The organism is Sphingomonas faeni (assembly GCF_023195535.1).
GTDB classification, from domain to species: domain Bacteria; phylum Pseudomonadota; class Alphaproteobacteria; order Sphingomonadales; family Sphingomonadaceae; genus Sphingomonas; species Sphingomonas faeni_B.
The window spans coordinates 230494-1047556 of sequence record NZ_JALPNF010000001.1; the positions used below are offsets into that span (position 1 = coordinate 230494).

An 817063-nucleotide genomic window follows, 5' to 3' on the forward strand; every position below is an offset into this window, starting at 1 on the left:
ACCATCGTGCACAGGACGCCGCCGACCGTGCCGCCGGCGCAGTAGACGGGGGTGTAGAACAGGTCGAGCGTCAGCAGTTCGGGACCGTCGTGGCGCTGGAACAGGATCGGCTGGTCGCGATAGGCGACGGTCTCGCCGCGGAAGCCCGCTTCGAGGACGGCGCGGTTCCAGTCCCAGACTTCGGGAAACGCGGTCGCGACCGGGCTGCCGAGTGCGGCGGGGTGGCGATCGCCGGCGACGGCGCGGTAGCTGTCGTTGTAGAGCATGATGTGCTCGGGCCCCCACATCACGACCTTGGCGACGGGCGAGTTGAGGATGTTGGCGAGCGTGACTCGCAGCTCGGCGGGCCACGAGTCGATCGGGCCGAGCGCGGTCGCGGCCCAGTCGCGCTGGCGGACCAGCATGCCGCATTCGCCGCCGCCGATCAGGATTTCGGCTGGCTTCTGCAGGGCGTCACGCGCGCGCATCTGCTCGAGCGCGGTGCGGACGATCGCGGTGGCGTCGCCGTGGCCGGCGGCGGCGAGATCGTCGATGTAGCTGCCGAGGTCGGAGGGCAGGGAGACGGTGCGCGACGAGAGGAGCGACGAGCCTGGGTTTGTCATGCCGGACTAGTGGGTTTGTGGGGCACGCGTGTCAATGAATACGCGTGGTTACGGGGGACATGCCCCGTGCAGCACCCGTCACCCCAGCGAAAGCTGGGGTATCAGATTGGGCGTACGGATCGCGTACCCCAGCTTTTGCTGGGGTGACGGATGTTTGAAGGAGAGGCGTTCGGTATTGCAGGAAAACAAGGGGGAGCTGCCGTTCGAGACTGCAGCTCCCGATCTCGGGCCGGTCAGCCCTCGGTGCGCGGCAGGCCCAGCGGGTTGCCGTGCTTGACCGCCTTGGGCAGCAGCGCGTCGGGCAGGTCCTGATAGCAGACCGGGCGCAGGAAGCGCTCGATCGCCGCGGAGCCGACCGAGGTCGTGCGCGGATCCGATGTCGCCGGGAAAGGCCCGCCATGCACCATCGCCGGGGCGACCTCGACACCGGTCGGCCAGCCGTTCGCGAGAACGCGACCCGCCTTGCGCTCCAGCACCGGCAGCAGCGCGGCCGCATCGGCATGATCGCCCTCGTCGATCTGAAGCGTGATCGTCAGCTGCCCCTCGATCTTCTCGAGCACGCTGCGGACCTCGGCGAGATCGGCGCAGCGGACGATGATCGAGGCAGCCCCGAACACTTCGTGCGACAGCGCGGGGTCGGCGACGAACGCCTTGCCGGTGGTCGAGAACAACGCCGCACGGCCGCGGTTGGCGCCTTCGGCTTCGGTGCCGCGGGCGAGCGTTTCGACCGCACCGTTGCCGGCAAGCGCGGCGACGCCCTTGTCATAGCTGGCGTGGATGCCGGGGGTGAGCATCACCTGTGGCGCGGCCTCACCCAAAGCTGCAGCGGCGGCCGTCACGAAGGTGTCGAGATCCGGGCCGTCGACCGCGACGACGATGCCGGGGTTGGTGCAGAACTGGCCCGAGCCCATCGTCAGCGACCCGACATAGGCCTTGCCGAGTGCCTCGCCGCGCGCCGTCAGCGCCGCCGGGAACAGGATGACCGGGTTGATGCTGCTCATCTCGGCATAGACCGGGATCGGCTCGGGGCGCGCCGCGGCGAGCGCAACCAGCGCAAGGCCACCGCCACGCGAGCCGGTGAAGCCGACCGCCTTGATCCGTGGATCGGTGACGAGCGCCGCGCCGAGTTCGTTCGCCGGACCCTGTACGAGCGAGAACACGCCCTCGGGCAGGCCGCACTTGGCGACCGCAGCCTGGATCGCCTTGCCAACCATCACCGACGTGCCGGGATGCGCGGGGTGACCCTTGACCACGACCGGGCAACCGGCGGCTAGTGCGGAGGCGGTGTCGCCGCCCGCGACCGAGAAGGCGAGCGGGAAGTTCGACGCACCGAACACCGCGACGGGACCGACCGCGATGCGACGCTGGCGCAGGTCAGAGCGCGGCATCGGCTTGCGATCCGGCTGTGCCTCGTCGATCACGACCGACGCCCAGGTGCCGGCGCGCAGGTGCTTCGCGAACAGGCGCAGCTGGCCGGTGGTACGACCGCGCTCACCCTCGAGACGCGGGCGGGGCAGGCCGCTCTCCTGGATCGCGCGCGCGACGAGCGGCTCGTGGATCGCCTCGATCTCGTCGGCGATCGTCTCGAGGAAAACCGCGCGCGCCTCGGGATCGATCTCGCGGAAAATGTCGAAGGCTGCCTCGGCGAGCTTGCAGGCGTCGGCGACGTCCGCCTCGCTCGATACCGCGAAGGCGGGTTCGATCTTCGCGTCGGTCGAGGGATCGATCGCCAGGAAGGTGACGTCGCTGCTCACGGCGCGCGCGCCGATCGGGAAGGTGCCGTCCATATCAAGTCTCCAGGTCAGTCCAGGCGCGCCGCATCGTCATGAGGGGGCGGCGCGCGACGCGCAGGCAATATTAGTGGGAGCGGTAACACGCAAGCGCAAGGCCGACCCGCGACATCAGTGCGGTGCCGAATAGTCGAGCCAGCCATACGCTCGCAGCCACGCGACCGCGCTCCTCGCAACGGGGCCACTCCGTCGAGATCCCGGGCGAGTTATCGCGATTTCAGTAGCATAGCGGCCGACGCATGGGCGCTATGTCGCGCTGCTTCAGCCGTCAGCGCAGTGTTTCATTTGGCATCGGACGTCGACTGCGCGACCGCTCTAGAAGACGGCTTCGGCTTGACGTAGCGGTTCAGCCAGTCGGTCATCTGCCACAGCGCTTCCTCGGTCGACTCCAGCGCGCGATAGCCATGCGGCTCGTTCGGCAGGACGACATAACGGACGGTCGCGCCATTACCCTTAAGCGCGGCGTACATGCGTTCGGACTGGATCGGGAAAGTGCCACTATTGTCGTCCGCGCCGCCGTGGATCAGCAGGATGGGCGCCTTGATCCGGTCGGCATAGGTGAACGGGCTCATCTCCGTATAGGTCGGCGTCGCCTGCCAATAGGTGCGCTGTTCGGCCTGAAACCCGAACGGGGTCAATGTGCGGTTATACGCGCCCGAGCGGGCAATGCCGGCCCGGAACAGATCGGTATGCGCGAGCAGATTGGCGGTCATGAACGCGCCATAGCTGTGCCCGCCGACAGCCATCCGGGTGCGGTCGCCGACACCCAGTTTGACCACCGCATCGACCGCGGCCTGCGCGTCCTGCTGGAGTTGCTTGATATAGGTGTCGTTGGCTTCCGCGCCGCCTTCGCCGATGATCGGCATCGCCGGATTATCGAGGATCGCGTAGCCCTGGGTCAGCAGGAACAGATGGCTGATGCCGCGTGGACGGACGAAGCGATTACCCTGGTCGACGGTCTGTCCCGCGACCTTCGCGTCGGTGAACTCACCCGGATAGGCCCAGAGCAAAGTCGGCAGCGGCCCGTCGCGCTTCGCGTCATAGCCGGCGGGCAGATACAAGGAACCGGACAGCGGGAGCCCGTCGGTCCGGGCGTAGGTGATCGTGCGCTGCGTCACGCCGGCAAACACCGGGGCGGGATCGGCGAACGCGGTGATCGGCTTGGCGCTGCCGCCCTTCACGCTGCGGATCATGTAGTTGGGCGCGAGCTTAGCGCTCTCGCGCCGGGTCAGGATGCGCTGCGCCTTGTCGTCGAGCAACGCGACGACCGTCTCGTAATAGGGCGCCTTGGCGGTCCATAGCCGGGTCTGCTCGCCGCCCGTCAACGGCATCGTCGCGAGGAACGGGAAGGCGCCTGCCTTGGTCGCTCCCTCGCCGGTGACGTAGATGCCGTCATGCGCGGGCTTGAAGCGCATCACCGGCTTACCCGCGGCATTGTCCTCGAGCATCGGATCGCCGGGATTACCATATTGATCCTGGTAATTGCGCGTCGACACGGTCCGAGTCTGGCCCGGGCGCGATGGTGCGACGGCGAGGCGATGCTCGGTGCGCGACCGCCATTCGCGATCGATGATCATCGCGAAGCCGTCGTCACCCCAAAAGGTCTCCGCATAGCGGGCCGGGGTCATCGCCAGTTCGACGGGAGCCGCATCGAACGGCGCGGCCTGCATCATGACCTTGTCGTGGAACGCAATCTTCGCGCGGGGATTGCCGCCGTCGAGCGCTTCGGCCCAGACCAGCGTCGCCGGTGCATCCGACCGCCATGTCGCCTCGCGCGGACCCTTGACGGTGGCGTCGAAGTCGACCGGCAGATCGTCGGCGAGCGGGCGGTCGACCAACGTCTTCACCGGCTGGCCGTCGATCGTCGAGACGGCGATCTCGGTCGGGAAGAAGCGCGCAGGAAGGAGATACGAATAGGGCCGCTTGAGCCGTTCGGTCAGCAAGTAGCGGCCATCAGGCGAGACGCTGAAGTCGGTGATCAGCGCCGGCGTCCCGATCGGCCGAGTAGTGCCGGCCAGATCGACCCGGACGAGCTGGCCGGTAAAATAATGGTCGAACAGCGCCTCGTCATGCGCATCGCCGAGCAGGTCTTCATAGGTGCGCGCAGCCGATGTCCGACCGGCGCTTTCCTGTACGATCGGGCCGGTCGGGGCGATGCTGGCGGCGGGCGGCGCACCGCGGCCGGCGGGAACGGTGTAGGCGATCAATGCGGCGCTGTCGGGCATCCAGGCGAACGGCGTGCCGAAACTTCCGTTGAGGCCCTTGGCGACCGGACGCGCGGTACCGTCACGATCGGCGATCCACAGCGACAAGCCCTGCGGTTCCTGCGCGTAGAAGGCCAGGCGGCGGCCGTCGGGCGACCAGTCGGGCGCGGCGAACCGCAATCCGGCGGGCAGCTTTACGGTCACGGTCCTGCCGCTCGCCACGTCCTTGAAGCTAAGTGAATTCAGCCACTGCACGCGGACCTCGGCCTGCCCGTTTGTCGCTGGGTCGATGCGATATCCGCCAAGACGCAGAATGGGTTTCGACAAATTGACGATCGACGGCAAGCTTTCCCGACCGAGAATCGCGACGGTACGGTGGTCCGGGCTGATCGCGACACCGGGCGTCGGCGGCGTTTCGAGCGCTTTTGCGATCGCATCCGGGGCTCGGTGATACGGGGTGCCGGGCGTCTGGGCCGTGGCGGTGGTGGCAAGGAGCAGAGCGATCAGACAGGCACCGGCGCGCATTGATATCCCCTTGTTCGATATGCGCGGTTGTTTGGCATGGCGGTCAATCGGACACCAGATCGAACTCCCCGCAGTACGATCTCTATTCAGAGGTTATAGTCAGCGGGGATGGGGGATGGGTGCCCGCTGACCGGTCCGAGAGCGATACGCCCGGTCGCGCCGCAACCGGGTGAGGGATTGCGGCGCGGGTTGGTCAGGCGGGTTGACCGTTGCCGCCGGTCGATCCGAATATCTGGCCGGTCGAGTAACTCAGCGACGGATCGGCGGCTGCCACGTACAGCGCTGCGATTTCCGCAGGCTGACCCGCGCGGGCCATCGGTGAGTCGCCGCCGAAACTCCGTAGCTTTTCGGGCGTAGCGCCGCCGCTGACCTGCAACGGCGTCCAGAACGGACCCGGCGCAACCGCGTTCACCCGGATACCGCGGCTCGCCACCTGCTTCGCCATGCTCTTCGTGAAGTTCAGCACGGCGGCCCGCGTCAGGGCATAATCGACGATGTCGGGGGATGGATTGCCGGCCTGCTCGGAGGAGGTATTCACGATCACCGCGCCGGCACCCATCCGCTCGAGCGCCGCCTTGGTCAGCCAGAACGGTGCGTAGACGTTGGTCTTCATCGTATCGTCGAAATCCTGGCTGGATATGTCGGCAATACCGGGACGGGTCTGCTGGCGCGCGGCGTTGTTGACCAGGATGTCGAGCCCGCCAAGCTGCTCGGCGGCCTGCTGGACCAGTCGGCGGCAAAATCGTTCGTCGCGGAGATCGCCGGGCATCGCAACCGCCTTGCGGCCTTCGGCCCGGATCAGGGCGATGACTTCGCGCGCGTCCGGTTCTTCCGCAGGCAGATAGTTGATCGCGACGTCCGCCCCTTCACGGGCATAGGCGATCGCGGCGGCACGACCGATCCCACTGTCGCCGCCGGTGATCAGCGCGCGCTTGCCGGCAAGCTTTCCCGATCCCTTGTAACTCGTCTCGCCGTGATCCGGCCGCGGCGTCATCTTCGATGCGAGACCGGGCCAGGGCTGGCGCTGCACGGGATAGGGTGGTTTCGGATAGGCAGCCGCCGCCGGTGTCGTCGCGGCGGGTTTGCCGCCATCCTGTGCAGCGGCGTGAGCCGTCGTCGCGACGACCGCGCCTGCGGTTATCGCAGCGCCCGTCACGAAATTGCGCCGTGTCGTATCGGTCATGGTCATAGCTCCCGGGGTGATCGACAGACCAAGCGCCAACCAGTGGTGTCTGTTCCAAAGTCTTTCCTGTTAGGGGAAGTATCCACCTTGTCGTCAGTCGCCGCGCGCTACCCATCGACAGCGAACTGCTCGCCAGACCGACATGGCCGGTCCGACTGGAGGGGCTGGGGCAGACGGGATGACACCCAGAGCCGGGGCGTACGCATGGTTGAGCGAGCGTCGGGTCGCACGTCGTGAACCGGCGAGGGCGTCACGTTGCAATTCGTCCGTTGGTCCTCAGTTATTGCAAGGGTTGCCCTGCGAAAAGTCGGCGACCATTAGTGGCCGTTATTTGGCCGAAGACTGGCTAGGCAGTCCGAAAACTTCATGGTTGCACCACGTGACAACACCGCGAAGCATCGGCATCCGCAGGAGGACCCGAGAATAGTTATTCGTTTCGGGGCCCTGCAAGCGTTGCGGACGGTGACGGCGCTACCATGTTGGCGTAATGCACGACGATCTGATCCATCTTGGCCTTATCGACGAGGAAGACGTCGTTCTCGACGAGGCCGCGCTGGCGTTGGCTTTGCTCGACCATCCGGAAACCAGCCGCGACTTCTGCCTAGGCGTATTCCGGGCGATAGCGGACAGGCTGGCGACGATTGGCGCCGACGCTAGAGACGCCAGGTCGCAGGCCCTGCTCCTCGCCCAGGTGCTGGGCAGCGAATTCGGTTTTATCGGTGACCGGGTCACGTATGACGACCCCGCCAATAGCGACATGGTCCGCGTCATCGAGCGTCGCCAAGGCTTGCCCGTGACCCTGTCCATTCTCTACGTCGCGGCTGCGCGGCGGTTGGGCTGGATGGCAAATATGCTGGACGTTCCGGGGCACGTCCTCGTGTTGGTGGGCGAGGATGTGGTTCCGGTGATGATCGATCCGTTTCGCGGCGGTGAATTCGTCGATCGCGACCAGCTTGTCGTGCTGCTGCAGACGATGGACCCCGGGCGGGTTGCGGCGACCAGCCACGTCGCGACCATGTCGAACCGGGCAATCCTGCTTCGTCTGCTCCTGAATGCGGCAACGCGGGCCGAAGCCGGGGGGGAGGGGCGGCGCGCACTCACCCTGTATCAGCGCATGACCGTGGTGGCGCCGGGGTCGGGTCATGGCTGGTGGGAGCGCGCGCGTCTCGAACTCATCGGAGGCAACGTCGCCGGCACGCGCATGAGCCTCAGCGCGATGCTGGAAGTCACCCGCGAGCCCGAACTGCGCGCCAAGGTTTCGAGTATATTGACCTCGCTACAGGCGTGATCCCTTCAGGCGAAAACGCGGGGCCACTCGGGCGTCCAGGCGGTGGCGACCGAGGCTTTCCATGAGATGTGTCGCGTGACCGCCGCACGCGTGGTCCGGCGCTAGCCGGGAATACCCCAATTGGCCTCTTCGTCCGCTGCCTTGGCGGTGCGGACGAGATGCTCGACATAGTTCTGGAATATTGGAACCGTGAAGGTGACGAGCGTCGGCTCGCCTTTTGGCTCCTTGAACGTGAGCACGACGAAGCGGCCGCCTTCCTCGTCGAGGACGAGGCCGGCTTCCATTGCGCCGGGGCCACTGGGGGTAATGATGGTTGCGGTCATAAGGCGTCTCTCGGGTGGATCGTCACGAGCCTAGCGGACGCGGCCGTCGGGCAACATGGACTTTGCGCGTGCGTACCATCTTATACAGGTTCGTCGACGTGTCATTGCCGCGAGCGGCCAAGGTCCATGATCAAAGCATCGATCTCGTGCCGGTCGAACGTGTGCGGGCGGACGCGACGGTCGGGCAACGATACGGACAGGCCACGGCGTGCATCCCGCGGCATTGCCGCGACCGTCTCCACCACGCGGTGGAGCGGACCTTCCTGCAAGATCTCGCGGCTTGCCCCTATTTCCGATGTTCGGTCGGTGACGCGGATCAACGTCGCCAGCTCGCTCCACGGGATGCCCATATTACCCCCTCCCAAGACACAGTCAGGCCGGGAGTTTAGCATCTCGTCCGGAAATCGAAATTGACGTGGCGCAATACGCCCAAGTTTCGAGTCCGGGCGCCACCGTGACCGTGGCCGGCGGCGTCCTAGGGACCGTCGGTGGTCTTGCGCCCTGCGATGCTCGCGAAATGGCGCTGGATATACGCCAGCTTCGGATCGATGTAGCGGCGGCAGAACGGCCGGTTGGAATCGGTCAGATAATAGTTTCTGTAGCGTGCCTCGGACGGTTTGAAGCCGACGAACGGAAGCACCATCGTCCGGGCAGGCATGCCGGACTCTTTGGCGAAGTGTGCGAGCGTCCGTGCCGCCTTATCGCGCTGGTCCGCGTCGAAGACATAGATCGCGCTGCGATACCGTCCGCCGGGCGAGTAGGTTCCGTTCGCCGAATGCGTGCGGAGGTGGACCTCGGCCAGTGTTGGCAGGTCGATGATCGCCGGGTCGAACTGCACGATCACGCCCTCCGCCCAGCGGTCCGAAGGAGCCTCGGACCGGATGAAGCCCTGATCGACGTGGACGACGCCGCGCAACGCCTGGAAGACCGCTTCGGTACACCAATGGCAGCCACCGCCGAAACCGATCCTTTCCACCGTCAACTCCTCGTGCGAACCGTCTGGTGATACCGTCCCGGCAAGCGTCGCGCCAACAGACCGCCATCGATAGGCACTATCACACTCGTCATCGGTAACACGGTCTTATGCGTACCATCCTGCGTAGTTTCCGACGGTGATGCCGGCACGACGCGATCGATAGCGTCTGGTCGACCGCCGTGTTCGGCGAAACCTCTTCGATCGGAATCCACCATGACGACGCGCCGCCTGACGTGCAGCCTCGCGCTCGCCCTTATTTTCGCTACCACCGCTTCGGCGCAAACGCCGTCGAGCGTCGACGGCCGGATCGAGCAACTCAAGCCCGGCGAATATCTCTGGGCACCCGAGATCGCGCCCGCCGGACCGGTGACGGTGATCGTCAGCCTCGCCACGCAAAAGGCCTATGCCTATCGCAACGGCGTGGCGATCGGGGTTTCGACCGTGTCGACCGGCAGCGATGGCCATGCGACGCCGACCGGGGTCTTCACCGTGCTCCAGAAGGACGTGGATCACGTATCGAACCTCTACAAGGACGCAGCGATGCCGTTCATGCAGCGGCTGACCTGGGGCGGGATCGCGATGCATGCGGGCAATCTGCCGGGCTATCCGGCGTCGCATGGCTGCATCCGCCTGCCGCCTGCGTTCGCCAAACTGCTGTTCGGGATCACCCGGCTCGGGATCACCGTCGTCATCACGCAGGACGCGCGCGTTCCGGTGGTGGCCGCCAAGCCGGGCATGCTGACGTCGGCAGGATCGGCGGGCGGGGACTTCGTGTGGAACCCGGCGCTGTCGCCGAAGGGGCCGGTCTCGATCGTGATCAGCGGGCGGGACAAACGCGTGGTCGTGCTGCGCAACGGGATCGAGATCGGCTCCGGCGCGATCGCGTTCGATGCGCCGATCGAGCGGACGGCCGCGTTCACGCTGCAATCGATCGATGCGGACGGCGAGCATTGGTTGCGGCTGCCGCTGCCCGGCGATCCGAGAACCGGCGAACTGACCGCGGAGGATCGCGCCAAGGGGCATCTGGCGGAGGGGTTCCGCGCCGCGCTGGCGACCGTGACGACGCCTGGTACGACGCTGCTGGTGACGCGCGAGACGTTGGCGAGCGCCGGCACCGGTACCCCCGTGACGATCATCGAAGCGACCGGCCAGTGATCGCCGAGCGCCCGATCGACCAGCGGCACGACCAGCCACTCGCCCCGCGGGCATGGCATGCGACGCCCGCCGCACGCGTGATGGCGCTGCTCGATACCAGCGCAGAGGGACTGAACACGAAGGACGCCGCCGCGCGCCTGTTGCGTGACGGGCCGAACGAACTTGCGCCACCGCCGGCGCCCTCGACGCTGCTGCTGTTCGCGCGGCAGTTCAACAGTCCGCTGATCTACCTGTTGATCGCGGCGGCGGCGATCTCGCTCGGGCTCGGCCACCGCACCGATGCGGGGTTCATCGGTGTCGTCCTGCTCGTCAACGCGGCGATCGGCACGGTGCAGGAGAGCAAGGCGGCGGACAGCCTCGCCGCGCTCGGCCGGATGATCGGCCAGACCGCGACCGTCCTGCGCGGCGGCGCGGTATCGGTGGTCGACGCGCGCGCGATCGTCGTCGGCGATGTCGTCGCGCTGGAGAGCGGGATGGCCGTGCCCGCGGATATCCGCCTGTCGTCGAGCAGCGCGCTGCGCGTCGACCAGTCGACCTTCACCGGTGAATCTGTGGCGGTCGCGAAGGACCAGACGGCGGTGTTGCCCGCCGCCACGCCGCCCGGTGAGCGCACGACGATGGTGCTCGCCGGCACGATGATCGAGCAGGGGCGCGGCGTAGGAATCGTCGTCGCGACCGGAGCGGATACCGCGCTCGGCGCGATCGACGCGTCGTTGCGGACCGCCAAGGCGACGCCGCCGCCGCTCGTCGTCCGGCTCGACCGGCTGGCGCGGCAGATCAGCATCGCGACCATCGTGCTGATCATCCCGTTCGCGCTCGTCCTGCTGATGCAGGGGCGGCCGAGCGACCAGATCCTGCTGCTCGCGGTCGCGCTGGCTGTGTCGGCGATCCCCGAAGGCCTGTCGATCGCGGTGACCGTCGCGCTGGCGGCGGGGACCCGGCGGATGGCGGCGCGGAAGGTGATCGTCCGCTCGCTGCCCGCGGTCGAGGGACTGGGCGCGTGCACGATCATCGCCAGCGACAAGACGGGCACGCTGACGCGGAATATCCTCTCGGTGGAGAAGATACTGCTCGCCGACGGACGGGTTTTCGCGAGCGCAGACTGGCCTGCGGACAGTCTGGCGGAGATGCGCCGCGCCGCTGCGCTGTGCAACGAGGCATCGATCGGCCCCGACGGTACGCCGGTTGGGGATTCGGTCGACGTCGCGTTGCTGCGGTTCGCGGGCGATGGCGGCGAGGATTTGGCCGCGCTGCATGCGGTCAAGCGGACCGCGGCGCTGCCTTACGAACCGGTCCGCAAATTCTCGACCGTCGCGGTGGCCGACGGGCAGGGCGTCCGCGTGTTCGCCAAGGGTGCGCCCGAGATCATCCGGCAGATGTGTCGTACGATCGACCCCGGCGCGTTCGCCGCCGCGCTGGCGATGGCCGACGAAGGCTATCGCGTTATCGCAGTCGCCGCGTCGGCGGGCGCGACGACCACCGATCCGACCGCGCCGACCGATCTCGTGCTGCTCGGCTGGATCGGGCTGATCGACCCGGTCCGTCCCGAAGTTCCCGCCGCGGTCGCGCGCTGTGCCGAGGCGGGGATCGGCGTGCGGATGGTCACCGGCGATCATCCCGGCACGGCCCTGACGATCGCCCGCGGGCTCGGGCTCGAGGTCACCGAGGAGCAGGTCGTCACCGGCGCGCAGATGACCGATCTCGCGGGCCAGCCCGAGCAACTCGCCGCGCTGGTGCTCGGCGGCCGCGTGTTCGCGCGGATCGAGCCGGTGCAGAAGCTCGAGATCGTCCGCATCCTGGCCGCCAGCGGTGAACTGGTTGCGGTCACCGGCGACGGCGTCAACGATGCGCCCGCACTCCAGGCTGCGCATATCGGCGTGGCGATGGGCGTCGCCGGCACCGACGTCGCGCGCGGCGCCGCCGACCTCGTGCTCGCCGACGACAATTTCGCGTCGATCGTCGCCGGGGTCGAGGAGGGGCGCGTGACCTATGCCAACGTCCGGCGGATCGTCATCATTCTGCTCGCCACCGGGATCGCCGAGATCGGCATGTTCATCGGCGCGGTGATGCTCGGCCTGCCGATGCCGCTGACCGCGGTGCAGCTGTTGTGGCTCAATCTCGTCACCAACGGCGCGCAGGACGTGATGCTCGGCTTCGGCCGCGGCGAGGGCGACGAACTGCGCCAGCCGCCACGTCCGCCGAGCGCGCCGATCCTCGACCGGAGCGCGATCGCGCTGATGATCCCGCCGGCGCTGTTGATGACCGGGCTCGCGCTGTATCTGGTGTCGCAGATGCGCGGTGAGGGGCGCCCGCTTGCTGAAATTCAGAACGCAGTGTTATTAATGACTGTGCTGTTCCAGAACGTTTACGTGCTGTGCATGCGGAGCGAGCGACGGTCGATCTTCCGCGAGCCGGTATTGTCGAATGCGTGGCTGCTCTTGGGCGTCGGCATCGCGCTGGCGTTGCAGGTGACCGCGATGGCGTGGCCGCTGCTGGGCGGAGTGCTCGGTACAGCACCGGTTTCAGCCGCGACGGTGCGGTTCTGCGCCGCTGCGGTAGTCGGGACGATAGTCGTCACCGAAGTGACCAAACTTGCGGTCGCAACTTGGCAGCGCCTTCGGTAGATCGCCAGCGCCGCGGCACTGGCGATGTCGGCATCAGGCTGACAGCGTGAGTCGCAGCATCATCGAAGACGGATCGCCCGGACAGGCGGATGCGACCCAGCCGCGTTCGCGTTCGAGGTCGATCGCCTGGTGATTGTCGCGGCTCTCGATCGATTCAAGCGTCGCGATCCCTTTGGTCCGCGCGAAGGTCGCGACATGGTCGAGCAGGGTCCAACTGATGCCGCGGCGTTTGAAATCGGCGCGGATCGCGATGGCGACTTCGGCGCGGGAGAGGCTGTCGTCGGCCGCCAGCATCGCGGTCGCGACGATCCGGTTGGTCGCGGGATCGAAGGCGAGGAAATTCTCGGTATGCTCGTGATCGACCGTGACCAGCGCACGAAGCTGGTCGTCGCCAACCTTGTGGATTGCGCTGAGAAAGCGGAACCGGAGATCCTCCTTGTCGACATGGTCGAAGAACTCACCAAGCGCGGGTTTGTCGGCGGGGGATGCCGGGCGCACGTGAAAGACATAACCGCCGCGGGTCCTTAGATCGGTCGCTGGCCATGCCGCCGATGGTGCATGCGTAGCACCCGCACGTTCGCTGACGAGGTCGATCATCTTGATATCCTTTGCGACTGGCCATCGCCGATGGCGACGCACTCTGTGACTAGTCGCAAAGCCATCACTCCCGCAGCGTCGGGAAACACGTAGTTTCCGATGCTCGCGTTATCCGGCGATCGGCGCCCTGTGCAGAATTTTCCCATGCAGTCATGCCGGCCCGGTCCGGAACCCAGTCCGGAACGATGCGAAGTCGTCCGGAGTCTATGCTTTTCCGAACTTGCTTTCCAGCGACCGGTTGGCAAAGCGCACATGGCCTTACTTCCAAATGGATCCTGCCGTGCCGAAAAATGCCTTGAATCGCTGGATCATAGACAGCGCTACCGACTTTGCGATCATCGCGACGGACCGCTGGGGTAAGGTGACGGCCTGGAACGAAGGGGCAAGACTGATAACCGGGTGGAGCGAAGCCGATATGCTCGGCCAGGCGGTCGCGCGAATCTTTACGCCGGACGACAATGCGACCGGTCGCCCCGAGACCGAAATGCACGAGGCTCTCACCATCGGCGTGGGAAACGATGAGCGGTGGCACCTGCGCAGGACCGGCGAGCGCTTTTGGGCCAACGGTCAGATGACGGTGCTGCGCGACGATGCGGGTCAGGCCATCGGGTTTGTGAAGGTGCTGCGGGACAGGACCGAGCAAAAGCTGGCGACGGAGGGTCTAAGCGGCAGCCAGACCAACATCCGCCTGCTGCTCGATTCCATGATCGAGGGCTTTTATGCGGTCGATACCTCGGGCGTGACCACCCTGTGCAACGCGGCGTTCGTTCGGCACATGGGCTTCACGCACGAAAGCGAGGCGATCGGTCGCAACCTTCACGGGCTGATCCATCACCACCACCCCGATGGATCGCATTATGACGAGGCCGATTGTCCCATCAACCGATGCGCGCGGGGCGGTAACGCTGCGCATGTGCGGGATGAACTGTTCTTCCCGGTCGACGGCAGCCCGCCGCAATTGGTCGATTACCGCGTGATCCCGATCGTCAGCGGGGGCGAGCACCAAGGCGCGATCTGCACGTTCCTGCCCGTTACCGATGAACGCGACGCGTCCGAGCGATTGAAGCTCGCGCTGGATGCGGGGGCAATCGTCGGGACCTGGGTGTGGGACGTGCCCGCGGACACGTTCATCGCGGACGACCGTTTCGCCGAGTCGTTCGGACTGTGCCCGGAACTCTGCCGGTCAGGGCTTCCGCTCGACCGGGTCACCGCTTCGATCCACGCCGACGACCAGCCCCGCGTCGCCGAGCAGATCCAGGCCGCGCTCGTCCGGGGGGGGCCGTATCGCTGCGAATATCGGGTATCGCAACGCGACGGGGTCTACCGATGGATCGAAGCGAATGGGCGCGTCGAGCTCGACGCCCGTGGCAATGCGCTCAGGTTTTCGGGAATACTTCTCGCTATCGACGCGCGCCGCGAGGCAGAAGCAGAGCGGGACCGGGTGGCAGCCCTGCTGCACACGTTCACCGAAGCGGTACCCGGCGTCATCTATGCGAAGGACCGCGCGGGGCGGTTTTTGGTGGCAAATCGCGGAACGACCGAACTGCTCGGCAAGCCGCCCGAGGCTTATATCGGGAAGACCGACGCCGACGTCCTCGAGGACCAGAAAGAAGCCGAACAGCTCATGGCCACCGATCGTCGGATCATGGAGACCGGCGTCGAGGAACAGATAGAGGAAGATGTCAGACTGCCGGACGGCACGCCGGTGACATGGCTTTCGACCAAGGCGCCGCTGTTGGACGAGGACGGGTCGGTTATCGGTCTGGTCGGATCTTCGGTGGACATCACCCGCATCAAGCGCGCGGAAGCTGCGGTCCGTGAGCTCAATCGGACCTTGGAGCAGCGGGTCCTGGACGCCATTGCCGAGCGCCAGTTGGTCGAGGAGGCGTTACGCCAATCGCAGAAGATGGAGGCCGTAGGCCAGCTGACCGGGGGGCTCGCACACGACTTCAACAACCTGCTCACGGGCATGATGGGCAATCTGGAGTTGCTCCAGATGCGGCTCGCGCGTGGTCGACTGGATGACGTGGAGCGGTTCATCCTCGCCGCGCAGGGCGCTGGCCGCAGGGCCGCCTCGCTCACCCAACGCCTGCTCGCATTCTCGCGCCGTCAGACGCTCGATCCCAAGCCGACCGATGTGAACCGGCTTGTCGCGGGCATGGAGGACCTGCTTCGGCGTACCGTAGGATCGACCAACACGATCGAGGTCGTGGGCGCAGGGGGCCTGTGGACAGCGAACATCGACGCCGGGCAGCTTGAGAATGCCTTGCTCAATCTGTGCATCAATGCGCGCGACGCGATGCCCGATGGCGGGCGGCTGACGATCGAGACGGCAAACAAATGGCTCGATGACCGCGCCGCCGAGGAGCGCGATCTCGCGCCCGGGCAATATCTGTCGATCTGCGTCACCGATACCGGCACGGGCATGCCTGCTGAGACGATCGAACGTGCCTTCGAGCCGTTCTTCACGACCAAGCCGATCGGGCAGGGCACCGGCCTCGGTCTCTCGATGATCTACGGGTTTGCACGGCAGTCGGGTGGCCACGTGCGCATCTATTCCGAGGTTGGAACCGGTACCACGATATGCATCTATCTGCCGCGGCATCATGGCGACGCCGAGCTAGTGGAGGTAGACGCCAGCCCGGTCCGCCCGGATGGGGCACAGGGCCAGACCGTTCTGATCGTCGATGACGAAGCCACCATCCGGCATCTGGTCGATGAGGTGCTGGAAGATCTCGGCTACACTGTCATCGGTGCGGCCGATGGTGCGGCCGGGTTGAAGGTGCTTCAATCCGGCGCCCGGATCGAACTGCTCATTACCGATGTCGGACTGCCGAACGGACTGAACGGCCGGCAGGTCGCGGACGCGGCCCGGTCACTTCGGCCGGGCCTGAAGATATTGTTCATTACCGGATATGCGGAAAATGCGGCAGTCGGTAACGGGCATCTCGAACCGGGAATGGAATTGTTGACCAAGCCGTTCACGATGGCGGCACTTGGTAGCAAGGTTGCAGACATGCTTCGGGCGCCGGCGTGAGATCTGCGCCGCGACACTGTGTGCAAGGCGAGGCTGAGTCGGAGCGCGCGGCATCGCCGTCGTGGTGTGGCCCGGACAGCGAGTGCGTTCGCGCCGGGGTAAGACGCATCCAACACGCTGGAACTAATGGAAGAAAACGCCGCCTGCGGGGTCCTAAAAGCGGCGTTCCTGCCCCGTTCGTATTGGCGTGCCGCACTACCCCCTCCAATATGGAAACGGGCTTGTAGCGGTCCTAGATTTGAGCGACCAAGCCACATGACCGAACTCAAGCCCACCAAGGTCCGCACCGCGCTGGGGCGCAACCTTACCTACGGCATGCTGGATGCCGTGGGGCGCGCGATCGTCACGGGCCACTATGATGGAAAACGGTTTCCCACCGAGGCGGAACTGGCGATGCAGCATAATGTGAGCCGCTCGGTCACGCGCGAGGCCGTCAAGATGCTGACCGCGAAGGGCCTGCTCTCCGCGCGTCCGCGGCAGGGGACCATCATCCAGCCGAATTCCGCCTGGAACCTGTTCGACACCGACGTGCTTCGCTGGTTGCTGGAACGTCAGTTCACGCTGCCGCTGCTTCGCAGCTTCAACGAGTTGCGTCTGGCCGTCGAGCCGATGGCGGCCCAGCTTGCGGCGCTGCACGCGACGCCGCAGGGCGTTGCGATGATCGCGGCGGGCTATGCGCGCATGGAGGCCGCGGAGCGGGGCGATGACGATGCGCTCGAGGCGGACATAGTCTTCCACGTCGCGATCCTGCGTGCCTGCGACAACCCGTTCTTCGCGCAGTTCGAAGAACTCGTCTCGACCGCGTTACGAACATCGATCCGCTTTACCAACCGGTTCAAGGGCCGTAGCGCGAGCCTGCCGGCACATAAGGCCGTGCTCGAAGCCATCGCCGCGCACGACCCCGAGTCCGCCAGCGCTACGATCCGATCTATCATCGAGGACGTCATGGTCCTGATCCGCCAAGCCGAGGGTGAGGGTGCCGTGGTCGATCGCAGCGGGGCCCTCTTGGGCTGAGCGGCCCGTCCGATCGGTTACCGTCGAGCGCGCTCGATATCCTTGAGGGCTGGTTACGAGGCACGGCAAGCTAAGCCAGGCCGCGACCTTCGATCTTCAGGACAGGGACGAACCCGTTGCCGGGGTTGGCGGGCATCGTCAGGTGCAGGCCGCGCGCATCGCGGCGGTGCGCCACGCTGCCGCCGCCGAGCAACGTCACGCGCTCGACCACCCCATCGGCGAAGCGGTTGCGTCCCAAGGCGTCGATCGTCACCTCGCCCTGAGGCCAGCCCAGGAACAGCGCGTAGAGTGCGCCCTTGTTGGTGGTGAAGCGCACGTCGCGCGGTGTGAACACGCCCGACGACTGCTCGTTCTGCATCCCGGCCTGCAGCTTGGTCGGGCCTTCGCCGTAGATCCGCCATGGCCGGGAGCCGAAGATCGCCTCGTCGTTGACCGCGATCCAGCGGCTCATGCCGTCGAGGATCTTTTCCTCCTCGCCGTCGATCGAACCGTCGCCGGGCTGCGGTATCGAGAGCAGCAGATTGCCGTTCTTCGACACGACGTCGGCGAGCCGCTGGATGACCTGCTCGGCGGTCTTGTAGCTTTTGTCGTTGAGCCTGGCGACGTTGTAGAACCAGTCGCCGATGCAGGTGTCGGTCTGCCACGGCTCGTCCCACAGATGGTCGGTGAAGCCGCGCTCGACGTCCTGCACCAGCCCGAACCGCGCATAGGGCTTCAACTGCTTGGCGGTCAGCACGACGTCGATCTTGCCGTGCCACGCGATCGAGCGGTTGTAGTAATCCGCCGCTGCCTGGAGCCCGATCGGCCCGAACGGCAGTTCGTAATCGTCGAAATAGCAGAAGTCGGGCTTGTACTTGTCGATCAGGTCGGTCTGCCGCAGCAGCCATTTCGCGGCGTAGCCCGGATCGTTCGGCGGGGGCGTCTCGATCCACTGGCCATTGTTCGCGTCGTGCCATGCGTTCATCGCCGCGATCGTATCGATGCCGTTCGGCAGGACCGCGTGTGCACCGGTGTAGAGCTGTTGCGGATCGAGGCCGTCCCACCATGTGCCGTGGCCATCGGCGGTGCGCAGTTTGAATGCGTCGTATCGCTGGCCCTTCAGCGGCCCGGTCGGGTCATAGCCATAGGCGGTCTGATACCAGTGCCAGCTATGCGCGGCGTGGTTCGAGACGCCGAACTTCAGCCCCGCCTTGCGAGCCGCCTTTTCCCAGGTGCCGACGACATCGCGTTTCGGCCCGACGCGGAGCGAGTTCCACGCGTGATAGCGGCTGTCGTAGCAGTCGAGATTGTCGTGATGATTGGCAAGCGAGACGAAATATTTCGCCCCGGCCTTGACATAGCGGGCGATCAGCGCGTCGGGATCCCAGCGCTCCGCGGTCCAGCGGTTCATCACCTCCATCATCCCGGTCTTGGTCGGATGGCCATAGGTCTTGAGGTGATGTTCGTACGCCGGATGACCCTGCATATACATGAAGCGGCCGTACCAGTCGCCTTGCTCGGGCACCGACTGCGGGCCCCAGTGCGACCACAGGCCGAGCTTCGCATCACGAAACCACTCGGGGTAGCGATAGTGATCGACCAGCGATTGCCAGGTCGGTTGCACCGGACCACGCGCCAACCCCATCGGGCTCTGCGCGAGCGCGTGCGTCGCGGGACCGAGCGCGGCGATTCCGGCGAGAACCGAACGGCGGCTGAGATCGATACTCACTTGGTTGCGACGGTCCGACGAATCGCGGCGAGGGCGAGCGGTCGCATCACCGCATAGCCGGCGGGGGTCGGGTGGACGCCGTCGCTTGCCAGACCCGGCTTCATCGCGCCCTCGGGCGTCGCTAGCGCGGTATAATAATCGACATAGGTGAAGCCGTTCTTCGCTGCATAGGCCTTCAACCAGCTATTGAGCGCGCGGATCTGCGGTACGGGCTGCTTGTCCTTGCTCCACGGGAAGGCGGCAGCGGGCGGGGTCGAGGCGAGGATGACCTTGATGCCGTTCGCGCGCGCCAGGTCGGCCATGCTCGCGATGTTGCCCTGGACGATCTCCATCGTCGAGGCGCCGGTGTTGCCGGCGATGTCGTTGGTGCCCGCCATGATATGGACCGCGCGCGGTTTCAGCGCGACCACGTCCTCGCGGAAGCGCACCAGCATCTGCGGCGTGGTCTGTCCGCTGATCCCGCGATCGACTAGTCCGCCGGTGAACAGCCCGGCATCCGCACCGATCCAGTTGTCGGTGATCGAATCGCCCATGAAGACCACGCGGACCGGCGTGTTGGAAGCCTTCAGCTGTTCGTTCTGCGCGCGGTACCGGCACAATTGGCCAAAGTCGCGCGTGAGCGAATGCAGCTTCCACGCCTCCCATCCGGCGCCATCGGTCGGCGACGGATGCGCAGGGCAGGGCGCCGCGACGATCCCGACCGGATCGCCGGCATAGGGATCGCCCGGGACATTGGTCTGCGCGGCCACCGGTAAGGCGACCAACGTCAGTGCGGCGATGGAGACTGCGCGGATCACTTTGAAGAGACGATCTGAATCAGCGATGCGGCGTCCTGCCCGGTCGGCAGCTTGCCCGATGCGGTCAGGCGCCGGGTCTTGTCGTCCCAGCGCAGCACCGCCTTGCGCCCGCCCTTGGTCCGATAGTCGTTGGTCACGCCGTCATCGTCGTACAGCGCGAAGCTTGCGTCGGCGCCGGGATAGACCCGGATGCTCTCAAGCGCCTGCGCGGTCGCCGTGCTCGGCACCTGGACGCCCATCGGGATGATCGACCCGGCGCGCACGAACAGCGGGATCTTGTCGATTGGCGCATTCGCGGTGACGGTCTGGCCGCCGGTGAAGCGCTGGTTGGTCCAGTAGTCATACCAGTCGGCACCCGTCGGGAGATAGACCTGGCGGTTGGTCTTGCCCTGTTCGGTGACCGGGGCGACCAGGAAGGCGGGGCCGAACATGTATTCGTCGCCCATGTCGGCGACGTTGGTATCGTTCGGGAAGTCCATGAACAACGCGCGCATCATCGGCGCATTGCTCTCATAGGTGTGACGGCCGAGCGAGTAGATGTACGGCATCAGCGAATAGCGCAGCTTCAGAAAGTTCGCGAGAACCGGCTCGGCCGCGGTGCCATATTCCCAGAGCGCGGTGGCGGGGCGCTGACCGTGGATGCGCAAGGTCGGCGTGAACACGCTGTACCCGAACCAGCGCGTAAACAGCTCGGGATAATCCGCGTAATCGGGCGCCATCGCGGTCGCGCCCGCCGGATCGAGCAGCACCGGACGCGTCGCCTTTGGCCCGTTCGGCCATTGCCAGCCGCCGATGTCACTGCCCCAATAGGCCATGCCGCTTGCGGTGAAGCCGAGCCCGGCCGGCACCTGCCGTTGCAGCGCCTCCCAGGTCGACTTGATGTCCGACGACCAGAACAGCCCGCCGTTGCGCTGGGCGCCCAGATAGGCGGCGCGTGACAGGATCAGGTTGCGCATGGTGGGACGATCCTTCGCCGACCCGTCCGCGACGCTCATCGTGTGGAGCAGCGGGAACACGTTGCGATAGCGGTCACCCGAGCCGATCGAAAAGAAGTTGCCGTCGGGCACCAGATCGGGCTCGGTCTCGTCGAGCCAGAACCAGTCGAAGCCCTCGCTGGCGATGTTGTCGCGGATCCGCTCCCAGAACCACTGGCGCGCATCCGGGTTGGTGCTGTCGAGCAACGCGCCCGCGCGATCGGATCGGATCGGCAGGCCGTCGACGGCGTTGCCGTCCTTGTCCTTCATCAGCCAGCCCTTGCTCGACAGCAGGTCGAAATACCGCGATTCCTTTTCGAAGCGCGGCCAGACGCTGATGATCGAACGCATCCCCATCGAATTCAGCTTGTCGTTCATGCCCTTGGGATCGGGGAAATACTTCCGGTCGATGTCGAGCTGACCCATACGCGACCAGTAGAACCAGTCGAGCACCATGATATCGAGCGGCAGACCCCGGCTGCGATACCCCTCGGCGATACCGAGCAATTCCTTGTCGGTCTCGTACCGCGCCTTGCTCTGAATGAGGCCGAACGCGGCCTTGGGCGGCAGCGGGGTGGTGCCGGTCAGCGTCGCGTAGCCGGCATAGATCTCGTCCGTGGTGGCGCCGGTGATCACGAAGAACGACACGCGCTCGCCGACCTCCGACTGCCAATGCGTCGAACTGTGCAGGCCGGGGGAAACGATCGTCGCAGACGGGTTGTCCCAGACGATGCCATAGCCCTTGTTGGTGACCATGAACGGTACGCAGACCGTCTCGCCCGCCGGCGCGTCGTAATTGTGGCGGCAGTCGATCGTGCGGCCGCGCAGGTCGAGCTTGCCCTCCTGGTTCTGGCCGAGCCCGTAATAATGCTCGTCTGCGGGCGAGGCGAAGCTCGCGCCGACGCGGAACGTCTTCTCGCCGTTGACGGTATGCGGCGCCATTTCCCAGCCGGTCATCTGCGTCAGCATCGTGCCGTCCGCCTTGCGGATCGTCAGCGACACGGGTGGCAGCGACGGCGCGAAATAGCGCTCCATCTGCGTGGGCGCCTTGGGCCAGGGCTTCGCGTCGACCGAGAGCGATAGCGCGGCGGACGCGAAGACATCGGCACCCGCATCGTTACGGTGCGTCCAGCCGGCGGCATCGGGCTTGGCGCTGGGGCCGTCGCCCGGGGGCGCGTCGACCTGTCCGCGGTCGGTCGCGATCGTCACGCGGACGATGTTGTGCGCATAGGCCTCGACCGAGACGAGGCTGCCGTTGCGATCGACCGTCGCGATCGGTGCGGCGATTGCAGCGCTGCCGAGCGTCGCCAGCGAGACCCCGATGGTCAGCCGCGCGACGAGCCGCGATGACCAGCCTAGCCGCGACGCGGCGCGGGGCTGGTCGGGCGACTGCGCGATGATCTTGGCTGGGAAAATGTACATCGAAATCCTCTCAACGGGACTATGCCCTAACGGTAGCGCTATCTTGGTCTTAGCCGCGATTTTGTCGTATAATTGCAGATACGGCGTGCGGATCAACCGTATTTCACGCCGAAGCAGAATGAAGTTCAGGGATTTGAACGCTGGCGGTCGTCGTCACCGAAGCAGCGCCACGCCATAAGGCGGAAGGTCGAGCCGGTCGGTATAGGCTTTGCCGGTCGGCGTGTCGTGCTGCTCGCCTGCCAGGGTGACGCGGGCTGGCGCAGCGTTCGTGTTGACGTACAGCGTACGCCCGTCGACGACGCGCGCGACCACCCCCGCTGGGGTGACGGGGCCGCGCTCGATCCCGAGTTCGGCGTAGAGCGACCGTACCAGCGGATCGAGAAAAGCTGCTTGCGCGGCGGTCGCGAGGTAGATCGCGCAGCCCTTGCCGAAGCGGTTGACGGTGATCGCCGGGCTTGGCTTGGGCGTGTTGGTGAACATCGCCAGCGGTTTGGCCGTGCTCGGTTCGAGCACTTCGTAATAGGGATCGCTACCAGTCTGCTCCTTGCCGTCGAACACGACCTTCAGCGGTTGCTCAGCGCGGTAGAATTCGTTGGTCCGCACGCCGAACACGTCGGTCAGCCGGCCGGGCAGCGGCGTCTCGAACCATTTGCCGGTCTCGTCGACCTTGGCGGAATAGCCGGTCATGATCACCGTCCCGCCGTTCGCGACGTAGCGCCGCACCGCCTCGGCGGTTTCCTTGTCCATCATGTACGCGCTGGGCAGGATCACGAGCTTGTAGCGGTCGATCGCGTCGTGGCAGATGTCGATCACCGCGGTGTCGATATTGTCGGCGAACAGCGGTGCTAGCGCGGCCTTGGCCTGATCGGGGTAGTTGGTCTTGAAATACTCTTGCATCGTATTCGGCCCGGGCGGGGGCGAGGTCAGCCAGTTGGTCTGGAACGAATAGGCGATCGCCACCTCGGGCTTGCGATAGCGCGGGAAGCCCATCGACTTCAGCTTGGCGAACTCGCTGGCGATCTGGCCGAACTCGCCGATCTTCCACGACGGCCGGCCGTCATGGTCGACCAGCCCGAACAACCCCTGTTCCTCGCCGCCGCTATGCGAGTTGAAGGTCCAGGCGAGGAAGGTCTGCGCGTAATAGATCAGCCCGAAATAGGCCCACATCCGCGACCGGCCCGGCGTGCCGTAATAGCCGCCACCGCCGGCGGTGAACTCGTTCAGCCACATCGGCGTATCGTGCCCGGCGCGGTTGCGTGACACGTCGAGCGCCGCGCCTAATGGCTCACCCGGATAGAAGCCCTGTCCGCCATAGGTCGAGACTTTTTCCCACGAGCGTAGGTAATCGAACCCCTTGGTCCAGGCATCGGGCCAGAAGTTCGACGCGACGGGCAGGTTGGGCGCGTATTGCTTGCGGACCGCCTCGAGGTCGGTGAGCGCCTCGATCGTGTCGTCCGACCAGAAGCGCCGGAGGTCGAGATTGCGCTCGTTCGGCCCTGGGCCATTGCCATAGGGTAGGTCGACCTCGTCCCAGCTATTGATCCGACGCGACCAGCGCTGCGTCGCCCAGGCGGTGTTGAGCGCCGCGATCGTCCCGTATTTCTTTTGCAGCCAGCCGACGAAGCGTTGCCGATCAGCCGGCGAATACGACATCTGGCCGTTGCCGATCTCGTTGGTGTAGCCGATCGCGATCACCGCGGGATTATGCGCGTAGCGCTTGAGCATCTGCTCGGCGAGCCGCCGGACCAGGCGGCGATAGTCGGGATCACTGATATTGTCCCAGTAGCGCGTCGCGGCATTGCGCCGGACGCCGTCCTGCGTGACGAGATCGACGCCGGGATATGTCTTGTGCAGCCATGTAGGGGCGGGCTGGCCTGGAATATCCAGGAGTACCTTGATCCCGGCGGCATGCATCTGGTCGAGGATCGCGTCGAACCATTCGAACGTGAAATGGCCTTCCTGCGGCTCGAACGAATCCCAGGACAGGTCGCCCATCCGGACCATGGTGAACCCGGCCTTCTTCATGATCGCGATGTCCTGGCGGATCTGCGCGGGCGACCGGTCGATCGGCTGATAGCAGGCGCCGACGAACAGATCGCCGCTGCCCGGCCAGTCGGGATGCCCGGCGGCGCTCTGCGCCTGCGCTGGAACGATGCCGGCAAGCGGTACCGACAGCGTTGCCGCCGCGAGCATCGCAAAGCGCAGGGCGCGGATCAGGGGGTGTTTCAAATAGCCTCTCCAAGCTCGTGTTCGGTCGTCGTGCACAGTGTGCACGCGCGGTATTTCCGGTCAGGCGAAATCGATCGCGAACGCGCTCGCGTGACGCGTCGGCAAGGTCGCAGGCAGGTCGATCACCAGCGCCTGCCCGGTCTGGCGAAACGCGATACCACCGGGGCGGCCGAGCAGGCGCACCGCTCGCACGCGGCGTCGTTCGTGCGGGTTGGGCTGGGCCAGCGACGTGATTACGGTCTGCCCCCGAGGCGTGCCGAGCGTGATCGCGTACAGCGTCTCGCCCTTCGTCGTGAATCGGATGTCCTGCGGCGTATAACTCGTTTTTTCCGCAAACGCGCCGGCGACGGCGGTGGTCGGACCCTCGCCATAGATCTTCCACGGGCGCGTACCGTGGATCGCCTCGCCATTGGCGGCCATCCACGGCGCCAGATCGGTCAACAGCCGATCGGACTCCACGGGCAGGCTGCCGTCGCCGTGCATTACGACGTTCAGCAGCAGGTTGCCGTTCTTGCTGACGACGTCGGCCAGCATCGCGACGACCTCGTCGGTGGTCTTGTACGTGTCGGTCCGGTTGAAGAACCAGTCGCCGTTCGATGTGTCGGTCTGCCAGGCGTGTGGATTTATACCCTTCAGGACGCCGCGCTCGACGTCCTGCACCGCCCAGTCCGTGCTGAACGCGCCCGAGCCCGTATCCTTGCAGTTGTAGACGGCGTCCAGCTTCCCGGTGCGCGCCATGCTGCTGTTGAAGAAATGCGCGAGCAGCGAGCGTCCGACCTCGCCGAACGGCAGGCCGCCGTCCGAATAGAGCAGGTCGGGCTGGTAGCTGTCGATCAGGTCGCGGATCCGGTCGAACCACATCGCGTGATATGTCGGGTTGGTCGTGTACCAGCTCGCGGGCGTGTTGATGAACGGCTCGTCGCGGTTGGTGTGATAGAGATCGGCATAGCGCGGATCGGCGCCGTCATAGGCGACCCCGAGCTTGGGCCAGAACTGATCGTAGAGGTGGTTGGGATACCACCAGCTATAGCTTGCGCCGAGATGCTCGGACACGCCGAAGCGAAGCCCGCGCCGCGTGGCGGCCGCCTTCCATTCGCCGACGATGTCGCGCTTCGGGCCCATCGCCACCGCGTTCCAGCGGTGATGCTTCGACCGCCACAGGTCGAAGTTGTCGTGATGCACGCCCATCGAGACGAGGTAGCGCGCGCCGGCGGCGGCATAGCGCGCGGCGAGTGCGTCGGGATCGAACTTCTCCGCGCGCCACAGGGGGATGATGTCCTTGTAGCCCACCTTGGAGGGGTGGCCGTAGGTCTTGACGTGGTGGTCGTAATGCGGATGACCGGGGACGTACATGAAGCGTGCGTACCAGTCGCCCTGGCTCGGCACCGCCTGTGGTCCCCAATGAGCCCAGATCCCGAACTTGGCGTCGCGAAACCAGTCGGGTGCGCGATAGCCGGCGAGCGACTGTGCGGAGGAATCGAACCGGCCGGGCGTTATGGCGCGGCTGGCAAGCGGCGACGGTTTCGTCGCCGCTGCCGATGCGGCGGCACGCGACAGCCCGCTCAGACCCAACGTCGCTGCCAGCGGTGCTCCCAGTATCTCGCGTTTGCTGAACGTCATTACGCTTCTCCCCACACGCGGTTTCGACAGTCCGGAAAGAGCGTCGATGGAATTACGCCATTGTTACGAAGGTCGGCGTTTAAGTCCTACAATTACAGTTTGATACGCTACCTTGCGGGAAGCCTACACCAGCATCGCACGTCGAATTAGGACCGATCTGGTCAGATATTGCCGTGATTTGGTGAACCCACCCCGAGTATCGTCATTCCATGTGCGACATTTTTGCCATCATACCGGATGAATTGTCCGCGTAAATCGAATTAACATATAAATAATCTAAATCATTCGCTAGGCGCCGCTGACGATACGGTGGCGGCGTGGCCGCGCACGATATCCAAGAGTGAACCGCAGGCGGTCCGTGAGGATCAGACCCGCTGGAGGAGAGTGTGATGAAGCGTTCCAAGATTCGCGTTGGCAGCATCAAGGGTCTGAGCACGACCGTGTCGCTGCTAGCGCTCGTGATAGTCGGTTCGGTAGCGCAGGCGCAGGTCGCGGCACCGCAGGACGGCGCGCCCGCGCCGGTTGCAGATGCTCAGCAGACCAGTGGTACTGCCGCCCCGAGTGCCGATCAGGGCCAAGCTGTCGATACCGCGACCGCGACGCCAGCCGTCGACGCACCGGCAGCGGGCGACGATATCGTCGTCACCGGCGTCCGCGCGAGCCTTCAGTCCGCCCAGAACATCAAGCGCAACTCGGCGCAGATCGTCGACTCGATCGTCGCCGAGGACATCGGCAAATTGCCCGACCGCAACATCGCCGAAGCCCTGCAGCGCATCTCGGGCATCCAGATCCAGCGCAACTTCGGCGAAGGCAGCTCGGTCGCGATCCGTGGCCTGACGCAGGTCCGCACCGAACTGAACGGTCGCGACATCTTCACCGCGAGCGGATCGAGCAACGCGCTGAGCCTCGAGGACGTACCGTCCGAGTTGCTCGCCGGGATCGACGTCTACAAGAACCCGTCGGCGGACCTGATCGAGGACCAGCTGAGCGGCACGATCAACTTCCGCACGCGCAAGCCGTTCGATTTCGACGGCTTCAAGATCTCGGGTTCGGCGACCAACACCTATTACGACCTGATCAAGAAGAGCCAGCCGGCCGCTTCGCTACTGCTCAGCGATCGCTGGAACACCGGCATCGGCGAGATCGGCATCCTCGCCAGCGCGTCGTATCAGAAGACGAATTTCCGGCAGGACACGATCTCGACCGAGCCGTTCTACACGCTCGACGAGAGCAATCCCGGTGACGCCGCCACCGCTGCGCTGCTCGGGCGTACCGGCCAGACAACGACGCTGCCGCACGGCACCGGCATCGGCGAAGTGTTCGGCGACCGTCGTCGCCTCGGCATCGACGTGTCGCTCCAGTGGCGCCCGACCGACACGCTGGAGTTCACCGGCGAGGTGTTCCGCAACGATTACAAGCTTCGGTCCTATGGCTACAGCTACTTCGCGTACACCAGCGGGGCTTCGATCACGCCGCTGGCCGGCGCACCGTTCACCTATGCACCGAACGGCGACTTCCAGAGCGGCACGTTCACCGACGTTCCGATCGGCAACAACACCTCGCTCGGTTCGCGCCATTCGGTCACGACCGATTATTCGCTCAACGGCAAGTGGAAGCCGACCGCCAACCTGACGATCACCGGCGATCTCCAATATGTCGATTCCAAGACCGACAACCTGAACTCGATCGTCGGGTTGAGCGGTGTCGCCACCACGTTGACGCAGGACATCTCGGGCGAGATCCCGTCGTTCCAGATCACGTCCGCCGACGGGCTCGCGAACCCCGCGACCTACAGCAAGGGCTTTTACCTGGATAACCTCAACAACTCGAAGGGCACCGACAAGGTCGGTCGCCTGGACGGCGAGTATCGCTTCGACGGGGGCATCTTGAGTTCGATCAAGGCCGGCTTCCGGTTCGCGGATCGTCGTAACCGGACCAGCGATACCGGCTATCGTTATACCGGGCTGACCGGCGCTCCGACCAATCTCCGTTATGTCGACCTCAGCGGCTTCTTCCGCGGCCAGGCCGATCTGTTCGGGGATATCCAGGCCTTCTCGCTGCCGACGGTTCTGAACTATGACGATACGCGGGAGTCGCTCGGTATCACGACGACGCCGAGCTACGTGCCGAGCGGCACCAACACGCAGGCGCAGAAGACCTATACCGGCTATGCCGCGGCGTTCTTCAAGGCGGACGACCTGCCGGTGCCGATCGACGGCAACCTTGGCGTGCGCGTGGTCCAGAGCAAGGTCGCGGTATCGGGGTTCTACCAACAGGTCGACCTGATCACCGCCCCCGACGGCACACAGTCGACCGCGGCGCCGACCTTCACCGAGGTGAACGAGGCGACCAAGTACACGTCGGTCCTGCCGAGCCTCAACGTGCGCGGGCGCCTGACCGACCGGCTCCAGCTGCGTTTTGCCGCGTCGAAGAACATCTCGCGTCCGAACTTCAACCAGCTCAACCCGAGCCTGACGATCACCGAGCCTGGCACCGCGCAAATCGACCAGCAGCACGTCACGTCGACCGGCAATCCCTATCTGAAGCCGATGAAGTCGACCAATTTCGACGCTTCGCTCGAATGGTATTTCGCCAAGAGCGGATCGCTGACGGTCGCGGGATTCTACAAGGATATCTCGAACTACATCCAGACGGTCATCACGCCGCGTGACGTAACCTTTACCGACGGCGTCACCGCGACCTACGACGTCACCACCTACAGCAACGCCGCCAAGGCCAAGGTGAAGGGTGCCGAAGTCGCGTATCAGCAGTTCTTCGACTTCCTGCCGGGACCGCTTGCCGGCCTGGGCGTGCAGGCGAACTTCACCTATGTCGACTCCGAGGCGCCGAGCCCGGCCAGCGACGGTCCGGTGACGCAATTGTCGCTCGAAGGCCTGTCGAAGTATAACTACAATTTGATCGGGATTTACGAGCGCGGGATTCTCTCGGCGCGGGTTGCGTATAACTGGCGGAGCAAGTTCCTGGTGACCACGTCGGCGAACGGTACGGGCAATCTGCCGCAGTTCCAGAAGCCGTCGGGCCAGCTGGATGCGTCGATCACCGCCAACATAACGCCGCACCTCTCGCTGACGCTGAACGGCACGAACCTCACCAACACGGTGCGATCGACCTTCTACGGCATCACCACCCGGCCGCGCGATTCGATCATGAGCGATCGCCAGATCAGCGGCGTGGCGCGCATCACCTTCTGATCCGGCAACGCTGGACGTCAGGGCTGGGATCGGTCTTTGGATCGGGCTCAGCCTCTGACGGGCAGGGCATGATAGACACGGTTATGACAGGGCCGCTGGCTTCGGATACGCAAGCGTAAGCATGGCCGCTATATGCGCGCTTCGGAGGGGGAAACGATGAAGCAGGACCAGCCGACGACCCGGATCAGCCGCCGCCTTTTTCTTGCGAATGGTGCGGCGCTTGGCGCGGCGGTAGGACCGGCGCAGGTCGCGCGCGCCGCGGTAACGCGGTCCGAGGAAGCAGCGGCGGGGGCGCTGCCGATGCCCGCGACGCGCGACGCCCTGCCGCTGCGGGCGGCGGTCGAGGATCCCGGCCGGTTGTTGCTCGACGGCGGCTGGCGGTTTCATCTCGACGACATACCGATGCCCGAGATCCGCGGGCATGGCTGGTCCTACAACAGCGCGAAGGCCGGACAGGCACAGGGTGCCGCGGCCTTATATTATGACGATTCGGACTGGCCCGAGGTCGCCTTGCCGCACGACTGGGCCATGGCGATGCCCGTCGCCGAAAGCGCCAACGTGTCGCAGGGTTATCGCCGCCGCGGTTTCGGCTGGTACCGGCGCACGTTGCGGCTCGATCCGCAGGATCGCGGGCGCTATCTCGAAATCCAGTTCGGCGGGATCGCGACGAACGCGACGATCTGGTTCAACGGATCGGTCGTCGCGCACAATTGGAGCGGCTACAATTCGGTGTACGTCGATATCACCGACCTTGCACGCTACGGCGACGACCTGAACACGATCGTCGTGCGCGTCGATGCGCAGACGATGGAAGGCTGGTGGTACGAGGGCGCAGGGCTGTACCGCCATGTCTGGCTGGTGAAGCGCGATGCCACCTATATCGCCACCGATGGTATCCACGCCGATCCGCGCCGCGGACCCGACGGCGCATGGTCCGTCCCGGTGACCGCGACGCTCGGCAATATCGGCAAGGATGCGGCCGTCGTCTCGATCGAGGCGATGCTGATCGATCCCGACGGGCGCGTGATCGCGACGCAAACCGCGGGCGGGACGGTGTCGTCGCTTGAGCCGGCTGACGTTGCGCTTACTCTCCCGGTCGCGACTCCCAGGCTTTGGTCGGTCGAGACGCCGACGCTCTACACGCTGCAGACCAGGCTGATCCGCGCGGGAAAGACGGTCGACGAGCGGACGCTTCGGATCGGCTTCCGGACGCTGCGGTTCGATGCCGCGACCGGGTTTTACCTCAACGACCGCTCGCTCAGGATCAAGGGGACGTGCAACCACCAAGATCATGCGGGCGTCGGCGTCGCAGTGCCCGATGCGCTGTGGGAATGGCGGCTCCGGCGTCTGAAGGACCTAGGCTGCAACGCGATCCGGTTTTCGCACAATGCGATCGCGACCGAGGTCCTCGACGCGTGCGATCGCCTCGGCTTCCTGGTGATGAGCGAAAACCGCAACTTCAACACCAGCCCCGATTATATCGCGCAGCTGCAATGGCTGGTGCGGCGCGATCGCAACCGGCCCAGCGTCATCATGTGGTCGGTCTTCAACGAAGAGCCGATGCAGGGCACGTCCGCCGGCTATGAGATGGTTCGGCGCATGTCGCGGACCGTCAAGGCGCTCGACGACAGTCGCCCGGTGACCGCGGCGATGAACAGCGGGATGTTCGCCCCCGTCAACGTCAGCCAGGCGGTCGATTTGGTCGGCTTCAACTACCAGCGCGACCAGTATGACCGGTTCCATGCCGCCAATCCGACGCTGCCGATGATCAGTTCGGAGGACACGTCGAGCTTCATGACGCGCGGCGCATGGACGACCGACCGTGGCGCGCACGTCATGGCATCCTATGACGAGGAACCGGCCGACTGGGGCAGTACGCACCGCGCCGGCTGGAAATCGATCGCCGAGCGCCCGTTCGTCGGCGGGACGTTCGTGTGGACCGGGTTCGACTATCACGGCGAACCGACACCGTTCGAATGGCCGTCGGTGAGCAGCTATTTCGGGATCATGGACCTGTGCGGGTTCCCCAAGATGGCTTTTTATCTCCACCGCGCGCAGTGGATCGACGACGTACCGCTGCTCGACCTGATGCCGCACTGGAACTGGTCGGGCCGCGAGGGCCAGCCGGTCAAGGTGATGGCGCTGACCAATGTCGATACGGTGCGGCTGCTGCTGAACGGCACGGTGATCGGCGAGCAGGCGGTCGATCGCTTCACCATGCCGCAGTGGCAGGTTTCCTATGCGCCGGGGCGGCTGGAGGCGATCGGCTATCGCGGTGGGCGCGAGGTCGTGCGCAGCGTGGTCGAGACGACCGGCGCGCCGGTCGCGCTTCGGATCACGCCCGATCGCAGCGTCATGGCTGCCGACGGCGAGGACGTTCAGCCGTTTACGATCGATGCGGTCGATGCGCGCGGACGCCATGTGCCGACCGCCAATCTTCCCGTCGCATTCGCCGTGACCGGGGGGACGATCATCGGCCTCGGCAACGGCGATCCGATCAGCCACGAAGCCGAACAGGGCGACAGGCGCGCGCTGTTCAACGGGCTGGCACAGGTCATCGTTCGTGCCGAGCAAGGCGCGCGCACGCTGTCGCTCAAGGCGACGTCGGCCAACCTGCGCGGCGCGACGACGATGGTCCGCCTGCTCGCAACCGCACCCCGGCCGAGCGTGCCGACTACCGCGGCGACGCTCCTGGTGCAGGACTGGCGACAATCCCCCGCGTCCGCGACCCGGCCGTCGCCCGACATCGTGCTGGCGGACAACGACATGAACAGCTGGTTGTTCGTGCGCGCTGGCGAAATCCAGGCGGCCCAGGGTCGAGGGACCTGGAGCGTGTTGCGTGCCAAGGTCACGCCGCGTCGGCCGGTGCGGGAGCGCGGCGGGAAACTGGTCTTGCAGAGAGTCGTCGGTCGTGGCGAGGTCTGGATCGACGGCAAACGCGTCGGGACGAAAGCGAGGTTCGCGCCCGCGACGCTGATCGTGCCGATGCCCCCCGGCGAAGGCGAACGGATCGTCTCCGTGTTGCTGGAAAGCGACGGCGCGCAAGCGCAGGGGTTGGGCGGCATCGTATTCGTCGAGGAATGACGTGTTCCTCGCGCATGCACCACACCGCTAGCCGGTGCGGAACGCAAGTATTTCCGTACCGATCGGCAGTGTATTCCCGGTCGGTCCCGCATCGTCAGAAAAGGATTCAGTCATGGTTCGTATGAATAAGATGGTCGCGGGCTTGGCTCTGTCCGCTTCGTTGATCGCCGGAGTCGCTTCGGCACAGACGACGACCGAGGTTCCGCGGATCGTCACCAAGGACGGCCGCCATGCGCTGATGGTCGATGGTGCGCCGTTCCTGATGCTCGGCGCGCAGGTCAACAACAGCAGCAACTATGCGTCCGCGCTGCCGCAGATCTGGCCGATGCTCGACCGGATGCATGCGAACACCGTCGAGATCCCGATCGCATGGCAACAGGTCGAGCCGGTCGAGGGCAAGTTCGACCTGTCGTTTTTGCAGACACTGCTCGATCAGGCGCGCGCGCACGACAAACGCGTCGTGCTGTTGTGGTTCGGGACGTGGAAGAACACGTCGCCCGGCTACACGCCCGACTGGTTCAAGGCGGACAACCGCCGTTTTCCGCGGATGAAGCTGAAGGACGGCACCGACCATTATGTCCATTCGCCGATGTTCCGCGCAACGCTGGAGGCGGACAAGCGCGCGTTCGTCGAGGTGATGAAGTACCTCAAGGCGCATGACCCTCAGAACACGGTGATCATGGTGCAGCCGGAGAACGAGGTCGGCAGCTATCGTTCGCCGCGCGATTACGGCGCGCAGGCCAATGCGGTGTTTGCCAAGCCGGTGCCCGCCGAACTGGCGAAGGCGCTGAAGAAGCCGGCCGGAAGCTGGACGCAGATGTTCGGCGCGCAGGCCGACCGCGCGTTCAACACCTGGCATACCGCGCGTTTCGTCGATGAGATCGCCGCGGCGGGGAAGGCGATCAAGCCGTTGCCGATGTACGTCAACGCGTCGCTCGCCGGACCGTCGAACGTGCCCGATCCGACCGGCGTGGCGAGCGGTGGGCCGCAGCAGGACGTGCTGGATATCTGGAAGGCGGCGGCGCCTGCGATCGATTTCCAGGCGCCTGATATCTACGACCGCGATGCCGGGCACGTCGCGCTATATCTCGATGCCTATGCCCGGCCGGACAACGCGCTGATGGTGCCCGAGATCGGCAATGCGAAGGAGTTCGCGCGGTTCTTCTACGCAGCGCTCGGCCGCGGCGCGATCGGCTATGCGCCCTTCGGGATGGATGACACCGGCTATTTCAATTACCCGCTGGGGGCGAAGGCGCTCGATGACGAGACCGTCGATGCGATCGGGCTGAAATACGCCGCGCTGTCGACGATGGCGCGCGACTGGGCGAAGATCGCGTTCGAACATCAGACCTGGGGTGTTGCCAAGCCCGACGAAAGCGCGGGGCAGTCCGTGGCCCAGTCGGTCACGATGGGCGACTGGACGATCGGCACCAGCTATGGCGAGTGGCAGTTCGGGCAGAAGGACTGGACGTGGATCAAGTCCGAGCCCCCGGTCTGGGCGAAGGAGCCGGTCGGCGGTGTCGCGGTCGCGCATCTGTCGCCGAACGAATTCCTGGTGGTCGGCGATCACGTCCGGCTGAACTTCGGGACGGCAAAGGGTGGCCCCGCGAACGGTTCGGTATTCCGCGTCGAGGAAGGCCGCGTGGTCGATGGGCGCTGGGTGATAAGCCGCATTTGGAACGGCGATCAGACCGATTACGGGATCAACCTGCTCACCCCGGTCATTCTGAAGGTGACGATGGGCCGTTACAAGTAACGACAGTAAGCACGTCCGGCATTCGGGCAGGGCGGACGCTGAACCCTAACGGTTTCAGGATACTGCCCATGGTGTGGGCAGTATCTTGACTCAGACGACTGCGCGCGTGAGATCCGACAAAGCAAGGTTTGCCGGCGAACGCAGGCAAGGCCGGTATGGCGCCCCTCATTCGAGTGCCGGTGGGGTCGAGACGAGGATGCGCCCCTGTGGGAGGCGCGATGTCGAGGCCGACAACCTTGCGTGAAGCGGCCAAGACTGCCATATCCGGCTCGGATAGTCGCCGCTTACCATAGACATGGCGACACCCATAAATTCCGACGACAGATTAGGCGAGGACTTGGAGCAGTAGCTGTGCTCGGTCGTCGGCCTCGTGCTGTCGTGCCGCCTCGCATGCGCTCCTTACGACAACCAGGTGATGGACGATCGCCTTTTCGCCGCTTGAGGGGGGAGGTGCGCGAGCCCAGGCCGCAACGAAAAGGTAGCATGGTGCCGCGCGACATCAATGACGATACGACATTTTTCGAGACCATCCCGATCCCCAAGCCGACCAGTGCCTCGGGCGGCGTGACACGGCGTAACCTGCTCGGATCCGCGATCGGCGCCGGTGTGGTCGGCACGGCGGCGATGATGCCGTTGCACGCCGATGCCGCGGCAACCGAGCGCAATGTCGACGTACTGCTGGTCGGCGGCGGCATTATGAGCGCGACGCTCGCGGTACTGCTGCGCCAGCTCGAGCCAAGCTGGACGATCGAACTGGTCGAGCGGCTGGACAAGGTCGCCGAGGAAAGCTCGAATGGCTGGAACAACGCCGGTACGGGCCATTCCGCGCTGTGTGAACTCAACTACACGCCGGTCAACAGCGCCGATGGTCTGGTCGAGATCAAGAAGGCGATCGAGATCAACGAGCAGTTCCAGGTCACGCGCCAGTTCATGAGCCATCAGGTCAAGGCGGGGATGTTGGCCAACCCGCGGTCGTTCATCAATTCGACCCCACACATGAATCTCGTCTGGGGCGATGCGAACGTTGAGTTCCTCCGCAAGCGGCACGCCGCGTTGCAGGCCAGCCCGCTGTTCTCGGGCATGGAGTTTTCGACCGACCCCAAGCAGATCGCGCAGTGGGTGCCGCTGATGATGCAGGGCCGCGACCCGACCATGAAGCTCGCCGCGACCCGCTCGCCGCTCGGGACCGACTGCAACTGGGGTGAAGTCACCCGCCAATATATCGCCACGATGGCCAAGCAACCCGGCTTCACGCTGACGACCGGACATGAAGTCCGGTCGTTGGAGCGCAGCCAGGACAAGCGCTGGCGGGTGACCGCACGCGACATGAAGAGCGACGAGAAGCGGATCATCAATGCGCGGTTCGTGTTTGCCGGTGCCGGCGGCGGCGCCCTGCCGATCCTGCAGAAGTCCGGGATTCCCGAAGCCGACGACTATGCCGGCTTCCCCGTCGGCGGCTCGTTCCTCGTCACCGACAAGCCCGCAGTCGCGACGCGCCATATGGCAAAGGTGTACGGCAAGGCTGCGGTCGGATCGCCGCCGATGTCGGTGCCGCATCTCGACACCCGCTATCTCGATGGCAAGCAGGCGCTGCTATTTGGGCCGTTCGCGACGTTCTCGACCAAATTCCTGAAGGAAGGCTCGTATTTCGACCTGCCGGCGTCGGTGACGCTCGACAATTTCCGGCCGATGATCGCGGTCGGCTGGGACGATTTCGACCTAGTGGAATACCTTGCCGGGCAGCTCATCATGTCGGATGCCGATCGGATGACCGCGCTGCGCGAATATTTTCCCGGTGCCAAGAATGGCGATTGGCGACTGTGGCAGGCGGGTCAGCGCGTGCAGATCATCAAGCGTGATCCCGAGAAGGGCGGCGTGCTCAAGCTCGGCACCGAGATCGTCGCGTCGAAGGACGGCTCGATCGCCGCATTACTGGGCGCGTCGCCGGGGGCATCGACGGCACCGTCGATCATGCTCGATCTTTTGAAGAAGGTGTTTGCGAACCATCTGGCGACGCCAGCGTGGCAGGCGAAGATCCGGGAGATCGTGCCGAGCTATGGCACCCTGCTCAACGATAACCCGGACGCGATCGCGCGGACCTGGGCATCGACGGCGGAGACGTTGCAACTGACCGTACCTTCGCCTGCGGTACAGGTCGCCACCCAGCCGAAGCCCGCGGCAACGCGCGTCAAGGTGGATCGCAGCCCGGATCTTGCGCTGTAAGCTGGGCGACGACCCATCGAGACGCCTCCGCATCCTCGATAGACGTCAGATGGCGGATAGAAAAAGGGCGCCGCCGATCGATTCGGCAGCGCCCTTATTCATGTCGGTCGTGGCTAGCGGGTAGCGGCTAGCCGCTACCCGATTTTGTCCCGCTCAAATGCGGCGGCGCGTTGCTGCCGTTGCACCGAACGCTGCGGCTGCGGCGCCGATGAGCAGTGCGATCACGAGCGTGAACGACGTACCGGCGGCGGCACCTGCGGCCTTGTCAGTCGCGGTCTTGGCCGTCGCGACAGCCTTGTTCTTCGTCTGGACGAACTGTGCCTTGGCGCGCGTCACCTGGGCCTGGGCCTCCGGACGGCTGATCTTGCGCTGGGCGGCGACGATGTCGACGATGCGGCTTTCAGCCTGAGCGCCTTCCTGTCCACCAGCAGCAAGCGCCGGCAGTTCCTGGGCGATTTCCTTCTGAGCCTGCTCGGGAGTCATCTGGGCAGGGTCCGAGGGAGCGGTCGCAAGATACTGGGCGGCCTCTTCGCGAACGTCAGTGACGTCGACCCCGGCCACATCGGCAACCTTGGGGGCTGCTGCGCCGATACCCGTACCAGCGGCGGATGCGACCGACCCGACGGTGCGGAACGCGCCACCGATGATGCCGCCCACTGCCGACGTGAGCAGATATAAAGTGAGGATAAGTGTAACGCCCCAGACGACAAGACCGTGGACGAGACCGTCGAAGCGGTCACGTACGCCGGCAACGCGGGCGGCCGCATAGCCACCGGCACCAAGTGCGATTACTGTGGTAATCAGCCAGTAGATACCGGCGCCGATGCCGAATCCGGCTGCGCCTGGCGTGGTGCCCTCTACCGGGTCGACCAAGCTGAGGCCGATACCCGTGCCGAGGATGCCAAGCACGAGCTGGACGGCGATCGCGATAACGACGCCGGCAAAGATCGCACCCCACGAGACGCGGGTGACGGTCTTCGCATAACGCGCGTCGTCGGCCGGCACATAGCCGGGGGTAACGTTGGTGGTCATAGTCGCTCCTGTTGATACGGTAATTGGTCGACAGCGTCAGTCTTCGCCGTCCTTGTGCCCGCCGTCCTTGGTCACTGAGCTTGGCTTTGCAGGTGCTGCAGACCTGGACTTCGGGGAAACCTGCGTGCGTGGGGCGGTCGACTTGGACCCCGACTTGGCGCTCTCCCCGGCCCCGGCGGCATCGATTTCGCGGGCGCCGGCCTCGCTTTCGCTCGCGCCCTGCTGGGCAACCAGCACGTCGCCGATCAGTTTGCCGATCGCTTCCTGCACGGAACCCTTCGCCTCGCGGGCGCGGCCCTTATCGGATTTCTGGTTCATGCGGCGATCTCTCTGGCAGTCTGGTCGGTGGAGATGACGACCGAGTCACCATCGAAACCGCGTGCCCGCGCCCAGGCCGCTGCAGCGTTCCGACGGTTGACGCCGATCTTGGAATAGATCCGCGCGACGTGGTTGCGCACGGTATTGGACGAGACGTCGAGTGTCCGCGCGATCGACTTGTCGTCGAGGCCACGGCAGATCAGTGCCAACACCTCACGCTCACGGTGAGTAAGCTCGGCAAGGCCGACCCCGGTCGGCTCCGACTGGGGGGTCCGGATGCGCGCCAGCTTTTCCATGATCGACCTGCTGAGCCAGCTGGTATCCTGCATCACCGCCTCGATCGCATTGACCAGTTCGCGCTCCGATGCCTTGCGCGTCGTGATGTCGCGCATCGCCCACAAGACGCAGGCCTCGTTTTCGAGCGTGATCGGTTCGGTCGAAACGATGCAGTCGAGCACCGAGCCGTCCTTCAGCCTGATGCGGACTTCGCGATCGCGGATCGGTCGTTCGGCTTCGATCTCGGCTTCGAGGTCGTGACGCACCGCTGCCGTTTCCCACAACTCGATCTCGCCGAGCGGCCGGTTCGTGATTTCCGATGCCGCATAGCCGGTCAGCGCGGTAAACGCTTCGTTAACGTCGCACAGTCGGTGGCCGTCAAGCGTACCGATCGCCAACGCCACCGGTGCCAGCGAAAAGGTCCGCATGAAGCGCTCTTCGCTGTGGCGCAGTTCCGTCTCTGCCTTGCGGCGCGGTTCGAGATCCGCGAACGTGAACAGCATGCATGGCTGATCGCCCATGTCGATCGGCTGACCGGCGACGATGACCAGCTTGGTCGTGCCATCGGGGAGCGCGAGTTCAGCCTCCATCTGCGGTATCGTTCGACCTTCGGCCAGACGTTCCTTCGCCAGCTTGCGCTTTTCGGCCCGGTCGAGCACGTCGATATCGTACAGCGTCCGCGCCAAGACCCCATCGCGGTCATGGCCGGTCATGTCGACGAAGCCCTGGTTCACCTTGACGAAGCGCAGGTCGCACAAGCGACAGATCACGGCCGGGGCTGGATTGGCGTTGAAGGATTGCTCGAACCGGTCTTCGGCTTCGAACCGCGCCGATACGTCCTGAATGATCATCACCAGGCATTCCGGCTCGTCCTTGTCGTCGGTCAGGACAAGGCTGCGGACCTGATGCACCCAACGTGGATCGGCTTCGCCTGCGACCGCCACTTCGACGACGACTTCGGAGAACGCCTCGCCGGACACGACACGCTCGATCGGATAATCTGCGGAATCGAGCCGGTGGTTATTGCGATATCGCAGCTGGAAACGGTCGCGATACTCGTCGACCGTTTCCCCGAGCTCGGCCATCGACTCGACTCCGTGCATCCCCAGTGCGGCCGTATTGGCCCACAGGATGCTCTGATCCGGGTCGATCAGAATGACGCCTTCATCGAGCCCGGCGATGATCTGACGCAGATGCATCAGATCAGCCGAGTCACGAAGCGACTTCAGGACAGTCCGCGTAGCCAAGGGTTTAGTCGCGCGAACCGTGGACGAGCCAGGCCAGACCGTAGCCGATTGCTGCGGCGCCGGCTGCCCAAAGCAAGGGCGCGTCCTTAGCAGAATCCTGCGCGGCCAACGCGCCGCGACGTGCGGCTTCGGTTGCCCGATCGGCCGCGTGGCGTGCATCGTGGCTCAGCTTGTCGGCAAGCTCCGGGGCACCGTCGATCAGATCGTCGACTGCCGACTTGGCACGGCCGTAGAGGTTCTGGGCGCCGCCCGCGACCTGGTCGACAACGCCGTCGACCTGCCAATCGCGGCTGCCGACGACATCGCCGATGCCCTTCTCGACCTTGCCACCGACATAGCGTGCGCCGCCCTGAAATTCGTCCTTGTTCACGATCTTTTACCTTCGCTTGAGTTCTTATCGTCCGGAACCGACCCGCTCGGCGGTGACATGACAAACGCCGACAGGCGCGACGCACTTGCTGCGGCAACGACGGTCGTAAGAGTATCGGCGCTGGCACAAATCATCGTCGGGGTTCCGCGAGAACCGTCCGTTTCAATACGTCCGGTCTGGACGCATAAACCCAGCCCTGCCGACTATGTTCCTGGTATTTCTGACGAACTTCCTAGGTTAAATGTACCAGATCAGGCCGTCTAGCTCAGGCCAGCGCCCGCGTCTGATACATCTTGGCAAATCGCAGATGAAGCTTCTGCGTGCTGGAGTCGACTGCCAGCTGCGCACGGGTTTCGTGCCACTGCGCGCGGATAAGGAAGTAGCTCTTGTCCTCGTTCGAAGACTCGATCCAGCGGGTTTCATCTTGCGTCACGCATCGCACTCTCATTGACTATCGCTCTTTATACGGCGTGCGACGAGCGGCGAGTGATCCGAAAAGACTAGTTGATTCAGTAGAATACTCAGCGGCGGTGGGAAAGTTTGATACCTCGGGGTACCAAAGGTATCGGTGTCCAACGTGGCCTTGATGCGACAGCGGGGTTGGCGCGCCCGGAGGGGTTCGAACCCCCGACCGAGGAGGTAGAAGCTCCTTGCTCTATCCAGCTGAGCTACGGGCGCGCGCTGCGGCGACGACTAGCGCGGATTGTGCGGGCTTGGAACCTCGATCATAACCCATGAGATGGATATTGACGGGAATGGGGAGCGGGGGCTCGAACTGGTAGCCGCGAACGCGGTGAGCGGCGGGCATTTCCGCTATTACGACTTCGTGATGGCGGCGTTCGTCACGATCCTGCTGCTGTCGAACGTGATCGGCGCGGGCAAGCGGGCGGTGATCGACCTGCCGTTCGTCGGCGCGTGGCCGTTCGGCGCGGGAATCCTGTTCTTCCCGGTCAGCTATGTGATCGGCGACGTCCTGACCGAGGTGTACGGATACGCGCGGGCGCGCCGCTGCATCTGGGCGGGGTTCGGCGCGATGCTGTTCATGGTGTTCATGTCGGCGATCGTCGTCGCGTTGCCGCCCGACAAGGGGTGGACCGGGCAGGCGGCGTACGAATCGGTGTTCGGGCAGGTGCCGCGGATCGTGTTCGCGTCGATCTGTGCGTTCTGGGTGGGGGAGTTCGCCAACAGCTTCGTGCTCGCGCGGATGAAGATCTGGACGCAAGGGCGGATGCTGTGGACGCGGACGATCGGCAGCACGGTGGTGGGGCAGGCGTTCGACAGCCTGATCTTCTATCCGCTCGCGTTCTACGGCGCGCCGGACTGGCCCGTCGAGGCAATGCTGATGGTGATGGTCAGCCAGTTCTTGCTGAAGGTGTCTTGGGAGGTTTTGCTGACGCCGCTGACGTATGTGGCGGTGGGGTGGTTGAAGCGTCGCGAGGGGGTCGATGTTTACGACCGGGGGACGGACTTTTCACCGTTTCGGACGCGGGTCTAGAGGGGCTCCGTCATCCAAGCGAACGCTGAGATGCAGAGCCAAAGGCGGATGCGTTCGTGGCTCTGGATCCTGGGTCGAGCCCAGGATGACGATTCAGGTGACGATTCAGGTGACGATTTAGGCGTTGACCACTTCGAGCAGGCCCTCGAACAGGCGCCGGCCGTCGGTGCCGCCATGTGCAGCTTCAATACGACGCTCCGGATGCGGCATCATGCCGAGCACGTTACCCTTGTCGCTGAGCAACCCCGCAATGTTGCGCGCCGAACCGTTGACGCTCTCGGCATATCGAAACGCGACGCGGCCTTCGCCTTCGAGGCGGTCGAGCGTCTCGCTGTCGGCAAAATAATTGCCGTCGTGATGCGCGACCGGGAAGGACACGCGCTCGCCGGCCGTGTAGCCCGACGTGAAGGTCGAGCTTGCGGTCTCGACCGTCAGCGCGACGTCGCGGCAGACGAAGTTCAGGCCCTCGTTACGCATCAGCGCGCCGGGGAGGAGACCTGCTTCGGTCAGCACCTGGAAGCCGTTGCAGATGCCGAGCACGGGCAAGCCCTTGCCAGCCTGCTCGACGACCGCGCGCATAATCGGCGACCGCGCGGCGATCGCGCCCGAGCGCAGGTAATCGCCGTAGGAGAAGCCGCCGGGGACTGCGACCAGGCCAATATCCGCCGGCAAGTCAGCATCCGCGTGCCAGACCATGAGCGGCTTGATGCCGGTCACCGCCTCCAGCGCGACGGCGATGTCCCGGTCGCAGTTGGAGCCGGGGAAGACGATGACCGCAGTTTTCATGCGCGCTCGATCCGGTAATTCTCGATCACCGTGTTGGCGAGCAGCTTGCGGCACATGCCGTCGATCGTCGCGTCGTCGGTATCGTCGGCGACTTCCAGTTCGATCAGCTTGCCCTGGCGGACGTCCTGCACGCCGTCGAAGCCGAGGCTGCCGAGCGCGTGGTGGATCGCCCGGCCCTGCGGATCGAGTACGCCGGGCTTCAATGTCACGAAAACCTTGAGTTTCATTTACTTGCCCCGGTTCTTGCGATGCTTTTCGAGGTCGAGGACCGAATTGTCGCCGCCTTCGGGCAGCAGCCCCAGACGCCGTGCAACCTCCTGATAGGCCTCGACTTCGCCGCCGAGATCGCGACGGAAGCGATCCTTGTCCATCTTCTCGTTGGTTTCCATGTCCCACAGGCGGCAGCCATCGGGGCTGATCTCGTCGGCGAGGATGATGCGGCCGAAATCGTTGTCGAAGATGCGGCCGAATTCGAGCTTGAAGTCGACCAGGCGGATGCCGACGCCGGCGAACAGTCCGCACAGGAAATCGTTCACGCGGATCGCGAGGTCGGCGATGTCGTGCATCTCCTCCTGGCTGGCCCAGCCGAACGCGGCGATGTGTTCGTCGGAGATCATCGGATCGCCAAGCGCATCGTCCTTGTAGTAATATTCGATGATCGTGCGGGGCAGTTTGGTGCCCTCCTCGATCCCGAGGCGCGTCGAGATCGAGCCTGCGGCGACGTTGCGCACGACGACTTCGATCGGGACGATCTCGACCTGGCGGATCAGCTGCTCGCGCATGTTGAGACGGCGGATGAAGTGCGTCGGCACGCCGATATGATCGAGCAGCGTGAAGATGTGCTCGGAAATCCGGTTGTTGAGCACGCCCTTGCCGTTGATCGTGCCCTTTTTCTGGGCGTTGAACGCGGTCGCGTCGTCCTTGAAATACTGGATCAGCGTGCCCGGCTCGGGACCCTCGTAGAGGATCTTGGCCTTGCCTTCGTAGATCTGGCGGCGGCGAGCCATGCGCGGTCCCCTGGAAATCGAGCGGTGAAAATCGAGCGGCCCCAGCCTACGCGAAACGGTTCGCGAAGCCGAGGCCGGAATAGGCCGCGCCTATAGGCGAAGGGTGCGGGGGGTGCAATCGGATCGGTGTGCCTTGCAGAACCAAAGGAAATTCGAACCCGGGGCGCGCGACGCGCTCTTTTTGGGAAGGCCGATGGCAAGGAATGGATCGCCGCTGCTTTCCTCCGCAGGATCAAGCCGATAGGGACAAAGGGATGGAGCCACTCATTCGCGATCGCCAAGACGAGCAAACGCGCGCTCGACCCGATTGCCATCAGGCGATCAGCATCCTCGATCTGTTCACGATCGGGATCGGGCCGTCGAGTTCGCACACCGTCGGGCCGATGCGCGCCGCGTGGCTGTTCGCCGATCTCGTCGCGGACGATCAGCCCGTCGCGGTGCGGGTCGATCTTTATGGATCGCTGGCGCTGACGGGCCGCGGGCATGCGACCGATAGCGCGGTGATGCTGGGGCTGAGCGGTGCTCAGCCCGAGACGATCGATCCCGACCTGATCCCGGTGCGCCTCGCCGCGATCCGCTCGAGCGGGCGGATGATGCTCGCCGACCGGGTCAAGATCGGCTTCGAGGAGAGCCAGCACCTGCTGTTCCACGCGCAGACCTTCCTGCCTGGGCATCCGAATGCGGTGACCTTCACCGCCTCGTTCGGCGACGGGCGGAGCGTCGAGCGCACCTATTTCTCGATCGGCGGCGGGGCGATCGTCCAGGCGGGGTCGGGGCCGGTCAAGGCGAACATCCTCCTGCCGCGGCCGTTCTCGTCGGGCGCGGAGCTGCTCGCGACGGGTGACGCCACGGGCATGACGATCGCCGAGATCGTCCGCGAGAACGAAATCGCGTGGCGGCCGGATAGCGAGACCGATGCGTTCCTCGACGCGGTTCGCGCCGCGATGTTCGCGTCGATCGATCGCGGGTGTCGGCAGGGCGGCATATTGCCGGGCGGGCTGAAGGTGCCACGCCGGGCAAAGGCGCTGTTCGAAGGATTGCAGGCACGCGATACCGCCGCCGACCCGTCCGCGGTGTTCGAATGGGTGAGCCTGTACGCGCTGGCGGTGAACGAGGAGAACGCCGCGGGCGGCCGCGTCGTTACTGCGCCGACCAATGGCGCGGCGGGCGTGCTGCCGGCGGTGCTGCGGTTCTACGAGACGTTCACCAAGGATCCGACACCGAAGGGCGCACACGACTTCCTGCTGACCGCGGCGGCGATCGGCTTCCTCTACAAGAAGCGCGCGTCGATCTCGGCGGCGGAGATGGGGTGCCAGGGCGAGGTCGGCGTCGCCTGTTCGATGGCGGCTGGCGCGCTGGTCGCGGCGCTCGGCGGCACCAACGAACAGATCGAGAATGCGGCCGAGATCGGCATGGAGCATAATCTCGGCCTGACCTGCGATCCGATCGGCGGACTTGTGCAAATTCCGTGCATCGAGCGCAACACGATGGGCGCGATCAAGGCGATCAACGCCGCGTATCTGGCGCTGCGCGGCGACGGTCGCCATATCGTCAGCCTCGATGCGGTGATCGAGACGATGCGCCAGACCGGTGAGGACATGCGCTCGCAATATAAGGAGACGTCGCTTGGAGGCCTGGCCGTCAACGTCGTCGAATGCTGAAGGATTTCCCATGACTGCCCCGACGAACCCGCTGCTCGATACGCTTTCGCTGCCCCGTTTCGCGGAACTGTCGCCCGATCAGATCGCGCCTGCGCTCGACGAGGCGATCGCGCGGCATGAGGCGATGGTCGAGGCGTTGACCACCGCGCGGCCGACCGATTTCGCGGGCGCGTGGCTGCCGTACGAGCGCGGGAATACCGAGATCGGCGCGATCTGGTCGGCGGTGTCGCATCTGCACGGGGTGGCGGACACGCCAGAGCTGCGCGCGGCGTATTCGGAGGGGCAGAAACGGCTCGTCGAGAACGACTTGAAGGTCGGGCAGAACCGCGATCTGTACGAGGTGTTCGTGGCGTTGAGCGTGTCGCCTGAGTTCGCTTCGTTGTCGGATGAGGACCGGGTCGCGGTCGAGCAGACGATCCGCGACTTCAAATTGTCGGGCGTGGCGCTGGAGCCGGAGGCGCGCGAACGATTCAGCGAGATTTCGGTCGAGCTGTCGGGCCTGTCGAACGAGTTCGGCAGCGCGGTGCTGGATGCGACCGATGCCTGGTCGGAACTGGTGACGGACGAGGCGGATCTTGCCGGAGTCTCGGACGCGGACAAGGCGATGTTCGCGGATGCCGCCAAGGCGAAGGGGCTGGAAGGCTGGCTGGTCACTTTGCAGCAGCCGAGCGTCAACGCGGTGCTGACCTTCGCCGAGAACCGTGAGTTGCGCGCGCGCGTGTACCGCGCGTTCGCGACGCGGGCGTCGGACCAGGGGCCGAACGCGGGCGAGTTCGACAACAGCGCCCGGATCGCGCGGATCCTCGAACTGCGGCATGAGGGCGCCAAGCTGCTCGGCTTCACCGATCCGGTCGCGTGGTCGCTGGAGACCAAGATGGCTCCGAACGGCGCCGAGGTGATCGCGTTCCTGCGCGATCTGGCGCGGCGTGCGAAGCCGGCGGCAGAGCGTGACTTGGCCGAACTGAAGACGTTTGCCGCTGAGCAGCTCGGGATCGCTGATTTCGAGCCTTGGGATGCAGGCTTCGTGTCGAACCGGTTGCGGCAGGATCGCTACGCGGTCGATGCACAGGTGGTGAAGGCGTATTTCCCGGTCGAGCGCGTCATGGAAGGCTGGCAGACGCTGATGCAGCGGCTGTTCGGCATCACGCTCGTCGAGCGCGACGACGTTTCGCTGTATCACGACGATGCGCGGTTCTTCGACGTGGTGGACGAGAGCGGGACGGTGTTCGCGGGACTCTATCTCGACCTCCACGCGCGTACCGGCAAGCGTGGTGGCGCATGGATGGCGCAGGCGCGGCCGCGGTTGCACGACGGTAATACCGTGGCGGTGCCGGTCGCGTATCTCGTCTGCAATTTCGCGCCGGATGGCGGCGAGACGCCGTCGCTGCTGAGCCACAACGACGTGACGACGCTGCTGCACGAGACCGGGCATTGCATCCACCTGCTCTTCACCAAGGTGAACCGCCCGAGCATCGCCGGCACCAATGGCTTCGAGTGGGACGCGATCGAGCTGCCGAGCCAGCTGATGGAGGATTTCGCCTGGGACAAGGCCGTGCTGACCGGCATGTCGGGCCACTACAAGACCGGTGAGATGCTGCCCGCCGACCTGTTCGAGCGGATGGTGAAGGCGCGGCATTTCCAGGCGGGGATGTTCATCCTGCGCCAGGTCGAGTTCGCGCTGTTCGACCTGCTGCTCCATCTCGGCACGATGGGCAGCGATCCGATCGAGGTGATCGAGGCGGTGCGCGACGAGGTGGCGGTGATCCGCCCGCCCGCATGGCACCGCTTCCCGCACGCGTTCAGCCACATTTTCGCGGGCGGCTATGCATCGGGCTATTACAGCTATCTTTATGCCGAATTGCTGGCGGCGGACGGCTTCGAGGCGTTTGCGGAGGCTGGCCTCGTCGATCGCAAGACCGGTGACCGGTTCCGCGAGGAAGTGCTCGCGCGCGGCGCGACGCGGCCGGCTGCGGAAAGCTTCCGTGCGTTCCGCGGGCGTGATCCCGAGCCGACCGCGATGCTGGTCCGTCACGGGCTGCAAGGATGACGAAACGCGTCGACCGGCGCTGGTTGTCGGACGCGGTGCGGCGGATCGAGGCGGACTATAACCGGTCCGCCGACACGCATCTGATCCGCGTCGATTTGCCGCGGTACCCCGGCATCGTGCTGTACCTGAAGGACGAGAGTTCGCATCCGACCGGCAGCCTCAAGCACCGGCTCGCGCGGTCGCTATTTCTGTATGCGTTGTGCAACGAGTGGATCGGGCCCGACACGACGGTGATCGAATCCTCGTCGGGATCGACCGCGGTGTCGGAGGCGTATTTCGCTAGGATGGTGGGGCTGCGCTTCATTGCGGTGGTGCCCGCGACGACCGCGGCGCCGAAGCTCGACGCGATCCGCTTCCACGGCGGCGAGATCCACATGGTCGACGATCCGCGCACCGTCTACGCGGTCTCGCACCGTTTGGCGGCGGAGACCGGCGGGCATTATCTCGACCAGTTCACCTATGCCGAGCGCGCGACCGACTGGCGCGGAAACAACAACATCGCCGAAAGCATCTTCGCGCAGATGGCCGAGGAGGAGCATCCCTGCCCGTCCTGGATCGTGTGCGGCGCGGGGACGGGCGGCACGTCAGCGACGATTGGGCGCTTCATCCGCTATTGCCGGCACGACACCAGATTATGCGTCGCCGATCCGGTCCACTCAGTCTTCCACCGCCATTTCGCGGATCGCTCGGTTACCGCGCTGCCCGAGGGGTGCGCGTCGCGGATCGAAGGGATCGGTCGCCCGCGCGTCGAGCCGAGCTTTTTGCCCTCGGTGATCGACCGGATGATCGCGGTCGAGGACAGCGACAGCATCGGCGCGATGCGCGCGCTGTCGGACCGGCTCGGGCGGCGGGTTGGCGGTTCGACCGGCACCAACCTCTGGGCCTGCGCGCAGCTGATCGAGGAGATGGCAGCGGCGGGGCAGACGGGGAGCATCGTCACCCTGTTGTGCGACGGCGGCGAGCGCTATGGCTGCACCTATTATCACGACGCGTGGCTTGACGAGCGCAACGTCGCGTGGACCGACGCGGCGGCGCGGATGACGCAGTTTCTGGCTGATTGACCGATGACCGCATGGCAGTTCTGGATCGACCGCGGCGGCACGTTCACCGACGTCGTCGCGCGGCAACCCGACGGGCGGATCGTCACCGCCAAGCTGCTGTCGGAAGATCCCGAACGCTATGATGACGCGGCGGTCGAGGCGATTCGGCGGCTGACCGACGGCGCGGACGTACCCCTCGAACTGCGGATCGGCACGACGGTCGCGACCAACGCACTGCTCGAGCGCAAGGGGGAGCCGACCTGCCTAGCGATCACACGCGGGTTCAGCGATGCGCTGTTGATTGGTCACCAGGAACGGTCCGATATTTTCGCGCGCGACGTGAACCGGCCGCCGCCTTTGTTCGCGCATGTCGTGGAGATCGACGAGCGGGTCGGCGCGGACGGCGATGTGCTTCGTCCGTTCGATGCGGAGGCGGCCCGCGCAGGCTTGCAGGCGGCATTCGAGAGCGGGCTGCGCGCAGTCGCGATCGTCCTCATGCACGGCTATCGCTTCACCGCGCATGAGGAAGCGCTGGCGGCAATCGCTGCCGAGATCGGCTTCACCCAAATCTCGGTCAGCCACCGCGTCGCGCCGTTGATCAAGCTGATCGGGCGCGGCGATACGACCGTCGTCGATGCGTATCTGTCGCCGGTCGTCGGTCGCTATGTCGCAGGCCTGAACGACGCGCTGGGGCAGGGCGCGCTGTTCATGCAGTCGTCGGGCGGACTGGTCGACGGCGCGGGCTTTCGCGGCAAGGACGCGATCCTGTCGGGTCCCGCTGGCGGCATCGTCGGCATGGCCGCAACCGCGCGCGAGGCCGGGTTCGAGCACGTCATCGGCTTCGACATGGGCGGTACCTCGACCGACGTGTCCCACTATGCGGGCACGTATGAGCGCGACACCGAGACGCTGATCGCCGGTGCGCGCATCCGCGCGCCGATGCTGAGGATCCATACCGTCGCGGCGGGTGGGGGCTCGATCTGTCGGTTCGATGGCGAGCGGCTGATCGTGGGGCCGGAGAGCGCTGGCGCGGTGCCGGGGCCTGCGTGCTATCGTCGCAGCGGGCCGCTGACGGTGACCGACTGCAACGTGATGCTCGGCAAGGTGCGCCCCGAATTTTTCCCGGCGCTGTTCGGACCGGCAGGCGACCAGCCGCTCGACGCCGAGGCGGTGGCGGCGCGGTTCGCGGAATTGCCGCTCGATCCGCAGGTCGCGGCGGAAGGGTTCGTCGCGGTCGCTGTGGCGAACATGGCGAACGCGATCCGGACGATTTCGGTCGCGCGCGGGCATGACGTGACGCGCTACACGCTCGCGTGTTTTGGTGGGGCTGGGGGGCAGCATGCGTGCCTCGTCGCCGATGCGCTGGCGATGGACCGGGTAATGATCCACCCGCTGGCCGGGGTGTTGTCGGCGTATGGCATGGGGCTCGCCGATCGTCGGGTGCTGCGCGACGCGACGTCGGGCGCGTCGTTTGTGGACTATGCCACGATCGAGCAGGCGTTGGACGGGTTGGCTGAGGCGGCGCGCGATGTGCTGGTGGCGCAGGGCGTCACGGCGGACGACGTTCGGATCGAACGCCGCGTGCATCTTCGCAGGGGCCAGACTGACCACACGATCGAACTCGATCTTGCCGAACCGGCCGCGATGGTCGCCGCATTCGATACCGCACATATCGCGCAGTTCGGGTTTGCCAGCGAAGCGCCGCTGATTGCCGACCGGATCGTCGCCGAGGCGATCGCCGAGAGCCCGCCGATCGATGCTGCGCTCGTCACGTTCCCGTATGAGCCTGCCGCGCCGCTGTCCGTCGCCCCCGTTTACATGGCCGGCGCGTGGCACGACACGCCTGTCCTCGCACGCGAAGGGCTCCCTGTCGGACACTGCGTCGACGGTCCCGCGCTGATCCTCGACAGCGTCTCGACTACCATCGTCGAGCCCGGCTGGCGCGCGCGCGTCGATCCGATCGGCAACCTGATTCTCGACCGCATCGCCCCGCGTGTCGGCGCGAGCATCGGCACCGAATCTGATCCGGTGCGCCTCGCAATCTTCGCCGGTCTGTTCATGAGCATCGCCGAGGAAATGGGCGCTGCCCTCCAGCGCTCCGCCGCCTCGGTGAACATCCGCGAGCGTCTCGACTTCAGCTGCGCGCTGTTCGACGCGCACGGCAACCTCGTTGCCAACGCGCCGCACATCCCGGTCCACCTCGGCTCGATGGGCGAGAGCATCCGCACGATCATCGACGCACGAGGCGGCGGCGCAGACGGCCGCGGTATCCGCCGCGGCGACGCTTACGCGCTCAACGCCCCGTATCGCGGCGGCACGCATCTGCCCGACATCACCGTCATCATGCCGGTCTTCGCCGATGACGCCGAAGCTGCCGCCTTCTTCGTCGCGGCGCGCGGGCATCACGCAGACGTCGGCGGGATCACGCCCGGTTCGATGCCGCCCGAAAGCCGCTCGGTCGAGGAAGAGGGCGTGCTGCTCGACGACGTGCTGGTGGTCGACGAAGGACGCTTCCTCGAAGCGGACATGCGTGCGCTGTTCGCTGGCGGGCCCTATCCCGCCCGCAACATCGACCAGAACATCGCCGATCTCGCCGCCCAGCTCGCGGCCTGCACGAGGGGCGCGACCGGCCTCGTCCGGCTGGCCGGCGAGTACGGCGCGGACGTCGTCGCAGCCTACATGGAGCACGTCCAGGCCAACGCAGACGCCGCCGTCCGCCGCTTGATTGCGACGCTCGACGACGGCGATTTCGCGTACGAGATGGACGACGGCGCGGTGGTCCGCGTGGCCGTTCGCGTCGACCGTGCCGCCGCGACCATGGACGTCGATTTCGCCGGTACCAGCGACCAGCGCCCGACCAACTTCAACGCCCCCGTCTCGATCGTCCGCGCGGCTGTGCTCTATGTCGTCCGCGCGCTGATCGACGAGGCCGTGCCGCTCAACGACGGCTGCCTGCGCGGCGTCAGGATCCGCGTGCCGGAAGGCTCGATGTTGAACCCGCGCTATCCCGCCGCGGTCGTCGCGGGCAACGTCGAGACCAGTCAGGTCGTCACCGACGCGCTGTTCGGCGCGCTCGGCGCGATGGCGGCGAGCCAGGGGACGATGAACAACTTCACCTTCGGCAACGCCACGCACCAATATTACGAGACGATCGCGGGGGGCGCAGGCGCGGGCCCCGGCTTCGACGGCGCGTCGGTGATCCAGACGCACATGACCAACAGCCGGCTGACCGACCCGGAAATCTTCGAAACGCGCTTTCCGGTACTGCTGGAGGAATTCTCGATCCGCCGCGGCTCGGGCGGGGCCGGCGCGCACCCTGGCGGCGACGGGGCGACACGGCGCGTGCGCTTTCTTGAGGACATGACCGCCTGCATCCTCGCCAACCGCCGTCGCGTGCCGCCGTTCGGGATGGCGGGCGGCGAAGGCGGCGGGCTCGGCTCTGCGACGGTCGAGCGCGCCGATGGCCGTGTCGAGCCGCTCGGCTCCACCGCGAAGGTCGACATGCACGCAGGCGACGTGTTCGTGATCGAAACGCCCGGCGGGGGCGGGTTTGGGAGAGTCGAATGAGGCATGGGATCGACCAGGCGACCGCGGCGCGGTTCGCGACGCTGACATTGGGACATCTGACCCGCGAATGGCCGTACAAGCTTGACCAGACGCTGGGCGGTCCGGGCGATCTTGCCTTGCCCAAGACGCTGCATCCGATCTTTCACGGCAGTTTCGACTGGCATAGCTGCGTGCACGGCTGGTGGCAGGTGATGCGCTTGGCACGCCTGTTCCCAGCCATGCCGGAGGCCGCGGCGATCGAGGCGCTGGCGGACCGGATGCTCGTGCCTGACCTGGTAGCAGGCGAACTGGCCTATCTGTCACGCCCGACGACCGGAGGTTTCGAACGGCCCTATGGATGGGGATGGCTGCTCGCGTTGCACGACGAACTCGCAGTGCGGGCAGACCGTCCGTGGGCAGCGGCACTCGAGCCGTTGGCGCGTGCTTTTGCCGCGCGGTTCACCGCGTATCTCCCGAAGCTGGTCTATCCGGTTCGCAGCGGTAAGCACGACTGCACGGCGTTCGCGCTGGTTCATGCGCTGCAATGGGCACGGACGCATGACCCCGCGCTGGCGACGCTGATCGAAACCCGGTCCCGCGACTGGTACGGAGCAGACCGCGACTGCCGCCCCTGGGAGCCTAGCGGCGAGGATTTTCTGTCCGCCACCCTGTGCGAGGCGGTGCTGATGCGCGACGTGCTGGGCAGTGACTTCGCTGCTTGGTTGACGGCCTTCATGCCCGATCCTTTCGGCCCTACAATCACATGCCTGCGTACGCCGGCGATCGTCAGCGATCGGTCGGACGGACGGCTTGCGCATCTCGACGGTGTGAATTTGTCGCGCGCCTGGGGATGGCGGTCGATTGCCGACACGTTGCCCGATCCGGCGCGTGCGCGATCGGTGGCGGACGATCATCTGGCCGAGGCGCTGCCGCATCTCGCGGATGATTATATGGGAGAGCATTGGCTCGCGACGTTCGCCTTGCTCGCATTAGCCGCGTAAATGCGCAGTCATGCTCGCCGAGAACCGGGCGAATCGTTGGGTGGCCAGCATCTTTCGACAACTAAAATCGTTTCGCACCCGAAATGGACTGATCTTCTTGACGTTCGCTGTCTTTTGCCGATCGGCAGCGTCAAAGGCGGTCTGGTCCGCCTGATCCGGGTTTGTCTTGCCCTAGCAACGACTTCGGCCGCGGTTTGTCCTCCCCGAGCGCCAAACCGCGCATTCTCCGGTTGGAGCACTGCCTTGCGGGGATAGAGATCGGCGATTGACCGCTAGAAGCGAGCATGAAAGCGTCCGTCCAAGGAATGTTGCAGGAGGCGGCAATGCTAGTTCTCGCTCTGGTTCTCGGCATCGTCGCCGGATTGCGCGCCATGATCGCTCCCACGGCAATCGCGTGGGCCGCCTCGATGAGCCTGATACCCTTGCAGGGAACGTGGCTAGCCTTTCTGGGATGGCGGTTCACGCCCTGGGTGCTGTCGATCCTTGCGGTCGCCGAACTCGTCACCGACCAGCTGCCGTCGACGCCAAGTCGTACGGTGCCGGTACAGTTCGGCGTGCGGATTGTCTCGGGCGCCGTATCGGGTGCCGCGATCGGTTACGCGTCCGGATCGCCGCTGTTCGGCATGGTGCTCGGTATCATCGGTGCCGTCCTGGGGACACTTGGTGGCGCGAGGCTAAGGGCGAGGTTGGCGGCGTCGCTCGGAAGCGATCGATCTGCCGCATCGATCGAGGATGCGCTAGCGATCGGCCTCGCAGTCTTGGTCGTCGCGCTCTTGTGATGCGGCGGTTCGACGCGATCATCGTCGGCGCCGGGCAGGCCGGACCGCCGCTGGCAGGGCGATTGACGGCGGCGGGAATGACCGTGGCACTGATCGAGCGCAAGTTGGTCGGAGGTACCTGCGTCAATACCGGCTGCATGCCCACCAAGACGCTCGTCGCCAGCGCGTACGCCGCGCATCTGGCGCGCCGGGCTGCGGAGTTCGGCGTCCGGACCGGTGAAGTCGGCATCGACATGCAGGCGGTGGCGGCGCGTGCGCGGAAGGTCGTCACGGATGCGCGGACCGGGAACGAGACGTGGCTGGAGGGGATGGCGGGGCTTACGCTACTGCGCGGCCATGCGCGGTTTACTGGCCCGGGGACGATCAAGGTCGATGGCGAGGAGCTCACCGCACCGCGGATCTTCCTCAACGTCGGCGGCAGGGCGAGCGTGCCCGACATGCCCGGCGTCGGCGACGTGCCGCATCTCGACAACACCAACATGGTCGCGCTGCAGGCGGTACCCGAGCATCTCGTTGTCGTTGGTGGAAGCTATATCGGGCTGGAATTCGCGCAGATGTATCGCCGGTTCGGCGCGGCGGTGACGGTGGTCGAGCGCGGCGAGCGGCTGATCGCGCACGAGGATGCCGACGTCTCCGAAGCGGTCCGCGCGATCCTGGAGGACGAGGGCGTAACAGTGCGGATCGGGGCGAACTGCATTGCCTTCGCAGCGCACGACGCGGGGGTCGCGGTATCGGTCGATTGCCATGCGGGGGAGCCGGTCGTGGTCGGCAGTCACGTCCTGCTCGCGGTCGGTCGGCGGCCCAATACCGACGATCTCGGGCTTGAGCTGGCCGGGATCGCGACCGATGCGAAGGGGTACGTCATCGTCGACGAGTTGCTCCAGACCAACGTGCCGGGAATATGGGCGCTGGGCGACTGCAACGGGCGCGGCGCGTTCACGCATACCGCGTATAACGACTTCGAGATCGTCGCCGCGAACCTGCTCGACGGCGACGATCGGACGCTGAGCCAGCGGCTAGTCGGCTATGCACTTTATATCGATCCGCCGCTCGGCCGAGTGGGGATGACGCAGGCGCAGGCGGAGAAGAGCGGGCGACCGATCCTGGTCTCGACGCGGCCGATGACGCGGGTCGGGCGCGCGATCGAGAAGGGCGAGACCAAGGGTTTCATGAAGATCGTCGCGGATGCGGAGACGCAGCGGATTCTCGGCGCGGCGATCCTCGGCACCGGCGGCGATGAAGCGATCCATGGGATACTCGACATGATGCACGCGGACCAGCCGGTGTCGGCGCTGCGCTGGGCGGTGCCGATCCACCCGACCGTGTCCGAACTGATCCCGACGCTGTTGCTCGGTCTCGAGCCGCTGGTCCCGAGATGACCCCGAACGACAGCGTCGCGTCGCGCGAGCATCAAATGTTTCCGGTGCTGGACGCCGAGCAGGTTGAAACGGCAAAGCGGTTCGCGAGCGGTCCGGCAAGAACCTTTGCGCCCGGCGCGCAGATCTACGCAATCGGTGAACAGGCTGTGCCGGCTTGGTTGGTGCTCGCGGGATCGATCAAGGTCATCCGGCGTGACGGGCTGAGCCACGAGGCACCAATCACCACGCATGGTCCGGGGCAACTGACCGGCGAGGTCAATCAGCTCGCCGGTCGCCCGTCGATCGCCGGCGGGCGCGCCGGCCCCGATGGCTGCACCGCGCTGCCGTTCGATCCGGCGCATCTGCGGGCGTTGATGGTCGGTTCGGCGGATGTCGGCGAGATCGTGATGCGCGCGTTGATCCTCCGCCGCGTCGGGCTGATCGAGCAGGGCAGCGGCGGCACCGTGATCGTCGGCGTACCGGGCAGCCCGGACATCGTCCGGTTGCAGGGGTTCCTCACGCGCTCGGGCTATCCCAACATCGTGCTCGACGCGGCGTCGGACGAGGAAGGACGTGCGCTGGTCGACCGGATCGGCGTGTTGCGCGGCGATCTGCCGCTGGTGGTCTGTCCGAATGGGACGGTGCTCAAGCGGCCGACCGATGTCGAGGTCGCGGCGTGCCTGGGGATCACGCCCGATCTCGATCCGGCCACCGTGTACGACGTCGCGATCGTCGGGGCGGGGCCGGCGGGGCTGGCGGCGGCGGTCTATGCCGCGTCCGAGGGACTGTCGGTGGTCGTGCTCGACGAGCGCGCGATCGGCGGGCAGGCGGGGGCGTCCGCGCGGATCGAGAATTATCTGGGGTTTCCGACCGGCATCTCAGGGCAGGCGCTGGCGGGCCGCGCGTTCAACCAGGCACTGAAGTTCGGCGCGGAGATCGCGGTGCCGCTGGAGGTCGCACGGCTCGATTGCGATGACGCGCGGCCGGCGGACGATCCGCTGGTACTCGCGCTGCCGGATGACAAGCGGGTCCGGTCGCGGACCGTGATCGTCGCGTCGGGCGCGCGCTATCGCCGGCCCGACATTCCCGATCTGGCGATGTTCGAGGGCGCAGGCGTGTCCTATTGGGCATCGCCGATCGAGGCGCGGCTGTGCGAGGGCGAGGAGGTCGCGCTGGTCGGCGGCGGCAATTCGGCAGGACAGGCGGTCGTCTTCCTCGCCCCCCGCGTGAAGCACCTCCATTTGATCGTGCGACGGGCACTCGCGGCGACGATGTCGAAATACCTGATCGACCGGATCGCGGCGCTGCCTAATGTGACCTTGCATGTCGGCACCGAGATTATCGGTCTCGAAGGCGACCGCGCGACCGGACTGACCGGGGCGGTGTTTCGCCAGCTGGATGGCGCGACTAAGCCCTGCGCGATGCGTCACCTGTTCCTGTTCATCGGTGCCGAGCCCAACGCCGGCTGGCTGCAGGGCTGCGTCGATACCGACGACAAGGGGTTCATCGTCACCGGCAAAGCGGCGCTCGCGTTGCAGACGAGCCGGACTCGCGTGTTCGCGATCGGCGACGTACGCGCAGGCTCGACCAAGCGGGTCGCGGCGGCGGTCGGCGAGGGCGCGGCGGTGGTCACGCAGGTCCATGTCGCGCTGGCCGACATGGCCGAACGGGAGGCGTCATGAGTTGCGGCTGCACGCATATGGATACGATCCGGTCGGTCACGCCTAGCGCCAAGGGGTGCGAGGAGTGCCTGCGGATCGGCACCGAGTGGGTGCATCTGCGGCTGTGTCGGGAGTGCGGCCATGTCGGATGCTGCGACGATTCCCCGCACCGCCATGCGACCGCGCACTTTCATGCGACGCGGCATTCGATCATCGAGGGCTATGATCCGCCCGAGGGATGGGGTTGGTGTTTCATATACGAGACGATGGTCGACCTGCCCGACCAGACGGCGCAATGGGGGCCTATCCCGCGGTTTGTCGAGCGCCAGACTGTGCGCGCCGGAGATGGAGCGCGCGGCCTAAGTGTTCGATCCTCCCCCGCCAGAGGGAGGTGGCGCCGAAGGCGACGGAGGGGGAGGATTGCGAAACGGGCGTTTCCCGTTCCGCCCCCTCCGTCAGGCTGACGCCTGCCACCTCCCCCTGGCGGGGGAGGATCGAAGGGTCGACGCTTGCGTCGTCGGATACCGACCGCTAGCCGGCATCGATCGGTAAAGGCGTGAGCAAGCGAAAATGCGGCATTGGACGATCGGGCTTTTGACCGTTGCGGCGCTCGCTACGGCGGGATCTGCGCAAAAGCCGAACCGCGCAGGACCGAAACCCGGCATCGTACGCGTTCGCTTCGTGACCTCAGAGGGGCCAATATTGCTGGCGCTCGACACCCGCCATGCGCCGAAGACGACCGCAAATTTCCTGGCCTATGTCGATGACGGGCGGTTCGACGGGACCGACTTCTACCGTGCGAGCCGTCAGAAATCGTCGCCGAAGCTTGGTTTCATCCAGGGCGGAATCCGCACCGATGCCCGCCGGATCCTGCCGCCGTTCCCGCTGGAGACGACCGCGATGACGGGGATCAAGCATCTCGACGCGACGATCTCGATGGCGCGCGGGATGGCTCCGGCGTCGGCGGGCGGCAATTTCTTCATCACCGTTGGCCCGGCGCCGGCCATGGACGCGCGCGCGGGCTATCCCGGCTATGCGGCGTTCGGGCACGTCGTCGGGGGGATGGACGTGGTGAAACGCATCCTTGCCAAGCCGACCGGCGGTGGAATGGACGCGTTCAAGGACCAGATGATCCTGAAACGTGTGGCGCTGGTAAGCGCGCGACGGCTGGACGGGGTGGCGAACCCGACCGGGTTTCCAAAGGCATGGTTGATTAAGGTGCGGCCTGACCGGGTGAAGTGATTGCCGCCTTACGGATGGCGAAGTTTTTGGGCTTTTCGTTCTCCCGCGGAAGCGGGAGTCCAGGGTAATAAAGGCTGGCGCTTGTGACCCCTGGGCCCCCGCTTTCGCCGGGGAACTAGGAAGGGCTTACGCGACCATGCTCAGCGCGACCGCTTCCGCCACCTTGATGCCGTCCACCGCCGCCGAGAGAATGCCCCCGGCGTAGCCAGCGCCTTCGCCAGCTGGGAACAGTCCCTTGGTGTTGAGGCTCACGAAATCGTCACCCCGCGTGATCCTGACCGGCGACGACGTACGCGTCTCCACCCCGGTCAGCACCGCATCCGGATGATCGTAACCGGGGATCTCGCGGCCGAACGCCGGTAGCGCCTCGCGCAGTGCGGTGATCGCGAACTCGGGCAGGCATTCGGAGAGGTCGGTCATGTGTACGCCGGGCTTGTACGACGGGATCACTGAGCCCAGCGCGGTCGAGGGTCGTCCAGCGAGCAAGTCGCCGATGCGTTGCGCGGGCGCCTTGTAGTTCGAGCCACCGGCGACATAGGCGCGCGATTCCCAATGGCGTTGCAACTCGATCCCGGCGAGCGGGTGGCCGGGATAGTCGCGCTCGGGATCGATGCCGATCACGATGCCCGAGTTCGCGTTGCGTTCGTTGCGCGAATATTGGCTCATGCCGTTGGTGGCGACTCGGCCCTCTTCGGAGGTCGCGGCGACGACGGTGCCGCCCGGGCACATGCAGAAGCTGTAGACGGTCCGCCCGTTCTTGCAGTGGTGCGACAGGCTGTAGGCCGCCGCGCCGAGATCGGGATGGCCGGCGCACGGGCCGAACCGCGCTTCGTCGATCCACGATTGCGGATGTTCGATACGGACGCCGATCGAGAAGGGTTTCGCCTCGACATGCACGCCCTTGGCATGGAGCATCTCGAACGTGTCGCGCGCGCTGTGGCCGACCGCGAAGACGACGTGGTTGGCTTCGAGATAGTCGCCGGTGCTAAGGTGGAGGCCGCGAAGTTGGCGCGTACCGGCCTGCTCGATGATGTCGAGACCGTCGACGCGGGTGGAGAAGCGGTATTCGCCGCCGAGCGCCTCGATCGTCTCGCGCATACTCTCGACCATCGTGACGAGGCGGAAAGTGCCGATATGCGGGTGCGCTTCGGTCAGGATTTCGGGCGGCGCGCCGGCTTTGACGAACTCGGTCAGGACTTTCCGGCCGAGATGGCGCGGGTCCTTGATCTGGCTCCAGAGCTTGCCGTCGGAGAAGGTGCCGGCACCGCCTTCGCCGAACTGGACGTTGGATTCGGGGTTGAGGACGCTCTTGCGCCAGAGGCCCCAAGTGTCCTTGGTGCGCTCGCGGACGACCTTGCCGCGATCGAGGATTATCGGCCGCAGCCCCATCTGCGCGAGGATCAGGCCGGCGAACAACCCGCAGGGGCCGGCGCCGACGACCACCGGGCGCAGGCCCTTGTAGCTCGGTCCGGCCTTGGTGACGAAGCGATAGCCGGTGTCGGGCGTACGCTGGACGTGGCGATCCTTGCGGAACCGCGTGAGGACCGTGTCCTCGTTCTTCAGCGTGACGTCGACCGAATAGACCAGGTGGATGTCCATCTTGTCGCGTGCGTCATGTGCGCGGCGAGCGATGGTGTAGCGGATCAGGTCGCGCGGGGTGACGCGCAGCCGGTCGCGGATCGCGGCGGGGAGCGCTTCGTCGGCGTGGTCGAGCGGGAGCTTGAGGTCGGTGATGCGGAGCATGCTCGGTCCTCTAGCGCCGCGCGGCGCGATCCGCCATCGGGAGGACGAGAGGATATGATCATGCGGACCGACGACGAGCAGAATGCCAAGAGTGCGAAGCGCAAGGAGGTCCATGACCGGATCGTCGCGAGCAAGACGATCGAGAAGGGCCTGATCATCGTCCACACCGGCAAGGGCAAGGGCAAGTCGACCGCCGCGTTCGGCATGGCGGTGCGGATGATCGGGCATGGGCGGAAAGTCGGTGTGGTGCAGTTCGTCAAGGGCGCGATGGCGACCGGCGAGAAGGCGATCTTCGATGCGTTCCCGGACCTGTGCGAATTCATGCCGATGGGGGAGGGCTTCACCTGGGATACGCAGGACCGCGCGCGCGACATCGCGGTGGCGCGCGAGGCCTGGGACGAGGTGAAGCGGATGATTGCCGACCCATCCTATGCGATGGTGGTGGCGGACGAGCTGAACATCGTTTTACGGTATGACTATCTGCCGGTCGACGAGGTGCTGGCGGTGCTGGCAGCCAAGCCCGAGATGACGCATGTTGTGGTGACCGGGCGGAACGCGCCTGATGCGCTGATCGAGATGGCGGACCTGGTGACCGAGATGACCCAGGTGAAGCACCCGTTCCGGTCGGGGGTTAAGGCGCAGGCCGGCGTGGAGTTCTAGGCGAGCCAGAGGGTGGTTCACGCGGTCACGACGCGAACCATCAACGCTCCGTCATCCTGACGAAAGTCAGGACCCAGAGCCACGAAGGTTGCCGCCTGTTACCGTGGGTCCTGACTTTCGTCAGGATGACGGGAGGTTGGTGGAACTGCTGGCGGGGGTACCCAACCGCCGGCCGCCGTCTTGCGTCCCCCGAGCCTCCCGCGTATCGCTCGACCCGCGACAGGTTTTCCCGAGGCGGCAACGCTTAGGGAAATGAAAATGGGAACGGGAAACACCCGGCTGCCCCTGCAACTGTACGCGGCGAGCCATCGTGCCTCATGCCATTGGGATACTCCCGAGAAGGCGGCGCGGACGGCGTTGACCCGCGAGCCAGGAGACCTGCCCGTCGCGGTCGTCTTTCGTCCGGCCAGGGTGCGCCGAACGGACGGGTAATACCCCGAGCGACGACATCGCTTCGCGTCGCGCGGAGGCTGGAGGCGTACGCCTTTTGCCCTTCGTGCGGTGCGGGATCGACTGTCCGAAGGGGTTCCTATGCCTAGTATAAATCGTTCTGAGATCGTCCGGGAACGGACATGCTGAAGCCGGTCGAAGACGGCGTCGCGGTGGTTGCGTGCAACACGTGCCGCCATTCCGCCGATGCGCGCGACGACGAGCAGGGCCAGCGCGGCGGCGCAAGGCTGGTGAGCGCGCTGAAAGCGGTGCAGGCAAGCGATCCCGCCTATGCCGACGTTGCGGTGCAGGAGATGCCGTGCCTGTTCGCATGCCAGGATTTCTGCACCATCCACCTGCGCGCACCCGCCAAGGTCGGTTATGTGCTCGGCCGGTTCGAACCGACCGAGGATTCCGCACGCGCGATCCTCGATTACGCGAAGCTCTACGGCGAAAGCGCGTTCGGGCAGGTGCCGTTCAAGCAATGGCCGCAGGGCGTGAAGGGCCATTTCATCACCCGCACGCCGCCCGCCGGGTTCGTCGTCGAATGACCGCGTTCGCGACGCCCGCCGCGTTTCTCGCGGCGTTGCACGGCTTGCCGCAGGCGGATGCTACGGCGCGCTCCGCGGCGGTCGCCCGGCAAGGCCAACTGACCAAGCCAACTGCGTCGCTCGGGCGGCTGGAGGATATCGCGGTCTTCATGGCCGGATGGCAAGGCAACCCGCTGCCGCGGCTCGATCGCGGGAGCGCGGTCGTGTTCGCGGGCAACCACGGCATCGTCGCGCGCGGTGTGAGCGCGTTTCCGGCCTCGGTCACCGCGCAGATGGTCTCCAATTTCGAGGCTGGCGGCGCGGCGATCAACGCGCTGTCCCGAGCGGCGGGCCTCGAGCTGAAGATCGTGTCGCTCGACCTCGATCGCCCGACGGTGGATTTCACGCAAGCGCCGGCGATGTCGGAGGACGAGTGCCTCGCCGCGATCAACGCGGGTGCGGCGGCGGTCGCGGATGTGCCGGACTTGGTCGTGCTCGGCGAGATGGGGATCGGCAATTCGACGACCGCCGCGGCGCTGTGCCTGGCGAGCTTCGGCGAGTCGGCGAGCGACTGGGTAGGGCCGGGTACGGGGGTCGACGATGAGGGCATCGCGCGGAAGATCGCGGTGGTCGAAGCCGGGGTCGCGTTGCACCGCGACGCGCTGGCCACGCCGTTCGAGATCTTGCGGCGGCTTGGTGGGCGCGAGTTGGCGGCGATCGCAGGCGCGGTGGTTGCCGCACGGCAGGCGGGCGTGCCGGTGATGCTCGATGGGTTCATCTGCTGTGCGGCGATCGCGCCGTTGGCGGCGGCGTGTCCCGACATTCTCGCGCATTGCCTTGCGGGCCATGTCTCGGCCGAGCCGGGGCACCGTGTTCTGCTTGAGCGAATGGGCATCGAACCATTGCTCTCGCTCGGGATGCGGCTGGGCGAGGGCAGCGGCTCTGCGACCGCGACATTGCTGGTTCGAGCCGCGCTGGCCGTGCATGCCGAGATGGCGACGTTCGCCGAGGCGGGCGTTTCGGCGGCGTGAGCGCGTACATGCTGCACCTGATGCGGCACGGGGCGCCCGAAGTGGCGGGGCGAATGCTCGGACGGACCGACGACCCGGCAACCGAGGCGGGGATCGCCGCCTGCGTCGCACGCGCGGAGGGGATCGCGGTGGAACAGATCGCAGCATCCGATCTGATCCGCGCGCGTGTCTGTGCGGCGGCGATCGGGGAGCCGCGCGGCGTTTCGGTCGAGGTCGATCCACGCTGGCGGGAACTCGACTTCGGCACCTGGGACGGTTTGGGCCCAGCCGAGATAGACCCCGCCGAGTTGGCGGCGTTCTACGACGATCCCGATGCCTCGCCACCGCCCGATGGCGAACGCTGGTCCGCGTTGCAGGACCGTGTGGCGGGCGCACTGGCAGAGATGCCACCGGTCTCGACATTGGTGGTGACGCATGGCGGCGCGATCCGGGCGGCGCTCGCGGAATTGTGCGGGTTCGATCGATGGCAGATCTGGGCGTTCGACCTCCCCTATGCCGCGCTCGTCTCGCTACGCATATGGCCGGGCCCGACGCGGACCGTGCAGATCGTCGGGCTGGCGACGTGAAACGGTTGATCGTCGCGTTTGGCTTTCTGACCCGCCTGCCGATGCCGCGCGTCGAGGTGACCTCGACTGATTTCGCTGCGGCGATCCGGTGCTACCCTGCCGTCGGTCTCGTGATCGGCATGATCGTCGCGGCGGTCGGATGGCTGGGTGCGCTGGTCGATCCGTGGATGGGGGCCTGTGCTGCGCTGCTGACCTGGATCGCGGTGACGGGGGCGCTGCATCTCGACGGGCTCGCCGACCTCGCCGATGGGCTGGGCGCGGCGCATGGCGATCGGACGCGGCTGCTCGCGGTCATGGCCGATCCTCATATCGGGAGCTTCGGCGTCATCGCGATCGTCGGTCAGATGCTCGCCAAACTCGTGCTGCTGCATGCGATCGGCATGAACTGGGCACTGATCCTCGTTCCGTTCGCGGCGAGGATGGGGCCGCTCGCATGGGCGAGATTGTTGCCGCCACTGCGGGCCGGCGGGCTCGGCGCAGCGGTTGCTGGTGCGGTACGCGCGCGCGATCTGCTGGGATGGGGCCTGCTGCTCGCGCTCGCCGCGGTTGCGGTGCCGGCGCTCATCGCTCTCCCGCTGCTCGTGCTCGGCATCGCGACATGGTTCCGGCGGACGCTTGGCGGCGTGACGGGCGACGCGCATGGCGCCGGGATAGAGATCGTCGAGACCGGGCTGCTAATTGCGCTCGCGGTGACCTGCACGCTCGCTTAGCGCCAGCAGCGCATCGAGATCGACGTGACGTTCGAGCGTCGCGGCGATCGCATCGAGCGCAGCATCGATCGACGCGCCATGATCGGGCCCGATGGCGGCGACGCCGAGCCGCGCAAGCCACACCGCGCGTTGCTCCGCAAGCCCCAGCAGGCCGTGGACGTAACTGCCCGACACCAGCCCGTCCGCACTCGTGGCGCCTTCGGGACTGCCATCGGCGCGGTGGCCTACGGGACGGGCAGTTGCGGGTCCGGTGGTCGCGCCCATGTGCATCTCATAGCCCTCGAATGCCGCGCCCTGCGCCCGGCCGCGCACCCGCTCCAGCGTCTTGCGGCCGGTGAGGACCGTGTCGATGTCGAGCAACTCGAGCCCGTCGACACGCCCCGCCGGCCCCTCGATCCCGTCAGGGTCGACGATGCTGCGACCGAGCATTTGATAGCCGCCGCAGAGCCCGAGCACCGGCTTGCCGCGGCGGTGATGCGCACGGATATCGATGTCCCAGCCTTGCGCGCGGACAAAGGCGAGGTCGGGGATCGTTGCTTTCGATCCCGGGAGCACGATCATGTCGACGTCCGGGATCGGCGTCCCCGGCGGTACCATCACCAGCGCGACGCCGGGTTCGAGGCGGAGCGGATCGAGGTCGTCGAAATTGGCGATCCGCGGCGTGATCGGACAGGCGATCGTGACGCGGCGCTGCGAAGAGGCGATCGGGCGTTCGAGGATTACCGCGTCCTCGCTCGGCAACCGTACCGCGTCTGCAAGCCACGGCACGACGCCGTATCCCCGCCATCCGCTCCGCGCTTCGATCGCGCGATAGCCGTCGTCGAACAGCGCCGGGTCGCCGCGGAACTTGTTGATCAGGAACCCGTGGATCATCGCCGCGTCGGCCGGATCGATCACCGCGCGCGTGCCGACGATCGCTGCGATCACGCCGCCGCGGTCGATATCGCCGACCAGCACCACGGGCACGTCGGCAGCGCGTGCGAAGCCCATGTTGGCGATGTCGCCGGCGCGCAGGTTGATCTCCGCCGGGCTGCCCGCGCCTTCGACGACGACGAGATCGCAGCCTGCTGAGAGACGCTCGAAACTGTCGAGCACGTCGACAAGCAACCCTTCGCGCCCCTCGCGCCAGCGCGCCGCGGCGAGCGTCCCGCGCACCTGCCCGCGGACGATCAGTTGCGAGGTTCGGTCGCCCTGCGGCTTGAGCAGCACCGGGTTCATGTCGACGCTGGGTTCGACCCGGCAGGCGATCGCCTGCGTCGCCTGCGCGCGGCCGATCTCGCCGCCATCGGCGGTGACGGCGGCGTTGTTCGACATGTTCTGCGGCTTGAACGGGCGGACCGACAGCCCGCGATTGGCGAACGCGCGGCATAGCCCCGCGACCAGCACCGACTTGCCGACGTCCGAGCCGGTCCCCTGGAGCATCAGAGCGCCCATGCGATCCCGCCGGCAATGACGAACAGCAGCACGCACGCCCGGCAATAGATGCCGAGCGCGGCGCGAAGATCGGCAGCGGTAGCGTCCGCACGGCCATCGCCGATATAGGGCTTGGCGACGCTCACCCCGTCATAGGCGATCGGGCCCGCAAGCTTGAGACCAAGCGCACCGGCCATCGCCGCTTCGGGCCAGCCGGCGTTGGGCGACGCGTGATTCCCGGCGTCGCGCCACATCGTCCGCCATCCGCCGAGCCCGGCAAGGCACAGCAGCACGCCGCTGAGCCGCGCGGGGAGCAGGTTCGCGACATCGTCGGTCCGCGCTGCCGCCCAGCCGAACGCGCGCCAACGCTCCTCACGGTGCCCGATCAGACTGTCGGCCGTGTTGATCGCCTTATACGCCCACAGTCCCGGCAACCCAGCGACAACCAACCAGAACAGCGGCGCGACGACGCCGTCGCACACGCTCTCGGCAAGGCTCTCGATCGCCGCACGCGCGACGCCGGCTTCGTCGAGCGACGTGACGTCACGGCCGACGATCATCGCGACGCGCGTGCGGGCGGTGGCGAGATCACCCGCCTTGAGCGCGTGCGCAACCGGAACGACGTGATCATGGAGACTGCGGATAGCAAGACCAGGTGCAGCGAACACGCCGATCGCGATCCAGCCGACGTATCCGAACACGGTCCGCAAGGCCGTGTCGAGCGCCAGCGCGACGATCACCACGACACCGACCAGCAGGAGCATTGTCAGAATGCCTGCCGCCCGCCGCGCTGCAGCCGATGATTCTCGAACGTTCCAGCGGGCCTCCGCCAGGCCGATCAGCCGCGCGAAGCCGCCTACGGGATGTCCAATCCTTGCATAGACTGCCGCCGGCCACCCGATCGCGGCGTCGACCAGGAGCGCGACGAGCGCGACCGGCTCAACCATGCGCCAACGCCCGGTCCAGCCGATCGAACGCAACGTCGTCTGCCGGCAGGCCGATCCGCAGCCACCGTGGCTGATAGTCGAATGTACGCGTCAGGATCCCGGCGTCTGCCAGTCGCTCGAATATCGTGGCGGCGGCGTCGCTTTCGATCAGGCGGAACAGCGGGCATGCGCCAACGCTGCATAGCCCGTAACGGGCTAGGACCGCATCGAGCCGCCCGGCCCGGTGAACGCTTGCGATGCGGGTCGCCTCGATCCACGCGGTATCGCGGTACGCGGCCGTGCCATAGGCCACGGCACAAGCCGAAATCGGCCAGCTGCCCAGCCGGTGGCGAATTGCAGCGACATATATCGGTGGCGCGATCATGAACCCGAGCCGGATCCCGGGAAGGCCGAACGTCTTGCCGAACGACCGGAAAACTATCGCGCGATCGGACGGGCCGAGGTGCGGAACGATGCTGAACGACGGGAGCAGGTCGACGAAGGCTTCGTCGATGACGAGCCATAGGCCGCGTCGCATCAGAGTCAGCAGTCGATCGGGTGCATCGAGCAGCCCGTCCGGATTGTTCGGGTTCGCCAGCAGCAGTGTGCCTGCCGCGAGCGTATCGATATCCGCCCGCGCCAGCCGATCGGCATCGTCGAACACGTCGGCGTGGGTGCCGTAACCGGGCGTTACGAACCGGGCAGGCCGAGGGAGATCGAGACCGGCCAACAGGCGTAGTCCGATTTCGCTTCCCGGCACCGCGATGACGCGATCGGGATCCGTTCCGAACATCGCCGCAGCCGCCGCTTCGAGCGCGGCAACCGATGCGGGCGAGGGGAGTGCGGCAAGATTCACGGGCGGCAGCGGGTCGGATCGCCACGCATGGGGATTGATCCCGGTCGACAGATCTATCCACGGGGTCGGTGCGTCAGGGTACAGGATGGCGGCGAGATCGACCCTCCCGCCATGCGTATGCAACCCCGTCATGCTATCCTTTCGCTTGATCTTCCGTCGTCCATCGTCATTCCGGAGGCGTGCTGCAAGGGTGTAGGAGAAAGCATGTCGTTACAGGGAACCAGACCATCGTTCGGCAAGAGCCTGTTCGTGCTCGGCGGAGCGCGGTCCGGCAAGAGTCGCCATGCGCAGCTTGTCGCCGAGACCGCAGCGGTGCCGCTTAACGGATCGTTGATCTATATCGCGACGGCGCAGGCCTTCGATGATGAAATGCGCGACCGGATCAAGCGCCATCGCGACGACCGCGATGCGCGGTGGCAGACCATCGAAGCTCCGACCGAACTCGCAGCGGCTTTGCGCGGTGCGGACGGCACGAACGTCATCGTGCTGGTTGATTGCCTGACCTTGTGGCTGTCCAACCTGCTGCTCGGCGATGCGGATATCGACCGCGAGGTGGACCGCCTTCTCGCGACCCTGCGCACGATGCAGGCGCGCACGATCCTCGTCTCGAACGAGGTCGGGCTCGGTATCGTCCCCGACAATGCGCTTGCGCGGCGTTTTCGCGACGCGGCAGGGATATTGCATCTGAGGCTGGCGGCGCAGGTCGACTCCGTCGACGTTCTGATGGCGGGCCTCGTCCAACATTGGAAGCAGCCGATGTAGAGCGACCACGCCGTGTTCAGGAATCGCGTCGTCGAGCAGAGCCAGCAACCTTGCCTGTCGGTACCGGTATTGGTTAATCGCTGTCGCTTGCACGGATCTGGCGGGGCTCTGGTAGGAGCGATCACCATGTGCGAAGGAGGCCGAAATGCACAACGAACCGCAGGCGATCGCACGGTTGAAATCGATGGTCTTTTTGATCGAGGAAGCGATGCGGATTGCGGATCAGGGCGACAATCCCTTGTTCGGCGCCAAGCTGAGCGACTGTATCGACTGCCTGCAAAGCGCGCTGGATGAGATTGCCCCCGGGTCTTCGTCTCGATCGTAAACAGACGATTTTGAGCGATCTATTCGGTCGATCGACAAAACAACTCTCGGATCGGGCCAGTATCTGCTACACTGAGGCAAATATCGTCAAAGATACGGATGTGACCTTCGACCTCGATCTTTAATTCATGTTTATTTCAACCATCGACCATATGTTGCGATCAGCTTGATCCGAATATGTTATCGTCTTTTACCGACAGCCGATCCTTGGGCGCTGACGGCCGAGAGAGGCATGTGCTCCCGCCCCGATTTGTGCGGGAGAACGCAGTTGAACGATATTCTGATGGACCATAATGCCGTGATTTCGCCGCTCGCTCCGCTGGCTTTGATGGTGCGAAAACTCGAGACGCATGCGGTCCTGAACGACGCCGATCGGCGTGCCCTGCTTGCCTTGCCCTATACTTTGCGTACCTATGAACCGTCGTCCTATCTCGTGCGGGAGGGCGATGCGCCCGAGCAATGCGCCGTGTTGCTGTCCGGTTTCGCGTACCGCCAGAAGTTGACCGGATCGGGCATGCGCCAGATCGTTTCGTTGCACATCCCAGGTGAAGCGCTCGATTTTCAGCACCTTTTTCTCGATGTCGCGGATCATAATGTCCAGACGCTGACCCGCGCGGAGGTCGCCACGATATCGCGATCCGCCTTGCGCGAACTGGCGCGGACGCGTGCGTCGATCGGCAATGCGATCTTCGTCAACACGCTGGTCGAGGCATCGATTTTTCGTGAGTGGATCCTCAATATCGGCCGGCGTGATGCGCGGTCGCGGCTGGCGCATTTCCTGTGCGAGTTTGCGATCCGGCTCGATATGCAGGGCTTGGTCGATGCCAACGGCTACGAGTTGCCGATGAGCCAGGAACAGCTCGGCGACGCGCTCGGGCTCACCGCAGTGCATGTCAACCGGACCATCAAGTCGCTCGAGGCCGACGGGCTGATATCGCGCAACCGACGTCGGATCAGCTTCCCGCGCTGGGATGCGCTGCGCGAATTGGCGGATTTTTCCAGCCGCTATCTGCATCTGACGCAGCAGAAGGCGTAACGTCTATCGCCCGCGGGCGTGATCGACCGAGTCTATGATCCGTCCGCCAGCCATGAAAACCGCAATCGGGCAGACGGCAAACAGCATCCAGCCGCCATAGCCTGGATATTGCTGGAGATAGTGCATGCCGCGCTCGACCGCGCCCACGCCAAGGCCGTAAATGACGAGAAAGGCCTCGAATTTTGTTTTGATGATGAAAAGGCGGGTAAGGCGAGTCCACATGGAGCAAGTCAAGCAAAAAGCGTGCCAACGGCGAATTGCGGCCAATTATTCCCTGGCCTTTGTGGTTAACTGTCAATTAACTCGACAAGGTTGAGGGCGGTCAGAAGCGTGTGCCGCGCCGTTTCGATCTGGGCGATCAACGCGGGATCGGCGATCTCAGCGGGATCGATGGTCTCCGGCCAGTGCGTTTCGACAATGGCTTCGATGCGGTTGAGCGTGTCGTGGTCGACCAGGAAGCGGGGATCGACCGTGGTTGGGTCGGCGACGACGCGCAGGCGAAGGCAGGCCGGACCGCCACCATTGCTCATCGATTCCCGGACATCCACGACGTGCAGATGCCGGATCGGCCCGTTGCTCGCGACATGCGCCTGAAGCCACGACCAGACCGCGGGGTTAGCGCGCGCTTCCTCGGGAAGAACCAGCGCCATACCGTCGGCGACCGACACGAGTTGCGCATTGAACAGATAAGACGCAATCGCATCCGCCAGGCTTACGCGGTCGGCCGGGACTTCGACGATTTCTACTTCGGGCATCAGGGCACGGAGGCTCGTGTAGAACCGGTGCTTGTCGGCAAACGCATGTTCATGTGCGAACAACACGCGTTCGTTTGCGACCGCGACGACGTCGTTGTGGAACGCTCCCGCGGCGATCGCCGCGTCGGATTGCTGGACGAAAAGCGTTTGCGCGACATCGAGACCATGGGATCGCGCGACGGCTTCGCTCGCGTCGCAGTGCTGGCGCGCGGGGAATGGGCCACCGGGCAGGCCGTAGACGAAGACCTCGACACCGGGCGCATCATGACTCGCGCAGAGGCGCATGTGGTTCGCCGCGCCTTCGTCGCCGAACGGTGCGGGGATGGGAGGATGGACGGCGAAAGCGGGGTTTGCGAACGCCATCCGAAGTTGGGCAAGCGTGCCGTGTGGCTCATGGCTGCGGTGCGGCATCGTCCCAAGATTCGCGACCGTCAGGTGACAGCGGCCATCGCGCGTATCGGGAGCAGGCGAAACGGTCGCCGCGTTCGCCGCCCACATCGCCGACGCCGAGAGCGCCTGCGCTTTCAGGTGATAGGGCGCAGCGCGATAGCTCGTGGACAGCGTCTTCAGCCAGGCGTGATCCGGTCGAGCCAGCGGAAATAGGATCCCCTGAACTAACCCGAGATCGAGGTTCGCCCGCATCTTGGCAATGCCCTGTAATGCCGCCGCGCGCGGGTGCGCTACGTGACCGGCATGGCGGGTTGCGGCGAGATTGCCGGGGCTGAGACCGGCGAAATTGTGGCTAGGACCGATCAGTCCGTCGAAGTTGATCTCGACCAAAGTCATAGCCGTGCCACGTGTGTAACGCTGTCGTTCCGGGCGATGTCGAGGGCTTGAGCGGCATCCTCCGACAGGGCGATGCCGCCCTCGATGTCGCGGACGCGACCGAATGTGGCGCGAAAGGCCGCGAGCCGGCCGGTCGCAATCAAGGCATCCTTGCCGTCGTCGCCGCCGATCGCCACGACTGTGCTATCGCGCGCATCGGCGATAGAGCGGACCTGGTCGGTGCGGGCGGTCATCGTCGGGCCGCCATCGAAGATGTCGACGTAATTCTCGAACGCAAAGCCTTCGTTCTCCAGCATCCGCATCGCCGCGCGACCCGAAGGGTGCGGCAGGCCGATGGCCGCGCGTGCGCTCTCGGTCAGCATCGCGGTGTAGATCGGGTGTTTGGGCATCAGGTCGGCGATGAACTGATGGCCATTGATCGCATTGAACTGATCCGCATCCTGGAAATTCATCCCGAAGAAGCGACCCGCAAGGCCGTCCCAGAACGGCGAGCCGCCGGCCTCGTCGATCACGCCGCGCAGTTCGGCGAGGATCCGGTCCGCGAAGCGTGCGCGGTGCATCTTGATGAACAGATAGCGGCTGCGTGCGAGCAGCAGGCCAAGACCGCCGGCGCGTTCGCCGGGATGGAGGAACAGCCCGCCGACTTCGCTCGCGCCTTCGAGATCGGTGGCGAGCGAAAGCATATCGGCGCGGAAGGTGCGGTTCAGCTCCTTGCTGTGCTGCGTGAGCTGGCCGATCCGGTAGCTGTAGAACGGGTAGCTTTGTCCCACCTGCGTGAAGATCTGGCAGGTGCCGCGCACCTCCTGCGTCTCGATGTTTTCGAGGATGAGTACGAACAGCTCGTCCTGGACCGGGCCGTCGGTACGCGCGAAGGCGGCGTGGCTGCGCTCGAGCTTGGCGGTCAGCGCGCGTCGGTCGGGCGGCAGGTTGGTGAAGCCGCCCCCGGTGAGCTTTGCCATTTCATAGAGATGCTGGAGATCGGCATCGACCGCCGCGCGGATCCTGAAGCTCACAAGCGGCCCTCCGCAATACGCAATATGGTGACGGCCGACAGCGCCGCGCGCTCGGCCAGACTGTCGGGGATCATGAATTCGTCGGTCGAATGGATCGCGCCGCCGCGAACGCCCATCGTGTCGATGACTGGCACGCCGGCGGCTGCGATGTTGTTGCCGTCGCAGACGCCGCCGGTCGCCTTCCAGGCGATGTCGAGCCCGAGGTCCGCACCCGATGCCTTGACCAGGTCGAACAGCCGCGCCGCGCCCGGGTCGATCGGTTTAGGGGGGCGGTTGAAGCTGCCATGAACCTCTATGCGGACGTCATGCTCGGCAGCGACCATCGCGACGGCGGAGTCGATATGCGACTGCGCGCGCGTGATCTCGTCGAGCGTCGCGGGGCGGAAGTTGATCCGAAGAATGGCGAGGTCGGGCACGACGTTGTTCGGACCGCCGCCCTCGATCCGCGCCGGGTTCACGGCAAGACGCGGGCCGCGCACCTTCGACAGGCGCACCGCGATGTCGGCCGCGGCGACCAGCGCGTTGCGGCCGTCGTCCGGGTTGCGACCGGCGTGCGCGCTGCGGCCATGGACGATGATCGAGAAGTTTCCCGTGCCGCCGCGCGCACCGGCGAGCGTACCGTCGGCAAGCGCGGGTTCGTAGGTCAGGGCTGCGACCTTGCCGTGCGCGGCGCGGGCCAGCAGCGCGGCGGACGAGAAAGAGCCGGTTTCCTCGTCGGAGTTGACGACGACGTCATAGCCGATCCCGGCGGCGAGCGGGCTGGTTTCGACCGCCCGGAGCGCCGCGAGCATGACGGCGAGCCCCCCTTTCATATCCGCCACGCCGGGGCCGTTCAGTCGGCCGTCGTCGAGCCACTGCAGCGACTGGAATGCGTGACCGATCGGGTAGACCGTATCCATGTGTCCGGTGAACAGCATCCGCACCGGCGCGTCCGGCCGCACGACGAGATGCAGGTGCTTGCCGTGCTCGATCGCCGAGACCAGGCCGTTCGCACCGACGCTGTCGACCGGGGTTGGCTCGACCAGCGTGATATCGCCCGGCAGGGTCGCGAACGCATCGCCGAGCAACCCGGCCATCGTCGCCAGGCCCGCGAGGTTGCGCGTGCCACTATTGATCGCCGCCCAGGTTTGGACCTGCGCCAGCATCGGTGCAGCGCCCGCCGTGTCGACGGCATCGCGCTCTACAGTTGAAAGTCCCCTCATCGCGCAACCCTAGCGAGGCCGGGCGCGGGTGGGAACAGGCTCAGAAGCTGTAGACGAGCGATGCGCGGCTGGTCGTGTCGGTCGAGACCGAGCCGATCGGCGGTTCGCTTTCATACTGGACGCTGTACGACAGCGCAGCGGAGAGTGGTCCGATCAACTTTGCGTTGAGCGACGTCGTGCCGCTGAGCGTACTGTTATAGCGTTGGACATAGGCGGATGCGACCTGACTCACCGACAGCCCGCTGAGAATACGGATGCTGAAATTTGCCGTCCCACGCGCGGCGATGCTGCTCTGCTCGGTGTCGTCGGTGAATTCGGTATAACGATAGGCCGGTCCGAGTTCGAGATCGAGCTTGGTGCCGGCGGTCTTGATCAGGCTGTAGCCGGCACCGACGGACGTAGAATAGCGGTTGAAATACCCCAGGAACCGGTCGCCTTCATACTGCGCGACGCCATAGATATACGCCCGGTCGTCGATCTTGTAGTTCGGTTCGTAAGACGCAAGGTAATGCTCGCGCGTCGTGACGTTGACGTTGGATTGGTAATCGGCCTGCGCATGGAATTTCTGTCGCCAGCGAAGGCCCTCGCGGTTCAAATCCAGCACCGCGGTGCCGCCAGCGGTATCGGAATTGCCGGTCGTCAGATAGCCGCCAACCTCCGCCTTGCCGCTCCAGAGATCGAGGAAGCTCGCCTGCCGGATGACCTGCGTGCGCTGCGCGGCGCGATCGGCCTTCCACTTTTCGGCAATCGCCAGCACCGCGTCGCCGCTGAGCGGATCGGCGGCGCGAGCATATTTGGCAACCGTGTTGACGTCCGCCTCGTTCCCCGACTCCAGCGCCGCATCGAGCATCGCGCGGATCGTTTCGGGGATCATCACCGATTGCGGATCGGGCGCGTTCGCCAACAGCAGCGGAGCGGTAAAGATAAGATATAAGCGGCGCACAGCCATGCCGTAACGGCAGCGTAGCGGAATGGGAACTGCTCAGCGCGTACCCGTTGCGCCGAGATGTGGCGCGAAGGCGGCGAGTACCTGTTCGTATAGCGCCTTCTTGAACGGCACGATCAGCCGCGGGAGATCGGCAGGATCGCTCCAGCGCCATGCACGGAATTCCTCGTGCTCTGTGGCGATGTTGATATCGGCGTCGGTGCCGTGGAAGCGGTAGAGGAACCAGCGCTGCGTCTGCCCGCGCCACTTACCCTTCCACACCTTGCCGAGCAGTTCGGGTGGGAGGTCGTAGACGAATTCGCCGGGGGCCGCCGCGATCAGTTCGACCTTGTCCGGCATCACGCCGGTTTCCTCGCCGAGTTCGCGCAGTGCGGCGGCCTCGGCGTCCTCGCCGGGATCGATCCCACCCTGCGGCATCTGCCACGCATCGAGCGGCGAATCGTTGCGCTGGCCGACGAAGATCTTGCCGTCGGCGTTCATCAGCATGATCCCTGCGCACGGACGATACGGGAGGGTCGAAGTGTCGGTCAAAATAGTCTCCGCAACGCAGGTGCTTGGCGCTCGGATGGCTTGGGGGTCGAGCAGCGCGTTCCTACCTACGGAGCATGATCCATGTCGTCCACCATCCCGACTATATCACGCCGGCGCCCGCGCGCTCGACTTATCGCTGGAACAAGAACGGGCTGATTCGCGACCTGCTGCTTGAAAAGGGCGATGCCGTGGCATGGCACCGCGCCGAGGCGACGCCGACCGCATGGTTGGAGGCGGTGCATGACGAGGATTACGTCGCCGAGGTGCTTCGTGCGGAGGTCCCGAAGGAGAAGGAGCGGCGGATCGGGTTTCCGGTGACGGCGGCCGTGGCGTCGCGCGCGGTGATCGTGCCGCACGGGACGTGGATGGCGGCGTGTCTCGCGCTGAAACATGGATTTGCTGCAAATACGGCGGGGGGGAGCCATCATGCGCTGGCAAACACCGGCGCGGGGTTCTGCGTGTTCAACGATCTGGCGGTTGCGGCGGCGCGGCTGATCGACGAGGGGCGGGTGGCGCGTGTTCTCGTGGTCGATTGTGACGTGCATCAGGGCGACGGGACCGCGGCGCTGCTCGCGGGACGGCCGGAGATCGCGACCTATTCGATCCACGCTGAGAAGAATTTTCCGGTACGGAAGGCGCGGTCGACGATCGACGTGCCGCTGCCGGACAAGGTCCGCGACGAAGCTTATCTGGCGATTCTAGGGGCGACGCTGGTGCCGTTACTCGACGAGTTTCGGCCGGAGTTGATCTTGTATCAGGCGGGGGTGGACCCGTTCGAGGGCGATCGGCTGGGGCGGTTGTCGCTGACCATGGACGGTTTGGCGCGGCGCGAGCGGCTGGTCGCTGGCCTTGCGATCGACCGAGGCGTGCCGCTCGCGAGCACGGTCGGCGGCGGGTACGGCGAGGATGCGCTCGCGATCGCCGAGCGGCACGTCGCCGCGATCATGACGCTGGGCGAAACTTTTGCCGCCGCAGGTGACGCCGGACTGCGGGTTGGTGCATTGAACGCGCGATGACGACACCTTCTTTGCTCTGGCTGCGCCAGGACCTCCGCCTTCACGATCAACCCGCGCTGATCGCCGCCGCGCATGCGGGGCCGGTAATTCCGGTCTACGTCCTCGACGACGATGCGCCGGGGAAATGGAAGATGGGCGGGGCGCAGCGCTGGTGGCTGCATCACACGCTCGACGCGTTCGGGACGTCGCTGGCCGACAAGGGCTCGAGGCTGATCCTGCGGCGCGGCGATGCGGTCGAGGTGCTGACGGCGCTGATGGAGGAAACCGGCGCCGGGCAGGTCCATGCGATCCGGCATTATGAGCCGTGGTGGCGCAAGGCCGAGGCAGCGCTCGGCGATCGATTGTGCCTGCATGATGGCAATCATCTCGCGCGCGTCGAGGACGTAAAGACGGGCTCAGGTGGGCAGTTCAAGGTGTATTCCTCGTTCTGGAAGGCGCTCAACCAGATGATGCCGCCGGGCGAGCCCGAGCCTGTACCGCGGACGGTCCCGGCGCCGTCGACGTGGCCGAAGACCGAAAAGCTCGCGGACTGGGATTTGCTGCCGACCAAGCCGGACTGGTCGACGGGGTTCAAGGACTGGACGCCGGGCGAGGCGCATGCGTTGAAGAACGCGAAGGCGATGGCCCCGATCGTCGAGGCTTATGACGTCGATCGCAACATGCCGTCGATCGAGGGCACGTCGCGCCTGTCCCCGCATCTGCATTTCGGCGAGATTTCGCCGCGTGCGGTGTGGCATGCGGTCGACGGGCACGGCGATGCGACCACGTTCCGCAAGGAACTGGCGTGGCGGGATTTCACCGATGGCGTCGTGCTGACGATGCCGGATTACGGCGACACGAACGGGCGGCCCAAGTTCGATAAGCTCCCCTGGCGATCCGGCAAGGAGTCCGATGCGGACTTGAAGGCGTGGCAGGAGGGCAAGACCGGGTATCCGATCGTCGATGCGGGCATGCGCCAGCTTTGGGCGACGGGGTGGATGCATAATCGCGTGCGGATGATCACGGCGAGCTTCCTGGTGAAGCACCTGCTGATCGATTGGCGGGAAGGCGAGCGCTGGTTCTGGGATTGCCTGGTCGACGCGGATTACGGGAATAACGCGGTGAACTGGCAGTGGGTGGCCGGGACGGGCGTGGATTCGAACATGTTCGGACGCATCATGGCGCCGTTGTCGCAGTCGGAGAAGTTCGACGCGGGGGACTATATCCGCGAGTGGGTGCCGGAACTGGCGAAGGTGTCGGGGGCGGCGATCCATGATCCGGACGAGTCGGGGTGTCGGCCAAAGGCATATCCGGCGAAGATCGTCGGGCATCGCGAAGGGCGCGAGCGGGCGCTCGAAGCCGGGCGCCACGCGCGTTAATATACTGCCAAACGCACACCCGTCATCCTGACGGAAGTCAGGATCCAGAGTAACAGGCGGCGACCTTTTTGGCTCTGGATCCTGACTTTCGTCAGGATGACGATAGGAGACGTCCGTCGTCTATCCACCGACATAGACTACTGTTTAACGCCTTCCTCTTTCCTAGCTCGCCCCCCTGTTGCATGGAGCGCCGCGATGACTGCCGTTCCCGCTTTCGACGATGTGCCTGCCGCGCAAGTTTCCCCGGTCGCGCGTCTCGTCGCGCCGATTTTCCACCGCTTGCTAGACCGGATCGATGCGGGGCTTGAGAGCGGCGGGATCGACGCACGGCTACCGGACGGCACGCGAAGGCTGATCGGCGGGCGCGCGCCGGGGCCTTTGCCGGTGGTGACCGTGCATCGCTGGCGTGCGTTGGTGCGGTTGGCGACGGCGGGGTCGGTCGGCTGGTACGAGGGCTGGGCGGCAGGCGACTGGTCGAGCCCCGATCCGGTCCCGCTGTTCGACCTTTTCATGCGCAACCGGCGGTCGCTGGGGGGCGCGGCGCGGTCGGGGGGCGTAGTGCGGTTGGCGGCGCGGGCGTGGCACAGAATGCGGCGGAACGACCCGACTGGCTCGCGGAAGAACATCGCCGCGCATTACGACCTCGGCAACGATTTCTACGAGACGTGGCTCGATCCGAGCCTGACCTATTCGAGCGCGATCTTTGAAGAGCCCTTCGACGATGCCGAGCCGCATGTGGCGGGGCAGACGACCAAGTTGCGCGCGATCCTTGACCGAACCGGCGTGCGGGCTGGTGATACGATCCTAGAGATCGGCTGCGGCTGGGGATCGTTTGCGGAGCTGGCGGCGCGGGCGGGGGTCGGCGTACATGCGCTCACGCTGTCGACCGAGCAGAAGCGGCAGGTCGACGACCGGATCGCCGCGGCGGGGCTCGATGGCGTGTGCGTGGCGCTGACCGATTACCGCGACGTCACCGGGACCTATGACGCGGTGGCGAGCATCGAGATGGTCGAGGCGGTCGGCGAGGAATATTGGCCGGTGTATCTCGACGCGATCGCGCGCGCGCTGAAGCCGGGTGGGCGCGCGGCGTTGCAGTATATCTCGATCGACGACACGATCTTCGATGCCTATTCGCGGAGTGTCGACTTCATCCAGCGTTACGTGTTCCCGGGCGGGATGCTGTTGTCCGAGCCGCGGTTTCGCGCGCTGGCGGAGGCGCGCAAGCTGACGTGGGAGGACCGGCGCGGGTTCGGGCTACACTATGCCGAGACGTTGCGGCGGTGGCGGGTGGCGTTCGATGCCGCGGTGGCCGAGGGGCGGTTGCCGGCGCGGTTCGATGCGCGGTTCGTGGCGTTGTGGCGATACTATCTGATGTACTGCGAGGGCGGGTTTCTCGGCGGCGGGATCGATGTCGCGCAGGTTACGCTGGTGAAGCGCTAGAATCCTCCCCCGCCAGGGGGAGGTGGCGCCAAAGGCGACGGAGGGGGAGGACACGGAAGCTACGTGGTCGCTTACCTCCCCCTCCGTCTGGCAAGCGCCAGCCACCTCCCCCTGGCGGGTGAGGATTCCTTTAGTTCACCCGCTCGAAATGGCCGGGTTCGAAGCCTTCGATTGCCAGCGCCACGATCCGGTCAGCCACCACCGTCGGTTCCTTGACCGAATTCGGATCTTCGCCCGGATAGGCGCGCGCGCGCATCTTGGTGCGGGTCGCACCGGGATCGACGATCGCCGTGCGGATCGCGCTGATCTCCGCCATCTCGTCGCCATAGGCACCGAGCAGCGTTTCGAACGCGGCCTTCGAGGCACCATATAGACCCCAGTATGCGCGGGGCTTGCGGCCTACGCTGGAGGTCACGCCGATCACGCGGGCCGACTTGGCCTTCTTCAGCATCGCATCGAACGCCGCGATCAGCGCGGCCTGTGCGCTGACGTTGAGAGTCAGGACCTGCGCCATTTCCTTCGGGTCGATCGCCGGGACCGACGACAGCGAGCCGAGCATGCCAGCGTTGAGGACGAGGATATCAAGCGCATCCCAGCGGTCCCCGATCGCCGTCGCCAAGCGCGCGATGGCTTCGCTTTCCGCCAGATCGAGCGGGGCGATCGTCGCCGAACCGCCGGCCGCGTGGATCGTCGCCTCGACCTCTTCGAGACCGCCTGGAGTGCGCGCCGTCAGGACGACATGTGCGCCCTTCGCCGCCAGAGCGATCGCAGTCGCAGCGCCGATGCCGCGGCTGGCACCGGTGACCAGCGCCAGCCGGCCTTCGAGAGGCTTGTCCGTCATAATCGCTCCGGGATTATCAGATGACGCGTTCGGCGAGCATCGCGAACTGATCGACTTCCGAGCCTTCGTCATGGTCGGTCAGCGTGGTCGGGTAATCGCCGGTGAAGCACGCATCGCAGTATTTCGGACGGACATCCGCGCGCTTCGCCTCGCCGAGCGCCTTGTAGAGGCCGTCGATCGAGATGAAGTTCAGGCTGTCGGCATGGATGAAGCCGGTCATGCCGCCGAGGTCGAGCTTGGCCGCGAGCAACTTCTCGCGCTCGGGCGTGTCGACGCCATAGAAGCACGAATGCCGCGTCGGCGGGCTGGCGATTCGCATATGGACTTCTGCCGCGCCGGCCTCGCGCATCATCTCGACGATCTTCAGCGAAGTCGTGCCGCGGACAATCGAATCGTCGACGAGGATGACCCGCTTGCCCTTGATCAGCGCACGGTTGGCGTTGTGCTTCAGTTTAACGCCGAGATGGCGGACCTTGTCGCCCGGCGAGATGAACGTGCGGCCGACATAATGCGATCGGATGATGCCGAGCTCGAAAGGGATGCCCGACTGCTGCGCATAGCCGATCGCCGCCGGCGTGCCCGAATCGGGGACGGGGATGACGAGGTCGGCATCGACCGGCGATTCGATCGCGAGCTGCGCGCCGATCGCTTTGCGGACCGAATAGATCGAGTGATCGTCGACGATCGAATCGGGGCGCGAGAAATACACCCATTCGAAGATGCATGGCCGCGCCGCCATCGGTGCGAACGGGCGGATCGAGCGGATCTCGGAACCCTGGACGATGACCAGCTCGCCCGGCTCGATCGCGCGGACGAAGGTGGCGCCGACGACGTCGAGCGCGACTGTCTCGGACGCGAAGATCACCGCATCGCCGAGCTTGCCCATGACGAGGGGGCGGATGCCCAAGGGATCGCGGCAGGCGATCATGCCCTCGGGCGTCATCACGATCAGCGAATAGGCGCCCTCGATCTGCTTCAGCGCATCGATGAAGCGATCGAGCAGCGTCCGGTAGTTCGAGGTCGCGACGAGGTGGATGATGGTCTCGGTATCGCTGGTCGACTGGAAGATCGAGCCGCGGCGGACGAGCTCGCGCCGCAACCGCATCGCATTGGAGATGTTGCCGTTATGCGCGATCGCGAAGCCGCCGGTCGACAGCTCGGCGTATAGAGGCTGGACGTTGCGCAAGGCCGTCTCGCCGGTCGTCGAATAGCGGACATGGCCGCAGGCGACGGTGCCGGGGAGGGCGCGGATCACGTCGTCGCGGTCGAAATTGCCCGCGACATGCCCCATCGCGCGGTGGGTGTGGAAATTGGCGCCGTCGAAGGTGGTGATGCCGGCGGCTTCCTGCCCGCGGTGCTGCAGCGCGTGCAGCCCCAGGGCTACGAGCGCGGCCGCGCCATCGGTGGCGGAGACGCCGAACACCCCGCATTCTTCGCGGAGTTTGTCGTCATCGAAAGGATTGGTCGTCTGCATGCCGGATCTCACGTCGTGCGGAAGCCGCCCTATACGAGCGGTTCGCGGCGTTGTCGCCTGTTTGTAATAACATTGCGTGCTGCTGGTCGCATCGGGGCGGGTTTCGGGTATATCTCGCGCCATGACACACAGCCGCGACACGGGCCTGACGCTCGATCCGAAATTCGATTCCGCCGGGCTTTTGACCGCGGTCGTCACCGACCGTGTCTCGGGCGACGTGCTGATGGTCGCGCATATGAATGCGGAGGCGCTGGCGCAGACGCAGGCGACCGGCGAGGCCCATTTCTGGTCGCGTAGCCGTGAGAAGCTGTGGAAGAAGGGCGAGACGTCGGGGAACGTGCTGCGCGTCGCCGAGCTTCGGATCGACTGCGATCAGGATGCGGTGTGGGTGATCGCGGACGCGGCGGGGCCGGCGTGCCACACCGGCGAGCGGACCTGCTTCTTCCGGCGGATCGAGGGGGGCGGACTGGTACCGGCCGAATGAGGCGGGCGCTGCTGCTCGCTTTAATGTTGGGCGGATGTGGGCGAGAGCCGTCCGACGTCGTGGCGGACAGTGCGGGGGCTCGGCTGGAAGCCGCTGCCGAGACGGCGGGCATCGTGCCGGACCCGAACGCGCCGCTGCAAGGATCCTGGGCGCGCGATACCGACCGGGTCTGCGTCGTCGGGACGGACAAGATTGCCCGGATCGGGGTCAGCGTCGATTATGGCGAGGCCCAGGGCTGTACCGCGTCCGGCACGGTCGAGCGCTCGGGCGACGCACTCAAGGTCGCGTTCGGCATGTGCAAATTCGACGCGAAGTTCGACGGCGACCGGATCGTCTTTCCGGCCGACATGACGCAGGCCTGCGAGTCGCTCTGCACCGGTCGCGCATCGCTCGCCGCGCTTACCGTCGATCGGATCAGTGGATCGCGCTCGGAGGCCTCAACGCTGAGATCATCTGCCGGGAAGTTGCTCTGCGCTAATTGACGTTGACGTAAACGAGAGTTATCTCGTCGGGGATGGCGACACGAGCATCTCCTTCCCCGGTCTCTCCCGAATCCTACGCGGTGATCGAACCGCGGCATGATCGCGAGAGCTTCACGATCTCCGACCTCTCCGCCGAGTTCGACGTCACCGCGCGAGCTTTGCGGTTCTACGAGGACGAAGGCCTGATCGCGCCCGAGCGTCGTGGGACGCAGCGCATCTATTCGCACCGCGACCGCGCGCGCCTCGCCTGGATCCTGCGTGGCAAGCGCGTCGGGTTCAGCCTCGGCGAAATCCGCGAGATGATCGACCTCTACGATCTCGGCGACGGCCGGCGTGCGCAGCGCCAGGTCGTGATCGAGCGCAGCCAGGCGCGGATCGCGCTGTTGACGGCGCAGAAGCGCGACATCGATCTCGCCATCGACGAACTCACCAGTTTCGTGGCCCTTCTCGAAGCCAGCCGCGCCCAAGACAACCAAGGATAAATCATGCCCCAGTATACGCCCCCCGTCCGCGACACACGTTTCGTCCTCGAGCATGTCGTTGGCCTGCCACGCTATTCCAATCTCCCCGGCTTCGATGCGGCCTCGCCCGACGTCGTCGATGCAGTGCTTGAGGAGGGCGGCAAGTTCGTCGCCGAAGTGCTGTTCCCGCTCAACCTGTCGGGCGATCAGCAGGGTTGCACACGGCATGAGGACGGCTCGGTGACGACGCCGGACGGCTTCAAGGAAGCGTATAAGCAGTACGTCGAGAGCGGCTGGGCGACGCTCGGCAACCAGCCGGAGTATGGCGGGCAGGGCATGCCGCACGTCGTGTCGACCGCGTTCCAGGAATACATGATCTCGTCGAACATGGCGTTCGCGATGTATCCTGGCCTGACGCACGGCGCGATCGCCGCGCTGATCGCCAAGGGTTCAGACGCGCAGAAGGCGATGTACGTGCCGAAGATGGTGTCCGGCGAATGGGGCGGGACGATGAACCTGACCGAGCCGCAGTGCGGCACCGACCTGGGCCTGATCCGCACCAAGGCCGAGCCGCAGGCGGATGGTTCGTACGCGATCACCGGGACGAAGATCTTCATCTCGAGCGGTGAGCATGATCTGACCGACAACATCATCCACCTCGTACTCGCCAAGACGCCGGGCGCGCCGGACAACGTGAAGGGCATTTCGTTGTTCGTGGTGCCGAAGGTCCTCGTCAACGAGGACGGTTCGCTCGGCGCGCGCAACGGCGTCACCTGCGGGTCGATCGAGCACAAGATGGGAATTCACGCAAATTCGACGTGCCTGATGAACTATGATTCGGCGACCGGTTGGCTGGTTGGCGAGGAGACGAAGGGCCTCGCCGCGATGTTCATTATGATGAACGCCGCGCGTCTCGGCGTCGGGCTTCAGGGTCTTGGTGTAGCCGAAGTCGCCTACCAGAATGCCGTCCAGTACGCGCAGGACCGCCGCCAGGGTCGCGCACTGACCGGGCCGAAGGAGCCGCAGGAGAAGGCCGACACGCTGTTCGTCCATCCTGACATCCGCCGCATGCTGATGGAGGGCAAGTCGCTGACCGAGGGCCTGCGCGCGCTGATCCTGTGGACCGCGCTCCAGGCCGATCTCGAGCATCATGCCGAGAGCGAGGAAGAGCGCCAGCTGGCCGGCGACCTGATCTCGCTGCTGACCCCGGTCATCAAGGGATACGGCACGGACATGGGCTATGCGATCGCGACGAATGCGCAGCAGGTTTACGGCGGGCATGGCTACATCGCCGAATGGGGCATGGAGCAATATGTCCGCGATGCGCGGATCGCGATGATCTACGAGGGCACCAACGGCGTCCAGGCGATGGATCTGGTCGGGCGCAAGCTCGCGCAGAATGGCGGCCGCGGGATCCAGGCGTTCTTCAAGCTGGTGGCGGATGACGTCGCGGCGGCGAAGGGCGATCCGGCGACAGCGGCCTTCGCCGAGGCGCTGGAGAAGGCGAACGGCCAGCTCCAGGCGGCGACGATGTGGTTCATGGCGAACGGCATGAAAAACCCCGAGAACGTCGGTGCGGGTGCGGTCAGCTATATGCATCTGATGGGAATCGTCGCGGTTGGCGTGATGTGGCTGCGGATGGCGGTCGCTGCGGCCAAGCTGCAGGCAGCAGGCGAGGGCGAGGCCGCGTTTCTCGACGCCAAGCTGGTCACCGCACGCTTCTATGCCGAGCGGATCCTGCCGGATGCAGGCGCACTGCGCCGCAAGATCGAGGGCGGTGCGGAGTCGCTGATGGCGCTGCCGCCCGAAATGTTCATGGCGGCCTGATCGGGGAGGGGGCGGGCTACAGTTCGCTCCCCTCGAACGAGCGTGCGTCCAGTGAGTCCGAGCCCCTGCGACCTAATCTAGTCTACCCACCCCGCTCCCCTCCCATCCAGGCAGGGGAGCGGGGTTTTCCTACTTCATGACCGGCGCAGTCGGCGCGGGCGTCGCTGTGGACGCCGCCATGGCGTTCGGTCTGCGCCGCACACCGTTCAGTTCGATCGCCGCAGCAGGTGCGTTCGGCGCAGCGGCGGGTGGTGGCGGTGCGGCGGTCATTGCCGCCCGCGTAACCATGCACTGGTCCGCATCAGCGCGCTTGAACTGGCGGCAGTTCCACAGCGATCGTTCGTAGTTGCTCGCCCGATCGCGCAGATAGCTGAAACTCAGCGCGGCGGTCTGCGCTGGCTCCAGCGGAATTGCAGTCGCCGTCTTCGTCCCGTCGGTCCACGCCATATACCGACAAAAGGGTTTGTCCCCGCACGCCTGGACCGCAAGCGCAGTCAGGCCGTCGGCGCTCTGATTGCGCGGCAACGTCATGAAAATCGTGTCGCTATCCAGCGGCATCACGGGCGCAGACGCCGCCTCAGCGGCCGCACCGAACCCCATCGCGATCGACGCCTCCGCCAGTGCGGCGTCCGCCTCGGCCAGCACCGCGCCGGTCCTGTGCGCGTCGGACAGGGCGGCGAGTTGCGCGATTGCGGGCTCGATCGTCTCGGGATGGCGGCCGAACGCCGGCGGCGTGCCCCACCAGCCGGACCAGCGGAAGAATAGATGCGTCTTGACCGCGGTGATCTTGTCGAGGCTCGACTGCCAATATGGCACGACCCAGTCGGTGTGGTAATGCGTGGCATAGCCGACCTGCTTGAATACCGTGCCGGACAGCGATGCAGCGGCGACCTCGCGCGCACGGCGCCAGGCATCGTCGGTGGGATGCCAGCGGGTGATCGCGCCGTCGCAGCTGAAGCTGAACTGGCACCCGGTCGACCGGTCCTGCCCCTCGAACACCACGCCGCACACGGTCTTCGGAAACGCCGGATGGCGGAGGCGGTTGAGCACGACCTGCGCGACGGCGCGTTCGCCCAGCGTATCGTCGCCGGCCTCGTAGAGGACTCCCGCCGCCATGCAATCGGTCGCACGTGCCAGGTCCTCCGGCCCGCCGGCAAAGCGGAACGGGCGAGCGGCCGGGTTGGGCGCCGTCGAGAACGGAACCGTCGCGTTGAACGCGCGCGCATCTTCAAGACTGAGATCGACGAACTTGACGGGTTCGACCTTCGGGACTTCGGCTTGGGGCACAACCCGGCCCGGCGGGAGCTTCACCCGCTTCGATACGTGGACGATGGTGGGCGCGTTGGCGACGATCAGCGCAGGCCCGACGATTGCCAGAGCGGAGATGCCGACGAGGGTGGCGCGCAGCACCCGCGTACCGCGCGCGGAGAGATCGGTCCTCACTGTTCGGGCAGGAAGTCCGGGACCGACAAATAGCGCTCACCGGTGTCGTAGTTGAAGCCGAGAACGCGCACGTTGTCAGGCAGATCGGGCAGCTTCTGGAGGATCGCCGCGAGCGTCGCGCCCGAGCTGATGCCGACCAGCATGCCTTCTTCGGTCGCCGAGCGGCGCGCCATGTCCTTTGCCACACCGGCGTCGACCTCGATCACGCCGTCGAGCGCCTGCGTGTGGAGGTTCACCGGAATAAAGCCCGCGCCGATGCCCTGGATTGGGTGCGGGCCGGGCTGCCCGCCGGCGATCACCGGTGAGGCGGCGGGTTCGACCGCGTAGACCTTCAGCGACGGCCATTCCTTCTTCAACGCCTCGGCGACGCCGGTGATGTGGCCACCGGTGCCGACGCCGGTGATGATCACGTCGATCGGCGTGTCGCGGAAGTCGGCGAGGATTTCCTGCGCTGTCGTAGCGACATGCACGGCGATGTTCGCAGGGTTTTCGAACTGCTGCGGCATCCACGAACCGGGCGTCTGCTCGACCAGTTCCTTCGCGCGCTCGATCGCGCCTTTCATGCCCTTCTCGCGCGGGGTCAGATCGAACGTTGCGCCATAGGCCAGCATCAGGCGACGGCGTTCGATCGACATGCTCTCGGGCATGACTAGGACGATCTTGTACCCCTTTACCGCGGCGACGAGCGCCAGGCCGATGCCGGTGTTGCCGCTGGTCGGCTCGATGATCGTGCCGCCGGGCTTGAGATGGCCGTCCTTCTCCGCCGCCTCGATCATCGCGAGCGCGATGCGGTCCTTGATCGAGCCGCCGGGGTTCGAGCGCTCGGACTTCACCCAGACTTCGGATTCTGGGAACAGCTTCGACAGGCGGACGTGCGGCGTGTTGCCGATCGTGTCCAGGATCGAGTTGGCCTTCATGGCTTGGCTTCTCCGTGCTGAGGTTCGGTTTCCAGGATCTCTGGGGGATCAAAGGTTTTCGCGCGGCCTAGTTCCGGGAATAGTCGCGCCCAGCCGATCGTGATCGCAATAGCACCGACACCGCCGAACACCACTGCGCCGACCGGGCCGAGCAGCGATGCCATCACGCCGCTCTCGAATTCGCCGAGCTCGTTCGAGGCGGAAATGGTGAGCTGCGACACTGCGCTGACACGGCCGCGCATGGCATCTGGCGTGTGGAGCTGGATCAGCGACTGGCGGACATAGACCGAGATCATGTCTGCGCCGCCCGCGACGATCAGCGCGACGAGGCTGAGGACGAAGGCGGGCTGGACCGGGATGCCGACGATCGTGCCGGGCGCGATGCCGAGCAGATCGACGATTGGCGTGGCGATGCCGAAGGTGAGGATCGCGAGGCCGAACACGACGACGGCGATCAGCATCTTCACGCCGACATTGGTGCTCATCGGCCGGACCGAGAACCATACGGCCGTGATCGCCGCGCCGATGCCCATGCCCGCTGCGAGCACGCCCAGCCCCTGCGATCCGACGTGAAGGATGTCACGCGAGTACACCGGCAGCAGCGAGGTCGCGCCAGCGAGCAGTACCGCGAACAGGTCCAGCGTGATGGTCGCGAGGACGAGGCGGTTGCGGCGGACATAGGTGAAGCCCTCGATGATCCGGGCGAGCGGGCGGTGATCGGTCTGCGTCGCGGGCTGCGGCACCGGGCCGATCATGAACATGAAAACGAGCGCGGCGAGGAACAGGATCGTCGCCACACCGTAAGCGACCTCCGGGTGGATCGCATACAGCAGCCCGCCTACGCTGGGGCCGGCGATCGTGCCGACCTGCCACGCGATCGAACTGATCGCGATCGCTGTCGGGAGAACCGCGCGGGGGACTAGGTTGGGGGCTAGGGCGGAGTAGGCGGGCCCCGAGAACGCTCGCGCGACGCCGAAAGCCACCGCGGCGACGAACAGCACGCCAAGCGTGAGGTGGCCGGTCCACGTCAGCAACCACAATGTCGCGGCCGTGAGCACCAGCAGCGTCGTCGTGCCCCGGACGATCCAGCGGCGGTCGAAGCTGTCCGCGATAAGGCCGGTGATCGGGGTGAGCAGGAACAGCGGCACGAACTGAGCGAATCCGATCATACCGAGCATGAAGGCCGCCTGGCGGATGTCCATCGTCTCGCGGGCGATGTTGTAGACCTGCCACCCGATCACGATCGACATCGCGCTGACCGCGATCGTGCCGGTGAAGCGAGACAGCCAATAGGCGCGGAAATTGGCGATCCGTAAGGGATGCTGGTGGGGGTCTGTCGTGGGAGCCATTGCGGCTGGCTTTAGGCGGTGGCTCGCAGGGAGGGCAACCGGAGCTTTGCTTGGGGTGGGGATAGTGGCGTGGCTGAACCGTCGGATCACCCGCGCCGCCGTATACCCGCCGTCATCCTGACGAAAGTCAGGACCCAGGATTACTAAGGACAGCGTTTCGTTACTCTGGGTCCTGACTTTCGTCAGGATGACGGCTGTGGGTGAGCATTACTAGGCGAGTCGGATGACTGAGGCATAGTGCAGCGCGGACCCTCCGCCCCCATCCCGCTCCCCCAAAACGAACATACCTTAGACGGGAATTGATGTTCCGCCCCGTCCGCGCCTATAGGCTCCCTCAACTCCCCTACGGAAAACGAGGTTTCCCACATCGTGGCCAAGACCCCCCCACCAGCGCGCGCAATCGCCGAACCGCCGATTACGAACCGCGAACGACCGGCAGAACCAAAGCCCTACGAGGCGTCGAAGGACGAACTGCTCGAAATGTATCGGCAGATGCTGCTGATCCGCCGTTTCGAGGAAAAAGCGGGCCAGCTCTATGGCTTGGGCCTGATCGGTGGCTTCTGCCATCTGTACATCGGCCAGGAAGCCGTCGCAGTGGGGCTCCAGTCCGCGCTCAACGGCGAGACCGATTCGGTGATCACCGGCTACCGCGATCACGGCCACATGCTCGCCTACGGGATCGACCCGAAGGTGATCATGGCCGAGCTGACCGGACGCAATTCGGGTATCTCGAAGGGCAAGGGCGGGTCGATGCACATGTTCTCGACCGAGCATAAATTCTACGGCGGCCACGGCATCGTCGGTGCGCAGGTGTCGCTCGGCACCGGCCTCGCGTTCAAGCATAAATACTCGAACGACGGCGGCATCTGCATGGCCTATTTCGGCGACGGCGCCGCAAACCAGGGCCAGGTGTACGAGAGCTTCAACATGGCCGAGCTGTGGAAGCTGCCGATCATCTTCGTGATCGAGAACAACCAGTACGCGATGGGCACGAGCGTCAACCGGGCTTCCGCCGAGGACCAGTTGTATCGCCGCGGCGAGAGCTTCCGCATTCCCGGCATCCAGGTCGACGGCATGGACGTGCTGGCCTGCCGCGGTGCCGCCGAGGAAGCGCTGGCGTGGGTCCGTGCGGGCAAGGGTCCGGTCATCCTCGAGATGAAGACCTATCGCTATCGTGGCCACTCGATGTCCGATCCGGCCAAGTACCGCACGCGTGACGAGGTCCAGGCGGTTCGCGACAAGTCGGATCCGATCGATCACATGAAGAAGCTGCTCGACGCGCAGGGCGTGACCGAGGCGGACCTCAAGTCCCTTGAACAGGAAATCAGGAAAATCGTGAACGAAGCCGCCGATTTCGCCGAGCAGACCCCGGAGCCGGATGCTGCCGAGCTCTACACCGACGTTCTGGTGGAGACGTACTGATGGCGATCGAGATCAAGATGCCCGCGCTCTCCCCGACGATGGAAGAGGGCACGCTGGCCAAGTGGCTCGTCAAGGAAGGCGACAGCGTCAAGTCGGGCGACATCCTCGCCGAGATCGAGACCGACAAGGCGACTATGGAGTTCGAGGCGATCGACGAAGGCACGATCGGTTCGATCGCCGTGCCTGAGGGCACCGACAACGTGAAGGTCGGCACCGTCATCGCGACGATCCTCGAAGAGGGCGAGAGCGCGAGCGACCAGAAGCCGGCCGAGGCACGCTCCGGCGATGCGGCCAACGCCGCGCCGAAGGAAACGCCGTCGGACGACAAGGCACCGCCGGTTCCCGAAGGTGCTTCGCCTGCGAAGGCCGAGAGCGGCACGCAGCAGCTCGTCGCCTCGGCGGAGAAGGTCGGCATCTCCGACCCCGCGATCCCCGAGGGCACCGAGATGGTCAAGACGACCGTCCGCGAGGCGCTTCGCGACGCGATGGCCGAGGAAATGCGCGAGGACGACCGCGTCTTCGTGATGGGCGAGGAAGTCGCGCAGTATCAGGGCGCGTACAAGGTCACACAGGGCCTGCTCGACGAGTTCGGCGACCGTCGCGTGATCGACACGCCGATCACCGAATACGGTTTTGCCGGTATCGGTGCGGGCGCGGCGATGGGCGGCTTGCGTCCGATCGTGGAGTTCATGACCTTCAACTTCGCGTTGCAGGCGATCGACCACATCATCAACTCGGCCGCCAAGACCAACTACATGTCGGGTGGCCAGATGCGCTGCCCGATCGTGTTCCGTGGTCCCAACGGCGCCGCGTCGCGCGTGGGTGCGCAGCATTCGCACAATTTCGCGGCGTGGTATGCGAGCGTCCCCGGCCTGATCGTGATCGCGCCGTATGATGCGGCGGATGCGAAGGGTCTGCTCAAGGCAGCGATCCGTACCGAGGATCCGGTCGTGTTCCTCGAGAACGAGCTGATGTACGGTCGCAGCTTCGACGTCCCCAAGCTCGACAACCACGTCCTGCCGATCGGCAAGGCGCGGATCGTCCGCGAGGGCAAGGACGTGACGATCGTCAGCTACTCGATCGGCGTCGGGATTTCGCTCGAAGCCGCCGAGAAGCTTGCCGAAGAAGGCATCGACGCGGAGGTCATCGACCTGCGCACGCTGCGCCCGCTCGACACCGAGACGGTCCTGAAGAGCCTCGCCAAGACCAACCGCATGATCATCGTCGAAGAGAATTGGGCGACCTGCTCGATCGCTTCGGAGATCGTGTCGGTGGTGATGGAGCACGGCTTCGACGACCTCGACGCGCCGGTGCTGCGCGTGACCAACGAGGACGTGCCGATGCCCTATGCGGCGAACCTCGAAAAGCTGATGCTGGTCGACGTTGCGAAGGTCGTGACGGCGGCGAAGAAGGTGACCTACAAGTAATTGGCAGTGGGCAGGGGACCAAGGCTGCCCTGCCCACTGCCATTCGGTTCAGCAGGTCGACGCGATCACCCCTGTCGGTTTGACGATGGTGGAAAGATCGCGCCGTTCGCGCACAGCCATCGAGGCGATCTCGGTAATCGTGGCCGATGGCACGAGCGACGCGCTTACCAGCGGTTTGTAGACGTAATAAACCTCGACGAACATCGTCGCACTATTGTCCTGCGCGCCGACCTGCCGAGTGGCGGGACCCACGCCCGCCAAATTGTTCGACGGCGCCGTACCGTATGTCGAGCCATGGGTTGTCTTCAGCCCGTAGCAGCGCTGCCACTTGATCTGGAATCTACCGGCATTGGCCGGATCCTGCTCGATATCCGACAGGATTACGCGCCCGTTCGTGCGCAAGTCGAGCGAGCCCGACTGAAGATTGGCGCCAACGAACAGGTCGTTGATATCGACCTCGCTGATCGTCTTGGCGGCCAGCGGCGAACCGATCCCCATCCGCGCGGCATTGTCGGCCAGCATCAGCGCGAGCTGGCTGACCTGCATCTTGGTCGTGATGAAATTGGTGATTTCCGCTCCCGTCAACGAGAGCGTGAGGAGCACCGGGAAGACGATCGCAAATTCGAGCAACGCCAGCCCCGATCGATCGTGGCGGAGCCGTCCTGCGCTGCGGATCAGTCGTCGGACCGTGATCATGGGCAATACCTGGTTGCAGTACCGGTCGTGACCTGCTGGTCCGAATACGGCTGGTTCTGCAGGATCGTGGTGGCGGACACCGTCCGAGTCGCCGTTCCACCCGCATATTTATACAGCGGCAGGATAGAGGGGTAGGTCGCGGTGACCGTATAGATCACGCGGTCCTTCGCGCCGCCCTGACCCGCGCCGCCGCCATCGGGGTCCCAGGCGCTGTTGTTGTTAGCATCGATATACGGCTCGCCGGCGTCGCAGGTCTTGTTATCGTTCGTATCGGTATAGGCCTCCGGAATCTTCGCGGCTGCTTGCGTATAGGTGGTGAACGAGCGCCGCGTGAACTTCACCGCCGCGCTGTTGTACAGCAGCCGGACCTGGCTCGTGACGTCGGCGTCGATGACGGCTTGCCGTGCCGTCGATCCGGCGTCTTCCAATGCCGAATCGCGTCCCGTCTTTTGGACGATGCCACGCAGTACCGACTGCATGTAGAGCGTATGCGCGATGTCGAACGCGCCGACGAGGAACAGCACGAGTACGGGCGCGACAAGGGCGAACTCGACGAGCGCCACCCCGCGTCGATCGCCGGCGAGCGATGTCGAGGCGCGACGCCACCTCACTTCGTAAGCCGCAATTGCGAGATCTGATTCGCTATGCTGCTGAATGCAGTCTGCAACGCGGCCGAGCTCGATGCCTTGAAATAATAGCTGCTTGAGGTCGCGCAGGTTTGCAGGCGGCTCTCCGTCGTGGAGTTCGATCCGTCGCCGAACGAGATAACCCATAGCGTGATGTTCTTGTTCTTCACGGCCGTGCACAGCGCAGCGAAGCGGGCGTTGATCTCATCGTTGTAACTGTCGGTGGTAGCGCCCGGGTTCGCCACGTTGCGCTTGTCGAACCATGGTACGCCGTAAGCGCCGTAGTCGTTGAGACGGGTCGCGGTGTCGCCATCGGTCATGAAGATCATATGTCGCTCGATATCGCCGCCCTGCTGAGTAGTCGCGTTCTCGGACTTGAAGATGCCGGTCGGCGACATGAGGCGCGCACCCCACAGGATACCGATGTCGTGATAGGTGTTGCCCTCCGGCGTCAACTTGTCGACATAATCGTCGAACACTGCAGGATCGCCCCAGGCCTGAAGCTTCCGGGCTGGACGTGGGCACGCGTAATAGGAGCCGTTGCCGTATTCGTCCGTGGTGGTAACCGAGTTCCGGTTCCACCCGCCGGTACTGTTCCCGTTGCTCTGCCGGGTGTAGATCACGTCGGGGAGGGCAGGAGCCCATAATGTCGAGGCGTCGCCGGGAACGGGCGCACTGTCTATATCGAGATCTTTCGCGCCAGCCGGTATCGGGGTAAAATTCGTCCCGGACACGGTCGCCCGTTCCTCAATGCATCCATCCCAGTCGATCGTCTTGGCGGTCCCGTTATTACCGATGGGCAACGTAAAGCTGGTGTTCCAGGTTGATCCGTTCTTCAGTCCGGAAATGTCATGGGTAATTTGGCCATAGCGCCAAGTTACCGTGTTGACCCTGTCCTGATAATAATACGTACAGCTCGTATAGATGAAGTATGCGGAGCCCTTAACGACCGAATATTGACGGGTGGCCGTTGATGCCGGAGCCGCAGGACAGTTGGTGCTACCGAGATAGAACTGCTGGTCGTATTGTATAGTGGGACCAAATCCGGAACTTGTCGAGTTAACGGTTCGAGATTGGTAAGGCCAAGAATTCGCGACGAAGTTGGTCGGAAGAAGATATCCGACGTTGACGTTGGTCGCGTAAGGCACGAATCCAAAGCGGATCTGTACCCCGGTGGTCCCTCCAGTTGGCTTGCTCGCCGCGCAGACTGCATCGGTAGGGAGCTTGGCAAGAATTTCGTAGAAGCACTTTACCGCGCTCCGCAGGCCTTGGATCTTGGTCTGTGGATCGGTGTTGACGGCCTTCTGCGCCATCGAACCGGTCGTATCGAGCACGAACATCACGTCGGTGTTGGGCAATCGCATCTCGGCGTCGCAGGTGACGGTCAGCGCCCTGCTGTCGAACCCCATCACCTTCATCAGTGTCATCGGCAGGACCGCACCGACCACGCCCGACACCTTGCCGCCGCTCTCGGAAAAGCTTTTGGTAAGGCCGGTGCTGCCATACGCGCCATCGGCGAAATTGGCGGTGAAGAACTGGTTCGCTGCGGCGTTACTGGTCGCGCCCCATGTGCCGCCACCCATTTGCTTGCGCCCCGCAAGCACGGCTGCATCGCACGCGTGCTGCATCCGCGTCTTGGTCAGCCAGAGCCGGCTCATGTCCATCGCACCGCCAACCATGCCGGTCAGTGGTATCAGCGCTGCCGCGGCGATCATCAGCGTATTGCCGCCGGTGTGCCCGAGGAAACGACACAGTAGAGGAAGCCACGCAAAACTGCGCATGCCGTTGCTCCTTTCCCGTTTCGCTTTATTGGACACTGCCGACCCCGCGGATGATGATGAGGCTGCATCCTTGGGGCCGCGACCGATAAAGGCAGTACAAGCAACATGGTTAAGGCGTCGGAAACCGAACACGTGATCGATCGTGGTCGAGGTCGGGCGCCCGAGCAAAGTCTTTCGCTGAGCTATGCCGATCCCGTCGCACGCCCGGCTCTCGAGGCCCTGTTCGCGCTCGACGATACGCTGGGTGCGATCCTGCGGACGACGCGGGAGCCGTTAGTTGGCCAGATGCGACTGACGTGGTGGTACGAGGCTTTGGGGCGGCTGGATGATGCGCCGGCGCCGGCCGAACCGGTGCTGACCGCGCTTCAGGCGTTCGTATTGCCGGCGGGTGTATCGGGCACGATGCTGGCGGCGATGACCGATGGGTGGGAAGCGTTGCTGGAGCCGGTGCTCGATGCCGCGGCGGTGAAACGGTTCGCGCGCGATCGGGGGCGGCGGTTGTTCGAACTCGCCGGCATGACCCTCTGGGTAAGCGACGCCCGGATCGGGCTGGCAGGCGAGGGCTGGGCGATGGCCGATCTGTCGCAGCGGCTGACCGACGCGCCGAGCCGTGCGTTGGCGCACGCGCGGGCAGTAGAAGCGCTCGACGCGGCATTGCGGGGTCGCTGGCCGGGCAGGGCACGAGCGCTCGGGGCGATGGCGCTGTCGGCGCGGTTCGACGTGTCGGATTTGCCAACGCCACCCGGCAGCCCGAAGCGGGTCGGGCGGTTGGCGTGGCACAGACTGACCGGATACTGACCAATCGGATGGGGATCGTCGCATCCGGGGCCTAGCGTGCAGGCTTGGGCAATGGGGGTGGCGGCGATGTGGCGGTATCTGGCAGGCGGGGCGGCGGTGATCGCGTTGATCGTCGCAGGGTTCATGCTGTTCAGCGGGAACGCGCGGCCAAGGCCGCTGCTTCCTGCACAACCGATGTCGCAAGCGGGCGGCCCGGCGGTCCCAACCGATCCGCTACCCGATGCCGCGCCCGAGGCGACCGCCAAGACGCGCGAGCAAAAGCGGTTCGATCGCTACGACAAGGACCGCGATGCAAAGATCACGCGCGAGGAATATCTCGTCCAGCGGCACAAGGCTTACGCGCGGCTGGACGTGGACGGCGACGGGAAGCTGTCGTTCGACGAATGGGCGGTGAAGGCGACGACCAAGTTCGCCGACGCGGATCGTGACAAATCGGGCACCATGACCGCGCCCGAATTTGCCACGACCGCGGTCAAGGGGAAGGGGTCAGCTCGGGTGAATTGTCCACCGGTTCAGGCTGTTGGGGAGGAGAGTTGAGCCACTCTGCGAGCGCCGCACGGCCCCGGTCGGTGTACATCTTCTTGCGGTCGGTCTTCTTGGTCCGGCCGGGGATCGGCGGGAACAACCCGAAGTTCACGTTCATCGGTTGATACGTCTCGGCCTCCGCGCCCCCGGTGATATGCCCGAGAAGTGCGCCGAGCGCGGTCGCGTACGGAGGCGGCGTCAACGTCTTGCCGGTGAGTTCGGCCGCCGCGAACAGCCCAGCGAGCATGCCGATCCCGCAGCTTTCGATATACCCCTCGCACCCGGTGATCTGGCCAGCGAAGCGGATGTTCGGGCGCGACTTCAGTCGCAGCGTCTCGTCGAGCAACTCTGGCGAGCGGATGAACGTGTTGCGGTGCAGCCCGCCGAGGCGCGCGAACTCCGCATTTTCCAGGCCGGGAATGGTGCGGAACAGCCGCACCTGGTCGGCGTGCTTCAGCTTGGTCTGGAAGCCGACGATGTTCCACAGCGTGCCTTGCGCGTTGTCCTGGCGGAGCTGGACGACGGCGTGCGGCCAGCGGCCGGTCTTGGGATTGTCGAGGCCCACCGGCTTCATCGGGCCATAGCGCAGCGTATCGACGCCGCGTTCGGCCATCACCTCGATCGGCATGCAGCCGTCGAAATAGGGCGTATCCTTCTCCCAGTCCTTGAACGGCGTCTTCTCGCCGTCGACCAACCCCTGGTGGAAGGCGAGATACTGGTCCTTGTCCATCGGGCAGTTGATGTAATCCTTGCCCCCCCCTTCAACATCGGCACCCTTGTCCCAGCGCGACGCGAACCACGCGGTATCCATGTCGATCGAATCGCGGTGGACGATCGGCGCGAGCGCGTCGAAGAACGCCAGCGCCTCGCGCCCGGTCTCTGCCCCGATCCCGGCGGCGAGCGAGGCGGCGGTGAGCGGACCGGTGGCGATGATCGTCGGGCCGGCGGGCAGGGCATCGACGCGTTCGCGGACCAGCGTGATGTTCGGATGCTGGTCGATCGCCTCCGTCACGCTGTTCGAGAAATTGTCGCGATCGACGGCGAGCGCTGAGCCTGCGGGAACGCGGTGGATATCGGCCTGCCGCATGATCAAGGAGCCGAGCGTGCGCAGCTCCTGGTGGAGCAGGCCGACCGCGTTGCTCTCCGCATCGTCCGAGCGGAAGCTGTTCGAGCAGACGAGTTCGGCAAGCCCGTCGGTCTGGTGCGCGGGCGTGCCTTCCCCGCTGCCGCGCATTTCGGAAAGGCGCACCTTGAGGCCGGCCTCGGCAAGCTGCCAGGCGGCTTCGGAACCGGCGAGGCCGCCGCCGATGACATGAATATCGTGGGTCATTCCGGTCAGATAGCGCGGGACAGCTGTCCTGTCAGCGGTTGTCGTGTCGGCGGTGCCATCCCACTTCGCCTTCATGACCCACCCCGCGAAGATCTTCACGATCGGCTACGAGGCCACGACGATGGCTGATTTCATCAGCGCGCTGAAGGCGGCGGGGGTGGAGCGGGTGATCGACGTCCGCGCACGCCCGTTGTCGCGGCGACCGGGCTTCTCGAAGACCTCGCTGGCCGCATCCTTGCGCGAGGTCGAGATCGATTACGTCCATCTGAAGGCGCTCGGCACGCCGAAGCGCGGACGCGATGCGGCGAAGAAGGGCGACGTGGCGACCTTGACCGCGGTGTATGACGAGCAACTCGAACTCCCCGAGGCTCAGGCACAAGCGGCGATAATGCTCGGGCTCGCCGCCGAGAAACCAAGCGCGCTACTCTGCTACGAGCGCGACCCATGTCATTGTCACCGGACGCTATTGTTGCAGGCGGTGGGCGAGGGGGCCGAGGTGGTGGATCTGTTTACGTAGAGCCGCTCCCCGCGGGTACGTCATCCTGACGAAAGTCAGGATCCAGAGTGACCGGGGGTACGGCACTTGGCTCTGGATCCTGACTTCCGTCAGGATGACGGCTGGGCTGATGACGGCAGGGCTAGTGTTAGCGGCCCAACTTCCCGATGTTGCATTGCAGCACTTCCTACGCTAACGCACCCCCACTCGCTTGGACCCGGTGCAATTCCGGGTGGCTATTCCGGCCGCCGATCCGCCGGACAACGCACCGACGCCTTTATCACGAACCGCCCGCGCAATCGCCGCGGTTCTCGCGTCCTATGCGGATACACACATGACATCACTCTCTCGTTACCGGGCCGAATGGTTCAGCGGCCCCACGGCCGCGCGCCGTGACGTTCTCGCCGGCATGGTCGGCACCTTCGCGCTGATCCCCGAGGTCATCGCCTTCTCGTTCGTCGCCGGCATCGATCCCGAAGTCGGCCTGTTCGCCTCGTTCGTGATCGGCATCGTCATCGCATTCGCCGGCGGGCGCCCGGCGATGATCTCGGGCGCGGCAGGCTCCGTCGCGCTTGTCGCCGCCGCGCTCGTCCACGCATACGGCCTGCAATATCTGCTCGTCGCGACGATCCTCGCGGGCGTGCTCCAGATCGCATTCGGCCTCGCCAAGCTCGACATCCTGATGCGGTTCGTCTCGAAATCGGTCCATGCCGGCTTCGTCAACGCGCTCGCGATCCTGATCTTCTCGGCGCAGGTGCCGCAGATGGTCGGCGTCAGCTGGCAGGCCTATGCGATGATCGCCGGCGGCCTCGCAATCATCTACCTAGTCCCGCGGATCTCCAGCGCGATCCCGTCGCCGCTGATCTGCATCGTAGTCCTCACCGCGATCGCGATGTGGTTCCCGATGCCGCTGAAGACCGTCGGCGATCTGGGCCGACTGCCGGATTCGCTCCCCTCGTTTGGGCTGCCCGACGTGCCCCTGACCTGGGACACGCTGCGGATCGTCGCCCCCTATGCATTCGCAATGGCCGCGGTCGGCCTTCTCGAATCGATGATGACCGCCAGCGTCGTCGACGAACTCACTGAGACCACGAGTTCGAAGGCGCGCGAATGCACCGGGCTCGGCCTCGCCAATATCGCGGCGGGCGCATTTGGCGGCATCGCCGGGTGCGGGATGATCGGCCAGACCGTCGGCAACGTCCGCTATGGCGGCACCGGGCGGCTCTCGACGCTGGTCGCTGGCGTGTTCCTGTTGATCGTCATGGTCCCGCTGCGGCCATGGGTCGCGCAGGTGCCGGTCGCGGCGCTGGTCGCGATCATGATCATGGTGTCGATCAGCACCTTCTCCTGGGGCTCGCTCCGCGATCTCGCGCGCCACCCCAAGATGTCGAGCGTGGTGATGGTCGCGACCGTCTTCGTCACCGTCGCGACGCACGACCTGTCGCTCGGCGTCGGGGTCGGCGTCCTGCTCAGCGGCGTGTTCTTCGCGTGGAAGGTCACGCGACTGATGGACGTCGCGATCGATCACGACGTGGCAAGCGACACGCGGATCTACCGGGTAAGCGGACAGATCTTCTTCGCCAGCGCCGACATTTTCGCCGATCGCTTCGACCTCCGCGAGACGGCGCGGGCCGTCCGCATCGATTTGACCAACGCGCATCTGTGGGACGTCACGGCAGTGGCCGCGCTCGAAGATGTGGTCGGCAAACTGCGCCGCCACGGCCGCGAGGTCGAGGTCATCGGCCTCAACACGGCGAGCGCAACGCTGGTCGATCGCCACGCCCCGCTGATGATGGATCCGATCCGGGGCTAGTGCTCGATCTTTGGGGCGGGCGAGAAATACGATGCTGTACGCGCCGCGCCGACGCCCTACTTCGAGGGGGATGACGAAACTTCCAGATACCGGCCCCGTGTCGCTCACGCATCTCCAGCGGCTCGAGGCGGAGAGCATCCATATCTTGCGCGAGGTGGTCGCCGAGTGCGAGCGCCCGGTGATGCTGTACAGCGTCGGCAAGGATTCCGCGGTGATGCTGCATCTCGCGCGGAAGGCCTTTTATCCATCGCCACCGCCATTCCCGCTGCTGCACGTCGATACGACGTGGAAGTTCAAGGCGATGTACGATCTGCGCGACCGGATGGCGGCGGAGAGTGGCATGGAGCTGCTCGTCTACAAGAACCCCGAGGCCGAGGCGCGCGGGATCAACCCGTTCGATCATGGCGCGTTGCACACCGATATGTGGAAGACCGAGGGGCTCAAGCAGGCGCTCGATCTGCACGGGTTCGATGCGGCGTTCGGCGGCGCGCGCCGCGACGAGGAGAAGAGCCGCGCGAAGGAGCGCGTCTTCTCGTTCCGCGCGGCGCATCATCGCTGGGACCCGAAGCAGCAGCGCCCCGAACTGTGGAACCTCTACAATGCGCGGAAGGCGAAGGGCGAGAGCATCCGCATATTCCCGATCTCCAACTGGACCGAACTCGATGTCTGGCAATATATCCAGCTCGAGGACATCCCGATCGTCCCGCTGTATTTTGCCGCGCCGCGCCCGACCGTCGAGCGCGACGGGATGCTGCTGATGGTCGACGACGATCGCTTCCGCCTGGAGCCGGGCGAGGTGCCGGTCCAGCGCTCGATCCGCTTCCGCACGCTCGGCTGTTACCCGCTGACGGGCGCTGTCGAGAGTGAGGCGGACAACCTGTCCGCAGTGATCCAGGAGATGCTGCTGACGACTACCAGCGAACGGCAGGGCCGCGCGATCGACCGCGATGCGGGCTCGGCGAGCATGGAGAAGAAGAAGCAGGAGGGCTATTTCTGATGGCAACGCGCGTGCAAGAGTCGGCCTATCAGGTGCAGGACATCATCGCCGAGGACATCGACGCCTATCTGCTCCAGCACCAGCATAAGAGCCTGCTTCGCTTCATCACCTGCGGGTCGGTGGACGACGGAAAGTCGACGCTTATCGGGCGCTTGCTCTACGATTCTAAGATGATCTTCGAAGATCAGCTCGCCGCGTTGGAGAGCGATTCCAAGAAGGTCGGCACGCAAGGGCAGGAGATCGACTTCGCCTTGTTGGTCGACGGGCTTGCCGCCGAGCGCGAGCAAGGCATCACGATCGACGTCGCCTATCGCTATTTCTCGACCGAGAAGCGCAAGTTCATCGTCGCCGATACGCCGGGGCACGAGCAATATACGCGCAACATGATCACCGGCGCGTCGACCGCCGATCTCGCGGTAATCCTGGTCGATGCGCGCAAGGGCATCCTGACGCAGACCAAGCGGCATAGCTATCTGGCGCACCTGATCGGCATCCGGCACCTCGTGCTGGCGGTGAACAAGATGGACCTGGTCGGCTACGACCAGGCGACCTACGACCGGATCGTCGCGGATTATGCGACGTTCGCGGAGTCGATCGGGATCGCCGGCTTCACGCCGATGCCGATCTCCGGCTTCAAGGGCGACAACATCACCGCCCCGAGCGTGAACACGCCCTGGTACGAGGGGCCGACGCTGATCGATCACCTCGACACGGTGACGCTCGACGTCAGCGAAGATCAGGCGGGCGCGTTCCGGATGCCTGTGCAGTGGGTGAACCGCCCCAATCTCGACTTCCGGGGCTTCTCGGGGCTGGTCGCGAGCGGATCGATCGCGCCGGGCGACGTTGTGCGCATCCTGCCGGGCGGACGCACCTCGACGATCGCGCGCGTGGTTACTTTTGGCGGTGATTTGCCGCGTGCGGTTGCCGGGCAATCGGTCACGCTGACGCTCGCGGACGAGATCGATTGCTCGCGCGGCGACGTGATCGTGGCCGCGGGGTCGCCGCCCGAGGCGGCCGATCAGTTCGAGGCGACCGTCGTCTGGATGGCGGACGAGGAGATGCTGCCGGGACGGCCCTACTGGCTGAAGCTCGCCACGCAGACCGTGACCGCGACGGTCCAGCAGCCGAAATACCAGATCAATGTCAACACGATGGAGCGGCTTGCTGCCAAGACGCTCGAACTCAATGCGATCGGTGTGGCGAACCTCTCTACCGACCGGCCGCTGGTGTTCGAGCCCTATGCCGACAATCGCCAGCTCGGCGGGTTTATTCTCGTTGACAAGATGACCAATGCGACGGTCGCGGCGGGGATGCTGCACTTCTCGCTACGGCGCGCGCAGAACGTGCATTGGCAGGCGACCGATATCGGGCGTGAGGCGCACGCGGCGCTGAAGAACCAGAAGGCGGCGGTGCTATGGTTCACCGGGCTGTCGGGCGCGGGCAAGTCGACGATCGCCAATCTGGTCGAGATGAAGCTTGCTCGGATGAACCGGCATACGTTCCTGCTCGACGGCGACAATGTCCGCCACGGGCTAAACCGCGATCTCGGCTTCACCGATGCGGACCGGGTCGAGAATATCCGGCGAGTCGGCGAGGTCGCCAAGCTGATGACCGATGCCGGGCTGATCGTGATCACCGCGTTCATCTCGCCGTTCCGCGCCGAGCGTGAGATGGTGCGGCAGATGATGGCGCCGGGCGAGTTCATCGAGGTACACATCGACACGCCGCTCGCGGACGCCGAACGGCGCGACGTGAAGGGGCTGTATGCGAAGGCGCGGGCGGGCAAGCTCGCCAACTTCACCGGGATAGATTCGCCATACGAACCGCCGGCCAACCCGGAGATCCGGATCGATACGACCGGCATGACCCCCGACGAGGCGGCGGATGCGATCGTCGCGATGCTGATCCCATGAGCGGCGCGATGACCGACGGCGAACTCGCCGCGCATCTGGCGGAAACGGCGGGGCGGTTGCTGCTCGAAGTGCGGCGGTCGGGCGTGTTCTCGCCGGGCGCACTCGGCAAGGCAGGCGACGAGACCGCGAACGCGTTCCTCGTCCATGCGCTTCAGGACGCGCGGCCGGACGACGGGCTGTTGTCCGAGGAGCGCAAATGCGACGGAACGCGCAATGCGATGTCGCGCGTGTGGATCGTCGATCCGGTCGACGGCACGCGCGAATATGGCGAAGCGCGCGACGACTGGGCGGTGCATGTCGCGCTCGCGATCGATGGCGTAGCGACGGTCGGTGCGGTCGCGCTGCCGGGACTGGGCTTGGTCCTGCGCTCGGACCGGCCCGTACCGGTGCCGCCACCGGGCTATCCGCTACGGATGGTCGTCAGCCGGACGCGACCCGCGCCCGAGGCGGTAAAGGTCGCGGAGGTGCTCGGCGCGACGCTGATCCCGATGGGCTCGGCGGGCGCAAAGGCGATGGCGGTGGTCCGCGGCGAGGCGGACATCTACCTGCACTCGGGCGGGCAGTATGAATGGGATTCCGCCGCGCCGGTCGCGGTCGCGGCGGCGTTCGGGCTGCATTGCAGCCGGATCGACGGCTCGCCGTTGGTGTATAATTGTCGGGATGTCTACATGCCCGACCTGCTGATCTGCCCTGTCGCGTTGCGCGGTCGGGTGATGGCAGCGATGAAAGCGTAACTGAACCTAAATCCTCCCCCGCAAGGGGGAGGTGGCGCGAAGCGACGGAGGGGGAGGGAAGGGAAACCGCTGTTGCGTGTCCTCCCCCTCCGTCAGGCTGCGCCTGCCACCTCCCTCTGGCGGGGGAGGATCGTAAGGACGTCCTACTGCTGCGGTTCGGCGTCGTTCTCCACCGGAACCTCGTCCCGCGTCACGCGCGCCGTCATCCCCGTCGCATCCGCGTCATCCAGCATCTGCTCGTCCGGCGCGATCGGCTTCTCGCGTGGCGGTTCGACCACGGCGGGAGCTGCCGGAGCCGCTTCGACCGGTGCAGCCTCGACCGGGGCAGGGGCTGCCTCGGACTCGGTCACGCCGGTATCCTCGACCATGTTGGTATCCGTCGGCGGCTGCTCGGGCTCGGAGCTCGAACAGCCGGCTAGCGCCATCGCGGCAAGCAGACCGCCGGCGATGGCGGTACGGGTACGGGTGGACATCGTCATGGCGTTTCTCTCAGCGAGCGGCGATCGTCTGGCGTGCGGTGCGCGCCTCGATCTTGGAAGCGAGGATGCCGTCCCAGTCATAGGGATCGGCGCGGAAGTTCATCTGGCCGTTGCCGCTGGCAAACGCGGTCCAGTAGAGCAGGTAAACCGACACCGGCTTCACGAGGCGCGCACGCACCGTGTCGCCCTTTGCGACCGCGGCGTCGACCGTCTCGGGCGTCCAGGCGGGATCGCCCTTGAGCAGCAGGTCGGCAAGTTCGCCCGGCTTTTCAAGGCGTACGCAGCCATGGCTCGAAAGTCGACTGAAGCTCGCGAACTTGGCGCGGCTCGGCGTGTCATGGAGGTACACTGAATAATCATTGGCGAAATCGAACTTGAAGCGGCCGAGCGCGCTCTGGTCGCCGGCCTGCTGCTGCAACCGCTTACCATCAATCACCTTGAAGCCGTTGCGCTTGAAATAACCGGGGTTCGCGCGCTCTTTCGGCCACAATTCCTTCGTGGCGATCGAGGTCGGCACGTTCCACGGCGGATTGATGACGATGCTGTGGATCGTCGAGGAGAGCATCGGCGTCTCGTCGCCCGGCCGGCCGGTTACCGCGCGCATCGACTGCACCGGGGTATCGCCGTCGAACACGGTGAGCACGGCGGCAGCGATGTTTACCTGAATGCGATCACGCGGCAGATCCTGCGGGAGCCAGCGCCAGCGCTCCATGTTCGCCATGATCTGGCGCACGCGATCTTTCGCCGACACGTTCAGCGCGGCGAGCGTCTGGGTCGAGACGATGCCGCTGGGGTTGAGCCCGTAGCGGCGCTGGGCGCGACGGACCGCATCGAGCAGGCCCGCGTCGAACGTATCGCCGCTGGTCGAGACGTCCTTGTCCTCGGCCGCGAGCCGCTTGCGGAGCGCGATCACCCGCGCGCCTGTAGCGCCGAGCGTGAAGTCCGGCCCCGAGGCGAGCGGCGACCAGCCACCGGCAGCGGCGATCGAACGGTAGTTCTGGAGCCCCTTGCGAAGCCCATCATAGCCTGCATAGGGCGGCGGCAACGACGCGAACCACGCCGCGATCCGGTCGAGCCGGATCGCGTCGGCGAACGCCGGGGTGGGATCGTATGCGGGCGGGCGCAGGCCCCAGTCCCGCTGGAAATCGGCCTCGCTGAGCCGACCCGCATGGACCGCGCGCGCATGGTCGAGCGCGGCGCGGACGAGTTCCTCCTTGGTCGGCGCGGTGGTCGACGCGGTCGCGGCGGACTTGAGGCCCTGCGCGACGATGTCGCCGTTGAGCAGCTTGTCGAGCAACGTCGCCTGCGCATCGCTCAGTGGCGGCACGGTAATGACCGGCGGGGCCAGCGTCGGCGCGGCCATCGGGCTGACCGTCGGCGTCACCGTCGGGGGCGTAACCTGCTGTGCGGCCAACGGCGTCGCCATGAGCAGCGGCATCGCGGTCGCCGTCGCGGCAACCGCGATCGCCGACCGGATCATACCGGCCTTCACTCGTCCATCATCCAAACCGCGCGCCATACTCATCCTGTCTAACCGTATCTCGTCGACGCTTTCGCACGACGTAGCTCTCCCTTAGCTGAACCGGAGTCGCTAAGCATCGCCAATCGGGCCGATTTCGTCGGTTCGAGCCTAAGCCGCGGATTTTTGCTGCCGGGCGAGAACCTCATACGCCATCACCGCGGTCGCGACGGCCGCGTTGAGGCTGTCCGCCTTGCCGAGCATCGGGATCTTGACCAGCACGTCGCAGGATTCTGCCATCTCGGGCGGCATGCCCTGCGCTTCGTTGCCGGTGAGCAGGAAGGTCGGGCCGGTATAGGTGGCCGAGCGGTAGTCGGTATCCGTATCGAGGCTGAGCCCGACCAACTGACCGGGCCCGGCGCGCAGCCACGCGTGAAACGGCTCCCACTCCGTCTTGACGACGGGGATCGTGAACAGCGCACCCATGCTCGCGCGCACCGCCTCGACGGAGAAGGGATCGACCGACTCGCCGATCAGGATCAGCCCGCCCGCGCCGACCGCGTCGCCGGTGCGCAGGATCGTGCCCAGATTGCCGGGATCGCGCAGCCGCTCCGCGACCAGCCAGATGCCGGCGCTGTTGCGGTCGAGGTCTTCGAGCCTGGCGTCGAACTCGTCGAACACGCCGACCACGGCTTGCGGGTTGTCCTTGCCCGACAGCTTCGAAAGAATGTCCGGCGTCGTCTGGATCGACTCGCCGCCCGCCTCCTCGACGTCCATCGACAAAGCATGGACCAGCGGATGGTTCGCGCTGGCCGCCGCGTAGAACAGGGTGCGGGGCAGGCGGCCCGTCTCGCGCGCCTCGGTGAGGATGCGCAGGCCCTCCGCCAGGAACTGCTTGGCCGCACGCCGATGGCGCTTGTCGCGCAAGTCGCGGACATACTTGATCAGCGGGTTGGAAAAGGCGGTTATCTCGCGGGGCATTTAGCTCCCCTTCCGTTTGCGGGAGGGGTTGGGGGAGGGGTTTGTAAACACGCCGCCGCTCATGCCCTCCCCCGACCCCTCCCGCAAGCGGAAGGGGGGGAAGAACGTCAATCCTCGCCGAACTTCGCCTCGACCAGTTCGGCGAGCGCAGCCACGGTATGCTCCGCACCGTCGCCACTCGCGCTGATCGTGATCGCGTCTCCCATCGCCGCGCCGAGCATCATCAGCCCCATGATCGAGGTGCCGGTGACGTGATCCGACCCGTCCTTGGTCACGCGCACCTCGACACTATGCGTCGAGGCGAGCGTCACGAACTTGGCACTGGCCCGCGCGTGGAGCCCGCGGCGGTTGGTGATCTGGACGGTGCGCGAAACCTCGCTCACGCCGCAGCCTCGCCGAGAACCTCGGAGGCTACCGAAATATATTTGCGACCCGCCTCACGGGCAGCCGCGACGGCGGCGACGACGGTCATCGACTTGCGCGCCGACCCGAGCCGGATCAGCATCGGCAGGTTCATCCCCGCGATCACCTCGATCCGGCCGCGCTCCATCAGCGAGATTGCGAGGTTGGAGGGGGTGCCGCCGAACAGGTCGGTCAGCACGATCACGCCCCGCCCGACGTCGACCGCCTGGATCGCGGCGGCGATATCCGCACGCCGCTCCTCCATGTCGTCATCGGGACCGATCGCGATCGGCGCGACGCGCTCCTGCGGGCCGACGACGTGGATCATCGCGCGAACGAATTCTTCGGCCAATCGACCGTGCGTTACCAGAACAAGGCCGATCATGTCAGCGTTTCATACTCATAAGACGACCGGTGATCCCTCGAGCGCATCCTGCGGTGCGGCCCCTAGGTCGCGGTGGTCGACACTGGGGGAAAAACCCGCTTCGCGCAACCGTCGGCCGATCCGTTCGGCGACATGAACCGACCGGTGTCTCCCTCCGGTACACCCAATCGCGACCGTCACGTACGACTTGCCTTCCGCCCTGTAGCGCGGGAGCAACAGCATCAGCAGCTCCTCGATCCGACTCACCGCCGCCTCGTACGCGGGATCGGCCATGATGTAGGCGGACACGTCACCGTCGAGCCCGGTACCGGGACGCAGCGTGGCATCCCAGTGCGGGTTGCGCAGAAACCGCATGTCGAACACCAGGTCGGCGTTGCGCGGCAGGCCGCGCGCGAAGCCGAACGAGCGGATCGACAACGTCGGCTCGCCGAGACGATCGCCAGAGAAATTGGCGCGGATCTGTTGCGCGAGTTCGTTAGCCGACATCTCGGTCGTGTCGATCAGCCGGTTCGCCCAGTCGCGCAGCGGCGCGAGCAGATCGCGCTCGCGGCCGATGCCGTCTATCGCGGGCCGGTCCAGCGCGAGCGGATGGCGCCGCCGCGTCTCGGAATATCGCCGCTCGAGTTCGGCGGCCGAGCAATCGAGGAACAGCGTGCCAATTTCGAGACCGTGGCGATCGCGGAATTCGCGAATCCGGCGAACGATCCGCTCGGGGTCGAAATCGCGGGTACGCGCGCCGATGCCGATCGCGAGCGGCTGCGAATCGTCGGGCGAACCCTCGGGGAGGGGCGCATCGAGCAATCGGTCGAGCAACAGCAGAGGCAGGTTGTCGACGACCTCCCAGCCGAGATCCTCCAGCGTCTTGAGGACGGTCGATTTGCCGGCCCCCGACATGCCGGTGACGAGAAGGATGTCCTTCGGACGGGTCATTTTAAAGGCTCCGGATTGCGCAATGCGAGTTCGACCTTGATCGGGGCGGACGCTTCGAAGGGGGCGACCGCGAACTGGCGGACGTCGATCCCCGCGATCTTCCGGGCACGGCGTTCCGGCATCCGCTCGATCGCGCCGTCGACCCGGACGAGCAGGCCCACCGGAACGTCGTCGACATGCGGCATGGCGAGGATGCCGATGCCGCGGACTTCGATCCGCCCGGCGATCGTCGTCGGTGCCCGCGCGAGGAGGATCTTGCCCGAGCGTACCACGAGCGTCTGGTCGTCGCTGACGAGGATCGCGCCACGGTCGATCAGGCGCAGCGCGAGGTCGGACTTGCCCGATCCCGACGCGCCCTCGATCAGCACGGCAAGCCCGTCGATCGCGACCGTGGTGGCGTGTAGCCGATCGGAGGAGGGGACTGCCACGTGCGGCTCTTACATCGGCATTTCGGCGAGCGGTAGTCGCACGACGAAGCGCGCGCCGCCGATCCGGTCCTCTCGCGATTCGACGAAGATCGCGCCCTGGTGCCCGTCGACGATGGTCCGCGCGATCGCGAGCCCCAGGCCCGAATGCTGGCCGAACGTCTCGCTGTCCGGACGGACCGAGTGGAACCGCTTGAACACGTCCTCGCGTGCTTCGTCGGGTACGCCCGGGCCCTCATCCTCGACGCGGATGACGAGTTCGTCGCGGTCGGGGATCGCGGAGATCGCGATCAGGCCGCCGTCGGGCGAGAAGGAGAGCGCGTTGTCGATCAAATTCTCGAACACACGTTCGAGCCGTGCACCTTCGCCGAGGACGATCGTGCGGTCGTCGGGATTGCGGTCGAACAGGACGCGGATCCCACGCTCGATCCCGCGTGCGTCGCGTTGCGCGACCAGCCCGTCGATCATCGCGGCGATATCGACCGGCTCGAACTTGGCGCGGCTCAGCTGGGCGTCGAGTCGCGAAGCCTCGGAGATATCGGACAACAACCGGTCCAGCCGCTGGACGTCGTCGCGGACGATCGCGAGCAACTGCGCCTGGAGCGCCGGGTCCTTCACGCGCGACAGGCCCTCGACCGCGGACCGGAGCGAGGCGAGCGGGTTCTTCATCTCGTGCGTCACGTCGGCAGCGAACGCCTCGGTCGCGTCGATCCGCGCCCTCAGCGCAAGGCTCATATCCGACAGCGCCCGCGCGAGCATGCCGAGTTCGTCGCGGCGCGAGGGGAGGCGGGGCACCACGACCTCCCGCGCCCGCCCGAGCCGCACCCTCACCGCCGCCCGCGCGAGGCGCCGCAGCGGCCGGACGATCGTCCGCGCGAGGAACAACGACAGCAGGATCGACACGATCGACACGCCGAGCAGCACCATGCTGAGCCGGAACCGCTCGATCCGCACCGTCCGGGTGATGTCGCGCGCGTTCACCGTCGTCATCACGACCCCGCCGGCGCGAAGCGGCGCGGCGGCGGTGATGACCGGCGTCCGATCGGGCGCGCGCCAGACCGTCGTCGCAACCCGGCGTCGCGCCTGTGCGGTGGCGACGTCGGGCCAGCGCTGGCCCTCGTTCCGCTCGCGGTAGAGTGGTGGCCGCGGCGCCATGACGACTACGTCGATCACCGCGTCGAGAAACCGCGCAATGACCTGGTCGCGGTCCTCCTTGTCGGGGTCCTGCAAGACGAAATTGCGTAGCCCGAGCGTCCGACTGTCGACGATCGTCGTGCTGCCAGGGTCGAACACGCGGATTCGCGAACCGGTATCGGCAGCCAATCTCAGCACCAGCGGGTTGCGCTGCGCAGGATCGACCGACGAGATCGCCTCGCCGATCAGCCGCGCCTCGCGCGCGGTCTGTGCGACGCGGCTGTCGACGATCCGGCTGCGATAGGAATCGAGATAGAAGAACCCGCCTGCGAGGAGCAGCAACGCGAAGATGTTGACCGCCAGGATGCGCCGCGTGAGCGAGATCTGTCCCGACCAGCGCAGCGTGAGATCGCGGCCGTCGTCGCCGAGCTCATTCCTCAGAAAATCGATACCCGGCACCATATAATGTCTCGATTGCGTCGAACGCGGGATCGACCTGCCTGAACTTGCGGCGGAGTCGCTTTATGTGGCTGTCGATGGTCCGGTCGTCGACATAGATGTCGTCCTGATACGCCGCGTCCATCAACTGGTTGCGCGTCTTGACGATGCCGGGTCGTTGCGCAAGCGTTTCGAGGATCATGAACTCGGTGACCGTCAGCGTCACCGGCTCGCCGCCCCACAACGTCCGATGTCGCGCCGGATCCATGCTGAGCCGGCCGCGCGCGAGCGGTCCGGCAGCTTCCGCTTCGGTTTCGGTGCCCGGCGACTGCGCGAGTTCGGTCCGGCGCAGGATCGCGCGGATGCGGGCGATCAACAGCCGCTGCGAGAACGGCTTGGCGATATAGTCGTCGGCGCCCATCGCGAGCCCGAGCGCCTCGTCGAGCTCGTCGTCCTTGCTGGTGAGGAAGATCACCGGGATCTGGCTCTTCTCGCGCAGCCGGCGGAGCAGTTCGAGCCCGTCCATGCGCGGCATCTTGATATCGAAAATCGCGAGGTCGGGCGGATTGTCGGTCAGCGCCTTCAACGCGGTCTCGCCGTCCGAATAGACGCGCGTGACGAAGCCCTCGGTCTGCAGCGCGATCGACACGGAGGTCAGGATGTTGCGGTCGTCGTCGACCAGCGCGATCGTTGCCGTCATTACTGGGTCGCCTGCCTCGGTCGTTGGCGTATCGGCCTAGGCCAATCCGCGACCGCACTCAACTAAGACCGTATCGGGACAGCGTCATCGATCAGCGTATTTGACCCGTCGAAACGCGCCCCGTACAGCCGCTCGCAACGACATACATACGTATGCGAAAAATATCTGGAGAGATGCTTTGTCCAACGAACGTATTCCTGCCGGCGGCCTAGCCGCGCAGGGGATAGAAACCCGCGCCACCCTGCATTGGAACCTGGTCACCGCGCAGCTTGTCGAAGCCGCGCTCGAGCGCGGCGAGGGAACACTGTCCGCCGATGGTCCATTGGTTGTCGAGACCGGCGCGCATACCGGGCGCTCGGCGCAGGACAAGTTCATCGTCCGCGATGCCGAGACCGAGACGACCGTCTGGTGGGGCAAGAGCAACAAGGCGATGGAGCCCGCGCATTTCGCCGCGCTGAAGGAGGATTTCTTCGCCGCGCTGGCCGCCAAGGACGAACTGTTCGTGCAGGATCTGTACGGCGGATCGCAGGTCGACCACCGCGTGCAGGTCCGCGTCGTTACGGAACTGGCGTGGCATAACCTATTCATCCGTACGATGCTGGTGCGGCCGGAACAGGCTGCGTTGAAGGACTTTGTCGCGGACTACACGATCGTCGACCTGCCGAGTTTCCGCGCCGATCCTGCGCGCCACGGCTGTCGCAGCGAGACGGTGATCGCGGTCAACTTTACCGACAAGCTGATCCTGATCGGTGGCACTAAATATGCCGGCGAGATGAAGAAGTCGGTGTTCGGCCTGCTCAATTATCTGCTCCCGCCGACCGGCGTGATGCCGATGCATTGCTCCGCCAACATGGGCGTGAACGGCGATACCGCGGTGTTCTTCGGCCTGTCGGGCACTGGCAAGACGACGCTCTCGGCGGACGCGAGCCGGACGCTGATCGGCGACGACGAGCATGGCTGGTCGGATACGGCCGTCTTCAATTTCGAGGGCGGGTGCTACGCCAAGATGATCCGCTTGTCGCAGGATGCCGAACCAGAGATCTTCGCGACCACCAAGCGGTTCGGCACGGTGCTCGAGAACGTCGTGATGGACCCGGCGACGCGCCTGCTCGACCTTAACGACCACACGCTCGCCGAAAACAGCCGCGGCGCATATCCGATCGACTTCATCCCGAATGCCTCGGCCGAGAACATGGGGCCGGTGCCGCGCAACATCGTCATGCTGACCGCGGACGCCTACGGCGTGCTGCCGCCGATCGCCAAGCTGACGCCCGACCAGGCGATGTACCATTTCCTATCGGGCTACACCGCACGCGTCGCCGGGACCGAGATCGGCGTGACCGAGCCCGATGCGACCTTCTCGACCTGCTTCGGCGCGCCGTTCATGCCGCGGCATCCCTCGGTCTACGGCAATCTGCTCAAGGAGCGGATCGCGAAGGGCGGCGTCGATTGCTGGCTGGTCAACACCGGCTGGACCGGCGGCAAATACGGCGTCGGCAACCGCATGCCGATCAAGGCGACGCGGGCGTTGCTGAACGCGGCGCTAGACGGGAGCTTGAACGACGCCGAGTTCCGGACGGACCCGAACTTCGGGTTCCAGGTGCCGGTGAGCGTACCGGGCGTAGACAGCGCGATCCTGGACCCGCGCACGACCTGGGCGGACAAGGACGCGTATGACGCGACGGCGGCCAAGCTGGTCGACCTGTTCGTCGAGAACTTCGCCCAGTTCGCCGAGCATGTCGACGAAGGCGTGCGGCAGGCGGCGCCGAAGGTGCGGGAGACGGCGTAACTTAAAACTCCCCTCCCCTCGGGGAGAGGAAGGGGCCCGCACGACGCAGTCGGGTGGGAAGGTGAGGGCACGGTCCTGCTTGGCTTGCCCTTTCCCCATTCGTCATCCTGACGAAAGTCAGGACCCAGAGTACCAGGCGTTGCGTCTCGTGGCTCTGGGTCCTGACTTTCGTCAGGATGACGGGTCGAGGGGCTCCACCACGACTTCACCGCCGACAACCGCCGCAATCCGAACCCGCGTCCCAACGCCCGCATTCTCACCACGAGCCGGCCAACTCCCGTCCCCCACCAGCACCCGACCACGCCCCCCGACCAGCGCCGTCTCCACCACCACGACCTGCCCCACCAACCGCGCCGACCGATCGTTCAACATCGGATCCCCGCCCTCGACCGGATAATCCCGGTACCAGCGCTTCCCGATCAGCACCGTCACCGCACTCCACATCGCAAACGCGGCCAATTGCGCCGCCACCGGCAAGTCCGGCAACGCGAACACCGCGACCCCGGTCACCGCCGCAGCGATCGCCAGGAACACCAGGAACACCCCCGGCACCACAAGCTCGGCGATCCCCAGCACGAGCGCCGCGATCAGCCACGCGCCAGCCGCCCCAATCGCATCCATCAGCTTTTCGGAAGCTCAGTCGACCCAGACAACTCGAACGGCCCGCGAGCGGCAGGGTTGGCCGGCGGCGGCGCGACCGCATCGCGCAACGCATCCTTCGCCAACTCGCCAATCCCGCCAAGCGTCCCCATCAACTGTGTAGCCTCGACCGGAAACAGGATCGTCTTCGCATTCGGAGACGTGGCAAACTTCCCGATCGCCTCCACATATTTCTGCGCGATGAAGTAGTTGATCGCCTGCGCGCCGCCCTCCTCGATCGCCTGCGATACCGCCCGCGTCGCCGAAGCCTCCGCCACCGCCGCCCGCTCACGCGCCTCCGCGTCACGGAACGCCGACTCCTTTCGCCCCTCGGACTCAAGGATCCGTGCCTGCTTCTGCCCCTCGGCGCGCAGGATTTCCGAAGCCCGCGAACCCTCCGCATCCAGAATATTCGCCCGCTTCTCGCGCTCGGCCTTCATCTGCCGTCCCATCGCATTGACGATGTCGGCCGGCGGCCGAATGTCCTTGATCTCGACGCGCGTGATCTTCACCCCCCACGGCGTCGTCGCATGATCGACCACGTTGAGCAGCCGCGCATTGATCTCGTCGCGCTTCGACAGCGTTTCGTCGAGGTCCATCGATCCCATCACCGTGCGCAGGTTGGTCGTCGTGAGTTGCAACAGCGCCTGGTACAGGTCCGACACTTCGTACGCAGCCTTGGCCGAGTCGAGCACCTGGAAGAACACGACCCCGTCGGTCGAGATCATCGCATTGTCCTTGGTGATGATCTCCTGGCCTGGGATGTCGATCACCTGCTCCATCATGTTCACTTTCCGCCCCACCCGGTAGAAGAACGCGGGGTAGAAGTTGAAGCCGGGCCGCGCGACCGTGGTGAAGCGGCCGAAATGCTCGATGGTGTATTGATAGCCCTGGTGGACGATCTTGATGCTGGTGAAGAGGTACAGCAGCACCAACGCCAGCAGGAGCGCGGCAACGATCAGGCCCATCGGTTTATCCCCATCCGTGTATCGCACCGCTATAGCACGTACGCGAAGGAGAGGCCTAGCCGTACGCCGCGCGTTTGGTTACATGGCGCGCCACCTCACACCCAGGAACGGCAGCTCTCATGGATATCCGCCTCGGCCTCACATTCGACGACGTCCTCCTGTATCCGGGGGAATCGGACGTGCTGCCAAGCCAGGCCGATACCCGGACGCAGGTGACGCGCGGCATCGCGCTCAACATCCCGATCCTGTCCTCCGCGATGGACACCGTCACCGAAGCCGACATGGCGATTGTCATGGCGCAGCTCGGCGGCATCGGCGTGCTCCACCGCAATCTGACGATCGAGGAGCAGGTGGTGGCCGTGCGCCAGGTCAAGCGCTTCGAATCGGGCATGGTGGTCAACCCGATCACGATCAGGCCGACCGCGACGCTTGGCGAGGCGCAGGCGCTGATGTCCGGGCACCGGATCAGCGGCATCCCGGTGGTCGAGGCGGACGGCAAGCTCGTCGGTATCCTCACCAACCGCGACGTGCGGTTCGCGGGCGATCCGAAACAGCCGGTCAGCGAGTTGATGACGCACGAGAACCTCGCCACCGTCTCGACCGAAGTCGGCAAGGAAGAGGCGCGCCGCCTGCTCCACGCCCGCCGCATCGAGAAACTGCTGGTCGTCGACACCCAATATCGCTGCGTCGGCCTGATCACCGTCAAGGACATCGAGAAGGCAGTGATGTTCCCGGATGCGACCAAGGACGAGGCGGGCCGCTTGCGCGTGGCGGCCGCGACGACGGTCGGAGACAAGGGCTTCGACCGGACCGAGCAGCTGGTCGACGCCGGCTGCGACCTGATCGTGATCGACACCGCGCACGGCCACAACCGTGACGTCGGCCGCGCGGTCGAGCGCGTGAAGAAGCTCTCCAACTCGGTGCAGGTGGTGGCGGGCAACGTCGCGACCGGCGAAGCGACGCGCGCGCTGATCGGTGCAGGCGCGGACGGGATCAAGGTCGGCATCGGCCCCGGCTCGATCTGCACGACACGGGTGGTTGCCGGCGTCGGCGTGCCGCAGCTGACCGCGGTGATGGATTGCGCCGAGGCAGGCCACAAGGCTGGCGTTCCGGTAATCGCCGACGGTGGTATTCGTACCTCGGGCGACATGGCCAAGGCGCTCGCGGCGGGCGCATCGACGGTGATGATCGGCTCGCTGCTCGCAGGCACCGACGAGGCCCCTGGAGAGACGTTCCTGTACCAGGGCCGTGCTTACAAGTCGTACCGCGGCATGGGCTCGGTCGGCGCGATGGGCCGCGGGTCAGCGGATCGTTACTTCCAGGGCGACATCAAGGACCAGCTGAAGCTCGTGCCCGAGGGTATCGAGGGACAGGTCGCGTACAAGGGCCCGGCACGGGATGTCGTTCACCAGCTCGTCGGCGGCATCAAGGCGGCGATGGGGTATACGGGTTCCGCGACGATTCCCGATCTCCAGGCGCGCGCGGAGTTCGTCCAGATCACCGGAGCCGGGCTGATGGAGAGCCATGTCCACGACGTGACGATCACGCGCGAAGCGCCAAACTACCCGACACGGTAAGGCGCGGGTGGTTGGCGAGGGCTCGGCTAGGCGCCTCGCTGCTCTCCCGCGAAGGCGGTAGCCCAGTCTGGATCTTCACCTTCGCGGGGAAACACGATTTGCGCGCTCGGCTCAAAGGGCCCTCCAATATTCCGTCATCTGGGCGAACGCCGGGACCCACGGACACGGCGGACCCAGCGAAGCGCGCAACCATCACCCAAACCGCAACCATGGGTCCCGGCGTCCGCCGGGATGACGGGGGGGGCAGGAGGCACCGTGATCTTGACCGAGCCCCGAATTTATTCCCCTCGCGCCAGCGGGAGGGGCTAGGGGAGGGGATGATGACGAACACCCCCTACCAAACCTCCCCCCGAACCCATGCGAAGTCGGGAGCCAACACGTGACTCCCCCAGCACGCACCCAGGCCGCGATCGAACTCCTCGACCAGATCATCGCCGCCGCCCGCGAGTCCGGTGCCGCCGCCGACACGCTGATCGCCCGCTATTTCGCCACCCGCCGCTACGCCGGTTCCAAGGATCGCCGGGCCGTCCGCGAACTCGTCTACGCCGCGATCCGCAAGGCCGGCGACCGCCCCGAAAACGGCCGCACCGCGATGTTGCTCGTAGCCGACGCCGACCCGGAACTGGCCGCGACCTTCGACGGCTCGACCCACGCCCCGGCCCCGATCGCCAAGGACGAACCCCGCGCCCGCGCCGGTGTCGCCCCGCAGTGGCTGACCAAAGCCCTCCGCGCATCCGGCCTGGACGGCGCCGCGCTGACCGACCTCGCCGGCCGCGCCACGCTAGATCTCCGCGTCAACACGCTGATCTCGGACCGCGCGACCGTCCTCGCCGCGCTCCCGGAAGCCGAAGCCACCCCCCACGCTCCCGACGGCATCCGCCTCCCGACCGGCACCAACGTCGAAGCGCTCCCGCTCTTCAACGAAGGCGCGCTCGAAGTGCAGGACGAGGGCAGCCAGCTTGTCGGCCTCGCGATGCAGGCGAAACCGGGCGAGCGGATCGTCGATCTCTGCGCAGGCGCAGGCGGCAAGACGCTCGCGCTCGCCGCGACGATGAAGAACGAAGGCGTCATCCTCGCGTGCGACACCGATCGCAATCGCCTCTCGCGCCTCGCTCCCCGCGCAACCCGCGCCGGCGCGACGATCGTCGAGAGCCGCCTGCTCAACCCGACGCGCGAGATCGAGGCGCTCAGCGAATGGGCCGGTCGCGCTGACGGCGTACTCGTCGACGCACCGTGTTCGGGCACCGGCACGTGGCGGCGCAATCCCGAGGCGCGCTGGAGGCTCACCCCCGACCGTGTTTCGCGGCTGCAATCGACGCAGCAGCAGGTGCTCTCGGTCGCCGCCACGCTGGTCAAGCCCGGCGGCGCGCTCGTCTACATCGTCTGCTCGCTGCTCGACGCCGAGGGCACCGATCAGGTCACCTGGTTCCTGAACGCGCATCCCGGCTGGACGACCGAGCCCCTGACACTCCCCGCCGGCGCGAAACACGGCCACGGCGTCCGCCTCGAACCCGGCCGCGACGGCACCGACGGCTTTTTTGTCGCGCGCCTCCGGGCTGCGTGCTAGCCAGCCGCCAATGACCCGCCTGGAGACGATCATGCGTTTTTCGTCCGTTGCCCTTGCCGCCACGCTGACCATCGTGTGCGTATCGACCTCGCTCAGCGGGCAGCGCCCCGACGCGCAGATCGATGCCCGCTCGATGCAGCTTCTGGCGCAAGGCCGGTCGTTGGTGGCGGCGGGTAATCTCGACGCTGCGACCGATGTTCTGGAGACGTCGGTCGCAGTCGATCCGCGCAATCGGGCGTCGTTCCTCCTGCTCGCCAAGGTCGCCGAGACGCGCGACCTGCCGGGCAAGGCGATCCGCCTGTACCGCGAGGCGTTGCTGCTCGAACCGAACGACGTTGCGGCGTTGAAGGGGCAGGGCGAGGCACTGGTGGCAAAGGGCGCCGTGGTCCGCGCGAAGGACAACCTCGTGAAGATCCGCACGCTCTGCAAGGGTGTATGCCCCGAGGCGACGCAGCTCGCGGCGGTGATCGCCAAGGGGCCGCCAGTCACAACCGCGCAGGTCGAGAAGACCCCGGTCGCCGCCAAGGACTGACGCTTCTTGCATTGATCCTCCCCCGCCAGGGGGAGGTGGCAGCCATCTTAGGCTGACGGAGGGGGAGGCAAGCGAAACCGCCGTTCCGTGTCCTCCCCCTCCGTCACCTTCGGCGACACCTCCCCCTTGCGGGGGAGGATCGTCAAGTTCACCTGACCGCCTTGGCCAACGCCGTAAAATCCGCCACCGACAGCGTTTCCGCCCGCCGCGTAGCCTCCACCCCGATCCGTTCCAGCGCATCGAGCGCCCCCGGCACGCCCTTCAAACTCTGCCGCAACATCTTCCGCCGCTGCCCGAACGCCGCCCCCGTCAGCCGCTCGAGCACCGCGAAGTTCACCCCCTCGGGCGCGTCCACCGGCACCAGGTGCACCACCGCGGACATCACCTTGGGCGGCGGCGTGAAAGCCGATCGGTGCACCGGCATCGCGATCCGCGCAGTCGAGCGCCACTGCGCCAGCACCGCCAGCCGCCCATAATGATCGTCATTGGTCTTGGCGACGATCCGCTCGGCGACTTCCTTCTGGAACATCAGCGTGCACGACTGCCACCACGGCAGCCACGCCGCCGATAGCCACCCGACCAGCAACGCCGTGCCGATATTATAGGGCAGGTTCGACACGATATGCGGCTTGCCCTCGAACAGCGTTGGCGCATCGATTGCCATCGCGTCGCCCTCGATCACGCGCAGCCTGCCCGGATATGCCTCGCCGAGTTCGGCCAGCGCCGGGATACACCGCCGGTCACGCTCGATCGCCGTCACCCGAGCCCCCGCCGCAAGCAGCGCGCGCGTCAGGCCACCAGGTCCAGGCCCGACTTCCAGCACTTCCGCACCACGCAGATCGCCCGGCACCGCTGCGATCCGCTTGAGCAACTGCATGTCGAACAGGAAATTCTGTCCGAGCGCCTTGCTCGCGTTCAAACCGTACCGCGCAATGACCTCGCGCAGCGGGGGCAGCGCCGTTACCGCATCGCTCACGACTTGCAGGCTGCGGTCTGCGCGCGCCGGTCGGCCGCGCCGCCCGCCATCGCGATCGCCGCGATCATCGCACCCGGTTCGGCGAGGTTCTTGCCCGCGATCGCGAACGCGGTGCCGTGATCGGGCGAGGTCCGCACGATCGGCAGACCCAGCGTCATGTTGACGCCCTCGTCGAAATGGATCGTCTTGAGCGGCACCAACGCCTGGTCATGATAGCAGCACATCGCGACGTCATAGGTCTTGCGCGCCCGCGGGTGGAACATCGTGTCCGCCGCAAACGGCCCGGTCGCATCGATGCCCTCGTCCCGCAGGATCGCGATCGCCGGCGCGATGATCTCGATCTCCTCGCGCCCCAGCGCACCCTGTTCGCCGGCATGCGGATTGAACCCCGCAAAGGCGAGCCGCGGGTTCTCGATCCCGAAGTTGCGCAGCAACCCGCGTGCAGTCGCGCGGCCCTTGGCGACGATCAGGTCGATCGTCAGCAGCGCCGACACGTCCTTCAACGGCACGTGGGTCGTGATCGGCACCACCTTCAGCGAAGGCCCGGCCAGCATCATCACCGCATTGTCACCCGCAACGCCATAACGCTCGGCGACGAACTCGGTCTGTCCCGGATGACTGAAGCCGATGGCATATAGCTGCGATTTCGACACCGGCCCCGTCACCAGCGCGCGCGCCGCCCCGGTACGGACGAGCCCGACGGCCAGCTCGAGCGAATGCAGCGCACACCGCGCGCCATCGGCATCGGGGTGCCCGGGAACGATCGTCCCGGCGTCGCCGACCGTCAGTACCGGCAACGCATCGGAGAACACCGCCCCGGCTTCGTTCATATCCGCGACCCGCGCGATCGGGCCGGTCCAGACCCGCTCGATCGCGCGCGCATCGCCGACCGCCACGAACGGCGGCAGGCCATGCGTCGCTCGCGCGTCCCACGCCTTGGCGATGATCTCGGGCCCGATCCCCGCAGGATCGCCCATCGATACCGCGAGCGGGTGGACGCGCGTCACGCCCCGGTTACCATGTCGCGATCACCGATAGTCGACCACGGCATCGCGCCGCAGATCGCGCAGCTTCTGCTGGGCGCGCAGGTTGACGCGCTGCTGTTCAAGCTGGCCCTGGATCTGCTCCGAGTTCGGCACCGACCCGGCCTGCGCATCGTCGCGTCCGCACAGCACCAGCGCGCGCACGCCCTGTTCCGCAGAGCCGAACGGCGGCGTCGACTGACCGACCTGAAGCTTCAGCATGATCTCCTGAAGCTGGGGCGGCAGGTCGCGGATGCGGACCGTGTCGTTGTCGACCACTTCCGCGCCGATCCCAGCCGCAACCTTCTCGACGGTGCCGCAGCCGCGCAATTCCTGCGTCGCCTTCGCGAAGGCCTGGGCACGCGCCGCAGCCTGCGCTTGATTGGTGTTCGGCGGGAACTTCAGCGTCAGCTGCTTGAGGCTGAGCTTCGCGTCACGGGGATCGGCCGTCAGCACCTGGCGTTTGTCGGTCAGATACAGGATCGAATAGCCGCCCGAGACCTCGATCGGCCCCGCGACCTGGCCGACCTGCATCGTCGTTGCCGCTTCGGCGAGCTGCGCCGGCAGCGTCGCGGCGCGAATCCAGCCGAGATCGCCGCCGACCGCACGGGTCGACGCTTCGGAGAACTGACGCGCGTAATATTCGAACGGCTGCGCGCCCTTCTGGATCTCCGCCAGGATCTGCTTGGCGTTCGCATAGACCTGCTGGCCGTTCGCCGGCGTCGCCGCGAGATAGATTTCCTTGAGGTTGAACTCGTCGGTGCCCTTGGCCGCCTGGAGACGGTCGATGATCGACTTCACTTCCTCGTCGCCGACGTTGACGAACGGCTCGACGCGCTTGCGGAGATATCGCTGCCATGCCAGCTCGCCCTCGATCTGGCGCTTGAGCGAGCGTTCCGACGAGCCGGATTCGCGCAGATAGGCGCGCATCGCGTCCGGCGTCCGATTGAACCGCTTCGACACCGCATCGTAGCTCTGCGTCAGCTCGGGCTGCGTGATGACTACGTCGGCGGTCTTCGCCTCCTGGATCTGCAGCGTCTCGTCGATCAGCTGGCGCAGCACCTGAAGCTTCAGCCGCTCGCGATCCTCCGGCGACAGCTTCGCCTCGTTCGCCATCGCCACTAGCGCCACGCGCTGGTCGACGTCGGTGCCGGTGATCACCGTGTCGTTGACGATCGCGGTCGGCTTGCGGACGTTGGGGTCGAGCTTGCCGAAGATCTGCAGGTTGGTCGGGATGTCGAGACCTGTATTGTCCGGCACGCTCTGATCCTGGACCGTCCGACCGGCGCCGGCCTGGCCCGCGGCACCCTGCGGAGGAGCGCTCTGCGCGATCGCACTTGCCGCCAGCGCGGCCAGAACCACCGCCCCGATCACACGGCTGCTACGCGCCGCCAGTCGAACATCATGCTTCAAGTGTCGGTATCCCATCATCGCACGCCGTACATCGCACCGTCATTGCGATGACGGCGCGTATCTGGCGCGGTTTGCTCCAAACTAGCTGAACGCGGGCTTAGCGGCCGAGGTTGGTGAAGGCCAGCGTCAACAGGAAGCTGTTCCCCTTACGCGCGTCGCCGGTGTCGTTGTAGGTCCGCCGCCAGGTCCCGCCGAGGCGCAGGCAGTCGTCCTCGTACTGGATGCCGATACGGTGGCGAATCGGCGTGAAGCCGTCGCTGCGCGACAGTGGGTCTTCCGACGCGTTGGTGAGATCGAGGACGCCCGAGCCGAACGCCGACCAGAACCGTGCGAACTGGACGCGGCCCGCGACGCGGGCCTCCTCGCGGTCGCGGAGATCCTCGATCGAGGCGTCGATGTTGCGGTTGAGCTTCAGATATCCGACCAGCACATAGGTCGCCCGCGAGCCGATCGTCGCGTCGATCTCGTTGCGGCGGATCGCAAAGCCGTCCTTGTCGAGTCGATAGCGGTGGACGATCGAGACGAAGTCGCGGAACCGAAGCTCGCTGCGCCCGACGATGTCGGAGAACCGATCGCTGAGGCCGGTACCATCCGGCAGGATGGTCGGACGCAGATCCAGCCGATAGCTCTGACCGACATTGGTGGTGAAGCTGATGCCCGGCAGGTCGAGCGCCCATTCGCCGCCATAGGTCATGCGCGACGAATCCTCGAACCGGTCATAGCCGGCGAACCGGTTCAGCGAGAACAGGTTGGTGTCGTCGAGATCGACCGCGCGGGAATCCTCGTTCGGCAAGGTGATGTTCGCGACCTTCGGCGCCGCAACGAACTGGACCCGCGGGGTGAAACGCTGCGTGCCGCCGAGGAACGTGCCTATGAAAGGCCATTTCACGTCGACCGCAACCGCACCGATCGCACGCTGGTGAAAGCCCTCCAGCCCACGATAGCTGATGTTGGTCGTCGCGTCGGTATTGTTGGTATTATACAGGTCGCCGCGTGCGAACGCCGTGAACGTGACCTCCTGGCCCCAGTTGGTGAAGCGGCGCAGGTCCCATTGCAGGCTGGCGAACGCGCGCTGCGTGTCCTGGCCATCGGTGCGGGTCAGCGCGAGCGTGTTCAGCTGGAGCTGGAAGCGGCCGCCGACCAGTCCGTCGTCGAACCGCTTGCGATAGTCGATCTCGGGCAGCGCGATCGGCTGATCCCCCTGCCTGTCGGCGACCCTCAACGTCTGCGCATACCAGCCACTCAGCGAGAAATAGCTGCTGTCGTCGATCCGCTCCAGGCTCGCCGTGGTGCGCAGGCGATCATCGCGCGAGATGTCGTAGCGGCGCAGGAACGTCCGGTCGGTCGTCAGGCGCAGCGATCCGCTCGCGGTCCAGTTCGGCGACAGCTGATAGCGCCCCACGCCGTCTATATAGCCGCGGAACGCCATGCTCGTGTCGGTCGGGTTGGCTGTCGTCAGGTCGTCGCTGCGCCGGCTTTCAGTCGCATAGGCGCGCACTTTGAATGCGCCCTTCGAATTGAGCGCGGAATAATCGACCTGCGCCATTGGCAGCACGCTGCTGTAGATGTGCGGGGTGATGACCAGCCCCTGGTTGGGGGCAAGCTTCCAGTAATAGGGAACGCTGACTTCGACGCCGTTGACGCGGCTGTATCCGCCGTTCGGCGAGAGCAACCCACTGTCGCTCCCGCCACCGACCGGATTGGAGAATTCGGGTAGCGGCAGGCTCGGCAGGCCGAACAGGTGCAGGCGCGCGCCCTTGTAGAAGATGCGCTTCCGCTCCGGACGATAGGTGACGCGGACCGCGGTGATCTTCCACGTCGGTTCCTTCGGGCAACCGGCGGAATTGGTGACGCCGCACGGCGTGTAGGCCGCCGTCTTCAAATTGACCGTGCCGTCGGCGTCGCGCGTGCCCTGCTCGGCGGCGAGGCGGCCGCCCTGTTCGAGCACGACCAGCATGTTGTCGACCACGCCGTCCTTCAGCGAATCGGTCAGGTTGATCTCGTCGCCGTACGCGATGTCGCCTTCGGGATTGGTGACCGCGATGTTGCCGGTCGCGACGACCTTGCCGGTCTTGCGGTCCCACACGACCTTGTCGGCGCGCAGGCGGCTGCCCTGGCGGAACATCCGGACTTCACCGGTCGCGGTGACGATATCGGTGTTGGTGTTGTATTCCAGCGCCGTGGAGCTGAACTGCACCTGGTCTTCGGCCGGCGTCGCCGTTGACGCATTGGCGACCGGCGGGTCCTGCACCGGTGGCGCGACCGGACGGTTCTGGAAATCCTGGGCTTGCACGGGCGAGCTTGCCAGTCCGCACGCCAGCGCGAGCGAAACGGCACAACCCGTCAAAAGGTCGATACGCAACACGATCCGAACCAACCCCTTTGGCACTGGGCAGCCGTTTGCCGCCATATCGCCCGCCTATCGCACCACCGGCCCTTCGCTGCAATCGCATCCCGCACCCGCTTGCAGGCACGTCGCTGCAATCATCGCGCGTCGACGGGCTCCACCTTGCTTTGCCGGACCCGCGGCATCAACTTATGGGGCACGTACATCCGTTCAAAAGCTTCCCGAGGTTTCTTCATGCAGATCGTCTTCGCCCCGACCGTACCCGCCAACGCCCAGATCCTGGCCGTCCCCGTCGCAAAGGACGGCGTGGCGCAGACCAAGTGGAGCGCGATCGGCGGCGATGTCGAGGCGGTGGCGACCGGCGCAGCGGCGGCCGCGCGGTTCGCGGGCGAGGCAGGCTCGGTCGTCGAGCTGTTCGTGCCCGTCGACGGTGCAGTCCGCCAGGTCCTGCTCATCGGCGTCGGCACGGGCGAGAACGCCGATTGGGAGAAGGCCGGCGGCGCGATCACCGCACGCCTGCTGACCTCGGGCGCGACGTCGGTCGCCGCCGATCTCTCCGCCGGTGCCACGCCGACCCCGAAGGCCGCCGCGCACTTCGCCGCCGCCGCCGCCCAGCGCGCATGGCGCTACGACACGTACCGTACCAAGCTGGCCGAGAAGTCGAAGCCGACGCTGACCGAGATCACCATCGCCGGCGCGCCCGAAGGCACCGACGCTGCCTGGGCCGAGCAGTCCGCGGTCACCGGCGGTCTCGACCTGACGCGCTGGCTGGTCACGTCGCCGCCGAACGTCGTCTATCCCGAGAGCTTCGTCGAGAAGGTGACCAAGGAGGTCGAGGGCCTCGGCCTGGAGATCACCGTGCTCGACGAGGCACAGATGACCGAACTCGGCATGGGCTCGCTGCTCGGCGTCAGCCAGGGCTCGCGGCGTGAAGCGCGCATCCTTGCGCTCAAGTGGAACGGGGCAGGGGCCGATGCGCCCACGCTAGCGTTCGTCGGCAAGGGCGTGACGTTCGATTCGGGCGGCATCTCGATCAAGCCCGGCGCGGGCATGGAAGACATGAAGTGGGACATGGGCGGCGCAGGCGCGGTCGCCGGCGCGATGAAGGCCCTGGCGAGCCGCAAGGCGAAGGCGAACGTCGTCGGCGTGATGGGCCTGGTCGAGAACATGCCCGACGGCGCGGCACTGCGCCCGAGCGACGTCATCACCTCGATGTCCGGCCAGACGATCGAAGTGCTCAACACCGACGCCGAGGGACGCCTCGTGCTCTGCGATTGCGTCACGTGGGTGCAGCAGGCGCACAAGCCGACCACGATCGTCGATCTCGCCACGCTGACGGGGGCGATGATCGTCGCGCTCGGCACCGAGAATGGCGGCATCTTCGCCAATGACGACGCGCTCGCCGACCAGCTGATCGCGGCGGGCAAGACCACCGGCGACACGCTCTGGCGTTTCCCGCTGTCGCCCGCCTACGACAAGCTGATCGATTCGCCGATCGCCGACATGAAGAACGTCGGTCCCCGCGGCGCCGGCTCGATCACCGCGGCGCAGTTCATCAAGCGCTTCGTCGACGAGGGCGTGAAGTGGGCGCATCTCGACATCGCCGGCATGGTCTGGTCCGACAAGCCGGGGACGAACCACGACAAGGGTGCGACGGGCTATGGCGTCCGCCTGCTCGACCAGTTCGTCGCCGACAATTTCGAGGGGTAAACGCAGAAAATCCCTCTCCCGATTGCCGGAGGGGTTAGGGGAGAGGTAAAGTCTGCCCCCCCTCCCGTCATCCTGACGAAAGTCAGGACCCAGGATACCAGGCGATGCCCTGCGTGGCTCTGGGTCCTGACTTTCGTCAGGATGACGAGGGGGTTGTGGTAGAACGAGGGAAACAATGCAGGTCGATTTCTACCACCTCACCAGCCCGCTCGACCGCGTTCTCCCGCGCATCGCCGAGCGCGTGATCGCGACCGGCGGTCGCCTGCTCATTGTCGCCGAACCCCAGGAGCAACGCGTCGCCCTCGACCGCCTGCTCTGGTCCTACGCCCCCGAGAGCTTCCTCCCCCACGCGCAGGCCGGCAGCACCGACGACACAGCACAACCCATTCTGATTGCGGACGACATATCCGAAGCCGCCCCAGCCAATGCGGCGCGCAACGTCGCGATCGTCGATGGTCGCTGGCGTGACCTGACCCTGACCTTCGACCGTGCCTTCCACATCTTCGACGACGAGGCGATCCGCGAAGCCCGCCTAGCCTGGAAGGCACTCGCCGACCGCGACGGCGTCGAACGCCGCTACTGGAAACAGAACGACGCCGGACGCTGGGAACAGGCCGCCTAGTTGCATTCGGACCGCCCCGGCTCTAGGGCGGCGCCACTTTTCCAAAGCTTTATCACAGGAGCCCGTGACCATCATGGCCGCGAACCGTACCTTTTCGATCATCAAGCCCGATGCCACCCGCCGCAACCTGACCGGTGCGGTCACCAAGATGCTCGAGGAAGCCGGCCTGCGCGTCGTCGCTTCGAAGCGCATCCAGATGACCCGCGAGCAGGCCGAGGGCTTTTACGCGGTCCACAAGGAGCGTCCGTTCTTCGGCGAGCTCGTCTCGTTCATGATCTCGGGCCCGGTCGTCGTCCAGGTTCTCGAAGGCGAGAACGCGATGCAGCGCAACCGCGACATCATGGGCGCCACCAACCCCGCCAACGCAGAGCCCGGCACGATCCGCAAGGAACTCGCCGAGTCGATCGAAGCCAACTCGGTGCACGGGTCGGATTCGGACGAGAACGCCGAGATCGAGATCGCGTACTTCTTCAAGCCCGAAGAAATCGTCGGCTGATGACCTGGCGGTTGCGACGGGCAGGGCCGGGCGACGCGCCCGCGCTGTCGCTCGTCGCATCCGCCACGTTCCTCGATACTTATGCGACCGTGCTGACCGGGGCGGACATCGTCGCCCACTGCACGACGAAGAATAACATCGCCACGTTCGAGACGTGGCTGGCCGATCCCTCGACGATCGTGACGCTCGCCGAGCACGAACCCGGCCACGCGCCGATCGGCTATACGGTTTTGACCGCGCCGGATTTCCCGATCGAACCAGGCCCCGCGGACATAGAACTCCGCCGCATCTACCTGATGAAGCACGCGCAAGGCACAGGCCTGGGCGCTGCGCTAATGATGCGCGCCTTGGAAGACGCCTCCGTGGCAGGCCGAACCCGCGTCCTACTAGGCGTATGGGACCAGAACACCCGCGCCCGAGCCTTCTACGAACGTCACGGCTTCAAGGTAATCGGCGCCCGCCAGTTCACAGTCGGCACCACCCTCCACGAAGACCCGGTCTACGCCAGGGCGGTCTGAGGTTCCCCGGCGGAAGCGCGCCGCACTGCACAGCAGCGCCACCACCCCGGCGAAGGCCGGGGCCCAATTGGAAAGGTCGCAGTAACGGACCGCTGCCCTCCGTTAGCAACGTTCCCCAATTCGACCCCGGCCTCCGCCGGGGTGGTGCCGTTTAGAGGTAGGCAATCACGTCGCGGGCTTCTCTTTCGCCCAGATCGCATCAAGCTTCGCCTGATCACCGCCGCGCTGGCGAACGCGCAAGCCCTCGAGCTTCAGTGACCGACCCATCAAGGGCAAGCCGGCTTCGGTCTTCCAGATCACTTCATAGATGCCGCTCGCCGACCGGGTCGTGTCGCCATCAAAATATTGGACGCTAACCAGAACCGGCAATCGGCCTGCTCGGTTGTCCGCGCCGCCATCGGTCAACTTCAGAAGCGGTTTAGAGAACCAGGATTTGTCGATGACCGGTTCCGCTGGTGGCCGCTGCGGCGATACGCCCAGCGCACGGGGGAAGGTGATCGTCACGTCCTGAAGGTCGTGCCGCGCATCCTTCAGCAACAGCGTATCGCCGCCATCCTGCACGATCGCCGACAGATCGATCTTCGTCCGCTCGCGCGCCGCACTCGACTGCGCGGCGAGCTTGTCCGCCTCGTTCGCCCGGTGATCCGACCAGTTCGTCCACAACGTCAGCGCGGCGATCAGCACGCCTGCAACCGCCACGACTTCCGCCAGCGTCACCCAGCGCCGCCGCGTCGCCGCAGCCTCGCGCCGTTCGGTCGGAGTCTCGCCGCTCATCGACCGCCAGCTTCCAGCAGGCGGGCAGGGGCCGCCAGTTCCCAACTCCGCGCGATCCGGTCCTCGACCAGCGCCCAGTCCGGATCGCCCGCAAGGTTCACGCCGACCCACCCGGTCGCACCAAGATACGCCGGCCGCGAATACACATTCGGGTTCGCCTCGATCAGCATCGCCTGCTCGTCGGCCCCACCCGTTTTCACGCACACCACGGTCAGCCCATCGCCATGATGATCCGCCCGAAACTGCGCGAACTGCTTGCCCGCCACGAAGAACGTCGGCTGGCCATGCGAAACCGTTTCCTCGGTCTCGGGCAACGCCAGCGCCGCCGCACGAACGCGGTCGAGAGGGGACAGATCGGTCATCGCGTCACGAACTCCGCCAAGGTCTTCGGGTACAAAGCATGTTCCGCCGCCAAGACGCGCTCCGCAAGCGCATCCGCATCGTCGCCGGCAAGGATCGGCACCTCGGCCTGTCCCAGCACCACGCCGCCATCGAGTTCCTCGGTCACGACATGCACCGAACACCCGCCGACCGCATCGCCCGCCGTAATGGCGCGTGCATGCGTGTCGAGCCCCTTGTACTTGGGCAGCAGCGATGGATGGATGTTGACGATCCGGTCACGCCACGCCGCGACGAAACCGTCCGACAGCAACCGCATATACCCGGCCAGCGCAACGACCTCGACGCCAGCCTCACGCAACGCCGCATCGATCGCCGCCTCGTAAGCAGGCTTCCCTAAACCCTTGGGTGAAAGCGCAAACGTCGCCAGACCCTGCGACCGCGCCCATTCGAGCCCAGCCGCATCCGGCTTGTCCGAAGCCACGAGCGCGATCTCATACGGACACTCGGCCGCGCGCGACGCCCCGACCAGCGCCATCATGTTCGATCCGCGCCCGGAGATCAGCACGCCGACCCGCGTCTTCTCAGCCATGCGTCGCGGTCCAGTCCTCGCGCGCGCTCCAAGTGCCCGCCGACCCGCGAACCGTGCAGCCATGCGCCCCGGTCTCGATTCGCCCGATGGTGAACACCGTCTCGTCCGCCGCCTCCAGTGCCGAAGTCACCGCCTTGGCCTCGTCGGCGCTTACGATCACGACCATGCCGATGCCGCAGTTGAACGTCCGCGCCATCTCCTCCGGCTCGATCGCGCCCTGCGCCTGCAGGAACGCCATCAACCGCGACTGCTCCCACGCATCGGCATCGACCACCGCATGCATGCCCTCAGGCAGCACGCGCGGGATGTTCTCGAGCAGACCGCCACCGGTGATATGCGCCAGCCCCTTGATCCGCCGCTCGCGCAGCAACGGCAGCAGGCTCGCCACGTAAATGCGAGTCGGCGCCATCAGGTGATCGATCAGCAACTTGTCCTGGTCGAACAGCGCAGGCCGATCAAGCTTCCACCCGCGATCCGTCGCCAGGCGACGAACCAGCGAGAACCCGTTCGAATGCACGCCCGACGATGCAAGTCCGAGCATCACGTCGCCCGCCGCGATCTCGCGCCCGGTCAGCACGTTGGTCCGCTCGACCGCACCGACGCAGAAGCCCGCCAGATCGTAGTCGCCGTCCGCATACATGCCCGGCATCTCGGCGGTCTCGCCACCAATCAAGGCGCAACCCGCGGTCTTGCACCCTTCCGCGATCGACGCGACGACACGCTCGGCGACGGCCGCATCGAGCTTCCCGCTCGCATAATAATCGAGGAAGAACAAAGGCTCGGCGCCCTGCACGATCAGATCGTTGACGCACATCGCGACCAGGTCGACGCCGACGCCTTCATGGCGATCCCATTCGATCGCCAGCTTCAGCTTGGTGCCGACACCATCGTTCGCCGCGACCAGCAGAGGGTCAACGAACCCTGCCGCCTTCAGATCGAACATCCCGCCGAACCCGCCAAGATCCGCGTCTGCACCCGGCCGCCGCGTCGAGCGCGCGAGCGGGGCGATCGCGCGCACCAACGCGTTGCCTGCGGCGATCGAAACGCCCGCTTGAGCGTAGGTGTAGGAGCCCGTGGCGGGAGCGGCGGAGTCTGGCGTATCGGTCATGATCGGTGCTGCTAGCCACATCGCGCTTGGATTTCCACGTCTGCTTCGCCAAAAGGCCCGCTTGATGCGTATCCGTACCCTCCCCACCGCGCTTGCCGGCGCCGCTTTGCTGCTCAGCGGCGGAGCCGTGCTCGCGCAGATCGAGGGTGGCAGCCGAGGCGCAGCCCCGGTCGACAGCGGCAGCGCCTACGAGGTGAGCGGCGTCACCGTCGATGTAGCCGGCAAGACCGCCGACGCCGCACGCTACAGCGGCTGGCGGCTCGCCCAGCGCAAAGCCTGGGTACAATTGTCGAACCGGCTTGGTGGTGGTGGTGGCCTCGTCTCCGACGGCACGCTCGATTCGCTGGTCTCGGGCATCGTCGTCGAGAACGAACAGATCGGCCCGCAGCGCTACATCGCCAAGCTCGGCGTGCTGTTCAACCGCACCCGCGCGGGCTCCGTCCTCGGCATATCCACCTACGCCGATCGCTCGCAGCCGATGCTAACAATTCCGGTCCAATATTCGGGCGGCGTCGGCCAATCCTTCGAGCAGAGCACGCAGTGGCAGCAGGCCTGGGCGCGCTATCGTACCGGCAACAGCAGCATCGATTATGTTCGCCCGTCCGGCTCCGGCCCCGACGCGCTCCTGCTCAACGTCGGCCAGACGCAGCGTCCCGGCCGCGGCTGGTGGCGGACGATTCTCGACCAATATGGCGCGAGCGACGTACTGTCTCCGGTCGTGAAGCTCTATCGCCAATGGCCCGGCGGCCCGGTGATCGGCGTGTTCGAAGCGCGCCACGGCCCCGACAACGACCTGATCGGCCGCTTCACGCTCCGTGTCGGAACGTCCGACGGCCTGCCGCAACTGCTCGATACCGGCGTCAAGCGGATCGACGACCTGTATCAGCAGGCGCGTCGCAATGGTTCGCTCCGTGTCGACTACAGCCTGTCGCCGCCGCCAACGCCCGAAGCCGCGGTAACCGACGACCTCCCGAGCGACGAGACCGCCGATGCCAACATCGCGGTGCTGACCGGTGGCGAAGGCATCTCGATCACCGTTCAGTTCGACACGCCAGCAGCCACGGCCGTATCGTCGACCGAAGCCGCACTCCGCGCGATCCCCGGTGTCCGGTCGGCCGCGACCACCAGTCTCGCGCTCGGCGGCGTCTCGCTGATGCGGGTCGCCTATGACGGCGATCCGGCGGCGCTCAAGACCGCGCTCGAAGCGCGCGGCTACCAGGTATTCGGTTCCGGCCAGACGATCCGCATCCGCCGGGTTTCCCAACTTCTTCCGCCGGACCTTCCCGCGGATACCGTGACGACAGGGTGAGCGCGACCAAGATGACTCAAATCGCGCTGCCACTCGGGTGGCCGGCGGACCCTCGCGACGACGCCTTCCTGGTTACCCCCTCCAACTCGAGGGCCGTCCATACGCTCGAGCACTGGTCGACCTGGCCCGTGATGACCGCCATCCTCACCGGCCCGCGCAAATCGGGCCGCAGCCTGCTCGCCCGGATCTTCGCGGCGAAGAGCGGCGGCACGATCATCGACGACGCCGAGCGCGTGCCCGAGGCGCAGCTGTTCCACGCCTGGAACCGCGCGCAGGAGGAGCACAGGCCGCTGCTCATCGTCGCCGACGCAGCCCCGCCCGAGTGGAAGGTCAAGCTCCCCGACTTGCGCTCGCGCCTCGCGGCCAGCCCGATCGCGGCGATCGGCGCGCCCGACGACGAACTCATGCGGCTGCTGCTCGCGCATCTGTTCGAGCGTCGCAGCCTCGATGCGCGGCCCGATCTGATCGACTGGCTGGCCACGAGAATCGAGCGAAGTCATATTACCGTAACGCGAACCGTCGATGCGCTCGATCAGGAGGCGATGGAACGTCGCAAGCGCTTGTCGATTAATCTTGCACGAACCACACTCACCGAAGCCGGGCTGATCCTCCGACCGCAACTCGCTCTCGACCTCCCGCTCTTCACGCCACCATAAGCCCCCAAGAGGCCTGATGAACCGTCCAGCCCATATCGTCCGCCAATCGGAAGACGACGACGATCCCATCGGCGCAGAGCCGAACGACCGGTTCTTCAACCGCGAACTCTCCTGGCTGGCGTTCAATCGTCGTGTGCTGGAGGAGGCGTGCAATCCTGCGCATCCGCTGCTGGAGCGGCTCCGCTTCCTGTCGATTTCGGGCTCCAACCTCGACGAGTTCTTCATGGTCCGCGTCGCCGGCCTGAAGGGACAGCAAACGCAGGACGTTGACCGCCGCTCGGCGGACGGCCTCACCGCGGGGCAACAGCTGACTGCGATCGTCCGCGAGGCCGACGAACTGATGGCCAGCCAGCAGGCAGTGTGGGGCGACCTGCGCGTGCTGCTCGACGAGGCCGGGTTGTTCGTCCTGCGGCGCGAAGCGGTCGAGGGCGAAGCCGACGAGTGGCTCGAAACGCATTTCCGCGATCAGATCTTCCCGATCCTGACCCCGCAGGCGCTCGATCCCGCGCATCCGTTCCCGTTCATCCCGAACCGCGGCCTGTCGGTGATCTTCGATCTCGTCCGCCGTTCGGACAACGAGCCGGTCCGCGAGCTCGTCATGCTCCCACACACGATGACGCGGTTCGTTCGCCTACCCGGCGAGCCGGCCCGCTACATCTCGATCGAATCGATCCTGAAGCGGTTCGCGCCCGTCCTGTTCCCCGGCTACGAAGTCCTCGCCGCCGCCAGTTTCCGTGTCCTGCGCGACAGCGACATGGAGATCGAGGAGGAGGCGGAGGATCTCGTCCGCTACTTCGCCAACGCGATCAAGCGCCGCCGTCGCGGCCGCGTGATCCGCCTCGAACTTGAAACCGGTATCCCCGACGTGCTCGCCGCGGTCCTCAAGGACGAACTCGGCGGCGCCGACGCGATCATCACCGAGAGCGGCAATCTACTCGGCATCGTCGACCTCGATGGCTTGGTCGACGAAGATCGCCCCGACCTGAAGTTCCCGCCCTTCACCCCGCGCTTCCCCGAGCGGATCCGCGAATTCGGCGGCGATTGCTTTGCGGCGATCAAGGCGAAGGACATCGTCGTTCACCACCCCTACGAGACGTTCGAAGTGGTGCTCGCGTTCCTCAAGCAGGCGGCAAACGACCCCGACGTCGTGGCAATCAAGCAGACGCTCTACCGCGCCGGCAAGCAGCCCGCGGTCATCAACGCGCTTATTACCGCGGCGGAGGCGGGCAAGTCGGTCACCGCGGTCGTCGAGCTCAAGGCGCGCTTCGACGAAGAGCAGAACATGGTCTGGGCCTCCGCACTGGAGCGCGCCGGCGTGCAGGTTGTCTACGGCTTCATCGACTGGAAGACGCACGCGAAGGTTTCGCTGGTCGTCCGCCGCGAAGGCCAAGCGTTCCGCACGTACTGCCACTTCGGCACGGGCAATTATCACCCGGTCACCGCCAAGATCTACACCGATCTCAGCTTCTTCACCGCCGACGCCGCGGTTGGGCGCGATGCCGCGCAGATGTTCAACTACATCACCGGCTATGTCGAACCGACCGACATGGCGCGCGTCAGCCTGAGCCCGCGTGACCTGCGCCAGAACCTGATGAACCTGATCGACGTCGAGATCGCCAATGCGCGCGCCGGCAAGCCCGCCGGAGTCTGGGCAAAAATGAACTCGCTGGTCGACCCCGCGGTGATCGAGAAGCTGTACGAGGCGAGCGGGGCAGGGGTCGAGATCGACCTGATCATCCGCGGCATCTGCTGCCTGCGCCCCGGCGTTCCCGGATTGTCGGAAACGATCCGCGTCAAGTCGGTGATCGGCCGGTTCCTCGAGCACAGCCGCATCTGGGCGTTCGGCAACGGCAAGGCGCTCCCCAATGACGGCGCCAAGCTGTTCATCTCGTCGGCCGACTGGATGCCGCGCAACTTCGATCGCCGTGTCGAATATATGCTGCCGATCCTCAATCCGACGGTCCACGACCAGATCCTCGATCAGGTGATGGTCGCGAACCTGATCGACAACGAGCAGAGTTGGGAGCTAGGCCCCGATGGCGAATATGCCCGCGTCGATCCCGGCGACCGCCCGTTCAACCTGCATCGGTATTTCATGACGAATCCTTCGCTCTCCGGCCGCGGCGCCTCGCTCGCGACCAGCAATGCCGTACCGACCTTGTCGCTCCGCCGAAAACGATGAGCGTCACCAGCGTCCTGTTCGGCAATTCGCCCCCCAAGGCGGAGACAGATGATCACCCGCGCACCGGGATCATCGACATCGGCTCGAACTCGATCCGTCTAGTGGTGTATCAAGGGCCACCACGGCTGCCCGCGATCCGGTTCAACGAGAAGGTGCTCGCGGGGCTTGGTCGAGGGTTGGCCGCAACCGGATCGATCGAGAAATCCGCGCTAAAAACGGCGCGGGTGGCACTTGCGCGATTCGCAGCGGTAGCACGCGAGATGGAATGTTCGACACTCCGCACGGTCGCGACGGCGGCGGTACGCGATGCGAAGAACGGCGGCGAACTTATTGCAACGGCTGAGCAACTCGGCTTGAAAGTCGAGACGCTCTCCGGGGAGCAGGAAGCCAGCGCGGCCGGCTACGGCGTGCTCTCGGCAATCCCGGACGCGGATGGCATCGTCGGCGACCTCGGGGGCGGCAGTCTCGAACTGGTCCGCGTCCGTCGCGGCAAGATCGAGGATCGCGTTTCGTTTCCCTTGGGCGTACTCCGCATCGGCCCGCTCCGTGCCAAGCGCGGCAAGGTGCTCGAACGCTATGTGGCGAGGTTGGTCCGCGAGGCTGGCTGGACGGCCAAGGGGCAGGGGCTGCCGCTCTATCTCGTCGGCGGATCGTGGCGTGCGCTGGCGCGTCTCGACATGGAGCTGGCGGACTATCCGCTGCCGATCATCCATCAATATTCGATGACCGCCGCGACCATCACGCGGTTGAGCCGAACGATCCCGCAGCTTTCGAAGCCCCGCTTGAAGGCGATCCCCGGCTTGTCGTCGGGCCGTACCGCGACGCTGGCCGACGCCGCCGCATTGCTCGGCGTGCTGATGCGCCAGCTTGGCAGCAAGACGACGGTCGTATCGGCCTACGGCCTGCGCGAAGGGCTGCTCTACGAACATCTGAAGCCCGCAGACCGCACGCTCGACCCGCTGATCGTTGCGGCTCGCGAAGAAGGCCGCCTGCTTGGCCGGTTTCCCGAGCACGGCGACCTGCTCGATCGCTGGCTCGCGCCGTTATTCACGACCGAGCCGCCTGCAATGGCGCGACTCCGCCATACCGCATGCCTGCTCGCGGACGTTGGCTGGCGGGCCAATCCGGAGTTCCGCGCCGAACGTGGCGTGGAGGTCGCGTTGCACGGCAATTGGGTGGCGATCGACGCCCCAGGCCGGGGCATGTTGGCGCAGGCGCTTTACACGAGCCTCGGCGGCGACTTGGCAGCCGCGGATCCGGTGGGCCGCCTGGCGAGTCCAGCGGCGGTAAAGAGCGCGACCGCGTGGGGGCTGGCGATGCGCCTCGGCCAGCGCATGAGCGGCGGCCTCGCCGGACCGCTGAAACGCTCCAGCCTCGCGGACGACGGTGTCTCCCTGACGCTGACGCTCCGCTCGGACGATCGCGGGCTTTACGGAGAGGCGGTAGAACGTCGCCATGCCGCTCTGGCAACGGCGTTAGGCCGCAAACCTGTGTTGGCTCTCGCGTAGTTCCTCCCCTGCAAGGGGAGGTGGCAGCCCATTGGGCTGACGGAGGGGTGACGCGCTATCGAGAGGGTGTCACCCCTCCGTCTGGCGAGCCAGCCACCTCCCCTTGCAGGGGAGGATCAAAGTGATCAAGCGCAGGTGAAGCGTTCGATCCGGCCCTTCGCATCGACATACACATTCAGCCGGTCAGGCCGGAAATCCATCGTCACCGCCGTGTTCGGTGCGATCCAACGCAGCGTCCGAGCGCCCGACCGCGTCTGCATCACGTCCGCCCGGGCATCACTCGCGCGCTTGCCGACCAGATCACCCAGCGAATCGGCATTGCAGGCGGTCGCGACCGGCGGAGCGGCAGGCGCCTCGCCGCGCATCTCGACCGGCGTACACGCCGCCGAAGCCAGCAAGACTGAGACAAGAACGATTCTCATGCGGCATCCTCCGTACGCGTCATCTTCAGCTTGCCGCCAATGACCGCGAAAGCCAGTCGTCCCTCGACCAGATCCAGCGCATCGCGCCCAAATTGATCGAACCGCCAGCCCTCCAGCATCGGCAGCCCGGTGCGAACGCCCGCCGCGAGGGCTTCGAGTTCATCCGTCCGCGCCAACAATTTCGACGCGACATCAATGTCTCGCGAGCGGATCTTGAGCAGCAGCTTGAGGAGGTCCGCAACTAGCGACCCTTCCTTGCCGAGCCCGGGCTTGCGATCGTCGCGCGGCGGCAGTTCGTCCTCGCCAAGCGGTTGCGCCCCCTCGATCGCGGCCATCAGCCGTCCGCCGATATCGTTGCCGGCCCATGTCGCCGACAACCCACGCACCCGCGCGAGGTCGGCCTGCTTGCGCGGCGGATGCCCCGCCATGTCGCCCAGCGTCTCGTCCTTGACGATACGCCCGCGCGGCAGGTCCTTCGCCTGCGCCTCCAGCTCGCGCCACCGCGCCAGCGCCTTCAGCCGCCCGAGCACTTCGGGCTTGCGCCCCGAAATTCGCACGCGCTTCCAGGCGAGATCGGGATCGTTCGCATAATTGGCAATATCGCCGAGCCGCTCCATCTCCTGGTCGAGCCACACCCCGCGCCCCGTCTTGCGCAACCGCTCGAGCATCTTCGGAAAGATCTTGGACAGATGCGTGACGTCGCCGATCGCATATTCGATCTGCCGCTCGTCGAGCGGGCGGCGCGCCCAGTCGGTAAACCGCGCGCCCTTGTCGACCGCGATCCCTAGCCAGCTGTCGACGAGGTTCGAATAGCCGATCTGCTCGCCCTGACCGAGCGCCATCGCCGCGACCTGCGTATCGAACAGCGGGAAGGGGGTCTTGCCGGTGAGGTTATAGACGATCTCGATGTCCTGCCCGCCGGCATGGACGACTTTCAGCACGTCGTGATTCTCGACGAGCAGGTCGAGCAGCGGCTTCAGGTCGATGCCCGGCGCCATCGGATCGATCGCCGCCGCTTCCTTGTCGTCGGCGATCTGGATCAGGCAGAGCTCCGGATAATAGGTGCTCTCGCGCATGAATTCGGTGTCGACGCACACATAGTCGGCGTCGGCCATGCGCGCACACAGATTGGCGAGCGTGGCACTGTCGGAGATAAGCGGGTGGATATGCATGGACCGTCCATAGCGAGGCGTGTCCGCCTTGACAAAGGCGGGTGAGGAAGGGAAGCGCGAGGCATCCAATTCCCGTCATCCCAGCGAAAGCTGGGATCTCCCGTCGCAGGGCCCACCCTTGCCGCACGAGATCCCGGCTTTCGCTGGGACGACGCATGAGAGACGAGACACATGCACGCCTATCGCACCCACAATTGCGCCGCCCTCCGCCCCGAACAGGTCGGCGAAGAGGTCCGCGTCTCCGGCTGGGTCCACAAGAAGCGCGATCACGGCGACCTCGTCTTCATCGATCTGCGCGATCACTACGGTATCACGCAGATCGTTACCGACGTCAGCGGCCCGGTCTTCAAGGTCATCGAGGGCCTGAAGAGCGAAAGCGTCGTCACGATCACCGGCAAGGTCACCGCACGCGCACCCGAAGCGGTGAACCCGAACCTGCCGACCGGCGGGATCGAGATCCGCGCGACCGCCGCGACCGTCCAGTCGATGGCCGGCGAGCTGCCGATGCCGGTCGCGGGCGAGGCCGAGTATCCCGAGGATATCCGCCTGCGCTATCGCTACCTCGATCTGCGTCGCGAGCGACTTCATGCGAACATCATGCTCCGCTCGAAGGTGATCACCTCGCTGCGCAACCGCATGAACGATCAGGGCTTCACCGAATTCCAGACACCGATCCTGACCGCGTCGTCGCCCGAGGGCGCGCGCGATTACCTCGTCCCGAGCCGCGTCCATCCGGGCAAGTTCTACGCGCTCCCGCAGGCGCCGCAGATGTTCAAGCAGCTGCTGATGGTCGCCGGCTTCGATCGCTATTTCCAGATCGCCCCGTGCTTCCGCGACGAGGACGCGCGCGCTGATCGTAGCCCAGGCGAGTTCTACCAGCTCGATTTCGAAATGAGCTTCGTCACGCAGGACGACGTGTTCAATGCGATCGAGCCCGTCCTGCACGGCGTGTTCGAGGAGTTCGCCGATTGGCAGGGCCATTCTGGTGCAAAGGGGGGCCGCCAGGTCTCGGCACTCCCGTTCAAGCGCATCCCCTACCGCGAATCGATGCTGAAATACGGCAGCGACAAGCCCGACCTGCGCAACCCGATCCTGATCCACGACGTCGGCCATCACTTCGTCGATTCGGGCTTCGGCCTGTTCGCCGGGATCGTTGCCGGCGGTGACGTGGTCCGCGCGATCCCCGCACCGAACACCGCCGACAAGAGCCGCAAGTTCTTCACCGACATGAACGACTGGGCGCGTGCCGAAGGGCATGCCGGGCTCGGTTACATCACGCAGAAGAACGGCGAACTCGGCGGCCCGATCGCCAAGAACCACGGCGAAGAAGCCACCCGGAAGCTGATCGCCGAGATGGGCCTCGGCCCGAACGACGGCATCTTCTTCGCCGCCGGCAAGGAACTGCCCGCCTCCAAGCTCGCCGGAGCTGCGCGGGCGCGGATCGGTGCCGATCTCGGCCTGATCGACGAGAACCGGTTCGAATTCTGCTGGATCGTCGACTTCCCGATGTTCGAGTATGACGAGGACGCCAAGAAGGTCGATTTCAGCCACAACCCGTTCTCGATGCCGCAGGGCGAGATGGAGGCGCTGGAGACCAAGGACCCGCTCGATATCCTGGCGTATCAGTACGACATCGTCTGCAACGGCGTCGAGCTGTCGTCGGGCGCGATCCGGAACCACCGCCCGGAGATCATGTACAAGGCGTTCGAGATCGCCGGCTACACGCAGGCCGATGTCGACACGAACTTCGCGGGCATGATCAACGCGTTCAAGGTCGGCGCCCCGCCGCATGGCGGCTCTGCACCGGGTATCGACCGCATGGTCATGCTGCTCGCGGGCGAGCCGAACATCCGCGAGGTCGTGCTGTTCCCGATGAACCAGAAAGCCGAGGATCTGATGATGGGCGCGCCGAGCTCGGTCAGCGCCAAGCAGCTGAAGGAACTCAACATCCGCCTGACCGTCGATGGTCCGAAGGACGTGACGAAGGCGGTCGCGCCGAACGCAGGCTGATCGAAACCGGTGATGGAGCGCAGCGCATGACGATACACCTGGCCGACTACGAAGCCGGCGACGCGTATGACGGCAAGTACAAGCATGACCTCGCGGCGCTCCAGAAGCGGCTGGAGCATATCCAGGTCGCGCATATCGTCGGCGGTACGCGCGCGATCGTCATGTTCGAGGGCTGGGACGCCGCGGGGAAGGGGGGCATCATCCAGCGCCTCTCCGCCGAGTGGGACCCGCGCAACTACAAGGTCTGGCCGATCGCCGCCCCGACCGCAGACGAGAAGGCGCACCATTTCCTTTGGCGGTTCTGGAACCGGTTACCCGCCGACGGCAACATCGCGGTGTTCGATCGCAGCTGGTATGGCCATGTCCTCGTCGAACGCGTCGAGGGGTTCGCCAGCGAAACGCAGTGGCGCGATGGTTACGACGAGATCAACGCGTTCGAGGCACAGCAGGTCGAGAGCGGCACGACGCTGATCAAGCTGTTCGTCCACACCACGCAGAAGGAACAGGACCGTCGCCTGAAAGCCAGGCTCGACGACCCGTGGAAGCACTGGAAGACCGGCCTTGACGATTACCACAACCGGTCGCGTCGGACCGAGTATCTCGAGGCGATGGCCGAGATGTTCGCGCGCACCGATACCGCGACCGCACCGTGGACGGTGATCGACGGCAACGACAAGAAGGCGGCCCGCATCGCAGCGCTGACTCTGATCGCGGACCGCCTCGAAGCCGGCGTGTCGATGGTCCCGCCACCGCTCGACCCGAAGGTCAAGCGCGTGGCGGAGAAGGCGCTGGGCCTTCGCTGACCCGTTAGGCTTGCGCGGACTTTGCCTCGGCCGACTCGGCCTGGATGAACTCGTCATCCGCGTTGAGGAGCAGCATCTGGCCCTTGTCGATGCCGAAATAGGCACCGCGAAGCGCCAGCGTGCCGGCGGCTTCGGCGTCGGTCACGAATGGGAACGTGCGCAAATTGGCGATCGAGGTGCGGACCGACTCGAGCTCCATCTCGCGACCAGCCTCAGCCCCTTCGCCGAACTTCGCGATGACCTTCTCGCGCGCGCCGTCGAGCAGGCTGACCCAGTCGGAAACGAAACCGCCGGCACCATGGTCGGCATCGGCGAATGCCTGGGTCAGCGCGGCCTTGCAGCCACCGCATTTCTCATGGCCCATCACGACGATCTCTTCGACCTTCAGCTGGGTGACGGCGAACTCGATCGCGGCGGAGACACCATGATAGCCGCCACCGGTTTCGAACGGCGGTACGAGGTTGGCGACGTTACGAACGACGAACACCTCGCCCGGCAGCGTGTCGAAGATCTGCGCAGGCTCGACGCGGCTGTCGGAGCACGCGATGATCATGACCTTCGGGCTTTGGCCGTCCTGCAGTTCCTTCCAGCGCTCGCGCTGCTCCTCCCAAGGGCCCTCCTTGAAGCGGTGATAGCCTTCGATCATTTCCGGAAAGTGAGTTGGCACGGTTAGCCTTTCATGGACGTTTGCACTGCAACATGACAAACTTGTCATGTTGAAACTGGTTCCATCATTTTATCCCGTTTTTCCAGCCGTTCCAACCGGCCGACCTGATCCGCCGCCATTGTCTCGACGGCAGGGCGGGGCTATCTGGCGTCCATGAACGAGATGACCCCGATCGCCGTCCCGCGTGCCCGCAAGCCCGATTGGATCCGCGTCAAGGCGCCGACCTCCGCTGGCTTCGCAAAAACCCGCGAGTTGATGCGCTCGAAAAGCCTCACGACGGTGTGCGAAGAGGCGGCGTGCCCGAATATCGGCGAATGCTGGTCGAAGAAGCATGCGACGGTGATGATCCTCGGCGACACCTGCACGCGGGCGTGCGCATTCTGCAACGTGAAGACCGGCATGCCGCGCGCAGTCGACCGGATGGAGCCGCAGAACGTGGCCGATGCGGCGGCGCAGATGGGGCTGAACCACATCGTCATCACCTCGGTCGATCGTGACGACCTGCCGGACGGTGGCGCATCGCAGTTCGTCGAGGTGATCCAGGCGATCCGCGCGTCGAACCCGACGACGACGATCGAGATCCTGACCCCCGACTTCCGCAACAAGGCGCAGGCCGCTATCGAGTCGATCGTCGAGGCGCGTCCCGACGTCTACAATCACAATCTGGAGACCGTCCCGCGGCTCTATCCGACGATCCGCCCGGGTGCGCGCTACTATGCGTCGCTGCGCCTGCTGGAGAGCGTCAAGAAGCACGATCCGTCGATCTTCACCAAGTCCGGCGTGATGCTCGGGCTCGGCGAGGAGCGTCTGGAGATCCATCAGGTGATGGATGACATGCGCTGCGCCGATATCGATTTCCTGACGATGGGCCAGTATCTCCAGCCCACCCCGCGCCACGCCAAGGTCGCCGAGTTCGTGCCGCCCAAGGCATTCGACGCCTATGCCTCGATCGCGCGCGCAAAGGGGTTCCTGCTGGTCGCCTCGTCGCCGCTGACCCGGTCGAGCTATCACGCCGGCGACGATTTCGAGCGGTTGCGCGCAAATCGTGACGCGAAGCTGGGCGTCGCGCGCATCTGATGCCGAAGCATTCCGAAACGCGTCATTTGCCGTACACGCCTGAGCAGATGTTCGACCTGGTGGCCGATGTCGGTCGCTATGCCGAGTTCCTGCCCTGGGTCAGTGCGATGCGGGTGCGCTCCAACAGCGAGACCGAGACGCTCGCCGACATGATCGTCGGCTTCAAGGGCCTGCGCGAGACGTTCACCTCGCGCGTGCAGAAGGTGCGCCCGAGCGAACTGAACGTCGATTATGTCGATGGGCCGCTGAAGTATCTGCGCAACGAATGGCATTTCCGGCCCGAACCTCAGGGCTGTGCGGTCGACTTCACCGTCGACTTCGCGTTCAAGAACCGGATGTTCGAGATGATCGCGGGCCAGGTCTTCGGCGCCGCGCTGCGGAAAATGATCGGCGCGTTCGAGACTCGCGCTGCCGAGCTTTACGGCGCCGAATCTTCCGCGGCCGAGTCTTCCGGGGCCGGTGCGTCCGGCAGCAAGAGTTCGAGCGCACACAACGCGGCCTGAAGCCGGATCCCGCCACGACCGAGATCGCCGAAATCCTTGCGATCGGCATGAACGTCGGACGGATCGCGCCCCTTTTCCGCGCGACCGAACACGACCGTCCCGACCGGCTTCTTGAGCGATCCGCCGCCGGGGCCCGCTACGCCCGTGATCGCGACGGCGATGTCCGCGCCCGACTGCTTCAACGCGGCCTGTGCCATGCTCCACGCGACCGCGATCGAGACCGCGCCGAACGTTTCGAGCACGTCCGAGCTGATCTTCAGCACGCCGAGCTTGGCCTCGTTCGAATAGGTGACGAAGCCGACTTCGAACACGTCGGACGATCCGGGAATTTCCGTCAACGCAGCAGCGACGAGGCCACCGGTGCAGCTCTCGGCGACCGCGACCCGGCGTCCAATCGCGCGGTTCTGCTCGACGACCTTACGCGCGGCGTCGACCAGTTCGGCGGGAAGGATGGTATCCATCAGCGAGTCTCCACCGGGCACAGCAGCATCGCCACCGCGGCGATATCACCGCCGCGCGGCTTCTGCGATTTCAGGTACCGCAACGTTTCCACGACGATGGCCGCGGTGTTGCGGGGCGGCAAGGGTTGCAGCAGCGTCAACATCCGATCGATCGTCCCGCAATCGCGCGTCGCGATCCGCCCGACGATCTGCGGCACCAGCAACGTCGTCAGCAAGGGCCGCGCAAAGTCCGAATCGAGCATCGCGTCGACCGCAGGATCGCTCAGCTTGACGATCGCCGCGCGAGCGGACGGCCAGGCGCGGTCGGACTCGATCTGATAGCGATCGATCAGCGCACTCGACTGCCGCCGGATCAGGCTGGCGGCCGGGAGTTGCGCCGCGCAGACGCGACCGGTTTCGCGGAGGATGTCAGGCATCGCGACCAGCGTCAGCGATTCTGCCTCGGGTCCGGTGATGCAGCGGGGTTGCGCAACCGCCGGGCTGGCGAGAAGCGCGACGGCAGCCAGCGCGGCGCCAATCTTCATGCGGGCCTTCATGCCGGCGATCCTGGTACGCGGACGGTCGCGACGGCCTGTGCGGCGATGCCTTCGCCGCGGCCGGTAAAGCCGAGCCGCTCGGTCGTGGTTGCCTTGACGCTGACCCGGTCGAGCGTGAGCCCGAGCAGGTCGGCGATCCGCGCGGTCATCGCGGCGCGGTGCGGTCCGATCTTCGGCGCCTCGCACATGATCGTCAGGTCGACGAAATCGATTCTGCCACGCTTGTCGGCGATCAGCTTGGCCGCATGCTGGAGGAACTGCGCGGAGTCGGCACCCTTCCATTGCGGGTCACTCGGCGGGAAATGCGTGCCGATATCGCCGGCTGCGATCGTGCCCAGCAGCGCGTCGGTCAGCGCGTGGAGCGCGACGTCGGCATCGCTATGCCCGGACAGGCCCTTGTTGTGCGGGATCAGGACGCCGCCGAGCCAGAGTTCCTCGCCGGTTTCGAGGCGGTGGACGTCGAAGCCCATCGCGGTGCGGGTTTCATACGCGACACGCGCCTCGGCGGCCGCGAAATCTTCGGGGTGGGTGACTTTCTCGAGCATCGCCGAGCCCTGCACCAACGCGACGCCGACGCCAAGCCGCCGCACCATCTGCGCGTCGTCTGTTGCTTCCTCGTCTTCGGGCCAGACTGCGTGCGCGGCGCGTAGCGCTTCGACGGAAAACGCCTGCGGAGTCTGCACGCGGTTGAGGTCCGCGCGGGGGACGATGTCCCCAAGCAGGACGGAGCCGCGAGCGAGTGTATCGGTCACCGGGAGGACAGGAACGGCCGCGTCCCGGGTCTTCAAGGCTGAGACGAGCGAATCGATGACCTTGGCGGAGAGGAACGGGCGGGCCGCGTCGTGGATCATCACGTGCGTCGCGTCATCGATCGCCGCGAGTCCGTTCGCGACTGAGTCGCGCCGGGTCGGTCCGCCGATGACAGTCCTCACGCTGCTGCCGAGCGACTCGGCGGCCAGAACCTGCTGCCCTTCACCGATGATGACGATCGTCTCGGCAATCGCCGGATGCGCGGAAAATGCGTCGTAGGAATAGGCGACCATCGGACGCCCGGCGATCGGCGCGAACTGCTTGGGAACCGATCCCCCGGCGCGCACGCCGGTTCCGGCGGCGACGATGATCGCAACGATACGGTGTGCCTGTGTCATCGTCGCGACCTAGCGGTTCGTCCGGAGGCTCGCCAGTCTTGCGACGGAGCGCGGGACAGGGTAGGGCGATGCCTCTTTTTCAGGCACATCCATGCGTAATCTATCTCCCATCCAGATCGGTCCTGTCCGGATCGAAAGCCCCGTCGTGCTCGCGCCGATGACCGGCGTCACCGACATGCCGTTCCGCACGCTCGTGCGACGCTATGGCTCAGGCCTCAACGTGACCGAGATGGTTGCGAGCCAGGCGGCCATCCGCGAGACGCGCCAGTCGTTGCAGAAGGCGGCTTGGGATCGGCTCGAAGAGCCGGTGTCGATGCAGCTGATCGGCTGCACGCCGTACGAGATGGGCGAAGCCGCCAAGCTCAGCCAGGATCGCGGGGCGGCGATCATTGATATCAACATGGGCTGCCCGGTGCGGAAGGTCGTCAACGGCGACGCGGGCTCGGCGCTGATGCGCGACACCAAGCTCGCCAGCGCGATCATCGAGGCAACGGTGAAGGCAGTCGACGTCCCCGTAACGCTCAAAATGCGGATGGGCTGGTGCCATGACAGCCTCAACGCGCCCGACCTCGCGCGGATCGCCGAGGACCTTGGCGTCAAGCTGATCACCGTCCACGGCCGCACGCGCAACCAGATGTACAAGGGCAATGCCGACTGGGGCTTCGTCCGGAAGGTCAAGGACGCGGTGAGCGTGCCGGTGATCGTCAACGGCGATATCTGCACGATCGAGGACGCCGAAGCCGCGATGGACCAGTCGGGCGCCGATGGGCTGATGATCGGTCGCGGCAGCTATGGTCGCCCGTGGGTGCTCGGCCAGGTCATGGAGTGGTTCGCCACCGGTCGGCGCATCGAGGACCCGTCGATCACCGAGCAATACGACGCGATCGCAGGGCATTACGAGGCGATGCTCGAACATTATGGGATCGAGACCGGCGTCAACATGGCGCGCAAGCACATCGGCTGGTACACCAAGGGCCTGCCCGGATCGGCCGAGTTCCGCAACAAGGTGAACCAGGTTCCCGATCCCAAGCAGGTCAAGGCGATGCTCGCCGAGTTCTACGCTCCCTGGCGCGACCTTGCAGCGGCCTGACACGCACTCTCGGGTACGGCCGGGTTTTGCGGAGTTGTTCGCGGCGCTCCCGGTCGCCGTCGTCGTGGTCGATCCGGATCAGCGCGTCGCGCATGCCAACGCGCTCGCCGAGCAACTGCTGAACCTGTCGGAGCGGCTGATGATCGGCCAGCCGCTCGACGCAATCATCCCGCCGCCCGACGATCCGCGCAATCGCGACGGGCACGGGCTCGCGGTGTACGACACCGAGATGTCGACTGCGCGGGGTGGCAAGATCCGGGTCGATTTCGCCGAGACGCAGATTGCCGACTACCCGGGCTGGCGCGCGATCACGCTGCATTCCGCGGCGACCTCGCGGCGGCTCGGCCATTCCGCCGACCGCGCGGCCGGCGCGCGTGCGGCCGTCGGTGCGGCGGCGATGCTGGCGCACGAGATCAAGAACCCGCTCTCCGGCATCCGCGGGGCGGCGCAGTTGCTCGGCGCGGGCGAACTGACGACGCTGATCGTGACCGAAGTCGACCGGATCGCGGCGTTGATCGACCGGATGCAGGATTTCAGCGACACGCGTCCGCTGCCGCTCGCCAGCGAGAACATCTATCCGTTGCTCGGCCATGCGCGTCGGCTGGCGCTCGCCGGGTTCGCGCGCGGCATTTCGATCGAGGAACGCTTCGATCCGTCGCTCCCGCCCGCGCAGATCAATCGCGACGCACTGCTCCAGATCGTCATAAACTTGCTCAAGAACGCACGCGAAGCCGTTCGAAACGAACGCGAACCTCGGCTCGTGATGACGACCGCCTACCGCCACGGCATCACCGTCAGTTCGGCCCCGGGCAAGCCACGCCTGCCGCTCCCGATCGAGATCTGCGTGTTCGATAATGGCCCCGGTGCCCCGGCCGATATTGCCGACCATCTGTTCGATCCGTTCGTATCGGGTCGGCGCGAAGGGCAGGGGCTTGGTCTCGCGCTCGTCGACAAGCTCACGCGCGACATGGGCGGGATCGTCCAATACGCCCGCGAAGGAAATCCCGAGATGACCGTCCTCCGCCTGCTACTGCCAAGAGCAGCATCGTGAGCACCGTTCTGGTCGTCGACGACGACGCCGCGATCCGGACCGTCGTCGCGCAGGCGCTCCGCCGTGCCGGGCATGAGGTGTCGGTGGCCGACAGCCTCGCGCAACTCGAACGTGCGCTCGCCGCATCGCTCCCCGATGTCCTCGTCACCGACGTTATCCTGCCCGATGGCGACGGTATCGATCACGTCCGCAGCGTTGCCGCGCGCTTTCCCCTGCTGCCGATCATCGTCCTCTCGGCGCAGAACACGCTGACCACCGCGGTCCGCGCGGCCGAGGTTGGCGCATACGAGTATCTGCCCAAGCCGTTCGACCTCGACGTGCTGACCCGTGCGGTGGCCGGTGCGCTCGCGCGTGGCGGGATGGTGTCGGAGGACGCGCTCCACGACGAGGACCGCGCACTGCCGCTGATCGGGCGATCGGCGGCGATGCAGGACGTCTATCGGATCATCGCGCGGGTCGTCTCGAACGACCTGACGGTGCTGATCTCGGGCGAATCGGGCACCGGCAAGGAACTCGTCGCGCGCGCGATCCACGATCTCGGCCCACGCAACGCCGCGCCGTTCGTGGCGATCAACATGGCCGCGATCCCGCGCGAGCTGATCGAGGCCGAACTGTTCGGGCATGAGCGCGGCGCGTTCACCGGCGCGGCGACGCGCAATGCCGGGCGGTTCGAACAGGCGTCGGGCGGCACATTGTTTCTCGACGAGATCGGCGACATGCCGATGGAGGCGCAGACCCGCTTGTTGCGCGTGCTCCAGTCGGGCGAGTTCACCAGCGTCGGCGGCGCGCGGACGATCCGCGTCGACGTCCGCATCGTCGCCGCCACCAACCGCGATCTCAACGCGCAGGTCGCCGCCGGGCATTTCCGCGAGGACCTGTTCTACCGCCTCAACGTCGTCCCGATCACGCTGCCGCCACTCCGCGAGCGTCGCCAGGACATCGCCTTGCTCGCCCGCCATTTCCTCGACCATGCCGCCATGCAGGGGCTGCCCCGTCGCCAGCTCGGCAGCGACGCGCTCACCGAACTCGGCGCGCACGACTGGCCGGGCAACGTCCGCGAACTCGAAAATCTGATGCGCAGGCTGGCGGTGCTGGCGCGGGACGAAGTGATCGGCGCCGACGCGATCCGCACGATGATCGGCACACACGCGATAATCGGCGAACCCGCCGATATCGAGATCGGCCACGCCGTCCGCGTAATGATCGAGCGGATCGCGCGCGAAAACCCCGCCGCGCTCGACGACGGTACGCTGTACGATCGTGTCATCGGCGAAGTCGAACGCCCGTTGATCGAAGCGATGCTGGCGCGCCACGGCCAGAACCAGCTCCGCGCCGCCCGCGCGATGGGGATCAACCGCAATACGCTGCGCAAACGGCTCGACACGCTCGGCATCGATATTGGCCATGGCGGCAGCGAGTCCCAACGCCTCGAAGAGACGGAACGACGCTGAATCTGTCATTATGTGGTTTCCCGGCAACGGTTGACGTTGTATCGGGGCAACGATGATCGCTTCCGCGACGCTACCGATGGATGATGACGGGCCCGCACACCGGTTCGCGGTGACGCCTGCGGTTGAAGCGCTTGTGCTGGGCGTCGCGATCGCGATCGCCGTGGCCAGCTATTTCGTCATTACCGGCTCCGACCAACCGCAGCGTCTGTTAGCCCCACCGCTCGTCGCGCTGCTGCTCGTCGCCAATCTTGTGCCGGGGATCGCCCTGCTCATGCTGCTGGGGCGGCGTGTGGCGATGCGGCGTGCAGCGCGCTCGCCGGTCGGTGGCGGGGGGCGCCTCCACGTTCGCCTCGTCGCACTGTTCTCGATCGTTGCGGCGGTGCCGATGCTGCTGGTGACGATCTTTGCGTCGCTACTGTTCCAGTACGGCGTCCAGTTCTGGTATTCCGACCAGGCGCGCGGGATGCTTGAGAATGCGACCGGGCTTGCCCAATCGTCCTACGCACGCCAGCTCAACAGATGGCAGGAAGCCACCGTGACGATGGCGAGCGACATGTCCGCCTATCTCCGCGAACGCTCGCTGCAGAGCCCGGATTTTTCCGGCTGGTTCCTCCAACAGGTCTATTTTCGTAGCCTCTCGGAAGCTGCGTTGTTCAAGCTGTCCCCTCAGCAGGGGATCCAGACCCTCGCGATCGTCAATCCGTACGAGATCGACTTCACGCGCCGCGTGACGCCGTCCGCGATCGCCGAACTCCGGTCGGGCAAGAGCGCGGTCGTCGCCGTCACCGGCGACCGGATCCAGACCATCACGATGCTGCCGGGATCCGACGAGCTGTTTTTATATGCAGGGCGCGTCGAGGATACGAAATTACTGTCCGAACAGACGGCCCGCGCGAACGAAGTCCTGACGAGTTATCGATCGCTGCTGGCAAGAGCGCGTAGCCTGCAGCTGCAGTTCAATGCGGCCCTGCTGTTGATTTCTCTGCTGATCGTGGGGATTGCGGTCTGGATCGCGCTGGCTGTCGCGGATCGCCTCGTGCGGCCGGTCGGCGAGCTGGTCGATGCGGCTCGCCGGGTTGCCGCAGGCGACCTGACCGCGCGCGTGCCGGACCCGCGCAGCCGCGATGAGGTCGGAACGCTCGCCAACGCCTTCAACCAGATGACCGGGCAGCTCGAGGAACAGAATACCGAGCTCGTCACCGCCAATGGCCAGCTCGAAAACCGGCGCGCGCTGATCGAGGCGGTAATGGCCGGCGTCTCGGCAGGCGTCGTCGCGACCGGACGCGAGCGCACGATAACGATCGCCAATGATTCCGCGGTCACGCTGCTCGGAACCGATGCTGGCGGGTTGGTCGGCCGTCGGCTTGTCGATGTCGCGCCTGAGCTCGACGCGATGCTCGATGGCGGCGACCGCGAGGCGATCGTCGAGGTGGGGCAGGGCGGCGACGTCCGCACGCTGGCGGTCCGCATCGCCCGCCCGGCGACCGGTCCGATCCTCACCTTCGACGACATCACGCAGCAACTGCTCGATCAGCGCCGCGCGGCCTGGTCCGACGTCGCACGACGGATCGCGCACGAGATCAAGAACCCGCTGACCCCGATCCAGCTCGCCGCCGAACGCCTGCAACGGCGCTACGGCGCGAAGGCCGAGATGCAGGACGGCACGTTCTCGCGGCTCACCGACACGATCATCCGCCAGGTCGGCGACCTGCGCCGCATGGTCGACGAATTCTCGTCGTTCGCACGCATGCCCAAGCCCGTCTTCCGCGAGGAGTCGCTGGTCGATGCCGCCCGCCAGGCGCTTTTCCTGCACGAGGTGGCGCATCCTTCGATCGGCTTCCACCTCGTCAACGATGATCCCGGCTTGGCGCTGGTCTGCGATCGTCGCCAGATCGGCCAAGCCCTCACGAACATCGTGAAGAACGCGGTCGAAGCCATTGAAACACGAGGCGAACCCGGTGGATCGGTGACGATGACACTCAGCCAGGAGGTCGGCCGGAGCGTGACGATCGCGGTCGCCGATACCGGCGTCGGCCTGCCCGCCGATCGCGACCGGATCATGGAGCCCTATGTCACGACCCGGGCGCGCGGCACGGGCCTCGGGCTTGCCATCGTCAAGAAGATCATTGAGGAGCATTGCGGTACGATCGGGTTCTCCGACCGGCCGGGTGGCGGCACGATCGTCACGATGATCTTTGATACCAGGGCTCTGGCATCACTGGACCAGGGGGGCCTGAACCAAGTGGGCCTCGACGCAAGATGGCCGCAACCCGAGGGGGCAGGGGATGGCCAACTCGCCACCATGACTCGTAACCGGACATGATTTGATGGCGCTCGATATTCTCGTCGTGGACGACGAACGTGACATTCGCGAACTGGTCGCCGGCGTGCTCGAAGACGAAGGCTATGACACGCGCGATGCCGGCGACAGCGATTCCGCGCTGGAGGCGATCGCCGCACGGCGTCCGTCGCTGGTGCTGCTCGACGTCTGGCTGCAAGGCTCGCGGCTCGACGGGCTCGAACTGCTCGACGAGATCAAGCGTCGCGACCCGTCGATCCCCGTGCTCGTCATCTCGGGCCACGGCAATTTGGATACCGCGGTCGCCGCGATCCGGCGTGGCGCGTCCGACTTCATCGAAAAGCCGTTCGAGGCGGAGCGTCTGTTGCTCATGGTGGCGCGTGCGACCGAGACCGAACGGCTGCGGCGCGAAGTCGCGACCCTGCGCGCGACGGTCGGCCGCGAGACCGATCTCACCGGCAGTTCTGGCGCAATCAACGGCGTTCGCGCGACGTTGAAGCGGGTCGCGGCAACCGGTAGCCGCGTGCTCGTGATGGGCGGCGCAGGCGTCGGCAAGGAAGTCGCCGCGCGGCTGCTGCATGGCTGGAGCCAGCGCACCGATGCCCCGTTCATCGTCGTCAGCGCCGCAAGAATGACGCCCGAGCGGGTCGACGAGGAACTGTTCGGGGTCGAGGAGGCGGGCGATCTCGTCCGTCCCGGCCTGTTTGAGCAGGCACATGGCGGCACGTTGTTCCTCGACGAGATCGCCGACATGCCGATCACGACGCAGGCGCGGATCCTGCGCGCGCTGACCGACCAGAGTTTCACGCGGGTTGGTGGCACGCGGGTCGTGAAGGTCGACGTTCGCGTCGTCTCGGCGACGGCGCGCGACCTCGTATTCGAGATCGCCGAGGGGCGCTTTCGCGAAGATCTCTACTACCGCCTCAACGTCGTCCCCGTGACGATTCCGCCGCTGTCCGATCGCCGCGAGGATATCCCGGCGCTGGTCCAGCATTTCATCGCGCATTACGCGTCCGAACGCCGTGTGCCGACGCCCGAGATCGCCCCCGATGCGATGGTCGCGCTGCAATCCTATGACTGGCCCGGTAACGTCCGCCAGCTGCGCAACGTCGTCGAGCGGACGATCATTCTTGCGCCGGGAGATCGCATCGGCCGGATCGATATCGACCTGTTGCCCGCCGAAGTGCTCGGCGATCAGGGCGAGATGGGGGCGGCAGGTGGCACCGCGATCATGGGATCGCCGTTGCGGGAGGCGCGCGAGACGTTCGAGCGCGAATATCTCCGCGTTCAGATCCGACGCTTTTCGGGCAACATCTCGCGGACGGCGAGCTTCATCGGAATGGAACGCTCGGCCTTGCACCGGAAACTCAAGCTGCTCGGAATCACCGAAACACGCGACGAATAGCACGCCGCAATTTCGCCGCCCTCTGGAACTATGCCCGTATCGATCATAGATCATATTCTGCATCCGGTAACCGGGCGCATCTCCGACGCTGGGAAACAGCGCCTTGCGGGCAAAGTCCCGCCAAAAACAAAGGGTTATCCCATTGGCCGATAAACCAGGCTCGCTTCAGGACCTCTTCCTGAACGCACTCCGGCGCTCCAAGACGCCGGTCACGATGTTCCTCGTCAAGGGCGTGAAGCTCCAGGGCATCGTCACGTGGTTCGATAATTTTTCCGTGCTGCTCCGCCGTGATGGCCAGTCGCAGCTGATCTACAAGCATGCGATCTCGACGATCATGCCCGCCGGACCCATGGACGTGTCGGCGATCGTCGACGCGGTCGGAGAGAACCAGAAGAAGCACCCGCTGTTGCAGGATATTTTCCTCAACGCGGTGCGGAAATCCGAAGACAGCGTGACGATGTTCCTGATCAACGGCGTCATGCTGCAGGGCCAGATCGCAGGCTTCGACCTGTTCTGCATGCTGCTCCAGCGTGAGGGCATGGCGCAGCTCGTCTACAAGCATGCGGTCTCGACGATCCAGCCGGCGCGCCCGCTGAACCTCGCCGAGGAACCCACCGATACGGATGATGCGGATGACGCAGATGATGCGGACCACGGCGATTGAGTAGCGGTTTCGAACGCGACCGGGACGAGTTCGCGCGCGGTGCGCGCGCGATCGTCGTCCTTCCCGACCAGGGCGATGCTTCGCGCGACGTCGACGCACGTCTCGAGGAAACCGCGGGCCTTGCGGCCGCGATCGGTGTCGAGGTCGTCGAACGGATCGCCTACCGTGTCCGCCAGCCCAAGCCGGCCACACTCATCGGTAGCGGCCAGGTGGAGATGCTTGCGGCGCAGGTTCGGATGGAAGAGGCGGGGCTCGTCGTGTTCGACGCGAGCCTCAGCCCGATCCAGCAGCGCAATCTCGAAAAGGCGCTCGAAACCAAGGTCATCGATCGCACCGGCCTGATCCTCGAGATCTTCGGCGAGCGTGCGGCGACCGCCGAGGGGCGCTTGCAGGTCGAGCTGGCACATCTCGATTATCAGGCCGGCCGGCTAGTCCGCAGCTGGACCCATCTCGAACGCCAGCGCGGTGGCTTCGGCTTCCTCGGAGGTCCGGGCGAGACCCAGATCGAGGCGGATCGCCGCCTGATCCGCGACCGGATGGCCAGGCTGAAGCGCGAGCTCGAGCAGGTCAGCCGCACGCGGGGGCTTCACCGCGAGCGGCGCCAGCGCGCGCCATGGCCGGTAATCGCGCTGGTCGGCTACACCAATGCCGGCAAGTCGACGCTGTTCAATCGGCTCACGGGCGCCGACGTGATGGCGGAGGACCTGCTGTTCGCGACGCTGGATCCGACGCTGCGACAGATCCAGTTACCCGGGATCGACAAGGCGATCCTATCCGACACGGTCGGGTTCGTCTCGGACCTGCCGACGCAATTGGTTGCTGCGTTCAAGGCGACGCTAGAGGAGGTTGTGTCCGCCGACCTGCTTGTCCACATCCGCGATATCGCGCATCCCGATACCGAGGCGCAGCGGGCGGACGTGGAAACCGTGCTGGCCGAGATCGGGGTAGACGAGAACACGCCGCGGTTCGAAGTCTGGAACAAGCTCGATCTGCTCGATGCGGATACGCATGAGGAGATCGCCGCGCAGGCCGCGCACCGGGACGACGTCGTCGCCATCTCGGCGTTGAGTGGGGAAGGGGTGGATGAGTTGATCCACCAGGTTGCCGCCAAGTTGACCGGCGCGCATCGTCGCTACAGCATCACGCTCGACGCGACCGATGGCGCCGGGGCGGCGTGGCTGCATGCGCACGGCGAGGTGCTCGGCAGCTTGGACGACGAACTCGAGACCACGTACGACGTGCGCTTGTCGGAAACCGATTACGACCGGTTCATCCGTCGCGACGCTTGACCGCCTGCCACAGGGCTTCCTTCTGATCGAGTGTCATGGCGGCGAATGCGTCGCCGCCATCGGCCTCGATCGCCCGAAAGCGCGCCTCGAATTTGGCATTGCCAGCGCGCAAGGCGGCCTCGGGATCGACGCCTAGATGGCGTGCCCAGTTCGTGACGGCGAACAGCAGGTCGCCGATCTCTTCTGCGATCGTGTCCGAGCCGGCTTTGCGAACCTCTTCGATTTCCTCGAAAACCTTCGCAAGCGGACCCGCTGCATCGGGCCAGTCGAACCCCACGCGCGCAGCACGCTTCTGCAGTTTCTCGGCACGCGACAAGGCTGGCAGGCCGATCGCAACGCCGGCCAGCGCGCTGGGATCGGACTTCTCCGCACGTTCGCCGGCCTTAATCGTTTCCCATCCCGGCGAGATCGCGGCGTCGCTGAAGATATGCGGGTGGCGGCGCTCCATCTTGTCGCTGATCGCGGTGACGACGTCGGCCAAGGTGAATGCGCCAGCCTCTTCGGCGATGCGGCTGTGGAACACGACCTGAAGGAGCAGATCGCCAAGCTCGTCCTTCAGATCGGCCGCATCGTCGCGCGCGATCGCGTCGGCGACCTCATACGCCTCCTCGATCGTGTATGGCGCGATCGTCGACCAGGTCTGAACGCGGTCCCATTCGCATCCGTCGACCGGATCGCGCAACCGCGACATGATGGCAGTGAGCCGTTCGATCATTGGGTGTTCTCGATAAAAAGCGATCGCTCGCATATCGCGAAATGAACAGCCTTGTGCAAATCTTTATATCGACTATGCTGGATATATGGATAATACCGATGCGATCGAAGTTCTGAGCGCACTAGGGCAGGGGACGCGCCTCGACGTGTTCCGTCTTCTGGTACGGCACGAGCCGGACGGCATGGCGGCGGGCGAAATCGCCCGCGCGCTCGACGTGCCGCAGAATACGATGTCAGCACATCTGGCTGTTCTCGCGCGTGCCGGGGTCGTGCGATCCGAGCGTCACAGTCGATCGATCGTCTATCGCGCCGACCTCGACTGTCTGCGGGCGCTCATGCTGTTCCTGGTCAAGGACTGCTGCGCCGGCTCGCCCGACCTCTGCGCGTCGCTTTTGACCGACCTTACCCCCTGCTGCTGAAAGGACGCGCCATGGCCGCCGATATCGTGATCTATCACAACCCCGAGTGCGGCACGTCGCGCAACACACTGGCGATGATCCGCAATGCCGGCATCGAGCCGCACGTGGTTGAATACCTGAAGACGCCGCCCTCGCGCGCCTTGCTGGTCGAGATGATCGATCGCGCCGGGATAACGCCCCGCGATCTGCTGCGTGAAAAGGGTACGCCCTATGTGGAATTGGGCCTGGGCGACACGTCGCTGTCCGACGACGCGCTGGTGGACGCGATGATGGCGCATCCGGTCCTCATCAACCGACCGCTGGTCGTCTCGCCGCTCGGCGTGAAGCTGTGCCGACCGTCCGAAGAGGTCCTCGATCTGCTGCCCGCGCCGCAACAGCGCGCGTTTGCCAAGGAGGACGGCGAACAGGTCGTGAACGCCCAAGGCGAGCCCATCCCAGGTCAGCGCATCGCCTGATGCTGCTTGCGCTCGCTATCTTCATCGTCACGATCACGCTCGTCATCTGGCAGCCCAAGGGCCTCGGCATCGGATGGAGCGCGATGGGCGGTGCGGCCGTAGCGCTGCTCGTCGGGGTCATCTCGCTCTCCGACGTGCCGGTGGTGTGGGGGATCGTCTGGAACGCGACCGCGACGTTCGTCGCGATCATCATCGTCAGCCTGTTGCTCGATGAAGCCGGGATTTTCGAATGGGCGGCGCTCCACGTCGCGCGCTGGGGCGGGGGGCATGGTCGCCGGCTGTTCGTGCTGATCGTGCTGCTCGGCGCGGCGGTGTCGGCGCTGTTCGCCAATGATGGCGCGGCGCTGATCCTGACGCCAATCGTCATCGCGATGCTGCGGGCGCTGGGATACAAGGACAAGGCGACGCTGGCGTTCGTCATGGCGGCGGGGTTCATCGCCGATACCGCCAGCCTGCCGCTGATCGTCTCCAACCTCGTCAACATCGTGTCGGCCGACTTCTTCCGGATCGGCTTTGCCGATTATGCCTCGGTGATGGTGCCGGTCGATCTGGCGTCGATCGCCGCGACGCTGGTCGTGCTGCTGCTGTTCTTCCGGCGCGACATACCCGCCAGCTACGATGTGGCGCAGCTCCGCGCGCCTGCTGACGCGATCCGCGACCATGCCACGTTTAAGGCAGGGTGGGTCGTCCTCGCGCTGCTGCTCGCCGGCTTCTTCCTGCTCGAACCTATCGGCGTGCCGGTAAGCGCCGTTGCCGCTGCGGGCGCGATCCTCCTGCTCGCGATCGCGGCGCGCGGCAACGTGATCAAGACCCGCACGGTGCTGGCCGGCGCGCCGTGGCAAGTAGTTATCTTTTCGCTGGGGATGTATCTGGTCGTTTACGGTCTGCGGAATGCGGGTCTGACCGACCTGCTTGCGGGCCTGCTCGATCGTACTGCGCAGGGTGGCGTATGGGGTGCCGTGTTCGGATCCGGCATTACTGCTGCGCTGCTATCGTCCGTGATGAACAACATGCCAACGGTCCTGGTCGGCGCGCTGTCTATCGATGCGACCCACACCACGGGGGCGGTCAAGGAGGCGATGATCTATGCCAACGTGATAGGCTGCGACCTTGGTCCGAAGATCACCCCGATCGGCTCGCTGGCGACGCTGCTGTGGCTTCACGTTCTTGGCCAGAAAGGTATCCGCATCGGCTGGGGTTACTACTTCAAGGTTGGTGCGACGCTGACGATTCCCGTGCTGTTTGTGACGCTCGCGGCGCTCGCACTGCGGATCAGCTTGGGCTGACTTTGCCACTTACCCGATCACGATGGAGTCTCGTCCAATGCCCCTCCGCACGCTTCCTGAGCCCGATTATCTGCCGGCGCTCGACCGGCGTTACGCCGGCAACCGGCCTGCCATCGAATTGGGCCCTTGTGATCTACCGCCGCGTATCCTGTTGCTCTATGGATCGCTGCGTGAGCGATCCTTTTCGCGATTGTGCGTCGAGGAAGCCGCCCGCCTGCTGCAATTCTTCGGATGCGAGACGCGCATTTTCGATCCGTCCACCTTGCCACTGCCTGATCAGGTGATCGGAGACGATCACCCCGCGGTTCACGAACTCCGCGAATTGTCGCTATGGTCGGAAGGGCAGGTGTGGTGCAGTCCCGAACGGCACGGGCAGATTACCGGCATCATGAAGCTGCAGGTCGATCACCTGCCTCTAGCGATAGGCGGAATGCGCCCGACGCAGGGCCGCACGCTTGCGGTGATGCAGGTGTCGGCCGGGTCACAGTCGTTCAATAGCGTCAATACACTGCGCCTCCTGGGCCGCTGGATGCGCATGGTGACCATTCCCAACCAGTCGAGCGTCGCCAAGGCGTTCGAAGAGTTTGACGACGCGGGCAGGATGCGGCCGTCCAGCTATTACGATCGGATCGTAGACGTTATGGAAGAACTGGTGCGCTTTACGGTCTTGCTGCGTCCCCACGCGGCCCGGATGGTAGACCGCTACTCCGAACGAAGGGAGGCTGACTTACCGATCGCGACGTCGATCGATCTCTCGGGTGTTGCAACCGCGCCAGATAGCAGGAGCCAGACTGCCGGCCGCTAAGCGACGTATCATCAAGATCGATAATATACATTATGTTAAATAAGCAGTTATTTTGTGCGGGCGTGGTCGGCTCGAAGCGAGCGATGTTCGCTACACTCCGCCTACCACCCCGCGTACGGGTCCGAAAGAAATCTAAGGCAATGCAGATGGCTGTCATCGCAGCGACGTGCGTGGCATGGTTTGCGGATGCACGACCGCGCCCTTCTTCGCGTCACTGGCCTAGCAAAGTCGGTTCCCGGCGGTAGAGAGCTCTTCCGGAGCCTGCACCTGACAGCAAAGCCCGGACAACTCATCGCCATCGTCGGTGAAAGTGGCGTCGGCAAGTCGACGTTGCTCAATATTCTAGCCGGCCTTGACGAACCCGACTCAGGCCGCGTCGCAATCGAAGACATCGACCTTCATGCGCTCGACGAGGATGCGCTGACCAAGATTCGCGCGACACGCATCGGGTTCGTCTTTCAGGCATTTCACGTTTTACCCTATCTTACGTTGCGCCAGAACGTCGCTCTGCCGCTCGCACTGGTCTCGGCGGACCGGCAGACGATCGACGCTCGGGCAGACGCCATGCTCGATCGGGTCGGCTTGGGAGCGCGCGGCGATGGGTATGCGCGCGATCTATCGGGCGGAGAGTTGCAACGCATCGCGATCGCTCGTGCGTTCGTCCATCGCCCGGCAATCATCCTCGCCGACGAACCCACGGGCAATCTCGATCCGGAGACTGCGGCGAAGATACTCGATCTGTTTTCGAAAGCAGTCCGTGAGGACGGCGTCGCTGCGATCATCGTCACGCATTCCGAGGCAGCCGCCGGCATCGCCGACGTCGTGCTAACGCTCACCGCGACCGGTCTGGAACGACGCGCGTGAGCCTAGTGTCGGCGCGGCTTGCGCTGGGCTGGCTGATCGGCGGGGAATGGCGTGCGCACCCTGCCCGACTTGCCCTCACGGCGGTCGCGATCGCGATCGGCGTCGCGCTTGGGTTCGCCGTCCACTTGGTCAATGGATCGGCGCTGACGTCGTTCGAAGGCGCGCTGCGGACCGTCAACGGCAGCGCAGACGTCCAGGTCAACGCGACCACACCGCTGGGCTTCGACGAGGCGCTGTACGCCAGCGTCTCGACAGCGTCCGGCGTCGCCGACGCAAGTCCGGTCGTCGTGCTACGCGCCACGGTCGGCAAGACGCGATTCACGTTGCTGGGTCTCGACGTTATTCGCGCGGCACAGGTTACGCCCTCGCTGGTCGGCATCGCCCCCGCCGGGATCGACCGTCGGACCGATGCCGCATTCGACGACCAGGCGCTGTTCCTGTCGTCGGCGGCAATGCGCGCGATCGGCACCAAGCCTGGCGACAGGCTGACCGTCGCCGCGAACGGTCGGGCCACGCCATTGCGAGTCGCCGGTGCCCTACCGGGCGTCGCGGAAGGCCAGGCGATCGGCGTCGTCGACATCGCCACCGCGCAGTGGCGGTTCGGCAGGCTGGGCCGGCTCGACCGGATCGACGTCAAGCAGGTCGAGGGGGCGTCGACAGCCGCGCTCGCCACGATCCTGCCGCGCGACGCTACCATCGGGACCAGCGCCAGCGACGCCTCGCGCAGCGCCGCGCTGTCGCGTGCCTATCGCGTTAACCTCGACATGCTCGCGCTCGTCGCGTTGCTGACCGGCGGCTTTCTGGTGTTCTCGGCGCAGTCGCTGTCGGTCGCGCGCCGCCTGCGGGCCTTCGCGCTGATCCGCACGCTCGGCCTGCCGCGTAACGGGATCGTCGCCACCGTCGCACTCGAAGGTCTCGCGATCGGCGTGATCGGGGCAAGCCTCGGACTGCTGCTCGGTTATGCGCTCGCCTATGCCGCGCTGACCCGGTTTGGTGGCGATCTCGGCGCAGGCTATTTCGCCGATGGCAGCGTCAGGCTGACCTTCGCCCCAGCCGCCGCAGTCGGCTTCTTCTCGCTCGGCCTGCTCGCGGCGGTCGCGGGCAGCGTGCTCCCGGCGCGCATCGCCGCCCGCGCCGCGCCTGCTGCGGCGCTGCGCAATGCGGGCGAAGTGATCGACCCGCGCACGCCGGTCCCCTGGATCCCTGCCGCGGTCCTGATCGCGGTCGGCGGCGTCGCGGCGCTGCTTCCGGCGATCGGCGGACTGCCATTGTTCGGGTTTGCGAGCATGGCGCTGATCCTTGCAGGCGGCATCGCCGGCATGCCCTGGCTCGCGCGGACGTTGCTGAGCCCCCTCGCCCGCCGCCCTGACCGCAACGTCGCGACAGGCCTCGCGATCCGTCATCTTCACGGCGCGCCCGGCCAGGCCGCCACCGCGCTGTGCGGGATCGTCGCCAGTACCGCGCTGATGATCGCGATGGCGGTAATGGTCACCAGCTTCCGCGGCGCGGTCGACGAATGGCTCGGCCAGATCCTGTCGGACGACCTGTATCTGCGGGTCGAGGGTGGCACCGGCTACGATCCCGCCGCGCAGGCGGTCCTCCGCGCGACGCCCGGCGTGGCCCGCATCGCGTTCAGCCGTCAGGTGCCGCTTACGCTTCGCGCCGATCGTCCGCCCGTGACGCTGATCGCCCGTCCCGTCGCTGACGGCGAGGATCCGACACTGGTATTGCTCGACAAGGCCGAGCGCCTCCCCGCCGGCACGACACCGATCTGGCTCTCCGAACCTGCCGCCCGGCTTTATGGCTGGAAGGTCGGCGCATCCGTCACGCTGCCGCTCGCCGGTCGCTATGCGGTCGCCGGCATCTGGCGCGACTATGCCCGACAGCAGGGAGCGATCGTCATCCGCGACACCGACTATGCGAAGGCAACGGGTGACCTTACCCGCACCGAGGCGGCAATCACGCTTCGTCCCGGCGCCAATTCCCGTGAAGTCCAACGCGCGCTCGCCGCCCGCTCCCCCCGCACGCTCGCCAGCCTGATCTCGATCGCCCAGCCGGCGACATTGCGCCGCTACGCGCTCGAGCTGTTCGACCGCAGCTTCGCCGTCACCTATCTGCTCGAGGCGGTTGCGATCCTCGTCGGGCTGGCCGGCGTCGCCGCGACGATGTCCGCGCAGACCATCGCCCGCACGCGCGAGTTCGGCATGCTCCGCCACATCGGCGTCTCGAAACGCCAGATCATCGCGATGCTGGCAAGCGAAGGCGCGCTGCTCGGGCTGGTCGGCGGGATCGCCGGCATAGCGCTCGGCGGCATCATGGCGCAGGTTCTCGTCCATGTGATCAATCCGCAGTCGTTCAACTGGACGATGGCGACGCGGGTGCCCTGGGGCATCGTCGCCAGCGTCGCAGGCGCACTGGTCATTGCCGCCGCCGGCACCGCCACGCTCGCCGGACGCCGCGCGATTGCCGCCGACGCGGTCCGCATGGTCAGGGAAGATTGGTGATGCGGCGCTTGGTCAAATCCGTTCTCACCGTCGCCGCGCTCGCGCTGACCGCGGCGATGCCTGCCGCGACCGACTATCCCGTCGTCCGCCCCGGCGCGCGCTTCGTCTTCCCGCGCGAGCACGGCGCCCACCCCGCATTCCGTACCGAATGGTGGTACGTCACCGGCCTGCTGAAAACGCGAGACGGCCGTGATCTCGGCTTCCAGATCACCTTCTTCCGCACCACACCCAAAACCGACTCCGCCAACCCGAGCCGGTTCGCGCCGAAGCAGATCCTGTTCGCCCACGCAGCCCTATCGGACCCGAGCATCGGCCACCTGCTCCACGGCGAACGCGCCGCGCGCGCCGGCTTCGGTCTCGCCCAGGCGCGGATCGGCGACACCGACGTGACCTTGCGCGACTGGCGGATCCACCGCCTCCCCGACGGTCGCTTCGTCACCAATGTCGCTACCCGCGACTTTTCACTCGCGCTGACGCTCACTCCACGCCAGCCCCCGCTGCTCGAAGGTAAGGACGGCTACAGCCAGAAGGGCCCCCGCCCCGAGCAGGCGAGCTATTACTACTCGGTCCCGCACCTCGCCGTCACCGGAAGCCTCACGCGCGACAGGAAGGCGCAGCCGGTCACCGGCCAGGCATGGCTCGATCGCGAATGGTCGTCGGATTATCTCGGCGGCGGTGCGGTCGGCTGGGACTGGACGGGGCTGAACCTCGACGATGGCGGCGCGCTGATGGCGTTTCGGATCCGAGGGGCTGGCGGCAAACAGGTCTGGGCTGGCGGCTCGCTCCGGCGCGCAGACGGGGGCGTCGTCCGGTTTGCGCCCGGCGACGTCCGCTTCGATCCGCTCAGGCAATGGCGCTCGCCGCGCACCGGCGCACTCTACCCCGTTACGCAACGGCTCAGCATCCGCCTGCCAGAAGGTGTCCGCCGGTTCGACCTGACCCCGCTGTTCGCCGATCAGGAACTCGACGCGCGCCGCAGCGGCATGCCGGTCTATTGGGAGGGCGCGGTCCGCACCGCCGGCGGCAGCGGCTATCTCGAGCTGACCGGTTATGCGGATCCGCTCAGGATGTGATCGCCGCGCGGCTCGGTCAGGAAAAGCGCGAACGCCGCCACCGCCAGCACGCTGCCAACCGCCATCGTCGCGGTCCAGCCGCCATGATACAAGCTGAACGACGCCAGCATCGATCCCGCCGCCCCGCCGAGGAACACGACGGTCATGTAGATCGCATTGATCCGCCCGCGCGCCTCGGGCGCGATCGAGTAGATCACGCGCTGGCCGAGCACCTGGTTCAACTGCGTTGCGGCATCGAGCAGCACCGCCGCGAGCGCCAGCACGATCAGCATGTGCGCCGCACCCGCCCAGCCCGCGACCAGGCAGGCGACGATCGCACTCCCCAGCGCGATCCCGGTCCCCATCCGGATATAGCCGCGGTCCCCCAACCGGCCCGCGATCGGCGCGGTCAGCGCACCGCCCGCTCCCGCCAGTGCGAACAGAGCTATACCGACTTGTCCCAGACCGAACTGGCGCGCGAGCACCAGCGGCACCGCCGTCCAGAACAGGTTGAAGATCGCGAACATCGTCGCCTGATACGCCGTCCGCCGCCGGATTGCCGGCGTCCGCGCGAGCAGCCGGAAGCTCGACGCGAGGATCTGGCCATAACCGAGACCCGGGCTTGGTCGCCGCTCGGGCAGCATCTTGGCCAGCAACATCGCAAGTGCGACCATCGCCACCGCCGATACGGCAAAGATCGCGCGCCATCCGGCAATCGACGCGAGCCCGCTCGCCAGCGGCCGTGCCAGCATGATCCCGGTGATCAACCCGGCCATGATGTTGCCGATCACCTGGCCGCGCTTGGCATCTGGAGCCAAGTGCGCGGCGAGCGGCACCATGATCTGCGCGCCGACCGAACAGAAGCCGGTGACGAACGAGAATAGCAGGAAACTCATCGCGCCGGTCGAGAACACCACGCCGATCAACCCGACCGTCGTCCCCGCGACCATCATCAGGATCAGCCGGCGATTCTCGACAAGGTCGGCGAGCGACACGATCAGCAGCAGACCCGCGCCATAGCCGAGTTGCGTCAGCGTTACGATCAGCCCGGCGGTGCTGCCGTGAAGCCCTAGCGCCGGTGCGATCTCGCCGATCAACGCCTGTGCGTAATAGAGGTTGGCCACCATCATCCCGCACGCGACCGCGAACACGGTGGTCAAAGCGGGCGTCATTCCGGAGGAAGTCTCGGGCGTCTTGCTGTCGGTATCCGTCATTGCGGTCGCGTTTACGGAAATGCCGTCGCCCGCGCCAGCTTAGCATCTGGAAACCTGTCGCGACCCTCGCTAGGCCGATCCGCATGGACACCGATATCGCCATCGCCCGCAGCGTCGCGCTGCGCCCCATCGCCACCATCGCGGACGGCCTCGGCATCCCCGACGCGGCGATCGAGCCTTACGGCCGCTTCAAGGCAAAGATCGCGCTCGACTGGCTCGAAACGCGTAAATCGGGCGCCAAGGGCCGGCTGATCCTCGTCACGGCGATCAACCCGACTCCGGCTGGCGAAGGCAAGACCACCACCTCGATCGGCCTAGCCGATGCACTGCGCCACACCGGGCGTAAGGCGGTGCTGGCGTTACGTGAACCCTCGCTCGGGCCGTGTTTCGGTACGAAGGGCGGCGCGACCGGCGGCGGGCGCGCGCAGGTCGCGCCGATGGAGGACATCAACCTCCACTTCACCGGCGATTTTCACGCAATTACCGCGGCGCACAACCTGCTCGCGGCGATGATCGACAACCACATCCACTGGGGCAATGCGCTCCAGATCGACGTCCGCCGCGTGGTCTGGCGCCGCGTGCTCGACATGAACGACCGCGCGCTGCGCGACATCGTCCAGTCGATCGGCGGCGTCGCCAACGGATATCCACGCGAATCGGGGTTCGACATCACCGTCGCCTCCGAAGTGATGGCGATCCTCTGCCTCGCCGACGACCTCGCCGACATGGAACGCCGGCTCGGCGATATCGTCGTCGCCTATACCCGCGACCGCAAGCCGATCACCGCGCGCGACCTGAAGGCTGACGGCGCGATGGCGGTGCTGCTGGCCGAGGCGATCAAGCCCAACCTCGTCCAGTCGCTCGAAGGCACGCCCGCGTTCCTCCACGGCGGCCCGTTCGCCAACATCGCGCATGGCTGCAACTCGGTGATCGCCACGCGCGCCGCCTTGTCGTTGGGCGATTACGTCGTCACCGAAGCGGGCTTCGGCGCGGACTTGGGCGCGGAGAAGTTCTTCGACATCAAATGCCGCCAAGCGGGCCTCGCTCCCGATGCGGTCGTGATCGTCGCGACGGCGCGTGCGCTGAAGATGAACGGCGGCGTTGCGAAGGCCGACCTCGCGCACGAGAACGTCGACGCGGTCCGCAAGGGTGCGGTCAACCTCGTCCGCCATATCGAAAACATCCGCCAGTTCGGCGTCCCCGCGATCGTCGCGATCAACCATTTCTACACCGACAGCGATGCCGAGATCGCGGCGATCGTCGAGGCGGCAGCGCAACACGGCTCGCGCGCGATCCTCTGCCGGCATTGGGCCGAGGGTGGTGCTGGCGCGGTCGAACTGGCAGACGCGGTCGCCGAAATCTGCGAGACGCATGGCGGCGGGTTCGCACCGATCTATGGCGACGAACTCTCGCTGTTCGACAAGATCGATACCGTCGCGCGGCGCATCTATCGTGCGGAGCATGCGGTCGCCGAGCCGAGCGTGCTGGCGCAACTCAAGCGCTGGGAGGATGCGGGCTACGGCCACTTGCCCGTGTGCCTTGCCAAGACGCAATACAGCTTCTCGACCGACCCGGCTTTGCTCGGAGCCCCGACGGGTCACATCGTGCCGGTGCGCGAAGTCCGCCTCGCCGCGGGTGCTGGGTTCGTCGTGGCGATCTGCGGCGAGATCATGACGATGCCGGGTTTGCCACGCGTGCCGGCGGCGGAGGCCATCCATTTGAACGAGGAAGGGCTGATCGAGGGGCTGTTCTAGAAGCAGGGTAGAAGCTCCCCCACGCTCCCGTCATCCTGACGAAAGTCAGGACCCAGAGCCGCGATGCGCGGCATCTGGTATCCTGGGTCCTGACTTTCGTCAGGATGACGGGCGGGGTGTAGATGACGGGCGGGGGCGTATCAGTCTCGCGTGAGCGCAAGCCCGTCCGCACGCGCCACCACCGACAGCCCGATATAATCGGCCACCGTAGGATGCGACGTCTTCACCCCGTGCGAATGCGTGGCGGTGATTACCAGCACATCCGCCCCCGCCGCTTCACCCGCCGCGATCCCAGCGGCGGCATCCTCGAACACGAGGCAATCGCCCGCCGCAACGCCGAGCCGTTCGGCCGCGACCAGGAAACAATCGGGTGCGGGTTTGCCGTTGGGGATGTCGTCGGCCGCAATCATCGTTGCGGGGATCGGCAGGCCAGCAGCCTTCAACCGAACTTCGGCCAACGCGCGCGGGGCCGATGTGACGATCGTCCAGCGTTCGGGTGGCAGGCTGGCCAGAAACGCAGCAGCCCCGGCGATCGGTTCGATATCGCCGACATCCTCCATCTCGGCCGCAGTAATCGCAGCGGCTTCGGCGACCGGGTCGACGCCGGGGAGGTTCAGGCGGCGGACCGTCTCGACCGACTGCACGCCGTGGATCGTCGGCACGAACGTCGCGGCATCGAGCCCGTGGACGATCGCCCATTTGGTCCAGGTGCGCTCGGCCGACGCGATCGAGGTGAGGATCGTGCCGTCCATGTCGAACAGGAACGCGGCGTAGGTGCGAGTGGGGAGAGTCATGCGGGTGCTCGTTAGGGAGGTTGGCGGGTTGGGCAAGGCGGTTTGTTTCTCTGCACCACCCCGGCAAAGGCCGGGGCCCAATTGGGAGACGGTTCTGATTAAGGGCGGCACGTGGTTACCATGGACATGCCAATTGGGCCCCGGCCTTCGCCGGGGTGGTGGCAGTTCTGATAGTAGCGGCACCAAAACCCTGCCACGCAAAGAAAAGGCCGCTCCGGTTTCCCGAAGCGGCCTGTATTCTCACATCAAGCCAAAGCTTAGATGTCGTCGCCGAGTGCGCCCTTGACGCTGCCCTTGACGTTCTGCGCAGTGCCCTTGGCCTGCTGCGCTTCGCCTTCGGCCACCAGCTTCGCGTTGTCGGTCGCCTTGCCGACGGCTTCCTTGACGTTACCTGCAACCTTGTTGCCTGCTGCTGCGACCTTGTCGGTGAACTCGCCCATCAGAGCCTCCACTTGCTTTTGCGGTCCCGCCAACCGGGCCGCTTGAACTTGCTAAGGTATAACGGCCGTCTTTACCGTGGGTTCCGTGACGTTTGCGTCATCACCCGCCGAATCAGATCAAGCCCGCCAGCGGACTCGAAGGATCGGCATAGCGGCGCTGGCCCATCCGCCCGGCGCGATAGGCGAGCCGCCCCGATTCGACCGCGGCCCTCATCGCCGCCGCCATCATCAGCGGGTCCTTCGCCTCGGCGATCGCGGTATTCATCAGCACACCGTCGCAGCCAAGCTCCATCGCCACCGCGGCATCCGACGCGGTGCCGACGCCGGCGTCGACCAGCACGGGCACCCCCGCCCCCTCGACGATCAGCCGGATCGTCACGCGGTTCTGGATACCGAGACCCGAGCCGATCGGTGCGCCCAGCGGCATGATCGCCACCGCGCCCGCATTCTCGAGGCGCTTGGTGGCGATCGGATCGTCGACGCAATAGACCATCGGCTTGAAGCCCTCGTTGGCGAGGATCTCGGTCGCGCGCAGCGTCTCGACCATGTCGGGATAGAGCGTCTTCGCCTCGCCGAGCACTTCGAGCTTCACCAGCTCCCAGCCGCCCGCCTCGCGCGCCAGCCGGAGCGTGCGGATCGCCGACTCGGCGTCGAAGCAGCCGGCGGTATTGGGAAGGTAGGTGATCTTCTTCGGGTCGATGAAGTCGGTCAGCATCGGCGCGTTGCGATCCGACACGTTGACGCGGCGGACCGCGACGGTGACGATCTCCGCGCCGGACGCCTCGACCGCGGCGGCGTTCTGCGCGAAATCCTTGTATTTGCCGGTGCCGACTATCAGCCGCGACTTGAAGGTCCTGCCGGCGACCGTCCAGCTATCCTCGTGGTCGCCGCCACCGACGAAATGCACGATCTCGAGGTCGTCGCCATCCTCGACCATCACGTCTGCCAGCGTCGAGCGCGGCACCACCTCCATGTTGCGCTCCACCGCGATCTTCTCGGGCACGAGGCCCAGTTCGGTCGCGAGTTCGGCGAGGCTCAGCCCGGCGGTGACGCGCTTGTGCTCGCCGTTGACGGTGATCGAGACGGTGCCGTCGGAATGGGGCATGGGTGCGTGGTCCACTATAGCGACGGCACGGCTCGACTTGTCGCGAGCCGTGCCTGTAAGGAATGGCGTGACGCGCATATAGGGATCGCTTCGCCGGCCCCGCAACCGACCTGCAACCGAAAGGCTATCGCTCTTGCCAGATACCGTTTTCGTCCTGAACGGCCCCAACCTCAACCTGCTGGGGACGCGCGAGCCGGAGATCTATGGCGACGAGACGCTCGACGATATCGCCGGGATGCTGGAGGATCGCGCGCGCGAACTCGACCTGGCGATCGACATGCGCCAGTCGAATCACGAGGGCCACCTCGTCGACTGGATCCAGGAGGCGCAGGCGCGCGGTGCCAAGGCCGTCATCCTCAACGCGGGCGCGTTCACGCATACCTCGGTCGCGGTGCACGACGCGATCAAGGGCGTGAAGACGCCGGTGATCGAAGTGCATCTTTCCAACCCCCACACCCGTGAATCGTTCAGGCATGTGAGCCTGGTCGGTCAGGCGGCGAAGGGTTCGATCGCGGGTTTCGGCGCGCTTTCGTATCTGCTCGCGCTTGAAGCCGTCGCACGGTTCTGACAGGAGGCCCCGCCATGAACGATACACCAGAAACAACAGGCGCCATGCAGGTCGACGTGACCCTGGTACGCCAGCTCGCCGAACTGCTCGACACCACGCAGCTGACCGAGATCGAGGTCGAGGACGGCTCGCGCCGTATCCGCGTCGCGCGCAAGGCCGCCCAGGCAGCCCCCGTCGCGCATTACGCGCCGCCCGCCCCGGCCCCTGTTTCGGCACCGCTGTCGATCCCGCAGGCCGAGGTTGGCGCATCTGCTCCCGCGATCAGCGCGAGCGCGGTCAAGTCGCCAATGGTCGGCACCGTCTATCTCGCCGCCAACCCCGAGGCGAAGCCGTTCTCGACGGTCGGCCAGAAGGTCAATGCGGGCGACACGCTGCTGATCATCGAGGCGATGAAGGTCATGAACACGATCGTCGCGCCATCGGCTGGCACCGTGACCGCGATCCTGGTCGAGAACGGCCAGCCGGTCGAGTTCGACCAGCCGCTGGTCGTGGTGGAATAATGCCGCAAATCAAGAAGCTGCTCATTGCGAATCGCGGCGAGATCGCGCTGCGGATTCACCGTGCCTGCCATGAGATGGGCATCAAGACGGTGGCCGTGCACTCGACTGCCGACGCCGACGCGATGCACGTCCGGCTCGCGGACGAGGCGATCTGCATCGGACCGCCGTCCGCCGCGGACAGCTATCTGAACATCCCGAACATCATCTCGGCTGCCGAAATCAGCGGCGCGGACGCGATTCATCCCGGCTACGGCTTTCTCAGCGAGAACGCCCAGTTCGCCGAGATCGTCGAACTGCACAACATCCTGTTCGTCGGCCCCAAGCCCGAGCATATCCGCACCATGGGCGACAAGGTCGAGGCCAAGCGCACCGCGGGCGCGCTCGGGCTGCCGCTCGTCCCCGGCTCGGACGGCGCGATCAGCGACATCGCCGAGGCCAAGGCGATCGCCGAGTCGATCGGTTATCCGGTGATCATCAAGGCGGCTTCCGGCGGCGGTGGTCGCGGGATGAAGGTCGTCAACGACGCCGACGATCTCGAAACGCAGATGCAGCAGGCCGGCAGCGAGGCGAAGGCCGCGTTCGGCGACGCCACCGTCTACATGGAAAAATACCTCGGCAACCCGCGGCATATCGAATTCCAGATCTTCGGCGATGGCAACGGCAACGCGATCCACCTGGGCGAGCGCGACTGCTCGTTGCAGCGCCGCCACCAGAAGGTGCTCGAGGAAGCGCCCTCGCCGATCATCACCGCGGAAGAGCGCGAGCGGATGGGCGGGATCGTCGCCAAGGCGATGGCCGACATGGGCTATCGCGGCGCGGGAACGATCGAGTTCCTGTGGGAAGCGGGCGAATTCTACTTCATCGAGATGAACACCCGGCTCCAGGTCGAGCATCCGGTGACGGAGATGATCACCGGGCTGGACCTGGTGCGCGAGCAGATCCGGGTGGCCGAGGGTCATCCGCTGACGCTGCGCCAGGAAGACGTCCAGTTCCGCGGCCATGCGATCGAATGCCGCATCAACGCCGAGGACCCGCGCACGTTCGCGCCGTCGCCGGGGCTGGTGAAGGTGTATCACGCGCCGGGCGGGATGCATGTGCGCGTCGATAGTGGGCTGTATGCCGGGTATCGCGTGCCGCCTTACTACGACTCGATGATCGCCAAGCTGATCGTCTACGGGACGACCCGGCAGGGTGCGTTGCGGCGGTTGCGGCGTGCGCTCGAGGAGATGGTGATCGAGGGTGTCACGACGACGATCCCGCTGCACCGTGCGCTGCTCGACGATCCCGAGTTCCAGGAGGGCGCGTACACGATCAAGTGGCTGGAAGAGTGGTTGGCCAAACAGGGGGCTTAACGGCCGCCTCACCCCCCGTCATCCCAGCGAAAGCTGGGATCTCCCCGTTCGGGTCGCATCGCAAACCAAGCGGAATATCCCAGCTTTAGCTGGAATGACGGATTGGGGCAGCGGGAGCTCTTAGCTTTCCCTGAAATGACGGGGTGGGCAGCGGGGATCCCAGCTTTTGCTGGGATGACGGGGTGTCAGATGATAACGGAGCATGCGTGAAGGCGACGATCTACCACAACCCGCGCTGCTCCAAATCCCGCGAGGCGCTTGCCCTGCTGCAGGAGGCAGGCGCAGACGTCACGATCGTCGAATATCTGAAGACCTCGCCCACCCGCGCGGAACTCGTCCGCCTCTACGACCGCGCCGGCATGACTCCGCGCCAGGGCCTGCGCATGGCCGAGGACGGCGCAAAGGCCGTGAAGCACGGCGACTCCGAAGCGATCCTCGACGCGATGATGATCGACCCGCTGCTGATCGAACGCCCGCTGGTCGAGACCGACAAGGGCGTCCGGCTCGGTCGCCCGATCGCACGGCTGCGCGAGATCCTGTGATCGGCTCCCCTGCCCTTGCATTGCGCACGCACCGCCTAGGTGCCGCAATTTCGGGCAGTGAAATCGACGATATTCTGCGGTTGCCCGAGGGCGCTGCGGCTGGCACGCTTGGTGCAAGGCGCCCTTCAGGGCGGACAGCTCACCCGAAAGGGCGAGGGTTTCAACAATCGGGGGCGTACCTGTGAAAAAGATCGAAGCCATCATCAAGCCGTTCAAGCTGGATGAGGTGAAGGAAGCGCTGCACGAGATCGGCGTGAGCGGCATCACCGTGACCGAGGCCAAGGGTTTCGGCCGGCAGAAGGGCCACACCGAGCTGTACCGCGGCGCGGAATATGTCGTCGACTTCCTGCCGAAGGTGAAGCTCGAGGTCGTCGTCGAGGACGGGCTTGCACAGCGCGTCGTCGAGGCGATCGCCGCGGCCGCACAGACCGGCCGGATCGGCGATGGGAAAATCTTCGTCATTCCGGTTGAGAGTGCGCTTCGCATCCGCACCGGCGAGCGCGACGACGACGCAATCTAGTTCAAACCCACGCATGGGGCGTTGACGGCAGGTAACGACATCGTCATTTGACGCGGCGCAACATTGTGTGGAAATCTCAATCCATACCGCAATTAGATTCCCCGCATGAGGCGGCGGATATCTCAAAAACGAAGGGCAAGCATCATGGCGAATTCGGCCTCCGACGTTCTCAATATGATCAAGGACCAGGAGATCGAGTGGGTCGATCTGCGGTTCACCGATCCAAAGGGTAAGTGGCAGCATCTGACGATGGTCGCCAGCCTGATCGGCGAAGACGAGCTGACCGACGGCCTGATGTTCGACGGCTCGTCGATCGAGGGCTGGAAGGCGATCAACGAGAGCGACATGACGCTCAAGCCCGATCTCGATGCAATCTACATCGATCCGTTCTCGGCGACGCCGATGATGATCCTGATCTGCGATATCGCCGATCCGGTCACCGGCGAGCTGTACGCGCGCGATCCCCGCTCGACCGCAAAGCGCGCCGAGGCGTATCTGCTGACAACCGGCGTAGGCGACACCGTGTATGTCGGCCCCGAAGCCGAATTCTTCATGTTCGACGACGTCCGCTTCGAAAACACGTACTCGAGCAGCTACTACAAGATCGACGACATCGAGCTGCCGGGCAATTCGGGTCGCGAATACGAGGGCGGCAACATGGGCCATCGTCCGCGCGCGAAGGGCGGCTATTTCCCGGTCGCACCGGTCGACAGCGCCGTCGACATCCGCGGCGAGATGGTCTCGACGATGATCGAGATGGGCCTGCCGTGCGACAAGCATCACCACGAGGTCGCCGCCGCACAGCATGAGCTGGGCCTGACCTTCGGTACGCTGACGCAGACCGCGGATCGCATGCAGATTTACAAGTACGTCGTCCACCAGGTCGCGCATGCGTACGGCAAGACGGCGACGTTCATGCCGAAGCCGATCAAGGAGGACAACGGCTCGGGGATGCACACGCACTTCTCGATCTGGGAAGGCAAGACGCCGCTGTTCGCCGGCAACGGCTATGCAGGCCTCAGCGACATGTGCCTGTATTTCATCGGCGGCATCATCAAGCATGCGAAAGCAGTCAACGCGTTCACCAACCCGTCGACCAACAGCTACAAGCGCCTCGTCCCCGGTTACGAAGCACCGGTGCTGCTGGCGTACTCGGCACGCAACCGCTCGGCGTCGTGCCGCATTCCGTACGGCACCGGCCCCAAGGCGAAGCGCGTCGAAGTCCGCTTCCCTGACGCGCTGGCCAACCCGTATCTCGCTTATGCGGCGCTGATGATGGCCGGTATGGACGGCATCTTGAACAAGATCCATCCGGGCGAGGCGATGGACAAGAACCTGTACGACCTGCCGCCCGCAGAGCTCGCGCAGGTCCCAACCGTCGCGGGGTCGCTCCGCGAGGCGCTCGAATGCCTGCTCGCCGATCACGACTTCCTGCTGAAGGGCGACGTGTTCTCGAAGGACCAGATCGAGAGCTATGTCGAGATCAAGTACGCCGAAGTCGCGCGCTGGGAGATGACGCCCAGCCCGGTCGAGTATGACATGTACTACAGCGGCTGAGCCGTGCGGGCCGCACGGCGGTGCGCGAGAGCGCACAGCCGCTGTCGGTCGGCGTCGCGAGTAGCGACGACCGACGGCGTGGCTTCGCCACGTCGCTGAACTGAGAAAGGGCGCCCGGAGCAATCCGTGCGCCCTTTTTCGTATCCCACCTGCCTAACCTATTCTGTAATCTTCTTTACACAACGACACGGCGCGTCCGCTGCCAGTGACATCCACACCTCATCCCCAACCGCATTCCCGACCAAAACCCTGTCAACGACCCTACACGACGATCAACGCAGCAGCGAAGGATCGCCCGTGACCTACCAGACGCACATCGCCCGGATCACCAACCTTATTGCCGACCAGAACGGCACCTGGGACGCGATCTCACCCGAATCGGTCGCACGGATGCGGCTCCAGAACCGCTTCGCCACCGGGCTCGACATCGCCCGCTACACCGCCGCGATCATGCGCAAGGACATGGCCGCCTATGACGCCGACCCCGCCAACTACACGCAGTCTCTCGGCTGCTGGCACGGGTTCATCGCGCAGCAGAAGATGATCAGCATCAAGAAGCATTTCGGCACCACCGACCGCCGCTACCTCTACCTTTCGGGCTGGATGGTCGCGGCGATGCGCAGCGAGTTCGGCCCCCTGCCCGACCAGTCGATGCACGAAAAGACCAGCGTCCCTGCGCTGATCGAGGAGCTCTACACCTTCCTCCGTCAGGCCGATGCCCGCGAACTCGGCATGATGTTCCGCGAGGTCGACGCGGCCCGCGCTGCCGGCAATGCGATCGAGGAACAGCGCCTGCTAAACGCGATCGAGAACCACCAGACGCACGTCGTGCCGATCATCGCCGACATCGACGCCGGCTTCGGCAACGCGGAGGCCACGTATCTGCTCGCGCGAAAAATGATCGAAGCGGGGGCCTGCGCGCTCCAGATCGAGAATCAGGTCAGCGACGAGAAGCAGTGCGGCCACCAGGACGGCAAGGTCACGGTGCCGCACGAGGACTTCCTCGCGAAGGTCCGCGCGTGTCGCTACGCGTTCCTCGAACTCGGCGTCGAGGACGGCATCATCGTCACGCGCACCGACTCGCTCGGCGCCGGCCTCACGAAGCAGATCGCGGTCAGCAAGGAAGCCGGCGACCTCGGCGACCAGTATAACTCGTACCTCGATTGCGAGGAGATCGATCCCACGACCGCGCGCAACGGCGACGTGATCTTGAACCGCGACGGCAAGCTGCTCCGTCCAAAACGCCTGCCCTCCAACTTGTTCCAGTTCCGCGCCGGCACGGGAGAGGACCGTTGCGTCATGGATTGCATCGCGTCACTTCAAAACGGCGCCGACCTGCTCTGGATCGAGACCGAGAAGCCGCACATCGAGCAGATCGCCGGCATGGTCGACCGCATCCGCGAAGTCGTCCCGAACGCGAAGCTGGTCTACAACAACTCGCCAAGCTTCAACTGGACGCTGAACTTCCGCCAGCAGGTGTTCGACGCCTGGGCCGCCGAGGATAAGGACGTTTCCGCCTATGACCGCGCGCGCCTGATGAGCGTCGACTATGACGGCACCGCGCTGGCCGACGAAGCCGACGAGCGCATCCGCACCTTCCAGGCGGATTCGGCCAAGCGCGCGGGCATCTTCCATCACCTCATCACGCTGCCGACCTATCACACCGCCGCGCTCTCGACCGACAATCTCGCCAAGGAGTATTTTGGCGATGCGGGGATGCTCGGTTATGTGAAGGGCGTCCAGCGCAAGGAGATCCGCGAGGGCATCGCCTGCGTGAAGCACCAGAACATGTCCGGCTCGGACTTGGGCGACGACCACAAGGAGTATTTCGCGGGCGAGGCGGCGTTGAAGGCCGGTGGCGCACACAACACGATGAACCAGTTCGCCGCCTGATCTGCACACGCCGGAGCGCATGTTCCGGCGTGCACCTTGCCTGACGGTCCGCTGCGGTGTCGGATCGCATATCGAGATCGGAGATAGGGACAGTGCTTCACCCCCAACATGAAACATATGTCATTTTCGGGTTTACGCCGCCCCGCCCTGGCCGCTAGGAGAAGTTCTTCTAAAGGGTGGCAAGGTGATGATGCGGAAGGCTATTTTTCTTTCCGTGGGGGTGTGCCTGTCGCTGTTGACGGCGTGCAACCGTCACCAGTCGACGCTCGCGCCGTTCGGCGAGGAAGCGGACAAGGTCCTCTCGATCACCATCGTCCTGGTCATCGGCGCGATCATTCTTGCGGGCGGTCTGGCATTGTTGATGCGCCATGCGATGCGCGCACCTGAGGGTCGGCTGACACACAAGGGCGGCATGAAGCTGGTGCTGTGGCTCGGCGGCATTGGGCCTTCGATCCTGCTGCTTGCGCTGCTACTCTACGCCCTGCCCGCGATGCGCCCGCGCGAGGTTGCGAACGGCGATCTCCGGATCGGTGTCGAGGGCGAACAATTCTGGTGGCGCGTCCGCTATGCGCCGCCGGGCGGATCGGTGGTCGAGGCGGCCAACGAACTCCGCCTGCCCGTCGGCCGCACCGTCGAACTGTCGCTGCGCAGCCCCGACGTCATCCACAGCTTCTGGGTGCCCGGCCTCGCTGGCAAGATGGACATGATCCCCGGCCGCACCAACCGCCTCGTCGTTCGTGCGACCAAGGCGGGGACGTACCGCGGCGTCTGTGCCGAGTTCTGCGGGCTCGGCCATGCGCTGATGGCGTTCGATGTCATCGCGATGGAGCCCGCCGCGTTCGCGAGCTGGCTCGCCGCGCAGGCCAGGCCCGCCACCGTCACCGCATCGCCCGGCGCGCGCCTGTTCGCAAGCTACGGCTGTAGCGGCTGCCACAGCGTCCGCGGCGTCGGGCCCGTCGCGAAGATCGGCCCCGACCTGACTCACTTCGGCTCGCGTCCGACACTCGCCGCAGGTGTGCTGCCGATGACCCGCGCCAACATCGCCGGTTTCGTGCGCGATCCGGGCAAGACCAAGCCCGGCGTGCGGATGCCCGCCTTCCCGCAGATGTCGGCTGCCGAAGCCGACCAGATCGCAAGCTACCTTCAGGGGCTCAAATGACCACCGAGAGCACCCCGTATGTCGCGCCCGACCAGAATGATCCCGCGGTCCGTAAGGGCCAGGAGGACCGTCTTCGCGAGGTATGGAAGCCGCCATCGGGCTGGTTTTTCCGCTGGACCGACGTCAACAACAACCGGATCGGCGTGTGGTACACGCTGACCGCGTTCGGCTTTATGCTGTTCGCGGGCGTGCTGGCGCTGATCATGCGCACGCAGCTCGCGGTGCCGAACAACGACCTCGTCACCGCGAACACCTTCAACCAGCTGTTCACGCTGCACGGCTCGATGATGATGTTCCTGTTCGCGGTGCCGATGTTCGAGGCGGTGTCGATCATCCTGTTGCCGCAGTTGCTCGGCGCGCGCGACCTGCCGTTCCCGCGGCTGTCGTCGTTCGGCTATTGGTCGTTCCTGATCGGCGGCGTGTTCGTGTCGGGCTCGATCTTCTTCGACGCGGCGCCCGATGGCGGCTGGTTCATGTACCCGCCGCTGACGACGCGGACCGATCTGAGCGGGCTCGGCGCCGACATCTGGATGCTGGGCTTGAGCTTCATCGAGGTGTCGTCGGTGGCGGCGGCGGTCGAGCTGATCGTCGGCGTGTTGAAATGCCGTCCGCCAGGCATGCGGCTCAACCTGATGCCGCTCTACGCCTGGTACATCCTGGTCGTCGCGGTGATGATACTGTTCGCGTTCCCGCCGCTGATCGCGGGCGACGTGCTGTTCGAGATGGAGCGGCTGCTGAACTGGCCGTTCTTCAACGCGGAGAAGGGCGGCGACCCGCTGCTGTGGCAGCATCTGTTCTGGATCTTCGGCCACCCGGAAGTCTACATCGTCTTCCTGCCGTCGATTGCGCTGTTCGCAATGCTGATCCCGACCTTCGCGCAACGCCATTTGCTCGGCTATCCGTGGATCGTGCTGGCTGCGGTCGGGACGGCGTTCCTGAGCTTCGGGCTGTGGGTCCACCACATGTTCACGACCGGCCTGCCGAAGATCAGTCTCGCCTTCTTCGCAGCGGCATCGGAAGCGGTGGCGATCCCGACCGGCGTGCAGATCTTCGTGTTCATCGCGACGCTGTGGGCGGGCAACGTCAAGAAATCGACGCCTTTGCTCTACGCGACCGGCAGCCTCGCCGTGTTCGTGATCGGCGGGCTGACCGGCGTGATGGTCGCGGTCGCGCCGTTCGACTGGCAGGCGCACGACACCTATTTCATCGTCGCGCATCTTCATTACGTGCTGATCGGCGGCACGCTGCTGCCGCTGTTCGCCGGGCTGTATTATTACTGGCCGCTGATCACCGGCAAGAAGCTGAGCGACAGGCTCGGGCGGATCGCGTTCTGGATCATGTTCGTGGGGATGAACGTGACGTTCTTTCCGATGCACCTGTCCGGCCTGCTCGGGATGCCGCGGCGTGTGTTCACTTATCCGGAGGAACTCGGAATCGGCGGGCTCAACCTTGCCTCGACGATCGGCTCGTACATGTTCGCGACGGGCGTACTGATCGTCTGCATCGACCTCGCGCTGTCGCCGCGCCGCCCCAAGGCGCCGCGCAATCCGTGGAATGCGGGAACGCTCGAATGGCTCGCGCTGCCCGACGACGAGGATTGGGGCATCCGCTCGGTGCCGCTGATCGAAAGCCGCTATCCGATCTGGGACCAGAAGAACTTCGTCCAGAAGGTCGACGAGGGCCGCTTCTTCCTGCCCGACGCGGAGGAGATGCGGCGCGAGTCGATCGTCACCTCCGTGCTCGACGCGCGCCCGGTGCAGGTGATCCGCCTCGGTACGCCGAGCGTGAAGCCGATGATGACCGCGGTCGCGCTGGCGGGCGTGTTCATCCTGACGACCTACCACCTCTATATCTGGTCGGCGGTCAGCGGCGTGGCGACGCTCGCCTGCGTGCTGTGGTGGCTGTGGACCGGGACCGCCGAGATCCCCGAAAAGCCGACCAAGCATATCGGCCACGGCATCGAGGTGCCGCTCTATACCTCCGGCCCGTCGGCACCGGGCTGGTGGGCGATGTTCATCACGATGATGGCGGACGCGACCGCGTTCTCGGGGCTGGTGTTCGGCTATTTCTTCTTCTGGACGATCCACAATGATTTCCCGCCGAGCGGCGTCGGGCTGAACGGGCCGGGCGTGTTCTGGCCGATGGTCGCGCTAGCGCTGACCCTAGCGGGCTGGGCCGCCACCGTCGGCGCACGCGAAGTCCATCGCCGCGGCAACGTCGCCGCCGGCCGCGCGCTGCTGGTGGTCGGGATCATCGCGACGCTGGCGAGCCTCTTCGCCGGGCTCGCCGGACCATGGTATTCGGGGTTAGACCCCGAACTCCACGTCTATCCCGCGATCGTCTGGACGCTGGCGATCTGGACCGCGGTGCATGCCGCGATCGGGGTCATCATGCAGGGCTATACATTGGCGCGTAGCCTCGCCAGCAAGATGACGCCGGTCTATGACGCGGACCTGCGCAACATCACCGTGTACCACCACTTCCTCGCGCTGACGGGCATCGTGACATTCTGCACGATCGGCCTGTTCCCGGGGGTCGCATGAAGAAGCATTGGGCGCGCGACCTGAAGGTCACGCTGTGGACGCTGATCGTGCCGCCGACGATCTGGGCCGCGCATTTTCTGTTCTGCTATTTGTGGGTGGCGGTAACGTGCGCGAAATCGTCCGCGCCGGGGACGGCGTTGAACGGCTTCCCGCTGGCGACGCTGATCGCGACGATCGTGGCGCTGCTGGGGATCGTCGCGGCAGGCTATATCGCGCGCGTCCAGTCCGAGACGCCGGGCGATCCCGCCCCCCACGAACAGGGCACGGCAATCGACCGGCTGCGCTTCCTCGCGCTGTCGACGCGGTTGCTGGCCGGGCTGAGCTTCGTCGCGGTGATCTTCACGGCCTTGCCGGTCATCATGTTCGGCGACTGCCGATGAGACGCGCGAGCGTCGCACTGGGCGTCGTGCTAGTCCCGCTCGGCTGGGCCTTCGCCGCAGCACCGCTCGGGATGGTCGGGCACATGGCGGGTCACATGATTGCGGTCGCGATCGCCGCACCGTTCCTCGCCTACGGGATCGCCGGGAGCAAGTTCGATCCGGCCGAGCGCTGGCCCGCAGTCGTGACCCCACTCGCGATGTCACTTGTCGAACTCGTGGTCGTGTGGCTCTGGCACCTCCCGGCGCTGCGGCTCCGCGTCGACATGCAGCCCGTCGCGTTGCTGATCGAGCAGGCGAGCTTCCTCATTGCGGGTGTCCTCTTGTGGAGCGCGGTGCTCGGGACGCGCATTGGCGGTGCCAGCGATCGACGGGCGTCGGGTGTCGCGGCGATGTTGCTCACTTCGATGCACATGACATTGCTCGGCGCACTGATCGGCCTCGCCCCGCGACCGCTCTACGCGATGATGGCGATGCACCCGGCCATCCACGGTCTCGACGCACTCGAAGACCAGCAACTCGGCGGCGTCGTCATGCTGATGGTCGGCGCTGCGAGCTATTTCCTCGGCGGGCTAGCCATGCTCGGCGGACTGTTGAAGACACGGAGCGCGACCGCATGACGATCCGGATCACCTGGGCGCGCGCCGCCGCCGCCATCGTCGGACTGGCGCTCGCCGGGCTGTTGTTCGCGTGGTCGGGCGTATTCAATATCGCCGCGTCGTCGGGCCATTGGAAGATCACCGACTGGTTCCTCCACTGGACGATGCGCAACTCGGTCCGCACCTACGCCGCCGTCACCGCCCCCGACGATCCCAAGGCGAAGGAAGGCCTCGTCAGCGCCGCCGGCCTGTTCAAGGCCAGCTGCGCTTCGTGCCACGGCGCGCCCGGCGTGCGTCCGCTCCCGGTGATGCAGGCCGCGACGCCCCCTGCCCCCGATCTGTCGGTCAACGCGCGAGAATGGACCGACAAGCAGATCTTCTGGATCCTCAAGCATGGCGTGAAATACACCGGCATGCCCGGCTGGGCCGCCAGGGATCGCGACGACGAAGTCCGCCGCATGGTCGCCTTCGTCCGCCTGCTCCCCGAGATGACGCCCGCGACCTATCGCTCCCTGACCGAAGTACCGGGTGTCGCCGATGCCAAGATCGCCACCTGCGCCGGCTGCCACGGCGCGGACGGGCGAGGTCGCAACCAGCCCGACATGCCGGTACTCGGCGGCCAGAGCCCCGCGTATCTCCGTGCAGCACTGGAGGCCTATGCGACCGGCAAGCGCCAGAGCGCGGTCATGGCGAACGCCGCCGCGACGCTGACGCCTGATGAAATGACGCGGTTGGCGGATCACTTCGCAGCGATGCCGGGGATTGGCAGCGTCACGCCGTCGGGCTCGGACGAAGCCGCGAAGATCGATCGCGAAGGCCTCCCCAAAGTCCAGCTCCCCGCCTGTGCGAGCTGCCACGCCCCCGGCAAGCCCTACCCCGTCCTTGCCGGCCAGCGTGCCAGCTACATCGCCCAACGCCTCCGCAACTGGCGCGGCGACGAGACGGTGGTCGACGCGCGAAAATCGCAGGCGACGATGCCGGTCATCGCCCGCCGTATCCCCGAGGACATGATCGACCCGCTCGCGCGCTATCTCGCAGGCCGCTGATCGCTTAGCCGTTCGCGGGCAGCATCTCGATCGACACGGAACGCTCGCCGAGCAGATCGGCGAGCGGTTCACCGGATGCGAGGGCGGTGTCGCCCCACCAGTCGCGCGCGTCGATCCGGTCGAGATATCGCTCGGCACAGCGTAGCGGGATCACACAAAGCATAATTGCGTCCGGACCGATCCGGCGAAATGCAATGGCCTGGTCGGCGCGGATACCGCTTAACGCGATGGGCTCGTAATATCCCTCCGAGAACACCGTCGGATGCGTCCGTCGCAGCGTGAGAAGCTGTCGGATCAGCGCCATCTTTGCTGGCGTATCGACGGCTAGCGACGCCTGAAGGTACGCGTAATCCACCGGCCGGCGGTTGTCGGGATCGACCAGACTTAGATCTGCAATCTCCCTGCCCTGATACAGATCGGGGACGCCGGGAACGGTATAGCGCAGCGCGACTTGCGCAAGGCCGTTCGCCGCCGCCGCGGGTGCGATCCGAGCGACGAACGCAGTTATGTCGTCGAGGAAAGCCTGCGACCGCTCAGGATCGAGCAGCGCGCGTGCCAGATCGTGGCAGCGGCTCTCATAAGCCTCGTCCGGCGCCTCCCAGGACGAGCGCAGCTTCGCCTCGCGCAACGCCTTTTCCTGCCACGCGACGATCCGCCTGGCAAAGTCCGACAGTCCTTTTGTATCCGCTGCAGTCAGGCCCTCGGGCCAAGCGCCGAACAGCGTCTGGAGCAGCATATAGGCGTCGGCGGGATCGACCCCGTCGGCAAACGGCGCGGCGAGTTCGCGCCATCGTTCCACGCGCGCGCCCCAGAGGTCGGGCAGTTCGCTCAACACCGCGAGCCTTGCGCGGACGTCTTCGCCCCGCTTGTGGTCATGAGTCGCCGTCGCAAGCATGGCCGCCGGCCAATCGCGGGCGCGCTCGACCATGGCCGCGTGGAACTCGTCGATATCGAGCGACATGCGAGCCGCGTCGAACCCGACGTCATTGCGCGAGAGCAGGCGGGCGTAGCGATAGAAGGCGGTGTCCTCGACCGCCTTGGCCGCAATCGGCGCAGAGAGTTGCTGGAACTTGCGCACCGCTTCCGCTGCGAGCCTGGCGTCCCCGGGACCCTCGCCTGCCAGCCATGCGAGGATTCGTTCGACCACGGCGCCCTCGCCTGGTGGGACGAACTGCGCGATGCGCTGGCGGACCGTCTCGCGGATCGCGGCGTTCGCTGCCGGGGCGGCGTCGCCTGTTCCGTAGGTGCGATAGACCGGAAAGACCCAGAGCAGTCGCTCGATCGCGCGGTCGAGCATGCCGCGGGTAAGGCCGTCGCATTCGGGCGTCGAGCGGGCGAGTGCGACGAAGGCCTCGACGCAACCACGGTGCTGCGCGTGGAACTGCCATGCGAGCAATTCCTGCCGCGCGCGCAGTTCCTCGGGCGCGAAGTCAGGGGAGCGGCCACTGATGTCCGCCCAGAGCTTGGCGAGCGGTTCGGCGCCTGCCGGCGCGTGCAGCAAGGCTGTGACCTGCTCCATGAAGTCGTACCCACTGGTGCCGTCGACGCCCCAGTCGGTACTAAGCGGTTCGCAGTCGGCGAGGATCTTCTCGATGACGATATAGGCCGGACCGGGTGGCGCATCGGCGGGGCGCTCGATCGAGTCGAGGCGCGCGCGGAGGCGGCGGCAATAGTCGGCGGGGTCGGTCAGGCCATCGACGTGATCGACGCGGACGCCGTCGATCAGGCCTTCGGCGTAGAGGCGGAAATACAGCGCGTGCGTGGCGTCGAACACGACCGGATCTTCGGCACGAAGGCCTGCGAGGTCGTTGATCGTGAAGAACCGGCGCCAGTTGAGTTCGTCATTGGCGACGCGCCAGGACGCGAGACGATAATGCTGGCGGTCGATCAGCGCGGCGATGTCGTCGGTTGCTGCGGTGGCCTGATGCTCGTCGCGGATCGGCAGGTGGTGTTCGCCATACGCTTCGAGGACGTAGCGACCATCGACCTGCTCGACCTTCAACGCGCCACTCGCGAGCGTCTTGGCAAGCGGATCGCCGAGGATCGGGAGCACCAGCTTCTCGCGCCAGTCGATGTCGAAGTAGCGCGCAAATTCGCTAGCCTCACCGTATGCTAGGACGTCGTTCCACCACGCGTTCTCACCACCCGCAACCCCCATGTGGTTGGGGACGATGTCGATGATGACGCCCATGTCGCGCGCGCGGAGTGCTGCAACCAGGGTGCGAAAGGCCTCTTCGCCGCCGAGTTCGGGATTGATCCGGGTCGGATCGACGACGTCGTAGCCGTGGGTCGAGCCGCTGCGGGCAGTTGTGATCGGCGAGGCGTAGAGGTGGCTGATCCCCAGGTCGTCGAGATACGGCACCAGCGCCTCCGCATCGGCGAAGGTGAAGTCCTTGTGGAACTGGAAACGGTAGGTTGCGCGCGGCGTCGGGGGGGGGATCATGCAGGTCTCGTGGCGTTGAGCGTGGCGATGCGGGCGGCGACAGCGGGGCGTTGGAGCAGTGCCTCGGTCGTGTCGGGCAGGCGGCGGCGCCAATTGGGATGTTCGTCGATCGTGCCGGGGAGGTTTGGCTGCTCGATCACCCCGGCCAGATCCTCGATGGGTATGATGGCCAGCGCGCAGGGCGTGCCGGCGACATGCGCGATCGCAGCGTCGACGACCGGGCCGGTATCGTCGGGCGATGATCGCTTGGCACCCGTGTCGAAAGCGGACCAGAGCGCCGCGCGATCATCGGCGCGGGCTGCCCGGTCTGCGGGCTCGTCGACCGCGTCGGACTTGCGACCGAGGTCCCACGTCCAGTCGATGTCGCGGCCGCTCCACCAGCCCGCGACCGTCGCGAGATCGTGCGTACCGGTCATCGCCACCGCGTCGGGAGACCATCTCGCGGGGGGCACGAAGCCGTCCACGTCGCGCTCGAACCAGAGTACGCGCATACCGAGCATGGCCCGCGCATCCATCGCCTCGCGAAAGCCGTCGGGGACCGTGCCGAGGTCTTCGCCGATGACGATCGCCTTCGCGCGCTGTGATTCCATCGCGACGATCCGCATCAGGTCGTCGAACGGCATGTCGAGGTACGCGCCCTCTGCTGCGGAGGCGCCTTCGGGCACAACCCAGAGGCGGCGCAGGCCGAACGCGTGGTCGATGCGGATACCGCCGGCATGCGCGAGGGCGGCGCGAATTGTGGCGATGAACGAGGCGAACCCGGTTTCGCGGAGCGCGTGCGGATCGAAGCCGGTGATGCCCCAGCTTTGCCCGTCTGGACCTAGTGGATCGGGTGGTGCGCCGATCGACAAGCCGGTCAGCAGATCGCCGCGGCGGCTCCAGCCGTGACTGCCACCCGGGTCCATGCCGACGGCGAGGTCGGCGATGAGGCCGATCGCCATGCCGGCGTCCTTCGCAGCCGTCTGCGCGGCGTCGAGATCGCGACGGGAGAGCCATTGGAGGAAGACGTAGAAGGTAACGTCATCGGCATGCTCGGTGACGAAGCGGCGGACGGCTGGGCTGGCAGGATCATGATACTCGGCCGGCCATTGCTGCCAGCCTCGCGCGCCGGTTGTCGCGAAGAAATGCGCGTGGAGAGCATCGAATTCGGCGTGACGTTCGAGGTCGTCTCCGCCCTCCCGCCTGAATGCGTCGAGAGTTTTGCCAAGTTGCCGAGCATCTTGGTCGAAGGTCTTACGAAGGCGTGCGAGCTTGGCAGAGATTGCGCGCTGCCAGTCTATCAAGTCGGGCGCGGGCAAGTCAGGCGCGGGGTCGTCCGACGTCCCGGCGAACGCGGACGCATCGGCATACAGGCCGTTGAGGAATTGCCGGCTCGACGGTGCGTAAGGGCTGTAACGACTGGCGTCCGCGGGAAAAAGCGCATGCGTCGGGCTGATGGCGAGTGCGTCGGCACCGTGCTCCCCGAACGCTCGGGCGGCGTCGGCGAGTGTGCCGAAGTCGCCGAATGCCTTGGCAGTCTCGCTGCGCAGGCTCGGGATCTGGACCGCGGGCGCCCAGATCTTGCGCCCCGGTACGGCGTCGGCGATCGTGTAGCAGCGGCGCGGGGCGACTAGCAGGTCGATCACGTCGTCGCCAATTTCGAGACGATGATAGCCGGTGTGCTCGATTGGCTTCAACGCGCCTCGGTCGATCGCAACCGACGTCCGCATCCCGTTTTCTAGGGTGAGTTCGGCCTCGCCCGACAGCGTCGTCGCAAGCTGGATGGGATCGCCGACATCGACCGACAGGAAGCGAGGCGCTCGCGCAGCCCTGACTGCGATAGCGGCGAGGCTATCAGCGATCTGTTTAGGGCTTGCGGACGGGTGGCCGAGGCGATCGAGGATCGTCCGCAATGCCTCGTCCGACACCGTCTGGCGTCGACCGGCGGCATCCTGCCATTCGAGTTGCAGCCCCGCCGCGGTCGCGAGCGTTTGCAGGCTGCTCATCGTTCCAGCCAGACTGCGACGCTGCCGGACTGGCCGAGTCCGCCATCGTCGAAGATCGGTGCAGCGTCGATCTCGGGGAACGACACGGCCTCGTCCCCGAGGTTCAGCGCGATCGTTAGCACCGCGCCATCGCCCATCGTCCAGCGTGCGACGACCGCCCCCCCCCCGATCGCTTCGGCGCCGATCGCGGTCGTGCCACGGAGGCGAGGGATGATCGCGTCGTGGCGGATTTTCAGCAGGTTACGGTACAGGTCTTGCCACTTGGTCGCATCCGGGCCGGGTTCTGCGCGCGACCGATGAAAGGTCTCGTGCGCGTTCGGATCGGGGATCGCCTCGCGCGCTTCGGGATCGGCGAATGCGGCGAACTTAGCGAATTCCCTGCGGCGGCCTTCGCGCACCGCATCGGCGAAATCGTCGTGGAAATCGGTGAAGAACAGGAACGGGCTTTCGCTGCCATGCTCGTCGCCCATGAACAGCAACGGGATCTGCGGGCCGAGCAGGAGCAAGGCGGTGGCGGCGCGCAGCTTCTGGCGATCGGCGAGCAGCGTCAGGCGTTCGCCCATCGCGCGATTGCCGATCTGGTCGTGGTTTTGCAGGAACGCGACGAACGCGGTCGGCGAGAGATGTGCGCTCGGCTTCCCGCGCGGTTTGCCGTCGTGGTTGGTCGAGCCCTCCCCCTGGTAGATGAAGCCTTCGCTCAGGCAGCGTGCGAGGCGTTCGGCCGGACGGTCTGAAAAGTCAGCATAATAGGCGCTGGTTTCGCCGGTCAGCAGCACATGGAGGACGTTGTGGAAGTCGTCGTTCCACTGCGCGTCGAACGCGGCGGGATGGAGGCGCTCCGCGTCGTTGCATTCGTTCTCAAGAACGAGGTGGACGTGGCGGCCTTCGGTCTTCTCGCGCAGTTCGGCGGCCATCGCGTCGAGGAAGGCGTCGTTCTCGATCGCGTGGACCGCGTCGAAGCGGAGGCCGTCGAAGCGGTATTCGTTCAGCCACATCAGCGCATTGTCGACGAAATAGCGGTGGACCGGCGGCTGGTCGACCGCCACCGCGCCGCCCCAAGGGGTATCGACTTCGGCGTTGAAGAAGTCCTTCGCATAGGCGCCGAGATAGTTTCCGTCGGGACCGAAGTGATTGTAGACGACGTCGAGGAACACCGCGAGGCCGAGTTCGTGCGCGCTGTCGACGAGCGCCTTCAGGTCGTCGGGCGTGCCATAGCTTTCGGCCGGGGCGTAGGGCAGCACGCCGTCATAGCCCCAGTTGCGGGTCCCACCGAACGCGTTGACGGGCATGAGTTCGATTCCCGTGATGCCGAGTTCGGCGATTGCCGGGAGGTGATCCGCGACGCCCGCGAAGCCGCCGAGCGTGCCGACATGGACTTCCTGGATGACCATCTCTTCCCACGGACGGCCGCGCCAGTCTGTCGTGCGCCAGTCATAGGCGGCGTGATCGACGACGATGCTCCACCCATGGACGCCGCCCGATTGTGCTCGCGAGGCCGGGTCGGGGACCGTCAGATCATCGGCCAGCCGGAACCGGTATCGTGTACCCGGCCCTACGGGCGCCGAGGTGCTGAACCAACCGTCGGCGTTGCGGATCATGGGAACCGCATCGCCATCCGCGATCTCCAGAGTCACGACTTCGCGGTCGGGAGCCCAAAGGCGGAACGTCGTCCCGTCTTCGCCAAGCGTCGGTCCCCAATTCATGCCGCTGCGATCGTCCACGCGAGCAACGCCGCACCCTGGGGGGGAAGCTCGTAGCTGTCCTTGATCGGCGTCGGCCCCTGCTCGGGCTTGCTGCTGTCGATCAGCACGGTGCGCTCCACCTCTTCGGGGGGTGGCATGTGGAAGGTCAGCGGCCCCTCCGAGGCGTTGAGGAACAGCGAGATCACCTGGATCTCACCCGATTCCATCTCGCACGCGCGGCGCATCACGAGGGCACGGCCGTTGGTGTTGTCCCAATCTTCCGCCTTGAGTTGCTGGCCGCGCTCGTCCCACCATTCGATGTCCTTCAGCCCTTCGGCCGGCGTGTCGTCGCCGTAGAGGAAGTTACCGGCACGCAGCATGCCGTATTCGCGGCGCAACGCGATAAGGCGAGCGGTGAAGTCGATCAGCGCCTCGCCTTCGGGGGACTTCGCCTTCTCCCAATCGAGCCAGCTGATCTCGTTGTCCTGGCAATAGGCGTTGTTGTTGCCGTGCTGCGTGCGGCCGAACTCGTCGCCGGCGACCAGCATCGGCGTGCCGAGCGACGAGAACAACGTTGTCAGCATCGAGCGCATCACGCGCGACCGGGTTTCGAGGATCGCGGGATCCTCGGTCGGCCCTTCGACGCCCCAGTTGCGGGAGCAATTGTTCGAATGGCCGTCGTTGTTGTCCTCGCCATTCGCCTCGTTGTGGCGTTCCTCGTAGGCGACGGTGTCGGCGAGCGTGTAGCCGTCATGAGCGCCGAGCAGGTTTACGCTCGCCCAGGGGCGGCGCGCCCGGCGGTCGAACAGATCGGCCGAGCCTGTCAGGCGCGCGGCGAGATCGGCGCGCTGCGCGTGGTCGCCGCGCCAGAATTTCCGCACGGTGTCGCGGTACTTGTCGTTCCATTCGGCGAACCCTGGCGGGAAGTTGCCGAGCTGATACCCGCCGGGGCCGATGTCCCACGGCTCGGTGATGAGCTTCAGGCGCCCGAGCACGGGATCCTGTCGCAGCACGTCGAAGAAACCAGCGCCGGGATCGAAGCCGGTGTCCGTCCGGCCGAGCGTCAGCCCGAGATCGAAGCGGAAGCCGTCGATGCCGAAGCTGGTCGCCCAGTAGCGGAGCGAGTCCGCGACCATCTGGATCACGCGCGCCTTGGTCAGGTTCAACGTGTTGCCGGTGCCGGTGTCGTTGATCGAATAGCGCGGGTCGTCCTTGACGAGGCGGTAGTAGCTGGCGTTGTCCAGGCCGCGCCAGGATAGCGTCGGGCCCTGTTCGGAGCCTTCGCAGGTGTGGTTGTAGACGACGTCGAGGATCACCTCGATCCCGGCCGCATGCAGCCGGCGGATCGAGCGGCGGAGTTCGTTGTGGCTGTCGGTCGCGAAGAACGAGCGCTCGGGGGTGAAGAAGTTGAGGGTGTTGTAGCCCCAGTAATTGCGCAGGCCCTTCTCCTGGAGGAAGCGGTCCTGGATATAGGTGTGGATCGGCAGCAGCTCGAGCGCGGTGACCCCGAGGCGCTTGAGGTGATCGATGACCTTGGGGTTGCCGAGCGCCGCGAAGGTGCCGCGCTCGGAGGGCTGGACCTCCTCGAACAGCTTGGTCAGGCCCTTGGTATGCGCCTCGTAGATCACCGTCTCGGACCAGGGCGTATTCGGGCGCACGTCGCGCGACCAGTCGAAATGGCTGTCGGTCACGACGCCCTTGGGCATCGTCAGCGCGCTGTCGCGCTTGTCGAAGCTCAGGTCCGCGCGCGGCGACTTGACTTGGTATCCGTACATCGCGTCGGTCCAGCGGAGTTCGCCGATCATCTGCTTGGCGTAGGGATCGAGCAGCAGCTTGTTGGGATTGAAGCGGTGGCCTTCTTCCGGCGCGTACCGGCCGTGGGCGCGATAGCCGTAGACGAGGCCGGGCTGCGCGTCGGGGAGGTAGCCGTGCCAGACCTCGTCGGTCCACTCGGGAAGCGCATAGCGCTTCAGCTCGCGGCGGCCGGTTTCGTCATAAACACACAGTTCGATCTTCTCGGCATTGGCGGAATAGACTGTGAAGTTGACGCCGAGGCCGTCAAAGGTCGCGCCGAGGGGGTATGCCGAGCCGGCGTCGAGCGTGTCGGGCAGTAGATGCAATGCGAAGACCCTTTTCGTGTCGTAATCGTCTCGCTGCGCGCGCGGCTTTACCGCGGTGCAGCATTCCTTGCCGTGAAACCCGTCCGCCGGTTCCTATGTTCCGCTCGCAGCAGCGAGTTTTCGCCGCACGTTCTCAGATTTCAAGGGACATCCCTATGCCTTTTCCCATTCGATCGATCCCCGCATGAGCGGCCCGAAACTGTTCGAGCCGCTCACTGTCGGCAATCTGACGCTCGCCAACCGGATCGTGATTGCGCCGATGTGCCAGTATTCGGCGGAAAACGGCTGCATGAACGACTGGCACCAGATCCATCTCGGCCAGCTCGCGCTGTCGGGGGCTGCATTGCTGACGATCGAGGCGAGCGCGGTGCTGCCCGAAGGACGGATCACGCATGGTGACGTCGGGCTGTACGACGATGCGACCGAGGCGGCGACGGCGGGGGTCATCGAGAGCGTGCGACGCTGGTCCGACATGCCGATCGCGATCCAGTTGTCGCATGCCGGGCGCAAGGCGTCGTGCGAAGTGCCTTGGAAGGGCGGGCTCCAAATCGCGCCGGGTGAGCCGAACGGCTGGCAGACCGAGGGGCCTTCGACGGTCCCGTTCCTGCCCGAGGAGAACGCACCGGTCGCGCTCGATGCCGAAGGACTGGCGCGGGTGCGCGATGCGTTCGTGGCAGCGACGGTGCGGGCTGCTCGGCTCGGGATCGACGCGGTGCAGTTGCATGCGGCGCATGGCTATCTGTTGCACGAGTTCCTGTCGCCGCTGTCGAACCGGCGCGAGGACGAGTATGGCGGCAGTCTCGAAAACCGGATGCGCTTCCCGCTCGAGGTGTTCGATGCGGTTCGGGCTGCGTTCCCAGCCGAGCGTGCGGTGACGATGCGGGTGTCGGGGACCGATTGGGCCGAGGGCGGATGGGATTCGGACCAGACCGTGGCGTTCGCGAAAGCGCTCGAGGCGCGCGGGTGTAGCGCGATCCACGTCTCGAGTGGGGGCACGACGCCGGCCCAGCAGATCCCGGTCGGGCCGAGCTATCAGGTGCCGCTGGCCCGCGCGGTGAAGCAGGCGGTGTCGATCCCGGTCGTCGCGGTGGGGCTGATCACCGATTTCGAGCAGGCCGAGGCGATCGTAGGGACGGGCGATGCGGACATGATCGCGCTGGCTCGGACGATTTTGTACGATCCGCGCTGGCCTTGGCATGCGGCAGCGCATCTTGGGGGGAAGGTGAAGGCGCCGAACCAGTATCTCCGGTCGCAGCCGAGGCAGTTTAAGGATTTGTTTGAGGGGTAGGCTTCTCTGTCACCCCGGACTTGTTCCGGGGTCCACCGTTCCGCGAACCGACCATCGGCGAGTGTGCGGAACGGTGGATGCCGGAACAAGCCCGGCATGACGGATGGTGGCGGCTCAACCCGCGACGGTCATCACCGAGCCCGAATCCACGCGAATATCCGCGCCGTTGATGAAGCTCGCCCGCTCCGAGCACAGGAACACGATCGCCGATGCGACCTCTTCAGACGTCCCGCGGCGCTTGAGCGTCATGCCGGGGCGCTCTTCCTCAAGGAACGTCTCGATCGCCTCGTCGAAGCTCGTGCCCTTTTCGTCGGCGCGCTTCTGCATCATCGTGTCGGTCATCGGCGTGGCGATGAACGCGGGCGACACAGTGTTCACCAGCACGTTGTCGCACCCGTAAGCCTTGGACAGCCCCTTCGACAGGCTCGAAATCCCCGCCTTCGACGCGCAATAGGCGAGTTCGTCGACATAGGGCTGCACCGCGTCCTCCGAGCTCATCAACACGATGCGGCCCCATTTCGCGGCGCGCATCGCCGGGATCGCCTCGCGGCAGACGCGCACCGCGCCCATCAGGTTGATGTCGAGCGTCGACTGCCAACCGGCATCGTCGACGTCGAGAAAGTCGCCGGTGGAGCCGGTCACGCCTGCGCAGTTGACCAGTATGTCGGGCTCGCCAAGCTGGTCGCGGACCTTGGCGAACAGCGCCTCTACGTCATCGAGCTTGGTCAGGTCGGCCTCGACCGCGATCACCTCGCCGTGTGCCTTCAGCTCCTCCACGCTGGAGTCAAGATCGCCGCCGGGTTGGTCGGTGATCGCGACGCGGACACCTTCCTGCAGCAGCATCCGGGCGGTCTCCTTGCCCATGCCGCTATCCGCGCCGGTCACCAGCGCGATCTTGCCTGCGATATCGAGGTTCATGTTGTCGTCCTTACGTCAGTGAAAAAGGTCATGCCCATTCGCGCGGACCATCGCTGTCGAGTGCGCGGTCAAGGTAGAAGGCGGCGCTGATGAGCGCCAAGTGGCTGAAGCCTTGCGGGAAATTGCCGAGGAAGCTGCCGTCCTGCGCGATCTCCTCGGCGAACAGGCCGAGATGGTTGCCGTGCGCGAGCAGCTTCTCGAAGTTCAGCCGTGCCTCGTCGAGCCGCCCCGCCCGCGCGAGACATTCGACGTACCAGAACGAGCAGGCGACGAACGTCCCCTCCTGCCCCGGCAAACCGTCGTCGATCCGGTAGCGATAGACCTGCCCGTCGTCGGACAGGTCGTTCCCGATCGCCTCCAGCGTCGCGAGCCACTTGGGATCGGTCGCGCCGACGAAGCGGACCAGCGGCATCATCAGCAACGCGCCGTCGACCGCCAGATCCTCGGGCGCATCGCCGATCGCGCGGACGAAGCGGCCGAGATCCTCGTTCCAGAAGTTCGCCCAGATATCGTCGTGGATCGCCGTCCGCGTCTCGGACCAGCGGACCAGCGGCGCGGGGAGCGAACGCTTCTGCGCTAGCCGCACCGCGCGATCGACCGCGACCCAGCTCATCAGGCGCGAGTGGAGATAATGCTTCTTCGGCCCGCGGACCTCCCAGATCCCCGAGTCCGGCGTGTCCCATGTCTCGCAGACCTGGTCGACGATCCGCGAGATCGCGACCCACGAGTCATGCGCGATCGGCTCGCCGTATTTGCTGCCGAGATAGGTCGCGTCGAGCAGCGCACCGTAGATATCGTGCTGCGTCTGGTCCTTCGCCTCGTTGCCGACGACGATTGGGGTCGCGCCCTCGAACCCGGCGAGGTCCAATTTGCGTTCGTCGGCGATCTCGCCGCCGTCGAGCGCGTACATCACGCCGAGATGACCCTTCGAACACGCTTGCGCGCGGTCCATCGCCCAGTGGAGGAAGCCGACCGCCTCGCCTTGATAGCCGAGACGGAGAAGTGCGTAGACGGTGAACGACGAATCGCGGATCCACGTCGCGCGGTAATCCCAGTTGCGCACGCCGCCGGGCGCTTCGGGCAGGCCGAACGTCGCGGCGGCGGCGATCGAGCCGTGCTTGCGCGAGGTCAGCAGTTTCAGCGCCATCGCCGAGCGCTCGACCGTCTCGCGCCAGCGGCCGCGGTAGCGCGACTTGCGGCTCCAGGTCCGCCAATAGGCCATGTCCTTCTCGACGATCGCATCCAGCGCCGCGGTGTCGAGCGATACGTCGTCGGGGTTGCTGATGATCAGCGAGACGGTGTCGCCTTCGTTCAGGTGGATCTCGGCGGTCAGGTCGCAACCATCCGCTATGATAGTCGCTGCGCCGTGAACCGCGAGCGCGAGGCCGCTTTCGTGATCGAACCGCCCTCGCGATACGTCCGCCTCAGTAGTCGTGACGGAAGCCTTGCGTCCCATTACGCCATAATCGAACCGCGGCGCACAGCGGACGCGGACCGTCGCCGCCCCACGCGTGCAGGTCAGCCGACGGACCAGCCGCGACGGCGCGTCATCGGCATCGTTGCCGACCGGCATAAGGTCGACCAGATCGACGCTGGCCGCATTCGCCATCCAGCGGGTCAGCAGGATGTTGGTCTCGGGCAGGTACATCTGGACGATGTTCGCATCGGGCAGGTCGGGCTCGACCGAGAAATGCCCGCCCTTCTCGCCGTCGAGCAGCCGCGCAAAGACCGAGGCGCTGTCGAGGCACGGCCAGCAGAGATAGTCGATCGTTCCCGCCGTATCGACGAGCGCGATCGTCTCCAGATTGCCGATCGCACCGTGGTCCGCGATCGATATGGCGGGCTTATCCCCACGCTCACCCATTATCGCGGAAGCCGGGATACAGGCTCATGCCGCCGTCGATGGTGAGCGTCGAGCCGACGATATAGTCCGCGGCATCGGACACGAGGAACAGCGCGGCGCGCGCGACGTCCTCGGGGTCGCCGATCCGGCCATAGGGGATCAGTTCGAGCAGCTTGTCCTGGTCGGCGGTCGCGTCCGCGTTGATCTCGGTCGCGATCGCGCCGGGGGCGATGCCGTTCACGCGGATGCGGTCGCCGGCGATCTCCTGCGCGAGCGTCCGCATCAGCATCCCACTGCCGCCCTTCGACGCGGCGTAGTTGGCGTGGCCCGCCCAGGGGATGACCTCGTGCACCGAACTCATGAACAGGATTTTCCCGATCGACCGGCTGACGCCGCGGTCGCCCTGCTTGCGAAAGCGGCGCACGGCTTCGCGCGAGACGAGGAACTGGCCGGTCAGGTTGACGTCGATGACGCGCTTCCAGTCTTCGAGCGTCAGGTCGGCATAGGCCGCATCCTTCTGCATGCCGGCGTTGGCGAAGACGATGTCGACGCCGCCGAAGCGCTCGACCGTCTCGTCGAACAGTTTCAACACCGCCGCGTCGTCCGACGTATCCGCTTCGCACGCGAACGCCTCGCCGCCCGCCTGCTCGATCGCCTCGACCACCTCGCGAGCCTTGTCCGCGCTGCTGTTGTAGTTGACCGCGACCTTCGCGCCGGCCTTGGCAAAGGCGATGGCGGAGGCGCGGCCGAGCCCGGAACTCGCGCCGGTGACGATCGCGGCCTGACCCGTCAGGTCGATGTGCATGGCTGGTCTTTCGCTTGGGATTTCACGGGGATATCGCTGGCTCAACGCGCCCCGCCGCAAGTTTATCCCTTAGCCGTCCGCCGACATGCTCTTCAGACCCGCGTGCTGCCTGACGCCTAGTCCCCTGACGGGTCGGACAGCCTCAACATGGTTGCATAGACCTCGGCTGCGCGTTGCTCGCGTGGGTCTTTGAACGCGAGGTAAGGCTCGGGCGCCTCGCCGGTTGCCCGAAGGACGGCCCATAGCGCAAACCGCCGACCGGATTCCCGCTCCGTGCCCAACGCGAGCGACAGGCGATCTCGCCCCGCTTCCAGCGACGCTGGCTCCAGCGTGTCGATGTCGGTCGTGCCGAAAAAATGGCGAGAGATTGCGTCGAGGTCCATCCGATCTCCATGCGGACCGTGGCGCCGACGCGCAACAGGGAGAGCGACTGGCACGCCCGCCGCATACGGTACCGGAAGTGTTGCGAACGCGGCGTGCACCGCCTAGATGCGCTGACCGACTGACTTGGAAGAGTGTCCGAGTGGTTTAAGGAACTGGTCTTGAAAACCAGCGAGGGTGCAAGCCCTCCGTGGGTTCGAATCCCACCTCTTCCGCCAAGTCAGCGCTACCGAGACGATTGCGCGGGAAACATGACCGGTGGGTCCTCCGGCTGCCATGGCGCGAACTTTGCCATGGCACGCTCGAACAGCGCGGAAGCGAGGAAGTCTGCCAGCCAACGCTGCAGGTCGACCAGGGGCAGCGCGTCGAAATAGCGCCGGTCGGTTTCCGCGAACTGGCGGACGAACGGCAAGATCGCAAGGTCGGCGATCGACAACCGATCTCCTCCGAGCGCAACGGGTCCAGCTAGTCGGGCGTCCAGGCCCCGAAGAAAATCGGTCGCTGCGGCCCGATGGTCGATCGGATCCTCGGCAAAGCGATCTGCGTATTTGTAGCGGTCCAGATGGTGTTTGAATGCCCCGTCGTTAACGGCAACCAGTGCCTCGTCGTCCGGTGCCATCCAATCACTGTCATGACCGTGTTGCGATTGCGCCCACCGCATGATGTCCAGGCTTTCGTCGATCACGCGACCGTCGGGAAGCACGAGCACCGGCACGGTAGCCTTTGGCGATACATCTACCATCGCCGCCGGCTTGGCGCGCAACGCGACTTCGCGAAGCTCGACCACGGCGTCGCCCCTGAGCAAGGACAGGCGTGCGCGCATCGCATAGGGGCACCGTCGAAAACTGTAGAGAATCGGTACCGTCATTGCCCGCGCCTACCCGATCTTGTCGCGTCGATCACGGCCAAGGTTTCAGCACTCGATCTCGATTTACGCATCCGCGGATGATCCGGATGACGGTTCAGGCGTTGTCGGTCCATGATACGTACAGGCCCTATAGTAGACGAAACCGGAACACTGATCCGCGAGGGGGGTGGTTTTGTATTGCAGCGGGATTCGGGCGGCCGTTACCAGCTGCAACTGGCGCGAATGCCGGTCGACCATGTCCAGAAACGGGTCCGGATAATCGGCGTAGCGATCGCGCCGGATTTGATCGAGGTCGACGGTGTATCGAGCGCTTGATCGCCACTGATCGAAAGAATTTTGCCACCACATCCTGTCCCGAATAGTGACGAATATTTAATAACGTCGTGGCTTTTCATTCTGTTGAGCGCGTTGTAGTCACGCCCGCGCCGGGGGGCCGTAGAAACGAGGACTGAGTGTGACCGATACAATGAACGCCGTGGAACTAGCCGCGGAACTGACCGCAGCGTGGCTTGCCAATCCCAACACCCGTACGTCGGCGGACGACGTTCCGGCGTTCCTGGTGTCGATGCATGCCGCCGTCATCAAGCTCACCACCGGCGCCGACTCGGAAGATGAGTCCGCTCCCGCACAGACGTACGAGCCGGCCGTCAGCGCCCGCAAGTCGCTCGCGTCGCCCGACCACATCATCTCGATGCTGGACGGCAAGAAGTACAAGACGCTGCGCCGCCATCTGACCACCAATGGTCTGACGCCGGAGCAGTATCGCGAGCGCTTCAACCTCAAGCCCGACTATCCGATGGTCGCTGCGAACTATTCGGAAGCGCGTCGCGCGATGGCGAAGTCGATCGGTCTGGGCCGCAAGGCTGGCAGCACCGTCGAGAAGGCTGCCGACACCGCGGTCAAGACGGTCCGCAAGAGCGGCAAGGCCGCACTCGATGCCGCCAAGAAGACGCTCGGCAACGAAGAGTGATCGTACGCGGGGAAGATCGCTGATCTTCCCTGCATCGTTCCGGATCGTGCCTACAGGCCGGGCAAAGCCAGCCGCAAGTTGGTCTTCGCCAGTTCGACGACTTCGTCACCGCGCCCGTTGAGGATCGCCTTGGCCATATACAGGCTGAAGCCCTTCGCTTGCTCCGCCTTGATCGATGGCGGCATCAGCAGTTCGTAGGACGCCGTCTTTACCGACACGAGCGCCGAACCGTCATGCGCCAAGGCCTCGCGCAACGCGCTTTCGAGATCCGCCGACTCGGTGACGTTGATACCCAGGATACCCGACGCCTGCGCGATCATCGCGAAATCCGGGTTCTCCAGCTTCACATTCACGTCGAGGAAACCGCCGGCCTTCTGCTCGAGCGCGACGAAACCGAGTTCGCCATTGTCGACGATCACGATCTTCACCGGCAAATTGAGCTGCTTCAGCGTCAGCAGGTCGCCCATCGACATCGCGAACCCGCCATCGCCCGACAGCGAGATCACCTGACGGCCCGGACAGGCCGCCTGCGCGCCGATCGCCTGCGCCAGCGCGTTCGCCATCGATCCGTGATTGGCGGAGAATAGCAGCCGACGCTTGCCGTTGACGGTTATGTAGCGACACGCCCAGGCGGTCGGCGTGCCGACATCGGCGGAGATGATCGCATCATCCGCCGCCAGATCGCTCAGCACCTTGGCGAGATATTGCGGATGGATCGGCTGCCCCGGCTTGGACGGCGTCGCAAGGTCGTCGAGCCCCTTGCGTGCGCTCGCATAGTGTTTGCGCGCCGCCTCGATAAACGTGCGATCGGTGCGCCGCTCCAGGCGCGGCAATAGCGCAGCGAGCGTCTCGCCGACATCACCGACGATCCCGAGTTCGAGCGGTGCACGCTTGCCGAGTTGGGATGGGTCGCGATCGACCTGAACGATCTTCGCGTCCTTCGGATAGAAATTGCGGTATGGAAAATCGCTGCCGAGCATCAACAGCAGGTCGCAATTCTCCATCGCCTGATACCCCGAGGAGAAGCCGATCAGACCGGTCATGCCGACGTCGAACGGATTGTCCCACTCGACATGCTCCTTGCCGCGCAGGGCATGGACCACCGGCGCGCCGAGCGTGTCCGCCAATGCGACGACGGCGTCATGTTGCCCCGCACAGCCCGCGCCGGCCAGGATCGTCACCGTCTTGGCCTCGTCCAGCAACGTCACCAGCGTATCGATATCGTCCGCATTGGGCACGATCCGCGGTGGATTGAGCCGAGGGAATGTCCCGGTCGCTCCCTTCGGTGCCTCGAGCAGCGCGACGTCGCCGGGGACGACGATCACCGCGACTCCGCGCTTGCCGATCGCCGCGCGCATCGCCCGGTGCATCACCTCGGGCATCTGCGCGGGGTTGGTAACAAGCTCGACGAAGTGGCTGCATTCGCGGAAGAGTTCCTGCGGATGTGTCTCCTGAAAATAGCCGAGGCCGATCTCCGACGACGGGATATGCGCGGCGATCGCCAGCACCGGCACGTGGTTCCGGTGGCAGTCGAACAGGCCGTTGATGAGATGCAGATTGCCTGGTCCGCAACTCCCCGCACAGACCGCGAGCTCTCCGGTAAGCGCCGCCTCCGCGCCGGCTGCAAAGGCTGCGACCTCCTCATGCCGGGTCATCATCCAGTCGATCCGGCCCATCTTCCGCAGCGTCTCGTTCAAGCCGTTGAGGCTATCCCCGGTGACGCCCCAAATCCGCTTCACACCGGCGTCAGCCAGCGTGAGTGCCATGATATCCGCGATCGTATGAGCCATTGCGCGCTGTTTCCCATGTGATGGTCCGCAGGCTTTTCCGCGACCGCTCGTCGACGGGCCTATGCGGTGGTCATCAACGCAAAGCGTCGCCAACGCGATCGGTTCCGTGCCAGCCCGGATCTAACCTAGCGCAAGACCCGCAGCGTCGCCCCATGACCTTGAGTGTTGCGAAACGGACACGCGGAGATCGCTAAATCGACCTGTCGAAAGGGGCCGACCCGGAATTACCGGCTAGACATCAAACCGTCACTGAAACGTCGCTGCCCGGTAACCGGCCGCGTCGATGGGCGCTGAGAGCGCTGCGTCATGGCAGCGCAGGGGACCATTATGAACCGTCTATCCGGCCTTCTCGCCAGTGTTGCCGTGCTCGCGATCGCCGCACCTGCAGTCGCCCAGACCACCTCCGATGCCCCGGCTCCGGCCGCGCAAGCCGATCAGGCGGTGCTGGCCGATAGCGCGGGCGCCGACGATTCGCAGGGCACCCCCGCGGACATCGTCGTGCTCGGTTTCGGTCAGAGCCGCCAAGTGCAGAGCGTCAGCGCGGTCGATCTTGCGCGGCTCACGCCCGGTTCGAGTCCATTGAAGGCGATCCAGAAGCTGCCCGGCGTCAACTTCCAGGCGTCCGACCCGTTCGGTGCGTATGAATGGGCGGTCCGCATATCGCTGCGCGGGTTCAACCAGAACCAGCTCGGCTTCACGCTCGACGGCGTACCGCTCGGCGACATGAGCTACGGCAACGTCAACGGCCTGCATATCAGCCGCGCGATCATCTCCGAGAACGTCGCGCGCACCGAAGTCGCGCAGGGCGCTGGTGCACTCGGCACCGCCTCGACCAGCAACCTCGGCGGCACGATCCAGTTCTTCAGCGACAAGCCGAGGGACACGCTCAACGTCACCGGCGGCGGCACCTATGGCTCGGACAGCACGTACCGCGGCTATGCCCGCCTCGACACCGGCGACCTCGGCGGCGGCCTGAAAGGTTATCTGAGCTATGGCTACCTCACCACCGACAAGTGGAAGGGCGACGGCGTCCAGCGCCAGCACCAGGCGAACGGCAAGATCGTCAAGGATCTGGGCAGCTTCGGCAGCCTGTCGGCGTTCGTGAACTTCTCGGATCGTCGCGAGCAGGACTACCAGGATCTCAGCTACGACATCATCCGCCGTCGTGGCCTGCGCAACGACAACATCGCCGATAACTACCCGCTCGCGCTGCAGATCGGCAAGACCTACCAGAACCAGGCGGCGCTGGCCTCCTACACCAAGGCGAACAACGGCTCGTCGGTCGGCTTCGTCGCACCCTGGGCGGGGGTCGGCACGACCTTCCCGACCGGGTTCGACACCGTCGACGACGCCTATTTCGATGCCGGTGGCGTACGCCGCGATTATCTCGGCGGCGTGACGCTGAATGCGAACCTGACGCCCGAACTGACGATGGTCACGACCGGCTATTACCACGACAACAAGGGCCAGGGATCGTGGATCACGCCCTATTCGCAGACTCCAGCCGGCGCGCTCAACCAGGATGGCAGTGCGATCTCCGCGACCAGCCCGCTGAGCTTCCGCACGACCGAGTACAGCATCAAGCGCGGCGGTGCGCTCAGCAACATCGCCTACGAGACGGGGGCCAACACCTTCGAGGTCGGTGGCTGGCTCGAGACCAACACCTTCACGCAGGCACGGCGCTTCTACGGGATGACCGACAGCGCGACGCCAAACCGCGACGTGCTGGAGTTCCAGAAGAATCCCTATGCGACGCAGTGGGATGGCAAGTACGGCACCGATACGATGCAGTATCACGTCGAGGATACGCTGAAGCTGGCCGGCGACCGACTGATCGTCAACGCCGGGTGGAAGGGTGCCTATGTCGTCAACAGCGCGACGATGCTGCCCGACACGACTTCCCCGCTCGCGGTCGGTCGCATCTCGGCGAAGGACTGGTTCCAGCCACAGGCGGGTATCCTGTTCAAGCTAACCCCGGCGGCGGAAATCTTTGCGGACTATACCGAGAACATGCGCGCGTTCGTCTCGTCGGCAACGACCGGGCCCTTCGCGGCGACTCAAGCGGGCTTCAACGCCGTCCGCGGTCGCCTCAAGCCCGAGCGCTCGAAGACCGCGGAGGGCGGCGTCCGCCTGCACAGCGGACCGTTCCAGGCCTCGGCAGTCGGCTATTATGTCGACTTCTCGAACCGCCTGCTCGCCTTTGCCAACGGCGTCGGCATCCTCGGCAACGCGCCGACGCTCAACAACGCGGGTAGCGTGCGGACCTACGGCGCCGAAGTCTCGGCCAACTACCGCGTGTTCCGCCCGCTCTCGCTGTTCGCCAGCTATTCCTACACCAACGCGGAATATCAGGACACGGTCACTGACGCCTCGGGTTCGGTCCAGGTCCGCAAGGGCGATACGGTCGTCGATACCCCCAAGCACATGGTCAAGGGCGAGATCGTGCTCGAACAGTCCGGCTTCACCGGCCGGGTCGGCGCGGATTACATGAGCAAGCGCTACTTCACCTACCTCAACGACCAGTCGGTACCGAGCCGTGTGCTAGTTGACGCCAGCATCGGCTATCGGTTCGAGGGTGATGGCCCGCTGCACGGCGTCGCGATCGAGGGCAACGTCACCAACCTGACCAACAAGAAGTACATCGCGACGGTCGGCTCGAACGGCTTCACTGCAAGCGGCGACAACCAGACGCTGCTCGCCGGCGCGCCGCGGCAGTTCTTCGTGTCGTTGAAGAAGGGCTTCTAAGTAGGCGGGCGGGCTCGTGCGGCCGTCAGGCGGTCAGCACGAGCCCGTCATAACCGGGCTCGATCCCGCTGGGCAGTTCATCGCGCAACGTCGCGTAATCCATCGTGTTATCCATATGGATCAGCGCGGTCCGCTTCGGCGTGAAGCGGTCCACCCAGCCGAGCACCGCCGACAATTCCATATGCGTCGGATGCGGTCGCCGGCGAAGTGCATCCACCACCCAGATATCCAGATCCTGATACTGGCTGGCCATATCGTCCGTCATCACATTGAAATCGGTCGCATATCCAATCGACGTGTTGTCGGCATCGAACCGCAGGCCGGCGGCGTGGATGCTGCCGTGCGGCTGATCGGTCACGCGGATGTCGATCCCCCCGATCCTCAATCGGTCCGGCAAGACCTCGGCCGCGATCGTCGGCGGATAGCCGGGGCGACCATGAAAGGCGTAGGTAAAGCGCGCATCGAGCGCCGCCAGCGTGAACGGCCGCGCATAGCCGCGGACCGGCGTTCCCATCGCGTGGAAGAGTTGCCGCACGTCGTCGATGCCGTGGCAATGATCGGCATGGTCGTGCGTCCAGAGTATCGCATCGACCCGGTCGATATCGGCCGCCAGCAACTGCTCGCGCATGTCGGGGCTGGTGTCGATCAGGATCCGGGTGCCGTCATGCTCGACCAGCGCGGACGCACGCGTGCGTCGGTTGCGCGGCTCGGTCGGGTCGCACTCGCCCCAGTCGTTGCCGATCCTCGGCACCCCCGAGGATGTGCCCGAACCGAGGATCGTGATCTTCATGCTGCGACGGCTCCCGACGCTCGCGTCTTGGCGAACAGCGCGTGGAAGTTCTCGGCCGTACGACGCGACAATTCCTCGACATTCTCCCCGCGCAGGTCGGCGAGGAACTGCGCTGTGTCGGCGACGAAGCCGGGCTCTCCAGTCTTGCCCCGATGCGGCACCGGCGCGAGGAACGGCGCGTCGGTCTCGATCAGCAGCCGCTCGATCGGCAGCCGTGCCGCGGTTTCCTGGAGATCACGCGCGTTCTTGAACGTCACGATCCCGGATATCGAGATATAAAGCCCCATATCCAACGCCTTGTCGGCGAAAGCTCCACTCGCCGTGAAGCAGTGGATGACGCCCGGATAGGCCCCCTTCGCCATCTCCTCGGCCATGATCGCGGCGGTATCGTCCTCGGCATCGCGGGTGTGGACGACGATCGGCAGTCCGGTCTCGCGCGACGCCGCAATGTGTGCGCGGAAGCTCGCCTGCTGGCGCGCGCGGTCGGAGGTGTCGCGGAAATAGTCGAGGCCGCTTTCGCCCAAGCCGACGACCCGCGGGTGCGCCGCGCGGGCGATCAACTTGGCCGCATCGACGTCGGGATAGGTATCCGCCTCGTTCGGATGGATGCCGATCGTCGCCCAGACGTCCGGCTCGCGCTCGGCGGTGGCGACGATATCGTCCCACTCGCTCTCGCGCGTCGAGATGTTGAGCATCGCCGTCACACCGCGGGCCCGCGCGCGTTCGAGCACCGCCTGCTGGTCCTCGACGAGGCCCTTGTAGTTCAGGTGGCAATGGCTGTCGGCGAGCATCACGCCTCCGCGGGCATTCCGAGACGGGGAAACACGGGCGATGGCGGCGCGATCCGGAAGTCCGATGCGGCGATCCGGTCGTACCAGCCATCATCGTCGATCGCGGCATGGTCGCGCTCGGTCGCGCCGATCTGGTCGAGCACCTTGCCAGCGGACTCGGGTACGACCGGGAGGATCGCGATCGCGAGCATGCGGATCGCGCGGACCAGCGTGCGGAGCACCGCGTTCATCCGCTCGGGATCGGTCTTCCGCAACGCCCAGGGCGCCTGCGCGTCGATATACTGGTTGCACGCGAACACGCCGCGCATCCATGCCTCGATCCCCTGCGACAAAGCGAGATCGGTGAAGCCCGATTTGAACCCGGCGCAGGCGACGACGACCTCCTCGATCAGCATGCCGTCGGCATCCTGCACCGTACCCGCGGTGGGAAACTCGCCCCCCAAGTTCTTGGCGATAAACGACAAGGTCCGCTGCGCAAGGTTGCCGAAGCTGTTCGCCAGCTCGGCATTCACGCGCATCACGATAGCCTCGGGCGAGTAGCTGCCGTCCTGGCCGAAGCTCACCTCGCGCAAGAAGAAATAGCGCAGCGCATCGACGCCGAACGCATCCGCCAGCGCCATCGGATCGACGACGTTGCCAACCGACTTCGACATCTTCTCGCCGCGAGTCAGCAGAAAGCCGTGGCCGAACACGCTCTTCGGCAGCGGGATGCCGGCCGACAGCAGGAACGCCGGCCAGTAGACCGCGTGGAAACGGACGATGTCCTTGCCGATCAGATGGATATCCGCTGGCCAGTATTTCGCCTTGTCGCCGTTCATGTCGGGATAGCCGATCCCGGTCAGGTAATTGGTGAGCGCGTCGACCCACACATACATGACGTGCCCAGGACTGCCCGGCACCGGCACGCCCCAGTCGAAGCTGGTGCGTGAGACCGACAGATCCTTCAGCCCACCCTCGACGAAGCGCATCACCTCGTTGCGGCGGCTCTCGGGGCGGATGAAATCGGGGTTGGCGGCGAAGAGGTCGAGCAGCGGCTGCTGATATTTGGAGAGGCGGAAGAACCAGGTCTCCTCGGCGGTCCATTCGACCGGCGTACCCTGCGGTGAGCGGCGATCGTCGCCCTCCCCGGTCAGCTCGGATTCGTCGTAGAACGCCTCGTCGCGGACCGAATACCAGCCCTCGTAGCGATCGAGATACAGATCGCCCGCATCTGCCATCGCCTGCCAGATCGCCGAGCTCGCGGCGTAATGATCCTCGTCGACGGTGCGCATGAAGCGATCATAGGAGATGCCAAGACGATCCGCCATCGCATGGAAATACGACGACATTTCATTGGCGAGGTCGCGCACGGGCATGTCGCGGTCGCGCGCCGCCTGGACCATCTTGAGGCCATGCTCGTCGGTCCCGGTCTGGAACAGCACGTCGCGGCCCGCCTGGCGCTGGAACCGCGCGATCGCGTCGGCGGCGACCATCTCGTAGGCGTGACCGATATGTGGACGGCCATTGGGATAGTGGATTGCGGTGGTGATATAGAAAGGATCGGCCATGCCGCGCTCCTAGAGCATCACCCCGATCAGGTGAAGCCTGTGCGGGCCGATCACCGGCGTAATGTCGCGATGATCCCCGCCATCTCGAACACCGTGGCCTGCGCATCTAGCGACAGCCCGATCGCCGCACCCGCCAGCTCGCGTGCCGCGGCATGCGCATCGAGCGCGGATCGCAGCGCTGGCCCCGAGCGGGTCCGTGCGGCGTCTGCGATAAACGCAGGCGCACGATCGAGAAACGCCTCGTAGCGCGGTTGCGCGGCCTTGAGCCCGAGCGCCTTGGCGAGCTTCAACCGGCGTCCGTTATCCCGGTCCCCATCCTGCGCGATCGAAGCGATGGCATCGTCGATCGCGGCGATGTCGAGCCCGGCGTAGCGAAGCGCGCGGCCGGGCGCACCGTCGCTCGCGCGAACCAGCGAGGCGACCTCGCCCTCGTCGGCATCAGGTTGCAACGTCCGGATCGCCGTCGCGACCTCGTCGTCGCTGAGCGCCTCGAACCGCAACAACCGACACCGCGACCGGATCGTCGGCAGCAACCGGCCCGGTGCATGGCTGACGAGCAGGAAGATCGTCCCCGCCGGCGGTTCCTCGAGGTTCTTGAGCAGCGCATTCGCCCCGCCCCGCTCCAGATCGTCGATCGCGTCGATCACCACGACGCGCCGCGGGCTCATCGACGGCGTGGTCGCGAACAGCGGTTGCAGCGTCCGCACCTGCGCGATCGTGATGCTCCGCGCGAGATCCTGGTCGGGCTTGTCGACGTCCTTCGGCAACCGCGCGAGCACGCGAAAATCGGGGTGCGACCCGGCCTCCATCAGCGACCGCGTCCGGTTCCCCTCGGGAACCTCCAACCCGGTCGCCCCGCTATCGGGATCGGCCGCATCCGCCAGCATCCGCATGGCTGCGGCGCGTGCGAAGCTCGCCTTGCCGACACCCTGCGGCCCGGCGATCAGCCATGCGTGATGCAACGAACCGCCGCGCATCGCCGCCATGAAGGCGGCCTGCGCGGCGGTGTTGCCGATGATCGACGTCATGCCCGAAAGGTCATCGGCGCCGGGGTCATCAGCCGAAGAAGCCGGTCAGTCCTGCCCATGCGCGACCGAAGAAACCGGCTTCCGCGACGTCCTTCTCGGCGACCAGCGGCATGATCTGCTGCAGCCCGTCGGACGTGGTGACGACGAGATCGGCGATATGCTGGCCGGCCTTGATCGGCGCCTTGATCGGGCCGTCATACACGACCTTCGCGGTCATATTGGGCGAGGTGCCCGCGGGCAGTGTCACGGTCAGGGCCTTGGGCGCTACCAGCCCGACCGACGACGAATCGCCGAGCTGGACCGAAGCGGTTTCGACCTTCTTGCCCTTCGCGACGATCGGCTTCGATTGCCAAGCACGGAAGCCCCATTCCATGAAGCGTACCGATTCCTCGGCGCGCTGGCCCGAACTCGTCAGGCCGGCGACGACCATGACCAAGCGGCGGCCATTCTGCACGGCGGACCCCGTGAAGCCGTAGCCGGCCTCCTCGGTGTGACCGGTCTTCAGGCCATCTGCGCCAGCGACGCGGCCGAGGATCGGGTCGCGGTTCGCCTGGGTGATGGCGCTGCCGCCCATCGTCTTGCCCCAGGTGAAATCGCGCTTCGAGTAGAATTGCTTGTAGAGATCGGGATAGTTGGTGATCGTCGCCGCGGCGAGCTTGGCGAGATCATGCGCCGTCACATAGGTGACGCCGTTGTCGGGCCACCCGTTCGCGGTACCGAAATGACTGTCCTTGAGGCCGAGTTCGGCGGCCTTGCGGTTCATCCGCTCGGTGAACGCCTGCTCGGAGCCCGAAATACCCTCGGCGAGCACAATGCACGCGTCGTTGCCCGACAGCGTGACGATGCCGTAGAGAAGATTGGCGACGCTGACATTCTCACCCGACGACAGGAACATCGTCGAACCCGCTGCCGGACCATGCCATTTCGCCCAGGTCTCGGGCCGCACCGTCATCATCTGGTCGAGCTTCAACTCACCCTTCTTGACCATGTCGAACGCGACATAGACGGTCATCATCTTGGCGAGCGAAGCCGGCGGCATGCGGCGGTTCGCGTCACGCTCGAACAGCACCGCGCCCGACGACAGGTCCTCCATATACGCGATCGGCGCGGCGGTCTGGAACTGCGGCGCAGCGGCAATGGAGGGGTGCGCCAGCGCGATGGCGACGAGCGGTGCGACGATCAGCTTCTTCATGGGGTATTCCGTGAGCAAAAGGGCGGTCGGTGGGCAGGATGTGATGCAGGTCATAGCCGCGCCCGGCGACCGCGTCACGTATCCGTTGCGTGCAAATTCGGCCTAGCGCTCGACCGCGTCGGCAAGCAGCCCGACCGAGAGCGCGTAGAAATTCGAGCAGTTGTAATCGAGGATCACGCGGTAGTTGCTGGTCAGCAGATACGCAGTCGCCCCCTGCCCGTCCGGCTCGAGCAACGTCGCCATCACGCTGTCGGCGGGCAGGCTGCGACCCTGGGGCGAGATCCCCAGCGCGCGCCATTCGGCGATCGTCCGCCAGCCGCTATGTCGCTCGAACACGCGCGGGCAGCGCGGCGAGACGAGCCGGTTACGCACTTGCGACCGGTCGAACCCGGCGGGCACGTTGACCGCGACACCCCAGGGCTGGCCCGCACGCCAACCCGCATCGACGAAATAATTGCCGATCGACGCCAGCGTATCCGCCGGGCTGTTCCAGATGTCCGCGCGCCCGTCGCCATCGCCGTCGCGCGCCAGGCGCAGATAGATCGACGGCAGGAACTGCGGATTGCCGGTCGCGCCCGCCCAGCTCCCCTTCAACTGGTCGCGCGTCACCCCGCGATCGAGCATCTTCAGCCCGGCGATGAACTCGCCCGCGAACAGCGACCGCCGCCGACCCTCATACGCGAGGCTGGCCAGCGATCGCAGCAGGTCGAAGTTGCCGGTATAGCTGCCGTAATTCGTCTCGTGCCCCCAGATCGCGACCATGATCGATTCCGGTACGCCGGTGCTCTGTTCGATCCGCTGCAACCGCGAACGCTGCGCCAGATAGGTCTGGCGCCCGCGCGCGATCCGCGCTGCGTCGACATGCTGTGCACGGTAGGGTGCAAACGCCGGAATCGCGCTGCTGCTGGTCGCACCGGGCTGCTGCCGGTCGAGGTCGATGACCCGCTGGTTGAGCGTCAGCCCCGGGAACACCGCATCGGCTGTCCGCGTGCTCACTCCGTCGGCAAGCGCCTGCTGGCGAAGCGTCGTCATATACGCCTGAAAGCCCGCGTCGTCCTGCGCCAGCGCCGGGCTTGCCCCAGCCAGCACGGCAACGAAGCCGATCACGATCCTGCGCAGCCGCGCTGTTGCTGTCGATGTCCCGCCCATTGGCAGGCTCTGCCACAGACCCGCCACGATCGGAACCTCGCATCGTCGCGCGCATCGCACGTACGACCGTACGCTGGCCGCTGCGGATGTTCACGCTGCGAAAGGATCGGCTTTTGCCGCCCGAAACACGAAGCCGCTTGCCATCCGGCGAAGGCTGCGGCTAAGGGCCGTCGCAGTCGGGGAGTGGCGCAGGCTGGTAGCGCACCTGGTTTGGGACCAGGGGGTCGCAGGTTCGAATCCTGTCTCCCCGACCATCTGCCGGTGCGGTTTCGACCGCACCGGTATGGATCGCGGGACCTTACACCGACATCCTCACCATTCGACGCCGATCTTGCCGAAATGCTCGCCGCTCGCCTCGAACGCGAAGGCGTCCCCGAGCTGATCCAGCGGGAAGCGACGGTCGACGACCGGACGGATGCCGGTCGCGTCGAGCGCGCGGACGAACGCCTGTTGATCGGCGCGACTGCCGACGATCAGCCCTTGCAATCGCGCCTGCTTCGCCATCAATGCCGCGGTCGGCACCTCACCGCCACGCCCGGTCAACACGCCGATCAGCGAGATATGGCCGCCGATGCGTACCGCCGCGATCGATTGCGCCAATGTCGCGGGTCCACCGACCTCGACTACGTGATCGACCCCGCGGCCACCGGTCCACTCCGAGACCTTGTGGCCCCAATCCTGGTTCTCGCGGTAGTTGAGCGTGAAGTCGGCGCCAAGCGCCTTGGCCCGCGCCAGCTTGGCATCCGACGACGAGGTGATCGCGACGATCGCGCCCATAGCCTTGGCGATCTGCAACGCCCAGATCGACACGCCGCCGGTGCCGAGCAGCAACACCGTGTCGCCCGCCTTCAACCCGCCGTCGACCACCAGCGCGCGCCACGCAGTGAGCCCGGCGGTGGTGATCGTCGCCGCCTCGACCGCGTCATAGCCGCGCGGCGCATGCGTGAACGCGGTCGCGGGGAGGACGACATGCTCTTGCGCGAACCCGTCGATCCCATCGCCCGGCGTGCGGCTGAAGTCGCCGATCGTCGGCGGACCGGCCTGCCAGTCGGGGAAGAAGCACGACACGACGTGATCACCGACCGCGAACTCGGTCACGCCGTCACCGACGCGCTCGACGATGCCGGCCCCGTCGGACAGCGGCACGCGGCCGTCCTCGCTCGGCATCTTGCCGGTGACCACGCCGAGATCGTGGAAATTGAGCGAACTACCGTGGATCGCCACCCGGATCATGCCGGGGCCGGGATCGCCCGGATCGGCGCGCTCTTCCGGCTGGAGCGTATCGAGGCCGACCGGGGACCGCAGCGTCATGACCTTCATCGCAAACTCCTCATTTGCTGATCACAACGCCCCGGTTCCCCAAATTGTCCCGCGAGATTACTGCGCCTTCAGATACCGGTCGAACCACGCGATCGATCGCTTGCGGACATCGGCCGCATTGGCGGGCGCCCGGATCGCATGCCCCTCATCGGGATAGATGACGAGGCTGGTGGGAACCCCCAGCTCCTTCAGGGCGTGCCAATATTCGATCGACTGGGTCGGCGGCACCTCGATGTCGCGTTCGCCGACATAGATGAAGGTCGGCGTCTTCGCGCGCTTGATAAAGCTGATTGCCGAGACCGCGCGATAGGCCTCGGGATCGTCATAGGCGGACTTGCCGAAGAACGGGATCATCCACTGGTCGATGCCGTTGGTGCCGTAATAGCTGATCCAGTTCGACAGCCCAGCGCCCGCGACGATCGCCTTGAAGCGGTTGGTCTGCGTGTTCGCCCACATCGACATGAACCCGCCATAGCTGCCCCCGGTCAACCCGAGCCGCGCGTCGTCGACTGGCGCGATCGTCTCGACCGCGTCGATCCCGGCGAGGATATCGCGCAGATCGCCGCCGCCGAAGTCGCGGCGGTTGGCCGCGGTAAACGCCTCGCCCTGTCCGAAACTACCGCGCGGATTGGGCATGAACACGTAATAGCCCGCATCGAGCAGCGCCGCCGGCCCCGAGCCGCCGGCGATATAGCTTGGCGTGCTCGCCGATGACGGGCCGCCATGGACGATAGTTACCATTGCAGCCTTGCGCGCCGGATCGGCGGTCTTCGGCGCGAGCAGCCAGCCCTGCACGTCGAACCCGTCGCTCCGCCACGTCACGCTGCGTGCCGTAACGCCGGACGCGAGCGCATCATTATCGTACGTGATCTGGCGCGGCGCGGCGATCGGGCCCGCATAGATCGCCGGGGCGTGCGTGAAATCCTGCACCGCCGTCGCCATCGTGCGGCCATCGGCGCTATAGGCAACGCGGCCGTCGCCTGCGGCAAAGCTTGCCGGGCGGCTCCAGGTCACGGTCGTCTTGCCGAGGGGATCGAGCGTCGCGATCTCGGCCGCGTCGCTGCGGAGGCGGACTGCGCGCAACCCGCCCTGCGTCCAGTCGATCGAGGTCACCGTCGCCTTGGCGCCCGCGGTCCGGTTGACCGGCACGCCACCCGCGATCGGCACGGTCCAGACATCGCCGCCGATCGCGCCGAAATCGCTCATCAGCCCGCCGATATAGGCGACCGTGCGACCATCGGGCGAGACGCGCGGCATGTTGAGCTGCGTCGTCGGCTTGGCGATCGTGCGGACGGTGCCAGTCGTTGCATCGACCGCGTCGAGCGTCGCCACCCACCAATTGTTGTCGCCATTGCCGAGCGCGCTCGTCACCACGAAGCCGCGGCCGTCGGGGGTCCAGTCATATTCGTAGATATAGCGGTCAGCCGGCGACAGCGGCTTGACCGTGCCCGCCGCGAGATCGACGATCGCGAGACGTTGCTCGTCACTGGTCTCGCCGATCTCGCCGACCTGACGCACGCCGGCCTGCGTCGCGCCGGCTTCCTTGGCCGCGCCGAACGTCGCGAGCAGCGCCAGCCGTTTCCCGTCGGGCGAGAAGCGCGGCGCCTGGGCGATGCCGTCGATCGCCGCAACCTGCCGCGCGCCGCCTGCATCCGCGACCATCACCAGCGCGCGAGGCTCGTCAGGCTTGCGGGTGACAAAGGCGATACGGCCGTCGCTGGCGAATGTCGGGCCGCCGTAGCTGCACGTCGAACAGACGTCGATCGTCTGCGCAATGCCGCCATCCGCCACGCGCCGTACGACGATCGCCGAATGCGTGGGTGCAACGGTTTCGATACTAGCGGTACGGTCGCCCTTCGGCGAGAGCGCGAGCGCGCCATATTGATGCACCGGCGCTTGTTGCGCGAACGCGGTCGACGGGATCGTGACGAGCAGCGCCGCGATGGCAAACCTGCGCATCACTTGCCGCCCGCCGTCAGGCCGCGGTCTTCGAGCATCGGACCGATGTCCGGGTCCTTGCCGTAGAACGCCTTGAACATCGGGCCGTAATCCTCGGTATGCCCCTTAGACAGGATCATGTCGCGGAAACGCTGGCCGTTCGCGCGCGTCAGGCCGCCATGCGCCATGAACCACGCATACGCATCGTTATCGAGCATCTGCGTCCACAGATACGCATAGTATCCCGCCGCATAGCCGCCCGCCCAGATGTGCGCGAAATAGCTGGTGCGGTAGCGCGGCGGCACGTCCTTCGTGTCGAGGCCCATCGAGTTGAGCGCCTTGGTCTCGAACGCATTGACATCCTGCGGCCCCGCCGAGGCCGACAGCGAATGCCAATCCTGGTCGAGCGTCGCGGCGGCGACCAGTTCGCCCAGTTCATAGCCCTGGTTGAACTTCGCCGCGTTCTTGATCTTGGTGACGAGCGCCTGCGGCATCACCGCGCCGGTGCGGTAATCCTTGGCATAGTTCGCGAAAACCTTCGGATCGAGCGCCCAATGCTCGTTGAACTGCGACGGGAACTCGACCCAGTCGCGCGCGGTGTTGGTCCCCGACACCAGCGGATAGGTCTGGTTCGCGAACAGGCCGTGCAGCGCATGGCCGAACTCGTGGAACATCGTCGTCACGTCGTCGAACGTAATCAGCGCGGGCTGGCCCGGTGCGGGCTTGGTGAAGTTGCCGACGTTGTAGACGACCGGCTTGGTCTTGAGCAGCTTCGACTGGCCGACGAAGTTCGACATCCACGCGCCGCCCGCCTTGTTGTCGCGCTTCCAGTAATCGAAATACATCAGGCCGAGTTCGGAGCCGTCCTTGTCGTAGACGGTGAACACGCGGATGTCCGGCTGGTAGGTCGGGATATCGCGGCGTTCCTTGAAGGTGACGCCGTAGAGCTGGTTGGCGGCGAAGAACACGCCGTCGGTCAGCACGCGACCGATCTCGAAATACGGCTTCAGCTCGTTCTGGTCGAGGTCGTACTTGGCTTTCCGCACCTTGTCCGAATAGAAATCCCAATCGGACGGGGCGAGCGGGAAGGATGTGCCGGTCGCGTCGATCGTCTTCTGCAATTCGGCGGCCTCGCGGCGCTGTTCCGCGGCGGTCGCCGGGACGAGCTGAGTCATGAAGCCCTTTGCCGCCGCCGGGGTCTTCGCCATCTGGTCGTACAGCGAATAGGCGGCATAGTTCGGATAGCCGAGCAACTGCGCCTTCTGCGCGCGCAACTGCGCGATCGTCCGGATCAGGGCGCGCGTATCGTTGGCGTCGCCGCGCTGCGACCGGTTCCAGCTCTTCTCGAACAGCGCCGCGCGGGTTGCACGATCGGACAGCGAGGCGAGCGCGGGCTGCTGCGTCGTGTTCTGGAGCGACAGGACGTATTTGCCCGGCATCCCCCGCTCCTTCGCACCTTGCGCAGCGGCGGCGATCTCGGCGTCGCTGAGGCCGGCGAGCCTGGCCTTGTCGTCGACGACCAGCGCGCCTGCCTTGGTGCCGGCGAGCAGCTTCTGCTGGAAGTCGGTGGTCGCGGTCGAGATCTGCGTGTTGAGCAACCGCAGCTTGGCCTTGTCGGCGTCGTTCAACTGCGCGCCGGCGTGGAGGAAATCACTGTGGTAGATTTCCAGCACCTGCTTCTGTTCGGCGTCGAGACCGAGCGAATCCTTCTTCGCGTACAGCGCCTGGACGCGCGCGAAGAGCTTCGGGTCGAGGTAGATCGCGTCGCTGTGCTGGGCGAGCTTTGGTGCCTCGATGCTGCGGACCTTGTCGAGCGCATCGTTGGTGTTCGCCTGCGACACGCCGAAGAACGCCTGGCTCGCACGGTCGAGCGTCCGGCCGGAGCGCTCCATCGCCTCGATCGTGTTGGCGAAGGTCGGCGCGGCCGGGTTGTCGGCGATCTTCCGCATTTCGGCGATCTGCTCGGCCATGCCCTGTTCGAGCGCGGGCTGGTAATCGGCGTCGGCGATCTGGTCGAACCGCGGCGCCTGGAACGGCAGCGTGCTGGGGATTGTCAGCGGATTGACGCGACCGGTATCGGGCGCCGCCTGGACGGTTGCGGGGCTGGCCAGACAGCACAGGATGGCGGCGGAACGGAGCAGGCTGGAACGCGGCATCTTCAGACTCACAATGGCAGGAGTGATGACGCTCTTGTTGCATGGAGCGCCAACGCGTTACAATGTCTCATTATTGATCGTGCGGCAGCGCGCGACGCAGCGTGATCCGCGTCATTTCGGGCGGGCGGCCGAGCCGCAGCGCGAAGCCCGGCCACAAGCCGGTGCCGTTGCTGACGTACAGCGTCATGCCGTCGACATCGTAGCGGCCCGAGACGAAGCCCCCATTGGCGAGCGCGAAGATCCGATCGAAGCCGCGGATCATCCCGCCATGCGTGTGCCCCGACAATTGCAGCGCGACGCCGCGGGCCGCCGCCTGCCGCGCCATCTTGGGCTGGTGGTCTAGCAGCACGACCGGGGCGGACTTGGGAGCGCCAGCCAATGCGGCGCCGAGGTCGGGTCCCGCCTGCCCGACCGCGGGCGCGGACAGATCGGTCACGCCGGCGAGCACCAGCCGCGCATCGCCGCGCGCGAGCAGCACATGCGCGTTGGGCAGCATGCGGATGCCCATCCCCGTCAGATGCCGCATCCACGCCGCATAATCGAAGAAATATTCGTGATTGCCGGGGATCGCGTAGACGCCGTCGGGCGCGCGCAGATCGGCGAGCGGCGCGACGTCCTCCCGCCGCATCGCCACCGATCCGTCGATGAAGTCGCCCGTCACCACGATCAGATCGACCCCCGACGCATTCGCGCGATCGACGACTTTCCGTGCCCACGCCGCCGGAAACAGCCGGCTGATATGCAAATCGGTAAGCTGCAACAGCCGATAGCCGTCGAACTGCGGCGGCAGGTCGCGGATCGCGACCTCGACATCCACCACCGGCGGTACGCGGATCGCATTGGCCACGCCGATCGCGGCGAGCAACGCGGCGAGTGCAGCGATCGCATAGCGCACGCCGTCCGGGACGACCGTGCCGCGCTGCACGATCAGCATCGCCAGCGTACCGAGATCGACGAGGATCTGCAGGATCGCGAGCAACAGGATCGCCCCGAACGCCCAGTTGAACGCGATGACGATCGCGCGCGGAAACTCGGGTGCGAACACCGATCCCGACGAGAGCCGGCTCCACGAATGATATTGCGACGCGAGCAGCAAAAGCACCGAAATGCCTAGCTTGACCGGGATCGCCAGCGATAGCGGCCAGAGCCATCGGCCGATCACGTACAGGCACGGCAGCGAAAAGATCAGCTGGAAGATCGGATTGGTCCTTTGGCGGCGCTCCCCGTGGACCGAGGACAGCGCGCCTCGATAACGCCGGAGCGCCGCCTTCGCTGCAATTTTCTGCTTACCAATCCTCCCCCGCCAGGGGGAGGTGGATCGCGCAGCGAGACGGAGGGGGAGGACACGGAACAGCGGCAAACCCTTACCGCCCCCTCCGTCGCCAAACGGCGCCACCTCCCCCTGGCGGGGGAGGATCAAGACACTATCGCGAATACACCCCGATCAGCGCACGCCGCAGCATCCGGTCCTCCAGCGAGAAATACAGCGCGATCCGGTCGCCCTCGATCACCGTCGACGCGGCAAAGGCGATATCGGTCGCCTCGCGGCTGAGCGCGGGCGGCGGCACCAGCATCGGCTCGATCCCGCGCCCGGTCACGCGCGTGAACGCCGGATCGAAGCTGATCCAGCCGATCCGCCAACGCGCGTCATGCGTCGCGCCGTTATAGAACATCACCGGGTCCCGGTCGCCGACCTGGATGATAGGCCCGGTCGACAGGTGCCAATTGTCCCAGCTGTCCTCGCGGATCCCGAACGGATCGGGCAGCACGGTCCACGGGCCCTTTGCGGTCGGTGCGCTGGCCATGCCGATCCGCGACGCCTCGTTCGCGGCATATTCGTAGAACAGCCGCCAGTCGCCCACCGAGGTCTGCGCCAGCGTCGCCTCCTTGATGTTGCCCTCGCCCGGTGGCGCCTTGAGCACCAGATCCTCCTTCGCCAGCGCGGTGAGCTCGCGCCCCGCCGCGAGGATCATCGAGCCCTGCGCACGCGCCGCATCGACGCCGGTATAATAGACCAGATATTCGCGGTCGGTGACGAGCACGGTCGGATCCTCGCACCCGCCGAGATCGGCCGGCCCCGGTCCCGGCACGATCGCCAGCCCCGGATCCATCTGGAAATGCAGCCCGTCCCTGCTCGCCCCACCAGCGATGATCCCGGTCGGATCATGCGCCCCAAGCGGATGCGGCACCCCGCGGATCATCACGCGGTACAGCTCGCCTTCCTTCCACACGAACGGACTCATCAGGTCCATCCCGTCGATCGGCGACGCCGCCGAGATCGTCACGGTGTCGAGCTGCTCGACGACATAACTCAGCATCGGATCAGGCCCCCTGTGCGACGGTCAGCGACAGCGCACCGTCGATCGTCACCGTCGTACCGGTGATATAGTCCGCCGCCGGCGACAGCAGGAACACGACCAGCGCAGCGACCTCGTCGGGCCGCCCCGCACGCTTCCACGGGATCGCCGCTTCCTTCGCCGCCAATTCCTCCGGATGATCGAGCGCGGACTGGTTCATTGGCGTCAGGATCATCCCCGGCGCGACGCCGTTGACCGCGATCCCCTTCGGCGCGAGTTCGAGCGCGAGCGTCGCGGTCAGCTGCGACAGTCCACCCTTGGCCGAATCATAATCGACCCCGCCGGGCCGCGGCGCGCGTTCGTGGATCGACGAGATGTTGACGATCCGCCCCTTCGCCGCCTTCGCCTCCAGCGCGCGCACCATCCGCCGGCAGGTGAGGAACGGCCCGTACAGATCCGAGCGGATCACGCGGTCGAACTGCGCCAACTCCATGTCGACCAAATTGACCCCGGTCATGTTGAGCCCCGCCGAATTCACCAGCAGGTCGACCGTGCCGAACGCCTTTTCGGCTGCTGCGAACAGCGCTTCGACCGCCGCCTCGTCGCCGACATTGGTCTGCACTGCCATCGCGCGACCCTCACCGATCGACGCGCAGACCGCGTTCGCCGCCGCGACATCCTTGAAATAGGTGATCACGACGGGCGCACCGGCATCGCCCAACGCCTTGGCGCAGGCCGCGCCGATCCCCGATTCCCCACCCGTGACGATCGCGACCCGTTGCTCGAACATGGCTATTCCTGACGTCTATTTTCTCAGCCCGTCGCAAGCGCTTAACCGCGGCGCGGTGCAAATGAATTTGCTGTCAGGGACACAACATGATGCCGCCCGCGAACAATCTGCAATTCAATTTGGCTTTTTCCGAAGCCTGTGCTTGATACGACGCAGTTCGGCGGGGCGACCAAGATCCCGCTTCTGGGAGGATAGGAATGCGCAACCGTCTGTTCGCAAGCACGATTTCGATGCTGGCCTTGTGCGGCGCCACGGCTGCGACGTCGCAGACCTATGGCCCTTTCAACGTCGTCGCACCCGCGGGCGGGGACAGCGTCAGGACCGCGATCGGCGGCGATCGTGCCGTCGCGATCGATGCGCATAGTTGGACGATGTCGACCTGGCTCGAACCGAAAGCGATCCCGAACGGTACCGCTCTGGTTGCAGGATTTGGCGACGCCACGACCGGCGCGCGCCGCTATCTGGCGCTCGATCAGGGTCGCCCGAGCCTCGTCACCGAAGCTGGCATACTGACCGCCAAGAGCCACATCACGGCGGGCACATGGCATCATGTCGCCGCGACCTTCGACGGTACGCAGGCGCGGCTGTTCGTCGACGGGCGGCAGGTGGCGCAGCGTCGCCTGACGGTTGCACCGGTCGCCCCGGTCGCGACGATCGCCCCGCGGGGGGCCGGTCCGGTCTTCGCAGGCCGCGTCGCCGGGTTCGCGTTGCAGGTCGGCGCGCTCGATACAGCGGCGGTCCGTACGCAGGCGGGCACGACGCCCGATCCCGCGCTGACGCTGTATCAGAACGGCAGCCCCGACTGGCCGGTGCAGGTCCGCCAGTCGCTCGGCCAGACCGTCCAGCAGGATGCGTGGACGCGCCCCGTCTCGAAGGCCCCCTTCCCCGCGCCGATCGCCAAGCCGCTGCCGACCGGGCCCGCGATCGTCGCGGTCCGTCCCGGCGAGTGGACCATCGTTGGCTGGAAACTGGCCGAGGGGCCCAAGGTGACCGCGCCGGGCACGACGCTCAGCCGTGCCGGGTTCGATGCCTCGCGCTGGTATGTCGCGACGGTGCCGGGCACGGTGCTGACGACCCTGGTCGACCGCGGCGTCTATGCCGACCCCGCCTATGGTCTCAACAACATGACGATCCCAGAAGGCCTCGCGCGGCAGGATTACTGGTACCGTACCGAGTTCGACGCGCCGACCGAAACCACGGGCAAGCGTCAGGTGATCACCTTCGACGGCGTCAACTACAGCGCCGAAGTCTGGCTGAACGGCGCGCCGATCGGCACGATGAAGGGCGCGTTCGTCCGCGGGCGGTTCGACGTCACCGGCAAGCTGCGCCCCGGCCGCAACGCGATCGCGGTCAAGGTCTCGCCGCCCCCGCATCCCGGCATCGCACACGAGGAATCGCTGACCGCGGGCGTCGGCGAGAATGGCGGCATGATGATGCTCGACGGCCCGACCTTCGTCGCGACCGAAGGCTGGGACTGGATCCCCAGCATCCGCGACCGCAACACCGGCATGTGGCGCGGCGTGACGCTGACCACGAGCGGCGCGGCGACACTCGGCGACGCGCAGGTCGTCACGACCTTGCCCAAGGCGGACAATAGCGTCGCGGAGATCGAGATCGGCGTGCCGGTCGCCAATCCCACCGACCGCGCCGTCACCGCGATCGTCCGCGCGGCGTTCGACGGCGTCTCGGTCGAGAAGCCGGTGACGCTCGCCCCCGGTCAGACGACGACCGTGGTAATGAAGCCCGCCGACTTCCCGCAGCTGACGGTGCGCAATCCAAAGCTCTGGTGGCCAAACGGGTATGGCGACCCGGCGCTGCACGACCTGACTTTGACCGCGACCGTCGATGGCGCGACCAGCGACACCAGGCATGTCCGCTTCGGCATCCGCCAGGTCACCTACGACATCTCGCTGATGGACCAGGACGGCGATCTCGACCGCGTCGGCATCGACCTGTCGAAGGCGCGGCAGCGTGGCGAGCGGATCGTCGACGGCACGCACACCGGCATTCGCAAGGTGTCGAACGGCTGGGCCGCGAGCCTCGTCCCCGGTGCGGAAAAATCGCCCGCGGTGACCCCGATCAAGGGCCAGGACGGCCTGTCCCCCTATCTCGTGATCCGCGTCAACGGCGTGAAGATCGCCGCGCGCGGCGGCAATATCGGCATGGACGACTTCATGAAGCGCGTCGACCGCGCGCGCCTCGAGCCGTTCTTCCGCCTTCACAAGGACGCGCATCTCAACATCATCCGCAACTGGGTCGGCCAGAATACCGAAGACACTTTCTACGACCTCGCCGACGAATACGGCCTAATGATCCTCAACGATTTCTGGGAATCGACGCAGGATTACAATCTCGAGGCGCAGGATCCGGCGCTGTTCATGACCAACGCGACCGACGTCGTGAAGCGCTATCGCAACCACCCGTCGATCGTCGCCTGGTTCGGCCGCAACGAGGGCGTACCGCAGCCGATCCTCAACGAGGCGCTGGAGACTCTGATCGACAAGGAGGACGGCACGCGGCTCTATATGGGCTCGTCCAACCGCGTGAACCTGCAGAACTCCGGGCCGTATAACTGGCGCCCGCCGGTCGAATATTTCACCGAGCATGCCAAGGGCTTCTCGGTCGAGAGCGGCACGCCGTCGCTGCCGACGCTGGAGGCGTGGCAGCGCGCGATCCCCGCGGCGGACCAGTGGCCGATCAGCGACAGCTGGGCGTATCACGACTGGCACCAAACCGGGAACGGCGCGGTGAAGACGTACATGGACGTGCTCGGCACGCGGTTCGGCGCGGGCACCAGCCTCGCCGATTTCGAGCGCAAGGCGCAGATGATGCAGTATGAATCGTACCGCGCGATCTTCGAGGGGATGAACGCGCGGCTCTGGACCGAGCATAGCGGCCGCATGCTGTGGATGACGCAACCCGCCTGGCCGTCCTCGGCGTGGCAGATCTTCTCGTCGGACTATGACACGCAGGCATCGTTCTACGGGGTGAAGAAGGCGTCTGAGCCGGTCCATGTCCAGATGAACCTGCCCGACTGGAAGGTCGTGCTGGTCAACAACCGGCTCGCCGACCTGCGCGGCGTCAAGGTTACCGCCAAGGTCGTCAGCCTCGACAACCGCACGCTCGCCGATCGCACCGTGACGATCGCCGCCCCGCGCGAGGCGACCACCGATGCCTTCACGCTCGATTTCGCGCCGTTGCTGCAACAGGGCGTCGCGCTGGTCCGGCTCGAAGCCACCGATGCTGCGGGCAAGCGGCTGTCGACCAACTTCTACTGGCAGGCGAAGGACGATGCCGCGTTCCAGGCGCTCAACACGCTGGCCGCGGTGACGCTCGGCAGCACCGCGACCAGCCGGATCGACGGCGCGGAGACCGTCGCTACGGTGACGCTGACCAACGCCAGCGCGACGCCGGCGATCGAAACCAAGCTGACGGTGATGAACGCCGACGGCACGCAGGTCCTGCCGGCGTATTTCAGCGACAATTACGTCTCGCTGCTCCCCGGCGAGACCCGTGATATCGAGATCCGCTATCCGACCGCGAAGGCATCGTCGCCCAGCGTCACGCTACGCGGCTGGAACGTCGCCGCATCGCGCGTGGTGGCACGATGAGGGGCCTGATCCTCGCCGCAGCGTTACTGTCGACTGTCTCGGCCACGGCTTCAGCACAGTCGCTTGCCTCGCCGGACGGCCGCATCACCGTGACGCTGGGTACCAACGACCAGGACCAGCCGACCTACCGGCTCGATGTCGCGGGGCAGACGCTCCTGTCCCCATCGACGCTCGGACTGGAGTTCGAACATTATGCCAAGCTCGCGAACGGACTGAAGGTCGCGACCATCGATCGTCGTTCGGGCGCGGATCGCTACACACTGCCCGCAGGGAAAGTGTCGCGCGTCGACGAACGCTATAACGAGATCGTCGTGCATTATGCCGAGGCCGCCGCAACCGGGCGCAAACTCGATATCGTCCTGCGCGCCTACGACAGCGGGATCGCATTCCGCTACGCTATCCCGCGCCAGCCGACCCTCACCTCGGTGCGGATCGCCAACGAACTGAGCCAGTTCGCCTTCCCCGCCGATTATGCCTGTCACGGTCTCAATCTCGGCAGCTTCGGCACGAGCCACGAGGGGGAATATGATCCGGTGCGTGCTTCGGCGATCCGCCCGCATAACCTCTACGAACTGCCGCTGGTCTGCGCGACCGGGACTGGCGGCCCAGCGCTCGCCTTCGCCGAGGCGGACGTCACCGACTGGCCCGCAATGTACCTGACCGGCACCGAGACCGGCGCACTCGGCGTCGCCGCCAAGCTCGCCCGCCGCCCCGACGATCCCGATATCGCGGTGAAAGCCGAGGTCGGCGCCGGTCTGCGCTCGCCGTGGCGGGTCGTCATGGTCGGCGCAAACCCCGGTGCGCTGATCGAGAACACATTGCTCACCAGCCTCAACCCCGCGCCGGTCGGCGACTTCTCGTGGGTAAAGCCCGGCAAGACCGCTTGGGACTGGTGGTCCGGCCCGATCCTCGCGGGCGTGCCCAACGCCGGCACCAACGACGCCACGATCAAGCGCTTCATCGATTTCGCCGCGCAGACCGCACTGCCGTACATGATGATCGACGATGGCTGGTACGCGAACAGCGGCGACGGCGCGACGCTCCGTCCCGGTGCCGATCCGACCAAGCCGATCGCCGCGATCGACCTGCCCGGACTCGTTACGTACGGACGCCAGCGCGGCGTCGGCCTGATCGTGTGGATCCACTGGAAGCTGCTCGACCAGGATATGGACCGTATCCTCGACCAGGTTGCGGCATGGGGCGCCAAGGGGATCAAGGTCGACTTCATGAACCGCGACGACCAGGTCATGATCGGCTTCTACCACCGTCTCGCCGCGGCGACCGCCAGGCGTCACCTGCTGCTCGACCTGCACGGCGCGACGCATCCATGGGGCATGACGCGGACCTGGCCGAACTTCATCACGCAGGAGGGCGTGCTCGGCGCGGAATACAATAAATGGACGCGGCGGATCACCGCGCGGCACAACATCACGCTCGCCTATACGCGGATGCTCGCCGGGCCGATGGACTATACGCCGGGCGGGTATCGCAACCGCACACCCGCGACGTTCCGCATCACCGCGACCGCGCCCGAGGTCCAGACGACGCGTGCCGCCGGCCTCGCCATGTACGTGGTGTATGAGAGCCCACTCGGCAGCGTCGCGGACTCGCCCGACGCGTATCGCGGCCAGCCCGGGCTCGATTTCCTCCGCGACGTGCCGGCGACCTGGGACGAGACGCGCTTCCTGGCGGGCGACATCGGCGACTATGTCGCGATCGCGCGCCGCAAGGGAAAGCGCTGGTATATCGGCGCCATGACCGATGCCGCGCGCACCGTGACGCTCCCGCTCGGCTTCCTCGGCACCGGCAGATATGTTGCGCGTCGCTGGACCGATGGCACCGCGCCGACCGACCTGGTGACCGGGCGAACGACCGTGACCAAAGCAGACAGCCTGACCCTCGAACTGGCCGCGTCGGGTGGCGCCGCGGTTATCCTGGAGACCGAACGATGAAGTCCCTGCTCGTTGCCCTCTCGCTGGTTGCCATGGCCACGCCCACCGTCGCCCAGACCGAAGACGCCAAGGCCAAGGCGGCGCGCGAAGCCGAAGAGCGCCTGCACACCGACTGGGCCTGGCTCGGCCGCTATCAACAGGCCAATGCGGCGGTCCCTGCCAAGGGCGCACAGCCCCGCGTGGTGTTCATCGGCGACTCGATCACGCAAGGCTGGTTCGACATGGTCCCGGCGTTCTTTGCCGACAACAACCGCTTCGGTCGCGGCATCGGTGGGCAGACCACGCCGCAGATGGTGCTGCGCTTTCGCCAGGACGTGATCGACCTGAAGCCGGCGGTGGTGCAGATCATGGCGGGCACGAACGACATCGCCGGCAACACTGGACCGATGACGCCCGATCAGTCGAAGGCGAACATCATGACGATGGCCGAACTCGCGCGCGCGCACGGCATCCGCGTCATCGTAGCCTCGATCCCGCCGGCCGCGAACTTCCCTTGGCGTCCGGGTCTCGAAACCGCCGACAAGATCGCGGCGATGAATGCGTGGCTGAAGACCTACGCCGCGCAGACCAACTCGACCTATGCCGATTACTGGACCGCGCTGCATGATGGCAAGGCGTTGCGCGCGAGCCTGACCTATGACGGCGTCCATCCGAACAAGGATGGCTATGCGGTGATGGGCCCGGTCGCCGAAGCCGCGATCCGCTCGGCACTGGCCAAGCCTGCGCCTAAGGCGATCGCCCGGTGATCCTCGCGCTCGCGCTCGCCGCCGCTGCTGCTCCGGCTGCTTCTGGCCCGGTGGTCCGTACCGACGACGGACCGGTCCACGGTGCCGCGCTCACCGGTGGCGGCGCAGTGTTTCGTGGCATCCGGTTCGCCAAACCGCCGGTCGGCCCGCTGCGCTGGCGGGCGCCCGAGCGCCCCGCACCCTGGACCAAGCCCGTCGACACGATCGCCGAGCACCCCGCCTGCGCGCAGCTGGTCTATGGCGACTGGAATCGCGCTGCCGCCCAGACCAGTTCCGAAGACTGCCTATTCCTCGACGTCCGCACGCCGACGCTGGCCGATGCGGATACAGCGGCCAAGCCCCTCCCCGTCCTCGTCTGGATCCACGGCGGAGCGAACCGGGCAGGCGCTGGCGGCGGCACGGTGGAGTCGAAGATTACCGATTCCGGCATCGTCCTGGTCAGCGTCCAGTACCGGCTCGGCGCGCTCGGCTTCCTGTCGCACCCTGCGCTCAGCCGCGAACAAGGCGGCCATTCGGGCAACTACGCCCTGATGGACCAGCAGGCCGCACTCGGCTGGGTCCAGCGCAACATCGCGCGGTTCGGCGGCGACCCCCGTCGCGTCACGATCGCCGGTGAATCCGCCGGCGCGCAGGACGTCGCGCTGCACCGCCTCGCCCCAGCCTCGCGCACGCTGTTCGCGCAGGCGATCCAGGAAAGCGGTACCGCCGGCTTCGGTGTCGCGCCGCGGAGCCTTGCACAAAACGAGCGTCTCGGCGCGCTGATCGCCACGACCGCCGGGCTGCCCGCGGCGGCGACCGCGGCCCAGCTCCGCACGCTACCCGTGGACTCTATCCTCGCCGCGCAGGACGCGGTGGACGTCCCCGATCTCGACGACGACAGCTTCATCTGGTTGCAGGCGGTGGTCGATGGTCGCGTCCTGACCGACACACCCGCGCATCTGCTCGCTACCGGAAAGGTCTCGCGCGCGCCGCTGATCGCCGGCGTCAACGCACGCGAACTGACACTGCATGGCGGCCTGCCTGCGGCGGCCGCGACGATCCGCCGTGAATTCGGACCGAATGCCGATCGTGCAGCGGCGCTCTACGGGCTCCAGTCGGGCGGCACCCCGGTCACCGACCCGAGGCTCAGCGACGTCACGGTGCAGCTTGCCAACGACCTCACCTTCCGCTGCCCCACCGTCGCGCTTTCGAAGGCGTTGACGCGGGTCGGCGTCCCGGTCTGGCAGTATCAGTTCGATTATGCGCGACCGGGCGGCACCGTCAGCCACGCAAGCGAACTCGGCTATGTCTTCAATGCCGCCAAACCCGGCGAGCCGCCGCTTCAGGCCTATTGGACGAACTTCGTGAAGACCGGCAATCCCAACGGCGCCGGCCTGCCGCACTGGCCGCTCTATTCGCATAGTGCCCGCGGGTATCTGGCGTTCGACCAAGCGGGCCCGGTTGCCCGCAAGGACCTTCGCGGCCCGATCTGTGCGTTGCGCGACGCGCCCTGATCAGGACTTGATCAGGATCGCATCGGACGGCAGCATTCGATCGAGGAACGGCAGGATCGCTGCACCCACCGCCGGTGCGTCGCGCGACAGCGTGGCACGGCGGATCGGTGCGGACGCGGGGATGTTCGGTGCGGCCTCGCTCAGCTTGCGATGCGCCTCGCCCGCCAGCCGGTCGAGAAGTTCGTCGGGAAGGCGTCCGCCGAGCAGGATCGCTGCCGGGTTCAGCAGGCAGTTGATCGCGGTCAGTGCCGGCACCAATGCGGTCGAGGCGTCGTCGAGCCAGGCCGCGAGATGCGCGGCATAGGCCGCCGGCAGCGACTGGGTCGGGTCCCAGTCGGCCATCGGCATGCCCGCTGCGTCGAGCCGCTCGGTCAGCGCGGACAGCGAGACGACGTCCTGCAGCACCCGCTTGGGATCACCGGTCAGCGGCAGGAACCCGATCTCGCCACTGCGCGCGGTGGCACCGCGGTAATAGGTACCATCGGTCACGATACCGCCACCGAGCCCTGCGCTGACCAGGATATAGAAGAAACTGGCATGGTCGAGGCCGCTGCCGAACTCTGCTTCCCCGATTGCGGCGGCGGCCGCATCATTGTCGATATGGATCGACCATGGCACCACGTCGGCCAGCAGCGCCTGCAGGTCGACGTCGCCCCACCGTTCATATCCCTCGGGCCGATGTGGCAGCACGACCCGCCCGAGATCGTCGGGCAATGCCACCCCCACTCCCAGCACGCGGTCGGTGCGGATCACGTCGGTCTGGTAGATCTCGGCAATGCCCGCCCGGACGATCTCGACGACATCTTCCGGCATTGCGAACGCGATCTGACGCGTAAACCGCGATCGGACGGTACCAGCGAGATCGAGCGATACGAGGGTCACGTGATCGCGGTCGATGTTCAGACCGATCGCGAAACACCCATCCGGGTTGATCCGTAGCCGCACCGCGGGTTGCCCCCGTGCGCCCGTCCGGCGACCTGCGTCGACGATCAGCTCGGAATCGAACAATCGTCCGGTAATATTCGCGATGGTCGGCGACGTCAGATTCGTCATCGTCGCGATTTCGCTGCGCGTGATGTCCGGATTGCGGCGTATCACCTGCAGCACGACGCGCTGGTTATAGTCGCCGGCACGTTCGAGGTTCGTCCCGGACAAGCTCGGTCCCAGGCGCACCGCACGCTCGTCCGCGGTTACCCCGCCCTGGATCGACGGCTCGAAGTCCGAAAAGTTCAACCTGGTATCCGATCCAAGACGCGGTCCGAGTTATGGAGGCAAGTATAACCTATGCCACTACCAGTTCGGGCGAGCGCGTGAATCGGCATATGCTGTCGACGGTCATTCGCCATTTGAAATCCCCGGAATATGAATCATTCTCCCCTCCCGACGCCGACCACCAAACATTATAGTTTGGTATTATCGAAGGTCTCGGACCCGCGCCGGCAAGTCAACATCGATGGCGACATCAATCAAGAAAATTCCCGCCGGCCAAGCCCTTCACAGCATTAGGCGGGCATTGACCGGATGGCTTTCATCGTTAGCCGGCTTTGCCGCTAGTCTCGATCCAGCGATCGATCTTCTTCTCCAGCACCGGCATCGGCAGCGCGCCGGTATCGAGCACCTGCGCATGGAAGCCGCGCGGATCGAACTTCGCGCCCAGCGCCGCCTTCGCCTTCGCCTTGGTCCGCGCGATCGTCAGCTGGCCGATCTTGTACGCCAGCGCCTGCCCCGGAATCGCGATGTAGCGCTCGACCTCGGCGGTCGCGTCGGTCCGCGCCATCGGCGAGTTGGCGAGCATGTAGGCGATCGCCTGGTCGCGCGTCCAACCCTTGGCATGGATGCCGCTATCAACGACCAGCCGCATCGCGCGCAGCATCTCGTCGTTCAGCCCGCCCATCCGCTGATACGAGTCGGTTTCGACGCCGAGTTCCTTCCACAGGCTCTCCGAATACAGCGCCCAGCCCTCGACATAGGCGGTATTCCCGCCGAACCGCATGAACGCCGGCAGCGCGGTGTTCTCCTGCGCGAGGCTGATCTGGAAATGATGCCCCGGCACGCCCTCGTGCAGGAATAGCGTCTCCATCTCCCAGGTGTAGCGCGAGGGCAGGTCATAGGTGTTGTAATAGAACACGCCCGGCCGCGTCCCGTCGGGCGTGCCGCCCTGGTACGAGCCACCCGCCTCGGTCTTCTCCTTGAACGCCGGCACTGCGCGGATCTCGAGCTTGGTCTTGGGCACCAGCGAGAACTGCTCGGGGATCCGCTGATAGATCTTCGTCTCGATCGCCTGATAGCCCTCGCGGAGCTTCTCGGCCGACGCAGGCGCGAACTTCGGATCGGTCCGCAGATAGGTGAAGAACTCGGGCAACGTCCCCTTGAAGCCGACCGCCCGTTTCTGCGTCTCCATGTCCTTCAGCAGCCGCGCGACCTCGGACAGACCCAGCGAGTGGACCGCGTCCGCCGACAACGGCAGCGTCGTGTTCTGCTCGATCAGATACGCATACAGCTTCGCCCCGCCCGGAATCGCCGACAAGCCCACGCTGTCACGTGCCTTGGCGCGGTATTCGTTGGCGAGGAAATCGCGCATCCGCTGTTCGGCGGGCAGGATCACGTCGCGGATCTGCGTGGCATAGGCGGTCCGCAACCGCACCTGGTCCGCCGCGCCGACGCTCGCCGGGAACGTCTTGAGCGGCCCCGCGAAGGTCGAGCGCTCGACGCCCTCCTTGATCAGATTGTCGAACTGGCCGATCATGTTGTCGACCACCAGCCGCGGCTGGACGATGCCGTCCTTCATTCCCTCGCGGAACAGCCCGATCGCGCGATCGAGCACCGCGGCATATTCGGCATTACGCTTCAGGTTGTTCTCGTAATCGACCAGCGTCTTGAACGGCGCGGCGCCCTGGCCTGAGGCGAAATCGGGATAGAAGGTCTGGAACCCCGAGAAATGATCCATCGGCAGGTCGCGCTGGATCTTCAGCAGGTCGGGCGCATAGCCGCGCAGCGTAATCCGCGTGTTCGTCTCGAACACGTCATACGCGATCTGGTCGACCGCGGACAATTTCGCGCGATCGATCCGCCCCAGCGCGGCGAGATCGGCCTCCGCCGCCGCCCGCTCGGCCGCAGTATACGCGTCGGTCAGATAGTCGCCGAGATGATCGGCATAGCGCAGGTCGCCGCGGAAGATAGCCGACACCGGGTTGCGCTTCAGGCTCGCCTCGTCGCTCGCGTAGAACAGCGCCTTGAGCTTCGTATCCTCGGCGCTGTCGCCGGCCTGCGCGGTCGGTGGCGGCAACGCCTGCCCGACCGCCGCGCTCGCGCCGGTTGTTGCAAGAAACGCAGCGAGCAGCAGCTTGATCGACACCGGCAAATTCCCCCACCGCAAACACGCGGCTATCGGGGAGGATTAGGCCGGGCGTCCAACCGCTGCAAGCAACGCTTTACCGCGGTTTGACGAACTTCAGCGTCATCCGGTCGCTCTCGCCGATCGCCGCATATTTCGCGCGGTCGACGTCCTTCAGCGCATAGCTCGGGGGCAGCGTCCACACGCCACTCGGCCAGTCCGCGCTGTCCTTCGGGTTCGCGTTGACCTCGGACTTGCCCGCCAGCTTGAACCCGGCCGCGGTCGCGAACCCGATCACCGAACTCGGCTTCATATAGCCGCTCTTCTCTTCGGCGGCGACGTCGCGCGCCTCGGGCAGCCGGTGTTCGACGACCCCCAGCGTGCCGCCCGGCTTGAGCATCTTGAACATCGCCGCGAACATCGCGCGCGCCCGATCCGCGCCACCGAAGCGCCAGTTATGGACGTTGCGGAACGTCAGCACGACATCGGCGCTGCCATCGGGCACGCCCGGCTGGCCGGCCTCGGCCGGGAACGCCGCGAGCCGAACCTTGCCATATACCGCGGCGTTCTTGGCCTGCATCGCGCGCACGCCGTTGAGGCCCTTTTCCCACGGGCCCGCCGCGTAATAGGCACCGCCGCGCGCGGTCAGCGGCGCGAGGATCTCGGTATACCAACCGCCCGACGGCCAGATCTCGACGACCGTGTCGGTCGGCTTAACCCCGAAGAACGCGAGCGTCTGCGCAGGGTGGCGATACCGGTCGCGCGCGACATTAGCCGGCGTCCGCGTCGACCCTGCGACCGCGGCGGCGAGCGGCGCGGGTACGCGTTGCGCACTCGCCACGGTCGGTTCGCTGGCGACGAGCAAGGCTGGGGCGGCGCAAAGCATGAGACGGACAGAACGGTTCATCGTCGACCTTTCGGAATGAGCTGACCCGAGCGTGGCCCGAATGCGACCGATCCACAAGCCCACAGCCACAGCGCCGCCCCGTCCGCGCCTGGAAAAGGACAGCAGGATTACCCATATTCTTTAAGAGGTTGAGCAAAGGACAAGGCAATGGCGGGCGGCTGGACACGCGACGGCGCGGTACAGGATCAGATCGACGACACGGTGATGGACGCCGTGCTGGCCGCGCGTGCACGCATGCCGACCGGCGACAGCGAGCCGTATTGCGCGCAGTGCGGCGACGACATCCCCGAAGGACGTCGGCTGGCGATCCTTGGCGTACGCACCTGCGTCGCCTGCCAGAGCGGTCGCGATCGCCCCGCCTCCGCCCTCTTCAACCGCCGCGGCAGCAAAGACAGCCAGCTGCGATAGCAATATCTTTCGATCCTCCCCCGCCAGGGGGAGGTGGATCGCGCAGCGAGACGGAGGGGGAGAACACGGAGCAGAAGTTGCCCCTACCTCCCCCTCCGTCTGGCAAGCGCCAGCCACCTCCCCCTGGCGGGGGAGGATCGCGTGATTTGTCGTGACTTTACTTGGCCCAGCTTGATCGTCAGGGCAGACCCATGAGCGACGTGACGCACACATCCGCCCCACAAAACGACACCCCCGATTTCGTCGTGATCGACGTCGAGACCGCCTGCTCGCGCGTCAGCAGCATCTGCCAGATCGGCATCGTCGGCTTCAAGAACGGCCGCGAGATCTTCGAATACGAGACGCTGCTCGACCCGCGCGACATATTCGAGGTCTTCAACACACGGATCCACGGCATCGCCGAGCATCACGTCGTCGGCCAGCCGACCTTTGCCGACGTCCACGCCATCGTCCACGGCCATCTGACCGGCCGCACCACCGTCGCGCATTCCTATTTCGACAAGGGCGCACTGGCCGCCGCCTGCCGCGTCCACGATCGCGCGATGATCGAGACGACCTGGCTCGACAGCGTCCGCGTCGCCAAGCGCGCCTGGCCCGATCTCGAAAGCCACCGCCTCGGTCTCCTCGCCCGCTATCTCGGGATCACCCACAAGCATCACGACGCGCTCAGCGACGCGCGCGCCGCCGGCTGGGTGATCGTCAAGGCGAGCGAGCATACCGGCCTGTCGCTCGCCGACTGGCTCGCCCCGCCGCGCGTCGCCGGCCCTGCCCCGCGGGCCGCGGACGATGGCCCCCTCAAAGGCGAACGCGTCGCGATCCTCGGCGAGCCGCGCGACGGCAAGCTGGCGCACCTAGCCGCCGGGCTGGGCGCGCGCGTGATGACCGGGGTCGGCAGTTCGACGACGCTGCTGGTCGTCGCCGGCCGCGAACCGTTCGGGCGCGCGGTCCGGTCGAGTGCCGCGTTCCTGAAGGCGGAAGAACTGCGCCGCGATGGCGCACCGCTCCGGATCGTCGCGAGCGATGCGTTGCGAACGATGGCGGCGCTCCGGTCCTAACCCGCGATGCTTCGCCGCCGCTGATCGCGCCTAGCGCCGTTCCGCAGCCGTCTTCGCCCGCTCGACCGCAAACGGCTCGCTGGCGTTCCAGCCGGGCCAGTTCGTCCCCTGCGCCACTTCGCGACCGAGCGCATAGGCCACGCTGCCCTCCTGTGCCGCACCGGTCATGTCCCAGCGCGCATCATATTCGTCGCAGGTCTGGTGATAGCAGCGCGCGTTGAACGCAGCGCGCTTCGCCTCACCCGCCGCGGCCCCGCCCGAGACGAGATCCCGCCCTGCGCGGAAATACACGCCCGGAACGCCCTTCTGCGCGAACGCATAATGATCGGAGCGGTAATACCACCCGGCCTCGGTATTCTCCTCGGGCACGATCCGCAGGCCTTGCGCGCCCGCGACCCGCGCGAGATCGGCCTCCATCGGCGTGCGCCCCACGCCGATCAGCTCGAGATCGCGTGTTCGCCCGAGCACGACGTGCGGATCTAGGTTGAACTGCGCCGCGGTGGTGGCAAGCGGCAGGACCGGGTGGTCGGCATACCAGCTTGCGCCGAGCAGACCCTTCTCCTCTGCCGTCCACAGCGCGAAGACGACCGAGCGTCGCGGCCGCGGGGCCTGCGTGAACGCACGCGCGATCTCGAGCAGCGTGGCGGTGCCGGTGCCGTTGTCGATCGCGCCGTTGCGGATCCGGTCGGCGGGCGGATCGAACGCGTTCTCGCCATACGCATCCCAGTGCGCGCCATACAGGATGCTGCCCGCAGCCGGGTCGGTGCCCGGCAGGATGCCGACGATATTGTGGCTCTCGGCACGATCCAGCCGTGTGTCGACCTGCGCATCGAGCGTCGCGCCCTTCAGTTCGACAGCGTGGAAGTCGGCGCGCTGCGCAGCGATCTTGGCCGCCTTGTAGTCGATCCCGCCCTGCCGCAGCAGCCGTACGCCGATGTCGTTGCGCAAATTGCCGCGAAGGCCGAACGCCGCCGGGATCGTCCCGGTATCGAGCGCATAGCCCGGCACCGCGTCGCCATTGGCGATCTGCAGCCACGGATAGCTAGCAGGAAACGTCTCGTGGATCGTCAGGAACGCCGCGGCGCCGCGCTTCTGCGCTTCGGTCAGCTTGGTCCGCGCCGCCGGACTCGACACGCGACCGCCAAAGCCGAGATCGCGCCCAGCCTCGACGTCGGGGTCGCCCGCCAGCGCCATCACGATCTTGCCCCGCACGTCGACGCCGCGGTACGGATCATAGCCGAGCGACGGCTCGACCACCCCGTAGCCGACGAACACGATCGGCACGCCGTCGAGCGCGGTCGTCCCGACGATCCGCGACGACGCCGCGATCTCGACACCGGGGTTCAGCTTCACCGACGTCTTGCCGAGGTGCAGCGTAAACGCCGCCTTTTCGCGGGTCCAGCGCAGCAACGGTACCCGCTGGCGATACCCACCGTCGGCCAGCGGTTGCAGCTTCAGATCCGCAAACCGGCGCGCGAGGAAATCGAGCGTGATCGGCTCGCCGATCTGCGTCGGCCCCCGTCCATGAAAGTCGTCGGCGCTGAGCGTCCGGACATCCGCCTTGATCCGCTCCGGCGACAATAGCGGAGCGGCAGGATCGGTCGCTGCGGTCAGCAGCATGAGCAGGGGCAGGATGCGGTTCATGCCGGCAGGGTGAACGGAAAACCCCGCCGGAACAAGCCGCTGTTTACGTGGCTCGGGTATCGCTTACGCCATGGCCATCAGGCTGGCATTGCCGCCCGCCGCGGTCGTGTTGATCGAGGTCGAGACTTCCTCGACCAGCCAGTCGAGCCGATAGCCTGCCGCTCCCGCCTGGGTCAGCACGATCGGCCCCGGCAGCGCCGCGATCGCCTGGTTCAGCGCGCGGACGCGCTCGGCATCGCCCTCGATCAGCGCGCCGGCATAAGGCCCCGCCGCCGCCCAATCCTCGACCCACCGCACGCGGGCGGCAACGCTCTTGGGAAGGTCCAGCGTCAACGCCGCCACATCGCCGACAACCAGATCGTTTCCGGACGCAAGCCCCGCCGCAAGCTGCGCGATCAGGCCCTCCCGCGTTGCCGGCAGCAGCAACACGGTGCCACGCGGATGGATCGCATAGACGTTGGTCTCGCCGACCGGACCGGCCAGTTCCGTCACACCGCCCAGCGGCGACGCCGCCGCGCAATCCCGAACGGCCTGCGCAGCGCCAGTATCACCGCGACCCTCGAGCCACGACGCGAACTCCGTCACCACCGGATCGCCCGAACCGGCCGCTCCGACATCCGCCCCCGTCACCAGCCGCCCGAGATACAGCGGCCCGCCTGCCTTCGGCCCGGTCCCCGACAGCCCGCGCCCGCCGAACGGCTGCACGCCGACCACCGCGCCGATCACGTTGCGGTTGATATACAGATTACCCGCCTGCACCCGCTGCGTGACGAACGCGATCGTCTCGTCGAGCCGCGTATGCAGCCCGAACGTCAGGCCGTACCCCGTCGCGTTGATCCGATCGATCAGCGTCCCCAGCTCGGCGCGCCGGAAGCGCACGACGTGCAGCACCGGCCCGAACACCTCGCGCTCCAGATCGGCGAGGTCGTCGAGTTCGATGATCGTCGGCGAGACGAACGTCCCCTGCGTGATGTCCCCGACCGGCGCGATCTGCTCGACCGGCCGCCCCAGCGCGCGCATCCGCTCGATATGCCCCTCGATGTTCATCTTCGCCTCGGCCGAGATCACCGGGCCGATATCGGTCGCCAGCGTATCGGTCCGCCCGATCCGCAACTCACGCAGCGCGCCCTTGAGCATCGCCAGCGTCCGGTCGGCGACGTCCTCCTGCAGGCACAGGATCCGCAGCGCCGAGCACCGTTGCCCCGCGCTATCGAACGCCGACGCGACCACGTCCGCGACCACTTGTTCGGCCAGCGCGGAGGAATCGACGATCATCGCATTCTGTCCGCCGGTCTCGGCAATCAGCGGAATCGGTGCCCCTGCCGGCGACACGCGCTTGGCGAGTTCCGCCTGGATCAGCCGCGCGACCTCGGTCGAGCCTGTGAACATCACCCCCATCGTCTCGTGCGCCGCGACCAGCGCCGCACCGATCGCGCCGTCACCCGGCACCAGGTGCAACACGTCCGCTGGGATCCCCGCCTCATGCAGGATCGCGATACCCTGCGCGGCGATCAGCGGCGTTTCCTCCGCCGGCTTCGCCAGCACCGCATTGCCCGCGACCAGCGCCGCGGCGACCTGCCCCGCGAAGATCGCGAGCGGGAAGTTCCACGGGCTGATGCACGTCACGACGCCGAGCGGCGCCTGCTCCGCCGGCAACAACCGCGCCTGCTGCGCATAATAGCGCAGGAAATCGATCGCCTCGCGCACCTCGGCGACCGCGTTCGCCAGCGACTTGCCCGCCTCGCGCATGACCAGCGGCAGCAATACGGGCATCCGCGCCTGCATCAGGTCCGCCGCCCGGTCGAAACACGCCGCGCGCTCCGTCACCGATACCGCAGCCCAACGCGGCGCCGCCTCTGCCGCCGTCCGCGCCAGCGCCAGCGCAGCGTCCGTTGACAGTTCGCAGACAGTCCCGACCTGGTCGCGGTGATCCGCCGGATTGAGCACAGCCCGCTCGGCGCCCTCAGTCCCCGCCCGCGCCGGCGCCAGCGCACCGCGGAACGTCTCGCTCAGCGTCGCGAGCACGGTCTCGTCGCTCGCATCGAGGCCGTCGGAATTGCGCCGCGTCCCATACAGGTCGCGCGGCAGGGCAATCGCCGGATGCGGCGCGCCCGGCACCGGCATCGCCCGCACCGTCGCGACCGGATCCACCACCAGTTCGGCGATCGCCACCGCAGGGTCGGCGATCCGGTTGACGAACGATGAGTTCGCCCCGTTCTCGAGCAGTCGCCGGACCAGATACGCCAGCAGCGTCTCATGCGTCCCGACCGGCGCATATATCCGGCACGGCCGGTTCAACCGATTGCCGCCAACGACCTCCTCATACAGCGGCTCGCCCATCCCGTAGAGGCACTGGAACTCGTAATCGCCGATCATGAAGTCGGGCCCGGCCATCGCGTGGATGGTCGCGAGCGTCTGCGCATTGTGCGTCGCGAACTGCGGGAACACCGCATCGCCTGCCGCGAGCAGCTTCCGCGCGCACGCGATATACGCGACGTCGGTATGCACTTTCCGCGTGTAGACCGGGAAGTCGGCGAGCCCGTCGACCTGCGCGCGCTTGATCTCCGCATCCCAATACGCGCCCTTGACCAGCCGGACCATGATCCGCCGGTCGGCACGCCGCGCGAGATCGACGATCCAGTCGAGCACGAACGGACAGCGCTTGCCGTACGCCTGCACGACGAAGCCGAGCCCGTTCCAGCCGCTGAGATCCGGGTCGGTCGCCAGGCTTTCGAGCAGATCGAGCGACAATTCGAGGCGATCCGCCTCTTCCGCGTCGATGTTGAGGCCGATGTCGTAGCGCTTCGCCAGCAGAGCGAGCGCCTTCACGTCGGGGAGGAGCTCTGCCATCACCCGCGCCGCCTGCGACCGGGCATAGCGCGGGTGCAGCGCCGACAGCTTGATCGAGATCCCCGGCCCGCCATAAATCCCGCGCCCGGCGGATGCCTTACCGATCGCATGGATCGCCGCGACGTAATCGCCGTGATAGCGCCGCGCGTCCTCCGCGGTCGTCGCGGCCTCGCCGAGCATGTCGTAGCTGTACTGGAAGCCCTCCGCCTCCGGACCCTTGGCATGCTTGAGCGCCTCGGCGATCGTCTGGCCGGCGACGAACTGCTCGCCCATCATCCGCATCGCCATCGCCACCCCGCCGCGGATCACGGGCTCGCCCGCGCGCGCGATCAGCCGGGTGAGCGCCGCACCCAGCCCCTTGTCGTCGACGCTCCCGGTCAGCTTGCCGGTCAGCGCGAGTCCCCAGGTCGCCGCATTGACGAACAACGATCGCCCCTCCGCCAGATGCGATGTCCAATCCCCGCCCGCGATCTTGTCACGGATCAACGCATCCCGCGTCTCCGCATCCGGAATCCGCAGCATCGCCTCCGCCAGGCACATCAGCGCGACGCCCTCCTGGCTTGACAGCGCATATTCCTGAACGATCCCCTCGACCCCGCCGCCCCGCTTTTTCGCCCGCAAGGCGGTGATCAGCGAGGTCGCGGTGCGCGTCGCATCCGCCGCGGTGGCTTCGTCGAGCGTCGCCTGATCGAGCAGCGGTGCGAGGCATGCGGCTTCGGGCCGTCGATACGCGGCGGTAATCGCGCGGCGGAAATCGCTCTGCGTGCGGATCGGCGGGGCAAAATCGGCAAACAATGGCGGAAGCGAAGATGTGTGCGGCATGCGGCGAGCCTCGTCTAGAACCTGACCAGACCGTAGCATGGACGCGATTGGCGATCCGCCTTATCGGTGGCATTATATCGGTCGGTTCAACCATTTTGAGACGTCAGGAGCGGCGTAATGCCCGATAAAGTGGATCACGCCAGTGAGATCGACCAGTTCGACCGCCGCATCATCGACCTTCTGCGCGACGACGGCCGGATGTCCGTCGCCGAACTCGCGCGTCGCGTCGGATTGTCGAAGACGCCCTGCCAGGTCCGGCTCAAACGCCTGCTCGATCAGGGCTATATCCGCGGGTTCCGCGCGGTGCTCGATCCGGTCAAGCTCGGGGTCGATCACATCGCCTTCACCGAGGTGAAGCTGTCCGACACGCGCGAGGCGGCGCTCGACGCGTTCCGCCGTGCGGTGCTCGCGATCCGCGAGGTCGAGGAATGCCACATGATCGCCAGCAGCTTCGACTATCTGCTGAAGGTCCGCACGCCCGACATCCGCCGCTACCGCGAGGTGCTGGGCGAGCGGATCTCGAGCCTGCCGCACGTCGCGAGCACCTCGACCTTCGTCGCGATGGAGACGATCCGCGACGGCGCGATGTAGTCAGGCCCACATGGCAGGGATCTAGCCCGCCTCGACCTGCTACTGGCCGCGCACATCCGACCCGCTCAAACCTCGGTCATCACGCCCTGCAAGATCGGTTCCTCCATCGCCCTTCCCGCGCCTATCGCGACGCAGGTCAACGCGTCCTCGGCCACGATCACGGGCAGGCCGGTCGCGTCGGACAGAACCGCGTCGAGCCCCACGAGCAGCGATCCACCGCCGGTCATCACTATCCCCTGCTCACAGATATCGGCCGCCAACTCCGGCTCGGTCTTTTCCAGCGCCGTCAGCACGGTCTCGACGATCTGACCGACCAGATCGGCGAGCGAGCCTGCAATATCGGCCTGGGTAACCTCGATCTCGCGCGGCACCCCGGCGCGAAGATCGCGACCTTTGACGCGCATCGTCTCGCCGATCCCGTCCTCGGGCATGCGGGCCATCCCGGCGGCCAGCTTGACGCGCTCCGCCGTTGCCTCGCCGATCACCAGGTTGTGCTTGCGGCGAATCATCGACGCAATCGCATCGTCCATCTTGTCGCCGCCAACGCGCGCCGACGTGCTGTAGGCGAGCCCGCGTAACGACAGCACCGCAACCTCCGTCGTGCCGCCGCCAATATCCACCACCATCGCACCGACAGGTTCGGTCACGGGCAATCCCGCCCCGATCGCCGCGGCCATCGGCTCCTCGATCAGATATACTTTCCGCGCGCCGGCGTTGGACGCCGCCTGCCGGATCGCGCGGCGTTCGACCAAAGTCGCGCCCGAGGGAATGCAGATCGCGATTTCCGGGTAGCGGGGCATCCGGCTGTGCCCACCATGGACCTTGTCGATGAAGAACTTGATCATCTGCTCGGCGACGTCGAGATCGGCGATCACGCCATCGCGCATCGGCCGGATGGTCTCGATCCCGTCGGGCGTCTTGCCCATCATCAGCTTCGCCTCGGCGCCCACCGCTCGAACTTGCTGGACGCCGTCTCGGGTTTCGATCGCAACGACCGAGGGTTCGTTCAGGACGATCCCCTGCCCGCGCAGATAGACGACGGTGTTCACCGTACCGAGATCGATTGCCATGTCGCTGGACGCACGGCTGAAAAAACGGGGAAGGCGCATCGGGATTACAGTCTGCAACAGGGGCATGCGCGGTGGGCCGCGGTCGCCATATGCTGGCGTCGTGAGATCGTCGTGCGATCCGCGTCAATCCGTCTGCGTCCGGCCGGGCGATCCGGACGACGGTTATGTGTTCGCGCCACCGCATGCGCGCATCCGCAGTACCCGCCAAGGCATGACCCGCGACTGCATCGCGTCATTCCCGACCACGCCGAAAGCCCGTTACAGCCGAGTGACCGAGCCAAAGAAGCTCTGCCGGCCGTCATACGCACACATTACCCAAATGATTTTTTGTTTTCCCGATGATACGCATGGACCGCACGTTTTGGATTCGGCAAATACCAAACAGCGTGCAGCAGACACGGTGTGAGATGGATGGGGGCATGACATGACTATGAACCGGCGCACGGCGCTCGTTACTGGCGCCGCGACGATCACCGGCGCCGCGCTTCTGGCCGCCTGTGCGACCGTGCCGCAACGCAGCGATCCTCACCCCCCTTCGGCCTTCGTGACCGTCGTCGGACACGGCTTCGGACGCGACGGCAAGCCGTATCGCTATGCCGGGGCGAACATCTGGTACGGCGCGTGGCTCGGTGCGGATACCGCGTACGGCAACCGTGCACGGCTCGCGCGCGAGCTGGACCGATTGAAGGCACTTGGCGTCCGTAACCTCCGCATTCTCGGTTCGGCCGAATTGTCACCGCTCAAGAACTCGATCACCCCCGGTTTCCGCGACAAGACCGCGACCTATAACGAGGATCTGCTCAAGGGCCTCGACTGGACGCTCGCCGAGATGGCTAAGCGCGACATGACCGGCGTGATCTACCTCACCAACTTCTGGGAATGGTCGGGCGGGATGATGACGTATCTGTCGTGGGTCAACGGCGGCAAGTACATCAACATGAACGACCCGGCACATCCGTGGCCCGAGTTCGCCGACTGGAACGCCGCGTTCTACACCAGCGGCCAGGCTCAGGCGATGTACCGCGACTATATCCGTGCGGTCGTCTCGCGGACCAACAGCGTCACCGGCATGGCGTATTCCGCCGACCCGACGATCATGGCATGGCAGCTCGCCAACGAACCGCGCCCGGCCGGGTCGGACAAGGTGGCGGTGCCCAACCTATCGCACTTCTACCGCTGGGTCGACGAGACCGCACGGTACATCAAGACGCTCGATCCCAACCACCTCGTCTCGACCGGGTCGGAAGGGCTGAAGGGTTCGATCGAGCGCGAGGACGTCGTGCTCGCCGCGCACAAGTCGCCGTCGATCGACTACCTCACCGCGCATATCTGGCCGAACAACTGGACCTGGATGGACGCGGACAATCTCGCCGGCACCTATGACGCCGGCGCGGCGAAGGTGGCCGACTATATTGACGCGCATATCCGGCTCGCCACGACGCTCGGCAAGCCGCTGGTGATCGAGGAGTTCGGCTACCCGCGCGACGGCCAGGCCGCCTATGATCCGTTCATCGCGACCGAATACAAGGACCGCTTCTACCGCCAGATCTATGCCGCGGTCGAAGCCAATGCGAAGGCTGGCGGGCCGCTCGCGGGCTCCAATTTCTGGGCGTGGAACGGCGAGGCGCGGACCAGCCATGCCGACCATCGGTTCCAGCGCGGCGACCTCGGCTATATGGGTGACCCCCCCCACGAACCGCAGGGCTGGTATGGCGTATTCGACAGCGACGTGTCGACGCAGGCCGTGATTCGCGCCCACGCTGCCGCGATGGCCAAGCTGTAATGCTCAACCGACGCGAAACGCTGGGCATGACCGCAGCGCTCGGCCTGCTCCACGGCGTCCCCGCGCTGGCAGCAATCCCGAACCGCCGCCTGAGCAATCCGAACGCCTCGCCCGCAGCACGCACGCTCTACGCGTATCTCTGGAGCCAATACGGCAGGAAAACGCTGACCGGCCAGCAGGAGCAGGGCTCGGGCCCGACCAATCCGAACGGCGAACTCGACTATCTGAAGCGCGTGACCGGCAAGCTCCCGGCGATCCTCGGGCTCGACTATATCGACCCGCGCGACAACGCCGCGGTGAACGATCGCGCGACCGCCTGGGCGTCGTCGGGCGGCATCGTCACGCTGTGCTGGCATTGGGGCGCCCCCGACATCGGCACCGGCTATGAGAATTCGAAGAAGGATTTCGACGTCGTCGCCGCGCTAAGGCCCGGCACGCCGCAGAACGTCGCGATGATGCGCGACATGACCGAGGTCGCGCGTCTGTTGAAGGTCCTGCAAGACCGCGGCGTGCCCGTCCTGTGGCGCCCGTTCCACGAATTCAGCGGCGACTGGTTCTGGTGGGGCAAGCACGGCCCCGACGCGTTCAAGGCCCTGTGGGCGCTGATGTACGACCAATTCACCCGCGTTCACCGTCTCGACAATCTGATCTGGGTGCTCGGCTGGGCCGGACAGAATGTCGACCCCGCCTGGTATCCGGGACGCGCGACGGTCGATGTCGCGGGCGCGGATATCTACGCCAAAGACCACGGCAATCTCGCACCGATGTTCGCGCAGGTTAAGGCCACCGTCGGCGACACCCTGCCGATCTGCCTGCACGAGAACGGCCCCGTCCCCGACCCCGCATCGCTCGGCCCGACGTCCGACTGGCTCTGGTTCATGACTTGGCACACGCGCTGGCTGACCGGCACCGACCAGAACACGCCCGATCAACTGCGCCGCGATTTCGCATCTAAACGCTACATCACCAAGGACGAGCTTCCCGCATGGCTGAAGGTCAAGGCATGAAGACGATCCTGGCGCTGCTCGGCGCAACATTACTGGCGGCAAGTGCAGCGGTCGCGCAGCCGGCAACGATCGCGCTCGTCGTGACAAAGCCGGGCGCCCCGCTCCCGCTCCACATCGGCGGCCGCGTCGAGCGCACCGCCGGTGGCTACGCGCGCCAATGGCCGGGTACCTATTTCGAGGCGGCGTTCAGCGGCCCCGCCGTCATGCTGAAGATCGGCGAAGGCGAGGTCATCCTCCGCGTCTCGGTCGACGGCGCCACGGTCGCCAAACTCGTCAAGCCGAAGCCGGGCACCTACCGCATCGCCGGGCTTGGCCGCGGCCGCCATAGCATCCGCGTCGACGTAGCCAGCGAAAGCCAGGCCGCCTCGACCGTCTTCGGCGGCTTCTACGCCGACCAGCGAACACGTGCCCTCCCCGCCCGCGCCCGTACCCGCCAGATCGAATTCATCGGCGACTCCCACACCGTCGGCTACGGCAACATCGCCACCAAGCGCGACTGCACGCAGGACGAGGTCTGGGCGACCACCGACACCTCGCTCGCGGTGCCCGCGCTTACCGCGCGCCGCTATGGCGCCGATTACCAGGTCAACGCGATCTCGGGTCGCGGCATCGTCCGCAATTACGACGGCTCGCCGGGCGATACCGTCCCCACCGCCTACCCGTTCACGCTGTTCGACAAGGCCAAGCGTTACGCCGACCCGGCCTGGCACCCGAGCCTGTTTGTCATCGCGCTCGGCACCAACGACTTCACCACCCCGCTGAAGGCCACCGAACCGTGGAAGACGCGCGACGCGCTCCACGCGGCTTACGAAACGCGTTACGTCGACTTCGTGAAGCAGCTTCGCGCGCGCAATCCCGACGCGGATGTCGTCCTCTGGGCGACCGACATGGCGGACGGCGAGATCGCCGCGGAGGTCGGCAAGGTCGCCGCGCGCCTTAAGGCCGAAGGCGCCCGCGACATCGCGTTCATCCCCGTCACCGGCCTCGCCTTCAGCGGCTGCCACGCTCACCCTTCGACCGCGGACGACGCCCGGATCGCGACCGCACTCGCCGGGTATATCGACGCGCATCCGACGCTGTGGTCGCAAGAATAAGCAAATGATTTGCATCGTGTTACCGCAACCACGTAGCACGGCAACCAAGGTGCGGACCGGGGTCGCGTACCATCCGGGGAGAGTATGATGTCGGCAGGGTTTTCCACGTTCACGATCGCGCTGTTGCTGCAATCGGCCGCGACACCTCTTCCTGCGCCGGTCAAGCCTGCCCCGATCGCGCCCGCCAAGCTGTCGGCGGTCGCGCACCCCGAGCTTTGGCCGACCGCCACCGCGCGTCCCTCGCGCGATCCGAAGGTCGAGGCGCGGATCGACGCGATCATGAAACGCATGTCGGTCGCGGACAAGATCGGCCAGCTGATCCAGGTCGACATCGCCAGCATTACGCCCGACGACCTGCGCACCTACAAGCTCGGCTCGATCCTCAACGGCGGCAATGCCGGCCCCGGCGGCAACGACCTCGCGCCGCCGGTCGAATGGCTCAAACTCGCCGACGAATATTACGACGCGTCGATGGCGCGCAGCGACGGCCGCCCCGCGATCCCGGTGATCTGGGGCACCGACGCGGTCCACGGCAACAACAACATCCCCGGCGCGACGCTCTTCCCGCACAATATCGGGCTGGGCGCAGCGCGCGACCGCGACCTGATGCGCGAGATCGGCCACGTCACCGCGATCGAGACCGCCGCCGCCGGCATCGACTGGACCTTCGCGCCAACGCTCGCCGTCGTCCGCGACGATCGCTGGGGCCGTACTTACGAGAGTTATTCGGAAGAGCCGACCGTGCAGGCGGATTATGCCGGTGCGCTGATCGACGGCATCCAGGGCAAGGTCGGCACCAAGGAGTTCCTCGCTCCGGACCACGTCATCGCGACCACCAAGCATTTCCTTGGCGACGGCGGCACCGGCGGTCGCGACCAGGGCGACGCGCTGATCCCCGAAACCACGCTGCGCGATATCCACCTCGGCGGCTACCCGGCCGCGATCGAGGCCGGCACGCAATCGGTGATGGCCAGCTTCTCGAGCTGGAACGGCGCCAAGATGCACGGCAACAAGAGCCTGCTGACCGGCGTACTCAAGGACCGCCTGCACTTCGATGGCTTTGTGGTCGGCGACTGGAACGGCCACGGCCAGGTCGACGGCTGCAGCAACGAGAGTTGCGCCGCGGCGATCAACGCCGGGCTCGACATGTTCATGTATTCGGGCTCCGGCTGGAAGACGCTCTACGACAACACGCTGAAGCAGGCGCAGTCGGGCGAGATCCCCGCCGCACGCCTCGACGACGCGGTCCGCCGCATCCTCCGCGTGAAAATCCGCGCCGGCACGTTCGATCGCGGTCGCCCGTCGTCGCGCAACCTCGCCGGCAAGATGACCCTCATCGGTGCCGCCGATCACCGCGCAATCGCACGGCGTGCAGTGGCCGAGTCGATGGTCCTGCTCAAGAACGAAGGCGGCCTGCTCCCGCTGAAACCCTCCGCCAACATCCTCGTCGCGGGCGGAGGTGCGGACAACATTCCGCAACAGGCCGGCGGCTGGTCGCTGACGTGGCAGGGCGGCGGCACCACCAACGCGAACTTCCCCAATGCCGAGACGATCTGGTCCGGCATCAGCACCGCGGTCAAGGACGCCGGCGGCACCGCGACGCTGTCGGCGGACGGCAGCTTCGCCAAGAAGCCCGACGCGGCGATCGTCGTGTTCGGCGAACAACCCTATGCTGAGTTCAAGGGCGACCGCCCGAACCTCGAATACAGCGCCGAGGACAAGTCCGACCTCGAACTCCTGCGCAAATTGAAGGCAGCAGGCGTGCCGGTCGTGGCGGTGTTCCTGTCGGGCCGCCCGCTCTGGGTGAACGCCGAACTGAACGCCTCCGATGCGTTCGTCGCGGCGTTCCTGCCGGGCAGCGAAGGCGGCGGCGTCGCCGACGTACTGTTCCGCAAGAAGGACGGCAGCGTCGCCAACGACTTCCGCGGCAAGCTCAGTTTCTCCTGGCCGAAGCGCCCCGACCAGTATGTCCTCAACCGCTCCGATCCCGGCTACGACCCGTTGTTCGCATTCGGCTATGGCCTCAGCTACGCCAAGCCGGGCACCGTCCCCAAGCTCGACGAAACCCGCCCTGCCGGCATGGCCGCATCGTCGAACGGCACGATCTTCGGCAAGGGCCGCGTTCCCGAGGGCTGGTCGCTCACCCTGGTCGAGCAGGACCAGTCGAAGGTCCGCCTGCTTGGCGTTAACGCGACGACCGCGACCAAGCGCCTCACCGCCTCCGCAGTCGATCGCCGTCGCCAGGAGGACGCGCGTTCGCTCGTCTGGACCGGTGGCGCTGCGGACGCCCGCGTCGAGGCCTCGGGCCCGCTCGACCTCACGCGCGAGAGCAATGGCGAGCTGAGCATCGTCGTCGACGTCCGCGTCGATCGCGCGGGCAGCGCACCGGTCGGTCTCGGCATGGTCAGCAACGACGGCAAGGCCGTGACGGTGCCGATCACCAAGACGCTCGCGGCGGGCAAGCCCGGCGATTGGCAACAGGTGATCGTCCCGCTGCAATGCTTCGCCAAGCGCGGCATCGACATGGCGCACGTCACCGCGCCGTTCGTGATCGCCACCGACGGCAAGCTCGGCCTGTCGATCTCCGACGTGAAGATCGACTCCGCGCCCGTGCCGATGACGAAGTGCGGCGATTGAGCCGGCTCCTTCTGGGTGCGGCGGCCGTCCTGCTGACGACCGCCGCCACGCAAGCCCCGCCCGCACCGATCCGGATCGACCAGGCCGGATTCGAGACGACCGGCCCCAAGCTCGCGGTCCTGCCATCTGCGCAGACGAAACCGCTCGGATGGACGCTCACCGACGCGCGCGGCAAGATCGTCGCGTCGGGGCAGACGGTACCGGTCGGTCCCGATACAGCCTCGGTCGAAAGCGTCCACCGGATCGACTTCGGCACGTTCCACACGCCCGGCACCGGCTATCGCCTCCACGTCGGCACGGACGCCAGCCACCCCTTCGCGATCGCCGACCGTCCGTTCGCGCGCGTGGCAACCGCGGCAATGGCGTTCTTCTACCAGCAGCGCAGCGGCGTTCCGATCCTGGCTGCGTACGTCGAACGCAAGGACCTCGCCCGCCCCGCCGGCCATGCCCCCGACATCGCCACCTGCTTTGCCGGCGTCGACCAGAAGGGCGTCCAATGGCCCGGGTGCAACTACAAGCTCGACGCGACCGGCGGCTGGTACGACGCCGGCGACCACGGCAAATACGTCGTCAACGGCGGCGTCTCGACCTGGACCCTGCTCGACCTTCACGAAAGGTTAGCCGCGTTCGGAGACGCCACCGCGTTCGCCGACGGCCACCTCGCGCTGCCCGAACGCACCAACGGCAAGGACGACCTGCTCGACGAAGCGCGCGTCGAAGTCGCCTTCCTCTTGGCAATGCAAATCCCAGACGGGACACGTCTAGCCGTCGCGCCCGACGCTGGCGTCGCGGGCAAGACCATCACCCGGTTCGCGACGATCGACGCGAGCGGGCTGGTCCACACCAAGATCGCCGACGAGAACTGGACCGGGCTTCCGACAGCGCCCGCCGACGACCGCCGGACCCGATTCCTCTATCCGCCCTCGACCGCGGCGACGCTCAATATGGTCGGGGTCGCAGCACAATGCGCGCGGGTCTGGCGGACGATCGACCCCGGCTTTGCCGCCAGGTGCCTCACCGCCGCACGCCGCGGTTGGGCTGCGGCGCTGCGGCATCCCGACCTGCTCACCAGCTCGGACTTCACCGGAAGCGGCGGCTATGGCGACCCCGACGTCCGCGACGAATTCACCTTTGCCGCGGCACAGCTCTACGCGACGACCCGCGAATCCGCGTTTCTCGATCGCCTGCGCAGTGACGGCTTCTTCACCGATCCCGGTACGGATATCGGCTGGGGCTCGCTGAAACTGGCCGGTGCGCTGACGCTCGCGACCCTGCCCGACGCGCTGCCCGCGCACGATCGCGCCAAGCTCCGCAGCCGTATCACCGCGCTCGCCGACGGCTTCGTCGCCGATGGCAAGCGCAGCGGCTATGGCATACCCTTTGGTGGTACCAACTACCCCTGGGGCTCGAGCAGTTCGATCCTCAACCGCGCGATCGTGCTCGGCGTCGCGTGGCAGATCGACCGCAAGCCCGCCTACCGCGACGCGGTGGTATCGAGCCTCGACTATATCCTCGGCCGCAACCCGCTCGACCGGTCCTACGTCACTGGCATCGGCACGCGCCCGATGCAGCACCCGCATCACCGCTTCTGGGCGGCCGCAGCAGACAAGCGCTACCCCGCGCCACCCACCGGCGTGCTCTCAGGCGGTCCTAACTCGGCGGCCGCGAAAGAGCCCGGCCCGCTAAAGGGCTGTGCGCCGCAAACCTGCTGGATCGACGACTACCGCGCCTTCACCGTCAACGAAGTCGCGATCAACTGGAATGCCCCGCTGGTGTGGACCGCAGCGTTCCTGGACGCGACCCGCGCACGTTCCGATCCAGCCCTGCCGTCATCCTGACGAAAGTCAGGACCCAGGATACCGAGCGGAGCATTCGCGGCTCTGGGTCCTGACTTTCGTCAGGATGACGTACAATGTCTCGCTACAGCCGCTCAAGCGTCCGCGCGAGATACCCACGGATCGCGTCGGTCCGCTCCGGCGACGGGCTGCCGAGCACGCCGCGCATCGCCTCGGGCAGATGCGCGGCTGCAGCCTTCGCCTCATCCCCGAACACGTATTGATCGAACCAGCCGCGCACCGCCGCACGCTCGCCCTCGGGCAAGTCACGAATCGCCAAGATCGCGTGGACCAGCGCCGGAAACGGCGAGGCCGCGCCCGCCTGCCCCCACCAGTAATTGACCAGCACGTTGAACCGCCCAAGCGCCTTGACGTCATGCCACCACATCGACGGAATAAAGATCGCATCGCCCGGCTCCAGCACCGTCACCTGCATCTGCGCACGCGCCTCGGCAAATCGCGGATACCGCTCCAAATCAGGCGCTTCGAGATCGACCAAGCTCACCGGCTGGCCGGCGATCGTGACATCGAGCGGCCCGACGTACAGGTTCGGCCCCTGCTCGGGCGGGAACAGGCAGAACCGCCGCCGCCCCGCGACCACCACCGCGACGTTGCTCGACACGTCGTAATGCGTCGACACCCGGCTCTCGTTGCCGATCCACACGCGCGGCACAGCATCGGGCGTGGGCAGCGGCAGGACGTTCGTCTCCGCCCAACCCGGCAAGAACTCTCCCGCCGCCGCAGCGCCTGCATAGATCGCCGGTGCACCCGCCACGCCCTGAAGCGCGATCAGCTGCGCGACCAAGGTCGGGATCGGCGCCTTCGCACGCTCGAAATTAAAGCCGCTCAAGTCGTCGCTGTAGAAAAACCGCCCGCGTACGTCGTTTTGCGCGACCATGACGTCGGCAGAACGCCCGCCATCGAACGACACGATATGCTCGCCGATCGCACGATCCGAGGTTCGCGCGGCGCGAACGGCTGGCCAGTCCGCCGCAAGTCCACGCATGACGACCGGTCGATAGCCGTGCGCGATCTCGGCCTCGAACCGCGCCGCGTCGATCGCACCGGTTTCGGCAACCGGAAGGCCAAGGATCTCACTCATCGCGTGCGTGTAATCCCCGGCCTTCCGTCGCGCTACCTCAGAAGGTCATGCGCGCCGAGAGCGTGTACGACCGGTCGTTCTTGAAGAAGCTTCGCGGCGCTTCCAGCCCTGCACCGTTCAGCAGGAAGTTGGTCTTGGTCGTCTCGTCGAGCAGGTTCGACGCGGTCACGCCGAGCTTGAAATGCTCGTTCACCGTCACGAACGCCGAGGCATCGAGCTGTCCGGTCGGCAGTGCGTAGACCGGCAGGAACGGGAAGCAGCAATCGCGGTTGGTCAGCAGGAACTTCGACCGCCAGCTATACGCGACGCGGGCATAGAACGGACCCTTGTCGTAGAAGCCGGCGAGGTTGACGGTATGCTTCGACAGGCCCTGCAACGGCAGGTTATCGTACAGACCGGCGACGTCCTGCGGTGGACGGCTGCCATCCGCGGCGCCGTTGGCGGGGATCGGGTTGGGGATCTTGCCCGCCTTCACATAGGTGTAGTTCGCCTGCAGGCCGAGGCCGCCGAGCGCGCCGGGCAGGAAGTCGAAGGTCTGCTGGTACGCGATTTCCGCACCCTTGATCCGCGACTTGCCGTCGACGTTTGCGGGGCCGCTGACCTGCACGTCGAACGTCTGGCCGTTGTTGGTCAGCGTGCGGGTGTAGCCGAGATTGTCGACGATGATGTTCGACAGCGTCTTGTGGAACACCGTCGCGGTCAGCGAGCCGACCTTCGAGAAATACCATTCGCTGGTCAGGTCGAACTGGAGCGCCTCGACCGGACGCAGGAACGGATTGCGCGACTGCGCGGCGAACTGGAAGTTACCGGCCGTATTGCCGCCCGACGCGCCGACGCCGACATAGTTGCGCAGATCGCCGAAATTGGGTCGCGAGATCGCCTTCGAGCCTGCCGCACGGAACAGCAGGGTCGGCGTCACCTGAAGCTTCACGTTCGCGCTCGGCAACCAGAAGTTGAACTTTTGCTTGGCGATATCGGGCGTCGACGATCCATTGGCATAGGCAAGGATCGCGGCCTGCTGCGCTGCCGGCACGGTGCAGATCGGGTTGATCGATCCCGATGTCGGCGGCACGTCGCGCTGCGACTGACAGAAGCCGGCCAGCGTCGCCGGATAGGTGCCGCCATTGGGGTTGGCGGGCAGATTGCTTGGATCGAAGATCGTATTCTGCTGCGGGAAGGTGATCGCGCCGTCCGAATTGTCCTTCGTGCGCACGAAACGCAGGCCGACATTGCCCGTCAGGCTCATGCCGTTCCCAAAATCCTCGACGCCGAAATCGGCGCGGGCATAGGCGGCCATGGTCTGCTCGCGGTTCCGATACACTTCGTTCGGCAGATAGGCACCGTCGATCAGCGCGCTGCCGTCCGAGGTCTTACGATCCTCCGCGGGCGTGTAGGTGCCACCGCCGAGCGCCGTGATCTTGCGCAGCAGATCGGTGAACGCATCGTGATCGCGCAGAATGTCGTCGGCGACGAACGTCGCGCTCGGCGGCGTGTTGGTCTTTCCGCGGAAGAAGTTGGTGAAGTTGTGCAGGCTCTGCTCGTTCTGCTCGAGCGCGGCGTAGGTCACGGGACCGTTCGCCGCCCAGGTCTCCGACAGATAGCCCCAGTTGTTGTAGTCGACCGCCTTCACCGTCTGCTTGCGATCGGCGTACCGACCGCCGACCCGGACGTTGCGCAGGAACGCGGTGTCGCTGACATCGAACTGCGCATCGCCGCGGAACGCCAGCTCGTGGCCCTTATTGTCCTGGCGGCCATTGAAGGCGTCGCGGAAATAGATCGAGTTGGGGTTGGCGAAATAGCTGGTCGTGTCGAAGCCCGGCGTGATCGACGTGATCTGCGGGATGCCGCCACGCAGGTCGATGGCGGTCTGGCTGAACGTCGCGGTGTCGAGGATGTCGTCGCGTACCTTCACCTTCGACGTCGCATACTGACCGTCGAAGTTCAGGTGGAGGCGATCGATCGGCTCGAACTTGATGTTGATCGACTGATCCTGCGAAATCGACTTCGAAAAGAAGTGACGGTTGGATTCGGTCGTGAACACGCCGTTCGGCGCGAACTGGGTCAGCGGGCAATAGGTTACCAGCGAACCATCGGCGTTGGTGCCGCAGCCGGCGGGATTGTTGCCGAATACCTGCCCGCTGCGCTTGCCGAGCGTACCGCTCGTGAAGACGCCGTCTTCGTCATAGGTGAAATCCGAACCACCGACCGGGAAGACGGTGTTGACATCGCCGTAATACACGTTCGGCTCGACCGTATGCTCGAGCCAGTCGTCGGTCGACTCGGCGCGTACGAACTGCCCGGTGATCAGCAAATTGCCCGAAGCGGTCTCATACTGTGCCGCCCCAGAATAGCCGATGCGCGTACGGTTGAAATCCTGCGAACGCGAGCCCGCACCCAATGGAGCGTAAACGACGTTGCGCCCGGCCGGCAGCGGGAAGGTATCGAACAACGTCGACTGGAACGGCGTTCCCGCGTTCAACACGCGGCCTTCGCCGGCATCCTGGACACCGTTGCCGTTCGTGTCGTCGTTGTAGCGCGGCAGCATCGACGAGACGAACACCGAGTCCGAACGGCTGTAGAGCTTCTGGTAAGTGCCGCTGGCGAGGATCCCGAACCGGCCTGCACTGCCCAGGTCGAACTGCTTCGAGACGAGCCCGACGAACTGCGGCGCGCCGCGCTTTGCCAGATCGCCGAGGTTCATGCCCGCCGACAGGAACAGCAGGTCCTTCTTCGAATCGAACGGCTTGCGCGTGTTGATGTTGACGGTGCCGGCGATGCCGCCCTCGACGAGATCGGCGGTGAGGTTCTTGAACACCTCGACCGAACCGACGATTTCCGCCGGGATGTCGTTGAAGCCGATCTCGCGACCGCCGCCTGCTGCAAACGCATCACGTCCGTTGAACTCGCCACGCACGTAGCTGAGACCGCGGATCACGACGCCCGAGCCTTGCGCCGAGTAATGCGCGGAGTCGCTGGGCGCTGCGAAGCGGCTGATCGACACGCCTGGCACGCGCTGCAGCGCTTCGTTGACCGACCGGTCGGGGAGCGCGCCGATATCTTCCGCGGTGATCGCGTCGACGACCGTGTCCGAGTTACGCTTGATGTTCTGCGCATTCGCCAGGCTCTGGCGAATGCCGGTGACGACGATCTCTTCACGCTCGGGATCGGGGGTCGGGTTGCCGGCGTCCTGCGACGCGCCCGACGTGCCCGTGGTGTTGCTCGCCGAACCCGGCGCCGTACCCGCTGTCGCCGAATCCAGGCTGGCCGAGCCCGACGTCGTGCTGGCGACGCCCGTGCCGGCGGGGGCCGGAACCGCCTGAGGATCGGATGCGGCGGGATCGGCGACCTGCGCGAACGCAGACGGCGCCATCACGGCGATTGCGATAACCGAAACGCTTGCGCCGACAAGACGCGACGCGCGAGCGATAGCCCGCGATGATGCAACACCAGCCATGATAACCCCCTAAGCATCCTTCAGCGCTATCGCCGCCGCTCATCGAGCAGACGATCTAATCGCGCTTCCCCAGATCGACGAACGTCCTTCGTTCGCCTTACCAAGGTGTTAGGCAGCAAAATTACGGACCACAAGATGAATAAGACAATTTGAAAGACAGATATGTCGGACATTGCGGAGGTGTTGCTAAAGTGTAACAGGCTCGGACCGGTCCTAAATGATAAGAGGCTGTGTAAACGGCGCTGGTGAGAGGATGATGGCGGAGATGCAGAGGGTGCCAACGCGGGTCGTGGTAGTCGGCGGCGGGACGGCGGGGTGGATGACGGCGGCGGCGTTGGTCCGGCTGTTGCCGACAGCCTGCACGGTCCACCTGGTCGAGTCGGCAGAGATCGGTATCGTCGGCGTCGGCGAGGCGACCCTGCCGCATATCCGCGCGTTCGTGGAGCGGCTCGGTCTCGACGAGGCGGACTTCATGCGCGCCACGCATGCGACCTTCAAACTCGGCATCGACTTCCGCGATTTCGGTGCGATCGGCGAAAGCTATATCCACCCGTTCGGGACGTTCGGTCGGCCGCTCGACGATGTCGGCTTCCATCACTACTGGCTGCGCCTCGCCGCCGAGGGACGCGCCGGACCGATCGGCGACTATTCGGTCGCGGTCGCCGCCGCCAAGAATCACCGGTTCGCGATCCCCGACGGTCCGGCGGACGACCTCGCCTCGAGCTTTGGCTATGCCTATCAGTTCGATGCGACGCTGTTCGGTCCCTATCTGCGCCGCTTTGCCGAAGCGCACGGCGCGCGCCGCACCGAAGCGCGGATCGTGTCGGTCGAACAGGACGCGGTGAGCGGCGACGTCCGGGCGCTCCGCCTGGATTCGGGAGAAACGATCGAGGGCGACCTGTTCGTCGACTGTTCCGGCTTTCGCAGTCTGCTGCTCGGTGACACGATGGCCGAGCCGTGGGAGGACTGGTCGCGCTGGCTTCCCTGCGATCGTGCCGTCGCGATGCCGTGCACGTCGCCCGAGGGACCGATCGAGCCCTATACGAGAGCAACGGCGAAATCGGCCGGGTGGCAGTGGCGGATCCCGCTCCAGCACCGTGTCGGCAATGGCTATGTCTATTCCAGCGCGCATATATCGGACCAGGCGGCCGCGGACGCGTTGGTCGCGTCGGTCGAGGGCGCGCCGCTTGCCGACCCGCGCTTCCTCAAATTCCGCGCCGGTCGCCGCCGCAACAGCTGGGTCGGCAACGTCGTCGCGGTCGGGCTCGCCTCGGGGTTCCTCGAACCGCTCGAATCGACCAGCATCTACCTCGCGCAGATGGCGATCACGCAGCTGATCGAGCTGTTCCCGCAAAATACCGCGGCGGCGGGGATCTCCGCTACCGACCGCGCCGAGTATAACCGCATGGTCGATATGGAATATGACCGCATCCGCGACTTCCTGATCCTGCATTATCACGCCACCAGGCGCGACGATTCGGACTTCTGGAACCATGTCCGGACGATGGCGGTCCCCGATACGCTCGCCGAGAAGATGGAGCTGTTCCGCCGCGCCGGTCGCGTGACTCAGTATGGCGAGGGGCTGTTCCTCGAACCGAGCTGGATCGCGGTCTATCTCGGCCAGGGGATCATCCCGCAGGCTTGGGACCAGCGCGCCGATCGCCCCGGACTCGACGGGCTCGATCGCGCGGTCGCCAGCCTGCGCGATCATGTCGCCGCCACCGCCACCGCGATGCCCGACCATGCCGCGTTCATCGCGCGACGCAACGCGACGATCGCCGCGTGACGAGCCGAACGCCGATCGCGAGCATTGCCGTGCTCGGCGCCGGGATCGTCGGTCTGTCCGCGGCGATCGCGTTCGCGCGTGCGCTGCCAGGGCTGGCCGTGACGCTGATCGAGACTCCCGAAAGCCCCGCAGCGCTGACGGATCGCCTCCCCGGCACCCTGCCTACGATCGCCGAATTCCACGACCGGATCGGGCTGCGCGAACGCGATCTTCTCGCGGCAGGTGCCACGCACCGGCTTGGCACGCGGCTGTCGGACTGGAGCGCCGACGGGACGCCGGTCGTGCTGGCGCATGGCGAGCGCGGCGGGACGATCGCACCCGGCGCGTTCTACCAGCATTGGCTGAACGTGCGGCGCAACGGCAAGGTCGCGGCGTTCGATGCCTTCTCGGTGCCCGCGGTCCTCGCCGCCGCCGAGAAATTCGTCCATCCGTCCGACGACCCGACCTCGCCGATCTCGGGCTTCGACTTTGCGCTACGGCTCGATCCGCCCCGCTACCGCGATCTGCTCCGCGCGCTTGCCCGCCATATCGGCATCGTCCCGGTTCCAGGCGCCCTTGCAGGTGTCGAGCGCGGTGAAGACGGGCGGGTCTCGGCGCTGGCGCTCGCGGACGGCCGCCGGGTCGTCGCCGATCTGTATCTCGACTGTTCGGGCCCGGCCGCACCGCTGCGCGCAGCGCTGGATACGCAGTGGGAGGATTGGCGGTCCTGGCTTCCGGTCGATCGACTGTTGCTGGGGACGGCGCTTGCGCAGCCCCCTACGCCCACCGATGGAATGGTCGCGATGCCCGCAGGCTGGCGGTTTGAAAGTCCCCTGCGCGACCGGACCTTGATCGGGCTGGCCTTTGCTGCCGATCAGACGTCGGATTCGAGCGCGCGCCGCATCCTGAGCGCAGGTGAAACGATCGTTCCGATTGCGCCGGGCGTCCGTACCGAACCCTGGAAGCACAACGTCCTCGCGCTGGGCGACGCTGCGGTCATGCTCGATCCGCTCGCCAACGCCAACCTGCACCTCGCCCACGCTGCCATTCTGCGCGCGATCGACCTGCTGCCGGGTCGCGATTGCGCGCCGACCGAACTCGCCGAATATAACCAGCGCAGTTACCGCCAGGCCGCGCGCGTCCGCGACTTCCAGGCCGCGCATTATCTGCCGACCGGACGAACGCGGGGGCCATTCTGGAAAAGGGCGTCACGCCTGGCCCGCCCCGACAGCCTTGCGCACACGCTGGAGCAGTTCGCGCACCGCGGTCGCCTGCCGTTCTACGAGGACGAGAGCTTCGACAAGGACGACTGGCACGGCCTGCTGCTGGGGCTCGGCATGGTCCCCCGCATCGCCGACCCGATCGCGTCGGCCAGCCCGCCCGAGCCGATTGCCGCGACGCTGAGGCGGCTTGCCGACGCGACCGCCGCGCTGCCTGCGCGGCTGCCGCCCTACCCCGCCTATCTCGCGCAACTGGAGCGTGCGCGATGACCGACCCGAACCCTGGCCCGATCCGCAAGGTCGTGATCGTCGGCGGCGGCACCGCCGGCTGGATGGCCGCCGCCGCCGCTGCGCGCTATCTCGACGATGGCCAGCGCCAGATCGTCCTGATCGAGTCCGACGCGATCGGCACTGTCGGCGTCGGCGAAGCGACGATCCCGCCGATTTTGGGATTCAACGCGCTCATCGGCGTCGACGAACGCGACTTCCTCCGCGCCACCGGTGCCACCTTCAAGCTCGGAATCGAATTCGTCGGCTGGGATACCGGCCAGGATCGCTACATGCACGCGTTCGGCGGTCATGGCCGCGATATCCAGGGGCTGGCGTTCCACCAGCTCTGGCTGAAACTGCGGGATCGACCCGGCATCGGCGGCCTCGATGCGTATGCGCCCTCCGCGGTCGCCGCGTATCTGCACAAGTTCGGCCTCCCCAACGGCCAGCAACCGCTCGCCTACGCCTATCATTTCGACGCCGGCTTCTATGCCGCGTTCCTGCGCCGCCGCGCCGAGGCGGGTGGGGTTACCCGGATCGAGGGGCGTATCACCGGCACCGATCGCCATGCCGACACCGGTCATGTCAGCGCGGTCCGGCTGGAGGATGGACGATCGGTCGACGGCGACCTCTTCATCGACTGCTCGGGATTTCGCAGCCTCCTGCTCGGCGAAACGATGGGCGTGCCGTTCGAGGACTGGTCGCACTGGCTGCCGTGCGATCGCGCGGTCGCGGTACCAACCGAACCGAGTACGCCGCTGCTGCCGTATACACGGGCGATCGCACGCACTGCCGGCTGGCAATGGCGCATTCCCCTGCAACACCGCACCGGCAACGGGCATGTCTATTCCAGCGCGCACATCTCGGATGACGAGGCTACCGCTACGTTGCTCGCGAACCTCGATTCCAGACCGACCGCCGAGCCGCGCCAGTTGCGGTTCAAGGCAGGTCGCCGGGAAAAGCTGTGGCAGGGCAACGTGGTCGCACTGGGGCTTGCCGGCGGGTTTCTCGAACCGCTCGAATCGACCAGCATCCACCTGATCCAGACCGGCATCTCGAAGCTGTTCGCGCTGTTCCCCGACCGCGGTTTTGCCGACGTCGAGCGCGACGAGTATAACCGCCTGATGGGCGACGCCTACACCTCGGTCCGCGACTTCATCATCCTGCACTACCACGCCACCCGGCGCGACGATTCCGCATTCTGGCGACATGTCCGGACGATGCCGATCCCCGACAGCCTGACGCGCAAGATCGCGCTGTTCCGCGAAAAGGGCCGCGTCTTCCGCTACGACGACGAACTGTTTGGGATTTCCAGCTGGGTGCAGGTGCTGCTCGGCCAGAACGTGATCCCGACCGGCTATGATCCGATCGTCGACGCGCTCGATGCGGACCGCGTGGCGGAGGCGATCTGCCAGATCCGCGCCGCGACCTTACGCAGCGCGCAGGCACTGCCGGGCCATGCCGAGTTCGTGGCGGGCCATGGACGGTTCCAAGGCGTTCCAGCGACGCCATCTCGGCGCACCGCCTAACGGCCAAAAAAAGGGCCCCGAAGCACGCCGGATGCGCTTCGGGGCCGGTAAGGCATTACGTGGTACTGTCGCTCAGCTGTGGAGCGACCGGCGGAACGTCTCGGGCAGGAACACGAGGCCCACCAGCGCCGTCACCGCGCAGGCGACGATCGGGTACCAGAGCCCGTAGTAGATATCCCCGGTCGCCGCGACCATCGCGAACGCCGCGGTGGGCAGGAACCCGCCGAACCAGCCATTGCCGATATGATAGGGCAGCGACATAGACGTGTAGCGGATCTTGGTCGGGAACAGCTCGACTAGCAGCGCCGCGATCGGGCCGTAGACCATCGTCACGTACAGCACCAGGATGACGAGGATCGCAACGACCAGCGGCTTGTTGATCTGCGCCGGGTCCGCCTTTTCAGGGTAGCCGACCGCGGTAAGAGCGGTCTTCACTTCGGTACCGAACGTCTTGATCGCCGCCGCCTTTTCGGGCCCCGAAACCACCGCCGGGTTGACGACTGGAATGGTCGCGCCGCCGATGTTGATCTGTGCGACGGTGCCGCCGGGTGCGATCACGTTGGTGTACGAGATGCCCGCCTTTGCGAGGTACGACTTGGCGATGTCGCACGAGCTGCTGTCGAACTTGTTCTTGCCGACCGGATCGAACTGCACCGAACACTCATCGGGGTTAGCCACCACGGTCACCGGCGAATTGGCCTGTGCCGCATAGAGCGCCGGATTGGCCGCCTTAGACAGCGCATGGAACAATGGCATGTAGGTCAGCGCGGCGAGCGCGCAGCCGGTCAGGATGATCCACTTCCGCCCGATCTTGTCCGACAGCCAGCCGAAGAAGATGAACGCGGGCGTGGCGATCAACAGTGCGATCGCGATCAGGATATTGGTGGTCGGCCCGTCGACGCGGAGATTCTTCTCGAGGAAGAACAGCGCGTAGAACTGGCTGGTGTAGAACACGACGCCCTGGCCGACGACCGCACCGAACAGCGCGATCAGCACGACCTTGAGGTTGCTCCATTGCCCGAACGCCTCGGTCAGCGGCGCCTTCGAGGTCTTGCCCTCGTCCTTCATCTTCTGGAACACCGGGCTCTCTTCGAGCTGCATGCGGATCCACAAGGACACCGCCAGCAACGCGATCGAGACGATGAACGGAATCCGCCAGCCCCAGGCGGCAAACGCCTCTTCGCCCACCAGAGTGCGGACGCCGATCACGATCAGCAGCGCCGCGAACAGGCCGAGCGAGGCGGTCGTCTGGATGAAGCTGGTGAACAGCCCGCGCTTCTTGTCGGGCGCATGCTCGGCGACATAGGTCGCGGCACCGCCGTACTCGCCGCCGAGCGCGAGGCCCTGCAACAGGCGCAGCACGACGAGCGCGATCGGTGCGGCGACGCCGACCGAGGCGTAGCTGGGGAGCAGGCCGACCAGGAACGTCGAAAGCCCCATGATCGCCATCGTCACGAGGAAGGTGTTCTTGCGCCCGACGACATCGCCGATCCGCCCGAACACCAGCGCACCGAACGGCCGCACCGCGAACCCGGCAGCGAAGGCCGCCAGCGCGAAGATGAACCCGGTCGTCTCGTTGACGCCCGAGAAGAACTGCGCGGTGATGATCGTCGCGAGCAGGCCGTAGAGATAGAAATCATACCATTCGAACACCGCACCCAATGAGGATGCGATGATGATCAACGGCTGGCTCTGCTTCACGTGACCAAGGGGCGATGCGTCCCCGGTTGTCGTTGCCATGGCGGTATCCTCTTAGGTGGAGCGTCGGGATTGTGGAGGGTCGGGCAATCAGAACCCGTATTTGAAGGCGAATTCCAAGCGGTCGAGCGCGCCGGTGTCACCCGAGACCAGTTCGCGGACGGCGTGGCGATATTCCACGCCGATGTCGAAGCCCTTGCCCGGCGACCAGAACAGGTTGCCTGCGCCGCCATAGGACTTGGCATTGGCCAGTCCCGTGACGATCACGCCGGCCGGATAATCGGCCGATTGATAGCTGCCCATGAGGGTCGAGTGGATCGCATCGGTCCAGCCGATACGGAACGCCGCAAAGGCCGCGAAATTGTCGATCCGCTCAAGCCGGGTCGCGGTGCCGCCGTAGATCGCGTCGGGGACGTATCCCAATCCCAGGTAGCGGCCGATGCCTTGCCCGTAGGTCGCCATGAAGCGCAGGTCGTGACGCTTGCCGATCGGAATCTTGCCGGACCCGGAAACGCCCCAGCCGAAGGCGGTATCGCCACTGCCCAGCGTATCGGTGCGCAGTTCGCGCGCGATGCCGGCCAGCGCGAAATCGCCGAATGTCGGCTTCCAGTTCACGCGTGCCACCACGTCGGGCAGGCGATCGTCATCCGTGTCGACCAGCGCCGCGTTGGCCGGCAGCGCGGTTTCCGTTTCGGGGTTCTCGGCCGCGATCTGCAACGTCAGCCCGGGTCGCAAGGGGATGGAATAACGGACCAGCGCCTGGCGATTGAACACCGTGCCATCGAGCGGACCGACGAAATCGGTCGTCTCGGGCAGCACCGCGATGTTCTGGAAGGTCGACCATTCCTGCCCGACCAGCAAATTGCCATATTCGATGAAGCCACGGCGGAAGGTGGGCGTGTAGGGATTGGTCGCGCGCTGCGCCCCGACCGGCGCCGTCGCGAGCGCGAAATCGAACTCCACCAGCGTCTTGATTTCAGTGCCGTTCATCGGGGTCGCCGTGCTGAACTGCAGGCGGGTCTGGCGCGCGGAAAGCAGCAGATCCTGGCTGGAGAACCCGCCGCCGACCGGTATCTGCTGCGGCAGGAAGAACTCCTTGCCCAGCCCGCCGACCGCGACCTCGCCATCGCTGTAGCGGCTGGCAATGAGGTTGAGGCGAACGAAGCCGCCCAGCTTGACCGTGGTGTTCCCGACGCGAAAACCGTCGGTCGGTGCCGACTTCGTCGCGACAGGCCTGGCCTCGGCCACATTGGTCGCGCCGGGCGATCGGCCTAGCGACGCGGGTGCCGCGCTCATCGAAGACGCGGTCATGGGAGGCGCGCTCGTCGGAGCCGCGTTCGTTGAGGTCAAGGCGATCGGCGCCGCAGACGTCGCGCGTGCCGCGTTCAACTCGCCGCGCAGATCCTGTACCGCCGCTTCGAGCATCTTCAGCCGTGTCTCGAGCTCGATCTCGCGTGCCGTCTGCGCCTGCGCCATACCCGGTACCAGCGCAGTTCCGCTAAGCAACGCGGTCAAGGCCAGCCTCGTCTTGAATGCCATCGGTGTCATCCCCGTCTCCGCGCTCTTCCACTGGTCTTACGCGTGGAATGAGCGTCGTGATCATGGCGCATTGCGAACGCTGGGCCATCCCTTACTTTGGTGCGGGATGATCGCCCGAACGCGACCGCGTACAGCGCGGCAAAAGGAGAGCCAGATGACCGAGGCCAGCTATCCCGTCCCCGCAGAATGGGCGAACGACGCCCTGATCGATGCCGCCGCCTATGACCGGATGTATGCCGAGGCCGCGACCGATCCCGACGCGTTCTGGGCGAAGGAGGCCAAGCGCCTCGACTGGATCGTCGCACCGACCAAGATCAAGGATACATCGTTCGACGAGAGCGACTTCCACATCCGCTGGTTCGAGGACGGACAGCTGAACGTCGCCGCCAACTGCGTCGATCGCCACGCCGAAGCGCGCCCCGATGCGACCGCGATCCTGTGGGAAGGCGACAACCCCGATGAATCCCGCAAGATCAGCTATGCCGAACTGCGCGACGAAGTGTCGAAGCTCGCCAACTGCCTGAAGGCGCGCGGCGTCGAGAAGGGCGACCGCGTCACCATCTACCTGCCGATGATTCCCGAGGCGGCGTTCGCGATGCTCGCCTGCGCGCGGATCGGCGCGATCCATTCGGTGGTGTTCGGCGGCTTCTCGCCCGAGAGCCTGTGCAACCGCATCCACGACTGCGACAGCCGCATCGTCATCACCGCCGACGAGGGGCTTCGCGGTGGCAAGACCGTGCCGCTCAAGGCCAATGTCGACGCCGCGCTCGACCACGGCGATCTCGCGGTCGAGGCGGTTATCGTCGTCCGTCGCACCGGCGGACAAGTCACGATGACCGAGGGTCGCGACTATTGGTATCACGACTGTGTCGCCGACCAGTCGACCGACTGCGCCCCCGAACCAATGAACGCGGAGGACCCGCTGTTCATCCTCTACACCAGTGGCTCGACCGGCCAACCCAAGGGCGTGCTCCACACCAGCGGCGGCTATCTGGTATGGGCGTCGATGACGCATGAATATGTGTTTAATTACCGGCCAGGCGAGATCTTCTGGTGTGCGGCCGATGTCGGCTGGGTCACGGGGCACACCTATTCGCTGTACGGTGCGCTCGCGAATGGGGCGACGACGGTGATGTTCGAGGGCGTGCCGAACTATCCCGATCACAGCCGGTTCTGGCAGATCGTCGACAAATACCAGGTAAACATCCTCTACACCGCGCCGACCGCGCTCCGGTCGCTGATGCGCGAGGGCGACGACTGGGTGACGCGCACCAGCCGCAAGTCGCTCCGCCTGCTCGGCTCGGTCGGCGAACCGATCAATCCCGAGGCGTGGAACTGGTATCATAACGTCGTCGGCGACGGCCGCTGCCCGATCGTCGACACCTGGTGGCAGACCGAAACCGGCGGGCACATGATCAGCCCCCTGCCCGGCGCCACCGCGCTCAAGCCGGGCAGCGCGACCAAGCCGCTGTTCGGCGTGATGCCCGAACTGGTTGACGCGGAGGGCAAAATCCTCGACGGCGCGGTCGAGGGCAATCTCGTCATCGCCGACAGCTGGCCGGGCCAGATGCGGACCGTGTGGAACGATCACGATCGCTTTTTCCAGACGTATTTCTCGACCTATCCCGGCAAGTATTTCACCGGCGACGGCTGCCGCCGCGACGACGACGGCTATTACTGGATTACAGGCCGCGTCGACGACGTCATCAACGTGAGCGGCCACCGCATGGGCACCGCCGAAGTCGAAAGCGCGCTGGTCGCGCATTCGAAGGTCGCCGAGGCGGCAGTCGTCGGCATGCCGCACGATGTGAAGGGCCAGGGCATCTACGCCTATGTCACCTTGAACGCGAACGCCGACCCGAGCGAGGAATTGCGCAAGGAACTCGTCCAGTGGGTCCGCCGCGAGATCGGGCCGATCGCGACCCCCGACGTCCTCCAGTTCGCGCCCGCGCTTCCGAAGACGCGCTCGGGCAAGATCATGCGTCGAATTTTGCGCAAGATCGCCGAGAACCAGCTCGACCAGCTCGGCGACACCTCAACGCTCGCCGATCCCGCCGTGGTAGACGCCTTGATCGCAGGACGCGAGGAGGCCACTTCAGTCCCGGCATGACGCGCACGATCCTTATCGCCGACGACCACCCGCTGTTCCGCCAGGCGCTGAAGCTGGCGGTCAGCCGCGCCGCGCCCGATGCGGTGGTGATCGAGGCTGGGCAGCTCTGCGAGGCGGTCGACGCGGTGCGCGTTGCCGAGCGGCTCGACCTAATCCTGCTCGACCTGCGCATGCCGGGATCGGAAGGATTCGCCGGGGTAGCGCTGCTCCACGCCGAGCGTCCCGACACGCCGATCATGGTGATTTCCTCGGCCGACGAAGCCGAAGCCGCCCCGCGCGCGCGCGCCTATGGCGCGATCGGCTTCGTCTCGAAAACCGCCGACCTCGCCACGCTCGAAAACTCGGTGGCGCGAGCCCTCGCTGGCGAACGCGACGCGCCAACCGAAGGCGCCCCCGTCGACGAGATGTCCACCCGCGTCGCCAGCCTCACCCCGACCGAGCTGAAAGTCCTGCTCGGTGTCCTGGCCGGTCGCCTCAACAAGCAAGTCGCGTTCGACCTCGGCATCTCGGAGGGCACGGTAAAGGGGCATATGACTGCGATCCTCCGGAAACTTGGGGTGCAGAACCGCACCCAAGCGGTGCTTGCGGCACGGGCGATGGACATCCACTTCGCCGATTAGCCGCGCCATCTGCCGCCCCGTCATCCTGACGAATGTCAGGGCCCAGAGCCACAATCGGTGCCGCCGGTACCCTGGATCCTGACTTTCGTCAGGATGACGGGCTGTGCCCGTGGCTCAATCCTCCCCCGCAAGGGGGAGGATTAAGGAAGTTCAACTGCCCCGCGCTGCCGCGGCCGAGGCCTCCTCGATGAACCGCCACAGATCCGCCGGCACGACCGGCTTCGTCAGCACGACAAGCCCCACACATCGCACATCCTCAACGACCGCACGGTCCGCGGTCACCAGCGCGATCGCTGGCGCCGGCGTCATTGCCCGCAACCGCGCTACCACGTCGAGCCCGTCCTCCACCTCGTCCAAGTGGAAGTCGACCAGCGCCACATCCGGCTCCTCGTCCGTTGCCAGTTCCATCGCCTCGGCGATCGTCGCGGCCAGCAGCGGCACGCAGCGCCGCGCACGCAACGCCGCATCGAGTGCTGCCAAAATCGTTGCATCATTGTCGAGGCACAGCACCCGCAGCCCCGGCACCAGCGCGCGCGCCGCCGAGGGCGTCGGCAGCGGCACGTCCAACCCGGCGGGCGCGAGCGGCACGCGCACCGCAAACGTCGTCCCCCGCCCCGGCTCCGACCGCAATTCCACCGCCGCCCCGAGCAGACGCGCGATCCGCCGGACGATCGCCAGCCCAAGCCCAACGCCGCCGCCTGCGCTCCCCTTGCTTTCCAGCCGCTCGAACTCCTCGAAGATCCGTTCGCGGTCGGCAGCCGCGATCCCAGGCCCGTTGTCCCGCACCTCGATTAGCACCTCGTCGCCGCGCCGCCGTGCCCCGATCCAGATCCGCCCATCCGCCGAATAGCGCACCGCGTTCGACAGGAAATTCTGCAAGATCGACCGTAGCAACGACCGATCCGTCGCCACGCTGAACGCCCCCGGATGCGCCGCCAGCACCAGCCCCCGCTCGCCGGCCAACGGCGCGAACTGCGCCGCCAGCTCCTCGATCAGCGCCCCCAGCGCGAACCGCTCGACCTTCGGCACCACGCCCCCCGCATCGAGCCGCGACACGTCGAGCAGCGCGCGCAGCAACGTGTCCGCCGACCCGATCGCACCATCGATCGCGCGCACCAGTTCGCCCTGATGCGGCGCCTTCCCCTCGTCGAGCGCCGCGCAGAACAGCCGCGCCGCATGCAACGGTTGCAACAGATCATGGCTTGCCGCGGCCAGGAATCGCGTCTTGTCGCGAGTCGCGGTCTCCGCCACCGCGCGCGCCTCGTCCAGCATATGGTTCGACCGCGCGAGATCTTGCGTCCGCGCGACGACGCGCGCCTCTAGATCGGCCTGCGCCTCCTTCTCCGCCGTGATGTCGGTGAAACTCTGCACGTACCCGCCGCCCGGCATCGGCCGCCCGACCATCTTGATCCACCGCCCCGACGGCCGCTGCCGCTCGAAACTGTGCGGCGTCCCGCGCGCGAGATGCGCCACCCGCCGACCGACATGCGCCGCGATATCGCCGACCCCCTCGCGCTCGGCATTGTAGCGGATCAGGTCGGCGATCGAACGACCGACCACGACATACCCCTCGGGATAGTCGAACATCTCGACATAGCGCGGATTCCACGCGACCAGCCGCAGGTCCGCATCGATCACGCTGACCCCCGGATCGATCGTCTCCAGCGTCGCCGACAGCAACGTCCGCGAGAACCGCAGCGAGCGCCCGCGCTGGTCGAGCAGGCGAACCACGTCGCTGACGTCGATTGCGGATCCAGCAATGCTCGACGCGACGATCTTCCGCGCCGATGGGGCACCGATCACGCCCGCAATCAGTCGCTCGGCGGTACGCGCCGCCGGGCCATCGATCGGCGCACGCAGGTCGGGCGACGCCACGCCGATCGCCTCCGCCTCGCCGTCGCCGACGAACCGCGCGACGAGCATCCGCAATTCGCCGAGCGTCGTGACGTGGTCGAGCGCGGCGTTGCCGCGGTGCCGCTCGCGCGCGTGCAGCCCGGCCATCAGCGCGACGTTGACGCCGAGGCTCCACACCGTGCCGTTGACTAAAGGCGAGCCGATCCGCCAGCCAAGCAACGCATCGGGATCGAGCCAACCGCGCGTGACGTGCGCCAAGGCCGGGCCGACACCCTCGCCGATCGACGGCAGTAACAGGCAGTAGATCCAGACGACCACACCCCCGATCAGTCCGGCCCGCGCCGCGCTATGATTGGCGAAGTTCCACCCGACCGTCGCGATCAGCGCAGGCGCGAACTGCGCGACGCCAGCGAACGCGATCAACCCGATCGACGCCAGCGGCAGGTCCGCACCCAGACTGCTCCCATACAGCAGCGCGACCGCGACGATCGCCGCAATGATGACCCGCCGCACCCGCAGCATCCGTCGGCCAAGCTCGCCTTCGCCCGCTTCGCCATGCCGCCGGAGCAGCAGAGGCGCGAGCAGATCGTTGGTCGCCATAGTCGACAGGGCGATCGTCTCGACCACCACCATCGCGGTCGCGGCCGAGAACCCGCCGATGAACGCGATCAGCGCGACGAGGTTCTCGCCCTGCTGCAACGGCACCGCGAGCACGTACAGATCGGGCTCGGCATCGCTCGGCAGCAGCGTCATCCCTGCCAACGCCAGCGGCAGGACGAACAGCGAGATCACCACCATGTACGCGATGAACGGCCAGCGCGCCCGCGCCACCGCATCGGGGCCGCGCGCCTCGATCACCCCGACATAGAATTGCCGCGGCAAGCACAGGATCGCCAGCGCCGACAACACGGTGCGCACCCAGAAGTCGGAGGTCAGCGCGCCCCAGGTGAAGCCCGACTCGAGCCGCGACAGCGGTGCCGCCAGCGTCTCTGCCGGGACGTCGGCGAGCAGCGCCACGGTCACCACCCCGAGCACCACGAAGCACAGCAGCTTGATCAACGACTCCGCCGCGATCGCCGCGATCACCCCGGGGTTGCGCCCCGCCACCTCATACCGTCGCGCCCCGAACAGGATCGCGAACACGGCGAGCAGCAGCGCAACCAGCACGCCGACCTCCGCCGAACTGCCGACACCAGCGATCGCGCCGAAGCTCAGCGTCACCGACCGCAACTGGAGCGCGATATACGGCACCGACGCGAGCAACGCCGTCCCTGCAACGATCGCCGCCGTCCCTCGACTGCGCCCATAGCGCGCGGAGATGAAGTCGGAGATCGAACTCGATCCCTCCTCCCGAGCGAGCCTCACGAGCCGCGCCAGAAACTTCGGCGCGAGCAGGAACACCAGCGCCGGCCCGAGATAGATGGCCAGGTAATCCCACCCCCGCGTCGCCGCCGTGCCGACCCCACCGAAGAACGTCCAGCTGCTGCAATACACCGCGAGCGACAGAGGGTAGGCGATCCGGCCCAGTCTCTGTGACAGGCCCTGCCGGTCCACGACCCAGGCGATCCCGAAGAGCAGGACGCCATAGCCGAGAATGGCGAGGATGATCATGGGTCGAAAGATGAATAGGCTCCGGTCTGGCGCCAAAGCGCGGTGTCGCAGCCGGATATAGCGCCGTTCCGAACGAGCCGCGACAGTAACCCGGCTTGGCAGGCAATCGATCGGAGAATGCCGTGACGAAGTCTCCCGATGCTCGATCTGCGACCAGTGGGGCAACCCTACCCGCTGGCGGCAAGCCCTACGCGGGCTGATCGCAAAGCAGTCAGAGTAACGATTATCCCAATCATAAAAAACCGGAGGCGCATCGTCTGCACCCCCGATCTTTATTCATGCGTCTATGTCCTCGGCTGGCGATCAGGCCAGCGTGCGGACGTTGGGTTCCCGGTCCCAATAGCGCTTCGTGCCCGCCGTCGCGATCTTGCCGAGATCGACGACACCGGCATCGGCCTCGACGCCGGCCTTGTCGAGCAACGGCTTCGACGCCGCGTTGGCCGCGACCGCCTTCAGATGGCCGAACGCATCCATGACCCACTGGACCGCGGCGCCTTCCTTGAGCAGCGTCTTGCAGCCATCCGCCGACAACACGACCGCGACCGCGTCGAAGATCTGCGACGGGCTGCCCGCGAGCTGACCGTGTGCCTTCTTCTTGCTGCCATCGGCAAGCTTGGCGCCACCGACCTTGGGCGCGACCAGGAAGGCCTTGCCGCCCGCACCCTCAACCGCCTTGACGACCGCATCGATCTCGGCGCCATCCGACCCGTCGGCGATCAGAATACCGACCTGACGACCCTCAAGCGTCTCCTTCATCGACTTCTGGATCGACAGCGCATCGCTGGCGGGCATGTCGACCGGCTCCCGGAACGCAGGATTGGCCTTGGGCAGATCGATCCCAAGACCATCGGCAACGCGCTTGGCCAGTTCCTCGTTCACGTTGCGCAGGTTGGCGACGGTGCGCTCCTGGACATGCGCGAGGCCGACCTTCGACAGCTCGAACGTGAATGCCGACGCGATATGCGCCTTCTCGTTGTCCGTTGCCGACACCCAGAACAGCCGCGCCTGGCTGTAATGATCGCCGAACAGTTCGGCGCGCATCCGCAGCTTTTCGCCTTGCTCGTCCGCCCCGGTCGGATTGGTCGTCGTCACGAAGCCGTTCGGCGACTCGCGCGGACCACCATCCTCGCCGACCACCGACAGGCTGTTTGGCTCATAGTTCGCCCGGCCCTTCGGCACCTTGGTCTGCATCATCCCGTCGCGCTGGAAATTCTGCGCGTCGTTACGTGGTGCGTTGACGGGAATTTGGTGGAAGTTGGTCGTCCCAAGACGCGACTTCTGCGTATCGAGATAGCTGAACAGACGACCCTGGAGCAGCGGATCGTTCGAGAAATCGATCCCCGGCACGATGTTGGTCGGCAGGAACGCGACCTGCTCGGTTTCCGCGAAGAAATTGTCGACGTTACGGTCGAGCACCATCCGGCCGATAATCCGGACGGGGACGTCCTCCTCCGGGATCAGCTTGGTCGAATCGAGCACGTCATAGGGCTGCGCCTCGGCGAATGCCTTGTCGAACACCTGGATGCCCAGCTCCCACTCGGGGAAGTCGCCGGTATCGATCGCTTCCCACAGGTCGCGACGGTGATAGTCGTTGTCTGCCGCCTGAAGCTTGAGCGTCTCGTCCCAGATCGTCGACTGGAGCCCGAGCTTGGGCTTCCAGTGGAACTTCACGAAGCTCGACTTGCCCTCGTCGTTGACCAGCTGGAAGGTGTGGACGCCGAAGCCTTCCATCATCCGCAACGAGCGCGGCAGCGTGCGGTCGGACATCGCCCACATCTGCATGTGCGTCGATTCCGGGGTCAGCGACGCCCAGTCCCAGAACGTGTCATGCGCCGAGCCGGCTTGCGGATAGGCGCGATCGGCCTCCATCTTCACCGAATGGATCAGGTCGGGGAACTTGATCGCGTCCTGGATGAAGAACACCGGGATGTTGTTGCCAACGAGATCCCAATTGCCCTCGGTCGTGTAGAATTTGACGGCGAAGCCGCGCACGTCGCGCGGGGTGTCGACCGAACCGGCGCCACCGGCGACCGTCGAGAAGCGCGTGAACAGCTCGGTCTTGGTGCCCTTCTTGAACACCGCCGCCTTGGTCAGGTCCGAGATGTCGTCGGTCGCCTCGAAATAACCGTGCGCGCCCGAGCCGCGCGCGTGGACGATACGCTCGGGGATCCGCTCGTGATCGAAGTGGAAGATCTTCTCGCGCAGCACGAAGTCCTCGAGCAGCGTTGGACCACGCGCGCCGGACTTCAGGCTGTTCTGGTTGTCGGAGACGGGCACGCCGTGGTTGGTCGTGAGCACGGGCACGTCGCCACCGGCGCGCTGATGGGTTTCGCCACCATTGCCGGGATTGCGCTCTGCGGGGTCGCTCATTGCAAATCCTTGGTTATTAGTCGGAGTTCTGGGTAGTTAACGAACGCTGCGAGAGCCTGGGTCCACGCATGCGAAAGAATTCCGGGCCGGGTCGCCAGCCCCAATTGCTTCCGATCGCGTGGACAGGATGTCACAGTGACAGCAATGGGCATGCCGTCTACCGGTACGGCGTGTTAGCCTTGCGCCGCCTTATCCTGTCCCGCCCGCTGCTGATGGGATGGCTGTGCGTGGCGGCGCTGGCGCTGAAGCTGCTGGTGCCATCGGGCTACATGATCTCCGGCGAAGGCGGCCGCGTCGCGATCATCCTGTGCTCGGGTGTCGCCCCGTCGATGGCTGCCCATTCTACAATTGGCGCATCGAACGCTCCGTCGCCGGACATGGTCATGGGCGATCACGCCATGTCTGGCCATGTCATGCCGGAGCAGGATCCCTCCACCAGCCACGGCAAGATGGAGATGCCCTGCGCGTTCTCCGGGCTCTCGGCGCAGGCGCTCGCGGGTGTCGACGCGACCCTGCTGGTGGCGGCGATTGCGTTCGTCATGGCGATCGGCGTCCGCCCCGTCCGCCGATTGGTGCCAGCCCGCGCGTCCTATCTGCGCCCGCCTTTACGCGGCCCACCCATAGTCCTCTCGACCATCTGATCCGAGCCGTCCGTCCCGATGGACGCGGCTCGCCACATTTGTCGGCGCGCGCCGTCACGGTCGCGCGCCTGTCGAAGGCTCCTGCATATGTTCCGTACTCCGCCTCCATTCGGGGCAGCGATGGCCGTCGTCCTCGCCGTTCCCGCCTGCCTTGTCGCACCTCCCGCGGTCGCTCAGACAACCGCCCCTACCCCCGCCCCTACCGAGACCGACACGCGCTTCACGATCGGCGAGGTCGTCGTCACCGCGCGGAGCATGGCGCGGTCGACCGAGACGATCCTTACGTCGGTCGACATCCTCGGCGGCGACATCGCGCAGCGCCAGTCGGTCGACAATACGTGGGAGCTGTTCGCCCGGCTGCCCGGCGTCGTGCTGACCGACTTCAACCAAGGCACCACCTCGGGCCGCTTCTCGATCCGCGGGTTCAACGGCGAAGGCGAGATCAACGCGGTCAAGCTGATGATCGACGGCATCCCCAGCAACGACAATGCCGGGGGGATGACCGGGATCGACATCGTCCCGCCGCTCGATATCGCCGGAATCGAACTGGTCCGCGGCACCGCCGATCCGCGCTGGGGGCTGAACGCGATCGCCGGCAGCGCCAACATCCTGACGCGGATCGGCGGCACCTACCTCGACGCACGACTGATCGGCGGCGCGTTCGGGACGATCGACGGACAGGTCTCCGCCGGGGTCGACCGCGGCGGCTTCAGCCAGAACTATTTGGTCGGATACCGTCGGACCGATGCGTATCGCGACCATGCCGATCTCGACCGCTTCAACGTGGCGGGCAAATGGTTCTATGATTTCGGGACGACCCGCCTGGGCACGATCGTCCGCTACTCGACCGCGACCGCCGACGAACCCGGCTATCTGACCGACGCCGACGCCTATACCGACCGCACCCGCTCCTACGCGGTCTCGGATTCCGACGGCGGCACGCGAAAGATCGGCCAATACAGCCTGCATCTCGATTCCGACCTCTCCGACACGCTTGCGTTCAGCGCCAAGGGCTATGCCAACAGCCTGCGCGACGATCGCTATGTCCGCTTCTCGGCCAGCGTCCCGCAACAGCGGCGGTCGACCGAGGAATGGCAATATGGCGCGACCGCCGCGCTGCATTACCATCCCCGGGTCGACTTCCTCCACGGCCTGATGATCGAGGCGGGCGGCGACGTGCAGGTGCAGGACAACAAAAGCCTGCGCTGGCTGACCGACCGCCGGACGCTCACCAGCCAGACGCGCGACCAGGATTTCGGGCTGACCGTCTATGGCGGCTATCTCCAGGCGGTGATCGAGCCGACCGACTGGCTCAAGATCACGCCCGCTTGGCGGCTCGATCGCGTCACCGGCGATTTCACCAACCGCCTGGCGGGCACGACCGCGCCGATCAACGACTACGGCACGATCAGCCAGCCCAAGCTGAGCATCGCGATCACGCCCGTGACCGGCGTGACCGCCTATGCCAATTACGGCCGCACGTTCCAGATTGGCGCGGGCTCGGGTGCGTATCTGGTGGCGCCGCGAACCACCGACGTCTCGCCTTCGATCAACGAAGGCTATGAGGCGGGCCTGAAGCTGACCCGCGGCCGCTGGCTCGAAGCGCGCGTCGCGCTGTGGCAACAGACCGCGAGCGGCGAACTGAAGCGGCGGCTGAACGATCCGTCGGGCGATGTCGACAATCTCGGCCGCACGCGGCGGCGCGGCATCGATCTGCAGCTCGACGTGAAGCCGGTCCGCACCGTCGCGCTCTGGGGCAGCTATTCGCACCAGACCGCGCGGATCGTCACGCCCGACCCGACCACCCCGTCGCAGGCCGGCAACGCGATCGACCACGTCCCGCAGAACGTCTTCTCGGGCGGGCTCGACGTCACGCCCAATCCGAGGCTCCGGCTGTCGTTATGGGGCAACGGTCAGTCGAGTTACGAACTCAACCCCGCCAATACGCAGGGGCGATACGGCGATTACGTCGTGCTCAACGCGGACGTGGCGTACAAGCTGACGCCGAGGATCGAGATTTCCGGGCAACTGAAGAACCTCGCCAACACGCGGTACGAATATGTCTGGTACGATGGCACGCAGCGGCTTCATGCGCCGGCGGATCCACGATCGCTGTTCGGCGCGGTCCGGTTGACGCTCTGATGCCACGCCGGCCGCCGCTGCGCGTGATCGTGCGGCGTATCCACCTCTGGCTGGGGCTGTCGATCGGCGCGCTGTTCGCGTTCGCCGGGCTGACCGGCAGCATCCTGGTCTTCTATCCGGAGATCGACGCAGCGCTCAGCCCGGCGTTGCGCGCAGTGCCGGACGGCGCCCGGCCGGTATCGTGGCAGGCGGTCGTCGACACGCTCCACCGCGAGCATCCCGCCCGCACCGGCGCATGGCGGATCGAGGTCACGACGGACGGCGGCGCGATCTCGGTCCGCTATTACCGGCCGAAGGAAACCGCCGGTCGCGACTTCGCGCCCCTGCTCGCCTGGATCGACCCGGTCCGGCTGACGACGATCCGCACCGGCTTCTGGGGCGATACCATCGTCACCTGGATCTACGACCTGCATTACCGGCTGCTGCTGGAAAAACCCGGCGGCATCGTCATGGGGATCGCGGGGATCGTCATGCTGCTGATGATCGCCAGCGGGATCTGGGCATGGTGGCCGCGCCCCGGCGGCTGGTGGCGCGCACTCCGCTTCAAGCGCGACGCCGCCGCCATTCGCCGGCTCTACGACTGGCACAAGCTGATCGGCCTGGCCGGCGCGATCCTGCTGCTCGTCGTCACCGCGACCGGGGTGATGCTCGACCTCCCCGACCAGACGCGCTCCGTAGTCACCCGCGTCTCACCGCTCTACCGCATGCCGCCGCTAGCGGTCATCGCGCGCGGCAAGCCTTTGTCGGTCGATCGGCTGGTCACTGTCGCCGAGCACCGCTTTCCCGGTGCCGCACTCGCCTGGATCGAAACCCCCGCCTCCCCGACCGGCACCACGCGGATCAATCTCGCGCAGGACGGCGAGCCAAGCCGCCGCTTTCCGCGCACCAACGTTTGGCTCGATCCCTATACCGGCGCCATCCTCGCGACCCGCGACGGCCTTGCCGAGACAAGCGGCGACGTCGTGATGAACTGGCTCCATCCGTTGCACGGCGGCGAGGCGTTCGAGCTGGCCGGGCGTATCCTCGCCTTGATCGCCGGGATCGTCCCGATCGCGCTCTTCGTGACGGGCGTGTTCCGCTGGCAACGGCGGCGACATCCGCGAAGGACGATTGGCACCCGGCACGAACCCGGCTAGCACGACACTCGAGCGGCCGGTTCGACCGATTGCTCGCTAGATCGCGTCGGTGCCCGGAAGGGCTTGATTGGGAATGCGGTGCGGACGGTTCGCCGTCCTATGCCGCGGCTGTCCCTGCAACTGTAAGCGGCGAGCGACGCGCACGAGCCCTTTTCGCGAGGGCAGCCACTGGGTCTCGACCTGGGAAGGCGGTGCGCAGAGCCTTGACCCGCGAGCCAGGAGACCTGCCGGCGTCTGGTCGCTCTTGTCCCGGTCCAGGGGGTGGCCGAGGCACGGTGAACGCCGCCTGCGTGACACTGGCTGAGCGACGACCATGTGGCGGGGGCCGCATCGGCGTCGTGCGTCGGCCGCTCATGGCGTCCGGTCGTCGTATGTCCCGGCCGTTCGCGGCAGGCCCCGGTCCTAGTCGGACGCTGCGGGGTTTGTGCATGACGACTTCAACACTCGAAAGACCGGCACGGGTTTCGACCCGCAAGCGCATCGGCTGGCTGTTCGCCGGTCTGGTCGCGGCCAATATCGCCGCCTGGGGCTGGGCGTTCTCGCTGTTCCACGCGCAACCGCTCATGCTCGGCACGGCCTTGCTGGCCTGGGGATTGGGCCTGCGCCACGCAGTCGATGCGGACCACATCGCCGCGATCGACAACGTGACCCGCAAACTCATGCAGGACGGCCAGCGCCCGATCGCGGTCGGCTTCTGGTTCGCGATCGGCCATTCCGGGATCGTGCTCATCGCCGCCGTCGCGATCGCGCTCACCGCCAGTGCGCTGTCGCATTTCGAGGCGTTCAAGCAGGTCGGCGGCGTGGTCGCGACGATGATCTCCGCGCTGTTCCTCTTCACGATCGCCGCGATGAACCTCATCATCCTGCGCTCGGTCTGGCGCACCTTCGGCCACGTCCGCGGCGGCGGCACCTATGTCGAGGAGGACCTCGACCTGCTGCTCGGCAGTCGCGGCCTGCTCGCGCGGCTGTTCCGCCCGATGTTCCGGCTGGTGACCCGAAGCTGGCACATGGCCCCGCTCGGCTTCCTGTTCGGCCTCGGCTTCGACACCGCCACCGAAGTCGCGATCCTCGGCCTTTCCGCGAGCCAGGCCGCCGACGGTCTGTCGATCGGCACCGTGCTCGTCCTCCCCGTTCTGTTCGCGACCGGCATGGCGTTGGTCGACACAGCGGACGGCGTCGTCATGCTCGGCGCGTACGAATGGGCGTTCGTGAAGCCGATCCGCAAACTCTATTACAACATCACCATCACGCTGATCTCCGCCATCGTCGCGATCGCGATCGGCGGCATCGAGACGCTCGCGCTGCTCGGGGCAAAGCTCGGCCTGACCGGCGGCATCTGGGATCTGGCAGCCGCACTCGGCGAGAACTTCAACGGCCTCGGCTTCGCGATCATCGGCCTGTTCGTCCTCTGCTGGGTCCTGAGCTTCGCGATCTACCGCTGGAAACGCTTCGACGAGATCGAAGTGAGGCATGGGTAGCGCACTCCTCCGTCACCCCGGACTTGTTCCGGGGTCCACGGCTCCGCAAACTCACGACTATCGACTGTGCGGAGCCGTGGATGCCGGAACGAGCCCGGCATGACGGATGCAAAGACGAATTGGCACGCCCCCGGAATTCCTCTAACCCATCCCCGAGGCTCGGTTTCACCGAACCTCACAGATCGCGCCGGTGCCCGGAAGGGCTTGAATGGGAATGCGGTGCGGGAGGATTTCCTCCCAATGCCGCGGCTGTCCCTGCAACTGTAAGCGGTGAGCGAGACGCACACGTCCTTCGTTTCGGAGGGCAGCCACTGGGGAAACCTGGGAAGGCGTACGTCGAGCCTCGACCCGCGAGCCAGGAGACCTGCCAGCGCAATGGTCGCTCTTGCTACGATCCAGGGGATGGTCGCGGCACGGTACTCCGTCTGAGCGACGAACGCGTGCGGCCGTCCGGTCGTGCGCGCGTATGCTTGCAGGAGAATACCAATGCCCGATCTTTCCCCCAATCTGGCCAAGGTCCCCGTCACGATCGTCACCGGCTTTCTCGGTGCCGGCAAGACGACGCTCATCAGCCACCTGATCCGCAACGCGAACGGCCGCCGCCTCGCGGTCGTCGTCAACGAATTCGGCACGCTCGGCGTCGATGGCGACATCCTCAAGGGCTGTGCGATCCCCGATTGCCCGGCCGAAAACGTCGTCGAGCTGGCCAATGGCTGCATCTGCTGCACCGTCGCAGACGACTTCATCCCGACCGTCGAAACGCTGCTCGCACTCGACCCGCGCCCCGATCACATCCTGATCGAGACCTCCGGCCTCGCATTGCCCAAGCCGCTGCTGAAGGCATTCGACTGGCCCGCGATCCGCTCGCGCATCACCGTCGACGGCGTCATCGCGCTGGCCGATGCAGAGGCGGTCGCCGCCGGTCGCTTCGCCCCCGACGTCACCGCGCTCGACGCGCAGCGCGCCGCCGACCCCAGCGTCGATCATGAGACGCCGTTGTCGGAAGTGTTCGAGGACCAGCTCGCCTGCGCAGATCTCGTACTCCTGACCAAGGTCGACCTCGCCGGACCCGAAGGCGTCGCCAAGGCGCGCGCGGTGATCGCCGCAGAGTCCGCACGGCCGCTCCCGGTCATCGACCTCACCGACGGCATCATCGACCCGCGCGTGATCCTCGGGCTCAACGCCGCCGCCGAAGACGACATCGCCAGCCGCCCCTCGCATCACGACGGCGAGGACGATCACGAGCATGACGATTTCGACAGCGTCGTCGTCGAGCTGGGCGAGATCGCCGACCCCGCCGATCTGACCGCGAAGATCGAGGCGCTCGCCCGCAGCGCCGACATCCTCCGCGTGAAAGGGTACGCCGCCGTCACCGGCAAGCCGATGCGCCTCCTCGTCCAGGCCGTCGGCGCGCGCGTCCGGACGCAGTACGACCGCCCCTGGCGCGCGGGCGAACCGCGCCGCACGCAACTCGTGGTGATCGCCGAGCACGACCGGATCGACGAGGCCCGCATCAAGGCCGCGCTGGACGGCTGAGGCCCACGATGCACGTCGTCTTCCGCGAGACCCACGGGCTGGAGGAAAGCGCGGTCCCGCAGGACCTCGCCCAATCCCCTGCGGATCTCGTCGTCCTATCCTTCTCCGACGGTGACCTCGGCGCATTCGCGGCGGGTTGGAGACGTGCGGATGCTGCCGGAAGTCGGCTTCCGTCGCTACGCCTCGCGAACCTGACCGCGCTCCAGCACCCGCTCTCGGTCGACACCTATGTCGAGCAAACGTTGGCCGGCGCGAAGGGCATCCTGATCCGGCTGATCGGGGGCCGCTCCTATTGGAGCTACGGCCTGCAACAGGTCGAAAACCTCGCACGCAAGAAGGGCATCGCGCTCGCTGTTCTCGCCGCGGACGGTCGCATCGACACGCGCCTCGACGCCGCTTCGACGATCCCGCTCTCGACGCTGCGCCGCCTGGCTCACCTCTGCGACACCGGCGGCGCGGTCGCGGCGCAGGCGGCATTCGCGCAGTTCGCGCTGGCCGCCGGTTGCTATGCCGGCCCGGTCACCGGAGTCCGTGCGATCGCCGATGTAGGCGGCTGGCAACCGCACGACGGCGTGACGTGCCCGGCCGCGTTCGCGCTCAACGCGCACCGCCCCCGCGTGCTGGTCGTATTCTACCGCTCCTACCTGACCGCCGCCGACCTCCACCCGATCGAAGCCCTGCACGCCGAACTGACCGCGCGAGGCTTCGACGTCCTCGGCCTCTTCGCGCCCTCGCTCAAGGCACCGGATGCGGCCGGCTGGATGGGCCATTGGGTCCGAGCTTTGAAACCCGCCGCGATCGTCAACGCCACCGCCTTCTCCGCACGCGGCGCGAGCGACACGACCCCACTCGACGACGCCGACGTCCCCGTCTTCCAGATCGCGCTGGCCACCTCCGACCGCGCCGCCTGGGCCGGTGCCACACGTGGCCTGTCGCCCGCCGACCTCGCCATGCACGTGGTCCTTCCCGAAGTGGACGGCCGCCTCTTCGCCGGCGTCGCCAGCTTCAAGGAAGCCGCCGCGAGGGACGGCGACCTCGAATACACCCGCCGCGAACACCGCGCCGACCCCGCGCGCATCACCGCGATCGCTGCGCGGATCGAAGCCTGGACGAACCTCGCCAGCAAACCCATCGCCGACCACCGCATCGCGATCGTCCTCTCGACCTATCCCGGCAAGACGTACCAGATGGCACACGCCGTCGGTCTCGACGCGCTCGCCTCCACGCAGGCGATCCTCGCCGACCTTACTCAGGCCGGTTACGCGATCACGCCCGATGCAACCGATCTGGCCACCTCGCGCATTCACTGGCCGCTCGCCGAGTACCGCAAAGCCCTCGCGCACCTCCCCGAAGCTCTGCGAAAGGACCTTCAGGAAACCTGGGGCGATCCAACCGAAGACTTCGCTTTCACCGCGATCGACCAGGGCGGGGCACTCGTCGCCCTCCAGCCCGAACGCGGCCGAATCGAGCACCGAGCGGAAGAGTATCACGACCTCTCGCGCTGCCCTTGTCACGCCTACGTCGCCTTCTACCTGTGGCTCCGCGAGCGCGGCACCGACGCGCTCGTCCATGTCGGCGCGCACGGCACGCTCGAATGGCTTCCCGGCAAGTCGGTCGCGCTGTCCGACGCCTGCTGGCCCGAAGCACTGACCGGCGCGATGCCCGTCATCTACCCGTTCATCGTCAACGACCCCGGCGAAGCCGCCCAGGCCAAACGCCGCATCGGCGCGGTCACGCTCGGCCACGTCCCGCCGCCGCTGGAGCGCACGCGCACCGGCGCCGGCCTCGGCCGCCTCGAAGCGCTGCTCGACGAATTTTCCAACGCGGACGGCCTCGATCCAGCCCGTCGCGACCGCCTGCAACGCGACATCCGCGACGAAGCCACCGCCACCGGCCTCGCCGCCACTCTAGGCCTCGACGACGCGCAGTCCCAAGCCGACGCGATCACCCGCATCGACACGTTCGTCTGCGATGTGAAGGAAAGCCAGTACGGCGACGGCCTCCACATCTACGGCCGCGGCGAGAATGGTGCCGGCGAACGCACCGGGCTTCTGTCCGCGCTCCAGGGCAAACGCATCGCGTCAGGCCCCTCCGGCTCCCCTTGGCGAGGCCGCGCAGACGTCCTCCCGACCGGCCGCAATCTCTACACCACCGATCCCCGAGCAGTCCCGTCGCGCGCCGCGCATACCCAAGGCGTGAAGCTCGCCGACGAACTCGTCCGCCGTCACCTACAGGACCACGGCGACTACACCCGCAATCTTGTGGTCGACCTATGGGCCTCGGCAACAATGCGGACAGCCGGCGAGGAGTTCGCGATGGCGCTCCACCTGCTCGGCACTGAGCCGGTATGGGACATGCAGTCCGACCGCGTGACGGGCGTCGAGATCCTCCCGCTCGCCAATTTCGACCGTCCCCGCATCGACGTCACCCTGCGCGTATCCGGTCTGTTCCGCGACGCCTTCCCGACGCTCTGCACGATGTTCGGCCAAGCCGTCCGCGCGCTCGCCGCACGCGACGAACCGGCCGATTGGAACCCGTTCGTCGGCAAGCCGGTCAGCGCTCGCGTATATGGTCCCGAACCCGGTCGCTACGGCCTGAGCATGGGCGACGCCGCCGAAACCTACACGCCAGAGGCTCGACTGGAAGCTGGCCAAGCGTGGCTATCCGCCTCCAGCCACGCGCTCGACGACGGCGTAGAAAGTTTCGACCCGACCGGCATCCGCGACCGCGTCGCTGCCGCCGACGCCTTTGTCCACGCCCAGGATTTGCCCGAAACCGACCTCCTTCTCGCCGCCGACTACGCCGCCCACGAAGCAGGCTTCGCTGCCGCGCAATCGGTCGCCGGGGGTAACGCCACCCTCTACCATCTAGACGCGAGAGACCCGACCCAAGCCAGGGCCCGTCCGCTCAAGGAGGAAATAGCCCGCGTCGTCCACGCCCGCGCGGCGAACCCCGCCTGGGTCGACGGCATGATGCGCCACGGCTTCCGCGGCGGTGCGGAGATCGCCGCCACGCTCGATCATCTCGGCGCCTTCGCCCACCTCGCCAGCGCGGTCCGCCCCGAACTGATCGACCTCTATTACGACGCCACGCTCGGCCGCGACGATGTCCACGCCTTCCTCGCCGAAGCGAACCCCGGCGCGCTGGCGGCGATGCAGGCGCGCTTCGCCGCGCTCCACGCCGCGGACCTGTGGCCGACCCGCCGCAACTCGATCCTCGCGCGCCTGGATTTGCCGTCGTGAGCGCATTCCAGGTCAAAGGCTGGTGCCCCGACGCATGGCGCCCGATGATGGCCGGCGACGGCCTGCTCGTTCGCGTCCGCCCCCCGCTCGGTCGCCTGACCCGCGCGCAGGTTCTGGGCCTTGCCGACGCCACGACGCGGCACGGCAACGGCCAGATCGACGCCACCACCCGCGCGAACCTCCAGATCCGCGGCGTCCGCGAGGATAGCTGGCGCGCGCTGATCGACGCGCTTCTCGATCTCGGCCTGATCGACCGGGACCAGACCCGAGAGGCGCGCGCCAACATCCTCGCCGCACCCGACTGGCACGCCGGCGACGACACCCACCGCATCGCCGAAGAACTACGCGCGCGCCTGTCCGAACTGCCCGACCTCCCCGGCAAGGTCGGCTTCGCGATCGACACCGGCGCCGCGCCGACGCTGCGGGACGCCCCCGCCGACTTCCGCATCGAACGCGCCGCATCCGGTCAATTGATCCTCCGCGCAGACGGGCGCGAGCTCGGCACCCCGCTGTCGCCCGGCACCGAGGTCGACCACCTGATCGGGCTTGCTCGCTGGTTCGTGGACAGCGGCGGCACCGCGAGCGGTCGCATGGCACGACATGATGCGCCGCTCCCCGATTGGGCTGCCGGCATCACGTCCCCCGCGCCATCGGCGTACAGGCTCCAACCCGGCAGGCACCCTCTCGGCGTCGCGCTCGGCCTGCCATTCGGTCGGGTCTCGGCAACGGCACTAAGCCGCTTCCTTGAAGCCGAAACCGCCGTCGAGGCGATCCGCCTAACACCCTGGCACATCGCGATCTGCGAAACGGATGCCAAGCTCCGCGTGCAGCCGGACCCCGCCGACTTCATCACCGACCCATCCTCGCCGATTCTTCGCGCGGATGCCTGCGTCGGCGCACCGGCCTGTCCGCAAGCTACCGTCGAAACCCGCAGCCTCGCACACCGCCTAGCCCCTCACATAGCCGGCCGGCTCCACGTCTCCGGATGCGCCAAGGGATGCGCGCGCGCCGCCCCCGCCGACGTGACGCTGACCGGGCGCGAAGGCCGCTACGACCTCGCCTTCGACGCGCGTGCCGGCGCGCGACCTTCCCGCGCAGGCCTCGACCCCGCGCAGATCCTCGCCCAGTTCGGAGCCGCCTGAATGCCGTACGCCTATGAAACCGACGGCGCGGCGATCTACCGCCAGTCCTTCGCGATGATCCGCGCCGAGGCCGACCTCGCCCGGTTCTCGCCCGAAGAAGAGCCGGTCGCCGTCCGCATGATCCACGCGGCCGGACTCGTAGGCCTCGCCCAGCACCTCCGCTTCTCGCCCAACTTCGCGGTCGAAGCCCGCCGCGCGCTGCAGGCCGGCGCGCCGATCCTGTGCGACGCCCGCATGGTCACCGAAGGCATTACCCGCGCCAGATTGCCCGCCGACAACCGCATCGTCTGCACGCTGCACGCGCCCGAAACGCCGGAGCTCGCCCGGACTATGGGCAACACGCGATCGGCCGCCGCACTCGAACTCTGGCGTCCGCATCTCGCCGGCGCCGTCGTCGCGATCGGCAATGCGCCCACCGCCTTGTTCCACCTGCTCAACATGCTCGAAGACCCCGACTGCCCGCGTCCGGCGGCGATCATCGGTTGCCCCGTAGGCTTCGTCGGCGCGGTCGAATCGAAGGCGGCGCTCTGGACCGACCAGCCCGTGCCGTGCGTCGTCGTCGAAGGCCGGATGGGCGGTAGCGCGATCACCGTCGCCGCGATCAACGCGCTGGCGAGCGGCACCGAATGACACCCTCGCGAACTGGCGGCACGATCCACGGCGTAGGCTTGGGGCCAGGCGCGCAGGACCTGATGAGCGTCCGCTCGGATCGCCTCGTCCGCGGCGCGCGCCACGTCGCGTATTTCCGCAAGGCCGGCCGCGCCGGTCAGGCCCGGAAGATCGTCGACGGGATGCTCCGCGCCGACGTGATCGAATTTCCGATGGAATACCCCGTCACCACCGAGATCCCCGTCTCGGACCCGCGCTACAACGACTGCCTGTCGGCCTTTTACGCCACCTGCATCGATCACCTCGCGGCGCTAGCCAACGCCGGCGAAGACGTCGTCGTCCTCTGCGAAGGCGACCCGTTCTTCTACGGCTCGTTCATGCACCTCTATACCCGCCTCCAGACGATCGCACCGGTCCGGGTCGTCCCCGGCATCACCGGCATGTCCGGCGCCTGGACCGCCAGCGGCGCGCCGATCACCTGGGGCGACGACGTCCTCACGGTGCTGATGGGCACGCTCCCCGAAGAGGATCTGGTCCGCCGCATCCGCGACACCGACGCGCTGGTGGTGATGAAGATCGGCCGTCACCTCGCCAAGCTCCGCCGCGCCGTCGCCGCCGCCGGACGCGAGAGCGAAGCATGGCTGGTCGAATACGCCGCGATGGCCGATCAGCGTGTCACGCGGCTCTGCGACGCGGACGTCATCACGCCCTATTTCTCGATCCTGCTGATCCACGGGCAGGGGCGGCGGCCATGACCGGTTGGCTCGCCATCGCAGGGCTCGGGCCCGGTGATCCGAACCTGGTGACGCCCGAAGTCACCGCCGCGCTCGCCGAAGCGACCGACGTCATCGGTTACATTCCCTATGTCGCGCGCGTCGCCCCCCGCGACGGCCTTACGCTCCACCCGACCGACAACCGCGTCGAACTCGATCGCGCCACGCACGCGCTCCAGCTCGCGGCCCAAGGGCAGCGCGTGGTCGTCGTGTCCTCGGGCGATCCCGGCGTGTTCGCCATGGCCGCGGCGGTGTTCGAAGCGCTCGAAGCCGGCCCGCCGGAATGGCGCGATCTCGACGTCCGCGTACTCCCCGGCATCACCGCGATGCTCGCCGCAAGCGCCCGCGCCGGCGCGCCGCTCGGCCATGATTTCTGCGCGATCAACCTGTCCGACAATCTGAAACCCTGGCCGCTGATCGAACGTCGCGTGCGCCTCGCCGCCGAGGCCGACTTCGCGATCGCCTTCTACAACCCCCGATCGAAGGCGCGCCCCGACGCCCTGATCCGCGTCTTCGAGATCCTCCGCGAGACCTGCCGCGACGATCGCCCGGTGCTGTTCGCCCGCGCCGTCTCGACGCCTGAGGAAACCCTCCGCATCTTGCCCCTCACCGAAGCCCGCGCGGACATGGCCGACATGCGGACGATGATCATCATCGGCTCCAGCCTGACCCGGATCATCGAGCGCCCGGCCGGCCCGATCCTCTACACGCCCAGGTCGGCACCATGATCGAGCCAGTGCAGCACGTCCTCGGCCGCATGCACCTCCAACCGAGCGGGCAGGGCCGGCCGGTCTATCATGATCACGCGGAGCCCGAGGGCACGCGCCGCGCGCAGCTTCGCCTGCGCGCCCATGCCGCCGGCGTTCTTGCAGACCACCAGCTCGATCCCGTGCGCCGCCATCAACCGCCGGTCACCGTCAACATCAAACGGCCCGCGATCGACCACCAGATGATGCCGCGGCAACCCGGGAGTCTGCTCTGGCGCGTCGACGAACCGCAGCAGATACTCGTGCTGAGGCTGCACCGCGAACGCATCGACATGCATCCGCCCGAGCGCCAGCATCACGCGCCGCGCGGGGCCAGCCAACGCCGCGACCGCACCCTCGATATCGGTCACGCGGGTCCAGCGATCACCCGGACCGGGCACCCAGGCGAGGCGCGTCAAGGCGATATGCGCCACCCCCGCACGCTCTGCTGCCACGACGGCGCTGGCGCTCATTCGCGCCGCGAACGGATGCGTCGCATCGACCATATGCGTCACGCCGTGCGCTCGCAGATACGCGACCAGCCCCTCGACGCCGCCAAAGCCGCCCACCCGCACCGGGATCGGCTGCACCTTGGGGTTCGCCACGCGCCCCGCATAGCTCAGCACCGCGGAATCGCCTCGCTCGGCCAGCATCGCAGCCAGCGCGCTGGCCTCGGTCGTGCCGCCCAGCACCAGGATGTTCGACATGGCTGACACTCCCTGGCTGACGATCATCGGATTAGGCGAAGACGGCGCGGCCGGCCTGTCCGTGGCGGCAAAAGCAGCACTCGCCGAGGCCGATCTGGTGACCGGCGCAGCCCGTCACCTCGCCCTCCTTCCGGACCTTAAGAGCGAGGTCATGCCCTGGCCAGTCCCGTTCGACGCGGGCATTCCCCGCCTGCTGGAACACCGCGGCCGGCGAGTGGCGATGCTCGTGTCCGGCGATCCGTTCTGGTTCGGCGCAGGCACCTCCATCACGCGCCACTTGGCACCGACCGAGTGGGTCGCTTACCCCGCGCCCTCCACGTTCAGCCTTGCCGCCACGCGTCTCGGCTGGCCGCTCGAGGACACCGCCTGTCTCGGTCTCCACGCCGCGCCCCTGTCACGCCTTCGCCAGCACATCGCACCAGACCGCCGCGCCCTCGTCCTGCTCCGCGACGGCGAGGCCGTGGCGAAACTCGCTTGCTACCTGGACGATCTCGGCTTCGGTGCATCGCATCTCCACATCCTCGAAGCCCTTGGCGGCTCCCGCGAACGCGTTCGCGAAGCGACCGCCGCCACGCTGGCGTTTGACGACATCGCGCATCCCGTCGCGATCGGCATCGCGTTTGCCGGCGACGGCACGGTGCTACCGCGAACCTCCGGCCTGTCCGATGCGTGGTTCGAGCATGATGGCCAGATCACCAAGCGCCCGGTCCGCGCACTGACGCTGTCCGCGCTCGCGCCGAAACCCGGCGAGACGCTGTGGGATATCGGCGCAGGCTCGGGCTCGATCGGGATCGAATGGTTGCTCTCCCATCCATCCACCAACGCCATCGCATTCGAAGCCGACCCCGTCCGCGCCGACCGCATCCGCAACAACGCCGCCGCCCTGGGCGTCGACCGGCTGCAAGTCGTCGAAGGCCGCGCACCCGGTGCCCTTGCAGACCAGGCCACACCCGACGCCATCTTCATCGGCGGGGGGCTTTCGGACGCGATGCTGGACGCGCTCTGGAAAGCACTTCCAGCCGGCACCCGCCTCGTCGCCAACGCCGTTACGCTGGAATCCGAAGCGCTCTTGGCCGGCTGGCACGCAGCGAAGGGCGGCACGCTTATGCGGATAGAACTGTCCGACGCCGCCCCGCTTGGCACACGCCGGGGTTGGCGAGCAAGCTACCCCGTCGTCCAGTGGAGCGTCGTGTCGTGATCGTCGCCGGCTTCGGATTTCGCACCGGCGCGAACGTCGCTTCGCTGTGTACCGCACTCGCCGCGGCGCAGCACGGGTGCGCGCCCGTGTCAGCGCTAGCAACACCGCACGACAAGCTGGCGCTCGTTTCGGAACTGGCGGAGGCGCTGGGTCTACCCGTGATCGCCGTACCACCCGACGCGTTGCAGGTGCCGAAAACGCAAACGCAGTCGATCGCCAGCCTCGAAGCCCGCCAGACCGGCAGCGTCGCCGAAGCCTCGGCCCTCGCGGCCGCCGGCCCCGGCGCCCAGCTTCTCGCCACCCGCCATATCTCGCCCGACCGGATGGCCACCTGCGCCATTGCCCGATCGGGTGTCGAAGGACCCGCTGCATGACCGTCCACTTCATCGGCGCAGGCCCCGGCGCGCCGGATCTGCTGACCTTGCGCGGTCGCGATCGGATCGCCGGATCGCCCGTCTGCCTTTACGCCGGCTCGCTGATCCCAACGGCGATGCTCGATCACTGTCCCCCCGGCGCGCGCATCGTCAACACCGCGCCGCTGTCGCTCGACCAGATCATCGCCGAGATCCAGACCGCACACGACGCCGGACAGGACGTCGCGCGGCTCCATTCCGGCGACCTGTCGATCTGGTCGGCGATGGGCGAGCAACTGCGCCGCCTCCGCGACCTCGATATCCCGTTCACGATCACCCCCGGCGTCCCCGCCTTCGCCGCCGCCGCCGCCGCGCTGGGGGTCGAACTGACGCTCCCCGAACTCGTGCAGTCGGTGGTGCTGACCCGCACGCCCGGCCGCGCCAGCACGATGCCCGTCGCCGAGACCTTGACCGCGTTCGCAGCAACCGGCGCGACGCTCGCGATCCATCTCTCGGTCCACAACCTGGCGCAGGTCGTCGCGGACCTCACGCCGTCCTATGGCCCGGAATGCCCGGTGGCGATCGTGTGGCGCGCGAGTTGGCCCGACCAACAGATCGAGCGCGCCACGCTCGCGACGATCGCGCAGGCTATCGAAGGCAAACCCGATCGCACCGCGCTGATCCTCGTCGGCAAAGCCCTGGCCGCGGAGAATATCGTCGAAAGCAGCCTCTACGCAAACGGTTATGACCGCCGCTTCCGTCCCCAATCCGCAGACTCGAAGTTCGCCGGAGACCTCGCATGACCCCCGGCCTGCTCATCGCCGCGCCCGCCTCGGGCACCGGCAAGACCACCGTCATGCTCGGTCTCCTTCGCACGCTCCGCGACGACGGCCTCGCGGTCCAGCCATTCAAGAGCGGTCCCGATTATATCGACCCCGCCTTCCACCGTGCCGCCAGCGGCCGCGCGTCGTTCAATCTCGACAGCTGGTCGATGCCCGCCACGATGCTCGACACGCTCGCCGCCAATGCCGAAGACGCGGACTTCGCGCTGGCGGAAGGCTCGATGGGGCTCTTCGACGGGGTTGCGAAGCCGGGCGCAACCGGCAACGGCGCCAGTGCCGACATCGCCCGCAGGATGGGCTGGCCGGTCGTGCTCGTGATCGACGTCTCGGGCCAGGCACAGTCCGCCGCCGCCACCGCGCTCGGCTTCAGCCGCTACGATCCCAGCGTCCCGATCGCCGGCGTCATTCTCAACCGCGTCGCCAGCCCCCGCCACGAACGTCTGGCGCGCAGCGGCATGGACGCAGTCGGCATCCGCGTGTTCGGATCGCTGCCAAGGCGCGGCGACCTGAAACTGCCCGAGCGCCACCTCGGGTTGGTGCAGGCCGCCGAGCACCCGGACCTCGACGCGCGCATCGATGACTATGCGACGTTCCTCCGCGCGCACGTCGACATTCCCGCACTCCGCGACGCCGCTTCAGCCGGCGCCCGGGCGGCAGGCGCGCAAAGCTGGATCCGACCACCCGCCCAGCGCATCGCGCTCGCGCGGGACGCGGCCTTCTCGTTCACTTACGCGCACGTGCTCGAAGGCTGGCGGCGGGCGGGCGCCGAGATCATGCCCTTCTCGCCACTCGCCGACGAAGTCCCGGCCGCGCACGCCGATCTGGTATGGCTGCCCGGTGGCTATCCCGAACTCCACGCGGGCAAGCTCGCGGAAGCGCGCAACTTCCACGCAGCCCTCGGCGAACACGCACGCACGCGCTCCGTCCACGGCGAGTGCGGCGGCTATATGGCACTCGGCGAAGGCCTGATCGACGCCGACGGCACGCGTCATCGGATGGCAGGACTGCTCGGCCTCGTCACCAGCTACGCCCAGCGGAAAATGCACCTTGGCTACCGCAACGCGACGCTCCACGCGCCGATGGGCGGCTTCGCGGCGAGCGCCGCGCTCACCGGCCACGAGTTCCATTATTCGACGATCATCGACCAGCCGGATGCACCGCTCGCGCACGTCACCGATGCCGAGGGCAATCCGGTTCCCGAAACCGGCTCGCATCGCGGCCACGTCACCGGTAGCTTCTTCCACATGATCGCGAGCCCATCATGACCGGTTTCGTCTCGTTCGTGGGCTCGGGCCCCGGCGATCCCGAACTGCTGACGCTGAAAGCTGTCGCACGGTTGCAATCCGCCGACGCCGTGTTGTTCGACGACCTGTCGTCCGCGGTCCTCGGCCACGCCCGCCCGGGGGCCGACCTCGTCGCGGTCGGCAAGCGCGCCGGTCGCCCGTCGCCGACCCAGGCGCACGTCTCGCAACTGCTGGTCGAGTATGCCCGCACCGGCATCCGCGTCGTCCGCCTCAAGTCCGGCGACGCAGGCATGTTCGGGCGCCTCGAGGAAGAGATCGTCGCGTTGAGGACCGCCGGCATCCCATTCGAGATCATCCCCGGCATCAGCGCCGCCAGCGCCGCTGCTGCCGCCGCGCAGATCCCGCTCACCCGCCGGCTCAGCGCCCGTCGCGTCCAGTTCGTCACCGGCCACGACGTCACCGGCGACCTCCCCGAACAGCGCAACATGGCCGCGCTGGCCGATCCCGAGGCGACGACGGTGGTCTTCATGCCCAAGCGCACCTTCCCGGCGCTGGCCGCCTCGCTGATCGAGCACGGCCTGTCCCCGGACACGCCCGCGCTGATCGCGGAGAATATCGGTCACCCCGACCAGGCCCTGACCCGCTCGACGATCGCAAACCTGGCAGAGCAGTTGCAGGCAGGCTTTTCCAGCAAGCCCGCGCTGATCCTGTACGGACCGCTCATGGAGGCCGAATGATCGACCTCCATCTGATCGGCATCGGCACCGGCAACCCCGATCACCTCACGCGCGCCGCGATCATCGCGATGAACGCCGCCGACCTGATCCTTCTCCCCCGCAAGGGCGACGCCAAGTCCGACCTGATCGACCTGCGCCGCACGATCTGCGCCGACGTCCTGACCGGCTCGACCCGCGTGGTCGAGTTCGACCTCCCCATACGCGACGCCCGCGCGCCGTATCTCAAAGCCGTCGACGAGTGGCACGACGCGATCGCCGCAGCCTGGGCCACCCAGATCGCTATGCATCTTCCGGACGGGGGGCGCCTCGCGCTGCTCGTCTGGGGTGACCCCTCGCTGTACGACAGCACGCTGCGGATCGCGGACCGGCTGCGCGTCGGCGGGTTGGCGATGAGGGTCACGGTCGTCCCCGGCATCACCAGTCTTCAGGCACTCACCGCCGCGCATGCTATCCCGCTCAACACGCTAGCCGCCCCGGTGCTCATCACGACCGGCCGTCGCCTGCGCGAAAGCGGTTGGCCCAGCGGCGTCGATACGCTGGCCGTGATGCTCGACGGCCATTGCGCGTTCGAGACGCTGGACCCTGCGGGTGTCCGGATCTGGTGGGGCGCCTATCTCGGCATGCCGCACGAAGCCCTCGCCAGCGGCGCGCTTGCAGATATCGCCCGACACATCGTTACCAGACGCGCCGAACTCCGCGTGGCCCATGGCTGGATCATGGATATCTACCTGCTGCGGCGAGCACCGGTTGGCGCGTGACACACCGTAGGCCGCCCCGATCCTCAACCGCACGCTGCTGCACCGGCACCGCGACGTACCGCGGCACCGGCGAGCGGGTCGCCGACCGGATCATCGAATGCCGACGATACGTCCGATGATCCGCCCCCGTCAGGTCAGAACGCGACCTTGAACTGGCCGCCGATGATCCGCGGTTCGTTGATCATGCCGGTCAGGTTGTTGAAGTCGATCGCGCTGATGCTGCGATACTGGTTGGTGATGTTACGGACGAAGGCGCCGACTTCGTACCCTCGCGGCGACTTGTAGCCGACCTTCAGGCCGCCTTCGAGCGACGACTTGCCGGTGAATTCGACGGCTTCGTACAGGAAGAAGTTGATGCGGCTGCGATAGACCCAATCGGTGTACGCATAGACCTCGCCGCCGTTGCCGAGCGGAATCCCATAGCGCGCCGTCCAGTTGGCGATCCAGCGCGGCGCCTGGGGAAGGTCGTTGCCGTCGATAATCGCGAACCCGTTGACGATCGGATCGAGCACGGTGCAGGTCGCGCACACCCCGACGCCGATGTTCCGATCGCGGATTTCGGTGAAGTTGTAGCTGCCGCTCGCAGTCAGACTGAGTTCGGGCAATGGCCGCGCCTCGAACTCGCCCTCGACACCATAGCCGATCGCCTTGTTCGCGCTGATCAGCCGCGCCGAATTGCTGCTGCCGCCGACCGCGGTGATCTGCAGGTCCTTGGTGCTGTACCAATAGGCGTCGAGCGAGAAGTTCAGCTTGCGATCGAGCAGCGTGCCCTTGAATCCGCTTTCGCCCGAGAAGGTGGTCTGCTTGGGCGCAGTGCTCTGGACGCTGCCGAAGGTCACGCGGTCCTGGATCGCGGGGCCCTGATAACCGGTCGCGAGCCGCGAATAGACGTTGATCGCGGGCGTCAGTTCGTAGGTCGCGCTCGCATCCCAGGTGACGTTCGAGCCGCGCACGACCGCCCGTGCCGGCAACGTGTCGCTGATCCCGGTGCCGGGGATCGGCGCGGTGACGAGGTCGTTGCGGTAATCGTGCGAGTAACGGACACCCGCGCGCAACGTCAGCAGTTCGGTCGGCTTCGCCTCGATCGACGCGAAGGCGCCGTAATTCTCGTTGCGGTTGTCGTGGAAAATGTCCTGCGTCAGATCGGTCGCGCGCGAGCCGGTGCCGCCGAACGCATAGTCGTACTGGTTGTAGCGCAGCGTCTGGTGGAAATAATATAGACCACCCTGGAGGCGGATGCCGTTCATGTCCTCGCTGGCGTAGCGCAGTTCCTGGCTGAATTCCTTCGGCTTGGTGAGGCCGCCGGTGTTCGACGGGAACAGCCCGACGTTGATGGCGCCGATCGTCCCGCCGAGGAACGTGTAGTTGTTGCCGCCGTCGACGTCGCCGGTGCTCTCGACCTTGGCCTGCTCATAGCCGGTCACCGAGTAGAAGGTGCCGACGCCGTCGAGGTGATAGTCGAGCCGAAGGTTGGTGCCCCATTGCGTGAGGCTCTGGCTGGTATAACCGTCGAGTGCAGCGTGATTCGGGTCGAAGCCGGTGTTGAAGTCGTTGGTGCCCGGCTTGAACAACCCGGCGCGGAAGATGCGCGGCGATCCGGTCAGGTCGCGGACGTGGACGTTCAGCAACGCGTTGAAATCGCTGCTGGTGTAACCGAGCTGGAAGCGCCCGGCGACGTCGCGATAGCCCTCTAGCTTGCGGTCGGCGTTACCCGTGGCGGAGTCGTTCGTAACCCAATCGTCGCGCGACTGGATCAGACCCGATGCGCGGAACGCGAAGCCGTTGCCGATCGGCAGATTGATCGCCGCCTCGCCGTTGATGGTGTTGTAGGTCGCCCAGGACCCGGTCGCATAGCCCGACACTGTGTCGGGGTTGGGCTTGGCGGAATTGATCTTCACGACACCTGCCGGGGTGTTGCGCCCAAACAACGTGCCCTGCGGACCACGAAGAACCTCGACGCTCTGCAGATCGAAGACCGGAAACGACTTCAGCATCGGATTTTCTAGCGCGACATCGTCATAGACCACCGACACCGGCTGCGCGGCGTTGGGATCGAAATCGGTGTTGCCGAGACCGCGGATGTAGAAGCGCGGGAAGGTACGGCCGAACGACGACTCCACCTGAAGGCTCGGCGTGCGACCGGCGAGGAACCGGATGTCGAGGCCGCTCGAGTTGAGCACGTCGAGCTTCTCGCCGCTGATCGCGGTGACCGCGAGCGGGACGTCCTTCGACGATTCCTGTCGGCGGGTCGCCGTGACGACGATCTCGCTCAGGCCCTGATCGTCCGCCGGATCACCGATGGCCTGGCGCGTCGCAGCCTGGTCCTGCGCGGCGGCGGGGGCGGCGAAAGCGAGTAACGGCGCGCTGGCGGCGAGCAGGCGGGCGATGGCAGAGATACGAACAGGCAAGCGAATCATGGATGGTCCCCCCTTGGGTTTCGAGCATCCTCCTGCGTCGATCCGTGTGACCCGGACCCGTCACCGATCGGTAACACCGCTGTAACGTGCGGCAATAGGGCGGATCGGGCTCGATGCGCTTTTGCCGACCACCGCGACATCTTTGCCCCAGTTTTGCCCCCGTCGGCGCCGTCGACCTGGCGACGTCAGCGTGGCAACGGCCGCATGTAGAGCGCACGCATTGCCGCCTCCATCTTCGCGCGGTCGACACGAAGCACGACGTTCTGCGCCCGTTCTCCCAGATGCGGGCGGTACGCGTCATGCCACGACAGCGTGTCGCCATATCCCGCGGTCTGATTCGTGTCGAAATCGATGTAGAGCGCCTCCCCGCGCGTGACGATCGACGGCTCCAGCCAGACCATCGCCGCAATCTCGTCCCACATCGGAAACCCCGGCTCGAGCCCGGTCTGCAGGGTATCGGTGAGCAGGGTATGCGCAGGCTTCAAGCTGTTTAGAAAACCGCGGGTCCACTGCGTTCCGGTCGACGGATCGATCGGCACCATCGTCACCTTCGGCCAAGCACCGTGTGCCATGATCCGCGCCGCTTCCGGGTCCCAGCGGATATTGAACTCGCGTCGCGGCGTATTAACGAACTCGCGTGCAAACTCCGCCGCCGCCGGCGTGTCGAGCTTCTGCTGCGGATTGAGGCTGCCGCCCATGTAGACCAGTTCCTTCACGTTCGCGGCAAAGCTCGGATCGAGGCTCTGCGCGATCGCGATGTTGGTCATCGGCCCGGTCGCGAACAGCGTGATCTGACGAGGGTGCGCGCGCACCATCCGGACGAGAAACGCGGCGGCACTCTCGCTGGAAGGCTTGGTGACCGGATCGCCGATCGGCAGGCTCGGCACGACCGCGGGCAACGGCCTTTCGGACCCCGCCGGGCTCGCGCCGCCGGGCGCAGGCTCGGTCCATGGCCCCTTGAACTCGAGCCGGCCGTACAGCCCCTCCCACCGCTTTGTCGCCGTTTCGCTGTTGACCAGCGGATAGGTCGCGCCCGGCACCACCGGTACATCGCGACGCCCGATTATCTCGACCGTCCGCAGGGCATATGCCGTCGCCGTATCACGCCACACCGAGCCGCTCGTCGTCGTGATCCCGAGCACCTCGACACCGGGCGCCTGGAGCAGCAGCGCGGATGCACCGTTCAGCCCCACCACGTCGTCGTCGATCAGGACGAGGCGTGTGGCGGGTGCATCTCTGGCCGAGCTGGCAACGGGGATGCCCAGCGCGACGAGCGTCGCGAGGCCGAGGATAAAAGATTCTCGTATGATCACGCGATATTGCCCCCATCGCCCGGGCTGCAGCAGCGATACCGTGCTGCAGACCGGCGGTACGCACATCCGCCGCGAGCCTTCCGGCCGTCAATCGCAAAGCGCTGCTGCCCCTTGAATTCGTTCTGACGCCCGTCCAACTCTCCGCCACGAATTTACAGCGAAGGTCGTTCCGCACCATGAATCCAGATACCACGTCCATAGATCCCGAAACCGTCACGCCCGAAACACATGCGTTCGAGGCGGATGTCTCGCGGTTGCTGCACATGATGGTACATTCCGTCTATTCGGATAAGACCGTGTTCCTGCGCGAGTTGATCTCGAACGCCGCCGATGCCTGCGAGAAACTCCGCTACGAGGCGTTGAGCGCGCCGGACCTGCTCGGGGACGAAACCCGCACGCAGATCGCGATCACGCTCGATCCCGACGCGAAGACGCTGACGATCGAGGACAACGGCATCGGCATGACCACCGACGACATGGGCGAGGCGCTCGGCACGATCGCGCGGTCGGGCACCAAGGCGTTCATGGACCGGATCGCCGCCTCGTCCGGCTCGGAGGGCGCACAGCTGATCGGCCAGTTCGGCGTCGGTTTCTATTCCGCATTCATGGTGGCCGAAAAGGTCGACGTCGTCTCGCGCCGCGCCGGCGCAGACACCGCGTCGGTGTGGTCGTCGGACGGTCTCGGCACCTACACGATCGCGCCTGTCGACCCCTCGGAAGCGCCGTCGCGCGGTACCCGTGTCGTACTGCATCTGCTCGATGACGCGACCTCCTTTACCGACCGCTATACCGTCGAGCGTCTGGTCAAGGACCAGTCGGGCCACGTCCCCGTCCCGATCACGCTGCGCGAAAAGCCCGACGCCGAGCCGGTCGACATCGCCGACGGCGCCGCATTGTGGACCAAGCCGAAGTCCGGGATCAGCACCGAGGATTATGTCGATTTCTACCGCGGCGTCTCGGGCCAGTTCGACGAACCCGCGCTGACGCTCCATTACCGCGCGGAAGGGCTGCACGAATATTCGGTGCTCGCCTACGTCCCCGGCGCCAAGCCGTTCGACCTGTTCGATCCTGACCGCAACGGTCGGATGAAGCTGTACGTAAAGCGCGTCTTCATCACCGACGATGCCGAGGTCCTGCCGCGCTACCTTCGCTTCATGCGCGGGTTGGTGGATTCGTCCGACCTGCCGCTCAACGTCTCGCGCGAGATGATCCAGGAAAGCCCGATGCTCGCCGCGATCCGCAAGGGCGTGACCGGCCGCGTGCTGGCCGAACTCGACAAGCTCGCGACGCGCGATGCCGAGGCGTATGGGAAGATCTGGGAGAATTTCGGCGCGGTCCTGAAGGAAGGGCTGTACGAGGATTTCGAACGGCGCGACGCGCTGCTCAAGCTCGCCCGCTTCAAGACCACGACGTCGGACGGCGCGTGGCGCTCGGTCGCCGACTATGTCGCGGCGATGAAGGAAAACCAGACCGCGATATACTATGCGGTCGGCACCGATCTGGACCGCCTCGAAGCCTCGCCGCAGCTCGAAGGGTTCCGCGCACGCGGGATCGAGGTGCTGTTGCTGCCGGACTCGGTCGACGGCTTCTGGGTGACGGCGGGCATCGATTCCGACGGAAAGCCGTTCAAGTCGGTCACGCAGGGTGCCGCCGACCTGAGCCTGATCCCACTCTCGGATGGCGCCGCGCCGCCGACCGCCGACGCAACGCCGGAGGTCGCCGACTTCATCGCGTTCGTGAAGACGACGCTGGCCGATGCCGTATCCGAGGTTCGCGCCTCCGAGCGGCTGACCGACAGCGCGGTCTGCCTCGTCGCGGCGGACAGCGGCATGGACCGCCAACTCGAACGAATCCTCGCCGCCAGCGGTCAGGCGATGCCCGCCGCCAAGCCGGTGCTGGAGATCAACCCGCGCAGTCCGCTGGTCGCCAAGCTCGCGGCCTTGGGCGAGGATGAGGCGTCGCTGCGCGAGGACGCCGCGCACCTGTTGTTCGACGAGGCACAGATCGCCGATGGGGAGCGCCCGCTCGACGCGCGCGCCTTCTCCGCTCGTCTCTCGCGTCTGTTCGACCGCGCGCTCGGCTGATCGGCTACATCCGCACGACCCGGGTGCCGATGCGTTCGGCTTCGCCCGGGTCGTGCGTGACCATCAGGATCGGCAGCTTAACCACGTCGCGGACATGCTCGATCGCGCGCGTGATCTCCTCGCGACGCGCCCGGTCTAGCGAGGATAGCGGCTCGTCCAGCAACAGGAAGCGGGGTCGGCTGAGCAGCGCGCGGCCGATCGCGACGCGTTGCGCCTCGCCGCCCGACAGCGTCCGCGGCCAGCGATCGAGCAGATGGCCGATCCCGAGGAATCCAATCCGGTCCTCGAATCCCTCCGTCTCGTCGCCCGCGCCGTAGAGCAGGTTCGCGCGGACTCGCATGTGCGGGAACAGCCGCGCTTCCTGAAACACATAGCCGGCGCGGCGGCGTTCGGGTGGCACGTCGACGCCGTCCCCGAACAGCGTATCGCCATCGACCGCGATCCGCCCGCGATCGGGCGCGAGCAGCCCTGCGACCATGTTGAGCACGCTGGACTTGCCGATGCCCGAGGGGCCGAACAGCACCGTCGCGCCATCGCCCGCGTCCAGCGTCAGCGCGACGTGCGCATCGCCCAGCCGCTTCTCGATATCGATCTCAAAGGACATGCAGCCCCCGTCCAGCGCGCCGCGTCAGCAGTTCGGACGCGATTAGAGCGATCAACGACAACCCTACGGAGATACACGACAATCGCCAGACCATCGAGTCCGCGCCCGGTTGCTGCAACGCCGAATAGATCGCCAGCGGCAGCGTCTGCGTCTCGCCGGGCACGTTGGAGACGAAGGTGATCGTCGCGCCGAACTCGCCGATCGATCGCGCGAACCCCAGCACCGCACCCGCCAGCACGCCGGGGATGCTGAGCGGCAGCGTCAGCGTCCAGAACACGCGCCACGGCCCTGCCCCCAACGTCCGTGCGGCGTTCTCCAATCGCCTGTCGACCGCCTCGATCGAGATCCGCATCGCCCGCACCATCAACGGCAAAGCCATCACCCCCGCCGCGATCGCCGCGCCGGTCCAGCGGAACAAGACGGTGATCCCGAACCAATCCTGCAACCAGCCGCCGATCGGCCCATTGGGCCCGAAGGCGAGCAGCAACAGCCACCCGGTCACCACCGGCGGCACCACCAGCGGCAGATGGATCGCCGCATCGACGATCACCTTGCCGGGGAACCGGACGCGCGCGAGCAGCCAGGCCAGCGCGAAAGCGACCGGCAGGGTCACCAGCATCGCCACCCCGCCGACCCTCAGCGACAGCGCGACGATCCCCCATTCGGTCGCGTTCAGCATCTAGCGCGCGGAGAATCCGTAGCGGACGAAGATCGCCTTGCCCGCGCGTGAGACAAGGAAGCGCCGGAACGCTTCGGCCTCGGGGTTGGTCGATGTCTTCAGCCGCGCGATCGGATAGGTGATCGCCGGGTGCGTGTTTTCGGGAAAAACGCCTGCGATCCGTACCTTGGCGGACGCCTTTGCATCTGTTGCGTAGACGATCCCGAGCGGCGCCGCGCCGCGCTCGATCAGCGCCAGCGTCGCGCGGACATTCTCCGCGCGGACCACTTTCGGCGCAACCTGCGTCCAGACGCCGAGCTTCTCCAGCGACGCCTGCCCGTATTTGCCCGCCGGCACCGCGGTATCCGCCATCGCGAGCGGCCCGGCGGTCAGCACGCGGACGAGCGCGGCGCGCGGGCGGACCGGGATGCGAACCGTGCTGCCCGCCGGTGCCGCGACGACCAGCCGGTTGCCGAGGAATGTTACGCGCGTGGAGGCGACGATCAGGTTCTTCTTCGCCAGTGCGTTCATCCAGTCCTCGTCGGCCGACACGAACAGGTCGGCGGGCGCGCCGGCCTCGACCTGTCGCGCCAGTGCCGACGATGCGGCGAACGAGATCGTCGGCTTGGCATGGCCCTGTTTCGCCCAAGCATCGGCCGCAGCGGTCAGTGATTCCTGGAGCGACGCGGCGGCAAGCACAAGCGGTGCTCGCTGCGCCTGCGCCGCGACCGGCGCACCGATCAGCGAAGCGGCCAGAACCAGCCGCAGCGTATGTTTCACTTTCGTGGACTCCTCGAACCCGTCACGACCGCTATAGGGTGCCGCGATTGCCCCGCGCTACCGCGAAACGAAGGTACGCTCCTGCCCTCGAACTCGTTCCATCGCGCACGCAACGCCCCCGCTACGGACGACACGCGCTTCGCGTACGCCGAGGTCACCGACAGCCTCTAAGCGTGGCCGTTCCTCTTAGGGCCTGTCGACATTCAGTTTGCCCCGTCCAATCAGTTCGTTTCTTCGTCATGCCGGACTGGTTCCGGCATCCACCGTGCCGCAAAATCGATAGAATTTGGTTTGCGGAACCGTGGCCCCCGGAACCAGTCCGGGGTGACGGAAAATTGGTCAAATCCTGCGCGCCAAATTGAATGTCGATTCGGCCTAGTTCGCTGTCACCCGCCCCGTCCGCGCCAGCTTGCCCCAGCCGACCAGCGGCCCGCGCAGCGCCTGCGCGATCGCCTTCAGCACGACGTAATACATCACCTGACGATACCCGATCCGCTGCGGGATCAGCAGCCAGAGCAGCCGCCAGCGCTCCTTGCGCTCCAAGGCGAAGGCGATGGTCGCGGCCAGCAGGTCGATCGCCGTGAAGATCAGCCAGTATGCGAGCATCGTATAGACGTCGTGGCTGGTCTGCTCCCAACCATGCGCCTGTACCGAAAGATAGGTCGAGGCGAAGCTGACCAGCAGCGCGAGATCGATGATCGGCGAGATCGACGCGAGCACGATCTGGAACACGATCGCCTGCGGCAGCCCGACCCAGCCGAGCCCGCGCGGGTGCGAACTGCCGATCGCCGAACGGTGCTTGTAGAGGCATTGCAACGTGCCGAACGCCCAGCGGAAGCGCTGTTTCGCCAGCGCGCGCATCGTCTCCGGTGCCTCGGTCCAGGCGATCGCGAACTGGTCGTATTTCACCGCCCAGCCGTGCCGCTGAATTGCGATCGTCAGGTCCTGGTCCTCGGCGAGCGTATCGTCGGGATAGCCGCCGACGCTGCGGATCGCCTCGAGCCGCCATGCACCCACCGCACCCGGCACGACCGTCATCGCGTTCAGCCGCGCGAGCGCACGCCGTTCGAGGTTCTGCGCGGTGATGTATTCCAGCGCCTGCCACTTGGTGATCAGATTGACGCGGTTGCCGACCTTGGCATTGCCCGCGACCGCGCCGAGCTTCGGGTCGTCGAACCACCGCGCGAGCCGGGCGATGGTCATCGGCTCGAACTGCGTATCCGCATCGAGCGCGATCACGATCTCGCCGCGCGCGAGTTCGAGCCCGCGGTTGAGCGCACGCGCCTTGCCGCCATTCTCCAGCGTCAGCAGGCGGACGCGATCGTCGCCCGAGAATGCTTCGGAAACGACGCGGCTGGTGCCGTCGCTGGAACCGTCGTCGATCACGATCACCTCGATCGCGACGTCGGTGGAGGCGAGCACGCCCTGCACCGCGCGGACGATCACGCGCTCCTCGTTGAACGCCGGGATCATCACGGTGACGAACCGCGACGGATCGATCGCCGGGAACACCGTCTTCAATTCGCGCCGCGCCTGGATCAGCGCGAGCGCGGAGAGGGCCAAGGCGCGCAGGATGCCGATCGTGATCGCGATGCCGAAGATCCAGCGGAGCGCGACGACGATCCCGCCGAGCGTGCTGAACAGCGCCAGATCGGCGACGGCGGCGACGCGGTCGCTCGACGAGATCACCGGCATCGCCGCATCGCGCGACAGGCCCGCGAGCGTCGAGACGGGCACGAAACTGTAGCCCATCGCGCGCAACCGCTCGATGATGATCGGCAGCGCGGCGACGGTCTCCGCGCGATTGCCGCCGGCGTCGTGGAGCAGGATGATGTTGCCGCTGCGCTCCGGATTGCCCGCCTCGACGCCGGCGATCGTCCGGTCGATGATCGCCTGCACGCCCGGCCGCTTCCAGTCGTCGGGATCGACGTGCAGGCCGACCGAGATATAGCCGCGCTGCTGCGCCTCGAGCGCGGGCAGGATTTCGTCCGCGGTGCTCGGCTCGGCATCGCCGAAATAGGGTGCGCGGAACAGCCGTAGCGAGCGTCCGGTAAACGCCTGGAACAAACGCTGCGTTGCGTTGAGCTCGTACTTCACCTGCCGCGTCGACACGTTGGCGAGGTTGGGGTGCGTATAGGTGTGGCTGCCGATCTCATGCCCCTCGGCGACCATCCGTTCGAGCAGCGACCGCTGCGTCAACGCATTCTCGCCGATCACGAAGAACGTCGCCGGCGCATGCTCGCGCTTGAGGATGTCGAGGATCTGCGGCGTCCATTCGGGATCGGGACCATCGTCGAAGGTCAGCGCGAGCTGTTTCGGACGATAGCCGGTCCGCACCACGACATAGGGCGACGGCATCCGCGTGAAGTTGACATCGGCGATCGTACCGTCCTTGGCCGGCACCGCATCGCGGATGCCGGTGACGGGCTCGGCGGCGATCTTCAGGATTTCGCCATTGCCCTCGATATCGACGTTGGTGCCCGCCGGCATGGCGTCGATCAAATCGGGGACCGGCAGTTTCCGGCGATCGCGGCCCCAGATCGACCAGAGTCCCGGATCCTCGGAGCCGAGACGCCACAGCGCGACGCTCCCCAGCCCTGCCTTTTGCAGGAACGCGATCTGGTTGTACGCCGATGCCGCATCGAGCAGCCAGACCTGATGCTGCACGCCGCCTTCCGAATAAGCGAAGCTGCTGTTGCCGCTGGCCTTGTCGAAGGTCGGCACCGTGCCGGAGTCCGCAGCGTTCTGCCACGCTTCCTCGACGTCGAGCGCGTCGCCGTTGCCGCTCTCGGCCCCGGCATGCCAGTCGTAAGCGTAGGAGCCGATCGCGACGACCAGCTTGGACGGCGGGATACCGCGCGCCGCATCGGCGACCATCCGCGCGAACCAGCGCTGCGAGGCGATCGGGCCCGGTGCGCCGCTCGTCTCGTGCTCGTCATAGGCCATGAGGAAGATCTTGTCGGTCACCTTGGCGTAGGCGGGCAGGCTCCAGTCGGGGTTCGCGACCGGCGCTGCGATTGCGACCACCCAGCCGCGGGGCGTGAAGCGGGCGCGGGTCTCGGCGAGGAACGCGCGGTAGTCGGGCTGCGCCGACGCGGGCAAATCCTCGAAATCGTAGAACACGCCGCCGGCATGGTTCGCGCTGAGGAACGGTACGAGCTTGTCGAGGAACGCCGCGCGCGCCTTCGGATCGGCGAACAGCGCAGCGCTGCCGGCACCGTCCCAGTTCCCGTCGACCGCGTTCTGCACCATCGGCAGGATCACCGGGCGATGCACCGCCTTGTTGAGGATATCGCGCCCGGCCTGGTCGCGGAACACGGTGATCTTGTGATCCTTGCCGGTGATCGAGACCCAGCCGGGGATCAGCCAGTCGAGCTGTTCGACGTGCCGCGCGAGGCTGGCGGTGCTCGCCTCGTCCCACGGCACGTGAAAGGCGATGGCGAGCGACGGGTTGGCGCCGTTGCCGATGCCGGGCTTGGCCGCGCTCGTCCCGAACAGTTGCCGGGCGTAGTAGTTGATGTCGCGCCGCGTCTCGCGAAGGATACCGCCCCGTGGCGCCGGCAGCTTGTGGAGCGCGGGGTGCTCGGGCTCGATCGGCAGCAGCGGCGCGGTCGGCACCGCGCCGATCGACACCGCGAATACCGCGATCGACAGCAGCAGCAACGCGACGAACGCAGCAACGCCAAAGGTAAAGCGCTGACGCCGGCGGCCACTAGCATCGTAGAATACGGGATTGAGCGACATGGGACGAGTATCAACCGGCCGAAGGAAAACGGCAACTCGCCGCAATGTTTCGCTACAATGCCGTGCGTGGGAACGCTGCTGAAAAATACGTCACGCGTAGTTTAGGTAGCGGCGCAGGTTCTACTGCATCGCCTCCCGCATGAAGTCGGCAATTCAAACGATCCTCCCCCGCCAGGGGGAGGTGGCACCGAAGGTGACGGAGGGGGAGGAACACGCAACAGCGGTTTCCCTTTCCTCCCCCTCCGTCTGGCCAGTGCCAGCTACCTCCCCCTGGCGGGGGAGGATCGATGGCACCCTACCCGATCAGCGGAACTTGCCGCTGAGCGACACGCCGATGATCCGCGGTTCGTTGAACACCGCCGCCATGTAGTTCTCGATCACGCCCTTGAGGTTCTTCTCGCCGGTGATGTTGCGCGCGAATACCGCGAACTCATACGCATCGTCGGGCGCGGCGTAGCCGATCTTCAGGCCACCCTCGAAGTTACCGTTCGCGGTGAACTCCTTGGTCTTGTACAGCACGAACTGCGTATAGCCCTGGATGTTGAAGTCGCTCGCGATGAACGCGCGACCGCCATTGCCGAGCGGCTGGTCGTACCGCGCGGTGAGGTCGACGTTATACTCCGGCGCGTTCGGCAGCGGGTTGCCGTCGATCTGTGCGAACGTGTTGGCGCCCACCTTGATCGTCGGATCCTCGACCGTGCAGACCACGACGCCGTTCAGGATGCAGACCTGCGCATAGACGTTCTTGTCGCGGATCTTGCTGTGCAACAGGCTCAGCCCCGCACCGAGCGTCAGGTTCGGCACCGGCTTCCAGTTCGCCTCGGCCTCCATGCCGTACGCATCCGCCTTGTCGGCGTTGAAGAGCACGCCGTTGCCGTTCACATCGTTGCCGTTGAGCTGGATGTCCTTGACGCGGTAGGCGAAAACCGTCGCGTTCAGGCTTAGCGTGTTGTTCAGCAGGCGGCTCTTCACGCCACCCTCCCACGACAGGATCGTCTCCGACTTGGCGGTCGTGAAGTCCGAATTGAACACCGCCGAGCGGCCCTGGATCGTAGGCCCGCGGAAGCCCTCGGCGACGCGCGTATAGAGGCTGACGTCAGGGCTAGCCTGGTACAACAGGCTCGCATCCCAGCTAGGCTTGGTCGCCTTCAGCGTGACGTCGGTACGGCCGCGATACGTGACGACGCCTGCCGCCGTGTCCGCCGTCTTGAGAAGCTGCGTACGCTTCTTGTCCTCGGTGATGCGACCGCCGACGGTCAGCGTCAGCTTGTCGACCAGCTCATAGCTGACCTGCCCGAAGCCGGCCCAGGACGTGTTGACGTTGTGCAGCCGGACCCAGTTGTTGGGGTTGCGTGCCGTGCCCGTCAGGAAGAACCCGCGCTGGTAGAAATCGGTGATGTCGCGCGTGTCGAAATACAGGCCGCCGACCTGCCAGTTGAAACGACCGCCGGGGGTGCCTGCAAGCCGGACTTCCTGCGACCACTGATCGAGATCGCGGATCTGGCCTTGCGACTGGCCGAAACCGTTCGGCTGACCGCCCACCGGGAAGTTCGCGGCCGCACCACCATCGGTGTCGCCGCGGCTAAAGCCCGACGTCGTCTCGTACGCGGTGATCGAGGTCAGCGCGGCCGGACCGAAGTCGTAGGTCGCACGGACCGAGCCGCCATAGGTGTTGTAGCTCTGCGGGTTGTCGTTCGCTTCGTCGTACGAGACGACGTTGCGCGGCTCGGCCGACACGTCGTTCGAACCCTTCTTCAGCGCGCCGCGGTGGAACAGCGTCGAGGTGCCGTCATACCAGCGCGCATGGCCCGACAGGTCGAGCGTGAAGCGCTCGCCCGGGGTCAGCGCAAGCTGGACGCGGACGTTGCGATCGTCGAAGCCGCCCATCGCGTCCTTGCGCGGCGTCGCGGTGTTGTCGGCGCTTACGCCCGCGAACCGGTTGTCGACGTAATTCTCACGGTGCTGGATCAACGTCGACAGGCGGATCGACAGGAGGTCCTTGATCAACGGGCCACCGACGCCGGCGTCCAGGTTGACGCTGTTGTACGAGCCGACGGACGCGGACGCGCGGCTCTCGAAATCGTTGCTCGGCTTGATCGTGTCGAACTTGATGATGCCCGCGGTGGTGTTGCGCCCGAACAGCGAGCCTTGCGGACCGCGCAGCACTTCGACCTGGCGGACGTCATAGACCGGGTTCGACTTCAGCACGACATGCTCGAGAATCACGTCGTCCTGGATGATCGTGACCGGCTGCGAGGCGCCGAGGTAGAAATCGATGTTGCCGAGCCCGCGGATGTAGAAGCGCGGGAAGATGCGACCGGTGGTCGACTCGACGTAGAGACCGGGGACGCGACCCGACAGCGCGAGCAACGTGTCGTCGCCGCCCGAGGTATAGGTGCGCAACGCATCGCCCGACGCGACGCCGACCGAGAGCGGCACCTTCTGGAGGTTCTCCGAGCGACGCTCGGCGGTGACGACGATATCGCCGAGGCCTTCCTCTGGTGCAGCCTGCGTCTGGACGGGCGCAGCGTCCTGCGCGAACGCCGCCGAACCACACAGCACGGAACCCAACGCGACGCCGAGCATCAGCGCCGACTTAACGACCGAAATCTTCAAAGTTTTTATTCCCCAATCGTGCGCCGCCGTCCCTGACGACCGGCCGCACATCCCAATACGCAACGCCGCTACGCGCCATCGACCGCCCTCCCCGGACGGCCCGACGACGCCTCGCGACGCTCACTCCCCGAGCCCGCGGTTAGGCGGGGATTGTGTTGGTATGATGACAGTTGGTGATGGAGGTTACGGGTAATCCCGACGCGCATGCACGACGTTGACGATCTCGACCGTGTCCAAGACGAGGCGATAGATCAGCAGATAGTTGGGATGGATGACAGCTTCGCGCGTGCCGTCGGCCCTACCCGGCCGGTACATGAACGGATGATCGACAAGCCGGAGCGCGCATGCCTCGATCAACGTCGCAAGGCGGAGTGCTGCGCTCATATTTCGATCGGCGACGTAACCTAGAATCGTGGAGGCATCCTCAATCGCTTCAGGGCGCCAGATAAGCTTCAGCGATCTCCGCCTGATCGACCGGCAGAGCCCAAAACCAATCTTATCGCGGCAACGGCATCTGCGTGCGCAATCGACGGACGAGGATCTGCCAACGACCGCGCAACCTTTTCGCGCAGCCAGCGATCATAGGCTTCCGCTGAGATCGAGGACTCGGACTCGAGAGGTTTTGGTGAGACTTGCGCCATTAGACGAGCGTACGCCTATGGCTACCGAATGCAACGGAGTCGCGCCGCGGCAAAGCCGCGTCGTCGAACGACACGACCGAGGACGAACTCGGCCGGTCGCCGTCCGGCTTGGCGCTTTCCTCGGCTAAGCGGCTACGCGCTTAGCCTTGGGCGCCTACGCGTCGTCGCCCATCCTGAGCGCTGCGATAAACGCCTCCTGCGGGATGCTGACCGAGCCGTATTCGCGCATCTTCAGCTTGCCCTTCTTCTGCTTTTCCAGAAGCTTCTTCTTGCGGCTGGCGTCACCGCCATAGCATTTGGCGGTCACGTCCTTGCGCATCGCGCTGATCGTCTCGCGCGCGATTACCTTGCCGCCGATCGCCGCCTGGATCGGGATCTTGAACAGATGACGCGGGATCAGTTCCTTGAGTCGCTCGACCATGCCGCGACCGCGGACTTCGGCGGTGCCGCGGTGGACGATCATGCTGAGTGCATCGACCGGCTCCTCATTGACGAGGATACCCATCTTGACGAGGTCGCCCTCGCGGTAGCCGATCTGGTGATAATCGAAGCTGGCATAGCCCTTCGACATCGATTTGAGACGATCGTAGAAATCGAACACGACCTCGTTGAGCGGCAGTTCGTACGTCGCCTGCGCGCGACCGCCGACATAGGTGAGGTTCTTCTGGATGCCGCGGCGGTCCTGGCAGAGCTTGAGGACGCTGCCGAGATACTCGTCGGGGACGTAGATCGTCGCCTCGATCCACGGTTCGCTGATCGTCGCGATCTTGTTCGGCTCGGGCATATCGGCGGGGTTGTGCAGCTCGATATGCGTCGTACCGGACGGATTGGGGTGGGTCAGCTCGATCTCATAGACGACGGAAGGCGCGGTGGTGATCAGGTCTAGATCATATTCGCGCGTCAGGCGTTCCTGGATGATCTCCAGATGCAGCAGCCCGAGGAACCCGCAGCGGAAACCGAAGCCGAGGGCTGCCGACGTTTCCATCTCGAACGAGAAGCTCGCATCGTTCAACCGCAGCTTCGAGATACTCTCGCGCAGCTTCTCGAACTCGGCGGCATCGACCGGGAACATCCCGCAGAACACCACCGGCTGGACTTCCTTGAAGCCCGCCAGCGCCTCCAGCGCAGGCCGCTTGGCGTCGGTGATGGTGTCGCCGACGCGCGTTTGCGCGACCTCTTTGATCTGCGCGGTGATGAAGCCCATCTCGCCGGTACCGAGCTCGGTCAGCTGCTCGATCTTCGGGCGGAAACAGCCGACCCGGTCGACGAGATGCATCGTGCCGGTCTGCATGAACTTGATCTGCTGGCCCTTCTTCAGGACCCCGTCGATCACCCGCACCAGGATCACGACGCCGAGATACGGGTCGTACCAGCTGTCGACCAGCATCGCCTTCAGCGGTGCCTCCGGGTCGCCGCTGGGTGGCGGGATCTTGGTGACGATCGCCTCGAGGATCTCGACGATGCCGATTCCCGACTTCGCCGACGCGAGCACCGCCTCGGACGCGTCGATGCCGATCACGTCCTCGATTTCCTTGCGGACCTTCTCGGGCTCGGCGGCGGGCAGATCGATCTTGTTGATGACCGGCACGATCTCGTGGTCGTGCTCGATCGACTGGTACACGTTCGCCAAGGTCTGCGCCTCGACGCCCTGCGCCGCATCGACCACCAGCAGCGCGCCTTCGCACGCGGCGAGGCTGCGGCTCACTTCATAGGCGAAGTCGACATGGCCCGGCGTGTCCATCAGGTTCAGGACGTAATCCAGGCCGTCCTTCGCGTGATACGCGAGGCGCACGGTCTGCGCCTTGATCGTGATCCCGCGTTCCTTCTCGATGTCCATGTTGTCGAGCACCTGCTCGGACATTTCGCGCGCGGTCAGGCCGCCAGTTTCCTGGATCAGTCGGTCGGCGAGCGTCGACTTGCCATGGTCGATATGGGCGATGATGGAGAAATTGCGGATGCGATCGAGCGGAGTCATGCCGCGCTCCTAGCAGCGACGCCGCGCGGGGGATAGACGGGCGATAGACGGTAGCCTCAGCTCTTGCGCGCGATGAGGTGGTAGCAGCGCGCGACCTGGCGATACGGGTCCTGCCGACCTGCTAGCCATTCGCTCCGCAGCACCTGCTCGGGATCGTCCGCGACGATCGGACCGGCATGATGATCGGTGAAGATGCCGATTCCCGACCATTCCACGATGTCCGCGCCCGCGTCGACCAACAGGGCCTTAATCGTGGCGCGCGCGTGATTGCGGCTGGCGGCGTAGGGCCCGTGCGTATCGTCGCCCGTCTCCAGCGCGATCCGCGCCTCGACCCACCGTCCCGCCAGTCCCGCGCGCATCGCCGCCGCGGCAGGGTTGATCGCGATGACCGATATCAGCCCGCCCGGCTTGCATAGGGCGACCGCAGTTCGGACCAAGGGCGCTGGATCGTCCTCGTACATCAGCACGCTGTGGCAGCACGCCAGATCGGCGACACCCGCCTGGTCCGCCGCCATCGTCGCACCATCCGCGCAAATGAGCCGGACTCGGTCGCGGATCGTCGACGGCGACGTCGCCAGTCGCTGTTCGCCGAGCGCGATCATGTGCGGATCGATATCCTGCGCAACGACTTCATGCCCTGCCGCCGCCAGCCGGACCGCCAGCGCCGCATCGCCGCCGCCGAGATCGACCACGCGCAGCGGTCCCGTCGGCAATACCGCCTGCAGCGTACGGATCGTCAGTTCGAGCGGGATACTCGTCCCCTCATCCTGCACGAACGCATCGACGATACCGCTGGCGGCGGTCCAGTAGTTCATGCGGCTACCGAAGGCGTTGGGCAGGGCGTCAGCACGCCGTCCGACAACAATCCGCAGCAATCGCCGTCCTCGATCTGCAGCGTATCGGGCGAGAACACATCCTCGTCGCGCGTGCTTTCTGGATGCGGCAAGTCCGACGGCACCAGATGCTCGAGATCCATGACGTCGCTTCCACCATCCACTTCGACGATTCCGCCCCGCGCGATCAGGTCGAGGTGGATCGCGCACTGGTAGCCGACGACGCCCGGATCCTGATTGTGCTGGCCGAGCCCGAGATGCACGCCCGGCCGACGCTCGTTGATGTGTGAGTTCATCGCGATCGGCTCGCCGATACAGAAATTGGTCCCGAACCCGAGCTCGCCGACATTGTAGGCGCAGTGCGTCGTCAGTGCGGAATCGAGGAACCGCATCGTCCGTGCATCATCACAGCGATGCGCCACGACCCGCCCGCCTTCGATCTCGATGGTCACCGGAAATGCCTCCAGCCGCACATCGTCGTCGGTGATCGCGTTCACGTTGTACGCGAAGTCGGCGACGTGGATGCCGGAGATCTCGGCCGGGAACGTCGCCACCTCGCCGGCGGGCAGGATGACGGTGCCTCCGTCTCGCGCGCGCCCGCGATTGCTGATCCAGCGATGCTTCGGATCCAGCGTCACCGCCAGATCGGTGCCGCCCCGCGTCGTGATCCGCAGCTGCGTCGCGCGTGTCAATCGTTCGAGGATAGCGACGTTGCGCCGTGACAGTTCGTCGGGCGACGCAAGCAGCGCGTCCGCGAACAGGCTGTCGCTCGCGCTTATCGACCGGAAGATCCTCAGTCGCTCGCCGGGATAGCGCGCCAGCGCGCGGGTCAGCGCACCGGTATGCGAAAAGGTATCGCGCTCGAACGACAGCAGGATCAACCGTCCGGTGAACGCGTCGCTCGCGGGCAGCGCCTCTCGCAACCGCACCTCGAACGTCTCGTCGACAAGCGGTGCCATCCATACCCGCACGGCAGGGATGGCGCGCATCTCGAGCGCGGCGCAGACGAGGGCGGCGGACCGTTGGCTGTCGCTGGTATACAGGACAACCGCAGTGTCGCCGCCGGCGATCCGGACATAGGCGTCCAGCAGGGACTGAACCCCGCGCCAGATCTTCCCGTCCATCGCCCTAGTTCTTAACGTCGATGCCGCGGTCGGCGAGCGTCGGCTTCGAGGTGCTGTAGTTGATCGTCCACGCGACCGTGTCGATCGCGCGGATGCGCGTCGAGCCATCGAGCGTTGCTGCTGCGGTGCTGTAGGAGATCGTCCAGGCCGCGTCGCCGCCCTTGCCGAGGTCGATCACGTGCGTGCTGAGGTCGCCGATCCGGAAGACCTGCTCGCTGCTTTTTACTTCGCGCAACACCTGCGCAGAAACGCGGGTGACGATGTCGTTGATTTCTTGTTCGCTAGGCATGTCTGCTCTCCTGATGATTGCAAGAAACGCGACGCTGGTCGTGAGTAAGTCCCTTTGCGTCCCGATAAAGCTGCGCCAGCGGGCGGGACGCGACAATCGCGGCGAAATCCGTTTCGGAGGCAAAACGGTTCGATGCCGTCTCTCGCGGCGGCAGGTGTCGGGCCGACCACGATAAAACTACCGCCGTGGCGGTTCAGCTTTGCTGGCGAACGAACCCCAGAACGGCCGCTCGCTGGGCCTGACGCGGATATTTGTCTTGATCGCCCGGAATGTCGGGGCTAGGGCGCTCTCCGGCAATGTTGTCGGGGCGTGGCGCAGTCTGGTAGCGCACTGGTCTCGGGGTCCAGGGGTCGTAGGTTCGAATCCTATCGCCCCGACCATTGCCGGTTTTTTAGGGGTGTTGGCCACACTTCCCCGAACTGAAAACTCCGATCGATGCGTCGCCCGGCCCCGGCGGATACGCGGTTTGCGACGCCCGTTGATCGATATCACCCAGCAAAAACTCTTATCGATCCTCCCCCGGCAGGGGGAGGTGGCTGGCACTTGCCAGACGGAGGGGGCGGTAAGGGAAACCGCTGATCCGTGTCCGCCCCCTCCGTCACCTTCGGCGCCACCTCCCCCTGGCGGGGGAGGATTGCAGGATTAATCGTCCCGGTTCAGGCGATCTTTTCTAGCGGCGCATCGGGACGATCCGCATGCGCCCGGAACCGCGCGGCGGTGGCTTGCGTGTAGGGTTTGGTCATCACCGTCGATACCGTCACCGAATCCGCGGTCGCGTGTTCGGGTGTGAGCGTCAGCAATGTGAAACCCTTGCCGTCCTGGTCGCAGAAGCGGACTTCGCCCTTGTTGGCGTCGGCGATCAGGCTGCCGATGCCGGGCAGCAACGAACCATAGGACGGGCTGGTGATCGCGGTGCAGCCGAACTCCGCCGCGACCAGCTTGCCCGACGCGTCGTGCAGGTCGTTCGCCCAGGCCGCATGACTGTCGCCAGACAGCACGATCGGCCGCGACCTGGCGCGCTGGAACGCCGCGTACAGGCGTTCGCGGGCGGGCGGATAGCCGTCCCAGCTGTCGAACCCGAACGGCAGGCCGGCGCGGTACGAGGCGATGCTCGCCGTCAGTCGCTCGCGCCACATCGCCGGGAGCTTCGCCATCGTCTCGGCGAATTTCACCGGACCGAGCTGTCGTTCCATGTCAGGGCCGGCGACCTTGGCCATGACCACCTGGTTGCCGAGCACCTGCCACGGCTTGCCCGCCGCAACCGAGGTCGCCATCGTCTTCTCGACCCAGGCGAGCTGCGCCGGGCCGAGCAGCTCGCGGTCCGTCCGCGCGCGCTCCGCCAGCATCGCCGCGTATTCGGCGGGCGTGATCTCCTCGCCCTTCGACACCACCTGATGACTGCGTGCGAGCAGCCGCGTCTCGACCATCACGAGCGTCGCGAGATCGCCGAAATCGAAGCTGCGGTTGATCGCCGCCCAGGGCTGGCCGGGCTTTGGATCGCGGATCGGCATCCATTCGAAATAGGCCTGCATCGCCGCCGCCTTGCGCGCGTCCCAGTCGCCTTCGGTCTTGGGATCGTGGTTCTCGGCACCGTGCATCCAGTCGTCGTTGGCGACCTCGTGATCGTCCCACACGCAGATGAACGCGGCGCGGGCGTGCGCGGCCTGCATGTCGGCGTCGCGCTTCACCTGCGCGTGGCGCATGCGGTAGTCGGCGAGGCTGACGATCTCGTGGCGCGGCTCCACCAGACGGCCGATCTTCTTGGCGATGTCGCCGCCATAGCCGTCGACGCCGTATTCGTAGATGTAATCGCCGAGATGCAACACCGCGTCGAGCCGGTCGAGCTTGGCGATCGCGTCATAGGCGTTGAACAGTCCGCCCGCGTAGAGCTGGCACGAGACCACCGCCATGACGACGTCGGCGATCTTGCCCTTCGGCAACGTACGGAACCGGCCGACCGGCGAGCGCGTGCCGTCCGCGGCGTCGAACCAATAGCGATATTCGCGGCCCGGCTGGAGCCCGGTCGCCTCGACCTTTGCGGTGAAGTCGCGTGCCGCGCGGGCCTTGACGCTGCCTGACCGGAGAGGCTTGCCGCCGTCCGTCTCGGCGACGTGCCAAGTGAGTGCGATATCGCCGGCCTGGGCGTCGTCGGCGGGCGTCGCGCGGGTCCACAGGATCGCGCCGTCGACCGCGGGATCGCCGCTCGCGACGCCGTGATCGAAGCGGCTCTTGACCGCACCCGCGGCTTGCGTCGCGACCGCGGGCAGCGCCAGCGTCGCGCCCGATCCGGCGAGTTTCAGGGCATTCTTCAGGGCGTCGCGGCGGTTGATCGTCATCGGCTGAGGCTTTCGTAGCGGGGTCGTCCGGCTGCTAGCGGCGATCCAAGACAGCGCGGTGGCAACGATGTGACACCATCGTTACGGAACCGTCATATTCGTTTCATCATCACGACGTCGAAACGTCACGTGCCGCCCGTAGTGCCTCCCCAACGACACGGGGGACTTCATGACACGTATCTTCACGCGGCTCGCACTTGCGACGCTCGCAACGACCTGCTCGACCGCCGCACTCGCACAGGCGTCGACCCAAGCCGACGTCCAGACCGGTACGCTGAACGACGAGATCGTCGTCACCGCGCAGAAGCGCGAACAGCGGATCGCGGATGTTCCCGTCACGGTGACCGCGGTCACCGGCGCCAGGATGGCGGCGATCGGCGTCAATTCGCTGACCGAGGTCGCCGCCTATATCCCCGGCCTGCAGATCCAGGAGCAGAGCGCGAACAACCCGGGCTTCGTGATCCGCGGCATCACCTCGGACAATGGCTCGTCGCAACAGGGCGCGCGCGTCACGCTGTATTACAACGGCATCGACATCAGCCGGTCGCGCGGCGCGTATCAGGACCTATACGATCTGGAGCGGATCGAAGTCGTGAAGGGCCCGCAGGCGACGCTGTTCGGCACCGCCGCCGCGGTCGGCGCGATCAGCGTCATCTCGGCGAAACCGCAAGCCGGCGTGTCGGGCGCGATCAACGGCTCGTACGGCAATTTCAACCGCACGCAGGTGTCGGGCTTCCTCAACGCCGGCAACGACGTGCTCGCCGGACGGATCGCGTTCGCCTATAAATACCGCGACGGCTATGTCCGCAACATCGCCGGCGACGCGAACGTGCCGAACCAGAACCAGGGTGGCGTGGACCAGGACGATCTGAACGGCCAGGACCAGCGCGGCGTGCGTGGCTCGCTTCGCTTTACGCCCAACGACAGCATCACCGCCGATCTCGTCCTGACCTATGACGGCCAGCGCAACCCCGGCACCGCGTTCAAGACTCGTGCCCACGCCCCGACCGGCGGCCAGACCGGCGACTATGGCTATGCCGAACTGTCGGGCTCGCCGTACAGCGCGGCCGTGCTCGGCGCGCGGAAACTCGGGCTCGACCGCAACGTCTACGACGCCAATTTGACGATCACCGCGGACCTGTCGCGGGGGATCACCTTCACCACCGTCAACGGCTATCGCCGGTTCGACGCGCTGGAGATTTTCGACGCGGACGGTGGCCCCGCCGCGTATCTGGAATTCGCCGAGGATGCGAAGGGCGACCAGTGGAGCCATGAGAGCCGCTTCGCCTTCGAAGGGCCGAAATATCGCGCCTCGGTCGGCTGGAACGCGTTCTTCGAGAACGGCTTCCAGCGCGTCCCGTTCGCGACCGAAGAGGGCACGTATCTCGCCTGCTCGGTGGCCGCCGGCTATGCGCCGATCCGCACGGCGCTGAACGGGGCGGGCATTCCCACCGGCACCGGCTGCGTCACCGCCAATGGCACGATCCCCGCCACCCGCGCAACGTCGATCCTGACCGGCGGGCGTGCAACCGCAATACCTTATGCCGCAGAGTTCACGAACTATGGCAGGAACAACACCTATTCGGTATTCGCCGACGCGACCTATATCCCGGTCCCCTCACTCGAACTGACCGCGGGTGCGCGGATCCTGATCGAGGACCGCCAGTCGGGCTATTCGTCGATCCAGCCGAACTCGGTGATCCTGGCCGCGGCCAATATCCAGACCAGCCTGCTCGGGACGGCGAACACCAATGGGAACAAGTTCGTCGCCGAGAAGAGCTTCACCGCGATCCTGCCGCGCTTCAATGCGCTGGTTAAGCTCGGCGACGCGGTCAACGTCTACGGAACCATCAGCAAGGGGCGTCGCTCGCCGGTGGTCCAGCTTGCCGCGCAGCGCACCGCGTTCGGTGTCGGTCCGAACCTGCAGATCATTCCCGAGGAAAAGGTCTGGAATTACGAAGGCGGCATCAAAGGCCAGATGGGCCCGTTCAGCGGCGCCGCCTCGGTGTTCTACCAGACCTATGACGGCTTTCAGTTCTCGGTAACGAACAACGGCGTCACGACGGTGCGCAGCGCGGACTCGGCGAACAGCGTCGGCGTCGAGCTCGAAGGCAATCTCAAGCTCGCATCGTATCTATCGGTATTCGGGACGTTTGCGTATATCGACGGCGGTATCGGCGATGACGTGGCGAACGGCCCCTATGCCGGCAACCAATTCCGCCTTCAGCCCAAGACCACCGCATCGGCCGGCGCGATCCTGCGCGCGCCGATCGGCGGGGCGACGCTCTACGCGACGCCCAGCGTCACGTATAAATCGAAGGTCTTCTTCGAACTGCCCAATACCGAGGCGATCAGCCAGCAGGGCTATACGCTCGTCAACCTGCGTGCCGGTCTGGAGTTCGCGCAGGGGCGCTACAGCGTCGGCGGGTTCGTCCGGAATGCGACCAACAAGCGCTATCTGATCGACGCGGGCAACACCGGCGGGGGCTTCGGCATCCCGACCTACATCGCCGGCGAGCCACGCTTCTACGGCGTCGAGCTGGGCGCGAAATTCTAATTCCACGCATCGCTATCGTACCGAGCAACCATCCCCGGGGGGACCACGCATGACCATCGACACCATCTATACCGACGGCGACATCGACACCAATCCGACCGCCAATCCGCATCTGAACGAGCTGATCGATACGCGCTGTTCGCGACGCCAGACGTTGATGGGCGGCATGTCCGCGACCGCCGCCGCGGTGTTCGGCGGCATGCTGCTGACCGGGTGCGACGATGACGACGACGGCAACGGCAGCAGCCCGGTCACCGTCACCGCGACCGCGGGCGGCAGCTCGTCCGCCGGGCGGGTGGCGACGCTGACCGGCGCGGCGATCGGCCAGGTGGACAGCGTAAGCTGGGCGCAGACGGCGGGCCCGGCGGTGACGCTGGCCGGCGCGACCACCTCGACCGCGACCTTCGTCGTGCCGGGGGCGGCGGCGGGGACGGTGCTGAGCTTCCAGTTCACCGCCGTCTCGGCGAGCGGATCGGTGAACGCCACGACCAGCGTGACGGTGGGCGCGGCTTCGCTCGGGTTCACCGCGGTTGCGAAGAGCCTCGCGGACGTCGTTGCGGTTCCAACCGGATATGTGGTGACGGTGCTGTACCGGCTCGGCGATCCGATCGCGGGCGGGGTCGCGGCCTATGCGAACGACGGCACCGATACGAATTTCTCGAAGCGTGCGGGCGATCATCATGACGGCATGAGCTATTTCGGGCTGTCGGCGAGCGGAACGCCCGATGCCAACGGCAACACGCGTGGGCTGCTGGTACTCAACCACGAGAATATCTCGCAGCCCTATCTGCATCCGAACGGTGCAACCAATCCAGGCGGCGTCCGTCCCGAGGCCGAGGCGCTGAAGGAAATGGAGTGCCACGGCGTATCGGTGATCGAGGTTAGCCGCTCCGCGAACTGGACCTATGTTCCGACCTCGTCGTTCAACCGGCGCATCACCCCGCTGACGCCGATGAGCTTTTCGGGGCCGGTGCGCGGCAATGACAGCCTCAAGACGCGCTATTCGCCGGACGCGACGGCCGGGCGTGGCACGATCAACAATTGTGCCAATGGTACAATGCCTTGGAATACGTACCTGACGAACGAAGAGAATTGGGTCGGCTATTTCCGCCGCGAGGTCGGTGACGGTGCGCGGCGTGCGGCGACCGGTGCTGCCGGCGTCAAGGCGAACGTCTCGCTAGCGCGCTACGGCAAGGGCGAGAGCAATACCGGCGGCAATTATGGGTGGTCGACGGTCACCCCGGCCGACACCACCAGCACCGCCTATGCGCGCTGGAACATCACGGCGCAGGCCGGCGCACCCGCCGATGGCACGGGCGATTTCCGCAACGAGATCTTCCAATATGGCTGGGTGGTGGAGATCGACCCGTTCGATCCGGCCTCGACGCCGCGCAAGCGGACCGCGCTGGGCCGCATGAACCATGAGGGCTGCGAGATCGGCCGGACGATCCCTGGCGTGAAGCCTGCCTTCTACATGGGGGACGATGCGCAGAACGAGTATATCTACAAGTTCGTGTCGGCCACGCCTTGGTCCGCGGCGGATGCCACGGCCGCCAATCGGTTGGCGATTGGCGACAAGTATCTCGATACTGGAACACTTTACGTCGCGAAGTTCGCGGCGGATGGGAGCGGTCAGTGGTTGCCGCTGGTATTCGGCCAGGGGCCCCTCACCTCGGCCAACGCCGCCTATTCGTTTTCGAGCCAGGCGGATGTGCTGATCAATACGCGACTGGCGGCGGATGCGCTGGGGGCCACGCGGATGGATCGGCCGGAATGGACCGCGGTGAATCCGGCAACCGGCGAGATGTATTGCACACTGACCAACAACTCGTCGCGGACCGTGGCAACGGCGGATGCGTCCAACCCGCGCGCCTATGTCGATCCGAAGACTACCGGCGGCCAGACTACGGGTAACGCCAACGGGCACATCATCCGTCTGCGCGAGAAGGACGACACGTCCGAGGCGACGACATTCGCCTGGGACATCTATGCGTTCGGCGCGGGTTCCGATCTGGATGCGACCAACATCAACCTGTCGGGCCTTGATGCGACCAACGACTTCTCGTCGCCGGACGGCCTGTGGTTCGGCCTGCCGAGCAATGCGTCGGGGACGATCGCGCCGGTGATGTGGATCGAGACCGACGACGGTGCGTATACCGACGTCACCAACTGCATGCTGCTCGCCTCGGTGCCGGGCAAGGTCAATGACGGCGGTACGCGGACGGTGACCAACACGGTCGGCGCGGCGACCGGCTCGGTGACGACGCGGATCGGCAAGGCGCCGGGCGCGACCCTGCGCCGCTTCCTGGTGGGGCCGAAGGAGTGCGAGATCACCGGCATCTACTCGACGCCGGACGGGCGGTCGCTGTTCGTCAATATCCAGCATCCCGGCGAAGGTGGCGGGCCGACCAACATCACCAGCAGCTGGCCTGCGAACCAGGCGGGTGCGGTGACGCCGCCGTCGCGGCCGCGGTCGTCGACGATCGTGATCACGAAGAACGATGGCGGTGTGGTCGGGCTTTAAGCTTCGGGTCCCTCGCGATCCTCCCCCGCAAGGGGGAGGTGGCACCGCAGGTGACGGAGGGGGAGGACACGGAACAGCGGTCGTCGCTTACCGCCCCCTCCGTCTGGCAAGTGCCAGCCACCTCCCCCTGGCGGGGGAGGATTGTAACGTTCCTCGTCCCGTAAGGCGTGCCCGTACCGCCCCGCCCCGGCGGAGGCCGGGGTCCAGTTGGGGGACGTTGCTGACCCGCGCTGCGCTTCGTTACTGCCACCTCTCCAACTGGGCCCCGGCCTTCGCCGGGGTGGTGCAGTTTCGAGCGATTGGTGCAATTGCAGGGCGGCGGCGTCCCGTACTCCTAGACCGATCCCGCCGGAATCCGCGCGAGCGCTTCCTGCTCGATCTTCTCCAGCTCGTCCCGAGTCTGGACGATCGCCTCGCGTTGCGCGTCCAGCAGGTCGATCCGCTGGCGACAGCGTTCCGCCAGCGCGCGCATCTGTTCCACATGCTGCGGGTCGGCATCATACAGGTCGAGGAACTCCTCGATGTCGCGCAACGTGAACCCAAGCCGCTTCCCGCGCAAAATCAGCTGCATCCGCGCCACTTCGCGCCGGGTGTAGACCCGCGTCGTGCCGATCCGGCAGGGCTCGATCAGCCCCTTGTCCTCGTAGAATCGCAAGGTCCGCGCGCTCACGCCGAGCATGCGCGAGACCTCCTGTATGCCGGTCAGATCGTCCTGTCGGTCGTTCACGCGTTCACTCCCCTCGCCTCCGCCGCTGCGGCCTTTGCGGCCTCTTCTGCGACAAGCTCCTTTTTGGATAGCTTGCCGATCAGCGTCTTGGGCAGAGTGTCGCGGATTTCGACCTCGCGGGGAAGCTCGATCTTGCTGATCTTGTCGCGGAGAAAATCGCGCAGTTCGAGCGGGGTAGCGACTGCCCCTTCCGCCAGCACGACGAACGCCTTGGGGGCCTGCCCGCGATATTTGTCGGGCACGCCGATCACGACCGCTTCGAGCACCGCGGGGTGTTCGTACAGCGCCTCCTCGATCACGCGCGGATAGACGTTGTAGCCGCCGGCGAGGATCAAATCCTTGATCCGGTCGACGATGAACAGATAGCCGTCCGCGTCGAGGTGCCCCACGTCGCCGGTGCGCAGTGCGCCATCCGCGAACAGCTCGGCGGTGGCGGCAGGTTTATGCCAATAGCCTTGCGTGATCTGGGGACCGCGCGCGCAGATCTCACCATTTTCACCGATCGGCAGCAACCGGCTCGGGTCCTCGCGATCGCGGATCTCGATCGTCGTGCCGGGGAAGGGCAAACCCGCCGAGCCGGGCTTGTTGAGGCCGTCGATCGGGTTGCAGGTGATGATCGGCGAGGCTTCGGACAGGCCGTAACCCTCGACGAGCTTTGCGCCGGTTGCCGTCTCGAACGCCACACGGACCTCGGCGGGGAGCGGTGCGCCACCCGAGATACACGCGTAAATCGAGGACAGGTCGATCTTCTGCGTTTCCGCCGCAGTGGTGATCGCGGCGTAGATCGTCGGCACCGCGGGGAAGTAGCTCGGCTTGGTGCGGTCGATCGTCTTGAGCAGTTGCTGCAGCTCGAAGCGCGGCAGCAGGATCATCTCCGCGCCGGTGCGGATCGAATAGGTCAGCACCGTGGTCAGCGCGAAGACGTGGAACAGCGGCAGCGCGCCAAGCACGCGGTCCTGATGCGGCTGCTCGCCGCCGACGAACGTCACCATCGCATCGGCGTTCGCGACGAGATTGGCGTGGCTAAGCATCGCCGCCTTAGGCTCGCCGGTGGTGCCGCCGGTATATTGCAGCACCGCGACCTCGTCCGGCGACACCGCGACCGGGACCGGCGCGCCCTTCGCCTTCAGCAGCGAATCGAACGTGCAGTGGCTCGCGTCGCTCGGGGCGTGACCGATCTCGGCGCGCTTGAAGATGCGGTAGGCGATCGACTTCAGCGTCGGCAGCGCACCCGCGATTGGGCAGGTGATGACGTGCTTCACGCCCATCTGCCCCGCGACCTTCAGGACGCGCGCGTGGATCTCGGCGATGTCGCAGGTGGCGATGATCGTCGCGCCTGAATCTTCGAGCAGGTGCGCCAGCTCGCGCTCGACATAGAGCGGGTTGACGTTGACGACGATGCCGCCGGCCTTGAGGATCGCGAAGAACAGGATCGGGTAATAGGGCGTGTTCGGCAGGCAGAGCGCCACGCGCGTGCCCTTCACGACGCCGAGATCCTGGAGCCCGCGGGCGGCCCGATCGACCGACTCGCCGAGCGCGGCATAGGTCAGGGTCCGGCCCATGAAGTCGAGCACGTTGCGCGATCCGAACCGGCGGACCGACGTGTCGAGCATGTCGCCCAGCAGCCGTGGCTCGCCCTGCAACGGCACACCGATCGCTTTGCCCCCGGAACTATCCTGCATCTCGCTCTCCATAAGATGGTGTGCGTAAGCCATATTGTCGGCCGCTTCACCTTGACGTAAAGGTGAGGTATCGCACCTTAAGGGTAACCCGCAAGCGTTAACCGGGTCGACCGCAATATGAGAGGATCATCGTGACCAACGTCGTCATCGCCGGGTACGCCCGTTCGCCGTTCCACCTCGCCGGCAAGGGCGAGCTCGCCCGCGTCCGTCCGGACGATCTCGCCGCGCAGACGATTCGCGGGTTGCTCGACAAGACCGGCGTCGATCCGGCCAAGATCGAGGACATCATCCTCGGCTGCGCCTTCCCCGAGGGCGAGCAGGGCCTCAACGTCGCCAAGCTGATCGCGCAGATCGCCGACCTGCCGATCTCGGTCGGCGGCATGACGGTCAACCGATTCTGCGGCTCGTCGATGAGCGCGATCCACATCGCCTACGGCCAGATCGCGGTCGGTGCGGGCGAGGCGTTCATCTGCGCGGGTCTCGAGTCGATGAGCCGCGTGCCGATGGGCGGCTACAACCCCCTCCCCAACCCCGCGCTCGCGAAGAAGAGCGCTGGGGCGTACATGGGCATGGGCGAGACCGCAGAGAACGTCGCGCGGCAGTACCAGATCACGCGCGCCGAGCAGGACGCGTTCGCGGTCAAGAGCCAGGACAAGGCTTCCGCCGCACGCGCCGATGGTCGCCTGAGCGACGAGATCGTGACGATCCAGACCAAGGCGGGCCCGGTCAGCCAGGACGGCACGATCCGCGCCGGCACGACGACCGAAGCGCTCGCCGGTCTGAAGCCCGCGTTCAGCGCGGAGGGGTCTGTGACGGCCGGCACGTCCTCGCCGCTGACCGATGGTGCGTCCGCGGTGCTGGTCACATCCGAGGAGTTCGCCAAGAAGCACGGCCTGACGATCCTCGCGCGGATCAAGTCGATCGGCGTGTCGGGTTGCGCGCCCGAGACGATGGGGCTTGGCCCGATCGGCGCGTCGAAGAAGGCGCTGGAGCGTGCGGGCATCACCGTCGCCGACCTCGACGTGGTCGAGATCAACGAGGCGTTCGCGAGCCAGGCGATCGCCTGCATCCGCGACCTCGGGCTGAAAGACGAGACGATCAACCTCGATGGCGGCGCGATCGCGATCGGTCATCCGCTCGGCGCGACCGGCGCGCGGATCGTCGGCAAGGCGGCCGCGCTGCTGTCGCGCGAGGGCGGCCGTTATGCGCTGGCGACCCAGTGCATCGGCGGCGGTCAGGGCATCGCAACGGTGCTGGAGCGCGCATGATGGTCGATCAGGTCAAGAAGGTCTGCGTCATCGGCGCGGGCGTCATGGGCGCAGGTATCGCGGCTCAGGTCGCGAACGCCGGCATCCCCGTGCTGCTGCTCGACATCCTCCCCCGCGAGGGTGATGACCGCGATGCGGTGGCCAAGGGCGCGGTCGCGAAGATGCTCAAGACCGACCCCGCGCCCTTCATGTCGAAGCGTGCGGCCAAGCTGGTCGAGACGGGCAACATCGACGATCACCTGGACCGCGTCGCCGAGTGCGACTGGATCGTCGAGGCGATCGTCGAGCGGCTCGATATCAAGCAGGCGCTGTACGCCAAGCTCGAGGCGTTGAAGCGTCCGGGCACCGCGGTGTCGTCGAACACCTCGACGATCCCGCTGGGCAACCTCGTCGAGGGACGTTCGGACCAGTTCAAGGCCGACTTCCTCATCACGCACTTCTTCAACCCGCCGCGCTACATGCGGCTGGTCGAGATCGTTCGTGGCGAGCACACCGACGTCGCGGTTGCCGAGAAGGTCGAGGATTTCGTCGATCGCTTCATGGGCAAGCGGATCGTCCGGGCGAAGGATACGCCTGGCTTCATCGCCAACCGCATCGGCACCTACTGGCTGGCGATCGCGATCAATGCGGCGATGGACCAGGGGCTGACCGTCGAGGAAGCCGACCAGATCGGCGGCCGTCCGATGGGCGTGCCGAAGACGGGCATCTTCGGGTTGGTCGACCTCGTCGGCGTCGATCTGATGCCGTTGCTGTCCAAGAGCCTGTCGTCCACGCTGCCCGCCGGCGATCCGTATTTCGATACGGTCCGCCCGCTGCCACTGGTCGACAAGATGATCGCGGAGGGCTTTACCGGCCGCAAAGGCAAGGGTGGCTTCTACCGCTTCGACAAGGCGACCCGGACCAAGCTCTCGCTCGATCTCGCGACCGGCGAGTATCGGCCCGAGGCGAAGCCCGCGGACCTCCCCGGCAAGACCGGCAAGGACCTCGCCGCGCTGATCGCCGAGCCCGGCAAGATCGGCACCTATGCGTGGTCGATCCTCGGCAATACGCTGTCCTACGCGGCGATGCTGGTCGGCGAGGCAGCGGATGATGTCGTCGCGATCGATGACGCGATGAAGCTGGGGTATAACTGGAAATACGGGCCGTTCGAGTTGATCGACCGGATGGGACCGGGCGTGCTCGCTGCGCGCCTTGCTGCCGAAGGTCGCGATGTTCCGGCGGTCCTGACCACCGCGGGCGATCGCCCGTTCTACCGCGTCGAGAACGGTCAGCGCCAGTATCTCACGGCCGGCGGCGAGTATGCCGATGTGCCGCGTGCGGACGGTGTCGAACTGCTGGAGGACATCAAGCTCCGCTCGCAGCCGATCCTCCAGAACCTGTCGGCGTCGCTCTGGGATGTCGGTGACGGCGTCGCGGCGCTGGAATTCCACACCAAGATGAACGCGCTCGACGATCAGGTCGTGGCGTTGATCAACGAGGCGATTCCGGTCGTCCGCGAGCGTTTCAAGGCGCTGGTGGTGTATACCGAGGCGTCGAACTTCTCGGCGGGCGCTAACCTCGGCGCGGCGATGTTCGCGGTCGGCGCAGGCCTGTGGGACATGGTCGAGGCCAGCGTTTCGGGCGGGCAGCAGGCGTACAAGGCGCTCAAATACGCGCCCTTCCCGGTCGTCAGCGCGCCGGCCGGGCTCGCGCTCGGCGGTGGGTGCGAGATCCTGCTCCACTCCGACGCGGTGCAGGCGCATGCCGAGACCTATGCGGGGCTCGTCGAATGCGGCGTCGGTCTCGTCCCCGGCTGGGGCGGCAATGGCGAGATGCTCGATCGCTGGACCAAGTCGCGGACGTTGCCGAACGGGCCGATGCCCGTGCTGACCAAGGTGTTCCAGAGCATCTCGACCGCGGTCGTCGCCAAGTCGGCGGCGGAGGCGAAGGAGATGATGATCCTGCGCAAGGACGACGGCATCACGATGAACCGCGACCGGCTGCTCGCGGATGCGAAGGCCAAGGCGCTGTCGCTGGTCGAGGGCTATGTCGCGCCGGAAAAGCCGACCTTCCGCCTTGCCGGCGAGAGCGGCCGGACGGGGCTGAACATGGCGGTAGCGGACTTCCACAAGAAGGGCATGGCGACCGAGTACGACCTCGTCGTCGCGGATCGCCTTGCGGAAGTGCTGACGGGGGGCGACGCGGATCTCGTCGACACCGTGACCGAGGACCAGTTGCTCGACCTCGAGCGCGCGGCGTTCATGGCGAGCGTGAAGGACCCGCGCACCCAGGCTCGGGTCGTCCACATGCTGCAGACGGGTAAGCCGCTGCGGAACTGAGGCACAGCACTCGCTCCATCCACTCCGTCACCTCGGAATGGTTCCGGGGTCCACCGTTCCGCCCACTCGATGCCGTCGGGTGTGCGGAACGGTGGATGCCGGAACGAGCCCGGCATGACGGAGTCCTCGCAACGGAGTGGGTGCATGAACACTTTTTCACCCCCTGGAATCGGTAAGAAGGCTTGACTTGTCTTCGTACAATTCTAGTCGAGACCGATAGCTGCCGTATACGGCAACAGGGTCGCGGTAACGTCGACGGCCTGACGAGACATTCGGTGACCGTACACATACGGCGCCATCAAACGACACTAGGAGAGGATAGAAGATGTCCCTGTTGATTATCGGTGCGCTGCTCGCTGGCGCTTCCGCGACGCCCGAGACCGTGATCGGTCGCTGGAAGACCGAGACGCGCAACGCCATCGTCGAGATCGCCCGCTGCGGCCCGTCGATCTGCGGCAAGATCCTCACCTCCGACGCGTTGCGCGCGAACCCTTCGATGAAGGACGCGAACAACGCGAACACCGCGCTGCGCAACCGCCCGATCCAGGGCATGCAGATGCTGAGCGGCTTCAAGGCCGACAAGGACGGCGTCTGGAGCAGCGGCCAGGTCTACAATGCCGAGGACGGCAAGACCTATAGCGGCAAGATCACGCCCGTTGGCGCCAACCAGCTGAAGCTGCGCGGCTGCGTCTTCTTCCCGCTCTGCAAGACCCAGACCTGGACGCGCGTGCGCTGAGACGCGACGCGCCACCTCCACCAAATCCCCGACCAATCAGTACAGCTTTCAGGATCGTGTTCATGTCTCTGCGTACCAAAGCCCCGCTCCTCGCGGTTTCCGCGCTCGTGTCCGCCTTCGGGTTCGCCAGCACCGCCTATGCCGACGCCTTCTATCTCCAGGCGCAGTCCGCACGCGGCGCAGGCCGTGCATTCTCGGGCGAGGCCGCCGACACCGGCGCGGCATCCCTGTGGTGGAACCCAGCGGCGATCGCCGGCATCCGCGACGGCAGCGCCACGCTGAGCGCAACCGCGATCCTGCCCAAGGGCGACGTGGTCGACAACGGGACGATCATCGGTCGCCCGACCTTCTCGGCAGCCGGTCAGCCCACCGGCCTCAACTACACCCCGGTCGGCGGCAACGGCACTTCGCGCGATCCGATCAACAAAGGCGTGGTGCCGTCGGGTGCCATCGCCTATCCGCTGACCGACCGGATCGCGATCGGCGTCTCGGTGACGTCGCCATTCAGCTTCACCACCAATTACGAGGCGAACAGCTGGGCGCGGTACACGGCCGACAAGACGCGACTGCGGACGATCGACGTGCAACCGTCGATCGGTATCGTGGTGACCGACTGGCTGCGCGTGGGTGCTGCGCTGAACGTCGAATATACCGATGCGACGCTCAACAACGCGCTCCCCAACCTGTCCGCCGCGCTGCCGGACGGGTTCCAGGAGTTGAAGGGCGATGGCTGGGACTTCGGCTGGACCGCAGGCGTACAGTTGCACAACGACTTCGCGACCGTCGGCGTCAGCTACAAGTCGAGCATCCGCCACAATCTGAAGGGCAGCCTGAACATCACCGGGCTGGTCGGGCCGCTTGCCAGCTCGAACGTCTCGATCGATGGCGCCAAGGCGAGCTTCAACACGCCGGGTCAGGTGATCGTCGCAGGCCGCGTCCGTGCAACGAATGCACTGACGCTCAATGCGCAGGTCGTCGCGTACAATTGGAGCAAGTTCGACACGATCGATCTCGGCGCGCCGCTGAACACCGCGATCCCGGAATTCTACCGCGACAGCTGGAGCCTCGCCGGTGGCCTCGACTACGACGTGACGCCCAAGGCGACGATCCGCGCCGGTATCCAGCGCACCAAGACGCCGACGCAGGACGGCTTGCGCGATGCGCGCGTGCCCGATGCCGACCGCTGGACCTATGCGGCGGGTGGCTCCTACCAGTTGACGTCAAACATCGCTCTCGACGCAGCGGCGCAATATGTCGACTTCTCCGACACGACGATCGACCGCGTGACGGCAGCGTATGCGGGGACCGCGGTGCAGACGCCGATCATCACCAATGGTCTGTTGCAGAACGCGCACGCCGTCGTGCTGTCGCTGGGTGGCCGGATGACGTTCTGACGTCGCGCGGGGTGCGTTGCCGGTCCGGCGGCGCATCCCGGCTTTGCCGGATCTCGTCGGGGGCGCGTAAGGCGGGGATCGTCCGCGTCATCCATGGGTTGAGCAACGATGAACACCCGTCTTCCCGATGCCCTCGCCGCCTGGTCCGAGGCGCCTCGCGTTCGATCGCTGAATGGGCACGATGTCCTTCCCAAGGCACGCTACGTCCTGTGCTGGGTGCAGCAGGCGTTGCGCGCGCGCGACAACCCGGTGATCGATGCGGCGATCTGCCTCGCGAATGACCTGGGCCTTCCCGTGCTCGTCTATCATGGCCTGCGCGAGGATTATCCTTACGCGTCGGATCGACTGCATCGGTTCATCCTGGGCGCAAGCCGCGATCTCGCGCGAGACTGCAGGCAGCGCGGTCTCGCCTGCATCCAGTATGTCGACCGGGCAGAAAAGCGTGAAAAGGGGCTCGTCTATCGGCTGGCGGCAGACAGCGCTGCGGTAGTGATAGAGGATCAGCCGACGTTCGTTGCGCGCTGGCAATCGGAGCGTGTCGCGGCGCGGGTGGATCGCGCGGTCTTTGCAGTCAACGCTGCCTGCCTCGTACCGCCTGCCGTCCTCGGCGACGACATCGGTTCGACGACCGCGTTCCGCCGCCGCCATCAGCCCGCCCGGGGGGACTGGCTGACGACCGCCGACCTGACACCCGAAGTGCAAGCCTATGACGGTCCTCTGCCCTTCAGTCCCGACCAACTCGGCACCAGCACGGATGCCGACATCGATCGGCTCGTCGCTGCCGCCGCAATCGACCATTCGGTGCCGCCGAGTGCGATGTTCCCGCTTGGTCGCGAGGGGGCTTTGACGAAGCTCGAACGCCTGATGGATACCGTGCTGCCGGTCTATGCGACTGCGCGCAACGACGCGACCAATCCCATCGGCGCCAGCAGCCTGTCTCCCTATCTGCATTTCGGGATCGTCGGCCCGCGCGAGATCATGGCCACCGTCGAGGCGGCGGATGCCGCGGCCGGAGCCAAGGAGAAGTTCGCCGACGAATTGCTGACGTGGCGCGAATGGTTTCATTATCAGGCCCGTGCACTGCCGGCACCGGAAAGCTACGCACGGATTTCGGGATGGGCGCGTGAGACGCTAGAGGCGCATGCGCCGGATCCGCGACCGGACCTCGAGACGCTCGACGCCTTGCTTCACGGCGAAACACGGGATGAAACGTGGAACGCGTGCCAACGACAGTTCCTGGTCGATGGCTGGATGCATAACAATTTGCGGATGTACTGGGGCAAGCGGATCATCGCCATGACACCCGATCCGACGACGGCCTGGGCGACGGCATGTTACTTGAACGACCGGCTCAGCCTGGATGGCCGCGATCCCTCGACCTATGGCAATATCGCCGCGTCGTTCGGGGGAGGATCGGCCGGCCAGGATCGTTCGCCCATATACGGAAAGGTGCCGACACGATCGGACGGTTCGACCCGGCACCGCCCCGATGGCCCGGCATGGATCCAGGCGGCCGCCGCACGTCCCCGCCCCGACATATCGGTTCCCGCCGTCGTGCCCATGACGCTCTATCTGACGGGCGAGACGCCGATCTGACTACGTCGGGTATCGATATGGTCTCAGACGAAATTCATGGCGTAAGACGTTTTGAACGCGACTTAATACCGCGGCGATCGTTGAACGGACTTCATCACAGGAGCTACCATGAGCAACGATAACGACGTGTCCGTCCTGAACGGCCTTATCAAGACGACCCTCGACAGCATGAAGGGGTATGAGGACGCCGCCAAGGACGCCGAGAGCACGCAGTATGCGACGATGTTCGCAGACTTCGCGCGCGATCGCGCACAGGTCGCGACGCAGCTTCAGGGCCAGGTCCGCACGCTCGGCGGCGAGCCGGAGATGGATTCGAGCATGCTGGCGGCGGCGCACCGCACCTTCATGGATCTGAAGCAGGCGCTGACCGGCAAGGACGACAAGGCCATCATCTTGGAAGTCGAGCGCGGCGAAGATCACATCAAGGCGAAGTACGAAGCGGCGATGAACGACACCGCATTGTCGCCGGCCACGCAGAAGGCGATCGCCGACGGCTATGCATCGGTCCGCGAAGGCCATGACAAGATGAGCGCGCTCAAGCACAGCATCGCCTGATCGATCGGGGCGGCCGGTTCCGGCCGGCCGCCCTTCATGTTTTAGACGGAACGGGTACCGCCGGGCTGGCCAATCATGTCGAGCGACGGTCGACCTTTCGCATATTTTTCCCCACCGGAACGAAATTGAGCACCATGAAGGCCAAGCCGGCCCCCGTCATGAGTGCAGCCGTCCACAGGATCGGACCAAAGATCCAGCCGCGTATCAGTATCGCCGGGGCTGCGCTGACGACCAGAATGGCCCATCCGTTGATCCGCAACATCCGGCGTCGTGCAAATCCAACGCTCGCGTCGAACCACCGACGGTGATGCGCATCGGTGGCAAGGCCCAGAAGCAGGAACGCGATCGTGGTCAACATCGGCACTACGATACTCATTCGCTCGTCTCCTTCATTCGGCCGGCTGCAATAGGCTGCGCTCTGCGCGTGGTCGTGACGGTCGATCCCGTCTGACGAGAGGGCGGTGCAATGCGACCCTTTTGGCCAGGATCAGGAAGGCGACACCGAATGCCAGCAACGTCGCGTCGACGCCGGCGATGACGCCATCGCCGATCGCGATCATCGCCCCCATTCCGCGATCCGTGGCGACGATATCATAGAGCGGCAGGGTGACGAGCAGCACCCCGGTCATGGCGAACAGCGTCGGCCAGCCTTTCGATGGCTTGGCGACGAACGCGGTCAGCGCCGCCAGTCCCCAGGCGATGAACAGTGCATGGACCTCCCAGGCCGCCCGACCGGCCAAGGTCGACGGCAGCAGGCGGTTCGCCCAGAAGAAGCAGGCGATACCAAGCGGAAAACCGCCGATCACCGCGACATTGAGCCACTCGACCAGGCGAAACCCAAGCTGCGGCCGGTTCGCGTCGGGCAGGCGATCACGCCGTTTCACGGTCCATAACACGAGGCCGCTCGCTACCATCAGCGTGCCGGCGATCCCAAACAGAAAATACAGCCAGCGCCCGCCATAACCGGCGAACCGTCCGGCATGCAGGCCGATCATCGCCCCCGCAGTCTCGGCCGCGGCGCCGGGCGGGGGCGAACGCCAGACGAGTTGCCCGGATACACCGTCATAGGCCAGCCGGGGCGTTCGCGAGGACAGCATCGAATTGGCACTTTGGCTGACCGATATGCGGGCCGCCGCGTCGCCGGGATCGCTGACCTCGATGAAGCTCGCCGGCGCGCCGAGCCGACGCTGGGCATCGGCTGCGATCGTTCGCAAGTCGACGAGCGGTGCGGGCCGTCCGGTGCGCTCGACGACGGCCGCGGTCGGGAACAGCGTTTCCGACACGGTGCGCTCGTTGGTGTAATTCGCGACGACCGCCCAAGGCATCAGCAACGCCATCAGCGTGACGAGCCCGGTATAGGTGATCATCAGGTGGAACGGCAGCGCCAGCACCGCGGTCGCATTATGGCCGTCGAGCCAAGATCGTTGGCCCTTGGCCCGCCGCAGCGTGAAGAAATCCTTGAAAATCTTCTTGTGCGTGACGATCCCGCTCAGGATGGCGACCAGCATCATCATGGTCGCAAAGCCGACGAGCCACCGCGCCCAGATCACCGGCATGTACTGGAGATCGAAGTGGAATCGATAAAAGAACTCCCCGCCCCGCGTGTCGCGCGCCTGCGCGACCCGACCGTCGGCGCCGATCAGCGCCTGGGTGTCGCGGCGGCCACGCCGGCCACGTCCGCCCGTCTCGCCGGGTTTCGGCTGCGGGACCCAAGATAGCTGCGCACCCGGCGACCGGTCGGTCGCCACCGCGATGATCCAGCTTTTCGCGTCGGGGGCCTTCCTGGCAAGGAACGCCTGCGAGCCCGCCAGCACGCGCATCGGCTGTTCGACGCGCGCAAGCTCGGGGCGCATCCAGCGATTAAGCCCTTCGCGCCAGAACGCGATCGTGCCCGCGACGAACACGAGGAACAGGATCCAGCCTAGCAACAGCCCGGACCAGGTGTGCAGAAACGCCTGCGACTGTCGGAAACCCTTGCTCATAACCGCCCTGTCGCATCGATCGAGCCCCACGCGATCGCGCCTGCGATCGCACCGGCTGCGGCGAGCGTCCAGATCGCGCGCCAGCCGCTACGGGCCGCGAACGACCACATGGCGGCCACTGCGCACAGGGCCAACGCGATCAGCGACGCGGTCACGCTCGCCTCCGTCCGGTCGCCGGGCAGCATGCGCGCGATCGCCATCGCCCACAGACTTGACGTCGCGTAGCCGAGCGGCACGGCCGCGACGATGCGCAGGGCAATATCCCCGCGTCGCGCGCCCCGCGCACGCGCATGACCGTCCCCTGCCGTCATCGTCCCATCCCCCCCGCGGCGATCATTCGAACGTGTACCGAAGCGTGGCGAACGCGGTGCGCGGGCTGCCGTAATAATTGCCGCGACCCGTGGCGGCGATGCGCGCGTAATAGGTGTTGTCGAGCACGTTGTTGACGTTGACCGACACGCCCAGCCGCTCGGTCAGCTTGTAGCCCGCCCGCAGATCGACAACGGCATAGCTCCCCTGCCGGACGATCGTCGACGGACGGAACGATCCGTTCGCGTTCGTTCCTGCGCCGACGCCGCCATAGGTGCTGCTGAACCACGTCACCCCGCCGCCGACGCTGACGCCTGCCAGCGCGCCGTCGGTGGGCGCATAGTTGGTGAACGCCTTCGCCATGTGCTTCGGAATGATCGGGACCAGCGGCAGACCTTCGTTCGCGGTCGTCTGGTCCTCCAGATATTTGGTCCTGGTGTAGGTGTAGCCGCCATTGATCCGCCAGCCGGGCAGGATTTCGCCCGACGCCTCGGCCTCCACGCCGCGCGCGCGGACCTTGCCGGTCTGGAGTACGACGGTCGCGATGTCGGGATCGTTGAACAACCGGTTGGTCTGGGTGATCTGGTACGCCGCCGCTGACAGCAACAGCCGATCGTCCATCAGCGACAGCTTGGTTCCCGCCTCATATTGCGCGCCGATCAGCGGCTGGATCTGCTCGCCATCGGGTCGTGTCCTTCCAACCGGTGCCGCCTGCGGCGTGAAACTGTCCGCATAGCTGGCATAGAGGTTCAGATCGGGCGTCACATCCCAGACCAGCCCGGCATAGGGGGTGAAGCGATTGTCTATGCCATAGCGCATCGGCGCGGGCAGCACGCCGCTCGGCGCCAGCAATGTGGCCGTCGTCGTGTCCCACCACGTCAGGCGCCCGCCACCGATCAGCGTTACCCCGTCGACCGGACTCAGGCGCATCTGCCCGTAGAGACCATATTGCTCGACGTCGGTCGACGACCCACCATAGACTTGCAGCACGCAATTGGCCGGCGCCGGTACGATCGCGGTGCTGGTGTTGGGGCACGTCGCGCCACCGCCCTGCACCGGATAATAGGGTGACGCGGCGTACGGATCGAGCGGCGGTTCGAGCGGCGAAACCGGGTTGTAGACGTCGATCCGCGCGTAATTGGACAGGCGCGTGAAATACGACGTGCCCGAACTCGCCTGATAATCCGCGCCGAGGATCAGAACCTGGTCGCGCCCGAACAACGGGAAGCTGCCGATGCCGTTGAAATCGAACGAACGCGTCTGCTGCTTGCTGTCGCCACGATACGCGATGTGGCTGGTCGTGCCATTGGTCACGGTGACCGGCTGGTTGCCGATATAGCTGTAGATGTCGACACGATCGACATCGGTGAACAGGCCGGTCGCGCGCAGCGTCCACCGATCGCTGATCTTGTGCGTGATCTCGGCGAACCCTGTCCAGGTCTCCGCGTTGAACCGATTCCAGTCGGCGCCGAGATAGGTCGACCGCTTCACGTCGAGCAATCGCCCATCGCTGCCGTCGAGGCCACCGAGGATGCCGGGCAGTCCCGACTGGACCGCCGGACGGAAGCGATCGTAATTGCCGCCGATGGTCAGTGTGGTGCGATCGCCGATCTCTAGCGAACCGACCGCGAAGCCACCGATCCGGTTGCGGTGCGCGGTATCGAAGAACTGGTCCTGGTCCTGCGCCATGGCGCCGACACGCAAGCCTGCCTTCGCACCGATCGGCGTCGAGACGTCGAGTTCGAACCGGGCATTGTCATAGGTGCCGTAACCGGCACTCGCTTGCATCCTGAACGTGTCGAGCGGGCGCTTGCGGATCATGTTGATGCTGCCCGCGGGGTTACCCGAGCCACTGAACAGTCCGGCGGGGCCGCGCAGCACTTCCAACCGATCGTAGAAGAACAGGTCGGGGACGGCCGACGGAAAGTTAAACGCAAAGCTCGGCACGCCGTCGATCAGGTAATTCGAGATCGCGAACCCGCGCGAGAAAAAACTAGGGTCCTCGCTGCCGACGCCATTGACCGTGATGCCGTTGGTCGCGGTCAGCGCATCTTCCAGCGTGAACAGGTTCTGCGCCTCGATCTGGTCGCGCTCGATCACGGTAATGGTGTTCGGCGTATCCTTGAGCGGCGTGACCGTCTTGCCGACTTCGCGACCATAGCTTTTGCCGAGCACAAGGATCTCGTCCGACTTCTGCGCGTCGTCGGCGGCTTCGGCAGCGTTGCCGACCCGCGCCGGCTCGGACGCTGCAACCATCTCGGGCGCACCTACGAACGCCGCCCCGGCTAGTAGAAAACTCGTTACACTCATGCTGAACCCCCGTTATGCAGGTCCACTACCGTGATCGCTTTTGCGAGTCACTATCAATATCAGCATTTTGTCATTTTGACCGGGAAGATTGTTTTGGCCTGTAATTCGCCAGCATCGTGCATCGCATCGTGTGCCGATACGTTGCATCCCTATGAATCCCGTATCTGATGTCCGCTATCCGTATCGGCCGATCATAGGCCGCCCCGATTACGATTGGCCCGATGGCAAACGGCTCGCGATCTACCTCGGCGTCAATCACGAGGTCTTCGATTTCGGCGGTGGCTTGGGTGCCGAACTGGCGCCGTCGCAGACCGATCCCGACGTGATGAATTACGCCTGGCGCGATTATGGGAACAGAGTCGGGGCATGGCGCTTGTTCGAGCTGTTCGACAGGCTCGATCTGCCGACGACCGCCTTGTTGAACGCGGATATACTCGATCGGTGTCCGGGCCTTGCCGAGGCCTGTCGCGACCGCGGCGACGAGATCGCAGCGCACGGACGGACGAATGCGCGCGCGCAGGCGACCATGTCCCACACCAGTGAACGCCGCATGATCGCCGACGTGACGCAGCGACTGGCAACGCTGGGCATTCGCCCGACGGGCTGGCTCGGCCCGTGGATTTCGGAAAGCGCCATCACACCCGACCTTCTGGCCGCGGAAGGATATCGCTACGTGCTGGACTGGGCCCATGACGACCAGCCGACGCGCCTCGCCACCACGCATTCAAGCCTGTTGTCGATACCGTATTCGCAAGAAATCAACGATCTGCCCGCCGTGATCCAACGTCATCAGGAGGCCGATGGTTTCGCGACGATGATCCGCGCCGCAGTCGCCCAACTACTGTCCGAGGCCGACCGCCGCCCCTCGGTCCTGGGGATCGCGTTGCATCCCTATATCATGGGCCAGGCGCACCGCGTCCCGGCCCTTGCTAAAATACTCGAGGAACTCCGCGAGGCGAACGATCCGCGGATCTGGTGGACGACGGCGGGCGCCATCGCCGAGCATGTCGAAACGCACGATCTCGCGGTGTGAGCCGCTCGATTGCCGAGCACCGCGATCCTATCGGCGACGGTCCGCGATATACCGGGCGACCTGCTCGTCGAGCACATCCAGGGGCAATGCGCCCTGGCTCAGGATCGCTTCGTGAAAGTCGCGAATATCGAAGCGGTCCCCGAGTTCGCGCTTGGCCCGATCGCGCAATTCGGTGATCTTGAGCTGCCCGACCATATAGCTCGTGGCCTGGCCCGGCCAGTTGAAGTACCGGTCGACTTCGCGACCGATGTCGGTGTTCGAAACCGAACTGTTCGCCTTGAAATACGCAACCGCCTGTTCGCGCGTCCACCGCTTTGAATGGATACCGGTATCGAGCACCAGGCGGATCGCACGCCAGACCTGGAGCGACAGCATGCCGAACCGGTCATACGGGGTCTTGTAGACGCCCATCTCGTTGGCAAGCCGCTCCGAATACAGTCCCCAACCTTCGACATACGCGCCATAGCCGCCGAATTTGCGAAACTTCGGGATACCCGCCAGTTCCTGCTGTCGGGCGATCTGGAAGTGGTGGCCGGGCGCCCCCTCGTGCGCGGCAATGCCAGCCACCTGAACCTTCTGCGTCTGGTTCATGTCGACCAGATTGACATAGTAGATACCGGGACGCGAACCATCGGCCGATGGCGGATTGTAGAAGGCGGTCGACGCCGTGCCCTCGCGCCATTTCTCGACCGCGCGAACCTCGAGCGGCGCCTTGGGCAGCGTCCGGAAATAGCGCGGTGCCGCGACCATGACCGACACAATCACGCCGCGCGCATCGCTGAGATATTGCTCGCGACCTTCAGCCGTATTCGGATATTTGAACTTCGGATCGGTACGGATCTGATCGAAGAACGCCTCCAGCGTTCCGGTGAAGCCCACCTCGCGTTTGATCGCCTCCATCTCCTGGCGGATCGCGGCAACCTGCTTCAAACCCAGTTCGTGGATCTGGTCGGCGGTCAGTTCCGTGGTGGTCGAACTCTTCAGTCGATCGGCGTAATAAGCCGCACCGTTAGGCAGGCTCCATGCGCCAAAATTGCCTTTGGACCGTGGCTCGATTTCGTCGAGAGCGGTCAGCAGCACGCCGTACCCCGTGCGAAACGGCCCGGTCAGCGCAGCGCGGCCATCGGCCAGCAGCTTCGTCTTCACGGCCGCCGGTGCAGCCAGTGCGGCAACCTTCTTGCGAAAATCCGACCAGACGCTTGAATCCGGACCGGCGTCGAACGGCGCGCCGGTGATGATCGCCTTTGCATCGGCGCGCGCCGGGGCGAAATTGACCTTGTTCGGGATGATGCCCGCCGCTGCCTGCGTCCGCATCGTCGCGGACACTTCGCGCATGACGCGCTCGGTATCGCGAAGGCGCGCCACGTACGCCGTCGCATCGGCCACCGTGTTGACCTTGTGGTTGTTGATGAGCAAGACCGGGATGTCACCCGCCGGACTGCCGTTGGTCGAGACCGGAAAGCGTAGCTTGCGGAACTGCAACGACTGTCGACCGCGCTCGACTTCGTACTCGAACAGGCGGTAGCTGACACGGGCACTGTCGCCGAGTTGCGCCGGCTTGAACTGCGCGCGCATCGCCGCCAGTTGACGCTCGGCCAGCGCTTCCGCACGAAGCGCGGCGGCATCCGTGTAATCGTCCAGCCGGCCGTAATTGGTTTTCAGGCCCAATTGCGTCTGCGATTCCGGGCTGAGCGCGAGTTGCTCGTCATACGCCCCGTCGAGGAAAACCAGCAACGCCGCGTCCTGTGCGGTCGAGGTCGATACGGCCTCCGGCGCCGCAAGATTGGCCTGCATGAGCGGAACAGCCGGCAGCAGGATGAGGGCAATAGCTAGACGCATGAATTCTCCGATCGGCGCACTTGTCGCGCGCCATCGGATGCAATGCAATCGTGCGTTACGGCATAATCGGCGGTTTTAGCAGCCGGATCATGACGGATGGTGGAGGGCGGCACGCGAGCGCCGCCCTCCGGTCCGCTCAGCGCACCGTGCCGCGACGAAACATGTTCACGATCGCGAGCAGGATCACCGCGCCGACCAGCGAAATCAGGATCGACTGGATATTGAGCGCGCCGTCCATGATCGAAGCGCCACCGATCAGCGGCGTGATGAGAAAGCCGGCCAGCAGTGCGCCGACGATGCCGACGACGACGTTGAGAAAGACGCCCTGCTGCGCATCGGTCCGCATGATCATGCTGGCGACCCAGCCGATGAGTCCGCCGACGACGAGAAGGATGATGAGGTTCATGATAAGGCTCCTGGATGCTATTGGTACAGGTGACTAAACAGTCTCACCGACCGATCCGTTCAGATTGCGGGCGCCACCACGATTTCGAAGTTGGTGCCCAAGCACTGGGTCCATTGGTATATTTGCGCCGCCACGATGGGAACCGACAGCCCCGCGCGACGCTGAACCGCAATGACCAAGACCCCCGCCAAACCGCTCCACGCCCCGACCCTGCACCATCTCGAACAATTGATGACCGGGCTGCTCGAAGGCGTGATCCTGCTGGATCCGACAGGGACGATCCTGAGCGCCAACCCGGCTGCGCTGAGGATGCATGGCGTCCGCACGGTCAACGACCTCGGGCAAACCGCCGACGAGTACGCCACTCGGTTCCGGCTGCGCTATCGCGATCGTCGCAAACTGCCGCGACGCGAATATCCTCTGATGCGGCTGCTCGCAGGCGAGAGCTTCCCCGACCTGATCGTCGAGGTCGCACCGGTCGACGCCGACGAACCGCGATGGGTGCATCAGGTGCGCGATATCGTCATGGACGAGGATGGCGGCGAGCCGGATTGCCTCGGGCTCGTCATCAATGACGTCTCCGAGCGCTTCGACGCGGAGGATCGGTTCGAGGCGATGTTCCACGCCAACCCGGCCCCTGCCCTTATCATCCGCGTCGCCGACCAGCGCTATGTGCTCGTCAATCAGGGCTTTCTCGATCTGTCCGGCTACACCCGCGATCAAATCATCGGCAAGACACTGTTCGATTTTGACTTTCTCGCGGAGGTCGACCGAAAGGCCTTCGTCAAGGACTGCATTTCCGCTGGCAAGACGATCCCGCAGCTCGAAGCGGAACTGCCGCTTGCGAATGGCGAAACCACGCTCGTCATACTTGCGGGCCAGCCGATCGAGATCTCCAATCAGGACTGTCTTCTATTTACGTTCGCCGACCTCGAACCGCGGCGGCGGGCGGAGCATGCGTTGAAGGCAAGCGAACGTCACTTCTCTTCGGTATTCGAAATGGCACCGGTCGCGATGGTCGTGACGGACGGCGCGGACAACCGCATCGTCCAGGTCAATGCCGGGTTCAAGGCGCTGACTGGACATAGTGAGAGCGCCGTCATCGGCCGCGTCGCCGACGACCTGCAACTCTGGAACGATGCGGCGCAGCGTGACGAGCTTGAGGTTGAAATCAGCGAGCATGGCGGCTTCCGTGGTCATGATGTCCAACTGCTGCACAAGACCGGCGAAATGGTCGATTGCCTCGTTTCGGCCGAGCGGATCAGCATCGATGGAGCGCCCTGCGTGCTGTGGCTATACCAGGATATCTCCGCGCGCCGTCGCGGGGAACTGGCGCTCGTCGAGGCAATCGACGCGGTCATGAACGATGCCAACTGGTTGAGCCGCTCGATCATGGATAAGCTGGCGACGCTGCGAAACCCGCGCGCACCAGGGCAGGCATCCGCCCCGCCAGCCGATCTCAGCAAGCGCGAACGCGAGGTGCTCGAACTGATCTGCCAGGACATGGACGACGCGGCGATCGCGGAACGGCTCGGTCTTTCGCGCAACACCATACGCAATCATGTCGCACGCCTGTATGCGAAGATCGGCGTGAACCGCCGAAGCGCGGCGATCGTCTGGGCGCACGAACGCGGTGTCGGAGCCTGACGTTCGAGGCTAATCCGACACTCGGGTTCGGCGCATTGGTCATGCTATGATGGCGCTCTCAACCGTCCAGTCATAGTCGATCGACCCGTTGAATTAGCTAGCGACGCTGCGTCGTACGAGCGCGCATCCGAACCTTCGTTGGTGGACGGTGCCTCGACCTGCGGCCCACCGCTATCGTGACCATTGCCCGTCAGCCGGTAGAACATGAGAGACGTGGAAACGGTCAAGCATCGTTCGGTCCGGTAGAGTTCCTCCGCGAAGCGGCCACCCCGGCCCACACCACTAAGTCATTATGATAAGGTGACTTATCGGGACATAAGTCGTCATGATCATTATCAGACATAGGACTGTGGTCGATCGGACCATTTATAGAAAGACAGTCGGCATCTCAGGTCAATATCTTATGGTTAATCTTGATCAGTAAGAAATTCAGAGATCAGATAGATCATCAAGGAACGATGTAAGGCCTTCGATCGCTGTGATTTCGACGATCGAAAATCACGACCTTAACATCAGTTAGTATCTGGGTTTTGATGACAGATTGACGAATAATATAAATATCGATCTTGACCTATACTATCCACGATAATTTTTTAATCGATACTAGGTCGTTATTATCCGCTCATATCATTGTTCGATACAATCGTTCCGCTTGCGTAGCCGCTCGACGAGCACTGAATCACCTCCTCCGTTCCTTATATAACGTTAAAGGATATCTTCATGCGTGCACTCGTTTGGCATGGTAAAGGCGACGTCCGCGTCGATACTGTTGCCGACCCCGAAATCAAGCATCCGCGCGATGCGATCATCAAGGTCTCGGCCTGCGCGATCTGCGGGTCCGATCTGCATCTGCTCGACGGGTATCAGCCGACGATGCAGGCGGGCGACATCCTCGGTCATGAGAATATGGGCGTCGTCGTCGCGCTCGGCTCTGAGGTTACCAACCTGAAGATCGGCGACCGCGTCGTCGTGCCGTTCACGATCAGCTGCGGCGACTGCTTCTTCTGTCGCAAGGGACTGTTCTCGGCGTGCGAGCGGACCAATCCGAACGCCGAGATGGCGATCAAGGCGATGGGCCATTCGCCCGCCGGCCTGTTCGGGTTCAGCCATATGCTGGGCGGCTATTGCGGCGGCCAAGCCGAGTATCTGCGCGTGCCGATGGCCGATATCGGGCCGATCAAGGTGCCCGACAACGTCACCGACGACCAGGCGCTGTTCCTCTCGGACATCTTCCCAACCGGTTATATGGCCGCCGAAAACGCGAACATCGAAGAAGGCGATACGGTCGCGATCTGGGGCTGCGGTCCGGTCGGGCAGTTCGCGATCCGCTCCGCGCTGATGCTTGGCGCCGGTCGCGTGATCGCGATCGACGAGGTTCCCGAGCGCCTCGCGATGGCCGAAGCCGGCGGCGCAGAGACGATCAACTTCGCGGAGGTCGACAGCGTCTATGACGAACTCCAGTCCCGTACCAAGGGGCGCGGTCCCGACAGCTGCATCGATGCGGTGGGCGCAGAGGCTTCAGGCCACGGCGCCGTCGACGCGGTGATCGACAAGGTGAAGGCCGCGACGTTCCTCGCGACCGACCGCGTGCATGTGCTGCGCGAGGCGATAATGAGCTGCCGGATGGGCGGCACGATCTCGATCCCCGGCGTCTATGTCGGGATGGGCGACAAGATCCCGATCGGTGCGATGATGAACAAGGGGCTGACGATCAAGACCGGTCAGACCCATGTCCAGGCCTATACCAAGCCGCTGCTCGCGCGGATCGAGGCGGGCGATATCGACCCGAGCTTCGTGGTCACGCATCCGGCCAGCCTCGAGGATGCGCCCGAGATGTACCAGAAGTTCCGCGACAAGCAGGACGGCGTCATCAAGGTCGTACTGCGCCCGTGATGAACCAGGGGACGAAGCGCGCATGGCGGTTCGTCCCTTACCTGCCCCCCCCGATACGGTGAGAAATACGCCATGAGCGACAAGGTCCCGATGCCGGTAAGCGGCAATCCCGATACCAAGGGCGCCCCCGATGGTGTCGGCGCGTCACCCGCAGGCAAGAGCGGCGACGACGTGCACGGCAGGTCGGCCGGCGGAGAGAGCGGCGGCGGCGCCTATCCCAATCCGCATGCCGGTAAGGTCGCAACCAACACCGGGTTCATGGCACATGGCGGCCAGAGCGACATCGCCTATCACGGTGGCGGTCAGGCCGGCGAAGACGGCGGCAGCGCACCCAATGGCGTCGCTGGATCGGATGGCGATACGGGATCGACGATCGCCGCCGACCCGGATGCTGATCGTACTTCACGCGGCCTCGCAGGGGATGGCGGCTCGATCGATGTCGTCGAGACCTCGGGCATCGCCGAAGCCGAGGCAGGTGGCAAGATTGGCACCGATGCCCGCTACGAGGACGAGCAGAAGCATCCCGGCTCCGGCTGACACTCGGTCCGTATCCAATCTCCAACCTTAGACCGGGCATGCCGCCCGGCACAGAAAGAGGATTCCATCATGTCGGCACCCGAAGATCTCAAGGACATCTACACCGACGAACTGAAGGACCTCTGGTCTGCCAATGACCAGATGAAGAAGGTCCTCAAGAAGATCGCCGCGAAGGCCAGCGACGAAGCGCTGAAGACGATGCTGACCAAGTCGCAGGCCGGAATCGAGAAGCACACCGACATGCTAAAGGACCTGCTCGCCTCGAACGACGAGAAGGTCTCGAAGGAGCATTGCAAGGGCATGGAAGGTCTGGCCGCCGAGGCGACCAAGCATGTCCTCGAGGAAGGACCGGACAAGGGTCCGCTGCTCGACGTGATGATCATCGCGCAATATCAGCGCATGACGCATTACGGCATCGCCGGCTTCGGCACGGCAGCGGCCTATGCCAAGGCGCTCGGTCTCAAGGGCGACCACAAGACGCTGAGCGCGGCCACCAAGGACATATATGGCGGCGACGAATATATGACGAAGCTCGCCGAGACGAGCGTGAACCTTCAGGCCAAAGACGCGTAACGACCGATCGCCCGCTGGTTTGTCTTCAGTGGGCGACAACTCGCGTTTGAGCGCGTGCCTCTCGCACGAAGCGGAGCGTGTTCGTCCGAGCGAAACGGCTATGCGCCCGGTCGACACGGGCGACCGACATCGGTTGTTGCACCGCGATCTAGCCCGCCGTCATCAAGCGAATGGGGGACCATGCGGAACCTCCCTGCCGCCTATCGCTTTGCAACAGCGATAGGAGTTTTGCCATGTCGTTGATTACCCGTCGCCAAGGTCTTTGGACGCTCGCGGGGGGAGTCGTCGCCGCGACGGCTATCGGCGCGCGCGGGATCGCGCAAACCGTTCCTAAGTCCAAGACGAGCATGCAGACGCTTGCCGTCGTCGAAAAAAACGAGGGGCGCGTCGCGTTTTACGCCGTCCCCGGGGGAAAACGCGTCGGCTTGGTCACATTGGGGATCCAGCCGCACGAGATCGTCGCCGACCCTGCGGGTAGGTTTGCCTTTGTCGGCGATTACGGCGTCGAAAGCTGGAAAGCCGCAGGCGTTGGTGGCGATAAGATCTGGGTCATCGATGTCGATCGGAGGACATTGGCGCGAACGATCGATCTATCCCCTTTCGGCCGACTTCACGCGGTAAGAATGGACAGGAAAGGCCGGCTATACGTCTTGTCGGAAAAGGATAGCGTCCTGGCGCGCTTCGACACACCGGCGACAGACAAGGCACCCTCAAGACTGGTCCCGGTCAACGGAACGCGAAGCCATTATCTGGTTGTCCGCCGCGACGGGGACCGCGCCTATATTGCCGATACCATGAGCGGCGCGGTCATCATGGTCGATCCGGACGACACCGGCGTCGCACCGGTACGCCGGCATATCGGCGTTGCTCCTGAAGCCATGACGTTGAGCGTCGATGAAGGGGCCCTGTTCGTCATCGATCGTCCGAGCGGCACGTTACATGCGCTCGACGCGACATCGCTGGCTCAACGCTCGCAACGCACAATGCGCGGTGAAGCCGTCCGGATCGTGACCCAAACCGACGGTAAACTGATCGTTTCGAATACGCAGGACAAGAGCTTGTCGCGACTGAACCCGACGACATTGGCAGAGGAGGACTATCTTCCGCTTCCAGCCGCGGCACCGGGCCTGAACATCATCGGCGACACGGTCTATGCGTCGTTGCAGAGCGACCGGGTGGCGATCGTCGATCTGCGCGCGTGGAAAATCGTTGGCGGTTTCGGGACTGGTTCGGCGCCGGACTCCGCAATCCTGATGCGGTGAAGCCGCTGGCTCCACCGCACCGAATTGTCGTCAGGCCTTCTTCATCTGCTTGACGGCATGATCCGCGGCGCGCGCGGTGAGCGCCATGAACGTCAGCGAGGGGTTCACGCACGAGATCGACGCCATCTGTGCGCCGTCGGTGACGTAGAGGTTGGACGCGGCGTGCGCCTGGCTCCATTCGTTGAGCACCGACGTGAGCGGGTCTCGGCCCATGCGGGCACCGCCCATTTCGTGGATCGCGTCGCCGGGGACGTGCTCCTTCTCGCTGCTCTTGACGTTGGTCAGGCCGGCGGCCTTCAACATCGCCTCGCCCTGCGTCCGTGCGTCGGCCATCATCTTCAGCTCGTTGTCGCGGAACGTTACGTCGAAGCGGACCAGCGGCACCCCGAACCGATCGACCTTCGACTGGTGCAGCGACACCCTGTTGTCGGCATAGGGCAGGCATTCGCCGAACGCGCCCATGCTGAATTTCCACGGTGCGTATTTGCGCATGCCCTGCTTCATCGACGCGCCGAAACCGACCGGCGCGGCGGGGTTGCGATAGGCGCTGCCCTGATAGCCATAACCGCGCTTGAAGCCGACGCCGTCGTCCTTGCCGATGTTGCGGAAACGGGGCACGTAGACGCCGCCCGGACGACGGCCATATTCGATGAACTCCTCCATGCCGGGGATGTCGCCCTCGACGCCGACCCGGAAGATATGGTCCATGATATAGCGCCCGAGCGTGCCGCTCTCGTCGAAATAGCTGCGGTCGCTGCCCGGTGCGCGCGAGTTCAGCATGATCTGCGTCGAGGCGATCGCCGAGGCGCAGAGGAAGACGAGATCGGCCTGCACCGTTTCCGCCTGGCCGGTCTTTGCATCGATGTAGCGGACGCCGGTCACCTTCTTGCGCGCCGCGTCATACACGAGATTGGTGACGACCGAGTCCGACCTGAGCGTCAGGCGACCTGTCGCGCGGGCGGCTGGCAAGGTGACGGCCTGGGTCGAGAAATACGCGCCGAACGAGCAACCATTGCCGCACTGGTTGCGGAACTGGCATTTCGTGCGGTTCTGGTCGGGCTTGTCCTCGGTCATGTTCGACAGACGCGTATTGATGAGTTTCCGGCCGGGGAACTTGGATTCGAGACCCTGCTTGAGCCATTTCTCCGCGACGTTCATCGGCATCGGCGGCTGGAATTCGCTGTCGGGCAGATAGTCGAGATTCTCGCGCGAGCCCGACACGCCGATGTATTTCTCGACATAGCTGTACCACGGCGCGACGTCGTCATAGCGGATAGGCCAGTCGCCATCGATGCCGTCGCGCTTGTTCGCCTCGAAATCCGCGGGGCTCCAACGGAAGCACCAGCGGCCCCAGATCAGCGACTTGCCGCCGACCGCGCCGGGCCGGATCCAGTAGAATTTGCTGCCCTCGTCATAGGCGTACGGGTTCAGCCGGTCGTCATTGTGGAACTCGCGGTTGCTGGGCTGGACATAACCGTGCTTGCCGATGAAATAATCGCTGTCGAGCAACGGCTTGGGCATGATGTTGCGCGCCGGCACCTCATAAGCGGGCTTGCCGTCATAAGTGTAGCCTTCGCCGTGCTCGACCATCTTGCCGCGGTCCAGCATCAGGACGCGGAGGCCCTTTTCGGTCAGTTCCTTCGCAGCGAAGCCACCGCTTACGCCCGATCCAATAACGATCGCGTCGAACCTGTTGGTCTCAGCCATGATCTCTCTCTCCTAAAACTCGGAAAACACGCCCCGTCAGAAGCGCCCCCATTTAAAAACGAAGCGCGCGCAGTGTCCGGAAACTCGTGGTGATGTCGGGCAGATAAGGCGCGGGAGCCTCGTCGTTCTCGACATAGAAATGCCGCACGCCAGCGCTGCCCTTCAGCTTGAACAGCGCGCCGAAATCGATCGTGCCCTGCCCGACCGCGGTCATGCTCCGGTCGGGGCGCATGTCCTTGACGTGATAGGCGTAGAGCCGCGGCGCCAAGCGCTCGATCAGCGTCGACAGGTTTTCGCCGGCATGCAGCGCCCAATAGAGATCGAGTTCCACCTTCACGAGCGCGGGGTCGGTCTCCTTGAGCAACCGGTCGTACAGGCTGACCCCGCCCGGCTTGGTCGTGAACTCGAAATCATGGTTGTGATAGGCAAAGCCCAGCCCGGCCTTCTTCAGTTCGGTCGCGAACCGGTTGAAGTTCGGCAGCGCCGCGTTCCAGCCCGCCTCGTTGCGATGCTCGGCGGTCATGTACGGCAGCACGACCGTGGTCGCGCCGAGCGTCTTGGCCATCGTCACCGACTGGTCGAACTGCTTGAGCAGCGCGTCGTAGCCGATATGTACCGAGGGCGCGGTCAGGCCGAGCTTGTCCATCGTCCGGCGCAGCATCGCATGGTCCATGCCGTCATAGCCGCCACCGCCGAACTCGACTTCGCGGTAGCCGATCTGCGCGACCTTGCCGAGCGTGCCGACCGGGTCCTTCGCGAAGATCTCGCGGATCGTGTAGAGTTGCAGGCCGATCGCCTTCAACTGGGCGGCCGACGCGGTGGGCACGAACGCGAGCGCTGCGACCGCACCGGAGCCCGCGAGCAGGTTTCTACGGTTGAGGATCATGCGGAATACACCTTGCTGACCTGGGAATAGGGGAACTGGCCGTTATACTCGCCCGGCACCGGCAGATATTCGCGCTCCTGCGTCATGCCGATTTCGGAGGTGTAATAGCCGGTGACGACGAGCTGCCGGAACGCCTCGAAAAAGACGCCGCCGGACGGGATCTGGTCGTTCATCGCGAGCGTGAGCAGCGCATCCTGCTGCGCGGTCGTCGCCTTCGCACCGGCGACCTTATAGTCCTTCAGGCTGCGGGCCTCGATCGCGTCGAGCCCGGCCAGGATCGGCACGCGATCGGCCGGCAGGGCCCAATCGGCGAGCAGCTTCTCGATATAGGCCGGGACGCCGGCGGCGATCGCGCCCGGCGTATCGGTGGTCGGCAGCACGCGTTCGCTGAGTGCGGTCATCAGCGCGCGCTGGGGAGCCGTGAAGACCGCGACGCTGGGCGGGCCCTCGCTGATGACGGGGATGCCGGCGGCGGCCGCGCCGGGCGCCTGCGCGACGCCGGCGGCGCGCGCGATCGGCGCGTACAGGGCCGTGCCGAACATGGCGACGACGCCCGCGAGTGCAGTTCTACGATCGATCATTTACCGTCCTTCTTCAGGTCCTGTGCGATCGCCGCCTCGGGCAACGGACGAACCCAGATGTTGCGGAACGACACCGGCGAATCGTGATCCTGAAGCTGGATCGGCGCGGCATCGGCGTGCGCCTTGTAACTCGCGACCTGTCGCCAGATGGTCGTGCCGAGCATCGCCTGGTGGTTCTGGACGAGCACGCCGTTCAGCAGCGCGGTGACATAGGCGGGGCGGACCAGGCTACCGTCGGCGGCGAAGCGGGGTCGCTCGAACACGATATCGTAGGTCTGCCATTCGCCGGGGCGACGCGAGGCGTTCACCAGTGGCGGCTTCCAGCCATAGACCGCGCCGACCGTGCCATCGGCATAGGTCGGGTTCTGCGAGCCATCGAGGATCTGCAGTTCGTAGCGCTGCATGAACCAGATGCCGCTGTTGCCGCGATCCTGCGAGGTCTTGGTCGGCGGGTTTGGCGAGCGGAATTCGAGATGCATCTGCACGTCGCCGAAGCTCTGTTTCGAGACGAGGTTGTTCTCACCGCCGCTCTTCGCACGCGACGGGATCGTCAGCGCACCGTCCGCGATCGGCCAGGCGATCCGATCGGGCTTCCATGCATCGAGCGAACGCCCGTCGAACAGCACGACCGCATCGGCGGGCGGACCACCGGGGGTCGCGGCCGGTGCGACGACGACCGGCGCAGGGCGGTCGGCGCCATGAACGCGCCATTGGCCACCGGGCAGCATCGGCGTGTCCTTGAAGCCGGGCTTCTCCTGCGCCGCGACCGACCCCGTCGCCATCAGCGTCATCGCCGTGGCGACGCTCGCCATCAAACAGGTTTTCATGCTTGTTCCCCTCATCCCTATCCCCTTCCTGCTGATCGGCTTCATGCCCATCGCCGTCATACCGAGTCGATTTCGCGATAGGCGGCGATCAGGCGATCCTCGCCCGCTCGCCCGGCGATCGAATTGCCGTGTTCCATGCCGATCACGCCCGAATAGCGCTTTGCCCGCAGCCACTTCACGATCGAGGCGTAGTTGATCTCGCCGGTCGATGGTTCGTTACGGCCCGGATTATCGCCGAACTGGATATAGCCGATCTCGTTCCAGCACGTGTCGAGCGTCGGGATCAGGTTCCCCGACTGGATCTGCTCGTGATACAGATCGGCGAGCACCTTGACCGCCGGGCTGTTGGCACCGCGCGCCACCGCATAGCCCTGCGAGATCGTCTGCATATAGACGCCCGGATGGTTGGTCCGCGTGTTGAGCGGCTCCATCACCATCGCCGCCCCCGATGGCGCGACGATATCGCCGGCGCGGCGCATCACGTCGATCACGCGCGCGGTCTGGATATCCACCGGAACCTTCGGGTCCATGAACCCGGTGACGACGGTCATCCGCTTCGCGTTCAGTCGCTTGGCGACCTCGAGCGAGGCGCGGATATCGGCGAGGAACGCCTCGCGTTCGGCGCCGTCGGTCGCGCCGAGCAACGGCCGCGACTTCGACCATTTGGGCATGCTGGCGACGAACACGCCCATCGTCATGCCGCGCTGCGCGAGCGCCTTGGCCATCTGCTCCTGCTCGGCCACCGACCGCGTCGCCGCCTCGTTGTCCTCCCAGGCGGTGAAGCCCTGATCGGCGGCGTAGGCGATCTGTTCGATCCGCCCGCCGCGGCTGGCGAAGCTGCCCTCGTGCGGCGCGTAGCCGAGCGAGAAGCGCGCGGCGTTCGAGCTGCGGCGTTGCCCCCCGGCCATGCCCGGCACCAGCGACGCGGCGGCACCGGCCGCGAGCCCGGCCCCGAGCAGGTTTCGGCGGGAGAGCGTCATGCGACCATTACCATCATTTCGAGCCCTCGGCCTTGAGGTAGGCGATGATCGTCGCGCGCTTGGCGGCATCGGGCGTCGCGATCGGCATGCGCGTGCCCGGCACCTTCTTCTGCGGTGCGGCGAGATAGTCGTTGAGCGTCTTCTCGTCCCAGCGCAGCTTCGATGCCTTCATCGCCGGCGAGTAGTTGAAGCCGGGTGTCGCGGCGGCGGCACGGCCAACCACGCCGTACAGGTTCGGGCCGATGCCGTTCTTGCCGCCCTTCACGACGGTGTGGCACGCGCGGCACGCGGCGAAGGCCGGCGGTGCAGCAGCGGTGGATTGCGCGGTGGTCGGCGCTGAGACCGTGACTGCCGCAACTGCCGCGATACTTCCCGCGACCAGAGCCATGAGCAGCTTCATTCATTCTCTCCCGGATTTACTAAAGTCCATTTCTGGTCTGCGCCGGCGTTGGCGATCACCGCCTCGATGAAGCGCATCGTGCGCAGGCCATCGGTCACGCCCGGAAACCAGCGGCCGTCTTGATCGCCGCGGATCGCCGAGGCGAACGCGCGGTAAAGATTGCCGAAAGCCTCGATATAGCCCTCGGGATGACCGGCAGGTGTACGCACCAGCGAGGTGGTCGCGTCGAGCATGCCGGGACCACCGGTCCGCACGATCTCGGCGGGGCGGTCGAGCCAGCGGAGCGTCAGCGTGTTGGGTTCCATCTGCGACCAGTCCAGCCCGCCGCGTTCGCCGTGGATGCGCAGTCGCAGCCCGTTCTCCTCGCCCGCCGCGACCTGGGTCGCCTTGAGCACGCCGCGGGCACCGCTCTCGAACCGGAGCAGCGCGCTGACGTCGTCATCGAGCCGACGACCGTCAACATGCGTCGTCAGGTCCGCGGAAACCGAGTGTACCGACAGGCCGGAGACATGCTCGGCGAGCTGGAACGCGTGCGTGCCGATGTCGCCGAGGCAGCCACCGAGCCCGGCGCGGGCGGGATCGGTGCGCCACTCCGCCTGCTTGTTACCGTCGGTGTCGATCGGCTGGCTGAGCCAGCCTTGCAGATATTCGACCTGGACCAGACGGATCGCGCCGAAATCTCCGCGTTCGACGCGCGCGCGCGCGTCTTCGATCAGCGGATAGCCGCTGTACGTGAAGGCCAGTGCGAAGTGGCGGTCGCTCGCCTTGGCGGCGGCGGCGATCGCCTCGGACTCGACCACGCTCATCGCCATCGGCTTTTCGCAGAACACGTGGAAGCCGGCGTTCAGCGCGGCGATCGCCATCGGGGCGTGGAGATGGTTCGGCGTGACGACCGCGAGCGCGTCGATACGCTGGTCCGCGGGTAGGTTTCGCTCGTTTGCGATCATCGCGTCGATCGACGGATAGACGCGCTGTGGATCCAGGTTGAGCAGGGCACCGGTGCGCGTGTTGCGGCCGGCGTCGGTGCTGAACGCGCCCGCGACGAGGTCCCAATCGCCGTCGAGCGCGGCTGCCATCCGGTGGACGGCGCCGATAAAGGCCCCCTCCCCACCGCCGACCATGCCGAGACGGAGGCGGCTCATGCGCGTTCCTCCGACAGCCCGAGCAGCTTGCGGATGGCGGCGCGATCGACGCCGCTGGCGGCGAAATCGTCGAACGCGCGTTCGCCCCGGCGGATCATGTGGTCGCGGATGAACGGCGCGCCTTCGCGTGCGCCGTCGTCGGACCGTTTCAGCGCGCACTCCCATTCGAGCACCGCCCAGCCGTCATAGCAATATTGCGCCATCTTGCTGAAGATCGCGGAGAAATCGACCTGCCCGTCGCCCAGCGAGCGGAACCGGCCGGCGCGATCGACCCAGTTCTCGTACCCGCCGTACACGCCGGTTCGGCCGGTCGGGTTGAACTCGGCATCCTTGACGTGGAAGCACGAGATCCGGTCGTGATAGCGGTCGATGAAGTCGAGATAATCGAGCTGCTGCAACACGAAATGCGACGGATCGAACAGCAGGCGCGCGCGCTGATGGTTGTCGACCGCGGCGAGGAAGCGTTCCCAGGTCGCGCCGTCATGGATGTCTTCGCCAGGATGGACCTCGAACGCGCAATCGACGCCGGATTCCTCGAACACGTCGAGGATCGGGGTCCAGCGGCGGGCGAGTTCGGCAAAGGCCTCCTCGATCAACCCGGCGGGGCGTTGCGGCCACGGATACACGTACGGCCAAGCCAGTGCGCCAGAGAAGGTGGCGTGCGCGGACAGGCCCAGATTGGCGCTGGCGCGCGCGGCGAGCTTAACCTGCTCGACCGCCCAAAGCTGGCGCTCGGCGGGCTTGCCGTGGACTTCAGGGGGCGCGAAGCCGTCGAACAGCGTGTCGTACGCCGGGTGGACGGCGACGAGCTGGCCTTGCAGATGCGTCGACAGTTCGGTGACCTCGATGCCGTGTTTGGCAAGGCGGCCGCGCAGATCGTCGCAGTACGTCTTGCTCTCGGCGGCGAGCTTCAGGTCGATCAACTGCGCGTTGCAGGGGATCTGGACGCCGACATAACCGAGCCCAGCCGCCCATTCGGCCAGTGCGTCGAGCGTATCGAACGGAGCCTCGTCGCCGAGGAACTGGGCGAGGAATATCCCGGGGCCCTTCATGCCGGTCATGCTGCACTCTTTCTGGTGTCGTCGCGGAAGGTGAACTGGAACAGCAGCGCGATCACGGCCGCGGCGATCGCGGGATACCACCACATATGCTGCCAGTCGGCGATGGTCGGCGAGGCTGGCAGTTGCGCATACAGAAGCGCGCCGATCTGCGACCCGAGCAGCATGCCGACGCCGTAGGTGAACAGCGTCAGCATGCCCTGCGCCTGCGCGTTGACGCCCTTGGGCGTGGCGATCGTGCCGGTGTAGATCGCGCCGGCGACGAAGAAGAAATCATAGCACACGCCGTGCAGCGCGACGCCGAGATACACCGCCCAAATCGACGAACCGCCATCGCCGATCGCGAACAAGGCGTAGCGCAACGCCCATGCGGCCATCCCGACCAGCAGCAGTGGCTTCACGCCGAACCGGCGATACAGCCACGGCATCGAGAACATGAACACGAGTTCGGACATCTGCCCGATCGCCAGCGTGCCGCCGACATTGCTGATGCCGGTCGCGCCGACATAGGGCGAGGCATAGGCGTAATACATCGCCAGCGGGATCGAGATTAAAGTCGCGCACGTCATGAAGATCAGGAACGAGCGCTGCTTGAGTAGTCCGAACGCCTCGACGCAGAACACCTGTCGCAGCACGCTCTCGTCACGCGGCGCGTCCGCGGTGACGTTCGGCAGCGTGAAGCTGTAGAGGCCCAGCGCGATCGAGACGACTGCGGCGACGCGGAAGATCTCAGGGCTCGCCGACAGCCCCGCCCAGCCGATGATCAGCCCCGCCGTGATCCAGCCGAGCGTACCGAACGCGCGGACGAACGGGAATTTGTCGGTCCGCTCGCCGAAGCTCTTCAGCGCGATCGTATTCGCGAGGCCGACCGTCGGCATGTAGAGGATCATGTAGCAGAGCAGCAGCCAGACGAAGGTCCGGCCATTCTCCGGCGTCACCAGCGATGGCAGCACGAACAGCAGCACGCCGCCGACCAGGTGCAGGATCACCATCAGCATCCGCGGGCTGACGTACCGAGCCGCCGCCATGCCGAGCAGGAACGAGCCGACGATCGACGCGATCGGGCCGACCGAAAACGCGTTGCCGATCAGGTTGCCGATGCCGACGGTCTGCATGACGAGGCCGAGGGTTACGGTCCAGGCGCCCCATACGAAGAACTGCATGAACATCATGGCGCTCAGGCGGCCGGTCAGCAGGCCGGCTGGCATGGCCTGGGACCCAGTATCTGCACTCGCCATTCGTTACCTCTCCGCTCGCAGTTTGCCTGCTTGTCGGACATGAAGCTACGGAGCCGCGAAACGAATGTAAAGGATTACATCGGATATATATCGACAGTGCCGACGACCGGATCCATGACGACCTTATGCCGACGATCATCGAAGTGGCCGCACTCGCGGGCGTCTCTACCGCAACCGTGTCGCGCGTATTGAGCCGGCCCGAACAGGTGTCCGAGGATACCCGCCTGCGGGTGCTCGCGGTGGTCCGCGAATCGGGCTACGTGCCCAACGTCGCCGCGCGGAGCCTGCGGACGTTGCGCGCGGCGAAGATCCTGCTGACCGTCCCCGATATCTCGAACGCGTTCTTCGCCAGCGTCATCCGCGGCGCCGAAGAGGCCGCACGGGACGCGGGATATTCGGTCGTGGTCGGCGACACGCGGCACGATCCGTACGTTGAAGACCAATATGCCGACATGCTCTCCCGCCGCGAAGTCGACGGGCTGATCTTCCTAGGCCACCGCCTGCCAACCAGCCTCGCCCCGCTGATGGCGCGCAAGGGTGCCGCCGCTCCGATCGTCAACGGCTGTGAATACAGCTCCGATCTGGGTGTCCCGAGTGTCCACATCGACAATGCCGCAGCGAGCGCCGATGCAATCGATCATCTCGTCGGCCTCGGCCACCGCAGGATCGGCGTCGTCACCGGCCCCGAGATCAGCCCGATTAGCCGCGACCGCCTTGCCGGGGCGATCGATGCCGCGACCCGCGCCAACCTGCGCGACGGCCTGCACATCCGCGTCGGCGACTATTCCGCCGGCTCGGCCATCGACCATACCCGCGACCTGATCGCGCAGGACGTGACCGCGATCTTCTGCTTCAGCGACGAGATGGCAATGGGCGCGCTCAGCGCGATCGGCGACGCAGGGCTGTCATGCCCGAAGGACGTCTCCGTCATCGGCTTCGACGACCTCCCGCTCGCGCGCTATTTTCAGCCGCCGCTGACCACTATCGCGCAGCCCAAGGCGATGATCGGCCGCCGCACCGTCGAACTGCTCGTCGACATATTGCACGGCATCGACAGCCCGTCGCGACAGGTCACGCTCGATCACGAACTCATCGTTCGCGGCAGCACTGCACAGCCAGTTTCGGCTCGCTGACCGATTAAATCGGGCGGCGCTTCTCAGATCGACGATCGCCTGCAATATTCCGCGGCAATCCCTTCCTCCGTACGGGCGATCTAGATGTCGGTTTTCAAGCGATCACGCCTTGCGGGCGCCTTACTGGGTTTGTTTCTCTCCACCAGCGCTTTCGCCCAGGACGCGGCCAAACCGAGCGATGCAGTCGATCCGTTCATCGGCACGGGGGGCGAAGGCCATACGTTCCCGGGAGCGGTCGCGCCGTTCGGCATGGTGCAGTTGTCCCCGGATACCGATACGTCATGCGTGATCCGCACCTGTTACGGCCACGCCGCAGGATATCGCTACGACGATCCGACGATCGAGGGGTTCAGCCACACGCATTTCTCGGGCGCAGGGCATTCCGATCTCGGCGACATCCTCGTCATGCCGGTGTCGGGCGACACCGTGCCAATGGACCCCGGCACGCCCGCCGCGCCCGGCTATCGCTCACGCTTTTCGCACGCCAGCGAGGTCGCCAAACCGGGCTATTACGCGGTCACGCTGGACGGTCCCGGCGTGCGTGCAGAAATGACGGCGGGAACGCGGATCGGCGTGCATCGCTACAGCTTTCCCAAGGGCAAGGCCGCGCATATCGTGGTCGATCTGCGGTCTTCGCTCTATAATTACCCCGGCAAGATCCTGTGGTCGGGGCTGCACATGCGGGACAACGGCGTGCTCACCGGCTTCCGCGAGACGCGCGGCTGGGCGCCCGGGCGCAAACTCTACTTCGCGATGCGGTTCTCCGCGCCGCTGATCGGCCATGCGCTGGTCAACCGTGAGAAGGACATCGCGTACAAGGGTTTCCAGGGTCCGGGCCGTGGCAGCGATACGCTAGCGGAGAAACTCGGTCAGGCACTCGAAGCGCGGCTCGATTTCGGTCAGCTCGATGCTCCGCTCGAAGTGAAGGTCGGGATATCGGGGGTCGACGAGGCCGGAGCGCTCGCCAATCTGGACAGCGAGCCCGGCGGCTTCGACGCGGTCCGCACCAAGACGCAGGGCGACTGGGATACTGCGCTGGGCGCGGTCAAGTTCGAGGCCCCGGCCCCGATGCGCCGGATCTTCGCGACCGCGTTGTACCACAGCCTGCTCGCGCCGAGCGTCTGGAGCGATAGCGATGGGCGGTATCGCGGGCCCGACGATCAGGTTCATCGGGCCGACGGATTCACGGTCCGCTCGACCTTTTCGCTATGGGACACGTTCCGCGCCGAACATCCGCTGCTGACGCTGATCCAGCCGGAGAAGACCAACACCGATATCGTCCGCTCGCTGATCGCCAGCCAGCAGCATAGCCCCGACGGAATCCTGCCGGTCTGGCAGTTCGCAGGGCGCGAGACGTGGACGATGATCGGTTATCACGCCGTCCCCGTCATCGCCGACGCGTATATGAAGGGCATCGGCGGCTTCGACGCGGACGCCGCGTTGCAGGCGATGGTCGCGAGTGCCGACCACGCCTCCTATGGCGGCCTCGGCGAGTATATCCAGCGCGGCTACGTGCCGATCGACAAGGAGCCGGAGGCGGCCTCGAAGACCGTCGAATATGCCTATGACGACTGGACCATCGCGCGAATGGCGCGCCGCATGGGCAAGACCGAGATCGCCGAGCGGTTCGAGAAGCGCGCGGGCAATTGGCGCAACAGCTTCGACGCAAAGTCCGGATGGCTGCGCGCACGGCTTGCGAACGGAACCTTCCGCACGCCGTTCGATCCGACCGCGATCAACTACGGCTCCGATTATACGGAGGGCAATGCGTGGCAATATAGCTGGTTCGTGCCGCAGGATCAGGCGGGGCTGTTCCGGCTGCTCGGCGGCGATGCGAAGACCGTGAAGAAGCTCGATGCGATGTTCGACTTCGACAATTCGAAGGTCGATTACAGCCATGCGGAGGATATCGCCGGGCTGATCGGCCAATATATCCATGGCAACGAACCGAGCCACCACGTCGCCTATCTCTACAGTTACGCCGGCGCACCGTGGCGGACGCAGGAGCGGCTCGGGCAGATCGTGCAGAGCCAATACGGCGCCAAGCCAGAGGGACTCAGCGGCAACGACGATCTCGGCCAGATGTCAGCATGGCTCGTCTTCACCGCGCTCGGTTTCTACCCGGTCGCGCCGGGGTCGAACGAGTATGTCATCGGTCGCCCGTTCCTGTCGCAGGCGACGCTGGCGCTGCCCGGCGGCAAGCAATTCGCGATCCGGACGGACAATCTGTCGGATGCGAACCCGTATATCCGGTCGGTCACGCTGAACGGCACGCCCCTCACCCGCAGCTATCTGCGCGACGACGAAATCCGGCAGGGTGGAGAATTGCGGTTCGTGATGGGCGCGCAGCCGAACAAGCTGTGGGGCAAGCGTGCGAAGGCCCGGCCGTTTTCGTCCTCGACTGCCGCCCTGCCCCACTGATCTGCCCGGCTGATCTGCGTCCGCCCTATGACGGAGCGGGTCGACATTGCGGAGACTGGGTGGAGCGATGCGCCCGAACGGTCCCTTCCGCGTTATCCTCTGGAACCGATATCTCGAGAGACAGACCATGAAGAGCGTGACGCTTCCAGGCGGAGAAACGATACCGGCGCTTGGCCAGGGTAGCTGGATGATGGGTGAGCACGCCGCGCACCGTGCCGACGAGATCGCCGCGCTGCGCCACGGCGTAGAGCTAGGCATGACGCTGATCGACACCGCGGAAATGTATGGCGATGGCGCGGCCGAGACGCTGATCGGCGAAGCGCTGGGCACCGTGCGCGACGACCTGTTCCTCGTCAGCAAGGCGTATCCGCAGAACGCATCGCGTAAGCGGCTGGCGGCGGCGTGCGAAGCGAGCCTCAAGCGGCTGGGGACCGACCGGCTCGACCTGTACCTGCTGCACTGGCGCGGATCGGTGCCGCTCGCCGAGACGGTCGAGGCGATGGATGCGCTCAAGGCGGCGGGCAAGATCCGCCATTGGGGCGTGAGCAATCTCGATACCGACGACATGGCCGAACTGATCGAGGGTGGCGGCGATCGCTGTGCGACCGACCAGATCCTCTACAATCTCTCGCGGCGCGGGCCCGAACTCGACCTGATGCCGTGGCTGGCCGAGCACGGCATCCCGGTAATGGCCTATAGCCCGGTCGAGCAGGGCCGGTTGATCGCAGATCCGACATTGGCGCGGATCGCGCGGACGATCGGCGCGAGCCCGGCGCAGGTCGCGCTCGCCTGGGTGCTGAACCATGACGGCGTCATCGCAATTCCGAAGGCCGGCACGGTGGCGCATGTGCAGGACAATCGTGGTGCGGCGGACCTGCGGCTGTCGCCGGACGATCTGGCCGCGCTCGATACCGCGTTCGCACCGCCACGGACGCGTCGTCCACTCGAGATGCTGTGAGCGTCGGATGACTGTGTATTTCACGGCAGATACGCATTTCGGCGATCATCGAACGCTCAATATTCATCGTCGTCCGTTTGCCAGCGTCGCCGAAATGGACGCTGCGATCGTCACCGGCTGGAACGCGGTCGTTGGTCCCGCGGACACGGTGTGGCATCTCGGCGATGTCGCGCGCCGCCCGTCGTACGTATCCGACCTGCTGGCACAATTGCACGGGACCAAGCATCTGATCCGGGGGAACAACGATCCGCCCGCAACCGGCGCGGCCGAAGGGTGGGCCAGCGTGCAGGATTACGCCGAACTGACGCTCGACGGGACCGCGCTCGTGCTGTGCCATTACCCGTTCAGCCGCTGGAACGGGCAGCATCGCCGGTCGATCAATCTGCACGGGCATAGCCACGGCACGCTCAAGCCGGTGCTGCGCCAGTTCGATGTCGGCGTCGACCCGTGTGATTTTCGCCCGATGACGCTCGACATGCTACGCGAGCGTGCGACGCCGACGGGAAAACGCGACTTACTGATGCGCCAAGGGACCACGATCGAATGAAGACGCCTCTGCCGCGCCAACCGTCGACGGACGACTATGCCCATGGCCGACGCGACGGCTTGCGGCTCGCTCTGGCCATTCTTGCAACGGAAGAAGCGAAATGGGAGGCGTTGCTGGGAGAAAGCCGATCAGGGCGCACCAATGCGATCCGCCAGGTCCGGCACAAGACGCTGCAGGTCGCGCAAAGCCGGATCCATACGGCCCTCAATCGGCTTAGCCCGAACGCCGATGTCGCGCTCGATCCCGAGATTGCCGCGGCGCTGGAGCTGGCGGGTCTCTAGACGATCTCGCTGCTGCTGGCAGAAGCAGACAAGGTCGCCACCGGCCCCGCAAAGTAACAAAGATTACTTTGCCAGTCGAAGGGCGGGTGCCGTGCATGTTTCGGATCAGGGTGCGATGGATAGCCGCGGTTTTGCCCGGTGGGACGCGTCGAATGCCAAGACGTGGCGCGGCGTAACGGCCTTCGCACTGCAACCGCATTTGCCCCCAACCGCCGACCGATCATCGTGTGCGCAATACGGAAACATATGTAATCGCCCGAGCACTTTAGCGTCGGTTTACGCAGACATTTGTGGACTTTGCCTATCGGTTGGCTAGCCACGCCCTCTATTTTGAGAGGACGCAGCTATGGGCGAACGGGTCGGGATCGCAGTGATCGGACTGAATGGCGCGGTGGCCACCACCGCCGCGGCGGGGATCGCGATGATCCGCGCCGGGTCGAACGACCTGTCGGGCCTGCCGCTCGCCAGCCGCGACGTCGAGGGCATGGCGGCCTACCGCGATCTCCATTTCGGCGGTTGGGACCTCAGCCATGACGACCTCGCCACCGCCGCGTTGAAGCACGGCGTGCTGAGCGAAAGCGAGCTTGCCAACGGTGCGTCCAGCCTCGCGGACATGCGGCCCTGGCCCGCGGTCGGATCGACCGATTTCTGTGCGAACATCGACGGCGCCAACAAGATCGCAGCGCCCGGTCACCGTGCGGCGGTCCAGCACATCCAGGATGATCTGGCGCGCTTCAAGACCGAGCAGAATCTCGACCGGGTGGTGATGATCAATCTCGCCTCGACCGAGCGCAAGGCCGATCTGGGGGCCGATGCGCTGACCAGCGTCGAGGGTTTCGAGCGCGGTCTCGATACCGACGACGCGGCGATCAGCCCGGCGATGCTCTATGCCTATGCCGCGATCGCGAGCGACACGCCCTACGCCAATTTCACGCCGTCGGTCGCCGCCGATGTCGCGCCGCTCGCCGAGCTCGCCCGCCAGCGCGGCGTGCCGATCGCCGGCAAGGACGGCAAGACCGGCCAAACGCTGCTGAAGACCGTGATCGCGCCGGCGTTGCGCGATCGGGCGCTGCACGTCGATGGCTGGTTCTCGACCAACATCCTCGGCAATTCGGACGGCCTCGCGCTCGACGATCCCAAGAGCCTCGCCTCCAAGGTCGACACCAAGAAGTCGGTGCTCGACCAGATCCTCGGCTATCCGGTCGAGGATCACATCATCATGATCCATTATTACAAGCCGCGCGGCGACAACAAGGAAGCGTGGGACAACATCGACCTGACCGGCTTCCTGGGTCAGAAGATGCAGCTGAAGCTGAATTTCCTGTGCAAGGATTCGGTGCTGGCCGCCCCGCTCGCGATCGAGATAGCGCGCTGTTTGGCGCTGGCGCAGACGCGCGGCGAAGGCGGCGTGCAGGACCAGATGGGGATCTTCTTCAAAATGCCGCAGACCGCCGACGGCGGCGAGCCGATCCACGCGTTCGGCGAGCAGCAGTTGATCCTCGATACGTGGCTCGATCGCCGGTGACGTTTGGCGCGGCGCACCTGCCGCTGTTGCGCGAGCTTGGCGACCTGAAGCGGATCCGGTCGGCGGATCGCGACGGGTCGATCGCGGAACGGCTGTTCGCGCGCGGCTGGGCGGCGCTGGCGGCGGGCGAGGTTCCGGAGACGGTGATGCGGCGGACCGTCGCCGCTGCGCTTGCCGCGGCACGACTGGGCGATCTGGACCGCGCCACGCTGGCCGAGCTTGGGTTGTCGGATGCCGAAGCCTGCGCCGTGCTCGAACGCGGGTTCGACGAGATCGCGGTGCAGATCGACCCGGCGCTGGCAGCCGATTTGCGCAGCGCGCTGGCCGAGGGCGCACCGGCGGCCGGGCCGGTACCACGGTTCGTTACCCAGCTCGCGACGCAGCCACGTGCGGGCGTTACCTGTCCGGGTCGGCCGCGGCTGTTGCTCCAGCCATCCGAGAACCATGCCGAGCATTGCCTGGTCGTCGCGGTGTACGGTGTGATCGCCGCGCCCTCGTACGGCGCGGATCCCGCAGAGGTGTTCCTCGCATCGATGGCGCATCATTTCCACAATGCGGCAATGCCCGATGCGGGGTTCACCGGCGAGGTGCTGCTCGGCGACCTGCTCGACCGCGTGATCGACGGTGCGCGCGAACAGGCGATGGCGATGCTCGATCCGGCGGTGGCAACGCAGGTCCGCGCGGCGATCGCGCCGATCGCCGGCGAAGTGACCCCGGCGGCGCGCGCGTTCCATGCCGCCGACGTGCTCGACCGCGTGCTGGAGATCGAACAGCACACGCGCGCCGCCTCGGCGACGATGGACACGGTCCTCCACACCTACGAACTCGTGCATGCGGGTCCCGTGAAGGACTTCCACGACCGCGTGCTGGCGGATGTCGGCCTGTTGTGACCTATCGCTCTCCCCTGACCGGACGGCCGCTCGTCGCCGACACACCGCATTCGCTGGCCGCACCCGGCGAGCGCTGGCCGGTGGTCGACGGGATCCCGTATCTGCGGACCGACAGCGAGGGGCTGGTGGCGGTGGCGCTCGACCATCTCGATGCGGACTGTCCGGACGATGCGCTGGTTGCGCTGCTGACCGACCAGGATGCGTGGTGGACCGGCCCGGCGACCGATCTTCGCGAGCTGAAACGCCTCGTCCGCGAACGCAATACGCTGTCGCTGCGCGCGGCGATGGCGTTGCTGCGGATGGGGCCGGTCGCCGATTATTTCGCGCATCGCTGGAGCGACCCGACCTATCTGGCAGGGCTTGCGCTGGTCGAAGCGCACTGGCGGCGGCCGGATACCGCGTTCGAGCTGGCCTGCGGGATCGGCCATTATCTGCGAGAATTGTCCGCCCGCGGCGTCGCGTGCGTCGGCGCGGACGTCGTGTTCTCGAAATGCTGGCTGGCGAAGCACTGGGTCGCGCCCGAGGCGGAGTATGTCGTGTTCGACGCCGCCGCGGGCTGGCCGGTCGAGACGCAGCGCTTCGACCTCGTCGGATGCCACGACGCATTCTATTTCCTGCCCGATCAGCCGCGGGTCGCCGGGCTGCTGCGCGCGTCCGTCAGGCCCGGTGGCGTGCTGGCGGTCAGCCACCTCCACAATGCCGCGGTCGCCGGCGGTGCGATGGGACCGGCGCGCGCCGGGGCCGAATGGGCTGCGCTGTTCCCCGATGCGATCGTTTATGACGAGCGCGAGTTGCGGCGAGCGTTGCTTGCCGCGGATGCGCCTGCCTCGACCCGGTGGTCCGACGATCCCGCTATCGAGGCTTGGTCGATTGTCGAAGCGGATGGCGGCGTCACGCGCCCGCTGAGCGGCGGGCTGGTGATGCCCGTCGCCGATGCGGTTCTGAAGCCGAATCCGTTGCTCGACGGCGACAGCCCGCGCTGGCCCTCCGATCGCTACCGGGCGGAATATGGCGATACGTGCACATGGCTGTCGGACGACGGCGACGACGCGCGGAACCGTCGCGTGCTCGACCTGCCGGCGCGGTGGTGAGTATGCGCTGGGGGATCGTCGGCTTCGGCTGGGTCGCGCGCGATTACATGGCGCCGGGGATCGCGGCATCGGGAGGAACGCTGGTCGCGATCGCCGACCCGTCGCCGATGGCGCAGGCCAGCGCGATGTCGGGTGGCATTCTCGCTTATGATACGGCCAAAGCGATGCTGGCCGACGCCGCGCTCGATTGCATCTACGTCGCCACGCCCAACAATCTTCATGCCGATCCGGTGCGGGCCGCCGTCGCGGCGGGCGTGCCGGTGCTGTGCGAAAAGCCGATCGCCGCGACGCTCGCCGACTCGGAGGCGATCGGTACCGCGGTTAAGGGACATCTCTACGGCACCGCGTTCGACCAGCGTCACCACCCCGCGCACCGGGCGATGGCGCAGGCGATCCGCGACGGTGCGATCGGCCGCCCGATCGCGGTGCGGATCGTCTATGCGTGTTGGGTCGACCCGAGCTGGTCACCGTCCGACGCAGGCGATGGCTGCAACTGGCGCGCCGATCCGGCGGCGGCGGGCGGCGGTGCAGTCATCGACCTCGCGCTGCACGGTCTCGATCTGGCGGCGCTGCTGGTCGACGAGCCGCTCGCGCGTCTGCATATCGACCTGCAACGGCGCATCCACGACTATCCGGTCGACGATGGCGGCATCCTGTCGGGACGCACCGCAGGCGGCGTGCTGGTCCAGAGCCATGTCGCCTATAACTACCCAGAAGTGCTGCCCCGCCGCCGGCTGGAAATCCTCGGCGAGGACGGCCTGCTGGTCGCCACCGACACGATGGGCCAGACCGAGGGCGGCACCGTGATCCGCCGTTGCGCGCGAACCGGGAACGAGACCGCCCTCCCCTTCGACGCGCACCTTTCGCCGTTTGCCGCACAGGCCGCCGCGTTCGCCGCCGCGATCCGCGGCGAGGCGCATGATTTTTCCATCGACCGGGACTTGTCACTGATGCGCCTTTTCGACGCCGCCTATACCGAGGCGCGATCATGCCTTTGAGCTGGTATGCCTGCGCGCATTGCGGCTTCTGGCAACGCCATTTCGCGCCCGCGGATTGCCCGGTGTGCAACGATACGCGCAACGACCTGCCCGAGGATGGCTGGTGCTTCCTGCCCGAAAGCGACGTCGCCGCGAGTCACGACGGCAGCTGGCGACAGGTGGCCGACGACCTCTGGGCCTTCACCACCACGCCGCAGCTCGGGCTCGGCGGCACCGGCTGGCTGATCGTGCGCGAGGGCGGCAACATCGCGTTCGAAGCCGCGCCCTATTACTCCGCCGCGATGCTCGCGCAGATCGCGCGGCTCGGCGGGATCCGCTATCTCGCGGCCAGCCACGCGCATGGCTATGGCGCGCTGTTCCAGCTCCAGCGAGAGTGTGCGCCTGAGATGCTCGCGATCCACAAGGACGACCTCGGCATGACCAAGGCGTTCCGGGTCACGACGCCGTATGACGACGTGCTGGAGATCGCGCCGGGATACACGCTGCATCACGTCGGTGGCCATTACGAGGGCCAGGCAGCACTCCACGACGCGGTCGGCCGCCGCCTGTTCTGTGGCGACATGTTCAAGATCGACCAGGACGAGGCGGGCATCAGCCACGCGATTTCGAGCCACAAGGCGTTCCATAAGGACATCCCGCTGACGCATGGCGAGATCCGCCAGTACCGAGACGTGATCGCGCCACTGGCGTTCGACGCCGTCCTGACCCCGTTCGAATATGCCCCCGAAGTCGGCCGCGACGTCGCCGTCGCGGTGCTGGACGAGGCGCTGTCCCGCGCGCCGGGCGTGAAGAGGATCCCGCTATGACACGCAGCATCACCGGCCTTCCCGAGCAACTCGGTGCAGCCTGCCATCTGTATCTCGATGCATTTCCCGACGGCGACATCGTCGCGTTTCCGATCGACGGCGTCGACCGCGTCGGCATACCCGTCTGGGTGGTCGCGCTGTTCCCGGAGACCGCCGACCTCGACGGCATCATGCCGTACGGCGTGGGCTATGGCGCGACCGACGAGGCTGCGATCCTGGGCGCGCTGGGCGAGATCGCCGAGATGGTCTGGCCGACGCTCACCCTGTCGGCGCGCGGCAAGACGCAGGGCAGCTATGCCGACCTCGTCCGCGAACGCGGCGTGCGCGGGATCGCCGACCCGCTGACGCTGTGCCTGCCTGCCGGTTCGCCGGTCGGCCGCGACACGCCGCTCGACTGGGTCGAGGCCCGGCGGTGGGCGGACGGATCTAGCGTCCTCGTGCCGATCGACCTTGCCGCCTATTCGGCCAAGGAACTCGACCCCGGCTATGTGCCGTTCACGACCATCATCTCCAACGGGATGGGCGCAGGGCCGGACCTCGACTGGGCGATCGGCCACGGGCTGTGCGAAATCCTCCAGCGCGACGGCAACGGGCTGCTGTTCCGCGCGCTCGACCGCGGCGTCGCGATCGACCTGCCTGAAAGCCTGCCCGGCGAGATCGGCGACCTGATCAACCGGTTCGCCGCGGCCGGCATCCGCGTGATCCCGAAATTCGCCACCGACGAGTTCGGCATGGCGAACGTCTATTGCGTCGGCGTCGATGCGCGCGAGCCCGCCGTACCGATCATGGCGACGGCTTGCGGCGAGGCGGCGCATCCCGACGCGGTGCAGGCATTGGCGAAGGCGATCGCCGAATATGCCGCCAGTCGCGCGCGCAAAGCGTTCGCACACGGCCCGATGGCGCTCGCCAGGTCGATCGCCCCGCGCGGGTATGTCGACCGGTTCATGGCGCAGGCCGGCGGTGCCGCCAAATCGAGCGACGGTCGCGCCTTCGCCGAGATGCGGCGCTGGACCGATGTCGATGCCGCGACGCTGCGCGCATGGCTGGCCGACACGATGCTCGCCGAGCGCAGCCGTCGCGCCTTCGCCGACCTGCCGCGCGCCGACGTGCCCGATGCACGGGCGCGCGGGCAGCTTGCGAGGGAGGCGGTCGAGGCGGCCGGGTTCGACATCCTCTACGTCGATATGTCCCCCGCCGACGCCAGCGTCGCGGTCGTCAAGGTGATCGTGCCCGGCATGGAAGTCGAGACGATGAGCTATTACCGGATCGGCGAGCGCAACGTCGCCAAGCTGGCCGCGCTCGACAGCCCGTTGGTCAGCTTCGGCGGCGAGGAGAGCGCGACGCGACGTCCCGTTCGCCTGACCGACGAAGCCGTGACCCGGCTGGGCGGCCAGCCCTTCTTCGACACCGCGATGGCCGACGCGATCGTCGGACCGCTCTACCCGCTCTACCGCGAGCCCGAAGCGCATCACGTCGCGTGGTCGGAACAGAGCGTCGAGACGGAGGCGGCGCGATGACGCTGCGTTTCGCCTACAACACCAACGGTGCGGCCAACCACCGGCTCGACGATGCGCTGCATCTGATCGCCGATGCGGGCTATGACGGCGTCGCGCTGACGCTGGATCACCACCACCTCGACCCGTTTGCCGACGATTGGGCCCGCGAGGCGGAGCGCGTCGGCGCGTTGCTGCGGTCGCTCGGGCTGGGTTCGGTGATCGAGACCGGTGCGCGGTACCTGCTCGACCCGCGCGACAAGCATGAGCCGACGCTGGTCACCGCCGATCCTGCCGGTCGCGATCGGCGCGTGGCGTTCCTAGCCCGTGCGCTGGAGATTGCCGCGATCCTGAATTCGGAAACCGTGTCGTTCTGGGCGGGCGTGCCGAAGCCCGACGTGCACCACGCGGATGCGCTCGACTGGCTCGACGCGGGGCTTGGCCGGATCGTCGAGCACGCCGCGCGAACCGGGATACCCGTCAGCCTGGAGCCCGAACCCGGCATGCTGATCGAGACCGTTGCGGATTATGACCGGCTCGCGCTCCGCCATCCCGACCTGCGGCTCGCGCTCGATACCGGGCACTGCCTCGTCACGCAGGATATCGCCCCCGATGCCGCTGTACGCGCCTATGCCGACCGCCTCGGGACGGTCGCGGTCGAGGACATGCGCCGCGGCGATCACACGCACCTTCCCTTCGGCCAGGGCGACATGGATATTCCGGCGATCCTGGCTGCGTTGGAGTCGATCGGCTTCGACCGCCTCGTCTGCGTCGAACTGTCGCGGGAAAGCCCGCGCGCACACCAGGCCATTCCCGAGTCGATCGCCTATCTTCGGGCGTGCGGCTGATGCGGATCTGCTTCGTCTCGCGGCGTTTTTTCCCGGCGATATCGGGGATGTCGATCTACGCGATCAACCTGTTGCGGCAACTCGTCGCGGCGGGCCACGACGTGACGATGATCAGCCAATATTACGGCGATCCGGCGCGGGCACGCGTTTATGGAGGCGGTCCCCCGCCCCCGGTGCCGGGCGTGCGCGTCGTCGGCCTGGAGGCGCTGGGCGAACAGGCTGGTGGTGATTTCGAACGCGATATCGACACCCTCGTCGAGGCCATCGCCTTTGACCATGCGGTGCATCCGTTCGACATGCTCCACGCGCAGTATGGCTATCCGACCGGATGGGCGACGATGATCGCAGCCCGGCGCCTCGGCCTGCCCTGCGTCGTGTCGATCCAGGGCGGCGACGGGCATTGGGTCGGCTCGTGCTGCGAGACGCACCGGCTCGCGATGGTGCGCGTGCTCGACCATGCGGGCGCGCTGCTGATCGGCGGCAACAGTTTCGCGGGCGAGGTCCACGACCGGCTGGGCACCGCGCTCGACCGGTTCACGATCGTGCCGGGGGCGGTCGATACCGACCATTTCACGCCGGCATCGAATGCCGCGCCCGAAGGTCCCGTCCGGCTGCTCTATCACGGCCGCGTCGACCGCCGCAAAGGCGTGCTCGACTTCCTCAAGGCGCTACCCGACGTGCGCGGCGAGTGGCACGCGACCATCTCCGGCATCGGTCCCGACGTCGAGGCCGCCCACGCGCTCGCGACCGACCTCTCGCTGACCGACCGCGTGACGTTCAGCGGCTATGCGGACTATGACGCGGTCCCCGAACTCTACCGCGCGCACGACGTGTTCGTGTCGCCGACCTATGCCGAGGGGTTCTCGAACACCATTCTCGAGGCGATGGCATGCGGCCTTGCGGTCGTCTCGTGCCACGCCGTGGGCGTGGTCGATTGCGTCCGTCACGACGAGAACGGCCTGCTGACCGATCCCGGCGACGTGCCGGCGCTGGCGGCTTCGCTGACCCGCGTCATCACCGATACGGCCCTTCGCACGCGCCTTGCGACGGCTGCTTTGGCAGAATGCCGCCGCGTGTATAGCTGGGACGCGGTCGGGCAGCAGATCGTCGGGATCTACCGTGGGCTGCGCAGCCGTCCGCAAGCCGCCTTCGAAACGGCGCTGCCGATGACGCCCTGCCGCTTCCGCAGCGAGCCGCATCTGCTGTGACCGGTCGATGAAGCTGCTCGCGATATCGCCCCACCTCGACGACGCCGCCTTTTCCGCCGGCGGGCTGCTGGCGTCGCGGGTCGATCAGGGGTGGGACGTCACTGTCGCGACGTGCTTCACCGGCAACGTCGCGCAGCCGACCGGGTTCGCGTTGGCGTGCCAGCTCGACAAGGGGCTGGGCGCCGACGTCGATTACATGGCGCTGCGCCGGGCCGAGGATCACGCGGCGTGCGCGGCACTGGGCGCACGCGCGGTCCACCTGCCGTTTCTCGAGGCGCCGCACCGGGGCTATACATCGGCCGCGATGCTGTTCGCCGCGCGACTGCCCGACGACCGGATCGTCGACGATGTTGCGACGGCACTGACCGGGCTGCTCGCCGCGGAACGGCCGGATCTCGTCCTCGGACCATTGTGCCTCGGCCATCACGTCGACCACCACGTCGTTCTGGACGCGATGCGGCAGACCTGCGCCGCGCAGGCCGTGCTGTTGTGGGAAGACTGGCCCTATGCCGATCGCGAAGCCCGCGTTGCCGCCGAGCCGGCGGTGATCGAACGCCTCACGCCCGAAACGCGCGCGCGGCGTATCGCCGCCTGTGCCGCCTACACGTCGCAACTCGGCTTCCAGTTCGGTGGCGTCGAGGCGATGATCGAGCGGACCGGGCGGATCGCCGAGGAACGCTATTACGCGCTGCAAGGGCCTGTGAGCGGGGTGATCTAGCGTCGATACGCGCCGATCGGCGTTTGTCGTCGCGCGCGGGCAGGATATAGCGGTGGCCGGAAACGAGCCGTTTGGACATGTCATGACGCACAGTCGCCTACCCGTACCACCGTTTACCGTCGCGTCGGCGACCCAGAAAGTCCGCGCGGCCGAGGACGGCTGGAATGGCCGCGATCCGGCACGCGTCGCCACCGCCTATACGATCGATAGCGTCTGGCGAAACCGCGACGTGTTCCTCACCGGTCGTGCGGCGATCGAGGCGTTCCTGACCGATAAATGGACCCGTGAGCAGGAGTATCGCCTGATCAAGGAGCTTTGGGCATTCACCGACGACCGGATCGCCGTGCGTTTCGCCTATGAATGGCACGACAGCGCCGGCACGTGGTTCCGATCCTATGGCAACGAGAATTGGGCGTTCGACGAGCACGGACTGATGCGCGAACGGCATGCGAGCATCAACGACGTCGCCATCGAGGCGAACGACCGGCTGTTCCACTGGGATCGCGCCGGCGTCCGACCGGCGGACCACCCCGGCCTGACGGAACTCGGCCTCTGAGCCCCGGCGTCATCGCCACGATACCGCGCGGCCGCGGTTCTCGGGTCGGGATATGAGCGGGATCGCGCTCGACCGGTCCGGCGGTTGCCACGCGCGATCTCGTGATGGATCGCGGGGACTTACAGCCGCCGCCGGCACCAACGACATGATCGCCCAGCTGCAGCGCCAACAAGGAGACGACGCATGACCACCGCCTATGACACCAAATTGGGCCTGTATATCGCCGGCGAATGGCTGAGCGGCGACGGTCGCGATACGCGCGACGTGCTCAATCCGGCGACCGGTGCGGGCCAGGCGGCGCTGCCGCTCGCCACTGCAGCGGATCTCGATCGCGCGCTCGAAGCGACGCAGCGCGGTTTCATCGCGTGGCGTGCGACGCCCCCGGAAAAGCGCGCCGCGATCCTGGTTCGGACCGCGCAGCTGTTGCGCGAGCGCGGCGACCATATCGCCCGCATCGCCACGCTGGAGCAAGGCAAGATCCGGGCCGAGGCGAAGGGCGAGGTCGCGTTTGCGGCGGCCCTGCTCGAATTCCACGCGGCCGAGGCCCAACGCATCTATGGTCGCGTCCTGCCGCGCCCGTCGGGGACGCGCAGCCTGGTGCTGCATCAGCCGGTCGGTCCGGTCGCGGCCTTCTGCGCGTGGAACTTCCCGATCATGAACGTCGTGCGCAAGATCGCGCCCGCGGTGGCGGCAGGCTGCTCGATCATCATCAAGCCATCGGAGGAAACCGCCGGTAGCGCGGTCGAGGTCATGCGCTGTTTCCAGGACGCCGGACTGCCGGGCGACGTCGCGCAGTGCGTGTTCGGCGTCCCCGACATGGTGTCGCGCCAACTGCTCGCCTCGCCGATCACGCGCAAGCTGAGCTTCACCGGATCAGTGCCGGTCGGCAAGGCGCTGATGAAGCTGGCGGCCGATACGATGATGCGGACGACGATGGAGCTTGGCGGCCACGGCCCGGTGCTGGTGTTCGACGATTGCGATCTGGAGAAGACGCTCGATACGCTGGTCGCGCACAAGTTTCGCAACGCAGGCCAGGTATGTGTCGCGCCGACGCGCTTCCACGTTCAGGACGGTATCTACGACCGTTTTGCCGCGGGCTTCGCAGAGCGGACCCGCGCACTCAAGATCGGTGACGGCATGGATGCGGCGAGCCAGATGGGCCCGATGGCCAATGCCCGCCGCCCCGACGCGATCGCCGAGCTCGTGGGCGAGGCGACCGGCAACGGTGCCAAGCTGTTGGCGGGTGGCGACTATGGCGGCGAAGGCGGCTTCTTCTTCCAGCCGACGGTGCTGGCCGACGTTCCGCTGTCGGCGCGCGCGATGAACGAGGAGCCGTTCGGCCCGCTCGCGTTGCTGAGCCGGTTCGAGTCCGACGAGGACGCGGTTGCCGAAGCGAACCGCCTGCCGTTCGGGCTCGCGGCCTATTGCTTCACCGAGAATGGTCGTCGCCAGAACATGCTCGGCGACGCGATCGAGGCGGGCATGATCGCGATCAACACTGTCAGGCTCAGCTATCCCGACAGCCCGTTCGGTGGGGTCAAGGACAGCGGCCACGGATCCGAGGATGGCCCCGAAGGCATCGCCGCGCATCTGATCACGAAGGCCGTGCATATCAGCTGACGCAGGGGGGACGCGGCCTGCCCGCAGGTCCCTGGCATCACGCTACCGAACAGGGTTTTCCGTTTGCCGACGGAAAGCCCTGTTTTTTTGTGAAATCGACTGATCGGGACTCAGTCTCGCGCGCCCGTAGCGTGCAGCACGAGGGACACCGATTGAGATAAAATTGCAACAAAATGGCAAAACGTTTGTGCAGTGCCGCATTTTCTATTGTCAAAGCGCCAGGGCTATGGTGAATATTACGGTAATGTTTCTCAACCAGTGGCGCGGTCCAGGGTCTTTGCACCCTGCGAGCTCGGCAGAGAAGGAGGTCCGTGTTGCACTATGCGCTCCGCTCTCCCGTCACCGCGCCGATGCGATGTCGCGTGAGTGCCGCGGTATGAGGGCAACCGCTTATCGTGGCTCGATATTGCCGCTGCCCGTGGCTTCCTTCCCGCGCATCGAACGCGTGCCTGCCAGCGGATCACGTCGCGACGTCCGGATCGTCGATCGGCGCCCGACCGCTGCACGATTCTCGATCGGTTCGCCGGTTTTGCCCGACCATTTCGCATAGCGCGCGCTGCCGTGCCGCGCGCGTCGCAGCCTTTACAAAGACACTCGCAATCACGCCGGATGCAACCGGCGGCGCCAAGCGAGGATGCATTAGGGGCGGATCCTGAGAGCCACTTTCCAAGGGGGCTTAGGATGATGAAGTACACGACCTCGACCGTCGCAATGGCGGTCGCACTGGTATCCGGATTCCCGGCTCATGCCGCCGGCCGCGCATCGCCGCAGGACGCCGTCCCGGAATCCACACAGGATACGGCACCGCAAGCCGTCGCACCCGTCGAGGCCGAACCCGCTGCCGACATTCTCGTGCTGGGTACGCGCCGAACCGATCGGACGCTGGCAAACTCGGCGTCGCCGGTCGACATCATCAGCTCGGCCGACCTGACGACACAGCCTGCCGCGAACATGATCGATGCGCTCAAGAATATCGTGCCCTCGTTCTACGCCGGGCAGAATTCGATCTCGGACGCCTCGACCTTCGTCCGCTCGCCCTCGCTGCGCGGCCTGTCGGGCGATCAGGTCCTCGTGATGCTGAACGGCAAGCGCTATAACCGTTCGGCGCTGGTGCAGGTGTATGGCGGCAGCGACACCGGGCTCGGCCGTGGTGCGCAGGGCCCCGATATCTCGGCAATCCCGTCACTCGCGATCGGCAACCTGCAGGTGCTCCGCGAAGGGGCCACCGCGCAATATGGCTCCGATGCGATCGCCGGCGTGCTGAACTATGGGCTGCGCGAGGATCAGGGTATCGAACTGGTCGGTCGCACCGGGCAATATTATGCTGGTGACGGCGAAAGCTATCAGATCGCGGGCAATGCGGGCATCAAGGGCGACTGGGGCTTTATCAACGCGACCGGCGAATATGTCGACGAGGGCCAGACCAGCCGTGGCCGGACGCGCCCGTCGGCGGCGAACTTCGCACAGAACTTCCCCGCACAGGCGTCGCTGCTGCCCAATTATCCGCTGCCCGTGCAGATCTGGGGCAATTCGCCGTCGCACGGGTTCAAGTCGGTGCTCAACGCGGCGATCAACGTCACCCCCGACAGCAAGCTGTATTTCTTCGGCAACTTTGCCCAGAGCAAGGGCAATCAGAGCTTCAACTATCGCGCCTCGGTGAGCAGCACCGCGGTCGATACGAATGGCGTCGTGCGCAATCAGGGTGCCAATGGCGCGTTCAACAACACGTTCTTCCTGACCCCCTGCCCCGCCGGGAACGCGACCTGCCCGAGCGATGGCTTCGTGCGCGACGGCAACACCTTCACGTTCGGCAAGCTCTATCCGACGGGCTTCACGCCGCGCTTCGTCGGCAAGACGCAGGAACTCTACGGGGTGCTGGGCTACAAGGGCACCAGCGGCGCTTTCAGCTACGACCTGTCGGGGACGCTGGCGCGCAACACGCTGTCGCTGTCGATGTACGACTCGGCCAACTTCTCCTTCGGGCCCGCGACGCAGACGAGCTTCGACTTCGGCGATCTGATCCAGCGGGAAGTGAACTTCAACGCGGACTTCACCTATGCGGCCGAGGTCGGATTGGCAGCGCCGTTGACGATTTCGGCGGGCGGCGAATTCCGCAAGGAAACCTATGAGCAGACCGCGGGCGACCTGCAATCCTATGCCGCCGGCCCCTATGCCGTCGCGCAGCAGCTCTACACGCAGACCGCGCCGGGCGTGTACGTCGATTCGGGCACGACCGCGGCGCAGGGCGTAGGCGCCAGCGGCTATGCAGGTACCAGCGAGGCGACCGCGGGCAAGTTCGACCAGAAGGCCTATGCCGCCTATGTCGGTCTCGAAACCGATCTCACCGACGCGCTGACGGTCGGCGCCGCCGGTCGCTATGAGCATTACAACACGTTCGGCAGCGCCTGGGTCGGCAAGGTCAACGCGCTCTACAAGATCGTCGAGGGCCTCTCGGTCCGCGGCAGCTTCGGCACCGGCTTCCACGCGCCGTCGCCGGGCCAGTCGAACGTCTCGATCGTCACGACGTCGTTCAACAACGGCAACGCGTTCCAGGCGGGCACCTATCCGGTCAACAGCGCACCGGCGCAATATTACGGCGCAGAGGCCCTGACGCCCGAAAAGTCGACCAACTATGGGGCCGGCGTCATCCTCGAACCAGTCCGCGGCATGACGATCACGGTGGATGGATACCAGATCGACCTGCGCAACCGGATCGGCCTGACATCGCCGTTCATCGTCGACGCGGCTGCGGTGGCGGCACAGCCGGCGCTGCAGGCGGTCGGTGTCGACGGTCAGGTGCAGTATTTCACCAACGGCTTCAAGACGCGGACGCGCGGTGTCGATTTTGTCGGCACCTATCGTACCACGCTGAGCGAGGCGCTGCTCAATTTCTCGCTGGCCTACAACTATAACGACACCAAATTGCGATCGTTCGACCAGCAGGTCATCGGGCTTGCCCAACGGATCGATGCCGAAAATCTGGCGCCGAAGCATCGCCTCGTGGCGAACGCGAACTGGTCGTTGCGCAATCTGAGCCTCAACGTCCGTGAGAACTACTACAGCTCGTGGACCAGCGCGCAGGATTACGGGGTGACCGTGACCGAGGCGGCCACCGCCACGACACCGGCCGAGGGGTATGCCAATCAGCGGTTCGGCGGGAAGTTCACGACGGATATCGAACTGAGCTACCTCTTCGCCAAGCATGTCACGCTGTCGATCGGTGCACAGAACTTCACCGACGAACGGCCCGACCGGCTGGCACCGACATCCACGGTCCAGATCTATCCGCTGACCGGCGGGACCTCCGACGGTCAGGTGTATCCCCGTAACGGCGGACCGTTCGGGTTCAACGGTGGGTTCTACTACACGCGCCTTCGGGTCAAATACTGATCCGGCCAGAAAATACTGATCCAGCCAGAGACGCGGGGTCGCGGCAGGCGTCCCCGCGGCCTGGATCGGTGCGTTCAAGGCGGAGCATGCTGGGGTGCTCCGCCCACACGTCCGATCTGAGACCGCCGCGGACAGCCGTTTGGTCCGGGGTGTCAGCGTTGCGGACCGGTCGACACCTGCTTCAGGACATGGCCGGCAAACGCCGACAGGGGGCAGGTTTCGGGGCAATCGGGTATCGTCAGCGCGACGCTGTCCGGCGGTGTGCGTTCCGATAAGGGGATCTGGTGGCGCATCTGGTCGAGGCCCTGCGCGACATAGCGGGTGCGGACGACCTGCTGGCCGCTCATGCCCTGCCGCCAGACCTCGAACACCAACCCGCCGCCCGGTGCCGCTTCGCCCGCGCCATAGTCGCGCAGTTTCCAGTCGAGGCCGAGCAGCCCGGCGAGCATCGTCACCGTACCGTCGTGCCCGCTGAGGACGACGATCTTCTCCGCGTCGCCGATCGGGTCGGCCAAGGCGGTCGCGCCGGCACCGCGCTGGAGCGTGGCGAGCAGGCGCATCGCGAGGTAGCTGCTGGTCTGGCGTCCGACTTCCGGGGTGCGGGTGCGCAGGTCGATGCCGGCGCCGTGCACGACGAGCGCCTTGCCGATCGTCGCCGCATCGATCCCGCGCCATCCGGGAAAGGCGAGCCCGTCGGCATAGGCCATCACCAGGCTCTCGGCGATCCCGGCGACTTGCAGGCTGGGGGATGACAGGTCCGGTTTGCCATCGTCGATCCGCATCGCGACGGGCGTGTCGCCTAAGCGGCGCTGCACCTTGCTTCGCTCGACCGACGAGCAGGGGATGCGACGACATTGCAGCAACAGCGCCTCGAACCGGTCGCGATCGGGGGCCTGCCGCGCGTCCCATGCGGCGAGGTCGCCGTCGACCCGCGCGGATATCGCCGCCAGCATCCGCTGCGGGTCGAGTGGGGCGAGCGGCGTCTGCGGTGCCTCGAACAGCGGATCGGGGGCCGCGGCGGACCGGTGGATCGTTGCTGCACATCCCGGCGTCAGGCCGGCGGCGAGTGCGGTGGCGGTCGCCTCGGTCCGCTGCGTATGGTTCGCCCAGTAATACACTGCGCAGTCGTTCGCACCGAGCAGCCCCAACTGCCGGTACTGCGCGCGGTACCAGCCGCCGAGCATCGTCACGAGCGTCGCGCCGTTGGCGGTCAGATGGCCCGGCGGCACCGCGAACTTCGGCCATGCGCGGCGGCTGTAGCGGCCGAGGTCTTCCGGGCTCGACATCGCGCTGCGGACGCCGTGGCGCATGACGATGACGACGCGTTCGAGCTTGTCCTGTGACGGCGGCGGCGTGGTCTGCGCCGCAACCGGCCCCGCCATGGTCGAGAGGGCCAGCGCGAGGCCAGCCGCGATGGATATGATCCGCATCAGAACTTCGCCCCTACGCCGGCCGTGAACGTGCGCCCGCAATCGGTATATCCACAGACTAGGTGTCGCGGACATGGTGCGACTGGACGCCGCCCGCGACGACCGCGTGGCGCAGGATCGGTCGCGGTGAGGTTGGCGGCGGTCATCCCCCGACCGGGTACGAGCGTGGCGGTACAGTTTGATGACGTCGCGGGGTCGGATCAATGACACGGACGTCGCCGATCCCGATCCGCCCTCACCGCGATGTCAACGATCGCTAGTCGACGGAGCCCGTCTGCATCAGACCGCGCACGTCGGCGGCCACCTGATTGTTGGCGCCGAGCCGCTCGATCAGCTGCGCCTGACGGCTACCGCGCAACCCGGCGGTGGTGAGCTGCGTGTCGCGGACATAGGTGTAGACGCCGCTGACCGCGAAGGCCGAGACATACGCGATATGCGCCTTTTGCGCGGCGTGCGTTGCGGTGAACGCGTCGGATTCGAAGAACGCACGCCGGGTCAGCGGGCTTTCGAAGGCGAGTTCGATCACCGCGATCCGTGCACGCTCCGGGGGTACCAGATGATCGACATTGGGTGCCGGCGGGGCGGGTTCGGCATTGTCGTAGCGGTCCGGCACATGCAGACGAAGCTTCAACACCGCGGCGTCGGCGGCGAGCGTTTCGGCAAACTCGGTCATGAACGTGGCGAACGTCCCGGCGTCGCCGTCGGCCGCGCCGAAGTGAACGTGGATACGGTCGAAGCCGTCATCGCCATTGGGTATCGGGTCGGCGATGCGGTCGACCAGCGTGCGCGATCCGTTGGGCAGCGCATAGGCGACGGTGGCCGCGAACATGTTCTGCTCGTCGGCGAACAGGATGTGGCTCGCCGCGTTGAAGACGTCTTGGTCGGCTTTCGATGCGAACCCGATCTCGACCCCGCCGTCGAGTTCATAGTCCGCGAACGGCGCGATGCCGTCGATAGCCGGCCAGAGATGCGCGTCCTGTTCGCGGTTCAGATGGTTCTGGACGTACCAGCCGAGACCCGGGATGCGCGAGCACAGCGGGCCGTGGACGTCGCGCCAATAGGTGGCGAACACGTCGTGCGGCACGCGGGGACGGCGCAGGACGGTCGTGTAGCTGTTGATCGCGATACTCGCGTCGCGCGATGCGTAATCGGTCGTGGTGGAAACCTTGGGCATGGGTGACATCCTGATGATGAGGGGGGTTAACGCGAGTCGGTCGGAAAATGCGGCAGGACATACGTCGCGAGTTCGTCGGCCACGTCCGCAAACGGGCGGCGCGACGGCTTGGGGTTGAGCGCGACATGCGCCACGCCCTCGTCCCGCTGACGCTTCCAGAGGTCGATCAGCGCGTTGCGACCGCTACGGATACCGCCGCTGGCATAGGCCAGCGGTGCATCCGGGTCCGCGAGCAGGTCGAACATCGCGCCATAGCCGTACGGCTTGTACGGGCCGTCGGCGGTTGCCGTTCGCCACCGGGCGAGAACGTCGGGCAGGCGCCGCGCGTCGCTGAGATGCCATATCCAGCCATCGGTATTGGCGCCGAGCCAGTCCAGCGTCTGCCCGGCGCGGCCGATCGCGAGGATCGGCAATCGCGGTCCGACCGGCTTGGGGACCATGTCGATGCTGCCGTCGAGCGTGCCGTAATACGCAGACGCATGCCGGGCGAACGACCGTTCGGTCGCGGCGCGGATGACGTCGATCGCATCGCGGTAGCGTTCGGGGCGATCGTCGAGATTGCTGTCGAACGCCGCGAACTCCGACGGACGGTCGCCGGTCGACAGCCCGAGCAGAAAGCGCCCGCCGAGCAGCTGGTCGACGCTCGCCGCCTGCTTGGCGACGATCAGCGGATCGCGCAGCGGCAGGACGATGCCCGCCGTGCCGATCGCGATCCGCGTCGTCTGCGCCGCGAGCCAGCCGGCATAGACCATCGGATCGAGGACTTGCCCGACATCGCCGAAGTTCGGATCATAGAACGGCACGTCACGCAGCCAGATCGCCGCGAAGTCGAGCGTATCGACCTTTCGCGCCAGTGCCGCGTGATCGGCGAGCGTCGGCCACGGCGCGGTCGGATAGGCTTCGAGCGGGGCGATGAAGCCCAGCGTCAGCCGGCCGGGCTGGAACACGCGCGCATAGGCGGCGTGTCCGGCCAGATCCGGTGCCAGTGCGTCGGGCGTGTCCATCAGCTGGCGCTCCGGGCCTTCAGCCGGTGCACCAGCGGCGTCACCAGCACCGCGAGGATCGCGATCGCGGCGGCAACATAGCCGACCGCGCCGAGCCCGAGATGCTGGATCACCGAACCGCCGATGATCGCGCCGAGGCCGATGCCGGCATTGGCCATCGAGACGTTGAGCGTGCCCGCCAGCGCCTGCGCATGGCTCGCCGACTGCATGACGCGCACCTGGCAGATCGGATAGAGCGCGGTGTTGGCGATGCCCCAGACCGCGAGCGCGATCGCCAGCCAGACGGTCGAGCCAGCGACCAGGGTCGTCGCGGCCATGCCGATCGCCAGCACCAGCGCCGTGATCGCCGTCACCAGCAGCGGCCCGCGGCCGACGAACTGCCCGCCCAGCCAATTGCCGGCGAGACCGACGATCCCGAAGCCCATCAGCCACCAGCCGACCTGCCCTGCCGGGATATGCGCGATCTGCTCGAGCGTGTCGGCGAGATAGGTATAGGCGGTGAACATCGCGGTGAAGACGATGACCGACAGCACGACGTTGCCGAGGAAATACGGGTCCTTGAGGATGCGTGCCTGTTCGGCGAGCCTGACGCGCGCGGGGCGTGCCAGCGTCGGCATCACGACGAGCAACAGCACCGCCATCAGCAGCGACAGGCCCGACAGCCCCCAGAACGTCCCGCGCCAGCCGAACGCGGTCGAGGCGAGCGTACCGAGCGGAATGCCGAGCACCATCGCGCCGGAAATCCCGAGATAGACGTTGGCGACCGCCTTGCCGGCCTTTTCGGGACCTGCGAGTTCGCCTGCGGTTTCGCTGGCGGTGCCCCAGAACACCGGTAGTGCCAGCGCCGGCAGGAACCGTGCGAGGCCGAGGACCCAGATATCGGGGGCCGCGGCGGCCAGCGCGTTCGCACCGGCGAAGATCACGAGGATCACGACGAACAGTCGCTTGCGCTCGAAGTGCGAGAGCATCGCGGTCAGGAACGGCCCTGCGAGCATGACCGTGAAGGCGAACAGCGTGACGAGCTGCCCCGCGACGGTGATCGAGATGCCAAGATCGCGCGCGAGGCTCGGCAACAGTCCGACGATGATGAACTCGGTGGTGACGATCACGAACGCGGAGATCGCCAGCAACAGCACGGCTAAGCCATGCCCCGCCGACTTGGTGCCCGGCGGGGCGGCGTGGATAGGATGGCTGGGGGACGACATTGGCAAAGGACTCCTGAATGGCGCCCTCTCTACGCGCGACGAAAACGCACGTCGTGCGGCATTAATTCGTGCATAGAGCGACAATTATTCCATAATGGATGCACTGCCATGATCCCGTCGGAACGTCTCAAGGGTATCGAAGCCTTTGTCTGCACCGCCGATGCGGGCAGCTTTACCGCCGCCGGGGCGCGGCTGAACCTGACCAATTCGGCGGTCAGCAAGAGTGTCGCGCGGCTCGAGGCGCGGCTGGGCAGTCGGCTGTTCGAGCGCACGACCCGCCGCCTGACGCTGACCGACGTCGGTGCCGCTTTCTACGAAACATGCGTGCGGGTGCTCGGCGAGCTTGCCGATGCCGAGGCGGTGCTTGCAGCGCATCGATCGGAGATCGTCGGGCGGTTGAAGGTCGACGTGCCGATCGCGTTCGGGCGGATGCAGGCGATGCCGCTGTTGCTCGCCTTTGCCGAACGCCACCCGAATCTGCGCCCGAGCATCACCTTCACCGACCGCAAGATCGACATCGTCGAGGAGGGCGTCGACGTCGCGATCCGGATCGGCGCGGGGGAACCCTGGCCGGACAATCTCGGTCACCGCTACCTCGGCAGCGAGCGCGTCATCATCTGCGCCGCCCCTGCCTATCTGGAGCGGCGGGGCATGCCTGCGAATGCCGATGCGCTCGCGGCGTTCGACTCCATCCTCTACGGCCGCGGCGATGGCAGCACGGCCAATTGGCGGTTCGCGCGCGACGCCGGGCGCATCGAGGAATACCCGATGGAAGCCCGCATCGTCCTCGGCAGCGCCGAAGCGCAGGTCGGCGCGGTAAAAGCCGGGTTCGGGATCGCGCAGCTCGCGACGTGGCTGATCAAGGACGAACTCGAGCGCGGCGAGCTTGTCGAGGTCCTCCCGGAACTGGCGACGGTCGGCCTACCGCTGCATCTGGTCTGGCGCAGAAGCCGCCAGCTTACGCCCAAGGTCGACGCGCTGCTCGAAGCGCTGACCGAGGGATTGCGGATCGAGTGACCGGCGGCGGCGGTCAGCGCGCCGGGGTGACGGGCGGGATAACCGGCGAGTTGGCGGGCGGGACGGCGAACGTCCTGGACAGTCCGTGATAGAGTTTCTCGCGGCAGACCCACTGGCTGGCGGCGTCGGCGATGAACGCGGTCGCGAACATCGGCAGCATCAGCCCCCGGCTCGCGGTCGTCTCTGACAGGATGATGACCGCGGTCAGCGGCGCGCGGACGACGCCTGCGAAATACGCGACCATGCCGAGGATGACGATCGCGCTCGCCGGCTCGCCGGGGAACACCTGCCGCAGCAGATTGCCGACGCCTGCACCGACTGCGAGCGATGGCGCGAAGATCCCGCCCGGCAGTCCTGCGACCGCGGTCGCGGCCGTCGCCAGGAACTTGGCCGGCCCGAACCATAAGGGGGCATCGACCCCGACGATCATCGCGCGCGCCGCGGAATAGCCGGTACCCCAGGTCAACCCGGTGGCCGTGCCGAGAACCGCGACCACCATCCCGCAGCCGCCCGCGAACTTGATCGGATTGGCACGGGTCCACTGCGTCACGCGGTTGCGTCCGAGTGCCATGGCCAGCAGCATGCGCGAGAACAGCCCGCCCGCCATGCCACCGACGATCCCCGCGACCGGCGCGACCAGCAGCGCCGACAGCAACGGCATGTGCGCGCCGATCGCACCGAAATAGATATAATCGCCCTGCACGGACTGCGCGACCATCCCGGCGATCACGATCGCGGCGAGCACCAGCAGCGTGACCCGCTGTTCATACGCCGACGCCAGTTCCTCGATCGCGAACATCAGCCCGGCAAGCGGCGTATTGAAGGCGGCGGCAACGCCTGCCGCACCGCCGGCGATCAGCACGCCGCCACGCAATGGCACGCGCAGGAGGCGGTGCGTAAGCCCCATCACCGAAGCGGCAAGCTGGACGGTCGGTCCTTCGCGACCGACCGAAGCGCCGCCCAGCACCGCACCGATCGTCAGCACCGCCTTGGCCGCGACCGTGCGCAGCGAGATGAGCGTGCGGGTTGCGGCGTTCGGATCGGCCTGCGCGGCGATGACCTGCGGGATACCCGAACCGCGCGCGAACGGTGCGTATCGCCGCGTGAGCCAGACCAGGACCATGAACGTCAACGGGGTCGTCAGCAGCGGCAGCCAGCGCCAGATCCGCGCAAAGCCGGCGAACGCCTCCGCCGCCCGATCCGCGGCCTCGGCGAACAGCGTCGCGACGATACCGACGAGGATCGCCCCAACGAGAATGGCGGCGCGCGTCCGAAATTGCACCGATCGAGGGCCACGCGCCCGAAGCAGCGCGCGATAGCGTGACGGAGTCCAGCGCTTTGCCGGCATCAGACGATCGAAGAACGCAGCCATGAGGTCGACCTAGATTACCAAGCCGGCGGCGTCACCCCGAAACCCCGAAGCGTGCCGAAAAGCGATCCGGCGCGAGGCGACCTCACCGTTCGCCGAACAGGTCGCGCTGCGCCTTCTCCAGTTCTTCGGCATAGCGGCGGCGGACGAAGGACTCCGACAGGATTCCCAGCACGCCACGATCGTCGTCGAGCACGGCGAGCTCGTCTGCGCCCGACGCGTCGAAGCGACGCATGATCTCGGCGATGTCCATCGTCGGCGACAGCGCCGCATCGCCATTGACCGCAAGCTGGCCGACGGGCGCCGTCAGCTCGAGTCCCTCGGCATAGGCGGTCGGCGTCTGGACGATACCGGCGTAGCGGTCGTCCGTATCGATCAGCACGGTCCGGCTGGTCGCGCCGAGCGGTACGCGCCGCCGAAACTCCGCGATCGTCGTCGTCGCGGGCAGCGCCTTCGTTTCGCGTCGCATCATTCGGCCGGCGGTGAGCGTCTTGACCCAGCCTACATCGCGCGCGCTCTTGATGGTCTCACCCCGGAGATGAAGGCGCCAGGTCGAGAAGCTGTAGCCGAACGTTTCGCGGACTATCGTCGACGAGACCAAGGCGGCCGCCAGCACTGCGCCGGTCAACGCGAAATCATGCGTGGCCTCCAATACGAGCATGGCCATGGTCATGGGACCGCCGACCACCGCGACTGCCAGAGCCGCCATTCCGACCAGGGCAGCGTTGCGCGGATCGATCACGGCCTGGCCGAAGATCGCCTCCAGACCGCCGGCGAACATATGGCCGACGAGCGTGCCGAGGAACAGCGAGGCGAAGAACAGCCCACCGCGAAAGCCAAAGCCCAGCGACACGATCGACGCTGCGCACTTCGCCAGGAATATCGTCGCGATGAAGGCCAGTGGTGCGCCGATGGCAAGATCGGCGTGAAGCGCGCCATGCCCCGCCGACAGGACCTGCGGCGAGATTAGCGCGACGGGGATCAGCAACAGGCCGCCGATCGCCGGACGGGCCCATTCCGGCAGCCTGGCGCGGCGCGTGCCCATCTCGACCAGCGCGACCGCGCGCATCAGGGCAATCCCGATCCCGGCACAAAGCGCCCCGAGACCGGCGTAGATCAGATAGTTCAGATAATGATGTGCCTCCATCGGCATCGTCGACACGGCATCGATCACATAGGGCTGGATCCCGAGCTGGTGCGCGACCAGCGTGCCCGCGAGCGCCGCCGCGACGACCGGGGCCAGCGCGGCCGGCGTATAGGCGCCGATGACAATTTCGAACGCGTAGAACGCCCCGGCAAGCGGCGCGCCGAACGCCGCCGCGATCGCCGCCCCCGTGCCAGCCCCGACGAGATTGCGCAGGTCCGCACGTCGCAGGTTGAATACGGCCCCCGCAACCGAGCCGATCGCGCCGCCGAGCTGCGCATAGGCCGCCTCCAGCCCGACGGAAGCGCCGAAACCGTTCGACACCATCGTCTGCCCGGAGATGACGAGACTGTCCGGCACCGACATCCGGCCGCCGTGGAGCGCGTTGGCCTCGACCGCATCGAGCATGCGGCGTTTGCGGGCGCGGGTCGCCCAGGTGAATGCGGCAAGTACGATCCCGCCGATCGGCAGCACGACGAGCGACGCGGGCGGCAGCGACGGCAGTGCGCTGAGACGGTCTGCCGACGACAGGTCGAACAGGCCGTGTTGCAGCGTGCGTGCAATCGCGCCTTGCGCCACGCTGAGCAGGCCCGCCGCCGCCCCGACGAGCGTCGCCAGAACGATGAACGCAGCCTCGCTCGCGCGGACGCGGCGACGAAGCCATTTGAGCAGGACAAGGACTTGCACGTTCGATCGCCTCAGCCGGGGGATGCCCGGCGTCGTACCGCCCGCGGATCGGACCACACAGCGATATTATCGGTACTGTCGATCGGCTTGAGCACGTTCGCTCGGTTCGAGCAGAAACGGCATCGCAAGGTCGCTCGGCCGGGCCGAGCCGCGCCGCATTGGGGGCACATAGGAGGCCGATTCGTCAGGCGGGCGGCAATGGTCTTAGTCGAAGTTTAACGGTCCTCGGGCATCATGCGACGACCAAGGGAGCTATACCGCGTGTCGACACCTGCGAGTTTTGAAGCCGTTTCACTGAACGATCTCGAATCGATGCGCGACGAAGACCGCGACGCACTGCCGTTCGGGGTCGTCGGCTTCGGGGCTGACACCATCGTGCAGACCTACAATGCGACGGAGGCGCGGATGTCGGGGCTGGACCCGGCGACCGTCATGGGCGTGCCGTTCTTCGACGCCGTCGCGCAGTGCATGAACAACTTCATGGTCGCGCAGCGGTTCGACGACGAGCCCGAGATCGACGACATCGTGCCCTATGTGCTGACCTTGCGGATGCGCCCGACCAGGGTTCGCCTGCGGCTGATCGCGCAGGCCGAGATGCCACGCCGCTACATCCTGATCGAACGATGAGGGTGCGGCGATGACCGACAAGTCGAGCGAAGAACAGCTCCTGGAATTCCTGTATGCCTGCCCCGTCGGGCTGATCGAATGCAATCTGGCCGGCGACATCGCGTTGATGAACCCGCACGCCATGCAGCATCTGCTGCCGCTCGCCGGGCCGCGCGATGCCGGCAACCTGTTCATCGCGCTCGAACAACACGCTCCGGAATTGCGGAGCATCGTCGAGGACTATGCGCCGGCAACCGGCAAGATCTGCGACGGGCATCGCATCTTCGTCGACCTGGGCCAGGGCCGGCGCGCGCAGGCACCGAAGGTGCTCGCGTGTACGCTCGTCAAGCTGGGCGCCGATCGCCTGATGGTGACGCTGGCCGATATTAGCCAGCAGGTCGTCCAGGAGGTCCGGCTGCGCCAGGCGGATACCTGGTTCGCGACGCTGCTGGACGGGGTCAATGAATACGCCGCACTCGCGATCACGCCCGATGGCAGGATCGCGTCGGCCAATGCCTGTTTCACGAAGCAGACCGGTCACGATTGCGCTGCCGTGACGGGACACAACCTGGCGGACGTGCTGGAGGCCGACACGTCGGGCGGCGACCTGCAGCTCGACGAACAGCTCGAAATTGCCGCACGGGACGGCTGGCATCTACAGGAAGGGTGGCAGCAGCGCGCCGAGGGCGGACGCTATTGGTGCCAGCGCCTCGTCGTCGCGCGATCCGACGGCGATGGCCCCAGTTTGACCGGTTTCTCGGTCGTGCTGCGCGACGTGCCACGGCGCGAGGCGGCCGCCGAGGACATGCGCCGCCTGTTGACCATCGACCACCTGACGGGCGCGTCGAACCGCCGCCATTTCAGCCAGAACCTCGAGCGCGAACAGGCGCACTGGCGCGAATTGCGGCATGCGCTGTCGCTGATCGTCCTCGACCTCGATCATTTCAAGGCGGTCAACGACACGCATGGCCATCCGGTCGGCGACGTCCTGCTCCGCCGCGTCGCCGAGGTTTGCATCGCGCTGCTACCGCCGCGCGGCATCTTCGCGCGGCTGGGTGGCGAGGAGTTCGGGGTGCTGCTGCCGCGCTTCGATCACGATCAGGCGATCGGATTGGCCGACGACATGCGCAAGGCGATCGCCGCCATGCAACTCGAAACACCGCGTGGGCCACTCAAGGTGACCGCAAGCCTCGGCTGCGCGACCCTCGATGAAGCGGGCGGATCGATCGATGCGCTTATCGCGCTGGCCGACAAGCGGCTCTATGCCGCCAAGCGCGAAGGACGCAATCGGGTCTATCGGTCCGCTGCCCGCGCAGCGTGACCACCGCCGCCCCGTCTGGCGACGCCGACGTGTCGCGCGCCGCTGCCCGAAGGATCGCCTGTGCCGTCGTCGCGGCGGAGGTGCGGCGATGGCGCGGGAACGGGCAAACGCTCGCCGAACCGAACGACTGGTCCGACGTGCTGGCGATTGGCGACGATGGGCTGGGACTCGATTCGATGGAGCAATTGGGTGCGCTCGGCACCCTGGCGGAGACGTTCTGCCTTGACGACGCGCTGCTCGGGCGGGAGCCGCCACGCACGGTCGGCGACTGGATCGACTGGATCATGCGCGGACAGGCTTCCGGCGACGGCCGGATGACGGTGCGAACGTCCGGCTCGACCGGCAGTCCCAAGCCTTGCAGCCATGCGATCGCCGACCTTCTGGGCGAGGCGGCGTTCCTGGCGACGCAGTTTTCCGACCGTCGCCGCGTCGTGGCGCTGGTCCCCGCGCATCACCTGTACGGGATCATCTGGACGGCGTTGCTGCCGGCCGCGCTGGGCGTGCCGGTCGTGGCCCGGGCCCTCGGGACGCCGCTCGACCTGATCGCGGGCGATCTTGTCGTCGCGGTCCCGGACCAGTGGCGGGCGATCCTGCGCCTGACACGCGCCCTGCCCGCAGACGTCGTCGGGGTGAGCTCGGCCGGACCGCTCGACGGCCGGCTTGCGGCCGACCTGCTCGCGGCCGGGTTGGCCCGGCTGGTGGATATCTACGGCTCCTCAGAGACGAGCGGCATCGCCATGCGCGACCTGCCAGCGACCGCGTATGCGCTCTTGCCTCGGTGGCAGTTGGTACCGTCCGGACACGATGACGCGAACGATGCGTGGCAGCTCCGCGACGATCGCGGCGGTCGATACGATCTGCCCGATCATATCGAGCGGATCGGTGAGCGCAGCCTGCGCCCGATCGGTCGGCGCGACGGCGCCGTGCAGGTCGGTGGCAACAATGTCTGGCCCATGCGCATCGCCGATCTGCTGCGGACCATCGATGGCGTGGCCGACGCCGCGGTGCGATTGCACATCGACGGGCGGCTCAAGGCCTTCGTCGTCCCGCACGACGATCGTGATCGTGAAAAACTCTCGGCGTCGATCGAACAGGCGATCGCGGAGCGGCTGGCTAGCCCCGAGCGGCCAAAGACCATCCGGTTCGGACCTGCGTTGCCGCGCGATGCGATGGGAAAGCTGTGCGACTGGACATAACCCGATCGCCCCGGTCTCGACGTTGAAACCGGATCACGACTGCTTGACGTCAACCCGTCGCGCCGCGACTGTCCGGGGCGATGGCTTCCCTTCCGACCCCGCGCTGGCCGAACGATCTCATGCAGGCCGCGCTGGCGTTGCACGACAACCAGCTTCACGTCGCCGAGCCGCTGCTCAAGGCGTATCTCAAGCAGGACCCGTTCGACGCGCGCGCGATCCGAATGCTGGCCGAACTGGCCGGGCGGATCGGGCGGTACGGCGATGCGGAGGCGTTGCTGCGGCGCGCGGTCGAGCTAGCGCCGGGCTTTACCGCGGCGCGCGCGAACCTCGCGCTCGTGCTGTATCGCCAGAACCGCGCGCCCGAGGCATTGACGTTGCTCGATGCGGTGATCGCCGACGAGCCGGACAATCCCGGCCACGCCAATCTGAAGGCCGCCGCACTCGGCCGTTTGGGTGGGTTCGAGGACGCGATCGCGCTGTACGAAAAGGTGCTGCGCGACGCACCGGGCCAGCCGCGCGTGTGGCTGAGCTATGGGCATATGCTCAAGACCGTCGGCCGTCGCGACGACGGCATCGCCGCGTATCGCCGCGCGCTGTCGCTGTTGCCGACGCTGGGCGATGCCTGGTGGAGCCTCGCCAACCTCAAGACGGTGCGTTTCGACGAGAATGATATCGCGGCGATGAAGGCCGCCCTCGCACGCGACGACCTGGACGACGAGGACCGGTTCCACCTCGACTTCGCGCTTGGCAAGGCGTTTGAGGACCGCCGCGATCCGGCGCGGTCGTTCGCGCATTACGCGGCCGGCAACGCGCTGCGCCGCACGCGCATCGTCTACGACGCCGACGAGACCACCGCCTTCGTCGACCGCAGCATCGCGCTGCTGACGCCCGATTTCCTGAACACGCGCCGTGGCCAAGGCTGCGACGCCCCAGACCCAATCTTCGTGCTCGGCATGCCGCGCGCAGGCTCGACGCTGATCGAACAGATCCTCGCCAGCCACAGCTTGGTCGAGGGGACTACCGAACTGCCCGACATGCCGGCGCTGGCGCGTCGCATCGCCAACTATCCGCACGGCCTGGAGGCGCTATCTGCCGACGCGTTGCGCGACATCGGCGAGGACTATCTGCGTCGTGCCGCGATCCAGCGGCGCACCGATCGCCCGTTCTTCATCGACAAGCTGCCCAACAACTGGGCGCATATCGCGCTGATCCACCTCGTCTTGCCCAACGCGCGGATCATCGATGCGCGCCGCGATCCGCTCGATTGCTGTTTTTCGAACTTCAAGCAGCATTACGCGCGGGGGCAGACGTTCAGCTATTCGCTCGACGATGTCGGCCGCTATTATCGTGACTATGTCCGGCTGATGACGCATGTCGACACGGTGTTGCCGGGCCGCATCCATCGCGTCGATCACGAGGCTTTGCTCGATAATACCGAGGCAGAAGTCCGCGCGTTGCTCGCGGCCTGCGGACTGGATTTCGAGCCCGCCTGCCTCGCCTTCCACGAGACTGAGCGCGCGGTCCGCACCGCAAGTTCCGAACAGGTCCGCCGGCCGATCAATCGCGACGGAGTCGATGCGTGGCGTCCCTATGACCAGTGGCTCGGACCGCTGCGATCGGCCCTGGGACTGTCCGCCACCCCCTGACCACCCGCTGACCCGTGGCGAAAACGTCACGGATGCGTCACAAAAATCTCCAACGACCCAAGCATCGTTTGACGTTTGTTGCGCCGCAACACACTCTGCGGACAGAATTCGTCGTTGGGGGCAACAGTATGCATATATTCGATCGTCGCGTGTGGATCGCGTCGCTCTTGGCGTCGTCGGCAGTTGCCGTTCCCGCGTTTGCGCAAACCGTCGCAACCGCAGCACCGGACGCGACCGCGCCACAGGCCGGCGAATATGAGGGCGACATCGTCGTCACCGCGCAGAAGCGCGACCAGAACATCCAGAACGTCCCGATCAGCATCCAGGCGATCGGCACCAAGCGGCTCGACGACCTGAACATCTCGAACTTCAACCAATATACCCAGCTGTTGCCGTCCGTGTCGTTCCAGACGACGCAGCCGGGCTCGACGGTCGTCTACATGCGCGGCGTCGCATCGGGTGGTGACGGCAACCATTCGGGCCCGCTGCCGTCGGTCGGCACCTATCTCGACGAACAGCCCGTGACGACGATCGGCGGGACGCTCGACGTCCATGTCTACGACATCGCCCGGATCGAGAGTCTGGCCGGGCCACAGGGCACGCTGTACGGCGCGTCGTCCGAAGCAGGCACGATCCGGATCATCACCAACAAGCCCGACACGAGCGACTTTTACGGCCGCGTCGACGGCCAGGTAAACAGCGTCAAGTCGGGCGGGATCGGCAGCAAGCTCGAAGGCATGCTCAACATGCCGCTGTCACAGTCCGCGGCACTGCGCGTGGTCGGCTTCTACCAGCGCGATGCCGGCTTCATCGACAACGTCGCCGGGTGCCGCAGCTATCTGCCCGAGCCGACCGCGACCTCGTGTACCTCGGCGAATGGCGGCGTGGTCGTCGACAATGCCGCGTTCGTGAAGAAGAACTACAACGATACCGAGACCTATGGCGGCCGCGCGGCGCTGAAGGTCGACCTCGACAGCAACTGGACCGTGACGCCGACAATCCTCTACCAGGAACAGCGCAACAACGGCACCTATGGCTACGATCCCAAGGTCGGCGACCTCCAGGTCCAGCATTTCTTCCCAGAATTCCGCAAGGACCGCTTCATCCAGGGCGCGCTGACGATCGAGGGCAAGGTCGGCAATTGGGACGTCACCTATGCCGGCGCGTATCTCGACCGGAAGACGTACACGTCGAGCGATTACACCGATTATGCCGAGGCGTATGACTCGGCCTATTCCTCGGTCGGGGGTCTCGCCGGCTATTTCTATTACCAGGACAATGCGGGCCGGACGATCGATCCGCGGCAGAAGATCATCGGCACCGACCATTTCAAGAAGACCAGCCAGGAACTGCGCGTCGCGTCGCCGGTCGAGGACCGGTTCCGGATCGTCGCCGGTGCCTTCTACCAGCGCCAGACCAACGCGATCTTCCAGGACTACCAGATCGCCAATCTCGGCACCGCGGTGTCGGTCAACGGCTCGCCGGGCACCTTGTGGCTGACCAAGCAGAAGCGCGTCGACACGGATTACGCGATATTCGGCGAGGCGAGCTTCGACATCCTGCCGAACCTGACCGCGACGGCGGGCGGCCGCGCCTATATCTACGACAATTCGCTGATCGGCTTCTACGGGTTCGGGCGTAATCCCGCGGTCGATCCCGACGATGGCCGGCCCTACACCGCGACGCCGTTCAACGCCGCGGGCAGCAGCCAGACCGGCGTTGCGGGCTGTTATCTGGCGAACGGCCAGACCTTGCGCGAAGCCTATCTGAACGGCGGCGATACGTCCGCGTTGCTGCCCGCAGCGGTTTCGGGATCGCCCTGTACCAATCTGGCGACCTACACGACCACCGGGTTGGTCCCGAAGCGCACGCAGGGACAAGGCGCGACCTACCGCTTCAACCTGACGTTCAAGCCCACCGACACGGTGCTCGCCTATGCCACCTTCTCGCGGGGTTTCCGGCCGGGCGGGATCAACCGGCGCGGCGACGTCGCGCCGTATGATGCGGATTTCCTGACCAATTACGAGCTCGGCCTGAAGACCACGCTGTTCGATCGGCTGCGGCTCAACGCCTCGATCTATCAACAGGCGTGGGACAAGTTCCAGTTTTCGTTCCTCGGGCTGAACAGCTTCACGATCATCCAGAACGGGCCAAATGCGCGGATCAGGGGCGTGGAGGCGGATGCGAACATCTCGACGGGCGGATTATCGCTGACCGCGGCGGCATCCTACACCGATGCCAAGACCCGCAACGACCTGTGCGCGACGCAGATCTGTAGCGGCGACGGCACAGACGTGCTCGCGCCGAAGGGTACGCGCCTGCCGATCACCCCGCGCTTCAAGGCGAGCGGGACGGCGCGCTACAGCGTGCCGGTCGGCACGGCCAAGGCGTATATTCAGGGGCTGGTCGCGCACCAGAGTTCGGCGGCGGCGGATATCCGCCTCGCGCAGGCGGCGAGCTTTGGCCGGCTCAAGGCCTACACGACCGCCAATGCCTCGATCGGCGCGGACTTGTCGGGCTATACGCTCGAGTTGTTCGTCCAGAACCTATGGGACGAACGCGCGCAATTGTCGCGGTTCCAGCAATGCGGGACGTGTTCGCAGCGCACCTACATCGTCACCAGCACGCCCCGGACGATCGGATTACGAGCGGGGGCGAAATTCTAAGACTGGCTCGTTTCGATCCTCTCCCGCCAGGGGGAGGATAGTTTTCTCCGAAGAAAGATGATGATGACGTCCAAGCTCAAGCTTCTCCTGGCCTGCACCGCCGTGATGACCGCCCTGCCCGCCTCGGCTCAGGCGCAGACCGCCGCGACCAACGGGCTCGAGATCGCCAAGAAGATGATCGCGTTTCGCAGCGTCCGCGGTCCCGGCAACCAGACACCGCAGCTCGCCGCATATCTGAAGTCGGTGCTGGTCGGCGGCGGCTTTGCGGCGAGCGACGTGACGGTCACGCCGGTCGACGACACCGCCTATCTGGTCGCGACGTGGAAGGGCAGCGACGCGGCGTTGAAGCCGATCGTCCTCTCCGGCCATATCGACGTCGTCGAGGCCAAGCCCGCCGACTGGGAACGCGATCCGTTCACCCCGGTGGTCGAGAACGGCTATCTCTACGGCCGCGGCGCGACCGACATGAAGCTCGATGCCGCGCTCGCGATCGCCACGCTGCTCGACATGAAGAAGACGGGGTACACGCCCAAGCGCGGCATCGTCCTCGCGCTGTCGGGCGACGAGGAAACCGTCATGAAGACGTCGTCGCTGCTCGCCGACCAGCTCAAGACCGCCGAGATGGCGCTCAACATCGATGGTGGCGGCGGGCTGTACGGCGAAGACGGCAAGGCCGAGTATTTCACGATCGGCGCGGCCGAGAAGACCTATGCCGACTTCCAGCTCGAAACCACCAGCGCCGGCGGTCACTCGTCCGCGCCGCGGAAGGTGAACGCGATCAACCAGCTTGCCGCAGCACTGGTCAGGATCGGCGACTATCGCTTCACACCGCAGCTGTCGCCGATCACCAAGGGCTATTTCGAGGGTGTCGCACCGCGCCAGACGCCCGAGATCGGCGCGGCGATGCGCGCCTTCGCCGCTAATCCCAAGGATCAGAAGGCGATCGAGACGCTTGCCGCCAATCCGGGGTATGTCGGCCAGATCGGCACGACCTGCGTCACATCGATGATCAACGGCGGTCATGCGCTCAACGCGCTGCCGCAGCGCGCGACCGCGAACATCAACTGCCGGATCTTTCCCGGCGTGAAGCCCGCGACCGTGATGGCCGAGCTCGCCAGGGTCGCCGCGGACCCCGGCGTCAAGTTCAGCGACGTTACCGAAGGATCGAACCCGACCGACGCCTCGCCGCTGCGCGCCGACCTGACCGGTGCGGTGAAGAAGGCGATGGGCGCGATCCGTCCCGGCGTGCCGATTTTCCCGAGCATGTCGGCGGGCGCGAGCGATTCGATGTGGTATCGCTCGGTCGGCGTGCCGAGCTACGGCGTCAGCCCGACCTTCATCAAGCAATCCGACGACTTCAGCCACGGCCTGAACGAGCGTACGCCGATCGACAATATCCCGCTGGCGATCACCTATTACCGCTCGCTGCTGACCGATCTGACGCAGTAGCGCGCTGACAGGGCGCGCGGTCCTCTCGCGACGTCACCACATTGGGAGGGAAGCCGGGCATTAAATGCCGACGCCCGGCTTTCTACATTGACGCAGTGCAGCATCACTTCTAGCTGCCCGCGCTCACCCTACGCTAAGCCCTTTGGCGCAGCTTGCCCAGCGCCGGAGGCGCCGCGTTACCATGACCATGACCTTTGCCGATCTCTCCCTCGCGCCGTTTTTGCTGCAGGCGCTAGCGGAGGAAGGCTATGTGAGCCCTACCCCGATCCAGGCACAATCGATCCCGATGCTGCTGCAGGGGCGCGACATGCTTGGCATGGCGCAGACCGGGACCGGCAAGACCGCGGCGTTCGCGCTGCCGCTGCTCCACCGCCTCGCCGCCGATCCGCGACCGGCGCCCAAGGGCGGCGCGCGCATCCTCGTCCTCGCGCCGACGCGCGAGCTGGTGTCGCAGATCGCCGCCGGCTTCGAGAGCTTCGGTCGGCATCTGAAGCCGAGCGTGATGACGATCTTCGGCGGCGTCAGCCAGTTCCACCAGGTCAAGGCGCTGGAAACCGGCGTCGACATCATCGTCGCCGCGCCGGGACGCCTGCTCGACCTGGTCGATCAAGGCGTTTGCGACCTGTCACAGCTCGAAGCGCTGGTGCTGGATGAAGCGGACCAGATGCTCGACATGGGCTTTGCCAAGCCGATCGAGCGGCTCGTCGCGACGCTGCCGACGGACCGGCACACCCTGCTGTTCTCGGCGACGATGCCGAAGTCGATCGCCGCGCTGGCCGAGAGCCTGTTGCGCGATCCCGCCAAGGTCGAGATCGCACCGCCATCGACCACCGTCGACCGGATCGACCAGTCGGTAATGTTCCTCGACGCCGCCGACAAGAAGGCGGCGTTGCTCGCGTTGCTCAAGACGCCCAACATGGGCCAGGCAGTGGTGTTCACACTGCAGAAGAACATCGCCAACGACGTGTGCGCGTTCATCGGCGAGGCGGGGATCACCGCGGAGGCGCTGCATGGGAACAAGTCGCAGGGCCAGCGCGAGCGTGCACTCGACGCGTTCCGGGCAGGTACCGTGCAGGTGCTGGTCGCGACCGATATCGCCGCGCGCGGCATCGACGTCGATACCGTCACCCACGTCTTCAACCACGATCTGCCGAGCCTGCCCGAGAGCTATGTCCACCGAATCGGCCGCACCGGTCGCGCCGGCCGCAGCGGCTTTGCGATCACGCTGTGCGATGCCGAGCAGCGCGCGTGGTTGCACGACGTCGAGCGCGAGATCGGTCGCACGCTGACCGTGCAGGACGACCATGAATGGCATTGCGAAGTGGCGCGCCACTCGACCAAGCGCGCGCCCGTGCTGGGCGGCGGTCCGGTCAAGCAGGTCAAGCCGGCCAAGGCACCGCGCGAGCGGAAGGTCTGGACCGAGGAAGAGAAGATCGCCGCGCGCATGGCCGCACAGGCGGCCTGAACCGACGTCGGACGGGGTGGCGGAGTGAAAGGCTAGGTCACCCCTTGGTCAACCACGGTGCGTCGGCCCCAACCAGGCCCTGCTCATCGAGCGAGGCGGGCGGCGAGGAAATCTACGAACACGCGGACGCGCGCGGGCGTGTTGGCACCGCCGACGAACACCGCATGGATCAGCTCGACATCGCCGGGGTTCAAGTCCTCCAACACGGCGATCAGCCGACCAGCGGCGATATCGTCGACGACGCTGAACGCGCCGACCCGCGCGATGCCGACGCCCGCCGCGGCAAGCTGGCCGAGCGTTTCGCCGTTGTTCGCTTCGATATTGCCCTTCACCGACAGGGTGACGTCGCGTCCCTCGACGCGGAACGGCCAGACCGGTTCGACCCGGCGGAAGTTGAAGTTGAGGCAATTATGCGCGTGCAGATCCTCGGCCCGCATCGGCGTGCCGCATCTCGCCAGATAGTCGGGCGCAGCGACGATCACCCGCCTGCTTTCCCCGAGCTTGCGCGCGGTCAACAGGCTGTCACCGAGCGGCCCGAACCGGATCGCCACGTCCGCCTGGCCGGCGGCGACGTCGACGATCGTGTCGGTCAACGCGAAGTCCACCAGAATATGCGGGTAGAGGCGCGCGAATTCGCCGAGTAGCGGCACGATGCACAACCGCCCGTGTGACAGCGCAGCGCTGATCCGCAGCCGTCCACGCGGCGCACCCTGATCGGCGATCTGTTGCTCGGCATCGTCGAGATCGGCGAGAATCCGGCGGGCCATCTGCAGATAGGCCTGCCCTTCCGCGGTTACCGTCAACGCGCGGGTGGAGCGGAGCAGCAGCCGTACCCCGAGCCGCGCTTCGATACGATCGAGCGACCGGGCGACCGCCGATGGCGTCAGCCCCAGCACCCGGCCCGCACCGGAGAAACTGCCTTCGCGCATCACCGTCGCGAACAGTTCGAGCGCGCGCGCCCGATCAGCCCCCAGACCCACCTTTGCGTTCATCTCACAAATCCTTCGCGCAAGCAGCCGCTAATCGCGCCGCCTCGATCCACCCATCTATGCATCAGGTTAATAGCGGGGATATGGATATGGACTATCGCCAATTGGGATCTTCGGGATTGCGCGTCCCGGCCCTCAGCTTCGGAACGGCCACTTTCGGCGGATCCGGGCCGTTGTTCGGCGCCTGGGGTCACAGCGACGAGACCGAAGCACGCCGCATGGTCGACATCTGCCTCGACGCCGGCGTCACGCTGTTCGACACCGCCGACGTCTATTCGAATGGCGCATCGGAAACGGTACTCGGTGCTGCGATCAAGGGGCGGCGCGATCAGGTGCTCGTGTCGACCAAGACCGGACTGCCGATGGGCGATGGTCCCGGCGACTGGGGCACGTCCCGCGCGCGTCTGATCCGTGCGGTCGAGGCGTCGCTGCGACGTCTCGGCACGGATCATGTCGATCTCCTTCAAGTCCACGCCTATGATGCGTCCACCCCGGCCGAGGAACTGATGGGGACGCTCGATACACTGATCGCCGCCGGCAAGGTGCGCTACGCGGGGGTTTCCAACTATCCGGGCTGGCAGGTGATGAAGGCGCAGGCGATTGCCGACCGGTACGGCTGGCCGCGTCTCGTCGCGCATCAGGTCTATTACTCGCTGATCGGCCGCGCCTATGAAGCCGATCTGATGCCGCTTGGGGCCGACCAGGGTCTCGGCGCGCTGGTGTGGAGTCCGCTCGGCTGGGGCCGACTGACGGGCAGGATCGGGCGGGATCGGCCGATCCCCGCAGGCAGCCGCCTGCACGATACCGAGCAATTCGCGCCGCCGGTCGAGACCGACCATCTTTATCGCGTGATCGATGCGCTCGAGGCGGTTGCAGCGGACACCGCCAAGACCGTGCCACAGGTCGCGATCAACTGGCTGTTGCGGCGTCCGACCGTGGCGTCGGTCATCATCGGCGCACGCACCGAAGAGCAGTTGCGTGACAATCTCGGAGCGGTCGGTTGGGCGCTGTCGGCGGATCAGGTCGCCACGCTCGATGCCGCCAGCGATGTCCTGCCCCCCTACCCGCACACGCCGTACCGGCAGCAGGAGGGCTTCGCCCGCCTGAACCCCGCGCTGGTTTGAGGAGCGCCATCATGAAACTCAATCCCGGCCTGCTGGCCCTGTCCGTCGGCGCCTTCGGCATCGGTGTGACCGAATTCGCGCCGATGGGGCTGCTCCCCGTCATCGCCACCGATCTCGGCGTGTCGATCCCGACCGCCGGGCTGTTGATCAGCGCCTATGCGCTGGGCGTGGTGATCGGCGCGCCGCTGATGACGCTGACCACCGGACGCGTGCCGCGGCGAACGTTGCTGATCGCGCTCGCCGGGATCTTCACCATCGGCAACCTGCTTGCGGCGGTATCGACCGGATACGGCATGCTGATGGCGGCACGAGTCCTGACGTCGTTCAACCACGGCGCGTTCTTCGGCGTCGGCGCGATCGTCGCGGCCAGCCTCGTCCCGGCCGAGCGCTGCGCGGGCGCGGTCGCGGCGATGTTCATGGGGCTGACGATCGCCAACGTGGTCGGCGTGCCGCTTGCGACCTGGGCCGGCGATCATCTCGGATGGCGTTCGGCATTCTGGGGAATCTCGGCGCTCGGCGTCGCGACGATGGTGGCGCTCCGCCTGACGCTGCCGGCGCTGCCCGCGCCCGTGGGTAGCGATCCGATCGCGGAACTCCGCGTGCTGACGCGGGGACCGGTGCTCGGGGCGCTGGGCCTCACCGTCATCGGTGCGAGTGCGATGTTCACGGTCTTCACCTACATCACGCCGATCCTGCGCGAGGTGACTCACGCCTCGATCGGCTATGTCACCGCGATGCTGGTGACGTACGGCGTCGGCCTGACGATCGGCAACTGGCTCGGCGGACGCTTCGCCGATCGCTCGGTCGACCGGACGCTGATCGTGACGCTCGCTGCGCTGGCCGCGATCCTTGTCGGGTTCGCGATGCTGATGCCGTTCAAGGGACCTACCGCGATCCTGATATTGCTGTGGGGAATTGCGAGTTTCGCGCTGGTCCCGCCGCTCCAGGTCCGGGTGATGCACGCCGCCGCGGACGCACCCAACCTCGCCTCGGCCATGAACATCGGCGCGTTCAACCTCGGCAACGCAGTCGGCGCCGCGGTCGGCGGCGGGGTGATCGCAGCCGGTATGGGCTATCCCGCCGTAGCGCTGGCGGGGGCCGCAGCCTCCGCGCTCGGCTTGGTCTGGATCATCGTCGCCATGCACAGATCGACGCGGTGTACGCCCGCAACCCGGACGAGTATCGGTTAGCGAGATCGCACCGGCCAAGCCGCCGACAACGAACCGAGCGTGACGGCCTGCCTGGATGGTCAGGCTTCGACGGTCGACGCGCCTATTACCTGCGCGAAGGAGACAGCGGCGCGTGCGTCATCCGGGGTAGGACGTGACGCGCGAACAGGTCGGCTTCCGCGGCGTGCGGATAGCCCGAGAGGATGAACGCCTCGATCCCCATATCCTGGTACATGGCGAGCTTGGCGAGCACCTGGTCGGGATCGCCGACGATCGCCGCGCCGCACCCCGATCGCGCGCGGCCGATGCCGGTCCACAGATTGTCCTCGGCATAGCCATCGGCCGATGCGCCCTCGCGAAGTGCCGCCTGCGCCGCGACGCCGGCAGACCCCGAATCCAGCGACTTTGCACGGATCGCCGCGCCCTGTTCGGCATCGAGCTTCGAGAGCAGGCGATCGGCGTACACCCGCGCCTCGTCCTCGGTCTCGCGGACGATGACATGCGCGCGGTAGCCGAAGCGCAGCGTGCGGCCGTGGCGGGCGGCGCGTGCGGTCATGTCGGCGATGATCTCCGCGACCTTCTCGCGCGTGTCGGGCCACATCAGGTAGACGTCGCACTCCTTCGCCGCCGCCTCGCGCGCATCCGGCGACAGTCCACCGAAATACAGCAACGGCGCCTTGCCCGACACGGTACCGATCCGCGGCGGATCGAGCTTCAGCTTCCAGAACTCGCCGTCGTGATCGAGCGACTCGCCGTTCAGCAGCGTCTTCAGAATCCGCATCAGCTCGACCGTGCGGGCATAGCGCGGGCCGGAGGCAAGCGTCTCGCCGGGCAGGTCCGACGAGATGATGTTGATGTTGAGCCGTCCGCCGAGCATCCGGTCGATCGTCGCGATCTGGCGCGCGAGTTGCGGCGGCCAGCTTTCGCCTACGCGGACCGCCATCAACAGCGCCAGCCGACGGAGCATCGGCGCGATCGCCGCGGCGAACGCGGTGGTGTCGAGCCCCAGCGCATAGCCCGAGGGGAGCAGGATGTTGTCGTAGCCGCCGGTTTCGGCCTGAAGGACGATGTCGCGGCAATGTTCCCAGGTAGATTGCAGCCGGGGATCGGGCACGCCGAGAAACTCGTAATCGTCGTCGCACAGCGCCGAGAACCAGCTGACTTCGCAGGATTTGGTCACGGGAGCGCCTCGCCCCGTGCCGCGACCAGGACATCGTACCAGTCCTGCCGGGTCCAGGTGATCGCGAACGCCTGCGCGAGTTCGGCGATCCGCGCCGGGTTCTGCGTGCCGACGATCGGGATCGCGCGCACCGGATGCGCCATGATCCAGCTATAGGCCGCCGCCGATCGGCTCGCGCCCGTCTCGGCAGCCTTGCGATCGAGCGCCGCCGCCACCGCTGCGCTGCGCGCGTCTGCGGGTACACCGAGCCGGCCACCGCCGAGCGGCGACCAGGCGAGCACCGCCATGTCGCGCTCCATCGCCTGATCGAACAGCCCGTTTTCGAGCGGCTCGAGGTGGAGCGGCGAGAATTCCGGCTGGTGGCTGACGAGCGGGATGGTCAGGAACGATGCCAGCGCCTGTGCCTGCGCAGGCGTGTAGTTCGACACGCCGACCGCGCGCACCTTGCCCGCCGTGACCATATGCTCGAGCGCGCGCGCCGCTTCCTGCGGATGCGTCAGGATATCCGGGCGATGGATCTGGTAGAGGTCGACCTGCTCGACACCGAGCCGGGTCAGCGAGGCATCGAGCGCCTTCGCCAGATAGGCCGGGCTCGAATCATACGGCAGCGGCGGAAGGATGCCGCCCTTGGTGGACAGGACCATCCGCTCGCGCAGGCCGGGCGAGTCCGCGAAGATGCGGCCGAGCAGCACCTCCGCATCGCCGAACCCGCCGGCGCCATCGAAACCATAGATGTCGGCGGTGTCGAACAGCGTGACGCCCGCCTCGAACGCCGCCTCGATCAGCGCGCGTCCTTCGGCGACGCCGACTCCGGCGAACCGCCACATGCCCCAGGCTATCGGGCTGACAAGGATTCCGCTCTTGCCGAGGGGAATGGCTTTGGGTGTAGGATCAAGCTGCGACATCGCTGTCACGAATAGGGGTAATAGGCTTGGTCGAGCAAGTACGTTATGGTTTGGTCGGGACGGGCATGATGGGGGTCGAGCATCTCCAGAACCTGGCGGTCACCCCTGGCGCGGTGGTGACGGCGATCGCCGATCCGGTGAGCATTTCGCTCGGCTGGGCGCGCGATGCGCTGGGTGCGCGCGGCGATGGCGTGCAGGAATTTGCCGATGCGGCAGCGCTCGCGCGCAGCGGGCTGGTCGATGCGGTGATCGTCGCAAGCCCCAACTACACGCACCGCGACGTGCTGGCGCCGCTGTTCGATGCGGACGTCGCGATCCTCTGCGAAAAGCCGTTGGCGACGACGTTGGAGGACGCGCGCTGGGTCGTCGATCGTGCCGCGCAGATGACGCGGCCGTTCTGGACCGCGATGGAATATCGCTACATGCCGCCCGCCGCGGCGTTCATCGACCAGGTGCATGGCGGCCGGATCGGGCGCTTGCGGATGCTGTCGATCCGCGAACACCGCTTTCCGTTCCTGCCCAAGGTCGGCGACTGGAACCGCTTCAGCCGCAACACCGGCGGGACGATGGTCGAGAAATGCTGCCACTTCTTCGACCTGATGCGGCTGATCGTCCGGTCGGAACCGGTCCGCGTCTATTGCTCGGGCGCGATGGACGTGAACCATGTCGACGAACGCTATGACGGCGAACGGCCCGACATCATCGACAACAGCTACACGACGGTGGATTTCGCCAACGGCGTCCGCGCGATGCTCGACCTGTCAATGTTTGGGGACGGTGCCGAGAACCAGGAGGAGATCACCGCGGTCGGCGATGCAGCCCGGCTCGACGTGCTGATCCCCGAAGGCGCGCTGGTGTTCAGTCCGCGCACCGGGTTCCTCAATCCGAAACGGGTCGAGCGTCAGGTGATCGCAGTGGACCAGACTGCGCTCGACGCGGGCAGCCATCACGGCTCGACCTTCTATCAGCACCAGAAGTTCATCGCTGCGGTGCGCGGCGAAATCGGCGTGGAGGTCAGCGCTCGCGATGGGCTCATGGCGGTCGCGATCGGCACCGCCGCCGAGATCAGCGCGTGTACGAAGCGCGTGGTAGAAATGACCGAACTGGGGTTTTGAATGAAGCCATACTTTGCGCGCCCCAAGGCGAAATCGTGTATGACAGCGCAGGACACTGTTTAACCTACCATTGAAGTAGGAATTGTGGAGGGGACGCGCATGAAAACGCATTGGTTGCTGTCGGGGGTGGCCTTGGCCGCAGGGCTGAGCGCACCGGCTTGGGCGCAGGAGGCAGCACAGCCGCAGGCCGCCGCCCCGAGCACGCCCGATACCTCCGTGCCGGGCGAGATCGTCGTGACCGCGCAGAAGCGCTCGGAGCGCCTGCAGGATGTTCCGGTCGCGGTGTCGGTGATCTCGGGCGCGCAGATCGCCGCGCAGGGTGCGGTGAACCTCGAAGGCGCGCAGTATCTCGTGCCGACGCTCAACTTCCGCAAATCGGGCACGACGATCAACCAGTCGCTGTTCCTGCGCGGCGTCGGCACCTCGACCTTCTCGGTCGCGGGCGAGCCGTCGATCTCCACCGTCGTCGACGGCGTCGTCTACAGCCGCGCCGGCGAAGCGTTCAGCGACCTGATCGACATCGACCGGATCGAAGTCCTGCGCGGACCGCAGGGTACGCTGTTCGGCAAGAACACGAGCGCCGGCGTCATCAACATCGTCACCCAGCGTCCCGGCAACGTGCTCGCCGGCTCGGTCGAGGGCTCGTTCTTCACCGGCAACGGCAACGAATATCGCACGCGCGCCTCGCTCGACATTCCGTTGAGCGAGACGATCAAGAGCCGCTTCACCGGCTTCTACGGCAATTACGCCGGCAACATCCGCAACATCGCGCACGATAACCGGCGCGTGAACGGGTACGAGCATTACGGCTTTCGCGGCATGGTCGTCGCTGACGCCACCCCCGACCTGACCTTCACGCTGATCGGCGACTATCGGCGGAGCAACGACGATTGTTGCGCCGAGGTCATCGGCACCACGCCGACCACCGGACTCACCGCCAGCGTCCTGCCCGATCGCAACGGCAACAAGTCGCGCACCGTCAACCAGGACCTGATCACGCATACCGACGAGAAGAGCTGGGGCGTTTCGCTGCAGGCGGACGCGACGCTCGGCACGCAGACGGTGACGTACATCGGCTCGTACCGCGAATACGACAATACCGAGATCCGCGACGGCGACTGGCTGCCGACCGCGTATTTCGGCGCCAACCAGCTTCACGATTTCGGGCCGCAGACGAGCAACACCTTCACGCAGGAAGTCCGGATTGCGTCGCCGTCGAACCAGTTCTTCAGCTACGTGGTCGGCGCATTCTACTCGCGCGCGGAAACCGAGCGGACGTTCCGCCGCGACGACGTCGTCTGCACCGCCACGCCGACGCCGACCGTGCCCACCCCCTGCTCGACCGCGGGCACGACGGTCACCCGGCCGACCGGCACCGCCGTGTTCGGCTCGACCTTCAAGAACCTCGCATTCTTCGGGCAGGGTGTCTTCAACCTGACCGATCGGTTCCGCGCGATCGGCGGCGTCCGCTACACCAGCGACCAGCTCGACGTATTCCACAGCCGCGTCACGACGCTCGCCGGGCCGGGCATCAACCCGAGCTTCGGGCCGTTCGCGGGCAAGACCACCAACACCAACTGGTCGGGCAAGGGCGGGCTGCAATTCGACCTGGCACCGCAATCGACCGCCTACGCGACCTATTCGCGGGGCTATAAGGGGCCGGCGTTCAACATCTTCTACAATCTCGGCGCGACCGGCACCAACGTGATCGATCCGGAGACCGCAGACAGCTATGAAATCGGCCTGAAGAACACGCTGTTCGAGGGCAAGCTAGTAGTCAACCTCGCCGCCTATTACGCCAAATACCACAATTTCCAGGCCAACAACCCCGACGTGGTCGCGGGCGTGCTCGTCACCCGGTTCACCAACGCAGGTGATATCTCGACCCGTGGTGGCGAGCTCGACCTGCTCTACCGTCCGGTCCGCGATCTCAACATCTCGGGCGGGCTCGCCTATACCGATGCGCATGTCGACCAGTTCAAGATCCCGACCAACGGCTCGACCACCGGCGTCGTGCCCGCAGGCACGCAGCTCGGCTATGCGCCGCGGTGGAAGGGATCGCTCGGCGGCGACTATCGCATCCGCACCGGCGGCAGCATCGACTTCACGGTCGGCGCGCAAGGCTCATACCAGTCCAGCCAGATCTCGCAGTTCGACGCGAGCGCCGCGATCCGCGACGCAACGACGATCAAGGCGTACGGCCTGCTCGATCTTTCGGCCGGCATCGTCGACGCGAAGGATGCGTTCAGGATCATACTCCAGATTAAGAACGTGCTCGACACCAGCTTCGCCTCGGCGATCACCAGCGGCGGGCCGGGTGGCGCCTATCGCTACATCATCCCGCGCGAGGCGGATCGCTACGCCGGCATCACCGCAAGGCTGAACTTTTGACGGATCCGGTACAGGCCCCCTCCCCCGCCCAGTCCAAGGCGCGCTGGGTGGTCGTTGCGCTCGTGTTCTTCGCGATCATGCTGAACTACGTCGACCGGCAGATCCTGGCGTTGTTGAAGCCGACGCTCGAGCAGGAGTTCGCCTGGTCCGATCAGGATTACGGCAACATGGCGTCGGCGTTCCAGTTCGCCGCCGCGGTCGCGTTTCTCGGGACCGGATGGTTTATCGACCGGGTCGGCCTGAGGATCGGCTTCGCGGCGGGGGTCTTCGTATGGAGCCTCGCAGGCATGGCGCACGCATTCGTGTCCGGCGTGAGCGGGTTCATCGGCGCGCGCGTCGTGCTGGGTGCGGCGGAGTCGATCGGCACGCCCGCCGCAGTGAAATCCGCTGCGACCTATTTCGGTCCCAAGGACCGCTCGATCGCGCTGGGGATCGGCAACACCGCGCCCAATGTCGGTGCGGTCATCACCCCGCTCGTCATCCCGGCGCTGGCGATCGCGTTCGGCTGGCGCGCGGCGTTCCTCGTCGCCGGCGGCCTCGGGCTGGTGTGGGTCGTCGCGTGGTTCGCGTTCAAGATGCCCGCCGCGATCGCCGAGACCGGTGGCCCCGCGCCGATCCGCTGGATCGACCTGTTCAAGGATCGCCGGACGCTCGCCATCGCAGTCGCCAAAGTGCTGTCGGATCAGGTCTGGTTCTTCATGCTCTCATGGCTGCCCGATCTGTTCCACCGGCTGTTCGGACTGCCGCAGGGTCAGGTCGGGCTCCCCGTCGCGCTCGTCTATGCGCTCGCGGCGTGCGGCGCGCTGACCGGCGGTTGGTTGCCGACGCGGTTGATGGCGCGCGGCTGGAGCCTCGACCGTGCGCGGAAATCCACGCTACTCTTGTATGCGCTGCTCATCCTACCGGTGCCGATCGTGTTGTCGCTGCAAAGCCCTTGGACCGCGGCGTTGGTGCTCGGCCTCGGGCTGTTCGCGCATCAGGGGTTTTCGACCAACGTCTTTGCACTGACCACCGACGTCATGCCCGCGCGGTCGGTCGGGTCGACGATCGGGATCGCGGCGTTCTGTGGCAACATGGGCTCGATCGGGATGATCCAGCTGTCCGCCTGGTCGCTCGGTCACGGCTTTGGCTATGCGCCGATGCTGGCGATCTGTGCATGCAGCTATTTGCTGGCGCTGGGGTTCATCCAGCTGCTCATCCCGCGGATCGAACCGGCCCGGTAGAGTCGCGACGGATCAGTTCGAACGGCACTTCGATCCGCTTCACGGCGAACTCCGCGGCGAGCAGGAGATCCGCCGCCATGTAGCCGAGCGTCCGCGTCGGCTGGCGGATCGTCGTCAGCGCGGGCCAGACGAAGCGCGAGATCGCGTCGTCGCCAAAGCCCGCGATCGACAGGTCGGCCGGCACCGACAGCCCGCGGCGGTGTGCGACGCTGAGCACGCCGGCGGCCATGTCGTCGTTCGAGGCAAAGATCGCGGTGGGCGGCAGGCGGAGCGCGAGCAGCGCCTCGGCCGCGTCGGCGCCCGATGCGCAGTCATAATCGCCGGGCCGTACCAGGACCGGATCGAACGCGATCTCGGCTTCGTCGAGCGCGGCGCGATAGCCCGCAAGTCGCTGCACGCTGGTCGCATAGCTCGCATGTCCCGAGACGAAACCGATGCGGCGGTGGCCAAGCGCCAGCAGATGCCGCGTCATTACGGTCGCGGCGCCGATATTGTCGATGAACACCGATGCGGTGAGATCGAGGTCGGTGCCCGGCGAGACGCGGACGAACCGGACGTTCCGACGCGCCATGAGCGCCAGCACTTCGGGATAGTCGGTCGCGGGCGGCGTCAGGATCAGTCCGTCGACACCCGACCCATCGATCAAACTCTCGATATCGTCGATCAGCCGGTCGGAGTCATGGTCGTAGGGCTGCGCGATCATCCGCACGCCATCGAGCAGACAGCGATCACGGATGCCGGACTGCATTTCATACACGTAATAGGGGCTGGGATTGTCGCACGCGAGCGCGATCTGGAAGCTGCGATGCCCCGCCAGCGTCCGCGCGGCCATGTTCGGCCGGTATTTGAGCGTCGCGAACGCCGCCGTCACCCGCGCCCGCGTCGCCTCCGAGACGCGAGGTTCGTTGTTGAGCACGCGCGAGACCGTCTTGATCGAAACGCCGGCAAGTCGCGACACGTCGTTTATCGTTGCCCGCACACGTTCCCTCTCGTCGCCCGCATCTCAGTCCCCCTACTTGGGCGCCGCGACGACGTAATGCCAATATCGCCATACCCCGATGCACGTCCTGAAATGTATTTTCCGGCCAGTGTCGGGCATATTTCGCTTAGGCCGGCAAACTGGGACAGCCGGAGATCAAGCGGATCATAGTCAACCGATAGCGCAGGTTACAAAGCAGTCACACTATATATTGCGCTTTCAACCTCAGCGACCCATAGCGGGCCAGAGGCCATTTCCGCTCCGACAATGGGCGATTTCGAACGCTGGCCCGTATAGTTACTTGAGGTTCGTCTATGACTTCCGATACTGCAATGGGCCCGCTCGACCAGCCTGTCACCGTCCACATCTGGCGCGAGAAATACCGTCACGCAAGCGAGGCGACGCCCTCCGACACGTTCGCTCGCGTCGTCGGCGGGGTCTATGCCAATGATGATCCGGCCCACGCAGCCAAGGCGCTTGCCGCCCTCGAGGCACGCGACTGGGTGCCGGGTGGACGCATTTTCGCCGGCGCCGGAACGACCAAGCGCGTGACGTGGATCAACTGCTTCGTCAGCCCGACCATCCAGGATTCGATGGATAGCGAGCCCGGACTGGAGGGCGTCGGGATCATGCCGGCGCTGAACGTCGCAGCCTTCACGCAGCAGCAGGGCGGCGGCATCGGCATGGACTTCGGCACGCTACGACCGGACGGTGCCGTGGTCGGCAGGACCGGATCGATTTCGTCGGGCGTGATCCCGTTCATGGCGATGTGGGACGGCATGTGCGTCACGATCCGGTCGAGCGGATCGCGCCGTGGTGCGATGATGGGTGTGCTCCCAATCTGGCATCCCGACGTGCTGGCGTTCATTGCCGCCAAGACGCGCAAGGATTTTCTCAAGAACTTCAACGTCTCGGTCACGGTTACCGACGACTTCATGGCGGCGCTGGAGGCTGGCTCGGACTGGGATCTGGGCTTCCACGTGCCGCGCGCGGACGGCGAGCATGTCGCGGTCGGTGAAAAGGACGGCCGTCCCTGGTACGTCTATCGCCGGTTGCCCGCCGCCGAGTTGTTCGACCTGATCACGCGCACGACCTATGACTATGCCGAGCCCGGCGTGATCTTCATCGACCGCGTCAACAAGCTGAACAACCTGAACTATTGCGAAACGATCGCCGCCACCAACCCATGCGGCGAGCAGCCTTTGCCGCCCAATGGCGACTGCGATCTCGGTCATGTGAACCTCGCCAACATGGTCCTGAATCCGTTCACGGCCGATGCGGCGGTCGACTGGGACAGGCTGCGGAGCGCGGTTCAGGTCGGCGTGCGATTTCTGGACAACGTCCTCGATACGTCGCCCTTCCCTACTCCGGAGCAGCGTGCCGAAGCGCTCGCCAAGCGCCGCATCGGTCTCGGTTATACCGGTCTTGGCAATTTGTTGCAGCAGATGCGGGTACGCTATGGCCGCACGGCGACGCCGCTGGTCGAGGAGATCGGCAAGGCGATCGCGATCGAGGCCTATCGGACGTCGGTGGCGCTGGCGCGCGAACGCGGCGCCTTTCCCGTCTACGACACCGAGGCGTTCGCCCGCGCGCCGTTCCTGACCAAGCTGCCGGCCGATCTGGTCGCCGACATCCGCACGCACGGCATCCGCAACGGCGTACTCCTGACGCTGGCACCGACCGGCACGACGTCGATCTTCTACGGCAATGTCAGCTCGGGCGTCGAACCGACCTTCAGCTGGCATTACGACCGCGCGGTCGTGATCGAGCAGACCGCGACCGATCAGACGCTCGAGCGTTTCGAAGTGCAGGATTACGGCTGGTACCTGTATAGCCGCATGCCGGGCTTCGATGCCGCCGCCGCCTTGCCCGACTATATGGTCACCGCGCTCGCGCTGTCGGTCGACGATCATATAGCGGTCGCCGCCGCCGCGCAGGCCTGGGTCGATGCCGCGATCTCGAAGACCATCAACTGCCCGGCCGACATGCCGTACGAGGCGTTTCGCGAGGTCTATCTCACCGCCTACCGCGAGGGCATGAAGGGCTGCACGACCTATCGTCCGAGCGGCGTTCGCGGCTCCGTGCTGTCGGTGAAGAGCGATACCGCCGAACCCGAGCCGGTCGTCGCGCCCCCCGCCGTCGCGGCATCCGACGTGCTGACCCGCCCGCAGGTGCTGAGCGGCAAGACGGTAAAGATCAAATGGCCTATCGACGGCGAGAATTACTACCTCACCATCAACGACTATGTGCATCCCGATGGACGTCGCGTCCCGTTCGAGATCTTCATTTCGACCAGCTCGGTCGAGAATTTCGAGACCATGGCTGCGCTCACCCGGACGCTGTCCGCGGCGTGCCGGCGCGGCGACGCGACCTTCCTGTTCGAGGAACTGGAACGGGTTCATTCGCCCAAGGGTGGCGCGCTCGTCCGCCTCGATCACGAAGCCAAGGGCAGCTATGCGCCCAGCCTCATCGCGCTTATCGGCAGGATCCTGCGCCAGCATTCGGAACCCGAGCCGGCACTCGCGCTGGATACGACCGGTGCACCCGGCGGTGAGGTCACGGGCGAGCAATGCCCGAGCTGCAAGCGCAACACCGCGCACATGCTGGAGGGGTGCCTGACCTGCTATCAATGCGGGTACAGCAAATGCGGATGATGCGGGCGCGCCAAGACAGAGGTTAGGCTAGGAGCCGGCGCGCAGGCGTTATACACGGCTGCGATGCCCCTGTTTCGTTTCCTCGCCGTGCTCGCCGCGTGCTTCGTTGCCGGTCCCGCCCTTGCCGAATGTCGCGTGGGCGCCTTCGAGACGATGCCCGAACGCGCGCTTATCCACCTGCCCGCTGCCCGGTCCTCGGCACCGATGCCATTGGTCATGCTGCTCCACGGCAGCACGGGCACCGGCGCCGAGATGCTGCGCGACAGCCACCTCGCCGAGACCGCCGACCGGCACGGGTTCGTCGTCGTGTCCCCGGATGGCGGGATCGCTGCGAAACGCGGCTATGTGTGGAATATCCCGGGCGTGCTGACGGTCAGCGGTACCCTGCCCCCCAAAGATGCGCGCGACGACGTCGCCTACCTCACGGATCTGGTCGACCGGCTGGTCGCCACCGGCTGCGTCGACGCCAAGCGCGCGTACCTGACCGGGTTGTCGGGCGGTGGGCGCATGGCATCGTGGCTGGGCTGCGTCGCCCCTGGCCGCTTTGCCGGAATCGCGCCGGTCGTCGGATTGCGCGCCGGACGCCCGCTCGGGTCCGACCCGATGCAGGCGGATCCTGCGACCTGCCGCCCCAGCGCATCCGTCCCGCTGCTCGCCTTTTCCGGCGACGCCGATACGACCAACCCGATCGCGGGGGGCGGCGCGCCCTATTGGCAATATTCGCAGATCACCGCGCTGCAACGCTGGGCGGCGCTCAACGGCTGCTCGAACCCTTATGCCCGCAACGTCGGCACGACGGTGTACGAGCAAGGCTATTCGCGCTGCCGGGGCGGCGCGACCGTCGCGGCGCGCGTGATGCGCGGCGGGCCGCATAATTGGTCGGTGGTCGACAACGAGGCGATGTGGGCTTTCCTGTCACGGCATACGCGCTGACGGGAGGGCTGCATCACCATCGCCGGATCGCCACAGGACACCTTACCGGTCCGGCTATCGGTTCACTCAGGGTCGGGTGTTCATACTGGCGTGGGAGACCCAGCCGCTAGAGGCATACTCCTGGATCGCACCCCCGTGGCGGCAGCGAGCGCGTTACCGAGTGCCGCTGCGGTCGGGCCTTGCGCGCACTCGCCCGTGCCGAGGAACGGCGTCCCCGGCCGATCGATCACCTCGACGCTGACGCTGCGCGGCGCGTCAGCGAAGCGAAGGATCGGATAGGTGCTCCAGTCGTAATCGGTGCGGCGTGCACCGTCATGACCTGCCGCCTCGATCGCGGTCCAGCTCAGCGACTGGACGATCCCGCCCTCAACCTGGTTGCGGATGCCGTCCGGATTGACCGCCTCGCCGCTGTCCACCGCGGCGACCGCGCGGTGGACGATGAGCCGACCCTCGTCGGGGATGCGCTCGACATCGAGCGCGACCGCGCAATAGGCGCCGTGGTTCTTGTAGCGCGCAAACGCGAATCCCCGCCCGCGATTGGATGCGGGTCGGTATCGTCCCCAGCCGAACCGATCCGCCGCGCGCCGGATCACTGCGGCGGCACGCGGATCGTCGATATGCGCCAGTCGGAACGCCACCGGGTCGCGTCCCGCCGCGACCGCCAGTTCGTCCATGAAGCTTTCGAGCGCGAAGATGTTGAGATGCGCGCCAAGCCCCCGCAACGCCGAGACGCGCACCGGCATGTCGGGCAGGAAATGGCTGACGATGGTCTGGTTGGGAAAGCGATAGAGCGGAATGGCGTTGCGGTCGCCGCCGCCGTTAGGCTGCGGGATCGGCTTGGGTGGCGTCGGCGTGAAAGGTGGCACCACCTCCGAGCCGGCGAGCAGATCGCCAGCTGCCGTCGGGCGGGTGCTGTGCGTGTTGCTCCACACCTGATGCCGCCAGTCGACGATCCGCCCCGACGCGTCGAGCGTCGCATCGACCTGCGCGAGCATCGCCGGGCCGAGCGGTTCCCAGCCATGTTCCTGCTCGCGGCTCCATTGCAGCCGGACCGGCACGCCGGGCATCGCGCGCGCGATCAGCGCGACGTCGCCCGCGACGTCATCGGCGCCGTTATGCCCGTAGCACCCTGCTCCTTCGCGGTGGACGCAGCGGATGCGGTCGACCGGCATCGCAAGAAGTTCGGCGATCGCCTGGCGCAACGGCTCGACGCCCTGGCTGTGCGTCCAGACCGTCAGTCGGCCCTCCTCGAAAAGCGCCACGGCACAGGATGGTCCTATCGCGCCGTGCATCAGATAAGGGCGGTCGTAGCGCGCCGACAGCCGCCGAATGCCGCGCGCCGCGGGGTCGTCGCGACGTGTGTCGATCACTTGGCTTTCGCGGCGCATGGTCAACAGTCCCGCGGGCATGGGCGGTAGCGCCGGCACCGCGGCATCGCGCACCCAGCGGCCACGATTGGCGACCCGAAGCGCCTGCTCGAGCGGCCATTCGCGCGGTCCGACGATCGCCGCGAACCGCCCGACCTGCACGACTTTGGCGACACCCGATTGCCGGCGAAGCGCGGCAAGATCAGGCGTCAGTCGCGTGCCGGACGAGGGGCCGCGCAGCACCCGGGCGTGCACCATGCCGGGCAGCACCATATCGTGGACATAGCTCGGCAAGCCGGTCAGCTTGGCAGGCAGGTCGACGCGCGGCACCGGCCGTCCGATCAACCGCCGCGCCGCCAGACGCTTGCGCGGCACGTCGGCGCGTGCACGCACGGCCAGCGACGTCGACGCGGCGAGCTCGGCATAGGTCGCGCGCCGTCCCTGCCCGTCGAGCACGGCGCCGTCGCGCGTGAACAAGCTCGTCGCAGCCACGCCCCATCGTCCCGCCGCCGTCTCTGCCAGCAACAACCGGACGTTGGCGGCGGCGTTGGCGACCGCGGTACCGCTCTGCTCGAGCGTCTGGCTGCCCGCAGTCACGCCCTCGTTGGGCGTCAGGCTGGTATCCGCGGTGATGAGATCGACCCGTTCGATCGCCACGTCGAGTTCGTCGGCGACCAATTGCGCCATCGCGGTCTTCACGCCGGTCCCGAGTTCGACCTTGCCCGTGAACACCGTCACGCGACCGTCCGGTGCGATGCGGATCCACGCGTCGAGATCGGGAAACTTGGCCAATGTCCCCGGCAGATCGGGCGCGACCGTCGGCGGTCCGCCGCTGCCCTCGCCGCCGCCGGTCTGTGCAAGCGCGGCGGGCGCGAAGGAAAACGCGACCAGCAGCCCGCCCAGCACATCGCGACGTGACGCCTGCCCGCTCATGTCACCGGTTCCGCGGCATCGACCACCCCGCCGCCGCGCATCACCGCCGCGCGCCGCACCGCGCGCAAAATCCGCATGTGGGTTCCGCACCGACAGAGCGACGGCGCCATCGCCGTCCGCATCGCGTATTCGGTCGGTGTGGTCGTCTTGCGTAGCAGGCCTTCCGCGCGCGTCATCATTCCGGGGATGCAATAGCCGCATTGCGCCGCCTGCTCGTGGAGGAAGGCGCGCTGGACGTCGCCCGGTTTGGCGGCAGTCCCCAGCCCCTCGACCGTGGTGACCTTCCGCGTCCCGATCGCGCCGACGGGCATCAGGCACGAAAATACCGGTCGATCGTCGACCAGCACGGTGCATGCCCCGCACTGCCCCAGTCCGCACCCGAACTTTGCGGCATGGAGATGGAGATCGTCACGCAGAACATAGAGCAGCGGAGTGGCGGGATCGACATCGACCCGCGCCGCCGCCCCGTTGACGGTCAAGTCGATCATTCGCCCTCCTCGCGCGCCTTGGCGACGTCCTTCTCTAGGTCTTTCCAGGCCGGACCGCTGCCATGCCGCACCTGCAGATACGCCACGATTTCCGCCACCTGACGGTCGTCGAGCGCATCGGCAAAGGCCGGCATATAGGGCCCACGCGCCGAAACCGGCGGACGCAGCCCCTGCAGGATGATCTGGATCGTGTCGCGGGGATTGTCCTCGTGCAGCGGCGTGCCGAGCGGCAAGACCGGGCGCCCCGCGACCATCATTGCCGCACCCGGCTCGTGGCACACCGCGCAGGCACCCTCGTACAGGCGCGCGCCAACCGGATGCCGCTGCGATGCCGATGCACGACGATCGGGTAGCGGCGGCTCGACGCGCGCGGCTGGCGCCTCGCGCATCTGCCACGCGTAATAGGTCGCGAGCGCGCGCACATCCGCCGGTGCAGCGCGCGCCAGATTATACGTGACCGGCCCCATCGGCCCGGCGGCCGCGGCATGCGCGGTACTCAGGCCGGTACGGAAATACGCATCGAGCCGGTCCACGGTCCATGCCCGAACTGCCGGGGAGCGCGCGTTGATCGGGGGAGCATACCAGCCACCCGACCACCCGCCATCATAGGCTTCGGCGCCACGCTTTTCCTGCTGCAACAGGCCGCGCGGACTGTGGCACGCGGTGCAATGCGCCAACGTCTCGCCGATGTAGCGACCCCGGTTCCACGCGGCCGACTGGCGAGGATCGGACGCCATCGGTTGCGGTCGCAAGAACAGCAACTTCCAGCCGGCGAGCAAGGGGCGAAAGCCGAGCGGCGGGATCATCGTATTGGCCGGCGGTACCGCACGCACGGCCGGCCGGGTCATCAGGAACGCGTACAACGCGCCCAGGTCGCTGTCCGTCACGTTGGCATAATGGGTATACGGAAAAGCCGGATACAAATGGCTACCGTCACGCCCCACGCCCTCACGCATCGCGCGGTTGAATGCAGCCGGTGACCATTCCCCGATTCCCGTCGCCGGGTCGGGCGTGATGTTGCTGCCATAGACCGTCCCGAACGGCGTCTTGATCGGATAGCCGCCCGCATAGGGACGTTCGCCCGCGGCCTGATGGCAACTGACGCAATTGCCCAGCCGTGCGAGATTGGCGCCGCGCGCGACCAGCGCCGCATCGAACAACCGCGGATCAGGCCGCGTCACCGCCGCAATGGCCGGTCGGTAGGCGATGATCGCAAAGACCACTATGCCTACGCACAGCGCAATCGCGGCCCATATGACGGTGCGCGTGATCCCTGACCGGCTCATTCCCCGCTATGTCCCTCGATCAGCGCTCGCCTTCGCCGCCTTCGCCTCGCTCGTTTTCGCCACCCTCATATTCGCCTTCGCCACGCTGGCCTGAATGCTGCTGCGCGGCACGGGCGCGACGGGGGTTGCGGACGACATGCCGAGACTTGGCCGAGCGGACGACCTGACGCCCCTCCCCCTCCCCCTCGCCTTCACCTTCGCCGCGCTCGTTCTCGCCGCCTTCGCCGACCTGATCGACCGACGACGCCAGCGGCTTGGCTGCCGCTTCGGTCAGGATCGCCTGGCCAGATTGCGCGACCACGAAGGCACCGACGCCCATCCACAATTTCGTACGCATGATATTTCCTTACTCGCCAAGCCGTTGGCCGCATGGGGACTTACTGATAGGACCCGCAACCCGACGTCATGTCGATGCCACGAGTTTCCCTATGTTGATCATGATTGCCAACGTTCTGGATGCCGACAATCTCCAGTGGCTGCGAGATAATCTCGGCAAGACCCGCTTCGTCGACGGGCGCCAGACCGCCGGTCGCGAGGCGCGGCCGGTCAAGCGCAACGAGCAGGTCGACCGTAGCGACCCGTTGCTCGCCGACATGCAGGACCTCGTGATCGACCGGCTGCTGGCGAACCCGCTGTTCCGGATGGCGACCCGGCCGCATGTCGTGCGCCCTCCGCTGTTCAGCCGCTACGAGCCCGGCATGGCCTATGGCAACCATGTCGACGACGCGATCATGGGCGGGATGCGGACCGATGTGTCGGTCACGATCTTCCTGTCCGATCCCGACACCTACGAGGGCGGCGAACTGGTCATCGACTCCGCGGCGGGCGAGCAGGACGTGAAGCTGGCGGCGGGCGATGCCGTGGTCTATCCGACGACCGCGCTGCACCGCGTCGCGCCAGTCGTTTCCGGCGAACGGCTGGCCGCCGTGACCTGGGTCCGCAGCCTGATCCGCGATGCCGACGCCCGCGAGCTGTTGTTCGATCTCGAAACCGCACGGCACGCGCTGTTCGAGCAGCTGGGCAAAACGCCCGAGCTGGATTTGCTGGCGAAGACGCAGTCCAATCTGCTCAGGCGCTGGGCCGAGGATTGAGACGCCGCAGGAAACACGGTCAGCCTCGATCCCGACGGCCGCGAGACAAACACCGTCGGTGATAATCGATGGACAGATTTCGATCGCGAACCGCCGGACGTCTTCCCAACGCCGCTTCCGCGTAGCAGAAGCGTCGGATGCGCAGCGACGATGCGAAGACCGATCATTACCACCTCCGCCGCAAGAGCCGAACCCCTGCGTGGCTCGCCTTATCCTGGCGTGCACTGGTCGCGCTTGGCCTGATCGGCATCGCGCTTGCGGTCCACTGGTTCGACCGGGAGGGCCTGCGACAGAATTCGGGCGCGCCGGTGACCTTCTTCGATATCCTGTATTTCACCATGATCACGGTGACGACGGTCGGCTATGGCGACATCGTACCGGTGACGCAGCAAGCCCGGATGTTCGATACGTTCGTGGTCACGCCGATCCGGTTGTTCGTATGGCTCATCTTTCTGGGGACGGCGTATGACTTTTTGCTCAAGGGCGTCTGGGAGAGATGGCGCATGTCGGTGATCCAGCGCCATCTCGATGGTCATGTCGTCGTGGCCGGTTTCGGTACGAGCGGGTCGGAGGCGGTCAGCGAGCTGGTCCGGCGCGGCGCCGATCCAGGCATGATCGTGGTCATCGACGAAAACGCTGCCGCACTGCGCACCGCCGAAACGTACGGCACGACCGTGATGGAGGGGAACGCGACGCGCAATGCCGCGCTCGAAGCCGCCCGGATCGCCAACGCCCGCGCGCTGATCGTATCCGCAGGCCGCGACGACACGTCGATACTCATCGTCCTGACGGCGCGCAGGATCGCACCCGACCTGCCGATCAGCGTCGTCATCCGATCCGAGGACAACGAGGCGATCGCCCATCAGGCAGGCGCCAATGTGGTCATCAATCCCGCCAGTTTCGCCGGCCTCCTGCTCGCCGGATCGACGCACGGCCCGCATATCGCCGACTATATGGCCGATCTCGCCGCGACTGGCGGTCGGGTCGCGTTGCGCGAGCGGTGCGTAACCGCAGATGAGGTCGGCAAACCGCTTGCCGGGATCGCCACCGGTCTTGGTCACCGCATCTACCGCGGACATCAGGATTTCGGCTTCTGGGAACCCGAAGCGCGCCATTTGGAAGCCGACGACCTGATCGTCGAGGTGGTCCCGCGGCGGTGATACGGGGACGTCGGGTACCACGCCTGGCGATCAGCGATCGGCGGCCGCCACGACTGCGCGGGTGACGTCGCCCATCAACCGCATCCGGACTGGAATGGGCTGACGCGTGCTCGCGATCATCACCGCAACCGCATAGCGATGTCCATCGGGGGCCACCAGCAATCCCACATCGTTATAACCGGTCGACAGATTTCCGAGATCCTGGCCTGTCCCCGTCTTGTGCGCGAGCGTCCAACCGGGGCGGAGTCCGGATTTGAGGCGAAGCGGACCCGTCTTGCTGGATCGCATCAACGTCAGCAGCGAGGCGGTCGAGCGACGGCTCAACAGCTTGCCCTGCGCCAGCAGCGATAGTCCGAGCGTGATGCCATTCGCCGACGCGCCGTCCAGCGGTGCTGCGAGATAGCGGCGCAACGCCTTGTCGCGGGCTTCGTACGTCATGGCGGCGCGCGCCTTGAGGAATCCCCAGCCTCCAGCCCATTCCGGTTGCCATTCGAGTCCAGCGGTACGGGCTTGCAACTGCCGCTCCCCAGGGCCGAACTTGACGCCGGCGACGGCCTTGTCCGCGAGCATGCGATTGATCGCCGCAGGCCCGCCGACCCGCCACAGGAGAACATCGTTGCAGGTGTTGTCGCTGCGCGTCATCGCCCCGCCCAACAGCGCGCCGACCGTCGTGGTGTAACCGTTTTTGCCGACGAGCGCCCTGATCGGTTGGTGAAACAGCGTGAGATCGGATCGTGTGACCGTCACCGGATCGGCCAGCGACATACGGCCCCGGTCGACCGCGTCCATTACCGCGATCGCCACCCACAGCTTGCTGACGCTCTGCTGCGGACGCGGGCTATCGCCTTCCCACGCAACCACCCACCCTTCATCGATATCGCGGACACTGATGCCCGCCTCACCCTTGAAGCTCGCACCCAGTGCCTGGATGGCGTTGAGCAGACCTGCCGACGGCTGACTGCGCCGTATCTGCGGCCTTGGCGGTATTTTCGCGGGGGCGGTGGTCTGCACGGTGATCGGCACGGATGCAGGCGACGCGGGCTGCTGCCCCGCAGGAACGCAAGCGGCAAGAACAGACACGCCGGCAAAGCCGCCAAGGCGTCGAAACACGGATTCAAAAGACAACGACACTTCCCTTTTGTCGTCTTTTAACGATCTGTCGTCTCGAGGAAACCGGCGCGCCCCGGCTTCGGCGCGCTTCGCACCCCGTTCGGCGCACAGGGGAGAAGATTGGCCCTGGACTAAGAGATCGTCGAGCCGGCAGCCGTCACGCGCCGCGTCGATCTCATGCGCTGCCATAGCCTAGGCCGACTTCCAGTCCGCGCAGCTCCGCCAGCCCGCGCAGACGGCCGATCAGCGAATAGCCGGGGTTGGTATGCTTGGTCAGGTCGTCCACCATCTGATGACCATGATCCGGACGCATCGGCAACGACCGCCCCGTCCGCGCCTGCAACGCGACCAGCTCGGCCATGATCGCGGGCATGTTCGCATCGCCCTCCAGATGCGCTGCCTCGTGAAACGCGCCATCGGGCTCGCGCTGGACGGAGCGCAGATGGACGAAACCGATGCGGTCACCAAGCCGTCGCACCATGCCCGGCAAGTCGTTGTCCGCGCGCACACCGAACGACCCGCTGCAAAAGCAGAGTCCGTTCGCAGCGGAAGGCACGGCGGCAAACACCGCGGCTACGTCCGCCTCGGTGCTCACGACGCGTGGCAGGCCGAAGATCGGGAATGGCGGGTCGTCGGGATGCACCACGAGCCTGATCCCTTCGGCCTCGGCGGTGGGGCATACCGCCTCCAGGAACGCGATGTGGTTGGCGCGGAGCCGGGCGGCATCGATCTCGGCATAGGTCTCGATCTGCTCGAGCAGCTGCGGCGAACTGAAGCTCTCTTCGCTCCCCGGCAAGCCGGCGATGATCGTCCGCTCCAGCGTCGCGCGCGCCCCGTCGTCCATGGCCGCGAACCGCTCGGCGGCGCTGGCAACGACATCGGCCGCGTAATCCCGCTCGGCACCCGGGCGGCGCAGAATGTGAATATCGTACGCGGCAAGCGCGTGAAGCTCGAACCGCAGTGCGCGCGCGCCGTCGGGCAACGCCCAACTCAGGTCGGTCCGCGTCCAGTCGAGCAGCGGCATGAAATTATAGGTCACCACCTCGATGCCCTGCCCCGCAAGGTTCCGCAGACTGGCGACATAGGCCTCGATCAGCCGATCCCATTCACCCGAGCCCGGCTTCCCCGAGCCCGTCTTCAGGCCCTCCGTGACGGGAAGGCTCTCGACCACCTTCCACTCGAGGCCGGCCTCCTCGATCATGCGGCGACGTGCGGCGATGGCGTCCGCGGTCCATACATCGCCGTTGGAGACCTCGTGCAGCGCCGTGACGATCCCGGTCGCACCAGCTTGGCGGATGGCGTTGAGCGGCACCGGGTCGTTCGGGCCAAACCACCGCATGGTCTGGGTCATCATCATCTGCCGGTCATCCTCATCTTCCGGCCCATTTCCCGGCCCATATTCCGCGGCGATGCGGCCGCGTACACGCAAACCAGATAGCAACGATCGAATTGGTCTGACAACCTAGAAGAACGCAGCAGTGAAGTCCTCAGAGGCTCGTGGCGCCGCCATAGCGCTGGCGTGTCGTTGCGAGCGCCAGCCGAGCCTGCTCCATCGCCATCTCTTCGGTCTGGAACAGGAGATGGTCCATGACCGACGTCAGATGCGCGCGCATCGCAGCGCGCGCCGCCGCCGAGTCTCGTGCGCGTAAAGCATCAACGATTGCAGCGTGTTCGGCGACGACCGGCCGCACCTTGGCATTGCGCGCCTTGGCGTGGAGCAGTGCGCACTCGGGCGAGGTCGAGCGCAAATGCCACAGATCCTCGATCGTCCGCACCACACCCGCATTCCGCGTCGCCCTGGCGATCGCCATGTGGAAATCGCGATCGGCGATCTCGGTGACTTCTTGAAGCAGGTTCTCGGTCGTCATGGCCTCGACCAGCCCATCGAGCTGCGCGATCTCCGCATCGGTGATCTGCGCCGCAGCGAGTGCCGCCGCCTCGCCCTCGAACATGATCCGTGCTTCCGTCAGTTCGAACGCGGTGATCGCAAAACCGGGCTCCTCCCCCTGCCCCGGCAAGCGGCAGACATACGCTCCCGAGCCGACCCGAACCTCGATAAAACCCTGCACTTCAAGCGCAATGAGCGCTTCCCGTACCGCTGGGCGACTGGCGCCGTAATCGATCGCGAGTTCCCGCTCCGCCGGCAGCCGATCGCCGATCGCGTAGGTCCCTGCGACCAGTTCCTCGAACAGTCGCCGCGCCAAACGCTGGTACAAGCGGTCGTTCGCCGGAACATCATATTGTCCGACGGCAAACAGCGCGTTGTGAGCCTGGGAATTCTTCATTGGACTGACCAATCTAATATTTGCGCGCAGGTGCTGTTACGGCACCCTCTCGGAGGAAGCGGACATCGCGGAATATCCCGGAATGACGGCGTTCCCGCAAGCTCCATCAAGTAGCGGGAACCGGACCGAGATAGGAAAACGGAACCGGAATGGTACCGAGTATTAGTTTTTCGAGGACCATGTTGTCGTCCAGCCTCCAGACCTTGATGGTATGCCGTCCCGTTGCGACGCTGCCCAGGCTGGTCGACACCTGCACGATATTGTTCTTCACTGCCGCCGCCCACCGTTCCTTGTCCGGATTGTCCGCGCCACCGCCGGTCGGTTCGAGCACGGCACGAAGCACCTGAACCGCCCCGCCGTCGATCGACACGCCTATGCGCGATCCGTCACGGCCGAAGGTATCGAGGGTCGGCGCGAGATAGAGCGTCAGCGTTGCGGGGCCAGCCTTGCGTACGGTGACGTCGTATTCCAGGCACACGCCGTCTTCCGGACGGGTCGCGGGTCGCCCCTGCGGCAGGGCGATCACCGCGCCGACGGTCCGGCCGAGATGCGGTATCGCGGTCCAGCGCAGGCCCTTGCCGTCGCGCGCACGACTGAACGCCGGCGCCTCTATGGCGACGATACCGACGTCCGTGGCGGGCGATCGGACGAACACCGGTTGCCGCCGACGCTCTGCCTCAAGCGTGTCGGCGCCGACGCGCATGATGCTCGGCATCGTCTGCTGGGTGGGGTCGTTCCAGATGACGTAGCTCATATGGACCTGCGCCATCATGCCGTCCCACTTGCCGCCGTTGATGCCGTGGTATCGCTGCGTCAATTCGCCGTCGCGGCGGAAGGCGGTCTCCACCCGATCGGCGAAGTAGTTCGCGCGCGGGTCGTTCCGTGCCCCCAATACCCGGTTCCAAGCGGTGCCGTAATAGAGCCGATACAGGTTCGCGACCGCCGCGATCGGAAACTCGACAAGCTGGTAATAGGCGTCGTGTTGGTCGGGTTGCAGCGTGGCGCGGACCGCCAGCATGAGAGCCTCCAGCGCATCCCATTCGCCGACCATCGCGCCGAATTCGCCGCCGTCGAGGTTCTTGGGCGTGACGCCGCCGATCGGAAAGCTGCTCTGGTCGATCAGCTCCGGCTTACGCCGCGCGACATATTTGCTGTGCCGCGTGACGATCTCGCCGATCGCGTCGGCCTGGGCCGGGCCGAAGGTGGCCGCCGCCCACGCCCGTGGATACTGCGCGACCGCGGCGGAGGTCATCGCGTCAGGATTCCAAGCCTGCGCCAGGAAGAACCCGAGCGGATATTCCATCGGCTTGATATCGCCGACATTGGCGATCCAGATCTGCGCCGCACCGCGCCTGTACGCCAGGTCCATCTGCTGCCAGATCTTTTCGATCTGGTTGGTGTTGAGCCATTTATAGTTGCGCGGCACGCCGACGTAATCGAAGTGATAATAGATGCCGTACCCGCCCTTGCGCGGCGGTGCGGCGGGATCGGGCAGGCGCCGGATCTGGCCCCAGTTGTCGTCCGAAAACAACAGCGTGACGTCGTCCGGCACCTTCATGCCGTGGTCGTAATAGTCCTGCACTTCCTTGTAGAGCGCCCAGACCTGCGGCGTTTCGCTCGCGGGTTTGCCGGTAACGTCGGCGATGATCTTGCGCTGCTCGGCAACCACCCGTTCGAGCAGCCCGGTCGCGGTGCCCTCGGCCATCGCCTCGTCGCCATCGCCGCGCATGCCGACGGTCACCACCGAATCGTATTGCCGGCCGCCGCCCTTCGCCATCATGCGCTCGATGCCGCCGCGCCAGAATTTGCGCAGATTGGCGCCGTTCCTGTCATAGTCCCACGCGCCGCCGGTGACGCCGCCATCCTCATGCCGGTGCCATTCGGCCTGCGCGCGCAGCATCGGCTCGTGATGCGAATTGCCCATCACGACGCCCATCGCGTCGGCGAGCACCATGCTCCCGGGATCGTCGTCGGCGAACGCCTTGCCCCACATTGCGGGCCACAGATAATTGCCCTTCATCCGCAGCAGCAGCTCGAAGACGTGCGCGTACATCGCCGAATTGACGCCGCCGAACGTCTTCTTCGCCCAGCCGCTGAGGCATGGATCCTCGTCGTTGATGAAGAAGCCGCGATAGTGGACCTTGGGCTGGTCGCGCCTGGAGCCGGCCGGGATCAGCACGTCGCGCTGGCGGCGGACCGGCACGTCCGCGAACCAGTGCCAGGGCGATACGCCGATCCGCTCGGACACGTCATAGGTGCCGAACACGGCGCCGCGCCGGTCGGATCCGACGATGATCAGCGCACGCGCCACGCCCGGCATCGGATCGTCGACGACGATCTGGCGAAAGGCTTCCCATTCGCCACGGATGTCCGCGGCCGTGATCTTGCCGGCCGCGACCAGGCGATCGATCACGCCGCTGTGGCCGAGCACGCCGATGATTACCGCAGGCCCCCGCACCGATCCGCCAGCGCCGTCGACAAGCTGCGCCGCGGTGCCGCTGACCCGCTCCAGATCCTTGGCAAAGTCCGCCGCGACGTGGCGAACCGCGCTGTCGGCGTCGGCATCGATCAGGACTGTCGCCGGCACGCCCTTGGCGATCAGCGGAAACGCGGTGCGTGGATCGGGTGCCGGGTCCTGTGCCCCCGCGCCGAACAGGGGTGCGGGCAGAGAAGCGAGCGCAGCGCTGAACGCGGCGCCGCCCATCATCGTGCGGCGCGATACGGCCTGTGTCATCGGATTCTCTCCTGTCACCGCAACCGCGTCCGGCGCGTCGAAGCTGGTGCGGCTGTCGATCTGCGGCGCGGTCAGCAACCGGCCCTGCGCCGCGCCGGTCAGGTTGGTGCGAACAGGCACCGCGGTATCGGGGCTGACGTTGACCAGCGCGAGGTAGAGCTTGCCGTACCGCCCTCGCGCCGCCAATGCGTCGATCGTCGACATGCTCGCCTTGCCCTTAGTATAGACCGGCCCCGCGACCAGCGCCGGGAACGGTGTCGCATCCATGAACGGGGCGGCCGCTTCACGACCGCCCCGCATGTGCCTCCTAGAAGGTACCGCGCAGACCGATAAGGAACTGGCGACCGGGCTTGTACTGCGTGAAGGTCGCGTTCTCGAACTGGAAGTACGACCGCAGCGTCGCATCGGTAAAGTTCGCGACGTTGATTGTCAGCTGCGGTGCACCCGCAAGGCCGAAGATCTTGTCCAGATCGAACGACGACGAGAAGTCGTACGTCGTATAGTCCGTGCCGAACAACGCCGCCGCCGGGATGCCGTTCTGTGCCGCGCCGCTGTTCTGCGAGCCTTCGCGCGAGGTCGTCGACACGCGCAGCATCACGCCGTTCTTCTCGTAATAGCCGGTGATGTTGTAGGTGAACGGTGCCACGCCGAACGCCTGGGCCGGACCGTCGCTGCGCTGATCGACGACCGTTGCGTTGGCATTGAAGCCGAAGCCGGTGACGCCGATGTGCTTGGTGATGAAGTCGAGCGGCTGGACCCACTGGAATTCGAGGCCGTTGATCGTCAACTTGTTGGGCACGTTGACCTGCGACGTGACCTGGACCTGCGCGGCGCCGGGGCCGCCACGCGAGTTCAGTGCGATCTGCTGTGTCGGGTTCAGCGTATCGTAAGTGATGCCATATTGCGCCAGATCGGCGAACGGCACCGTGCTGATGAACGTGTTGGTGAAGCCCTCGATCGACTTGCGGAAGGCGTTGAAGCTGACCACGCCTTCTCGGCCGGTGTAATATTCGAAGCCCAGATCGAGGTTGGTCGACAGATAGGGCTTCAGTGCGGGGTTGCCGATCGTCGCCTGGTCCGCCGAGGGGGCGCCGAAATTGACGCCCGGCAACTGCGCGGACGGATCGGGGCGGGTCATCGTCCGCGAACCTGCGACGCGGACCACGGCATGCTCGCTGACGTCGTAGGCGAAGGTCGCGGCTGGCAGCCACTTCGAATAGACGTTCCGCGTCGAGACGTTGCTGACGAGGTTCGGATAGCGGCTGCCGTCGGGCAGCGAGGCACCGGTCGACGTCGTGTTGCGCGGATCGGGCAGCGACACGCGCCCGGTGATCGACTGAATCGTGTTCACATAGCGCACGCCGACGTTGAACCGCAGCATGTTGCCACCCAATTCCTGCTCGCCGTTCACCGTCGCGAATGCCGATTTGACGACTTCGCGGATCGCACCGCCGCTGGCACCAGTGTTGGCAGCACCGGTTTCCGGGGCGTTTTCTTGATAGAAATCATAGTTGCTGGCGGCCGCGAACTTCGGCCAGTCGACCGTCACGAACCCTGCCGGACCGGGCGTCAGATAGGTCGGTGCCGCCGAATTCGGGATCAGCGAACCCCCATAGCTCACCGGCCCGGTCATCCCCGCGGTCGATCCGGTGCCATAGCCAGGATAGGTCGGATAGCCGGCCGGGGCTGCGCCGGGCGCGTTAAGGCCTTCGCAGGGCGGTTGCGAATTGGGCGAGCCAACAAATACGTTGGGATTGTTGCCGCAGACCGCGTTCTGCCACGCCTGACTGTTATCGTATCCGCGGATTCGACGAAACACGTCGTCGAACGCACCGCCGACCTTCAGATTAAGGGCCTTGCTACCCCAGGTGAGATCGCCGCGCCCGCCCTTGCTCGTGTTCAGCCGCCGCTCGTCCTGGATATTGACGCGGCTGCCTGCGTTCCAGCCGAAATTGGCCGGATCGTTGAGGTCCAGCCCGCTCTGGATGGTCGGGATACCGCCGTCATTTGTGTACGTGACCGTGTTACCAACACCCAGCGGCGTCGTCAGGCCGACCGACGGGCTTTCGCGGTGGAACGTCGAGCGCGCATAATTGCCCTGGAGGTTGAGCTTCAGCGTGTCCGAAATCTCCCATTCGCCGCCGGGATTGATGCTGAAGAGCTTCGTCGTTTCGGTATAGGGGCGGAATTCGTTGAAGAACTGCGCGTTGGCAAACGTGCCGCCGGTGACGACGCAGCCGATCGTGCAATCCGCCTTGTCGAACGTCAGGTTCGTCGGGATGATCGCGCTGTTGCGGACGATCCACGCGACATTCTCGCGGATCAGCTCGTTCTTCTTGTAGCCGTAGAGACCGTCGATGTAGAAATGCAGCGTATCGGTCGGCTGCCATTCCGCGCTCATGATCGCGTTGATGCGGTCGCGGGGTCCACGGATGCTGGTGTTGCGGCCGAGCCGCGGTAGCAACGCGTTGTCGATCTGCTGGATCGTCGCACCGGGATTGTTGGCGAGCAGGAAGGCCTGGGTGATCGGCGTGCCGGCGACGAGGCCGCCGCCAGCGCCGACAGGCACTGTCGCAGGGATCGTCCAGTTGCCGCCGCCGGTTGTGTTGCAGCCAGTGGCAGCACCGCACTGCGCCGCGGTCAAGGCCGGATTGGTATAACCGATCGTCTCGAAGCCGCGCGTGTCGGTGAACAGGCGCTGCGCCGAGACACCCGCGAGGATGCCGAACGTGTCGTTGCGCCAGCTGCCGATCAGCGAGCCGCGCGCACCGATCCGGTCCTCCGGCGACTGCTTGGTCCCCTGCACGTTATAGGCGAGGAACGAGGTCGCACGGTCGAACGGTCGCGCCGACCGCAGATCGATATTGCCCGCCGCACCGCCTTCGAGCAGGTCCGCGGTATAGCTCTTGTTGACGGTCAGCTTGGTGAACAGATCGGTCGGGAAGAAGCTCAGATCGACCGAACGATCGGTGCCCTGCGCATCGGTCGCGCCCGACGATGCCACCGCGATCGTCGCGCCGTTGAGCGTCACGTTGGTGAAGTTCGAGCCGAGCCCGCGGATCGCGACGTTCGTGCCCTCACCCGTCACGTCGCGCGTGATCGTGATGCCGGGAATACGGTTGAAGGATTCTGCGATGTTCGTGTCCGGGAACTTGCCGATGTCTTCGGCGAAGATCGAATCGGTGAACCCGGTCGCGGCGCGCTTGGCATTGGTCGACTTGGCGAGACTGGAGCGATAGCCGGTGACGACAATGTCGGCACTATCGGTTGCGTCGACGGTCCCTGGAACCTGGTCGGAGCTGGGCAAGCCGGCTGCTGGTGGTGCCGCGGGCGCGGCAGGGTCCGCCGCGGTGGGCGGTGCAACGTCTTGCGTTACGGGCGGTGACGGATCCTGCGTCGGCGGGATGGTTTGCGCCGTTGCAAGGGTCGCACATAGCGCGGCCATCGTCGTCGCGCACAACAGGGCCGCGCGCGTCATCCGAGGTACCGTTTTATAAGGTGTCATGATCAGGATCCTCTCTGAAACCTCACCGTCGTTGCGGTGGGAAAACATGTTATGGTCGTCGGAAATCGGCGCGCGTCGGACGGCGCAAGACGCTACGCGCCCGGTACGTCGCCAGAACTGTAATGAGGCGCCAAAACCATCCAACTCCCGATCATTCCTGTCTTATGCAGGCGTTTGATAGCGGTACCTTACTGCGACCTGTTGACGAGTCAAGGCTTTCCGGCATGGCCAATTCGGTCGGTTTCGCCACCGATTAGACTGGTATCTATATCTAGATCTGTATTACCAATATTTTCGGATCGCGATCGCTGCGCGGGCTCTGCCGCGCGCCGTCCCAGCACTAGTTGTGTGTTCCGCGCATAGGGCGGCGAACCTGACCTAGCGACCGGCCCCGTTCGTAAAGCCGGTGGTCGTCCGAGGCGCAGGATGACATCTCCAACGGGGGCGTCGAAACTCTCAAGTGTCTTCGACGAGAAGCCCTCGGTGCCGGAACCGATAGCAATCTTACGCACTGCGGATGGTACCGCTCCCAAACCGCGAGCCACGCGGTCCTCATAAGTTTCAATTTTTCCTTCGAAAGCGCACCGCCGACCCAGCGCGCCGAACCCGCGCTTTGATCATCCGCACCGTGTCGTTCGCCGGTGATCAATCCGTACGAACGCCGGCAACTTCAGTGCGTTACTTTCCCGGCGATGATACCGGGCACCGTCCCAGAAGGTCCGGCTTTGCCAAAGAGATATCCTTGGCCATAGTCGCAGCCGCGGTCGAGTAGGTATTGCGCTTGGACGTCCGTTTCGACCCCCTAGGCGACGACCTCCATACCCAGTCGGTGACCGAGGCCCACGACCGCGTCGATGATCGCGGCGTCGTTGGGACTGGTGTCCAGACTGCTGACGAAGCTCCGGTCGATCTTGATGATATCGACCGGAAAAGCCTTCAGATGGGTGAGCGAGGCATAGCCCGTCCCGAAGTCGTCGAGGGCGATCTTCACCCCTTCGCGGCTGAAGGCGTTCAAGGCTTCTGCCACGGAATCCGCACACCGTCCGAGAAACACCGTTTCGGTAACTTCCAGTTCCAGACGCGAGGTTGGCACTCCCGCGCGGTGCAACCGCTCCAGAACCCGTGAAACAAGCGCCTCCTGCCGGAACTCGGCGGGCGACAGGTTCACGGCGATCCGCCCGAATTCCACGCCGTTATCCAGCCAGCGCCGCATGTCCTCGACGATTTGCGCCAGCATGCGTTCGCTTATGCTCGTCGCCAGATCGAGATCTTCGAATGCGGCGGAAATGGTCCCCGGCGCCTGGATGCCCAGGGTCGGGTGATGCCAGCGCAACAGCGCCTCGAAGCCGCGAACCGCGTTGTCCTGCAACGAGACCTTCGGTTGATAATAGGGCACGATACGGTCCTCGCGCGCGGCGTCGCGGGCCACGCTGATCATCGACGACCGTCGCTGGAGGTCGGCGCGCATCGTCGATCTGAAGGTCAGCAATCCACCACGGTTGCGCTCTTTCGCAGCATAGAGCGCGATGTCGGCGGCCTTCAGCAATTCCGCAGCGTTTGCCCCATGCTGGGGAAACACCGATCCGCCGGCCGTTGCCTGGCAGTCGACGATCCGCCCTTCGTAGGTGAAGGGCTCACGCAGTACGTCCAGCGCCGCCTGAACCTCGGCAACCATGCCCCGCTCATCGGTGAGTTCCAGAATGGCGGCGAATTCATCGCCACCGAGCCTGCCGACGGTGCCGCGCTTGCCGAAGAAGGTGGTGAGGCGTTCGGCGAGGGTCTGCAAAAGCGAGTCGCCTGCGTCGTGCCCGATCGTGTCGTTGGTTTCCTTCAGATGATCCACATCGAACAGCACCAGTGCAACATGGGTATGCTCGCGCCTGGCGATGGCGATGGCGCGTTCCAGCCGATCGCCAAACGCGGTGCGATTGGGCAGACGCGTCATCCCGTCGTGTTCCGCCGTCCATCTGATCCGTTCCTCGACGCTGCGTTCCTCGGTCACGTCGCGGACCGTCACGAGAACGCGGTGCAGCCTCCCCTGCGGCGCTTCGATCCGCCACCCGGCCGTCTTCATCCATCGCTCTTCGCCGGTATCGGCACGCCGGATGCGAACCATGGTCTCGAAGCGGTAACCGCTGTGCCCTGCTCGAACCGCGCCGATCAGGGCCAGCAGCTTGGGTCGATCGTCAGGCACCACGCACGACCGTGCGCTATCGATCGAAGGAACGGCATCGCGCGGCAGCCCAAGCATCGACTTGAACTCGTCGGACCACTCGCGCCGGTCGTCGGATGCGTTATAATCCCAGATGCCGAGGCCAGCGGCTTGTGCGGCCAGACGGAAGCGCTCCTCGCTGTCGCGCAGCGCGTGTTCCGCCAGCTTGCGATCGTGGATATCCTCGAGCGTGCCGTACCAGCGCACGACCGATCCCGAACAATCCAGCCGGGCTACAGCGCGCGAACGCACCCATCGATACCCGGCGTTACGCGTCTTAAGGCGGTATTCGATATCGATCGGCAGCTTGGTCTCGAGCGTCTTTTTCCACGCTTTCACCGTCTCTGCCACATCGTCGCGATGAAGATGCTTGAGCCACTGATCGCCCAGTGCGGCCGAACGATCTGCCCCCGTCATCTCCGCCCAGCGGGGACTCACACGCTCGACGCTACCGTCCGGGGCGGCGGTCCAGTTTATCTGGGGGCTGAGCGCCACGGCATATCGGGAGTCCTCATCACACTCGTCCAGATTGGCGACGGACAGCGGCGGATAAGCACCGCTTGGCGCGGATTCACTGTCGCCGGGTATCTCTCGAGCAACAACGGCTTGAGAACCCTGTCTGTCTTCGTCGACGTCGAAGCGTCGATACCCAAGCTGATCCAAACTCTCGCCTCTCCGATGACTGCGTACGGTCCCACGCGCCTTAACGATCGGAGCTCGCGCCTAACGAATAGTAACGAAACCAAAATGAGATCGATCCCCCCCATTCCGGTGAAAATCACACCCCCCTCTTGCAGCGGTTCGACGGTATCCGCGCGGCGAATGCAGCATGTATTGCCGGCGAGCCTCGTCTAATTCCCCTTAACTTGGATCATATACGATCGGACGGAGACGGCGCGCAGTCACAGTGACCTGTCGCATTGACAGCCCATCTATAATATCTGGCAGTTTGACCGGGTTAGAGGATTTTGTTCGTTGCTTTTACATCTATGCGCTTCATGGCACTACGGATGACTGGTCTGATATCCCGCCTGAGGCAGCTTCGGCATTCCGATCACGCAATCGCTGCATCGGTGCGTGAGACCCTTGTCGGATCACTGTATGCGTCCCCCCAATCGCTGGTGATCGGTGCGCTGACCTCCAGCGGGGTCATGGGCATCGTGGCGCTCGCCAGCGGCCGTCGGTCGATGATGCTGTGCGCAGCGGCGATTGCGGTCGTCGCCGGGGTGCGGGTTTGCGATGCGATCGGGATATGGCCGCGGTCGGAACGCAGCGGCGCATCCGCGCGGACCACGCCGGGTCGACAGGAAATGCTCTACCGGCTCGGCGCGTTGTGTTACTCGGCGTTGCTCGGTGTGTTCGGGCTTCTGACCCTGGTGAACACCGACACCGCAGTTCTCCAATTGCTCGCAGTGACGACGACGATCGGATACGCGGCCGGGATCGCGGGACGAAACGCCGGTAGGCCCTGGATCGCGCTGTCCCAATTGTGCTTCGCCTCGCTCCCGCTCGCGGTTGGTTTGATCGTGTCGCTCGATCCGCTGAAGATCACGCTGGCGGTGGTGATCATGTTGTTCGTCGTGGCCATGATGGACATCACGTTGCAGACGTACGGCGTGATCCTGAAGGCGACCACGGTCTCGCGCGAGAAGGCGGCGCTGGCCGAATATCATGCCGCGGTCGCGCGCCGCGACGACCTGACCGGCGTTGCCAATCGAACCGCGTTTCGCGAACAGTTCGAAGCGCGCCTGAGAGCGCTGTCGCGAACTGAGCGGTGGCTGACGATCCACTGGATCGACCTGGATCGCTTCAAGGAGATCAACGATTCGTTCGGGCATCTTGCGGGCAACGCGCTGCTCGCCGGAGTCGCACACAGGCTGAACGAGAATTTCGGAAGCACGGGTATCGTCGCAAGGCTGGGCGGCGATGAGTTCGCGGTCGTCTGCGAGGTCGAGCACCGGGCCGACGCGACGACGATCGGCCGCCGGATCATCGATTTGGTGGAGCGGCCGGTCCACCATGACGGACGGCTGCTGCATGTCGGGGCATCGCTGGGCATCGCGATCGCGCCGGTGGATGGCGCGGACGCCGATACCCTGCTGAAAAACGCCGATCTCGCGCTGTACCGGGCGAAGGACAGCGGGCGCGGACAAATGTGTTTCTACGAGCCGCTGATGGACGAGAAGGTCGAGCGCAGCCGCGATCTCGCGAGCGAGATGCAAGGTGCCCTGGAACGCGGTGAATTCCATTTGATGTACCAGCCGATATTCGATCTGGCCGGCCAACACGTGCTGTCGTGCGAGACGCTGCTACGCTGGACCAATCGCCGCCATGGTGCGATCTCGCCAGCCGAATTCATCCCGATCGCCGAAGACAACGGCCTGATCGTACCGATCGGCAGCTGGGTGATCCGCGAAGCCTGTCGAACCGCGAGCACATGGCCGTCCGAGGTCAAGATCGCGGTCAACCTGTCGCCGATCCAGTTGCGATCCGCCAATCTGCCCATGGTCATCATGAGCGCGTTGGCCTCCAGCAACCTCGATCCGGAACGGCTGGAACTGGAAGTGACCGAGTCGGTCCTGCTCGACGACATCGAAGCATCGCTGGCGGCACTGGATGCGATCAATCGCCTTCACGTCCGCACGACGCTCGACGATTTCGGCACCGGCTATTCCTCGCTCAGCTACCTGACCAAATTTCCATTCCAGACGCTGAAGATCGACCGGTCGTTCATCGCCGATCTCGAGCAGAGCCCGGCCTCGGTCGCGATCGTGCAGACCGTCATCGATCTGGCGGCGAAACTCGGCATGCGGACGGTTGCCGAGGGTATCGAGACCCAAGCGCAGCTGGATCAGTTGCGCCGGACGCGCTGCGACGCGGTGCAGGGCTTTCTTCTGGCGCGGCCGATGCCGGCGAACATGGTCGCGACCATGCTCGCCGGGACACCCATCAAAGCACAAGTGCGATCATGAACGGCCGGATCAGGAGCGGCCGGATCATGAACGGGGCGATCATGCCGCCATCTTGTCCAGCAACCTGTTCTGCGCCCCGACCAGTCGGCGCATCAGCTTCAGGTCCGCCTCGCTAAGCCGCAACGCCGCATCGGCCCACAGGTCGACGACCGCCTGAAGTTCGGACAACGGCAGTGGATTGACCGACCGCGAGGCTTCGTAGATCGCGCAATGGCCGCTATGGCGCCGCCGGTTCTGACGGATATAGCTCTCGACCTCTGCGCGTCCCTTGCCGGGATCGGCGAGCGCGTGGACGATGCCGAGATCGTACAGGTCTTCGGCACTATAGGAGCGCCCGCTGAGGATCATGTGTTCCGCCCGGGCCGCGCCGAGCCTGCGGGACAGAAAACAGTGCGCGCCCATCCCCGGAAACAGGCCGAAATTGGTCTCGGGCAACCCGAATTGCGTGCCGCGTTCGGCAATGACGACGTTGAACGACAGCAGCGCTTCGAAACCACCGCCGAGCGCATCGCCTTCGACCAGCCCGATCGTGATGATCGGTCGGTCCAGGCTGCGCATGTTACGGTGCAGGATCTCGACGCAGGCGCGACCGTACCGAACCAGCGCGCCACGATCGCCATTGCGGATATGCGCCGCGAACAGGTCCAGATCGCCGCCCAGCGAAAAGACGCCGGGAAACCGCGACCCCAGCACGACATAACGGATCGGCATCGATCCCGAAGACTGCGCGGCGACGATGTCGTCCTGCCACTGTCGAAATTCCGCCAACAACCCCGGATTGAAGCTGGGTCGGCTGCGCTGGCACATATAGGTCCATAGGGTGTCGGTGGCGGGATCGAACTGCGACTCCAGATCGACGGCCTCGAACGGTCGCCGCGGGGTGGTCCGCAATTCGACGGGCCGGTGGGACGTTTCGTCTCGGTCGGCCGACACTGAGGGGGAATATTCGAGAGTCATTACGACGTCCTTCTGCACACGCAGCAACAGTGCTGCCGCAGAAGTCTAGTTTGATCTCGACGCAGGACCGATCACGCTATGCCGCGCCCTGGAAAAAATGTCGCTGGGGACTCTAGTCGCCGACGCGCGCTGCACGCTGGTTTAGGAAGATCCGCATGGCACCCTTGGGCGTCGTACCGGTGACGGTGGCCTGCCCGACAAAGCCGCTACCGTCATACGTGCCGTCCCGCGCGATATGCATCGGCTCGCCGCGCTTTTGCGGGCAGGTGAGCGCCTGGGTGTAGCGACCGCCGGCAATCCGCTGGCTATCGACTCGGCACCGTGCCTTCGGATCGGGGACCAGCAACGCCTCGACACCCTGCGCCGCCGGCAAGCGCTTATGCTCGGCCTTCGATTTGCCGCGCATCATCCGCACGATAAAGCCTGGCGCGCCGGGAATGGAGATGTCGGCAACGGTGGAGGTCACATCCCATCGCCCGGCCGCGAGCATGGGACCGTTCGCGGTCGCAACGGACGGCGCCAAAGCGAGCGCGAGCACGATATATCTGGGGACATGAAAAAAGGACATGTCCCTGTTTATAGGGCGATCTTTCAGGATGCCAGTCCGGATCATACCGGTTCTCGTTGCGCCGGCGCGGATGGGCCGCGACATTGCGTTGGACCACACCAGGCCGCCGACGGTTCGAGACCTGTTGCCGATGCCGACAGATCGCGGTCCTGTTATCGACCCCATGCCTGCGCTACGCAGCCGGAAACCGGGTGCGTGGTGATGGATAGCAGGGAATGACGTGCCGCTTCTGACGCCCGACCACCTCGCCGACGGTCCTGGTTCGACGACGCCGAACGCCACGCTGGTGCTGTTCAGTGCAGGCGATTTCGCGTTCAATCTCTATTGGCAGGCAATCAGCCTGTATTTGCTGTTCTTCTACATGGACGCGCTGGCGTTGGCGCCGGCCACCGCCGGGCTGACCTTCATGCTCGGGGCGATCTGGGATGGTGCCGCCGATTTTCTTGCAGGGGCTGCGGCGGAGCGGATGCGGCTTTCGTATCGTCGGCTGGTCGGATGGGGTGCGTTGCCGCTGGGCCTGGCGTTCGTGGCGATGTTCGCAGTGCCGGCGGGAGCGGCGCAGTGGGCGCTGGCAACGCAGATCGTGTTCAGGACGATCTATGCGTTCACCAACATTCCATACGCGGCGTGGACGACGCGCGTGGCGCAGACCAGTCGGGAACGGTCGCTGATCGCGGGGTGGCGTATGGGCTTCGGCGCGGCCGCCGCGGCGTTGGTGGCGATCGCGCTGCCCAGGCTGGTGACGGCGACCGGTGGCTACGGCCCGGCAACGGCGTTGCTTGCCGCGGTCGGCATACCCTTGCTGGCGATCCTGGCGTGGCGCGTTCCCGAACCAATCGCCCCTGCCCGGTCTGGCGATCGTCCCGCTATCTGCGCAGGCCTCGCAGCACTCGCGCGCAATCGGGCGTTCGTCGCGCTCAACATCGCCGCCGCGCTGGGGGGCGCTGCTACCGCGCTGACCACCCAGTCGGTGCTGTATTTCTTTCGCTACGTCCTGCTCGACACGCCCGGTGGACCTAGAGCGCTGGCAAGCATGGCCCTTGCCAGCCTCGTCGCGGTACCGGTCTGGACGGCGCTTGCCCGTGCTCGTGGCGCCCGCGCGGCGTGGATCGGTGCGGGCGCGCTGGCGCTGGTGTTGCCCGCCGGGTTTGCTCTCGCGATTGCCCCTGGGACCGTGGCAACCACCGCATTCCTGCTGGCGATGCAGGCGACGTTCGTCGGGTTTGCGCTGGCGGCGTGGACGCTGTTGCCGGACGCGGTCGACTGGGGCGAAGCGCAGAGCGGCACGCGCGTCGAGGCGCTCGCCTTCGGCACCTTCGCGCTGGTGCAGAAGGTCGCGCTGGCCGGGGCTGGGTTTGCGATCGGCGCGGTGTATCAGGCGAACGGATTCGTCGCCGGGGCCGCCCAAAGCGCCGACAGCCTGTACGCGATCCGCTGGCTGATGCTGGCGGGGCCGGCTCTGCTGATCGCGGCGATGCTGGCGGCGGTGATCGCCCTCCCGCTTCGCCGCGATACGCTGGCGACCGTCAGGTGAGCGTAAATTCGCCCGAGACGCCTTCGGCCTGCGCCGAGGGAGCGATCCAGATCTGGAACCGGCCGGGCTCCACCGTCGGCTTGAGGTCGCGGCCGACGAACATCAGGTCCGCCTTGCGCAGCGTGAACGTCACGACCTGCCGTTCGCCGGGCTTGAGCGCGATCTTCCGGAACGCCTTCAGTTCGCGCACCGGCCGGGTGATGCTGGCGGCGAGATCGCGGATGTAGAGCTGGACGGTTTCCTCGGCGGCATGCCTGCCGGTGTTGGCGATCGTCGCGCGCGCGGTGAGCGTGTCGTCGCCCGTCATCCGGCCGATGCCGAGATCGAGTCCGGCATACTCGATCGCGCCATAGGTCAGGCCGTGGCCGAACGGGAACAGCGCGTCGTTGGCGAACTCGCGGTAATGCGCCTTGTATTCGGTCAGCGGCCCCGGCGGGTTGGGACGCCCGGTGCTCTTGTGATCGTAATGATAGGGCTCTTGGCCCGTCGCGTGCGGAAACGACACCGGGAGGCGCGCGGAGGGTCCGGTCTTGCCGAACAGCACATCGGCGATCGCGGGGCCATCTCGCGAGCCGAGGAACCAGGTCACGAGGATCGCCGGAACCTTCAGCACGGCGCCGGTCAGCGCCAGCGCGCGGCCGGTGCGGAGAAGGACGACGATCGGCTTGCCGGTCGCGGCGACGGCTTCGACCAGCGCCATCTGCGCGGGGGGGATGACGATGTCGACGCGCGACTGTGCCTCGCCGGACATGCGCTGGCTTTCGCCGATCGCGAGTACGACGAGATCGGCGGCTTGCGCGGCCGCGACGGCCGCCGGGATCCCGCCGGCCAGCGGCTCGTCGATGCCCGAGCCGAGCGCGATGCTGACGAGCGAGGGATCGGCGACGGTCGCGCGGACGCCGGTCGCGAGGTCGACCGCCTCCGCATCGGTACCATAGACGTTCCAGGGGCCGATCAGGTCGTGCTGCCCTGCCGCGAACGGACCGATCAACGCGATCCGCTTGCCTGCGCGCGGCAATGGCAGGAGGTCGCCGTCGTTCTTGAGCAGGACGATCGACTTCGCACCGGCCTCGCGCGCGAGCGCCAGGTTTTCGCGCGTGCGGATGCGGGTCTTCTCGCGGCGGGGGTCGATCCGGCGGAACGGATCGTCGAACAGCCCGAGTTGCACTTTCAGCGCGAGCACGCGGCGCACCGCCTCGTCGAGCCGCGCCATCGCGACCTCGCCCGCCGCGACCAGATCGGGCAGGTGTTTGAGGTAGAACCCGCTCTGCATGCTCATGTCGACGCCGGCCATGAAGGCGAGCTTGGTCGCCTCGCGTGCGTCGGCGGCGAAGCCGTGCGCGATCAGCTCCTCGTCCCCGGTGTAATCGGACACGACCAGCCCGCCGAAACCCCATTCGCGGCGCAGCACGTCGGTGAGCAGCCAGGGGTTGGCAGTGGCGGGGACGCCGTTGATCTCGTTGAACGAGGCCATGACGGTCGGTGAGCCCGCCGCGAAGGCCGACTGGAACGGCGGGAAATACGTTTCGCGCAGCGTGCGTTCGGAGATGTCGACCGAGTTGTAGTCGAGCCCCGCCTCGGCCGCGCCATAGGCCGCGAAATGCTTGGCGCAGGACGCGACCGCATCGGGGGCCGCGAGACCGCGCTCGCCCTGGAAGCCTCGCACGCGGGCGGCCGCCATCAGCCGGCCGAGCAGGACGTCCTCGCCCGCACCCTCGACGCCGCGACCCCAGCGCGCGTCATGGGCGATGTCGACCATCGGCGCGAAGGTCCAGTCGATCCCCGACGCAGCAGCCTCCGCCCCCGCCGCCCGCGCGGTGCGCCGGGCGAGTTCCGGATCGAAGCTCGCAGCCTCGGCCAGCGGTACCGGGAACACGGTCCGCAACCCGTGGATGACGTCGGCCGCGAACAGCAGCGGAATCTTCAGCCGCGATTCGCGCATCGCAGTCGTCTGCATCCGCTTGGCCATGACCGCGCCGTTACCGTTGAAAACACCGCCGAGCAGGCCGCCGCGCACCTCCGCCAATTGTCCGTCGAAGCTGGACGAACCACCCGCCGGGTTGAGCGAGGTCGCCGCGCCGCCTGCCCAGGCCGCGGCCATCAGCGTCAGCTGGCCGGCTTTTTCGACGACCGTCATCCGTCCGATCAGCGCCTCGACCGAGGCGGGCAATGCCGCCATGCCGCCACTCGCCTGCTGGAGCAGTGCGCGCGCGGGACTCGCCGTCCAGGCCGTCACCGCGGCCGCGCCCATCATCATCGCCCGTCGTGAAATCATCCGTTCCGAAACTGCCGCCGTCATCCACTCACCCCTGTCCATGCCTGTCGCGATCACCCGGAAGGACGATCGTCGCAAGGTTCTTGATCCCTGCTTCTGGATCATGTAACCGGTTACATCAAGAACAAGATGCTGATCGCGACACGCAGATCGGCGCCAGAGAGGGTCCTGACGCTTCATGCCGCATGCTACTGTCCGTGATATCGCCCGCGAAGCCGCGGTGTCGGTGGCGACGGTGTCGCGCGCACTGAACGGACACAGCAACGTGCGCCCCGAAGTGCGGGAGCACATCGAGAGCGTCGCGTTGCGGCTTGGTTATGTCCCCCACGCCGCGGCGCGCCATCTGAGCTCGGCGAAGTCGGGGATGATCGGCGTCGTGGTGCCCGACCTGCACGGCGAGTTCTTTTCCGAACTGTTGCGCGGGATGGACCGCGAGGCATCCGAGCGCGGCCTGTATTGCATGATGATGGTGATGCACGGCGATGCGCAGCGCGGCGTCGCGGCACTGCACGCGATGCGCGGTCGGGTCGACGGTTTGGTGGTGATGGCGCCACAGGTGTCGGCGGACGAACTGCTGGTGCATCTACCGCGCGGCATGCCCGCGGTCTTGGTGAACTGCGCGCCGGGACAATCGGGTCGCACCGAATTGCGCATCGACAATGTTGCCGGAGCGTCGGCATTGGTCGAGCATCTGATCGCGACCGGCCGGCGGCGGCTAGTCCACGTCGCCGGGCCTGCGGGCAACATCGATGCCGACGAGCGCCTGCGCGGCGCGCAGGACGCGTGCGCCCGCGCCGGCGTGTCGCTGCGCGTGCTGCCCGGCGACTTCAAGGAACCGTCCGGCGCCGCCGCCGCCATGACCCTGATCGACGAGGGTGCGGCGTTCGACGCGATCTTCGCCGCCAACGACATGATGGCGATCGGCGCGATGATGGTGCTCAAGCGCGCCGGCGTCGCGGTGCCCGATCAGGTCGCGATCTGCGGCTTCGACGACATCCCCCTCACCCGCCTCATCTCGCCGTCGCTGACCTCGGCGAGCATCGACATCGCGAGCTTCGGCGCCAGTGCGGTCGCGCGGCTAGTGAACGCGATCGCGGGCGACGACGACGGCGGCGTCGAGCAGCGCGTGCCGATCGTGATGGTGCGCGAGTCCACCGGCCCGGCGCGAGCCGTCCAGCCCGGCCAAAATCTTTCCAACGTCCACAACAACAAACCCGAACAATCGGGAAAAGGGGAACTAGAATGACCAAGATGATGTTGCGCGCGGCGGTCGTCTCGCTGACCGCGCTGTCGAGCGGGCTGCTGTTTGCGCCGACGCCGGCAGTCGCACAGGTCGGCCAGGCATCGCTGCGCGGCACGATCACCGCACCCGCCGACAATCCGGTCGTCGAGGTCACCGCGATCGAGATTTCCACGGGCTTGCGGCGCACCGTGCCGGCCGAAGCTGGCGGCGCGTACAACTTCGCGTCGCTGCGCGCGGGCACCTATCGGCTCGAGATCAAGCAGAAAAACGGCACGCGCAACTCGGACGCGTTCACGCTGCGCGTCGGCCAGTCGGCCGGGCTCGACTTGGATCTCGCTGCGACGGGTACGCCAGCCCCTGCCCCTGCTCCTGCGGCGGGCGATGCGGCCGGTGAGACCACGTCCGGCGACACGCCCGCCGCTGGGACGGCGGAAACCGGCGCCACAGCCGGCGATGAGATCGTCGTCACGGGCAACCGCATCCGCTCGCTGTCGGGCGGGCAGGTCGGCAGCGTCATCTCGTCGCGCCTGATCGAGCAGTTGCCGCAGAACAACCGCAACTTCCTCGCCTTCGCCGATCTGGCACCGGGCGTGCGGTTCATCGAGGACGCCAGCGGCGCGTCGCGCATCCAGGGCGGCGGCCAGGACAGCCGCACCGTCAACGTGTTCATCGATGGCGTCAGCCAGAAGGACTATGTCCTGAAGAACGGCATCACCGGCCAGGATTCGTCGCCCGGCAACCCGTTCCCACAGCTCGGCATCGGCGAGTATCAGGTGCTCTCGTCGAACTACAAGGCGGAGTTCGACCAGGTCAGCTCGGTCGCGATCACCGCGGTGACCAAGTCGGGCACGAACCAGTTCCACGGCGAAGGCTTTTTCGACTTCACCAACCAGAACCTGCGCGATCGTCGGCCGAGCGAGATCTTTCCGACCACGATTCCCAAGGTCGACACCAGCAACAAGCAGTTCGGTGCGGCGCTCGGTGGCCCGATCATCAAGGACAAGGCGCACTTCTTCTTCACCTATGAAGGCAAGCGCATCTCCAGCCCGTACGATGTGCGACCCGAGAATGGCTACCCGATCTCGTCGATCCCGGCCCAGTACCAGGATAACTTCGGCACCTTTGCGCAGAACTTCAAGGAAGACCTCTACTTCGGCAAGATCGATATCGTGCCGACCGACAACGACCTGATCGAACTGTCGGGCAAGTATCGCAACGAATCTGGCCTCCAGAACGCGACCGGCATTAATGCCGCCAGCACGTCGACGCTGAACAAGGTGGTCGACAAGCGCGGCCTGCTGCGGTGGCAGCATACCGGCAACCAGTGGATCAACGACGCGCGCGTGTCGTATGAGGACGTGGTCTTCTCGCCGACCCCCGCGACCGACGGCATCACGCAGTTCTTCCAGGCGACGCAGCGGATCGGCAACGGCACGCAGCGCACCGACCTGCTCCGCGCCGGCGCCGGCGGTAACTTCCAGACCAAGGGCCAGAAGGGCTGGACCGTCCAGGACGACTTCACCTTCACCGGCCTTCAGGGCCACACGATCAAGGTCGGTGCCAAGGGCAAATGGGTGAAGCTCAACACGCTCGAGCAGAACCTGACCAACCCGCAATACACTTATGACGTCAATGCGATCCCCCGCGTCGCGTTCAATGATACGCTGCCCTATCAGCTCCAGTTCGGAGCGCCGGTCGGTTCGGGCAACCCCGGCGTCCGGTCGAAAAATTTCCAGATCGGCTTCTACGCACAGGACGATTGGGACGTCACCAGCCACCTGACGCTCAACCTTGGCCTGCGCTGGGATTACGAGCGGACCCCGGCGTATCTGGACTATGTCACCTCGGCGGAGAACATCACGGCGGTATCGCCCGCCAACTATCCCAACCTCGTCAACGCCGATTACGACATCAACGACTATATCTCGACCGGCAACAACCGGAAGGCGTTCAAGGGCGCGTGGCAGCCGCGGCTCGGCTTCACCTATCGCTTCGACGACGCAGGGCGGTTCTCGATGTTCGGTGGCTATGGCCGGTCGTATGACCGCAACCAGTTCGACTTCCTCCAACAGGAGGTCAGCCAGGGCGCATACCAGGTCCGCACGTTCAACTTCATCGGCAACGATTCGCTCAACCCGTGCGTGCCGAGCCAGACCTGTATCGCGTGGGACCCGTCCTACCTGACCGAGGCCGGACGCCAGCAGCTGGCCAATTCGGCGACCGGCGGCGGGCGCGCGATCGTCATGATGAACAACGACCTGAAGCTGCCCTATTCGGACCAGTTCAGCCTCGGCCTGCGCGGACGCTTCTCGCCGGTCGAGCTCGAGGTGGGCTTCACGCATATCGAGAGCAACGACGGGTTCGCGTTCCTGCTCGGCAATCGCCGCCCGGACGGGAGCTTCTTCTTCAACGATCCCGCCAGCGTGTCGGACGTACCCCAGTCGCCCTTCTCGTTCTCGCCCAATGGCTATGGCTCGATCATCCTCGGCACCAATGGCCTCAAGACCAATTCCGACGCGGTCTATTTCAAGCTGACCAAGACCTATTCGGCGGCCTCGCCGTGGAGCATCGACGCGACTTACACCTACACGCAGGCGGACGAGAACCGGCAGTTCGGCGAGACCTATTCGCTCGATTACGCGCAGCTCTCGGATTATCCGACGCTCCGCTCGTCGGGCGTGCCGCGCCACCGGTTCGTGATCGCGGGCAGCGTCGACACGCCGATCGGCGTGACGATCTCGAGCAAGTTCCAGATCGAATCGCCGATCTATCTGAAGTCGTTCATCGACAATTCGGATCCGTTCTCGCGGACGCTGGTCGGGCGGGAGGCGGATGGCCTCGGCGATCTCTGGGGACGCCGACAGCTGGATTTCGCGTTCACCAAATATGTCCCGCTCGGTTTCATCACCGACCAGACCAGGATCCGCATGCGGCTCGATATCCTGAACGTGATGAACGATCGCAACTACACGGACTTCAACAACAGTCCGCTCGATCCGAACTATGGCAGGCGTTCGACCTACAGCACGGGCGGCAACGCGCCGCGTACCATCAAGCTGTCGGCCGGCTTCTCGTTCTAATAAACTCCGTTTTGCGGGATGCGGCCAAGCCGTGTCCCGCATCGTCTCAGCGTATCAGTACCCGAAGGACATCATGATCGATCGCAGGCACATGCTGGGTACCAGCGCACTTGGCCTGGCTGGACTGATGGCCGGTTGCGCCGTCCCGCCCCTTCCCCGGCCCGGCACCGCGGATCCTGCCGGCGGAGCGGACCTCACCGCCAATACGGGCACCTCGACGGGGCGGCCGATGCCGACCCCGTTGATCGCCAATCTGCACGAACGCAGTTTCTATTATTTCTGGGACACCACCGATCCGGCGACCGGCCTCACCCCCGATCGCGGGCCGACACCGTCCTTCGCGTCGATCGCCGCGGTCGGGTTCGCGCTCACCGCCTATCCGATCGGGGTCGAGAATGGCTGGATCACGCGGGATCAGGCGCGCACCCGGACCCTGACGACGCTGCAATTCTTCGCCGCGGCGCCGCAGGGCGACAGCCAGAACGACGACAGCGGCTTTCACGGCCTGTTCTATCACTTCCTCGGCACCACCAAGGGCCACCGCTTCGCCCGTGCCGAACTGTCGACGGTCGACACGGCGCTGCTGATGGGCGGCGTGTTGTTCTCCCAGAGCTGGTTCGACTCCGACCACCCCGACGAGGTGCGGATCCGCGCGCTGGCGGAGCAGCTATATGCCGCGGTCGACTGGGCCTGGATCGTGCCGCGCCCGCCGTTCATGGCGATGGGCTGGCATCCCGAAAGCGGGTTCATCCCGCACGACTGGAACATCTACAACGAGGCGATGCTGCTCTACATCCTGGCGATCGGCTCGCCCACGCACGCGCTGCCGCCGCAGACCTGGGATGCCTGGACCAGCCGCTTCGGCGCGCAGTGGACCGATCGCTGGGGCGGCGAGCCGTATATTCATTTCGGGCCGATGTTCGTCCACCAGTACAGCCATTGCTGGATCGACTTCCGCGACATCCGCGACCGCTACATAGCGACCAAAGGCATCGATTATTTCGAGAACAGCTGCCGTGCGGTGCGGGCGCAGCGCGCCTATGCGATCGCCAATCCGGGCGGGTGGACGGGCTATGGCGCCGATGTCTGGGGGCTGACCGCGAGCGACGGGCCGGGCGACTTCACCGCCACTATCGGCGGTCGCAAGCGCGAGTTCTTCAGCTATTCCGCGCGGGGGCCCGGCGACCGTGACGACGGCACGATCGCACCGACCGCAGCCGCCGCGTCGTTCGCGTTCGAGCCCGAGCTCTCACGCCAGGCGATCGAGGCGATGCACGAACGCTATGGCGCCAACATCTATGGCAAATACGGATTTCTCGACGCGTTCAATCCGACGCTGACCGCCACGAAGCAGCCCTTGAAGCACGGTCGCATCATTCCCGGCGCAGGCTGGGTCGACGACGATTATATCGGCATCGATCAGGGGCCGATCGTGGTGATGATGGAGAACTGGCGCACCGGGCTGGTCTGGAAAACGATGAAGCGCAACCCGCACATCCGCCGCGGCCTGCAACGTGCTGGTTTCACGGGAGGTTGGTTGGCCTGATTCTAGGGCATCCGCTCTCAACCCAGCCTTCAGGTGCCGACAGCAGCAAGCGCCAGCGTCTTGAGTTCGATCGATGGATCCGCGAGCACCGCCGCATCGACAGGGATCGATCCGGCGACCAGCGCACGGCCCTGCACGTAATCCCGTACCCGGTTGACGCAGTCCAGCGCGATAACCCGTCCGCGCTTGAGATAGACGAGCGAGAAGCTGCGACTTTCCGGATCGCCGCGCAGCACCGCGTCGTCGTACCCCGAGGACAGACCGACGGTCTGGAGCTTCAGATCATATTGATTGGACCAGAACCAAGGCACCGCATGATAGGGCTCGGGCGTACCCGTCAGAAATTTTGCGACTGTGGTCGCCTGGTCATTGGCGTTCTGCACCGATTCCAGGCGGATCACGTGCCCCTCGGCAAACGCATTGGCATGCGCGGCACAGTCGCCGATCGCAAAGATATCGGCCAGCGTCGTGCGGCACTGATCGTCGACATGCACGCCATTGCCGCCCTCGGCCCCGGCAGCGAGCAGGGGGGCGACCGCGGGTATGATGCCGATCCCGACGATGACCATCTGACACGGCACGACGGCGCCGTCGGTCAAACGGACGCCGCAAGCCCTACCGGCGGCTACGTCTATGCCCGCCACTTCCACACCAGTGCGCAGGTCGACGCCGTGCGCGCGATGTTCCGCCTCGTAGAACCGTGACAGGACCTCGCCCGTGACACGCGCGAGCACGCGGTCCTGCGCCTCGAGAACCGTGACATGCTTGCCGAGCTTGGTGAGCACGGCCGCGGCCTCGAGCCCGATATAGCCACCACCGATCACGACGACCCGGTCGACCATCGGCATTTCCGCGATCATCCGATCGACATCGGCGCGCGTGCGCACGCTATGCAAGCCGGTCGTGTCATAGCCGGTGCAGGCCAACCGCCGCGGCACGCCTCCCGCCGCCCAGATCAACCGGCCGTATCGGAGTGTGAGCCCCTCGGCGGTGACCACGTGATGCGCCTCGGGATCGACCGCAACGACCCTATGCCCCGGCAGGAGCGTGATCATGCGGTCGGCCCAGAACGCCGCGGGACGCAGCAGGATACGCTCGAACGGCTTGTCGCCGGCCAAATAGTCTTTCGACAGGGGCGGACGTTCATAGGGCAGCGAAGGCTCGTCGCCGAGCAGCGCGATCGTCCCCTCGAACCCGCGTTGGCGCAGCGCGATCGCCGCCTGCGCTCCGGCATGGCCCGCGCCGACGATCAGGACGTCGTAGCGATCAGAATGGGACATGATCGATCCTAGCAATGGCATCTCGGCCCCGGCCTGGCGGCACAGGCTCTGGTGGCGGTCGATGCGATGGGGCCTCGTCAGGCTGGCTATTGCCAAGCCTTGCGATCGTCAACGGAGCGTCGCGCGGATCGGCCACCGCATCACACCGCATCACACCGCACGAACCGCCGAAGATGCCACCGCCGACCATGCCGGGCATCACTCAGACAGGCAGACCGGGCCCTGCTCGCCGACGGCTTCGGCGAGGATCCCGGCAATCTGTCCGACGCGCGGGCCGCTGTGGCGGTCTCCTTTTCGCAGGACGGCCTTGGGTTCGAGATCGAGTTGTCGGACGATGAAGTTACGGGATTCCGGCAAGGTGCGAAGCCAATAGGAAAAGCGCCGGTAATAGCTGAACTCGTCATAGGCCGTCGCCTTGTGCGCCATGCCCCCGGATGCCACCTCGAGAATGCCGGTGCTCGGGCCCATCGCGAACAGCAGCCCGCGAAACGTCAGTTCCTCGGACAGCGTACCGCGCAGCATGGCGCCCGCCGCCAGCTCGACATAGGAAAGCTTCACCCCCTTGCGTTCCAGGACGCCGGCCACCGCACCGAAACTTGTCGCGGGAATATAGCGGAAGCGGGCTTCGCAAACGGTGTTGGTCGTATTGACCCAAGGCCGGTCCCGGACGACCTGCCGCAGGAACGCGCCGATCTCGTCGGCATAACAGGCGGCACCGAGCGGCGTGGTGTGCGTACCGTCGCGAAGAAAATCCGCCAGCCGCCCCTCCGCCTTGGCCTGGACCATGCGGTCGGTCAGATCGAGCAAGGGCAGATCTTCTTTATCTGCGATCGCACGAATCGATCGGACGAGCCGATCGGTTCGATAGTCGACCGGGCCACGGAACAGGTTGACGAAACACGGAACCGCACCGCCCTGCCGAACCTGCGCGACGATCTCTGCCAACGCGGTGTCATAGCGCCCGGGATCGGCCTCGGCATAGCGCAGGCAGGTGGCGATCTCGAACAGGACGTAGTCGTACCGGTCGTAGCGTAGCAGTCGGCCCAGATAGGGCACTACGGCGATGGCGGCACCGCCGACCGCCTTTCTGTCGACCGCGATCTCTCCGGCTAGCGCCCGTTTTACCAGCGGAACGAAGCCTGCGGTTTCTTCGGTAACGCTGAACCCGAACACCAGAACACGCGTCATTGCACTTCCCCCGCTCGCCCCGGTCCAGCCGATCATGTCGGGGTGATTATTGTAGAGACAGTGTCCTTGGTGATCTCACAAGTGCATTCCGCGGTCGCCCATGATCGGCATTCGTCCACAGTATTTCATCGTTGGAGGAAAAAGGGCGCGTATCAAATAAACTTCCAGAAAACCGGCGCCTGTAACGCACAATGTGACCGATAACGCCTAATCTATGATATCGTTCGATTTATTTAGCGAACGTCGGCCCTTGTATCGTCCTCCCGACCGCATTCTCTCAAGTAGAATGACGGCGACGACGACCAGCACAAAAACACCGATGAGAAATATAGCCGCATCCGAGCTCCAGTCTATATTTATCAGACGCATGGGGTTTTCTTACCAATTCGATAGTCTCAGCCATGACATAGCGCGAAGTAGCGCAATCTCCAACGCGAAGCTTTGCCGGTGCCGGTTAAGGGATCGTCGTCGTGCCGGCGTATCAGTCCCCCGCAAACGTGAGCGCCGACGTTTTCCGTTCGCGTTCGTTGATCAGCAGCGCACGGCCCGCCGGTGCGATCGAGCGTTGCGGGCAGTCGTTGCGGAAGCAGGCGCGGCAACCCAGGCCGATCGGCATCGCCCTTCCCGCCAGATCGAAACCGCTCGCCGCCGCGAGCACGCCGGCCTGCGATGCCGCCACGCCCAGGCCGATCGCGAACTCGGCATGGACCGCGCCGAAGCGACTGCCCTGCGGCGTAACCGTCCGCGCCATCGTCAGCCAGCGCGCGCCGTCCTCCAACTCGACGAGCTGGACCATCAGGCTGCCCGGCCGGTCGAACGCGTGGTGGAGCCGCCACAACGGACAGCGCCCGTCCGCCTCGACCAGCGCCGCGCCGCTTGCGCCGGGGTAGCGCTTCGATGCCTGTCCCGCGCGGTCGATCCGGATCATGAAGAACGGGAGCCCGCGCGCGCCGACTCGCTGCAACGTCGTCAACCGGTGTGCGACCTGTTCGAAGCCCGCCCCGAACCGGCGTTGCAGCAGCTCGATATCGTAGCCCGTCGTCTCGCAGCCGCGCAGGAACCGGGCGTACGGCATCATCAGCGCGGCGGCAAAATAGCCGAGGAGATGGCGGCGATAGAGCCGCTCGGCGGCGCGATCGGTGAACCCTGCGCCCTTCGCGAGCGCGTCGATCTCCGCCTTCGCCTCGATCTGGCCGAGCTGGAAGGCGACCGCGAACGTCCGCGACGCGGGGTCGAGCATCTCGCTCAGCTGCAACTGGCGTGCGTGAAGGTCGAGCCGGCGTAGCATGTCCGGCAGCACGTCGGCCGGCAGAACGCGGATCGTCAGGCCGTGTTTCGCGCGCAGTCGCTCGGCGATGGCGCCGTACAGGTCGCCCGCACCGAGCCGCAGTTCGTCCGCCAGCGCCTCGGCCGCGGCGTCGAGATCAGCGAAGTGGTTGCGCCAGCGCTCGATCTCGCGGCGCACGAGCGTCACCGGATCGTCGCCCGCCTCGACCACCTCTCCCCCACCGATCCGGTCGAACACGCGCGCGAACGCCGCCGCGCCGCCGGGCGCGCTGGCGAGCCATTCCTCGACCTCGTTGCGGTCGATCTCGAGGTCGGCGAACATCGGGTCCGCCAGCCGCCGCCGGATCGCCTCCGCGCCGCCGCCGGGCTCGGCTGCGGTGAGCGAGCGCGGATCGAAGTCGAAGCTCTCCGCCAGCTTGATCAACAACGTCGCCGACACCGGCCGCTGGTTGCGCTCGACGAGGTTGAGATAGCTCGGGCTGATCGCGAGCATGTCGGCCATCGCCGCCTGCGTCAGCCCGGCGCCGCGCCGCAGACGACGGATCGCATGCCCCGCCAGCAATTTCCGTTCCGCCATCGCAAACCCTCCTGTCACGATCTTTACAGGTCGACAGCCGAGATACAAGGACGGCGGACACCGCGACGCTGGCGTAACGTGCTCGCGCCTTCCAACATGCCGATCTTGCCGGCTATTGAATGTGCATCGCCTCTCTCGGTACGCCGTCGCTGTAAAGAGAGAGACAAGACGAGCCATCGAAGGAGGCAAGCCATGCAGACCACGACCGAACAACCCCGCGCCCGCGCCGTCTTCTCGACCAACGATTTCGCGCTGATGAAGGAGGTGCTCGGCGAGATGATCAGCAAGACCTCGATCGACGACGCGCGGCTGATGCGGATGAGTGCGCTGTACCACCGCCTCGGCCGGCTCGGCTGACACGATTTACGCAGTTTCCTGGGGAGGAAAGGATCTCGCCGGTGGTTCGTCCACCGGCGGGTATTCCTATTTTGGCGCGGCGGCTGCACGTTGCGGCCACCCGTCATCCTGACGAAAGTCAGGACCCAGGATTACAGGCAGATACGCTTGTGGCTCTGGGTCCTGACTTTCGTCAGGATGACGCAGCGCGAAGTAGCAAGTCGCACGGCCCAGCCGCATTCCAATTGCCGGCGCGCTTCGATTGCCCCCCCCAACCTCTTGCGAAGCCGCCCCTTTCCAACCGCATCCCCTCGTGTAGGACGGCGGGATGGCCAAGACACTGACCGCTCGCATCAAGGACGACATCGTCCTCTATGGCGCCCTCGCCGCCAATCTCGGGATCGGCGTGGCGAAATTCGTTGCGGCCGGGATGACCGGGTCGTCGTCGATGCTGACCGAGGGCTTCCACTCGGTGGTCGACAGCGGCAACCAGGTGCTGCTGCTTTACGGCCAGCGCAAGGCCAAGCGCCCCGCCGACGAGGCGCACCCGTTCGGTTACGGTCGCGAACTGTATTTCTGGGCGTTCGTGGTCGCGATCTTGATCTTCGCGATCGGCGCGGGCGTGTCGATCTTCGAGGGCTGGCGGCACATCCAGGACCCCGAGCCGCTGACGAGCCCGACGATCAACTACATCGTGCTGGCGATCTCGTTCGCGCTCGAGGGCAGCAGCTGGACGATCGCGGTGCGGGAATTCTCGAAGACCAAGGGCGATATGGGCTGGTGGTCGGCGATCCACCGGTCGAAGGATCCCACCGGCTTCATCGTGCTGTTCGAGGATTCCGCGGCGCTGGCGGGCCTCGTCATCGCCGGGATCGGTATCTGGGCGAGCCACGCGTTCGACGATCCGCGCATCGACGGCGCCGCGTCGATCGCGATCGGGCTGATCCTCGCGCTGGTCGCCGTGCTGCTCGCGCGCGAATCGAAGGGCCTGCTGATCGGCGAGCGCGCCGACCCGGCGGTGATCGCCACGATCCACAAGATCGTCGCGGCGCATCCTGCGATCGTCTCGGTCAACCATGTCCGCACGGTCCATGCCGCGCCCGACAGCATCTTCGCCGCGATCAGCGCGGACTTCGACGATGCGGTGACGATGGGCGACGGCGAGACGATGATCGAGGCGATGGAGACCGAACTGCGCGCCGCCGTACCGACGCTGTCGTCGATCTATATCCGGCCCGAGAAGCGCGAGAACGCGACGCTTGCCCCGGCGCCCGCTACTTCCCCAGCCTCCGGCGGCGGCGAAACTACCACGCAGCGCTGATCTAAATCGGACGCATGCCTCTGGTAAGGCTGGAGATTCGGCGATAGCCTCGGCCGATGAAGCCGCTGCTACGCCTGATCGCCCTGTTCTGCCTGTGCGTCGGATACGCGCTGCCGGCGCAGGCTGCGGTCACGATCACGTTCTGGAGCCATGAACTCGGCAACAGTTTCCCGCACGCGTTCTTCACCTTGCGCGGCGTGCCCGATGCAGGCGGCGCGCCGGTCGACACGAATGCAGGCTTCACGGCGAAATCGGTATCGCCCGCGCTGTTGATGGGACCGGTCGCGGGCAAGCTCGACATCGCCAGGCCGAGCTATGTCGCGAGCAGCGACGCGCAATTCTCGGTGGTGATGACCGACGCGCAATACGTCGCCGTGCTGCGGCTGGTCGAGGCGTGGAGCGAGGGCAAGCCAGACAGCGTGTACCGTCTGGGCGACCATAATTGCGTCCACTTCGTCAAGGAAGCCGCGCGCCTGGTGGGGCTGTCCGCGCTCGATCAGCCCGGGTTGATGAAGAAACCGCGCTCGTATCTGAAGGCGGTGCTGGCCGGTAACGCCGGCCGCGTCACGCCGATCGAGATGCACGGCAGGCAGTATCTCACCAGCCTTGGCCCGATCGAGTCGCCCGGCGTAGCGGTCGCGACGGGAGCGGCCGCATCCGGCATGGTGACGACGACGGTTCCGGGCCCCCTGCCCGCCGCTCGCTAGGACGCGGGGACCAGCTCGACCACGTCGAGGAGCGATTCGAACCGCGGATAGGGCAGCACCACGCGCCAGCGCTGCGGGGCGATCCGCTCGATCAGCCCGGCCATGTCGCGGTTGGCGTCGCGACCATAGCGCAGCGGCCGCGTCTCGTCGCCGAGCTCCATCGTTCCCAGGAAGATCGCCCGCGCATTGGTGTCGGCGAAGACCGAGCCGACCGGGCGCTGCGATCCGTCGAGCTTGACGAGGCTGACCACGCGCTCGCCATCGTCCTCGCTCGTGCCGATCCGGCAGGCGAACCAGCCCGAGGCCGTGAAGGTCGGGCCGATGCCCGCGCGAGCACCGAGCTTGTACGTGCGACACCGATACGCGCCCGCGGGTGGCAACGGGTCGACCAGCGAACGGTCGGGGTCGAACAGCACCGGATCGCGCGCGACCTCCTTCGGATCGACCTGCGCGAGCGCGGCGACCCAGGCGCCACGCCAGCCGCGCAGCCGCGCGCGATCCGCTGGGGTGGCTACCCGCCGCCAATCCAGGTTGGGCCGCGCGGCGCTGGCGTTCCCGACACCGGCCACGGTCGATCCACAGGCCACGACCATCATGCACGCGGCAGTTCCGAACCAGGTTCGCATCGTCTCGTGTCCCGTTGGCCTGCGCCAAGCTAAGCGCGTATCGCCTTGAACGGCAATGGTTTTCCGGGCGGCGGCGCGCCGATCGGTCACGCCGCCGTCCAGCCGCCATCCATCGACAGGTTCGCGCCGGTGATCGCCTTGGCCTCGTCGCGACACAGGAACAGCGCGAACGCCGCGACCTGCTCCGGCGTGACGAATTCCTTCGTCGGTTGCGCGGCGAGCAGGACGTCGTTCATCACCTGATCGCGCGTCATCCCCCGCGCCGCCATCGTGTCCGGAATCTGGTTCTCGACCAGCGGGGTCCAGACATAGCCGGGCGAGATGCAGTTGACGGTGATGCCGTCGGTCGCGGTCTCCAGCGCGATCGTCTTGGTGAGCCCGGCGATCGCGTGCTTGGCCATGACGTACGCCGACTTGTTGGGGCTCGCGACGAGCGAGTGCGCCGACGCGGTCGAGATGATCCGGCCCCAGCCCTTCGCGCGCATGTGCGGCACCGCGGCGCGCATCGTGTGCCACGCCGAGGACAGGTTGATCGCGATGATCGCGTCGAACTTGTCGATAGGAAAGTCGGCGATCCCGGCGACGTGCTGGATGCCCGCGTTGTTGACGACGATATCGACGCCGCCGGTCTCGGCGGCGGCCCGCTCGACCATCGCGACAATCTCGTCTGGCTTCGTCATGTCGGCGGGATCGTAGAGCGCGGCGGCTCCGCTGGCCTGCGCCAGGGCGGCGCGGTCCCGCTCGATCGCGTCCGCGTCGCCGAAGCCGTTGAGCACCACCGCGGCGCCCTGCGCCGCAAACGCCTTGGCGTAGGCCAGGCCGATCCCCGAGGTGGATCCGGTGATGACCGCGGTCTTGCCCTTCAGGAACATACGCACTCCCCCTATCGCTTTACGCGGCGGATTCGACCGCCGTGCAACTCTAGCGCCACCTTGCGCATTTCGTTCCCGAGAAGAAACGAAAAGGGGCATATTCATGCGGCTCGACGATTACGATCCGAACATCAACGTCGAGGACCAGCGCGGCTCGGGCGGCGGCGGCGGCGGTTTCGGCGGCGGTGGCGGCGGCCTGCTGATGGGGCTGTTGCCGATGATCGGCAGCCGATTCGGGTGCGGCGGGATCGTCGTCGTGCTGATCCTGATGGCAGTGTTCGGCGGCATGGGTGGCCTGGGCGGCCTGCTCGGCGGCGGACAGTCCTCTGCCCCGACCACACAGAGCGGAGCGCCGCGCGCCGGCACCGACACGACGTCGAGCTGCAACCTGACGCCCGAGAGCAAGGCGGCCTGCAACGCGTTCAGTTCGGCCGACAATACCTGGGAGGCGATCTTCGCCAAGAACGGCCAGCGCTTCGAAGCGCCCAAGCTGGTGTTCTTCGACGGCAATGGCCGTTCGGGATGCGGTGCCGCGCAGTCGGCGATGGGGCCGTTCTATTGCCCGACCGATCAGGGCATCTATCTCGACACGAGCTTCTTCAACGAGCTGTCGACCCGGTTCAAGGCGGACGGTGATTTCGCACAGGATTACGTGATCGCGCACGAGTTCGGTCATCATATCCAGAAGCTGCTCGGCACCAACGCGCAGGTCCAGCAGGCGCAGCGCCAGGCTAGCGAGACCGAAGGCAATGCGCTGTCGGTACGGTTGGAACTGCAGGCGGATTGCTATGCGGGCGTGTGGGCGGCGGCCAACCGGTCGCGACTCGAGGCTGGCGATATCCAGGAGGGCATGACGGCCGCGCAGGCGATCGGCGACGATACGCTGCAGAAGGAGTCGCAGGGGCGTGTGGTGCCGGATAGCTTCACGCATGGGACGTCGGCGCAGCGCCAGTCGTGGTTGAAGCGCGGGCTGGACAGCGGCGATCCGGCGCAGTGCGACACGTTCTCGGGCGCGATCTGAGCTGAACCTTTGAACCTCCCCCGCCAGGGGGGGGGCTGGCCTTTGCCAGACGGAGGGGGGAAAGGGATAACACCTGCTCCGTGTCCTCCCCCTCCGTCGCCTTCGGCGACACCTCCCCCTGGCGGGGGAGGATTGCGGGCTGCGATCCGAGTTCGATAACCGTCACCCTAGCGAAAGCTGGGGTAGCCCTCGTGGTTCACGAAGTGTGCCTAACCGGGAGATCCCAGCTTTCGCTGGGATGACGGGGGGCTCGGGGACGACGGCGAGCCCCAAAAGACGATGGCGAGGCTCGGCGGCGACAGCATCGCGTACCTCGCGCCCTCAACCGACCGTCACGCCTTTCCAGAACGCATAGCGGTCCTTTATCTCGGCCGCGGCCGACTTCGGGTCCGGGTAATACCAGACCGCATCGATGTTGCGCTTGCCGTCGACGACCAGCGTCTTGTAGCTCGCCACACCCTTCCACGGGCAGTTCGAGTGCGTAGCGCTCTCCTCGAGCAGCGCCGGGTCGACGCTGTCGGCGGGGAAGTAGTGATTGCCTTCGACGACGACGGTATCGTCCGATCGCGCAATCTCGCGGCCATTCCATGTAGCGACAGGCATTCTACTCTCCTTCAGGCGTTGCCCAGCCCCGCCGCGTCATACCGCTCGGGCGTGAATCCTACCAGCAGCGTATCGCCGGCTTCGAGCACCGGACGCTTGATCATCGACGGTTGCGCCAGCATCAGCGCCACCGCGCGATCGGCGCTCATGTCGGACCGCTCGGCCTCGGGGAGCTTGCGAAACGTGGTGCCGTTGCGGTTGAGCAGAACCTCCCAGCCCGACATCCCGATCCAGCGCCGCAACCGATCCTCCGTGATGCCGACCTTCTTGTAATCGTGGAACACGTACGCGACGTCCTGCGCATCAAGCCAAGCGCGCGCCTTCTTCATCGTGTCGCAGTTCGGAATTCCGTATAGTTCGACCGTCACGTATCCATCCTCAATCGTTGCCAGCGCTTAGACCGTCGTCGTGACCGGTCCGACTTGCCAATAGGTCGCGTACCGTTCGTGCGCGATCCGGTGATACGGGACCAGGCGGACGGGACGGCCGTCTGCAGCGGGGATCGTGAACTCCAGCGTGCGCTTGGTCGGGCGGATCGCCTGCGCGAGCGTCTCGGGATCACCCGTTAATCTGGGCGGCGTGAACGCGGTCGCGTTATAGTCGCCGTATTTACGCTCGTTGGTGACGATGTCCGCGCCCGGCGCCAGCCCGTCCTGTCCGAACGCGCCTGCCAGTACCAGCGGACCGACGGTGAACGCGACGATATCCGGGGCGGTTGGCAGGCGTTCGGCGATCGGATGCATATCCAGACGCATTTCCACCACATCGTCGTTCCGCCAGACGCGGGCGATCTCCAGATATCGACCGGGAACGGTCGACCGCATGGCCTCGACGCCGTTGACCAGAACGATCGCGGTGCCACTCCAGCCGGGATGGCGCAGTTTGAGCGCTAGCTGGGCCGGCGACTTCAGCGTCCAGCGCAAGTTTGTCGTGGAGGTTTCGGGGAACGCGGTCGTCTGCGTCAGGACTGCGCCTTTCTCCCGCCACCGGACCGCGGACGGCACGAACAGGTTCACATACAGCGCGCGGTCGTCATGGAAGTAGATCGAATCGCGATACTTGACGTGGTTCTCCATCCCCGTGCCCGTGCAGCACCAGAACGCCGTCTCGGGAGCATGATACAGCTTCATGTAACCGGGCCGCGCACCCTGGAAATACGTCGCCATGCCGGTATCGGGATCCTGCGATGCCAGGATTCCGTTATACAGCGTCCGCTCGTAGTAATCGGCGTAGCGCGCCTGTGGATCGTGCAGGAACAGCGCACGGGTCAGTTTCAGCATATTGTGCTGGCAGCAGGTCTCGGACCCCTTGGCCGAGAAAACGTGCTTGCCGAAATCCGCGACGGGAAAGAAATGCTCGTTGTCGCCGTGCCCGCCGGTCGCGAACGACCGGGTCAGCGCTACCGTGTTCCAGAAAAACTCCGAGGCCGTGCGGTATTTAGCGTCACCGGTGATCTCCCACACGCGCTGGAACCCGATGATCTTGGGCACCTGCGTATTGGCATGAAGTCCGTCGAGATGATCGCGGTTCTGGGCCAAGGGCGCGAGGATCGCCTTGTGCGAGAATCGTTCGGCCATCGTGCGATATTCGGCGGTGCCGGTCATCGTGTAGAGATCGGCGAACACCTCGTTCATGCCGCCATGCTCGGTGTCGAGCATCGTCTCGAACTGCGCCGGGCTGAGCGGTCGGCTCGCCACGACCGCCCAATCCGCCAGCCGCATCAGTACCGCACGCGCCGTGTCGCTGTCCGCCAATACCGCGGAATCCCGCAAGCCTGCATAGACCTTGTGGAGCGTATACCAGGGCACGCCGGTGATCGGTTCGCCGCGCAGATGGGCCGCCACCAGCGCCGGCCCATCGGGGAAGGCACAGACCAGGCCGGTGCCCGACGCCGCCTGGCAGGCCGCAAGATCGTCGGCGATATGTTCGATCCGCGCCTTGAACCGCTTATCGCCGGTGGCGCGATAGGCGAGCGCGCAGGCCGACAGATAATGCCCGAGCGTGTGCCCGTGGCAGTTGATGTCCGCCCACATCGGATCCGATTCCCAGCCGCCATAGACCGGCGCCTTGGGCGGCAATCCCGCATTCACGCGGAAATTGTGGAGCATCCGATCGGGGTCGAGCGACAGAAGATACGCTTCGGTCTTGCGCTGCGCTTGCAGGAACGGTCCCTCGCCGAGCGTCACATCGGCCATGTCGAACGGACGCAGCGACGCCGTCTGCAGCCCCGGCCGCTTGACGGGCGTTCCGGCATAAACGGCGTTGGCGGTGGCCGCCAACGGCCCCGCCAGCAGCGCGCTTTTGCCGACGCTCGTCAGGAAATGACGACGCGATTGTCCGGCAGGCGACGGATCAGTCATGGCAGCACCCTCTTCTCGACATTCTATTTGTCTGAGTAGGTAGAGCATGCTGCAGCCCGCTGCGCAACCGTCACGGGGGCGGTCAGCGCGAGGCAATGGGGGCGGCCACCTGGGGCACTTCCGCTTGTCGCCAGCGGCGATAGCCGATCATCGCGAGCGCGATCATCGCCGCGTACAAGCCCGCGGTCAGCGTCAGGCCTTTGACCAGGAACATCCCGACATAGAGGACGTCGACGACGATCCAGAGCAGCCAGTTGGCCGTATGGCGGCGTGCGGTCCAATATTGCGCGACGAGGCTGAAGCTGCTGAGCACGGCGTCCATCCATGGCAGCGCGGCGTCGGTGTAGCGGCTCATGAACCAGCCGATCGCGACTGCGCCCACCGCGCCCGCGGCGAGACTCCCGATCGCATGCGCGGGGCGAAGCGGTACCACGACGACGTCGCCGGTGGCGTCCTTGCCGCGGGTCCAGGCGACCCAGCCATAGAGGATCGCGAGCCCGAACAGCGCTTGCAGGACCATGTCGGCATAGAGCCGGACGTCGAGGAACAGCTTGAAATAGAGCGCACAGGCGATGAGGTTGACCGGCCAGCACAGCATGCGGCGCGTCGCGGTCAGCCAGATGCCCGTGACGCTGACAGCGACCGCGACGACTTCGAACGCGGTCATTGGGGGGGTGCCCCAGCTTCAATCGCGCGGAGAAAACTTCGAGCCGCATCGGACAAAAACCACTCGGCGTGGCCGATCAGATACCCGTCCCAGGCCAGCACGGCAGAGGCCGGATCTTCGACGACCGCGGTGAAGTAATCGATCTCCGACAGCGCAAATTCGAGGTGGACGAGCGGCAGCAGGCGCACGACCGCGGCGATGGTCGCGCGACCGAGCGGCACGGTGGTGGCGTAGCCCGCTAGCAGCGCCAATGCTGCCTCCGGATCGCCGATGTCGTCCGCCCCCTGCCCCAGATCGAGCCAGCGAACAGCCGTCCGCTCGATCGCGGTGGCGATGTCGTGGACGCCGCAGGTGCGGTCGGCGAGTCCGAAGTCGAACGCGGTTCGGACACTGTTGTCGCTGGCCCACAGCAGGTTGGAGGGGTGCCAGTCGTTGTGCGTCCACAGCGGCGTTTGTTCGGCAAGCAAAGGGGCCAACCCCTGCCCCAAGGCTTCGAACAGCCTCGCGAGCTCGCGTCGCCAAGGCTTGGATCCGAGGAACGCGGCCAGCGCGGGACGGGCCGCGACATAGGCTTCGGCGGCAGCGAGCGGATCGGCGGCGGGGAGGATGGTGAAGCTGGCAACCAGTGGCTGCGGTCGGCGGGCCGGCGCGCTGAAACTGCGCGCCGCCTCATGTAAATTCGCGAGCGCGACACCGGCGGCATGGGCATGCGAGTGCGAGGCGAACGGCGTCCATGACAGGCTGTCGCGGTACAGGTCCGCACCCGGCGCCGCACGGTGCAGTTCGTACGACCAGGCGCCGCTCGTCACCGCCGTCGCGCCGTCTGCGGTCGCCATCACCTCGGGTACCGACATGCCCGCGCCAGCGAGGTGCGCGATGAACGCGTGCTCCTCCGCCAGTCCCTCGATCGAGCGGACGCTGCGGTGGTGGCGCTTCAACAGGAACGCGCCCTGCGTCGTATGCGCCAGCGTCGCGGCGGAGAACGGTCGCGGGGAATGCCAGTGCAGCCCGGTCAGCCGCCCTGCCGCCGGAAAGCGGGCGATCACTGCATTCGCCTCGTCGGCGGTGATCGCGGGCCAGGTCGGCGCCTCCATCGCGTTGCCCATGCCGTGGACCAGATGCGCAGGCTGCGTCGCCATCTCAGAATGCCCGCGAGATCGTCGCCATGACCGCCGCACCGCTGCCGATATAATAGGCCGGGGGGGAGCCTGCGATGACCGTGCCGTTGCGGCCGATCGTGTCCTGCGCGTTGGTGCTGACCGACTGGACGCCGGCGAGGACGCGCGGATCGGTGACGTTGATCGCGTTGACGCGCAGGTCGGTGCGCTTGCCGTCGAGCCAGTCGGCGAGGTGCATGCCGACCGACAGGTCGAGCGTCGCATAGCCCTTGATCGCCTCGTCGTTCATGAAGCTCGCATATTGGCGGCCGATATATTTCGACGCGACGCTGCCGAAGAACCGGCCATCGTCGTAGATCCCGCCGGCGCCGAACTGGACGGTCGGGCTGGACACCGCGTGCTTGCCCCTGGTCGGCAGGAAGTCGGCGCCGACGGGCAGGTCGTCGTCGATCCGCGCGCGCAGATATTCGCCCGAGAGGTACAGGCTGACCCCCGCGACCGGGCGGTAGTCGATCTCCGCATCCACCCCGTACGAGGTCTGGCCACCGGCGTTGAGCGTCGCGTTCACCTGCGCGCCGCCCTGGTCGATCACGGTCGCGAGCTGGCGGTTGCGGAACTTGTAGTGGAAGCCGGTCACCGACGCCGAGAGCTGCTCACCGATGAAGCGATAGCCGATCTCCTGCGAGACCGAATATTCGTTCTTGAGCGCGTTCGTCCCGCGCACGACGACTTCGCCGCCGAAATAGCTGTTGTAGAGCGTGAATTCGTTGGGCGTGCGGAAGTTGGTGGTGATGTTGGCGAACAGCTGTTGGCGATCGTCGAGCCGGTAGTGGATCGCGGCGCGCGGCAATGCGGCGAAACTGTCGTTGCGGACCTTGTCCTGCGGTCCAGGCAAATAGGTGCGGCCGTTGCGCAGCACGTTGACGCCCTTGAACCCGGCGTCGATCGTCAGCCGCGGCGTCAGCGCGATGCTGTCGGCGAGGAAGAAGCCCTTCGTGACCGTGACGGTGCGCTGGTTCTCATAGGCGAGCAGGCGGCCGTCGGCGGTGCGGATCGCTTTCGCGCGATACCCCCAGCGGTCGAACGGCTGCCCATCGGCGTCGATCGACGTGTACGACTGGGTGACGCGATCGGTGCCATAATCGAACCAGAGCCCGGCGGTCAGCGTGTGCATGCCTGTCTTGAAGGTGAGCTTGCTGACGTTGCCGGTCCGCATCTGGTCGCCGGTGTAATTGCCGAGCACGGTCGCGACGCCGTCGACTGCGCCGGGCAGCGCGATCGGCTGGGCCAATTCTTCGGTGCCGAGGAAGTTTCCTTCGGTGGTCAGTTGCGTGCCGTAGGGCGAGTTGCCGTAGCCGAACTGGAGATAGGTGGTGGTGTCGAGTGCGAGCCGATCGGTCAGCGCCAGATGGACCGGCGCGGACGCGTAGAGGTTGCGGAACGGCGCGCGGTACAGGCGCCAATAGTTGGTGTTCCCTGCCGTGTAGCGCTCGTCGAAATTGAAATCGCGGCCCTGCGCGTTCCACTCGGCGAGCGTCGGGCTCGGGTAGCTCGACGAGTTCGCGTCGTTGTACGAGAGTGCAAGGCTGGCGCGGTTGCCGGCGCCCCACTCGTTCAGCAGCTTGGCATCGATATGCTGGCGCGTGTCGTAACCCGCACCCCGCCAATTGTCCGCGCGCGTGTTCGAATAGGACAGGAACGCCTTCAGCCCGGTGTTGCCGATCGTCCCGCTATCGATCCGGACGAACGCGCGCCGCGCCGCGTAGCTGCCGAGCGACAGGTCGACCAGCGCGCCGGGGCGGGCTTTCGGATCGTCGAGCGATAGCGACAACAGCCCGCCTGCACCGCCGAGCGTCGGGGAGTCGATATCGACCGAGCCTTGGGCGAGCGAGATGCGCTTGAGGTTCTCTGGGTCGGCGAACTGCGAGGGGTAGGCGTAGTAATAGCCGATGTCGTTCTGCGGTGCGCCCTCCATCAGCACGCCGATCTCGTCCTGGCCGAGACCGCGCAGCGTCAGGCTGGAGCTGGTCGACAGGCCATAGGGATCGCTCGACGCGACATTGGCACCCGGCAGCAGCGTCACCAGCTGGAAGGCGTTGAGCGTCGGCGCCTGCTTGTTGATGAAGTCGGCGGAGATCGCGCTCTGCGCGCGCGGGACCTTCTGGTCGGGCAGCAGCCCTGCCGGGTCCTGCTTGCCGACGACGCGGATTTCTGCGGGTTCGACCGGGTCAGCCACCTGCGCACCTGCCGACGATGCGGCGAAGGTTGTTACGACCAGGCCTAAAAGCCTGCGCTCGCGCGCGGCGGACATTATACGAAAACCAGCACTGAAAAAAATCACGTCCACTCCAATCGGAGGGACGACGGGCCAGCCGCAGACCCTCCCTACGCCGGTATAAGCCGGATCAGGTTCAGCGGGTCATGGGCTGCAGCCCACCTCTCAGCCGCGCATCAGCGGCCCCCCGGGGATGCCCGTCGCTTAGGTGGTCGTGTCGGCATTGGAAAGCGCTAACCTTTTGAACAGGGTGATCCCGGTTTCCTTCGACGGGATCATTGCGCCGTGCAGCACGGAATCCAGACTGGGCTTCGACGTCGCACGAGATGGTGCGACGAGCGCAGGGCAGTTGCGCAGCGCGTTTTGCCGACCATCGCACGGATATTGCTAGCGGACGAAATATGCGTCAGCTTGCCGGCTGCGCGACGGGGGCACCTTCGTGCACGCCGACCGGAGGCGATGTCGTCCGGCTTGCTTTATCGATCAGCGTTCAACCGGGGGGTTGCCCCTTCTCGTCCAGGAGTTTCGATGCCGTTCACCCACATTCCCCGCCTATCGCTCGGCGTCGCCGTGCTCGCCTTGTCGGCGTCGGCCGTCGCGCAGACCCAATCCGCACCGGCGGCGCCACAAGCCTCGACCGGTACGCGCTACGGGACGTTCGGGATCGACCTGACCGCGGCCGACAAGGCGGTGAAGCCGGGTGACGATTTCTGGACGTATGCGAACGGCAACTGGAACAAGCGGACCGAGATCGCCGCCGATCGCACCTCGGCGGGCGGCAGCGTCATTCTCGCCGACCAGGCCGAGCAGCAGGTCCGCACGATCCTCGACGACGCCGCGCGTGATCCGGCCGCGGTCGGCCCCGGCGCGAAGCAGTTCGGCGACCTGTATGCAAGCTTCATGGACGAAGCCGCGATCGAACGCGCCGGGGCCGCACCGCTGAAGCCGTATTTCGCGAAAATCGATGCGGCCGGCGACAAGCAGAAGCTGCAAACGCTGTTCTCGACGGTCGGCTATGCCGCGCCGGTCGAGGTCGGCCAGTTGCCCGATCCAGCCGATCCGAAGCGCTATTCAGTCGCCGCCGGCCAAGGTTCGCTCGGTATGGGCGGTCGCGATTACTATCTCGAACAGGGTCCGAAATACGATACCTTCCGCACCGCCTATCGTGCGTATGTCGAGAAGATGCTGACCTTGTCCGGGATCCCGGACGCGTCGGCGAAGGCGGATCGGATCGTCGCGTTGGAAACGGCGATGGCGAAGGTGCAATGGTCGCCGGTCCAGTCGCGTGACCTCAAGGCGATGCTCAAGCCCATGGATGCGGCAGGTCGTAAGGCACTGGCCCCCGAATTCGACTGGCCTTTGCTGCTGTCGACCGCGGGCTATGGCAGTTTCCCGATCGTCTACATGACCAATTCGACCGCGCTGACCGAACTGGGCAAGATCTTTGCGGCGACGCCGGTATCGACGTGGCAGGACTGGATGAAGTTCCGTCTCGCCTCGGCCAGCTCCGCCGTGTTGCCCAAGGCGTTCGATCAGGCGACGTTCGATTTCTACGGCAAGACGCTCGCCGACCAGCCGTTGCAGCGCGCGCGGTGGAAGCGCGGCATCGCGCTGGTCAACGGGACGATGGGCGAGGCGGTCGGCGAAGTCTATGTGAAGCGCCATTACCCGCCCGAGAGCGAAGCGAAAATGGGCGAGCTGATCGCCAATCTGCGCGCCGCGTACAAGGAGCGGATCACCGCGAACACCTGGATGGACCAGGCGACCAAGACGCAGGCGCTGGCCAAACTCGCCGCGTTCGATCCGCGGATCGGGCATCCGGTCAAGTATATCGACTATGCATCGTTGCAGGTCGTTCGCGGCGATCCGGTCGGCAATGCGATGCGCTCGGGCGAGTTCCAGCACCAGCTCGAACTGTCGCGGCTCGGCAAGCCGGTCGATCGCACGCTGTGGGGCATGACGCCGCAGACCGTGAACGCCTATTATGACCCGCTCAACAACCAGATCACTTTCCCGGCGGCGATCCTGCAGCCCCCCTATTTCGATCCGAAGGCGGATGCCGCGGTGAATTACGGGGCGATCGGGGCGATCATCGGGCACGAGATGGGGCATGGCTTCGACGACCAGGGCAGCCAGTTTAGTGCGTCCGGCAAGTTCGAGAACTGGTGGACGCCGGAGGCACGAGCGGCGTTCACGCAGCGCACCGCCGCGCTGTCGAAACAATATGACGCGTATGAGCCGATCCCCGGCGTGCATGTGAAGGGCGCGCTGACGCTCGGCGAGAATATCGGCGATCTCGGCGGCGTCGAGACCGCCTATGCGGCGTATCAGAAATACCAGGCGGATCACGGCAAGGCGCCGGTGATCGGCGGATTGACCGGCGACCAGCGGTTCTTCCTGGCTTATGCGCAGGCATGGCAGGCGAAACTGCGCGAAGGCGCGGCGCGGGCGCGGCTACTGACCGATCCGCATTCGCCACCCTTCTACCGGGTCAACGGCATCGTCCGCAACGTCGACGCATGGTACACGGCGTTCGGCGTAAAGCCGGGTAACGCGTTGTACCTGGCGCCCGCACAGCGCGTCCATATCTGGTAACCAGGCGGGACGTGTGGCGCTGGCCGCACGTCCCGTTTTCCAAGGCGTTTGGTACGTAGTCCGGCACCAGCATCGTCGCCACGGGCGGATCGACTAGCCGGTCGCGGGACGGGGCGTTGCGAGGACTGCGGGGCGGCCTGCTTGGGATGCCTCTACATCCAAGCAGGCCGGACTCATTCGATCAAACCGCGCCGTGGCACTGCTTGTACTTGCGCCCCGACCCGCACGGGCACGGCGCATTGCGGCTCACCACGCCCTCCCAGTTTGCCGGATCCTCGCCGATATCGGCTTCCTGCGGCTGAGGGATCTGCAACGGCGGCATCGTCGAGGTGACGTGACCGCGCGTTCCGCCGTCGAAGTCGTTCGAATTGTCCTCGCCGGTGAACGGGTCGAAATGCGTGGTGATGAAGTCCGGCAGCTCGGGCAGCCCGACCGGTGCCTGCATCTGGAACTGGGCATGCGCGATCGTCTTGGTCACGTCCTCGCGGATCGTTTCGAGCATCCGCTGGAACAGCGAGAACGCCTCCTGCTTATACTCGTTGATGGGCGTTTTCTGCGCATAAGCCCGCAGATGGACGACCTGACGCAGCGCATCGAGCGTCGCCAGATGCTCCTTCCAGTGATGGTCGAGATTCTGCAGCAGGATCGACTTCTCGACCGAGGTCCACGTCTCGGTATCGAGATCGGCCGCCTTCGTCGCGATCGCCTCGTCCGCCAGCGCGCGGACGCGCTCCTCGATCACCTCGGGATCGACCGATTCCTCGAGCAGCCACGCGTCGATCGGCGGCTCAAGGTTCATCACCTCGGCCAGCCGCGTCTTCATCCCCGCCACGTCCCACTGCTCGGGATAGGAGTTGGGTGGGCATGCATCGCCGACGATCACGTTGACCGTCTCCGCGCGCATGTCGGTCACCACGTCGCCGACCGTATCGGCATCCATGATGTCCGCGCGCTGCTCGTAGATCACTTTCCGCTGCTCGTTCATCACGTCATCATATTCGACGACCTGCTTGCGGATGTCGTAGTTGCGCGCCTCGACCTTCTTCTGCGCGGTCTCGATCGCCTTCGACAACCACTTGCTGCCGATCGCCTCGCCGTCCTCGATGTTGTTGCGCATCATCTTGGCGAACAGCGTGTCAGGCCCGAAGATCCGCAGCAGATCGTCGTCGAGGCTGAGATAGAAGCGCGACAGGCCCGGATCGCCCTGGCGACCCGAGCGCCCGCGCAGCTGGTTGTCGATGCGCCGGCTCTCGTGACGCTCGGTGCCGAGCACGAACAGGCCGCCCGCGGCGAGCACCGCCTGCTTCTCCGCCTCGATCTCGATCGTGATGCGCGCCGCCGCCTCGTCATATTCGGGCGTGCCCTCGACCAGCTCGGGATGCTCGTCGAGCATGCGGAATTCGAGGTTGCCGCCGAGTTTGATGTCGGTGCCGCGGCCCGCCATGTTGGTCGCGATCGTCACCGCGGACTTGCGCCCGGCCTGCGCGACGATGTGCGCCTCCATCTCGTGGAAGCGCGCGTTCAGCACCTTGTGCTCGACCTGCTCGCCGACGAGGAACTCGCTCAGCATCTCGGACTTCTCGATCGACACCGTGCCGACCAGCACCGGCTGGCCCAGATCGGCGTGATGCTTGATCTTCTTGGCGATCGCCGCGAACTTGTCCTTGGTGTCCTTGTAGAACTCGTCTTCCTCGTCGACGCGCTTGACCTCGACGTTGGTCGGGATGCTGACGACGTTGATCTTGTAGATGTCGTAGAACTCGGCCGCCTCGGTCGCCGCGGTGCCGGTCATGCCGCCGATCTTCGGGTACATGCGGAAATAGTTCTGGAACGTGATCGAGGCCATCGTCTGGTTCTCGGGCTCGATCTGGACGCCCTCCTTGGCCTCGACCGCCTGGTGCAGGCCGTCCGACCAGCGCCGGCCGTCCATCATGCGACCGGTGAACTCGTCGATGATGATGACCTTGCCGTCCTTGACGATGTAGTCGATGTCCGACTTGAACATCACGATCGCGCGCAGCGCCTGGTTGAGGTGATGGACGACCTGCGTGTTCTCGAAGTCGTACAGGTTCTGCCCCTCGAGCAGCCCCGCCGCCTCGAGCATCCGCTCGACCTTCTCGGTGCCGTCCTCGGTGAGGATGATGGTCTTCTGCTTCTCGTCCTTGTCGTAGTCGATTGGCTCCAACTGCTTCACGACCGCGTCGACCTGCATGTACAGCTCGGACTTGTCGTCGGTCGGGCCGGAAATGATCAGCGGCGTGCGCGCCTCGTCGATCAAGACCGAATCGACCTCGTCGACGACCGCGAAGTTGAAGGCGCGCTGCGTCATCGCGCTGCGCTCGTACTTCATGTTGTCGCGCAAATAGTCGAAGCCGAACTCGTTGTTGGTGCCGTAGGTGATGTCGGCGGCATAGGCGGCGCGGCGTTCCTCGTCCGACAGGTTCGGGATGATGACGCCGATCGTCATGCCGAGGAAGGTGTAGACCTGCCCCATCCACTCCGCATCGCGTGCCGCGAGATAGTCGTTGACCGTGACGACGTGGACGCCATCACCTGGGAGCGCGTTGAGATAGGTCGCGAGCGTGGCGACGAGCGTCTTGCCCTCGCCGGTCCGCATCTCGGCGATCTCGCCGCGGTGGAGGACGATGCCGCCGACCATCTGCACGTCGTAATGGCGCTGGCCGAGCACGCGGTGCGCGGCCTCGCGGACGGTCGCGAATGCCTCGGGGAGCAGGTCGTCGAGCTTCTCGCCGTTCGCGAGACGCGCGCGGAACTTGACGGTCTGCGCGGAGAGCTCTTCGTCCGACATCGCCTGAAGCGACGGCTCGAACGAGGCGATCTTCGCGAGGATCGGGTTGAGCGACTTGACGTAGCGGTCGTTGGACGAACCGAACAAGGATTTGGCGAGGCCACCGAACATGGGCTGATTTCCTGAATTTATGACGCGGCGGCACGCTGAGGGCACGCACGCGGGGAGAGATAGGGCGGCCCGTAAGCCGAGGGGTCAGAAGCCCGACGCTATTCGCGCCGGCGGTCCGCCCAGATCGGAGCCTTGCTAAAGGCGATAACCCGCAACGCCGCGGAGACGGAAACGTCTTCCAACGACGCCAGAACGGCGGCCGGCCGTATCGCAACCTTGACCGGCGCTGCCGCCACCGACTGCGAGCAAACGCTGCCCTGCGCGACAGCCTGTGCCGACTGGCCACGCACGCCCGGCACCGCGCCGGTCAGCGCGGACAGGAGGGCGGAAAGGAGCAGCAGCAGGTTCATGCAGCACCGGCTGTATGCGAGCTTGCGGCATAAATCTACCGTTCGTCTCGTGGCAGCGCCCATCGAACGCGGGGAAGCTCGAAGCGCGACGCGATCGCTGCGCCACGCGCATCGCGCGCCGGCCGGAAGCGACCGTGACGGACCGCCGCGCGGCATGTCCCGCGATCGAGCCTCCTGATACCGCTTCCGGCGAGTATCTCGCAGGCCTCGACGCGGCCATCGATGCCGACGAGTAGCGCGACGCGGACCGCGCCCTCCTGTTCGGCCCGGATCGCAGCCGGGGGATAGTCATCGGGACCGAACCATTCCGCATAGCTGCCGATCGGGCGCGCCGTGGTGACGGCAACGGGAAGATCACGGGGGAGAATCGTCGGGTACGGGGACCGCCAGGAGCGATAACCGTCCTTGGCGATGAGCAGGATGCAGGCGGCGAAGGCAAGGCTGCACGCCGCGATCAGCGCGAGGACGGTGACCATCACGATCCTGCTGCTGCCATCGAACCGGGCATCCAAGCGGCTAGGATATGGTTCGCTTACGTTTGCGTCCTTCATCGTAGAGCCCCCTCGCGCCATCTTGGACACCGGCGGACCGTGGACGGTCAAGCGCGATCGGCGATCTTGCCGCCCGGATTGCAGCGACTATGAAGGCGAGATGCAGACATCGCCGCTCGCCTTGCCCTTCCCCGCCGCCCCTTCGATCGACGGAGTCGCGCTGCATGTCGCGCGTGCGCAATATAAAAGCTGGGATCGGTGCGACCTGACGTTCGTGACGCTGGAACCGGGGACCGTGGTCGCCGGTGTGCTGACGCAGAGCAAGTGTCCCTCGCCCGAGGTGGAGTGGTGCCGTGCGGCGCTGACGCTTGGTCAGGCGCGGGCGCTGGTGGTGAATGCCGGCAATTCGAACGCCTTCACCGGTTCGCGCGGGCGTGCGGCAGTCGAGGCGATCGCGGCGCGGACGGCGGCGCATCTAGGGTGCCAGCCTTCGGACGTGTTCGTGTCCTCGACCGGGGTGATCGGGGTGCCGTTGCCGATCGACAAGGCCGAAGCGGGACTCGACGCTGCGTTCGCTGCGGCGCCGTGCGGCTGGGAGGATGCGGCGGCAACGATCATGACGACCGACACCTTCGCCAAGGGCGCGGTGACGACCGCGGTGGTCGGCGACCGGACCGTGACGCTGGTGGGGATCATCAAGGGCTCGGGGATGATCGCGCCGGACATGGCGACGATGCTCGGCTTCATCTTCACCGATGCCGCGGTCGAGGCCGAGTTCCTGCAGACCGCGCTATCGAAGGCGAACGCGCCGAGCTTCTCGTGCATCACGGTCGACAGCGATACCTCGACCAGCGACACGGTGCTGGCGTTCGCGACGGGCAAGGCAGGCAATGCTACACTAGCGGACGACGACGGCGTGGGGGCGGATGCGTTCCGCGCAGCGTTGGCGGACCTGTGCCACCAGCTCGCCATGCTCGTCGTCCGCGACGGCGAGGGCGCGCAGAAGCTGATCGAGATTCAGGTGACGGGCGCCGACAGCGATCGTAGCGCACACCGCATCGCGATGAGCATCGCCAACTCGCCGTTGGTGAAGACCGCGATCGCCGGCGAGGACGCGAACTGGGGGCGGGTCGTCATGGCGGTCGGCAAAGCCGGCGAACCCGCCGATCGCGACACGCTCTCGATTCGGTTCGGGAATACGCAGGTCGCCGAGGGCGGCTTGGCGCTGAGCGGTTACGACGAGGCGCCAGTGGCGGCGCATCTCAAGGGCCAGGAAATAGAAATCGGCGTCGACCTCGCACTAGGCGAAGGGCGGGCCACCGTATGGACCTGCGACCTTACTCACGGCTACATCTCGATCAACGCCGACTATCGGAGCTAACCCCCTATTGCCGTCACCCCAGCGAAAGCTGGGGTATCCCGGTTGGTGAGCGGGGTGGCTCGAACCGGGAGATCCCAGCTTTCGCTGGGATGACGGAGGGGTGGGTGTTGGTTACGCCAGCTCGCCCTCGAGCCAGGCCTTCAGGCGGCCCTTGGGCTCCGCGCCGACCTTGGTTGCCGCGGGTGCGCCGCCCTTGAACAGGATCATCGTCGGGATGCCGCGGACGCCGTACTTGCCCGGCGCGTCGGGGTTCTCGTCGATGTTGAGCTTGGCGATCGTCACCTTCTCGCCGAGTTCCTCCGAAATTTCCTCGAGCGAGGGTCCGATCATCTTGCACGGGCCGCACCATTCCGCCCAGAAATCGACGAGCACGGGCCCGTCGGCGTTCAGTACGTCCGCATCGAAGCTGGCATCGGTGATCTGCTTGGTCGCCATCGTGAATTCTCCTTGGTTAAACGCCATCTAGGGTGGCGCGGTCGTCGGCTCAACCATCGGGGCGCTAGCTTTGCTCCGTCGCCCGATAGCGCGGCTTGTGCTCGGCGAGCAGTTCGGCCGGCAACGCGATCAGCCGCGGGCCGGCGGTGTAGAGCAATGCCGCCTCGACCGACCGTCCCGGAAAGATCACGCGCAGCGCCTCGACATAGGCCGCGAGTTGCTTGACGTGATAGTCCGGCACGTCGGCGAGGCCGTAGGGTGCCCGGCGCCCGGTCTTGAAATCGACCACGCGGATGCGGTCCGCCTCGATCAACAGGCGATCGACCGTGCCCGATACGACGATGCCGTTGGCGAGCGTCGCGGCGATCGGTGCCTCCGCCAGCGTGTCCGCGCCGAACAGGTCGGCAAAGCGCGGATCGTCGAGTACGCCGGCAACGCTGGCGACGATCTCCGATCGCGCGGCGGCATCGTCGACACCGCCCGCCTTGGCGAGCCAGCGATCTGCCGCCTGCGTGCGCTCGCTCGGCGCTATGGCGGGCAGGCGTTCGAACAGCGCGTGGATCAGCCGCCCGCGTTCCGCCGCGAGCCGCATCGCCGGGGTTGGAGGCGGATCGGATACCGCATCCTCGCCGAGCGCGGAGGGCGACAGCGGCCGCGGCGGGCGCGCCTCGACCGGGGCCGGCTGGTGCGCCCAGTCGGGCAGTTGCGCGGTGTTGATCGCGGTCGCCTGGTGCGAGGTCTTGGCGACGATCGCGGGTTGCGCTTCGGTACCGTGGAAGGTTCTCGCGCCGTCCGCTTCGCCTACCCCCAACGCGAGCAATGCGCGGTCGGCTGCGGCATACCAGCTGTTGGTCGGCGGCACGCCCTGCGCGCGCATGCCCAGCGCCCCGGCAATCACGAGGCGTTCCTCGGCGCGTGTCGCGGCGACGTAGAACAGCCGCCAATGCTCCTCGAGTTCGCGCTGTTCGGCGGCTGACACGACCGCGTCCAACGGCCCGCCGCGTTCGATCGAGCGCGGGCGGAACACCGGGATCGGCGCAGCGCCGGGTTCAGGCGCCCATTTCAGGATCGAACGCGGTGCCGCCGACGGATCGGCGGTCGCGTCGGCGAGGATCACCAGCGGCGCCTGCAACCCCTTCGCGCCGTGCGCGGTCATTACGCGGACGGCATCGAGCGGCGCGGACGGATCGCGGACGATCTCGACATCGCCGCGATCGAACCAGTCGAGGAAGCGCTGCAACGACGGCGTCGTCGTGCTCTCGAAGGTCAGCGCGGCGTTGAGCAGTTCCTCGATCGGGTCGCGCGCCTCGGTGCCTAGCCGGCGGATCAGCTTTCGCCGGCCATCGAGTGGCCCCGACAGCAGTTCCTCAAGAAACTGATACGGGGTGGCAATATCCGCCCGCGCCAGCATCGCCAGCAACGGGGCGAGCCGCGCAGGCGACTGCGTGCGTTGTAGGTGGCGCCACAACGGGCCGGCTTCCCGCGGTGCCGCCGCCATCAGCTCGTCCTGCGTCCAGCCGATCAACGGCGAGACGAGCAGCGCCGCGACGCTCAAATCGTCCTCGGGCTGCAACACGAAGCGGATCGTCGCGAGCAGATCCTGCACCGCGAGCGGGGCATTCAGCCGCAGGCGATCGACGCCCGCGACCGGCACGCCCTCGGCATAGAGCCGCGCGACGATCAGTGAGGCGAGATCGCCACGTCGCTTGACCAGGATCATCACGTCCTCGGGCCGCAACCGCCGCCCTTTGCTCTCCAGCATCAAGCCGGTCTCGGGCGAGAGCCAGCCCTTCACCGCGCGCGCGATATCGCTGGCGAGCTTGCGCACCGCGTCGTCGACCCAGCCCTCCTCGTCGGCTTCGTTGCCGCCGGCTGAGACCGACGGCCACAGGGTCACGTTGCCGGGACCGGCGACTTCGCTCGCGTGACGCTCGACCTCGCCCGCGATGCCGAGACCCGGCTCGCCGATCGCATCGATCGCCGCGTCGACGAACTCCAGCACGGTTCGCGTCGATCGGAACGAGTGGCGGAGCGACAGTCGCGCCAAGGGCAGCCCGCGCTCTTCCTCGGGCCAGTCGTCGTCGCCCTCGGCTTCGCTCGCACGGCCGCCGAAATACTGTTCGGCGGCCTGGAAATTGAGCGGATCGGTGCCCTGAAACCCGAAGATCGCCTGCTTGTAATCGCCGACCGTGAACAGCGTTCGCGTCGACGGCGCATAGATGCCGCGGCCGACGAAGAACTCGTCCGCCAGCGCGCGGACGATCCGCCATTGGTGGCCGTTGGTGTCCTGCGCCTCGTCGATCAGCAAATGCTCGGTCGCCTGGTCGAGCTTGTAGCGCACCCATTCGCCGATCCCCGGCTGGTCGAGAAGCGCCACCGTCGTCGCGATCAAATCGTCGAAATCGACGGCCCCCGCGCGCCGCTTGGCGAAGGCATAGGCTCGCGCGTAATCACGGCCGACTTCCAGCCCGTCCGCCAGCAGGTCGCAGTAGGTCGCGCGCTGGACCATCGATAGGACGTCGGTGCACGCCTCGCCCAGATCGCGCGCGAGCACTTCGTAATCGGGCTCGGCATCGATCAGTTTCTTCGAGGCTTTGCGCTGCGTACCCGTGCCGGTCAGCACGACGCTGGCGAGGTCTGCCAATGTCGCCGCGCGATCTTCGGAGTCGAGCCAGCGCTGAACGGTCGCCGCTGTGGCCTGGCCCGTTGCCGTCCCCCAGGCGCGGTTGGCGGCAGCGATGCGCGCGATCGCATCGAGGTCGAGCGCGTCGCACCACTCGGCGATCGCCTCGTCGATGTCGCCGGACGGAAGCCCGAGTTCGCGCCGTAGCCAAGGCTGGATGCCGACCGGCAGCGCCTCCAACGCGGGCAGCGCGCGGGCGCAGGCGAGCAGGAACGCCTCCGCCCCGCCCTCGCCCATCCGCAGCGACAGCCGCCCGACGATCTCGACCGGGCGTTCGCGGCCATCGCGCTCGGCATCGGACAGCATCGTCGCCAGCGCCTCGCGTGCGAGCCCCGCCTCCTCGCGCGCCTCCAAGGGGCGGAACCCCGGCGTCAGGCCAGCCTCGACCGGGAACGCCGCCAGCAAGCCCTGACAAAATCCGTGGATCGTCTGGATGCGCAAGCCGCCGCCCGGGGCGTCGAGCACCTTGGCGAACAGCGTCCGCGCCCGGTCTTGCAACGCCTGCACCGGGCTCTCGCCGAGCGCGATCAGGTCTGCCGCGAGCGCCGGCGCGGGCATCCGCACCCAGGCCGCAAGGCGTCCGTTGATCCGCTGCGCCATCTCGGCCGCACCCGCCTTGGTGAAGGTCAAGCACAGGATCGCGCCGGGATCGACACCGCGCAACAGCAGCCGGAACACGCGGGCCGCCAGCACCTGCGTCTTGCCGGTGCCCGCCGACGCGGACAGCCACACGTGCGACGCCGGGTTGCTCGCATCGGCCTGCGCGCCCCTCAGCCGGGGCAGCGTGGCGAGCGCGTCACCGCTCACGGCCATACCATTCGTCGCGTCGCATCAGCTGGTCGTACTCGGCATAGGGTGCGTATTCGGGGACGAGCTTGGCCGTGAACGCGGCGCTGCCGGTGAGCCATTCGCCGACGACTTCGGTGAAATTGTGCGCGGCGATTGACGTGAACTCGACGGTCGGGATCTTGTCGCGCTTGCCCTCGGGATCGACCGGGCTTTCGATATAGCCGAACGCATCGCGCTTCTTGCCGAGCGACCAATATTCGAACGCGCCCGCGGTGCCACGCACGTCCTCGAACCCTCCGCGCTCGGCGATCAGGCCGAGCAGTCCGAGTTGCAGGCTGTAACCCGCGCGAACCGCGGTCGGCGAAGGTGGCTTGCCGGTCTTGTAGTCGATCACGGCGAGGCGCCCGTCGGGCATTTTGTCGATGCGGTCATAGCGGCCCGACAAGGTGACGCCGGCGATCTCGATCTTGCCCTTGCCCTCGGCGCTGGCGACCGTGCGGCCGTCCAGCCCTTGCGCCACGATCGCGCCGGCGATCCAGTCGATCGCCTCCAGCAGGCGCGGCTGCCACAGCGCGCGCATCATGGGATGCGTGCGCTCGTCGTCGAGCATCGCCTTCGCGCGTTGGCGGAGCGTGTCGACGGTGCAGTTGTCCTGCTTCCACCATTGCTCGAGGATGTCGTGCACCGCGGTACCGCGCCATGCCGCGCTGGGGTCGGCATCGACCGGGTCGAGCGGCATCAACCCGAGCACGCGGCGCGCGTAGAAGGCGTAAGGGTCGGCCTTCAGGCGATCGACCTCGGTGACGGAGATTGCCTTGGGCCGCAGTATGGCAGGTGGCGAAGGTGCGGGTCGATCCGCCGGGAGATGCTCGCCCGGGTCGTCGAGCGCTCGGGTCCAGCCTTCAAGGGCAGACGCACGCTCAAATCGATCTCCCGCCAGCGCCTGCAACCGCAGCCATAACCGGGACGCCAGCGCGGGCGACTTCGCATCCCGCCGTGCCCGAGTGACAACCGCGCGAGGTGCGCCGAGCGCCTGTGCGAAATCATGCGCGGCGGTGCCGACACGTCGTTCCAGACCCGGCAGTCCGAGCTCCATGCGGATACGAGGTGCCAGCCAAGGATCGGGCGCGGGCCGCCCGGGCCACACGCCTTCGTTCAACCCACCCAGCACCATGACATCGGCCGTCTGCAACCGCGCCTCGATCAGGCCGTAGATCGCCAGCCGCGGATGCCCGCCGGGCGCCGGCCGCACCGCGACCTCGTCGAGTAATGTCCGCAACAACTGCGGCAGTTCGCGCGGATCGATCCGGGGTGGTCCGGCGGGAGCTTCGGCTTCCAGATCGGCCAGGAATTCGGCTGCGGCACGGCCTGCCAGCCCCGACCAGAGATTGTCGCCGCACAGGGTCTGCGCCGTCTCGCGCAGACAGGCAAGGACCAAAGCCAAGGGCTGCGGTCCCTGATCGAACGCACCGGCCAGCGGCGTCAGCAACGGCTGGACGTCGGCCCACCATGTCGCCGTGGTACCCTTGCGCTCCTCCAGATGGCCGGCAATCCCGTCGAGCCCCGCCGCCGGTCGTGGTCCGCGCAACCGTCGGTCGAGCGCGCGCGCGCCGTCTAGCCACAGCAAGCGATCCTCGCCGGAGCGCACCAGCGGATGCTTAAGCAACGCCAGCAGCGCGAGCGGCGAGAAGCGCTGCGCCGCTGCCTCGGCCAGCGCGAGCAACAAAGTCCCCGGCGGCAGGATCGAAAGAGGCCGGCCCGCGCTGTCGTCGATCCCGATGCCCCAGCGTCCGAGATGCGCCGCCACTCGCCGCGCCAAAGCTCGATCCGGCGTAACGAGTGCGGCCGTGCGCTCGGGCACTTCCAGTGCCTCGCGAAGGACGAGCGCAATCGCCTGCGCTTCTTCCGCCGGGGTCGCGAGTTCGGCTGCGGTCACGCCCTTCAGGCGGCGATCCTCCGCCGCGATCTGCGTCCATTTGCCGGTGAAGTCGGCGGGCGCCAGCGCGTTGGCGATCGCCCGGCCGCGCGCGGCATCGGCATCATGCCCGCCGCCTTCGCGCCAGGTCTGGACCTCGCCGCGGGCGATGCCCATGCGCAGGAGCATCAGCTTGGCATCGAACTGTGGGTGCGTCTCGATCGAGCGGCGCGTGAGCCCGGTCACCGGGTGCGGATCGTGCGGGCCGAGCGCGTCCCATTCCTCGTCCGGCAGCGCGAGGTCCAAGCCGGCGAACACCACCATTCCCTGCGGCATGTCGGCGATGCACCGGAGCAGCCGCGCGACCGCGGGCGCGGAATCGGTCACGCCTGCCGCACACACGATCCCCGCCGGGGGCGCATTCCGCCAGCGCTGGGTGAGCCGGTCGAGCAGCGCCGAGCGCCGCGTCGCCGCGTCGATCCGCTCCAGCCGCGCGAGTTCGCCCGGCCAGCGTTGCAGCACGATCTCGAACGTCGCCAGCGCGCCCCGCCAATGCTCGGTGAGTTCGGGGCCGAGTTCGATGTCGCGCAACCGGGTCGGCGGCACCTCCTCGACCAGCAACTGGTCGAGCGTCCGCGCGAGTTCTCCCGCGAGCCGCACCGCCTCCGCCGCGTCGACCGGGTGGCCTTCGCGGGCGCGCTCCTCCGACACCAGCCGCGCCAGGATCATCCGCCGCTGATACGGTGGCACGGCGGGAAGCGGCGGATCGATATCGTCCGCCGGATCGAGCGCGGCGCCGACCGCCTCGCCCATCTCCGGGTCGCCCAGCGCCACGAGGCGCGGCAACACGAGCCCACCGCCGCTCGCGCGGACGAACGCCTCGGTGACCGCCTTCACCGCGCGGTTGTTCGGCAACACGACCAGTGCGCGGGCGAGCGCCAGCGGATCGCGTCCCGCCTGCCGCGTCAGCCCGGCGACGAGCGCATCCGCGAACGCGCGGTGCGCGGGGATCCTGTAGAGCGTCGGACGACCCGCCGTGGCGACATCAGCCATCCGCGAGGATCGCCTCGGTCCGGGGAATCGCGGCGGGCGTGCCGACGTCGAACCACAGGCCCTGATGGACCTGACCGTAAGCGCGGCCTGCCGCGATCGCGCGATCCCAGAAGATATTGGTCGAGAACGGCCCCTCCGGCCAGTCCGCGATCACGCGCGGATGCAGGATCTGGATGCCGGTATAGGCGAACGGCGCGAGCCGGCCGGACTTGCGCCGCCCACTGATCCGGCCATCGGCGGCAAGGTAGAAATCGCCCGGCCCGCGGTGATTATGCGCACGCGCGAGCGGCACCATCAGCAGCAGCGCATCCATCTTGGCGTCGTCCCAGCGCGACGCGAGCAGCTTGATCGCATCGACCGGGCCGTCGATCCAGAGATTGTCGCTGTTGACCACCAGCACCGGGGCGTCGCCGAGCAGATGCCGCGCCTGGACGAGCCCGCCGCCCGTCTCCATCAGCATTTTCCGCTCGTCGGAGATCACCACGTCGATCCCGTCGAACCGGTCGGTGACGTGCGCCTCAAGCGTGTCCGCCAGATAATGCACGTTGACGACCGCGCGCTTGATCCCGGCCGCCTGCAACCGCTCGAAGACGTGATCGATCAACGGCTTGCCCGCGACCTTCACCAGCGGCTTGGGGCGGGTCGCGGTCAGCGGCCGCATCCGCTTGCCGAGGCCGGCGGCCATCACCATCGCCGTTTCGGGGACGACGCCGCGGGGCACCGGGCGGATCGTCTGCTGGCGGGTCACGCGCTCAGGACCAGCGGGTCGCCGCGCAATTCGGCCGGGACGTTCGCTTCGAACCACGCGGCGACCGGTGCCAACACCGGTTGCGCAAGATCGCGCCGAAGATAGGTCCAGACGCGCGGACACATCGTCGGGTAATGCGGCTTGCCGTCGCGCTGCCACAGCCGCGTGAAGATGCCGAGGATCTTGGCATTCCGCTGCGCGCCGAGCACGTGATACGCGTTCATGAAGGCCTCGTCCGCGTCGGTGGCGGCGCGATACCGGTCGAGCATCGCCGCCTCGACCGTCGGGTCGACCGTCCGCCGGGCGTCCTGCAACAGCGACACGAGATCATAGGCCGGATGGCCCGCCAACGCGTCCTGGAAATCGAGCAGCCCGAGTGACCGCTCCGGCCCGACCAGCATCAAATTTTCGGCATGGTAGTCCCGCAGCACGGTGACCGGCGTTTCGGCGATGGCGTGGCCAAACACTACCTCCCATGCTGCATCCCAGCCCGCGAGATCGGGCTCGATCCCGACCGCCGGGCAATACCATTCGACGAACAGCCCCGCCTCGCGCTTCAGCACCGCGCGATCATAGGGCGGCACGGGCCCTGCCGGATGTCCGCGCAACCGCACGAGCAGGTCGATCGCCGGCGCATAGAGCGACAGTTCGTCGGCCGGTGCCGCATCGACCGTCTCGCGCAGACGGATATCGCCGAAATCCTCGATCAGCACGAGCCCCTGGTCGAGATCGCACGCGAGGATCGCCGGCGCCGCGAAGTCGCGCTCGACCAGCCATTCGGCGATGGCGATGAACGGTCGCGGGTCCTCGTGCGGCGGCGGTGCGTCCATGAGGATGGCCTGGCGCCCCCCCTCTTCGGCGCCGGCAATCGCCCGGAAATAACGCCTGAACGACGCATCGCCGGCGACCGGGAGGATCTGCGCGGCTCCCCAGCCATGAGCAGCGAGAAAAGCGGCGGCGCCGGGCGGCGGGGTCATGTCGGCCATCGCGACCTCCAAGCTTCCGGCACCTCGACTGTCAAGCCGCGCGTGCCGTCCGGCTCGATCGTCAGGCTCAAGCGAAGCGCATCGGGCCAGTGATCGGGGCCTGCGCGCTCGGGCCATTCGACGAGGAGGAGCGAATCATACCGGGCGTCGTCGAGCGCGAGTTCCTCGATCTCGCCGGGGTCCTCGATCCGGTAGAGGTCGACGTGTAGGACCGGGAAACGCACTTCGGGCGGCTCATAGGGCTGGACGATCGCGAAGCTGGGGGACGGTGCTTCGCCGGCGAGCCCGAGCGCCGCGAGCAGCCCGCGGGCGACGCTGGTCTTGCCCGCGCCGAGCGCGCCCTGAAGGGTGATGACGTCGCCGGGGCGGACGCGCTCGGCCAGCAGCGCCCCGAATGCCTCGGTAGCTTGCGGATCGAGGAGTCTCACCACCCTCCGTCACCCCGGACCTGTTCCGTGGTCCACCCGTCCGCATTCTCTACGGCCGGCAAGCACGCGAAACGGTGGATGCCGGAACAAGCCCGGCACGACGGAGTGGCAGTAATCATCGCCGCGGCAATTCAACAGTGATCAACGTGCCCGCACCGGGCTCGGAGACCAGCTCGATAGTCCCGCCGTGCGCTTCGACGAACTGCTTGGCCAGCGGCAACCCCAACCCCAAAGCGCGATCCCCCATGGCTTTCGATTCCCCAAACCGGTCGAACGCATGCGCGACCGCCTCGGCAGTCATCCCCGGCCCATCGTCCGACACGACGATCCGCGCGGCGGTGGCGTTGCCATCGGTATGCAACAGCACCCGCCCGCCATCCGGCGTCGCCGCGACCGCGTGGCGGAGCAGATGCTCGACGACCTCCTTCAACCGCTTCGGATTGCCGTTGACCCGCCCGGTCGACCGAGCAACCTCGACCGCGAAATCCAGTTTGCGCCGCTTGGCAGACGGCAGGATCGTCTCCGCCGCCGCGCGCACGGTGTTCGCCAGATCGACATCGGTCCGATCCGTCTCCGCGCGGTCGCTCTCCGCGCGCGTCAGGTCGAGCACGTCGTCTACCAGCAACCCGAGCCGCTCGACGGACTCGAGGATCGCCCCGACATAGCCCTCGGCCTGCGGGGTCATCGCGCCGGCATAGCCGCCATGCAACATCTCCGCGAAGCCGCTGATCGACGTCAGCGGCGTGCGGAGTTCGTAACTCATGTTCGCGACGAACGCGGTCTTCACCTTGTCGGTCGCCTCCAGCGCATCCGCGCGATCGCGCAACGCCTGTTCGGCGCGCCGGCTGTCGGTGATGTCGAGCATCGTGAACAGCGCATTGCCATCGGGGAGCGGCACGCCGGCGAACTCGAAATGCCGTCCGTCCGCGAACGCCACGCGCCCACCGCGCTGCTGGCGTCCGACCGTCGCCGACCGGACCAGATCGGGGATCAACGCCGACCGACCGGGCGTCGCCAGCTTGGCACCAGCCGCCTCGGCAAACGAATCGACGCGCGGGTGCGAGGCGAGGAACTCTTCCTCCAGCCCCCACAGCGCGCGGAACCGGTTGTTCCAGAGCTGCAACCGCCCATCCGCCGCGAACACCCCGAGCGCCTCGAACAGATTGTCGAACGTCGCGGTCCGCACGCGCAGCAACGTATCGCGCGCACTGGCGAGTTGGACCTGCTCGGTGCGATCCTCGAAGATCAGCAACAGGCCGCCATCGGGCAAAGGCTGCGCGACGACGCGAAGATGCGTGCCGCCGCGGAGGTGCCAGTTCTCCTCCATCGCGCCGCCGCCTTGCGCGGAGCCGGTCTGCATGAACCAGTCGCGGCGCTCGGCCTTCCAGCTTGGGAAGTCGCGGACTTCGGGCAGGCGGTTCGCCTCGCGCATCCGCTCGAGCACGCGGTCGAATTCTGGCCGGTCCGCGAGCCATTCGCTGCGCATCGCGAACATCCGCCGGAACGGCTGGTTGCAGAATACGAGCGAGCGATCCCCGCCGAACTGCGCCACGCCCGCCGACAGCCGATCGAGCATCGCGCGCTGGGCTTCGGCAAAGCGCTTCGCCCCCGACCGCGCCTGTTCAAGCTCCTCGATATCGATTGCGAACCCGGCCACGCCGCCGCTCGACAGCGGCACGTCGTAGATCTGCAACGATCGCCGCGCGCCATCGATCGTGGCGGGAAGGACCTGTTGATGCGGACGTCCCTGCTCGCGCGCGACGGCGGCCCCGGCGAGAGGTCCGCCACGGCCAGATCCCTCGACCAGTTCCAGCCCGCGCGCCACGACATCGGCCGCATCGCGCCCCTCGACCGCATCGACGTACGCGCTGTTCACCATCGCCAGCCGCAGGTCGCTCGCGCGGTACCACATCGGCATCGGCGCCGCCTCGATCAGCCCGGTCAGCGATTCATACGCCTCACCCAGCCGCGTCGTCTCCGCGCCAAGCCGGGCGATCTCCGCCTCGCTGTCGGTCGCGTCGAAGGCCCAGAGCAGAACGGCCCCGGTCGCACCCATCTCGCCGGGCGCGCGACCACCTCGGAACGTGATCGCCCGCGTCGATCCCTGCAACCGCACCGATCGCACGAACGCCCGCCCCGACCGCTGTGCCGCCGTCACATCCGCAATCAACCGCGCCGCGTCGTCCGGCGACAGCCCCGTGCCGCCGGTCGCCAACTCCGCCAGCGACCGGGGCGGTGAGTCCAGCCCAAGCCAGTCCGCCATCCGCTGCGTCATCTCGATCCGCCCGCCGGACCGGATCACCGTGACGATTGCCGGCGAGCCGTCGAGGATCGTCCGCAATTGCGCGTTCGCCTCGATCGTGTCCGCCGCAGCGTTCCGTGCACGCACGCCGACATACAGCAGCACGCTCCCGACAACGACCAGTGCCAGCAAGAGAACACCGACGAGCACCGTCATCCCGAGCCCGAGCGTGATCATCGTGAAGCGGACGAGATACGAAGCAAGATCATCGTCACCCGTCTAAGCGTGACGAGGCCGATGGGGAAGACGGATGGAAAGCCAGCGGTCGATTGTCGTCCCGGGCGGCCCCCTCAGGCGACGGTCCATCGTCTGCAGGCTTTGCAGATAGGGCAAATAGGACTGTATACTTGCCGGAGTGTTGCATGGAAGAAACACCACGCAATAATCGGTCGCGGTTCGCCGCAAGATAATGGCAGGACCGATGTCCCAGCCTTAGGCAGCGCCGCATCGGCGAACGACAGCCCCCTTGTCGTTTCGCCCGAACCATATGCCAGGACCCTTTAGAATGCAGACCTATCGCCGCCGTTTGCTGGCCACGACGTTGTTCGTGGGTGCCGTTGCCCTCGCCGCTCCTGCGGTCGCTCAGGTCGCGCCGACCGAAGCACCGGCCACCGATCCGATGGCAACGCAGCCGCCCGTCGATCAAACGACCGCGCAGTCGGCCGCTAATCAGACCGCCAATCAGACCACGACTGATGCGCCGCAAGCCGACCAGGCTCCGGGCGACATCGTCGTCACCGGATCGCGCATCGCGTCGCCATCCGCTACCGCCGCCTCGCCGCTGCAGAGCGTCGGCATCACGCAGATCCAGCAGTCGGGCGCGATCAACGTCCAGGACGTGCTGCTGCAGAACCCGGCATTCGGCACGCCCGGCGTCAGCCGCACGAATTCGAGCTTCGCAACGCAGGGCGCCGGTATCGCGACGGTCAATCTGCGCAACCTCGGCGAGGACCGCACGCTGGTACTGGTCAACGGCCGCCGCTTCGTCTCGGGCCTGCCCGGCAGCAACGCGGTCGACCTCAACGTCATCCCGACGCAGTTTCTCGAGCGGGTCGACGTCCTCACCGGCGGCGCATCGGCCGTCTATGGCTCGGACGCGGTCGCCGGCGTCGTCAACATGATCTACAAGACCAAGTTCGACGGCGTGCAGCTGGACGGCCAGGTCGGCATGTCGCAATATGGCGACGGGTTCGATCGCCAGATCAACGCACTGGTCGGCAAGAACTTCGCCGACGGTCGCGGCAACATCATGTTGTTCGGCGGTTATTCGAAGCAGGGCACCGTCCTGAAGCGCGACCGCTTTACCGAAGCCGGTTCCAGCGCGATCGATTCCACCAGTCGCGGCGCCTATGTCACCGGCAACGACGCCGACCTGTTCACCCCGGAACGCCCATATTTGTCGGGCTTCGCGCCGCAGGGCCGTTACTACGCCGGCGACAGCACGTTCACCTATGGCCAGGACGGGGCACTGCGTGACTGCGTCTCGACCAATGGCACCGACGGGTGCATCAATGCCGATGGCACGGCGGCCGGTGCGGACGGCTTCAACCGGTCGAGCACCCGCTACCTCGCCGTTCCGGTCGAACGGTATGTCGGCGCGGGACGGGCCAATTTCGAAGTCTCGCCGGCGCTGAACCTGTTTATCGAGGGCAATTACGCGAAGACCAAGGTCAACACGGTGATCGAGCCCTTCCCGCTCGATTCGACCTTCAGCAACCCGCGCAACTCGGGTCAGATCCCGATCCAGACGGTCGTCGGCGGCATCACCTATCGTAACCCCTATGTCCCGGACGCGATCTTCAACGCGGCGACCGACACCAACGGCGACGGCCTGAAGGACATTTATTTCGACCGCCGCCTTTCCGATTTCGGCCCGCGCACCAGCAGCGTCACGCGTGACGTCTTCCGCATCGCCGGCGGCGCGAACGGCAAGTTCCTGGACGATCGCTTCAACTACGAAGTGTACGGCATCTACGGGCAGACCAAGGAAGACCAGGTCGGCAGCGGGCAGTTCAATACCGCTAACTTCTTCCAGGCGTTGAACTCCTACCGCGATCCGGCAACCGGCCAGATCGTCTGCGCCGACCCCGCCGCACGCGCCGCAGGCTGCGTACCGGCAAACATCTATGGCGCAGGCGCGCTGACGCCGGCGGCGTCGTATCTCGCCGTGCCGACCACGCTCAGCACGAAGGTGACGCAGACGGTCGCCGGCGGCAACGTATCGGGCAAGCTGTTCTCGCTGTTCGGCGCCGACCCGGTCGGGTTCAGCATCGGCACCGAATATCGCCGCGAAAGCAGCCGCAACGACTTCGATCTGCTCACGCAGCAGGGCCTGAACGGCAACAATGCGCTGCCGTCCACCGCCGGTCGCTTCCATCTCTGGGAGGGATTCGCCGAAGTCGTCGCGCCGATCATCCAGGATCGTCCGTTCTTCCAGTCGCTCAGCGTGCGCGGCGCGATCCGGGTGTCCGACTATTCGACCGTGGGCACGACCTACAGCTATAATTTCGGCGGGGAATGGGCGCCGATCGACGACATCCGCTTCCGTGTGATGCAGGCCCGCTCGGTCCGTGCACCGAACATCAACGAGCTGTTCCAGGCGCCGCAGCAGGACTTTCCGAGCGTCAACGATCCCTGCATCGGCGTGACCGCCGCGACGACCGGCACGCTCGGCACGACCTGCCGTGCGGCACCCGGCGTGCTGGCGAACATCGCGGCCAATGGCGGCACGTTCACCGCGAACCAGGCCGACGTCCAGGGGGTCACCAGCTTCGGCGGCGGCAACCCGAACCTGAATGAAGAAAAGGGCGATTCGTTCACAGCGGGCGTCGTCATCAACCCGCGTTCGATCCGGGCGCTGCGCAATCTGGTCGTCACGGTCGACTACTTCAACATCCGTATCAAGGATGCGATCGTCCAGACGCCTCTGCAGTACATCCTGAACCAGTGCTACGAGCAGGGTGCCACGGACTATTGCAGCCAGATCACACGCCGCGCAGGGCCATTGGGCCCGAACAGCGCTGGGTCGCTCGACCAGCTGACCAACAGCTTCCTCAACAGCGGCGGCGTGAAGACCCAGGGCATCGATACCGTCATCACCTATCGCCAGGACCTGACCGATATCGGCCTTGCCGGTACGCTCGGGCTGCGCGGGTCGTACACGCATCTGATCTCGGGCTACACCGTGCCGCTGCCGGACGCCGACCGCGATTATTTCGCGGGCGAAATCGGCGCATCGCGTGACCGGTTCACGACCAATGCGTCGTACGACATCGACGGCGTCGGCCTGACGATGACGGGTACGTGGATCAGCCAGGCGAGCCTGGACGATCAGCTGACGGGTGCACGCCCGGGTACCAATCCGCTCTACCGCGTGCGTCCGCAGTTCTACCTCGACTCGCAGATCCGCTTCCAGACAAGCGACGGCTTCGAATTCTACGTCGGTGGGTCCAACCTGCTGAACAACAAGCCTCCCTATCTCGCCGACATCGGCGCGTCGGGTGGCCAGGATACCGATGCAGGCACGTATGACGCGCTGGGCCGCCGCTATTATGCGGGTGTCCGGATCAACTTCTGATCCTTCCGCAAGATCGTCCTTGGAAGGGAGCCGGAAACGGCTCCCTTTTTTTGTGTGGTGGACGGCGGGCAGTAGGAACGCAGTGTAGCGACTGAGCTTCCACCGCGATGTCATCACGCCAAGTCCGGCAGCCCCCGACACATCGCATTCACGCGAAGGCGCGAAGATATCGACAAGCGGTCCGAGCTTGCCCGCTATGCAGACTGATTATGCACACTGGCAGCCTCGCTATCGCTGGGTATCCCCCGCAACTCCCCTTGCCTCTTCTACTTGGCGTCTTTTTCTACTTGGCGTCTTTGCGCCCTGGCGTGAGCAACCATCTCGTCCTTCTCAGGCTGGGTAGTCTTAACGCAAAAAGGCCGCGCCCACCTAATGGTGGACGCGGCCCTTTACGCAACGATCGTGCGAACGATCAGTAGCGGTAATGGTCCGGCTTGAACGGGCCTTCGACCGGCACGCCGATGTAGCCGGCCTGCTTGTCGGAAAGCTTCGACAGCTTCACGCCGAGCTTCTCGAGGTGGAGCATCGCAACCTTCTCGTCGAGGTGCTTCGGCAGGACGTAGACTTCGTTCTTGTAGTTCTCACCCTTGGTCCAGAGCTCGATCTGCGCGAGCGTCTGGTTGGTGAAGCTGGCCGACATCACGAACGACGGGTGGCCGGTGGCGCAACCCAGGTTCACCAGGCGACCCTTCGCCAGGATGATGATCTGCTTGCCGTCCGGGAACTTCACCAGGTCGGTGCCGGGCTTCACTTCGGTCCAGTCGTAGTTCGACAGCGCGGCGATCTGGATCTCCGAGTCGAAGTGACCGATGTTGCAGACGATCGACATCGGCTTCATCGCCTTCATGTGATCGGCGGTGATGACGTCGGCGTTGCCGGTCGCGGTGCAGAAGATGTCGGCGCGCGACACGGCCTCTTCCATCGTCACGACTTCGAAGCCCTCCATCGCCGCCTGCAATGCGCAGATCGGATCGACTTCGGTGACCATCACGCGTGCGCCGCCGTTGCGGAGCGACTGGGCCGAGCCCTTGCCGACGTCACCGAAGCCGGCGACGCAGGCGACCTTGCCGGCGAGCATGACGTCGGTCGCGCGACGGATCGCGTCGACCAGCGATTCCTTGCAGCCATAGAGGTTGTCGAACTTCGACTTGGTGACCGAGTCGTTGACGTTGATCGCGGGGAACGGCAGCTCGCCCTTCTTGGCGATCTCGTACAGGCGGTGGACGCCGGTGGTGGTCTCTTCCGAAACGCCCTTCAGGTTCTTGACCGTCTCGGTGAGGTAACCCGGGTTCTTCGCGACATACGCCTTCAGCGCACGCTGCATCTCGACCTCTTCCTCGTTCTCGGGCTCGGGCATCGTGTGGCCGGCTTCGAGCTTGGCGCCCCAAAGCGCGAACATCGTCGCGTCGCCGCCGTCATCGAGGATGATGTTGGCGGTCTGGCCTTCGATCTCGCGGTCCCACGAGAAGATATCGCCGACATAGTTCCAGTAATCCGCGAGGCTCTCGCCCTTGATCGCGAACACCGGCACGCCGGTCGCGGCGATCGCGGCGGCGGCATGGTCCTGCGTCGAGAAGATGTTGCACGTCGCCCAGCGGACGTCAGCACCGAGCGCGGTGAGCGTCTCGATCAGCACCGCGGTCTGGATCGTCATGTGCAGCGAACCGGTGATCCGCGCGCCCTTGAGCGGCTGCGCTGCGCCGAATTCGGTGCGCAGCGACATCAGGCCGGGCATCTCGGTCTCGGCGATGTTGATCTCTGCACGACCGAAATCGGCGAGGCTGATGTCGGCGACGACGTAGTCGGTCTTCGCGGGGGCGAGGGTGGTGGCCACGATGGGTCTCCTGGAAATTCTGTGATCGGCGAGCCTCATGCCCGTGCCGGATGCCGAGCCACTTAGGCGATCGAGGGCCTCAAATCAAATATAAAGATATCTTTATATGAGCTCGAGCCGATCCAGACGATCCCGTCTGACGGTCTTGTTCTCCTGCGAACGCAGGAGTCCAGGGCCACGAACGCCGACCCGCTTGATCCTGGGCTCCTGCGTTCGCAGGAGAGCGAAGTCACGCCCGCCCCGTCTCCGCCACCAGCAACCGCGGGTCCACCCCGGCCTGCGCGAACGCGTAGGTCCAGCGATCCTCGGCCGCGGTATCGAACAGCAGTTCGGTATCACCCGCCACGTTGAACCATCCCGGTCGCGACAACTCGCCCTCAAGCTGCCCGCCGTCCCAGCCGGCATAGCCGAGCGCGACCACCCACTCAGAAGGCCCCTTCCCCTCGGCGATCGCGCGCAGCACGTCGACCGTGCTCGACAGCTTCCACCGCCCGGCGACGTCGACGCTGTCCTGCCCGCCCCAGTCGGACGAGTGCACCACGAAGCCACGCCGGGGTTCGACCGGGCCACCGAAATGCACCGGGGCGTTGGGCGCATCGCCGGGCTCGATGTCGAATTGTTCGAGCAGGTCGTGGAAACCCAGGCCGACGATGGTCGCGCCCAAGCCGATGCCGATCGCGCCATTCTCGTCATGGCTGCACATTGCAATTACCGCCCGGGCAAAGCGCGGGTCGCTCATCCCGGGCATCGCGAGCAGAAATTGTCCCGAAAGAAAGGCCGTCTTGTCCATGCGTTGGAACATAGCGGCCCACACGGGCGCCCGCCACGCTTGAAAAACGCGCGTCCACGTCCAAGGTACGGCTCGCGCGCGACCACTTCGCGGCACAGGAGATTTTACATGACGATCAGCGTCGGCGACCGGCTTCCCACCACCAATCTCGTCAAGGCCACGGCAGACGGCCCCGATCAGGTCGATACCGACAGCTTCTTCAAGGGCCGCAAGGTCGCGCTGTTCGCCGTCCCCGGCGCGTTCACGCCGACCTGCTCGGCCAAGCACCTCCCCGGCTTCGTCGAGAAGGAAGCCGAGCTGAAAGCCAAGGGAGTCGATGAGATCGCCTGCGTCTCGGTCAACGACGCGTTCGTGATGGGCGCATGGGGCAAGTCGACGGGTGCCGGCGACATCACGATGCTCGCGGACGGCAATGGCGATTTCGCCAAGGCGATCGGGCTGACGATGGACGGCTCGGGCTTTGGCATGGGCACGCGCAGCCAGCGCTATTCCATGCTGGTGAACGACGGCGTGGTCGAGCAGTTGAACGTCGAGGCTCCGGGCGAGTTCAAGGTGAGCTCGGCCGAGCATCTCCTCAGCGAAATTTGATCTAAGAGGGCGGGCGCGATACCCGCCCTTATTCCCACCCCGGCGAAGGCCGGGGCCCAATTGGCAGGACCTAGGTAACTTCGGGCTGCCCGCCTTTACGTCTGTTCCCCAATTGGGCCCCGGCCTTCGCCGGGGTGGTTTCAAGCGGTAGGTCGCCCAGTCTTGCCACGGTAACCTCCGCCACCTAACACTGCGCGATGACAATCGCATCCGACCTCGTCGCCGACCTCGACCGCCTCTACCGCGCCTCCGTCGAGCGCCTCCAAGCCGCCATGAGCGCCTATATCGCCGACGGCACGACGCCCGATCCCGCCAGCCGCACCGACGGGTCGTTCGCCTATCCCGAAATCCGACTGACCTATAAGGGCGGCGTCGATCGCCCCACGCCGCTGCGCTCGTTCGGCCGCATGGTCACGCCCGGCGAATACAAGATCAGCGTCACCAAGCCCGCGATCTTCGCCGAATATCTGATCGAACAGCTCACCCTGCTGATCGAGGACTACGACGTCACCGTCGAGGCGGTCGAAGGTCGCCAGGAAATCCCGTTCCCCTACGTGATCGAACCCGGCCACGCGCTGAGCCTAGACGAGGTCTCCGCGACCGAATTGTCGCGCCATTTCCCCGCCACCGAACTCGCGCATATCGGCGACGAGATCGCCGACGGTCTCTGGGTCGCGAACGACGACACGCGCCCGCTCGCGCTGTTCGACGGCCTGCGCACCGATTTCAGCCTCGCCCGCCTGCGCCACTATATGGGCACCCCCGCCGAGCACGCGCAGCGCTTCGTGCTGTTCACCAACTATCACCGCTACGTCGACGAATTCGTCCGCTGGGCGGGCACGCAGCTGGGGGAAGACAGCCGTTTCACCAGCCTGTCGGGCGCGGGCGGGATCACGATCTCGTCGGGCGAAGACATCGACAAGATCATCTCCGACAGCGCCTGGCGGCGGCACCAGATGCCCGCCTATCACCTGATGGCGGACGACCGCACCGGCATCACGCTGGTCAACATCGGCGTCGGTCCGTCGAACGCGAAGACGATCTGCGACCATCTCGCGGTGCTGCGTCCAGAGGCGTGGCTGATGATCGGTCATTGCGGCGGACTGCGGCCGAGCCAGCGGATCGGCGATTATGTGCTCGCGCATGCCTATCTGCGCGACGATCATGTGCTCGACGACGTCCTGCCGCCCGAGATTCCCGTGCCGGCCATCGCCGAAGTCCAGGTCGCGATGGCCAAGGCGGCCGAGATCGTGTCGGGCCAGTCGGGCGAGGAACTCAAGCGCCGCCTGCGGACCGGAACGATCGTGACGACCGACGACCGCAACTGGGAACTCCGCTATTCGAAGTCCGCGCTGCGCTTTTCGCTGAGCCGCGCGGTCGGCATCGACATGGAGTCGGCGACGATCGCCGCGCAAGGCTATCGGTTCAGAGTCCCCTACGGCACGTTGCTCTGCGTCTCGGACAAGCCGCTGCACGGCGAGCTCAAGCTGCCGGGGCAGGCCAACCGCTTCTACGAACGCGCGATCAGCGAGCATCTGCGGATCGGCATCGAGACCTGCGAACAATTGCGGCTCGAGGGCGCCAAGCTGCACAGCCGCAAGCTCCGCGCGTTCGACGAGCCGCCGTTCCGCTAAGCTGGGTGTGTAAAAACCGGAGCGGATTGCCCGGGAATGCGTTACGGTTGCGGAATCATTGCTGAGGGAAGATAGCCGTGGCCGACACCGACACGCCCGATACTGAAGCGAAGAAGCCCGCCGCCCGCCGGCGCGCACCGCGTAAGGCTAGTGCGCCGAAAGCGGCGTCGGCTGCGTCGTCGGTAAAGCCGGTCGCCGCCAAGCCCGTACCGACCGCGAAACCGGTTGCGGACAAGCCGGTGCCCGTTGCGCCGCCCAAACCGGTTGCTAAACCGGCGCCCAAGCCGCGCTCGACCAAGCGCAGCACCCCGCGCCCCGTGTCTGCCCGCAAGCCGGTCACGCCGGTTGCAGTCGCCACATCACCGGAAAAGACACGTGGCAAATGGGGTGCGGCTGCGATCTTCAGTGGTGTCGCGGTAGCGGGTGCGGCCGTTGGGGCGCTGCTGACGCTGCGGGGGAGCACGCCCAAGGCTGCGGCACCGCTTAAGCCGAAGGGCAAGCAGGCGCATCAGGCCGACGGGGCGGATTCGTCGAAGTCGTTCGAGGCTGGCATTGCTGATCCGGGGACGGTTCCGGAGTAAGCTGGTCACGCCGAACAGCTCACCACCCCGGATAGCACGCCACCCCAGATAGCACGCCACCCCGGCGGAGGCCGGGGCCCAGTTGGGGGACGTTGCTAACCGAGCGATGCGCTTCGTTACTCTGGACGTTCCAACTGGGCCCCGGCCTTCGCCGGGGTGGTGCAATTTTGCGCGATCCCAGCACATTTCCCGTTCCCCCGCGGAGGCGGGGGCCTAGCTAAACCACGGGTGCGTTCGTAACCCTGGGCCCCCGCTTTCGCGGGGGAACTAGAAGTTAGAACGCGAACGTCAGCTGGCGATAAGCCAAAGGCCCCATCACCACCCGGTCGGCTTGCCCTTGTTCTGCACGTCCAGCCATGTCTTCAACGGCGCAAAATACTCGACGAGTGCCGCGCCCGACATCTCGCGGCTGCCGGTGAATACCTGTAGCGCGTCCGGCCAGGGCTTGGACTGCCCCATGCTCAGCATCGCGTTCAGCTTCGTGCCGACCGCCTTGTCGCCGTAGAACGAACAGCGATGCAGCGGTCCCTTCCAGCCGGACTGGTCGCACGCCGCCTTGTAGAACTGGAACTGCAACACCCGCGCCAGGAAGTAGCGCGTGTACGGTACCGCCGCCGGGATATGGTATTTGCCGCCCGCATCGAACTTGGTCTCGTCGCGCGCAACCGGGGGCTTGATGCCCTGATACTGGAGCCGCAGCTTGTCCCATGCCGCCTGATAGCCGGTCGTCGGGATCTGGCCCGAGAACACGCCCCAACGCCATTTGTCGATCAGCAGCCCGAACGGCAGGAACGCCACCTTGTCCATCGCCTGGCGCAGCAGCAGCCCGATGTCCTTGTCCGCGCTCGGCACCTTCGCCTGGTCGAGCAGGCCGATCTTCACCAGGTAATCCGGCGTGATCGACAAAGCGACGGTATCGCCAATCGCCTCGTGGAAGCCATCGTTCGCGCCGTTCTTGTAGAACATCGGCTGCGCCTTGTACGCGCGCTGATAGTAATTGTGGCCGAGCTCGTGGTGGATCGTGACGAAGTCGTCCGCGTTCACCTTCGTGCACATCTTGATCCGGATATCGTCCTGGTTGTCGAGATCCCAGGCCGACGCGTGACAGATCACGTCGCGGTCGGCGGGCTTGGTGATCTGCGACCGCTTCCAGAACGTGTCGGGCAGCGGTGCGAAGCCGAGCGACGAGTAGAACCCCTCGCCCTGCTTCACCATTTTCAGCGGGTCATAGCCCTTGGCCTTGAGCAAATCGCCGGTGTCGTAACCGACGTCGCCTGCCCCCTTCGGCGCGACGATGTCGTAGATATTGCCCCACTCCTGCGCCCACATGTTGCCGAGCAGATCGCTGCGGATCGGCCCGGTCTTGGCCTGCACCGCATCGCCGTATTTCTCGTTGAGCTTCCACCGCGTGTAGGTGTGGAGCGCCATGTAGAGCGGCTCGACCTCTTTCCAGATCTTGTCGGTGAGCGCCGCGAACTGCTCCGGCGTCATGTCGTAGCCCGAGCGCCACAGCGCGCCGACGTCCTTGTAGCCGAGCTCGCGCGCGCCTTCGTTGGAGATCGCGGTCATCTTGGCATAGTCGCCGCGCATCGGCGCGCCGACCTTGTCGTTCCAGCTCGTCCACATCTCCTGCAGCTTCGCCGGATCGCGGCTCTCGCCCATCGCCGCCTCGATATCCGAGCCGTTGATCGGCTTGCCGTCGAGCGTGCCCATTCCCTTGCCGTAGAAGGACGACATCTTGGTGGTGAGCGTCGACAGCTCCTCGGACGCGCCCGCGCGCGTCGGGGCCGGCAGCGTCAGGCCGCCGCGCAGCAGATCGAGCTTGCGCTTGGTGTCGAACGAAAGCCCCGGGAGGGACGCATAGCGGGCCGCGCCGAGCGCGTACTTCACGCCGAGATCGGTCATCTCCGCGCCCGACTTCGCGGCCAGCGCATCGGTATCGTCGGTGATGTAGGTCGCGTTGACCCACGCAACGCGCGACGCATCGACCGACTTCGCAGCGAATACCCGCTCGGCCTCGGCAACAAACGCATCCGCCTGCGCGACGGTCGGCTTGCCGGTGGCGGCGGGTTGTGCGGCCTGGGCGCCGGCAACGGACGGCACGGCGCACAGCGCCCCGGCCAGAGCAAACATCGAAACGCTGAACCGAACCATCATTATCCCCTTTATATGGGGCATTGATTGCGGATGGAGCATGGCGAGGTCAACCCACCATGCCGAGCGTGATGCTCGCCTCCCTCCGTCATCCTGACGAAAGTCAGGACCCAGAGCCACATAGGACGACGCGGGTTACCCTGGGTCCTGACTTTCTTCAGGATGACGGCTTGAGGCGGGCAGTTTGGTTTTATCCTGCGAGGAAATCCGCGATTGCCTGGCCAAGCTCGGGCTTTACCACAGCGCTCATATGCCCGCCCGGCGTCTCGACATACGTCCCGTTCGGCAGGATCGCAGCCAGATCGGGGGCGGAACCATTATCCTGGTCCTCGCCACCGCACACGACCAAAGTCGGCTGCTGGATCGCCTTCACGGACTCCAGCGGCGTATCGACGAACGTCTCGAGGATCCCGAGCAACGCGACCGGATCGCCGCCGGTGGTCTTCAGGAATGCCTCCGCGAGCCACTCGGGCGTGCCCTGCACATGCTGCCCGAGCTTGGTCAGGATGTTCCGGAAGTGCGAGGCGCGGCGCGACGTGTGCGTCAGCCCCTCCAAGCCCATGCCCGAGAAGATCACGCGCCGCGGCGTCGCCCCCGTCGCCAGCATCCGCGACGTGGTCCGCGCGCCGAGCGAATAGCCGCCCAGGTCGTAGTTCGTCAGCCCGAGATGGGCGACCAACGCGTGACCGTCCTGCGTCAGCGCATCGGCGGGATACGCCTCGAGCCCATGCGGCTTCCCGCTGTCGCCGTGCGCGCGCAGGTCGGGCATGATGACCCGGAAGCCCTTCGCGGCGATCTTCGCGGCATGGCCGTAGCGGATCCAGTTGGTCTTCGCGTCGGAAAAATAGCCGTGGATCAGCACGACGGCCCGGCCTTCGCCGACCTCGTGCCACGCCAGCCGCGTGCCGTCGAAGCTCTCGAAAAACTGGGTATCGCTCGGGGTGCTGGCCACGGTCTCGTCCTGTCGTGCTGGGGGTGCCGCCAATTCGGTCCCCGGGTCCGGGGTGTCAACCCGCGGGCGTGCGAACCGCAAACCGGGTGCGCGGTGCGACGCCCCAAGAAAAAGCCGCGCCGCCATCTCGTAATGGCGGCGCGGCAATGTCGTTCAGTCCGTCCCGGTCGCGCGGATCAGGCCTTTTGCAGATGCCGGCGCCCGAGCAGTTCGGCGATCTGGACCGCGTTCAGCGCCGCCCCCTTGCGGAGGTTGTCGCTGACGCACCACAGGTTCAGGCCGTTCTCGACGGTCGGATCCTCGCGCACGCGGCTGATGTACGTCGCGAAGTCGCCGACGCACTCGATCGGCGTGATGTAGCCGCCGTCCTCGCGCTTATCGACCAGCATGATGCCGGGTGCCTCGCGGAGGATGTTCTGCGCTTCCTCGGCCGAGATCTCGTTCTCGAACTCGATGTTGATCGCTTCCGAATGGCCGACGAACACCGGCACGCGGACGCAGGTCGCGGTGACCTTGATCTTCTTGTCGAGGATCTTCTTGGTTTCGACGACCATCTTCCACTCTTCCTTGGTCGAGCCGTCGTCGAGGAAGCTGTCGATGTGCGGGATCACGTTGAAGGCGATCTGCTTGGTGAACTTCTTGGGCTCGGCCGGATCGCCGACGAAGATGTTGCGGCTCTGCTCGAACAGCTCGTCCATCCCCGCCTTGCCCGCGCCCGACACCGACTGGTAGGTCGAGACGACCACGCGCAGGATTTTCGCGGCGTCATGCAGCGGCTTCAGCGCGACGACCATCTGCGCGGTCGAGCAGTTCGGGTTGGCGATGATGTTCTTCACGCGATAGCCGTCGATCGCCTCGGGGTTCACCTCGGGCACGATCAGCGGCACGTCGGGGTCCATGCGGTAGAGCGACGAATTGTCGATCACCACGCAGCCGGCGGCGGCGGCGATCGGCGCGTAGACCGCGGTGCCCTCGGAGCCGATCGCGAACAGCGCCATGTCCCAGCCGTTCCAGTCGAAATGCTCGATGTTCTGGCATTTGATCTGCTTGCCGGTGTCGCCGTAATCGACCATCAACCCCTGGCTGCGCGACGACGCGACGCAGGCGATCTCGTCCGCCGGAAACTCGCGCTCCGCCAGGATATTGAGCATCTCGCGCCCGACATTGCCGGTCGCCCCTGCGACCACCACCCGATAACCCATGTCTTAACTCCGATTGGACTTGGCCGCGCACTAACGTCGTTGCGCGGGCAGGTCCAACGGCTTTCGACTTGTTGCGCGGATAGAGGGGGTTTGGGGTGCCGTGATTATACGCCACCTTACTGTCCGCCCCCATGTTCCCCCGCGAAGGCGGGGGCCCAGTCTGGCCCCCCGCCTTCGCGGGGGAACAATCTTTTCGCACCACCGCCCCAAATAGTAGCTTCACCAATAATAGCACCACCCCGGCGGAGGCCGGGGTGGTGCCGTAGTGGTCGGACCACCTGCTACTACATCGTCAGCAGATTCTCGGTAGAATTGGTGTGCGGTTTGGGAGGTTAGCGGACGATCCTCTTTCTACTCTCGCGGTATTCCCGAAATGCGGCCCACACGAGCAAGACAGCAAGGATAAAGATGGCTCTCGTCGGAAGGTGACTGATGGCGGACTGTAAGTCGCTGTCAATCCAGTCGAATGCGAACTGTCCAATCAATATCGGCAAGCCGACCATGACGATGAGTTTTAGGATACGGCGCGGCATCTGCCCATCGTATCTAAGACCCGGATGTCTGCAAGTGGACGTTTTCAGCCGTAGTTCGAGAGCACGTGGCGAGACGGTCGGGTACCGACCGTCTCGCCGAACCGCACCGGCGTTTACTTCGCCGAAACTGGCGCCGCAGCAGGCGTAACCTCGGGTACCGGCTTGTCCTTCACCGTCCGGTCGAGGAAGTTCAGGATCGTCCCCCAGACATGCTCGCTAATCCCCGGCCCCGATACGCGGTGCGTGTAGCCGGGGTAGAACATCATCTCGAACGGCGTCGCGGTTTCCTGCATCCGCGCGGCAACCTTGGTCGAATTGTCGAGGAACACGTTGTCGTCCGCCATCCCGTGAATCAGCAGCAACGGATCGACTATCCTGTTCGCCTCCTCGACCGCGGCCGAGGTCGAATAGCTCGCCGGGTCCTTCGCCGGATCGCCGAGATACCGCTCGGTGTAATGCGTGTCGTACAACTGCCAGTCGGTGACCGGCGCGCCCGACACTGCGGCCGCATACACGCCCGGCGTCTTCTCCAGCATCTTCAGCGACATATAGCCGCCGTAAGACCAGCCATAGGTCGCGATCTTGGTCGGCTCGACGAACGGCAGCGACTTCAGATAGTTCGCCCCCGACAGCTGATCCTCGACTTCGACCGTGCCCATCGCGTGATAGATCTGGTCCTCGAACGCCTTGCCGCGGTTGTACGAGCCGCGATTGTCGATCTTGAAATAGATCCAGCCGCGATCGACGAGGTATTGCGGTAATCCGCCCTGCCACCCGCGCGTGACCTGCTGACCGGTGCCGGGGCCACCGTAATGTTCGAAGAACACCGGGTATTTCTTGCCCGGCTCCAGCGGCGGCGTGATCATCTCGTAATAGAGCGTCATGCCGTTCTTCGCCTTCAGAGTCCCGAACTTCGTTTCCTGATGGCTCGACAGATACGGGTAATAGGGATGCCCCTCGACCACCGCATTCTCGTTGATCCACGAGATCCGCTTGCCGGTCGCGTCGGCCAGATAGACCTGGGTCGGCTGCTTCGGATTCGAGCGCGAGATGATGAAACGGCTCGCGGCCGCGTCCATCGTAGCGCTATTCCACCAGCCCGTTTCGGTCAGCTTGGTGATCGCGTTCGGCTTCGCGACGTCGACCGAATAGAGTTGTTGCTCGAGCACGTCGTCCTTGTTGCCGAGGAAGAACAGGCGCCCCTTGGTCTCGTCCACGCCGACCAGATCGGTGACGACCCAGTCGCCCTTGGTCAGCTGCGTCCACTTGCCCGATGCGAACCGATAGAGATGCCCATAGCCGCTCCGCTCCGACCGCCAGATCAGGCTGCCGTCCTTCAGGACGTGATAGGCGTCGGACAGGTTGAGCCAGCTCTTCACGCCGGACTTCTCGGTGAACAGGATCGTCGACTTGCCCGTCGCCGGATCGACGCGGAGCATCTCCAGCAGCTTCTGGTCGCGGCTCTGGCGCTGGACCAGCAGCATCCGGCCGTCCGGCGTCCAGTCGACGCGGGCGAGATAGATGTCGGGGTTGGTGCCGAGATCGACCTTCACCTGCCCCGAGCCATCGGACTTCATGATATACAGGTCGACCAGCACGTTGGGCGTGCCGGCGGCGGGATAACGCTGCTCGTAGACCTTGGTCCCGGTCGCGCCGATCGAAGCCCGGGTGGCGGTGTGGACCGGCGCCTCGTCGAACCGCTCGACCGCGACATATTGCTCGTCGGGCGACCACCAATAGCCGGTGCGGCGATCCATTTCCTCCTGCGCGACGAACTCCGCCTCGCCGAAATGGACGGTGCCGCCTCCACCGGTGGTGACGGCGCGCGCGGCGCCGCCGCTCAGCGGCTGGACGAACACGTTCTGATCGCGGACGAACGACACGAAGCCGCCCTTGGGGCTGACCAGCGGGTTCAGCTCGCCACCGGGCGTGTTGGTCAGCCGCGTGACCTTGCCGTCGAGCCCGGCGAGATACAGGTCGCCGTCGAGCGGCACGAGGATCGACTTGCCGTCGGGCGCCCAGTCATAGGCGACGATGCCCTTCTGTCCGCCGATCCGCGCGCGCTCGCGCTGCATCTTCTCGGCCTCGGTGAGTTCGGCGCCGCTGCCGACCTTCTTCGAATCGACCAGCATCCGCGCCTGCCCGGTCGCGGTGTCGACCGCCCAGAGATCGAAGCGCTCCTTCTCGTCGTCGCGGTTGCGCAAACTCGTCAGCAACGTGCCGTCCGGCGACAGCCGCACCGCACGGGGCTGTGACCCAGACAGGTCCGGATTGCCGAAGACGCGTGCCATCGTCAGATCACCGGGCTTAGCCGCCTCGACCGGCTTGACCGGCTCGGCGGGCGCTACCGTCGGCATCACCTGATCAGCAGCCATCGCGGCGGTTCCGACCGAAGCAAGCGCAAGCCCGAGCAACCATGTTCGCATCCTGTAGACTCCGTGGGATCACCCCGCCGGATACCGCCCGGCGGCCCGAAGATGTTCGGTGGCGCGTTATCGCGACGCCATGGGGCGACGTAAAGGGCGCATCGCAGCGCCGATCCAAACCGTGCAGATCACCGGCCGACGGGCGAGGAACAATTACCGTGACGTATACCGCGTCTTTACGCGCTTCGTTTAAACGGAGCGACGAGAACCTTGCCGGGAACCTCCGTTCCACGGCGCAGCACGACCGGAGTATGATGGTTTCGACCACGGTACCGCAGGGCATTGAGCCCGCTGGCGAGCGCAGCGCCTGGCAGGCGCTTGTCCAGTTGGCCGAGGCCGACGGCAGCGTCGCGCATCCGCATTATCGCAGCTTGATCGCCGGTGGCCCGGCACCACGCAACCTGTCCGACGCGGTCCATGCGCTATGTTCGGTGCACGGCGACCATCCCGGCATGATCGCCGACGTCCTGGCGCACGCGGTCCAGCCCGAGGCGCGGGACTGGCTGACCGCCGCCGCCGCCGGGTTCGTCGACGAGCGCACCTATCTCGCGCTGCTCACCGCCGCGGTCGGCCCGCTGCCCTCGACGCCCGGCCAGGCGGAGACCGAATCGGCGCTGGTCGGCGAGCGACACGCGCTCGAAATGCTTGCCCGGTCCGAGCGGCGCGGCTGCGCGACCGGCGCGGTTGCCGCGCTGTTGCTCGACTGGAGTGCCATCCGCCGGACGCTCGATGTCGCTGCGGAGCGGTTCGGCCTCGCCGTACCCGCACCGACCTTCCCCTCGGACGCCGACACGCAGGCGATGATCGCGGCGCTCGGCACTTCGCCCGGCATCCAGCGCGCGATCCTGTTCGGTGCGCAGCAATTGTTCGCGCAGCACCGCGGCCTATGGTCGCTGCTCGAAGCCCGTGCGAGCGCCCGCGGCGATCTGTAACCGGCTTGCACGGGGCTGCGGAAACCCTCTATCCATACCCGGTATTCAGAACCGGACGGGACATCGCATGAAGCGCTTCGAAGGCACCCAGAGCTACGTCGCGACCGACGATTTGAAAGTCGCGGTCAACGCCGCCGTGACGCTGCGCCGCCCGCTGCTGATCAAGGGCGAGCCCGGCACCGGCAAGACCGTGCTCGCCTACGAGATCGCCAAGGCGCTCGGCGCGCCGCTGATCGAGTGGAACATCAAGTCGACCACCAAGGCGCAGCAGGGCCTGTACGAATATGACGCGGTCGCCCGCTTGCGCGACGGCCAGCTCGGCGACGCGCGCGTCCACGACATCGGCAATTACATCCGCAAGGGCAAATTATGGGAGGCGTTCACGCAACCCGCGCCGCCCGTCCTGCTGATCGACGAGATCGACAAGGCCGATATCGAGTTCCCCAACGACCTGTTGCAGGAACTCGATCGGATGGAATTCCACGTCTACGAGACCAAGGAAACGGTGCGCGCCGTGGAGCGCCCGATCGTGATCATCACCAGCAACAACGAGAAGGAACTGCCCGACGCGTTCCTCCGCCGGTGTTTCTTCCACTACATCAAGTTTCCCGACCGCCAGACGATGCAGGCGATTGTCGACGTCCACTTTCCCGGTATCCAGAAGATCCTCGTCGGCAAGGCGATGGACTTGTTCTACGACGTCCGCGACGTGCCCGGCCTGAAAAAGAAGCCGTCGACCAGCGAGTTGCTCGACTGGCTCAAGCTCCTCCTGCACGAGGACATGCCGCTCGACATCCTCCAGAACCGCGACCCGACCAAGGCGATCCCGCCGCTCCACGGTGCGCTGCTCAAGAACGAGCAGGACGTGATGCTGTTCGAGCGCCTCGCGTTCATGGCGAAGCGGCAGAAGAACCAGGGGTAAGGGCGGCCTTAACCCCGATACTGCATAGGCTATGAGGTAGTTTCAATCCTCCCCCGCAAGGGGGAGGTGGCGCCGTAGGCGACGGAGGGGAAGGACACGGAACCGATGTTACCCCTTGCCGCCCCCTCCGTCAGGCTACGCCTGCCACCTGCCCCTGGCGGGGGAGGATCGATAGATCCCGACGCCCGTGCACCCAGAACTTTCCGTATCGCACTCCTGCTCGCCGGCATAACCCTCCTCGGCCTGATCCTCCGCCTATGGAGCGCCCGCGGCGGCCTGTGGGTCGACGAGGCCTGGTCCGCGGTCATGGTCGAGCGCGCGCAGACCCCGCTCGGCATCTTCACGGCGATCAACCACGACAACAACCATCACCTGAACAGCCTTTGGATGCGGCTGGTCGGCTATGGCGCGCCACCGCTCGCGTTGCGCGCGCTGTCGATCGCCACCGGCACCGCGACGATCCTGGTCGCCGCCGCGATCGGCGCGCGGCGCAGTGCCTGTCACGCGCTCGTCGCGGCCGCACTCGTCGCGGTGTCACCGATCATGGTCGATTACGGCTCCGAAGCGCGCGGCTACATGCCGATGCTGCTCGCACTCATGACGATGGTCTGGCTCGTCCTGCGCTGGCTGGACGCGGGAGCCGACCAGGGCCCGCCGCGGTGGCGACTGGCCATGCTCGCCACGCTCGGACTGGCGTCGCAGCTGACGATGCTCTTCGGGATCTGCGCGATCGTCTTGTGGGTCGCAGTCGCGCTCCGCGTCCGACATGGCGGGGACCGCGCGACACGTTTGACGATCCGCCTGTTGCTGCCGACGATCGTCGCGACCGCAGCGGTGTTCGCATTCGTACTGGCCGCAGCGTCGGCGAGCGCGACCGGGATGCAGGTCGGCGATTACGTCGCGTTTTCACCCCTCGCGATGGGCCGAGCGCTCGTCGTCATGGTCGCGGCCAGCATTGGCGGGCTCGCCGCACCGACCTGGATCGCGGGCGTCGCGACGATCGCCGTCGCGTTCGCTCTCGTGCTTGTCATCCGGAGGCGCGACCCGACCGCGATCTTCTACCTCGCCGCGATCGTCGGCCTTCCTCTCGGGCTCGCCGTCCTCCGCATCGGCAATACCGGCATGCCCCGCTATTTTCTCCTCTCATCGCTGGCCCTGCTCCTGCTGCTCGCCGGACTACTCGCCGACGGTCTCGGCAAACGGGGCGGACTCCGGCTCATCAGCGCAATCCTCCTTACCGCGATCATAGTCGCAAGCATCCGCGACGATCTCGTCCAGGCTGCACGTCGCCGCGGCGACACCGGCGCGGCGATCGCGACGATGGCGGCGATAGGCCCGGCCGGGGCCAGCGTGCTCGTCGACCATCTCCGCCCGATCGCGACCTTGCGCGTGGCGGCGGCGGAACGCGGTTATCCGCTCAGGATCACACGGGATTGCCCTGCCCCCGCGTTCCTCCACGTCGATCTGGACGATGATGCACCGGCATCTTCGGCGTTGGTCCGATGCGGCATGCGCTACCGCCTGGCGGTCGTTCGGCGGCGCGCCATCCTCTCGGGGGTCGACTGGGCACTCTACGCACGCGCCGACTTGCCCGAAAAACGCGGCGGAACCGCGCGTTAACCATAGGCTGCAACTAGCCGGTCATCTGCGGCTTGATACCAACGGTGCATGAAGCGAATCCCCCGAACGCTCCTCGGCCTTGCCATCGCCGCCACCGCTGCGGCCGGCGCCAATGCCAGTTCGTTGCTCAATTATGTCGGCGAGTGCGTGCCGTTCGCACGCGCTGCGTCGGGCATCCAGATCTACGGCAACGCCTGGACATGGTGGGAGCAGGCCGACGGTAAGTACGAACGCACGCACAAGCCCAAGGAAGGCGCGGTGATCGTCTTCGCCAAGACCGCGCGCCTGCCGATGGGCCATGTCGCGGTCGTCAGCCGGGTGGTCGAGAAGCGCGTCGTGATGCTGACGCATGCCAACTGGTCGCGCCAGAACGGCGAGCGCGGGCACGCGGAACAGGACGTCACGCTGTTCGACGTGTCGCCGCGCAACGACTGGAGCGACGTCAAGGTCTGGTACAAGGACGTCGACGGCCTCGGCGGCGGGATCTATCCGGTCTACGGCTTCATCTACGGCAAGGCGCATGCCGCGCCCGAACTGACCAGCCGCAACCCCGATTATGTCGGCGCGCTGATCGATGCGTATGTCCCGGTGAGCGGCAAACCGATCGCGCGGTAACGCTCCGCCCGTCATCCTTGCCGCCACCGTCATGCTGACGAAAGTCGGGACCCAGGGTCACGGGCGGCGCACTCCATGGCTCTGGATCCTGACTTTCGTCAGGATGACGGCGGGAACGGATTGCCGCCACCCCTGAAACCGTGCCACCACCGTCCCGCAAAAGACGGCGAGGATGACGATGCGGTTCAAGGTTTTCACGACGATCACGCTGGCCTTGCTCGCAACGTCCGCCCCCGCGATCGTCGGCGCGCAAAAAGAAAAGGCCCCGCCGCCCGGCGGTGACATTCCCGCCAGGTTCGTCCCCGCCAACGCCAGCTTCGATTTCGAGCGCCGCGAGGTCGACATCCCGATGCGCGACGGCGTCACGCTCCACGCGGTCATCGTCCAGCGCAAGGGCCTCACCGACGCGCCCATCCTGCTCCAGCGCACGCCCTACAATGCCGAGGGCGTCGCAAGCCGATCCTCCAGTTCCAGCGGCGCGATGAACTTGCGTGCGTCGGATGCGATGTTCTTCGACGCGGGGTACATCCGCGTGTTCGAGGATGTCCGCGGCAAGAACGGCTCGAACGGCGCCTATATCAACGAACGCCCGCTGATCGGACCGCTTAACACAACCAAGGTCGATCACTCCACCGACGCCTCCGACACGATCGACTGGCTGGTGAAGAACCTGAAGAACAGCAACGGCCGTGTCGGCATCATCGGCGGCAGTTACGACGGCATGATGGCCGCGATGGCGCTGGTAAACCCGCACCCTGCGCTGAAAGCCGCGGTGCCGATGAACCCGGTGATCAACACCTGGAAGGGCGACGACGATTTCCACGGCGGCGCCTTCCGCCAGATCGGCTACGATTATTACTACACGCAGGACGCGGCAAAGGGCGAAGCCGGTGACCTGTGGCGCGACGCCTACGACGATTACGACACGTTCCTGCGCGCCGGATCCGCCAGCGCGTTCGTGAAAAGCCGCGGGCTGGAGCAGCTCCCGTTCGTCAACCGACTGCACGATCACCCGAGCTACGACGCGTTCTGGCAGGGCCAGGCGCTCGAGACGATCCTGCCGAAGCAACCGCAGACGGTGCAGACGCTCTGGGTCGCCAGCCAATGGGATCAGGAGGACATCTACGGCGCGGTCGCGGCGTACGAGGCGGTGTCGAAGGTCGATCCCAACCACGTCAACCACCTCGCGCTCGGCCCTTGGGCGCATGGCGGCGCGAACGGCGACGGCTCGACCTTGGGCGCGATCCGCTTCGATTCCGACACCGCGCTCTGGTTCCGCAAGAACGTCCTGCTCCCGTTCCTCGACGGCGCGCTGAAGACCGGCGGTACACCGGCGGCGCTTGCCCCCGTCACCGCGTTCCAGACCGGCGCGAACCAGTGGCAGACGCTCGCCGGCTGGCCGAACTCGACCGCGACGCAGAAACTCTACTTCCAGCCCGCCAGCGGCCTCGCGCCGACCGCCCCCGCACGGGACGGCCACGATGACTATGTCTCCGATCCCGCCAAGCCGATCCCCTACCGCCTCCGCCCGATCCGCCCGACCTACGCGAGCGGCTCGACCTGGCGGCAATGGCTCGTCGACGACCAGCGCCCGTTCTCCGACCGCACCGATGTCCTGACCTACCAGACGCCGCCGCTGACCAGCCCGGTCGCGATCGCCGGCGCCCCCGTCGCGGACCTGGTCGCCAGCACCACCGGCACCGACGGCGATTTCGTGGTGAAACTGATCGACGTCTACCCCGCCGAATATTCCGACAAGCCCGAGATGGGCGGCTATCAACTCGCCGTCTCGATGGACATTTTGCGCGGCCGCTACCGTGACAGCTTCGAGACGCCGACCCCGATCGTCGCCGGCCAGCCCACGCATTTCCGCGTCGTGCTCCCCAACACCAACCACGTCTTCCTCCCCGGCCACCGCATCATGGTGCAAGTTCAGTCGAGCTGGTTCCCGCTCTACGACCGCAATCCGCAGACCTACGTACCCAACATCTTCGACGCGAAACCCGCCGACTATCGCAAGGCCACGATCAGCGTCTTCCACTCGGCCGCGCTAGCCAGCGCGATCGAACTGCCGATCGCGGCTGCCAAGTGAGGACGTGAGCCTGTGTTCCTGAACTTCCTCGACGAACTCCGCAGCGCCGGCATCCCCGCCAGTCTCAAGGAGCACCTCATCCTGCTCGAGGCGCTCGACGCCGAGGTGATCGAGCGGACGCCCGAGGATTTCTACTACCTCTCCAGATCGGTGTACGTGAAGGACGAGGGGCTGCTCGACAAGTTCGATCAGGTCTTCGCCAAGGTCTTCCGCGGCCTCGCCACCAGCTACGGCACGCCCGCCGGCGAGGTCCCCGAGGACTGGCTGAAGGCGGTCGCCGAGAAATTCCTGACCCCCGAGGAGATGGCCGCGATCAAGTCGCTAGGCTCGTGGGACGAGATCATGGAGACGCTCAAGCAGCGCCTCGCGGAACAGAAGGAACGCCATCAGGGCGGCAACAAGTGGGTCGGCACCGGCGGCACGAGCCCGTATGGAAACGGCGGCTACAACCCCGAAGGCGTCCGCATCGGCGGCGAAAGCACGCACAAGCGCGCGCTGAAAGTCTGGGACCAGCGCGAGTTCCGCAACCTCGACAACACCAAGGAACTCGGCACCCGCAACATCAAGGTCGCGCTCCGCCGCCTGCGCCGCTTCGCCCGCGACGGCGCCGCCGACGAACTCGACATCGATGGCACGATCGCCGGCACCGCGCGGCAAGGCTATCTCGACATCGTCATGCGCGCCGAGCGCCGCAATGCGGTGAAGCTGCTGCTGTTCCTCGACGTCGGCGGCTCGATGGACCCGTTCGTCAAGCTCTGCGAGGAACTGTTTTCCGCCGCGACCACCGAGTTCAAGAACCTCGAATTCTTTTACTTCCACAATTGCCCGTACGAGGGCGTATGGAAGGACAACACGCGGCGGTTCGCAGAGCGCACGCCGATGTGGGACGTGCTCCACAAATACGGCCACGACTACAAGCTGATCTTCGTCGGCGATGCGTCGATGAGCCCGTACGAGATCACCCACCCCGGCGGCTCGGTCGAGCATTTCAACGAGGAGCCGGGCGCGGTCTGGATGCAACGGCTGACCAACACCTATCCGGCGGCGGCGTGGCTCAACCCTGTGCCCGAGGCGCAATGGGGCTATTCGCAGTCGGTACGGATCATTCGCGAACTGATGACCGACCGGATGTACCCGCTGAGCCTTGCCGGGCTCGACGACGCGATGCGCGAATTAACCCGCAAACGGTGAGTTTGGTGCGGTGGGCGGCGTACCGTAACGGAACCGTCACGGAAGCGATCGGTTTATCGGGCATCATCCCTCACCGAAGGACTATCCGATGTCGTCGATCCCCAACTCCGCCATGCCGCACGCCAAGGTTCACCACGACGACGACCACAAGCCGAAGGCTGACAAGAAGACCGCTGCAGCGAGCGACTGGGTCGAGGACGCGACCGACGCGGCGAAGGCCGGACTCGCGACAGCGACCGATGCGGTGAAGTCGCACCCGAAGACCGCGATCGCGGTCGGCGCGACGGTGATCGCCGGGATTGCTGCGGCGATCGCAGCGCCTGCGTTGCGCGCGAAGGACGGGGCAGAGAAGAAGACCCCGCCGAAGAAGCCAGAGCCCAAGAAGCCGGCCAAGGCAAAGAAGCCGCACTGATATCCCAGTGCACCCTCATGGTGCACCACCCCGGCGAAGGCCGGGGCCCAATTGGGGGACGCCGCTAACTGAGCGCGCTTCGTTACTGCAACCTTTCCAATTGGACCCCGGCCTCCGCCGGGGTGGAGATCTCTCAGGCGACGGTGCTTAGCTTTCTTGTTCTCCCGCGAAGGCGGGAGCCCAGTCTGGGCTCCCGCCTTCGCGGGAGAACAAGCTTTTTTTGCCAGGCGCACCGCCCCCTAAACCCGATCCACAACCCCACCAGCCATCGCCACCGGAACCCCAGTCGTCCCCGGAAAACTGATCGCCAGCCCCTTCAGCGTCCGAACCGCCATATACGCGAACCCCTCGGCCTCCAGCGCATCGCCGTTCCACCCGAGCACATCCGTCGGCTCCACCCTCAGCCCGGTCCGCGCGGCAATCATCGCCAGCATCGTCGGATTATGCCGACCACCCCCCGCCACCAGCAACCGAACCGGTCGAGCCGGCAAATGCCGCAAAGCCTCCGTCACCGTCGCGGCCGTAAACGCGGTCAGCGTCGCCGCCCCATCCGCAGCCGATAACCCCCGCGCCGGCTGGATCGTGAAATCATTCCGATCGAGCGACTTAGGCGGCGGCGCGTCGAAGAACGGATGATCGAGCATAGCCGTCAACACGGTCTCATCCACACGCCCGGACGCCGCCAGCGCCCCCCCGGCATCGTACCGCGCGCCAGTCTCCGCCTCGACCCAGCTATCGATCAACCCGTTCGCCGGCCCGGTATCGAACGCTACCAGCCCTTCGCGATCGGAAACCTGCGCCCGCTCCGGCAACATTTCGCGTGAATCATGCATGTCGCGCCCGCCGGGAATAAAGGTGATGTTCCCCACCCCACCAAGGTTCAGCACCGCGACCGGCCCCTCAAGCCCCGCCGCCAACGCCGCATGATACACCGGCAGCAACGGCGCGCCCTGCCCGCCCGCCGCGACATCCGCCGACCGAAAATCCGATACCGTCGTAATCCCGGTAGCCCGCGCAACCGCAGCCCCATCGCCGATCTGCCACGTCCAGCGCCGATCCGGCCGATGCGCGATCGTCTGCCCGTGAAGGCCGATCACATCCACGTCCGCCGCCGCAACGCCCGCATCCGCCAGCAACTTATGCACCGCAAACACATGCGCGCGCGTGATCAGCTCCCCAGCAGCAACGACCGGCGGACTCGCGCGCGGCTTGTCGAACGTCAGCGCCATCCGCGTTGCCTCCGCCAATTCCGCCCGCGCCGCGTCCGAATACGGCTCGCCGCGAAACGCGATCGGCCGCACGAACGCCTCGCCATCGGTCTCGATCAGCGCCGCGTCGATCCCGTCGAGCGACGTTCCCGACATCAATCCAATCGCCAGCATATCGGTTCCTTCCCGCGCAATCTCCTCACCCATGCCGGATGCATTTTCCGCCGCCTAGAAAAAACCGAACTTTGCGCCTATGTGCGCAGGCTTCATGACAACATTACTTCCCTCCCCGCCGAAGATCGGCATGGTCTCGCTTGGCTGTCCCAAGAACCTCGTCGATAGCGAGCGGATCCTCACCCAGCTCCGCGGCGACGGCTATCAGATGTCGCCGGATTATGCCGGCGCCGATATCGTCCTCGTCAACACCTGCGGTTTCCTCGATTCCGCCAAGGAGGAGAGCCTAGAAGCGATCGGCGAGGCGATCGCCGAGAACGGCCGAGTCATCGTCACCGGCTGCATGGGCAAGGAAGCCGACGCGATCCGCGCACGCTTCCCGCAGGTGCTCGCGATCACCGGCGCGCACGAATATGAGCAGGTCGTCGGCGCGGTCCACGAAGCCGCGCCGATGCCGCCGTCGGCGTTCCTCAACCTGATCCCCGACGCCGGCCTCAAGCTGACCCCGCGCCACTACAGCTATCTGAAGATTTCCGAGGGCTGCAACCACCGCTGCTCGTTCTGCATCATCCCGAGCCTGCGCGGCGACCTCGTCAGCCGCCGCCCCGACGCGATCCTCCGCGAGGCGGAGAAGCTGGTCGAAGCCGGCACCAAGGAACTGCTGGTCATCAGCCAGGACACGTCTGCGTACGGCGTCGACCTGCGCCACGCCAGCTGGCCGGTGAAGACCGGCGGCCCGATGTCGCGCGGCGAGGCTCGCGAGGTCCGCGCGCACATGACCGACCTGTCGCGCGAACTCGGCAAGATCGCGCCGTGGGTCCGCCTGCACTACGTCTACCCGTATCCGCACGTCGACCACGTCATCCCGCTGATGGCGGAGGGCCTCGTGCTGCCGTATCTCGACATCCCGTTCCAGCATGCCGCGCCGTCGGTGCTGCGCCGGATGAAGCGCCCCGGCAACGATGCCAAGGTGCTCCAGCGCATCCATAACTGGCGGACGATCGCGCCGGACATCACGATCCGCTCGACCTTCGTCGTCGGCTTCCCCGGCGAGACCGAGGAGGATTTCCAGTATCTGCTGGATTGGCTCGACGAAGCGCAACTCGACCGCGTCGGCGCGTTCCGCTTCGAACCGGTCGAAGGCGCAGCGGCAAACGCGCTGCCCGACCATGTGCCCGAGGAGCTCAAGGAAGAGCGCTATGCCCGCATCATGGAAAAGACCGCGGCGATCTCCGCGGCCAAGTTGCAGGCGAAGATCGGGCGCACGCTCGACGTAATCATCGATGCGGTGGACGAAGAAGGCGCCACCGGCCGTTCGAAGGCTGATGCGCCTGAGATCGACGGCGAAGTATTCCTCCGCGATGCCGGCCACTTGACCGTCGGCGATATCGTGCCGGTAACGATCGAAGACGCGGACGAGCACGACCTATACGGCGTGCCAGTTTAGGCCCCCTACTGTTCCCCCGCGAAAGCGGGGGTCCAGGAGCCAAAAGCGCCATCGCCCGTAATCCTGGACTCCCGCCTTCGCGGGAGAACGGCTAAGGTCGCGGGCTCGTCAGACGACGCTGCGGCCGGTGAACAGCTTCACCAGCACGACGATGACCGCGATCACCAGCAGGATATGGATCAGCCCGCCCGCGACGTGGAAGGCAAAGCCCGCCAGCCACAAGATGAGCAGGATGACGGCGATGGTGTACAACATTGTTCGGTCCCCTTGAGAGTATCGGCCTCCCGGTACGGGGTGAAACGTGGCTGAAACGCGCCCTGTTCCGTCAACATTTCTGTCGCATTCTAACCCGTTCAATCGCCACGGAATAAAAATCGCGACGTTGCGCGCGTCGGTCGGTTCTGCTTCGTTGCGCGCATGATCCTCCGCCTTCTCGCCGTCGCCGCTCTCCTGCCGGCCCCCGCCATCGCGCAGTCGCTCACCCCCGCCGAAACCGCGCAGATCGACACGCTGGTGACGGGCGCGCTCGGCGATACCGGCGTGCCCTCAGCCTCGATCGCGGTCGTCCGTGGCGGCCGGATCGTGTTCGCCAAGGCCTACGGCAAACCCTCCGAGGCGATCGCCGTCGCCGACCCGAAACTCCCCTACCAGATCGCCTCGATCTCGAAGCAGTTCACCGCCGCCGCGATCCTGCTGCTCGAGGACGAAGACAAGCTGTCGCTCGACGACACCGTCGCCAAATACATCCCCGGCATCACCGGCGGCGACCGCATCACGATCCGCCAGCTGCTCAGCCACACCTCGGGCCTGCAGGATTATTGGCCGCAGGATTACAGTTTCGCCGCGATGGCCAAGCCCGTCACGCCGCAACAGATCGTCGATCGCTGGGCGAAGAAGCCGCTCGATTTCCAGCCCGGCACGCAGTGGCAATATTCCAACACGGGCTATGTCGTCGCCGGCCTGATCGTCGAAAAGGTCGCCAACCAACCCCTCCTGTCCTTCCTCCAACAACGCATCTTCAAGCCGCTCGACATCCGCGCGCTCGATCAGGACAAGGCGATCGGCAAGGCCTTCCCCCAAGGCTATGGCCGCTTCGCGCTAGGCCCGGTCCGCCCCGAGACGCCCAGCGCGGATGGCTGGCTCTACGCCGCCGGCGAACTCTCGATGAGCGCGGAAGACCTCGCCAAATGGGATGTCGCACGCCTCAACCGCACCACGCTGCCGACCGACGACTGGGCCGCACAAGAAACCCCGGTCAAGCTCGCCGACGGCAGCAGCAACGGCTACGGCCTCGGCGTCTTCACCGGCAGCGCGAACGGCCGCCGCTATGTCGAGCACAGCGGCGAAGCGGTCGGCTTCCTGTCCGAGAACACCGTCTATCCCGACGACAAGGCGGCCATCGTCGTCCTTACCAACAGCTGGTTCAGCGACGCGACCGGCCGCATCGCCACCGGCGTCGCCAAGATCGTCCTGCCGCCCGCCGCCGCCAGCACCGAAGACACCGCCGCCCTCGCCCGAGCCCGCGCCGTCTACGACCAGCTCCGCACCGGCACGCTCGACCGCAAGGGCCTGACCGAAGACGCGAACTATTACTTCAAGCCGGTCGCGCTCGCCGACTACAAGACCAGCCTCGGCGCGCTCGGCGAACCCACCGCGTTCGCACAAACCGGCAAGACCCGCTTGCGCGGCGGCTTCGTCAACCGCACCTACCGCATCACCTATCCCGACCGCACGCTCTCGCTCAGCACCTATGCAGAGCAGGGATCTAGCGGCCGGTACGAACAACTCCTAGTGGCGCCTGCTCAATGACCGACTTCGCTTCGATGCTCCAACCCGACCGCGGCCAGCCCGCACGAACGATCCACGTCGTCCACCCCGACGCGTATGAGAGCTGGCTCGCCAAGCAGTCGCAGCGCATCCGCACGACGATTGCCGCGCATCGCGTGACCGGCAAACCGGGCGACCGCGCCGTGCTGCCCGGCGACGCAGCCGACGACTGGTCGATGCTGCTGGTCTGCAATGAAGCGGTGACCTCGCCCTGGCGGATCGCTTCGCTCGGCGCCTCGCTCCCCGCTGGAACGTATCGTCTCGCCGAAGGCCCAGTCGGCGCAGCCGGGCTTGGGTGGATGCTCGCCCAGCACCAGTTCACCCGCTACGTGAAGCCCGACACGACCGGTGCGCGCATACTCCTGACCGCCGACGCCGCGCATATCGACAAGACGGTGCGCCTTGCCGAAGCCACCGCGCTCGTCCGCGATCTCGTCAACACCGGCGCGTCCGACATGGGCCCTGCCGATCTCGAAGCCGCCGCGGAAGCGCTCGCCCAGCACCATGGCGCGACCGTCACGACCACCCGCGGCGATGCACTGGCGACCGGCTACCCGATGATCCACGCGGTCGGACAAGCCGCGAGCAAGGACCGCGCGCCGCGGCTGATCGAACTCGAATGGGGCGACCCGTCGCATCCCCGTATCGCGCTGGTCGGCAAGGGCGTCACCTTCGACACCGGCGGGCTCGACATCAAGCCGTCCGCGGGCATGCGGCTGATGAAGAAGGACATGGGTGGCGCGGCGCACGCGCTGGCGCTGGCAAGCCTCGTTATGGCGGCCAAGCTCCCGGTCCGCCTCCACCTGCTGATCCCCGCGGTCGAGAACTCCATCGCGGGCAACGCCTTCCGCCCCGGCGACGTGCTCGCCACGCGCAAGGGCCTGACGGTCGAGAACACCAATACTGATGCCGAAGGGCGCCTCGTGCTAGGCGATGCGCTGACCAAGGCGGGCGAGAGCAACCCGGACCTGATCCTCGACTTCGCAACGCTGACCGGCGCGGCCCGCGTCGCGCTCGGTCCCGACCTGCCACCGCTGTTCACCGACGACGAAACGCTCGCCGCCGACCTACTCGCGGCAGGCGTCGCGGAGGGCGACCAGATGTGGCGCCTGCCGCTCTGGAACGGCTATGACGAGATGCTGAAGTCGGACGTGGCGGACATGGTCAACGCGCCAGATGGCGGCTTTGCCGGCGCGGTCACCGCCGCGCTGTTCCTGCGCCGGTTCGTGGCGAAGGGCACGCCTTGGGCGCATCTCGACGTGTTCGCGTGGCGGCCGTCGGCGAAACCGGGGCGGCCGAAGGGCGGCGAGGCCTATGCCCTCCGCGCGGCCTTCGCGATGTTGGCGAAGCGGTACACCTAGCGGTTCCCCCGCGGAGGCGGGGGGCCAGGGTTAGAACGCTATCCTGTGAGATCCTGGGCCCCCGCATTCGCGGGGGAACAGGGTATTTTACCGAGATCCGAGCAGGACCATCTAACTCGTTGCAAACTGCCCGAACGGCAGCAATTTATCTGCCAGCGTCTTCGTCGCAGTCGCATCGCCAGCGCGCAGCGGCACCAGCACCGCCATCGCCGCTTTCCGCACATACCCGTCGATCGCGCTCGGCGTCGGCGCCTTGCTCGCCGTCTCCAACAGCGCACGCCCCCGCGCATCGTTCGGATCCAACTCCAGGCGCAACAACCCCGCCAACCCGGCGAACATCGCGCGATTGCCGCCCAGCGCGACGGAGCGGTCCAGCGCCTCGAACCCGGTCGCCTTCTGCGCCCCCGCAACCGCACGCCCGACGAACCGCCCGAGCTTCGCGATCACCCCGACATGCCACGCACCCAGCGCCGCCTGCGCCTCGGCATTCCGCGGATACCGCGTCACCAGCGCCTCGTACTGCTTCCTTGCGGCGATCGCCTGCCCGCGATTGCCGAGCAGCTTCGCGCGATAGCCGTTCGCCATCGCCTGCATGATCGCCGCCTCCTGGTCGTTCGGCGAGCGGCTCAACGCCTGCCCCGCGACCGCCGCCGCCTTGTCGATCCGCGCCAGCGCAACGCCTCGGTCACGATCGACGAACCCGGCCTGGGTCAGCAATTCGCGTGGCGTTTCCGCCCGAATGGGGGTCGCGCATACCACCGCACTGGTCGCGATCGAGGCACCTATGCATCCGACAAACCATCTGGCCATATCAACCCTCGCACGAAAGCCGCTTTACGCCGACCGACGATCATCTCGTCGAATCGTCGGTTAACCTTAAGAGTATAGGGTTTATCGGGACTTAACGCTGTTCCTCGCCCGCATTCACAGCCTTGTCACAGCGAAGCCGCCGCCTCGATGATCGGGACGAACTTCGCCGCGGTCAGGCTGGCACCACCCACCAGCGCCCCGTCGACGTTGGGTGTGTCGAGAATCGATGCCGCGTTCGCGCCCGTCACCGACCCACCGTACAAGATCCGTACCCCCGCCGCGGCATCGCCGATCAGCATCCGCAACTTGGCGCGCGCGATGGCGTGGATGGCCGCGATCTCGTCGAGCGTCGGCGTGCGTCCCGTCCCGATCGCCCAGCGCGGCTCGTACGCCAGCGTGAACCAGCTCCCGTCCGCATTGTCCGGCACCGACTTCTCGATCTGCGCCTGCACCACGCGCTCGGCACGATCCGCGTCGCGCTCGGCCTCGGTCTCGCCGCAGCACAGGATCACGTGAAGTCCCTGCCGCCGCGCCGCCGCCGCCTTCGCCCAGGCATCGTGGCTCGTCTCGTGCTGGTCCGCGCGCCGCTCGGAATGGCCGACGATCGTGAACGACGCGCCGACCTCCTTCACCATCGCCGCCGAGACGCAACCGGTATGCGCGCCCGAATCCGCCTCGTGGACGTCCTCCGCACCGATCGCGAGGCCCGGCACGCGCTCCGACGCCGCCGCGATCAGCGTGAACGGCACCGCGACCGACACGTCGACACCGGGTGCGGCGCTGGCCGCCGCAGCAATCGCATCGAGCTCTACGAGCATTGCCCGCGACCCGTTCATCTTCCAGTTTCCTGCTACCAGCTTGCGCCGCATCGCTATTTCCCCAAGCATTTTGCCCAGCGATAGCGCCGCCCCCGGCTCGTACAACCCCTGCACATCCCCCGAATGGCCCAGCACGGGCCGACCCGAGCCCGCACGACCTTGAAGCGCCCGACTTGAAGAGCCGCCCTCGCCCCCGTAAAGCATCCGCGTTCACATCCCTGTCGATCGGCTGTCCATGCTCGCTTTCTTTCGCCGCCTTACCCATTCGAAGGTCGGCGTGGTCATCACCTTCATCGTGCTTGGCGTCATCGCGCTCGCGTTCGCGGCCGGCGACATCACGGGCTTGAGCTCGATGACCGGTGGCGCAGGGATCACCGGCGGCGACGTCGCGAAGGTCGGCAAGGCCGAGGTCACCGAGAACGAGCTGAAGACGCAGGTTCAGACCCAGCTCGAAGGTTTCCGCCAGGAACAGCCGACGCTCGACATGGCGACCTTTATCAATCAGGGCGGCTTCGAAGGGACACTCGACCGGATTATCTCCAGCATGGCGCTCGAACAGTTCGGCCGTGCGCAGGGCATGGTCGTCAGCAAGCGCGCGATCGACGGCCAGATCGCCAGCATCCCCGCGCTGCAGGGCCCGACCGGCAAGTTCGACGAGAACCTCTACCGCCAGGTGCTCGCGCAGCGGAAGCTGACCGACGCGCAGATCCGCAGCGACATCGTCCGCGACACCTACGCGCAGCAGCTGACGATCCCGAGCACCGGTGCGACCCAGGTCGCCAGCCAACTCGCGCTCCCTTACGCCTCGCTGCTCCTCGAAAAGCGCACCGGCACGATCGGCTTCATTCCCGCCGCGGTCGTCCCCGCCGGCCCCGCGCCGAGCGACGCCGACCTCGCCACCTTTTACAAGCGCAACGTCGCACGCTACACCGTGCCCGAGCGCCGCATCGTCCGCTACGCGGTGATCTCGCCCGATCAAGTCAAGGCGCAAGCCGTCCCGACCGATGCCGAGATCGCCCAGACCTATCAGCAGGATCGCGCCCGTTATGCAGCGACCGAAAAGCGCACGATCACGCAGGTCGTCGTCGCCGATCAGGCCGGCGCCAACGCGATCGCCGCCAAGGTGAAGGCCGCCACCAGCCTCGCCGATGCCGCGCGCGCCGCGGGTCTCGAAGCCTCGACCCAGGCCGGGGTCGAGAAGGCCGCCTATGCCGGCACGACGTCCGCGCAGGTCGCCGACGCCGCCTTCGCCGCTGCCAGCGGTGCGGTGATCGGCCCGGTCCGTACGCCGCTCGGCTGGACCGTTGCGAAGATCGACAAGATCGAGAACGTCGCCGGTCGTTCGCTCGACCAGGTGCGCGGCGAGATCGCCGCCGCACTCGGCATCCGGAAGTCGGCCGAAGCGCTGTCGGCGATCCACGACAAGATCGACGATTCGCTCTCGGCCAACGCCACCTTCGACGAGGTGATCGCCGACCAGAAGCTGAAGCCCGTCACAACGCCTGCGCTGATCGCCAATGGCATCAATCCCGACGACGCCGCCAGCAAGCCCGATCCGGCGATCGCGCCGCTCGTCGCCGCTGCGTTCCAGGCGGCCGAGGGCGATGGCCCGCAGCTCGTCCAGCTCGGCACCGATGGCGGGTTCGCCGTCGTCGCGCTCGGCCGGGTCGTTCCCGCCACCCCGCGTCCGCTGGCGCAGGTTCGCGCCGCCGTGCTGCGCGACGTGAGCGCCGACCGCGCGCGTCAGGCCGCGCGGAAAGTTGCTGCCGACGTGCTCGCACGGATCAACAAGGGCATGCCGATCGCGCAGTCGCTGGCGCAGACCAAGCTGCCGATCCCCGCACCGCGTCCGCTGACCGCGTCGCGTGCGCAGATCGCCGCCGATCCGCGCGGTGCGCCGCCTGCGCTCGCGCTGATGTTCAGCATGGCGCCGAACACCGCCAAGACGCTCGCCGCGCCCGACGACAGCGGCTGGTTCGTCATCAAGCTCGACAGCATCGCCAGCGGCAATGCGGCGGGCAACGATGCCGCGATCAAGGCCGCGCGCGCCAATATCGGCCGCTCGGTCGGTCGCGAATATGTCGAACAGTTCGCCAAGGCGGTCCGTGCCGATGTCGGCGTGAAGACCGATTCGACCGCACTCGCCCGCACCCGCGCCGATCTGCTCGGCAACGGCGCCACCGGCAACTGATCGTCGGATGAACGCGCGCGCAGCCTTGGCCGAAGGGCGCCCGGCGCTCGTCTGGCGTCGCCAGGTCGCCGACACCGAAACGCCGGTCGCCGCCGCGCTGAAGCTGATCGAGCCGGGACGTGGCGACTTCCTGCTCGAATCGGTCGAGGGCGGTGAGATCCGCGGCCGCCACAGCCTGATCGGTCTCGCCCCCGACCTGCTGTTCCGCGCCAACGGCCACAGCGCGGAGATCAACCGTCACTGGGCAACCGATCGCGAGGCGTTCGAGCCTTGCCCGGCGCCGACCCTCGACGCGTTGCGGATGCTGGTGGCGGAGTGCCGCGCGGAGGTTCCAGCCGAACTTCCCCGCGCGCTCGCCTGCCTCGTCGGCTATTTCGGCTACGAGACGATCGGGCTGGTCGAGGACCTGCCGCAGCCGCCGGTCGATCCGCTCGGCCTGCCCGACATGATCTTCGTCCGGCCGACCGTCGTGCTCGTGTTCGATCGCCTGACCGACGCGCTGTACCTCGTCGCGCCCGCCTGGCCCGATCCTTCGCGCGACGCCGACGCGATCGTAAACGAGGCGGAAGAGCGTCTCGACGCGGTCGCCGCCAAGCTCGCCAGCACGCCCGTCCCCGCACCGATCCGCGCCGACGTCGCCGAGCCCGTCTACACGCCAGCCCTACCCGAAGGCCGCTACGGCGAGATGGTCGCCACCGCGAAGGACTATATTCTCGCCGGCGACATCTTCCAGGTGGTCCTCGCCCAGCGGTTCAGCACGCCGTTCGCGTTGCCGCCGTTCGAGCTGTATCGCTCGCTACGGCGCATCAATCCGTCGCCGTTCCTCTATCACCTCGACCTGCCCGGCTTCGCACTGATCGGTTCGAGCCCCGAGATCCTCGTCCGCGTCCGCGACGACGAAGTGACGATCCGCCCGATCGCCGGCACCCGCCCACGTGGCAAGACCGCCGCCGAGGACGAGGCGAACCGCGTCAGCCTGCTCGCCGACCCCAAGGAGCGCGCCGAACACCTGATGCTGCTGGATTTGGGCCGCAACGACGTCGGCCGCGCCGCTGCGCCAGGGTCGGTGAAGGTGACGGCCAGCTACGGCGTCGAGTTCTACAGCCACGTCATGCACATCGTCTCGAACGTCGTCGGCACGCTTTCCCCCGACAAGGACGCGCTAGACGCGCTGTTCGCCGGTTTCCCCGCCGGCACCGTCAGCGGCGCACCGAAAGTCCGCGCCTGCCAGATCATCGCCGAGCTGGAACCCGAACGCCGCGGCGCGTACGCAGGCGGGGTCGGCTATTTCTCGCCCGACGGCTCGATGGACTCGTGCATCGTGTTGCGCACGGCGGTGGTGAAGGACGGCACGATCCACGTCCAGGCCGGCGCCGGGATCGTCGCCGACAGCGTCCCCGAATACGAGCAGCGCGAGTGCGAGGCGAAGGCCGGCGCGATCCTAGCCGCCGCCCGCGAGGCCGTCAGCCGGGCGAAAGCACCGGGCTTCGGTCAGTAAGTCGCTTTGACCACGGACAAGGTGGGCCGGAGCCCGACAACTCAGCCACCCCGGCGAAGGCCGGGGCCCAATTGGTGAAGTCGCGGTAACGGGCCGGAACCTTTGTTTTTACCGTCGCTCAATTGGGCCCCGGCCTTCATCGAGGGGCTTTGCTTTTTGGCTCGGCAACCGTCCAACTGACAAAAGCGGTTACGGCGTGGTGGTCGTCTCGCTCGCAGGCGCCCGGCGCTCCGCCGCAAACGCCTGGTTACGCTGCATGAAGCAGCCCGACTGGCCGCCCGTCCCGACCGCCGAACACGTATCCGGCAACCCGCCGGCAACCCGCCCGATCTGATCCATCGTCGCCGCGCGGTTCACCCAGCTCTGGTTCTGCGCGGCGATGGGCTTGTCCTCGCGCAACGATTTCGGGATGCGGTATGGCTGGTCGAGCGTCGAGCACACGACGACTTCGCCGGCGCTGGACTTGGGGCATTTCTGGTCGCCGGTCAGCGTGACGCTGCGAATACGCTGGGGCGGGGTGTCGACCTGCGCGTCCTGGGCATATGCCATGCCGGGAAGTGCGATCAGTGCAGCGAGGACGACGGTACGTAACATCGGTAAGGCTCCTTTGAACGGATAACGTCCGTCACGCGGCATTGCTCCGCGCTGAATGATGCGCCGCCTGCGCTTCCGATATAGGAAGGAACCCGACGATCCGCGACTGCGCCGTGGCAAAATCGGGGCAATCGCTCGCAGCGCGGTTGATGGAGCGTAACATGTGGGGCCGCTGCCATGTTGCACCGCGCCCCGGTTAGGCTAAGGCGGCGCCATGATCCTCGTCGTCGACAATTACGACAGCTTCACCTGGAACCTCGTCCATTACCTGATGGAACTGGGCGCCGAGGTCGAAGTCGTCCGCAACGATGCGATCTCCGCCGGGCAGGCTCTGTCGTCGGGCGCGGACGCGTTCCTCATTTCCCCCGGCCCCTGCACGCCGACCGAGGCGGGGGTGAGCCTCGACCTCGTCGCGGCCTGCGCGGACGCGGGCAAGCCGTTGCTCGGCGTGTGCCTCGGCCACCAGGCGATCGGCCAGCATTTCGGCGGCAAGGTCGAGCGTGGCGGGCTCATGCACGGCAAGACCTCGCCCGTGCTGCATGACGATACCGGGCTGTACGCCGGATTGCCCTCCCCCTTCATCGCCACGCGCTATCACTCGCTGATCGTCAACGCGGTCCCCGACACGCTGGTGGTGAATGCGACCGCGCAGGACGGCACTGTCATGGGCTTCCGCCACAAGACGCTGCCGATCCACGGCGTGCAGTTCCATCCGGAAAGCATCGCGACCGAGCACGGCCACGCGATGCTCGCCAACTTCCTGAAGATGGCCGACATCCCGGTGAATGCGCGCGAAGGCCTGAAGGTATGAGCGCGACCTTTATCCTCCGTCACCCCGGACCAGTTCCGGGGTCCACGGTTCCGCACGCTCGCCGGCCGACGAAAACGCGGAACGGTGGATGCCGGAACGAGCCCGGCATGACGGTGCTAGTATGACTACGATGACCCTCCTCCCAGACCCCAGCTCCCCCCTCTCCCGCGAGTCCGCCCGCGAGGCGTTCTCCGACATCCTCGACGCACGCGTCAGCGACGACGCGATCGCCACCTTCCTGATCAATCTCGCGACCCGCGGCGAAACCAGCATCGAGATCGCCGAAGCCGCGCGCGCTCTCCGCAACCGGATGATCCCGATCGACGCGCCCGCCGGCGCGATCGACGTCTGCGGCACCGGCGGGGACGGCCACCACACGTTGAACGTTTCGACCGCCGTCGCCCTCGTCGTCGCAGCCACCGGCGTCCCCGTCGCCAAGCACGGCAACCGCGCCGCCTCCAGCAAGGCCGGCGCCGCGGACACGCTGGAAGTCCTCGGCCTCGACATGGACCGCGCCGGCGCCACTGCTGAAGCAAGCCTCAACGAGATCGGCATCGCCTTCCTGTTCGCCGCCAACCACCACCCGGCGATGAAGCGCATCACCCCGATCCGCCAGCGCATCGGCAAGCGCACGATCTTCAACCTGATGGGCCCGCTCGCTAACCCCGCCGGCACCACCCGCCAGCTGATCGGCATCGCCCGCCCCGACTACGTATCGCTCTATGCCGACGCGCTGGAGCAACTCGGCACCGAAGCCGCTCTGGTGGTCTCGGGCGAAGAGGGCCTCGACGAGCTGTCGGGCGCCGGCCCCAGCATCGTAGCCTCGGTCGGCAGCGTCGCGCTGCCCGCTCGGATCACGCCCGAAGATGCAGGCCTCACCCGCCACGCGATCACCGATATCCGCGGCGGCGATGCGGCGCACAATGCCGACGCGCTCCGCCGCCTGCTCAGGGGCGAGGCTGGCCCCTACCGCGACGCCGTCCTGCTCAACGCCGCCGCGGCCTTGATGGTCGCGGGCACCGTCCCCACTCTCGTCGAAGGCGCCGCGCAAGCCGCCGCCGCCCTAGACACCGGCAGCGCCGACGCGTTGCTCGCCCGCTGGATCGCCTACTGACATGACCATGCTCGACCGTATCCTCGAGACCAAGCGCGCCGAAGTCGCTGCGCGTAAAGCCACCACCTCGCTCGCCGATATCGACGCCGGCATCGCCCGCATGTCGAAACCTCGCGGCTTCCGCGCCGCGCTCGACGCGAAGACCGGCTACGCGCTGGTCGCCGAGGTCAAGAAGGCAAGCCCCTCGAAAGGCCTGATCCGCGCAGACTTCGATCCCGTAGCCCACGCTCGCGCCTACGAAGCCGGCGGCGCCGCGTGCCTGTCAGTGCTGACCGACGAAAAATGGTTCCAGGGCTCCGACGCCTATCTGACCGCGGCCCGCGACGCCGTCTCGATCCCCGTCCTGCGGAAAGACTTCATGGTCGATCCGTGGCAGTCGACCGAGGCGCGCGCGATCGGTGCGGACTGCATCCTGATCATCGTCGCCGCGCTCGACGACGTCCAGATGGCCGAGATCGAGGCGTCCGCGCTCGAATGCGGCATGGACGTCCTGGTCGAGGTCCACGACGCGCATGAGATGGAGCGCGCACTGAAGCTCAAGTCGCGCCTGATCGGCGTCAACAACCGCGACCTGCGCGACTTCACCGTCGATTTCCAGCGCACCTACGACCTCGTCGGCAAGGCGCCCAAGGACTGCACCTTCGTCGCCGAGAGCGGTCTCACGACCCGCGCGGAACTCGACGCGATGGCCGAGCACGACATCCGCTGCTTCCTGATCGGCGAAGCGCTCATGCGGCGGAACGACGTCGAAGCCGCCACCCGGGCGCTAGTGGGTTGACCGGCTTAACCCACATCGACGAGGCCGGCGCGGCAAGGATGGTCGACGTCGGTGGCAAGACCGTCACCGCCCGCGAAGCCGTCGCCTCCGGCCGCATCACCATGTCCACCGAAGCCGCCGCGGCGATCGGCGCCGGCACCGCAAAGAAGGGCGACGTCCTTGCCGTCGCCCGCGTCGCCGGCATCATGGCCGCCAAACGCACCAGCGACCTGATCCCGCTCTGCCACCCGCTCCCGCTGACCAAGGTCGAGATCGAACTGGTCGTCGACGAAACCGGCGTAACCGCCACCGCCACCGCCTCGACCGAAGGCAAGACCGGCGTCGAGATGGAAGCCCTGACCGCTGCGACGGTAACGCTCCTCACGATCTACGACATGGCGAAAGCAATCGACAAGACAATGGTCCTCTCCGACATCCGCGTCAGAGCAAAGAGCGGCGGAAAATCCGGCAACTGGACGGCGTAACGAGGAACCCTCTCTCCAAAGGGGAGAGGGAAAGACGCCAAAGGCGGCGAGGGTGAGGGCAAGCCCAGCAAGACGCGCTCGGCTAAATCCCCTCAATCCCCATCCATAGACCAGTCATGGTACTCCACGATCGTAGACTCCACCGGCCGCCCCGCCGCATCCAGCGAAGGGTCATACCGAAACCGCTGCTCGATCAGCCGACACGTCAAATTGTCCAGCACCCGGCTTCCGCTCGACCGGGTCGCCCGGCACCGCGACACCCGTCCGCTGACCTCGACGGTATAGCGCACCCAAACGATCCCGCTGATGCCCGTATCCGGCGCATCGCGCGGATAGTCCGAGTCCCGCAACCGCCCGCTGCGCCACTCCGGCGGCGTCTCCTCGCCACCCCCGCCGTCGCCATCGCCATACCCTCCGCTCCCGGTTCCATTACCGATCCCGCCACTCCCGGTCCCCGGCCCACGCACATTCGAAGCGCCCGAATTCGCCTCCGCACCCACCCCAGCCTTCTCCGCCACGACAACCGGCGGCGGCACGACGATCGGCACCACCGGCGGCGGCGCGACCACCTCGGTAGCCTTCGACTTCAGGTTCGGCGGCGACGCGGCCCCCTCGGGCTTGCGACTAGGCGAAGGTCGAGGCCTGACCTTCTCCTCGGGCGGCGGCGGGGGCGGCGCCACGCTGAACACCTTCAACGCGTCCGTGACGGCCGCCGGCAGCGGCACCACCAACCCATAGATCAGCGCATAGCCCAGCAACCCCGACACCAGGACCGCGCCCGTCGCCGCCCCGATCCTGTCTATCGCCCGCGGCTGATTGCGTGTCATCATACTGATCTGGTGTCTCTTTCCCCCCAAACAAAGCCCCGTAAAGGATGAACCCTCGCTGGCTGGAGGTTCGAGGGACGCGTTAGACGATCACCCGCAGCCTAGCCCGCCCGGAAGAAAACAGTCCCCCAAATCCACCCCGGCGAAGGCCGGGGCCCAATTGGGAACGCCAACATTATAGCAACCGCCATCCGCCCAACCCTTTGCTTCCCCGCGAAGGCGGGGACCCACACTGGACTCTCGCCTTCGCGGGAGAACAAGGAGGCGGTAGCAACCGTTCGAAATCGATCAGCCCAAAGCGCCCTCAACGGCCCGCCGCCCCCCTCGCTCAGCCAACAACACCTGTCCTACACCCGGAACCCGTGACAGAGCATGGAACATACCCCCGCACCCCGCGCTTCCCCCTTATTCGCGCCCCAAAGCACAAACCGCCAAACCGCTCCTAGCGGCTATACTTCCTACACTTCACCCTTCAGAACTGCCCGGAAACAGAGCCTTCATGACCCTAGTCCCCGTCGCCGAAGCCCAGACCCGCCTCTTCACCATGGCCCCTCGCGTCGGCCACGAGACCGTCCCCTTACGCGAAGCAGCCGGCCGCTGGGCCGCGGAGGACATCCTCGCCCGCCGCACGCAGCCGGCCGCCGACCTCTCGGCAATGGACGGCTACGCGATCCGCTTCGAAGACCTCCCCGGCCCCTGGAAAGTCATCGGCGAAAGCGCCGCCGGCCGCCCCTTCCCCGGCAAAGTCGCCCCCGGCCAAGCCACACGCATCTTCACCGGCGCCGCGATACCCGAAGGCGCCGACACCGTCATGGTCCAGGAAGAGGCCGAGCGCGACGGCACCACCCTGATCCTAGCCGGCGAAGGTCCGCCGACGTTCGGCCGCAACACCCGCCGCAAAGGCCTCGACTTCTCAACCGGCACCCGCCTGATCGCCGCCGGCGACCGCCTCAGCCCGGCGCGCATCGCCGTCGCCGCGACCGGCGGCCACGGCCGCCTGACCGTCAACCGCCGCGTCCGCGTCGCCGTCGCCGCCACCGGCGACGAACTCGTCCCCCCCGGCTCCACGACCGACGGCGTCGCACTGCCCGAATCGAACGGCATCATGCTGGCGGCAATGCTCGCCGACATGCCCGTCGACATCATCGACCTCGGAATTCTCCCCGACAATCTCGAAATCCTCCGCGACGCGTTCGCCAGCGTCCAAGCCGACCTGCTCGTCACAACTGGCGGCGCGTCGGTGGGCGATCACGACCTGGTCCGCCCCGCAATAGAGGCGGCCGGCGGCACGATAGATTTCTGGCGGATCGCGCTTCGCCCCGGCAAGCCGATGATGGCCGGCCGGATCGGCGAAATGATGGTGCTCGGCCTCCCCGGCAACCCGGTTTCCGCGTTCGTCACCGCCACGCTGTTCGTGAAGCCGGTTGTCGCACACATGGCCGGCGCGCGCGACCCGCTTCCCCAGTCGACCCACTCGCTGCTCGGCGAAGACCTCCCCGCTAACAACGCGCGCACCGACTATCTCCGCGCCGAACTGCGGGACGGCAAGGCCTATGCCTCGACGATCCAGGACAGCTCGATGCTGCTGACGCTGGCCCGCTCGACCTGCCTCATCGTCCGCGCCGGCAACGCGCCGGTGGCATACCAAGGCGAATCGGCGGAAATCCTCGTTATCGCGTGATACGAGCGCTTGACGCCGTTAATTATGTTCCATAGAAGTTCCCAGTCTGTTCCGGACGGAGAACCGCCATGCTCACGCGCAAGCAGCACGAACTCGTCTGCTTCATCAACGATCGCCTCAACGAAACCGGCGTCTCGCCGTCGTTCGAGGAGATGAAGGACGCGCTCGACCTCAAGTCGAAGTCAGGCGTCCACCGTCTGATCAGCGCGCTCGAGGAGCGCAACTTCATCCGCCGCCTGCCGAACCGCGCGCGCGCACTCGAAGTGCTGCGCATGCCCGAGCGTGCGGAGAAAAAGGCGCCGTCGAAGGCGTCGAACGTCAAGGCGGCCCCCACCGCCGCCACGCCACAACCGGCCAACGACGTCATCGAGATTCCCCTCCACGGCCGCATCGCCGCCGGCGTCCCGATCGAGGCGTTCGAAGGCAGCACGATGCTAGCCGTACCCGCCGCGTTGCTCGGCACCGGCGAACATTACGCGCTGGAAGTCTCCGGCGATTCGATGGTCGAAGCCGGCATCCTCGACGGCGACTACGCCTTGATCCGCCGCACCGAGACAGCTCGCGACGGCGAGATCGTCGTCGCCCTGATCGAAGACAGCGAAGCCACGCTCAAATACTTCCGCCGCGAAGGCGCCATGGTCCGCCTCGACCCAGCCAACCGCGCCTACGACCCCCAACGCTACGCCCCCGCGCAAGTCCGCGTGCAAGGCAAACTCTCCGGCATCCTCCGCCGCTACGACTGAGCTGCCAGCGCCTACTCTGCGCAGCATAAAGAATATGTTCGCGCGGAGACGCGGAGCCGCGGAGGTTTTTCGGTTGGGTAGAACCTTGCGCTTTAAAATGACCGCGGGAGGGACGGCCGGATAGTCTCTAACCTGGTCCGGTTCGTCGTCTAAGACACTGCTCCGCGCCTCCGCGTCTCCGCGTGAAAATTTATCGGCCGGCCAGCGCGCGCGTCCGCTGGTGATTTGGATCACGCGAAGGCGCAAGGGCGCGGAGATGTTGCGTTTTGGGGGACGCCTACTTCCACCTCGAAGCGGTCAAGGCGACGAGGCTGCTCAATCCTTCATGGAGTTCGGGATGGTCTCCCGATCGCCATCACCGGCGCGCCTTTGCGCCGTTGCGTGAACATCGTACTTCCTGCGGCCTTGGACGGCCCGAAATCCAGACGTCTCATCTTGAAACCGAGCGTGCCGCGATCTCAAAATATGCGCAGGACGTTTGAGGACGGGCGGATCGCGCCAGGGATGGCGATCGCCTGCAGTCAGTATCGTGACGACCGTCCCGGTCCCCAAGGTCAGCGCGACCCCGCCTGTCCGACGCAGAACACGGCGATCCAGCTTCAGCCACCGCGGCACGCAACGTTTAGGCAGACCGCGTTCGCTGACCACGACGTCGGCGCTACGACACGCGGAAATAAGTTCGCCGATCGGCACCATATAAGCGCTGCGCGTCGCAAGGATCCGCCACATCCGTCCTCGCGCGGCGATATCGGTGACGCACAGATCGCGGCTGCATCGTGCATCGGGCTGGTCCGCAAGCAGGAGTGGCTCACCATCCACCCCGCCATTCTCGGCGAGCATGTCGCGCGTATAATCGCCGGCCCGGTCGCGCAGCATAGCCAGTCCCGCCGCCGTCCGCACCGCCACGTGGCGGCCGTCACCGGTAACGAGAACATCGGGTGCAGGTGTCGTCAACGCCCAGATCGCACCGGCGGCGAGCGGCAGCAGTCCCAGTCGGCGCAACCGCGTCCGCCACAACGCAATCCAGATACCGCCGATCACCATCAGCGCGAATGCTGGCGTCGGCATTGCGGGCAAGGATCGTACCGAACCCGGCGCGTCGGCGACGATATGGGCCAACCATAGCAGCGCATCGAGCGACCGCTGCACCAGCCACCAGACCGGTGCGCCCAGGCCGCCAGCGTCGAGTAGCAACGCCAACGCCTCCAGCGGCATCACTACGAACGTCGTCAGCGGGATCGCGACGATGTTGGCGAACGCGCCGTACAGGCCCGCCTTGTGGAAATGATAGACCGCGATCGGCATCAGCGCGAATTCGACCAGCAGCCCCGTCAGCAGCAGCGACGCGACGCCGCGCGCGAGTCTACGCCCGCGCCCCTCGTCATGCGGGCCGAAGAACGCGCGGATCACCGGATGTTCGTGCAACGCCATGATCGCGGTGATCGCCGCAAACGAGAGCTGAAAGCTCGGCCCGGCCGCCGATTCGGGCAGGACCAGCATCACGCACGCGGCGCCGGCTGCGACGAGCCGCAAAGTCATCGCCTCGCGTCCCATCGCCAGCGCCGCCAGCACGAGCAGAGCGGCGACACACGACCGGATCGTCGGCACCTGGCTTCCAGTCAGCAACGTATAGCCGATCGCCGCCGCCGCACCCGCCAACGCGGCAATCAACGGCAGTCGCGCGTGCAAAGCCAGCCACGGACTGAGCGCCAGCAGACGCAACACGATCAGCATCGTCGCCGCCACCGCCGCGGTGATGTGCAATCCGCTAACAGACAACAGATGTGCGAGCCCCGCCCGGCGCATCGCCTCCGAATCCTCCTCGCTGATCGCGCCGACGTCGCCGGTCGCAAGGGCGGCGGCGATACCGCCCGCACTGCCATCCAGCCGCGAGACGATATGGTGCGAGAGCGCGACGCGGATGCCGGCACCCGATTCGCTCGACCTTGTCACGACCACCGGTGCGAAACCGCGCCCCGTCGCGCCGATACCACCAAACCACGCGACGCGCGCGAAATCGTACGCGCCCGGCACCGCGGGCAGCGGCGGTGGCATCAGCCGTGCCCGCAACTGGATGACCGCCCCCGTCCCCAGCAGCTTCGGCGCATCTGCCTCCGCCAGATTGACGCGGACGCGGTACGGCAAGGCGACTGGCTGCCCGTTGGTCTCCACCCCCTTCCCAACCGGCAATACCGTCAGCCGAACCAGCTTCCGCGCCGCCAACGGTTCGATCGCCTCGACCTTCGCCGAGAAACGCGCGATCGTCGGACCGCCCAGAACCGGCCGCGCCACCCATTCCGATCGCGCCCAGATCAACCCGAGCCCCAGCGCCGCCGTCAGCAACCCGATCGCCAGCGCGCGCGCCGCACGCCCACCCTGCCCCACGGCCAGGCACGCAAGCCCGCTCGCCACCAACAGCAGCACCGCCACGCACCACGCTGCCGGGTCCGGCAACGCAAACCACAAAGCGATCCCGCCGCCCAGCATCACCGGCAACCACAGCACCAGCTGGTCGCGCTCCGCCTCCAGCCAACGCTCGACCGCCAGCCCCCCGCCCTTCACGGCAAGCCCGACGACAGCCCCCCATCGCGGCACGCCCATTTGTCGCCGCCAAGGACGCATGCTAGGGGCGGCGACGGCTGTCATGGCCATCGTTTCTCCATTGTTTCATCAGTCTGGGAGCACCCGCGGTTGGGCGCAATATCTGATACGGGCACCGCCAATTCGGCCGCACCCGTGGTTACCCGTTTCGCTCCGTCGCCGACGGGCTTCCTGCATCTTGGCGGCGCGCGCACCGCGCTGTTCAACTGGCTGTTCGCGAAAGCAAACGGGGGTAAATTCCTGCTGCGGATCGAGGATACCGACCGGGTCCGCTCGACCCAGCCGGCGATCGACGCGATCATCGACGGGATGCGCTGGCTCGGGCTCGACTGGGACGGCGACGTCGTCATGCAGTTCGCCGGCGCCGAGCGCCACGCGCAGGTCGCGCACGAAATGGTGGCAAACGGCCACGCCTATCGCTGCTACATGACCAACGACGAAATCGCCGCGATGCGCGCCGAGGCGCAGGCCGCGAAGAAGCCGCTCCGCATCCGCAGCCCGTGGCGCGATCGACCGGCGAGCGAAGCCCCCGACTTGCCCCACGTCGTCCGCCTGCGCGCCCCGCAGGAAGGTGCCGTCACGATCGAGGACCGCGTACAAGGCGCCGTCACGGTCAAGAACGAAGAGATCGACGACCTGGTCCTGCTCCGCTCGGACGGTACGCCGACCTACATGCTCGCCGTCGTCGTCGACGATCACGACATGGGCGTCACCCACGTCATCCGCGGCGACGATCATCTCAACAATGCGTTCCGGCAGCTGCCGATCTACCGCGCGATGGGCTGGCCCGAGCCGATCTACGCGCACATCCCGCTGATCCACGGCCCCGACGGCGCCAAGCTGTCGAAGCGTCACGGCGCGGTCGGCATCGAGGCGTATCGCGACGAGATGGGCATCCTGCCCGAGGCGTTCGATAATTACCTGCTCCGGCTCGGTTGGGGTCACGGCGACGACGAGATCATCAGCCGCGACCAGGCGGTCGAGTGGTTCGACCTGTCGGGCGTCGGCAAGTCGCCCTCGCGCTTTGATCTCAAGAAGCTAGAGAATCTCAACGGCCATTATATCCGCGAGGCCGACGATGCGCGGCTAGCGCAGCTTGCGGCCGACCGGCTCGGTCACGGTTTGCCGGACGGCGGATTGGCGCTTCTGACTCGGGCGATGCCGGTCCTGAAGCCACGTGCAGCAAACCTGAACGAGCTGGCCGAAGGGTCGAATTTCCTGTTCAGCCAGCGTCCTTTGGCGATGGATGACGCCGCGGCGAGCCTTTTACAGGGTGAAGCGAGTGCGATTTTGGCGAATGCGCATGCTGAACTTGACGCGCTCGACAAGTGGGATACGGAAGCGCTCGAAGGTGCGGTACGGCGCGTGGCCGAAGCCCGGGGCGTCAAACTCGGGCAGGTCGCACAGCCGCTTCGTGCCGCACTGACGGGACGCAAGACGTCGCCGGGAATATTCGACGTGCTCGACCTGCTCGGGCGCGACGAGAGCCTCGGTCGGATCGCCGACCGGATGGCTAGCTGATAAGATTTCGAGGAAGGATACAAGCATGAGCGAGACCGCAACCCTCAAGGTCGACGGCAAGGATTTCGATTATCCGGTGATGTCCGGAACGGTCGGACCCGACGTCATCGATATCCGCAAGCTGTACGCACAGACGGACAATTTCACCTATGATCCGGGCTTCACCTCGACGGCGTCGTGCCAGTCGAAGCTGACCTATATCGATGGTGACGCGGGCACGTTGCTGCACCGCGGCTACACGATCGGCGAGCTGGCCGAGAAGTCGAACTTCATGGAAGTCGCCTATCTGCTGCTCAACGGCGAACTGCCGAGCGAAGACGAGCTGGCGAACTTCTCGAACACGATCACCCGCCACACGATGGTGCACGAGCAGCTCGCGCAGTTCTTCCGTGGCTTCCGCCGCGATGCGCATCCGATGGCGATCCTGTGCGGCGTCGTCGGCGCGCTGTCGGCCTTCTATCACGATTCGACCGACATCCACGATCCGGCACAGCGCGTCATCGCGTCGCATCGCCTGATCGCCAAGATGCCGACGATCGCCGCGATGGCGTACAAGTACAGCGTCGGCCAGCCGTTCGTCTATCCGGACAACACGCTGAGCTACACCGGCAATTTCCTGAAGATGACGTTCGGCGTGCCGGCCGAGAAGTATGTCGTGAACCCGATCGTTGAAAAGGCGATGGACCGCATCTTCATCCTTCACGCCGACCACGAGCAGAACGCGTCGACCTCGACCGTTCGTCTCGCCGGCTCGTCGGGCGCCAACCCGTTCGCATGCATCGCCGCCGGCATCGCCTGCCTGTGGGGCCCCGCGCACGGCGGCGCGAACGAGGCCGCGCTCAACATGCTGCACGAGATCGGCACGGTCGACCGCATCCCCGAGTATATCGCGCGCGCCAAGGACAAGAACGATCCGTTCCGCCTGATGGGCTTCGGTCACCGCGTATACAAGAACTACGACCCGCGCGCGGCCGTCATGCAGACGACCGTCAAGGAAGTGCTCGGCGAACTGGGCGTCACCGATCCCGTGTTCGACGTCGCGATCGAGCTCGAGCGTCTGGCGCTCAGCGATCCGTACTTCATCGAGAAGAAGCTGTTCCCGAACGTCGATTTCTACTCGGGCGTGATCCTGTCGGCGATCGGCTTCCCGACCTCGATGTTCACCGTCCTCTTCGCGCTCGCCCGCACCGTCGGCTGGGTCGCGCAGTGGAACGAGATGATCACCGATCCCGACCAGAAGATCGGCCGTCCGCGTCAGCTGTACAGCGGCCCGACCGCACGTGACTACGTCCCGATGGCGTCACGCTGATGAAAACGCTCCGGCCGATCCTGATGGTCGTCGGCGTGCTCAGCGCGCTGATGGGTCTGCTCTGGATCGGCCAGGGGCTCGGTTACGTCCATTGGCCGCAGTCGAGCTTCATGCTCGACCAGCGGCCATGGGCGGATCGCGGCGCATTCCTCGCCGCATTCGGCCTTGCGCTGATATTAGTGGCGCGCCGGATCCGCCGGTAACGTCAGCACGAACCGCGCACCCTCGCCGGGTGCGCTCTCGATCGTGAGATCCCCCTGCATCGCCCGCGCCAGCCGCCGTGCGATGTACAGGCCAAGCCCGTTGCCGCCGGCCTCCGACGGATCGACCCGCTCGAACTTCTCGAAAATCCGTACCTGATCCTCGGGCGCGACACCCTTGCCCTTGTCCGCGACCACGACGACCGCGTGGCTTTCGGTGCGCGTCACGGTGACGATCACCTGCGCACCACGCGGCGAATAGCGCACCGCGTTGCCGACCAGATTGACGAGGATCTGCAGCACGCGCCGGAAATCGCCGAGCGCCGCGACGCGCATGTCGACCGGCGGTCGCGCGATCATGACATCGGCATTGGCCGCGCGAACCGACAACAGCCCCGCCGCACGACGCGCGACATCGGCGAGATCGATCGGCTCGGGCAGCAGTGTGAAATCGGGCCGCTCGACCGCCTGTAGATCGACAAGGTCATCGACCAGTTCAAGCAGATGGCGGCCGGCGCTGGCGATATCCGCCGCGTAATCGGCATAGTCGCCCTGCACCGGACCATCGGCCTGCGCATTGATGCTGTCGGCATTGGCGACGATCCGCGCGAGGGGAATGCGCAACGCCTTGTCCAGGCCACTCGTGAAGGTCGGCGAGAGCGTCGCGGTTTCGGCGGGCGGTGCGATGTCCTCGACCACCATCCGCGCCGTGCCGACGAACCCCGCGAAATCCCCCGAGGCATCGTGCCGAACGGTCGCGGTCAGCGTCACCGCGCGCCCAGAACTCCGCAGCCGCGCGGGTTGCGCCGTCATCGGCCGGCGCCGGGCGAGCGAATCGAGGATCGGCAACGTCCCGTCGGTTCCGATATCGAGCGCGAACATCGCCGTCAGCGGCTGGCCGAGCAGCGCGAACGCGTCGAAACCATGCTTCGGCCCGGCATCCAGCGTCACGAACGTCAGCCGCAACGCCGCGTCGGTCTCCCACCGCCAATCGGTCTCGCTGCCGAGAACATCATCCGGTGCACCCGGTGCAGGTCGGGTCGGACGCCACGCGGCGATCTCGCGCCAGCCACTCACCGTCAGGCGCACATTCTCGCCGTCCGGTTGCGCGCGCACCCAGAGATCGACATCGGCTTCGTCGTCGGCGACCACCACGCCGCGCGACACGACGATGCCCAGTCGCCGTGCAAGCCGCACGATCGTCGCGAGTTGCGGCACGGCGAGCGGCGCCCCGCGCATGCCGCCGGCCCGCTGGTTGAGCGCGATCAATGCCGGGTCCGCGAACGACAGCGATCCATCGGGCGCGACGATGCCGTGCGCGATCGGGCTTTCGGTCGATGGATCGAACAGACTCATCGCCGTTCCGTACGCGCCAGCGCGCGCAACGCCATCCGAAAATCACGGTCGAGCGCCAGCGGCGCGATCGACGCGCGCGCGTCCTCCACGCCGATCGAGACGATCGCGTCGAGCGCGTCCGCGAACTCTTCGATATCCCGGCGCGGATCCGCCTCCGACAGCGCGAGGCCGATTCGGGCGATCGTCGGCCGATCCATGTCGAGCGCACGCAACGCAAGCCAAAGCCGATCGCCCTCGGGATCGAGCGTGATCGCCCGCGCCTGATCGAACGCGATGCCCAGCGCATGCGCCAGCACCGCGACAAACAGGGAAAGCCGCCGGTCGCCGATCGATTCGACCAGCACCGCCGGCAACTCATTGGGCCGCGCATCGAGCGCCGCCGCCAGCCGTGTCGCCACCGCATCGGGCCGCTCGCCCTCGTCATGTGCCGCCAGACTGCGCTGTGCCGCATCGGTGATCGCGCGGTCGGTCTCGCGGGTCGGCGACGTCAAGCCGTCGCGGATCGCCGCGGCCACCCACCAGACCAGTCGGTGGTGCTGCTCCGCGGGCAGTTCGCTGCCTCCGACCGCACCCTGCTCGTTCGCCACCCGCCGCCGACTTTCCGCCGCGAGCAATGCCGATGCCGCCGACGCCACGACGCTGTCGGGCACACCGGCCAAACGTACGAGCAGGCTCGCCTCGTCGGGTTCCGCCACCTCGACCGGCAGCGACGCCGCGATCAGATCGTGGCGGACGCGGGCGATCAGTTCGTCCATCAGGTCTTCGTCATGCAGCAGGCCCGCGCGTGTCAGCCGTTGCAGGACGGTGCCCGCGCCTGCCTTCAGGATCGCCTCGCCTGCCTCCGTCGCGCCGGCACCGGCCAGCAACCGCGCCGCATGTCGCCGGATATCCCATTCGATCGCCCCGACGATCGCGCCGAGCACCTGTGCCAGCATCAGCCGCGTGCGATCGTCGATCCGTGCTTCCGCATCGAGGAAAAAGTCGGTGATCGTCCCGGCCAGCCGCGTCTCGGCCCGCAGGCGCGCAGCCTCGGCTCGCTGCACTGGATCATAGGACGGCATAGCGTCTTGCATCGTTGGGCCGACCGACATGATCCCGTGCTTAGCCTCCGGTCGTTAAGGTACGCCTAAGGCGCACGACGCAATCGCTCGATTGCCGCCGCCAGCGTAGCGGTCGCATAGACCGCCGTCATGCCCAGCCCGAACACCGGGACTCCGATCAGCGCGAACACTGCGACGACCAGCAGATAGGCCGCCGGGCTGCCCCACCACAGCCGGCGCTCGCGCTCGAGGATGGCGCGCTCGGCCAGTCCACCGATCGCGACCGTCGCGGTGCCGATCGCCCGCGCGGTATTGTCGCCCGCATACCCGCTGACGAAGAACGCGAAGACCAGGATCGCCGCCGCGACGACGCCGGCGATCGCGAGCGTCTGCCAGCGCGCCATCGGTGCCTCATCGCGAAGGCCGCTCAACACCGAGCCGAGCGCCAGCGCGATGCTGCCAACCAACGCCACCACCAGCCCGATCGACGAGAAGCCGAAGCCGATCGTCACCAGGCCGGCGATGCCGAGCGCCAGCCCGGCCGCACCGACGCTCGTCCCCGCCGCGCCGCGATCGACGAGCAGCGGCAACGCCAGCCGCGCGATCGGCGCGAGTACGAAGCGGTCGAACCAGCCGCGGCGTCCCGACACGATCGTCATCAGCACCGCGCGCCCGCGCTCCTCCAGCGTCCGCGCCTGACGCTCGATCCCGTGCCCGCCACGCACCGCGTCCGTGGGGAGCAGGACATGGATCGCGCGAGACTGAACGGCCAATCGCAGCAGCGACGACTGGAGATCGTAATCCTGGGGCAGCGCCGCCACCTCGGCGATCCGGCTCGAGCTCAGCCGCGCGACACCGGCCCACGCCATCTGCCCACCGACGCGTTCGAAGCCGGGACCCGCATCGCCTTCGGGGACGACGAGCAGGCAATCGCCCTCCTCGCCGGCCATCGCCTTGACGATCGCCTCGGTGGTGACGAGCCCGTCGCCGAGCATCAATATGCGCGCGAGGGGGTGGAGTTTCTCGACCGCCTCGGTCGCGGAGCGCACCGTATCGACGCTCACGCCGCGCCGTCCGATGCGGTTGATCGCGCCGAGCAGTTCGGGCGTCATCCGCGCGACGACGACGATCACCTGCGACACGCCGGCTGCGATCAGCAACCGCGCCTGGTATTCGATAAGCGTGACGCCACTGAACGGCAGGGTCGCGGCCAGACGATCGGGACGATCGTCGGCGTCGTGTATTGCAAATAATAGACCGGCAAGCATCGCAGGCTGTTAGGCGGTACACGCCGTCCTGCAAAGCCCGCGTTCGGCCGAACCGCCCTGCATCGTGGTTCGGTTCGCCGTTACGGGCGAGAAACACCCGGCCGAGGTTACGAAACCCTCCGCATCGCATCCATTATCGCAAATACGACAACCGCTCTTGCCGATGCCGCCACGATCATACGCCGTGTCGCCCCGCTTACCGGACGGATGTTCGCCGAACCGTCGCATCATCCGTTTTGTCGGGCGGCAATCCATGATACTTCCGATGTTCATGAACGGGGGTTCGTCAATGATCGGGTTTCGCGCGTCGGCAGGCAATGCCCATCCCATTCGCGCGGATATCGTGATGGATCCGGTGATAGAAAATATGTCCGAAGCCGTCACCGAACATAGTTTCGACGAGGTTTATCAAGAGCCTGCGCAAGAACGCGGACCTCTTTACGCGGGTATCGCCGTGGCTGTCGTGGTCGTCTGGCTCGCTGGCATGCTCTGGCTTGCACGCGGCTCGCTCGGCACGATCGAGCCGGTCGCTCTCGTCCAGTTCATCGCCGCTCTCTGCATCGTCCCCGCGCTCGTCGGCATCGTCTGGCTGCTCGCGATGCGTACCAGCCGTACCGAGGCCCGCCGTTTCGGTATCACCGCACAGGCGATGCGCGACGAGGCCGCGAGCCTGGAACGCACCGTCGCCGCTTTGTCGAACACGATCGACGCCAACCGCGTCCAACTCGCCCAGCAGCTCGACGCGCTGATGGCGATGGGTGGCGGCGCGACCGAACAGCTCGCCGCGATCGGCCGCGGCATGGTGTCCGAGATCGACCAGGCCGCCGCGCACGCGCGCAACCTCGCCACCTCGACTGCGGGCGCGCAGACCAGCCTCGGCGTGCTGATCGCCACCCTCCCCCGCGCGCAGGCGGATATCGACGACGTCGCCAAGCGGCTCGAACGCACCGGGCTGTCCGCGAGCGAGCATGCCGCTGCGCTCGACGCGCAGATCGTCGCGCTCGCCGAGCGCGGCCGCGATGCCGACACTATGGCGAGCGGCGCGGCGCAACGCCTTGCCGCGCACATCGTCCGCATGGAGGCGACCAGCCAGACCGCGGGCGCGCACCTCGAATCGGTCACCGACGGGATGTCCGGCGCGGTCGATGCGCTGCTCAATCGCACTGCCGATGCGGTCGACGAAGCCCGCAAGAGCATTGCCGCGCAGGGCGACGCGATGCTGGCGATGGTCGGCGCGAACCAGGCCGCGCTCGACAGCGCCGCCCGCGACAGCGCCGAAGCGCTCGCCCGCCGCATCGCCACCGTCGAGGACGCGATCGAGCGGGTCGCCATCCGCCTCGACCTGCAACGCAACGCCGGCGAGCGGATCGTCGACGACCTCCACACCGGGCTCGGCGAAGTCGAGACGCGGATCGAGGCGCTCCACCGCCACGGCACCGAGCGCACCCAGGGCCTCGCCGCCTCGATCAGCGCGCTGGGCGGCTCCGCCGACGCGATGACCGAAGCGTTGCGCACCGGCGACGAGATGGCGCACCGGACCATCACGACGACCGAGACGCTGCTGGTCGCGCTCGACGCAGCCGCGCGCGAGATCGACGAGACGATGCCCGAAGCGCTTGGCCGGCTCGATTCGCATGTCCTCGCCAGCAAGAGCATCGTCGTCTCGGCGCGGCCCGAACTGCTCGCGCTCGTCACCGCGGCGGAGAGCACGCACGACGCGATCGAGGCGATCGCGGGCGTCATCGGCGAACAGCGCCAGGTGCTCGACACGCTCTCGACCGACCTGCTCAACACGCTCAACACCGGTCGCGCTAAGGCCGATGCCTTGGGGCAGATGGTCGACGAGGCGATCGGCCGGACTCAACATTTCGCGGAAGACGCCGCGCCGCAGTTGATCGAAGCGCTCCACCGCGTCCGCGAAACCGCCGCGGTCGCGGCCGACAAGGCGCGCGAGACACTGTCGAAGGTCATTCCCGAAGCCGCAGCCGCGCTGGGCGCCGCCAGCGCCGATGCGATGCGGCGCGCGACCAACGATACGGTGGAGCGGCAGGTCAAGGCACTTACCGACGCGACCGACGCGGCCGTCGACGCAGCGACTGGCGCAACCGAGCGGCTGGCTCGCGAAGTCCAGGCGATCGTCGACCAGACCGCGATCGTCGAAACGCGCATCGAAGAGGCACGGACCGAGCGCGAGGACGCGGACAACGACACCTTCGCGCGCCGCGTGTCGTTGCTAATCGAATCGCTCAACTCCGCGTCAATCGACATCACCAAGGCGATCGCGCCGGAAATCTCCGACAGCGCCTGGGGCGCGTATTTGAAGGGCGACCGCGGGGTCTTTACCCGCCGCGCCGTCCGCATTCTCGATGCGAGCGAAGTCCGCGAGATCGCCGGTCTCTACGACGACGACGAAGCGTTCCGCGAGATGGTGAACCGCTACATCCACGATTTCGAGGCAATGCTCCGCGCGATCCTCACGCAGCGCGACGGGTCGCCGCTCGGGGTGACGTTGCTGTCGTCGGACATGGGCAAGCTGTATGTCGCGCTGGCGCAGGCGATCGAGCGCCTGCGCTGAACTGAACGGGAATCTTCGAAATGATCCAGCGGCACCGCTGACGCGGGCATCGCCAGCGGAGCAATCCGCCGACCGGACTCAAAATTCGAGGCTTGCATGCCAAGACTGAATACAAAGACGTGCGTCGTCACCGGCGCAGCGCGGGGCATCGGCCGCGCGATCGCCGAGCGCTTCCATGACGAGGGTGCCAGCGTCATCCTCACCGATATCGACGAAACCATTGGCGCCGAGACTGCGGCGGCGATCGGCTGCCGGTTCGAAAAGCTGGACGTCGGCGAAGAGGCGGACTGGCAACGACTGTCGGAGATCGTCCCGGTCGCCGACGTGGTCGTCAACAATGCCGGCGTGACGGGGTTCGAGCACGGCATGGTCGCGCATGATCCCGAACATGCGAGCTTGGCGGACTGGCGCGCGGTCCATGCGGTCAATCTCGACGGCACGTTCCTCGGCTGCCGCTATGCGATCGGCGCGATGAGGGCGGCGGGCACCGGGTCGATCATCAACATTTCGTCGCGATCGGGGCTGGTCGGGATTCCCCTCGCCGCGGCCTATGCGTCGTCGAAGGCCGCGATCCGCAATCACAGCAAGACCGTGGCGCTGTATTGCGCGCAGCAGGGGTGGAAGATCCGCTGCAACTCGGTGCATCCGGCGGCGATCCTGACGCCGATCTGGGAGCCGATGCTCGGGGATGGTCCGGACCGGGAAGCGCGGATGGCGGCGTTGGTGGCGGATACACCGTTGCAGCGGTTCGGGATGCCCGACGAGGTCGCTGCGGTCGCGGTGATGCTGGCGTCGGACGAGGCGACGTATATCACGGGGACGGAGATCAATATCGACGGCGGCTTGCTGGCCGGGTCGGCCGCGTCGCCAGGGTGACGGCAACCTCACGATCCTCCCCCGTCAGGGGGAGGTGGCTGGCACTTGCCAGACGGAGGGGGAGGTAAGGGAAACCTCTGTTCCGTGTCCTCCCCCTCCGTCACCTTCGGTGCCACCTCCCCCTGGCGGGGGAGGATCGTGAGGGTTCTCTCAGCGTGTGACCATATTGCCGCGGTCGAACAGGTCGACGCTCTGCGGCGAGATCCAACCATAGTGATAGTTCAGCTGGAACAACACGAACAACACCGTCGCCACCACCGTCACCCGCCACGCAGTCCGCCCCGAGCGAAACTCATGCGGCGCGCTCTCGGCCTGGCCGGGGACGTGCTCGCCCCCGACCTCGCGCGTCGTCTTCACCCCGAATGGCAGGACCAGAAACACCGAGAACGCCCAGAACAGGACGTAGATCGCGAGTGCCGAGGTCCAGCGCATCGGCTCAGCCCTCGATCAGCAGGACGTCGACGATCGGCTGCTTGCCGGTCCAGCGCTTGGCGACCTTGCGTACCGCAAGACGAATCTGCTCGCGCATCTTCTCGCTCTCGCGCTTGCCGCCGCGCACCGTGTCGGCCGCCGCCTGGACCGCGTCGGCGATGAACGCCGCACGGTCTTCCTCGACCGGCACACCCTGCACCCGAACCTGCGGCTGGCCGACCATCCGGCCGTCCTTGCCGAGCGCAACACCGACCGAAATCTGGCCGTTGATCGCCAGCTTGCGCCGCTCGCTCAGCGTCGCGCCGTCCGCCGGCAGGATCACGTCGCCGTCGAGCACCAGACGCCCGACCGTCGCATTGCCGATCTTCGCCGGGCCCTTGGGCGCCAAACGGATGATGTCGCCATTGCTCTGCACGATCGCGCGCGGAATGCCCTGCTCGAGCCCGAAGCGCGCATGCTCCATCATGTGGCGCATCTCGCCGTGCGTCGGCACGAGTACGTCGGGCCGAAGCCAGTCGTACATCTGCGCGAGTTCCGGCTGACCCGGATGGCCCGACACATGGACGTGCGCCTGCCGCTCGGTGATCATGCGGATGCCCTTGGCCGCCAGCGTGTTCTGGATACGCCCGATCTGGACTTCGTTGCCCGGGATCTGCTTCGACGAGAAGATCACCGTGTCGTCGGCGTCGAGCGTGATCGTGTGCTGGCCATTGGCGACGCGGGCGAGCGCCGCGCGCTCCTCGCCCTGGCCACCGGTGGCGATGACCAGCACCTTGTTCTTGGGCAGGCGCATCGCTTCGTCGGGGCTGATCGTGTCGGGGAAGTCCTTCAGATAGCCCGTCGCGCGCGCGACCTTGATGATCCGGTCGAGCGAGCGCCCGGTCACGCACAGCTTGCGCCCGGTTTCCTTCGCGACTTCACCGAACGTGTGCAGCCGCGCGGCGTTCGATGCAAAGCTCGTAATCATCACGCGGCCCTTGGCCTTGCTGACCTCCTCGAACAGACCTTTTCGCACGGTGCTCTCGCTACCCGACGCGGTCGTGTTGAAGATGTTGGTCGAATCGCAGACGAGGACGTCGACGCCCTTGTCGCCGATCGCCATGAAGCCCTCGGGCTTGGTCGGGTTGCCGATCACCGGGTTCGCATCGAGCTTCCAGTCGCCGGTGTGGAACACGCGGCCATAGGGCGTGTCGATCAGCAGCGCGTTGGCTTCCGGGATCGAATGCGACATCTCAACGAAGGTGAAGCCGAACGGTCCGAGCTGGAAATTGCCGCCCATCGGAATCATCTTGAGCTTCACGCGATTGGCGATGCCCTCTTCCTCGAGCTTGCCGCGGATCAGGCCCATCGTGAACGGCGTCGCGTAGATCGGCACGCCGAGGTCTTCGGCGAGATACGGCAACGAGCCGATGTGATCCTCATGGCCGTGCGTGATGACGATACCGAGCAGGTCGTCGATCCGGTCCTCGATGAAGGACAGGTCGGGCAAGATCACGTCGACGCCGGGATATTGCGGATCGGCGAAGGTGATGCCGAGATCGACCATCACCCACTTGCCCTGACAGCCATACAGGTTGACGTTCATGCCGATTTCGCCGGAGCCGCCAAGGCCACAGAAAAGGAGTTCGTTCTTCGGAGTCATTGATTACTTTCAGGATTATACAGGAATATGGCCCGCAGGCCGGTCGGCGCGAGCCCAATGGCCCTAGATATGGTGACGATCCCACATCATCGCCAGCCCCTGGATCGTCAGGTCGGCTTCGATGACGTCGAACACGTCGGTCTGTTTCTCGAATAAAGTGGCAAGCCCGCCGGTCGCGACGACCTTCACGGGACGGCCGATCTCGCGCTTCATTCGCGCGACCAGCCCCTCGATCATCGCGACATAGCCCCAATAGATGCCGATGTGCATCTGCGAGACGGTGTTGAGCCCGATCACGCTGATGTCGGTCGGCGCCTCGATCGCGATCCGCGGGAGTTTCGCGGCGGCGGTCACCAGCGCGTCGAGCGACAGGTTGATGCCGGGCGCGATGATCCCGCCCTTGTACGCGCCGCTATAGTCGACGACGTCGAACGTGGTCGCGGTGCCGAAATCGATCACGATCAGATCGCCCGGATGCAGTGCGTGCGCGGCGATCGTGTTGACCGCACGGTCGGCGCCGAGCGAGGCCGGCTCGTCGACGTCGATCGCGATGCCCCATTCGACCGGCGCATGACCGGCGATCAGTGCTTCGGTGTTGAAGTATTTCGACGCGAGCACCTGGAGATTGTGGAGCGCACGCGGCACGACGGTGGCGACGATCACGCCCTTCACCGCGGTACGATCATGCCCGCCGAGCTGCATGAGTTGGCTCAGCCACACCGCATACTCGTCCGCCGTCCGCCGCGGATCGGTCGCGATCCGCCAGCGCGCGACGATCTCGCCGCTCTCCACGAGTGCGAACACGACATTGGTATTGCCGGCATCGATCGCGAGCAGCATCAGCGGGGCCTCAAAGCAGGAAGACGTCGGCAGCGTGAATGACACGCCGCTCGCCAGACGCCAAGCGGAGGATCAGCGCACCGTCGATGTCGAGCCCGACGAACAGGCCGTCGATCCCGCTGCCGTCGGGAAGGCGGGCGGTCAGCGCGGTGCCCGCCGGGTGCGCACAATCGACCCAGCGCTCGCGGACGGGGGCGACGCCTTCGGTGCGCCAGCGGCCGATCCAACGCGCGAAACTGTCGGCGAGGATATCGAGGAACATCGCCGGATCGACGACCACGCCGTGCGCGGCAAGGTCGGTCGTCACACGGTCCGGCAAATCAGGGTGATGCGCGATGTTGACGCCGTAGCCGACGATCACCGCGTTATCAGCGCGTTCGAGCAGGATTCCCGACAGCTTGGCATCCGCCAGCAGCAGGTCGTTCGGCCATTTCAGGACCAGCGTCTCGCTCGCGTCGGTCGTACCCTGGCAGATCCCGGCGACGAGGAACGTCGACACGGTTTCCTGCAAAGCGACCGCAGCGACCAATGCGAGGCTGGCGGCCGGCGGATCGTTCGGTCGCAACCGGACGAGCGTGCTGGCGTAGAGGTTGCCTTCGGGCGACGACCATTCGCGCCCGAGCCGCCCCCGCCCCGCCGTCTGCCGGATCGCGCGCAACCAGAGACCGTCCTCGGCACCGCCGCGTGCAAGCTCCAGCAGGTCGGCGTTGGTCGATCCTGTTTCCGCGACGGTGCGGATGATGCTCAGAACAACGCCCGTCCGGCCGTCATCGTCCACGCGCCGAGCACGGGGATGAGGAGGTAGCCGGCTGGCGACACGAACACCGCGGCGATGGCGATGAGGCCACCCTCAACCTTGCTCTCCATCGGCGCGAACGCCGGTGCCGGATCATCGAAGTACATCGTCTTGACGACACGCAGGTAATAATAGGCACCGATCACCGAGGCGGCGATACCAACTACCGCCAGCGGGAACAGCCCAGCGTCGACCGCCGCGCTGAACACCGCGAACTTCGCGTAGAAGCCGAACAGCGGCGGAATGCCGGCGAGGCTGAACATGAAGATCGCGAGTGCCGCGGCTAGCGCAGGTCGCGTCCGCGACATGCCAGCGAGGCTGTCGATCGTCTCGACCGGCTGCCCGTCGTCACCGCGCATCTGCAACACGACCAGGAAAGACCCCAGCGTCATCGCGACGTAGATCGTCAGGTACATCAGCACGCCCGACACACCCTGGGGCGTGCCCGCGGCAAGACCGATCAGCGCGAAGCCGACATTGTTGATCGACGAATAGGCGAGCAGTCGCTTGATGTTGGTCTGGCCGATCGCGGCAACCGCACCGAGGATGATCGAAGCGAGGGCCGCGAAGATCACGATCTGGCGCCACTGGTCCGTCGCCGGGCCCATTGCATCGACCGCCACGCGGACGCTGAGCGCAAGCGCCGCGACCTTGGGAGCGGACGCGAAGAACGCGGTGACCGGGGTCGGTGCGCCCTCGTACACGTCGGGCGTCCACATGTGGAACGGCACCGCGCTGATCTTGAACGCGAGGCCTGCGAACACGAACACGAGACCGAACAGCAGGCCAAGCGACTTGGTGCCGGCATAAGCCTCCGAGATGCCCGAGAACAACGTCGTGCCGCTGAACCCATAGACCAGCGAGATGCCGTACAGCAGGATGCCGCTCGCGAGCGCGCCGAGCACGAAATACTTCAGGCCGGCTTCCGCCGAACGCCCGTCACGCCGCATGAAGCTGGCGAGGACGTAGGCTGCGAGGCTCTGGAGCTCGAGGCCGACATACAGCGTGAGCATGTCGGTGGCCGAGACCATGATCCCCATGCCGCAGGCCGACAGCAGGATCAGCACCGGATATTCCGGACGCAGATCGTCGCCGTGGGTGCGCGAGAAGAAGCGCGGCGCCATGACAATCGCGACCGCCGAGGCGATGTAGATTAGCACCTTGGCGAAGGCGCCGAACGCGTCTGCACGGTACAGGCCATCGAACGCATAGCCGCCCGACGACGCCGGACCGATCAATGCGATCCCTGCCCCGACCAGTACGAAGACAGCGGCAATCGACACGGCGCGCGTGGACTTGTCCCCGCCCCAAGCCGAAACAAGCATCAGGGCGATCGCACCCAACGCCAGCACCAGTTCGGGCAGCGTCATTGCGATGTTAGCGGCGTAATCCATCAGTGTGCCTCCCCGTGCGCGGCACTATGGACGGTTGCGGCGGGCTTCCCCGCAGTTGGGTTGGAATCGCTGGCAGGCTTGGCGCGGTCGACACGGTCGAGCAACACGGCCACGTCCTTGCGCATCGGTGCCAGGAAGCTCTCGGGATACACGCCCATCCACAACACGACGGCCGCGATCGGTGCGAGCAGCCACATCTCGCGGCCCGACAGGTCGACCATTGCGCGAACGTCGTCCGACTTGATCTCGCCGAACACGACGCGGCGGTACAGGAACAGCATGTACGCGGCGCCCAGGATGATGCTCGTCGTGCAAAGCAACGCGGTCCAGGTCGAGACCTGATACGTGCCCATCAGCGACAGGAACTCGGCGACGAAGCCGCTGGTGCCTGGCAGGCCGATCGAAGCCATCGTGAAGAACAGGAACAGGATCGCATACTTCGGCATGTTGATCGCGAGGCCGCCATAGCGCGAGATCTCGCGGGTATGGAGCTGGTCGTAGATCACGCCGACGCACAGGAACAACGCACCCGATACCAGGCCGTGGCTCAGCATCATGATCATCGCGCCTTCGATGCCCTGACGGTTGAAGGCAAAGAGCCCGATCGTGACGATCGCCATGTGCGCGACCGACGAATAGGCGATCAACTTCTTCATGTCCGACTGCACGAGCGCGACGAGGCTCGTGTAGATCACCGCGACCGCCGACAGGCCGAAGATCAGCCAGGTCAGCTGCCCCGAGGCTTCGGGGAACATTGGCAGCAGGAAGCGCAGGAAGCCGTAACCGCCGAGCTTCAGCAGCACGCCCGCCAGGATCACCGAGCCAGCGGTGGGTGCCTGAACGTGCGCGTCGGGCAACCAGGTGTGGACCGGCCACATCGGCATCTTGACCGCGAACGAGGCGAAGAACGCCAGCCACAGCCACGTCTGTACGTGCGTGGGGAAGTCGTAGTTCATCAGCGCCGGGATGCTGGTCGTGCCCGCGGTCTTCGCCATGTACAGCATCGCGATGAACATCAGGACCGAGCCGAGCAGCGTGTACAGGAAGAACTTGTACGACGCGTAGATCCGGTTCGCGCCGCCCCAGATGCCGATGATCAGGTACATCGGGATCAGGCCGGCTTCGAAGAACACGTAGAACAGGAACAGGTCCTGCGCCGCGAACGTGCCGATCATCAGCACTTCGGTGAACAGGAACGCCGCCATGTATTCCGGCACGCGCGTCGTGATCGAGCGCCAGCTCGCACCGATGCAGATCGGCATCAGGAACACGCTGAGCATGATCAGCATCAGCGCGAAGCCGTCGATGCCAAGCGACCAACCGAACGGGCCGAAGATGCCGGGGGCATGCTCGACGAACTGCCACTGCGCGCCGCCGATATTGTAGTTCATCCACAGCATGATGCCGAGAACGAAGTCGATCAGCGTTGCCGCCAGCGCCAGCATCCGCGCCGTGTTCGCCGAAACGAACAGGCACGCGATGGCCGCGATCATCGGGACCGCGATCAGGACGGAAAGGATAGGAAAGCCGGTCATTACAGTCCGATCGCCCAGGTTACGGCTGCGGTCAGCCCGATCAGCATGACGAAGGCATAGGTGTAGAGGTATCCCGTCTGGAAGCGGTTGGCCACACGGCTGCCGATCTGGACGACCCAGGTCGCGCCGTCGGGCCCGAACCGGTTGATCGTCTTCTCGTCGCCGCGATGCCACAGGAAGCGGCCGATGGCGAACGCAGGGCGGACGAAGATCAGGTCGTACAGCTCGTCGAAATACCACTTATGCAGCAGGAAGTCGTAGAGCACGCCGAACTGTTCGACGACCTTGGCCGGGAACGTGGGGGCCTTGATATAAGCGTACCAGGCGGTCAGCAGTCCGAGCAGCATCGCGATCGTCGCCGACAATTTGATCAGCAACGGCACGCCGTGCATCTCGTGCATCAGATGTTCGCGGAACGCGAGTGCGCCCTTCCAGAACTCCTCGCCTGCGGTCGGCTCGATGAAGAAGCCGTGGAACACGAAGCCAGCGAGGACCGCACCGACCGACAACACGATCAGCGGGATCAGCATCGGCAGCGGGCTCTCGTGTGGGTGATACCCACCGTCGCCTTCGGCCGGCGCGTGCGCGGCATCGTGATGACCGTGCGGCGCGTGGCCTGCGTCCTCGGCTTGCGCCGGGTTCGCATGATGGTCGTCCGCATGATGTGCGTCATGGGCATGATCGTCATGGCCATGGGCGTCGTGGAGCGCATGCTGGACATGCTCCGATGCGGCCCAGCGCGGCTTGCCCCAGAAGGTCAGGAACATCACGCGCCACGAATAGAAGCTGGTCAGCAACGCGACGAGCACGCCGACGAACCACACGCCCGGCTGACCCGCAGCCCAGCTCGCCTCGATGATCGCATCCTTCGAATGGAAGCCTGCAAAGCCGACCGCGGTGTTGCCGAAGATGCCGGGGATGCCGACGCCGGTGATCGCGAGCGTACCCGCCATCATCGCCCAGAACGTCACCGGGATCTGCTTACGCAGGCCGCCATAATAGCGCATGTCCTGCTCGTGATGCATCGCGTGGATGACCGAGCCGGCGCCGAGGAAAAGCAGCGCTTTGAAGAACGCGTGCGTGAAGAGGTGGAACATCGCCGCGCCATACGCGCCGACACCGGCCGCGAAGAACATGTAGCCGAGCTGCGAACAGGTCGAATACGCGATCACGCGCTTGATGTCGGTCTGTACCAGGCCGCAGGTCGCGGCGAACAGGCAGGTCGCGGCACCGACCGAGGTGACCACGGTCAGCGCGACCGGGCTCATCTCGAACATCGGCGACAGGCGGCAGACCATGAAGACGCCGGCGGTGACCATCGTCGCCGCGTGGATCAGCGCTGACACCGGGGTCGGGCCTTCCATCGCGTCCGGCAGCCAGGTGTGCAGGCCGAGCTGCGCCGACTTGCCCATCGCACCGACGAACAGCAGCAGGCAGAGCACCGTCATCGTATCGAAGCGATAGCCGAGGAAGCCGAGCGTCGAGCCCGCCATGCCAGGAGCCGCGGCGAGGATCTCGGGGATCGAGACCGTACCGAACACCAGGAACGTGCCGAAGATACCGAGCATGAAGCCGAGATCGCCGACGCGGTTGACAACGAACGCCTTGATCGCGGCTGCGCTGGCCGAGGGCTTGCGGAACCAGAACCCGATCAGGAGATAGGATGCGAGACCCACGCCTTCCCAGCCGAAGAACATCTGGACGAGGTTGTTCGCGGTCACGAGCATCAGCATCGCGAAGGTAAACAGCGACAGATACGCGAAGAAGCGCGGCTGGTCGGGATCTTCGTCCATATAGCCCCAGCTATACAGATGGACGAGCGCCGAGACCGACGTGACGACGACGAGCATCACCGCCGTCAGCGCATCGACGCGCAGCGACCACGCGACGTTCATGTCGCCGGAATGGATGAAGTCGAGCAGCGGCGCGACGGTGGCCGTGCTGGTGCCCGAGAGGAAACCGATGAAGATCGGCCAGGACAACAGGCACGACGCGAACAGCGCAGCCGTGGTGACGATTTTCGCCGGCACGTTGCCGATCGCGCGATTACCGAACCCGGCAACGATCGCGGCCAGTAACGGCAGGAAGACGATAAGCTGGATCAACCGTATTACCCCTTCATCCGGTTGACGTCGTCGACCGCGATGGTGCCGCGACCGCGGAAATAGATCACGAGAATGGCGAGGCCGATTGCGGCTTCACCCGCGGCGACCGTCAGCACGAACATCGCGAACACCTGTCCGACGAGATCGTGGAGGAACGCCGAGAACGCGACGAGATTGATGTTCACCGCCAGCAGGATCAGTTCGATCGCCATCAGGATGACGATGAGGTTCTTGCGGTTCAGGAAGATGCCGAGCACCCCCATCGTGAACAGGATCGCCGCAACGACCAGATAATGGACGAGACCGATCGTCACAGTTCGACTCCCTGCCCGACGACCGGGCTCGTGTTGCGCGTGGCATCCTGCGGACGACGCGCGTTCTGGCGGCTGATGTTCTGCGCCTTGACGCCGCCACGCTGACGGTGGGTCAGCACGATCGCGCCGATCATCGCGACCAGCAGCACCAGGCCGGCACCCTCGAACACGAACAGATAGCGCGTGTAGAGCAGGTTACCGATCGCCTGGATGTTGGGCACAGTGTCGTCGATCGGTGCGGCACGGCGCGCGAGCTGGATCGGACCGGTGCTCCACGCGCCGATCGCGATCATCACTTCGGCCGCGAGTGCGACGGCGAGTGCGAGGCCGATCCCGAAATACCGGGCGACGCCTGCGCGAAGCTCGGTGAAGTCGATGTCGAGCATCATGACCACGAACAGGAACAGTACCGCGACGGCGCCCACATAGACGATAACGAGCAGCATCGCGATGAACTCGGCGCCGACGAGGATCATGAGGCCGGCCGCGTTGAAGAACGCGAGGATCAGCCACATCACCGAATGGACCGGGTTGCGCGACGCGATCGTCAGCGCGCCCGACAGGACGACGACGAAGGCGAAGAGATAGAAAGCCAAGGCCTGGATCACGCGATCACCCTCCCCGTCGCCCCAGCGAACGCTGGGGTCTTCACGTTGGTGGGTGCGCCCGTGCGGCACGAGATCCCAGCCTGCGCTGGGACGACGGAGTTAATCTGTGTCATCGCGGCGCTCGCTTAACGGTACGGCGCATCGGCGGCAAGGTTCGCCGCGATCGCGCTTTCCCAACGGTCGCCATTATCGAGCAGCTTCGACTTGTCGTAGATCAGCTCTTCGCGCGTCTCGGTGGCGAACTCGTAGTTCGGCCCCTCGACGATCGCATCGACCGGGCACGCCTCGGCGCACAGGCCGCAATAGATGCATTTGGTCATGTCGATGTCGTAGCGCGTGGTGCGGCGCGAACCGTCGTCACGCGGCTCGGCTTCGATCGTGATCGCCTGTGCGGGGCATACGGCCTCGCACAGCTTGCATGCGATGCACCGCTCTTCGCCGTTCGGATAACGACGCAGAGCATGCTCGCCACGGAACCGCGGCGACACCGGGTTACGCTCGTACGGATAGTTGATCGTCGCCTTTTCCTTGAAGAAATAGCGAAGCGTCAACGCGTGCGCCTTCACGAATTCCCACAGGGTAAACGACTTGATGATCTGAGCGACGCTCATGAACCCACTCCAACGCGCGTCAGCATGAGATAGCCCGACACGAGAAAAACCCAGAACAGCGAGACGGGGAGGAAGACCTTCCAGCCAAGCCGCATCAGCTGATCGTAGCGATAGCGCGGCACGGTCGCCTTCACCCAGCTGAACAGGAAGAAGAAGAACAGGATCTTGGCGAACAGCCAGATGATCCCCGGCACGTAATATAGCGGCGCCCAGTCGACCGGTGGCAGCCACCCGCCCCAGAACAGCGTCGCGTTCAGCGCGCACATCAACAGCACGTTCGCATACTCGCCGAGCCAGAACAGCGCGAACGACATCGACGAATATTCGGTCTGGTACCCGGCAACGAGCTCGCTCTCCGCCTCGGTCAGATCGAACGGCGCGCGCTGTGTCTCGGCCAGCGAGGAGATGAAGAACATCACCGCCATCGGGAACATCAGCGGGTTCAGGATGTACCCGTTGAAGAACCAGACGTGCGACTTCTGCGCCATCACGATCGCCGACAGGTTGAAGCTGCCGGTCCACAGCACGACCGAAATCAGGATGAAGCCGATCGCGACTTCATACGACACCATCTGCGCGGCCGCACGAAGCGCCGAGTAGAATGGGTATTTCGAGTTCGACGCCCAGCCCGACAGGATGATCCCGTAGACGCCGAGCGACGACGCCGCGAGCACGTAGAGCAGCCCGACGTTGATGTCCGCAAGCACGACGCCGACCCCGAACGGCACCACCGCCCAGACGATCAGCGCGACCGTGAAGGTGATGATCGGTGCCAGCAGGAACAGCGTGCGGTTGGCGGCTGCGGGGACGATCGTCTCCTGCAGGAACACCTTCAGGCCGTCGGCGAAGCTCTGCAGCAGACCGAACGGACCGACGACGTTGGGACCGCGACGCAGTGCCATCGCCGCCCAGATCTTGCGGTCGGCATAAATGATCATCGCCACCGCCAGCATCAGCGGCAGCGCGATCACGAGAATGTCGATGATCGTCGCGAGGAAGAACGCCCAGTCGTAGCCGAGCGAGGATTCGAACCAGGAGATCATTCGGCTGCCTCCGCGTAGTCTTCCCCGTGGAGAAGTTCGGCCGAGCAGCGCTGCATCGTCGGCGACGCACGGCAGATCGCGTTGGTCAGGTAGAAGTCCTTGATCGGATAGCCGGCGAGAACGCCCTCACCTGCGCCGTCGAGCGAAGGCGGGTTCCACTCGAACGTCGCGAGCGCCTGATGACGCAGCGCAGGCACGTCCGCGTACATTTCCTCACGCAGATCCTCGAAGCTGTCGAACGGCAGCGTGTGGCCGAGCGTGTCAGACAGCGCGCGGAAGATCGACCAGTCGTCACGCGCATCGCCCGGTGCGAACACTGCCCGCTCACCACGCTGGACGCGGCCTTCGAGATTGACCCACGTGCCCGACTTCTCCGCGTATGTGACACCCGGCAGGATGACATCGGCAGCCGCCGCACCCTTGTCGCCGTGATGGCCCACGAACACCTTGAAACCTGCGAACTTCGAGTAATCCACCTCGTCCGCGCCGAGGAAGAAGCCGAGCTTCGCCCCCATCACGTCGGCGATGCCGCCCTTCTGCGCATAGCCGAGCATCAGCCCGCCCATCCGCGAGGCCGCCATGTGAACAACGTTGAAGCCGTTCCAGCCGTCCTTCACGAGGCCCAGCGTATCGACCAGCTTCAGCGCAGCCGCATGGCCACCCTTCATCGCGCCGCCACCGACGATCACCATCGGACGCTCGGCCTTGCCCAACGCCTCGGTCACCGCCTCGGGCAGAGCGCCGAGGAGCGCCAGATCGTCACCGAGCCACTCGACCTTGTAGGTCAGGTCCGTCTCCGGCCCGATCGCGAAGACCTTCGCACCCTTCTTGATCGCCTTGCGGATGCGCGTGTTCACCAGCGGCGCTTCCCAGCGCAGGTTGGTGCCCACCAGCAGGATCGCGTCGGCGCGCTCGGTGCCGGCGATCGTCGTGTTGAAATTGACCGCGGCGATGCTCGTCGCGTCATAATCCATGCCGGTCTGACGGCCTTCGAGCAGGGTCGAACCCATCTTCGCGAGCAGCGCCTTGGCTGCGTACATCGTCTCGCAGTCGACCAGGTCGCCGGCGACCGCGGCAACGCTCGACCCGGCGTTCACCGCCTTGATCGCCGCGAAAGCTTCGTCCCACGTCGCGGCCTGGAGCTTGCCGTTCACCCGGACATAAGGCTTGTCGAGACGACGGCGCACGAGGCCGTCGATCGCGTGGCGCGTCTTGTCGGTCGCCCACTCCTCGTTCACGTCCTCGTTGATCCGCGGCACGCAGCGCAACACCTGCCGACCACGGCTGTCGAGCCGGATGTTGGTGCCGACCGCGTCCATCACGTCGATCGTCAGCGTCTTGCGCAATTCCCACGGACGCGCCTCGAACGCGTAGGGCTTCGATGTCAGCGCACCGACCGGGCACAGATCGACGACGTTGCCGCTCAGCTCGCTCTTGACCGCATTCTCGAGATACGAGGTAATCTGCATGTCCTCGCCGCGGAAGATCGCACCGATCTCCTCGACGCCGGACACTTCCTCGGCGAACCGGATGCAGCGCGTGCACTGGATGCAGCGGGTCATGACCGTCTTGACGATCGGACCCATATACTTCTCGGTGACCGCGCGCTTGTTCTCGTCATAGCGCGAATGGCCGCGACCGTACGCAACCGACTGGTCCTGAAGATCGCACTCGCCGCCCTGATCGCAGATCGGGCAATCGAGCGGATGGTTGATCAGCAGGAATTCCATGATGCCCTCGCGGGCATTCTTCACCATCGGCGAATTTGTGAAAATTTCCTGTTTGTCCGCTGCCGGCAGCGCGCACGACGCCTGCGGCTTGGGCGGACCAGGCTTCACCTCGACCAGGCACATCCGGCAATTGCCGGCGATGCTCAGCCGCTCATGATAACAGAAACGCGGAATCTCCTTGCCGGCAAGCTCGCACGCCTGCAGCACGGTGGCGCCCTGCGGCACCTCGATCTCTACGCCATCGACTTTGACTAAGGGCATATCAGTGTTCCGTGTCGGTCAGGCCAAGGCGACGCTCGATGCGATCTACCCTGTCCTTCAAATGCGCGACGTCGACCTCAACGCCGTGAATGGACGTTACAACGCCCATCAACGACGTGATCATACCACGCTGATGATCTTCCATCGCCAACAGTCGCGTGCTCTGCGACGCCTGCTCGCGACGCCCCAGGGCCACATCCGATTGGATCTTCTTCAAAATATCCAACATGAAGTCTGCGCGGTCGTCGGTCATTCTGCCGCTTCCATCATCGGCGCGGTGTCGCCACCACGTTCGCGGATACGGCGCTCCATCTCTGGGCGGAAATGCTTGATCAGGCCCTGGATCGGCCACGCTGCGGCGTCACCGAGTGCGCAGATCGAGTGACCCTCGACCTGCTTGGTAACCTGCTGGAGCATGTCGATCTCGGACAGCTCGGCGTCGCCGGTGCGCATCCGCTCCATCACGCGCCACATCCAGCCGGTGCCTTCGCGGCACGGCGTGCACTGGCCGCAGCTTTCGTGCTTGTAGAAGTACGAGATACGGCTGATCGCGCGGACGATGTCCGTCGACTTATCCATGACGATGATCGCCGCAGTGCCGAGCCCCGAGCCAACCGCCTTCAGGCCGTCGAAGTCCATCGCGCAGTCCATGATCTGCGCGGCGGGCACGAGAGGTACCGAAGAGCCGCCAGGGATCACCGCGAGCAGATTGTCCCAGCCACCACGGATGCCGCCGCAATGCGTCTCGATCAGGTCGCGGAACGAGATGCTCATCTCCTCCTCGACGACGCACGGCTTGTTCACATGGCCGCTGATCTGGAACAGCTTGGTACCGCGGTTGTTCTCCGCGCCGAAGCTGGAGAACCACGCCGCACCACGCCGCAGGATCGTCGGCGCAACCGCGATCGACTCGACGTTGTTGACCGTCGTCGGGCAGCCGTAAAGACCAGCACCCGCCGGGAAAGGTGGCTTCAGCCGCGGCTGACCCTTCTTCCCCTCGAGGCTCTCCAACATCGCGGTCTCTTCGCCGCAGATGTAGGCGCCGGCGCCGCGATGGACGAACACGTCGAAGTCGTAGCCCGACCCGCACGCATTCTTGCCGATAAAGCCGCGGTCGTATGCTTCAGCCACAGCTGCGAACAGCGTCTCGGCCTCGCGGATATATTCGCCGCGAATGTAGATGTAGGCGGCGCGCGCGCGCATCGCGAACCCGGCGATCAGCGCGCCTTCGATCAGCTTGTGCGGATCGTGGCGGATGATCTCGCGATCCTTACAGCTGCCCGGCTCGGATTCATCGGCGTTGATGACGAGGAAGTTCGGCCGATCGGGCTTCGGTTCCTTCGGCATGAACGACCATTTGGTGCCGGTCGGGAAGCCCGCCCCGCCACGGCCACGCAGACCCGACGCCTTCATCACGTCGATGATCGCGTCCTGGCCGAGCGCCATCAGGTCCTTGGTATTGTCCCAATCGCCGCGCATGATCGCCGCGTCGATATTCCACGGCTGGAAACCGTAGACGTTGGTAAAGATGCGATCCTTATCGGCGAGCATTACTGTCCCTCGACCAGATCGAGCCGGCGCTCGATACGTTCAACCCGGTTGCTGAGCCGATCAGGACGGTGGTTGATACCGGCCGTCGACATCACCAAAGTCGCCAAATGCTCTTCCGTCGCGGTCATACGCAGGCGTAGATCGGATACGTCCGCCTTCACCTCCGACATATCCGACTGAATCCTCTTCAGGATCTCGAGCATGACGCTTTCATTCTCGACCGTCATGCCCACTCCCCCCGGTAATCGTGGTTCGCGTCGACCATCGCCTTCAGCGAGGTCGGGCCACCCTCGGGGCAGCTCGCGCGACGGCCGAACTGCGGGCCCGGCGTCGGATGGCCGCCATTGGCCAGCGCCTCGAGGATCTCGGTCGTCTTGTCGTAATCGAGGTCTTCGAAGTTATCGTCGTTGATCTGCACCATCGGCGCATTCGCGCACGTCCCAAGACACTCGACCTCGGTCAGCGTGAACATGCCGTCGGGCGTGGTGCCGCCCTTGACCAGACCGCGGTTTTTGCACGCGGCGAGAACGTCGTCCGAACCGCGCAGCATGCACGGCGTCGTGCCGCAGACCTGCACGTGGAACCGACCGACCGGCGCGAGATTGAACATCGTGTAGAAGGTCACGACCTCGTACACACGCATGTACGGCACACCAATCTGGCGCGCGACGAACTCGATTACCGGTACCGGCAACCAGCCCTGCGTCTGCGTTTCCGCACCGACCTGGCGCTGTGCCAGATCGAGCAACGGGATCGACGCCGACTGCTCGCGACCCTTCGGGTAGCGCCCGAGGATCTCGTTCGCCTTCACCTGGTTCTCGTCCGTCCACGCGAACGAGCCCCAACGTGCGCGGGTCTCGGCCTCGTCGGGAATTTTCGGAGCTTCAGCCATCAGCGGTCACATTCACCAAAAACGATATCCATCGCGCCGAGGATCGCGGTCGTATCCGCCAGCATGTGGCCCTTCGCCATGAAGTCCATGGCTTGCAGATGCGAGAACGCGGTCGGGCGGATCTTGCAGCGATACGGCTTGTTCGAGCCATCGGCGACCAGGTACACGCCGAACTCGCCCTTGGGGCTCTCGGTCGCGACATAGACGTCGCCGGCGGGGACGTGGAAGCCCTCGGTGTAGAGCTTGAAGTGATGGATCAGCGCTTCCATCGACTGCTTCATCTCGGCGCGCTTGGGCGGCACGACCTTACGGTCTAGCGACGCGATCGGCCCCTCGGGCATCTCGCGGAGGCACTGCTTCATGATCCGCGCGGACTGACGCACTTCCTCGACGCGCACCATGAACCGATCATAGCAATCGCCGCGCGTGCCGACCGGCACGTCGAAGTCCATCTTCGCGTACACGTCGTAAGGCTGCGACTTGCGCAGATCCCAGGCGATGCCCGAGCCACGGATCATCGGGCCGGAAAAGCCCCACTTGATCGCGTCGTCGCGGCTGACCACGGCGATGTCGACGTTGCGCTGCTTGAAGATGCGGTTGTCGGCGACGAGCGAGATCGCATCCTCGAACAGACGCGGCAGGCGCGTATCGAGCCAGTCGCCGATATCGGCGAGCAGCTTCAGCGGTGCGTCCTGATGTACGCCACCCGGACGGAAATAGTTCGAATGCATGCGGGCGCCGGACACGCGCTCGAAGAAGTTCATGCAGTCTTCGCGGATCTCGAACAGCCACAGGTTCGGCGTCATCGCGCCGACGTCCATGACGTGCGACCCGAGGTTCAGCATGTGGTTCGAAATACGCGTCAGCTCGGCGAAGAACACCCGCAGATACTGCGCACGCTCGGGCACTTCGAGATCGAGCAGCTTCTCGACCGCCAGCACCCAGCTATGCTCCATGCACAAGGGCGAGCAATAATCGAGCCGATCGAAATACGGCAGCGCCTGCGTATAGGTCTTGTACTCGATCAGCTTCTCTGTGCCGCGGTGAAGCAGGCCGACATGCGGATCGACGCGCTCGACAATCTCGCCGTCGAGCTCCATGACCAGACGCAACACGCCGTGCGCGGCCGGATGCTGCGGACCGAAGTTAATCGTGTAGTTCTGGATCGTGACGTCGCCGGTCGTGGGATCGGACGCGTCGGCTTCACCCAGAAGCTCCTCTACGTACAGACTCACTGGTTCTGTCCTCCGCCCTTGGTCGGGATGACATCCGACTCCACGGGCTTGTCCTGCTTTTGGTTGCCAGCATTGGCGTCACCCGAACCGGTTTGCGCCGTCCCCTGCGCGTCCTTCTTGGCATAAGACTCGCTCGGTGCGTCCGGCGCCTTGGTCGCGCTCTGCGCCGCATCGGCCTTGACGATCGCATCAGCCTTGAGTGGCGTAGGTGCGCCCTTGGCCTCGGGCAGCGCACCCTTCTCGTCGCCGGGAAGCACGTATTCGGCACCTTCCCACGGGCTCATGAAATCGAACGTCCGGAAATCCTGCGCAAGTTGCACCGGCTCGTACACGACACGCTTCGACTCTTCCGAATAGCGCAGCTCGACATACCCGGTCAGCGGGAAGTCCTTCCGCTGCGGATGACCGCGAAAGCCGTAATCGGTGAGGATGCGCCGCAGGTCCGGATTGCCGCTGAACAGCACGCCGTACATGTCGTACACTTCGCGCTCGAGCCAGCCCGCGACCGGCCAGATATCCGTCACCGACGGCACCGGCTTTTCCTCGTCGGTCGCGACATGCACGCGCAAGCGGTGGTTCCGCGTCAGCGACAGCATGCAATAGACGACCTCGAACCGCTCGGGGCGATCCGGATAGTCGACGCCGGCGATCTCCATAAGCTGCTGATAGGCGAGCCCAGGCGTATCGCGCAGTGCGATCATCGCGTCGTACAAATCCTCGCGACGGACATGCAGCGCCACCTCGCCGACATGGTCGACCGCGTCGAGCAGCATGCCACCAAGCGCAGCACGTGCGGTGTCGATCACGCCGTCGTTAGACGTATAAGCTGGTGCGGGAGCCCTCAACGCTCGATGCTCCCGGACCGCCGGATCTTCCGCTGCAACTGCATGATGCCGTACAGCAGCGCCTCAGCCGTCGGCGGGCACCCGGGGACATAGATGTCTACGGGCACGATCCGGTCGCAACCACGGACGACGCTGTAGCTGTAGTGATAATAGCCGCCGCCGTTCGCACACGATCCCATCGAGATCACGTATTTCGGCTCCGACATCTGGTCGTAGACCTTGCGCAGTGCAGGCGCCATCTTGTTGCACAGCGTGCCCGCGACGATCATCACGTCCGACTGGCGCGGCGACGCGCGCGGTGCGGCACCGAAGCGCTCGAGATCGTAGCGCGGCATGTTGACGTGGATCATCTCGACCGCGCAGCACGCGAGCCCGAAAGTCATCCACCACAGCGAGCCCGTACGGGCCCACTGGAACAGCTCCTCGGTCGACGTGACGAGGAAACCCTTGTCCGTCAGCTCACCGTTCAAACCGTCGAAAAAGCCCTGATCGGGTGGCACCAGCGAGCTGGAGGCACCGAGTGCGGGCTGAAGCTCTACTCCCAATCGAGTGCTCCCTTCTTCCATGCGTAGACGAGGCCGAGGGCCAATTCGCCGATAAAGATCATCATCGAAATCCACGCGGTCCAGCCGAGCGTGAAGACCGAGACGGCCCAGGGATACAGGAACGCGGCCTCGAGATCGAAGATGATGAAGAGGATGGCGATCAGGTAGAAGCGCACGTCGAACTGGCTGCGCGGATCCTCGAATGCGGGGAAGCCGCATTCGTATTCGCTGAGCTTTTCCGGCGTAGGCTTATGCGATCCGGTGAGGCGCGAGACAGCCATCGGCAGGAACACGAACGTGCTCGACAACGCGATGGCGACCCCGAGGAACAGGAGGATCGGAAGATAGTGCGACAGGTCGACCAAATTGCTTCTCGCAAGTGCGAACGGAACGGGGCCGCTTTAGGCCGATGGGGGGTTCGGGGCAAGGCTCGCAGGGTGTGAGAATCACTCGCAACAGGAGGGACTGGGTGGCGGGAAACATGCGTTACTCGGCGTGTGCTTGGCGGGGGCCGAGACTTCTACCGAATGTTCGGGCCGCCATCAAACCCACCCCCTCACCCCGGACTGGTTCCGGGGTCCACGGTGCCGCACACCAGCGGCCGGCGAGAATGCGGAACGGTGGATGCCGGAACGAGCCCGGCATGACGGACTGAGGCGGGATCAGCGCCGTTGCGCCGTTGATCCACTCTGGTTCTGACACTTCCACAACCGTCACCCCAGCGAAAGCTGGGGTATCGTCGTTGGCGGGCGCGGCGGCCATCACCGGGATACCCCAGCTTTCGCTGGGGTGACGGACGGAGGTGGGAGTATCACTTTCACCAGAGTGAACGAATTCCCATCCGACCTTACGATCCTCCCCCGCCAGGGGGAGGTGTCGCCGAAGGTGACGGAGGGGGAGGACACGGAACAGACGTTTCCCTTTCCTCCCCCCCGTCAGGCTAACGCCTGCCACCTCCCCCTGCCGGGGGAGGATCGGTCATCAGCCTTAACGCAGCGCGCCGGCAACCAGCTTATGGAGCCGCGAATGCAGCGCGTCGTTCGCCGCAAGAAACTCGTTGCGCTCCATCGCGCGATCGCCGCCGCGGAAGTCGGTGACGAAGCCGCCGGCTTCCTTCACCAGCAACATGCCCGCAGCAACATCCCAAGGCTTCAGGTTCGACTCCCAGAAACCGTCGAACCGGCCGGCCGCCAGCCAGGCCAGATCGAGCGCCGCTGCTCCGAGCCGACGTATACCAGCAACCTCAGGCGCGACCGCACCGAAAATCCGGCTCCACTGCGCGAAGTCGCCATGCCCAAGGAACGGGATCCCCGTCGCAATCAGCGATTCGGACAGGTCACGCCGCGAAGACACACGCAAACGCTGGTCGGTGAGCCATGCCCCCCGGCCCTTCTCCGCCCAGAAGCTCTCGTCGGTCAGCGGCTGATACACCAGCGCGGTGGTAACCTCGCGCTTGCCGTTCGGCATCGGCTCCTCAACCGCGATCGAGATGCAGAAATGCGGGATGCCGTGGAGGAAGTTCGACGTTCCATCCAAGGGATCGACGATGAAGCGCGGCTTGTTCGGATCGCCCTCGACCTCGCCGCGCTCCTCCATGAGCATGCCCCAATCGGGGCGAGCGTGGCTGAGTTCCTCGAAGATCGTCTGCTCGGCGCGCTGGTCGGCCTGGCTGACGAAGTCCGCCGGACCCTTGCGACTCACTTGGAGTTGCTGGACCTCGTTGAAATCGCGGCGCAGACGCGGCGCTGCCTTGCGGGCGGCGCGCTCGATGACGGTCATGATGCCGGAATGGCTGGGCATTTTAATTTACCTTAAGCCCTCTCCCCTCCGGGGAGAGGGTTGGGAGAGGGGCTGTTCTGGGCGGTATCGTTTGGGGCCGCCCCTCACCCCGACCCTCTCCCCGAAGGGAAGAGGGAGCAGATATCAGTCGGCGCGCCTTACGTAGGTCTGCTCGTAGACATCGACCACGATCCGCGTGCCCGCGCCGATATGCGGCGGAACCATCACGCGCACGCCGTTCTCGAGCACGGCCGGCTTATACGACGACGAAGCCGTCTGCCCCTTCACCACGGCATCCGCCTCGACGATCAGCGCCTCGATCGTGTCGGGCAGCTGGACCGAGATCGGCCGCTCTTCCCAGAGCTCCATCACTACGTCCATGCCGTCCTGCAGGAACGCCGCGGCGTCGCCCAGAATGTCGGCGTCGAGTGAGATCTGCTCGTAGTTCACCTTGTCCATGAAAGTGAGCATGTCGCCTTCGCGGAACAGGAACTGGAAGTCGACGGTCTCGAGCCGGACCTTCTCGACGCTCTCGGCGGAGCGGAAACGGACGTTGTTCTTGCGGCCGTCGATGAGGTTCTTCATCTCGACCTGCATATAGGCCCCGCCTTTGCCGGGCTGGGTGTGCTGAATCTTGACGGCGCGCCAGATGCCGCCCTCATATTCAAGAATGTTGCCGGGACGAATCTCGACCGCGTTGATCTTCATGACCGATTCCTGCTGGAAAGAGCTAGGGGCCGTCCGCGAAGCATGGCCCGTAAGGCGTGGCTCTGCGGAAACCCGAAGCGGCGGGCTTTAGCGGGACGACCGGCTTCCGGCAAGCAGCGGGTACGGGTTCACGTTCTCGCCCTGATACCAGCGCTCACCTGGCTGCATCTTCGTAAGCCCGAAATGCAAATGATAATTGCCCGCCCCCGCATCGCCGGTATCGCCGACATAGCCGAGCGTATCGCCGGCTTTGACCGCCATGCCCTCACGGATGCCCGCCGCATATCCGGCGAGATGCGCGTAGTAATAGGTCCAGCGTCGGTCGGTTGAACGAACGTACAGCGTGATGCCGCCGAGCCCGCTCTGGAACAGCTTCTCGATCCGACCCGGTGCCGCCGCGACCACCGGGGTGCCGGCCGGCGCCATGATGTCCGTCCCATGATGGCCGCGCAGCCCACCGCCTCGCGCATCGTTCCAGCTGTCCTCGATTGCCTTGCGCGGAACGCCGGCCACCGGGACGGCTAGCGCGCCCGGCGTCACGGGCGCGGCAACCACCTCGGCAGGAGGCGCGGGCTTGCGCCAGGGCACGTGCCGCTCGATGCTGCCACCGCTACCGCCGAACGACACCATCGACGCAAAGGCACCGACTACGACCACGATCAACCCGAGAATGATCCAGAACGTCCGCGTCATCGCCTTATGCCTGGAAGACTGCCTTGGTTCCCGGCTTGATCATCATCGACAGCCGCGCCGCATCCCAGTTTGTCAGGCGAATGCAGCCATGGCTCTCCGCGCGCCCGATCGTCTCGGGGTTCGGCGTACCGTGAATCCCGTAATGCTCCTTCGACAGATCCATCCAGACGACCCCGACCGGACCGTTTGGCCCGGGAGGCAGCATCTCCTTCTGCTGGCCCTTCTTGGCATCCCAAAATAGCGCGGGATTGAAGTGAAATTTCGGATTGTAGTCGGAGCCCTTGATCGTCCACGTCCCGAGCGGCAGCGGATCGTGGCTCGACCCCATCGTCGCGGAGAACTGCGCGATCAGCTTGTCGTTCGCATCGAGCACGCGGAGCACGCCGTCGGACTTGTCGACGACGACATGATCCGCCTGGGGCTGCTTCGCATCGACGTTCAGCATGTTGAGCGTCGCCCGCCATTCGGGGGTGAATTTCGCATCATAAGCGCGCGACGTCGGCAGCGCGTTGGGGAAGACGACCTTCGTGCCGGGCGTCAGCATCGTCGTCGGCGAGTTCATCGCCATGATGACCGTGGGCGTGGTGTGGAACATCTCGCCGAGCTTCTCCATGACCGAGCGATAGCCGATCGTCGGCAGTTCGGCCTGCTTCGCCGGATCCTTCGGCAGCGGATTGATGTACGGGCCGGCAAGCATCTGAGGCGTCAACGCGACCGTCACCGTCGGCCGAGCGGCGCGATACGGGTACAGCGCCTGCAGCGTCCGGGCATCGGCCTTGCCGGTGATCGGCAGGCCCTTAGCCTCCTGGAACCCCTTCAACGCAGCGACCAGCGACTGCCCGCCACGCCCGTCGAGCACGCCCGGCCCGAAGCCGAGATGATCGAGGATCACCTGCACGTGGAGGATGTTGCGGTCGATCGGTACGGACTTTGCCGGGGCCGTCTGCGCGAGCGCTGGCGATGCCATGCCGAACAGACCCGCTACAAGAACCGAAGCCTTCACAAATGCCGTCATGCCCGTCATCCCAAACCGTTACGCTTCTGCATCAAACGGTCGGGACGACGGTTGTTTCCGTCGACAACGGCGACGGATCGCCATCACCCCACCACGCACCCGTCATCCTGACGAAAGTCAGGACCCAGAGCCACGGGGGACAGCGCTTAATTACCCTGGGTCCTGACTTTCGTCAGGATGACGAAGCGTGAGGTTCAGCGCTTGGCGAGAACCTCGCCGAACGCCTTTATCGCCGCGACCTCGTCGCCGCCCCAGACGGCGCCCGATACCGCGATGAAATCCGCACCGGCCGCGATGAGCGGCGCGGCATTCTCCGGCGTGATGCCACCAATCGCGACGCAGGGAATTTCGAACAAGGTCGACCACCACGACAGGGTCACCGGCTCCGCGGTATGCGTCGCGACCTTCGTCGTGGTCGGATAGAACGCGCCGAACGCGACGTAGTCGGCACCGGCCTCGCCCGCTTCCATCGCCAGATGACGGCTGCCGTGACAGCTCACGCCGATCTGCGCATTGGGCCCGAGCTGCGCCCGCGCCTCGCGCGGATCGCCATCGTCCTGCCCGAGATGCACGCCGTCCGCGTCGAGCCGCTTGGCCAGCCCGATGTCATCGTTGACGATGAACGCAACGTCCCGCTCGGCGCAGATCGCACGCAAAGGCTCGCCAAGCGCGGCGGCGGCGTGCTGGTCGATATCCTTCACACGGAACTGGAACGCGGCAACGGGCCCGGCGTCGAGTGCCCGCGCCAGACGCTCGGGAAAGTCACCGCCGACGTCCAGCGGCGACACCAGATACAACTGGCACGGCGGCCGACGCATGTCGCGGCGGAAATTCTCGGCGAAATTGGGATCGAGCGGGCCCAGCGGATCTTCGAATTCGGTCATGTCCGGCCCCTAGCCTCTCATGCCGCGCGCGTCACCCCGGCGCGTGGCAGGGGTGACGAACGGGCCGTGCGCAGCTTATTCTTCGTTCTTGTAGATGCGGATGATGCGGTCGAGCATCGCCAGTGCTTCGTCGCGCGGGCGCTGGAAGGTATTGCGGCCGATGATCGAGCCGTTACCGCCGCCGTCGCGAATGTCGCGCGCGTCCTGGAACACCGCGTCCTCGCCCTTCGACGCGCCGCCCGAGAAGACGTTGATGCGACGCCCGGCGAAGCTCGACTGGACGACATGTTTCACGCGGTCCGACTGCTTCGACCAGTCGGTGTTCGCGTAAAGCGGCTTGGCTTCCTTCTGCTCGATATGCGCGGTCGGCAGCTTGGTCTTGATGATGTGCGCGCCGAGCAGCGCCGCCATGTGCGCGGCATAGGCGCCGACGTCGAGCGCGAGCTCGCCGTCCTTGGTCAGCTCGCCACCGCGCGGGTACGACCAGATCACCGTGGCGATGCCGACCGACTTGGCCTCTTCGCTCAGCTCGCGGATTTCCTCGACGAGGTCGAAGAACTGGTCCGCACCCGGATAGATCGTGAAGCCGATCGCTGCCGAGCCGAGCCGCACCGCGTCGGACACGGTGGCCGTCACCGCCTGATCTATCGAGGTCGCCCAGCTGTTCGAGCTGTTGCACTTCAGGATCGTCGGGATTTGGCCCGCAAACGTATCCGCGCCCGCTTCGAGCATGCCGAGCGGCGCCGCATAGGCGCTGAGCCCCGCATCGATCGCGAGCTGGTAGTGGTAATGCGGGTCGTACGCCGGCGGATTAACCGAGAAGCTGCGCGCCGGGCCATGCTCGAAGCCCTGGTCGACCGGCAGGATCACCAGCTTGCCGGTGCCGCCGAGCTTGCCCTGCATCAGGATGCGGGCGAGGTTCGCCTTCACCGCCGAACTGGTGGCTTCGTACTTGTCGAGAATGGTTTTGACTTGCGGGGTGATTGTCGAGGTCATGCTGAATTCCTGTCTTAGAGTTCGAGCCAGCGGCGCAACGCGTCGTCGACCCGGGTCATGGTTGTGATGGGTATCGTACCGATGATTTTGACGATCGCATTGCGATCGAGCGTATCGAGTTTGTCGACCTGGATTTCGGTGTCGCGAGCGAGGCCGGTCTCTGGCGATGCCTCGAGCGACACGCGGAAGAGGTTTGTGCCGATGATGACGCTCGTCAAAGGGCACAGGGATATCGTCGCGTGATCCGTGAACACGTCTGACTGCACGACGATAAAGGGTCGCAGCGTCCGGGAGGAGTCCCCCTTTCCGGCTCCGACTACGACCATCCCCCGCGTGAGTTTCATGTGGGGGATGCCGCGATCATCACGTCCCAGTCTTCGTCGATCGCGTGTCGGTCCTGCGCGGCAGCCGCGAGCGACTGACGCTTGGCCTCCGCCAGGAACGCCTCGTCGTGCCGCTCGACATATCGACGCACGGCTTCGCGCGCAATGTCGCTCTTGCTGCGCCCTTGGGTGCGCGCAACCGCCGCGAGTCGTTCTTCGAGTTCGCTATCGAGCCTGACGCCGAGCATCCGAGTCTCCGTTTAACATGTTAAACATAGCTCGGATGCTCGCGTATTTCAACCGTGGAGCGCGGCGACCCCGGGGAGCGTCTTGCCTTCCATCCATTCCAGGAACGCGCCGCCTGCGGTCGAGACGAAGGTGAACGCATCCGCGACGCCGGCGTGATTGAGCGCCGCGACCGTATCGCCGCCGCCGGCGACCGAGACGAGCGAACCGCCCTCGGTCAATGCCGCTGCGGTCTTCGCGAGGGCGACGGTGGCCTTGTCGAACGGCACCGTCTCGAAAGCGCCGAGCGGACCGTTCCAGACCAAGGTGCGGCAGTTCTTCAGCACATCGCCGAGCGATTCGACCGCAGCGGGGCCGACGTCGAGGATCATCTCGTCGGCGGCGACCTCGTGGACGTTGACGGTGCGGGTGGCGGGGTTCGGCTTGAACTCCTTGGCGACCACAACGTCGTACGGCAGATGGACCGTGCAGTTCGCCTTGTCCGCAGCTTCCATGATCTGTTCGCAAACGCTCGCAAGCTCATGCTCGCAAAGGCTTTTACCGACATCGACGCCGCGCGCCGCGAGGAAGGTGTTGGCCATGCCGCCACCGATGATCAGGTGATCTACCTTGGTGACCAGATGACGCAGCACGTCGAGCTTTGAGGACACCTTGGCGCCTCCGACGACCGCGGCGACCGGATGCTCGGGCTCGCCGAGCGCCTTCTGGAGGGCGTCGAGTTCGGCTTCCATAGCTCGGCCCGCATAGGCCGGGAGAACGTGGGCCAGCCCCTCGGTCGAGGCGTGTGCGCGGTGTGCGGCGGAGAAGGCATCGTTGACGTACAGGTCGCCCAGCCGCGCGAAACGCTGGACCACCGCCGGGTCGTTCTTCTCTTCGCCGCCGAAGAAGCGCGTGTTCTCCAGCACCGCGATGTCACCGGGTTCGAGCATGGCAACGGCGTCGTCGGCGCCTTCCCAGTCGACGTAGCGGACTTCGCGACCGAGCACGTCGCTGTACGGCTTCGCGACCTGCGACAGCGAGAACTCCGGGCTCGGCACACCCTTGGGGCGGCCGAAATGCGCGAGGACGAGGACGATCGCGCCCTTGTCGGCAAGCTCGCCAACCGTCGCGACGGTGGCGCGCAGGCGGGTGTCGTCGGTGACACGACCCTCGGCCATCGGCACGTTGAGGTCTTCGCGGACGAGCACGCGCTTGCCGTGGACATCACCCATATCGTCCAGCGTCTTGAATGGCTTGGTCATGGTTCTTCGATCCTGATCTCATCACCGACGGCGATACTGCCGCCCATCAAAACTCGCGTACACGCCCCGCCCCGCCAGTCAGGCGTCAGCGCAGCGAACAATCCTGGCGCCAGTGCTTCCATCCGTTCGCACGGATCGGTGTGGCGCGTCACCTCCAGCACGACGTCCGCACCGATGCGAAGACGGGTGCCGGGTATCTGGGGCAGGTCGAAGCCGTCGACCAGCAGGTTCGCGCGGCGTTCTTGCCAAGGGATATCGTGGCCGACCTCGGCCATCGCCGCGGCCCAGTCGCTGCGTTCGAGCAACGTGACCTGGCGCCGGCCCTTGCCGCCGGGCTTCACATAGCCGCGGAAGTCGCCGTGCAGGCCGGCCTCGATGGTGATCTCGACATGGTCGATGACCTCCATCGCGCCCTTGGCGCGAGCATGGCGCGCGATGCCGGCTATGGTGCCCATCAGCGCCGCATCCCAATGTCCGTCACTACGGACCCACATGAGTTCCCCGCTCCCAAACCCGTCACCCCAGCGAAAGCTGGGGTATCCCTATTGGCGGGTGCTGCGACCCGAATGGGGAGATCCCAGCTTTCGCTGGGATGACGGTTTGGTTCGGAGCAGAAGCTATAGAAGAGCAGCGTCCGTCTACCTTCAGATGAACTTCGCCATCGCGGTGGCCGTATCGACCATGCGGTTCGAGAAGCCCCACTCGTTATCGTACCAGCTGACGACGCGGACCAGCTTGCCGTCGATCACCGCAGTCTCCAGGCTGTCGATCGTCGACGAGGCCGGGGTATGCTGGAGATCGATCGAGACGAGCGGCTCGTCCGACCAGTCGAGCACGCCAACCAGCGGACCGCTCTCGGACGCCGCCTTCAGCACCGCATTCACCTCTTCACGCGTCGTATCGCGCGACGGCGTGAAGGTCAGGTCGATCAGCGAAACGTCCGGCACCGGCACGCGGATTGCCGAACCGTCGAGCTTGCCCTTCAACTCCGGCAGCACTTCCGAAACGGCGCGCGCGGCGCCGGTCGTTGTCGGGATCATCGACATCGCCGCCGCGCGTGCGCGACGCAGGTCCGGGTGGATCTGGTCGAGGATCTTCTGGTCGTTGGTATACGCATGGACCGTCGTCATCAGGCCGCGCTCGATGCCGATCGCATCGTTGAGCACCTTGGCGACGGGCGCGAGGCAGTTAGTGGTGCACGAGGCGTTCGAGACGATGGTGTGCTCGGCGGTCAGCTTGTCGTGGTTGACGCCGTAGACGACGGTCAGATCGACGTTCTTGCCAGGCGCCGAGATCAGCACCTTCTTCGCGCCCGCATCGAGATGCTTCTGGCAGCTTGCCTTGTCGGTGAAGAAGCCCGTGCATTCCAGCACGATGTCGACGCCCAGCTCGGCATGCGGCAAGTTGGCGGGATCGCGCTCGGCAGTTACGCGGATGCGCTTGCCATCGACGACCAGCTCATTGCCCTCGGCCGAAACCTCGCCCGGATACTTGCCGTGCACGCTGTCACGCTTGAACAGCCAGGCGTTCGACTTCGCATCGCCGAGATCGTTGATCGCGACGAGTTCGAGTGCGCCGTTCGACTGTTCGAGTACCGCACGGGCGACGAGACGGCCGATGCGCCCGAAACCGTTGATCGCAACCTTGACCGTCATTGCTGTCTCTCCGCTACGCCCGCGAGTCCGTTCCGGGCGCGCAGCCTTTGCGGGGCGGTGGGGCGCCCTGTCAACACCGTGGATGGTGTCGACTTTGCCCAAAACCCGCTTGTCGCGCCCCCCGGCCATGCTATCTCGCAGGGTATGTCAGATACACTTCCCGACGCGCCGACGGCCGTCGAACGGATCGATGCCGCGATCGCGAGGATCGAAGCCGCGATCACCGCCCGCGCCCGCAGCGGCGACGCGCTCGCCAAGCGCCACGCCGCGCTGAAGGCACGGATGGCCGAGGCCGTCGCGGCGCTCGACGACGTCATCACGCGCGGGAGCCCCAACTGATGGCACAGGTCATGCTCGATATCGGCGGACGCCCGCATGCCGTCGCTTGCCGCGATGGCGAGGAATCGCGCGTCCGGTTGCTCGGTGCGATGCTCGCCGAGCGCTGGCCGATCGCGGACCGTGCCGCAGGCGGCCTCAGTGCCGAGCGCGCGATGCTGTTCGTCGCGCTAATGCTCGCCGACGACCTCGACGAAGCCGCGCACCGCCCGCCCGAAGGCTCGGCCGTCAGCGAAATCGCGTTGACCCGGATCGCAGATCGTCTCGAAGGGCTCGCGGAAGCCCTTGAGCTAAGCCCCCCGAGCGCCTAGATTGGTGGCGGCGGGTTCTGCCCGGTACGAGCCTTTATTATCCCTGAGGCTATTCATCATCCATAGGGGGCTGTCCCTGTTAGGATCCTGGTCCGAAGCATATGGTCCCCACCTGACGTACCGTGCGTCAGTGGATAACCCGGCACACGGCCATGGTGGGCCCGCCACCCCACCCCCACCCCATTGCGAGGTTTCCTGCGCATGACCGGCAAGAGCGCGCTGAGAGCCTCGTTGCGCGCCGCCCGCGAAGCGCGCCCGCCCGTCGAAATTCCCGTGCCCTCCGCGTTTCTGGCGCGGTTGAAACCCGGACTGACGGTCGCATCCTATGTCCCGTTCGGCGGCGAGGCCGATCCATCGCCATTCGCCCGCGCTGCGGTCGAAGCCGGCTGCGTCATCGCCCTGCCCCATGTCGTCCGCCGGTCGCTGCCGATGCGCTTCCTGTCATGGGAAACCGAGGCGGCGCTGATCGCCGGACCGTTCGGACTGCACCAGCCCGCCGAGGACGCGGCAGAGTTGGAACCCGACATCATCCTGACGCCGCTCGTCGGCTTCGATCGCGGCGGCAACCGAATCGGCCAGGGCGCCGGCTATTACGACCGCGCCTTCCTCGCGCACCCGAACGCCTGGCGCGTCGGCATTGCGCTGTCGGTGCAGCAGGTAGATAGCCTGACCCCAGACCCGTGGGACGTCCCGCTCCACGCCATCGCCACCGAACTCGAATGGATCACGCCATGACGCCAACCTGGCGCAAACCCGTCGGCATGCTCGGCATCCTGCTCCTGATCCTGGTGTGGTGCGTGGCGATCGTCAGCCTGTCGACCATCGTCGGCAGCTGGCACTGGCTGGGGCAGTTGGTGTTCTATCTGTTCACCGGCCTGATCTGGATCGCACCGCTGAAGCCTGTGCTGCGCTGGATGGAAATCGGGCGGTAACGCCTGCCCCGTCTTACGTCTCTTTGGGCCTACGCGCTCCGTTCGCCGCCCCCTGCCGTTCGTCCTGAGTAGCCATCGAGTAGTCGCGCAGCGGCGTATCGAGAGGGCGTATCGAAGGACAGGTTGGCGCACGGAACACATGCTTCGATACGAGCCCTCGATACGCTTCAAACGAAGCTACTCGGTCTCTACTCAGCACGAACGGAATGAGGTTAACGGTTCCGGACTATCTACGGAACAGAATGCTCGCAGCACTCGATAATTCGTGAAGGGTCTCGGCCACCGCATAGGGTGGCGCGAGTGACGGGACTCGAACCCGCGACCTCCGGCGTGACAGGCCGGCGCTCTAACCAACTGAGCTACACCCGCATTCCCAATGACGAACCCTAGCGACCCTAGGGCCGCGCGGGAAGGCTCGTCAAAACCTCAAACACTACCTCGAACCATCAAACGATGGCGCGAGTGACGGGACTCGAACCCGCGACCTCCGGCGTGACAGGCCGGCGCTCTAACCAACTGAGCTACACCCGCTGAAACAGCGTGGAGGCGGCAACTAGGCGAGGGTTCGGATACCGTCAACCCAAATTATCCGCCAGTTTCACGTTGTGCCTCGGGCGGATCGCCGCGACGGCGATTTCGACCCGCCTTGGGCTGCACCAGGGTGCCGTGCTCGAACAGGAAACCCGCGATATCGGGCTTCCCGGCGGCCTTCACGACCGTCTGGATGATGATCAGCAGCGGCACCGCCAGCAATGCGCCGGACGTGCCCCACACCCACCCCCAGAAGCTCAGCGAGATCAGGATCAGCAGCGGGCTGATCGTCAGGCGGTGGCCGACGACGAACGGCGTGATCGCGTTCGCCTCGACCAGGTGCAACCCGTACATCAGCGCCGGCGGCAACATCGCCATCCAGATGTCGGAAAACGTCATCAACCCGCCCAGCGCGAGCAGGAACGCGCCGATCACCGGCCCGAAATACGGGATGTAATTGAGCAGCGCGACGATCCCGCCCCACATCGCCGGATAGGGCATGCCGATGAACCAAAGCGCCACCCCGGTGACGATCCCGAGAACGATGTTGATCAGCGTGATCGTGCCGAGATACGCCGACACGTCGTCGACGATATCCTGGATTACGCGGGCCGTCGCCATCGCCCCGTCGAAGCTGGTCCGGCCGGTGATCGTCTGCCGCCGCATCCGCGTCCATCCCGACAGGAAGAAGAACACGATCAGCACCCCGAACAGGAACTGCACGATCACGGCCGGCGCCGAGGTCGCGGCGAGTTCGAGGATCGATCCCGGCGCGGCGACGCCTGCGGTCGCGGGCTGCTTGATCGGCGTCGAGGCGACCTGCCGCAGCGTCTTGTTCACGTATTTCTCGAGGCTCGAATAGAGATCGAGCAGCGGCGCGAGATTGCTCTGGATCCGGTCGAGCCGGGTCGGCAACAGCCGGAAGAAATCGGTCGCCGGCACGAGGATTGCGGCGATCGCGATGTTCGCGGCGATCAGGAACACGAGGATGCACAGGATCGCGGCGAGCGGCGACGGCACATGGCGCCGCTCGAGCCACTCCAGCACCGGCACGAGCGCAACCGAGATCACGAGCGCGATGGTGAGCGGCAGGAAGAACTCGGCGCCGGATTTCAGCGCGAACGGGATGGCGAGGATCAGCCCGACCCCGGCGGTCAGCGTCAGCGCCGCCAGCAACCGGTCGCGACGCTGCGCGATCCGCATCGCATCCTCGACCCCGACCGCTATCGGCAGCCCGAACGCACTTTCGGCCGGCGGACCTTCCGCAACGGCGCCGCCCTCGCCCTGTGGCTGGTGCGGTTCCTGGCGAAGTCCCTCGCCCGTCATGGCGTCCGTCATGGCAATTCCTTTGCCACCCCCATCCCGTAATCGCGGCCGGCATTCAAGCGGCGCGCGGTGCCAGCGCGATGGAATTCCTCGAAAAGACCGCGTTATGTCTGATCATGCCTCGATCCCGAGACCCCCGCTCTTCGTCATCCTGACGAAAGTCAGGACCCAGAGCCAAAAATCGCGGCCCTCCGTTACCCTGGGCCCTGACTTTCGTCAGGATGACGGAGCAGTACAGGTATGGCCTCCTACGCCGTCACCCCGACCCGATCCTCGAACAGCACTTGAAGATCCTTCTTCAAAATCTTCCCGTTCGCATTCCGCGGCAGCGTCTCATGCACGAACCGCACCGCGACCGGCGTCTTGAACGCCGCCAGATGCTGCCGGACCCAGCCCTGCAACTCCGCCTCGGTCGTCACAGCGCCCGGCGCGAGGTGCACCACCGCCGCCGGCTCCTCGCCGAGAATCCGGTGCGGGATGCCGATCAGCGCCGCGTCGGTCACCGCAGGGTGCGCGTAGAGCACGTTCTCGACCTCGCTCGAATAGATGTTTTCGCCGCCGCGGATGATCATGTCCTTGGCGCGGTCGACGATGTAGCAGAACCCCTCCTCGTCGAGCCGGGCCAGGTCACCGGTCCGCACCCAGCCTTCGACGAACGTCGCCGCGGTCGCGTCCGGCTTGTTCCAATATCCCTTCACGATCATCGGCCCGCGCGCCCAGAGTTCCCCGACCTCGCCCACAGGCATCTCGGTCACGCCGTCGTCCGCCATGATCTTCAGGTCGGCGGCCGCGACCGGAGGCCCCGCGCTGGTCGGACGGTTCAGGTAATCCTCGCCGCCGTGATGCGTGACGGTCGCCATCGTCTCTGTCATGCCCCAGCCATTGCCGGGCATCGCGCCGAACTCGGCATGGATGCGCTTCACCAGCTCGGGCGCCGCGGGCGCGCCGCCATAGGCGATCGATTCGAGCGACGAGAGGTCGTATTTCGCGCGGTCGGGATGCTCGAGCAACTGCCAGGCGATCGTCGGCACGCCGCCGGTGACATTGACCTTCTCGCGCTCGATGATCTCCATCGCCCGGATCGTGTCCCATTTCCGCATGAAGATCATCGTGCTGCCGGTCGCGATCACGCCCATCATGCCCGCCGAGCAGGCCGTGACGTGAAACAGCGGAATCACCGTCAGCGTCACGCGCGGCGTCGGGTCGGGCGGCGCCTCGCCGCGGCGCAGGAACGAGCGCGCCGACGAATAGCCGCCCGACAGGATGTTCGACATCATGTTGCGGTGCGTGCCGAGCGCCCCCTTGGGCGCGCCGGTGGTGCCGCTGGTGTAGAAGATCGTCGCGTCGTCGTCGGCCGCGATCGTCGCTTCGGGCAGGCCAACGTCAGGCAACGCGGCCCAGTCGTGCGGGGTGCTGATCACATCCTCCAGCCGCGTGACGATCCCACTCAGCGGCTCCGCGGCGCGCGCGACGAACACGTGCTCCAGCGCCGGCAGCGTCGCATAGGCCGCCTCCAGCCGGTGGTGACGTTCGTCGTCGGTAATGAGCACGCGCGCGCCCGAATCGGCGAGGCCGTATTCCATCTCCGCGCCGGTCCACCACGCGTTCAGCGGCACCATGATCGCGCCGATGCTCGCGCCCGCAAAGAACGCGACCGGCCATTCAGGAAGGTTGCGCATCGCGAGCGCTACGCGGTCGCCGGGACCGATCCCCATCTCGCGCAACCGGTGCGCCAGCACCGCGATCGCGCGGAAGTTCGCCTCGTAGGTGACGCGCTCGTCCTCATACGCCGTGAACACACGGTCGCCATGCGCGCGCGCCGCCTCGGCCAACCAGCGTAACGACGGCGGCGCGTTCTTCCATATCCGCGTCTCGATGCCGTCGATCGTCAGCGTCTCCATCTCGAATTTCGCGCCAGGCGCGGTCAGCATTCGCTCGGCATCGGCGAGCGAAATCACCGGCCAGGAGGGATCGAGTGCGATGATCGGTTCGCTTGCCAAGACCGGTTGACTCCAGAGTTGAATTTCGGGTTTGGCTTATCGCCTGTTCGAAGACAGGTTATAGTTGATTCCTGCCGCACTCAAGGCAATAGAGGCAACAAGTTCGAACTAGGGGTATGGAGCGAGTGATGGCGGGAACAGTCGAATCATGAAAATCGCCAAGCCCGCGGCGCATGGCTTCGATGCAAGCCGGTTGGCGGCGATCGATACGCTGCTCCAGACACGCTACGTCGATTCGGGCAAGCTGCCGAACGCGCAACTGTTGATCGCGCGCGACGGCGAGATCGTCCATTTCTCGAACGCGGGCGCCGCGCGTGAGGGCGGCAAGGCGATCGACGAAGGATCGCTGTTCCGGATTGCGTCGATGACCAAGCCGATCACCTCGGTCGCGTTCATGATGCTGGTCGAGCAGGGCCTCGTCGCGGTCGACACGCCGGTTCATCACGTGCTGCCCGAGTTCAAGGATATCGCGGTTTATAATGGCGGTGGCGGCGGCGTCCCGTTCGTGACCAAGCCGACCGCGGAGCCGATGCGGATGGTCGACCTGCTGCGCCACACGTCGGGGCTCACCTACAGCTTCCAGAACCGTTCGAACGTCGATGCGGCCTACCGCGAGGGCAAGATCGAGAGCTGGCACGGCGGTCATGATCTCGACGGGTTCATCGGCGCACTGGCCAAGATCCCGCTCGAATTCTCGCCCGGCACCGCGTGGAATTACTCGGTCGCGACGGATGTGCTCGGGGCGGTCGTACAGCGCGTGTCGGGCCTGCCGCTCGACCAGTTCTTCAAGGAGCGCATCTTCGCGCCGCTGAAGATGAAAGACACGTTTTTCCAGGTCCCCAAGGGCAAGCTCGACCGTCTGACCGACTGCTACACGCTGCTGCCGGACAAGGGCCGCGTGATATACGATCGCGGCGCCGATAGCGCCTGGAGCCGTGCGCCGAAGCTTTTATCCGGCGGCGGCGGGCTCGTCTCGACCGCGCTCGATTACCACCGGTTCAACACCATGCTGCTGAACGGCGGCGAGCTCGACGGCGCGCGCATCCTCGGGCGGAAAACGCTCGACCTGATGACGCAGAACCACCTGCCCGGAAAATCCGATCTCGCGGCGATGTCGAAGTCGCTGTTCAGCGAGGCGTCGAACGCCGGCACCGGCTTTGGGCTCGGGTTCGCGATCACCGACGATGTCGCCAAGACGATGGTGCCGGGGTCGAAGGGCGAATTCTACTGGGGCGGGATGTTCTCGACCGCGTTCTTCGTCGACCCGGTCGAACGCGTCTCGATGGTGTTCATGACGCAGCTCTCGCCGAGCAGTGTCTATCCCATCCGCCGCGAGCTGAAGACGATGATCTACGCCGCGATGACCTGATCCAAGCATACAAACTTAACCCGTCACCCCAGCGAACGCTGGGGTCTCCCGATTACGAGGAGATATCAGCTTCCGCTGGCATGACGTTCAAATCACAGGAGACTCTATGACTTCGCCGATCCGCACAGAACGCCATGACGACGTCCTCGTCATCATCTCGAACAACCCGCCCGTCAACGCGCTCGGCGCCGCAGTCCGCCAGGGTCTCGAAGCCGCGATCAAGGAAGGCGTCAAGGACGACAGCATCACCGCAATGGTGATCCGCTGCGACGGCCGCACCTTCTTCGCGGGCGCCGACATCACCGAGTTCGGCAAGGAGATGGTCGAGCCCGGTCTGCCCACCGTCGTCGACATGATCGATGCGTCGTCGAAACCCGTCGTCGCGGCGATTCACGGCACCGCGCTCGGCGGCGGCTGCGAGGTCACGCTCGGCTGCCATTACCGCGTCGCCGTCCCCTCGGCGAAGATCGGCACGCCCGAAGTGAAGCTCGGCCTGCTCCCCGGCGCGGGCGGCACGCAACGCATCCCGCGCATCGCCGGCGTGAAGCTCGCGCTGGAGATGACCGCGAAGGGCGATCCGATCTCGGCCAAGAAGGCGCTCGACGCCGGCCTGATCGACAAGATCGTCGGCGAGGACTCACTCGAAGCCGATGCCGTCGCGTTCGCGCGCGAGATCGCGACCAAGCGCCCCCTGCCCCGTGCGTCCGAGACGACCGCGCAGGCCGATCCGGATGCTGTCGCCGCGTTCAAGAAGGAGAATGCACGGCGTTTCCGTAACTTCGACGCGCCGGCCGCCAACATCGCCTGCGTCGAGAAAGCCGCCGACGGGTCCAGCTTCGAAGACGGCATCGCCTTCGAGCGCCAGGAATTCATGAAGCTGATGACCGGCGTGCAGTCCGCCGCGCAGCGCCACATCTTTTTCGCCGAGCGCCAGGCCGCCAAGATCGACGACGTCCCCGCCGACACCAAGCTGCGCGAGATCAAGCGCGTCGGCGTGATCGGCGCAGGCACGATGGGCGGCGGCATCTCGATGAACTTCCTGTCCGCCGGCATCCCCGTGACGATCGTCGAAATGCAGCAGGAGGCACTCGACCGCGGGACCGGCGTCGTGCGGAAGAATTACGAGGCGACCGCCGCCAAGGGTCGGATCAAGCCCGAGCAGGTCGAACAGGCGATGGGTGCGCTGAAGCCGACGCTCGACTTCGCCGATCTCGCCGAATGCGACCTGATCATCGAGGCGGTGTACGAGACGATGGAGGTGAAGAAGGAGATCTTCACGCGTCTCGACGCGATCGCCAAGCCCGGCGCGATCCTCGCGTCGAACACCTCGTACCTGAATATCGATGAGATCGCGGCGTGCACGAAGCGGCCCGAGGACGTGGTCGGGATGCATTTCTTCTCGCCCGCCAACGTGATGAAATTGCTGGAGGTGGTGCGCGGCGACAAGACGGCGGACGACGTGCTGGCGACGGTCATGGCGTTCGCCAAGAAGATCAAGAAGGTCGCGGTGGTGGCGGGCGTCACCTACGGCTTCATCGGCAACCGCATGCTGATGCCGCGCCAGGTCGAGGCGACCAAGCTGTTGCTCGAAGGCGCGAGCCCCGAGCAGATCGACAAGGTCCATGTCGCGTTCGGGATGCCGATGGGGCCGTTCCAGATGAGCGACTTGGCGGGCGTCGACATCGGCTGGCACCGCGACCCAAGCCGGATCGAGAACATCCGCGATGCGCTGGCGGCGGAGAACCGCTGGGGCCAGAAGACCAAGGCGGGGTTCTACGATTATGACGAGAAGCGCACGCCATCGAATTCGCCACGCGTTGCCGAGATCATCGACGATTTCCGCAAGAAGTCTGGCGTGACGCCGCGCGAGATCAGCGACGAGGAGATCGTCGTGCGGACGCTCTACACGATGGTTAACGAAGGCGCGCTGATCCTCGAAGAGGGCAAGGCGCAGCGCGCGTCGGACGTCGATGTGGTGTGGATCTATGGGTACGGCTGGCCGGTGTACCGCGGCGGACCGATGTTCTGGGCGCAGTCCGAGGGGTTGCCGAAGGTCGTCGCGGGGCTCGAGAAATACGGCTTCACCGTTGCCAAGTCGTTGAAGGATGCGGCCGCAACCGGCGGTAAGATTAAGTAACTTCTCCTGCCCGCCCATCCCAAGCCCCGTCATCCCAGCGAAAGCTGGGATCTCCCCTTCGGGTCGCAGCGACTGCCAAGGGGGATACCCCAGCTTTCGCTGGGGTGACGGGAGACGAGGGAACGGACGAGATGATGACAGAGAACAGAGGACAGGATGCGCTCATGACCGACCTTGACAGCTTCCGTACCGAAACCCGCGCCTGGCTCGCGGAGAATTGCCCACCCGAGATGCGCAAGCCGGTGCGCTTGGAGGACGACGTCTGCTGGGGCGGGCGCCAGTTCAAACCGTCGTCGCCCGCGCAGAAGGAGTGGCTCGACAAGATGGCGGCCAAGGGCTGGACCGTGCCCGACTGGCCCAAGGCGTATGGCGGCGGCGGCCTGTCGCCGGCCGAGACCAAGATCCTGCGCGAAGAGATGGCGGCAATAAAGGCGCGCAACCCGCTCAATTCGTTCGGGATATCTATGCTCGGGCCGGCACTGCTGAAATACGGCACCGAGGAGCAGAAGCTCGATCACCTGACCAAGATCGCGCGCGGCGAAATCCGCTGGTGCCAGGGCTATTCCGAGCCGAATGCGGGGTCCGATCTTGCCGGACTTGCGACCTCGGCGGAGGACAAGGGCGACCATTATCTCGTCAACGGCCAGAAGGTGTGGACGTCCTACGCCGACAAGGCGGACTGGATCTTTTGCCTCGTCCGGACCGACAAGACGTCGAAGCAGGGCGGGATCAGCTTCGTGCTGTTCGACATGGCCTCGCCCGGCGTGTCGACCAAGCCGATCCTCCTGATCAGCGGCAATTCGCCGTTCTGCGAGACGTTCTTCGACAATGTGAAGGTGCCCAAGGTCAACCGCGTCTACGAAGAGAATAAGGGCTGGGACGTCGCGAAATACCTGCTCGGGCATGAGCGCGAGATGATCTCGGGCATGGGTCTCGCATCGAGCGGCGGCAACCCGCTGATCGACGGGGCGATCGCGACCGTCGGGCTCGGGCATGACGGGCGGCTCGCCGATCCGTTGCTGCGCGCGTCCATTGCTATGTTCGAAGTGCGGGCGAAGGCGTTCGGGGCAATGTCCGAACGGTTCATCGACGAGCTGAAGGCGGGCAAGGCGCACCCCGCGCAGCCGAGCATGATGAAATATTACGGGACCGAGCTGAACAAGGGCCGGTACGAACTGATGATGGCGGCGGGTGGGTCGGATGCGCTCGAATGGGACAGCGAGCGGTCGCGCGGCGGGGCGATCCCGCGGTCGTGGCTGCGGACCAAGGCGAACTCGATCGAGGGCGGGACGAGCGAGATCCAGCTCAACATCATCGCCAAGCGCATCCTGGAACTGCCGGCCTGACCGAGCCGATCGCCACCCGCCCCCACCACGTCACCCCAGCGAAAGCTGGGGTCTCCCCGTAATGAAGCGCCCCCTTGCCGCACGATACCCCAGCGCTCACTGGGGCGACGGACTGCCTCCGGGGCGACGGAGTAACCCGAAATGCCACTGTATTTAGACGACGACCAGACCGTCCTTCAGGACACCATTCGCGATTTCGTCGCCGAGCATGCGCCGGTCAGTCACATGCGCGCGTTGCGAGACGCCGACGACAAGACCGGCTTCTCGCGCGACCTGTGGAAGCAGTTCGCGGAGATGGGCTTTACCGGGATACTGATCGGGGAGGACCAGGGCGGGCTTGGGCTCGGCCATGTCGAGGCGGGCGTGGTGCTGGAAGAGATCGGGCGCAACCTTTCCCCCTCCCCGTTCCTCTCCACCGCAGTCGCGGCGGTCGAGGCGCTCAAGGGCACGGGGCAAGCCGAGCGCTGGTTCCCGGGCATCATTGCGGGCGAGACCGTCGCGGCGCTGGCGATCGACGAGGGCGCCAAGCACCGCGACACCGTGGCGATGAAGGCCGAACGCTCGGGCAACGGGTTCAAGCTGACCGGCGCCAAGCGGTTCGTCACGCACGGCCACACCGCAGACCTGATCATCGTCGCTGCTCGCACCGCAGGGTCGGACAACGAGGCGGAAGGCATCACGCTGTTCGCGGTGCCGAAGGATGCCGCAGGGCTGACGGCAAACGCCGAACGTCTCGCGGATTCGAGCTTAGCCGCGCGGCTCGAGTTCGAGGGCGTCGAGGTCGATGCGGACGCGGTGATCGGCGAGGTCGATGCCGGCCGCACGCCGCTCGACCGTCTTTTGCGCGCGGGGCGAACCGGTGCGTCGGCGGAACTGCTCGGCGTCGGCGGCGGCGCGATGGACATGACGATCGGCTACATGAAGGAGCGCAAGCAGTTCGGGACGCTGATCGGCAGCTTCCAGGCGCTCCAGCACCGCGCCGCGCATCTGTATTCGGAGATGGAGGTGGCGCGGGCCGCTGTGCTCAAGGCGCAGCAGCTGCTGGATCAGGGTAGCGACCGCGCGGACGAGGCGGTGTCGGTGGCCAAGGCGATGACCGCGCTGGCGACGACGCTGAGCGTGCAGGAAGGCATCCAGATGCACGGCGGCATTGGCATGACCGACGAATACGACATCGGCTTCTACATGAAACGCGCGCGGGTGCTGGCGGAGATGTTTGGGGATGCGAACTTCCACGCGGACCGGCTGGCAGTAGCGGCGGGGTTTTGACCTTACCGTTCCCCGGCGGAGGCCGGGGTCCAGGTGGGGGGACCTTGCGGTGTGGCGCCGTGCTCCGTTACTGCGGCCTTCCCAACTGGGCCCCGGCCTCCGCCGGGGAACAAAGGTGAAGATTCCACATGACGACTGATATCGCCGATACCTCGCCCGAAGCACTCGCCCAAGGTCTCGTCGACTTGCTCGAAATCGAGGAGGTCGATACCGATCTCTACGTCGGCAAGCGCCAGCCCGGCGGCGTCGGCCGTGTGTTCGGCGGGCAGGTCATCGCGCAGGCGCTCCAGGCCGCGCAACGCTCGACCGAAGGCCCCAAGGCAGCGCACTCGCTGCACGCGTATTTCATGCGCCCGGGCAACGAGGACTATCCGATCGTCTACCGCGTCGTGCGCGATTTCGAGGGTCGCAGCTTCGCGACGCGGCGCGTGATCGCGATGCAGAAGGGCCAGCCGATCCTCAACATGGCGGCGTCGTTCCAGATGCCCGAGGAAGGCCTTCACCATCAAGACGCCATGCCCGACGTCCCCGCGCCCGAAACGCTCCGCTCCGACCGTGACCTGCGGCTCGAGAACATCGACGGCATTCCCGAGAAATTCCGCGCGCACATGCTCCGCTGGCGGCCGATCGAGGTGCGCCCGGTCAACCCGCGCAGCTGGATCCATCCGGCCCCGCAGGAGCCCAACTACGCCAACTGGTTCCGCCTCGTCGCGCCGATCGGCGACGATCCGGCGATGCACCGCGCGATCCTGGCCTATGCGTCGGACATGGCGCTGCTCGGCACGGCGCTCCTGCCGCATGGCAAGAACTGGATCACGCCGGGGCTGCAGACCGCCAGCCTCGACCATTCGCTTTGGCTGCACGAGGATTTCCGCGCCGACGACTGGCTGCTCTACGCCTGCGACAGCCCCTGGTCGGGCCACGCGCGCGGCTTCAACCGCGGCAAGATCTTCGCGCGCGACGGCCGCCTCGTGGCGAGCGTCGCGCAGGAAGGGCTGATCCGGATGCGCCAGTAACCCTGTGCGTCGTCAGGGTTACTGGCGCGTCCAGACCTTCTCGCCACCGATCCACGTCTCCTGCACTACGGTGGCGCGCAGGTCGGTCGGCGAGGCCATTGTCGGATCGCGGTCGACGATGATAAAATCCGCGCGCTGGCCGGGCGCGAGCGCACCGAACTTCGTCTCCGCGAACCCGGCATACGCCGCCGCACCCGTCATCGCCCACCACGCCTGTTCGCGCGTGATCAGTTCCTGCGGCTGCCAACCACCCTGCGGTTGCCCATCGGCATCCTGCCGAGTGAACGCCGCGGCCCAGGTCGCGAACGGATCGGGCTTCTCGACGGGGAAGTCGGTGCCGAACGCAAGCTTGGCGCCATTGGCCAGCATCGACTTCCACGCATAGGCCCCTACCAGCCGGTTCGGCCCAAGCCGTGCCTCGGCCATCGTCCGGTCGCTGGTTTCGTGCGTGGGCTGCATCGAGGCGATCGTGCCGAACTTGCCGAACCGCGGCAGGTCGGTCGGATCGACGACCTGCGCATGCTCGATCCGCCAGCGACGGTCGCCGGTATAGGTCTCGCTCTCGACCTGGATCGCGTCGAGCACCATCTGGTTGGCCCTGTCGCCGATCGCATGCACCGCGACCTGATACCCGTCCATCGCCGCGCGGCTCATCTGGTTCTGGAGCTGGTCGTCGGTCACGAAGCCGAGCCCCGACTGCCCGGGTGCGTCGGCATAGGGCTTCAGCAGCCACGCGCCGCGCGATCCCAGCGCGCCGTCGGCATAGAGCTTCACGCCACCCATCCGCAGGCGATCATTGTACAGCCACGGCGTCGGCCCCTTGCCGCCGATCCGGCTCGCGGTCTCGACACCCAGCGCATAGCTCATGATACGGACGCGCAACCCGCCGATGTCCGCCATCCGCCGATAGGTCAGCCAGTCGTCGAGCGTCGTGCCCATGTCGGCGACCGCGGTGACGCCGTAGCGCAGCAGGATGCTCTGCGCCGTCAGGAAGGCGGCATCGCGTTCCTTGGGGAGCGGCTGGGGGACGACCTTCTCGATCAGGGCCTGCGCGCCATCGACGAACACGCCCGCGGGCGCGCCGCCGGTCTTCTCGATCCGACCGCCGGGAGGGGAGACGGTCGCGCCGGTGACGCCGGCCTCGCGCATCGCCTCGCGGTTCGCCCAGCCGGCATGCCCATCGGCACGCGACAGCCAGATCGGGTGCCCGCCGGAAACGGACTCGAGGTCCGCCGCGGTCGGGAAGCGACCGAGCCCCCACGCCTCCTGGTTCCAGCCACGGCCGATCACCCATTTCCGGTCGGGGTTGGCGGCGACATACGCGGCGATCCGCGACTTCGCTTCTTCGAGCGACTTGGTCATCGACAGGTCGAGCGACAGCGCGCCGAAACCCATCTCGATGACATGGCCATGCGCGTCGACGAAACCCGGCAGCACGGTCTTGCCGCCCATGTCGATCCGCCAGTCGTAGAGCGGCTTGCCGGCGTTCTTCTTCAATTCCTTGCGGCTGAGCTTGGGCGCTTCCTCGCCCGGCGGCACGAGCCGCGTGACCTTACCGTCCTTGTCGATCAGGATCGCCTTGAAGTGGATCACGCGGCCACCGTCGGCGACGGTGATGCCGTTGACGTTGTCGACGATCCCGTCGGCCAGCGCCGGCGTGGCAAGCAGCGCGAGCGCGGCGGTGGAGATCAGCGCTGGCGCGGCGGTGGAGATCAGAAAACGCATCACTTCGATACACTCCACTTTTGCGCGCCGGGGCATTGACGGGCCCCGCGTGATTTATCGGCCGTTATGAGCAGCTTGGTCGCCACGGGATACGGCGCGATCGTCGTGCGCGCCGTCCCCTCGCCGAAAATTGCCAGTTTTGCCATAGCCCCCGCGCATAAGCGGTGTTTCCCACGCGCGCCAGATGGTCTAGCGGGTCGGACATGGCTACCCACGCTGCCGTAGCGGCACCCACCCTCCCCGTCTCGATCGACGACGTCCGCGTCGCGCACGACCGGATCCGCGACTCGATCGTCCGCACGCCGACGCTGATCAGCAAGACGCTGAGCAAGATGACCGGCGCGACGGTGTATCTGAAGTTCGAGAATCTCCAGTTCACCGCGGCGTACAAGGAGCGCGGCGCGCTCAACACGCTGTTGCAGCTGTCGGCCGAAGCGCGCGCCAAGGGCGTCATCGCCGCGTCGGCCGGCAATCACGCGCAGGGCCTCGCCTATCACGCCAACCGCTTGGGCATCCCGACGACGATCGTGATGCCGACCAACACGCCGACCGTGAAGGTCATGCAGACCGAAGGCCACGGCGCCAACGTCGTCCTGCACGGCGAGACGTTCGACGCGGCTTACGCACACGCACGCATCCTCGAAGGCGAGTGCGGCTTCACCTTCGTCCACCCGTTCGACGACCCCCGCGTCATCGCCGGCCAAGGCACCGTCGCGATCGAGATGCTGGAGGACGTGCCGCAACTCGATACGCTGGTCATCCCGATCGGCGGCGGCGGGCTGATCTCGGGCATGTCGACGGTCGCGCGGGCTTTGAGCGAAGCGCCCGGTGGTCATCCGATCGAGGTCGTCGGCGTGCAGGCCGAGCTGTTCCCGTCGATGTACAACCGCATCAACGGTACCGACATGGCCTGCGCCGGCGACACGCTCGCCGAAGGTATCGCGGTCAAGGAGCCGGGCGCGATCACCGCGAAGATCGTCGCCGAACTGGTCGATGATATCGTATTGGTCAGCGAGCGCAGCCTCGAGGAATCGGTCAGCCTGCTGCTGCAGATCGAAAAGACCGTGGTCGAGGGCGCGGGTGCTGCCGGGCTCGCGGCGCTGTTGTCGCATTCCGAGCGGTTCGCGGGGAAGACCGTCGGCATCGTGCTGTGCGGCGGCAATATCGACACGCGGCTGCTCGCCAACGTGTTGTTGCGCGATCTGGCGCGGTCGGGCCGGCTCGCGCGGCTGCGCATCCGGTTGCAGGACAAGCCCGGTGCGCTGTTCCACGTCGCGCGGATCTTCGACCAGGAACGCGTCAACATCATCGAGATCTATCACCAGCGCGTCTTCACGACGCTGCCGGCGAAGGGCCTGATCACGGACATCGAATGCGAGCTTCGCGACCGCGCGCATCTCGACCGGCTGGTGGGGGCGTTGCGCGCCGGCGGGTACGAGACGTCGACCGTCGAACTCGCCTGATCCTCGGGGGTAGTTGTCGCCGCGATTATTGCGATAGCGCCGTAATTTACGGCGTTAACGCTCTATCGTGGTAAACCCGCTTTTCAGTAGCGTGCGTTACGACCATATGTCGAAACCGCGGCTCCCCACGCCTGCCTGAAGGACATTTGGTTCGGTGACTGCGCCTTTTCGTTTTCCGCGCTTCTTCGTCACGAGCCCGTCCCCGTGCCCGTATCTGCCGGGCCGGCAGGAGCGCAAGGTGTTCACCGAACTGACCGGGCCGCATGCCGGCGAACTGAACGACGCGCTCGGGCGGATCGGCTTTCGTCGCAGCCAGGGCGTGGCGTATCGCCCGTCCTGCGCGGGCTGCACCGCGTGCGTGTCGGTCCGGATCGTCGCGGGCGAGTTCGTGCCCAACGCGACCCAGCGCAAGCTGCTGCGGCGGCACGGCGATATCGAGATCACCGCCTGCAAGGCCTGGGCGACCGACGAGCAGTTCCAGTTGCTCCGCCGCTATCTCGGCACGCGCCATCCGGGCGGCGGCATGGCGGGCATGGACGAGGACGACTATGCCGACATGATCGAGCATTCGCCGGTCAATTCGCTGATCGTCGAATATCGCGAACCTTCGGTCGATGGCGTGCAGGGAAGGCTGATCGGCGCGTGCCTGACCGACCGGCAGGCGGACGGGTTGTCGATGGTCTACAGCTTCTTCGCCGCCGACGATGCGAACCGGCCGGGACTCGGCAACTTCATCATCCTCGACCACATCCTCCGCGCTCGCGATGCGGGGCTGCCGTTCGTGTATCTCGGCTATTGGGTGAAGGGCTCGCCGCGGATGGAATACAAGACGCGGTACCGGCCGCTGGAGGTCTTGGGGCCGGCGGGCTGGCGGCGGCTGACTGAGGCCGATCTGGTGACGCAGCCGGAACGGGTTGCGGCGCTGGTTTGAGACTGCCGCTCTAGCGAAGTTACACCGATCCCTAGAACGGACCACCCCGGCGAAGGCCGGGGCCCAATTGGGAAACGCTGCTAACGGAGGATAGCCCTTCGTTACGACCACCTTGCCAATTGGGCCCCGGCCTTCGCCGGGGTAGTTATACCACGAACCGGCGGGCGGCGTCTCGTTCTCCCGCGAAGGCGGGAGCCCAGTCGGGATCCCCGCCTTCGCGGGGAGACAAATCTTTAGTCCTCGCGCTGAACGACCACGTCGACGTCGAGCTCCTCGCCACCCTCGCCCAGCCGCGAGCCAGCAACCGGCGCCGCCCCGGCCGCATCGAGCGCCATCGCGACCCGCACGTAATGCTCCTCGGGCGACATCCCCGTGCACGGATCGAACCCGACCCAGCCAAGCCCGTCGACATGCGCCTCCGCCCAGCCATGCGGGGTCGGGAAATGCACCACCTCGAAATCGGTGTGATGATAGCCTGACACATACCGTGCCGGCGCCCCCAGCGACCGCGCGGCGACCGCGAACATCTGCGCCATGTCGCGCGGCGTGGCGCTGTCCTTGCGGAACGCAGCGCCCGCGGTGAGACCCGGCTCGGGGCGACCGGCATCGAACACGAACTGCTGGTGCAACGCCCGGTTGAGCCGGTGGAGCGCGCCGATCCGATCACGCGCGCCGACCACGGCATCCGCGGCGAACTCGGCGATCGCCGGATCATGCGCGGTCGCCTCGGTCGCGCGGAGGAACAACGCGGGCGGCAACGTCTCGTGCACGCCGCGCAGCACGCCGTCCGAGTGGCTGGTCAGCACCTCGCCCTTGACGGTGATCTCTATTCCGTCGACCGGCCCCTCGGCATACAGCATCGTCACCGCGTTGCCGAAGCCATCACGCCCCGGCCGCAACCGCGCGTCGCAATCGACGTCGATGCGCCACGACGCCACGGTCTGGTCATGCGTGTTCTCGGGAGTCAGCCGGAGCATCTGGACGAGCCGGCCCTGCGGCTGGGTGAAGCGGTAGATCGTGTGATGATCGATCGACAACCGCATTATTGGAACTTGAACTGGCGGCCGATCGCGCCGTGAAGCAGCGCGTTCTCGGCGATGAAGGCCTGCAGATACTGGTGCAGTCCCGAGGCGATGACCTCGCCCGATCGCGTCTTGGCCATTCGCGATGCGCGCATCCGTGCCATCCTGTCCGCCTCCCCGTGATTGCCCGTGCGTTTCGCCAGAAGGTTGAGCACGTCGACCGTCTCCTCGACCGATGCCGCCAGGCTGCGCGGCAATTCCGCGCGGGCCAGCAGCAGGTCGATGACGTCGGCGGGACGCAAACCTTCATTATATAGCCAGCGATAGGCGGTCACCGCGGACACGGTCTGGAGGATCGTTGTCCACTGGTCGCGATCGATCGCGCCGCCGAGCCGTTCGCCCTCGGGCAACAGGATATGGTATTTGACGTCGAGCAGTCGCGCGGTGTTGTCCGCGCGCTCGACCGCCTGGCCGAGCCGGATGAACCACGTCGTCTGGTTGCGCAGCATCCGGTGCACCGCGCCCTCGAACCCGCGCGTCTCGGTCTTCACCGCCTCGACCAGGTTCATCTGGTCGGTCGTGCTGCGCGGAATCGTCCGGTTCTCGAACAGCAGCCATGCACGGTTGATCGCGGTCCATGCCTCGCGGGTCAGCGCGGTGCGGACTGCCTTGGCGTTGTTGCGCGCCATGTCGACGCAACGGACGATCGAGCCGGGATGGCTCGAATCGAGCGTCAGGAAGCGGACGACCTCGGTCTGGCTGAGGTTACCGCCGAGCGTCGAGAACGGCTCCTCGGTTTCGGTGACGGCGAGCGCGGAGGCCCAGGCTGCCTCACCCGCAGGCTGCGATGAGAGGACGTCGAGACGCACCGTGGCCTCGACCAGCCTTGCGATGAAGTCGGCACGCTCGAAATAGCGGCCGAGCCAGTAGAGCGACGAGGCGGTACGCGAGAGCATCAGCTATTCGCTCCCGGCGACGGGAGGATCGTACCGAGCGTCTGCGACATGCCGCCCATCGTCTGCGTCATCCCGCCCGCTCCCATCCGCTGCGACTGATCCTTCATCAGGACGAAACTGTCCTTGGTTCCGCCGCCCTGGCTGGAGTTCACCACCAGCGAGCCTTCCTTCAGCGCGACGCGGGTAAGACCGCCGGGCACAACCTGCACGCCCTTCGAACCGCTCAGCACAAACGGACGGAAATCGACGTGGCGTGGGGACAGGCCGCCATCGGCCATCGTCGGGACGGTCGACAGCGCCAGCGTCGGCTGCGCGATGTAGCGATGCGGTTCGGCGATCAGCGCGGCGCGGAAGTCCTCAATCTCCTGCTTCGACGCGGTCGGGCCGACCAGCATGCCGTAGCCGCCCGAGCCGTCGACCAGCTTGACGACGACGTCCTTGAGATTGTCGAGGACGTACTTGAGCGCCTGCGGCTCTCGGCACCGCCACGTCTCGACGTTGCGCAGCTTGCACTCGCCGCCAGAGTAGAACTTCACGATATCGGGCATGTAGCTGTAGATCGCCTTGTCGTCGGCGATGCCGTTGCCCGGCGCGTTCATGATCGCGACGTTACCCGCCGCATAGGCTGCGATCAGCCCCGGCACGCCGAGTGCGGAGTCAGGACGGAACACGAGCGGATCGAGATAATCGTCGTCGATCCGGCGATAGATCACATCGACCTTCACCCGCCCCGCGATCGTCCGCATCCAGACGATATCGTCGTCGACCACCAGATCGGCCGCCTCGACGAGTTCGATCCCCATAGAATCGGCGAGAAAGCTGTGCTCGTAATAGGCCGAGTTGTAATGGCCCGGGGTCAGCAACACACAGGTGGGGTTAGAGCCCGTGCCGTGCGGCGCGACCGACTTCATCGTCTCCAGCAGCAGGTCGGGATAGCTGTCGACCGCTGCGACGCGGAACTCGCGAAACAGCTCGGGACAGAGCCGCAGCATCGCCTCGCGGTTTTCCAACATGTAGCTTACGCCCGACGGCGTGCGCGCATTGTCCTCTAGCACGAAGAAGTCGTCGGGACCGGTGCGGACCAGATCGATCCCGCAGATATGCGCCCAGACGCCGTGCGGCGGGCGGATGCCGGCGATCTCGGGGCGGAACTGCGCGTTGCCGAGCACGAGGTCCTCGGGAAGGATGCCCTCCTTCAGGATGCGGCGCTCGCCATAGATGTCGTTGAGGAATGCGTTGATCGCCTCGACGCGCTGGACGAGGCCTTCCGAAAGGCGGGTCCATTCGTCGTGGAGGAACACGCGGGGGACGATGTCGAACGGGATGATCCGCTCGGCCGCTTCGTTCTCGCCGTACACCGCGAAGGTGATGCCAAGCTGGCGGAACGTCGTCTCGGCGGCTTCCTGCCGACGGCGCAGCTCGGCGTCGGGCGTCTCCTCGATCCAATGCCCGAGAGCCGCGAGTTCGGGACGAGCGGTCGTATCGCCCGGCGTCCCCATGATTTCGTCGAACGCCTGTTTCCCCATCGGAACGGTCAATTCCCCATCAAGCGTTACGGTTCCATGCTGCAACGCTTCGCTGCGCTGCACAAGTCAAGAATATGACTGACTGACCTGCGGTCTCTGATCCTCCCCCGCCAGGGGGAGGTGGCTGGCGCTTGCCAGTCGGAGGGGGAGGACACGCAACGGCGTTTATCGCCCCCTCCCCCTCCGTCGCCTTCGGCGCCACCTCCCCCTCGCGGGGGAGGATTGGCAATCAGCCTAAGCGCCAAGGCCCTCGAGCAAGCCTGGCGTCAGGACCTGCGGGAGGACGGTCGGCTCGGCGGCACCTGGCGCATAGTAAAGGTACAACGGCACCCCGGCGCGATTATGGGCCTGGATGAAACGGCCCATCACCGGGTCGCCGTCGGTCCAATCGCCGATCAGCGCCGCGACCTTGTGTTGGGCGAACGCATCGCGGACTCCGGCCGTATCGATCGCGGCCTTCTCGTTGACCTTGCACGTCAGGCACCAGTCGGCGGTGAAATATACGAACACCGGACGTTTTTCCGCCCGCAACGAGGCGAGCTTTGCCTCGGTGAATGGCTCGTCGCCGGCGGTGGCGACCTTGGCCGCCGGCGGTGGCGCGCGCGCGATCAGAACCGCACTGCCGACGACCACGATAGCCAAAGCGACTTGCGCCACGACGCCGAACGCCTTGCCCTTGCGCTGGCGGGTGCCACCGATCCATAGCACTGCGCCGACCGCCAGCACCGCAACCAGCGCGAGCGTCAGCGTATCCACCCCGGTCTGCCGCCCGAGCACCCAGCCGAGCGCGATCGCGGTGAGGAACATCGGCACCGACAGGATGTGGCGAAACGTCTCCATCCACACGCCGGGCTTCGGCAACCACCGCCGCCACGCGGGCACGAACCCGATCGCGAGGAAGGGCAGCGACAAGCCGATCCCGAGCCCGCCGAACACGGCAAGCGCCGCCGGCCATGGCAGCACCAGCGCCGCGCCGAGCGCCGCACCCATGAACGGCCCGGTGCACGGCGTAGCGATAAACGCCGCGAGCGCACCGGTCGCGAACGCCCCGCTCGCGCCGCTCTCGCCGGCAAAGCGCGGCGTCGGCACCTCGAACAGCCCGGCAAGATTGAACGCGATCGCCACGCTCAACAGCAACAGGACGACGATCGCCGCGGGATGCTGCAACTGAAACGCCCAGCCGACCGCCGAGCCGCCTGCGCGCAGGGCCAGGATCGCGGCGCCAAGCCCGAGGCAGACCAGCACGACGCCTGCGGTGTACGCGAGCGCCTCACCGCGCGCGTCTTTCTCGCTCGCACCGCCGCGGGCGAGGCTGAGTGCCTTGAGGCTCAGGATCGGGAACACGCACGGCATGATATTCAGGATCAGCCCGCCGAGCACCGCGCCCGCGAACGCGATTAACGCGGTCAGCCAGATGCTTTCGCTGGTCCCCGTGCTTGAACTGCTGCCGACCACGGCGCCGGGAGTCGCCTTGACGCCTAGCCCCTGCCCATCGCCGATCCGCAGCACGCCCTCGATGGGGCCGCCGGTCTTGGCATTCGCCGCGACCTTCGTCTCGATCGTAAGGCGGTCGCCGTCACGAGTCACTTTCTGCGCGGCGCCGTTCTCGATCACGCCGGTGGTGACCGGGAAGAAATACGCCTTGTCGGCCTTCGCGCTCGCCGGGAACGGCACCGCGATCCGCATCGTCCCGTTGGCCGCCGCATAGGTCGCGCCCGCGTCGAGCGGCTTAGGGATCGCCTGCCGCCAGCCCGCAAATGCCGCCTGTTGTGACGGCGCGCCGTCGCCGATGGTCAGATCGAGCGACAGCGCCTGCTCCTCGGGCACGCAGATCGTCGCCGAGCAGACGAGATAGCTCGTCTTCAGACGGATCGGGAATTTTGCCCCCGCGGCCAGCCCCGCCGGGATCCGGATCGTCACGAGCGGCGCATAGGGCGCTTCGTACACATAGTTCATCAAGCCCGCGATCAGCAGCGTCGTCGGTACCGGCCATTCGGGCTCGCCCGCCTTCGCGCCCGCCGGCAGCGTCCAGTCGAAGGTCGCCGGGAAACCTGCATCGCCGGGGTTGCGCCAATAGCCGTGCCAGCCCTGCTCGGGCGTCGTCGCGAGCGCGATCGTCAGCGGTGCGCCGGCCTTGGGCCGATCGCTTTCCGCGACCAACCGCATCGACAGATGCTGACTCGAGCCGTTGAGCGATTCCGCGAGCGCAGGCCCACTCGCCAGTCCGCAGACGGCGAGCAAAACCGTCATCAGGACGCAACGTAAACTGCGCATGGCCATCCTTGTTTCGTTCATCGCGCAAAGCCATAGCGGTGACCGTCTCGTATTGCACTTCAAAGCGACGGCCCCGCTCGGTGGTCGTTGCTGGCTAAAGGACTGTTCGTGAAAGCACTTATCGCCGCGCTCCTGCTGACTTCGGCCGCCTCGGTCTCCGCCCAGACCGCGCCGTCTGCGCCTGCGGCAACTCCAACGACCCCGCCGAAGCTGATCGTCGCGATCTCGGTCGACCAGTTCGCCGCCGATCTGTTCCAGCAATATCGCAACCATTATACCGGCGGCTTCACCCGGCTGCTGAACGGCGCGGTGTTCCCGAGCGGCTATCAGAGCCACGCCGCGACCGAGACGTGCCCCGGCCATTCGACGATCCTGACGGGCATGCGGCCCGCGCATACCGGCATCATCGCCAACAACTGGGTCGACCAGCGCGCCGGGCGGCCCGACAAGATCGTCTATTGCTCGGAGGACGAGCGCGTCACGGGTAGCACGCACGACAGCTACACCGTGTCCGACATGCATCTGAAGGTGCCGACGCTCGGCGAGATGATGAAAGCACGCGATCCGCGGACGCGTTCGGTGTCGGTCGCGGGCAAGGATCGCGCGGCGGTGATGATGGGCGGCCACAAGGTCGACGAGCTCTGGTGGTGGGACGGCAAGACCTATGTATCCTACGCCGGCCGCGCGGTGCCGCCAGCCGTGCAGCGCACACGCGATGCGGTCGCCGCGCTGATCGCCAAGCCGCAAACGGCGCTGCCGCTGCCGGGCTATTGCGCGGGCGTGAACCATCCGATCGTGATCGCCGGCAAGACGTACGGCCAGGGGCGCTTCGAGCGCGAGGCGGGCGACGTCAAGGGCTTCCGGGTTTCGCCGGCATCCGACGCTGCGGTGTTCGCGATGGCGGCGGCGCTGGTGCAGGACATGAAGCTCGGCAAGGGCCCGCAGACCGACATCATCGATATCGGCGCGTCGGCGACCGATTATATCGGCCACACCTACGGTACGCAGGGCTCGGAGATGTGCATCCAGATGGCCGAGCTCGACCGGACGCTCGGCGATTTCTTCGCGGTGATGGACGAGACCGGGGTTGACTACGAGGTCGTGCTGACCGCGGATCACGGCGCGCATGACGCGACCGAGCGCCAGCAGCAGCGCGCGATGCCGATGGAAGCGCACATGGACGAGAACGTGCTGGCCAAGCAGGTCGGCACCGCGATCGCCAAGGATCTCGGGCTGTCGGGCAGCGTGCTGCTCGGGACCGAGGGCGACGTGTATATCGACGACACGCTGCCGGAGAAGACGCGCGCGAAGGTGCTGGCCGAGGCGCTGCGCCGCTATCGCGCGCTGCCGCAGATCGCGGGGGCGTACTCCGCCGCCGAGATCATGGCGACGCCAATGGCGAAGACCCCGCCCGAAAACTGGACGCTGATCGAGCGCGCGCGCGCGTCCTTCTATCCGGAGCGCTCGGGGCAGTTGGTGGTACTGCTCAAGCCGCGCGTGACGACGATCGTGTCGCCGGCGGGCGGCTATGTCGAGACGCATGGCTCGCCCTGGGATTACGACCGCCGCGTGCCGATCCTGTTCTGGCGCAAGGGCATGAGCGGGTTCGAGCAGCCGCTGTCGGTGGAAACGGTGGACATCGTGCCGACGCTGGCGGCGACGATCGGGTTGCCGGTGAACGGGCTGGACGGACGGTGCCTCGATCTAGACCCGGGGGCCGCGAGCACCTGCCCGAATTGAGGCAGGTCTTGCTCGCCTAGCTTGTTCTCCCGCGAAGGCGGGAGTCCAGTCTGGGCGCCCGCCTTCGCGGGAGAGCAGTCTTTTGGACGGGCGCGGTGCTTCCGCTTCGTCGGTTGCGCCATCCGCCGCCCCTCCGACATCCCCCTTAATCCGTCATCCCCCTTAATCCGTCATCCCAGCGAAAGCTGGGATCTCCCGTGACGCGCGCGACCCGTCCCAACGGCGATACCCCAGCTTTCGCTGGGGTGACGGCGGTGGGACGTGACGGAGTGCCGGAGTGACCATATGGCGGTGTGGCGGTGTGGCGGTGTGGCGGTGTGGCGGTGTGCCGGAGTGACCATATGGCGGTGTGGCGGTGTGGCGGTGTGGCGGTGTGGCGGTGTGGCGGTGTGGCGGTGTGGCGGTGCGGCAACGCCGGAGGTTGAGCAATTCCCTGCTTCGCTGCCCAACCGCCACTCACCGCGTCTCGAACGCCCGCAATCCGGCCCCAAGCCGGTTCGCCCCCAGCGCGAGCTTATCATGGCTGTAATCCGCGATGAACGCCGGGCTCGTACCATCCCCCGGTGAAAGCCGTGCGTCGTTCCCCTCCACCCGCAGCCCGGTGGACCGGTACGTCTTCGCTTCCGCCGCCACCACGATCAACCCGGTATGGTTCTCCTTCTGCCGGCCCTGCACGAAGGTGTTGCGCGCGATCAGACCGGTAGCCCCGTCGGGCAGGTCGATCATGTAGTTCGTCTTGCGCCCCGCGGTATCGTCGAAGCTGTTGTCGGTGATCGAGACGGTCGGAACGCGCAGCTTGACGTAATGCCCCCCCGTCCCGCGTTCGAACCGCGAATTGGTGATCGTCACGCGGCCCTTGTTGGCCAGATAGATCGCATGCGAGCAGCTCGGCGATTCGTCGCACTGACCCAGCCCGGCAAAGGTCGAATGGTCGATCGTGATCGTCTGGCCGACGGGCTCGCCCCCGAGGATGCCCTCCTGGCTGTCGAGGAACATCGCATTGGTGACGGTCAGGTCGCCCATCTCCGTGCGGATCCCCGCGCCATTGCCGTCCGAGACGCGGTAGCCGCGGAAGACGAGGCCATCGACGACCGAGCCCTGCCCGCGCAATACCAACGCCGCCTTGTCCTCGCACGCCACCTTCTCGAAGATCGCGGTGCCCGGCTGCACCGCCTTGAAGGTGATGTGTCCACCGGCCTGGACCGCACATTGCCGGTACGTGCCGGGCGCGATCAGGATCGTCGCGGTGCCCATGCGGATCGACGACACCGCGTCCTGCAGCGTCGCAAACCCCTGCCCGTTCACCATGAACGGCGCTGCGCCTTGTGCAAAGGCGGGGGCAGCGAACAGCGTGAGCGCCAGCAACGATGGTTTCATCGGAAAAAATCCTCCTCCGCCGGCCTTTGCGGCGCATGGCCTTCAATCGCACGGAATGCGGACGTTCGGCGAGTCGATCCGCGCGCGCACGCGACCCGTGTCCCGAAATGACGCAGCACGAAGATCGGCGCCACGATCGCCGGATCGTCGCGTGCGTAGATTGCCGCCGCGGTCGCAACCGATTACTACCGCGACCGAAACGATACGGTGGGGGAAACTGCCGTGCGAGGGGGATCACATGCACGCCATGACGCCGACGGAGGTCTTCCTCCTTGCGATGCTCATCATCTTCACGGTGCCGTACCTGGTGTGGCGGCTCGGGCGGACCGATTACTGGGCGCCGCTGGTGGTCGTGCAGATCATCGGTGGCATCCTGCTCGGTCCGGGCGTGCTCGGCGCAGCGTATCCTGATTATTATGCGACGATCTTCACGCCCGCGACCTTGGGCTCGCTCAACGGCGTGGCATGGTGGGCGGTGATGATGTTCGTCTGGGTCGCCGGCATCGAGCTCGACCTCGGCGAGGCGTGGAAGCGGCGCGGCGAGACCGGCGTCACCGCAGGGCTCGCGCTCGCGGTGCCACTGGTAACCGGCAGCATCGCGGCGGCGCTGATGCTGCGCTACCCCGGCTGGCGCGGGCCGGACGGCGCGACGTGGCAGGTGGTGCTCGGCATCGGCATGGCCTGCGCCGTCACAGCCCTCCCCATTCTCGTCCTCTTTCTCGAAAAGCTCGAGATCCTGCGCGAACCGATCGGCCAGCGGATCCTGCGCTACGCGAGCCTCGACGACATCGCGATCTGGGGCGTGCTCGCGCTGATCCTGCTCGACTGGGAGCGCGTCGGGCGGCAGGGCGGCTTCCTGGTCGGGTTCGCCGTGGCGACGTTGCTCGTGCGGAAACTGATGGGGATGATCGAGGAGCGCGACCGCTGGTATGTCAGCCTGATCTGGCTCGCCGGCTGTGGGTTCGCGGCGGACTGGGCGGGGCTGCACTTCATGGTCGGCGCGTTCCTGTCGGGCGCGGTGCTCGATTCGAAATGGTTTACCACGGCCAGGATGGACCAGTTCCGCCACTTCGTGCTGCTCGCGGTGATGCCGGTGTTCTTCCTGTCGACCGGCCTGAAGACGCAGTGGGCGGTCGGCGGGTTAGCGGTCTTTGCCGCCGCTGCGTTGCTGCTGATCGCGTCGGTCGGCGGCAAGCTCATGGGGGTGCACGCCGCCGGGCGGATCCTGAAATGGCGGCCCGGCGAGGCGTCGGCGATCGGCTGGCTGCTCCAGACCAAGGCGCTGATTATGATCATCTTCGTCAACATCCTGCTGGATAAGAAGATCATCACCAACGAGACGTTCACCGCGCTGCTGCTGATGGCGCTGGCGAGCACGATGCTGACCGTGCCGATGGTCGCGCCGAAGCTCAAGAAGCTGGCGGGGCTGGTGGGGAAGAGTGGCTGAGGGCCCCCCTGCAATCCTCCCCCGCAAGGGGGAGGTGGCTGGCGCTTGCCAGACGGAGGGGGAGGAGACGGAACAGAAGTTTCGCGTGCCGCCCCCTCCGTCGCCTTCGGCGCCACCTCCCCCTAGCGGGGGAGGATTACTTTAACCGCCAGCGTTCAGCAGGTCGTGGCGCTTCAGCGCGTGGCGGAGTTGGTCGTAGCTTAGGCCCAGCGCCTCGGCGGTGGCGCGCTGGTTGAAGCGATGGTCCGACAGCGCACGCGACAGCAGGTCCCGTTCGAAGCGGGACACGCGGGACTTGAAGTCCGATGGGCCTTCCTCGCAGGCCACGACCGGGTCTTCGCCGTCCTCCGCTTCGGCTGGTTGCGGGGTCACGGCTGCGGGTTTCGGCGCGCTTGAGGCCCCCGGCCGGTGCGGCGACTGGAACGGGTCGATCTCGATCGCGTCGATCGGCCCGGCCTGTTCCCAGCGATACACCGCGCGCTCGACGACGTTGCGCAACTCACGCACGTTCCCCGGCCAGCGATACGCGATCAGCGCGTCCATCGCCACGGGGCCAAAGCCCTCCCAGCGTTCGCGCCCCAACTCCGACGCCATCCGCCGCCCGAAATGCTCGGCGAGCACCACCACGTCGCCGGTCCGCGCGCGCAAGGGGGGCAAGGTCACCACCTCGAACGACAGCCGGTCGAGAAGATCGGCGCGAAACTCATGCCGGTCGACCTTGTCGGGAAGATGCTCGTTGGTCGCGGCCACGATCCGCACGTCGACGCGCATCGGCCGCGACGAGCCGATCCGCGTGATCTCGCCGTATTCGACCGCGCGCAGCAACCGGTCCTGCGCCGCCATCGACAGCGTCCCCAACTCGTCGAGGAACAGCGTTCCGCCATCGGCCTCCTCGAACCGCCCGACCCGTGCCTTGGTCGCGCCGGTAAAGGCACCCGCCTCGTGCCCGAACAATTCCGCCTCGATCAACGTTTCGGGCAGCGCCGCGCAGTTCATGATCACCAGCGGCTGATCCCACCGCGATGACAATCGATGCAGTCGCTCGGCGACCAGTTCCTTGCCCGTCCCGCGCTCGCCGATCACCAACACCGGGCGATCCAAGGCCGCCGCCCGCGACGCGCGCTCCAGTGCCGCCATGAACGTGCCGGATTCGCCGATGACCTGTGTCGTTCGCTCCATGGCGAAGATGTGGCGCGAATTCCCAACTCTTGGCAAGCTTGCGGGCGGCGCCCAACACGCAAAATCGCGCAAACCCCTGCAATTCCGCCATTTTCAAAACTGGCACGACAGATGCAATGCTTGAGGCAACCCGCCGAATAGCGGAACCAACCAACCTCAAAGGGGACCCACCATGTTCAACACCAACATCGCCCGCACCGTCGCCGCCACCCTCTGCACCATCGTCGTCAGCGCAACCTGCGTCCTCGGCGCAGTCGGCCCAGCGATCGCAACCAACACAACGCCCATCGCGGTCCATACCGCAATCGTGGCATAAGACCCCGACGGCTCCCCGAGAGCCTCGGGCCGACCCCTGGAGTAGGATTTACATGGGCATCTTTTCCCGCACCCGCGACATCGTCGCCGCCAACTTCGCCGATCTCATCGAGAAGGCCGAAGACCCGTCGAAGATGATCCGCATGATCATCCTCGAGATGGAGGAGACGCTGGTCGAGGTTCGCGCCTCCGCCGCGCGCACCATCGCCGACCAGAAGGAGATGCGCCGCCATATCTCGAAGCTGGAACAGCTCCAGGACAACTGGACCGAGAAGGCCGAGCTCGCGCTGAGCAAGGACCGCGAGGACCTCGCCAAGGCAGCGCTCGTGGAACGCCAGAAGGCGTTCGACATGGCCGAGCAGCTGAAGGCCGAGGTCGGCGTGCTCGACGATGCGCTGCGCGCGTCGGAAGAGGACATCGCCAAGCTCCAGACCAAGCTCCGCGAGGCGCGCACCAAGCAGAACGCGGTGCAGACCCGGCTGGAAAGCGCGAACAACCGCACCCGGCTTCGGGAAATGTACAACGGCCCGAAGACGCACGAGGCGTTCAGCCGCTTCGAGATCCTCGACCGCCGCGTCGACGAGGCCGAGGGCCGCGCGGACGCGATGGGGCTCGGGGTCGTCAAGACGCTCGAGGAGGAAATCGCCGAGCTGCGCAGCGACGACAAGGTCAACGCCCAGCTCGCCGCGCTCAAGGCGCGCATGAAGAAGGACGATTGAGATGGATGACCTGACCCCCGTTCTCGTCTGCGCGGTACTGTTCATCGGGCTGCCCTGGGTGATCCTGCACTACATCACCAAGTGGAAGCAGGCGCCGCGGATCACCGAGGAAGACGAGAAGCTGCTCGACGAGATGCAGATGCTCGCCCGCCGCCTCGAAGACCGCGTGATGACCGTCGAACGGATCATCGCCGCCGACAATCCGGACTGGAAGCCGGGCCTCGGCACCACGCAATCGCCGTATCTGTCGGACCAGCAATCCGACCGCACTTCTGATCGGAGGAACTGAAATGTCCGGCAGCCGCACGCAGTTTTACCTCGATAAGCAGAATGCCAAGTGGAAGGGCGTCTGCGCCGGGATCTCCGATTATACCGGGATCGACGTGCTCTTCGTCCGCGTCGCGATGGTCGTGCTCACGCTCGCCGGCGGCTTTCCCTGGACGCTGCTCGCCTATTGGCTGGTCGCCTGGATGGGGCATGCCAAGCCGATCGGGCTGTACGAGACGCCCGACGACGCGAAGTTCTGGCAGGGTGTCCGCTCGAACCCGAAGCGCTCGACCGCCGAGGTCCGGAGCAAATTCCGCGACATCGACCGCCGCCTCGCCGACATCGAGACGCATTACACCAGCCGCAACAGCACCAGCCTTGCGGCAGAGATCGACAGCCTGCGCTGAGACGCGGCGTCAACAGGGAGACCAACGATGGACTGGGGTAAACCTTTATTTGTCATTGCGATCATCGCGATCTCGACGGCGGGGTGGGTGATCAACAACTGGATCCGTGCACGACACGGCTACGCGCCGAGCGACGATTGGGGCAGGACGATGAAGCGCGAGCCCAATGCCGAGCGGCAGGTCGAACTGCTCAGCAGCGAGAACGAGCGCCTGACCGGCCAGGTTTCCCGCCTCGAGGAGCGAATCGCAGTCCTCGAACGCATCGCCACTGATCCCGCCGAGCGCACCGCCCGCGAGATCGAGGCCCTTCGCGACCGCTGAGCCGTCGCCCGAACGCTATCACAGGAGACAAGATCATGAATGGTGGACAGGTGATGGTCGTGATGATCGTCCTGATCGTGATGATTACCGGCATCTTCAAATCGCGGCACAAGAGCACGCGACATGCAGAAGGCGCTTCGCTGATGAACGATCCCGAAGCGGCGCGACTGCGCGACGAAGTGCAGCAGATGAAGGAGCGCATTCAGGTGCTGGAGCGCGTAATCACCGACAACCACAAGAGCGTCGATCTCGACCGAGAGATCGAGCGGCTCCGCGACCGCTAAGAGGAGGCGGACATGATCGAACCCAACGTCTATATCATCCTGGCGCTGGCGAGCCTTGCGGGGCTGGCGATGATCGTCGCCGGCGGGCTGGCGGGATGGCGCGGCTGGCTCTCGCTGCGGCGGATGGAGCTGGGCCAGATGCACGACGGCGGCATGCCGGTCGCGGTATCGACCGGATCGCGGATCGAGATCGCCGACCTGAAGGAGCGCATCAAGAAGCTCGAGGCGATCGCCGCCGGGGTGGATCTCTAGAACGTTCCGCCCCTGCGGTATCCCCCCGACCGTCACCCGTCACCCGTCACCCGTCACCCCAACGAAAGCTGGGGTCTCCCCACGATGATGAGAGCCCAGCTTTCGCTGGGGTGACGGAAATAGGCTTAGGGGGGGGGTACGATTAGGCTTCGGGTAACGTAGGTGGCTCAGGTCCACGAGTATGACCTGACGGACTGTTGCGAGCGGACCTTCACCGGAGTAACCGCCGCTTCCATGGCCACCCTCACCGACATCCGCGAGGAATATGACTTCCTCGAACCCGACGACCGTTACCGCCTGCTGATCGATCTCGGCAAAGAGCTCGAACCGATGCCGGATGCGCTCAAGACCGATGCGACGCTGGTGCGGGGGTGTTCGGCCTCAGTGTGGGTGTATCCGACCACCACCGACGATGGCCGGCTGCATTTCCTGGCGGACTCGAACGCCGCGATCACCAAGGGGATCATCGCGCTGGTTTTGCTGACGGTGCAGGATCAGGCGCCCGGCGAGATAGTCGCGACCGATATCAAGGCGGAACTGGCGCCGTTCGATCTGAGCAAGCAGTTGAGTTCGAACCGGACGCAGGGAATCCCGAACATGATCGCATTGATCCGGGAAACAGCCGAGCGCTACGCGAAATAAGATTTCGATCCTCCCCCGCCAGGGGGAGGTGGTGCCGAAGGCGACGGAGGGGGAGGACACGGAGCAGCGGTTGCCCTCTCCTCCCCCTCCGTCAGGCTTCGCCAGCCACCTCCCCCTGGCGGGGGAGGATCGTTCAGGCAGGTCCAGACCCGGTCAGGCTCGCGACGATCTCATCGGCCTCGGTCCCAGCCGGCACCAGCATCCATCGTCCGGTATGCGCGCCGTCCACCACCACCACCGCGTTCTTCGGGCACACCCCGAGGCATTTCACCTCGACGACCCCGCGATCGGCCTTGCGGCCTTTCTTCACGCCAAGCGCCTGACGCAACAGCTTGACCAGCGGCGTACGCCCCTTCTCGCCGAACCCGCCACCAAGCTTCTTCGAACATTTCCCGCAGACCAGCACGCTTCCCTGCCAGCGGCTGGCAAGAACGCGGATCACGCCGGCTTCCACGTCCGCTGATCCTCGGCCACCTTCAGCACCTCATATGCCGCCTGCACCCCCTGGAACCGGGTAGCGGCGTCCTTGTCGCCGGGCCGCACATCCGGGTGGTTGGCCTTCGCCATCCGCCGCCACGCCGCGCGGACATCCTCGAACGTCGCGTCGGGTTCCAGGTCCAGCACCTCCAGCGCGCGCATCTCGTCGCGCGATCGGCTGCCGTCGCCAGACCCGGCCCAGGCGTAATGCTTCGGATCGGTGTAGCCGTCCGCGGTGCGCGTTTCGGCAGCCTCGCGCTCGGCGGCCTCTTCCGCGCTCAAACCTTCGAAGTAATTCCAGCCGCGATTATATTCGCCGGCGTGGTGCATGCAGAAATACCAGCGGTCCGGACTGTTCGGCGATTTCGGCGCCGGACAATTGCCCGGCTCGTTGCAACCATGCCGGTCGCACAGCCGAACGGTCACCGCCTCGGAACTCGCGCCATACTCGCGCCAGCGCGGAAATCCCCAATCGGACGAACGTGTCGTGCTTCTCGCCATAGCGGCCCGAGATAGGCGTCCCCGCCGACAACGCAACCGCACACCGACTATTAGCCGGCCGACACCAAAATCGTGCCGTTTGATGTCAATCGCCCGCGCCGTGACATTCCACCTTGAGTCAGTCACCGTTCATCGCTTACTGAACATGAACTATTTGTCATGTGGCATGGATAGACGCGTCCGCGTCGGACGTATCCCCAGCCGACACCTTAGCGACAGGAGCATCGGTGCCGACTCTTATTCCAAAGCTCACCACATGGCGCGCGGATCTTCCCGCCTCCATCGTCGTCGCGCTCGTCGCGCTACCCCTTTGTCTCGGCGTCGCGCTTGCGTCGGGTGCACCTCTGTTCGCGGGCATCATCTCCGGGATCGTCGGCGGCATCGCCGTCGGCTTGTTCTCCAAGTCGCCCTTGTCGGTCAGCGGTCCCGCCGCCGGCCTGACGGTGATCGTGTTGACCGCGATCGAAAGTATGCCGAGCTACCAGATGTTCCTGATGGCCGTGGTACTCGCCGGGGTGCTCCAGATCTGCTTCTCGCTGACCCGCGCCGGCATCCTCAGCGAGTTCGTCCCCTCGTCGGTGATCACCGGCATGCTGGCCGCGATCGGCCTGATCCTGATCCTCAAGCAGATCCCGCACGCGGTCGGTTTCGACCGTGAAGCCGTGGGCATCTTCGAATTCAGCACCGCGAACGGCGTCAATACCTTCTCGCGGATCGTCGAGAGCCTCTCGGCCAGCGTGACGCCCGGGGCCATCCTGATCGCCGGGTTCAGCCTCGCCTTCCTGTTCTGGTGGGATGGCGCCAAGCCCAAGGACGGCCCGCTGCGCTTCGTCCCCGGTCCGCTGGTCGTTGTGCTGATCGGCATCTTCGGCAACATGCTGCTCGGCGCGGTGAAGCCCGACTGGCAGCTCCAGGCGACGCATCTCGTCCAGGTACCGATCACGCAGACGCTGTCGCAATTTCCGTCGCTGTTCACCTTTCCCGATTTCTCCGGGATCACGATGGGCATCGTCTGGAGCAGCGCCGTCACGCTCGCGATCGTCGCCAGCCTCGAATCGCTGTTGAGCGTCAAGGCGGTCGACGAGATCGATCCGCGTCGTCGCTCGACCGACAAGAACTGGGAGCTGATGGCGCAGGGTGGCGGCAACATCCTGTCTGGCCTGATCGGCGGTCTCCCCGTCACGTCGGTGATCGTCCGGTCGTCCGCCAACGTCGATGCGAAGGCGGAGAGCAAGCTGTCGACGATCCTGCACGGCTTCTGGCTGCTGGTCAGCGTCGCGCTGATCCCCGCGGTGCTGAACCTGATCCCGCTATCGGCACTCGCCGCGGTGCTGATCGCAACCGGCTACAAGCTGACCAAGCCCAAGCTCTACACCGAGCGCTTCAAGCAGGGCTGGACGCAGTTCATCCCGTTCGTCGTCACCGTCGTGGCGATCCTGTTCACCGACCTTCTCGAAGGCATCGTGATCGGTCTCGCCGTCGGCTTCGTGTTCGTCGTCGCGCGCAACTTCCGCACCGCGATCACCTTCGCCTGCGACGATGAGGACTGTCTCGTCCGTGCCCGCCGGAACCTGTATTTCATCCATAAATACGAACTGCAGAAGTCGCTCGATCGCGTGCCGGACAACGCGAACCTGCTGATCGACCTGTCGTCGACCAGCTATGTCGATCTCGACAACGTCGACATCATCAACGCGTTCATCAAGGGCGCGCAATACCGCGGCATCACCGTGCTCATCCGCGGCGATCTCGCATTGCGCACGGTCAAGCTGATCAACGCCCCCCAGACCGAGGTCCGTTTCGCATGAGGCAATACAAGCAGCTGCTGCTCGCCAATAAGGCGTGGTCGGCCGAGATCATCGAGGAAAGCGCCGACTTCTTCCAGCGCCAGCTGGTCGGGCAGAACCCGGAGTTCCTGTGGATCGGCTGCTCGGACAGCCGAGTCAGTCCGGAACAGATGACGATGACGCCGCCGGGCAACATGTTCATCCACCGCAACATCGCCAATCTGGTCAACGACGACGACATGAACCTGATGTCGGTGCTGCAATATGCGGTCGACGTACTGGGCGTGCGCCACATCATCATCTGCGGCCATTATGCGTGCGGCGGGATCCGCGCGACGCTCGATGGCGGGACGAGCGGCGCAGTGGAGGACTGGCTCTCGACCGCGCGCGGCGTGCTGCACGATCACGCCGACGAGATCGACGCGCAGCCCGACCGCGAGCAGAAGGTCAACCGGCTGGTCGAGGTCAATGTCCGCGACCAGCTGATCCGGCTCGCGCGCACCGCGACGATCCAGGGCGCGTTCGCCCGCGGGCAGGAAGTGCTTCTGCACGGCTGGGTCTACGACATCCGCGACGGCCTGATAAAACCGATGATGGAAATCGATTCGAAGACCGTGCTCGAAGAGATCGGCAGGCCGGACAAGGTGCTGGTGTAAATGCGTCCTCCCTCCTTCCAGCGATACCGCTGGAAGGAGGGAACAGTTCAGCCGGATGTAGACCGTCGAGCAGATTCGGGAAGCAAGAACTTGATCCGGGTCGTCGTGGCACCACATCCGAGCCCACCGTCAGGCCGGTAGGTCTTGGCGTATTTCGCCTTGGTGAAAAACTTGGTGCCCGCCTCCGAGAAGATAAACGGTGGATAGCTCAGCAGCGCGCGCTGGTTGATGACGTTGCCATCCGCGCCGATGTCGAATTGAACCTGCGTCCAACCCTCGAAACCCCAGCGCTGCGCTTCCATTGGGAACGCCTCCGATCCCGGCATCGCGACCATCTTGGGTGGTGCGTCCATGATCGCGCACTGGTTTGCCGTCAGGCCGCTGGAGGCGAACGTCGCGCGGGCCGCCTCGATCTGGCCGTTGCGCTCTTCGATCGAGGCGATCCGGATCAGCGCGCCGACGCGCAGCGGATCGTTCGGCTTCAACGCTTTATCGTCAGCCACCTGTCGAAGCGTCACGATTGCCGTGTCGTTCTTCTCAGACTTTCTGGTCCGAGCCACCGCGCCATCTACCATCATCAGCCTGATCGCCGCCCGTGCCTGGGGATCGTTGGCGTAAACGGGCTCCGATACCATCGGCGTCAGAGTCCGTTCGTATGCACCCGGCTTCCAGATATCGGTCACCGCATCGACGCGTCCCGGAAGATCGAAGGTCAGTAGCGCGCTGGGGGGCGCATCATTGGCTTTTGCGATCGCCAGACCGCGCGCATAAAGTGCAGCCCGTTCCTCGCGCGCGACGGTGGGGTTGCTCGTCAGGCGGTGCAGAGCAGCGAGTGTACGCAAACCGTTAGGCGACTGCGCCGTCGCCGATGCCAGTTCGGTACGCTGGCCCGCGAGCGCAGCCGCCTGTGGACCGGTTGGTTCGGGCGCCACCGCGACGCCCTTGCTGGAAAGCCATTGCTCCAGAACACCGTCCAAGCTGTCACCGATCGAGGGCCGCTCGAACGCGGTCGAACAGCGCATTTCGACGCGCACGTGATAGCGATAAAAGGCCGGGATCGCCTGAACCTGGTCGGCAGGCCAAGACCATCCCTTGACCGCACGGGCAAATTCGAGCGCGACCTGGCCGCCACCCGCGGCATAGATCGGCAGCGCGTGATCGATCGTGCCATCGGATGCGATGTTGAACTCGACCACCGCGACGTCCTGCGGTTTCAGACCGGCGTCCCCGCCACAGTCCGGCGATCGCATCTCGGCGGCCGGATCGAACGAGCCCTTCACCATGCGTCCCGCGCCGGTATAGGCCATGTACCGCCGCGCTTCGTCGGCGTTGCCGCTCAGCAGGAATGCGATTGCTGCATCCGAGCGCGCCGACGCGTCCGTGACGTCGATCTTGGCCGATTCCAGACCACCGAGAAGCCTGATCGCCCGCAACGCATTGGCACGCGCGCCGGCGATATCGCCCGTATTGAGCATCAGGATAGTCCGCGCGCGGACGAACCGCGCGGCAACGGCCTTGTCGAGCTTCGTCGTAACGATCAGCGCATCGCTGCGCGCCAACGTCGCCGCGGCAGCAGCCGGATCAATGAATGTCTGCGGCGTGACCAGCGCCAGCATCGCGCCCAGCTTGTCGGCGGTGCTGATCGCACTCGCTTCCGCCTGTTGCAGCGCAGTTACCGCGCCAGCATAATCGAGCGTATCCGTTGCAACCTGACCCAGGATCAGAAAGGCGTGCGTCCGGTCCTCTGCAAGGCTGGCGTCGTCCGCCGGCAGCAAGGCAAGCCCTGCCCGAGCGGCCTTCACCGATTCGTCGGCACGGTTCAGGGCGAAAAGTGTCGGTGCCTTGCGGACCAGCACGATACCACGGCTACGCGACCCCGGCTTGGTCCGCGCCTCGAGCTTTTCCCAGGCGGCAAGCGAGGCTGCGCGATCGGGCTTTGCATCCAACGCCGCAGCGGCATCGAAATCCTGCTGGACCGTCGTCGTCACGGGGGTTTGCGCGCCGCCCGGTGTCGACCCCGTCGCCATTGCCAGCACGCCCGCGCTGACCAACGCCATTCCCTTGAAACGCATCACTTCCCCCGACGAAATTTCGCCGCAGTCTGCAATGGTTCGGGGAAGGATGCCAGAGGGTCTGTAAGCCGGGTTCTGTCCATTTCCGATCCTTCGATACGGAAGTTAGGCGACCATTCCTCTAGGACGACGGTTGCCCGCCGCCTCAAGCAATCAACCCGGGTGACGAGCTGAAACAAAGCCCATGTGCCACCCCTATTCGATCTTGCTCCCGGTGGGGTTTGCCGTGCCGCCCCTGTTACCAGGCGCGCGGTGCGCTCTTACCGCACCCTTTCACTCTGACCGCCCCAGCTTGCGCCGAGGGTTGGCCGTCTGCTCTCTGTGGCACTTTCCCTGAGGTCACCCTCGCCGGGCGTTACCCGGCACCGTCGTTTCGCGGAGCCCGGACTTTCCTCGCGTGTCCTGAGACACCCGCGGCCGCCCGACCCTCTGGCGAGGCGGTCTCTAGCGCGGGTGGGCCGGATGCACCACCCGTTTATAACGAGCGCGCTGCGATCCTCCCCCGCCAGGGGGAGGTGGCTGGCACTTGCCAGACGGAGGGGGCGGAAAGGGAAACAGCTGTTCCGAGACCTCCCCTTCCGTCACCTTCGGTGCCACCTCCCCCTTGCGGGGGAGGATCGCGGGTCAATCGTCGCCCATCGGCCTGGGCAGCAGCAACGCCAGCAGGATGCACCGGCATTCCGCATCGACCTCGCCGTCGACCAGTTCCGGGCGAAACCGCCGCTGGAACGCCATCGTCGCCGCCATCCGGTTCTCGACGTCATACCCGAAACGTTCGAGCGCGAGGCAGAATCCGCCCTCGGTCCAGCCGGGGTCCATCAAATTCTTGGTCGGCCGCGGCAACGCCAACCGTCGCCGCGCCAGTTCGTGCCATGGGAACAACTCGCCCGGATCACGCTTGCGCGTCGGCGCGATGTCCGAGTGACCAACGATATTACCACGCGTGATCTCGTGCCGGTCCTTGATCTCGGCGACCAAGCCCACGACCGACGCGATCTGCTCCGACGGGAAGGGGCGATAGCCGAACTCATGGCCTGGATTGACGATCTCGATGCCGACGCTCGCCGAGTTGACGTCCTCGACCCCGCGCCAGTGCGACCTGCCCGCGTGCCACGCGCGCTTGTCCTCGGCGACCATGCGCAGGACCGTGCCGTCCTCCTCGACCAGGTAATGCGACGACACCTTTGCCTCGGGATCGCGCAACCGGGCGATCGCCGACGCGCCGTCCTGCATGCCGGTATAATGCAACACGATCATCGTGATGGGCAGCGTGCGGTCGTCGAAATTCGGTGACGGTGTCTCGATGAACTTCAAGCCAGCTTCCCTTCAAGCCGTTCGGCTACTCTGATACCGGCCGCCTGCACCGGCCCGCGCCGAGCGCAGCATGACGATCGCCTTGCCTAGCGTCGCCACGCCACCGCCGGCCAGCATCAATAGCGTTAACGGACTGTCGACGTAATAGGCTCCGGCGAACAGCCGCATGATCGACGCGCCGCGCTGTGATTGACGGTCAGCGTGCCGACCGGCTGCGACCATCCTCGCCCGGCATCTGATAGAAGCCGCGAAATCCCCTGCTGGGTTCGAACGCGCTGGTCTGGCCGATGACCGTCTCACCGGCACCGAGTACGAGCTTGCCGCCAGGGTTCAGCGCATTGGCGAGCTTAGGAAACACACCGGTCTTGGTTTCGGTCGACAGATACAACAGCACGTTGCGGCACAGGATGATGTCGAACCGTCCCGGCGGGGGCTGATCGGATACCAGGTTCATGCGTCGGAACGTGATCAGCTTGACCAGCTCGGGTTTGGCCACCCAGTCGCTGCCGGTCGTATCGAACCAGCGGATCATCCGCCGGACGGGAAGACCGCGCTGGATTTCGAATTGTGAGAAGCGTCCCCCGCGCGCACGGGCGAGCGCGGCTTCGGACACATCGGTAGCGACGATTTCAGGCATCGGCGCACCGCTTGTTTCATGCCGCTCGGCAAAAACCATCGCCAGCGACAGCGGCTCCTGCCCGGTCGAACACCCGGCGCACCATATCCGCACCCGCCGGCTCGCCGATTGCACCGCGGCAACAGCCTCCACGAGCAGGTCGAAGACTTGGGCGTCGCGAAAGAACGAGGTTTCCTGATTGACGAGCGCATCGACGATCCGGTCACCGATCGATCTGTCGCTGCCTTCCAGCAACTGCGTTACCAGCTGGTCGAGCGTGTCGAGATTGCGGTCGCGAAGCAGCGGCTTGAGCGCGGTATCGAGGCGCCAAGCGCGATAGGCGGCAATCTGCTGGCCGGTACGCGCTTCAAGGAGCGCAGTGAGCACGGCGATCGCGGTCTGCGATGCGACGACCGGCAAAGGCTTTACGAGCGTCATGGCCGGCGCCGCGTCGCAATCAGGCGACCGATCGCCTCGGGCGACAGCACGGCATCGGCAACGCCGGCCGCCGCGACGGCGCCAGGCATCCCCCAGACGACCGAGCTTTGCTGATCCTGCGCGACCACGCAACCGCCGCGTTCGTGAACGCGACGCGCGCCCTCCGCTCCGTCGCGCCCCATTCCGCTCAGGACGACCGCGATCATCCTCGCGCCATAAACCTCGGCAATCGACGCGAGCATCGGATCGACCGATGGCATGCACCCACTGCTGGCAAGATCATGAGTCAGGCGAAATGCTGCGCCGCGGTCGCCGAGCGCGACGCATTTCAGATGCGCATCGCCCGGCGCGACGATGATGCGACCGGGACGCACGCGTAGCCGATCTGTCGCGACCTCGCACGGACGTCTGGCGATCAACGCGATCTGCGCGGCAAAATAGGGCATGAACGATGCCGGCAGGTGCTGCGTGATAATGATCGGCAACCGGAAGCCGGTTGGAATTTCCCGGAAGACCTGGCTGAGCGCATGAATGCCGCCCGTGGAGGCGCCGATCGCGACGATGTCGTAGTCGTCGCTCGCCACCGCCGCCACGCGGGACGTCTGCGACGGCGGCAGCAACGCCCGGTGCGGCGAGATCTCGGGTACGCAAGGCTGCGCGGACGAACGGACCATCGTCGGCGGCGGCATCCGGGTGGGCGGCTCGCTCAACCGCTCGAGCTTGGCGATCAGCGCGGGCCCGAACAGGCCGGACAGAGCGCCCGGCGACGGCTTGATCAACGTTTCGGCAGCGCCGAGCGCGAGCGCCTGGACGGAGGCGGCGGCCCCGTCTTCGGCGGAGGACGACACGATCAACACCTTGGCACCCTGCCCCGCCTCAATCAGGTCCGGAAGCGCGGTCAATCCGTCGATACCCGGCATTTCGATATCGAGCAGGATGAACTCGACCGTAGCGCGCCGTAAAAACTCCAGCGCCGCCGCGGCCGTGCCGACCGCGCCCACGACCAGGAAACGGTCGCTGGCATCGATCAGCCGGCCGATCACCGCACGCGCGACCACCGAATCGTCGACAATCAGGATCCGCCCGACCCCATTCATAGGATCGCCGTCGCGATCGTGTCGCGGGATTGGGGGAGACCGGCTGGCCATCGTCCGGGCTGGATCAGGCCATGCCGACGATCTGGAGCTTCGATTCCAGCGTGTCGCGGTCGAACGGCTTCATGACGTATTCGTCGGCCCCGGCCTCGATCGCCGCGCGGATATAGGCCATGCCGTTCTCGGTCGTGCAGAACACCACCTTGGGGCGGCGGGGTACGTCGGCCTCACGCAGCGCGCGCAGGAAATCCATGCCGCTCATGACCGGCATGTTCCAGTCGAGCAGGATCACGTCCGGGATCGACGCCATGCACGATGCCAGCGCCTCGCGACCGTCACAGGCTTCGGTGACGGTGAAATCGAGCGTCTCCAGGATGTGGCGCGCGACCTTGCGGATCACCTTTGAATCATCGACGACGAGACAGGTCTTCATGGAAAGCCTTCCGGGGAAATCGTGAGGCCGGTCTACGCGGAAAAGCGTAAGCGCCGGGTTAAGCAACGGAAAATTTCAAGCGGCGGGCACGATCGCGGGGATAACCGCGGCGAGATCGAGGATCAGCAGGGGTTCGCCATCACGCTCGACGATGCCGGTCCCGGCCGTCGCCCAGCCACGATGCAGCGCCAGTCCCGACGACAGCGGCAACCGCGCGAACGGCGCGACGTCCTCAACCGAATCGACCAGGATCGCATAATGATGTCCCTCGACCACGGTGATGACCGCGCGACGGACGGCGTCGGGCGTAGGCTCCAAGCCAAGTGCGGTGCCGGTGTCGATCACCGTCACCACGCGACTGCGCAGCGCCGCGAGACCGCGCACGAACGCGTCGGCGCGCGGCACCGCGATCACCTCGCCGATATCGACCACCGAATCGACCTGCGCGGCGGCGATCGCGACGCCGCGCCCGGCGATATGCGCTACCAGGAACAGCTCGCTCACATCGCCCTCCGTGCCGCCAGCGCGGCGATCAAGGCCGGCCGATCGTAACGATAGATGCTCGCGTCATCCTCACCCTCGGCGGTGCGTGTCCGGCGCAGCGTCACCACCGGTGCCAGCGTCTCGCGGAGCGGCGTATCCTCCATTGCCAGCGCCACCGCTGCGGTCTCGCCCGCCGCCAGCGCGGTGACGCAGCGATAGCCCGAGGCTTCGAGCGCAGGCTTCAGGAACGTCTCCATCCAGCCCGATCCGTCGACCTGCAACAGGCACACCGGCAGCGACGCGAGCGTGACCGGCTGACCCGCGAACAACGCATGCGGGTCGATCAGTTCGATCTGCTCGCCGGCGATCGAAACCACCCCGGCGATCGGCCCGGCGCCCCGCGCAGGCGCCATCTCCGCGGGCAGCGCGACGATCTCGATCGCCTCGGCAATCGCATAGGCCATCTCGCTTTCGCCGTCGGTCAGGCGCAGCACCGCAACCTCGGTGCGCGTGCCGAACGCCGCGACCGCGTGGAGCGGGATGATCGCATCGCCGATCGACAGCCGCATCGCCCCGCCCGACCAGCGGATCGCGTCCACCGCCACCGGCTCGACACGGTCGATCACCGCCAGGGCGATCGCACGGCGGCAACCATCGAGATCGTCGAACAGCAGAGCGGGGACACCCGGCACGACCTCCTCGACTTCGGTCGACGCGGCGACCACCGGCGTAAAACGCAACCCGGCGACCGCGGCGATCCCGGACGCGTCGAGCAGCAACATCGGCAGGCCGTTGTCGGGCAAGGTCTTGCCCGCATAGACGCCGGTCGCCATCACCGCGGGCGAGGCGGGCTTCACCACCAGTTCCTCGGTATCGAGCACGGTATCGACGCCGAGTGCGTAATCCCCCTCGCGCGTCGACACGATCACCAGCGTCGGCGGCGCGTCGTCGTTCAGCTTGAACAGCTGGCCGAGCGATACCAGCGGCATCCGCCGGCCGCGCACCGTGACGGCGGCCGCGTCGCCGATCGTGTCGATCCGCACGGCGTCGCCGCGCACCATCACGATCTCCTCGATCGCCTGACGTGGAAGCGCAAACCGCTGCGTGCCGACTCCGACGATAATCGTCGACAAGATCGACAGCGTCAGAGGCACGTGAATGACGATCCGAAGCCCGCGCCCCGGATCGTTGGTCAGCACGATCCGGCCGCCGATCTGCTCGATATTGGCGCGCACCACGTCCATGCCGACGCCGCGACCCGAGATCGCGGTCACCGCATCGCGGCTCGACAAGCCGGGGGCGAAGATCAGGTCGAGCTTGGCCGCGTCGCTCATCGCCGCGAGTTCGGTGACGCTGTGGAGTCCCTTTTCCGCGGCCTTGGCGACGATCCGCGCGACGTCGATGCCCTTGCCGTCGTCGGCAACCTCGATCAGGATCTGATTGCCGGACTGGCGGGCGGATACGACCAGCCGGCCGTTCTTGGGCTTGCCCAGTGCACGCCGCTCCGCCGGCCCCTCGATACCGTGGTCGATGGAATTGCGGATGATGTGGACGAGCGGATCGCGCATCAGCTCGATCATCTCGCGGTCGAGCTCGACATCCGCGCCCTCGATCTCGAGATCGACGCTCTTGCCGAGTTCGGCACTGGTATCGCGCACCATTCGCGGCAGCGCCGAGAACAGCGCGTCGACCTTCTGCATGCGCGTCCGCGTGACGGTGTCGCGCATGTCGGCGACGGTCAGCGACAGGCGTTCGAGCGCCGCCTCGACCTTCGGGTCGACGTCGCAGTCGCGCAGCCGCCGGGCGAGTTCGTTACGCGCGAGCACCATCTCGGACATGCCGCTCATCATGTGATCGAGCAGGTCGACGTTGAGGCGGACGCTGCGGCTGGCGGCGCGACTGTGCGGGGTGGTCGGTGCCTGTGCGCGGGGCTGCGCGTCGGGCGCTAGCGCGGCGATCAGCAGATCCTCACCCGAATCGTCGAGCGGCGAGCCGCTGTCGATCGCCTCGACGATCTCGCCGATCCGGTCGACGATGCCGAGCACCGCGTTGACGAGCGCGGTATCGGGGGTGCGCTTGCCGTCGCGGACCGCCGCGAGGACGTCCTCAGCCGCGTGGCTCAGCCGGGCGAGGCGAGGCAGGTCGAGGAAACCGCAGCTTCCCTTGACGGTGTGGACGAAGCGAAAGATCGCATCGAGGCGCCCGCTGTCCGCGGGTGCGGCTTCCCACGCGACGATCTCGCCGGAGATAGCCTCCAGCGTTTCGCGCGTCTCGGCAATGAATTCCTGTAACAGATCGTCCATGCGGGCCCCGCGTTCGAGGCCTGTCATGCAGGGTGGAGGTTAAGACCGCGTTAGCCCGTCTTCTCAATCCCCCCCCGCCAGGGGGAGGTGGCACCGCAGGTGACGGAGGGGGAGGATACGGAACAGAAGTGGTCGCTTGCCTCCCCCTCCGTCTGGCAAGAGCTAGCCACCTCCCCCTGCCGGGGGAGGATCGAACTTACGCCCTACCGCGCGTTGAAGACCGCGCCGAAGATCATGATCCCCTCGGCCGGCTCGGACACGATCACCGTGCCGCCCGCCTCCGCCACGACCGTATTGATCAGGTACGCAGCAGCGGCGCGCGGCGTGACATTATGCGCGCCCTCGCCTTCGACCAGCGTGCGACGGATCTCGGGGTCGAGCACGATCCGCGCGCCCTCGATCTTCACGACGATCTCGAGCTGCCCGTCATTCTCCTCGCCGCCGACCTCCATGGTCCCGCCGCGGACCAGCGATTCGGTCGCGACCAGCACGAGGTTGAGCAGCACTTTCACCGCGGACTTGGGCATCGCCGAGGCCTCGACCGCCCAGACGAAAGTGATCCGCTTGTTCTCAGCGACCAGCCCCTCGATCGCATTGCGCGCTTCATGCGTGTCGACCAGTTCGCCGAACCCGCCGGCCGCCCCGAAAGCCAGTCGGAAGAATTTGAGCTTGCTGGCGGACGCACGCGCGCTGTCGGCGAGCAACTGCATGACCCGCTCGCGCATCGCCGGATCGGTTTCGTCGGCGAGCAGCTCCAGCCCGTTGTTGAGCGCCCCCACCGGCGACAGCAGGTCGTGGCACAGGCGCGAACACAGCAGACTCGCGAAATCGACCGGGCTGACCGTCATGAAAATCCCCTAATTCTGGAGCGTCTTGTGGCGGGGGTGCGGACGGCGCGCAAGGGTTGCGGTCGCCGACTCTCACAACGGGCTTAACGTGCCTCCCTCCGTCATCCTGACGAAAGTCAGGACCCAGTGCGAAGAACGTTGCCCCAGCTAACCTTGGGTCCTGACTTTTGTCAGGATGACGGGTGGTGAGGTCTACGTATCGTCGATCATCTCTTCGACGAACGCGCCCATCTCGACCGATCGCCACGCACGCGCCTCACCCCCGCCAAGGATCACCCAGATCGCCCCATCCCCCATAGCCTGCGCCGCATCACGCGCAGACGGAACCGGCAAACCCGACGGATGCGAATGATAATGCCCGACCAAGCTGGCCCCTCCCCCCCGCGCCCGTCGATGCGCCGCAAACAATGCCTTCGGATCGATCTCGAACGTCCGCGCCGGATCGGCCGCGACATTCGCGCACGCCTCCGCCGCCTCGATCCGCCTCGCCGTCCCGAACAGCAGCCCACAAATCTCCGCGTCGGGCGACGCGGTCGCCGCGGCAACAAGTTGTGTCAACACTTCGCTTGAAATCGTCACGCTCATCGCCACATCGCTACGACATGGACCGGGGGGTTTCCATCGTCGAAGCATCGATCACGCCGGCCACCGATGGCTGGAGGCTCGACCGTGCGCTCGCCGAAGTGCTGCCGGACATGTCGCGCGAGCGGCTTAAGGCACTTATCGCGGCGGGCCAGGTCACGCTCAATGGTCGCGAATGGCGCGATTCGGCGAAGAAGGCGGCGACCGGCCAGGTGTTCGCGGTCGCGATCCCGCCACCAACGCCGCTCCACAACGAAGCGCAGGATATCCCGCTCGTCGTCGCCTATGAGGACGACGATCTGATCGTGATCGACAAGCCCGCGGGCCTCGTCGTCCACCCCGCCGCGGGCAATTTCGACGGGACGCTGGTCAACGCGCTGCTCCACCATTGTGCCGGTAATCTCTCCGGAATCGGCGGCGTCGCGCGGCCGGGGATCGTTCACCGCATCGACAAGGACACGTCGGGGCTGATGATCGCCGCCAAGACCGACCGCGCGCACGAAGGCTTGGCGAAGCAGTTCCACGACCACAGCATCGACCGGCGCTACAAGGCGATCGTCGGCGGCATCCCGCGCCCGCCGAGCGGGACGGTCGACGCACCTCTCGCGCGGAGTCCGCAGAACCGCAAGAAGATCGCGATCGTGCAGGGCGGCAAGCGCGCGGTGACGCATTTCTCGACGATCGAGACGCTGCGCGATGCCGCACTGATCGAGTGCAGGCTTGAGACCGGGCGCACGCATCAGGTTCGCGTGCACATGGCGTCGATCGGCCACGCCTTGTTGGGCGACCCGGTCTATGGTAGAACAAAACAAGTTCAGAAGTCGCTGCTCGAAACGCTCGGTTTCCGCCGGCAGGCCTTGCACGCGGCGCATCTGGGGTTCATCCATCCGGTGAAAACCATCGCTTTGGCGTTCGAAAGCGAAATGCCCGCAGACATGCAGGAACTGTTCACTCAGCTTCACGTATAGATAATCGACACTATGCCGCATCGCGGCAACCGGGGGCCGCGGTGCGGCGATCGGGGTCAGCAGAAAGGGATTACGACAATGGCAGCCCGCTCCAACGTTCCAGCGACGATTCCTGCGCTCGGCAGCGAGGCGGGTCTCAATCGCTATCTCGCCGAGATCAAGAAATTCCCGCTGCTGAAACCCGAGCAGGAATATATGCTCGCCAAGCGCTTCCAGGAGCATGGCGACACCGAAGCCGCGGCGCAGCTGGTGACGTCGCATCTCCGCCTCGTGGCGAAGATCGCGATGGGGTATCGCGGCTATGGCCTGCCGACGTCGGAGCTGATTTCCGAGGGCAATATCGGCCTGATGCAGGGCGTGAAGAAGTTCGAGCCCGAGCGCGGCTTCCGTCTCGCCACCTATGCGATGTGGTGGATCCGCGCGTCGATCCAGGAATATATCCTGCGCTCGTGGAGCCTCGTGAAGATGGGCACCACCGCCGCGCAGAAGAAGCTGTTCTTCAACCTCCGTCGGATGAAGAGCCGCCTCGATGCGTTCGAGGACGGCGATCTGCGTCCCGAGCACGTGACCAAGATCGCCACCGATCTGGGGGTTGCCGAGACCGACGTGGTCAGCATGAACCGTCGCATGGCGATGGGCGGCGATACGTCGCTCAACGTGCCGATGCGCGAGGACGGCGAGGGCCAGTGGCAGGATTGGCTGCAGGACGACGCGCCGTTGCAGGACAAGATCGTCGCCGATGCGCAGGAGGCGGACGTCCGCCACTCGATGCTCGTGTCGGCGATGGACGATCTGAACGAGCGCGAGCAGCATATCCTGACCGAGCGCCGTCTGACCGACGATCCGAAGACGCTCGAGGAACTGTCGCAGGTCTACGGCGTGTCGCGCGAGCGGGTGCGGCAGATCGAGGTGCGTGCATTCGAGAAACTGCAGAAGGCGATGATGCGGATCGCCGGCGAAAAGCGCCTGCTGGCAGCGTAAGTCGATGCGCACCGTCGTCATCGGCGGCGGTGCGGCCGGTATTGCTGCGGCGAGGACGCTGCATGACGGTGGTCATGACGTCCTTCTCGTCGAGGCCAGCGACAGTCTCGGCGGTCGGGCGCACAGCTTGTCCCTGACCTACATGTTCCCTCGCGAAGGCGGGGGCCCAGACTGGACCCCCGCCTTCGCGGGGGAACATGTCGACGCCGGTTGCGGCTGGCTTCACTCCGCCGAACGCAACCCCTGGACTTCGATAGCTGATGCTACCGGCTTCACCGTTGACCGCTCCGACGCAAACTGGCGTACGCAGTGGCGGGATCTCGGCTTTCCGCCCGAAGACCAGGTATCCTCCGCCGACGCATACTCAGCCTGGAACGAGCGCGCCCTCGCCGCCATCGAAGGCCCCGACCGCCCCCTCTCCGACTTCATCGCTCCGAATGACCTATGGCGTCCGAAGATCGACGCGATCTCGGGCTACGCCAACGGCGCCAACCTCAGCCAGGTCTCGCTCCACGATTGGGCCGCGTACGAAGAGGCCTCCACTGACGACAACTGGACAGTGAAGGAAGGCTACGGCACGCTCGTCGCCAGCCACGCCGCCGGCCTCAACATCCGCCTCTCGACACCGGTAACCCGCATCGATCATAGCGGCCGCGTCCTCAAGCTAGACACCCCGGCCGGCACGATCGAGGCGGACCACGTCATCGTCTGCGTCCCCACGACCGTTCTCGCGAAGTCGCAGATCGTGTTCGACCCGCCCCTGCCCGACAAGCATGCCGCCGCTGCCGACCTCCCGCTCGGGCTCGCGGACAAGGTGTTCCTCCATGTCGACCGGCCCGAATGGCCAACCAACGCGCATCTGGTCGGCAATCCGTACACCGCGTGCACCGCCAGCCACCGCCTGTCGCCCTTTGGCTGGCCGATCGTCGAAAGCTTCTTCGGCGGCGACTGCGCGGAAATGCTGGAGGACGGCGATGCCGCGCAGTTCGCGATCGACGAACTCGTCGGCCTGCTCGGCAGCGACTGGCGCAAGCGCTTCACGCCGCTGACCGCGACCCGCTGGCGTCACGAACCTTATATCGGCGGCAGCTACAGCCACGCGCGCGTTGGTCGGGCCGGGCAACGCACCGTCCTCGCCGCCTCGGTTGACGGCCGCATCCACTTCGCCGGCGAGGCGTGCCACCCGTTCGATTTCTCGACTGCGCACGGCGCCTATGCAACCGGCGTCACAGCGGCCCGCGCAGTCATTGGCGAGCCCGCGCCGATCGCATAAGGAACGCCGATGGGCTTCCTCCGCATCTTCGCCAAGACCGTCTTCCTGTTCGTGCTGGTCACGGTCGCCTGGGTCGGGCTGTACCGCTTCGTGCCGGTGCCGTTCACCTGGACGATGATGGGCGACGTGATCGCGGGACGCGGCGTCACCAAGGACTGGATGCCGCTATCGGAGATGGACCCGGACATGGCGCGCGCCGCGATTGGCGGCGAAGATTCGCACTTCTGCTCGCATAACGGCTTCGATTTCAAAGCCATGGCCGGCGCCGTGGCGCGCAATGCCCGCGGTGGGCGTATCCGCGGGGGCTCGACGATCAGCCAGCAAACCGCGAAGAACGCGTTCCTGTTCCAGGGCGGCGGCTATCTGCGGAAAGCGTTCGAGGCGTATTTCACGGTGCTGATCGAGGCGTTGTGGCCAAAGCGCCGGATCATGGAAGTATATCTCAACATCGCCGAGACCGGGATCGGGACCTATGGCGCGAATGCCGGGGCGATCCGGTATTTCCACCACGACGCCTCGAAGCTGTCGCCGACCGAGGCGGGGCGGATCGCGGCGGTGTTGCCCCTGCCGAAGAAGCGTGCGGCGATCGACCCGCGTGGCTTTGTGCGGAAACACGGGAACACGCTATCGCGGCGCGTTTCGGTGGTGCGGAACGACGGGCTGGATGGGTGTCTGCGCACATCCTGAACTGGAGACACCCGACCAAAAACCGTCACCCTAGCGGACGCTGGGGTCTCCTCGTGGCGAAGGGTGCGCGTCGCGGAGGAAGATCCCAGCGTTCGCCGGGATGACGGGGGGAACGGCCCTTGGTCCCGCGCGAAAGCGAGAGCCCAGGCTGGGTCCTCGCCGTCGCGGGAAAAACACGCTTCTCGCGATTACTGCGTCGATTTTTCGACCGCATCGCCGGCCTTTTCGGCGGCACCGCCGACGCTCTTCGCGGCCGACGTGATCGCGGCGTCCTTGCTGTTCTGCGCGCCCGACCGGCTGAAAAGATAAAATCCACCGATCAATACTGCGATCAGCAGGACGATCGCGATCAACATGCCGCCACCGCCGCCGCGGCGTTCGATGATCGTGGTGTGGGTGGTCGGCGTTTCGACGATGCGCTCTTCGGCCATGATACTCTCCCTGATTACTGAAGAGCGCAACGCCGACCGAAGAGCGATTGTTCCCGCGCCGAAACGACCACCGCGCCCAGTCAGCCGGTGCCGCGGGCAAAGCCCGCGTCGGTCGTGGCAGAGGTCACGCCGGCCGGTCTTGTGCGTCTCGCCGCCAGAGCGGCGTGCGCACTACGACTCAGAAAGGCAACTTGAAGCCCGGTGGCAGTTGCAGGCCGCTGGTCATCTTGGACATTTCGCTGCCCGAAACCGCGTCCGCCTTGGCGCGCGCGTCGTTGAACGCCGCCGTCAGCAGGTCCTCGAGCATCTGCTTCTCGTTCACCTGCATCAGCGAATCGTCGATCGCGATGCTGATGATGCGGCCCTTGGCGGACGCCTTCACCTTGACGAGGCCGCCGCCGGACGCGCCCTCGACCTCGATCGTGTCGAGACTGGCTTGTGCCTTTTCGAGCTCGCTCTGGACGTTCTGCGCCATGGCGAGGATTTCATCGATATTCTTCATGCGTTGCTCCTTTGACCGGGCCACGATTCGAGCTGGGCGTCCGGAAACGCTGCCACCGCGGCCTTCATGATGGGGGATTCGAGAATAGCTTGGCGCACCGCGGCGTCACCGGCGTCCTGCGCCTCGCGCAGCGTTGGTGCGCCGGGTGCGTCGACGATCGACACTTTCCACGCCGTCCGCGTCACGCTCTTCAACAGCGCGTTGAGTTCGGCGAGCGTGTCGGCCGACACCGGGCGGCTGCCGCTTAGGGTGAATTCGGGCGGCGCATAGCTGACCACGCGTGCACCGTGGCGGAGCCGTGCCGCGATCGCGAGGCCGCCCGATTCGTCGAGCAGATCGACCAGCGCCTCGAACGTCGGCGGCAGGATCGGTCCGGTCGCCACCGGTTCGGGCGCCTTCGCAGCGGATGCTGCGTTCCAGGGCGGCGCTTCGCCGGACGGAGGCGCAGGTGGCGGCATTGGCGGTGACGACGGTGTCGCTGAGGGCGCCGCGCCACTGGCAATCTGACGCGCGAGGTCGCCGGGATCGGGCAGTGTCGAGGCGTAGATCGCGCGCAACAGCGCCATCTCCGCAGCCTCGATCGGCAGTGCGGCCTTGGCGACCTCGTCATGGCCCTTGAGGAACAGCTGCCACAGGCGGTGCAGCGCGGGATAGCCGAGCGATGCCGCCCATTCCTCGCGCGCCGCGCGTTCCTCCATCGGCTGCGCGGCGTCGGGCGGCGTGCCGACCTTGGTCAGCGTGATGCCGTGGACGGTTTCTAGCAGCGAGCGGAGCACCGACAGCGGATCGACGCCGTAATCATATTGGCGGCGCATCGACGCGAGCGCCCCTGCCCCGTCGCCGGCGAGGATCAGCGTGAGCAGATCGCGTACTGCGCCCCGGTCTGACAGCCCGAGCATCTGGCGCACCGCATCCGCGGTCACGCCACCGCCTTCGAGCCCGGCATGCGCGATCGCCTGGTCGAGGATCGACAAGCCGTCGCGTGCGGAGCCTTCCGCAGCGCGCGCGATCAGCATCAGCGCCTCGGGATCGGCGATGACGCCCTCTTGCTCGGAAACCCAGGCGAAATGCTTCGAGAGCTGCTCGGCGGAAATCCGGCGGAGGTCGAAGCGCTGGCAGCGCGACAGGACCGTCACCGGCACCTTGTTCACTTCGGTCGTCGCGAACAGGAATTTCACATGCGGCGGCGGCTCCTCGAGCGTCTTCAACAGCGCGTTGAACGCGTTCTTCGACAGCATGTGGACTTCGTCGATGATGTAGATCTTGAAGCGCGCAGTCACCGCCGAATAACGCGACGCGTCGATGATCTCGCGGACGTCGTCGACGCCGGTATGGCTGGCGGCGTCCATCTCGATCACGTCGATGTGGCGGCCCTCGGCGATCGCACGGCACGGCTCGCAGACGCCGCAAGGGTCGATCGTCGGGCCACCCTCGCCGTCGGGGCCGATGCAGTTGAGCGCCTTGGCGATGAGGCGCGCGGTCGACGTCTTCCCCACGCCGCGGACGCCGGTCATCAGAAATGCGTGCGCGAGCCGGTCGCGCTTGATCGCGTTGCCAAGCGTCTGGACCATCGCGTCCTGGCCGATCAGCTCGGAAAAGGTCTGCGGACGGTATTTGCGCGCTAGCACGCGGTAGGCGACGTCCCCTGTTTGGGCCGGCGTCTTGGCCGGCTGCGGGGGTTCGCCCAGGTCGAATGAATCTGACATTGCGGTCGATATAGGCGGTTTGGGGGGCGGTGTCGAAGGGCTAGCGAACCCTTTCTGTTCCCACGCGGACGCGGGGGTCCAGGTTCGGGGTACTATCGGCATTTTTTAGATGGGAAGCGCGTTGCGGCTAAGCCGCATCGTCAGACGGTGCTTTGCACCGCTGGCCGCGCTTACGTTTGCTTGCAAACGTTCGCGGTGGGAGCCGGGACGACCCGTGGCTTAGTCGTTGTGGCTGCTTCCTTCCGGATCTGACCAAGTTGGCGACGACCACGTCCGCCCGACTCCCGCGGCGCCTATGGCGGGGTCGGGCGGGATGATCAAGCCTTAGCTTGTCGCATTAGGATCAGCGGCGAACGCGGACCGTGCGACAGACGCGCTGGCGATGATGGTTGCGATAGACGTTGCGGCACACTTGGCGCGTGCGGACGACGGGGCGACGATAGCCGGGGCGGTTGCCGTTGTGGCGCACGACGGTGCGCTCATGGACGACGGTGCGCTGCGCCGAGGCTTCGGCAGCGATGCCGACCGGCGCGAGCCCGGTGAGTGCGACGAGACCGGCGGCAGCGAGGGTGAACAATTTCATGATAATCTCCTACTGGGTCTGAACTCTGTTGAGTCCTGCAACCTATGTTACCCAACTAAAGAACATCGTTACGGTTCCGTATCGACGTCGGAATTTAGCGTCGGAAACAGCGACGAACCGGGCCGTAATAGCCACGCTGAATCCGGCAAACGACGCGCGATCGGCCATAGCCGCGCGGTCCACGATAGCCGTAGCCACCACGATAACCGCCGCTATATCCGCGATAGGCGTGGCGAGGCCCGTTCCAGCGCCGGTCGCCGTGCCAGCCACGATGGCCGCCACGTGGCCCATGCCAGCCGGGGCCGCCGCGCGGGCCATCCCAGCCGTGACGCTGCGCATCGGCCGGGGTCGGCGATATCAGGGTTCCGGCGGCAAGGGCGCCAGCGGCGAACATTGCGATGATCTTCATGTTCGGTACTCCTCTCATGCCCCGTACATTGGGGCGATGAAGGGATAATCCGCCTCTCGCCGTGGACGTTCCCTGAACCGGCCGTTGTCTTCCTGTAAGTTTCGCTGACCTACCCCGGAATCCGTACGGTCAATCCGTCCAGCGCGTCGGTCAGGCGGATCTGGCAGGCGAGCCGGCTGGTCCGCGTCGCGTTGTGCGCGAGGTCGAGCATATCCTCCTCGTCTTCGGTCGGGGGCGGAAGCCGGGCGAAGTCGGCGGCATCGACGATCACGTGACAGGTGGCACAGGACAGCTGGCCTTCGCATGTACCCTCGAGCGGCTGGTTGTCGGCCTGTGCGGTGTCGAGCAGGCGGTCGCCGGGGTTGGCGGCGACGCTGCGGACGGTGCCGTCACGGGCGATGAAGCGAACGATCATGGCCATTGTGCCTCGGCTGAGGCGACAATCGTGTCGATCGCGTCGCGGAGGTCTGTTCCGGTAGTGTAGCGGCCGAAGCCGAGGCGGATGCTGGCGCGCGCCTGGGTCTCGGTCAGGCCGATCGCGCGGAGGACGTGGCTGGAGCGGCCCGATCCGCTGGCGCAGGCCGACCCGGCGGAGAAGGCGATGTCGCGGAGGTCGGACATCAGGCGACTCACGTCGAGGCCTTCGCGGCGGATGCTGAGGTTGCCGTGATAGCGCTGGTCGGTGGCGCCATTGACCGCCCAGCCGGGGCCGAGGCGGTCGACCGCTAGCGACCAGAGCCGATCGATATGCGCGGCGTCCTGATCCTTGCGGTCGGCCATGAGTTGCGCCGCGACGCCGAAGCCTGCGCATAGTGAGGGTGATAGTGTGCCGGAGCGTCCCGGCGCTTCCTGTCCGCCGCCGTGCATCAGCGGCGCGAGGTCGATGCCGTCGCGGATCCAAAGCGCGCCGATACCCTTGGGTCCGTGGATCTTGTGCGCGGAGATGGCGACGAGGTCGACGGTGTCGGGGATAGGGATGCGGCCGTAACCCTGAACCGCGTCGCAAAGCATGAGTGCGCCGGCTTGGTGCGCGATCTCGGCGAGCGCGGTAACCGGCTGGACGACGCCGATCTCGTTATTGACGAGCATCGCGGCGAAGAGCCCGGTGCCGGGGCGGATCGCAGCGCGGGCTACGGCGAGATCGACCATACCGTCGGGCCCGACCGGGAGAATCGTGACCTGACGCCCCCCGGCCGCCTCCGCTGCGACCGTGCCGAGGACGGCGGCGTGTTCGGTTGCGAGCGTGACGATCGGGCCGGTCGTGCCCTTGATCGCCCAGTTGAGCGCCTCGGTCGCACCGCTGGTGAACGCGACGCGGCCGCCGGAGGGCAGCGACGCGGCGACCTGATCGCGTGCGACTTCAACGGCGACTTTCGCACGGCGGCCTTCGCGATGGGGAGAGTGCGGGTTGGCGTGCTGCGATTCGAGCCAGGGGAGCATTGCGGCAAGCGCTTCGGGTGCGAGCGGGGTCGTCGCCTGATAGTCGAGGTACGTCATGCGGCGCGCCTGACGTTGGTGACGATGCGCGTCCAGGCTTCGGCGAACTTCGCGACATCGTCGGGCGTGGTGGTCCAGCCGAAGCTGACGCGGACGACCTCGGCCGCGGCTTCGGGCGTGTAGCCCATTGCCGCGAGGACGTGGCTCGGGCGCATGCTGCCCGACGAACACGCGCTGCCCGCGGAGACGGCGAACCTGGCCATGTCGAGGCGGATCAACTGCGCGGCGGAGCTTACGCCGGGCATGCGGTAGGAGGCTATCGTGGGGATGCGCAGGGCGTGGTGCGCGACTATCTCGCCGCCGCCTGCGAGGATCGCGGCGTCGAGGGTGGCGCGGAGATCGGCCATGTCGGCGAACCAGTCTCGCGGAGCCTCCAGCGCCGCGGCGAAACCGAGTGCGCCGGGGAGGTTCTCGGTGCCGCCGCGATAGCCGCGTTCCTGTCCGCCGGTCGGGTCGAGCAGGCCGAGGTCGCGGACCAGCAGCGCGCCTATGCCGGGGGGGCCGCCGAGCTTGTGCGCGGAGACGATGAGAAGGTCAGCGTCGGGGAGCGGGAGCTTGCCGGCGGTCTGCGCGCAGTCGGCGATGCGGAAGCCGGTGGCGGAGCCTTGCAGAACGCCGGTTTCGCTGTTGGCGGACTGGAGCGCGATCGACCCTGAGCCCTCCCGGTTCATCACGATGCCGCCCGCATCGACGTCGACCATGACCGGCTGTTCCGCGGCTCTGAGAATAGCGTCATGCTCCACCGCCGCTACGCCGATGCCCGGCCGCCCCCGCAACGCGAGCGCCGCGGACTCGCTGGCGCCGCTCGTCAGGATCACGTGGTGCGGCCAGTCCAGCGCCTTGGCGATACGCGTCCGCGCATGCTCCAGCGCAGCCCGCGCCCCGCGGCCCTCGGCATGCGGCGAGGACGGGTTCGCCCAGCGCGCCATGCCTTCCGTCACCGCCGCCATCGCCTCGGGGCGCATCGGCGTGGTGGCGGCGTGATCGAGGTAGATGCGGGACAGGACCGGTTCCAATTGCGAAAAGGGGCTCGAACGCTATATAGCGCGCATAATCAGGCACTCCACCCGAGTGCGTATCCCAGCTCGCGAGTGCCCATGCCAGAAGTCATTTTCCCCGGTCCCGAAGGCCGTCTCGAAGGTCGTTTTGCGCCGGCTCCGCGTCCGCGTGCGCCGGTCGCGATGATCCTGCACCCGCATCCGTCGGCCGGTGGCACGATGAACAACGCGATCGTCCAGCAGCTCTACAAGACGTTCCAGCGGCGCGGGTTCGCGACGCTGCGGTTCAATTTCCGCGGTGTGGGGAAAAGCCAGGGCGTGTTCGACAATGGCGTTGGCGAGCTGTCGGATGCGGCGAGCGCGCTCGACTGGGTGCAGAGCTTCCATCCCGAGGCGCAGACGACCTGGATCGCGGGCGTGAGCTTCGGTGCGTGGATCGGCATGCAGCTGCTGATGCGCCGGCCCGAGATCCGCGGGTTCATCTCGGTCGCGCCGCCGGCGAACCTGTACGACTTCACGTTCCTTGCGCCTTGTCCGTCGAGCGGGATCATCATCCAGGGCGAGGCCGATGAGGTCGCGACGCCAGGTGCTACGCAGAAGCTGGTGGACAAGCTGCGGACGCAGAAGCACATCACGATCCATCACGACACGATCCCGAAGGCGAACCACTTCTTCGAGCACGAGATGCCGGACCTGATGGGAAGCGTGGACAAGTATCTCGACATGCGCCTCGACCCGAACTCGCCGATCCGGTGAAGAACCTCCCTTCTCCCCTCGGGGAGAAGGTGGCGCGCCAGCGTCGGATGAGGGGGAGTTGGGATAGGCTGGCGCGTGTCAACTCCCCTCACCCTCCCACCGCAAGAACGGCGGGCCCCTCCCTCTCCCCCCAAAGTGGAGAGGGACTTAAGTCAGAGCGTCCAGATCGCTACGTTGGCCAGCAACACCGCGGCCATGATCAGCATCAGCACGCCCTTTTTCGTGTCCTGCTTCTTCACGATCAGCACGATCCCACCGATCAGGCAGGCGAACATTGCCAGCATGGCGATGGCGGGAGCTGCGGCGGCGATGCTGGTGAGGGCGGCGTTCATGCCGTCCGATACGCCACCCTGGCCGGGGATTGAAGCGCGTTGACTTCGCGTGCCGCAGGGCAATAGCTTGGCAACCTCGATCGGAGGCTCGGAGGTATTATGCTGGCCTTTCTCGCGATGATCGCCGCGCAGACACCGCCACCGTCCAACTGCCAATACGACAAGCCCGCAATGATGGCACTCGACGAACGCGCGTTCGATCAGACCATGACGGGCGGCTGGCGCACGCTCGCCAATGCCGGCTGCGATGCGCAGGCCGCCGACCTGATCGCCGAATGGCGCGCGGGTCATCCCGCCAACCCGCGCACTGCCGGGCTGTTGCAATGGCATGAAGGCCAGTTGCGCGCGAACGCCGGACAGACCGCGCGCGCGGTGGCGCTGTTTGAAGCCGCGCGCAAACCGGTGGAGCAGGATGCCGGGTTCGGCTGGAACCTCTATGTCGACGGCAGCATCGCGTTCCTGCGCCGCGACCTCGCCGGTCTAGACACCGCCCGCGCCAAGCTCGCTGCGCTCCCCCGTCCGGCCGGCTATGCCCCGGTGGGGGCGGACGGCAAGCCGCGCGCCTATGCTTGGCCGATGAACCTCAACATTCTCGACGGCTTCGTCGCGTGCTGGAACCGGAGCTACCAGCAGGCCTATGCGTGCGCGAAGCCGGCGGTGAAGACCCTGCCGCCAGAGTAATCAGCCCGCCATCGCCTTTGCATAGGCGGCGAGGTCGACGTTCCCGCCGGACAGGATGACCAGCAGCCCGGGTTCGAGCGCCACCTTGCCAGCCAGCGCCGCCGCCAGCCCGACCGCGCCGCCCGGTTCGATCACCAGTCGGAGTTTCTCCGCCGCCCAGCGTTGCGCCGCGGCGATCTCCGGTTCGCTGACCGCGACCCCGATCGCGTCGCGGCGGGAGAGGACGTCGAACGTCAGCGAGGACACTCGCAAGGTCTGGAGCGAATCGCAGGCGGTCGGCGGCGGGTTGGGACCGACCGGTTCGATCCACGATGCCTCCAGCGAACGGCGCATGTCGTCCCAGCCTTCGGGCTCGACGACGGTGATCGCGCTGTCCTTCAACGCCAGCGCGATGCCGGCCGAGAGACCGCCACCGCCGCACGGCACGATCACGCGAGTCGGCGCTCCTAATCCCAGCACCGCCATCTGTGCGGCCGCTTCGATTCCCGCGCTCCCCTGCCCCTCGATGATCCACGGATCGTCGAAGCTCGGCACCAGCGTCGCACCGCTTGCCTCGGCAAGGCGCCCGGCGATCGCCTCGCGACTTTCGGTCGCACGGTCGTAGGTCACCACCTCCGCGCCGAGCGCCAAGGTCGATTCGCGTTTCAGTCGCGGCGCGTCCGACGGCATCACGATCGTCGCCGCCATCCCGAGCCGCTTCGCCGCCCAGGCCACGCCCTGCGCGTGATTGCCCGACGAAAACGCGACGACGCCTTTTTTTCGCGCGGCGTCGTCCAATGCGGTGAGCCGATGCCACGCGCCGCGAATCTTGAACGCGCCGATTGGTTGCAACGATTCAGCCTTGAACGCGACCGGTACACCCTTGATTTCGCTCACAAACAGCGGGGTCGGCGGAAGTATCCGCGCGATCTTTTCCGCGGCGTCCCGCACCCCCGCCCACGTTGGCTGTCGCAAAATCGTCACACACTGGCTCCTATGCGGCCAACCCTATTTACATGGGGGGCAAGCGACCGTAGATCGCCCTTCCGCTGCCCCATGGGACTTCCAACCGCAAGGCAGTGTTTTCGTAATTTGTCTCAGGACATTGGAGGTCCCTTGAATTGGTCAAGCATCATATCGCGCTGGGGTTAGCGAAAGCCCATTCGACCGCCGACATCTCCTGCATCGGGAGCGGCATCGACATCGCTAAAGGGCGCCCGGTCAACCCGGTAACGCTCGTTCGTCCGCACGCTGCTGCGCGCGCCGCTCGGTTCTTCGTCGAGAAGTTCCCGGGTCGTTCGATGTATGCGGTGAAGGCGAACCCGTCTCCCGAACTCCTGCAGATCCTGTGGGACAACGGCATCACGCATTACGACGTGGCGTCGATCGCCGAAGTGCGCCTGGTCGCACGGACGCTTCCCGAGGCTACGCTGTGCTTCATGCACCCCGTGAAAGCCGAGGAAGCAATCGCAGAGGCGTATTTCACGCACGGCGTCCGCACCTTCAGCCTTGATAGCCTGGAAGAGCTCGACAAGGTCGTTCGCGCCACCCGCGAAGCCACCGACCTGACGCTCTGCGTGCGGTTGCGCGTGTCGTCGGAGCATTCGAAGCTGTCGCTGGCGTCGAAGTTCGGCGCGGCCCCGCATGAAGCCAAGGAGCTGCTGTTCGCAGCCCGCCAGGCAGCGGACGCGCTCGGCATCTGCTTCCATGTCGGTTCGCAGGCGATGACCCCGGAGGCGTATTCCAACGCAATGGAGCGCGTCCGTGCGGCGATCGTCGAAGCGGCGGTCACGGTCGACGTCATCGACGTCGGCGGCGGCTTCCCGTCGTCCTATCCCGGCATGGAGCCCCCGCCGCTCGAGCATTTCTTCGAGACGATCCACCGTGCGTTCGAATCGCTGCCCGTCAGCTATTCGTCCGAGCTTTGGTGCGAGCCGGGCCGGGCATTGTGCGCGGAATATTCGTCGATCATCGTGCGTGTCGAAAAGCGTCGCGGGACCGAGCTGTACATCAACGACGGTGCGTATGGCGCGCTGTTCGATGCGGCGCATATCGGCTGGCGTTTCCCGACCGAACTGCTCCGCGAACCGGACAGTCGTGCGAAGGACATGGAGTTCAGCTTCTACGGTCCGACGTGCGACGACATGGACTATATGGTCGGCCCGTTCATGCTGCCCGCGGACACGCAGGCCGGCGATTATATCGAGATCGGCATGCTCGGCGCGTACGGCTCGGCGATGCGGACCGCGTTCAACGGGTTCGGATCGGACGAGACGGTGATCGTCACCGACGAGCCGATGGTCTCGTTGTATGACGAGCGCTTCCAGGACCTCGCGTCGAACGTCGTCAAGCTGTAACTACCAACCACTATCGTTCGTCACCCCAGCGCACGCTAGGGTCTTCATGGGGCGGTCGCATCGTGCGCCTCCAGGAGACCCCAGCTTTCGCTGGGGTGACGGCTGTTTGCAATTTGCTGTTTGCTAGGGATTAGACATGACCGAAGACACCCGCATCGACGCGCAGCGCAAGGCGGAACTCCTTTCCACCACCGTCGAGCATATCGACATCACCAGCTTCGACGCGCGGCCGATCGTCGATGCGATGAAGAAGATGTCGTTCACCAGCCGCGATCTCGGCCGTGCGACCGACATCTACAACCAGATGCTGGCCGACAAGGACTGCACGATCTTCCTCGTGATCGCGGGCTCGACGAGCGCCGGCGGTTGCATGGATCTGTACGCCGAGCTGCTGCGCAACAACATGATCGACGGCATCGTCGCGACCGGCGCGACGATCGTCGACATGGATTTCTTCGAGGGCCTCGGCCACAAGCATTATCAGGCGCTCGAAGTGCCGCACGACGACGTGCTGCGCTCGCTGATGATCGACCGGATCTACGACACCTATATCGACGAGGAAGAGCTCCAGCACGTCGATCACACGATCTTCGAGATCGCCGAGACGCTAGAGCCGCGCGCCTATTCCAGCCGTGAGTTCATCCGCGAGATGGGCAAGTATCTCGTCGAGCACGGCAAGAAGGAGAACAGCCTCGTCAAGCTCGCCTATGAGCATGACGTACCGATCTTCTGCCCGGCGTTCGTCGATTCTTCGGCGGGCTTCGGGCTGGTCAAGCACCAGGTCGACGCGGTGAAGGCCGGCAAGCCGTACATGGTCCTCGACGCGATCGCCGACTTCCGCGAGCTCACCGAGATCAAGATCAAGGCGGGTACCACGGGCTTGCTGATGATCGGTGGCGGCGTGCCGAAGAACTTCATCCAGGACACCGTCGTCTGCGCCGAGATCCTCGGCCATGACGACGTCCAGGTGCACAAGTACGCGGTGCAGATCACGGTTGCCGACGTCCGCGACGGTGCGTGCTCGTCGTCGACGCTGCAGGAAGCGGCTTCGTGGGGCAAGGTGAACACGGGCATCGAGCAGATGGTGTTCGCGGAAGCCGGTTCGGTGATGCCGCTGCTGGCGTCGGACGCGTATCATCGTGGGCTCTGGAAGGACCGCCCGGTCCGCAAGTGGGGCGCCAGCTTCGACAAGGCCTGAACCTTACGATCCTCCCCCGCCAGGGGGAGGTGGCAGGCGCTTGCCTGACGGAGGGGGAGGACGCGGAACCGACGTTATTGCCGCCTCCCCCTCCGTCGCTTCGCGACATCTCCCCCCTGGCGGGGGAGGATTGAGTGAAATTCGATCTACGTTGCCCTAACCCGACAATTGATGCAGCCTCCCGGATAACCGGGGGAGGCTTTTTCATGCATAGCGACATCCTGCGACCGATGGTCGTGCTGATCGCGTGGACGCTCGTCATGCTGGGCTGGATGCTCGCCACGCGGCTGCCGGCGATGAAGGCGGCAGGCGTCGACATGAGCACGCTCGTCGGCACCAAGGCCTCCGATGCCGACCGCTCGCTGCCGCCCCAGGCGCAGTGGAAGGTCCATAACTACAACCATCTGATGGAGCAGCCGACGCTGTTCTACGCGGTCTGCACCGTGCTGGCGCTGAGCGGCACGGGCAACGGGATCAACGCCTGGATCGCGTGGGCGTATGTCGGTCTGCGAATCGTCCACAGTCTGATCCAGGCGACCAGCAACCGCGTCCGCTACCGGTTCGTGGTCTTCATGCTGTCGAGCGTGACGCTCGTGGCACTCACCCTGCACGCCGCGCTCGCGGTATTCTGACGGCTATTCCCGCGGAATAATGATCGATCGTGTCGCGCTCCCCTCCCCGAGCACGCGCGGATCGTCTAGTATCGCCCGATGACCTTCGACCGTCGCTCGCTCCTCAGCCTACCGCTTGCCGCCGGCTTGGCGCTCCCCGCCTTCGCGCGGACCGGTGCGCAGGTCACCGCCGGCCAGCCGCGCACGACGGACCTGCCGATCTGGCCGCCCGCCGAGCGGTTCGCTTTGTGGCCCAATATCCCCCAGGGGGCGCCGAACCCACTACCGGTCCCCCGTCCGACCATGCCGCGCTATCCCGACGGCTATCGTGACTTCCAGATGCGCGGCGTGGTGCGCCCCGAAGTCGGCGTGTTCCGCCCGGCGCGGCCCGACGGTCGGGCGGTGCTGATCGTCCCCGGCGGCGGCTATTCGATCACGTCGCTGCGCAACGAAGGCATCGACGTCGCGCGCGTGCTGAATGCGTTCGGGATCACCGCGTTCGTGCTCAGCTACCGCCTGCCGGGCGAAGGCTGGGCAGACCGAGCCGACGTGCCTCTCGCCGACGCGCAGCGCGCGATGCGGCTGATCCGTGCCAATGCCCGCGCCTACGGGATCAGGGCGGAGAAGCTCGGCGTACTCGGCTTTTCCGCCGGGGGGCATCTCGCCGGCTCGCTGACGGTGCTGCACGACTTCAAGACCTATCGCCCGGTCGACGCCGCCGACCGCCACTCGGCACGCCCGGCCTGGGCGGGGCTCATGTACGCGGTGTCCAACATGGATCCGGGCCGAAGCCATGGCGGATCGCGCGCCAACCTGCTCGGCCCCGACCCGCTGCCCGCGGTTCAGGCGCGGTACGCGATCGACCGGCAGTTGAAGGCGGGCGATCCGCCGCTCTTTCTGGTGCACGCCGAAGACGACACCACCGTCCCCGTCGCCAACAGCATCGACACCCTCGCCGCAGCGCGCCGCGCGGGCATTCCGGCCGAAGCGCATTTTCTACAGCATGGCGGCCACGGCTTCGGGACTCGCCTGTCGCCGCGATCGCCCGGGTCGCTCTGGCCGCAGGTGTTCGATCGCTGGATGGGCGAGCTGGTCTCGAATTAGTGTCGGGGCGGGGCGAAGGAGCCAGTGACGCAATCGAGCGTTATCATAGGATATTGGGAGAGCCACGATGACCCAACCGCACAGTCAGCCGCGAGACGTCTTTCAGGAGTGCGGCGAGGTCATCATCGACGGCCCCGACGGCACGGTGATCGCGATGACCCCCGAGGCGGCGCTGCGGACGGCGGGGCGGCTCGACGATGCCGCGCTGGAGGCGCTGCTCGCACGCGCCAACCCCGGAGCCGTCCCCTTCCCGCTGCGCTAACGCTCAGCCGAACACCCGCTTCATCGAGCGTTCGAGCATCACGAACTGCCACAAGGTCCGGCCGTGCTCGACCCGGCCCATGCGGTGTTCGTCGGCGATCCGCGCGATCGTCGCCATGTCGAACCACCCGGTCTCGCCGAGCGTACGCGATTTGGCGAGCGCGATCGCTTCCCCCGCCAGCGCTTCGCGGAACCACGCGCTGATCGGCGTCACGAAGCCCATCTTCTGGCGATAGAGGATCTCACGCGGCAGATACGGCTCCATCGCCTTCTTCATCAGCCATTTGCCTTCGCCGTGGCGCAGCCGCATGTTCGCGGGCAGCGTCGCGCAGAACTCGATCAGACGGTGGTCGAGCAGCGGTTCGCGCGCTTCGAGCCCAACCGCCATGCTGGTGCGATCGACCTTGGTGAGGATGTCGCCGGGCAGCCAATGCTTGATGTCGGCATATTGCGCGCGGTCGATCGCGTCGCGCGCCGGCGCGTTCGCCATCGTCGCGACATAGCGGTCCTCGGCACGATACCCGCCGAGCGTGGCACGAGCACCGGGGGTGAAGAGGTGCGCGCGCAGCTCGGGCGTGGTGACGCCGACCGACCGCGCATACGCCTCGCCCCCATCTTGCGCGAGCGCGAGCAGCGTCGATTTCGCGCGCAGCGGCCGCGGCGCCCAATCGGCCTTGGGATAAAAGCGGCCGAGCGTGCCGAACACGTCCGCGCGCAGATGCGCCGGGAGCAGGCCGCGGACACGCTCCTCGACGGACTGGAACTTGTAGCGACGATAGCCGGCGAGCGCCTCGTCCGCACCGTCGCCCGACAGCGCCACGGTGACGCTCTCGCGAGCCAGCGCGCAGACCTGATACGTCGCGAGAGCAGAGGCGTCGGCGAAAGGTTCGTCGAAGCTCGCGACCAGCGTGTCGATCAGCGAGACGTCGCCCGACTGGACCACGCGCTCGCGGTGATCGGTGGCGAAGCGCCGCGCGACAATGGTGGCGAAGCTGCGCTCGTCATGCCCCGCCTCATCGAAGCCGATCGTGCAGGTACGCACCGCCTTGGGGCTTGCTTCGGCCATCAGCGCGACGACCGCCGAGCTGTCGACGCCGCCCGACAGGAACGCCCCGAGCGGCACGTCGGCGACCATTCGCGAGCGCACGCCTGCGCGCATCCGGTCGACCAGTTCCTCGCCGAGCGCCTTGGCCGACCCGGTCGCGCGACTGGAGAAATCGATGTCCCACCATTTGCGAGGGCTTGGCACCGGGCGCCCCCGCTCGACCAGCAGGAAATGCCCCGCCGCCAGCTTCTTCACGCCCGCGACGATGCAGCCATCGTCGGGGACATAGCCGAGCGCCAGGTAATCTTCGACGGCGCTGAGATCGGGCACGCGCCGTAACTGCGGGTGCGCGAGCAGGCCCTTCAGTTCGGAGGCGAAGGCGAGCGAGCCGTCGGCGAGTTCGACGTAGAAAAGCGGCTTCACCCCCATCCGGTCGCGCGCGAGGAACAGCGTGTGCGCGGCGGAATCGTGGATCCCGAACGCGAACATGCCGTTCAGCCGGTCGAGCATCGACGGCCCCCAGGCGCGCCAGGCGTGGAGCAGGACTTCGGTGTCGCCGGCGGTGCGGAAGATCGCACCCTTGGCGATCAGCTCGTCGCGCAGTTCGGCGAAGTTATAGACCTCGCCATTATAGGTGATCGTCAGCGAGCCATCGGACATCGGCTGCGGCGAGCCTTCGAGGTCGATGATCGACAGCCGACGATGGCCGAGCCCCACGCCCGGCGCGGTCCAGATGCCGTCGCCATCGGGCCCGCGATGCGCCAGCGCGGCGATCATCGCATGGACGCGGTTGGGATCGACCGGCTTGGGCGTACCCGGGTGAAAGATCCCGGCGATGCCGCACATCTAGCGCATCCCCGCGGCGCGATCGGCAACCGTAGCGATCGGCCCCAATGCGGCGAGGAAGCGCGCGATCGGACGCGGATCGGCGCCCTCGACCGAAAGGTGGATCGCCACCGCGCGTTGCGGACCGCCGAGCAGCCGCGCCTTCATCGTCTCGATCTTCACCAGCGTCTCGTCCTGCGTGGTCGTGTCGCCGGCCCGGTACCACGTCGCGACGATCCGCTCTACGGGCCCCGGCGCGGTGATCCGCATCGCCGAACCACCTGCCCCCGCGCCGTCCACGATATCGGGCAGATCGGCGACCCGGACCCAGCGATCCTCTTGCCGCAGGACGCCGGTGCCGAACGCGATCAGCTCCTTGCCCTCATGCTGGTTGCCGAACACCGCGATGCTCATGTCGACGGTCGCGCCCGAGGCGTCGGCATAGCGGCCGAACAGGTAATGGTCCGCGCCGGGATGATAGGGCGTCCAGGGCGCGCGCGTGCTGACCGGAACGCGGTGCCAGCCGGGGATGTCGGGCAGGTCGATATGCGCGGGCAGCGGCTGCGCGCGACCGGCGATGGCGGCGCTCCAGCTCGGGAAGACCGCGACCGTCGCGAGGACGAGCGCGGTGGCGATCAGCAGATCGGTGCGGTTGCGGGGTATAGCCTGTAGCCTCGCCGGATCGAACGCAGGATCGTCGGGGGCCCGGTCGAACCAGCGCCAGCCGATCGCCAGCACCGCGGCCATGACGAGCGCAAAGAATACCCAGCCATAGACGATATGGTCGAACCCGGTGGCCGCCTCGATCGAGGTCAGGTCCGCCGCCCAGATCGTCCCGAACGCACGGAACCCGTTGGCGATGACCGGCACGACCACCGAGATGACGAGGAAGATCGCGCGGCGCCTCCACGACAGGAAGCAGAGATTGGCGACCAGCACCCCGAAGGCGACCATCGCGATGACGAATTTGGCGCCCGAACACGCTTCCGCGACCTCGAAATAATAGCGGCCGGCGTGGATCAGCACGCCGTCGACGACCGCGGGTACGCCGACCAGGTGGAGCAGCGGCATGACGATCGCGACCGTGATGGTCTGCAAGGGTGGTTCGAGGCCCTCGCCGAACGGCACGAGGAAGAACGCGTAGGCGAGCGGGAATAGCAGCCCGCGCGCGACATTGGGGCCGAGGATCGTGACAACCGCGCCCTGCAGCATCATGACCAGCCCAAGCTGGCGCGCGAAACCGACCGAGCCGGCGTCGCCCAACAGCCAGCCGAACCCACCGATCGCCACGAGGGCGAGGCCCGGCCACCAGCCGGTCGGGGTGAGTTGGGCGAGGTCCGCACGGCGCTGCCAGATCAGCCACGCGACGACCGGACCGATGAACAGGCAATGCCCGAAGGTCGTGCTGTTCCACCAGATCTGCACGAGATCACGGACGTCGCTGCGGAACACCAGCAGGATCAGGACGAACGCGACCGCCAGCGCGATGCCGTGTCGGCGCCACGCGGTCATGCGGTCAGGCCGAGCAGCGCGTCGAGCGAGGCGAGGCGCGCGTCCCAGCCGTAGCGGCGGATGACCTGCGCCCGGGCCGCGACGCCGAGCGTGGCCGCGGTGTCCGGCGCGTCGAGCAGCGCGATCACCTGATCGGCGAAGTCCTGCGCGGTCTCTGCGACGCGTACGGTGTCGGCGTGGTCGATCCCTTCGGCGGCGGCGGCGGAGGCGACGACGGGACGCGCCATCGCCATCGCCTCGAGCACCTTGTTCTGGATCCCGCGCGCGAGTTTCAGCGGCGCGACGCACACGTCCGCGGCGGCGAGCCAGCCACGGACGTCGTCGACCGCGCCGGTGACGGTGACATGGTCGCCGGCGAGGGCCTGCACCGCGGGCGTCGGTGCACGGCCGACGATCGCGAAGCGCGCGGGGTGGCGTTGGCGGACCAGCGGGAGGATATCGCGCGCGAACCAGGTTACCGCGTCGATGTTGGGCCGATAGTCCATCTGGCCGGTGAAGACGATGAGCGCTCCTTCGCCCTTCCCTGGAAGGGAGGGGTTGGGGGTGGGTCGGCCGGCTTGGGTCACAACCGCTTGCGCCTGCGGAAACCGACCCACCCCCGGCCCCTCCCTTTCAGGGAGGGGGGAAGATAAGGGCCTAGTGGCAGCCGCAGGGTCGAACTTCGCGGAGTCTATCCCGTTCTCGACAGCCATCACGCGGCCGCGCGCGCCACCTTCCCGAAAAAGCGCAGCCTCGGCCTCGCTGACGAACAGGCTCGCCGAGACCCGCGCCGCGATCGCTCGCTCGAAAGCTCCCAGCAACCGCGCTTCGCGGCGCATCATCCAGCGCATCGGACCGCGGGCGTCTTCCGCAAACCCCGCGAACTTGGCGGAATCGACATCGACGAAATCCATCACGACCGGCGGCGCGTCGCCCGGCAGATACTGCGCCATCTGCCCCGAGAAACAGTAGATACCGCCGACCTGCGGCAGGATACGATCGACCGCGGCCTGCATCGCCGGGCTGGCGAATGCGGTCAGCGAAACCGGCTTGCCGACAGCCAGCGCTTCGATCGCAGCGCGCTTCTGCGACTTGCGACGCGACAGGATCGTGCAGCTCGCCAGCATCTCCGTGAACACCGCGGGCGGATCGAAGTCCGCCGCGTCATCGGCAAACGCAACCAGATGGACCGGCGTACGCTTCGCCAGATACTGGAGGATATGAAAGCTGCGGATCTTGTCGCCGCGGTCGGGCGGAAAGGGCACGCGGTGCGCCAGGAAGAGCAGGCTCACCCCAGCCCTCGGGAAATCCACGGTCCGGCGGCGGTCGCGGCCCATAGCGGGAGGCGCTTCCACGTCTTCACCATCAGCGCGTATTTGCGGTTCAGCGGGTTGACCTCGCGCGCCGGCCCGTCGCTGCGCTTGGCATACAAACGCGGTTCGGGCGTGAACCCCCAATTCTTCTTGAACGCCGCCGCGCCAGTGCCGGTCTTCGAGCGCCCGAAATCGAACCGCGTGCACCCCCTCGCCCGCGCATGCGCCATCAGCGCGAAATACATCCGGTCGTTGGCGCGAAGCCCGCGCGCCGCGTCGGTGCCTCCTCCCCAATAGGGGTAGACGGTGCCGTCGAAGTACAGGCTCAGCACGCTGGCGATCGCCCTGCCCTGATGCCGCACGGTGAGAACATCCGCGTCCATCACGCTAACAACGCTCCGGAAAAGCTTGGCCGGAAACACCGGCGTGCCGAGGTTGCGGACCGACTCTGCATAGACCCGGTAATGCTCGGCGAGCAGCGTCCGGTCGTTACCGGTAACGATCTCGAGATCGAAACCGAGCGAACGGCGGACCTCGGCGCGCTGCTTGCGCGGGATCGCGAGTAGTTCGGCTTCGTCGTCCACCGCCAGATCGCGCGCGAAGCCGAGATAGCTGGTATCGTCGCTCGCCCAACCCTTCGGTGCGGGGCCGCCGCGCAGTTCGACCGACGGGCAGCCGGTCCGCAGCGCAAGGTTCCAGGCCCCCGCCGCCAGTGGCTCGATCGACGCCCCTAGAATCCCGCCATCGACGCCGAACCCGGTCGACACCAGCGCGCGCCCGAACAGCGGCGAGCGCATCTCGGTCAGCGGCAGCCCGCCGATGATCGCCCCGCCGGCGTCTTCGGAAACCAGATAGCGCGCGCGCTGGCCGCAGCCGTCCTGCACGGCACGGCTCCATTCGGGCAAGTGAAAGGGTGTGGCGCCTTCGGTCGTCGCGACGAACGCCGCGATCCGCGCGCACTCGGCCGGATCGCGAAGGTCCGCTTCGCGCACGCCGACGGGCATCGGCGCGGTCACGCCAGCCGTGCCGCTTCGCGCGCGACGACCGCATCGACGCGGCCCCATTCGTGACGGGCGAGCAACCCGCGCAACTTGCCCGCCATCGCGCCGAGCCGCGAGTAATGACGGATCTTCGATCGCACCGGCGCCGCGTCGACCCGTGGCTGCGCCGGATCGATCTCCCACGGGTGGAAATAGAACATCGCCGGGCGATCCTCACGATTGACCTGAAGCACCGCGAAATCGGTGATCGCCGCGGGCAGCAGGCGGAAGAACCCGCCGCCGGTGGCGAGCTTGCGCTCTCCGAACTTGGCGACCGTCACCGGCACCTCGATCAGCGCGCTGTCGGCGAGCGGCTTGAACCCGTAGCGCGGCGCGTCGAGCCAGCCGTAATGATCGTGCTTCACCGGCGCGACGCTGGAGGAATAGGTGTAGCCAGCCTCGGCCAGTTCGACGTGCGCCCAGGGAGTCCGCTGGTCGATCGAGAAGCTCGGCGCACGGTAGCCCGTGACCTTGGTCCCCGCCGCTCCCTCGATCGCGGTTCGCGCACGGACGAGGTCGGCGCGGAAAACTTCCGGCGTCATCGTGAAGACGCGCTGGTGGTCCCAGCCATGGCTCGCGATCTCGTGACCGGCCTCGACGATCCGCCGGATCAGCGCGGGATAGCGATGCGCGACCCAGCCGAGCGTGAAGAACGTCGCCTTCGTCTCGCGCTCGGCGAACAGCGCGAGGACCGCATCGGTATTCGCCTCGACGCGCGGCTGAAGCGAGTCCCAGTCGGCCTTGTCGATGACCTTCTCGAACGCGCCGACCTGGAACCAGTCCTCAACATCGACCGACATGCCATTGAGAACAGGGCCATTGAGAACGGGGCCATTGAGAACGGGGCCATTGAGAACAGCCATTTCAGGCGGCGTCGTGCCAGGCGGAGACGCCGCGGATCGGGGCGTATTCGGGTTTGGCGTCCTCGCTCTCGACCCAGTCGACCAGCAGCGTCAGCACCCGGCGCAACGCCTCGTCCTGCAACTCCACGCGTGCCTCCAGCGCGGCAATGCGCGCTTCGGTCGCCGGATCGGTACGCGGCGTATCGGCGACCGGTACAGGCTGGGCGAGTGTCTCGACCGAGGCAGCGGCACCCTTCCCCGTATCCGTGGCAAGCGTCGGCAGGTCGCCCTCCAGGTCGCGTTGCACCGACCGCACGACGGCGGCGTCGATCACCCGCAGATCCTCGATGGCGGCGTGGAGCATCACGCGCCCGGCGAGAAGGTTCAGACGGCGCGGCACGCCCGCCGAGGCGGCGAAGAAGGCCGCGAACGCATCGTCCGCGAAATCCGGGTTGCCGGTCCACCCGACCACGGTCAGGCGGTGGGCGAGATAGTCGGAGACCTCATGCTCCTCCATCGGATCGAGATGGTGGATCGCGATCACGCGCTGGCGAAGCTGTTCGAGCCGATCCAGGCCGTGCAGGCGATCGCGGAATTCGGGCTGGCCGAGCAGGACGATCTGCAACAGCGCATGGCCACCTGCCTGGAAGTTCGACAGCATCCGCAGTTCTTCGAGCGCGGACACCGGCAGCGCCTGCGCCTCGTCGACGATCAGCAGCGTGCGCTTGCCGGTCCGCGCCACCGCGTGGAGCCCGCGCTCGATCGCGGTCAGCAGTTCGGCCTTGGTCAGCCCCGCCGGATCGACGTGCAATTCGGTCGCGACGATCCGCAACAGGTCGTCCGCCTCGATCGCGGTCGAGACGAGCTTGATGGCGTTCAGACGCTGGTGATCGATCGTGTCCATCAGGTGACCGACGAGCGTCGTCTTGCCCGCGCCGATATCGCCGGTGATGACGATGAAGCCCTCACCCTGCGCCAGGCCATAGCCGAGATACGCCATCGCCTTGCGGTGCGTGGCGGTCTCGAACCAGAATTTGGGATCCGGGGTGAGCTGGAAAGGCCGACCCGTCAGTCCGTAATGTTCGTCGTACATCTGCTCTCGCCTTCAGAACTGATATCGCGCACCGACCAGCGCCTGCGCCGACCAGTCGCTGTCGAGGTCACCGACCTTGAAGCTGTAAAGCCCGAGCGACGCGGTGGTGCCGAGCCGTCCGAAATTGCGGTAATAGTTTCCGGTCGCGCCATACGACCAGACACCGTCGTCGCCCGATACGTCCGCCGCCGCGATATTGGCCACGCCGGGATCGTAATAGTTGACGAACAGGTCCGCGTTAACGCCGGAGACCTGGGTCAGGGTCCGCGCATAGAATAGCTGGCCATAATAGCTCTGATCCTCGAGGCCGGTGACGACCAGCCCCGGCGCGACGTTCGGCGAATACAGCTTGCGGTTGGCATAGCCCGCGCCTGCTCCCCAGCGTGATCGACCGCGGGTGGCGACGATCACGCCGTCGATCCCGCGCGCGCGGTAGCTGGCGGTCGAGATCGACTGGAACACGTCGGTGAGGCAGGCGCCGGGTTGCGCGCCGCTGGAGCCGAACACGCAGCCGTTGAACTGCTGGCCGAAACCTTGCTGGTTGCCGGTCAGGAAGCTGGTCGGCAGATTGCCGATACCGGTGCGGAGCTGACGGCCGAAGGTCTGGACGCCGTCATACACGTTGACCGCGAGGCCGACCGACCGGGAGGCCTGATAGGTCGCCGTACCCGTGTAGCTGAGCGAGCCATAGCGCTTGCCGACATGGGCTTCGACCGAAGTGCGGCGATTGGGCCGCCAGATCACGCCGGCATCGTAGTAGAGGCCGTCGGTCCGGTAGGCGACGCGCCGCGGCGAAGCCTCGTTGGTGACGAACCGCCCATCGCGGTCGAGCACCGGCGTCCCCGCGGCATCGACGAGCGCGTCCTTCTGGCTCGTCTCGATCTTTTCGTACCCGACGCCCGCGGTCAGCGCGACATAGGGCGAAACCGGCTGGAGTATGTCGCCGCGGCCGTAATAGCCCTCGTAGCGCTGCTTGAGCTGGCTGGCGGTCTCGCGGTCATAGGCGCCGCTCAGCGTGACGCCGAACGGCGCGACCAGACCAGGCGCGACGGACGCGCGAGCGGTGGCGGTATTGCCGATCGAATCGTCGTAATAATCCAGCCGCCGCCCGCCGATGCTGGTGTCGCCGAAAGTAGGCGTCTCGACCTTGGTATAGCCCAGGCGGTAATTCGCGTCGAAGACGACCGGGCCGGCGGTGGTGGTAAAGCTGGGCCCGGCGTAGACCGCATAGACCTGGCTGACGTTGTTCACGTTGCCGACCAGCAGGCCGGGCGCGGCACCACGGATGTCCGAGCGTGCGCGCGTCGCGATGCCGGCGGCTTCGAGCGTCAGGTTGCGCGTCACGCGGGCATCGACCCGGGCAAGTCCGGAATGCACGTCGTCGTCGCCCAGCCGGTCGCCCCAGCCGAACCGGCGTTCATACCGATAGCTGAGCTGACCCGTGACGCGCTGCGTCTGGATCGCCCCATCCACGCCCGCGGCGAGGCTGGTATAGGTCAGCACGTCGCCGCCGTTGAGGTCGGCGGCGAGCGTCTGGCTGGCCTCGACATACGGGTTGATGGTGACGCGACGTGCCGTCTCCGGTCCCGACGATGGCAGCGTGGCCGGCGGCGGCGCGTCGGTCTGCGCGATCGCCGGCGTCGCGCCGGACAAGGTGCCCGCCACGACGACCGTGGCCGCGACGCCGGCCAGTACGCGTGCGCGCACCGTCGGTCTGATCATCGGCCCGGTCATCAAGAGCTCTCCTGGCCGTAATAGCTGCCGAACCGCGCGCCGCCCTGGACGAACGAAACGGCATTCAGGACGAGCTGGATGTGCTCGCACCCATCGAGGATGTTGACCGCGGCGCGCAGTTCGCTTTCGGGCGTGCGATCGGCGCGGACGACGAGCATCACCTGGCCGACGCGCATCGCCAGCACCGACGCGGCGGACGCAGCGAGTGCGGGTGGTGAATCGATGATGATGATCCGACGGGGATTAGCCACGAGGAGCCGAGCGATCACTACCTTCGTGCGCGCACTGGCGAGCAGTTCGGTATCCATCGCGGTCTTGGTGCCCGCGGGGAGGATCGACAGATGCGGCACGTCGGTATGGATCACCATATCCTCGACATCGATCCGCGAATCACCCAGCGCATCGAGCAGGCCGGGACCGTCGATCAGTCCCAGCTGCTTGACGATATCGGGCTTGGCGACGTCGGCATCGACCAGCAGCACTTCGGTATCGCGCTCGGCGGCGATCGAGAGCGCGAGGTTGATCGCGCAGAACGTCTTGCCGTCCTCGGGCCGGGCCGAGCAGACCAGGATCATCCGCGCCTTGTCGGGACTGTCGCTCTCGGCGATGCGCGCGCTGGCGATCAGCAACTGCCGCTTGATCAGGCGGAATTCCTCCGCGAGCGGACCGACCGGTGCGCCCGGCACGATCATGCCATTGCCGGCGAGCATCCCGCGATCGATCCGCGCAGTGTCGCCCGAATCTTCGGGGTAATAAACTTCATCGGTGAACTCGTCGCCGACCGGCGCGCGCAGTTCCTCGGGGATCGCAAGGAACGTCGCATCGGTAAAATCGAGCGCCGGCGCCGTAACGGGCTCGGTCGCAACAACCCGTGTGTCGGCGACGGGCGTTTCCGGCAGCACGGGCGGCACGACGCCGGTGCGTGCCCGGGCATGTGCGCCGAAATCATACACCTTGGCTGCGCGCTCGAGCAGCGAGGGTTCGCGATCAGGTTTCGTCACGGCCATACCCCCTTATGCCGCCAGCCCGCGCTGAAGGATCTCGACCCCCAGCAACAGGACATAGGCGGCGCCCAGTGCGGCGGTGCCGCCCAGGAACAGCTTGAACTTGCGACGGCGCTGGTTCGATTGCACGCGCGTCACGACTTCGCCGATCGATCCGATCACCGGCATCCCCGCCGCCTTTTCGAGCCGCGAACTGGTCGGGAATGTCGTCCGCAACTGCCCCATGGCGAACGCCGCACCAATCCCGCCCGCGAGTCCCGCAATCAGCACGCCCGTCAATAGCAGCATTCGGTTCGGTGCGCTCGGCGTACTCGGCATCGTCGGGGGATCGATCACGCTGAACTTGACGTTGTCGCTTTGCGACTGCGCCTGGCCGATCAGCGCGGTCTGTTCGCGCTGCCGCAGCAGCGTGTCGTACTGATCCTTGAGCACCTGATAATCGCGATCGATCGAGCCCTGCTCGGCCGCAACCTCGGGATCCCCGGTCAGCTTCGAATTGAGCAGGTCGAGATCGCTCTGCAGCTGGCTCCGCCGCATCCGCAGCGACGCGACCGTGGCGGTACGATCCGCGACCATCGACTGGAGCGACGCGTAGAGCGGGTTCTGCGCACTGCCGGCACCGCTGCCACCGGCGAGAGGCTCGCTGCGCGCCGCCGCCGTCGCCGCGGCAAGCTGGCTCTTCAGCGCCACCACATCGGGATGATTCTCGGTATAGCCGCGCGCGCGGGCATCGGCGAGCTGGCCCTGGATCGCCTGAAGGCGCGCGCGCGCCGGTCCCGCGGCGCCCGCAACGCCACCCGCCCCGGCAACCGTCGCCGGGGTTCCCGCCATCTGTCCCTGCACCGCGGCAAGGCTCGACTGCGCAGCGGCGAGATCGCCATCGACCTGCGCCATTTGCGAGCGCGCCGCGCCGATCCGGTCGCTGACCGATCCGGTCCCCGGCAGCGCGCCGAGATAGCGGTTCTGGAAGTCGGCGCGCTTGGCCTCGGCGTCGGCAAGCTGCTTCTGCCGCGCCGCGAGCTGCTGGTCGAGGAAGGTCAGGCTCTGCGTCGTTTTGGAACGATCGCCCGCCAGATTCTGCTCGACGAACAGGTCGATCAGCTTCTGCGTGATCTGCCGCGCGAGCTTCGGACTCGCCGCGCTCGTCGTGATCTGGAACAGATTATCCTGCTGCGACACGATCTTGATGTTCGGCGCGAGCGCGGCGACGCGGTCGGCGACGTCGCGGTCGCTCGACCCGGTGTTGGCGAGATCGGTGCCGCGCACCACCTTTTCGAGGTTCACCGCGGAAATCAGCGTCGTGCGGATCGTGTCGACGGTCATCGGCACGCTCTGCGGCACGCCGTCCATCCCCGCGGGCAGCACCGTCTGCATCTGCACGAACACGCGCGCGGTCGAATCGTAGCGGCTCGGGATCTGCGACACGACCAGCCAACCGAGCACGCACACGCCCCACGCCACCGCCAGCGCCAGCCAGCGCCGCGTCCAGATCGCATGCAGTGCTATGCGCACCTCGTCGTAGATCCCGTTCATCCCGGCGTCCCTCAAAACATCGATTCGGGGATGATGATCACGTCGCCCGGCTCGAGCCGGACGTTCGCCGACGAATCGCCCTTCTTGAGGAGATTGCCGATCTGCAGGCCATATTCGGTCTGCTTGCCGGTCGTCCGATCGTAGCGCACCAGCCGTGCCTTGTTGCCCGCGGCGTATTGGCTGAGCCCGCCGACCGCAATCATCGCGTCGAGCAGCGTCATGTTGGCGCGATAGGGGATCGAGGCGGGCTTCTCGGTCGCGCCGACGATGCGGACCTGCTGGCTATAGGTGCCGCTGAAATTCTCGACGATCACCGAGACGATCGGGTCCTTGATATAGGCCGCGAGCGCCTTCTTGATGTCGTCGCTGAGCATTGCCGGGGTCTTGCCGACCGCGGGCATGTCGTTGATCAACGGCGTGGTGATGCGGCCATCGGGACGCACCTGGACCTTCGACGACAGTTCGGGATTGCGCCAGACGAAGATGTTCAGCTGATCGAGCGGCCCGATGACGTATTCCTCGCCCGGCAGTTCCTGGTTCGCGACATAGGCGGCAGGCGGCAGTTCGGGACGGCCGCCGGTGCTCGTGCACGCTGATAGCGTCGTGCCGACGAGGCCGAGGGCCAGCAGGGATTTCGATACCGGTCCGGAACGCATGGGCACTTCTCTCCTGGAGCCACACTGGCGGGACGCCGGCCGTCGGTTGCCCGGCGGTCGGCTAAACTCAGCCTCGGCTATGCAAGGAACAGGTGAAGATAGCGTTAGGAGCGCCCTGTAACCATGCTCCCGACCGGCAATGGCCCCAGATCGGGACATGGGACCGACAGGCTATGGAGCAGTAACGATCTCGATCGCCGCTGGATGCCCGAGAAACGCGCTCGGGCTGGCGCTCGCGCCATATGCGCCGGCCATGAAGATCGCGATCAGATCGCCGATCTCGACCGGCGGCAGCGCGACCTTGTCGCCGAGGCGGTCGAGCGGAGTACAGAGCGGGCCGACGACGGAGACGGTTTCGGTTGCGTCCTGGCCCATGCGAGCGGCGACCGCGAGCGGATAGTTGCGCCGGACGACGGTGCCGAAATTGCCGCTCGCGGCGAGCTGGTGGTTGAGTCCGCCGTCGACGATGACGAAGGTCTCGCCTTGGCTGTGTTTGATGTCGATCACGCGGGTGAGATAGACGCCGGCCTCGGCGACAAGCCAGCGACCGAGTTCGATCGCAAACCGTGTTTTGGCGAGAATTGGCGGGCGGGATGCTAGTGCTTCACCCAGCGCACTGCCGACACGCTCGATATCCAGCGCCACGTCGCCAGCGAAATAGGGCACGCCGAAGCCACCGCCCAGATTGACGAGCGGGGGCGCTGCGCCGGCCTCCCCCGCCAACCGCGCGGCGAGCGCGATCGTGGCGGCCTGCGTCTCGATGATCGCGCCGGGATCAAGCGCCTGGCTACCGGCATAGATATGAAAGCCACGCCAGTCCGCACCTGCGCCGACGATCGCGTTGACGAGCGCCGCCGCGCGCACTGCGTCGACGCCGAACGGCGACGCCCGTCCGCCCATCCGCATGCCCGAGCCGCGGAGTTCGATATCGGGGTTCACGCGTACTGCCATGCGCGGCGGAACGCCGAGGCGGTCGCCGATCGCGAACGCCCGCGCCGCTTCGCCTTCCGATTCGACGTTGAGCGTGGCGCCGGCGGAAATCGCTGCGGAGAGTTCGTCGTCACGCTTGCCGGGCCCGGCGAAACTGATCGACGCCGCTGGCTTGACCGCGAGCGCCTTGGCGAGCTCGCCCGACGACGCGACGTCGAGCCCGTCGACCAGCGGCGCGATCGCGGTCAGAAGGTCGGCATGCGGATTAGCCTTGATCGCGTAGTGAAGATCGATCGCGGGCATCGCTGCTTTGAAGCGTGCGATGCGCGCGGCGACGATCGCCATGTCGTAGACGAACAGCGGTGTGTCGCCGGCCTTGGCAACCCAGTCGTCGGCCAGCCGGCCGCCGATCTTCAGGAGGCCATCTTGCTGAACGAACTCCGGCGGAAGGGCACCCATCGGTTTCATGACGCGCTCCCTTCCTTGTTCCCCCGCGAAGGCGGGGGCCCAGACTGGACCCCCGCCTTCGCGGGGGAACAAGCTTTCACCTCCAACGCGATGGCAGACCTGTCCAGCTTCCCATTGGCATTACGCGGTAATTCGTCCCGCCAGAGATACGCGCCGGGCTGCATGAAGCTAGGCAGTGCCGTCCGCAACCGCGCCCGCAATCCCGCCTCCGCGCCAGTATCCCCGGCCAGCATCACCACGATCGCCTGCCCCAGCCGCTCGTCCGGAACGCCAACCGCGACCGCCTCGCGCGCCTCCCCCCCAGCCAGCACGGCCTCCTCGATTTCGAGCGGACTTATCCGGTTCCCCGCGCTCTTGATCATCTCGTCGTCACGCCCGACGAATCGCAACAGACCGTCCTCGCCCTCGACCACGGTATCCCCCGACCACACTGCCATGCCGTTGCCATCAGGCGCCGGCCGAAACCGCTGCGCCGTCCGCTCCGCATCCCTCCAATAGCCTTGCGCAACGAGCGGCCCGGCGTGCACCAGCTCCCCCGCCTCACCCGGCGCGGCGCGCGCGCCGTCAGGCTTCACCACCGAAACCTCGGCGAACGGGATCGCCCGCCCCATCGCATCGGGATGCATATCGATCAGCGCGGGATCGAGATAGGTCGACCGGAATGCCTCGGTCAGCCCATACATCGCGTACACATCCGCCGCCGGAAACCGCTCCCGAAGCCCGCGCACCAGCCGAGGCGTCAGCGCACCCCCGGAGTTGGTCAACCGCTTCAAGCGCGCCGCAGTCTCCGCCGGCCATTCCGCCTCCAGCAACTGCACCCACAAGGGCGGCACACCCGCCAGCGTCGTCGCCCCGACCCGCTCGACCGCCTTCACCACGTCGCGCGCGACCAGATAATCGAGCGGCGCCACCGACGCCCCCGCCGCCCAGGTCGAGAACAGCTGGTTCTGACCGTAATCGAAAGACAGCGGCAGCACGCCGAGCACGCAGTCTTCGGGCTCCAGCTTCAGATAATGCGCGACCGAGATCGCACCGAGCCAGAGGTTAGCATGGCTCAGCATCACGCCTTTGGGCCGGCCGGTAGATCCCGAGGTATAGAGGATCGCCGCGAGACTGTCGGGATCGGCGTCGGACGGTCCGATACGGCCTTGCTCGCGGTTCCCCGGCGAAAGCCGGGGCCCAGTTGGGAGGACCACCGTGACAGGACGTTGCGCGACACCATCGGGATCCTCCCAACTGGACCCCGGCCTTCGCCGGGGAGCCAAGGGAAGATCGACTTCATCGACGATCGCGCAATCGTGCGGCACATCCCCAGCGTCCAAAGTCCCAGCCCGCACACCCTGAGTCACCAGCAACCGAGCCCCGCTATCCCCAAGAATATGCACAACCTGCGCCCGTCTCAGCAGCGGATTGACCGGCACATGCACCAGCCCCGCCCGCGCCGCCGCCAACGGCATCAGGCACGCGGCGCGCGTCTTGGGCAGCCACGTCGCCACCCGATCACCCGCCGACGGCCCCCGTCCAGCAAGCCACCCCGCCAGCGCCCCGACCCCGGCCTCGAGCTCGGCAAACGTCATCGCGCCGGCCTTGTCGACCAGCGCAACGGCATCGGGCGCACCTCGCAGCGCGATGTGGTCGATAGGGTATGGCTTGGGGTCGAGCGCGATCATGGGGCCCTAATAGCGGCAAGCCCCCTTAGCGCGAACCCGTTGCCGAATTCACCCCCACACGCTAGCGGGGCCCGGTTCGTAACGGTTCAGGCGATGCTCGTGATCTTCGAAGGTACTTCCCAAGTCGAAACGACGGTACGCGCCGTCCTCTCCGACATCCTCGGCCTCAGCGCCGACCGAGTCGCGACGTTCACCGCCGACACGCCGCTGTTCGGTGCTCTGCCCGAGCTTGATTCGATGGCGGTGGCAAGCGTGCTCACCGAACTCGAGGACCGGCTCGGCATCCTGATCGAGGACGACGAGATCGACGGCGAGATGCTCGAGACATTCGGCGCGCTCGTCCAGTTCGCCGCGGGCAAGGCGCTGGTCTAACCCTGACCGGCGGTCTAGCCTCCGCCGGAATGACCGGCCTCCGCTTCGATACATATGACTGGAATGGGGGCTGCGAGGCGATGCTGCGGTTCGGACCCGAGAGCGGCCCGATCGTCATCGCCGCCCTCCCCCTGTTCGAGGAAGCGAACCGGACCCGGCAGTTCACGTGCACGATCCTGCGCGCGCTAGCGGATCACGGCATCGGCAGCATACTCCCGGACTTCCCCGGTACCGGAGAGAGCCTCGTCGCGACCGTCGATGCCAAGCTGTCCGAGCAGCGCCGAGCCTATAGCGAACTAACACAGCAGCTTGGCGCTCATAGCTACGCGTTTTCGATAAGAAGCGGCGCGCTACTCGATACCGACGCCGACCTTACCGGCCGCTGGCACCTCGCTCCACAAACCGGCGCCGATCTCATCCGTGACCTCGAACGCACCCGCGCCGCAGCGGGTAAGTCCGACCGGGGGGACGAGTACGCCGGCAACCGCCTGTTCCCGGAGATGCTCGCCGAACTGCGAGATGCCGTGCCGTGCCAGGACGGACGATACCGGGTCGTACGCCTCGGCACCGATCCCCGCGCCGCCCATGCGACCTACGCCGGATCGCCACTCTGGCGCCGGTCGGAACCCGGCAGCGATATCGCGTTGGCACAGCAGCTTGCAGCCGATATCGCACACTGGATAGCATCATGCGAAGGCTGATCGGGTTCACGTGCGAAGGCGAAACGCTCGCCGCCACGCTGGACGAAGCACCCGGCACGACCGGACTTCTCATAGTCTCCGGCGGCAACGAAATCCGCAGCGGCGCGCATCGCGGGATGGCGATGCTCGCCCAACGCCTCGCCGCCACCGGCACGCCCGTCTTCCGCTACGACCGCCGCGGCGTCGGCGATTCGACAGGCCACAATGGCGGCTTCCTGAGCGCAGAGCCCGACCTGATCGCAGCGGTTGCTGCGTTCCGGCACGCAGCCCCGCATATCACCCGCCTGGTAGGCTTCGGCAATTGCGACGCCGCCAGCACGCTCGCGCTGTTCGGACGATCGGCCGGGTTCGACAAGGTCATCCTCGCTAACCCCTGGATCATCGAATCCTTCGACGACCTCCCCCCCGCCGCCGCCATCCGGGCGCGCTATGCCGAGAGACTGCGCGATCCCCGGTCTTGGCATCGGCTGATCCGCGGGGAGATCAATCTCCGCAAACTGGGGAAGGGGCTGGGGAAGCTCACGCGTACCGCGCCGGCCGGTAAGGACGGCTTGGCGATGCGGGTTGGCGATGCGATCGACGCGTGGGGGGACGATGCCGTCGTCCTGCTCGCGGTGCGTGACGCCACCGCGCTGGCGTTTGCCGCGCGGTATCGCGGCGGGGCGCGGGTAATGCGGTTCGATACGGCATCGCATAGCTTTGCCGGCGCTGAGAACGGCGATGCGCTCTATGCCGAGATCGTTACCGCGCTCGCTGGCTAAGCAGCAGCGCCCCCCCCGCCCGTCATCCTGACGAAAGTCAGGACCCAGGGTTACGCAAGAGGGCGCTCGCGGCTCTGGGTCCTGACCTGCGTCTGGATGACGTCTGGCGTGAGTGTAACGGGATGCGCGAAACCTATTCAGCGGCTTCGGCAAGCTCCGCAAACTCGGCCGCCGCCAGGAAGCGCTCCGCGTCCAACGCTGCCATGCAACCCGTGCCGGCCGCGGTCACTGCCTGCCGGTACACCTTGTCCGCCACGTCGCCGCACGCGAACACCCCCTCGATATTGGTGCGGGTCGAGCCGGTCTCGACCGCGATGTACCCATCCGAATCAAGCTCCAGGTGCCCGCGGAACAACTCGGTCGCCGGGTGATGCCCGATCGCGACGAACCCACCATCGACGTCGAGACGCGAGCGCTCGCCCGTCACGGTGTCCTCCAGCTCCAGCGCTACCAACCCTGCATTGCCGCCACCGTCGACGAACTCGCGGACCTCCTTGTTCCACAGCACCGTCACGCCCTTGTGCGCGAACAGCCGCTCCTGGAGGATCTTCTCCGCCCGCAGCGAATCGCGGCGGTGGATCAGCGTCACGTCGGGCGAGTGGTTGGTGAGGTACAGCGCCTCCTCGACCGCGGTGTTACCGCCGCCGATCACCGCCACCTTCTTGCCGCGGTAGAAGAAGCCATCGCAGGTCGCACACGCACTGACGCCCTTGCCCTTCATCGGCTCCTCGCTATCGATCCCGAGCCATTTCGCCTGCGCGCCGGTCGCGATCACCAGCGTGTCGCCCTCGTAAACGTCGCCGCTGTCGCCGATCAGCCGGAACGGGCGGCTGGTCAGGTCGACCTGGACGATCGTGTCCCACATCATCCGCGTGCCGACATGCTCGGCCTGCGCCTGCATCTGCTCCATCAGCCACGGGCCCTGGATCACGTCCTTGAAGCCGGGATAATTCTCGACGTCGGTCGTGGTGGTCAGCTGGCCGCCGGGCTGGATGCCCTGCACGACGATCGGCGCCATCCCGGCACGCGCGCCATAGATCGCAGCCGAGAGCCCGGCAGGCCCCGAGCCGAGGATAAGCATGCGGGTGGTATGGGTCGTCATCATTGTTCCTTGGAGATTCGAGACTGCATCTAGGGGATGCGTGCAAGGATTTGAACCGCCGGTAAATCTGTCTCGCCTGCATCGAAAGCTTTGCCGCTTCGTTGAAGGGCAAAAGCGGAGATGAGCATGAGCGACGACCGGACCGTAGAGATCGAGGACTATACGGCACCAGCAGGCGGCTGGGGCTCGATGAAGTCGCTCGTCGAGATTTCCGCCCGCGAGAAGGTCGGACCAGAGGTGATTCGCGAACTCGCGCGGCAGAACAAGCCGGACGGGTTTGCCTGCGTCAGCTGCGCGTGGGGCAAGCCAGCGCACCCGCATGTCGCCGAGTTCTGCGAGAACGGGGCGAAGGCGACCGCATGGGAATTGACCTCGTTCCGTGTGACTCCTGCATTCTTCGAGCAGCACACGGTCAGCGAACTGCTGGGCTGGAAGGATTACGACCTCGAACAGGCCGGGCGCCTGACGCATCCGCTGAAATACGATCCGACCACCGACAAATATACCGCGTGCAGCTGGGACGAGGCGTTCGCGGGCATCGGCGCCAAGCTGAAGACCTACGACCCGACCAAGGTCATCTTCTATGCCTCCGGCCGCGCCAGTCTCGAAACGTCGTACATGTATAGCCTGCTCGCGCGGATGTACGGCAGCCACAACCTGCCCGACAGCTCGAACATGTGCCACGAGACGACCTCGGTCGGCCTCAAGTCCGCGATCGGTTCGGCAGTCGGCACCATCCATCTCTCCGACTACGAGAAGTGCGACGCGATCTTCTACTTCGGGCAGAACCCCGGCGTGAACAGCCCCCGATTCCTCCATCCGTTGCGCGATTGCGCGAAGCGCGGCGTTGAGATCGTCGTGTTCAATCCGCTCAAGGAACGCGGGCTGGAGAAATTTCAGGATCCGCAGAACCCGATCGAGATGGTGACGGGCAAGTCGACGCCGATCGCCTCGCAATATCACCAAGTGAAGACCGGCGGCGACGTCGGTGCGATCATGGGGATGTGCAAATACCTGATCGAGGCCGACGACCACGCCCAGCGGATCGATGGCCTGCGCGTGCTGGATCAGGCGTTCCTTGCCGAGCACACGACCGGCTTCGACGCGTTCGCCGACGTCGCGCGCAAGACCGAATGGTCGGTGATCGAGCATGAGAGCGGCCTGCCCCGCGCCGAGATCGAGGCGGCCGCCAAGGTCTACGCCAAGTCGAAGGCGGTGATCGCGGTGTACGGCATGGGGCTGACCCAGCACGTCGGCGGGATCGACAACGTCCACATGGTCGTCAATTTGATGCTGCTCCGCGGCAACATCGGCAAGCCCGGTGCCGGCATGGGGCCGGTCCGCGGTCACTCGAACGTGCAGGGCCAGCGTACCGTCGGTATCACGGAGAAGCCCGAACTCGCCCCGCTCGACAAGCTCGCCGAGCAATATGGCTTCGAGCCGCCGCGCGAAAAGGGCTGGGACACGGTCGAGGCGTGCGAGGCGGTCCTCGACGGCAGTGCGCAGGCGTTCATCGGTCTCGGCGGCAATTTTGTTCGCGCTATCCCGGATCATGCGCGGATGGAGCCGAAATGGCGCGGCCTCGACCTGACCGTGCATATCGCAACCAAACTCAACCGCTCGCACCTGCTGCCCGGCGAGACATCGTATCTGCTCCCCTGTCTCGGCCGGATCGAGACCGACATGCAGGGTACCGGGCCGCAGAGCGTCTCGATCGAGGATTCGTTCAGCCAAATCTACGGCTCGAAGGGCAAGGCCACGCCGGCGGCCGAAACGCTGCTGTCCGAGCCGGCGATCGTCGCGGGGATCGCCAAGGCGACGCTGGCGCACAATCCGAAGCTCGACTGGGATGCGTGGGTACGCGATTATGCGCGCGTTCGCGATGCTATCGAAGTGACGTATCCGGACCTGTTCAAGGATTTCAACAAACAGATGTTCACGCCCGGCGGCTTCTGGAAGGGCGTTCCCGCAGCGCATCGAGAGTGGAAGACCGAGAGCGGCAAGGCGGAGATCAATGTGCCGCAATCCCTCAACGTCACCGGATTCGAGGAGGCGGAGGGCCGCTTCCGCTTGATGACGCTGCGGTCGAACGATCAGTTCAACACGACCGTGTACGGCTATCACGATCGCTTCCGCGGCGTGAAGGGTACGCGCGACATCGTGTTCATGAACAAGAACGACATGATCCGGATGGGGATCACCGACGGCGACGACGTCGACCTGGTCGGCGATGCGGGCGGCAATTCGGATCGCCGCCTCAACAAACTGCGCGTGGTCGAATACTCGATCCCCGAGGGCTGCGTCGGTGCCTATTACCCCGAGAGCAACCTGCTCATGCCGGTTGCTCACCATGCCCGCGAAAGCCATGTTCCGGCGGCGAAATCGGTGCCGGTACGGATCGAGAAGACGCGCTGACCGACACGCATATCCTCGGCGTCGTCTTGGCTGGCGGGCGATCGTCACGTTTCGGTTCGGACAAGGCGCGGGCGATGTTTCGAGGGCGCACGTTGTCCGAGCATGCGCAAGACTTGCTGGTGCCGTACGTCGATACGACGGTCATCGTTGGCAGAGACGGCCCGGTCGCCGACCTCCCCGGCCCCGATCTCGGTCCTTTGGGCGGGATCGCCGGAGCACTGTCCTATGCCGGCGAACGCGGCTTCACGTCGGTCCTGACAATCGCATGCGACATGCCGGTGCTCCCCGACGGTTTGCTGGCGGCGCTCGCACGGGGAGCGCCGGCCTATTGCCCGAATGCGCCGGTGCTCGGCCATTGGAACACCGCGTCGCTGGAGGTTCTGCTCGAGCATATCGCGACATCGCCACGCCGCTCGGTTCGCGGTTGGGCGGAGGCGATCGGCGCCGTGCCGATTGCTGCACCCGCGCCGATCCCCAACATCAATACGCCGGAAGACATCGCCGCCATATGACGACCTCTCGCACATTGCCGATCAAGATCCTTCGCCCTGATTCGGTCATGGCGGGAGAGCGAACGATCGCGGTCGAGGTGCCCGTCGCGATCGAGATCGACGGACTCGGCTATGCGGTGATGATGATGACGCCCGCCGACCTGCCCGAGTTCACGAACGGTTTCCTCCTGACCGAGCGGCTGGCCGACAGCGTCGAGGACGTGCGCGACATCGACGTGTTCGAGGCCGAAGCGGGCTGGATCGTCCGGGTCGGCCTGTCCGAGCGGTGCAAGGGGCGCATTCACGACCGTATCCGCCATCGGACCAGCGACACGAGTTGCGGGCTGTGCGGGATTTCCGGGCTCGAACAGCTCCGCAAACCTGTCCCTGGAACGCCACCGAAGCCCGACACGCCTGTCAGCGCGTTGTTTGCCGCACTCGGTGGGTTGCGCGCGCACCAGCCGCTCAACGCCGCCACGGGCGCCATTCACGCGGCGGCAGCATGCGATCGCGAAGGCCAGGTCGTTGCCGCCTATGAGGACGTCGGTCGCCACAACGCGCTCGACAAGCTGGTCGGAGGATTGGCGATAAAGGGGCACGCGATCGACGGGTTCATCCTCGTCACCTCGCGGATCAGCTTCGAGATGGTCGACAAGGCGCTGATCGCCGGCGCGCCGATGCTGGTCGGGATCTCCGCACCGACCAGTCTCGCGATCGATCACGCGCACTCGCATGGCCTGACGCTGCTCGCCCTCGCGCGCAGCGATGCGATCCTGGTGGTCAACGATCCCTGGAAGGTCTTCGACTAGCCGCAGACGCTGCGACTAGTCGAAGCAGGCGTCACTTGGTGGCCGTCACGACGTCGGTCTTGGCCGCAACGAGATAGCCTCCGACGACGAACACCAGCCCGCCGATGATGTTGCCGACGCTGACGATCGCGAGGTTGCGGATCACGCCCACGATATCGATCGAGGCGTTCGGGACGAGCAGCCCCAGCGTCAGTGCGGTCATGTTGGCGACCGAGTGTTCGAATCCCGCCGCCACGAAGGCCAGCAGGATCCAGGCCATGCCGATGCACTTGGCGGCATCGCCGGTCATGCGGGCCGCCGTCCAGATCGCGAGGCAGACGAGCCAGTTGCACAGGATGGCACGTGCCATCAGCGCGGTCGCGTCGACGGATACCTTGTGCTGAACATAGCCATGGAACATCGCGTCGGCGTTCGCGAAGATCGCGCCGCCGCCGCCGGCCGCAAACACGAGCGACAGCACCACACCGCCGACGAGGTTACCGATCCAGACGACGACGGTCAGCTTCACGGCGTCCGCGACGGTGATCGTCCGCTTGGCCAGACCGAAGCCGAGATACATCACATAGCCGGTGAAGAGCTCGGCGCCCGCGAACACGGTCAGGATCAACCCGAGTCCGAAGGTCGCCCCCATCACCAGCGGGCGCACGCCGGGATCAAGCCCCGACCCGGTGCTGAGCGCGAGGATCATCGCGATGCCGATATACGTACCCGCAAGGATCGCGCCGGCGAAGAACCCCGCCGGAGAGCGCCGCAGTGCCGCCGCCTTGGTCGCGGCGAGGGTAGCGTAAGTGTCGATCGTCGACGTGTAACCGGTGCTCATGCGTCGATTTTGCTTTTCTGGCCGACGATCCCCGCACGCACCACGCCGCGATCCGAACCCATGTCGGCCGCCGCGGGACGGACGGTCACCGGAATGGATTTGTAGGAAGGCGTGAAGCTCTGCGGATCGTGATCCTCGAGTGCGATCAGCGGCTGCGTCTCAGGATAATAAGAGGCGACGCAGCCGTCGGGCAGCGCGTAACGGACCAGCATCAGCTTCTGGACGACACGATCGGGCCGCGCAAACTGAAGCGCGGTGGCGATATCGACGACGTCGCCTTCCTTGTGCCCGAGCCGTGCCATGTCGCGCTCGTTCATGAACAGGATGTCGCGGCGTCCGAACACCCCGCGATAGCGGTCGTCGAGGCTGTAGACGGTGGTGTTGTACTGGTCGTGCGCCCGCAATGTCGTCAGCCGCAACACGGTCGGATCGCCCGCACTCTCGTCCTTCTCGACGCCCTGGGTGACGATGAAGTTGGCCTTGCCGCTGTCCGTCTTCCACTCGCGCATTGCAGCAGAATTCGGGAGGTGGAAGCCGCCCGGCTTGCGGATGCGTGCGTTATAGTCGGCAAACGCGGGGAACACGGCTTCGATCTTGTCGCGGATCAGGCTGTAGTCGCCGACATAGGCATCCCAGTCGATTGCGATCGGCGCGCGGCCCTTGGCGGCGAAGGTCGCCTTGGCGATCTCGCCGACGATCCAGATCTCCGACTTCACGTTCTCGCCCGGCGGCATCAGGAAGCCGCGCGAGGCGTGGACCATCGACATCGAATCCTCGACCGTCACCGCCTGCTGGCCGGTCGCCTGCATGTCGAGTTCGGTCCGGCCGAGACACGGCAGGATGTACGTCGACTTCGCCATCAACAGCATCGTGCGGTTGAGCTTGGTGGTGATGTGCACGGCAAGATCGAGGTTGCGGAACCCTTCCGCGCAGGCCTGAGGATCGGACGAGGCGATCGCGAGATTGCCACCGAGACACACGATCGCCTTGGCCTTGCCGTCGCGCATCGCGGCGATGCTCTCGACCACCGAATGGCCGTGCTCGCGCGGTGGCTCGAACCCGAAGACGTCGCGCATGTTGTCGAGCAGCATCGGCATCGGCCGCTCGGTGATGCCGACGGTGCGGTCGCCCTGGACGTTGCTGTGGCCACGCAGCGGACAGATGCCCGCACCCGGCTTGCCCATGTTGCCACGCAGAAGGAGCAAATTGGCGATCTGCTGGACGTTGGTGGTGCCGGTGCGGTGCTGCGTGACGCCCATGCCGTAGCAGCAAATAGCCGCCTTCGACTTCGAATAGGCGAGCGCCACCTCTTCCAGGTCGGTGCGCGAGAGCCCGCTGGAGCGTTCGATGTCCGCCCATTCGGTGGTCGCGAGGTCGGCGATATAGTCGTCGAGCCCGGCAGTGTGCTCGGCGATGAACGCATGATCGAGCGCAGGCTCGCCGCCCGATGCCTTGGCCCCCTCGTCGAGCGCGACCAGCGCCTTGGCGATGCCCTTCAGCGCCGCCGCGTCGCCGCCGACCTTCACCTGGTAATAGCTGCTGGCGATCGGGGTCGCCGACATCGTCGCCATCTCGACCACCGACTGCGGCGATTCGAAGCGTTCGAGCGAGCGTTCCTTGAGCGGATTGAAAACGATGATCTTCCCGCCGCGCTTCGACACTTCACGCAACGTCGCCATCATCCGCGGATGGTTGGTGCCGGGGTTGTGACCGATCGAGAGGATCAGGTCGGCGTGATCGAAATCCTCGAGGCTGACGGTGCCCTTGCCGATGCCGATCGACTTGGGAAGGCCGACCGAGGTCGCCTCGTGGCACATGTTCGAGCAATCGGGGAAGTTGTTGGTGCCGTACATCCGCACGAACAGCTGGAACAGGAACGCCGCCTCGTTCGAGCAGCGGCCCGAAGTGTAGAATTCCGCCTGGTTCGGGTCCGGCACGGCGGCAAGGCCGGCGCCGATCCCGCGCATGGCCTCGTCCCAGCTCACGACCTCATAGTGATCGGTCGCGGCGTTGTAGCGGAGCGGCTCGGTAACGCGGCCCTGGTCCTCGATCCAGTGATCGCTCTGCTGCCAGATGTCGAATACGCTATGCGCGGCGAAGAAATCGGCGCCGATCGTCTTGGCGGTCGATTCCCACGCGACCGCCTTGGCACCGTTCTCGCAGAATTCGAACGACGAGGTGTGTTTCGGGTCGGGCCAGGCACAGCTTGGGCAATCGAAGCCGTCGGGCTGGTTCGACTTGAGCAAAGTCTGGCCGCCGCGCACGACGATCTGCTGTGCCTTCAGCGAGACGGCGACCGCCTTCAGCGCGCCCCAGCCGCCGGCCGGACCCGTATAATCGGCGATCCCATCAGGGCGCCCATCAGAGCGTTTGTCACGCATACTCGTATCTCCCGTGAGGCCGGGCCGACGCGTGCGCCCCGAATGCGGCGCACAGGCTGACCATTAACCCAAGGCAATAGAAGCGCATTTTCCGATTGCGAAGGCGAGTTTCCCGCAGTTGGTGATCGCCTGCGTCGGTCTGCGGGTGATATGTCGGCGGCGCTGTGCGCCGGGTCCGAAATGGTAGCGAAGGAGGGACTTGAACCCCCGACCCCAGGATTATGATTCCCGTGCTCTAACCAACTGAGCTACTTCGCCGTACCGTCCGTCAGGGAAGCATTCTTCCCTGCGAGGCGCGGCCTATAGGAAGCGGTTTCCGGACGGTCAAGCGAACATATGCCGGGAAATCGCTTCCCACGGTCCGCCGCGGTACCACCATGCGCCCAGACCGGCGATTTCGACGCCGCGCGGCACGAAATCGCGTTGCAGATTGCCGAGCAGGAGCTTGGCGACCTGGGGGCTGACCTTGTTCTGGATCGTGACGTGCGGGCGCCAGCCGCCGGCGTCCTGTGGGGTGAGCATGCCGGTGAACGCGTCGGCGAGGCGGGCGCGGATGCCCACAAGCTCGGGGGATTCGATCCGATAGGCGACGCCGCGGCCGAGCGACATCAGGCCGCCGACGCGCGCCTGCGGGGCGCGGATGCCGCGCGTCTCCTGGTTCAGGCGGTGCTTCAGCTCGTCGAACCCCGACGGCGGCAGATGGTGGAACAGCGTCAGATGCGCGTCGAGCTGGTTGCGCTCGGGCGGGAAATGCTCGCGGCGCATTGAGTCGAAGAACGCGGTGTCCTGACGACCGAACAAGGCCGTGACGATGATCGGGGCGACTGCATCACTCACGATCAAATCTCGATCTGGCTGCCAAGCTCGACGACGCGGTTCGTCGGCAACCGGAAGAACTCCATCGCGCTTTCGGCATTGCGCAGCATCCACGAGAACAGCTTCTCGCGCCAGAGCATCATGCCGGGCTTGTCCGATGCGAGCAGCGTCTGGCGCGACAGGAAGAAGCTGGTGTCCATCATCTTGAAGTCCGCGCCGCAAGTATGGACCTGGCGCAGTGCCGCGGGCACGTCGGCATCCTCCATGAAGCCATAGCGCAGGATCAGGCGATGGAAGCCGTCGCCGAGCTCCTCGCGCACCGCACGGTCATGCGCGGGCCAATAGGGCTGGCCGACGATCTTTACCGTCAGCAGGATGACGCGCTCGTGCAGCACCTTGTTGTGCTTGAGATTGTGGAGGAGCGCGTGCGGAACGCCGTCGGCGGTCGAGGTCATGAACACCGCGGTCCCCGGCACGCGCGATGCGGAGCTGGCGGCCGAGCCGATGAACACCTTTATCGGCATCGCTGCCTCGTGCATCCGGTCGATCATCAGCTGCCGCCCCTTCGACCAGGTCGTCAGGAAGGTGAAGATGATGAAGCCGACCAGCAGCGGGAACCAGCCGCCCGCCGGCACCTTGGTGAGGTTTGCCGCGAAATAGGCGCCATCGACGGTGAAGAAGATAGCCAGAAGCGGGATCGCCGCGATCTTCGGCCAGTTCCACAGGCGGAACAGGACGACGCCGAGCAAGCACGTGTCGATAAACATCGCACCGGTCACCGCGATCCCGTACGCGCTGGTGAGGTTCGACGAGGTGCGGAAGAACAGCACTAGCAGGATGACCATCACCATCAGCGCGCCGTTGACGAGCGGGATATAGATCTGGCCCTCCGTCGAGGCGCTGGTATGCTCGATGCGAAGCCGCGGGATGAAGCCGAGCTGGATCGCCTGCTGCGTGACCGAGAACGCGCCGGAGATCACCGCCTGCGACGCGATAACCGCGGCCATCGTCGCAAGAATGACGAGCGGAAGCTGGAGGCTCTCGGGCGCGAGATTGTAGAACGGGCTGACCAGTGCGGCCTGCCCGTCGCGAAACAGCAGCGCACCCTGCCCCATGTAATTGAGGATCAGCGCCGGCAACACGAAGAACAGCCACGAGATGCCGATCGGCTTGCGGCCGAAATGACCCATGTCCGCATAGAGCGCTTCGGCGCCGGTGACCGCGAGCACGACCGAACCGAGTGCCAGAAACGCGCGCTCGGGATCGATCAGGAAGAACTGGACCGCGTAGTGCGGCGAGAATGCCCAGAGCACTTCGGGCGTTTGCATGATGCTGAGGATGCCGAGCACCGCGATGACGCCGAAATACACCAGCATGATCGGCCCGAAGACGAGCCCGATCCGCGCAGTGCCGCTCTTCTGCACCCAGAACAGCGCGATCAGGATGACGATCACGATCGGCAGCACGAGCCCGGCAAACGCTGGCGCGGCTACGGCGAGGCCCTCGACTGCGGACAGCACCGAGACCGCGGGCGTGATCATGCTGTCGCCGTAGAACAGCGCGGTCGCGAACACGCCGAGCAGGATGATGCCCTTGCTCCAGCGCTTCGTCTTGGTCTTGCCCGAGACGAGCGCGAGCAATGCGAGGCTACCGCCCTCGCCCTTGTTGTCGGCGCGCATGATGATGATGACGTATTTGACGGTTACGACGATCATCATCGACCAGAACATCAGGCTGATGACGCCCATGATGTGCGCCGCGTCGAGCGCGAGCTTGTGGTGGCCGGCGAAGGTTTCGCGGAAGGCGTAGAGCGGGCTCGTGCCGATATCGCCAAAGACGATGCCGATCGCCCCGAACGCGAGCTTCAGCATGCCGTCGGAATGGTGATGCCCCGTCTCGAGATCGAGATTGGCGGGTGGCACGGTCGAAGCCGCGGCGGTCTGATCGACGCTCACTGGACGGTGAATCGACCCGGAAGTGCAGCAATCATCATCGAATTTCCGATTTCACCCTGTGCCCCAAGCCGGCGCATTTAGCATGAGGGGTAGAGGGCGGCAACGGCGGGGCTGGCAACGTGGATTAACCGGGGCTGATCGGGCCCTGCCGTTCTCCTGCGAACGCAGGAGCCCAGGGTAACGGGCGCTACCGTTGTTGGCCCTGGATCCCTGCATTCGCAGGAAAACGCTAACGGGTGACGATTTCGCGGATCACGAAATGCGAGGCGAGTCGCGTCACGCCCGGCAATTGCGACAACGTCTCCCGGTGAATGCGCTCGAACGTCTCGCCGTCGCGGATCTCAACGTGGAGCATGTAATCCGCCTCGCCGCTCATCAGGAAGCATTGCACCACCTGCGGGCAGTCGACGATCTCCGCCTCGAACGCCGCCATCGTCTCCTTGCGCTGGTCGCGGAGGGTCACGTTGACGAGGACGATGCTCGGATCGCCGCGCGCCGCGCGCGACAAGACCGCGCGGTAGCCGACGATCGCGCCGCTTTCGCGCAGTTGCGCGACGCGGCGGTGCGCAGCGCTAGCCGACAGCCCGACCGCGTCGCCAAGTTCGGCGCTGGTCAGATCGGAATTGGTGGCGAGCAGGTCTAAAATCCTGCGCTCGATCGTGCTGCTCAAGATTATCCCACTTCGATGGCAATGGATGCAATTATCTTGCAGATGCGCTACCTGACCGCGACCAGTTTGCGAACCCTTCCCGTCCAAGCCGCGCTACAATCGCGCAAACGATAATGGAGTGGAATCAATGCGCGTCGGTGTCCCCAAGGAAATCAAGAATCACGAATATCGCGTCGGCCTGACCCCGCCATCGGTCGCCGAACTGGTTGCCGCCGGTCACGAAGTCGTCGTTGAGACGCAGGCCGGCTCGGGCATCGATTTCGAGGACCAGGATTATATCGACGCGGGCGCGACGATCCTGCCGACCGCGGCCGCGGTGTTCGCCGGTGCCGACATGATCGTGAAGGTCAAGGAGCCGCAGCCGAGCGAGATCGCGATGCTCGAGCCGCGCCATCTGCTGTTCACCTACCTACACCTCGCCGCGGACAAGCCGCAGGCCGAGGGGCTGATGAAGTCCGGCGCGACCTGCATCGCCTATGAGACCGTGACGGACAACCGCCGCGGGTTGCCGTTGCTGAAGCCGATGTCCGAGGTCGCAGGCCGCATGTCGGTACAGGTCGGCGCGCATTATCTCGAGAAGGAACAGGGCGGACGTGGCGTCCTGCTCGGCGGCGTTCCCGGTGTTGCCCCGGCCAAGGTCGCGATCCTCGGCGGCGGCGTGTCGGGCGTGAACGCGGCGCAGATGGCGGTCGGCATGCGCGCCGACGTGACGATCTACGACATCTCGAATGATCGTCTCGCCGAGCTCGACATGTTCTTCTCGAGCCAGATCAAGACGGCGTATGCGTCGAAGGCCGCGATCGCCGCGGCCGTGAAGAACGCGCATCTCGTGATCGGCGCGGTGCTGGTGCCGGGAGCCGCTGCGCCGAAGCTCGTTACCCGCGAGATGTTGAAGACGATGAAGCGCGGCTCGGTGCTGGTCGACATCGCGATCGACCAGGGCGGGTGCTTCGAGACGTCGCATGCCACGACGCATGAGGATCCGGTGTTCGAGGTCGATGGCGTGATCCACTACTGCGTCGCCAACATGCCCGGCGCGGTCGCGCGGACCTCGGCGTTCGCGCTCAACAACGCGACGCTGCCTTTCGCGCTGAAGCTCGCCAATCTGGGTGCCGAGGCGGCGATGAAGGCCGACCCGCACCTCGCCAACGGGCTGAACGTCTACAAGGGCAAGATCGCGTACAAGGCGGTCGCGGATGATCTAGGTTTACCTTACGAAGCATGGGCTGGCTGATCGGGAACGGATGCGGAACACGGGTGTTGGACAGGGGAAAGGAATTTCCAATGTCCGACACCCCGAACCCCAAGTCCGAACCGTTCTCGAACGCCGAGAAGGACCCGGACGACTGGACCACCGGCGACGAGAAGATGACCGGTGCGCAGGCAAGCTACCTCAAGACGCTGTCCGAGGAAGCGCATGAGGAATTCGACGAGACGCTGACCAAGGCGGATGCGTCGAAGAAGATCGACGAACTGCAGGCGAAGACGGGCCGGGGTCAGTAAGCCTTCATCCCGTCATCCCGACGCAAGCCAGGATGACGGGATTATTGGCGCGGCGTTTCAGCGTCCTGAGCAGCAAGCAATCGGTCGAGCAACGCCAGCCGAACTGCTATCTCACCGCGATACGAGATATCCGATGGGGTTAGCGCCAAAGCCTTCGCCCAATATGGCCGAGCCTTCACAAACTCCCCTGCTCGGACATACGCCAGCCCCAGAAAGAACGGCGGCGCAGGATGCTTCGGGGCTAGTCGCGTCGCCTGTTGAAACGCGAACAGCGCCGGCGGGGAAACTTGGTTCGCATCGTGCGCGGACAGCGCGTTAGCGAGCCCGGTCCATAACACCACGCTCTTCGGCGCGATCCGAATCCCGCCAAGCAATACCTGAACCGCCGCGCGGCGATCGCCGATCCGCGTCATCGCATCCGCCGCCACCAGATACGCTGCCGCTCCGGTGTACCGCTCCAGCATCTGATCGCGCAGCTCTAGCATCGCGCCATCGTCGGGCGTCGCTGCGAGACCGGTCGTGACCGGGTGCCCAACGAGGCCCGGCTGCCCCTGCAACGCGTACCCTGCCGCACCCAGCATCAACGCCGATGCGATCATCGTCCACAGCAGCCGATCGACCTTCAGCACTGCGAGCAGCGCAAACACGCCTGCACCGATCGCGGCAAGCCATACCCAGCCCATCAGCGCGTCCTTCGCCGGAAACTCGATCGCGCGATCCAGCCGCCGACGCCCAGCAGCAGGATCGGCGCGAGCCACAGCGGCCAGGTCAGCCCCGACAGCGGCGGATCATAGGTCACATAGTCGCCATAGCGCGCGATCAGCCAGTCGCGGATCGACGCAGGCTTCTCACCGCGCTCGATCCGTTCGCGGACCAGTGCACGCATGTCGGCGGCCATGTCGGCATCGCTGTCGGCGATCGACTGGCCTTGGCAGACGAGGCAGCGCAGCGTCTCCATGAGCGCGCGCGCGGACGCTTCCTTCGCGGGGTCGGCGAGCTGCACGTTTGCGTAGTGCGCGGGCGGCGTAACGGGTTGGGTAACGGCTGGCGTGGGTAACAGCATAGCCAATACCACCCCCGTCATCCCGGGCTTGTTCCGGGATCCACCGTTCCGCAAACTCATCCGCCTATGATCAAGGTCAACGGTGGGTGCCGGAACGAGCCCGGCATGACGGAGGAGAGCGAACCTCATCGCGCGTCCTTCACGGCCTGCACGATCTCCGCCACATTCTCCGGCCGGATATCGCCGATGATCTGCTTCACGACGATCCCGCGGCCGTCGATCACGAAGGTCTCGGGCACGCCCGACGAGCCGAGCGCCAGTTGCACCTGACTGGCCCGATCGCTGCCGATCCGCTCGTAAGGATCGCCGTTACGGCGGAGGAAGCCGGCGATCGCCGGCGCGGTGTCGCGGATCGCGATCGCGTCGATCGGTATGCCCATCGCCCTCAGCCGCATCAGTTGCGGCGCCTCGGCGATGCACGGAATGCACCAGCTCGCGAACACGTTGAGCAACCGCGGCTTGCCCTGTCGGAACGATGCGCTGCTCAAGCCCGGCTTGCCGGGGACCATTGCCGGCAGTGCGAAATCCGGGAGCGGCTTGCCGACCATCGCCGACCGTACCACCTTCTCGGCAGGCCGGAACAGCCCGCTCGCCACCACCGCGAACAGCAGCGCGAAGATCGCCAGCGGCGCCCAGAGTGCGAAACGCTTCATGCCCACTGATTCCGCATCGTCGTCCGCCGCTCGCGCCGCACCCGGCCGAGCAGCGACAGCATCCCGCCAAGCGCGACCAGCACGCCGCCAAACCAGATCAGCGTCACGAACGGCTTCCACCAGAGCCGAAGCTGCCACCGCCCCTGCCCGTCCGGTTGCCCGAGCACGGTGTAGAGCTGGCCATCGAGCACAGTCAGGATCGCGGACTCGTTGGTGCTGGTAGGCGGATTGGCGAAGAAACGAAGCTGCGGGCGGAGAATGCGCTCGCTTGCGCCCCGCGTTGCGGTCAGCCGGGCTTCCAAAGCCGACCAGTTCTGGCCGATCACCGGCGATATGCCGTCGAGCGTAACGGTGTACGGGCCGACTCGCGCCGGCTCGCCCGTCCGCACCGCGACCAGCGTTTCCTGGGTGAAGGCCCTGTCCGACGCCATCCCCGCCAAGCTCACCGCGATGCCGAGATGTGCGATCACCATGCCGTAGGTGAAGAGTGGCGTGCGCCTAAGGTTGCGCTTCCGCAACGGCGCGACGCTCGCGACGGCGAGCCCTGCGGCAAGCGAAAGCCCGGCCCAGGGCAGCACGCCCGGCCAGACGAACAGCAACGCGATCGCCGCGGCTAGCGTCGCGCCAATCGGCAGGATCACGCGGCGCAGCACCGCCTTTGCGTCGTCACGCCGCCAGCGCAGCAACGGCCCGACCGCCATCACCGCGACCAGCAGCAACGCGATCGGTCCCGCGGCCTTGTTGAAGAACGGTGGACCGACCGACAGCTGCACGTCGAAGCTCGCCGCGACGATCGGGTAGAGCGTGCCGATCAGGACGATGCCGAGGATCACCGAGAGCAGCAGGTTGTTGGCGACCAGCCCGCCTTCGCGACTGACCGGATCGAAGGTCGTGCCAGCCCGCACCGTGCCGATCCGCGCGGCGAACAGGGCAAGCGCGCCGCCGATGTATATAGCGAGAAGTGCCAGGATGAACGCGCCCCGCTCCGGATCGACCGCGAACGCGTGGACGCTCGTCAGGATGCCCGAGCGGACCAGGAACGTGCCGATCATCGACATCGAGAACGCGACCACCGCGAGCATGATCGTCCACGCGCGCAGGCCGTCTCGCGTCGCGAGAACGGTAACCGAATGCAGCAGCGCGGTCGCGGCGAGCCACGGCATCAGCGAGGCGTTCTCGACTGGGTCCCAGAACCACCAGCCGCCCCAGCCGAGCTCGTAATACGCCCAGTAGCTGCCTGCGGTGATGCCGAGCGTCAGGAATATCCAGGCGATCAGCACCCATGGCCGCATTGCCTTCGCGAACGCCGGTCCCACGTCGCGGGTGACGAGCGCACCGACGGCAAACGAGAAGGCGACCGAGAGGCCGACATACCCCGTGTAGAGCGTCGGCGGATGGAACGCCAAGCCGGGGTCCTGCAGCAGTGGGTTGAGCCCGAGGCCGTCGGGCGCTGAAGGATTGAGCCGCGCGAACGGGTTCGAGGAGAACAGCAGGAACGCGTAGAAGCCGAGCGCGATCGTCGCCTGGGCGCCGAGCGTCGCGGTCAGCGTGCGTTCGGGCAGCGAGCGTTCGAAGATCGCGACCGCCCCGCCGGCCAGCCCCAGGATCGTCACCCAGAGCAGCATCGAGCCTTCGTGATTCCCCCATGCGCCTGCGAACTTGTAAAGCCACGGCTTGGCGGAATGGCTGTTCTCGACGACCAGCTTCACCGACATGTCGGAGTCGAGGAACAGCTCGATCAGGAGCGCCATCGCCAGCAGCGCAAGCAGCCCCTGGACGATCGCCACAGGTCGTACGGCCGCCGCCACGTCGTCACGATCGCGTGCGATGCCGATCGCCGCCATCACCAGCTGCAACGCCGCCAGCGCGCCCGCGAACCAGAGCGCGGCGAGGCCTGCTTCGGCGATCACTGCTTGGCGTCCGGTTCGAGTGTCTTGGTTTCGTGCATCTTGCCGGCCATTTCGGGTGGCATGTATTTCTCGTCATGCTTGGCGAGCAGGTTCGAGGCGACGAAGCTGCCGTTCGGCTGGAACTGGCCTTCGGCAACGACCCCTGATTTCTCGCGGAACAGGTCCGGGACGATGCCGGCGAACACGACCGGCGTGGTTGCCTGCCCGTCGGTGACGACGAAATGGACGGTGATGCCGTCCGCAGCGCGCTTCACCGAACCGCCCTCGACCATCCCGCCAAGCCGAACCGCGCGACCGAGCGGCAGGCCGTCTCGGCGCACGTCGGAGGGCGCGTAGAAGAACGCGGCCTGGTCCTTGAGGGCCGACATCGCGAGCAGGCCCGCAACGACGACCGCGCCGAGCGCCAGCAGCGCAAGCGTCAGGCGTTGATGCTTGGCCTTCACTTCTCGGCCTTCCGCATCTCGAGGTAGCTCAGCAGCGCGAGGATCGCACCGCCACCGAGCGTCACGACATAGGCGGCAGTCACGAACGGCCAGGGGTTCATGCTCTAGCCATCCTGCGCATGCGGGCTTCGGTCTTCGCAACGGCGAGCATCGTCCGCATCCGCATCAGCACGATCCCCGCGAACACGAAGGTGAAGCCGGCCAGCATGATCGGCAGCGGCCACAGGATCGAGCCGTCGATGCTCGACTTGGTCAGCCCGATGCTGGGGCCCTGGTGGAGCGTGTTCCACCACACCACCGAATAGCGGATGATCGGCAGCAGCACCGATCCAGCGATCCCGTACAGCGCCGGCACCCGCCCATCGCCGCCCCGATCCGCATCGGCCTTCGCCAGCGCCATGTAGCCGAGATAGACGAAGAACAGCAGTAGCATCGAGGTCAGCCGGCCGTCCCATTGCCACCACGTCCCCCAGGTCGGCCGCCCCCAGATCGAGCCGGTCATAAGGCAAAGCGCGGCGAACACCGCACCCGGCAGCGCGATCGCGCGTGCGGCGACGCTGGCGAGCGGGTGGCGCCAGACGAGGAACATGATGCTGGAGATCGCGATCCCGCTCCACCCGCCCATGCCCAGCCAGGCGGCGGGGACGTGGATGTAGAGGATGCGGACCGTCTCGCCCTGAAGGTAATCGGGCGGGGTCTGGGTCAGGCCTGCCCAGCAGCCGAGCGCGATGAACGCGACGCCGAGCCAGAAAAGCAACGAAGTCAACGGCTTGGCGATCTGCAGGAAGCGCGCGGGGTTTGCGAAGGCGTGTAAGGTGGCCACTGGGTGTAGCCTTATTGGCTTAATGCGCCGACGTCACGCGAGAGTTAGAGCCCCTCGCTTCTCGGGAGAGGGGCGCGCTTCTCCCCGTACGCCGTCATCCTGACGAAAGTCAGGATCCAGAGCCGCTGAGGGCAACGCTTCGTTACTCTGGATCCTGACTTTCGTCAGGATGACGGGAGTAATTAGCGCACCCTCAGCACGAGCAACAGTCTTCTGGACTTACCTGCCGATCAGGCGCTTGGCGATCGAGTCCGCGACGTCCGACGATGGCTCGCCGGAGCGGTCGCTTTCGTCCCAGACCTGGGTCAGGCGCCCGGGGATACGGGCGATCCGTGCCTTCACCTCGGCTTCGTCGCCGTGACCAAGATATTCGAGACCGACGTTGATGATCCCGCCCGCATTGATCACATAATCCGGCGCGTACAGGATGCCGCGAGCATGCAGGCGCGCGCCGTCTTCGCGGACGCTCAGCTGGTTGTTCGCACCGCCTGCAACGACCTTCGCCTTCAAGGCCGCGATCGACATCTCGGTCAGGATCGCACCGAGCGCGTTCGGGCTGAAGATATCCGCCTCGGTCGTCAGGATCGCCTCGGCCGCCACCGCGGTCGCGCCGAGCTCACCGGCCAGCTTCTGCGCACGGCCCTCGTCGACATCCGCTAGCGTCAGCACCGCGCCGTCCTTGGCGAGCAACCGCGCGAGCCCGCCGCCGACCGACCCGACGCCCTGGATCGCAACGCGCACGCCCTTCATGTCGGTCGCGCCGAGGCCGCGCTGTGCCGCCGCCTTCACGCCGAGATAGATGCCGAGCGCGGTGTACGGTCCGGGATCGCCGCCGGCAGCGCCGCTCGCGACCGGCAGGCCGGAGACGTAGCGCGTCTGCGTAGCGATTACCTTCATCCGCTCTTCGGACATGCCGACGTCTTCCGCCGTCACGTAACGACCACCGAGCGAATCGACCGCGCGGCCGAACGCCTCGAGCTGCGCCGTCGTGATGACATCGCCGGGCTTGGCCGCGAGGACCACGCCCTTGCCGCCGCCGAGTTCGAGCCCGGCCATCGCGTTCTTGAAGCTCATGCCGCGCGACAGGCGCAGCGCGTCGGTCACCGCGCGACCGTTATCGGCATAATGCCAGAAGCGCGTACCACCAGCTGCCGGTCCCAGCTTGGTGGAGTGCAGCGCAATTACCGCGCGCAGGCCCGATTCGGGATCGGTGAAGGCATGAACGCCCTCGTGGTCGTCGAAATCGGGAAGGTCCCAAACCGCTGTCATCGCCGGCTCCTGAGGAGAATAAAATTACCGGGAGGCGAAATATTATTTTCTTGCCGGTTTTACCAGCCCAAAGCGCCCGGATACGGGGGCTCGTCAAAAATATCAGCGCCCGGATACGGGGGCTCGTCAAAAATATCGAAAAAATGGGGCGACCGACGGGACTTGAACCCGCAACATCCGGCATCACAAGCCGACGCTCTAACCAATTGAACTACGACCGCCGCGTAGGCATCGCCCCCTAGCGGGGGTCGCCGCCCTGCGTCAACCGTCGACTTGCCCAAAAGACGTCAAAAACGTCCTTCGATGGCGAGCCGATAGCCGTTCGGCCCGCGCACGAAGCCCGACTGTTCGAGCTTCTGGACGGCCAGCGGGTCGGACGGGCGAAGCGACAGTTCGGCGCGGTAGGTGCCTGCGCCTTCGATCCTGAGCGCGATGCTCTCGGTCCCCGCCTGGCTCGCCAATGGCAGCAGCAAGGCGGTGCCGTCGCACCGTGCGGTGCCGCTCACCGACTGCGGTAGCGTGATGCCTGCGACATCGCCCGCCAAGGTTGCGCGGACCCGACCCTCGGCCGCTTCGCACTGACCGTCGCGAAAGCGGACCGACACGTCGTCGAGATCGAGCGCGGAGACGGGCACGGGCGCGAACAATCGACCGGTCGCGACGGTGGCGGTCATGTGGTCGACGCCGAAGCCGTGGCGACTGACGCTCGCCGATCCTCGGAGAGGTTTGGCGGATACCGATTCGGGACCGGCGAAGACGATCGTCGCGCGACCGACCAGCAACGGCAGGGGCGACAGCCGTGCGTGCAGATTACCGAGCGCGAGATCCCCAAACCGTGCGTCGGTCAGGGTCGCGCCCCAGATCGTGCCTGACACGCGCCGCGCGACCAGCCCCTCGTCGCCGACGCCGACCCAGCCGAGCACCGCACGCATCGGCAGGAAGACGACCAGCGCGATCAGCAGCATGCCGCCGAACAGCGCCGCAGGACCGGTCCGCAGTCGAATCCGCCTCATGCCGCACGCGCCTTCAACGTGAGTGCGACACCGACAGTCTTGTCGCCCTTGTCGGTCATGGTCACCGCATCGACGAGGATGCCAAGCCGTTCGAGCCGCGCGAGCCATGCGGTAAGCGTAGCGGGCCGCGCCGACGGGATACCGACACGGACGCGCTCCGCACCGTCCTGATCGAGCGACGCGAGCGCGAAACCGGCCTGATCGGCCTCGGCACGCACCACGTCGGCAAGTGCCCCGGTCAGCGGCGTCGCGCGCGTCCGCTGGATATCGCGCAACGTGGCGACCTGCGCGCGGGTCTCGCCCAGTCGCGTGACGGCATCGGCGTGGCGTTCGCGGGCGCTCGATAGACCATCGCCGACCGGACGGATGATCACCGCCCACAGCACCGTCAGCACCGCGAGCGCGGCCATCACGAGGAGCAGGCGCCGCTCCCTGAGCGACCGTCCCTCGAACCATGTCTTCAGGCCGGTCATTGTCCGCTCCCCGGGCTGCCTGAACTTGGACTGATCGTGAATTCGCCCGTCACGCGACCCGCGGCGGCCTGGAACACGCCGGCGCGGACGGCGAAGCCTGCCGCCTCCAGCGCGCGCTTGAGATCAGTGGCCAACGCCTCGCGCTCGACCGCTACCGACAGTCGCAGATCGCCGTTCGCCTGGAAATCGAGCCCGGTAACTTCGGTGCCGGGCGTGGCGCGTACCGCCGCGAACGCCGCCGCGGTCGTATTGGTGAATCCGAGCCCCGGCCCGCGCACGCGCGACAGCCGCTCGTCAAGCTGCCGGGCGGCGTCGACCACCGTCTCGCCGCGCGGCAATCCGGCGACCGCCGCCGTGTTCGCCTCCGCCTCCAGCGCATCCGCGCCAAAACTGTATTTGGCGATGCGGACGAGCGAGATGGCGAGCGTCACCGCGAGGATCGTCAGCGACAACAATGCTAGCCGGCGGATCAGCCGCCAGTCGATCGCGAACCGGCGGCGCCGCGCGAACGGGCCCTGGCGGAGGTCGAGCGTGGGCGATGCGGCGGCGGCAACGATCGCCGCCTCCAACGTGTCGCGGTCGATCGTCGCCGGCGCGCTGCCGCCGGTCACGAGCTCGGTCAGCCGCGCCTCGTCCGCAAACCCGCTGGACGTACCGCGCACCACGCCGCTGCCGGCAAGCTCAGCGCGCGCATACCCCTCTTCGGGTCGCGGCAGGAGCATCGGCGCGGGGATGACGGCGACCGGGTCGACGCCTGCCTCGGCGAGCATCCGCAACCAGTCGCGCATAGTCGCGGCCCCGACGACGCCGATCGGACGGTCGCTTGCGCCCTCGTCCCCGACCGCGACATGAAGTTCCACGAGCGGCGATGCGCTCGCCTCGGCCGCCAGTATCCGCGCGGCGGCGGTCGCCTGGGCCGGCGAGCGCGAGGGCAATTCCGCCCAATGCAGCGTCACCGCATCGGCCGGCGCCACCGCGATCGTCTCGTCGTCGATCGCTTCGGGAATGCCTTCCCCCTCCCCGACCACCCGCGCGTCCACGACGCGCATCCAGCGATATCCGGTCTCGCCGGCGGGAAGGAACAATAGCGTCGTCATGATGGCTCGCCCCATTGCCGCGATACGAGCTGCGCGGGAACCCTGTTCGCATCGATCAGCGCACGTTCCTGCATTTGCGTTGTCCCGAGCGTCACGTCGATATCGAGCGTGAACCATTTCGAGACGACCGTGGCTTCCGCGCCCGGCGCGATCGTCGACGCCCCGAGCAGCGACAGGCTCGTCTGCATCTGACCGATCTCGGCATAGCCCTGCACAGGCCGCCGCAGCAGCGCCTGCTGCGCGTTGCCTATCGACAGCGTATCGGGATACATCATCGCCAGCAGCACCGCCTGTTCGGGCAACAGCGTATTGACGTTGATCGGCGATGGTTTCGCGATCGGCAGCGTGCAGATCCAGGGCCGCAGCCTGGCGTAGATGTCCGGCGTCATGCCGAGCACCGCCCTGAGTTCGCTCGGGTCGGTCATCAGCGTACCGGCCGTACGATACGGCGTCTCGCGGCCGAGATAGGCGCCGTCCTCCGCCCCCATCTGCTGCTGATCCTGATCGGTGTCGATCCAGTCCGCCGTACCCGCGGCGACCTGTTCGGCGACCTGTACCGGCACGTCGAGGAGCCGCATCAGGCGGACGAACTGCGGGCGAACCTCGCGTTGCGTCATATAGACGCCCGGTTCGGTCATCCGAACCAGGCTGTTGAGGTTGAAGCAGTTCGCACCGTCCCGCACGCGCGCGGTCGCGAAGCCGCCGGGTACCGGCAGACCGAACGGCGTGTTGCTCCATCCGCCGGCCAACGTCACGCGCGTCGGGCTCTGTCCAAGCAGGTTGGAGATGCGGGTGAGCGCCATCGTCTCGGCGGCCAGCGCATAGGCGCGCGCCTGCTCGCCGGTCGCGGCATTCCCCGCCAACCGGGTCGACAGCCGCAGCTTTTCGAGCGCGGCGCCCGCCATCACGGCGATGATCGCGACCAGCATCAGCACGGTCAGCAACGCCGCCCCCCGCTCCGGCCCCCGCTTTGCGCCATGCGATTGCACCGGATCAGTTTCGCGCACCGGACGCCCCCTGTTCCGAGGCGGGCGTTGCCGGAGAACTAGCCTCGCCGGCGTCGGCTGGCATAGGCGTGTAGCCGGTGCCGACCAGGAACATCTGGCGAAACTGCGTCCCGTCGTCGCGTTGGACACGCAATTCCATCGCATCGGGCAAGGGCACACCGCCTACCCCGTCCCAGCGATCGCTCCAGGCGCCGGCGATCCGGTAGCGAAGCCCGACCTGGCGAACGCGTGTCAGCAGCGCGGCCGGAGGCAGAGGCTGGGCGCCATCGATCATCGGATAGGCGATCCGCTGCAAAACGCCGGCATCGACGCGGTAGGCGACCTTCTGCAGGTTGGACCGGGCGGTACCGTCGATATTGCTCCAGCCGGCGCGCACGAGGCGGAGGATCGGCGTTACCCCCGATCCGCTTTCGCCGACGAACGCCGGTATGCGCGTTCCTGCTTCGTCGCGCGTTACGCGATTCGAGGCCTGGGCGAGATCCGCGGACAGGATCGACATCGTCCGGGTCAGCGCGCTGATGTCGTCGAGCTTGGCGCCGGTCGAGCTCTGCGCCCTCACGCTGAACGACAGGATGGCGACACCGGCTGCGGCGATCATCCCGAAGATCATCAGCGAGACCATGACTTCGATCAGCGTAAAGCCCGCCTCGCCTGGCCTCCGATAGACGGTCATGTCGCCGACCGCGGCGCAGGGCGGACCATCGTCAGGCGGCCCAGTTGGGTGCCGGTACGGTCGGCGACCACCACGTCGATCCGCAGCACGCGCGAGCCGCCGAGCGCACTGACCTGCCGGGTCCAGGTCCAGGCTTGGCCGCCGTTCGTCTCGACACCCGTGACGCGGCCCGCGGTCGGCGGTTGCGCGTCGGTTACCGCCTCGATCGCGACGTTGCGGGCGACCATCTGCGCAACGAGGGTTTCGTCGAGGATCGAGGCACCCCGGATCGTCGCGCTTTCCAGACGCACGAGCGCCATCGCCGCGAGGCTGAAGACGGCCAGCGCGACCATGATTTCGATAAGCGTGAAGCCGCGCTCAGCCCGCATCGGCGCGCACGCTGCCGTCGGCGTCGATGTGGACGGTGGCCGCAACCCCGCCGCGATCGAGCCGGATTTCCGCCGGGCGATCGACCAGTCCGGTCGGGTCGAAGGTTACGCGCATACGACCGCTGGCGTCGCCGATGCTGGCCCTGGTGCCGTCGTTCCAGCGTTCGACGCGCATCGGTTTCTCGGCGATTGGGGTCCAGCCCCCCGCCAGCCGCTGATCGAAGCCATAACCGCCACCGGTGATCCAGACGCTGACCGGACGCGCGTCGACGATCGCCGAATCATGCGCGGCGCGGGTGCGCAGGGCGAAGCGCGTCGCCTCATCGAGCACGCGGCCGCGCGGGTCCGGCATGACGAGCACGGCCACGGCCGATGCGAGGCCGATGATCGTGACGACGACCATCAGCTCGACCAATGTGAAGCCGAGTTCGGCGGAACGCCTCACAGGCGTAAAACCGGCTTCGCGCTTACTGCCAGCTGCCGATATCGGCATCGATCCCCTCGCCGCCTTCCTTGCCGTCGGCCCCGAAGGTCCAGACGTCGGCCTCGCCGTGCGTGCCGGGTGACGCGTAGAGATACGGGCGACCCCATGGATCGTTGGGCAGCTTCTTGAGATACCCGCCACGCTGATAGCGCGAGGGATCTGTCAGGCCGGCAGGTGCGGTGACGAGCGCGTTCAGACCTTGCGAGGTGTTGGGGAAGGTCATGTTCTGGAGCTTGTAGAGTTCAAGGCCGCCCTCGATCTGGGCGATGTCGGCCTTGGCCTTCTGGATCCGCGCGGTGTCACCCGACGGCAGCACGTTGAGCGCGACGATCGTCGCGAGCAGGCCGATGATGACGATCACCACCATGAGCTCGACGAGAGTAAAGCCTGCCTCGCGGCGCTTCTTTTTGTCTTCTGGACGCATGTACGACCTCATTGTCCGGCCAGCGTGTTGAGCTGGAGGATCGGGAGCAGGATGGATAGCACGATCGTCGCGACGATGCCGCCCATCACGACGATGATCAGCGGTTCGAGCAGCGACAATGCGGTGGCGGTGAAGCGGTCGAACTCGCGTTCGAGATAGTCGGCGGCGCGCTCCAGCATCTCGTCGAGACGACCGGCGGCTTCGCCAGATGCTGCGAGATAGGTCAGCAGCGGGGGGAACACCCCTGCGCGGCGCATCGCGGCGGACAAGCTGCCTCCGCCGCGGATCGCCTCGACGATCTGATCGGAGGCGAGGCGCAGGCGGCGATTGTGGATCGTGCTGGCGGTGAGGTTGAGGCCGTCGAGCAGCGGCAGGCGGCTCGCGACCATCGTCCCTAGCGTACGCGCCATCCGCGCGGCGTGGAGGTCGCGGAGCAGCCTGCCGAGCAGCGGAATGCGCAGCAGCCAGCCATCGAAGGCAAGGCGGATCGACGGATCCTTGAGCGCCCGCCACCCGATCAGGCCGCCGCCGACGACGATCAGCAGCATCACCCACCAATAGCCGACGAGGAACGCCGAGAACGCCATCACCATCCGCGTCAGCAACGGCAATTGCTGGCCGACCGTATCGAACTGCTCGACCACCTGGGGGACCACGAACATCATCAGCGCGGTGACGACACCGAAGGCGACGAGCGCCAGAATCGCGGGATACGCTAGCGCGGTGATGAGTTTGCCGCGGATTTCCGCCTGGCGTTCGAGAAGGGCAGCGAGGCGGTCGAGGATCGTCGGCAGCGAACCCGAGCTTTCGCCCGCCGACACCATCGCGCGGTAAAGCGGCGGGAAGCTCTTCGGCTCGCGCGCCATCGCGTCGGCGAGCCTACGGCCTTCGACGACACCCGCGTGGACATGCTGGACGATCGCGCGGACGCTGTCCTGCTCGGTCTGGCGGGTGATCGTGCGGAGCGATTCCTCCAGCGGTGAGACCCGGTTCAGTGTGGCGAGCTGGCGCGTGAAGAGAGTCAGGTTCTTACCCGACATCTTCGGCGTGCCGAACTGCAGCCCGAAGAGCGGGCGGCCCTTGGTTGCCTGTGGCGGGGCACCGGGGACGATCTTGACGACGTAGAGCTTCCGCGCATCGAGCTTGGCGCGCGCGACGTCGATGTCCGCCGCGGCGATGTGGCCGCGCCGTTCGGCGCCCTTGGTATCGATCACTAGATAGTCGAAGTCCGCCATCATCCTCCCCTGCAGAGGTAGGGGGACCGCCGCGTAGCGGTGGTGGAGGGGGCGTGCCGCGAACATTCCGGTTGTGGTGATCGAGCGTGCGGTAGCGTGGCGATGTACGGCTGGCGGTGCTGGTGCGGTGAACCCCCTCCACCAGCTGCGCTGGTCCCCCTCCCCGTTCCGGGGAGGAATTGTTGCCCCCTACGCAACTGCTACGTCCTCGACGATCTCGGTCGTGTCGCGGCGGGATACTCGGACGGCTTCTTCGGCGGTGGTTTGCCCGATCAGGACCAGGTCGCGCGCCGACTGAGCCAAGTTCGGAGATTTCGCGAACGCGTGCGCGGTGATCTCCGATTCGTGGCCGTCGGTGTTGATCAGGCGGCGGATGGTGTCGTCGATACGGACCGCCTCGAACACGCCGATCCGGCCCTTGTAGCCGGTCTGGTTGCAGTCTTCGCAGCCTTGCGCGACGTAGACTAGCGCGTCCGGCGCGATCCCGAGCAACGGCGCGACGGTATCCGACGCGGGCACGGCCTTGCGGCACGTCGGGCACAGCCGTCGCACGAGCCGTTGGGCGATCACCGCGCGCAGAGTCGAGGCGAGCAGGAAGCTCTCGACCTTCATGTCGCGCATGCGGGTGATCGCGCCGATCGCGTCGTTGGTGTGGACGGTCGACAGCACGAGATGCCCGGTGAGCGACGCCTGCACCGCGATCTCGGCGGTCTCGCGGTCGCGGATTTCGCCGACCATCACGACATCGGGATCCTGGCGGAGGATCGCGCGCAGGCCCGCGGCGAAGGTAAGGCCGACCTTCGGGTTGACCTGCGTCTGGCCGACGCCGTCGACGGCATACTCGACCGGGTCCTCGACCGTCAGGATGTTGCGGCTGCCGTCGTTAAGCAAACGGAGCGCGGCGTAGAGCGAGGTGGTCTTGCCCGAGCCGGTCGGGCCGGTGACGAGGATGATGCCGTTGGGCTCGCTAAGCGCCTCGTTCAGCAGCGCGAACAATGCGGGCGGCAGTCCCAGCGCTTCCAGGTCGATGCCGGCATTCTCCTTGTCGAGAATACGCAGCACGACCCGTTCGCCGGCGCGGCTCGGCAGAGTCGAGACGCGGACGTCGAGGAGCTTGCCGCCCAGTGTCAGCCCCATGCGGCCATCCTGCGGCACGCGGCGCTCGGCGATGTCGAGGCGGGCCATCACCTTGATGCGGCTGACGACGACCGGCGCGACGTTGGGCGGCATCCGCAGCGTCTCGCGCAGCACGCCGTCGATCCGCATGCGGACGACGAGGCCGGTCTCGTACGGTTCGATGTGGATATCCGACACGCCGTTGCGCGCGGCGTCGGCGATGATGCCGTTGATCAGCCGGATCGCGGGCGCGTCGTCGGCGGTGTCGAGCAGATCCTCCGCGGTCGGCATGTCGCCGGCGAGCAGGTCAAGTTCGTCGCCCATGCCGACCGCGGCGAGAGCGTTGGCCTGGCCGTCCATCGCGTAGACGTTGGAGAGGAGGCGGTCGAAGGCGATCTGTTCGACGAAGGTCACGTCGAACGGGCGGGCCAGATAGCGGCGCAGTTCGAGCAGGACCTTCGGGTCGGCGCCGGCGCGCATGGCGATCGTGAGGTGCGAGTCGGTATCGGTGTGGTCGACGACGACGCCGAACTTGCGGGCGAAGGCGTAAGGGATGGTTATCTGGGGGAGGTCGGTCGATGATAACGCTTCACTGCTCCCCTCCCGCGTGCGGGAGGGTTCGGGGGAGGGCACGGCATATCCCTCGATCGCTTCGTCCGTGAGTAAGGCAGCCCCTCCCCCGCCCCCTCCCGCAAGCGGGAGGGGAGTAGCGGCGTCGATCTCATGGCCTTCGCGGATGATCATTTCTTCGGCCGGACGACCATCGTCGAGGTCCGCACGGGGACCGCGATGCGGGGGTCTTCGATGCTGCCGGGGGTCGGGCCGGACGGGATCGGCGGCGCGGCGCCCATGTAATCGCGGACGAGCTGGTCGATCGACGGCTCGGCGCCCGGTTCCTGCAAGCCCTGTTGCAGGCGGACATAGCCGTAGCGCTGTTCGGTCAGCTTGCGGCTGTCCTCCGCGGTGCGCAGGATCGTCGGGCGGATGAAGATCATCAGGTTGGTCTTCGACCGCTGTTTCGCCTTCGAGGTGAACAGATGGCCGAGGACGGGGATGTCGCCGAGCAGCGGGATCTTCTCGATCGTGCGGCGCTCATTGTCGTCGAGCAGGCCGCTGATCACTGCGATCTGGCCATCGTCGACGGTGCGGACGGTCTCGACCTCGCGCTTATTGAGGATCAGGTCGCTGTTGTCGCTCGACACTGGCCCTGCGATCGAGCTGACTTCCAGGCGCAGGTTGAGCTTCACCGTGCCCGACGAGTTCACCTGTGGCCGTACGGTCAGCTCGATACCGACATTCTGGCGTTGCGTGGTGCGGAAGGCGTTGTCGAAATTGGTGCTGAGCGCCTGCCCCGTGGTGATCGGGATCTCCTGCCCGACGAGGCTGTGCGCCTCCTGATTGTCGAGCGTGACGAGATGCGGGACCTGGAGCAGGTTCGAGGTCGTGTCGCTCTTCACCGCGTTGATGATCGCGCCGAAGAACGTGCTGCCGATCTTCCCGCCGAATCCGCCAAAACCGCCGGTCGCCGCGAGGATCGAGCTGATCGCCGACTGTTGCAGCGTGTTCGCAGCGTCGCTGGTGGTGTTGGTCGTCGTCGTGCTGCCGTCGGTGTTGACCGTCGTGGTGCTCGACGTGTTGAGCTGGGTCGCGCCGATCGCGCCGGCGATCTGCAGGATGTTGGGTGCGGAGTTGGAGAAGGTCGACGCGCCGAACGCGCCGCCGCTGGGATCGCCAACGATGAACTGCGCGCCGAGCGTGCGGGCGGTCGAATCCGACACTTCGGCGACGATCGCCTCGACCAGCACCTGTTCGCGGCGGGTGTCGAGCTGGCGGACGACGTCATTGAGCTGGCGCTGGATCTCGGCGGGGGCGGCGATGACGATCGCGTTGGCGCCGGCGAAGCGCGTCACGACCGCGGCGGTCTTGCCGCCGGCCGCGGTGATCGCGGGCTGACCCGAGCCGCCGCCCCCGCCGCTCGGCGATGGCCCCGACTGCTGGATCTGCGGCTGCGACATGTTCGACTGGCCGCCCGACGCCCCGTTGGTGCTGCTAGATCCGAAGTTCGAGCGCGACAGGGCTGTCTGCACGGGCTGGGTCGGGGTCTGGCCGACGAGTTCCTGCAACACCGGCAGCAACTGCTCGGCATCGGCATTTTCGAGGAAGACGACCCTGATCTCGGTGCCGTTGCGCGCCTTCTGATCGAGGTCGGCGGCGACCTGTGCGAGGCGGGCGACGGTGGTCGGGTCGCCGCGGAGCGCGACCGCGTTCGAGCCTTCGACGGCGACAACCGAGGCGCTAGGGCCGGTCGCGGCTGCTCCGCCCTGCCCGCCCCCGGTGCCCGCGCCGATCAGGCCCTGGAGCGCGGTGGCGAGTTCCTTGGCGCTGGCGTTTTTGAGCGCGACGACACGCGTCGACGAGGTGTCGGTGTCGATCCGGCGGAGGACTTCGCGGATGCGGCGGATGTTGTCGGCGAAATCGACGACGACTAGGCTGTTGCCGCCGCGGTTGGCGCTGACCGAGCCTTGCGCGCTGACGAGCGGGCGGACCGTCTCCACCGCGGACTGCGCGTCGATCGCACGGAGGCGGACGATCTCGGTGACGTAGCTGTTGCGCGCCGCCCCCGCGACGCCGATCCGGCTCGGCTGCGAAGCGGCGTTGTCGAGCGGCTGGACCCGGAACGCGCCGTTCGAGGTCGGCACCGCGACAAGGCCGTTGGCGCGCAGGGTCGAAAGGAAGACCTCGAAATATTCGGAGCGCGACAGCGGCCGATCGGTGACGACGGTCACCTTCCCCGCGACGCGGTTGTCGATGATGAAGGTCCGCCCGGTCACCTTGGCGGCATCGGCGATGAACGCGCGGATATCGGCGTCGCGGACGTTGAGCGTGGTTTGTGCGTGGACGCCTGCCGCCAGCGCGAGCGCAACGACCGGACCGAGGATCAGTTTTTTCATTGGGGAGACGCAATCGTGATGGCGAGCGACAGAGTGTCCTGTCCGCGTTCTACAGTGATGGGGACGTTGCCGCCGCCCGCGAAATCCTTGGTGATCCGGTCCAGATCGCCGGGACCCGTGACCGGCCGCCCACCGATCGACGTGACGACGTCGCCGTCTTTCAGTCCGGCAGCACGAAACACGGCACCCGAACCCTGTGATCGAAGCGTCAACCCACTGATCCGACCGCCGTCGATCCTCGGGATGAACCCGATCTCGGTACGCAATTTCGCAATCGGGATGCCAGCCGCGTCGGAGGCCGGGGCCGCCGTCGTAGCGCCTGGTACGACTGGCGTTACCGCAGCGGACTGATCGAGAAACAGATCCTCGTCGGCACCACCGCGGTCGATCGTGACATGATCGAACGCGACCGCCTTCAGACGTACCCCGGGCTGGATCTCGTCGCCGATCCCAACGCTTTGCTGAACGCCATCAGGGCCCGCAATGATCGCGGAACTCCGCCCCATCGCCTCGTCCAGACGCGTACCGAAGAGCGTGAGTTGAAGCGACGTAACCGTCGTCGGCGCGCCACCTGACGCATCGGAGCGAAAGAACGGGTCGAAATCGCGCAGGATATCGGCAGGCGATCCGACGACCATCGGCACCGCCGGTCGCCAGTCGCCAAGCGGCGTGATCGGCGTCACCACCGTCCAGGCCAGCCGCGCGCACTGCACCGCCAGCCCGGCCAGCAGCGCGAGTTCGACGACACTATAGACATTCACGACGGGCATACGCCGCAAGATACGGCGCGCTCGCGCGTCCAGCTTCAATCGCATGCGCGACCCACCCCAATTTCCCGCATCTCGTCGCGTAGGCATGCCATGTTACAATTCCGCGTCAATGCCTTGCGCCGTGTTCATGTGCAATCTGATACAGCCCGCCCCGGAATGAAGGACGGGGTAGCGCATCGCCTCGACGATGGGCAGATCACGCGGATGTTCGAGCATCTCTCCTCCAGCGGCTCCGGCCTGCCCCCCGAACCGGTCATCGCGCGGCTGTCCGTCCCCGGCGTGCAGCGGGTGCCTAGCGCGAAGCTCGACCTGTTCGTGCGCAAGGACTTCCTGCCGCCAGAGCTGTGTGCGGCGCTGATCGAGCGGATCGATGCGGTGCGGCGACCATCGACGATCTCCGATTCGAACGGCGATGCGAGCTATCGGACGAGCGAGACGGGTGACCTGTCGGCAGAGGATCCCGCGGTGGTCGAGGTCGAGCGTCGGATCCTGGCGCTGACCGGGCTCGACCCGGCGCATGGCGAACCGTTGCAGGGGCAACGCTATGCGGTCGGGCAGGAGTTCAAGGGCCACACCGATTATTTCGAGCCGAGCGGCATCGATTACCAGCGCTATTGCGGAGTCGCGGGAAATCGGACGTGGACCGTGATGGTCTATCTCAACCAGCCCGAAGCCGGCGGCGCGACGCGGTTCAAGGCGATCGACAAGATCGTCCAGCCGGAGACGGGCAAGCTGCTCGCGTGGAACAACCGGCGTGCGGACGGAAGCCTGAATGCGGCGACGCTGCATCACGGGATGAAGGTGCGCGCAGGGGTCAAATATGTGATCACGAAATGGTTTCGGGAGAAGGAGTGGCGGTGAGGCGTGGTGCTTCGATCCTCCCCCGCCAGCGGGAGGTGGCTGGCGCTTGCCAGACGGAGGGGGCGGAAAGGGTAACCCCTGTTTCGTGTCCTCCCCCTCCGTCGCTTCGCGCCACCTCCCCCTGGCGGGGGAGGATTTGCAAACGTTCGGTCCCGAACGCCCTTAGAACTGGACGCTCGCTCCCAGCGTGAACACACGGCCCAGCTTGTAGCGGTTGATGTCGACTTCGTTGCCGTTCGAGAAGGTCTGGTACTCGCGGTAACCGGTGCCGGTCAGGTTGCGGGCCTCGAACTTCACCTCGATCTGCTTGCCCGCCACTGCGATGCCCTGGCGCGCGACGACGTCGAAGCGGATGCCGGGCTTCTCGATCAGGTCGGGCAGGCGAACGCCGCCGCCGCCGCCGACCGGGCCGCGGTTCGTCACGCGGTCGCTGGCGTAGTTGAACAGGAACGTCAGCTGCGACAGGCTGGCCTTGTCCTCGATCCCGAGTTGCAGATTGACGAGGTGATCCGACTGGCCGGTCAGCGCCGCGCCGTCCTGGAACAGAACGTTGGCGGGACGCAGGCTGGCGGTCGTGCCGTTGGACTGGATCGGGCTGGCGATCAGCTCGTTGCCGATCTTCAACGCCGAATGCGTGTAGGTGTAGTTGGCGATCGCGACGAGGCGGCGGGTCGCGAAGAAATCGCCGCCTACGCCGTCGAGCGGGATATATTTCTGAAGCTCGACCTCGCCGCCGTACAGGTCCGCGCGCGGTGCGTTGGCGAAGCCGGTCTGGAGCGTGTCGCTACCGGCCGGGAAGAACGCGACCGCCTCGATCGGGTTGTCGATGCGCTTGTAGAAGCCTGCCAGATTGAACTTCTGGTCGCGCGCGAAATACCATTCGTAGCGCAGTTCGCCATTATATAGCTGCGAGTCGGTCAGGAACGGGTTGCCGAAGAACAGGCGATCGCTCTCGAAATCCTGGTAGAGCTGGGGTGCGAGTTCGCGGAACTGCGGCCGCGCCAGCGTCTTCGACATATGCCCGCGAAGCTGCATGTCGGACGCGAAATTCCACGTCACCGTGACGGCGGGAAGCCAATAGGACCGCGCGAGGTTGGTCTGCGCGAACGAGACGCCGACGCCACCGCCCGGCAGCACCGTCTCCAGTGCGTCCTCGTAGCGGATGCCGACATTGGCGCGCAGGCCGTCGGTGATCTCGCCCTCGACCTGGGCATAGGCACCGTGGATCCGCAGCGACGCATCATAGGTCGGCGCGCAGGTCGGTGCGACGCAGGTGTTCGCGAGGCCGATGCCATAGGTCTGGAGGTTGAAGTCCGACAGCAGGAAGTCGGGCCGCTGCTGTGCGACCGCATCGGTCAGCGCCACGTTGCCCGCGGTCTGGTAGCGGAAAGTGTAGCGGCTCGAGGTGCGATCGGTGTCGCTATAGGCATAGCCGACCGACAGCGCGAACGGGCGGTCGAATGGCACGTTCCAGGTGAGGTTGGCCTGTCCCGACCACAAGGTCTCGTCGAGTTCGCTGAACGCGACCGTCGCGCTCTGCAAGCCGCTGAGGTTGTTCGTGTAGTCGCCGACGTTCTCGTTATATTGATAGGTGAACTGGCGCTCGTAGGGCGAGTTGCGCTCGGTCTTGGCATAGCTGCCGCGGGTATCGAGCGCGAAATCGCCGAACTTGAACTCGCCGACCAGCTGCGTGTCCATCAACTGGCGTTCGAACCAGCTGGTGTTCTGGACGATGAACGGCTGGATGCCGGCGACATCGCCGATGTTCGAGGTCGAGCCGGTGCTGAGGCGCCCCTGCTTCAGCGTGTCGTGAATGTAGAGGTTGGTCCAGCGGATCTTGTTCTCGCCGAACTCCGCGCCGAAGCCGAGCAAGCCGTTGACGATCGAACGGTTGTCGGTCAGCACCGTGCGGAAATCGCGCGTGAGGATGCCGCCGACGTCGTCGGTCGACTGCTGGATCGTGTCGCGCGTCCGCCACGTGTTGCTGATCCCGGCCGCGGCGATCACGCCGACCCGGGTGCTGCCGATATCGGCCGAGGTGCCGAAGCTGGTCTCGCCCGACAGATTGGCGGGGATCTGGTTGTTCTGTTGCAGCAAGCTCGTCTTGGCGTTCGACAGCGCGGTGATCTGCGCGCCGGTCAGCGACGTACCGTCTGCGCCCGCCGTCTTGATGAAGCCGGGAACCTTGCGCTCGCCGCTGTCGAAACCGGTCCAGTCGTGCTTGCCGCCATCATAGACATAGCCGAGCTCGCTGGTCGTGACGGTGTCCGCGCCGACCGAGCCGCCGAACTGGAAGAACGTCTTTTCGGGGACGGCCTTGGTCGTCAGGTTGATGACGCCGCCGCCGAATTCACCCGAGTAATTGACCGAATAGCTCTTCTGGACGACCGCCGATGCGATCACGTTGGTCGGGAAGATGTCGAGCGGGACGACGCGACGAAGCGGCTCCGGCGACGGCAGCGGCGAGCCGTTGAGCAGCGACGACGAGTAGCGATCGCCGAGACCGCGGACATAGACCAGCCCGTTGCCGACCACCGACAGGCCGGTCACGCGCTGCAGGGCGCCGGCGATATCGCCTTCGCCGGTCCGCGCGATATCGGCGGACGATAGCACGTTGACGACCGCGGCGGTGGCACGCACCGCATTGGGGACGTTGCGACCGACGACGACGATGTCCTCACCGCTCCCGCTGCCGCCGGGCGTCGAGATTTCGACCTGCTCCTGCTGCTGCGCGGCTGCCGCGGCGGGATCCGTACGATCCTCCACCGGCGTGCCCGCCTGTGGCGATACGACACTCCCTGCTGGAGCGCTTTGCGCGAACGACTGCGCCGGGACGAGCGTCGTCGTCGCGAGCAGGACGGAGACGAGAACGGATGACTTCATGGCTGCCCCGGCAACAAGAGGAATTCGGTAGGTAAAAGGCTGCGCGGCGGGCCCCCGCCCACCGCGCAGCCTCAGGCTTGCGTCGGTGTCAGCTGGTCGGCAGCGCGGTGCAGGCGGTGCTGGTCGTACCGAAGCTCGCGCGGTTCGAGTTGCAGGTCCAACCACGGTACCAGGTGTCGGTGCTGCCGTTGACCGCGCCGACATAGCTCGTGTTCACGAAGAACGAGCTGCCCGACGGGTTGAGCGTCGCCGCGTTGAACGCGGTGGTCGTGGTCGACACGCCGGCCGGCAGGAACGTGCCCGTGACGGCCGAACCGACGGCCGCGCTCTCGGTGTTGTTGGTGCCGGCACGGAACAGCGCCTGCTGCTCTTCGGTCGTCACGGTGACGCCGTTGACGGTGGTCGTCGCATACGGCGTCAGGCAGCTGAACACGACCGAGTTGAACACCGGCGGGCCCTTGTCTTCCAGCGTCGTGCTGGCGGGACGGATGGTCGTCTTGCCGCCTGCATCGGCGCCGGCGATGACGTTCAGGCACGCGCTGCTCGGATTGCTGACGATGCCGTTGACGAAGGTCGCATCGGCACCACCGCGCAGACGGATCGCCGCGTTGGTCGCGGTCGAGGTCTGGATGAAGGTGAAGTTGGCGAGGTTGTAAGCCTGGCGCGGCACGGCATCTTCCGAACCGTTCGAGTCGATCTCGGTCGAGTAGTTGTCGGTCTGCGTGTTGTTCGGCTTCTGGATCGCTAGCACGAACTGCACGAAACCCTGCCAGCCGACATCGGTATCCAAGCCGTCATCGTCCGAACCGGTCAGCGCCAGATAGCGCAGGTTGCTGCGGCCGCCGAAGATCTCGATGCCGTCGTCCGAGCTGTTGTGGATCTGGATGTGATCGAGCACGGTCGCAGAGCCGGTGCCGCCGAGCGTCAGGCCCTGAAGCTCGTTGTTCGGGCTGATGACGGTGCCAGAATACCGGATCTGGACGTAACGGATGGTGCCGCTGTTGTCGGTCGGGATGGCGCCACCGTACAATGCGGTGCTGGTGCCCTCGACGACGTTCTCGCAGGCTGCGTTACCGCCGGGGACGGTGGTGTTGCAGTTCGAGATCGGCGCGCGACCCGCCAGGATGATGCCACCCCACAGGCCCTGCGATTCGTCGGTGACGCCGCCGGTCAGGTTAGCCTGTGCGGTGAAGATGATCGGCTGCGTCTCGGTGCCCTCGGCGATCAGCTTCGAGCCGCGGTTGACGACCATATAGTCGTTGTCCGCGTTGGTGGTGTTCGCATAGACCAGCGAGCCGGCCGCGATCGTCAGCGTGGTGGGGATGCCCGTCGGCGCGGTGCCGGCGCCACCGATGTCGACACCGACATCGACGCGGCCGTTGATCTCGTAGGCGACGCCCGCGACCTTCGGCAGGCTGAGCGCGGAGGTGATCAGCGACGGTAGGCGGCACGAACGGTAATTGCCGAGCACACCGACGTCGGTAGTGCCGGTCGGGCACGACGTGGCGGGCGTACCCGGGGTCGGCGTCGGCGAAGGGGTCGGGCTCGGCGTCGGCGTACCCGGAACGACGATCACGCCCTCACCCGGCGAGGCGACACTGTCGGCGCCATCGCAGGCCGAGAGTGCGAGGCAGGCGGTGCCGGCCAGCAGAACGAGACTCGTGCGCTTGAAGATGGTCATTCGAGAGACTCCCGGTCGAAATCGTTGATCTGATGGATCGACTCAGGCTCCCCCCTGCCGACCTCGATTAGGCGACTATGCGGGGCGCGTGACGTTACGATGCGATTTGCGTGACGCTTGCATGACTGGGATATGACCGTTCGATGACAGTGCGCCCGGCGACGGGTTGAAATCGGCGCGCACGAACACATCTCTTCCGATCCGGCGCGCGATGATTTACAGGCGCAGCCAGAGTCACCGCCGGCGCATCCCTGCGACCGTGCGGCCAGACCATCATTACAGGATATCTCGACGACAATGGCCTCTTTCAAGGACCCCAGTTTCCAGGACCGCACGAGCAGCGCAGCCGCCGCCAAGCAGAAGGCGCTCGAAGCGCTGAAGGCGAAGCCGCCGATCGACGAAGCCGTCGTCGCCGAGCGCCTTGCCGCGCGCGAAGCCAAGGAGCTCGCCGAGCGCGAGAAGCGCGCCGCCAAGCGTGCGGCCGAGGACGAGGCAAAGGCTGCGAAGAAGGCCGAGGCCGAGATCGCGGCCGCAAAGAAGCGCGAGGCCGAGGCCAAGGTCGAGCTGACCGATGCCGAGAAGAAGGCCATTCGCGACGCGAAATACGCCGCGCGAAAGAACAAGAAGAAGTAAGTCGCGTGCGCGGATCCGTCTCGGCGGATCCGCCCGCTACAGCGCGCGTCCTGCTACCGCGCTGAGTTTCGCCACCAGCGACGGATCGCGCACATCGCGCGCGGTGATGATCGCGGTGTCGAGACACGTATCGATCGGTGAAGCCTCGCGCTCCATCGGCAGATTGCGCAATAGCGTCATCACCATCGCCCGGGCTTTCTCCGCGTTCGCGCCGAGTTGCGCGATCACCTGCGCGACGTCGACGCCCGCCTCGTCCTCGCGCCAGCAATCGTAATCCGTCACCATGCCGACCAGCGCGTAGGGCAGCTCCGCCTCGCGCGCGAGCTTCGCCTCGGGCATCGCGGTCATCCCGATCACGTCGCAGCCCCATTGGCGATAGAGAAGACTTTCCGCGCGCGTGGAGAATTGCGGCCCCTCCATCGCGAGATAGGTGCCGCGGTCGTCGACCTGAACGCCGGCTTCTCGCGCCGCTTGGGCCGCATAGCGCGACAGTCGGGCGCATACCGGATCGGCCATCGAGACATGCGCGACGAGGCCGGTGCCGAAGAAGCTCGACAGGCGGCCCTTGGTGCGATCGATGAACTGATCGACGATGGTGAAGCTGCCGGGCGGGCGTGCCTCGACCAGCGACCCAACCGACGACACCGCCAGGACGTCGGTCACCCCGAGCCGCTTCAGCCCGTCGATGTTTGCGCGCGCATTGAGGTCTGAGGGCGCAATGCGATGCCCTCGCCCGTGTCGTGGAAGGAATGCGACGTTCACGTGGCCGACGCGGCCGGTGAAAATCGCGTCGGAGGGCTCACCCCAGGGCGTCTCCACCGTTTGCCAGCGACCGTCCTCGATCCCGTCGACCGCGTACAACCCCGAGCCGCCGATGATCCCGATCGTCCAGCCGGTCATTCTGCGGCACTCATTCCGCGAGCGCTCGCGGCCGGGCGTAGATGAAGTAGATCACCAGCCCGAGCAGGTTCCACAGACCGAAATACAGCTGCGTCTTCGAGGGCAGGCTGACGAACAGATACAGGCAGCCAAGGATACCGATCGCCCCGACCAGCGTCGCGGCCGGCGCACGGAACGTCCGGACCGCATCGGGCGCACGGCGGCGCATCACCAGCATGCACGCGCAGACCGCGACGAACGCGGCGAGCGTGCCGGCATTGGCGAGCGCGGCAATCTCGGCGAGCGGCAACAGGCCCGCGATCACCGCGACGATCGCCGCCGTGATCCAGGTAATCCGCACCGGCGCGCCTCGCTTTGAAACCTTGGCGAGACTCAACGGGAGCAACCCGTCGCGCGCCATCGTGAAAAAGATCCGGCTCTGGCCGAACAGGAAGGCGAGCAGCACGGTCGGGAGCGCGATCACCGCGGAGGCACCGAGGAACGTCGCGAAGCCCGGGCGCCCGATCTCGCGCAGGATCAACGCGAGCGGCTCTGCGCTCGCCGCGAACCGGGTGTACGACAGCGCGCCGACCGCAGCCACCGCGACCAGAATGTAGATCGCGATGCACGCGACCATCGACCCGACGATCCCGATCGCGAGGTCGCGGCCGGGGTTCTTGGTCTCCTCCGCCGCGGTCGAGATTGCGTCGAATCCGTAGAAGGCGAAGAAGATGATCGCCGCCGCCGCCATGACGCCGCGTTCGGCACCGTCGGGCTGGACCGCCTTGGGGAAGCCGTAGGGCATGAACGGATGCAGGTTGGCGCTATTGAAATACTTCAGCGCGATGAACACGAACACGGTCAGCGCGATCATCTTCACAGCCACCAGCACCGCGTTCAGCGTCGCACTCTCGCGCGTGCCGAACGACAGCACGCCAGCGACGACCGCGATGATGAAGATCGCCGGCACGTTTAGGATGCCGCCGAGTTCGGGGCTGAGCGTCAGCGCCTCGGGAAACCCGAACGCACCGCGCAGCAACGGCGCCGCGTACCCCGACCAGCCGACCGCGACGGTCGACACGACGAGCGAATATTCGAGGATCAGCGACCAGCCGATCACCCACGCGATCAGCTCGCCGAGCACCACATAGCTGTAGGTGTACGCACTGCCCGACGCCGGGATCATCGTCGCCATCTCGGCATAGGCGAGCGCCGCGCAGGCGCAGATCCCGCCGGCGATAACGAACGACAGGATCACGGCCGGCCCGGCGAGCCCTGCGCCAACGCCGATCAGCGTCAGAATACCGGTGCCGACGATCCCGCCGACGCCCATCGCGACGAGGTGCGGCCACGACAGGGTGCGCGCGAGCTGATGCTCGGGCGGCTGCTCGGTGACGATTTTTCGGCGAAACAGACTGGCCACGGATATCCCCTTTGTTGGCGCGGGGAGTGGCACAGGAGGGGCGCGGCGGGCAAGGCTAGCGGTCAGTTAGCGGGAACTGCCCCGTCCTCCGTCATGCCGGGCTCGTTCCGGCATCCACGGCTCCGCACATTCGAGAAATCTGAGTTCGCGGAACGGTGGCCCCCGGAACCAGTCCGGGGTGACGGAGGGAGTGGAACGCCGTCACCCGCACCTCCTTGTTCTCCCGCGAAGGCGGGGGCCCATTCTGGGTCCCCGCCTTCGCGGGGACACACGCTATTTTAAAGCGATTCTTAAACGGTGAAGCTTTCCCCACACCCGCACGCACCCTTGGCGTTCGGGTTCTGGAACACGAAGCCGGCGGTGAAGTCGTCCTCAACCCAATCCATCGTCGAGCCGATCAGATACAGGATCGACCCGCCATCAACGAACAGGATGCCGCCGGGCGTCTCGATTCGCTCGTCGAACGGCTTGGCCTCGCTCACGTAATCCACCGAATACGCCAGCCCCGAACACCCCCGCTTGGGCGTCGACAGCTTCACCCCGATAGCGTCCGCTGGCGCGCGCGCCATCAGATCCGCGATCCGCGCGTGGGCCGTCGCCGTAAGGTTCAGCGCCGCCGGCCGTGCTCGCAATGTCGTCGCCATCTCTTCTTCCTTCCCCCCCTCCCGCGAGCGGGAGGGGCCGGGGGTGGGCTCCCGGCCAGCCATTCGAACCGTAATCAACGACGTGAGCGCGAGCCCACCCCCTACCCCTCCCGCATGCGGGAGGGGAAGCATAAGTCAGAGCATGCCCAGCTCTAGCTTCGCCTCATCCGACATCTTCTGCGGATCCCAAGGCGGATCCCAGACCAGGTTCACTTCCGCGAACCCGACCCCCGGCACCGACCCGACCCGCATCTCGACCTCCGCCGGCATCGACTCCGCGACCGGACAGTTCGGCGTGGTCAGCGTCATCGCCACCACCGCATGCCCGTCCTCAGTCACCTCGACGCCGTAGATCAGCCCCAGATCGTAGATGTTCACCGGGATCTCGGGATCGTAGATCTCCTTCAACGCATCGATGATCGCATCGTACACCGCGCCGCCGGGCTCGCCGGGCGAGTCCACCTGCGGCTTCTGCGCCAGGAAACCGGCAAGATAATCCCGCTTCCGCTCCGCGTCGGAGTCCGTCTCCATGACGACCCGCGCCTTGAGCGGCGATGCGACCGCATCCACTTCCTCGATCTCGAACCGATCGCTCATCCAAAAATCCTTGTTACTCGCTCGATACCGCGCACCAGCGCCGCGACGTCCGCCGGCCCGTTATACACGCCGAAGCTCGCGCGGGCCGTCGCTTCTACGCCCAGCGCCTCCATAAGCGGCTGCGCGCAGTGATGCCCGGCGCGGATCGCGACGCGCTCCTCGTCCAATATGGTGCCGATATCGTGCGGATGAACCCCCTCGATCGTGAAGCTCACGATCCCCGCCGAGTCCGCCGGGCCGTAGAGGCGCACCGAATTGATCCCCGACAACGCCTCGCGTGTCGCGGTCACCAGCGCCGTCTCGTGCGCGTGGATCGCGTCGAGCCCGATGCTCTCGACATAGTCGATCGCGGCATGCAGCCCGAGCGCACCGACGATATGCGGCGTCCCCGCCTCGAACCGCCCCGGCGGCGGCGCATAGGTGGTCCTGGCGAACGACACCTTGTCGATCATCGACCCGCCACCCTGATACGGCGGCATCGCGTCGAGCAGTTCAGGCTTCGCCCACAGCACGCCGATCCCGGTCGGCCCGTACAGCTTGTGCCCGGACAACACGTAGAAATCGCACCCGATCGCCTTCACGTCGACCGCGATCCGCGGCACCGACTGGCAGCCGTCGAGCAGGATCTTCGCGCCAACCGAATGCGCGATCTCGGTCGCGCGCTTCGCATCGAGCACAGACCCGAGCACGTTCGAGACATGCCCGAGCGCGACCAGCTTGTGCGCCGGCGTGATCATCCGCTCCATCGCGTCGAGATCGATACGGTGATCGGGGGTGAGCGGAATGACGTCGATCGCCGCGCCCACACGTTCGGCGACCATCTGCCAAGGCACGATGTTGGAGTGATGCTCGAGCAAAGACAGCAGGATGCGGTCACCTGCCTTCAACTGCTCGCCGGCCCAGCATTGGGCGACGAGGTTGATGCCCTCCGTCGCGCCGCGAACGAACACGACCTCGTCGGGCGACCCCGCGCCGATGAACCGCGCGACGGCCTTCCGCGCCGCCTCGTAAGCAACCGTCATATCGGCCGAACGCTGGTAAACCCCCCGGTGCACGGTCGCATAGGTTTCGCCATACGCACGCGTGATCGCATCGACCACGACCTGCGGCTTCTGCGCGGTGGCGGCTGTGTCGAGATAGGCCCAGCCCTCTGGGATCGCGGGGAAGTCCGACAGCCGGTCGAGCGCATCCTCCCCGGCACGAGGAGGGGGACCGCGACGCGAAGCGGCGGGGTGGAGGGGGGCTTCCACAGACGCTACGCCTCGTGGAGCCCCCCCTCCACCAGCCACGCTGGTCCCCCTCCCCGTGCCGGGGAGGATTTCTGTCCCGTCATTCACAGCGCCCGCTCCAGCCACGCATCCGCATCCGCCACGAAAGCCTCCCGCACCGCCTCGTCCGCGATCTGCACGAACGCATCCCCCACGAACGCGCGCGTGAGCAGCGCTTGCGCCTTGGCATGCGGGATGCCACGGCTCTGCATGTAGAACAGCGCGCGCTGGTCGAGTTCGCCGACCGTCGCGCCATGCGCGCACTTCACGTCGTCCGCGAAGATCTCCAGCTCGGGCTTCAGGTTGACCGTCGCGGTCCGCTGCAACAGCAACCCGCGGAGCGACTGCACGCCGTCGGTCTTCTGCGCATCGCGCGCCACCTCGACCCGCGCCGCAAGACTGGCGGTCGACTTGTCCGCCGCGACCGCACGCCAGATCTGCTTGCTCTGCCCGTTCAGCGCGGCATGCCGCACCGACACCGCACATTCCTGCCGCTGGTCGTTCCGCGTCAGCAACGCGCCACCATATTCTGCAAACGCATCGTCACCCGAGACGATGATCGACCCCTCGATCCGCGTGCCCGCATCGCCCGCGCCGAGCACCGTCGCGATCAGGCTGGCACCCGCATGGATGTCCACCTCGTCGCGCAACGACACGAAGCCATCGCCCTGCAACAACCGCACCGCCCGCGTCAGCTTGGCGCCCTTGCCGAGCGTCATCCGCGTCGACCGGTTCGACCAGCCGGCGCCGGCATAGGTCTCGACCACCGACGCGCTCGCACCGTCGGCAAGCAGAAGCTCGGCCGGAAGCTGGTTCTCGCCGCCGGTCGCGATGTGAACGATCTGGAGAAGCTCCGCCGCAGCGTTCGCCTCAACCCGGATCGACCAGCCGGTCCCGGTCGTACGGCGACCAAGCACATGCGCGCCGCCATCGACGTGCGCGATCGCAACGTGCCGCAAATCGCTCCGAGCCTCGTCGAGCACCCCATCGACGAACACCGCCCGCGCACCCGGCAAGTCCAAAAACCACTCGCCAGCATCTGACGCAACGCCGCGTGGCAGTTCAGCCGCCGCCACAATCGCCGCCGGATCACCCCAGCGCCAGGATTCCTCACGCGTCGAGGGAAGTTCGGCCTTCAAATCCTCCCCGGCACGGGGAGGGGGACCGCGACGCGTAGCGGCGGGGTGGAGGGGGGCTTCCACGGACGCTACGTCCAGTGGAGAACCCCCTCCACCAGCTTCGCTGGTCCCCCTCCCCGTACCGGAGAGGATTTGCGACAGAACGCTCATGCGGCGATCCCCACATAGCCTTCGCTCTCGAGCTGCTGCGCGAGTTCCTTGCCGCCCGAGCGGACGATCTTGCCATCCGCCAGCACGTGCACGAAGTCCGGCTCCACATAGTCCAGCAGCCGCTGGTAATGCGTGATCAGCAGCACCGCCTTGTCGGGCGCGCGCATGATGCGGTTGATGCCGTCGCCGACGACGCGCAGCGCATCGATGTCGAGCCCCGAATCGGTCTCGTCGAGGATCGCGAACTTCGGGTTGACGATGCCCATCTGGACCATCTCGTTGCGCTTCTTCTCGCCGCCCGAAAAGCCGACGTTCACCGGCCGCTTGAGCATGTCGTAATCCATGCCGAGCAGATCCGCCTGCCCGCGCGCGAGCTTCAGGAACTCGCCCCCCGACAGCGGCTTCTCGTCGCGCGTCGCACGCTGGGCGTTGAGCGCCTCGCGCAGGAACTGGACGTTCGACACCCCGGGGATCTCGACCGGATACTGGAAGCCGAGGAACACGCCCGCCGCGGCGCGCTCATGCGCCTCCAGCTCGAGCAGGTCGACACCGTCGAACGTCACCGACCCCGCCGTGACCTCATAGCCGGGCCGCCCGCCAAGCACATAGCCCAGCGTCGACTTGCCCGCCCCATTCGGCCCCATGATCGCGTGCACCTCGCCCGCGTTGACGGTTAGGGACAAGCCCTTGAGGATTTCCTTGCCGTCGATCTCGGCGTGGAGGTTTTCAATTTTCAGCATCATCTTCTCAGATTTCAAGATTCATAAGGATGGTTACGCTGGCGACCCAGCCAATAGTGCCGCCAACGAGTGCATGGACGGACCAAGCGCCGTTGCGGTTTACCATGAAAGAGATTGCGCCAACTGCGATGGTCAACAGAACAGCCAAGGGAGCAGCAAACCAGAAATCCCGATCAAACACGCCTGCCAACACTGCCCCAATGATGGGCAGTGCAGAAACAAGCAGCGGCGACCGGGAGTGGGCTGCGATCACCCCACACTCCCCTCAAGGCTGATCCCCAGCAGCTTCTGCGCTTCGACTGCGAACTCCATGGGCAGTTGCTGCAGCACCTCGCGCGCGAAACCATTCACGATCAGCGCGACCGCCGCCTCCGCATCCAGCCCGCGCGACATCGCGTAGAACAGCTGGTCCTCGGAGATCTTCGACGTGGTCGCCTCATGCTCGATCTGCGCGGACGGGTTGCGGACCTCGATATACGGCACGGTATGCGCGCCGCACTGGTCGCCAAGCAGCAGGCTGTCGCACTGGGTGAAGTTCCGCACACCCTCTGCGGTCGGCGCGACACGCACCAGCCCGCGATACGTGTTGTCCGAGCGCCCGGCCGAAATCCCCTTCGACACGATCGTGGATCGCGTGTTCTTGCCGAGGTGGATCATCTTCGTGCCGGTATCGGCCTGCTGGCGGTTGTTCGTCACCGCGACCGAATAGAACTCGCCGACCGAGCCATCGCCGAGCAGCACGCACGAGGGATACTTCCACGTGATCGCACTGCCGGTCTCGACCTGAGTCCAGCTGACCTTCGAGTTCTTGCCCTGGCACAATGCGCGCTTGGTGACGAAGTTGTAGATCCCGCCAACGCCGTTCTCGTCGCCCGGATACCAGTTCTGCACGGTCGAATATTTGATCTCGGCGTCGTCGAGCACAACCAGTTCGACCACCGCCGCGTGCAACTGGTTCTCGTCGCGCATCGGCGCGGTGCAGCCTTCGAGATACGAGACGTACGACCCCTTGTCCGCCACGATCAGCGTGCGCTCGAACTGCCCGGTATTCTCGGCGTTGATCCGGAAGTACGTCGACAGCTCCATCGGGCAGCGCACGCCCTCCGGGATGTAGACGAACGTGCCATCGGAGAAGACCGCCGAGTTCAGCGTCGCGAAGTAATTGTCGCGCTGCGGCACGACCTTGCCGAGCCACTTCCGGACGAGCTCGGGATATTCCTTGATCGCCTCGGAGATCGAGCGGAAGATCACGCCCGCGGCCTCGAGCTCCTTGCGGAACGTGGTCGCAACCGACACGCTGTCGAACACCGCATCCACCGCGACGCGACGCTTCGGGTTGCCGTCCGCGTCGAGCGGATCCTCGACCACGCCCGCCAGCATCTTCTGCTCGCCGATCGGAATGCCAAGCTTCTCATAGACGCGCAGGATCTCGGGATCGACCTCGTCGAGCGACCCGAGCTTCGGCTTCGCCTTGGGCTCCGCGTAATAATACGCGTCCTGGTAATCGATCGGCGGCACGTTGAGCTTCGACCAGTCGGGCGCTTCCATCGTCTGCCACAAGGCGAACGCCTTCAGCCGCCAGTCGAGCATCCACTGCGGCTCGCCCTTCTTGGCGGAAATGAAGCGCACCGTGTCTTCCGACAGACCCTTCGGCGCGAATTCCTGTTCGATGTCCGAGGAGAAGCCCCACTCATACGTCTTGTTCGCGGCGGCATACGCCTCTGCGTTCCGGGTAGCCATCATTCCATCTCCGCCGCAACGCGGCTCTCAAAAAACTCGGCGATCTCTGCGCCTCTGCGCGAACAAGAAATTTTGCGCGCAGAGGCGCAGAGATCGCTGAGGAAGGGGTAAGGCGCTACGCGCGTCATGCGGGCACCTGCGAAAGGGGGGCTTGCGAAAGACTAGCGAGCGACACGCCGGCGAGCGCTCCGCGGACCGCCCCATTGACCGCGTTCCAGTGCGGTTTCACGCGACAGCTCTGGTCGATACAGCAATCCTGCGAGGCGCCGTCGACGCACGCAGTCAGCGCGATCGGGCCTTCGACCGCCTCGATGATGTCTGCGAGCGAGATCATCGCGGGCGGTCGCGACAGGCGAAAGCCGCCGCCGGTACCGCGCGTGCTCTCGATCAGCCCCGCGGCCGACAGCCGGCTCACCAGCTTCTGCACGGTCGGCAACGGCACGCCGGTCTCCTCGCTTAGCAGCGTCGCGTTCAGCCGAGCGATACCGCCGCAATGACGCGCCGCGGCGCTCATCATCACGACCGCATAGTCGGCTAGGCTGGAGAGACGCATAGTGGCTTAGAGTCCAATCGGACCGATATGATCCGATTGATCAAATGGGCTTTGTGCAGTGCATCGTCAACCCGGCGGGCGGTGCTAACGACTCGCAACTGAATCGCGTCGTCACCCCAGCGAAAGCTGGGGTCTCCCGGTTCGGGTCGAGTGGCTTGAACGGGGAGACCCCAGCTTTCGCGGGGGTGACGGGTTGGGGAGGTCGGACAATGTAGATTTGCGGAGCAAGACATGCCCGGCGGTGCAAGGCTTGACGCTATCACAACGGGACGCGAGGACGACGCATGGCCTTCTACCACCCGATCCTCTTCCGCCTCGACGCCGAACGCGCGCACGGTTTGACCATCGCCTCCCTTGGCGCGTGGGGGAAGGCCGGCACGCCGCTCGCCCCCCGCGTGCCGCGGCTCGCGACGACCGTGGCGGGGATCGCCTTCCCCAACCCACTCGGCCTCGCGGCAGGCGTCGACAAGGACGGCCACGCGATCGCCGGCTTCTTCGGCCTGGGCTTCGGTAGCGTCGAGATCGGCACGCTCACGCCGCTCGCCCAGCCCGGCAACCCAAAGCCCCGCATCTTCCGCCTCCCCGAAGACCGCGCCGTCATCAACCGCCTGGGCTTCAACAACGGCGGCCTCGATGGCGCGCTTCCCCGTGCACAGAGCGCAAAGCGCAACGGCATCCTCGGCATCAACGTCGGCGCGAACAAGGATGCGACCGACCGCACCGCCGACTATGTCCACGGCGTCACCCGTGCCGCACCCCACGCCGACTACATCACCATAAACATCAGCTCCCCCAACACCCCCGGCCTCCGCGACCTCCAGCACGGCGCCGCACTCCGCGAGCTGCTCGCCGCCTGCACCGCTGCCAAGGGCACCACGCCGATCTTCCTCAAGGTCGCCCCCGATCTCGACCCCACCGACATCGACGACATCGCCCGCGCCGCCCTCGACAACCGCATCGACGCGCTGATCGTCAACAACACGACGATCTCCCGCCCCGGCCTGCGCTCGGCCAACGCCAAGGAAACCGGCGGCCTCTCCGGCGCGCCGCTAGCTTCGCTAGCCCGCCAACGCCTGGCCGACTTCCGCAAGGCCACCGGCGCAGCGATCCCCCTGATCTCGGTCGGCGGCATCGACAGCGGCGCCGAAGCCTATGCCCGCCTCCGCGCCGGTGCGAGCCTCGTCCAGCTCTACACCGCGCTAGTCTACGAAGGCCCCGGCCTCCCCGCCCGCATCCTCCGCGAACTGGACGCGCTGCTGAAGCGCGACGGGTTTGCGAAGGTCGCCGACGCGGTGGGGGTCGACGCCCGCTAAGCTACCCCCCCACCTCAACCGTCATCCCAGCGAAAGCTGGGATATCCCGGTGAGACTCTTGTAGTCCGCCTGACAGATATACTCCAGCTTTCGCTGGGGTGACGGAGGGGGCGGGGCGGCGGAATGACGAGTGCAGTGCGCCGATGCCTGCCCTGGCGACTTGCCTCATACCCGAACCGCGCTACGCTCGCCGGCGATGAAGACCTCTCTCCTTGCGCTCGCCCTCCTCGTCCCCGTCGCCACCGCAGACGCGCGCCAACCCGCCCCCGCTCCCAAAGACCAGGGCATGGTCAGCGCCGCCGACCCCCGCGCAGCCGCCGCCGGCGTCGAGATCCTCCGCGCCGGCGGCAGCGCCACCGACGCGGCGATCGCGACGATGCTCGCGCTCAACGTCGTCGAGCCGCAGAGCTCGGGGATCGGCGGCGGCAGCTTCTGGGTCAGCCATGCGGCCGGCGGCGCGCTCAGCACAATCGACGCACGCGAGACAGCGCCGGCCGCCGCCGATGCGCGCTGGTTCTACGCCCCCGACGGTACCCCGCTGAGCCACCGCGACGCGGTTCCCGGCGGCCGCAGCGTCGGCATCCCCGGCGCGCTCCGCGGCATGGCGCTCGCGCACCGCGCGTCGGGCAAGCTCCCCTGGGCGCGGCTGTTCGCCCCTGCGATCCGGATCGCGACCAACGGGTTCCAGGTTACGCCGCGTCTCGTCAACGGCATGGCGGCATATGGCGGCCATGTGACGCCCGAGACGCGTGCGCTGTTCTCGAAAGCAGACGGCACGCCTGTCGCCGTCGGTGACACGGTGAAGAACCCCGCGCAGGCCGCGCTGCTCCAACGCATCGCCACACAAGGCCCCGACAGCTTCTACGTCGGGCCCGAGGCGCAGAAGATCGTCACCGCGGTCAACACCGCCGCGCGCAACCCCTCGAAGATGACGACCGGCGATCTCGCGAGCTACGACGCGAAGAACCGCCCGCCGGTCTGCATCAAATACCGCGTCTACCAGGTCTGCGGGATGGGCCCCCCGTCGTCCGGTGGCCTGACCGTGCTGATGATCCTGAAACAGCTCGAACGCTTCGACATGGGGAAACTCGGCAAGGACAGCGCGCAGGCCTGGCATGTGTTCGCCGAATCCTCGCGCCTCGCTTATGCCGACCGCGACCTTTACGTCGGGGATCCCGATTTCGTCCGCGTGCCGATCAAGGGCATGCTCGACCCCGTCTATCTAGCGGCACGCTCGGCGTTGATTTCGCCCGCGACGACCATGCGGACCGTCGCGCCCGGCACGCCTCCCGGCGCCCCCGCCCGCGCCCCCGCGCCGGTCAGCGAAGTTCCTGGCACGACGGATCTCGCGGTGGCCGACGCACGCGGCAACGTCGTCGAGGTGACCACCACCGTCGAGAGCTATTTCGGGTCCGGCATCACCGTCGACGGCACCGTGCTCAACAACCAGCTGACCGATTTCGATATCGTCCCCGAAAAGAACGACGCGCTCGTCGCCAACCGCGTCGAGGGCGGCAAGCGGCCGCGCAGCTCGATGGCGCCGACGATCGTCTACGGCCCCGACGGGAAAGTTCGCCTCGCCGTCGGCGCGGCGGGCGGCTCGACGATCATCGCGCAGGTGGCCAAGGCGATCATCGGCGTGATCGACTGGAAATTGTCCGCGCAGGACTCGATCGCGCTGGGGTTGCTCTACGCCCCCGGCCACGTCGCGGCGGCGGAAAAGGGTACGCAGATCGAGGCGATGATCCCCGCCCTGGAGGCGCTCGGCGAAACAGTGCGAGTGACGCCGCTGGGCCTGAAAGCGAACGCGATCGAGCGCGTCGGCGGCAAATGGATCGGCGCCGCGGACCCGCGCAGCGAAGGCGTCGCGATGAGCCAGGACGGCACGATATCCCGGATCCGGCGCGTCGGCGTCCTGCAGCGCGCGCCGGAATAAGACGGAAAACAGCCAATGGGCGGGAGCATCGGCTGGGACACGGACGGCATCGCCCGCTAAAGGGAGGGCATGTCTATTCTCCTAACAGGTTCGAGCCGCGGCATAGGCGCCGCCATCCATTCTGCGCTGACCGACGCTGGCGCAGCCGTCATTGGGCATGGGACCGCCAGCGGCATCCCGGCCGACTTCGCCGATCCTGCGGCGCCGACTGCGTTGTGGAACGCCGCGCTGGAGCAGGCTGGCGGTACGATCGACGTGCTGATCAACAATGCGGGGGTGTTCGAGGCTAGCCCGCTGGGCGCGGACGACTGGACCGCGCAATGGGAGCGGACGATGCGGGTCAACCTGACCGCGTCGGCCGAATTGTGCCGGTTGGCGGTGCTGCATTGGCAATCGCGGGGCGTCGGTGGGCGGATCGTCAATATCGCGAGTCGGGCGGCGTATCGCGGGGATTCGCCCGCGCACTGGCATTATGCCGCGTCGAAGGCGGGGATGGTGGCGATGACCAAGACCATCGCTCGAGGGTATGCGCGCGAAGGCATCCTGGCGTTCGCGGTGTGTCCGGGCTTCACGATGACCGGGATGGCGGAGGAGTATCTGGAGGGCCGCGGGGGCGATGCGTTGCTGGCGGATATTCCGCTCGGCAAGGTCGCGGAGCCCGCCGAGATCGCGTCGGTCGCCCGCTATTGCGCGCTGGAGGCGCCGGCCTCGATGACCGGGTCCGTGATCGATGTGAATGGGGCCAGCTATGTCCGATAGTTGGAAGCTCACCCTCCCCTGCACGCGGGCCGAGGCGGAGGCGATCGATGCGAGTGGCGATCTGGGTGACGCGATTCCGGGCGACGCGGTGCTGATGACCACCGAGGAGATCGAGGACGACGTCGAATCATGGCGGCTCGATGCGTATTTCGAGCATGAGCCGGCCGCCGACACGGTCGCCGCGGTGCGTGCGCTGGTGCCGAGTGCGGCCGGGGCCAAGATCGCGGTCGAGCAATTGGGCGATGCGGACTGGGTGACGATGAGCCAGGCCGGGCTCGAGCCTTTGTCGGTCGGGCGGTTCTTCGTACATACCGGCGCGCATGCGGGCGATGTGCCGGCGGACAAGCGGGCGTTTCTGATCGAGGCGAGCCGGGCGTTCGGGACCGGGCATCACGAGACGACGAGCGGGTGTCTGGCCATGCTCGACGGGCTGGCGGATGCCGAATTTGCGAACGTCATCGATATCGGGACGGGGACGGGTTTGCTCGCGTTTGCGGCGGCGCATCTTTGGCCTGGGGCCAAGGTGATGGGGACGGATATCGATCCGGTCTCGATCGACGTTACGTGCGAGAATGCGGCGTTGAATAGGGTCTCGGGGATCGATCTGGTGGTCGCTGACGGCACGTTGGACGAGGCGATCGTGACGCGCGCGCCGTATGATCTGGTGATCGCGAATATTCTGGCTGGGCCGTTGGTGTCGATGGCGCCGGAAATCGCGTCGATTGCGGATGCGCGAGCAACGATCGTTCTAGCCGGGTTGCTGGAGACCCAGCGTGCCGGAGTCGTGGCGGCGTATGAGGCTTGCGGCTGCTCGCTCGAGGCGGTCGACCGGCGGGGGGATTGGAGTGTGCTTCGGTTAAAGGCTGGGGTTGAGCGTTTCGTGGCCGATGGGCCGTTCGATCCCAAGGGTCGCGATGGGTGGGCACTCGATATTTGAGGGGTGCGGAAATCTGAGAGCTGCCCTTCCCTCAGAAGAACGTTCCCCCGCGAAGGCGGGGGTCCAGTCTGGGCCCCCGCCTTCGCGGGGGAACAAGTTTGCAAAGGTTGCCCTTACCCCATCTCTGACACCACCCCGGCGAAGGCCGGGGCCCAGTTGGGTGAAGCCTTGAGATAGAACCGCACCGCTATCCCAACTGGGCCCCGGCCTCCGCCGGGGTAGTGGCCTCTGTGAGGGAGGCTTTTATGCGGTCTCCGCGGCCACCTTTGCGTTCGCGTAGTCTTGCGTACCCTCAGTGATGACCACATCCCCCGGCTCGATCCGCGCCACCGGGATATCCGGCAGCGCCTTCAGCTCCTCATACAATGGCGCGAAATCCGTCTCTACCGTCAGCCGCAGCAACTCGTCGAAGCTCGGAATCACGAAGTAGTTCTGCTGGAAATCGTCGATCCGGTATTCGGTCCGCATCACCCGGGCGAGATCGAGCGCGATCCGGTTGGGGCTCGGATCGTCGAGCGCGAAGCGGGTTTCGGCGTAGCTGGAGACGATGCCCGAGCCGTAGATGCGCAGGCCCTCGGGCTCCGCGATCAGGCCGAACTCGACCGTGTACCAATAGAGCCGCCCGAGATATTTCAGCGCATCGAGGCCGAGCGCGCGCTGACCGCCGCGACCGTAGGCGGCGAGGTAATCCGCGAACACCGGATCGGCGAGCATCGGCACGTGGCCGAACACGTCGTGAAACACGTCGGGCTCCTGGAGGTAGTCGAGCTGGTTGGGCCGACGAATGAAGTTGCCGGCCACGAACCGCCGGTTGGCCATGTGGTCGAAGAACACGTCGTCGGGGACGAGCCCGGGCACCGCGACGACCGACCAGCCCGTGAGCTTCGTCAGGCGCTCGGACAGTTCCTCGAAATCGGGGATGCCGGGCTTCGACAGCTTCAATACATCGAGCCCGCGCAGCCACGCGTTCGAGGCGCGGCCGGGGAGCAGCTTCGACTGGCGCGCGAACAGCGTGTCCCAGGTCGCGTGATCCTCGGCGGTATAGGCCGCCCAGTTCTGCGGGATCGTCCAGTCGGGGGCGCCTTCGGGCGGAGTGCTCAGTACGTGCGTGTCATTGGCCATGGGCTTGGTCTAGCATGACGGAATGAAGACGGAAACGCGTTGGGTTAAGTGGATTTCATGGGCGATCGCCGCCGTGTTCGGGGTGGTCGCGAGCTATGCGGTGGCGGGGCTGGTCGGCGGGTCGATCCCCAGCAATCGCGATTGGCGGCCCCCTGCCGAGGGGGTGCACATCTTCGTCGAGAGCAACGGCGTGCATACCGGGATCATCGTGCCGAAAATGGCCGCCGGGGTCGATTGGCGCGGGGTGGCTCGGGCGGAGGATCTGCGCGATCCTCGCTATGGCGCGTTTGATCATGTGTCGTTCGGGTGGGGAGAGAAGAGCTTCTACCTGGAGACACCGACCTGGGCGGACGTGAAGCTGCGGACGGTGGTTGCTTCGGCGGTCGGGAGTGATCGGACGTTGGTGCATGTCGATCATCTGCCGAGGCCACGGGCGGGGGATGGGGCTCGGGAGATCGTGGTGACGCCGGCGCAGTATCGGCGGCTGGCGGCGTATATCCGCGCGAGCTTTCGCGACGGGGGTGCGCGGTATCCTGGGTATGCGGGTTATGACGCGTTTTACGAGGCTAACGGGCGGTATAGCGCGGTTCGGACGTGTAACAGCTGGACGGGGGATGCCCTGCGATTTGCGGGGGTGCGGGTTGGGTGGTGGACGCCGTTTCCGGTTACTGTGATGGAGTGGTTTTAGGGGCTGTCCTGCCCGCTAGATTGTTCTCCCGCGAAGGCGGGAGTCCAGGCTGGGCTCCCGCCTTCGCGGGAGAACAAGGAGGGGGCGGAGCAGTTGCTCGGGCCACCACCCCGGCGGAGGCCGGGGCCCAATTGGGAAACAGCGGTAACCGCGCGCAGTGCGTCGTCAGCAACGTCCCCCAATTGGGCCCCGGCCTCCGCCGGGGTGGTTTTTGGGGTTAGGGACCGGTCAATTCCCTGCGCGGTAGCCCTGGTACTGGCCGCATTCCGAGCGCTGGGGGTCCTTCTTGCAGCGTTTCGCCAGTTCCTTGCGCTGTTTGCCCTCTTCGGCTTCCTGCTTGCGCATCTTCTTGCCGTAGTTGCGGTCCGATTCTTCCTGGCTGGTGGTGGTCCAGTCGACCGCCTTGCCGGCGACCTGGAACGGCGCCTTCACGATCGAGGCCGCGGTGCTGATGCAGCCGCTTACGAGGAACGGCAGCAGCGCCAGCACGGGAAGACATTTACGCATTTACTTCACTCCTGCGCGTGCGGTTCCCGGGCTCGGTCGCGCGCTTGGGCACCGTATAGCGGAAAATCGGTGAAGAATCCGTCGATACCTTGCGCGAGGCCGGCGTCGATCTCGGCTGCGATGTCGCCGTGCGCCGCGGGGTCGGTGCCGCGGCGGAAGCGGGTCGGTTCGAAGTAGTTTTCGGCGCGGTAGGTCCAGGGGTGAACGCGCAGTCCGGCGGCGTGCGCGTCGGCGACCAGCGTCGTTGGGGTAGCGTCGGTCCAGAGCATCGCCTTGTCGGGGCCGATCCCATACGCATAGGCCGCGACCGCCTTGAGGCCGGCTGGCGTGATCATCGCCGCATAGCTCGGCTGCGCGCCATCGGCGGGGGCGCCCTCCCGGGCCATCAGCTGGATCAGGCGGACCTTGGTCATCGTGTGGAGGCGCTGGAGGTTGGCGACTTCGAACGACTGGATGAAGACCGGTGCCTTCGCTGAATCCCAGCCCGCCTCGCGGAGTTCGGCGACCAGCTTCGCGTCGGTCGGGTGGCCGATCTTCGCGAAATAGGTCGGATGCTTGGTCTCGGGATAGATGCCGATCGTCCGGCCCGTCTCGGTCGAGCGGCGCTTGGCGAGCGCGATGATCTCGGCGAGCGTCGGAATCTGGAACTGGCCATCATAGGCGGTGTTGGCCGGGCGGAGCTTGGGCAGGCGTTCCTTCGCGCGCAGCGTCTTCAGTTCGGCGAGCGTGAAGTCCTCGACGAACCAGCCGGTCATCGTCTGGCCGTCGATCGTCTTCGTGGTTTTGCGCGCGGCGAACTCGGGGTGGTCGGCGACGTCGGTCGTGTCGGCGATGTTATTCTCGTGCCGCGCGACGAGCACGTCGTCCTTGGTCGGCACCAGATCGGGCTCGATGAAGTCCGCGCCCTGGTCGATCGCGAGCGAATAGGCCGCCAGCGTATGCTCGGGCCGGAGCCCGCTCGCGCCTCGGTGCGCAATGACGATCGGAGGCGATAATCGGGGAGAAGCTGGCGTCATCGCGGCAGCTTGCCCGCTTGCTGCGACGAGCGCCAGCGCACCGATGTGTGAGAGCCTGTCGCAATAGGAAACGATTGAGCGCATCGGCGTTGAGTCCTCGAAATCCGTACATTCCCGGCACATTCAACCAGGGGCACCGCCATGCATTTCACGATCAATGGTCAATCATATGACGCCGAGCCCGATATTCGTACGTCGGTACTCGACCTTTGCCGCGAGCATCTCGGGCTGACGGGCTCGAAGAAGGGCTGCGATCATGGCCAGTGCGGGGCGTGCACGGTGCTGATCAACGGCCGTCGCGTCAATTCCTGCCTGACGCTCGCGGTAATGCATCAGGACGACGAGATCACGACGATCGAAGGGATCGGCCAGCCCGGCAACCTCCACGCGTTGCAGGACGCGTTCGTGCGGCATGACGGCTATCAGTGCGGATACTGCACGCCGGGGCAGATCTGTTCGGCGGTCGGCATGCTCGACGAGGTCAAGAAGGGCTGGGCAAGCCATGCGTCGGGCGACCTGACCGATCCGAAGTTCGACGATGCCGAGATTTCGGAGCGGATGAGCGGCAATCTGTGCCGTTGCGCCGCGTACCCGAACATCGTCGATGCGATCCGTGAAGTCGGTGGTGCCGAGCCCGCAGGCCGGACCGCGGACGAGAAGGACGCCGCGATGGAAGCCAACGCACGCGGGGAGCTGGTGGCATGAAGACCTTCACCTATGAAAAGCCCGCGACGCCGGAAGCGGCCGTCAAGGACATCGATACCAATGGCGCGAAGTTCATCGCGGGCGGCACGAACCTGCTCGACCTGATGAAGCTGCAGGTCGAGACGCCGGACAAGCTCGTTGATATCTCGCGGCTCGATCTCGCGAAGATCGAGGAGCGTGAGGATGGCGGGCTGACGATCGGTGCGCTGGTGCCGAACAGCGATCTCGCCGCCGACCGTCGCGTCGTCGCCAAGTACGAAGTGCTGAGCCGGGCATTGCTGGCGGGTGCCTCGGGCCAGTTGCGTAACAAGGCGTCGACCGGGGGCAATCTGCTCCAGCGGACGCGGTGCTATTATTTCTACGACACGGCCGCGGCGTGCAACAAGCGCGAGCCGGGCAGCGGCTGTTCGGCGATCGGTGGCTATAACCGTATCCTCGCGATCTTGGGGACGAGCGAGCATTGCATCGCGACACATCCGAGCGATATGGCGGTGGCGATGCGTGCGCTCGACGCGACGATCGTGACGCTGAAGGCGGATGGCGACCGTCGGCGGATTTCGATCCACGATTTCTATCGCCTGCCGGGCGATACGCCGCAGATCGAGAACGCGCTCGAAGCGGGTGAACTGATCACGCACATCGAACTGCCAGCGCCGCCCAAGGGCAAGCAGGAATACCGCAAGGTGCGCGATCGTGCCTCGTACGCGTTCGCGCTGGTCTCGGTGGCGGCGATCGTCGATGTGCAAGACGGCGTGATCGCGTCGGCCTCGCTCGCGTTCGGCGGCCTCGGGCCGATGCCGTGGCGCAACCCGGCGGTCGAGGCCGCTCTGGTCGGCAAGGCGCCGTCCGATGCCGTGTTCGAAGCTGCCGCAACCGCGCTGCTTGCCGATGCCAAAGGCTATGGCTCGAATGACTTCAAGATCCCCCTCGCCCGTCGCACGCTGATTGCGACGTTGCGCAACGTCACGGGAGCATAAGCATGTTCGGTTTTGGCACTACGAATAGCCTGACGATGGACAAGCCACATCCGGACTCGTTGCTGGATACGGGCGTACAGGGCGTCATCGGCAAGCCGCTCGACCGGATCGACGGGCCGCTGAAGGTCACCGGCACGGCGACCTATGCGGCGGAATACCAGTTCGACAACATGGCGTACGGCGTGCTGGTCGGCACGAAGATCTCGGCGGGCAAGGTGGTCTCGATCGACGTCGATGCGGTCAAGGCGATCCCCGGCGTGATCGACGTCGTCACCGACTTCGACCAGTTCATCCGCGTCTCGGCGCAGGGCGGCGCGACCGATGCACCGACGCAGGGCGTGAAGGACATCGCGTTCTTCGGCCAGATCGTGGCGATCGTGCTCGCCGAAAGCTTCGAGGTCGCGCGCGATGCCGCGGCCCGGCTGCCGATCGAGTATGACGAGGCGGAGGGCCAGTATGACTTCGCCGCGCACCGCGACGAGACGCGGACCCCGCCCGACGATGCCGCGCCTGCGCATTTCAAGCAGGGCGATGTTGACACGGCGATGGCTGACGCGGCGGTGACGATCGATTCGACCTATGTCACGCCGAGCCAGAATTCGGCGGCAATGGAGCCGCACGCCTCGACCGCGGTGTGGGATGAGGATGGCTCGCTGACGCTGTACGGCGCGTACCAGATGCCGACGTCGGACGCGCAGCAGCTGGCGAAGTCGCTCGGCATTTCGGAGAAGAAATGCCGGATCGTCGCGCGCTATATCGGCGGCGGGTTCGGCTCGAAGCTCGGCATCGCGCCCGAGAGCGTCGCGGCGGCGATCGCGGCCAAGCAGCTTGGCCGTCCGGTCAAGGCGGTCATGTCGCGTCCGCAGGTGTTCGAGGCGACCGTCCGTCGCTCGAATACCGAGCAGCGCGTCCGGCTCGCGTCCGATGCCGAGGGCAAGCTGTCGGCGATCGGTCACGAGACGCTCGCATCGAATCAGTCGACCGAGGATTATTTCGAGCCTGCGGGCATCGGCACGCATCTGTTGTACGGCGGCGATAACCGGCTGATCACGCATGATCTGGTCGATGTGAACCTGGTCCTGTCGGGTTCGATGCGCGCGCCGGGCGAAGCGGTCGGGATGCTTGCGCTGGAAGGCGCTATGGACGAGCTGGCGGAAAAGCTCGGCATGGATCCGATCGAGCTGCGCAAGCGCAACGATCCGATAATCGACCCCGAGAAAGACGTGCCCTATTCGTCGCGCAATCTGACGCGCGCGCTCGACGAGGGTGCGAAGAAGTTTGGCTGGGACAAGCGCCAGAAGGCCGGCACGCACCGCGAGGGAGAGTGGCTGATCGGCATGGGCGTCGCCTCGGCGGTGCGCGGCAACATGATGATGGAATCGTCCGCCAAGGTCGAGATCCACCCGGACGGCTCGGCGACGGTGTCGTCGGCGATGACCGATATCGGCACCGGAAGCTATACGATCCTGGCACAGATCGCGTCGGAGATCCTGGGCATCCCGGTCGCGAACATCACGATGTCGCTGGGCGATACCAATGATCCACCGGCAGCGGGTTCGGGCGGTTCGTGGGGTGCGGCTTCGTCGGGCACGGCCGTGTATCTCGCGTGCGAGATGCTGCGCGGGAAGCTGGCCAAGGCGGCTGGCGTCGACGAGGACGGCCTGACGCTGAAGGACGGCAAGGCCATCGGTGACAACCGCTCGACGCCGATCGGCGAGCTGGTCGGCAAGGGGCTCGAGGCTACCGGGCACATCAAGCCGGGCAAGCAGGAGAAGGAAACGTCGCAGGCCGGGTTCGGCGCGCATTTCGCCGAGGTCGCGGTCAACGTGATTACGGGCGAGACACGGGTGCGGCGGATGCTCGGATCGTTCGCGGCGGGGCGCGTGCTCAACGCGAAGACCGCGCGGTCGCAGTGCCTCGGCGGGATGACGTTCGGGATCGGCACCGCGCTGACCGAGGACCTGATCCACGACACCCGGACCGGCAAGCTTGTGAACCACGATCTCGGCGAATATCACGTGCCGGCCAATGCGGACGTGCCGCAGATGGACGTCCACTTCGTCGACGAGCGCGACATCCATGCGAACCCGATCCACGCGAAGGGGATCGGCGAGCTGGGGATTTCGGGCGCGGGGGCTGCGGTGGCGAACGCGGTGTATAATGCAACGGGGATACGGGTGCGCGAGTTCCCGATCACGCTCGACAAGCTGCTGGATCAGTTGCCGGCTGTTTGAGGCCGGAGCTGAGTAAAGCTTACCTCATGTAACAGTACCCCCCCGGCGGAGGCCGGGGCCCAATTGGGAAGGCTTTGATAACGGAGGATTGTCCTCCGTTACTCTCGTTCCCCAATTGGGCCCCGGCCTTCGCCGGGGTGGTGTTGGGGGGATGCGTAGCGCCCTCGTCAAACGTCCCCGCCCTACCCATATCTCACCCTCCACCCGAGGACCGACAAATGAACGAACACGTAATGGATGTAGCGTGTCGGCCGGCTGGTCTCGACCGCTCGAAGCAGGGCGTTCTCGGACTCGGGCTCGACAGGATCGAGGGGCCGGCGAAGGTCACCGGTGTGGCGGACTATGCGTATGAGGCCACGCCCGACGGAATCGCCTATGCCGCGATCGTCGGCACGCCGGTTGGCAGCGGGCGCATCCTCGGTATCGACGTGCGCGCCGCGGAAGCGTTGCCCGGCGTCATCGCCGTCATTCAAGGCGACCCGCGCATGCCTGCCGGCGAGTCCAATTCCCGTGCGTTGCCGAAGTTCGATACCGACGTCATCCTTCACCTCGGCCAACCGGTCGCGATCGTCGTCGCGGAGGACCAGGCGATCGCGCGCGATGCCGCGGCGCTGGTCGTTGTCCGTACCGAGGCGGGCGAGGATCGGTTCGACGTCGAGGCGCAGCCGGTCGATACCAAGCCCGAGATCGGCTTCCTGCCGCCGGTCGACAAGGGCGATCTCGACGCGGTGATGGCGGATACGGCGGTGACGTTGGACCGGACCTATACGACGCCGGTGCATTTCCCCGCCGCGCTGGAGCCGCACGCGACCACTGCGTGGTGGGAGGGCGACAGGCTTACCGTACGTACCAGCAATCAGGTGATCGGCGGCGCGCGTAAGACGATCGCCAAGGCGCTCAAGATCGATGCGGACAAGGTGCGTGCGCTCGCCCCGTATGTCGGCGGCGGGTTCGGGGGGAAGACGGGAGTCGGCGCGGAGGCGATCCTGGCGGCGATAGCGGCGGAGGTCGTCGGGCGACCGGTGAAGATCGCCCTGCCCCGTCGCCAGACCGCGTATATGGTGCATCACCGCTCGCACACGATTCAGCGTGTCCGGATCGCCGCCGACGAGCACGGCGTGATCCTCGGCATGGGGCATGAGAGCGTCGTCGCGCAGAACGACGATGGCGAATTTCTGGAGCCGGTGCCCTTCGGGACGTTGCCGCTGTACCGGGGCGACGCGCGGCGGTTCAAGACCGACCTCGTGCGCGTTGACCTGCCCGCGAGCGGTGCCGTACGTGCGCCGGGCGAAGCGGTCGGGACGTTCGGCGTCGAGTGCGCAATGGACGAACTGGCCGAGCAGCTCGGGATCGATCCGATCGAACTGCGGCGGCGCAACGAGCCCGAGACCGATCCGGTGAGCGGCAAGCCGTTCTCCACGCGGCGGATGCTCGATTGCTATACGCAGGGCGCCGAGCGATTTGGCTGGCCTGCGAGCGTGCCGGCGCCGGGGTCGGTGCGCGAGGGCGAGTGGCTGGTCGGGATCGGCATGGCGGCGAGCTTGCGCGGCAACTTCACCGTCGAGGCGCAGGCGCGCGTACGGTTGGAGGCGGACGGGCGCGCGACGGTCGAGTGCGATATGACCGATATCGGCACGGGGACGTACACCATTCTCGCGCAGACCGCGGGTGAGATGTTGGGCCTGCCGGTGTCGGACGTGACCGTGCGGCTCGGCGACAGCGACTTGCCGGCGAGCGCGGGGTCGGGTGGATCATTCGGGGCTGGCAGCGCGTGTTCGGCGGTTGTGCTGGCGTGTGAGGATATCCTTGGCGAACTAGCGCTGCGGATGAACGCTGCACCCGAGGATCTGAGCCTGCACGACGGCTGCGTGAGCGCTGGCGGGCGGTCGGTAACGCTTGCCGATCTCGTTCGCGGCGAACCAATCGTGGCGATGGGCAAGACCGGGCCGGGTGCCGAGAGCAAGCGCACCAGCCAGGCGAGCCACGGCGCGCACTTCGTCGAGGTCGCGGTGAATGCGGTGACGGGGGAGACGCGGGTGCGGCGGATGCTCGGCGTGTTCGACGTTGGCCGCGTGCTCAATCGCAAGACCGCGACGAGCCAGATCACCGGCGGGATGGCGTGGGGGATCGCTTATGCGCTGAGCGAGGAGGGCATCGTCGACACGCGGACCGGGGCGTTCGTGAACCCCGATTTCGGCGAATATCATGTCGCGGTGAATGCCGACATTCCTCAGCTTGAGGTGCATTTCATCGAGGAGATCGACACGTCCGCGAACCCGGTGGGTGCTAAGGGCGTTGGGGAGCTTGGGATTTCTGGCGCGGGCGCGGCGGTGGCGAATGCTATCTATAACGCGACGGGCGTCAGAGTCCGGGACTTTCCGGTGACGCTCGACAAGCTGTTGGCGGGGTTGCCGGCCGTCTGATCCTCCCCGGCACGGGGAGGGGGACCGCGCCGCTTGGCGTGGTGGAGGGGGTTTCCCCCGAAGCGTAACGTTTGCGGCTGGCCCCCTCCACCAGCTGCGCTGGTCCCCCTCCCCGCATGCGGGGCGGATTAGAAGAGAGACAACATGGCCGAAAACGATAGCGTGATTGCCACCGCGAAGAGCTGGAAGGGCGAGAAGATGGCGATCGCCACGGTCGTCTCGACCTGGGGCTCCGCGCCGCGGCCCAAGGGAAGCCATATGCTCGTCCATGCCGATGGGCGGTTCGAGGGATCGGTGTCCGGCGGGTGCGTCGAGAGCGACATCCTGGCCACCGCCGCCGAGGTGATCGCGGGCGCGCCGTTCCAGGTGCGCAACTACGGCGTGGCGGATGCGGCGGCTTGGGAAGTCGGGCTGCCGTGCGGCGGCGAGATCGCCGTAATGGTGCAGCCGGTGTCGGCCGAAGGGTTCGATCCCGAACTGTTCGACCGGATCGCGGATGCGCGCGACCAAGGCGATGCGCTGACCGTGACGACCGATCTCAAGACCGGGCATAGCGACGCGCGGCCGCTGGAGACGGGCGAGGTTTTCGTCAACCGCTACGATCCGCCGCGTCGGTTGCTGATCGCCGGGGCGGTGCAGATCGCGCAGGCGTTGGCGGGTCTCGCACGCGAACTCGGGATCGAGACGGTGGTGATCGACCCGCGCGCGCGCTTCCTGACGGAGGAGCGGTTTCCGGGCGTGACGCTCGACGATCGCTGGCCGGACGAGGCGATCGCCGCCTATCGCCCGGGGCCGTCGACTGCGGTCGTGACGCTGAGCCATGACATCAAGATCGACGACCCCGCGCTGATCGCCGCACTCGCGTCCGATGCCGCCTATGTCGGTGCGCTGGGCAGCCGCAAGAGCCACGCGGCGCGGCGGGAGCGTCTTGCCGCGGCAGGCGTTACGCCCGAGAATATCGACCGGATCGATGCGCCGGTCGGGCTCGACATCGGCGCGATCGGGCCATCCGAGATTGCGCTGTCGGTCGCGGCGGCGATGATAGGAGCGTTCAATGATCGCCGCTGAAGACGTCTTCCTCATCCTGCTCGCCGCGGGCCGCTCTGAGCGTTTCGGGATGCCGAACAAGCTGGAAGTACCGTTCCTCAACAAGCCGCTCGGGATGCACGTCGTCACCGCGTTCGAGAACATTCCGTTCAAGCGGCGGCTGGTGGTCACAGAAGGCTGCAAGCTCGACTTCCTGAGCCATCATTTCGAGGTGGTGCATAACGAAGACCCGTCGTCGGGGATGTCGCAGTCGGTGAAGCTCGGCGTGCAGCGCGCGAAGGACGAGGGTGCGGAGGCGGTGCTGATCGCGCTCGCCGACATGCCGCGCGTGACCGCGGCGCATATCTACCGGATGCTCGATGCCGCCGACAGTGCGGACGCCGTCGTTGCGTCGAGCGATGGCGAGAAGCCGAGCCCCCCTGCCCTGTTCGGGCGCGATCGGTTCGATTTCCTGCTGACGCTGGACGGGGATGCGGGTGCGCGTGACCTGGTGAAGGCGGGGCGGCACGTCGTTACCGCGCCCGCCGAGCTGATCGATATCGACACGCCCGAGGATCTGGACCGGCTGCAGGCGCTGGTCCACGATCCCAAGGCGGCGATCACTCGTGCCTTAACGCGTCGATAGGGTTCATCGCGGCAGCGCGGCGGGCGGGGAAATAGCCGAATACGACGCCGATCACCGCCGAGATGACGAACGCGAAGATGTTGATCTCGGGCACGAAGATCCACTGAACCTTGATCAGCGGGGCGATGATCGCGATCGCCAACTGCGCAATGACGAGGCCGATGACGCCGCCGAGGCACGACAGTGCGATCGCCTCGACGAGGAACTGCATCAGCACCTCGCGCGCGACCGCACCGATCGCAAGGCGGATGCCGATCTCGCGCGTGCGCTCGGTCACCGACACCAGCATGATGTTCATGATGCCGATCCCGCCGACCACCAGGCTGATCCCGGCGACCGCGGCGACGATGCCGGTGAGCAACGTCGTGGTTCCGGTCAGCGTGTCCGAAATCTGCTTCGTGTCGAAGATGTTGAAGTCGTCTTCCTTGCCCGCCGTGATCGTACGGCGTTCGCGGAGCAGGTCGGTGATCGAGGCCTGGACGGTCGCGGTCGAGAATTTCTGGTCGACGCCGACGAGCATCAGGCGGATGTCGCGGCTGCCGGTGAAGCGGCGCTGGACCGCCTTGATCGGCATGATCACGACATCGTCCTGATCGCCGCCGAACCCGGCCTGGCCGCGGGCGGAGAGTATTCCGACAACATCGCAACTGATCGCGCCGATCCGCATCCGCAGGCCGACCGCGTCGCCGCCGCGGAAAAGGTTGGTGCGGACCGTGTTGCCGATGATGCACACTGCCTTGCCCGCGGCTTCCTCGGCGGGCGAGAAGATGCGCCCCGCGGCGAGCGGCCAGGGCTGGACCTGGAAATAGGCGGAAGTGGTGCCGTTGATCGTGGTCGACCAGTTCGCGCCCTCGTAGATCGCGGTGGCGGTGGCCTGCGCCTGCGGGGCGACCGCGGTGACGCCGGCGATCTGGTTGGCGATCGCGTCGACGTCCTCGGGCTTGAAGTCGGGCGGACGCGGGCCGCCACCGCCGCGGCCGAAGCCTTGGCCGGGGCGGATCTGCAGGATGTTGGTGCCAAGTGCGGAGATCGACTGCTGGACGGCGGCGGTGGTCGCCTTGCCGAGCGTGACCATCGTCACGACCGCGCCGACACCGATGACGATGCCGAGGATGGTGAGGAACGACCGCAGGAGGTGGCGGCGGATCGAGCGGAGCGCGAGGGATAGGGTGGTGCCGAACATTAGACTTGGTCCCCGCGCGAGGCTTCTGCCCCCCCGCCCGCTTGCGGGAGGGGGTTGGGGGGTGGGCTCGCGGGTTCGGCGGATACTGCCGTCGATGTTCGCGCGACTATCGCCGGCGTTGCGCTCGGCGTGAGCGCGTGCCCACCCCCGGCCCCTCCCGCTTGCGGGAGGGGAGAAGATGGCGCCCCTCCCGCTTGCGGGAGGGGGGACGAAGGCGCGGCGGCGCTCATGATTCCACGCTTTCGCCTTGGCGGTGCTGGCTTTCGATGCGTTCTACCAGGCCGTCCTTGAAGTGGACGACGGTACGCGCGAACGCGGCCATGTCGGGTTCGTGCGTGACCATCAGGACCGTGATGTTCTTCTCCGCATTCAACCGCGTGAGCAATTGCATGATCTCGACCGAGCGTTCGCTGTCGAGGTTGCCGGTGGGTTCGTCCGCCAGCAACACGTCGGGGCTCGTCACCAGCGCGCGGGCGATCGCGACGCGCTGTTGCTGGCCGCCGGACAGTTCGGCCGGGGTGTGGTCCCACCAGTCAGCGAGGCCGACCGTGTCCAGGCTCGCCATCGCCGCATCCCGGCGCGCGCGCTTCTCGTCGCCGCGGTAGAGCAAGGGGAGTTCGACATTCTCCAGCGCGGACGTGCGCGAGAGGAGGTTGAAGCCCTGGAACACGAAGCCGAGATATTTCCGCCGGAGCAGCGCGCGCTGGTCGCGGTCGAGCGTCTCGACATGGTAGCCGCGGAACAGGAAAGTGCCGTCGGTCGGCACGTCGAGGCATCCGAGGATGTTCATCGTCGTCGACTTGCCCGATCCCGACGGCCCCATCACCGCCACGAAATCACCCGCCGCGATGTCGAGGTCGACGCCCTTGAGCGCCTGGAACATCGTCGCGCCCTGCCCGTACGTCTTGGTGACGCCGCGCAGAGAGATCAGCGGGGGCGAGATCAGAGGGGGCGAATTACTGGCCACCGCCCCCACCCTTGCTCGCGCCGCCCGAGCGACGGGCGCCGCCGCCGCTGCGCTTGGTGTCGTCCGACCCGCTGGCCAACTGCCCGGTGATGACCTGCGCGCCGGGCTGGAGGTTGCCCGACAGGACTTCGGTCATCGTGCCGTTGGTGTCGCCGGTGGTGATCTGCACGGCTTGCGGCGTGCCGTCCGCACCCTTGACGTAGATCGTCTGCTGCGCGCCGCGGCCGAGCGTCGCGGTCCGCTCCGCACCGCCGCCGCCACGACGGGGACGGAAGGTCAGCGAACCGGCGATGCCGCCACCTGCATCGCCGGTCGCCGCGGTCGGCCTGAAGCGCAGCGCGGCGTTGGGGACGAGCATCACGTTGCGCTTGTCCGAGGTGACGATGTCCGCGGTCGCGGTCATGCCCGGGCGCAGCGTCAGCGACGGGTTGGCGACGGTAAGGTCGGCCGCGTAGGACACGACCTGCCCGGTGGTCGACGTGGTGGTCGTGGTGCTCGAAGAGGTCGCCGAGCTGACCGTCAGGTTCGAGCCGAGATCGACGCGGCTGATCGTCGCGGGGAAGGTCTGGCCGGGGAAGGCGTCGACGGTGAAGCTGGCCTTCTGGCCGATCTTGACCTCGCCCACGTCCGCCTCGTCGATCGCGACCTCGAGCTTCATCTTGGTAAGGTCTTCGGCGATCACGAACAGCGTCGGCGTGTTGAACGACGAGGCGACGGTCTGGCCGGGGTCGATCTGGCGCGCGAGCACGACGCCGGTGACGGGCGAGCGGATGATCGCACGGGCGCGCTGCGTCTGGTTCTGCGCAAGGAGCGCGCGGCTGGCGGCAACGTTCGCTTCGGCGACCTTCTGCGCCGCGACGGCGCGCGCGTAGTCGGCGCGACCGGTCTGGAGCTCGGTCTTCGAGGGGACACGGCCACCCGACAGGCGCGAGACTTCCTCGAGGCGGTTCAACTGCGCGCGGGCTTCGGCGACGGTGGCCTGCGCCTGCGCGACCTGCGCCTGGTTGGCGGCGAGCTGGGCGCTGGTCTGGCGGATCTGGTCGTCGAGCTGTTCGGGATCGATCAGCGCGAGCGGCTGGCCCGCGACGACGCGGTCGTTGACGTCTACGACGACCTTGGTGACGAGGCCCGACAGCTGCGAGCCGACCGTGACCTGAGTCGTCGGTGCGAGCTTGCCGGTGGCCGAGACCGTGACCGTCAGGTTGCCGCGTTGCGCCGCTTGCGTCGAATATTGCGTCTGTTCCTTCGCGCCGAAGCACTTGGCGAGCAGCAGGCAGAGCAGGACCACGCCGACCGCGATCACGACCCACTTTATGTAGCGTTTCCAGGGGGCCTGCGGCTTTACGCCGAGGAAGTCGTCGATCGATGCGTCGGCCATCAGCGTGCCTCTGGATTGGATTGGGGCGCTTCCGGGATCACGGTGGAGTCCCAGCCGCCGCCGAGTGCGGCATAGAGTGCGATCAACGCGGTCGCGGCATCGGCGCGCGCTTGCGTCGCGCCGTTGCGCGCGGACAGGAGCGCGGTTTCCTGCTGGTTGAGCGTGGTGAAATCGGTGAGGCCGGTGCGGTATTGGCTGCGGCTGAGGATCGCGGAGTTGTTCGACGCGTCGAGCGCGATCGCGAATTGCCGCTCGCGTTCCTGCGCGGTCTGGAGCGCGACGACGGCGTTCTCGACGTCCTCCAGCGCGGTGAGGATGGTGGACTTGTAGAGCGCGAACGCACCGTCGGCGGCGGCTTCGCTGGTGCGGACCTGGCTTCGCAACCGGCCCCCGTTGAAGATCGCCTGCGTCAGGCCGGCGAACAGGCTGCCGGTAATCGCGTCGCCGATGTTGCCGATCGAGGTCGCGTTGGTGTTGAGGTTACCGGTGATCGCGAGCGCGGGATAGAGCTGCGCCTTGGCGACGCCGATCCGCGCGGTGGCGGCGGCGAGCGCGCGTTCGGCGGAGCGGATGTCGGGGCGCTGGCGCAGCGTGTCGCCGGGGATGCCGACGCCGACCGCGGCGGGGCCGGTCGGGATCGCCTTGACCGGTGCCATCATCGTGCGGAGCGTGCCGGGCGCCTGGCCGGTCAGCACGCCGATCCGCGCGACGGCGGCGGCATATTGCTGGTCTAGGCTGGGGATCGTCGCGGCGGTCTGCGCGCGCTGGGCGCGGGCCTGTTCTGCGTCGACGCTGGAGACGAGCCCGGCCTGGACGCGGAAACCGGCGATTTCGAGGTTGTCGTCCTGGATCGCGAGCGAGGCGCGGGCGTTGGCGAGCTGCTGCTGGTAGAGGCGGGCGAGGACGTAGTTGCGCGCGACCTCGCTCTCGACCGAGATCAGGACGGTGGCGTAGTCGTAGCCCGACGCGGCGTAGTCCGCGCGGCTGGCCTCGACGGTGCGGCGGATCTCGCCGAAGACGCCGACCTGGTAGCTGGCGCTGGCGCCGAGCGTGAAGCTGTTGGCGCCGCCGCCGCCGGTATCGACGACGGTGCCGTCGGGCAGCGTGAACGACCGCCCGCCGCCGCGGACATTCTCGTTGCGCTGATAGCCCGCCGAGCCGCTGAGCGTGGGGAGCAGCGACGCACGATTCTGGATCAGGCTCTCGCGGGCCTGGCGGAGGCGGGCGACGGACTGCGCGATGTCGAGGTTGGCGGCGGCGGCTTGCTCGACGAGCTGGCCGAGGACGGGGTCGTCGAACTTCTGCCACCAGCGGGTGAGGTCTTCGGGCCTGGTTTCGGGGGTGACCGAATAAGCGTCGGGGACGCCGAGCTCCCCCGCCGCCTTTGGGTGGTAATCCGGGCCGACGGTGCAGCCGGCTAGCAGGACGCCTGCCGAGAGGACGGGTGCGAGAAGGAAGGCGCTGACGCGGGACATGGGCGGCAGGCATGACCAACGGGCGTTTGCTAGTCCAGCGGTTTTGTGTCGCGAGGTGTCGCAGGCGGGGTGGATGCCGGGGGATGCGCGGAGTTGGTCGCGCGAAAGTACCAAAGACTGTTTCCCAGCGAAGGCGGGGACCCAGACTGGGCTCCCGCCTTCGCGGGAGAACAAGAGGGCGGCACGGATTTCGTGGAAGCCGCCAAAAATAATCGATCCGGCTCCGTTCCAATTTTGCAGTGCAGCGGAACGTAGCGGTACCTCTGCGGGTTGGGGGATCATGCTAGCCGAACGCCAGCCCGCGACTGATGTCCTCGCGCCGCCGCTTGCCGTGCTCGATCCGCCACCTTTGGCCCTCGACAATGTCAGTCTGTTCTTCGATTTCGACGGGACGCTCGTCGATCTCGCACCGACCCCCGATGCCGTCCTGGTCGATCAGCTCTTGCTCGACCGGCTCGATACGCTCGCCGAGCGCTTCCCCGGGCGCGTGGCGATCATCAGCGGACGGTCGATCACGCAGCTCGATGCGATGCTCGGCCGCCACGCGCAGCTGTTCGCGGTTGCGGGCAGCCACGGCGCGGAACGTCGCACTCCCGAAGACGGCCATATCGCCGCCGAACGCCCCGCCTCGCTCGAAGCCGCGGCCGAGGCGTTGCGCGCCTTCGCCGATGCCAACGGGCTCGTCTACGAAGCCAAGAGCCTCGGTGCCGGGCTGCACTACCGGATGTCGCCCGCGTTCGAATCCGACGCCGTCCGCCTCGCCGAGGATCTCGCCGCCGCCCACGGGCTTACGCTCCAGCGCGGCAAGATGATGGTCGAGTTGCGGACCCCCGGCGACAAGGGCGCGGCCTTGCGCGAATTGATCGCAGCGCCGACAATGGCAGGAAGCATGCCGTACTTCTTCGGCGACGACGTCACCGACGAAGACGGCTTCGAGGCCGCCCGCGCCCTTGGTGGCGCGGGTATTCTCATCGGCGAGCCGCGCCCGACCGCAGCCGCCTACCGCCTGAACGACGTTGCCGCGCTCCGTGATTGGATCGCCGCCATATTGGAAACACGATGACCGCACCTACCCAAAAAGCCGACATGAACCTCTGGCCGATCGGCAATTGTCAGGTCTCCGCGCTGATCGACAAGACCGGCACGTTCGTCTGGGGCTGCGTACCGCGCGTCGATGGCGACCCGGCATTCTGCGCGCTGCTCGGCGGCGATGCGCCCAAGACCGGATTCTGGGCGATCGAACTCGAAGGCGGCGCGAAAACCACGCAGGCCTATATCCGCAACACGCCGATCCTGGTGACGCGGCACGAGGACGAGGCCGGCAACGCGGTCGAGGTGATCGATTTCTGCCCGCGGTTCGTGCGCGAAGGCCGGACCTATCGCCCAACCAGCTTCGTGCGGATCGTCAAGCCGGTCGCCGGCTCCCCGCGCATTCGCATCCGGATGCGCGTTGCGACGAACTGGGGCAGGCCGACCGAGCATACGCAGGGGTCGAACCACATCCGCTTCCTGATGGACGACCAGACGCTGCGGCTGACCACCGACGCGCCGGTCGGGCATATCGTCGGCGAGAACTGGTTCCGACTCGAACGCCAGATGCACCTGTTCCTCGGCCCCGACGAGAGTTTCACGGGCGTGCTGCACGAGGCGGCCGAGGCGATGCTGTCGCGGACCAAGGACGAGTGGCGGCACTGGGTGCGCGGGCTCGCGACGCCGGTCGAGTGGCAGGACGTCGTCATCCGCGCCGCGATCACGCTGAAGCTGTGCCAGCACGAGGAGACCGGCGCGATCGTCGCCGCGCTCACCACCTCGATCCCCGAGCATGAGGGGTCGGAGCGCAACTGGGACTATCGCTACTGCTGGATCCGCGACGCCTATTATACGGTGCAGGCGCTGAACCGACTGGGTGCGCTCGATGTGCTGGAGGGGTATCTCGAATATCTCCGCAACATCGTCGACGCGTCGAAGGGGGGCCACGTCCAGCCGCTTTACGGCGTCGGTGGCGATTCGACTTTGGTCGAGCGGATCGAGAGCGACCTGCCCGGCTATCGCGGCATGGGCCCGGTCCGCGTCGGCAACCAGGCGTACGAGCAGATCCAGCACGACGCGTACGGCCAGATCATCCTGTCCGACGTCCAGGCGTTCTTCGACAAGCGGCTGTTCCGGATGTCGAGCGAAGAGGACTTCAAGAGCCTCGAACTGGTCGGCGACCGCGCGTGGGAAACCTACGACAAGCCCGACGCCGGGCTCTGGGAGCTGCGGACCAAGGCGCACGTCCACACCTATTCGGCGGCGATGTGCTGGGCGGCGTGCGATCGACTGGCCAATGCGGCTGGGGTGCTCGGGCTCGAAGATCGCCAGACGTTCTGGGCGGAGCGCGCCACCACGATCCGCGCCACGATCGAGCAATCGGCGTGGCGCGAGGATACGCAGCGTATCTCGGCGACGTTCGGTGGCGACGACCTCGACGCGAGCCTGATCCAGTTGCTCGACCTACGCTTCTTCGCGCCCGACGATCCGCGCTTCCAGTCGACGCTGAAGGCGGTCGAGGAGGGTCTGCGGCGTGGCAGCCACATGCTGCGCTATGCGACCGAGGATGATTTCGGCCTGCCGCACACCGCGTTCAACGTCTGCACCTTCTGGCTGATCGAAGCGCTGCATGCGACCGGCCGGACCGCGGACGCGCGCGAGCTGTTCTGCGAGATGGTCGCGCGGCGGACGCCGGCCGGCCTTCTGTCGGAGGATATCGACCCGAACACCGGCGAGCTGTGGGGCAATTATCCGCAGACCTATTCGCTGGTCGGCCTGATCAACTGCGCGGTCCTGCTTAGCAAGCCGTGGAGTGCCGTCCGATGAGCCGCCTCGTCGTCATCTCGAACCGCGTCCAGTCGGTCGATGCGCCTTCGGGCAACCAGGGTGGCCTCGCCGTCGCGCTGCTCGCCGCATTGCGCGAAAAGGGCGGGGTGTGGTTCGGCTGGTCGGGCGAGACCACCGAAACCTTCACCGGGCACATCAATTTCCAGCAGGGCAAGGGCGTCACTACCGCGACGATCGACCTCGAAGAACAGGATTTCGACGAATATTATAACGGGTACGCGAACCGCACACTGTGGCCGCTGTTCCACTACCGGATCGACCTGACCGAGTTCGAACGCGATTTCTCCAGCGGCTACGCGCGTGTGAACAAGCGGTTCGCGGAGACGGTGCTGCCGTTGATCGAGCCCGACGATCTCGTCTGGGTGCACGACTACCATCACGTCCCGCTCGGCCGCGAACTGCGCAAGCTGGGCGTCGAGAACAAGATCGGGTTCTTCCTCCACATCCCGTGGCCGCCGATGGCGATGCTGCTGTCGCTGCCGAGCCACCGCGCGCTGGTCGAATCGATGTTCGCGTACGACGTGGTCGGGTTCCAGACGCAGGACTGGCTCGACAGCTTCCTGCATTATGTCACGAGCCAGCTCGACGGCGTGGTCGGCGAGGATGGCTGGGTGACGGTCGGCGATCGTACGATCAAGGCGATCACCACGCCGATCGGGATCGAGACGGCGGACTTCGAGAAGTCGGCGAACAGCGACGCGGCGCGGCATTCGAAAGAGCGGATGTATATGTCCGCGACCGGGCGCAGCCTGATCGTGGGCGTCGACCGGCTCGATTATTCGAAGGGTCTGGCCGAGCGGTTCGCGGGCTACGAGCGCTTCCTCGGGTCGCATCCGGATCGGCGCGGGCTGGTCTACATGCTGCAGATCGCGCCGCCTTCGCGCGAGAAGGTCGACACGTATCAGGAGATTCGCGCGAACCTGGATTCGATGTCGGGACGGATCAACGGCGAATATTCGGATATCGACTGGACGCCGATTCGGTACGTGAACCAGGGCTTCCCGCGGGATGTGTTGGCGGGAATCTATCGCGCGGCTCGCGTCGGGTTGGTGACGCCGCTGCGGGACGGGATGAACCTGGTCGCGAAGGAATATGTCGCGGCGCAGGACCCCGAAGATCCGGGCGTGCTGGTGCTGTCGCACTTCGCGGGCGCGGCGACACAGTTGAAGGACGCGGTGCTGGTCAATCCGTACAGCCCCGAGGAGATGTCCGACGCGATCGACCGGGCGCTCAAGATGCCGCTGGCGGAACGGAAGGCGCGCTGGGAGAAGCTGATCGACAACGTCCGGAAAGAGGACGTGATGTGGTGGTGCGAGTTGTTCATCACCGCGCTCGAGGCGGTGCCGGAGCACGTCGAGGCTTAGGACCGTTCCCACACCCACTCCGTCATCCTGACGAAAGTCAGGACCCAGGGTCACGAGCGCTATCGTTTTTGGCTCTGGGTCCTGACTTTTGTCAGGATGACGTGGCGTGTGTGGAAAGGTTAGGCGCCATCAGCAGGCGGTTGCGCGGGATCGCTTCAGGCATTTCCTCGCGGATATACTTCAGCAACGCTTCCCGCACATCACACCGCAGATCGAACGCGATCGCCGCATCCTTGGCGGTCATCAGCCCGCGCAGTTCGATACAGTCGGTCTTCACGTCCGTCACCTGAAGGTTGTAGAACCGCTTGTCCCAGCGCGGGTTGGACGTGATGATCTCCCCCAGTTTCTCGCGCAGCCGCGGCACGTCCGCCGACGGATCGAGATACCAGAACACCGACCCCATCAGCTGGCTCGTCTCGCGCGTCCAGTTCTGAAAGCTCTGTTCGAGGAACTTCGAGACCGGCACGACGAGCCGGCGTTCGTCCCAGATCTTGATGACCACGAACGTCAGGTTGATCTGCTCGACCCGCCCCCATTCGCCGTCGACGATCAGCACGTCGTCGATCCGGATCGGCTCGGTGAAGGCCATCTGCACGCCAGCGATCAGGTTCTTCAGTGCCGGCTGCGCAGCGGCACCGACGACCAGGCCCGCGATACCCGCCGATGCCATCAGCGTGACGCCGATCGAGCGGATGCCGGGAACGCTCAGCAGCATCAGGCAGACGCTGATGAAGATGATGAAGAACGTGCCGATGCGTCCAAGGATCGCGGCGCGCGTGCGCTTGCGGCGGGCGCGGAGATTGTCCTCGACCGAGATGTCGGCGCGGATTTCGATCACGTCCTGGAACGCACGGAGAGCCGCGACCGCGAGCCAGCCGAGCAAGGCGGGGACGAGGAAGCCGAGCAGCTGCTTCCACAGATCCTCGATGTCGTTGTCCATCGGCAGGATCCGCGCGACGAATGCGACCGATACCGACACGAACACCGCGCGCAGCGGGCGGCGGACGCGGGCGAGGACAAGGCCGTCGGTCTTGGCGGTCGAGCGGCGCTGCGCATGGCCGGCGATCCGCATCGTCAGCCAATGCGCGACCAGCGCGACGAGGACGGCCGCCGAGACGACGGCGACACTCTCCAGCCAGACCCATTCGGGGGGTATGTGGAGCGATCTAAACATGCGCATTGTGGCGCAACTCTCGGGGGAACGGTGATGTTCCGCTGCAGTGCAGCATTTTGGTTGGGGGCGGGCTTCGGGTTGATCGGGCAAGGCTTCATTCGCTGCAGCCACTGCCCGGCGCAGGTCACCACCCCGGCGAAGGCCGGGGCCCAATTTGGGGACGGCTGTAACGATGCGTAGTCCACCGTTACTGTGACCCTTCCAATTGGGCCCCGGCCTTCGCCGGGGAGGTAGCGGTCAGATAGTTTGCCTCGTCGTCACAAGCGATCCGGGATGACGCCCCGCCCCGATCATGCCAGAACCACCCGACCATGATCGCCCAGAGAATCAGACACTTCCTGAGCGAAGAGAACTGGCAGTTCGCCGAACACGAACGCCCCATCCTCCCCGGCTCCCCAGGCTCGCCGCTCCACCCGAGACACCGCCAGATCGCCTATGCGCTGATCGGCATCCTGCTCGGGCTGACGGTCGGGTTCGGCAACGCGTTAATCAGCGCCAACACCTACACGCTCCAAGGTGCGCTCGGGCTCGATCCGGCGGAGATCGCGTGGCTGCCGACCGTCTACGTCATGACCAACGTCAGCATAAACCTGCTGATGATCAAATTCCGCGCGCAGTTCGGGCTGCGGCCGTTCGCGATGATCTTCCTGATCCTCTACGTGCTGATCACGCTCGCGCATCTGTTCGTCCACGGCTTCGCGACCGCGATCGCGGTGCGCGCGATCAGCGGGATGGCGGGCGCTGCGCTGAGCAGCCTGTGCCTCTATTACGTGATGCAGTCGCTGCCGGCGAAATGGCGGCTGAAGGCGGTCGTGCTCGGCATCGGAATCCCGCAATGCGCGACGCCGCTCGCCCGCCTCTTCTCGCCCGACCTGCTGGCAATGTCGCAGTGGCGGACCTTGTACCTGTTCGAACTCGGGCTCGCGCTGCTCTCGCTCGCCGCGGTCGCCGCCCTGCGCCTCCCGCCCACGACGCGGAGCAAGGCGTTCGAGCCGCTCGATTTCCTCACCTTCGTGCTGTTCGCCGGCTCAACCGCGCTGTTCGCCGCCGTACTCGGGCTCGGGCGGATCGTGTGGTGGACCAATGCGCCGTGGATCGGCTGGGCGCTGATCGTCGCGATCCCGATGTTCGCCGCGGCGATCGTCGTCGAGCATCACCGCGCCAACCCGCTGCTCAACACCCGCTGGCTGGGGAGCGCGGACATCGTCCGGTTCACGATCGTCATCGTGATGGCGCGGATCGTGCTGTCCGAACAGACCTATGCCTCGGTCGGGCTGCTGACCGTGCTGGGCCAGAACAACGACCAGCTCGTGCCGTTCTTCCTGATCATCTTCGTCGCATCAGTGGCGGGCGTGATTGCGAGCGCGGTGACGCTCGACGTCGAGCGGCTCGGCCACCCGATCATGCTCGCGATCGGGCTGGTCGCGGTGGCGGCGTGGTTCGATTCCTACGCGACCAGCCTGACGCGCGCACCGCAGATGTACGTGACGCAGGCGATCATCGGCTTCTCCGCGACGTTCTTCCTCGGGCCGGCACTGCTGTTCGGGATGACCCGCGCGCTGAAGGAAGGCGCGGGCCATATCATCAGCTTCATCGCGCTGTTCGGGATCATCAACTCGCTCGGCGGGCTCGGCGGCACCGCACTGCTCGGCAGCTACCAGGTGATCCGCGAGAAGGCGAACAGCGCGGCTTTGGTCCAGCAGATCTCGCCGACCGACCCGATCGTCACGCAGCGCATCGCTGCGGGTGGCGCCGCGGTCGGCCGGGTGATCGTCGACCCGACCCTGCGCAATGCCGAGGGCGCGGCGATCCTGTCGCAAACCACGACGCGCGAGGCGAACGTGCTTGCGTATGCCGACGTCTTCCGGTTGATCGCCGTTCTCGCCGGGGGCACGTTCGGGTATCTGCTGTTCCTGCTGGCGAGACGGGCGCGACGCGAACGGCGCGCGGGGCTTGAGGGCCCGGCTGAGGGGATGACATGAGCGACGCACGCAGCCCGGTGGCCGAGGGGCCGGCGACCGAAGAGAAGCATGCGGAGGCGACTGCCGCCCCCGCGCCTGCGGCCCCAGTCACGCCGGTCGGCTCTGGCTGGCGTCCACAACCGCCGAGCCGCAACGTCATCATCGTCATCGTGCTGCTCGCGGTCGCCGGCGTGTGCGCGGTGCTGGCGGCGTGGCGCCTGCCGCCGTTCGCGACCAGCTATCAGTCGACCGACAACGCCTATGTGCGCGGGCGGACGACGGTGATCAGCCCGCAGGTCAGCGGCTATGTGACGCAGGTGCTCGTGCGCGATTTCGCCGACGTGAAGCAGGGCGATCCGCTGGTGAAGATCGACGACCGCATCTACCGCCAGCGCGTCGATCAGGCGCAGGCGCAGGTCGATGCGCAGGCTGCGACGCTCGCCAACAGCCGGCAGACGGCGGCCAGCCGCGAGGCGACGTTCGCGGCACAGGACGCCGCGGTCGCGAATGCCGAGGCGCAGCTGATGCGCGCGCAGGCCGACATGGCGCGCGTCAACGATCTGGTCGTCGACGGATCGGTGTCGCTGCGCGAACGCGACCAGACGCTGGCGGCGTTGCGGCAAGCGCAGGCGCAGGTCCAGCAGGCGAAAGCCGCGCGGGAGATTGCGCGACAGGATATCCGCACGGTCGAGGTCGGTCGTGGTGGCCAGCAGGCGGGGGTGTCCGGTGCCGAGGCTGCACGACAGCTTGCCCGGATAGACCTCGCCAACACCGTGATCCGCGCGCCGGAGACGGGGCGATTGAGCGAGGTCGGCGTGCGGCTCGGGCAATATGTGACGGCGGGATCGCAGTTGATGTTCCTGGTGCCGCCGGAGACGTGGGTGATCGCCAACTTCAAGGAAGCGCAGACCGCGCGGATGGTGGTCGGTCAGCCGGCGTCGTTCACGGTGGACGGGTTGGCGAACGCGCGGCTGACCGGGCGGGTCGAGCGGATCTCGCCCGCGGCGGGGTCGGAGTTCGCGGTGCTGAAGGCGGACAATGCGACGGGCAACTTCACCAAGGTGCCGCAGCGGATCGCGGTGCGGATCCGGGTGGATGCGGGGCAGCCGCTGAGCGCGCGGCTGCGCCCGGGGATGTCGGTGCAGGCGCGGGTGGATACGGCCGGCGGGCCGGGGGTGCGGTGATGGGCCACGGTCACCGCGGACTTCCCCCCTCCTTGGAAGGGAGGGGCCGGGGGTGGGTCGCTCTCGAGGGAACGCCGTCTCCAGCCCCAAGCCTACCCACCCCCACCCCCTCGCTTTCAGGGCGGGGGGAAGTCCAGCAGATCGCGCACGCGAGCGCTCCGGCAAAAGCGTCCACCGTCGCAAATGGCGATACGCTGTTAGAAAACGGTTCGCATGCAAACCGGTCCACCCCGGCGAAGGCCGGGGCCCAATTGGGCAACGGTGGTAACGAAGCGCAATCCACCGTTACTCCCACCTTCCCAATTGGACCCCGGCCTTCGCCGGGGGGGAAGCGGTTTGCGCGAGCGTATTCGCTCAGGTCGCACCAGCCGTTAAAAGCGAAATCGGCGAGAACGGCCCTCACCCTCGCCGTCCTCGCCACCGGATGCATAGGCCCCCGCCCTGAGCCCCCCGCGACAACCGCCGCCGCCCCGCCCCCAGCCTGGCGCACGGCGCTTGGCACCGGCGCGCCGATCCGGGCGGACTGGTGGAGCGCGTTCGGCGATCCGGTCCTCACCGGTCTAGTCGCCCGAGCGCTCGCCAACAGCCCCGACCTCGGCTCAGCCGCCGCGCGGATCGACGAAGCGCGCGCCGCCGCACGTCTCGCCCGCGCGCAACAGACACCCCTCGTCAGCGGCTCGGCGCCGAGCACCACCGGCCAGACCGTCAGCCCGTTCGGCACACCCTCCGACGCGATCGGCGCGCAGCCGGCGGTGTCGATCAGCTACGACCTCGACCTGTTCGGCCGCCTCCGCCTCGCGAGCCAAGCCGCCCGCGCGCAACTGCTCGCCAGCGAAGCGGCACGCGACACGGTAAGGCTCGGCATCGCGAGCAGCGTCGCGACCGGCTACATCACGCTCCGCGCGCTCGATCAGCGCCTCGCCGTCGCGCGCCAGACGCTGGCGGCCCGCGCGGAAGGCCTGCGGATCGCGCGGCGGCGCGCCGAGACCGGCTACACCTCTAACCTCGAACTGCGGCAATCGGAGGCGGAATTCCACGCCACCGAACAGCTCGTCCCCGCGGCGCAGCTCGCGATCAGCCGGCAGGAGAATGCGCTGAGCCTGTTGCTCGGCGACAATCCCGGCCCGATCCCGCGCGGGCGGACGCTCGACCAGTTGGCCGCACCGGCGATCCCCGATGGCCTCCCCGCCGACCTGCTCCGCCGCCGCCCCGATCTCTTCCAGGCCGAGCAGACACTCGTCGCGACCGACCGCTCGCTCGACAGCGCGCGTGCGGCGATGTTGCCGAACCTCGCCCTGACCGGCTCGGCGGGCGTGGTGCTGTCGACCGCGCTGGCGAACCCGATCGCGGTGTTCTCGATCGGCGCGAGCGTGCTCAGCCCGATCTTCGACGGCGGGCGGCTCGGCGCACAGGCCGATGCCGCGACCGCGCGCCGCGACCAGGCGGCGTTCGCGTATCGCCGGACCGCGTTGCAGGCGTTCCGCGAGGTCGACGACAGCCTGGCGGGAGTGCAGCGCTCGGGCCAGCAGGCCGTCGCGCTCGCCGGGCAGCGCGATGCGCTGGCGGGGGCGTTGCGCAATGCGTCGAACCGGTACCGCGCGGGATATTCGGCGTATATCGACCAGCTCGATGCGCAGCGCGGGTTGCTGACCGCGGAGCTGTCGCTGGTGCAGGCGCGGGCGGATCGGCTGACCGCGTATGTGACGCTGTACCAGGCGATGGGCGGGGGCTGGTCTCGTGCGGATGCCGAGGCGGTTCGGCGATAGTCGCGACCCGCACGCTCGTCACCCCGGACCTGTTCCGGGGTCCACCGTTCCGCAAACTCGATGGTGGAGAGCATGCGGAACGGTGGATGCCGGAACGAGCCCGGCATGACGGAGTGGATTACGCAGTGTTGCGCCTCCCAACCCTCTACCGCATGCATTTTCCTGCCACACTTAGCCCCTACAGCCTCACCCCATGAAGGCCATCATCCTTGCCGCGGGTCACGGATCGCGGTTGCTGCCGCTGACGCTCACCACGCCGAAATGCCTGGTCGAGGTGGGCGGTCGCGCGATCCTCGATCACCAGCTCGACGCGGTCGCCGCGGCCGGGTTCGAGAGTGCGGTGGTGGTCGGCGGCTACCGGATCGACCAGATCGCCAAACATCTGAGCGCCCGCGACGGCGGTCTGCCAACCGAGCTCGTCTTCAACCCGTTCTGGTCAATCGCCAACAGCATCGGCAGCGTCTGGGCGGTGCGCGCGTATCTCGACGCGCCGTTCGCGCTGATGAACGGTGACACGCTGTTCGACGCGGCGATCTTGCGCGCGGCGCTGGCCGATCGGGGCGCGGATACGGGATCGGCCGTAAAGCTGGTGATTGAGCCGCTGGTGACGCCGGGGCTCGACGACATGCTGGTAGAGGCGGACGGCGACGCTGTCGTCGCGGTCGGCAAGCATCTGGTCGGGCATCAGGCCACCGATCGCTCGCTCGGGCTGATCGTGTCGACCGGCGGCAGCGCCTATGCCGAGGCGTTGCGCGCGGTGATCGGCGAGGAGGACGGCATCCATGCCTATCACCACGCCGTCGTCCGCCGCGCCGCGGAGACCGCCGGTGTCCGCGCGGTGCGGATCGCGGGCGACGTCCGCTGGCAGGAGATCGACCGCCCGGAGGACATCGCGCTTTGGCAGCACGACCATGATGCGCAGGCGGACGGCACTTTGGGATCATGACGCGGAAGGTCGCGTTCCTGTTTCTCGGCGAGACGTTGCTGATCCCACATCTCTATCCGATCGTCGAGGCGCTGGCCGCGACGTCCGACGTGCCGATCGAATTGTGGGTGAGCACGTCGGTGCACGAGACTTTGCTGGCGCGGTGGACCGCCCCTTTCCCGACCGTCCGGATTCGCCGCGCGCCCGGATTTCGCGCGGTCGAGGATGACGGCAGCGGGCGCAATCCGGTGCTGCCGGCGAAGATGCCGATGCTGCTCCGGCTGCTGCCGTATCTCCGCAGCGCCGCAGTGGTGGTGTGCGCGGAGCAGACGAGTCTGTGGCTGCCGCGGTTGTTTCCGATGCGGTCGAAGTTCGTGAAGACCTCGCACGGTGTGGGCTCGATGAGTGCGCGCGACGACCCGCGCCGGCGTGCGGCGGCGTTGACGCTGGTGCCAAGCGAGCTGGAGCGACGGACGTATCTCGACCGTGGGTTCGCGCCCGAGAAGTTCGTCGCGACGGGCTATGTGAAGGCCGATTTTACGCACCGCACGCATGCCGCGCCGCCGTTCGCGGATACGCGGCCCGTGGTGCTGTATACGCCGCATTGGCAGCAGCATCGCTCGTCGTGGTGGCGCTGGGGGGCGGACGTGGTGCGGCGGATCGTCGCGGACAGGCGCTACAACCTGATCTTCGCGCCGCATCAGCGTCTGATCGAGCGCGCGCCCGAGGTGGCGGATTTGATGCGCGAGATCGGAGATCTGCCGCATGTCCACTGCGACATCGACGGGTTCGCGATGGTCGACGGGAGCTATACCGGCGTGGCGGACGTGTATCTCGGCGACACGTCGAGCCAGGTGATCGAGTTCCTGATGCGCCCGCGGCCCTGCGTGTTTCTCAATGCCGGGGGCGCCGCCTGGGAGGGCGATCCGAACTACGCGATGTGGGTTTGCGGGGAGGTGGTTGACGATGTCGCGGATGTGGTGACGGTGTTGGACCGGGCGGCTTTGATGCATGCGGAGTATTCAGCGGTTCAGGCGGAGTTTGCCGGGCAGTCGCTCGGCGCGGTCGAGGGGGGCGCGGCGCGCGGCGCTGCGGAAATCCTTCGACTACTGGAAGCCACGTCGGCCCGTTAAATCTGCGCCACCCCGGCGAAGGCCGGGGCCCAATTGGGGGACGTTGCCAACGAAGGACTGCGCGAGGTTACTCTGGTCATTCCAATTGGGCCCCGGCCTTCGCCGGGGTGGTTGCGGTCGGGGCGGTGTGGTCGGGTGGTGTTTGGGGAGGTCATTCACCTCCACCTAACTCCACCCCCTCTCGCTTTCACGACCAGATCGGGTAACGGGTGCGGGATGGTAGATTCGACAGCCCCTACGCCAGCGCTCCGGACCGTCCGGGCGAACGACACGCTGCTCTGGGGCATGACCAATGCCGAGCGGATCCGGCGGATCGGCGTCGCGCAGGGGTTGGCCCCGGATACCGACGACAGCACCGGCCCCGTCATCCTCGCCAACCTCGCCTACGCCTTCGATCCGGTCTGGATCGCGCATCTGAAGTCACGCCCCGGGACCGTCGTCACGCGCACCGGCGTGCCCGTGCTAGCGCATGTCCGCGACGCCGGCGAACGCGATCGCATGACTGCGGCGATGCTCGGCGAGGCGCCGCTGGTGACCGGGCTGACCGTAATCGCCGCCGAGGCCGAGGAGGGCATTCTCAACGAAGCGCTCCGGAAACGCGAACGGCCGTTCGCGGAACTGCTCACCCCCGCCGCGGTGCCGGCGATCGAGCGGGCGAGCTATGTCGGCGCGTACAAGGGCGTCACCGACCTGCTGACCAAATATCTGTGGCCCGAATGGGCGCTGGCGATCACACGGGTCTGCGCGCGCGCCGGGATCACGCCGAACCAGGTGACGGCGCTTGGATCGGTGCTTTGCATCGTCGCGACCGTGGCGTTCTGGCATGGCTGGTTCTGGACCGGCCTCGCGACTGGCTTGTTCTTCATGGTGCTCGACACCGTCGACGGGAAGCTGGCGCGGTGCACGATTACTTCCTCGAAGCTGGGGAATGCGTGGGATCACGGCGTCGACCTGGTCCATCCGCCGTTCTGGTGGTGGGCGTGGGCGGTGGGATGTGCGCCGTACGGGCGACCGCTTGACGACAACATGTTCTGGGCGGTGATCGGGACGATGCTGTTCGGCTATGTCGCGCAGCGGCTGATCGAGGGGGCGTTCATCGTCCGGTTCGGGATGCATATTCACGTCTGGGAGCGGTTCGACAGCTGGTTCCGGCTGATCACCGCGCGAAGGAACCCGAACATGGTGATCCTGTTTGCGGGGTTGATCGTGACGCGGCCGGACTGGGGGATCATCGGGGTGGCGGCGTGGACCGCGATCTCGCTGGTGGTGCATCTGGTGCGGCTTGTGCAGGCGATGGTGCGGAAGGCCCGGGGTGAGACGTTGGTGAGTTGGCTGGCCTGAGGCTTCGCGGGGTCGCTACCTGCTAACGCCGACCTCCCTCGCTTCCGTTCGTCCTGAGTAGCCATCGAGTAGCTGCTCTTGCAGCGTATCGAGAGGGCGTATCGAAGGACAGGTTGGCGCGCGGAACCCATGCTTCGATACGCGCCCTCGATACGCTTCTTCGAAGCTACTCGGTCGCTACTCAGCACGAACGGAAAGGGGGAACTCCAGCTTGGTGACGCGAGTATCAGGTTACTCCGCGCGCACAGCCTTGGGCCGCCCTATCCACCACAGGCAGTAGATCGCCAGCGCGTACAGGAACCGGCTGTGATCCCGCCTCCCCGCGCGGTGATCCGCAAACACTTTTTCGACCGCACCCGCGCGCCAGATGCCCTGCTCCCGCACGCCGCTGTCGCGCCAGAGCTGCTCCCCATACGCCCCGAAATCGCCCGCGAACCACGCCGCCAGCGGCATCTGGAAGCCCTGTTTCCGCCGGTCGAGAATCCCCTCCGGCAGCCACGGTGCGATGGCCTGCCGGATGACGTATTTACCGATCTTGCCGTGCAGCTTCATGTCCGCGGGCATCGACAGCGCGAGGTCGACCATCCCCTGCCCCAGCATCGGCACGCGCACCTCTAGCGAATGCGCCATGCTCGCGCGGTCGACCTTGGTCAGCATCGCGCCGGGCAGGTTCAGCGCGAGGTCGGCGAGCCCGAACTGCTCAAGCGTGTCGGTCGAGATCGCGTCGGGATCGGGGAAATATTCCGCGACCAGCGCGGCGATCCCGCCCTCCTCCTCGGCGATGAACTCGGCCGAGAAGATTTCGCGGCGGAAGGCTTCGTTCGTAATCTGCGTCTTGGCGAAGAACCGTGCGACGCCATTCGGGAGCGCGGCGCTGCCGGTGGTTTTCCGCCAGCGTTGCAGCACCGCGTTCGCATGGCGTGAGGGCAACGTCGGCACCGCATCCAGCGCCCGCGCCAAGCGACGCAACGGCGCCGGCAGCGCCCCGATCCGCCGCTCGGTCGCATGGCGCTTATACCCGAAGAACAGCTCGTCGCCGCCATCGCCCGACAGCGCGACCTTCACCTCCTGCGCGGCGATCTGGCTGACGTACCAGGTCGGCACCGCCGACGGATCGGCGAACGGCTCGTCGTAACAATGCTGGACCTCGGGCAGCATCGCCTGCGCATCGGCCAGTTCCAGCGTGCGCGTGACATGGTGGCAGCCGAGATGCCGCGCGATCGCCTCGGCATGCGGCGACTCGTCGAAGCGCGGGTCGGGGAAGCCGATCGTGAAGGTGCGGACCGGGCGGTCCGACACCTGCGCCATCGCAGCGACCACCGCGGACGAGTCCACGCCGCCCGACAGAAATGCGCCGACGTCGACGTCCGCGACCATCTGCTTGCCGATCGTGTCGAGCCATTCGTCGCGGAACCGCTCGATCCACTGCGCCTCGGACCGCGGCTCGGCGGGATGATAGGCCGGCGTCCAATAAGCGCGCATCGTCGGCGTACCGGTCGCCTCGACGGTCATCACGTGACCCGGTGGCAGCGTCCGAACCTGCGCGTAGATCGAGCGCGGGGTACGGACATGGCCGAAGCTGAAATAATCGTGGAGCGCACGACGATCGACGTCGAACGCCATGCCGGGCAGCAAGGTCAGCGTCTTCAGTTCAGAGCCGAACGCGAAGCCGGCGCTCTGGTCGGTATAATATAGCGGTTTGATCCCGATCGGATCGCGCGCGAGGATCAGGCGTCGGGCGTGCGTATCCCACACCGCGACCGCGAACATCCCGTCGAGTTTCGCCCACACCTCGTCGCCCCAGCGTTCGTAGCCCGCCAGGATGACCTCGGTATCGCCCGCGCTCTCGAAGATGCGCCCCAACGCCTGCAACTCGCGCCGCAACTCGCGAAAATTGTAGATTTCGCCATTGAACACAAGCGCATAGCGGCCGTCAGGCGAGTGGAACGGCTGGTGCCCGCCCTCGATGTCGATGATGCTCAACCGGCGCATCCCGAAACCGAAATCGCCATCGGTCATCACGCCCTGGTCGTCGGGCCCGCGGTGCAGGATCGCGTCGCACTGCGCGGTCACGAGGCGGGGCGAAACCGCACCGCTACCCCGTGCGTAAAGGCCGGCAATTCCGCAGATGACGAACGATCCCTCGCATGACGGCAGCACCGCCGCCCGAACGCGCGCGGTCTAGGAGCCGCCCGCCGCTTTGTCACCTTTGGGCGCCCCGACCCCTTCTTCACACCTCGCAGCCCCCGAAACCTTGCCGCACCCGCCGTCGCACTCTAGGGGCCGGTCGCAGATGGTTCAGGACCCCGCTCCTTCTCCGGCCCCGGCGGATGCGCCGGCACGTGCCGGCACGACCGGGATTTTCCGGGCGGCGGCGCGCAACCTCGGCTGGCTGCTCGCCAGTCGCAGCGTGCTGGCAATCCTGTCGCTCTTCTATCTCGGGTTCGCGACGCGCACGCTGGGCGTGGTGGACTTCGGCCGGTTCGCGCTGATCTCGGGTGCGGCACAGGCACTGGCGACCTTCGTCGGCTTCCAGACGTGGCAGATCATCGTCCAATATGGTGTCGAGCCGATCCAGCAGGGCGACACGCCGCGGCTGGCGCGCCTGCTCCGGTTGTCGGCGATCCTCGACATCTGCAGTGCGCTGGTCGGTGCCGTGCTGACCGTGGCGATCCTTTTCGCGTGGAGCGACGGCTTCGGCATCCCGCCCGACCTGATGCGCGACACGCTGATGTTCGCGGTGGTGCAGCTGATCACGATCCGCTCCACCCCGCTCGGCATCCTGCGGCTGCGCGACAAATTCTCGCTGTCGGCGGTGGCGGACAGCATGACGCCGATCATGCGCTTCGTCGGCGCGGGCGCGGCGATGATCTTCGAACCGACGATCCGCGGCTTCATGCTCGCCTGGGCGATCGCCGAGATCGTCACCGCCGCGACCTATTGGATCATGGTCGCGCGCAGTGGCGACCTGCGCCTGCTCGCGAGCGGCCGTGGCAGCTGGCAGCAGGTCCGCGACGAGAATCCCGGCATCGTCCGCTTCTCGCTCAGCACCAACGCCAGCGCGACGCTGGGCCTGTCGAGCAAGCAGATCCCGCTGCTGCTGGTCGGTGCGTCGATCGGCCCGGCAGCGGCGGGTGCGTTCCGGCTGGCGACCCAGCTGGCACAGGCGCTGGCGAAACTGTCGCAGATGCTGTCGCGCGCCGCCTTCCCCGAGATCGTCCGCGCGGTGCGGACCGCCGAGCCGTCGCGCCTGCGCCGCATCCTGGTGCGGACGATGCTCGCCAGCACGGCGGCGGCGCTCGTCATCCTCGCGATCGTCGCGCTGGTCGGCGAGCCGATCCTGAAGCTGGTCGGTGGCAAGTCGTTCGGCGGCGCGTATCCGGTACTGTTGTGGCTCGCCGCCGCCGGGTGTTTCGACCTCGCCACGGTCAGCCTCGACACGGTGATGACCGCGCTGCACCGCGCCGGCACGGTGTTCGCGATCCGCGCGGTCGGAGTCGGCCTGCTGTTCGTCGCGGCATTCGTGCTGATGCCCGCCTATGGATCGGCGGGGATCGCCGCGGCGGTCGCCACCGGATCGGTCGCGGTGGCGATCCTGCTGGGGTTCGCAGCGGCCCGGATGACCCGCACGCCGGACGAAGCGCAGCCCGCATAGAGCCCCGGGCGCTTGCGATAAACGCCCTGTTCACGTCGCAAATGTCATCTGCGCGCCGCTCTATCGCCACTATTTTCGGGTCTTAGTCTGCCAATGAACCATGTAATTCTTATGGCGCTGGGTGCGGCCGCCGTGCTCGCGCCGGTCCAGGCGCGCGCCGCCGAGACCTGCGAGGGCACACCGGGCAATGGCAACGCCAAGCTGATCGTCGAGGCGACGACGATGCACAACCATGTCGGCGAAGTCGCCTTCACGGTCTATCCTGACGACAAGAAGCGGTTCCTGGCGAAGGGCGCGAAGCTGGCGCGCGCGCGCGTGTCGGCGGCGAACCCGCGTGCCTGTTTCTGGCTCAAGCCCGGCTATTACGCGATCGCGCAATATCACGACGAGAACAGCGATCATGATTTCAACCGGACGCTGTTCATGCCGAAGGAAGGCTTCGGCTTCTCCAACGACGCGCCGACCTCGATCGGGCTTCCGTCCTTCGAATCGGCCCGTACGGCCCTGCCTGCCTCCGGCACCGTCGTACGGATGAAGATGCGGTATCGCCGATAATATGCTGCCGGACTGCGCCTGACGCGGAACGGAAATCTTGCTGACACAAATTTGTAGCGGTTCTGTACCGTGACGGGTATCTCTATATCGTGGCTGATGCTGTTTCGAACTTCGACGCCTTTGGCAGGCAATCGCTCTCCCCTCCAGTCGCGCCCGCGTGGCTGCCTGAGGGGATGTTCGATTCGGCCGCGTCCGAACGCGCCAGCGTGAACCCCCGCGAGGCAGCCGCGAAGATTCGCACCGGCATCATCTGCAACCCGAAGAGCCATCGCAACCGCAGCAGCGTCGAAGCGACCAAGCCGTTCCTGTCGGGCACGGTGCTGGCCGTTACCCCGCGCACCCAGGCCGAACTGGCCGAGGTGCTGACCGATTTCGCGCGCCACGGCATCGAACTGCTCGTGATCGACGGTGGCGACGGCACGATCCGCGACGTGATGACCGCCGCCGCGCGCGTCTGGACCGGCGCCGCACCGCGCGTCGCGATCGTCCCCTCGGGCAAGACCAATGCGCTCGCGCTCGATCTCGGCATCCCCGATAGCTGGACGCTCGATCAGGCGCTGACCGCGGCGCGGCACGGTCGCGTCAAGCTGCGCAGCCCGGTCGAGGTGATACGCAAGGACAGCGGCGCGAAACTGTGTGGCTTTCTGTTCGGCGCCGGCGCGTTCGTCGATGCCACCGCGCTGGCGCAACGCACCCACCGCGCCGGCGCCTTCAACGGTGTCGCAGTCGGGCTCGCGCTGTGCTGGGCGATCCTGCAGACGCTGTTCGGCGGCGCAAACAGCGCGTGGCGCGCCGGCAACCGGATGCGGATCCGCTTCCAGTCCCGCGGTGACGAGGGCGCGCACGCCGCCGGCAAGCATGCCGACACCGATCGCGCACGCTACATCCTGCTCGCCTCGACGCTGAAGCGCATGCCGATCGGTATCCGTCCGTTCGGCGTACCGCGCGCCGGGCTGAAGACTTTGCTGGTCGATGCGCCGCCGCGCTGGCTCGCCGCCGCGACGCCGCTGATCGTCGCCGGCTCGCCCGCCGCCTGGCTCGACCGCGCGGGCTATCATCGGATCGATACACCGAGCTTCGACCTGTCGATCGACTCGGGCTTTATCCTCGATGGCGAAGTCTATCCCGGCGGCGACCTGACCGTCCGCGAAGCGCGCGCGCTCAGTTTCGTCGTCCCGTGATCACGCTCGGCGACGTCGTCCGCCGCCAGTTGCACGTCCCCACCATCCCCGCGGTCCGCGACGTCTCTGCGATACTCGCCGAGAGCGCGCCCGGGACCGTGGCGGTGCTGTTCTACGGCTCGAACCTGCGCACCGGCGCGACCGAGGGCGTGCTCGATTTCTACGTGCTGACCGCAGGCCCCCCCGAGCGCGGCATGTGGCCGACCGTCAGCTACCGCGAATTCGACCTGCGCGGCGAGACGTTGCGCGCCAAGATCGCCACCATGCGGCTGGCGACCTTTGCCAAGGCGGCGGCGGCGCGGACTCTCGACACGACGATCTGGACGCGGTTCGTGCAACCCTCCGCGCTCGTCTGGGTGCGCGATCCGGATACCGCGGGGCAGGTTGCCGAGGCCATCGCCGACGCGGCCAAGTCCGCCGCGCGCTTTGCCGCCGCGCTCGGCCCCGAGACGGGCACCGCCGACGAGTATTGGCGCGCGCTGTTCCGCCAGACCTATGCCGCCGAACTCCGCGTCGAACGCAAGGGTCGCGAGGGGCAAATCCTCGGCTTCGATCCAGCGCGCTATGCCGAACTCCTCCCGCTCGCCTGGACCGCCGACGGCATCGCCTTCCGCGACGAGGCCGGGATGCTGAAGCCCGACCTGGCGCCGGCACGACGTCGCGCCCTGCTCCAGGCCTGGGCGCGCCGCCGCCGCGCCGGAAAGCCGATCAACATCGCCCGCTTGGTGCGCGCCGCCTTCACCTTCGAGGGCGCCGCCCGCTACGGCATCTGGAAGGTCGAGCGCCACACCGGTGTGGCCGTGCCGCTGACCCCGTGGCGCGAGAAACATCCGATCCTCGCGGCGCCCGGCGTGTTCTGGCGGGTCTGGCGCGCGCGGGCGCAGACCGGAGCCAAGACGGTATGAGCGCCACTGCTGACCAAGGTTTTAGCGCGCTGATCCTTGCCGGATCGCGCGGCGGCGTCGACCCCGTCGCGGCCTATGCCGGCGTCTCACACAAGGCGCTGATCGAACTCGACGGCCAGACCCTGCTCGCGCGCGTCGCCCAGGCGTTGCGCGAGGCGGGTGCAACGCAGATCGCAGTCTCGGTGTCCGACGATGCCGTCCGCGCCGCCGCCATCGCGCTCGGCCTCACCGTCCTGACCGCCGCTTCAGGCCCCAGCCGCAGCGTCCGCGACGGCATCGAGGCACTCGGCACGCCGCTGCTGGTCACTACCGCGGATCACGCGCTGCTCCGACCCGAATGGATCACGCGCTTCCTCGCCGACGCACCCGCGCACGCGGACGTCGCCGCGCTGCTCGCACGCCAGGACGTGATCGAGGCCGCCGCGCCGGGCACCCGCCGCACCTATCTCCGCTTCGCCGATGGCGCCTGGTCGGGGTGCAACCTGTTCCACTTCGCCACCCCCCGATCGGTCGCCGCACTCGATCTGTGGGCGCAGGTCGAGGCGGATCGCAAGCGGCCCTGGCGGATCGTCCGCCGGCTCGGGATCGGCACGCTGGTCCGGTACATGTCCGGTCGCCTGACGCTGGTCGCCGCGCTCGCGCATCTCGGACGTCTCGCCGGCCTCGACGCCGCCGCGGTGGCGACCCCGTTCGGCCTCGCGGCGGTCGATGTCGACAAGCCAGCCGACTTCGACCTCGTGCGAGACCTGATCGCCCGTCCCTGAGGCCGACAGCGCACGACCGGTACCGCACCGCTGACCACGTCATCTTTCGCGGAGAAATTGCCTCAGGCTACCGCTCCCCCCTGTCCCCGAACCGCCGCTTGGTGCAAAGCGCGACGCATGCAGACGCTCGCGCCCCACCCCGCCCCGACCGCCACCAGTTCGCCCGCGATCGGCATCTACGGCAGCGCCGGCCGCATGGGCCGCGCGATCGTCGATGCGATCGAGGCGGCGGGCGCGTCGCTTGCCGGCGGCGTCGATGCCGGCGAAGACCCCGCCCCGCTCGCTCGGACCGCCAACGTGCTGGTCGATTTCTCGACGCCCTCCGCGGTCGAGGCACATCTCGCCGCTGCGCGCGCCGCTGGTACCGCTATCGTGATCGGCACGACCGGCCTGTCGCCGCAGCACCAGTCGATGATCGACGCGGCCGCCGCCGACATCGCGATCCTCCAGACCGGCAACACCTCGCTCGGCGTCACCCTGCTCGGCATCCTGGTGCGCGAGGCCGCCGCGCGGCTCGGCGCCGACTGGGACGTCGAGATCGTCGAGATGCACCACAAGCACAAGGTCGACGCACCGTCGGGCACCGCGCTCCTGCTCGGCGACGCCGCCGCCAAGGGCCGCGGCTCGTCGCTCGCCGAGCTCCGCGTCGACAGCCGCGCAGGCCTGGTCGGCGCGCGCACCGAAGGCACGATCGGCTTCGCCAGCTTGCGTGGCGGATCGGTGATCGGCGACCACAGCGTGATCTTCGCAGGCGAAGGCGAGCGGATCGAACTCAACCACCGCGGCGACGACCGCTCGATCTTCGCACGCGGCGCGGTCCGCGCGGCGATCTGGCTCGCCGGCCAGCCCGCCGGCCGCTACCGGATGGGCGACGTGCTCGGGCTGTAACGCGGTGAAAAAGGCCGACGTCATCGAGTTCTACGCGCGCCTGGCCGAGGCCGACCCGCACCCCGAGACCGAACTCGAATTCGTCAATCCGTACACGCTCGTCGTGGCGGTCGCGCTGTCCGCTCAAGCCACCGACATCGGCGTCAACAAGGCGACGCGCGCCCTCTTCCGCGAGGTCGACACGCCCGAGAAGATGGTCGCGCTCGGGATCGACGAGCTGAAGCGCCACATCAAGACGATCGGGCTGTTCAACACCAAGGCGAAGAACGTCATCGCGCTCTCTCAGATGCTGATCGACGATTACGGCGGCGAAGTCCCGAACGACCGCGCTGCCTTGGAGCGCCTGCCCGGCGTCGGCCGCAAGACCGCCAACGTCGTCCTCAACGTCGCGTTCGGCGCAGAGACCTTCGCGGTCGACACGCACATCTTCCGCGTCGGCAACCGCACCGGCCTCGCCCGCGGCAAGACCCCGCTCGCGGTCGAACTGAAACTCGACAAGGCCACCCCCCAGCCGTTCCGCCTCCACGCGCATCACTGGCTCATCCTGCACGGCCGCTATGTCTGCAAGGCGCGGACGCCCGAATGCTGGCGCTGCATCGTCGCCGACCTCTGCGCCTACAAACCCAAGTCGCCCGCACCGAAGAGCAAATCGGTGACGCCTGTATCACCGGACGCGCTCACCGATCCGACACCCGAAGCGCCGTAAACGCGAAAACGTCTGGCGCGCGCTGTTTCGCTTTGCTAGGCGAGCCATCCGGCACCCGTAGCTCAGCTGGATAGAGCGCTGCCCTCCGAAGGCAGAGGCCACTGGTTCGAATCCAGTCGGGTGCACCACATAAAGTCGCCACTTTCCGACATAATCTAAACTCCGTGTTCCGGTCTTAGTCGGGTTGCATTGTCTCGGCGCGAGCTGCCATCACGTTTTATTCGCCTGTGGTGGGATGTCGGCCTCTCTCTCACATCTTACGACCTTCGCCACCGTTCGAGGCCAAACAGCAAACGCCCTCGCTATCGTAGCGAATGTCTCACCGGCTTTATGGCGCGAGCGAATGCCAAGACCATCATCTGCACTCAGCATGAAGTGAGCGACGCCTTCACCGGTGTGCTATTGTCCTTCTTGCGTGCGACATTTTCCGCGCGGGTCACCCATAGTCGATTCTCTGGCGTGCTGGCGGTTCTAACCCCGCTCTTATCGGCTGCGTCGACGCCTGCCGGGCGCGGGCCATGGAATGCCTCGCACACGAGCGTGTGGCTTACCGTCTCGCGCTGAGCTTGAAATCACAGATCGATCCGCGAAGAGCCGTCGCGATGCCCTCTGGACACCAATGCTCGGGCGGCGGCGATGCGGCCGACCGACGAAGCTTCATAATGATTTTCGGCTCTAGGTATAACGCGCCACTCTTCGCGGGCGATCGCAGCCATGACAGGAAACACCTTACACTTGGTCGAACAGCTGCGGGATGATCCCGACCAAGCTCGTCCGGGAGCGTCCCTTCGATGACAAGCCGATCTTTTCGGAGGATCAGGTGTGGATATCGCACTATCGGACGCGTGCTGCGTGCCGCCACCGCGCTCGCCGCGGGCGCAGGCGGCGGGCGGTGATCCACGCGTCCGTCGCGCTCGGCGTGGTCAAGGCCCTGGTCCGGACGCCCGAGCTCGCAAAATACCGCACGCTGCCAGACCGGCAAAAGGCGGGCTCCGGGCGATCGAAATCGTCCTGATCGTCTCACCGACGATACGGGTTCGATGACGCTGCGGTGCGCGGCGGTCACGCGCGCGCCGGCCGCGGCGGCGCGCATTTCGGCGCCATTCCGCCTCTGGATCGCATGGACATTCCGCGTGAATACGTATGTGCGACGCTTGGTTTCGCGCCCCAGCGTCCGCACAGCGCAGGACACGAACATGGCCGGCACCAGATCGCCCATGCGACGACGGAGGGGAAGTGCATGTCGAGGCTCGCCACGAAATCCACGATGATCTTGGCGATGGCGTTCGCCGCGCCACAGGCGGTTGCCAGCCCCCCGCCCGCCAATTCCCCGCCCGCCAATTCCCCGCCCGCCAACTCCGCGCCCGCCAATCTCCCAAAGACGACCGACTACCGCGCGCGTCTGCCGCAGGACGAGGTCATTTATTTCCTGCTTCCCGATCGCTTCGAGAACGGCGATCCTGCCAACGACCGCGGCGGGCTGAAGGGTGGCCCGACGGTTACCGGCTTCGATCCCACCGCAAAGGGCTATTTCCACGGTGGCGATCTCAAAGGCCTGACCCGGCGGCTGGACTATATCCAGAGCCTGGGTGCGACCGCGATCTGGGTCGGCCCGGTCTTCAAGAACAAGCCCGTTCAGGGCGGTCCGGGCCATCAATCGGCCGGCTATCACGGCTATTGGATCACCGACTTCACGCAGATCGATCCGCATCTCGGCACCAACGCCGATTTCGCGGCGCTGGTCGCGGCGGCGCATGGCCGGGGGATGAAGGTCTATATGGACATCATCGTCAACCATACGGCCGATGTGATCCAGTACCGCGAATGTGTCGGCGCGCGCGAATGTCCCTATCGCAGCCGGGCCGATTATCCGTACCAGCGCCGGCTCGGCCCGAACGGCGCACCGATCAATCCCGGTTTTGCCGGAGACGACGTCCGCACTGCCGACAACTTCGCCAGGCTCACCCGCAACGACTATGCGTACACCCCGTTCGTGCCCGCCGGCGAGCGCGACGTGAAGACCCCCGCATGGCTCAACGACATGCGCTATTATCATAATCGCGGCGACACGACCTATCGCAACGAGAGTTCGACGATGGGCGATTTCGTCGGTCTCGACGATCTGATGACCGAGAACCCGCGCGTCGTGTCCGGAATGATCGACATCTTCGGCGACTGGATCGATCGCTACGGCATCGACGGCTTCCGCATCGACACGGCGCGCCATGTGAACCCCGAATTCTGGGCCGCGTTCGTTCCCGCGATGCAGGCTCGCGCCGCCGCGAAGAACATTCCCAATTTCCACATCTTCGGCGAAGTTTCCGATCACGAGGTGCGTCCGGCGGTGCTGGCGCAACACACGATCGTCGACAAGCTGCCTGCGGTGCTCGACTTCTCGTTCCGGCAGGCGATCGTCGAGACGGTTGCGGGCACCCGCGGCACCGATGCGTTCGAGGCGCTGTTCGACGGCGACGCGTTGTATGCCCGTGGCTTCGACACCGCGGTGACGCTGCCGACCTTCACCGGCAATCACGATGACGGTCGGTTCGCGACGTTCGTGCGCAAGGCCTTTCCGAACGCAGGCGACGACGAAGTGCTCTCGCGGGTCATGCTGTCCAACGCAATGCTGTTGACGCTGCGCGGGGTGCCGACGATCTATTCGGGCGACGAACAAGGCTTCGTCAGCGACGGCAACGACCAGGATGCCCGCGAGGACATGTTCGCCAGCAAGGTCGCCGTGTACAACGACAACCGTTTGCTCGGTACCGACAGCACCACCGCCACGGCCCATTTCGGCCAGGACAATCCGCTGTTTCGCCAGACCGCTGCGCTGGCCCGGTTGCGCACCGTCACGCCGGCCCTCACCCGCGGGAAACAGGTGTTGCGGGCACGCGAAGAAGCACCGGGCCTGCTCGCGATTTCGCGGTTCGATCCCGGTACCCAGGCAGAGGTCCTGCTGGCCTTCAACACCTCGACGACCGCGATTACCAGGACCGTGGAAATCGGCGTCGGTGCGACGGCCGCCCGGACGCTCGCCGGCAAGGGCTGCGGCACGGTCGTGGCTCCCGGCAGCTTTTCCGTCACGCTCCCCCCGCTCGGCTATGCGGTCTGCGCGTTGGCCACGTCGCGCTGACAGAACGGATATGCCCGCGGCGATGGCGGCGGCAACGGTCGCGTCCGATTGAGGGAGATCAACTTCGTACGAGATCCCGGAGATCGGCATTCGACCGGTGTTGTAGCGTAGGATCGAACCGTTCATGCGGCGGGCGCCTGTACGCGGCGATACGGATGCTACGGAGACCATCATGAGAATAGCGATCGTTGGTGCCGGCATTGCCGGTCTGTCCTGCGCGGTGCGCCTGCAGGATGCCGGCCACGACGTCACGCTGTTCGACAAGGGCCGCGGCGCAGGTGGCCGGATGTCGACACGCCGGGTGGAGACATCCGCTGGCGACGCTGCATTCGATCATGGCGCGCAGTATCTGACGGCACGCGATCCGGCCTTCGTCGAGGCTATCGACGAATGGAGGGTGGCCGGCGTGGTCGCGCGCTGGCCGGCGGCTGGAGACGACGCCTGGGTCGGCACGCCAGGCATGAACGCGATCGTCAAGCATCTCGCTGACCACGCTGACGTTCATTGGCAGCACAGGGTCACCGCGATCCGCAGCGACGATTCAGGGTGGCATGTCGACCTGTCCGTTGACGATGCGCCCCAGACCGGCGGCTCATCCAAGACCGGCACCGCCTCGACTGACGTGTCGACAACCACCCCCGTCACGACCGCGTCGTTCGACGCCGTCGTCATCGCCGTTCCCGCCGAACAGGCGGCGCCCTTGTTGGCCGATCATGATCCGGCAATGGCGGCCCAGGCGGAGGCCTGTCATTCCTCGCCGAACTGGACCGCGATGCTCGGCTTTGCCGAACGCCTGGCGATACCCGACGACGTCATCAGGCATGCCGGTATCATCGGCTGGGCAGCACGCAACACCGCCAAGCCGGGTCGCAGCGGTCCCGAGGCGTGGGTGGTCCAGGCCACGCCGGAGTGGTCGACGACCCATCTGGAAGACACCGCCGACAGCGTCGTCGATCGGCTGCTCGCGGCGTTGGCGGATTACGTCGAAGGCCCGATGCCGGAACCGATCGTCCGAACGGGCCATCGCTGGCGCTACGCGCGTGCGACCCCTGCAGCCAGTGCTACCCCTGCCGCCGGTACCAGCGCTGACGACCATGGTGCGTTATGGAACGCCGAAGCCAGGCTTGGCGTGGCGGGCGATTGGCTGCTTGCGCCGCGGATCGAAAGCGCGTGGCTGTCCGGCCGCATGCTCGCCGACCGAATCCTGGCAGGCTAGATCGGCGAGCTAGGTCGCCAGGCTAGGTCACCTGCGGCGATACCGGTGGCCGGTCGACCCGCTGTTCTAGCCGCCTTTCCAACCACCGCGACAGCAGCAAGTGCGGCAAGGCGACGGCCGCAAGCAACTGGAATGCCTGCGCCGTGGTATCGGCAGGTAATCCGTCGGTTTGCGATGCGAATATCAGCCACCCGCCGATCGCGAGTGCGGACATGACCGCCCCCGTCGCCAGCCACCGCGTCCTTGGCATATCAGCCAGCAGCACGCGGGCGGCGGTAAGATGGCGTGGCGAGTGCAGGAACACGAAGAAGAGCGCGAAGCTCATGACCGGGGGCACGACGATCAGGACCATGATCGCGGACGCCGTCGCTGCCGCCCACTCGCGTGCACCCTCGCGCCAGGCCGCTCCGATTCCGACGATGGTCACCAGCAAGGCGACGGGCGCGACCGCGATCATCGCGCGCGCGATCAATTCACCGCTCGGACTGCCCGCCATACTGACGAAAAGCTGTGCGACGGTGACGGGATGGCCGATCGCGGGCGCCGCGAGGATCGCGGTGCCGGCCGCTATCTTGAGCAATGGCTCGTCGAGCATCGTCCAGTCCTCGCCGAAATGGATGGCCGCGACCGCCAGGAACAGGACCAGCGCGGCTATCGGTACGATCAGCCACAGGACGGCCATCGCGGACGCGACCCCGATATAGGCCAGTATCGCGAGCCCCAGCCCGCTTCCGCGAAGACGGGTCGAACGGGTGAGCAGCGCGATGTCGTAGGCGCCGTGGGGCATGCCACCGGCGAGAAATACCACGGTCGCAACCATCGTTGCGACAGGCCCGTCGAGCGGTAGGCCCGCGGCGAACGCGGTGACCAGATACGCGCCGGCGATCCAGAATGCGGCAGGCACGGCATCGCCGCGCCCGATATGGACGCGGCGAGGGTGTAGGCTCGTGGCAGCGATCGTCATGCGTCGCGCTTCGTGGCGATCACTCGGCGTAGGCCACCGGGCCATGCGCTTCGACCTGCGACTTGCGTACCGAGATCATGTAGATCAGGACGCCAACGCCGGCCTTCGCGACGATGTCTGCGATGGTGTAGCCAAGCTGAATCACGGTCGTTGCGGAAGCACCCGTCAATCCGGCGAAGGGCGCCATGTAGACGATCGGATAAAAACCCCAGGACGCGAAGGTCAACAGGCGTGCGCGACGGATCAGGCCGCGTGCCGCGACCGGCTGTTGCTCGATCGAGTCGCCCAGCCCGCGGAACAGTTCCCAGACGATGTAGACGAAGGGGATCGACGACAGCGTACCCCAAAGGGCGCGGGTCGGAATATCGGTCGAGATCTCGCCGGGATACCCGAGAACGATCATGAGTGCGGCGGCGGAACCGAGGCGAACCGCCTTCGACGACGTCTGTTCAGGGGACAGGCGCATCACGAGGACGAGTTCGATCAGCAGCAACGGCACGGTCAGCAGCCAGTCGACGTAGCGATAGGCGTCGTTGAACGCGATACCCGTGGTTGCGATCAGGCCGTCTTTGAACGAATAGGCCTCGTTCCAACTCTCGAAGATGCGCAGATAATGATAGGCCGCGATCGCGGTCACCAACCCGGAGATCGTGAGCGCGGTGCGATACGCCGGCGCGACCTGCGACCGACTGAGCCAGAGAAAGGCGGTTGCCGCGGCCATCGTCGCAAAGGTGAACGAGAACGCATTGTAGACCAGCGAGAACTGGAACGGGGTTATGATATCCATCGGGATCTCCATCGCCTTGCTGCGCCGGGCTTGCTACGGTGGCATGCCGGGCTAGTTGCGGGCGACGCGAGCCGATGATCGCACCGGCTCGGGGTCACCCGAGGATGGCGCCACAGCGACCTTGAAGGGTATCGGAGGGAGTTCCACCCAGGCCCCGCGACGTTGGCTGATACGCCGCGAAACCTGGCCGCTGTGACGACCGGGATCGGAATACGCCTCCGCGAACCGGCCTGCGATACGGAACTTGGTCCATATCGGTCGTTCCATTTGCGGCTCTGGCGGCGCGGCTATGCCGACCGCGTCGCGCGTCTCAAAGACCCGCTTCGACGGCCAGTCGGATGAGGTCGGCGGTGGTCTTGAGACCGAGCCGCTCCATCAATATGCCCCGGTGCATCTTCACGGTCTTTTCGGCGAGCCCAAGCTCTCCTGCGATCTGCTTGTTCAGCAGGCCTTGCGCGACGAGCTTGAGGACCTGCCCCTGGCGCGGCGAGAGCGCCTTGACCATCTCGGCCGCGCGGATACGCCGCATGCTGGTCGGCGCTGCCGCATTCGTGTCGATCTCGACCTGCGACCCGAGAAAATACAGCAGCCGGTCCTCCTCGTCGTACAGCGGCGCGACCAGGACGGCATTACGGAACGGTTGGCCGTTGCGCTTGTAGTTGAGGATTTCGACCAGCACGGGCTTGTGCTCGCGGACCCCGCGCCGGATTTCCTCGGACAGCCACGGTTCGGTCGCCGGTCCGGACAGGAACCGGCAATTGCGCCCGACGACTTCCTCCGCGGGATACCCGGTCAGGTCGCAGAATGCCTGGTTGCACGCGACGATCGGGTTGTCGGGCAGTCGCGGGTCGCTGATGACCGAGGGGATCGGACTGTCGGTCACCAGCCTCACCAGCCGCCGATTGGACGGCACCGATACGTCCGCCAAAACCATTCCCCCCATCCCCTCTTCATCCGTCGCGTGCTCGCCTGCAGCCCTGGCGTCGCCGTCTCCAAGGCCCCGTGATGACGAGCCCGTGGTGACCAGCACGCGATGACTAGCACGTATTTCCGTCACGCATGCACCGTGATGCGCGCCGCCGGGATGCCACAGCCGACGCCGCACCGCACGCGTTACCCATGCGAATTTACGTGAATGTTTCCTCTGAAGCGCGAACCCCTTGCCTGCGCCCCCTCTCTTGGGCAGGGCCTGTCCTTTTCTAGGAGTGTCAAGCCATGCCAAGCCGTATCACCGTCGACCAGGCGAGCCTTACCGATAACGACATTGCCCATCAGATCGAATTCACCGCGGAAATCGACGGCGACGAGCGCGATTTTGCCGTCAAATATGCCGTGCTGCGCGAACTGAGTGGGGATGAGCCTGAGAACGACGCGCTCGAATTGTTCGAACGATTCAGCGATGAAATCCTCGACGTCTGCGCCGACGTCGCCGACCAGCGCCCCAACGCCAACGTCGTCGTCATCGATGACGACGATCTCGAATAAGTAATCCTCATTGGGTGCGGTAGGCCCCGGGCAGCCGATAGCGATCTTGCGCGTTCAAGCCGTTCAACACGGAGAGAACCATGAAGCTCTATTATTCGCCCGGCGCTTGCAGTCTCGCAGACCATATCGCACTGCATGAAGCGGGCTTGTCGTTCGAGCGCGAACGGATCGATCTGAAGGCCAAGCGGACCGAGACCGGCGCTGATTTCACAGCGATAAACCCCAAGGGCTATGTCCCTGCCCTGACGCTCGATACGGGCGAGACGTTGACCGAGAACATCGCCATTCTCGACTGGATCGCGCATCGGAATACCACGTTGAAACCGGCGGGTGAACTGGGGCACACGCACCTTCTCGAAGCATTGGCTTTCATTTCGACCGAGATCCACAAGAGCTTCAAGCCTTTCTTCTCGGATGCCGGCGATGCCGAGAAGGCAAAAGCGGCAGAGACGATCCTGGCGCGCATGACGTACCTGGCTGACATGATGGAGGGCGACTACGTCGTTGGCGCGGATGTCAGCGTGGCGGATTTCTACCTGTTCGTCATGCTGCTCTGGGCGCAGAAGAACAAACTTGAAGTCCCTGCAAAGCTTTCCGCATTCCGTGACCGACTGATGAGCCGTCCTTCCGTCCAGATAGCGATGCAGCACGAAGGGCTGGTCTGATAGTCCTTGCCGACCTAAACGCGACGTCAAGGTGAAGGCGGCGATCGATCAGGCCGTATTGCCGCCTTTCGCCGTTTGTCTCGAAGCTGCCGATCCGCTCCACCGTATCTGTCCCTGACGCACACTGCGCTGGCTTGCATAGGCGATCGGCAAACGTCGGGATGCCGGACAGGATAATTCCAAAAAAAAGGCGCCCCGCGAACGGGACGCCCCAGGTGGAGGAGAGGGTTCCGCCATTGGCGGACTCGAGGGCGCCTATTTGAACGAGGCGCGGATCGAGAAGGTGAAACGGCGATCTGCGATGAACCAGTTGCGCGGCCGAGTCAGCAGATCGTCGTTGATGACGTACGACGTGCGCGTAATCGAGTTGGTCAGGTTGACGCCCTGGAAGCCCATCTTCACCGACGGCGTCACCGCGTAGAAGATCGACGCATCGAGCTGTCCGTACTTCTCTGCATAGACCGGCGCGTTGGGGACGATGACGTCGCGGATCGTCAGCAAGTTCCTCGACCGCCAATTATACGCGGCCCGGATTTCCAGGCCGTTGCGCTGGTAGAAGGGCGCGAGATTGAACTGGTATTTGGACAGGCCCTGCAACGGCAGTCCGCTGGTGTCGACGTTCGAGATAATCCCGGCCGCGACGTTCGGATCGTTCTCGTCGAGGTTCTCCTGCGACACGCCTGACGACTGCACATAGGTAAAGTTAGCGGCGAGACCGAAACCGCTCAGGAAACCGGGCAAGAAGTCATAGGTCTGCTGATAGCCGACCTCGAAGCCCTTCACCCGGCCGGTCTCCGTCGAGTTCAGCGGGGTCGTGATGATCCCCTCGAAGGTCGCGCCATTGTTGGTAAAGCTCTGGCGCTGCAGACTGTTGGTCTGCACGCCGTAGAGGTCCTTCTTGAACAGCGACAGCGTGAGCTGGCCGACGTTCGAGAAATACCATTCCGCGGTCAGGTCGTAATTGTCCGCGCGAACCGGCTTCAGAAAGGGGTTGCCGACCGAGAAGTTCGCGATCGGCGCGCCGTTGAACAGGATCGTCTGGTCGCTCGTGTTCAGGTTGATGTTGTAGAAAGAGCGCGTCAGCCCGAAATCGGGCGGTGCGACACTCTTGGTGAAGGCCGCGCGGAACTGCAGACCACCGCCTACCGCCAGCTTCACGTTGAAGCTCGGCAGGAAGTAGTCATAGGTCAGCTTGGCATCGTTTGGAGTAAGCTGGCCGTTCTGGAATGCGGCCGCGGAGTCGCGCACGCCCTGCGGCAGCGAGCAGAAGCGCGACGGAACCTGACCTGCGGCGACCTGCTCCGGCGTCAGTGGGGGACAGTTGAACGCCTGTTGGGGGAACGCGAAGAAGCCCGACGAGATACGCCGCGTCTTGGTGTAGCGCACGCCAAGGTTGCCGCTCAGGTTCCAGCCGTTCGACAGGTCGTTGCCGAACCGCGCCATCGCATAGACCGCGTTATTGCGTTCGCTGACCGGGTTGATTTCGCCCGGGAGGAACGGGGTTCCGGCAATGGCACCGGCGCGGTTTGCCAGCGGTACCCAGCCCTCTGCGCCCGACAGGTTGCTGCTGAAGTTGCGCCATTCCTGCGCGATCTGGGTGATCGCCTGCGTCGCGCTATCGTAGTTCTGCAGGAACGACCCTGGCACGAACACGCGTCCGCCGTTCGACGCATCGTTCGCCTGGCCGCGGAAGAAGTTGTCGTACAGGAACGCCTGCTGCGGCCCCAGATTGCCCTCGTTCCGCGTGACGGGATTGCCGTCGATCGGGCGATCGAACCAGACCGGGCCACCCGGACCGGTCGGTGCGGTCGCATCGGTCTGGTTGTTGCCGCCGCCCCAGATCTCGCTCAGCACGCCCCAGTTGTACGCGGTCGAGCGCGCTTCGTTCTGGCGATCCGCGAACCGATAGCCGACGCGAACCGAGGTCAACCAGCTGTCCTCGGGGAAGGAATAGTCGAGGTCGATGCGCGCAGCATCCTCGTTGCCCTTGCTGTCCTCGATATGATCCATCGCCGAGCGATAGAAGTTGTTATACGCATCGAGGTAGCTCGGGTTCGCCGCGTTCTGGTAGTTGTTCCGACCGTTCGTAACGGGAATGAAGTTCACATAGGCCGGGTTGGTCCCGTCGAGCCGGATGTCGGCATTCTGATAGGACGTACCCCATACCGTCAGGTCGGTGACCTTCACCTGCGACCAGACATGCTGATAGTCGACGTTGATGCCGAGCCGGCTGGTCGCCTGCCACTTCAGGTTGAAGCTGGCGTCGTTGGTGCGGAAGCGCGAATTGTTGCCGCGGGAGATGTTGTTGCTCTGCAGGCCGTTGGTCGGCGTGCGGCCGTCGCCCCCAGCCTGCCCGTCCGCTGCAAAACCGTTCGGGCCGGTGATGATCCCGCTCGTGAAGACGTTGTCGTCGTCATAGGTGAAGTTGGTGCCGGGGAAGGGCTGCGTATCGCCCGCCGCCAGCACGTTGTCGGTCGCGACCTCGATCGAATTCTCGGTCCACGCCTCGCGCGAGTCGGTGCGCAGGAACTGCGCGGTCGCGGTCATCGACTTGTCGGGGCTGCGCCACTGGCCGGCGGCCGAATAGCCGTAGCGCGTACGGTTGAATTCCTGGCTGCGGATTGCCGCGCCGCGCGGGACATACACTGTGCGACCGGTATTGACCACGCCAGTGGTTGCGTCGATCGGCTGCAGCAGCGAACCGTCGGCGCCGATCACGCGCTCGCCCCAGTTGGAGATCTGAACGCTGTCGGCGCGGCTGCGGACCTGCGAGCGCACGAAGCTGGCGAGAAAACCGAAATCACCAATGCCGGTTTCCCAGCGATTGCTGCCGAGGACCGAGACCGTCGGCGCGGACTTCTTGACGAAATCGCCGTAATTGTTCTCGAGCGTCCCGCCGAGCACCAGGCCGGTAGAATCGAACGGCAGGCGCGTGCGCAGGTTGACCGAGCCGCCGATGCCGCCTTCGATCATGTCCGCCGACGGGCTCTTGAACACGTCGACGCCGCCCAGCAGCTCGGCAGGCACGTCGGCGAACGACAGGCCGCGGCCGTTGTTCGCGCTGAACGAATCGCGGCCGTTGATCTCTGAGCGCGTGTAGCTGAGACCGCGGACGGTGACGCCCGATCCTTCGGTGGCGAAGTGATCGGGATCGGCGCCGGCCGAGAAGCGGCTGATCGAGACGCCGGGCACGCGCTGCAGCGCTTCGGTCACCGAACGGTCGGGCAGCGCGCCGATATCTTCGGACGAGATCGAGTCACCGACGACTTCGGAATTGCGCTTGATCGCCTGCGCACTCTGCAAACTGCGGCGAATGCCGGTGACGACGATGTCCTGCGTTGCCGCTTCCTGTTGCGGAGTGGCAGTCGACTGTTCGGCCTGCGTCGCGGTGACGCCACCCGACGGAACCTGCGCATTGGCCGACGGCTGAGAGCCGGTAGCAGTCGACGGCGCCGCCGCTGCGGCACGATCAGAAGGTGCGGTACGCTGAAGCGCGTTCGGAGTCGGCGTGCTCTGCGACGCTGGAGCGTCGGCCGAACCATCGGCGGACTGCGCCATCGCAGCGTAGGGCAGTGCAGCAAGGGACACCGCAAACATCGATACGCCACCCCTAAGTGCCGCGCCGCGAATGAACGACCGCGTAATGCCAGAATCTCGCTGCATGATGCCTCGCATCCCCTCTTTCCTGATAGCGCTATCATTTATGAATTGCGCGCTTTGACAGAGGATTGGTAGCGCGAGCATAGCGGCTCAGCTAGTGTGAAAATGCAACAGATGGCCACAAATGTTACATTATTTGTAACGGTACCACGGAGTTCGACAGAGTTTGGATTAAACCAAATAAATATACATTTGTTTGCTCCCGGAATCTGCTTCGGCGAGGCCTATGAGGGGCGCCTCGCCGATCGCGTGGCAGACATCGAGTCGCTATAATCTCGATTAATACGCAGATGATCTCGGATGGCACCCAGGTCATAGGCCGGTGTATCGGTGACAACAGAAGATCGGGTATTGACCAGACCGGCCTTATCGTCTGCATGACACGCGCCACGGTACGTGTCGTCGAGACGCTCCCCCTTCCGAGGATCGCATGAAGCCCAGACCATCACCCGGTACCACCAAACAGCCGCGCGGCATCAAGGTCGTCATCGTCGGGGGCGGCACCGCAGGGTGGATGGCCGCAGTCGCGCTTGGTCGATTGCTCGTGCCCGCCGGGGGACAGGTCACGCTGATCGAATCGGACGCGATCGCGACGGTCGGGGTCGGTGAAGCGACGATCCCGCCGATCCGCACTTTTCACGCCATGCTGGGAATCGACGAAGACGCGTTCCTGACCGCAACCGGCGGGAGCTATAAGCTCGGCATCCGTTTCGAAGGCTGGTCGCGCCCGGCCGAAAGCTATGTTCACCCATTCGGCCAGATCGGCACCGACATCGCCGGCTTGCCGTTTGCCGCGCAATGGCTCCGTGCCCGGCAGGCCGGGGACGCCGAAAACCTGGATCGCTATTCGCTCGAGGCCCGCGCAGCCGAGACGGGCCGTTTTTCACGACCGATCGCCAATGGCGACTCGCCACTCTCGCGGATCGGTTACGCCTATCACTTCGACGCCGCCCGCTACGCCGGCTTTCTCCGTGCACAGGCAGAAGCGCAGGGCGTCACTCGCCGCGAAGGCAAGGTCGTCCGTGTCGAAACAGGTCCGGCGGGGATCGCCGCAGTGCATGTGGCGGACGGCACTCGTCCAGACGGGCGTCCAGACGGGCGTCCAGACAGGCGTCCAGACGGGCGCATAGACGGGGACCTGTTCATCGATTGCACCGGCTTCCGCGCGTTGCTAATCGAGGGTGCGCTCACGGCCGGCTGGGAGGATTGGTCGACGTGGCTGCCGTGCGATCGTGCGGTGGCGGTCCCCTCGTCCGCGGATGCCGCGCCGCTGCCGCTTACGCGCGCGATCGCGCAACCTGCCGGGTGGCGATGGCGCATTCCGCTCCGTCACCGGACGGGCAACGGCCATGTGTTTTGCAGCCGCTATATGAGCGAGGACCAGGCCGTAGCGCGGCTACTGGATGCAATCGAGGGCGAAGCGCTCGCCGATCCACGCGTCATCCGTTTTGCAACCGGGCATCGCCGTCAGTTCTGGTCCGGCAACTGCATCGCGCTGGGACTTGCCGCGGGGTTCATGGAGCCGCTCGAGTCCACGAGCATCCACCTCGTACAGAGCGGGCTCCAGCATCTTTTGCAGATGCTGCCCGGCACGGGTGCGGCATCGTCCGTCGTGATCGAACGGTATAACCGCGTCATGACCGCCGAGTTCGTTCGCATCCGTGATTTTCTCGTTGCGCATTATCATCTCAATGCGCGCCCGGAGACATTCTGGCGCGACCGCGCGGCGGCGCCGATACCCGAAGGCCTCGCCGACAAACTCACCCTGTTTCGCCACGGCGGCCGCATCTTTCGCGAATCTGACGAACTGTTCAACGAGACCAGCTGGTTATCGCTGCTGACCGGGCAGAATGCGGTCGTCGAGGGTCATGATCCATTGTGTGCGGCGCTACCGATTGACCGTGCTGCGACGAGGATCGCGCAAATCGAGCAGGTCGTTACCGCGTCGCTGGCCCACATGCCTCCCCATGCCGAGGCGCTGGCGCGGTTCGAACGCCGCTGACGAAGCCGGGCTTGCCCCGCAGTCTACCGTTCAACGACGCTGAAGCGACTTGAGCAGATAGGTGCGGATGCGCTCGGTACGCTCGTCGCTTGCCGGTCCAAGCACGCCGCGCGCCGCCGTCGGCAGATGGTCGCCCGCCGCCGCGGCATCGTCACCGAACACATAATGGTCGAACCAAGCGCGCCAGCCGGCTTTCTCCGCCGCGGGTCGATCGCGGACCGCCATGAGAGCGTGCACGACCGCGTGGAACGCCGAAACGGTCGGATCGAACGACCACCAATAATTGCACAACACGTTCAGCGTCCCGAACGCCTGGACATGATGCCACCAGATCGCCGGCATGAAGATCGCGTCGCCCGGACCCAGATCGGCGACCCGTGCATGAGCGAGTGCCTCGGCATAACGCGGATAGCGATCGAAATCGGGCGCCAGAGGATCGACCATGCTTGCAGGAGGCCCCGCAAGCGTCCGGTCGAGCGGTCCGATATAGAGATTGCCAACCTGATCGGGCGGAAACAGCGTGAAGCGGCGCTGGCCGGCGACGACACAGGCGAGATTGGTCGAGCCATCGTAATGCGTGGCGGTCTGCGTCCCGTTACCGATCCACAACCGTGGCACCGCGCCGCCCATCGGCAGATCGAGCGGGTTGGCCGCAGCCCAGCCCGGCAGATGCTCCGGTGCGGTCGCGGCATTGGCATAGAGCGTGTGTCGCTCGCGCTCGGGAATGTCGGACAGGCGGAGCAATTCACCGAGCAGCATTCCCAGCGATGCCTTTTCACGGTGAAAGTTGAACCCTTCGAGGTGGTCGCCGCGGTAGAAGAACCGACCGCCGAACTCTGGCCCGCCAACCAGCACTTCCATCGGCTGGCCACCATTGCCTAGCCCTGCCAGATACGCGGCGACCGATCGATCGCCTTTCAGCCCTGCGTCGACGCTGGCCCAGTGCGAAACCTGCCCGCGGAGAACGATGGGTGTCGCGCTGGGCGCTACCTCGGCGGCGAACGTCGCGGCATCGACGGCAGCGCGTTCCTCGACGCGCGCATCGGTGGCGGCGGGATGATCGATCTTCATGCCCCCCCGATACCGCAACCTCGATCGGCTTGCTACTTTCACCGTGCGTCCAGATACTTGGGCCTTTCACAGGCAGCCGCATGGTCGCGCGCGCTTCGGCGAAAGCGCTAGACGACCGACCGAGCCCGACACGGACGGGCCACACGCCGTCGCGACAGATCCGACACGCCGGTCCCATTCGCATGCGAGGCCAAAACCCCGGGCGGCCGGATATGCACAATGCCCGCCTGACGCGGATGGCCGAGACGTCGATGTCGTGACGTGGATACCATGACGGGGAATGGGATCGGACGACGGCTTGCATGCGTTTGATCGCACTGGGTATGCCGTGTGGTGGCCCTCCCTCCTGTGCGATGCTCCTTGATGTCGATGTTTCGAGCCCGCCCGTTCCTGGGCCTCGCCCTGCTGACCATGGTACCGTCCCCAACCGCCGCGCAAGCTCCGACGATCGCCCCGGCCCCGTCCCTTGGCGCGCCCGCGGAACAGCCCGTGCCGCGCCTGCAGCTGCCGATCGACGCACTGATGCAGGATGCGGGAGAATATGCGCGCACGTTCGACGTGACGCTCGACGAGGCGATGCACCGGTTGCGCGCCCAGTCCGAGAGCATCGCCGTGACCGATCGCCTGCGTGAGACGTACCGCGATCGCTGGGCCGGCATCGCGGTCGATCATCGCCCGACCTATCGGATCGTGATCCTGCTGACCGGCACGGAGCCGGTGCCGGACCAGTCGATCGTGGCCGGCGGGATCGTCATCCCGATCGTGTTTCGCACCGGGGCGGCGATGAACCGGACAGGGATGTTGGCGATCATTTCCACCTATCAGGCGCGGATCCGCGATGCCCTGCCGCATCCGCCAGGCCTCGGGATAGACCCGCGAACTGGGGCCCTGCTCGTCATGATCAGTGGCCGTGATGCCGAACTGGACCGGGACGGCGCATTGCGGGCTCGGATCGAGGCGATGACCGGTGTCCCCGTGCGGATCGAAGCCGTCGACAGCCCGGCTATCGACAGCAGGGGCATCGACAGCACGGCCATCGCCAGCGGGGCAGGCAATCCCGCGGGCGTGCCCCCAATCCAAACCGCGCCGGTCGAAACCGGCCGGGATCCCCTTGCGCCAATCCCAAATATGGTCGCCGTTTCGCCGCCCCCGCCGATTACCGGCCTCTCGTCCGTGGAGGGCGGTGCCCGGGTCGTCGGGGTGGTCGGAGGCAAGCGCTATGCGTGCACCACCGGATTCGTCGTCACCGATGGATCCCGCTTCGGCATCGCGACGGCGGCGCATTGTCCCGACGTGCTGACCTATGTCGACACGCGCCAGGGTAGCATACCACTCGATTTCATCGGCCAATGGGGATGGGGATATCAGGATGTCCAGGTCAACACGGTCGCCGCCGGGCCACCACTCGCCTCGTCCTTCTACGCCAACACCGCAAAGACGCGCACCCGCACCGTTTCGACCTGGCGCAATCGTGAAAGCACCCGCGCTGGCGACTTCGTCTGCCATCGCGGTGAGCGGACCGGATATAGTTGCGCACAGGTCGCGATCGTCGATTTTGCGCCGGCGGGCGATCTCTGCGGCGGCGCATGCCTGCCAACCTGGGTCGCGGTAGAAGGCCCGACGTGCAAGGCCGGCGACAGCGGCGCGCCCGTGTTCGACGGCACCATCGCGCTGGGCCTCGTGAAGGGCGGAACGTACCGCCGTGATGGCGAATGCCTGTTCTATTATTACATGTCGACCGACTATCTCCCGACAGGCTGGTCGCTCGCTTACCGGCTAGCCATCCCCCGCGTGCCGCCCGCCCCGCCCCCATCTCGTGACGGTGCCGCGCTGGTGGAAGACGGTACCATGACCGCGCTACCCGATCGCCGCGTCGCGCGTTACGTCGATCAATGACCGATACGCCGCCCCTGCCATCAGCGATCCCCGCCGCCACGTTGGTTATTTTTCGCGCACGCGGCGCTGGGCGTCCCGAACTCCTGTTCGTCGAACGGGCGAAGGCCATGGCTTTCGCCGGCGGCGCGCTGGTCTTTCCTGGCGGCCGCATCGATCCGGGCGATCACGCGCTGGCAACCCTGTCAGGCCACGACGATCCTGACGCCGCAGCCCAGATCGCCGCGATCCGCGAGACGATCGAAGAGGTCGGCATCCCGGTTGGGCTCTCGCCACTTCCCGCTATGAATGCGCTCGAGCGTTTGCGCGCGGCGTTGCACCAAGGAATTGCATTCGGCGAGGCGCTTGCCGACGTGGAAGCGGGTCTCGATCTGGACGCGCTTACGTATTTCGCGCGCTGGCGCCCGGCGCATGCGCATGCCCGCATATTCGACACGCATTTCTATCTGGCGCGGTTGCCCGCAGGTGCGCCCGCGGCCCGGGTCGATGCGACGGAGAATGTTCGACTGGTCTGGGCGACCGCGGCGGACGTCCTCGCGGAGGCGGATGCGGGACGGGCGACGATCATCTTTCCGACCCGGCGCAATCTCGAACGGCTGGCACAGTTCGCGGACTTCGAGGCGGCCGTGACGGACGCGCGCGCGCATCCCGTGCGGACCGTGACGCCGTGGACCGAGACACGGGACGGCGTCGAGCATCTCTGCATTCCCGACGATCTCGGCTATCCCGTGACGTCGGAGCCGATGTCGGACGCGGTGCGCGGCTGACATGCGGGGGGTGCGGCTCACCCTTGGCTGGCTCGTGGGGCTGGCGATCGTCGCGACGCTCGCGCTTATGCTCTGGTCGATGGCGCGCGGCCGCCCGCAGGATCTGCCCTGGGCGCCGCTCGATCTCGGCCAGCCGATCGGCCTGTTCACCGGTCGCAAGCTGACCGCGCTGACCGAGGATTTCCCGCAATGCCGCGCGCTGCTCGATCGTGCGGGGGTGCGCTACACCGTCCTGCCACCGCGCAAGGGCGAAGGGCAATGCGGCTATTCGGATGGCGTCAGACTGACCGGCGGCGCGCGGAAGATCGGGTTCGTGCCCGCCGCGCTCGGCATCGCCTGCCCCGTCGCCGCGGCACTGTCGATGTGGGAATGGGACGTGCTCCAGCCGGCCGCAGTGAAGCATTTCGGCGCGCGAGTGGCCAGCATCGATCATTTCGGCAGCTATAGTTGCCGGCGGATCTACGGGCGCGATGCCGGCAATTGGAGCGAACACTCCACCGCCGACGCGGTCGACATCGCCGGCTTCCGCCTGACCGACGGCACCCGCATCACCGTCGCGCGCGACTGGAAGGGCGACGCTGCGAAGGCTGCCTTCCTCCGCGAGGTGCGAGACGGGGCGTGCAAGGTGTTCGCGACGACCTTGTCCCCCGACTACAACGCCGCGCATGCCGACCACTTGCATCTGGATCAGGCGAACCGTGGATCGATGGGCTGGCGAGCGTGTCGGTGAATGGGGCTGGATAGCTGGTTAGCTGGGTAGCTGGGTAGCTGGGTAGCTGGGTAGCTCGGACATGGAGCGCGTAACAACGCCTTCCACAACCACCCCGGCACGCCCCTTCTCTACCACCCCGGCGAAGGCCGGGGCCCAATTGGGGGACGCCAATGACAAGCGTAGCGCATCGTCACGACAACCTCACCAATTGGGCCCCGGCCTCCGCCGGGGTGGTGAGGAGCGCGCGGCCGAAGCCCGTTGCAGCCCAAGTGAGAAAAGTTTCAATCCTCCCCCGCAAGGGGGAGGTGGCGCCGAAGGTGACGGAGGGGGAGGACACGGAGCAGATGTTTCGCGTGCCTCCCCCTCCGTCAGGCGTTGCCTGCCACCTCCCCCTTGCGGGGGAGGATTGGCTAAAGCCAAACCTCAACTCGCCAACGTCGTCCCCGAATCCACCTTCTCCACCCAATACGGGAAGAAAGCCGGCTGCCGGTTCGACCAGCCCGATGCGGTCGCCGCAGCCTCGCTGATCGACTGGAGCAGTTTCCGCCGCAATTCCGGATGCAGATGCGGGAGCGCCGCCGCGGCACAGAACGCCGACGGCAACCAGGGCCGAACCTCCGCCCCGATCAACCGTTCGTACAGGAACCGCAGCGCCGAAAAACTCGTCAGCCGCCCCTGACCCAGATCGAACGCGACGAGGGTCATCAACGGTGCCAGAAACGGTTCGATCGCCTCGAGACCGCTATCGTCCGGCACCATCGCCCGCAGATCGGGCAAATTGTTATACAGCCGCGCCTGCGCCCGGATGCTTGCCGCCTCGACGACATCGCGCGACCAGCGCAGCATCGCGTCCTCGCGATCGAGCCCCACGTCGAGCGAACGGCGGATGTACCGCTGCGTCGAACTCGGAAAAGCCGCAAATTCCTTCATCTCGGCCAGCGTCATCGAGCCCTGTGCCGGTTTCATTCTGGAAGCCATGTCGTCACCCCGCTCTCGTCAAGGAACCGGCAGACTATGCGCCCGGATGGTTAACAACGTTCCTATCGCGCGTCATCTTTCCGTAACGCCAAGCGACCATGAAAGCTGTTGCGCTGCAACAAGGCTGCGACGAACCGAACGAAACTAAGCGATTTGATCGTCTTGCGAGGCGTTTGGGCAACAAAAAGGCGCCGGTCGCTGTCGACCGACGCCCGTTCGTTGAGCAGATGCGAGGGTTACGCCTGCTTTTCGCGCAGCGCCCGCTCGGCATCCTCGTTATAGCCCGACGACTTGGCTGGCTCGTTGCCCGACCCTGGCTGCGTTGCCGAAATCGGGTCGCTGCCGTCCATCGATTCGTCGAGCCCGTTGTCGAGCCGCGCGTCGGCGCTGTCGGGGTTCTTCTGCAGACGCTTGCCGATCGACCTGTCCTGCCCGGCTTCCTGGCGAGGATCGCGACCCGAGCTCTTGCCCTCTGAATCCTTATCGTCGGGCGCTACGGACAGGCTGTCCAGCGCACTCTTGTCTATGTCGGTCATTGCGACGTCCCTCTTTAATCTTGGCGATGACCAACGGTCGAAGTGGCGGAGCGTTCCTGCCCAAGCGCACAACCGTCATCCTGACGAAAGTCAGGACCCAGCGTAACGGGGGCTATGCTTGTGGTTCTTGGTCGTGACTTCCGTCAGGATGACGGCGTATCCAGCGGCGTAACCTTCACCGTCTGCTCCCACAGATACGCCTGCCCAAACACCGTCATGAACGCGATATCCGTCGCATCGCGCCCTACACAGACCCGCGCGATATCGCTGCACGTCGCCATCTTGGTCGCATCGATCAGCCGCCAGTCTCCCGCCAGCCACAGCTCGGCAACCGCATGAAAGTCCGGCGGATCGACCCCCGGCGCATAGGCAGACACGCACCGCGCCGGGATCCTGCCCGCCCGCGCCAGCGACACCAGCAGATGCGAGTAATCGCGACACACGCCGGACCTCGAAGCAAACGTATCAAGCGCAGTCGTCTCGCCGCTACTCGACCCGCAGCGATAATCGAGCGACTGGTACACCCACTCGGTCAACGCGGCGGCGAGCGGACCACCTTCCAGCCCCCCGAACTCGCGCGCGACGAACCCCTCGAAGCGGTCCGACGGACAATAGCGGCTCGGCATCAGATACGGCGTCAGCTCGCCATCGAGCATGCGCGGCGGCGTCGCCGGATACAGCTCGAGCTGGACTCGCTCGCGCTTCACGGCAACCACGGCCTTATACTCGGCGGTGAACCGGCCATGCCCGCGCGACCAGCAGCGCTGGCCGATCCCGTCCTCGCCGCGGACCGCCCGGATCGGACTGTCGGACCACAAGGTGAGGGACTCGGACTCGATCGTCTGGTCGGCCATCGCCGCCGCTTCGATCTGGAGGAGCACGTCGGCGTCCCCGGTGATCCCGTAATCCAGACGCACGTCGATCGAGAGCCGCATTTCGCGTCCCATTCCTGTCCTAAAGCCAAAGAAAAAGGGCCCGGCGGTGTCCCGCCGAGCCCTGCGTTCGTCACACCCTTAGCGGGAGTTAATTACGGCTGCTACCAAACAGACGCAGCACGAACATGAACATGTTGATAAAGTCGAGATACAGGCTCAGCGCCGACATGATGACGACCTTGCCGACCATGTCCGTCCCCGCGACCTGCGCATACAGTGCCTTGGTGCGCTGCGTGTCGTAGGCGGTGAGGCCTGCGAACAGGAGCACGCCGACGCCGCTGATGACCAGTTGCATCACGCCCGACTGCAAGAACATGTTGATCAGGCTCGCGACCAGCAGGCCGACGACACCGATGATCAGGAACGTCCCGAACGCCGACAGGTCGCGCTTCGTGGTGTAGCCATAGAGGCTCAGACCAGCAAAACCGGCAGCGGTGGCGAAGAACGCACCGGCGATCGACGTGCCGCTATAGACCAGGAAGATGGTCGACATCGACAGGCCCATCAGGACGGCAAAGCCCCAGAACAGCAACTGCATCGTGCCCATCGACATCTTGTTCTGGCCAAAGCTCATGCCGAACACGATCGCGAGCGGCGAGAACATGATGACGTATTTCAGGATGCCGCCGCTCATGAACACTTGAGCGGCAGGCGATTGTGCGCCGCCCCATGCGAACAGCATCGCGACGATGCCCGTCAGCAGGACAGCCGAACCCATGTAATTATACACGGACAGCATGTACGACCGGAGACCAGCGTCATAGGCCTCGGTACGCTGGCCCGTGGCCGTCGTTCCGAACGGCGCGGCACGGGGCCGGGGGTCAGACCAATTAGCCATTGTGAAATCAGCTCCTTTGTCCGGCATAATGCCGGTTACGGTGAATATCGTCTTTTACAGGACGCTTTTCAAGCTGAGTGGTTGCATCGGCGCCATGGTTCGCGGTTAACCTGCCGCACTATATGATCCGCCTGTTCGTCGCCCTCCGCCCACCGCCGGCTATCCGTCAGAGCTTGCTCGACATAATGGAGGGCGTCCCCGCCGCGCGCTGGCAGGACGACGAGCAGTTGCACCTCACGTTGCGCTTCATCGGCCCGGTCGAGCGGCCCGTCGCCGAGGATATCGCGGTCGCGCTGAGCCAGGTCGTCGCGCCGGCGCCGCGCGTGTCGCTGACTGAAGTCGGTCGCTTCGAGAAGCGCGGGCGGACCGATACGCTCTGGGTCGGCGTGACCCCGCATGACGCCCTCGCCGCGCTCCACCGCAAGGTCGACCAAGCCTGCGTCCGCGCGGGGCTGGAGCCCGAACGCCGCGCCTATCTGCCGCACGTCACGGTCGGACGACTGGCGCGATCGGCGGGCGTCGGGTTCGCGATCGACGCGTGGCTGGCAACGCACGCCGCCCTGTCGAGCGCGCCCTTCCCGCTACCCCATCTCGTGCTGTACCAGAGCCATCTCGGCCGCGACGGCGCGACCTACGAACCGGTCGCACGCTGGACGCTCGATAGCGGGGACGGAACCTGAGCGACGGCGAAGGGTTCGCCAAGAGATCACGAGATCAACAGGGAGAAACGACATGCGGATTGCGACACTGGCACTGCTCGGCGCGGCGACGATGGGCCTCAGCGCCTGCGACAAGAGCGGGATGGACACGGGCACGCCGATGGCGGGCGGCCAGCGCGCCACCGCGATGCTCCAGACCGCGACCGGCACCGACGTCGGCCGCGCCACCGCCACCGAAGTCGCGGGCGGCATCCGCTTCACGCTCGACGCCAAGGCGATGCCCCCCGGCACGCACGGCGCGCACATCCACATGGTCGGCCGCTGCGACGCACCGGACTTCACGACCGCAGGCGGCCACTGGAACCCGACCGGCATGAAGCACGGCAGCATGAACCCGCAGGGCCCGCATGAGGGCGACCTCCCCAACCTGATCATCGGCACCGACGGTCGCGGCACGATCGGCATCACGATCCCAGGCGCTACGATGGCGGGCCTGATGGACGCGGACGGCTCGGCGTTCGTGGTGCATGCGGGTCCGGATGACATGATGACCGACCCGGCCGGCAACAGCGGCGGACGGATCGCCTGCGGTGTGTTCCAGGCGGGGTAAGGCCCCAACTACCGTTCGTGCTGAGTAGAGACCGAGTAGCTTCGCAGAAGCGTATCGAGGGCTCGTATCGAAGCATGGGTTCCGCGCGCCAACCTGTCCTTCGATACGCCGTATCGATACGCTGCTGCTGCAGCTACTCGACGGCTACTCAGGACGAACGGAAAGTGGGGGCGCAACTCATGCGGACCTCCAAACCGCGCGATCCTCGCCCGCCAGGGGGAGGTGGCTGGCCCTTGCCAGACGGAGGGGAGGAAAGGGATACCGCGGTTCCGCATCCTCCCCCTCCGTCACCTACGGCACCACCTCCCCCTTGCGAGGGAGGATCGCAAAAACCCTCAAACGACCTCCCCCGCCGCCCGCGCCCGCGCCTCCCGCGTAGCCTCCGCCCGCGGCGCCAGCCGGTACGCCGCAACCGCACACGCCAACGTCACCGGCGTCACCACTAGCAGCGACAGCATCCCGATCGAGAGGCTCCCGGTCAGCGTCGACACCCGCCCCGCCATATACGGCCCGAGCGCCAGCCCGATCAGCGTCGTCCCGATGAAGAACGTCGCCGTCGCCGTCCCCCGCATCCGCGGCAACACCATGTCCTGCGTGGTCGCCGCCGCCGCACCCAGCGCACACGACGCGGTCAACTGCGCGAGAAAAATCCCCGTGTAGAACGCGGTCGACGACGACGCGGTAAAGGCCAGGATCAGGAACGGCACCGGCACCACCGCGCCGAAGATCACCACCCACAGCCGCCCCGCCGGATTGCCCCGCCGCAACCGATCCGACACCACTCCGCCGATCGTCAGCCCCAGGAACCCCGCCGTCGCGCCGAGGCTGCCGATCATGAACCCCGCCGATGCCGGCGTCGCGCCGAGCTCACGCAACGCATAAGGCGCAGCCCAGAAACTCGCGGCGTAGCTCAGGAACGCGTTCAGCCCATACGCCACCACCGTGCACAGGAACGCCGGCGTCCCGACGATCAGCGCGAAGGTCGGCGGATCACGCCGCTTCAGCGCCGACGCCCACGAGAACACCGCGTACACGCCAATCCCGATCGCCACCCATTGCGGCCAGGGCTCGCCCGCCGCGACCAGCCCCGACACCGCCGCTGTCACCACCGCGAGCGCCAGGATATTGTACCCGAGCGCCCGCGCGCCCCCCATCGCCGCACCGATCAACGTCAGCGGCGGCACGATCGTCACCAATTCGGCACCGAACGCGCGGAACGGTGCCGGATGCTTCTCCGGCTCGGGCAGTCCCTCGACCAGTCCGCGAATGGGCTCCTTCAACGTCGCGATCCAGATCGCCAGCAGCAGCCCCGGCAGGCCGACCGCCATGAACGCCGCCTGCCAGCCGACCAGGCCAAGCGGCCCGCCCGCCGGATAGGCGCGGTTCCAGCCCTGCACGATCAGCCCGCCGATAAACAACGAACAGCCGCCACCGACATACAGGCCCGCAGAATAGATCGACAGCGCGGTCGCCCGCAGCCGCTTCGGGAAATAGTCGGAGATGATCGAGTAGGCGGATGGGCTGGCGGTAGCTTCGCCGATCCCGACCCCGATCCGCGCCGCCGCCAGATGCCCGCCGGTCCGCGAAAAGCCCGACAGCGCGGTCATCACCGACCACAGCGACAACCCGATCGTCATCAATCGCACGCGGTGCCAATTGTCCGCCAGCCGCCCGAGCGGGATCCCGAACAGCGAATAGAACACGCCGAACGCGGTGCCGTACAGGAAGCCGAGATCCTGGTCCTTCAGCCCCAGGTCGCGCTTGATGTCCTCCGCCAGGATCGAGATGATCTGCCGGTCGACGAAGTTCAGGACATAGACGAGGAACAGGACCGACAGCACGTACCAGGCATAGCGCGACGCGCCCGCCTCCCGCTCGCCCACGATGGTTTCGGCACCCGCCATGACCCCTCCTCGTTATTTTTTCGAGCTATGGGTATCAGACGGAAGAAGAGAGAAACAGCGCTTTCGGCAGTGTCGGGTACGCCAGCGCAGAGCCAATTCTTCGCCCCTCCCTGGAAGGGAGGGGTCGGGGGTGGGTCGGCTTCCCCAAGTTCGCCCGACGGTGGCAAAAGCCGGCCTACCCACCCCCAACCCCTCCCTTCCAGGGAGGGGAGCAGTTCGGGGCAGCCTCCTGGGGAGCGGTGGGCTCAAGCCTCAATGCGTACCGATACGCCCCCGACGCAGCGCGCCCTGTTCGAGCCGCCGCAACAGCGCCTCGATCGTCGGCGGCGAGGTCGGCTCGCCCGTCGCACGCGCGGGCCGGGCGATCGGCGTCGGCGTCGGCGTCGGCGCGTTGATCTCGGGCGCCTCGTTCTCCGCCACCCCGTCCTCAGCCAAACCACCTTCCGCAACCCCGTCCTCTGCCACCTCGACCGGCCGCTCGACCGGTTCCACCAGCGGCGCAGTCACGAACGTGTCGGGCTCGGCTGTCGACGACGACTCCACCACCGGCGCGACCATCGCCTGCGCCAACGGAGAAACCGGTCGCACCGGCTCCATCGGCACTGGCCGGATCGCGTGCGGATCGAATGCGGCGAGCGGCTGGTCGAGATCGGACGGGATCGTCCGCTCGTCGCGCCCAGCATTAAGCCCAGCACCAAGACCAGCACCAAGACCAGCACCAAGACCAGCCCCGACACCCACTTCCATCATCGGCGTACCAAGATCCGCCGCCGACATCGGCTTGCGCGGCGGTGCGTCGGGATGTGCGTCGGCGCGGCGGATCACCGGCACGCCGTCCTCGCGCGGCGATGCCTTGGCAAACACCCCGCCCGGCCCGAACAGCAGGAACAGCGACGACCACAGCAACGCCGCGAACAGCACCCCACTCCCCAGCGCCAACAGTGCGCGCGCGGTCGTCCCGAGCGGCGGCGCGGCGGCGGGCACCAGTGCCGCCACCCCCGTCGTCCACACCGCGGACTCCAGCGTTTCGGTCGACGCCAGCAGCACGGCCGTTGCAGCGATCAGGCCGCCAACCACCGCGCCGTACACCGGCAGCGAGCGGATCAAGGTCTGGCGGGTCAGCGCAATCATCGATTTTCCCGTGCAGCGGCCATCATCAGCCGCCGATACAAAGGATCGTAGCGGCGAATGTTTGACGACCAGTTACGCTCTTCGCGAACAAATGCACGTCCCCGCGCCCGCCGCTCGTCCCAGCCCGATCGATCCGCGAACATCGCTGCCAACGCCGTCGCGATCGCGGGCGGATCGTCCGGCGGAAACAGCGTCCCCGTCTCCCCGTCGCGGATCAGTTCGCGGTGTCCGCCGACGTCCGACGCCGCCACCAGCCGCCCCTGCGCCATCGCCTCGAGCGGCTTCAGCGGCGTGACCAGATCGGTCAGCCGCATCCGTTTGCGCGGGTAAGCGAGGATATCGACCAGCCCGTAATAACGCTCCACCTCCTGGTGCGGCACGCGCCCGACGAAGCGGATCGCGTCGGCCACCGGCGACGCCTCCGCCTGCGCGCGCAACGCCGCCTCCATCGGTCCGCCGCCGACCATCAACAGCCGCGCCTCGGGACGCAGCGCGACCAGCGCCGGCATCGCCGCGATCAGGTCGTCGAGCCCTTCGTAATCGTAGAAGCTGCCGATGAACCCGACGACATCCGCGCCATCGAGACCCAGTTCCGCCCCCAGCGCGTCGTCACGAGGCGGCGCGGTGCCGAACAGGTCGAGATCGACGCCATTGGGCGACACCGTGATCTTGTCCGCCGCGATCCCCCGCGCGACCAGATCGCTGCGCAGGCCTTCGCAGATCACCGCCACGGCGTCCGCGCGCCTGACGGCCCAGGTCTCCAGCGCCCGCGTCGCACGGTAGCGCAGCGACGTCGCCGTCCCCGTGCCGTTGCCGACCGCCGCATCCTCCCAGAACGCGCGGATCTCGTACACCAATGGCAGCTTCCGCTTGCGTGCGACGATCAGCGCGGCAAGCGCATCGATCACCGGCGAATGCGCGTGGAGGATGTCGGGCTTGAAGGCATCGACCGCCGCCTCGATCCGCTTGGCGAACGCCGCGATCCCGACGACCTCGCCGACCGGACCCGACTGCACTTCGGCCGCCGTCCGGTAGAAGGTCAGGCCGTCGACCGACTCCACGGAGGCAGGCGCGACGCCGTGACGCGGGCCGGTAACCGCCGCAACCGACCAGCCCAGCCCCTCCTGCGCCTTGAGGATCGCCCTTGTGCGGAACGTGTAGCCGCTTTGCAGTGGCAGGCCGTGATCGAGGATATGAAGAATACGCATCGTGGACGCGGTCTGCCACAGATCGCTTAACGGCGCGTCAACCGACTATGGCTACGCACGACACTCGCAAGCCCTCAGGGAAGGAGGCCGGACCCATGATCGACAATCTCGCGCTCGGCCTCAGCCACGGGCTGATGATGCTCGCCGCGTTCCTGCTGCTCAAGCGCCCGGACCTCGACCGCGAGCCGAGCCCGCACGACACGCCCAAGCGCTCCTCTCCGACCGAGAAACCCCGCCCCGATGCGTGATCTCGCGTTCATCGCCTTCCTGCTCGCGTTCTTCGCGATGGGCTTCAAGCGGCCGTTCCTGCTCGTGCTCGTCTATGTCTATATCGACATCGTCTCGCCTCAGCGGCTGACCTATCTCCTGCTCAACAGCGTGCCGATCTCGCTGATCGCGGTCGCACTGGCGGTCGGTGGCTGGATGGTCGCCGACGACAAGCGCGATACGCGGATCGGTGCGCGACAGGTGCTGATCGTGTTGCTGCTGCTCTATTGCTGGGGTACGACGATCGCCGCCGATTTCCCCGCCGAGGCCAAGGAGAAATGGGACTGGGTGTGGAAGGCGCTCGCCTTTGCCGCCTTCCTCCCATTGACGCTGCGAACGCGCGTCCGGATCGAGGCGCTGTTGCTGTTCATGATCCTCGCGGCGTCGTCGATCATCGTCGTCGGCGGCATCAAGACGATCGCGAGCGGCGGCGGCGGCTACGGTCAGCTAAACCTGATGGTCGACAATAATAGCGGGCTTTACGAGGGCAGCACGATCAGCGCGGTGGCGATCGCGATCGTTCCGATCATCATCTGGTTCATGCACCACGGCACGATCTTCAAGCCCGACTGGCGCGTGAAAAGCTACTGCCTCGCGCTGGTGTTTGCGTGCCTGCTTATCCCGGTCGGCACCTCGACGCGCACCGGGTTGCTCTGCATCGGCTTGCTCGCGCTGCTGTCGATCCGCAACGTGAAGCGCAAGGTCGCGTATCTGGCGATGCTCAGCGGGCTGGGGGTGGCGGCGATCCCGTTCCTGCCGTCGACCTTCACCAGCCGGATGAACACCATCAAGACCTATGACGCCGACGAATCCGCCTCGACGCGGCTCGCGGTATGGAAATGGACGATCGAATACGCGAAGACGCATCCGTTCGGCGGCGGCTTCAACGCGTATCTAGGCAACCGCATCCGCTACGATCTGAAGACCGCCCCCGGCACGACCGGACCCGCCTCCGCCGCCCCGGCAACGCCCAAGGTCGAGGTCGACAAGGCCCGCGCCTATCACAGCGCATATTTCGAGATGCTCGGCGAACAGGGCTATCCGGGGCTCGCGCTATGGCTCGCGATCAACCTGATCGGCATCATCCGGATGGAGGTCATCCGCCGCCGCTACCGCGATCCGGACGGCGAGTTCGCCTGGGCCGGACCGCTCGCCGCGGCACTCCAGAGCGGTCACATCGTCTACCTGCTCGGCGCGGCGTTCATCGCGATCGCGTTCCAGCCGTTCATCTACATGCTGATCGGCGCCCAGATCGGGCTCGACACGTATTTGTCGCGCAAGCGGAGCGAACAGTCGTTCCGGCCGATGCGCCGCAGTGCCGCGCCATCTCCGGCGTGACGGATCGCGCTCCGGTCCACGAACTCCGCGCACTGACCGGCGTGCGCGGGATCGCGGCGTGGTTCGTCGTGTTCTACCACATCCGCCTGTCGATCGCGGGTTTGCCGATCGGTCTGCGCGACGTCTTCACCAAGGGCTATCTCGCGGTCGATTTCTTCTTCCTGCTGTCCGGGTTCGTGATCTGGCTGACATGGTCCGGCCGTATCCGTACCGGCGGCATGACGAGCATCCCCCGCTTCCTGCAAAAACGCATCGCCCGAATCTGGCCGCTGCATCTGGTGACACTCGGCGGTGCGGTCGCCTTGGCACTCATGTTGCGCGCAACCGGCCGCAGCGATGCGCAATTCGTGTTCCCCGAACTGCCGCTGCACGTCCTGCTACTGCAGAACTGGGGCTTCACGCATCTTCTCGCCTGGAACGACCCCGCCTGGTCGATCAGCGCGGAGCTGGGGGCGTATCTGCTGTTTCCGGTGCTGGTGATAGCGGTCGACTGGCGACGTCTGCCAAGCCTCGCGCTGCTGTCGATCGCGGCTGTGCTGCTGATCGGCCTGCATCTGGCGATGCGCGCCCCCACGCTGGGCACCGACATTCCGCGCTACGGCCTGCTGCGCTGTCTGGTCGAGTTCACCACCGGCAGTATCGTCTGCGCATTATGGCTGCGCTGGCGAGACCTGACTTGGGGGCCGGTATGGGCAGGACTAGCAGCCGTACCGCTCGCCGCAGCTTGGGTTGCGGGCGCACCGGAGACGCTTGTCGTTCCGGCGGTATTCGCCGCAACTCTCCTGCTGCTCGCGCTTACTGCCGGCAAGCGTGGCAATCCATTCGAATTACGATGGACGCATTACCTCGGCGAGATCAGCTACGCGACCTATCTCAGCCACTTCATCCTGTGGAAAGCGTTCAAGCTCGCCTTCGTCAACGACGCGACCGCCGTGTCGCCCGCCAAGATCGCGCTGTACCTCGCGATGGTCCTGCTGGCCTCGATAGCGCTCTATCACCTGATAGAACGCCCCGCCCAACGCTGGCTCAACGGGCTCCCCTCCCGCCCGCGGGAGGGATAGGGGGAGGGGCGGCCGTAAAGGTCAGCGCCCGTTCCCCTCCCCTAACCCCTCCCGCAAGCGGAAGGGGAACAGCTCAGTCGACCGGCTCGTCGGCCAGCTCTTCCTCCAGCGCCGCGATGATCGCCTTGTTGAACGCGGGGATATCGTCCGGCTTGCGGCTGGTGATCAAATTGCCGTCGACCACGACCTCCTCGTCCACCACATCCGCGCCCGCATTCTCCAGGTCCGTCCGGATCGACGGGAAGCTCGTCACGCGACGACCGTCGATCACGTCCGCCTCGGCCAGCAGCCACGGCGCATGGCAGATCGCGGCGATGATCTTGCCGTCCTCCATGAACTCGGTGATGATCTCGATCGCGCGCTCCTGCTGGCGCATCGTGTCCGGGTTGGCGACGCCGCCCGGCAGCACCAGCGCGTCGTAATCGTCGGTATCGACCTCGTCGAGCGTCAGGTCGGGCGTCGCGGTCTCGGCCTTGTTGATGTCGCCCTTCATGCCCTGAATCGGGTCCATCTTGATCGAGGCAAGCTGCACCTTCGCGCCCGCGGCCTCCAGCGCCTTCCGCGGTTCGAACAGTTCGACGGTCTCGAAACCGTCGGCGGCGAGCATCAATACGCGAGCTTGGGAAAGATCGGCCATGTCATGTCTCCAGTGAAATTCCGTGCCCCCTCAACCCCGCGTCGCGCGGGTCGTTCCGGAACGATGCGTCCTCCCGAACATTTGCAGACGGGAAGGACCCCCGCATTGCCCATCAAGATCGTGTATTCCGACGACTCCAAGCCCGGCATCATCCGCAAGAAGATGCGGAACGGCTGGGGCTATTGGGATGCCAAGGGCGAGCGCATCACCGACCGCGACGAGATCGACCGGCTGAACGCGATCGCCCTGCCCCCCGCCTATCGCGACGCGTGGTTCTGCCCCAAGCCGAACGGCCACATCCAGGCGGTCGGCTGGGATGAAAAGGGGCGCAAACAATACCGCTATCACCCCGGCTTCCGCGAAGCACAGGAAGCCGCCAAATACGAGCGCTGCGCCGATTTCGGCCACGCCCTCCCCAAGATTCGCAAGGCGGTCGAGGCCGACCTCCGCAAACGCTCGCTGACCCGCGAACGCGCGGTCGCCGCGGTCATCCGCCTGCTCGACGGCGGGCATATCCGCATCGGCAACGAAGCCTATGCCGAGGCGAACGAGAGCTTCGGCGCCACCACGCTGCGCAAGCGCCACGGTGAGGTGAAGGGCGCGACGCTGAAACTCCAGTACAAGGGCAAGTCCGGCAAGATGCGGACGCTCAAGATCACCGACCGGTCGCTCAGCAGCTTCGTCAGGAAATGCCAGGACCTCGACGAACAGCATCTGTTCGCTTGGCTCGACGACGCGGGCGTCGCACACCCGGTCACCTCGACCGACGTCAACTGCTACATCCGCGACGTCACCGGCACCGACTTCACCGCCAAGAACTTCCGCACCTGGGCCGCCAGCGTCGCCGCGTTCGAGGCGCTAGCCTCGGCCGAACGCGACCTCAGCCTGAAGGCGATGCTCGAACCGGTCGTCGCCCGCCTCGGCAACACCCACGCGATCGCGCGGAAAAGCTACGTCCACCCGTCGCTGATCGCCCTCGTGAAGACCGGCCAGTCGACCTTCCGCAAGGCCCTCCGCCTTCCCCGCGCCAAGCGCTACATGAGCCGCGAGGAATGTGGCCTGATCACCTTCCTCGAAGCCGGCACGCCCGCAACCATCGCCAAAGCGGCCTGACGAGTATTTCCATGTCCAATTCCACTGCCGCCAAGCAACCGATCTTCGACGCGAGCGACGTCGGCGATCACGCCCAGGGCTTCGTCACCGCCAGCATCGCCTGGGTCCAGGCGTACTGGCTCCAGATCCTGATCGCATTCGGGATCGGCGCGGTCATCGTCCTCGTCCTCCACACCGCACGCCGCTTCGGCAGCAAGCTCTGCGAACGCCCGCGCGCGCTCAACGGCTGGGGCATCGTCGTCGGCAAGGCGATCGCACGGACCGGCAATTTCTTCATCGTCATGCTCGCCGCGAAGCTGGTCTCCGGCTATTCCGCCGCCCCCGGCGAGGTGTCGAAGACGATCGACTTCCTCTTCACCGTCGCCGCCGTCATGCAGGCCGCCGTCTGGGTCCGCGAGATCATCCTCGGCGCGATCGAACACCGCACGCAGTCCGAGCATTATTCGGGCGAAGCGCTGCTCTCGGCGATGGGCCTGATCCGCCTGCTCGTCACGTTCGTGGTCTTCGCGGTCGCGCTGGTGGTGGTGCTCGACAATCTCGGCGTCAACGTCACCGGCCTGGTGGCTGGTCTCGGCGTCGGCGGCATCGCGATCGGCCTCGCAGCGCAGGGCATCTTCGCCGACCTGTTCGCCGCGCTCGCGATCATCTTCGATCGCCCGTTCCGCCGCGGCGACTCGATCAGCTACGATACGGCCTCGGGCAGCGTCGAGGCGATCGGCCTCAAGTCTACGCGCATCCGCGGGATCGATGGCGAGGAGCGCGTGATCTCGAACAAGAACCTCCTCAACAAGGAGATCCTCAACAACACGCAACGCAACCACCGCCGCGCGAAGTTCCTCATCGGCGTCACCTATTCGACGCCCCCCGAAGTCTGTTCGCGTATCCCCGCGATGCTGAAGGAGATCGTCGAAGCCAACGACAAGATCTTCGCCCGCGCCGGCTTCACCGGCTTCGGCGCATCGAGCCTTGATTTCGAGGTCCAGTTCGACAGCAAGGGTCCGGATTATGCGAGCTTCTACGACGGCCGCACCGCGGTCGGCATCGCGATCCTGAAGCGCTTCAACGACGAAAAAATCGAGATCGCCTTCCCGACCCAGGTCAACATGATGGCGGCGCCGGATGGCTCGGTGGTCATGCCGTATCCCGAAGGTGGGCCGGCGCGCGCTGAAGTTTAGAATATCGGGTTCGCACCTGCGTCTTAGCAGATACGGGTTTTTCCACTTTTAGGTTGGTCGAGGCTTGCAGGAGCCTTGCTGACGCGTTTAGAGACGCACTAGCGTTCAGCGCCAACCAGAGAGGAACCCCGTGGCAACGATCACCACCGCCCAGATGCAGGCCCGTATCGGCACGGAAACCGTCTCCGACTGGGTCGAGGTGACGCAGGCCATGATCGACAAGTTCGCCGACGCGACGGGCGACCACCAGTTCATCCATATCGATCCTGCACGTGCGGCGCAGACCCCGTTCGGCGGCACGATCGCGCACGGCTTCCTGACGCTGTCGCTGATGCCGCTATTGTCGTCGAAGGTGCCCGATGCGCCGACCATCGAGGGTGCCAAGATGGGCGTCAATTACGGCGGCAACTCGGTCCGCTTCCTGACCCCCGTCCGCTCCGGCTCGAAGGTCCGCGGCCGGTTCAAGCTACTCTCGTTCGACGAAAAGCGCCCCGGCCAGTGGCAGCAGACCAACGCCTTCTCCGTCGAGATCGAAGGCCAGGAAAAGCCCGCGCTGATCGCCGAATGGATCAGCCAGGTCTTCGTTTAATCACCAGCAACCAGACCCCATCAACCAAAGTCGTCATACCAGCGCACGCTGGTATCTCCCCGTTGGAGCCACGTCGCTCACCAACTGGAAGACCCCAGCTTTCGCTGGGGTGACGGGCAAATCCCTTAGGAGCCACCTCATGCGTTCAGCCGTCATCGTTTCCACCGCCCGCACGCCCATCGGCCGCGCCTATCGCGGCGGCTTCAACAACACCCCCGCCCCCACTTTGGCGGCGCATTCGATCAAGGCCGCGGTCGAGCGTGCCGGCATCGACGGCGCCGAAGTCGACGACGTCGTCTTCGGCTGCGCGCTCCAGCAGGGTCACCAGGCCGGCAACATCGCCCGCACCTCGCTGCTCCGCGCCGGGCTGCCGGTGACCGTCTCGGGCATGTCGGTCGACCGCCAGTGCGCGTCGGGCCTGATGGCGATCGCCACCGCCGCCAAGCAGATCATCACCGACAACATGGAAATCACGATCGGCGGCGGCGTCGAGAGTATCAGCCTCGTCCAGACCCCGCAGATGCGCGTCGCGCCCGATCCCCAGCTGATCGCGATGCACAAGGACGTCTACATGCCGATGCTGCAGACCGCCGAAGTCGTCGCCAAGCGCTACGGCATCAGCCGCGACGCGATGGACGCCTACGCGCTCCAGTCGCAGCAGCGCACCGCCGCCGCGCAGGCCGCCGGCTATTTCGACGCGGAGATCATCCCCGTCGACGCCAACATGGCCATCGTCGACAAGGCGACCAAGGAAGTCACGTACAAGGACGTGACGATCACCAAGGACGAGGGCAACCGCGCCGACACCACACTGGAGGGTCTCCAGTCGCTCAAAGCCGTAATGGGCCCCGACTTCACGATCACCGCGGGCAACGCGTCGCAGCTGTCGGACGGCTCGTCGTCGTCGGTGCTGATGGAAGAAAAGATCGCCTCCCAGCGCGGTCTCCAGCCGCTCGGTCGCTATGTCGGCATGGCGGTCGGCGGCACCGAGCCCGACGAGATGGGCATCGGCCCGGTCGTGGCGATCCCCAAGCTGCTGAAGCGCTTCGGCCTGAAGATGGACGATGTCGGCCTGTGGGAACTGAACGAGGCGTTCGCGGTGCAGGTACTCTACTGCCGCGACCATCTCGGCATCCCCGACGAGCTGCTCAACGTCAGCGGCGGCGCGATCTCGATCGGCCACCCCTACGGCATGACCGGCGCGCGCGCGACCGGCCACGCGCTGATCGAAGGCAAGCGTCGCGGCGCGAAGTATGTCGTCGTCACGATGTGCGTCGGCGGCGGCATGGGCGCAGCCGGGTTGTTCGAAGTACTGTGAACTTGAAAGATATCCGCTGAAGGGATATTTAGTCTTTGGCGAAGGACATTCTCGCCTTTCTGTGTGAGCCCCGGTCGTGCTAGCGGCTGGGGCTCAATACGTTTGGGACCCGACTGCTAGATCGAGCCCCACCCGTGTGCTTATCCTCTACGTGCCACTTCGATGATCTTCACGACCAAGGTCGCGAAGGCAAAGAGCACGCCTAGTATCAGACACAGATCGACAAGAGACATTCTCGATCCTTTCGTGTTCGGCAGCAGAACTGCTGCCGTCGTCACCTTGGCGCTTCGCACGCGCTTTCTCCAAGCGGCATCACGTGTGTCGACTCGACCGCTCCGCGCAACCAACCTCCGCCCCACCCGTTCTCACAGGCAATCCAAGCCACTAGGAGAATGACGATGGCCGACAAGGATACCCCACAGGAAGTCGCAGCGAAGTTCATCGACAAGCTGAAGGCCAGTCCGTTCGTGATGATCGGCCTGCACGATGGCCAGCATTCGGGAAGCCAGCATTCCGAGCCGATGACCGCGCAGATCGACGACGATCAGCCCAACACGCTGTTCTTCTTCGCCGGCCGCGACAATCGTATCGCCAAGGGCGGCGCGGCAATGGCGCAGTTCGTCGGCAAGGGTCATGATTTCTTCGCCTGCATGTCCGGCGACGTCTCGACCTCGAACGACCGCACGCAGATCGACAAGCTCTGGAACAACCAGGTCGAGGCGTGGTTTCCGGGCGGCAAGGAAGACCCGAACCTCACGCTGCTGCGCTTCGACATCGACAGCGCTGAGCTCTGGGAAACCGACATCTCGATCGGCGGCCGCCTCAAGATGCTGTTCGGCGGCACGATCCAGTCGGACGAATCGAGCAGCCACGCAGTGGTGAACTCGATCGCATAAGACCGGCGGGGAGGGGGTGTAAAACTACCGCCCCCTCCCCTCCGTCATCCCAGCGAAAGCTGGGATCTCCCGGTTTGAGACTCAACGCAAACCAACGAGGAGACCCCAGCTTTCGCTGGGGTGACGGACTATTGAAACAGACTAAAAGCCTTACCCATTCGCGGTGATGAACTCTTCCACGACCGGCGCGATCTTGTCCCGCCAGCGCGATCCATTGAAAATCCCGTAATGGCCGGCACCCTCAGCCATCAAATAGCGCTTCTTGTCGTCCGGTAACGCGGTCGCCAGCGTCAGCGCAGCCTTGGTCTGCCCCAGCCCGGAAATGTCATCACGCTCCCCCTCGACCGCGAGCAGCCCGATATCGGTGATCGCCGCCGGGTCCACCAGCCGCCCGCGATGCGTCATGATCCCGCGCGGCAAAGCATGGCTTTGGAACACGACGTCGATCGTCTGGAGATAGAATTCCGCGGTCATGTCGCAGACCGAACGATACTCCTCATAGAAATCCTGGCTCTGCGACGCGCTCGCGCCGTCGCCCTGGACAAGGTGCTTATACATCTCCCAATGCGAGACCATGTGGTTGCCAAGGTTCATCGACATGAACCCGGCGAGCTGCAGGAACCCCGGATACACTTTCCGCCCCGCACCCGGATAATTGCCCGGCACCGTCGCAATGACGTTCTGCTCGAACCACGCGTGCGGTCGCTCGGTCGCCAGCGTGTTGACCGCGGTCGGCGCCTCACGCGTATCCACCGGACCGCCCATCATCGTCAGCGTCTTCGGTCGACACGGATTATTATCCGCACTCATAAGCGCAACGGCCGCATAACACGGCACCGAAGGCTGACAGACCGCGAGCATGTGCGTGCCCCCCTGCCCCTCGTTCGGACCGATCTGCTCGAGAAACGCGATCAGATAATCGATATAGTCGTCGAGATCGAAACGCCCCGCCGACACCGGCACGCTGCGCGCATCACGCCAGTCGGTGATGTAGACGTCCGCAAACGGCAGCATCCGCTCGACCGTGCCGCGCAGCAGAGTCGCGTAATGCCCCGACATCGGCGCGACAATCAGCAGCTTCGGACCGCCCTCGACACCCTCCCGCACGAAGCGCTTCAGCTGCCCGAAATCCTTCCGCAGTACGATCTCCTCGCGTACCGCGACCTCGCGGCCGTCGATCGTCGTCGAGTCGAGCCCGAAGGCAGGCTTTCCGCGAGTCGCATTCGCGTGTGCGAACACCTCCAACGCCGATCCGATGACTGCACCACCGCCCAAATAGGAGAACGGGTTTGCCGGATGACTGAGCATTTCCGCACCGAAACTCGCCATTTTGCTGGCGCCCGACAACATCGATCGTTGGAATTCGTAAGCATCGTAGAGCATGCGGTATCCTTTGCCCTAATATGGGCTGCCGAAGTGGTAACGCAAATCCGCTGCGGCGCAATGCGGCATTCCAAGGACGGCCCCAGCGGATCTCACGCCCGATCGCCCGGTTGTCGTTGAGCGCCACCCCCGCCACTGCTAGGTCCCGCGCATGGCCAAGCCGATACCCGAAGAAAAGACGTCCCGCCGGATCGGCGATCTCGCGATGGTGTGGCGTCACGCCGCGAATTATCCACGCCAAATCGCCTTCGCCGGGCTCGCATTGCTAACGACGTCGGCCGCCACGATCGGCATCCCGTACGGGTTCAAGCGCGTGATCGATCGCGGCTTTGGCCCCGGCGAGGGCGGATCGGTCGCCAACTCGTTCCACTATCTGCTGATGATCGTCGTCGTGCTCGCACTCGCGACCGCGGTGCGCTTCTATTACGTCTCGTGGCTCGGCGAGCGCGTCGTCGCGGACATTCGCACCAACGTGCAACGCCATCTGCTCCGCCTGACGCCGCGCTTCTTCGAGGAGAACCGCCCGTCCGAGATCGCCTCGCGCCTCACCTCGGACACCGCGCTGATCGAGCAGGTCGTCGGCAGCACGGTGTCGATCGCGCTGCGCAACACTTTCACCGGCATCGGCGGGCTGATCTACCTGTTCGCGATCTCGCCCAAGCTCGCGGGCATGCTGATGATCGGCATCCCGCTGATCATCCTGCCGATCGCGCTGCTCGGCAAACGCGTCCGCAATTACTCGCGCACCTCGCAGGACCGTGTCGCCGATGTCGGTTCGATCGCCACCGAGACGCTCGGCGCGATGAAAGTGGTCCAGGCATTCGGCCAGGAGGACCGCGAGGTGATCCGCTTCTCGGACGCGGTTGCCGCGACGTTTGCCGCGGCACGGGCGCGGATCCTGTTGCGTGCCGTGATGACCGCGATCGTGATCGGGCTCGTGTTCGGCTCGATCACGCTCGTCCTGTGGGAAGGGGCTATCGACGTCGCGGCAGGGCGGATCAGCGGCGGTGCGATCGCCGCGTTCGTGCTGACGGGCGGCATCGTCGCAGGCGCGTTCGGTGCTTTGACCGAGGTCTATGGCGATTTGTTGCGCGGTGCCGGTGCCGCCGGGCGGCTATCCGAACTGCTCCGCGAAAAGCCCGAGATCGCCGCACCCGCCAACCCGGCCGCGCTACCTCAGCCGCCCCGTGGCGCGCTCGCGTTCGAGAATGTGCAGTTCCACTATCCGACACGCCGCGACGTCGCCGCACTCAACGGCTTCTCGCTCGACGTGAAGCCGGGCGAGACGGTCGCGGTCGTCGGTCCCTCGGGTGCGGGCAAGACCACGTTGTTTCAGTTGGTCCAGCGCTTCTACGATCCAGACGCCGGCCGCGTGACGCTCGACGGGATCGATCTGCGCGACGCCGACCCGGCGGAGGTCCGCGCGCGGATCGCAATGGTGCCGCAGGAGACGATCATCTTCGGCGCGTCGGCCCGCGACAATCTGCGTTACGGCGACTGGTCCGCAACCGACGACCAGCTCTGGGCCGCCGCCGAAGCCGCCAACGCCGCCGAGTTTCTGCGCAAACTGCCTGAGGGGTTGGAGACGTTCCTCGGCGAAGGCGGCGCACGGCTGTCTGGCGGCCAGCGCCAGCGCGTCACGATCGCCCGCGCGCTCCTCCGCGATGCGCCGATCCTGCTGCTCGACGAGGCCACGAGTGCGCTCGATGCCGAGAGCGAGCGGCTGGTGCAGGAAGCGCTCGAACGGCTGATGGCGAACCGCACCACGCTGGTCATCGCACACCGCCTAGCCACCGTGCGCGCAGCCGAGCGGATCATCGTGATGACCGACGGCCAGATCGTCGAGGAAGGCTCGCACGGATCGCTGATGACCAACAGCGGACTCTACGCGCGACTGGCGAGCCTGCAGTTCAACGAGGCGGCATAGGGGCGATCGAGATTTAGCGGCTTGATCAGACGCTACGGTAAAACCGTTCCGTCACGGACATCGTTCGAACGACAGTCCGCTCTTCCCTGTTCTCCCGCAAATGCGGGAGCCCAGTCTGGATCCCCGCCTTCGCGGGGAAACATGCTTGCTCCGATGTCCGCTCCGCAAACCAGAATATCTCGGTGCTATAGTACCGTGCCGGCTTGCCGGGTCTAAACAAAACGCCGAGCGTCCTAACCCTTCTTGGCCTTCGCCTTCTTCGGCTTCGGCACAGGCAATTCCGCGGCTGAGATGCGGACGAGTTCGGCCAGCCAGTCGGCATCGTCCCAGCGATCCGCATCTATCAGCAGGCACGGCTTCGCGCCCGGATAGGGCGCACCTTCGTCGATTGCTCCCGCAAACGCCCGCCCTCCCGGGGTCGGCTTCACGAACAGCTGGTCGTCGCAGATCAAGCCGACCATTTTGCCATCGCAATACAGCCCGTACTCGCCGAACATCGGCTTTGCGGAGACCTCCCCCGCCGCGGCGAGCTGGTCGACGATGAACGCGACGGTTTTGCGATCGGATGCCATCTGCCGATGCTGGCAGATCGGCGGGCCGATGGCGAGCCACGCCGACGACGGTGTTTAGCTTGCGACGCCGCGCCCACGCGCGCAAACTCGGCGAAACAGGAGACGGACATGCGCGACTTCGACATCATCGTGTACGGCGCGACCGGGTTCACCGGACGGCTGGTTGCCGAATATCTCGTCCAAACGTACCCGACCGGCGTCCGCTGGGCGATGGCAGGCCGCTCGCTGGCGAAGCTCCAGGAAGTCCGCGACCTGATCGGTGCACCCGGCGATACGGCGCTCATCACCGCCGACTCGGACGATCCTGCCAGCCTCCGCGCAATGGCCGAGCGCGCCACCGTCGTCATCTCGACGGTCGGCCCTTACCAGCTGTACGGCTCGGACCTCGTCGCTGCCTGCGCCGCGACCGGCACCGGCTATGTCGACCTCTGCGGTGAACCCGCCTGGATGCGCCACATGATCGACGCGCATGAGGGCGAAGCCACGCGGACCGGTGCGCGGATCGTGTTCTCGTGCGGCTTTGACTCCATCCCGTTCGATCTCGGCGTGTTGACGTTGCAAGACGCCGCGAAGGCCAAATACGGCATCCCAGCGCCCCGCGTGAAAGGTCGCGTGCGGAAAATGCAGGGGACGTTCTCGGGCGGCACCGCGGCTAGCCTCAAGGCGACGCTCGCCGCCGCCGCGCGCGATCCCGGCATCGTCAAGCTGCTGACCAGCCCGTTCGCGCTCACCCCCGGTTTCAGCGGCCCGCATCAGTCGACCGGGCTGATCCCCGAATACGACACGACCATCTCGGCCTGGGTCGCGCCGTTCGTCATGGCGCCAATCAATACCAAGAACGTCCATCGCACCAATTTCCTGCTCGGCGAGGCGTATGGCGCGGACTTCGTCTATGACGAGATGATGGTCGCAGGGCTCGGCGATCTCGGCAAGGTCGCGGCGGAGGCGATCGCGAAGTTCAATCCGTTCTCGAGCGACAAGGGGCCGAAGCCCGGCGAAGGGCCATCGAAGGAAGAGCGCGATGCCGGGCATTACGACCTGCTGTTCGTCGGTATCATGCCCGATGGGAAGCGGATCGATACGGTCGTCACCGGCGATCGCGATCCCGGCTATGGCTCGACCAGCAAGATGATCGCGGAGGCCGCGCTGTGCCTCGTGCAGGACGTGCAGGGCCATGGCGGTATCTGGACGCCGGGCGCGTTGATGGGGGCAAAACTGCGCGATCGGCTGGTGGCGAAGGCAGGACTGAGCTTTACGGTCGGGTGATGTGAGACGCGACCGCAATCAATCCAGTGGCAGCATCTGACATCTTGTTCTCCCGCGAAGGCGGGAGCCCAGTCTGGGTCCCCGCCTTCGCGGGGAAACACTCTTTTGGTTACGCGTGATGGACAGCCAATGTCTGGCCTACCGGTTCCTCGACACAACGTAGCCCAGCCTCACTCCGCCAGCGCGAACACCGTCGCCGCAGCGGCTGCGCTGGCAACGACTCCCGACGTCGCGGCAATCGCTGCGGCCCGCCGGCGCACCGCGCCGCGAAACGCGCCGAGCCTGCCTGCATCGAGATGATAGCGCCCCGCGCCGTCGTCGACGATCGCGCCATAGCCGCACAAGCGCCGAAACGTCCCGGCATCCTCGGCCTCATAGGCGATCGCACGGTCCGCCACGGTCGCCTTCGCCGCGACGAAATCATTGACGATCCGCCGCCGCGACCGGCCTGACCTAAGTCCCCACATACTTGTCTCCCCCCGGGTAAGACGTCGCATACCGCGGGGTGTTTGCGCAAATCCTAACGCCGCTTGCCCTGATGGCGGATGTTCGCCGGACGCCCCCGCCGCTTGATCTCGCGCACCGGCTTGCGTCCGCCGCGCATGGGAGGGGCGGCCCCCTTCCCCTCGGGCATCTCGAAGAGTAGCGCCCCCGACACCGGGTTTGCCTCCGCCAACCGCAGTTCCAGCGTCTGACCCTGCGCGAAGACGTCGCCGCTATGCTCGCCGGTCAGCGTCCGCGCGCCCTCGTCGAAGCGGAAATACTCGCCGCCCAGATCGCGCACCGGCATCAGGCCGTCGCCGCCGATCCCCTCGACCGTCGCGAAGAAGCCGAAATTGGTCACGCCCGTGATCCGCACATCCATCACCTGCCCGACGCGCTCCGAAAGGAACGCCGCGACATAGCGGTCGGTGGTGTCGCGCTCCGCCTCCATCGCCCGGCGTTCGAGCCGGCTGATGATCTCTCCGACCGACTCCATGTTCACCGCGTCGTCCGCCGGCAACCCGCCCTCGCCGAGGCCGTAAGCGGACACCAGCGAGCGATGGACGAGCAGATCGGCATAGCGCCGGATCGGCGAGGTGAAGTGCGCGTAACTGCCGAGGCTCAGCCCGAAATGCCCGTGATTGCCGGGCGCGTAATAGGCCTGGGTCTGCGTGCGAAGGATCTGCTCCATTACCTGCGGACGGAAGTCCGCATCGCCGATCCGCTCGATGATGTGGTTGAACGTTGCTGGCCGCACGACCTGCCCGAGCGCGAACGGCACGTCGAACGTCTCGAGATATTCCTTCAGCGCCGCCAACTTCTCGCGGCTCGGCGGCTCGTGGATTCGGTACATCACCGGCGCCTTCTTCGCCTCCAGCGCCTTGGCGGCGGCGACGTTGGCAGCGATCATGTAATCCTCGATCAACCGGTGTGCGTCGAGCCGTTCGCGCGGCGATACGGACATGATCCGGCCCTTCTCGTCGAGCACGACACGGCGCTCGGGGAGGTCGAGATCGAGCGGCGCCCGCGCGTCACGCGCCTTCGCGAGCGCATGCCAGCAGGCCCAGAGGGGGACGAGCGATGCAACCACACGCCCGTCATCTACCCGGCCGTCATTCCAGCGAAAGCTGGGATTTCCTTCCGCGAGGGCGTCCTCTGTGGAGGGAGACCCCAGCTTTCGCTGGGGTGACGGGCTGGGGCTGTCGGACGAGATAGATCCGTCGGACAGGAGGGCATCGTTCGAGGCCATCCCGTCGATGATCGCCTGCGCCTCTTCATACGCCAGGTTCGCCGCGATCCGCACCACCGCGCGCGTAAAGCGCCAAGATTTGAGCGAACCATCCTTGCCAATCCGCAAATGGCACGCGAGCGCGGCACGATCCGCGCCTTCCTTCAGCGAACACACCTCCGCCGACAGGATCTCGGGCAACATTGGCACGACGCGATCGGGGAAATACACCGAGTTCCCGCGCCGCCGCGCCTCGCGGTCGACCTCGGACTTGGGCCGCACGTAGAAGCTGACATCGGCGATCGCGACGATCGCCTTCCATCCGCCAGCGTTCGCAGGATCGTCATCCGCCTCCGCCCACACCGCATCGTCGTGATCGCGCGCATCCTCAGGGTCGATCGCGACGATCGGCAGGTCGCGCAGGTCCTCGCGCCCCTCCCCCAGCGGCAACTTCGAAACCCGCTCAGCCTCGTCGAGTGCCTCTTGCGAGAACACGTCCGGAATGCCGAGCTTGTGGATCGCGATCAGCGAGAAGCTGCGCGCCGCAAACGGATCGCCCAGCTTCGACACGACGCGCGCGGCGATCTTGGGCGGCTTGCCCGCGAGTTCCGCCAATACGAGATCACCCGGCGCCGCGCCGCCCGCATCCGCCACCGCGAATTCGCGCCGCTCGCGCTTGTCGACCCCCGTCAGCCACAACCGCCCGGCCTCTTCGCGCAACACGCCGAGCACCTGTTCAGAGGCAGGCGCGAGCACCTTCATCGGATGCGCGATCCAGCCGTTCCCAGCCTCCTCGGTCCGCGCCAAGATCCGCTCGCCAACCCCGAGCGCCCCACGTTTCCGCTCGCGCACGCGCAACCGCGGCGGCGGGATGCCCTCGGCCTCCCAGCGCTCGGGCACCGCCCAGACATTGCCGCCGTCATCGACGTCCGCGATCCGCAGCACCGTCACCTTAGGGATGCCACCCATCTTGTGGAACGCGCGACCGGGGGCGCTGTCGATCAGCCCCTCGTCGGCCATGTCCTTCAACAGCGCCTTTAGCCCGATCTTGTCCCGCGCGCTGAGCCCGAAGCCCTTGGCGATCTCGCGCTTGCCCGCGGGCACGTCGGAATTGGCGATGAAGTCGAGGATCTGCTCGCGCGTCGGAAGACCGGCTTTTGGTTTGTACATGGGCTAGAGATAGGCGGTAGGCCCGCCATTACCAAACGGCTAAGCTGCTCGCATGACGCAAAGTTACGACCTTCTGATCGTCGGCGGCGGGATCAACGGCGCCGCGATCGCCCGCGAGGCTGCGCTGAACGGCCTGTCGGTGCTGCTGGTGGAGAAAGGCGACCTCGCCGGCGCAACCTCGTCCGCATCGACCAAGCTGATCCATGGCGGCCTGCGCTACCTCGAATATTACGACTTCAAGCTGGTCGCCGAGGCACTGCGCGAACGCGAACGCCTGGTGAAGGCCGCGCCGCACATCATCCGCCCGATGCGCTTCGTCCTGCCGCACGAGAACGCGGTGCGCCCCTGGTGGATGGTCCGGCTCGGCCTGTACCTCTACGATTGGCTCGGCGGCCGGATGACGCTGAAGCGGTCCCGTGGCCTGCGCAAGAGCGACACCGCCTATACCGCCCCCCTCAAGAACGGCGCGCGCGGCTTCGTCTATTCCGATGCGTTCGTCGACGATTCCCGGCTCACCGTATTGAACGCGGTGGACGCGCACGACAACGGCGCCGAAATCGCAGTCCGCACCGAACTCGTCACCGCGCGCCGCGACCGCGCACTTTGGCGCGCAAAGCTGTCGGACGATCGCGACGTCACCGCCCGCGCGCTGGTCAACGCCGCCGGGCCGTGGGTCGCAGACCTACTCGGGCGGCTCGGGATCAACGCCAGCGCTGGCGTCCGGCTGGTCAAGGGCAGCCACATCGTCGTGGCCAAGCTGTACGAAGGCGACCATGCGTATATCCTGCAGCTTGCGGACCGCCGCATCGTCTTCGCGATCCCGTATCAGGGCCAGACCGAAATCGGGACGACCGACATTCCCGTCGACCGCCCCGAAGATGCGGTGATCGACGCGGGCGAAATCGCCTACCTTTGCGACGCTGCGAACCAGCATTTCATCCGTCAGATCACCCCCGCCGACGTCACCTCGACTTGGTCCGGCGTGCGGCCGCTATACGATGACGGTGCGAGCGAGGCGAAGGCCGTAACGCGCGACTATGTCCTCGAACTCGATACGCTTGGCGACACCGGCGCAGCGCCCTTGCTGTCGGTGTTCGGCGGTAAGATCACGACCGCGCGCCATCTTGCCGAGGAAGCCATGGAAAAGATCGCGCCGGCGCTTGGCGAAGCGGTCCGTCCCATGACCCGGAGCCGGCCTTTCCCTGGCGGGGCAATCCCGCCTTTTCCTATCTACCTGGCGCAGGTCCGAGCCCGGTGGCCGTTCCTCGGCGATGCCCGCAGCGCGCGGATGGCACGTGCGTATGGCGCCTTGCTCGACCAGATGCTGGCGGACGTCACCGACGCCGCAGGACTCGGTGCAGACCTTGGTAATGGCCTGACGGAGATCGAGGCACGCTGGATGCACGATCGCGAATGGGCGAGGATACCCGAAGATGCATTAATGCGCCGCAGCAAAATTGGACTGAGGATGAGCACAGCACAGAACCAGGCCTTCGACCTCTGGTGGCAGAGGATTTACCCAGCGTAATCTTACAGCTTGCTTGTTGGCCCATTCGGCATATCCTCGGTTTACCGTGAGAGGAGACCCCTAATGGCACCGTACCCAGACCTCCAAACTGATCCCGAGGACAAAAATCTGGTCATCTTGCAAAGCCTGATTTGTCTGTTGCGCGAAAAGAACGTCCTGTCCCGCGCGGATATCGAGGAGCTTTGCGACACAGTGAGTCGCCGTGCCAGCGATCACGCCAGCGACCCGCTGCCCTGCCAGATGAACGGTGCCCGCGCCGCCGCCGCCGAAGTTGCGCAAATCGGTGATTACATCGGACGGAAATACGGTGGAAAGCACCGCCGCTAGACCTCGCAGCTAGATTTGGGGGCACCGGTCCCGGATCGAGGCGACAAGCTCTAAGGTAGCGTGCGGACGCGGCGACCAGTGCTGTTGAAGGTCGCGTAGACCGTTGTGCAACCCGGCTTTATCGGTGGGACCGCACGATATGCGGCCCCACTGCCTCGATCAACTTGCTACGAAGCACGTCTCGCCAGCAACGCGCAACCGACCACAGATGTCCGCCGCCTGGTTCGCACTCCCGGCATTCACGCGCAGGCGATACAAGGTGCGTCCGCCCGTCGCGACCGGCTGGACCGACTTGCCGAGTGCCGCGATATACGCAAAGCGCTTCGAGAAATTCGTCCAGGCCGCGTTCGCGACGGCCTCGCTCGGATAGGCACCGAGCTGCACCAGCGAGCCGCCAGTCGCCGCGCCTGCGGTGCCCGAGCGTGACGGCGCCATCGGTGCGGCCGCGACCAGACGGCCGCTCGAGGCCGGTACCTGTGCGACGGCGTTGCGACCTGCCACGTCGGAGGTCTTGGGCGCCACCGCGCGCTTGCCGTCGACCGGGGCTTCCGGCACGCCGCGCAGGTCGATCGCGCCATTGCCCGATTTGCCCGCGCTCGTCGCGATGGCCGAGTCGCCCTCGCCCTTGACCTTCAGGCCGCCGGCGTCGTCTGGCTTGACCTTGTAATCGCCCTCCTGCGCGGCGATCAGCTGGCCGTCGCCCGTCGGTGCGCGCTGTTGCAGCTTGTAGATGCCGAAGATGATCGCTGCGAGCACGGCCAGCCCGAGCACTACCAGCGCGATCACGCGGCCGATGCCGACCGTATCCCGCTCGTCCGGCTCGACGGTTTCGAGCCAGGGGAGCCGGTCTTCCTCGCGCAGATCCATGTCGTCGGCCATCACTTCATCTCCGAAACCGCTTCGACACCCATGATGGCGAGGCCATTATGAATAATCTGCCCTATAGCGGACGCCAAGAAAAGCCGTGCGGCCGTGGCCTGCGGATCCTCGATCACCAGGAAGCGGCGATCGGGACGGTCGTTGCCGACATTCCACAGCGCATGGAACGCCGCCGCCAAGTCATAGAGATAGAACGCGATTCTATGCGGCTCGCGCGCAGTGGAGGCGATCTCGACGAGCCGTGGAAACTGCGCCGCGAGCTGCACGAGCGCAAGTTCGTCCGTATCAAGCCGGGACAAATCGGCCGCAATCGGCGTAATTTCCGCCTCTTCCGCGCGCCGATGGAGGGATGCGATGCGGGCATGCGCGTACTGGACGTAGAAAACCGGGTTGTCCTTCGATGCCTCGACCACCTTGGCAAAGTCGAAATCCATCTGTGCATCGGACCGCCGCGTCAGCATCGTGAAGCGTACGACGTCCTTGCCGACCTCGCGCACGACGTCGGCCAGCGTGACGAAATTGCCCGAGCGCTTCGACATCTTCACCGGCTCGCCGTTGCGCAGCAGCCGGACCATCTGGACCAGCTTCACGTCGAACCGCGTCTTGCCGCCGGTCAGCGCCGCCACCGCCGCGACGATCCGCTTCACGGTGCCGCCATGATCCGCGCCCCAGATGTCGATCAGCTGGTCCGCGCTCTGACTCTTCTGAAAATGATAGGCGAGATCTGCGCCGAAATAGGTCCAGGACCCGTTCGACTTCTTGATCGGGCGATCCTGGTCGTCGCCGAACTGCGTCGAGCGGAACAGCGGCAGCTCGACCGGCTCCCAATCGTCGGGCGTCTCGCCCTTCGGCGCTTCGAGGACACCGTCATAGACGAGATCACGCGAGCGCAACTCCGCCTCGGCTGCCTCGGGTTTCTTCGCGGCCTGCAGTTCGGCCTCTGACGAGAACACGTCATGCTCGATCCCGAGCAGCGCGAGATCGGCGCGGATCATCACCATCATCGCGGCGACCGCCTGCGTGCGGAAGACGGCGAGCCATTCGCTCTCTGGCGCGCCGACGTAGCGGTCGCCGAACTCCTTCGCGAGCGATTGGCCAACGGGGACGAGATAGTCGCCGGGATACAGCCCCTCGGGGATCTCGACGGTCTCGCCGAGCGCCTCGCGGTAGCGGAGGTGGACCGAGCGCGCGAGCACGTCGACCTGGCCGCCCGCGTCGTTGACGTAATATTCGCGGATCACCCGGTGCCCGGCGAATTCGAGGAGGCTGGCGAGCGCATCGCCGACCACTGCACCACGGCAATGCCCCATGTGCATCGGTCCGGTCGGGTTGGCCGAGACATATTCGATATTGACGGTGATCCCTGCGCCCTGCGTCGACCGGCCATACTCGGCGCCCGCCGCGGGAATCGCCGCGAGTTCGGCGCGCCAGGCGTCGTCGGTCAGCTTCATGTTGATGAAGCCCGGGCCGGCGACGCTCGCCGACGCGACGTCCTCGAGCTTCGACAGCTCGACGACCAGCGCATCGGCCAGCACGCGCGGATTGGTCTTGGCGGGCTTGGCCAGCACCATCGCGGCGTTGGTCGCGAGATCGCCGTGGCTCGTGTCGCGCGGCGGCTCGACCGTCACGTTCTTGCGGTCGAGCCCCGTCGGCAGCGTCCCCGCCGCGGTCAGCGTGTCGAGCGCCGCATCGATATGCGCGGCGAAACGGGCGTAGAGCGTCATGGCAATTCCGGTATCACAAGGAAGCGCGCGCTCTAGACCATAGCGGCACGGCGCTCAATTTTAATCCCGCTGCGGGAGGATGTCAGTTCCCGTCCGTCACAATGGAAAGCTTTAAAGGTCCTCCGCGGACGCGGGGGCCCAGCTAAACCACGGGCACCGCGCTAAATCCTGGGCCTCCGCGTTCGCGAGGGAACAGAAGTGTGTCGCGGCAAGATGGAAGGAACGACCTTAAACCCGCACCAAATCCTCAATGGCCGCGGTCTTCGCGCTTACCGGGAACAGCGCCGCCATCGCCCGCGCCGGCTCGATGCCGAAATGCGACGACACCGCCCCGCCGATGAACGCATCCAGCTGCATCGTCGGCTTCAGATCGCGCGCCTCGTACAGCGCAGCAGGGGCGAGGCCTGGCCAGTCGGACACGACCCGCCCGCCCTTCACGCCGCCCCCGAACAGCATCGCCGCCGTGCCCGTGCCATGATCGGTGCCGCCGGTGCCGTTGACCGCGACGGTCCGCCCGAACTCGGTCGCGACCAGCACCATCGTGTCCGCCCATAACGGCCCCAGCCCCGCCTGCAGCGACGCGACCATCGCATCGAGGCCCTTCAACTGCGCCGCGAGCCGCCCGCGCTGGCCGGTATGCGTATCCCAGCCGCCCGTCTCGATCATCGCGATCCGCGCGCCATTGTCGGGCTTCAGCAACCGTGCGGCGAGCGCGCCGGTCGCCGCGGCATTACGGCCACCGTCCTGGCCGAGATCGCTGGTCAGCTGGCGCGTCGCCATCGCCTCGCTCCACAGCGCATGCAATTGCCGGTCGCCGTCGTACAGCATCGCCACGCGTTGCAGCAGGTCGTCCGACGCGTCAGGCAGGTTCGACGGCGCGTAGGACGCCACCTCACGCCGGCCGCGAAGCGCCATCGGCACGGTCGCCGCCACCGCGATCGCGCGCGCTTCCTCCGCGGGCAGCACGCCGAGCAGCCGGTTCAGCCACCCGTCGCGCACTTGGTACGCACTCGCGCCACCCGTCTCGAGCACGTTCTGCCCGTCGAAATGCGATCGATCGCGGTAAGGCGAGGCGATCGCGTGCGCGAACAGCGCCTGCCCCTGTTTGTAGAGACTCGCGCTCGCCGTCATCGCCGGATGCAACACGAACATGCCGTCGAGCTTCGTCCCCGTGGCGAAGTCGGCCGCGAGATCACCCCTGACCCCGGCGAATGCGGGATCGCCGACCGCACCGATCGTGCCGAGCCCATCCGCAGCCCCGCGCTGGATGACGAACACGAACCGCTTGTTGGTCGCGGCCCGTGCGAAGGCGATGCGCGGTGCGAAGGCGGACGCCAGCACGCCGAGCGTGCCGGTCGAGAGGAAGGAACGACGGTCGAGCATGACTATCTCCGCATGGATTCGGGGGCGACGAGCAGCAACGCAAGCCCCTGCGCCGGACTGTCCGCGCGGGCGATCGCCTGCGTGGTGGCAGGACTGAGCGACGCCGGGAACAGCGTCGGCGCCAGCGCACGAGCATCGACCGGCCCGGCACGCGCGGCAAACCGCTCCGCCGCCTCCACGCGGCGCAGGATCGCGTCGGGTCCAGCCCAGGCGGCGGCGATATCGTCGTAGCCGACCGGTTGCCCCGGCTTCCACACCGGCTGGCCGAGCTGGTTCATCATGCCCACCGTCACGCCGGGCTGGACCATGGTCGTGCCGAGCGCGCGCTGCGTCGAGACATACCATTCCCACGGCGATTTGAATTTCACCGGCTGCGTCACCCAAGCTTCCGGGGACGCCACCAACGCGCGATAGACAGTCGGCAGGTCGCCGCCCGATTCGAGGAACGCGGCCTGGAGGCGCTTCACCATCGCGGTCGGCGGCGTGTCGCCCGCGAAATGCCGCGCGAGCTTGGTCGCGATGTGGGCCGCAGTCGCCGGATGAACCGCAAGATCGGCCAGCACCGCCTGCGCCTGCGCCTCGCCTGCCGCGGGATAGCGCTTGCCCATCACCATCCGGTCGCCCGGCTGATGCACGTCGGCGAGGAAGACGAACGCGCCCGGCCGGGCATCGTCCTGTCGGCGATCGTCCTGCATGCGCGCACCGGGCCCGCGACCGATCCCCGCGACCGTCCAGCCGGTCATCGCCCGCGCGAATTCGGTGACATCGCCCTGGGTGTACCCGCTGCGGACACCGAGCGTGTGCAACTCCATGATTTCACGCGCGAGATTTTCGTTGAGGCCGGTACGTCGCCGGGGTCGGCGCGCGGCGAACGGACTGTCGGGGCCGACCGATACGGCCTGATCGAGATACAGCAGCATCGCCGGATGATGCTCGACCGCGTTCAGCATGTCGGCGAAATTGCCGAGGACGTGCGGGCGGATCGCTTCGAACTCCATCGGCCCGGCGAGCCCGGTGACTTCGAGCTTGTCGGTGGAAACCGCGAAATGGTTCGCCCAGAAATGCACGAGCCGCTCGACGAACGGCGCATCGCTCGTCAGCGCAGCGATCGTCCGGGCCGCAACCGCGCCGCCGTAATCGTCGCGACTCTGCTTGCCGGCGAGTTGCCGCGCGGCGCGGCGGGCGGCTTCGCCGGGATTGTCTGCGGCTGTATCCGGCATAGCGGGTTGGGCCATCGTGGCTGGCATGGCGGGTGCCTTCATCGGCGTAGAGGTGCTCGGCGCCGGTTTCGGCCTACGAGGTCCGAACTCCGCCCTGATCATCCTCTGCTGCGCAAAATACGTCGCCAGGGTCGCCGAAACGCTCGACGTCGACGGAGCGCTGGCGATCGCCGCGGGCCGGGCGTCGAAGCGCTCGCACTGCGCCAGCACCCATTTCGCCGAATCGCTCGAAACGCCGTCACCGGGCCTCGCTCCAAGGCCGAACCGATTGAGCGCGATACTGGAAGCAGACACGATACCTCTCCTTCATGTCGGCTATGCGCCTGAGATGTCGCGCAACTATGTCATCGCCACGGTTCACCGCATCGATAGGTCGATACGTCGTTGCAGCGTGCGCAACCATGATCGCCGGCTTTGCAATTGCGACCCATGCTGCACTGCAATATCCACCCGACTCGAGAGTTGGGAGAAGACCTGATTTGGCTCGACGCACAACGCGGGAGACACGATCATGCGCAATAGTTTCAAGATCATCGCAGCAGCCGCCGCCGCCCTCACCTCGACGATCGGCATGGCCGCAGAGTCCAAGCAGAGCTTCGTCCATGAGGGCAGCACCTATGTCTACACCTCGACCCAGGACGGTGGACGCCAGGTCATCGACGGTCGTCGCTACCCGTCGGGCCAGAAGTTCCACCTGATCGTCCGCGGCGATCGCGTATCGGGTGTGTCGGGCGGCGTCCCGGTCGCATTCAAGACCGCCGAAGCCACTGGCGCAGCCGGCGGCATCGCTTCGGTCACGCGCTAAACGTCGCTAACATCGACGATGGTACAATCGGCGGTCGGACCACGGTCCGGCCGCCGATTTGCGTTAGAGCCGCCACTTATCCGCAATCCTCCCCCGCCAGGGGGAGGTGGCGCGAAGCGACGGAGGGGGCGGACACGGAACCTCGGTTTGCCCTTCCCGCCCCCTCCGTCTGGCAAGAGCCAGCCACCTCCCCCTAGCGGGGGAGGATAAGCGCCGTATCGGACTCAGAACCCTTCAGGCAGATCGATCGGGCCAACCAGTTCGCGGTAGCGCGATACGGCATACCTGTCCGTCATCCCCGCAATGAAATCCGCGATATGCCGGCTACGGTCGGGATCATACGACGGCAGCCGCTCGCGCCACTCCTCGGGAATCGTCGCGGGATCGTCGCGATACACCGCGAACAGTCCGGACACGATGCCATGTGCCGCATCCGCCGCCGCCAACTGGCGCGGGTGATGATACAGATTGGCATACATGAAGCGCTTGAGATCACGCTCAGCCTCGCGCATCTCACTCGAAAACCCGACCAGGCACTGCCCGGCGGCACGGACATCGTCGACGCTCGCAACGCCGCTCGCCGCGATCCGCCGACGGGTTTCGGCGATCAGATCGTTGACCATCGTCCCGATCTGCGTGCGGACGAGTTCGCCGACCAGCCGCTTCGGCGCAACGTCCGGGAACCGCCGGCGGACATCGTCCCAGCCGCTCGCGACCAGCGGCACCGCCAGCATTTGGTCGAGCGTCAACAGTCCAGCGCGCAAGCCATCGTCGATGTCGTGATTGTCGTACGCGATATCGTCCGCAATCGCCGCGACCTGTGCCTCCAGCGACGAAAAACTGGTCAGCGCCAACGGAAACTCCGCATCCGCCGCGGCTAGCGCCCAACCCGGATGCCGCACCGGCCCGTTATGCTTGGCCAGCCCCTCCAGGGTCTCCCAGGTCAGGTTGAGCCCGTTCCACATCGGATACGGCCGCTCGATCGTCATCAGCGTGCGCAGCGTATGACCATTGTGGTCGAACCCACCCTGTCCGGTCAGTGCCGCCTTCAGCGCATCCTCGCCGGCATGGCCGAACGGTGGATGGCCGATGTCGTGCGCCAGGCACAATGCCTCCGTCAGATCCTCGTTCAGCGCCAGCGTCCGCGCGATCGTCCGGCCGATCTGCGCGACTTCCAGGCTGTGCGTCAGGCGTACCCGGAAATGATCGCCGTCCGGCGCCATGAACACCTGCGTCTTGTGCCGCAGGCGACGGAAGCTGATCGAGTGGATGATCCGGTCTCGGTCGCGCTGAAAGGCATCGCGAGGGCCACGGACGGACCCGTTCTGTTCTTCTTGAAGCCGTCCTTTGCTGCGCGCCGGGTCTGAAGCCCAGGGCGCGCGGTAACTCACTTCGACGGCAACTTCGTGATGACCTGGCCCGGTTCGCTGGTAAAGCTGAACGTCGAAACGCCTTCCTTGGCGAGGTGATTGACGAAGGTGCGCGCCTCCGCATCGGTCTTGAACGGCCCGGCCAGCACGCGATTCGTCGCCTTCCACGGAGTTGTCCAGCCGCTGCGACTGCCGACCACGGCCGGCGCCTTGGCCTTCACACCCTTCCACGCCTTGGGCAGATCGCCCTCGGTCGCGCCGGTCGACACCTGCACCCAGATGCGTTCGGGATTGGCGCGCGCGATCCGCTTTTCCTCGGCCGCAGCCTTGTCGGCAGCAAGCTTCTCGGCGGCGGCAGCCTTCTTCTCGGCTAGCACCTTCTTGTCGGCGATGGCTTTGCGCGCCGCCGCCTTCTTGTCGAGGGTAGCCTTCTTGTCGGCAGCGAGTTGCTCGGCCGCGATCTTCTTTGCCGCCGCATCGCGCTGGAGCTTTGCTTTCGCCTCGGCGAGCACGCGCTCGGCGTCGTCGGAGACCGGCACTGCGGCCTGCGTCACGACGGGCGCGGGGCGCATCGGCGCGACATCGAGTTCGGACGCCGGGATCGACAACCCGGCAACGATCCGCGCGAGGATCGTATCCTCACTCGCCGCCACTGCGCGCGGCGGCATCGCCGCGGCAACCTCGACCGGCGTCGTAGTCGTCGTCGCTCCATTTGCGGAGAACCCGGGGGTCGGTAGCGGTGCTGCACTCGCCTGCTGAACCGGCCGTGGCTGGACCGAAGCCTGCTGCACCGGCGCCGGTGTCACGGGTGGCGACTGGACCGAGGCCTGTTGCACCGGGGCCGGTGTCACGGGGCTGGGCGCTACCGGCTTAGCCGTCGTACCCGTCGACGCGACCGCGATCGAATTGGCCACGCGCGTGTTGCTTTCGGACTGAATCCGCCCCGCGGGCACAGCCGCCATCTGCGTGACCGTGGTCGCGGGCAGCGCCCCTGTCGAAGTCGACGCGGAGGTGGGCACCGGCGTCGAGGTCGGTGCGACGCGTGCAACTGCAACCGGTGCCGGTGTCTGCGACGCGACGGTGGTGGTCTGCGCGACTTGCGGTGCACGGTAGGTCGGCTGTGGTGTCGCGACACGTGCCGCTGTCGATTGCGCAGGCAAGGCCTGCACCATCGGGACCGACGACGACGCGAGTTGAACCGGCGGTGCGACCGCAGCGGGAATAGTCGGAGCGGGGGTGGTCGGAGTAGGCGTCGCTACAACGGGGACCGGCGTTGTGGCGCGCGTCGTCGCGGCCATCTCGGTCCGGCCCGGCTTGCTGCGACGGCCACGCTTGCTCTTGCCGGACGCGGCGACAACGACCGGTTGCGGCGCCGCAGCCATCATCACCGGCGCGGTCGGATCGGCGGCGAGGATGCCCAGCGGCGGCGCCATCCGCGCATCCGCCAGGCGCGCCGGCGTCGCATGGACCTCACCGAAATGCACCGCGAACGCACGGTCGCTCGCCGGCAGGGTCGGCAGGCGCTGGAAGAACGGTTGCAGACCCTGCGCGGTACCGGCGGGCATCATCGTGGTCGCGATCTTCTCGGCACCCGCGACGTCGCCGTTCATCGCGATGATGAACGCGCGCGAGCGCCATGCACCGCGATCGCTCTTGAGCAGCAAAGGATTGAGCTGCTGTATCGCGAGTTCCGGTTTCCCCGAAATGCCCAGCGACAGCGCATAGCGTCTGATCGTCTCGTCATCCGGCGCATTGCGGAGCGCGACCCGGTAATCGCGCTGCGCGCGATCCTGCTGGCCGATCAGATCGTAGGCGAGCCCGCGATCTGCCGCGAAATTCCGCGGGTCGAGGCCGAGGGCTTCCGCCTGCGCATAATAGCGCAACGCCTCGCCCGGCCGCTCCGAGCGGACCAGGATCGACCCCATCCCCGCCTTGATCCGACCATCGCGCGGGTTCACTTTCTCGGCGCGTGCGAACAATGCCGCGGCACCGCTCAGATCGCCCAGCCCCATCGATAGGTCGCCCGCCCGGATCAGCGCATCGACGTCGCGCGGATTGCTCGCGACCCGGCGCATCAGATCACCCAGCTTGTCCGCATCGGTCGTCCCCGGGATCGCCTGCACGACTTCCTGCGCTCCAACCGCGCACGGCACGGCGGCCAGCACGAGCGCCAGCGCGGCAGTCAGGAGATGATTGGACGAGCAGTTCATCGGAGCGTTTATCTAGACCCCAGCCGGATCGAACCGGCAATGTTTGGATGCGCAGGTCACGGCGAACCGGGGTGAGACGGCGACGAACGATGGGTTGGAAGCGGTCGTGCAGTCATGCGGCGCGTCTGTTGGTTCGGAGCGGACTTCGTCCCAAACGCCCCGTCACCCCGGACTTGTTCCGGGGTCGACCGTGCCGCGCATTTCTGGTCGGTGAGTATGCGGCGCCGTGGATGCCGGAACGAGCCCGGCATGACTGAGGATTTTCGGATCGTTTACGCCCAGAACTAGCTTGCCGCCCCCTAACCCGAGAACGGCAAAGCCGCTTACTGGTTGTTCTGGCGATGCAGGAAGCGCGGGATGTCGAGCGGATCCTGCGGGGTCGCTTCGCCGTCTTCCTTCGCCGCGCCGCGGGCCGCGTTGGACATGCGCTCGAACAGCGTACCACCCAGCTTCACGCGCGGTGCGGCCGGAACCGCTTCCGGAGCCGCTTCAGCACCCGGCGCGAGCCAGCGGCGACGCGCGCCACCCTCGTCCGCAGCGGGCGTCGGCGCCGGGATGGCGGGTGCGATCGGCGCACGGGCCGGCGGCACGGCCGATGCCGAGGCCGGACGTGCGATCGGACCGCGACCATAGGGCTCGTCACCATAGACGCGCGGCGCGGGAGCCGGCTGCGGCGCCGGTGCGGCCGGCGCGGGCGCGGCCAAAGGTGCTGCCTGCGGTACGATCGTCTCGGCACCGAGCACCAGCTCATCGTCCGACTTCGACGACGACGGCTCGACTTCCGACGACGCGTTCAGGTCGAGCGGCTCTTCGTCAGCGGCCGACGCAGCGGGCGCGGCCGACGCAGCAGCCGGCTCACTCGGACGGAACGAGGTGGTCTCATCCGTCTTGCGCGATCCGAAGCTGAACGAGCGGGTGGGCTCGGGTGCAACCTCGGGCGGGCGCGCATCGGCATCGATCCCGGTCGCGACGACCGAGACACGAATCTTGCCTTCGAGCTCCTGGTTGAACGCCGAACCCCAGATGATGTTCGCATCGGGATCGACTAGGTCGCGGATGTGATTCGCGGCTTCGTCGACTTCGAGCAGGCGCATGTCGTCGCCGCCGGTGATCGAGATGATGACGCCCTTGGCGCCGCGCATGCTGACGCCTTCGAGCAGCGGGTTCGAGATCGCCTTCTGTGCAGCCTCGAGCGCGCGGTTGTCGCCGCTCGCCTCGCCGGTGCCCATCATCGCCTTGCCCATCTCCTGCATCACCGAGCGGACGTCGGCGAAATCGAGGTTGATGAGGCCCGGCATCACCATCAGGTCGGTGATGCTGCGGACGCCCTGCTGGAGCACCTCGTCCGCCATCGTGAACGCTTCCTTGAAGGTCGTGTTCGCGTTGGCGATGAGGAACAGATTCTGGTTCGGGATGACGATCAGCGTGTCGACATACTTCTGGAGCTCGTCGATGCCGCCCTCGGCCGACTTGGCGCGACGGTTGCCCTCGAACGCGAATGGCTTCGTCACGACGCCGACGGTCAGGATGCCCATGTCGCGCGCCGCCTTGGCGATGACCGGTGCCGCGCCCGTGCCCGTACCGCCGCCCATGCCGGCGGTGATGAAGCACATGTGCGCGCCTTCGAGCATCTTGGCGAGCTGGTCAATCGTCTCTTCGGCGGCCGCGCGACCAATCTCGGGACGCGAGCCGGCGCCCAACCCTTGCGTGATCTTGGTACCCAGCTGGATCCGCTGCGGTGCGGTCGACTGCTTCAACGCCTGCGCGTCGGTGTTCGCCACGAGGAAGTCGACGCCCTGGACGTCGGCCCGCATCATGTTGGCGATCGCGTTGCCGCCCGCGCCGCCGACGCCGATCACCGCGATGCGGGGGGCCAGATCGTCCACTTCGGGACTAAGGAATTCGATGCTCATCGCCGTTCTCCGCACAACCCGGTAGATACGCTACGGCCGGGCCCCTGATTAATCTGTGTGCACCAACGTCACGGCCTGTTCCAGCCGAAATAACGCCAGACGCTTCGAAACTCTTAATAATTCGCGCGCGCCGCCTGAATCAACTTGCGGACCATGCCCATACCCTTTGGCCGATGCACCGTCGTCCGCTGCGGCGCGAGCCCGCGAAGATCGATCGGGTTGGTCGCCGCATAGAAGGCCAACCCCGCTAGCGTCGCGAACGCCGGTCCGCCATGCGCTTCCGGCAGCGCGGTCAGACCACGCGGTCGACCGATCCGCACCGACCGGCCAAGCGCCTGTTGCGCATAATCGGCGATGCCCTTGAGTTCGGCGCCACCGCCGGTCAGCACGACCTGACGCCCGACCGGCCCCTCGAACTTCAGCTTGGTCAGCGCGTTGCGCACCTCGCCCATCTGATGCTCGAGCCGCTGGCGGATCACGCCGATCAGCTGCGCCTTGGTGATCTGAGCCCCCTCGCCCGCGCCGTCCTCGGCGGAGATCGGCATGACCGGGATCATGTCGTGATTATCGCGGGGGCTGGCGTTGGCCGAGCCGTGGAAGCACTTCATCCGCTCCGCATTCTGCCGCCGCGTGCCGAACGCACTGGCGATGTCGTCGGTAATGTCCGCCGCGCCCATCGGGATCGAGGTCAGACCCACCAGCATGCCGCCCGCGAACAGCGACACGTTGGTGATCCCGGCACCCATCTCGACCAGCGCGACGCCGAGCTCACGCTCCTCCTCGCTGAGGCAGGCGAGCCCTGTCGCGACCGGCGAGGCGATGATCGACTTCACTTCGAGATGCGCGGACCGCACGCAGAGATCGAGGTTGCGGACCGGCGAACCGTCCGCCGCGACGACATGGATGTGCACGCCAAGCCGATCGGCATGCAGCCCGAGCGGCGTCTTCACCCCAGTAAGCCCGTCGAGCGTGTAGAGCGCGGGCTGAGCGTGCAGCACCATGCGACCCTGCGGATCGATCGAGTTGCGGCCCGCGGCGAGCAACGCATCGATATCCTGCTGCTCGACGCGGTGGCCGCCGAGTTCGAACTCGACCTCGGCGACGTCGGACACGAGCCCGCCGGCCGAGAACCCGACCCAGACATTCTCGATGTTGATGCCCGCGATCCGCTCGGCCTGTTCGACCGCCTCGCGCACTGCCGCCTCGGTCGTCGCCATGTCGGCGATATAGCCGCGCTTGACGCCGCGGCTCTCGCGCTGGCCGGTGCCGAGCACGATCAGCTCGCCCCCGTCGCCCTTCTGCGCGATCATCGCCGAAACCTTCGACGACCCGATATCGAGCGCCGTGATCAGCCCTTCCGGTGCCACCTTCGCCATGTCATCCCTCCCCGCCCGTTACGTTCGCGCCCGCCGTTTGCGACGGGGTAGTCGTAGTTTCGCCCGTGTCCGGCGCGCTAGCTGGTGCCGGCACGTCGACGCTGTGCGCCAGGCTCGCGCCCGGCTTGCGCGCGACCAGCTTGGTCGGGTCGCGCATGTCGAACCGGATCCAGCCGCGCCCCAGCAACGGCCGCGCCCCATCCAGCTCGGCGAACTTCACCAGCGCACGCGGCGCGCCGTCCTCGGGCAGCGCCAACGTCTCGCCGCTCTCGAACGTCAGGTCCCAGCGCCGATTGCCGACCCAGGTCGCCGCCTTCACGCGCGGCTTCAGCGCGGGCGCGGCGGCGAGCAGAATCTGGTACGACGCCTCCTGCCGATCCGCGCCCGGCCCGATCACCAGCGGCAGGTTCGGGATCGCCTCGGGCTGGACCGGCTCCAGCAGCACGCCGGAAGAGTCGATCAGCGTCAGCTGGCCGTTGTCCTGCCACACCGCCGCGGGCGTCCGCTCGACGATATCGACGAGCAACGTGTTGGGCAGCCGCCGCGACACATGCGCGTCCGCGATCCAGCCATAGCGGAGCAGTTTCTGCCGCACCGCCTCCAGGTCGACCGACAGCATCGACGTCTGGTTCTGCTTGTCCTCCAACGCGACCGCGTAGACCGACATCCGGTCCATCCGCTTCAGGCCGGTCACCTCGATCTGCTCGACCTTGAAGCCCGCGCGCCCGGCGCCTTCGGCCAGCGCGGCACCGATCATGCCGGGGATGCCGACCCATGTCGCCGCCGCGATCGCCACCGCACCGCCCGCGCCCAGGATCGACCAGGTCGCGATCTTGCGCAGCGTGTCCTCGCTGACCGGGAGCATCCCGACCAGCCGGTCCATCGCAGACACCTTCTTGACCGCGACCTTCCGTCGCGGGGCAGGCCGCTTGGGCGGCGGACCGCGCTTGATCGTGCGGCTCATGGCGCCCCGCTTTGCGCAAGCGGATGATCGGCCAGCGCCTCGTCGACGATCGCCTGCACCAGTTCGGCATAACTCATGCCGATATGCCGTGCCTGTTCAGGAACGAGGCTCAGCGGCGTCATCCCCGGCTGCGTGTTGACCTCGAGCAGGAACAGCCCGTCGACACCGCGCTCGTCGTCCCAGCGGAAATCCGACCGCGACGCGCCCTTGCAGCCGAGCAACCGGTGCGCTTCGAGCGCGAGGCTCTTGCAGGCGTCGGTGATCTCGTCGGGGATTTCCGCCGGGCAGACGTGCACGGTCATGCCGTCGGTGTATTTCGCGTCGTAATCGTACCAGCCGCTCTTGGGCTTCAGCTCGGTCACGCCGAGCGCCTTGCCGCCGAGTACCGCGGTCGTCAGCTCGCGCCCACGGATATACGGCTCGGCCAGCAGTTCCTCGAACTCGCCCCAAGGCCCGACGCTGTCGCGCGAAATCGGACTGCCGTAATTGCCGCTGTCGGTGACGATCGCCACGCCGACCGAGGAGCCTTCGTTGACCGGCTTCAGCACATACGGCCGCGCCATCGGGTCACTCTCGAACAGGTCCGCCGATTTGACGATCCGCCCGCCCGGCATCGGCACTCCCGCAGGCACGAGCAGCAGCTTGGTGAGCACCTTGTCGATCGCGATTACCGACGTCGCGAGCCCGGAGTGCGTATAGCGCAGGCCCATCAGGTCGAGCAGGCCCTGCACTGACCCGTCCTCGCCGGGGGTGCCGTGCAGCGCGTTGAACACGAGATCCGGCTTCGCCTCGGCCAGCTTGGCAGCGACATCCCGCCCCATATCGATCCGCGTGACCCGGTGCCCGAGCGACTCCAGCGCGTCGGCACAGCCATTGCCCGACATCAGCGAAACCTCACGCTCCGCCGACCAGCCGCCCATGAGAACCGCGATGTGAAGAGGCACCGTCATGCCTCCCCTCCCGCATGCGGGAGGGGACCGAGGGGTGGGCGCCCGCCATCACCGGCCGCATCGCTGGTGGAGAGCGCTGGCCCACCCCCTGCCCCCTCCCGCAAGCGGGCGGGGGAAGCATGTTCACCAACCCGCTGGATTTCCCATTCCAACGTCACCCCCGAATGCGCTTTCACTCTGTCCCGTACCTCTTCACCCAGCGCCTCGATCTCCGCGCTCGACGCGGACCCGAGGTTCAGCAGGAAATTACAATGCTTCTCGCTGACCTGCGCATCGCCGCGAGTCAGCCCCCGACACCCGGCCGCGTCGATCAACGCCCAAGCCTTGTGCCCCTCGGGGTTCTTGAACGTCGAGCCCCCGGTGCGCGAGCGGAGCGGTTGCGAAGCCTCCCGCTCGGCCGCGATCCGATCCATCTCCGCACCAATCACCGCCGGATCTCCGGGAGTGCCGGAGAATACGGCTTCGACCACGACCGCGCCGGCCGGCAAGTCCGAATGGCGATAGGTAAAACCAAGCTTCTCAGCAGGCCAGACTTCGACCGAACCGTCCCGCGTAACAACGGTGGCCTCAACCAGAATATCGCTGACATCCCGTCCATAAGCGCCCGCGTTCATCCGAACCGCGCCGCCGACAGTCCCCGGGATCCCGCGCAGAAACTCGAGCCCGGCAATCCCAGCATCACGCGCGGCGCTGGCGACCGTAATCCCCATCGCCCCCGCGCCTGCACGAACGCAACCGTCCTGCACCGAAACCTTCGCCATGGCCTTGGGCAGTCGCACCACGACCCCCGGCACGCCACCGTCGCGTACGATCAGGTTCGAGCCGACCCCTACGGGTAGGACGGGCGTCGAAGGATTCAGCCCCTTCAACAGCCCCGCCAGATCCTCAATATCCGCAGGCCGCACCAGCCACTCCGCCGGCCCGCCGGTCCGAAACCAGATGAAGTCAGCCAGACTGCCATTAGCCGTCAGAGACCCACGCAAATCCTCCCCGGCACGGGGAGGGGGACCGCCGAAGGCGGTGGAGAGGGGGCTGCCAGAAGCGTCACGCTCACGGACACCCCCCTCCACCATGCCTTGCATGGTCCCCCTCCCCGTGCCGGGGAGGATTTGCGACGTACCGCTCACGTCGGCACCTTCGCGCGCTCGGCCGCGATCGCATCGGCGAGGCCCGCCGCCCATTTCGTTATGTCGCCGGCGCCGAGGCACACGACCATGTCGTCCGCCTCGATCGTTGCCGCTAGTTCCACCGCTAGCGCATCCGCATCCGCGACCACACCCGCAAACCGGTGTCCGCGGCGCTTCAGTCCCTCGACCAGCCCGCCAGCGTCGACACCCTCGACTGGCGCCTCACCCGCCGCATAGACCGGCGTCACCAGCACCCGATCGGCGTCGTTGAACGCCGTCTGGAAGTCCTCCATCAGATTGCCGAGCCTCGAATAGCGGTGCGGCTGCACCACCGCGATAACGCGGCCCTTCACGCCTTCGCGCGCCGCCGCCAGCACCGCCCGGATTTCGACCGGGTGATGGCCGTAATCGTCGATGATCGTGACGCTCCCACCTTCGACGGCCACTTCCCCGACGTTGGTGAACCGGCGCTTCACACCGCCAAACTTGGCAAACCCCTGCTGGATCGTCGCATCCGCGATCCCGAGTTCCAGCGCCACACCGATCGCCGCCAGTGCGTTCTGCACGTTATGCCGCCCCGGCATCGGCATCTCGATCCCGGAAATCGTCCGCGTCGCGCCATCACGCTCGCGCACCACGCAGTCGAAGCGGTTGCCGCCCGGGATAGAGGTGACCTCCACCCCGCGCACATCCGCCTGCGCCGAGAAACCGTACGTCACCACGCGCCGATCGCGCACCCGCGGCAGAATCCCCTGCACCTCCGGATGATCGAGGCACAGCAGCGCCGCACCATAGAACGGCACGTTCTCGACGAACTCGACGAACGCATCCTTCACCGCGTCGAACGAGCCGTAATGATCGAGATGCTCGGGATCGATGTTGGTGACGACCGCGATCGTCCCATCGAGCCGCAGGAAGCTGCCGTCGCTCTCATCCGCTTCGACAACCATCCAGTCGCTCGCGCCCAGCCGCGCGTTCGAGCCGTAGGAGTTGATGATCCCGCCATTGATGACCGTCGGATCGACCCCGCCCGCATCGAGCAACGCCGCCACCATCGACGTCGTCGTGGTCTTGCCGTGCGTGCCGGCGACCGCGACGGTCGACTTCAACCGCATCAGTTCGGCGAGCATTTCCGCGCGCCGCACGACGGGCACGCGGGCGTTGAGCGCCGCCTCGACCTCCGGGTTCGAACGCACGATCGCGGTTGACACGACCACCACCGCGGCGTCGCCGATGTTCGACGCGGCATGGCCGATCGCGACCGGGATGCCCTTGTCGCGCAATCCCTGCACGACATAGCCCTCGGCCACGTCCGATCCCTGCACGCGGTAGCCGAGATTCTTCATCACCTCGGCGATGCCCGACATGCCGATCCCGCCGATGCCGACGAAGTGGATCGTGCCGATGTCCGTTGCGACACCCCTCATGCGAACTGCGCCTTGGGCTTGGAGGGCGCACCGACCGGAATACGCGACACCGGCGCGTCCAGGCTCTCGACCAGATCGGCTAGATCGCTCGCCGCGTTCGGCCGCCCGCAACTCCGCGCGCGGCCTGCCGCATTCTGCAACGCCGCCGGATCGAGCCCGAGTTTCTGCATCTGCTTGGCCAGTTCCACTGCGGTAAAATCTCCCTGCGCGATCGTCCGCGCGCCGCCCGCCTTCGTGATCTCGCGCGCGTTCACCGTCTGGTGATCGTCGGTCGCACTCGGCAGCGGCACCAAAATCGCCGGCCGCCCCGCCGCGGTCAGCTCCGAAATCGTCGAAGCGCCCGCGCGCGCAATCACCAGATGCGCCCACGCCAGCTGTTCGGGCATGTCGGGCAGATATGTCGCCAGCTCGGCCGGGATATGATGCTCGGCGTACTTGGCGCGCACCGCGTCGATATCCTCGATCCGCGCTTGGTGAGTCACCTGCAACCGACGCCGGAACGTCACCGGCAGCATCGCCAGACCGTCGGGCACGACCTGCGACAGGATGCTCGCCCCCTGGCTTCCGCCGGTCACGAGCACGCGGAAGATGCCGTCCTCCTCCAGCAGCGGATAGGGCCGCGCGCGCAGCGCCAGCACTGCCTCGCGCACCGGATTCCCCACCAGATGCGTCTTGCCCAGCAGCTTCGGCGCCAACCGCTCGGTCGGCTCGGACGACGTCGCGATCGCATCGACGCGCCCCGCGACGAACCGGTTCACCCGCCCCAGCACCGCATTCTGCTCATGCACCGCGGTCGGAATCTTGTCCGCGAACGCCGCCAGCAACGCCGGCAACGCAGGATACCCGCCAAAGCCGATCACCGCAGCGGGCTTGAAAGTCCGATACAGCTCGCGCGCCATCGCCCGCCCGCGCCACATCTCGCGCGTCGCCTTCGCCCAGCCCAGCGGCCCGCCGCTGAAGCGCCCCGCCGGCAGGACATGCGTCTGGATCTCCTCGAACAGCCCCGGAAACCGCACGCCGCGCGCGTCGCTGACCAGCGCGACACGGTGGCCACGCTTGGTCAGCTCGGCGGCGAGTGCCGCTGCCGGGACCATGTGTCCGCCGGTACCGCCGGCTGCGAGGACATAGTGCCGAGACTGATTAACGTTCATTCACCACTCCAGCGGACGACATAGGGGCTCCGCGTGAGAAACGGATTGCGCCGGGTAAACGCCAGCAGCAACCCCATGCCCACCGACAATGCCACCATCGACGACCCGCCATAGCTGATGAACGGCAGCGTCATACCCTTCGATGGCGCGAGGCCGGTGTTCACCGCCATGCTCACCAGAGCCTGCGCGCCGAACTGCGTCGCGAGCCCGGCAGAGGCCAGCAGCTTGAATTCGTCCTGCTCGTCCAGCAGCTTGACGAACACGCGAACGACGATCGCGAGGAAGATCACCGCGATCACCGAACACGCGATCAGCCCGAATTCCTCGCCGATCACCGAGAAGATGTAGTCGGTATGCGCCTCGGGCAGCCCGAACTTAGCCGCACCGGCTCCGGGGCCAGTCCCGGTCCAGCCGCCCGCGGTCAGCGTATTATGCGCGGCATTGGTCTGGAAATGGTCGCCCGCCCCCTCGCCTTCGACGCCGGGAAACAGGAACGCGTCGATCCGCGACCGTGCCACGCCGTAGAAGATATAGGCGGCGACCAGTCCGGCGGGTGCCATCGCGACGAGCCCGACAAGTACCCTCACGGGCGTCCCCGCAATCATCAGCAGCGCCAGCCATACCGAGCAGAAGATGATCGTCTGGCCGAAATCGGGTTGCAGCATCAGAAGCACCGCGACCCCCGCGGTCATCGCGCCGGTAATCAGCACGGTCGGCAGCTCGGCATCCTTCGCACGCAGCGATAGCAGCCACGCGACGGTCACGATGAACAGCGGCTTCAGAAACTCCGAAGGCTGGAACTGTGCGAACCCGACGCCAAGCCAGCGGCGTGCGCCGTTCGCCTCGACCCCGATAAACGGCGTCACCATCAGCATCAGCACGAACAGCGCACACCCGCCGATCGCCATCCGCCGCGCCATCGAGACGGGCATCATCGACACGCCGAACAGCACGGGGAGCGACACCCCGACCCACATCAACTGCCGCCAGAAATAATAGAGCGGCGCGATCTTGTGATGCTCGCCCGAATAGCGAACCGCGCTCGCCGGCGACGCCGCCGCCACCGCGATCAGGCCGATCGCGATCAGGAACAGCGTCAGCAACAGCAGCATCCGGTCGATGTCCCAGAACCACGTGCCAAGCGGCGACTGGTCGCCCCGCCCGCCGCGCCGCTTCATCTTCGCGACGATCCCGTTCTTCTGTCCGGACACACCCATATCCATGGTCCCAGCGCGCATATCGGTCATGCCAGCGACTCCACCGCAGCGCGGAACGCCGCCCCGCGCGCTTCGTAATCGCGAAACTGGTCGAAGCTAGCACAAGCGGGGGATAACAACACCGTGTCGCCGGGCTTCGCGTTGGCTGCGGCACTGCGGACGGCTGCGTCGAGCGTACCGACGTTCTCGACCGGCATGGAATCTTTCAGGATTTCGGCGAACCGCGGCCCCGCCTCGCCGATCGCGTAGGCGCGGACGACGTGGCCGAAAGCGCGCTTGCACGCGTCGAGGTCGTCGCCCTTCGCGCGGCCACCGACGATCCAATGGACCCGATCGAACGCGGCCAGCGCGGGCGCCGTACTTTCGGGATTGGTCGCCTTGCTGTCGTCGACATAGGCGACGCCGCCATACGAGGCGATCTGCTGCATGCGGTGTGGCAGGCCGGCAAAGCTGGTGAGGCCGCGGTCGATGTCGACCTCGCTCACGCCCAGCGCCTTCACGACCGCGATCGCCGCGAGCGCATTCTGTGCGTTGTGCGGGCCTTGGAGCGCAGGCCAGTTGCTCTGATCCATGCACACGCCCGGCGCGATCTTGGTGAGATGCTCGCCCTTCGCCGACAGACCGCGCGCGATCTGCGCGGACGGCGCATCGCCGATCCCGATGACCGCGTCATGCCCGGCCGACTGCATCGCGAACAACCGCGCCTTGGACGCCGCATAGCCCTCGAACCCGTCATAACGATCGAGATGATCCGGCGTGATGTTGAGCAGCACCGCGACGTCGCAATCGAGCGTCTGCGTCAGGTCGATCTGGTAGCTCGACAGTTCGAGCACATAGACGCCGCCCTCGGGAAGCGGTTGCTGTTCGAGGATCGGCAGGCCGATATTGCCACCCATGAGCGTCGGGACGCCCGCGGTCTTGAGGATATGGTGGACGAGCGCGGTAGTGGTGGACTTGCCGTTCGTGCCGGTGATGCCGACGACCTTGTGCGGGGGCAGGTCGGCGCGAGCCTGCGCGAAGAGTTCGATGTCGCCGATGACGGGCACGCCAGCCGCGCGCGCGGCGGCAGCGAGCGGATGCGTGTTGAGAGGCACCCCCGGCGAAACGACGAGCGCGTCGAACTCCGATAGATCCTCCAACGACGCGACACTCAAATCCTCCCCGGCACGGGGAGGGGGACCGCCAGCCGCAGGCTGGGGGTGGAGGGGGCCATCCGCAAGCGCAACGCCCGGAACAGCCCCCCCTCCACCAGCAGAGCTGGTCCCCCTCCCCGTGCCGGGGAGGATTGCGTCACGCCGAGCCTCATCCGAATCCCAAGCGACAACGCTCGCCTCACCAGCCACAAGCGCGCGCACCGTCGCAGCCCCAGACCGCGCCAGCCCTAGCACCGCATAGCGTTTCCCGCGCCAGGCCTTCGCAATAATCACCGCAACTTCAACGTCGAAAGGCCGACCAGCGCGAGCACTAGCGCGATGATCCAGAAGCGGATCACCACTGTCGCCTCGGCCCAGCCGAGCTGTTCGAAATGATGATGGATCGGCGCCATCCGGAACACCCGCTTGCCGGTGCGCTTGTAGAAGAACACCTGGATGATCACCGACAGCGCCTCGATCACGAACAGCCCGCCGATGATCCCCAGCACGATCTCGTGATGCGCGACGACCGCGATCGTCCCCAGCGCGCCACCCAAAGCCAACGACCCGGTATCACCCATGAACACCGCAGCCGGCGGCGCGTTGAACCACAGGAACGCGAGCCCCGCGCCGACGATCGCGCCGCAGAAGATCGCGAGCTCACCGGCGCGTGGGACGTGCGGGATACCGAGGTAATCGGCGAACTTCACGTTCCCGACGAGATACACGATCACCATGAACGCGACGCTGGCGATGATCACCGGCATCGTCGCCAGCCCATCGAGCCCGTCGGTGAGGTTCACCGCATTGCCGAACGACACGATCGTGAACGCCGCGAACACCGGGAAGAACCAGCCGAGATCAAGGTACATGCGCGAGGTGAACGGCAGGTAGAGATGCGGGCCGTTCTGCGACATGATGATCGTCGCGGCGATCCCGGCGATCGCGAACTCGAGCAGCAGACGCGTGCGCCCACTGATTCCCGCAGTGCTCGCCTTACGCACCTTGTCATAGTCGTCGAGGAACCCGATCGTCCCGAAGCCGAGCGTCACGAACACGCACGCCCAGACGTACGGATTGCTCAGGTCCATCCACAGGAAGATCGCGAGGCACATCGAGGTCAGGATCATCAGCCCGCCCATCGTCGGCGTGCCGCGCTTCGACAGATGCGACTGCGGGCCATCGGCGCGGATCGGCTGCCCCTTGCCCTGCCGTACGCGCAGCCAGCCGATAAACTTCGGCCCGATGATCAGGCCGATGATCAGCGCGGTCGCGACGGCACCGCCGGTCCGCACCGTCTGGTAACGGATGAGGTTCAGCAGGCCGGGAAACCCCAGATGCTCGGCGAGCCAGTACAACATTCAGTTAATCCCGCCTTTGAGGCCAGCTTGAAGACCAGCCACGACGCGGGCGAGGCCCACCCCGTTCGATCCCTTGACGAGCACGACATCGCCCGGCGCCAGGATCGTCCGTAACGACGCGAGCGCGGCCGCAGCGTCGCCCACATGGACGGTTTCGACTTGTCCCTCAAGCACCTGCGCAAGCGGCGCCATCGCTTCACCGACCAGCAGCGCCATTTCGACGCGCGCGGCAACGATCGGCTCGGCGAGTCCGGCATGATAGTCGTCCGAGCCCTCGCCCAGCTCGCGCATCTCGCCGAGCACCGCGATGTGCCGGCCGGGTTCGTGGCTGAGGACGCTGAGCGTTGCGCGCATCGAGGCGGGGTTGGCGTTGTAGCTCTCGTCGATCACCAGCGCCTGCCCGTCGCCAACCTCGACGAGCGACCGCGCGCCGCGACCTTGCAGCCCACCAAGCTCGGCCAGCGCGAGTCCGGCCAGCCCGAGGTCGCCCCCGGCCGCCTGCACGCACGCCAGCACGCCCAGCGCGTTCGACACCCAATGCGCGCCGGGCTGCGCGATCGTGAAGCTCAGTTCGTGCTCGGCCCCCTGCCCCATCCGCGCGGTGACGAACGTCCCGCCGGTCGGCAGTCGCATCGCCTCGATCGCGCGGACATCGGCGCCCTTTTCGCTGCCGAACGTGACGATGTGCGCGGCATGCGCCGCGGCGTGGCCGAGCAGGCGATCACGGTGCGGGCTGTCGTAGGGCACGATCGCCGCCCCACCCGGTTCGAGCCCGGCAAAGATCTCCCCCTTCGCATCCGCGATCGCGCTTTCGTCGGCAAAGAACGCGGTATGCGCGGGGGCGATCGCGGTAATCATCGCGATGTGCGGGCGGACGAGTTGGGTCAGCTCGGCGAGTTCGCCGGCGTGGTTCATCCCCATCTCGAACACGCCGAACTTCGCGTCGCGCGGCATTCGGGCGAGGCTGAGCGGTACGCCGGTGTGGTTGTTGTAGCTCTTGACCGAGCGATGCACGTCGCCGGGGGTTGCGCGGTCGAGACAGGCGAACAGGGCTTCCTTGGCGCTGGTCTTGCCGACTGAGCCGGTGACGCCGATGATCTTTGCCGTGGTCCGAGCCCGGCTCGCCCGTCCAAGCGCCTGCAATGCGACGAAGCTGTCCGCGACGAGGACATGCGGATGCGCGCACGGCTCAGACACAATCGCCCCCGCCGCGCTTTGTGCGAAGGCCTGGTCGAGGAACAGGTGCCCATCGCTGGCCTCGCCCTTCATCGCCACGAACAAATCGCCCGGGCCAACTTCACGCGAATCAAACGCGACGCCGCTGACGGAGAAATCACCAGACGCTACGCCGCCAGTGGCGGCCGCGATCTCGGCGGAAGTCCAGAGACTCACTGCTCCCCCTCCCGCAAGCGGGAGGGGGTCGGGGGGTGGGCACGCGCCATCATCGAAGCGCAGCGCCTGCCGAACCCGCGAGCCCACCCCCGGCCCCTCCCGCTTGCGAGAGGGGGGAAGAAGATCGTCGCGCTCACGCCGCGCACTCCCGCGCGACGGTCACGTCGTCGAACGGCAGGACCAGATCGCCGACGATCTGACCCTGCTCGTGTCCCTTGCCCGCGATCAGCACGATATCCTCTGGTCCCGCCTCGCGCACCGCAGCCGAAATCGCCGCACGCCGGTCGCCGATTTCCTCGGCGCCGCGCGCGCCCTTCAGGACGTCGCAGCGGATCGCCCGCGCGTCCTCGGTTCGAGGGTTGTCGTCGGTGACGATTACACGGTCGGCGTGCTGCACCGCCACCTGTCCCATAGTCTCGCGCTTGCCGGTGTCGCGGTCGCCGCCGGCGCCGAACACGACGATCAGCTTGCCGCCTGCATGGGGTTTGAGCGCGGCGATTGCTGCTTCAAGGGCGTCGGGGGTGTGGGCGTAGTCGACGTACACCGGCGCGCCGGACTTCGCGATCACCGCACGCTCCAGCCGCCCGCGCACCGGCTGCAACCGCGCGAGGTTGGCGATCGTCGCGGCCACGTCTCCGCCGGTGGCGATCACCAGTCCAGCCGACACCAGCGCGTTCGCCGCCTGGTACGCGCCGATCAGCGGCAACGTCACCTTATACGTGTGGCCCTCGGCCTCGATCGTCAGCCCCTGCCCCAGCAAAGTCGGATCTCGGCCGACCAATCGCAACGTTTCGCCCTGCGTGCCGACCGTCACCAAGCGGTTGCCGCGTTCGCGGGCCAGGTCGATCACGCGTGCCGATTGCGGATCATCCGCCCAGACCACCGCAGCACCGTCGGTCGACAGCACTTCAGAGAACAGCCGGATCTTGGCGGTGAAATACGCGGCCATGTCGCCGTGATAGTCGAGATGGTCGCGGCTGAGGTTGGTGAATGCCGCGGCGGTAACCTTCAGACCCTCGGTGCGGTACTGAGTCAGACCGTGGCTCGACGCCTCGAACGCCAGATGCGTGACACCTTCGCGCGCGAGACCGGCGACGTTCGACAGGAACGTCACGACGTCCGGCGTCGTCAGCCCGGTCGTCACCCGCTCGTCAGCGGTCGTGACCCCCAGCGTCCCGATCGACGCCGCATGAAACCCGGCCATCCGCCAAAGCTGCCGAGTCATCTCGACGCACGACGTCTTCCCGTTGGTCCCCGTGATCGCCACCGAAGTCTCGGGAAACGGCGCGAAGAACTTCGCGGCCAGTTGCGCGAGACGCTCGCGAGGATTGTCATCGGCGATGTACGTCGCGCCCTCGACCGTCAGGCCCGGCCGCGCCACCACCGCGATCGCACCCGACCGGATCGCGTCGGCGATGAAGTCCTCGCCATTCACGCGCGCGCCTTCGAACGCGCCGAACACCGTGCCCGGCGCGACCTTGCGGTGATCGATCGCGAACCCCGTCACCTGCGCCTCTTCCGTCCCGTCGGTCAGCGCTGCGAGTTTCATGCAATAGTCCTCATTGCCCGGTCGGCTGTGTACGCGACGGGTCCTGCCACAAAGTCGGCAGGATGTCAGACACGTCGATGTCGCGGTGCGCGTCCGGCACCACGCCCAGGATCGCACCGACGCGCGAGATCGTGCGGCCCACCACCGGCGCGGTGTTCCACGCCGCGGTCTTCCACCCGGAGGTTTCCTTCGTGCCGAGCGGCGAATCGAGCATCGCGAGCACGACATAGCGCGGCGCATCCATCGGGAATGCCGCGGCGAACGTCGCGACGTTGCGCGAATGATCATACCCGCCCGAGACCGCCGCCTCTGCGGTGCCGGTCTTGCCGCCGACGCGGTAGCCCGGCGCATCGCCCTTGCGACCCGTGCCGCGCTGCACGATCAGCCGCAGCATCTGCCGCATCCGCGCGCTGGTCTGCTCGCTGATGACGCGACGCCCGACCGGCGCATGGCCCGGCGCGACCTTCAGCAAGGTCGCCGGCCGCCAGATCCCGCCATTGACCAGGGCCGCATAGGCGCTTGCCAGATGCAGCGGCGTCACCGCGATGCCGTGGCCATAGGCCGTGGTCATCGTCGTCGTCCGCGCCCAGTATTTCGGCCACAACGGGCCACCCTTTTCGCGCAGTTCGATATCCGGCTTGGTATCGAAGCCCAGCTTCTTGAACATCGCCTGCATCTTCGCGGGACCCACCTCGTCGGCAACCCGCGCAGTGGCGATGTTCGACGAATAGATCAGCGTCTCGGCCATGTTCAGCCAGCGCTTCGGATCGCCGCGCTCGTCGTGGATCGTGAAGCGACCGACCTTGAGCGGATGCGTCGCGTCGAAGCGCCGCGCGAACGACGTCACCACGCCGGTATCCATCGCGGTCGCCATCGTGATCGGCTTGAACGTCGACCCGAGCTCGAACACGCTCTGTGTCGTGATGTTGCGCAGTTCCTCGGTGCCCGACATGCCGACACGGTTGGGGTTGAAGGTGGGCAGCGAGACCATCGCGATCACTTCGCCGGTCGCCACGTCGAGGACGATGCCACCAGCGCCGCGCGCGGAAAACGTCGTCATCGCGCGGCCGAGTTCGCTCTCCATCGCCGCCTGGACGCGGTTGTCGAGCGACAGCGCGACGGGGGTGCCGTTGAGCGCGGGGTTGGTCAGCCGCTCGTCCAGCACGCGCTCCATCCCGCTCATGCCGTGCCCCGCGGTCGACAGGAAGCCGAGCGCATGCGCCGCCATCGTCGACTGCGGGTAGAGCCGCTGCGTATCGCGGTCGAACACGATGGCGGGCTCGCCGATCGCATTGACCTGCTCGACGAGCGCGGGCGACGCACGCCGCTGGAGATAGATGAAGTTCTTTCGCGACGTCAGCAGCGCATAATAATGCGCTTGGTCGCCCGCTTCGGGCATCAGCGCCGCGAGCTTGCTGGCGATCTCGGTCGGATCGCCGATCAGCTTCTTCGGGTGAACCGCGATCGTCCATGCATCGATCGTCCGCGCCAGCGGCGAGCCGTTGCGATCGACGATATCGCCGCGCGCCGCGATCGCCACCGAGCGCGCCTGCGGATCGGCCAGCGAGGCCTGCACCGCCAGCATGCCGAGCCGCCCGACCACCACCAGCACCGCCGCACCGAACAGGAACATCAGCATCATCAGGCGCGTGTGCGCCGTCGCCACCAGGGCGTGACGCTGGTTGGCGCTACGCTGTTGCGAGACAGGCCGGGCGACCAAGGCGGTCACCGCCGCTTACGGCTCTCGGAGCGGGCGCCGCTCATGATGTCACCCAGCGTCGTATCGGACAGCAGCTTGCGGTCGAGCATCGCAACCGCCTGCGGACGGACCTTCGCGACGGCGGCGAGGCGCTCGGTCTTGGCGGCGCGGACGAGCGCGGCCTCGGCGGAGCGCGGCGTCGAGACCGACGCGCGGATCACGACCGGCTTGAGCGCCGTCTTCGACGCAGCCTGGATCGCGACGTTCATCGCGCGCGGTGCGGTAACCTGCGCCATCTGGACGGGGGCAAGCTTCACCACGGCCGGAGCGGCGGTGACCGGAACGATCGAGGTGGAGACGGCGGACCCAGCCCCCGACGGCACTAGCAGCGCGGCAGTCTGGACCCCGTCCGCGCGCAGGCTGTTGACGTCGAGCGCCGCGAGCGCGGCCTCGCTCACGACGAACTGGCCCGCGGTCGGCGCCGACAAGGCCAGCGTGTCGCCGTTCCAGCGCTCGAGCTGCGCCAGGTTGCCGCGCGTGTCGAACTCGGTTTCCAGCGCGCGGATGTCGCGCTGGGCGGAGCGGATCTGACCATTGACCGCCTCCAGCTTCTTGCGCTCGGCGGCGACCTGCAGCGACACGAGGTAGAAACCGAGCACGACGGCCACGCAGCCCCCGAACCAGCCCACACCCTTCATCCGATACGCCGCCGTCATGTCGTCACCTCTTCCGTCCAAGGTTGCGCGGAGGTCCGCCGCGCCGTCCGTAATGTCGCCGAGCGCGCACGCGGATTGCGCGCGATCTCGGCCTCGCCGGCGCGAACACCGCGGCCGACATGAGAAAAACTAGGTTCCGCAACGGCTTTCACCTGCGGAAGATGACGGGAACCTGAAGGCGAGCCGCCGGACCGCATGCGCAGAAAGCGCTTCACCATCCGGTCCTCGAGGCTGTGGAACGTCACGATCGCGAGCCGACCGCCGGGCTTCAGCACGCGTTCGGCCGCCAGCAACCCGTCGGCCAGCTCGCCCAGTTCACGGTTCACGTGAATCCGGATCGCCTGGAACGCCCGCGTCGCGGGGTCCTTCTTGTCGTGCGCCTTGTAGCCGAGCGCGCGGCGGACGATGTGCGCCAGCTCGCCGGTCCGCGTCAGCGGGCGCGCCGCGACGATCGCGCGCGCGACGCGTCGCGACTTGGGCTCGTCGCCATATTGATAGAGCACGTCGGCGATCTCGTTCTCGTCCGCCTCGTTGACGAAATCCGCTGCCGACATCCCGGCCTGCGCCATCCGCATGTCGAGCGGGCCATCCGACTGGAACGAGAAGCCGCGCTCGGCCTGGTCGAGCTGCATCGACGACACGCCGATATCGAGCGTCACGCCGTCCACCGGCGTGAGGCCGCGCGCCTCGAGTTCGGACGCCATCGCCGAGAAGTCCGCGGCGATCAGCGTCAGGCCTTCTTCGGCCTCTTCCATCGCGCGACCATTGGCGATCGCGTCTGGATCGCGATCGAACGCGACGATCCGGGCACCCGACTTGAGCAAAGCCAAGGTGTAGCCGCCCGCGCCGAACGTGCCGTCGACCATCGTCTCGCCGGGCTCGGGGGACAGCGCGGCCAGGACTTCGTCGAGCAGTACCGGAATGTGCGGGGCGGAGGTGTCGAGAATGGGGGGCGTGCTCACAGCTGCACCCCCTTTTCGGCCATGTAGAAGCGCGCCATCTCCTTGACGACGGGGGGCATACCGTCGGTGGCGATCAGCGTCGCGGGGTCCCAGATCTCGATGTAATCGAGCACGCCGTAGAAGAACGCATGACCCTTGATGCCCGCATAAAAGCGCGGGAAGGCTGGCATGATGAAGCGCCCGGAGCCGTCGAACGGCACCGCTTCGCCGGACGCGGCGGCGCGCTTGATGTTGTAGTCGTACTCGCCGTTTTCGGACGTGTTCTCGGATTCGCGGCGATCGAGGCGCTCGGCGAGGATGTCGACGTAACCCGGATCATAGGCAACGAGGCAACGGTTCTTCTGGTGCGCGCCGATGATGATGGTCCCGCCGTCCTTGCCGTTCGCCTTGGGCGCATTTGCGGAGAGGGTGGTGCGGAGCGCCGAAGGGATGGCTACCCGGCCCTTGTCGTCGACAAGGCCGATACCGTCTCCTTGATAGCGACCCCGTACCGACACGCCAAAACCCTTCGAAATGGCGCACACGTTTCACCATCCCGGAAAGCGACCATCGTCGCGTCCCGACCGCGCTTTCAAGCTAACGGTGAACGTGCCCCTATTAACTTCCATCTATCATAGCAGCACGGGGACGCAACGGGATTTTTGGGGATTGGACGGATTTCACGCCGGTTTCGACGCTCACTCCGGGGGAATATTCGTCGCAGAACGGGTGTGAGCCGTGGCGGAGGGTGATCATGGCTGGGGAATTCCGGGGATGAGCCCGGACGTCGCACCCGACGACTGCGAGATAGCCGCAAATCTCGATACGAATTCGTAGCCGGATGGACTCGGGGCTTGCCGGGCGCAGAATGCAGCGCGGCAACCAGAACCGGAGACGTCAGCCTATTGTGCAGGCGCCTGTGCGTTCGCACTCGGCGCAACGCCAAGCTCGGCAAGCGGCTCGCCCGCTCCGGCCACCGCGGTGCTGTTCGAAACGGCCATGTTCGCCACCACATCGGCCTTCGCGGTACCTGCCGTCGCGACCGGTCGTTCGCGATTCGTCGAACCGATGATCGCGCTCGCCAGCCCGATCAACAGCACGACCGCGGCCAGGCCGATCATCCCGACCTTGATGCGCTGCATGGTCTGCGAGGGTTCGTGTGATACCTTCATCTTGTCGTGCCCCGATACCCGACCACCGCCCGCCTGTCGATGCCGGGACGGTGCCTCAGGGCGCTGGACGCTCAAGCGAGGCCCTTCGCCTCGCGCCACGCCGGATCGTACAGAGTCGAAAGATAACGGAATCCGGTGTCGCACAGGATGGTGGCGATCCGCTTGCCCGGTCCCAGATGCCGTGCCAGCGCCACCGCGCCCGCGACGTTGATGCCCGACGACAGACCGAGGCACAGCCCTTCCTCGTCGAGCAGGTGGCGGACCCAGGCATAGCCCTCCTGGTCGGAAATCCGGAACTGCGTGTCGATCGGCGCGCCCTCCAGATTGGCGGTGATACGCCCCTGCCCGATCCCCTCGGCGGCCGACGATCCCTCGGACTTCAGCTCGCCGTGCGCATAATAGTTATAGAGCGCAGCGCCGTGCGGATCGGTGAGCGCGATGCAGATTTTTTCATCCTTCGCCTTCAACCCCAGGCCGACTCCGGCGATCGTCCCGCCGGTTCCGGCCGCGCAGGTGAAACCGTCGACGCGGCCGTCCATCTGCGCCCATATCTCTTCGGCCGTACCAACGATGTGTGCGCGGCGGTTCGCAGTGTTGTCGAACTGGTTCGCCCAGATCGCACCCGGCGTCTCCTCGGCGATCCGTCGCGAGGTATGGACGAAATGGCAGGGCGAGGAGAAGGCGGCGGCGGGGACCAGTACCAGTTCGGCACCAAGCGCGCGCAGCGTGTCCATCTTCTCGCGGCTCTGCGTCTCGGGCATGACGATGATCGTCTTGTAGCCCTTCGCATTGGCGACCAGCGCGAGGCCGATCCCGGTATTGCCGGCGGTCCCCTCGACGATCGTGCCGCCGGGCTGGAGCAACCCGCGCTGCTCGGCGTCCTCGACGATGAACAGCGCGGCGCGATCCTTCACCGACGCACCGGGGTTGGCGTATTCGCACTTGCCGAAGATATCGCAGCCGGTGGCGTCGCTGGGTCCCTTCAGCCGGACCAGGGGAGTATTGCCGATAAGGGCGAGCGTGTCGGGTGTCGTGTGCATCGTCGATATGTGGCGCGGCGACCCGCCCGGAGCAAGCGAGGGAAAGTTTGCGCCGTTAAACGCGCTGAGCCGTCGGCCCGGATCTCGCTGAATTCTCTCTGATTTCCACTGCGCGCATTTGCCGTAATGACATCCTCGGCCTGCCAACCTACCAGTCGCGCTGTCTTAAAGCAGCGTGAAATGAATCCTAACCTATGTTAATCCAAGAGGATTGGTCTTGTCGCGTCCAGTTATGCGAAATGGTCGTCGCTTGCAGGGGATAGTCGCTGTGGAACCCTATCTGGATGCCTTGACCCTATTGAGGGAAGCCCTGACGATGATGGAGTCGGTGGGCGATACGCTGGTTGCCGCGCACATCGCGACTCCGCTCGCCTTGCTCGAAGACCGGGTGGCGGAGCGGACCGGCATGGCCAAGCGGGATGGTCCGGCCTGACCCATCCATCCGCATAGGTGTCGGCGGGTCGCGGTTGCCCGCCGGTTCGTCATCGGTAGGCACCCGTTCGTCGCTCGTTCGCCATTGGCCCCGGTTGGGATGGGCCATAATCCTTGACGCTCAATGCTGCATGCGCGAAGCGGGGTTCCGTTATGAAGATCCTCCCCCTCTCCGCCGTTGCCGCGCTGCTTGCGCTGGCCGCCTGCAACTCCCAGCCCGCCGCGCCGGAGGTGCTGGACAGCAATCCCGATCCGATGGCCAACACGCTCGCCAACGCCGCGCCGGTCGAGCTGCCGCCCGCGATCAAGTCCGAGGCGACGCTGCGCTGCAAGGACAACAGCCTGCTCTACGTGACGTTCTTCCAGGGCGACAAGCAGGCCCGAGTCCGCACCAAGAAGGACGGCCCCGCAACGACGCTGAAGTCGGACGTCGCCGGCGCGCCGAAGACGGCCGAGGGCGGCTGGTCGATGACCGGTGACGACACCAACGTCACGCTGACCGCACCGGGCAAGTCGGCCCAGACCTGCCACGCCTGATCTGCCACGCCTGATCTGCCACGCCTGATCTAACCGCCTGATCCAGGCGCGATATCGATAGTCCTGACGGCCGGCGGATCATTCGCCGGCCGTTTTTCTTTGTGTCGCGCGCTCTTGCCCTCGCCGTCGCGGACCGGCACCGTAGCGGCATGGCAACAGTCGCGATCTACAGCCTCAAGGGCGGCGTCGGGAAGACGACGCTGTCGGTGAACCTGGCGTGGTGCGCCGCAACCCTGTCCGCCCGCCGCACCCTGCTATGGGACCTCGACTCGCAGGCCGCCTCGACCTGGGTGCTCGGTGGCGCGAACAGGGTCGACCAGGCGCAAGCGATGTTCTCGAAGGACGTCGCCGTCACCAAGCAGGCGCGGCCGACCGCCTACCCACATCTCGACCTGATCGCCGCCGACGCGTCGCTGCGCGGGCTCGACCAGCTGTTCCACGATCTCGACAAGAAGAAGCGGCTTGCCAAGCTGCTCGCCGACCTGAAGGCCTATGACCGCGTGATCCTCGATTGCCCGCCGGGGCTGACCGAGACCGCGGACCAGGTGATGCGCGCCGCCGACCTGATCGTCATACCCGTCATCCCCTCCCCGCTCTCGACCCGCGCGTACGAGGCGGTCGTCCAGCATCTCGGCGGTCGCACGCCGCTGCTCCCCGTCCACGTCATGGTCGACAAACGTCGCGCACTGCATGCCGACGCCCTGGCACGCCACCCCGACTGGCCGGTCATCCCGATGGCGAGCGGAATCGAATCGATGGCGGTCAAGCGTGCCCCGGTCGGCGTGTTCGCACCGAAGTCGGTCGCCGCGCAGGCCTTTGCGGATCTTTGGCGCCGGATCGAACATAGACTCGCTGCATGAGCGACGTTTTAGACCCGCAGCTCGTCCTCGGCGCCTATTCGGTCGGCGTATTCCCGATGGCGGACAGCCGCGATGCCGCCAGCGTCTACTGGGTCGAGCCACGCCGCCGCGCGGTGCTCCCGCTCGATGGTTTCCAGCTCTCGCGCTCGCTGCGGAAAACGATCGTCGCGGACCGCTTCCAGGTCACCGTCGACACCGCCTTCGACCGCGTCGTGCAGCTCTGCGCCGAAAGCGTCGAGGGCCGCCCTGAGACATGGATCAACGACGGCATCGAGCGTGTCTTCCAGACCCTCCACGCGATGGGTTTCGCACATTCGGTCGAATGCTGGGACGGCGGCAAGCTGGTCGGCGGGCTCTACGGCCTGTCGCTCGGCCGCGCGTTCTTCGGCGAAAGCATGGTCAGCCGCGCGACCGACGCCTCGAAGGTCGCGCTCGCACACCTTGTTGCGCGGCTACGTGCGGGCGGATTCACGCTGCTCGATTGCCAGTTCCAGACCTCGCACCTCGCCTCGCTCGGCGCGATCGAGATCGACCGCGCGGATTACGTCGCGTTGCTGGGTGCGGCGCTTAACGGTGCGCTCAAGCCGCCGTCCGCCGCCGGGGCAGCCTCGGCAGCCGGCGATTTCCGTGCGCTCGATCGCTTGGCGGGCAAGGCCTCGGCGGGCGGTGCGGTATCGGGGCCGGTCGCCGGGAAAGTCATCGCGCAGCTCTTGGTCCAGACGTCGTAGACCGGATGCTGCACCGCGTTCAGCGCGGGGCGTTCCTTGTAGAGCCAGCCCGAGAACGTCCGCCGCCAACGCGTGTCGACGCCGCGCACCAGCACCTGGACGAACGCACCGGTCAGCTGCTCCTGCTCCCATGGCGCGGTCTGTTCGCACGCGCGCAGCCGCAGCACGACATCGCCCATCCGAGTCGCCTGGCCCGGTTTCAGCGTCACCTCGCGGGTCTCGCCGTTACGCTTGTTGAGCAGGCCCAGCACCGCGACACGCTGCGCCATCGGCGTGCCGCCATTGGCGATCGCCGCAGCGCCGGTCTCGATCGTCTCGATCGAGGAATTGCCCGGATCGTCCGCGCCCGGCAGGTCCTGCTGGACCGCGGCAACCGGCGTCGCAGGCTTGGTCAGCGCGCGGTATCCGAACCAGCCGCCCACCGCCAACGCCACGACCAACACGGCCGCGGCGAGCCAGCGCATGATCACCCTTCGGGCGTCCAGGCTTCGTAGTCACCCGTCGCGGTGGCGCGCTTGCCGCCCTTTTCGAGCGCACCGGCAGGACGATAGGCGAGTGCGGTGCCGGTCATGTTGGGCACGGCCGGCTTCTGCCAAGCGCGGATCGGCGGCAGCGCGCGATCGGGCACGTCGTCGACCTGGTGATGCAGCCAGCTAAACCACGCCGGCGGCACGCGGCTCGCGTCGGTCGCGCCCTGATAGATCACCCAGCGACGCGGGTTGCCCGCGGTGTCCTTGCCGCCCTGGTAATAGACGTTGCCGAGCGCGTCCTCACCCATCTTCGCCATGCTGCGCAGGCCGAATTTGGTGCCGAGGGTGGCGCCGTTCCACCACGTGAATGTCGATGCGAGAAAGCCCATGGCTGGCGCTTAACCCGAGTGGGGGCGGGCTTCAACCTCGATGATGGGGGGAGGTGTTGCGAAGACCCGATCCTTCCCCGCCAGGGGGAGGATCGTGGAGGTTCGTCGTTGTGATTAGGCGCCCCTACCTGCAACGGTTCTCGCTTCCTTGTTCTCCCGCGAAGGCGGGAGCCCAGTCTGGGTCCCCGCCTTCGCGGGGAAACACTTGGTTAGAAACGTCGGCTAGCCACATATCCCACCCCGGCGAAGGCCGGGGCCCAATTGGGGGACGTCGCTAACGAAGCGCTGTCCGCCATTACAGCGACCTTCCCAATTGGGCCCCGGCCTTCGCCGGGGTGGTGTAATCGATCGAACGGTTCGGGCGCCTACTTCGCCTTGTCCCACGTCACCAGATCGCCCTCGGCGATACCCAGTTCGGCAGCCCTGCCGCCCATCAGTTCCAGCACCGCGCCGACTGGCTCCCCCGACGGAATCGGCGTTTCCGAGAACGGCACCGTGTTCTCGGCGATCCGAGCGATCGTGCCGTCCGCGCGAACATACAGGATATCCAGCGAACTCGGCGTGTTCTTCATCCAGAAGCTCGCCGCGACCGGAGCGCCGCCGGTCGGCGGGTACGGCCAGAACAGCATGCCGCCGTCGGGCTTCAGGTCGGTGCGAAACATCAGCCCGCGCGCCTGCTCGTCCTGCGTCTTGGCGCTCTCCACCTCGAACGTGTGAGTCCCGTTCGTGCTCTTGATCGAGAGCGGCAACGTGGCGACGGTCGCCACATCCGATTTAGCGTCGCTGTTCATGTACGCGACACCCCCGGCGCCGGCGCCCAGCGCCAGCACCGCCGCCAACGCGGCCTTGGCAACGAAACTCATCCCAGATCCTTTTCGACCGCAACGGCCAGCGGCCCCTTGCGCCCGGCGACGACACGCACGCGCAGCGGTTGATCGGGTTCGACCGATTCGATCCCTGCGCGGCGCAGCGTTTCCATGTGGACGAAGATGTCGCTGCCATCGGCGCCCCGTACCAGGAAACCATAGCCCTTCAAACGGTTGAACCATTTGACCGCTGCCGCTTCATACGGCCCGGCGGCGTCGATCATCGCGACCGGATCGATCCGGTCGGGCGACGACGGGGCGCGAACCGGTTCCTCGACCGCGTTGGTCATGTCGATCGAGACGATCTCCCGCGCCTGGAACCCGCGGCCGCGTTGCACCGACACTGTCTCGACTCGCGCACCCTCGGGAAGGCTGCGGCGGCCATGCGGTTGCAGGACGGAGAAATGCACGAGGATATCGCCGACGGTCTCGTCGTCGGCGACCGCGAAGCCGAAGCCGCGCGTGACGTCGAACCATTTGATCACGCCGCCGATCGCGCGCGCGTCGACCGTCGCCATGGGGGTGGCCGCAACCGACTTCTCGGGCGATTGCTCGGGCGATTGCTCGGCGACCTCGAAGACCGGCTCCGAGACCGATGCCGGTACCCCGAGCATCACCGATACGGCCTGCGCCGTCATGTTCGCATCCTGCTGCGTCTCGTTACGCATTGTTACACCCCTGAACCCCTTGCTAGCACGCTTCGTCGCAACCGCAATGAACCCGATGCGGCCCTTAGTCGAAATCCATCGATTCGGGTGCATCGGACGGCGGTGCAGCGACAATTTTGCGCGCGAGATCGAACCGGTGGCCCGCCCGCATCATCGCCGCGAGCTGTTTTTCGTGAAGCTTCCGGTCACCGTCGCCGCTCCCGTAAGGCCCGATTCGCTTGCGACGTGCAAAGGCGAGCGCCGATTCGACCGCGCGATCGGCGATCGCCGGCGCCAGCGACTCCGCATCGCCCTCGTCGATCCCCGCCTCGCGAAACGCCCCCGCGACCCGACGCGCACCAAGCCCGCGTCGCTGCATCGCAGCAGCCCGCTGTTCGGCGAAGGCGCGGTCATCGACATAACCGAGATCGGCCATCCGCTGCGCCAGCTCGGCGGGCTCGGCCAGTGCCGCGGCGGTGCCCCCGTCCCAACCGCGCTCGCGGATTTTGCGCATCAGATAATCGGTCAGCCGGCCGCGCGTAGTCGCGAACCGCTCGACATAGCGCAGCGCCATCTGTTCGAGCGCCGCGGCATCGAGTGGTTTCGGCGCGGGACGTTCGCGTCCCCGGTCCTTGTCGCGCTCCTTGCCGCCGCCCTTCCCGCCGCCTTTGCCCCAGCTCTTGCCGCCGCGCCGCTTCGTGCCGCCGCTGTCATCGAACCCGTCGTTTTCCCGGTCGCCGGCATCCAGCGACGAGGGAAACGCGTTGCTTTCGCTGTGGCTATCATCGGTCACGCCATCATTGTGCCACACTGGCACCCGAAGTTGAACGGCTAGACTGAAGATAGGTGTGGTGTGCGAGCACCGCGACCAACCAAGGCAGGAACTGCGATGACGACCGACACGGCCAACAAGGGCGGCACGACCGTAGCGACGATCGTTGCGACGCCGACCCAAGACGCCCTGCCGCGCCGCTTCGCCGATTTCGGCACGCTGGGTGAAGCCCTCGACTACGCGGCAAGCGGTAACCGCGGGCTTAATTTTCACGACGCGCGCGGGACATTGTCGCAGCCCTACCCGTATTCGCAACTTCGCACCGACGCCCGCGCGATGGCCGATCGCCTGATCGCCGCCGGCGTCGCCCCGGCCGACCGTATCGCGCTCGTCGCCGAAACCGGCCCCGAGTTCGCCGCGCTGTTCTTCGGCGTCGTCTATGCCGGCGCATGGCCCGTGCCGTTGCCGCTGCCGACCTCGTTCGGCGGTCGCGACTCGTACATCGAACAACTCCGCGTCCAGCTCGCGAGCTGCGATCCAAAGATGCTGATCTTCCCGCCCGAACTGGCGCAGATGGCCGGCGAGGCTGCGCGCCTGTCGGGTACCGTCGGGATCGACTGGTCCGAGTTCGCCGTGCGCGAGGCACCGGTCGCGACGCTGCCCGAGGCCAAGCCCGACGACATCGCCTATCTGCAATATTCGAGCGGCTCTACGCGCTTCCCGCACGGCGTCGTCATCACGCACGCCGCGCTGCTCAACAACCTCGCCGCGCACAGCCACGGCATGGAAGTCTGCGACACCGATCGCTGCGTTTCGTGGCTGCCCTGGTATCACGACATGGGTCTGGTCGGCTGCTTCCTGTCGCCGATCGCCAATCAGGTCTCGACCGACTACCTCAAGACCGAGGATTTCGCGCGCCGCCCGCTCGCCTGGCTCGATCTGATCAGCCGCAACGAAGGTACGACGCTCAGCTATTCGCCGACCTTCGGCTACGATATCTGCGCGCGCCGCATGTCGTCGCAGACCAAGGCGAGCGACCGCTTCGACCTGTCGCGCTGGCGGGTTGCGGGCAACGGCGCCGACATGATCCGCCCCGACGTGATGCAGTCGTTCGTCGACGCGTTCGCCGATGCAGGCTTCAAGGCCAGTGCGTTCCTGCCCAGCTACGGCCTCGCCGAGGCGACGCTCGCGGTGTCGTTGATGCCGCCGGGCGAAGGCATCCGCGTCGAACTGGTCGAGGAAACGCAGTTGTCGGGCGGCTCGCGCGGCGGGGACCGTCCGCAGCGCTACCGCGCGATCGTCAACTGCGGCAAGCCGGTCCGCGACATGCGAATCGAGATCCGCGAAGAGGACGGCACGCCGCTCCCCGATCGCGCGATCGGCAAGGTCTGGTGCAGCGGCAAGTCGGTGATGGTCGGCTATTTCCGCGACGACGCCGCGACCGAGGCGTGCATGGCGGATGGTTGGCTCGATACCGGCGACATGGGCTATATGTCGGACGGCTACATCTACATCGTCGGCCGCGCCAAGGACATGATCATCGTCAACGGCAAGAATCACTGGCCACAAGACATCGAATGGGCGGTGGAACAGCTTCCCGGCTTCAAGGCCGGCGACATCGCCGCGTTCGCAATCACCACGCCAGGTGGTGAGGAGACGCCTGCGGTGCTGGTCCAATGCCGCAGCTCGGACGAGGCCGAACGCCTGCGCCTGCGCGACGAGATCCGCGAGCGCGTCCGCTCGGTGACGGGCATGAACTGCCTGATCGAACTGATCCCGCCGCGCACTTTGCCCCGCACGTCGTCGGGCAAGCTCAGCCGCGCCAAGGCGCGCAACCTGTATCTCAGTGGCGACATCAAACCCTACGACATCGCGGCCTGACAGCCCGGTGGCGCCAAAAACGACGGCGCATTGGTTAGATTTGACCAAAACGACGGGAATTCGATCCAATTCGGTGCGGTGATCACGTTCCGCTAACCAGCGTGTGTATACCCCGTTGGCGTGACCAAGACCCCGCTTCCAAAGTCGAGCAGCATTGCCGTCGACCTCGCCACTCTGTTGGGCATCCGCGACGGCGGCGATCCCGCCGTCTGGGGTCGCATTCGCGCGGCGCAACTGTTCGCGGGGCGACGGGTCGCGCTGTTTCTGCTGGCCAGCAACATGATGGCCATGCTGGCGATCGCATTCCTGATCCGCGATGTCGTGCCGCACTGGCAGATCGCCACCTGGGGGGCATTGGTCACTGCGGCGGCGGTGTGGGTCGGGTTCCGCAGGCTTGCCACGCATCACCGCGGCGATGGCTATGCGAGCCGGCGCGATCTGAGGCAGACGATGTGGGACGGCTTCGTCCTTGCGATCATGTGGTCCGCGGTGCCGGTATTCTTCTGCACGCACGCACCGACCGGAACGACGGCGGGGCTGGGCCTTACGCTGGCGGTCCTGATGGCCGCCGCTGCGCTGTCGATGGCACCGCTGGTGCTCGCGACGCTCGTGTTCCTCGGCTATCTCGGGGCGGCGATGGTCGTCCAGCTCGCGTTTGCCGGCAGTTTGGCCGCCGCGGTCGGCATGATGCTGTTCACGGGCCTGCTAATGGCCGCGTGCATTCACCGCGCCCGCGCGCTCGTCATGATCCGCGCCGGCGAGATCGTACTCGACGACCGCGACGAGACGGTCAGCCTGTTGCTCGGCGAGTTCGGGGGCGCCGGGGCCGACTGGCTCTGGGAAACCGACGCAACCCGTCGTGTCGTAAAGGCCAGTCCCCGCTTTGCCTTTGCGTGCGGCCTCGATCCGGCCAGCATCAATGGGATGCCGCTGCTGCAGATACTGGCAGGGCCGTGTTGGGAAACCGGAGAATTCGATACGGGATTACGAACGCTGGCCGAGCGATTGAAACGGCGTGAGAGCTTTCGCGATTTGCGCCTCCCCGTCCAGATCGGCGGCGAGGATCGCTGGTGGGACATGGCCGCCTCGCCGCGCTTCGACGATCATGGCGAATTCTATGGTTTCCGCGGCGTCGGCTCGGATGTCACCGAACAACGGGCCTCGGCGGACAAGATCAACCGGATGGCGCGTTTCGATACGCTGACCGGCCTGCCCAACCGGCTGATGGTCAACGAGACTCTGGTCAAGGCCATGGCCGATGCGGATCGCTGGGGCGGGCGCTACGCGTTCATGATGCTGGATCTCGACCGCTTCAAGACGGTCAACGACACGCTCGGCCATCCGGTCGGCGATCGGCTGCTCGGCCGCGTGTCGGAACGGATCCATCAGTTGATGGGCGTCAACGAAACCTGCGGGCGCCTTGGCGGCGACGAATTTGCGGTCGTCGTCCGCGACGCCAGCAATACGGCCGCGGTCGAGCATCTCGCGGAACGGATCATCGCCTCGCTGTCGCGGCCGTATGAGATCGACGCGCATACCCTGCATATCGGCGCAAGTATCGGCCTGGCGATGGGGCCGCGCGACGGGCGCACCGCGGATATGCTGATCCGCTCGGCAGACCTTGCCCTCTACCGTGCCAAGGATGCGGGACGCGGCGTGTTTCGCCGGTACGAACCGGAACTTCATGTTCAGGCCGAAGAACGGCGGGTGCTGGAAATGGCGTTGCGCCACGCGATCGAGAAGGGCGAGATGCACCTCGTCTATCAGCCGATCGTCGCGACCGACAGCGAAATGCCCTGCGGTTTCGAAGCGCTGTTGCGGTGGACCAGCCCCGAATTCGGCAACGTTTTGCCGATGAAGTTCATTCCGCTCGCCGAGGAAACTCGACTGATCGGGCCGATCGGCGCCTGGGTGGTCCGGACTGCGTGCGAAGAGGCGGCGCGATGGCCGTCGGACATGCGGATCGCGGTGAACGTCTCCGCCGATCAGCTGCGCAATCCCAGTTTCGTGACGACGATCGCGTCGGCGCTCGCCAGCAGCGGCGTATCGCCCGAACGGCTGGAACTCGAAGTGACCGAAGGCATGTTCATGCATGAAGGTCTCGGCGCGACCCAGATCCTCGACCGGGTCGCCGAACTCGGCGTCCGGCTCAGTCTCGACGACTTCGGCACGGGTCAGTCGTCGCTCGGCTATCTCAGTCGCACGCGTTTCACCTCGCTGAAGATCGACCGCGATTTCGTCCGGGATACCGCCAGCGGCGTACGCGAGGCGGTGGCGATCGTCCGCGCCGGGATCGCACTTGCGACGAGCCTCGGCATGACCACGACCGCCGAGGGTGTCGAAACCGAAGCGGAGCTCCGGGTTCTCCACGATCTCGGCTGCACCAAGGCGCAGGGGTTTTATTTCGGTCGACCGATGTCCGCCGAAGACGCCCGCGCGCTCGCCAACCGCCGCTGGAAGGACGCGGTCGCCGCGTAGTCTCGGATCGCGCGTATGACCGTCATCCGCAGTCATGCTGGCGATCGAAGGCGTGCGATCAGCGGCGTCGCTCACGCCCCGCAAAGCTTACAACGCTTTCCGCCCCATTGGCCGAAACCGCTGAGACGCCGACGAAAGTGTCGTCGACCGGCACTTGCGCCAGGATCGTCTGCGGGTTTGGTCCGGTTGCCGGCACGTCCCGTGCATCCGTCCAGTCCTGCGCATCGTTGCGGCGCCAGCGGACCCGGTACGCGGTCGCGCCCGACACCGGGGTCCACCTGACGGTCGTATCACGCGACAGCGCGCCAGCGATCGAGACGTCCTCCGGTGCGGCGGGGGCGTCCGCGATCCGCGCAAGGGTGGCGAGATTGATCGCCGTCACCTTGGCAAGATACGGAAAGTCCATTCCGGCGATCGTATCACCATAGTCGACGCCCTTTTCGGTACGCAGGTCCTGGTGCTGACGATCCCAGTTCTCCGCCGCGACCGAGAACCGCACCGCGGGATAGCCCAGCTTCAGGAAGGGTTCGTGATCGCCGCCACGGCCGAACCGGTCGGGCCGGCGATCGAGCATCACGTCGAGACCACCGGGAATGCCGCCGGCGATCCCGTCGATCGCCTTGGCCAGCGCGCGGCTGGGGCCATCGTCCTCGCCGCCCTCGGCCCGGCGGCCCTGTTGCGCGACCAGATCCTCGGAGGCGCGGATGCCTTCGGAGAACACGCGGACCCTGTCGGCAATGCGGACGCCGCCCTGCCCGACGGTGTTGCCGACGATGTCGTTGTTGAGCATCGCCGACACCTTCCAGCCGCGCGCCTTGGCGGTGTCGGCCAGCAGCTCGGCGCCCCAGAGCCCCTGCTCCTCGCCCGAGAACACCGCGTAGACGATCGTCGCATCGAACGTCCGCTGCGATAACAGCCGCGCCGCCTCGAGTACCAGTGCGACCCCCGACGCGTTGTCGTTTGCGCCCGGTGCGTCGGAGGTGACATTCATCACGTCGGTCACGCGACTGTCGATATGCGCGCCGACGATCACGACGCGGTTCGGATCGCGTCCCCGCTGGATGCCGAGCACGTCCTCGACCACGACACCGGTCGGTGCACGCGGGCCCGTGAACGTCCGCGCGATCCGGTCGACGACGACGCACCCACCGCATGACGCGCCGATCTGCATGAATCTTTGCGCCGCCCAGTTTCGTGCCGCACCGATCCCGCGCCGGGGATCGGTGGTCACAGACGCCGTGTGCCGGGTACCGAAACCGACCATCGTCGTGACATCGGCCTTGAGCCGCGTTGCGGACGGTGGCGGCAACCGGACGGGTGCGGAAGCTGGCGGGGCGGCTGCGAGAAGCAGGGGTATGATGAAGAATGACATCTGCGAACCGTGGCGCCATCGGTCGTGCGGCTCAAGTCATTAGTGCGCGAACCCGATACTGGATCTCACCATCCCGGTTTCGGCCGAGGTTGCCAACGTTGTCAGATCCTTACAAGCCGCGGGGTTGGTCGCAATCTAATCTAAGTATGATATTTTTTTCATAATTTCTGCTAAACATATGATGGTCTTGTGGGAGCAGCCGGTGATTGTCGGGCATTCTATCTCGAACGCAGACGGCGTTATCCAGGCGATCGACGAGCCGGTGGCGACGCTACTACAACGTCATCGCGATCAACTCGTTGGTATATCGTATATCTCTATTACGCATCCTGATGATCTAGCCCTGAATCTCGCGAAGGTTGGAGCATTAAAGACCAACGGGCAGTCGACCCGAATTCGCAAACGTTATATCGGTGGCAAGGGCGACGTCATTAAGATGGAAGTCCAGGTTTCGCGACTTGCAGGATGTGATGGCGGTCTGCTGATCGGCACCTTGTCGACGATCGATGACGACCAGGATCTTGACTACGGACCCCGTAGATTATGGCGCCGCGCTCGGGAATTTCTCGACATCATGCATGCCCGCGATGAAATCCTGGGGGCGGAGCTGTTCGCCGATCATGCCTGGACGATCCTGCTGCTGACCTATGTCGCCGAAGCGGAGGGTCGGATCGCCTCCACGGAGATGGTTTCCGACCACCTCTCGCTATCGCGCGCGACGATCGAGCGCTGGTTGCGCGTGCTCCAGTCCAAGACCCTTATCGAACCGGTGCGCGCGGGTATCGACGCACTGCAACTCACGCAGACCGGTATCGACAAGGTCGAACGCCTGCTGGACCAGAGACTCGCCATACCCGTCGCCTGAACTCGAGCAACAACCAGACGCCGATTTCATGACGCCGCGGCTCAGCTCAGCCGGTCGATCGCCTCGCGAGTCAGCGATCCCGGGATGATCATCACCGGCACGGGCAGCGCACCCGCATCGGCACCGGTGAAATGCGCGATCAGTTCGCCCGGCGCACCGGTTGCCGCGGCCCCCAGCACCAGCGCCGCGATATCCGGGTTCGCCTCGATCATCGCGCGGATGATCTTCGGCCCCTCGCCTTCGCGCACCGTGATCGACGGACGCAGCCCCGATTCCTCGAGCAACGTCCCCGCCGCACCCGCGACCAGACCCTGGGCGTGAAGGTGCGCCTCCTCCTCGATCGTCGCCTGGACGCCGCCGAACGCGATGAACTCCTGTGGCGGGATCACCGTCAGGATCTCGACGCCGCCGCCGGTCTTCACGGCGCGACGCGCGGCGAAGCGCAAGGCGATGCCGGCTTCGGGACTGTCGTCAATAACCACCAGATAAATGCGCATTTTGGCCCCCGTTATGCGACGTAGGTGGCCCGAAGCCGTGCACGACGCAAGACCGCGGAGTTGCGCCGACGGGGTTGACCCGAGCGGACGAGGGCGCGAGTAGGCATGCCGTTACGTCACGCCCTGGGGAAATCCATGTCGATCGAGATCAAGATGCCTGCCCTGTCCCCGACCATGGAGGAGGGAACCCTCGCCAAATGGTTGATCAAGGAAGGCGACGTCGTGAAATCCGGCGACCTGATGGCCGAGATCGAGACCGACAAGGCAACGATGGAATTCGAAGCCGTCGACGAAGGCACCGTGGTCAAGATCCTCGTCGCCGAGGGTACCGACAACGTGAAGGTCGGCACGGTCATCGCGATCATCGCCGAAGAGGGCGAGGACGCGTCCTCCGTTTCTTCCACGCCTGCGAAGAGCGAGACGCCCGAGCCCGCCGCCAAGGAATCGGAAGCCAAGCCCGACCCGAAGGATCCCAACGACACGGGTAGCGAGGCCAAGCCGGTCGAGCGCACCGAGGCTTCGGCCGAGGATCATGGCCGTCCGGCAGAGGCTGGTCCGGCCTCGTCGGGTGACCGCGTGAAGGCGAGCCCGCTCGCGCGTCGCCTGGCTGCCGACAAGGGTATCGATCTCGGCGCCGTGTCGGGTTCGGGGCCGAAGGGTCGCATCGTCAAGGCCGACGTCGAGAGCGCGAAGCCGGGTGCAGCGCCTGCCGCTGCAAAGACCGAAGCAACGGCCCCGACCGCGGCTGCGGCCCCCGCGCCTGCCGCGAAGCCGGCGGCCGTGCCGGATATCCCGCACGAGGCGACCAAGCTCAGCAACGTGCGGAAGACGATCGCGCGTCGCCTGACCGAGTCGAAGCAGACCGTTCCGCACATCTACCTGACCGTGAACATTCGTCTCGACGCGCTGCTCAAGCTGCGTGGCGAGCTCAACAAGAGCCTCGAATCGCGCGGCGTGAAGCTGTCGGTCAACGACCTGCTGATCAAGGCGCAGGCCGTGGCCCTGATGCAGGTCCCCACTTGCAACGTGATGTTCACGCCCGACCAGCTGATCACCTTCCAGCGTGCCGACATCTCGGTCGCGGTGAGCACGCCGTCGGGCCTGATCACGCCGATCATCGTCGGTGCCGACACCGCCTCGCTGTCCTCGATCTCGACGCAGATGAAGGATCTCGCCGGCCGCGCCCGCGACGGCAAGCTGAAGCCCGAGGAATATCAGGGCGGCACCGCCTCGATCAGCAACATGGGCATGTTCGGCATCACGCAGTTCGATGCGGTCATCAATCCACCGCAGGCGATGATCCTCGCGGTCGGCGCGGGCGAGAAGCGTCCGTTCGTGGTCGGCGACGAACTGACCGTGGCGACCGTCATGTCGGCAACGGGCAGCTTCGATCACCGCGCAATCGACGGGGCGGACGGCGCGCAGTTCATGAAGGCGTTCAAGCACCTCGTCGAGAACCCGCTGGGCATGCTGGCGTAAGCTGACGGATATGGACTGCAACTCCCCCGATCCGTTCGCCCTGAGCGAAGTCGAAGGGCATGAGACCCATGTACCTCGACTGCGCTCGGCGCGAACGATTTAGGGGGGTGTTCGACATGAAGCAGACGACCATCGAGATTCTGCACATCCTTGCAGGCCTCGTCGTTGCTATCGCGATCACCTGGGCGGCGGCATGGTCATATCCGCTCGGACAGGACGTGATCTGGGCGTGCGGTGCGGCGGCGATGGTCGCGACCGTGCTGATGGGCGTGGGACCGTTGCGCCGCGCGCGTCGTCTCGACCAAACGACCCGCAGGAGTGAAGCGTGACCGACCTGCCCCCCAACAAGGCCCCGACGATCCGCGTCACCGCGATGCCCGCCGACGCCAACCCTTACGGAGACATCTTCGGCGGCTGGCTCATGGGCCAGATGGATCTCGCGGCCGGCTCGGTAGCGTCGCGCCGTAGCGGTGGCCGCGCCGTCACGATCGCGGCGGACGCGATGAAGTTCCACATGCCGGTCGTCGTCGGCGACGAGGTGTCGGTCTACGCAGACCTGATCGCGGTCGGCCGCACCTCGATGACGATCGAAGTCGAGGCCTGGCGCCGCGCCCGCCACAGCAACGACAGTTGCAAGGTGACCCAGGCGCGCTTCATCTTCGTGGCGGTCGGCGACGATCGCAAACCGCGGCCCGTGCCGCCCGAAACCAACTAATCCAAAGGACTATCCCGTGGCTGATACCTATGATCTCGTCATCCTCGGCTCGGGCCCCGGCGGTTACGTCGCGGCGATCCGCGCGTCGCAGCTTGGCCTGAAGGTCGCGATCGTCGAGCGCGAGCGGCTGGGCGGCATCTGCCTCAACTGGGGCTGCATCCCGACCAAGGCGCTGCTCCGTACCTCGGAAATCTATCACTACATGCAGAACGCCGAGAGCTACGGCTTGAAGGCGGATAATGTCGGGTTCGACCTCGCCAAGGTCGTCGACCGCTCGCGCAAGGTTGCCGGCCAGCTGAACGCGGGCGTCAAGGGTCTGATGAAGAAGAACAAGGTGACCGTCGTCGAGGGCGTCGGCACGGTTACCGCTAAGGGCAAGCTTTCGGTCAAGCAGGGCGACAAGACCGTCGAGCTCGAAGCCAAGAACATCATCGTCGCGACCGGCGCGCGCGCTCGCGACCTGCCGTTCGCCAAGGCCGACGGCGAGCGGATCTGGACCTATCGCCACGCGATGGTGCCGACCGAGATGCCGACCAAGCTGCTGGTCATCGGCTCGGGTGCGATCGGCGTCGAGTTCGCCAGCTTCTACAACGACATGGGCGCCGACGTGACGATCGTCGAGATGCTCCCGCGCATCCTTCCCGTCGAGGACGAGGAAGTCTCCGCGTTCATGGACAAGGCGCTGACCAAGCAGGGCATCAAGCTGCTGACCCAGACCGGCCTCGAAGGGCTCGCCCCGTCGGCCAACGGCGTGACCGCGAAGATCAAGCACAAGGACGGCAAGGTCGCGTCCGAAGAGTTCAGCCATGCGATCATCGCGATCGGCATCGTCCCCAACACCGAGAATATCGGGCTGGAGGCGCTCGGCGTCGAGACCGACCGCGGGCATATCAAGACCAACGGCTACGGCCGCACCAACGTCGACGGCATCTGGGCGATCGGCGACGTCACCGGCGCGCCGTGGCTCGCGCACAAGGCCAGCCACGAGGGCATCATCGCGGTCGAGAAGATCGCCGGCGGTTCGCCGCACCAGATGGACAAGGCCAACATCCCCGGCTGCACCTATTCGCGCCCACAGGTCGCGAGCGTCGGCATGACCGAGGCGAAGGCGAAGGAAGCCGGCTACGAGCTGAAGGTCGGCAAGTTCCCGTTCATCGGCAACGGCAAGGCGATCGCGCTGGGTGAAGCCGAGGGCTTCGTGAAGACGGTGTTCGATGCGAAGACCGGCGAACTGCTCGGCGCGCACATGGTCGGCGCGGAAGTGACCGAGCTGATCCAGGGCTATGTCGTCGCGCGCCAGCTCGAGACGACCGAGGCCGAGCTGATGGAAACCGTGTTCGCGCACCCGACGCTCAGCGAAATGATGCACGAGAGCGTCCTCGCCGCCTATGGCCGGGCGATCCATTACTGACCCTGCGATCCTCCCCCGCAAGGGGGAGGATACGCGCTTTATACCGCCCTTCCCCGTCATCCTGACGAAAGTCAGGACCCAGGGTACCACCCGCAGCCCCCTCGGCTCTGGGTCCTGACTTTCGTCAGGATGACGGCAGGCGGGTGCATGCAGACCACCCCCGACCATTCTGCACCCGGCCGACCCGTCAAGTCGGGCAAACCATCCCGTTTCGGCCCTATCTCGCTTGACCATCGCTCCTGTCCCCTCAAAGGGGCGTGTCGGTCGCGGGGTTCAGCGCTCCAGGATTCCGCGAACACAAGCCCCCGGTGCAGGACCCGCGAATGTCGATCGAACCCGTACCACGCGCCACCGCTCGCATCGCCATTCTCGCCGCAACCGCGCTGTGCGTCGCCTCGCTCGCGCTCTTCTGGCCGGGGATCGCGATGTACGACACCGTGGCGCAATATCGCCAGGTCCTGTCGGGCGTGTACGACGATTGGCACCCGCCGATCATGGCGCGCGCCTGGGCGGTGCTGGCACCGTTCGGGCCCGGTGCGACGCCGATGCTCGTCCTGCAACTCGTCACCTATTGGCTCGGTCTCGGCCTGATCGCCGGTGCGCTCGCGCGGCTCGGGCGTTCTCGCAGCGCGCTCGCGATCCTCGTCATCGGCCTTTTACCCCCGTTCCTCGGCTGGCAGGGGGTCGTGCTCAAGGACGCGCAACTTGCCGGCGCTTTGCTCGCCACGGTCGGGATCGTGGGTTGGTGGCGTCTCGCGGGCCGCCCTTTGCCGGGCGCGATGTGGATACCGGTGACGGTGTTGCTCGCCTATGCCGCGCTGGTGCGGGCGAACGCCGTGTTCATCGTCGTGCCGCTGGTGGTGATGCTCGCGCCCCGCCCCGCCGGCCTATCCGCCAAGACCGTCACCGGCCTGATCGCGGTGGTAGTCGTCCTCGGCGTCGCGCCGATCATCAACCATCAAGTCTTGGACGCGCAACGCAGCGGCGTCGAGGCGACCCAAGCGCTCTACGACCTCGCCGGTATCGCCGCGCGTGCACCGGACAGCGCCACCACCGGCCTGACGCAAGCCGAAGCCGCCACCGTGATCGCCCGCCACTGCGCGAAACCATTCTTCTGGGATCCGCTCGGCGACGACGCGCATTGCGGAACGACGATGGCGCGGTTGCGCGCGCTGCCGACCGCGACGCTCTACGCTACGCTGGCGTCCGCGGCGCTGCATCACCCGATCGCCTACGCGACGCACCGCTTCGCGCATCTGAACTCGACCGATCGCTGGCTCGTGCCGTTCCGCTGGCCGAGCGCCGCGCCGCCGACCGCGTCCGAGCCGAACACGATCGGCCTCGCCGACCCCAACGCCGCCGCGCGCACCTGGGAAAGCCTGACCGCCGCGATTGTCGAGACGCCACTGGGGTGGCCGATCGCGTGGATCGTCGTCGCAATCGTCGCGCTGGCGACGTGCCTGTCGCGCCGACGCGATGCGACGCGCGACTTCGCCACCGCGCTGCTCGTCTCCGCGCTGGCGTTGGAAGCGAGTTTCGCAGTGCTCAGCATCGCCTCGGACCTGCGCTATCACCTGTGGTCGATGATCGCGACCGCGGTGGCCACGGTCCTGCTCGCCGATCGCGCACCACCAGTGAAGATCCTCGTGGTGGGTACCGGCGCGCTCGGTCTGATCGTCGGCGGTGGCATTGCTGCACGCGTACGGCTTCCGCGCGCCCCGCAAACCTATGCCGGCATGTTGGGCTGAACGCAGAGTTCGTCGGGCTTGCCAGCGCTGCGGGCTGCGGTTCGGTAAGGCGTCTTGCAAAACCGGCGTGCAGACAGGGCAATGGCCGCTCGTCGTATCCGAACCGGACGTAACACGCCGCTTTGGCTTGCCTGCCAGACCCAGTCATCCTAACTTACATCATGCTCACTCGCCCGCAAACTGCAGTATCGCTGATGAAGATGGCGTTGGCCCTGCTTGATCGCGATCGGGCCGATCACGCCGCCTGCCATCTTCATCGCGCGATCGAAATCGCGGAGACTGATGGCGGGATCGTCGACATTCTCAGCGTGGACGAAGCCGTCACCGGTAATCTCGACCAGCCGCAGCGCTGAATGGCCAGTACCGTGCCGTCGACTGTCATGCGCCACGGCGTATAGACTAACGCGGTCCAGCATCCTGCCTTATGGCTAGTCGTGCGCCTGTAAGCGACTGGTTGCCCGACGAAAATCTTGTTCGTCAAAAGGCTATAGATATCCGTCGCGGAGTGCGTGACTTGCGTATGATTAGCCGCTCGCTCGATAGTATAGCGAGTCTATTGATCCCTATCAGCATGATTTACCATCTCTATACGGGCCCTGTACGCGTCTTTGGTCGTTACGACAGCTCCACCAAAACAGGGGGTTCCGAGGCTCGATCATGCGTATCGCCATCATCTCTCATTTGAAGCATGCGATCGTCGAGCCTTTTGCGGGTGGGCTGGAAATGCACACGCACATGCTGGCGACCCGGCTTCGCGCCCGGGGCCACGCGGTGACGTTGTTCGCGTCGACCCGTTCCGACCCCGCCACTGGTCTGGCCGCGATCTGCGACGAGACCGCGCTGATGGCGACCGGGATCGCGGAAGCGACCGACGTCGCATTCTTTCGCGAACATCACGCCTATCTGCGCCTGATGTCGGAGCTTCGCGGCGGGCCGTTCGACATCGTCCATAACAATTCGCTGCATTATCTGCCGGTTGCGATGGCCGATACGTTGCCGATGCCGATGGTCACCACCTTGCATACGCCGCCGTTCTGCTGGCTGGAAAGCGGCATCCGGCTCTGCCGTGCCGAAGCGACCCGGTTCGTCGCGGTATCGGAAGCTATTCGATCGATGTGGTCGCCGATCGTGCCGATCGACCGCGTCGTCGGCAACGGCATCGATCTCGTCCGGTTTCCCTATCAGGCGATCCCCGACGCCGATCCGTATCTCGTCTGGTATGGTCGCATCGTCCCCGAAAAGGGCCTGCATCTCGCGATCGCCGCGGCGCAGCGTATCGGGTTGACGCTGCGTATTGCCGGGCCGATTTCGGATCCTGCCTATTATGCCGCGCAGATCGCTCCACATATCGGCACCGCCGTGCAGTATGTCGGCCATCTCGATCACACGGATCTGTCGTTGCTGATCGGTGGCGCGCGGGCGTTCCTGTGTACGCCGTGCTGGGACGAGCCCTACGGGCTGGTCGTCGCCGAGGCCCTGGCCTGCGGAACGCCGGTCGCGGCCTTTGCGCGCGGGGCGATCCCGACATTGCTCGATTCGTCGAGCGGCGTGCTGGCAACGCCCGATGACGTCGCGTCGCTCGCCGCGGCCGCCGTTAGAGCGATGCAGCTCGATCGATCGGACAGTCGTGCACGTGCCGTCGCGATCTGCGACGCCGAAACGATGATCGACGGCTACGAAGCTTTGTATGCGGAGATGGTCGCCGCCGCGGTCCCGGTTCCGCTGACGCCACGGACGATGTGGCCGGCGATGGTCGCGGCAGGTCGCCCAGCCCCGGCGAGCGCACACGCACGATGATCGTCACACCGTTCTGCGTCTGCGTCCCCGCCCGCAACGAAACCACGCGCCTGCCGATACTGCTCGACGCGCTCGTGGCGCAAACGATCGCCGGTCGCATTCCCGTCGCGGTGTGCATCAACAATAGCGACGACGACAGCGTATCCACGGTACAGGACGTTGCCGCACGTCATGCCGGGCGGCTCGATATCATGTCGGAGTCCCGTACATTCGCGCCACCCCTGGCGCATGCCGGCAGCGCGCGCGGCCATGCGATGGACATGGGGTATCGCAGTCTTGGCGGCGCCGGCGGCGTGCTGATGTCGACCGATGCGGATTGTCGGCCCCCGGCCAGCTGGATCGCGGCCAATCTCACCGCAATCGACTCGGGTGCGGACATCGTCGGTGGACGGATCGTTCTGGACGACGCCGAGCCGATCGATCCGGTCATCGTCGCTATGCGGGCGCGCTTCGACGATTACTGGGCGGCGGTGCGCGCGATCGAGGACGCGATCGATCCCTCTCCCCATGATCCGCCACCGCGCCACGGCGATCACACCGGCGCGAGCATCGCGATCGACGCCGCGCTGTATCGCGCAATCGGCGGCGTTCCCGCGATCGCGTCGGGAGAGGACCGCTCGATGGTCGTTGCGGCGATCGCCGCCGGGGGTCGGCTGGTGCATCCACCAGCGGTCTGGACACGCGTGTCGGCGCGCACCGACGGCCGCGCCGCGGGCGGCATGGCGATCGCGATGACCGAACTCGCGGCAACGGTCGATCGGGGGGACGATCCATGGGTGCCCGGATTCGATCACTGGCGCGCCCGCGCCATCTGGCGCCGCGCCGAACGAAGCGCACGCGGCGTCGCAGCGATGCTGGCGCTGGAGGCCGATCTCCCGCCGATGCCCGCCGACATGCCTCTGCCCGCCTGCGCCGATCGGGCCTGCGCGGTGAACGTTGCATCACCGGCCGGGTCATGACGCGTCCGATCGGCTATTACGTCCATCACCACGGTGCAGGCCATCGCGCGCGTGCGTCCGCCATCGCCGACCACGCGGAGGGACGGATCACGTTGATCGGCACGCATCTCGCCGGCCAGACCGGCAAGCATCCCTTTGTCGACATCCCGGACGATCGCCTCGATCCGATGTTCGATGGTCGCGACGGCGGTGCCGAACGCCCCTCGGCGCTGCATTATGCGCCGCTCGATCACGATGGAATACGACGCAGGGTCTCGGCGATCGCGCGCTGGATTGCGGAACAGCGCCCGGCGCTGATGATCGTCGACGTGTCGTGCGAGGTCGCGATGCTGGCCCGGCTCGCATCGGTCCCCACGATCTGCGTAAGGCTGGGCGGTCGGCGCGACGACGTCCCGCATCTCGAAGCGTATCGCGCCGCGACCGCGATCGTCGCGCCGTTCGCGCAAGCGCTCGATGATCCGGCCACCCCCAATTGGGTGCGACACAAGACCGTTTACGCCCCCGGGCTGATCGACCGGGTCGCGACGACCGCCGTGGACCCTGATTCGGTCGTGGTCGTCGGCGGGCGAGGCGGTTCGGCGATCGATGGCGCTATGTGGGCAAGGGCGGCGCACACTACGCCCGATCGGATCTGGCAGATCATCGGCGACTGTCCACCGGTGGTCGACCCACCACCGAATTTCGTGAGGTTGGGATGGGTCGACGACGCGCCTGCACGGATCGCGCGTGCAGCGATCGTCGTCGGGAGCGCGGGGGACGGCGTGGTCGGCGCGATCCTTGCCGCCCGCCGTCCGTTCATTTGCCTGCCGGAAGATCGGCCGTTCGACGAACAGCGATCAAAGGCGGCGCAACTCGCCGCGGCGGGCGCGGCGCTGTTGTGCGACGACGCCGCGACCGCAGACTGGCCCCGTTTGCTTGCCCTGGCAGAGCGGCTGGACCCCGAAGCGCAAGCGGCGCTCGACGACCCCAATGGCGCGGCCCGTTTGGCAGCCTATGTGATGGCCCTGGCCGATGGAGAGCATTGATGAGCGACACGATACCGACGGTGCTCGACGATCCGCTGGTCGCAGCGCTTGCCAAGTTTGGCGAGCGCTATGACGCGGAGCGCTCGCATCCCGCCGACAGCATCGCCCTGCTCGCGGAGGCGGGTTTGCTACGCCGGTTCGCCCCGGTCGAATCGGGGGGCGAAGCGTTTGCCGATGCCGACGCGCGGCACCAGGCGATGTACGACGCGCTGCGTCGCGTCGGTCGCGGCGATCTGAGCGTCGGTCGCCTGTTCGAAGGTCATGTCAACGCAATGGCGCTGTTCGACTGGTATGCGACGATCGGGCAGAAGGGCTGGTTACGCCGCGTGCTCGATCGTGGCGCGGCATTCGGCGTGTGGGCGACCGAGCCGGCACCGGGGGTCGCTCTGGTCGAAAACCTGGCCGGACGAATATTGCAGGGCGCGAAGAGCTTTGCCAGCGGCGCAGGCGGGATCGGCTATGCGATCGTCACGGTCCAGCCCGATAGCGGCGACCGCCGACTGGCCATCGTCGGCGCTGACGATCCCGACCGGACCGATGCCAGCGGCTGGCGTGTCCGGGGCATGCGCGCGAGCATGAGCGGCGCCTATGACTTGACCGGCTATCCGATCGACGAGGATGCGCTGCTGGGCCAGCCCGGCGACTATGATCGCGAACCGCGCTTCACCGCGGGTGCGTGGCGGTTCACCGCGGTCCAACTCGGCGGGATCGAGGCGCTGCTGGCGGAGACTCGCGCGGCGCTCTCGGGGGCGGCACGCGCCGATCCGCTGGTGCGTGCGGCATTCGGGCACGCGGTCGTCGCGACCCGCACCGCCGGGCTGTGGGTGCGCGAGGCGGCGGCGCGCGCGGCGCGCGAGGATACCGACGCGGCGGCGTTCGCACGGATGACCCGCGGCGTCGTCGAGCGCGCCGGGCTCGACGTGATGGAGCATGCGGCACGGCTTGTTGGCACCCGCAGCACGTTCGAGGGGCAGCGCATCGACAAGATCATCCGTGATCTCAGCCTGTATTTGCGTCAGGCAGGGCCCGACCAGGTCCGCGACGCCGCCGTGCGCGACTGGATCGATCATGATTGCTGGGGCGAGGATCGCCTGTGGTAGGCATTGCCCGCCGGCTCGCGACGAGCAGGTTCGCGCGCGCGCGATGGCTGGTGCTGGCGCCGCATGCCGATGACGAGACGCTGGGCGCAGGTGCGCTGGTTGCAGAGGCGGCGGCGGCACGTCGCCTCGCGGGGGTCGTCTACCTGACCGATGGTGCCGGATCGCACGACGCGGGCGGCGCCTGGTTGGCGCGGGTGCGGCGGCGTGAGGCGGCGTTGGCGGTCCGGCGGCTGGCCGGACGCGATGCGGCATTGCCCGTGTTCCTCGACTGGCCCGACGCGCATCCCCATCGCCCCGACAGCCCGGCATGGCGCGCGACGGTCCGTCGCCTTGCATCACTGATCCGCTCACGTGGCGTCGATGCGATCGCGGTCACCGGCGCCGACGAACCGCATTGCGATCATACCGCGTTCCGGACGATCGCGCTCGCCGCAATCCGCGCCGCCCGGCGCACGGTGAGGATATTCGACTACCGCGTATGGACCGATCCCGCCGTGCCGCCTGCGCGTACGACATTCCGCACGCGCCCGATGCCGGTCGGCCAGCGCCGCCGGGCACTCCTGGCGCATCGCAGCCAGACGGGTGCAGCCTATGGCGCGGGCTTTCGCCTCGCGCGGACCGCCTGGCGGATGCCGGCGGAGGACGTCCTTCATCTGAACGGAATTGCCGATGTCCGATAAGCCGCCCCACAGCGGGGGCAGCTTGGCCGCCGCCTATTTCGAGGATATTTTTGCCGGCGACGACGATCCGTGGTCGCTGGCCAGCAGCCCGTATGAAGCGGCCAAGTTTGCGCGCACCATCGCCGTGCTGGACGATCGTCGCTACGCCGCCGCGCTCGAGATCGGCTGTGCTCACGGGGTGCTCACACGGCAATTGGCGCCTTTATGCGACGATCTCCTCGCCATCGACATTGCCGCGCAGGCGATCGATTATGCACGCAAGCGGTGCGAAGCCCTGCCGCAGGTTCGCTTCGAGAAGGTCGTTTTCCCCGATCAGGTCCCCGCGGCCAATGCCCTCGATCTCGTCCTGCTCTCCGAGGTCGTGTATTATTGGAGCGATGACGACATCACCACCGCCGGGGCGTGGTTACGGGCGCATGTCGTCCCCGGCGGACGGATGTTGCTGGTGCACTGGATCGGCGAGACCGACTATCCGCAGACCGGAGACGCGGCCGTCGACAAGATATCCGCGGCGCTCGGCGACGCCATCACGGTCAAATGTGCGGAGCGGACGGCATCGTACCGGCTGGATCTGTGGACCCGGCGGTAGGGAAGCCAAGGGGCTAACGTTGCCCGCGATCGGTCCCATCGTCGCGTGGAATGTGCGAGCCGAGCCGAGCGTTGCGGATGGTAGATCCGCCTCGCCTTGCACAAATGCGCGGCGATGTGCGGTGGTGCCCCTGGCCTCTGCCGGTTCTCGCCGATCATGATATTGTTTTTCCCGCATTTTCATAGTTGGCTGATTTACGAAGTGCCCCCTTAAGTGCCCCCATCCTCAGGGGCGTAGGGGGCACGCTGCTAGCCGTTCGCGCATCCAATCATCGATGTCGGCCTGCCACCAGCCGCTGGCTTGCACGGTCAGCTTCACTTGCTGGGGGAACGTACCGGCCGCGACCATGCGGTAGATCGTCGATCTCCCGAGGCCCGTGGTCTTCATCACGTCAGGTACGCGCAGGAAGCGACCGCCGGAGCTGGCCGCGCCGCGTTGTCTGGCGGTAGCGAGGGTCATGGCGGTCATGCGGATTCCTTGAGGCAATCGTGTTCAAATAGGCGGGCGAGTACGGCGCGAAGCTTGCGTGCATGGGCGAGGAAATGTTCGCCCCTTCCCTCGTGGGCGACCGCTGCGGACCTGATGTCGGCATCGGACGCGCTACGCTCGCCGCTAATTTTGTAATTGAGTGCGCAAACGGTGATGCGGAGTTCGTCCGCAAGGCGACCCTCGTCCATCAATCCGGCTGCGGTACCCAGGCCCTGCGGCCACACGACCTCGATCGAAAATGCTACCTGTTCCCACTTTAAGGGACACCCAGTTGGAGTGCGGTCCTGTTCCCGATTTGGGGAAAAGGCAGCTAGCTGTTTCGATGATTCATTCACGTGGGCTTCAACGGTCGCTGCAATGCTCATCATGAATTTCCTACTGGTGGAGTTTCGGCGAGCGGCGACGCCAGCGTGCGTTCTTGTAGAGAGCCTCTCGACAAGGCCGGGGCGGCGGACGGATCGCGAACCGACATCACCGACGCGAGAGGCTCGATGTTACCCAGTGCCAGGCGGCAGATCTGCTGCCATTGCGGAGCGATCGTCGCGGCGATCACACCGATCGACACGTCGCCCCCCTGATGAACAGAGCGATCTCGACGCCGTGAGGGATTGGCTGCACGATCATGCCCGGCGGTCCGATACGCGGAGCCTGCCGGTTGTCGTTGGCTGCAATGGACGTTGCTGCGGGAGTTGACGTGACCCCCGTTTTTTCCTCCAGTTGGAGCTAGAGTCCGACCCCGGAAAGGGACGGACAGATGAAGCGGAAGCAGTTTTCGGAAGAGCAGATCATCGGCATCCTGAAGGAGGCCGAGGCTGGT

General features: G+C 66.2%; 689 protein-coding genes, 9 tRNA genes, 2 other RNA genes, 2 pseudogenes, 4 riboswitches and 1 other annotated feature (1 of these 707 cut by a window edge). Of the genes and pseudogenes, 328 read left to right on the forward strand and 374 right to left on the reverse strand.

Features of this window, described 5'->3' with window-relative positions:
* The 4 genes from SPHN_RS00900 to SPHN_RS00915 form a co-directional block, all read right to left on the reverse strand.
* On the reverse strand, positions 1-602 hold the beginning of the coding sequence (locus SPHN_RS00900) for a PAS domain-containing protein (protein ID WP_248520604.1). The gene continues 2542 nt to the left of window position 1, outside the view; only the first 602 of its 3144 coding nucleotides appear in the window; it begins with the start codon at positions 600-602; the stop codon falls past the left edge of the window.
* A 233-nt stretch (positions 603-835) separates the two neighbouring features.
* Positions 836-2389: an aldehyde dehydrogenase (NADP(+)) gene (locus SPHN_RS00905; protein ID WP_248520605.1), complete on the reverse strand. Its 1554-nt coding sequence runs from the start codon at positions 2387-2389 to the stop codon at positions 836-838.
* Between the two features lie 284 nt (positions 2390-2673).
* A complete protein-coding gene (locus SPHN_RS00910) occupies positions 2674-5121 on the reverse strand; it encodes a S9 family peptidase (RefSeq protein WP_248520606.1) in 2448 nt (815 codons plus the stop codon).
* Between the two features lie 193 nt (positions 5122-5314).
* Complete coding sequence (locus SPHN_RS00915; RefSeq protein WP_248520607.1) at positions 5315-6304, reverse strand: SDR family oxidoreductase; 990 nt, start codon at positions 6302-6304, stop codon at positions 5315-5317.
* 487 nt (positions 6305-6791) lie between these two features.
* On the opposite strand from SPHN_RS00915, the gene SPHN_RS00920 reads away from it, so the two are divergent.
* Entirely contained in the window at positions 6792-7592 is an 801-nt protein-coding gene (locus SPHN_RS00920) for a transglutaminase-like domain-containing protein (protein ID WP_248520608.1), read from the forward strand.
* A 101-nt stretch (positions 7593-7693) separates the two neighbouring features.
* Here SPHN_RS00920 and SPHN_RS00925 read toward each other — a convergent pair whose 3' ends face one another.
* The 3 genes from SPHN_RS00925 to SPHN_RS00935 all read right to left on the reverse strand — a co-directional run bounded on the left by SPHN_RS00925 (position 7694) and on the right by SPHN_RS00935 (position 8891).
* Positions 7694-7915 (reverse strand): hypothetical protein, encoded by a 222-nt coding sequence (locus SPHN_RS00925; RefSeq protein ID WP_248520609.1) that lies wholly within the window; start codon positions 7913-7915, stop codon positions 7694-7696.
* Positions 7916-8016: 101 nt separating this feature from the next.
* The gene (locus tag SPHN_RS00930) at positions 8017-8265 is read right to left on the reverse strand and encodes a hypothetical protein (protein WP_248520610.1); all 249 of its coding nucleotides are present in this window, start codon (positions 8263-8265) and stop codon (positions 8017-8019) included.
* 125 nt (positions 8266-8390) lie between these two features.
* Complete coding sequence (locus SPHN_RS00935; protein ID WP_248520611.1) at positions 8391-8891, reverse strand: peptide-methionine (S)-S-oxide reductase; 501 nt, start codon at positions 8889-8891, stop codon at positions 8391-8393.
* Between the two features lie 213 nt (positions 8892-9104).
* Here SPHN_RS00935 and SPHN_RS00940 point away from each other — a divergent pair, with 213 nt between their 5' ends.
* Positions 9105-10046, forward strand: a complete 942-nt coding sequence (locus SPHN_RS00940) for a L,D-transpeptidase (protein WP_248520612.1) — start codon at positions 9105-9107, stop codon at positions 10044-10046.
* Entirely contained in the window at positions 10043-12670 is a 2628-nt protein-coding gene (locus tag SPHN_RS00945) for a cation-translocating P-type ATPase (protein ID WP_248520613.1), read from the forward strand. The genes SPHN_RS00940 and SPHN_RS00945 overlap by 4 nt, the downstream gene beginning before the upstream one ends.
* Before the next feature lie 33 nt (positions 12671-12703).
* On the opposite strand, the gene SPHN_RS00950 is transcribed toward SPHN_RS00945, so the two are convergent.
* Positions 12704-13267, reverse strand: coding sequence for a GNAT family N-acetyltransferase (locus SPHN_RS00950; RefSeq protein ID WP_248520614.1), 564 nt, complete (start codon positions 13265-13267; stop codon positions 12704-12706).
* A 280-nt stretch (positions 13268-13547) separates the two neighbouring features.
* On the opposite strand from SPHN_RS00950, the gene SPHN_RS00955 reads away from it, so the two are divergent.
* Positions 13548-16304, forward strand: a complete 2757-nt coding sequence (locus SPHN_RS00955) for a hybrid sensor histidine kinase/response regulator (protein WP_248520615.1) — start codon at positions 13548-13550, stop codon at positions 16302-16304.
* A 255-nt stretch (positions 16305-16559) separates the two neighbouring features.
* Positions 16560-17318 (forward strand): FadR/GntR family transcriptional regulator, encoded by a 759-nt coding sequence (locus tag SPHN_RS00960; RefSeq protein ID WP_248520616.1) that lies wholly within the window; start codon positions 16560-16562, stop codon positions 17316-17318.
* Positions 17319-17388: 70 nt separating this feature from the next.
* Here SPHN_RS00960 and SPHN_RS00965 read toward each other — a convergent pair whose 3' ends face one another.
* The 5 genes from SPHN_RS00965 to SPHN_RS00985 all read right to left on the reverse strand — a co-directional run bounded on the left by SPHN_RS00965 (position 17389) and on the right by SPHN_RS00985 (position 26068).
* Positions 17389-19020: an alpha-L-fucosidase gene (locus SPHN_RS00965; protein ID WP_248521439.1), complete on the reverse strand. Its 1632-nt coding sequence runs from the start codon at positions 19018-19020 to the stop codon at positions 17389-17391.
* A 2-nt stretch (positions 19021-19022) separates the two neighbouring features.
* A complete protein-coding gene (locus SPHN_RS00970) occupies positions 19023-19823 on the reverse strand; it encodes an SGNH/GDSL hydrolase family protein (protein WP_248520617.1) in 801 nt (266 codons plus the stop codon).
* The gene (locus SPHN_RS00975) at positions 19820-22219 is read right to left on the reverse strand and encodes a TIM-barrel domain-containing protein (protein WP_248520618.1); all 2400 of its coding nucleotides are present in this window, start codon (positions 22217-22219) and stop codon (positions 19820-19822) included. The genes SPHN_RS00970 and SPHN_RS00975 overlap by 4 nt, the downstream gene beginning before the upstream one ends.
* 153 nt (positions 22220-22372) lie before the next feature.
* Complete coding sequence (locus SPHN_RS00980; RefSeq protein WP_248520619.1) at positions 22373-24448, reverse strand: beta-galactosidase; 2076 nt, start codon at positions 24446-24448, stop codon at positions 22373-22375.
* A gap of 60 nt (positions 24449-24508) precedes the next feature.
* Entirely contained in the window at positions 24509-26068 is a 1560-nt protein-coding gene (locus tag SPHN_RS00985) for an alpha-L-fucosidase (RefSeq protein ID WP_248520620.1), read from the reverse strand.
* A gap of 389 nt (positions 26069-26457) precedes the next feature.
* Here SPHN_RS00985 and SPHN_RS00990 point away from each other — a divergent pair, with 389 nt between their 5' ends.
* The 4 genes from SPHN_RS00990 to mqo all read left to right on the forward strand — a co-directional run bounded on the left by SPHN_RS00990 (position 26458) and on the right by mqo (position 36343).
* Positions 26458-29280, forward strand: coding sequence for a TonB-dependent receptor (locus SPHN_RS00990; RefSeq protein ID WP_248520621.1), 2823 nt, complete (start codon positions 26458-26460; stop codon positions 29278-29280).
* Between the two features lie 156 nt (positions 29281-29436).
* The gene (gene galA / locus SPHN_RS00995; protein WP_248520622.1) at positions 29437-32364 is read left to right on the forward strand and encodes a beta-galactosidase GalA; all 2928 of its coding nucleotides are present in this window, start codon (positions 29437-29439) and stop codon (positions 32362-32364) included.
* A 121-nt stretch (positions 32365-32485) separates the two neighbouring features.
* On the forward strand, positions 32486-34120 hold the full coding sequence (locus SPHN_RS01000) for a DUF5597 domain-containing protein (protein WP_248521440.1): 1635 nt from the start codon (positions 32486-32488) through the stop codon (positions 34118-34120).
* 483 nt (positions 34121-34603) lie between these two features.
* A complete protein-coding gene (gene mqo, locus SPHN_RS01005; protein ID WP_248520623.1) occupies positions 34604-36343 on the forward strand; it encodes a malate dehydrogenase (quinone) in 1740 nt (579 codons plus the stop codon).
* A gap of 153 nt (positions 36344-36496) precedes the next feature.
* Here mqo and SPHN_RS01010 read toward each other — a convergent pair whose 3' ends face one another.
* The 6 genes from SPHN_RS01010 to SPHN_RS01035 form a co-directional block, all read right to left on the reverse strand.
* Positions 36497-37375: a hypothetical protein gene (locus SPHN_RS01010; RefSeq protein WP_248520624.1), complete on the reverse strand. Its 879-nt coding sequence runs from the start codon at positions 37373-37375 to the stop codon at positions 36497-36499.
* A 36-nt stretch (positions 37376-37411) separates the two neighbouring features.
* On the reverse strand, positions 37412-37693 hold the full coding sequence (locus SPHN_RS01015) for a hypothetical protein (protein ID WP_248520625.1): 282 nt from the start codon (positions 37691-37693) through the stop codon (positions 37412-37414).
* Positions 37690-39168 (reverse strand): PAS domain S-box protein, encoded by a 1479-nt coding sequence (locus SPHN_RS01020; protein ID WP_248520626.1) that lies wholly within the window; start codon positions 39166-39168, stop codon positions 37690-37692. The genes SPHN_RS01015 and SPHN_RS01020 overlap by 4 nt, the downstream gene beginning before the upstream one ends.
* Before the next feature lie 52 nt (positions 39169-39220).
* A complete protein-coding gene (locus SPHN_RS01025) occupies positions 39221-39586 on the reverse strand; it encodes a CsbD family protein (protein WP_248520627.1) in 366 nt (121 codons plus the stop codon).
* Positions 39587-39851: 265 nt separating this feature from the next.
* Positions 39852-40019 (reverse strand): hypothetical protein, encoded by a 168-nt coding sequence (locus SPHN_RS01030; protein ID WP_248520628.1) that lies wholly within the window; start codon positions 40017-40019, stop codon positions 39852-39854.
* Between the two features lie 168 nt (positions 40020-40187).
* Positions 40188-40264: transfer RNA gene (locus tag SPHN_RS01035), tRNA-Arg, on the reverse strand.
* A 61-nt stretch (positions 40265-40325) separates the two neighbouring features.
* On the opposite strand from SPHN_RS01035, the gene SPHN_RS01040 reads away from it, so the two are divergent.
* Positions 40326-41081, forward strand: coding sequence for a queuosine precursor transporter (locus tag SPHN_RS01040; protein WP_248520629.1), 756 nt, complete (start codon positions 40326-40328; stop codon positions 41079-41081).
* 117 nt (positions 41082-41198) lie between these two features.
* Here SPHN_RS01040 and purQ read toward each other — a convergent pair whose 3' ends face one another.
* From purQ to purC, 3 genes are read right to left on the reverse strand one after another with little or no spacing between them, the layout of a single operon-like run.
* The gene (purQ, locus tag SPHN_RS01045) at positions 41199-41867 is read right to left on the reverse strand and encodes a phosphoribosylformylglycinamidine synthase subunit PurQ (protein WP_248520630.1); all 669 of its coding nucleotides are present in this window, start codon (positions 41865-41867) and stop codon (positions 41199-41201) included.
* Positions 41864-42094, reverse strand: a complete 231-nt coding sequence (gene purS / locus SPHN_RS01050; protein ID WP_248520631.1) for a phosphoribosylformylglycinamidine synthase subunit PurS — start codon at positions 42092-42094, stop codon at positions 41864-41866. The genes purQ and purS overlap by 4 nt, the downstream gene beginning before the upstream one ends.
* Complete coding sequence (gene purC, locus SPHN_RS01055) at positions 42095-42874, reverse strand: phosphoribosylaminoimidazolesuccinocarboxamide synthase (RefSeq protein WP_055876188.1); 780 nt, start codon at positions 42872-42874, stop codon at positions 42095-42097. It abuts the gene before it with no gap.
* Between the two features lie 254 nt (positions 42875-43128).
* Here purC and SPHN_RS01060 point away from each other — a divergent pair, with 254 nt between their 5' ends.
* From SPHN_RS01060 to SPHN_RS01105, 10 genes are all read left to right on the forward strand, one after another.
* Complete coding sequence (locus tag SPHN_RS01060; RefSeq protein ID WP_248520632.1) at positions 43129-44535, forward strand: L-serine ammonia-lyase; 1407 nt, start codon at positions 43129-43131, stop codon at positions 44533-44535.
* A 10-nt stretch (positions 44536-44545) separates the two neighbouring features.
* Positions 44546-46582, forward strand: coding sequence for a M3 family metallopeptidase (locus SPHN_RS01065; protein ID WP_248520633.1), 2037 nt, complete (start codon positions 44546-44548; stop codon positions 46580-46582).
* Positions 46579-47643 carry a PLP-dependent cysteine synthase family protein gene (locus SPHN_RS01070; RefSeq protein ID WP_248520634.1) on the forward strand — a complete coding sequence of 355 codons (1065 nt, stop codon included), beginning with the start codon at positions 46579-46581 and terminating at the stop codon, positions 47641-47643. Before SPHN_RS01065 ends, SPHN_RS01070 begins: the two co-directional genes overlap by 4 nt.
* 3 nt (positions 47644-47646) lie before the next feature.
* Complete coding sequence (locus SPHN_RS01075; protein WP_248520635.1) at positions 47647-51189, forward strand: hydantoinase B/oxoprolinase family protein; 3543 nt, start codon at positions 47647-47649, stop codon at positions 51187-51189.
* Positions 51186-52169, forward strand: a complete 984-nt coding sequence (locus SPHN_RS01080) for a DUF2891 domain-containing protein (protein ID WP_248520636.1) — start codon at positions 51186-51188, stop codon at positions 52167-52169. The genes SPHN_RS01075 and SPHN_RS01080 overlap by 4 nt, the downstream gene beginning before the upstream one ends.
* Before the next feature lie 323 nt (positions 52170-52492).
* Positions 52493-52948 carry a DUF4126 domain-containing protein gene (locus tag SPHN_RS01085; protein WP_248520637.1) on the forward strand — a complete coding sequence of 152 codons (456 nt, stop codon included), beginning with the start codon at positions 52493-52495 and terminating at the stop codon, positions 52946-52948.
* On the forward strand, positions 52945-54327 hold the full coding sequence (locus SPHN_RS01090; protein ID WP_248520638.1) for an FAD-containing oxidoreductase: 1383 nt from the start codon (positions 52945-52947) through the stop codon (positions 54325-54327). Before SPHN_RS01085 ends, SPHN_RS01090 begins: the two co-directional genes overlap by 4 nt.
* Entirely contained in the window at positions 54324-55988 is a 1665-nt protein-coding gene (locus SPHN_RS01095; protein ID WP_248520639.1) for an FAD-dependent oxidoreductase, read from the forward strand. Before SPHN_RS01090 ends, SPHN_RS01095 begins: the two co-directional genes overlap by 4 nt.
* Before the next feature lie 17 nt (positions 55989-56005).
* Entirely contained in the window at positions 56006-56431 is a 426-nt protein-coding gene (locus SPHN_RS01100) for a UBP-type zinc finger domain-containing protein (RefSeq protein WP_248521441.1), read from the forward strand.
* Positions 56432-56537: 106 nt separating this feature from the next.
* The gene (locus tag SPHN_RS01105; protein WP_248520640.1) at positions 56538-57209 is read left to right on the forward strand and encodes a peptidylprolyl isomerase; all 672 of its coding nucleotides are present in this window, start codon (positions 56538-56540) and stop codon (positions 57207-57209) included.
* 126 nt (positions 57210-57335) lie between these two features.
* On the opposite strand, the gene SPHN_RS01110 is transcribed toward SPHN_RS01105, so the two are convergent.
* Positions 57336-58952 carry an NAD(P)/FAD-dependent oxidoreductase gene (locus SPHN_RS01110; protein WP_248520641.1) on the reverse strand — a complete coding sequence of 539 codons (1617 nt, stop codon included), beginning with the start codon at positions 58950-58952 and terminating at the stop codon, positions 57336-57338.
* Positions 58953-59006: 54 nt separating this feature from the next.
* Between SPHN_RS01110 and cobO the strand changes: the two genes are divergently transcribed.
* The 5 genes from cobO to cobS all read left to right on the forward strand — a co-directional run bounded on the left by cobO (position 59007) and on the right by cobS (position 62878).
* Positions 59007-59612 (forward strand): cob(I)yrinic acid a,c-diamide adenosyltransferase, encoded by a 606-nt coding sequence (gene cobO, locus SPHN_RS01115; RefSeq protein ID WP_248520642.1) that lies wholly within the window; start codon positions 59007-59009, stop codon positions 59610-59612.
* Between the two features lie 204 nt (positions 59613-59816).
* Positions 59817-60012: riboswitch (cobalamin riboswitch) on the forward strand.
* A gap of 172 nt (positions 60013-60184) precedes the next feature.
* Entirely contained in the window at positions 60185-60592 is a 408-nt protein-coding gene (locus tag SPHN_RS01120) for a DUF1636 domain-containing protein (protein WP_248520643.1), read from the forward strand.
* Complete coding sequence (gene cobT, locus SPHN_RS01125; protein WP_248520644.1) at positions 60589-61602, forward strand: nicotinate-nucleotide--dimethylbenzimidazole phosphoribosyltransferase; 1014 nt, start codon at positions 60589-60591, stop codon at positions 61600-61602. The genes SPHN_RS01120 and cobT overlap by 4 nt, the downstream gene beginning before the upstream one ends.
* Positions 61603-61610: 8 nt before the next feature.
* Positions 61611-62168, forward strand: coding sequence for a histidine phosphatase family protein (locus SPHN_RS01130; RefSeq protein ID WP_248520645.1), 558 nt, complete (start codon positions 61611-61613; stop codon positions 62166-62168).
* The gene (gene cobS, locus SPHN_RS01135; protein WP_248520646.1) at positions 62165-62878 is read left to right on the forward strand and encodes an adenosylcobinamide-GDP ribazoletransferase; all 714 of its coding nucleotides are present in this window, start codon (positions 62165-62167) and stop codon (positions 62876-62878) included. Before SPHN_RS01130 ends, cobS begins: the two co-directional genes overlap by 4 nt.
* Here cobS and SPHN_RS01140 read toward each other — a convergent pair.
* From SPHN_RS01140 to SPHN_RS01150, 3 genes are read right to left on the reverse strand one after another with little or no spacing between them, the layout of a single operon-like run.
* On the reverse strand, positions 62843-64312 hold the full coding sequence (locus SPHN_RS01140; RefSeq protein ID WP_248520647.1) for a cobyric acid synthase: 1470 nt from the start codon (positions 64310-64312) through the stop codon (positions 62843-62845). The two genes, cobS and SPHN_RS01140, sit on opposite strands and share 36 nt — an antisense overlap.
* Positions 64300-65238 carry an adenosylcobinamide-phosphate synthase CbiB gene (gene cbiB / locus SPHN_RS01145; protein ID WP_248520648.1) on the reverse strand — a complete coding sequence of 313 codons (939 nt, stop codon included), beginning with the start codon at positions 65236-65238 and terminating at the stop codon, positions 64300-64302. Before cbiB ends, SPHN_RS01140 begins: the two co-directional genes overlap by 13 nt.
* On the reverse strand, positions 65231-66205 hold the full coding sequence (locus tag SPHN_RS01150) for an aminotransferase class I/II-fold pyridoxal phosphate-dependent enzyme (protein WP_248520649.1): 975 nt from the start codon (positions 66203-66205) through the stop codon (positions 65231-65233). The genes cbiB and SPHN_RS01150 overlap by 8 nt, the downstream gene beginning before the upstream one ends.
* Before the next feature lie 72 nt (positions 66206-66277).
* On the opposite strand from SPHN_RS01150, the gene cobU reads away from it, so the two are divergent.
* From cobU to SPHN_RS01165, 3 genes are all read left to right on the forward strand, one after another.
* A complete protein-coding gene (gene cobU / locus SPHN_RS01155) occupies positions 66278-66835 on the forward strand; it encodes a bifunctional adenosylcobinamide kinase/adenosylcobinamide-phosphate guanylyltransferase (RefSeq protein ID WP_248520650.1) in 558 nt (185 codons plus the stop codon).
* 145 nt (positions 66836-66980) lie between these two features.
* Complete coding sequence (locus tag SPHN_RS01160) at positions 66981-67160, forward strand: hypothetical protein (protein WP_248520651.1); 180 nt, start codon at positions 66981-66983, stop codon at positions 67158-67160.
* Positions 67161-67442: 282 nt separating this feature from the next.
* Entirely contained in the window at positions 67443-68195 is a 753-nt protein-coding gene (locus SPHN_RS01165; RefSeq protein WP_248520652.1) for a Crp/Fnr family transcriptional regulator, read from the forward strand.
* A gap of 3 nt (positions 68196-68198) precedes the next feature.
* Here SPHN_RS01165 and SPHN_RS01170 read toward each other — a convergent pair whose 3' ends face one another.
* From SPHN_RS01170 to SPHN_RS01195, 6 genes are all read right to left on the reverse strand, one after another.
* Entirely contained in the window at positions 68199-68417 is a 219-nt protein-coding gene (locus SPHN_RS01170) for a hypothetical protein (protein ID WP_248520653.1), read from the reverse strand.
* Positions 68418-68482: 65 nt separating this feature from the next.
* Positions 68483-69736 carry an N-succinylarginine dihydrolase gene (locus SPHN_RS01175; RefSeq protein ID WP_248520654.1) on the reverse strand — a complete coding sequence of 418 codons (1254 nt, stop codon included), beginning with the start codon at positions 69734-69736 and terminating at the stop codon, positions 68483-68485.
* Positions 69733-70749, reverse strand: a complete 1017-nt coding sequence (locus tag SPHN_RS01180) for an arginine N-succinyltransferase (protein ID WP_248520655.1) — start codon at positions 70747-70749, stop codon at positions 69733-69735. Before SPHN_RS01180 ends, SPHN_RS01175 begins: the two co-directional genes overlap by 4 nt.
* A complete protein-coding gene (locus SPHN_RS01185) occupies positions 70746-71951 on the reverse strand; it encodes a hydrolase (RefSeq protein WP_248520656.1) in 1206 nt (401 codons plus the stop codon). The genes SPHN_RS01180 and SPHN_RS01185 overlap by 4 nt, the downstream gene beginning before the upstream one ends.
* A 40-nt stretch (positions 71952-71991) precedes the next feature.
* Positions 71992-72894, reverse strand: coding sequence for a DUF481 domain-containing protein (locus tag SPHN_RS01190; protein ID WP_248520657.1), 903 nt, complete (start codon positions 72892-72894; stop codon positions 71992-71994).
* A 39-nt stretch (positions 72895-72933) separates the two neighbouring features.
* Positions 72934-73428: an RNA pyrophosphohydrolase gene (locus tag SPHN_RS01195; protein ID WP_248520658.1), complete on the reverse strand. Its 495-nt coding sequence runs from the start codon at positions 73426-73428 to the stop codon at positions 72934-72936.
* Between the two features lie 74 nt (positions 73429-73502).
* Between SPHN_RS01195 and SPHN_RS01200 the strand changes: the two genes are divergently transcribed.
* The 3 genes from SPHN_RS01200 to SPHN_RS01210 all read left to right on the forward strand — a co-directional run bounded on the left by SPHN_RS01200 (position 73503) and on the right by SPHN_RS01210 (position 77242).
* Positions 73503-74444, forward strand: coding sequence for a histone deacetylase family protein (locus tag SPHN_RS01200; RefSeq protein ID WP_248520659.1), 942 nt, complete (start codon positions 73503-73505; stop codon positions 74442-74444).
* Complete coding sequence (locus SPHN_RS01205) at positions 74441-75802, forward strand: cryptochrome/photolyase family protein (protein WP_248520660.1); 1362 nt, start codon at positions 74441-74443, stop codon at positions 75800-75802. The genes SPHN_RS01200 and SPHN_RS01205 overlap by 4 nt, the downstream gene beginning before the upstream one ends.
* Before the next feature lie 195 nt (positions 75803-75997).
* Positions 75998-77242 carry an SAM-dependent methyltransferase gene (locus tag SPHN_RS01210; RefSeq protein ID WP_248520661.1) on the forward strand — a complete coding sequence of 415 codons (1245 nt, stop codon included), beginning with the start codon at positions 75998-76000 and terminating at the stop codon, positions 77240-77242.
* A 130-nt stretch (positions 77243-77372) separates the two neighbouring features.
* Here the strand turns inward: SPHN_RS01210 and SPHN_RS01215 are convergent, their stop codons facing one another.
* Both SPHN_RS01215 and purF read right to left on the reverse strand, forming a co-directional pair.
* Positions 77373-78083 (reverse strand): SDR family NAD(P)-dependent oxidoreductase, encoded by a 711-nt coding sequence (locus SPHN_RS01215; protein WP_248520662.1) that lies wholly within the window; start codon positions 78081-78083, stop codon positions 77373-77375.
* A 16-nt stretch (positions 78084-78099) separates the two neighbouring features.
* A complete protein-coding gene (gene purF, locus SPHN_RS01220; protein ID WP_248520663.1) occupies positions 78100-79557 on the reverse strand; it encodes an amidophosphoribosyltransferase in 1458 nt (485 codons plus the stop codon).
* A gap of 121 nt (positions 79558-79678) precedes the next feature.
* Here purF and hisI point away from each other — a divergent pair, with 121 nt between their 5' ends.
* From hisI to SPHN_RS01240, 4 genes are read left to right on the forward strand one after another with little or no spacing between them, the layout of a single operon-like run.
* Complete coding sequence (hisI, locus tag SPHN_RS01225; protein ID WP_248520664.1) at positions 79679-80041, forward strand: phosphoribosyl-AMP cyclohydrolase; 363 nt, start codon at positions 79679-79681, stop codon at positions 80039-80041.
* On the forward strand, positions 80038-80523 hold the full coding sequence (locus SPHN_RS01230) for a hypothetical protein (protein WP_248520665.1): 486 nt from the start codon (positions 80038-80040) through the stop codon (positions 80521-80523). Before hisI ends, SPHN_RS01230 begins: the two co-directional genes overlap by 4 nt.
* 32 nt (positions 80524-80555) lie before the next feature.
* Positions 80556-81005 carry a MerR family transcriptional regulator gene (locus tag SPHN_RS01235; RefSeq protein ID WP_248520666.1) on the forward strand — a complete coding sequence of 150 codons (450 nt, stop codon included), beginning with the start codon at positions 80556-80558 and terminating at the stop codon, positions 81003-81005.
* 3 nt (positions 81006-81008) lie between these two features.
* The gene (locus SPHN_RS01240) at positions 81009-82811 is read left to right on the forward strand and encodes an acyl-CoA dehydrogenase C-terminal domain-containing protein (RefSeq protein WP_248520667.1); all 1803 of its coding nucleotides are present in this window, start codon (positions 81009-81011) and stop codon (positions 82809-82811) included.
* Positions 82812-82940: 129 nt separating this feature from the next.
* On the opposite strand, the gene SPHN_RS01245 is transcribed toward SPHN_RS01240, so the two are convergent.
* Genes SPHN_RS01245 through SPHN_RS01255 form a run of 3 tightly spaced genes read right to left on the reverse strand, consistent with a single transcriptional unit; the run spans position 82941 to position 86520 of the window.
* A complete protein-coding gene (locus SPHN_RS01245) occupies positions 82941-84254 on the reverse strand; it encodes a cell wall hydrolase (RefSeq protein WP_248520668.1) in 1314 nt (437 codons plus the stop codon).
* Complete coding sequence (cysK, locus tag SPHN_RS01250; RefSeq protein WP_248520669.1) at positions 84251-85171, reverse strand: cysteine synthase A; 921 nt, start codon at positions 85169-85171, stop codon at positions 84251-84253. The genes SPHN_RS01245 and cysK overlap by 4 nt, the downstream gene beginning before the upstream one ends.
* Positions 85168-86520, reverse strand: coding sequence for an MFS transporter (locus tag SPHN_RS01255; protein WP_248520670.1), 1353 nt, complete (start codon positions 86518-86520; stop codon positions 85168-85170). The genes cysK and SPHN_RS01255 overlap by 4 nt, the downstream gene beginning before the upstream one ends.
* Positions 86521-86889: 369 nt before the next feature.
* On the opposite strand from SPHN_RS01255, the gene pdhA reads away from it, so the two are divergent.
* Positions 86890-87942: a pyruvate dehydrogenase (acetyl-transferring) E1 component subunit alpha gene (gene pdhA, locus SPHN_RS01260; protein WP_432715036.1), complete on the forward strand. Its 1053-nt coding sequence runs from the start codon at positions 86890-86892 to the stop codon at positions 87940-87942.
* On the forward strand, positions 87942-89369 hold the full coding sequence (locus tag SPHN_RS01265) for a pyruvate dehydrogenase complex E1 component subunit beta (protein WP_248520671.1): 1428 nt from the start codon (positions 87942-87944) through the stop codon (positions 89367-89369). Before pdhA ends, SPHN_RS01265 begins: the two co-directional genes overlap by 1 nt.
* A 48-nt stretch (positions 89370-89417) precedes the next feature.
* Here SPHN_RS01265 and SPHN_RS01270 read toward each other — a convergent pair whose 3' ends face one another.
* Genes SPHN_RS01270 through SPHN_RS01280 form a run of 3 tightly spaced genes read right to left on the reverse strand, consistent with a single transcriptional unit; the run spans position 89418 to position 92472 of the window.
* The gene (locus tag SPHN_RS01270) at positions 89418-90065 is read right to left on the reverse strand and encodes a TadE/TadG family type IV pilus assembly protein (RefSeq protein ID WP_248520672.1); all 648 of its coding nucleotides are present in this window, start codon (positions 90063-90065) and stop codon (positions 89418-89420) included.
* The gene (locus tag SPHN_RS01275) at positions 90062-90676 is read right to left on the reverse strand and encodes a TadE/TadG family type IV pilus assembly protein (protein WP_248520673.1); all 615 of its coding nucleotides are present in this window, start codon (positions 90674-90676) and stop codon (positions 90062-90064) included. Before SPHN_RS01275 ends, SPHN_RS01270 begins: the two co-directional genes overlap by 4 nt.
* Positions 90673-92472 (reverse strand): TadE/TadG family type IV pilus assembly protein, encoded by a 1800-nt coding sequence (locus SPHN_RS01280; RefSeq protein ID WP_248520674.1) that lies wholly within the window; start codon positions 92470-92472, stop codon positions 90673-90675. Before SPHN_RS01280 ends, SPHN_RS01275 begins: the two co-directional genes overlap by 4 nt.
* Before the next feature lie 105 nt (positions 92473-92577).
* On the opposite strand from SPHN_RS01280, the gene SPHN_RS01285 reads away from it, so the two are divergent.
* The gene (locus SPHN_RS01285; protein ID WP_248520675.1) at positions 92578-93270 is read left to right on the forward strand and encodes a squalene/phytoene synthase family protein; all 693 of its coding nucleotides are present in this window, start codon (positions 92578-92580) and stop codon (positions 93268-93270) included.
* A gap of 36 nt (positions 93271-93306) precedes the next feature.
* Positions 93307-93807 carry an EF-hand domain-containing protein gene (locus SPHN_RS01290; protein ID WP_349238446.1) on the forward strand — a complete coding sequence of 167 codons (501 nt, stop codon included), beginning with the start codon at positions 93307-93309 and terminating at the stop codon, positions 93805-93807.
* Here SPHN_RS01290 and trmFO read toward each other — a convergent pair.
* A complete protein-coding gene (gene trmFO / locus SPHN_RS01295; RefSeq protein WP_248521444.1) occupies positions 93743-95125 on the reverse strand; it encodes a methylenetetrahydrofolate--tRNA-(uracil(54)-C(5))-methyltransferase (FADH(2)-oxidizing) TrmFO in 1383 nt (460 codons plus the stop codon). The genes SPHN_RS01290 and trmFO overlap by 65 nt on opposite strands.
* A 121-nt stretch (positions 95126-95246) precedes the next feature.
* Here trmFO and SPHN_RS01300 point away from each other — a divergent pair, with 121 nt between their 5' ends.
* From SPHN_RS01300 to SPHN_RS01320, 5 genes are all read left to right on the forward strand, one after another.
* A complete protein-coding gene (locus SPHN_RS01300; RefSeq protein ID WP_248520676.1) occupies positions 95247-95642 on the forward strand; it encodes a DUF488 domain-containing protein in 396 nt (131 codons plus the stop codon).
* Positions 95643-95831: 189 nt separating this feature from the next.
* Positions 95832-95887, forward strand: a sequence feature (sul1 is cis-regulatory element that is thought to sense ions involved in sulfur or methionine metabolism; They are found in Alphaproteobacteria).
* Positions 95888-95955: 68 nt separating this feature from the next.
* Entirely contained in the window at positions 95956-97434 is a 1479-nt protein-coding gene (locus tag SPHN_RS01305) for a SulP family inorganic anion transporter (protein WP_248520677.1), read from the forward strand.
* A 70-nt stretch (positions 97435-97504) separates the two neighbouring features.
* Positions 97505-98431 (forward strand): sulfate adenylyltransferase subunit CysD, encoded by a 927-nt coding sequence (gene cysD, locus SPHN_RS01310; protein ID WP_248520678.1) that lies wholly within the window; start codon positions 97505-97507, stop codon positions 98429-98431.
* Entirely contained in the window at positions 98431-100344 is a 1914-nt protein-coding gene (gene cysN, locus SPHN_RS01315) for a sulfate adenylyltransferase subunit CysN (RefSeq protein WP_248520679.1), read from the forward strand. The genes cysD and cysN overlap by 1 nt, the downstream gene beginning before the upstream one ends.
* On the forward strand, positions 100341-101078 hold the full coding sequence (locus tag SPHN_RS01320) for a 3'(2'),5'-bisphosphate nucleotidase CysQ (protein WP_248520680.1): 738 nt from the start codon (positions 100341-100343) through the stop codon (positions 101076-101078). The genes cysN and SPHN_RS01320 overlap by 4 nt, the downstream gene beginning before the upstream one ends.
* Before the next feature lie 143 nt (positions 101079-101221).
* Here SPHN_RS01320 and SPHN_RS01325 read toward each other — a convergent pair whose 3' ends face one another.
* The 9 genes from SPHN_RS01325 to SPHN_RS01365 all read right to left on the reverse strand — a co-directional run bounded on the left by SPHN_RS01325 (position 101222) and on the right by SPHN_RS01365 (position 108411).
* Positions 101222-101557: a hypothetical protein gene (locus tag SPHN_RS01325; protein ID WP_248520681.1), complete on the reverse strand. Its 336-nt coding sequence runs from the start codon at positions 101555-101557 to the stop codon at positions 101222-101224.
* 10 nt (positions 101558-101567) lie between these two features.
* Positions 101568-103037, reverse strand: coding sequence for a L,D-transpeptidase family protein (locus tag SPHN_RS01330; protein WP_432715044.1), 1470 nt, complete (start codon positions 103035-103037; stop codon positions 101568-101570).
* 150 nt (positions 103038-103187) lie between these two features.
* Positions 103188-103997, reverse strand: a complete 810-nt coding sequence (locus tag SPHN_RS01335) for a TrmH family RNA methyltransferase (RefSeq protein WP_248520682.1) — start codon at positions 103995-103997, stop codon at positions 103188-103190.
* A 107-nt stretch (positions 103998-104104) separates the two neighbouring features.
* Positions 104105-104380, reverse strand: coding sequence for an HPr family phosphocarrier protein (locus tag SPHN_RS01340; RefSeq protein WP_248520683.1), 276 nt, complete (start codon positions 104378-104380; stop codon positions 104105-104107).
* Positions 104377-104784: a PTS sugar transporter subunit IIA gene (locus SPHN_RS01345; protein WP_056058662.1), complete on the reverse strand. Its 408-nt coding sequence runs from the start codon at positions 104782-104784 to the stop codon at positions 104377-104379. Before SPHN_RS01345 ends, SPHN_RS01340 begins: the two co-directional genes overlap by 4 nt.
* Positions 104785-104799: 15 nt before the next feature.
* Positions 104800-105714 (reverse strand): RNase adapter RapZ, encoded by a 915-nt coding sequence (rapZ, locus tag SPHN_RS01350; RefSeq protein WP_248520684.1) that lies wholly within the window; start codon positions 105712-105714, stop codon positions 104800-104802.
* Positions 105711-106142: an HPr kinase/phosphorylase gene (locus SPHN_RS01355; protein ID WP_248520685.1), complete on the reverse strand. Its 432-nt coding sequence runs from the start codon at positions 106140-106142 to the stop codon at positions 105711-105713. Before SPHN_RS01355 ends, rapZ begins: the two co-directional genes overlap by 4 nt.
* A 9-nt stretch (positions 106143-106151) precedes the next feature.
* Positions 106152-107735 (reverse strand): sensor histidine kinase, encoded by a 1584-nt coding sequence (locus SPHN_RS01360; RefSeq protein ID WP_248520686.1) that lies wholly within the window; start codon positions 107733-107735, stop codon positions 106152-106154.
* Complete coding sequence (locus SPHN_RS01365; protein WP_187504848.1) at positions 107704-108411, reverse strand: response regulator transcription factor; 708 nt, start codon at positions 108409-108411, stop codon at positions 107704-107706. Before SPHN_RS01365 ends, SPHN_RS01360 begins: the two co-directional genes overlap by 32 nt.
* Before the next feature lie 178 nt (positions 108412-108589).
* On the opposite strand from SPHN_RS01365, the gene SPHN_RS01370 reads away from it, so the two are divergent.
* On the forward strand, positions 108590-110200 hold the full coding sequence (locus tag SPHN_RS01370; protein WP_248520687.1) for a phosphoenolpyruvate carboxykinase: 1611 nt from the start codon (positions 108590-108592) through the stop codon (positions 110198-110200).
* A gap of 171 nt (positions 110201-110371) precedes the next feature.
* Here SPHN_RS01370 and SPHN_RS01375 read toward each other — a convergent pair whose 3' ends face one another.
* Both SPHN_RS01375 and SPHN_RS01380 read right to left on the reverse strand, forming a co-directional pair.
* Positions 110372-110821, reverse strand: a complete 450-nt coding sequence (locus SPHN_RS01375; RefSeq protein ID WP_248520688.1) for an NfeD family protein — start codon at positions 110819-110821, stop codon at positions 110372-110374.
* A complete protein-coding gene (locus tag SPHN_RS01380) occupies positions 110821-111807 on the reverse strand; it encodes an SPFH domain-containing protein (protein WP_248520689.1) in 987 nt (328 codons plus the stop codon). The genes SPHN_RS01375 and SPHN_RS01380 overlap by 1 nt, the downstream gene beginning before the upstream one ends.
* A gap of 119 nt (positions 111808-111926) precedes the next feature.
* Between SPHN_RS01380 and guaB the strand changes: the two genes are divergently transcribed.
* The 3 genes from guaB to SPHN_RS01395 all read left to right on the forward strand — a co-directional run bounded on the left by guaB (position 111927) and on the right by SPHN_RS01395 (position 115483).
* Positions 111927-113384 carry an IMP dehydrogenase gene (gene guaB, locus SPHN_RS01385; RefSeq protein WP_248520690.1) on the forward strand — a complete coding sequence of 486 codons (1458 nt, stop codon included), beginning with the start codon at positions 111927-111929 and terminating at the stop codon, positions 113382-113384.
* Positions 113385-113763: 379 nt separating this feature from the next.
* Positions 113764-114951 carry an RsmB/NOP family class I SAM-dependent RNA methyltransferase gene (locus SPHN_RS01390; protein WP_248520691.1) on the forward strand — a complete coding sequence of 396 codons (1188 nt, stop codon included), beginning with the start codon at positions 113764-113766 and terminating at the stop codon, positions 114949-114951.
* Between the two features lie 31 nt (positions 114952-114982).
* The gene (locus SPHN_RS01395; protein ID WP_248520692.1) at positions 114983-115483 is read left to right on the forward strand and encodes a tetratricopeptide repeat protein; all 501 of its coding nucleotides are present in this window, start codon (positions 114983-114985) and stop codon (positions 115481-115483) included.
* Between the two features lie 148 nt (positions 115484-115631).
* Here SPHN_RS01395 and rsmA read toward each other — a convergent pair whose 3' ends face one another.
* The 4 genes from rsmA to SPHN_RS01415 all read right to left on the reverse strand — a co-directional run bounded on the left by rsmA (position 115632) and on the right by SPHN_RS01415 (position 121259).
* On the reverse strand, positions 115632-116459 hold the full coding sequence (rsmA, locus tag SPHN_RS01400; RefSeq protein ID WP_248520693.1) for a 16S rRNA (adenine(1518)-N(6)/adenine(1519)-N(6))-dimethyltransferase RsmA: 828 nt from the start codon (positions 116457-116459) through the stop codon (positions 115632-115634).
* On the reverse strand, positions 116456-117466 hold the full coding sequence (gene pdxA / locus SPHN_RS01405) for a 4-hydroxythreonine-4-phosphate dehydrogenase PdxA (RefSeq protein WP_349238447.1): 1011 nt from the start codon (positions 117464-117466) through the stop codon (positions 116456-116458). The genes rsmA and pdxA overlap by 4 nt, the downstream gene beginning before the upstream one ends.
* A gap of 21 nt (positions 117467-117487) precedes the next feature.
* Positions 117488-118909 carry a peptidylprolyl isomerase gene (locus SPHN_RS01410; protein ID WP_432715045.1) on the reverse strand — a complete coding sequence of 474 codons (1422 nt, stop codon included), beginning with the start codon at positions 118907-118909 and terminating at the stop codon, positions 117488-117490.
* Positions 118910-118991: 82 nt separating this feature from the next.
* Positions 118992-121259 carry an LPS-assembly protein LptD gene (locus tag SPHN_RS01415; RefSeq protein WP_432715037.1) on the reverse strand — a complete coding sequence of 756 codons (2268 nt, stop codon included), beginning with the start codon at positions 121257-121259 and terminating at the stop codon, positions 118992-118994.
* Between the two features lie 216 nt (positions 121260-121475).
* Here SPHN_RS01415 and SPHN_RS01420 point away from each other — a divergent pair, with 216 nt between their 5' ends.
* From SPHN_RS01420 to SPHN_RS01435, 4 genes are all read left to right on the forward strand, one after another.
* Positions 121476-122951, forward strand: coding sequence for a leucyl aminopeptidase (locus SPHN_RS01420; protein ID WP_248520696.1), 1476 nt, complete (start codon positions 121476-121478; stop codon positions 122949-122951).
* A 175-nt stretch (positions 122952-123126) separates the two neighbouring features.
* Complete coding sequence (locus SPHN_RS01425; protein ID WP_248520697.1) at positions 123127-123573, forward strand: DNA polymerase III subunit chi; 447 nt, start codon at positions 123127-123129, stop codon at positions 123571-123573.
* Positions 123574-123646: 73 nt separating this feature from the next.
* Positions 123647-124069, forward strand: coding sequence for a nucleoside-diphosphate kinase (ndk, locus tag SPHN_RS01430; RefSeq protein WP_031393391.1), 423 nt, complete (start codon positions 123647-123649; stop codon positions 124067-124069).
* Positions 124069-124587 carry a GNAT family N-acetyltransferase gene (locus tag SPHN_RS01435; RefSeq protein WP_248520698.1) on the forward strand — a complete coding sequence of 173 codons (519 nt, stop codon included), beginning with the start codon at positions 124069-124071 and terminating at the stop codon, positions 124585-124587. The genes ndk and SPHN_RS01435 overlap by 1 nt, the downstream gene beginning before the upstream one ends.
* Before the next feature lie 165 nt (positions 124588-124752).
* Here the strand turns inward: SPHN_RS01435 and SPHN_RS01440 are convergent, their stop codons facing one another.
* The 4 genes from SPHN_RS01440 to purM are packed head-to-tail and all read right to left on the reverse strand — an operon-like array spanning position 124753 to position 127400.
* The gene (locus tag SPHN_RS01440; protein WP_248520699.1) at positions 124753-125361 is read right to left on the reverse strand and encodes a hypothetical protein; all 609 of its coding nucleotides are present in this window, start codon (positions 125359-125361) and stop codon (positions 124753-124755) included.
* On the reverse strand, positions 125358-125723 hold the full coding sequence (locus SPHN_RS01445) for an MmcQ/YjbR family DNA-binding protein (protein ID WP_248520700.1): 366 nt from the start codon (positions 125721-125723) through the stop codon (positions 125358-125360). Before SPHN_RS01445 ends, SPHN_RS01440 begins: the two co-directional genes overlap by 4 nt.
* Positions 125720-126292, reverse strand: a complete 573-nt coding sequence (gene purN, locus SPHN_RS01450) for a phosphoribosylglycinamide formyltransferase (protein WP_248520701.1) — start codon at positions 126290-126292, stop codon at positions 125720-125722. Before purN ends, SPHN_RS01445 begins: the two co-directional genes overlap by 4 nt.
* Complete coding sequence (gene purM, locus SPHN_RS01455; protein WP_248520702.1) at positions 126285-127400, reverse strand: phosphoribosylformylglycinamidine cyclo-ligase; 1116 nt, start codon at positions 127398-127400, stop codon at positions 126285-126287. Before purM ends, purN begins: the two co-directional genes overlap by 8 nt.
* A 64-nt stretch (positions 127401-127464) precedes the next feature.
* On the opposite strand from purM, the gene SPHN_RS01460 reads away from it, so the two are divergent.
* Genes SPHN_RS01460 through SPHN_RS01475 form a run of 4 tightly spaced genes read left to right on the forward strand, consistent with a single transcriptional unit; the run spans position 127465 to position 133055 of the window.
* Positions 127465-128709, forward strand: a complete 1245-nt coding sequence (locus SPHN_RS01460) for a heavy-metal-associated domain-containing protein (RefSeq protein WP_248520703.1) — start codon at positions 127465-127467, stop codon at positions 128707-128709.
* 11 nt (positions 128710-128720) lie between these two features.
* Positions 128721-129365, forward strand: a complete 645-nt coding sequence (locus SPHN_RS01465) for a DnaA ATPase domain-containing protein (protein ID WP_248520704.1) — start codon at positions 128721-128723, stop codon at positions 129363-129365.
* A 16-nt stretch (positions 129366-129381) separates the two neighbouring features.
* Positions 129382-131547, forward strand: coding sequence for an RNA degradosome polyphosphate kinase (locus SPHN_RS01470; RefSeq protein WP_248520705.1), 2166 nt, complete (start codon positions 129382-129384; stop codon positions 131545-131547).
* Positions 131544-133055, forward strand: a complete 1512-nt coding sequence (locus SPHN_RS01475) for a Ppx/GppA family phosphatase (protein WP_248520706.1) — start codon at positions 131544-131546, stop codon at positions 133053-133055. The genes SPHN_RS01470 and SPHN_RS01475 overlap by 4 nt, the downstream gene beginning before the upstream one ends.
* A gap of 125 nt (positions 133056-133180) precedes the next feature.
* Here the strand turns inward: SPHN_RS01475 and SPHN_RS01480 are convergent, their stop codons facing one another.
* Positions 133181-133477, reverse strand: coding sequence for an I78 family peptidase inhibitor (locus SPHN_RS01480; RefSeq protein WP_248520707.1), 297 nt, complete (start codon positions 133475-133477; stop codon positions 133181-133183).
* The gene (gene rnd / locus SPHN_RS01485) at positions 133474-134649 is read right to left on the reverse strand and encodes a ribonuclease D (RefSeq protein ID WP_248520708.1); all 1176 of its coding nucleotides are present in this window, start codon (positions 134647-134649) and stop codon (positions 133474-133476) included. The genes SPHN_RS01480 and rnd overlap by 4 nt, the downstream gene beginning before the upstream one ends.
* Before the next feature lie 171 nt (positions 134650-134820).
* Here rnd and aspS point away from each other — a divergent pair, with 171 nt between their 5' ends.
* The gene (gene aspS, locus SPHN_RS01490; protein ID WP_248520709.1) at positions 134821-136659 is read left to right on the forward strand and encodes an aspartate--tRNA ligase; all 1839 of its coding nucleotides are present in this window, start codon (positions 134821-134823) and stop codon (positions 136657-136659) included.
* A gap of 26 nt (positions 136660-136685) precedes the next feature.
* Positions 136686-137462, forward strand: coding sequence for a polyphosphate kinase 2 family protein (locus SPHN_RS01495; RefSeq protein ID WP_248520710.1), 777 nt, complete (start codon positions 136686-136688; stop codon positions 137460-137462).
* Between the two features lie 4 nt (positions 137463-137466).
* On the opposite strand, the gene SPHN_RS01500 is transcribed toward SPHN_RS01495, so the two are convergent.
* Positions 137467-138108, reverse strand: a complete 642-nt coding sequence (locus SPHN_RS01500; protein WP_248521447.1) for a carbonic anhydrase — start codon at positions 138106-138108, stop codon at positions 137467-137469.
* 174 nt (positions 138109-138282) lie between these two features.
* Here SPHN_RS01500 and lipA point away from each other — a divergent pair, with 174 nt between their 5' ends.
* On the forward strand, positions 138283-139206 hold the full coding sequence (gene lipA / locus SPHN_RS01505; protein ID WP_248520711.1) for a lipoyl synthase: 924 nt from the start codon (positions 138283-138285) through the stop codon (positions 139204-139206).
* Positions 139206-139709 (forward strand): type II toxin-antitoxin system RatA family toxin, encoded by a 504-nt coding sequence (locus SPHN_RS01510; RefSeq protein WP_248520712.1) that lies wholly within the window; start codon positions 139206-139208, stop codon positions 139707-139709. The genes lipA and SPHN_RS01510 overlap by 1 nt, the downstream gene beginning before the upstream one ends.
* Here SPHN_RS01510 and SPHN_RS01515 read toward each other — a convergent pair.
* The 3 genes from SPHN_RS01515 to SPHN_RS01525 are packed head-to-tail and all read right to left on the reverse strand — an operon-like array spanning position 139625 to position 141854.
* Entirely contained in the window at positions 139625-140170 is a 546-nt protein-coding gene (locus tag SPHN_RS01515; protein WP_248520713.1) for a CinA family protein, read from the reverse strand. The two genes, SPHN_RS01510 and SPHN_RS01515, sit on opposite strands and share 85 nt — an antisense overlap.
* Positions 140170-140706: a hypothetical protein gene (locus SPHN_RS01520; RefSeq protein WP_248520714.1), complete on the reverse strand. Its 537-nt coding sequence runs from the start codon at positions 140704-140706 to the stop codon at positions 140170-140172. Before SPHN_RS01520 ends, SPHN_RS01515 begins: the two co-directional genes overlap by 1 nt.
* The gene (locus SPHN_RS01525; RefSeq protein ID WP_248520715.1) at positions 140703-141854 is read right to left on the reverse strand and encodes a bifunctional 2-C-methyl-D-erythritol 4-phosphate cytidylyltransferase/2-C-methyl-D-erythritol 2,4-cyclodiphosphate synthase; all 1152 of its coding nucleotides are present in this window, start codon (positions 141852-141854) and stop codon (positions 140703-140705) included. The genes SPHN_RS01520 and SPHN_RS01525 overlap by 4 nt, the downstream gene beginning before the upstream one ends.
* 91 nt (positions 141855-141945) lie before the next feature.
* Between SPHN_RS01525 and dusB the strand changes: the two genes are divergently transcribed.
* The 7 genes from dusB (at position 141946) to hflX (ending at position 151103) form a co-directional block, all read left to right on the forward strand.
* Complete coding sequence (dusB, locus tag SPHN_RS01530) at positions 141946-142944, forward strand: tRNA dihydrouridine synthase DusB (protein WP_248520716.1); 999 nt, start codon at positions 141946-141948, stop codon at positions 142942-142944.
* A 34-nt stretch (positions 142945-142978) separates the two neighbouring features.
* The gene (locus tag SPHN_RS01535) at positions 142979-143995 is read left to right on the forward strand and encodes a two-component system sensor histidine kinase NtrB (protein WP_248520717.1); all 1017 of its coding nucleotides are present in this window, start codon (positions 142979-142981) and stop codon (positions 143993-143995) included.
* Positions 143992-145446 carry a nitrogen regulation protein NR(I) gene (ntrC, locus tag SPHN_RS01540; protein WP_248520718.1) on the forward strand — a complete coding sequence of 485 codons (1455 nt, stop codon included), beginning with the start codon at positions 143992-143994 and terminating at the stop codon, positions 145444-145446. The genes SPHN_RS01535 and ntrC overlap by 4 nt, the downstream gene beginning before the upstream one ends.
* Positions 145447-145498: 52 nt before the next feature.
* The gene (locus tag SPHN_RS01545) at positions 145499-147769 is read left to right on the forward strand and encodes a sensor histidine kinase (RefSeq protein ID WP_248520719.1); all 2271 of its coding nucleotides are present in this window, start codon (positions 145499-145501) and stop codon (positions 147767-147769) included.
* Positions 147770-147773: 4 nt separating this feature from the next.
* A complete protein-coding gene (locus tag SPHN_RS01550; RefSeq protein WP_248520720.1) occupies positions 147774-149150 on the forward strand; it encodes a sigma-54-dependent transcriptional regulator in 1377 nt (458 codons plus the stop codon).
* Between the two features lie 88 nt (positions 149151-149238).
* On the forward strand, positions 149239-149814 hold the full coding sequence (gene hfq, locus SPHN_RS01555; protein ID WP_398457691.1) for an RNA chaperone Hfq: 576 nt from the start codon (positions 149239-149241) through the stop codon (positions 149812-149814).
* On the forward strand, positions 149811-151103 hold the full coding sequence (hflX, locus tag SPHN_RS01560) for a GTPase HflX (RefSeq protein ID WP_248520721.1): 1293 nt from the start codon (positions 149811-149813) through the stop codon (positions 151101-151103). Before hfq ends, hflX begins: the two co-directional genes overlap by 4 nt.
* Here hflX and mazG read toward each other — a convergent pair.
* Positions 151084-151818 (reverse strand): nucleoside triphosphate pyrophosphohydrolase, encoded by a 735-nt coding sequence (gene mazG, locus SPHN_RS01565; RefSeq protein WP_248520722.1) that lies wholly within the window; start codon positions 151816-151818, stop codon positions 151084-151086. The genes hflX and mazG overlap by 20 nt on opposite strands.
* Before the next feature lie 85 nt (positions 151819-151903).
* Between mazG and SPHN_RS01570 the strand changes: the two genes are divergently transcribed.
* The 7 genes from SPHN_RS01570 to SPHN_RS01600 all read left to right on the forward strand — a co-directional run bounded on the left by SPHN_RS01570 (position 151904) and on the right by SPHN_RS01600 (position 159223).
* Positions 151904-152236 carry an ArsR/SmtB family transcription factor gene (locus tag SPHN_RS01570; RefSeq protein ID WP_248520723.1) on the forward strand — a complete coding sequence of 111 codons (333 nt, stop codon included), beginning with the start codon at positions 151904-151906 and terminating at the stop codon, positions 152234-152236.
* A gap of 11 nt (positions 152237-152247) precedes the next feature.
* On the forward strand, positions 152248-152691 hold the full coding sequence (gene arsC / locus SPHN_RS01575) for an arsenate reductase (glutaredoxin) (RefSeq protein ID WP_248520724.1): 444 nt from the start codon (positions 152248-152250) through the stop codon (positions 152689-152691).
* Positions 152691-153977 (forward strand): arsenic transporter, encoded by a 1287-nt coding sequence (locus SPHN_RS01580; RefSeq protein ID WP_248520725.1) that lies wholly within the window; start codon positions 152691-152693, stop codon positions 153975-153977. The genes arsC and SPHN_RS01580 overlap by 1 nt, the downstream gene beginning before the upstream one ends.
* 37 nt (positions 153978-154014) lie before the next feature.
* Positions 154015-154782: an arsenical resistance protein ArsH gene (arsH, locus tag SPHN_RS01585; RefSeq protein ID WP_248520726.1), complete on the forward strand. Its 768-nt coding sequence runs from the start codon at positions 154015-154017 to the stop codon at positions 154780-154782.
* Positions 154783-154968: 186 nt separating this feature from the next.
* Complete coding sequence (locus tag SPHN_RS01590; RefSeq protein WP_248520727.1) at positions 154969-155646, forward strand: ABC transporter ATP-binding protein; 678 nt, start codon at positions 154969-154971, stop codon at positions 155644-155646.
* Positions 155643-158150 (forward strand): FtsX-like permease family protein, encoded by a 2508-nt coding sequence (locus SPHN_RS01595; protein WP_248520728.1) that lies wholly within the window; start codon positions 155643-155645, stop codon positions 158148-158150. Before SPHN_RS01590 ends, SPHN_RS01595 begins: the two co-directional genes overlap by 4 nt.
* The gene (locus SPHN_RS01600) at positions 158150-159223 is read left to right on the forward strand and encodes a carotenoid 1,2-hydratase (RefSeq protein WP_248520729.1); all 1074 of its coding nucleotides are present in this window, start codon (positions 158150-158152) and stop codon (positions 159221-159223) included. Before SPHN_RS01595 ends, SPHN_RS01600 begins: the two co-directional genes overlap by 1 nt.
* On the opposite strand, the gene SPHN_RS01605 is transcribed toward SPHN_RS01600, so the two are convergent.
* Complete coding sequence (locus SPHN_RS01605) at positions 159199-160416, reverse strand: MFS transporter (protein ID WP_248520730.1); 1218 nt, start codon at positions 160414-160416, stop codon at positions 159199-159201. The two genes, SPHN_RS01600 and SPHN_RS01605, sit on opposite strands and share 25 nt — an antisense overlap.
* A gap of 83 nt (positions 160417-160499) precedes the next feature.
* Here SPHN_RS01605 and SPHN_RS01610 point away from each other — a divergent pair, with 83 nt between their 5' ends.
* Positions 160500-162170 carry a formate--tetrahydrofolate ligase gene (locus SPHN_RS01610; protein ID WP_248520731.1) on the forward strand — a complete coding sequence of 557 codons (1671 nt, stop codon included), beginning with the start codon at positions 160500-160502 and terminating at the stop codon, positions 162168-162170.
* A gap of 140 nt (positions 162171-162310) precedes the next feature.
* Here SPHN_RS01610 and SPHN_RS01615 read toward each other — a convergent pair whose 3' ends face one another.
* From SPHN_RS01615 to thiS, 3 genes are all read right to left on the reverse strand, one after another.
* On the reverse strand, positions 162311-162964 hold the full coding sequence (locus tag SPHN_RS01615; protein ID WP_248520732.1) for an HAD-IA family hydrolase: 654 nt from the start codon (positions 162962-162964) through the stop codon (positions 162311-162313).
* 257 nt (positions 162965-163221) lie between these two features.
* Positions 163222-163404: a CsbD family protein gene (locus tag SPHN_RS01620; protein WP_248520733.1), complete on the reverse strand. Its 183-nt coding sequence runs from the start codon at positions 163402-163404 to the stop codon at positions 163222-163224.
* 112 nt (positions 163405-163516) lie between these two features.
* On the reverse strand, positions 163517-164509 hold the full coding sequence (gene thiS / locus SPHN_RS01625) for a sulfur carrier protein ThiS (protein ID WP_282580374.1): 993 nt from the start codon (positions 164507-164509) through the stop codon (positions 163517-163519).
* Between the two features lie 133 nt (positions 164510-164642).
* Here thiS and aroQ point away from each other — a divergent pair, with 133 nt between their 5' ends.
* The 12 genes from aroQ (at position 164643) to SPHN_RS01690 (ending at position 177165) form a co-directional block, all read left to right on the forward strand.
* The gene (aroQ, locus tag SPHN_RS01635; protein WP_248520734.1) at positions 164643-165077 is read left to right on the forward strand and encodes a type II 3-dehydroquinate dehydratase; all 435 of its coding nucleotides are present in this window, start codon (positions 164643-164645) and stop codon (positions 165075-165077) included.
* 14 nt (positions 165078-165091) lie between these two features.
* The gene (accB, locus tag SPHN_RS01640; protein WP_248520735.1) at positions 165092-165577 is read left to right on the forward strand and encodes an acetyl-CoA carboxylase biotin carboxyl carrier protein; all 486 of its coding nucleotides are present in this window, start codon (positions 165092-165094) and stop codon (positions 165575-165577) included.
* Positions 165577-166929 (forward strand): acetyl-CoA carboxylase biotin carboxylase subunit, encoded by a 1353-nt coding sequence (accC, locus tag SPHN_RS01645; protein WP_248520736.1) that lies wholly within the window; start codon positions 165577-165579, stop codon positions 166927-166929. The genes accB and accC overlap by 1 nt, the downstream gene beginning before the upstream one ends.
* 206 nt (positions 166930-167135) lie before the next feature.
* On the forward strand, positions 167136-167471 hold the full coding sequence (locus tag SPHN_RS01650) for an arsenate reductase family protein (RefSeq protein WP_248520737.1): 336 nt from the start codon (positions 167136-167138) through the stop codon (positions 167469-167471).
* Positions 167472-167652: 181 nt separating this feature from the next.
* A complete protein-coding gene (locus SPHN_RS01655; RefSeq protein WP_055875939.1) occupies positions 167653-167991 on the forward strand; it encodes a P-II family nitrogen regulator in 339 nt (112 codons plus the stop codon).
* A 144-nt stretch (positions 167992-168135) separates the two neighbouring features.
* Positions 168136-169548 (forward strand): type I glutamate--ammonia ligase, encoded by a 1413-nt coding sequence (glnA, locus tag SPHN_RS01660; RefSeq protein WP_248520738.1) that lies wholly within the window; start codon positions 168136-168138, stop codon positions 169546-169548.
* A 297-nt stretch (positions 169549-169845) separates the two neighbouring features.
* Positions 169846-171441 (forward strand): isocitrate lyase, encoded by a 1596-nt coding sequence (locus SPHN_RS01665; protein WP_248520739.1) that lies wholly within the window; start codon positions 169846-169848, stop codon positions 171439-171441.
* Positions 171442-171631: 190 nt separating this feature from the next.
* Positions 171632-172600: a cytochrome c oxidase subunit II gene (locus SPHN_RS01670; RefSeq protein ID WP_248521451.1), complete on the forward strand. Its 969-nt coding sequence runs from the start codon at positions 171632-171634 to the stop codon at positions 172598-172600.
* The gene (gene ctaD / locus SPHN_RS01675) at positions 172597-175143 is read left to right on the forward strand and encodes a cytochrome c oxidase subunit I (RefSeq protein WP_248520740.1); all 2547 of its coding nucleotides are present in this window, start codon (positions 172597-172599) and stop codon (positions 175141-175143) included. Before SPHN_RS01670 ends, ctaD begins: the two co-directional genes overlap by 4 nt.
* The gene (locus SPHN_RS01680) at positions 175140-175523 is read left to right on the forward strand and encodes a hypothetical protein (protein ID WP_248520741.1); all 384 of its coding nucleotides are present in this window, start codon (positions 175140-175142) and stop codon (positions 175521-175523) included. Before ctaD ends, SPHN_RS01680 begins: the two co-directional genes overlap by 4 nt.
* A complete protein-coding gene (locus SPHN_RS01685) occupies positions 175520-176140 on the forward strand; it encodes a cytochrome c oxidase assembly protein (protein ID WP_248520742.1) in 621 nt (206 codons plus the stop codon). The genes SPHN_RS01680 and SPHN_RS01685 overlap by 4 nt, the downstream gene beginning before the upstream one ends.
* The gene (locus SPHN_RS01690) at positions 176137-177165 is read left to right on the forward strand and encodes a c-type cytochrome (RefSeq protein ID WP_248520743.1); all 1029 of its coding nucleotides are present in this window, start codon (positions 176137-176139) and stop codon (positions 177163-177165) included. Before SPHN_RS01685 ends, SPHN_RS01690 begins: the two co-directional genes overlap by 4 nt.
* 4 nt (positions 177166-177169) lie before the next feature.
* Here the strand turns inward: SPHN_RS01690 and treY are convergent, their stop codons facing one another.
* The 4 genes from treY to glgX are packed head-to-tail and all read right to left on the reverse strand — an operon-like array spanning position 177170 to position 185395.
* Positions 177170-179608 carry a malto-oligosyltrehalose synthase gene (gene treY / locus SPHN_RS01695; protein WP_248520744.1) on the reverse strand — a complete coding sequence of 813 codons (2439 nt, stop codon included), beginning with the start codon at positions 179606-179608 and terminating at the stop codon, positions 177170-177172.
* Entirely contained in the window at positions 179605-181593 is a 1989-nt protein-coding gene (gene malQ, locus SPHN_RS01700; protein WP_248520745.1) for a 4-alpha-glucanotransferase, read from the reverse strand. The genes treY and malQ overlap by 4 nt, the downstream gene beginning before the upstream one ends.
* Positions 181590-183296 carry a malto-oligosyltrehalose trehalohydrolase gene (gene treZ / locus SPHN_RS01705; protein WP_248520746.1) on the reverse strand — a complete coding sequence of 569 codons (1707 nt, stop codon included), beginning with the start codon at positions 183294-183296 and terminating at the stop codon, positions 181590-181592. Before treZ ends, malQ begins: the two co-directional genes overlap by 4 nt.
* The gene (gene glgX, locus SPHN_RS01710) at positions 183293-185395 is read right to left on the reverse strand and encodes a glycogen debranching protein GlgX (protein ID WP_248520747.1); all 2103 of its coding nucleotides are present in this window, start codon (positions 185393-185395) and stop codon (positions 183293-183295) included. The genes treZ and glgX overlap by 4 nt, the downstream gene beginning before the upstream one ends.
* Before the next feature lie 184 nt (positions 185396-185579).
* Here glgX and SPHN_RS01715 point away from each other — a divergent pair, with 184 nt between their 5' ends.
* Entirely contained in the window at positions 185580-186683 is a 1104-nt protein-coding gene (locus SPHN_RS01715; RefSeq protein WP_248520748.1) for an NADH:flavin oxidoreductase/NADH oxidase, read from the forward strand.
* A gap of 114 nt (positions 186684-186797) precedes the next feature.
* Here SPHN_RS01715 and SPHN_RS01720 read toward each other — a convergent pair whose 3' ends face one another.
* The 4 genes from SPHN_RS01720 to SPHN_RS01735 all read right to left on the reverse strand — a co-directional run bounded on the left by SPHN_RS01720 (position 186798) and on the right by SPHN_RS01735 (position 190632).
* Entirely contained in the window at positions 186798-187601 is an 804-nt protein-coding gene (locus SPHN_RS01720; protein ID WP_248520749.1) for an SDR family NAD(P)-dependent oxidoreductase, read from the reverse strand.
* Between the two features lie 28 nt (positions 187602-187629).
* A complete protein-coding gene (locus SPHN_RS01725; protein WP_248520750.1) occupies positions 187630-189465 on the reverse strand; it encodes a glycoside hydrolase family 15 protein in 1836 nt (611 codons plus the stop codon).
* A complete protein-coding gene (locus tag SPHN_RS01730; RefSeq protein ID WP_248520751.1) occupies positions 189458-190249 on the reverse strand; it encodes a glucose 1-dehydrogenase in 792 nt (263 codons plus the stop codon). Before SPHN_RS01730 ends, SPHN_RS01725 begins: the two co-directional genes overlap by 8 nt.
* A gap of 116 nt (positions 190250-190365) precedes the next feature.
* The gene (locus SPHN_RS01735) at positions 190366-190632 is read right to left on the reverse strand and encodes a hypothetical protein (RefSeq protein WP_248520752.1); all 267 of its coding nucleotides are present in this window, start codon (positions 190630-190632) and stop codon (positions 190366-190368) included.
* Between the two features lie 126 nt (positions 190633-190758).
* Here SPHN_RS01735 and SPHN_RS01740 point away from each other — a divergent pair.
* A tRNA-Ser gene (locus SPHN_RS01740) sits at positions 190759-190848 on the forward strand.
* A gap of 8 nt (positions 190849-190856) precedes the next feature.
* On the opposite strand, the gene SPHN_RS01745 is transcribed toward SPHN_RS01740, so the two are convergent.
* Positions 190857-191498, reverse strand: a complete 642-nt coding sequence (locus SPHN_RS01745; RefSeq protein WP_248520753.1) for a glutathione S-transferase — start codon at positions 191496-191498, stop codon at positions 190857-190859.
* 111 nt (positions 191499-191609) lie between these two features.
* Between SPHN_RS01745 and SPHN_RS01750 the strand changes: the two genes are divergently transcribed.
* Together SPHN_RS01750 and SPHN_RS01755 are read left to right on the forward strand one after the other, a co-directional pair.
* Complete coding sequence (locus tag SPHN_RS01750; protein WP_248520754.1) at positions 191610-191813, forward strand: DUF5818 domain-containing protein; 204 nt, start codon at positions 191610-191612, stop codon at positions 191811-191813.
* Between the two features lie 151 nt (positions 191814-191964).
* Positions 191965-192468, forward strand: a complete 504-nt coding sequence (locus SPHN_RS01755; RefSeq protein WP_248521453.1) for a MucR family transcriptional regulator — start codon at positions 191965-191967, stop codon at positions 192466-192468.
* A gap of 50 nt (positions 192469-192518) precedes the next feature.
* Here SPHN_RS01755 and poxB read toward each other — a convergent pair whose 3' ends face one another.
* A complete protein-coding gene (gene poxB, locus SPHN_RS01760; RefSeq protein WP_248520755.1) occupies positions 192519-194258 on the reverse strand; it encodes a ubiquinone-dependent pyruvate dehydrogenase in 1740 nt (579 codons plus the stop codon).
* A 327-nt stretch (positions 194259-194585) separates the two neighbouring features.
* Here poxB and SPHN_RS01765 point away from each other — a divergent pair, with 327 nt between their 5' ends.
* Positions 194586-197003, forward strand: a complete 2418-nt coding sequence (locus tag SPHN_RS01765; RefSeq protein ID WP_248520756.1) for a TonB-dependent receptor — start codon at positions 194586-194588, stop codon at positions 197001-197003.
* Positions 197004-197028: 25 nt separating this feature from the next.
* On the opposite strand, the gene SPHN_RS01770 is transcribed toward SPHN_RS01765, so the two are convergent.
* The 6 genes from SPHN_RS01770 to SPHN_RS01795 form a co-directional block, all read right to left on the reverse strand.
* Positions 197029-197793, reverse strand: a complete 765-nt coding sequence (locus tag SPHN_RS01770; protein WP_248520757.1) for an MBL fold metallo-hydrolase — start codon at positions 197791-197793, stop codon at positions 197029-197031.
* Positions 197790-198584 (reverse strand): TatD family hydrolase, encoded by a 795-nt coding sequence (locus SPHN_RS01775; RefSeq protein ID WP_248520758.1) that lies wholly within the window; start codon positions 198582-198584, stop codon positions 197790-197792. Before SPHN_RS01775 ends, SPHN_RS01770 begins: the two co-directional genes overlap by 4 nt.
* Complete coding sequence (gene metG / locus SPHN_RS01780) at positions 198584-200131, reverse strand: methionine--tRNA ligase (RefSeq protein ID WP_248520759.1); 1548 nt, start codon at positions 200129-200131, stop codon at positions 198584-198586. Before metG ends, SPHN_RS01775 begins: the two co-directional genes overlap by 1 nt.
* A gap of 50 nt (positions 200132-200181) precedes the next feature.
* Positions 200182-201159, reverse strand: a complete 978-nt coding sequence (locus SPHN_RS01785; RefSeq protein ID WP_248520760.1) for an AAA family ATPase — start codon at positions 201157-201159, stop codon at positions 200182-200184.
* A 28-nt stretch (positions 201160-201187) separates the two neighbouring features.
* On the reverse strand, positions 201188-202351 hold the full coding sequence (locus SPHN_RS01790; protein WP_248520761.1) for a D-alanyl-D-alanine carboxypeptidase family protein: 1164 nt from the start codon (positions 202349-202351) through the stop codon (positions 201188-201190).
* A 102-nt stretch (positions 202352-202453) separates the two neighbouring features.
* Complete coding sequence (locus tag SPHN_RS01795; protein WP_248521454.1) at positions 202454-203500, reverse strand: lytic murein transglycosylase; 1047 nt, start codon at positions 203498-203500, stop codon at positions 202454-202456.
* A 177-nt stretch (positions 203501-203677) separates the two neighbouring features.
* Here SPHN_RS01795 and SPHN_RS01800 point away from each other — a divergent pair.
* A tRNA-Pro gene (locus SPHN_RS01800) sits at positions 203678-203754 on the forward strand.
* A 58-nt stretch (positions 203755-203812) separates the two neighbouring features.
* On the opposite strand, the gene SPHN_RS01805 is transcribed toward SPHN_RS01800, so the two are convergent.
* The 6 genes from SPHN_RS01805 to SPHN_RS01830 form a co-directional block, all read right to left on the reverse strand.
* Complete coding sequence (locus SPHN_RS01805) at positions 203813-204820, reverse strand: zinc-dependent alcohol dehydrogenase family protein (RefSeq protein ID WP_248520762.1); 1008 nt, start codon at positions 204818-204820, stop codon at positions 203813-203815.
* A gap of 57 nt (positions 204821-204877) precedes the next feature.
* A complete protein-coding gene (locus SPHN_RS01810; protein ID WP_248520763.1) occupies positions 204878-206779 on the reverse strand; it encodes a S9 family peptidase in 1902 nt (633 codons plus the stop codon).
* Positions 206779-208914 carry a M3 family metallopeptidase gene (locus SPHN_RS01815; RefSeq protein ID WP_248520764.1) on the reverse strand — a complete coding sequence of 712 codons (2136 nt, stop codon included), beginning with the start codon at positions 208912-208914 and terminating at the stop codon, positions 206779-206781. The genes SPHN_RS01810 and SPHN_RS01815 overlap by 1 nt, the downstream gene beginning before the upstream one ends.
* A 70-nt stretch (positions 208915-208984) precedes the next feature.
* Entirely contained in the window at positions 208985-210076 is a 1092-nt protein-coding gene (locus tag SPHN_RS01820; protein WP_248520765.1) for a metallophosphoesterase, read from the reverse strand.
* A 262-nt stretch (positions 210077-210338) separates the two neighbouring features.
* Positions 210339-211232: a glycosidase gene (locus SPHN_RS01825; RefSeq protein ID WP_248520766.1), complete on the reverse strand. Its 894-nt coding sequence runs from the start codon at positions 211230-211232 to the stop codon at positions 210339-210341.
* A gap of 4 nt (positions 211233-211236) precedes the next feature.
* The gene (locus SPHN_RS01830) at positions 211237-212001 is read right to left on the reverse strand and encodes an SDR family NAD(P)-dependent oxidoreductase (RefSeq protein ID WP_248520767.1); all 765 of its coding nucleotides are present in this window, start codon (positions 211999-212001) and stop codon (positions 211237-211239) included.
* A gap of 197 nt (positions 212002-212198) precedes the next feature.
* On the opposite strand from SPHN_RS01830, the gene SPHN_RS01835 reads away from it, so the two are divergent.
* Genes SPHN_RS01835 through SPHN_RS18490 form a run of 4 tightly spaced genes read left to right on the forward strand, consistent with a single transcriptional unit; the run spans position 212199 to position 219803 of the window.
* Positions 212199-215612, forward strand: coding sequence for a glycosyl hydrolase 2 galactose-binding domain-containing protein (locus tag SPHN_RS01835; RefSeq protein WP_248520768.1), 3414 nt, complete (start codon positions 212199-212201; stop codon positions 215610-215612).
* A complete protein-coding gene (locus SPHN_RS01840) occupies positions 215609-217564 on the forward strand; it encodes a glycoside hydrolase family 97 protein (protein ID WP_248520769.1) in 1956 nt (651 codons plus the stop codon). Before SPHN_RS01835 ends, SPHN_RS01840 begins: the two co-directional genes overlap by 4 nt.
* Entirely contained in the window at positions 217561-218310 is a 750-nt protein-coding gene (locus tag SPHN_RS01845) for an SGNH/GDSL hydrolase family protein (protein WP_248520770.1), read from the forward strand. The genes SPHN_RS01840 and SPHN_RS01845 overlap by 4 nt, the downstream gene beginning before the upstream one ends.
* Complete coding sequence (locus SPHN_RS18490; protein ID WP_248520771.1) at positions 218307-219803, forward strand: carboxylesterase/lipase family protein; 1497 nt, start codon at positions 218307-218309, stop codon at positions 219801-219803. Before SPHN_RS01845 ends, SPHN_RS18490 begins: the two co-directional genes overlap by 4 nt.
* Here SPHN_RS18490 and SPHN_RS01855 read toward each other — a convergent pair whose 3' ends face one another.
* From SPHN_RS01855 to SPHN_RS01865, 3 genes are all read right to left on the reverse strand, one after another.
* Positions 219804-221036 carry an ROK family transcriptional regulator gene (locus SPHN_RS01855; RefSeq protein WP_248520772.1) on the reverse strand — a complete coding sequence of 411 codons (1233 nt, stop codon included), beginning with the start codon at positions 221034-221036 and terminating at the stop codon, positions 219804-219806. It abuts the gene before it with no gap.
* Positions 221037-221337: 301 nt separating this feature from the next.
* Complete coding sequence (locus SPHN_RS01860) at positions 221338-223152, reverse strand: DUF885 domain-containing protein (protein ID WP_432715046.1); 1815 nt, start codon at positions 223150-223152, stop codon at positions 221338-221340.
* 82 nt (positions 223153-223234) lie between these two features.
* Entirely contained in the window at positions 223235-224044 is an 810-nt protein-coding gene (locus SPHN_RS01865; protein ID WP_248520774.1) for a class I SAM-dependent methyltransferase, read from the reverse strand.
* Between the two features lie 147 nt (positions 224045-224191).
* Between SPHN_RS01865 and SPHN_RS01870 the strand changes: the two genes are divergently transcribed.
* Together SPHN_RS01870 and SPHN_RS01875 are read left to right on the forward strand one after the other, a co-directional pair.
* Positions 224192-224452 (forward strand): DksA/TraR family C4-type zinc finger protein, encoded by a 261-nt coding sequence (locus tag SPHN_RS01870; RefSeq protein ID WP_248520775.1) that lies wholly within the window; start codon positions 224192-224194, stop codon positions 224450-224452.
* A 191-nt stretch (positions 224453-224643) separates the two neighbouring features.
* Complete coding sequence (locus tag SPHN_RS01875; RefSeq protein WP_248520776.1) at positions 224644-225507, forward strand: exonuclease domain-containing protein; 864 nt, start codon at positions 224644-224646, stop codon at positions 225505-225507.
* A 30-nt stretch (positions 225508-225537) separates the two neighbouring features.
* Here SPHN_RS01875 and SPHN_RS01880 read toward each other — a convergent pair whose 3' ends face one another.
* Both SPHN_RS01880 and putA read right to left on the reverse strand, forming a co-directional pair.
* On the reverse strand, positions 225538-227151 hold the full coding sequence (locus SPHN_RS01880) for a M28 family peptidase (RefSeq protein ID WP_248520777.1): 1614 nt from the start codon (positions 227149-227151) through the stop codon (positions 225538-225540).
* A gap of 63 nt (positions 227152-227214) precedes the next feature.
* On the reverse strand, positions 227215-230823 hold the full coding sequence (gene putA, locus SPHN_RS01885) for a trifunctional transcriptional regulator/proline dehydrogenase/L-glutamate gamma-semialdehyde dehydrogenase (RefSeq protein ID WP_248520778.1): 3609 nt from the start codon (positions 230821-230823) through the stop codon (positions 227215-227217).
* Between the two features lie 117 nt (positions 230824-230940).
* Here putA and SPHN_RS01890 point away from each other — a divergent pair, with 117 nt between their 5' ends.
* Positions 230941-231414, forward strand: a complete 474-nt coding sequence (locus SPHN_RS01890; protein WP_248520779.1) for an Lrp/AsnC family transcriptional regulator — start codon at positions 230941-230943, stop codon at positions 231412-231414.
* A 65-nt stretch (positions 231415-231479) separates the two neighbouring features.
* Here SPHN_RS01890 and SPHN_RS01895 read toward each other — a convergent pair whose 3' ends face one another.
* Positions 231480-232523 (reverse strand): rod shape-determining protein, encoded by a 1044-nt coding sequence (locus SPHN_RS01895; RefSeq protein ID WP_248520780.1) that lies wholly within the window; start codon positions 232521-232523, stop codon positions 231480-231482.
* A 391-nt stretch (positions 232524-232914) separates the two neighbouring features.
* On the opposite strand from SPHN_RS01895, the gene SPHN_RS01900 reads away from it, so the two are divergent.
* The 5 genes from SPHN_RS01900 to SPHN_RS01920 all read left to right on the forward strand — a co-directional run bounded on the left by SPHN_RS01900 (position 232915) and on the right by SPHN_RS01920 (position 240843).
* A complete protein-coding gene (locus SPHN_RS01900) occupies positions 232915-234267 on the forward strand; it encodes a glycoside hydrolase 5 family protein (protein WP_248520781.1) in 1353 nt (450 codons plus the stop codon).
* On the forward strand, positions 234267-235274 hold the full coding sequence (locus tag SPHN_RS01905) for a glycosyl hydrolase (protein ID WP_248520782.1): 1008 nt from the start codon (positions 234267-234269) through the stop codon (positions 235272-235274). The genes SPHN_RS01900 and SPHN_RS01905 overlap by 1 nt, the downstream gene beginning before the upstream one ends.
* Positions 235253-236368 (forward strand): SGNH/GDSL hydrolase family protein, encoded by a 1116-nt coding sequence (locus SPHN_RS01910; RefSeq protein ID WP_248520783.1) that lies wholly within the window; start codon positions 235253-235255, stop codon positions 236366-236368. Before SPHN_RS01905 ends, SPHN_RS01910 begins: the two co-directional genes overlap by 22 nt.
* 87 nt (positions 236369-236455) lie before the next feature.
* Entirely contained in the window at positions 236456-239005 is a 2550-nt protein-coding gene (locus SPHN_RS01915) for a glycoside hydrolase family 3 protein (protein WP_248520784.1), read from the forward strand.
* Entirely contained in the window at positions 239002-240843 is a 1842-nt protein-coding gene (locus SPHN_RS01920; RefSeq protein ID WP_248520785.1) for a glycoside hydrolase family 9 protein, read from the forward strand. Before SPHN_RS01915 ends, SPHN_RS01920 begins: the two co-directional genes overlap by 4 nt.
* 82 nt (positions 240844-240925) lie before the next feature.
* Here the strand turns inward: SPHN_RS01920 and SPHN_RS01925 are convergent, their stop codons facing one another.
* Complete coding sequence (locus tag SPHN_RS01925) at positions 240926-241942, reverse strand: cupin-like domain-containing protein (RefSeq protein WP_248520786.1); 1017 nt, start codon at positions 241940-241942, stop codon at positions 240926-240928.
* 37 nt (positions 241943-241979) lie between these two features.
* Complete coding sequence (locus SPHN_RS01930; RefSeq protein ID WP_248520787.1) at positions 241980-245396, reverse strand: TonB-dependent receptor; 3417 nt, start codon at positions 245394-245396, stop codon at positions 241980-241982.
* 265 nt (positions 245397-245661) lie between these two features.
* On the opposite strand from SPHN_RS01930, the gene SPHN_RS01935 reads away from it, so the two are divergent.
* Genes SPHN_RS01935 through SPHN_RS01945 form a run of 3 tightly spaced genes read left to right on the forward strand, consistent with a single transcriptional unit; the run spans position 245662 to position 250180 of the window.
* Positions 245662-247182: a tryptophan halogenase family protein gene (locus SPHN_RS01935; protein WP_248520788.1), complete on the forward strand. Its 1521-nt coding sequence runs from the start codon at positions 245662-245664 to the stop codon at positions 247180-247182.
* Positions 247179-248651 (forward strand): tryptophan 7-halogenase, encoded by a 1473-nt coding sequence (locus tag SPHN_RS01940; RefSeq protein WP_248520789.1) that lies wholly within the window; start codon positions 247179-247181, stop codon positions 248649-248651. Before SPHN_RS01935 ends, SPHN_RS01940 begins: the two co-directional genes overlap by 4 nt.
* Entirely contained in the window at positions 248648-250180 is a 1533-nt protein-coding gene (locus SPHN_RS01945) for a tryptophan halogenase family protein (protein WP_248520790.1), read from the forward strand. The genes SPHN_RS01940 and SPHN_RS01945 overlap by 4 nt, the downstream gene beginning before the upstream one ends.
* A 72-nt stretch (positions 250181-250252) precedes the next feature.
* On the opposite strand, the gene SPHN_RS01950 is transcribed toward SPHN_RS01945, so the two are convergent.
* Positions 250253-251920, reverse strand: a complete 1668-nt coding sequence (locus tag SPHN_RS01950; RefSeq protein WP_248520791.1) for an MFS transporter — start codon at positions 251918-251920, stop codon at positions 250253-250255.
* A gap of 48 nt (positions 251921-251968) precedes the next feature.
* On the reverse strand, positions 251969-253417 hold the full coding sequence (locus SPHN_RS01955) for a DcaP family trimeric outer membrane transporter (protein WP_349238448.1): 1449 nt from the start codon (positions 253415-253417) through the stop codon (positions 251969-251971).
* A gap of 154 nt (positions 253418-253571) precedes the next feature.
* On the opposite strand from SPHN_RS01955, the gene acs reads away from it, so the two are divergent.
* On the forward strand, positions 253572-255527 hold the full coding sequence (acs, locus tag SPHN_RS01960) for an acetate--CoA ligase (protein WP_248520793.1): 1956 nt from the start codon (positions 253572-253574) through the stop codon (positions 255525-255527).
* Positions 255524-256147 carry a response regulator transcription factor gene (locus SPHN_RS01965; RefSeq protein WP_248520794.1) on the forward strand — a complete coding sequence of 208 codons (624 nt, stop codon included), beginning with the start codon at positions 255524-255526 and terminating at the stop codon, positions 256145-256147. Before acs ends, SPHN_RS01965 begins: the two co-directional genes overlap by 4 nt.
* 150 nt (positions 256148-256297) lie before the next feature.
* Here SPHN_RS01965 and SPHN_RS01970 read toward each other — a convergent pair whose 3' ends face one another.
* A complete protein-coding gene (locus tag SPHN_RS01970) occupies positions 256298-259612 on the reverse strand; it encodes a PAS-domain containing protein (protein ID WP_248520795.1) in 3315 nt (1104 codons plus the stop codon).
* A gap of 303 nt (positions 259613-259915) precedes the next feature.
* Entirely contained in the window at positions 259916-261982 is a 2067-nt protein-coding gene (locus SPHN_RS01975; protein WP_248520796.1) for a catalase, read from the reverse strand.
* A 179-nt stretch (positions 261983-262161) separates the two neighbouring features.
* Between SPHN_RS01975 and SPHN_RS01980 the strand changes: the two genes are divergently transcribed.
* From SPHN_RS01980 to cobJ, 10 genes are all read left to right on the forward strand, one after another.
* Complete coding sequence (locus SPHN_RS01980) at positions 262162-262623, forward strand: hypothetical protein (RefSeq protein WP_248520797.1); 462 nt, start codon at positions 262162-262164, stop codon at positions 262621-262623.
* A gap of 87 nt (positions 262624-262710) precedes the next feature.
* Entirely contained in the window at positions 262711-264765 is a 2055-nt protein-coding gene (locus tag SPHN_RS01985) for a TonB-dependent receptor (protein WP_248520798.1), read from the forward strand.
* A complete protein-coding gene (locus SPHN_RS01990) occupies positions 264765-265901 on the forward strand; it encodes a PepSY-associated TM helix domain-containing protein (protein WP_248520799.1) in 1137 nt (378 codons plus the stop codon). Before SPHN_RS01985 ends, SPHN_RS01990 begins: the two co-directional genes overlap by 1 nt.
* Positions 265902-265931: 30 nt before the next feature.
* A riboswitch (cobalamin riboswitch) is annotated at positions 265932-266147 on the forward strand.
* Positions 266148-266329: 182 nt separating this feature from the next.
* On the forward strand, positions 266330-267379 hold the full coding sequence (locus SPHN_RS01995) for a HoxN/HupN/NixA family nickel/cobalt transporter (protein WP_248520800.1): 1050 nt from the start codon (positions 266330-266332) through the stop codon (positions 267377-267379).
* A gap of 171 nt (positions 267380-267550) precedes the next feature.
* Positions 267551-267765, forward strand: a riboswitch (cobalamin riboswitch).
* Between the two features lie 100 nt (positions 267766-267865).
* On the forward strand, positions 267866-268915 hold the full coding sequence (gene cobW / locus SPHN_RS02000; RefSeq protein WP_248520801.1) for a cobalamin biosynthesis protein CobW: 1050 nt from the start codon (positions 267866-267868) through the stop codon (positions 268913-268915).
* A gap of 8 nt (positions 268916-268923) precedes the next feature.
* On the forward strand, positions 268924-272157 hold the full coding sequence (cobN, locus tag SPHN_RS02005) for a cobaltochelatase subunit CobN (RefSeq protein WP_248520802.1): 3234 nt from the start codon (positions 268924-268926) through the stop codon (positions 272155-272157).
* A complete protein-coding gene (cobG, locus tag SPHN_RS02010) occupies positions 272154-273299 on the forward strand; it encodes a precorrin-3B synthase (RefSeq protein ID WP_248520803.1) in 1146 nt (381 codons plus the stop codon). The genes cobN and cobG overlap by 4 nt, the downstream gene beginning before the upstream one ends.
* The gene (locus SPHN_RS02015; protein ID WP_248520804.1) at positions 273300-273929 is read left to right on the forward strand and encodes a precorrin-8X methylmutase; all 630 of its coding nucleotides are present in this window, start codon (positions 273300-273302) and stop codon (positions 273927-273929) included.
* On the forward strand, positions 273926-274663 hold the full coding sequence (cobI, locus tag SPHN_RS02020) for a precorrin-2 C(20)-methyltransferase (protein ID WP_248520805.1): 738 nt from the start codon (positions 273926-273928) through the stop codon (positions 274661-274663). The genes SPHN_RS02015 and cobI overlap by 4 nt, the downstream gene beginning before the upstream one ends.
* Positions 274660-275409: a precorrin-3B C(17)-methyltransferase gene (gene cobJ, locus SPHN_RS02025; RefSeq protein WP_248520806.1), complete on the forward strand. Its 750-nt coding sequence runs from the start codon at positions 274660-274662 to the stop codon at positions 275407-275409. Before cobI ends, cobJ begins: the two co-directional genes overlap by 4 nt.
* Here cobJ and SPHN_RS02030 read toward each other — a convergent pair.
* Complete coding sequence (locus tag SPHN_RS02030) at positions 275385-276134, reverse strand: cobalt-precorrin-6A reductase (RefSeq protein ID WP_248520807.1); 750 nt, start codon at positions 276132-276134, stop codon at positions 275385-275387. The two genes, cobJ and SPHN_RS02030, sit on opposite strands and share 25 nt — an antisense overlap.
* On the opposite strand from SPHN_RS02030, the gene cbiE reads away from it, so the two are divergent.
* From cbiE to cobF, 6 genes are read left to right on the forward strand one after another with little or no spacing between them, the layout of a single operon-like run.
* Positions 276133-277332, forward strand: coding sequence for a precorrin-6y C5,15-methyltransferase (decarboxylating) subunit CbiE (gene cbiE / locus SPHN_RS02035; RefSeq protein WP_248520808.1), 1200 nt, complete (start codon positions 276133-276135; stop codon positions 277330-277332). The genes SPHN_RS02030 and cbiE overlap by 2 nt on opposite strands.
* On the forward strand, positions 277329-277706 hold the full coding sequence (locus SPHN_RS02040) for a cobalamin biosynthesis protein (RefSeq protein WP_248520809.1): 378 nt from the start codon (positions 277329-277331) through the stop codon (positions 277704-277706). Before cbiE ends, SPHN_RS02040 begins: the two co-directional genes overlap by 4 nt.
* Entirely contained in the window at positions 277703-278488 is a 786-nt protein-coding gene (cobM, locus tag SPHN_RS02045) for a precorrin-4 C(11)-methyltransferase (RefSeq protein WP_248520810.1), read from the forward strand. Before SPHN_RS02040 ends, cobM begins: the two co-directional genes overlap by 4 nt.
* On the forward strand, positions 278485-279792 hold the full coding sequence (locus SPHN_RS02050) for a cobyrinate a,c-diamide synthase (protein WP_248520811.1): 1308 nt from the start codon (positions 278485-278487) through the stop codon (positions 279790-279792). Before cobM ends, SPHN_RS02050 begins: the two co-directional genes overlap by 4 nt.
* Complete coding sequence (cobA, locus tag SPHN_RS02055; protein WP_248520812.1) at positions 279789-280508, forward strand: uroporphyrinogen-III C-methyltransferase; 720 nt, start codon at positions 279789-279791, stop codon at positions 280506-280508. Before SPHN_RS02050 ends, cobA begins: the two co-directional genes overlap by 4 nt.
* Entirely contained in the window at positions 280505-281266 is a 762-nt protein-coding gene (cobF, locus tag SPHN_RS02060; RefSeq protein WP_248520813.1) for a precorrin-6A synthase (deacetylating), read from the forward strand. Before cobA ends, cobF begins: the two co-directional genes overlap by 4 nt.
* A gap of 134 nt (positions 281267-281400) precedes the next feature.
* Here the strand turns inward: cobF and SPHN_RS02065 are convergent, their stop codons facing one another.
* Both SPHN_RS02065 and SPHN_RS02070 read right to left on the reverse strand, forming a co-directional pair.
* Entirely contained in the window at positions 281401-283683 is a 2283-nt protein-coding gene (locus tag SPHN_RS02065; RefSeq protein WP_248520814.1) for a TonB-dependent receptor, read from the reverse strand.
* A gap of 185 nt (positions 283684-283868) precedes the next feature.
* Positions 283869-284996, reverse strand: a complete 1128-nt coding sequence (locus SPHN_RS02070; RefSeq protein WP_248520815.1) for a nucleoside hydrolase — start codon at positions 284994-284996, stop codon at positions 283869-283871.
* Positions 284997-285172: 176 nt separating this feature from the next.
* Between SPHN_RS02070 and htpG the strand changes: the two genes are divergently transcribed.
* A complete protein-coding gene (htpG, locus tag SPHN_RS02075; RefSeq protein WP_248520816.1) occupies positions 285173-287080 on the forward strand; it encodes a molecular chaperone HtpG in 1908 nt (635 codons plus the stop codon).
* Between the two features lie 4 nt (positions 287081-287084).
* On the opposite strand, the gene SPHN_RS02080 is transcribed toward htpG, so the two are convergent.
* From SPHN_RS02080 to SPHN_RS02125, 11 genes are all read right to left on the reverse strand, one after another.
* On the reverse strand, positions 287085-287684 hold the full coding sequence (locus tag SPHN_RS02080) for an ATP-binding cassette domain-containing protein (protein ID WP_248520817.1): 600 nt from the start codon (positions 287682-287684) through the stop codon (positions 287085-287087).
* On the reverse strand, positions 287674-288363 hold the full coding sequence (gene modB / locus SPHN_RS02085) for a molybdate ABC transporter permease subunit (protein WP_248520818.1): 690 nt from the start codon (positions 288361-288363) through the stop codon (positions 287674-287676). Before modB ends, SPHN_RS02080 begins: the two co-directional genes overlap by 11 nt.
* Positions 288364-289122: a molybdate ABC transporter substrate-binding protein gene (gene modA, locus SPHN_RS02090; protein WP_248520819.1), complete on the reverse strand. Its 759-nt coding sequence runs from the start codon at positions 289120-289122 to the stop codon at positions 288364-288366.
* 375 nt (positions 289123-289497) lie between these two features.
* A complete protein-coding gene (locus SPHN_RS02095; RefSeq protein ID WP_248520820.1) occupies positions 289498-292866 on the reverse strand; it encodes a polysaccharide deacetylase family protein in 3369 nt (1122 codons plus the stop codon).
* Positions 292867-293169: 303 nt separating this feature from the next.
* Positions 293170-295452 carry a TonB-dependent receptor gene (locus SPHN_RS02100; protein ID WP_248521456.1) on the reverse strand — a complete coding sequence of 761 codons (2283 nt, stop codon included), beginning with the start codon at positions 295450-295452 and terminating at the stop codon, positions 293170-293172.
* Positions 295453-295665: 213 nt separating this feature from the next.
* Positions 295666-295977 (reverse strand): type II toxin-antitoxin system RelE/ParE family toxin, encoded by a 312-nt coding sequence (locus SPHN_RS02105; protein WP_349238459.1) that lies wholly within the window; start codon positions 295975-295977, stop codon positions 295666-295668.
* On the reverse strand, positions 295935-296123 hold the full coding sequence (gene relB / locus SPHN_RS18495) for a type II toxin-antitoxin system RelB family antitoxin (RefSeq protein WP_349238449.1): 189 nt from the start codon (positions 296121-296123) through the stop codon (positions 295935-295937). The genes SPHN_RS02105 and relB (SPHN_RS18495) overlap by 43 nt, the downstream gene beginning before the upstream one ends.
* Before the next feature lie 154 nt (positions 296124-296277).
* The gene (lepA, locus tag SPHN_RS02110; protein WP_248520821.1) at positions 296278-298098 is read right to left on the reverse strand and encodes a translation elongation factor 4; all 1821 of its coding nucleotides are present in this window, start codon (positions 298096-298098) and stop codon (positions 296278-296280) included.
* A gap of 56 nt (positions 298099-298154) precedes the next feature.
* Positions 298155-298913 (reverse strand): class I SAM-dependent methyltransferase, encoded by a 759-nt coding sequence (locus SPHN_RS02115; RefSeq protein ID WP_248520822.1) that lies wholly within the window; start codon positions 298911-298913, stop codon positions 298155-298157.
* Positions 298910-300055: an aminopeptidase gene (locus SPHN_RS02120; protein WP_248520823.1), complete on the reverse strand. Its 1146-nt coding sequence runs from the start codon at positions 300053-300055 to the stop codon at positions 298910-298912. Before SPHN_RS02120 ends, SPHN_RS02115 begins: the two co-directional genes overlap by 4 nt.
* Before the next feature lie 4 nt (positions 300056-300059).
* Positions 300060-300344, reverse strand: coding sequence for a hypothetical protein (locus tag SPHN_RS02125; RefSeq protein ID WP_248520824.1), 285 nt, complete (start codon positions 300342-300344; stop codon positions 300060-300062).
* A gap of 303 nt (positions 300345-300647) precedes the next feature.
* Here SPHN_RS02125 and SPHN_RS02130 point away from each other — a divergent pair.
* Positions 300648-300724, forward strand: a tRNA-Pro gene (locus SPHN_RS02130).
* Between the two features lie 276 nt (positions 300725-301000).
* Here SPHN_RS02130 and SPHN_RS02135 read toward each other — a convergent pair.
* Positions 301001-302680, reverse strand: a complete 1680-nt coding sequence (locus tag SPHN_RS02135) for an alkaline phosphatase D family protein (protein ID WP_248520825.1) — start codon at positions 302678-302680, stop codon at positions 301001-301003.
* Between the two features lie 169 nt (positions 302681-302849).
* Here SPHN_RS02135 and SPHN_RS02140 point away from each other — a divergent pair, with 169 nt between their 5' ends.
* Positions 302850-305237 (forward strand): TonB-dependent receptor, encoded by a 2388-nt coding sequence (locus tag SPHN_RS02140; protein WP_248520826.1) that lies wholly within the window; start codon positions 302850-302852, stop codon positions 305235-305237.
* Positions 305238-305286: 49 nt separating this feature from the next.
* On the forward strand, positions 305287-307761 hold the full coding sequence (locus SPHN_RS02145) for a PhoX family protein (RefSeq protein WP_248520827.1): 2475 nt from the start codon (positions 305287-305289) through the stop codon (positions 307759-307761).
* A gap of 334 nt (positions 307762-308095) precedes the next feature.
* Here the strand turns inward: SPHN_RS02145 and SPHN_RS02150 are convergent, their stop codons facing one another.
* Together SPHN_RS02150 and SPHN_RS02155 are read right to left on the reverse strand one after the other, a co-directional pair.
* Positions 308096-308488 (reverse strand): MerR family transcriptional regulator, encoded by a 393-nt coding sequence (locus tag SPHN_RS02150; protein WP_121885031.1) that lies wholly within the window; start codon positions 308486-308488, stop codon positions 308096-308098.
* Positions 308485-310170: a long-chain-fatty-acid--CoA ligase gene (locus SPHN_RS02155; protein ID WP_248520828.1), complete on the reverse strand. Its 1686-nt coding sequence runs from the start codon at positions 310168-310170 to the stop codon at positions 308485-308487. The genes SPHN_RS02150 and SPHN_RS02155 overlap by 4 nt, the downstream gene beginning before the upstream one ends.
* A 131-nt stretch (positions 310171-310301) precedes the next feature.
* Between SPHN_RS02155 and SPHN_RS02160 the strand changes: the two genes are divergently transcribed.
* The 6 genes from SPHN_RS02160 to SPHN_RS02185 all read left to right on the forward strand — a co-directional run bounded on the left by SPHN_RS02160 (position 310302) and on the right by SPHN_RS02185 (position 318037).
* Entirely contained in the window at positions 310302-311438 is a 1137-nt protein-coding gene (locus SPHN_RS02160; RefSeq protein ID WP_248520829.1) for a thiolase family protein, read from the forward strand.
* The gene (locus SPHN_RS02165) at positions 311438-313756 is read left to right on the forward strand and encodes a 3-hydroxyacyl-CoA dehydrogenase/enoyl-CoA hydratase family protein (RefSeq protein WP_248521458.1); all 2319 of its coding nucleotides are present in this window, start codon (positions 311438-311440) and stop codon (positions 313754-313756) included. Before SPHN_RS02160 ends, SPHN_RS02165 begins: the two co-directional genes overlap by 1 nt.
* Before the next feature lie 325 nt (positions 313757-314081).
* The gene (locus tag SPHN_RS02170) at positions 314082-314492 is read left to right on the forward strand and encodes a DUF2147 domain-containing protein (protein WP_248520830.1); all 411 of its coding nucleotides are present in this window, start codon (positions 314082-314084) and stop codon (positions 314490-314492) included.
* Between the two features lie 62 nt (positions 314493-314554).
* Positions 314555-315886 (forward strand): OmpP1/FadL family transporter, encoded by a 1332-nt coding sequence (locus SPHN_RS02175; protein ID WP_248520831.1) that lies wholly within the window; start codon positions 314555-314557, stop codon positions 315884-315886.
* 108 nt (positions 315887-315994) lie between these two features.
* Entirely contained in the window at positions 315995-317482 is a 1488-nt protein-coding gene (locus SPHN_RS02180; protein ID WP_248520832.1) for a deoxyribodipyrimidine photo-lyase, read from the forward strand.
* Positions 317483-317590: 108 nt separating this feature from the next.
* Positions 317591-318037: a ferritin-like domain-containing protein gene (locus SPHN_RS02185; protein WP_248520833.1), complete on the forward strand. Its 447-nt coding sequence runs from the start codon at positions 317591-317593 to the stop codon at positions 318035-318037.
* 73 nt (positions 318038-318110) lie between these two features.
* On the opposite strand, the gene SPHN_RS02190 is transcribed toward SPHN_RS02185, so the two are convergent.
* Genes SPHN_RS02190 through SPHN_RS02205 form a run of 4 tightly spaced genes read right to left on the reverse strand, consistent with a single transcriptional unit; the run spans position 318111 to position 322638 of the window.
* Positions 318111-318395: a DUF3325 domain-containing protein gene (locus SPHN_RS02190; protein WP_248521459.1), complete on the reverse strand. Its 285-nt coding sequence runs from the start codon at positions 318393-318395 to the stop codon at positions 318111-318113.
* A 31-nt stretch (positions 318396-318426) separates the two neighbouring features.
* Entirely contained in the window at positions 318427-320019 is a 1593-nt protein-coding gene (locus SPHN_RS02195) for a PepSY-associated TM helix domain-containing protein (protein ID WP_248520834.1), read from the reverse strand.
* Positions 320016-320330 carry a hypothetical protein gene (locus SPHN_RS02200; RefSeq protein WP_248520835.1) on the reverse strand — a complete coding sequence of 105 codons (315 nt, stop codon included), beginning with the start codon at positions 320328-320330 and terminating at the stop codon, positions 320016-320018. The genes SPHN_RS02195 and SPHN_RS02200 overlap by 4 nt, the downstream gene beginning before the upstream one ends.
* 22 nt (positions 320331-320352) lie before the next feature.
* Complete coding sequence (locus SPHN_RS02205; protein WP_248520836.1) at positions 320353-322638, reverse strand: TonB-dependent siderophore receptor; 2286 nt, start codon at positions 322636-322638, stop codon at positions 320353-320355.
* 151 nt (positions 322639-322789) lie between these two features.
* Between SPHN_RS02205 and SPHN_RS02210 the strand changes: the two genes are divergently transcribed.
* Positions 322790-323671, forward strand: a complete 882-nt coding sequence (locus tag SPHN_RS02210) for a polysaccharide deacetylase family protein (protein ID WP_248520837.1) — start codon at positions 322790-322792, stop codon at positions 323669-323671.
* A gap of 27 nt (positions 323672-323698) precedes the next feature.
* On the opposite strand, the gene SPHN_RS02215 is transcribed toward SPHN_RS02210, so the two are convergent.
* Together SPHN_RS02215 and SPHN_RS02220 are read right to left on the reverse strand one after the other, a co-directional pair.
* Positions 323699-325510 (reverse strand): DUF885 domain-containing protein, encoded by a 1812-nt coding sequence (locus tag SPHN_RS02215; RefSeq protein ID WP_248520838.1) that lies wholly within the window; start codon positions 325508-325510, stop codon positions 323699-323701.
* Positions 325511-325646: 136 nt separating this feature from the next.
* On the reverse strand, positions 325647-325916 hold the full coding sequence (locus SPHN_RS02220; protein WP_093400148.1) for a GlsB/YeaQ/YmgE family stress response membrane protein: 270 nt from the start codon (positions 325914-325916) through the stop codon (positions 325647-325649).
* A 171-nt stretch (positions 325917-326087) separates the two neighbouring features.
* Between SPHN_RS02220 and SPHN_RS02225 the strand changes: the two genes are divergently transcribed.
* The 5 genes from SPHN_RS02225 (at position 326088) to SPHN_RS02245 (ending at position 331828) form a co-directional block, all read left to right on the forward strand.
* A complete protein-coding gene (locus SPHN_RS02225) occupies positions 326088-327563 on the forward strand; it encodes a helix-turn-helix transcriptional regulator (protein WP_248520839.1) in 1476 nt (491 codons plus the stop codon).
* 720 nt (positions 327564-328283) lie between these two features.
* Positions 328284-329456, forward strand: coding sequence for a zinc-dependent alcohol dehydrogenase (locus SPHN_RS02230; RefSeq protein WP_248520840.1), 1173 nt, complete (start codon positions 328284-328286; stop codon positions 329454-329456).
* Positions 329457-329528: 72 nt separating this feature from the next.
* Positions 329529-329993, forward strand: coding sequence for a hypothetical protein (locus SPHN_RS02235; protein WP_248520841.1), 465 nt, complete (start codon positions 329529-329531; stop codon positions 329991-329993).
* A 69-nt stretch (positions 329994-330062) separates the two neighbouring features.
* Positions 330063-330566 carry a ferritin-like domain-containing protein gene (locus tag SPHN_RS02240; protein WP_248520842.1) on the forward strand — a complete coding sequence of 168 codons (504 nt, stop codon included), beginning with the start codon at positions 330063-330065 and terminating at the stop codon, positions 330564-330566.
* Positions 330567-330799: 233 nt separating this feature from the next.
* Positions 330800-331828 carry a twin-arginine translocation pathway signal protein gene (locus SPHN_RS02245; RefSeq protein ID WP_248520843.1) on the forward strand — a complete coding sequence of 343 codons (1029 nt, stop codon included), beginning with the start codon at positions 330800-330802 and terminating at the stop codon, positions 331826-331828.
* Positions 331829-331858: 30 nt separating this feature from the next.
* On the opposite strand, the gene SPHN_RS02250 is transcribed toward SPHN_RS02245, so the two are convergent.
* From SPHN_RS02250 to SPHN_RS02290, 9 genes are all read right to left on the reverse strand, one after another.
* A complete protein-coding gene (locus SPHN_RS02250; RefSeq protein ID WP_248520844.1) occupies positions 331859-333535 on the reverse strand; it encodes a GMC family oxidoreductase in 1677 nt (558 codons plus the stop codon).
* A gap of 52 nt (positions 333536-333587) precedes the next feature.
* Positions 333588-334421, reverse strand: a complete 834-nt coding sequence (locus SPHN_RS02255; RefSeq protein ID WP_187503239.1) for a sugar phosphate isomerase/epimerase family protein — start codon at positions 334419-334421, stop codon at positions 333588-333590.
* Positions 334418-335002 (reverse strand): gluconate 2-dehydrogenase subunit 3 family protein, encoded by a 585-nt coding sequence (locus SPHN_RS02260; protein WP_248520845.1) that lies wholly within the window; start codon positions 335000-335002, stop codon positions 334418-334420. Before SPHN_RS02260 ends, SPHN_RS02255 begins: the two co-directional genes overlap by 4 nt.
* Positions 334999-335814, reverse strand: coding sequence for a 3-keto-disaccharide hydrolase (locus tag SPHN_RS02265; protein WP_349238460.1), 816 nt, complete (start codon positions 335812-335814; stop codon positions 334999-335001). The genes SPHN_RS02260 and SPHN_RS02265 overlap by 4 nt, the downstream gene beginning before the upstream one ends.
* Before the next feature lie 71 nt (positions 335815-335885).
* The gene (locus SPHN_RS02270; RefSeq protein WP_248520847.1) at positions 335886-336809 is read right to left on the reverse strand and encodes a hydroxypyruvate isomerase family protein; all 924 of its coding nucleotides are present in this window, start codon (positions 336807-336809) and stop codon (positions 335886-335888) included.
* A gap of 13 nt (positions 336810-336822) precedes the next feature.
* Entirely contained in the window at positions 336823-337209 is a 387-nt protein-coding gene (locus tag SPHN_RS02275) for a c-type cytochrome (RefSeq protein WP_248520848.1), read from the reverse strand.
* Entirely contained in the window at positions 337206-338351 is a 1146-nt protein-coding gene (locus SPHN_RS02280) for a Gfo/Idh/MocA family protein (protein WP_248520849.1), read from the reverse strand. The genes SPHN_RS02275 and SPHN_RS02280 overlap by 4 nt, the downstream gene beginning before the upstream one ends.
* Positions 338348-339412: a sugar phosphate isomerase/epimerase family protein gene (locus SPHN_RS02285; RefSeq protein ID WP_248520850.1), complete on the reverse strand. Its 1065-nt coding sequence runs from the start codon at positions 339410-339412 to the stop codon at positions 338348-338350. The genes SPHN_RS02280 and SPHN_RS02285 overlap by 4 nt, the downstream gene beginning before the upstream one ends.
* Positions 339409-340617 (reverse strand): MFS transporter, encoded by a 1209-nt coding sequence (locus tag SPHN_RS02290; RefSeq protein WP_235982673.1) that lies wholly within the window; start codon positions 340615-340617, stop codon positions 339409-339411. The genes SPHN_RS02285 and SPHN_RS02290 overlap by 4 nt, the downstream gene beginning before the upstream one ends.
* A 155-nt stretch (positions 340618-340772) precedes the next feature.
* Between SPHN_RS02290 and SPHN_RS02295 the strand changes: the two genes are divergently transcribed.
* From SPHN_RS02295 to SPHN_RS02375, 17 genes are all read left to right on the forward strand, one after another.
* The gene (locus SPHN_RS02295; RefSeq protein ID WP_248520851.1) at positions 340773-341780 is read left to right on the forward strand and encodes a LacI family DNA-binding transcriptional regulator; all 1008 of its coding nucleotides are present in this window, start codon (positions 340773-340775) and stop codon (positions 341778-341780) included.
* A gap of 84 nt (positions 341781-341864) precedes the next feature.
* Positions 341865-344201, forward strand: a complete 2337-nt coding sequence (locus tag SPHN_RS02300) for a GH92 family glycosyl hydrolase (RefSeq protein ID WP_248520852.1) — start codon at positions 341865-341867, stop codon at positions 344199-344201.
* Between the two features lie 127 nt (positions 344202-344328).
* A complete protein-coding gene (locus SPHN_RS02305) occupies positions 344329-345159 on the forward strand; it encodes an aldo/keto reductase (RefSeq protein ID WP_248520853.1) in 831 nt (276 codons plus the stop codon).
* A gap of 7 nt (positions 345160-345166) precedes the next feature.
* Positions 345167-345706 carry a metallophosphoesterase family protein gene (locus tag SPHN_RS02310; protein WP_248520854.1) on the forward strand — a complete coding sequence of 180 codons (540 nt, stop codon included), beginning with the start codon at positions 345167-345169 and terminating at the stop codon, positions 345704-345706.
* Positions 345703-345987 carry a hypothetical protein gene (locus tag SPHN_RS02315; RefSeq protein WP_248520855.1) on the forward strand — a complete coding sequence of 95 codons (285 nt, stop codon included), beginning with the start codon at positions 345703-345705 and terminating at the stop codon, positions 345985-345987. The genes SPHN_RS02310 and SPHN_RS02315 overlap by 4 nt, the downstream gene beginning before the upstream one ends.
* A gap of 346 nt (positions 345988-346333) precedes the next feature.
* On the forward strand, positions 346334-347512 hold the full coding sequence (locus tag SPHN_RS02320) for an inositol-3-phosphate synthase (RefSeq protein WP_248520856.1): 1179 nt from the start codon (positions 346334-346336) through the stop codon (positions 347510-347512).
* Positions 347509-348402: a hypothetical protein gene (locus SPHN_RS02325; protein ID WP_248520857.1), complete on the forward strand. Its 894-nt coding sequence runs from the start codon at positions 347509-347511 to the stop codon at positions 348400-348402. Before SPHN_RS02320 ends, SPHN_RS02325 begins: the two co-directional genes overlap by 4 nt.
* A complete protein-coding gene (locus tag SPHN_RS02330; RefSeq protein WP_248520858.1) occupies positions 348399-349493 on the forward strand; it encodes a class I SAM-dependent methyltransferase in 1095 nt (364 codons plus the stop codon). Before SPHN_RS02325 ends, SPHN_RS02330 begins: the two co-directional genes overlap by 4 nt.
* A gap of 2 nt (positions 349494-349495) precedes the next feature.
* The gene (locus SPHN_RS02335) at positions 349496-350491 is read left to right on the forward strand and encodes a Gfo/Idh/MocA family protein (protein ID WP_248521460.1); all 996 of its coding nucleotides are present in this window, start codon (positions 349496-349498) and stop codon (positions 350489-350491) included.
* Positions 350482-351297 carry a hypothetical protein gene (locus tag SPHN_RS02340; RefSeq protein WP_248520859.1) on the forward strand — a complete coding sequence of 272 codons (816 nt, stop codon included), beginning with the start codon at positions 350482-350484 and terminating at the stop codon, positions 351295-351297. The genes SPHN_RS02335 and SPHN_RS02340 overlap by 10 nt, the downstream gene beginning before the upstream one ends.
* Positions 351294-352814, forward strand: a complete 1521-nt coding sequence (locus SPHN_RS02345; RefSeq protein WP_248520860.1) for a YcaO-like family protein — start codon at positions 351294-351296, stop codon at positions 352812-352814. Before SPHN_RS02340 ends, SPHN_RS02345 begins: the two co-directional genes overlap by 4 nt.
* Positions 352811-353638, forward strand: a complete 828-nt coding sequence (locus SPHN_RS02350) for a sugar phosphate isomerase/epimerase family protein (protein ID WP_248520861.1) — start codon at positions 352811-352813, stop codon at positions 353636-353638. Before SPHN_RS02345 ends, SPHN_RS02350 begins: the two co-directional genes overlap by 4 nt.
* Before the next feature lie 47 nt (positions 353639-353685).
* On the forward strand, positions 353686-354846 hold the full coding sequence (locus SPHN_RS02355; protein ID WP_248520862.1) for a glycosyltransferase family 4 protein: 1161 nt from the start codon (positions 353686-353688) through the stop codon (positions 354844-354846).
* A 7-nt stretch (positions 354847-354853) separates the two neighbouring features.
* Complete coding sequence (locus tag SPHN_RS02360) at positions 354854-355564, forward strand: PIG-L deacetylase family protein (protein ID WP_248520863.1); 711 nt, start codon at positions 354854-354856, stop codon at positions 355562-355564.
* Between the two features lie 82 nt (positions 355565-355646).
* Positions 355647-356120: a DUF1348 family protein gene (locus tag SPHN_RS02365; RefSeq protein WP_248520864.1), complete on the forward strand. Its 474-nt coding sequence runs from the start codon at positions 355647-355649 to the stop codon at positions 356118-356120.
* Between the two features lie 183 nt (positions 356121-356303).
* Positions 356304-357740: an NAD-dependent succinate-semialdehyde dehydrogenase gene (locus SPHN_RS02370; protein WP_248520865.1), complete on the forward strand. Its 1437-nt coding sequence runs from the start codon at positions 356304-356306 to the stop codon at positions 357738-357740.
* A 681-nt stretch (positions 357741-358421) separates the two neighbouring features.
* A complete protein-coding gene (locus SPHN_RS02375) occupies positions 358422-361130 on the forward strand; it encodes a TonB-dependent receptor plug domain-containing protein (RefSeq protein WP_248520866.1) in 2709 nt (902 codons plus the stop codon).
* Positions 361131-361282: 152 nt separating this feature from the next.
* Here SPHN_RS02375 and SPHN_RS02380 read toward each other — a convergent pair whose 3' ends face one another.
* From SPHN_RS02380 to SPHN_RS02395, 4 genes are all read right to left on the reverse strand, one after another.
* The gene (locus SPHN_RS02380) at positions 361283-362560 is read right to left on the reverse strand and encodes a histidine-type phosphatase (protein ID WP_248520867.1); all 1278 of its coding nucleotides are present in this window, start codon (positions 362558-362560) and stop codon (positions 361283-361285) included.
* A gap of 256 nt (positions 362561-362816) precedes the next feature.
* Entirely contained in the window at positions 362817-363734 is a 918-nt protein-coding gene (locus SPHN_RS02385) for a hypothetical protein (protein ID WP_248520868.1), read from the reverse strand.
* A gap of 26 nt (positions 363735-363760) precedes the next feature.
* Complete coding sequence (locus SPHN_RS02390) at positions 363761-364738, reverse strand: TIGR03571 family LLM class oxidoreductase (RefSeq protein ID WP_248520869.1); 978 nt, start codon at positions 364736-364738, stop codon at positions 363761-363763.
* Complete coding sequence (locus SPHN_RS02395; protein ID WP_248520870.1) at positions 364738-365943, reverse strand: MFS transporter; 1206 nt, start codon at positions 365941-365943, stop codon at positions 364738-364740. The genes SPHN_RS02390 and SPHN_RS02395 overlap by 1 nt, the downstream gene beginning before the upstream one ends.
* Positions 365944-366051: 108 nt before the next feature.
* Here SPHN_RS02395 and SPHN_RS02400 point away from each other — a divergent pair, with 108 nt between their 5' ends.
* Positions 366052-366960 carry a LysR family transcriptional regulator gene (locus SPHN_RS02400; protein WP_248520871.1) on the forward strand — a complete coding sequence of 303 codons (909 nt, stop codon included), beginning with the start codon at positions 366052-366054 and terminating at the stop codon, positions 366958-366960.
* 13 nt (positions 366961-366973) lie between these two features.
* On the opposite strand, the gene SPHN_RS02405 is transcribed toward SPHN_RS02400, so the two are convergent.
* Both SPHN_RS02405 and SPHN_RS02410 read right to left on the reverse strand, forming a co-directional pair.
* Positions 366974-368332, reverse strand: coding sequence for a chloride channel protein (locus tag SPHN_RS02405; RefSeq protein WP_248520872.1), 1359 nt, complete (start codon positions 368330-368332; stop codon positions 366974-366976).
* Between the two features lie 82 nt (positions 368333-368414).
* Positions 368415-370160 (reverse strand): chloride channel protein, encoded by a 1746-nt coding sequence (locus SPHN_RS02410; protein ID WP_248520873.1) that lies wholly within the window; start codon positions 370158-370160, stop codon positions 368415-368417.
* Between the two features lie 261 nt (positions 370161-370421).
* Here SPHN_RS02410 and SPHN_RS02415 point away from each other — a divergent pair, with 261 nt between their 5' ends.
* The 7 genes from SPHN_RS02415 to SPHN_RS02445 all read left to right on the forward strand — a co-directional run bounded on the left by SPHN_RS02415 (position 370422) and on the right by SPHN_RS02445 (position 380509).
* Positions 370422-370787 (forward strand): phosphonate transporter, encoded by a 366-nt coding sequence (locus SPHN_RS02415; RefSeq protein WP_248520874.1) that lies wholly within the window; start codon positions 370422-370424, stop codon positions 370785-370787.
* Positions 370788-370797: 10 nt separating this feature from the next.
* Entirely contained in the window at positions 370798-372087 is a 1290-nt protein-coding gene (locus SPHN_RS02420; RefSeq protein WP_248520875.1) for a GGDEF domain-containing protein, read from the forward strand.
* A complete protein-coding gene (locus tag SPHN_RS02425) occupies positions 372084-373283 on the forward strand; it encodes an AMP-binding protein (protein WP_248520876.1) in 1200 nt (399 codons plus the stop codon). The genes SPHN_RS02420 and SPHN_RS02425 overlap by 4 nt, the downstream gene beginning before the upstream one ends.
* An 80-nt stretch (positions 373284-373363) precedes the next feature.
* A complete protein-coding gene (locus SPHN_RS02430; RefSeq protein WP_248520877.1) occupies positions 373364-374929 on the forward strand; it encodes a tetratricopeptide repeat-containing sulfotransferase family protein in 1566 nt (521 codons plus the stop codon).
* A gap of 128 nt (positions 374930-375057) precedes the next feature.
* Positions 375058-377595 (forward strand): TonB-dependent receptor, encoded by a 2538-nt coding sequence (locus SPHN_RS02435; protein ID WP_248520878.1) that lies wholly within the window; start codon positions 375058-375060, stop codon positions 377593-377595.
* A gap of 63 nt (positions 377596-377658) precedes the next feature.
* Complete coding sequence (locus SPHN_RS02440) at positions 377659-379044, forward strand: M20/M25/M40 family metallo-hydrolase (protein WP_248520879.1); 1386 nt, start codon at positions 377659-377661, stop codon at positions 379042-379044.
* Between the two features lie 181 nt (positions 379045-379225).
* Positions 379226-380509, forward strand: a complete 1284-nt coding sequence (locus SPHN_RS02445) for a DEAD/DEAH box helicase (protein ID WP_248520880.1) — start codon at positions 379226-379228, stop codon at positions 380507-380509.
* 83 nt (positions 380510-380592) lie between these two features.
* Here the strand turns inward: SPHN_RS02445 and SPHN_RS02450 are convergent, their stop codons facing one another.
* Positions 380593-381501 (reverse strand): LysR substrate-binding domain-containing protein, encoded by a 909-nt coding sequence (locus SPHN_RS02450; RefSeq protein ID WP_248520881.1) that lies wholly within the window; start codon positions 381499-381501, stop codon positions 380593-380595.
* An 86-nt stretch (positions 381502-381587) separates the two neighbouring features.
* Between SPHN_RS02450 and SPHN_RS02455 the strand changes: the two genes are divergently transcribed.
* Together SPHN_RS02455 and SPHN_RS02460 are read left to right on the forward strand one after the other, a co-directional pair.
* Positions 381588-382622 carry an aldo/keto reductase gene (locus SPHN_RS02455; RefSeq protein ID WP_248520882.1) on the forward strand — a complete coding sequence of 345 codons (1035 nt, stop codon included), beginning with the start codon at positions 381588-381590 and terminating at the stop codon, positions 382620-382622.
* Between the two features lie 11 nt (positions 382623-382633).
* Entirely contained in the window at positions 382634-383812 is a 1179-nt protein-coding gene (locus tag SPHN_RS02460; RefSeq protein ID WP_248520883.1) for an MFS transporter, read from the forward strand.
* Positions 383813-383897: 85 nt separating this feature from the next.
* On the opposite strand, the gene SPHN_RS02465 is transcribed toward SPHN_RS02460, so the two are convergent.
* Positions 383898-384971, reverse strand: a complete 1074-nt coding sequence (locus SPHN_RS02465) for an LLM class flavin-dependent oxidoreductase (protein ID WP_248520884.1) — start codon at positions 384969-384971, stop codon at positions 383898-383900.
* The gene (locus tag SPHN_RS02470) at positions 384968-385798 is read right to left on the reverse strand and encodes an aldo/keto reductase (RefSeq protein ID WP_248520885.1); all 831 of its coding nucleotides are present in this window, start codon (positions 385796-385798) and stop codon (positions 384968-384970) included. Before SPHN_RS02470 ends, SPHN_RS02465 begins: the two co-directional genes overlap by 4 nt.
* Before the next feature lie 104 nt (positions 385799-385902).
* Between SPHN_RS02470 and SPHN_RS02475 the strand changes: the two genes are divergently transcribed.
* The 3 genes from SPHN_RS02475 to SPHN_RS02485 all read left to right on the forward strand — a co-directional run bounded on the left by SPHN_RS02475 (position 385903) and on the right by SPHN_RS02485 (position 390605).
* Positions 385903-386991 (forward strand): Gfo/Idh/MocA family protein, encoded by a 1089-nt coding sequence (locus SPHN_RS02475; RefSeq protein ID WP_282580376.1) that lies wholly within the window; start codon positions 385903-385905, stop codon positions 386989-386991.
* 99 nt (positions 386992-387090) lie between these two features.
* A complete protein-coding gene (locus tag SPHN_RS02480; RefSeq protein WP_248520886.1) occupies positions 387091-389382 on the forward strand; it encodes a TonB-dependent receptor in 2292 nt (763 codons plus the stop codon).
* A 77-nt stretch (positions 389383-389459) separates the two neighbouring features.
* Positions 389460-390605: an MFS transporter gene (locus tag SPHN_RS02485; protein WP_248521462.1), complete on the forward strand. Its 1146-nt coding sequence runs from the start codon at positions 389460-389462 to the stop codon at positions 390603-390605.
* Here the strand turns inward: SPHN_RS02485 and SPHN_RS02490 are convergent.
* The gene (locus SPHN_RS02490) at positions 390577-391563 is read right to left on the reverse strand and encodes a LacI family DNA-binding transcriptional regulator (protein ID WP_248520887.1); all 987 of its coding nucleotides are present in this window, start codon (positions 391561-391563) and stop codon (positions 390577-390579) included. The two genes, SPHN_RS02485 and SPHN_RS02490, sit on opposite strands and share 29 nt — an antisense overlap.
* 335 nt (positions 391564-391898) lie before the next feature.
* On the opposite strand from SPHN_RS02490, the gene SPHN_RS02495 reads away from it, so the two are divergent.
* Both SPHN_RS02495 and SPHN_RS02500 read left to right on the forward strand, forming a co-directional pair.
* Positions 391899-394238: an adenosylcobalamin-dependent ribonucleoside-diphosphate reductase gene (locus tag SPHN_RS02495; RefSeq protein ID WP_248520888.1), complete on the forward strand. Its 2340-nt coding sequence runs from the start codon at positions 391899-391901 to the stop codon at positions 394236-394238.
* Between the two features lie 63 nt (positions 394239-394301).
* Positions 394302-395171, forward strand: a complete 870-nt coding sequence (locus SPHN_RS02500; RefSeq protein ID WP_248520889.1) for an alpha/beta hydrolase family esterase — start codon at positions 394302-394304, stop codon at positions 395169-395171.
* A gap of 80 nt (positions 395172-395251) precedes the next feature.
* On the opposite strand, the gene SPHN_RS02505 is transcribed toward SPHN_RS02500, so the two are convergent.
* The 4 genes from SPHN_RS02505 to SPHN_RS02520 are packed head-to-tail and all read right to left on the reverse strand — an operon-like array spanning position 395252 to position 399582.
* Positions 395252-397471 (reverse strand): molybdopterin cofactor-binding domain-containing protein, encoded by a 2220-nt coding sequence (locus tag SPHN_RS02505; RefSeq protein ID WP_248520890.1) that lies wholly within the window; start codon positions 397469-397471, stop codon positions 395252-395254.
* The gene (locus SPHN_RS02510; RefSeq protein ID WP_248520891.1) at positions 397468-397959 is read right to left on the reverse strand and encodes a (2Fe-2S)-binding protein; all 492 of its coding nucleotides are present in this window, start codon (positions 397957-397959) and stop codon (positions 397468-397470) included. Before SPHN_RS02510 ends, SPHN_RS02505 begins: the two co-directional genes overlap by 4 nt.
* Entirely contained in the window at positions 397956-399245 is a 1290-nt protein-coding gene (locus SPHN_RS02515; RefSeq protein ID WP_248520892.1) for a cytochrome c, read from the reverse strand. The genes SPHN_RS02510 and SPHN_RS02515 overlap by 4 nt, the downstream gene beginning before the upstream one ends.
* Before the next feature lie 19 nt (positions 399246-399264).
* A complete protein-coding gene (locus SPHN_RS02520; RefSeq protein ID WP_248520893.1) occupies positions 399265-399582 on the reverse strand; it encodes a hypothetical protein in 318 nt (105 codons plus the stop codon).
* A 91-nt stretch (positions 399583-399673) separates the two neighbouring features.
* Between SPHN_RS02520 and SPHN_RS02525 the strand changes: the two genes are divergently transcribed.
* Together SPHN_RS02525 and SPHN_RS02530 are read left to right on the forward strand one after the other, a co-directional pair.
* Positions 399674-400336 (forward strand): Fe2+-dependent dioxygenase, encoded by a 663-nt coding sequence (locus SPHN_RS02525; protein ID WP_248520894.1) that lies wholly within the window; start codon positions 399674-399676, stop codon positions 400334-400336.
* A 137-nt stretch (positions 400337-400473) separates the two neighbouring features.
* On the forward strand, positions 400474-401496 hold the full coding sequence (locus tag SPHN_RS02530; RefSeq protein ID WP_248520895.1) for a potassium channel family protein: 1023 nt from the start codon (positions 400474-400476) through the stop codon (positions 401494-401496).
* Positions 401497-401526: 30 nt separating this feature from the next.
* Here the strand turns inward: SPHN_RS02530 and SPHN_RS02535 are convergent, their stop codons facing one another.
* The 6 genes from SPHN_RS02535 to SPHN_RS02560 all read right to left on the reverse strand — a co-directional run bounded on the left by SPHN_RS02535 (position 401527) and on the right by SPHN_RS02560 (position 414005).
* Positions 401527-402438 carry a serine hydrolase gene (locus SPHN_RS02535; RefSeq protein ID WP_248521463.1) on the reverse strand — a complete coding sequence of 304 codons (912 nt, stop codon included), beginning with the start codon at positions 402436-402438 and terminating at the stop codon, positions 401527-401529.
* Between the two features lie 343 nt (positions 402439-402781).
* The gene (gene uxuA, locus SPHN_RS02540; RefSeq protein ID WP_248520896.1) at positions 402782-403963 is read right to left on the reverse strand and encodes a mannonate dehydratase; all 1182 of its coding nucleotides are present in this window, start codon (positions 403961-403963) and stop codon (positions 402782-402784) included.
* Between the two features lie 130 nt (positions 403964-404093).
* On the reverse strand, positions 404094-404891 hold the full coding sequence (locus tag SPHN_RS02545; RefSeq protein ID WP_248520897.1) for a FadR/GntR family transcriptional regulator: 798 nt from the start codon (positions 404889-404891) through the stop codon (positions 404094-404096).
* A gap of 106 nt (positions 404892-404997) precedes the next feature.
* A complete protein-coding gene (locus tag SPHN_RS02550; protein WP_248520898.1) occupies positions 404998-407925 on the reverse strand; it encodes a glycosyl hydrolase 115 family protein in 2928 nt (975 codons plus the stop codon).
* A 7-nt stretch (positions 407926-407932) separates the two neighbouring features.
* Positions 407933-411130 (reverse strand): TonB-dependent receptor, encoded by a 3198-nt coding sequence (locus SPHN_RS02555; protein WP_248520899.1) that lies wholly within the window; start codon positions 411128-411130, stop codon positions 407933-407935.
* An 802-nt stretch (positions 411131-411932) separates the two neighbouring features.
* A complete protein-coding gene (locus SPHN_RS02560) occupies positions 411933-414005 on the reverse strand; it encodes a putative bifunctional diguanylate cyclase/phosphodiesterase (protein ID WP_248520900.1) in 2073 nt (690 codons plus the stop codon).
* 410 nt (positions 414006-414415) lie between these two features.
* On the opposite strand from SPHN_RS02560, the gene SPHN_RS02565 reads away from it, so the two are divergent.
* Complete coding sequence (locus tag SPHN_RS02565) at positions 414416-416314, forward strand: putative bifunctional diguanylate cyclase/phosphodiesterase (RefSeq protein WP_248520901.1); 1899 nt, start codon at positions 414416-414418, stop codon at positions 416312-416314.
* A 39-nt stretch (positions 416315-416353) separates the two neighbouring features.
* Here SPHN_RS02565 and SPHN_RS02570 read toward each other — a convergent pair whose 3' ends face one another.
* Together SPHN_RS02570 and SPHN_RS02575 are read right to left on the reverse strand one after the other, a co-directional pair.
* Entirely contained in the window at positions 416354-417271 is a 918-nt protein-coding gene (locus SPHN_RS02570) for a crotonase/enoyl-CoA hydratase family protein (protein ID WP_248520902.1), read from the reverse strand.
* 112 nt (positions 417272-417383) lie between these two features.
* Entirely contained in the window at positions 417384-417839 is a 456-nt protein-coding gene (locus SPHN_RS02575) for a DUF3617 domain-containing protein (protein WP_248520903.1), read from the reverse strand.
* A gap of 220 nt (positions 417840-418059) precedes the next feature.
* On the opposite strand from SPHN_RS02575, the gene SPHN_RS02580 reads away from it, so the two are divergent.
* Complete coding sequence (locus SPHN_RS02580; protein WP_248520904.1) at positions 418060-419373, forward strand: MFS transporter; 1314 nt, start codon at positions 418060-418062, stop codon at positions 419371-419373.
* Here SPHN_RS02580 and SPHN_RS02585 read toward each other — a convergent pair.
* Positions 419366-421672: a glycoside hydrolase family 3 N-terminal domain-containing protein gene (locus SPHN_RS02585; protein ID WP_248520905.1), complete on the reverse strand. Its 2307-nt coding sequence runs from the start codon at positions 421670-421672 to the stop codon at positions 419366-419368. The two genes, SPHN_RS02580 and SPHN_RS02585, sit on opposite strands and share 8 nt — an antisense overlap.
* A 154-nt stretch (positions 421673-421826) precedes the next feature.
* On the opposite strand from SPHN_RS02585, the gene SPHN_RS02590 reads away from it, so the two are divergent.
* The 3 genes from SPHN_RS02590 to SPHN_RS02600 all read left to right on the forward strand — a co-directional run bounded on the left by SPHN_RS02590 (position 421827) and on the right by SPHN_RS02600 (position 427517).
* The gene (locus tag SPHN_RS02590; RefSeq protein WP_248520906.1) at positions 421827-422894 is read left to right on the forward strand and encodes a LacI family DNA-binding transcriptional regulator; all 1068 of its coding nucleotides are present in this window, start codon (positions 421827-421829) and stop codon (positions 422892-422894) included.
* On the forward strand, positions 422891-425971 hold the full coding sequence (locus SPHN_RS02595) for a TonB-dependent receptor (RefSeq protein WP_248520907.1): 3081 nt from the start codon (positions 422891-422893) through the stop codon (positions 425969-425971). The genes SPHN_RS02590 and SPHN_RS02595 overlap by 4 nt, the downstream gene beginning before the upstream one ends.
* A gap of 73 nt (positions 425972-426044) precedes the next feature.
* Positions 426045-427517 carry a glucoamylase family protein gene (locus SPHN_RS02600; protein ID WP_248520908.1) on the forward strand — a complete coding sequence of 491 codons (1473 nt, stop codon included), beginning with the start codon at positions 426045-426047 and terminating at the stop codon, positions 427515-427517.
* Positions 427518-427546: 29 nt separating this feature from the next.
* On the opposite strand, the gene SPHN_RS02605 is transcribed toward SPHN_RS02600, so the two are convergent.
* From SPHN_RS02605 to SPHN_RS02615, 3 genes are all read right to left on the reverse strand, one after another.
* On the reverse strand, positions 427547-428797 hold the full coding sequence (locus tag SPHN_RS02605; protein ID WP_248520909.1) for an NAD(P)/FAD-dependent oxidoreductase: 1251 nt from the start codon (positions 428795-428797) through the stop codon (positions 427547-427549).
* A 198-nt stretch (positions 428798-428995) separates the two neighbouring features.
* Positions 428996-429985 (reverse strand): SGNH/GDSL hydrolase family protein, encoded by a 990-nt coding sequence (locus SPHN_RS02610; RefSeq protein WP_248520910.1) that lies wholly within the window; start codon positions 429983-429985, stop codon positions 428996-428998.
* Between the two features lie 481 nt (positions 429986-430466).
* Positions 430467-431849, reverse strand: coding sequence for a helix-turn-helix domain-containing protein (locus SPHN_RS02615; protein WP_248520911.1), 1383 nt, complete (start codon positions 431847-431849; stop codon positions 430467-430469).
* A 192-nt stretch (positions 431850-432041) separates the two neighbouring features.
* Here SPHN_RS02615 and SPHN_RS02620 point away from each other — a divergent pair, with 192 nt between their 5' ends.
* The 3 genes from SPHN_RS02620 (at position 432042) to SPHN_RS02630 (ending at position 434213) form a co-directional block, all read left to right on the forward strand.
* Positions 432042-432206, forward strand: a complete 165-nt coding sequence (locus tag SPHN_RS02620) for a hypothetical protein (RefSeq protein ID WP_167398800.1) — start codon at positions 432042-432044, stop codon at positions 432204-432206.
* 307 nt (positions 432207-432513) lie between these two features.
* Positions 432514-433506, forward strand: a complete 993-nt coding sequence (locus SPHN_RS02625; protein WP_248520912.1) for a cation diffusion facilitator family transporter — start codon at positions 432514-432516, stop codon at positions 433504-433506.
* Positions 433507-433562: 56 nt separating this feature from the next.
* Entirely contained in the window at positions 433563-434213 is a 651-nt protein-coding gene (locus SPHN_RS02630; protein ID WP_248520913.1) for an ester cyclase, read from the forward strand.
* On the opposite strand, the gene SPHN_RS02635 is transcribed toward SPHN_RS02630, so the two are convergent.
* Positions 434210-434839 carry a DUF4893 domain-containing protein gene (locus SPHN_RS02635; RefSeq protein WP_248520914.1) on the reverse strand — a complete coding sequence of 210 codons (630 nt, stop codon included), beginning with the start codon at positions 434837-434839 and terminating at the stop codon, positions 434210-434212. The genes SPHN_RS02630 and SPHN_RS02635 overlap by 4 nt on opposite strands.
* A gap of 86 nt (positions 434840-434925) precedes the next feature.
* Positions 434926-435711 (reverse strand): 3-hydroxybutyrate dehydrogenase, encoded by a 786-nt coding sequence (locus SPHN_RS02640; protein WP_248521464.1) that lies wholly within the window; start codon positions 435709-435711, stop codon positions 434926-434928.
* Between the two features lie 103 nt (positions 435712-435814).
* On the opposite strand from SPHN_RS02640, the gene ypfJ reads away from it, so the two are divergent.
* Positions 435815-436732 carry a KPN_02809 family neutral zinc metallopeptidase gene (ypfJ, locus tag SPHN_RS02645; RefSeq protein ID WP_248520915.1) on the forward strand — a complete coding sequence of 306 codons (918 nt, stop codon included), beginning with the start codon at positions 435815-435817 and terminating at the stop codon, positions 436730-436732.
* A 321-nt stretch (positions 436733-437053) separates the two neighbouring features.
* On the opposite strand, the gene SPHN_RS02650 is transcribed toward ypfJ, so the two are convergent.
* The 6 genes from SPHN_RS02650 to SPHN_RS02675 all read right to left on the reverse strand — a co-directional run bounded on the left by SPHN_RS02650 (position 437054) and on the right by SPHN_RS02675 (position 443791).
* Positions 437054-437335, reverse strand: a complete 282-nt coding sequence (locus SPHN_RS02650) for a DUF427 domain-containing protein (protein ID WP_248520916.1) — start codon at positions 437333-437335, stop codon at positions 437054-437056.
* 11 nt (positions 437336-437346) lie between these two features.
* Positions 437347-437703: an ArsC family reductase gene (locus SPHN_RS02655; protein WP_248520917.1), complete on the reverse strand. Its 357-nt coding sequence runs from the start codon at positions 437701-437703 to the stop codon at positions 437347-437349.
* A 27-nt stretch (positions 437704-437730) separates the two neighbouring features.
* Positions 437731-439695 carry a glycoside hydrolase family 127 protein gene (locus SPHN_RS02660; RefSeq protein ID WP_248520918.1) on the reverse strand — a complete coding sequence of 655 codons (1965 nt, stop codon included), beginning with the start codon at positions 439693-439695 and terminating at the stop codon, positions 437731-437733.
* 82 nt (positions 439696-439777) lie between these two features.
* Positions 439778-440362, reverse strand: a complete 585-nt coding sequence (gene pnuC / locus SPHN_RS02665) for a nicotinamide riboside transporter PnuC (protein ID WP_248520919.1) — start codon at positions 440360-440362, stop codon at positions 439778-439780.
* On the reverse strand, positions 440359-441501 hold the full coding sequence (locus tag SPHN_RS02670; protein WP_248520920.1) for a phosphotransferase enzyme family protein: 1143 nt from the start codon (positions 441499-441501) through the stop codon (positions 440359-440361). The genes pnuC and SPHN_RS02670 overlap by 4 nt, the downstream gene beginning before the upstream one ends.
* 1 nt (position 441502) lies before the next feature.
* Positions 441503-443791 carry a TonB-dependent receptor gene (locus tag SPHN_RS02675; protein ID WP_248520921.1) on the reverse strand — a complete coding sequence of 763 codons (2289 nt, stop codon included), beginning with the start codon at positions 443789-443791 and terminating at the stop codon, positions 441503-441505.
* Positions 443792-443845: 54 nt separating this feature from the next.
* A riboswitch (TPP riboswitch) is annotated at positions 443846-443955 on the reverse strand.
* 328 nt (positions 443956-444283) lie between these two features.
* Between SPHN_RS02675 and SPHN_RS02680 the strand changes: the two genes are divergently transcribed.
* Positions 444284-446350 (forward strand): M13 family metallopeptidase, encoded by a 2067-nt coding sequence (locus SPHN_RS02680; protein WP_248520922.1) that lies wholly within the window; start codon positions 444284-444286, stop codon positions 446348-446350.
* A gap of 181 nt (positions 446351-446531) precedes the next feature.
* On the opposite strand, the gene secA is transcribed toward SPHN_RS02680, so the two are convergent.
* The 3 genes from secA to SPHN_RS02695 all read right to left on the reverse strand — a co-directional run bounded on the left by secA (position 446532) and on the right by SPHN_RS02695 (position 450096).
* On the reverse strand, positions 446532-449270 hold the full coding sequence (secA, locus tag SPHN_RS02685) for a preprotein translocase subunit SecA (RefSeq protein ID WP_248520923.1): 2739 nt from the start codon (positions 449268-449270) through the stop codon (positions 446532-446534).
* Between the two features lie 98 nt (positions 449271-449368).
* On the reverse strand, positions 449369-449620 hold the full coding sequence (locus SPHN_RS02690) for a hypothetical protein (protein ID WP_248520924.1): 252 nt from the start codon (positions 449618-449620) through the stop codon (positions 449369-449371).
* A gap of 35 nt (positions 449621-449655) precedes the next feature.
* Entirely contained in the window at positions 449656-450096 is a 441-nt protein-coding gene (locus SPHN_RS02695; protein ID WP_248521466.1) for an energy transducer TonB, read from the reverse strand.
* 175 nt (positions 450097-450271) lie between these two features.
* On the opposite strand from SPHN_RS02695, the gene argJ reads away from it, so the two are divergent.
* Complete coding sequence (gene argJ, locus SPHN_RS02700; RefSeq protein ID WP_248520925.1) at positions 450272-451492, forward strand: bifunctional glutamate N-acetyltransferase/amino-acid acetyltransferase ArgJ; 1221 nt, start codon at positions 450272-450274, stop codon at positions 451490-451492.
* 111 nt (positions 451493-451603) lie between these two features.
* Here argJ and trxA read toward each other — a convergent pair whose 3' ends face one another.
* The 7 genes from trxA to SPHN_RS02735 all read right to left on the reverse strand — a co-directional run bounded on the left by trxA (position 451604) and on the right by SPHN_RS02735 (position 463008).
* Complete coding sequence (trxA, locus tag SPHN_RS02705) at positions 451604-451927, reverse strand: thioredoxin TrxA (protein WP_055877560.1); 324 nt, start codon at positions 451925-451927, stop codon at positions 451604-451606.
* A 64-nt stretch (positions 451928-451991) separates the two neighbouring features.
* Positions 451992-455423: a double-strand break repair helicase AddA gene (addA, locus tag SPHN_RS02710; RefSeq protein WP_248520926.1), complete on the reverse strand. Its 3432-nt coding sequence runs from the start codon at positions 455421-455423 to the stop codon at positions 451992-451994.
* A complete protein-coding gene (addB, locus tag SPHN_RS02715; protein WP_248520927.1) occupies positions 455407-458367 on the reverse strand; it encodes a double-strand break repair protein AddB in 2961 nt (986 codons plus the stop codon). The genes addA and addB overlap by 17 nt, the downstream gene beginning before the upstream one ends.
* Entirely contained in the window at positions 458360-459115 is a 756-nt protein-coding gene (locus SPHN_RS02720) for a nucleotidyltransferase family protein (RefSeq protein ID WP_248520928.1), read from the reverse strand. Before SPHN_RS02720 ends, addB begins: the two co-directional genes overlap by 8 nt.
* Positions 459112-460092 carry an aminoglycoside phosphotransferase family protein gene (locus SPHN_RS02725; protein ID WP_248521468.1) on the reverse strand — a complete coding sequence of 327 codons (981 nt, stop codon included), beginning with the start codon at positions 460090-460092 and terminating at the stop codon, positions 459112-459114. Before SPHN_RS02725 ends, SPHN_RS02720 begins: the two co-directional genes overlap by 4 nt.
* Positions 460089-460529 carry a tRNA (adenosine(37)-N6)-threonylcarbamoyltransferase complex ATPase subunit type 1 TsaE gene (tsaE, locus tag SPHN_RS02730; RefSeq protein WP_248520929.1) on the reverse strand — a complete coding sequence of 147 codons (441 nt, stop codon included), beginning with the start codon at positions 460527-460529 and terminating at the stop codon, positions 460089-460091. The genes SPHN_RS02725 and tsaE overlap by 4 nt, the downstream gene beginning before the upstream one ends.
* A 115-nt stretch (positions 460530-460644) precedes the next feature.
* Positions 460645-463008 carry a sensor histidine kinase gene (locus tag SPHN_RS02735; RefSeq protein WP_248520930.1) on the reverse strand — a complete coding sequence of 788 codons (2364 nt, stop codon included), beginning with the start codon at positions 463006-463008 and terminating at the stop codon, positions 460645-460647.
* Between the two features lie 328 nt (positions 463009-463336).
* Here SPHN_RS02735 and SPHN_RS02740 point away from each other — a divergent pair, with 328 nt between their 5' ends.
* The gene (locus SPHN_RS02740; RefSeq protein WP_248520931.1) at positions 463337-466408 is read left to right on the forward strand and encodes a TonB-dependent receptor plug domain-containing protein; all 3072 of its coding nucleotides are present in this window, start codon (positions 463337-463339) and stop codon (positions 466406-466408) included.
* A 412-nt stretch (positions 466409-466820) separates the two neighbouring features.
* Here the strand turns inward: SPHN_RS02740 and ahcY are convergent, their stop codons facing one another.
* Positions 466821-468281: an adenosylhomocysteinase gene (gene ahcY, locus SPHN_RS02745; RefSeq protein ID WP_432715038.1), complete on the reverse strand. Its 1461-nt coding sequence runs from the start codon at positions 468279-468281 to the stop codon at positions 466821-466823.
* Between the two features lie 190 nt (positions 468282-468471).
* On the reverse strand, positions 468472-469032 hold the full coding sequence (locus tag SPHN_RS02750; protein WP_248520933.1) for a YqgE/AlgH family protein: 561 nt from the start codon (positions 469030-469032) through the stop codon (positions 468472-468474).
* 108 nt (positions 469033-469140) lie between these two features.
* Here SPHN_RS02750 and SPHN_RS02755 point away from each other — a divergent pair, with 108 nt between their 5' ends.
* The 3 genes from SPHN_RS02755 (at position 469141) to SPHN_RS02765 (ending at position 471835) form a co-directional block, all read left to right on the forward strand.
* Entirely contained in the window at positions 469141-469620 is a 480-nt protein-coding gene (locus SPHN_RS02755; protein ID WP_248520934.1) for a peroxiredoxin, read from the forward strand.
* Positions 469621-469817: 197 nt separating this feature from the next.
* Positions 469818-471254: an AMP nucleosidase gene (locus tag SPHN_RS02760; RefSeq protein WP_248520935.1), complete on the forward strand. Its 1437-nt coding sequence runs from the start codon at positions 469818-469820 to the stop codon at positions 471252-471254.
* A gap of 77 nt (positions 471255-471331) precedes the next feature.
* Positions 471332-471835, forward strand: a complete 504-nt coding sequence (locus tag SPHN_RS02765; RefSeq protein ID WP_248521508.1) for a hypothetical protein — start codon at positions 471332-471334, stop codon at positions 471833-471835.
* A gap of 315 nt (positions 471836-472150) precedes the next feature.
* Here SPHN_RS02765 and SPHN_RS02770 read toward each other — a convergent pair whose 3' ends face one another.
* From SPHN_RS02770 to SPHN_RS02785, 4 genes are all read right to left on the reverse strand, one after another.
* Positions 472151-473989 carry a M2 family metallopeptidase gene (locus tag SPHN_RS02770; protein ID WP_248520936.1) on the reverse strand — a complete coding sequence of 613 codons (1839 nt, stop codon included), beginning with the start codon at positions 473987-473989 and terminating at the stop codon, positions 472151-472153.
* Between the two features lie 190 nt (positions 473990-474179).
* A complete protein-coding gene (locus SPHN_RS02775) occupies positions 474180-474941 on the reverse strand; it encodes an alpha/beta fold hydrolase (protein WP_248520937.1) in 762 nt (253 codons plus the stop codon).
* A gap of 176 nt (positions 474942-475117) precedes the next feature.
* Complete coding sequence (locus tag SPHN_RS02780) at positions 475118-476143, reverse strand: aspartate-semialdehyde dehydrogenase (RefSeq protein WP_248520938.1); 1026 nt, start codon at positions 476141-476143, stop codon at positions 475118-475120.
* A gap of 646 nt (positions 476144-476789) precedes the next feature.
* On the reverse strand, positions 476790-479033 hold the full coding sequence (locus SPHN_RS02785) for a S9 family peptidase (protein ID WP_432715047.1): 2244 nt from the start codon (positions 479031-479033) through the stop codon (positions 476790-476792).
* Between the two features lie 320 nt (positions 479034-479353).
* Between SPHN_RS02785 and SPHN_RS02790 the strand changes: the two genes are divergently transcribed.
* The 7 genes from SPHN_RS02790 to SPHN_RS02820 all read left to right on the forward strand — a co-directional run bounded on the left by SPHN_RS02790 (position 479354) and on the right by SPHN_RS02820 (position 486886).
* Positions 479354-480034, forward strand: a complete 681-nt coding sequence (locus tag SPHN_RS02790) for a DUF6975 family protein (RefSeq protein ID WP_349238453.1) — start codon at positions 479354-479356, stop codon at positions 480032-480034.
* A gap of 67 nt (positions 480035-480101) precedes the next feature.
* Positions 480102-480956 carry an AAA family ATPase gene (locus SPHN_RS02795; RefSeq protein ID WP_248520940.1) on the forward strand — a complete coding sequence of 285 codons (855 nt, stop codon included), beginning with the start codon at positions 480102-480104 and terminating at the stop codon, positions 480954-480956.
* A gap of 105 nt (positions 480957-481061) precedes the next feature.
* A complete protein-coding gene (locus SPHN_RS02800; RefSeq protein WP_248520941.1) occupies positions 481062-482576 on the forward strand; it encodes a hypothetical protein in 1515 nt (504 codons plus the stop codon).
* A 48-nt stretch (positions 482577-482624) separates the two neighbouring features.
* A complete protein-coding gene (locus SPHN_RS02805; protein WP_248520942.1) occupies positions 482625-483191 on the forward strand; it encodes a CHAP domain-containing protein in 567 nt (188 codons plus the stop codon).
* Between the two features lie 178 nt (positions 483192-483369).
* Positions 483370-485283: a CocE/NonD family hydrolase gene (locus SPHN_RS02810; protein ID WP_248520943.1), complete on the forward strand. Its 1914-nt coding sequence runs from the start codon at positions 483370-483372 to the stop codon at positions 485281-485283.
* A 12-nt stretch (positions 485284-485295) separates the two neighbouring features.
* A complete protein-coding gene (locus SPHN_RS02815; RefSeq protein WP_248520945.1) occupies positions 485296-486474 on the forward strand; it encodes a vWA domain-containing protein in 1179 nt (392 codons plus the stop codon).
* 88 nt (positions 486475-486562) lie between these two features.
* Positions 486563-486886: a hypothetical protein gene (locus SPHN_RS02820; protein ID WP_248520947.1), complete on the forward strand. Its 324-nt coding sequence runs from the start codon at positions 486563-486565 to the stop codon at positions 486884-486886.
* 239 nt (positions 486887-487125) lie between these two features.
* On the opposite strand, the gene SPHN_RS02825 is transcribed toward SPHN_RS02820, so the two are convergent.
* Positions 487126-488268, reverse strand: a complete 1143-nt coding sequence (locus tag SPHN_RS02825) for an anhydro-N-acetylmuramic acid kinase (protein ID WP_248520949.1) — start codon at positions 488266-488268, stop codon at positions 487126-487128.
* A 94-nt stretch (positions 488269-488362) separates the two neighbouring features.
* On the opposite strand from SPHN_RS02825, the gene rimO reads away from it, so the two are divergent.
* The gene (gene rimO / locus SPHN_RS02830; protein ID WP_248520951.1) at positions 488363-489715 is read left to right on the forward strand and encodes a 30S ribosomal protein S12 methylthiotransferase RimO; all 1353 of its coding nucleotides are present in this window, start codon (positions 488363-488365) and stop codon (positions 489713-489715) included.
* 108 nt (positions 489716-489823) lie between these two features.
* Here rimO and SPHN_RS02835 read toward each other — a convergent pair whose 3' ends face one another.
* Positions 489824-489970 (reverse strand): lmo0937 family membrane protein, encoded by a 147-nt coding sequence (locus SPHN_RS02835; RefSeq protein ID WP_128452849.1) that lies wholly within the window; start codon positions 489968-489970, stop codon positions 489824-489826.
* A 162-nt stretch (positions 489971-490132) separates the two neighbouring features.
* Between SPHN_RS02835 and SPHN_RS02840 the strand changes: the two genes are divergently transcribed.
* The gene (locus tag SPHN_RS02840; protein WP_248520953.1) at positions 490133-491524 is read left to right on the forward strand and encodes a serine hydrolase domain-containing protein; all 1392 of its coding nucleotides are present in this window, start codon (positions 490133-490135) and stop codon (positions 491522-491524) included.
* Entirely contained in the window at positions 491521-492903 is a 1383-nt protein-coding gene (locus SPHN_RS02845; protein WP_248520955.1) for a leucyl aminopeptidase family protein, read from the forward strand. Before SPHN_RS02840 ends, SPHN_RS02845 begins: the two co-directional genes overlap by 4 nt.
* A gap of 111 nt (positions 492904-493014) precedes the next feature.
* On the opposite strand, the gene SPHN_RS02850 is transcribed toward SPHN_RS02845, so the two are convergent.
* Positions 493015-493713, reverse strand: a complete 699-nt coding sequence (locus SPHN_RS02850; RefSeq protein WP_248520957.1) for a hypothetical protein — start codon at positions 493711-493713, stop codon at positions 493015-493017.
* Between the two features lie 125 nt (positions 493714-493838).
* The gene (gene tpiA, locus SPHN_RS02855; protein ID WP_248520959.1) at positions 493839-494582 is read right to left on the reverse strand and encodes a triose-phosphate isomerase; all 744 of its coding nucleotides are present in this window, start codon (positions 494580-494582) and stop codon (positions 493839-493841) included.
* A gap of 184 nt (positions 494583-494766) precedes the next feature.
* On the opposite strand from tpiA, the gene SPHN_RS02860 reads away from it, so the two are divergent.
* Positions 494767-496722: a peptidylprolyl isomerase gene (locus tag SPHN_RS02860; protein ID WP_248520961.1), complete on the forward strand. Its 1956-nt coding sequence runs from the start codon at positions 494767-494769 to the stop codon at positions 496720-496722.
* Positions 496723-496729: 7 nt separating this feature from the next.
* Positions 496730-498220: an anthranilate synthase component I gene (gene trpE / locus SPHN_RS02865; protein WP_248520963.1), complete on the forward strand. Its 1491-nt coding sequence runs from the start codon at positions 496730-496732 to the stop codon at positions 498218-498220.
* 189 nt (positions 498221-498409) lie between these two features.
* Here trpE and SPHN_RS02870 read toward each other — a convergent pair whose 3' ends face one another.
* Complete coding sequence (locus SPHN_RS02870) at positions 498410-498814, reverse strand: hypothetical protein (protein ID WP_248520964.1); 405 nt, start codon at positions 498812-498814, stop codon at positions 498410-498412.
* A gap of 214 nt (positions 498815-499028) precedes the next feature.
* On the opposite strand from SPHN_RS02870, the gene SPHN_RS02875 reads away from it, so the two are divergent.
* The 4 genes from SPHN_RS02875 (at position 499029) to moaC (ending at position 501981) form a co-directional block, all read left to right on the forward strand.
* Positions 499029-499625, forward strand: a complete 597-nt coding sequence (locus SPHN_RS02875; RefSeq protein ID WP_248520966.1) for an anthranilate synthase component II — start codon at positions 499029-499031, stop codon at positions 499623-499625.
* A gap of 121 nt (positions 499626-499746) precedes the next feature.
* The gene (gene trpD, locus SPHN_RS02880; protein ID WP_248520968.1) at positions 499747-500739 is read left to right on the forward strand and encodes an anthranilate phosphoribosyltransferase; all 993 of its coding nucleotides are present in this window, start codon (positions 499747-499749) and stop codon (positions 500737-500739) included.
* Between the two features lies 1 nt (position 500740).
* Positions 500741-501517 carry an indole-3-glycerol phosphate synthase TrpC gene (gene trpC, locus SPHN_RS02885; protein WP_248520970.1) on the forward strand — a complete coding sequence of 259 codons (777 nt, stop codon included), beginning with the start codon at positions 500741-500743 and terminating at the stop codon, positions 501515-501517.
* Positions 501514-501981 (forward strand): cyclic pyranopterin monophosphate synthase MoaC, encoded by a 468-nt coding sequence (gene moaC / locus SPHN_RS02890; RefSeq protein WP_248520972.1) that lies wholly within the window; start codon positions 501514-501516, stop codon positions 501979-501981. The genes trpC and moaC overlap by 4 nt, the downstream gene beginning before the upstream one ends.
* Before the next feature lie 92 nt (positions 501982-502073).
* Here the strand turns inward: moaC and SPHN_RS02895 are convergent, their stop codons facing one another.
* Entirely contained in the window at positions 502074-502808 is a 735-nt protein-coding gene (locus tag SPHN_RS02895) for an energy transducer TonB (RefSeq protein WP_248520974.1), read from the reverse strand.
* A 499-nt stretch (positions 502809-503307) separates the two neighbouring features.
* Between SPHN_RS02895 and SPHN_RS02900 the strand changes: the two genes are divergently transcribed.
* Both SPHN_RS02900 and lexA read left to right on the forward strand, forming a co-directional pair.
* Entirely contained in the window at positions 503308-504489 is a 1182-nt protein-coding gene (locus SPHN_RS02900) for a molybdopterin molybdotransferase MoeA (RefSeq protein ID WP_248520976.1), read from the forward strand.
* Between the two features lie 68 nt (positions 504490-504557).
* The gene (gene lexA / locus SPHN_RS02905; protein ID WP_248520978.1) at positions 504558-505232 is read left to right on the forward strand and encodes a transcriptional repressor LexA; all 675 of its coding nucleotides are present in this window, start codon (positions 504558-504560) and stop codon (positions 505230-505232) included.
* 315 nt (positions 505233-505547) lie between these two features.
* Here the strand turns inward: lexA and SPHN_RS02910 are convergent, their stop codons facing one another.
* Positions 505548-507833 carry a ComEC/Rec2 family competence protein gene (locus SPHN_RS02910; protein WP_248521472.1) on the reverse strand — a complete coding sequence of 762 codons (2286 nt, stop codon included), beginning with the start codon at positions 507831-507833 and terminating at the stop codon, positions 505548-505550.
* Between the two features lie 90 nt (positions 507834-507923).
* On the opposite strand from SPHN_RS02910, the gene gltX reads away from it, so the two are divergent.
* From gltX to SPHN_RS02925, 3 genes are read left to right on the forward strand one after another with little or no spacing between them, the layout of a single operon-like run.
* Positions 507924-509354 carry a glutamate--tRNA ligase gene (gltX, locus tag SPHN_RS02915; protein WP_248520980.1) on the forward strand — a complete coding sequence of 477 codons (1431 nt, stop codon included), beginning with the start codon at positions 507924-507926 and terminating at the stop codon, positions 509352-509354.
* Positions 509355-509379: 25 nt separating this feature from the next.
* The gene (locus SPHN_RS02920) at positions 509380-510663 is read left to right on the forward strand and encodes a citrate synthase (RefSeq protein ID WP_248520981.1); all 1284 of its coding nucleotides are present in this window, start codon (positions 509380-509382) and stop codon (positions 510661-510663) included.
* Positions 510663-510866 (forward strand): hypothetical protein, encoded by a 204-nt coding sequence (locus SPHN_RS02925; RefSeq protein ID WP_056482223.1) that lies wholly within the window; start codon positions 510663-510665, stop codon positions 510864-510866. The genes SPHN_RS02920 and SPHN_RS02925 overlap by 1 nt, the downstream gene beginning before the upstream one ends.
* Here SPHN_RS02925 and SPHN_RS02930 read toward each other — a convergent pair.
* From SPHN_RS02930 to SPHN_RS02940, 3 genes are read right to left on the reverse strand one after another with little or no spacing between them, the layout of a single operon-like run.
* The gene (locus SPHN_RS02930) at positions 510840-512219 is read right to left on the reverse strand and encodes a sensor histidine kinase (protein WP_248520983.1); all 1380 of its coding nucleotides are present in this window, start codon (positions 512217-512219) and stop codon (positions 510840-510842) included. The two genes, SPHN_RS02925 and SPHN_RS02930, sit on opposite strands and share 27 nt — an antisense overlap.
* Positions 512216-513310, reverse strand: a complete 1095-nt coding sequence (locus SPHN_RS02935) for a DUF2336 domain-containing protein (RefSeq protein WP_248520985.1) — start codon at positions 513308-513310, stop codon at positions 512216-512218. The genes SPHN_RS02930 and SPHN_RS02935 overlap by 4 nt, the downstream gene beginning before the upstream one ends.
* Positions 513311-513345: 35 nt before the next feature.
* Positions 513346-514527: a hypothetical protein gene (locus tag SPHN_RS02940; RefSeq protein WP_248520987.1), complete on the reverse strand. Its 1182-nt coding sequence runs from the start codon at positions 514525-514527 to the stop codon at positions 513346-513348.
* A 289-nt stretch (positions 514528-514816) separates the two neighbouring features.
* On the opposite strand from SPHN_RS02940, the gene SPHN_RS02945 reads away from it, so the two are divergent.
* Both SPHN_RS02945 and SPHN_RS02950 read left to right on the forward strand, forming a co-directional pair.
* The gene (locus SPHN_RS02945; protein WP_248520989.1) at positions 514817-517102 is read left to right on the forward strand and encodes a hypothetical protein; all 2286 of its coding nucleotides are present in this window, start codon (positions 514817-514819) and stop codon (positions 517100-517102) included.
* Positions 517103-517198: 96 nt separating this feature from the next.
* A complete protein-coding gene (locus SPHN_RS02950) occupies positions 517199-517978 on the forward strand; it encodes an SDR family oxidoreductase (RefSeq protein WP_248520991.1) in 780 nt (259 codons plus the stop codon).
* 150 nt (positions 517979-518128) lie between these two features.
* Here SPHN_RS02950 and SPHN_RS02955 read toward each other — a convergent pair whose 3' ends face one another.
* From SPHN_RS02955 to gap, 31 genes are all read right to left on the reverse strand, one after another.
* Positions 518129-518410, reverse strand: a complete 282-nt coding sequence (locus SPHN_RS02955) for a DUF1467 family protein (RefSeq protein WP_248520993.1) — start codon at positions 518408-518410, stop codon at positions 518129-518131.
* A gap of 4 nt (positions 518411-518414) precedes the next feature.
* Positions 518415-520052 carry a ribonuclease J gene (locus tag SPHN_RS02960; protein WP_248520995.1) on the reverse strand — a complete coding sequence of 546 codons (1638 nt, stop codon included), beginning with the start codon at positions 520050-520052 and terminating at the stop codon, positions 518415-518417.
* 63 nt (positions 520053-520115) lie between these two features.
* Positions 520116-520892 carry a type III pantothenate kinase gene (locus SPHN_RS02965; protein WP_248520997.1) on the reverse strand — a complete coding sequence of 259 codons (777 nt, stop codon included), beginning with the start codon at positions 520890-520892 and terminating at the stop codon, positions 520116-520118.
* 10 nt (positions 520893-520902) lie between these two features.
* Positions 520903-521634, reverse strand: coding sequence for a biotin--[acetyl-CoA-carboxylase] ligase (locus SPHN_RS02970; RefSeq protein ID WP_248521474.1), 732 nt, complete (start codon positions 521632-521634; stop codon positions 520903-520905).
* Between the two features lie 2 nt (positions 521635-521636).
* Positions 521637-523082, reverse strand: a complete 1446-nt coding sequence (gene nuoN / locus SPHN_RS02975) for an NADH-quinone oxidoreductase subunit NuoN (RefSeq protein ID WP_248520999.1) — start codon at positions 523080-523082, stop codon at positions 521637-521639.
* A complete protein-coding gene (locus SPHN_RS02980) occupies positions 523082-524617 on the reverse strand; it encodes an NADH-quinone oxidoreductase subunit M (RefSeq protein WP_248521001.1) in 1536 nt (511 codons plus the stop codon). The genes nuoN and SPHN_RS02980 overlap by 1 nt, the downstream gene beginning before the upstream one ends.
* Positions 524617-526722 (reverse strand): NADH-quinone oxidoreductase subunit L, encoded by a 2106-nt coding sequence (nuoL, locus tag SPHN_RS02985; RefSeq protein ID WP_248521003.1) that lies wholly within the window; start codon positions 526720-526722, stop codon positions 524617-524619. Before nuoL ends, SPHN_RS02980 begins: the two co-directional genes overlap by 1 nt.
* Before the next feature lie 5 nt (positions 526723-526727).
* On the reverse strand, positions 526728-527036 hold the full coding sequence (gene nuoK, locus SPHN_RS02990; protein WP_082441002.1) for an NADH-quinone oxidoreductase subunit NuoK: 309 nt from the start codon (positions 527034-527036) through the stop codon (positions 526728-526730).
* Positions 527033-527644: an NADH-quinone oxidoreductase subunit J gene (locus SPHN_RS02995; protein WP_056048540.1), complete on the reverse strand. Its 612-nt coding sequence runs from the start codon at positions 527642-527644 to the stop codon at positions 527033-527035. The genes nuoK and SPHN_RS02995 overlap by 4 nt, the downstream gene beginning before the upstream one ends.
* A 125-nt stretch (positions 527645-527769) precedes the next feature.
* Positions 527770-528255: an NADH-quinone oxidoreductase subunit NuoI gene (nuoI, locus tag SPHN_RS03000; protein WP_055877898.1), complete on the reverse strand. Its 486-nt coding sequence runs from the start codon at positions 528253-528255 to the stop codon at positions 527770-527772.
* Entirely contained in the window at positions 528252-529298 is a 1047-nt protein-coding gene (nuoH, locus tag SPHN_RS03005) for an NADH-quinone oxidoreductase subunit NuoH (RefSeq protein ID WP_056058320.1), read from the reverse strand. The genes nuoI and nuoH overlap by 4 nt, the downstream gene beginning before the upstream one ends.
* Entirely contained in the window at positions 529295-531289 is a 1995-nt protein-coding gene (nuoG, locus tag SPHN_RS03010; protein ID WP_248521005.1) for an NADH-quinone oxidoreductase subunit NuoG, read from the reverse strand. Before nuoG ends, nuoH begins: the two co-directional genes overlap by 4 nt.
* A 1-nt stretch (position 531290) precedes the next feature.
* Positions 531291-531542 carry a hypothetical protein gene (locus tag SPHN_RS03015; RefSeq protein WP_248521007.1) on the reverse strand — a complete coding sequence of 84 codons (252 nt, stop codon included), beginning with the start codon at positions 531540-531542 and terminating at the stop codon, positions 531291-531293.
* Positions 531539-532840: an NADH-quinone oxidoreductase subunit NuoF gene (nuoF, locus tag SPHN_RS03020; protein WP_056050371.1), complete on the reverse strand. Its 1302-nt coding sequence runs from the start codon at positions 532838-532840 to the stop codon at positions 531539-531541. Before nuoF ends, SPHN_RS03015 begins: the two co-directional genes overlap by 4 nt.
* Positions 532840-533067, reverse strand: coding sequence for a hypothetical protein (locus SPHN_RS03025; RefSeq protein WP_248521009.1), 228 nt, complete (start codon positions 533065-533067; stop codon positions 532840-532842). The genes nuoF and SPHN_RS03025 overlap by 1 nt, the downstream gene beginning before the upstream one ends.
* Positions 533064-533732 (reverse strand): complex I 24 kDa subunit family protein, encoded by a 669-nt coding sequence (locus SPHN_RS03030; protein WP_248521011.1) that lies wholly within the window; start codon positions 533730-533732, stop codon positions 533064-533066. Before SPHN_RS03030 ends, SPHN_RS03025 begins: the two co-directional genes overlap by 4 nt.
* Positions 533732-534943 (reverse strand): NADH-quinone oxidoreductase subunit D, encoded by a 1212-nt coding sequence (locus tag SPHN_RS03035; protein ID WP_282580433.1) that lies wholly within the window; start codon positions 534941-534943, stop codon positions 533732-533734. Before SPHN_RS03035 ends, SPHN_RS03030 begins: the two co-directional genes overlap by 1 nt.
* Positions 534944-534963: 20 nt before the next feature.
* The gene (locus SPHN_RS03040; RefSeq protein ID WP_248521014.1) at positions 534964-535812 is read right to left on the reverse strand and encodes an NADH-quinone oxidoreductase subunit C; all 849 of its coding nucleotides are present in this window, start codon (positions 535810-535812) and stop codon (positions 534964-534966) included.
* Positions 535809-536357, reverse strand: coding sequence for a NuoB/complex I 20 kDa subunit family protein (locus SPHN_RS03045; protein ID WP_187504417.1), 549 nt, complete (start codon positions 536355-536357; stop codon positions 535809-535811). The genes SPHN_RS03040 and SPHN_RS03045 overlap by 4 nt, the downstream gene beginning before the upstream one ends.
* Entirely contained in the window at positions 536348-536722 is a 375-nt protein-coding gene (locus tag SPHN_RS03050; protein WP_121903273.1) for an NADH-quinone oxidoreductase subunit A, read from the reverse strand. The genes SPHN_RS03045 and SPHN_RS03050 overlap by 10 nt, the downstream gene beginning before the upstream one ends.
* 622 nt (positions 536723-537344) lie before the next feature.
* Complete coding sequence (locus SPHN_RS03055) at positions 537345-538157, reverse strand: inositol monophosphatase family protein (protein ID WP_056048515.1); 813 nt, start codon at positions 538155-538157, stop codon at positions 537345-537347.
* Positions 538158-538280: 123 nt separating this feature from the next.
* On the reverse strand, positions 538281-538844 hold the full coding sequence (gene efp, locus SPHN_RS03060) for an elongation factor P (protein WP_187502336.1): 564 nt from the start codon (positions 538842-538844) through the stop codon (positions 538281-538283).
* A gap of 87 nt (positions 538845-538931) precedes the next feature.
* Positions 538932-539537, reverse strand: a complete 606-nt coding sequence (locus SPHN_RS03065) for a M23 family metallopeptidase (protein ID WP_248521016.1) — start codon at positions 539535-539537, stop codon at positions 538932-538934.
* A 4-nt stretch (positions 539538-539541) separates the two neighbouring features.
* Positions 539542-540552 carry a L,D-transpeptidase family protein gene (locus tag SPHN_RS03070; protein WP_432715039.1) on the reverse strand — a complete coding sequence of 337 codons (1011 nt, stop codon included), beginning with the start codon at positions 540550-540552 and terminating at the stop codon, positions 539542-539544.
* A gap of 194 nt (positions 540553-540746) precedes the next feature.
* Positions 540747-541436: a thiamine phosphate synthase gene (gene thiE / locus SPHN_RS03075; protein WP_248521017.1), complete on the reverse strand. Its 690-nt coding sequence runs from the start codon at positions 541434-541436 to the stop codon at positions 540747-540749.
* Positions 541437-541511: 75 nt separating this feature from the next.
* The gene (locus SPHN_RS03080; RefSeq protein WP_248521019.1) at positions 541512-542432 is read right to left on the reverse strand and encodes a class I fructose-bisphosphate aldolase; all 921 of its coding nucleotides are present in this window, start codon (positions 542430-542432) and stop codon (positions 541512-541514) included.
* A 14-nt stretch (positions 542433-542446) separates the two neighbouring features.
* On the reverse strand, positions 542447-542776 hold the full coding sequence (locus SPHN_RS03085) for a type II toxin-antitoxin system PemK/MazF family toxin (protein ID WP_248521021.1): 330 nt from the start codon (positions 542774-542776) through the stop codon (positions 542447-542449).
* A complete protein-coding gene (gene relB / locus SPHN_RS03090; protein WP_248521023.1) occupies positions 542773-543003 on the reverse strand; it encodes a type II toxin-antitoxin system RelB family antitoxin in 231 nt (76 codons plus the stop codon). The genes SPHN_RS03085 and relB (SPHN_RS03090) overlap by 4 nt, the downstream gene beginning before the upstream one ends.
* Before the next feature lie 48 nt (positions 543004-543051).
* Positions 543052-544242: a phosphoglycerate kinase gene (locus SPHN_RS03095; RefSeq protein ID WP_248521026.1), complete on the reverse strand. Its 1191-nt coding sequence runs from the start codon at positions 544240-544242 to the stop codon at positions 543052-543054.
* The gene (locus SPHN_RS03100; protein ID WP_248521028.1) at positions 544239-544697 is read right to left on the reverse strand and encodes an MOSC domain-containing protein; all 459 of its coding nucleotides are present in this window, start codon (positions 544695-544697) and stop codon (positions 544239-544241) included. The genes SPHN_RS03095 and SPHN_RS03100 overlap by 4 nt, the downstream gene beginning before the upstream one ends.
* Positions 544698-544886: 189 nt before the next feature.
* Positions 544887-545897, reverse strand: coding sequence for a type I glyceraldehyde-3-phosphate dehydrogenase (gap, locus tag SPHN_RS03105; RefSeq protein ID WP_248521030.1), 1011 nt, complete (start codon positions 545895-545897; stop codon positions 544887-544889).
* A gap of 144 nt (positions 545898-546041) precedes the next feature.
* Between gap and SPHN_RS03110 the strand changes: the two genes are divergently transcribed.
* The 4 genes from SPHN_RS03110 to SPHN_RS03125 all read left to right on the forward strand — a co-directional run bounded on the left by SPHN_RS03110 (position 546042) and on the right by SPHN_RS03125 (position 547476).
* Positions 546042-546236 carry a hypothetical protein gene (locus SPHN_RS03110; RefSeq protein ID WP_248521032.1) on the forward strand — a complete coding sequence of 65 codons (195 nt, stop codon included), beginning with the start codon at positions 546042-546044 and terminating at the stop codon, positions 546234-546236.
* Entirely contained in the window at positions 546236-546544 is a 309-nt protein-coding gene (locus SPHN_RS03115) for a cell division protein ZapA (RefSeq protein ID WP_128452890.1), read from the forward strand. Before SPHN_RS03110 ends, SPHN_RS03115 begins: the two co-directional genes overlap by 1 nt.
* Before the next feature lie 201 nt (positions 546545-546745).
* Positions 546746-547279, forward strand: coding sequence for a 5-formyltetrahydrofolate cyclo-ligase (locus SPHN_RS03120; protein WP_248521034.1), 534 nt, complete (start codon positions 546746-546748; stop codon positions 547277-547279).
* The gene (locus SPHN_RS03125; RefSeq protein ID WP_248521035.1) at positions 547276-547476 is read left to right on the forward strand and encodes a DUF2842 domain-containing protein; all 201 of its coding nucleotides are present in this window, start codon (positions 547276-547278) and stop codon (positions 547474-547476) included. The genes SPHN_RS03120 and SPHN_RS03125 overlap by 4 nt, the downstream gene beginning before the upstream one ends.
* A gap of 292 nt (positions 547477-547768) precedes the next feature.
* Here the strand turns inward: SPHN_RS03125 and SPHN_RS03130 are convergent.
* The 4 genes from SPHN_RS03130 to SPHN_RS03145 all read right to left on the reverse strand — a co-directional run bounded on the left by SPHN_RS03130 (position 547769) and on the right by SPHN_RS03145 (position 551333).
* Positions 547769-547845 (reverse strand) — tRNA-Asp (locus SPHN_RS03130).
* Between the two features lie 85 nt (positions 547846-547930).
* Positions 547931-548007, reverse strand: a tRNA-Asp gene (locus tag SPHN_RS03135).
* A gap of 54 nt (positions 548008-548061) precedes the next feature.
* Entirely contained in the window at positions 548062-549210 is a 1149-nt protein-coding gene (locus SPHN_RS03140; RefSeq protein ID WP_248521478.1) for an AI-2E family transporter, read from the reverse strand.
* 371 nt (positions 549211-549581) lie between these two features.
* Positions 549582-551333, reverse strand: a complete 1752-nt coding sequence (locus SPHN_RS03145) for a class I adenylate-forming enzyme family protein (RefSeq protein ID WP_248521036.1) — start codon at positions 551331-551333, stop codon at positions 549582-549584.
* Between the two features lie 148 nt (positions 551334-551481).
* On the opposite strand from SPHN_RS03145, the gene SPHN_RS03150 reads away from it, so the two are divergent.
* The 5 genes from SPHN_RS03150 (at position 551482) to SPHN_RS03170 (ending at position 558470) form a co-directional block, all read left to right on the forward strand.
* Complete coding sequence (locus SPHN_RS03150) at positions 551482-552702, forward strand: serine hydrolase domain-containing protein (RefSeq protein WP_248521037.1); 1221 nt, start codon at positions 551482-551484, stop codon at positions 552700-552702.
* Positions 552703-552808: 106 nt separating this feature from the next.
* On the forward strand, positions 552809-554839 hold the full coding sequence (locus SPHN_RS03155) for a 3-hydroxyacyl-CoA dehydrogenase NAD-binding domain-containing protein (protein ID WP_248521038.1): 2031 nt from the start codon (positions 552809-552811) through the stop codon (positions 554837-554839).
* 164 nt (positions 554840-555003) lie between these two features.
* Entirely contained in the window at positions 555004-556185 is a 1182-nt protein-coding gene (locus SPHN_RS03160) for an acyl-CoA dehydrogenase family protein (protein ID WP_248521039.1), read from the forward strand.
* 141 nt (positions 556186-556326) lie between these two features.
* A complete protein-coding gene (locus SPHN_RS03165; RefSeq protein WP_248521040.1) occupies positions 556327-557454 on the forward strand; it encodes an acyl-CoA dehydrogenase family protein in 1128 nt (375 codons plus the stop codon).
* A gap of 128 nt (positions 557455-557582) precedes the next feature.
* Positions 557583-558470 carry an acyl-CoA thioesterase gene (locus tag SPHN_RS03170; RefSeq protein ID WP_248521041.1) on the forward strand — a complete coding sequence of 296 codons (888 nt, stop codon included), beginning with the start codon at positions 557583-557585 and terminating at the stop codon, positions 558468-558470.
* A gap of 18 nt (positions 558471-558488) precedes the next feature.
* Here the strand turns inward: SPHN_RS03170 and SPHN_RS03175 are convergent, their stop codons facing one another.
* The gene (locus tag SPHN_RS03175; RefSeq protein WP_248521042.1) at positions 558489-560195 is read right to left on the reverse strand and encodes an amidohydrolase; all 1707 of its coding nucleotides are present in this window, start codon (positions 560193-560195) and stop codon (positions 558489-558491) included.
* A 203-nt stretch (positions 560196-560398) separates the two neighbouring features.
* On the opposite strand from SPHN_RS03175, the gene SPHN_RS03180 reads away from it, so the two are divergent.
* The gene (locus SPHN_RS03180; protein ID WP_248521044.1) at positions 560399-561658 is read left to right on the forward strand and encodes a threonine ammonia-lyase; all 1260 of its coding nucleotides are present in this window, start codon (positions 560399-560401) and stop codon (positions 561656-561658) included.
* A 154-nt stretch (positions 561659-561812) separates the two neighbouring features.
* Positions 561813-562589 (forward strand): arginyltransferase, encoded by a 777-nt coding sequence (locus SPHN_RS03185; RefSeq protein WP_248521046.1) that lies wholly within the window; start codon positions 561813-561815, stop codon positions 562587-562589.
* 233 nt (positions 562590-562822) lie between these two features.
* Here the strand turns inward: SPHN_RS03185 and SPHN_RS03190 are convergent, their stop codons facing one another.
* The 4 genes from SPHN_RS03190 to SPHN_RS03205 form a co-directional block, all read right to left on the reverse strand.
* A complete protein-coding gene (locus tag SPHN_RS03190; protein WP_248521047.1) occupies positions 562823-563632 on the reverse strand; it encodes a transglutaminase family protein in 810 nt (269 codons plus the stop codon).
* Positions 563632-564567 (reverse strand): alpha-E domain-containing protein, encoded by a 936-nt coding sequence (locus SPHN_RS03195; RefSeq protein WP_248521048.1) that lies wholly within the window; start codon positions 564565-564567, stop codon positions 563632-563634. Before SPHN_RS03195 ends, SPHN_RS03190 begins: the two co-directional genes overlap by 1 nt.
* Complete coding sequence (locus tag SPHN_RS03200; RefSeq protein WP_248521480.1) at positions 564567-566093, reverse strand: circularly permuted type 2 ATP-grasp protein; 1527 nt, start codon at positions 566091-566093, stop codon at positions 564567-564569. Before SPHN_RS03200 ends, SPHN_RS03195 begins: the two co-directional genes overlap by 1 nt.
* A 234-nt stretch (positions 566094-566327) precedes the next feature.
* Positions 566328-568367, reverse strand: a complete 2040-nt coding sequence (locus tag SPHN_RS03205) for a protein-disulfide reductase DsbD family protein (protein ID WP_248521049.1) — start codon at positions 568365-568367, stop codon at positions 566328-566330.
* Between the two features lie 108 nt (positions 568368-568475).
* On the opposite strand from SPHN_RS03205, the gene SPHN_RS03210 reads away from it, so the two are divergent.
* Complete coding sequence (locus SPHN_RS03210; RefSeq protein WP_248521050.1) at positions 568476-570107, forward strand: alkaline phosphatase family protein; 1632 nt, start codon at positions 568476-568478, stop codon at positions 570105-570107.
* A 456-nt stretch (positions 570108-570563) separates the two neighbouring features.
* On the opposite strand, the gene SPHN_RS03215 is transcribed toward SPHN_RS03210, so the two are convergent.
* On the reverse strand, positions 570564-571484 hold the full coding sequence (locus SPHN_RS03215; RefSeq protein ID WP_248521051.1) for a right-handed parallel beta-helix repeat-containing protein: 921 nt from the start codon (positions 571482-571484) through the stop codon (positions 570564-570566).
* Between the two features lie 238 nt (positions 571485-571722).
* Between SPHN_RS03215 and SPHN_RS03220 the strand changes: the two genes are divergently transcribed.
* A complete protein-coding gene (locus SPHN_RS03220; protein WP_248521052.1) occupies positions 571723-572931 on the forward strand; it encodes a cation:proton antiporter in 1209 nt (402 codons plus the stop codon).
* 141 nt (positions 572932-573072) lie between these two features.
* Here the strand turns inward: SPHN_RS03220 and pspF are convergent, their stop codons facing one another.
* Positions 573073-574110 (reverse strand): phage shock protein operon transcriptional activator, encoded by a 1038-nt coding sequence (gene pspF / locus SPHN_RS03225; RefSeq protein WP_248521053.1) that lies wholly within the window; start codon positions 574108-574110, stop codon positions 573073-573075.
* 172 nt (positions 574111-574282) lie between these two features.
* Between pspF and SPHN_RS03230 the strand changes: the two genes are divergently transcribed.
* From SPHN_RS03230 to SPHN_RS03265, 8 genes are all read left to right on the forward strand, one after another.
* Entirely contained in the window at positions 574283-574426 is a 144-nt protein-coding gene (locus tag SPHN_RS03230) for a hypothetical protein (protein ID WP_248521054.1), read from the forward strand.
* Positions 574427-574478: 52 nt separating this feature from the next.
* The gene (gene pspA / locus SPHN_RS03235; protein WP_187502363.1) at positions 574479-575144 is read left to right on the forward strand and encodes a phage shock protein PspA; all 666 of its coding nucleotides are present in this window, start codon (positions 574479-574481) and stop codon (positions 575142-575144) included.
* A 1-nt stretch (position 575145) separates the two neighbouring features.
* Complete coding sequence (gene pspB / locus SPHN_RS03240) at positions 575146-575433, forward strand: envelope stress response membrane protein PspB (RefSeq protein WP_187502364.1); 288 nt, start codon at positions 575146-575148, stop codon at positions 575431-575433.
* A 1-nt stretch (position 575434) separates the two neighbouring features.
* The gene (gene pspC, locus SPHN_RS03245; RefSeq protein WP_187502365.1) at positions 575435-575818 is read left to right on the forward strand and encodes an envelope stress response membrane protein PspC; all 384 of its coding nucleotides are present in this window, start codon (positions 575435-575437) and stop codon (positions 575816-575818) included.
* A gap of 27 nt (positions 575819-575845) precedes the next feature.
* Positions 575846-576139, forward strand: a complete 294-nt coding sequence (locus tag SPHN_RS03250) for a hypothetical protein (protein WP_248521055.1) — start codon at positions 575846-575848, stop codon at positions 576137-576139.
* Positions 576140-576174: 35 nt separating this feature from the next.
* Positions 576175-576423, forward strand: coding sequence for a hypothetical protein (locus SPHN_RS03255; RefSeq protein WP_248521056.1), 249 nt, complete (start codon positions 576175-576177; stop codon positions 576421-576423).
* A 12-nt stretch (positions 576424-576435) separates the two neighbouring features.
* Positions 576436-576675, forward strand: a complete 240-nt coding sequence (locus SPHN_RS03260; RefSeq protein WP_187502368.1) for a hypothetical protein — start codon at positions 576436-576438, stop codon at positions 576673-576675.
* A gap of 234 nt (positions 576676-576909) precedes the next feature.
* Entirely contained in the window at positions 576910-577317 is a 408-nt protein-coding gene (locus tag SPHN_RS03265) for a SufE family protein (RefSeq protein ID WP_248521058.1), read from the forward strand.
* 133 nt (positions 577318-577450) lie between these two features.
* On the opposite strand, the gene SPHN_RS03270 is transcribed toward SPHN_RS03265, so the two are convergent.
* Positions 577451-577759, reverse strand: a complete 309-nt coding sequence (locus SPHN_RS03270) for a (2Fe-2S) ferredoxin domain-containing protein (RefSeq protein ID WP_248521060.1) — start codon at positions 577757-577759, stop codon at positions 577451-577453.
* The gene (locus SPHN_RS03275) at positions 577756-578295 is read right to left on the reverse strand and encodes a J domain-containing protein (protein WP_248521062.1); all 540 of its coding nucleotides are present in this window, start codon (positions 578293-578295) and stop codon (positions 577756-577758) included. The genes SPHN_RS03270 and SPHN_RS03275 overlap by 4 nt, the downstream gene beginning before the upstream one ends.
* Before the next feature lie 227 nt (positions 578296-578522).
* Here SPHN_RS03275 and SPHN_RS03280 point away from each other — a divergent pair, with 227 nt between their 5' ends.
* Both SPHN_RS03280 and SPHN_RS03285 read left to right on the forward strand, forming a co-directional pair.
* Entirely contained in the window at positions 578523-580103 is a 1581-nt protein-coding gene (locus SPHN_RS03280; RefSeq protein WP_248521064.1) for a SulP family inorganic anion transporter, read from the forward strand.
* Positions 580100-580738, forward strand: coding sequence for a carbonic anhydrase (locus SPHN_RS03285; protein ID WP_248521066.1), 639 nt, complete (start codon positions 580100-580102; stop codon positions 580736-580738). The genes SPHN_RS03280 and SPHN_RS03285 overlap by 4 nt, the downstream gene beginning before the upstream one ends.
* Before the next feature lie 47 nt (positions 580739-580785).
* Here the strand turns inward: SPHN_RS03285 and SPHN_RS03290 are convergent, their stop codons facing one another.
* The 11 genes from SPHN_RS03290 to SPHN_RS03340 form a co-directional block, all read right to left on the reverse strand.
* Positions 580786-582810 (reverse strand): hypothetical protein, encoded by a 2025-nt coding sequence (locus SPHN_RS03290; protein WP_248521068.1) that lies wholly within the window; start codon positions 582808-582810, stop codon positions 580786-580788.
* Positions 582811-582858: 48 nt separating this feature from the next.
* An RNA gene (rnpB, locus tag SPHN_RS03295) (RNase P RNA component class A) lies at positions 582859-583243 on the reverse strand.
* Between the two features lie 191 nt (positions 583244-583434).
* A complete protein-coding gene (locus SPHN_RS03300) occupies positions 583435-584124 on the reverse strand; it encodes an N-acetylmuramoyl-L-alanine amidase (protein ID WP_248521070.1) in 690 nt (229 codons plus the stop codon).
* Between the two features lie 12 nt (positions 584125-584136).
* Positions 584137-584292: a hypothetical protein gene (locus SPHN_RS03305; RefSeq protein WP_248521072.1), complete on the reverse strand. Its 156-nt coding sequence runs from the start codon at positions 584290-584292 to the stop codon at positions 584137-584139.
* 28 nt (positions 584293-584320) lie between these two features.
* On the reverse strand, positions 584321-585178 hold the full coding sequence (locus tag SPHN_RS03310) for a CheR family methyltransferase (RefSeq protein ID WP_248521074.1): 858 nt from the start codon (positions 585176-585178) through the stop codon (positions 584321-584323).
* The gene (locus SPHN_RS03315) at positions 585175-586275 is read right to left on the reverse strand and encodes a chemotaxis protein CheB (RefSeq protein WP_248521076.1); all 1101 of its coding nucleotides are present in this window, start codon (positions 586273-586275) and stop codon (positions 585175-585177) included. Before SPHN_RS03315 ends, SPHN_RS03310 begins: the two co-directional genes overlap by 4 nt.
* Before the next feature lie 64 nt (positions 586276-586339).
* Complete coding sequence (locus tag SPHN_RS03320; RefSeq protein ID WP_055878033.1) at positions 586340-586705, reverse strand: response regulator; 366 nt, start codon at positions 586703-586705, stop codon at positions 586340-586342.
* A 75-nt stretch (positions 586706-586780) separates the two neighbouring features.
* Positions 586781-587209, reverse strand: coding sequence for a chemotaxis protein CheW (locus SPHN_RS03325; protein ID WP_248521078.1), 429 nt, complete (start codon positions 587207-587209; stop codon positions 586781-586783).
* Positions 587206-589491 carry a chemotaxis protein CheA gene (locus tag SPHN_RS03330; RefSeq protein WP_248521080.1) on the reverse strand — a complete coding sequence of 762 codons (2286 nt, stop codon included), beginning with the start codon at positions 589489-589491 and terminating at the stop codon, positions 587206-587208. Before SPHN_RS03330 ends, SPHN_RS03325 begins: the two co-directional genes overlap by 4 nt.
* Before the next feature lie 203 nt (positions 589492-589694).
* Complete coding sequence (locus SPHN_RS03335; protein WP_248521082.1) at positions 589695-590339, reverse strand: histidine phosphotransferase family protein; 645 nt, start codon at positions 590337-590339, stop codon at positions 589695-589697.
* A gap of 192 nt (positions 590340-590531) precedes the next feature.
* Positions 590532-590924, reverse strand: a complete 393-nt coding sequence (locus tag SPHN_RS03340) for a M67 family metallopeptidase (protein ID WP_248521084.1) — start codon at positions 590922-590924, stop codon at positions 590532-590534.
* A gap of 17 nt (positions 590925-590941) precedes the next feature.
* On the opposite strand from SPHN_RS03340, the gene SPHN_RS03345 reads away from it, so the two are divergent.
* The 4 genes from SPHN_RS03345 to mtgA all read left to right on the forward strand — a co-directional run bounded on the left by SPHN_RS03345 (position 590942) and on the right by mtgA (position 594830).
* On the forward strand, positions 590942-591889 hold the full coding sequence (locus tag SPHN_RS03345; protein ID WP_248521086.1) for an RluA family pseudouridine synthase: 948 nt from the start codon (positions 590942-590944) through the stop codon (positions 591887-591889).
* Positions 591890-591967: 78 nt separating this feature from the next.
* A complete protein-coding gene (gene rpoH, locus SPHN_RS03350; RefSeq protein WP_056048373.1) occupies positions 591968-592870 on the forward strand; it encodes an RNA polymerase sigma factor RpoH in 903 nt (300 codons plus the stop codon).
* Between the two features lie 4 nt (positions 592871-592874).
* A complete protein-coding gene (locus SPHN_RS03355; RefSeq protein ID WP_248521088.1) occupies positions 592875-594143 on the forward strand; it encodes a flavin monoamine oxidase family protein in 1269 nt (422 codons plus the stop codon).
* Positions 594144-594152: 9 nt separating this feature from the next.
* The gene (gene mtgA / locus SPHN_RS03360; RefSeq protein WP_248521090.1) at positions 594153-594830 is read left to right on the forward strand and encodes a monofunctional biosynthetic peptidoglycan transglycosylase; all 678 of its coding nucleotides are present in this window, start codon (positions 594153-594155) and stop codon (positions 594828-594830) included.
* A gap of 188 nt (positions 594831-595018) precedes the next feature.
* Here mtgA and SPHN_RS03365 read toward each other — a convergent pair whose 3' ends face one another.
* The 9 genes from SPHN_RS03365 to SPHN_RS03405 form a co-directional block, all read right to left on the reverse strand.
* A complete protein-coding gene (locus SPHN_RS03365; protein ID WP_248521092.1) occupies positions 595019-595261 on the reverse strand; it encodes a hypothetical protein in 243 nt (80 codons plus the stop codon).
* Between the two features lie 178 nt (positions 595262-595439).
* Positions 595440-595763 (reverse strand): YbaB/EbfC family nucleoid-associated protein, encoded by a 324-nt coding sequence (locus SPHN_RS03370; protein ID WP_248521093.1) that lies wholly within the window; start codon positions 595761-595763, stop codon positions 595440-595442.
* Positions 595760-597469: a DNA polymerase III subunit gamma/tau gene (locus SPHN_RS03375; protein ID WP_248521095.1), complete on the reverse strand. Its 1710-nt coding sequence runs from the start codon at positions 597467-597469 to the stop codon at positions 595760-595762. Before SPHN_RS03375 ends, SPHN_RS03370 begins: the two co-directional genes overlap by 4 nt.
* 193 nt (positions 597470-597662) lie before the next feature.
* Positions 597663-597756, reverse strand: an RNA gene (gene ffs / locus SPHN_RS03380) — signal recognition particle sRNA small type.
* Between the two features lie 56 nt (positions 597757-597812).
* Positions 597813-598052: a hypothetical protein gene (locus SPHN_RS03385; RefSeq protein ID WP_248521096.1), complete on the reverse strand. Its 240-nt coding sequence runs from the start codon at positions 598050-598052 to the stop codon at positions 597813-597815.
* A gap of 94 nt (positions 598053-598146) precedes the next feature.
* Positions 598147-598461, reverse strand: coding sequence for a hypothetical protein (locus SPHN_RS03390; protein ID WP_248521097.1), 315 nt, complete (start codon positions 598459-598461; stop codon positions 598147-598149).
* A 109-nt stretch (positions 598462-598570) separates the two neighbouring features.
* Positions 598571-598876: a 2Fe-2S iron-sulfur cluster-binding protein gene (locus tag SPHN_RS03395; RefSeq protein ID WP_248521098.1), complete on the reverse strand. Its 306-nt coding sequence runs from the start codon at positions 598874-598876 to the stop codon at positions 598571-598573.
* Positions 598873-599958: a cysteine desulfurase family protein gene (locus SPHN_RS03400; protein ID WP_248521099.1), complete on the reverse strand. Its 1086-nt coding sequence runs from the start codon at positions 599956-599958 to the stop codon at positions 598873-598875. The genes SPHN_RS03395 and SPHN_RS03400 overlap by 4 nt, the downstream gene beginning before the upstream one ends.
* Positions 599955-600974: a cysteine desulfurase family protein gene (locus tag SPHN_RS03405; protein ID WP_282580378.1), complete on the reverse strand. Its 1020-nt coding sequence runs from the start codon at positions 600972-600974 to the stop codon at positions 599955-599957. Before SPHN_RS03405 ends, SPHN_RS03400 begins: the two co-directional genes overlap by 4 nt.
* Positions 600975-601055: 81 nt before the next feature.
* Here SPHN_RS03405 and SPHN_RS03410 point away from each other — a divergent pair, with 81 nt between their 5' ends.
* On the forward strand, positions 601056-601712 hold the full coding sequence (locus tag SPHN_RS03410; protein ID WP_248521100.1) for an alpha/beta hydrolase: 657 nt from the start codon (positions 601056-601058) through the stop codon (positions 601710-601712).
* A 152-nt stretch (positions 601713-601864) separates the two neighbouring features.
* On the opposite strand, the gene SPHN_RS03415 is transcribed toward SPHN_RS03410, so the two are convergent.
* Complete coding sequence (locus SPHN_RS03415) at positions 601865-602044, reverse strand: hypothetical protein (protein ID WP_248521101.1); 180 nt, start codon at positions 602042-602044, stop codon at positions 601865-601867.
* Between the two features lie 99 nt (positions 602045-602143).
* On the opposite strand from SPHN_RS03415, the gene SPHN_RS03420 reads away from it, so the two are divergent.
* A complete protein-coding gene (locus SPHN_RS03420) occupies positions 602144-602725 on the forward strand; it encodes a hypothetical protein (protein WP_248521102.1) in 582 nt (193 codons plus the stop codon).
* Here SPHN_RS03420 and SPHN_RS03425 read toward each other — a convergent pair whose 3' ends face one another.
* The gene (locus SPHN_RS03425) at positions 602726-603688 is read right to left on the reverse strand and encodes a threonine ammonia-lyase (RefSeq protein ID WP_248521103.1); all 963 of its coding nucleotides are present in this window, start codon (positions 603686-603688) and stop codon (positions 602726-602728) included.
* Positions 603689-603825: 137 nt separating this feature from the next.
* On the opposite strand from SPHN_RS03425, the gene SPHN_RS03430 reads away from it, so the two are divergent.
* From SPHN_RS03430 to SPHN_RS03450, 5 genes are all read left to right on the forward strand, one after another.
* Positions 603826-605061, forward strand: coding sequence for a type III PLP-dependent enzyme (locus tag SPHN_RS03430; RefSeq protein ID WP_248521104.1), 1236 nt, complete (start codon positions 603826-603828; stop codon positions 605059-605061).
* A 136-nt stretch (positions 605062-605197) separates the two neighbouring features.
* Positions 605198-606259, forward strand: a complete 1062-nt coding sequence (locus SPHN_RS03435; RefSeq protein WP_056048328.1) for a 1,9-bis(guanidino)-5-aza-nonane synthase — start codon at positions 605198-605200, stop codon at positions 606257-606259.
* Between the two features lie 206 nt (positions 606260-606465).
* On the forward strand, positions 606466-606891 hold the full coding sequence (locus SPHN_RS03440) for an MAPEG family protein (protein ID WP_248521106.1): 426 nt from the start codon (positions 606466-606468) through the stop codon (positions 606889-606891).
* Between the two features lie 78 nt (positions 606892-606969).
* On the forward strand, positions 606970-607974 hold the full coding sequence (locus SPHN_RS03445) for an alpha/beta hydrolase (RefSeq protein ID WP_248521108.1): 1005 nt from the start codon (positions 606970-606972) through the stop codon (positions 607972-607974).
* Between the two features lie 67 nt (positions 607975-608041).
* A complete protein-coding gene (locus SPHN_RS03450) occupies positions 608042-608236 on the forward strand; it encodes a hypothetical protein (RefSeq protein WP_248521110.1) in 195 nt (64 codons plus the stop codon).
* 3 nt (positions 608237-608239) lie between these two features.
* On the opposite strand, the gene SPHN_RS03455 is transcribed toward SPHN_RS03450, so the two are convergent.
* From SPHN_RS03455 to SPHN_RS03510, 12 genes are all read right to left on the reverse strand, one after another.
* On the reverse strand, positions 608240-610126 hold the full coding sequence (locus tag SPHN_RS03455) for an XrtA/PEP-CTERM system amidotransferase (RefSeq protein ID WP_248521112.1): 1887 nt from the start codon (positions 610124-610126) through the stop codon (positions 608240-608242).
* Entirely contained in the window at positions 610127-611617 is a 1491-nt protein-coding gene (gene xrtA / locus SPHN_RS03460) for an exosortase A (protein WP_248521114.1), read from the reverse strand.
* Entirely contained in the window at positions 611614-612888 is a 1275-nt protein-coding gene (locus SPHN_RS03465; RefSeq protein ID WP_248521116.1) for a glycosyltransferase, read from the reverse strand. Before SPHN_RS03465 ends, xrtA begins: the two co-directional genes overlap by 4 nt.
* On the reverse strand, positions 612885-613925 hold the full coding sequence (locus tag SPHN_RS03470) for a FemAB family XrtA/PEP-CTERM system-associated protein (RefSeq protein WP_248521124.1): 1041 nt from the start codon (positions 613923-613925) through the stop codon (positions 612885-612887). The genes SPHN_RS03465 and SPHN_RS03470 overlap by 4 nt, the downstream gene beginning before the upstream one ends.
* Positions 613922-614749: an XrtA system polysaccharide deacetylase gene (locus SPHN_RS03475; protein ID WP_248521126.1), complete on the reverse strand. Its 828-nt coding sequence runs from the start codon at positions 614747-614749 to the stop codon at positions 613922-613924. Before SPHN_RS03475 ends, SPHN_RS03470 begins: the two co-directional genes overlap by 4 nt.
* A 64-nt stretch (positions 614750-614813) precedes the next feature.
* Entirely contained in the window at positions 614814-615884 is a 1071-nt protein-coding gene (locus tag SPHN_RS03480; protein WP_248521128.1) for an ExeA family protein, read from the reverse strand.
* A gap of 12 nt (positions 615885-615896) precedes the next feature.
* A complete protein-coding gene (locus SPHN_RS03485; protein ID WP_248521130.1) occupies positions 615897-617618 on the reverse strand; it encodes a hypothetical protein in 1722 nt (573 codons plus the stop codon).
* Complete coding sequence (locus SPHN_RS03490; RefSeq protein ID WP_248521132.1) at positions 617618-618625, reverse strand: AAA family ATPase; 1008 nt, start codon at positions 618623-618625, stop codon at positions 617618-617620. The genes SPHN_RS03485 and SPHN_RS03490 overlap by 1 nt, the downstream gene beginning before the upstream one ends.
* 6 nt (positions 618626-618631) lie before the next feature.
* Positions 618632-620155 carry an XrtA system polysaccharide chain length determinant gene (locus SPHN_RS03495; protein WP_248521134.1) on the reverse strand — a complete coding sequence of 508 codons (1524 nt, stop codon included), beginning with the start codon at positions 620153-620155 and terminating at the stop codon, positions 618632-618634.
* 11 nt (positions 620156-620166) lie between these two features.
* A complete protein-coding gene (locus SPHN_RS03500; RefSeq protein WP_248521137.1) occupies positions 620167-620811 on the reverse strand; it encodes an XrtA/PEP-CTERM system exopolysaccharide export protein in 645 nt (214 codons plus the stop codon).
* Between the two features lie 171 nt (positions 620812-620982).
* Positions 620983-622209 carry a pyridoxal-dependent decarboxylase, exosortase A system-associated gene (locus tag SPHN_RS03505; RefSeq protein ID WP_248521139.1) on the reverse strand — a complete coding sequence of 409 codons (1227 nt, stop codon included), beginning with the start codon at positions 622207-622209 and terminating at the stop codon, positions 620983-620985.
* A complete protein-coding gene (locus SPHN_RS03510; protein ID WP_248521140.1) occupies positions 622206-623879 on the reverse strand; it encodes an acyl-CoA ligase (AMP-forming), exosortase A system-associated in 1674 nt (557 codons plus the stop codon). Before SPHN_RS03510 ends, SPHN_RS03505 begins: the two co-directional genes overlap by 4 nt.
* A gap of 93 nt (positions 623880-623972) precedes the next feature.
* Between SPHN_RS03510 and SPHN_RS03515 the strand changes: the two genes are divergently transcribed.
* From SPHN_RS03515 to SPHN_RS03525, 3 genes are read left to right on the forward strand one after another with little or no spacing between them, the layout of a single operon-like run.
* On the forward strand, positions 623973-624251 hold the full coding sequence (locus SPHN_RS03515) for an acyl carrier protein (protein WP_248521141.1): 279 nt from the start codon (positions 623973-623975) through the stop codon (positions 624249-624251).
* Positions 624252-624280: 29 nt separating this feature from the next.
* Positions 624281-624952, forward strand: coding sequence for a hypothetical protein (locus SPHN_RS03520; RefSeq protein ID WP_248521143.1), 672 nt, complete (start codon positions 624281-624283; stop codon positions 624950-624952).
* The gene (locus tag SPHN_RS03525; protein WP_248521145.1) at positions 624940-625713 is read left to right on the forward strand and encodes a hydrolase 1, exosortase A system-associated; all 774 of its coding nucleotides are present in this window, start codon (positions 624940-624942) and stop codon (positions 625711-625713) included. The genes SPHN_RS03520 and SPHN_RS03525 overlap by 13 nt, the downstream gene beginning before the upstream one ends.
* A gap of 133 nt (positions 625714-625846) precedes the next feature.
* On the opposite strand, the gene trxB is transcribed toward SPHN_RS03525, so the two are convergent.
* Positions 625847-626815 (reverse strand): thioredoxin-disulfide reductase, encoded by a 969-nt coding sequence (trxB, locus tag SPHN_RS03530; RefSeq protein ID WP_248521158.1) that lies wholly within the window; start codon positions 626813-626815, stop codon positions 625847-625849.
* Between the two features lie 126 nt (positions 626816-626941).
* Here trxB and SPHN_RS03535 point away from each other — a divergent pair, with 126 nt between their 5' ends.
* Genes SPHN_RS03535 through fdhD form a run of 3 tightly spaced genes read left to right on the forward strand, consistent with a single transcriptional unit; the run spans position 626942 to position 630530 of the window.
* Positions 626942-629230 (forward strand): FdhF/YdeP family oxidoreductase, encoded by a 2289-nt coding sequence (locus SPHN_RS03535; protein ID WP_248521160.1) that lies wholly within the window; start codon positions 626942-626944, stop codon positions 629228-629230.
* 26 nt (positions 629231-629256) lie between these two features.
* Entirely contained in the window at positions 629257-629742 is a 486-nt protein-coding gene (gene mobA / locus SPHN_RS03540; RefSeq protein ID WP_282580379.1) for a molybdenum cofactor guanylyltransferase, read from the forward strand.
* A complete protein-coding gene (gene fdhD / locus SPHN_RS03545) occupies positions 629739-630530 on the forward strand; it encodes a formate dehydrogenase accessory sulfurtransferase FdhD (protein ID WP_248521164.1) in 792 nt (263 codons plus the stop codon). Before mobA ends, fdhD begins: the two co-directional genes overlap by 4 nt.
* Before the next feature lie 31 nt (positions 630531-630561).
* Here fdhD and SPHN_RS03550 read toward each other — a convergent pair whose 3' ends face one another.
* From SPHN_RS03550 to SPHN_RS03575, 6 genes are all read right to left on the reverse strand, one after another.
* Positions 630562-631350: a formate/nitrite transporter family protein gene (locus tag SPHN_RS03550; RefSeq protein ID WP_248521166.1), complete on the reverse strand. Its 789-nt coding sequence runs from the start codon at positions 631348-631350 to the stop codon at positions 630562-630564.
* Positions 631347-633731, reverse strand: coding sequence for an FdhF/YdeP family oxidoreductase (locus SPHN_RS03555; protein WP_248521169.1), 2385 nt, complete (start codon positions 633729-633731; stop codon positions 631347-631349). The genes SPHN_RS03550 and SPHN_RS03555 overlap by 4 nt, the downstream gene beginning before the upstream one ends.
* Positions 633732-633912: 181 nt before the next feature.
* Positions 633913-633989: transfer RNA gene (locus tag SPHN_RS03560), tRNA-Met, on the reverse strand.
* Between the two features lie 66 nt (positions 633990-634055).
* Positions 634056-634568, reverse strand: a complete 513-nt coding sequence (locus SPHN_RS03565; RefSeq protein WP_248521172.1) for a 2'-5' RNA ligase family protein — start codon at positions 634566-634568, stop codon at positions 634056-634058.
* A gap of 2 nt (positions 634569-634570) precedes the next feature.
* Positions 634571-636469: a potassium transporter Kup gene (locus tag SPHN_RS03570; protein ID WP_432715048.1), complete on the reverse strand. Its 1899-nt coding sequence runs from the start codon at positions 636467-636469 to the stop codon at positions 634571-634573.
* A 262-nt stretch (positions 636470-636731) separates the two neighbouring features.
* Entirely contained in the window at positions 636732-637172 is a 441-nt protein-coding gene (locus tag SPHN_RS03575) for an Lrp/AsnC family transcriptional regulator (protein ID WP_248521175.1), read from the reverse strand.
* 127 nt (positions 637173-637299) lie between these two features.
* On the opposite strand from SPHN_RS03575, the gene ald reads away from it, so the two are divergent.
* Together ald and SPHN_RS03585 are read left to right on the forward strand one after the other, a co-directional pair.
* Complete coding sequence (gene ald, locus SPHN_RS03580) at positions 637300-638406, forward strand: alanine dehydrogenase (protein ID WP_060524450.1); 1107 nt, start codon at positions 637300-637302, stop codon at positions 638404-638406.
* A gap of 50 nt (positions 638407-638456) precedes the next feature.
* Positions 638457-638675 (forward strand): DUF3072 domain-containing protein, encoded by a 219-nt coding sequence (locus SPHN_RS03585; protein ID WP_248521178.1) that lies wholly within the window; start codon positions 638457-638459, stop codon positions 638673-638675.
* Positions 638676-638716: 41 nt separating this feature from the next.
* Here SPHN_RS03585 and SPHN_RS03590 read toward each other — a convergent pair whose 3' ends face one another.
* The 20 genes from SPHN_RS03590 to SPHN_RS03685 all read right to left on the reverse strand — a co-directional run bounded on the left by SPHN_RS03590 (position 638717) and on the right by SPHN_RS03685 (position 656447).
* Positions 638717-639358, reverse strand: coding sequence for a tetratricopeptide repeat protein (locus SPHN_RS03590; protein WP_248521181.1), 642 nt, complete (start codon positions 639356-639358; stop codon positions 638717-638719).
* Positions 639358-639738, reverse strand: a complete 381-nt coding sequence (locus SPHN_RS03595) for a cytochrome c-type biogenesis protein (protein ID WP_248521184.1) — start codon at positions 639736-639738, stop codon at positions 639358-639360. The genes SPHN_RS03590 and SPHN_RS03595 overlap by 1 nt, the downstream gene beginning before the upstream one ends.
* Positions 639739-639863: 125 nt before the next feature.
* Positions 639864-640391 (reverse strand): DsbE family thiol:disulfide interchange protein, encoded by a 528-nt coding sequence (locus SPHN_RS03600; RefSeq protein WP_248521186.1) that lies wholly within the window; start codon positions 640389-640391, stop codon positions 639864-639866.
* Complete coding sequence (locus SPHN_RS03605; RefSeq protein ID WP_248521188.1) at positions 640388-642301, reverse strand: heme lyase CcmF/NrfE family subunit; 1914 nt, start codon at positions 642299-642301, stop codon at positions 640388-640390. The genes SPHN_RS03600 and SPHN_RS03605 overlap by 4 nt, the downstream gene beginning before the upstream one ends.
* Complete coding sequence (gene ccmE / locus SPHN_RS03610; RefSeq protein WP_248521190.1) at positions 642298-642744, reverse strand: cytochrome c maturation protein CcmE; 447 nt, start codon at positions 642742-642744, stop codon at positions 642298-642300. Before ccmE ends, SPHN_RS03605 begins: the two co-directional genes overlap by 4 nt.
* A 97-nt stretch (positions 642745-642841) precedes the next feature.
* Positions 642842-643567: a heme ABC transporter permease CcmC gene (gene ccmC, locus SPHN_RS03615; protein WP_248521192.1), complete on the reverse strand. Its 726-nt coding sequence runs from the start codon at positions 643565-643567 to the stop codon at positions 642842-642844.
* A gap of 219 nt (positions 643568-643786) precedes the next feature.
* Entirely contained in the window at positions 643787-644836 is a 1050-nt protein-coding gene (locus SPHN_RS03620; RefSeq protein ID WP_248521194.1) for a Leu/Phe/Val dehydrogenase, read from the reverse strand.
* 144 nt (positions 644837-644980) lie between these two features.
* Positions 644981-645057: transfer RNA gene (locus SPHN_RS03625), tRNA-His, on the reverse strand.
* A 66-nt stretch (positions 645058-645123) separates the two neighbouring features.
* Positions 645124-645849 (reverse strand): type II secretion system protein N, encoded by a 726-nt coding sequence (gene gspN, locus SPHN_RS03630; protein ID WP_248521196.1) that lies wholly within the window; start codon positions 645847-645849, stop codon positions 645124-645126.
* On the reverse strand, positions 645846-646322 hold the full coding sequence (gene gspM, locus SPHN_RS03635) for a type II secretion system protein GspM (RefSeq protein ID WP_248521198.1): 477 nt from the start codon (positions 646320-646322) through the stop codon (positions 645846-645848). The genes gspN and gspM overlap by 4 nt, the downstream gene beginning before the upstream one ends.
* Positions 646319-647419, reverse strand: coding sequence for a type II secretion system protein GspL (gene gspL, locus SPHN_RS03640; RefSeq protein ID WP_248521200.1), 1101 nt, complete (start codon positions 647417-647419; stop codon positions 646319-646321). Before gspL ends, gspM begins: the two co-directional genes overlap by 4 nt.
* Positions 647416-648426 carry a type II secretion system minor pseudopilin GspK gene (gspK, locus tag SPHN_RS03645; protein ID WP_349238454.1) on the reverse strand — a complete coding sequence of 337 codons (1011 nt, stop codon included), beginning with the start codon at positions 648424-648426 and terminating at the stop codon, positions 647416-647418. Before gspK ends, gspL begins: the two co-directional genes overlap by 4 nt.
* Positions 648413-649099, reverse strand: coding sequence for a type II secretion system minor pseudopilin GspJ (gene gspJ / locus SPHN_RS03650; protein WP_248521202.1), 687 nt, complete (start codon positions 649097-649099; stop codon positions 648413-648415). Before gspJ ends, gspK begins: the two co-directional genes overlap by 14 nt.
* Positions 649096-649467: a type II secretion system minor pseudopilin GspI gene (gene gspI / locus SPHN_RS03655; RefSeq protein ID WP_187504215.1), complete on the reverse strand. Its 372-nt coding sequence runs from the start codon at positions 649465-649467 to the stop codon at positions 649096-649098. The genes gspJ and gspI overlap by 4 nt, the downstream gene beginning before the upstream one ends.
* Positions 649457-649960, reverse strand: a complete 504-nt coding sequence (locus tag SPHN_RS03660; protein WP_187504214.1) for a GspH/FimT family pseudopilin — start codon at positions 649958-649960, stop codon at positions 649457-649459. The genes gspI and SPHN_RS03660 overlap by 11 nt, the downstream gene beginning before the upstream one ends.
* The gene (gene gspG / locus SPHN_RS03665) at positions 649935-650375 is read right to left on the reverse strand and encodes a type II secretion system major pseudopilin GspG (RefSeq protein ID WP_248521204.1); all 441 of its coding nucleotides are present in this window, start codon (positions 650373-650375) and stop codon (positions 649935-649937) included. Before gspG ends, SPHN_RS03660 begins: the two co-directional genes overlap by 26 nt.
* A gap of 8 nt (positions 650376-650383) precedes the next feature.
* Positions 650384-651610: a type II secretion system inner membrane protein GspF gene (gene gspF / locus SPHN_RS03670; protein WP_248521206.1), complete on the reverse strand. Its 1227-nt coding sequence runs from the start codon at positions 651608-651610 to the stop codon at positions 650384-650386.
* Between the two features lie 189 nt (positions 651611-651799).
* A complete protein-coding gene (locus tag SPHN_RS03675; protein ID WP_432715040.1) occupies positions 651800-653470 on the reverse strand; it encodes a GspE/PulE family protein in 1671 nt (556 codons plus the stop codon).
* Positions 653467-655677: a type II secretion system secretin GspD gene (gene gspD, locus SPHN_RS03680; protein WP_248521208.1), complete on the reverse strand. Its 2211-nt coding sequence runs from the start codon at positions 655675-655677 to the stop codon at positions 653467-653469. Before gspD ends, SPHN_RS03675 begins: the two co-directional genes overlap by 4 nt.
* On the reverse strand, positions 655674-656447 hold the full coding sequence (locus SPHN_RS03685) for a type II secretion system protein N (RefSeq protein WP_332795619.1): 774 nt from the start codon (positions 656445-656447) through the stop codon (positions 655674-655676). Before SPHN_RS03685 ends, gspD begins: the two co-directional genes overlap by 4 nt.
* Positions 656448-656651: 204 nt before the next feature.
* Here SPHN_RS03685 and SPHN_RS03690 point away from each other — a divergent pair, with 204 nt between their 5' ends.
* Positions 656652-657308 (forward strand): prolyl hydroxylase family protein, encoded by a 657-nt coding sequence (locus SPHN_RS03690; protein ID WP_248521489.1) that lies wholly within the window; start codon positions 656652-656654, stop codon positions 657306-657308.
* Between the two features lie 162 nt (positions 657309-657470).
* Here the strand turns inward: SPHN_RS03690 and SPHN_RS03695 are convergent, their stop codons facing one another.
* A complete protein-coding gene (locus SPHN_RS03695; protein WP_248521210.1) occupies positions 657471-660191 on the reverse strand; it encodes a TonB-dependent receptor domain-containing protein in 2721 nt (906 codons plus the stop codon).
* Positions 660192-660279: 88 nt separating this feature from the next.
* Positions 660280-661872 carry a hypothetical protein gene (locus SPHN_RS03700; protein ID WP_248521211.1) on the reverse strand — a complete coding sequence of 531 codons (1593 nt, stop codon included), beginning with the start codon at positions 661870-661872 and terminating at the stop codon, positions 660280-660282.
* A 297-nt stretch (positions 661873-662169) separates the two neighbouring features.
* Here SPHN_RS03700 and SPHN_RS03705 point away from each other — a divergent pair, with 297 nt between their 5' ends.
* A complete protein-coding gene (locus SPHN_RS03705; RefSeq protein WP_248521212.1) occupies positions 662170-662505 on the forward strand; it encodes a DUF6481 family protein in 336 nt (111 codons plus the stop codon).
* Positions 662506-662541: 36 nt separating this feature from the next.
* Here the strand turns inward: SPHN_RS03705 and SPHN_RS03710 are convergent, their stop codons facing one another.
* The 10 genes from SPHN_RS03710 to SPHN_RS03755 form a co-directional block, all read right to left on the reverse strand.
* Positions 662542-663405: an S-methyl-5'-thioadenosine phosphorylase gene (locus tag SPHN_RS03710; RefSeq protein WP_248521213.1), complete on the reverse strand. Its 864-nt coding sequence runs from the start codon at positions 663403-663405 to the stop codon at positions 662542-662544.
* Between the two features lie 10 nt (positions 663406-663415).
* The gene (locus SPHN_RS03715) at positions 663416-664807 is read right to left on the reverse strand and encodes an amino acid permease (protein WP_248521214.1); all 1392 of its coding nucleotides are present in this window, start codon (positions 664805-664807) and stop codon (positions 663416-663418) included.
* 290 nt (positions 664808-665097) lie between these two features.
* Positions 665098-665451 carry a HesB/IscA family protein gene (locus SPHN_RS03720; RefSeq protein WP_248521215.1) on the reverse strand — a complete coding sequence of 118 codons (354 nt, stop codon included), beginning with the start codon at positions 665449-665451 and terminating at the stop codon, positions 665098-665100.
* A gap of 135 nt (positions 665452-665586) precedes the next feature.
* Complete coding sequence (locus SPHN_RS03725) at positions 665587-666048, reverse strand: SUF system Fe-S cluster assembly protein (protein ID WP_248521216.1); 462 nt, start codon at positions 666046-666048, stop codon at positions 665587-665589.
* Positions 666045-667223 carry a cysteine desulfurase gene (locus tag SPHN_RS03730; protein WP_248521491.1) on the reverse strand — a complete coding sequence of 393 codons (1179 nt, stop codon included), beginning with the start codon at positions 667221-667223 and terminating at the stop codon, positions 666045-666047. Before SPHN_RS03730 ends, SPHN_RS03725 begins: the two co-directional genes overlap by 4 nt.
* 158 nt (positions 667224-667381) lie before the next feature.
* Complete coding sequence (locus SPHN_RS03735) at positions 667382-668455, reverse strand: SufB/SufD family protein (protein ID WP_248521218.1); 1074 nt, start codon at positions 668453-668455, stop codon at positions 667382-667384.
* Positions 668456-668601: 146 nt separating this feature from the next.
* Complete coding sequence (gene sufC, locus SPHN_RS03740) at positions 668602-669345, reverse strand: Fe-S cluster assembly ATPase SufC (RefSeq protein WP_248521220.1); 744 nt, start codon at positions 669343-669345, stop codon at positions 668602-668604.
* 7 nt (positions 669346-669352) lie between these two features.
* Complete coding sequence (locus SPHN_RS03745; protein ID WP_248521222.1) at positions 669353-669598, reverse strand: hypothetical protein; 246 nt, start codon at positions 669596-669598, stop codon at positions 669353-669355.
* Positions 669595-671085 carry a Fe-S cluster assembly protein SufB gene (gene sufB / locus SPHN_RS03750; protein ID WP_248521224.1) on the reverse strand — a complete coding sequence of 497 codons (1491 nt, stop codon included), beginning with the start codon at positions 671083-671085 and terminating at the stop codon, positions 669595-669597. Before sufB ends, SPHN_RS03745 begins: the two co-directional genes overlap by 4 nt.
* A 124-nt stretch (positions 671086-671209) precedes the next feature.
* The gene (locus SPHN_RS03755; RefSeq protein ID WP_248521226.1) at positions 671210-671638 is read right to left on the reverse strand and encodes an SUF system Fe-S cluster assembly regulator; all 429 of its coding nucleotides are present in this window, start codon (positions 671636-671638) and stop codon (positions 671210-671212) included.
* A 284-nt stretch (positions 671639-671922) separates the two neighbouring features.
* Here SPHN_RS03755 and SPHN_RS03760 point away from each other — a divergent pair, with 284 nt between their 5' ends.
* The 4 genes from SPHN_RS03760 to SPHN_RS03775 all read left to right on the forward strand — a co-directional run bounded on the left by SPHN_RS03760 (position 671923) and on the right by SPHN_RS03775 (position 676583).
* On the forward strand, positions 671923-672951 hold the full coding sequence (locus tag SPHN_RS03760; RefSeq protein WP_248521228.1) for a quinone-dependent dihydroorotate dehydrogenase: 1029 nt from the start codon (positions 671923-671925) through the stop codon (positions 672949-672951).
* A gap of 196 nt (positions 672952-673147) precedes the next feature.
* The gene (gene ggt, locus SPHN_RS03765) at positions 673148-674887 is read left to right on the forward strand and encodes a gamma-glutamyltransferase (protein WP_248521230.1); all 1740 of its coding nucleotides are present in this window, start codon (positions 673148-673150) and stop codon (positions 674885-674887) included.
* Between the two features lie 69 nt (positions 674888-674956).
* Positions 674957-675646 (forward strand): SDR family NAD(P)-dependent oxidoreductase, encoded by a 690-nt coding sequence (locus tag SPHN_RS03770; protein WP_248521233.1) that lies wholly within the window; start codon positions 674957-674959, stop codon positions 675644-675646.
* Positions 675636-676583 (forward strand): 50S ribosomal protein L11 methyltransferase, encoded by a 948-nt coding sequence (locus SPHN_RS03775; RefSeq protein WP_248521234.1) that lies wholly within the window; start codon positions 675636-675638, stop codon positions 676581-676583. Before SPHN_RS03770 ends, SPHN_RS03775 begins: the two co-directional genes overlap by 11 nt.
* A 243-nt stretch (positions 676584-676826) precedes the next feature.
* Here SPHN_RS03775 and phhA read toward each other — a convergent pair whose 3' ends face one another.
* Positions 676827-677705, reverse strand: a complete 879-nt coding sequence (gene phhA / locus SPHN_RS03780; protein WP_248521235.1) for a phenylalanine 4-monooxygenase — start codon at positions 677703-677705, stop codon at positions 676827-676829.
* A 22-nt stretch (positions 677706-677727) separates the two neighbouring features.
* Between phhA and SPHN_RS03785 the strand changes: the two genes are divergently transcribed.
* Complete coding sequence (locus SPHN_RS03785; protein WP_248521236.1) at positions 677728-678393, forward strand: TIGR02117 family protein; 666 nt, start codon at positions 677728-677730, stop codon at positions 678391-678393.
* A 228-nt stretch (positions 678394-678621) separates the two neighbouring features.
* Here SPHN_RS03785 and SPHN_RS03790 read toward each other — a convergent pair whose 3' ends face one another.
* Positions 678622-678900, reverse strand: a complete 279-nt coding sequence (locus SPHN_RS03790) for a hypothetical protein (RefSeq protein WP_248521238.1) — start codon at positions 678898-678900, stop codon at positions 678622-678624.
* A 5-nt stretch (positions 678901-678905) separates the two neighbouring features.
* The gene (locus SPHN_RS03795) at positions 678906-679916 is read right to left on the reverse strand and encodes a glycerophosphodiester phosphodiesterase (protein ID WP_248521493.1); all 1011 of its coding nucleotides are present in this window, start codon (positions 679914-679916) and stop codon (positions 678906-678908) included.
* 141 nt (positions 679917-680057) lie between these two features.
* On the opposite strand from SPHN_RS03795, the gene SPHN_RS03800 reads away from it, so the two are divergent.
* The 6 genes from SPHN_RS03800 (at position 680058) to SPHN_RS03825 (ending at position 687927) form a co-directional block, all read left to right on the forward strand.
* On the forward strand, positions 680058-680621 hold the full coding sequence (locus tag SPHN_RS03800) for a 2Fe-2S iron-sulfur cluster-binding protein (RefSeq protein WP_082441359.1): 564 nt from the start codon (positions 680058-680060) through the stop codon (positions 680619-680621).
* Positions 680618-681598, forward strand: a complete 981-nt coding sequence (locus SPHN_RS03805; RefSeq protein WP_248521239.1) for an FAD binding domain-containing protein — start codon at positions 680618-680620, stop codon at positions 681596-681598. The genes SPHN_RS03800 and SPHN_RS03805 overlap by 4 nt, the downstream gene beginning before the upstream one ends.
* Before the next feature lie 2 nt (positions 681599-681600).
* Positions 681601-683832, forward strand: coding sequence for a xanthine dehydrogenase family protein molybdopterin-binding subunit (locus SPHN_RS03810; RefSeq protein ID WP_248521241.1), 2232 nt, complete (start codon positions 681601-681603; stop codon positions 683830-683832).
* 218 nt (positions 683833-684050) lie between these two features.
* On the forward strand, positions 684051-686255 hold the full coding sequence (locus SPHN_RS03815) for a xanthine dehydrogenase family protein molybdopterin-binding subunit (protein ID WP_248521243.1): 2205 nt from the start codon (positions 684051-684053) through the stop codon (positions 686253-686255).
* 144 nt (positions 686256-686399) lie between these two features.
* Positions 686400-687323: an XdhC family protein gene (locus SPHN_RS03820; protein ID WP_248521245.1), complete on the forward strand. Its 924-nt coding sequence runs from the start codon at positions 686400-686402 to the stop codon at positions 687321-687323.
* Positions 687310-687927: a nucleotidyltransferase family protein gene (locus tag SPHN_RS03825; protein ID WP_248521247.1), complete on the forward strand. Its 618-nt coding sequence runs from the start codon at positions 687310-687312 to the stop codon at positions 687925-687927. Before SPHN_RS03820 ends, SPHN_RS03825 begins: the two co-directional genes overlap by 14 nt.
* On the opposite strand, the gene SPHN_RS03830 is transcribed toward SPHN_RS03825, so the two are convergent.
* The 4 genes from SPHN_RS03830 to SPHN_RS03845 all read right to left on the reverse strand — a co-directional run bounded on the left by SPHN_RS03830 (position 687902) and on the right by SPHN_RS03845 (position 692930).
* Positions 687902-689110, reverse strand: coding sequence for an ABC transporter permease (locus SPHN_RS03830; protein WP_248521249.1), 1209 nt, complete (start codon positions 689108-689110; stop codon positions 687902-687904). The genes SPHN_RS03825 and SPHN_RS03830 overlap by 26 nt on opposite strands.
* A gap of 226 nt (positions 689111-689336) precedes the next feature.
* Positions 689337-689993: an ABC transporter ATP-binding protein gene (locus tag SPHN_RS03835; RefSeq protein WP_373458572.1), complete on the reverse strand. Its 657-nt coding sequence runs from the start codon at positions 689991-689993 to the stop codon at positions 689337-689339.
* A 73-nt stretch (positions 689994-690066) separates the two neighbouring features.
* Positions 690067-691455, reverse strand: a complete 1389-nt coding sequence (locus tag SPHN_RS03840) for an efflux RND transporter periplasmic adaptor subunit (protein ID WP_248521252.1) — start codon at positions 691453-691455, stop codon at positions 690067-690069.
* Positions 691455-692930 (reverse strand): efflux transporter outer membrane subunit, encoded by a 1476-nt coding sequence (locus SPHN_RS03845; RefSeq protein ID WP_248521254.1) that lies wholly within the window; start codon positions 692928-692930, stop codon positions 691455-691457. The genes SPHN_RS03840 and SPHN_RS03845 overlap by 1 nt, the downstream gene beginning before the upstream one ends.
* 280 nt (positions 692931-693210) lie before the next feature.
* Here SPHN_RS03845 and otsB point away from each other — a divergent pair, with 280 nt between their 5' ends.
* The 3 genes from otsB to SPHN_RS03860 are packed head-to-tail and all read left to right on the forward strand — an operon-like array spanning position 693211 to position 697171.
* The gene (otsB, locus tag SPHN_RS03850; protein WP_248521256.1) at positions 693211-693993 is read left to right on the forward strand and encodes a trehalose-phosphatase; all 783 of its coding nucleotides are present in this window, start codon (positions 693211-693213) and stop codon (positions 693991-693993) included.
* A complete protein-coding gene (locus SPHN_RS03855; protein WP_248521258.1) occupies positions 693990-695786 on the forward strand; it encodes a glycoside hydrolase family 15 protein in 1797 nt (598 codons plus the stop codon). The genes otsB and SPHN_RS03855 overlap by 4 nt, the downstream gene beginning before the upstream one ends.
* Positions 695783-697171, forward strand: a complete 1389-nt coding sequence (locus SPHN_RS03860; protein ID WP_187502689.1) for an alpha,alpha-trehalose-phosphate synthase (UDP-forming) — start codon at positions 695783-695785, stop codon at positions 697169-697171. The genes SPHN_RS03855 and SPHN_RS03860 overlap by 4 nt, the downstream gene beginning before the upstream one ends.
* A gap of 91 nt (positions 697172-697262) precedes the next feature.
* Here the strand turns inward: SPHN_RS03860 and SPHN_RS03865 are convergent, their stop codons facing one another.
* The gene (locus SPHN_RS03865; protein ID WP_248521260.1) at positions 697263-698351 is read right to left on the reverse strand and encodes a mechanosensitive ion channel family protein; all 1089 of its coding nucleotides are present in this window, start codon (positions 698349-698351) and stop codon (positions 697263-697265) included.
* 305 nt (positions 698352-698656) lie between these two features.
* On the opposite strand from SPHN_RS03865, the gene SPHN_RS03870 reads away from it, so the two are divergent.
* The 6 genes from SPHN_RS03870 (at position 698657) to SPHN_RS03895 (ending at position 706655) form a co-directional block, all read left to right on the forward strand.
* Positions 698657-700327, forward strand: coding sequence for an MFS transporter (locus SPHN_RS03870; protein ID WP_248521262.1), 1671 nt, complete (start codon positions 698657-698659; stop codon positions 700325-700327).
* Entirely contained in the window at positions 700324-701490 is a 1167-nt protein-coding gene (locus SPHN_RS03875) for an HlyD family secretion protein (protein WP_248521264.1), read from the forward strand. The genes SPHN_RS03870 and SPHN_RS03875 overlap by 4 nt, the downstream gene beginning before the upstream one ends.
* Positions 701491-701741: 251 nt before the next feature.
* Positions 701742-703256 carry an efflux transporter outer membrane subunit gene (locus SPHN_RS03880; protein WP_282580380.1) on the forward strand — a complete coding sequence of 505 codons (1515 nt, stop codon included), beginning with the start codon at positions 701742-701744 and terminating at the stop codon, positions 703254-703256.
* A 193-nt stretch (positions 703257-703449) separates the two neighbouring features.
* Positions 703450-704202 carry an NTP transferase domain-containing protein gene (locus SPHN_RS03885; RefSeq protein WP_248521266.1) on the forward strand — a complete coding sequence of 251 codons (753 nt, stop codon included), beginning with the start codon at positions 703450-703452 and terminating at the stop codon, positions 704200-704202.
* Positions 704199-705314 (forward strand): hypothetical protein, encoded by a 1116-nt coding sequence (locus SPHN_RS03890; protein WP_248521268.1) that lies wholly within the window; start codon positions 704199-704201, stop codon positions 705312-705314. Before SPHN_RS03885 ends, SPHN_RS03890 begins: the two co-directional genes overlap by 4 nt.
* A gap of 216 nt (positions 705315-705530) precedes the next feature.
* Entirely contained in the window at positions 705531-706655 is a 1125-nt protein-coding gene (locus SPHN_RS03895) for a CDP-alcohol phosphatidyltransferase family protein (RefSeq protein WP_248521270.1), read from the forward strand.
* A gap of 231 nt (positions 706656-706886) precedes the next feature.
* On the opposite strand, the gene asnB is transcribed toward SPHN_RS03895, so the two are convergent.
* A complete protein-coding gene (asnB, locus tag SPHN_RS03900) occupies positions 706887-708815 on the reverse strand; it encodes an asparagine synthase (glutamine-hydrolyzing) (protein ID WP_248521271.1) in 1929 nt (642 codons plus the stop codon).
* 133 nt (positions 708816-708948) lie between these two features.
* Between asnB and SPHN_RS03905 the strand changes: the two genes are divergently transcribed.
* The 11 genes from SPHN_RS03905 (at position 708949) to SPHN_RS03955 (ending at position 719658) form a co-directional block, all read left to right on the forward strand.
* Complete coding sequence (locus SPHN_RS03905; protein ID WP_248521273.1) at positions 708949-710310, forward strand: lipopolysaccharide biosynthesis protein; 1362 nt, start codon at positions 708949-708951, stop codon at positions 710308-710310.
* Between the two features lie 93 nt (positions 710311-710403).
* Positions 710404-710865, forward strand: a complete 462-nt coding sequence (locus SPHN_RS03910) for a DUF2141 domain-containing protein (RefSeq protein WP_248521275.1) — start codon at positions 710404-710406, stop codon at positions 710863-710865.
* An 89-nt stretch (positions 710866-710954) separates the two neighbouring features.
* On the forward strand, positions 710955-712046 hold the full coding sequence (locus tag SPHN_RS03915; protein ID WP_248521277.1) for a diacylglycerol/lipid kinase family protein: 1092 nt from the start codon (positions 710955-710957) through the stop codon (positions 712044-712046).
* Positions 712043-712951, forward strand: coding sequence for a hypothetical protein (locus SPHN_RS03920; protein ID WP_248521279.1), 909 nt, complete (start codon positions 712043-712045; stop codon positions 712949-712951). The genes SPHN_RS03915 and SPHN_RS03920 overlap by 4 nt, the downstream gene beginning before the upstream one ends.
* The gene (locus SPHN_RS03925) at positions 712948-713715 is read left to right on the forward strand and encodes a nucleotidyltransferase family protein (RefSeq protein ID WP_248521281.1); all 768 of its coding nucleotides are present in this window, start codon (positions 712948-712950) and stop codon (positions 713713-713715) included. The genes SPHN_RS03920 and SPHN_RS03925 overlap by 4 nt, the downstream gene beginning before the upstream one ends.
* 117 nt (positions 713716-713832) lie before the next feature.
* Complete coding sequence (gene dapB / locus SPHN_RS03930) at positions 713833-714603, forward strand: 4-hydroxy-tetrahydrodipicolinate reductase (protein WP_187502701.1); 771 nt, start codon at positions 713833-713835, stop codon at positions 714601-714603.
* Positions 714604-714607: 4 nt separating this feature from the next.
* Complete coding sequence (gene nth, locus SPHN_RS03935; protein ID WP_248521283.1) at positions 714608-715309, forward strand: endonuclease III; 702 nt, start codon at positions 714608-714610, stop codon at positions 715307-715309.
* Between the two features lie 51 nt (positions 715310-715360).
* Positions 715361-715437 (forward strand) — tRNA-Arg (locus SPHN_RS03940).
* 626 nt (positions 715438-716063) lie between these two features.
* A complete protein-coding gene (locus tag SPHN_RS03945; RefSeq protein ID WP_248521285.1) occupies positions 716064-716324 on the forward strand; it encodes a hypothetical protein in 261 nt (86 codons plus the stop codon).
* A gap of 225 nt (positions 716325-716549) precedes the next feature.
* Positions 716550-718442 carry an alpha-amylase family glycosyl hydrolase gene (locus tag SPHN_RS03950; protein ID WP_248521287.1) on the forward strand — a complete coding sequence of 631 codons (1893 nt, stop codon included), beginning with the start codon at positions 716550-716552 and terminating at the stop codon, positions 718440-718442.
* 172 nt (positions 718443-718614) lie between these two features.
* Complete coding sequence (locus SPHN_RS03955) at positions 718615-719658, forward strand: NAD(P)/FAD-dependent oxidoreductase (protein ID WP_248521289.1); 1044 nt, start codon at positions 718615-718617, stop codon at positions 719656-719658.
* Between the two features lie 22 nt (positions 719659-719680).
* On the opposite strand, the gene SPHN_RS03960 is transcribed toward SPHN_RS03955, so the two are convergent.
* The 3 genes from SPHN_RS03960 to SPHN_RS03970 form a co-directional block, all read right to left on the reverse strand.
* A complete protein-coding gene (locus SPHN_RS03960) occupies positions 719681-720622 on the reverse strand; it encodes a Brp/Blh family beta-carotene 15,15'-dioxygenase (RefSeq protein WP_248521290.1) in 942 nt (313 codons plus the stop codon).
* Positions 720623-720641: 19 nt separating this feature from the next.
* On the reverse strand, positions 720642-721409 hold the full coding sequence (locus tag SPHN_RS03965) for a bacteriorhodopsin-like (RefSeq protein WP_248521291.1): 768 nt from the start codon (positions 721407-721409) through the stop codon (positions 720642-720644).
* 310 nt (positions 721410-721719) lie between these two features.
* Complete coding sequence (locus SPHN_RS03970) at positions 721720-722343, reverse strand: LuxR C-terminal-related transcriptional regulator (RefSeq protein WP_248521292.1); 624 nt, start codon at positions 722341-722343, stop codon at positions 721720-721722.
* Between the two features lie 281 nt (positions 722344-722624).
* On the opposite strand from SPHN_RS03970, the gene SPHN_RS03975 reads away from it, so the two are divergent.
* Together SPHN_RS03975 and SPHN_RS03980 are read left to right on the forward strand one after the other, a co-directional pair.
* A complete protein-coding gene (locus SPHN_RS03975) occupies positions 722625-722894 on the forward strand; it encodes a DUF1488 family protein (RefSeq protein ID WP_248521294.1) in 270 nt (89 codons plus the stop codon).
* Positions 722895-722974: 80 nt separating this feature from the next.
* Positions 722975-723559, forward strand: a complete 585-nt coding sequence (locus tag SPHN_RS03980; RefSeq protein ID WP_248521296.1) for a glutathione binding-like protein — start codon at positions 722975-722977, stop codon at positions 723557-723559.
* Between the two features lie 255 nt (positions 723560-723814).
* Here the strand turns inward: SPHN_RS03980 and SPHN_RS03985 are convergent, their stop codons facing one another.
* Positions 723815-727222 carry a TonB-dependent receptor gene (locus SPHN_RS03985; RefSeq protein WP_248521298.1) on the reverse strand — a complete coding sequence of 1136 codons (3408 nt, stop codon included), beginning with the start codon at positions 727220-727222 and terminating at the stop codon, positions 723815-723817.
* Between the two features lie 427 nt (positions 727223-727649).
* Between SPHN_RS03985 and SPHN_RS03990 the strand changes: the two genes are divergently transcribed.
* Positions 727650-729221 (forward strand): tryptophan halogenase family protein, encoded by a 1572-nt coding sequence (locus tag SPHN_RS03990; protein WP_248521300.1) that lies wholly within the window; start codon positions 727650-727652, stop codon positions 729219-729221.
* 30 nt (positions 729222-729251) lie between these two features.
* Here the strand turns inward: SPHN_RS03990 and SPHN_RS03995 are convergent, their stop codons facing one another.
* Positions 729252-730292: a cupin-like domain-containing protein gene (locus tag SPHN_RS03995; protein WP_248521301.1), complete on the reverse strand. Its 1041-nt coding sequence runs from the start codon at positions 730290-730292 to the stop codon at positions 729252-729254.
* A 489-nt stretch (positions 730293-730781) separates the two neighbouring features.
* On the opposite strand from SPHN_RS03995, the gene SPHN_RS04000 reads away from it, so the two are divergent.
* The 3 genes from SPHN_RS04000 to SPHN_RS04010 are packed head-to-tail and all read left to right on the forward strand — an operon-like array spanning position 730782 to position 733682.
* On the forward strand, positions 730782-732188 hold the full coding sequence (locus tag SPHN_RS04000; RefSeq protein ID WP_248521302.1) for a S1 family peptidase: 1407 nt from the start codon (positions 730782-730784) through the stop codon (positions 732186-732188).
* Entirely contained in the window at positions 732185-732952 is a 768-nt protein-coding gene (locus tag SPHN_RS04005; protein WP_248521303.1) for an NUDIX hydrolase, read from the forward strand. The genes SPHN_RS04000 and SPHN_RS04005 overlap by 4 nt, the downstream gene beginning before the upstream one ends.
* 1 nt (position 732953) lies before the next feature.
* Positions 732954-733682 (forward strand): extensin-like domain-containing protein, encoded by a 729-nt coding sequence (locus tag SPHN_RS04010; protein ID WP_248521304.1) that lies wholly within the window; start codon positions 732954-732956, stop codon positions 733680-733682.
* 405 nt (positions 733683-734087) lie between these two features.
* Here SPHN_RS04010 and SPHN_RS04015 read toward each other — a convergent pair whose 3' ends face one another.
* The 4 genes from SPHN_RS04015 to SPHN_RS04030 all read right to left on the reverse strand — a co-directional run bounded on the left by SPHN_RS04015 (position 734088) and on the right by SPHN_RS04030 (position 736951).
* Complete coding sequence (locus SPHN_RS04015; RefSeq protein ID WP_248521305.1) at positions 734088-734642, reverse strand: hypothetical protein; 555 nt, start codon at positions 734640-734642, stop codon at positions 734088-734090.
* A gap of 236 nt (positions 734643-734878) precedes the next feature.
* Positions 734879-735178: a hypothetical protein gene (locus SPHN_RS04020; protein ID WP_248521306.1), complete on the reverse strand. Its 300-nt coding sequence runs from the start codon at positions 735176-735178 to the stop codon at positions 734879-734881.
* 143 nt (positions 735179-735321) lie between these two features.
* Positions 735322-736113: a transglutaminase-like domain-containing protein gene (locus SPHN_RS04025; protein ID WP_248521307.1), complete on the reverse strand. Its 792-nt coding sequence runs from the start codon at positions 736111-736113 to the stop codon at positions 735322-735324.
* Between the two features lie 88 nt (positions 736114-736201).
* On the reverse strand, positions 736202-736951 hold the full coding sequence (locus tag SPHN_RS04030; RefSeq protein WP_248521309.1) for a Bax inhibitor-1/YccA family protein: 750 nt from the start codon (positions 736949-736951) through the stop codon (positions 736202-736204).
* Between the two features lie 122 nt (positions 736952-737073).
* Between SPHN_RS04030 and thpR the strand changes: the two genes are divergently transcribed.
* Both thpR and SPHN_RS04040 read left to right on the forward strand, forming a co-directional pair.
* Positions 737074-737631, forward strand: a complete 558-nt coding sequence (gene thpR, locus SPHN_RS04035) for an RNA 2',3'-cyclic phosphodiesterase (protein ID WP_248521311.1) — start codon at positions 737074-737076, stop codon at positions 737629-737631.
* 52 nt (positions 737632-737683) lie between these two features.
* A complete protein-coding gene (locus SPHN_RS04040; RefSeq protein WP_248521313.1) occupies positions 737684-738220 on the forward strand; it encodes a superoxide dismutase family protein in 537 nt (178 codons plus the stop codon).
* A gap of 335 nt (positions 738221-738555) precedes the next feature.
* Here the strand turns inward: SPHN_RS04040 and SPHN_RS04045 are convergent, their stop codons facing one another.
* The 3 genes from SPHN_RS04045 to SPHN_RS04055 form a co-directional block, all read right to left on the reverse strand.
* A complete protein-coding gene (locus SPHN_RS04045; protein ID WP_248521315.1) occupies positions 738556-740124 on the reverse strand; it encodes a spinster family MFS transporter in 1569 nt (522 codons plus the stop codon).
* Positions 740125-740376: 252 nt separating this feature from the next.
* Positions 740377-741255, reverse strand: a complete 879-nt coding sequence (locus SPHN_RS04050; protein ID WP_248521317.1) for a hypothetical protein — start codon at positions 741253-741255, stop codon at positions 740377-740379.
* A complete protein-coding gene (locus SPHN_RS04055; protein ID WP_248521319.1) occupies positions 741252-742463 on the reverse strand; it encodes a TIGR04063 family PEP-CTERM/XrtA system glycosyltransferase in 1212 nt (403 codons plus the stop codon). Before SPHN_RS04055 ends, SPHN_RS04050 begins: the two co-directional genes overlap by 4 nt.
* A 95-nt stretch (positions 742464-742558) precedes the next feature.
* Between SPHN_RS04055 and SPHN_RS04060 the strand changes: the two genes are divergently transcribed.
* Genes SPHN_RS04060 through SPHN_RS04070 form a run of 3 tightly spaced genes read left to right on the forward strand, consistent with a single transcriptional unit; the run spans position 742559 to position 745129 of the window.
* Positions 742559-742711 carry a hypothetical protein gene (locus tag SPHN_RS04060; RefSeq protein ID WP_248521321.1) on the forward strand — a complete coding sequence of 51 codons (153 nt, stop codon included), beginning with the start codon at positions 742559-742561 and terminating at the stop codon, positions 742709-742711.
* Positions 742704-744068, forward strand: coding sequence for a putative O-glycosylation ligase, exosortase A system-associated (locus SPHN_RS04065; RefSeq protein WP_248521323.1), 1365 nt, complete (start codon positions 742704-742706; stop codon positions 744066-744068). The genes SPHN_RS04060 and SPHN_RS04065 overlap by 8 nt, the downstream gene beginning before the upstream one ends.
* Entirely contained in the window at positions 744065-745129 is a 1065-nt protein-coding gene (locus SPHN_RS04070) for an acyltransferase family protein (protein ID WP_248521324.1), read from the forward strand. The genes SPHN_RS04065 and SPHN_RS04070 overlap by 4 nt, the downstream gene beginning before the upstream one ends.
* Positions 745130-745202: 73 nt before the next feature.
* Here SPHN_RS04070 and SPHN_RS04075 read toward each other — a convergent pair whose 3' ends face one another.
* Positions 745203-745766 carry a type 1 glutamine amidotransferase domain-containing protein gene (locus tag SPHN_RS04075; protein ID WP_248521326.1) on the reverse strand — a complete coding sequence of 188 codons (564 nt, stop codon included), beginning with the start codon at positions 745764-745766 and terminating at the stop codon, positions 745203-745205.
* A gap of 162 nt (positions 745767-745928) precedes the next feature.
* On the opposite strand from SPHN_RS04075, the gene SPHN_RS04080 reads away from it, so the two are divergent.
* The 5 genes from SPHN_RS04080 (at position 745929) to SPHN_RS04100 (ending at position 750857) form a co-directional block, all read left to right on the forward strand.
* Positions 745929-746879 (forward strand): DNA topoisomerase IB, encoded by a 951-nt coding sequence (locus tag SPHN_RS04080; protein ID WP_248521499.1) that lies wholly within the window; start codon positions 745929-745931, stop codon positions 746877-746879.
* A gap of 11 nt (positions 746880-746890) precedes the next feature.
* On the forward strand, positions 746891-748054 hold the full coding sequence (locus SPHN_RS04085) for a mechanosensitive ion channel family protein (protein WP_248521328.1): 1164 nt from the start codon (positions 746891-746893) through the stop codon (positions 748052-748054).
* 154 nt (positions 748055-748208) lie between these two features.
* Positions 748209-748643 carry a MaoC family dehydratase gene (locus tag SPHN_RS04090; protein WP_248521501.1) on the forward strand — a complete coding sequence of 145 codons (435 nt, stop codon included), beginning with the start codon at positions 748209-748211 and terminating at the stop codon, positions 748641-748643.
* A gap of 139 nt (positions 748644-748782) precedes the next feature.
* The gene (locus tag SPHN_RS04095) at positions 748783-749961 is read left to right on the forward strand and encodes an acetyl-CoA C-acyltransferase (protein WP_248521329.1); all 1179 of its coding nucleotides are present in this window, start codon (positions 748783-748785) and stop codon (positions 749959-749961) included.
* Between the two features lie 398 nt (positions 749962-750359).
* Positions 750360-750857: a pyridoxamine 5'-phosphate oxidase family protein gene (locus SPHN_RS04100; protein ID WP_132738710.1), complete on the forward strand. Its 498-nt coding sequence runs from the start codon at positions 750360-750362 to the stop codon at positions 750855-750857.
* 150 nt (positions 750858-751007) lie between these two features.
* Here the strand turns inward: SPHN_RS04100 and SPHN_RS04105 are convergent, their stop codons facing one another.
* Entirely contained in the window at positions 751008-752240 is a 1233-nt protein-coding gene (locus SPHN_RS04105) for a polyhydroxyalkanoate depolymerase (RefSeq protein ID WP_248521330.1), read from the reverse strand.
* A gap of 151 nt (positions 752241-752391) precedes the next feature.
* Here SPHN_RS04105 and SPHN_RS04110 point away from each other — a divergent pair, with 151 nt between their 5' ends.
* Complete coding sequence (locus SPHN_RS04110) at positions 752392-754167, forward strand: ABC transporter transmembrane domain-containing protein (protein WP_248521331.1); 1776 nt, start codon at positions 752392-752394, stop codon at positions 754165-754167.
* Between the two features lie 233 nt (positions 754168-754400).
* On the opposite strand, the gene SPHN_RS04115 is transcribed toward SPHN_RS04110, so the two are convergent.
* A complete protein-coding gene (locus SPHN_RS04115; RefSeq protein WP_248521332.1) occupies positions 754401-754739 on the reverse strand; it encodes a TfoX/Sxy family protein in 339 nt (112 codons plus the stop codon).
* A 108-nt stretch (positions 754740-754847) separates the two neighbouring features.
* Between SPHN_RS04115 and SPHN_RS04120 the strand changes: the two genes are divergently transcribed.
* Positions 754848-756005, forward strand: a complete 1158-nt coding sequence (locus tag SPHN_RS04120; RefSeq protein WP_248521333.1) for a saccharopine dehydrogenase family protein — start codon at positions 754848-754850, stop codon at positions 756003-756005.
* A 170-nt stretch (positions 756006-756175) separates the two neighbouring features.
* Here the strand turns inward: SPHN_RS04120 and SPHN_RS04125 are convergent, their stop codons facing one another.
* Together SPHN_RS04125 and SPHN_RS04130 are read right to left on the reverse strand one after the other, a co-directional pair.
* Positions 756176-756472, reverse strand: a complete 297-nt coding sequence (locus tag SPHN_RS04125) for a hypothetical protein (RefSeq protein ID WP_248521334.1) — start codon at positions 756470-756472, stop codon at positions 756176-756178.
* A 53-nt stretch (positions 756473-756525) separates the two neighbouring features.
* Positions 756526-758886: a ribonuclease R family protein gene (locus tag SPHN_RS04130; RefSeq protein WP_248521335.1), complete on the reverse strand. Its 2361-nt coding sequence runs from the start codon at positions 758884-758886 to the stop codon at positions 756526-756528.
* Positions 758887-758938: 52 nt separating this feature from the next.
* Between SPHN_RS04130 and glpD the strand changes: the two genes are divergently transcribed.
* Both glpD and SPHN_RS04140 read left to right on the forward strand, forming a co-directional pair.
* Complete coding sequence (gene glpD, locus SPHN_RS04135; RefSeq protein WP_248521336.1) at positions 758939-760414, forward strand: glycerol-3-phosphate dehydrogenase; 1476 nt, start codon at positions 758939-758941, stop codon at positions 760412-760414.
* Positions 760415-760477: 63 nt separating this feature from the next.
* On the forward strand, positions 760478-760741 hold the full coding sequence (locus SPHN_RS04140; protein ID WP_248521338.1) for a hypothetical protein: 264 nt from the start codon (positions 760478-760480) through the stop codon (positions 760739-760741).
* A gap of 159 nt (positions 760742-760900) precedes the next feature.
* Here SPHN_RS04140 and SPHN_RS04145 read toward each other — a convergent pair whose 3' ends face one another.
* From SPHN_RS04145 to SPHN_RS04160, 4 genes are all read right to left on the reverse strand, one after another.
* Positions 760901-761620, reverse strand: coding sequence for an SPOR domain-containing protein (locus tag SPHN_RS04145; protein ID WP_248521340.1), 720 nt, complete (start codon positions 761618-761620; stop codon positions 760901-760903).
* On the reverse strand, positions 761620-763344 hold the full coding sequence (gene argS, locus SPHN_RS04150) for an arginine--tRNA ligase (protein ID WP_248521342.1): 1725 nt from the start codon (positions 763342-763344) through the stop codon (positions 761620-761622). Before argS ends, SPHN_RS04145 begins: the two co-directional genes overlap by 1 nt.
* A gap of 228 nt (positions 763345-763572) precedes the next feature.
* The gene (locus SPHN_RS04155; protein WP_248521343.1) at positions 763573-764727 is read right to left on the reverse strand and encodes a DUF1501 domain-containing protein; all 1155 of its coding nucleotides are present in this window, start codon (positions 764725-764727) and stop codon (positions 763573-763575) included.
* A gap of 2 nt (positions 764728-764729) precedes the next feature.
* Positions 764730-766241, reverse strand: coding sequence for a DUF1800 domain-containing protein (locus tag SPHN_RS04160; RefSeq protein ID WP_248521345.1), 1512 nt, complete (start codon positions 766239-766241; stop codon positions 764730-764732).
* 217 nt (positions 766242-766458) lie between these two features.
* Between SPHN_RS04160 and SPHN_RS04165 the strand changes: the two genes are divergently transcribed.
* Positions 766459-766752, forward strand: a complete 294-nt coding sequence (locus SPHN_RS04165; protein ID WP_248521347.1) for a hypothetical protein — start codon at positions 766459-766461, stop codon at positions 766750-766752.
* Positions 766753-766976: 224 nt separating this feature from the next.
* Here SPHN_RS04165 and SPHN_RS04170 read toward each other — a convergent pair whose 3' ends face one another.
* The 20 genes from SPHN_RS04170 to SPHN_RS04265 all read right to left on the reverse strand — a co-directional run bounded on the left by SPHN_RS04170 (position 766977) and on the right by SPHN_RS04265 (position 791460).
* On the reverse strand, positions 766977-768143 hold the full coding sequence (locus SPHN_RS04170; protein WP_248521349.1) for a deoxyguanosinetriphosphate triphosphohydrolase: 1167 nt from the start codon (positions 768141-768143) through the stop codon (positions 766977-766979).
* The gene (locus SPHN_RS04175) at positions 768140-770332 is read right to left on the reverse strand and encodes a tetratricopeptide repeat protein (protein ID WP_248521351.1); all 2193 of its coding nucleotides are present in this window, start codon (positions 770330-770332) and stop codon (positions 768140-768142) included. The genes SPHN_RS04170 and SPHN_RS04175 overlap by 4 nt, the downstream gene beginning before the upstream one ends.
* A 323-nt stretch (positions 770333-770655) precedes the next feature.
* A complete protein-coding gene (gene ftsZ, locus SPHN_RS04180; RefSeq protein WP_248521353.1) occupies positions 770656-772245 on the reverse strand; it encodes a cell division protein FtsZ in 1590 nt (529 codons plus the stop codon).
* 113 nt (positions 772246-772358) lie between these two features.
* Positions 772359-773621: a cell division protein FtsA gene (ftsA, locus tag SPHN_RS04185; RefSeq protein ID WP_132897832.1), complete on the reverse strand. Its 1263-nt coding sequence runs from the start codon at positions 773619-773621 to the stop codon at positions 772359-772361.
* 1 nt (position 773622) lies between these two features.
* On the reverse strand, positions 773623-774585 hold the full coding sequence (locus SPHN_RS04190) for a cell division protein FtsQ/DivIB (RefSeq protein ID WP_248521355.1): 963 nt from the start codon (positions 774583-774585) through the stop codon (positions 773623-773625).
* Complete coding sequence (locus SPHN_RS04195) at positions 774582-775535, reverse strand: D-alanine--D-alanine ligase (RefSeq protein ID WP_248521357.1); 954 nt, start codon at positions 775533-775535, stop codon at positions 774582-774584. The genes SPHN_RS04190 and SPHN_RS04195 overlap by 4 nt, the downstream gene beginning before the upstream one ends.
* Entirely contained in the window at positions 775532-776518 is a 987-nt protein-coding gene (murB, locus tag SPHN_RS04200) for a UDP-N-acetylmuramate dehydrogenase (protein WP_248521359.1), read from the reverse strand. The genes SPHN_RS04195 and murB overlap by 4 nt, the downstream gene beginning before the upstream one ends.
* Positions 776519-776658: 140 nt before the next feature.
* Complete coding sequence (murC, locus tag SPHN_RS04205; protein ID WP_248521360.1) at positions 776659-778089, reverse strand: UDP-N-acetylmuramate--L-alanine ligase; 1431 nt, start codon at positions 778087-778089, stop codon at positions 776659-776661.
* On the reverse strand, positions 778086-779240 hold the full coding sequence (gene murG, locus SPHN_RS04210) for an undecaprenyldiphospho-muramoylpentapeptide beta-N-acetylglucosaminyltransferase (RefSeq protein WP_248521361.1): 1155 nt from the start codon (positions 779238-779240) through the stop codon (positions 778086-778088). The genes murC and murG overlap by 4 nt, the downstream gene beginning before the upstream one ends.
* A complete protein-coding gene (locus SPHN_RS04215) occupies positions 779237-780418 on the reverse strand; it encodes an FtsW/RodA/SpoVE family cell cycle protein (protein WP_432715049.1) in 1182 nt (393 codons plus the stop codon). The genes murG and SPHN_RS04215 overlap by 4 nt, the downstream gene beginning before the upstream one ends.
* A 65-nt stretch (positions 780419-780483) precedes the next feature.
* Positions 780484-781884 carry a UDP-N-acetylmuramoyl-L-alanine--D-glutamate ligase gene (murD, locus tag SPHN_RS04220; protein WP_248521362.1) on the reverse strand — a complete coding sequence of 467 codons (1401 nt, stop codon included), beginning with the start codon at positions 781882-781884 and terminating at the stop codon, positions 780484-780486.
* Positions 781881-782951, reverse strand: coding sequence for a phospho-N-acetylmuramoyl-pentapeptide-transferase (gene mraY / locus SPHN_RS04225; protein WP_056486650.1), 1071 nt, complete (start codon positions 782949-782951; stop codon positions 781881-781883). The genes murD and mraY overlap by 4 nt, the downstream gene beginning before the upstream one ends.
* Complete coding sequence (locus tag SPHN_RS04230) at positions 782952-784343, reverse strand: UDP-N-acetylmuramoyl-tripeptide--D-alanyl-D-alanine ligase (protein ID WP_248521363.1); 1392 nt, start codon at positions 784341-784343, stop codon at positions 782952-782954.
* Positions 784344-784476: 133 nt separating this feature from the next.
* Entirely contained in the window at positions 784477-785892 is a 1416-nt protein-coding gene (locus SPHN_RS04235; protein WP_248521364.1) for a UDP-N-acetylmuramoyl-L-alanyl-D-glutamate--2,6-diaminopimelate ligase, read from the reverse strand.
* A 10-nt stretch (positions 785893-785902) separates the two neighbouring features.
* Complete coding sequence (locus SPHN_RS04240; RefSeq protein WP_248521365.1) at positions 785903-787621, reverse strand: peptidoglycan D,D-transpeptidase FtsI family protein; 1719 nt, start codon at positions 787619-787621, stop codon at positions 785903-785905.
* Positions 787618-788307 (reverse strand): hypothetical protein, encoded by a 690-nt coding sequence (locus SPHN_RS04245; RefSeq protein ID WP_248521366.1) that lies wholly within the window; start codon positions 788305-788307, stop codon positions 787618-787620. Before SPHN_RS04245 ends, SPHN_RS04240 begins: the two co-directional genes overlap by 4 nt.
* A complete protein-coding gene (rsmH, locus tag SPHN_RS04250; protein ID WP_248521368.1) occupies positions 788304-789269 on the reverse strand; it encodes a 16S rRNA (cytosine(1402)-N(4))-methyltransferase RsmH in 966 nt (321 codons plus the stop codon). Before rsmH ends, SPHN_RS04245 begins: the two co-directional genes overlap by 4 nt.
* Entirely contained in the window at positions 789266-789766 is a 501-nt protein-coding gene (locus tag SPHN_RS04255) for a division/cell wall cluster transcriptional repressor MraZ (RefSeq protein ID WP_056052920.1), read from the reverse strand. The genes rsmH and SPHN_RS04255 overlap by 4 nt, the downstream gene beginning before the upstream one ends.
* Before the next feature lie 384 nt (positions 789767-790150).
* A complete protein-coding gene (locus tag SPHN_RS04260; protein ID WP_248521369.1) occupies positions 790151-790420 on the reverse strand; it encodes a hypothetical protein in 270 nt (89 codons plus the stop codon).
* A gap of 71 nt (positions 790421-790491) precedes the next feature.
* A complete protein-coding gene (locus SPHN_RS04265; protein WP_248521371.1) occupies positions 790492-791460 on the reverse strand; it encodes a cysteine synthase A in 969 nt (322 codons plus the stop codon).
* A 585-nt stretch (positions 791461-792045) separates the two neighbouring features.
* Here SPHN_RS04265 and SPHN_RS04270 point away from each other — a divergent pair.
* The 3 genes from SPHN_RS04270 to aat all read left to right on the forward strand — a co-directional run bounded on the left by SPHN_RS04270 (position 792046) and on the right by aat (position 794017).
* Positions 792046-792429 carry a hypothetical protein gene (locus SPHN_RS04270; RefSeq protein WP_248521373.1) on the forward strand — a complete coding sequence of 128 codons (384 nt, stop codon included), beginning with the start codon at positions 792046-792048 and terminating at the stop codon, positions 792427-792429.
* Positions 792430-792578: 149 nt separating this feature from the next.
* Positions 792579-793289: a ParA family protein gene (locus tag SPHN_RS04275; RefSeq protein ID WP_248521375.1), complete on the forward strand. Its 711-nt coding sequence runs from the start codon at positions 792579-792581 to the stop codon at positions 793287-793289.
* A complete protein-coding gene (gene aat, locus SPHN_RS04280; RefSeq protein WP_248521377.1) occupies positions 793286-794017 on the forward strand; it encodes a leucyl/phenylalanyl-tRNA--protein transferase in 732 nt (243 codons plus the stop codon). Before SPHN_RS04275 ends, aat begins: the two co-directional genes overlap by 4 nt.
* A 35-nt stretch (positions 794018-794052) precedes the next feature.
* On the opposite strand, the pseudogene SPHN_RS18570 reads toward aat, so the two are convergent.
* From SPHN_RS18570 to SPHN_RS04305, 5 genes and pseudogenes are all read right to left on the reverse strand, one after another.
* A pseudogene (locus SPHN_RS18570) lies at positions 794053-794481 on the reverse strand (DUF2155 domain-containing protein); the annotation flags it as partial.
* A gap of 2 nt (positions 794482-794483) precedes the next feature.
* Positions 794484-794876 (reverse strand): NADH:ubiquinone oxidoreductase subunit NDUFA12, encoded by a 393-nt coding sequence (locus SPHN_RS04290; RefSeq protein ID WP_248521378.1) that lies wholly within the window; start codon positions 794874-794876, stop codon positions 794484-794486.
* Between the two features lie 365 nt (positions 794877-795241).
* A complete protein-coding gene (locus SPHN_RS04295) occupies positions 795242-795739 on the reverse strand; it encodes a DUF192 domain-containing protein (protein WP_248521379.1) in 498 nt (165 codons plus the stop codon).
* Entirely contained in the window at positions 795736-796260 is a 525-nt protein-coding gene (locus SPHN_RS04300; protein WP_248521505.1) for a cold-shock protein, read from the reverse strand. The genes SPHN_RS04295 and SPHN_RS04300 overlap by 4 nt, the downstream gene beginning before the upstream one ends.
* Positions 796261-796474: 214 nt before the next feature.
* The gene (locus tag SPHN_RS04305; protein WP_349238456.1) at positions 796475-797182 is read right to left on the reverse strand and encodes a regulatory protein RecX; all 708 of its coding nucleotides are present in this window, start codon (positions 797180-797182) and stop codon (positions 796475-796477) included.
* 96 nt (positions 797183-797278) lie between these two features.
* Between SPHN_RS04305 and SPHN_RS04310 the strand changes: the two genes are divergently transcribed.
* Both SPHN_RS04310 and SPHN_RS04315 read left to right on the forward strand, forming a co-directional pair.
* Entirely contained in the window at positions 797279-799042 is a 1764-nt protein-coding gene (locus SPHN_RS04310; RefSeq protein WP_248521381.1) for a fatty acyl-AMP ligase, read from the forward strand.
* Between the two features lie 120 nt (positions 799043-799162).
* Positions 799163-801520, forward strand: coding sequence for a putative bifunctional diguanylate cyclase/phosphodiesterase (locus SPHN_RS04315; RefSeq protein ID WP_248521383.1), 2358 nt, complete (start codon positions 799163-799165; stop codon positions 801518-801520).
* A gap of 58 nt (positions 801521-801578) precedes the next feature.
* Here the strand turns inward: SPHN_RS04315 and SPHN_RS04320 are convergent, their stop codons facing one another.
* Positions 801579-802892, reverse strand: a complete 1314-nt coding sequence (locus tag SPHN_RS04320; RefSeq protein WP_248521385.1) for a M20/M25/M40 family metallo-hydrolase — start codon at positions 802890-802892, stop codon at positions 801579-801581.
* A gap of 178 nt (positions 802893-803070) precedes the next feature.
* Between SPHN_RS04320 and SPHN_RS04325 the strand changes: the two genes are divergently transcribed.
* Positions 803071-803757, forward strand: a complete 687-nt coding sequence (locus SPHN_RS04325; protein ID WP_248521387.1) for a PAS domain-containing protein — start codon at positions 803071-803073, stop codon at positions 803755-803757.
* Between the two features lie 41 nt (positions 803758-803798).
* On the opposite strand, the gene SPHN_RS04330 is transcribed toward SPHN_RS04325, so the two are convergent.
* Complete coding sequence (locus SPHN_RS04330; RefSeq protein WP_248521389.1) at positions 803799-804254, reverse strand: universal stress protein; 456 nt, start codon at positions 804252-804254, stop codon at positions 803799-803801.
* Between the two features lie 135 nt (positions 804255-804389).
* On the opposite strand from SPHN_RS04330, the gene SPHN_RS04335 reads away from it, so the two are divergent.
* The 12 genes from SPHN_RS04335 to SPHN_RS04390 all read left to right on the forward strand — a co-directional run bounded on the left by SPHN_RS04335 (position 804390) and on the right by SPHN_RS04390 (position 815757).
* Complete coding sequence (locus SPHN_RS04335) at positions 804390-805733, forward strand: pyruvate dehydrogenase complex dihydrolipoamide acetyltransferase (protein WP_248521390.1); 1344 nt, start codon at positions 804390-804392, stop codon at positions 805731-805733.
* Between the two features lie 116 nt (positions 805734-805849).
* Positions 805850-806062, forward strand: a complete 213-nt coding sequence (locus SPHN_RS04340; protein WP_248521393.1) for a hypothetical protein — start codon at positions 805850-805852, stop codon at positions 806060-806062.
* Positions 806063-806106: 44 nt separating this feature from the next.
* On the forward strand, positions 806107-806448 hold the full coding sequence (locus SPHN_RS04345) for an acyl-CoA thioesterase (protein WP_093399601.1): 342 nt from the start codon (positions 806107-806109) through the stop codon (positions 806446-806448).
* Between the two features lie 16 nt (positions 806449-806464).
* Positions 806465-807859 (forward strand): dihydrolipoyl dehydrogenase, encoded by a 1395-nt coding sequence (gene lpdA / locus SPHN_RS04350; RefSeq protein ID WP_248521395.1) that lies wholly within the window; start codon positions 806465-806467, stop codon positions 807857-807859.
* Positions 807860-808182: 323 nt separating this feature from the next.
* A complete protein-coding gene (locus SPHN_RS04355) occupies positions 808183-809607 on the forward strand; it encodes a hypothetical protein (RefSeq protein ID WP_248521397.1) in 1425 nt (474 codons plus the stop codon).
* A 194-nt stretch (positions 809608-809801) separates the two neighbouring features.
* Positions 809802-809960 (forward strand): hypothetical protein, encoded by a 159-nt coding sequence (locus SPHN_RS04360; protein ID WP_248521399.1) that lies wholly within the window; start codon positions 809802-809804, stop codon positions 809958-809960.
* A 304-nt stretch (positions 809961-810264) separates the two neighbouring features.
* Entirely contained in the window at positions 810265-811404 is a 1140-nt protein-coding gene (locus tag SPHN_RS04365) for a glycosyltransferase (RefSeq protein WP_248521401.1), read from the forward strand.
* Positions 811401-812363 carry a glycosyltransferase gene (locus tag SPHN_RS04370; protein WP_248521403.1) on the forward strand — a complete coding sequence of 321 codons (963 nt, stop codon included), beginning with the start codon at positions 811401-811403 and terminating at the stop codon, positions 812361-812363. The genes SPHN_RS04365 and SPHN_RS04370 overlap by 4 nt, the downstream gene beginning before the upstream one ends.
* Complete coding sequence (locus tag SPHN_RS04375; protein WP_248521405.1) at positions 812360-813388, forward strand: glycosyltransferase; 1029 nt, start codon at positions 812360-812362, stop codon at positions 813386-813388. Before SPHN_RS04370 ends, SPHN_RS04375 begins: the two co-directional genes overlap by 4 nt.
* Positions 813388-814488: an acyl-CoA dehydrogenase family protein gene (locus SPHN_RS04380; protein ID WP_248521407.1), complete on the forward strand. Its 1101-nt coding sequence runs from the start codon at positions 813388-813390 to the stop codon at positions 814486-814488. The genes SPHN_RS04375 and SPHN_RS04380 overlap by 1 nt, the downstream gene beginning before the upstream one ends.
* Positions 814482-815168, forward strand: a complete 687-nt coding sequence (locus SPHN_RS04385) for a PIG-L deacetylase family protein (RefSeq protein ID WP_248521409.1) — start codon at positions 814482-814484, stop codon at positions 815166-815168. Before SPHN_RS04380 ends, SPHN_RS04385 begins: the two co-directional genes overlap by 7 nt.
* Positions 815158-815757, forward strand: a complete 600-nt coding sequence (locus SPHN_RS04390) for an SAM-dependent methyltransferase (RefSeq protein WP_248521411.1) — start codon at positions 815158-815160, stop codon at positions 815755-815757. The genes SPHN_RS04385 and SPHN_RS04390 overlap by 11 nt, the downstream gene beginning before the upstream one ends.
* Positions 815758-815982: 225 nt before the next feature.
* On the opposite strand, the gene SPHN_RS04395 is transcribed toward SPHN_RS04390, so the two are convergent.
* The 3 genes and pseudogenes from SPHN_RS04395 to SPHN_RS04405 form a co-directional block, all read right to left on the reverse strand.
* The gene (locus SPHN_RS04395; RefSeq protein ID WP_107952245.1) at positions 815983-816225 is read right to left on the reverse strand and encodes a helix-turn-helix transcriptional regulator; all 243 of its coding nucleotides are present in this window, start codon (positions 816223-816225) and stop codon (positions 815983-815985) included.
* A complete protein-coding gene (locus tag SPHN_RS04400; protein WP_248521412.1) occupies positions 816222-816611 on the reverse strand; it encodes a hypothetical protein in 390 nt (129 codons plus the stop codon). Before SPHN_RS04400 ends, SPHN_RS04395 begins: the two co-directional genes overlap by 4 nt.
* Positions 816611-817063 (reverse strand): annotated as a pseudogene (locus SPHN_RS04405) (hypothetical protein); the annotation flags it as partial. The pseudogene SPHN_RS04405 and the gene SPHN_RS04400, both read right to left, overlap by 1 nt.

Bases quoted from the DNA above. Each gene is read 5' to 3' on its own strand.
- SPHN_RS01445 (WP_248520700.1), bottom strand. From the start codon at position 125,723: ATGACCGATCTGTCCCCTCTCGACCGCGTTCGTGCGGCGGCGCTGGCG.
- SPHN_RS01105 (WP_248520640.1), top strand. From the start codon at position 56,538: ATGCGGCATTGGACGATCGGGCTTTTGACCGTTGCGGCGCTCGCTACG.
- SPHN_RS01255 (WP_248520670.1), bottom strand. From the start codon at position 86,520: ATGGCTCCCACGACAGACCCCCACCAGCATCCCTTACGGATCGCCAAT.
- SPHN_RS02080 (WP_248520817.1), bottom strand. From the start codon at position 287,684: ATGTCCTTTGAGATCGATATCGAGAAGCGGCTGGGCGATGCGCACGTC.
- cbiB (WP_248520648.1), bottom strand. From the start codon at position 65,238: ATGGTTGAGCCGGTCGCGCTCGTCGCGCTCCTGGTCGACGCCGCGATC.
- SPHN_RS02900 (WP_248520976.1), top strand. From the start codon at position 503,308: ATGACCCTAGTCCCCGTCGCCGAAGCCCAGACCCGCCTCTTCACCATG.
- SPHN_RS01215 (WP_248520662.1), bottom strand. From the start codon at position 78,083: ATGACGGACAAGCCTCTCGAAGGCCGGCTGGCGCTGGTCACCGGTGCC.
- SPHN_RS02065 (WP_248520814.1), bottom strand. From the start codon at position 283,683: ATGATTCGCTTGCCTGTTCGTATCTCTGCCATCGCCCGCCTGCTCGCC.
- SPHN_RS03025 (WP_248521009.1), bottom strand. From the start codon at position 533,067: ATGACGGTCGAGAATGAAAGCGTCATGCTCGAGATCCTGAAGAGGATT.
- purC (WP_055876188.1), bottom strand. From the start codon at position 42,874: ATGGCTCGCCGCCGCCAGATCTACGAAGGCAAGGCCAAGATCCTCTAC.
- rpoH (WP_056048373.1), top strand. From the start codon at position 591,968: ATGGCAGCCCGCTCCAACGTTCCAGCGACGATTCCTGCGCTCGGCAGC.
- SPHN_RS01790 (WP_248520761.1), bottom strand. From the start codon at position 202,351: ATGAAGAAGCTGATCGTCGCACCGCTCGTCGCCATCGCGCTGGCGCAC.
- ahcY (WP_432715038.1), bottom strand. From the start codon at position 468,281: ATGAGGCTCGCCGATCACAGAATTTCCAGGAGACCCATCGTGGCCACC.
- SPHN_RS02800 (WP_248520941.1), top strand. From the start codon at position 481,062: ATGTTACCCCTTGCCGCCCCCTCCGTCAGGCTACGCCTGCCACCTGCC.
- trpC (WP_248520970.1), top strand. From the start codon at position 500,741: ATGACCATGCTCGACCGTATCCTCGAGACCAAGCGCGCCGAAGTCGCT.
- SPHN_RS02550 (WP_248520898.1), bottom strand. From the start codon at position 407,925: ATGCGGGGCGGTCGTGAAGCGGCCGCCCCGTTCATGGATGCGACACCG.
- SPHN_RS01020 (WP_248520626.1), bottom strand. From the start codon at position 39,168: ATGCATCTGCGTCAGATCATCGCCGGGCTCGATGAAGGCGTCATTCTG.
- SPHN_RS03390 (WP_248521097.1), bottom strand. From the start codon at position 598,461: ATGAAGATCATCGCAATGTTCGCCGCTGGCGCCCTTGCCGCCGGAACC.
- SPHN_RS01965 (WP_248520794.1), top strand. From the start codon at position 255,524: ATGACGCGCACGATCCTTATCGCCGACGACCACCCGCTGTTCCGCCAG.
- trpD (WP_248520968.1), top strand. From the start codon at position 499,747: ATGACTACGATGACCCTCCTCCCAGACCCCAGCTCCCCCCTCTCCCGC.
- SPHN_RS03620 (WP_248521194.1), bottom strand. From the start codon at position 644,836: ATGACAGCGGTTTGGGACCTTCCCGATTTCGACGACCACGAGGGCGTT.
- fdhD (WP_248521164.1), top strand. From the start codon at position 629,739: ATGACGACCTCTCGCACATTGCCGATCAAGATCCTTCGCCCTGATTCG.
- SPHN_RS01200 (WP_248520659.1), top strand. From the start codon at position 73,503: ATGATCCATGTCGTCCACCATCCCGACTATATCACGCCGGCGCCCGCG.
- SPHN_RS01095 (WP_248520639.1), top strand. From the start codon at position 54,324: ATGACCCCGAACGACAGCGTCGCGTCGCGCGAGCATCAAATGTTTCCG.
- SPHN_RS01395 (WP_248520692.1), top strand. From the start codon at position 114,983: ATGCGTTTTTCGTCCGTTGCCCTTGCCGCCACGCTGACCATCGTGTGC.
- cobM (WP_248520810.1), top strand. From the start codon at position 277,703: ATGACCGTCCACTTCATCGGCGCAGGCCCCGGCGCGCCGGATCTGCTG.
- SPHN_RS02840 (WP_248520953.1), top strand. From the start codon at position 490,133: ATGATCCTCCGCCTTCTCGCCGTCGCCGCTCTCCTGCCGGCCCCCGCC.
- SPHN_RS01435 (WP_248520698.1), top strand. From the start codon at position 124,069: ATGACCTGGCGGTTGCGACGGGCAGGGCCGGGCGACGCGCCCGCGCTG.
- SPHN_RS01465 (WP_248520704.1), top strand. From the start codon at position 128,721: ATGACTCAAATCGCGCTGCCACTCGGGTGGCCGGCGGACCCTCGCGAC.
- SPHN_RS02355 (WP_248520862.1), top strand. From the start codon at position 353,686: ATGTCGATCTACGCGATCAACCTGTTGCGGCAACTCGTCGCGGCGGGC.
- poxB (WP_248520755.1), bottom strand. From the start codon at position 194,258: ATGGCTCATACGATCGCGGATATCATGGCACTCACGCTGGCTGACGCC.
- SPHN_RS02965 (WP_248520997.1), bottom strand. From the start codon at position 520,892: ATGCTGCTCGCGATCGATGCCGGCAATACCAATGTCGTGTTCGCACTC.
- SPHN_RS01610 (WP_248520731.1), top strand. From the start codon at position 160,500: ATGGACACCGATATCGCCATCGCCCGCAGCGTCGCGCTGCGCCCCATC.
- lepA (WP_248520821.1), bottom strand. From the start codon at position 298,098: ATGACTCCGCTCGATCGCATCCGCAATTTCTCCATCATCGCCCATATC.
- SPHN_RS01040 (WP_248520629.1), top strand. From the start codon at position 40,326: ATGGATATTGACGGGAATGGGGAGCGGGGGCTCGAACTGGTAGCCGCG.
- SPHN_RS03760 (WP_248521228.1), top strand. From the start codon at position 671,923: ATGGCCTTCTACCACCCGATCCTCTTCCGCCTCGACGCCGAACGCGCG.
- dusB (WP_248520716.1), top strand. From the start codon at position 141,946: ATGCGTAATCTATCTCCCATCCAGATCGGTCCTGTCCGGATCGAAAGC.
- SPHN_RS02335 (WP_248521460.1), top strand. From the start codon at position 349,496: ATGCGCTGGGGGATCGTCGGCTTCGGCTGGGTCGCGCGCGATTACATG.
- SPHN_RS03200 (WP_248521480.1), bottom strand. From the start codon at position 566,093: ATGGGGAAACAGGCGTTCGACGAAATCATGGGGACGCCGGGCGATACG.
- SPHN_RS01915 (WP_248520784.1), top strand. From the start codon at position 236,456: ATGTCGGCAGGGTTTTCCACGTTCACGATCGCGCTGTTGCTGCAATCG.
- SPHN_RS01955 (WP_349238448.1), bottom strand. From the start codon at position 253,417: ATGGCATTCAAGACGAGGCTGGCCTTGACCGCGTTGCTTAGCGGAACT.
- ftsZ (WP_248521353.1), bottom strand. From the start codon at position 772,245: ATGAGCATCGAATTCCTTAGTCCCGAAGTGGACGATCTGGCCCCCCGC.
- sufC (WP_248521220.1), bottom strand. From the start codon at position 669,345: ATGCTGAAAATTGAAAACCTCCACGCCGAGATCGACGGCAAGGAAATC.
- SPHN_RS02605 (WP_248520909.1), bottom strand. From the start codon at position 428,797: ATGTCCCATTCTGATCGCTACGACGTCCTGATCGTCGGCGCGGGCCAT.
- tpiA (WP_248520959.1), bottom strand. From the start codon at position 494,582: ATGCGGCGCAAGCTGGTAGCAGGAAACTGGAAGATGAACGGGTCGCGG.
- SPHN_RS02095 (WP_248520820.1), bottom strand. From the start codon at position 292,866: ATGTCGCTCAATCCCGTATTCTACGATGCTAGTGGCCGCCGGCGTCAG.
- SPHN_RS02910 (WP_248521472.1), bottom strand. From the start codon at position 507,833: ATGGGCGTGCCGCGATGGGGGGCTGTCGTCGGGCTTGCCGTGAAGGGC.
- SPHN_RS02030 (WP_248520807.1), bottom strand. From the start codon at position 276,134: ATGTCGAACATCCTGGTGCTGGGCGGCACGACCGAGGCCAGCGCGCTG.
- purN (WP_248520701.1), bottom strand. From the start codon at position 126,292: ATGGCTGAGAAGACGCGGGTCGGCGTGCTGATCTCCGGGCGCGGATCG.
- SPHN_RS01830 (WP_248520767.1), bottom strand. From the start codon at position 212,001: ATGTTCGAGCAACGGGTCGCGATCGTCACGGGTGGGGAATCGGGGATC.
- SPHN_RS02950 (WP_248520991.1), top strand. From the start codon at position 517,199: ATGCCAAGACTGAATACAAAGACGTGCGTCGTCACCGGCGCAGCGCGG.
- SPHN_RS02520 (WP_248520893.1), bottom strand. From the start codon at position 399,582: ATGCGTACGAAATTGTGGATGGGCGTCGGTGCCTTCGTGGTCGCGCAA.
- SPHN_RS02480 (WP_248520886.1), top strand. From the start codon at position 387,091: ATGAAAACGCATTGGTTGCTGTCGGGGGTGGCCTTGGCCGCAGGGCTG.
- SPHN_RS02265 (WP_349238460.1), bottom strand. From the start codon at position 335,814: ATGGCGAGCGTCGCCACGGCGATGACGCTGATGGCGACGGGGTCGGTC.
- SPHN_RS04375 (WP_248521405.1), top strand. From the start codon at position 812,360: ATGACGCGTCCGATCGGCTATTACGTCCATCACCACGGTGCAGGCCAT.
- pnuC (WP_248520919.1), bottom strand. From the start codon at position 440,362: ATGACCGCGTTCGAAGTCGTCGCGGTCGCTGTCAGCGTCACGGGCATC.
- mazG (WP_248520722.1), bottom strand. From the start codon at position 151,818: ATGATCGAACGGCTCACTGCCATCATGTCGCGGTTGCGCGATCCGGTC.
- SPHN_RS01905 (WP_248520782.1), top strand. From the start codon at position 234,267: ATGCTCAACCGACGCGAAACGCTGGGCATGACCGCAGCGCTCGGCCTG.
- SPHN_RS01810 (WP_248520763.1), bottom strand. From the start codon at position 206,779: ATGCGCAGGTTTGCCATCGCGGCGCTGCTCGTCACGATCCCGTCGACC.
- SPHN_RS03725 (WP_248521216.1), bottom strand. From the start codon at position 666,048: ATGAGCGATCGGTTCGAGATCGAGGAAGTGGATGCGGTCGCATCGCCG.
- SPHN_RS03890 (WP_248521268.1), top strand. From the start codon at position 704,199: ATGACGCGGAAGGTCGCGTTCCTGTTTCTCGGCGAGACGTTGCTGATC.
- SPHN_RS04270 (WP_248521373.1), top strand. From the start codon at position 792,046: ATGAAGATCCTCCCCCTCTCCGCCGTTGCCGCGCTGCTTGCGCTGGCC.
- SPHN_RS03455 (WP_248521112.1), bottom strand. From the start codon at position 610,126: ATGTGCGGCATCGCCGGGATCTTTCACCCGGGTACGCCCAAGCCGGTC.
- SPHN_RS01895 (WP_248520780.1), bottom strand. From the start codon at position 232,523: ATGCGCCTTCCCCGTTTTTTCAGCCGTGCGTCCAGCGACATGGCAATC.
- SPHN_RS01910 (WP_248520783.1), top strand. From the start codon at position 235,253: ATGGCTGAAGGTCAAGGCATGAAGACGATCCTGGCGCTGCTCGGCGCA.
- SPHN_RS04015 (WP_248521305.1), bottom strand. From the start codon at position 734,642: ATGGCTTCCAGAATGAAACCGGCACAGGGCTCGATGACGCTGGCCGAG.
- SPHN_RS01720 (WP_248520749.1), bottom strand. From the start codon at position 187,601: ATGAACCTCGATATCGCAGGCAAGATCGCGCTGGTGACCGGCGCGGAT.
- SPHN_RS02135 (WP_248520825.1), bottom strand. From the start codon at position 302,680: ATGACGATCAACCGCCGCGACGCCCTGAAGAATGCCCTGAAACTCGCC.
- SPHN_RS02280 (WP_248520849.1), bottom strand. From the start codon at position 338,351: ATGAGCCGCCTCCGTCTCGGCATGGTCGGCGGTGGGGAGGGGGCCTTT.
- SPHN_RS02405 (WP_248520872.1), bottom strand. From the start codon at position 368,332: ATGGCTGCGTTCTTCGATCGTCTGATGCCGGCAAAGCGCTGGACTCCG.
- SPHN_RS03700 (WP_248521211.1), bottom strand. From the start codon at position 661,872: ATGACCATCTTCAAGCGCACGAGTCTCGTTCTGCTGGCCGGCACCGCC.
- SPHN_RS04155 (WP_248521343.1), bottom strand. From the start codon at position 764,727: ATGCTCGACCGTCGTTCCTTCCTCTCGACCGGCACGCTCGGCGTGCTG.
- SPHN_RS02960 (WP_248520995.1), bottom strand. From the start codon at position 520,052: ATGACTCCGAAGAACGAACTCCTTTTCTGTGGCCTTGGCGGCTCCGGC.
- SPHN_RS03030 (WP_248521011.1), bottom strand. From the start codon at position 533,732: ATGGCTGAAGCTCCGAAAATTCCCGACGAGGCCGAGACCCGCGCACGT.
- SPHN_RS03255 (WP_248521056.1), top strand. From the start codon at position 576,175: ATGAATGGTGGACAGGTGATGGTCGTGATGATCGTCCTGATCGTGATG.
- SPHN_RS04020 (WP_248521306.1), bottom strand. From the start codon at position 735,178: ATGACCGACATAGACAAGAGTGCGCTGGACAGCCTGTCCGTAGCGCCC.
- galA (WP_248520622.1), top strand. From the start codon at position 29,437: ATGAAGCAGGACCAGCCGACGACCCGGATCAGCCGCCGCCTTTTTCTT.
- SPHN_RS01745 (WP_248520753.1), bottom strand. From the start codon at position 191,498: ATGACGGTACCGATTCTCTACAGTTTTCGACGGTGCCCCTATGCGATG.
- SPHN_RS03555 (WP_248521169.1), bottom strand. From the start codon at position 633,731: ATGCGTGACAAACGCTCTGATGGGCGCCCTGATGGGATCGCCGATTAT.
- nuoG (WP_248521005.1), bottom strand. From the start codon at position 531,289: ATGCCCTTAGTCAAAGTCGATGGCGTAGAGATCGAGGTGCCGCAGGGC.
- SPHN_RS02530 (WP_248520895.1), top strand. From the start codon at position 400,474: ATGCGCAGCGACGATGCGAAGACCGATCATTACCACCTCCGCCGCAAG.
- SPHN_RS03805 (WP_248521239.1), top strand. From the start codon at position 680,618: ATGAAGACCTTCACCTATGAAAAGCCCGCGACGCCGGAAGCGGCCGTC.
- secA (WP_248520923.1), bottom strand. From the start codon at position 449,270: ATGTTCGGTGGCCTCGCCAAATCCTTGTTCGGTTCGTCCAACGACCGC.
- SPHN_RS02270 (WP_248520847.1), bottom strand. From the start codon at position 336,809: ATGACGCTCTCCCGCCGAAACCTGCTCGGGGCCGGGCTCGCGGCCGGT.
- cysN (WP_248520679.1), top strand. From the start codon at position 98,431: ATGGCAACGCGCGTGCAAGAGTCGGCCTATCAGGTGCAGGACATCATC.
- SPHN_RS02205 (WP_248520836.1), bottom strand. From the start codon at position 322,638: ATGAGTGTAACGAGTTTTCTACTAGCCGGGGCGGCGTTCGTAGGTGCG.
- SPHN_RS01300 (WP_248520676.1), top strand. From the start codon at position 95,247: ATGGCTGATTTCATCAGCGCGCTGAAGGCGGCGGGGGTGGAGCGGGTG.
- SPHN_RS02245 (WP_248520843.1), top strand. From the start codon at position 330,800: ATGTCGTTGATTACCCGTCGCCAAGGTCTTTGGACGCTCGCGGGGGGA.
- gspD (WP_248521208.1), bottom strand. From the start codon at position 655,677: ATGAAAAAACTGATCCTCGGTCCGGTCGTTGCGCTCGCGCTGGCGGCA.
- SPHN_RS03345 (WP_248521086.1), top strand. From the start codon at position 590,942: ATGGACCGGGGGGTTTCCATCGTCGAAGCATCGATCACGCCGGCCACC.
- SPHN_RS03600 (WP_248521186.1), bottom strand. From the start codon at position 640,391: ATGAAGCGTTTCGCACTCTGGGCGCCGCTGGCGATCTTCGCGCTGCTG.
- SPHN_RS01735 (WP_248520752.1), bottom strand. From the start codon at position 190,632: ATGGACCTCGACGCAATCTCTCGCCATTTTTTCGGCACGACCGACATC.
- aspS (WP_248520709.1), top strand. From the start codon at position 134,821: ATGCACGCCTATCGCACCCACAATTGCGCCGCCCTCCGCCCCGAACAG.
- SPHN_RS00920 (WP_248520608.1), top strand. From the start codon at position 6,792: ATGCACGACGATCTGATCCATCTTGGCCTTATCGACGAGGAAGACGTC.
- thpR (WP_248521311.1), top strand. From the start codon at position 737,074: ATGATCCGCCTGTTCGTCGCCCTCCGCCCACCGCCGGCTATCCGTCAG.
- SPHN_RS01060 (WP_248520632.1), top strand. From the start codon at position 43,129: ATGGAGCCACTCATTCGCGATCGCCAAGACGAGCAAACGCGCGCTCGA.
- SPHN_RS03165 (WP_248521040.1), top strand. From the start codon at position 556,327: ATGCCACTGTATTTAGACGACGACCAGACCGTCCTTCAGGACACCATT.
- SPHN_RS01110 (WP_248520641.1), bottom strand. From the start codon at position 58,952: ATGCTCCGCATCACCGACCTCAAGCTCCCGCTCGACCACGCCGACGAA.
- SPHN_RS01870 (WP_248520775.1), top strand. From the start codon at position 224,192: ATGGCGGGCGGCTGGACACGCGACGGCGCGGTACAGGATCAGATCGAC.
- nuoI (WP_055877898.1), bottom strand. From the start codon at position 528,255: ATGAGCGTCGCTCAGATCATCAAGTCGTTTACCCTGTGGGAATTCGTG.
- SPHN_RS02570 (WP_248520902.1), bottom strand. From the start codon at position 417,271: ATGACTCTCGAATATTCCCCCTCAGTGTCGGCCGACCGAGACGAAACG.
- SPHN_RS01685 (WP_248520742.1), top strand. From the start codon at position 175,520: ATGAGACGCGCGAGCGTCGCACTGGGCGTCGTGCTAGTCCCGCTCGGC.
- mqo (WP_248520623.1), top strand. From the start codon at position 34,604: ATGGTGCCGCGCGACATCAATGACGATACGACATTTTTCGAGACCATC.
- SPHN_RS02795 (WP_248520940.1), top strand. From the start codon at position 480,102: ATGAAGCGCTTCGAAGGCACCCAGAGCTACGTCGCGACCGACGATTTG.
- SPHN_RS01150 (WP_248520649.1), bottom strand. From the start codon at position 66,205: ATGACGGGGTTGCATACGCATGGCGGGAGGGTCGATCTCGCCGCCATC.
- SPHN_RS02125 (WP_248520824.1), bottom strand. From the start codon at position 300,344: ATGCCTAGCGAACAAGAAATCAACGACATCGTCACCCGCGTTTCTGCG.
- SPHN_RS03985 (WP_248521298.1), bottom strand. From the start codon at position 727,222: ATGCAGCGAGATTCTGGCATTACGCGGTCGTTCATTCGCGGCGCGGCA.
- SPHN_RS04395 (WP_107952245.1), bottom strand. From the start codon at position 816,225: ATGACCGCCATGACCCTCGCTACCGCCAGACAACGCGGCGCGGCCAGC.
- SPHN_RS03485 (WP_248521130.1), bottom strand. From the start codon at position 617,618: ATGACCGGGCCGATGATCAGACCGACGGTGCGCGCACGCGTACTGGCC.
- SPHN_RS03865 (WP_248521260.1), bottom strand. From the start codon at position 698,351: ATGCGCATGTTTAGATCGCTCCACATACCCCCCGAATGGGTCTGGCTG.
- addA (WP_248520926.1), bottom strand. From the start codon at position 455,423: ATGGCCGTGAGCGGTGACGCGCTCGCCACGCTGCCCCGGCTGAGGGGC.
- SPHN_RS04365 (WP_248521401.1), top strand. From the start codon at position 810,265: ATGCGTATCGCCATCATCTCTCATTTGAAGCATGCGATCGTCGAGCCT.
- SPHN_RS01765 (WP_248520756.1), top strand. From the start codon at position 194,586: ATGAACCGTCTATCCGGCCTTCTCGCCAGTGTTGCCGTGCTCGCGATC.
- SPHN_RS03965 (WP_248521291.1), bottom strand. From the start codon at position 721,409: ATGGATATCATAACCCCGTTCCAGTTCTCGCTGGTCTACAATGCGTTC.
- phhA (WP_248521235.1), bottom strand. From the start codon at position 677,705: ATGGCCAATGACACGCACGTACTGAGCACTCCGCCCGAAGGCGCCCCC.
- SPHN_RS02115 (WP_248520822.1), bottom strand. From the start codon at position 298,913: ATGAACTACTGGACCGCCGCCAGCGGTATCGTCGATGCGTTCGTGCAG.
- SPHN_RS02695 (WP_248521466.1), bottom strand. From the start codon at position 450,096: ATGGTCACCGTCCTCGCGCTGATCGCGGCGTGCAGCCTTGCCTTCGCC.
- cobO (WP_248520642.1), top strand. From the start codon at position 59,007: ATGATCATGCGGACCGACGACGAGCAGAATGCCAAGAGTGCGAAGCGC.
- SPHN_RS01930 (WP_248520787.1), bottom strand. From the start codon at position 245,396: ATGGCTGGTGTTGCATCATCGCGGGCTATCGCTCGCGCGTCGCGTCTT.
- SPHN_RS03515 (WP_248521141.1), top strand. From the start codon at position 623,973: ATGCTCGTGATCTTCGAAGGTACTTCCCAAGTCGAAACGACGGTACGC.
- SPHN_RS03685 (WP_332795619.1), bottom strand. From the start codon at position 656,447: ATGCCCGTCGTGAATGTCTATAGTGTCGTCGAACTCGCGCTGCTGGCC.
- SPHN_RS02545 (WP_248520897.1), bottom strand. From the start codon at position 404,891: ATGAAGAATTCCCAGGCTCACAACGCGCTGTTTGCCGTCGGACAATAT.
- cobF (WP_248520813.1), top strand. From the start codon at position 280,505: ATGATCGACCTCCATCTGATCGGCATCGGCACCGGCAACCCCGATCAC.
- SPHN_RS01285 (WP_248520675.1), top strand. From the start codon at position 92,578: ATGGTTAAGGCGTCGGAAACCGAACACGTGATCGATCGTGGTCGAGGT.
- SPHN_RS04050 (WP_248521317.1), bottom strand. From the start codon at position 741,255: ATGATTGCGCTGACCCGCCAGACCTTGATCCGCTCGCTGCCGGTGTAC.
- SPHN_RS01170 (WP_248520653.1), bottom strand. From the start codon at position 68,417: ATGTGGACTCGCCTTACCCGCCTTTTCATCATCAAAACAAAATTCGAG.
- SPHN_RS02740 (WP_248520931.1), top strand. From the start codon at position 463,337: ATGCAGACCTATCGCCGCCGTTTGCTGGCCACGACGTTGTTCGTGGGT.
- SPHN_RS03065 (WP_248521016.1), bottom strand. From the start codon at position 539,537: ATGACGCGGACGTTCTGGATCATTCTCGGGTTGATCGTGGTCGTAGTC.
- SPHN_RS04310 (WP_248521381.1), top strand. From the start codon at position 797,279: ATGACGACCGACACGGCCAACAAGGGCGGCACGACCGTAGCGACGATC.
- SPHN_RS04360 (WP_248521399.1), top strand. From the start codon at position 809,802: ATGAAGATGGCGTTGGCCCTGCTTGATCGCGATCGGGCCGATCACGCC.
- SPHN_RS03525 (WP_248521145.1), top strand. From the start codon at position 624,940: ATGCGAAGGCTGATCGGGTTCACGTGCGAAGGCGAAACGCTCGCCGCC.
- SPHN_RS01080 (WP_248520636.1), top strand. From the start codon at position 51,186: ATGAGGCATGGGATCGACCAGGCGACCGCGGCGCGGTTCGCGACGCTG.
- SPHN_RS02610 (WP_248520910.1), bottom strand. From the start codon at position 429,985: ATGACGCGTGTTCTGGTGTTCGGGTTCAGCGTTACCGAAGAAACCGCA.
- SPHN_RS03230 (WP_248521054.1), top strand. From the start codon at position 574,283: ATGTTCAACACCAACATCGCCCGCACCGTCGCCGCCACCCTCTGCACC.
- SPHN_RS01925 (WP_248520786.1), bottom strand. From the start codon at position 241,942: ATGAGTGAGATCCTTGGCCTTCCGGTTGCCGAAACCGGTGCGATCGAC.
- SPHN_RS01550 (WP_248520720.1), top strand. From the start codon at position 147,774: ATGGCGCTCGATATTCTCGTCGTGGACGACGAACGTGACATTCGCGAA.
- SPHN_RS03385 (WP_248521096.1), bottom strand. From the start codon at position 598,052: ATGAAATTGTTCACCCTCGCTGCCGCCGGTCTCGTCGCACTCACCGGG.
- SPHN_RS04085 (WP_248521328.1), top strand. From the start codon at position 746,891: ATGTCCAATTCCACTGCCGCCAAGCAACCGATCTTCGACGCGAGCGAC.
- ypfJ (WP_248520915.1), top strand. From the start codon at position 435,815: ATGCGGCTCGACGATTACGATCCGAACATCAACGTCGAGGACCAGCGC.
- trmFO (WP_248521444.1), bottom strand. From the start codon at position 95,125: ATGACCCACGATATTCATGTCATCGGCGGCGGCCTCGCCGGTTCCGAA.
- SPHN_RS02725 (WP_248521468.1), bottom strand. From the start codon at position 460,092: ATGACCCCGCCGCCCGGCGCCGCCGCTTTTCTCGCTGCTCATGGCTGG.
- SPHN_RS01140 (WP_248520647.1), bottom strand. From the start codon at position 64,312: ATGGGCGCTCTGATGCTCCAGGGGACCGGCTCGGACGTCGGCAAGTCG.
- SPHN_RS01320 (WP_248520680.1), top strand. From the start codon at position 100,341: ATGAGCGGCGCGATGACCGACGGCGAACTCGCCGCGCATCTGGCGGAA.
- SPHN_RS01085 (WP_248520637.1), top strand. From the start codon at position 52,493: ATGCTAGTTCTCGCTCTGGTTCTCGGCATCGTCGCCGGATTGCGCGCC.
- SPHN_RS01185 (WP_248520656.1), bottom strand. From the start codon at position 71,951: ATGAGGGGACTTTCAACTGTAGAGCGCGATGCCGTCGACACGGCGGGC.
- SPHN_RS02635 (WP_248520914.1), bottom strand. From the start codon at position 434,839: ATGCGAACCTGGTTCGGAACTGCCGCGTGCATGATGGTCGTGGCCTGT.
- gspG (WP_248521204.1), bottom strand. From the start codon at position 650,375: ATGCGTCCAGAAGACAAAAAGAAGCGCCGCGAGGCAGGCTTTACTCTC.
- SPHN_RS00985 (WP_248520620.1), bottom strand. From the start codon at position 26,068: ATGACGTTCAGCAAACGCGAGATACTGGGAGCACCGCTGGCAGCGACG.
- SPHN_RS01100 (WP_248521441.1), top strand. From the start codon at position 56,006: ATGGATACGATCCGGTCGGTCACGCCTAGCGCCAAGGGGTGCGAGGAG.
- SPHN_RS03825 (WP_248521247.1), top strand. From the start codon at position 687,310: ATGATCGCCGCTGAAGACGTCTTCCTCATCCTGCTCGCCGCGGGCCGC.
- SPHN_RS02050 (WP_248520811.1), top strand. From the start codon at position 278,485: ATGACCCCCGGCCTGCTCATCGCCGCGCCCGCCTCGGGCACCGGCAAG.
- SPHN_RS01785 (WP_248520760.1), bottom strand. From the start codon at position 201,159: ATGACGTCGATCATCGGCAACACCGCCGCGCAGGCCGCCTTCATGGCG.
- putA (WP_248520778.1), bottom strand. From the start codon at position 230,823: ATGCCGCACACATCTTCGCTTCCGCCATTGTTTGCCGATTTTGCCCCG.
- SPHN_RS02515 (WP_248520892.1), bottom strand. From the start codon at position 399,245: ATGAGCCGGTCAGGGATCACGCGCACCGTCATATGGGCCGCGATTGCG.
- lipA (WP_248520711.1), top strand. From the start codon at position 138,283: ATGAACGAGATGACCCCGATCGCCGTCCCGCGTGCCCGCAAGCCCGAT.
- SPHN_RS01620 (WP_248520733.1), bottom strand. From the start codon at position 163,404: ATGGGCGAGTTCACCGACAAGGTCGCAGCAGCAGGCAACAAGGTTGCA.
- ggt (WP_248521230.1), top strand. From the start codon at position 673,148: ATGAAGACCTCTCTCCTTGCGCTCGCCCTCCTCGTCCCCGTCGCCACC.
- SPHN_RS03155 (WP_248521038.1), top strand. From the start codon at position 552,809: ATGACTTCGCCGATCCGCACAGAACGCCATGACGACGTCCTCGTCATC.
- argS (WP_248521342.1), bottom strand. From the start codon at position 763,344: ATGACGCTCTACGCCCGTTTCGCCGCGCATATCGATGCGGCGCTCGAC.
- SPHN_RS00990 (WP_248520621.1), top strand. From the start codon at position 26,458: ATGAAGCGTTCCAAGATTCGCGTTGGCAGCATCAAGGGTCTGAGCACG.
- SPHN_RS04390 (WP_248521411.1), top strand. From the start codon at position 815,158: ATGTCCGATAAGCCGCCCCACAGCGGGGGCAGCTTGGCCGCCGCCTAT.
- SPHN_RS01615 (WP_248520732.1), bottom strand. From the start codon at position 162,964: ATGACTCTCCCCACTCGCACCTACGCCGCGTTCCTGTTCGACATGGAC.
- SPHN_RS00950 (WP_248520614.1), bottom strand. From the start codon at position 13,267: ATGATCGACCTCGTCAGCGAACGTGCGGGTGCTACGCATGCACCATCG.
- SPHN_RS02185 (WP_248520833.1), top strand. From the start codon at position 317,591: ATGAGCAACGATAACGACGTGTCCGTCCTGAACGGCCTTATCAAGACG.
- cysK (WP_248520669.1), bottom strand. From the start codon at position 85,171: ATGAAGGCCAACTCGATCCTGGACACGATCGGCAACACGCCGCACGTC.
- SPHN_RS03250 (WP_248521055.1), top strand. From the start codon at position 575,846: ATGGACTGGGGTAAACCTTTATTTGTCATTGCGATCATCGCGATCTCG.
- relB (WP_349238449.1), bottom strand. From the start codon at position 296,123: ATGGCGCAAGTCTCACCAAAACCTCTCGAGTCCGAGTCCTCGATCTCA.
- SPHN_RS02980 (WP_248521001.1), bottom strand. From the start codon at position 524,617: ATGACCGGCTTTCCTATCCTTTCCGTCCTGATCGCGGTCCCGATGATC.
- SPHN_RS02365 (WP_248520864.1), top strand. From the start codon at position 355,647: ATGACGCACAGTCGCCTACCCGTACCACCGTTTACCGTCGCGTCGGCG.
- SPHN_RS01265 (WP_248520671.1), top strand. From the start codon at position 87,942: ATGGCGATCGAGATCAAGATGCCCGCGCTCTCCCCGACGATGGAAGAG.
- SPHN_RS01775 (WP_248520758.1), bottom strand. From the start codon at position 198,584: ATGCTCGCCGACAGCCATTGCCACCTGAACTACAAGGGCCTCGTCGAG.
- SPHN_RS04125 (WP_248521334.1), bottom strand. From the start codon at position 756,472: ATGTGGGGACTTAGGTCAGGCCGGTCGCGGCGGCGGATCGTCAATGAT.
- SPHN_RS01975 (WP_248520796.1), bottom strand. From the start codon at position 261,982: ATGAGCGACCCCGCAGAGCGCAATCCCGGCAATGGTGGCGAAACCCAT.
- SPHN_RS02255 (WP_187503239.1), bottom strand. From the start codon at position 334,421: ATGATCCTCAACCGTAGAAACCTGCTCGCGGGCTCCGGTGCGGTCGCA.
- SPHN_RS02300 (WP_248520852.1), top strand. From the start codon at position 341,865: ATGTCGGTTTTCAAGCGATCACGCCTTGCGGGCGCCTTACTGGGTTTG.
- trxA (WP_055877560.1), bottom strand. From the start codon at position 451,927: ATGGCGACCAAGCAGATCACCGATGCCAGCTTCGATGCGGACGTACTG.
- mtgA (WP_248521090.1), top strand. From the start codon at position 594,153: ATGGGCTTCCTCCGCATCTTCGCCAAGACCGTCTTCCTGTTCGTGCTG.
- SPHN_RS03810 (WP_248521241.1), top strand. From the start codon at position 681,601: ATGTTCGGTTTTGGCACTACGAATAGCCTGACGATGGACAAGCCACAT.
- SPHN_RS03910 (WP_248521275.1), top strand. From the start codon at position 710,404: ATGAACCATGTAATTCTTATGGCGCTGGGTGCGGCCGCCGTGCTCGCG.
- SPHN_RS04300 (WP_248521505.1), bottom strand. From the start codon at position 796,260: ATGGCGACGGTCGACGCGCGCGCGATCGGCGGCGTGATCAAATGGTTC.
- SPHN_RS03800 (WP_082441359.1), top strand. From the start codon at position 680,058: ATGCATTTCACGATCAATGGTCAATCATATGACGCCGAGCCCGATATT.
- gspF (WP_248521206.1), bottom strand. From the start codon at position 651,610: ATGGCGGACTTCGACTATCTAGTGATCGATACCAAGGGCGCCGAACGG.
- SPHN_RS01900 (WP_248520781.1), top strand. From the start codon at position 232,915: ATGAACCGGCGCACGGCGCTCGTTACTGGCGCCGCGACGATCACCGGC.
- SPHN_RS02370 (WP_248520865.1), top strand. From the start codon at position 356,304: ATGACCACCGCCTATGACACCAAATTGGGCCTGTATATCGCCGGCGAA.
- cobJ (WP_248520806.1), top strand. From the start codon at position 274,660: ATGACCGGTTGGCTCGCCATCGCAGGGCTCGGGCCCGGTGATCCGAAC.
- SPHN_RS03400 (WP_248521099.1), bottom strand. From the start codon at position 599,958: ATGACGTACCTCGACTATCAGGCGACGACCCCGCTCGCACCCGAAGCG.
- SPHN_RS03875 (WP_248521264.1), top strand. From the start codon at position 700,324: ATGAGCGACGCACGCAGCCCGGTGGCCGAGGGGCCGGCGACCGAAGAG.
- SPHN_RS01590 (WP_248520727.1), top strand. From the start codon at position 154,969: ATGCACGACCGCGCCCTTCTTCGCGTCACTGGCCTAGCAAAGTCGGTT.
- SPHN_RS01470 (WP_248520705.1), top strand. From the start codon at position 129,382: ATGAACCGTCCAGCCCATATCGTCCGCCAATCGGAAGACGACGACGAT.
- SPHN_RS03320 (WP_055878033.1), bottom strand. From the start codon at position 586,705: ATGAAGACCTGTCTCGTCGTCGATGATTCAAAGGTGATCCGCAAGGTC.
- SPHN_RS01985 (WP_248520798.1), top strand. From the start codon at position 262,711: ATGTTCCGTACTCCGCCTCCATTCGGGGCAGCGATGGCCGTCGTCCTC.
- SPHN_RS03205 (WP_248521049.1), bottom strand. From the start codon at position 568,367: ATGCGCAGTTTACGTTGCGTCCTGATGACGGTTTTGCTCGCCGTCTGC.
- SPHN_RS01725 (WP_248520750.1), bottom strand. From the start codon at position 189,465: ATGGGTGAGCGTGGGGATAAGCCCGCCATATCGATCGCGGACCACGGT.
- SPHN_RS04340 (WP_248521393.1), top strand. From the start codon at position 805,850: ATGAAGCAGACGACCATCGAGATTCTGCACATCCTTGCAGGCCTCGTC.
- SPHN_RS04145 (WP_248521340.1), bottom strand. From the start codon at position 761,620: ATGGCCGACGACATGGATCTGCGCGAGGAAGACCGGCTCCCCTGGCTC.
- SPHN_RS01520 (WP_248520714.1), bottom strand. From the start codon at position 140,706: ATGAAGGCCCGCATGAAGATTGGCGCCGCGCTGGCTGCCGTCGCGCTT.
- ftsA (WP_132897832.1), bottom strand. From the start codon at position 773,621: ATGGCGAAGGTGGCACCGGAAGGGCTGATCACGGCGCTCGATATCGGG.
- SPHN_RS04080 (WP_248521499.1), top strand. From the start codon at position 745,929: ATGCGGAACGGCTGGGGCTATTGGGATGCCAAGGGCGAGCGCATCACC.
- SPHN_RS02575 (WP_248520903.1), bottom strand. From the start codon at position 417,839: ATGTCCTTTTTTCATGTCCCCAGATATATCGTGCTCGCGCTCGCTTTG.
- SPHN_RS03340 (WP_248521084.1), bottom strand. From the start codon at position 590,924: ATGAGCGTGACGATTTCAAGCGAAGTGTTGACACAACTTGTTGCCGCG.
- SPHN_RS03315 (WP_248521076.1), bottom strand. From the start codon at position 586,275: ATGAATGGGGTCGGGCGGATCCTGATTGTCGACGATTCGGTGGTCGCG.
- SPHN_RS04370 (WP_248521403.1), top strand. From the start codon at position 811,401: ATGATCGTCACACCGTTCTGCGTCTGCGTCCCCGCCCGCAACGAAACC.
- SPHN_RS01935 (WP_248520788.1), top strand. From the start codon at position 245,662: ATGCAGAGGGTGCCAACGCGGGTCGTGGTAGTCGGCGGCGGGACGGCG.
- SPHN_RS02285 (WP_248520850.1), bottom strand. From the start codon at position 339,412: ATGACCGGCATGAAGGGCCCCGGGATATTCCTCGCCCAGTTCCTCGGC.
- SPHN_RS02760 (WP_248520935.1), top strand. From the start codon at position 469,818: ATGACAATCGCATCCGACCTCGTCGCCGACCTCGACCGCCTCTACCGC.
- SPHN_RS03705 (WP_248521212.1), top strand. From the start codon at position 662,170: ATGGCCTCTTTCAAGGACCCCAGTTTCCAGGACCGCACGAGCAGCGCA.
- SPHN_RS03905 (WP_248521273.1), top strand. From the start codon at position 708,949: ATGGTTCAGGACCCCGCTCCTTCTCCGGCCCCGGCGGATGCGCCGGCA.
- SPHN_RS04275 (WP_248521375.1), top strand. From the start codon at position 792,579: ATGGCAACAGTCGCGATCTACAGCCTCAAGGGCGGCGTCGGGAAGACG.
- cobI (WP_248520805.1), top strand. From the start codon at position 273,926: ATGACACCCTCGCGAACTGGCGGCACGATCCACGGCGTAGGCTTGGGG.
- SPHN_RS03995 (WP_248521301.1), bottom strand. From the start codon at position 730,292: ATGAAGATCGATCATCCCGCCGCCACCGATGCGCGCGTCGAGGAACGC.
- SPHN_RS01440 (WP_248520699.1), bottom strand. From the start codon at position 125,361: ATGAGCGGCGAGACTCCGACCGAACGGCGCGAGGCTGCGGCGACGCGG.
- SPHN_RS03375 (WP_248521095.1), bottom strand. From the start codon at position 597,469: ATGTCAGATTCATTCGACCTGGGCGAACCCCCGCAGCCGGCCAAGACG.
- SPHN_RS02945 (WP_248520989.1), top strand. From the start codon at position 514,817: ATGATCGGGTTTCGCGCGTCGGCAGGCAATGCCCATCCCATTCGCGCG.
- SPHN_RS03160 (WP_248521039.1), top strand. From the start codon at position 555,004: ATGACCGACCTTGACAGCTTCCGTACCGAAACCCGCGCCTGGCTCGCG.
- gspI (WP_187504215.1), bottom strand. From the start codon at position 649,467: ATGCGGGCTGAGCGCGGCTTCACGCTTATCGAAATCATGGTCGCGCTG.
- SPHN_RS02120 (WP_248520823.1), bottom strand. From the start codon at position 300,055: ATGGACGGGAAGATCTGGCGCGGGGTTCAGTCCCTGCTGGACGCCTAT.
- SPHN_RS03195 (WP_248521048.1), bottom strand. From the start codon at position 564,567: ATGCTCTCGCGTACCGCCTCGTCGCTCTACTGGCTCGGCCGCTATTTC.
- SPHN_RS03170 (WP_248521041.1), top strand. From the start codon at position 557,583: ATGACGACTGATATCGCCGATACCTCGCCCGAAGCACTCGCCCAAGGT.
- purS (WP_248520631.1), bottom strand. From the start codon at position 42,094: ATGAAACTCAAGGTTTTCGTGACATTGAAGCCCGGCGTACTCGATCCG.
- SPHN_RS02165 (WP_248521458.1), top strand. From the start codon at position 311,438: ATGGTCGATCAGGTCAAGAAGGTCTGCGTCATCGGCGCGGGCGTCATG.
- SPHN_RS01950 (WP_248520791.1), bottom strand. From the start codon at position 251,920: ATGGCAACGACAACCGGGGACGCATCGCCCCTTGGTCACGTGAAGCAG.
- SPHN_RS01605 (WP_248520730.1), bottom strand. From the start codon at position 160,416: ATGACGGATACCGACAGCAAGACGCCCGAGACTTCCTCCGGAATGACG.
- hisI (WP_248520664.1), top strand. From the start codon at position 79,679: ATGACACACAGCCGCGACACGGGCCTGACGCTCGATCCGAAATTCGAT.
- SPHN_RS04025 (WP_248521307.1), bottom strand. From the start codon at position 736,113: ATGCGGCTCTCGATCGACGTGCGTCTGGATTACGGGATCACCGGGGAC.
- rnd (WP_248520708.1), bottom strand. From the start codon at position 134,649: ATGCATATCCACCCGCTTATCTCCGACAGTGCCACGCTCGCCAATCTG.
- thiE (WP_248521017.1), bottom strand. From the start codon at position 541,436: ATGACCGAATTCGAAGATCCGCTGGGCCCGCTCGATCCCAATTTCGCC.
- SPHN_RS01770 (WP_248520757.1), bottom strand. From the start codon at position 197,793: ATGAAGATCACGATCCTCGGTTCGGGCACATCCTCGGGGGTGCCGAGG.
- SPHN_RS02895 (WP_248520974.1), bottom strand. From the start codon at position 502,808: ATGACACGCAATCAGCCGCGGGCGATAGACAGGATCGGGGCGGCGACG.
- SPHN_RS02140 (WP_248520826.1), top strand. From the start codon at position 302,850: ATGACACGTATCTTCACGCGGCTCGCACTTGCGACGCTCGCAACGACC.
- SPHN_RS03500 (WP_248521137.1), bottom strand. From the start codon at position 620,811: ATGCGTTCCGGACCGGTATCGAAATCCCTGCTGGCCCTCGGCCTCGTC.
- SPHN_RS01015 (WP_248520625.1), bottom strand. From the start codon at position 37,693: ATGAACCAGAAATCCGATAAGGGCCGCGCCCGCGAGGCGAAGGGTTCC.
- SPHN_RS02770 (WP_248520936.1), bottom strand. From the start codon at position 473,989: ATGGTTCGGTTCAGCGTTTCGATGTTTGCTCTGGCCGGGGCGCTGTGC.
- SPHN_RS02650 (WP_248520916.1), bottom strand. From the start codon at position 437,335: ATGCCTGTCGCTACATGGAATGGCCGCGAGATTGCGCGATCGGACGAT.
- SPHN_RS01890 (WP_248520779.1), top strand. From the start codon at position 230,941: ATGCCCGATAAAGTGGATCACGCCAGTGAGATCGACCAGTTCGACCGC.
- SPHN_RS02625 (WP_248520912.1), top strand. From the start codon at position 432,514: ATGGCCAAGACACTGACCGCTCGCATCAAGGACGACATCGTCCTCTAT.
- SPHN_RS03395 (WP_248521098.1), bottom strand. From the start codon at position 598,876: ATGATCGTTCGCTTCATCGCCCGTGACGGCACCGTCCGCAGCGTCGCC.
- argJ (WP_248520925.1), top strand. From the start codon at position 450,272: ATGCAGACATCGCCGCTCGCCTTGCCCTTCCCCGCCGCCCCTTCGATC.
- SPHN_RS02315 (WP_248520855.1), top strand. From the start codon at position 345,703: ATGAAGACGCCTCTGCCGCGCCAACCGTCGACGGACGACTATGCCCAT.
- SPHN_RS02375 (WP_248520866.1), top strand. From the start codon at position 358,422: ATGATGAAGTACACGACCTCGACCGTCGCAATGGCGGTCGCACTGGTA.
- cysD (WP_248520678.1), top strand. From the start codon at position 97,505: ATGACGAAACTTCCAGATACCGGCCCCGTGTCGCTCACGCATCTCCAG.
- SPHN_RS02275 (WP_248520848.1), bottom strand. From the start codon at position 337,209: ATGAAGCTGCTCATGGCTCTGGTCGCGGGAAGTATCGCGGCAGTTGCG.
- SPHN_RS03100 (WP_248521028.1), bottom strand. From the start codon at position 544,697: ATGGGCACCATAGCCGGCATCGCGCGCCATGCTCGCGCCAAGGGCGCG.
- SPHN_RS04115 (WP_248521332.1), bottom strand. From the start codon at position 754,739: ATGGCATCCGATCGCAAAACCGTCGCGTTCATCGTCGACCAGCTCGCC.
- SPHN_RS03775 (WP_248521234.1), top strand. From the start codon at position 675,636: ATGTCCGATAGTTGGAAGCTCACCCTCCCCTGCACGCGGGCCGAGGCG.
- SPHN_RS02835 (WP_128452849.1), bottom strand. From the start codon at position 489,970: ATGTTGTACACCATCGCCGTCATCCTGCTCATCTTGTGGCTGGCGGGC.
- SPHN_RS04045 (WP_248521315.1), bottom strand. From the start codon at position 740,124: ATGGCGGGTGCCGAAACCATCGTGGGCGAGCGGGAGGCGGGCGCGTCG.
- SPHN_RS03970 (WP_248521292.1), bottom strand. From the start codon at position 722,343: ATGGTTTTGGCGGACGTATCGGTGCCGTCCAATCGGCGGCTGGTGAGG.
- SPHN_RS01175 (WP_248520654.1), bottom strand. From the start codon at position 69,736: ATGACTTTGGTCGAGATCAACTTCGACGGACTGATCGGTCCTAGCCAC.
- thiS (WP_282580374.1), bottom strand. From the start codon at position 164,509: ATGCCCCATTCCGACGGCACCGTCTCGATCACCGTCAACGGCGAGCAC.
- SPHN_RS03055 (WP_056048515.1), bottom strand. From the start codon at position 538,157: ATGCCCAGCCATTCCGGCATCATGACCGTCATCGAGCGCGCCGCCCGC.
- SPHN_RS00940 (WP_248520612.1), top strand. From the start codon at position 9,105: ATGACGACGCGCCGCCTGACGTGCAGCCTCGCGCTCGCCCTTATTTTC.
- SPHN_RS03785 (WP_248521236.1), top strand. From the start codon at position 677,728: ATGAAGACGGAAACGCGTTGGGTTAAGTGGATTTCATGGGCGATCGCC.
- SPHN_RS03310 (WP_248521074.1), bottom strand. From the start codon at position 585,178: ATGACGCTCGTAAAGCCTTTGCCGGTCGTCGCATCGCAGACCGCGATC.
- SPHN_RS01410 (WP_432715045.1), bottom strand. From the start codon at position 118,909: ATGGGATACCGACACTTGAAGCATGATGTTCGACTGGCGGCGCGTAGC.
- SPHN_RS03820 (WP_248521245.1), top strand. From the start codon at position 686,400: ATGGCCGAAAACGATAGCGTGATTGCCACCGCGAAGAGCTGGAAGGGC.
- SPHN_RS03495 (WP_248521134.1), bottom strand. From the start codon at position 620,155: ATGAACGGGATCTACGACGAGGTGCGCATAGCACTGCATGCGATCTGG.
- otsB (WP_248521256.1), top strand. From the start codon at position 693,211: ATGCTAGCCGAACGCCAGCCCGCGACTGATGTCCTCGCGCCGCCGCTT.
- SPHN_RS03490 (WP_248521132.1), bottom strand. From the start codon at position 618,625: ATGGCCGTGACGAAACCTGATCGCGAACCCTCGCTGCTCGAGCGCGCA.
- SPHN_RS04335 (WP_248521390.1), top strand. From the start codon at position 804,390: ATGTCGATCGAGATCAAGATGCCTGCCCTGTCCCCGACCATGGAGGAG.
- SPHN_RS03690 (WP_248521489.1), top strand. From the start codon at position 656,652: ATGTTCGAGCATCTCTCCTCCAGCGGCTCCGGCCTGCCCCCCGAACCG.
- SPHN_RS02225 (WP_248520839.1), top strand. From the start codon at position 326,088: ATGACCAAGACCCCCGCCAAACCGCTCCACGCCCCGACCCTGCACCAT.
- SPHN_RS01510 (WP_248520712.1), top strand. From the start codon at position 139,206: ATGCCGAAGCATTCCGAAACGCGTCATTTGCCGTACACGCCTGAGCAG.
- SPHN_RS04330 (WP_248521389.1), bottom strand. From the start codon at position 804,254: ATGCGCATTTATCTGGTGGTTATTGACGACAGTCCCGAAGCCGGCATC.
- SPHN_RS03215 (WP_248521051.1), bottom strand. From the start codon at position 571,484: ATGAAACCATCGTTGCTGGCGCTCACGCTGTTCGCTGCCCCCGCCTTT.
- SPHN_RS03840 (WP_248521252.1), bottom strand. From the start codon at position 691,455: ATGGCCGACGCATCGATCGACGACTTCCTCGGCGTAAAGCCGCAGGCC.
- SPHN_RS02385 (WP_248520868.1), bottom strand. From the start codon at position 363,734: ATGCCCAAGGTTTCCACCACGACCGATTACGCATCGCGCGACGCGAGT.
- SPHN_RS03085 (WP_248521021.1), bottom strand. From the start codon at position 542,776: ATGAAACTCACGCGGGGGATGGTCGTAGTCGGAGCCGGAAAGGGGGAC.
- SPHN_RS02940 (WP_248520987.1), bottom strand. From the start codon at position 514,527: ATGCTTGCCGGTCTATTATTTGCAATACACGACGCCGACGATCGTCCC.
- SPHN_RS02390 (WP_248520869.1), bottom strand. From the start codon at position 364,738: ATGGACACGCCCGACGCACTGGCACCGGATCTGGCCGGACACGCCGCC.
- SPHN_RS04290 (WP_248521378.1), bottom strand. From the start codon at position 794,876: ATGGGCTTTCTCGCATCGACATTCACGTGGTGGAACGGCGCCACCCTC.
- purM (WP_248520702.1), bottom strand. From the start codon at position 127,400: ATGACCGATACGCCAGACTCCGCCGCTCCCGCCACGGGCTCCTACACC.
- SPHN_RS01475 (WP_248520706.1), top strand. From the start codon at position 131,544: ATGAGCGTCACCAGCGTCCTGTTCGGCAATTCGCCCCCCAAGGCGGAG.
- SPHN_RS03510 (WP_248521140.1), bottom strand. From the start codon at position 623,879: ATGATCGCGCTCGACCCCAAGCCATACCCTATCGACCACATCGCGCTG.
- SPHN_RS03710 (WP_248521213.1), bottom strand. From the start codon at position 663,405: ATGACCGGCTGGACGATCGGGATCATCGGCGGCTCGGGGTTGTACGCG.
- SPHN_RS01525 (WP_248520715.1), bottom strand. From the start codon at position 141,854: ATGACACAGGCACACCGTATCGTTGCGATCATCGTCGCCGCCGGAACC.
- SPHN_RS02195 (WP_248520834.1), bottom strand. From the start codon at position 320,019: ATGAGCAAGGGTTTCCGACAGTCGCAGGCGTTTCTGCACACCTGGTCC.
- SPHN_RS00975 (WP_248520618.1), bottom strand. From the start codon at position 22,219: ATGTACATTTTCCCAGCCAAGATCATCGCGCAGTCGCCCGACCAGCCC.
- SPHN_RS02155 (WP_248520828.1), bottom strand. From the start codon at position 310,170: ATGCAGGATAGTTCCGGGGGCAAAGCGATCGGTGTGCCGTTGCAGGGC.
- SPHN_RS02785 (WP_432715047.1), bottom strand. From the start codon at position 479,033: ATGCCGACGGTAGCGCCCGCCGAGCCGGTCAAGCCGGTCGAGGCGGCT.
- SPHN_RS01690 (WP_248520743.1), top strand. From the start codon at position 176,137: ATGACGATCCGGATCACCTGGGCGCGCGCCGCCGCCGCCATCGTCGGA.
- SPHN_RS01945 (WP_248520790.1), top strand. From the start codon at position 248,648: ATGACCGACCCGAACCCTGGCCCGATCCGCAAGGTCGTGATCGTCGGC.
- SPHN_RS02495 (WP_248520888.1), top strand. From the start codon at position 391,899: ATGACTTCCGATACTGCAATGGGCCCGCTCGACCAGCCTGTCACCGTC.
- SPHN_RS02445 (WP_248520880.1), top strand. From the start codon at position 379,226: ATGACCATGACCTTTGCCGATCTCTCCCTCGCGCCGTTTTTGCTGCAG.
- SPHN_RS04265 (WP_248521371.1), bottom strand. From the start codon at position 791,460: ATGCACACGACACCCGACACGCTCGCCCTTATCGGCAATACTCCCCTG.
- pspB (WP_187502364.1), top strand. From the start codon at position 575,146: ATGGATGACCTGACCCCCGTTCTCGTCTGCGCGGTACTGTTCATCGGG.
- SPHN_RS03290 (WP_248521068.1), bottom strand. From the start codon at position 582,810: ATGCGTTTCAAGGGAATGGCGTTGGTCAGCGCGGGCGTGCTGGCAATG.
- SPHN_RS01205 (WP_248520660.1), top strand. From the start codon at position 74,441: ATGACGACACCTTCTTTGCTCTGGCTGCGCCAGGACCTCCGCCTTCAC.
- SPHN_RS02690 (WP_248520924.1), bottom strand. From the start codon at position 449,620: ATGAACCTGCTGCTGCTCCTTTCCGCCCTCCTGTCCGCGCTGACCGGC.
- glpD (WP_248521336.1), top strand. From the start codon at position 758,939: ATGACGCAAAGTTACGACCTTCTGATCGTCGGCGGCGGGATCAACGGC.
- SPHN_RS04105 (WP_248521330.1), bottom strand. From the start codon at position 752,240: ATGCTCTACGATGCTTACGAATTCCAACGATCGATGTTGTCGGGCGCC.
- cobU (WP_248520650.1), top strand. From the start codon at position 66,278: ATGTCGTTACAGGGAACCAGACCATCGTTCGGCAAGAGCCTGTTCGTG.
- SPHN_RS03265 (WP_248521058.1), top strand. From the start codon at position 576,910: ATGGCCACCCTCACCGACATCCGCGAGGAATATGACTTCCTCGAACCC.
- SPHN_RS01835 (WP_248520768.1), top strand. From the start codon at position 212,199: ATGCGCAACCGTCTGTTCGCAAGCACGATTTCGATGCTGGCCTTGTGC.
- SPHN_RS02790 (WP_349238453.1), top strand. From the start codon at position 479,354: ATGATGGTTTCGACCACGGTACCGCAGGGCATTGAGCCCGCTGGCGAG.
- SPHN_RS04165 (WP_248521347.1), top strand. From the start codon at position 766,459: ATGCGCAATAGTTTCAAGATCATCGCAGCAGCCGCCGCCGCCCTCACC.
- SPHN_RS03410 (WP_248521100.1), top strand. From the start codon at position 601,056: ATGCCAGAAGTCATTTTCCCCGGTCCCGAAGGCCGTCTCGAAGGTCGT.
- lexA (WP_248520978.1), top strand. From the start codon at position 504,558: ATGCTCACGCGCAAGCAGCACGAACTCGTCTGCTTCATCAACGATCGC.
- arsC (WP_248520724.1), top strand. From the start codon at position 152,248: ATGGCCGCCGATATCGTGATCTATCACAACCCCGAGTGCGGCACGTCG.
- SPHN_RS02485 (WP_248521462.1), top strand. From the start codon at position 389,460: ATGCTGAACTACGTCGACCGGCAGATCCTGGCGTTGTTGAAGCCGACG.
- SPHN_RS02190 (WP_248521459.1), bottom strand. From the start codon at position 318,395: ATGTTGACCACGATCGCGTTCCTGCTTCTGGGCCTTGCCACCGATGCG.
- SPHN_RS02680 (WP_248520922.1), top strand. From the start codon at position 444,284: ATGCCGTTCACCCACATTCCCCGCCTATCGCTCGGCGTCGCCGTGCTC.
- SPHN_RS03475 (WP_248521126.1), bottom strand. From the start codon at position 614,749: ATGTCGGTCGATGTTGAGGACTGGTTCCAGGTCGGCGCGTTCGAGAAG.
- SPHN_RS01880 (WP_248520777.1), bottom strand. From the start codon at position 227,151: ATGAACCGCATCCTGCCCCTGCTCATGCTGCTGACCGCAGCGACCGAT.
- SPHN_RS03550 (WP_248521166.1), bottom strand. From the start codon at position 631,350: ATGAGCACCGGTTACACGTCGACGATCGACACTTACGCTACCCTCGCC.
- SPHN_RS04010 (WP_248521304.1), top strand. From the start codon at position 732,954: ATGCGGGGGGTGCGGCTCACCCTTGGCTGGCTCGTGGGGCTGGCGATC.
- SPHN_RS03260 (WP_187502368.1), top strand. From the start codon at position 576,436: ATGATCGAACCCAACGTCTATATCATCCTGGCGCTGGCGAGCCTTGCG.
- ndk (WP_031393391.1), top strand. From the start codon at position 123,647: ATGGCCGCGAACCGTACCTTTTCGATCATCAAGCCCGATGCCACCCGC.
- SPHN_RS03190 (WP_248521047.1), bottom strand. From the start codon at position 563,632: ATGCGGTTGTCGATCGATCATCACACGATCTACCGCTTCACCCAGCCG.
- SPHN_RS00910 (WP_248520606.1), bottom strand. From the start codon at position 5,121: ATGCGCGCCGGTGCCTGTCTGATCGCTCTGCTCCTTGCCACCACCGCC.
- SPHN_RS04005 (WP_248521303.1), top strand. From the start codon at position 732,185: ATGACCGATACGCCGCCCCTGCCATCAGCGATCCCCGCCGCCACGTTG.
- SPHN_RS04235 (WP_248521364.1), bottom strand. From the start codon at position 785,892: ATGAAACTCGCAGCGCTGACCGACGGGACGGAAGAGGCGCAGGTGACG.
- SPHN_RS01825 (WP_248520766.1), bottom strand. From the start codon at position 211,232: ATGCTGAGTTATGTCGTCGAGCAGCTCGACACCGTGACGATCTCGGCG.
- SPHN_RS02015 (WP_248520804.1), top strand. From the start codon at position 273,300: ATGCCGTACGCCTATGAAACCGACGGCGCGGCGATCTACCGCCAGTCC.
- SPHN_RS01270 (WP_248520672.1), bottom strand. From the start codon at position 90,065: ATGATCACGGTCCGACGACTGATCCGCAGCGCAGGACGGCTCCGCCAC.
- SPHN_RS02875 (WP_248520966.1), top strand. From the start codon at position 499,029: ATGATCCTCGTCGTCGACAATTACGACAGCTTCACCTGGAACCTCGTC.
- SPHN_RS03860 (WP_187502689.1), top strand. From the start codon at position 695,783: ATGAGCCGCCTCGTCGTCATCTCGAACCGCGTCCAGTCGGTCGATGCG.
- SPHN_RS03150 (WP_248521037.1), top strand. From the start codon at position 551,482: ATGAAAATCGCCAAGCCCGCGGCGCATGGCTTCGATGCAAGCCGGTTG.
- SPHN_RS03120 (WP_248521034.1), top strand. From the start codon at position 546,746: ATGACCGGCAAGAGCGCGCTGAGAGCCTCGTTGCGCGCCGCCCGCGAA.
- SPHN_RS02615 (WP_248520911.1), bottom strand. From the start codon at position 431,849: ATGGCGGAACGGAAATTGCTGGCGGGGCATGCGATCCGTCGTCTGCGG.
- SPHN_RS02630 (WP_248520913.1), top strand. From the start codon at position 433,563: ATGAAGCCGCTGCTACGCCTGATCGCCCTGTTCTGCCTGTGCGTCGGA.
- SPHN_RS03835 (WP_373458572.1), bottom strand. From the start codon at position 689,993: ATGTTCCAGGCGCTCAAGGGCGTCGACCTCGACATCGCGGCGGGTGAT.
- gspJ (WP_248521202.1), bottom strand. From the start codon at position 649,099: ATGACCGTCTATCGGAGGCCAGGCGAGGCGGGCTTTACGCTGATCGAA.
- SPHN_RS03945 (WP_248521285.1), top strand. From the start codon at position 716,064: ATGATCCCGACCAAGCTCGTCCGGGAGCGTCCCTTCGATGACAAGCCG.
- SPHN_RS01995 (WP_248520800.1), top strand. From the start codon at position 266,330: ATGACGACTTCAACACTCGAAAGACCGGCACGGGTTTCGACCCGCAAG.
- SPHN_RS02455 (WP_248520882.1), top strand. From the start codon at position 381,588: ATGGACTATCGCCAATTGGGATCTTCGGGATTGCGCGTCCCGGCCCTC.
- acs (WP_248520793.1), top strand. From the start codon at position 253,572: ATGACCGAGGCCAGCTATCCCGTCCCCGCAGAATGGGCGAACGACGCC.
- sufB (WP_248521224.1), bottom strand. From the start codon at position 671,085: ATGGCTACCCGGAACGCAGAGGCGTATGCCGCCGCGAACAAGACGTAT.
- SPHN_RS01730 (WP_248520751.1), bottom strand. From the start codon at position 190,249: ATGCACATCGACCTGACGGGTCAGGCCGCGATCGTCACCGGCGCGAGT.
- SPHN_RS02460 (WP_248520883.1), top strand. From the start codon at position 382,634: ATGAAACTCAATCCCGGCCTGCTGGCCCTGTCCGTCGGCGCCTTCGGC.
- ctaD (WP_248520740.1), top strand. From the start codon at position 172,597: ATGACCACCGAGAGCACCCCGTATGTCGCGCCCGACCAGAATGATCCC.
- addB (WP_248520927.1), bottom strand. From the start codon at position 458,367: ATGGCTGATGTCGCCACGGCGGGTCGTCCGACGCTCTACAGGATCCCC.
- SPHN_RS03175 (WP_248521042.1), bottom strand. From the start codon at position 560,195: ATGCGTTTTCTGATCTCCACCGCCGCGCCAGCGCTGATCTCCACCGCC.
- SPHN_RS04190 (WP_248521355.1), bottom strand. From the start codon at position 774,585: ATGAGCCGCACGATCAAGCGCGGTCCGCCGCCCAAGCGGCCTGCCCCG.
- SPHN_RS03955 (WP_248521289.1), top strand. From the start codon at position 718,615: ATGAGAATAGCGATCGTTGGTGCCGGCATTGCCGGTCTGTCCTGCGCG.
- SPHN_RS00960 (WP_248520616.1), top strand. From the start codon at position 16,560: ATGACCGAACTCAAGCCCACCAAGGTCCGCACCGCGCTGGGGCGCAAC.
- SPHN_RS01420 (WP_248520696.1), top strand. From the start codon at position 121,476: ATGCAGATCGTCTTCGCCCCGACCGTACCCGCCAACGCCCAGATCCTG.
- arsH (WP_248520726.1), top strand. From the start codon at position 154,015: ATGCCCCTCCGCACGCTTCCTGAGCCCGATTATCTGCCGGCGCTCGAC.
- treZ (WP_248520746.1), bottom strand. From the start codon at position 183,296: ATGAATTGGGGACCGACGCTTGGCGAAGACGGGACGACGTTCCGCCTT.
- SPHN_RS04355 (WP_248521397.1), top strand. From the start codon at position 808,183: ATGTCGATCGAACCCGTACCACGCGCCACCGCTCGCATCGCCATTCTC.
- SPHN_RS04110 (WP_248521331.1), top strand. From the start codon at position 752,392: ATGGCCAAGCCGATACCCGAAGAAAAGACGTCCCGCCGGATCGGCGAT.
- SPHN_RS03125 (WP_248521035.1), top strand. From the start codon at position 547,276: ATGACGCCAACCTGGCGCAAACCCGTCGGCATGCTCGGCATCCTGCTC.
- SPHN_RS03180 (WP_248521044.1), top strand. From the start codon at position 560,399: ATGGCTACCCACGCTGCCGTAGCGGCACCCACCCTCCCCGTCTCGATC.
- SPHN_RS04075 (WP_248521326.1), bottom strand. From the start codon at position 745,766: ATGGCCGATCTTTCCCAAGCTCGCGTATTGATGCTCGCCGCCGACGGT.
- SPHN_RS01515 (WP_248520713.1), bottom strand. From the start codon at position 140,170: ATGGATACCATCCTTCCCGCCGAACTGGTCGACGCCGCGCGTAAGGTC.
- SPHN_RS03895 (WP_248521270.1), top strand. From the start codon at position 705,531: ATGGTAGATTCGACAGCCCCTACGCCAGCGCTCCGGACCGTCCGGGCG.
- SPHN_RS02670 (WP_248520920.1), bottom strand. From the start codon at position 441,501: ATGGCGACGCAGCCTGCGCATCTGGTCCACGGCATGGGCAACGCGATG.
- rimO (WP_248520951.1), top strand. From the start codon at position 488,363: ATGACAACATTACTTCCCTCCCCGCCGAAGATCGGCATGGTCTCGCTT.
- SPHN_RS03140 (WP_248521478.1), bottom strand. From the start codon at position 549,210: ATGCGGATCGCGCAGCGTCGCGACCGGTTGCTGGCGGCGCTGACGCTG.
- SPHN_RS02600 (WP_248520908.1), top strand. From the start codon at position 426,045: ATGATCGATCGCAGGCACATGCTGGGTACCAGCGCACTTGGCCTGGCT.
- SPHN_RS02505 (WP_248520890.1), bottom strand. From the start codon at position 397,471: ATGAGCGGGCAGGCGTCACGTCGCGATGTGCTGGGCGGGCTGCTGGTC.
- pspA (WP_187502363.1), top strand. From the start codon at position 574,479: ATGGGCATCTTTTCCCGCACCCGCGACATCGTCGCCGCCAACTTCGCC.
- SPHN_RS03845 (WP_248521254.1), bottom strand. From the start codon at position 692,930: ATGTCCCGCGTCAGCGCCTTCCTTCTCGCACCCGTCCTCTCGGCAGGC.
- SPHN_RS04060 (WP_248521321.1), top strand. From the start codon at position 742,559: ATGATCGACAATCTCGCGCTCGGCCTCAGCCACGGGCTGATGATGCTC.
- SPHN_RS01305 (WP_248520677.1), top strand. From the start codon at position 95,956: ATGACATCACTCTCTCGTTACCGGGCCGAATGGTTCAGCGGCCCCACG.
- purQ (WP_248520630.1), bottom strand. From the start codon at position 41,867: ATGAAAACTGCGGTCATCGTCTTCCCCGGCTCCAACTGCGACCGGGAC.
- SPHN_RS01750 (WP_248520754.1), top strand. From the start codon at position 191,610: ATGATACGTACAGGCCCTATAGTAGACGAAACCGGAACACTGATCCGC.
- SPHN_RS03365 (WP_248521092.1), bottom strand. From the start codon at position 595,261: ATGGCCGAAGAGCGCATCGTCGAAACGCCGACCACCCACACCACGATC.
- SPHN_RS01330 (WP_432715044.1), bottom strand. From the start codon at position 103,037: ATGATCCGGTCGGCGATCGCGGTTGCCGCGACGGCGACCGCGATGCCG.
- SPHN_RS03080 (WP_248521019.1), bottom strand. From the start codon at position 542,432: ATGACCTCGACAATCACCCCGCAAGTCAAAACCATTCTCGACAAGTAC.
- SPHN_RS00915 (WP_248520607.1), bottom strand. From the start codon at position 6,304: ATGACCGATACGACACGGCGCAATTTCGTGACGGGCGCTGCGATAACC.
- SPHN_RS03520 (WP_248521143.1), top strand. From the start codon at position 624,281: ATGACCGGCCTCCGCTTCGATACATATGACTGGAATGGGGGCTGCGAG.
- SPHN_RS02750 (WP_248520933.1), bottom strand. From the start codon at position 469,032: ATGGACAAGACGGCCTTTCTTTCGGGACAATTTCTGCTCGCGATGCCC.
- SPHN_RS01600 (WP_248520729.1), top strand. From the start codon at position 158,150: ATGCGGCGCTTGGTCAAATCCGTTCTCACCGTCGCCGCGCTCGCGCTG.
- guaB (WP_248520690.1), top strand. From the start codon at position 111,927: ATGGATATCCGCCTCGGCCTCACATTCGACGACGTCCTCCTGTATCCG.
- SPHN_RS02925 (WP_056482223.1), top strand. From the start codon at position 510,663: ATGAAAACGCTCCGGCCGATCCTGATGGTCGTCGGCGTGCTCAGCGCG.
- htpG (WP_248520816.1), top strand. From the start codon at position 285,173: ATGAATCCAGATACCACGTCCATAGATCCCGAAACCGTCACGCCCGAA.
- SPHN_RS03305 (WP_248521072.1), bottom strand. From the start codon at position 584,292: ATGCGGCTGTTCGCCGGAGCCTATTACGTCGACAGTCCGTTAACGCTA.
- SPHN_RS01230 (WP_248520665.1), top strand. From the start codon at position 80,038: ATGAGGCGGGCGCTGCTGCTCGCTTTAATGTTGGGCGGATGTGGGCGA.
- SPHN_RS01805 (WP_248520762.1), bottom strand. From the start codon at position 204,820: ATGAAGGTCATGACGCTGCGGTCCCCGGTCGGCCTCGATACGCTCCAG.
- SPHN_RS01815 (WP_248520764.1), bottom strand. From the start codon at position 208,914: ATGCCGCGTTCCAGCCTGCTCCGTTCCGCCGCCATCCTGTGCTGTCTG.
- SPHN_RS01375 (WP_248520688.1), bottom strand. From the start codon at position 110,821: ATGGATGCGATTGGGGCGGCTGGCGCGTGGCTGATCGCGGCGCTCGTG.
- relB (WP_248521023.1), bottom strand. From the start codon at position 543,003: ATGCTCGGCGTCAGGCTCGATAGCGAACTCGAAGAACGACTCGCGGCG.
- SPHN_RS04195 (WP_248521357.1), bottom strand. From the start codon at position 775,535: ATGACGGTGCCTCTTCACATCGCGGTTCTCATGGGCGGCTGGTCGGCG.
- SPHN_RS04065 (WP_248521323.1), top strand. From the start codon at position 742,704: ATGCGTGATCTCGCGTTCATCGCCTTCCTGCTCGCGTTCTTCGCGATG.
- SPHN_RS01120 (WP_248520643.1), top strand. From the start codon at position 60,185: ATGCTGAAGCCGGTCGAAGACGGCGTCGCGGTGGTTGCGTGCAACACG.
- SPHN_RS04175 (WP_248521351.1), bottom strand. From the start codon at position 770,332: ATGAACTGCTCGTCCAATCATCTCCTGACTGCCGCGCTGGCGCTCGTG.
- SPHN_RS03015 (WP_248521007.1), bottom strand. From the start codon at position 531,542: ATGACCGACGACCGCGCAGACTTCATGTTGGATATTTTGAAGAAGATC.
- SPHN_RS02380 (WP_248520867.1), bottom strand. From the start codon at position 362,560: ATGCGGATCATATCCATCGCGGCTGGCCTCGCGCTGGCCCTCTCGACC.
- SPHN_RS01670 (WP_248521451.1), top strand. From the start codon at position 171,632: ATGCGGAAGGCTATTTTTCTTTCCGTGGGGGTGTGCCTGTCGCTGTTG.
- SPHN_RS02500 (WP_248520889.1), top strand. From the start codon at position 394,302: ATGCCCCTGTTTCGTTTCCTCGCCGTGCTCGCCGCGTGCTTCGTTGCC.
- purF (WP_248520663.1), bottom strand. From the start codon at position 79,557: ATGCAGACGACCAATCCTTTCGATGACGACAAACTCCGCGAAGAATGC.
- SPHN_RS03450 (WP_248521110.1), top strand. From the start codon at position 608,042: ATGACCCAACCGCACAGTCAGCCGCGAGACGTCTTTCAGGAGTGCGGC.
- SPHN_RS02820 (WP_248520947.1), top strand. From the start codon at position 486,563: ATGTCGTCGATCCCCAACTCCGCCATGCCGCACGCCAAGGTTCACCAC.
- SPHN_RS04090 (WP_248521501.1), top strand. From the start codon at position 748,209: ATGCAGGCCCGTATCGGCACGGAAACCGTCTCCGACTGGGTCGAGGTG.
- SPHN_RS01075 (WP_248520635.1), top strand. From the start codon at position 47,647: ATGACCGCATGGCAGTTCTGGATCGACCGCGGCGGCACGTTCACCGAC.
- SPHN_RS02250 (WP_248520844.1), bottom strand. From the start codon at position 333,535: ATGGCTGAGACCAACAGGTTCGACGCGATCGTTATTGGATCGGGCGTA.
- SPHN_RS02350 (WP_248520861.1), top strand. From the start codon at position 352,811: ATGACGCTGCGTTTCGCCTACAACACCAACGGTGCGGCCAACCACCGG.
- SPHN_RS03770 (WP_248521233.1), top strand. From the start codon at position 674,957: ATGTCTATTCTCCTAACAGGTTCGAGCCGCGGCATAGGCGCCGCCATC.
- SPHN_RS03355 (WP_248521088.1), top strand. From the start codon at position 592,875: ATGCGCACCGTCGTCATCGGCGGCGGTGCGGCCGGTATTGCTGCGGCG.
- SPHN_RS01715 (WP_248520748.1), top strand. From the start codon at position 185,580: ATGAGCGGCCCGAAACTGTTCGAGCCGCTCACTGTCGGCAATCTGACG.
- SPHN_RS02660 (WP_248520918.1), bottom strand. From the start codon at position 439,695: ATGACTGATCCGTCGCCTGCCGGACAATCGCGTCGTCATTTCCTGACG.
- pspC (WP_187502365.1), top strand. From the start codon at position 575,435: ATGTCCGGCAGCCGCACGCAGTTTTACCTCGATAAGCAGAATGCCAAG.
- trxB (WP_248521158.1), bottom strand. From the start codon at position 626,815: ATGACGACCCATACCACCCGCATGCTTATCCTCGGCTCGGGGCCTGCC.
- efp (WP_187502336.1), bottom strand. From the start codon at position 538,844: ATGAAGATCAACGCGGTCGAGATTCGTCCCGGCAACATTCTTGAATAT.
- gap (WP_248521030.1), bottom strand. From the start codon at position 545,897: ATGACGGTCAAGGTTGCGATCAACGGTTTCGGGCGCATCGGCCGTCTC.
- SPHN_RS04040 (WP_248521313.1), top strand. From the start codon at position 737,684: ATGCGGATTGCGACACTGGCACTGCTCGGCGCGGCGACGATGGGCCTC.
- SPHN_RS03925 (WP_248521281.1), top strand. From the start codon at position 712,948: ATGAGCGCCACTGCTGACCAAGGTTTTAGCGCGCTGATCCTTGCCGGA.
- SPHN_RS03790 (WP_248521238.1), bottom strand. From the start codon at position 678,900: ATGCGTAAATGTCTTCCCGTGCTGGCGCTGCTGCCGTTCCTCGTAAGC.
- SPHN_RS03870 (WP_248521262.1), top strand. From the start codon at position 698,657: ATGATCGCCCAGAGAATCAGACACTTCCTGAGCGAAGAGAACTGGCAG.
- SPHN_RS03720 (WP_248521215.1), bottom strand. From the start codon at position 665,451: ATGGCGACGACATTGCGAGCACGGCCGGCGGCGCTGAACCTTACGGCG.
- SPHN_RS02310 (WP_248520854.1), top strand. From the start codon at position 345,167: ATGACTGTGTATTTCACGGCAGATACGCATTTCGGCGATCATCGAACG.
- SPHN_RS03950 (WP_248521287.1), top strand. From the start codon at position 716,550: ATGTCGAGGCTCGCCACGAAATCCACGATGATCTTGGCGATGGCGTTC.
- SPHN_RS04030 (WP_248521309.1), bottom strand. From the start codon at position 736,951: ATGGCTAATTGGTCTGACCCCCGGCCCCGTGCCGCGCCGTTCGGAACG.
- SPHN_RS04295 (WP_248521379.1), bottom strand. From the start codon at position 795,739: ATGAGTTTCGTTGCCAAGGCCGCGTTGGCGGCGGTGCTGGCGCTGGGC.
- SPHN_RS01755 (WP_248521453.1), top strand. From the start codon at position 191,965: ATGAACGCCGTGGAACTAGCCGCGGAACTGACCGCAGCGTGGCTTGCC.
- SPHN_RS03815 (WP_248521243.1), top strand. From the start codon at position 684,051: ATGAACGAACACGTAATGGATGTAGCGTGTCGGCCGGCTGGTCTCGAC.
- gspL (WP_248521200.1), bottom strand. From the start codon at position 647,419: ATGACGACGCTATTGTTCCTTCCCGCCGGCGAGACCGGATATCGCTGG.
- SPHN_RS02170 (WP_248520830.1), top strand. From the start codon at position 314,082: ATGTCCCTGTTGATTATCGGTGCGCTGCTCGCTGGCGCTTCCGCGACG.
- SPHN_RS03675 (WP_432715040.1), bottom strand. From the start codon at position 653,470: ATGATCATCCGCGAAGGCCATGAGATCGACGCCGCTACTCCCCTCCCG.
- SPHN_RS02440 (WP_248520879.1), top strand. From the start codon at position 377,659: ATGACGTCCAAGCTCAAGCTTCTCCTGGCCTGCACCGCCGTGATGACC.
- SPHN_RS02935 (WP_248520985.1), bottom strand. From the start codon at position 513,310: ATGTCGGTCGGCCCAACGATGCAAGACGCTATGCCGTCCTATGATCCA.
- SPHN_RS02450 (WP_248520881.1), bottom strand. From the start codon at position 381,501: ATGAACGCAAAGGTGGGTCTGGGGGCTGATCGGGCGCGCGCGCTCGAA.
- nuoN (WP_248520999.1), bottom strand. From the start codon at position 523,082: ATGGATTACGCCGCTAACATCGCAATGACGCTGCCCGAACTGGTGCTG.
- SPHN_RS04130 (WP_248521335.1), bottom strand. From the start codon at position 758,886: ATGTACAAACCAAAAGCCGGTCTTCCGACGCGCGAGCAGATCCTCGAC.
- SPHN_RS01360 (WP_248520686.1), bottom strand. From the start codon at position 107,735: ATGGTGCCGGGTATCGATTTTCTGAGGAATGAGCTCGGCGACGACGGC.
- SPHN_RS02100 (WP_248521456.1), bottom strand. From the start codon at position 295,452: ATGCTCGGCGTCGCGTTGGGTTCCGTGCTGTGTGGTTCGGCGGCGTTC.
- SPHN_RS01495 (WP_248520710.1), top strand. From the start codon at position 136,686: ATGACGATACACCTGGCCGACTACGAAGCCGGCGACGCGTATGACGGC.
- SPHN_RS04320 (WP_248521385.1), bottom strand. From the start codon at position 802,892: ATGTCATTCTTCATCATACCCCTGCTTCTCGCAGCCGCCCCGCCAGCT.
- SPHN_RS03975 (WP_248521294.1), top strand. From the start codon at position 722,625: ATGCCAAGCCGTATCACCGTCGACCAGGCGAGCCTTACCGATAACGAC.
- uxuA (WP_248520896.1), bottom strand. From the start codon at position 403,963: ATGATGATGACCCAGACCATGCGGTGGTTTGGCCCGAACGACCCGGTG.
- SPHN_RS00925 (WP_248520609.1), bottom strand. From the start codon at position 7,915: ATGACCGCAACCATCATTACCCCCAGTGGCCCCGGCGCAATGGAAGCC.
- SPHN_RS02400 (WP_248520871.1), top strand. From the start codon at position 366,052: ATGATCCCGTCGGAACGTCTCAAGGGTATCGAAGCCTTTGTCTGCACC.
- SPHN_RS02420 (WP_248520875.1), top strand. From the start codon at position 370,798: ATGACCGACAAGTCGAGCGAAGAACAGCTCCTGGAATTCCTGTATGCC.
- trpE (WP_248520963.1), top strand. From the start codon at position 496,730: ATGAACGCGCGCGCAGCCTTGGCCGAAGGGCGCCCGGCGCTCGTCTGG.
- SPHN_RS03415 (WP_248521101.1), bottom strand. From the start codon at position 602,044: ATGAACGCCGCCCTCACCAGCATCGCCGCCGCAGCTCCCGCCATCGCC.
- SPHN_RS02810 (WP_248520943.1), top strand. From the start codon at position 483,370: ATGCGGTTCAAGGTTTTCACGACGATCACGCTGGCCTTGCTCGCAACG.
- SPHN_RS04400 (WP_248521412.1), bottom strand. From the start codon at position 816,611: ATGAGCATTGCAGCGACCGTTGAAGCCCACGTGAATGAATCATCGAAA.
- SPHN_RS03370 (WP_248521093.1), bottom strand. From the start codon at position 595,763: ATGAAGAATATCGATGAAATCCTCGCCATGGCGCAGAACGTCCAGAGC.
- SPHN_RS02305 (WP_248520853.1), top strand. From the start codon at position 344,329: ATGAAGAGCGTGACGCTTCCAGGCGGAGAAACGATACCGGCGCTTGGC.
- SPHN_RS02435 (WP_248520878.1), top strand. From the start codon at position 375,058: ATGCATATATTCGATCGTCGCGTGTGGATCGCGTCGCTCTTGGCGTCG.
- SPHN_RS03585 (WP_248521178.1), top strand. From the start codon at position 638,457: ATGTCCGACACCCCGAACCCCAAGTCCGAACCGTTCTCGAACGCCGAG.
- SPHN_RS03110 (WP_248521032.1), top strand. From the start codon at position 546,042: ATGTCAGATACACTTCCCGACGCGCCGACGGCCGTCGAACGGATCGAT.
- accC (WP_248520736.1), top strand. From the start codon at position 165,577: ATGCCGCAAATCAAGAAGCTGCTCATTGCGAATCGCGGCGAGATCGCG.
- SPHN_RS03830 (WP_248521249.1), bottom strand. From the start codon at position 689,110: ATGTTCGGCACCACCCTATCCCTCGCGCTCCGCTCGATCCGCCGCCAC.
- SPHN_RS02755 (WP_248520934.1), top strand. From the start codon at position 469,141: ATGACGATCAGCGTCGGCGACCGGCTTCCCACCACCAATCTCGTCAAG.
- aat (WP_248521377.1), top strand. From the start codon at position 793,286: ATGAGCGACGTTTTAGACCCGCAGCTCGTCCTCGGCGCCTATTCGGTC.
- murG (WP_248521361.1), bottom strand. From the start codon at position 779,240: ATGAACGTTAATCAGTCTCGGCACTATGTCCTCGCAGCCGGCGGTACC.
- SPHN_RS02930 (WP_248520983.1), bottom strand. From the start codon at position 512,219: ATGAGTCTGTTCGATCCATCGACCGAAAGCCCGATCGCGCACGGCATC.
- SPHN_RS02510 (WP_248520891.1), bottom strand. From the start codon at position 397,959: ATGATCGACTTGACCGTCAACGGGGCGGCGGCGCGGGTCGATGTCGAT.
- ald (WP_060524450.1), top strand. From the start codon at position 637,300: ATGCGCGTCGGTGTCCCCAAGGAAATCAAGAATCACGAATATCGCGTC.
- SPHN_RS02200 (WP_248520835.1), bottom strand. From the start codon at position 320,330: ATGACGGCAGGGGACGGTCATGCGCGTGCGCGGGGCGCGCGACGCGGG.
- SPHN_RS01000 (WP_248521440.1), top strand. From the start codon at position 32,486: ATGAATAAGATGGTCGCGGGCTTGGCTCTGTCCGCTTCGTTGATCGCC.
- SPHN_RS03755 (WP_248521226.1), bottom strand. From the start codon at position 671,638: ATGCGTCTCTCCAGCCTAGCCGACTATGCGGTCGTGATGATGAGCGCC.
- SPHN_RS02620 (WP_167398800.1), top strand. From the start codon at position 432,042: ATGCAGACCACGACCGAACAACCCCGCGCCCGCGCCGTCTTCTCGACC.
- SPHN_RS03535 (WP_248521160.1), top strand. From the start codon at position 626,942: ATGAGCGACGACCGGACCGTAGAGATCGAGGACTATACGGCACCAGCA.
- SPHN_RS04055 (WP_248521319.1), bottom strand. From the start codon at position 742,463: ATGCGTATTCTTCATATCCTCGATCACGGCCTGCCACTGCAAAGCGGC.
- SPHN_RS00930 (WP_248520610.1), bottom strand. From the start codon at position 8,265: ATGGGCATCCCGTGGAGCGAGCTGGCGACGTTGATCCGCGTCACCGAC.
- SPHN_RS02850 (WP_248520957.1), bottom strand. From the start codon at position 493,713: ATGGCCAGATGGTTTGTCGGATGCATAGGTGCCTCGATCGCGACCAGT.
- SPHN_RS04380 (WP_248521407.1), top strand. From the start codon at position 813,388: ATGAGCGACACGATACCGACGGTGCTCGACGATCCGCTGGTCGCAGCG.
- modB (WP_248520818.1), bottom strand. From the start codon at position 288,363: ATGCTGAACGCGACCGAATGGGGGATCGTCGCGCTGTCGCTGAGGGTC.
- SPHN_RS03115 (WP_128452890.1), top strand. From the start codon at position 546,236: ATGGCACAGGTCATGCTCGATATCGGCGGACGCCCGCATGCCGTCGCT.
- SPHN_RS01070 (WP_248520634.1), top strand. From the start codon at position 46,579: ATGACGAAACGCGTCGACCGGCGCTGGTTGTCGGACGCGGTGCGGCGG.
- xrtA (WP_248521114.1), bottom strand. From the start codon at position 611,617: ATGACCGCGTGGCGCCGACACGGCATCGCGCTGGCGGTCGCGTTCGTC.
- SPHN_RS01235 (WP_248520666.1), top strand. From the start codon at position 80,556: ATGGCGACACGAGCATCTCCTTCCCCGGTCTCTCCCGAATCCTACGCG.
- SPHN_RS01160 (WP_248520651.1), top strand. From the start codon at position 66,981: ATGCACAACGAACCGCAGGCGATCGCACGGTTGAAATCGATGGTCTTT.
- cbiE (WP_248520808.1), top strand. From the start codon at position 276,133: ATGGCTGACACTCCCTGGCTGACGATCATCGGATTAGGCGAAGACGGC.
- SPHN_RS02235 (WP_248520841.1), top strand. From the start codon at position 329,529: ATGAGCGACAAGGTCCCGATGCCGGTAAGCGGCAATCCCGATACCAAG.
- gspN (WP_248521196.1), bottom strand. From the start codon at position 645,849: ATGAGGCGGATTCGACTGCGGACCGGTCCTGCGGCGCTGTTCGGCGGC.
- SPHN_RS01570 (WP_248520723.1), top strand. From the start codon at position 151,904: ATGGATAATACCGATGCGATCGAAGTTCTGAGCGCACTAGGGCAGGGG.
- SPHN_RS01500 (WP_248521447.1), bottom strand. From the start codon at position 138,108: ATGATCGAAGGCTATCACCGCTTCAAGGAGGGCCCTTGGGAGGAGCAG.
- SPHN_RS03285 (WP_248521066.1), top strand. From the start codon at position 580,100: ATGAGGCAATACAAGCAGCTGCTGCTCGCCAATAAGGCGTGGTCGGCC.
- SPHN_RS02590 (WP_248520906.1), top strand. From the start codon at position 421,827: ATGCCGCATGCTACTGTCCGTGATATCGCCCGCGAAGCCGCGGTGTCG.
- SPHN_RS01425 (WP_248520697.1), top strand. From the start codon at position 123,127: ATGCAGGTCGATTTCTACCACCTCACCAGCCCGCTCGACCGCGTTCTC.
- SPHN_RS01280 (WP_248520674.1), bottom strand. From the start codon at position 92,472: ATGCGCAGTTTTGCGTGGCTTCCTCTACTGTGTCGTTTCCTCGGGCAC.
- SPHN_RS02145 (WP_248520827.1), top strand. From the start codon at position 305,287: ATGACCATCGACACCATCTATACCGACGGCGACATCGACACCAATCCG.
- rapZ (WP_248520684.1), bottom strand. From the start codon at position 105,714: ATGACCCGTCCGAAGGACATCCTTCTCGTCACCGGCATGTCGGGGGCC.
- SPHN_RS01380 (WP_248520689.1), bottom strand. From the start codon at position 111,807: ATGGGCCTGATCGTTGCCGCGCTCCTGCTGGCGTTGGTGCTGCTGTAC.
- SPHN_RS02240 (WP_248520842.1), top strand. From the start codon at position 330,063: ATGTCGGCACCCGAAGATCTCAAGGACATCTACACCGACGAACTGAAG.
- SPHN_RS03445 (WP_248521108.1), top strand. From the start codon at position 606,970: ATGACCTTCGACCGTCGCTCGCTCCTCAGCCTACCGCTTGCCGCCGGC.
- gspM (WP_248521198.1), bottom strand. From the start codon at position 646,322: ATGACCGGCCTGAAGACATGGTTCGAGGGACGGTCGCTCAGGGAGCGG.
- SPHN_RS03980 (WP_248521296.1), top strand. From the start codon at position 722,975: ATGAAGCTCTATTATTCGCCCGGCGCTTGCAGTCTCGCAGACCATATC.
- SPHN_RS03095 (WP_248521026.1), bottom strand. From the start codon at position 544,242: ATGACCAAGCCATTCAAGACGCTGGACGATATGGGTGATGTCCACGGC.
- SPHN_RS01210 (WP_248520661.1), top strand. From the start codon at position 75,998: ATGACTGCCGTTCCCGCTTTCGACGATGTGCCTGCCGCGCAAGTTTCC.
- murC (WP_248521360.1), bottom strand. From the start codon at position 778,089: ATGAGGGGTGTCGCAACGGACATCGGCACGATCCACTTCGTCGGCATC.
- metG (WP_248520759.1), bottom strand. From the start codon at position 200,131: ATGGCCGATCCTTTCTATATCACCACCGCAATCCACTATCCCAATGGC.
- SPHN_RS01010 (WP_248520624.1), bottom strand. From the start codon at position 37,375: ATGACCACCAACGTTACCCCCGGCTATGTGCCGGCCGACGACGCGCGT.
- SPHN_RS02860 (WP_248520961.1), top strand. From the start codon at position 494,767: ATGCTCGCTTTCTTTCGCCGCCTTACCCATTCGAAGGTCGGCGTGGTC.
- SPHN_RS01335 (WP_248520682.1), bottom strand. From the start codon at position 103,997: ATGCCCCGCGAGATAACCGCCTTTTCCAACCCGCTGATCAAGTATGTC.
- SPHN_RS02825 (WP_248520949.1), bottom strand. From the start codon at position 488,268: ATGCTGGCGATTGGATTGATGTCGGGAACGTCGCTCGACGGGATCGAC.
- SPHN_RS02955 (WP_248520993.1), bottom strand. From the start codon at position 518,410: ATGCGCTGGACCTCGGCACTCGCGATCTACGTCCTGTTCTGGGCGTTC.
- SPHN_RS01240 (WP_248520667.1), top strand. From the start codon at position 81,009: ATGCCCCAGTATACGCCCCCCGTCCGCGACACACGTTTCGTCCTCGAG.
- SPHN_RS03335 (WP_248521082.1), bottom strand. From the start codon at position 590,339: ATGACGGTCAGCCCGGTCGATTTCGCGAGTCTGCTGTGTTCGCGCCTG.
- mraY (WP_056486650.1), bottom strand. From the start codon at position 782,951: ATGTTGTACTGGCTCGCCGAGCATCTGGGGTTTCCCGGCCTGCTGAAC.
- SPHN_RS01065 (WP_248520633.1), top strand. From the start codon at position 44,546: ATGACTGCCCCGACGAACCCGCTGCTCGATACGCTTTCGCTGCCCCGT.
- SPHN_RS03855 (WP_248521258.1), top strand. From the start codon at position 693,990: ATGACCGCACCTACCCAAAAAGCCGACATGAACCTCTGGCCGATCGGC.
- SPHN_RS04120 (WP_248521333.1), top strand. From the start codon at position 754,848: ATGCGCGACTTCGACATCATCGTGTACGGCGCGACCGGGTTCACCGGA.
- SPHN_RS03960 (WP_248521290.1), bottom strand. From the start codon at position 720,622: ATGACGATCGCTGCCACGAGCCTACACCCTCGCCGCGTCCATATCGGG.
- SPHN_RS03220 (WP_248521052.1), top strand. From the start codon at position 571,723: ATGCACGCCATGACGCCGACGGAGGTCTTCCTCCTTGCGATGCTCATC.
- SPHN_RS03795 (WP_248521493.1), bottom strand. From the start codon at position 679,916: ATGACGCCAGCTTCTCCCCGATTATCGCCTCCGATCGTCATTGCGCAC.
- SPHN_RS01845 (WP_248520770.1), top strand. From the start codon at position 217,561: ATGAAGTCCCTGCTCGTTGCCCTCTCGCTGGTTGCCATGGCCACGCCC.
- SPHN_RS02735 (WP_248520930.1), bottom strand. From the start codon at position 463,008: ATGATCACGCTCGGGCTCGGGATGACGGTGCTCGTCGGTGTTCTCTTG.
- SPHN_RS03420 (WP_248521102.1), top strand. From the start codon at position 602,144: ATGCTGGCCTTTCTCGCGATGATCGCCGCGCAGACACCGCCACCGTCC.
- SPHN_RS01795 (WP_248521454.1), bottom strand. From the start codon at position 203,500: ATGGGCGGGACATCGACAGCAACAGCGCGGCTGCGCAGGATCGTGATC.
- cobN (WP_248520802.1), top strand. From the start codon at position 268,924: ATGCACGTCGTCTTCCGCGAGACCCACGGGCTGGAGGAAAGCGCGGTC.
- cobA (WP_248520812.1), top strand. From the start codon at position 279,789: ATGACCGGTTTCGTCTCGTTCGTGGGCTCGGGCCCCGGCGATCCCGAA.
- nuoH (WP_056058320.1), bottom strand. From the start codon at position 529,298: ATGATCTCCTGGTTCGAATCCTCGCTCGGCTACGACTGGGCGTTCTTC.
- SPHN_RS03330 (WP_248521080.1), bottom strand. From the start codon at position 589,491: ATGGACGATCTGTTACAGGAATTCATTGCCGAGACGCGCGAAACGCTG.
- glnA (WP_248520738.1), top strand. From the start codon at position 168,136: ATGGCGAATTCGGCCTCCGACGTTCTCAATATGATCAAGGACCAGGAG.
- SPHN_RS02215 (WP_248520838.1), bottom strand. From the start codon at position 325,510: ATGCGTCTAGCTATTGCCCTCATCCTGCTGCCGGCTGTTCCGCTCATG.
- SPHN_RS02430 (WP_248520877.1), top strand. From the start codon at position 373,364: ATGGCTTCCCTTCCGACCCCGCGCTGGCCGAACGATCTCATGCAGGCC.
- SPHN_RS02230 (WP_248520840.1), top strand. From the start codon at position 328,284: ATGCGTGCACTCGTTTGGCATGGTAAAGGCGACGTCCGCGTCGATACT.
- SPHN_RS04345 (WP_093399601.1), top strand. From the start codon at position 806,107: ATGCCCGCCGACGCCAACCCTTACGGAGACATCTTCGGCGGCTGGCTC.
- SPHN_RS01970 (WP_248520795.1), bottom strand. From the start codon at position 259,612: ATGATCATCCTCGCCATTCTCGGCTATGGCGTCCTGCTCTTCGGGATC.
- SPHN_RS01345 (WP_056058662.1), bottom strand. From the start codon at position 104,784: ATGATCGGCCTTGTTCTGGTAACGCACGGTCGATTGGCCGAAGAATTC.
- nuoF (WP_056050371.1), bottom strand. From the start codon at position 532,840: ATGCTCGCCGATAAGGATCGCATCTTTACCAACGTCTACGGTTTCCAG.
- SPHN_RS02345 (WP_248520860.1), top strand. From the start codon at position 351,294: ATGACACGCAGCATCACCGGCCTTCCCGAGCAACTCGGTGCAGCCTGC.
- accB (WP_248520735.1), top strand. From the start codon at position 165,092: ATGAACGATACACCAGAAACAACAGGCGCCATGCAGGTCGACGTGACC.
- SPHN_RS02525 (WP_248520894.1), top strand. From the start codon at position 399,674: ATGTTGATCATGATTGCCAACGTTCTGGATGCCGACAATCTCCAGTGG.
- SPHN_RS02585 (WP_248520905.1), bottom strand. From the start codon at position 421,672: ATGACGGCGGCAGTTTCGGAACGGATGATTTCACGACGGGCGATGATG.
- SPHN_RS01480 (WP_248520707.1), bottom strand. From the start codon at position 133,477: ATGAGAATCGTTCTTGTCTCAGTCTTGCTGGCTTCGGCGGCGTGTACG.
- SPHN_RS02780 (WP_248520938.1), bottom strand. From the start codon at position 476,143: ATGGGTTATCGGGTGGTGGTCGCAGGGGCGACCGGCAATGTCGGGCGC.
- SPHN_RS04215 (WP_432715049.1), bottom strand. From the start codon at position 780,418: ATGAAGCGGCGCGGCGGGCGGGGCGACCAGTCGCCGCTTGGCACGTGG.
- SPHN_RS01865 (WP_248520774.1), bottom strand. From the start codon at position 224,044: ATGAACCGTTCTGTCCGTCTCATGCTTTGCGCCGCCCCAGCCTTGCTC.
- SPHN_RS03505 (WP_248521139.1), bottom strand. From the start codon at position 622,209: ATGAAACCGATGGGTGCCCTTCCGCCGGAGTTCGTTCAGCAAGATGGC.
- SPHN_RS02295 (WP_248520851.1), top strand. From the start codon at position 340,773: ATGCCGACGATCATCGAAGTGGCCGCACTCGCGGGCGTCTCTACCGCA.
- SPHN_RS01365 (WP_187504848.1), bottom strand. From the start codon at position 108,411: ATGACGGCAACGATCGCGCTGGTCGACGACGACCGCAACATCCTGACC.
- SPHN_RS00905 (WP_248520605.1), bottom strand. From the start codon at position 2,389: ATGGACGGCACCTTCCCGATCGGCGCGCGCGCCGTGAGCAGCGACGTC.
- SPHN_RS01460 (WP_248520703.1), top strand. From the start codon at position 127,465: ATGCGTATCCGTACCCTCCCCACCGCGCTTGCCGGCGCCGCTTTGCTG.
- SPHN_RS03590 (WP_248521181.1), bottom strand. From the start codon at position 639,358: ATGGGCTGGGTATGGCTTGCCGCGATCGGTGCAGGCGTGTTTGCGCTG.
- cobT (WP_248520644.1), top strand. From the start codon at position 60,589: ATGACCGCGTTCGCGACGCCCGCCGCGTTTCTCGCGGCGTTGCACGGC.
- SPHN_RS02260 (WP_248520845.1), bottom strand. From the start codon at position 335,002: ATGATCGATCGTAGAACTGCACTCGCGGGCGTCGTCGCCATGTTCGGC.
- SPHN_RS04325 (WP_248521387.1), top strand. From the start codon at position 803,071: ATGATGGTCTTGTGGGAGCAGCCGGTGATTGTCGGGCATTCTATCTCG.
- SPHN_RS03435 (WP_056048328.1), top strand. From the start codon at position 605,198: ATGACCGAAGACACCCGCATCGACGCGCAGCGCAAGGCGGAACTCCTT.
- SPHN_RS02805 (WP_248520942.1), top strand. From the start codon at position 482,625: ATGAAGCGAATCCCCCGAACGCTCCTCGGCCTTGCCATCGCCGCCACC.
- SPHN_RS03660 (WP_187504214.1), bottom strand. From the start codon at position 649,960: ATGCCGATATCGGCAGCTGGCAGTAAGCGCGAAGCCGGTTTTACGCCT.
- SPHN_RS02845 (WP_248520955.1), top strand. From the start codon at position 491,521: ATGACCGACTTCGCTTCGATGCTCCAACCCGACCGCGGCCAGCCCGCA.
- cobW (WP_248520801.1), top strand. From the start codon at position 267,866: ATGCCCGATCTTTCCCCCAATCTGGCCAAGGTCCCCGTCACGATCGTC.
- SPHN_RS01545 (WP_248520719.1), top strand. From the start codon at position 145,499: ATGATCGCTTCCGCGACGCTACCGATGGATGATGACGGGCCCGCACAC.
- SPHN_RS02675 (WP_248520921.1), bottom strand. From the start codon at position 443,791: ATGTCCGCCGCGCGCGAGCGCAGGCTTTTAGGCCTGGTCGTAACAACC.
- SPHN_RS04140 (WP_248521338.1), top strand. From the start codon at position 760,478: ATGGCACCGTACCCAGACCTCCAAACTGATCCCGAGGACAAAAATCTG.
- SPHN_RS02180 (WP_248520832.1), top strand. From the start codon at position 315,995: ATGAACACCCGTCTTCCCGATGCCCTCGCCGCCTGGTCCGAGGCGCCT.
- SPHN_RS03070 (WP_432715039.1), bottom strand. From the start codon at position 540,552: ATGACGGCATTTGTGAAGGCTTCGGTTCTTGTAGCGGGTCTGTTCGGC.
- dapB (WP_187502701.1), top strand. From the start codon at position 713,833: ATGCAGACGCTCGCGCCCCACCCCGCCCCGACCGCCACCAGTTCGCCC.
- SPHN_RS01165 (WP_248520652.1), top strand. From the start codon at position 67,443: ATGGACCATAATGCCGTGATTTCGCCGCTCGCTCCGCTGGCTTTGATG.
- SPHN_RS01680 (WP_248520741.1), top strand. From the start codon at position 175,140: ATGAAGAAGCATTGGGCGCGCGACCTGAAGGTCACGCTGTGGACGCTG.
- SPHN_RS02555 (WP_248520899.1), bottom strand. From the start codon at position 411,130: ATGACACCTTATAAAACGGTACCTCGGATGACGCGCGCGGCCCTGTTG.
- SPHN_RS04245 (WP_248521366.1), bottom strand. From the start codon at position 788,307: ATGACGGCGGCGTATCGGATGAAGGGTGTGGGCTGGTTCGGGGGCTGC.
- SPHN_RS03275 (WP_248521062.1), bottom strand. From the start codon at position 578,295: ATGGCGAGAAGCACGACACGTTCGTCCGATTGGGGATTTCCGCGCTGG.
- SPHN_RS02340 (WP_248520859.1), top strand. From the start codon at position 350,482: ATGCCTTTGAGCTGGTATGCCTGCGCGCATTGCGGCTTCTGGCAACGC.
- SPHN_RS01580 (WP_248520725.1), top strand. From the start codon at position 152,691: ATGCTGCTTGCGCTCGCTATCTTCATCGTCACGATCACGCTCGTCATC.
- SPHN_RS01990 (WP_248520799.1), top strand. From the start codon at position 264,765: ATGCCACGCCGGCCGCCGCTGCGCGTGATCGTGCGGCGTATCCACCTC.
- SPHN_RS01840 (WP_248520769.1), top strand. From the start codon at position 215,609: ATGAGGGGCCTGATCCTCGCCGCAGCGTTACTGTCGACTGTCTCGGCC.
- SPHN_RS03990 (WP_248521300.1), top strand. From the start codon at position 727,650: ATGAAGCCCAGACCATCACCCGGTACCACCAAACAGCCGCGCGGCATC.
- SPHN_RS03440 (WP_248521106.1), top strand. From the start codon at position 606,466: ATGCATAGCGACATCCTGCGACCGATGGTCGTGCTGATCGCGTGGACG.
- SPHN_RS04100 (WP_132738710.1), top strand. From the start codon at position 750,360: ATGGCCGACAAGGATACCCCACAGGAAGTCGCAGCGAAGTTCATCGAC.
- SPHN_RS01875 (WP_248520776.1), top strand. From the start codon at position 224,644: ATGAGCGACGTGACGCACACATCCGCCCCACAAAACGACACCCCCGAT.
- SPHN_RS02640 (WP_248521464.1), bottom strand. From the start codon at position 435,711: ATGTTCCTGAAGGGCAAGACCGCGGTCATCACCGGATCCACCTCGGGG.
- pspF (WP_248521053.1), bottom strand. From the start codon at position 574,110: ATGGAGCGAACGACACAGGTCATCGGCGAATCCGGCACGTTCATGGCG.
- SPHN_RS03595 (WP_248521184.1), bottom strand. From the start codon at position 639,738: ATGCTGTTACCCACGCCAGCCGTTACCCAACCCGTTACGCCGCCCGCG.
- SPHN_RS03695 (WP_248521210.1), bottom strand. From the start codon at position 660,191: ATGAAGTCATCCGTTCTCGTCTCCGTCCTGCTCGCGACGACGACGCTC.
- SPHN_RS01130 (WP_248520645.1), top strand. From the start codon at position 61,611: ATGCTGCACCTGATGCGGCACGGGGCGCCCGAAGTGGCGGGGCGAATG.
- SPHN_RS02220 (WP_093400148.1), bottom strand. From the start codon at position 325,916: ATGAACCTCATCATCCTTCTCGTCGTCGGCGGACTCATCGGCTGGGTC.
- SPHN_RS02870 (WP_248520964.1), bottom strand. From the start codon at position 498,814: ATGTTACGTACCGTCGTCCTCGCTGCACTGATCGCACTTCCCGGCATG.
- malQ (WP_248520745.1), bottom strand. From the start codon at position 181,593: ATGAGCAGCCTGCAAACGCTCGCGACCGCGGCGGGGCTGCAACTCGAA.
- treY (WP_248520744.1), bottom strand. From the start codon at position 179,608: ATGATCCCCCCCCCGACGCCGCGCGCAACCTACCGTTTCCAGTTCCAC.
- SPHN_RS02595 (WP_248520907.1), top strand. From the start codon at position 422,891: ATGACCAAGATGATGTTGCGCGCGGCGGTCGTCTCGCTGACCGCGCTG.
- SPHN_RS01325 (WP_248520681.1), bottom strand. From the start codon at position 101,557: ATGACGATGTCCACCCGTACCCGTACCGCCATCGCCGGCGGTCTGCTT.
- SPHN_RS02470 (WP_248520885.1), bottom strand. From the start codon at position 385,798: ATGTGGCGGTTCGCCGGAGTCGGCGTCGCCGAAGGACGCGCGCTGATC.
- SPHN_RS02920 (WP_248520981.1), top strand. From the start codon at position 509,380: ATGAGCGAGACCGCAACCCTCAAGGTCGACGGCAAGGATTTCGATTAT.
- SPHN_RS02210 (WP_248520837.1), top strand. From the start codon at position 322,790: ATGAATCCCGTATCTGATGTCCGCTATCCGTATCGGCCGATCATAGGC.
- SPHN_RS04095 (WP_248521329.1), top strand. From the start codon at position 748,783: ATGCGTTCAGCCGTCATCGTTTCCACCGCCCGCACGCCCATCGGCCGC.
- SPHN_RS02175 (WP_248520831.1), top strand. From the start codon at position 314,555: ATGTCTCTGCGTACCAAAGCCCCGCTCCTCGCGGTTTCCGCGCTCGTG.
- SPHN_RS02395 (WP_248520870.1), bottom strand. From the start codon at position 365,943: ATGTCGTCCCCCAGCCATCCTATCCACGCCGCCCCGCCGGGCACCAAG.
- SPHN_RS03885 (WP_248521266.1), top strand. From the start codon at position 703,450: ATGAAGGCCATCATCCTTGCCGCGGGTCACGGATCGCGGTTGCTGCCG.
- SPHN_RS03480 (WP_248521128.1), bottom strand. From the start codon at position 615,884: ATGTACGACGAACATTACGGACTGACGGGTCGGCCTTTCCAGCTCACC.
- SPHN_RS02320 (WP_248520856.1), top strand. From the start codon at position 346,334: ATGGGCGAACGGGTCGGGATCGCAGTGATCGGACTGAATGGCGCGGTG.
- SPHN_RS02290 (WP_235982673.1), bottom strand. From the start codon at position 340,617: ATGCCAGCCGGCCTGCTGACCGGCCGCCTGAGCGCCATGATGTTCATG.
- SPHN_RS02360 (WP_248520863.1), top strand. From the start codon at position 354,854: ATGAAGCTGCTCGCGATATCGCCCCACCTCGACGACGCCGCCTTTTCC.
- SPHN_RS04260 (WP_248521369.1), bottom strand. From the start codon at position 790,420: ATGAAGGTATCACACGAACCCTCGCAGACCATGCAGCGCATCAAGGTC.